Annotated in this window: 833 protein-coding genes, 6 tRNA genes, 1 other RNA gene and 2 pseudogenes (1 of these 842 only partly in view); 264 read left to right on the forward strand and 578 right to left on the reverse strand. The window is 69.0% G+C overall.

The annotated features are described in order from the left end of the window. The 4 genes from ASD84_RS02485 to ASD84_RS26150 form a co-directional block, all read left to right on the forward strand. Positions 1-581: the 3' portion of a DUF2785 domain-containing protein gene (locus tag ASD84_RS02485; protein WP_235530945.1), read on the forward strand. Its footprint begins 259 nt before the window's first position; 581 of the gene's 840 nt are visible here — the last part of the coding sequence; the start codon falls outside the window, past its left edge; its stop codon occupies positions 579-581. Between the two features lie 28 nt (positions 582-609). Next, positions 610-2,304, forward strand: coding sequence for an acetolactate synthase (locus tag ASD84_RS02490; protein ID WP_056706346.1), 1,695 nt, complete (start codon positions 610-612; stop codon positions 2,302-2,304). A 2-nt stretch (positions 2,305-2,306) separates the two neighbouring features. After that, a complete protein-coding gene (locus tag ASD84_RS02495) occupies positions 2,307-2,687 on the forward strand; it encodes a thioesterase family protein (protein ID WP_235530947.1) in 381 nt (126 codons plus the stop codon). Positions 2,688-2,783: 96 nt separating this feature from the next. Next, positions 2,784-2,858: a 50S ribosomal protein bL37 gene (locus ASD84_RS26150; protein ID WP_378600669.1), complete on the forward strand. Its 75-nt coding sequence runs from the start codon at positions 2,784-2,786 to the stop codon at positions 2,856-2,858. A gap of 79 nt (positions 2,859-2,937) precedes the next feature. Here ASD84_RS26150 and ASD84_RS02500 read toward each other — a convergent pair whose 3' ends face one another. The 5 genes from ASD84_RS02500 to ASD84_RS02520 form a co-directional block, all read right to left on the reverse strand. Beyond that, a complete protein-coding gene (locus tag ASD84_RS02500; RefSeq protein WP_056706348.1) occupies positions 2,938-3,765 on the reverse strand; it encodes an SDR family NAD(P)-dependent oxidoreductase in 828 nt (275 codons plus the stop codon). A 32-nt stretch (positions 3,766-3,797) separates the two neighbouring features. Further along, positions 3,798-4,097 (reverse strand): mycothiol system anti-sigma-R factor, encoded by a 300-nt coding sequence (rsrA, locus tag ASD84_RS02505; RefSeq protein WP_056706350.1) that lies wholly within the window; start codon positions 4,095-4,097, stop codon positions 3,798-3,800. Beyond that, positions 4,094-4,765, reverse strand: a complete 672-nt coding sequence (locus ASD84_RS02510) for a sigma-70 family RNA polymerase sigma factor (RefSeq protein ID WP_056706352.1) — start codon at positions 4,763-4,765, stop codon at positions 4,094-4,096. The genes rsrA and ASD84_RS02510 overlap by 4 nt, the downstream gene beginning before the upstream one ends. Positions 4,766-4,845: 80 nt before the next feature. Then, on the reverse strand, positions 4,846-5,511 hold the full coding sequence (locus tag ASD84_RS02515) for an alpha/beta family hydrolase (protein ID WP_235530948.1): 666 nt from the start codon (positions 5,509-5,511) through the stop codon (positions 4,846-4,848). Continuing rightward, positions 5,508-6,326: an SOS response-associated peptidase gene (locus ASD84_RS02520; protein ID WP_056706354.1), complete on the reverse strand. Its 819-nt coding sequence runs from the start codon at positions 6,324-6,326 to the stop codon at positions 5,508-5,510. The genes ASD84_RS02515 and ASD84_RS02520 overlap by 4 nt, the downstream gene beginning before the upstream one ends. A gap of 72 nt (positions 6,327-6,398) precedes the next feature. Between ASD84_RS02520 and aroA the strand changes: the two genes are divergently transcribed. Both aroA and rsgA read left to right on the forward strand, forming a co-directional pair. Then, entirely contained in the window at positions 6,399-7,706 is a 1,308-nt protein-coding gene (aroA, locus tag ASD84_RS02525; protein WP_056706356.1) for a 3-phosphoshikimate 1-carboxyvinyltransferase, read from the forward strand. Beyond that, positions 7,706-8,719, forward strand: a complete 1,014-nt coding sequence (gene rsgA / locus ASD84_RS02530) for a ribosome small subunit-dependent GTPase A (protein ID WP_056706358.1) — start codon at positions 7,706-7,708, stop codon at positions 8,717-8,719. The genes aroA and rsgA overlap by 1 nt, the downstream gene beginning before the upstream one ends. A gap of 3 nt (positions 8,720-8,722) precedes the next feature. Here rsgA and ASD84_RS02535 read toward each other — a convergent pair whose 3' ends face one another. Continuing rightward, on the reverse strand, positions 8,723-9,172 hold the full coding sequence (locus tag ASD84_RS02535; protein ID WP_056706360.1) for a DUF2231 domain-containing protein: 450 nt from the start codon (positions 9,170-9,172) through the stop codon (positions 8,723-8,725). 59 nt (positions 9,173-9,231) lie between these two features. Here ASD84_RS02535 and hisN point away from each other — a divergent pair, with 59 nt between their 5' ends. Then, positions 9,232-10,134: a histidinol-phosphatase gene (hisN, locus tag ASD84_RS02540; protein WP_056706361.1), complete on the forward strand. Its 903-nt coding sequence runs from the start codon at positions 9,232-9,234 to the stop codon at positions 10,132-10,134. Positions 10,135-10,151: 17 nt separating this feature from the next. Next, positions 10,152-10,583, forward strand: a complete 432-nt coding sequence (locus ASD84_RS02545; protein WP_056706363.1) for a CBS domain-containing protein — start codon at positions 10,152-10,154, stop codon at positions 10,581-10,583. 40 nt (positions 10,584-10,623) lie between these two features. Here ASD84_RS02545 and ASD84_RS02550 read toward each other — a convergent pair whose 3' ends face one another. From ASD84_RS02550 to ASD84_RS02615, 14 genes are all read right to left on the reverse strand, one after another. Further along, complete coding sequence (locus ASD84_RS02550; protein WP_162251480.1) at positions 10,624-11,634, reverse strand: alpha/beta fold hydrolase; 1,011 nt, start codon at positions 11,632-11,634, stop codon at positions 10,624-10,626. Further along, positions 11,631-13,064, reverse strand: coding sequence for a WS/DGAT/MGAT family O-acyltransferase (locus ASD84_RS02555; RefSeq protein ID WP_056706365.1), 1,434 nt, complete (start codon positions 13,062-13,064; stop codon positions 11,631-11,633). Before ASD84_RS02555 ends, ASD84_RS02550 begins: the two co-directional genes overlap by 4 nt. Continuing rightward, complete coding sequence (locus tag ASD84_RS02560) at positions 13,061-14,674, reverse strand: AMP-binding protein (protein ID WP_235531078.1); 1,614 nt, start codon at positions 14,672-14,674, stop codon at positions 13,061-13,063. Before ASD84_RS02560 ends, ASD84_RS02555 begins: the two co-directional genes overlap by 4 nt. 14 nt (positions 14,675-14,688) lie before the next feature. Next, positions 14,689-15,480, reverse strand: coding sequence for a lysophospholipid acyltransferase family protein (locus ASD84_RS02565; RefSeq protein ID WP_056710561.1), 792 nt, complete (start codon positions 15,478-15,480; stop codon positions 14,689-14,691). Further along, a complete protein-coding gene (locus ASD84_RS02570; protein WP_056706370.1) occupies positions 15,477-16,259 on the reverse strand; it encodes an esterase/lipase family protein in 783 nt (260 codons plus the stop codon). Before ASD84_RS02570 ends, ASD84_RS02565 begins: the two co-directional genes overlap by 4 nt. Positions 16,260-16,390: 131 nt before the next feature. Further along, positions 16,391-17,428: a hypothetical protein gene (locus ASD84_RS02575; RefSeq protein ID WP_156391541.1), complete on the reverse strand. Its 1,038-nt coding sequence runs from the start codon at positions 17,426-17,428 to the stop codon at positions 16,391-16,393. Further along, positions 17,425-19,914, reverse strand: coding sequence for a transglutaminase-like domain-containing protein (locus ASD84_RS02580; RefSeq protein WP_082573113.1), 2,490 nt, complete (start codon positions 19,912-19,914; stop codon positions 17,425-17,427). The genes ASD84_RS02575 and ASD84_RS02580 overlap by 4 nt, the downstream gene beginning before the upstream one ends. Then, a complete protein-coding gene (locus ASD84_RS02585; protein WP_156391542.1) occupies positions 19,911-21,194 on the reverse strand; it encodes a DUF58 domain-containing protein in 1,284 nt (427 codons plus the stop codon). Before ASD84_RS02585 ends, ASD84_RS02580 begins: the two co-directional genes overlap by 4 nt. 4 nt (positions 21,195-21,198) lie before the next feature. Further along, a complete protein-coding gene (locus tag ASD84_RS02590; RefSeq protein ID WP_056706378.1) occupies positions 21,199-22,170 on the reverse strand; it encodes an AAA family ATPase in 972 nt (323 codons plus the stop codon). A gap of 14 nt (positions 22,171-22,184) precedes the next feature. Beyond that, positions 22,185-28,358, reverse strand: a complete 6,174-nt coding sequence (locus ASD84_RS02595) for an Ig-like domain-containing protein (RefSeq protein ID WP_056706381.1) — start codon at positions 28,356-28,358, stop codon at positions 22,185-22,187. 67 nt (positions 28,359-28,425) lie between these two features. Further along, on the reverse strand, positions 28,426-29,904 hold the full coding sequence (locus tag ASD84_RS02600) for a serine/threonine-protein kinase (RefSeq protein WP_056706383.1): 1,479 nt from the start codon (positions 29,902-29,904) through the stop codon (positions 28,426-28,428). 1 nt (position 29,905) lies between these two features. Next, positions 29,906-30,916 (reverse strand): FHA domain-containing protein, encoded by a 1,011-nt coding sequence (locus tag ASD84_RS25965; protein WP_056706385.1) that lies wholly within the window; start codon positions 30,914-30,916, stop codon positions 29,906-29,908. Next, positions 30,913-31,725 carry a PP2C family protein-serine/threonine phosphatase gene (locus ASD84_RS02610; RefSeq protein WP_056706387.1) on the reverse strand — a complete coding sequence of 271 codons (813 nt, stop codon included), beginning with the start codon at positions 31,723-31,725 and terminating at the stop codon, positions 30,913-30,915. The genes ASD84_RS25965 and ASD84_RS02610 overlap by 4 nt, the downstream gene beginning before the upstream one ends. A gap of 84 nt (positions 31,726-31,809) precedes the next feature. Further along, positions 31,810-33,150 carry a lipase family protein gene (locus ASD84_RS02615; RefSeq protein WP_082573115.1) on the reverse strand — a complete coding sequence of 447 codons (1,341 nt, stop codon included), beginning with the start codon at positions 33,148-33,150 and terminating at the stop codon, positions 31,810-31,812. Between the two features lie 143 nt (positions 33,151-33,293). On the opposite strand from ASD84_RS02615, the gene ASD84_RS02620 reads away from it, so the two are divergent. After that, entirely contained in the window at positions 33,294-33,662 is a 369-nt protein-coding gene (locus tag ASD84_RS02620; protein WP_182380221.1) for an FKBP-type peptidyl-prolyl cis-trans isomerase, read from the forward strand. Between the two features lie 105 nt (positions 33,663-33,767). On the opposite strand, the gene ASD84_RS02625 is transcribed toward ASD84_RS02620, so the two are convergent. From ASD84_RS02625 to ASD84_RS02635, 3 genes are all read right to left on the reverse strand, one after another. Continuing rightward, positions 33,768-34,013 carry an RNA-binding S4 domain-containing protein gene (locus ASD84_RS02625; protein WP_056706392.1) on the reverse strand — a complete coding sequence of 82 codons (246 nt, stop codon included), beginning with the start codon at positions 34,011-34,013 and terminating at the stop codon, positions 33,768-33,770. Positions 34,014-34,042: 29 nt separating this feature from the next. Continuing rightward, positions 34,043-35,302 (reverse strand): DUF445 domain-containing protein, encoded by a 1,260-nt coding sequence (locus ASD84_RS02630; protein WP_056706394.1) that lies wholly within the window; start codon positions 35,300-35,302, stop codon positions 34,043-34,045. A gap of 221 nt (positions 35,303-35,523) precedes the next feature. After that, on the reverse strand, positions 35,524-36,954 hold the full coding sequence (locus ASD84_RS02635; protein ID WP_200954544.1) for an MFS transporter: 1,431 nt from the start codon (positions 36,952-36,954) through the stop codon (positions 35,524-35,526). 74 nt (positions 36,955-37,028) lie between these two features. On the opposite strand from ASD84_RS02635, the gene ASD84_RS25970 reads away from it, so the two are divergent. Next, the gene (locus ASD84_RS25970) at positions 37,029-37,622 is read left to right on the forward strand and encodes a TetR family transcriptional regulator (RefSeq protein ID WP_162251481.1); all 594 of its coding nucleotides are present in this window, start codon (positions 37,029-37,031) and stop codon (positions 37,620-37,622) included. Continuing rightward, positions 37,619-38,287, forward strand: a complete 669-nt coding sequence (locus tag ASD84_RS02645) for a Pr6Pr family membrane protein (RefSeq protein ID WP_056706397.1) — start codon at positions 37,619-37,621, stop codon at positions 38,285-38,287. Before ASD84_RS25970 ends, ASD84_RS02645 begins: the two co-directional genes overlap by 4 nt. Here the strand turns inward: ASD84_RS02645 and ASD84_RS02650 are convergent. The 3 genes from ASD84_RS02650 to ASD84_RS02660 all read right to left on the reverse strand — a co-directional run bounded on the left by ASD84_RS02650 (position 38,284) and on the right by ASD84_RS02660 (position 41,939). Then, positions 38,284-40,428, reverse strand: a complete 2,145-nt coding sequence (locus ASD84_RS02650; RefSeq protein WP_056706399.1) for a DEAD/DEAH box helicase — start codon at positions 40,426-40,428, stop codon at positions 38,284-38,286. The genes ASD84_RS02645 and ASD84_RS02650 overlap by 4 nt on opposite strands. Positions 40,429-40,627: 199 nt before the next feature. After that, on the reverse strand, positions 40,628-41,620 hold the full coding sequence (locus ASD84_RS02655) for a TIGR03086 family metal-binding protein (RefSeq protein ID WP_056706401.1): 993 nt from the start codon (positions 41,618-41,620) through the stop codon (positions 40,628-40,630). A gap of 4 nt (positions 41,621-41,624) precedes the next feature. Next, positions 41,625-41,939, reverse strand: a complete 315-nt coding sequence (locus ASD84_RS02660; protein WP_056706403.1) for an ArsR/SmtB family transcription factor — start codon at positions 41,937-41,939, stop codon at positions 41,625-41,627. Positions 41,940-42,089: 150 nt separating this feature from the next. Here ASD84_RS02660 and ASD84_RS02665 point away from each other — a divergent pair, with 150 nt between their 5' ends. Next, positions 42,090-42,638, forward strand: coding sequence for a hypothetical protein (locus tag ASD84_RS02665; protein WP_056706405.1), 549 nt, complete (start codon positions 42,090-42,092; stop codon positions 42,636-42,638). Positions 42,639-42,662: 24 nt separating this feature from the next. On the opposite strand, the gene ASD84_RS02670 is transcribed toward ASD84_RS02665, so the two are convergent. Continuing rightward, the gene (locus ASD84_RS02670) at positions 42,663-43,799 is read right to left on the reverse strand and encodes an acyl-CoA dehydrogenase family protein (RefSeq protein WP_156391543.1); all 1,137 of its coding nucleotides are present in this window, start codon (positions 43,797-43,799) and stop codon (positions 42,663-42,665) included. A gap of 107 nt (positions 43,800-43,906) precedes the next feature. Between ASD84_RS02670 and ASD84_RS02675 the strand changes: the two genes are divergently transcribed. The 14 genes from ASD84_RS02675 to ASD84_RS02740 all read left to right on the forward strand — a co-directional run bounded on the left by ASD84_RS02675 (position 43,907) and on the right by ASD84_RS02740 (position 55,036). Next, positions 43,907-44,605 carry a winged helix-turn-helix transcriptional regulator gene (locus ASD84_RS02675; protein WP_056706406.1) on the forward strand — a complete coding sequence of 233 codons (699 nt, stop codon included), beginning with the start codon at positions 43,907-43,909 and terminating at the stop codon, positions 44,603-44,605. Positions 44,606-44,659: 54 nt separating this feature from the next. Beyond that, entirely contained in the window at positions 44,660-45,976 is a 1,317-nt protein-coding gene (locus tag ASD84_RS02680; protein WP_056706408.1) for an NAD(P)-binding domain-containing protein, read from the forward strand. Between the two features lie 26 nt (positions 45,977-46,002). Next, positions 46,003-46,359 carry an ArsR/SmtB family transcription factor gene (locus ASD84_RS02685; RefSeq protein ID WP_056706410.1) on the forward strand — a complete coding sequence of 119 codons (357 nt, stop codon included), beginning with the start codon at positions 46,003-46,005 and terminating at the stop codon, positions 46,357-46,359. Continuing rightward, a complete protein-coding gene (locus ASD84_RS02690) occupies positions 46,356-47,048 on the forward strand; it encodes an aquaporin (protein WP_056706412.1) in 693 nt (230 codons plus the stop codon). The genes ASD84_RS02685 and ASD84_RS02690 overlap by 4 nt, the downstream gene beginning before the upstream one ends. Next, a complete protein-coding gene (locus ASD84_RS02695) occupies positions 47,045-47,458 on the forward strand; it encodes an arsenate reductase ArsC (protein ID WP_056706415.1) in 414 nt (137 codons plus the stop codon). Before ASD84_RS02690 ends, ASD84_RS02695 begins: the two co-directional genes overlap by 4 nt. Before the next feature lie 103 nt (positions 47,459-47,561). Then, positions 47,562-48,137 carry a PadR family transcriptional regulator gene (locus tag ASD84_RS02700; protein ID WP_056706417.1) on the forward strand — a complete coding sequence of 192 codons (576 nt, stop codon included), beginning with the start codon at positions 47,562-47,564 and terminating at the stop codon, positions 48,135-48,137. Then, on the forward strand, positions 48,134-50,137 hold the full coding sequence (locus ASD84_RS02705; RefSeq protein ID WP_056706419.1) for an NADPH-dependent 2,4-dienoyl-CoA reductase: 2,004 nt from the start codon (positions 48,134-48,136) through the stop codon (positions 50,135-50,137). Before ASD84_RS02700 ends, ASD84_RS02705 begins: the two co-directional genes overlap by 4 nt. Beyond that, positions 50,134-50,535 carry a nuclear transport factor 2 family protein gene (locus tag ASD84_RS02710; RefSeq protein WP_056706420.1) on the forward strand — a complete coding sequence of 134 codons (402 nt, stop codon included), beginning with the start codon at positions 50,134-50,136 and terminating at the stop codon, positions 50,533-50,535. The genes ASD84_RS02705 and ASD84_RS02710 overlap by 4 nt, the downstream gene beginning before the upstream one ends. A 153-nt stretch (positions 50,536-50,688) precedes the next feature. Next, complete coding sequence (locus ASD84_RS02715) at positions 50,689-51,504, forward strand: ABC transporter ATP-binding protein (protein ID WP_056706422.1); 816 nt, start codon at positions 50,689-50,691, stop codon at positions 51,502-51,504. Beyond that, on the forward strand, positions 51,501-52,175 hold the full coding sequence (locus ASD84_RS02720) for an ABC transporter permease (protein WP_056706424.1): 675 nt from the start codon (positions 51,501-51,503) through the stop codon (positions 52,173-52,175). The genes ASD84_RS02715 and ASD84_RS02720 overlap by 4 nt, the downstream gene beginning before the upstream one ends. Next, the gene (locus tag ASD84_RS02725) at positions 52,172-52,879 is read left to right on the forward strand and encodes an ABC transporter permease (protein WP_056706426.1); all 708 of its coding nucleotides are present in this window, start codon (positions 52,172-52,174) and stop codon (positions 52,877-52,879) included. The genes ASD84_RS02720 and ASD84_RS02725 overlap by 4 nt, the downstream gene beginning before the upstream one ends. A 2-nt stretch (positions 52,880-52,881) precedes the next feature. Next, positions 52,882-53,793, forward strand: coding sequence for an ABC transporter substrate-binding protein (locus ASD84_RS02730; protein WP_082573117.1), 912 nt, complete (start codon positions 52,882-52,884; stop codon positions 53,791-53,793). Further along, a complete protein-coding gene (locus tag ASD84_RS02735; RefSeq protein ID WP_200954386.1) occupies positions 53,790-54,638 on the forward strand; it encodes an SDR family oxidoreductase in 849 nt (282 codons plus the stop codon). Before ASD84_RS02730 ends, ASD84_RS02735 begins: the two co-directional genes overlap by 4 nt. 14 nt (positions 54,639-54,652) lie before the next feature. Continuing rightward, complete coding sequence (locus ASD84_RS02740) at positions 54,653-55,036, forward strand: DUF1304 domain-containing protein (protein WP_056706430.1); 384 nt, start codon at positions 54,653-54,655, stop codon at positions 55,034-55,036. A 180-nt stretch (positions 55,037-55,216) separates the two neighbouring features. On the opposite strand, the gene ASD84_RS02745 is transcribed toward ASD84_RS02740, so the two are convergent. From ASD84_RS02745 to ASD84_RS02760, 4 genes are all read right to left on the reverse strand, one after another. Continuing rightward, positions 55,217-55,555 carry a GIY-YIG nuclease family protein gene (locus ASD84_RS02745; RefSeq protein ID WP_056706432.1) on the reverse strand — a complete coding sequence of 113 codons (339 nt, stop codon included), beginning with the start codon at positions 55,553-55,555 and terminating at the stop codon, positions 55,217-55,219. Positions 55,556-55,656: 101 nt separating this feature from the next. Continuing rightward, positions 55,657-56,931: a DUF1501 domain-containing protein gene (locus tag ASD84_RS02750; RefSeq protein WP_156391544.1), complete on the reverse strand. Its 1,275-nt coding sequence runs from the start codon at positions 56,929-56,931 to the stop codon at positions 55,657-55,659. Between the two features lie 9 nt (positions 56,932-56,940). Next, entirely contained in the window at positions 56,941-58,401 is a 1,461-nt protein-coding gene (locus ASD84_RS02755) for a DUF1800 domain-containing protein (protein WP_056706436.1), read from the reverse strand. A 7-nt stretch (positions 58,402-58,408) separates the two neighbouring features. After that, entirely contained in the window at positions 58,409-58,834 is a 426-nt protein-coding gene (locus ASD84_RS02760; RefSeq protein WP_056706438.1) for a homing endonuclease associated repeat-containing protein, read from the reverse strand. A gap of 180 nt (positions 58,835-59,014) precedes the next feature. On the opposite strand from ASD84_RS02760, the gene ASD84_RS02765 reads away from it, so the two are divergent. From ASD84_RS02765 to ASD84_RS02780, 4 genes are all read left to right on the forward strand, one after another. Next, positions 59,015-60,814: a DUF3556 domain-containing protein gene (locus tag ASD84_RS02765; RefSeq protein ID WP_056706440.1), complete on the forward strand. Its 1,800-nt coding sequence runs from the start codon at positions 59,015-59,017 to the stop codon at positions 60,812-60,814. Continuing rightward, positions 60,811-62,313 carry a class I adenylate-forming enzyme family protein gene (locus tag ASD84_RS02770; RefSeq protein ID WP_056706443.1) on the forward strand — a complete coding sequence of 501 codons (1,503 nt, stop codon included), beginning with the start codon at positions 60,811-60,813 and terminating at the stop codon, positions 62,311-62,313. The genes ASD84_RS02765 and ASD84_RS02770 overlap by 4 nt, the downstream gene beginning before the upstream one ends. A 103-nt stretch (positions 62,314-62,416) precedes the next feature. Next, entirely contained in the window at positions 62,417-63,694 is a 1,278-nt protein-coding gene (locus tag ASD84_RS02775) for a PucR family transcriptional regulator (RefSeq protein ID WP_056706444.1), read from the forward strand. Between the two features lie 90 nt (positions 63,695-63,784). Continuing rightward, complete coding sequence (locus ASD84_RS02780) at positions 63,785-65,197, forward strand: phytoene desaturase family protein (protein ID WP_056706446.1); 1,413 nt, start codon at positions 63,785-63,787, stop codon at positions 65,195-65,197. Positions 65,198-65,232: 35 nt separating this feature from the next. Here ASD84_RS02780 and ASD84_RS02785 read toward each other — a convergent pair whose 3' ends face one another. From ASD84_RS02785 to ASD84_RS02840, 12 genes are read right to left on the reverse strand one after another with little or no spacing between them, the layout of a single operon-like run. Beyond that, positions 65,233-65,454: a hypothetical protein gene (locus tag ASD84_RS02785; protein WP_056706448.1), complete on the reverse strand. Its 222-nt coding sequence runs from the start codon at positions 65,452-65,454 to the stop codon at positions 65,233-65,235. Next, entirely contained in the window at positions 65,451-66,470 is a 1,020-nt protein-coding gene (locus tag ASD84_RS02790; RefSeq protein ID WP_056706450.1) for a peptidyl-prolyl cis-trans isomerase, read from the reverse strand. Before ASD84_RS02790 ends, ASD84_RS02785 begins: the two co-directional genes overlap by 4 nt. Beyond that, positions 66,470-68,788 carry an RND transporter gene (locus ASD84_RS02795; protein WP_156391545.1) on the reverse strand — a complete coding sequence of 773 codons (2,319 nt, stop codon included), beginning with the start codon at positions 68,786-68,788 and terminating at the stop codon, positions 66,470-66,472. The genes ASD84_RS02790 and ASD84_RS02795 overlap by 1 nt, the downstream gene beginning before the upstream one ends. Continuing rightward, positions 68,788-70,077 (reverse strand): MlaD family protein, encoded by a 1,290-nt coding sequence (locus tag ASD84_RS02800; RefSeq protein WP_056706454.1) that lies wholly within the window; start codon positions 70,075-70,077, stop codon positions 68,788-68,790. The genes ASD84_RS02795 and ASD84_RS02800 overlap by 1 nt, the downstream gene beginning before the upstream one ends. Then, positions 70,077-71,294: an MlaD family protein gene (locus ASD84_RS02805; protein ID WP_056706456.1), complete on the reverse strand. Its 1,218-nt coding sequence runs from the start codon at positions 71,292-71,294 to the stop codon at positions 70,077-70,079. Before ASD84_RS02805 ends, ASD84_RS02800 begins: the two co-directional genes overlap by 1 nt. Then, on the reverse strand, positions 71,294-72,613 hold the full coding sequence (locus ASD84_RS02810) for an MlaD family protein (protein WP_056706458.1): 1,320 nt from the start codon (positions 72,611-72,613) through the stop codon (positions 71,294-71,296). Before ASD84_RS02810 ends, ASD84_RS02805 begins: the two co-directional genes overlap by 1 nt. 5 nt (positions 72,614-72,618) lie before the next feature. After that, entirely contained in the window at positions 72,619-73,854 is a 1,236-nt protein-coding gene (locus ASD84_RS02815; RefSeq protein ID WP_056706460.1) for an MlaD family protein, read from the reverse strand. Position 73,855: 1 nt separating this feature from the next. Further along, a complete protein-coding gene (locus tag ASD84_RS02820; protein WP_056706461.1) occupies positions 73,856-75,241 on the reverse strand; it encodes an MlaD family protein in 1,386 nt (461 codons plus the stop codon). Next, complete coding sequence (locus ASD84_RS02825) at positions 75,238-76,491, reverse strand: MlaD family protein (RefSeq protein WP_056706464.1); 1,254 nt, start codon at positions 76,489-76,491, stop codon at positions 75,238-75,240. The genes ASD84_RS02820 and ASD84_RS02825 overlap by 4 nt, the downstream gene beginning before the upstream one ends. Continuing rightward, positions 76,491-77,312, reverse strand: coding sequence for an ABC transporter ATP-binding protein (locus ASD84_RS02830; RefSeq protein WP_056706465.1), 822 nt, complete (start codon positions 77,310-77,312; stop codon positions 76,491-76,493). The genes ASD84_RS02825 and ASD84_RS02830 overlap by 1 nt, the downstream gene beginning before the upstream one ends. A 39-nt stretch (positions 77,313-77,351) precedes the next feature. Then, positions 77,352-78,215, reverse strand: coding sequence for an ABC transporter permease (locus ASD84_RS02835; RefSeq protein WP_056706468.1), 864 nt, complete (start codon positions 78,213-78,215; stop codon positions 77,352-77,354). 10 nt (positions 78,216-78,225) lie between these two features. Further along, positions 78,226-78,969 (reverse strand): MlaE family ABC transporter permease, encoded by a 744-nt coding sequence (locus tag ASD84_RS02840; RefSeq protein WP_056706470.1) that lies wholly within the window; start codon positions 78,967-78,969, stop codon positions 78,226-78,228. A gap of 221 nt (positions 78,970-79,190) precedes the next feature. On the opposite strand from ASD84_RS02840, the gene ASD84_RS02845 reads away from it, so the two are divergent. The 4 genes from ASD84_RS02845 to ASD84_RS02860 are packed head-to-tail and all read left to right on the forward strand — an operon-like array spanning position 79,191 to position 82,462. Continuing rightward, positions 79,191-79,652, forward strand: a complete 462-nt coding sequence (locus ASD84_RS02845) for a hypothetical protein (protein WP_056706472.1) — start codon at positions 79,191-79,193, stop codon at positions 79,650-79,652. A 41-nt stretch (positions 79,653-79,693) separates the two neighbouring features. Further along, positions 79,694-80,452, forward strand: coding sequence for a glucose 1-dehydrogenase (locus ASD84_RS02850; RefSeq protein ID WP_056706474.1), 759 nt, complete (start codon positions 79,694-79,696; stop codon positions 80,450-80,452). A gap of 40 nt (positions 80,453-80,492) precedes the next feature. Continuing rightward, positions 80,493-81,833, forward strand: coding sequence for a cryptochrome/photolyase family protein (locus ASD84_RS02855; RefSeq protein ID WP_056706476.1), 1,341 nt, complete (start codon positions 80,493-80,495; stop codon positions 81,831-81,833). Then, positions 81,830-82,462, forward strand: a complete 633-nt coding sequence (locus tag ASD84_RS02860; protein WP_056706478.1) for an alpha/beta hydrolase — start codon at positions 81,830-81,832, stop codon at positions 82,460-82,462. Before ASD84_RS02855 ends, ASD84_RS02860 begins: the two co-directional genes overlap by 4 nt. Before the next feature lie 21 nt (positions 82,463-82,483). Here the strand turns inward: ASD84_RS02860 and ASD84_RS02865 are convergent, their stop codons facing one another. After that, positions 82,484-82,744: a metal-sensitive transcriptional regulator gene (locus ASD84_RS02865; protein WP_056706480.1), complete on the reverse strand. Its 261-nt coding sequence runs from the start codon at positions 82,742-82,744 to the stop codon at positions 82,484-82,486. Continuing rightward, positions 82,728-83,159 carry a DUF302 domain-containing protein gene (locus tag ASD84_RS02870; RefSeq protein ID WP_056706482.1) on the reverse strand — a complete coding sequence of 144 codons (432 nt, stop codon included), beginning with the start codon at positions 83,157-83,159 and terminating at the stop codon, positions 82,728-82,730. Before ASD84_RS02870 ends, ASD84_RS02865 begins: the two co-directional genes overlap by 17 nt. A 93-nt stretch (positions 83,160-83,252) precedes the next feature. On the opposite strand from ASD84_RS02870, the gene ASD84_RS02875 reads away from it, so the two are divergent. From ASD84_RS02875 to ASD84_RS24965, 5 genes are all read left to right on the forward strand, one after another. Beyond that, a complete protein-coding gene (locus ASD84_RS02875; RefSeq protein WP_056706484.1) occupies positions 83,253-85,409 on the forward strand; it encodes an MMPL family transporter in 2,157 nt (718 codons plus the stop codon). 20 nt (positions 85,410-85,429) lie between these two features. Next, entirely contained in the window at positions 85,430-85,831 is a 402-nt protein-coding gene (locus ASD84_RS02880; RefSeq protein WP_056710571.1) for a carboxymuconolactone decarboxylase family protein, read from the forward strand. Further along, the gene (locus tag ASD84_RS02885) at positions 85,828-86,031 is read left to right on the forward strand and encodes a DUF2892 domain-containing protein (RefSeq protein WP_056706487.1); all 204 of its coding nucleotides are present in this window, start codon (positions 85,828-85,830) and stop codon (positions 86,029-86,031) included. Before ASD84_RS02880 ends, ASD84_RS02885 begins: the two co-directional genes overlap by 4 nt. A gap of 30 nt (positions 86,032-86,061) precedes the next feature. Then, positions 86,062-87,534: a cardiolipin synthase gene (gene cls / locus ASD84_RS02890; RefSeq protein WP_056706489.1), complete on the forward strand. Its 1,473-nt coding sequence runs from the start codon at positions 86,062-86,064 to the stop codon at positions 87,532-87,534. Positions 87,535-87,716: 182 nt separating this feature from the next. Next, the gene (locus tag ASD84_RS24965; protein WP_156391546.1) at positions 87,717-87,929 is read left to right on the forward strand and encodes a hypothetical protein; all 213 of its coding nucleotides are present in this window, start codon (positions 87,717-87,719) and stop codon (positions 87,927-87,929) included. Here ASD84_RS24965 and ASD84_RS02895 read toward each other — a convergent pair whose 3' ends face one another. From ASD84_RS02895 to ASD84_RS02940, 10 genes are all read right to left on the reverse strand, one after another. Next, positions 87,930-89,429, reverse strand: a complete 1,500-nt coding sequence (locus ASD84_RS02895) for a SulP family inorganic anion transporter (RefSeq protein ID WP_056706491.1) — start codon at positions 89,427-89,429, stop codon at positions 87,930-87,932. It abuts the gene before it with no gap. A gap of 89 nt (positions 89,430-89,518) precedes the next feature. Continuing rightward, positions 89,519-90,823 carry an HNH endonuclease signature motif containing protein gene (locus ASD84_RS02900; protein ID WP_056706494.1) on the reverse strand — a complete coding sequence of 435 codons (1,305 nt, stop codon included), beginning with the start codon at positions 90,821-90,823 and terminating at the stop codon, positions 89,519-89,521. A 473-nt stretch (positions 90,824-91,296) separates the two neighbouring features. Beyond that, the gene (locus ASD84_RS02905) at positions 91,297-92,073 is read right to left on the reverse strand and encodes a prepilin peptidase (protein ID WP_056706496.1); all 777 of its coding nucleotides are present in this window, start codon (positions 92,071-92,073) and stop codon (positions 91,297-91,299) included. 20 nt (positions 92,074-92,093) lie between these two features. Next, positions 92,094-94,340: a hypothetical protein gene (locus ASD84_RS02910; RefSeq protein ID WP_056706497.1), complete on the reverse strand. Its 2,247-nt coding sequence runs from the start codon at positions 94,338-94,340 to the stop codon at positions 92,094-92,096. Further along, on the reverse strand, positions 94,337-94,987 hold the full coding sequence (locus tag ASD84_RS02915; RefSeq protein ID WP_056706500.1) for a prepilin-type N-terminal cleavage/methylation domain-containing protein: 651 nt from the start codon (positions 94,985-94,987) through the stop codon (positions 94,337-94,339). The genes ASD84_RS02910 and ASD84_RS02915 overlap by 4 nt, the downstream gene beginning before the upstream one ends. Positions 94,988-94,992: 5 nt before the next feature. Beyond that, positions 94,993-95,460 carry a prepilin-type N-terminal cleavage/methylation domain-containing protein gene (locus tag ASD84_RS02920; protein ID WP_056706501.1) on the reverse strand — a complete coding sequence of 156 codons (468 nt, stop codon included), beginning with the start codon at positions 95,458-95,460 and terminating at the stop codon, positions 94,993-94,995. Further along, a complete protein-coding gene (locus ASD84_RS02925) occupies positions 95,460-96,665 on the reverse strand; it encodes a type II secretion system F family protein (RefSeq protein WP_056706503.1) in 1,206 nt (401 codons plus the stop codon). The genes ASD84_RS02920 and ASD84_RS02925 overlap by 1 nt, the downstream gene beginning before the upstream one ends. Before the next feature lie 2 nt (positions 96,666-96,667). Continuing rightward, a complete protein-coding gene (locus ASD84_RS02930; RefSeq protein WP_082573119.1) occupies positions 96,668-98,404 on the reverse strand; it encodes a GspE/PulE family protein in 1,737 nt (578 codons plus the stop codon). A 13-nt stretch (positions 98,405-98,417) separates the two neighbouring features. Next, complete coding sequence (locus tag ASD84_RS02935) at positions 98,418-99,521, reverse strand: type IV pilus twitching motility protein PilT (RefSeq protein ID WP_235530950.1); 1,104 nt, start codon at positions 99,519-99,521, stop codon at positions 98,418-98,420. Between the two features lie 67 nt (positions 99,522-99,588). Beyond that, positions 99,589-99,918, reverse strand: coding sequence for a prepilin-type N-terminal cleavage/methylation domain-containing protein (locus ASD84_RS02940; protein ID WP_056706506.1), 330 nt, complete (start codon positions 99,916-99,918; stop codon positions 99,589-99,591). Positions 99,919-100,125: 207 nt separating this feature from the next. Between ASD84_RS02940 and ASD84_RS02945 the strand changes: the two genes are divergently transcribed. Genes ASD84_RS02945 through ASD84_RS02955 form a run of 3 tightly spaced genes read left to right on the forward strand, consistent with a single transcriptional unit; the run spans position 100,126 to position 101,857 of the window. Beyond that, the gene (locus ASD84_RS02945) at positions 100,126-101,175 is read left to right on the forward strand and encodes an alpha/beta fold hydrolase (RefSeq protein WP_056706508.1); all 1,050 of its coding nucleotides are present in this window, start codon (positions 100,126-100,128) and stop codon (positions 101,173-101,175) included. Between the two features lie 32 nt (positions 101,176-101,207). Next, positions 101,208-101,456: a type II toxin-antitoxin system Phd/YefM family antitoxin gene (locus ASD84_RS02950; protein ID WP_056706510.1), complete on the forward strand. Its 249-nt coding sequence runs from the start codon at positions 101,208-101,210 to the stop codon at positions 101,454-101,456. Next, on the forward strand, positions 101,453-101,857 hold the full coding sequence (locus ASD84_RS02955) for a type II toxin-antitoxin system VapC family toxin (protein ID WP_200954388.1): 405 nt from the start codon (positions 101,453-101,455) through the stop codon (positions 101,855-101,857). The genes ASD84_RS02950 and ASD84_RS02955 overlap by 4 nt, the downstream gene beginning before the upstream one ends. 77 nt (positions 101,858-101,934) lie before the next feature. Here the strand turns inward: ASD84_RS02955 and ASD84_RS02960 are convergent, their stop codons facing one another. Together ASD84_RS02960 and ASD84_RS02965 are read right to left on the reverse strand one after the other, a co-directional pair. Continuing rightward, complete coding sequence (locus tag ASD84_RS02960) at positions 101,935-102,720, reverse strand: SDR family NAD(P)-dependent oxidoreductase (protein ID WP_056706512.1); 786 nt, start codon at positions 102,718-102,720, stop codon at positions 101,935-101,937. Positions 102,721-102,792: 72 nt separating this feature from the next. After that, positions 102,793-103,224, reverse strand: a complete 432-nt coding sequence (locus ASD84_RS02965; RefSeq protein ID WP_056706513.1) for an Lrp/AsnC family transcriptional regulator — start codon at positions 103,222-103,224, stop codon at positions 102,793-102,795. 90 nt (positions 103,225-103,314) lie between these two features. Between ASD84_RS02965 and ASD84_RS02970 the strand changes: the two genes are divergently transcribed. After that, positions 103,315-104,208, forward strand: a complete 894-nt coding sequence (locus ASD84_RS02970; RefSeq protein WP_056706514.1) for a phenylalanine 4-monooxygenase — start codon at positions 103,315-103,317, stop codon at positions 104,206-104,208. A gap of 117 nt (positions 104,209-104,325) precedes the next feature. Then, positions 104,326-105,348 carry a hypothetical protein gene (locus ASD84_RS02975; RefSeq protein ID WP_082573345.1) on the forward strand — a complete coding sequence of 341 codons (1,023 nt, stop codon included), beginning with the start codon at positions 104,326-104,328 and terminating at the stop codon, positions 105,346-105,348. Between the two features lie 39 nt (positions 105,349-105,387). On the opposite strand, the gene ASD84_RS02980 is transcribed toward ASD84_RS02975, so the two are convergent. Beyond that, entirely contained in the window at positions 105,388-106,314 is a 927-nt protein-coding gene (locus tag ASD84_RS02980) for a LysR family transcriptional regulator (protein ID WP_056710580.1), read from the reverse strand. 76 nt (positions 106,315-106,390) lie between these two features. Here ASD84_RS02980 and ASD84_RS02985 point away from each other — a divergent pair, with 76 nt between their 5' ends. Beyond that, positions 106,391-107,728 carry an FAD-dependent oxidoreductase gene (locus ASD84_RS02985; RefSeq protein ID WP_156391548.1) on the forward strand — a complete coding sequence of 446 codons (1,338 nt, stop codon included), beginning with the start codon at positions 106,391-106,393 and terminating at the stop codon, positions 107,726-107,728. A gap of 2 nt (positions 107,729-107,730) precedes the next feature. On the opposite strand, the gene ASD84_RS02990 is transcribed toward ASD84_RS02985, so the two are convergent. Together ASD84_RS02990 and ASD84_RS02995 are read right to left on the reverse strand one after the other, a co-directional pair. After that, positions 107,731-108,096, reverse strand: coding sequence for a peroxiredoxin (locus ASD84_RS02990; protein WP_056706516.1), 366 nt, complete (start codon positions 108,094-108,096; stop codon positions 107,731-107,733). A gap of 145 nt (positions 108,097-108,241) precedes the next feature. Further along, positions 108,242-109,312, reverse strand: coding sequence for an alpha/beta fold hydrolase (locus tag ASD84_RS02995; RefSeq protein ID WP_200954390.1), 1,071 nt, complete (start codon positions 109,310-109,312; stop codon positions 108,242-108,244). 67 nt (positions 109,313-109,379) lie between these two features. Here ASD84_RS02995 and ASD84_RS03000 point away from each other — a divergent pair, with 67 nt between their 5' ends. Next, on the forward strand, positions 109,380-110,501 hold the full coding sequence (locus ASD84_RS03000) for a glycoside hydrolase family 6 protein (protein WP_056706517.1): 1,122 nt from the start codon (positions 109,380-109,382) through the stop codon (positions 110,499-110,501). 8 nt (positions 110,502-110,509) lie between these two features. On the opposite strand, the gene pruA is transcribed toward ASD84_RS03000, so the two are convergent. Both pruA and ASD84_RS03010 read right to left on the reverse strand, forming a co-directional pair. Then, the gene (pruA, locus tag ASD84_RS03005; RefSeq protein ID WP_056706519.1) at positions 110,510-112,150 is read right to left on the reverse strand and encodes an L-glutamate gamma-semialdehyde dehydrogenase; all 1,641 of its coding nucleotides are present in this window, start codon (positions 112,148-112,150) and stop codon (positions 110,510-110,512) included. Between the two features lie 23 nt (positions 112,151-112,173). Continuing rightward, complete coding sequence (locus tag ASD84_RS03010) at positions 112,174-113,100, reverse strand: proline dehydrogenase family protein (RefSeq protein ID WP_056706520.1); 927 nt, start codon at positions 113,098-113,100, stop codon at positions 112,174-112,176. An 82-nt stretch (positions 113,101-113,182) separates the two neighbouring features. Between ASD84_RS03010 and ASD84_RS03015 the strand changes: the two genes are divergently transcribed. From ASD84_RS03015 to ASD84_RS03025, 3 genes are read left to right on the forward strand one after another with little or no spacing between them, the layout of a single operon-like run. Beyond that, positions 113,183-114,334 carry a PucR family transcriptional regulator gene (locus ASD84_RS03015; RefSeq protein WP_056706523.1) on the forward strand — a complete coding sequence of 384 codons (1,152 nt, stop codon included), beginning with the start codon at positions 113,183-113,185 and terminating at the stop codon, positions 114,332-114,334. Continuing rightward, positions 114,331-115,185 carry a patatin-like phospholipase family protein gene (locus ASD84_RS03020; RefSeq protein ID WP_056706525.1) on the forward strand — a complete coding sequence of 285 codons (855 nt, stop codon included), beginning with the start codon at positions 114,331-114,333 and terminating at the stop codon, positions 115,183-115,185. The genes ASD84_RS03015 and ASD84_RS03020 overlap by 4 nt, the downstream gene beginning before the upstream one ends. A 28-nt stretch (positions 115,186-115,213) precedes the next feature. Continuing rightward, positions 115,214-115,903 (forward strand): lysoplasmalogenase, encoded by a 690-nt coding sequence (locus ASD84_RS03025; protein WP_056706527.1) that lies wholly within the window; start codon positions 115,214-115,216, stop codon positions 115,901-115,903. A gap of 13 nt (positions 115,904-115,916) precedes the next feature. Here the strand turns inward: ASD84_RS03025 and ASD84_RS03030 are convergent, their stop codons facing one another. From ASD84_RS03030 to ASD84_RS03055, 6 genes are read right to left on the reverse strand one after another with little or no spacing between them, the layout of a single operon-like run. Then, positions 115,917-117,209, reverse strand: coding sequence for a serine hydrolase domain-containing protein (locus tag ASD84_RS03030; protein WP_056706529.1), 1,293 nt, complete (start codon positions 117,207-117,209; stop codon positions 115,917-115,919). Between the two features lie 39 nt (positions 117,210-117,248). Continuing rightward, complete coding sequence (locus tag ASD84_RS03035; protein ID WP_056706531.1) at positions 117,249-117,938, reverse strand: histidine phosphatase family protein; 690 nt, start codon at positions 117,936-117,938, stop codon at positions 117,249-117,251. Further along, the gene (locus ASD84_RS03040) at positions 117,938-118,972 is read right to left on the reverse strand and encodes a phosphotransferase family protein (RefSeq protein WP_056706534.1); all 1,035 of its coding nucleotides are present in this window, start codon (positions 118,970-118,972) and stop codon (positions 117,938-117,940) included. The genes ASD84_RS03035 and ASD84_RS03040 overlap by 1 nt, the downstream gene beginning before the upstream one ends. Further along, on the reverse strand, positions 118,969-119,718 hold the full coding sequence (locus ASD84_RS03045; RefSeq protein WP_056706535.1) for an SDR family oxidoreductase: 750 nt from the start codon (positions 119,716-119,718) through the stop codon (positions 118,969-118,971). The genes ASD84_RS03040 and ASD84_RS03045 overlap by 4 nt, the downstream gene beginning before the upstream one ends. Positions 119,719-119,749: 31 nt before the next feature. Then, positions 119,750-120,532, reverse strand: coding sequence for an SDR family NAD(P)-dependent oxidoreductase (locus ASD84_RS03050; RefSeq protein WP_235530951.1), 783 nt, complete (start codon positions 120,530-120,532; stop codon positions 119,750-119,752). Further along, on the reverse strand, positions 120,529-121,788 hold the full coding sequence (locus ASD84_RS03055; RefSeq protein ID WP_056706537.1) for an acyl-CoA dehydrogenase family protein: 1,260 nt from the start codon (positions 121,786-121,788) through the stop codon (positions 120,529-120,531). The genes ASD84_RS03050 and ASD84_RS03055 overlap by 4 nt, the downstream gene beginning before the upstream one ends. Positions 121,789-121,827: 39 nt before the next feature. Between ASD84_RS03055 and ASD84_RS03060 the strand changes: the two genes are divergently transcribed. Then, positions 121,828-122,403 (forward strand): TetR/AcrR family transcriptional regulator, encoded by a 576-nt coding sequence (locus tag ASD84_RS03060; protein WP_200954391.1) that lies wholly within the window; start codon positions 121,828-121,830, stop codon positions 122,401-122,403. Positions 122,404-122,488: 85 nt separating this feature from the next. Here the strand turns inward: ASD84_RS03060 and ASD84_RS03065 are convergent, their stop codons facing one another. From ASD84_RS03065 to ASD84_RS03110, 10 genes are all read right to left on the reverse strand, one after another. Beyond that, positions 122,489-122,710, reverse strand: a complete 222-nt coding sequence (locus ASD84_RS03065; protein WP_056706541.1) for a hypothetical protein — start codon at positions 122,708-122,710, stop codon at positions 122,489-122,491. Between the two features lie 402 nt (positions 122,711-123,112). Beyond that, positions 123,113-123,379 (reverse strand): hypothetical protein, encoded by a 267-nt coding sequence (locus ASD84_RS03070; protein WP_156391549.1) that lies wholly within the window; start codon positions 123,377-123,379, stop codon positions 123,113-123,115. 64 nt (positions 123,380-123,443) lie between these two features. Next, on the reverse strand, positions 123,444-124,406 hold the full coding sequence (locus tag ASD84_RS03075; protein WP_056706544.1) for an NAD-dependent epimerase/dehydratase family protein: 963 nt from the start codon (positions 124,404-124,406) through the stop codon (positions 123,444-123,446). Further along, entirely contained in the window at positions 124,403-125,236 is an 834-nt protein-coding gene (locus ASD84_RS03080; RefSeq protein WP_056706547.1) for an SDR family NAD(P)-dependent oxidoreductase, read from the reverse strand. The genes ASD84_RS03075 and ASD84_RS03080 overlap by 4 nt, the downstream gene beginning before the upstream one ends. Further along, the gene (locus ASD84_RS03085; RefSeq protein ID WP_235530952.1) at positions 125,233-126,405 is read right to left on the reverse strand and encodes a hypothetical protein; all 1,173 of its coding nucleotides are present in this window, start codon (positions 126,403-126,405) and stop codon (positions 125,233-125,235) included. The genes ASD84_RS03080 and ASD84_RS03085 overlap by 4 nt, the downstream gene beginning before the upstream one ends. Before the next feature lie 41 nt (positions 126,406-126,446). Further along, a complete protein-coding gene (locus ASD84_RS03090) occupies positions 126,447-127,469 on the reverse strand; it encodes an AraC family transcriptional regulator (protein ID WP_156391550.1) in 1,023 nt (340 codons plus the stop codon). Between the two features lie 18 nt (positions 127,470-127,487). After that, positions 127,488-128,339: a short-chain dehydrogenase/reductase gene (locus ASD84_RS03095; protein WP_056706551.1), complete on the reverse strand. Its 852-nt coding sequence runs from the start codon at positions 128,337-128,339 to the stop codon at positions 127,488-127,490. Next, positions 128,336-129,856 (reverse strand): flavin-containing monooxygenase, encoded by a 1,521-nt coding sequence (locus ASD84_RS03100; RefSeq protein WP_056706553.1) that lies wholly within the window; start codon positions 129,854-129,856, stop codon positions 128,336-128,338. The genes ASD84_RS03095 and ASD84_RS03100 overlap by 4 nt, the downstream gene beginning before the upstream one ends. Beyond that, positions 129,856-130,914, reverse strand: a complete 1,059-nt coding sequence (locus tag ASD84_RS03105) for a PDR/VanB family oxidoreductase (RefSeq protein WP_056706555.1) — start codon at positions 130,912-130,914, stop codon at positions 129,856-129,858. The genes ASD84_RS03100 and ASD84_RS03105 overlap by 1 nt, the downstream gene beginning before the upstream one ends. Beyond that, on the reverse strand, positions 130,911-131,789 hold the full coding sequence (locus ASD84_RS03110) for a metal-dependent hydrolase (protein ID WP_056706557.1): 879 nt from the start codon (positions 131,787-131,789) through the stop codon (positions 130,911-130,913). Before ASD84_RS03110 ends, ASD84_RS03105 begins: the two co-directional genes overlap by 4 nt. Before the next feature lie 83 nt (positions 131,790-131,872). On the opposite strand from ASD84_RS03110, the gene ASD84_RS03115 reads away from it, so the two are divergent. Then, positions 131,873-132,475, forward strand: coding sequence for a TetR/AcrR family transcriptional regulator (locus ASD84_RS03115; RefSeq protein ID WP_056706560.1), 603 nt, complete (start codon positions 131,873-131,875; stop codon positions 132,473-132,475). Here the strand turns inward: ASD84_RS03115 and ASD84_RS03120 are convergent. Genes ASD84_RS03120 through ASD84_RS03130 form a run of 3 tightly spaced genes read right to left on the reverse strand, consistent with a single transcriptional unit; the run spans position 132,453 to position 136,637 of the window. Further along, a complete protein-coding gene (locus ASD84_RS03120; protein WP_056706563.1) occupies positions 132,453-133,949 on the reverse strand; it encodes an aldehyde dehydrogenase family protein in 1,497 nt (498 codons plus the stop codon). The two genes, ASD84_RS03115 and ASD84_RS03120, sit on opposite strands and share 23 nt — an antisense overlap. Beyond that, the gene (locus ASD84_RS03125; RefSeq protein WP_056706565.1) at positions 133,946-135,475 is read right to left on the reverse strand and encodes an acyl-CoA synthetase; all 1,530 of its coding nucleotides are present in this window, start codon (positions 135,473-135,475) and stop codon (positions 133,946-133,948) included. Before ASD84_RS03125 ends, ASD84_RS03120 begins: the two co-directional genes overlap by 4 nt. A gap of 34 nt (positions 135,476-135,509) precedes the next feature. Beyond that, positions 135,510-136,637, reverse strand: coding sequence for an acyl-CoA dehydrogenase family protein (locus ASD84_RS03130; protein ID WP_056706566.1), 1,128 nt, complete (start codon positions 136,635-136,637; stop codon positions 135,510-135,512). A 95-nt stretch (positions 136,638-136,732) separates the two neighbouring features. On the opposite strand from ASD84_RS03130, the gene ASD84_RS03135 reads away from it, so the two are divergent. The 3 genes from ASD84_RS03135 (at position 136,733) to ASD84_RS03145 (ending at position 139,638) form a co-directional block, all read left to right on the forward strand. Then, on the forward strand, positions 136,733-137,602 hold the full coding sequence (locus tag ASD84_RS03135; RefSeq protein WP_056706568.1) for an enoyl-CoA hydratase-related protein: 870 nt from the start codon (positions 136,733-136,735) through the stop codon (positions 137,600-137,602). Positions 137,603-137,617: 15 nt separating this feature from the next. Continuing rightward, a complete protein-coding gene (locus tag ASD84_RS03140) occupies positions 137,618-138,241 on the forward strand; it encodes a TetR/AcrR family transcriptional regulator (protein ID WP_056706570.1) in 624 nt (207 codons plus the stop codon). A gap of 95 nt (positions 138,242-138,336) precedes the next feature. Then, positions 138,337-139,638, forward strand: a complete 1,302-nt coding sequence (locus ASD84_RS03145) for a lipase family protein (protein WP_056706572.1) — start codon at positions 138,337-138,339, stop codon at positions 139,636-139,638. Between the two features lie 69 nt (positions 139,639-139,707). On the opposite strand, the gene ASD84_RS03150 is transcribed toward ASD84_RS03145, so the two are convergent. From ASD84_RS03150 to ASD84_RS03165, 4 genes are read right to left on the reverse strand one after another with little or no spacing between them, the layout of a single operon-like run. After that, positions 139,708-140,547 (reverse strand): sterol desaturase family protein, encoded by an 840-nt coding sequence (locus tag ASD84_RS03150; protein ID WP_056706573.1) that lies wholly within the window; start codon positions 140,545-140,547, stop codon positions 139,708-139,710. 16 nt (positions 140,548-140,563) lie between these two features. Next, on the reverse strand, positions 140,564-141,274 hold the full coding sequence (gene trhA, locus ASD84_RS03155) for a PAQR family membrane homeostasis protein TrhA (protein WP_235530953.1): 711 nt from the start codon (positions 141,272-141,274) through the stop codon (positions 140,564-140,566). Further along, the gene (locus tag ASD84_RS03160; protein WP_056706575.1) at positions 141,271-142,170 is read right to left on the reverse strand and encodes a diacylglycerol kinase family protein; all 900 of its coding nucleotides are present in this window, start codon (positions 142,168-142,170) and stop codon (positions 141,271-141,273) included. The genes trhA (ASD84_RS03155) and ASD84_RS03160 overlap by 4 nt, the downstream gene beginning before the upstream one ends. Beyond that, positions 142,167-143,729, reverse strand: coding sequence for an FAD-binding oxidoreductase (locus ASD84_RS03165; RefSeq protein WP_235530955.1), 1,563 nt, complete (start codon positions 143,727-143,729; stop codon positions 142,167-142,169). The genes ASD84_RS03160 and ASD84_RS03165 overlap by 4 nt, the downstream gene beginning before the upstream one ends. 17 nt (positions 143,730-143,746) lie before the next feature. Between ASD84_RS03165 and ASD84_RS03170 the strand changes: the two genes are divergently transcribed. Together ASD84_RS03170 and ASD84_RS03175 are read left to right on the forward strand one after the other, a co-directional pair. Further along, positions 143,747-144,328: a TetR/AcrR family transcriptional regulator gene (locus tag ASD84_RS03170; RefSeq protein ID WP_056706579.1), complete on the forward strand. Its 582-nt coding sequence runs from the start codon at positions 143,747-143,749 to the stop codon at positions 144,326-144,328. Beyond that, the gene (locus ASD84_RS03175; protein ID WP_056706581.1) at positions 144,325-145,845 is read left to right on the forward strand and encodes a glycerol-3-phosphate dehydrogenase/oxidase; all 1,521 of its coding nucleotides are present in this window, start codon (positions 144,325-144,327) and stop codon (positions 145,843-145,845) included. The genes ASD84_RS03170 and ASD84_RS03175 overlap by 4 nt, the downstream gene beginning before the upstream one ends. 49 nt (positions 145,846-145,894) lie before the next feature. On the opposite strand, the gene ASD84_RS03180 is transcribed toward ASD84_RS03175, so the two are convergent. Beyond that, on the reverse strand, positions 145,895-146,293 hold the full coding sequence (locus tag ASD84_RS03180) for a low affinity iron permease family protein (protein WP_056706583.1): 399 nt from the start codon (positions 146,291-146,293) through the stop codon (positions 145,895-145,897). A 76-nt stretch (positions 146,294-146,369) separates the two neighbouring features. Between ASD84_RS03180 and ASD84_RS03185 the strand changes: the two genes are divergently transcribed. From ASD84_RS03185 to ASD84_RS03195, 3 genes are all read left to right on the forward strand, one after another. After that, a complete protein-coding gene (locus ASD84_RS03185; protein WP_056706586.1) occupies positions 146,370-148,544 on the forward strand; it encodes a molybdopterin-dependent oxidoreductase in 2,175 nt (724 codons plus the stop codon). Next, positions 148,544-149,500, forward strand: coding sequence for a hypothetical protein (locus tag ASD84_RS03190; protein WP_056706587.1), 957 nt, complete (start codon positions 148,544-148,546; stop codon positions 149,498-149,500). The genes ASD84_RS03185 and ASD84_RS03190 overlap by 1 nt, the downstream gene beginning before the upstream one ends. Before the next feature lie 125 nt (positions 149,501-149,625). Next, the gene (locus ASD84_RS03195) at positions 149,626-149,982 is read left to right on the forward strand and encodes a cupin domain-containing protein (protein ID WP_056706589.1); all 357 of its coding nucleotides are present in this window, start codon (positions 149,626-149,628) and stop codon (positions 149,980-149,982) included. A gap of 27 nt (positions 149,983-150,009) precedes the next feature. Here ASD84_RS03195 and ASD84_RS03200 read toward each other — a convergent pair whose 3' ends face one another. From ASD84_RS03200 to ASD84_RS03270, 15 genes are all read right to left on the reverse strand, one after another. Further along, positions 150,010-150,936, reverse strand: a complete 927-nt coding sequence (locus ASD84_RS03200) for a sugar kinase (protein ID WP_056706591.1) — start codon at positions 150,934-150,936, stop codon at positions 150,010-150,012. Continuing rightward, positions 150,933-151,565 carry a bifunctional 4-hydroxy-2-oxoglutarate aldolase/2-dehydro-3-deoxy-phosphogluconate aldolase gene (gene eda / locus ASD84_RS03205; protein ID WP_200954392.1) on the reverse strand — a complete coding sequence of 211 codons (633 nt, stop codon included), beginning with the start codon at positions 151,563-151,565 and terminating at the stop codon, positions 150,933-150,935. The genes ASD84_RS03200 and eda overlap by 4 nt, the downstream gene beginning before the upstream one ends. Continuing rightward, positions 151,562-152,458: an SMP-30/gluconolactonase/LRE family protein gene (locus ASD84_RS03210; protein ID WP_056706593.1), complete on the reverse strand. Its 897-nt coding sequence runs from the start codon at positions 152,456-152,458 to the stop codon at positions 151,562-151,564. The genes eda and ASD84_RS03210 overlap by 4 nt, the downstream gene beginning before the upstream one ends. A 26-nt stretch (positions 152,459-152,484) precedes the next feature. Further along, positions 152,485-153,294: an SDR family NAD(P)-dependent oxidoreductase gene (locus ASD84_RS03215; protein WP_056706595.1), complete on the reverse strand. Its 810-nt coding sequence runs from the start codon at positions 153,292-153,294 to the stop codon at positions 152,485-152,487. Further along, a complete protein-coding gene (locus tag ASD84_RS03220) occupies positions 153,291-154,271 on the reverse strand; it encodes a DUF4432 family protein (RefSeq protein ID WP_056706596.1) in 981 nt (326 codons plus the stop codon). The genes ASD84_RS03215 and ASD84_RS03220 overlap by 4 nt, the downstream gene beginning before the upstream one ends. 10 nt (positions 154,272-154,281) lie before the next feature. Beyond that, a complete protein-coding gene (locus ASD84_RS03225) occupies positions 154,282-154,980 on the reverse strand; it encodes an RraA family protein (protein ID WP_056706599.1) in 699 nt (232 codons plus the stop codon). Beyond that, a complete protein-coding gene (locus ASD84_RS03230; RefSeq protein ID WP_056706601.1) occupies positions 154,977-156,047 on the reverse strand; it encodes a mannonate dehydratase in 1,071 nt (356 codons plus the stop codon). The genes ASD84_RS03225 and ASD84_RS03230 overlap by 4 nt, the downstream gene beginning before the upstream one ends. Continuing rightward, complete coding sequence (eno, locus tag ASD84_RS03235) at positions 156,044-157,354, reverse strand: phosphopyruvate hydratase (protein WP_056706603.1); 1,311 nt, start codon at positions 157,352-157,354, stop codon at positions 156,044-156,046. The genes ASD84_RS03230 and eno (ASD84_RS03235) overlap by 4 nt, the downstream gene beginning before the upstream one ends. After that, positions 157,351-158,370, reverse strand: a complete 1,020-nt coding sequence (locus tag ASD84_RS03240) for a phosphotransferase (RefSeq protein WP_156391551.1) — start codon at positions 158,368-158,370, stop codon at positions 157,351-157,353. The genes eno (ASD84_RS03235) and ASD84_RS03240 overlap by 4 nt, the downstream gene beginning before the upstream one ends. Next, positions 158,367-159,254: a fumarylacetoacetate hydrolase family protein gene (locus ASD84_RS03245; protein WP_056706605.1), complete on the reverse strand. Its 888-nt coding sequence runs from the start codon at positions 159,252-159,254 to the stop codon at positions 158,367-158,369. Before ASD84_RS03245 ends, ASD84_RS03240 begins: the two co-directional genes overlap by 4 nt. A gap of 55 nt (positions 159,255-159,309) precedes the next feature. Continuing rightward, positions 159,310-160,074: an SDR family NAD(P)-dependent oxidoreductase gene (locus ASD84_RS03250; protein WP_056706607.1), complete on the reverse strand. Its 765-nt coding sequence runs from the start codon at positions 160,072-160,074 to the stop codon at positions 159,310-159,312. Further along, positions 160,071-161,141 (reverse strand): mannonate dehydratase, encoded by a 1,071-nt coding sequence (locus ASD84_RS03255; RefSeq protein ID WP_056706610.1) that lies wholly within the window; start codon positions 161,139-161,141, stop codon positions 160,071-160,073. Before ASD84_RS03255 ends, ASD84_RS03250 begins: the two co-directional genes overlap by 4 nt. A gap of 55 nt (positions 161,142-161,196) precedes the next feature. Beyond that, positions 161,197-162,201 (reverse strand): ABC transporter permease, encoded by a 1,005-nt coding sequence (locus ASD84_RS03260; RefSeq protein ID WP_156391552.1) that lies wholly within the window; start codon positions 162,199-162,201, stop codon positions 161,197-161,199. Between the two features lies 1 nt (position 162,202). Then, positions 162,203-163,702: a sugar ABC transporter ATP-binding protein gene (locus ASD84_RS03265; protein WP_056706613.1), complete on the reverse strand. Its 1,500-nt coding sequence runs from the start codon at positions 163,700-163,702 to the stop codon at positions 162,203-162,205. Between the two features lie 116 nt (positions 163,703-163,818). Next, complete coding sequence (locus ASD84_RS03270; RefSeq protein WP_056706615.1) at positions 163,819-164,841, reverse strand: substrate-binding domain-containing protein; 1,023 nt, start codon at positions 164,839-164,841, stop codon at positions 163,819-163,821. Between the two features lie 174 nt (positions 164,842-165,015). Between ASD84_RS03270 and ASD84_RS03275 the strand changes: the two genes are divergently transcribed. The 4 genes from ASD84_RS03275 to ASD84_RS03290 all read left to right on the forward strand — a co-directional run bounded on the left by ASD84_RS03275 (position 165,016) and on the right by ASD84_RS03290 (position 167,989). Next, positions 165,016-165,813: an IclR family transcriptional regulator gene (locus tag ASD84_RS03275; protein ID WP_056706616.1), complete on the forward strand. Its 798-nt coding sequence runs from the start codon at positions 165,016-165,018 to the stop codon at positions 165,811-165,813. Positions 165,814-165,938: 125 nt separating this feature from the next. After that, positions 165,939-166,649 carry a FadR/GntR family transcriptional regulator gene (locus tag ASD84_RS03280; RefSeq protein ID WP_056706618.1) on the forward strand — a complete coding sequence of 237 codons (711 nt, stop codon included), beginning with the start codon at positions 165,939-165,941 and terminating at the stop codon, positions 166,647-166,649. Between the two features lie 87 nt (positions 166,650-166,736). Continuing rightward, a complete protein-coding gene (locus ASD84_RS03285; RefSeq protein WP_200954393.1) occupies positions 166,737-167,294 on the forward strand; it encodes an RNA polymerase sigma factor in 558 nt (185 codons plus the stop codon). Then, positions 167,291-167,989: a hypothetical protein gene (locus ASD84_RS03290; protein WP_056706620.1), complete on the forward strand. Its 699-nt coding sequence runs from the start codon at positions 167,291-167,293 to the stop codon at positions 167,987-167,989. Before ASD84_RS03285 ends, ASD84_RS03290 begins: the two co-directional genes overlap by 4 nt. Positions 167,990-168,011: 22 nt before the next feature. Here the strand turns inward: ASD84_RS03290 and ASD84_RS03295 are convergent, their stop codons facing one another. The 3 genes from ASD84_RS03295 to ASD84_RS03305 all read right to left on the reverse strand — a co-directional run bounded on the left by ASD84_RS03295 (position 168,012) and on the right by ASD84_RS03305 (position 172,886). Then, the gene (locus ASD84_RS03295; RefSeq protein WP_235530958.1) at positions 168,012-169,304 is read right to left on the reverse strand and encodes an enolase C-terminal domain-like protein; all 1,293 of its coding nucleotides are present in this window, start codon (positions 169,302-169,304) and stop codon (positions 168,012-168,014) included. A gap of 62 nt (positions 169,305-169,366) precedes the next feature. Beyond that, positions 169,367-170,509, reverse strand: a complete 1,143-nt coding sequence (locus ASD84_RS03300; protein WP_056706622.1) for an AGE family epimerase/isomerase — start codon at positions 170,507-170,509, stop codon at positions 169,367-169,369. A 106-nt stretch (positions 170,510-170,615) separates the two neighbouring features. Continuing rightward, entirely contained in the window at positions 170,616-172,886 is a 2,271-nt protein-coding gene (locus ASD84_RS03305) for an RICIN domain-containing protein (protein ID WP_056706624.1), read from the reverse strand. 223 nt (positions 172,887-173,109) lie between these two features. Here ASD84_RS03305 and ASD84_RS03310 point away from each other — a divergent pair, with 223 nt between their 5' ends. Next, a complete protein-coding gene (locus ASD84_RS03310; protein ID WP_056706626.1) occupies positions 173,110-174,744 on the forward strand; it encodes a GMC oxidoreductase in 1,635 nt (544 codons plus the stop codon). A 51-nt stretch (positions 174,745-174,795) separates the two neighbouring features. On the opposite strand, the gene ASD84_RS03315 is transcribed toward ASD84_RS03310, so the two are convergent. The 10 genes from ASD84_RS03315 to ASD84_RS03360 all read right to left on the reverse strand — a co-directional run bounded on the left by ASD84_RS03315 (position 174,796) and on the right by ASD84_RS03360 (position 187,410). Further along, positions 174,796-175,128: a cupin domain-containing protein gene (locus tag ASD84_RS03315; protein ID WP_056706627.1), complete on the reverse strand. Its 333-nt coding sequence runs from the start codon at positions 175,126-175,128 to the stop codon at positions 174,796-174,798. A gap of 21 nt (positions 175,129-175,149) precedes the next feature. Continuing rightward, entirely contained in the window at positions 175,150-175,878 is a 729-nt protein-coding gene (gene narI, locus ASD84_RS03320) for a respiratory nitrate reductase subunit gamma (RefSeq protein ID WP_056706629.1), read from the reverse strand. A gap of 67 nt (positions 175,879-175,945) precedes the next feature. Beyond that, the gene (gene narJ / locus ASD84_RS03325; protein ID WP_056706631.1) at positions 175,946-176,656 is read right to left on the reverse strand and encodes a nitrate reductase molybdenum cofactor assembly chaperone; all 711 of its coding nucleotides are present in this window, start codon (positions 176,654-176,656) and stop codon (positions 175,946-175,948) included. Then, positions 176,653-178,302: a nitrate reductase subunit beta gene (gene narH, locus ASD84_RS03330; RefSeq protein ID WP_056706633.1), complete on the reverse strand. Its 1,650-nt coding sequence runs from the start codon at positions 178,300-178,302 to the stop codon at positions 176,653-176,655. The genes narJ and narH overlap by 4 nt, the downstream gene beginning before the upstream one ends. Further along, the gene (locus tag ASD84_RS03335) at positions 178,302-182,009 is read right to left on the reverse strand and encodes a nitrate reductase subunit alpha (protein WP_056710600.1); all 3,708 of its coding nucleotides are present in this window, start codon (positions 182,007-182,009) and stop codon (positions 178,302-178,304) included. Before ASD84_RS03335 ends, narH begins: the two co-directional genes overlap by 1 nt. Positions 182,010-182,023: 14 nt before the next feature. Then, positions 182,024-183,268, reverse strand: a complete 1,245-nt coding sequence (locus ASD84_RS03340; RefSeq protein ID WP_056706635.1) for an MFS transporter — start codon at positions 183,266-183,268, stop codon at positions 182,024-182,026. Between the two features lie 237 nt (positions 183,269-183,505). Continuing rightward, positions 183,506-185,194 carry a cholesterol oxidase substrate-binding domain-containing protein gene (locus tag ASD84_RS03345; protein WP_162251483.1) on the reverse strand — a complete coding sequence of 563 codons (1,689 nt, stop codon included), beginning with the start codon at positions 185,192-185,194 and terminating at the stop codon, positions 183,506-183,508. 118 nt (positions 185,195-185,312) lie between these two features. After that, a complete protein-coding gene (locus ASD84_RS03350) occupies positions 185,313-185,576 on the reverse strand; it encodes a hypothetical protein (RefSeq protein WP_056706639.1) in 264 nt (87 codons plus the stop codon). A 152-nt stretch (positions 185,577-185,728) separates the two neighbouring features. After that, positions 185,729-186,883 (reverse strand): DUF1214 domain-containing protein, encoded by a 1,155-nt coding sequence (locus ASD84_RS03355; protein ID WP_056706641.1) that lies wholly within the window; start codon positions 186,881-186,883, stop codon positions 185,729-185,731. Further along, complete coding sequence (locus ASD84_RS03360; RefSeq protein WP_200954394.1) at positions 186,880-187,410, reverse strand: TetR/AcrR family transcriptional regulator; 531 nt, start codon at positions 187,408-187,410, stop codon at positions 186,880-186,882. The genes ASD84_RS03355 and ASD84_RS03360 overlap by 4 nt, the downstream gene beginning before the upstream one ends. 93 nt (positions 187,411-187,503) lie before the next feature. On the opposite strand from ASD84_RS03360, the gene ASD84_RS03365 reads away from it, so the two are divergent. The 3 genes from ASD84_RS03365 to ASD84_RS03375 are packed head-to-tail and all read left to right on the forward strand — an operon-like array spanning position 187,504 to position 190,555. Beyond that, entirely contained in the window at positions 187,504-188,739 is a 1,236-nt protein-coding gene (locus ASD84_RS03365; RefSeq protein WP_056706645.1) for a sulfotransferase family protein, read from the forward strand. Beyond that, positions 188,736-189,752, forward strand: coding sequence for a TIGR03617 family F420-dependent LLM class oxidoreductase (locus tag ASD84_RS03370; protein WP_056706647.1), 1,017 nt, complete (start codon positions 188,736-188,738; stop codon positions 189,750-189,752). Before ASD84_RS03365 ends, ASD84_RS03370 begins: the two co-directional genes overlap by 4 nt. Then, positions 189,749-190,555: an enoyl-CoA hydratase/isomerase family protein gene (locus ASD84_RS03375; protein WP_056706649.1), complete on the forward strand. Its 807-nt coding sequence runs from the start codon at positions 189,749-189,751 to the stop codon at positions 190,553-190,555. Before ASD84_RS03370 ends, ASD84_RS03375 begins: the two co-directional genes overlap by 4 nt. Here the strand turns inward: ASD84_RS03375 and ASD84_RS03380 are convergent. Next, the gene (locus ASD84_RS03380; RefSeq protein WP_056706651.1) at positions 190,527-192,059 is read right to left on the reverse strand and encodes a cellulase family glycosylhydrolase; all 1,533 of its coding nucleotides are present in this window, start codon (positions 192,057-192,059) and stop codon (positions 190,527-190,529) included. The two genes, ASD84_RS03375 and ASD84_RS03380, sit on opposite strands and share 29 nt — an antisense overlap. A 40-nt stretch (positions 192,060-192,099) precedes the next feature. After that, positions 192,100-192,735, reverse strand: coding sequence for a TetR/AcrR family transcriptional regulator (locus ASD84_RS03385; protein WP_056706654.1), 636 nt, complete (start codon positions 192,733-192,735; stop codon positions 192,100-192,102). 69 nt (positions 192,736-192,804) lie between these two features. Between ASD84_RS03385 and ASD84_RS03390 the strand changes: the two genes are divergently transcribed. After that, a complete protein-coding gene (locus tag ASD84_RS03390) occupies positions 192,805-193,059 on the forward strand; it encodes a hypothetical protein (RefSeq protein ID WP_056706655.1) in 255 nt (84 codons plus the stop codon). Positions 193,060-193,141: 82 nt separating this feature from the next. Beyond that, a complete protein-coding gene (locus ASD84_RS03395) occupies positions 193,142-194,113 on the forward strand; it encodes an alpha/beta hydrolase (protein ID WP_056706658.1) in 972 nt (323 codons plus the stop codon). 26 nt (positions 194,114-194,139) lie between these two features. Here ASD84_RS03395 and ASD84_RS03400 read toward each other — a convergent pair whose 3' ends face one another. Next, entirely contained in the window at positions 194,140-195,042 is a 903-nt protein-coding gene (locus tag ASD84_RS03400; RefSeq protein ID WP_056706660.1) for an oxygenase MpaB family protein, read from the reverse strand. A gap of 81 nt (positions 195,043-195,123) precedes the next feature. Between ASD84_RS03400 and ASD84_RS03405 the strand changes: the two genes are divergently transcribed. Beyond that, positions 195,124-195,750 (forward strand): TetR/AcrR family transcriptional regulator, encoded by a 627-nt coding sequence (locus ASD84_RS03405; protein ID WP_056706662.1) that lies wholly within the window; start codon positions 195,124-195,126, stop codon positions 195,748-195,750. A gap of 23 nt (positions 195,751-195,773) precedes the next feature. Here ASD84_RS03405 and ASD84_RS03410 read toward each other — a convergent pair whose 3' ends face one another. The 3 genes from ASD84_RS03410 to ASD84_RS03420 are packed head-to-tail and all read right to left on the reverse strand — an operon-like array spanning position 195,774 to position 198,556. Next, a complete protein-coding gene (locus tag ASD84_RS03410; protein WP_056706664.1) occupies positions 195,774-196,439 on the reverse strand; it encodes an enoyl-CoA hydratase-related protein in 666 nt (221 codons plus the stop codon). Continuing rightward, complete coding sequence (locus ASD84_RS03415; protein ID WP_056706666.1) at positions 196,436-197,110, reverse strand: TetR/AcrR family transcriptional regulator; 675 nt, start codon at positions 197,108-197,110, stop codon at positions 196,436-196,438. Before ASD84_RS03415 ends, ASD84_RS03410 begins: the two co-directional genes overlap by 4 nt. A gap of 54 nt (positions 197,111-197,164) precedes the next feature. Beyond that, complete coding sequence (locus tag ASD84_RS03420; protein ID WP_235530959.1) at positions 197,165-198,556, reverse strand: MFS transporter; 1,392 nt, start codon at positions 198,554-198,556, stop codon at positions 197,165-197,167. A gap of 52 nt (positions 198,557-198,608) precedes the next feature. Here ASD84_RS03420 and ASD84_RS03425 point away from each other — a divergent pair, with 52 nt between their 5' ends. Next, the gene (locus ASD84_RS03425) at positions 198,609-199,076 is read left to right on the forward strand and encodes a winged helix-turn-helix transcriptional regulator (protein WP_056706670.1); all 468 of its coding nucleotides are present in this window, start codon (positions 198,609-198,611) and stop codon (positions 199,074-199,076) included. Positions 199,077-199,112: 36 nt separating this feature from the next. Here ASD84_RS03425 and ASD84_RS03430 read toward each other — a convergent pair whose 3' ends face one another. From ASD84_RS03430 to ASD84_RS03460, 7 genes are all read right to left on the reverse strand, one after another. After that, positions 199,113-199,964: an alpha/beta fold hydrolase gene (locus ASD84_RS03430; protein WP_056706672.1), complete on the reverse strand. Its 852-nt coding sequence runs from the start codon at positions 199,962-199,964 to the stop codon at positions 199,113-199,115. After that, the gene (locus ASD84_RS03435) at positions 199,961-200,395 is read right to left on the reverse strand and encodes a DUF4345 domain-containing protein (protein ID WP_200954395.1); all 435 of its coding nucleotides are present in this window, start codon (positions 200,393-200,395) and stop codon (positions 199,961-199,963) included. The genes ASD84_RS03430 and ASD84_RS03435 overlap by 4 nt, the downstream gene beginning before the upstream one ends. A gap of 8 nt (positions 200,396-200,403) precedes the next feature. Next, positions 200,404-201,228 carry an SDR family oxidoreductase gene (locus ASD84_RS03440; RefSeq protein ID WP_056706674.1) on the reverse strand — a complete coding sequence of 275 codons (825 nt, stop codon included), beginning with the start codon at positions 201,226-201,228 and terminating at the stop codon, positions 200,404-200,406. Between the two features lie 87 nt (positions 201,229-201,315). Next, complete coding sequence (locus ASD84_RS03445) at positions 201,316-202,386, reverse strand: LLM class F420-dependent oxidoreductase (RefSeq protein ID WP_056706675.1); 1,071 nt, start codon at positions 202,384-202,386, stop codon at positions 201,316-201,318. Beyond that, the gene (locus ASD84_RS03450) at positions 202,383-203,582 is read right to left on the reverse strand and encodes an acyl-CoA dehydrogenase family protein (protein WP_200954397.1); all 1,200 of its coding nucleotides are present in this window, start codon (positions 203,580-203,582) and stop codon (positions 202,383-202,385) included. Before ASD84_RS03450 ends, ASD84_RS03445 begins: the two co-directional genes overlap by 4 nt. Further along, positions 203,579-204,343, reverse strand: a complete 765-nt coding sequence (locus ASD84_RS03455) for a 3-hydroxyacyl-CoA dehydrogenase (RefSeq protein WP_056706678.1) — start codon at positions 204,341-204,343, stop codon at positions 203,579-203,581. Before ASD84_RS03455 ends, ASD84_RS03450 begins: the two co-directional genes overlap by 4 nt. A gap of 87 nt (positions 204,344-204,430) precedes the next feature. Further along, on the reverse strand, positions 204,431-205,624 hold the full coding sequence (locus tag ASD84_RS03460; RefSeq protein WP_056706681.1) for a thiolase family protein: 1,194 nt from the start codon (positions 205,622-205,624) through the stop codon (positions 204,431-204,433). 92 nt (positions 205,625-205,716) lie between these two features. Here ASD84_RS03460 and ASD84_RS03465 point away from each other — a divergent pair, with 92 nt between their 5' ends. Next, a complete protein-coding gene (locus ASD84_RS03465) occupies positions 205,717-206,385 on the forward strand; it encodes a TetR/AcrR family transcriptional regulator (RefSeq protein ID WP_200954399.1) in 669 nt (222 codons plus the stop codon). On the opposite strand, the gene ASD84_RS03470 is transcribed toward ASD84_RS03465, so the two are convergent. Further along, the gene (locus ASD84_RS03470; protein WP_200954401.1) at positions 206,342-206,971 is read right to left on the reverse strand and encodes a TetR/AcrR family transcriptional regulator; all 630 of its coding nucleotides are present in this window, start codon (positions 206,969-206,971) and stop codon (positions 206,342-206,344) included. The genes ASD84_RS03465 and ASD84_RS03470 overlap by 44 nt on opposite strands. 75 nt (positions 206,972-207,046) lie before the next feature. Here ASD84_RS03470 and ASD84_RS03475 point away from each other — a divergent pair, with 75 nt between their 5' ends. Beyond that, entirely contained in the window at positions 207,047-208,270 is a 1,224-nt protein-coding gene (locus tag ASD84_RS03475; protein ID WP_056706685.1) for an acyl-CoA dehydrogenase family protein, read from the forward strand. On the opposite strand, the gene ASD84_RS03480 is transcribed toward ASD84_RS03475, so the two are convergent. Genes ASD84_RS03480 through ASD84_RS03495 form a run of 4 tightly spaced genes read right to left on the reverse strand, consistent with a single transcriptional unit; the run spans position 208,260 to position 212,453 of the window. Then, positions 208,260-209,129: an SDR family oxidoreductase gene (locus tag ASD84_RS03480; protein WP_056706688.1), complete on the reverse strand. Its 870-nt coding sequence runs from the start codon at positions 209,127-209,129 to the stop codon at positions 208,260-208,262. The genes ASD84_RS03475 and ASD84_RS03480 overlap by 11 nt on opposite strands. 58 nt (positions 209,130-209,187) lie before the next feature. Further along, positions 209,188-210,450, reverse strand: coding sequence for a DUF445 domain-containing protein (locus ASD84_RS03485; RefSeq protein ID WP_200954402.1), 1,263 nt, complete (start codon positions 210,448-210,450; stop codon positions 209,188-209,190). Then, entirely contained in the window at positions 210,447-211,097 is a 651-nt protein-coding gene (locus tag ASD84_RS03490) for a hypothetical protein (RefSeq protein ID WP_056706690.1), read from the reverse strand. The genes ASD84_RS03485 and ASD84_RS03490 overlap by 4 nt, the downstream gene beginning before the upstream one ends. A 3-nt stretch (positions 211,098-211,100) precedes the next feature. After that, positions 211,101-212,453: a WS/DGAT/MGAT family O-acyltransferase gene (locus ASD84_RS03495; protein WP_056706692.1), complete on the reverse strand. Its 1,353-nt coding sequence runs from the start codon at positions 212,451-212,453 to the stop codon at positions 211,101-211,103. Positions 212,454-212,630: 177 nt separating this feature from the next. Here ASD84_RS03495 and ASD84_RS03500 point away from each other — a divergent pair, with 177 nt between their 5' ends. Next, complete coding sequence (locus ASD84_RS03500; RefSeq protein ID WP_327152792.1) at positions 212,631-214,352, forward strand: NAD(P)/FAD-dependent oxidoreductase; 1,722 nt, start codon at positions 212,631-212,633, stop codon at positions 214,350-214,352. A 114-nt stretch (positions 214,353-214,466) separates the two neighbouring features. Beyond that, positions 214,467-215,501: a hypothetical protein gene (locus ASD84_RS03505; protein WP_056706695.1), complete on the forward strand. Its 1,035-nt coding sequence runs from the start codon at positions 214,467-214,469 to the stop codon at positions 215,499-215,501. A gap of 55 nt (positions 215,502-215,556) precedes the next feature. On the opposite strand, the gene ASD84_RS03510 is transcribed toward ASD84_RS03505, so the two are convergent. Further along, positions 215,557-216,174: a TetR/AcrR family transcriptional regulator gene (locus ASD84_RS03510; protein ID WP_056706696.1), complete on the reverse strand. Its 618-nt coding sequence runs from the start codon at positions 216,172-216,174 to the stop codon at positions 215,557-215,559. 68 nt (positions 216,175-216,242) lie between these two features. Here ASD84_RS03510 and ASD84_RS25270 point away from each other — a divergent pair, with 68 nt between their 5' ends. From ASD84_RS25270 to ASD84_RS03525, 3 genes are read left to right on the forward strand one after another with little or no spacing between them, the layout of a single operon-like run. Continuing rightward, a complete protein-coding gene (locus ASD84_RS25270) occupies positions 216,243-217,562 on the forward strand; it encodes a TetR family transcriptional regulator (RefSeq protein WP_162251484.1) in 1,320 nt (439 codons plus the stop codon). A gap of 1 nt (position 217,563) precedes the next feature. Further along, positions 217,564-218,559 carry a spirocyclase AveC family protein gene (locus tag ASD84_RS03520; protein ID WP_056706699.1) on the forward strand — a complete coding sequence of 332 codons (996 nt, stop codon included), beginning with the start codon at positions 217,564-217,566 and terminating at the stop codon, positions 218,557-218,559. Between the two features lie 30 nt (positions 218,560-218,589). After that, positions 218,590-219,213 carry a TetR/AcrR family transcriptional regulator gene (locus ASD84_RS03525; RefSeq protein ID WP_056706701.1) on the forward strand — a complete coding sequence of 208 codons (624 nt, stop codon included), beginning with the start codon at positions 218,590-218,592 and terminating at the stop codon, positions 219,211-219,213. Here ASD84_RS03525 and ASD84_RS03530 read toward each other — a convergent pair whose 3' ends face one another. The 12 genes from ASD84_RS03530 to ASD84_RS03585 all read right to left on the reverse strand — a co-directional run bounded on the left by ASD84_RS03530 (position 219,214) and on the right by ASD84_RS03585 (position 233,608). After that, the gene (locus tag ASD84_RS03530; RefSeq protein ID WP_056706703.1) at positions 219,214-220,290 is read right to left on the reverse strand and encodes a peptidyl-prolyl cis-trans isomerase; all 1,077 of its coding nucleotides are present in this window, start codon (positions 220,288-220,290) and stop codon (positions 219,214-219,216) included. Next, positions 220,287-222,578, reverse strand: a complete 2,292-nt coding sequence (locus tag ASD84_RS24970; protein WP_156391554.1) for an RND transporter — start codon at positions 222,576-222,578, stop codon at positions 220,287-220,289. The genes ASD84_RS03530 and ASD84_RS24970 overlap by 4 nt, the downstream gene beginning before the upstream one ends. Positions 222,579-222,604: 26 nt before the next feature. Then, positions 222,605-223,939, reverse strand: a complete 1,335-nt coding sequence (locus ASD84_RS03540) for an MlaD family protein (protein WP_156391555.1) — start codon at positions 223,937-223,939, stop codon at positions 222,605-222,607. Then, on the reverse strand, positions 223,936-225,153 hold the full coding sequence (locus tag ASD84_RS03545) for an MlaD family protein (RefSeq protein ID WP_056706710.1): 1,218 nt from the start codon (positions 225,151-225,153) through the stop codon (positions 223,936-223,938). Before ASD84_RS03545 ends, ASD84_RS03540 begins: the two co-directional genes overlap by 4 nt. Continuing rightward, on the reverse strand, positions 225,153-226,547 hold the full coding sequence (locus tag ASD84_RS03550) for an MlaD family protein (protein ID WP_056706713.1): 1,395 nt from the start codon (positions 226,545-226,547) through the stop codon (positions 225,153-225,155). The genes ASD84_RS03545 and ASD84_RS03550 overlap by 1 nt, the downstream gene beginning before the upstream one ends. After that, on the reverse strand, positions 226,547-227,842 hold the full coding sequence (locus ASD84_RS03555; protein ID WP_056706715.1) for an MlaD family protein: 1,296 nt from the start codon (positions 227,840-227,842) through the stop codon (positions 226,547-226,549). The genes ASD84_RS03550 and ASD84_RS03555 overlap by 1 nt, the downstream gene beginning before the upstream one ends. Further along, a complete protein-coding gene (locus ASD84_RS03560; RefSeq protein ID WP_056706717.1) occupies positions 227,839-229,263 on the reverse strand; it encodes an MlaD family protein in 1,425 nt (474 codons plus the stop codon). The genes ASD84_RS03555 and ASD84_RS03560 overlap by 4 nt, the downstream gene beginning before the upstream one ends. Beyond that, positions 229,260-230,510 (reverse strand): MlaD family protein, encoded by a 1,251-nt coding sequence (locus ASD84_RS03565; protein WP_082573129.1) that lies wholly within the window; start codon positions 230,508-230,510, stop codon positions 229,260-229,262. Before ASD84_RS03565 ends, ASD84_RS03560 begins: the two co-directional genes overlap by 4 nt. 3 nt (positions 230,511-230,513) lie before the next feature. After that, positions 230,514-231,320: an ABC transporter ATP-binding protein gene (locus tag ASD84_RS03570; protein ID WP_056706720.1), complete on the reverse strand. Its 807-nt coding sequence runs from the start codon at positions 231,318-231,320 to the stop codon at positions 230,514-230,516. A 77-nt stretch (positions 231,321-231,397) separates the two neighbouring features. After that, entirely contained in the window at positions 231,398-232,276 is an 879-nt protein-coding gene (locus tag ASD84_RS03575) for an MlaE family ABC transporter permease (RefSeq protein WP_056706721.1), read from the reverse strand. Beyond that, a complete protein-coding gene (locus tag ASD84_RS03580) occupies positions 232,273-233,154 on the reverse strand; it encodes an MlaE family ABC transporter permease (RefSeq protein ID WP_200954406.1) in 882 nt (293 codons plus the stop codon). Before ASD84_RS03580 ends, ASD84_RS03575 begins: the two co-directional genes overlap by 4 nt. 85 nt (positions 233,155-233,239) lie before the next feature. Then, positions 233,240-233,608, reverse strand: a complete 369-nt coding sequence (locus ASD84_RS03585) for a hypothetical protein (protein ID WP_056706722.1) — start codon at positions 233,606-233,608, stop codon at positions 233,240-233,242. A 261-nt stretch (positions 233,609-233,869) separates the two neighbouring features. Between ASD84_RS03585 and ASD84_RS03590 the strand changes: the two genes are divergently transcribed. Beyond that, complete coding sequence (locus tag ASD84_RS03590; protein ID WP_056706724.1) at positions 233,870-236,206, forward strand: LuxR C-terminal-related transcriptional regulator; 2,337 nt, start codon at positions 233,870-233,872, stop codon at positions 236,204-236,206. Here ASD84_RS03590 and ASD84_RS03595 read toward each other — a convergent pair. The 4 genes from ASD84_RS03595 to ASD84_RS03610 form a co-directional block, all read right to left on the reverse strand. Continuing rightward, a complete protein-coding gene (locus tag ASD84_RS03595) occupies positions 236,161-237,126 on the reverse strand; it encodes an AMP-binding protein (RefSeq protein ID WP_156391556.1) in 966 nt (321 codons plus the stop codon). The two genes, ASD84_RS03590 and ASD84_RS03595, sit on opposite strands and share 46 nt — an antisense overlap. 115 nt (positions 237,127-237,241) lie before the next feature. Next, on the reverse strand, positions 237,242-237,526 hold the full coding sequence (locus tag ASD84_RS03600; protein WP_056706727.1) for a cytochrome C oxidase subunit IV family protein: 285 nt from the start codon (positions 237,524-237,526) through the stop codon (positions 237,242-237,244). A gap of 10 nt (positions 237,527-237,536) precedes the next feature. Continuing rightward, entirely contained in the window at positions 237,537-238,139 is a 603-nt protein-coding gene (locus ASD84_RS03605) for a cytochrome c oxidase subunit 3 (RefSeq protein WP_200954407.1), read from the reverse strand. Beyond that, positions 238,136-238,858: a hypothetical protein gene (locus tag ASD84_RS03610; RefSeq protein WP_056706731.1), complete on the reverse strand. Its 723-nt coding sequence runs from the start codon at positions 238,856-238,858 to the stop codon at positions 238,136-238,138. Before ASD84_RS03610 ends, ASD84_RS03605 begins: the two co-directional genes overlap by 4 nt. A gap of 100 nt (positions 238,859-238,958) precedes the next feature. Between ASD84_RS03610 and ASD84_RS03615 the strand changes: the two genes are divergently transcribed. After that, positions 238,959-239,753 (forward strand): alpha/beta fold hydrolase, encoded by a 795-nt coding sequence (locus ASD84_RS03615; protein ID WP_056706733.1) that lies wholly within the window; start codon positions 238,959-238,961, stop codon positions 239,751-239,753. Positions 239,754-239,773: 20 nt separating this feature from the next. Here ASD84_RS03615 and ASD84_RS03620 read toward each other — a convergent pair whose 3' ends face one another. From ASD84_RS03620 to ASD84_RS03660, 9 genes are read right to left on the reverse strand one after another with little or no spacing between them, the layout of a single operon-like run. Continuing rightward, a complete protein-coding gene (locus ASD84_RS03620; protein ID WP_056706734.1) occupies positions 239,774-240,532 on the reverse strand; it encodes a hypothetical protein in 759 nt (252 codons plus the stop codon). Between the two features lie 19 nt (positions 240,533-240,551). Further along, positions 240,552-241,727, reverse strand: a complete 1,176-nt coding sequence (locus tag ASD84_RS03625) for an MCE family protein (protein ID WP_056706737.1) — start codon at positions 241,725-241,727, stop codon at positions 240,552-240,554. Further along, complete coding sequence (locus ASD84_RS03630; RefSeq protein WP_056706739.1) at positions 241,724-242,980, reverse strand: MCE family protein; 1,257 nt, start codon at positions 242,978-242,980, stop codon at positions 241,724-241,726. The genes ASD84_RS03625 and ASD84_RS03630 overlap by 4 nt, the downstream gene beginning before the upstream one ends. After that, positions 242,977-244,119: an MCE family protein gene (locus ASD84_RS03635; protein ID WP_056706740.1), complete on the reverse strand. Its 1,143-nt coding sequence runs from the start codon at positions 244,117-244,119 to the stop codon at positions 242,977-242,979. Before ASD84_RS03635 ends, ASD84_RS03630 begins: the two co-directional genes overlap by 4 nt. Next, positions 244,116-245,147, reverse strand: coding sequence for an MCE family protein (locus tag ASD84_RS03640; RefSeq protein ID WP_056706742.1), 1,032 nt, complete (start codon positions 245,145-245,147; stop codon positions 244,116-244,118). Before ASD84_RS03640 ends, ASD84_RS03635 begins: the two co-directional genes overlap by 4 nt. Then, a complete protein-coding gene (locus tag ASD84_RS03645; RefSeq protein ID WP_056706744.1) occupies positions 245,144-246,184 on the reverse strand; it encodes an MCE family protein in 1,041 nt (346 codons plus the stop codon). Before ASD84_RS03645 ends, ASD84_RS03640 begins: the two co-directional genes overlap by 4 nt. Then, positions 246,181-247,266, reverse strand: coding sequence for an MCE family protein (locus ASD84_RS03650; protein WP_056706746.1), 1,086 nt, complete (start codon positions 247,264-247,266; stop codon positions 246,181-246,183). The genes ASD84_RS03645 and ASD84_RS03650 overlap by 4 nt, the downstream gene beginning before the upstream one ends. Before the next feature lie 3 nt (positions 247,267-247,269). Next, positions 247,270-248,121, reverse strand: a complete 852-nt coding sequence (locus ASD84_RS03655) for an MlaE family ABC transporter permease (protein ID WP_056706747.1) — start codon at positions 248,119-248,121, stop codon at positions 247,270-247,272. A gap of 7 nt (positions 248,122-248,128) precedes the next feature. Beyond that, entirely contained in the window at positions 248,129-248,896 is a 768-nt protein-coding gene (locus ASD84_RS03660; RefSeq protein WP_056706750.1) for an MlaE family ABC transporter permease, read from the reverse strand. A gap of 174 nt (positions 248,897-249,070) precedes the next feature. On the opposite strand from ASD84_RS03660, the gene ASD84_RS03665 reads away from it, so the two are divergent. Both ASD84_RS03665 and ASD84_RS03670 read left to right on the forward strand, forming a co-directional pair. Then, positions 249,071-249,868, forward strand: a complete 798-nt coding sequence (locus ASD84_RS03665; protein ID WP_056706752.1) for an SDR family NAD(P)-dependent oxidoreductase — start codon at positions 249,071-249,073, stop codon at positions 249,866-249,868. A gap of 48 nt (positions 249,869-249,916) precedes the next feature. Beyond that, positions 249,917-250,174: a hypothetical protein gene (locus ASD84_RS03670; protein ID WP_056706754.1), complete on the forward strand. Its 258-nt coding sequence runs from the start codon at positions 249,917-249,919 to the stop codon at positions 250,172-250,174. Positions 250,175-250,291: 117 nt separating this feature from the next. Here the strand turns inward: ASD84_RS03670 and ASD84_RS03675 are convergent, their stop codons facing one another. Further along, positions 250,292-251,263, reverse strand: coding sequence for a MaoC family dehydratase (locus ASD84_RS03675; protein ID WP_056706756.1), 972 nt, complete (start codon positions 251,261-251,263; stop codon positions 250,292-250,294). Continuing rightward, positions 251,263-252,138 carry an HpcH/HpaI aldolase/citrate lyase family protein gene (locus ASD84_RS03680; RefSeq protein ID WP_056706758.1) on the reverse strand — a complete coding sequence of 292 codons (876 nt, stop codon included), beginning with the start codon at positions 252,136-252,138 and terminating at the stop codon, positions 251,263-251,265. Before ASD84_RS03680 ends, ASD84_RS03675 begins: the two co-directional genes overlap by 1 nt. Before the next feature lie 62 nt (positions 252,139-252,200). On the opposite strand from ASD84_RS03680, the gene ASD84_RS03685 reads away from it, so the two are divergent. Both ASD84_RS03685 and ASD84_RS03690 read left to right on the forward strand, forming a co-directional pair. Continuing rightward, complete coding sequence (locus ASD84_RS03685; protein WP_056706760.1) at positions 252,201-253,358, forward strand: acyl-CoA dehydrogenase family protein; 1,158 nt, start codon at positions 252,201-252,203, stop codon at positions 253,356-253,358. A 49-nt stretch (positions 253,359-253,407) separates the two neighbouring features. Then, the gene (locus tag ASD84_RS03690) at positions 253,408-254,052 is read left to right on the forward strand and encodes a TetR/AcrR family transcriptional regulator (RefSeq protein WP_056706762.1); all 645 of its coding nucleotides are present in this window, start codon (positions 253,408-253,410) and stop codon (positions 254,050-254,052) included. A 32-nt stretch (positions 254,053-254,084) separates the two neighbouring features. Here ASD84_RS03690 and ASD84_RS03695 read toward each other — a convergent pair whose 3' ends face one another. Beyond that, positions 254,085-254,687 carry a TetR family transcriptional regulator gene (locus tag ASD84_RS03695; RefSeq protein WP_056706764.1) on the reverse strand — a complete coding sequence of 201 codons (603 nt, stop codon included), beginning with the start codon at positions 254,685-254,687 and terminating at the stop codon, positions 254,085-254,087. Between the two features lie 100 nt (positions 254,688-254,787). Between ASD84_RS03695 and ASD84_RS03700 the strand changes: the two genes are divergently transcribed. Then, positions 254,788-255,345, forward strand: coding sequence for a hypothetical protein (locus tag ASD84_RS03700; RefSeq protein ID WP_056706767.1), 558 nt, complete (start codon positions 254,788-254,790; stop codon positions 255,343-255,345). Next, the gene (locus ASD84_RS03705) at positions 255,342-257,270 is read left to right on the forward strand and encodes a hypothetical protein (RefSeq protein WP_056706769.1); all 1,929 of its coding nucleotides are present in this window, start codon (positions 255,342-255,344) and stop codon (positions 257,268-257,270) included. The genes ASD84_RS03700 and ASD84_RS03705 overlap by 4 nt, the downstream gene beginning before the upstream one ends. On the opposite strand, the gene ASD84_RS03710 is transcribed toward ASD84_RS03705, so the two are convergent. Beyond that, a complete protein-coding gene (locus tag ASD84_RS03710) occupies positions 257,254-257,892 on the reverse strand; it encodes a TetR/AcrR family transcriptional regulator (RefSeq protein WP_056706772.1) in 639 nt (212 codons plus the stop codon). The genes ASD84_RS03705 and ASD84_RS03710 overlap by 17 nt on opposite strands. Before the next feature lie 5 nt (positions 257,893-257,897). Beyond that, complete coding sequence (locus ASD84_RS03715) at positions 257,898-258,785, reverse strand: hypothetical protein (protein WP_056706774.1); 888 nt, start codon at positions 258,783-258,785, stop codon at positions 257,898-257,900. A 107-nt stretch (positions 258,786-258,892) separates the two neighbouring features. Between ASD84_RS03715 and ASD84_RS03720 the strand changes: the two genes are divergently transcribed. The 4 genes from ASD84_RS03720 to ASD84_RS03735 are packed head-to-tail and all read left to right on the forward strand — an operon-like array spanning position 258,893 to position 263,433. Then, complete coding sequence (locus ASD84_RS03720) at positions 258,893-259,990, forward strand: hypothetical protein (protein WP_056706776.1); 1,098 nt, start codon at positions 258,893-258,895, stop codon at positions 259,988-259,990. Further along, positions 259,990-261,093, forward strand: a complete 1,104-nt coding sequence (locus ASD84_RS03725) for a phosphotransferase family protein (protein WP_056706778.1) — start codon at positions 259,990-259,992, stop codon at positions 261,091-261,093. The genes ASD84_RS03720 and ASD84_RS03725 overlap by 1 nt, the downstream gene beginning before the upstream one ends. Next, a complete protein-coding gene (locus ASD84_RS03730; protein WP_056706780.1) occupies positions 261,090-261,830 on the forward strand; it encodes a hypothetical protein in 741 nt (246 codons plus the stop codon). Before ASD84_RS03725 ends, ASD84_RS03730 begins: the two co-directional genes overlap by 4 nt. After that, positions 261,823-263,433 (forward strand): phytoene desaturase family protein, encoded by a 1,611-nt coding sequence (locus tag ASD84_RS03735; RefSeq protein WP_056706783.1) that lies wholly within the window; start codon positions 261,823-261,825, stop codon positions 263,431-263,433. The genes ASD84_RS03730 and ASD84_RS03735 overlap by 8 nt, the downstream gene beginning before the upstream one ends. A 461-nt stretch (positions 263,434-263,894) precedes the next feature. On the opposite strand, the gene ASD84_RS25410 is transcribed toward ASD84_RS03735, so the two are convergent. The 13 genes from ASD84_RS25410 to ASD84_RS03800 all read right to left on the reverse strand — a co-directional run bounded on the left by ASD84_RS25410 (position 263,895) and on the right by ASD84_RS03800 (position 277,512). After that, the gene (locus tag ASD84_RS25410) at positions 263,895-264,155 is read right to left on the reverse strand and encodes a hypothetical protein (RefSeq protein ID WP_056706785.1); all 261 of its coding nucleotides are present in this window, start codon (positions 264,153-264,155) and stop codon (positions 263,895-263,897) included. A 151-nt stretch (positions 264,156-264,306) separates the two neighbouring features. Then, on the reverse strand, positions 264,307-264,963 hold the full coding sequence (locus tag ASD84_RS03745) for a TetR/AcrR family transcriptional regulator (protein ID WP_082573132.1): 657 nt from the start codon (positions 264,961-264,963) through the stop codon (positions 264,307-264,309). Continuing rightward, entirely contained in the window at positions 264,960-266,003 is a 1,044-nt protein-coding gene (locus ASD84_RS03750) for a spirocyclase AveC family protein (RefSeq protein WP_056706788.1), read from the reverse strand. The genes ASD84_RS03745 and ASD84_RS03750 overlap by 4 nt, the downstream gene beginning before the upstream one ends. Further along, a complete protein-coding gene (locus ASD84_RS03755; RefSeq protein ID WP_056706790.1) occupies positions 266,000-267,631 on the reverse strand; it encodes a phytoene desaturase family protein in 1,632 nt (543 codons plus the stop codon). The genes ASD84_RS03750 and ASD84_RS03755 overlap by 4 nt, the downstream gene beginning before the upstream one ends. A 4-nt stretch (positions 267,632-267,635) precedes the next feature. Beyond that, positions 267,636-268,769: a spirocyclase AveC family protein gene (locus ASD84_RS03760; protein ID WP_056706791.1), complete on the reverse strand. Its 1,134-nt coding sequence runs from the start codon at positions 268,767-268,769 to the stop codon at positions 267,636-267,638. After that, positions 268,766-269,608, reverse strand: coding sequence for a CbbQ/NirQ/NorQ/GpvN family protein (locus tag ASD84_RS03765; protein WP_082573133.1), 843 nt, complete (start codon positions 269,606-269,608; stop codon positions 268,766-268,768). The genes ASD84_RS03760 and ASD84_RS03765 overlap by 4 nt, the downstream gene beginning before the upstream one ends. Beyond that, the gene (locus ASD84_RS03770; protein WP_056706793.1) at positions 269,608-271,347 is read right to left on the reverse strand and encodes a hypothetical protein; all 1,740 of its coding nucleotides are present in this window, start codon (positions 271,345-271,347) and stop codon (positions 269,608-269,610) included. The genes ASD84_RS03765 and ASD84_RS03770 overlap by 1 nt, the downstream gene beginning before the upstream one ends. Before the next feature lie 170 nt (positions 271,348-271,517). After that, positions 271,518-272,780, reverse strand: coding sequence for an NAD(P)/FAD-dependent oxidoreductase (locus tag ASD84_RS03775; RefSeq protein ID WP_056706795.1), 1,263 nt, complete (start codon positions 272,778-272,780; stop codon positions 271,518-271,520). Further along, positions 272,777-272,965 carry a ferredoxin gene (locus ASD84_RS03780; protein WP_235530960.1) on the reverse strand — a complete coding sequence of 63 codons (189 nt, stop codon included), beginning with the start codon at positions 272,963-272,965 and terminating at the stop codon, positions 272,777-272,779. The genes ASD84_RS03775 and ASD84_RS03780 overlap by 4 nt, the downstream gene beginning before the upstream one ends. Positions 272,966-273,079: 114 nt before the next feature. Further along, positions 273,080-274,390, reverse strand: coding sequence for a phytoene desaturase family protein (locus ASD84_RS03785; protein WP_056706799.1), 1,311 nt, complete (start codon positions 274,388-274,390; stop codon positions 273,080-273,082). A 14-nt stretch (positions 274,391-274,404) separates the two neighbouring features. Next, complete coding sequence (locus ASD84_RS03790; protein ID WP_056706802.1) at positions 274,405-275,571, reverse strand: acyl-CoA dehydrogenase family protein; 1,167 nt, start codon at positions 275,569-275,571, stop codon at positions 274,405-274,407. 2 nt (positions 275,572-275,573) lie between these two features. Further along, entirely contained in the window at positions 275,574-276,275 is a 702-nt protein-coding gene (locus ASD84_RS03795; protein ID WP_200954411.1) for a hypothetical protein, read from the reverse strand. Positions 276,276-276,291: 16 nt separating this feature from the next. Next, entirely contained in the window at positions 276,292-277,512 is a 1,221-nt protein-coding gene (locus ASD84_RS03800) for an enoyl-CoA hydratase-related protein (protein ID WP_082573134.1), read from the reverse strand. A 69-nt stretch (positions 277,513-277,581) separates the two neighbouring features. Here ASD84_RS03800 and ASD84_RS03805 point away from each other — a divergent pair, with 69 nt between their 5' ends. The 3 genes from ASD84_RS03805 (at position 277,582) to ASD84_RS03815 (ending at position 281,343) form a co-directional block, all read left to right on the forward strand. Beyond that, a complete protein-coding gene (locus ASD84_RS03805) occupies positions 277,582-278,868 on the forward strand; it encodes a protoporphyrinogen/coproporphyrinogen oxidase (protein ID WP_056706804.1) in 1,287 nt (428 codons plus the stop codon). A gap of 9 nt (positions 278,869-278,877) precedes the next feature. After that, entirely contained in the window at positions 278,878-279,879 is a 1,002-nt protein-coding gene (locus ASD84_RS03810; protein ID WP_056706805.1) for a serine hydrolase domain-containing protein, read from the forward strand. A gap of 1,062 nt (positions 279,880-280,941) precedes the next feature. Next, positions 280,942-281,343 (forward strand): HNH endonuclease signature motif containing protein, encoded by a 402-nt coding sequence (locus ASD84_RS03815; protein WP_156394680.1) that lies wholly within the window; start codon positions 280,942-280,944, stop codon positions 281,341-281,343. Here ASD84_RS03815 and ASD84_RS03820 read toward each other — a convergent pair. Further along, complete coding sequence (locus ASD84_RS03820; RefSeq protein ID WP_162251486.1) at positions 281,328-281,945, reverse strand: TetR/AcrR family transcriptional regulator; 618 nt, start codon at positions 281,943-281,945, stop codon at positions 281,328-281,330. The genes ASD84_RS03815 and ASD84_RS03820 overlap by 16 nt on opposite strands. A gap of 104 nt (positions 281,946-282,049) precedes the next feature. Here ASD84_RS03820 and ASD84_RS03825 point away from each other — a divergent pair, with 104 nt between their 5' ends. Further along, entirely contained in the window at positions 282,050-283,198 is a 1,149-nt protein-coding gene (locus ASD84_RS03825; protein ID WP_056706811.1) for a phosphotransferase, read from the forward strand. A gap of 7 nt (positions 283,199-283,205) precedes the next feature. On the opposite strand, the gene ASD84_RS03830 is transcribed toward ASD84_RS03825, so the two are convergent. Genes ASD84_RS03830 through ASD84_RS03895 form a run of 14 tightly spaced genes read right to left on the reverse strand, consistent with a single transcriptional unit; the run spans position 283,206 to position 297,365 of the window. After that, positions 283,206-284,396, reverse strand: coding sequence for an acetyl-CoA acetyltransferase (locus tag ASD84_RS03830; RefSeq protein WP_056706813.1), 1,191 nt, complete (start codon positions 284,394-284,396; stop codon positions 283,206-283,208). Next, positions 284,396-285,757 carry an OB-fold domain-containing protein gene (locus ASD84_RS03835; RefSeq protein ID WP_235530961.1) on the reverse strand — a complete coding sequence of 454 codons (1,362 nt, stop codon included), beginning with the start codon at positions 285,755-285,757 and terminating at the stop codon, positions 284,396-284,398. The genes ASD84_RS03830 and ASD84_RS03835 overlap by 1 nt, the downstream gene beginning before the upstream one ends. Next, the gene (locus ASD84_RS03840; protein ID WP_200954413.1) at positions 285,754-286,974 is read right to left on the reverse strand and encodes an acetyl-CoA C-acetyltransferase; all 1,221 of its coding nucleotides are present in this window, start codon (positions 286,972-286,974) and stop codon (positions 285,754-285,756) included. Before ASD84_RS03840 ends, ASD84_RS03835 begins: the two co-directional genes overlap by 4 nt. Before the next feature lie 9 nt (positions 286,975-286,983). Further along, entirely contained in the window at positions 286,984-288,243 is a 1,260-nt protein-coding gene (locus tag ASD84_RS03845; protein ID WP_200954415.1) for an acetyl-CoA hydrolase/transferase family protein, read from the reverse strand. Beyond that, entirely contained in the window at positions 288,240-288,461 is a 222-nt protein-coding gene (locus ASD84_RS03850; RefSeq protein ID WP_056706819.1) for a hypothetical protein, read from the reverse strand. The genes ASD84_RS03845 and ASD84_RS03850 overlap by 4 nt, the downstream gene beginning before the upstream one ends. Before the next feature lie 10 nt (positions 288,462-288,471). Continuing rightward, a complete protein-coding gene (locus tag ASD84_RS03855) occupies positions 288,472-289,041 on the reverse strand; it encodes an aromatic-ring-hydroxylating dioxygenase subunit beta (protein ID WP_200954416.1) in 570 nt (189 codons plus the stop codon). Then, entirely contained in the window at positions 289,041-290,351 is a 1,311-nt protein-coding gene (locus ASD84_RS03860; protein WP_056706820.1) for an aromatic ring-hydroxylating oxygenase subunit alpha, read from the reverse strand. The genes ASD84_RS03855 and ASD84_RS03860 overlap by 1 nt, the downstream gene beginning before the upstream one ends. Then, complete coding sequence (locus ASD84_RS03865) at positions 290,348-292,120, reverse strand: class I adenylate-forming enzyme family protein (protein ID WP_056706823.1); 1,773 nt, start codon at positions 292,118-292,120, stop codon at positions 290,348-290,350. The genes ASD84_RS03860 and ASD84_RS03865 overlap by 4 nt, the downstream gene beginning before the upstream one ends. A 30-nt stretch (positions 292,121-292,150) precedes the next feature. Beyond that, complete coding sequence (locus ASD84_RS03870) at positions 292,151-293,791, reverse strand: class I adenylate-forming enzyme family protein (RefSeq protein WP_056706826.1); 1,641 nt, start codon at positions 293,789-293,791, stop codon at positions 292,151-292,153. Then, on the reverse strand, positions 293,788-294,600 hold the full coding sequence (locus ASD84_RS03875) for an enoyl-CoA hydratase/isomerase family protein (protein ID WP_056706829.1): 813 nt from the start codon (positions 294,598-294,600) through the stop codon (positions 293,788-293,790). Before ASD84_RS03875 ends, ASD84_RS03870 begins: the two co-directional genes overlap by 4 nt. Further along, positions 294,597-295,400: an enoyl-CoA hydratase/isomerase family protein gene (locus tag ASD84_RS03880; RefSeq protein ID WP_056706830.1), complete on the reverse strand. Its 804-nt coding sequence runs from the start codon at positions 295,398-295,400 to the stop codon at positions 294,597-294,599. The genes ASD84_RS03875 and ASD84_RS03880 overlap by 4 nt, the downstream gene beginning before the upstream one ends. Before the next feature lie 2 nt (positions 295,401-295,402). Beyond that, complete coding sequence (locus tag ASD84_RS03885; protein WP_200954418.1) at positions 295,403-296,161, reverse strand: enoyl-CoA hydratase/isomerase family protein; 759 nt, start codon at positions 296,159-296,161, stop codon at positions 295,403-295,405. 17 nt (positions 296,162-296,178) lie between these two features. Then, positions 296,179-296,916 (reverse strand): 3-oxoacyl-ACP reductase FabG, encoded by a 738-nt coding sequence (gene fabG / locus ASD84_RS03890; protein WP_056706832.1) that lies wholly within the window; start codon positions 296,914-296,916, stop codon positions 296,179-296,181. Beyond that, the gene (locus ASD84_RS03895) at positions 296,913-297,365 is read right to left on the reverse strand and encodes a MaoC family dehydratase (RefSeq protein WP_056706835.1); all 453 of its coding nucleotides are present in this window, start codon (positions 297,363-297,365) and stop codon (positions 296,913-296,915) included. The genes fabG and ASD84_RS03895 overlap by 4 nt, the downstream gene beginning before the upstream one ends. A 106-nt stretch (positions 297,366-297,471) precedes the next feature. Here ASD84_RS03895 and ASD84_RS03900 point away from each other — a divergent pair, with 106 nt between their 5' ends. Genes ASD84_RS03900 through ASD84_RS03915 form a run of 4 tightly spaced genes read left to right on the forward strand, consistent with a single transcriptional unit; the run spans position 297,472 to position 301,506 of the window. Continuing rightward, positions 297,472-298,623, forward strand: coding sequence for an acetyl-CoA C-acetyltransferase (locus ASD84_RS03900; protein WP_056706837.1), 1,152 nt, complete (start codon positions 297,472-297,474; stop codon positions 298,621-298,623). Positions 298,624-298,637: 14 nt separating this feature from the next. Then, positions 298,638-299,792, forward strand: a complete 1,155-nt coding sequence (locus tag ASD84_RS03905; protein WP_056706839.1) for an acyl-CoA dehydrogenase family protein — start codon at positions 298,638-298,640, stop codon at positions 299,790-299,792. A gap of 41 nt (positions 299,793-299,833) precedes the next feature. Next, positions 299,834-300,517, forward strand: a complete 684-nt coding sequence (locus ASD84_RS03910) for a nitroreductase (protein ID WP_056706841.1) — start codon at positions 299,834-299,836, stop codon at positions 300,515-300,517. Next, on the forward strand, positions 300,514-301,506 hold the full coding sequence (locus ASD84_RS03915) for an MBL fold metallo-hydrolase (RefSeq protein ID WP_056706843.1): 993 nt from the start codon (positions 300,514-300,516) through the stop codon (positions 301,504-301,506). Before ASD84_RS03910 ends, ASD84_RS03915 begins: the two co-directional genes overlap by 4 nt. A 3-nt stretch (positions 301,507-301,509) precedes the next feature. On the opposite strand, the gene ASD84_RS03920 is transcribed toward ASD84_RS03915, so the two are convergent. After that, positions 301,510-302,373 (reverse strand): SDR family oxidoreductase, encoded by an 864-nt coding sequence (locus ASD84_RS03920; RefSeq protein WP_056706845.1) that lies wholly within the window; start codon positions 302,371-302,373, stop codon positions 301,510-301,512. Between the two features lies 1 nt (position 302,374). Continuing rightward, positions 302,375-302,779, reverse strand: coding sequence for an SCP2 sterol-binding domain-containing protein (locus ASD84_RS03925; RefSeq protein ID WP_056706847.1), 405 nt, complete (start codon positions 302,777-302,779; stop codon positions 302,375-302,377). A gap of 154 nt (positions 302,780-302,933) precedes the next feature. Here ASD84_RS03925 and ASD84_RS03930 point away from each other — a divergent pair, with 154 nt between their 5' ends. Next, the gene (locus ASD84_RS03930) at positions 302,934-303,503 is read left to right on the forward strand and encodes a TetR/AcrR family transcriptional regulator (protein ID WP_056706851.1); all 570 of its coding nucleotides are present in this window, start codon (positions 302,934-302,936) and stop codon (positions 303,501-303,503) included. 110 nt (positions 303,504-303,613) lie between these two features. Here the strand turns inward: ASD84_RS03930 and ASD84_RS03935 are convergent, their stop codons facing one another. From ASD84_RS03935 to ASD84_RS03945, 3 genes are read right to left on the reverse strand one after another with little or no spacing between them, the layout of a single operon-like run. Beyond that, positions 303,614-305,005, reverse strand: coding sequence for an aldehyde dehydrogenase family protein (locus ASD84_RS03935; protein ID WP_056706853.1), 1,392 nt, complete (start codon positions 305,003-305,005; stop codon positions 303,614-303,616). Between the two features lie 11 nt (positions 305,006-305,016). Further along, positions 305,017-306,288 (reverse strand): cytochrome P450, encoded by a 1,272-nt coding sequence (locus ASD84_RS03940; protein WP_056706855.1) that lies wholly within the window; start codon positions 306,286-306,288, stop codon positions 305,017-305,019. A gap of 2 nt (positions 306,289-306,290) precedes the next feature. Then, positions 306,291-307,826, reverse strand: a complete 1,536-nt coding sequence (locus tag ASD84_RS03945; protein ID WP_056706857.1) for an acyl-CoA synthetase — start codon at positions 307,824-307,826, stop codon at positions 306,291-306,293. A gap of 115 nt (positions 307,827-307,941) precedes the next feature. Here ASD84_RS03945 and ASD84_RS03950 point away from each other — a divergent pair, with 115 nt between their 5' ends. Then, a complete protein-coding gene (locus ASD84_RS03950; RefSeq protein ID WP_056706859.1) occupies positions 307,942-308,781 on the forward strand; it encodes an SDR family oxidoreductase in 840 nt (279 codons plus the stop codon). 2 nt (positions 308,782-308,783) lie between these two features. Then, entirely contained in the window at positions 308,784-310,319 is a 1,536-nt protein-coding gene (locus ASD84_RS03955) for an acyl-CoA carboxylase subunit beta (RefSeq protein ID WP_056706861.1), read from the forward strand. On the opposite strand, the gene ASD84_RS03960 is transcribed toward ASD84_RS03955, so the two are convergent. The 13 genes and pseudogenes from ASD84_RS03960 to ASD84_RS25975 all read right to left on the reverse strand — a co-directional run bounded on the left by ASD84_RS03960 (position 310,285) and on the right by ASD84_RS25975 (position 326,632). Then, positions 310,285-313,680, reverse strand: a complete 3,396-nt coding sequence (locus tag ASD84_RS03960; protein WP_056706863.1) for an ATP-binding protein — start codon at positions 313,678-313,680, stop codon at positions 310,285-310,287. The two genes, ASD84_RS03955 and ASD84_RS03960, sit on opposite strands and share 35 nt — an antisense overlap. Positions 313,681-313,728: 48 nt before the next feature. Then, positions 313,729-313,863: pseudogene (locus tag ASD84_RS26155) on the reverse strand (double zinc ribbon domain-containing protein); the annotation flags it as partial. Between the two features lie 116 nt (positions 313,864-313,979). Next, positions 313,980-316,754 carry a choice-of-anchor D domain-containing protein gene (locus ASD84_RS03965; protein ID WP_056706864.1) on the reverse strand — a complete coding sequence of 925 codons (2,775 nt, stop codon included), beginning with the start codon at positions 316,752-316,754 and terminating at the stop codon, positions 313,980-313,982. Positions 316,755-316,864: 110 nt separating this feature from the next. Continuing rightward, the gene (locus ASD84_RS03970) at positions 316,865-317,608 is read right to left on the reverse strand and encodes a hypothetical protein (RefSeq protein WP_056706866.1); all 744 of its coding nucleotides are present in this window, start codon (positions 317,606-317,608) and stop codon (positions 316,865-316,867) included. Then, entirely contained in the window at positions 317,605-318,441 is an 837-nt protein-coding gene (locus ASD84_RS03975) for an alpha/beta fold hydrolase (protein WP_056706868.1), read from the reverse strand. The genes ASD84_RS03970 and ASD84_RS03975 overlap by 4 nt, the downstream gene beginning before the upstream one ends. Beyond that, a complete protein-coding gene (locus ASD84_RS03980; RefSeq protein WP_082573140.1) occupies positions 318,438-319,343 on the reverse strand; it encodes an SDR family NAD(P)-dependent oxidoreductase in 906 nt (301 codons plus the stop codon). Before ASD84_RS03980 ends, ASD84_RS03975 begins: the two co-directional genes overlap by 4 nt. Then, a complete protein-coding gene (locus tag ASD84_RS03985; protein WP_056706869.1) occupies positions 319,340-320,587 on the reverse strand; it encodes an NADH:flavin oxidoreductase/NADH oxidase family protein in 1,248 nt (415 codons plus the stop codon). Before ASD84_RS03985 ends, ASD84_RS03980 begins: the two co-directional genes overlap by 4 nt. A 113-nt stretch (positions 320,588-320,700) precedes the next feature. Next, a complete protein-coding gene (locus ASD84_RS03990) occupies positions 320,701-321,273 on the reverse strand; it encodes a TetR/AcrR family transcriptional regulator (protein ID WP_056706871.1) in 573 nt (190 codons plus the stop codon). A 129-nt stretch (positions 321,274-321,402) separates the two neighbouring features. Next, positions 321,403-322,251: an alpha/beta fold hydrolase gene (locus tag ASD84_RS03995; RefSeq protein WP_056706872.1), complete on the reverse strand. Its 849-nt coding sequence runs from the start codon at positions 322,249-322,251 to the stop codon at positions 321,403-321,405. Then, complete coding sequence (locus ASD84_RS04000) at positions 322,248-323,252, reverse strand: NADP-dependent oxidoreductase (protein WP_056706874.1); 1,005 nt, start codon at positions 323,250-323,252, stop codon at positions 322,248-322,250. The genes ASD84_RS03995 and ASD84_RS04000 overlap by 4 nt, the downstream gene beginning before the upstream one ends. Position 323,253: 1 nt before the next feature. Next, positions 323,254-324,756 (reverse strand): class I adenylate-forming enzyme family protein, encoded by a 1,503-nt coding sequence (locus tag ASD84_RS04005; RefSeq protein ID WP_056710629.1) that lies wholly within the window; start codon positions 324,754-324,756, stop codon positions 323,254-323,256. Between the two features lie 5 nt (positions 324,757-324,761). After that, positions 324,762-325,664, reverse strand: a complete 903-nt coding sequence (locus tag ASD84_RS04010) for an alpha/beta hydrolase (RefSeq protein WP_056706875.1) — start codon at positions 325,662-325,664, stop codon at positions 324,762-324,764. Further along, a complete protein-coding gene (locus tag ASD84_RS25975; protein ID WP_056706878.1) occupies positions 325,661-326,632 on the reverse strand; it encodes an enoyl-CoA hydratase/isomerase family protein in 972 nt (323 codons plus the stop codon). Before ASD84_RS25975 ends, ASD84_RS04010 begins: the two co-directional genes overlap by 4 nt. Before the next feature lie 93 nt (positions 326,633-326,725). Here ASD84_RS25975 and ASD84_RS04020 point away from each other — a divergent pair, with 93 nt between their 5' ends. From ASD84_RS04020 to ASD84_RS04030, 3 genes are all read left to right on the forward strand, one after another. Further along, positions 326,726-327,385 carry a TetR/AcrR family transcriptional regulator gene (locus ASD84_RS04020; protein WP_056706880.1) on the forward strand — a complete coding sequence of 220 codons (660 nt, stop codon included), beginning with the start codon at positions 326,726-326,728 and terminating at the stop codon, positions 327,383-327,385. Between the two features lie 31 nt (positions 327,386-327,416). Next, complete coding sequence (locus tag ASD84_RS04025; protein WP_056706883.1) at positions 327,417-329,027, forward strand: helix-turn-helix transcriptional regulator; 1,611 nt, start codon at positions 327,417-327,419, stop codon at positions 329,025-329,027. Positions 329,028-329,118: 91 nt separating this feature from the next. Then, positions 329,119-330,339 (forward strand): NAD(P)/FAD-dependent oxidoreductase, encoded by a 1,221-nt coding sequence (locus ASD84_RS04030; RefSeq protein WP_056706886.1) that lies wholly within the window; start codon positions 329,119-329,121, stop codon positions 330,337-330,339. A 39-nt stretch (positions 330,340-330,378) separates the two neighbouring features. Here the strand turns inward: ASD84_RS04030 and ASD84_RS04035 are convergent, their stop codons facing one another. The 12 genes from ASD84_RS04035 to ASD84_RS04090 all read right to left on the reverse strand — a co-directional run bounded on the left by ASD84_RS04035 (position 330,379) and on the right by ASD84_RS04090 (position 342,229). Beyond that, entirely contained in the window at positions 330,379-330,921 is a 543-nt protein-coding gene (locus ASD84_RS04035; protein WP_082573141.1) for a flavin reductase family protein, read from the reverse strand. Beyond that, entirely contained in the window at positions 330,918-331,634 is a 717-nt protein-coding gene (locus ASD84_RS04040; protein WP_056706887.1) for an alpha/beta hydrolase, read from the reverse strand. Before ASD84_RS04040 ends, ASD84_RS04035 begins: the two co-directional genes overlap by 4 nt. Beyond that, complete coding sequence (locus ASD84_RS04045; protein ID WP_156391559.1) at positions 331,631-332,257, reverse strand: cysteine dioxygenase family protein; 627 nt, start codon at positions 332,255-332,257, stop codon at positions 331,631-331,633. The genes ASD84_RS04040 and ASD84_RS04045 overlap by 4 nt, the downstream gene beginning before the upstream one ends. Further along, positions 332,254-332,868 (reverse strand): enoyl-CoA hydratase/isomerase family protein, encoded by a 615-nt coding sequence (locus ASD84_RS04050; RefSeq protein ID WP_162251487.1) that lies wholly within the window; start codon positions 332,866-332,868, stop codon positions 332,254-332,256. Before ASD84_RS04050 ends, ASD84_RS04045 begins: the two co-directional genes overlap by 4 nt. Then, the gene (locus ASD84_RS04055) at positions 332,865-334,028 is read right to left on the reverse strand and encodes a CaiB/BaiF CoA transferase family protein (RefSeq protein ID WP_056706890.1); all 1,164 of its coding nucleotides are present in this window, start codon (positions 334,026-334,028) and stop codon (positions 332,865-332,867) included. Before ASD84_RS04055 ends, ASD84_RS04050 begins: the two co-directional genes overlap by 4 nt. 3 nt (positions 334,029-334,031) lie before the next feature. Beyond that, the gene (locus tag ASD84_RS04060) at positions 334,032-335,183 is read right to left on the reverse strand and encodes an LLM class flavin-dependent oxidoreductase (protein ID WP_056706892.1); all 1,152 of its coding nucleotides are present in this window, start codon (positions 335,181-335,183) and stop codon (positions 334,032-334,034) included. Continuing rightward, complete coding sequence (locus tag ASD84_RS04065) at positions 335,180-336,256, reverse strand: ABC transporter ATP-binding protein (RefSeq protein WP_056706894.1); 1,077 nt, start codon at positions 336,254-336,256, stop codon at positions 335,180-335,182. The genes ASD84_RS04060 and ASD84_RS04065 overlap by 4 nt, the downstream gene beginning before the upstream one ends. After that, positions 336,253-337,293, reverse strand: coding sequence for an ABC transporter ATP-binding protein (locus tag ASD84_RS04070; RefSeq protein ID WP_056706896.1), 1,041 nt, complete (start codon positions 337,291-337,293; stop codon positions 336,253-336,255). Before ASD84_RS04070 ends, ASD84_RS04065 begins: the two co-directional genes overlap by 4 nt. Next, complete coding sequence (locus ASD84_RS04075; protein WP_056706898.1) at positions 337,277-338,170, reverse strand: ABC transporter permease; 894 nt, start codon at positions 338,168-338,170, stop codon at positions 337,277-337,279. Before ASD84_RS04075 ends, ASD84_RS04070 begins: the two co-directional genes overlap by 17 nt. Further along, the gene (locus ASD84_RS04080; protein WP_156391560.1) at positions 338,167-339,222 is read right to left on the reverse strand and encodes an ABC transporter permease; all 1,056 of its coding nucleotides are present in this window, start codon (positions 339,220-339,222) and stop codon (positions 338,167-338,169) included. The genes ASD84_RS04075 and ASD84_RS04080 overlap by 4 nt, the downstream gene beginning before the upstream one ends. Then, positions 339,219-340,769, reverse strand: coding sequence for an ABC transporter substrate-binding protein (locus ASD84_RS04085; RefSeq protein ID WP_056706900.1), 1,551 nt, complete (start codon positions 340,767-340,769; stop codon positions 339,219-339,221). The genes ASD84_RS04080 and ASD84_RS04085 overlap by 4 nt, the downstream gene beginning before the upstream one ends. 104 nt (positions 340,770-340,873) lie before the next feature. Further along, positions 340,874-342,229, reverse strand: a complete 1,356-nt coding sequence (locus ASD84_RS04090) for an LLM class flavin-dependent oxidoreductase (RefSeq protein WP_056706902.1) — start codon at positions 342,227-342,229, stop codon at positions 340,874-340,876. A 128-nt stretch (positions 342,230-342,357) separates the two neighbouring features. Between ASD84_RS04090 and ASD84_RS04095 the strand changes: the two genes are divergently transcribed. Then, complete coding sequence (locus ASD84_RS04095) at positions 342,358-343,284, forward strand: LysR family transcriptional regulator (RefSeq protein WP_056706904.1); 927 nt, start codon at positions 342,358-342,360, stop codon at positions 343,282-343,284. Positions 343,285-343,294: 10 nt separating this feature from the next. Here ASD84_RS04095 and ASD84_RS04100 read toward each other — a convergent pair whose 3' ends face one another. Together ASD84_RS04100 and ASD84_RS04105 are read right to left on the reverse strand one after the other, a co-directional pair. Next, the gene (locus ASD84_RS04100) at positions 343,295-344,482 is read right to left on the reverse strand and encodes a fatty acid desaturase family protein (protein ID WP_056706905.1); all 1,188 of its coding nucleotides are present in this window, start codon (positions 344,480-344,482) and stop codon (positions 343,295-343,297) included. Positions 344,483-344,510: 28 nt separating this feature from the next. After that, a complete protein-coding gene (locus ASD84_RS04105; protein WP_056706907.1) occupies positions 344,511-345,626 on the reverse strand; it encodes a ferredoxin reductase in 1,116 nt (371 codons plus the stop codon). A 160-nt stretch (positions 345,627-345,786) separates the two neighbouring features. Here ASD84_RS04105 and ASD84_RS04110 point away from each other — a divergent pair, with 160 nt between their 5' ends. Further along, positions 345,787-346,602, forward strand: a complete 816-nt coding sequence (locus tag ASD84_RS04110) for a hypothetical protein (protein ID WP_056706909.1) — start codon at positions 345,787-345,789, stop codon at positions 346,600-346,602. Between the two features lie 58 nt (positions 346,603-346,660). Here ASD84_RS04110 and ASD84_RS04115 read toward each other — a convergent pair whose 3' ends face one another. The 6 genes from ASD84_RS04115 to ASD84_RS04140 form a co-directional block, all read right to left on the reverse strand. Continuing rightward, positions 346,661-350,098 (reverse strand): M66 family metalloprotease, encoded by a 3,438-nt coding sequence (locus tag ASD84_RS04115; RefSeq protein ID WP_056706911.1) that lies wholly within the window; start codon positions 350,096-350,098, stop codon positions 346,661-346,663. Between the two features lie 331 nt (positions 350,099-350,429). Continuing rightward, positions 350,430-351,827, reverse strand: coding sequence for a bifunctional folylpolyglutamate synthase/dihydrofolate synthase (locus tag ASD84_RS04120; RefSeq protein ID WP_235530962.1), 1,398 nt, complete (start codon positions 351,825-351,827; stop codon positions 350,430-350,432). Then, positions 351,824-352,729, reverse strand: a complete 906-nt coding sequence (locus tag ASD84_RS04125; protein ID WP_056706913.1) for a methylenetetrahydrofolate reductase — start codon at positions 352,727-352,729, stop codon at positions 351,824-351,826. Before ASD84_RS04125 ends, ASD84_RS04120 begins: the two co-directional genes overlap by 4 nt. Then, on the reverse strand, positions 352,726-353,625 hold the full coding sequence (gene folP / locus ASD84_RS04130) for a dihydropteroate synthase (RefSeq protein WP_082573143.1): 900 nt from the start codon (positions 353,623-353,625) through the stop codon (positions 352,726-352,728). The genes ASD84_RS04125 and folP overlap by 4 nt, the downstream gene beginning before the upstream one ends. Further along, positions 353,622-354,536 (reverse strand): bifunctional methylenetetrahydrofolate dehydrogenase/methenyltetrahydrofolate cyclohydrolase, encoded by a 915-nt coding sequence (locus ASD84_RS04135; protein ID WP_082573144.1) that lies wholly within the window; start codon positions 354,534-354,536, stop codon positions 353,622-353,624. The genes folP and ASD84_RS04135 overlap by 4 nt, the downstream gene beginning before the upstream one ends. Before the next feature lie 32 nt (positions 354,537-354,568). Further along, positions 354,569-355,747, reverse strand: coding sequence for an NAD(P)/FAD-dependent oxidoreductase (locus ASD84_RS04140; RefSeq protein ID WP_056706918.1), 1,179 nt, complete (start codon positions 355,745-355,747; stop codon positions 354,569-354,571). Between the two features lie 151 nt (positions 355,748-355,898). Between ASD84_RS04140 and ASD84_RS04145 the strand changes: the two genes are divergently transcribed. Beyond that, complete coding sequence (locus tag ASD84_RS04145; RefSeq protein WP_056706919.1) at positions 355,899-356,711, forward strand: IclR family transcriptional regulator; 813 nt, start codon at positions 355,899-355,901, stop codon at positions 356,709-356,711. 173 nt (positions 356,712-356,884) lie between these two features. Further along, entirely contained in the window at positions 356,885-357,751 is an 867-nt protein-coding gene (gene purU / locus ASD84_RS04150; RefSeq protein WP_056706922.1) for a formyltetrahydrofolate deformylase, read from the forward strand. Between the two features lie 81 nt (positions 357,752-357,832). Here the strand turns inward: purU and ASD84_RS04155 are convergent, their stop codons facing one another. From ASD84_RS04155 to ASD84_RS04180, 6 genes are all read right to left on the reverse strand, one after another. Then, a complete protein-coding gene (locus ASD84_RS04155; protein WP_056706924.1) occupies positions 357,833-358,639 on the reverse strand; it encodes a 5'-nucleotidase, lipoprotein e(P4) family in 807 nt (268 codons plus the stop codon). Positions 358,640-358,783: 144 nt separating this feature from the next. After that, positions 358,784-359,752, reverse strand: coding sequence for an ABC transporter substrate-binding protein (locus ASD84_RS04160; protein ID WP_156391561.1), 969 nt, complete (start codon positions 359,750-359,752; stop codon positions 358,784-358,786). Between the two features lie 43 nt (positions 359,753-359,795). Continuing rightward, the gene (locus tag ASD84_RS04165; protein ID WP_056706928.1) at positions 359,796-361,772 is read right to left on the reverse strand and encodes an ABC transporter permease; all 1,977 of its coding nucleotides are present in this window, start codon (positions 361,770-361,772) and stop codon (positions 359,796-359,798) included. A 77-nt stretch (positions 361,773-361,849) separates the two neighbouring features. Further along, positions 361,850-362,953, reverse strand: a complete 1,104-nt coding sequence (locus ASD84_RS04170; RefSeq protein ID WP_056706930.1) for a quaternary amine ABC transporter ATP-binding protein — start codon at positions 362,951-362,953, stop codon at positions 361,850-361,852. Further along, positions 362,950-364,722 carry a choline dehydrogenase gene (gene betA / locus ASD84_RS04175; protein WP_056706932.1) on the reverse strand — a complete coding sequence of 591 codons (1,773 nt, stop codon included), beginning with the start codon at positions 364,720-364,722 and terminating at the stop codon, positions 362,950-362,952. The genes ASD84_RS04170 and betA overlap by 4 nt, the downstream gene beginning before the upstream one ends. 16 nt (positions 364,723-364,738) lie before the next feature. Further along, positions 364,739-366,217, reverse strand: a complete 1,479-nt coding sequence (locus tag ASD84_RS04180) for an aldehyde dehydrogenase family protein (RefSeq protein ID WP_056706934.1) — start codon at positions 366,215-366,217, stop codon at positions 364,739-364,741. Between the two features lie 126 nt (positions 366,218-366,343). Between ASD84_RS04180 and ASD84_RS04185 the strand changes: the two genes are divergently transcribed. After that, positions 366,344-366,916, forward strand: a complete 573-nt coding sequence (locus ASD84_RS04185; protein WP_056706936.1) for a TetR/AcrR family transcriptional regulator — start codon at positions 366,344-366,346, stop codon at positions 366,914-366,916. A 67-nt stretch (positions 366,917-366,983) separates the two neighbouring features. Here the strand turns inward: ASD84_RS04185 and ASD84_RS04190 are convergent, their stop codons facing one another. The 10 genes from ASD84_RS04190 to ASD84_RS04235 form a co-directional block, all read right to left on the reverse strand. After that, a complete protein-coding gene (locus ASD84_RS04190) occupies positions 366,984-368,354 on the reverse strand; it encodes an L-serine ammonia-lyase (protein WP_056706939.1) in 1,371 nt (456 codons plus the stop codon). Further along, a complete protein-coding gene (locus ASD84_RS04195) occupies positions 368,354-368,980 on the reverse strand; it encodes a sarcosine oxidase subunit gamma (RefSeq protein WP_056706941.1) in 627 nt (208 codons plus the stop codon). The genes ASD84_RS04190 and ASD84_RS04195 overlap by 1 nt, the downstream gene beginning before the upstream one ends. Beyond that, entirely contained in the window at positions 368,973-371,873 is a 2,901-nt protein-coding gene (locus ASD84_RS04200; RefSeq protein WP_235530963.1) for a 2Fe-2S iron-sulfur cluster-binding protein, read from the reverse strand. Before ASD84_RS04200 ends, ASD84_RS04195 begins: the two co-directional genes overlap by 8 nt. Continuing rightward, positions 371,870-372,187: a sarcosine oxidase subunit delta gene (locus ASD84_RS04205; RefSeq protein WP_056706943.1), complete on the reverse strand. Its 318-nt coding sequence runs from the start codon at positions 372,185-372,187 to the stop codon at positions 371,870-371,872. Before ASD84_RS04205 ends, ASD84_RS04200 begins: the two co-directional genes overlap by 4 nt. Positions 372,188-372,257: 70 nt before the next feature. Then, the gene (locus ASD84_RS04210) at positions 372,258-373,478 is read right to left on the reverse strand and encodes a sarcosine oxidase subunit beta family protein (RefSeq protein WP_056706945.1); all 1,221 of its coding nucleotides are present in this window, start codon (positions 373,476-373,478) and stop codon (positions 372,258-372,260) included. After that, complete coding sequence (gene glyA / locus ASD84_RS04215) at positions 373,478-374,782, reverse strand: serine hydroxymethyltransferase (RefSeq protein WP_056706947.1); 1,305 nt, start codon at positions 374,780-374,782, stop codon at positions 373,478-373,480. Before glyA ends, ASD84_RS04210 begins: the two co-directional genes overlap by 1 nt. A gap of 15 nt (positions 374,783-374,797) precedes the next feature. Further along, the gene (gene fdhA, locus ASD84_RS04220) at positions 374,798-376,012 is read right to left on the reverse strand and encodes a formaldehyde dehydrogenase, glutathione-independent (RefSeq protein ID WP_056706949.1); all 1,215 of its coding nucleotides are present in this window, start codon (positions 376,010-376,012) and stop codon (positions 374,798-374,800) included. A gap of 71 nt (positions 376,013-376,083) precedes the next feature. Continuing rightward, on the reverse strand, positions 376,084-377,226 hold the full coding sequence (locus ASD84_RS04225) for a hybrid-cluster NAD(P)-dependent oxidoreductase (protein ID WP_082573146.1): 1,143 nt from the start codon (positions 377,224-377,226) through the stop codon (positions 376,084-376,086). A 28-nt stretch (positions 377,227-377,254) separates the two neighbouring features. Beyond that, positions 377,255-378,574, reverse strand: coding sequence for an aromatic ring-hydroxylating oxygenase subunit alpha (locus tag ASD84_RS04230; protein WP_235530964.1), 1,320 nt, complete (start codon positions 378,572-378,574; stop codon positions 377,255-377,257). 50 nt (positions 378,575-378,624) lie between these two features. Then, positions 378,625-381,072 carry a GcvT family protein gene (locus tag ASD84_RS04235; protein WP_056706951.1) on the reverse strand — a complete coding sequence of 816 codons (2,448 nt, stop codon included), beginning with the start codon at positions 381,070-381,072 and terminating at the stop codon, positions 378,625-378,627. 170 nt (positions 381,073-381,242) lie between these two features. On the opposite strand from ASD84_RS04235, the gene ASD84_RS04240 reads away from it, so the two are divergent. The 3 genes from ASD84_RS04240 (at position 381,243) to ASD84_RS04250 (ending at position 385,146) form a co-directional block, all read left to right on the forward strand. Then, positions 381,243-381,866 carry an anthranilate synthase component II gene (locus ASD84_RS04240; RefSeq protein ID WP_056706953.1) on the forward strand — a complete coding sequence of 208 codons (624 nt, stop codon included), beginning with the start codon at positions 381,243-381,245 and terminating at the stop codon, positions 381,864-381,866. Next, positions 381,863-383,152, forward strand: a complete 1,290-nt coding sequence (locus ASD84_RS04245; protein WP_056706956.1) for an anthranilate synthase component I family protein — start codon at positions 381,863-381,865, stop codon at positions 383,150-383,152. The genes ASD84_RS04240 and ASD84_RS04245 overlap by 4 nt, the downstream gene beginning before the upstream one ends. A gap of 158 nt (positions 383,153-383,310) precedes the next feature. Continuing rightward, on the forward strand, positions 383,311-385,146 hold the full coding sequence (locus ASD84_RS04250) for a BCCT family transporter (RefSeq protein ID WP_082573147.1): 1,836 nt from the start codon (positions 383,311-383,313) through the stop codon (positions 385,144-385,146). Positions 385,147-385,384: 238 nt separating this feature from the next. On the opposite strand, the pseudogene ASD84_RS04255 reads toward ASD84_RS04250, so the two are convergent. From ASD84_RS04255 to ASD84_RS04285, 7 genes and pseudogenes are all read right to left on the reverse strand, one after another. Further along, positions 385,385-385,648: pseudogene (locus tag ASD84_RS04255) on the reverse strand (DUF86 domain-containing protein); the annotation flags it as partial. A 33-nt stretch (positions 385,649-385,681) separates the two neighbouring features. Beyond that, on the reverse strand, positions 385,682-386,155 hold the full coding sequence (locus ASD84_RS04260) for a nucleotidyltransferase domain-containing protein (protein ID WP_056706960.1): 474 nt from the start codon (positions 386,153-386,155) through the stop codon (positions 385,682-385,684). 329 nt (positions 386,156-386,484) lie between these two features. Beyond that, positions 386,485-386,940, reverse strand: coding sequence for a DUF4383 domain-containing protein (locus ASD84_RS25275; RefSeq protein WP_056706961.1), 456 nt, complete (start codon positions 386,938-386,940; stop codon positions 386,485-386,487). 53 nt (positions 386,941-386,993) lie between these two features. After that, a complete protein-coding gene (locus ASD84_RS04270) occupies positions 386,994-387,551 on the reverse strand; it encodes a carboxymuconolactone decarboxylase family protein (RefSeq protein ID WP_056706963.1) in 558 nt (185 codons plus the stop codon). After that, positions 387,544-387,981 carry a tautomerase family protein gene (locus ASD84_RS04275; protein WP_056706965.1) on the reverse strand — a complete coding sequence of 146 codons (438 nt, stop codon included), beginning with the start codon at positions 387,979-387,981 and terminating at the stop codon, positions 387,544-387,546. Before ASD84_RS04275 ends, ASD84_RS04270 begins: the two co-directional genes overlap by 8 nt. 35 nt (positions 387,982-388,016) lie before the next feature. After that, complete coding sequence (locus ASD84_RS04280) at positions 388,017-388,496, reverse strand: tautomerase family protein (RefSeq protein ID WP_056706968.1); 480 nt, start codon at positions 388,494-388,496, stop codon at positions 388,017-388,019. Further along, entirely contained in the window at positions 388,493-389,659 is a 1,167-nt protein-coding gene (locus ASD84_RS04285; RefSeq protein ID WP_056706971.1) for a zinc-dependent alcohol dehydrogenase, read from the reverse strand. The genes ASD84_RS04280 and ASD84_RS04285 overlap by 4 nt, the downstream gene beginning before the upstream one ends. 93 nt (positions 389,660-389,752) lie before the next feature. Between ASD84_RS04285 and ASD84_RS04290 the strand changes: the two genes are divergently transcribed. Together ASD84_RS04290 and ASD84_RS04295 are read left to right on the forward strand one after the other, a co-directional pair. After that, entirely contained in the window at positions 389,753-390,295 is a 543-nt protein-coding gene (locus ASD84_RS04290) for a TetR/AcrR family transcriptional regulator (protein WP_156391562.1), read from the forward strand. Continuing rightward, positions 390,292-390,762: a hypothetical protein gene (locus tag ASD84_RS04295; RefSeq protein ID WP_056706974.1), complete on the forward strand. Its 471-nt coding sequence runs from the start codon at positions 390,292-390,294 to the stop codon at positions 390,760-390,762. The genes ASD84_RS04290 and ASD84_RS04295 overlap by 4 nt, the downstream gene beginning before the upstream one ends. A 25-nt stretch (positions 390,763-390,787) precedes the next feature. On the opposite strand, the gene ASD84_RS04300 is transcribed toward ASD84_RS04295, so the two are convergent. Further along, a complete protein-coding gene (locus ASD84_RS04300; protein ID WP_056706976.1) occupies positions 390,788-391,780 on the reverse strand; it encodes a tyrosine-type recombinase/integrase in 993 nt (330 codons plus the stop codon). Between the two features lie 376 nt (positions 391,781-392,156). Between ASD84_RS04300 and ASD84_RS04305 the strand changes: the two genes are divergently transcribed. Then, positions 392,157-393,251, forward strand: coding sequence for a tyrosine-type recombinase/integrase (locus ASD84_RS04305; protein ID WP_235530965.1), 1,095 nt, complete (start codon positions 392,157-392,159; stop codon positions 393,249-393,251). Positions 393,252-393,275: 24 nt separating this feature from the next. On the opposite strand, the gene ASD84_RS04310 is transcribed toward ASD84_RS04305, so the two are convergent. The 11 genes from ASD84_RS04310 to gabT form a co-directional block, all read right to left on the reverse strand. Further along, positions 393,276-394,307, reverse strand: a complete 1,032-nt coding sequence (locus tag ASD84_RS04310; RefSeq protein ID WP_056706982.1) for a helix-turn-helix transcriptional regulator — start codon at positions 394,305-394,307, stop codon at positions 393,276-393,278. Between the two features lie 30 nt (positions 394,308-394,337). Beyond that, complete coding sequence (locus tag ASD84_RS04315) at positions 394,338-395,561, reverse strand: serine hydrolase domain-containing protein (RefSeq protein WP_268788454.1); 1,224 nt, start codon at positions 395,559-395,561, stop codon at positions 394,338-394,340. A 1-nt stretch (position 395,562) separates the two neighbouring features. Further along, positions 395,563-397,140, reverse strand: a complete 1,578-nt coding sequence (locus ASD84_RS04320; protein WP_235530968.1) for a biotin carboxylase — start codon at positions 397,138-397,140, stop codon at positions 395,563-395,565. Beyond that, positions 397,137-398,528: an NAD-dependent succinate-semialdehyde dehydrogenase gene (locus ASD84_RS04325; protein WP_200954420.1), complete on the reverse strand. Its 1,392-nt coding sequence runs from the start codon at positions 398,526-398,528 to the stop codon at positions 397,137-397,139. Before ASD84_RS04325 ends, ASD84_RS04320 begins: the two co-directional genes overlap by 4 nt. Before the next feature lie 27 nt (positions 398,529-398,555). Beyond that, positions 398,556-400,856, reverse strand: coding sequence for a N,N-dimethylformamidase beta subunit family domain-containing protein (locus tag ASD84_RS04330; RefSeq protein ID WP_056706984.1), 2,301 nt, complete (start codon positions 400,854-400,856; stop codon positions 398,556-398,558). Next, a complete protein-coding gene (locus ASD84_RS04335; RefSeq protein WP_056706986.1) occupies positions 400,853-401,245 on the reverse strand; it encodes a hypothetical protein in 393 nt (130 codons plus the stop codon). The genes ASD84_RS04330 and ASD84_RS04335 overlap by 4 nt, the downstream gene beginning before the upstream one ends. Before the next feature lie 72 nt (positions 401,246-401,317). Beyond that, a complete protein-coding gene (locus ASD84_RS04340) occupies positions 401,318-402,715 on the reverse strand; it encodes an APC family permease (protein WP_321164006.1) in 1,398 nt (465 codons plus the stop codon). A 169-nt stretch (positions 402,716-402,884) separates the two neighbouring features. Continuing rightward, entirely contained in the window at positions 402,885-404,873 is a 1,989-nt protein-coding gene (gene acs, locus ASD84_RS04345; RefSeq protein WP_082573148.1) for an acetate--CoA ligase, read from the reverse strand. 247 nt (positions 404,874-405,120) lie between these two features. Then, on the reverse strand, positions 405,121-406,578 hold the full coding sequence (locus tag ASD84_RS04350) for an NAD-dependent succinate-semialdehyde dehydrogenase (protein ID WP_056706990.1): 1,458 nt from the start codon (positions 406,576-406,578) through the stop codon (positions 405,121-405,123). Next, on the reverse strand, positions 406,578-407,846 hold the full coding sequence (locus ASD84_RS04355; RefSeq protein ID WP_056706992.1) for a Glu/Leu/Phe/Val family dehydrogenase: 1,269 nt from the start codon (positions 407,844-407,846) through the stop codon (positions 406,578-406,580). The genes ASD84_RS04350 and ASD84_RS04355 overlap by 1 nt, the downstream gene beginning before the upstream one ends. Then, positions 407,843-409,183 carry a 4-aminobutyrate--2-oxoglutarate transaminase gene (gabT, locus tag ASD84_RS04360; RefSeq protein ID WP_056706994.1) on the reverse strand — a complete coding sequence of 447 codons (1,341 nt, stop codon included), beginning with the start codon at positions 409,181-409,183 and terminating at the stop codon, positions 407,843-407,845. Before gabT ends, ASD84_RS04355 begins: the two co-directional genes overlap by 4 nt. Positions 409,184-409,249: 66 nt before the next feature. Between gabT and ASD84_RS04365 the strand changes: the two genes are divergently transcribed. From ASD84_RS04365 to ASD84_RS04410, 10 genes are all read left to right on the forward strand, one after another. Beyond that, positions 409,250-410,149, forward strand: a complete 900-nt coding sequence (locus ASD84_RS04365; protein WP_235530969.1) for a LysR family transcriptional regulator — start codon at positions 409,250-409,252, stop codon at positions 410,147-410,149. Positions 410,150-410,631: 482 nt separating this feature from the next. Continuing rightward, complete coding sequence (locus tag ASD84_RS04370) at positions 410,632-411,741, forward strand: tyrosine-type recombinase/integrase (protein ID WP_056706997.1); 1,110 nt, start codon at positions 410,632-410,634, stop codon at positions 411,739-411,741. 213 nt (positions 411,742-411,954) lie between these two features. Then, positions 411,955-412,443, forward strand: a complete 489-nt coding sequence (locus ASD84_RS24980; RefSeq protein ID WP_156391563.1) for a zinc ribbon domain-containing protein — start codon at positions 411,955-411,957, stop codon at positions 412,441-412,443. A gap of 54 nt (positions 412,444-412,497) precedes the next feature. Next, positions 412,498-413,304 carry a hypothetical protein gene (locus tag ASD84_RS04380; protein ID WP_056707001.1) on the forward strand — a complete coding sequence of 269 codons (807 nt, stop codon included), beginning with the start codon at positions 412,498-412,500 and terminating at the stop codon, positions 413,302-413,304. 147 nt (positions 413,305-413,451) lie between these two features. After that, positions 413,452-416,754 (forward strand): DEAD/DEAH box helicase, encoded by a 3,303-nt coding sequence (locus tag ASD84_RS04385; RefSeq protein WP_056707003.1) that lies wholly within the window; start codon positions 413,452-413,454, stop codon positions 416,752-416,754. A gap of 195 nt (positions 416,755-416,949) precedes the next feature. Continuing rightward, on the forward strand, positions 416,950-418,689 hold the full coding sequence (locus ASD84_RS04390) for a UvrD-helicase domain-containing protein (protein WP_156391564.1): 1,740 nt from the start codon (positions 416,950-416,952) through the stop codon (positions 418,687-418,689). A gap of 64 nt (positions 418,690-418,753) precedes the next feature. Then, entirely contained in the window at positions 418,754-420,472 is a 1,719-nt protein-coding gene (locus ASD84_RS04395) for a hypothetical protein (protein ID WP_156391565.1), read from the forward strand. Then, on the forward strand, positions 420,469-421,641 hold the full coding sequence (locus ASD84_RS04400; protein ID WP_156391566.1) for a hypothetical protein: 1,173 nt from the start codon (positions 420,469-420,471) through the stop codon (positions 421,639-421,641). Before ASD84_RS04395 ends, ASD84_RS04400 begins: the two co-directional genes overlap by 4 nt. Further along, entirely contained in the window at positions 421,638-423,197 is a 1,560-nt protein-coding gene (locus tag ASD84_RS04405; protein WP_056707011.1) for an Hsp70 family protein, read from the forward strand. The genes ASD84_RS04400 and ASD84_RS04405 overlap by 4 nt, the downstream gene beginning before the upstream one ends. An 11-nt stretch (positions 423,198-423,208) precedes the next feature. After that, complete coding sequence (locus ASD84_RS04410) at positions 423,209-423,427, forward strand: hypothetical protein (protein WP_056707014.1); 219 nt, start codon at positions 423,209-423,211, stop codon at positions 423,425-423,427. Positions 423,428-424,334: 907 nt separating this feature from the next. Here the strand turns inward: ASD84_RS04410 and ASD84_RS04420 are convergent. From ASD84_RS04420 to ASD84_RS04485, 11 genes are all read right to left on the reverse strand, one after another. Further along, a complete protein-coding gene (locus ASD84_RS04420; protein WP_056707018.1) occupies positions 424,335-426,404 on the reverse strand; it encodes a DEAD/DEAH box helicase in 2,070 nt (689 codons plus the stop codon). Between the two features lie 4 nt (positions 426,405-426,408). Further along, positions 426,409-427,722, reverse strand: coding sequence for a BREX system ATP-binding protein BrxD (gene brxD / locus ASD84_RS04425; RefSeq protein ID WP_056707020.1), 1,314 nt, complete (start codon positions 427,720-427,722; stop codon positions 426,409-426,411). A gap of 3 nt (positions 427,723-427,725) precedes the next feature. Next, positions 427,726-430,389: a BREX-2 system phosphatase PglZ gene (pglZ, locus tag ASD84_RS04430; RefSeq protein ID WP_056707022.1), complete on the reverse strand. Its 2,664-nt coding sequence runs from the start codon at positions 430,387-430,389 to the stop codon at positions 427,726-427,728. Further along, on the reverse strand, positions 430,386-434,168 hold the full coding sequence (locus ASD84_RS04435) for a DUF6079 family protein (protein ID WP_056707023.1): 3,783 nt from the start codon (positions 434,166-434,168) through the stop codon (positions 430,386-430,388). The genes pglZ and ASD84_RS04435 overlap by 4 nt, the downstream gene beginning before the upstream one ends. A gap of 15 nt (positions 434,169-434,183) precedes the next feature. Then, positions 434,184-437,777 carry a BREX-2 system adenine-specific DNA-methyltransferase PglX gene (gene pglX, locus ASD84_RS04440; RefSeq protein ID WP_056707025.1) on the reverse strand — a complete coding sequence of 1,198 codons (3,594 nt, stop codon included), beginning with the start codon at positions 437,775-437,777 and terminating at the stop codon, positions 434,184-434,186. Then, positions 437,774-441,940: a BREX system serine/threonine kinase PglW gene (pglW, locus tag ASD84_RS04445; RefSeq protein WP_056707027.1), complete on the reverse strand. Its 4,167-nt coding sequence runs from the start codon at positions 441,938-441,940 to the stop codon at positions 437,774-437,776. Before pglW ends, pglX begins: the two co-directional genes overlap by 4 nt. Positions 441,941-442,052: 112 nt before the next feature. Further along, complete coding sequence (locus ASD84_RS04450) at positions 442,053-442,370, reverse strand: hypothetical protein (protein ID WP_056707029.1); 318 nt, start codon at positions 442,368-442,370, stop codon at positions 442,053-442,055. 9 nt (positions 442,371-442,379) lie between these two features. Next, a complete protein-coding gene (locus ASD84_RS24655; RefSeq protein WP_082573150.1) occupies positions 442,380-444,593 on the reverse strand; it encodes an SIR2 family NAD-dependent protein deacylase in 2,214 nt (737 codons plus the stop codon). Next, the gene (locus ASD84_RS25415; protein ID WP_200954422.1) at positions 444,590-446,455 is read right to left on the reverse strand and encodes an HNH endonuclease; all 1,866 of its coding nucleotides are present in this window, start codon (positions 446,453-446,455) and stop codon (positions 444,590-444,592) included. The genes ASD84_RS24655 and ASD84_RS25415 overlap by 4 nt, the downstream gene beginning before the upstream one ends. A gap of 297 nt (positions 446,456-446,752) precedes the next feature. After that, complete coding sequence (locus ASD84_RS04480) at positions 446,753-449,785, reverse strand: AAA family ATPase (RefSeq protein ID WP_056707039.1); 3,033 nt, start codon at positions 449,783-449,785, stop codon at positions 446,753-446,755. 2 nt (positions 449,786-449,787) lie between these two features. Then, positions 449,788-450,780 carry a hypothetical protein gene (locus tag ASD84_RS04485; RefSeq protein WP_056914026.1) on the reverse strand — a complete coding sequence of 331 codons (993 nt, stop codon included), beginning with the start codon at positions 450,778-450,780 and terminating at the stop codon, positions 449,788-449,790. A gap of 71 nt (positions 450,781-450,851) precedes the next feature. On the opposite strand from ASD84_RS04485, the gene ASD84_RS04490 reads away from it, so the two are divergent. Together ASD84_RS04490 and ASD84_RS04495 are read left to right on the forward strand one after the other, a co-directional pair. Then, the gene (locus tag ASD84_RS04490) at positions 450,852-453,743 is read left to right on the forward strand and encodes a helicase-related protein (RefSeq protein ID WP_162251488.1); all 2,892 of its coding nucleotides are present in this window, start codon (positions 450,852-450,854) and stop codon (positions 453,741-453,743) included. Positions 453,744-453,829: 86 nt separating this feature from the next. Next, complete coding sequence (locus tag ASD84_RS04495; protein ID WP_200954424.1) at positions 453,830-454,324, forward strand: helix-turn-helix domain-containing protein; 495 nt, start codon at positions 453,830-453,832, stop codon at positions 454,322-454,324. A gap of 42 nt (positions 454,325-454,366) precedes the next feature. On the opposite strand, the gene ASD84_RS04500 is transcribed toward ASD84_RS04495, so the two are convergent. The 7 genes from ASD84_RS04500 to ASD84_RS24990 all read right to left on the reverse strand — a co-directional run bounded on the left by ASD84_RS04500 (position 454,367) and on the right by ASD84_RS24990 (position 462,591). Beyond that, positions 454,367-457,648 (reverse strand): TY-Chap domain-containing protein, encoded by a 3,282-nt coding sequence (locus ASD84_RS04500; protein ID WP_056707045.1) that lies wholly within the window; start codon positions 457,646-457,648, stop codon positions 454,367-454,369. A gap of 68 nt (positions 457,649-457,716) precedes the next feature. Further along, the gene (locus ASD84_RS04505) at positions 457,717-459,006 is read right to left on the reverse strand and encodes a vWA domain-containing protein (protein WP_056707048.1); all 1,290 of its coding nucleotides are present in this window, start codon (positions 459,004-459,006) and stop codon (positions 457,717-457,719) included. Positions 459,007-459,039: 33 nt separating this feature from the next. Then, the gene (locus ASD84_RS04510) at positions 459,040-460,053 is read right to left on the reverse strand and encodes a histone deacetylase family protein (protein ID WP_056707050.1); all 1,014 of its coding nucleotides are present in this window, start codon (positions 460,051-460,053) and stop codon (positions 459,040-459,042) included. A gap of 85 nt (positions 460,054-460,138) precedes the next feature. Next, a complete protein-coding gene (locus tag ASD84_RS04515; protein WP_156391567.1) occupies positions 460,139-460,408 on the reverse strand; it encodes a hypothetical protein in 270 nt (89 codons plus the stop codon). Between the two features lie 133 nt (positions 460,409-460,541). Continuing rightward, positions 460,542-461,855 carry a hypothetical protein gene (locus tag ASD84_RS04520; RefSeq protein ID WP_056707054.1) on the reverse strand — a complete coding sequence of 438 codons (1,314 nt, stop codon included), beginning with the start codon at positions 461,853-461,855 and terminating at the stop codon, positions 460,542-460,544. Then, the gene (locus tag ASD84_RS04525) at positions 461,852-462,148 is read right to left on the reverse strand and encodes a hypothetical protein (RefSeq protein ID WP_056707057.1); all 297 of its coding nucleotides are present in this window, start codon (positions 462,146-462,148) and stop codon (positions 461,852-461,854) included. The genes ASD84_RS04520 and ASD84_RS04525 overlap by 4 nt, the downstream gene beginning before the upstream one ends. Then, complete coding sequence (locus ASD84_RS24990) at positions 462,148-462,591, reverse strand: hypothetical protein (protein ID WP_156391568.1); 444 nt, start codon at positions 462,589-462,591, stop codon at positions 462,148-462,150. The genes ASD84_RS04525 and ASD84_RS24990 overlap by 1 nt, the downstream gene beginning before the upstream one ends. A gap of 289 nt (positions 462,592-462,880) precedes the next feature. Here ASD84_RS24990 and ASD84_RS04535 point away from each other — a divergent pair, with 289 nt between their 5' ends. From ASD84_RS04535 to mobF, 3 genes are all read left to right on the forward strand, one after another. Then, positions 462,881-464,368 carry a ParB/RepB/Spo0J family partition protein gene (locus ASD84_RS04535; RefSeq protein ID WP_056707060.1) on the forward strand — a complete coding sequence of 496 codons (1,488 nt, stop codon included), beginning with the start codon at positions 462,881-462,883 and terminating at the stop codon, positions 464,366-464,368. Between the two features lie 29 nt (positions 464,369-464,397). Continuing rightward, the gene (locus ASD84_RS04540; RefSeq protein ID WP_056707063.1) at positions 464,398-465,402 is read left to right on the forward strand and encodes a DUF932 domain-containing protein; all 1,005 of its coding nucleotides are present in this window, start codon (positions 464,398-464,400) and stop codon (positions 465,400-465,402) included. A 122-nt stretch (positions 465,403-465,524) separates the two neighbouring features. Beyond that, the gene (gene mobF, locus ASD84_RS04545) at positions 465,525-470,849 is read left to right on the forward strand and encodes a MobF family relaxase (RefSeq protein WP_056707065.1); all 5,325 of its coding nucleotides are present in this window, start codon (positions 465,525-465,527) and stop codon (positions 470,847-470,849) included. Between the two features lie 49 nt (positions 470,850-470,898). Here mobF and ASD84_RS04550 read toward each other — a convergent pair whose 3' ends face one another. Beyond that, positions 470,899-471,846, reverse strand: a complete 948-nt coding sequence (locus tag ASD84_RS04550; RefSeq protein ID WP_156391569.1) for a competence protein CoiA family protein — start codon at positions 471,844-471,846, stop codon at positions 470,899-470,901. Between the two features lie 240 nt (positions 471,847-472,086). Between ASD84_RS04550 and ASD84_RS04555 the strand changes: the two genes are divergently transcribed. The 3 genes from ASD84_RS04555 (at position 472,087) to ASD84_RS04565 (ending at position 473,897) form a co-directional block, all read left to right on the forward strand. Continuing rightward, positions 472,087-472,287, forward strand: coding sequence for a hypothetical protein (locus tag ASD84_RS04555; protein ID WP_056707068.1), 201 nt, complete (start codon positions 472,087-472,089; stop codon positions 472,285-472,287). Between the two features lie 86 nt (positions 472,288-472,373). Then, positions 472,374-472,748: a hypothetical protein gene (locus tag ASD84_RS04560; RefSeq protein ID WP_056707070.1), complete on the forward strand. Its 375-nt coding sequence runs from the start codon at positions 472,374-472,376 to the stop codon at positions 472,746-472,748. 90 nt (positions 472,749-472,838) lie between these two features. Beyond that, a complete protein-coding gene (locus ASD84_RS04565) occupies positions 472,839-473,897 on the forward strand; it encodes an EcsC family protein (RefSeq protein WP_082573152.1) in 1,059 nt (352 codons plus the stop codon). 64 nt (positions 473,898-473,961) lie between these two features. Here ASD84_RS04565 and ASD84_RS04570 read toward each other — a convergent pair whose 3' ends face one another. From ASD84_RS04570 to ASD84_RS04585, 3 genes are all read right to left on the reverse strand, one after another. Beyond that, positions 473,962-474,855: a GIY-YIG nuclease family protein gene (locus tag ASD84_RS04570; RefSeq protein ID WP_156391570.1), complete on the reverse strand. Its 894-nt coding sequence runs from the start codon at positions 474,853-474,855 to the stop codon at positions 473,962-473,964. Positions 474,856-475,384: 529 nt separating this feature from the next. Beyond that, entirely contained in the window at positions 475,385-476,683 is a 1,299-nt protein-coding gene (locus tag ASD84_RS04580; RefSeq protein WP_235530970.1) for a type IV secretory system conjugative DNA transfer family protein, read from the reverse strand. A gap of 68 nt (positions 476,684-476,751) precedes the next feature. Further along, positions 476,752-477,207 carry a hypothetical protein gene (locus ASD84_RS04585; protein WP_056707080.1) on the reverse strand — a complete coding sequence of 152 codons (456 nt, stop codon included), beginning with the start codon at positions 477,205-477,207 and terminating at the stop codon, positions 476,752-476,754. A 183-nt stretch (positions 477,208-477,390) separates the two neighbouring features. On the opposite strand from ASD84_RS04585, the gene ASD84_RS04590 reads away from it, so the two are divergent. Further along, on the forward strand, positions 477,391-479,418 hold the full coding sequence (locus ASD84_RS04590) for a UvrD-helicase domain-containing protein (protein ID WP_056707082.1): 2,028 nt from the start codon (positions 477,391-477,393) through the stop codon (positions 479,416-479,418). A 63-nt stretch (positions 479,419-479,481) separates the two neighbouring features. Here ASD84_RS04590 and ASD84_RS04595 read toward each other — a convergent pair whose 3' ends face one another. The 3 genes from ASD84_RS04595 to ASD84_RS04605 are packed head-to-tail and all read right to left on the reverse strand — an operon-like array spanning position 479,482 to position 483,611. Beyond that, positions 479,482-481,134 carry a TM0106 family RecB-like putative nuclease gene (locus ASD84_RS04595; RefSeq protein ID WP_056707084.1) on the reverse strand — a complete coding sequence of 551 codons (1,653 nt, stop codon included), beginning with the start codon at positions 481,132-481,134 and terminating at the stop codon, positions 479,482-479,484. Between the two features lie 8 nt (positions 481,135-481,142). Further along, positions 481,143-482,603, reverse strand: a complete 1,461-nt coding sequence (locus ASD84_RS04600) for an ADP-ribosylglycohydrolase family protein (RefSeq protein WP_056707086.1) — start codon at positions 482,601-482,603, stop codon at positions 481,143-481,145. Continuing rightward, complete coding sequence (locus tag ASD84_RS04605; RefSeq protein WP_056707088.1) at positions 482,604-483,611, reverse strand: T3SS (YopN, CesT) and YbjN peptide-binding chaperone 1; 1,008 nt, start codon at positions 483,609-483,611, stop codon at positions 482,604-482,606. A gap of 66 nt (positions 483,612-483,677) precedes the next feature. On the opposite strand from ASD84_RS04605, the gene ASD84_RS04610 reads away from it, so the two are divergent. The 5 genes from ASD84_RS04610 (at position 483,678) to ASD84_RS04630 (ending at position 488,645) form a co-directional block, all read left to right on the forward strand. Further along, entirely contained in the window at positions 483,678-484,379 is a 702-nt protein-coding gene (locus tag ASD84_RS04610; RefSeq protein WP_056707090.1) for an NUDIX hydrolase, read from the forward strand. A 155-nt stretch (positions 484,380-484,534) separates the two neighbouring features. Further along, positions 484,535-486,475, forward strand: a complete 1,941-nt coding sequence (locus ASD84_RS04615) for a DUF262 domain-containing protein (RefSeq protein WP_056707093.1) — start codon at positions 484,535-484,537, stop codon at positions 486,473-486,475. Between the two features lie 82 nt (positions 486,476-486,557). Further along, positions 486,558-487,589, forward strand: a complete 1,032-nt coding sequence (locus ASD84_RS04620; protein WP_056707095.1) for a PGN_0703 family putative restriction endonuclease — start codon at positions 486,558-486,560, stop codon at positions 487,587-487,589. Then, positions 487,582-488,076 (forward strand): O-acetyl-ADP-ribose deacetylase, encoded by a 495-nt coding sequence (locus ASD84_RS04625; RefSeq protein ID WP_056707097.1) that lies wholly within the window; start codon positions 487,582-487,584, stop codon positions 488,074-488,076. The genes ASD84_RS04620 and ASD84_RS04625 overlap by 8 nt, the downstream gene beginning before the upstream one ends. Before the next feature lie 20 nt (positions 488,077-488,096). Continuing rightward, a complete protein-coding gene (locus ASD84_RS04630; RefSeq protein ID WP_056707099.1) occupies positions 488,097-488,645 on the forward strand; it encodes a hypothetical protein in 549 nt (182 codons plus the stop codon). Between the two features lie 44 nt (positions 488,646-488,689). Here ASD84_RS04630 and ASD84_RS24660 read toward each other — a convergent pair whose 3' ends face one another. The 3 genes from ASD84_RS24660 to ASD84_RS26160 form a co-directional block, all read right to left on the reverse strand. Then, a complete protein-coding gene (locus ASD84_RS24660; protein ID WP_235531082.1) occupies positions 488,690-489,397 on the reverse strand; it encodes a protein phosphatase 2C domain-containing protein in 708 nt (235 codons plus the stop codon). After that, positions 489,397-490,392, reverse strand: a complete 996-nt coding sequence (locus tag ASD84_RS04635) for an FHA domain-containing protein (RefSeq protein WP_056707102.1) — start codon at positions 490,390-490,392, stop codon at positions 489,397-489,399. Before ASD84_RS04635 ends, ASD84_RS24660 begins: the two co-directional genes overlap by 1 nt. A 99-nt stretch (positions 490,393-490,491) precedes the next feature. Continuing rightward, positions 490,492-491,034, reverse strand: a complete 543-nt coding sequence (locus ASD84_RS26160; protein ID WP_082573155.1) for an NYN domain-containing protein — start codon at positions 491,032-491,034, stop codon at positions 490,492-490,494. 111 nt (positions 491,035-491,145) lie between these two features. Here ASD84_RS26160 and ASD84_RS04645 point away from each other — a divergent pair, with 111 nt between their 5' ends. The 5 genes from ASD84_RS04645 (at position 491,146) to ASD84_RS04660 (ending at position 496,153) form a co-directional block, all read left to right on the forward strand. Then, positions 491,146-493,029, forward strand: coding sequence for a protein kinase domain-containing protein (locus tag ASD84_RS04645; protein WP_156391571.1), 1,884 nt, complete (start codon positions 491,146-491,148; stop codon positions 493,027-493,029). Between the two features lie 37 nt (positions 493,030-493,066). After that, a complete protein-coding gene (locus tag ASD84_RS04650) occupies positions 493,067-493,828 on the forward strand; it encodes an FHA domain-containing protein (RefSeq protein WP_056707108.1) in 762 nt (253 codons plus the stop codon). A 42-nt stretch (positions 493,829-493,870) separates the two neighbouring features. Continuing rightward, complete coding sequence (locus tag ASD84_RS04655) at positions 493,871-494,440, forward strand: hypothetical protein (RefSeq protein WP_056707110.1); 570 nt, start codon at positions 493,871-493,873, stop codon at positions 494,438-494,440. 90 nt (positions 494,441-494,530) lie between these two features. Beyond that, positions 494,531-495,100: a hypothetical protein gene (locus ASD84_RS24995; protein WP_156391572.1), complete on the forward strand. Its 570-nt coding sequence runs from the start codon at positions 494,531-494,533 to the stop codon at positions 495,098-495,100. Positions 495,101-495,352: 252 nt separating this feature from the next. Next, entirely contained in the window at positions 495,353-496,153 is an 801-nt protein-coding gene (locus ASD84_RS04660) for a hypothetical protein (protein WP_056707112.1), read from the forward strand. Between the two features lie 84 nt (positions 496,154-496,237). Here the strand turns inward: ASD84_RS04660 and ASD84_RS04665 are convergent, their stop codons facing one another. From ASD84_RS04665 to ASD84_RS04705, 9 genes are all read right to left on the reverse strand, one after another. Continuing rightward, the gene (locus ASD84_RS04665; RefSeq protein WP_156391573.1) at positions 496,238-497,191 is read right to left on the reverse strand and encodes a hypothetical protein; all 954 of its coding nucleotides are present in this window, start codon (positions 497,189-497,191) and stop codon (positions 496,238-496,240) included. A gap of 47 nt (positions 497,192-497,238) precedes the next feature. Next, entirely contained in the window at positions 497,239-498,465 is a 1,227-nt protein-coding gene (locus ASD84_RS04670; RefSeq protein ID WP_235530974.1) for an ATP-binding protein, read from the reverse strand. Positions 498,466-498,734: 269 nt separating this feature from the next. Further along, entirely contained in the window at positions 498,735-500,243 is a 1,509-nt protein-coding gene (locus tag ASD84_RS04675) for an SCO6880 family protein (protein ID WP_056707119.1), read from the reverse strand. After that, the gene (locus ASD84_RS04680; RefSeq protein WP_156391574.1) at positions 500,240-501,613 is read right to left on the reverse strand and encodes a hypothetical protein; all 1,374 of its coding nucleotides are present in this window, start codon (positions 501,611-501,613) and stop codon (positions 500,240-500,242) included. Before ASD84_RS04680 ends, ASD84_RS04675 begins: the two co-directional genes overlap by 4 nt. Continuing rightward, positions 501,610-502,401, reverse strand: a complete 792-nt coding sequence (locus ASD84_RS04685; protein WP_056710658.1) for a hypothetical protein — start codon at positions 502,399-502,401, stop codon at positions 501,610-501,612. Before ASD84_RS04685 ends, ASD84_RS04680 begins: the two co-directional genes overlap by 4 nt. Continuing rightward, positions 502,401-502,673 carry a hypothetical protein gene (locus ASD84_RS04690; protein WP_056707121.1) on the reverse strand — a complete coding sequence of 91 codons (273 nt, stop codon included), beginning with the start codon at positions 502,671-502,673 and terminating at the stop codon, positions 502,401-502,403. The genes ASD84_RS04685 and ASD84_RS04690 overlap by 1 nt, the downstream gene beginning before the upstream one ends. After that, entirely contained in the window at positions 502,670-503,395 is a 726-nt protein-coding gene (locus ASD84_RS04695; RefSeq protein ID WP_156391575.1) for a hypothetical protein, read from the reverse strand. Before ASD84_RS04695 ends, ASD84_RS04690 begins: the two co-directional genes overlap by 4 nt. After that, the gene (locus ASD84_RS04700) at positions 503,392-503,607 is read right to left on the reverse strand and encodes a hypothetical protein (protein WP_056707126.1); all 216 of its coding nucleotides are present in this window, start codon (positions 503,605-503,607) and stop codon (positions 503,392-503,394) included. The genes ASD84_RS04695 and ASD84_RS04700 overlap by 4 nt, the downstream gene beginning before the upstream one ends. A gap of 62 nt (positions 503,608-503,669) precedes the next feature. After that, positions 503,670-504,470, reverse strand: a complete 801-nt coding sequence (locus ASD84_RS04705; protein ID WP_056707128.1) for a hypothetical protein — start codon at positions 504,468-504,470, stop codon at positions 503,670-503,672. Positions 504,471-505,404: 934 nt separating this feature from the next. Between ASD84_RS04705 and ASD84_RS25000 the strand changes: the two genes are divergently transcribed. The 4 genes from ASD84_RS25000 to ASD84_RS04725 all read left to right on the forward strand — a co-directional run bounded on the left by ASD84_RS25000 (position 505,405) and on the right by ASD84_RS04725 (position 509,614). After that, a complete protein-coding gene (locus ASD84_RS25000) occupies positions 505,405-505,752 on the forward strand; it encodes a hypothetical protein (RefSeq protein WP_156391576.1) in 348 nt (115 codons plus the stop codon). Between the two features lie 697 nt (positions 505,753-506,449). After that, a complete protein-coding gene (locus ASD84_RS04715) occupies positions 506,450-506,731 on the forward strand; it encodes a hypothetical protein (RefSeq protein ID WP_156391577.1) in 282 nt (93 codons plus the stop codon). Between the two features lie 76 nt (positions 506,732-506,807). Further along, positions 506,808-507,644 (forward strand): hypothetical protein, encoded by an 837-nt coding sequence (locus ASD84_RS04720; protein ID WP_156391578.1) that lies wholly within the window; start codon positions 506,808-506,810, stop codon positions 507,642-507,644. A 158-nt stretch (positions 507,645-507,802) separates the two neighbouring features. Then, positions 507,803-509,614 carry a hypothetical protein gene (locus ASD84_RS04725; protein WP_056707135.1) on the forward strand — a complete coding sequence of 604 codons (1,812 nt, stop codon included), beginning with the start codon at positions 507,803-507,805 and terminating at the stop codon, positions 509,612-509,614. A 36-nt stretch (positions 509,615-509,650) separates the two neighbouring features. On the opposite strand, the gene ASD84_RS04730 is transcribed toward ASD84_RS04725, so the two are convergent. From ASD84_RS04730 to ASD84_RS04815, 18 genes are all read right to left on the reverse strand, one after another. Next, positions 509,651-512,692 carry a LysM peptidoglycan-binding domain-containing protein gene (locus ASD84_RS04730; RefSeq protein ID WP_162252163.1) on the reverse strand — a complete coding sequence of 1,014 codons (3,042 nt, stop codon included), beginning with the start codon at positions 512,690-512,692 and terminating at the stop codon, positions 509,651-509,653. Between the two features lie 74 nt (positions 512,693-512,766). Then, the gene (locus ASD84_RS04735) at positions 512,767-513,177 is read right to left on the reverse strand and encodes a pilus assembly protein TadG-related protein (protein WP_056707140.1); all 411 of its coding nucleotides are present in this window, start codon (positions 513,175-513,177) and stop codon (positions 512,767-512,769) included. Further along, positions 513,174-513,560, reverse strand: coding sequence for a TadE/TadG family type IV pilus assembly protein (locus ASD84_RS04740; RefSeq protein ID WP_056707142.1), 387 nt, complete (start codon positions 513,558-513,560; stop codon positions 513,174-513,176). Before ASD84_RS04740 ends, ASD84_RS04735 begins: the two co-directional genes overlap by 4 nt. A gap of 20 nt (positions 513,561-513,580) precedes the next feature. Beyond that, positions 513,581-513,979, reverse strand: a complete 399-nt coding sequence (locus ASD84_RS04745; RefSeq protein WP_056707144.1) for a TadE/TadG family type IV pilus assembly protein — start codon at positions 513,977-513,979, stop codon at positions 513,581-513,583. Position 513,980: 1 nt separating this feature from the next. Further along, positions 513,981-514,169, reverse strand: a complete 189-nt coding sequence (locus ASD84_RS04750; protein ID WP_056707146.1) for a hypothetical protein — start codon at positions 514,167-514,169, stop codon at positions 513,981-513,983. A 29-nt stretch (positions 514,170-514,198) separates the two neighbouring features. Beyond that, positions 514,199-515,101, reverse strand: coding sequence for a hypothetical protein (locus ASD84_RS04755; protein WP_156391579.1), 903 nt, complete (start codon positions 515,099-515,101; stop codon positions 514,199-514,201). Next, positions 515,098-515,988: a type II secretion system F family protein gene (locus ASD84_RS04760; protein ID WP_156391580.1), complete on the reverse strand. Its 891-nt coding sequence runs from the start codon at positions 515,986-515,988 to the stop codon at positions 515,098-515,100. The genes ASD84_RS04755 and ASD84_RS04760 overlap by 4 nt, the downstream gene beginning before the upstream one ends. Continuing rightward, positions 515,988-517,301, reverse strand: coding sequence for a CpaF family protein (locus ASD84_RS04765; RefSeq protein WP_056707151.1), 1,314 nt, complete (start codon positions 517,299-517,301; stop codon positions 515,988-515,990). The genes ASD84_RS04760 and ASD84_RS04765 overlap by 1 nt, the downstream gene beginning before the upstream one ends. Further along, positions 517,298-518,098, reverse strand: coding sequence for a MinD/ParA family protein (locus ASD84_RS04770; RefSeq protein ID WP_156391581.1), 801 nt, complete (start codon positions 518,096-518,098; stop codon positions 517,298-517,300). Before ASD84_RS04770 ends, ASD84_RS04765 begins: the two co-directional genes overlap by 4 nt. Before the next feature lie 5 nt (positions 518,099-518,103). Further along, positions 518,104-518,670, reverse strand: a complete 567-nt coding sequence (locus ASD84_RS25280) for an SAF domain-containing protein (protein ID WP_056707154.1) — start codon at positions 518,668-518,670, stop codon at positions 518,104-518,106. Positions 518,671-518,792: 122 nt separating this feature from the next. After that, the gene (locus tag ASD84_RS25285) at positions 518,793-519,743 is read right to left on the reverse strand and encodes a hypothetical protein (RefSeq protein WP_162251491.1); all 951 of its coding nucleotides are present in this window, start codon (positions 519,741-519,743) and stop codon (positions 518,793-518,795) included. Further along, positions 519,737-520,132, reverse strand: a complete 396-nt coding sequence (locus tag ASD84_RS04785; RefSeq protein ID WP_056707158.1) for a hypothetical protein — start codon at positions 520,130-520,132, stop codon at positions 519,737-519,739. Before ASD84_RS04785 ends, ASD84_RS25285 begins: the two co-directional genes overlap by 7 nt. Positions 520,133-520,551: 419 nt before the next feature. Further along, positions 520,552-520,776, reverse strand: coding sequence for a helix-turn-helix domain-containing protein (locus tag ASD84_RS04790; RefSeq protein WP_056707160.1), 225 nt, complete (start codon positions 520,774-520,776; stop codon positions 520,552-520,554). A 121-nt stretch (positions 520,777-520,897) separates the two neighbouring features. Then, positions 520,898-521,521: a hypothetical protein gene (locus ASD84_RS04795; RefSeq protein ID WP_056707162.1), complete on the reverse strand. Its 624-nt coding sequence runs from the start codon at positions 521,519-521,521 to the stop codon at positions 520,898-520,900. Then, entirely contained in the window at positions 521,518-522,273 is a 756-nt protein-coding gene (locus tag ASD84_RS04800; protein ID WP_056707163.1) for a PP2C family serine/threonine-protein phosphatase, read from the reverse strand. Before ASD84_RS04800 ends, ASD84_RS04795 begins: the two co-directional genes overlap by 4 nt. Further along, entirely contained in the window at positions 522,274-522,948 is a 675-nt protein-coding gene (locus ASD84_RS04805; protein ID WP_056707165.1) for a vWA domain-containing protein, read from the reverse strand. A 45-nt stretch (positions 522,949-522,993) separates the two neighbouring features. Further along, positions 522,994-525,429, reverse strand: a complete 2,436-nt coding sequence (locus tag ASD84_RS04810; RefSeq protein ID WP_056707167.1) for a translation initiation factor IF-2 N-terminal domain-containing protein — start codon at positions 525,427-525,429, stop codon at positions 522,994-522,996. Then, the gene (locus ASD84_RS04815; RefSeq protein ID WP_056707168.1) at positions 525,426-525,818 is read right to left on the reverse strand and encodes a helix-turn-helix domain-containing protein; all 393 of its coding nucleotides are present in this window, start codon (positions 525,816-525,818) and stop codon (positions 525,426-525,428) included. The genes ASD84_RS04810 and ASD84_RS04815 overlap by 4 nt, the downstream gene beginning before the upstream one ends. Positions 525,819-526,319: 501 nt before the next feature. Between ASD84_RS04815 and ASD84_RS04820 the strand changes: the two genes are divergently transcribed. Further along, positions 526,320-527,531: an IS481 family transposase gene (locus ASD84_RS04820; protein WP_056707170.1), complete on the forward strand. Its 1,212-nt coding sequence runs from the start codon at positions 526,320-526,322 to the stop codon at positions 527,529-527,531. Between the two features lie 339 nt (positions 527,532-527,870). Here the strand turns inward: ASD84_RS04820 and ASD84_RS04830 are convergent, their stop codons facing one another. After that, positions 527,871-529,730: a hypothetical protein gene (locus ASD84_RS04830; RefSeq protein WP_056707172.1), complete on the reverse strand. Its 1,860-nt coding sequence runs from the start codon at positions 529,728-529,730 to the stop codon at positions 527,871-527,873. Between the two features lie 88 nt (positions 529,731-529,818). Between ASD84_RS04830 and ASD84_RS25005 the strand changes: the two genes are divergently transcribed. Then, positions 529,819-530,178 (forward strand): hypothetical protein, encoded by a 360-nt coding sequence (locus ASD84_RS25005; RefSeq protein WP_156391582.1) that lies wholly within the window; start codon positions 529,819-529,821, stop codon positions 530,176-530,178. A gap of 249 nt (positions 530,179-530,427) precedes the next feature. On the opposite strand, the gene ASD84_RS04835 is transcribed toward ASD84_RS25005, so the two are convergent. The 3 genes from ASD84_RS04835 to ASD84_RS04845 all read right to left on the reverse strand — a co-directional run bounded on the left by ASD84_RS04835 (position 530,428) and on the right by ASD84_RS04845 (position 534,756). After that, positions 530,428-531,921, reverse strand: coding sequence for a hypothetical protein (locus ASD84_RS04835; protein ID WP_156391583.1), 1,494 nt, complete (start codon positions 531,919-531,921; stop codon positions 530,428-530,430). Between the two features lie 422 nt (positions 531,922-532,343). Then, positions 532,344-532,826 (reverse strand): hypothetical protein, encoded by a 483-nt coding sequence (locus ASD84_RS04840; RefSeq protein ID WP_056707177.1) that lies wholly within the window; start codon positions 532,824-532,826, stop codon positions 532,344-532,346. Between the two features lie 13 nt (positions 532,827-532,839). Then, positions 532,840-534,756 (reverse strand): hypothetical protein, encoded by a 1,917-nt coding sequence (locus ASD84_RS04845; protein ID WP_056707179.1) that lies wholly within the window; start codon positions 534,754-534,756, stop codon positions 532,840-532,842. Positions 534,757-534,880: 124 nt separating this feature from the next. Between ASD84_RS04845 and ASD84_RS04850 the strand changes: the two genes are divergently transcribed. Together ASD84_RS04850 and ASD84_RS25010 are read left to right on the forward strand one after the other, a co-directional pair. Continuing rightward, entirely contained in the window at positions 534,881-535,603 is a 723-nt protein-coding gene (locus tag ASD84_RS04850; RefSeq protein ID WP_056707181.1) for an NYN domain-containing protein, read from the forward strand. A 39-nt stretch (positions 535,604-535,642) separates the two neighbouring features. Beyond that, on the forward strand, positions 535,643-535,798 hold the full coding sequence (locus ASD84_RS25010) for a hypothetical protein (protein ID WP_156391584.1): 156 nt from the start codon (positions 535,643-535,645) through the stop codon (positions 535,796-535,798). A 497-nt stretch (positions 535,799-536,295) separates the two neighbouring features. Here the strand turns inward: ASD84_RS25010 and ASD84_RS04855 are convergent. The 8 genes from ASD84_RS04855 to ASD84_RS04890 form a co-directional block, all read right to left on the reverse strand. Further along, positions 536,296-536,369, reverse strand: a tRNA-Met gene (locus ASD84_RS04855). 57 nt (positions 536,370-536,426) lie between these two features. Next, on the reverse strand, positions 536,427-537,053 hold the full coding sequence (locus ASD84_RS04860; protein WP_056707183.1) for a trimeric intracellular cation channel family protein: 627 nt from the start codon (positions 537,051-537,053) through the stop codon (positions 536,427-536,429). Positions 537,054-537,084: 31 nt separating this feature from the next. Further along, entirely contained in the window at positions 537,085-537,504 is a 420-nt protein-coding gene (locus tag ASD84_RS04865) for a limonene-1,2-epoxide hydrolase family protein (RefSeq protein WP_156391585.1), read from the reverse strand. Then, on the reverse strand, positions 537,501-540,437 hold the full coding sequence (locus ASD84_RS04870; RefSeq protein ID WP_056707185.1) for a UPF0182 family protein: 2,937 nt from the start codon (positions 540,435-540,437) through the stop codon (positions 537,501-537,503). Before ASD84_RS04870 ends, ASD84_RS04865 begins: the two co-directional genes overlap by 4 nt. Continuing rightward, on the reverse strand, positions 540,430-540,990 hold the full coding sequence (locus tag ASD84_RS04875) for a PPA1309 family protein (RefSeq protein ID WP_056707187.1): 561 nt from the start codon (positions 540,988-540,990) through the stop codon (positions 540,430-540,432). Before ASD84_RS04875 ends, ASD84_RS04870 begins: the two co-directional genes overlap by 8 nt. A gap of 47 nt (positions 540,991-541,037) precedes the next feature. Then, a complete protein-coding gene (locus tag ASD84_RS04880) occupies positions 541,038-542,075 on the reverse strand; it encodes a PDZ domain-containing protein (protein ID WP_056707189.1) in 1,038 nt (345 codons plus the stop codon). Positions 542,076-542,102: 27 nt separating this feature from the next. Beyond that, on the reverse strand, positions 542,103-542,441 hold the full coding sequence (locus tag ASD84_RS04885) for a hypothetical protein (RefSeq protein ID WP_056707191.1): 339 nt from the start codon (positions 542,439-542,441) through the stop codon (positions 542,103-542,105). Positions 542,442-542,491: 50 nt separating this feature from the next. Continuing rightward, the gene (locus ASD84_RS04890; RefSeq protein WP_056707193.1) at positions 542,492-542,920 is read right to left on the reverse strand and encodes a molybdenum cofactor biosynthesis protein MoaE; all 429 of its coding nucleotides are present in this window, start codon (positions 542,918-542,920) and stop codon (positions 542,492-542,494) included. A 96-nt stretch (positions 542,921-543,016) separates the two neighbouring features. Between ASD84_RS04890 and ASD84_RS04895 the strand changes: the two genes are divergently transcribed. Together ASD84_RS04895 and ASD84_RS04900 are read left to right on the forward strand one after the other, a co-directional pair. Continuing rightward, the gene (locus ASD84_RS04895) at positions 543,017-544,378 is read left to right on the forward strand and encodes a zinc-dependent metalloprotease (RefSeq protein ID WP_056707195.1); all 1,362 of its coding nucleotides are present in this window, start codon (positions 543,017-543,019) and stop codon (positions 544,376-544,378) included. After that, a complete protein-coding gene (locus ASD84_RS04900) occupies positions 544,375-544,917 on the forward strand; it encodes an NUDIX hydrolase (protein ID WP_056707198.1) in 543 nt (180 codons plus the stop codon). The genes ASD84_RS04895 and ASD84_RS04900 overlap by 4 nt, the downstream gene beginning before the upstream one ends. Here the strand turns inward: ASD84_RS04900 and ASD84_RS04905 are convergent. The 3 genes from ASD84_RS04905 to ASD84_RS04915 form a co-directional block, all read right to left on the reverse strand. Then, the gene (locus tag ASD84_RS04905) at positions 544,914-545,483 is read right to left on the reverse strand and encodes a M48 family metallopeptidase (RefSeq protein WP_056707199.1); all 570 of its coding nucleotides are present in this window, start codon (positions 545,481-545,483) and stop codon (positions 544,914-544,916) included. The genes ASD84_RS04900 and ASD84_RS04905 overlap by 4 nt on opposite strands. A 9-nt stretch (positions 545,484-545,492) precedes the next feature. Next, positions 545,493-546,572 (reverse strand): PHP domain-containing protein, encoded by a 1,080-nt coding sequence (locus ASD84_RS04910; RefSeq protein ID WP_321164008.1) that lies wholly within the window; start codon positions 546,570-546,572, stop codon positions 545,493-545,495. 350 nt (positions 546,573-546,922) lie between these two features. Further along, complete coding sequence (locus ASD84_RS04915; protein ID WP_056707204.1) at positions 546,923-547,744, reverse strand: enoyl-CoA hydratase/isomerase family protein; 822 nt, start codon at positions 547,742-547,744, stop codon at positions 546,923-546,925. A gap of 139 nt (positions 547,745-547,883) precedes the next feature. Here ASD84_RS04915 and ASD84_RS25420 point away from each other — a divergent pair, with 139 nt between their 5' ends. Both ASD84_RS25420 and ASD84_RS04920 read left to right on the forward strand, forming a co-directional pair. Then, a complete protein-coding gene (locus ASD84_RS25420) occupies positions 547,884-548,042 on the forward strand; it encodes a DUF5679 domain-containing protein (protein WP_168618186.1) in 159 nt (52 codons plus the stop codon). 149 nt (positions 548,043-548,191) lie between these two features. Further along, on the forward strand, positions 548,192-549,094 hold the full coding sequence (locus ASD84_RS04920) for a hypothetical protein (protein WP_056707206.1): 903 nt from the start codon (positions 548,192-548,194) through the stop codon (positions 549,092-549,094). Between the two features lie 12 nt (positions 549,095-549,106). Here ASD84_RS04920 and ASD84_RS25425 read toward each other — a convergent pair whose 3' ends face one another. The 5 genes from ASD84_RS25425 to ASD84_RS04935 all read right to left on the reverse strand — a co-directional run bounded on the left by ASD84_RS25425 (position 549,107) and on the right by ASD84_RS04935 (position 552,506). Next, positions 549,107-549,271: a hypothetical protein gene (locus tag ASD84_RS25425; protein ID WP_200954425.1), complete on the reverse strand. Its 165-nt coding sequence runs from the start codon at positions 549,269-549,271 to the stop codon at positions 549,107-549,109. Positions 549,272-549,404: 133 nt separating this feature from the next. Continuing rightward, entirely contained in the window at positions 549,405-549,563 is a 159-nt protein-coding gene (locus ASD84_RS25290) for a hypothetical protein (RefSeq protein ID WP_162251469.1), read from the reverse strand. A gap of 61 nt (positions 549,564-549,624) precedes the next feature. Further along, complete coding sequence (locus tag ASD84_RS04925) at positions 549,625-549,891, reverse strand: WhiB family transcriptional regulator (RefSeq protein ID WP_056707208.1); 267 nt, start codon at positions 549,889-549,891, stop codon at positions 549,625-549,627. 153 nt (positions 549,892-550,044) lie between these two features. Continuing rightward, complete coding sequence (locus tag ASD84_RS04930) at positions 550,045-550,296, reverse strand: hypothetical protein (protein WP_056707210.1); 252 nt, start codon at positions 550,294-550,296, stop codon at positions 550,045-550,047. Positions 550,297-550,421: 125 nt separating this feature from the next. Further along, complete coding sequence (locus tag ASD84_RS04935; RefSeq protein ID WP_056707212.1) at positions 550,422-552,506, reverse strand: ATP-dependent DNA helicase UvrD2; 2,085 nt, start codon at positions 552,504-552,506, stop codon at positions 550,422-550,424. An 88-nt stretch (positions 552,507-552,594) separates the two neighbouring features. On the opposite strand from ASD84_RS04935, the gene ASD84_RS04940 reads away from it, so the two are divergent. Then, positions 552,595-552,840 carry a mycoredoxin gene (locus ASD84_RS04940; protein WP_056707214.1) on the forward strand — a complete coding sequence of 82 codons (246 nt, stop codon included), beginning with the start codon at positions 552,595-552,597 and terminating at the stop codon, positions 552,838-552,840. 4 nt (positions 552,841-552,844) lie between these two features. Here the strand turns inward: ASD84_RS04940 and nudC are convergent, their stop codons facing one another. Next, entirely contained in the window at positions 552,845-553,756 is a 912-nt protein-coding gene (gene nudC, locus ASD84_RS04945; protein WP_056707216.1) for an NAD(+) diphosphatase, read from the reverse strand. A gap of 40 nt (positions 553,757-553,796) precedes the next feature. On the opposite strand from nudC, the gene ASD84_RS04950 reads away from it, so the two are divergent. Further along, the gene (locus tag ASD84_RS04950; RefSeq protein WP_056707218.1) at positions 553,797-554,300 is read left to right on the forward strand and encodes an OsmC family protein; all 504 of its coding nucleotides are present in this window, start codon (positions 553,797-553,799) and stop codon (positions 554,298-554,300) included. A gap of 4 nt (positions 554,301-554,304) precedes the next feature. Here ASD84_RS04950 and ASD84_RS04955 read toward each other — a convergent pair whose 3' ends face one another. Genes ASD84_RS04955 through ASD84_RS04965 form a run of 3 tightly spaced genes read right to left on the reverse strand, consistent with a single transcriptional unit; the run spans position 554,305 to position 561,256 of the window. Beyond that, positions 554,305-557,568: an ATP-dependent DNA helicase gene (locus ASD84_RS04955; protein WP_235530975.1), complete on the reverse strand. Its 3,264-nt coding sequence runs from the start codon at positions 557,566-557,568 to the stop codon at positions 554,305-554,307. Then, positions 557,565-560,810 carry an ATP-dependent helicase gene (locus tag ASD84_RS04960; RefSeq protein WP_235530976.1) on the reverse strand — a complete coding sequence of 1,082 codons (3,246 nt, stop codon included), beginning with the start codon at positions 560,808-560,810 and terminating at the stop codon, positions 557,565-557,567. Before ASD84_RS04960 ends, ASD84_RS04955 begins: the two co-directional genes overlap by 4 nt. A gap of 35 nt (positions 560,811-560,845) precedes the next feature. Continuing rightward, positions 560,846-561,256, reverse strand: a complete 411-nt coding sequence (locus ASD84_RS04965; RefSeq protein ID WP_056707219.1) for a cupin domain-containing protein — start codon at positions 561,254-561,256, stop codon at positions 560,846-560,848. A 635-nt stretch (positions 561,257-561,891) separates the two neighbouring features. Here ASD84_RS04965 and ASD84_RS04970 point away from each other — a divergent pair. Then, positions 561,892-564,468, forward strand: a complete 2,577-nt coding sequence (locus ASD84_RS04970) for an SCO7613 C-terminal domain-containing membrane protein (protein ID WP_156391586.1) — start codon at positions 561,892-561,894, stop codon at positions 564,466-564,468. A gap of 43 nt (positions 564,469-564,511) precedes the next feature. Continuing rightward, on the forward strand, positions 564,512-565,003 hold the full coding sequence (tpx, locus tag ASD84_RS04975) for a thiol peroxidase (RefSeq protein ID WP_056707226.1): 492 nt from the start codon (positions 564,512-564,514) through the stop codon (positions 565,001-565,003). A 19-nt stretch (positions 565,004-565,022) separates the two neighbouring features. Here tpx and ASD84_RS04980 read toward each other — a convergent pair whose 3' ends face one another. Further along, a complete protein-coding gene (locus tag ASD84_RS04980; protein WP_321164010.1) occupies positions 565,023-565,322 on the reverse strand; it encodes an MGMT family protein in 300 nt (99 codons plus the stop codon). A 350-nt stretch (positions 565,323-565,672) separates the two neighbouring features. Between ASD84_RS04980 and ASD84_RS04985 the strand changes: the two genes are divergently transcribed. Further along, positions 565,673-567,937, forward strand: coding sequence for an immune inhibitor A domain-containing protein (locus tag ASD84_RS04985; protein ID WP_056707232.1), 2,265 nt, complete (start codon positions 565,673-565,675; stop codon positions 567,935-567,937). Between the two features lie 66 nt (positions 567,938-568,003). Here ASD84_RS04985 and moeZ read toward each other — a convergent pair whose 3' ends face one another. Then, on the reverse strand, positions 568,004-569,212 hold the full coding sequence (gene moeZ, locus ASD84_RS04990; protein ID WP_056707235.1) for an adenylyltransferase/sulfurtransferase MoeZ: 1,209 nt from the start codon (positions 569,210-569,212) through the stop codon (positions 568,004-568,006). A gap of 190 nt (positions 569,213-569,402) precedes the next feature. Here moeZ and ASD84_RS04995 point away from each other — a divergent pair, with 190 nt between their 5' ends. The 4 genes from ASD84_RS04995 (at position 569,403) to ASD84_RS05010 (ending at position 571,780) form a co-directional block, all read left to right on the forward strand. Continuing rightward, positions 569,403-570,053 (forward strand): TetR/AcrR family transcriptional regulator, encoded by a 651-nt coding sequence (locus tag ASD84_RS04995; RefSeq protein ID WP_235530977.1) that lies wholly within the window; start codon positions 569,403-569,405, stop codon positions 570,051-570,053. An 81-nt stretch (positions 570,054-570,134) separates the two neighbouring features. Then, positions 570,135-570,362 (forward strand): DUF3107 domain-containing protein, encoded by a 228-nt coding sequence (locus tag ASD84_RS05000; RefSeq protein ID WP_056707239.1) that lies wholly within the window; start codon positions 570,135-570,137, stop codon positions 570,360-570,362. Positions 570,363-570,542: 180 nt separating this feature from the next. Then, complete coding sequence (locus ASD84_RS05005; RefSeq protein WP_056707243.1) at positions 570,543-571,352, forward strand: PP2C family protein-serine/threonine phosphatase; 810 nt, start codon at positions 570,543-570,545, stop codon at positions 571,350-571,352. A 59-nt stretch (positions 571,353-571,411) separates the two neighbouring features. Next, positions 571,412-571,780: a hypothetical protein gene (locus ASD84_RS05010; protein ID WP_056707247.1), complete on the forward strand. Its 369-nt coding sequence runs from the start codon at positions 571,412-571,414 to the stop codon at positions 571,778-571,780. 78 nt (positions 571,781-571,858) lie between these two features. Here the strand turns inward: ASD84_RS05010 and ligD (ASD84_RS05015) are convergent, their stop codons facing one another. Genes ligD (ASD84_RS05015) through lhgO form a run of 3 tightly spaced genes read right to left on the reverse strand, consistent with a single transcriptional unit; the run spans position 571,859 to position 574,951 of the window. Further along, positions 571,859-572,773: a non-homologous end-joining DNA ligase gene (gene ligD, locus ASD84_RS05015; protein ID WP_056707249.1), complete on the reverse strand. Its 915-nt coding sequence runs from the start codon at positions 572,771-572,773 to the stop codon at positions 571,859-571,861. Then, the gene (gene ligD / locus ASD84_RS05020; RefSeq protein WP_235530978.1) at positions 572,773-573,711 is read right to left on the reverse strand and encodes a non-homologous end-joining DNA ligase; all 939 of its coding nucleotides are present in this window, start codon (positions 573,709-573,711) and stop codon (positions 572,773-572,775) included. The genes ligD (ASD84_RS05015) and ligD (ASD84_RS05020) overlap by 1 nt, the downstream gene beginning before the upstream one ends. A gap of 43 nt (positions 573,712-573,754) precedes the next feature. Then, positions 573,755-574,951, reverse strand: coding sequence for an L-2-hydroxyglutarate oxidase (gene lhgO, locus ASD84_RS05025; RefSeq protein ID WP_056707252.1), 1,197 nt, complete (start codon positions 574,949-574,951; stop codon positions 573,755-573,757). A gap of 62 nt (positions 574,952-575,013) precedes the next feature. Between lhgO and ASD84_RS05030 the strand changes: the two genes are divergently transcribed. Next, positions 575,014-575,937 (forward strand): Ku protein, encoded by a 924-nt coding sequence (locus ASD84_RS05030; protein ID WP_056707253.1) that lies wholly within the window; start codon positions 575,014-575,016, stop codon positions 575,935-575,937. A gap of 4 nt (positions 575,938-575,941) precedes the next feature. On the opposite strand, the gene ASD84_RS05035 is transcribed toward ASD84_RS05030, so the two are convergent. Continuing rightward, complete coding sequence (locus ASD84_RS05035; RefSeq protein ID WP_156391587.1) at positions 575,942-577,771, reverse strand: FHA domain-containing protein; 1,830 nt, start codon at positions 577,769-577,771, stop codon at positions 575,942-575,944. Positions 577,772-577,781: 10 nt separating this feature from the next. After that, positions 577,782-579,110, reverse strand: coding sequence for a protein kinase domain-containing protein (locus ASD84_RS05040; protein ID WP_056707260.1), 1,329 nt, complete (start codon positions 579,108-579,110; stop codon positions 577,782-577,784). A 171-nt stretch (positions 579,111-579,281) separates the two neighbouring features. Between ASD84_RS05040 and ASD84_RS05045 the strand changes: the two genes are divergently transcribed. Both ASD84_RS05045 and ASD84_RS05050 read left to right on the forward strand, forming a co-directional pair. Then, entirely contained in the window at positions 579,282-579,983 is a 702-nt protein-coding gene (locus ASD84_RS05045) for a vWA domain-containing protein (RefSeq protein WP_056707265.1), read from the forward strand. Continuing rightward, positions 579,980-580,855 carry a protein phosphatase 2C domain-containing protein gene (locus ASD84_RS05050; protein WP_056707270.1) on the forward strand — a complete coding sequence of 292 codons (876 nt, stop codon included), beginning with the start codon at positions 579,980-579,982 and terminating at the stop codon, positions 580,853-580,855. Before ASD84_RS05045 ends, ASD84_RS05050 begins: the two co-directional genes overlap by 4 nt. A gap of 26 nt (positions 580,856-580,881) precedes the next feature. Here the strand turns inward: ASD84_RS05050 and ASD84_RS05055 are convergent, their stop codons facing one another. Both ASD84_RS05055 and ASD84_RS05060 read right to left on the reverse strand, forming a co-directional pair. Beyond that, entirely contained in the window at positions 580,882-582,459 is a 1,578-nt protein-coding gene (locus ASD84_RS05055; RefSeq protein ID WP_056707272.1) for a hypothetical protein, read from the reverse strand. 18 nt (positions 582,460-582,477) lie between these two features. Continuing rightward, positions 582,478-583,290, reverse strand: a complete 813-nt coding sequence (locus ASD84_RS05060; protein ID WP_056707276.1) for a protein kinase domain-containing protein — start codon at positions 583,288-583,290, stop codon at positions 582,478-582,480. A 178-nt stretch (positions 583,291-583,468) separates the two neighbouring features. Here ASD84_RS05060 and ASD84_RS05065 point away from each other — a divergent pair, with 178 nt between their 5' ends. Genes ASD84_RS05065 through ASD84_RS05075 form a run of 3 tightly spaced genes read left to right on the forward strand, consistent with a single transcriptional unit; the run spans position 583,469 to position 586,906 of the window. After that, positions 583,469-585,085 (forward strand): hypothetical protein, encoded by a 1,617-nt coding sequence (locus ASD84_RS05065; protein ID WP_200954427.1) that lies wholly within the window; start codon positions 583,469-583,471, stop codon positions 585,083-585,085. Between the two features lie 46 nt (positions 585,086-585,131). Continuing rightward, positions 585,132-585,557: a hypothetical protein gene (locus ASD84_RS05070; protein WP_056707283.1), complete on the forward strand. Its 426-nt coding sequence runs from the start codon at positions 585,132-585,134 to the stop codon at positions 585,555-585,557. Further along, on the forward strand, positions 585,557-586,906 hold the full coding sequence (locus ASD84_RS05075; RefSeq protein WP_056707286.1) for an FHA domain-containing protein: 1,350 nt from the start codon (positions 585,557-585,559) through the stop codon (positions 586,904-586,906). Before ASD84_RS05070 ends, ASD84_RS05075 begins: the two co-directional genes overlap by 1 nt. Here the strand turns inward: ASD84_RS05075 and ASD84_RS05080 are convergent. The 4 genes from ASD84_RS05080 to ASD84_RS05095 form a co-directional block, all read right to left on the reverse strand. Then, positions 586,898-588,964 (reverse strand): cation:proton antiporter, encoded by a 2,067-nt coding sequence (locus ASD84_RS05080; protein WP_056707287.1) that lies wholly within the window; start codon positions 588,962-588,964, stop codon positions 586,898-586,900. The two genes, ASD84_RS05075 and ASD84_RS05080, sit on opposite strands and share 9 nt — an antisense overlap. An 88-nt stretch (positions 588,965-589,052) precedes the next feature. After that, positions 589,053-590,129: an ABC transporter permease gene (locus ASD84_RS05085; protein ID WP_056707290.1), complete on the reverse strand. Its 1,077-nt coding sequence runs from the start codon at positions 590,127-590,129 to the stop codon at positions 589,053-589,055. Beyond that, positions 590,126-590,851 carry an ABC transporter ATP-binding protein gene (locus ASD84_RS05090; protein ID WP_056707295.1) on the reverse strand — a complete coding sequence of 242 codons (726 nt, stop codon included), beginning with the start codon at positions 590,849-590,851 and terminating at the stop codon, positions 590,126-590,128. The genes ASD84_RS05085 and ASD84_RS05090 overlap by 4 nt, the downstream gene beginning before the upstream one ends. A 37-nt stretch (positions 590,852-590,888) precedes the next feature. After that, a complete protein-coding gene (locus ASD84_RS05095; protein WP_235530979.1) occupies positions 590,889-595,745 on the reverse strand; it encodes an NAD-glutamate dehydrogenase in 4,857 nt (1,618 codons plus the stop codon). Positions 595,746-595,953: 208 nt separating this feature from the next. On the opposite strand from ASD84_RS05095, the gene ASD84_RS05100 reads away from it, so the two are divergent. Together ASD84_RS05100 and ASD84_RS05105 are read left to right on the forward strand one after the other, a co-directional pair. Continuing rightward, positions 595,954-596,436 carry a DUF2505 domain-containing protein gene (locus ASD84_RS05100; protein ID WP_056707299.1) on the forward strand — a complete coding sequence of 161 codons (483 nt, stop codon included), beginning with the start codon at positions 595,954-595,956 and terminating at the stop codon, positions 596,434-596,436. 2 nt (positions 596,437-596,438) lie between these two features. Further along, positions 596,439-596,921 (forward strand): DUF2505 domain-containing protein, encoded by a 483-nt coding sequence (locus ASD84_RS05105; protein WP_056707303.1) that lies wholly within the window; start codon positions 596,439-596,441, stop codon positions 596,919-596,921. On the opposite strand, the gene ASD84_RS05110 is transcribed toward ASD84_RS05105, so the two are convergent. Both ASD84_RS05110 and ASD84_RS05115 read right to left on the reverse strand, forming a co-directional pair. Further along, positions 596,911-597,105 carry a hypothetical protein gene (locus ASD84_RS05110; protein WP_056707305.1) on the reverse strand — a complete coding sequence of 65 codons (195 nt, stop codon included), beginning with the start codon at positions 597,103-597,105 and terminating at the stop codon, positions 596,911-596,913. The two genes, ASD84_RS05105 and ASD84_RS05110, sit on opposite strands and share 11 nt — an antisense overlap. 14 nt (positions 597,106-597,119) lie before the next feature. Beyond that, positions 597,120-598,589 carry a wax ester/triacylglycerol synthase family O-acyltransferase gene (locus ASD84_RS05115; protein ID WP_235530980.1) on the reverse strand — a complete coding sequence of 490 codons (1,470 nt, stop codon included), beginning with the start codon at positions 598,587-598,589 and terminating at the stop codon, positions 597,120-597,122. A gap of 151 nt (positions 598,590-598,740) precedes the next feature. Here ASD84_RS05115 and ASD84_RS05120 point away from each other — a divergent pair, with 151 nt between their 5' ends. Genes ASD84_RS05120 through ASD84_RS05130 form a run of 3 tightly spaced genes read left to right on the forward strand, consistent with a single transcriptional unit; the run spans position 598,741 to position 600,890 of the window. Continuing rightward, positions 598,741-599,100, forward strand: a complete 360-nt coding sequence (locus ASD84_RS05120; RefSeq protein ID WP_056707312.1) for a hypothetical protein — start codon at positions 598,741-598,743, stop codon at positions 599,098-599,100. Further along, on the forward strand, positions 599,097-600,422 hold the full coding sequence (locus ASD84_RS05125) for a hypothetical protein (protein WP_082573161.1): 1,326 nt from the start codon (positions 599,097-599,099) through the stop codon (positions 600,420-600,422). The genes ASD84_RS05120 and ASD84_RS05125 overlap by 4 nt, the downstream gene beginning before the upstream one ends. Positions 600,423-600,476: 54 nt before the next feature. Beyond that, complete coding sequence (locus ASD84_RS05130; RefSeq protein ID WP_162251492.1) at positions 600,477-600,890, forward strand: PaaI family thioesterase; 414 nt, start codon at positions 600,477-600,479, stop codon at positions 600,888-600,890. Between the two features lie 6 nt (positions 600,891-600,896). Here ASD84_RS05130 and rodA read toward each other — a convergent pair whose 3' ends face one another. The 7 genes from rodA to ASD84_RS05165 form a co-directional block, all read right to left on the reverse strand. Beyond that, positions 600,897-602,135, reverse strand: coding sequence for a rod shape-determining protein RodA (rodA, locus tag ASD84_RS05135; RefSeq protein ID WP_082573162.1), 1,239 nt, complete (start codon positions 602,133-602,135; stop codon positions 600,897-600,899). Then, a complete protein-coding gene (mrdA, locus tag ASD84_RS05140) occupies positions 602,132-604,267 on the reverse strand; it encodes a penicillin-binding protein 2 (RefSeq protein ID WP_056710675.1) in 2,136 nt (711 codons plus the stop codon). Before mrdA ends, rodA begins: the two co-directional genes overlap by 4 nt. Next, positions 604,267-604,857, reverse strand: a complete 591-nt coding sequence (locus ASD84_RS05145; protein ID WP_056707318.1) for a rod shape-determining protein MreD — start codon at positions 604,855-604,857, stop codon at positions 604,267-604,269. The genes mrdA and ASD84_RS05145 overlap by 1 nt, the downstream gene beginning before the upstream one ends. Then, on the reverse strand, positions 604,854-605,813 hold the full coding sequence (mreC, locus tag ASD84_RS05150; protein WP_082573163.1) for a rod shape-determining protein MreC: 960 nt from the start codon (positions 605,811-605,813) through the stop codon (positions 604,854-604,856). Before mreC ends, ASD84_RS05145 begins: the two co-directional genes overlap by 4 nt. Then, the gene (locus tag ASD84_RS05155) at positions 605,813-606,844 is read right to left on the reverse strand and encodes a rod shape-determining protein (protein ID WP_321164011.1); all 1,032 of its coding nucleotides are present in this window, start codon (positions 606,842-606,844) and stop codon (positions 605,813-605,815) included. The genes mreC and ASD84_RS05155 overlap by 1 nt, the downstream gene beginning before the upstream one ends. A gap of 281 nt (positions 606,845-607,125) precedes the next feature. Beyond that, a complete protein-coding gene (gene ndk, locus ASD84_RS05160; RefSeq protein WP_082573164.1) occupies positions 607,126-607,533 on the reverse strand; it encodes a nucleoside-diphosphate kinase in 408 nt (135 codons plus the stop codon). Positions 607,534-607,543: 10 nt separating this feature from the next. Continuing rightward, positions 607,544-608,749: a winged helix-turn-helix domain-containing protein gene (locus ASD84_RS05165; protein WP_056707325.1), complete on the reverse strand. Its 1,206-nt coding sequence runs from the start codon at positions 608,747-608,749 to the stop codon at positions 607,544-607,546. 93 nt (positions 608,750-608,842) lie between these two features. Between ASD84_RS05165 and ASD84_RS05170 the strand changes: the two genes are divergently transcribed. Next, entirely contained in the window at positions 608,843-609,160 is a 318-nt protein-coding gene (locus ASD84_RS05170) for a helix-turn-helix domain-containing protein (RefSeq protein WP_056707328.1), read from the forward strand. Here ASD84_RS05170 and ASD84_RS05175 read toward each other — a convergent pair. From ASD84_RS05175 to ahcY, 9 genes are all read right to left on the reverse strand, one after another. Further along, complete coding sequence (locus ASD84_RS05175) at positions 609,120-609,734, reverse strand: ClpP family protease (RefSeq protein ID WP_056707331.1); 615 nt, start codon at positions 609,732-609,734, stop codon at positions 609,120-609,122. The two genes, ASD84_RS05170 and ASD84_RS05175, sit on opposite strands and share 41 nt — an antisense overlap. Continuing rightward, a complete protein-coding gene (locus ASD84_RS05180) occupies positions 609,731-610,354 on the reverse strand; it encodes a ClpP family protease (RefSeq protein ID WP_056707333.1) in 624 nt (207 codons plus the stop codon). Before ASD84_RS05180 ends, ASD84_RS05175 begins: the two co-directional genes overlap by 4 nt. A gap of 72 nt (positions 610,355-610,426) precedes the next feature. Continuing rightward, on the reverse strand, positions 610,427-611,086 hold the full coding sequence (locus tag ASD84_RS05185) for a response regulator (RefSeq protein ID WP_235530981.1): 660 nt from the start codon (positions 611,084-611,086) through the stop codon (positions 610,427-610,429). 184 nt (positions 611,087-611,270) lie between these two features. Then, positions 611,271-611,897: a ribosome hibernation-promoting factor, HPF/YfiA family gene (gene hpf / locus ASD84_RS05190; protein WP_056707337.1), complete on the reverse strand. Its 627-nt coding sequence runs from the start codon at positions 611,895-611,897 to the stop codon at positions 611,271-611,273. A 368-nt stretch (positions 611,898-612,265) separates the two neighbouring features. Continuing rightward, the gene (locus ASD84_RS05195; RefSeq protein WP_056707341.1) at positions 612,266-612,997 is read right to left on the reverse strand and encodes a ComF family protein; all 732 of its coding nucleotides are present in this window, start codon (positions 612,995-612,997) and stop codon (positions 612,266-612,268) included. Positions 612,998-613,074: 77 nt separating this feature from the next. Continuing rightward, complete coding sequence (locus ASD84_RS05200) at positions 613,075-614,847, reverse strand: LpqB family beta-propeller domain-containing protein (protein ID WP_082573166.1); 1,773 nt, start codon at positions 614,845-614,847, stop codon at positions 613,075-613,077. Then, positions 614,844-616,538: an MtrAB system histidine kinase MtrB gene (gene mtrB, locus ASD84_RS25980; RefSeq protein WP_056707348.1), complete on the reverse strand. Its 1,695-nt coding sequence runs from the start codon at positions 616,536-616,538 to the stop codon at positions 614,844-614,846. The genes ASD84_RS05200 and mtrB overlap by 4 nt, the downstream gene beginning before the upstream one ends. A 10-nt stretch (positions 616,539-616,548) precedes the next feature. Continuing rightward, positions 616,549-617,256, reverse strand: coding sequence for an MtrAB system response regulator MtrA (mtrA, locus tag ASD84_RS05210; RefSeq protein ID WP_056707351.1), 708 nt, complete (start codon positions 617,254-617,256; stop codon positions 616,549-616,551). A 70-nt stretch (positions 617,257-617,326) separates the two neighbouring features. Beyond that, a complete protein-coding gene (ahcY, locus tag ASD84_RS05215) occupies positions 617,327-618,778 on the reverse strand; it encodes an adenosylhomocysteinase (RefSeq protein ID WP_056707354.1) in 1,452 nt (483 codons plus the stop codon). A gap of 243 nt (positions 618,779-619,021) precedes the next feature. On the opposite strand from ahcY, the gene ASD84_RS05220 reads away from it, so the two are divergent. The 3 genes from ASD84_RS05220 to ASD84_RS05230 all read left to right on the forward strand — a co-directional run bounded on the left by ASD84_RS05220 (position 619,022) and on the right by ASD84_RS05230 (position 621,466). Then, positions 619,022-619,459 carry a 6,7-dimethyl-8-ribityllumazine synthase gene (locus ASD84_RS05220; protein WP_056707357.1) on the forward strand — a complete coding sequence of 146 codons (438 nt, stop codon included), beginning with the start codon at positions 619,022-619,024 and terminating at the stop codon, positions 619,457-619,459. A gap of 67 nt (positions 619,460-619,526) precedes the next feature. Further along, the gene (gene dapD / locus ASD84_RS05225) at positions 619,527-620,465 is read left to right on the forward strand and encodes a 2,3,4,5-tetrahydropyridine-2,6-dicarboxylate N-succinyltransferase (protein WP_056707359.1); all 939 of its coding nucleotides are present in this window, start codon (positions 619,527-619,529) and stop codon (positions 620,463-620,465) included. Between the two features lie 41 nt (positions 620,466-620,506). Next, positions 620,507-621,466, forward strand: coding sequence for a hypothetical protein (locus ASD84_RS05230; RefSeq protein WP_200954429.1), 960 nt, complete (start codon positions 620,507-620,509; stop codon positions 621,464-621,466). Positions 621,467-621,470: 4 nt separating this feature from the next. On the opposite strand, the gene ASD84_RS05235 is transcribed toward ASD84_RS05230, so the two are convergent. From ASD84_RS05235 to ASD84_RS05245, 3 genes are all read right to left on the reverse strand, one after another. Further along, on the reverse strand, positions 621,471-622,232 hold the full coding sequence (locus tag ASD84_RS05235; protein ID WP_156391590.1) for a hypothetical protein: 762 nt from the start codon (positions 622,230-622,232) through the stop codon (positions 621,471-621,473). A 40-nt stretch (positions 622,233-622,272) separates the two neighbouring features. Next, a complete protein-coding gene (locus tag ASD84_RS05240; RefSeq protein WP_056707365.1) occupies positions 622,273-624,834 on the reverse strand; it encodes an Ig-like domain repeat protein in 2,562 nt (853 codons plus the stop codon). A gap of 132 nt (positions 624,835-624,966) precedes the next feature. Next, entirely contained in the window at positions 624,967-626,910 is a 1,944-nt protein-coding gene (locus ASD84_RS05245; RefSeq protein ID WP_056707368.1) for a hypothetical protein, read from the reverse strand. Between the two features lie 76 nt (positions 626,911-626,986). On the opposite strand from ASD84_RS05245, the gene ASD84_RS05250 reads away from it, so the two are divergent. Next, entirely contained in the window at positions 626,987-627,376 is a 390-nt protein-coding gene (locus ASD84_RS05250; RefSeq protein WP_056707371.1) for a hypothetical protein, read from the forward strand. 88 nt (positions 627,377-627,464) lie between these two features. Continuing rightward, positions 627,465-628,046, forward strand: coding sequence for a hypothetical protein (locus tag ASD84_RS05255; protein WP_056707376.1), 582 nt, complete (start codon positions 627,465-627,467; stop codon positions 628,044-628,046). Between the two features lie 4 nt (positions 628,047-628,050). On the opposite strand, the gene ASD84_RS05260 is transcribed toward ASD84_RS05255, so the two are convergent. The 3 genes from ASD84_RS05260 to fdxA are packed head-to-tail and all read right to left on the reverse strand — an operon-like array spanning position 628,051 to position 630,300. Then, on the reverse strand, positions 628,051-628,779 hold the full coding sequence (locus ASD84_RS05260) for a hypothetical protein (protein ID WP_156391591.1): 729 nt from the start codon (positions 628,777-628,779) through the stop codon (positions 628,051-628,053). Positions 628,780-628,819: 40 nt separating this feature from the next. Beyond that, on the reverse strand, positions 628,820-629,959 hold the full coding sequence (gene dapC / locus ASD84_RS05265) for a succinyldiaminopimelate transaminase (protein WP_056707380.1): 1,140 nt from the start codon (positions 629,957-629,959) through the stop codon (positions 628,820-628,822). Between the two features lie 11 nt (positions 629,960-629,970). Beyond that, positions 629,971-630,300: a ferredoxin gene (fdxA, locus tag ASD84_RS05270; RefSeq protein WP_056707383.1), complete on the reverse strand. Its 330-nt coding sequence runs from the start codon at positions 630,298-630,300 to the stop codon at positions 629,971-629,973. Positions 630,301-630,472: 172 nt separating this feature from the next. On the opposite strand from fdxA, the gene ASD84_RS05275 reads away from it, so the two are divergent. Beyond that, entirely contained in the window at positions 630,473-631,387 is a 915-nt protein-coding gene (locus tag ASD84_RS05275; RefSeq protein WP_056707386.1) for a GNAT family N-acetyltransferase, read from the forward strand. Here ASD84_RS05275 and ASD84_RS05280 read toward each other — a convergent pair. Together ASD84_RS05280 and ASD84_RS05285 are read right to left on the reverse strand one after the other, a co-directional pair. Continuing rightward, the gene (locus ASD84_RS05280) at positions 631,333-631,827 is read right to left on the reverse strand and encodes a GNAT family N-acetyltransferase (protein WP_056707388.1); all 495 of its coding nucleotides are present in this window, start codon (positions 631,825-631,827) and stop codon (positions 631,333-631,335) included. The genes ASD84_RS05275 and ASD84_RS05280 overlap by 55 nt on opposite strands. Before the next feature lie 4 nt (positions 631,828-631,831). Then, positions 631,832-633,217, reverse strand: a complete 1,386-nt coding sequence (locus tag ASD84_RS05285) for a cystathionine beta-synthase (protein WP_056707393.1) — start codon at positions 633,215-633,217, stop codon at positions 631,832-631,834. 36 nt (positions 633,218-633,253) lie between these two features. Between ASD84_RS05285 and ASD84_RS05290 the strand changes: the two genes are divergently transcribed. Together ASD84_RS05290 and ASD84_RS05295 are read left to right on the forward strand one after the other, a co-directional pair. Then, positions 633,254-634,276 carry an SGNH/GDSL hydrolase family protein gene (locus tag ASD84_RS05290; protein WP_056707396.1) on the forward strand — a complete coding sequence of 341 codons (1,023 nt, stop codon included), beginning with the start codon at positions 633,254-633,256 and terminating at the stop codon, positions 634,274-634,276. A gap of 151 nt (positions 634,277-634,427) precedes the next feature. Then, positions 634,428-635,468 (forward strand): hypothetical protein, encoded by a 1,041-nt coding sequence (locus ASD84_RS05295; RefSeq protein WP_056707399.1) that lies wholly within the window; start codon positions 634,428-634,430, stop codon positions 635,466-635,468. A gap of 156 nt (positions 635,469-635,624) precedes the next feature. On the opposite strand, the gene ASD84_RS05300 is transcribed toward ASD84_RS05295, so the two are convergent. The 4 genes from ASD84_RS05300 to ASD84_RS05315 all read right to left on the reverse strand — a co-directional run bounded on the left by ASD84_RS05300 (position 635,625) and on the right by ASD84_RS05315 (position 639,876). Then, complete coding sequence (locus ASD84_RS05300; RefSeq protein ID WP_056710684.1) at positions 635,625-636,461, reverse strand: Bax inhibitor-1/YccA family membrane protein; 837 nt, start codon at positions 636,459-636,461, stop codon at positions 635,625-635,627. Between the two features lie 135 nt (positions 636,462-636,596). Next, positions 636,597-638,093 carry a cellulase family glycosylhydrolase gene (locus ASD84_RS05305; protein WP_056707402.1) on the reverse strand — a complete coding sequence of 499 codons (1,497 nt, stop codon included), beginning with the start codon at positions 638,091-638,093 and terminating at the stop codon, positions 636,597-636,599. A gap of 83 nt (positions 638,094-638,176) precedes the next feature. Then, the gene (locus tag ASD84_RS05310) at positions 638,177-638,878 is read right to left on the reverse strand and encodes a class I SAM-dependent methyltransferase (RefSeq protein ID WP_056707405.1); all 702 of its coding nucleotides are present in this window, start codon (positions 638,876-638,878) and stop codon (positions 638,177-638,179) included. A 47-nt stretch (positions 638,879-638,925) separates the two neighbouring features. Then, positions 638,926-639,876 (reverse strand): helix-turn-helix transcriptional regulator, encoded by a 951-nt coding sequence (locus ASD84_RS05315; RefSeq protein ID WP_056707409.1) that lies wholly within the window; start codon positions 639,874-639,876, stop codon positions 638,926-638,928. Between the two features lie 87 nt (positions 639,877-639,963). On the opposite strand from ASD84_RS05315, the gene ASD84_RS05320 reads away from it, so the two are divergent. After that, positions 639,964-640,257, forward strand: coding sequence for a hypothetical protein (locus ASD84_RS05320; protein ID WP_056710685.1), 294 nt, complete (start codon positions 639,964-639,966; stop codon positions 640,255-640,257). A 4-nt stretch (positions 640,258-640,261) separates the two neighbouring features. On the opposite strand, the gene ASD84_RS05325 is transcribed toward ASD84_RS05320, so the two are convergent. From ASD84_RS05325 to ASD84_RS05365, 9 genes are all read right to left on the reverse strand, one after another. Continuing rightward, positions 640,262-640,335 (reverse strand) — tRNA-Leu (locus ASD84_RS05325). A gap of 14 nt (positions 640,336-640,349) precedes the next feature. Continuing rightward, positions 640,350-640,916, reverse strand: a complete 567-nt coding sequence (locus ASD84_RS05330; RefSeq protein ID WP_056707412.1) for a peptide deformylase — start codon at positions 640,914-640,916, stop codon at positions 640,350-640,352. Continuing rightward, a complete protein-coding gene (locus tag ASD84_RS05335) occupies positions 640,913-641,437 on the reverse strand; it encodes a glycine cleavage system protein R (RefSeq protein WP_156391592.1) in 525 nt (174 codons plus the stop codon). The genes ASD84_RS05330 and ASD84_RS05335 overlap by 4 nt, the downstream gene beginning before the upstream one ends. A 26-nt stretch (positions 641,438-641,463) precedes the next feature. Then, positions 641,464-642,933 carry a hypothetical protein gene (locus ASD84_RS05340; RefSeq protein WP_056707415.1) on the reverse strand — a complete coding sequence of 490 codons (1,470 nt, stop codon included), beginning with the start codon at positions 642,931-642,933 and terminating at the stop codon, positions 641,464-641,466. 59 nt (positions 642,934-642,992) lie between these two features. Continuing rightward, positions 642,993-643,940 (reverse strand): exopolyphosphatase, encoded by a 948-nt coding sequence (locus tag ASD84_RS05345; protein WP_235530982.1) that lies wholly within the window; start codon positions 643,938-643,940, stop codon positions 642,993-642,995. Continuing rightward, positions 643,933-644,454 (reverse strand): DUF501 domain-containing protein, encoded by a 522-nt coding sequence (locus tag ASD84_RS05350; RefSeq protein WP_056707417.1) that lies wholly within the window; start codon positions 644,452-644,454, stop codon positions 643,933-643,935. The genes ASD84_RS05345 and ASD84_RS05350 overlap by 8 nt, the downstream gene beginning before the upstream one ends. Then, complete coding sequence (locus tag ASD84_RS05355; RefSeq protein ID WP_056707422.1) at positions 644,451-645,050, reverse strand: FtsB family cell division protein; 600 nt, start codon at positions 645,048-645,050, stop codon at positions 644,451-644,453. The genes ASD84_RS05350 and ASD84_RS05355 overlap by 4 nt, the downstream gene beginning before the upstream one ends. A 14-nt stretch (positions 645,051-645,064) precedes the next feature. After that, positions 645,065-646,342, reverse strand: a complete 1,278-nt coding sequence (eno, locus tag ASD84_RS05360; protein ID WP_056707425.1) for a phosphopyruvate hydratase — start codon at positions 646,340-646,342, stop codon at positions 645,065-645,067. A 184-nt stretch (positions 646,343-646,526) separates the two neighbouring features. After that, positions 646,527-647,240 (reverse strand): ferritin-like fold-containing protein, encoded by a 714-nt coding sequence (locus tag ASD84_RS05365; RefSeq protein WP_056707428.1) that lies wholly within the window; start codon positions 647,238-647,240, stop codon positions 646,527-646,529. A gap of 223 nt (positions 647,241-647,463) precedes the next feature. Here ASD84_RS05365 and ASD84_RS05370 point away from each other — a divergent pair, with 223 nt between their 5' ends. Both ASD84_RS05370 and ASD84_RS05375 read left to right on the forward strand, forming a co-directional pair. Continuing rightward, complete coding sequence (locus ASD84_RS05370; RefSeq protein WP_082573169.1) at positions 647,464-649,221, forward strand: DEAD/DEAH box helicase; 1,758 nt, start codon at positions 647,464-647,466, stop codon at positions 649,219-649,221. A gap of 164 nt (positions 649,222-649,385) precedes the next feature. Continuing rightward, positions 649,386-650,756, forward strand: a complete 1,371-nt coding sequence (locus ASD84_RS05375; RefSeq protein ID WP_200954431.1) for a lamin tail domain-containing protein — start codon at positions 649,386-649,388, stop codon at positions 650,754-650,756. Between the two features lie 22 nt (positions 650,757-650,778). Here ASD84_RS05375 and ASD84_RS05380 read toward each other — a convergent pair whose 3' ends face one another. The 3 genes from ASD84_RS05380 to ASD84_RS05390 are packed head-to-tail and all read right to left on the reverse strand — an operon-like array spanning position 650,779 to position 653,099. Next, on the reverse strand, positions 650,779-651,570 hold the full coding sequence (locus tag ASD84_RS05380) for an alpha/beta fold hydrolase (RefSeq protein ID WP_200954433.1): 792 nt from the start codon (positions 651,568-651,570) through the stop codon (positions 650,779-650,781). Positions 651,571-651,584: 14 nt separating this feature from the next. Then, a complete protein-coding gene (locus tag ASD84_RS05385; RefSeq protein ID WP_056707431.1) occupies positions 651,585-652,301 on the reverse strand; it encodes a L,D-transpeptidase in 717 nt (238 codons plus the stop codon). A gap of 3 nt (positions 652,302-652,304) precedes the next feature. Further along, entirely contained in the window at positions 652,305-653,099 is a 795-nt protein-coding gene (locus ASD84_RS05390; protein ID WP_156391594.1) for a ParA family protein, read from the reverse strand. A gap of 114 nt (positions 653,100-653,213) precedes the next feature. On the opposite strand from ASD84_RS05390, the gene ASD84_RS05395 reads away from it, so the two are divergent. Then, a complete protein-coding gene (locus tag ASD84_RS05395) occupies positions 653,214-653,975 on the forward strand; it encodes an SDR family NAD(P)-dependent oxidoreductase (protein WP_056707434.1) in 762 nt (253 codons plus the stop codon). Positions 653,976-654,017: 42 nt separating this feature from the next. Here ASD84_RS05395 and ASD84_RS05400 read toward each other — a convergent pair whose 3' ends face one another. The 4 genes from ASD84_RS05400 to ASD84_RS05415 are packed head-to-tail and all read right to left on the reverse strand — an operon-like array spanning position 654,018 to position 656,836. Beyond that, complete coding sequence (locus tag ASD84_RS05400; RefSeq protein WP_056707439.1) at positions 654,018-654,626, reverse strand: MarC family protein; 609 nt, start codon at positions 654,624-654,626, stop codon at positions 654,018-654,020. Beyond that, positions 654,626-655,495 carry a PHP domain-containing protein gene (locus tag ASD84_RS05405; RefSeq protein WP_056707447.1) on the reverse strand — a complete coding sequence of 290 codons (870 nt, stop codon included), beginning with the start codon at positions 655,493-655,495 and terminating at the stop codon, positions 654,626-654,628. The genes ASD84_RS05400 and ASD84_RS05405 overlap by 1 nt, the downstream gene beginning before the upstream one ends. Before the next feature lie 58 nt (positions 655,496-655,553). Next, positions 655,554-656,243: a DUF6758 family protein gene (locus tag ASD84_RS05410; protein ID WP_235530983.1), complete on the reverse strand. Its 690-nt coding sequence runs from the start codon at positions 656,241-656,243 to the stop codon at positions 655,554-655,556. Positions 656,244-656,275: 32 nt separating this feature from the next. After that, the gene (locus tag ASD84_RS05415; protein WP_056707451.1) at positions 656,276-656,836 is read right to left on the reverse strand and encodes a histidine phosphatase family protein; all 561 of its coding nucleotides are present in this window, start codon (positions 656,834-656,836) and stop codon (positions 656,276-656,278) included. Between the two features lie 45 nt (positions 656,837-656,881). Between ASD84_RS05415 and ASD84_RS05420 the strand changes: the two genes are divergently transcribed. After that, positions 656,882-658,114 carry an MFS transporter gene (locus tag ASD84_RS05420; RefSeq protein WP_056707454.1) on the forward strand — a complete coding sequence of 411 codons (1,233 nt, stop codon included), beginning with the start codon at positions 656,882-656,884 and terminating at the stop codon, positions 658,112-658,114. Here ASD84_RS05420 and ASD84_RS05425 read toward each other — a convergent pair. Genes ASD84_RS05425 through ASD84_RS05450 form a run of 6 tightly spaced genes read right to left on the reverse strand, consistent with a single transcriptional unit; the run spans position 658,044 to position 665,145 of the window. Then, positions 658,044-658,598 (reverse strand): hypothetical protein, encoded by a 555-nt coding sequence (locus tag ASD84_RS05425; protein WP_056707457.1) that lies wholly within the window; start codon positions 658,596-658,598, stop codon positions 658,044-658,046. The genes ASD84_RS05420 and ASD84_RS05425 overlap by 71 nt on opposite strands. Positions 658,599-658,602: 4 nt before the next feature. Beyond that, positions 658,603-660,180, reverse strand: a complete 1,578-nt coding sequence (locus tag ASD84_RS05430; RefSeq protein WP_056707460.1) for a hypothetical protein — start codon at positions 660,178-660,180, stop codon at positions 658,603-658,605. Next, complete coding sequence (locus ASD84_RS05435) at positions 660,177-660,896, reverse strand: ABC transporter ATP-binding protein (RefSeq protein WP_056707462.1); 720 nt, start codon at positions 660,894-660,896, stop codon at positions 660,177-660,179. Before ASD84_RS05435 ends, ASD84_RS05430 begins: the two co-directional genes overlap by 4 nt. Beyond that, positions 660,893-661,693 (reverse strand): ABC transporter ATP-binding protein, encoded by an 801-nt coding sequence (locus tag ASD84_RS05440; RefSeq protein ID WP_056707464.1) that lies wholly within the window; start codon positions 661,691-661,693, stop codon positions 660,893-660,895. The genes ASD84_RS05435 and ASD84_RS05440 overlap by 4 nt, the downstream gene beginning before the upstream one ends. A 1-nt stretch (position 661,694) precedes the next feature. Beyond that, a complete protein-coding gene (locus ASD84_RS05445) occupies positions 661,695-663,692 on the reverse strand; it encodes an ABC transporter permease (RefSeq protein ID WP_082573171.1) in 1,998 nt (665 codons plus the stop codon). 7 nt (positions 663,693-663,699) lie between these two features. Beyond that, positions 663,700-665,145, reverse strand: coding sequence for an ABC transporter substrate-binding protein (locus ASD84_RS05450; protein ID WP_056707467.1), 1,446 nt, complete (start codon positions 665,143-665,145; stop codon positions 663,700-663,702). A gap of 209 nt (positions 665,146-665,354) precedes the next feature. Here ASD84_RS05450 and ASD84_RS05455 point away from each other — a divergent pair, with 209 nt between their 5' ends. After that, a complete protein-coding gene (locus ASD84_RS05455; protein WP_056707471.1) occupies positions 665,355-665,906 on the forward strand; it encodes a DUF6174 domain-containing protein in 552 nt (183 codons plus the stop codon). Between the two features lies 1 nt (position 665,907). Here the strand turns inward: ASD84_RS05455 and ASD84_RS05460 are convergent, their stop codons facing one another. Both ASD84_RS05460 and ASD84_RS05465 read right to left on the reverse strand, forming a co-directional pair. After that, complete coding sequence (locus ASD84_RS05460; RefSeq protein ID WP_056707474.1) at positions 665,908-666,957, reverse strand: MaoC family dehydratase; 1,050 nt, start codon at positions 666,955-666,957, stop codon at positions 665,908-665,910. After that, a complete protein-coding gene (locus tag ASD84_RS05465) occupies positions 666,954-668,150 on the reverse strand; it encodes an acyl-CoA dehydrogenase family protein (protein WP_056707476.1) in 1,197 nt (398 codons plus the stop codon). The genes ASD84_RS05460 and ASD84_RS05465 overlap by 4 nt, the downstream gene beginning before the upstream one ends. Positions 668,151-668,307: 157 nt before the next feature. On the opposite strand from ASD84_RS05465, the gene ASD84_RS05470 reads away from it, so the two are divergent. Beyond that, a complete protein-coding gene (locus ASD84_RS05470; RefSeq protein ID WP_056707479.1) occupies positions 668,308-668,616 on the forward strand; it encodes a hypothetical protein in 309 nt (102 codons plus the stop codon). Here the strand turns inward: ASD84_RS05470 and ASD84_RS05475 are convergent, their stop codons facing one another. After that, entirely contained in the window at positions 668,617-670,686 is a 2,070-nt protein-coding gene (locus ASD84_RS05475) for an acyltransferase family protein (protein WP_056707482.1), read from the reverse strand. A gap of 111 nt (positions 670,687-670,797) precedes the next feature. On the opposite strand from ASD84_RS05475, the gene ASD84_RS05480 reads away from it, so the two are divergent. After that, complete coding sequence (locus ASD84_RS05480) at positions 670,798-671,850, forward strand: endonuclease/exonuclease/phosphatase family protein (protein WP_056707485.1); 1,053 nt, start codon at positions 670,798-670,800, stop codon at positions 671,848-671,850. Here the strand turns inward: ASD84_RS05480 and ASD84_RS05485 are convergent. Genes ASD84_RS05485 through ASD84_RS05495 form a run of 3 tightly spaced genes read right to left on the reverse strand, consistent with a single transcriptional unit; the run spans position 671,819 to position 674,695 of the window. After that, entirely contained in the window at positions 671,819-672,910 is a 1,092-nt protein-coding gene (locus ASD84_RS05485; RefSeq protein ID WP_056707488.1) for a hypothetical protein, read from the reverse strand. The two genes, ASD84_RS05480 and ASD84_RS05485, sit on opposite strands and share 32 nt — an antisense overlap. Positions 672,911-672,920: 10 nt before the next feature. After that, on the reverse strand, positions 672,921-673,115 hold the full coding sequence (locus ASD84_RS05490) for a DUF6752 domain-containing protein (protein WP_056707492.1): 195 nt from the start codon (positions 673,113-673,115) through the stop codon (positions 672,921-672,923). Then, complete coding sequence (locus ASD84_RS05495) at positions 673,112-674,695, reverse strand: class I SAM-dependent methyltransferase (protein WP_056707495.1); 1,584 nt, start codon at positions 674,693-674,695, stop codon at positions 673,112-673,114. Before ASD84_RS05495 ends, ASD84_RS05490 begins: the two co-directional genes overlap by 4 nt. Positions 674,696-674,790: 95 nt before the next feature. Here ASD84_RS05495 and ASD84_RS05500 point away from each other — a divergent pair, with 95 nt between their 5' ends. The 4 genes from ASD84_RS05500 to ASD84_RS05515 are packed head-to-tail and all read left to right on the forward strand — an operon-like array spanning position 674,791 to position 678,181. Then, the gene (locus tag ASD84_RS05500) at positions 674,791-676,050 is read left to right on the forward strand and encodes a magnesium transporter MgtE N-terminal domain-containing protein (RefSeq protein ID WP_056707498.1); all 1,260 of its coding nucleotides are present in this window, start codon (positions 674,791-674,793) and stop codon (positions 676,048-676,050) included. Next, positions 676,047-676,592 (forward strand): DUF1003 domain-containing protein, encoded by a 546-nt coding sequence (locus ASD84_RS05505; RefSeq protein WP_056707500.1) that lies wholly within the window; start codon positions 676,047-676,049, stop codon positions 676,590-676,592. The genes ASD84_RS05500 and ASD84_RS05505 overlap by 4 nt, the downstream gene beginning before the upstream one ends. A gap of 50 nt (positions 676,593-676,642) precedes the next feature. Next, entirely contained in the window at positions 676,643-677,788 is a 1,146-nt protein-coding gene (locus tag ASD84_RS05510; RefSeq protein WP_056710697.1) for an Mrp/NBP35 family ATP-binding protein, read from the forward strand. A gap of 45 nt (positions 677,789-677,833) precedes the next feature. Further along, positions 677,834-678,181, forward strand: a complete 348-nt coding sequence (locus ASD84_RS05515) for a sec-independent translocase (RefSeq protein ID WP_056707503.1) — start codon at positions 677,834-677,836, stop codon at positions 678,179-678,181. A 12-nt stretch (positions 678,182-678,193) separates the two neighbouring features. On the opposite strand, the gene ASD84_RS05520 is transcribed toward ASD84_RS05515, so the two are convergent. Next, the gene (locus ASD84_RS05520) at positions 678,194-678,730 is read right to left on the reverse strand and encodes a hypothetical protein (RefSeq protein WP_056710700.1); all 537 of its coding nucleotides are present in this window, start codon (positions 678,728-678,730) and stop codon (positions 678,194-678,196) included. A gap of 154 nt (positions 678,731-678,884) precedes the next feature. On the opposite strand from ASD84_RS05520, the gene ASD84_RS05525 reads away from it, so the two are divergent. Genes ASD84_RS05525 through ASD84_RS05535 form a run of 3 tightly spaced genes read left to right on the forward strand, consistent with a single transcriptional unit; the run spans position 678,885 to position 681,280 of the window. Next, on the forward strand, positions 678,885-679,508 hold the full coding sequence (locus ASD84_RS05525; protein WP_056707505.1) for a LysM peptidoglycan-binding domain-containing protein: 624 nt from the start codon (positions 678,885-678,887) through the stop codon (positions 679,506-679,508). A 17-nt stretch (positions 679,509-679,525) separates the two neighbouring features. Beyond that, positions 679,526-680,035 (forward strand): Rv3235 family protein, encoded by a 510-nt coding sequence (locus tag ASD84_RS25015; protein ID WP_056707508.1) that lies wholly within the window; start codon positions 679,526-679,528, stop codon positions 680,033-680,035. A 45-nt stretch (positions 680,036-680,080) separates the two neighbouring features. Then, positions 680,081-681,280: a hypothetical protein gene (locus ASD84_RS05535; protein ID WP_056707511.1), complete on the forward strand. Its 1,200-nt coding sequence runs from the start codon at positions 680,081-680,083 to the stop codon at positions 681,278-681,280. Positions 681,281-681,394: 114 nt separating this feature from the next. Here the strand turns inward: ASD84_RS05535 and secA are convergent, their stop codons facing one another. From secA to ASD84_RS05550, 3 genes are read right to left on the reverse strand one after another with little or no spacing between them, the layout of a single operon-like run. Next, positions 681,395-684,268: a preprotein translocase subunit SecA gene (secA, locus tag ASD84_RS05540; protein ID WP_056707513.1), complete on the reverse strand. Its 2,874-nt coding sequence runs from the start codon at positions 684,266-684,268 to the stop codon at positions 681,395-681,397. Positions 684,269-684,291: 23 nt separating this feature from the next. Next, a complete protein-coding gene (locus tag ASD84_RS05545) occupies positions 684,292-684,723 on the reverse strand; it encodes a DUF4233 domain-containing protein (RefSeq protein ID WP_235530985.1) in 432 nt (143 codons plus the stop codon). Beyond that, positions 684,720-686,072 carry a bifunctional folylpolyglutamate synthase/dihydrofolate synthase gene (locus ASD84_RS05550; protein WP_056707515.1) on the reverse strand — a complete coding sequence of 451 codons (1,353 nt, stop codon included), beginning with the start codon at positions 686,070-686,072 and terminating at the stop codon, positions 684,720-684,722. The genes ASD84_RS05545 and ASD84_RS05550 overlap by 4 nt, the downstream gene beginning before the upstream one ends. Before the next feature lie 71 nt (positions 686,073-686,143). Here ASD84_RS05550 and ASD84_RS05555 point away from each other — a divergent pair, with 71 nt between their 5' ends. Beyond that, positions 686,144-687,343, forward strand: a complete 1,200-nt coding sequence (locus tag ASD84_RS05555; RefSeq protein ID WP_156391596.1) for a glycoside hydrolase family 43 protein — start codon at positions 686,144-686,146, stop codon at positions 687,341-687,343. A gap of 17 nt (positions 687,344-687,360) precedes the next feature. On the opposite strand, the gene ASD84_RS05560 is transcribed toward ASD84_RS05555, so the two are convergent. From ASD84_RS05560 to ASD84_RS05590, 7 genes are all read right to left on the reverse strand, one after another. Further along, complete coding sequence (locus ASD84_RS05560; protein WP_056707522.1) at positions 687,361-688,248, reverse strand: alpha/beta hydrolase; 888 nt, start codon at positions 688,246-688,248, stop codon at positions 687,361-687,363. Between the two features lie 16 nt (positions 688,249-688,264). After that, positions 688,265-689,158 carry a GNAT family N-acetyltransferase gene (locus ASD84_RS05565; protein ID WP_056707525.1) on the reverse strand — a complete coding sequence of 298 codons (894 nt, stop codon included), beginning with the start codon at positions 689,156-689,158 and terminating at the stop codon, positions 688,265-688,267. A 56-nt stretch (positions 689,159-689,214) separates the two neighbouring features. Then, positions 689,215-689,823: a LysE family translocator gene (locus tag ASD84_RS05570; RefSeq protein WP_056707527.1), complete on the reverse strand. Its 609-nt coding sequence runs from the start codon at positions 689,821-689,823 to the stop codon at positions 689,215-689,217. A gap of 378 nt (positions 689,824-690,201) precedes the next feature. Further along, entirely contained in the window at positions 690,202-691,041 is an 840-nt protein-coding gene (locus tag ASD84_RS05575) for a hypothetical protein (RefSeq protein WP_056707531.1), read from the reverse strand. Between the two features lie 3 nt (positions 691,042-691,044). Continuing rightward, entirely contained in the window at positions 691,045-692,859 is a 1,815-nt protein-coding gene (gene metG, locus ASD84_RS05580) for a methionine--tRNA ligase (protein WP_056707534.1), read from the reverse strand. 81 nt (positions 692,860-692,940) lie between these two features. Then, positions 692,941-693,588 (reverse strand): DsbA family protein, encoded by a 648-nt coding sequence (locus ASD84_RS05585; RefSeq protein WP_056707537.1) that lies wholly within the window; start codon positions 693,586-693,588, stop codon positions 692,941-692,943. A gap of 49 nt (positions 693,589-693,637) precedes the next feature. After that, a complete protein-coding gene (locus ASD84_RS05590) occupies positions 693,638-695,269 on the reverse strand; it encodes a CHAP domain-containing protein (protein ID WP_162251494.1) in 1,632 nt (543 codons plus the stop codon). 196 nt (positions 695,270-695,465) lie between these two features. Here ASD84_RS05590 and pepN point away from each other — a divergent pair, with 196 nt between their 5' ends. Continuing rightward, positions 695,466-698,048, forward strand: a complete 2,583-nt coding sequence (pepN, locus tag ASD84_RS05595; protein WP_056707542.1) for an aminopeptidase N — start codon at positions 695,466-695,468, stop codon at positions 698,046-698,048. A gap of 11 nt (positions 698,049-698,059) precedes the next feature. On the opposite strand, the gene ASD84_RS05600 is transcribed toward pepN, so the two are convergent. Then, positions 698,060-698,422: a DUF5130 family protein gene (locus tag ASD84_RS05600; RefSeq protein ID WP_056707546.1), complete on the reverse strand. Its 363-nt coding sequence runs from the start codon at positions 698,420-698,422 to the stop codon at positions 698,060-698,062. A gap of 6 nt (positions 698,423-698,428) precedes the next feature. Then, complete coding sequence (locus tag ASD84_RS05605; protein ID WP_056707549.1) at positions 698,429-698,797, reverse strand: hypothetical protein; 369 nt, start codon at positions 698,795-698,797, stop codon at positions 698,429-698,431. An 81-nt stretch (positions 698,798-698,878) separates the two neighbouring features. Here ASD84_RS05605 and ASD84_RS05610 point away from each other — a divergent pair, with 81 nt between their 5' ends. The 6 genes from ASD84_RS05610 to ASD84_RS05635 all read left to right on the forward strand — a co-directional run bounded on the left by ASD84_RS05610 (position 698,879) and on the right by ASD84_RS05635 (position 703,712). Continuing rightward, positions 698,879-699,907 carry a mechanosensitive ion channel family protein gene (locus ASD84_RS05610; protein WP_082573177.1) on the forward strand — a complete coding sequence of 343 codons (1,029 nt, stop codon included), beginning with the start codon at positions 698,879-698,881 and terminating at the stop codon, positions 699,905-699,907. A gap of 31 nt (positions 699,908-699,938) precedes the next feature. Then, positions 699,939-700,322 carry a globin gene (locus ASD84_RS05615; protein ID WP_056707553.1) on the forward strand — a complete coding sequence of 128 codons (384 nt, stop codon included), beginning with the start codon at positions 699,939-699,941 and terminating at the stop codon, positions 700,320-700,322. Positions 700,323-701,075: 753 nt separating this feature from the next. After that, positions 701,076-701,618 (forward strand): RNA polymerase sigma factor, encoded by a 543-nt coding sequence (locus ASD84_RS05620; protein WP_056707555.1) that lies wholly within the window; start codon positions 701,076-701,078, stop codon positions 701,616-701,618. Positions 701,619-701,730: 112 nt separating this feature from the next. After that, the gene (locus ASD84_RS05625) at positions 701,731-702,261 is read left to right on the forward strand and encodes a hypothetical protein (RefSeq protein ID WP_056707558.1); all 531 of its coding nucleotides are present in this window, start codon (positions 701,731-701,733) and stop codon (positions 702,259-702,261) included. 112 nt (positions 702,262-702,373) lie between these two features. Beyond that, on the forward strand, positions 702,374-702,904 hold the full coding sequence (locus ASD84_RS05630; protein ID WP_056707559.1) for an RNA polymerase sigma factor: 531 nt from the start codon (positions 702,374-702,376) through the stop codon (positions 702,902-702,904). 22 nt (positions 702,905-702,926) lie between these two features. Beyond that, positions 702,927-703,712, forward strand: coding sequence for an enoyl-CoA hydratase/isomerase family protein (locus ASD84_RS05635; RefSeq protein ID WP_056707562.1), 786 nt, complete (start codon positions 702,927-702,929; stop codon positions 703,710-703,712). On the opposite strand, the gene ASD84_RS05640 is transcribed toward ASD84_RS05635, so the two are convergent. Next, on the reverse strand, positions 703,687-704,607 hold the full coding sequence (locus ASD84_RS05640; RefSeq protein ID WP_056707565.1) for an acyl-CoA thioesterase: 921 nt from the start codon (positions 704,605-704,607) through the stop codon (positions 703,687-703,689). The two genes, ASD84_RS05635 and ASD84_RS05640, sit on opposite strands and share 26 nt — an antisense overlap. A 151-nt stretch (positions 704,608-704,758) precedes the next feature. On the opposite strand from ASD84_RS05640, the gene ASD84_RS05645 reads away from it, so the two are divergent. Together ASD84_RS05645 and ASD84_RS05650 are read left to right on the forward strand one after the other, a co-directional pair. After that, complete coding sequence (locus ASD84_RS05645) at positions 704,759-705,970, forward strand: acetyl-CoA C-acetyltransferase (protein ID WP_056707568.1); 1,212 nt, start codon at positions 704,759-704,761, stop codon at positions 705,968-705,970. 70 nt (positions 705,971-706,040) lie between these two features. Beyond that, positions 706,041-706,550, forward strand: coding sequence for a MarR family winged helix-turn-helix transcriptional regulator (locus tag ASD84_RS05650; protein ID WP_321164014.1), 510 nt, complete (start codon positions 706,041-706,043; stop codon positions 706,548-706,550). 85 nt (positions 706,551-706,635) lie between these two features. Here the strand turns inward: ASD84_RS05650 and ettA are convergent, their stop codons facing one another. From ettA to ASD84_RS05675, 5 genes are all read right to left on the reverse strand, one after another. After that, complete coding sequence (gene ettA / locus ASD84_RS05655; protein WP_056707575.1) at positions 706,636-708,318, reverse strand: energy-dependent translational throttle protein EttA; 1,683 nt, start codon at positions 708,316-708,318, stop codon at positions 706,636-706,638. Between the two features lie 53 nt (positions 708,319-708,371). After that, positions 708,372-708,812, reverse strand: coding sequence for a single-stranded DNA-binding protein (locus tag ASD84_RS05660; RefSeq protein ID WP_056707578.1), 441 nt, complete (start codon positions 708,810-708,812; stop codon positions 708,372-708,374). 193 nt (positions 708,813-709,005) lie between these two features. Beyond that, positions 709,006-710,604, reverse strand: coding sequence for a GTPase (locus ASD84_RS05665; RefSeq protein WP_235530987.1), 1,599 nt, complete (start codon positions 710,602-710,604; stop codon positions 709,006-709,008). Beyond that, positions 710,601-712,358 carry a dynamin family protein gene (locus ASD84_RS05670; protein ID WP_082573178.1) on the reverse strand — a complete coding sequence of 586 codons (1,758 nt, stop codon included), beginning with the start codon at positions 712,356-712,358 and terminating at the stop codon, positions 710,601-710,603. The genes ASD84_RS05665 and ASD84_RS05670 overlap by 4 nt, the downstream gene beginning before the upstream one ends. Further along, positions 712,355-713,476 (reverse strand): PrsW family intramembrane metalloprotease, encoded by a 1,122-nt coding sequence (locus ASD84_RS05675; protein ID WP_056707580.1) that lies wholly within the window; start codon positions 713,474-713,476, stop codon positions 712,355-712,357. The genes ASD84_RS05670 and ASD84_RS05675 overlap by 4 nt, the downstream gene beginning before the upstream one ends. Before the next feature lie 59 nt (positions 713,477-713,535). On the opposite strand from ASD84_RS05675, the gene ASD84_RS05680 reads away from it, so the two are divergent. Then, positions 713,536-714,951 carry an aminopeptidase P family protein gene (locus tag ASD84_RS05680; protein WP_235530988.1) on the forward strand — a complete coding sequence of 472 codons (1,416 nt, stop codon included), beginning with the start codon at positions 713,536-713,538 and terminating at the stop codon, positions 714,949-714,951. A gap of 13 nt (positions 714,952-714,964) precedes the next feature. Here the strand turns inward: ASD84_RS05680 and ASD84_RS05685 are convergent, their stop codons facing one another. The 3 genes from ASD84_RS05685 to ASD84_RS05695 are packed head-to-tail and all read right to left on the reverse strand — an operon-like array spanning position 714,965 to position 717,736. Further along, complete coding sequence (locus ASD84_RS05685) at positions 714,965-715,579, reverse strand: PaaI family thioesterase (RefSeq protein WP_056707585.1); 615 nt, start codon at positions 715,577-715,579, stop codon at positions 714,965-714,967. A 10-nt stretch (positions 715,580-715,589) separates the two neighbouring features. After that, entirely contained in the window at positions 715,590-716,642 is a 1,053-nt protein-coding gene (locus ASD84_RS05690; RefSeq protein WP_056707587.1) for a phosphotransferase family protein, read from the reverse strand. Then, positions 716,639-717,736, reverse strand: coding sequence for a TIGR03857 family LLM class F420-dependent oxidoreductase (locus ASD84_RS05695; protein ID WP_056707590.1), 1,098 nt, complete (start codon positions 717,734-717,736; stop codon positions 716,639-716,641). The genes ASD84_RS05690 and ASD84_RS05695 overlap by 4 nt, the downstream gene beginning before the upstream one ends. 148 nt (positions 717,737-717,884) lie before the next feature. Here ASD84_RS05695 and ASD84_RS05700 point away from each other — a divergent pair, with 148 nt between their 5' ends. Then, entirely contained in the window at positions 717,885-719,231 is a 1,347-nt protein-coding gene (locus ASD84_RS05700) for an NAD-dependent malic enzyme (protein ID WP_056710710.1), read from the forward strand. Positions 719,232-719,242: 11 nt separating this feature from the next. Here the strand turns inward: ASD84_RS05700 and ASD84_RS25430 are convergent, their stop codons facing one another. Next, positions 719,243-719,383 (reverse strand): hypothetical protein, encoded by a 141-nt coding sequence (locus ASD84_RS25430; protein ID WP_200954435.1) that lies wholly within the window; start codon positions 719,381-719,383, stop codon positions 719,243-719,245. Continuing rightward, the gene (locus tag ASD84_RS05705) at positions 719,383-719,883 is read right to left on the reverse strand and encodes a DUF4396 domain-containing protein (protein ID WP_200954437.1); all 501 of its coding nucleotides are present in this window, start codon (positions 719,881-719,883) and stop codon (positions 719,383-719,385) included. Before ASD84_RS05705 ends, ASD84_RS25430 begins: the two co-directional genes overlap by 1 nt. Before the next feature lie 105 nt (positions 719,884-719,988). On the opposite strand from ASD84_RS05705, the gene ASD84_RS05710 reads away from it, so the two are divergent. Beyond that, positions 719,989-720,065: transfer RNA gene (locus ASD84_RS05710), tRNA-Arg, on the forward strand. Between the two features lie 164 nt (positions 720,066-720,229). On the opposite strand, the gene ASD84_RS05715 is transcribed toward ASD84_RS05710, so the two are convergent. The 4 genes from ASD84_RS05715 to ASD84_RS05730 form a co-directional block, all read right to left on the reverse strand. Further along, positions 720,230-720,604, reverse strand: a complete 375-nt coding sequence (locus ASD84_RS05715; RefSeq protein ID WP_056707593.1) for a DUF805 domain-containing protein — start codon at positions 720,602-720,604, stop codon at positions 720,230-720,232. Positions 720,605-720,690: 86 nt separating this feature from the next. Further along, on the reverse strand, positions 720,691-721,728 hold the full coding sequence (locus tag ASD84_RS05720; RefSeq protein WP_056707596.1) for an adenosine deaminase: 1,038 nt from the start codon (positions 721,726-721,728) through the stop codon (positions 720,691-720,693). Positions 721,729-721,732: 4 nt separating this feature from the next. Continuing rightward, positions 721,733-722,470, reverse strand: a complete 738-nt coding sequence (locus ASD84_RS05725; protein ID WP_056707600.1) for a DsbA family protein — start codon at positions 722,468-722,470, stop codon at positions 721,733-721,735. Further along, complete coding sequence (locus tag ASD84_RS05730) at positions 722,470-722,985, reverse strand: MauE/DoxX family redox-associated membrane protein (protein WP_235530990.1); 516 nt, start codon at positions 722,983-722,985, stop codon at positions 722,470-722,472. The genes ASD84_RS05725 and ASD84_RS05730 overlap by 1 nt, the downstream gene beginning before the upstream one ends. Before the next feature lie 60 nt (positions 722,986-723,045). On the opposite strand from ASD84_RS05730, the gene orn reads away from it, so the two are divergent. Beyond that, positions 723,046-723,681: an oligoribonuclease gene (gene orn, locus ASD84_RS05735; protein ID WP_056707608.1), complete on the forward strand. Its 636-nt coding sequence runs from the start codon at positions 723,046-723,048 to the stop codon at positions 723,679-723,681. A gap of 61 nt (positions 723,682-723,742) precedes the next feature. Next, positions 723,743-723,818 (forward strand) — tRNA-His (locus tag ASD84_RS05740). Positions 723,819-723,870: 52 nt separating this feature from the next. Here ASD84_RS05740 and ASD84_RS05745 read toward each other — a convergent pair. After that, positions 723,871-724,074: a hypothetical protein gene (locus ASD84_RS05745; RefSeq protein ID WP_056707612.1), complete on the reverse strand. Its 204-nt coding sequence runs from the start codon at positions 724,072-724,074 to the stop codon at positions 723,871-723,873. Between the two features lie 83 nt (positions 724,075-724,157). Between ASD84_RS05745 and ASD84_RS05750 the strand changes: the two genes are divergently transcribed. Further along, the gene (locus ASD84_RS05750) at positions 724,158-725,027 is read left to right on the forward strand and encodes a helix-turn-helix domain-containing GNAT family N-acetyltransferase (RefSeq protein ID WP_056707615.1); all 870 of its coding nucleotides are present in this window, start codon (positions 724,158-724,160) and stop codon (positions 725,025-725,027) included. Here the strand turns inward: ASD84_RS05750 and ASD84_RS05755 are convergent. Further along, entirely contained in the window at positions 725,020-725,379 is a 360-nt protein-coding gene (locus ASD84_RS05755) for a hypothetical protein (RefSeq protein ID WP_056707618.1), read from the reverse strand. The genes ASD84_RS05750 and ASD84_RS05755 overlap by 8 nt on opposite strands. Positions 725,380-725,534: 155 nt before the next feature. On the opposite strand from ASD84_RS05755, the gene ASD84_RS05760 reads away from it, so the two are divergent. Next, positions 725,535-726,968 carry a PhoX family protein gene (locus ASD84_RS05760; RefSeq protein WP_056707621.1) on the forward strand — a complete coding sequence of 478 codons (1,434 nt, stop codon included), beginning with the start codon at positions 725,535-725,537 and terminating at the stop codon, positions 726,966-726,968. Here the strand turns inward: ASD84_RS05760 and ASD84_RS05765 are convergent. Further along, the gene (locus tag ASD84_RS05765) at positions 726,915-728,867 is read right to left on the reverse strand and encodes a penicillin acylase family protein (RefSeq protein WP_056707624.1); all 1,953 of its coding nucleotides are present in this window, start codon (positions 728,865-728,867) and stop codon (positions 726,915-726,917) included. The genes ASD84_RS05760 and ASD84_RS05765 overlap by 54 nt on opposite strands. Before the next feature lie 40 nt (positions 728,868-728,907). After that, positions 728,908-729,861: a pirin family protein gene (locus ASD84_RS05770; RefSeq protein ID WP_056707626.1), complete on the reverse strand. Its 954-nt coding sequence runs from the start codon at positions 729,859-729,861 to the stop codon at positions 728,908-728,910. Positions 729,862-729,945: 84 nt separating this feature from the next. Here ASD84_RS05770 and ASD84_RS05775 point away from each other — a divergent pair, with 84 nt between their 5' ends. The 3 genes from ASD84_RS05775 (at position 729,946) to ASD84_RS05785 (ending at position 732,182) form a co-directional block, all read left to right on the forward strand. Further along, positions 729,946-731,496: a phytoene desaturase family protein gene (locus tag ASD84_RS05775; protein WP_056707629.1), complete on the forward strand. Its 1,551-nt coding sequence runs from the start codon at positions 729,946-729,948 to the stop codon at positions 731,494-731,496. 62 nt (positions 731,497-731,558) lie between these two features. Continuing rightward, positions 731,559-731,634, forward strand: a tRNA-Lys gene (locus ASD84_RS05780). 122 nt (positions 731,635-731,756) lie between these two features. Further along, a complete protein-coding gene (locus ASD84_RS05785) occupies positions 731,757-732,182 on the forward strand; it encodes an SRPBCC family protein (protein ID WP_056707633.1) in 426 nt (141 codons plus the stop codon). On the opposite strand, the gene ASD84_RS05790 is transcribed toward ASD84_RS05785, so the two are convergent. The 12 genes from ASD84_RS05790 to ASD84_RS05845 form a co-directional block, all read right to left on the reverse strand. Beyond that, positions 732,157-732,513, reverse strand: coding sequence for a hypothetical protein (locus ASD84_RS05790; RefSeq protein WP_235531085.1), 357 nt, complete (start codon positions 732,511-732,513; stop codon positions 732,157-732,159). The genes ASD84_RS05785 and ASD84_RS05790 overlap by 26 nt on opposite strands. Before the next feature lie 72 nt (positions 732,514-732,585). Next, on the reverse strand, positions 732,586-734,469 hold the full coding sequence (locus ASD84_RS05795) for an alkaline phosphatase family protein (protein ID WP_056707639.1): 1,884 nt from the start codon (positions 734,467-734,469) through the stop codon (positions 732,586-732,588). A 196-nt stretch (positions 734,470-734,665) separates the two neighbouring features. Next, positions 734,666-735,646 carry a WYL domain-containing protein gene (locus ASD84_RS05800; RefSeq protein ID WP_056707642.1) on the reverse strand — a complete coding sequence of 327 codons (981 nt, stop codon included), beginning with the start codon at positions 735,644-735,646 and terminating at the stop codon, positions 734,666-734,668. Beyond that, complete coding sequence (locus ASD84_RS05805) at positions 735,643-736,536, reverse strand: helix-turn-helix transcriptional regulator (RefSeq protein WP_162251495.1); 894 nt, start codon at positions 736,534-736,536, stop codon at positions 735,643-735,645. Before ASD84_RS05805 ends, ASD84_RS05800 begins: the two co-directional genes overlap by 4 nt. Positions 736,537-736,640: 104 nt before the next feature. Continuing rightward, entirely contained in the window at positions 736,641-737,417 is a 777-nt protein-coding gene (locus ASD84_RS05810) for a crotonase/enoyl-CoA hydratase family protein (RefSeq protein ID WP_056707649.1), read from the reverse strand. 52 nt (positions 737,418-737,469) lie between these two features. Then, positions 737,470-739,878, reverse strand: coding sequence for a penicillin acylase family protein (locus ASD84_RS05815; protein ID WP_056707651.1), 2,409 nt, complete (start codon positions 739,876-739,878; stop codon positions 737,470-737,472). 99 nt (positions 739,879-739,977) lie between these two features. Continuing rightward, entirely contained in the window at positions 739,978-740,277 is a 300-nt protein-coding gene (locus ASD84_RS05820; protein ID WP_056710712.1) for a GroES family chaperonin, read from the reverse strand. Between the two features lie 37 nt (positions 740,278-740,314). After that, positions 740,315-740,563 (reverse strand): DUF3618 domain-containing protein, encoded by a 249-nt coding sequence (locus ASD84_RS05825; protein ID WP_056707653.1) that lies wholly within the window; start codon positions 740,561-740,563, stop codon positions 740,315-740,317. After that, complete coding sequence (locus ASD84_RS05830) at positions 740,560-741,330, reverse strand: energy-coupling factor ABC transporter ATP-binding protein (RefSeq protein ID WP_056707656.1); 771 nt, start codon at positions 741,328-741,330, stop codon at positions 740,560-740,562. The genes ASD84_RS05825 and ASD84_RS05830 overlap by 4 nt, the downstream gene beginning before the upstream one ends. Next, the gene (cbiQ, locus tag ASD84_RS05835) at positions 741,327-741,977 is read right to left on the reverse strand and encodes a cobalt ECF transporter T component CbiQ (RefSeq protein ID WP_235530991.1); all 651 of its coding nucleotides are present in this window, start codon (positions 741,975-741,977) and stop codon (positions 741,327-741,329) included. The genes ASD84_RS05830 and cbiQ overlap by 4 nt, the downstream gene beginning before the upstream one ends. Before the next feature lie 48 nt (positions 741,978-742,025). Beyond that, positions 742,026-742,340 (reverse strand): PDGLE domain-containing protein, encoded by a 315-nt coding sequence (locus ASD84_RS25435; protein ID WP_056707661.1) that lies wholly within the window; start codon positions 742,338-742,340, stop codon positions 742,026-742,028. Continuing rightward, on the reverse strand, positions 742,337-743,026 hold the full coding sequence (locus ASD84_RS05845; protein WP_056707662.1) for an energy-coupling factor ABC transporter permease: 690 nt from the start codon (positions 743,024-743,026) through the stop codon (positions 742,337-742,339). The genes ASD84_RS25435 and ASD84_RS05845 overlap by 4 nt, the downstream gene beginning before the upstream one ends. Positions 743,027-743,156: 130 nt before the next feature. Between ASD84_RS05845 and bcp the strand changes: the two genes are divergently transcribed. From bcp to ASD84_RS05860, 3 genes are all read left to right on the forward strand, one after another. Further along, positions 743,157-743,672: a thioredoxin-dependent thiol peroxidase gene (gene bcp, locus ASD84_RS05850; RefSeq protein ID WP_056707665.1), complete on the forward strand. Its 516-nt coding sequence runs from the start codon at positions 743,157-743,159 to the stop codon at positions 743,670-743,672. Further along, complete coding sequence (locus ASD84_RS05855; protein WP_056707668.1) at positions 743,672-744,922, forward strand: hypothetical protein; 1,251 nt, start codon at positions 743,672-743,674, stop codon at positions 744,920-744,922. Before bcp ends, ASD84_RS05855 begins: the two co-directional genes overlap by 1 nt. 10 nt (positions 744,923-744,932) lie before the next feature. Then, positions 744,933-745,005, forward strand: a tRNA-Leu gene (locus tag ASD84_RS05860). A 64-nt stretch (positions 745,006-745,069) separates the two neighbouring features. Here the strand turns inward: ASD84_RS05860 and rdgB are convergent. The 5 genes from rdgB to ASD84_RS05885 form a co-directional block, all read right to left on the reverse strand. Continuing rightward, entirely contained in the window at positions 745,070-745,693 is a 624-nt protein-coding gene (rdgB, locus tag ASD84_RS05865) for an RdgB/HAM1 family non-canonical purine NTP pyrophosphatase (RefSeq protein WP_268788456.1), read from the reverse strand. Then, a complete protein-coding gene (rph, locus tag ASD84_RS05870) occupies positions 745,690-746,397 on the reverse strand; it encodes a ribonuclease PH (RefSeq protein WP_056707669.1) in 708 nt (235 codons plus the stop codon). The genes rdgB and rph overlap by 4 nt, the downstream gene beginning before the upstream one ends. A 20-nt stretch (positions 746,398-746,417) precedes the next feature. Next, positions 746,418-747,176 carry an SGNH/GDSL hydrolase family protein gene (locus ASD84_RS05875; RefSeq protein ID WP_056707673.1) on the reverse strand — a complete coding sequence of 253 codons (759 nt, stop codon included), beginning with the start codon at positions 747,174-747,176 and terminating at the stop codon, positions 746,418-746,420. 192 nt (positions 747,177-747,368) lie between these two features. Then, the gene (locus tag ASD84_RS05880; protein WP_056707676.1) at positions 747,369-748,238 is read right to left on the reverse strand and encodes an ABC transporter permease subunit; all 870 of its coding nucleotides are present in this window, start codon (positions 748,236-748,238) and stop codon (positions 747,369-747,371) included. Then, positions 748,235-749,152: an ABC transporter ATP-binding protein gene (locus ASD84_RS05885; protein ID WP_056707681.1), complete on the reverse strand. Its 918-nt coding sequence runs from the start codon at positions 749,150-749,152 to the stop codon at positions 748,235-748,237. The genes ASD84_RS05880 and ASD84_RS05885 overlap by 4 nt, the downstream gene beginning before the upstream one ends. A gap of 130 nt (positions 749,153-749,282) precedes the next feature. Here ASD84_RS05885 and ASD84_RS05890 point away from each other — a divergent pair, with 130 nt between their 5' ends. Both ASD84_RS05890 and ASD84_RS05895 read left to right on the forward strand, forming a co-directional pair. After that, positions 749,283-750,515, forward strand: coding sequence for a histidine kinase (locus ASD84_RS05890; protein ID WP_056707684.1), 1,233 nt, complete (start codon positions 749,283-749,285; stop codon positions 750,513-750,515). Continuing rightward, a complete protein-coding gene (locus tag ASD84_RS05895; protein WP_056707687.1) occupies positions 750,512-751,177 on the forward strand; it encodes a response regulator in 666 nt (221 codons plus the stop codon). Before ASD84_RS05890 ends, ASD84_RS05895 begins: the two co-directional genes overlap by 4 nt. Here ASD84_RS05895 and ASD84_RS05900 read toward each other — a convergent pair. Next, a complete protein-coding gene (locus tag ASD84_RS05900; RefSeq protein ID WP_235530992.1) occupies positions 751,165-751,983 on the reverse strand; it encodes an MBL fold metallo-hydrolase in 819 nt (272 codons plus the stop codon). The two genes, ASD84_RS05895 and ASD84_RS05900, sit on opposite strands and share 13 nt — an antisense overlap. Beyond that, positions 751,980-752,819 (reverse strand): glutamate racemase, encoded by an 840-nt coding sequence (gene murI, locus ASD84_RS05905; RefSeq protein WP_156391836.1) that lies wholly within the window; start codon positions 752,817-752,819, stop codon positions 751,980-751,982. Before murI ends, ASD84_RS05900 begins: the two co-directional genes overlap by 4 nt. Positions 752,820-752,906: 87 nt before the next feature. On the opposite strand from murI, the gene ASD84_RS05910 reads away from it, so the two are divergent. Next, on the forward strand, positions 752,907-754,007 hold the full coding sequence (locus tag ASD84_RS05910; protein ID WP_082573181.1) for an alkaline phosphatase family protein: 1,101 nt from the start codon (positions 752,907-752,909) through the stop codon (positions 754,005-754,007). Between the two features lie 19 nt (positions 754,008-754,026). Here ASD84_RS05910 and ASD84_RS05915 read toward each other — a convergent pair whose 3' ends face one another. The 6 genes from ASD84_RS05915 to ASD84_RS05940 are packed head-to-tail and all read right to left on the reverse strand — an operon-like array spanning position 754,027 to position 759,180. Beyond that, positions 754,027-755,001, reverse strand: a complete 975-nt coding sequence (locus ASD84_RS05915) for a PLP-dependent cysteine synthase family protein (protein ID WP_056707696.1) — start codon at positions 754,999-755,001, stop codon at positions 754,027-754,029. 4 nt (positions 755,002-755,005) lie between these two features. Further along, the gene (locus tag ASD84_RS05920) at positions 755,006-755,296 is read right to left on the reverse strand and encodes a MoaD/ThiS family protein (RefSeq protein WP_056707698.1); all 291 of its coding nucleotides are present in this window, start codon (positions 755,294-755,296) and stop codon (positions 755,006-755,008) included. 1 nt (position 755,297) lies between these two features. Further along, positions 755,298-755,741 carry a Mov34/MPN/PAD-1 family protein gene (locus ASD84_RS05925; protein WP_056707702.1) on the reverse strand — a complete coding sequence of 148 codons (444 nt, stop codon included), beginning with the start codon at positions 755,739-755,741 and terminating at the stop codon, positions 755,298-755,300. A gap of 60 nt (positions 755,742-755,801) precedes the next feature. Then, positions 755,802-756,755, reverse strand: coding sequence for an acyl-CoA desaturase (locus tag ASD84_RS05930; RefSeq protein ID WP_056707705.1), 954 nt, complete (start codon positions 756,753-756,755; stop codon positions 755,802-755,804). A 47-nt stretch (positions 756,756-756,802) separates the two neighbouring features. Beyond that, positions 756,803-757,474, reverse strand: coding sequence for a response regulator (locus ASD84_RS05935; RefSeq protein ID WP_235530994.1), 672 nt, complete (start codon positions 757,472-757,474; stop codon positions 756,803-756,805). Further along, positions 757,471-759,180 (reverse strand): ATP-binding protein, encoded by a 1,710-nt coding sequence (locus ASD84_RS05940; protein ID WP_200954439.1) that lies wholly within the window; start codon positions 759,178-759,180, stop codon positions 757,471-757,473. Before ASD84_RS05940 ends, ASD84_RS05935 begins: the two co-directional genes overlap by 4 nt. A 130-nt stretch (positions 759,181-759,310) precedes the next feature. Here ASD84_RS05940 and ASD84_RS05945 point away from each other — a divergent pair, with 130 nt between their 5' ends. The 4 genes from ASD84_RS05945 (at position 759,311) to ASD84_RS05960 (ending at position 762,822) form a co-directional block, all read left to right on the forward strand. Next, positions 759,311-760,285 carry a Bug family tripartite tricarboxylate transporter substrate binding protein gene (locus ASD84_RS05945; RefSeq protein WP_162251496.1) on the forward strand — a complete coding sequence of 325 codons (975 nt, stop codon included), beginning with the start codon at positions 759,311-759,313 and terminating at the stop codon, positions 760,283-760,285. A 67-nt stretch (positions 760,286-760,352) separates the two neighbouring features. Next, positions 760,353-760,877: a tripartite tricarboxylate transporter TctB family protein gene (locus tag ASD84_RS05950; RefSeq protein WP_056707713.1), complete on the forward strand. Its 525-nt coding sequence runs from the start codon at positions 760,353-760,355 to the stop codon at positions 760,875-760,877. After that, positions 760,877-762,406, forward strand: coding sequence for a tripartite tricarboxylate transporter permease (locus ASD84_RS05955; protein WP_056707716.1), 1,530 nt, complete (start codon positions 760,877-760,879; stop codon positions 762,404-762,406). The genes ASD84_RS05950 and ASD84_RS05955 overlap by 1 nt, the downstream gene beginning before the upstream one ends. Beyond that, entirely contained in the window at positions 762,403-762,822 is a 420-nt protein-coding gene (locus tag ASD84_RS05960; RefSeq protein WP_056707721.1) for a universal stress protein, read from the forward strand. The genes ASD84_RS05955 and ASD84_RS05960 overlap by 4 nt, the downstream gene beginning before the upstream one ends. A 3-nt stretch (positions 762,823-762,825) precedes the next feature. Here the strand turns inward: ASD84_RS05960 and ASD84_RS05965 are convergent, their stop codons facing one another. The 4 genes from ASD84_RS05965 to ASD84_RS05980 form a co-directional block, all read right to left on the reverse strand. Then, complete coding sequence (locus ASD84_RS05965) at positions 762,826-763,416, reverse strand: DUF2017 domain-containing protein (protein WP_235530995.1); 591 nt, start codon at positions 763,414-763,416, stop codon at positions 762,826-762,828. Beyond that, positions 763,413-763,661, reverse strand: a complete 249-nt coding sequence (gene clpS, locus ASD84_RS05970) for an ATP-dependent Clp protease adapter ClpS (protein WP_056710723.1) — start codon at positions 763,659-763,661, stop codon at positions 763,413-763,415. Before clpS ends, ASD84_RS05965 begins: the two co-directional genes overlap by 4 nt. A 99-nt stretch (positions 763,662-763,760) precedes the next feature. Beyond that, positions 763,761-764,303, reverse strand: coding sequence for a DUF1697 domain-containing protein (locus ASD84_RS05975; RefSeq protein WP_056710725.1), 543 nt, complete (start codon positions 764,301-764,303; stop codon positions 763,761-763,763). A gap of 42 nt (positions 764,304-764,345) precedes the next feature. Beyond that, complete coding sequence (locus ASD84_RS05980) at positions 764,346-764,837, reverse strand: PaaI family thioesterase (protein ID WP_056707725.1); 492 nt, start codon at positions 764,835-764,837, stop codon at positions 764,346-764,348. Between the two features lie 65 nt (positions 764,838-764,902). Here ASD84_RS05980 and ASD84_RS05985 point away from each other — a divergent pair, with 65 nt between their 5' ends. After that, positions 764,903-765,400 (forward strand): winged helix-turn-helix transcriptional regulator, encoded by a 498-nt coding sequence (locus tag ASD84_RS05985; protein WP_200954441.1) that lies wholly within the window; start codon positions 764,903-764,905, stop codon positions 765,398-765,400. Here ASD84_RS05985 and ASD84_RS05990 read toward each other — a convergent pair whose 3' ends face one another. The 6 genes from ASD84_RS05990 to ASD84_RS06015 all read right to left on the reverse strand — a co-directional run bounded on the left by ASD84_RS05990 (position 765,401) and on the right by ASD84_RS06015 (position 770,757). Then, the gene (locus ASD84_RS05990; RefSeq protein ID WP_056707732.1) at positions 765,401-767,164 is read right to left on the reverse strand and encodes a DEAD/DEAH box helicase; all 1,764 of its coding nucleotides are present in this window, start codon (positions 767,162-767,164) and stop codon (positions 765,401-765,403) included. Next, complete coding sequence (locus ASD84_RS05995; RefSeq protein ID WP_056710727.1) at positions 767,161-767,430, reverse strand: DUF3039 domain-containing protein; 270 nt, start codon at positions 767,428-767,430, stop codon at positions 767,161-767,163. Before ASD84_RS05995 ends, ASD84_RS05990 begins: the two co-directional genes overlap by 4 nt. Positions 767,431-767,460: 30 nt before the next feature. Then, entirely contained in the window at positions 767,461-768,945 is a 1,485-nt protein-coding gene (locus ASD84_RS06000) for an MFS transporter (RefSeq protein ID WP_056707735.1), read from the reverse strand. Continuing rightward, positions 768,942-769,502: a TetR/AcrR family transcriptional regulator gene (locus ASD84_RS06005; RefSeq protein ID WP_056707738.1), complete on the reverse strand. Its 561-nt coding sequence runs from the start codon at positions 769,500-769,502 to the stop codon at positions 768,942-768,944. The genes ASD84_RS06000 and ASD84_RS06005 overlap by 4 nt, the downstream gene beginning before the upstream one ends. Positions 769,503-769,571: 69 nt before the next feature. Beyond that, complete coding sequence (locus ASD84_RS06010; protein WP_056707740.1) at positions 769,572-770,156, reverse strand: YqgE/AlgH family protein; 585 nt, start codon at positions 770,154-770,156, stop codon at positions 769,572-769,574. A gap of 97 nt (positions 770,157-770,253) precedes the next feature. Further along, a complete protein-coding gene (locus ASD84_RS06015; RefSeq protein ID WP_235530997.1) occupies positions 770,254-770,757 on the reverse strand; it encodes a hypothetical protein in 504 nt (167 codons plus the stop codon). A gap of 225 nt (positions 770,758-770,982) precedes the next feature. On the opposite strand from ASD84_RS06015, the gene ASD84_RS06020 reads away from it, so the two are divergent. Next, positions 770,983-771,678, forward strand: coding sequence for a TetR/AcrR family transcriptional regulator (locus ASD84_RS06020; RefSeq protein WP_056707746.1), 696 nt, complete (start codon positions 770,983-770,985; stop codon positions 771,676-771,678). 21 nt (positions 771,679-771,699) lie between these two features. Here the strand turns inward: ASD84_RS06020 and ASD84_RS06025 are convergent, their stop codons facing one another. The 5 genes from ASD84_RS06025 to ASD84_RS06045 form a co-directional block, all read right to left on the reverse strand. Further along, entirely contained in the window at positions 771,700-772,725 is a 1,026-nt protein-coding gene (locus ASD84_RS06025; protein WP_056707749.1) for a DUF3048 domain-containing protein, read from the reverse strand. A gap of 78 nt (positions 772,726-772,803) precedes the next feature. After that, positions 772,804-773,574, reverse strand: coding sequence for an SDR family NAD(P)-dependent oxidoreductase (locus ASD84_RS06030; protein ID WP_056707752.1), 771 nt, complete (start codon positions 773,572-773,574; stop codon positions 772,804-772,806). Positions 773,575-773,616: 42 nt separating this feature from the next. Beyond that, positions 773,617-774,030, reverse strand: coding sequence for an HIT family protein (locus tag ASD84_RS06035; RefSeq protein ID WP_056707754.1), 414 nt, complete (start codon positions 774,028-774,030; stop codon positions 773,617-773,619). 9 nt (positions 774,031-774,039) lie between these two features. Next, the gene (locus ASD84_RS06040) at positions 774,040-775,461 is read right to left on the reverse strand and encodes a M15 family metallopeptidase (RefSeq protein ID WP_156391600.1); all 1,422 of its coding nucleotides are present in this window, start codon (positions 775,459-775,461) and stop codon (positions 774,040-774,042) included. A 58-nt stretch (positions 775,462-775,519) separates the two neighbouring features. After that, positions 775,520-776,686, reverse strand: coding sequence for a glycerophosphodiester phosphodiesterase (locus ASD84_RS06045; RefSeq protein WP_056707758.1), 1,167 nt, complete (start codon positions 776,684-776,686; stop codon positions 775,520-775,522). 81 nt (positions 776,687-776,767) lie between these two features. On the opposite strand from ASD84_RS06045, the gene ASD84_RS06050 reads away from it, so the two are divergent. Further along, positions 776,768-777,451 carry an SDR family oxidoreductase gene (locus ASD84_RS06050; RefSeq protein ID WP_056707761.1) on the forward strand — a complete coding sequence of 228 codons (684 nt, stop codon included), beginning with the start codon at positions 776,768-776,770 and terminating at the stop codon, positions 777,449-777,451. 3 nt (positions 777,452-777,454) lie between these two features. On the opposite strand, the gene ASD84_RS06055 is transcribed toward ASD84_RS06050, so the two are convergent. The 10 genes from ASD84_RS06055 to ftsE form a co-directional block, all read right to left on the reverse strand. After that, a complete protein-coding gene (locus ASD84_RS06055; RefSeq protein ID WP_056707762.1) occupies positions 777,455-777,700 on the reverse strand; it encodes a hypothetical protein in 246 nt (81 codons plus the stop codon). A gap of 44 nt (positions 777,701-777,744) precedes the next feature. Continuing rightward, complete coding sequence (locus ASD84_RS25440; protein ID WP_200954442.1) at positions 777,745-777,897, reverse strand: GPGG-motif small membrane protein; 153 nt, start codon at positions 777,895-777,897, stop codon at positions 777,745-777,747. Positions 777,898-778,028: 131 nt separating this feature from the next. Beyond that, positions 778,029-779,381 (reverse strand): GGDEF domain-containing protein, encoded by a 1,353-nt coding sequence (locus ASD84_RS06060; protein ID WP_156391609.1) that lies wholly within the window; start codon positions 779,379-779,381, stop codon positions 778,029-778,031. A gap of 162 nt (positions 779,382-779,543) precedes the next feature. Next, positions 779,544-779,913: a transfer-messenger RNA gene (gene ssrA / locus ASD84_RS24675) on the reverse strand. Positions 779,914-780,001: 88 nt separating this feature from the next. Beyond that, positions 780,002-780,835 (reverse strand): trypsin-like serine protease, encoded by an 834-nt coding sequence (locus tag ASD84_RS06065; protein WP_056707770.1) that lies wholly within the window; start codon positions 780,833-780,835, stop codon positions 780,002-780,004. Between the two features lie 72 nt (positions 780,836-780,907). Next, positions 780,908-781,804 (reverse strand): amidohydrolase family protein, encoded by an 897-nt coding sequence (locus ASD84_RS06070; protein WP_056707772.1) that lies wholly within the window; start codon positions 781,802-781,804, stop codon positions 780,908-780,910. Then, positions 781,797-782,297 carry an SsrA-binding protein SmpB gene (gene smpB, locus ASD84_RS06075; protein ID WP_056707775.1) on the reverse strand — a complete coding sequence of 167 codons (501 nt, stop codon included), beginning with the start codon at positions 782,295-782,297 and terminating at the stop codon, positions 781,797-781,799. Before smpB ends, ASD84_RS06070 begins: the two co-directional genes overlap by 8 nt. Positions 782,298-782,331: 34 nt before the next feature. Continuing rightward, positions 782,332-783,594: a M23 family metallopeptidase gene (locus tag ASD84_RS06080; RefSeq protein ID WP_156391611.1), complete on the reverse strand. Its 1,263-nt coding sequence runs from the start codon at positions 783,592-783,594 to the stop codon at positions 782,332-782,334. Between the two features lie 121 nt (positions 783,595-783,715). Next, the gene (ftsX, locus tag ASD84_RS06085; RefSeq protein ID WP_056707782.1) at positions 783,716-784,657 is read right to left on the reverse strand and encodes a permease-like cell division protein FtsX; all 942 of its coding nucleotides are present in this window, start codon (positions 784,655-784,657) and stop codon (positions 783,716-783,718) included. Positions 784,658-784,678: 21 nt separating this feature from the next. Further along, positions 784,679-785,368 carry a cell division ATP-binding protein FtsE gene (ftsE, locus tag ASD84_RS06090; RefSeq protein WP_056707784.1) on the reverse strand — a complete coding sequence of 230 codons (690 nt, stop codon included), beginning with the start codon at positions 785,366-785,368 and terminating at the stop codon, positions 784,679-784,681. Positions 785,369-785,423: 55 nt separating this feature from the next. On the opposite strand from ftsE, the gene ASD84_RS06095 reads away from it, so the two are divergent. Both ASD84_RS06095 and ASD84_RS06100 read left to right on the forward strand, forming a co-directional pair. Further along, positions 785,424-786,056, forward strand: a complete 633-nt coding sequence (locus ASD84_RS06095) for a hypothetical protein (RefSeq protein WP_056707788.1) — start codon at positions 785,424-785,426, stop codon at positions 786,054-786,056. An 89-nt stretch (positions 786,057-786,145) separates the two neighbouring features. Beyond that, a complete protein-coding gene (locus tag ASD84_RS06100) occupies positions 786,146-787,909 on the forward strand; it encodes a zinc-dependent metalloprotease family protein (protein WP_056707791.1) in 1,764 nt (587 codons plus the stop codon). Positions 787,910-787,923: 14 nt separating this feature from the next. Here the strand turns inward: ASD84_RS06100 and prfB are convergent, their stop codons facing one another. Beyond that, positions 787,924-789,042 (reverse strand): peptide chain release factor 2, encoded by a 1,119-nt coding sequence (gene prfB / locus ASD84_RS06105; RefSeq protein ID WP_056710729.1) that lies wholly within the window; start codon positions 789,040-789,042, stop codon positions 787,924-787,926. Between the two features lie 111 nt (positions 789,043-789,153). Here prfB and ASD84_RS06110 point away from each other — a divergent pair, with 111 nt between their 5' ends. Next, positions 789,154-790,086: a LysR family transcriptional regulator gene (locus ASD84_RS06110; RefSeq protein WP_056707794.1), complete on the forward strand. Its 933-nt coding sequence runs from the start codon at positions 789,154-789,156 to the stop codon at positions 790,084-790,086. Between the two features lie 157 nt (positions 790,087-790,243). Next, positions 790,244-791,764 carry a hypothetical protein gene (locus ASD84_RS06115; protein WP_056707797.1) on the forward strand — a complete coding sequence of 507 codons (1,521 nt, stop codon included), beginning with the start codon at positions 790,244-790,246 and terminating at the stop codon, positions 791,762-791,764. An 81-nt stretch (positions 791,765-791,845) separates the two neighbouring features. On the opposite strand, the gene ASD84_RS06120 is transcribed toward ASD84_RS06115, so the two are convergent. The 10 genes from ASD84_RS06120 to ASD84_RS06165 form a co-directional block, all read right to left on the reverse strand. Then, the gene (locus tag ASD84_RS06120; protein WP_056707799.1) at positions 791,846-792,259 is read right to left on the reverse strand and encodes an SRPBCC family protein; all 414 of its coding nucleotides are present in this window, start codon (positions 792,257-792,259) and stop codon (positions 791,846-791,848) included. A gap of 138 nt (positions 792,260-792,397) precedes the next feature. Continuing rightward, the gene (locus ASD84_RS06125) at positions 792,398-792,838 is read right to left on the reverse strand and encodes a pilus assembly protein TadG-related protein (protein ID WP_056707802.1); all 441 of its coding nucleotides are present in this window, start codon (positions 792,836-792,838) and stop codon (positions 792,398-792,400) included. Then, positions 792,835-793,314 (reverse strand): hypothetical protein, encoded by a 480-nt coding sequence (locus ASD84_RS06130; RefSeq protein ID WP_056707806.1) that lies wholly within the window; start codon positions 793,312-793,314, stop codon positions 792,835-792,837. The genes ASD84_RS06125 and ASD84_RS06130 overlap by 4 nt, the downstream gene beginning before the upstream one ends. Next, positions 793,311-793,703 carry a TadE/TadG family type IV pilus assembly protein gene (locus ASD84_RS06135; RefSeq protein ID WP_056707809.1) on the reverse strand — a complete coding sequence of 131 codons (393 nt, stop codon included), beginning with the start codon at positions 793,701-793,703 and terminating at the stop codon, positions 793,311-793,313. The genes ASD84_RS06130 and ASD84_RS06135 overlap by 4 nt, the downstream gene beginning before the upstream one ends. Positions 793,704-793,705: 2 nt before the next feature. Further along, positions 793,706-793,888, reverse strand: a complete 183-nt coding sequence (locus ASD84_RS06140; protein ID WP_056707812.1) for a hypothetical protein — start codon at positions 793,886-793,888, stop codon at positions 793,706-793,708. Between the two features lie 29 nt (positions 793,889-793,917). After that, complete coding sequence (locus tag ASD84_RS06145) at positions 793,918-794,844, reverse strand: type II secretion system F family protein (protein ID WP_056707816.1); 927 nt, start codon at positions 794,842-794,844, stop codon at positions 793,918-793,920. Continuing rightward, positions 794,841-795,695 carry a type II secretion system F family protein gene (locus ASD84_RS06150; protein WP_056707820.1) on the reverse strand — a complete coding sequence of 285 codons (855 nt, stop codon included), beginning with the start codon at positions 795,693-795,695 and terminating at the stop codon, positions 794,841-794,843. Before ASD84_RS06150 ends, ASD84_RS06145 begins: the two co-directional genes overlap by 4 nt. Before the next feature lie 6 nt (positions 795,696-795,701). Then, positions 795,702-796,970, reverse strand: a complete 1,269-nt coding sequence (locus ASD84_RS06155) for a CpaF family protein (RefSeq protein WP_056707823.1) — start codon at positions 796,968-796,970, stop codon at positions 795,702-795,704. Positions 796,971-797,104: 134 nt separating this feature from the next. Then, complete coding sequence (locus ASD84_RS06160) at positions 797,105-797,686, reverse strand: TetR/AcrR family transcriptional regulator (RefSeq protein WP_056707828.1); 582 nt, start codon at positions 797,684-797,686, stop codon at positions 797,105-797,107. Between the two features lie 10 nt (positions 797,687-797,696). Then, entirely contained in the window at positions 797,697-799,094 is a 1,398-nt protein-coding gene (locus ASD84_RS06165) for a cellulase family glycosylhydrolase (protein WP_056914031.1), read from the reverse strand. Positions 799,095-799,173: 79 nt separating this feature from the next. Between ASD84_RS06165 and ASD84_RS25295 the strand changes: the two genes are divergently transcribed. Continuing rightward, positions 799,174-799,347 (forward strand): hypothetical protein, encoded by a 174-nt coding sequence (locus tag ASD84_RS25295; protein WP_162251497.1) that lies wholly within the window; start codon positions 799,174-799,176, stop codon positions 799,345-799,347. Between the two features lie 88 nt (positions 799,348-799,435). Here ASD84_RS25295 and ASD84_RS25710 read toward each other — a convergent pair whose 3' ends face one another. Together ASD84_RS25710 and ASD84_RS06175 are read right to left on the reverse strand one after the other, a co-directional pair. Then, positions 799,436-801,616 (reverse strand): putative Ig domain-containing protein, encoded by a 2,181-nt coding sequence (locus tag ASD84_RS25710; RefSeq protein WP_056707832.1) that lies wholly within the window; start codon positions 801,614-801,616, stop codon positions 799,436-799,438. A gap of 179 nt (positions 801,617-801,795) precedes the next feature. Further along, a complete protein-coding gene (locus tag ASD84_RS06175) occupies positions 801,796-802,677 on the reverse strand; it encodes a helix-turn-helix domain-containing protein (protein ID WP_056707836.1) in 882 nt (293 codons plus the stop codon). 162 nt (positions 802,678-802,839) lie between these two features. On the opposite strand from ASD84_RS06175, the gene ASD84_RS25445 reads away from it, so the two are divergent. Continuing rightward, complete coding sequence (locus ASD84_RS25445) at positions 802,840-803,001, forward strand: hypothetical protein (protein WP_200954444.1); 162 nt, start codon at positions 802,840-802,842, stop codon at positions 802,999-803,001. Positions 803,002-803,061: 60 nt separating this feature from the next. After that, positions 803,062-803,829 carry a class I SAM-dependent methyltransferase gene (locus ASD84_RS06180; RefSeq protein WP_056707839.1) on the forward strand — a complete coding sequence of 256 codons (768 nt, stop codon included), beginning with the start codon at positions 803,062-803,064 and terminating at the stop codon, positions 803,827-803,829. Between the two features lie 4 nt (positions 803,830-803,833). On the opposite strand, the gene ASD84_RS06185 is transcribed toward ASD84_RS06180, so the two are convergent. The 7 genes from ASD84_RS06185 to ASD84_RS06215 form a co-directional block, all read right to left on the reverse strand. Further along, positions 803,834-804,481 carry a MazG nucleotide pyrophosphohydrolase domain-containing protein gene (locus ASD84_RS06185; RefSeq protein WP_056707842.1) on the reverse strand — a complete coding sequence of 216 codons (648 nt, stop codon included), beginning with the start codon at positions 804,479-804,481 and terminating at the stop codon, positions 803,834-803,836. A gap of 2 nt (positions 804,482-804,483) precedes the next feature. Continuing rightward, entirely contained in the window at positions 804,484-805,215 is a 732-nt protein-coding gene (locus ASD84_RS06190) for a hypothetical protein (RefSeq protein WP_156391615.1), read from the reverse strand. Positions 805,216-805,229: 14 nt separating this feature from the next. Beyond that, positions 805,230-808,772 (reverse strand): transcription-repair coupling factor, encoded by a 3,543-nt coding sequence (mfd, locus tag ASD84_RS06195; protein WP_056707847.1) that lies wholly within the window; start codon positions 808,770-808,772, stop codon positions 805,230-805,232. A gap of 92 nt (positions 808,773-808,864) precedes the next feature. Further along, the gene (locus ASD84_RS06200; RefSeq protein ID WP_056707851.1) at positions 808,865-810,208 is read right to left on the reverse strand and encodes a serpin family protein; all 1,344 of its coding nucleotides are present in this window, start codon (positions 810,206-810,208) and stop codon (positions 808,865-808,867) included. A gap of 35 nt (positions 810,209-810,243) precedes the next feature. Next, on the reverse strand, positions 810,244-810,690 hold the full coding sequence (locus ASD84_RS06205; RefSeq protein WP_056707853.1) for a DUF3817 domain-containing protein: 447 nt from the start codon (positions 810,688-810,690) through the stop codon (positions 810,244-810,246). Then, positions 810,687-811,508 (reverse strand): siderophore-interacting protein, encoded by an 822-nt coding sequence (locus ASD84_RS06210; protein ID WP_235530999.1) that lies wholly within the window; start codon positions 811,506-811,508, stop codon positions 810,687-810,689. The genes ASD84_RS06205 and ASD84_RS06210 overlap by 4 nt, the downstream gene beginning before the upstream one ends. Before the next feature lie 55 nt (positions 811,509-811,563). Continuing rightward, positions 811,564-812,337, reverse strand: coding sequence for an isoprenyl transferase (locus ASD84_RS06215; protein ID WP_082573187.1), 774 nt, complete (start codon positions 812,335-812,337; stop codon positions 811,564-811,566). Positions 812,338-812,490: 153 nt separating this feature from the next. Between ASD84_RS06215 and ASD84_RS06220 the strand changes: the two genes are divergently transcribed. Together ASD84_RS06220 and trhA (ASD84_RS06225) are read left to right on the forward strand one after the other, a co-directional pair. Then, entirely contained in the window at positions 812,491-813,618 is a 1,128-nt protein-coding gene (locus ASD84_RS06220) for an AIM24 family protein (protein WP_056707855.1), read from the forward strand. Between the two features lie 101 nt (positions 813,619-813,719). Beyond that, positions 813,720-814,460 (forward strand): PAQR family membrane homeostasis protein TrhA, encoded by a 741-nt coding sequence (trhA, locus tag ASD84_RS06225; RefSeq protein WP_056707859.1) that lies wholly within the window; start codon positions 813,720-813,722, stop codon positions 814,458-814,460. Between the two features lie 103 nt (positions 814,461-814,563). On the opposite strand, the gene rlmC is transcribed toward trhA (ASD84_RS06225), so the two are convergent. Continuing rightward, positions 814,564-815,733 (reverse strand): 23S rRNA (uracil(747)-C(5))-methyltransferase RlmC, encoded by a 1,170-nt coding sequence (gene rlmC / locus ASD84_RS06230; RefSeq protein ID WP_056707863.1) that lies wholly within the window; start codon positions 815,731-815,733, stop codon positions 814,564-814,566. 23 nt (positions 815,734-815,756) lie between these two features. Between rlmC and ASD84_RS06235 the strand changes: the two genes are divergently transcribed. Beyond that, on the forward strand, positions 815,757-816,488 hold the full coding sequence (locus ASD84_RS06235) for a hypothetical protein (protein ID WP_056707866.1): 732 nt from the start codon (positions 815,757-815,759) through the stop codon (positions 816,486-816,488). Positions 816,489-816,496: 8 nt separating this feature from the next. Here ASD84_RS06235 and ASD84_RS06240 read toward each other — a convergent pair whose 3' ends face one another. Beyond that, positions 816,497-817,921 carry a PLP-dependent aminotransferase family protein gene (locus tag ASD84_RS06240; protein ID WP_056707868.1) on the reverse strand — a complete coding sequence of 475 codons (1,425 nt, stop codon included), beginning with the start codon at positions 817,919-817,921 and terminating at the stop codon, positions 816,497-816,499. A 37-nt stretch (positions 817,922-817,958) separates the two neighbouring features. Here ASD84_RS06240 and ASD84_RS06245 point away from each other — a divergent pair, with 37 nt between their 5' ends. Then, positions 817,959-818,852: a DMT family transporter gene (locus tag ASD84_RS06245; protein ID WP_235531000.1), complete on the forward strand. Its 894-nt coding sequence runs from the start codon at positions 817,959-817,961 to the stop codon at positions 818,850-818,852. Here the strand turns inward: ASD84_RS06245 and ASD84_RS06250 are convergent. The 7 genes from ASD84_RS06250 to ASD84_RS06280 form a co-directional block, all read right to left on the reverse strand. After that, on the reverse strand, positions 818,812-820,308 hold the full coding sequence (locus tag ASD84_RS06250) for an aldehyde dehydrogenase family protein (protein ID WP_056707875.1): 1,497 nt from the start codon (positions 820,306-820,308) through the stop codon (positions 818,812-818,814). The genes ASD84_RS06245 and ASD84_RS06250 overlap by 41 nt on opposite strands. A 101-nt stretch (positions 820,309-820,409) precedes the next feature. Further along, a complete protein-coding gene (locus tag ASD84_RS06255) occupies positions 820,410-821,162 on the reverse strand; it encodes a matrixin family metalloprotease (RefSeq protein WP_056707877.1) in 753 nt (250 codons plus the stop codon). Between the two features lie 30 nt (positions 821,163-821,192). Then, complete coding sequence (locus tag ASD84_RS25985; protein WP_082573188.1) at positions 821,193-824,708, reverse strand: adenylate/guanylate cyclase domain-containing protein; 3,516 nt, start codon at positions 824,706-824,708, stop codon at positions 821,193-821,195. A 15-nt stretch (positions 824,709-824,723) separates the two neighbouring features. After that, positions 824,724-827,399: an FAD-dependent oxidoreductase gene (locus ASD84_RS06265; RefSeq protein WP_056707883.1), complete on the reverse strand. Its 2,676-nt coding sequence runs from the start codon at positions 827,397-827,399 to the stop codon at positions 824,724-824,726. Beyond that, positions 827,396-827,875 carry a Crp/Fnr family transcriptional regulator gene (locus tag ASD84_RS06270; RefSeq protein WP_056707886.1) on the reverse strand — a complete coding sequence of 160 codons (480 nt, stop codon included), beginning with the start codon at positions 827,873-827,875 and terminating at the stop codon, positions 827,396-827,398. Before ASD84_RS06270 ends, ASD84_RS06265 begins: the two co-directional genes overlap by 4 nt. Before the next feature lie 127 nt (positions 827,876-828,002). Then, positions 828,003-828,773, reverse strand: coding sequence for an enoyl-CoA hydratase-related protein (locus ASD84_RS06275; RefSeq protein ID WP_235531001.1), 771 nt, complete (start codon positions 828,771-828,773; stop codon positions 828,003-828,005). Then, entirely contained in the window at positions 828,770-829,435 is a 666-nt protein-coding gene (locus tag ASD84_RS06280; protein WP_200954445.1) for a TetR/AcrR family transcriptional regulator, read from the reverse strand. Before ASD84_RS06280 ends, ASD84_RS06275 begins: the two co-directional genes overlap by 4 nt. Positions 829,436-829,545: 110 nt before the next feature. Between ASD84_RS06280 and ASD84_RS06285 the strand changes: the two genes are divergently transcribed. After that, a complete protein-coding gene (locus tag ASD84_RS06285; RefSeq protein ID WP_056707889.1) occupies positions 829,546-830,763 on the forward strand; it encodes an oxygenase MpaB family protein in 1,218 nt (405 codons plus the stop codon). 15 nt (positions 830,764-830,778) lie between these two features. On the opposite strand, the gene ASD84_RS06290 is transcribed toward ASD84_RS06285, so the two are convergent. After that, positions 830,779-831,156, reverse strand: coding sequence for an MmcQ/YjbR family DNA-binding protein (locus tag ASD84_RS06290; RefSeq protein ID WP_056707892.1), 378 nt, complete (start codon positions 831,154-831,156; stop codon positions 830,779-830,781). 96 nt (positions 831,157-831,252) lie between these two features. Between ASD84_RS06290 and ASD84_RS06295 the strand changes: the two genes are divergently transcribed. Continuing rightward, positions 831,253-831,864: a hypothetical protein gene (locus ASD84_RS06295; RefSeq protein WP_056707896.1), complete on the forward strand. Its 612-nt coding sequence runs from the start codon at positions 831,253-831,255 to the stop codon at positions 831,862-831,864. Between the two features lie 6 nt (positions 831,865-831,870). Here ASD84_RS06295 and ASD84_RS06300 read toward each other — a convergent pair whose 3' ends face one another. The 4 genes from ASD84_RS06300 to ASD84_RS06315 form a co-directional block, all read right to left on the reverse strand. Next, on the reverse strand, positions 831,871-833,175 hold the full coding sequence (locus ASD84_RS06300; RefSeq protein ID WP_056707899.1) for a sensor histidine kinase: 1,305 nt from the start codon (positions 833,173-833,175) through the stop codon (positions 831,871-831,873). Continuing rightward, the gene (locus ASD84_RS06305) at positions 833,172-833,834 is read right to left on the reverse strand and encodes a response regulator transcription factor (protein ID WP_056707904.1); all 663 of its coding nucleotides are present in this window, start codon (positions 833,832-833,834) and stop codon (positions 833,172-833,174) included. Before ASD84_RS06305 ends, ASD84_RS06300 begins: the two co-directional genes overlap by 4 nt. A 4-nt stretch (positions 833,835-833,838) precedes the next feature. Then, positions 833,839-834,348, reverse strand: coding sequence for a DUF2231 domain-containing protein (locus ASD84_RS06310; RefSeq protein ID WP_056707906.1), 510 nt, complete (start codon positions 834,346-834,348; stop codon positions 833,839-833,841). A gap of 70 nt (positions 834,349-834,418) precedes the next feature. Next, on the reverse strand, positions 834,419-835,306 hold the full coding sequence (locus tag ASD84_RS06315; protein WP_056707908.1) for a LysR family transcriptional regulator ArgP: 888 nt from the start codon (positions 835,304-835,306) through the stop codon (positions 834,419-834,421). Positions 835,307-835,368: 62 nt separating this feature from the next. On the opposite strand from ASD84_RS06315, the gene ASD84_RS06320 reads away from it, so the two are divergent. Beyond that, a complete protein-coding gene (locus tag ASD84_RS06320; protein WP_056707912.1) occupies positions 835,369-835,986 on the forward strand; it encodes a LysE/ArgO family amino acid transporter in 618 nt (205 codons plus the stop codon). 25 nt (positions 835,987-836,011) lie between these two features. Next, on the forward strand, positions 836,012-836,347 hold the full coding sequence (locus tag ASD84_RS06325) for an HNH endonuclease (RefSeq protein ID WP_056707916.1): 336 nt from the start codon (positions 836,012-836,014) through the stop codon (positions 836,345-836,347). Positions 836,348-836,350: 3 nt separating this feature from the next. Here ASD84_RS06325 and ASD84_RS06330 read toward each other — a convergent pair whose 3' ends face one another. Next, positions 836,351-836,884, reverse strand: coding sequence for an AAA family ATPase (locus tag ASD84_RS06330; RefSeq protein ID WP_056707919.1), 534 nt, complete (start codon positions 836,882-836,884; stop codon positions 836,351-836,353). A gap of 69 nt (positions 836,885-836,953) precedes the next feature. Here ASD84_RS06330 and ASD84_RS06335 point away from each other — a divergent pair, with 69 nt between their 5' ends. Beyond that, complete coding sequence (locus ASD84_RS06335) at positions 836,954-837,910, forward strand: hypothetical protein (protein WP_056707922.1); 957 nt, start codon at positions 836,954-836,956, stop codon at positions 837,908-837,910. Here the strand turns inward: ASD84_RS06335 and ASD84_RS06340 are convergent. The 4 genes from ASD84_RS06340 to ASD84_RS06355 form a co-directional block, all read right to left on the reverse strand. Continuing rightward, positions 837,900-838,556 carry a VOC family protein gene (locus ASD84_RS06340; protein ID WP_056707926.1) on the reverse strand — a complete coding sequence of 219 codons (657 nt, stop codon included), beginning with the start codon at positions 838,554-838,556 and terminating at the stop codon, positions 837,900-837,902. The genes ASD84_RS06335 and ASD84_RS06340 overlap by 11 nt on opposite strands. 103 nt (positions 838,557-838,659) lie before the next feature. Further along, complete coding sequence (gene ychF / locus ASD84_RS06345; RefSeq protein WP_056707928.1) at positions 838,660-839,733, reverse strand: redox-regulated ATPase YchF; 1,074 nt, start codon at positions 839,731-839,733, stop codon at positions 838,660-838,662. 103 nt (positions 839,734-839,836) lie between these two features. Further along, entirely contained in the window at positions 839,837-840,622 is a 786-nt protein-coding gene (locus ASD84_RS06350) for a M57 family metalloprotease (RefSeq protein ID WP_200954447.1), read from the reverse strand. 179 nt (positions 840,623-840,801) lie between these two features. After that, positions 840,802-841,569, reverse strand: a complete 768-nt coding sequence (locus ASD84_RS06355) for a M57 family metalloprotease (protein WP_200954449.1) — start codon at positions 841,567-841,569, stop codon at positions 840,802-840,804. 119 nt (positions 841,570-841,688) lie between these two features. On the opposite strand from ASD84_RS06355, the gene ASD84_RS06360 reads away from it, so the two are divergent. Together ASD84_RS06360 and ASD84_RS06365 are read left to right on the forward strand one after the other, a co-directional pair. Next, positions 841,689-842,471: an exodeoxyribonuclease III gene (locus tag ASD84_RS06360; protein ID WP_056707941.1), complete on the forward strand. Its 783-nt coding sequence runs from the start codon at positions 841,689-841,691 to the stop codon at positions 842,469-842,471. A gap of 52 nt (positions 842,472-842,523) precedes the next feature. Next, complete coding sequence (locus ASD84_RS06365) at positions 842,524-842,946, forward strand: DUF6542 domain-containing protein (protein WP_082573189.1); 423 nt, start codon at positions 842,524-842,526, stop codon at positions 842,944-842,946. A gap of 26 nt (positions 842,947-842,972) precedes the next feature. Here the strand turns inward: ASD84_RS06365 and ASD84_RS06370 are convergent, their stop codons facing one another. From ASD84_RS06370 to rpsJ, 37 genes are all read right to left on the reverse strand, one after another. Next, on the reverse strand, positions 842,973-843,593 hold the full coding sequence (locus tag ASD84_RS06370; RefSeq protein ID WP_056707943.1) for an L-threonylcarbamoyladenylate synthase: 621 nt from the start codon (positions 843,591-843,593) through the stop codon (positions 842,973-842,975). Continuing rightward, positions 843,593-844,609: a 4-hydroxy-3-methylbut-2-enyl diphosphate reductase gene (locus tag ASD84_RS06375; RefSeq protein ID WP_200954450.1), complete on the reverse strand. Its 1,017-nt coding sequence runs from the start codon at positions 844,607-844,609 to the stop codon at positions 843,593-843,595. Before ASD84_RS06375 ends, ASD84_RS06370 begins: the two co-directional genes overlap by 1 nt. Before the next feature lie 100 nt (positions 844,610-844,709). Then, the gene (gene rplQ, locus ASD84_RS06380; protein WP_056707946.1) at positions 844,710-845,267 is read right to left on the reverse strand and encodes a 50S ribosomal protein L17; all 558 of its coding nucleotides are present in this window, start codon (positions 845,265-845,267) and stop codon (positions 844,710-844,712) included. A gap of 68 nt (positions 845,268-845,335) precedes the next feature. Further along, on the reverse strand, positions 845,336-846,355 hold the full coding sequence (locus tag ASD84_RS06385) for a DNA-directed RNA polymerase subunit alpha (RefSeq protein ID WP_056707949.1): 1,020 nt from the start codon (positions 846,353-846,355) through the stop codon (positions 845,336-845,338). 128 nt (positions 846,356-846,483) lie between these two features. Continuing rightward, complete coding sequence (gene rpsD / locus ASD84_RS06390) at positions 846,484-847,092, reverse strand: 30S ribosomal protein S4 (RefSeq protein ID WP_056707954.1); 609 nt, start codon at positions 847,090-847,092, stop codon at positions 846,484-846,486. Between the two features lie 18 nt (positions 847,093-847,110). After that, the gene (gene rpsK, locus ASD84_RS06395) at positions 847,111-847,512 is read right to left on the reverse strand and encodes a 30S ribosomal protein S11 (protein ID WP_056707957.1); all 402 of its coding nucleotides are present in this window, start codon (positions 847,510-847,512) and stop codon (positions 847,111-847,113) included. Between the two features lie 56 nt (positions 847,513-847,568). After that, positions 847,569-847,946, reverse strand: coding sequence for a 30S ribosomal protein S13 (gene rpsM / locus ASD84_RS06400; RefSeq protein ID WP_056707962.1), 378 nt, complete (start codon positions 847,944-847,946; stop codon positions 847,569-847,571). A 191-nt stretch (positions 847,947-848,137) separates the two neighbouring features. Continuing rightward, positions 848,138-848,251 carry a 50S ribosomal protein L36 gene (rpmJ, locus tag ASD84_RS06405; protein WP_056707964.1) on the reverse strand — a complete coding sequence of 38 codons (114 nt, stop codon included), beginning with the start codon at positions 848,249-848,251 and terminating at the stop codon, positions 848,138-848,140. 43 nt (positions 848,252-848,294) lie between these two features. Beyond that, positions 848,295-848,516, reverse strand: coding sequence for a translation initiation factor IF-1 (gene infA / locus ASD84_RS06410; protein WP_028656368.1), 222 nt, complete (start codon positions 848,514-848,516; stop codon positions 848,295-848,297). Positions 848,517-848,730: 214 nt separating this feature from the next. Further along, positions 848,731-849,786: an LLM class flavin-dependent oxidoreductase gene (locus tag ASD84_RS06415; RefSeq protein WP_056707967.1), complete on the reverse strand. Its 1,056-nt coding sequence runs from the start codon at positions 849,784-849,786 to the stop codon at positions 848,731-848,733. 58 nt (positions 849,787-849,844) lie between these two features. Further along, positions 849,845-852,367, reverse strand: coding sequence for an FHA domain-containing protein (locus ASD84_RS06420; RefSeq protein ID WP_056707969.1), 2,523 nt, complete (start codon positions 852,365-852,367; stop codon positions 849,845-849,847). Positions 852,368-852,447: 80 nt separating this feature from the next. Beyond that, positions 852,448-853,488 (reverse strand): TerC family protein, encoded by a 1,041-nt coding sequence (locus ASD84_RS06425; RefSeq protein ID WP_082573190.1) that lies wholly within the window; start codon positions 853,486-853,488, stop codon positions 852,448-852,450. Positions 853,489-853,681: 193 nt separating this feature from the next. Then, positions 853,682-854,824: an isochorismate synthase MenF gene (locus ASD84_RS06430; protein WP_056707971.1), complete on the reverse strand. Its 1,143-nt coding sequence runs from the start codon at positions 854,822-854,824 to the stop codon at positions 853,682-853,684. 10 nt (positions 854,825-854,834) lie between these two features. Beyond that, complete coding sequence (gene map / locus ASD84_RS06435) at positions 854,835-855,659, reverse strand: type I methionyl aminopeptidase (RefSeq protein ID WP_082573191.1); 825 nt, start codon at positions 855,657-855,659, stop codon at positions 854,835-854,837. Between the two features lie 10 nt (positions 855,660-855,669). After that, on the reverse strand, positions 855,670-856,245 hold the full coding sequence (locus tag ASD84_RS06440; RefSeq protein ID WP_200954451.1) for an adenylate kinase: 576 nt from the start codon (positions 856,243-856,245) through the stop codon (positions 855,670-855,672). Beyond that, a complete protein-coding gene (secY, locus tag ASD84_RS06445) occupies positions 856,242-857,555 on the reverse strand; it encodes a preprotein translocase subunit SecY (RefSeq protein WP_056707978.1) in 1,314 nt (437 codons plus the stop codon). The genes ASD84_RS06440 and secY overlap by 4 nt, the downstream gene beginning before the upstream one ends. A gap of 147 nt (positions 857,556-857,702) precedes the next feature. Continuing rightward, positions 857,703-858,146, reverse strand: a complete 444-nt coding sequence (gene rplO / locus ASD84_RS06450; RefSeq protein ID WP_056707981.1) for a 50S ribosomal protein L15 — start codon at positions 858,144-858,146, stop codon at positions 857,703-857,705. Positions 858,147-858,148: 2 nt separating this feature from the next. Continuing rightward, entirely contained in the window at positions 858,149-858,337 is a 189-nt protein-coding gene (rpmD, locus tag ASD84_RS06455; RefSeq protein ID WP_056707984.1) for a 50S ribosomal protein L30, read from the reverse strand. Next, positions 858,337-858,981: a 30S ribosomal protein S5 gene (rpsE, locus tag ASD84_RS06460; RefSeq protein WP_056707987.1), complete on the reverse strand. Its 645-nt coding sequence runs from the start codon at positions 858,979-858,981 to the stop codon at positions 858,337-858,339. The genes rpmD and rpsE overlap by 1 nt, the downstream gene beginning before the upstream one ends. Positions 858,982-859,006: 25 nt before the next feature. Beyond that, positions 859,007-859,390: a 50S ribosomal protein L18 gene (rplR, locus tag ASD84_RS06465; RefSeq protein WP_056707991.1), complete on the reverse strand. Its 384-nt coding sequence runs from the start codon at positions 859,388-859,390 to the stop codon at positions 859,007-859,009. A gap of 1 nt (position 859,391) precedes the next feature. Next, on the reverse strand, positions 859,392-859,931 hold the full coding sequence (gene rplF / locus ASD84_RS06470; protein ID WP_056707993.1) for a 50S ribosomal protein L6: 540 nt from the start codon (positions 859,929-859,931) through the stop codon (positions 859,392-859,394). Between the two features lie 26 nt (positions 859,932-859,957). Beyond that, positions 859,958-860,362 (reverse strand): 30S ribosomal protein S8, encoded by a 405-nt coding sequence (gene rpsH / locus ASD84_RS06475; protein ID WP_056707995.1) that lies wholly within the window; start codon positions 860,360-860,362, stop codon positions 859,958-859,960. A gap of 80 nt (positions 860,363-860,442) precedes the next feature. Further along, positions 860,443-860,628, reverse strand: a complete 186-nt coding sequence (locus tag ASD84_RS06480) for a type Z 30S ribosomal protein S14 (protein ID WP_011757321.1) — start codon at positions 860,626-860,628, stop codon at positions 860,443-860,445. Between the two features lies 1 nt (position 860,629). Next, positions 860,630-861,223, reverse strand: coding sequence for a 50S ribosomal protein L5 (rplE, locus tag ASD84_RS06485; protein WP_056707998.1), 594 nt, complete (start codon positions 861,221-861,223; stop codon positions 860,630-860,632). Further along, a complete protein-coding gene (gene rplX / locus ASD84_RS06490; RefSeq protein ID WP_056708002.1) occupies positions 861,223-861,618 on the reverse strand; it encodes a 50S ribosomal protein L24 in 396 nt (131 codons plus the stop codon). Before rplX ends, rplE begins: the two co-directional genes overlap by 1 nt. Beyond that, a complete protein-coding gene (gene rplN / locus ASD84_RS06495; RefSeq protein ID WP_017932847.1) occupies positions 861,618-861,986 on the reverse strand; it encodes a 50S ribosomal protein L14 in 369 nt (122 codons plus the stop codon). Before rplN ends, rplX begins: the two co-directional genes overlap by 1 nt. A gap of 66 nt (positions 861,987-862,052) precedes the next feature. Beyond that, complete coding sequence (gene rpsQ / locus ASD84_RS06500; protein WP_056708007.1) at positions 862,053-862,334, reverse strand: 30S ribosomal protein S17; 282 nt, start codon at positions 862,332-862,334, stop codon at positions 862,053-862,055. Further along, positions 862,334-862,573, reverse strand: a complete 240-nt coding sequence (gene rpmC, locus ASD84_RS06505; protein ID WP_056708009.1) for a 50S ribosomal protein L29 — start codon at positions 862,571-862,573, stop codon at positions 862,334-862,336. Before rpmC ends, rpsQ begins: the two co-directional genes overlap by 1 nt. Further along, positions 862,573-862,992, reverse strand: coding sequence for a 50S ribosomal protein L16 (gene rplP, locus ASD84_RS06510; protein ID WP_056708012.1), 420 nt, complete (start codon positions 862,990-862,992; stop codon positions 862,573-862,575). Before rplP ends, rpmC begins: the two co-directional genes overlap by 1 nt. Before the next feature lie 3 nt (positions 862,993-862,995). Beyond that, positions 862,996-863,829 carry a 30S ribosomal protein S3 gene (rpsC, locus tag ASD84_RS06515; protein WP_056708015.1) on the reverse strand — a complete coding sequence of 278 codons (834 nt, stop codon included), beginning with the start codon at positions 863,827-863,829 and terminating at the stop codon, positions 862,996-862,998. Continuing rightward, positions 863,829-864,260 (reverse strand): 50S ribosomal protein L22, encoded by a 432-nt coding sequence (rplV, locus tag ASD84_RS06520; RefSeq protein WP_082573192.1) that lies wholly within the window; start codon positions 864,258-864,260, stop codon positions 863,829-863,831. Before rplV ends, rpsC begins: the two co-directional genes overlap by 1 nt. Beyond that, positions 864,257-864,538, reverse strand: coding sequence for a 30S ribosomal protein S19 (gene rpsS, locus ASD84_RS06525; protein WP_056708017.1), 282 nt, complete (start codon positions 864,536-864,538; stop codon positions 864,257-864,259). Before rpsS ends, rplV begins: the two co-directional genes overlap by 4 nt. A 12-nt stretch (positions 864,539-864,550) precedes the next feature. Further along, on the reverse strand, positions 864,551-865,387 hold the full coding sequence (gene rplB / locus ASD84_RS06530; RefSeq protein ID WP_056708018.1) for a 50S ribosomal protein L2: 837 nt from the start codon (positions 865,385-865,387) through the stop codon (positions 864,551-864,553). Beyond that, positions 865,387-865,689 (reverse strand): 50S ribosomal protein L23, encoded by a 303-nt coding sequence (gene rplW, locus ASD84_RS06535; RefSeq protein ID WP_056708020.1) that lies wholly within the window; start codon positions 865,687-865,689, stop codon positions 865,387-865,389. The genes rplB and rplW overlap by 1 nt, the downstream gene beginning before the upstream one ends. Further along, positions 865,686-866,336, reverse strand: coding sequence for a 50S ribosomal protein L4 (gene rplD / locus ASD84_RS06540; protein ID WP_056708022.1), 651 nt, complete (start codon positions 866,334-866,336; stop codon positions 865,686-865,688). Before rplD ends, rplW begins: the two co-directional genes overlap by 4 nt. A 5-nt stretch (positions 866,337-866,341) precedes the next feature. Continuing rightward, on the reverse strand, positions 866,342-866,992 hold the full coding sequence (gene rplC, locus ASD84_RS06545; RefSeq protein ID WP_056708024.1) for a 50S ribosomal protein L3: 651 nt from the start codon (positions 866,990-866,992) through the stop codon (positions 866,342-866,344). A 10-nt stretch (positions 866,993-867,002) separates the two neighbouring features. Next, positions 867,003-867,311, reverse strand: coding sequence for a 30S ribosomal protein S10 (rpsJ, locus tag ASD84_RS06550; RefSeq protein WP_007078637.1), 309 nt, complete (start codon positions 867,309-867,311; stop codon positions 867,003-867,005). Positions 867,312-867,803: 492 nt separating this feature from the next. On the opposite strand from rpsJ, the gene ASD84_RS06555 reads away from it, so the two are divergent. From ASD84_RS06555 to ASD84_RS06575, 5 genes are read left to right on the forward strand one after another with little or no spacing between them, the layout of a single operon-like run. Beyond that, a complete protein-coding gene (locus ASD84_RS06555; RefSeq protein ID WP_156391619.1) occupies positions 867,804-868,958 on the forward strand; it encodes a hypothetical protein in 1,155 nt (384 codons plus the stop codon). Next, on the forward strand, positions 868,955-869,596 hold the full coding sequence (locus tag ASD84_RS06560; RefSeq protein ID WP_056708029.1) for a DUF4129 domain-containing protein: 642 nt from the start codon (positions 868,955-868,957) through the stop codon (positions 869,594-869,596). Before ASD84_RS06555 ends, ASD84_RS06560 begins: the two co-directional genes overlap by 4 nt. Next, positions 869,593-870,702 (forward strand): DUF4350 domain-containing protein, encoded by a 1,110-nt coding sequence (locus tag ASD84_RS06565; protein ID WP_156391621.1) that lies wholly within the window; start codon positions 869,593-869,595, stop codon positions 870,700-870,702. The genes ASD84_RS06560 and ASD84_RS06565 overlap by 4 nt, the downstream gene beginning before the upstream one ends. Continuing rightward, positions 870,699-871,691, forward strand: coding sequence for an AAA family ATPase (locus tag ASD84_RS06570; RefSeq protein WP_056708038.1), 993 nt, complete (start codon positions 870,699-870,701; stop codon positions 871,689-871,691). Before ASD84_RS06565 ends, ASD84_RS06570 begins: the two co-directional genes overlap by 4 nt. A gap of 12 nt (positions 871,692-871,703) precedes the next feature. Next, positions 871,704-873,029 (forward strand): DUF58 domain-containing protein, encoded by a 1,326-nt coding sequence (locus ASD84_RS06575; RefSeq protein ID WP_056708042.1) that lies wholly within the window; start codon positions 871,704-871,706, stop codon positions 873,027-873,029. A gap of 18 nt (positions 873,030-873,047) precedes the next feature. On the opposite strand, the gene ASD84_RS06580 is transcribed toward ASD84_RS06575, so the two are convergent. Then, positions 873,048-874,052: a stage II sporulation protein M gene (locus ASD84_RS06580; protein ID WP_235531003.1), complete on the reverse strand. Its 1,005-nt coding sequence runs from the start codon at positions 874,050-874,052 to the stop codon at positions 873,048-873,050. Between the two features lie 36 nt (positions 874,053-874,088). On the opposite strand from ASD84_RS06580, the gene ASD84_RS06585 reads away from it, so the two are divergent. The 7 genes from ASD84_RS06585 to ASD84_RS06615 are packed head-to-tail and all read left to right on the forward strand — an operon-like array spanning position 874,089 to position 880,027. After that, complete coding sequence (locus ASD84_RS06585) at positions 874,089-874,901, forward strand: RDD family protein (protein ID WP_056710748.1); 813 nt, start codon at positions 874,089-874,091, stop codon at positions 874,899-874,901. Between the two features lie 16 nt (positions 874,902-874,917). After that, a complete protein-coding gene (locus ASD84_RS06590; protein ID WP_056708043.1) occupies positions 874,918-875,946 on the forward strand; it encodes an AAA family ATPase in 1,029 nt (342 codons plus the stop codon). Positions 875,947-875,970: 24 nt separating this feature from the next. Next, positions 875,971-876,861, forward strand: a complete 891-nt coding sequence (locus tag ASD84_RS06595; protein WP_056708049.1) for a DUF58 domain-containing protein — start codon at positions 875,971-875,973, stop codon at positions 876,859-876,861. Then, a complete protein-coding gene (locus ASD84_RS06600; protein WP_056708053.1) occupies positions 876,845-877,336 on the forward strand; it encodes a hypothetical protein in 492 nt (163 codons plus the stop codon). The genes ASD84_RS06595 and ASD84_RS06600 overlap by 17 nt, the downstream gene beginning before the upstream one ends. Beyond that, positions 877,327-878,379, forward strand: a complete 1,053-nt coding sequence (locus tag ASD84_RS06605) for a VWA domain-containing protein (RefSeq protein WP_056708056.1) — start codon at positions 877,327-877,329, stop codon at positions 878,377-878,379. The genes ASD84_RS06600 and ASD84_RS06605 overlap by 10 nt, the downstream gene beginning before the upstream one ends. Next, positions 878,376-879,314, forward strand: a complete 939-nt coding sequence (locus tag ASD84_RS06610; RefSeq protein ID WP_056708059.1) for a vWA domain-containing protein — start codon at positions 878,376-878,378, stop codon at positions 879,312-879,314. Before ASD84_RS06605 ends, ASD84_RS06610 begins: the two co-directional genes overlap by 4 nt. Next, positions 879,311-880,027 (forward strand): hypothetical protein, encoded by a 717-nt coding sequence (locus tag ASD84_RS06615; RefSeq protein ID WP_156391623.1) that lies wholly within the window; start codon positions 879,311-879,313, stop codon positions 880,025-880,027. Before ASD84_RS06610 ends, ASD84_RS06615 begins: the two co-directional genes overlap by 4 nt. Before the next feature lie 28 nt (positions 880,028-880,055). Here ASD84_RS06615 and ASD84_RS06620 read toward each other — a convergent pair whose 3' ends face one another. Genes ASD84_RS06620 through ASD84_RS06635 form a run of 4 tightly spaced genes read right to left on the reverse strand, consistent with a single transcriptional unit; the run spans position 880,056 to position 884,592 of the window. Next, positions 880,056-880,745 (reverse strand): SRPBCC family protein, encoded by a 690-nt coding sequence (locus ASD84_RS06620; protein WP_056708069.1) that lies wholly within the window; start codon positions 880,743-880,745, stop codon positions 880,056-880,058. 12 nt (positions 880,746-880,757) lie between these two features. After that, complete coding sequence (locus ASD84_RS06625) at positions 880,758-881,618, reverse strand: FAD binding domain-containing protein (RefSeq protein ID WP_056708075.1); 861 nt, start codon at positions 881,616-881,618, stop codon at positions 880,758-880,760. Then, positions 881,615-884,098: a xanthine dehydrogenase family protein molybdopterin-binding subunit gene (locus tag ASD84_RS06630; protein ID WP_056708078.1), complete on the reverse strand. Its 2,484-nt coding sequence runs from the start codon at positions 884,096-884,098 to the stop codon at positions 881,615-881,617. The genes ASD84_RS06625 and ASD84_RS06630 overlap by 4 nt, the downstream gene beginning before the upstream one ends. Continuing rightward, positions 884,095-884,592, reverse strand: a complete 498-nt coding sequence (locus ASD84_RS06635) for a (2Fe-2S)-binding protein (RefSeq protein WP_056708081.1) — start codon at positions 884,590-884,592, stop codon at positions 884,095-884,097. The genes ASD84_RS06630 and ASD84_RS06635 overlap by 4 nt, the downstream gene beginning before the upstream one ends. A gap of 137 nt (positions 884,593-884,729) precedes the next feature. Here ASD84_RS06635 and ASD84_RS06640 point away from each other — a divergent pair, with 137 nt between their 5' ends. Beyond that, positions 884,730-885,857 (forward strand): DUF6461 domain-containing protein, encoded by a 1,128-nt coding sequence (locus ASD84_RS06640; RefSeq protein ID WP_156391625.1) that lies wholly within the window; start codon positions 884,730-884,732, stop codon positions 885,855-885,857. 51 nt (positions 885,858-885,908) lie between these two features. Here ASD84_RS06640 and ASD84_RS06645 read toward each other — a convergent pair. After that, positions 885,909-887,114 (reverse strand): HNH endonuclease signature motif containing protein (locus ASD84_RS06645; protein WP_082587099.1); only part of this gene is annotated, 1,206 nt, incomplete at its 5' end.

Genomic DNA, 887,114 nt, shown 5'->3' on the forward strand with positions numbered 1-887,114 from the left:
TCCGCCGCAGCTTCTCCGCACTGGTGCTCGGCGAGTGCATCGACCGCGACACCCGGGTCCGCCGGCAGCCGCCGACGCGCATCCTGCAGTGGGGTGACCGGCTCGCCGCCTGGTACGTCCGCGAGCAGGACCTGCGCGGCTTCGTGCCCGGCAAGGGCTGGGCCCACGCCGCGGCCAACGGAGCCGACGCGCTCGGGGCGCTGGCCCGTTCGCCGTACTTCGGCTCCACCGAGCTGACCGTGCTCCTCGACATCATCGCCGACCGGATCCTGGCCCCTCAGACCCCGCTGCTGGTCCACGGCGAGCCGGACCGGATCGCGCACGCCGTGCTCGAGATCCTGCGCCGTGACCGGGTGCCGCTGGCCGTCGTCGAACCCTGGGTGCGCCGCATCGAGGCCGGCGCCACCGACCGGGCCTCGCGCAGCCGGGATCCCTACCTCGCCAGCGGCAACGCGCAGGCCGTGCTGAGGGCGCTCTACCTCCAGCTCACCATCTCGCCGCGCCACCCCGCGATCCGTCCCGACCTGCTGCTCACGCTGGTCGACTCGCTGCGCCGGATCCACCCCGCTTTCCTCGCTTGAGGTGTCCGGCTCTGGCTAGGGTGCGGAGGTGACCTCCACTCCCCCGGAATCCGCACCGACCGAGCTGACCGGCCATGCCGGGGAGCTCGCCGTCGCCGTCGCGCAGGCCCACGGCGTCCAGACGATGTTCACGCTGTCCGGAGCCCACGTGTTCCCGATGTACGACGGCGCCGTGAAGTCCCAGGCCGAGGGGGCAGCCGGCCCGCCGGTGTCGATCCTCGACGTACGGCACGAGCAGACCGCGGCGTTCGCCGCGGAGGCGACCGGCAAGCTCACCCGGGTCCCCGGCCTGGCCGTGCTGACGGCCGGCCCCGGTGTCACCAACGGGGTCAGCGCGATGGCCCAGGCGAACTTCGCCGGGTCTCCCATGGTGGTCGTCGGCGGACGCGCGCCGAACAACCGCTGGGGCACCGGGGCCCTGCAGGAGATCGACCACCTGCCCATCGTCACCCCGGTCACGAAGCACGCCGCGACGCTGATGACCGCGAACGACGTCGCCGCCGGCTTCGACACCGCTTTCGCGCTGGCTCGTTCGTCCCACCGTGGGCCGACGTACGTCGACGTGCCGATGGACGAGTTCTTCAACGTGGGCTCGGGCTCGGTCCCGGACATCGTCAACCACCGCGGTGCGGAACCCGACAGTGACGCGATCGGACGGATCGCTGCGTTGATCGCACGCGCCGAGCGACCCGTGCTGGTGCTCGGCACCGACGTGTGGGCCGACTTCGCCGAGGAGGCCGCGCTGCGCCTGGTCGAGGAGATGGGGCTGCCCGCCATCACCAACGGGATGGGACGCGGAGTGATCCCCGGCGGCCACCGGCTGCTCGTCACGAAGGCCCGCGGAGCGGCGCTCGGCGGGGCCGACCTGGTCGTGGTGGTCGGGACGCCGCTGGACTTCCGGCTCGGGTACGGAGTGTTCGGGGGCAAGGACGGCGCGGAGCCCGCGGCCGTCGTACACATTGCCGACTCGGTCGACCAGGTGTCGCGGACCGCACCCCTGGCCGACTCGGTGGCCGGCGACCTGACGACGGTCCTCGACGGACTGCTGACCGCCCTCGCGGGCTCGTCGCGCACGGACGTGTCGGGGTGGGTCTCCTCGCTCCAGGACGTCGCGGCGGCCGCCGCGGCCCGGGACGCCGAGCTGCTGGGCGCCGAGGCCGACCCGATCCATCCCGCCCGGATCTACGGCGAGCTGGTCCCCCGGTTGGCCGACGACGCCGTGGTGATCGGCGACGGCGGCGACTTCGTGTCGTTCGCCGGCAAGTTCGTCGAGCCGAAGCGCCCCGGCTGCTGGCTGGACCCCGGTCCGTACGGCTGCCTCGGTGCCGGGCTCGGTGCGGCGATCGGGGCCCGGGTCGCCCGCCCGTCCGCCCAGGTGGTCCTGCTGCTGGGCGACGGCGCCGCCGGCTTCTCGCTGATGGACGTCGACACGCTGGCCCGCCACCACCTGCCCGTCGTGATGGTGATGGGCAACAACTCCGCCTGGGGGCTGGAGAAGGGGCCCATGCAGATGCTCTACGGGTACGACGTCGCGGCGGACCTCGCGCCGCGGACGGCGTACGACCAGGTCGTCTCCGCACTCGGCGGCGCCGGGGAGCAGGTCACCGACCCACGCCAGATCGGACCCGCGATGGATCGTGCGTTCGCCGCGAACGCGCCGTACCTCATCAACTTGATCACCGACGTCAACGCGGCCTACCCCCGCACCACGTTCGGGATCTGACGGTGAGCGAGGCGCGTCGTACGTTCGTGGTGACCGAGGCCGACACGGCCGCCGCCGTCGGGTCCGGAAGCCTGCCCGTGCTCGGCACGCCCCGGCTGCTCGCGTGGTGTGAGGCGGTGACGTGCAGCGCCATCGAGGACCTTCTCGGCGTCGGCGAGACCAGCGTCGGCACGCGCGTCGAGCTCGAGCACCTGGCCGCGACTCCCGTCGGCGGCTCGGTCGAGGTGACCGCCCGGGTCGTCCACACCGACGGCCGGCTGCGCCGGTTCGCGGTCGCCGCGCGCAACGTCGGCGCGGACGGCCGGCCGGGCAAGCTGGCCGGCTCGGGTGAGGTGACCCGCGTGGTCGTCGACGCGGAACGGTTCCTGGCCCGCGTCAGGTAGCAGTCGCTCTCCGTCGTGGAGCGAGATCTGGACCCGGATTGCGGTGCAGGGGGGCCGACCTGAGACACTGGGTCGATCTCGATCTCAGGAGGAACCATGGGCAAGACCGGACGCAAGCGCCGCTCCCGCCGCAAGAAGGGCGCGAACCACGGCAAGCGCCCCAACTGCTGACACGTCAGCGAGCGCCCGAACCCCCCGACCCAACGGTCCGGGGGGTTCGTCGTTTTTCGCCGGGCTCCTGCTTCGGGTCCTACTCCGGGCGCGGGAACTGCGAGCGCATGGCGAGGTCCCAGCCGCGGTCGCCGAGCATCTTGCGGGCCACGATCGCTGCGGGCGCCGACACCGTCACGGTGTAGCGCGGCTTCGGGTGGTCCTTCGTCAGCGCCTTCTCGATCACCTTCGCGACCGACTCGGGTGGCCCGCCGAACCTGGCCATCGGGCCGTTGTAGACGTCGGTCGTCGACGCCTGGACCGTCTCGTTGAACTTCGCGTACGGACCCTCGCCAGTCGGCATGCCGGCCGCGACCGCGGCCTCGAAGTTGGTGGTGATCAGACCGGGCTCGATCAGGACGACCTTGATGCCGAAGCCGCCGACCTCGAAGCGCAGCGCGTCGGAGAGGGCTTCGACGGCGTACTTGCTGGCGTGGTACGCCCCGCCGCCCGGGAACGTGAGCTTGCCGCCCATCGAGCCGATGTTCACGATCCGGCCGGAGCCCTGTCCGCGCATCGAGGGCAGCACCAGCTGCGTGAGCCGGATCAGGCCGAACACGTTGGTCTCGAACTGGCGTCGTACGTCGTCGACGTCGAGCGACTCGAGGGCGCCGGACTGGGAGTAGCCGGCGTTGTTGACGAGGGCATCGATCCGGCCGGCTCCGTCCAGGACGGTGTCGACGGCCGTCACCATCGACGCCTCGTCGGTGACGTCGAGGGCCAGCGTGTGGCAGCCGGCCGCCTCGAGGTCCGCGAGGACCTCAGGACGGCGGGCGGTGGCCCACACGTCCCAGCCCTTGGCAGCGAGGCGGGCTGCGGTCGCAGCGCCGATACCGGAGGAGCAGCCGGTGATGAGGACGGAGTTCATGTCCCGATCCTGCCGTAGATCCCGACTTCTGGTCAGGCTCCGGTGATGCGGACCTGGATCTCCTGGATCTGGATGCGGACGCGGGCCCGCAGGTCGTCGGGCGCGGTCTCGCCACAGGACCGGGCGACGAGCGTCTTGACCGTGCGCTGCAGGTCGTAGCGCTCCAGACAGGGGCTGCAGGAGTCGATGTGGGCGCGCACGATGGTGCAGTCGCCGGGCTCGAGCTCGTTGTCGATCAGCCGGACGATCCGCTCCAGGAAGTCGGCACACTCGGCGTTGCTCGGGTCGTCCCCGTGCGCGTGCTCGTGGCTGTGCGCGTGCTCGTCGTTCATCGCTGACCTCCCTCGACAGGTGCGTCGCCGCCGGTGCGGACGTAGTCGGAGAGCATGTCGCGGAGCTGACGCCGGCCGCGGTGCAGGCGGGACATCACCGTCCCGATCGGCGTTTCCATGATCTCGGCGATCTCCTTGTAGGCGAATCCCTCGACGTCAGCGAGGTAGACCGCGAGCCGGAACTCCTCCGGCAGTCGCTGCAGGGCGTCCTTCACCTGGCTGTCGGGGAGGTGCTCCAGCGCTTCCATCTCGGCCGACTTCAGGCCGGTGGAGGTGTGCGACTCCGCACGCGCGAGCTGCCAGTCCTCGACGTCACCGGTGTCACCGGCAAAGGCCTGCTGGGGCTGGCGCTGCTTCTTCCGGTAGGTGTTGATGAACGTGTTGGTCAGGATCCGGTAGAGCCACGCCTTGAGGTTCGTGCCCGGCCGGAACTGGTGGAAGGCGGAGAACGCCTTCGCGAAGGTCTCCTGGACCAGGTCCTCGGCATCGGAGGGGTTGCGCGTCATCCGCATCGCGGCGCCGTACAGCTGGTCAAGGAAGGGCAGGGCGTCGCGCTCGAAGCGCGCGGCCCGGTCCTCGGGACTCTCGGTGGCGACGTCAACGACGTCGGCCTCGAGGCCGGCGTCGACATCGGCATCGAGGGAGGGCAGGTCAGAAGTCTCGGTCATCGCACCCCAGCCTAGAGGTTGCCCGTCGAGGGTGCCCTCGGTCGGGCGTTCCAGAGTCGCGATCATGTGAGCGGAACGCTTCAGGCGCGGGCGGCATTCCCCGAGCCCGTGATCTCGCGGACGATCCATTCGAGCGTGGACTCGACCACGATCGCCATGGCGTCCTCCTCGGAGACGGGGCCGCTCTTCGGAACCTTCAGTCCGTGGTCGGCGCCGGGCACCACGGCCAGGTCGGCGTTGGCGGGCAACGGGTCCGGGAACTCCTCGGGCCGGCCCATCGGGTCGCGTTCGCCCTGCACGATCAGCATCGGCACCCCGGCGCCGGTGAGCTCGTCGAGCCGGCTCTTCTCGGGCCTGCCCGGAGGGTGCAGCGGGAACGACAGGGCCAGCACACCGCTGGCACCGAGTCCCTTCGCCGAGCGCGCCGCCGAGCGGGCACCGGCCGAGCGACCGCCGACCACCAACGGCGTGCGGACCCGGAGGGCGTTGGCTGCAGCCCGGAGCCCGACGTCCAGGGTCGGCGGAGCAGTCGCGACCTTCCGTCCGGCACGGCGCCACGGCTGCTCGAACCGGGCGACATTGATGCCCTGGCCGGGCAGCTGGGTCGCCAGCGCGAGCAGGTCACGAGCCTCGATCCCGCCACCCGCTCCGTGGCTCAGCAGCAGGGTCACCAGGGGACGGCGTGCGCGGTGCATCACGAGCCGGCCTTCGCCGTACTCGGTCGGGATCAGTCGTTCCTCGGTCACAGCAGCGTCTCCTGGCCGTCGTCGGAGGTGTCGGACGAGGTGTCGGATGAGGTGTCGGGCGTCGTGAGGGCCAGGGGCGCCACCAGCTCGGGACCGTTGTTGCGGACGTTGCCCACGGCAGTGGAGACCGGGTACGCCGTCAGGCCGGCCTGCTGGGCCGGGGTGAGGAGCCGCGACAGGTCCGTGATCGTGTGCCGCGGATCGAGCCACTCCGCACGGCTCCCCCGGTCGACGAGCAGCGGCATCCGGTCGTGGATCCGGCCCAGCTCGTCAGTGGCCTCGGTGGTCAGGACCGTGCACGTCCAGCGGAACCGGTCCTCGGCGTCCTCGGGCTTCGAGGGATCACGCCAGATCTCGTAGAGTCCGGCCATGGCGAGCACGGCACCGTCGTCGGGACGGATGAAGAAGGGCTGCTTCTGCTGCTTGCCCTTCGCGTCGAGCTGGTCCAGGACGTACCACTCGTAGTAGCCGTCGGCCGGCAGGATGCACCGGCGCGACGCGAACGCCTTGCGGAAGGCGGGCTTCTCGGCCACCGTCTCCATCCGCGCGTTGATCATCCGGCTGCCGATCTTCTCGTCCTTGGCCCAGGACGGCACCAGGCCCCAGCGCAGCGCGCGCAGCTGCCGGACCGGGTCGCCCTGCCGGTCGGGGTCCTCGTCGGTGCGCGGCGTGCGCTCCATGACGGCGTAGACCTCGTCGGTGGGCGCGACGTTCCACGACGGCGGCACGACGGCCCGTTCGAGGCGTGGGTCGAGCACCTCGAACTCCTCGACCAGATCCTCCGGACTGCGACTGGAGGCGTATCGCCCGCACATGCGGGCCAATCTAGAGGACTGCACCGACGCTCGGGTCCCTGCACGCACCGCTTTCACTAGACTGGGCGGGACATGACCACGCCCTTGCCGCCCGCTGATCCCTGGCCCGCTCCCACCGCCACCGGGCCGCTGCATGCGACCGTGGCGCTCCCCGGGAGCAAGTCGCTGACCAACCGGGCCCTGATCCTGGCTGCGCTGGCCGATGGCCCCTCCGTCGTACGACGGGCGCTGCGCTCGCGCGACACCCTGCTGATGGCGCAGGCGCTGACCTCGGTGGGCGCGACGGTCGACACGTCCGGCGCGGACTGGGTGGTGACCCCGCTCGACGGCTCGGTACCGGCAGATCACGCCGCGGTGGACTGCGGCCTGGCCGGGACCGTGATGCGGTTCGTGCCGCCCGTGGCCGGACTGGTGCGCGGCGAGGTCGCCTTCGACGGTGACCCCCACATGCGCAACCGACCGGTGGGCGAGGTGCTGACCGCGCTCGCCGGCCTGGGCATCACGATCGACTCGTCGGTCGGCACTCCCGGCGCGCTGCCCTTCACGATCCGGGGCACCGGCTCCGTGCCGGGCGGCACCGTGGTGATCGACGCGTCGGCGTCGTCCCAGTTCGTGTCCGCGCTCCTGCTGGCCGGCGCGCGTTTCGACGCCGGGGTGGACGTGCGCCACGACGGGAAGCCGATCCCCTCTCTCCCCCACATCGAGATGACGATCGCGATGTTGCGTGATCGCGGCGTGGCCGTGGACGACAGCGACGCCAACCGCTGGGCGGTGGCCCCCGGTCCGATCGCGGCCCACGACGAGGCGATCGAGCCCGACCTGTCGAACGCCGCACCGTTCCTCGCCCTCGCGGCCGTGTCCGGCGGTTCGGTGACGGTGCGGGACTGGCCGCGATCGACCACGCAGGCAGGTGACGCCTTGCGCGACCTGCTCAGCCGGATGGGGTGCCGCGTCACGTTCGGCGACGACGGGCTCACCGTGACCGGGCCCGAGGGCGGCGCCCGCGGGCTGCTCGGCCTGGAGGCCGACCTGCACGACGTCGGCGAGCTGGCTCCCGCCATCGCCGCGCTCTGCGCACTGGCGTCCACGCCGTCGCACCTCACGGGCATCGCCCACATCCGTGGCCACGAGACCGACCGGCTGGCAGCGCTCGCCACCGAGCTCGGTGCCCTGGGCGCAGCCGTCGTGGAGCACCCCGACGGGCTGTCCATCAAGCCCGCTCCCCTGTCTCCCGGCGTGTTCCACACCTACGCCGACCACCGGATGGCCCATGCCGGCGTGATCATCGGCGCGGCCGTGCCGGGCGTGCTCGTCGAGAACGTCGCGACGACCAGCAAGACGTTCCCCGACTTCGCCGCCTTCTGGTCCGGCCTCTTCTGATGCCGCCGCGCTACACCGACCACGACGTCGAGCACTACGAACGTCCCCGGAAGCGCACCCGCCCTCGCACCAAGGACCGCCCCGCCCACGACGATGCCGTCGACGGAGTCGTCGTCACCGTCGACCGTGGCCGCTACACCCTGCTGATCGGCGATGCCGTCGTCACGGCGATGAAGGCCCGCCCCCTCGGCCGCAAGGGCGTCGTCACCGGTGACCGCGTCCGCGTCGTCGGCGACGTGACGGGCGACGCCGGCTCACTGGCCCGGATCGTGGAGGTCACTCCGCGCTCGACCGTCCTTCGTCGTACGGCGGACGACGACGACCCCGTCGAGCGGGTGCTGGTCTCCAACGCCACGCAGCTGGTGGTGGTCACCGCGCTCGCTGACCCCGAACCGCGCACCGGACTGATCGACCGCGCCCTGGTGGCGGCGTACGACGCCGGGCTGTCGCCGTTGCTCTGTCTCACCAAGTCCGACCTGGCCGACCCCGAGGTGCTGCTCTCGACCTACCGCTCGCTCGGCGTGCCCTGGGTGGTCACCCAGCGCGGACCCGAGCGCAGCATCCTGGGCCTCGAGGCCGTCCAGGAACGCCTGGCCGGTGAGGTCAGCGTGCTGGTCGGGCACAGCGGCGTCGGGAAGTCGACCCTGGTCAACGCGCTGGTGCCGGACGCGCACCGCAAGATCGGCCACGTCAACGCCGTCACCGGCCGCGGCCGCCACACGTCGACCTCGGCGGTCCTGCTGCCGCTCCCGGAGGACTGGGCGGCCGGTGGCTGGATCATCGACACCCCGGGCATCCGCTCGTTCGGGCTGGCGCACGTGAAGCCCGAGACGCTGATCGAGGCGTTCCCGGACCTCGACGAGATGACCGAGGACTGCCCGCGCGGCTGCACCCACGGCGAGGACGAGCCCGAGTGCGGGCTGGACGTGGCGATCACCGAGGGCGCGGCCGACCCTGACCGGGTGACGTCGTTCCGGCGACTCCTCGCCGCGCGTTCCGTGACTGACTACTGACCTCTAGGAATCGATCTTCCAGGTGGCCTGGGCGCCGGCGTCGCCGGTGAGGAACACCAGGACGCCGGTGGCCAGCGCCGCCACGACGGTCAGGGCCGCGAGCGCGGTGCGGACGGTGCCGGTGCGGGTGTGGAACCACGCCGAGACGAAGGCCAGGGCGGCGAACACCGTGACACCGATGCGGAGCTTCTCGGCCCACGACTCGTGGTCGTCGAGTCGCTCGGCGAAGGGGCCGGTCGCCGCGGCGAAGCGTTCCTCGCGCAGGTCCTCACCGGAGAAGTACGCGACCCAGATGCTGACCAGCGAGATGGCCGCGAGCACCACGAGTGGCCAGCGCACGCGGTCGCGCCAGGACGGATTCGCGTAGGCCAACGCCGCCAGCACGGCGAGCGGGGTGAACACGACTGCGGAATGGACGACGAGCGGGTGGAGTGGAACGCCGTTGATCTCCATGGTTGAAGAGTGCACCACCACGCAACTCCGGATCCGGACCCACGCCGTAGGGTGCCCCTGTGGCCGCCCCCGATTACACCGACGACCTGCGACTCGCGCACCTGCTCGCCGACGACGCGGACTCGCTCACCATGGCCCGCTTCCGCGCGCTCGACCTGCACGTGATGAGCAAGCCCGACCTCACTCCCGTGACCGACGCCGACCAGGCCGTCGAGGAGTCCATCCGTCGTACCCTCTCCAAGGCACGCAGCCGCGACGCGATCACCGGCGAGGAGCAGGGCACCTCCGGGCACTCCCAGCGCCGCTGGATCATCGACCCGATCGACGGCACCAAGAACTTCGTCCGGGGCGTCCCTGTCTGGGCCACCCTGATCTCCCTGGCGGTCAACGACGAGGTCGTCCTCGGCGTCGTCTCCGCGCCGGCACTCCAGCGACGCTGGTGGGCCTCCACCGGCCACGGTGCGTGGACCGGCAAGGGGCTGATGAAGGCCACGGAGTGCCGCGTCTCGGACATCCGCCGCCTCGAGGACGCCTCACTGTCGTACTCGTCGATCACCGGCTGGGAGGACCGCGGGATCGGTGATGACCTGCTCACGCTGATGCGCCGGGTCTGGCGCACCCGTGCGTACGGCGACTTCTGGTCCTACATGCTGCTCGCCGAGGGCGCCGTCGACATCGCGGCCGAGCCCGAGCTCGAGGTCTACGACATGGCCGCGCTGGACATCATCGTGCGCGAGGCCGGCGGCCGGTTCACCTCGCTCGACGGTGCCGAAGGACCGTGGGGCGGCAACGCGCTGGCGACCAACGGACACCTCCACGAAGCGGCGCTGTCGTTCCTCGGGAGCGTCACCGACGAGCCTGCCGACCCCGACTGGCCCCGCTCCGGGCCGGGCAGCGTTTCCGACCTCCGGGCACATCGACAGCGTCTCACTGACGAAGACCGTGACGAGCCGGACCACTGACGAGTAGCGTGGGTCACATGCGCATCAGCGACGTGCTCCAGTCGAAGTCACTCCGTGACGTGGTCACCATCCGCCCCGACGCGGGCGTCCGCGAGCTGCTCGCGACGCTCTCCGAGAACAACATCGGTGCGGTCGTGGTCAGCGCCGACGGCACCTCCCTGGACGGGATCGTGTCCGAGCGCGACGTCGTGCGGACGCTGCACTCCGACGGCACGGTCATCAACGCCGTGGTGTCCTCGATCATGACGCCGCAGGTGAAGACCTGCTCTCCCGAGGACGACCTCGACACCGTGATGAAGGTGATGACCGAGGGCCGCTTCCGCCACATCCCGGTCACCTCCGACGGCCAGATCGTCGGGATCGTCAGCATCGGCGACATGGTCAAGCAGAAGATCGACCAGCTGCAGTTCGAGCGCGACCAGCTCGACAGCTACGTCCACCAGGGCTGACCTTTCTGGCCGAGCCCGTCTCCGGCTGGCCAGCCCAGGGTCAGCCTTCGGCTGCCCGGGGCACCCTCGCTCGCTCGGCCTCGACGGCGGCCACCACGTCGGCGACAGCGGCAAGGAAGATCGGCCGCCAGCGCTGGACGTCGAACACCACCGAGGCGTGCCCACCCGGCGCCTCGTGCACGGTGGCACCGGGGATGGCCTCGGCCAGCATCCGCTGCCGTGACGTCGGGATGGCGTGATCCCTGGCCGTGAGGACCACCGCCGTCGGAACGTCGATCTCGGAGAGCCAGGCGCGGGCGTCGAAGCCACCCAGGGTGCCGAGCACCTCGGGCATCGACCACGCGCTGGTGCTGCGGAACTCCGACCAGGCCCAGGTGGACATCTCCTGCACGGGGTCCAGCGATTCGGTCAGCGACGCGCGCACCAGGTCGACGCGCGAGCGGTAGTGCCCGCGGAAACGGGTGTTGGCCAACCCCAGCACCGGATAGAACATCGCGTCCCCGAGTCCGGCCTTCCAGCAGGCCGAGGTCGACGCGAGCACCAGGCCGAGGGTGCGCTCACCGTGGCGCCGCCAGAACACCTGCGCGAGAGCGCCGCCCATCGAATAGCCCACCGCGATGACCTCGGTGATTCCGAGGTGGTCGAGCACCAGGGCGGCATCGTCGACGCAGTCCTCCAGGGAGAACCGCTCCGAGACGATGCCGCGGCCGTGCCAGCGCTGGTCGAGCATCACGACGCGGTGCGACTCCCGCAGCTGGTCGAGGGTGCTGAACCACGTGAGGTACGACGTCGTGGCCAGCCCGTGGAACAGCAGCAGCGTCGGCGCGTCCGGCCGGCCCTCGGGGACGCCGGTGTCGACGACGAAGGTCTCGCCCCGGCCGGGCAGGTCCACGTACTGCCCTTCGGGCAGCTGCGGCAGGTCCGGGAACCGCTGGGTTCGGCGGATGCCCGCGCGCAGACCGAACACGGTGGCCTTGCCGCCGTAGCGGGCAGCGACGAACGAGCCCTTGAGCGCGTGGCGACCGGCCGTTTTGATCACCTGGGTGGTCAAGAGATGTTCCTTTGCTCCGCCGCGGCGGGGGGTTCGAGATCGAGCTCGGCCAGTGCGTCCGGGAAGTACGACGCCAGGACGTGCACGTCCGGGAGCAGGTCCGGGCACGCGAGCAGGGAGAAGTTCATCCGGTCGACGTAGGACCAGACGGTGACGTTGAGGCCGATGCCGTCGACGAGCGGTCCCACGCTGAACAGGTCGGCGAGCCGGGCACCGCCGACCGTGGCGGGCTCACGCGGGCCGGGAACGTTCGACACGATGGCCGAGAACGCCGCCGGGTGCCAGGACGCGGCGCTGATCTTCGAGTAGGCGCGCACGAGGGCCGCAAAGGGCCTCGGCGGGGTGAACTGCGACCAGTCGACCAGGATCGACGCACCCAGCCGGGCGTGGATCTCCTTGGCGTGCACCGTGGTGTCGGAGATCTTGCGGAGCCGTTCGATCGGGTCGTCGATGTCGGTGGCCAGGGTGGTGAACAGGTTCGACACCTGGTTGCCGCCGAGTCGCGGAATGGCGTCACGCTCGTCCGTGCTGACCGGCACGCCCGCGAGGAGCGAGGACGCGGGCCGTTCTCCGTGGTCCGCCATCCAGCGTCGCAATGCGCCGGACGTGGTGGCGAGCACGACGTCGTTGAGGGTGACGCCGTCGTGCTGGGCGCGGATCCTCTTGAACTCGGCCAGCGGCAGGCTGACGGTGGCAAACGAGCGCAAGGAGGTGAGAGAACCGTTGAAGGAGACCCGTGGGGCGTGCAGCACCGGGACCGGCGCGTTCGCGCCACCTCGGCGGGCGCGGGCCACCCCGAGAATGCCACGCAGCGTGCGGAGCAGCAGCCCCGGAAGCGTCAGGACCTGGGCGGCCGCGTCAGCCCACGCGTGCCGGATCAGGTTGTAGCGGCTGGGCAGGTGATCGGTGGTGGCGTACTCCTCCTGCACGGCCTCGGGAGCGGCCGCTGTGCGCACGTCGGTCACGTTCGCGAGCAGGGCGTTGGCGGCGGAACCATCAGCCAGGGCGTGGTGCATCTTGCCCACGACGGCAACCCGGGAACCGGCAAGCCCTTCGACGTAGTGCAGCTCCCACAACGGGTGGTCGCGGTGCAGCGGAGTGCTGGCGATCATGCCGATCAGCTTCTCCAGCTCGCGCATGCTGCCGTCACCACCGAGCCGGTGCCGGCGGATGTGGTGCGGCACGTCGATCCGCGGCAGGGTGACCCAGACCGGGTGGTTGAGGCCGAACGGCACCTCGACGACCCGACGCCGCAGCGGGGGAAGCCGCTTGAGGCGGGACAGCATCCCGCCCACGAACGCGTCGTAGGTCAGGGCCTCATCGGCCTCGAGAATGGCGATCTTGAGGGTGTGCATGTGCGCTGCGGGAGTCTCCATGTAGAGGAAACCCGCATCGAACCCGGTCATCCGCTCGATGGCCGGGCGCGTCATCGCGTCACCGCCGGGAGCTCGCGGACCATGATCTTGCCCGAGGCGTTGCGCGGCAGCGCGTCCAGCCGTACGACGTCGCGGGGCACCTTGTAGCCCGCGAGCTGCGAGCGCACGTGCGCCTTGAGGTCGTCCGCCGACACGTCCGAGGACAGCACGACGTACGCCGCGAGGCGCTGGCCGTAGGCCTCGTCGTCCACTCCGATGACGACCACCTCGCGCACCGCTGCGTGCGCGCCGAGGACCTTCTCGACCTCGATCGGGTAGACGTTCTCACCGCCGGACACGATCATGTCGTCGTCGCGGCCGACGACGTAGAGGCGGCCGTCGGCGTCCAGCCGGCCGACGTCGCCACTGACCATGTAACCGTCGATGAAGTCCTTCTCCGCGCCAGCGGTGTAGCCGTCGAACGGCGAGGCGCCGCGGACCAGGATCCGGCCGACCACGTCGACGCCGGCGTCTCGGCCCGCGTCGTCGATCACCCGCAGCGACGTACCGCGGACAGGCTTGCCCGCCGTGTCCGGTGCGTGCCGCAGGTCCTCGGGCCGGGCCACGCTGATCTGACCGGCCTCGGTCGCGTTGTAGCTGTTGTGCACGACGTCCCCGAACCGGTCCATGAACGCCAGCACCGACTGCGGACGCATCCGTGAGCCGCTCGCCGACACGAACCGGAGACTGCCCAGGGAGTACCGGTCGAGGACTGCCGCGGGCAGGTCCATGATCCGCTCGAGCATCACCGGCACCACGCTCAGCGCCGTCGCCCGGTGCTCGTCGACGAGCGCCAGGGTCGCCTCGGGGTCGAACCTGCGGCGGGTGACCACGGTGCACGTCATCGTGGCCGCAATGACCAGCTGCCCGAAGCCCCACGCGTGGAACATCGGAGCGGCGACGACGGCGGTCTCGCCGCCGCGCCACGGGATCATCTCGAGCATCCCGGCGAGCTCGTCGGCTCCCCCGCCGCTGCGCCGCGCGCCCTTCGGGGTGCCTGTCGTGCCGGAGGTCAGGAGCACGACGCGGCCGCGGGTCGCGGGCTTCGGCGGCACCTGCCCGGCGCTGCTCGCGATCAGGCCCTCGATGCTCAGGACCCCCGTGGGAACTGGTGACTCGGTCCATCCGAGGACCTCGACCAGGCCGTCGATCCGTGACCGCGCGTCCGCCACGACGTCGGTGAATTCCTCGTCGTAGAGGATCACCCGGGCACCCTCGCGCTCCAGCACGTCGGCCAGCTGCGGACCGGAGAAGCCGGTGTTGAGCAGCAGCGCGCTGCCGCCGAGGCGGGAGTTGGCGAGCAGCGCGTCGACGAACCCGCGGTGGTTGCGACACAGGATCGCCACCACCTCGACCGGCCCGCCGGTGAGCTCGAGCAGGCCCGCGGCGAGCGCTGCGGAGCGGTCCTGGAGGTCCTGCCAGCTCAGCGTGCCACGCTCGTCGATCAGCGCAGGGCCCTTCGGCCGTCGTACGGCGGCGAGGGCGAAGCTCGTGGTCGCGTTGGTGCCCTGCTCACGGAGGACCCGGATCAGCCGCACGTACTTCGCCGGGCTCATCGGCACCAGCATCCGGCTGCCGACGAGCATGCGGAAGATCCACAGCTGGGTGCGCAGACGCTGCAGCATGCTGGTCACCGGGGTCATCCCAGCACCGGGAAGCGCCGCTTGGCCGCCATCGCGACGAGCGCCTCCTGCATCCGCTCGCGCACGACGCGGTCCACCTCGACCAGGTCGGGGTCGGGACCGAACTCGTCCTCGATGTCGATCGGGTCGAGCACGCGGGTCGTGATCTTGGTGGGCAGCGGGAAGTTGAGCGGCGCCGGGACCAGGCCGAACGGGAAGCCGACACCGATCGGGAACAGGTCGGTCCGCATGATCTTGCGCAGCGGCGAGTGGCGCCCGATCCACTCCCCGCGCGTGAGGAAGAACTGGGTCTCCTGGCCGCCGATCGAGACGACCGGCACGACCGGGACGCCGGCCTTGAGCGCGGTGCGGAGGTAGCCCGTCCGTCCGTTGAAGTCGACGACGTTGGCCTGGAGGGTCGGGCGGAAGGTGTCGTAGTCGCCACCGGGGAACACGATGGTCACCCCACCGGAGGTGAGGATCTCGTGGGCGGTCTCGCGCGTGGCCTTGACGAAGCCGAACTTGCGCATGACCGGGCCGGCGACACCGGTGAAGAGCATGTCGTGGGCCAGGCAGTACAGCGGCCGGTCGGCGCCGAACGCGTCCGCGAAGGCCACCGCGATGATCGGGACGTCCATCGGCATCAGTCCGCCGGAGTGGTTGCCGACGATGAGCGCACCGCCGTCGGGGACCTTCTCCATGCCGCGCACGCTCGAGCGGAAGTAGGCCTTCATGGCCAGCTTGAGCGCGGGCAGCACCGTGGCGATGTACGCCGGATCGCGACCCTCCAGGGCGCTGTGCGCGCTCACGACGCCGGCTTCCACTGGGCCAGCTCCTGACGGAGCCGGTCGACGACCGTGGCGAGCACCAACGGGTTGGCGACCATGCCCACGTGGCTGCTCAGGACCTCGATGTTCTCGGCGATCGGATCGGTGGAGGGATCCACCGTGCAGCCCTGCCACGGGACGATGCCGTCGGTCTTCGACCACACGGCAGTGAGCGGGACCGGCACGGGTCCGCGGAGCAGGTCGATGATCTCCCGCGCGTTCGGGACGATGCCGTTCTTCTCCTTCGACTTCTCGAACATGCCCGTGGCGCGGGTGCGCTCCCCCTCGGCCCGCCACGGCGAGCCCAGGCAGACGACCTGGCGCACCTGGTCGGGGTGCTCGTGGGCGAGCCAGCGAGCGAGCAGGCCGCCGAAGCTCCAGCCCACGACGCTGACCGGCTCGTCGTAGCGGGCGGCGATGTCCGCGAACCGCTTCGGCAGGCCGGTGACGATCTTGTCGGTCAGTCCGTGGTTGGTGCCCAGGCCCCAGCCATGGACGTTCCAGCCCCGCTGCGAGAGGTGGGCGCGCAGGCGGCCGGTGAGCTTGTCGTGCGCGGAGAACCCCGGCAGCACCAGCACCGGCCTGCCCTGCCCGAGGTCGCGGTCCGGCAGCGCACCGGCGGCGAGGTCGATCAGCCGCGAGGAGCCGTACTCGACCGTCCAGCGCGGCAGCTCGAGCAGCATGAGCGCGCGGTGCGGCGCGCCGTTCGCGCCGGCTGCCGACGCAGCCCCGTCGCCCTGGTCACCTTCGAAGTCGTACACGCCGCCGAACCCCCAAATATAGAACACGTTCTACTTTGGACGAGTATGGCGTCCCACCGAGCCCCGCGGCAAGACCGAGCGACACAGATCACCCGCGACTCACCCGTGGCGACCCAGGGTCGGTGGTCGGGTCAGCGGCAGGGCCAGGACGTCGAGGACATGGTCCGCCGCGCACCCGACCTGGTGCGCACGACCGCCTTGACCACGCCGGCAGACGCCGGAGCGATCCGCCTCAGCACGATCGACGAGCGGATCAACGCTCGTCCGCGCAGGACCACGCGGCGCTCCCCGTTGACGTAGAAGGTGATCGACCGGGTGCGCGTCCGGGCGGCACGGCTGAACGCGACCCGCACCTCGTTGGAGGTGCAGTTGCGGTGACCCGCCGCGACGAATCCAGTACCACTCCCGGTCAGGGACCGGCGGGTACCGACCGGGACCAGCGCGGCGGTGCCGGACATGGTCGCCCGCGAGGAGACCGTGGCCGTCCCGCTCGCGAGCAGGCGCGACTTCGACGTGAGGAACGAGTGGATGTTGTAGCTGCCCGGTGGCACGAGCCGGACGACCGCGCCTCCCTTCGGGATCACGACGTAGAGCGGGGTGGTGGTGCCCGACACCTCGACGCCCGCCTCGGAGTAGCCCACCGCGGACCCGCTGGAGCGCACGACGAGCCACGACTTCTTCGTCGCGGTGACATCCATCTCGACACCGCCGAGAGCGTTGGTCATCACCGTGCACGGACGTGGCGACGTACCGGGAGTCACCGAGGCCGCCACCGTGGCGGTCAGGTAGGACTTGCGCAGGCCATGGGACGTACTGACCACGCGACCGCTGACCGAACCCGTGCCGCGGAGGGTCGCACCGCTGCTCGTTCCACGGCGGTCCATCACGGCCGTGTGGGTCTTGCCGTCGAGAGGCACGAACATGTTCGCCGGAACCGGGCCGGTCAACGGGATGTGCTGGTTGTCGCACCCGGCGCCGTCCTGCAACAGGGCGACGGTGTAGGCGTACGTCGACTGCGTCTCGCCCGCGGCACGTTCCGCGCCGTCCGCTCCCGCCGGATGCAGGCCGAGACCCAACCCCAGGACCCCCACCACGCCAGCGCTTGCCCAACGACGAACTGCCATCTTGCCCACTCCCGAGATTGCTGGTCCGCCGCTGCCGACCGTCACGATTTGCGCCTGAAAGTACCACCGCGACGCGGACGCCTGACCAGGCGGCGCACGCCCGAGCGGACCCGGACCACCGGCCCGAGGTCCAGCAGCCGATGCCCGAACCGCCCGAGCCGCGCGCGAACCCGTCCGAGCCCGGCTCGCCACGGCACCGAGGCCAGCGAGAAGCGGGCGGCGATCCGGCGCCACCAGGGAGTCGACTTCCGGATCCGCTTGAGCGCGGAGTCCACGTCCGACCAGTAGGCGCGGGCCTCCTCGATGCTCGGCTCGTCCTCGCCGTAGACGTGGCGGTCCGCGGTGTGGGCGAGCGTCACCACGGGGACGGCGTCGTAGCGGACGGCCGCGGCGTAGGCGCTCTCGCGACGGGTGGATCCCGGTGTCGGGCGGACACCGAGGTCACGCATCCGGTCGGCGAGCTCGCGCCAGGCGCCCGTCAACCGCAGCGTCGCGTCACCCGACCGCCTGCGCCGGCGGCGACGGAGGAACTTGAAGAGCAGCACGCCCCACAGCGGCGACAGGAGCAGCGCGACCTTGCCGACGTCGAAGAGGACGGCGAGGACCGTGCCGAGCACCTCGAGGATGTTGACCCCGTCGCGCTTGCCGTCACCCTGCTGGAGGTTGTCGCTCGCCTCCTTCGGCTCACCGGGCACGCGCGGCGGCTGGAGCACCTGCGGCTGCGGCTCCTCGTTGGGATCGTCGTTGGGACGCCGCAGCCTCTTGTTCTCCTGCGGCGTGGGTTCGAACGGCACCCAGCCGGCGCCCTCGAGCTTGACCTCGGCCCAGGCCGTCATGTGCTCGCCACGGACCGCACCGCCGCCCGGCGGCACCTTGAACCCGATGACGACGCGGATCGGCAGGCCCATCTCCTGGCCGATCAGGGCCATGGCGGCGGCGTACTGCTCGGCATTGCCTGCGGGGGTCGGTGTCTTGGCCAGGACGGCCAGCCGGCTGGCGCCGTGACCTGCCGGGACGTAGTCCTCGACCCCGTCGGAGTAGAACCCGTGCTCACGGAAGGCGTCACGCAGGAACTGGGCGATCGGCCCGGCCTTGCCGCCGCTGAAGCCCGCATCGGCCTGCCAGCGCTGGACCCGGTCCCTCAGCTCCTCGGGCACGATCGCCGGCTGCGGCAGCGTCACCGAGTCGTCGGCGTCCAGGAGCGTGATCTCCTCCTCGACCACCTGGCGGGGCACGACGGCCTCGACCTGGAACGCGGTCCCCCGCTCGACTCCGCCGATCTGCGCGACCGTCTCGGTCTGGCGGTTGATGACCAGCTCGCTCGCCGCGTCGCCGTCGGTGCGGCCGTCCTTCACCGGCGTCATGGACAGCGTCCTTCCGACGCTGGGCACCCACACGCCGGTGTAGTCGCCGATGGTGATGGTGCCGCGCGTCGTCGCCTCGAGGTTGGCGTCCGGATCGTTGCGCAGCCGCCGGAAGGTGCCGGAGTCGTGGGCCGACCCCGGGCCACCGGAGACGTTCCACACGATGCCGTCGTAGGTGTCCATGACGGCGAGCCGCACCAGGGTGCCGCTCTCCAGGCCGTCGACGGTGAACAGGGTGGCGGTCTTGCCCGGCCCCTTCTTGTAGGCGCGGAACTTCGACAACGGGCTCGGGTAGTCGCGCGGGTCGAACGGGGTGTCCACGTGGTCGCGCAGCACCACCCGGTTGCCGCCGGGGTCGGACACCACCGCGAGGCCCGCGGCGACGCCGCCCGCGAGACCGACGACGACCAGCGTCGACACGATCCGTCGTCCCCACCGGGCACGCACGTTGCGCAGCGAGCGCCAACGCAGCCAGACCACACCCAACGCCGCCACGGCCAGGCCGCGGGTCATCACCGCCTCGGCCTCGATGTCTCCGAAGGCCGAGGACAGCAGCAGGACGAGCACCAGCACCAGGCCTGCGAGACCCGGCCACCGCGACCGCCACAGGAGCACGGCGGCGACCAGTCCGCCGACGAGTCCGGTCACGAGCGGCACGATCAGGACCACGCCGTTCTCACCGAGGGGCGCCGGAAGCGTCAGGGACTCGCGCCAGGTGTGCGCCAGGCCGATGACCAGGTCGCGCAGCGAGTCGGCTGTGGGGAGCACCCCGTTGGTGGCCCGGGTCGGCAGGGCGACGCCGGAGCCGACGGCGAGGTAGGCGGCCACCGCAGCGATGGCGGTCACCCACGGACCCCAGCGCCAGCGGGCACCGAGCCAGGCGATCGCGACACCGAGGACCAGCCCGATCACGACGGCGGCCAGCCAGCGGGTTCCGAGGTAGACCTCGCCGAGGGGCCACGCGCACAGCGTTGCGAGACCGACGACCAGCAGTGCGTCGACGACCGCGAGCCGCCACGACGGCATCGCTCCGCGCCTGCGGCCCTCGGCCACCAGCAGCATCGGACCACTGCTGCTCAAGGCATCGCTCTCGCGCACGCGCGGTCCGGCCGCGTGCGACGGAGGCGGCGGAGGCGGCGGCGGCGGCGCCGTGGGGAGGTTCGTCATGCCGACACCCGTCGTACGGCGACGCCGAGCTCCTCGAGACGCCCGACCGTTGCCACGGCGAGGTCGCCGAGCCACCGCACCGACGGTTCCTGCCCGACCAGGCACCGCATCGCGATCACGCGGGTGTCGACGGGCAGGTACTGGCGGGCGCGCCGCAGGTCGGTGATGCTCACACCGGAGCCGATGCACAGCACCATCACGCTGGCCGCGAGGCCGTCGCCGCTGAGGCGTCGGGTGACGTCGACCAGTCGAGCGGCCTTCCAGTCGTAGGCCAGGCCGGACAGGCCGTCGAGGAACCGCTGTGCCCCACCCGAGGGCAGCGTCCCGTGGGACGACATGGCGCTGAGCTGCTGACCGTCGGAGAGGGCCTGCGTCCCCAACGACCCCGCGACCGAGATGGCCATCTCGAACTCGTCGTCGCTGGCGTAGTCCTCCAGCCGGGAGCTCACCATCGTCAACAGGTGCGAGCGCCGGGTCTCCTCGAACTGGCGGACCATGAGGGTGCCGGTCTTGGCGCTCGACTTCCAGTGGATGTGCCGCCGGTCGTCGCCGGGCACGTAGCCGCGCAGCGCGTGGAAGGACACGTCGTTGTCGGAGATCTTCGGAACGGTGCGGCCCTCGAGGTCGCGCACCAGGCCGGCAGCGGACCCGTCGACCCGCAGCGTCTTCGGGTGGACGTAGAGGGTGTCCATCCGGTTGAGGTGCCGCTCCCGGCGCATCAGCCCGAGCGGATCGGAGCGCACCGCCACGACCGGACCCACGTCGAGCACGGCCCGGTGGGCGGTCGGGATGGCGAAGAGCTCCTCGTGCATCGCACCCGGCGCCAGCGCGGGGAGCTCGAACGCCGCTCGACCGGCGCCGACCGGGAACTCTACGACGAGCGAACGCGATCGTCGTTGCGTCGGATTGGTCAACGAGAGGTAGCCGTTGGCCCGCTCCCCCACGATCACCCGTTCCCGCGCGAGGTCCAGGCGCGCCACCAGCGGCTGACGGCCCACCACGAAGAAGATCGCCAGGAGGAGCACCGAGATCAGGAAGATCCCGCCGATGACCAGCTCGCGCCAGCGCAGCAGCGGCCCGGCCACGACCAGCGCGATCGCCAGCAGGCCCACGATCCAGCCGGCGGCGGTGACGGTCTCGGTGACCGGTCTGACGACCTCACGCACCTTCTCGGTGCGCTCGACCACGCCGTCACGCAGCGCGCCCCCCAGCGCCTGGCGGCGTCGGGAGAGATCGGAGAGCGTACGGCGCAGGCCGGCCGCCCACGAGCGGGGACTCATCGCCTCATCGACCAGCCGGCTCCAGCGGAACCGACACGCGCTCGAGGACACGACGTACGACGTCCTCGGACGTCGTACCCCGGAAGTCCTCCTCGGGGTCGAGGACCATGCGGTGCGCGAGCACGGGGACGGCCAGGGTCTTCACGTCGTCGGGGACGACGTAGTTGCGGCCGTACGACGCGGCCCAGGCGCGGGAGGCGCGCATCAGGGCGAGGCCGGCGCGGACGCTGGTGCCGAGGACGACCTCGGGTGCCTCGCGGGTGGCCTCGGTGATGCTGGAGATGTACTCGATGATGGCGGGCTCGACGTGGACCTGCTGGGCCAGGCGGATCATGGCCAGCACGTTGTCGCCGGTGATGATCGGGCTGACCACCGCGGCCGCCTTGCCCTTGGGTGCGTTCACGAGGATCCGGACGGTGTTCTCGTGGTCCGGGTAACCGAGCGAGGTCTTGATCAGGAACCGGTCCAGCTGTGCCTCGGGCAGGCGATAGGTGCCGGCCTGCTCGATCGGGTTCTGGGTCGCGATCACGATGAACGGCTGCCCGACCGCGTGGGTGATGCCGTCGACGGTGACCTGGTTCTCCTCCATGACCTCCAGCAGCGCCGACTGGGTCTTGGGCGACGCACGGTTGATCTCGTCGGCGAGGACGACGTTGGAGAAGATCGGTCCCTTGTGGAACTCGAACTCCTGGGTCCGCTGGTCGAAGATCGTCACACCGGTCACGTCGCTCGGCAGCAGGTCGGGAGTGAACTGGATCCGGTGGTGGTCACCGCGGATCGTCTGCGCGATCGCTCGCGCCAACGACGTCTTGCCCGTCCCCGGGTAGTCCTCCAGGAGCAGGTGTCCCTCGGCGAGGAGGGCGACGAACGCGAGCCGGACGATCTCGGGCTTGCCCAGGATCGCCTGCTCGACGTTGGCGACGAGCTGGGCGAAGGTCTGCGAGAACCACTCGGTCTGTTCGGTGGTGAGGGACATGAGGGCCTTTCGGGCTAGCGCGTGTCGGTGTCGGAGCGGCCATTGGTGTCGACCTTGGCGGAGCCGGAGCCGGAGACCCGGCAGCCGGACCCGCCGGCAATGAAGTTGTTCGGGAACTCCCTGGTGACGCTCTGGGAGAAGTCGCACTTGTCGGGGTCGACGACCGTCAGGCCGTCGAACAGGGAGGTGGAGACGGCGCGCGACTCGTTCACGTAGCCCTCGCCCGACAGCCGGATCACGCAGTTCCCGGTGAGGATGTTGCAGCTCTCGATCGAGATGGTGACCCAGCGGTCCTTGGACGTACCCGTGAGCGGGATGTCGTCGCTGTACTTCCGGTCGTCCGTGGCTGCGGACACCGTCCGGACCCGGATGGTCCTCGTCGTACCGCCTTCGGGCACCGCGGCCGTGAAGTGGTCGCCCGACCTCGCGTCGACCCACGCCCCGCCGTCCAGGCTGTACTGGACGCCGGTCACCGCCATGGTGCCGTTCGCGGCGCCGGCCGTCAGCCTGAGGTCGACCTCGTAGTAGTCGTCACTCGTGCCGGAGGTGTTCACGGGAGCCGCGGGCTTGCCCCAGGTGTCGATGTTGCCGAGGTTGTCGCTCTGGCCCTCGACCGCCCGGTCGCCGTTGAAGGTGACGGCCCACACCGTGATGGAGTGCTGCCCGTTGTCCGGGAACTTGATGGCCGTGCCGCCTGACGGCGCCGACCCGACGGTGGTGGTCCAGCCGCTGCTGCTCTGCACGACGTAGTGGTGGATGGGCAGGCCGCCGTCGTCAGCCGGGGCGTCCCACGCGATCGTCGCGGTGTAGTCCGCCGGGGACGTACCGACCTCCCGCAGGTTGCGGACCGGACCTGACTTGGTCCATGGCCGGCCCGACACCGTCGGACTCTGGTCGCTGGTGCCCGCGTCGTTGGTCGCCGCGACCGACAGCGTGACGGTCTCGCCCTTGCGGATGCCGTCGTTGGAGTCGAACGTCTTCGACGCCGCGGAGCCATCGACGACATAGGTGTCGCGGCTGCAGCCGGAGCACTTGATCGTGTAGCTCGAGACCGGGTTGCCGTTGCTCTGCGCCACCGACCACTTCGACCAGTCGATCCGCACCCAGGGCTGCTGGGTGAAGGCGTCGGCCTCGCTGGCGACCAGCTGGGGTGCGGCGCCCGAGCGAAGGGGGACCCCGAACGGCTGGACGGCCTTCGAGGCACCGGAGAACTCCCGGCGCGGCTCGACCGAGTTGACCGCCCGGATCTCGAAGGCGTACGACGTGCCGTTGGTCAGCCCGGGGATCGTGTACGACGTCGCGCCGCCCGGGGCCTGCCAGGTGTTGCCGCTGCCGGCTTCCTTGATCTCGTAGACCGTGATGGGCGAACCCTCGTTGTTCGGTGTGGTCCACCGCAGCGTGAGCTGCCGGTCCATCCGGGTGCCGGTGGGCTTCGACTCGATGACGATGGTCGGCGGAGCCATCAGGTCCGGCGCCTTGTTGGGGGTGATCTCCTCCGACTCCGGGCTCGGATCACCCCAGCCGACGGAGTTCTTGGCCCGGACGGTGAACGTGTAGGAGTCACCTGGGGTCAGGTCGTCCAGGCGGCACGTGGTCGCGGGGCAGGTGCGCTTGTAGCCGCCCGAGCCGACGACCTCGTACTCCTCGATGGCCGCACCGTTGGCCTCGGGCTCACGCCAGGACAGGACAGCGGACGACGCCTCGACCGAGGAGAGGACGGGTCGCTGGGGCGCCTCCGGGACAGCGAGCACAACGACGTTGATCCGCGCGGCGACGTCACGGGTCCGGTCGTCGGACGCGTCGGAGACGGTGACCTTGATCGTCGACCGACCGGAAGCGGTCGGGGTGAAGGAGACGGCCGAGCCGTCGACCTTCAGCCCGGACAGGCGCCCGTCGCCCTCGATGCGCGGGTTGCTGACCTCGATCGGTTCACCGGGGAACGGGTTCACCGCGTAGTTGGCGATGTCGACGGCCATCGACTCGCCCTTGTTCGCGGTGATGTTGATGGGCGGGATCCTCAGCAAGGGCTGGTTGCTGCCCACGACGCGCACGGTCACCACCGCCTCGTCGGTCCCCCCTTCCTCTCCGTCGTCGGCCACGACGTTGACCTTCAGCACGTCGCCGTCGTCGGCGCTGGCCTTGATCGACAAGATGCTGCCGCCGGGCTCGATGTCGGCCGACAGGCCGGCATCTGCGGACGCCACCGAGTAGGTCATCGCGTCGAGGTCGCCCTCGTTCGCATCCCTGGTCAGACCGGACAGGTCGATTTCGGCAGGCTCGCCGTCGGCCGTGACGTCGACCGCCGCGTCCCGCATCGTCGGCGCGACGTTGCCTGCGGGCTTGACGTCGATCGGGATCGTCAGCAGCGAGCTGAGCGCAGCATCCTCCGCCGCGGTCTTGCCGTCGCTGACCCCGACGGTCACCGACGCGGGACCGACGTGGTCCCTGCTCGGGGTGAAGGACAGCGACGTGGGCGCGTCCTTCACCGGGGAGGCGGCGCCGTTCACGGCGGTCGGCAGGGTGCCGGTCTCGATCCGCGGTTCGCGTCCTGCGCGGGTGATCACGAGGTCCTTGAGGTCGAACTCGACGGTCTCCCCCGAGACCACCTCGACCGGGATCCGCTTCTTGTCGGTGGTCAGCTGGGGCGGCACGTTGTCGGTGCCGGTGACGTAGATGACGCCGAAGGTGCCGGTGGACTCGTCGTCGGCGTCGTCGAGCCGGTAGAGCACCACCTGGTCCTCGGCCTTGAGGGTCACCTGCACCGTCGAGTCGTCGTCGGTGACCTCGCACGCGCCCTTGCTGCCGGCGTCGCACTCGCTGACCCGCAGGTCGGCCTTGGCGCCATCGAAGTCGAGGTCGTTGTCGAGCACCTCGACGTCGACGGTGTCGCCGGGGTCGCGGCCGATGATGTCGCCGAGCTCGGCGACGTCATCACGGGCGATGGGCGCGTAGAAGGGCGCGTCGTGGCTGGTCAGGACCTTGAGCACCGCATCGTCGCGGGCGCCGGCCGCGTCCTCGATGCTGTAGCCGATGTTGATCGGCAGCGAACCCGTGTCGGGCGCATCGCCGACCGGCACCTCGACGAAACCGTTGTCGTGCTCGGCGCGGACCATGTCGTTGAGCTCGTCGATGCGCAGCGGGTCGTCGTCGGGATCGACGTCGTTGGTGAGCACGTTGTAGGAGATCGTCCGGTTGGGCTGGACCAGGACGTTGTCGTCGAGGGCGACCGGCGGCTGGTTCTCCGCTTCCTCGGGCACCACTCCGACGCGCACCTCGGCGACGCCGGTCGCGCCGTACTTGTCCTGCACCCGGATCTGGAAGAAGTCGGTGCCGGTCTTGCCCTCGAAGGCTTCGTAGCGGATCCAGTCCACGCCGGTGTCGAGGATCCGGCCGTTCTTCGGAGCGGTGAGGACGCTGCGGAAGGCGACCGCGTCACCGTCCGGGTCTGCCCCGACCAGGTCGATCGAGATCACCTTGGGTCGACCGCTGATGACCCGGTCGATGATGGGCTGCGGCAACGGTGGGTGGTTGTTCTTCGCGGAGTCGGCGACGACGTAGATGCTCACCTCGGCGCTCGCCTTGAGCCCGTCGTTGTCGCGGACGCCGTACAGGACGGAGTAGCTGCCCGGCTTCTCGGGCGCGCGCAACCGCAAGGTGTCCCCGGACACCCAGACGTCGAGGTCCTCGTCGTTGCGGAGGTCGTCCTGGAACAGGCGTGGCTTGCCGCCGTCGGAGTCGGAGTCGTTGCCCAGGACGGGGATGGTGGTGACGGAGCCGGCGCGCACCGTCACCTGGTCCTTGTTGGCGACCGGATGGCGATTGGTCTGGCCGGTCTGGCGCTGGGCCACCACCAGGTGACCGACCGTGGAGCTCTGGCCGTCGGACACGACGTACTCGACGACGGCCTGCTGACCGACGATGTCCGTCGCGGAGCTGACGACAGCGAGCCGCTTGTCGACGACGGAGACCTTGACACCCGGGATCGACGGGCGCCCGATCCGCTTGACGACCAGGACGTCGCCGTCGGGGTCGAGGTCGTTGAGCAACAGGTCCACCTGCGCGGTCCCGCCGGGTGCGATCACGGCCTTGTCCCGGACTGCGACCGGAGGTCGGTTGTCCTTGGGCGGCGACTCGATGTCGAGACGGATGAACGACGACCTGGTGGAGGAGGAGTTGTAGGCCTCGTACTTCAGGTAGTAGCTCCGGGCCCTGGTCGAGCTGAAGGTGAAGGTGCCGGACTCGAGGTCCTTGGAGATCTCGGTGCCCTCGTCGTTGCCGATCACCTTGACGCTCTTGAGGGTGAGGTCGCGGCCCTCGGGGTTGCGGTCGTTGGTCAGCGGCTGGACCACGACCTGGGCGTTCGCCACGCCGGAGGCGAGGTCCGCGACGAGCTCGGGAGGAGCGGTGTCACCGAGCACCTGGACCGGCAGCTTCCCGGTGATGGCGTCGGGGCCGTCCTCGATGGTGTAGGTGATCTCCGAGACCTTCGCTCCTGCGCCGCTGTCGGTGAAGGTGATCGTGCCGTCGGGCCTGAACTCGACCTCCCCGCCCCGCGCCGATGCAGCGGTCAGGGAGAAGTCGTCGCCGTCGGCGTCGAAGTAGTCGGCCAGCACGAAGTAGCTCGACGTGGCGCCGCGGGCGACGTTGAGCCGCGGCTTCCGGTCCTTCATCATCTTCGGCGGGCTGTGCTCGGAGTCCTTGCGGATCGTCAGGTGGACCTCGGCGAAACGCTCCTCGTTCACGCGGCCGTCGGTGACGTAGTAGCGGAAGACCGAGGTGCCTTCGGCGTCCGAGGGTACGGCGACCTGGAGCTGGGTGCCGCCGCCGACGATCTTGACCTCGTACTCCGGTCCGCTGACGTGCAACGTCTTGGAGATGCTGATGATGTCGCCGTCGGGGTCGTGGTCGTTGAGGGCGACCACGGGAAGAACGGTCGCGCGACCGGGCCGGGCGCCGAGGTCGTCCCGCTCCGGCTCGGGCGGCCGGTTCTCCTGGTCGGGGATCTCCTCGGTCGTCTTCTTGAGCTTGGAGCGGTTCTGGTTCTCCGGGGCGACCTGCGGCCAGTTGGCGATCTTGGCCTTGCCGGGATCCTGCACCAGCCAGCTGTCGCCGGTCCTCACGTCGTTGAGGACCACGACGTCGCGGTTGACGCGGAACCGGAGCTCCGCGTTGTCCTGCATGCCCGGGATCGGCGACTCGTCGTCGAAATCGGCGTCCTCGCAGTCGCGCAGGTAGTTGTGCGCGGATGCCGGGTCGGCCCAGGCGGCGTACACGCAGCCCGTGCTGTCCAGCACGACCGGTGCCGCGGGTCGACCCGCGACGTCGCCCCGACTGACCTCGACGAGCTTGCCACCGTCGAGCGGCGTGACGTAGAGGCCCGAGTGGGTGGCGAGGTACAGCGCCTCGCTGTCGCCGGAAGGCTGCTGCAGCTCAACCGCGGTCGGGTCGGACTCCGGCACCTCCACGGGGTCGGCGCCGGGGCGGGTCAGCTCGCTGGTCGTCTGGTTGAACAGGAACGGGGTCTCGCCCACGACGCTCAGCGTGACCTTCGCCGGGTCCGCTTCCAGACCCCCCTCGCCCCCGCTGAGGTCGATGTCGTCCCCGGCGACGGCCTCGCCGTCTTCGATGACGAACGGCGTGACGCGACCGTCGCGACCGAGCACGTACGCGCGGCCGTCGGTGCCGACGGCTGCGGTGAGGGCATCGGTGATGTCGGGCTTCGTCGTCTTCTGGGAGAAGCCCGAGAACTGGCTCTTCGGCCGGACCCAGGCCTTGCCGCTGAGGTAGTCGACCACGGCGAACGTGTCTCCGCCGTACGCGACGACGGCTCCGGTGGGCAGCGACGTCGGCTCGTCGACGGCGGCGTAGGCGATGTCGACCCCCTTGACCGAACGGTCGGTGGAGACGTCGTCGACGAAGAGGTCCGTGGCGCGCTGGAAGATGTCGAACTGGGAGCTACCGGCGTCGACGCCGAGGTCGAGCTCCTTGATCTGCGGGTTGAGCCTGGCCACCAGGCCCAGGTCGTTGTTGGTGACCCACACACCGCCGTCGTTGAGCTCGACCTCCGTGAACGGCTTGCCGTCGTAGCGGTACGCGAGCACGACGAGGGTGCCGAGCACCAGGGCCAGCGCCGTCGCCGACGCGGTCCTGCGCCACCTGCGCCACTTGCGCTCCGTGGGGTGATTCATCGGGGTCCCCGCGAAGTTGTGCGCTGGAGGAGCGAAGCGGGGGAAGCGGAGAACTTCGTGGGGTGTTTCATTGGCCCACCGCGCAGACCTGCTGGGAGAGCGGCGAGGGCTGGCTCCCGTCGCGCGAGAGCGAAACCTGGAGGCAGACGGTCGCGTCCTTCGCCATGGTCAAGGTCCTGCTCGTCTCTGTCGTGAACTCGGCTGGTGCCGGCGCCACGCCGTCGCCCGTGAAGACGAGCTTGAACTCGTCGCCCTGACGGGGCTCCACCTGCTCCCAGTGGAAGGTCCAGCGAAGGCCCTTGCCCGACTTGGTCACCACCGGTGCTGCGGGTACGTCGATGACCTCCACGGGGTCGGCGGGAGCCTCACCGCGGAGCGGTCCGGTCCTGTCGTCGCCGTCGCCGGAGTCGCCGGCCACCAGCGCGTACCCCACACCGGCCACGATCGCCGCCACGACCACCCCGATCGCGATCCGCGCTGGCAGGCCCAGACGCCTAGACTCCTCACGACGAGGAGCGGTACGACGAGCGGAGCTCCCGTCCGTCTCGACCGGCGCTGCGCCGGGGATGCGGGTCACCTCGTCGATCGCGGGTTGCAGCGGCGCCGGCCGGGCACTGACGGCGGCGGGGATGATCACCGAGACCGGGCGGATCAGCGTGCGGGCGTCGTTGGGGTGCTCCTCGACCAGCGCCGAGGGTGAGGCGTCCATCACCTCGAGCCGCGTGGGCGACTGGCGCAGCTCGATCTGGACGTCCTGCAGCTGACGGCCCAGGGCCATCGCGGACACGGGGCGCTTCTGGACCTGCAGGGACATCGCACGCCGCAGCACGTCGACGAGGGAAGCCGGGACATCGGGCCGACGCAGCGGTGTCAGCTGGCCCCGCTCGATCCGCGAGATCAGGTGGGCGTTGTCGTTGGGGCCCTCGCGCCGTTCGAAGGGCGAGTGTCCGATGAGCAGCGAGTACAACGTCGCGGCCAGCGAGTAGACGTCACTGCGGACGTCGTGGCTGTCGGCCGACAGCGACTCGGGTGCCGACCACGGGATCGACAGTCCCTGGCCGGCCGCGCCGGACTCCCCCACCACCGAGGCGATGCCGAAGTCCGTCAGGAGCGGCACGCCGAACGTGCTGGTGAGGATGTTGTGCGGCTTGATGTCGCGGTGCAGGATCCCTGCGCGGTGGGCGGTCTCGACGGCACTGGCGACCTTGACCCCGATGTCGAGCACCTCGCCGACGGGCAGCGGCTGCGCGCGATAACGCTGGGCCACGTGCGGCGGCGGGCAGAACTCCATGACCAGGAACGCGCGCCCGTCGGAGCTCACGCCGGCCTGGTAGATCGGCACGATCGAGGGATGGTTGGACAGCTGGGCCATCACGTTCGCCTCGGCACGGAACAGCTCGAGCGAACCTGTGTCGCTGCCACTGCGCAGCACCTTGATCGCCACCTGCCGCGTCGGCAGGTCCTGCTGGTAGCGGAAGACGTCGGCGAAGCCACCCTCGCCGACACGGTCGATGAAGGTGAAGCCCGGGATCTGTGGCGCCTGCACGTCAGCGCCCCGGCGCCGGGACGACGGTCGCCGTCAGTCCCTTGGACAGGGTGAGGACGTCACCGACAGCCACTTCCGTTGCCACACCGGGCGGCAGCGGGATCGGCGCCCGCCCCTGACGGGTGAGCAGGGTGCCGTTCGTCGAGGTGTCGGTGACGGTGATCCGGGCGCCCTCGGCTGCGACCTCCAGGTGGGTGCTGGAGACGTAGGGGTCGTCCACGGTGACGAGGGCAGGCAGGTTCGCGCTGCCGCCGACCTGCTGGACCCGTGGACTGCGGCCGATCAGTACGCGCCGGCGCACCTGGACCACCCGACCCGTGGAGAGCTCGAGCGCCACGAGCGGACGACCGGGCTGCGTCGGCGCCATGGCGGCCGGTGCCGGCTGCCCGGCCCGGAGGGCCTGCATCTGGGCCGAGGTGATCGTGCGTCCGTCGTGCTCCGGGGAGGGGTCCGGTGGACTCGACGGCGGCGGGGGCGGGGGCGGGGTGGGTGTGACAGCAGCGGGCGCAGGCACGCGGAAGACGGTGTGCTCGTGGGCCGGCGCTGCGGGGGCAGGTGCGGGGGCGGGCGCGGGGGCCGGCTCGGACTCGGACGCCATGGCGGCGCCCGGACGCCAGGTGACCCCACCGCTGTGCACGACACCACCGACCAGCGGGAGCGCGACGCCGGTGGTCCGGACGCCGATCGGAACAACCTCGACCACTGATCCGGCGGCCAGGGGCGCGGAGGCCTCGTTCCAGGTGGCGGCGTCGGTCCCCTCGACGCGGAACCCGTCGACGCAGACCGCGAACGCTCCACGGACCAGGATCCGCACCTCGGAGTGTTCGACCCGTACGGCGGCGAAGTCGGGCAGCTCGCTCAGCGCACCTCGGGAGAGCACCTCAACGACCGTCAGCGGCTCCAGGCCACGCTCGGCGATGGCGGCGACCTCGGCCAGCCGGTCGGCCGCTGCGAGAACGACACCCTCGTCGGAGACGAGGGTGGCGAAGTCTCCGGCGACGTACGTCGTCATCGGCGCTCCCTCGCCTTCGGGCGGGTGTCCTCGTCGGGACGCTCGGGTCCGTGGGCGACGTCGACCACGACGACCGTCACGTTGTCGTGTCCGCCGGCAGCAACGGATGCGTCGATCAGCGTGCTGACGGTGCCCTCGGGCGACATCTGCTCGGAGAGGATGTGGAAGATCGCGATGTCGGAGAGCTCCGACGTGAGTCCGTCGGAGCAGAGCAGCAACCGCGATCCGGGGACGGCGGGGACGAGCGAGAAGTCCGCTTCGGAGTCGGTCAGCGCGCCGATCGCCCGGGTGACGACGTGGCGGTCGGGGTGCCCGAGCGCCTCCTCGCGGGTGATCTCACCGGCATCGATCAGCTCCTGGATCACGGAGTGGTCCTTGGAGATCTGGTCGAGCACGCCATCGGTGAAGCAGTAGGCACGGGAGTCGCCGATGTTCGCCAGCAGCCAGTAGCCGCGGCCGTCCTCCAGGACGTACGTCGCGGCGACGAGCGTCGAGCCCGGCGCCGAGGTGAACTCCGCGGCCAGCGCGCCGACGCTGCGCTGCGCTGCGCCGATCGCGGCCTCGACGTCGATGGGTTGCACGTCGCGCGCAGCCAGTGGTTCGAACGACTCCGCGACCAGTCGGCTCGCCACGTCTCCCCGTGCGTAGCCGCCCATGCCGTCGGCGACCAGGAAGACCGGCGGTGCGACCAGCGAGGAGTCCTCGTTGACGGTCCGGACCCGTCCGGGATGGCTCCCGGCGGCGTACACGAGACGGGTCGCGAAGTCGGCGGACGACCACGTGTCCGCTCCCGTGACGTTGACCCGCACCTGCTGTCCCCCCGAGACGCCCCAACCATTCCCGTCCGCCGGACGGATTCCCTTGGGCGTCAGCCTATCGCGAGCACCACGTCGTCAACTGGGGTTCAGCGGACCCAGCGGATTTCCGGCCGGGATCGACGCACAGTTGTCGGGCGCCGGGGTGCCTGCGAAGCGGGCGTTCAGCCAGCCGATGGCCTCGGGCAGCCACAGCGGAACCGTCAGGAAGTGGCTGAGCGCGTACTCCCGGTGGACGATCTTGACACCACCGGCGCAGTACTTCTTCGCGAGGGAGCGGACGTCGCCGGCCACCATCACGCCGTCGCCCCGCTGCTTGCCCAGCGTGCCCTCGAGCTCGCCGAGCGCGCCCTGCCCGATGAACATCGGGACGGTCGGGTTCGGGCGAGTGCCGAGGTTCAGCTGGTTGACCAGCTTCACGAAGACAGGGATCGTCGACGGGTCGGTGTAGGCAGGCTTGACCAGCTTCTTCCAGGTCAGGCCCGGGTACGCGCCGAGCACCTGGAGGATCGAGGCCTTCTGCATCTTGTCGTAGACGCTGACGCCGTAGGCGCTGAGGTACGGCCGCAGGTCCACGTTGAAGGACCGGGCGACACCCACGACCGCCATCGGCACGATGCCCGCCCAGACCAGGCTGCCGTCGACGTACCCCAGGTTGGTCGCGGGCCGCACCAGCACGCCGCCCTCGGCGGCGCCGACCAGTCGCCTGTTGATGTCAGGGGCGTACGTCGGCGCGAGGACCGAGGCCCAGTTGGTGCCGATGGCGCCGCCGGAGTAGCCGATCAGGCCGATCCGAGCGGTCAGTGCGACGACGCCGGTGGCCGGCACCTTGAGGGTCGCGCGCAGCGAGTCGAGGGTGACCATGCCGTACTCCGGGCCCGCGGCGAAGTCAGCCGTGGGGCCCTGGGTGTCGGACATGACGATGGCGTAGCCCTGCAGGAGGAACGGCACCATCATCGCCGTCTCGAGGTGCGCGCCCATACCGCCCGGGTTGCGGCCACCTGCGATGGATCGCGACGGCCCGTCCTCGGGGTTCAGGGAGTCGTAGAAGGACTGGTAGGACATCACCTTGGACGTGAGTCCGGTCAGCGGCTTGAACACCGAGGTCACGCCGGCAACCGCCTGGCCGCGCTGGTTGGTGGTGCGGAAGACGATCTGCACCACGTCCAGCGGCAACGGGATGCCGGCCAGGGAGTACTTCACCGTGCGCTGCTTGAGGACCGCACCGGGCGCGTGGTCGGACAGCGGCTTGGTGCCGGTGTAGGTGAAGAAGGGGTCAGGCGTCGCGGCAGCGACCACGGCCCGGTCGGCGACCGGGGCGGCCTCGGCCACCTGGCCGGCCGGGACCAGCGTCGCGAGCAGCGCGACGAGGGCCACCAGCACCCACCCGCGCCGTCCGTTGCGTGACGTCTGCTGCATGTCGAGCCTCCCCGTCCCACGTGACGGTCGTCACGCACCCGTCGACCATGGTTAGTGACAGTGGTGTCACTTGTCAATGGGTGGCGGCGGACAGGCGCGACCGCCCGCTGCCGGGTCGACCGTCACGCCTTAGGGTGGTGCGCATGGAAAAGCCCGAGATCGACTTCGTCGACCCCACCCCGCCCACCGACCTCGTCATCACCGACCTCACCGTCGGCGACGGCGCCGAGGCCACCTCCGGCAGCACCGTGTCGGTCCACTACGTCGGCGTCGCCCTGTCCACGGGCGAGGAGTTCGACGCGTCGTACAACCGCGGCACCCCGCTGCAGTTCCGCCTCGGCATCGGCCAGGTCATCTCCGGCTGGGACACCGGCGTGCAGGGCATGAAGGTCGGCGGCCGTCGCCAGCTCGTCATCCCGCCCCACCTGGGCTACGGCGACCGTGGCGCCGGCGGCGCCATCAAGGGCGGCGAGACCCTGATCTTCGTGGTCGACCTGCTCGAGGTTCGCTGAACTACGCCGGCAGCGTGGCGCATGGCGGCGAAGCCGCACCGGGTGCGCCCGCGGGCCCGAAGGGCCCGTGCGGCGTCGCTCGGTCTGCGACACGCTCGGCCAGTTCTACCAGGGCAGGTTGTCCGGCGTCTCGCCCTGGGCGACCCGGGCGGCCTGCCCTGCGAGCTCCACGACGTCCCCCGGGACCAGCTGCCGTCCGCGGCGGGTCTCGACCTCACCGTTCACCATGACGAGGCCGTCGGCGATCGGCGGCTTGGCCTCGGCGCCCGACTCGACGAGGTTCGCGAGCTTGAGGAACTGACCGAGCCGGATCGAGTCGTCGCGAATGCCGACGTCCTGGGGAGTTGCCACCCGGCCAGACTAGGCCGCGGTCGCACCGGTCAGTGAATGCCGACGGACACCGCGTGGATGAGGACGCCGACGAGTCCACCCACGATCGTGCCGTTGATCCTGATGAACTGCAGGTCGCGCCCGACGTGGAGCTCGATGCGTCGGGCCGCTTCCTTGCCGTCCCAGCGCTCGATGGTGTGGGTGATGACCGCGGTCAGCTCGGCGCCGTACCGCTCCACTGCGAACACCGCACCGTCGGCGGCCATCTTGTCGAGCCGCTCGCGCAGCGCGGCGTCGGTCCGCAGACGCGACGAGGCGCCTTCGACCTCGACCAGCAGCCGGCGTCGTACGGCGCCCGCGGGGTCGTCGAGGGAGGTCAGCAGCGCCTTGCGCAGGGCCTTCCACAGCGAGATCGCGGACTTGATCACGGCGGGGTGATCGAGCACCCGGTCCTTGAGCCGCTCCGCGCGCAGCTGGGTGTCGGGGTTGTCCAGCAGGTCCTGGGACAACCGGACGAGCATCGAGTCGAGCGCCTTGCGGGCCCGGTGGTGCGGGTTGACCTGGATCTCCTCGACCCAGCGCACCAGGTACCGGTGGGCACGTTCGACGACGACCTCATTGAGCCGTTCGGGCGCCCAGGCCGGTGCCCGCTCCCCGATCACCGCGTAGACGGTTTCGGGGTTGGCGACCAGCCAGCCGTGGATCTCGTCGATCATCAGGTCGACGAGGCCGTGGTGCAGGTCGTCGGCAAGTGCCTCGGAGAGCAGTCCGCCGAGCAACGGCGCGATCGGCTCCTCGTGGAAGCGCGGGACCAGTGCCTCGGTCACCAGCGCCTCGATGTGTTCGTCGCGCACCTTGCCGAGCGCGATGGCCGCGAGCTCCGAGCCTTCCTTCACGACACGCTCCGCGTTGGCGGGCACCGCCAGCCAGTCCCCCACCCGCCGCGCGACCCCGATGCCGAGCACCCGCTCGCGGATGATCTCCTCCTGGAGGAAGTTGTCGCCGACGAACTCCTCGAGGCCCTTGCCGAGGTCGTTCTTGCGTTTCGGGATGAGCGCGGTGTGCGGGATGGGCAGGCCGAGCGGGTGCTTGAAGAGCGCCGTCACGGCGAACCAGTCCGCGATCGCGCCGACCATCGAGGCCTCCGCGCCGGCGTTGACGAAGCCCCAGAAGCCGTCGCGGCGCAGCGTCACGACGTACACGGCGGCGGCGAACAGCAGCAGGGAGACCGCCACCGTACGCATCCGGCGCAGCGCGCTGCGGCGGATCTCGTCGGAGGACGGGTCGGTGGAGATCAACGGGCCGGACACGCGCCCATCCTTGCGTACCCGCCCCACGGAACCGGGTCACGACCTGCGGGAACCAGAAGGGGCGGCCCCGGCTCGAAAGCCGGAACCGCCCCTGCATGTCACGGAACCCCCCAGTCACCGCAACACCCGAACAACGATCCGCGGCCCGGGAGGTTCCGGTTTTAACCGTGATCTCCTGTCACAGGAAACCTGACCGTGCCTCACGTTTCTCCAGGCGGTCTTCAGGCGGTACGTCGGCGCGGGACCAGCGCCGCGAGGAACACTCCGAGGAAGGCGGCAACCGCGCCGACGATGAAGCAGATGCGGAACGCCTCCGCGCTCGGCAGCGCGTGTCCGCCGAGGTCGACGGTCGTGGCAGTGAGGATCGCGACCATCACAGCAGCTGAGACGCTCGTGCCGATCGACCGCATCAGGCCGTTGATGCCGACGGCCGAACCGGCCTCCGCCAGCGGGACGCTCTCGAGGATCAGGGTCGGCATCGCGGCGTACCCGATGCCGACGCCGGCGGACGTGATGCCGTTGGCCACCATCAGCTGCCACGGGGCGTCGGTGAGGAACACGGCGAAGAGGTAGCCGAGCCCCAACACGGTGCCACCGATCATCAGGGTGATCCGGGCGCCGAGGAGGCCGATCAGGCGACCCGAGACGGGCGAGAACGCCATCATCACCAGACCGCCCGGAGCCAGCCACAGCCCCGTCGCGAGCAGGGTCTGCCCGAGCCCGTAGCCGGTCTCGACCGGCGTCAGCAGCAACCGCGGAACGACGATGGCCTGGGCCATCATGCCGAAGCCGATCGCAACGGCGGCGACGTTCGTGAGCAGGACCGGGCGCCGCGCGCTGACCCGGAGGTCGCACAGCGGGTCACTGACCCGCAGCTCGTAGCTGCCCCAGGCGAGGAGCACCACCACGCCGGCGATCGCGAGCCCGATCGTCCGGCCGTGCGCCCAGCCCCACTCGTTGCCTTTGGACACCGCGACGAGCAGCGCCACGAGTCCGACCGCGAGTCCGATGGCGCCGACCGCGTCGAACCGACCGGGCACTGCGTCGCGGACGTGCGGGACGAGGACCACGACGGCGAGGGCGACCACGGCGGCCAGGACGGTCGACACCCAGAACAGGGCGTGCCAGCTGAAGTCCTGGACGATCCACGCGGACAGCGGAAGCCCGATCGCTCCACCCACACCCAGGGTGGCGCTCATCGCGGCGATGCCGGTCGCGGTCAGTCGCGGCGGGGTGACCTCGCGCATCAGCGCGATGCCGACCGGGATGAAGCCCATGGCCAGGCCCTGCAGCAGGCGGCCGGCCAGCATCGGCACCAAGGTGCTGCTCAGCGCGCAGACCAGGGAGCCGAGGACGAGGAGTCCGGCGCTGATCGCGAGGACACGTTGCTTGCCGAACAGGTCGCCAAGCCGACCGGCGATCGGCATCGCGATGGCGCCTGCGACCAGCGTCACGGTCACGACCCACGATGCGTTGGCCTCGGTGGTTCCGAGCAGCTGTCCCAGCTCGCCCTGGATCGGGATCACCATGGTCTGGGTGAGTGCCGCGACGAGCCCGCCGAAGCAGAGCACCACGACGGTGAGCAGTGGCGCGCCCGGGAGCTCGGCCGGTACGCCGATGGTCGCGGCCGGGCGTGAGGAGGTCGTGGTCACCCGCAGAGTCAACGGCGTTGACCCTTGAGTGTCAACAGCGTTGACCCGAACCGGCGATGCCCTACGGTTGCGGTGTGACCAAGACCTCTGCCGAGCGGGCCCAGCCCACCGCCGAGGACCGGCTCCGCCCGGCAGGTCGAGCCACGCGCTCAGCGATCGAGGCCGCCGCTCGAACGCTCTTCGCCGAGCACGGGTTCGACGGTGCATCGGTCCGCGGCATCGCCGCCGAGGCCGGCGTCGACCCGGCGCTGGTGATCCGGCACTTCGGCTCGAAGGAGGCGCTCTTCCTGCGCACCCTGGACCGCTCCCTCGGCGTCGGCAAGGTGATCGACGGGCCGCTCGAGACGGTGGGCCGCCGACTGGTCGCCTACTTGATTGACACCGACAACGCCTCCATTCGCGGACGGTTCGTCGCGATCGCGCGCGGGTCCCACCTGGCACAGGTCCGCGACGAGATGGTGCGCCACACCGCCGAGGCATACATCGCTCCCCTGGCGCCCCGACTCGACGGCGAGGACCGCGAGGTGCGCGTCGCCCTCGTCGCAGCGCAGGTTGCCGGACTGCTCAACCTGCTCTTCCTCCAGGAGGACCCCGTGCTCAGCACTGCCGCCCCCGAGACGCTCGTCGCGTTGTACGGCGATGCCATCCAGCAACTGCTGACGCCATGACGGGCCTCACGACCCGCGGCACGACCAGCCGCGCGATCAGTCAGGCCCGCGCCTGGCACGCCCTGACCGCGCTCGTGGCCATCGGCGCACTCGTGCTGCAGACCGTCCTGGTGTTCCAGGGCTCCTCCGTCCTGGTCGAGGAGAACCCGCCGAGCCTGGCCACGCGGCTGATCCGGCTGGTCGCGTACTTCACCATCCAGAGCAACCTGCTCATCGCGGTCGCCACCGTCCTGCTCGCCCGCGACCCGGGGCGCGACGGCACGGCGTTCCGGTCCCTGAGGCTGGCCGGCATCGTCGGCATCACCGTCACCGGGCTCGTGCACTTCTTCCTGCTGCGGCCGCTGCTCGACCTCGAGGGTGCGAGCTTCGTCGCCGACAAGCTGCTGCACATGGTGGTGCCGGCACTGGCCGTCATCGGCTGGTTCGCCTTCGGGCCGCGGCCCCGCGTCGAGCGCCGCGCGATCGAGGTGTCGCTGGCGTGGCCGATCGGGTGGCTCGTCGTGATCCTCGTTGCCGGCGCGGCCACCGACTGGTTCCCCTACCCGTTCCTCGACTTCGACGAGAAGGGCTGGGGGTCGGTGATCGTCGTGTGCGTCGCGATCACGGCGCTGTTCGGCGCCCTGATCGCGCTCTACCGGTACGCCGACCAGCGTCTCAAGCCCTAGTCGCCGCGCTCCTCCAGCGCCGAGGTGAGCAGGGCGACCAGCGCCTCGGTCTGCAGGTCGATCGAGCCGCCCTCGACCTCCTCGCCGGCACCGTCGAGAGCCCGCGCCGCGAGGCCGGCCTTCTTGTCGATGAGCTCGGCGATCCGGGTGTCGAGGGTCTGCGTGGCGATGATCCGCCAGGCGGTGACCGGCTCGTCCTGGCCGATCCGGTGCACCCGGTCGATCGCCTGGGTCTGTTCGGCGTCGGTCCACGAGAGCTCGGCGAGCACCAGGTTGGACGCGACCTGCAAGTTGAGGCCGACACCGGCCGCGGTGAGCGAGCAGACCGCGACCTGCACCTCGGGGTCGTTCACGAACGCGTCGATCGCCTTCTGGCGCGCGGTGCTGGTCTGGTCGCCACGGATCGAGCTGTACTTGATGCCGCGCTCGGCGAACGTCTTCTCGGCCTGGTCCATCACGTCGATGTGCTTGGCGAAGAAGACGACCTTGCCGACGTTGCGGGCCAGCTGGGCGGTGTAGTCCGCGGCGAGGCCGGCCTTGGCCTGGCCGATCCGGCGCAGCATGCCGAAGACGTTCTCGCCCGTCTTGGTCGAGTTGTCCTCCCGCTCCCACGTCGCCACCCGGCGCACGAGGTCGTGGTCGATCCCGTCGACCACGGTCCCGGCCCGGCGCGTGGACAGCGCGGCGTCGTACCGCTCGGTCATGCGGCGGGCGAGCTCCTGCTCGGCCTTGCGGATCGAGCGACCTGCTTCGCCCTCGAGCTCGACCGGCATGTCCGCGATCCGGCGGGCGGGGATGTCGGAGGCGACGTCGATCTTACGGCGCCGGACGATGCCCTCGTCGATGACCGCGCGGCGGGCGGCGGGATAGAACCCGAGGTCGGCCGGGGTCAGGCCGGTCTCCTCGAGCGCCTCCATCAGGTCGCCCTGCGGGACCACGTCGTCGATCCAGCCGAGGAACTGCCAGATCGCGCGGAAGTCCTCGATGTCGTTGATCAGCGGGGTGCCGGTCAGCGCCATCAGGAGCGGGCGCGCGATCCGGGCTCGGATCTTCGCGGACAGCTCCAGCACGTTCTGCGAACGCTGCGAGGACTTGTTCTTGATGTAGTGCGCCTCGTCGACGATCATCCCGCGGAAGCCGTGAGTGGCCAGCCAGGCGGTGTGCCGGTCGAGGATCTCGTAGTTGACGATGAAGACGTCGGCGAAGCCGTCGGCGTCGTCACCGTCGCCGTGCAGGACCGTCGCGCGGCGGTTGGGGACCCACAGGTCCACCTCGCGCGCCCAGTTGGTCTTCACGACGTTGGGTACGACGGCGAGCAGCGGGAACGCGCCCGCTGCCTCTGCTGCGAGCAGGGCCTGCGCCGTCTTGCCCAGTCCGGGCTCGTCGGCGAGCAGGTAGGTGCGGTGACCCTCAGCGGCCGAGGCGATCAGCTGCGCCTGGTGCGCCATCAGCTCGCGCCCGGCGGGCGCGTGCCGACCGGTCATCGAGGTGAGCTGGTCGGCGTCCGGCAGCGGCATGCAGGCCGGGGCGTCGGGTGCGGCGCGCTCGAAGGAGCGGAACAGCGGCTCGAGCAGCTCCCAGCCGGCCAGGCGGCGCGGCCGGACGCGGGTCCGGGCGTGGTCGAAGTCAGGGGCGAGGAACGGGTTGGCGAGCTGGCGCGCCTGCACCGACAGCGGGAACGCGCGCCGCTCGGCGGCAGCACCGTCGACCACCTCGATGACCGGCTCCGGCTCCGGCTCCGGCTCGGCTCCGGCCTTGCGGAGCAGCTCGCGTCGTACGGCCTTGGCGGCCTCGGAGATCTCGGCGTTCTCGTCGAGCAGCGTGAACAGGGTGCTGTCGCGGGCCGCGGTCTGGGCGAGGATCGTGGCGATCCCGTCCAGGCGCTTGAGCTCCTCGCCGCGGCGGCTGTCGGACAGCTCGGTGTCGCCCTTGACCCGGGCGCGCTCCTCGCGGGCCAGCAGCGCGACGACCTGGAACTTCGCACGCACCTCCGGCATTGCCGAGCGACGGGCCACCGCCGCCTCGACCTCGCGCACGGCGCGGGCGAGCTGGGGAATGATCCCCTCTTCATTGCGGCGCGTGCGCGCCGCCTGGGGGTTCCGACGCTGCTGCGTCGCGCCCCGCTGGCCTCCTCGAGCCACAGGTTTCCTTCCGATGCGGACAGGTCCGCAAGGTTTCCCTCAATGGAGATGGGCGGCTCGCGCTGCTGCGGGAGTGCGCCGATCGGGTGCTCATCACCGGTGGCGCGTCAGGAGCGACGTCGCTCGGTGGTGGCACCAGATTAGCGCACGCGAGTTGGTGGGGTGAGAGTGACCACACGGTCACTCCCACCCCACCACCTCAGGCCGAGAGAGGCGTCCGCCCGCTGTACGCCGCCAGGCGGGTCAACGCGTCGGATCCGACCTGCGCAACGAGCTCGTCGCCGAAGGCCCGACCACGGGCACCGGGGACCACCTTGGCGGCCAGCCCGGCGACGTACTCGACGACGGCGTCGCTGACCGTGAGGGTCGCGCTGGTCGCCTGGGCGAAGTCCCAGGCGTGCAGGAGCAGCTCGATCGAGACGATCCCGGCGAGGACCGGCGCCGGCGCTTCACCGAACGGGCTCATCGCCATGCCCTCGAGGCCACGACGACGCCACGCCTCGATGGCGTCGGACGCGAGGGTCGAGACGGCGTCCTCGAGGGTCGCGGTCTCCTGGCGGGTCAGCTCCGCCCCGGCCATCGCACCGAGCGACACGAGGGTGTCGAGCAGGTGGTCGGCCAGCTCGTGGACGTTGAAGTCCGCGCACGGCGTGGCCTTCTCGCGGTCGGTCGGGACGACCTGACGCAGCACGCCCTGGAGGACCGCCAGGCTCGCTTCGGCCGCGACGATCTCGTCCATCCGCTCGGGCGCGAACGCCCACTCGTCGGGGCCGGCGTCGCCCTTGGCCGCGGCGACCTCGAGGCGGCCGAGGAAGTGGTTCCAGCCCTCCTCGTGCCCGACCTCCTGCTCGGGGGTCAGCCCCTCGTGGGTGAGCGTGACGAGAGAGCCGCCGTCGGTCGGCTCGACGGTGATGATCACGGTGCTGTCGACTGCGTCCACCTCGAGGTCGGCACCGCCGGCGCCCATCTGGTCCCACGCCCAGTCGAGCACGATCCGTCGCCCGGGCTCGAGCTCGCGGACGGTCCCGGCCACGACGTTGCCGGGGGTCACCGTCCAGCGGTAGTCGCCGCCGGCGCGCAGGTCGACGCGGGCCGTGACGGCGGTCCAGCGCCGCAGCCGCTCGGGCTGCGTGACGAGCGCGAACGCCTCGTCGGGCGAGACGGGCAGGGAGACGGTCTTCGAGAAGGTCATGGCTCTACTCCTGGGTGCGGTTGTTGTTGAGTTCGTGGGCATCGGCGACCAGCTGGTCGAGCTCGGAGGTCCAGAACCGGTCGATCTCGGCCTGGAGCCGGCGCAGCCCGTCGGGGACGACGCGGTAGATCCGCTGCCGCCCCGACTTCTCCGCCGCGACCAGTCCCGCGTCAGCAAGCACCAGCAGGTGCTGGCTGATCGCCGATCGGGTCACCGGGAACTGGTCAGCGAGCTCGGTGACGCTCAGCGGACCGGCCGCGAGCAGCTGCAGCAGACGGCGCCGGCTGGGCTCCGCGGCTGCACTGAACGGGTCGGTCATGAGAAATACGTTAGCCGTCACTAACGCATTGGTCAACAGGTCCATCCGATTCACAGCATTCCGACAGGTTCGCCGCAGGTCAGGCCATGGTCCGGCGCGCACTGTCGTCACAGGCCCCCACCGAGGTGGGCCACCGAGAGGAGCACGTTGATGAGCAAGTACCGGATGAGGGCCGCAGCCCTCCTGGCCGCCGGCGCCGTTGCCGGCGGCGTCACCGCCGCCACCCTGACCGCCACCGCGGACGGCACCACGTCGGGCGACTCGTCCGCGAGCGCCGCCGCCCGCCCCGGCCCCGGAGGTCCCGGGGGCCATGGACGCGGAGGCGCCCACGTCGACACCGCCGCCCTGGCCAAGGCGCTCGGCGTCACCGAGGACAAGCTCACCGCTGCCTTCGAGGCGGTCCGCGAGGACCTGGAGCCGGCCGAGAAGCCGGCGGAGGGCGAGAAGCCGACGCCGCCGACCGACGAGGAGCGGGCGGACCGTCAGGCCGCGCTCGCCAAGGCGCTGGCCGACGAGCTCGGCCTCGACGAGAGCAAGGTCGCCGACGCGCTGGACACCGTGCGCGCGGCCGAGAAGGCCGAGCGTCGTACCGACCTGTCGGACCGGCTCGACACGGCCGTCAAGGACGGAGACCTGACCAGTGCGGACAAGGCCTCCGTCCTCAAGGCGTACGACGCCGGGGTGCTCGGCGGCCACTGAGGACCCCCGCTCGCCGGCTGGTCGCTACGCCCCCACGGCGTGGCGACCGGCCGCGACGAGCGTGTCCTCCGGGGTGAGCGGGTGGAACTTCACCGCACGGATGTCGCGGTAGGCCCGTTCGATGACGGAGCCCTTGAAGAACGCGCCACCGCCCGCGACCTCCATCGCGAGGTCGCAGACCTCGATGCCCGCCCGGGCCACCTCGGCCTTGGCGGTCATCACCGCCAGGAAGGTGTCGTACGACGGCGCGGGGTCCTCGCCCACCACGGCCAGCGCGCCGTCGAGCGCCCAGCTCGCCACCTGCAGCTTCGTGCGCATCAGGCCGACCTGGCGCTGCACGGTCACGTCGTCCTTGCGGCGTTCGGCCGCCTTGACGGCAGCCAGGTAGGCGGCCTCGGCGACGCCCAGGTAGGCGCCGGAGACGATCGGGAACGCCACGCTGGTGATGACCTGGAGCGGCGGGTCGACGACACCCCACGGCCGGTTGGCGAGCACCTTCTCGTCGGGCACGAACACGTCGACGAGGTCGACATCGTTGCTCGCGGTGCCGCGCATGCCGAGGGTGTTCCAGTTGTCGGCGACCGTGACGCCGTCGGCGGTGACCGGGACAGCCATGTTGAGGACGCGCCGACCCTGCTCGGGGTCGTCGAAGCCGAACATCGTGGAGAGCACGTCGCCGTGGCGCGACTGGCTCGCGAACCGCTTGCGGCCGGTGACGCGGTAGCCGCCGTCGACCTTGACGGCGTCGCCCTGCGGATGGGTGAAGTCGCCGCCGCCGGTCGACACCAGGAGGATGCCCTCCTCGGCGACCCGGCGCAGCGTCGCCTCGGCGCCCGGCAGGCCGCGGCGGTAGCGCCAGGCCGTGAAGGCGACGACGTGCTGGTGCATGGAGCTGGCGAGAGCGGTCGAGCCGCAGTGGTGGCCGAGCTCGCGCTGCACGGCGGTGAGCTCGGCGATCGTGGCGCCGTCGCCGCCGAGCTCGACGGGCACGGCCGCGCGCAGCAGGCCGGCGGACCGGAGGGCGTCGTACGCCTCGGAGACGAAGGTGCCCTCCTCGTCGTGACGGGCGGCATGGGCCGCGAGCTCGGGGCCGAGGGCGGCGGCGCGGGCGAGTGGGCGGGCGAGAGGGGTGGTCGTGGACTTGAGTTCGGTGATGGTCATGTCCCCAATGTCCGATCCCGGGCGGCCCGCAACCAGTCCGGAAAAGTGACCCCGGTGGTCCCAATTCAGGACTACCGACCCGCCGCCCGTGGGGTGACGATGGGCAGATGCCCGACTACGGCAACTACTGCCCCGTGTCCATGGCCGCCGAGGTCGTCGCCGACCGCTGGACGCCGCTGATCATCCGCGAGCTCGTGCTCGGCAACACGCGGTTCAACGACATCGCCCGCGCGATGCCGGGGATCTCCAGGTCGCTGCTCGTGCAGCGCCTGCGTCACCTGGAGAAGCGGGGCGTGCTGGAGACCTGGCCAGCACCGACCGGCCGCGGCAGCGAGTACCACCTGACGCCGGCCGGGCGGGATCTCGAGCGGGTGATCGACAGCCTCGGCCGTTGGGCGATCGAGTGGCTCTTCGACGAGATCCGGCCGCACGACGTCTCCCCGACGACCTTGATGTGGTGGATGCACCGTCGCGTCGACCACGGCCGCCTCCCACCCGGACGCACCGTCGTGGAATTCCGGCACACCGCACCGGATCCGGTGTCGATCTGGCTGGTCCTGGACCACGGCGACGTGTCGGTGTGCCTGCAGCACCCCGGCTTCGAGGTCGACGTCGAGGTCACGGCCGCGACGCCGGCGCTCGCCGACGTCTTCCAGGGCTACTGCAGCTGGGCCGAGGCCGTGGACGCCGGCCGGATCGAGGTCGCCGGCCCACCACGGCTCACCCGGGCGCTCCCGCGGTGGTTCCTGTGGAGTCCGTGGGCCGACGTCACGCGGGAGCGGGCGGACCGCGTGTTGAATACATAGACGAATGTCTATATGGTTCGGGACATCGACGTTCATCTATGTCAGGAGAGCTCCATGCCCCACCCCCTCGTCGTCATCGGCGCCGGCCCGATCGGCCTGGCCGCAGCGGCACACGCCCACGCACGCGGGATGCCGGTCGTCGTGCTCGAGCAGGGGGCGGACGCCGGCAGCGCGGTGAGCGAGTGGGGCCACGTGCGGCTGTTCTCGCCGTGGTCCGAACTGATCGACCCCGTCGCCGCGGAACTGCTGGGCGACACCTGGACCGCGCCTGACAAGGAGGCCTTCCCGACCGGGGCCGACTGGATCGCCGGCTACCTCGCTCCCCTGGCGGCCGCGCTCGCCGCGACCGGCTCCGTGGACGTGCGGTTCGGGCACCGGGTCACCGGCGTGGCCCGCAGCGGCCGCGACCTCGTCGTCGACGCCGGCCGGGACAGCGAGCCGTTCGTCCTCCACGTCGAGACGGCCGCCGGTCGGGCCACGCTGTTCGCGTCGTCGGTCATCGACGCGTCCGGCACGTGGGGCTCCCCCAACCCGCTCGGGACCGACGGGTATGCCGCCCCCGGCGAGCGCGAGCACGCCGACCGGATCACCTACGGCATGCCCGACCTCGCCGACCCAGCGGTCGCGGCTCGCTTCGCCGGCCAGCACGTCGCGGTTGCCGGGACGGGCGCGTCGGCGCAGAACGTCCTCGTCTCGCTCGGGCGGCTTGCCGCCACCGCGCCCGACACCCGCGTCTCCTGGCTCGTCCGGCGGCCCGACGCCGGATTCGGCGGCGGCGACAACGACCAACTGGTGGAGCGGGGCGCACTCGGCAAGCGCGCCGAGCAGGTCGCGTCCTCCGGCCTCGTCTCCCGATTGACGACATTCCGGACGACTGCGGTCACGTCCGGACCGCACGGCCGACTCCAGCTCGCATCGGCCGACGGACAGGTGGTCGACGGCGTCGACCAGGTCATCGTCGTGACCGGCTTCCGGCCGGACCTCGCGATCCTGTCCGAAGTGCGACTCGACCTCGACCCGGTGCTCCAGTCGCCGCGCACTCTCGCGCCGCTGATCGACCCGAACGTCCACTCCTGCGGCACGGTCTACCCGCACGGTGCGGCCGAGCTCGCCCAGCCGGAAGCCGGGTTCTACCTCGCGGGGATGAAGTCCTACGGCCGCGCGCCGTCCTTCCTGACCCTGACCGGGTTCGAGCAGGTGCGCAGCATCGTGGCGGAGATCGCGGGCGACCACGAGGCTGCGGCGCGGGTCGACCTGGTGCTGCCGGAGTCGGGCGTGTGCGGTGGATCGGGGTCCTTCGACGAGACCGAGGGCGGCGGTGGCTGCTGCGCACCGGAACCCGAGCTGTTCACCCTCTCGCTACCCAGCTAGACATCGACGTCTGTCAACATAGACACATGTCGAAGTCTCTCGAGCTCACCCCGGTGCAGACGGTGGCCTGCTGCTCGCCCCTGATGAGCGAGCCGATCAGCACCGAGTCCGCGGACCGGATCGCGCCGCTGCTCAAGGCGCTGGCCGACCCCGTCCGGCTGCGCCTGTTGTCGCTGGTCGGCGCGCACGCCGACGGCGAGGCCTGCGTGTGCGACCTCAACGACGCCTTCGACCTGTCGCAGCCGACGATCAGCCACCACCTCAAGGTGCTGCACGAGGTGGGGCTGCTCGACCGCGAGAAGCGCGGGGTGTGGGTCTACTACCGGGTCAATGCCGCGGCACTGGCCGACCTGGCCGGCCTGCTCGGCCGCGGCGTCCGGTGACGCCGCTGGTGCGTGCCGCGGCAGCAGAAGCCGTCGGCACGGCGCTCCTCGTCGCGGCGGTCATCGGCTCGGGGATCATGGCGACCCGGCTCTCCCCCGACGACGTCGGCCTGCAGTTGCTCCAGAACAGCCTCGCCACGGGAGCCGTCCTGGTCGCACTGATCCTCACGCTGCAGCCGGTCTCTGCCGCGTTCAACCCGGTGGTCTCGCTGATCGAGGCACTGCTCGGCCGGATCACGGCCACGACCGCGGTCGTGCTCACGGCGGCCCAGGTCGTCGGCGCGGTCGCGGGCGCCGTACTCGCGAACCTGATGTTCGACCTCGATGCCGTGTCCATCTCGACGAACGACCGCACCGGCGGCCACCTCTGGCTCGCCGAGGGCGTCGCGACCTTCGGGCTGGTGCTCGTCGTGTTCGGCGGGATCCGCTCCGGTCGCGCCGAGACGCTGGCCTTCGCGGTCGGCGGGTACATCACCGCGGCGTACTGGTTCACGTCCTCCACGAGCTTCGCCAACCCGGCGGTGACCATCGGCCGGATCTTCTCCGACACCTTCGCCGGGATCGACCCGTCATCGGTGGCGATGTTCGTCCTCATGCAGCTCGTCGGCGCGCTCGTCGCGTACGGCGCCGTCCGGCTGCTCTTCCCCGAACCGACCCCTGACCTCATCTCCGAGGAGACCCCCGCATGAGCAAGCCCACCGTCCTGTTCGTCTGCGTCCACAACGCGGGCCGCTCCCAGATGGCCGCCGGCTTCCTGCAGGCCCTCGCCGGCGACCGGATCGACGTCCTGTCGGCCGGTTCGCAGCCGACCGACGAGATCAACCCGATGGCCGTCGAGGCGATGCGCGAGGTCGGCATCGACATCGCCGGGGAGCAGCCGAAGGTGCTGACCACCGAGTCGGTCCAGGCGTCCGACGTCGTGATCACGATGGGCTGCGGCGACGAGTGCCCGTACTTCCCGGGCAAGCGCTACGAGGACTGGGAGCTCGAGGATCCCGCCGGCCAGGGCATCGAGGCAGTACGGCCGATCCGCGACGAGATCCGCGGGCGGATCGAGGAGCTCATCGCCTCGCTCGAGGTGAGCAAGGTCGTCGAGTAGACCGAGCCGCAAGGCGAGGTCGTGTCGGGACGCTATGCAACTTGTTGCAGATCACACCCTGCAACTAGTTGCATAGCGGTCCCGGCTGGGGCATCCTCGTGCCATGGCCCTGGAACACGCGATCCTCGTCTCGCTCAGCGAGCGCGCAGCATCCGGCTCCGAGCTGACCCGTCGCTTCGACGCCTCCATCGGCTTCTTCTGGACCGCCACGCACCAGCAGATCTACCGCGTGCTCGGCCGCATGGAGACCGACGGCTGGATCACGGTCGAGGCGGTCCCGCAGGCCGATCGCCCCACCAAGAAGGTGTACGCCGTCGCTGACGCGGGCCTGGCCGAGCTGCGCCGCTGGATGGCCGAGCCGACGGTGCCCGACCCCGTGCGCAACTCGCTCGGCGTCAAGATGCGCGGCGCCTCCCTCGGTGACCGCGCGACGCTCCTCGACGACCTGCGCCGCCATCTCGACGAACACACCAAGCGGCTCTCGCTCTACGAATTCATGCAGAACCGCGACTTCCCCGACCCCGGCGCGCTGTCCGGCGCCGCGCTCGACATCTACCTCGTGCTGCGCGGCGGTCTCCTCATGGAGGAGTTCTGGATCCGCTGGCTGACCGAGTACCTCGACGCCCACACCGCTGCCCACACCGCTGCCCCCGCAACAGAACCGCAGGAGAACCGATGACCAGCTACCCCCTCCTCACCACGCGCGCCACCGTCGGCGGCCTCGACCTCCAGTCGCGCGCCGTGATGGGCTCGATGCACACCGGCCTCGAGGACCGCCCGTGGCACGTCGACGAGCTGGCGGCGTACTTTGCCGAGCGTGCTCGCGGCGGCGTCGGCCTCATCGTCACCGGCGGCTACTCCCCCAACGTCCGCGGCTGGCTGCTGCCCTTCGGGTCGCAGATGACCACCCGCATCAACGCGCACCGGCACCAGCGGGTGACCGAGGCCGTGCACGCCGAGGGCGGCAAGATCGCGCTCCAGCTGCTGCACGCCGGCCGCTACGGCTACACGCCGTTCAGCGTCTCGGCCAGCGCCACGAAGTCGCCCATCACGCCGTTCAAGGCGTCTGCCCTGTCCACGAGGGCCGTCGACAGGACGATCGACGACTTCGTCGCCTCCGCGAAGCTCGCGAAGAAGGCGGGGTACGACGGCATCGAGGTGATGGGGTCCGAGGGCTACCTCATCAACCAGTTCATCGCTTCGCGCACCAACCGTCGTACCGACAAGTGGGGCGGCAGCGCCGAGAACCGGATGCGCTTCCCCGTCGAGATCGTGCGCCGGATCCGCCAGGAGCTTCCTGACTTCTTCGTGATGTACCGGCTGTCCCTGCTGGACCTGGTGCCCGACGGCCAGACCTGGGACGAGACCGTCGAGCTCGCGCACAAGCTCGAGGAGGCCGGCGCGAGCGTGTTCAACACCGGCATCGGCTGGCACGAGGCGCGGGTGCCCACGATCGTGACCAGCGTGCCGCGCGCCGCCTGGGCCGACAGCACCCTGCGGCTCAAGGCCGAGGTCGGCATCCCGGTCTGCGCGAGCAACCGGATCAACACCCCTGACGTCGCGGAATCCCTGCTGGAGCAGGGCATCGATCTGGTGTCGATGGCGCGTCCGTTCCTCGCCGACCCGGACATCGTGTCGAAGGCCCGCGCAGGTCGCGCCGACGAGATCAACACGTGCATCGGCTGCAACCAGGCCTGCCTGGACCACACCTTCAAGAACCAGCGCGCCTCCTGCCTGGTCAACCCGCGCGCCTGCCACGAGACCACGCTCGTGCTCAGCCCGACCCGGTCGGCCAAGCGCGTGGCCGTCGTCGGCGGTGGCCCGGCCGGTCTCGCGACCGCCGTCAGCGCGGCCGAGCGCGGCCACGACGTGACGCTGTTCGAGGCCTCCGACGAGCTCGGTGGCCAGTTCCGCCTCGCGATGCAGATCCCCGGCAAGGAGGAGTTCGCCGAGACGCTGCGCTACTACCGCCGCCGGATGGAGGTGCTCGGCGTCAACGTCAAGCTCTCCACCCGCGCCACCCCCGACCAGCTCAGTGGCTTCGACGAGGTCGTCGTCGCGACCGGAGTCGCGCCGCGCACCCCCTCGGTGCCCGGCATCGACCACCCGAAGGTGGTCTCCTACCCCGACGCGATCACCGGTCGCGTGGCTGTGGGCGCCAAGGTCGCCGTGATGGGCGCGGGCGGCATCGGCTTCGACGTGTCGGAGCTGCTGGCGCACGTACCCGAGACGCTCGAGGAGTGGAAGGCCAACTGGGGCGTGGCCGACCCGGCCGTCGTACGCGGTGGCGTGACCGACAAGGCGCCCCGCACGCCGAAGCGCGAGGTGTGGCTCCTGCAGCGCAAGGAGTCCGCGCAGGGCAAGGGCCTGGGCAAGACGTCCGGCTGGGTGCACCGCGCGATCGTCAAGGACCTCGGCGTCCACCAGGTCAGCGGCGTGACCTACGACCGCGTCTCCGACGAGGGCCTGCACATCACCGTCGACGGCAAGGCGCAGGTGCTCGACGTCGACCACATCGTGCTGTGCACCGGCCAGGAGTCCGTCCGGAGCCTGTACGACGACCTGCTGGCCTCGGGCTTCCCCGGCTCCGTGCACCTGATCGGTGGCGCGGACGTCGCCGCCGAGGTGGACGCGAAGCGTGCGATCAAGCAGGGCACCGAGCTGGCGGCGGCGCTGTGAGTCGCCAAGGATCCAGCACCTTCCGGTCCGCGGTCGAGGCCCGCGACGTCGACGCCATCCGGGCGCTGCTCGCCGACGACGTGACCTTCCGCAGCCCGGTCGCCCACAAGCCGTACGAGGGCAAGGCGATCACCGCCGCGATCCTGGCGAACGTGATCGAGGTGTTCGAGGACTTCCACTACGTCCGCGAGCTCGCCGACGAGGCCGGCCACGCGCTGGTCTTCGAGGCGAAGGTCGACGGCCTCCAGATCACCGGCTGCGACTTCCTCGTGCTCGACGACGACGGCCTGATCACCGACTTCATGGTGATGGTGCGTCCGCTGAAGGCAGCGCACGCGCTGGCCGACGCGATGGGCGCCCGCTTCGAGAAGATCGTGGAGATGGCCGGTCAGAGCTGAGCCTGGACGAGAAAACTCGCGCTGGGAGGGTGAAACTTCCTCGTCCCAGCGCGAGTTTCACCGGCTGGGCGGTGAAACTCCCCCGCACCTCGACAGAGAAACCCTCGCACTTCGTGCCACCGGGTTGTCCGTGTCGCCCCCTAGGGTGGACGGATGGGGATCGAGTTCCAGAATGTCGGGAAGACCTACCCGGACGGCACGGTGGCGGTCGCGGACTTCTCGTGCACCATTCCTTCGCACCGCACACTGGCGCTGGTCGGGTCCTCGGGGTCGGGCAAGACGACGCTGATGCGGATGGTCAACCGGATGGTCGACGCGACCGTCGGGGCGGTGCTGATCGACGGACGTGACGTGCGCGAGCTCGACAAGGTGGCGCTGCGCCGATCGATCGGTTACGTCCCACAGGCCGGGGGCCTGCTCCCCCACCGCCGGGTGGTCGACAACGTCGCGACGGTGCCGATCCTCAACGGCGTCGCGAAGAAGACAGCCCGGGCGGCGGCGATGGACCTGCTCGAGGTCGTCGGTCTCGATGCCGGGCTCGCGAGCCGTTACCCCGCCCAGCTCTCCGGCGGCCAGCAGCAGCGCGTCGCCGTCGCACGGGCCCTGGCGTCCGAACCCAACATCCTGCTGATGGACGAGCCGTTCGGCGCGGTCGACCCGATCGTGCGGCGCGACCTCCAGGACCAGCTGCTCCAGCTGCAGGCCGAGCTCGGCAAGACGATCGTGCTGGTCACCCACGACATCGACGAGGCGTTCCGGGTCGGTGACGAGGTCGTGATCCTCAAGACCGGCGGGATCATCGCCCAGGTCGGCACCCCGCAGGACATCGTGGCCGCACCGGCCGACGACTTCGTGCGGGACTTCGTCGGCACCGACCGCGCGGAGCGGACCTTGCGCACCATCCACCTCGACGGCCAGCAGGTCGTCGTCGACGGCGACGACCGGCCGGTGGGTGTCCTCGCCCAATGACCTGGCTCGACCTCAACCGCGACCTCGTCTGGGACCTCCTCGGCCAGCACGTGCGCCTCGCCGTGCCCGCTGTGCTGATCAGCGTCGTGGTCGCGATCGTGCTGGGCCGGATCGCCTGGCGCTGGCCTCGTGTCGGCACCGTCGTCCTCGGCGCGGCCAGCCTGCTCTACTCCGTGCCCGCGCTCCCGTTGCTCATCGTGGTCCCGGTCGTCCTGTCCATCCCGCTGCGCAGCGAGACCAACCTGGTCGTGGCGCTGGCCGTCTACGGCACCGCTCTGCTCGCGGGTACGGCGGCCGACGCCTTCCGTTCCGTCGACAGCCAGGTGCGTGAGGCTGCCGAGGCGATGGGGTACTCCCCGACCGGGATCTTCTGGCGGATCGACCTCCCGCTCGCCCTTCCGGTGCTGGTCTCCGGCATCCGCGTGGTCACCGTCAGCACGGTCAGCCTCGTCACGATCGGCGCGCTGGTCGGCATCTCCAGTCTCGGCAGCCTGCTGACCGACGGCTTCCAGCGCAACATCCGCGAGGAGGTCGCGACCGGCGTCATCGGCACGATGCTGCTGGCCGTCGCGCTGGACCTGCTGATCGTGGCGATCGGCCGGGCGTTGACGCCCTGGCAGCACGGCACGGCGGCGAAGGCGACGAAGTCCAGCGCAGGTGCCGCGGCATGAGTCTCTTCGGCGACGCACTCGCCTGGATCGGCGACGGCGCCCACTGGGGCGGCGCGGGCGGCATCGACACCCGGGTCCTCCAACACCTCTGGGTCACCTTCGCCGCGGTCGGCATCGCCGCCGTCCTGGCCATGCCGCTGGGCATCCTGATCGGCCACACCGGCCGCGGCCGGCTCGTCGTCGTTGCCGTGGCGGGCGCCGTCCGCGCGGTCCCCACACTCGGTCTGCTCACCCTGCTGGGCCTGTGGCTCGGCATCGGGGTCGAGGCGCCACTGCTCGCCCTCGTCGCACTCGGCTTCCCCTCGCTGCTGGCCGGCGCGTACGCCGGCATCGAGTCCGCCGACGACGGAGCCGTCGACGCGGCCCGGGCGATCGGCATGAGCGAGTGGCAGCTGATCACTCGCGTCGAGATCCCGCTCGGCGCCGACGTACTCATCGGCGGCATCCGCGCGGCCACGCTGCAGATCGTCGCCACGGCCACCCTGGCGGCGTACATCTCCGACACCGGCCTGGGCCGCTACCTCTTCGCGGGGCTCAAGACCCGCGACTACCCGCAGATGCTGGCCGGTGCGCTGCTCGTCGCCGCGCTCGCCCTGCTCCTCGATCTCGCGCTCGGAGCCCTCCAGCGCGCCAGCCGGGGCCACACCCGCTCCCACGGCTCCCCGACCCGTAGCCCCGCCGGGGCTGCGCCTTCGAAAGGTTGACCATGACCCGCATCCGCATGGCCCGCAATCTGGTGGCCCTCGCCGCAGCCAGCGCCCTCACGCTCACCGCGTGCGGCGGCTCCGACCCGTTGGCCTCCGACGGCGGCGGCGACAGCGAGACAATCGTCATCGGCTCCCAGGCCTACTACTCCAACGAGATCGTCGCGGAGATCTACGCCCAGGCGCTCGAGGCCGACGACATCAAGGTCGACCGCCAGTTCCAGATCGGCCAGCGCGAGGTCTACCTGCCCGAGATCAAGAACGGCTCGATCGACCTGTTCCCGGAGTACACCGGCCCGCTGCTGCTCGCCCTCGACCCCAAGGCCACCGCGACCAAGCCCGACGAGGTGTACGCCGCCCTCGGTGACGCACTGCCGGACGGCCTGCGCCTGCTCGACGCCTCCCCCGCCACCGACCAGGACTCCTACGTCGTGACGAAGGAGTTCGCCGACAAGTGGGGCGTGGCCACCATCGAGGACCTCAAGAAGGTCACCGACCCGCTGGTCTTCGGCGCTAACTCCGAGGCCGAGAGCCGGCCGAACGGCCCGAAGGGCCTGAAGAAGACGTACGGCGTCGACGTGAAGTTCGCACCGATCGAGGACAGCGGCGGCCCACTGACCGTCAAGGCGCTCAAGGACGGCGACATCCAGATCGGCCTGATCTACACCGCCGACCCGTCGATCAAGAAGAACGACCTGGTCACGCTCACCGACTCCAAGGGCCTGTTCCTGGCGTCCGCGTTCGTCCCGGTCGCGAGCGACGACGTCGACGATGACGCCGCCGCGATCATCAACAAGATCAGCGCTGCCATGTCGCCCGAGGACCTGATCGCCCTCAACGCCCGCAGCGTCGAGGAGAAGCTGCCGGCAGCGACCATCGCCAAGGACTGGCTGAAGGCAGAGAACCTGTCGTGACCCTCGCGGTCACTGGTTCCACGGGAGCGCTCGGGCAGCTCGTTGCCCGGGCGCTCTCGGAGCAGGGCGTCGAGCAACGCCTGCTGGTGCGCGACCTGTCGCGCGCACCCGCGTTGGCCGGTGCGTTCCCCGTCCTCTTCGCGTACGACGACCACGACCTCGCGCGTTCGGCGCTGGCCGGGGTGGACACCCTGTTCATGGTGTCGGGTGCCGAGGCGGTCGACCGGCTCGCGCAGCACCGCGCGTTCGTCGACGCGGCCGTCGACGCCGGTGTGCAGCACATCGTCTACACGTCGTTCTTCGGCGCGGCCCCGGACTGCACCTTCACCCTGGGCCGCGACCACTGGGCGACCGAGGAACACATCAGGGCCAGCGGCCTGGCGTTCACCTTCCTGCGCGACAACTTCTACCTCGAGCTGATGCGCGACCTGGTCGGCGAGGACGGCGTGCTCCGCGGACCGGCCGGCGAGGGTCGGGTGTCCGCCGTGTCGCGGGCCGACATCGCCCGCTCCGCCGTCGCCGCACTGTTGTCCCCTGCCGATCACGCCGGGTCGACGTACGACCTGACGGGGCCGGAGGCCCTCACCTTCACCGAGATCGCGGCGATCCTCTCGGCCCACAGCGACACCCCGGTGACCTTCCACGACGAGACCCTCGAGGAGGCCTACGCCTCGCGGCTGAAGTGGCCGGCCGAGCAGTGGGAGTACGACGCGTGGGTCTCCACCTACACGGCCGTCGCTCGTGGTGAACTTGCCGCGGTGAGCGACGACGTACGCCTGCTCACCGGACGCGACCCCGTCAGCCTGGAGACCCTCCTCGCCGACACTCCCCGCAGCACCGCCTGAAAGCAGGACCCGCCATGACCGCTGTCGCCCTCGTCTTCGCCGGGCTGGCCGCCCTGCTCCACGTCTACATCTGGGTGATGGAGTCCCTCACCTGGACCAGCCCGAAGACCCGGGCGACCTTCGGCACCAGCACCGAGGAGGCCGAGGCGACCAAGGAGCTGGCCTACAACCAGGGCTTCTACAACCTGTTCCTCGCGCTGATCACCGCCGGCGGCATCGGCGCGATCCTCGCCGACAAGGACGACGTCGGCGCGACCCTGGTCTTCTGCGGCGCCGGCTCCATGGTCGCGGCCGGCCTGGTCCTGCTGCTCTCCTCGCCCGACAAGGCGCGGGCCGCGCTGACCCAGCTGACCTTCCCCGCGATCGGCGTCGTCCTGCTCGCGATCTCGCTCGCCTAAGGTCGTCGAGTAGCCGCGAGGAACGAGCGGCGTATCGAGACGCAGCCAGCCAAGTTCGTCGAGTAGCCGCGAGGAACGAGCGGCGTATCGAGACGCAGCCAGCACCGGCTCACCACGCCTCGATACGCGACTCGCTGGCGCTCGCCGCTACTCGACGACCTTGGCGAACCGCACCGGCCGCTACTCGACCACCGCAGGTGTGGGCGGATCTTCTTCGTCTGAGTTGGTGGGTCGCCCGAAGTCCTTCTTCGCGAGGCCCGGCAACGCTTCGTAGTCTCCGCGGATCAGGGCTTCGCGCTTCGCGCGGGACCAACCCTGCACCTGCTTCTCGATCGCGAACGCGTCAGCCACGTTGGCGTACTCGAACGACCAGACCAGCGCGACCGGACGGCGCCCGGCCCGCCTCGTGTACGCCGACCCGAGTCCCTCGTTGTGTTCCCAGAGCCGCTTGGTCAACGAGTGTGTGCTGCCGACGTAGTAGGAGCCATCGGCGCATTGCAGGATGTAGACGAATGCCATTCCGGAACCCTGCGCGACATCGCCAGGGTTGTCGAACGGCTGTCCACAGGCGTCTCGATACGCGGCTCGCTGCGCTCGCCGCTACTCGACGACCTTGGAGGTCAGAGGATCGCGCCGACGGGTTCGGGCTGGAAGCCGGGGAACACCTGGGCCGAGGAGGCGCCCATCCGCTTCACGGCGACCTCGGCGAGCACGCTGCGGTAGTCGGTGGTGACGAGCAGGTCGGCGTTGGCGGTGTTGGTCAGGCCGGGCCAGGTGCCGTGATAGCCGCCCTTGACGCCTGCGCCGAAGAGCATCATCGCGGTGCCGTAGCCGTGGTCCAGGCCGTAGTTGGCGTTCTCCTTGGTACGACGACCGAACTCCGAGAGCGTCACGAGGGTGACCTTCGCGGCCAGTGGTCCCAGGTCGGTGAAGAACGCGGCGATGCCGCGGGCGAGCTCGGTGGTCATCTGTTGCATCTCGCCCCAGCCGAGGGGTCCGAGGTTGGCGTGGTGGTCCCAGGAGCCGTAGTCGACGGCGATCACCTCGGCGCCGACGTCTCCGCGGATGGTGCGCGCGGCGGCGGCCATTGCCTTGCCGAAGTCGCCACCCGGGTAGGCGGCGCCGTTCGCGGGGGTCGTGGCGACCGCCTTGACGGGAGCGAAGTCGCCGACCGCCTGCATGGCGGCCCGCGCGCCGACGCCGAGCGGTCCGGGCGCCCCAGCCCACATCGTCCGCATCGACTTCGGGCGCCGGCGCGCGGTGTCCCATTTGTCCGCCCCGGCCAGCTGCATGTCGGCGATGGTGTCGACGGCGACGCTGGCCTGCGGCCCGGCCAGGGCCACGGGCGGCACCGACTCACCGAAGCTGATTGCCTGCAGCGGGTTGCTGTAGCTGTCGCGCCCGATCAGTCGGTTGAGCCAGCCGACGCGTGCGGCGGACCCGGGGTCGGCGTCCTCGACCGCCTCGATGGCGGCGAAGTGCGAGCGGTTGGGCGCGGGCAGCCCGGTGGCGTGCACGGTCGCCATCTGCCCGGCGTTCCACAGTGGCAACAGCGGCGCGAGGTTCGGGTGCAGGCCGAAGAACCCGTCCTTCACGAGGAGCGTCTCGGACGGGACCGCGATCCGTGGCCGGGCGGCGTAGTAGACGGGGTCGGCGTGCGGGACCACGAGGCTCATCCCGTCGACGGCGCCGCGCATCGAGAGCACGACCAGGACGGCGGGTGCCGACCGCGTGGCGGCGTACGACGTCTCCATGAAGGCCGTGCCGAACGCACTGACCGCGGACAGGGTGGCGCCGACGCCCACTGAGCCGCGCAGCAGCCCGCGCCGCGACATCCGGGTGAACTCCGCGCACCCCACCGCACACTCGGCCGAAGAGGAATCAGAAGCAGTCACGGGCCAACCTCATCTCGTCATGTGGGTCGGTGAATCGAGGAAGACGGTGAGCAGCCGCGGCCAGTCCCAGCGCATGACCCGGTGGGTGGAGGTGATCACGTCCGAGGGACGGCACCCGGTGGCCTCGCAGGCGACCTGCAGCAGCAGGGCCGTCGAACCGGACCCGTGCACACAGCGGGCGACGTGGTCGACGAGCTCGTCGAACCTGATCCGGCTCTGCGGCAGCCAGCTGACGGGGCTGCGGTAGCCGGTGCCGACCTTGGGCCACCAGCCGCCGGCCATCGTGTAGTGGATGTCGAGCGAGGCCAGGAATCGCGACGTCGAGCCCCAGTCGGCGGCGGTGTCGGGCCGTCCGTCGGGGCGCTGCCAGCCGAACGGGGTCAGCCCGATCGCCTGGCTCTGCCACAGGATCGCATTGGCGCCCGAGGAGTCGCTGCTGTTCTTCGGAGCGGCGGTGAACCGCGCCCCCAGCGCCCGCCAGGTCCCGACCACGTCCTCGGACGGCGTGCGGACCTTCCTCCCCCGCGACCCCGCGAACTCGGCCGAGGCGACCAGCGACTTGAGCACCGGCCGGATCGCCGTCCCGTTGGCGAGGTAGACCTGCGCGAGCCGGGTGACCAGCGCGTCCGAGGGCGTGTCGGAGACGAACCGCCGGGCGAGCTTGAGCGCGATCCGCCGCGCGGTCGCGGGATGGTGCGCGAGGTACTTCAGGTACGCCGTCAGCACCACACGTCCGTCGGGGTCGCTGTTGGCGTGCTCGAATCCCATCACCTTCACCGGCCCGGTCCAGTGCTTGGCCGGGTCGTACGAGAACGCCCAGTCGGACCACAGCCCGACGCGGTAACCCGTGAGGATGCGCGCGGAGCTCTTCACGTCGTCCTCGCCGTAGTTGCCGCGGCCCACCGTGTGCAGCTCGAGCAGCTCACGACCGAGGTTCTCGTTGGGCGCGGACTTCGAGGAGTTCGCGTTGTTCAGGTAGACGGCCATCGCCGGGTGGGTGGTCGCGGCGAGGAGCAGGTCCTCGAACCTCCCCAGCGCGTGCGTCCGCACGGTCTTGCCGTACGACGTCCGGAACGGCCCGACCTCACCGGTGGCGGGGACGTGGAGGTGGTGCTCCCAGAACTCCGCCAGCACTTCGCGCACCTGGCGCTGCGACCCGAACCGGCGCACCATCGCCCAGCACTGGTAGTTCGCGTCGGCTCGCCACAGCTCCTCGACGTCGTCCTGGTGTCGCTGCCACACGGTCGCCGGGCTCGCGTTGATCGAGGACCACCAGCGGCCCGTCTGGGCGTACCAGTCGTCGGGGTACCCGTCAGCCAGCTGCCGGTCGAACCACGGCCCGAAGCCGCCGGCTGCCGCGACCTGGTTGCGCAGCGCAGGCGTGTAGCCGCCGGTGAAGCGCCGCAACCCGTGCAGCGTCGCGGCGCGCGGCATCGCCGTGCGGCGGTAGGGACGTGGCGTGTACGTCACCCATCCGTCATCGGCCGGAGGTCGACCCGCCTGAGGTGTTCTGCGCTTCCGCGCGCTGCTTGATCTCCGCCCACGGGCAGCGCTGGCGCAGGGTGGCCCCGCTGGGCGCACCGTCCTGCTGCCTGGCCCACTCCGAGTAGTCCGCGAAGCTGCCGGTGCTCCCCGGAGCCCTGAGGTACGACGCCACGATGGCCACGACGTCGTCGTCGCTCCATCGACGGGTGGTCGACCGGGTCTTGTTGGTCGCCACGCCCGCCCGGGTGCAGGCCTCGTTCCACGAGCCGAACCGGCGGATCAGCAACGCCGGGGAGGCTGCGTCGTGGCTGCGCTGCCAGGCGTCGTACGCACCGGCGGTGAGGGGTTCGCCGAGCTCGCCGGCGGCGGCCGCGAGGTCCGCGGCGAGCCGTGCGTCGCTGTAGTCAGGGGCCCTCATGTGCCCGACCATAGCCCCACGTCGCGGCGGGGCGGGGCGCCGTCGCGGCTCCCGTTTGTCGGTGAGAGACGAAGAACCGACCACATCGTCGGTCTTCGGAGCCGTGATGCAGCGCACCTCCCGCGGCCTACTTTCGACTCGCGCGGGCCGCCGGCCGGTCCGCCCCGAAGGAGCCACGACATGCCTTTTCTCACGCCCGATGCACCGCCGGCCGATCCGGCGGAGTTCCTCACCCGACCGCGGCAGGAGCGGATCCACTTCCTTGCCACCTTCTGGGCCGAGTACGGCTTCGGCACCCCCAAGATGGTGCACACGATCTACATCGTGAAGCTGCTGGTCCTGTCCATCGGCGGCGGCATCGCGCTCGCCACGCTCACCTCCGACGTCGGAGGCATGTTCGACGTCGGGTCCTGGTGGGACGAGCCGGTGATCTACCAGAAGGTCGTGCTCTGGACGTTGTTCCTGGAGCTCTTCGGCATCGGGGGCACCTGGGGCCCGCTCGCGGCCCACTTCAAGCCGATGACGGGCGGCATCGCCTACTGGGCGCGACCGGACACCATCCGGCTCCCCCCGTGGCCGGGCAAGGTGCCGTTCACGGCCGGCGACAACCGGAGCGTGTTCGACGTGCTCCTCTACCTCACCACCCTGGCGAGCTTCCTGGTCGCGGTCGTCGCCGGCAGCTCGACCACGATCGACGGGCTCGGCGGGATCGAGATGGTCGACCCCGTGCTGATGGCCGTCGCCGCCGGCCTCCTCGTCCTCTGCGGCCTGCGCGACAAGACGCTCTTCCTCGCAGCCCGGGGCGAGCAGTACCTGCCGATCCTGCTCATCTCGGCCCTTGCCGGCAGCGTCCTGACCTACACCGACTTCATCATCGCGGCGAAGCTGATCATCGTGATCGTCTGGGTCGGCGCATCGATCTCGAAGATCAACCCCCACTTCGAGAACGTCGTGCCGCCGATGGTCTCGAACGCGCCCTTCACGCCGAAGTTCCTCAAGCGTGCCCACTACCGCTCGATTCCCGACGACCTCAAGCCGTCGCGCCTCGCGTGGTTCATGGCCCACGTCCTCGGCACGACCGCCGAGCTCGCCGTCCCTCTCGTGCTGCTGTTCAGCACCAACTGGACGATCACGCTGCTCGCCGTGGGCTCGATGGTGCTGTTCCACCTCTTCATCACGCAGACGTTCCCGCTCGCCGTCCCGCTGGAGTGGAACATCGTCTTCGCCTACATCGCGATCTTCCTGTTCGCCGGCCACTTCGCCGGTGACGGCTACACCATCGCGGACTTCAGCGAGGGCTGGATGCTGCCGGCGATCGTGGCGGTGCTCGTCTTCTTCCCCGTCCTGGGCAACCTGCGCCCCGACCTGGTCTCCTTCCTCCCCTCAATGCGGCAGTACGCCGGCAACTGGGCGTCGGCCACCTGGGCGTTCAAGCCCGGCGCCGAGGCGAAGCTGAACCAGCTCACGAAGCCGGCGAAGAACCAGATCGACCAGCTCGTCGAGGGCATGGGCTACGACCCCGCCGTGGCGGAGATGACGATGCAGATGACGCTGGCCTGGCGCTCGATGCACAGCCAGGGACGCGGCCTGTTCTCGGTCATGCAGAACTACCTCGGCGACGAGTACGAGAACTACTCACTGCGCGAGGCCGAGTTCTGCTGCAACTCGATCATCGGCTGGAACTTCGGCGACGGCCACCTGCACGACGACCAGCTGATCGAGGCCATCCAGAAGCGCGTGGGCTTCGAGCCCGGCGAGTTCGTGGTGGTCTGGGTCGAGTCCCAGCCGATCCACAAGAAGACCCAGGCCTACTTCGTCATGGACGCGGCGCTCGGCATCGTCGAGCGCGGTACCTGGCTGGTGTCCGACTGCGTCAAGGCGCAGCCCTGGCTCCCCGACGGACCCGTCCCGGTGGACGTGACCTACCGGAACGCTGCCCACCACCCGCAGCTCGCCCAGCCGCCACGGGCGAACGCATGACCACGACGGCCACCGCCGACAGCCTCGCCCGGATCCCGTTCCTCCGGGAGGAGCGGGATCCGGGTGGTCGCTGCCTGAGCGACGGCGAGCGCACCCTCGACAACACGGCCTTCGCTGCCGGCGTACGACGCCTTGCGGGTCGCCTCGCCGAGCTGGGCATCTCCCCCGGCGACAACGTCGCCGTGATGCTGCCGAACTGCGCGGAGATCGTCACCACGATGTTCGCGGCGTGGCACCACGGCTCGGCCCTGACGCCGGTGAACCCGGCGCTGACCGACGACGAGGCCCTCTACCAGCTCGAGGACTCGGCGTCGGCCGTGCTGGTGGGAGACGAGCGGGCGCGAGTGCTCGCGGACCAGCTCGAGATCGCGTGGGTGGACGTCCGTTCGGTCCACGCGGACCCGGGCGGGCCCGAGCCGGGCGGGCCCGAGCCGGACAGCCTGCCGCTCGCGCAACCACACGACTTCGCCCTCGTGATCTACACCAGCGGGACGACGGGGCGCCCCAAGGGGGTGCTGCTCGACCACGCCAACATCGCCGCGATGAGCGCGTCCCTGGTCGAGCACTTCGACCTCACGGCCACCGACACCAGCCTGCTCGTGCTGCCGTTGTTCCACGCCAACGGGCTCATCGCCAGCGTCGTGTCCGTCCTGCGCGCCGGGGGCGACGTCGTCGTGGCGCCACGCTTCTCGCCGTCGACCTTCTGGGACCTCGTCGAGGAGCACCGTCCGACGTACTTCTCGGCCGTGCCCACGATGTACGCCGTCCTCGAGGCCACCACGGAGCGCGCCGTCGACACGTCGTCACTGAGGTTCGTGATCTCTGGCGCGGCGCCGATGCCGGCCGAGCTGATCACCCGCTTCGAGCAGCGCTTCGACGTCGCCGTGGTGGAGGGGTACGGGCTCTCCGAGGGCAGCGTCGCGTCGACGATCAACCCGGTCGCCGGCCCGCGCAAGCCCGGCACGGTGGGCATCGCCCTGCCCGGTCAGGAGGTCGCCGTCGTGTCCTCGACGGGCGAGCACCAGCCGACCGGCCTGCGGGGCGAGGTCGTCATCCGGGGAGCGAACGTGATGCGCGGCTATCTCGGTCGCCCCGAGGAGACCGCCAAGGTGCTCCGCGACGGCTGGCTCCACACCGGTGACGTGGGGACGATCGACGAGGACGGCTACCTGCGCATCGTCGACCGGATCAAGGAGCTGATCATCCGCGGCGGGGAGAACATCTATCCCAAGGAGATCGAGGAGTGCCTCTACGGTCACCCGGCGGTCCTCGAGGCGGCCGTCGTCGGCCAGCCCGACTCCGTGCTCGGCGAGGTTCCCGTCGCGTACGTCGCCGCCAAGCCCGGCCTGGCCGTCACCGAGGACGAGCTGAGGGCCCACTGCGCGGCGTCGCTGGCGCGCTACAAGGTGCCCGAGGCGGTCCACGTGCTCGCGGAGCTGCCGAAGAACTCGGTCGGCAAGCTGGTCAAGGCGCGCCTGCGGGAGCCGGCCAACGACTGACGACCGGGCGCCGGCCTCTTGTGCGCTGGGACCAAATCGGGACTCGCTCGTTCGTCCCTTCAGACAGTGACGCACGTCACCCCACCCATGCCACGATGCGGAGATGTCAGACGTGATGACCGACAGGTTCACGACGAGCGACCTCGTCGAGAAGGTGGCCGCCAACCTGCACCACAAGCTCGGCGACCTGAGCAACGCGATGCGGGACCGGCTCTCCACCCGCATCGTGGAGCTGGAGGGTGAAGGGGCGATCTTCGACCTCCTCTACGCCAGCATCGAGGGCAACGTCGAGAACATCCTGTACTCGCTGCGCCATGACATCGTCGTCGACAACATCGAGCCGCCGTCAGCGGCGTACGAGTACGCCCGCCGGCTCGCGCAGCGAGGCGTGCCCGTCAGCGCCCTGGTCCGCGCCTACCGACTGGGGCAGCAGTTCCTGCTCGAGCAGGCCTTCCAGGAGTTCGAGCTGGTCGACGCCGAGGCGGAGCAGCGCGCCGCCGGGCTCGAGCGCGTCGTCGCGGTCACCTTCGACTACATCGACTGGATCTCCCAGCGCGTCATCACGGTCTACGAGAGCGAGCGCGAGCGCTGGCTGGCCGAGCAGAGCAGCGCCCGCGCCAACCGGGTCGACGACATCCTCGCCGGCTCCGAGACCGACGTCGACGCCGCCGAGGCCGTCATCGGCTACCGGCTCCGCGTCCCTCACCTCGGAGCGGTCCTGTGGGTCCACGAGACCGGCACCCAGCAGGACCAGCTCTCCCGCTTCACCAAGGCCGCCGGCGCGATCGCCGAGCACCTCGACTCCAAGCGGCTCCCCCTCGTGATCCCCCGTGACCGCGCGAGCGCCTGGGCGTGGTTCGCCGTCCGCGACGACGTGGAGCCCGACCTCGACGTGATCCGCTCGCTGCTCGGCGACGCCGGCGGACCGCCCGTGCCCATGGTCGCCCTCGGCCGGCCACGCTCCGGACTCAGCGGCTTCCGCCGTACCCACGAGGAAGCCGTCAAGGCGCAGCAGGTCGCCACCGTCCGCGACGACCCGAACCACCCCGTCACCAGCTTCGGCGAGCCCGGCCTCAAGATCGCCTCCCTCCTGGCCAACGACCTCGAGCTCACCCGCGACTGGATCCACGACACCCTCGGCGAGCTCGCCCGCGACGACGAGCACCACGACCGCCTCCGGCACACCCTGCTGCTGTTCTTCCAGCACGAGAGCAGCTACACCGCCACGGCCGAGGCGATGCTGATGCACAAGAACTCCGTGAAGTACCGCATCGCGTCGGCGGAGAAGGCCCTCGGTCGTTCCATCAGCACCGACCGTCAGGCCATCGAGCTCGCCCTCACGGCGTGTGACTGGCTGGGGCCGGGCGTCCTCATCACCTGAGCGGGTTTGTGCGCGACGACCACATCGGCACCTCCGATTCCGGCGCGGCAGACCATGCCCGCATGGGGCGCCGCGCCCTAGGTTCGTGCCATGGCGGACGTGATCGTGATCGGCAGCGGGCCCAACGGGCTCTCCGCTGCACTGACCCTGGCCCGGGCCGGAGCCGACGTCACCGTGCTCGAGGCGAATGACGAGATCGGGGGCGGCACCCGGACGGTCCAGCCGTTCGGCGACGGGCTGCTCGTCGACCACTGTGCCGCCATCCACCCGATGGCGCACCAGTCCCCCGCCCTGGCCGGGCTCGACGCCCACGGCCTGCGGTGGGCGTGGCCCGAGATCGACGCGGCCCACCCGCTCGACGACGGCCCGGCCGCGCTCCTGCACCGCTCCGTCGAGGAGACCGCAGCCGGTCTCGGGCGCGACGGGCGGCGGTGGAAGCGGCTGTTCGGGGCGCCGTCGCGTGCCTACGACCGCCTCGCGCCCGACATCCTCGGACCGGTGGTCCATGTCCCCCGCCACCCGCTGCTCATGGGTCGCTTCGGTGCACCGACCGTGCTGCCGGCCGCACTGCTCGCGCGTTTCTTCCGCACCGAGCAGGCGCGCGCCCTCTTCCTGGGCACCACTGCGCACTCGATGCGTCCGCTGACCGAGGTCGTCTCGTCGGCGATCGGCGTGGGCATCCTGACCGCCGGTCACCACGACGGCTGGGCCGTCGCGGTGGGCGGCACCCAGTCGATCACCACCGCGATGGCATCCGCCCTGGTCGGCCTCGGCGGGAAGATCGAGACCGGGGTCCGGGTCTCCTCGCTCACCCAGCTGCCGCGCGCCGACGCCGTACTGCTGAACCTCTCCCCCACCGCCGCGCTCGACCTGTACGGCGACCTCCTGCCCGCCGGCACCCGGCGGTCGTACCGCAAGCACACCCATGGCACGGCGGCGTTCAAGGTCGACTTCGCCGTCGAGGGCGGCGTCCCGTGGCGCGACCCGCAGGTCGGCCACGCGGGGACGGTGCACCTCTCCGGAGGCCCCGCCGAGATCATCGCCAACGAGCGGACGGTCGCCGACGGGCGGTTGCCCGAGCGCCCGTTCGTGCTGGTCGGCCAGCAGTACGTCGCGGATCCGTCCCGCTCTCGCGGCGACGTGCACCCGGTCTACAGCTATGCCCACGTGCCGACCGGGTACGACGGCGACGCCACCGAGGCGATCACCGCCCAGATCGAGCGCTTCGCGCCCGGCTTCCGCGAGCGGATCGTGGACCAGCACGTCACCACACCCGCACAGTTCACGGCCAGCAACGCCAACTACGTCTCCGGCGACATCCTCACCGGGGCCAAGACCCCGGGCGCGCTGCTGTTCGGCCCGCGCCCCGGCCGCAACCCGTACCGGACCGGTGTTCGTGGGGTCTACCTGTGCTCAGCGGCCGCACCTCCGGGACCCGGCGCTCACGGCATGGTCGGCTACCGGGCGGCGCAGCTCGCGATCCGCGACCTCCACCTCGGCTGACCCGCGACCGCAGGCGCCCCGACCGGGTCAGCGCGTCAGCGCGTCGAGAGCAGGAAGAACGCGACGGCGACGAAGACGCCCGCCACCACCTGGCAGGTGGTGGCGCCGCGCCTGAGCACGGCGATCCGCTGCGCCCGCTCCTCGCCCTGGATCGCGTCGACGACGAGCGTGTTGACGTGGGACCTGCCCCACGCACCCAACGGGAAGAGGAAGCAGCCGATGGCCAGGCAGGTCAGGGCGTCCAGGATGCTGCTCACTGCTCTGCTCCCGCCTGCTGGTCCCCGAGGGGTTGCTGCCACGCCGTGACGTCGTAGGGGTCGCTCGGACGGTAGACCGCCTCGTAGCGGACCCCCGCCTTGCGGATCTGGCCCTCGAGCCACTCGCTCCAGAGCGCCTGGGTCCGCTCGCTCACGAGCACGGCACGGAGCTCGTCGCGCACGCGGGCGAGGGTCGCAGGTGCGGACGGTCGCACGCGGCTCACGACGCCGACGTTCCATCCCTGGCTGGCCTCCACGGGCCCGTAGGCCTTGCCTGCGCGCGTGCGGAAGACCGCGTCGGCGACGTCCGGGAGCAGGTCGGCGCGGGACACGGCGCCGAGCCGACCGCCGTCCTCGCGGGTGGCGGCGTCGATGCTGATCCGGCGGGCCAGCGCGTCGACGTCGGCGCCGCGGTCGAGTTCCGACCGCACGTCCTGGGCCTCGGCCCGGCTCTCGACGACGATGTTGCTGACGACCCGTCGCTCCGGGGTGCCGAGGTCGGCTCTCCGCTCGTCGAACGCTGCCGCCACCTCGGCGTCACTCACGGTGACCTCGCCGGCGACCGCAGCCAGCAGCTTGCGCAGCTCGAGCTGGCGCCGGACCTCCTCGACGACGGCGTCCTCGGAGGTGTTGACGTTGCCGAGCGAGTCGACGAACTGGTCGCGGTCACCCTCGAAACGGCTCTCGATGAACGCGGTGACGGCCTCGTCGACCTCGGCGTCGCTCACCTCGATCCCGGCCTCCTCGACGGCCCTGTCGAGGACCACGCTGATCGCCATCGACTTCGCGGCCTGGCGGCGGAAGTCGTCGAGCGCCTCGTCGTCAAGCGGCTCCTGGATCCCGTAGAGCGCCCGCAGCGAGTCGTTGCGGGCGTCCAGCTCGTCCACGCTCACGACCTCGTCGCCGACCCGGAAGGCGGTGCCGTCGGGTGCGTCGTCGCTCCACGGGCGCCAGGCCAGCAGGCCTGCAGCGACCACGGCCAGGACGGCGACCACGATGGCGATCTTCTGCTTCATCACACCTTCTCCAGGACCTTGGGTACGAGTGGGGCTGCAGGCACCTCGTCGTCGGAGGCCTCGGGTGCCACGTCGGCCGGTGCCTCCGGCAGCAGCGCCCACACCAGCAGGCGGGAGGTGCCGAGCGCGACCGCGACGGTGAGGGCGAGCAGCAGGCCGAATCCGCGGATCAGGCCGAGGTCGGAGACGACCAGGACGGCATAGCCGGTGGCGGACGCGGCTGCCGCGAGGTCCACGGCGCGGCCGATCCGCGGGTCACCCCGCCGCTGCCCGAGCGCGAGCAGCACGGTGAACTCGCAGGCCACCGCCGCCGTCAGCGAGCCGAGGCCCGCTGTCATCGGGGTCAGCGAGGCGCCGGTGACGGCCATCCCGAGCGCGACCAGTCCCGATGCGGTGGCGGCCGACGCCATCGCGACCAGCGCGACCCGGTGGTCGCGGAGCAGCAGGAGCAGCGCGGCCCCGGCAGCGAAGATCCCGAGCAGGGCCCCGAGCAGGCGCTCGTCGTCCATCGCCTCCTGGGCAGAGACCGCGACCATCGGCAACCCGGCCACCTCGACCTCCACGCCGTCCGGTGCGGTCGCCGCCACGCCGTCGAGGTAGGTGCGCAGCACCTGGAGGCGGTCCACGTCGCGCAGGTCGACGCCGTAGGTCATCACGGCCATCTGCCGGTCCGCGCTGACCACGCTCGAGGCGAGGTAGGCCGGGAGCAGCCGCATCGCCGCGTCCACCTCGGACGGCGCCGGCTCGACGCCGAGGAAGGACAGCACGTCCGCCGGCGACAGGACTGCGCTGAGCTCGTCCCCGTGCTGGGCGATGACGTCGCGCCGGGTCTGGCTCATCCAGGCGAAGGTCGCGGGGTCGAGGACGTCGTCGCCGCGGACGACGAGCGCGACCTCGCCCGACGCGCCGACGACGCGCTCGACCGCACGCGCGTCGTCGTACTCCCCGAGCCCGTCGGCGAGCGCGGTGAAGTCGGACTGCAGGGCGAGCGACGGGAACAACGCCCAGCCGACCGCGGCGGCGAGGACGGGGACGACGAGCAGCGCCCGGCGGTCGCGTCGGCGGACCGAGCGGGCGCGTGCCGACGGCAGTGGTACGACGTCGCCGGCCGCCTCCTGCGGACCCCAGTGGTGCACCGCCAGCGAGGCCAGCACGGTGACGGTCAGCCCGATCGCGAGGCTGACGCCGAGGTCGGCCACTGCGGGCACGGGCGCGATCGCGAGCGCCGCGAAGCCGGCCGCGGAGGCGAGCGCCGCGGCCAGCACCGTACGGCGCCCGGCGCCCCGGTGCAGGTAGGTCATGAAGTCCGAGCCGATGCCGAGCAGCACCGGCAGGAAGGCGACGGCGGTGAGCGCGAGGGGGCGGCCCACCCATCCGGCCACCGACAGGGTGGCTCCGGTGCCGAGCAGGGTCGCCACCAACGGCAACAGGCGGAACCGGCGACGGGTCCAGCTCGTGAGGAGGAACCACGCGCCGACGGCGATCACGGCGATGCCCCCTAGCAGCGGGACCTCGTGCCGGACCTGCTCCCCCAACGCGGCCACGACGGCCGGGATGCCGGTGACCGTCGTGCGCCGGGCGTCGACGTCGCTCTCCCGCACGACGGCGTCGATCGCGGCGACGAGGTCCTCGGTGTCGCTCTGGGACAGCGACGGGTCGGGACGGACGAGGACAGCGACCGCGTCGGGCCGCGGCACGAGGAAGTCCCACTGGGGCCGGGGGTCGCCCTCGTCGTTGAAGATGACCCGGTTGACGAAGGTCTGGTTGTGCAGGGTCGGCAGCCCGCCGGGCATGCCACGGGCGAGCAGGGCGGAGTAGCGCTCGTCGAAGTCGCGCGTCGCCCGGCTGCCGGCCGCGGCGACCTCCCTGGCGGACGCGCCGGCCTCCTTCGCCTCGGCCTCGGCCCTGGCGCGCAGCCCGTCGCGGTAGCCCCCGAGCTCCGCGAGCAGGTCCTGGGCCTGTCCGGCGATCTGGTTGAGCACGGTGCCCGGCCCGTAGACCGCCTTGACGTCGGGCAGCGCCGCCAGCTCACCCTCGAGCTGCAGCAGGGCCGGCAGGTTCTCCTTGAGCAGCAGCCCGCCCGGCTCCGCGGACTCGAGGAGCACGACGACGGGGTCCCCGCCGAACTGCTCGGCCATCTCCGCGGTCGCCCGTACGACGCGGTCGTCGCGCGGCACGAACTCGTCGACGCCGGTCTCGACCTCCACCCGCGTGATCCCGACGCCCATCAGGGCGAGCAGCGCCAGCACGCCGAGTGCCGCGGCCACCCCGGGCAGGTGGCGTGGCGTCGGTGTCCTCCGGACGTCGGGAGTGCGCATCACGGCATCGGGTCCTCGACGATGCGCGGGTACTCACCGGTGAACTCGGCCGGGTCGTTGTGGGTGCCGGGCGACGGGTACGGGTTGTACATCGTCGTCGGGCTGGCGCCGACCGGGAGGTTGAGCGAGCTGAGGCCGAGGATCGGCTTGACCCGGGCGATCGGCCCGTTCTTGTCCGACGACCCGACGAATCCGGTGAAGTTGGTCCAGTAGGACACCAGGTCGCGCCCGTAGGGCTTGAGGTAGGCGAGCATCGGGTTGAGGTCGGCGAGGTTGACCTGCAGGGTCGCGAACAGCGGGCTCACGGCCTCCTGCAGGGGACTCAGCCGGCTCAGCGTGGCCGGCGCCCGGTCCAGGGTGGTGTCCAGCGAGGGCAGCATGCGGCGCAGGTCCTCGGTCGTCGCAGGCAGCTCGAGCAGGGCAGCGCTGAGGTCCGGGGACGCCTTGCGCAGGTTGCGCGTCACCGTGCCCAGGGGCGTGGTCAGGGTGGCCAGGCTGCCGCTCGCCCGCTCCGTGGTGACCAGCAACGACGGGAGCAACCGCATGATCGCCCTGACGTCCTCCTCGTGCCCGGCCGTCACGGCCGTGAGGGTCTGCGCGTCGCGGGTGAGGTCGACGATCCGGCCCTGCTGGGTGTCGAGCGCGTCCAGCACCGTGGTTGAGGACTGCACCAGGGCCCGCAGGTCGTCGGACTGCTCCGCGAGCGCCTCGAGCGCTCCGGCGTTCTCTCCGAGGTCACCCAGGCCCGTGAGCACGGCGTCGACGTCCTCGCGGGTCTCCGCGGTCGCCGTACCACCCGAGCGGATCAGGCCCGACAGGTCCTTGCGGGTGGTCGCGTCGAGGCTGGTGAGCACGTCGTTGAGCTGCACGCTGCCGCGTGCGGCGGTCGTCGGCAGGGTCGCGCCGTCGTCGTACGCCGGGCCGTCTCCGTCAACGATCTCGAGGTAGGTCTCCTCGATCATCGTCTTGTTGCGGACGGTGATGACGGCACCCTCGTGGAGCGGGACGGCCTGCTCGTCGAGGTCGAGCGTGACCATCGCCTTGTCGCCCTCCACCTCGATCCGTTCGACCGCACCGACCTCGACGCCGGCGATGCGGACGTCGGACTGGAAGACGAGGTTGTCGACGTCGTCGTACGGCACGGTGACCTGGTAGCCGGCCTTCGACAGCAGCGGCAGCTTGCCGCCCGCCTGGAGCCACAGGAAGCTGACGATCGTCGCGCAGGCAACGACGAAGGCGACCAGGGTGAGGCCGCGCAGCTTCGGGACGGCCTGGTGGGGAATGCGCATCAGCCGAGTCCTCCGACCGTTTCGGGCGAGAGCTGGAAGAGCCCTCGCAGGATCCCGCGATTGGCGTCGCGGAGGCTGACGACCGAGTTCGTGTTGTAGACGAACGCGGCGACGTCGTCGAGCCGGGGCACGAGCATCTGGGTGAGCGGCCGGGCGTCCGCGCTCAGCGGCCGCAGGTCGCCGACGATCGTGCGCAGGTCGGGCGCGGCGGCGCGCAGGTCGCTGACCACCGGGCCTGCCTTCTCCAGCACCGGCTCGGCCTCGCGGATGAAGTCGTCCAGCTCGTCGACACTGCCGTTGAAGCTCTTGAGCGCCCCGGGGAGCTCGTCGCTGGCCGCGCGGACGTCGGCCAGCGTCGGGTCGAGCTGGTTGGCCAGCTGTACGACGCTGCTCGACGTCGACCGCAGCTCGCGCGAGAGCTCGGGCAGCTGGGCCAGGGTGGCGTCGAGGTTGTCCCGCTCCCCCGACAGCGTGCCCAGCGTGACGTTCAGCGACGTCGCCATCCGTTCCAGACGTACGTCATTCCTGCCCGCCGCCTCCGAGACGTCGGCGAGCGCGTTGACCAGCCGGGCCAGGCTCTTGCGCCGGGTCGCCAGCCGGTCCATTACCGGCTGGAGCTGTTCGAGCAGCTCGTTGGTCCGGTCGAGGCCCGCCGGCAGCTGCTTCGGTGCGTTGACCAGCGCGACGTCCGACTCGGCGAACAGCGAGCTCATCGCGGCCTGGGTGTTGGAGTCCAGGTGCGCGAGGACGTCGTCGACCTGGACGGGCGAGACCGTGCGGTCGGCCGTGATCGTGTCGCCGTCCTCCATCGCCTTCGCGTCGGGGGTGCCGGGGCTGATCTCGACGTACATGTCGTTGAGGGGGCTCTTGGGCCGCAGCAGCACCTGCGCGTCGTCGTGCACCACCTGGCCGTTGTCGATCCGCAGCTCGAGGCGCGCCATGCCGTCCTCGGTGATCCCCGCTGAGCGGATGTCGCCCACCTGGACGCCCGCGATCCGGACCTCCTGGCCGTTGCCGGGGCTGACAGCGGCCGCCTCGTCGAGCTCGACGTAGAGCGTGTAGCGGTCCTCCCACGGCGGGTTGAACCGCTGGTTGGCGAGGAAGTAGCCGCCCACCGCGGCGCCGAGCGCGACCAGGACCGCGTACGCGACCAGGTTGCGGGCCAGGCCGGGCTCGCTGCGGGCCCGCTCGAAGAACTTGGTCAGGGAGCGCCTCATCACCGGTCTCCGTCCACGATGCTGTTGAGCAGCTGCTCGAGGCTGATCGGCAGCCCGGCCAGCGACCCGGGACCGGTGCCGGGCATGAACGAGATCATCGAGCCGTTCTGGTCGGTCATGTTGGCCTGGGTGAGGTTGGCGAACATGTAGCCCGTCTCCTTGTAGAGCGGCCGATCGGCGCCGCCGCCGGCGTACTCACCGGTGCCGTGCCACGGCGAGGTGAGCTGGTCCAGGACCGGGCCGTTGATGCGGTCGAGCACCGGTCCCTCCAGGTTGTCGATGGTGGCGTCGAGGTCGCGGCTGATCGGGATCAGTGCGGTGACCAGCGGGCGGGCGTCGCGGAGCACCCCGCGCAGGTCGCGGACGACGGGCCGGGCCCGGGCGAGGACCGGGTCGGCGTGGTCGAGCAGCCGGGCCAGCTCCTGGACCGACGGCCGCGCCGGGTCCGCGGTGTCCTCCAGCGAGGTGAGGACGCCGTCGAGGCTGTCCAGCAGGGTCGCGGTCTCGTCGAGGCTCGACGGCATGGTGCGGGCCGCCTCGGCGATGTCGTTGCGCCGGGACTCGAGCACCTTCGCGGTGGTCGCGAGGTCCTCGACGGTCTCCCCGAGGCGGGCGTTCTCCGAGGACAGGACGGTCGAGGCGTTCTCGCCCCCGTCGACGAGGGCGGACAGGTCGCTCTCGGGCGACGTGCCCTGCAGCGCCCGCAGCACCTCGTCGACCGAGCGGAGCGTGCCGGGCGCGGACTCCATCAGGTCGCGCAGTGCTCGGGTGCCGTCGGCCTCGAGCGTCGCGTCGAGCGCCTTGGTGCTGCTGCGCACGCCCTGGCGGGCGTCGGAGGCGAAGGCACTGGCGACGCCGTCGAGCTCGACCGGCAGCTCGGTCCGCTCCACCGGGATCGTCCCGGTGAACTCGCCCCGCCGGCCGCCGGGGACGATCTCGACGTAGTAGTTGCCGCCGAGCAGCGTGGTCGGGCGCACCCGCGCCGACGGCGCCGTCCCCATCGCCTTGCGCGCGTCCTCGTCGACCTTCACCTCGACGGTGGTCATCCCGTCCTCGTCCTCGACGGAGCGGACCACGCCGATCTCGATGCCCGACATCTTCACGTCGGACACCGAGCTGCGCAGCCGGTGCGCCTCGGTGAACTGGATCTGGACGCTGTCACCGGGGCGCAGCATCGCTGCCAGCTGGGCCTTCTGGAACAGCAGCGCACCGGACACGGCCGCCACCGCGACGAAGATCCTGCCCAGCTGCAGGGTCGTCAGGCGGGGCCGGCGCGGTCCGCGCTTCGCGGGGCTCCGTCGTCTCGAGGTCGTCGACATCGTCCTCACCAGGTCTCTCCGGGAGCGGGGTACGGGTCACGGGTCGCCGAGCCGGGTACGCCGACCGACTCCGCGCCGGGCAGCAGCAGGATCCGCAGCCAGTGGCCGGCGCTGTCACCGCTCGCGAGGGCGCCGGCGGCGTTCGTGTGGAAGTAGGCGATGTCCTCCGCGTAGTCGCCGACCACGCTCGCGACCGGAGCGCCGTTGCTCGCCGTCCTGAGCAGCTGGTGGGCGAGCGGGCGGGCGTCGGAGACCAACCGGTCCAGGGCGACGACACCCGTCGCGGCGTCCTCGTTGACGTCGGGGACCTTGCCCAGCGGCGGGACCGCCTCACGGAGGAAAGCCCTGAGGTCCGGCGTCGAGCGACCCAGTGCGGTGGCGCCGGGCCGGACCTGGCGCATCGCGACCGCCAGGTCGGCGAGCGGGGTGTCGAGCCCGGACAGCGCCGAGTGCGCGGCGTCGAGGGTGTCGGGCGCCTGGTCGAGGGAGGCCCGGACCTGGTTGCCGTCGTCGGCAGCGAAGGCGTCGGCGGTCACCGCCATCTCGTCGATGAGGGCGGCGAGCTCCTCGTCGCGGGTCGCCATCCGGCCGCTGAGGCGGTCCGCCGAGATGAGCAGGTCCTCCAGCGGTGCTCCCTTGCCTGCTGCCAGCGCCCTGGAGACCTCGCCGGTCGAGGCGAGGATCTCCGGCGCGCTGCGGGTGAAGGAGTGCAGATCCTCGCCGTGTCCGATCATCCCGCCGCCGAGGTTCTGCAGCGCGGTGGCCGCCTCGGCACGGGTCTTCTCGTCGAAGGTGTCGAGCAGCTCGTTGACGTCCTCGGCCTTGACGGTCTGCTCGGCCGGGATGGTCGCGTCCGACCGGAGCGCGCCCGTCGACGGGTCACCGGGGTCGAGGGTCACGAACTTCTGGCCCAGCCCGGACCGGTCCGAGATCCGCGCCGCCTGCGCGTTCTCGTAGAGCTTGGTGTCCGGGTCGTCGAGCTTCAGCACGGCGACGGCGTGGCCGTCCTCGAGCCGCAGGTCCTCGACGTAGCCGACCCGGTTGCCCGCGATCCGTACGTCGTCGCCGGTGTTGAGACCACTGAGGTCCTCGAACGCGACCCGGACCTCGCGACGCTCGGCGAGCGGCATGCCGTGCGTGGAGTTGAGGCCGAAGACCACGGCGCCACCGAACAGCACGAGCACCGCCGTACCGATGCCCAGCGGGCTGCGCAGCCAGGAGAACAGGGCGTTGTCGGTCATGTCACTTCCCTCCCAGGAGCAGGCCGAGCAGGTTGAGCTCCTGCTTCTCGCTGAGTCCGGTGGCACTGGCGCCCTTGGGCTGCAGGAGGCCGCCGACGAGACCGTTGAGTCCGTCCAGCAGCCCGCTCGCCGGTCCGTTCGGCGCCGGGTTCGCCGGGCTGGCCGGCGTGGGCGCCTTCCGGTTCGTGTCCGTCCCCGGCTTGCCGCCAGTCACCGGCAGCAGCCCCAGCAAGGTGTCCGGGTCCACCACGTAGTGGGCACGGAAGTAGTGGGACAGCCCGTCGTGACCGTTGGTGGTCAGTGCCCAGAACCGGATGTAGTCGAAGAGGTGGTCCCGGTTGCGGGTGAGTGCGCCGGTCAGCTGCTGAAGGCCTGTCGTGCTGGTGGCGAGCCCTCCCCCGGCCGCACGCACGTCCTTCGCGATCGGCGCGGCGGCGCGCAGCAGCTCGTCGGCCCTGCGCAGCACGGGCTCGGACGTCGCCAGCGCCGGGTCGAGCACGTCCGAGAACGCGCGCAGCTCCTCGGCCAGGTCCGGCAGCGCGTCGGTCAGCGGACGCAGCTCCTTGAGCGTCGGGGCGGTGTCGTCCGCCGCATTGCCCAGGTTGCCCAGCGTGGTGCGCAGCACCCGCAGGGTCCCGGGCAGCTTGTCCAGCGTGTGCTCGAGCTTGACCTGCCGCTCACGCACCGCGGTCAGCACCTTGTCGGAGGAGTCGACCAGCTGGTCCATCGCCTTGCCGTCACGGGTGGCGAGCGCGCTCGCCACCGGCTCGAAGTTGGTGATCAACCGGGCCAGCAGCTCGTTGTGCTCGTCGAGCACCGAAGCCATCGCGGTGGCGTCCTTGAGGCTCGGCGACAGCAGCGCCAGCGCCTCGTCGACGTTCTCGCCGTTGCCCTGCATGCCCTCGCCGAGGGTGGTCACCAGCGCCCGGAGCCCGTCACCCGTGGGTTGGTCGACGGTGTTGAGCACCTCGTCGAGACCGACGGAGGTCGCGGTCTGCTCGACGGGGATCACCTCTCCCTCGGGCAGCAGCGGCGCGTCGGGACTCCCCCGGTCGAGGTCGACGTAGCGCTCGCCGAGCAGGCTCACCGGACGGATCGTGAGCCGGGCGTCCGCGTGGAGCGGCCGGGCCTCCGCGCCGAGGTCGAGGCCGACCTCTGCCAGTCCGTCCCGGACGGTGAGGCTCTCGACGGAGCCCACGACGACGCCGTCGATCTTGACCTGGTTGCCCTCGACGAGCGGGGCTGCCGAGAGGAAGCGTGCGCGGACCAGGTCCGCGTCGTCGTCGCTGCCGATGCGCGTGGCGACACCCGCGACGCCGGCGGCGATGAGTACGGCGACCAGGGCGGCTCGGCCGACGTCGGTCAGGGCGTTCGTCCGGCCGTTCATCGCATGCTGCTTCCGTAGGCGTCGGTCCACGGCTGTCCCACCGGGGAGCCGGGGTCCGGGGTCAGGTTCTGCGTCACGCCGGGCCCGGGCTTGCCGGTCGGGCTGGGGATGACGCTCTCGACGCCGGCCTGGATGAGGAACCGGGTGTAGTGGCCCTGGTTGTCGCGGTTGCCGGCGGCCGAGCCCCAGTTGGTGGCCCAGCCCGCGATCTCCGGCGTGTACGGCCGCAGGAAGTCGATCACCGGGGTGAGGCCGGTCATCGCGTCGTCGGCGTCGGGCGCGGTGGCCGTGCCCCCGTCGAGGAGGCCGGGGGTGATCCCGAGCAGCTGGGACAGCTGGTCCAGGGTCGGCCGGAGGTCGCCGACGGTCGGGCGCAGGTCCTGCAGCAACGGACGCAGGTTGCGCGACACCGAGGTGAGGCTGCCCGTCGCGGGCGCCAGGTCCTCGAGCAACGGCAGGGTCACCTCGACCGTGCCCGGAACCCGGGCGAGTGTCGCGTCGGCCTTCTCCAGCACCGGCGGCAGCTTCTGCAGCGTGCTGCCGACGCTGCGCTCCTGGGCGGCGATCGTGTCGGTCGCCGAAGCGAGCGAGCTGACGACCTGCTCGAGGCTCTCGCCGCGCGAGCCGAGGATCTCCATCGTCTGGTTGAACTGGGCGACGATCTGCTTGATCGCCTCGCCGTCGGTGTCGACCTCGCGCAGCACCGCGCCGAGCTCCTCGAGGGCCGGACCGGCCGCCCTGAGGCTGGCGTTGGCGTCCGCCTCGCGGCCGTCGAGGGTCTCCTGGAGCCGCCCGACGAGCGAGGACAGGTGCTTGCGGGTCGGCGCGTCGAGGGCCGACAGCACGGAGTCCAGCTCGACCGGCTCCCGCTGGACACCCGCGAGCATGGCCCCCTCGGGCAGCTCGGCGTTCTCGCCGGCTCCGTCGACCACCCGGACCAGGCGCTCCCCGAGCGCCGCCTTCCACACGACCTCGACGGTGGCGCCGTCATGGAGCGGGCCGAACTCGTCGTCGAGGGACAGCTCGAGCTGCGCCCTGCCGTCCTTGACCTCGATGCCCGTGACGCTGCCGGCCTCGTAGCCGTCGTACATCACCGAGCTGCCGACGAACAGGTTGCCCGCGTTGGGGATCACCGCGCTGACGCGGTAGCCGTCACGCTGGTCGAGCGTCACGACGGCGCCACCGACCAGGGCGATCCCGAGGATGCCGATCGCGAGGCCGGGTCGGACCTTCAGCCGGGGCCGACTCATCAGTCCATCCCCAGGGGGCCGGCGGAGTCGCCCGCCAGGAACTGCCGGACGAAGGGGTCCTCCGAGTTGAACGCGGCGTCGGCGTCGCTGTAGTGGACGGCCTTGCCCTTCCAGATGACGCCGACGTAGTCGCTGACCTTGCGGGCCGTCCGGATGTCGTGGGTGACCACCAGGTAGGTGCCCTTGTGGCGCTCGTGCATGTCGAGGATGACGTCGTTGAGCAGGCTCGTGCGCACAGGATCCAGGCCGGAGTCGGGCTCGTCGAAGAGGACGATGTCGGGGTCCAGGATGAGCGCGCGGGCGAAACCGGCCCGCTTGCGCATGCCGCCCGACACCTCGCTGGGCAGCTTCGCCGCGGCCCCCTCCAGGCCCACCTCCGCGAGCCGGTCCATCACCATGTCGCGCACCAGTGCCTCGGGGGTGTCCGTGTGCTTGCGCAACGGGAAGGCCACGTTGTCGAAGATGTTCATCGACCCGAACAGCGCGCCGTCCTGGAACAGCACACCGAAGCGCTTGCGCAGCTCGTAGCGCTCGGGCTTGCTGATGTTCCAGATGTCCTGGCCGAAGATCAGGACCTCGCCCTCGTCGGGCTCGAGGAGCCCCACCAGGTGCTTGATCAGGACGCTCTTCCCCGTTCCGGACGGACCGAGGATGGTCGTGATCGCGTTGTCCACGAAGTTCAGGTCGAGGCCGGTGAGGATGTCGTACGGCCCGAAGCTCTTGTGGACGTTGCGGACCTCCATCGAGTGCTGGTTGCCGGACGCCCCGGGAGCGGTGTTCATGGCGGTGTTCACTGCGGTGCTGGGAGCAAGGGTGGTCATGACGAGTTCCTCTGCGGGAGGTGCGGACGGGAGCGTGCGCTAGTTGCCGATGGGTGCATTCGGTGAGAGGCCCCAGAAGAGCTGGGTCCCGAGGGCGCCGATCATGTGGATCAGCACCATGTTCAGGACCATGGATCTGGCGGTGTTCTTGCCGACCTCGACCGATCCCCCGCGCACCGTGTAGCCGTAGTAACAGGCCACGAACACGATGGCTGTCCCCATGGTCATCCCCTTGACCATGGAGAAGAGGAAGTCGAGCGGGTTCTGGTAGAGCCAGAAGATGTACATGTGGCCCCCGGGCGAGACGCCACCGACGTAGTAGACGGTCACCAGGATCTCGCCGAGCGACATCATCCCCAGGCTGACGGCGTACAGGAACGGCATGGACAGCCAGGCCGCCACGACGCGGGTACCGACGAGATAGCTGCGCGAGTCGACCCCCATCACCTCGAGGGCGTCCACCTCCTCGGCGATCCGCATCGAGCCGATCTCCGCGACCAGGCCACAGCCGATCTTGGCGGCGAGGATGTAGCCCCACATGTAGGGCACCAGCTCGCGGACCGCGCACCAGGCGTTGAAGATGCCGGAGTAGATCGGTGCCCCGACCTGCTTGAGCGTGTAGATCGCCTCGGTCCCGCACATCGTCCCCATGACGAACTGCATGGCCCAGATGATCAGCGCGCTCGACAACACGAGGATCGCGGCCTGGCGGACCACCTCGGTCCAGTGGGCGCGCACCTCGGGAAGGCTGCGCGTCACCTGCCAGGAGAAGCGGAGGATCTCGCCACCGGTCGTGAGTGCCGCACGCACCGAGGCAGCGGCGCTCGACAGCGAGATCTCGCTGTCCTGCGGCGTCGGGGCGCTGGGGCGGTCAGCGCGCGGGCGCTCGGGAGTCGTCGTCATCGCGGGCGCCCTACTTGAAGACCTGGATGTCGGGGTTGAGCCCGAGCAGGATGTTGGTGAAGACGACGTTCACGACCCAGATCAGGGCGAACGCGATGACCACCGCCTGGTTGACAGCACGGCCCACGCCGATCGCCCCACCCTTGGCGTACATGCCCTTGTAGCAGCAGACGACGCCGATGATCAGGCCGAACAGGGTGGTCTTGACGACGCTGCCCCAGATGTCCGGTGTGGTCAGGTTGGCGAACAGGCTGTTGTAGAACGCCCACGGGTTCGCACCGAGGATCGGTACGGCGGCGATGAACCCGCCGAGGAGGCCGAAGCAGAGCGCGATGATGTCCAGCAGGCCGGTGATGATCGTGACCGCGACGATGCGCGGCAGCGCCAGCGCCCGGATCGGGTCGACGCCGAGCACCTCCATCGCGTCGATCTCGTCACGGATCCGGCGGGCGCCGAGGTCGGCGGTGATCGCCGAGCCGACGACGCCGGCGACGACCATCGCGTTCACCCACGGGGCGAACTCACGGATGCTGGCCATGATGAAGAAGGAGCCCAGTCGCTCGGGCATCCCGAACAGGGCGTAGATGTTGCCGCCCTGCAGTCCGGGGGCGCCGAGCCCGAAGAACGTGCACGACACGGCCATCGGGATCCAGCACTGCTTGAGGATCTGGAACATCTGGTCGACGGTGTCGCGCCAGTAGTCCCACGGTCCGCGGACCGCCATCCAGATGACGGAGCCCCCGAGCCGGGTCATCTCGCCCAGCTCGGTGACACCGGCTGCGAGAGTCCCTGGAGCGGGTGCAGTCCTGCGTGTCGCATTCCCCATGAATGGTTCACCGCCTGCCTCGGTTGAAGTCGTGCTCAACCTCTCAGCGACGTGTGACGGGTGACATGGTCACCGCTGACAAAAAGCCCGGCACGCTTTGTGGACTGCTGGCAAGGCCGTCCCGGACGTCCTGACCTAGCGTCGAGGACATGCCGGAGACCTCACGAAAGAACGCGCCCGTGCCCGCGCCCGTGGCCCGGATCGACTTCCCCAGCGCGGTTCGTGGCGCGTCGACGGGGTTCAGCATCCTGCTCATCGGCGGCTTCCTCGCCCCGATGCTGACCCTGGTCTCCACCCTGGCCGCCGCTGTGTGGCTGGGCGGCGTCGCGGTGGTCTCCTTCGCGATCGCGGCACGACACAGCCAGCGGGCCGGGATCCCCGCACTGCACGGGATCTTCGCCGCCCTCCTCGCCTACGCGCTGGTGCTCCCGCTGCTGCTGCCGTTCGAGCAGGGCCGCGACGTGCGACAGATCGCGCAGACCATGCTGACCGCCGTCATGGTCGGCGCGATCACCGGAGCCGTGGCGGCACGTCGTGTTGTCCCGAGCAGCCAAAGCCGCGGCCGGACTCTGGTGCGGCGAACCGGTCCGGCGCGTCGCGTCAGTACCTAGCGTGCGGGTCGGACCATCCGACCACCCCAGGAGTGAACGCCATGACTGCACCCGTCGCCATCGTCACCGGATCCGCGAAGGGCATCGGCCTCAGCATCGCCCGCGAGCTCACCGGACGCGGCTACCGCGTGGTGGTCTCCGACATCAACGCCAGTGACGCCGAGGTGGCCGCCAAGGAGCTGGACGGCGCGATCGCCGTGCCCTGCGACGTCCGTGACGAGGACCAGGTGAAGGCCCTGGTGGCGGACACCGTCGCCCATCACGGCCGCCTCGACCTGATGGTGCCCAACGCCGGCATCGGCATCGTGTCCCCGATCCTCGAGACCGACCTGGCCACCTGGCGGCAGGTGACGTCGGTCAACCTCGACGGCGTCTTCCTGTCACTGCGCTGGGCAGCTCCGGCGATCATCGCCTCGGGCGGCGGATCGATCGTCAACCTCGCCTCCGTGAGCGGCACCACCGGCACCCCGCTCATCGCGTCCTACGCTGCCGCCAAGGCCGCCGTCATCAACCTGACCAAGACGGCCGCGATGGAGTTGCGCCCCCACGGGGTGCGGGTCAACGCCGTCCTGCCCGGCTTCATCGGTACCGACCTGGTGTCCGACGCGGCGCCCGAGTTCGAACGTCACCTCGGCCTCGAGGCCGGCGCGTTCGGCCAGGTGATCGAGGCCAAGCAGGGCCGCTTCGGCGCACCCGACGACGTCGCGCGGGCGGTGGCGTTCCTCGCCGACGCCGAGCAGACCTGGGTGACCGGCACGGCGTTCACCCTCGACGGCGGGCTGACGTCCAGCCTGATCTGACGGCTGCACTCCCTCGGGGTCGCCGTGCCACGATGAGACGGTGACGCCGACGATCCTGTGGTTCCGCCGGGACCTGCGCCTCGGCGATCACCCGGCCCTGCTGGCGGCCGCGGAGACCGGGCCGGTGCTGCCGGTCTTCGTCCTGGACGAGGTGCTGCTGGGCTCCGCCGGCCCCGTCCGGACAGCGTTCCTGCACGCCTCGCTCAGCGCCCTCGACGCCAACCTGCGCCGCCATGGCCCCGGCCTCGTCGTACGCACGGGGCGACCCGCCACCGTGCTCGCCGACCTGGTCCGGGAGACGGGCGCCCGGGAGGTCCACGTCAGCGCCGACTTCGGCCCGTACGGCGCCCGCCGGGACCAGCAGGTCGAGGAGTCCCTCGACGTGCCGCTGGTCCGGACCGGTTCGCCGTACGCCGTCGCGCCCGGCCGCCTCACCACCGGCGCCGGCCAGCCGTACCGCGTGTTCACACCGTTCCACCGCGCCTGGGTCGAGCACGGCTGGCGCGCTCCGGCCGACTCCGATCCGGCCGCCGTCGACTGGGTCGGCGCCCCGGGCGAGGAGATCCCCGCGGCCACGACCGGGATCGCGCTGCCGGAGGCCGGAGAAGGACCGGCCCTGCAGCGCTGGCGCGACTTCGTCGGCACGCCGTACGACGACATCCGCGACCGCCCGGACCTGGACGAGACCTCGCGCCTGTCGACCGCCCTGCGCTGGGGCGCCATCCACCCCCGCACCCTGCTGGCGGACCTGGACGCACGCAACCCCCACGACGCGGTGTTCCGCAAGGAGCTGGCGTGGCGGGAGTTCTACGCGTCGGTGCTGCACGCGTGGCCGGAGTCGGCCCGCGACTACTTCCGCCCCGAGCTCAAGGACCTGCCTTACGTCACCGGCAGGGAGCTGCGGCGCCGCCTCGAGGCCTGGGCCGCGGGCGAGACCGGCTTCCCCATCGTCGACGCGGGGATGCGGCAGCTGCTGGCCGAGGGGTGGATGCACAACAGGGTGCGGATGATCGTGGCGTCGTTCCTGGTCAAGGACCTGCAGGTCGAGTGGCAGCACGGCGCGGCCCACTTCATGGCGCACCTCGTGGACGGCGACGTCGCGAGCAACCAGCACAACTGGCAGTGGGTGGCCGGGTGCGGCACCGACGCGGCGCCGTACTTCCGGATCTTCAACCCGATCACCCAGGGCGAGAAGTTCGACCCGGAGGGCGACTACATCCGCCGCTGGGTGCCCGAGCTCGCCGAACTCCCGACTCCGGCAATCCACCGCCCCTGGCGCTCCGAACCACCCCCGGGCTATCCCGAGCCGATGGTCGACCATGCCGTCCAGCGCAACGAGGCGCTGGCGGCGTACCAACTGATCCGAGGGCAACGCACATGACCGACGCGCCAGCGTTCACCGACATCCGTCTGCCGAAGGAACCGCGCGCCATCGCGCTGGTCCTGCACGGCGGGGCCGAGACGGGCACGGCGCCGGTGGACGCGCGCAGCCTCTCGTGGCGCCGCGGCCGCGTGCTCACCCGCCACCTCGCTCCCGCGTTGAAGGCGGACGGGATCGGCCTGATGATGCTGCGCTACCGGGTCAAGGGCTGGAACGCCCGGCCCGGCGCGCTGCCGGACCCGGTGCCGGACGCACGGTGGGCGCTCGACGAGATCCGGCGCCTGCACGACCTCCCGGTCGTGATCGTGGGTCACTCGATGGGCGCCCGCACGGCCGTCGCCGTGGCCGACGACCCGTCGGTGCGTGGGGTGGTCGCCCTGGCCCCGTGGTTCCCGAAGGACGAGCCGGTCGACGCGCTGGCCGGCAAGGTGCTGCACGCCGCGCACGGCCGGAGCGACCGGATCACCTCCGCCAAGGCGACCATCCGGTACGTCGAGCGAGCCGGCGTCGTCACGAAGGAAGCGACCTTCGTCGACATGGGTCCGGTGGGCCACTACCTGCTGCGGCAGTCGCGCCTGTGGAACCTGGTCGCGACGCGCGCCGTACGCGAGACGCTCCTGGACCTCTGAGCGACCGGTTCGGCCAAGGGTTCAGGCGAGCGCCAGGAAGACCTTCTCCAGCTTCTTGGCGTCGACGCTCTCCGGGCCGCCCTCCGCGAGGCACTTCTGCAGTCCTGTGGACACGAGGGCGTAACCGCCGCGGCTGATCGCCTTGTTCACGGCGGCGAGCTGGAGCAGCGCTGCCTCGCAGTCGGCGCCCTCCTCGAGCATCCGGATCACCGAGGCCAGGTGGCCGTTCGCGCGTTTCAGGCGCGTGATGATCGCCTTGATCTCCTCAGGCTCCAGCTGCATGGCGCTCTCCTGCGTCGGTGGTCAGTGCGTCCATCATCCCGGTCAGCCGGGCGCGGGCATCAGCCGCCACCACGCCCAGCTCGGGGTCCGGCGCGATCGTCGCCATGAAGGCGGGGTCGAAGACCTCGACCCGGCTGTGCTGGGGGTCGATCTCGGTGACCACGACGTTGCAGGGCAACAGCGTGGCGATTCGCGGGTCGGCCTGGAGCGCACGATGTGCCAGCTGTGGGCGGCAGGCACCGAGGATGACCTGCGCGGGCACCTCCACCCCCAGCTTGGCGAGCAGTGTCGCCCGCAGGTCGATCTCGGTGAGGACGCCGAATCCGGCGTCGCCGAGCAGCTCCCGCACCCGCGCCACGGTGGCGTCGTACGACGTCGCGACGGTGGCGCTCAGGGTGAAGTCGATGGTGCTCATGGGGTTCCTCTCCTCGTTTGACTTATCCCCCCGGGGGGTTATGCTGGTGCCAATCGTATCCCCCCGGGGGGTTAAAGGAAAGGGGGCGCCACCGTGGCGCAGACAACGCACGAGCCCACCGCCGCCGCGACGTCGACCTGGCGACCCGGCCCGCTCGGCCGCCTCGGTGTCTGGGTGACCGGGCACCGCAGGGTGGTCGGCATCGGCTGGATCGTCGTGGTGATCGGCCTGGGGATCTTCGCTCCTTCGGTCGAGAAGAACCTCTCGGGCGCCGGTTGGCAGGCGAACGGCTCGGAGTCCGTCGCCACGCGCGACCTGGTCCAGGAGCACTTCGGCGGCGCGGCGAGCCACGCGATCCAGGTCGTCGTGCACAGCTCCGACGGCCCACTCACCGAGGGCGACGGACCACGGGTCCTCGCCGAGGTGGCCCGCATCCTCGAGGACGAGCCGCGGTTGGCCGAGGTGATCGCACCCATGCCCGGCATCAGCATGTCCGGTGACCAGCACACGGGAGTCGTCCTCGCCGGCGCCGGCGTCGACACCAATGAGATGGTCCGGGTCGCGACCGAGCTGAAGGAGGAGCTCCAGGCCGTCTCGACCGACTCCGTCCAGGTGAACCCGACCGGCTCATCCCTGCTGTGGTCGGACTTCAACGAGGCCAACCTCGAGGCGATGCTGACCTCGGAGCTGTACTCGTGGCCCGTGACACTGGCGATCCTTGTGCTGGCCTTCGGCGCCCTGGTCGCCGCCGGCCTCCCCCTCCTGCTCACGCTGGCCGGACTGGTCGCCTCTGCGGGCTCACTGGTCCTGATCAACGAGTTCGTGCCCGTGTCGATCTGGGCGATGAACTTCGCAATGATGTTCGCCCTTGCCCTCGGGATCGACTACGCCTTGTTCCTCGTCGTGCGCTACCGCGCTGCCCGGATGGGCCGCCACGGCTCCCCGCAGCGGGCGATCGCGGAGACCATGGACACCGCCGGCAAGGCCGTGCTGCTGTCCGGCGTGACCGTCCTCGTCTCGCTCTCGGCCGTGATGCTCGTGCCGTCACCGTCCTTCCGCTCCATGGCCGGCGGCATCATGATCTCCGTCGTCTTCGTGCTGGCCGCAACGCTGACCCTGCTGCCCCTCGTGCTCTTCAAGCTCGACCAACGGATCAACCGGTTCGCCCTGCCCTGGGCACGGGTCGGCGAGCACCGCTCCCCCCTCTTCGCCCGCTGGGGCGAGCACCTGTGGCGGCGCCCGTGGGCGTGGGGCATCGGCTCCACTGCGGTCCTCGTGTTGCTGGCCACACCGATCCTCGGCCTGCAGACCGGCATGCCGTCGATCAAGGTCCTCCCGGACGACGCCAGTGCGCGCATCGGCTACGAGCAGGTCAAGGAGGCCTTCGGCCCCGGTGCGCCGGGCATGCTGCAGGTCGTGGTGCCCGACGCTGATGTCGCGAGCGCCACGGAGGTGATCGCCGCCGATCCCGGTGTCGAAGCCGTCATGCCCGCCCAGCCCGCCGCCGACGGCTCAGGGCGCCAGCTGATCCAGGCGGTTCCGACCGTGGACCCCTCGGACCCCGCCCTGCCCGACATCCTCGACCGGCTGCGATCTGACTTGCCGTCCTCCGCCCTCGTGGGCGGTGCAGCGGCCGAGAACATCGACCTCACCACGCAGCTGGACCGGTCCACGCCGCTGGTGATCGGCGTTGTCCTCGTCCTGGGCTTCCTCCTGCTGCTGTTCGCGCTGCAGGCGCCGCTGATCTCGCTGCTCGGCACGCTGGCCAGCCTGCTGTCCACCGCCGCTGCCTTCGGCGTGGCCCGGCTGGTCTTCCAGGACGGCCACGGGTCCGGGCTCCTCGGGTTCGAGCCGCAGGGCTTCCTGGACGCGTGGGCTCCGGTGTTCTTCTTCGCGATGATCTTCGCGATCGCGATGGACTACACCGTGTTCCTCCTCGCCTCGGCAAAGGAGCACTGGGAGAAGTCCGGCGATCCGAAGGAAGCGATGGTCGGCGCCGTGGCCCACTCGGGTCGGGTGATCTTCGCGGCCGGCGGCGTGATGGTCGCGGTCTTCTTCACCTTCGCCCTGTCCGGCCCGCTGCCGCCCAAGGAGATGGGCGTCATCCTCGGCGTCGCGGTCCTGCTGGACGCCTTCCTGGTTCGCCTCGTCCTGCTCCCCGTGCTGCTGCGCCTGACCGGTACGGCGGCGTGGGCAACGCCGGCCTGGTTGCAGCGAGTCCTGCCCACCATCACCTTCGCCCACGAATGACCGACCGAGAGGACAACACCATGACCACCGAGACCATCGAGACCACCCAGCAGGCCTCGCCCCACGGCAGGGTCGTCCTCGACGACCTCTCCCCGCTGCACCGCAACCTGCGCCGCGCGATCCCCGACGTCTACCGGGGCTTCGGAGAGCTGTCGAAGGCGGCCTTCGCCGACGGCGCCCTGGACAAGAAGACCAAGGAGCTGATCGCGCTGGCGATCGGCGTCGTGGAGGGCTGCGACGGTTGCGTCGCCTCCCACGGCCAGGCCGCCGCGCGAGCCGGCGCCACGAAGCAGGAGGCCGCCGAGGCGATCGGTGTGACCTTCCTGATGCACGGTGGTCCCGCGACCATCCACGGCGCCCGCGCCTACGACGCGTTCTGCGAGTTCGCTGACGTGCTCTCCGGCGAGAGCGGGGCACGATGAACATCGACCGCGCAGTCCTCGCCCTTGCCGGAACACTCGTCCTGGTCAGCATCGCCCTGGCCACCCTCGTCTCGACCTGGTGGCTGCTGCTCACCGCCTTCGTGGGAGCCAACCTTTTCCAGTCGAGCATCACCGGCTTCTGCCCGGCAGCCCTGGTGCTGCGCAGGTTCGGCGTGCAGTCAGGCTGCGCCTTCCGCTGACGGGGCCTCCGGGTCTCCTAGGGTGCAGCCATGACCTGGCCCGACCCGACGTCGACCCTCGGCTGGATCTTCCTCGGCGTGGAGGTCGTGCTCCGCCTCGTCGCGCTCGGTGTCATCCCCGGCAACCGCAAGCCGTCGACCGGCATGGCCTGGCTGCTGCTGATCATGGTGGAGCCGATCGTCGGGTTCCTTGTCTTCCTGCTGTTCGGCCGCACCCGGCTGGGCAACCGCCGGGTCGGGCGCCAGCGCGAGGCGATGGACGCCATCCGGGAGCGCACCGACCGGCTCCCGATGACGTTCGACACCAACCGGCTGTCCGCCCCGATCGCCCGGGTCGCGTCCCTCAACCACCGACTGGGGGCGCTCCCCCTGACCGGCGGCAACGAGGTGCAGCTGTGGGACGACTATCCCGGCGTCATCCTCGAGATGGCCGCGGAGGTCGACCGGGCACGGAGCCACGTGCACGTGGAGTTCTACATCACCGCGTGGGACGACGTGACCGACCCGCTCTTCCAGTCGATGATCCGCGCGACCGGCCGCGGGGTCGACGTACGCCTGCTGTTCGACCACCTCGGCTCGCGCGGCATACCCGGCTACCGGCAGATGCTGCGCCGGCTCCGCAGGACCGACATCGACTGGCACCCGATGCTGCCGATCAAGCCGCTCCAGGGCCGGTTCCGCCGTCCCGACCTGCGCAACCACCGCAAGATCCTCGTGGTCGACGGCAGCGTCGGGTTCACGGGTTCGCTGAACCTCACCGAGCCTTGTTACAACAAGCCGAAGAACCTGAAGCTCGGCCGCGCGTGGGTGGAGCTGATGGTGCGCCTCGAGGGCCCGGTGGTCGGCGGCCTGAACAGCATCTTCGCGACCGACTGGTACGTCGAGACGGGCGAGCCGGTGGAGCTGGTCGCCGTCCACGGCGCGCCCGACGTACGGCCCGACGAGGTGCTCGACGTGCCCTGCCAGGTGGTGCCGAGCGGCCCGGGCGTCCGGGCCGAGAACAACCTGCGGATGTTCACCACGCTGATCTACGCCGCCACGGAGCGGGTCTCGCTGACGTCGCCGTACTTCGTCCCCGACGAGTCGTTGCTGTACGCCGTCACCACAGCCGCCGAACGCGGCGTCGACGTGGAGCTCTTCGTCAGCGAGGTCGCCGACCAGTTCATGGTCGGGCACGCCCAGGCGTCGTACTACCGCGAGCTGCTCAGGGCCGGCGTCCGGATCCACCGGTACCCGGCGCCGTACGTCCTGCACGCGAAGCACTTCACGATCGACGACAACGTGGCCGTGATCGGTTCGAGCAACATGGACATGCGCTCGTTCGGCCTCAACTACGAGGTCTCGCTGATGCTCCCCGACCCGGCCGTGGTTGCCCGGCTGCGCGAGGTCCAGGACGGCTACCGTGCGCTGTCGAAGGAGCTCACGCTCTCGGAGTGGGACCTCCGGCCGCGTCGGACGCGGTACGTCGACAACGTCATGCGCCTGACTGCCGCCCTGCAGTAGTCGCTCGTCGGTAGCCACCGGTCGCTAGTCAATTGTGATGGGACCTTGTCCCGCTTTCGGCCGGACCTTGCCCTGTCCCATTGCGCCTGTGACGCCCGTCATGGATATTCGGAGAACAGGGCCCCGACGGAGGGTCAGGGCCCTGGCCAAACGAGGACTCGGGCACAACTGGGGGAGCAACGATGAGCGCAGTCGCGTCTGAAACCGTTCTGGATCAGAGCCCGTTGGTGGCCCCGACCGGCCCGCGCCTCTCCCCCGAGCTCGAAGAGGTCATCCTCGAGATCGCCGCTTCCGAGCGTGCGCTCGACGACTTCCTCAACCGCAGCGACCGCCTGCACGACAGCAACATCCAGCACGACCCGTCGTCCTGCCTGGTCTGCTTCTCTGCGCGCTGATCAGGGCGACGGCAGCTCACCCGACAACCGTTCGTGCCGCTCCGCGCTGGCCGCGTTGAGCCCCGTGATCGTGACGACCTTGCCCTTGCGCTCGTACTTCGTCGTGATCGCGTCGAGCGAGGCGACGGTCGAGGCGTCCCAGATGTGCGCGTCGGCGAGGTCGATGACCACACGGTCGGGATCCCCCGCGTAGTCGAACTGCGTGAAGAGGTCGTTGCTGGAAGCGAAGAAGAGCTCGCCACTGACGCGGTAGATCGCCGTCGGTCCGTGCTCGTCCTCGACGAGCTCGCGCTGCGTCGTGGTCAGGTGCGCAACCCTGCGTGCGAAGAGCGTCATCGCGACGAGCACCCCGACCCCCACGCCGATCGCGAGGTTGTGGGTGGCCACGGTGACCACGACGGTGGAGACCATGACGGTCGTCTCGGACTTCGGCATCCGGCGCAGCGTCGCCGGCCGGATGGAGTGCCAGTCGAAGGTCCCGACGGAGACCATGACCATCACGGCGACGAGTGCGGCCATCGGCATGATCGCGACGACGTCGCCGAAGCCGACGACCAGGATCAGCAGGAACACACCGGCGAGGAAGGTCGAGATCCGGGTCCGCGCACCGGAGACCTTCACGTTGATCATCGTCTGCCCGATCATCGCGCAGCCGCCCATGCCCCCGAAGAACCCGGTGATCAGGTTGGCGCCGCCCTGGCCGAGGGCTTCGCGGGTCTTGTCGGAGTGCGTGTCGGTGATGTCGTCGACGAGCTTGGCGGTGAGCAGTGACTCGAGCAGTCCGACGACGGCCATCGCCAGCGCGTACGGCGCGATGACCTGCAGCGTGTCGAGCGTGAACGGCACGTCGGGCAGGAACCAGGTCGGCAGGCTGTCGGGCAGCTGGCCCTCGTCGCCCACGTCGGGCACGTCGATGGCGCCGATGACCACGAACGCGGTGAGCGCCACGATCGCCACCAGCGGCGCGGGAATCACGTGGTTGATGCGCGGGAACCCCACGATGATCGCGATGCCGACGGCGATCATCGGATAGACCAGCCACGGTACGTCGACGAGGTGGTCGACCTGCGCCTCGAAGATCAGGATCGCGAGGGCGTTGACGAACCCGACCATCACCGAGCGCGGGATGAACCGCATCAGGCGGGCCGCACCGGCGAGGGCGAGCGCGACCTGGATCAACCCGCCGAGCAGCACGGTCGCGATCAGGTAGTCGTAGCCGTGGTCGCGCATCACCGGCGCGATGACCAGCGCCACGGCCCCGGTGGCGGCGGAGATCATCGCCGGCCGTCCGCCGAGGAACGAGATGGCGACGGCCATCGTGAACGACGCGAACAGCCCGATCCGCGGGTCGACCCCGGCGATGATCGAGAACGAGATGGCTTCGGGGATCAGCGCGAGCGCGACGACGAGGCCGGCCAGCACCTCGGTGCGCAGCAGGCGCGGGGAGCGCAGCGCCGCCCGGACGGACGCTTCGGGCGGGGCAGCGAGGGCGTTCGTCATGGCGGCCTCACCCTAGGTGGCGCTGCACCAGGCCCCAAGTTCGTCGAGTAGCCGCGAGGAACGAGCGGCGTATCGAGACGCCCCGACTCCTATCGCCGTCGGTAGAACCTGACATCCCCGTTCGCCAACAACTCGTGCGAGTACCCCCGGTCATGGATCCGGTGATGGTGGTGACTGCAGAGACAGATCCCGTCGTCGAGGTCCGTCCTTCCGCCCTCTGACCAGGGTTTGAGGTGGTGGGCCTCCGTCCATGCGGCCGGGATGTCGCAACCTTCCGCACGGCAGCGCTTGTCGCGGAGTCGAAGGGCCTTGCGCTGGGCCTTGGAGAACAGGCGTCGGGAGCGGCCCAGGTCGAGGACCTCACCCTTTCCGCCCAGGACAACGGGGATGATCGCGGCCTGGCAGGCCAGCCGGCGAGCCTCTTCGGCGGAGATCTCGGTGTCGCCTGTCAGTACTCCGGCTGCCGCGAGCTCAGCCAGCAACTGCTCCTTGGTCATGGTGACGAGCACGGTGGTTGCGTCACCGCCGTGCTCGGGAAGGCGGTCCGGGTCGAGGAGCTCCAGCAGCGCGGCAAGGGCCAGCGCATACGCCCTGTGCTGCGGCACCCGCTCCCCCTCGTTGGTCGACGCGGACCGCGAGCCCGCCACGTTCGTCGAGCCGTCGGTCGAGGAGGTTGCGCTGCAACCGTCTCGAGACCCGCGCCGCGGCGACGTGTACGCCTGCAGGTACGCCTTGAGTCGTTCAGCCCACGCGGTCGGCAGCGTCCCCCACACCCGCGTCCGCCCGTCCCCGAGGTCCCTGAACTTCAGCGACGCCTTCTCCCGCGCCCGCTGCTCCTCGGCCTCGAGCTGCCTGCCCGCCTCTTCCTCAGCGATCTCGGGCGCGACGACGTCCAGGACGTGTCGCGCGAGCCTGCGCAGCTCGCGCGGCCGGAAGTCGGCGGCGTACCCGACCAGGGTCTGCTCGGCCGAGGCAAGCACCTCCGGCCCGAGCTCCTTGGGCAGCGCGTCGATGCCGGCCACGATCGCGCGAGCCTGCGCCTGAGACACCCGGCCCTCCCGCATTCCGGCAGCGACCAGCGGCCGCTTCTCCAACGCCTTCGCCAGATGCAGGTCGGCGCATGCCGCCTTCGAGTCTGCTTTCGTCGCCTGGGAGAACCATGCCGCGGCGTCGCGCGCACCCGCCTCTTCGGCGACGTCGTCTGCTGTCGCGAGCACTCGCATCTTGAGCTCTGCCAGAGCAGCTTCGCCAGCCGCGATCCCCACCAGTGCGGCCTTCTTGTCGTCGGTCGACATGAAGACCGGCTGGACATCGGCGACGTCCTTGATCGCGTCCGAGACCGTCTGGGTGCACGCGACGATCGGGTGGACACCCGTGGCGATGCTTGCGGTCATGGCGGTCTCTCCTGCGGACGAGCACGGTCGAATCACGTGTCGTCCCGCCGGAGGCATCCCTACGGACGCTATTACTCACCGATCTGCGGAACTGGCCAGGGCGCCTCATCCCCGTACGAGGCATCAACGTCGTGACCTGCGGTCAATCGTACACCCGTTCGAACGGCAAGGGAACCATCAAGTCCAGGAAACTTGACCGAAGTTTCGTTCGCATCGGGCTCGATAAGCGACAGACTTGGTGGCCGTACACCAAGTCAGGCCGTGGTGGGTCGGGTCATGCAGGGGACACTGCACGGGTTACGGCCCACCACGGCCTGTTGGGAACCATTGCATCACCCGGCGTGCGCGAATTCGATCCCCCACTTCCGCTGGTCCCGACCCGGTCCGGTGGTTGAGGTGCGAGCGAAGCGAGCCTCGAAACCTCGCCCAAGGTCGTCGAGTAGCCGCGAGGAACGAGCGGCGTATCGAGACGCCTAGAACCCGATCGCGTCCAGGTAGAAGTCCCCGAGATTCCCGGCTCCCAGGATCGCCGCGAACGCACCCAGGATCATGAACGGCCCGAACGGCACCGCGCTCTTGCGCCCGGCCCTGCCGCCGGCCATCAGCATCACCCCGGCGACCGCGCCGAGCAGGAACCCCATGAACGCACCGACGAGGAAAGTCCCCCACGTCAGGTACGCGGTCATCCCGCCGACGATCCCGGACAGCTTCACGTCGCCGAAGCCCATCCCCCCGGGCGCGATCAGCCAGACGATGAAGAAGAACGCGAAGAGGATCGCCGCACCTTCGGTGGCGCGCAGCAGCGCTCCCCCGTCCCAGCCGATGACCAACAGGCCCGCCAGGACGACGTACGACGGCAGGACGATCTTGTCCGGCAGGCGCTGGACGTCCAGGTCGATGAGCGCGAGCGCGATCCCGATGGCCACGAAGGTGAGGTACGCCGGCAGCAACCGCAGTCCCTGCTCGTCGGTCCCGAGCCGCAGCGCCACGAGCACGAACGCCAGGCCCGTACCGGCCTCGACGAGCGGGTACCGCGCACTGATCGGCTCCCCGCAGTCGAAGCACTTCCCGCGCAGCATCAGCCACCCGACCACCGGCAGGTTGTGCCGGTTGCGGATGGGCGCCTTGCACTTCGGGCACGCCGACGGCGGGCTGACGATCGACTCCCCCGCCGGCACGCGGTGCGCGACGACGTTGAGGAACGACCCGATGGCGAGCCCGAGCAGGCCTGCGAAGATCGGGACGACCACCGAGAGAAGTTCCTGCTCGCTCAGCGCTGGTGACTCCAGCTCATGATGGTGACCTCACGGTCGTTGGTGGTACTGGCATCAGCATCTCTGTCCCAGACCTGTGCCCGCACCTTCAGCGCGAGTTTGCCGGTCGCACTACACGTCGGAGAGTTGGGGCACACATAGACATTGAACTGCACCAGCGTTCCGTTGAGCCCCAGCCCAGGCGAGTTGTCCGGCAACTCAATGACTGCGCCCGTGAACTTGAACGCACCGTTGAGGTCGATGTGCAGGGCCCTCGCGATGATTCCCCACCGGAAGACTTGGGCATTGGTGTTGGCGACGTTGAGATAGACCTTGCCGAGAGGAACATAGGTGGTCCCCTGAAGGTACGGCTCGCCCTTGCCATTGGTCGCTGAGTCGATCGCCGCGCAACCACCAACGGTCGTCGTGCAGTTCGTCGAGATCGCCGCCGGGCCGCGCATCTGCGGCACGTAGTACTCCAGTTCGAGCCGAATGGCGTCCAACTGGGCGCTCTGATTGCGGTTCGCGGTCGCAGTGAAGTCGATCGATGCGCCGGTGTAACCCCTGTCGTGAATACTCTTGGCGAGGGCGTTGTACACCGTCGTCTGCGCTGTCTTGAGGTCGATCGTCTCCGTGGTCAACGACGTCGGCCGTGTCAGGTTGAACGGTCCCAGGGTGGTGCTGCCAGCCACCGATGGTGTTATCCGAATTGTCGATGCCGTCGTGCTGGCCGAAGCCGCCCTGTGGCGAACGACCAACCGAGCCGCCTTGAGTACTGCACCCTTGTCAATGGTCGACGGCGGCGCGAAGCCTCCCATGGTGATGGTGCGTGTCTCGTTGCCGGCCGTGCCCGTCAGCCCGACGCGCTTCCACGTGGCAATACCGTTGCCATCGTTCTGGAGAGCCGCTGCCGTCAGCGGAATCGGGCTCACTAGCGGACGAGGATCTGTCTCCGGGTTGAGAGCGAAGGTCTCCGGATCCGAGCCCGTCCCCGTGACGGTCGGCGTACCGGACGTCGTCAATCCGCCGGCCGAGCCGGTCAGAGTCGTCAGAGTCGGGTTGCTCCCGGTCTTGTTTCCGTACACCACGATCGGCGGACGCGTGCTGCGGTAGGTGGCGCAGAGCTCCACCAGCGAGTCAGTGTCGAACATAAGTCGGCTGTCGCCGCCAAAGATGAACTGGACACCCTGGGCGCCAGCGTCAGAGATCGGGTTCTGGCATGCCCCGGGGATAGTCGTGGCCCCTGACGGAGTTCCACCGCCAATCAGTTCGCCGCCAATGACCCGAGTGCCAGCGATCTTCCAGATGTTGTCGCGCTCAGCCCCGGTGATTCCGTTCTCGTAGAGGGGATCTCCGTTCGACGACTTGTTGTGAAAATCGAAATAGTAGGAGCCCGTTCGGAACCAGACGATCTTGTTGCAACCGGTGGTGAGGTCCGTCAGAGCCTTGGCGTCGTCGTAGTACCCAGGCTGAAGTTCAACGTAGGTGCCGGTGCATGACGGAACCGTCCGCAGCACGGGGATGGTCGAGATATCCGCCGGATAGTTCGGGTCCGACGGGCCGCCGCCGGCCGGGCAGGACTTCGTGTATCCGGCGCTGACGGTGACGTTGTCACACGTTCCTGTACGCGCACGGACATTCGCGTCATTGACCTCGATAGCACCGGAAGCGCTGATGTTGGAGTTCGACCGGATGCCGCCGCGGACCCGCAGTGTCTTGTTCGCGTTGGAGAGGCCGTTCTCTCCCCCGCTGTTGCCCAAGGTGATGATGGCGTCGCCGGGGCTGTTGGCGTTGCTCACGTGCCGAACCGTGCCTTGAGCACCCGTCGCGTCCTCAGGGACACACTCGACATATGCGGACGTCGGAGCATCTCCGCTGGACTTCGTCGCCGGGTAGAAACTGCTGAGCAGCAAGTCGTCGTCCTCGGTGACGAAACCGCCCTTGCTCTGGCCGAAACAGCCGTCACCCGGTTCGTTGGTGAACACCCAGTTCGTCGGAATCACGGTGCCAACTGCGTCGTCGGCTGTGTCCCAGTAGCCGGTGCGCAAGCCGTTCAAGACCACCTGGGCAGCGCCGTCGGCCGCGTAGGTCGTGCCGGCGACCGCACGCAGTTTGATGGTGGCCCGGAGGCTGCCATCGCCGCGCGTCAGGACCAACCCGGTGACCAGGGCCACCACGGTAACAATGATGATCGCAAGCACCAGAATCGCGCCGGTATCGTCGAGTGCTCCTCGACGAAGCCTGCTGCGCAGTCGGTCGATCATGTCTGTCTCCGTTCACCAGAGATGGTCTCGGTGTAGTTGGTGGTGCCGTTGCCCTCGGCGTCCAGGATCGAAAGGGTGAGACTGACGGACGCCGGCACGTTGACTCCCGCACCCGTGCATGAGGAGCCTCCAGCACCAGCGCAGGTAATGACTGGCGTAGCCGTGAGGTTGTCGGCAACCTCGACGGTAGTTGGGCTTGTGCCGCAGCGGACGCGGATCAGGTCGAACCGCGTCCCATCAGGCTTCGTGACGTAGGTGACCTTGATCGTGGTGGGGGAAGCATCCGAGTCGAGTGACGAATACTCGCTCCACGCCAGGGTCACCAGGGGTGTCGAGCCGGACGGCCCTGCGCACGCGCTGAGACCTACCGACTGCTCGAGCGCAAAGGAGTGCACGGCCTCATCGTCGTTGTACACGTTGGAGCGGACACCGATGCTCGCAACATCGCGCTGCCAGTAGGCCGTCACGAACTGGAGGTCCTGAGATTCGGTCATCCGGGACTGCGTGTCGACCGAGAACTTGAGGTAGCTGATCACAACGCCTGCGATGCCGGCGGAGATGGTGCCCATGATGACGACCGTGATGAGCAGTTCGATGAGGGTGAAGCCCGAGGGGTCTCGGCGAGCGCGCCGCAGCCTGCCGATCATTGTCCTCAACATGGCGCGCTCGGATCACAGCTTCGGCGCACGATGATAATGAGTTCCTCGGTGGTGCGATTGTGGGTGCCCTCGCTGTTGACGATCAGCTTCACTCGCTGGACTCCGGCGTCACTCGCGCAGGCCAGCGTGGCGCCATCACCCGCCAGTGGCACGACGCTGTCGACAGTGGCGTCGTAGCCGGCTGGAACCGTGAAGCCGACCGTTGCAGGCGAGTAATCGACCCCACCGCCGCACGCGTCGTAGTGGCTGTCAGCCGCTTCGACGTAGTCCTGGATCTTCTCGGCATAGTTGCGCACGAAAGCGCCCGCAGAGCTCTGCTTGCGGTGAATATCTGAGGCCTTGATGCTCAACTGCAGGCCGGCCATGACGGCCAGACCAGCAGTGCCGAGGATGACGAGCGCGACCAGCATCTCCACCAGCGTTGCGCCAGCGTCGGAGCGGAGGTCACGGCGTGGATGCATCAGAGTTCCACCTGATCAAAGATGCCGTACATCGCGGACACAAGTGCGACCGCAACGAAGCCGACGATCCCACCCATCACGATGATGACGATGGGCTCGATGAGGGCCGTCAACTTGGCGATCTTGTAGTCGAGTTCGTCCTCGTAGTACTGCGCCGTCACCTCGAGCTGGGTGTCCATGGAGCCGGTTTCCTCGCCGACGCGCAGCATCGAGGTAGCCGTTCCGGGGAACAACTGGGTGCGTGCCAACGGGCCGGCAATGCCCTGACCTTCCAGCATGGCCTCGTTGACCTCGTTGAGCCGCTTCATGAAAACTCGGTTGCGCAGCGAGTCCGTCGAGACGCGTAGGCCCTCGGTCAGATTGACGCCAGCACCGACCATCGACGCCAGAACGCGGCAGAACCGTTCGACCAACGCGTATTGGATGGTCTCGCCCAGCACCGGCACCTTGAGCACAAGCGCATCGCGGGCGTATTTGCCCTTCTCGAAGCGAAGCGCGATGAACGACAGAAGGGCCACAGCTCCGAGGCCACCGAGCATCGCCCACCACCAGTTGCCCATGAACTCGGTCGTGTTGAGAAGCATCCGCGTCGGCAGCGGCAGGTCGGCGTCCAAGTCATTGAAGAAGTCCTCGAACTTCGGCAATACATAGATCGCCAGCACCAACACAGTCACGACGGACATTCCCGCCACCACCGTGGGGTAGAGCATGGCCGACTTGATCTTGCGACGGGCCTCGAGGTCGCGCTCGATGTAGCGTGAGAGACGCGCGAGCACCGTGTCGAGTTCGCCGGTCAACTCGGCGGAGCGGACAATGCCACGGTAGAACTCCGGGAACACCTTGGGATAGCGCTCGAGCGTGTCCGAGAACCGCTCTCCAGTCCGCAACCCGTCTTCGATCTCGTTCATCATTCGGCGGACCGAGGAGTTGTCGCTCTCGGTACCAATGGCGTGGACCGCGTCAAGGATCGGCAGGCCGGCTTTCAGGAACGCGGCGATCTGGCGGGACAGGTGCATGACCTGTTCACGCTTGATCCGCGGCCCCGAGATCTCGTACTGCAAGACACTCTTCTTCTCGGTGACCTTGAGATCCCGCAACTCCCGCTCATAGAGCGCGATCTCGGCGTCTCCTCGACTCGGTGCCTTTTCCGTGCCTTTGACTCGGGCTCCGTCGAGGTCGACTCCGACATAGGCGAACTTCGGCATGTTCAGACTCCCGCGACGTAGATCGAACGCATGACTTCACCGGCAGTGGTGGTGCCGAGGGTGACCAGGTTGGCGGCTTGTTCCTGCAAGGTGCGCATGCCCTGCATCCGGGCCAACTTGCGCATCTGGTCGTGAGGAGCCTTGTCAATGATCAACTCGCGGACCTCGTCGGTGATCACGAGCATCTCGTAGACACCGATCCGCTCGAGATAGCCGGTCTGCGCACAGAAATGGCAGCCGGTGCCCTGCTGGAAGCCGGCAATAGGCTCCGATCCTCCGAAGGCTTGGAGGAAGGCGAGTTCATCCGGGGATGGCTGGTAGGGCGCGAGACAGGACGTACAACTGCGACGGACCAGGCGCTGTGCCACGACGGCGGTCACCGACGAGGCGATCAGGAAGGCCTCGATCCCCATGTCGAGCAGGCGGTAGAGCGCCGAGACCGCCTCGGTGGCGTGCAGCGACGAGAGCACGAAGTGGCCGGTGAGGGCGGACTGCACGGCGATGCGCGCGGTGTCGACGTCACGAATCTCGCCGACCAGGATCACGTCCGGGTCTTGCCGGAGGATGGACTTCAACCCGCCGGCGAAGGTGATCCCCGCCGCCTCATTGATCTGGATCTGGTTGATCGAGTCGAACTTGTACTCGACCGGATCCTCGATCGTCATCAGGTTGCGGTCCGGGCTGTTCAGTTCGCCCAGCGACGCGTAGAGCGTGGTGGTCTTGCCGCCGCCGGTCGGGCCGGCGCAGATCACCATGCCGTAGGGCGAGTGGATCAATGCAGAGAACCGAGCCGCAGTATCGGGTGGCATCCCGAGTTGGGCGAGATCGAAGAGCGGACGGCTCTTGTCGAGCACCCGCATGACGACCTTCTCGCCGCCGACGACAGCTGTCGTCGACACCCGGATGTCCACGTCGCGGCCCTCGACGTCCATGCTGATCTGGCCGTCCTGCGGACGGCGCCGCTCGACAATGTTCATGCCGCCGAGGATCTTGACGCGACTGACGATGGCCGGACCGATGGAGCCGGGAAGGTCCAGGACCTCGGTGAGAGCGCCGTCGATGCGGTAACGCACCCGGACGCGCTCGCCGGTCGGCTCGATGTGGATGTCGGAAGCACGGTCGCGGAGAGCCTGGGTGATCACCATCTGCACCACCCGGACCACCGGCGCTTCTTCGTTGGCGCTGGCGATCTCCAGGTTCGCGGCCTCGCGCCGCAGGTTGTCTCGGGCTTCGAAGGCCTGGATCTGGCTGCCGACCTCGCGTGTCGCTCGGTGCGCAGCATCGATGCTGCGGTCGAGATCGCGCTGCGTGGCAACGAGGGCCTTGACCGGACGCCCCAGCAGAGTCGATACCGCGGCCATGCGCTCCGGCGCAGGATCTACCACGGCGACCGTAATGGCGTCGTCGTCCGCGGCGACTGGAAGCGCCTGCAGCGTGACGGCCTGATCACGCGTCAGCAGGAGAACAGCGTCCTTGTCGGGCGCGAGGTCACGGAAGTCGGCAAGACCGACACGATGATGCTCAGCCAATGTCCGCGCGAGCACATCGTCAGTGATGTGTCCGCCGTCGACCAGCTTCGTCGCGAGCGAGCCGCCTTCCTGCGCGCGTGCGGCGTCCAGTTGGTACGGCTGGACCCGACCGGCGCCGACGAGAATCCGCCCGAGCCGTTCGTCGTCCTCGTCGGACCGAGGCACCAACACCGGCGCCTCGACCTTGCTGTGCTTGCCCTTCAGGCGCATGCGGAACTACACCTCACCGGCCCGCGCCGACGGAATACCTCGGGCGTGCCTCGATGTCCTTGGGGTAGAGGCTGCGCGCAATGGCGTCCTCTTCGGTCACGATCCCGGCCTGGATCAGATGCGAGAGCGACTGCTCGAGCGTGATCATCCCGTCCTGGGAGCCGGTCACCAGCGAGTTGCGCAACTGGTGGGTCTTGCCTTCCTTGATCAGGTTGCGCACCGCGGGAGTCGCCACCAGCACCTCGTAGGCGGCCGTCATGCCGCCGCCGATCTTCGGGATCAGGCGCTGATAGACGACGCAGCTCAAGGCAGCAGCGAGCTGGACCCTGATCTGGGCCTGCTGCTCGGCCTGGAAGACGTCGATCATGCGACCGACCGACTGCGCGGTGTCGTTGGTGTGCAGGGTCGCGAACACGAGGTGTCCGGTCTCCGCCACGGTCAGCGCAAAGGCGATGGACTCAAGGTCACGCATCTCACCGACCAGCAGGACGTCCGGGTCCTCACGAAGGACCGAACGCAGAGCGTTGGGGAAGCTCTCGGTATCGGTGCCGACCTCGCGCTGATTGACCGCGGCCATCTTGTGGTCGTGGACGTACTCAATAGGGTCCTCGACGGTGATGATGTGGCAGCCGCGATTGGTGTTGATCAGGTCAATCAGCGACGCGAGGGTCGTGGACTTTCCCGACCCGGTCGGACCGGTCATCAGGATCAGGCCCTGGTGCTTCATCGCGAGATCGCGGAGCGCCGGGGGGAGACCGAGATCGTCCGGAGTGGGCACGGTGCGCGGGATCATCCGCAGCGCCACGGCAGTCAGGCCGCGCTGGGTGAACGCGTTGCCACGGATCCGGGCGTGCTCACGCCATGAGAACGAGAAGTCGAACTCGTGCTTGGACTCCCAAGCCGTCTGTTGCTCGGGAGTGAGCACCTCAGCGAGAAGCGCGTTGGTCTCCTCGGCCGTCAGTGCGGACTGGCCAGGAACCGGTGACAAAGTGCCGTCGACACGCAGCATCGGCGGCAAACCGACCGTGAGCAGGAGGTCAGTGCCGCGGACTTCCCACAATGCCGAGAGCAGTTGGTCGATCCGGTCACCGATGCGGTGCACATGGTGGAACATCATTTCCCCTCACGGACGGCTGAAGGAGGGCCGCCGCCAAGCGACGGCCCTCCCTGAAAACAAGCTCAGATCAGAGCGCGTCGCAGTCGGCGCCGATTGCGGCCGGCGGGGTGCCACCGATGCTGGTGACGTACTCGTCGGGCTCGGACTTCAAGAAGCCACCCGAGACGAGGGCAGCCGTGTTAGCGGGCTCCGTGCCGTTCTCGGCGTAGAAGGCTTCAATGGCAGTGTCGACGATGCGGAACTCCGTCTTGCAAGCCGCCTGCTCACCGTTTTCGGTGATGCCGCGGACGGAGAACACCACAATCGCGGCGAGCACGCCGAGGATGATGATCACGATGAGAAGCTCGATGAGGGTGAAGCCGTTGTCGTTCCGACGGCGGTCAAGGGTGCGGAGCATGCGAAGTCCTTAGGAGTAAGGGAGGGAGGTGGAGAAGGACCAGGCCCGAGCTCTGATGGAGCAATCAAACGGCTCCCGCGACACCGCGTCAGGGCAATAGCAGAATCTTTACTTTTGGTCTAGACCAGATCGGTCACGATTTCCGGGATCACGGCGCGCAGGCGGGGATTTCCTCCGAATGGATGCGACGTACGCCACACTGTCCGCGTGGCTGCCAAGGACTCCGTCGTCAACCTGTGGGACTTCCTCGTCAAGGGCGGCATCGCCGACCTGAGCCGGACGCCGTCCGAGATCATCGCGTCCGGGCGCACCCTCGAGCTGCATCGCTACGACAAGGTCAAGGGCGTCCGCGCCAAGGGTCTGCCCGTGCTGCTCGTGCCGCCGCTCGGCGCCCAGGCATCGTGCTTCGACCTGCGCCGCGGCCTGTCGATGGTCGAGGACTTCGTGGGCCGCGGGCGGCCGACGTACCTCGTCGACTACGGGCCCATGAAGGGCGCGGACAGCAAGGTCGGCATCGAGCACTTCATCAACGACGTACTCCCCCAGGCTGTCCGGAAGGTCTCCGAGGACGCCGGCGGGCGCGACGTGCACCTCGTCGGGTGGTGCATGGGCGGACTGATCTCGATCGGCACCACCGCCATCCACCCGGACCTCCCGATCCGCAGCCTCTCGATGGTCGCCAGCCCGTTCGACATGTCCAAGCAGCCGATGCTCCGCCCGGTCCGGGCGATCGGCAAGGTGACCGGCGGACGACTGGTCGGTACGGCGCTCAAGGCTGCCGGCTCGGTCCCGGCCCCGCTGGTGAGCATCGGATTCAAGGCGACCGCGATCCCGGTGTACCTCAAGAAGCCGCGCACGCTGTGGAACAAGCGACAGGACCGGGAGTTCCTCGGCCAGATCCAGGCCATCGACGCCCTGATGAACAACATGCTGACCTACCCCGGCCGGGCAACCATTCAGGTCTACCAGAAGATGGCGATCCGCAACGAGCTCGCCACCGGCAAGGTCCAGGGGCCGAACAAGATGGTCGACCTCGCGGACATCAAGGTCCCCGTGATGAACGTCGCCGGATCGACCGACGTCCTCGTCCCGCCGCCCGTCGCCCACCACGTCGGCGACCTCGTGCCCAACTCCCCCGACGTCCGGATGCCCACCGCACCCGGCGGCCACCTCGGCGTACTCACCGGCACGAAGGCGCCCGAGACGACCTGGGCGTTCATCAACGAGTTCATCGGGAAGCACGACCGGAAGCGCTGACCGCCGGGTAGCACAGGTGCTACCCTTGAGGCATGGCAACCGTGGGACTGCGCGAACTGCGTCAGGATGCGTCCGAGCTGGTGCGCCGGGTCGAGGCCGGCGAGGAAATCACCATCTCCGTTTCCGGGCGACCCAGCGCGGTCCTGGTGCCGGTGAGGCCAACCCGCTGGCGTGCCTGGGGAGACGTGGCGGACCTGTTCCGCGGCCCGACCGACCCGGACTGGGAGCACGATCGCGCTCTGGTCGATGAGGAGATCCGCGACCCCTGGGCAGCTCGATGAGCTCGAGCGAGACGCCCGTGGAGCGAGCGATCCTGGACACCAGCGTGATCATCGACGAAAGCGTCTCGCCGATACCCGGCGTTCTCGCCATCAGCGCGGTGACACTGGCCGAGCTCCACTTCGGCGTCCTGGTGGCCAAGACCAGCCAGGTGCGGGCCGAGCGGTTGAGGCGACTCAGCATCCTCCAACAGCGGTTCGACGCACTTCCCGTCGACGACGCAGTCGCTGCCAGCTACGGCCGCATCTCAGCGGCTGTCGTCGAGGCCGAGCGCAAACCAAGGAGCCGGGTGATGGACCTCCTCATCGCAGCCACTGCTCACGCGCACGGCGCTCGCCTCTACACCCGCAATCCTGCCGACTTCACCGGCCTCGAGGGCTTGGTCGACGTCGTCGCGGTGTGACGGGGCATCTCGATACGCGGCTCGCTGGCGCTCGCCGCTACTCGATGATCTTGGGGGTTACTCGATGATCTTGGGAGCTACTCGACGAGCTTGGGCGGGGTCGGGCGGCGGAGGGCGCGGTCGACGACGGGCGGGGCGTACCGGATCGCAGCAGCCGCCAACCGGCTGCCTCGCGGCACGACCAGGAAACCGCGGCGACGGCGCAACGCCCGCAGCAACGCGGTGGCGACCTGCTCGGGGGTGAGGGTCGCGACGCTCTCCTCGGCGGCCAGCACCTCGGCCGGCTTGTGCTTGTTCTCCTCGTCGAAGCCCGGGGTCAGGGTGTTCGGCGGGCAGAGCACGCGGACGTCGATGCCGTACGGCCGCACCTCACGGCGCAGCGCCTCCGAGAAGCCGATCACGCCGAACTTCGTCGCGCTGTAGACGGTGTAGCCGAAGACGCCGGCCAGGCCGGCCATCGACGACGTCGTCACGATCGTGCCCCTCCCCGCGGCACGCAGGTGCGGCAACACCGCCCGCGCCACGTTGATCGTTCCGACGAGGTTGGTCGCCACCATCCCGGCGATGTCGGCCTCGGGCAGCTCGTCGAGATAGCCCGGGCGGGCGTACCCGGCGGTGGTGACCACCAGGTCCGGTACGCCGACCTCGGCCACCAGGGCGTCCACGGTCGCGGTCGTCGTACTCGCGTCCGTGACGTCGACGGAGCAACCGATGGCACCCGGGCCGAGCTGGGCGAGGGCCGAGTCGATCTTGGCTTGAGACCGGGACAGTACGACGACCTGGGTGCCCGCCGCCGCCAGCTGGGTGGCGACGGCCAGGCCGATCCCCTCGGATCCACCGAAGACGAAGGCGCGTTCGAACATGGGTGGGACGTTAGCGCTCGGGCGTCTCGATACGCCTCGCCTGGCGGCTCGGCTACTCGACGAGCTTGGGCTCTACGACGGCCCGACGTGCTCCTCGAACACCAGCACCGTCTGGGTCGCCACCACCTCGGGCAGCGCCTGGATCCGCTCGAGGACCAGCTCGCGCAGGTGCTCGGCGTCGCGGGCGCGGACCAGGATCACGCAGTCGAAGTCACCAGCGACCAGCGCCACGTGCGCGGCCTCCTCCATCGCCCACACGTTCTTGCGGAACGACTTCCACGAGTTCTGCTTGATCCGTACGTGCACGTACGCCGGCAGCCCGAGCCCGAGAGCGGCGTGGTCGACGTCGATGGTGAAGCCCCGGATCACCTTCGTGTCGATCAGCCGCTTCACCCGCGCGTACGCCGTCGCGCGGCTGAGTCCGATCCGTGACGCGACGTCTCGGATGGACGTGCGTGAGTCGACGCGCAAGATGTCCAGAATTTCCCGGTCGACGGCGTCCATGCTGGACATCCTGCCACCGCGCACGCCGTACGGAAAGCCAATCGTCTGACCCTGCTCGTCATTTCGTGGACTGGGTCACACAATGAAGACATGTTTGAGGAAGCACAGACCTTTGCCCCGGTGACGACCGACGAGGACGGATCCCTCAAGGTCCACCTGGGCGCCGACCACCCCGGCTTCGCCGACGCCGACTACCGCGCCCGGCGCGACGCCCTCGCGACGCTGGCCAACGCCTGGCGTCCGGGCACCCCGTGCCCGACCGCGGAGTACACCGACGCCGAGCACAAGGTGTGGCGCGTCGTCAGCGAGGCGCTGGTCACCAAGCACCGCGCCTACGCGTGCCGCGAGTTCCTCGACGGCAAGGAGTCCCTCGGCCTCCCCATCGACCACATCCCGCAGCTGGCCGAGGTCAGCGAGTGGCTCGCCCCGCTGACCGGATGGCGCTACGCCCCGGCCGCCGGCCTCGTCCCCCTGCGCGACTTCTACGGTTCGCTCGCCGACAAGTCCTTCTGGTCCACCCAGTACGTCCGCCACCACTCGGTGCCGCTCTACACGCCCGAGCCCGATGTCCTGCACGAGGTCGTCGGCCACGGCAACACCCTCGCGAACCCGCGCTTCACCGCGCTCTACGAGCTCGCCGGCCAGGCCTCACGCCGCGTCCGGACCACTGAGGCCCTGGAGTTCATCAGCAAGGTCTTCTGGTTCACCCTCGAGTTCGGGATCCTCTGGGAGGGCAGCGACCTCAAGACGTACGGCGCCGGCATCCTCTCCTCCCCCGGCGAGATCGAGGCGTTCCGCGGCATGGACATCCGCCCGCTCGACATCTCCGACATGGGCAGCACCTCCTACGACATCACCGACTACCAGAACGTCCTGTACGTCGCGGACTCGTTCAGCCAGGTCGAGGACGTGGTCGGTGGGTTCTGGGCGTCGTGCACCGACGACTCCATCGCGCGGTTGATGGCTGTTCCGCAACGCACCTGACGAACCTGCTCCCATTTTTCGGTTTTCGGGACACGTTCGTCAGGTACGACGGCGCGCCCCGCCGACCCCTGTGGATGACGCCTGCACGGCTCGCGGAAATTGCCGATGCTCGCCGGCATGCCCCTCGACATCACTCGGTCCGGCCTCGTCGCGCCGACGAGGATCGACCCGTCCGGCCTGAGCGGACCGACTGCCGGCCAGGCGCGCGGACCGTACTGGCGCACCGCCGGGCCACGCCACCACGTCCCCGCTGACGTCCCCGTCACGACGGAGCAGCGGATCGTCGAAGCCGTCGGCGCCTTGCCGCCCGGCTCCGCCGCGACCGGGTGGGCCGCTCTGCACTGGCTCGAGGCACGGTGGTTCGACGGACTTTCCGCTGACGGCTCGCCTCTCCCGGTGCCCGTCGCGCTCGGTGACCAGCGCTGCGCCCGCAACCGGCCCGGCGTCACGCTTTCCGAGGACTGGCTCTTCGCCGATGACGTCATCGTGATCGACGGCCTCCCCATCACCATCCCGGAACGCTCGGTGACCTACGCCGCCCGGACCGCCCGAGACGACATCGCCGCGGTGCGCGACATCGACATGGCGGCGTACGACGACCTGGTCGACCTGGACGGGCTGCGCTCCTACACCGCCCGACTGGCTGGGCGGTCCGGCAAGCGCCGACTCCTGCGGGCCCTTGCCCTGGCCGACGAGAACTCCTGGTCGCCGATGGAGACCGTGATGCGCCAGGCGTGGCGCGGGCATCGCGATGCGAGCCTCCTGTGCAACACGCCGATCTTCGACCTCGACGGCAAGCACCAGTTCACGCCCGACGTGTTCGACCCGGCCACCGGCGTGGCCGGCGAGTACAACGGCGCGGACCACCGGATCGGCGGACAGCACAGCCGCGACCTGATGCGTGAGGAGCTCACCCGACGCCTCGGCATCGAGGTCGTCGCGATGATGGCGGGGCGCGGCGAGATCGCGCGTTTCCAGTACCGCCTCGACGGCGCACTGGCCCGAGCCGCCCAACGCCGCGGCCCGCGACCGTGGACCGTTGTCCAGCCCGAGAAGTGGGTGGACACCTCGACGGTGGCCAAGCGACGCGCCCTCACCGCGGATCAGGCAGAAAGGTGGCTCCGCCACCGTCGTACCTGACGAATGTGTCGTGAATTCGGCGAATTCACGACACATTCGTCAGGTGCGATGGCCTCGGGCGGCCCAGGCGACGAGCTCCCGCGCGGGGCCCTCGGGCGGGTGCGGCCCGCCCTGCCAGACGGCGTGCAGCCGCCGGGTCAGGTCCAAGCCGCTCACGGTGATCCGGACCAGCCGACCGGTGGCCAGGTCGTCGCCGACGGCGTGCGCGCCCACGGCAGCGGGGCCGGCACCGGCAGCGACGGCGGCCCGGACGGACGCCGTGCTCGAGAGCTCGAGGACGGGTTGGGCGCGGGGCAGGTCGGCCAGGGCGCGCTCCAGCACGGTGCGCGTTCCCGACCCCGCCTCGCGTACGACGAGGGGCGTGGCCGCGAGGGTCTCGGCGGTCACGCGGCGGCGGGATCGCTGTGCCCACGGGTGGGTCGGGCCGACCACGACGACCAGCTCGTCGGTACCGACCAGGCGGCGCTGCAGGCCGCCCGGCGCGTCGGGGCCCTCGACGAACCCGAGCGCGACGTCGCCGGCCAGGACCAGCTCGGTGACGCGTTCGGTGTTGGTGGCGGTCATCGTGATGTCGACGGGCACCTGACCGCGCTGGACCTGTTGGGCGCGCAGGCCGACCAGCCACCCGGGCAGCAGGTGCTCCGCAATGGTCAGGCTCGCGGCGATGGCGAGGTGGCCGCGGCGGTCGACGCGCATGGCGGCGATGCCGGCGTCGAGCTCGTGGGCCGCGTCGAGCACCCGACTGGCCCACTGGACCAGGAGCTCGCCGGTCGGCGTGAGCTCCGAGCCGCGCTTGCTGCGGGTCACCAACGGTTCACCGACGAGCGACTCCATCGTGCGCACCCGGGAGGACGCCGCCTGCTGGCTGATCCCGAGCTCACCGGCCGCCGCACCCAGGCTGCCCGTGCGCGCGACGACGACGAGCAGCTCGAGGGCCCGCAGCTCCGGGACGTGGGGACTCAGCACGGTCACAAACCTACCTTGTGAGCACCCAACCACAACCTCGTTCTGTGAGCTGCCGCTGCTCGACAGACTCACTGTCATGACTCTTCGCGTTGCGATCGTGGGCGGTGGCCCCGCCGGTATCTATGCCGCCGACAACCTCATCAAGTCGGGCAACCCTGTCTCCATCGACATCCTCGAGCGGCTTCCCGCGCCCTTCGGGCTGGTTCGGTACGGCGTCGCGCCGGACCACCCGCGGATCAAGGAGATCATCAAGGCGCTGCAGCGCGTGCTGGCCCACCCCGACGTCCGGTTCCTCGGCAACGTCGAGTTCGGGGTCGACGTGAAGCTCGAGGAGCTGCGCGAGTTCTACGACGCCGTCGTGATCAGCACCGGCGCCAAGGCCGACCGCGACCTCGGCATCCCCGGCGAGGACCTCCCCGGTTCGTACGGCGCCGCCGACTTCGTCTCCTGGTACGACGCCCACCCGGATGCCCCGCAGACCTGGCCGTTGCAGGCCACGAGCGTCGCCGTGGTCGGTGTCGGCAACGTGGCGCTGGACGTCGCGCGGGTGCTCGCCAAGACCGGCGACGAGATGCTCACGACCGACATCCCGCAGCACGTCCACGAGGGCCTCAAGGCCAAGACGATCACCGACGTCCACGTGTTCGCCCGCCGCGGCCCGGCGTACGCGAAGTTCTCGCCGCTGGAGCTGCGCGAGCTCAACCACTCCCCCAACGTCGAGGTGATCGTGCACCCCGAGGGCTTCGACGTCGACGCCCACGGCATGGAGCACATCGCCCAGCACAAGGCGCAGAAGATGGTGCTCAACACGCTGACCAGCTGGGTCGGCGCGGACCCGGTGGGCAAGCCGCACCGGATCCACCTGCACTTCGCCGAGGCGCCCCTTGAAATCCTCGGCGACCGCGACGGCGTCACCACGCTGCGCACCGAGCGCACCCACTCGCCCCACGAGGACGGCAACGTCGAGGGCACCGGCGAGGTGACCGACTGGGACGTCCAGGCCGTCTACCGCGCCGTGGGCTACCGCAGCACCGGCCTGCCGGACCTGCCGTTCGACGAGCGCCACGCGGTCATCCCGAACGACGGCGGCCGCGTCCTCGACCTCGACGGCAACCCGATCCCAGGCACGTTCGTCACCGGCTGGATCAAGCGCGGTCCGGTCGGCCTGATCGGCCACACCAAGAGCGACGCCGCCGAGACCGTCGGCCACCTGCTCGCCGAGACCGCCGAGACCGCCTGGTCGCGGACCCCCGAGGACGTCGACGCCTACCTCCGCTCGCGCCAGGTCGCGGTGGCGACCGACGAGGCGTGGGAGCGGCTCGACGCCCACGAGATCGCGCTGGGCGAGGCCGTCGGCCGGACCCGGATCAAGGTCGGCGACCGCGAGGAGATGCTGCGCGTCGGTCGCGGCTGACCTCAGTAGCTGAAGCTCGTCGCGCCCTCGTCGCCGATCCACTGCCACATCGGGATCGTGCCGCCGATGGTGGCGCCGCCGATCAGGTTCTCCGGGTCCAGCGCCTTGGCGTTGAAGCAGAGCGGGCACACCAGGTAGGTCCCACCCGCGGCCTCGAAGCGCGCCAACAGCTCCGGCAGCGTCGGGCAGCCCTCGCACGCCTTGCCCACCGCAGTGCCGGGTACGGCGAGCCGCACGGCCTCCTTCGTCAGGAACATCAGCGTGGGGCGGCCCTGCTCGGCCGCGCCCAGCGCGACCAGGAAGGCGACGGTGACCTTCTCGGGGTCCTCGAGCCCGGTGGCGAGACTGATGACGGCCTTGTTCGACATGGCGATTCTCCTGATTTCTCGGTGTTTCCGGCGGATTCGCCGACACCTCGAAGGTAGGAATTCAGGGCACCCCGCGGCATCGGCGCTCACGCGTAGCCGAAGGCGACGTCGTACGCCGACGCGTACGTAGTGGCTGCGTCGAGACTCAGGCCAGGACGCGCGCGACGGCCGCGGCGCGCGCCGTACGACCGGACAGGCCGAGCTTGAGGTAGACGTTCTGGAAGTGCCGCTCCACGGTGCGCACGCTCAACGTCAGCTGCTCCGCGATCGCTGTGTTGTCGAGGCCCTCGGCGGCGAGGAGCAGGATCTCGCGCTCGCGGGCGGACAGGTTCGAGACGGGGACCTGCGCGCGCTCCTCGCCGAGGAACGATCCGACCTCGCGCAGGAAGACCGGCCACGCCGGTTCGTCGGCGAGCAGCACGTGGTTGGCCGAGTCGAGCATCACGAGCCGGGCGTCCGGGATCTCCGCCGCGAGCTTCGGCCCCCAGTCGGGCGCCACCCGGTCGCGCTCGGCATGCAGCACCAGCGTCGGTACGACGACCTCCGGCAGCAGCGGCGCCACGTCCACCTGGTGCCGGGCGATCCGGCTGCACACGGCGTTCTCGGTGTTGGTCGAGGTGCGTTGCAGCTCGTCCATCCACTCCATCTGCTGCTCGTTCGCGCCGGGGATGAACGCGTTGGTGAAGACCCGCCGGAACAACGGATCCGGCCGCGCCCAGCCCGCGCGGATCATGGCCAGGAACGCCTCCTCGGCCGCGTCGTCGCTCTGCTGCAGACCGCCGGCCGCCATGCCGCCGTACAGCACCATCCGGGTCACGCGTTCGGGGTGCGCGTGCGCGTAGGCCAGCGCGACCGGGGCGCCGCCCGACATGCCCAGCACCGCGAACCGATCGAGCCCGACCGCGTCGACCAGGGTCTCCAGGTCGGCCAGCCGACGGGACAGCGAGAAGTCCGCGACCTCGGTGCCGACCTCCCAGTCCGACAGGCCGAACCCGCGCTCGTCGTACCGCACGACCGTCGCCAAATCGCCCAGGTCGTCGAGGAAGTGCCGCCACACCGGACTCTGCCAGTCGTGCTGCAGGTGGCTCAACCAGCACGACACGATCAGCAGCGGCGGGCCGGAACCGTGCCGTGCCCACGCGATCCGCACGCCGTCGTCGGCGCGACAGAACCGCACCTCCTGCGTCACCGGCGGCGCCGGCTTCGTGCTGGTCACGGCGTCAGGTTACGCCGCTGCGGACCCGAGTACTCAGGACTCCGGGGAACGGGCCGATCCCAGGAAGATGCACCGGATCGGCACCCTCGCCATGGTCGTCCTCGCGACAGTCCTCGCGCTGACCACGGCACCGGCGAGCGCGGCCCCGGATCCCCTGAACCCGGACAATCCGTTGGCCGCGCCGGGCCCCTGGCGCGCCTCGATGCTCGCGACCCGCGCCAACCCCGAGCTGCTCAACCATCGCGGCGAGACCGATCCGGCCCGGAAGGCGGCGCTCGGGAAGATTGCGCTCACGCCGCGGGCGCGCTGGTTCGCGAACTGCGGCTCGTGCAACGTCAGTACGGTGCGGCAGTCGGTGGCGTCGTACGTCAAGGACGCCCAACGCGGTGACCCGAGCTCCCTGGTGCAGCTCGCCATCTTCGGGCTCTGGCCCGACGGCGAGGTCGTGCGCGGCAAGCGACCGGCGATGTCCTGGTCGATGACCCGCTACCAGAACTGGATCAAGCAGATCGCCGCCGGCATCGGGAGCGCCCGCGTCGCGATCATCCTCGAGCCGGACCTGGCCATCTCGGCGAACCACGGCCGGGACGGCCGCACCATGCCGGACCCGTCGGCCGCCACCCGGATGCGGATGGCCGCGTGGGCGGCGAAGTACCTGAGCCAGACCCTGCCTCGCGAGGCGATCTACCTCGATGCCGGCTCCGCCGACTGGTTGTACGTCGACGAGGCGGTCCGGCTGCTCAAGGCCAGCGGTGTGCAGTACGTCCGGGGCTTCGCCCTGGGCGCCACGCACTACGACTCGGTGCCGGCCAACGTCGCCTTCGCAAGCAAGGTGAGCTCCGCACTGTCGAGCGCAGGGATGCGCGGCAAGCACGCGGTGATCGACACCGCCGACAACGGGACGCCGTTCACCTGGGCCCAGTGGAACGCGCGCTGGGGCGACCGGTTCCGGTCCACAGGCAACGAGCTCTACCAGTTCGACAACACGCCCACCTGCCGCTCACGCACCGAGCTCGTGTGCGAGACCCTCGGCCCCCGACCGACCGCGAGGATCCAGGGCACCCTGGCCCGCCAGTACGTCGACGCGTACCTGTGGTTCGGTCGCGGGTGGCGCTGGATGCAGCAGGGCGGCAACGACCCGTACACGAAGGGCCGCTCGATCCGGATGGCGACGTACACCCGCTACTGACCGAGGCGTCAGCCCTGGTGCGAGTGGTGGTGATCCTTCGGCGGGACCAGCGTCTCCTTGATCGAGCGGGGAGAGGTCCAGCGCAGCAGGTTGAGCGGGGAGCCGGCCTTGTCGTTGGTGCCCGACGCACGGCCACCGCCGAACGGCTGCTGACCGACCACCGCACCGGTGGGCTTGTCGTTGACGTAGAAGTTGCCGGCAGCGAACCGCAGCTCGCGACTCGCCCAGTCGATCGCGCGACGGTCGGTGGCCAGGATCGAGCCGGTCAGGGCGTACGGCGCCGCCGACTCCGCCTGCTTCACGACGGCCTCGAACGCGCCGGGCTGGCGGTCGTCGTACACGTGGATCACGAGGATCGGGCCGAAGTACTCGGTCCAGAACATCGCGTCGGTGGGGTCCTCGGCGACCACGATCGTGGGGCGTACGAACCAGCCGACGCTGTCGTCCGTCGTACCGCCGGCGATGACCTCGAGACCCGCGGTGGCATGGGCACGGGCCATCGCCTCGGTGTGCTTGGCGAACGCACGGGCGTCGATGACAGCGCCGGTGAAGTTGGCGTAGTCCGCCGGGTCGCCGATCGGCAGGGCGTCGGTCTGCGCGGCCAGGTCGTCGCCCATCCGCTCCCACAGCGAGCGCGGGACGTAGGCGCGGGAGGCCGCTGAGCACTTCTGGCCGGAGTACTCGAAGGCGCCGCGGATCAGCGCGGTGCGCAGGACGTCGGGGTCGGCCGACGGGTGCGCGATGACGAAGTCCTTGCCGCCGGTCTCTCCCACGAGGCGCGGATAGGTGCGGTAGTTGGGGAGATTCGTCCCGACGGTGGACCACAGACGCTGGAACGTGCCGGTCGACCCGGTGAAGTGGATGCCGGCCAGGTCGGGATGGGTCAGCGCGACCTCGGAGACCGCGAGACCGTCGCCCGGCAGCATGTTGATGACGCCCGGCGGCATCCCGGCCTCGGTGAGCAGCTCCATCGTCAGCGACGCCGCGAGCTGCTGCGTCGGCGACGGCTTCCAGATCACCGTGTTGCCCATGAGCGCCGGTGCGGTCGGCAGGTTGCCCGCGATCGCGGTGAAGTTGAACGGCGAGATCGCGTAGACGAAGCCCTCGAGCGGGCGGTGGTCGGTGCGGTTCCAGATGCCGGGGCTGTTCGCGATCGGCTGCTCGGCGAGGATCTGCCGGCCGAAGTGGACGTTGAAGCGCCAGAAGTCGATCAGCTCGCACGCGGCGTCGATCTCGGCCTGGAAGGACGTCTTCGACTGGCCCAGCACCGTCGCGGCGTTGAGCCGCTGGCGCCACGGACCGGCGAGCAGCTCCGCTGCCCGCAGCAGTACGGCGGCCCGCTCGTCGAAGGACAGACCGCGCCATTCGGGCGCCGCTGCCCGGGCCGCGTCGATCGCGCGGACGGAGTCGTCGATGGTGCTGTTGCGGAGCACACCCAGCACCTTCTGGTGCGCGTGCGGCTGGACGACCTGGATCTCGTCGCCTCCGCCGGCGACCCACTCGCCGCCGATCCAGGCGTCGAGCTGGCGGGGACCGGCACCGCCGAGCGTCTCCAGCTCGGTCGTCAGTGCTGCACGCTCCGCACTCCCGGGTGCGTAGGTCAGGTTCGGTTCGTTGACAGGAACCGGCGGGGTGGTGATGGCGTCCATGAATGTTTCTCCTTGGTCCCGGATCAGGAGCGGTGGGTGAGCGCGCGGATGAAGAAGGCGACGTTGGCCGGTCGTTCGGCGAGACGGCGCATGAAGTAGCCATACCAGTCCGTGCCGAACGGGAGATAGACCCGCATCTGCAGATCGGCGTCGACTGTCTCCTGCTGCAGGTCGGTCCGGACGCCGTACAGCATCTGGGTCTCCCACTGGTCGGCCTCGCGGCCGGCGATGTTCGCCTGGAACGCCGCGCGGGTCAGCATCGTCTCGTCGTGGGTGGCGATCATCGGGTAGCAGTCGGAGATCATCAGCGCGTCGATGGCGCGGCCGTAGGCGCGGTCCACGTCGGCCTTGCGCGGGTGGGCGACGGTGGCGGGCTCACGGTAGGCGCCCTTCACCAGGCGGATCCGGGCGCCGGTGCTGGCCAGAGCGGTGATGTCGGCCGGCGTGCGCAGCAGGTTGGACTGGAGCACGTTGCCCACCCAGGCGAACTCCTTGCGCAGCTCGTTGCCGGCCAGCAGCGTCGCGTCGGTGGTGGTGTGGTCCTCCATGTCGAGGGTGACCGTGGCGCCGACCGCAGCAGCCGCGACACAGATCTCGTGCGCGTGCTCCGTCGCGATCTCGGCTCCCGAGGGGAGCGCCTGGCCGAGCGCGGAGAGCTTCAGCGAGACGTCCGCGCCCTTCGCGGAGTCGGCCTCGGCGAGCGCGGAGAGGAGCGCCAGGTAGCCGTCACGGGTCGCCCGCGCCCCGGCGATGTCGGTGACGTCCTCGCCGAGGACGTCGATCGTGATCGACCGTCCGGCGCCGGCCAGCCGCTGCGCAGCCAGTACGGCGTCGGCGGTGGTCTCGCCGGCGACGAACCGGTCGACCACGTTGCGGGTCACGGGGATCGACTCGACCGCGCGGCGGGCGCGGGCGCTGCGGGAGGCACGGTTCAGGGTCTGGCTCAGCATGCCTCCACGCTAGGAGCGGCGTGGGTCACACGGAACTGACATCTGTCACAACGTCAGCCTTGATCTGTGCGACATTTGTCCCATGGCGACGCTGGACGACCTGATCGAGGACCTGGCCCGTCTCGTCGACGCGCCCTGCACCCTGGAGGACCCCGACTTCCGGTTGATCGGCTTCTCCGACCACCGCAACGACGACGTCGTCGACTGGATCCGGCAGCGCTCCATCCTCGAGCGGCGATCGAGCACCGAGGTGCGTGCTTGGTTCCAGGCGCAGGGCATCGCCGACTCCCCCGGTCCGCTGCGCACCCCTGCCGATCCGGACCTCGGCATCGTCGCCCGTCTCTGCGTGCCGGCCCGGCACCTCGGCCGGGTGCACGGCTACTTCTGGCTGATCGACCCCGACCAGCGGATCAAGGAGTCCACCTGGCCCGAGGCGATGCGGATCGCCGAAGCCGCGGCCGGGCTCCTCAACGTCGCCGAGCGCCGCCAGGGCCATCGCGATGCACTGTTCCGCGAGCTCGTCGAGGGCGGGCACGTCGCGGCCCGTGCCTCGGCCGTCGACTTCGCCCACGCGGGCAGCCTCGACCTGCGCGAACCCCTGACCTGCGTGCTGGTCGAACGCCCCGACCTGCTCGACCAGATCGCCAGCCGGCCCAGCCGGTCCGGTGTCGTGTGGGTCCGCACCGGTCCCGCCGTCGCGGGAGCCGTGGTCCGCGCCGGACTCGCCGCAACCACCGACCTCGGTGGTCTCCTCACCGCCATCGGGCTCGGCCGCCGCGTCGACGCCCTCGACCGCGCCACCCGCGTCGCCGTCGGTCCCACCGTCGACGGCATCGACGAGCTGGCCCGCTCCTACCGCGGCGCCGAGGTCGCGCTGCGCGTCGCCCGGAGCCGGCCGCCCGGCGAGGTCGTGAGCTGGGCGGGCCTCGGCCCCCTGGCCCTGCTCGGCGTGGCCCGCGACGACGACCTGTCCGCGGCGGTCATCGACCAGCGGATGCAGTCCTTCCTGGCGGATGCCGCGGTCGACGTGCTCGAGACCGTCCGGATCTGGCTCGACGAGGCCGGCAGCGCCGGGCGTACGGCGGCACGACTCTCCGTGCACCGCCAGACCGTCTACCACCGGCTCGCCCAGGTCGAGAAGGCCACCGGAGCGGACCTCTCCCGCGGCCAGGATCGCCTACGGTTGCACCTGGCGCTCGAGCTCGCACCGTACCTGGAAACGAGGCGACCGTGAGAACAGCGTTCGTGCTCTCCGGCGGGGCCAGCCTCGGCGCGGTCCAGGTCGGCATGCTCCAGGCGCTCACCGAGCGATCCATCGAGCCGGACCTGCTGGTCGGGACGTCCGCGGGTGCCCTCAACGCGGCCTACCTCGCTGGCCACGGCACCAGCCCGGCCACGGTCGCTGCGCTCGCCCGGATCTGGCACGGCATCCAGGCCCGGTCCCTGTTCGGGCTCGATCCGGTCCGGGCGCTCCGCGCACTGTCGGGCAAGCACGGCTCGATCTGCACGGACCGCGGCCTCCGCGCGGTGCTGGACCGCCACCTGAACTTCGAGCGGCTCGAGGACGCGCGGACCCCGCTGGTCGTGGTCGCCACCGAGCTGACGTCCGGCCGCGAGGTGGCTCTCGGCACCGGGGACGCCACCGACGCCGTCCTCGCCAGCTGCGCCATCCCGGGCGTCTTCCCCGCCGTGCTCCGGGACGGGCAGGCCCTCGTCGACGGCGGGCTGACCAACAACACCGCCGTGTCGATCGCGGTGCGGGCGGGCGCGGAACGGGTCTACGTCCTGCCGTCGGGCTACGCCTGCGCCCTCCCCGAGCCGCCGCGTACCGCCCTGGGCGCGCTCGCCCACGCGCTGAGCCTGCTGACCCACCAGCGCCTGGTGGCCGACGTGGCGCTCTACTGCGACGACATCGAGCTGATCGTGCTGCCGCCGCCCTGCCCGCTGTCGGTGTCCGCGGTGAACTTCAGCCGCTCGCAGGAACTCGTCGAGCGCTCACATGCCTCAGCGAACGCCGCCCTGTCCCGCGACGGTGGGCTGCGCGCCCACCCCGAGCAGTCGATCGCGATGCACACGCACACGTGATCCGGCCTGAAGGCCCTAGATTGCGCAGGTGCGCACCTCGACGAAGCTGAAGCTCGCCTTTGCGGCGATTGCCGCCACCGACACCTGGCTCGCCGGGTCAGGCAGCCCCTGGGCGCACCGGGCGCGCTACGCCACCAAGCCGCTGCTGATGCCGGTGCTCGCCGCTTCGCTCACGACCAACGAGAAGGCAGCCGGGTCGCCGCTGCGCGCCACCACGGTCGTTGCCCAGGCAGCCGGCTTCGGCGGGGACGTGCTGCTCCTCGGGCACAGCGACAAGGCGTTCGCATCCGGCGCCGGGTCCTTCGGCCTGGGTCATCTCGCCTACATCGGCGGATTCCTGCGCAACCGCGACCGCAGCCTGGCGATGAAGGACAACAAGGTCGCGCTGGGCGTCGCCGGCATCTGGGCGGTCACCGCGCCCGGCGTCGCGTTCGCGGCGTACCGGAAGGACAAGGCACTCGGCGCCACCATGCTCGGCTACTCCGCGACGCTCGCGGCGATGGTCGCGCACGCCAACCACCTCGACGCCTCGCTCCCCCGCACTGCGCGGCTGCTGACGGCTGCCGGTGCCGGCACGTTCATGGTGTCCGACTCGATCCTGGGCGCGCGCACGTTCCTCATCCCGAACCCGCCCGACCGGCTCGAGTCGGTGGTGATGGCGACGTACACCGCCGGGCAGTTCCTGATCTCCGAGGGCGCAGCGCGCGCCGCGCGCTGACACTCCGCCCGGGTCAGGAGTCCGGAACTGCCGCAGGTGCGGCCTTTCCGATCCGCCGCGGGATGTCCAGCCACCGGGTGATCTCGGGATAGATCGCCGCCTTGCCCGACGTGATCAGCCCGACCGACAGCTCCCGCACCGGGTCGGCCCACCCGATGATGTTGAAGAAGCCCAGGTGTCCGAAGGCGCCGGGCGCGTCGCCGTACAACCCGACCTTACGGGTGCCGAGCATGAAGCCGTGGCTGAACGGGATGGGCAGCGCCAGGCTGAGGTCGACCTCCAGGTGTGACTGCGGGAGCAGCGCACGCCGGATGGTCCGCTCCTCGAGCACCCGGACCCCGTCCAGCTCGCCGCCACGGCGCAACATCTCGAAGAAGCGGCTGAGCTCTTCGGCGGTGCTCACGACGTTGGCGGCGGGCATGGAGACCGTCAGGAAGCGGGGATCGTTGGAGAGGCGGGTCACCTCGTCGGGCGCGATGCCGCCGAGGGCGCGGGTCAGGAAGGTCGAGACGGGCGGCATCGCTGGTGGGCCGGTCGGGTAGGCCAGCCCGACGGCCGGCAGGTCCTCGGGCACGACGCCGTAGTTCGTCCAGCGAAAGCCCAGCGGGTCGAGGATCCGGTCAGCCAGTACCTCGCGGATGCTCTTGCCGGTCACCTCCCTGATCACCTCGCCGAGGACCGCGCCGCCGGACGCGGCGTGATAGGCCTGCCGTCGTCCGGGCCGCATCACCGCGCGCGCGTCGTACATGAGCTCGCGCTGGTACTCCCAGTCGTCGAGGCGGTCCATGTCGAGCGCGCCCTTCGGCAGGGCAGGGATGCCGGCGCGATGCGAGAGCACGTGCGAGATGGTGATCTGGTCCTTGCCGTGCCGGGCGAACCCGGGGAGGTACTCCGCCACCGGGTCGGCGATGTGCAGCACGCCCTCCTGGTCGAGGAGGTGGACCAGGGTCGCCGTCACCGCCTTGGACGCAGAGAAGATGCAGAACGGCGTCTCGGGCGTGGCCAGCACCTTCTCCACGTCGGGGCCGTCGGACGGCCCGTTGCCGCGGGCGTGCCCGATCGCCCGGTTGAGCACGATCTCCCCGCGCCGCCGGACGCACAGGGTGATCGCGGGGTGGATGCCGCTGCGGTACAGGCTGCGGGTGCCGTCCCAGATCCGGTCGATCCCCGCGGCGGTCATCCCCACCGACTCGGGATCCGCCTCCACGCCGATCGTCGTGACCGCGTCCAGGTCCTTCGGGATCCGCGCGCGTCGAAACGGATCGGGGACCTTCGCGACGTCGTGGAGGAGCACGGATCTACGCATTCCCGCAATGTAGTGCTCCGGATGCCGCCAGCGGGCCGGTCAGCGGTAGGTGAGCAGGTCCCGGTCGTGCTCGACGTGGGTGTGGCTGTTGTACGACGACAGGTTCAGCCCGCTGCGTCCGTTGATCACCTTCGTGACGCCGGTGTTGACCGCGACCCGGTTGAGCGTCCCCCACAGCGACGCGTCACCAGCCAGCAGCAGCGAGGCCGCCAGCCCGATCGGGCCGCCGGAGCTGACCACCACCACGGTGCCCTTCGCGGGACCGCGAGCGGCCATCCGCTCCAGCGCGCCCTCGACCCGACCGGTGAAGGCGGGGAACGACTCGACGTACTCGCTGTCGAAGGCGCCGCCGGTCCAGCGGGCCGTGGCGTCCTCGAAGACCGCCTGGAACGCAGCCTTGGGGTGTCGGGTGCGGGCCAGGTCGGCGAGCATCATCGTGCGCGAGCGGTAGAGCGGCTTGTGGATCTCGACGACGTGCTGGAAGTCGAACTCGTCCCAGCCGGCGTCGACCTCGACCGGCACGTCGAACTCGAGTCCTTCGAGGATCCCTTCGGCCGTCTCGCGGTGCCGGCGGAGCTCGCCGCGAATGATCAGGTCCGGGCGGATCTCGCGCGCCGCCAGCTCGCGACCGAGCGTCCGGGACTGCAGGTGACCGAGGTCGGAGAGCGCGTCGTAGTCCCGCTTGCCGAAGGAGGCCTGGCCGTGCCGGACGAGGTAGGCGATCCGCATCAGCCGACCTGCTTGATGATCGCCAGGCAGCGCAGGTTGAGCACGTGCGAGGCGATCCAGAAACTCTTGAACGCCGGGTTGCTGGTCTGCTTGTGGTGGTATCGGTAGTAGATCTGCTGCAGGATCACGGCGAGCCGGAACATGCCGAACACCTCGTAGAACGCCCACTCCTCGTCGGTGAGCTCGAACCCGGACTTCTCGAGGTAGTAGTCGACGACCTCGCGCCGGCTGAGCATCCCGGGGATGTGCGTGGGCTGGCGGCGGAACTGCTGGAACAGCTTCGAGTCGTCGGCCTGCACCCAGTAGGCGATGGTCGCGCCGAGGTCCATCAACGGGTCGCCCAGGGTCGCCATCTCCCAGTCCAGCAGGGCGATCGGCTTCGTCGGGTCGGCCTCGTCGAGGACGACGTTGTCGAACCGGAAGTCGTTGTGGATCAGGCAGGTGGCCCGGTCAGCCGGCTGGTTCTCGTCCAGCCACCTCATCACCTTCTTGTACGACGGCACGTTCCACGTCTTCGCCTTGCCAAAGCGGGCGATCCAGCCGCTGACCTGGCGCGCGACGTACCCCTCGCCCTTGCCGAGGCTCGCCAGACCGGCGGCTTCGGGGTCGACCGCGTGCAGGTCGACGAGCAGGTCGAGCACGTTCGTGCACAGCTGGCGGACCTGGTCCGGCGTCAGGTCGAGGCCCAGCTCCTTGCGCGGGATGTGGCCGGCGACGCGCTCCATGACGTAGAACTCCGAGCCGATGACCGACGAGTCCTCGCAGAACGCGACCATCGGGGCGACGTACGGGAAGACGGGCGCGAGGGCCGACTGGATGCGGTACTCGCGGCCCATGTCGTGGGCGCCCTTGGCCTTGGTGCCGGCGGGCGGACGGCGCAGGATCAGGTCCTTGTCGTCGGTCCGGAGCAGGTAGGTCAGGTTCGACGCACCGCCCGCGAACTGGCGGACCTCGTGGATGTCACGTCCCAGCCATGCGGACACGGCCGCAACGTCGAAGGCGTCCTCTTCACGAACCTCTGCGGCGTCGTTCATGCCAGCTTCCGTACGACGGACAGGGGCAGGTGCTTCATCGCGTACCCCAGCGGCACCCACGGCCAGGCGGGGACGTAGGCCTTGGCCTTGCGCTTCTCGATCGCCGCGACCATGGCGCGCACGCCGGTCTTCGTGTCGACCATGAACTTCGTCTTCTGCTCGACCTTGGCGTTCATCTCCGAGCGGATGTAACCGGGGTAGATGATCGAGACGTCGACGCCGGGGACGTTCTCGTTCTGCAGGCCCTCGGCCAGCGCCGCGACGCCGGCCTTCGTGGCGGCGTACGTCGTGATGGTCTTGCGCATGCCGCGCATCGCGGAGATCGACGAGATCATCACGAGGTGGCCGCTCTTCTGGGCGCGGAAGATCTCCATCGCGGCCTCGGTCTGGGCCAGCGCCGCGACGAAGTTCGTCATCGCGGTCTGGCGGTTGGCGGCGTACCGGCCGGTGCCGAGCGGCGCGCCCTTGCCCAGCCCGGCGTTGATGACGACGCGGTCGACGGTGCCGAGCTCGGCCGCGAACTCGCCGAAGACACGGAACACCGCGTCGTCGTCGTTCACGTCGAGCGCCTTGAGGATCACCCTGGCCTCCGGGTGGGCGGCGCTGATCTCGGCGGCGACGGCCTCGAGCCGCTCGGTACGACGCGCGCACAGGCCGAGGTCGTAGCCCAGATCGGCGAACTGGCGGGCCATTTCCTCGCCGAGCCCCGAACTGGCCCCGGTGATGACGATCGTTCCCTTGCTCATGCAATGCCTTTCGGTGGTTGAGGAGGGCGCGCTAGCGCCCGTCTCGAAACCCTTCGGTGATGGTCTTGATCTTGGCGCCGAACTTGCGCTGCTCGCGGTCGTACAACGGTCGGGCGAAGCGCTTGGTCCACACTGCCTTGCGGGCAGCGGGGTCCGGGAGGATGACCATCCTGCGGCCCTCCAGTCCCTTCAGCACAGCGGTCGCCACCTGCTCGGCCGTGTACGGCGACCTGTTGATCAGGCGCGCAGCGACGGCATCCATCGCGGCGTCGCTGCCGGCGAGCGACTGGGCCAGCGGCGTACGGATGAAGCCGGGGCACAGGACCGACACGTCGATGCCGTGCGGGTGCAGCTCGTAGGCCAACGTCTCGCTGAGCGCCACCACACCGGCCTTGACGGCTGTGTACGACGACATGCCGGGTGGGTGCACGAGCCCGGCGAGGGACGCCGTGTTGAGGATGTGGCCGCTCCCCTGCGCCTTCATCATCGGCGTGAACGTCTGGCAACCACGGACCACGCCGAGCAGGTTGATGTCGATGACCTTGCGCCACTCGTCCAGGCTCACCACGTCGATCCGGCCGCCCGTGGCGATGCCGGCGTTGTTGACGAGGAGGTCGAGGCCGCCCCAGTTCTCCTGGACCCACGCGAGGGCCGCGGCCCAGTCGTCGTCGCTGGTGACGTCGAGCCTGATGCCGTCCGGCACCTCGGTGAGGTCGGCGACCAGGACCTCGTCGCCGCGCGCCCGGAACGCATCGACCATGGCCGCGCCGAGGCCCGACGCCCCGCCCGTGACCAGGACCCGCTTCCCGGTCACCGGCTCACGCCGTACTTGCCCAGCTCGAGGCGCGCGACCATGCCGAGGTGGACCTCGTCGGGTCCGTCGGCGAGGCGCAGGGCACGGGCGTTGGTCCACGCGGCGGCGAGCGGGAAGTCGTTGGACATGCCGCCGCCACCGTGGATCTGCATGGCGAAGTCGATGATCTGCTGGGCCATCCGCGGGGCGGCGACCTTGATCTGGCTGACCTCGCTGATCGCGTTCATCGGGCCGCCGACGTCCAGCTTCCAGGCGGCGTTGAGCACGAGGAGGCGAGTGGAGTCGATGGCGATCCGGGCTTCGGCGATCCGTTCGCGGTTGCCGCCGAGGTTGACCAGCGGCTTGCCGAAGGCGACCCGGTCGGTGCCGCGCTGGCAGGCCAGCTCGAGCGCCTTCTCCGCGAGCCCGATCAGGCGCATGCAGTGGTGGACCCGGCCGGGACCGAGGCGGCCCTGGGCGATCGCAAACGCCTCACCGGGGCCGGCGACGAAGTTGGCGGCGGGCACGCGGACGTTCTCGAACACGACCTCACCGTGGCCGATCGGCTCGTCGTAGATGCCCATCGTGGGGAGCATCCGGGCCACGCTCACACCCGGGGCGTCACGCGGCACCAGCACCATCGAGTGGCGGTGGTGCCGGTCGGCGTCCGGGTCGGTGAGGCCCATCACGATGAGGACCTTGCACTCGGGGTTGCCGACGCCAGTGATGAACCACTTGCGCCCGTTGATCACGATCTCGTCGCCATCGACGACGGCAGTCAGCTCCATGTTGGTGGCGTCGGAGGACGCGACACCGGGCTCGGTCATCGCGAAGGCGCTGCGGATCCGGCCGTCGAGCAGCGGGTCGAGCCACTCGTCCTTCTGCGCCTGGTTGCCGTACTTGAGGAGCACCTCCATGTTGCCGGTGTCCGGGGCGTTGCAGTTGAAGATCAGCGGCCCGAGGAACGAGCGGCCGGTGAGCTCGGCGATCGGGGCGTAGTCGACGTTGCTGAGGCCGGCACCGCCGTGGGTGCCGTACTTCTCGGCGTACGGACCCTCGTGCCCGGCAGGCAGGAAGAGGTTCCACAGGCCCTTCGCACGGGCCTTGTCCTGCAGCTCCTTGATGATCGGCAGCGGCTGCCACGAGTCGCCACCACGGGCGCGGATCTCGGCGACCTCGTGGTGGTACGCCGCCTCGACGGGCTCCACCTCGGTCGCGAGGAAGTCGCGGGCCAGCTCGGTGAGCTCCTGGGCACGGGGGCTGGGTGAGAAGTCCATGGGTTGACCTTGCCACGTTGTTGAGCAATGCTCAATAGCGTGGACGCAGATCACACCCGGCGACGACTCTCCCAGGACGAGCGTCGTCGCCAGCTGCTCGGCATCGGGCTGCGCATGCTCGTCGAGAAGCCGATCCAGGACCTCTCGATCGATGCCGTCGCCACCGAGGCCGGCATCTCCAGGGGCCTGCTCTTCCACTACTTCCCCACCAAGACCGACTACTACGACGCCGTCATCGGCGCCGCCCTGCGCCGCGTCATGCGGAACACAGCGCCCGACGAGGGCGTCTCCCCCGAGCTCGCGTGTGAGCAGTTCGTGTCCCGCGTCTACGCGCAGATCGAGCGGCGCCGGGAGTTCTACGTCGCCCTGGTGTTCGGCAACGGCACCATCGCCGTCGGCGGCAACCGGCTGGAGTCACACCGGATGACCGTCGCGCGGCGGTTGATCGCCGCCCTGCGGCTGGGTGAGGACACCGCGCCCGTCGTACACGCCTGGACGGCGTACGTCGAGGACCGGGCGCTGCTGTGGTCCGGGTCCGATCCGTCCGAACGGGTGTCCCTCGAGGATGACGTCACGCACTGCTGCCGCGCGTTGGACGCGTTGTTGGCCGTGTAGCGCGAGGTGCGCCGGTTTCTCGCACGAGGTGCGCCAGTTTCTCGCACGAAGTGCGCCGGTTGGGGGCGCCCGGCAGAGACGCCTGCTACCGCATCGTCGTAGCGACGGCGACCGCCACGATGGCGACCAGCAGCGTGACCAGGGAGACCATCGAGAAGTAGAGGGCGTGCACCCGAACACCGTTGCCCTGCCCGCGGTGACGGGTGAGGTCGACGTCGACCGGAGTGGCCGCAGACCTCGCCATCGCCTGCGGGGAGAGAAGGTGCTTCCGAACGGGCTTGGCAGGACTGGTTCCGATGGCGTTCATGGTGACCCCTTGCGGGCTGGAGGGATCCCGCTCGTCGTCGGGCGGGAGTCACCAGTGATTCGGAGCGGTCGGTCCCAGCGACGGGTCACTTTCCGCGTCGAAGCATCTATCTCGCCGGCGCGAAAGCGATCGACCGCTTCGCCCACGTACCGATCCTCGTGATCGGGGTGGGTTGCTGTCACTCAGTGGCAGCAACCCACCCCGATCACGGAAGCACACGCGGACGGACGCTCGGCTGGAACTCGCGGACCTCGGCACGGTCGCGCGGACCGCCTGAGCCCCGGCACTTGCGGGCACCGACATCAGCCCCGGATCAGGCCGAGTTCTCCACAGTCACCGGGTTTCGAGGCTTGGCGCTGGCGCGCCTCGCACCTCAACCACCGGCGCACCTCAGCCAGGGGCTCAGGGCATCAGCCGGGGCACAACTGCCCGAAGCATCGCGCGCGACGCGTAGTACCCGGCGACCGTTCCCAGCAATCCACCCAGGACCACCGGAGCTCCGACCGCGTCGGCAAGGGCGCTCCCCAGGCTGCCGCCCACACCCACCAGGACGATGACGAGCAGGCCGGCTGCCGCCATCGCCTGCCCGCGCCCCCACGTCCACTGCTGGTTGCGCGGCGCGGGATCGTCGCGTCCGGGCGGGTCATCGAGTGCCCGAGTGCGTGCCATCCGCCGATTCTTGCCCAGGACGTTCGCGGACGTCAGCGACAACGAGAACCCGCTCCCGGGATGGTCAGATCAGGGCGCTCTCGCGAAGCCACGCCTCAGTACGACGCATGCCTTCGTCGAGATCCACCTCAGGCGAGTAGCCGAGGAGACGCTGGGCCTTGGCGATGGAGTAGGTGCCCGTACGCGTGAAGTAGTGCATGGTCTCCGCGCTGGCTTCGGTACGACGACCCACCACCCGCGCTCCCCCGGAAGCCACCCGCCCCAGACCCACGGCCACCGGGGTCGGCAACGACAGAGGGCCGCGCTTGCCGAGCATCCGGAAGTAGTGGCCGAAGAACTCGGCGCAGGTCACGCCGACTCCCCCGCCGATCGTGAAGACCTGCCCCGCAGCTGCGGGACGGGACACGGCCAGCTGCAGCCCGGCGACCAGGTCGTCGACGTACACGGGACTGAACACTCCGCGTCCGAGAGCCGGAAGCACGAACGCACCCCGTCGAATGAGCGAGACCGGCTGGACGGTCCACGGCCGCGAGCCGGGGCCGTAGACGTCACCCGGCCGCACGATCACCACCTCGATCTCGCCAGCGGCGTGCGCCTGCAGGACGACCTGCTCGCTGGCGATCTTCGAGTCGACGTAGGAACCGCCGTCGTTGCGGACCGGGTGGTCCTCGGTGACCTGGTCGGGCCAGCCGAGGTCGCCGAACGCGCGCACCGACGACACGTGCACGAACCGGCGTGCACCGCCGGCGATCGCAGCGTCCAGGGCGCGACGCGTCCCCAGCACGTTGACCTGCCAGGCCTCGTCGTGCGTCGCCGTGTTCGTCACCAGCGCGGCCGTGTGCACCACGACCTCAGCCCCGGCAACGTGCGCCTGCCACCCGTCACCCGAAGCCGTCGAGCCGGCCACGACGTCGTACGAAGGGTCAGCCACGAGGTCCACGCCAGAGGTCGCAATGCCCTGCCCACGCAGGCGATCGGCCAGGGCTCGGGCGATGAACCCGCGCCCGCCGGTGATGAAGACCGTCATTCCGGTACACCGGACTTCCGGAACTTCGCCTGCTGCCGCTTGCCCATCCGCACGGCAACGGGCAGCACCTTCAGGCTCAGGTCGGGGACCGCGTCCAGCACGCGCACCTGCGCTCCCCGCCACCGGGGAACCGCCGTGACCTGGCGCGGCTTCCGCAACACGGCGGCCACCGCGTCGACGACCTCGGACGGCTTGAGCAGCTTGCCGGAGAACGACAGCGCCGCCTCCGGGTCGTCGAGCTTGTCGTGCAGCATCGGCGTCCAGATGCCGTCGGGGCACACGCAGGAGATGCTGATGTCCCGGTGGCCCGCGAGGTTCAGGTCGCACTGGGTCGAGAGGCTGAAGCCGATCGCGCCGTGCTTCGAGCCGGAGTACACCCCTTCCCCCGGTACGGCGACCAGGCCGGCCAGCGACACGATGTTGACGATGTGGCCACCACCGTTGTCCTTCATCGACCGGATCGCCGCGACGGTGCCGTTCATCAACCCGATCGTGTTGACCTCGACCATCAGCCGACGCGTGGCCTCGTCCTGCTCCCACGCGGGGCCGGTGACGAGCACGCCTGCGTTGTTGACCCACACGTCGAGCCGGCCCGCTGAAGCGACCACGCCTGCAGCAACGGCCTCCGCCTGCGCCCCGTCCCGCACGTCGAGGACGGCGGCCTCCGCACCGATCTCCTCCGCTGCCGCTCGCGCCAGCGCGAGGTCCACGTCGGTGACGAGCACGGCGTACTCCTCGGCCACCAGGTGCCGGGCGATCTCCTTGCCGAGCCCACGCCCCGCGCCGGTGACGACCGCACCACGGCGGTCGCCCGAGGACCGAACCGTCACGAGCCGGGCCGCGTGATCGTGCCGTAGGAGATGCCGCCCTGGAAGCGGGTCGGGCGCACCGGCCAGAAGCGCTTCCAGTCGGCGAGCTCGGTCGACGGCAGGATCTGCAGGAAGCGCGGGTCGTCCTGGCAGGCGTCCGCCATGACCTTCTCCTTGACCATGGAGTCGTACTGGTCGAGTGAGTCCTCGAGGGTGTTGGCGTTCGGGCAGATCTCCCGTCCGTACGTCTCGTGGTACTTCCGCACGCCCGGGATCCTCGACAGCTCGGGCTGCCAGTTGTCGATCGAGATGCCGTTCTCCGAGGACACCCAGACCCCGTCAGGGGTGTTGATGCACAGCGAGTGGTTGCCGTCGGTGTGGCCGGGGGTCCACAGCAGCGTGAGGCCCGGGCCGAGCTCGATGTCGCCGCTGAACTTCACGAACGATGCCGGGTCGACGCCCTCGAGCCCGTCCTCGACGTACCACGCCCACTGCATGGGGTGCAGCGACTCGAGCGTCGCCAGCTCCCGCTCGTGGACCAGCATCTTCGCGTTGCCGAAGAGCGGCTTGCGCGGCGCGGTCTCGCCGGGCACCAGCGAGGAGGAACCCATGATCATCCGCGGGTCCTGCACGTGCAGGTGGTCGAAGGTGCAGAAGTCGACGTCGTCGGGCGTCAGGCCCAGCTTCTCCAGCGCGTCCAGCGGTTCGGCGTAGTACTTCAGCATCGTGAGCGACGCGATCTTCTGACCACCGGGGATCTTGTCGACCAGGTCGTTGAGCTGTGCGTAGAACGGCGCCTCGGCCGAGCCCTCCGGCATCGTCGGCTCGAACACGAGGGTGCGCGGGTTGCCGTCCCAGTCGTCGTACTGCACGACGATCATCCGGTTGATCATCGCGATCAGTGACAGGTGCGGGACGTTGACGGCGCCGTGGAAGGCGAAGCCCACGGGGTACGGCGCGGCAGCGATGTCGACCGACTTCACCGCCGAGACCTGCCCCTGGGCCTTGAAGCGCGGCTTGTACGCCTCAGCGGCAGCGCGTACGGCGGCGAGCCGTGCGCCCCGCGGCCAGACGTCGTGGACGCCCTCGAACTCGGGGATCGAGCGGGCGCCGATCGCGGCCAGCGGGTCGTCGTTCTTCGGGCCGGGATTCTTCGGGCCGGGACTCTTCGGGGTCGCCTCGGTGCTCATCCCTCGATCCTGTCACCGCCCGCGGCCCGGGTCTTGGGCTTCTACGACGATATTTTGACCGATCGCGACACACCCTCGCGACGCAGCCGCGACGGCGGCTTGCCGAACCAGCGGACGACGTACCGGGTCAGCGTCGACTGGTCGGCCAGGCCGAGCACGGCCGCGACCTGCGCGAGGGGCAGGTCCGAGTGGGCGAGATGGCGCAGCGCAGCGTCCCTGCGCACCCCGTCGAGCACGTCGCCGTACGTCGTCCCGGCGGCCGCGAGGCGGCGCTGGAGCGTGCGCCCGTGCAGGTCGAGCGCATCGGCCACCGACGCGAGGTCGGTCGAGCCGTTGCCGAGGATCCGCTCGAGGTAGCCCCGCACCCGCGACGTCACGTCCTGCCCCGGGGCACCGAAGCGTGCGGCAAGGTAGTCGAGCCCCATCTGCCGCACGTGCGGGTTCGCGTCGGGCAGCGACAGGGCCAGCATGCTCGCCGGCAGCACCAGCGCCGCGCGGTCCTGGTCGAACCGGACCGGCGCGCCGAAGCACTCCTCGTAGCGGGCAAGGGGGCTGATCGGGGCGTGCGGCAGGTCGACCGTGATCAGCGCGACGCCGCCCGCGACGTACCTCTGGACCACCCGGTACGCGAAGTGCATCACCATCTCGTTGAGCTGCCGGACCGGCGGCGGCGAGGTCGTCGCGTAGACCAGAGCGATCGACGCCGGGTCGGGCTCGGGATGGGCCGTCACGCTCACCGCCGGGCTGTGCACGAACATGAACCGGCCGGCCGCGTCGAGCGCCTCCCCCACGGTCGCGGAGTGCTGCATCACCACCGACAGCAGGCCGAGCATGCCCTCGTCCTGGCGCTCACCGACCCGCAGGCCGAGATCGGGCAGTCCCGTCTCGGCGGCGGCGTGCTCCAACACCGCCACGACCCCGTCGTGCGGGATCAGCGAAGCGTCGTCGAGCAGCGCGGCGGGGTCGATCCCGAAACGTCGCAGCATGGCCGCCGGGTCACCGCCGGCCTCCGCGACCACCTCGGTGAAGCCGCTCAGCGCCGCGGACCGGACCAGATCTCCCACGAGCACACGATAGGTGGCTCAGGCGCGGGCCTCGAGGTCCCGGATCATGGCGTGGACCCGCTTGTCCCGCACCAGCACGAGGTCGGCACCGGCGTTCAGCACACCACGGAACAACGAGTACGGCGCCCAGCGCAGCGGGGCGATCGTCGCGCCGGCTCGGTGGGCGATGCCGTGCGCGATCGACTCGGCGGCGTCGTCCGCCGAGATGCGATGGTTGAGCGGCCAGCCGAGCAGTTGGTCGAGCTTGCGGCCCAACGGGTCGTCGTCGAGCGTGGCGGTGGCGAGCGGCGTCTCGACGAAGCCGAAGTAGGCCACGCCTGCACTGGCCCCGTGGGGCGCCAGCTCCAGCTTGAGCGCCCGGCCGATCTGCTCGGCCGCCGCCTTGCTCGACATGTAGGCGACGCCGCCGAGGCCCGGCGAGAACGCGGCGCACGAGGCGACCACGACCACGTGGCCCTGCTGGGCGATGACGGCGTCGAGGGCGGGCTGCACCGTGTTGAGCACGCCCGTCTGGTTGATCGCGACGACCCGGTCGTAGTCGGCCAGGTCCATGGTGCGGATCGTGGCGGGCGGCGGGGTCACCCCGGCGTTGGCGACGACGACGTCGAGACGACCGTGGTGGTCGATCACGCGCGCCACGACGTCGGCCATCCCGGCCCGGTCCGTGACGTCCGCCGCGGCCGTGAACACCCGGCTGTCGCCGAGTGCCGTCGCGGCAGCCTTCAGCCCGGCCTCGTTGACGTCCACCAGCGCGACGTGCGCACCCTGTTCGTGGAGTCGGCGAGCGAGCGCCACCCCGATGCCCTGCCCGGCGCCGGTGATCAGCACGACCTTGTCGCGGACGTCGTACGACGTGCCCAGCCTGCTCATGCGGACATCTCCCTTGCTCCGGTGCCGGCGGGGTCGTGCCGTCGTACGGCGTAGTGGTCGAGGTCGACCTTCCTGGTGCGGCTCCGGAAGGTCGCCGAGAACCCCGGGAAGTGGGTGAAGTTCCGCCCCGTGGGGCTGAGGTAGTAGCTGTGGCAGCCGCCGGTGACGAACACCGATCTGCTCAGCCCCGCGTCGGCCCACTCGAGGAAGTCCTGCTGGGCCCGCGCCGTGACCTCCAGCGAGGCCAGCTCACCCTCCTCCATCGCGCGCAGCGCCTCCACGACGTAGTGCACCTGGGCCTCGATCGTGATCACGGCCGAGGTGTAGACGCCGGAGTTCGGCCCCAGGATCAGGAACAGGTTCGGGAAGTGGTGGAGCGTGGTGCCGAGGTAGGCGGCCATCTCCCCCGCACGCCACTCCTCGCCGACACTCACCCCGCCACGGCCGTGGATGCGGTCGAAGACCGGGTGGTCGGTCATCTTGAAGCCGGTGCCGAAGATGATCGTGTCGAGCTCGTGCTCGGCGCCGTCGGCCGTCACGATGCCGCGCTCAGTCACTTCCACGATGCCGTCGGAGACCACCGTCGTGTTCTCGGCCGTCAACGCCGGGTAGTACGTGTTGGAGAAGGTCGGCCGCTTGCAGCCCACGGCGTACGACGGCGTGAGTCGCGCGCGCAGCTCGGGGTCCCTGACCTGCTTCCTCAGCAGGGCGCGGCCCATCACCTCGAGCGGCTTCTGCAGCCTCGGCTCGTTGATGAAGCCGGGCACCAGAGCCTCGAAGGTCAGCTCCCACGCCTTGCGCGCGGCCGCCTGCGCCCCCGGGACCCGGCGGTAGAGCAGGCGCGTCGCCGTACCGACGGGGCGGTCCGGGTGGGGCAGGATCCACGTGGGCGTGCGCTGGAAGACGGTGAGGTGGTCGGCCTGCGGCTGGACCCGCGGGATGAACTGCACCGCGGAGGCGCCCGTACCGATGACCCCGACGCGCTCGCCGATCAGGTCGTGGTCATGGTTCCACCCCTGCGAGTGGAAGACGGTGCCCTCGAAGCGGTCGAGGCCGGGGAGGTCCGGCACCGAGGGTGCACTGAACGGCCCGATGGCACCCACCAGCACGGTGGCGGTCAGGTCACCGGTGCTCGTCGAGATCCGCCACAACTGCGCCGCGTCGTCCCAGGACGCGTCGGTCACCTCGGTCCCGAAGCGGACGTGCGGCAGCACGCCGAAGTCCACCGCACAACGGTGCAGGTAGGCCTGGATCTCCTCCTGCAGCGGGTAGAGCCGGCTCCAGTCCGGGTTGGGCGCGAAGGAGAAGGAGTAGATCAGCGACGGTACGTCGCACTGGGCGCCCGGGTAGCTGTTGACCTGCCAGGTGCCGCCGACTTCGTGCGCCCGCTCCAGGACGACGAAGTCGTCGATGCCGGCCTGCTTGAGCCGGATGGCCGTGCCGAGGCCACCGAAGCCGGCGCCGATCACGGCGACCCTGACGTGCGGGAGTGACGTGGGGATCACTTTCCTCCGCATCAGAGATCCAGGGTCAGGTGGTCGCCCGCGGCGCGCGAGACGCAGATCAGCATCGAATCGGCGCGTTCGGCCGGCCGCAGCTTCTGGTCGCGGTGCTCGACCGCGCCCTCGACGACGGCGTGCTTGCAGCTGCCGCAGAAGCCCTGTTGGCAGGAGTAGCGCACGCCCGGGACCTCACGACGGATCGCGGCGAGCGCCGACTCGTCGGCCGCCACGTGCACCGTCATGCCCGTGCGGGCCAGGTGGACGTCGAACGTGTGGCCACCGACCACGGGCGGTGCCGAGAACCGCTCGCTGTGCAGCGACCCGGTCGGGTTGAGCGTCGGCTGGAGTGCTCGCGCGGCGTCGATCAGCTGCGGCGGTCCGCAGACGTAGATCGCGGCACCGGGCTCGGCGCGGCCCAGCAGCTCCCACGGGTCCGGCTGGCCGAACTGGTCGTCGGGGCGCAGCTCGAGCTCCCCGCCGTCGAGGGCCTGCAGCTCCTCGACGAACGGCATGGTCGCGAGCGAGCGGCCGACGTACACCATCCTCCAGCGGGCACCGCGGCGCGCGGCTTCGCGCACCATCGGGAGGATCGGCGTGATGCCGATGCCGCCGGCGACGAAGAGGTAGGACTCGACGTCGATGAACGTGAAGGCATTGCGCGGCCCGCGCACCGTGATCGGGTCACCCTCGGCGACCTCCCGGTGCATGGCCAGTGATCCCCCACCACCGCCCTCGATCCGTCGTACGGCGATCCGGTAGCAGGCGAGGTCCCGTGGATCACCGCACAGGGAGTACTGCCGCTGCGCACCCGACGGCAGCAAGACGTCGAGGTGAGCACCCGGCACCCATGCCGGGAGGTCCGAGCCGTCGGGGCTGCGCAGCTCGAAGCTGACGACGTCCTCGACCTCGGTCGAGATCGCAGCAACGGTCAGCTCCAGGTCGAAGCCCGTCCTCCGCACCGGCGTGGGCCGGGAGAGGTACGGCGCCGCCGCACTTGCCGCGAACACGGCCGAGTAGGCCCGGGCTCCCGTCGCCAGCGCGCGCAGCTTCAAGGACGGTGCGGTGGCGGTCATGCCCGCGCCGCCGGGGACACGGCGAGGTAGCGGACGGCCTTGTCGATCGGGCCCATCTGCGACGGGTGGAAGTCCGGGCGGAGGTACTGCGGGATCTCCCTGAAGATGAACTTGATCCCGGGCATCAGGCCCTTGCGGGTGTCCTTGACGAACTCGAGCGGCCAGGTCCACCGGTGCCTGGTGACCGTCGGGTCGTTGGCGTACATCCAGCTCGACGTGTAGAGCCACAGGGCGAGCAGGCCACCGGAGGCGAGGAGCGCGGTGCGCACGCGGCGGGCGTAGCTGCCGTCGACGTACTGGTAGACGTCGTAGGCGACGTTGCGGTGCTCCATCTCCTCCGCGCCGTGCCAGCGCAGCAGGTCGAGCATCATCGGGTCGACGCCGATCCGGTCGAACTCCTCGTTGTCGAGGAGCCACTCGCCCACCGTCGCCGTGAAGTGCTCGGCCGCGGCGTACAGGCCGAGCCGCTCGTGGAACCACGCCTCGCCGGCGCGGCCCTTCAGGCCGTGGTCGCCGAAGACCTGGTCCATCAGGAACTCCATCAGCTTCATGATTTTCGGGATGTCGAAGCCGTTCTCCTCCAGGTGGATCCGGAACGACTCGTGCGAGCTGGCGTGGGTCTCCTCCTGGCCGATGAAGCCCTGGAGCTCCTCCTGCAGTCGGGGGTCGTCGATCAGCGGCAGGGCACGACCCAGGACGTCGGCCATGGCGCGCTCACCCTCGGGGAGCACCAGGTGCATGACGTTCCAGAAGTGCGTGGCGTAGGGGTGACCGGGGATGTACTCGGTCGGAACATCCGTCCAGTCGAAGTGCACGTCGCGCGCATTGATCGCGAGAGCTTCCGCCTGGTACGCCGGGTTCGGCTTCTTTGCCATGTCCTGCCTCCACGTCTGGTCGAGGCAGCGACTGTAACAAAGCAACACTTGTTGTTGCAATGATGCTTTCGTATGCTCCCCCTGTGAGCGACGACGACCATGCCCCCGAGGTGCACCGGATCCTGGACGCCGCGCTCCAGCAGTTCGCCGAGCTCGGCATCAGGCGCTCCACCATCGGCGACGTCGCGCGCGCTGCCGGCATCGACCGGGTCACGGTGTATCGCCGGATCGGCAACAAGGACCAGGTGGTCCAGGCCGTCGTCACCCGCGAGGCGACCCGGCTCTTCGAAGAGGTCACGGCCACCGCGCGGCGCGGCGCGACCCTGGAGGAGCGGGTCGAGCTCGGCTTCACCGCGATGATGCAGCAGGTGCGCGGCCACGCACTGCTGGCCCGGATGCTCCAGGTGGAGCCGGACCTCGTGCTGATGCAGCTCACGACCGAGGGCAGTCGCCTGGTCACCGGCGCCGTGGTCGGGACCCTCGGCTTCTTCGAGGAAGCCGTCCAGGACGGCCTGCTGGCCTCCACCGACGGCATGGAGGCCAGCGCGGAGCTCCTGGTGCGGGTGGTGCACTCCTACCTGCTCACGCCCCGCGCGCTGATCGAGCTCGACACGCCAGCGCAGCTGGGCGAGTTCGCGCGCGACCACCTGGTGCCGATGGTCCTCAGAGCCCGTGGCGGACGCTGAGCACCTTCTTCATCATCGGTACGACGTGCCGGGCCCGCTTCAGCGTGATCAGCTCGAAGCCGGGCAGGCCGAACTTCTGGCGTACGACGCCGCGCGGCTGGGCGAACTCGCGCAGGCCGTCGGCGCCGTGGAGCCGGCCGAAGCCGCTCGCACCGACGCCACCCATCGGCACCGCACCCATGCCGGCGAACGCGATCACCGAGTTGATGGTGACCTGCCCCGCCCGCAGCCGGTCGGCGATCTCGTCACCGCGCGAGGCGGAGAAGACCGACGCACTGAGCGCGTAGTCGTGGTCGTTGGCGAGCCTGACTGCCTCGTCGACGTCGGCGACCCGCGTCAGCGTGACGGTCGGGCCGAAGGTCTCCTCCCGCACCGCGGCGGCGTCCTCGGGGAGGTCGGTGATCACGATGGGCTCGATGAAGCGCTCGCCGATCGACTCCGGGCCGCCCTTGAGGAAGGTCGCACCGCGTTCGACCGCGTCCGCCACGTGCCGGCGGACGATGTCGACCTGCGCGGGCATCGTCATCGGTCCGTAGGTGGCCTTCGCGTCGTCACCGGACCGCACGCCGTCGAGGTTCTCCAGGAGCAGCTTCTGGAACTCGTCGGCGACCCCCTCGACGACGTACACGCGCTCGACACCGACGCAGGTCTGGCCCGAGTTGGTGAACGCGCCCCAGGCGACGGCGCGTGCCGCAGCCGTGACGTCGGCGTCCTCCGCAACGATCACGGGGTCCTTGCCACCGCACTCGAGGACGACGGGGGTCAGCGTCTCGGCGCACTGCGCCATCACACGCTTGCCGGTCCGGGTGGACCCGGTGAAGCCGATCTTGTCGACACCGGCGTTGCAGAGGGCCGCGCCGGTCTCGCCGTACCCCGTCACCAGCGACAGCACGCCCTCCGGGGCGTCGGGGTTCGCCGTGGCGAACGCGTCGACGTACCACTGGCTCACCGCCGGCGTGAACTCACTCGGCTTGAGCACGACGGTGTTGCCAGCCGCCAGCGCGAACGCCACCGCGCTGTTGGGGGCGTACAGCGGGTAGTTCCAGGGGCCGATGATGCCGACCACGCCAACCGGGTCGTGGCTGACCCGCGCCGTGTAGTTCACGAACAGTGGTCCGGGGCTCACCCGCCGCGTGCGGAGCACCTTGGCGGCGTTCTTCTCGGCCCAGTGGATGTGCTCGACCGTCAGCACGACCTCCAGGACCGCGTCGTCCACCGGCTTGCCGTTCTCGCGATGGATGAGCTCGGCGATCTCGTCGACATGGCGCCAGATGGCGCTGCGCCAGGCGGCCAGTCGCTCGGCCCGACCGTCGAACCCGAGCCCGCGCCACCAGACGGTTGCCTCGCGCGCCGTACGGACGACCGCACGGACCTGCGCTTCCCCCATCACCGGGACGGAGGCGACGAGCGTGCCGTCCGCGGGATTGAGGCTGTCGAGCGCGGTCTCCACCTGGGTGCCCACGACCGGGGTCACGCCTTGTCCGCGTAGCTCGCCCGCAGGTCGCGCTTGAGGATCTTGCCGGCGCCGTTCATCGGCAGCTCGGCCAGGAAGTCCACGCTGCGCGGCACCTTGTAGTTGGCGATCAGGCCCTTCACGTGGGCGATCAGGTCCTCGGTCGTGAAGTCGGCGTCGGGCGCCTTCACGACGCACGCGTGCACCGTCTCGCCCCACTGGTCGCTCGGCAGGCCGATGACCGCCGACTGCAGCACGCCGGGGAACTTCGAGATCGCACCCTCGACCTCGGCGGAGTACACGTTCTCACCACCCGTGATGATCATGTCCTTGATCCGGTCGACGACGAACACGAACCCGTCGGCGTCGATGTAGCCGCCGTCGCCGGTGTGCATCCAGCCGTCCTTGAGGACCGCGGCGGTCTCGTCCGGCTTGTTCCAGTAGCCGAGCATCACGTGGGCGCCGAAGACACAGATCTCGCCGACGGTGCCGGTCGGGACCGGGGTGCCGTCGGCGTCGAGGATCCGGACCTCGGCGTGCGGAGCGGCCCGGCCGGCGGCGGTGAGCAGGCCGTCGACGTGGTCGTCGGGGCCGAGCAGCGTGGCGACCGGGGCGAGCTCGGTCATGCCGTACGCCTGGGTCAGCCGGAGCTCCGGGAGCAGCGCCTTGGTGCGCAGCAGGACACCCTCGGAGATGACCGAACCGCCGTACATCAGGCGGGCGAGCGACGAGAGGTCGTGCTCCCTGGCGTCCGGGTGGTCGACGAGCATCTGGATCATCGTCGGCACCATCAGCACGTCGGTGATCCGGTGCTTCTCGATCGTCACCAGGACGTTCTTCGCCTCGAAGAACGGGATGGTGACGTGCGTGCAGCCGTGCAGGGTGGCGCCCAGGTTGCCGGCCAGGTCGGCGAGGTGGAACATCGGCGCCGCGTGCAGGTACGTCGACTCGCGCTGGAGCAGGTACCCGCTGGCCACCGCCCCCAGAGCGGAGGTCAGCAGGTTGCGGTGGGAGAGCATGACGCCCTTGGGGAACCCGGTCGTGCCCCCGGTGTAGAAGAGTCCGGCCAGCTTGTCGTCGGCACGACGTACGTCGGCGATCGGCTCGTTGTCGGCGACCAGGGCCTCGTAGGACACCATGCCCTCCGGCGTCGGGCCGTCACCGCAGTGGACCAGCGCCGTCACCGACGGGCAGCTGGCCGTGATCGCCGATGCCATCGGGGCGAACGCGTCGTCGATCATCAGCACCGTGGTGCCCGAGTCGTTCAGCGAGTAGATGATCTCCTGCGGGCTCCACCGGATGTTGATGGGGTTGAGCACCGCGTCGGCCCACGGGACCGCGGAGAAGTACTCGACGTACCGGTCGCTGTTGAGCGACAGGATCGCGACCACGTCGCCCTCCGCGACCCCCAGCCCCTGGAGGCCGGCCGCAAGGCGCGCGACCCGGTCGCCCAGCTCGGCGAAGGTGTGGCTGCGGTCCCCGTGAATGGTCGCGACCTTGTCGGGCGTCGCCTGCAGCGACCGGTGAAGTCCTTGGGTCAGGTACACGATCTGCTCCTCATGAAAGGTGGGTCCGAGACGGTCAGAGCGAACGGGCGATGAGTTCCTTCATCACTTCGTTGGCACCGGCGAGGATGCGCAGCACCCGCACGTCGGTGTAGATGCGGGCGATCGGGTACTCGTTCATGTAGCCGTAGCCGCCGAAGAGCTGCAGGCAGCGGTCGGCGACCTCGGTGGCCCGGTCGGAGATCCAGTACTTCGCCATCGAGGCCTCGGTGGCGTCGAGCGTGCCGGCGAGATGCTTCTCGATGGACTGGTCGAGGAACGCCCGATTGACCCGCGCGATGGTCGCGCACTCGGCCAGCTCGAACCGGGTGTTCTGCAGGGCCAGCAGCGGCTTGCCGAACGCGTGGCGGTCCTTCGTGTAGGCCACGGTCAGCTCGACGGCCTTCTCGATCTGGGCCTGGGCGAGGATCGCGGTGATGAGTCGCTCCTGCGGGAGCTGCTCCATCATCTGGTAGAAGCCCTGGCCCTCCTTCGGGCCGAGCAGGTTGGCCTGCGGCACCCGCAGGTCCTCGAACGCCAGCTCCGCGGTGTCCTGGTCCTGCTGGCCCATCTTGTCCAGCACGCGACCACGGGTGAAGCCCGGAGTGTCGTCGCCGACCTCGGCCACGATCAGCGAGATCCCTGCCGCACCGGCCTCGTCGCCCGTCTTCGCGGCGATCACCACCAGGTCGCAGACGTGGCCGTTGGAGATGAAGGTCTTCGCTCCGTTGATGACGTAGTCGTCGCCGTCCTTGACCGCGCGCGTCTTGATCGCCTGCAGGTCGGAGCCGGTGCCCGGCTCGGTCATCGCGATCGAGAGCACCCACTCCCCTGCGCACACCTTGGGCAGCCAGCGCTGCTTCTGCTCCTCGGTGGCGTACGCGTTGAGGTAGTGGGCGACGATGCCGATCGAGACCGCAAAGCCCATCGAGGTGTCACCGGCACGGACCTGCTCCTCGATCAGCACGGTCTCGGCCGCGAACGAGGCGCCTCCGCCGCCGTACTCCTCGGGGAGGGACATCCCGACCAGGCCCAGCTCGCCTGCCTTGCGGTAGGCGTCGCGGCTCGCGAAACCCTGCGCGCGGTGCTCGTCGGCACGGGGCAGGACCTCCTTGGCGAAGTAGGTCGCGGCGAGCTCACGCACCGCCTCGAGGTCCTCGGTCATCCAGGACGGCGTAGTTGTTGGCACAGCGCCAATAGTGCACTACTGTTGGCAGCCGGTCAACAAGCGCATCGAAGACGTACGGAAGCAGGCCACCCATGGACTCCACCCTCACGAGCAGCCCGGCGAGCACCTTCACCGAGATCACCTACGAGGTGGCCGACCGGATCGCGACGATCACGCTCAACCGGCCCGCTGCACGCAACGGCTACACGATCACGATGGCCGACGAGCTGGTGCTCGCGCTGGACCGCGCGGACCTGGACGAGGACGTCCGCGTCGTCGTCCTGACCGGCGCCGGTGACCACTTCTGCGTGGGTGCCGACCTCTCCGGCGGCACCTTCGACACCAACGAGGTGGGCAGTGCTGAAGGTGCGTGGCAGGAGCCGGCCGGTCGGTGTTCGAAGCGCGTGTACCTGATGAACAAGCCCGTGATCGCGGCCATGCGGGGCGCCGCGGTCGGTGGCGGCATCACCATCACCCTGGCGTGCGACTTCCGTCTCGGCTCGACCGACTCGAAGTTCGGCTTCGTCTTCGGCCGCCGCGGCATCTTCCCCGAGGCCGGCTCGACCTGGTACCTCCCCCGCCTGGTTGGCGTGACCAGGGCACAGGACTGGTTGATCAGCGGTCGGGTCTTCGGCGCCGAGGAGGCGCTGTCGGCGGGCTTGGTCACCGCAGTCCACGCACCCGAGGACGTCCTCGACGAGGCCTACGCCCTGGCTCGCGACCTGCGCGACAACACCGCACCGGTCTCGATCGCGGTGATCCGCCAGATGCTCAACCGCCTCAGTGGCCTGGACTCCCCCTTCCCTGCGCACGAGGTGGACTCGCGACTGATCGAGGGCCTGGCGACCAACGCCGACGCCTTCGAGGGCGTGATGTCGTTCCTCGAGAAGCGCCCACCCGTCTTCCCCAACACCGTGGAGAAGGACCTGCCGCAGTGGCTCCCGTGGGTCGACCAGGCGTGATGGAAGGCTGGGGTCGTGACCACTGAACCCCGTTGGCGCCGCCTCGGCCCGGACCAGCGACGCGAGGAGATCTTCGCCAGCGCGCAACGGCTCTTCGCGCTGCGGCCCTACCGCGACGTGTCGACGGCCGACATCGCCGCTGACGCCGGCGTGGCCCGTGGCCTGCTCAACCACTACTTCGGCACCAAGCGCGACCTCTACCTCGAGGTCGTGCGCGAGGCCGCATCCGTCCCCGAGAACGTCATCGACCATGCCCCCGGGGGCACGCTCGAGGAGCGCATCGACGCTGCCGTGACCTGGTTCCTCGACTCGCTGTCCGGCCAGGACGCCGCCTGGATCAGCGCGGCCGGGTCCTCGGGGCTGGGTCGCGATCCCGAGCTCGAGCGGATCCTGCTCAAGGCCGAGGACGACGCCGTCGACCGCGTGCTCGAGACGATCGACATGGCCGACGTGACCGACCACCGCGACGAGCTGCGGGCCTTCGTCCGCGCCTACGGGCAGCTGGCGAAGACCGCCGGACGTGAGTGGCTGATCAAGAAGCAGCTGAGCCGTGAACAGGTCCACCTGCTGCTGCGGCAGAGCCTGTTGACCATCGTCGAGGACGTCCTGCCCGAGGCGATCGCCCGCGACCGCGCGTAGGACGCCTCGCGACCCGGCAACCGCCGTGTGGCCGCCCGGCAACCGCCCTGTGGCCACCCCTGACGTTACGACCAAGCAAATGCTTGTATGGCGTTGTGCAACCCCTGCCCGATCAGGCCTCGGCTCCCGCTGCCGACGCGAAGCGCTCACGCCCGCTGCTCCCCCAGGACGACCCGTTCCTGGCCGCGCCAGTGGACCTCGCCCTGCTCGCCCCCGGCGCGATCATCCGGTCACGCGAGGTGGAGCTGGGCTTCCTGGGCCTGATCCCCCAGCAGGTGTCGGCCTGGCAGCTGGTCTACCGGAGCACGGACCTGCACGGCGCGCCCGAGGCGGCCGTCACCACCGTCGTACTCCCCGAGGGCGCCGACCCGAACGAGCCGCGACCGCTGCTGGCCTACCAGTGCGCCATCGATGCGATCACGGGCAAGGCCTTCCCGTCGTACGCACTTCGTCAGGGTGCCCGCTCCTGGGGCTCCATCCCGCCGCTCGAGTTCGCCCTGCTGGCCGGTGTGCTGCGCAAGGGCTGGGCGCTGTCCCTCGCGGATCACGAGGGCCTGCTCGGCCGGTTCGGCGCCGCCCGCGAGCCGGGCTACCGGGTGCTCGACGGCATCCGGGCCGCCGTCGACTTCGAGCCGCTCGGACTCGGCGAGGCCACCCCCGTCGGGATCATGGGCTACTCCGGCGGCGGCATGGCCTCGTCCTGGGCCGCCGAGATGGCGCCCACGTACGCACCAGAGCTCAACATCGTCGGCGCCGCCCTCGGCGCTCCCGTCGGTGACCCCGGCGAGACCTTCATCCGGCTCAACGGCACCTCCCGTGCCGGACTGCCGGCGATGGTGGTGGCCGGGCTCCGCAGCGGGTACCCGGGCCTGGCGAAGGTCATCAACGAGCACGCCTCCTTCACGGGCAGGAAGCACCTGCAGCGCCTCGAGAAGTCGAGCACCCTGGCGGCCGTGATCCACCACCGCGGTCACGACTTCGACGACTACCTCGACGCACCCCTGGCCGACGTGCTCGGCACACCCGAGGTCCTGCACGTGTTCGAGGACCTCCGCCTGGGCCAGCACATCCCGACCTGCCCGATCCTGATGACGCAGGCGACCCACGACCAGATCATCCACGTCGAGGACGTCGACGGGCAGCAGCAGCGCTACGTCGAGGGCGGCGCGACGGTGCACTACGTCCGGGACCGGACGAGCGAGCACCTCAGCCTGCACCCCCTGGCGCTCCCGCTGATGATCGGCTGGATGGCCGACCGGTTCGCGGGCAAGCCCGCACCGAGCGGCACCCGGACGGTGTGGTCAGTGGCCCTGTCCGTGCGGTCGTTGTGGGGGTACGTCGGTCTCGTGTCCGCCGCGATCCGGACCGTCGCCGGACGGCCGCTGAGCGAGCAGTAGGGGCGGGCACCTCGATCTCAACGCACCTGACGAAAATGTCGTCCTGCCGCCGAAATCACGACCGGATCGTCAGGTACGACGCGCCGACTCCGGGCTCCAGCCCGGGCCCTTGAACAGGTAGCCGAGCCGCGCCCGCCAGGTGTCGGCACGCCACACGTCACGGCCGATCGCGGAGAACTCGTGCGTGGCGACCCGCAACGGGTTGAAGGTGTTCACGTTCTTGGTGAGGCCGAAGCGGACCCGCTCGCCCTCGGGCTCGAAGGTGCGAAACAGCCGGTCCCAGATGATCAGGATGCCGGCGTAGTTCTTGTCGAGGTACTGGCTCTGCGAGCCGTGGTGGACGCGGTGGTGCGAGGGCGTGTTCATCACGAGCTCGATCGGCTTCCACAGGTGGTTGACCCGCTCGGTGTGGATGAAGAACTGGTAGACGAGGCTGATCGACTGCTGGAGCAGGATCATCCACGGCTCGAACCCCAGGAACGCCAGCGGCAGCCAGAACGGCAGCGAGCTGAACGGGGTCCACGGCTGACGCAGGGCCGTGCTCAGGTTGTAGAACTCGCTGGAGTGGTGCACCACGTGGCTGGCCCAGAAGACCCGGATCGTGTGGTGGGTACGGTGGTACCAGTAGTAGAGGAAGTCGTCGGCGAAGAACAGCGCGACCCAGACCCACGGGTTGTCGGCCGGCAGCTCCCAGGGCGCCAGCAGGAAGGCGCCGGCGTACGCCGCCAGGACCACCAGCTTCCAGACGAGGTTCACGAAGACGCTGCCGAGGCCCATCGTCAGGCTGGTCGCCGAGTCCCGCCTGTCGAAGCCGAGCTCGTCGTCGTCGGGCAGCCAGTGGAACGACGCGGCCTCGAGCGCGAGACAGATCGCGAAGACCGGGATCGCGTGCAGGATCAGGTCGAACACGGGCGCACCTTCCGGGTCATCTCAGCGCATAGGTCGCGAGCGACACGGCGATGTAGTGGCAGACGAACGCGAGGATCGTGAACGTGTGGAACACCTCGTGGAAGCCGAACCACTCCGGCTTCGGGTTCGGCTTCTTGAGTCCGTAGATCACGGCGCCGAGCGTGTAGAGGATGCCGCCGGACGCGACCAGCACCAGCGTGGTGATCGCGACACCCGTGCCGAGCTGGCCGGCGCCGTCGATGAAGTCCGGGATGAAGAACACCGCGGCCCAGCCCATGCCGATGTAGATCGGCGTGTAGAGCCAGCGCGGCGCCCCGGTCCAGAACACCCGGAACAGCACGCCGGCCAGGGCGGCGCACCAGATCACGAAGAGCAGCACGACCCGGGAGCTGCCGTCCAGCAGCAGCATCGCGAAGGCGGTGTAGGTGCCCGCGATGAGGACGAAGATGTTCGCGTGGTCGAAACGGCGCAGCAGCGCCCAGATCGCCGGTTGCCAGGTGCCGCGGTGGTAGATCGCCGAGACTCCGAACAGCAGCAGGGCCGAGCCGATGAAGACGGCGGAGCCGACCCGGGTCTCCCCCGTGGGCGACAGCACGATCAGGACCGCGCCCGCCGCGATCACGAACGGGATCGAACCGGCGTGCAGCCACCCGCGCAGCTTCGGCTTGAGCTCGGCCATCTTGTCGGCCATCACCGTCAGGGCGGCTTCATGATCAAGGAACTTCACGTGAGGATCTTCAGGGCACCGGGCAGGACACGCACAACCGCCGGCGCGTCGTGAGACGTGGGCAACATCCCGAGCGGCTCCCCGTCGCCGCCCATCGGGACCGACGGAGTGCCGCTGATCTCCACCGAAGTACCCCGCAGCACCTTCACCTGGTCGAGCGCGATGTGCGAGCCGTCGTACACCTTGGGGAGGGCCTTGACCATCTCGCGGCGCGACGCGGCCTCGATGACGATCACGTCGAGGACTCCGTCGGTGACCGATGCGCTCGGGGCGATGTGCATGCCCTTGCCGTAGTAGCCGGAGTTCGCGACGACGACGGTGGCGGCGACGAACGTGTGCGCCTCACCGTCGACGACGACGCGGAACGTGGACGGGACGTACGTCGCCAGCGAGTGCAGCGCGGCGTAGGGGTACTGCACCTTCGCGGGCATCCAGCGCACCTTGTCGACGATCTCGCCGGCGCGGGCGTCGACGCCCGAGTAGACCGAGCCGGCGACCAGACGCGGCTCACCGCCGGGCAGGGTGACCTCGATCAGGTCGGTCGGGGTCTCCTCGCCCGTCAGCAGGACCTTCGCGATCACCTCGGCGTCCTCGGAGAGCTTCAGCATCCGCGCGAAGTCGTTGCCGCGGCCGGCCGGGACCATGCCCAGCACGCCACCCTCCTGCGCGACCTGACCGGCGATCGAGGACAACATGCCGTCGCCGCCGACCGCCACGATGACGTCGCCGCGGGCGACCCCGGCCCTGACCAGGTCGAGCGTGGCCCGGGGGCCGGGCGAGTAGGTCACCTCGACCTCGGCGCCGGCGTCGCGCAGCAGTCGCGCCACCGGGACCACGGCCGCCGGAGCCGCACCGCCGCCGGACAGCGGGTTCACCAGGAAGGAGAAGGACCTCACGGGATCAGCACCCCCGGGTTCAGGATCCCCGTCGGATCGACGGTGGCCTTCACGCCGCGCAGCATGGCCACGCCGACCGGCCCGATCTCGCGCGCCAGCCACGCCTTGTGGTCGGTGCCGACCGCGTGGTGGTGGGTGATCGTGGCGCCGGAGTCGATCATCGCGTCGGACGCGGCGGCCTTCGCGGCCAGCCAGCGCGGCAGCGGGTCGTCGCCCTGCTTGGCTGCCACGGTGAAGTAGAGCGAGCAACCGGTCTCGTAGACGTGCGAGACGTGGCAGAGCACGAGGGTGCCCTCCCCCAGGCTGGTCTCGAGCGCGGACTTCACGGCGGCGTACAGGCGGTCGGTGTTGGACCAGAAGGTGGCCGTCTCGAGCGTCTCGACCAGGACACCGACGTCGAGCATCGAGTCACGGAGGTACGGCGCGTGGAAGCGTCCCGCGAGCCAGGCGTTGCCGCGCTCCTCGCCGAGCGGCTCGCCGCCGAGTGCGGTCAGCGCCTCGGTGACGACCGCGCGCTTGACGGCGATCGACGCCCCTTCGTGGCCGACGATCATCAGGCAGCCGGTCGCGCCCTCCGCCCCCACGGCGGTCTGGCTGGCCAGGTTGAGCGCCGTCTCGCTCTCGTCCGAGAGCCGGATGATGCTCGGCAGGACCTGGTTCTGCGCGAGGTGGCGCATCGCGGCCTGGCCGGCGGCGAAGGAGGCGAAGCGCCAGGCTTCGTACGCCGTCTCGGCGGCGATCGCGCGGACCCGCACCGTGACCTCGGTGATCACGCCAAAGGCGCCCTCCGAGCCGAGGACCAGCTGGCGGAGGTCCGGACCGGCGGCGTTCAGGGGCGCGGAGCCCGCGACCAGCTCACCCACCGGCGTCGCGACCCGGAGCCCGACGACCAGCTGGTCGAAGCGCCCGACGCTCGCACTGTTCTGGCCACTGCTGCGGGTCGCGGCGAAGCCACCGATGGTGGCGAACTCGAAGGACTGCGGGAAGTGGCTGAGGGTCATGCCGTGCGCCGCCAGGGCCGCTTCGGCCTCGGGTCCGCGCATGCCGGGCTGCAGCTTCGCGGTCATCGAGATCGGGTCGACGCTGACCAGCTGGTTGAGCCGGATCAGGTCGAGGCTGACCAGGCCGGCGAAGCCTTCGCGGCGGGCGACCAGCCCGCCCGTGACCGACGTGCCGCCGCCGAAGGGGACGACCGCGACGTGGTGGTCGACGGCCCAGGCGAGCAGCTGGACGACCTCGTCGTGCGAGCCGGGACGGGCGACGACGTCGGGGGCGTCGGACAGGTCGCCGGCACGGGCCTTCAGCAGGTCCGGGGTCGACTTGCCGCGGGTGCGGACCCGGCGGCTGTCGTCGTCGGTGAGCACGTTCTCGGCGCCGATGACGTCGCGAAGGCCAGCGACCAGGTCCTCCGAGATGCCAGGAGCGGGCAGCGAGACCGAGTCGACGGCCGGCGTACTCGCGGAGCCGAAGGCGAGCTCGACGAGGCCCTGGGTCGACTCGGGAAGCGGACCGGCTTCGGCGGCATTGCCCCACCGCTGGGGGTGCATTTCCTGGCTCATGCGTTACAGTGTGACATATGACGTCAGTTCGTAACAAGGATCGATTCCTTGACGCGGCCCGCGAGGTGATCCTCACGGTCGGCTGGAAGCGCGCCACGCTCACCGATGTCGCGCGTCGCGCCGACGTGTCCCGGATGACGGTCTACCGCGCCTATCCAGACATGCAGTCGATCCTCGCCGACCTGATGACGCGCGAGTGGGTCGCCCAGATCGAGCAGGTCGTGAACGAGGTCCAGCTGGACGAGGACGGGCCCCTCGACGTGATCGCCCGTCGACTGGCGGCCGCGGTGTCCGTGCTGCGCGAGAACGAGCTGTTCCGCCGGATCATCGACGTCGACCCCGAGCAGCTGCTGCCGTACCTGATCGACCGGCGCGGTCGCTCGCAGGACGTGATCATCGGCGCCCTCGCCGACCGTCTCGCCCAGGCCCAGGCTGCCGGCGCCGTCCGCGCGGGCAACCCCCTGCTGCTGGCCCGGTCCCTCGTGCTCGCCGCCCACGGGTTCGCGATCTCGGCGCACACGATGCAGGACGACGACCTGACCCAGGACGACTTCGACACCGAGCTCGCCGCACTCGTCCGGAGGTATCTCGCACCATGACGTCGTCCCCCACCCGCCTCCGCCCCGGCCTCGCCGACGCGCCCGTCTCGGTCGACCTGCTCGTGATCGGGCTCGGCGTCACCGGTGCCGGCGTCGCCCTCGACGCCGTCTCGCGCGGCCTGTCCGTCCTCGCCGTCGATGCCCACGACCTCGCCTTCGGTACGTCGCGGTGGTCCAGCAAGCTGGTGCACGGCGGGCTCCGCTACCTCGCCAACGGACAGGTCGGCGTCGCGCGCGAGAGTGCCGTGGAACGCGGGATCCTGATGGAGTCGACGGCTCCCCACCTGAGCCACCCGATGCCGATGCTGCTGCCCCTGATGTCCAGCGTCTCGTCGGCCCAGGCCGCGCTCGCCTCCGCCGGCTTCCGCGCCGGCGACGCCCTGCGGGTCAGCGCCGGCACGAGTGCCGACACACTCCCCCGCCCGCGCCGGATCTCCCGCAACGAAGCGCTCCGCCTGGCTCCCTCACTGCGCCAGCAAGGCCTGCGCGGCGGACTGCTCAGCTGGGACGGCCAGCTCGAGGACGACGCCCGCTTCGTCACCTGCCTGGCCCGCACCGCAGCCTCGCTGGGTGCCGACGTACGCACCCGCGCCCGGGTCCTCTCGGCCACGGGCAAGGGGGCGGTCCTCCGCGACGAGCTCACCGGGGAGAGCGTCGAGGTGAGCGCCCGCGCGGTCATCAACGCGACCGGCGTCTGGGCCGGGTCGCTGGTCGAGGACGTGAAGCTGAAGCCGTCACGCGGCACCCACCTGGTGGTGCGCGCGTCCACCATTCCCGGCCTCGCGGCTGCCCTGACCGTGCCGGTCCCCGGCACGACCAGCCGCTTCGTGTTCGCCCTCCCCCAGCCCGACGGCACCATCTATGTCGGACTCACCGACGAGGAGACCGACGGCGAGATCCCCGACGTCCCCCAGGGCACCGAGTCCGAGATCGGCTTCCTGCTCGACGTCGTCGGAGCCGCCTTCGACAGGCCGATCCGTCGCTCCGACGTGATCGGCACCTACGCCGGACTGCGGCCGCTCCTGGATTCCGACGGCTCCACCGCGGACCTGTCGCGCAAGCACGCCGTGCTCACCTCGCCCACCGGCGTGGTGACCGTGGTCGGCGGCAAGCTGACCACCTACCGGCAGATGGCCGAGGACGCGGTCGACGCCATCGGCCTGACCCAGGCGCCGTGCCTCACCCGGGCGCTCCCCCTGCTCGGGGCTGCCTCGCGGGAGGAGCTCGCGCTCCTCGAGGCCCCCGCCCGTCTGGTACGACGGTTCGGTACCGAGGCCGCCCTGGTGCTGTCGAACGCGGTCGATGTCACCGGGCTGACCGAGGACGAGCTCCTGGCTCCCGGCCCACAGGGCGTCACGCTCGCCGAGCTGGTCTTCGCCATCACGCACGAAGGCGCTGCCGACGTGGACGACCTGCTGGACCGTCGTACCCGGGTCGGCCTGGTGCCCGAGGACCGGGCGGCGGCGCTGCCGATGGCCGAGCGGGCGTTGGCGCTCGTTCCCAGGATCGTCGAGTAGTCCGAGCCGCCGGGCGAGGACGTATCGAGACGCTCCCTGGACATCACAGCTAGTCGCTGCTCTCCCGGTCCTGCAGCCCGACGGCGGCTCGCAGCTCCTTGGCGTGCTGCCGGACCTCCTCCGACCCGGAGTCCGCCGCGATCGCGGCGAGCGCTGCCGCGAAGGCGTCCAGCTTCCTGTGCAGCGCCTGCTCGGACCGTCGGTTGTGGTTCTCGAGCAGCACCACGAGGAACAGGGTGAGGATCTCGGCGGGCAGCACGAAGGCGATGTACCACTTCGAGACCGAGTGGATCAGGAAGTAGGTCGGTAGCCACAGCACGGTGAGGCCCACGATCGCGAGGAAGAACAGGTCACGGGACGCAATGTCCTGGGCGCGGGCGGCCAGCTCGTCGAACCAGCTGCGCCGGGAACTGACCTCGGAAGGATTGCGATGGGCGTCATCGTTCATCCTCGACACGCTAGTCGTCGGCGGGCCTTCGAGCTCACCAGCGACATCTGACATCAACCTGAGTCACACTGGCTCCATGACGGTCGAACAGAAGGTCACGTACTGCCGGATCTGCGAGCCGCTGTGCGGGCTGGTCGCGACCGTCGAGGACGGCCGACTGCTCTCGTTGCGCCCCGACCAGGACCATCCGCTGTCGCGCGGCCAGGCCTGCCCGAAGGGCATCGCGTTCACCGACGTCCAGAACGACCCCGACCGGGTCCTGCACCCGCTGCGGCGAACTCCGTCGGGTGAGTTCGAGCAGGTGAGCTGGGACGACGCGTTGACCGACATCGCGGCGCGGCTCAAGCAGGTCCGGTCGACGTACGGCGGCCGCTCGGTCGGGATGTACTACGGCAACCCGAGCGCCTTCTCCTACTCCACGACCCTCTGGGTCGCCGGCTTCATGAAGGGCCTCGGCTCCGAGCACCTCTACTCCGCCGGCTCGCAGGACATCAACAGCCGGTTCGTCGCGAGCCAGCTCCTGTACGGCGCGCTGACGCAGCTGCCGTTCCCGGACCTCCCCCGCACCGACTTCCTGCTCGTCCTCGGCGCCAACCCGCTCGTGTCCCACGGCAGCGCGATCAACGCCCCACGGATCAAGGACCAGCTCAAGGCGATCACCACCCGCGGCGGTCGCGTGGTCGTGGTCGACCCGCGCCGATCGGAGACCGCGCGTGCCTTCGAGCACGTGTCGATCAAGCCGGACGCCGACGCCTGGCTGCTGCTGTCCCTGCTGCACGTGATCTTCGAGGAGGGGCTGGCCGACGAAGCCGCGCTCCGCAAGCAGTCACGGGGCGTCGAGCTGCTCCGCACCGCAGCCGCCGACCAGTCCCCCGAAACCACGGAGGCCGTCACCGGCGTGCCCGCGGCGACCGTCCGGCAGCTGGCCCGGGACTTCGCAACGGCACCGAGCGCGTCGGCGTACGGGCGCACGGGTGCGTGCCTGGGCCGGCACGCCACGCTCGTCAGCTTCCTGATCGACGCGCTCACCATCGTCACCGGCAACCTGGATCGCGCCGGCGGCACCCTGTTCAGCCGGGGGGCCATCCCGCTCGAGGACCTCGCCGAGCGCGTCGGCCTGGCGTCGTACGACGCGAAGCGCTCGCGACTCGGCGACTTCCCCGACGTGATCGGCTCCTTCCCCGCTGCCCTGATGGCCGAGGAGATCACGACACCCGGCAAGGGGCAGATGAAGGCGATGTTCCTCGTCGCCGGCAACCCCGTCCTCTCGGTCCCGAACGGTGAGGCGCTGTCCGCGGCGCTCCCCGAGCTCGAGCTGCTGGTGTCGCTGGACCTGTACGTCAACGACACCAACCGCCACGCCGACTACGTCCTGCCCTCGACGACCTTCCTCGAGCGCGAGGACTTCCCCATCGCGATCGCCTCGGCAGCGCCGACGCCCTTCTTCCAGTCGACCGAGGCGGTCCTGGCGCCGTACGGCGAAGCACGGCAGGAATGGGAGATCGTCGACGAGATCGCCCGACGGGCGGGCGTCGCGATGTTCATGCTCGGGCCGCTGCGCCACGTGGGCAAGCCGGTCGCGCTGGCCCATCGGCTCTCGCCGGTCTGGCTGACCCCGCGCGCAATCATGGAGACCCTGCTCCGCATGGGTCCGTACGGCGACCGGTTCGGCCTGCGACGTGGCGGACTCAACGCTGCGACGATGCGCCGGAACCCGCACGGCGTCGTGCTGGGCGAGCACGCCGCGACCGGGCAGCTCGAGCACGCAGTCCGACACCGCGGGGGCAAGGTCCGCCTCGACCCGCCACAGATCGCCGAGGAGCTCGCGCGTCTGGGCGACCGGCACGTCGACGACGCGGCGTACCCGCTCCGGCTGATCGGGCTGCGCGAGCTGCGCTCGCAGAACTCCTGGATGCACAACAGCGAGCTGCTGATGAAGGGCAAGCGTGAGCACCGTGCCCGGATCAACCCGGCCGATGCCGCGACGTCGGGCATCGCCGACGGCGGCCTGGTCCGGATCCGCTCGGAGCACGGGGTCATCGAGACGATCGCGCTGCTCACCGACGAGGTGCGGGTAGGGACCGTCGCGGTGCCGCACGGCTGGGGCCACGTCGGCGGTGGCTGGGAGCGGGCGAACAAGGCCGGCGGCGCCAACGTCAACGACCTCACCTCGAGCAAGGTCGCCGACATCGAACGACTGGCCGGGATGGCCCACCTGAACGGCGTGCCGATCGCCCTCGAGTCCGTCTGATGAGCGGTCCGGCGGTCACACGCATCGACCACGTCAACGTGGCCAGCAGGGACCCCGAGGGCACCGCCGCCGTGCTGGCCGAGGTGCTCGCCCTGCCGATCAGCGCCCCTCAGGTCGGCTGTCCCACCTTCGAGCTCATCATCCTCGGCGTGGGCAACATGACCCTGGAGTCGACGCGCCAGCGGGGCGGGCCGCAACCGGGCGAGGGCATCACGCTGGCCGGCATCGTCTTCGAGCCGGACACCACCGCCGCGGCCGCGAGCGCTGAGCTGCAGGACCGGGCCATTGCCCACATGGCACCGCTCGCGTTCTCCGGCCCCCACACGCGGCCGGAGACCTACACGCCGTACCGACACGACGCCGATGGACCCAACTGGCGGGTGTTTCCGCTGGACGGCGTCCTCAACGAAGCGACGCCCATCGTCTCCCGACCGAGCGCCCGCGCGATGGTGGCGGGCACCCGAGGCTCACTGACGGTGGCCGCAGCGGCCGGCCGGATCGCATCGGGCCGACGACTCGGCCGGATGGCCGCAGGGTTGCTGGCACCCTCCGCGGAATACCTCGCCGTCTGCGAGTGGGGGCACGACGTCCCCGCCCGACGAGAGGCCGACGCGGAGCGGTTCGCCGCGGCCCAGGCGGCAGGCCCCGGGCTGACCGGCGTCCGCGAGGTCGTCGTCACCGCCAGCGACGTCGACGCCGCCCGGGAGCGCTGGCAACGGCTCCTCGATCCAGCCACGGGCACCGGTGACCGGTGGGTGCTCGGCGAAGGTCCGGCCCTCGTCCTCGAGGCGGGCGTGCGGGACGGACTCGCTCGCCTCGTCCTCGGCGCAGCGTCCCTCGAGAAGACCCGCTCGTGGCTGACGAACCACGCCCTGCTCGGCGCCGGATCGACGGACACCGAGCTCCGGATCGAGCCCACCCGGGTCGGTGGGCTCGACCTGCGGATCACCGGCTGACGAGCGACGCCACGGGGGCAGAACAGGCGTACCGTCGAAGATCCAGTCCGGTTCGGAAATCGACCGTCGACCTCGGGACGCAGCCGTTGACCACCTGACGCCACCCATCCCCGAGAGGCACCGTCATGGCGTCCGAGAAGCAGAACATGAACACCCCGCACGAAACCCGTCCCTTCCAGGCGCACGGGCACATGGACGTCGTCACGCTGGACGACTTCACCCTCGGCCGCGGCGTCTTCGAGCCCGGCTGGCGATGGTCCGAGGACGTCAAGCCCATCGCCGGCACCGACTCGTGCCAGGTGCGGCACACCGGCTTCTGCGTCTCGGGCCAGATGACCGTCAGCTTCGATGACGGCACCGAGATGGACATCGGCCCCGGCGACGTCGTACTCATCCAGCCCGGGCACGACGCCTGGACCGTCGGCGACGAGCCGTGCGTCCTGCTGGACTCAGGTGTGATGGCCTACGCCAAGCCCGTCTGAGGAGCTCCGGGCAACGCCGGAATCCGGTCAGTGCTGGAGCACCGGCATGTGGTGTGCCTGCACGATCGCACCGCTGTGCCGGACGACCTGCCCGGCGATCGCGTTGCCCACCTTCGCAGCCTCGAACAGGTCCTTGCCCGCAATCCGCGCGGCCAGGTAGCCGCCGTTGAAGCTGTCGCCGGCGGCCGTCGTGTCGACGGGGTTGACCGGGCTGGTGGGCACGTGAGTGAGTCCGTCGTCCGTCGACAGCCAGACACCCTCGCTGCCCACCTTGACCACGACCTCCCGGACGCCGAGGTCGCTGAGGCGCTGCGTGCACCCGACCAGGTCCGAACAGGCGCCCAGCGCGATCTCGTCCTCGAGGGTGACCAATGCGATGTCGGTGACCTGCAGGACTGCCTCCATCGCGACCCGGGCGTGCGCCGCATCGCTCCAGCCGGTCGGCCGGTAGTTGCTGTCGAAGGCGACCCGGGTCCCCCGTCCACGTAGCACCCCCAGCCGGGTCACCAACGCAGCCCGCGACGCGTCGCTCATCAGCTGGAGCGAGACACCCGAGAGGTAGACCAGGTCGGCATCGACGCGGTCGATCCAGTCGCTGCCGACGAACAACTTCGCGGCAGCGGAGTGGCTCCGCCAGTAGCTGAAGGAGCGCTCGCCGTCTCCGTTGGTCGAGATCAGGTACAGGCCGGGCAACGTGCCGGGCAGGACGATGGCGTCGTCCTCGACACGATCACTGCGCCACCGAGCCCTCATCAGTCGTGACTCGTGGTCCGCCCCGACCCCGGTGAGGAACCGCACCCGGACAGGCGCCTGCAGCTGGGCTGCCGCGCGATGCAGGTACACCGAGGTGTTGTAGGTGTCGCCGGAGTAGCCGAGCCGGACCCGCCGGGAGGCACCCCGGACGAGCTCGATCATGCACTCGCCGATCGTCTGGACCGATGTCGTGGTGGTCATGGACTCGAGGCCATCAGTCGGGCGCAGGCAGCGACCTCGGCCGTGACACCGGCCCAGTCACCGGCAGCGCGGAGTCCCTGCGGAAGCATCCAGCTCCCGCCCACCGCGACCACCTGGGGATGGGCCAGGTAGTCGAGCACCGTCGCGGCCGAGATGCCGCCCGTGGGCACGAACCTGACCTCTGGGAACACCTCGCAGAGAGCACGGAGCACCCGCAGGCCCCCGGACGGCTCGGCGGGGAAGAACTTGATGGTGGTGAAGCCGGCGTCGACGGCCAGCTGGATCTCCCTCGCCGTGACCGCACCCGGAAGGAAGGGGACACCCGCGTCCCGCGCGGCCAGGGCGAGTCCTTCGGTCAGCAACGGGCTCACCACGAAGCTCGCCCCGGCGTCGACCGCTCGACGGAGCTGTACGGCGGTGCGCACCGTCCCGGCACCCACCGTCAGTCCGTCGACGCCGGCCAGCCTCTTGAGGCCCACCAGCGCATCCGGGCTCCGCAGCGTCACCTCGGCCACCGGGATCCCTCCCGCGAGGAGGGCCCCGCCGAGCGGCGATGCCTCCTCCGGCGTCGTCAGGTTGCAGACAGGGACGATCTGGAAGCCCGGACGGAACGACAGCGGGAAGGTCACCGGACCGAACCCGCGAACGTCGCGACGGGGACGCCGGCGACACCGACGTCGGAGACGAGGAAGACCGAGCCGTCCGGCGCATCCTCGGACAGGGTCAGTGACTCAGCGGCGCTCGTGATGCACAGGTCCCGGAGCCCGGGACCCGTGAACGCGCACGACGTGGTCTGAGGCACGGGCAGGTCGATCCGGCCCACCCGCTCACCCTCGGGCGAGATCCGCAGGACCGACGAGCCGGCCCACATGGCGATCCACAGGCAACCGTCGGCGTCGACGGCCAACCCGTCCGGGTAGCCGTCGGCCTCGACGTCGAACCGGGCCAGCACCCGCTGGTCCGAGAGCTCGCCGGAGGCGAGGTCGTAGGAGAAGGAGTGGACAGCCAGGTCCTGGGTGTCGACGAGGTAGAAGGTGCCGCCATCGGGACTCCAGCCGAGTCCATTCGGCTGCGTCAGGCCCTCCAGCACGACGGAGTGGCTCCCGTCCGCCTCGAGCCGGTGCAGGGCACCGGCACCGCGCGCGAAGTCCTCGGCACAGCTGCCGGCCACGAAACGGCCGGCCGGGTCGCACTTGGCGTCATTCATCCGGATCCCGTCCGGAAGAAATGCGTCCACGGCCCCGAGCTCGCCGTTCACGATCTGGGCGAAGCCCTCCCTGGTCGCGGCCACGAAGCCGCCCCCGAGCATCGGCACGGCGGCACCGACCCACGTCGGCACGGTCACCGAGGTCGTCGTACCGTCGCCGAGGTCGCTGCTGTGGACCTGTCCGGACAGGATGTCGACCCAGTGCACCTGGCCGGTGGCCGCGTCCCAGACCGGTCCCTCGCCGACGCGGCTGCGGGCTCGTACGGCGATGTGCACGTCGCCGGGCTTGATGTCACGGATCATCGGTCGGGTCATCGGTCTCGTCTCCAGGGTGGGTGGATTCAGGGCTTCTCGGGCAGGGCGGCCGCGATCCTGGCCAGCAGCCCGCCGTCGACGCGCACGTCGTCGCCGGTGATGAACGAGGCCCGCGGGCCGCCGATGAAGGCGATCGCCTCGCCGATCTCGTCGACGCTCGCCACCCTGCCGAGGGCGTGCGCGGTGCCCCAGTTGGCAATGGTCCGCTCGATCCCCTCAGGGGTGCCGTCGCTCCACTCCGCGGCGGAGGTCCGCAACATCGGGGTGTCGACGGAGCCCGGGCTGACGGTGTTCACCCGGACGCCGTACGACGCCTCGTCGATCGCCATCGCACGGGCCATCGCGATCAGGGCGCCCTTGCTGGCGACGTACGCGACGACGTTGGCCTGGCAGGCGGTGCCCTGCACCGAGGCGACCATGACGACGCTGCCGGCGGGACTCTGGCGGATGTACGGCAACGCCGCGTGGGCGGTGAGGAACACACCCCGGGTGTTCACTCCCATCACCTCGTCCCAGGTCTCGAGGCTGGTCGACACCGCATCGCCGTACCGCTGGATGCCGGCGGAGGTGACCAGGGTGTCGAGCCGACCGAACTCCTCGAGGGTCGCCTCGACAGCGGCCAGCGACGTGGCCGGGTCCTCGATCGGGCCCGCCAGAGCGATCGCCCGGCCGCCGAGCGAGCGCACCTCCGCTGCCATCGCCTCCGACTGGGCCAGGTCGTGGCCGTGCACCGCAACCGCGGAGCCGTGCCGGGCCAGGGCACGCACGGCGCCCGAGCCGATGCCCAGGGAACCTCCGGTGACCAGGGCCACGCGTCCTTCGTGTTCGCTGCTCATGCGCGATCCTTCGTCTCGAAGAGGGTCATGGTGAGGGGAATGTCGACGGTCTGGCCGGGATCGAGGCTCAGCACGCTCGCCCGGTCCGGTCCGCTGGTGATGGTGCTCGACGGCTCGATGGCGAACGCCCGCGCCTGCCGGTGCCAGGGGAAGCCCTGCGTGGCGTTGAGCTCCTGCCAGAACCAGGCGTACGGCTGATGGGTGGCGTCCCACGCGATCCGGACCGTGAGTCCGAGGTCGTGATTGGTGATCGCGGCCCAGGGGTCGCCGAAGCCGGACAGCCAGCCGAAGGCCATCCGTTCGGTACCGGGCGGCGGAACCTCGCGCAGGTCCACGCGGTGGCCGTCGCCCGTCGCCCAGGGCCAGGCATGCTCGGTGCCGGGTTCGACGAAGCTGCCTGCCGTCTCCGGGTCCGCGGTGTAGTGACGTGCGTTGGTCTCGACCGTGCAGCGACCGTCGAGGAACGCGCCTCCGAAGGCCGGGTGGGACACGTGGTCGATGACGAGCGGGTCCGGGCCGTCGTTCGTGACGTCGTCCTCGATGAGGAGCGTGCCGTCACCGGTCAGCACCATGCGGCGCTCGATCGAGACCGGCACCGAGAACAGGGACAGACGGAGCCGCAGCTCGGTGTCCGTCCGGGCGACGACGTCCCAACGCGCCGTCGCCGCCTCGCCGTGGAAGCCCACGGGAGTGCCGGCGACCGCGCGCGGCGGACCGGCGTTGGGGCACAACGTGTTCCAGCCACCGCGGTACTGCTCGAGGAAGACCGCGACCTCGTCGTACGACGACGGCCTGGCGCGGCCGGCGCGGATGGCGTCGGCACGCTCGCGCCACGGCGTCGAGAAGAGTACGTCGACCGCCGTACGTCGGTGCGTGAGCGACAGGATGTCGGCGCCACGGCCGACGTCGACCACCACCTCGAGGTCGTCGTCCGCCAAAGTGATCAGGTCCAGGGTGATCAGGTCGTCGAGGGGCATGGCGGAGTCCTCAGAGCACGCCGAAGCGCTCGAAGGCCTCCGACGGCTTCATGCCCTGGCGCACGGCCGTCCGGAACTCCGACTCGGCCGCGGACTTCTCCAGTGCAGCGGTGACGACGTCCTCGATCAGGTGGGCAGGGATCACGACGACACCGTCCTCGTCGCCGACGACCAGGTCGCCGTTGGCAACGGTGACGCCACCGATGGCCAGGGACCCGGGCTCCCTCGAGATCTCGACCCGGCCCGCGCAGTCGCGGGGGCTGGTGCCGCGCGAGAAGGCCGGAAAGCCCAGCTCGCGCACCATCCGCACGTCGCGGAGGTAGCCGTCGCAGACGGCGCCCCGCGCCCCCTGGGACCGCACGGCCGTCGAGGTGAGCTCGCCCCACAGGGCAGCGTCGGAGCTGCTGGAGATCAGGTAGACGTCGCCTGCCCCGATCCCGTCGAGGGCCTCGAGCAGGCCGGTGTAGGGATCCGCAGGCATCTCGTCGATGACGACGGCCCGCGTGTTGTAGGCGTAACCGACCAGGGTGTGGTCGGTGCGCTCCGCCACCAGGCCGGGAGCCAGGCACTGCTCACGCAGGCCCATCCCGTCCAGGATGTCGGACACCAGGGCGCTGCGCAGCGTGATGCTCAGCGCGTCCAGCTCCGACGGCGACAGCGGCCGGGAAACGTCCCCGGAAGTGTCCCCGGAAGTGTTGGTGACGGTCATCGTCCCTCCTCCACCGCGCGCAGCGCGGCACTCATCCAGCCCAGGGCGAAGGCCATGCCGGCGTGCCAGGGGGCATCGCAGGTCATCTGGGGTGTGTGGTCGGGGATGAACACCCCGTCGTAGCCGTTCTCCGCGTAGGTGCGGAGGGCTCGGAACATGTCGACGTATCCCTCGTCGACGAAGACCTCGTGGTAGTTCGGCATCCGGCCCACGACGTTGCGGAAGTGGACGTAGCCGATCCGGTCCTGACCGGCGAAGCGGGCGATGACCTCGTAGATGTCGAGGTCGTGCATCTCCGAGATGGTCCCCTGGCAGAACTCCAGCGCGTTCGCGGGACTCGGGACCAGGTCCACGAACCGCTGCAGGGCCGCCTCGCTGGTCAGGACCCGGGCCGTGTTGCGCAGGGTCGGCAGGGGCGGGTCGTCCGGGTGCGCACACAGGCGTACTCCGGCGGCCTCGGCGGCGGGCACCGCGGCCTTGAGGAAGTACTCCAGCCGGCTCCACATCTGCTCCGACGACACCGCGCCGATGGTCTCCTCGCCCTGTGGGGCGTAGTCCATGTTCCAGACCTGGCCGACCGGGATCTCCGGCTGGTCCTCCAGTGACGCGGCGTCGAAGCCGATCGACTCGGCACCGCCTCGTGCGAAGGGTCCGGTGCGGTGGCCCCACACACCGGCGAGCGAGAAGTTGTAGCCCAGGTGCGGGATCCCCGCCTCCCCCAGCAGCCGGATGCTCTCGAGGACGCCCTCGATCTGGTCGTCGCGCCGCGGACCGTCCAGGAGGATGTCGTGCCAGTGCCCGGGGTCGAGGTTCTCCACGGCGTGCAGGGCCAGGCCCTGCGTCTCGACCTTCTCCTTGACCTGTTCGATCTCCGCGAGGGTCCAGGGCTTGCCGACCCGGTGGGTGGGTCCCCATCCGGAGCTCCGTCCGGTGGACTCCGGAATCCGGGGCCCGCCGCTGAAGTAGTCGACGAGGTGCGCGACGACGTGGGTGGCTCCGGCCTGCCGGGCGAAGCGCAGGTTGTCCTCGGTGAGCATGTGGCGGTAGAGGCCCAGTCCGATCTTCACGGCGTCTCCCCTTCGTCTGCCAGTTCATCTGCCGGTTCATCTGTTGGGAGCGGGAACGGCGCCATGGGTACGCCGCCCAGCTCGTCATCGATCCGGATCAGCTCGTTCCACTTCGCGGTCCGCTCGCTGCGGGTGATCGAGCCGACCTTGAGTATGTCCGCGCCCCACCCGACGGCGAGGTGTGCGACGGAGATGTCCTCGGTCTCGCCCGAGCGTGCGGACACGATCGTTGCCCAGCCGGCATCCCGCGCGGCCCCGTGCGCAGCGGCGGTGCGCGTGACGGTCCCGGCCTGGTTGACCTTGATCAGCGCGGTGTCACAGGCGCCCAGTGCGGCCGCGGCGCGGATCCGGGCGGGGTCGGTCACCAGGAAGTCGTCACCGACCACCAGCGATCGGCCGGCTGCCCTGGCGGTGAAGTCGACCATTCCCGTCGGGTCGTGCTCCCCGGCCGGGTCCTCGATCGCGACGATCGGGTACGACGAGAGCCAACCCTCGAGCACGTCAAGCCACGCGTCCCGTTCGTAGGTGCGATCCTCGGACGCGAGGGTGTAGCGCCCGTCCTGCTCGAACTCGCTGGCAGCGATGTCGAGCGAGATGGCGAGGTCGATGCCCGGCACCAGGCCGGTGGCGGCGATCCCCTCGGTCAGCAGCTCGAGCGCCTGCTCGTTGCGGTCGACGGCGGGCCAGTGCCCGCCCTCGTCGGCGACGCCGAGCACAGGGCCGCGCTTCCGGAACAGCGCTCCCACGCTGAGGTACACCTCGGCGATCTGCTCGAGTGCGTCGTCGATCCGGGTAGCGGAGATCGGCACCACCATGAAGTCCTGCAGGTCGACCCGGCGGGCCGCGTGCGCGCCGCCGCCGATGATCTGCACCTGGGGCCGGGGAATCCGGACGGGTTGAGGATCAAGGTGCCGCCAGGTCGGGAGACCGACGGATGCGGCAGCGGCGTGCAGGACCGCCAGCGACGTCGCGACGGTCGCGTTGCCGCCGAGGACGCTCCGCGTGGGCGAGGGATCGAGGTCGTCGAGCAGCTGGTCGATTCCTGACTGGTCGGCCACGTCGAGCCCGAGCAGCTTGGGCGTGATCGCGTCCTTGACGTTCGCCACGGCCGTCCGGACGTCGAGGCCCCCGAGCCGGGTGCCCCCGTCCCGAAGGTCGGTCGCCTCGCCGCTGCCCATGGAGGCACCGGCCGGTGCGATCGCGCGACCCCGCGCGCCCGATGCCGTGGTGATCTCGACCTCGACGGTGGGCCGGCCACGGGAGTCCCACACGCGCCGCGCCCGGACCTCGGTGATGACGTCGGTCATGCCAGCGCCTCCGTCCAGTCGTGGAGCAGTTCGGAGAGGCCACGAGGACTCTCCACGAGCCGTGGGACGGTGAACCGGCGCACGACGGTACGGCTGTCCGCGTCGAGGTACTCGACGGGCGAACGGCCGTCGACCCGGGCCAGCAGCAGGGCCGGGAGGAGGGCGGCCACCCGCGACTCGAGCTGGGTCCTGTCCTCCCACGTCACGTGGTCGACGTACGCCTCGAAGAGGGCCTCGACCGCGGCAGCGTGGACGCCGGGATCGTGGCCGGCGAGCAGGCTCTTGAGCAGCAGGTGGTTGATGCAGAACGCGACGTCGAAGGCCGGGTCGCCCCACCAGGCCGTCTCGGCGTCGAGGAAGACCGGGCCGTCAGGACCGAGCAGGATGTTCTTCGGGCTGACGTCTCCGTGCACCAGCGCGAACTTGCTGGACATTGTGCGATCGACCACGGCGCGGATCGAGTCGCCGAGGCGCGGGTAGCGCTGGGCCACCCGCTCGAAGTACGGCTCGACACGCAGCGGGACGAAGAGGTGGTCGGTCGCGAACTCGTCGGCCAGACCTGCTTCCAGCGACGTGAGCCGGTGGATCTGGCCCAGTCGGTCACCCACGGCTGCGGCGACGGCCACGTCCATCCGCCCGGCGAGGAGCTCGTCCTTCCAGAGGAGGTGCTCCTCCGGGGCGAGGTAGGACAGAGCGAGCAGGTGGCGGTCGTCGTCGTACGCCAGCACCTCGGGGCACGAACCGGGGACAAGGCGGCCGATGGTGCGCAGCCAATGGGCTTCCGAACGGCTGCGCTCGACGGGGGCCTGCCAGTCGTCGGTGACGCGCAGCTCGGCCAGGGGCGACTTGACGACCCACCGCGTCGCGCCGTCCCGGACGAGCCAGATGTCCGAGGAGACCCCGCCCCCCAGCGGCTCCACCGAGAGGTCCGTGGCCGCGTCCGTCAGTCCGCTGACGACCAGGAACTCGATCACGTCGGCCGGGGCCATCGCGGTCGTCGGGACCACGGCACTCACGCGAGCAGCGCGATCGGGTCGAAGGGGACCTCCGGCGCGCGGCACAGGTGCTGCATCTCGCCGACCCCTTCGACGTACGTCGTGACCTCGTCGCCGTCGACGAGGTAGCGCGGCGGCTGCAGCCCCAGGCCGACACCTGACGGCGTGCCGGTCAGGATCACGTCGCCGGGGCGCAGCGTCACGATGTGGGAGAGGTAGGACACGATCTGCGGAACCGTGAACACCAGGTCCGCGGTGCTGCTCTTCTGCACCGACTCACCGTTGAGCCGGGTCTCCAGGACGATGTCGTCCGGGTTGTCGAACTCGTCGACGGTCGTCAGGACGGGGCCCAGCGGCGTGAATCCTTCGAAGGACTTCCCCAGGCTGAACTGTGGCTTGGCGCCACCGAGGAGCTGGACGTCGCGAGCCGAGAAGTCCTGCGAACCGGTCACACCGGCCACGTGCCTCCAGGCCTCGGCCTGGGAGATCCGGCGGGCGGTCCGACCGATCACCACCGCGACCTCGACCTCCCAGTCGACCTGGTCGGTGGGCAGCTCGAGGACACCATGGGGCGCCGCCACGGAGCTCGGGAACTTGGTGAACACGAGCGGGACCTCGGGAATCGGCAGGCCTGCCTCGATCGCGTGCTCGCGATAATTCAGGCCCACTGCGAACACCTGTCCGGGCCGCGGGACGACGGCCTCGAGCGCCGCCCCCAAGGGCCCCGGCGCGGGGACTGTCGCGACGGCCGCTGCGTCGCTGGCCGCCCAGGCGCTGAAGGCGTCCCAGACCGGGAACAGGGCCTGCACGTCGGGGCTGAATTCGCCGGCGCTCGCCTCCTCGACGTCGACGATGCCCGTCTCGAACATGAGGGTCGCCCGACCCTGCAGATTTGCCAGTCTCATGGTGTCTCTCTCGGTCTTCGTGTCTGGTGCTGTGGTTCGGTCGGGATCGCTGGGATCAGCCGGCGGTGATGCCGCCGTCGATCACCAGATCGGTGCCGGTGATGAACGCTGCTGCGTCGCTGGCGAGGTAGATCGCGGCTTCAGCGACCTCTCCCGGGGCGCCGAGACGGCCCATCGGCTGCCTGCCGACCAGCTGTTGGCGTCGAGCAACAGGGTCCTCGGCCTCGTCGATCAGTCGACCGACCCAGGGCGAGTCGACCGTGCCGGGACAGATCGTGTTGCAACGGATGCCTTCGGACGCCCACTGCACCGCGATCTGCTTGGTCAGGGCAATCACCGCACCCTTGCTGGCGCAGTACGCCGCCCGGTCCGGCAGCCCGATCAGGCCCGCTGCCGACGCGGTGTTGACGATCACGCCGTACCGGTTCTCGAGCATCGACGGCAGCAGGTGCTTGCACATCAGGTAGGTCCCGCGGACGTTGACGTTGAACACCCGGTCCCACTCGTCGACCTCGCACTCGAGCACGTTCTTCGTCGACCCGATGCCGGCGTTGTTGAACAACGTGTCGATGGGCCCGAGCTCCTTGACCCGCTCCAAGGACTCCGCGATCTGGGCCTCGTTGCTGACGTCCAGGCTCAGCCCCACGGCGCCGTTGGGAATGTCGTCGATGCGCAGGTCGACGGCAATGACCTCCGCTCCCCGAGCCAGGAGCTTCCGGGAGATGGCGAGCCCGATTCCGGAACCGGCACCCGTGACGAGGACTCGGCGACCCCGGAAGTCGCTGACGGTCTCCAACAGGTCGGTGGCCACAGCACTCATGGAAGGGTTCCTTCGCTCTCTCGGGTCGACGGGTGCCCGAAGGCCGCCTGCTCGACACCACGGATGTAGCCCAGCGCGAAGAGCCTGCCGAGCGTCTCGTAGCCGGGGTGGTCGTTCGACTCCCCGGCCATCGTCGGGACGTGATCGGGCCGCATCGGTCCGGCGAAACCGACGTCGGCGTAGGCCCGCATGCACTCCGGCATGTCCGTCTGTCCGTCGTCGTGGAAGGTCTCCACGAAGTCCTCCACGGTGCCCCGCACGTCGCGGAAGTGGACGAAACCGATCTGCTGGCCGCCGAGCTTCCTGATCAGGTCGGGCAGCGGGACCTCGCCGCTCACGACCTCGGGCATCAACGAGAAGTTGCCCTGGCACAGGGTGATCCCGTTGGCGGGAGAGGGCTGCAGCGCAAGCATCCGCTGGTACGCCGCCACTGAGCTCATGATGCGGGGCAGGTTGCGGTCCCAGCCCTGGGGCGGGTCGTCCGGGTGCAGCCCGAGCTGGACGCCAGCCTCCTCGGCGACCGGGACGACAGCCGCGAGGAAGTAGTCGAGAGCGGACCAGAGCTGGTCCTCGGTGACCTCACCGGGCTCCACGAGCGCCGATCGGGCCTGACCCACCGCCCGGTTGTAACCCGAGACCAGGGCGCCACCACGACTGGGAACGGCAGGATCCGTGCGACCCCAGCTGGCCTTGGCCATCCAGTTGTAGCAGAGCGTCGGGATGCCGAGCTGGCCCATCGCGCGGATCTGCGTGATGACCTGCGAGATCTCCTCGTCGCGGCCCGGCAGTCCCAACCGTGCGCAGTCCATCGGCGCGGTGTCCTCGTAGGCGACGACGGTGAAGCCTGCGCGAGCGAAGGTCTCCTGGTTGTGCTGCAACGCGGGCAGGCTCCACGGGGCGTCGTCCCCGCTGGCGCTGCCGAAGTCCGTGCCACCGACGGAGGCGAACATCCGCTGGTCCTGTTCGGCTCCGTTCAGCAGGGCGACGACGTTCTCGACGCCGCACTGACGCAGGAGCTGCCACCACGGCTCGGGCCGCGGCGGGAGCATCTCGCTGAGCTTGATCACGATTGCTTCTTCTCTCTCGGAGATTCTGGGGAGCGACGTCAGCGAGGGCGGTCGGCTACTCGAGCGACGACTTGCGGGTGCGCCAGACGTTGACCAGGACCGCGGCCAGGACGACCGCTCCGCGAACGACCTGCTGGGCATAGGGATTGACGCTGAGCAGCACCATCCCGTTGAGCAGGGCCGCGATGAACAGCACACCCATCACGGTGCCGACGATCGATCCCTTGCCGCCGGACAGAGCCGCGCCACCGATGATCGTGGCCGCGATCGCGTCGAACTCGAGGCCGACAGCGATGGTGCTGTTGCCGGAGGCCAGCAGCGCGGTCTGCAGCAGTCCGGTGATGGCCGCGGTGATCGCCACGATCATCATGACCAGGATCTTGACCCGACGGACGTTGATGCCCGACAGGCCCGCGGCCTTGGCGTTGCCGCCGACGGCGTAGATCGATCGACCGAAGACCGTCTTCTTGGAGATGATGATCAGCACCAGGAACGTGCCGGCGAGATAGAGCGCGGGCACCGGGATGCCCAGCACCCGGCCGTCGCCCCAGTAGAAGAACCGCTCCGAGTCGATGGGCAGCGGGAAGTTGTTGGTCAGCAGCTGCGCCAGGCCCTTGAGCGCCAGGTAGAGCGCCAGGGTGGCGATGAAGGTCGGCACGCCGAAGTAGGCGCGCATGGCACCGGCCCCGGCCCCGATGGCCGCTGCGGCCGCGATGACCAGCACGACGGCCACCGGCATGGGCACCCCGTGGTTCACCACGAAGACGCCGAGCATCGACGACGACAGGGCCGCCATCGATCCCACCGAGATGTCGATCTCGCCGGACACGATCACCAGCGTCATGGCGAAGGCCACGATCCCGAAGAACGCGGCGTTCTGCAGGATGCTCAGCTGGTTGTCGGTGGTGAGGAAGTACGGCGACTTCAGCGACAGCACGACGTACAACAGGACCAGGACAGCCAGCAGGCCGATCCCGTCCCAGGCCTTCGCACGCTGGAACGCCGCGGCCAGCGGGGAGGTGGGCACCTTCTGCAGCACTTCTACGTCTGCAACGGCCATTTCAATCAGCTTCCTTCATGGTCAGGGCGAGAATCCGCTCGGCGCTCACCTGTTCACCGGCGAGGACCTCACAGCTCCGGCCGGCGCGGAGGACGATGACGCGGTCGCAGACCAGCGGCATCTCCTCGAGTTCGGAGGAGACGAAGATGGAGGAGTGGCCCGAGAGCGCGAGCTCGCGGATCAAGCCGTAGATCTGGGTCTTGGCATGCACGTCGATGCCTCGGGTCGGCTCGTCGAGCAGCAGCACCTGCATCTCGGCGGCGAGCGCGCGACCGATGACGGCCTTCTGCTGGTTGCCGCCCGACAGGGTGCCGACTTCCTGAGCCGGTGACGAGGTGCGGATCGCGAGCTGGTCGATGGTCGCGGCCTGCAGCCTCGCCTCGGCTCGGCTCCGCAGCCAGAACTTCGGAAGGACCCGTCCCCGGGCCGTCAGCACGACGTTCTCGCCGACCCCGAGCGCGGGCACGATGCCTGCGTGCTTGCGGTCCTCGGAGGTCATCGCAACGCGCTGGGCCAGCATCTTGCGCGGCTTGCGGCGCCGGATCGACTTGCCGCCAACGAGCACCTCGCCGCTGACGTCGTGGCGCAGTCCGAAGATGGCTTCGAGGAGCTCGGTCCGACCCGATCCGAGGAAGCCGGCGATGCCGAGCACCTCGCCCTGGTGGAGGTCGAAGCTGACGTCGTTGAGGATGCCGTCGACGGCCAGGCTCCTGACGGACAGCGCCACGGGCGCGCTGCTCCGGTCGTGGAAGGTCGCGGCCTCCACCTCGGTGGCCTCGCCGGCGATCAGGGCGGCAACCCGTTCGGGGTTCGCCTCCTCGATGCCGAGGGTGGCGACCTCGCGGCCGTCGCGCATGATCGTCATCCGGTCCGCGACCTGGGGGATCTCCTTCATCCGGTGCGAGACGTAGATGACGGTGACGCCCGTGGCGGCGAGGCGCCGGATCAGCGCGAGCAGGACGTCGACCTCGGTCGCGTTCAGGGCGCTGGTTGGCTCGTCGAGGATGAGTACGTCGGGGTCGTCAACCAGTGCCTTGGCGATCTCGACCATCTGCTGCTGGGCGATCGGAAGACTGCCGACCAGCTGCCAGGACGGGAGATCGACGCCCAGCATGTCGAGGGCGCGTTGCGCCTCGGCCTGGAGCCGCTCCTGGTTGATGAAGCCGTTGCGGGCCGGCCAGCGGCCCATCGTGATGTTCTCGGCCACGGTCAGCCCCGGGACCAGGCTGAATTCCTGGTGCACCACCGAGATGCCACCGGCCCGGGCCGCACCCGGCCCGTCCCAGTGGACTTCCTGGCCGCTGAGGCGGATCGTGCCGTCGTCGGGCTGCACGGAGCCCGAGATCAGGTTGACCAAGGTCGACTTGCCGGCGCCGTTCTTGCCCAGCAGCGCGCGGACCTCGCCGCGCTGCAGGGTGAAGTCGACGTCGATCAACGCCTTCACCGGGCCGTAGCTCTTGCTCAGGTTGCTGCAGTCGAGCACCGGGACAGCGGCGTCCATGGGGTCACCTCGATTCGACGTTGTGGGGGGCGGTTCGGACTGGTCTGGTCAGGAAGGCGAGAGGAGGCGGTGCCACCGGTGGGGTCGGCGGCACCGCCCGCTCCTGCCGTCCGGTACTACTTGGACGCGGCGATGAAGTCGTTGACGCCGGCCGCGTTCGCGCGGTCGTACACGATGCCGGGCAGCTCGACCGCGAACGGGTCGTTCTTGTCACCGGCGATGGCCTTCTTGGCCATCTCGTAGGCACCCTCGGCAGTCTTGATCGGGTCCTGGCCGGTGGTGACCTGGAGGATGCCGTCAGCGTCGAGCAGCATCTCGGCGAGCTGGACGGAGATGTCGGTGCCGTAAACCGGGATCTTCGACCCGGCCTGCTTGACGCCGACGGTGGCGCCCACGGTGCCACCCTCGTTCGAGGCCCAGATCAGGTCCACGTCGCTGTTGGCGGTGAGGATGTCGGCGGTGACCGCGGTGGACTTGTCGGCCAGGTAGGCCTCCTGGTCCGTGACGTAGTCGGCCTCGATGCCGGCGTCCTCGAGGGCCTTCTTGAAGCCCGCCTTGCGCAGCTTGCACGCCGAGGCGATGTCGCAGTTGAGGATGGCGATCTTCGCCTTGCCGCCGAGCTTCTCGTTGATGTAGGTGGCGGCGGCCTCACCGGTGCCGGTACCGAGCGCGGTGTTGTCGGACTGGATGACACCCGAGGAGTTCTCCGGCTCCAGGGCGGCGTCGGTGCAGTTGCCGTAGCAGATCAGCGTGATGCCGGCCTTCTGGATGGCCTGCATGGTCGCGATCGAGGCGTCGCCACCGGTCGGCTGCATGAGGATCGCGTCGACCTTGCTCTGGATCATGTTCTGCGCGACCTGCGACTCGGTCGCGGGGTCGTTGTTCGAGAGGCCGGTCGTGACCGAGCCACCGTCCGCCTTGACCGCGGCTTCGAGACCAGTCTGGATGCCCTGGTAGTAGGTGTCGCCCTGGAGCATGATCAGGCCGATCTTGAGGTTCGTGCCCTCGGCCTTGTCCTTGTCGGACGCCACGTCGGCGTCGGAACAGGCCGTGAGGGACAGGGCGAGCAGCGACGCGCTCACAAGGAGTGCGGGGCGACGCCAGGCTGCCGCCGCGCCGCGGATGTTGGGTCGAAGCATTTTCTCTCCCTTTTCAAGGGCCCATTTGGGCCATTGCGTGCAACGTCGTTGCGTTGTGTGAGACAGTGAAGCAAGTCACATCCGAGGCTGTCAAGCACTACATGCAACAAAGTTTCATTCAGTGACGCCCGGTTGTGCGAGGATTGAATTCCCTCCAGCAAAGGACGTGCAGGCATGGCAGACCCCACGGCGAAGGACGACTCGGCGACGCGCGGGACGACCCGCACGCTGCAACGCGGCCTGACCCTCCTGGAGATGATCGGAGACGCCCGCGACGGCGCGACCGTCACCGAGCTCGCGGCCGGCTCCGGGCTCGACAAGGGCACCGTCTCGCGCCTGCTCGGCACCCTGCGCGATGCGGGGTGGGCGAACCAGTCGCCCGAGGATCGCCGCTACCGACTGGCCGGCAAGGCCCTTGCGTTGTCGCACGACTACACCAACCGGGTCGACCTGCGTGCCCTGGCCATGCCGCTGCTGTCCCAGCTGCGGGACACCTGGGGCGAGACCGTCCACCTCGGCGTGATCGAGGGCAACGAGGTCGTCTACGTCGAGCGACTCGAGCCCCAGGCCACCGTGCGCGTGATGTCGATCGTCGGACAGCGGATGCCGATCGCGAACACCGCGATGGGCAAGGCGTATCTCGCCACCCTCCCGGCGGAGGAGTCCGAGCGCAGGGCTCGCGAGCAGACGCTGGTCCAGCGCACCCCGCACACCCTGGCCGACCACGACGCCCTGTTGGCGGACCTCGCCATCAGCGCCCGACGGGGCTACGCCGTCGACCGCGAGGAGAACGACCCCGAGGTCATCTGCGTGGGGTCCGCGGTGACGGACGTGACAGGCAGGCCGATCGCGACGATCAGCGTGTCGGGGCCGTCGTACCGCATGAAGAAGCGTGTTGCGGACGTGGGCAAGTCCTGCGCCGAGGCCGCCGCCTCGATCAGTGCCGCACTCGGCGACGCCAGCAGGAGCTGAGCCCCCCGGCGTCCCGCCAACCACGGTGGCCATGGCCACCTTCCCCTCCCCCGAGCATTCATCCCACAATTAGGATGAATGTTAGGATCGCCGACGTCAACCCCTCCCGCCTGGCTGGAGCCGACATGACCGAACGACTGAGCAAGTCCGTCACCGATGCATTGCTGGCCGGGATCGCGCGCGGCGAGTTCAAGCCGGGCGACCAACTGCCGACCGAGCAGGCGCTGATGGCTGCGCACGGGGTGGGACGCAACACCGTGCGCGAGGCGGTGCAGGCACTGCGGACCCTGGGGCTCGTCGAGATCCGTCCGCGGCTCGGGGCCCGCGTGCTCGAAGGGACCGCCCAGAGCACCCTGGCCACGTCCGCGATCTCCGCGTTGTTGCAGGACGACACGATCGCCGACCTCTACGACGTCCGCCTCATCCTGGAGCCTGCCGCCGCGGCGCGCGCCGCCCTGCACCGGACCGATGAGGACCTGGCAGCGATCCGGCGGGCGCTGACCCACTTCCGCGTGGCTCACGAGACCGGGGACAACGTGTTCGAAGCCGACATCGCGTTCCACCAGGCCGTCGCGACCGCCAGCGGGAACGCAGTCCTGGCCCGCGTCCTCGCCCCCATGGCCGACCTGCTCGCGGTCGCCCGCAAGGCGACCGGCACCATCCCGACCGCCGTCGAGCGCGCACTCCACGAGCACGAGGCGATCGCCGCGGCCATCGAGGCGGGATCGAGCGAGCAGGCCCGGGACGCGATGACGACGCACATCGAGTCCGCCATCTGGGCGATCGGCCAGCTCCAGCCGGACCGACCGTGGCCGGACGCGGAGCAGCGGCTGTAACGCTCACGACCACATCGGCGAAGAACGGTTGTGAAGCAACTGATACGAAACGACGAAGTCCCACGGATCGGCAACGATCCCGGCCTGATGGAGGCCTTCTATCGCGAGCACGCCGAGACCGTGAAGACGTTCCTGGCCCGTCGCATCGCAGATCCCCATCAGGTCGCCGATCTCACCGCGGACATCTTCCTGGCCGCGATCGGCAGCGCCGACCGCTACCGGCCCGACGAAGGCGCACCCCTGCCCTGGCTGCTGGGCATCGCCCGCAATGCCGTCGCAGACGCGACCCGGCGACGAGCGCGACGCCTTCGCGCCGAGAGCCGGATCCAGGGCCGTCGTCTCCTGGACGAGGACGCAACGGCGCGCATCGCCGAACGCATCGATGCCGAACGACTCACCCGCGCTCTGTACGACGCCCTGGCCGCACTCCCGGCCAGGGACCGGCGGCTCATGGAGCTGGTCGCCGTCGACGGCCTCTCCGTCACCGACGCCGCAGCCGAGCTGGGGGTGAAGCCGGGCACCGCGCGGGTCCGGCTGCACCGCAGCCGCGCCCGGGTCCAGCTCCACATGGACAACAACCCATCTCGAAACACGAACACGATCGAGCGCCCGTTGGCCTCGCTCGTGCAGGAGGTCACCCCATGAACCAGTCATCCGACACCCAGACCACTCCCCCTCTCAACTCCTTCGACCACGCCCTGCTCCGCGAGCTGCGCGTGGCGGTCGCGGAGAACCGACCAGCTCCAGCGCGCTCGCGTCGTACCCGCTGGACCGTGGCGGCCGGCGGGGTGGCAGCCGCCACCATCACGGCCGTCGGCCTGTCGTCGATGAACCCCGCTGCGGCGGCCTACGCCGTGGAACGCAGCGACTCCGGTGACATCACCATCACCATCCACGAGCTCGATGACTCCGAGGGCCTGGAGAAGGCACTGGCCGAGCACGGCATCGAGGCAGAGGTCGACTACGACGCCGCGGGCGCGACGCTTCCCGGCGCCGTGGACCACGAGCTCCCCGACGCGGTCGCCCCGGACCTGGAGGGCGGCGCACAGAGCTCCTCGACTTCGGGCAGCGCGACGATCGAAGGCGCTGCGCCGGGCAACCCCGCGAGCTCCCCGTGCGGCGACATGGACGCGCCTCCCCTGAAGAGCGGCGTGAACGGCGACGACTACGTCATCACCATCCCGCGGGACTCCGCGATCCTGTCGGCAGACGCGGTCCTCCAGATCAGGACCTCGGGGAATGTCGACGGCTCGTTCAGCAGCCTGGGCGTCGACTACGCCGTGGACGGCGTCCAGTGCGGCTTCGGTTCGGCACAAGCGACCGCGGTCCCGGCAGGGTGACCCGTGACCCCGCCCGGCCTGCTCACCAGGCCAGGCGGGGATCCGCTGGCCGGACCGCATCGTTCGGGTCCGCCCAGCGGCTGTTGGGCACCAGCGGGAACCAGCCCGGGCGTCCCGGGTCGCGGTCGTAGGGGTAGCCGCCGAGCCGGCGGAACTCCTCGGCGTACTCCCCCAGCTTGTCGCGGTCCAGCTCGACGCCGAGGCCGGGACCGTCCGGCACCGCGATCGTGCCGTCGACGTACTGCATCTTGCCGCCGACGATGATGTCGTCGCGGAGATGGTGGTAGTGCGCATCGGCCGTGTAGGTCAGATTGGGGAGCACGGCCCCCAGGTGCAGCATCGTCGCCAGCTGGATGCCGAGCTCTCCCGAGCTGTGCACCGCGATCGGCAGCTGGAAGGTCTCGCACACGCCGGCCGCCTTGATGCACGGTCGGATGCCGCCCCAGAACGTCGTGTCGAGCAGGATCACGTCGACCGACCGGCGCAGGATGTTGCTGGCGAGCTGTTCGAAATTGACCACGACCTGGTTCGTTGCCAGCAGCAGGCCCGGCCGCCGCACCTGCATGTTTCCCTCGAGCCCCCAGCACGGGTCCTCCAGGAAGTCGTTGTTCACGCCCTGGATGCGGTCGGCGACGCGGATGCCGTCGATGACGCTGAGCGAGCCGTTGGGGTCGTACCGGAACGAGTCGCCCGGCAGCGCGTCAGCCAGGGCGAGGTAGCCCTCCACCTCGTAGTCGGGGCCGAAGACGCCGCCCTTGAGCTTGTGGGAGAAGAAGCCGTGCTCCTTCTTCAGCTCGAGCGCGTGCGCGACCAGCTGGTCGTGGGTGCGCACCTCACCCTCACCGGTGTCCGGGTTGCCGTAGCGGTAGAACAGGTAGCTGGCGAAACCGACCTCGTCGCGCACCCGGCCACCCAGCAGGTCGGAGACCGAGACGCCGAGCTTCTTGCCGACCAGGTCGAGGCAGGCGAACTCGAGCGCGGCGTGCACCTGGGTGCGGTTGTTGTAGAGGCTCGCCGTGGGGTTGCAGACCGCGAACCGCAGCTCCTCGAGCCGGAACGGACTGTGTCCACGCAGGCTGGGCAGCAGCGACCGGAAGACGGCCTCGGCGCTCTCCCCGCCGCCACCCATCTCACCGAGCCCGATCAGCCCGTCCGCAGTCTCGACCTCGACGATCGTGCGCACGAACCGGCCCCAGTGCGCACCGACAGCGTGCCGAAGCGGCGCCTCGAGCGGGACCGAGACCGTGGTGGCCCGGATGTCCACGATGACGAAGTCACTGTCAGCGCCGGGTGTCGGCGCGGCTTCCGTGCTCAACTGAGGTGTCTCCCTGAGGCCGTGCTTGAGCGATACTGTGTGCAACGCTGTTGCAGAGAGTACTACTGCCCTGTCGGGCTGACAATGGCCTCCGCGAGCGAGCCACGGACCGGGTAGCGGCCGATGAGGGTCGCCTGGACGGCGTGGTACAGGTCGGGCTTGCCCGGCCACACCGTCCGCAAGGGGCGCTGGTGGCGATCGAGCTGGTGGTGCCAGGACCCGTGCTCGCGGTCGAGCAGGTGGCGGTCGGCGTACTCCCACCACGTCCTCGCGTCCCGGGCGTAGCGTTCCTCGCCTGTCCGGGCGTGGAGGACACTCGCCGCAGCGACCGCCTCGGCCAGCACCCAGTGCATCCGGTCGTGCACGACCGGACGGCCGTCCCAGTCCGTGGTGTAGACGAACCCGTCCGTGCCGTCGATCGCCCACCCGTCGGCGGCCGCCCGGTCGTACAGCGAGACGGCCGCCGCCAGGTGGTCCTGCTCGGTGGCGGCGTCGAGATGCAGCAGCAGTCGTGCCCATTCGAAGGCGTGGCCCACCGTGGCGCCGTACGGCTTGAACTGGTCGTCCGGGTGCTCCTGGTTGAAGTCGGGCTGCGGTGACCACTGGTCGTCGTAGTGCTCGGGCAGCCGCCACCCGAAGTCCTCGCCGATGCCCACGACCCGCTCGCAGATCCGGGCGGCGCGATCGGTCCACACTCCCCCGACGGCCAGCATCGCCTCGACCGCGTGCATCGTCCCGTTCAGCCCTCGGTACGGCGCCGGGGTCGACCAGTCGCGGTCCCACTCGTCGATGCACATGCCGCTGTCCTCGTCCCAGAACCGCTCCTCGAAGACGGCCTCGGCATCAGCGAACAGGCGCTCGGCTCCCGGGACCTCCGCCCGTCGCGCGGTGGATGCGGCGAGCAGCACGAACGCGTGCTGGTAGCAGGACTTCTCGACCGGCAGCCAGCCGCCGTGCTCGTGGTCGCGGAACTCGTCGTCCAGCGCGGCGAGAGCACCAGCGGCAAGGGGGCCCGAACCCGGGTGATCGAGCAGCACCCCGAGGCTGCGCACGTACAACGTGCGAGCGGCGAGCCAGGTCTGGCGCGGGCGGCTCTCGTCGGCGTCCCCGACGTCGTCGAGCCACGATCCCGGTGCGGCACTCGTCCCGAAGCGCAGCAGCCGGCCCTGCTCCGCCTCGAGCCAATCGGTGTCGCCGGGGTGCATGCGGTGTCCCTTCTCGGTGAGGTGGCGAACACTAACCCGAGCATCGAAGACAGGGGCCGTGCGAGGAATCGCCCGGCCCCTGCTGTTCTCCCTCATCCCCCCAGGATCAGGCAGTCGGTACGACGCTCCAGCGCTGCGTCTCCTTGCTCGTGCAGGAGTCGAACTCCAGGTTGGCGTCGACGGCCTTCGAGTCGCCCTTGATGCCGATGCACTCCTTCGCCAGCACACCGACCATGACCATCCCGCCCGCGGGGTGCTCGAGGAAGCGGACCTTGGCTCCCTCGGTGGCCTCGTTGCAGTTCCAGATGACCACGCGGTCGTGCTGAGCGGCCTCGTCGTTGAAGCACAGCCCCGAGGACGACTGGCGAACCCGGTACGTCCCGTCGGCGTTCGCCAGGAAGGTGAAGGCGGTCTCCTTGCCGGCGGCGCGCTGGACGAACGGTGCGCTCCAGCTGGCGCCGGGCGCGGTGCCGGCGTGGAGGCCGGTGCCGGCGTTGACCAGCTCGAAGGTCCCCGTGGTGGGAGGTGTGTAGGCCGGCCAGCTGGACGTGGGCAGGAAGTCGACCTTCCAGATCTGGTCTGCGGACATGCTGCACGGCATCTGGACGAGCTCGACTCCGGAGTTCAGCGAGCCGTCCTTCACCGACAGGCACTTCCCGCTGCTGACATTGATCAGCGCACGGTCACCGCGGGGGTGGTCGACGATCTTCCACTGCTGGTCGGGCCGACCGTTGCAGGTGTTGTGGATCGCACGGGTCCCGGAGGCCGTCTGCCCCATCTCGGTCCCCACGCACAGCCCGGTCGCCTTGTTGGCGATCTGCAGGCCCTTGCCGCTGGTCTTGAACGTCCACACGGTGCGGGCGTCGAGGCCGGCGCGCTGGACGACAGCCTGCCGCCCGGTGCTCCCGGCCGGAATGGCGGCCACGAGGCCCGACTGCTGGTTCGTCATCTGGTAGCCCGAGGCGGCCGCCGGGTCGTGCCGCACCCAACTGCTCGACGGTGCCGGTGCGACGTAGGGGTCGACCCGGAACAGCATGACGCCGGTCGCGGTCTTGCCGCTCGGGTCCTTGACGACGTACTGGGCCCAGTCGACGGTCTGGCTGCTGGTGACGGCCGGAGGCGTGTACGTGACGGTGTTGCCGACCGCGGTCAGGGTGCCGCCCAGCTTGCTGGTGGCGGACACCGACTGCAGGGTGAGCGCGCCACCGTTGACGTCGTGGTCGTTCACGATCGGGTTCACCTTGACCGTCACGGTTGCCATCTGCCGATCCACCAGGTCGAGCGAGGCGTACGGCGGCAGCGCGACCGGGAACGCGCCCAGGTCGGTGAACTTGTCGAGGCGACTGTTGCGGAAGTCCAGCATCGAGCGGACCTCGGTGCCGTCCCAACGGTCGTAGCCGTTGCCGGAGTTGATGGTGCCGCCCTCAGGCCCGTTGGTGTGGTTGTCGAGCGCATTCCAGTTGTGCCCGAACTCGTGACGCTGGACGACGATGCTGGTGTTTCCGGTGCCGCCCGAGTTGCCGTAGCCCGGACTTCCAGCGGTGCCGAGGTAGGCAACGCCTGAGCCGGCGTCGCGGTCAGTCAGGATCATCGCGCTGTCCATGCCGGGATAGCCGTAGGTCTTCCACTCCGACGAGACGACGCCGAGGCGCTGTCCCTGTGTCTTCCCGACGTACGGGTCGACGGCGGCCGAGGCGCGGACGAGCACCCGACCAACCATCGGGCGCACCTTGATGTTGGTCGCGTACGCACCGAGTTGGGAGACGATGTTCAGGTCGATCTGGTCGACGGCCTTGGCCACCGACCCGCTGATCGGGGCTGCATTGAAGTAGCCGTTGTCGAGGTCGTAGCCGATGTCCCACAGATAGCTGCTGTCGCCGGCCTGACCGGGCCGGGTCGTGGCGTTGAGCGAGGAGTTCCCGGCCGACGGCCACTTGAAGTCAGCAGGCTGGGTGAGGCTCCGGTTGCCGGTGACGGCCCCGTTCTTGACGTAGATCGTGCCGCCGCGGTCGAAGACGACCTGGCCGACGAAGTCCCCGTCGGAGTTGATGATGCCTTCGGCCACCGCCGAGGAGTCGCCGTCGACGCTGCCGATGTAGGCCTTGGACGGAGCGGCCGCATAGGCCTTCAGGGAGCCGTCGGCCTGCTGGACGTCGACGCGATAGCTGGACGAACGGACCGTGACCGGGCTCATCCGCAAGGTCAGGGTCTTGCCGTTGTAGGTGACCGTCTTGACGATGTCGGTCGACTCGACGGCTGCAGAAGTCGGGCTGCTCAACGCACCGAGCGCGACGATGCTGCTGACTGCGGCGAGCAGTGCCCCGGCCGTTGCGAGGCCTCGGCGCGCGGCGCTGCCGCGAGGTTGGATCTGGTTCATTTGTCGTACCGCTCTCCCCGGTACGACCTCCCTCCCGGAGGTCGTGCTGTGGTGGAAGACGTGATTTCGGTCTCCGCATTACAGCGATTCCGGAACTTCTTTTCGCGGTCCTCCGATGTCCTGCACGCCCAGCCGGGCGGGTTACCTCCCGGTAGGGGGTGACGCACCTCGTCCGCAACATGTAGAACCTGTTCTTGTTTCGTCAACGAGTGAGGGAGATCACATGCAGGACACAACGACGCCGGACAAGGGACGCAAAAGCGTCTCTCGGCGCGGATTCCTGGCGGGCACCGGCTCTGCCTTCGGCATCGCGGCGGTAGGACTGCCCGCCGCGATGCCCGGGCGGGCGAGCGCCGCAGCAATTGGGAACGGGGCCAACGTCCCGGCACTGATCATCGGGACCGGGTACGGCGGCGCGGTGGCCGCCCTGCGGCTCGCCCAGGCCGGCGTGCCAGTGGAGATGGTCGAGATGGGCATGTCGTGGGACACCCCCGGCGCCGACGGGAAGATCTTCGCGAAGGTCACCTCCCCGGACCAGCGGGCCTACTGGCTGCGCACCAAGACCAAGGCACCGGTCAGCAACTTCTTCGGGTTCCCGATCGACACCAACATCACGAAGTACACGGGCGTCCTCGACGCCGAGGAGTTCGCCGGCATCACGGTCTACCAGGGCCGCGGTGTCGGAGGCGGTTCACTGGTCAACGGAGGGATGGCGGTCACCCCCAAGCAGTCCCGCTTCTCCTCGATCCTGCCGTCGGTCGACGCAACGGAGATGTACAGCACCTACTACCCGCGGGCCAACGCCGCGCTCGGCGTCGCGTCGATCGATCCGGCGTGGTTCGAGACCGCGAGCTGCTACCAGTACGCCCGGGTCGGCCGGAAGCACGCCCAGCGTTCCGGCTTCGCGTGGACGTTCGTGCCCGACATCTACGACTGGAACTACATGAAGGCCGAGCAGGCCGGGACGGTCACCCGGTCCGCGCTCGACGGTCAGGTCATGTACGGCAACGACCACGGCAAGAAGTCCCTCGTGCAGACCTATCTCGCCCAGGCGCTGGCGACCGGCCGGGTGAACGTGTCGACCCTGCACAAGGTCACCTCGGTCGCGCCCGCATCAGGCGGTGGCTTCACGGTGACCATCGAGCAGATCGACACCTCCGGCGACGTGGTCGCGACGAAGACGGTCACGGCCGACAAGGTCTTCTTCGCCGCGGGCAGCGTCGGCACCAGCAAGCTGCTCGTGAAGCTCAAGGCGACCGGTGCGCTGCCCGCGCTCAACAACGAGGTCGGCAAGGGCTGGGGCGACAACGGCAACGTGATGGTCGGTCGCGCCAACCACATGTGGGACGCGACCGGGACCCTCCAGTCGACGATCCCCTGCTCGGGCATCGACAACTGGGACGCGGGTGGGGCGTTCGCGGAGGTCGCTCCCCTGCCGACCGGCATCGAGACGTACGCCTCGCTCTACCTGGCGATCACGAAGACGACCCGGCGCGCCGAGTTCACCTGGAACGCCGCGGCCAGCAAGGTCGACCTGTCCTGGCAGACCGCCTGGAAGCAGGACTCGATCAACATGGCCAAGACGATCTTCGACAAGATCAACAGCAAGGAAGGCACGATCTACCGCACCGACCTCTTCGGTGGCTACAAGACCTGGCAGGACGGCCTGACGTACCACCCGCTCGGTGGCGCGGTCCTCAACAAGGCGACCGACAACTACGGCCGGCTGCACGGCTACACGGGGCTCTACGTCATCGACGGTGCGCTGATCCCCGGCAACACCACCGTGAACCCGTTCGTCACGATCACCGCGCTGGCCGAGAGGAACATCGACAACATCCTCGCCAACGACGTGTGATGTCGTCGGCGCGAGGCTCCCTCACCTCAGCGGGAGCCTCGTGCCGCGGCGTCACCGGCTCATGGCCACGGTCAACAAGACCGCAGAGTCCTCGACTGCCTCGAGGGCGTGGCGGCGGTCGGGAATGGTGATGAGGTCACCGGGCGATCCGTTCCACCGGTCTTCGCCGGCCACGAGGGTGACCCGGCCGTGGAGGACCTGCAGGGTGGCTTCGCCGGGATTCTCGTGCTCGTCGAGATTCGACCCGGCGCGCAGCGCGATGAGCGTCTGCCGCAGGGCGTGCTCGTGCCCGCCGTAGATCGTGTGGGCACTTCGGCCGTTCGAAGCCGTCGATGCGGTCTCCAGGTGATGGCGGACGAGCGCTGTCAGTGATTCCTTCTGCATGGTTCTCCTCGTTGTCGAAAGTCAGCCGACCCGGTCCCAGCCACGACGCGGGCGGTGGCTGCCGAGCTGGGCGTCGTCGCGGCTGCGGTAGACGATGTAGGGGCGGGTCAGGTAGCCCACCGGCGCGCTGAAGACGTGCACCAGGCGGGTGAAGGGCCACAGGGCGAAGAGGCCGAAAGCGGCCAGCGCGTGCAACTGGAATCCCAGTGGTGCGTTCGCCATCAGCGCGGCGTCGGGATGGAAGGCGAGGAACGACCGGTACCAGACCGACACGCCCTCGCGGTAGTTGTACTCGCCGCCGAGCGTCAGGATCGAGCCGGCGATGGTGTTCCACATCCCCAACACGATCACCACGGCAAGGACCGCGTACATCACCTTGTCCATGACCGTCGTCGCGGAGAAGACGGGGCCGACGGTGCGGCGACGGTAGACCAGGATCGCCATGCCCACCACGGTCATCACGCCGGCCAGGAGACCGCCCCCGACTGCCGCCACGTGATAGACGTGCTCGCTGATGCCCACCGCGTCGGTCCACGACTGGGGCACCAGCAGGCCGATCACGTGGCCGCCGACGACGCCGAGCATCCCGAAGTGGAAGAGCGGGCTGCCGATGCGCAGCAGACGGCTCTCGTAGAGCTGCGATGAGCGCGTGGTCCAGCCGAACTTGTCGTAGCGGTAGCGCCACCAGTGGCCCACGACGAAGGTCGTCAGGCAGATGTAGGGGACGACGACGAAGAGGAAGTCGCTCATTCGGGGTCCCCGATCAGTTGTTCGTGGAGGAGCGAAGCGGGGGAGACGAAGAACTGATCGGGGTGAATCATGCGCGGGCTCCCGGGAACGAAGGCATGGGCAGCAGGGTCTGTTCGGGCCGAGCCCCGGCGGCGGCTCCCGGGCTGAACTGCGGGTTGGCGAAGGGCGCGAGACCCACCTCTTCCTCGGGAGGCCCCTCCGCCGCCAGACGACGTACGGCGTCGCGCTCCTCGCCACGCAGCGGCGGCAGCGTGGCCGTCACCGCCTCGATCAGGCTCGCCCACGGCGAGTGCATGTCACGAAGGGACAGCCTCAGCAGCTCGAGTCCTGCCCGGTGGTCGAGCATCAGGTCCCGCCCGAGTTCGCGGTCGATCGTGGCCGCGAACTCGAGCACGACGCACAGGTGGTCGGGCAGCTCCGCGTCGTCCAGCTCGAACCCGGCGCGAAGGTAGGTTTGCTTGAAGCGCAGCAGCGCCATTCCCCGCTTCCGCGTGTCGCCATGGGCGAAGTAGGTCAGGAAGAGGTTGCACCGCCGCCGATTGTCGAACGTCTCGACGTAGTCAGCCTGGAGCTCCGGCAGCGGAGTCGTTTCGAGGTGCTGCAGGAACTCGCGGATGGAGTCTCCGATCGCGACCGGGAGCCCCAGCGACGCCGACCGGACCAATTCGGCACGCGCCAGGACCTGTTCGTCGGGATAGTCGAGGAGCAACGACACCGACTGCCACACGACGGTCAGGTGCTCGCCCGCCAACGTCGGCTTCGCGCGCCGGCCGCTCACGAGTCTGACCCCTTCGAAGGGAACAAGCCGCTCGGGGAGCCCTTGCCGTCCCAGTTGAGCAGGTTCACCCTGGTTCCCTTGTCCTCGGGCCCAGCGAGCGAGTCCGAGGACTGCCGGTCCTGCAGCATCCGGAAGTTCTCGACCGCGATCGGCGTGGGCACACCTGAGCCCTCGCCGAACAGGTCCTGCTGGCCACCGCCGTACGCCGACACCGAGCACTCCGTGGACAGTTCCTCCAGCGCGTGCGCCTGCTCGGCGTGTGCCGGCGGAATCACGTAGCGGTCGTCGTACTTCGCGATCGCGAGGAGGCGGTACATGTCGTACATCTCCTCCTCGGTCATCCCGACCGCGGCCGGGATCGAGGCGTCAGGGTCGCGGCCCATGTTGATGTCGCGCATGTAGCAGCGCATGGCAGCGAGCTTCTTCAGCACTGCGTCCACCGGCGCCACGTCACCGGCCGTGAACAGCTCAGCGAGGTATTCCACGGGGATCCGCAAGGCGTCGATGGCCGCAAAGAGGTTGCCCTTGTCCTCGGCGTCCTCTCCGGTCTCCGCCACGACGTCGACAACAGGAGACAGCGGCGGGATGTACCAGACCATCGGCATGGTGCGGTACTCCGGATGCAGCGGCAGCGCGACCTTGAAGGTGGTGATCAGCGCATGGATCGGGGAGCGCTGCGCGGCGTCGATCCAGTCGCGGGCGATGCCCGCCTTCTCTGCCTCGCGCATCACCTCGGGGTCGAACGGATCGAGGAAGACGTCGCGCTGCGCCTCGTAGAGGCCGTGCTCGTCCTCCATCGACGCGGCCTCGAGCACCTTGTCGGCGTCGTACAGCATCAAGCCGATGTAGCGCAGGCGCCCCACACACGTCTCGGCGCAGACGGTGGGCAAGCCCACCTCGATGCGCGGGAAGCAGAACGTGCACTTCTCGGCCTTGCCGGTGCGGTGGTTGAAGTAGATTTTCTTGTACGGACAACCCGAGACGCACTTGCGCCAACCACGGCACTTGTCCTGGTCGACCAGGACGATGCCGTCCTCCTCGCGCTTGTAGATCGCGCCACTCGGGCAGGACGCCGCACACGACGGATTGAGGCAGTGCTCGCAGATCCGCGGCAGGTAGAACATGAAGGTCTGCTCGAACTCGAACTTCACCTTGTCTGCGATCTTCGCGAGCATCGGGTCACGGTGTGCGTTCTCCGTGGAGCCGCCGAGGTCGTCGTCCCAGTTGGCCGACCACTCGATCTTCATGTTCTTGCCGCTGATCAGTGACTTGGGCCGCGCGACCGGCGTGTGCTCCTGGGCAGGCGCGTCCGTGAGCGTTGCGTAGTCATAGGTCCACGGCTCGTAGTACTCGCCGATGGAGGGAAGCTTCGGGTTGGAGAAGATCGTCATCAGGTTCTTGAAGCGGCCACCGCCCTTGAGCTTCATGCGGCCGCGCTTGTTGAGCTCCCAGCCGCCCTTCCACTTCTCCTGGTCCTCATAGGTCCGCGGATAACCCAGGCCGGGCCTGGTCTCGACGTTGTTGAACCAGATGTACTCCGTGCCCGAGCGGTTGGTCCACGCCTGTTTGCAGGTGACCGAACAGGTGTGGCACCCGATGCACTTGTCGAGGTTCATCACCATCGCCATCTGCGCCATGACCTTCATCAGTAGGTCACCTCCTGGCTGCGCTTGCGGATGATGGTGACCTCGTCACGCTGGTTGCCGGTGGGGCCCAGGTAGTTGAACGCGAAGGTCAGCTGGGCGTACCCGCCGATGAGGTGGGAGGGCTTGACCAGCAGGCGCGTCAGCGAGTTGTGGATGCCGCCGCGCTTGCCCGACGTCTCCGCGATCGGCACGTCGATGAGCCGGTCCTGGGCGTGGTACATGTACACCGTTCCTTCAGGCATCCGGTGCGAGACGATCGCCCGGGCAACCACGACACCGTTGCGATTGACCGCTTCGATCCAGTCGTTGTCCTTGATGCCGACCTTGACGGCGTCCCGATCGCTCATCCAGATGTTCTGGCCGCCTCGTGACAGCGAGAGCATGAACAGGTTGTCCTGGTACTCCGAGTGGATCGACCACTTGTTGTGCGGCGTCAGGTAGCGCACCGTCAGCCCCTCGACCTGGTCGACCCCGTCGATGCTGGAGCCATCGGACACATGGCCCAGAGCGGGTTCTGCGAACAGGGCGGCCATGTTGAGTGGTGGCCGGTAGACCGGCAGCCCCTCGCCCAGCTCGGTCATCCAGTCGTGGTCGAGGTAGAAGTGCATCCGCCCGGTCAACGTGTGCCAGGGCTTCTTGCGCTCCACGTTGATGGTGAACGGCGAGTAGCGTCGTCCTCCGGTCTCGGATCCCGACCACTCCGGTGAGGTGATCACCGGCACCGGTGGCCCCTGGGTGTCGGCGAAGGTGATCTGTTTGCCCTCGTGTTCAGCAGCCAGGTCGGCCAGGGGCACCCCCGTCCGCTTTTCCAGTGTCCGGAAACCCTGCGTGGCAAGGTGCCCGTTGGTCGTCCCGGACATCGCGAGGATCGCCTCACAGACATCGACGTCCCGCTTCAGCGAGGGCCGGCCGTCCGCCACACCACCTCGGACCGCGCCGTTCTTCGCCCGCAGGTAGTCGACCTGCGGACGAAGATCGAAGGTGACGCCCTTGGTCGTCGCGCCGAGCGTGTCGACCAACGGACCCAGGGCGTTCATCTTCTCGGCGACGGCGCCGTAGTCACGCTCGACTTCGACCAGTCTGGGCATCGTGACGCCGGGGACCGGTTCACACTCGCCCTTCTTCCAGTCCCGTACGACGCCGTGCGGGTTGGCCATCGCATCCGGGGTGTCGTGCGTGAGCGGCACTGCGACGACGTCCTTGCGCACTCCGAGGTGGGTGGCGGCGAGCTCGCTGAACTTCTCCGCGATCGTCTGCCAGGCGTCCCAGTCGGTCCGGGTCTGCCACGGCGGAGCGATCGCCGGGTTGAAGGAGTGCACGAACGGGTGCATGTCGGTGGTGTTGAGATCGTGCTTCTCGTACCAGGTCGCCGCAGGCAACACGACGTCGGAGAAGATCGTGGTGCTCGTCTGGCGGAAGTCGATCGTCATCAGCAGGTCGAGCTTGCCCTCGGGCGCCTGGTCCCGCCACGTCACGTCGACCGGACGTTGGTCCACGGGCGTCTCGGTCGCCCGGACGGATGAGTCGGTGCCGAGCAGGTGCTTGAGGAAGTACTCGTTGCCCTTCCCAGAGGAACCGAGGAGGTTGGCGCGCCAGATCGACAGGATGCGCGGGTAGTTCTGCGGCGCGTCCGGATCCTCGCCCGCGAAGTCGAGCTCTCCCGACTTGAGCTGCTCGACGACATACTCGCCGACCGGCTTTCCCGCGGCAGCTGCGTCATCGCTGAGGTCCAGCGGGTTGCGGTCGAACGTCGGGTACGACGGCATCCAGCCCATCCGCGCGCTCTGGGCGATCACGTCGGCGGTGGACTTGCCGGCCAGCTGGCCTTTGCCGGTGGTGGCGGACAGCGTGTCGGCGCCGAACTGGTCGTAGCGGAACTGGTCGGTGTGGAGATACCAGTACGCGGTCTGGATCATGTTGCGCGGCGGCCGGTTCCAGTCCAGTGCGTTGGCGATCTGGGTGTAGCCCGTGATCGGCCGGACCTTCTCCTGTCCGACGTAGTGCGCCCAGCCACCTCCGTTGACGCCCTGGCAGCCGGTGAGATTGGTCAGCGTGAGGAACGCGCGGTAGATCGTGTCGGAGTGGAACCAGTGGTTGGTGCCGGCTCCCATCACGATCATCGAGCGACCCTTGGACTCCTCGGCGTTGGCAGCGAACTCACGGCCGATCCGGGCCGCCGTCGCGGCCGGGACGCCGGTGATCACTTCCTGCCACGCAGGCGTGTACGGCGATGCTGCGTCGTCGTAGCCGGTGGCCCACTCCCCCGGCAGCCCGTCCCGGCCGACGCCGTACTGCGCGACCAACAGGTCGAAGACCGTGGTGACGAGGTGGCCGTCGACACGGCGGACGGGAACCCCGCGCGGCAGGTCGGCGGCTGCGCCGTCGGGGGTGTCGAAGCGGGGGAACCGGACGAGCACGGTGTCTTCCGCGCTCTCGAGCAAGGACAGCTGCGGATCGACGTCGCCGAGCTCGAGGTTCCACTTGCCGACCCCGGCGTCGCCGTACCGGTGACCGAGCGAGCCGTTGGGCACGACCGGCTCCCCTGTGCGGGCGTCGATCAGGACCGTCTTGAACGCGGCGTTCTCCTCCGACTCGTGGGTCGAGGCGAGGTCGGCCGCTGTCAGGAACTTGCCGGCAGTGAAGGCGCCGTCGCCCGCGTCATCGAGCTTCACCAGGTGGGGCAGGTCGGTGTAGGTCTTGACGTAGTTCGTGAAGTAGGGCGTGTCCCTGTCGACGAAGAACTCCTTGAGCACGACGTGACCCATCGCCATCGCCAGCGCGGCGTCGGTGCCCGGTCTGGCGGGGAGCCACTCGTCGGCGAACTTCACGTTGTCGGCGTAGTCGGGGGCGACCGCGACGACCTTCTGGCCGCGGTAGCGGGCCTCGGTCATCCAGTGCGCGTCGGGGGTGCGCGTCACGGGGAGGTTCGAGCCCCACATGATCAGGTAGCCCGCGTTCCACCAGTCCCCCGACTCGGGGACGTCGGTCTGGTCGCCGAACACCTGCGGTGAGGCGACCGGAAGGTCGGCGTACCAGTCGTAGAACGACAGCATCGAGCCACCGATCAGGTTCACGAACCGGGCACCGGATGCGTGCGAAACCATCGACATGGCCGGGATGGGCGAGAAGCCGGCGACCCGGTCCGGGCCGTACTTCTTGATCGTGTGGACGTGGGCGGCAGCGACGATCTCGCTGGCCTCCTCCCACGTGGCGCGCACGAGTCCGCCCTTGCCGCGTGCGGACTTGTAGGCCTTTGCGCGCTGCGGGTTCTCGACGATGTGTGCCCACGCACGCACCGGGTCACCGTCGTGCTGGGCCTTGGCCTCGCGGAACATCTGCAGCAGGACGCCACGGACGTAGGGGTAGCGGACCCGGGTCGGCGAGTAGGTGTACCAGGAGAACGCCGCGCCGCGCGGACATCCGCGGGGCTCGTACTCCGGGGAGTCCGGACCGACCGAGGGGTAGTCGGTCTGCTGGGTCTCCCAGGTGATGATCCCGTCCTTGACGTAGACCTTCCACGAGCACGATCCCGTGCAGTTCACGCCGTGGGTGGAGCGGACGACCTTGTCGTGGCTCCACCGGTCCCGGTAGAAGTCATCGGCTTCGCGGCCGCCGCTCTTCGAAAGGGTCCTGAGGTCTGCCGAGATCGTTCCCTTGGTGAAGAACCGGCGGCTCCGCACGAGTGCGTCCGCCAGTGGGCCGTCCATGCCGATGTCCTTGCTCAATGCGTTTCCTGTCCCTGGGCGGTACGTCGGACGATGGTCAGCGTGAGCACGAGGGTGAGGACGGCCGTGACCGACAGCATCCACAGACCGATCGCGTACGAATCGGTGCGGCCGTAGACGTAGCCCATGATCAGCGGCGGCAGGAACCCGCCAAGACCTCCCGCCGCGCCGACCAGTCCGGTCACGCCACCGACCCGACTCGGGTCCGTGACCGCCGCGATCAGGGCGAAGGTCGCACCGCTACCGGCACCGAGTGCCGCAGCCATGGCAAGGAAGGCGACCGTCCCCACGCCGTCGAGCGGAGGGGCGCCTGCCGAGATCGCGGCACCGACCACCACCACGGAGTACGACGTGGCCAGGACTGCGACGGCGCCGAATCGGTCGGACAGCCATCCGCCGATCGGCCGCATGATCACGGCGACCAGAACGAAGCCGGCCATCCGGTTGGCCGCGTCGGCCGCGGTCAGGCCGTGCGCAGTCTTGAGATACGCAGGCAGGTAGACCGAGAACGCGACGTAACCACCAAAGGCGACGGCGTAGAGGAGGCAGGCCTGCCAGGTGATCGGGAGCCGGGCATTCGCATTGAGGCGGCTCACCAGGCTCGTGGTCGGCACCACGCGACCCGGAGCGTCGCGGAGGAAGAACCAGGCCGCGACGGCGTACGCCGCGAGCACCACCGCGGTGATGAGGAACGGCGCCTTCTCACCCTGCTGGGTGAAGAGCTTGACCGTCGTCAGCGCGCTGATCGCCGTGCCACCCATGCCCGCACCGAAGACGCCGATGGCCAGACCCCGGCGCTGCGGCGGGAACCACGCATTCACGAACGGGACGCCGACGGCGAACACGGTGCCGCCCACGCCGAGGAAGAAGCCGCCGACCAGCAACAGGGCGTAGGAATCGAGCGCGACGAAGGCGATGAAGAGAACGGGGAGAATCGTCACGACCGAGATGACCGGGAACATGATCCGACCGCCGTAACGGTCAGTCAGCGCCCCGACGATGATCCGACCCAGTGAACCAACGAGAACGGGCACTGCCACCAGCAGGGCGACGTCCGACTCACTCAGCGCACCGAGGGCACCGGAATCACGGAACATCGGACCGAGGGGACTGATGAGCGCCCACGCCCAGAAGTTCACGGCGAACCCGACCGTTGCGAGTGCCAACATCAGGACTGGCGAACCGGCTTGCGCCGCACCCGACCCGATGACCGGACCTGCTGTGCTGGCCGCGCGAGCCATGGGGTGCTCCTTCGCGCGTCCCCGCAACGGGGGGCGCTCTGCCACTGTTGCACGCTTCGCAGACATCCGGATGTCCTCGGGCACGGTGGAGCTCCTTCTCTCGGGGCTCCGATCGTGCGTGCGTCGATCAGTGGACGGTAGGGCCGATGGTCCCGTCATCACCGGCACTCACCCGTCCTGCACCACCTCGCGAGCAACGAAGGCCATCCCCGGATCACAGGAGTTCCTGGATGGCTGTCACGGCGCAGGCAGGACCCGCTCGAGGAACGTGCTCGAGAAGACGCCGTAGGGATCCAGGTCGTGCAGGGTCGCGGCGGCCGCGTCCCAGGTGTCCTGGCCGGACCTGCCCGCACGCAGTGACTGCGGGATCCGGTGGGCGATGGCATCCGTGTCGGTGAACCCGCCCGCCTCGGTGAAGGCCCACTCCTTGCACCACTCGACGCGGAGCCCGGGGAACTCGTTCGCCGCCCAGGCCTCCATGCGCGCACAGAATGCCGGGAAGGTCGTGGTGCCGGGCAGGCTGAGCGTCTCGAACCAGACGGCGGTGTCCCACTCCGGACGATCGGGGCGCGGACTCACGGCGGACAGGGTCGGCACCCGCGCACCACTGCCGACGTCCGTGGGCACGTCCACCCCGCACGCCCGGATGTGCAGCGTCAGGCTGACCGGGTACTCGTTGCGGGCGGCGTACTCGTCCACGATCTCGGTGTGCTTCGAGACGTAGCGGTGCACCACCGACTGCACGTCCGAGCGTCGACACAGCACGGCCAGCCCGAAGTCGTGGGCAGGCAGGCTGTGCGCGCCGTCCCACACAAGGACGTTCTTCGCCGATCCCCACAGGTCCGCCGACACCGTCGCCAGCAACCCGGCCGCCACCACGGCGTACATGGCCTGACCGAAGAGCGGTGTCGCGACCGGATTGCCCGCGACCAGATCGCTGGCCAGCTCGGCCACCGCCGGCGGGATGTTGTCGACGAACAGGTAGTTGTAGGGCTTGGTGACCGGTCGTGAGGTCAGCGGCTTGACCGGCGTGATCTTCCACGTCTTGACCCACGGCTTGTCGGTGCAGGTGAACCACACGATGTCGACGCGCCCCGTGCGGTTGAGCAGGTCGGCAAACGAGTTCGGGCCCGCCGAGGCGCCGTACAGCGTCGTGGCGGGGATGTTGACGTAGCTCTGGCAGCGCATCTTCAGGTTCGCTCCGGCCCGGATCACGACGTCGTACACGAAGGCCCGACCGAGGTTGACCAGCAAGGCACCGATCTCGGCGTCGCTGCGGGTGAAGGTGCGCAACACGTAGGAGTCGGCGGCTTCGTCCCAGACGACGGCGCGCAGCTCGGTGACCAGGTTGCTCAGGCTGCCGTACGTCGTCCCCGGCGTGCGCACCTCCCCGACCGCCGGCACCGATGCGCCGTGCCCACCGATGGCCAGCGCGCCCCCGACCGTGATCGTTCCGATCGTCGGCACTCCGCCGTCAAGCCCGAGTCCTTGAGCCTCGAGTGCGGACAGCAGGTCGTCGAGCAGCGTTCCGGCCCGGACGCGAGCCCGCCCGGTGGCCACGTCCACCTCCACTCCGGTCAGGCTCCGCGTGTCGACCAGCAAAACCGGCGGGGAGCAGCCGTCCTCGCCGGTCACCAGCGGGGACCAGGAGTGGCCCATGCCGCGCGGGCGCAGGCGCCATCCTGAGGCCCTGGCCCAGTTGGCCAGCCGGATCACGTCGTCGACGTTCGTGGGCCGGCAGGTCCACGCGTCCTCGACCCGGATCACCGTGGACCAGTTCTGGAAGACCTGCCGGTAGAGCTCGATTCCCGACGGGAACGCGACAGGCGGATCGCACCCAGCAGCGGCAGCAGCCGCCTCCGCTCCGGCCAGCAGGCGACCGACCGGCACCCAGGCCAGTCCAGCAATCAGTGCGCGTCTCGACATCGTGGACATTCGGGACCCCCGCCCGTCGTCCTCCCCTCGGCCAACCTTGACCGAGGGTTGCGTCGAGCGGAATGGCCCGAACGGGTGGTCGCAATGACCCTGAATGGCCGCCAGTCGATCAGGCGGCGACCTGCTCGCGCCCGGTCGCACGGTCGGCGGCGATCCGGCGCCCGGCGTGTGCCGGAGTCATCGTGCGGGTGGTGGCACTGCGGGTCGCTGCCGACCGGGCCTTGACGTCGTTCACCGCCGCGGTGACCGTCGAGGTCCTCGCGGGTCGCACCAGGTCGAGCACCGACCCGACCGAGACCGCGATCACCGGGATCCACACCGGGATCAGCATGAACGCGAAGAGCGGGGCGACGACGGCGAGAAGTGATCCCATGACAGGCCTCCTGGAGCGGTGGGGCGAGGTGCGTTCCTCGATGACACGACGATGCCAAGCCTGCGCATCGCCGCGCACGTACATCTGAACGAAGTTCGCCCGCTCCCTTGTGACGAAAGCACAATCCGCGGGGAGGGGAGGTCGGCGCGGTCTCAACCGAGGTCGGTCGGCACCTCACCGCGCTTGACCAGTCGCACCTCGGGGCGCCCGGGCACGGCGTCGACGAGGAACCAGCGGAAGGCGAGGCTCCCCCGCGGCTGGTCGAGCGTCGAGATCGCGTTGGGGTGGTCCAGCAGGTCCCGGGCGATGACCACGGTGACCGTGCCGTCGGAGTTCGGCTTCGCCGTCGTCATGTTGACCGAGGTGCGTCCGTCGGTCGCGGTCTGGCCGGCCATGAACTGGTTCCAGATGTTGATGTTCCAGAACCGGCAGTCCGGCGGGCGGTGCGTCACGACCAGCGCTTCGTCAGGCCCGAGGTCGTAGCTGCCGAAGGAGTAGCAGGCGTCGCTGGCGGACCAGCCGAAGTTGAAGTCGGGCACCTGGTAGGGATCGGCGAACTCGTTGGCCACCTGGGCCGAGTTGTGGCCGAGCTCGAGGCGGTCGCCGTCGACCCGTTCCCCCAACCGGGTCGGCACGATGGCGGTCATCGTGCGCAGCCAGGTCAGCGTCGATCGCAGGGCGGTCGCCGTGGCCTCGTCGCTGCGAACGATGGGGTCGGGCGCCTCCAGCGCCTCGATCTTCCAGGTCACGCGCCTTCCGGTCAGGGGGTCGGCCTGGTAGTCACGCGTGAACGCCACCGCCGCGTCGTCGGCCAGCTCGATGAACGGGCCTGTCCAGTCGGCGGGCCGCTCGGGCGCCAGCAGGAGCTCGAAGTGGCCGACCTCGTCGATCTGCAGGTCAGCATCGTTGACGACGCCGACCACCCGGTCGGACCACGCACCGGGCGCGGGCTCGTTGTAGACCGTGAGCGAGAAGTAGACGCTGTCGCCCCGGTTGCCCGACACGAGGTAGGACCGGCGCGGGTCGATCGGGGCGTACGAGTACCACGCATCGGTGTTGTCGCCACCCCAGCGGCGGTCGCGCCGGAACGGGTTGACCGTGTCGATGAACGCAGGGCGGCTCGGCTCGGCGTAGAGGTAGGTGTCGAGCCCGACGCCGAGGCAGGTGGTCAGCATCCGGTAGCCGTCGACGACGGCCGCTTCCCCCTCGACTGCCCGGTCACCGGCAAGGAACGTCTGCTCCAGCTCGCCGAGGCCCGCGAGGAGCTCGTGCCAGGCCTCGGTGGACTGCCAGCGCTGCGTGGTCATGCGGTGATTCCTTCCATGGCAAGGGTGCAGATCGATGCGATCCACTCTTCGTCGAGCACGACTTCGCCCGGGGTCAACACAGCCAGGAGGGCACCGCCGCCGATGACGTTCAGCAGGTGCTCGGCGCGTACGCCGCGACGTACCTCGCCCTGGTCTGCCGCGGCGTCCAGGAGTCGTTGCATCTCACCGACCCGGGACACCCACAACCGGTCCATCAGCTCGCGATGGAGGTCCGGGTGCGGCACCAGGTCGCTGAGCAGGCCGGGGAGAGCAGCCCGCGCCACGGGGTCGGAGAACAGCGCGGCGCTGCCGCGCACCAGGGCTTCGACATCGCTGCGGAGATCGCCGGTGGCCGGCAGTCCGGATGCGAGGGACTCGGGAAACACCGCTTCGTGGACCAGGTGCACCTTGGACTCCCAGCGGCGGTAGATCGCAGGCGTGTTGGTGCCCGAGCGAGCGGCCACGGCCGCGAGCGAGAGCCCGGCGTACCCCTCGCTCTCGAGGAGCTCGCGGGTCGCGGCGATCACGGCCTCGTCGATCCGGTGATCGCGTGGCCGTCCCGCAGTCTTTGTGCCTGAAGTCGTTGCTTTCATTTCGTTATTGATCGTAATGTATTAACCATGAAGCAACAACCCGTGCACATCGACGACCTGACCTCTCCCTCGTTCGCCCCGGAAGTGGTGGAGATCCAGGCGTTCCTCGGCACCCTCGCCGGCGACCTGCCGTTGACGTCGGAGAGCCTGCACGCAGCAGCCGTGGCGCAGACCGGCCTCGCTGACTTCGGCCCGGCCGACTACCGGGAACGGCTCGACGTGCTGCTGGGCGCCGTTGCCGAGCTGCCGCTCACGGGGGCCGGCCAGGTCATGTTGCACACGCAGCTGACCCAGCACCTCAAGAACCGGCTGCAGCTCGAGGACCTGCTGCGGCGCCACCCCGAGATCCGCGACATCGAGCTCGCGCCGCCGGTGATCATCGCGGGACTCCCCCGCACCGGCACCACACATCTCCACAACCTTCTTGCGGCAAGCGGGTTGTTCCGCACGCTCCCCTACTGGGAGAGCCTCGAGCCGTTCCCGCTCGAGGCCGAGGCCGGCACCGAGCCGGACCCGCGCCGCGGCCGGTGCGACCAGGCGGTCGAGTTCGTGGACCAGGCGATGCCGCTGTTCCGTGCCATGCACGAGATGACGACCGACCACGTGCACGAGGAGATCCAGCTCCTGGCCAACGACTTCTCCTCGATGCTGTTCGAGACCCTCCTCGACGTGCCGGCCTGGCGCGAGCACTACCTCGCGCACGACCAGGTGCCGCACTACGAGCACCTGCGGCTGCAGCTGCAGGCCCTGCAGTTCTTCGACGGTGGCCGACGCTGGCTGCTCAAGTCGCCGCAGCACCTCGAGCAGCTGCCGACGCTGGCCGCTGTGTTCCCCGCCGCCACCGTGGTCATCACCCACCGCGATCCCGCTCGGGTGACGGTGTCGATGGCCACGATGATCGCGTACAGCCGCCGGATGAACCTCGAGTCCGTCGACGCCGCCGCGATCGGCCGCGACTGGAGCAACCGCCTCGACACGATGCTCTCGACGCTGCTCAAGGACCGCGACCACGTCCCGGAGCTCACCACCGTCGACGTGCGCTTCGCCGACTTCATGGCCGACGAGCTGGACACCGCGGCGCGGGCGATCCGGCTGGCCGGCGAGGTCGTCACCGACACCGCTCGCGACAACATGACCCACTACCTCGAGACCCACGTGCAGGGCCGCAACGGCTCGATCGACTACCGCGCCTCCGACGTCGGACTGGACGTCGAGGACCTCAGCGAGCGCTTCGCGCCCTACGTCGAGCGGTTCCTGTCGTGACGGGCCTCAAGCTCGACCTCCGCCTGGACGCGGCTCCCGACGAGGTTGCCGCGCGGTCCAAGGAGCTTGCCGGGACAGGGATCGCGGGGCTCTTCACCTTCGAGGGTCCCCACGACGCCTTCCTCCCCCTCGCGGTGGCCGCGTCCTCCTGCGGGCCGATCGACCTGATGACCAACGTCGCCATTGCGCTTCCCCGGAGCCCGATGCACCTCGCGCACCTGGCACATGACCTGCAGACCCTGTCCCGGGGCGGGTTCCGGCTCGGCCTGGGCTCCCAGGTGAAGGCACACGTCGAGCGTCGGTACGGCGCCACCTGGGACCGACCGGTCGCGCAGATGCGCGACAAGGTGCAGGCCGTCAAGGCAGTCCTTGACGCCTGGCAGCACGGCACACCCCTCGACTTCACCGGTGAGTACACCCGGCTGAGCCTGATGCCGGACATGTTCAACCCCGGCCCCAACGAGTACGGCGCCCCGCCCGTCCTGCTCGGCGCCCTCGGTCCCGTCATGACGCGTACGGCGGCCGAGGTGGCCGACGGCCTCCTGGTGATGCCGTTCAACTCCGCGCGACACTTCACCGAGCGGACCCTGCCGGCGATCGAGGAAGGACTGCGTCGCCGCGACATCGGCGGCGACTTCGCCATCCACCCGCAGGCGATCCTCGCGATGGCCGAGGATCCCGACGAGCTGGCCGGTGCGATCGAGGGTGTTCGCCGGCTGCTGGCGTTCTACGCCTCGACACCTGCCTACCGCCCCGTGCTCGAGGTGGAGGGCCGGGCGGACCTGCAGCCCGAGCTCGCCGCTGCCATCCGGCGAGGGGAGCTCGTGACCAACACTCACCTGATCGACGACGACCTGCTCAGTCGACTGGCCGTCATCGGTACGCCGCAGGAGTGCGCGGACCAGCTGCTCGCGCGCTTCGGTGGCCACGCCGATCGGGTCTGCTGCTACTTCCCCGGGTCGGACCCCTCACTGGCCCTGATCAGCCAACTGGTCACGGCACTGCGCCCATGACGACCGAGGTCACGCTGGCCGTCGACAGCGACGGCGTCGCCCTGATCACCATGGTCGGCGCCGATGGCCTGAACCTCTTCTCCCGTACGACGGCGCGTGCGCTGGGCTCGGCCCTGCGCAGCTGCGACGAGGACGACAGGGTGCGTGCCGTCGTACTCACGGGCGCCGGGGCGACCTTCTGCGCCGGGGCCGATCTCACGCCCGGCTCGGGTTCCTTCGACGAGCCGGACGGGGAGTTCTCCGCGTCGCCGGTGCAACCGGCGGCCTTCCAGATCCGCAAGCTCGTGATCGCTGCCATCAACGGCCATGCGATCGGCATCGGCCTGACGCTCGCGCTGCAGTGCGACCTGCGGGTGGTGGCCGAGGACGCGAAGATCGCGATCCCGCAGGTCCGGCGCGGCATGATCGGAGACGCCCAGAGCCACTTCACGCTGCGCCGTCTGGCCGGCACCGCCGTCGCAGCGGAGATGCTGCTCACCGGTCGCACGATCTGGGGCGAGGAGGCCGCCGCGCGCGGCCTGGCCAACCAGGCGCTCCCGGCGGCGGACGTGCTCCCGACCGCGATGGACATCGCCCGCGACGTCGCCCTCAACGTCAGTCCGGCAGCGCTCGCACTGAGCAAGGAGGTGCTCTGGTCCGATCTCACCGCCAAGCAGGTCGCCGACGCGGAGACCGCAGCCCATCGCATCCTGATGGGTCACCCCGATGCGGCCGAAGGACCCGCGGCGTGGCGGGAACGGCGGACGCCGAACTGGACGCTGCGGGTCTCGGACGTCAGGAGGCCGGCGTCACCGTCACGGTGATCGTCGTGCCCGGCAGCGCAGCGACCTTCAGCCGGGAGGCATCGGGCGCAGAGATGACGGTGCCGCCCGTGACCTGGACCCGGTAGCCACCGGGGAAGAACCGCGGGTGCAGGAAGAACTCGGAGACCGAACCCGCCGGGAAGCTGCCGTTGCCATCGGCACGGGCGGACGTGTACTGCGCCTGGAAGGTCGAGGTCGCCTTGTCCCACATCCAGCTCAGCGGCGTGCCGGCGATGATCCGCGGCGAGGGCCTGGTCAGGACCTTGAGCAGGCCCTGCTTGATGTTGTCCCCGGACGGCGGCTTGCTGATGTCGTTGATCAGGCCGTACGTGGCGTCGTGCCCGAAGTCCTGGCCCCAGTAGGCCCAGTGCATCCAGCTGAGCATCTGCTTGTCGGCCTGGTTCAGCAGGCTCTCCACGACCAGGTCGGTGTCCCCGGCGCCGAACTCGTCCATCAACAGCGGTTCGCCGGTTGCCTTGAACTGAGCCTGGGCGTTGGCCAGGTTGAGCCCGGTCAGGACGTCACAGGGCGCGGAAGGAATCGGGAGAGGCAGCGGCGCGAGGGCCAGTGCGCAGTAGTTGTGGAACGCGAAGCCGACCTGCGGATCCCTCATCGAGGGCAGCCAGGTCCGGGCTCCCAGCCCGAAGAAGGCCTGCGGCTCGACGAAGACCAGACGGTCGCTGTCGACCTGCCGGATCGAGGACAGGACCTTGCGGTGGAACGGCGCGAGCTTGAGGAGGTCGAACAGCGGGCACCCGATCGGCAAGGCACAGGTCGCCACGTCGAGGATCCCCGGGGAAGGCTCGTTGTCGACCTCGAAGACGGTGTGCGGGTCGTCGCCGAACCGCTGGGCGACGTGCTTCCACGCAGCCGCGTAGTGGTCCTGCAGCCCGATGCCGTCGGGCGCCTTGACGTTCGCCCAGAAGTTCTCGTTCGCGATGGCAGCACCTGGAAGCACGTTGGCCGGCGCCGGCAGGAAGGTCAGCCCGGGAATCCCGTAGGAGATGCTCGCCCACGCGGGAGCACCGTTGCCGCCGTACGTCTCGCCGTAGCCGTCCTGGTGGAAGTTCACGACGGGCATCAGGCCGTGGTCCGCCGCGTCCTCGGCCAGGGCGACGATCTTGTCGATGTAGACGTCGTCGTACTGACCGGGCGCCGGCTCGACGCCCGCCCAGGTGAAGCCGAGCCGGATGGCGTTGAACCCGTTCTCCGCCAGGAAGGCCAGGTCGTCCTCGCCGAAGCCCAGCGCATCAGGCGTGTACGGCGCGAACTTGTTGATCATGTTCGTCCCGTGGATGACCACGGCCCGCCCCTGCGCGTCGGTGAACCAGCGTCCTGTGTGGCGCAGGTCCTGCGCGACCGGGAACGTCGACGAATCGCCGCCGGGGGCGGGTTCGGCCGAGCTGGGTGCGGCCGTGGAGACGCCCACGACCGCGAGTCCGAGACAGGCGGTGAGTGCGATCGCTCGTCGGATCGAGCCAGGGGTCGGGTGCGGGCTGGGCATGCCTCGCACTGTGGAGGCAGGTCCCTCATCAAGTCAAGGGCTAGCCCTTAATCTTTGCCTGCGCCCCTGTCGGAACAGCCAGCACCAGCCCGGTCAGGACGTCGATCAGCTCCTGGTGCCGCCGCTCGCGGGCGCTTCGGCCGAGCACTGCAGACGTCCGTTCGTACTCGGCGACCAGGCCGAGCAGACAGGTGGCCATCGAGTCGGTACGGAAGCGCCGATCCGCTTCCGGGACCATCGTGATGCCCCTGGAGATCCGACCGATGATGATCCGCAACGAGGGATGGCTCTCGTCCCAGAGGACGTGCTCGTCCGAGACCGCGGCGTGATCCCGCACCCGGTCGAGGAAGCGGGCGAAGTGCGTCGAGTCCGGGCTGTCGACGATCTGGACCATCGGCAGGACCAGCATCGCCACCAGGTTCCGCACGTCGTTGTGGGTGCCGACCGCCTCTGCATCGGCCAGCATCCGCATGCGCACCGACTCCATCTCGGCCAGACGTGCGTTGACGGCCGCCGAGATCAACCCGTCGCGACCGCCGAAGTAGTAGTGCACCGCCGACTTGTTGCGCAGCCCAGCAGTACGGGCGACGTCCTCGAGCGATGCACTCGGGCCACGTTCGGCGATCAGCTCCTCCGCGGCACGCAGGATCCGGGTCGCGGGCACCGTCTCGGTCATGGCGTCAATCTAGGCGAATGAAGTCCCGGCCACGGGGTACCGCACGACGACCCGACCACGGAGGCCACGATGTCGCACGGACTGACCGACCAGATCGCAGGAAAGGTCGAACCCACGATCAAGAGGTGGCGCCGCCGGCGCAAGCTGGCGTCAATGATGCTGGCAGCAACCTTCGGTGCTGCCGCTGCCTACTTCCTGGACCCGCAGAACGGACCCCAGCGGCGCGCACGAGCCCGCGTCCAGCTCGCCGAGTCCAACCTGCTGGGCAACACCGCCCTGACGGGCGACTCCCCCTTCGAGGCGGCCCAGCACACCCGCGTCTGACGACACCACCTTCGCGTTCGTGACGCGGATGACAGGTGACATCCCGGGACAAAGTGACAACGCTCGTGGTCTACTGCGGTCTGTGACAGTCACCGTCGACGTCTCCACTCGCGTCCCGTCGTCCACCAGCGTTCGCCTGAACCGCGTCATGCGGGCCAGCTTCAAGCAGGCCTCGCGCGTGCTGCCCGGCAGCGCGGTGGGCCTGCGCCTCACCCGGGCCGCGATCGAGGTCGGCTGCATCGCTGCCGGCGCCGACAAGGTCCCGCACACCCGGGTGCGCACCCTCACCGACCGCGGAGCCGTCCACGGCGAGTGGGTCGGCCCCGAGGCGCGGCCCGGAGAGCAGGTTCTGCTCTACTCCCACGGCAGCGCGTACGCCGTCTGCTCCCCCCGCAGTCACCGGGCCTTCGTGGCCGCGCTGGCCGAGCGGACCGGTCGGCGCGCGTTCAGCCTCGACTACCGGATGGGACCCGAGCACCGGTTCCCGGCGGCACACGACGACATCGTCCGCGCCTTCCTGTGGCTCCTCGAGCAGGGACACCGCCCCGAGAACATCCTGGTCTCGGGCGACTCCGCCGGCGGACACCTGTCCCTGTCACTGTGCGGCGAGCTGCGGCGGCTCGGCGTGCCGATGCCGGCGGGTCTCGTCCTCTTCTCGCCGCTCGTCGACGCCAGCTTCGACACCGCTGCGGCGGCCTACCGACGTAGCAACGACCCGATCACGGTGCCCGGCTTCGCGCGGCGCGTGATCCGCCACCACCTGCACACCGGGACCGCGAACGACCCACGGTTCAACGTCGCCCTCGAGGCCGGTCCCGACCTGCCGCCTGCACTGGTGATCGTCGGCGCGTCAGAGATGATGCGCGGCGACTCCGAGCTGTTCACACAGGTCCAGCAGGAGGCGGGCGGACACTGCGAGCTCCAGGTCTGGCCGGGCCAGGTCCACGTCTTCCCGGTCCTCGGACTGGTTCCCGAGGCTCGCCTCGCACTGGACGAGGTGACCCGCTTCGTGGCCGAGCTCGACGCGGTCGCGCACGCCAGCGACGTCGGCTGACCCCGACGACCGGCCGAAGTCGCCGATCAGGCGACGTCGGTCCGGTCCGACACTCCGGGGATGCTCACCCCACCACGGCGGATCAACGCCTGCTCACCTCGCGCGACGACCTTGTAGAACTCAGCACTCCGGCCCCTCAGGAGCGGGGTGGCCGCGAGCAACGGGACCCGCTGGTGCGCGATCCGGCTGGCCCGGGTGATCGCCTCGTACGCGAGCTGGTCGCGTCGTCCCCAGTCGATGCCGAACATCGCCCGCACCGTGCGCGGCAGACTGCCCTGGACGACGGTGGCCAGCGTCGGCGAGGTCACCAGCGCACCCGGCAGTCCGTAGCCGTGGACCCCGGCGATGTGCTCGCCGATCAGCTGCGCCTCCGGCACGAGGTACGGCGCATCGGAGTCCATCCAGGCGTCGTACTCCGTCCGGAACGCGGCGTACGACGACGGCGCGGTGTCGGCGGGCATGCCGAACATGACCGCCCAGGCGACGAAGTCCTCGAAGAGTCCTTCGCGTTCGCCCGCAGTGAGCCGGTGGACCATCGCGTCGTGCATGAACTCGACCGAGTCGAGCGTGAAGGCCGCCGTCCACCACATCAGCTCAGGCTCGTGGGCGCTGTAGGTGGTCCCCGCGGGGTAGTGCGCTCCCCCGTCCTCGGCAATGGCGCCCTGCACGGGAGCGTGCCGTTTGGCCGTGAAGGCCAGCGCCCGGTCGGCCTCCTCACGGTCGCCCAGGAAGGTCGCCTCGAAGAGTCGTGCCGTCAGGCCCAGCCGGGTGTACGGCGTCTGGCGGTGGGAGGTGTGCTGCGCGGTGCCCTGGAAGAGCACCGGGTGCGTGGCCCCGATGACCAGCGCCCGCTGGCCGTAGGTGAGCGACACCGCCCGTTGACGGAGCGCGCGCACCGCCATCGAGGTCTCCGGGAAGTAGCCCGCCATCACACGCTCCTATCTGGAAATGCAGTCCCCCAGAATCATGCACCGGCCAGCACCGCATGGCAATGCTGCGAGAATCACAAGGTGACCACCTCACGCGCCTACGGCGGGCGGACCGCGGACGAGCGGCGCGCGGAGCGCCGGGCGCGCCTGGTCGAGGCAGCGCTCGACGTACTGGCCGAGCACGGCGCCGCCGGGGTGACCGTCAACCGGTTGTGCCGCGCCGCCGGGCTGAACGAGCGCTACTACTACGAGAGCTTCGCCCAGGTCGACGACGCGCTGGAGGCCGTCGTGGAGCATGTCGGCGGACAGCTCCTGGCCTCGATCATGGAGGCGCTCGCGACGTCCGCCGACGAGCCCAGCGCCCGGGCGAGCGCCGTGATCGGAGCCGTGGTCGACCTGGCCCGGGCCGACCCGCGCGTCGGTGCACTGCTGGTCGCGAGCGGGGCGCATCCCGTGCTGGCCGCCCGCCGGCGGGCCCACCTCGACGTCGTCGTGGAGCTGATGATCGCCGAAGGCGCCAGCACCCTCCACCTGGAGCGCACAACGGCCCTGGAGCCCTGGGCGCGCTTCACGGCGACCTTCCTGTCCGGCGGCTTGGTCGAGGCGCTGTCCGCCTGGATCACCGGCTCGGTCGACCTGTCACGCGACCAGTTCGTGGAGCACGCCGTCGGCATGTTCCTCGCCGGGGCGAACCTGCCGAACCACTGATCCCCCAAGCACTTCGCGCCGGATCAGGCTCCGTGCACCTCGGGCGTGCGCAGCTCGCGGAGGACCCCGGCGAACATCGTGGCCTTGATGGCACCGAGGGTCCCGGGGTCCTTGCCGGCAAGCGGCTGGACCCGGGCGATCGCGGACGGCAGGACATCGGCCTCCGCGGCCGCGCTGTCGACGAGTCCGGCGGCCACGGCAGCGCCGGCGTCGTACCGCTGTCCGGTGCTCATCGCGACGATCGCTCCCTGCGGCGTCAGCTTGGCCTGGATGAGCGCAGCCATGCCCGGGGTGAACGGGATGTTGATGTCGACCTCGGGGAAGCAGAAGTAGCCGCGTTCGCTGCGCATGACCCGCCAGTCGTGAGCCATGGCGAGCATCGCGCCCGCACCGAACGCGTGCCCGGGCACCGCCGCGACCGTCGGGACCGGCAGCTCGAGGACGCGCGCGAACAGCGCCTGGACCTCCGCGACGTACGCCGAGAGCTGCTCGGGGTTGCCCAGGACGTACTCCAGGTCGAGGCCGTTGGAGTAGAACTTGCCCCCAGCGGTCGTGACGAGCGGAGCCGGGGAGGCCACCACCTCGTCGAGGTGCGCGTCGACCTGCTTGAGCCAGTCGAGGGTGAAGCGGTTCTCGTCGGCGCCGAGGTCGAGGACGTACACGCCGTCCTGCTGAACGAGGTGGGTCATGATCGTCTTTCCTTCTGTTGGGCGGAGCGGGACTTTCGGACAGGGGCGGGCGGGGGCTCGAGGGCGAGAATGGCCCGACAGGCCGCCTCGACCTGGGCGGCGACCTGGGCGTCCAGGGGCGCACCACTGGCGAGCCTGCGTTGCATGAGCCCACCGGGGATGTCGACGATGCAGGCGGCAATGGTCTCGACGGCAACGCGATCGGCACGGTTCCAGCGAGCGCGCGCGAGCAGGACGAGCACCTGGGTGAAGGCAGCCTGAACGGCCTCGAGCTCGTCGGTGACCTCGGCGGAGAGATCCTCCTCGGAGAAGAGCTGGTCGCGGCGCTGGCCGAAGAACAACCTGGCCGCGGCCGGCCGTGCGATGGCGAACTCGACCGGCCACAGGGCGGCGGCCACGACGGCGTCGTCGGCCTGGGCGACAGAGGCCCGCCCCTCGATTGCCGCGGAGACCCGATCGTCCTGTTCCGCCAGGAGGCGGCGCGCAGCCCTGATCCAGACCTTGGCGAGCAGCTCCTCCTTGGAGGAGAACGCGTGGTAGATCGACCCGTTCGACACCCCTGCCGCATCGGCCAGACCGCGCAGTGTCAGCCCACCCGGACCAGCGGCTGTCGCGAGCTGTTCGGCGACGTCGAGCAGGGCGTCGATGTCGTTCGTCCGGGGGCGGGCCATGCCGCCACTCTATTGGAACGTCCGTTCCAGAACAAGTGCTCTAGAAAAGAGGGCTCACGAACGCTCCGCCATCGCGAGCTGCCGGGCAGCGGTCGCGGTCGTCACGCTGGACAGCCGCAGCGCGGCGAGCGCGGACAGGGCCGCACAGACCGCGATGGCACACCACGCCTGGGTGAAGGCGGCCTCGTGGTCCGGCTTGTCGACCATCGTCACCAGCATGCTCACGCCCAGGACCAGGCCGACCTGACGGGCCATGGTCACGACTCCCCCGCCGGTCGAGACCTGGGCAGGAGGCAGGGTCGAGGCAGCCGCGGCCAAGAGATTCGGCATCGCCAGGCCGACGCCGACGCCACCGAGCACCCAGGCGGGCAGGAAGGCGGTCCAGTACGCCGGCGTGGGGCTGAGCGCCAGCGCCTGCCACAGTGCCGATGCCCCGAAGATCAGGCTCCCGGCGGCAACCATGTGCCCCGGACGCGCGTGAGGGGTCAACCGGTGCGCCAGCACAGAGGTGACCGGCACCGCGAGCGGCCCGATCGCGATCGCCAGGCCGGTCTGCAGCGCGCCGTACGACCAGGCCTGCTGGAGCCAGAGGATGGCACCGAGCAGCGAGGCCCCGAAGCCGGTGTTGAACACCAGGGTGGCCACGTTGGCCCACCGGAAGGCAGGAACGGCGAGGAGCGCTGGCGCGATGATCGGCGACGGGTGCCGGAGCGTACGTCGCGCGAAGACGACCATGCCGAGGACCGAGACACTGAACGCACCGAGGACCCGGGCCGAGGTCCAGCCCCAGTCACTGGCCTGGACCAGACCGAGCACCAGCGCGCCGACGGACACCGCCAGCACGACCGCACCGGCGAGGTCCGGCAGCGGCGTGCCCTCGTTGTGTCGCACGTCCGGGACGTAGCGCAGCGCGCCCGCGACGAGCAACAGGCCGACGGGAAGGTTGATCCAGAACGCCCACTGCCACGACAGCTGGACCAGACCGCCGCCGAGCGCGGGACCGAGTGCCGCCGCCACGGCGCCGGTCAGCGCCCACAGACGTGCGGACGACGCCCGCTTCTCGGGGGCAACGGTCGCCAGCAGGAGGCCGAGACTGGCGGGCGTCATCGCGGCCGCGCCGATGGCCTGGACCACCCGGAAGCCCACCAGCCACCAGATCCCCGGCGCGAAGCCGCAGGCGAGGCTGGCGGCGATGAACAGCATCATCCCCGCGACGAAGCCGCGCTTCTGCCCCGCCCGGTCGGCCAGCCGGCCCATCGGGACCAGCAGTGCGGCGTACACGACGGCATAGGCATTGAGGATCCAGCTCAGCTCGGTGAGCCCGGCACCATCGAAGTCGCGCCCGATCTGGTCGAAGGCGACATTGACGATGAAGAGGTCGATGCCGGCCAGGAACGCTGCCCCGATCAGTACCGCCGTGACGATTCGCTGGCTTTGGTTGGGCACAGCCAGCACTCTAGGTGGCTGACTATGGTTTCGGCAAGTTAGACTTGCCGCCATGACCGTACGCCTGACCGGAAGGCTCGCCCAGCGCGACGACGTACCCCTGGGCGATCGCTGTCCCATCGACCGCACCCTGCAGCTGATCGGCAACCGCACCGCGCTCCTGCTGCTGCGCGAGGTCTTCTACGGCGCCTCGCGGTTCGACTCACTCGTCAAACGGGTCGGCGTGACCGACGCAGTCGCTGCCCAGCGACTGCGCGAGCTCGTCGAGGCCGGCGTGCTGACCAAGGAGCCGTACCGCGAGCCCGGCCAGCGAACCCGGCACGCCTACGTCCTGACCACCGCCGGCCACGACCTGCTGCCCGCGGTCCTGGCCCTGCTCCAGTGGGGCACCGCGCACTCCTCCGGCGGAGGACCGATCGTCACCCATGCCGACTGCGGCGAGCCGGTGCAGGTCGAGGTGCGCTGCGCCGCCGGGCACGTCGTGGACGAGGACGACCTCGTCGTCGGCTCCCGCCGCTGAGAGCCAGTCGGCGGGGAGGTCAGTCGGCAGGGACGGTCAGTCGGCGAGGAAGGCGGCGGCGGCCGGAGCGAACTGCTCGTGGAACTGGAACACGCCACCGTGGCCCGAGTTGGGGTAGATGATCAGCTCGCTGCCCTTGATCCGGCGGTGCAGGTCCTCGGAGAGCACCGACGGCACCATGCGGTCGTGGTCGCCGTTGGCGATCAGGGTCGGCTGGGTGAACGTCGACAGGTCCGAGGGGGCGGAGCGGCCGAACTTCTGGATCGCCTTCAGCTGGGTGCGCAGTGCCTTGAGCGTGATCTCCTGGTCGCGGTCGACAGTGCGCTCCTGGAGGCGCTGGACGAACGCCTTGCCGGCGGCCTTGCCCGTCGCGTCACGGTTGAAGAAGAGGAACTCCTTCGGGTCCGACCGCGTCAGGGTCGCGCGCAGGATGTCGTAGTAGGTGACACCGACGACCTTGTCCATGTCCTTGCCGCCACGCGGCCCGGTCCCGGTAAGGACGAGCCTGCGGACGAGCTCGGGGTGCTTGACGATCAGGTCCTGGGCGATCATGCCGCCCATCGAGAACGAGAAGACGTCGATCCTGTCGAACCCGAGTGCCGTGATGAACTCGTGGGCGTGATCGGCCGCCTCCTCGAGGGTGGCGGGCACCTGGCCCGTCGAGGCACCGACGCCGCGCTGGTCGAAGGTGATCACGTGCCGGTTCTTCGCGATCGGGTCGACGATGCGGGGGTCCCAGTTGTCCAGGGTCGCGGCGAGGTGCACGAAGAAGACGACAGGGATGCCGCCCTTCGGACCCAGCTCCCGGTAGGCATAGGTCACGCCCCCGGCCGAGACCGTGCGGGCCGGGGCGTGGGCGTACGACGTGATGACGGGGTCGTTGCTCATGAAAGTTCTCCCTGCGACGAGGTGCCCGAGCGGGCGCGGATGCGTTGCTGCCAGACGACCAGCAGCGGCGGCGCGGCGAGCTCGAGCACGACCGCCCCCACGGTGACCGGATGCGGACGTCCGGTCTGCTGCCAGGACCTCAGCCGGGCGAGGCCGCCTACGAAGAGGCTGGACAGCGCGAAGGTCACGCCGGCTGATCTCTCGACCCGTCCGAGCTGGGACCAGATGACCGGTGCCACGGCGGCCTTGTAGACATTGGCGTAGCGAAGAGCGCTGTCCACGGTCGGATTCACGGCCGGCGATCCGCCGGGCACGCCGGCCGGGCCGAGCGCGACCTCACGGCCGGCGCTGGCGAACGGGATGGCCGCCAGCACCGCGAGGGTCCATTGCAGGCGTCGGCGGCTGGTCGACTTGTTGGCGCGAAGGGACACGTGAGAACTCATTTCGAGGTGGTGGCAGCTGCGAACAGCGCATCGTTGACGGCGGTCGGGGTGACGGAGACGAGCGCGAGCTGCGCGCGGCTGACGTTGTCGCACCGGTACCGGCGCTTCGGGCGGCGCGACGTCAGCGCGCGATCGACGGCGGCCACGACCTTCTGCGGATCACCCGTCAGCTTCTGCATCCGCGCCAGGAGCTTGCGATTGCCGGTGAGGTGCGATGCGTAGAGCTCGCGATGCGCGGGACTGAGGCCGCTGGTCATCCGGTCGTAGTCGTCGAGCGCGTCGCCCCACATGTCGGTGCGGGTCGGACCCGGCTCGACGAGCGAGACCGGGATCTTCCAGGGACGCAGCTCCATCCGGAGCGCGTCGGCCAGGGACTCGAGGGCGTACTTGGAGGCACTGTAGGCACCCGTGCCCGGGAGGGTGATCAACCCGCTGACCGACGACATGAAGACCACGCGTCCGCGGGCCTCACGGATGTGCGGGAGCACCGCCTGGGTCACCGCGATCTGGGCCGTGACGTTGACGTCCAGCTGCCGTGACAGGTCATCGATCGACGTACCCTCCACCGGCCCCTGCACGATGATCCCGGCGTTGTTGACCACGCCGTCGAGCCGCGGCGGGAGGTGCTCCCCCAGCCGGGCGACGGCAGCACGATCGGTGATGTCCAGCTGGATCGGATGCACCTGCGGCAGCTTGCCCAGGTCGGCGAGGTCGGACTCCGAGCGGGCAGTCGCGTACACCTCCCAGCCTCGATCGCTCAGGTGGCGCGTGATGGCCAGGCCGATCCCCCGGCTGGCGCCGGTCACCAGTACAGAGGGCATGTGCTCGCCTCGCGCTCGCTCGTCGTCGATTACCTTACGATCATAATGTAATCGACGACGAGCGAACAGGCAAGCGACGCGAGCGCCTCAGGAAACGGCGACCGGCGAATGGCGCTCGGCCAGCAGCTCGGAGAGCCTGCCGACGTGCTCGACCCGATCGGCCGGCGTCGCGGCCATCGGGTTGACCAGCAGGGTCCGCACCCCGGCGTCGTGGAACTCACCGAGCTGGCGACGGAGGGAGTCGTCGTCGCCCATCAGGGTCACCGCCTCCACCAGGTCCTGCGGTACGGCGGCCGCAGCGGCCACCTTGTCGCCCGACAGGTAGAGGTCCTGGATCTCCTTCGCCTCAGCCTCGTAGCCGTAGCGACAGGCGAGCTGGTTGTAGAAGTTCTTGTCCCGCGCCCCCATCCCGCCGATGTAGAGCGCCAGCTGGTTGCGCACCGTCGCGGTGATCTCCGGCGTCGGCTCACCGACGTGGAAGCTCACCTGGAGCTGGATGTCGAGCTCGCCGAGCGCGGGGTCGCGCTTCGCGAAGCCGGCTGCCAGGGACTCGCCCCAGGCCTGCTGCGCCTTGAGCGGGTGGAAGAACAGCGGCTGCCAGCCCTGCGAGATCTCGGCGACCAGCTCGACGTTCTTCAGGCCCAGTGCGGCGATCGAGACCGGGATGTCGGCACGGAGCGGCCGGTTGATGATCTTGAGCGGCTTGCCGAGGCCCGAGCCACCGTGCTCCTTGGTCAGTGGCGCGCGGTAGTACTTGCCGTCGTACGACAGCGGCTCGCGACGCCACACCTGGCGGCAGATCTCGACGGCTTCGCGCGTGCGACCGAGCGGGGCGTCGTACTTCAGGCCGTGGAAGCCCTCGACCACCTGCGGACCACTGGCGCCCAGGCCCAGGGTGAACCGGCCGCCGGACACGAAGTCCAGTCCCGCCGCCGTCATCGCCGTCAGTGAAGGCGTGCGCGAGTAGACCTGCAGGATCGCGGTCATCAGCTCGACCTTCTGGGTCTTCGCCGCGACGTAGCCGAGCTGACTGACGGCGTCGAAGGAGTAGGCCTCCGGGATCGCCACCATCTCCAGGCCGACCTGCTCATAGGCCTGGATCAGCTCGACGCTCTCGTCGAAGCTGCCGGTGTAGTCCATGATCATGCCCAGCTTCATCGTGAGGCCTCCTTCGGGTAGCGGCCGGCGATGTCGCGACCGATGATCTCCTTCATGATCTGGCTGGTGCCGCCGTAGATCGTCTGCACGCGGGAGTCGCGGAAGGCCCGGGCGATGGGGTACTCGTTCATGTAGCCGTAGCCGCCGAACAGCTGCAGGCAACGGCTGGTGACCCGGACCTGCATCTCGGTCGCCCAGAGCTTCGCCTTCGAGGCCTCCGTCGCGGTGAGCGTGTGGTCACTGAGGGCCAGCGCGGCGTTCTGGATGTAGGACCGGGTGACCTCGACCTCGGTCTCCATCTCGGCCAGGTCGAACCGGATGGCCTGCTGGTCACCGATCCGCTTGCCGAACGCCGTGCGGTCGAAGACGTAGTCCTCGGTCCACTTCACCGCGGCCTCGGCCGCAGCGAGCGCCTGGACCGCGAGCGAAAGCCGCTCCTTCGGGAGCCGCTGCATCAGGTAGATCAGGCCTTCGCCGATCTCGCCGAGCACGTTCTCCGGGCCCACGCGCACGTCCTCGAAGACGAGCTCGGCGGTGTCCTGGCCGGGGATGCCGACCTTGTCGAGCTTGCGTCCGCGGGCAAAACCCGGGTCGTCGCGCTCGACGACGAAGAGGCTGAAGCCCCGCGAGCCGGCGTCGGGATCGGTGCGCGCGAAGACGATGACGAGGTCGGCGTTGATGCCGTTGGTGATGAACGTCTTGGTCCCGTTGAGGATCCAGCCGTCGCCATCACGGACCGCCGAGGAGCGGATCCCCTGGAGGTCGCTGCCGGCACCCGGCTCGGTCATCGCGATGGCGCCGACGATCTCCCCGGACGCCATGCCCGGCAGCCAGCGCTGCTTCTGCTCCTCGGTGCACAGGTCCACCAGGTACGGCAGCACGATGTCGTCCTGCAGCCGCAGGCTGAGGAGGTACGACGTCGCGCCGACCGCGGCGAGCTCCTCCGCCACGATCATGGGGAACCGGAAGTCCGACACTCCCCCGCCGCCGTACTGCTCCGGGACGGCGAGGCCGAGGATGCCGTTCTTGCCGGCGGCCTGCCAGGCGCTGCGCGGGACGAGGCGCTCGTCCTCCCACTCGAGGTAGTACGGCTCGACCTCACGCTTGACGAACTCGCGCACCGAGGCGCGGTAGTCGTCGTGGTCGACGTCGTAGAAGCCACTGCGCAGGTTCAGGCTGCTCTGCTGAGCGGTCATCGGGGGGCCATCCGGATGGCGCCGTCGAGACGGATGGTCTCGCCGTTGAGCATCGGGTTCTCGACCACGTGGGCGGCCAGGGCGCCGTACTCCTTGGGGTCGCCGAGGCGCGAGGGGTGCGGGACCTGTTGGCCGAGGCTCTTGCGGGCCTCCTCGGGCAGCGAGGCGAGCAGGGGGGTGTCGAACAGGCCGGGCGCGATGGTGACGACGCGGATACCGATGGTCGACAGGTCGCGGGCGATCGGCAGGGTCATGCCGACCACACCGCCCTTGGACGCGGCGTAGGCGGCCTGGCCGATCTGGCCGTCGAAGGCCGCGACGGAGGCGGTGTTGATGATGACGCCGCGCTCCTCGCCGACCAGCTCGAGGCCGGCGATGTGCGCCGCAGCAAGGCGGATGACGTTGAAGCTGCCGATCAGGTTGATCTCGATGATCCGCTGGAACTTGTCGTAGGGGTAGGGGGTGTTGCCCTTCCCGACGGTCTTGATCGCGTCCCCGGTGCCGGCGCAGTTGACCACGACGCGGAGCTCGCCGAGCTCGGAGGCTGCGGCGATCGCGGCGAGCACGTCGTCCTCGCTGCGGACGTCGCCGGGCACGAAGCGCACGGCGTCGCCGAGCTCCTTGGCTGCGACCTCGCCCGGGCCGCCGGGAAGGTCGAGGATGACGGCCTTGCCGCCCTTGGCGAGCAGCGCCTCGACGGTCGCGCGGCCCAGGCCCGAGGCGCCGCCGGTGACGAGGGCGACGGTGTTGTTGATCTGCATGTGAGTTCCTTGCTGTGGTGGAGTTTCGACGTCGGCTGCAGGGGTTTCGAGGCTCGGCGCTGGCGCGCCTCGCACCTCAACCAGCGGTCAGATTCGTTCGATGATGGTGGCGTTGGCCATGCCCTGGGCCTCGCACATGGTCTGGATGCCGTAGCGGCCGCCGGTGGCCTCGAGGTGATTGAGGAGCGTGGCGAGCAGGCGGGTGCCCGAGGAACCGAGCGCGTGGCCGAGCGCGATCGCGCCGCCGCGGGGGTTGAGCTTTGCGGGGTCCGCGCCGAGGTCGTGGGCCCAGGCGAGCGGGACCGGGGCGAAGGCCTCGTTGACCTCGTAGGCGTCGATGTCGTCGATGCCCAGACCGGCCTTGGCGAGGGCCTTCTGGGTCGCGGGGATCGGGGCGGTGAGCATCATCAACGGGTCGGCGCCGAGGACGGCGTACGACACGAACCGCGCCCGCGGGGTCAGACCGAGCTTGCTCGCCATCTCCTCGCTCATGATCAGGGCGGCCGAGGCACCGTCGGTGAAGGGCGAGGAGTTGCCGGGGTGGATCGCCCACTCGACGTCGGGGAAGCGCGCGGCGTACTCATCGGTCCGGAACGCCGGCTTGAGGCCACCGAGGCCCTCGGCCGTCGTGCTCGCGCGGACGGTCTCGTCGATCCTGTGCTCGACGGCATTGCCCTCGGCGTCGGTCACGGTGATCGGCACGATCTCCTTGTCGAAGAACCCCGACGCGATCGCCTCAGCAGCGCGACGGTGCGAGGTGGCGGAGTACTCGTCCAGCGTCGCGCGGTCGAACTTCCACTGGGTCGCGACCAGCTCGGCCGAAACGCCCTGGTTGACCAGGCCCTCGGGGTAGCGCGCCGTCAGCTCGGGGCCGAAGGTGTCCTTGCCCTGGGTGGTGCTGCCCATCGGGACCCGGCTCATCGACTCCACGCCGGCGGCGATCACGATGTCGTAGGCACCCGCGGCCACGCCCTGGGCGGCGAAGTGGACCGCCTGCTGGCTGGAGCCACAGGCCCGGTCGATGGTCGTCGCGGGGACGGACTCGGGGAAGCCCGCACCCAGGACAGCGGTGCGGCCGATGTTGAGCGCCTGCTCACCACCCTGCATGACGCAACCGGTGATCACGTCGTCCACGAGCGCGGGATCGAGGCCGTTGCGCTCGACGATCGACTTCAGGACATGGACCAGCATCGAGGTCGGGTGGGTGCCCGACAGGGCGCCACCCATCTTGCCCTTGCCGGACGCGAGACGGACGACGTCGACGATGACGGGAGTGGGCACGAGGCACCTCCATGGCTTAGGGTTTCGTTAACCAGTCAGTCCTGACTGGTTAGTGCACTGTAGCCTGTCGCCGCTGCGATGTCATCCGTGACGTGACCGACGAGAAGGACGAGGACCCGATGCCCGGTACGTCGTCCCCCGAGCGCCCCGCCACCGAGCGGGCCCCCGCGAAGCGCGCCCTGCAGAGCCGCACCGTCGACGTCCAGCGACAGATCCTCGACGCAGCCGTCGAGGTCCTCGTCGAGGACGGCTACGGCGGAGCGACCACCCTGCGCATCCAGGAGAAGGCAGGAATCTCCCGCGGCCGCCTGCTGCACCACTTCCCCTCCCGGGCCGCGCTGCTCATCGCGGCCACGCACCACCTCGCGAACGCCCGCGTGTCCGAGCTGGACGAGGACCAGCGCTGGCCCACGGACCCCGGAAAGCGCATCGATGCCGCCGTCGAGGCGATCGCCCTGACGTTCAGGCAGGGCTACTTCTGGGCGGCCACCGAGCTGTGGATCGCGTCCCGCCACGACGACGAGCTCCGCGCTGCACTGCTCCCCGGCGAGCGCGACCTGGCCCGCGGCATCCGGCTCGGCCTGGACGCCTTCTTCGGCCCCGACCACACCGCACACCCGGACTACGACGACTTCCGCGAGATCCTGTTCACCAGCCTTCGCGGCATGGCCCTCACCACGGCATTCGACCCACGCGAAGAGCCGACGCGCAGGCACATCAACCGGTTGAAGAAGCTGGGGCGTTCGGTCCTGCTGGACTGAGCAGGGTCACCAGCGTCTCGACGACGGCGTTCCGGTCGGCGCTCGCCGCCGGAGACATGGTCGAGGTGCTGTTGAGCGCACCCACGACGAGGTCGCGCAGGATGCGCAGGTCCACGTCGTCGCGCACGACGCCGTCCTTCTGCCCGCGGGCCAGCACGTCGAGCCAGACCTTTCCGAACCGGCGCTCGTGCCGCACGTGTTCAGCACGCAGCGAGGACGGGATCGTCTCGACCATCCGGACCACCGACGAGGCTCGGTCGTCGCTGGCGTGCAGGGCCTCCAGGTGACCCCGGATCGCAGCACGCAATCGATCGACGGACGAGGCATCAGCAGGAACGGACCCGACCGCAGCGACCAGCGCGGCCCGCGCCGAGTCCACGCCGTCCTGGAGGACGGCCGCGACCAGGTCGTCCTTCGTCGCGAAGTGGAAGGCGAGGCTGCCGACCTTCAGCTCGGCGGCATCGGCGATGCGCCGGAGGCTCGCGCCGCCGTACCCATGGAGCGCGAACTCGTGCGCCGCCGCCGCCAGGATCCGCTGGCGGGTGCGCGCGGCCTTGCCCTCGGCGGCCATGTCAGAACCAGTCACGCCGAGAGACTAGCAAATCTGACGTTCGTCCGATTATGCTGAATCGTACAGTCGTCCGATTCCGAGGAGAACCCCATGAGCGTCGCCCGCACCCAGGACCGCATGTCGCACGACGTGTGGCTGCCCGAGGAGACCCGGCAGGTGCGCGCACAGGTCCGCGACGCCGTCGCCAAGCACCTGGCTCCGGTCGCCCGCGAGATCGGCGAGCGCGAGGAGTCCCGGGACAGCTTCGCGTGGCCCGCGTTCCGCGGACTGGCGTCCGAGGGCGTCTTCGCACTGCCCTTCGCGAAGCCGTACGGCGCCGGCCTGGAGTTCCCGATGCTGGCGACCTGCACCGCCGCCGAGGAGATCGCCTACGAGTCCTCCTCCATTGCTGGCGTGTACGACGGCCAGTGCATCCTCGTCCCCCAGACCCTCACCTTCGCGACACCCGAGGTGCAGGCCCAGCTGATCCCGGACCTGGTGTCCGGCGAGACCGCGTTCGCCTTCGCAACCACCGAACCGGCCACGAGCTCTGACCTGACGGCCGAACGCCTCGGCACCGTGGCGATCGAGGCCGACGGCGGCTGGATCGTGAACGGCCGCAAGCGCTGGATCACCAACAGCGTCGTCGCCGGCTGGGCCTCGATCCTGGTCCGCGACGGCCACGACGGGAACCGCGCCACGATGCTGCTGGTCGACCTCAGTGCACCGGGCGTCCGGATCGGCGAGCCCGACCTGAAGATGGGCCACCGTGGCCAGATCACCGCCGACATCGTGCTCGAGGACGTCTTCGTGCCCCGGACCCACGTCCTCGGCGAGCCGGGCCGCGGCATGGGCGTCGCACTCTCCGCGCTGGTCCGGGGCCGCATCGGCATCGGCGCGGCCGGCGTCGGCGTGGCTCAGGCCGCCCTGGACCTCGCGGTCCACCGGCTCCAGACCCGCGAGGTCTTCGGCAGGCCGCTCGGCGCGATGCAGCACTGGCAGTTCACCCTCGCCCAGCGCGCCACCGAGCTCGAGTGCGCCCGCAGCCTCTACCAGAAGGCCGCGTACCTCCTCGACACCGGCGACGCCAGCGCGGAGCCGGAAGCCGCCATGGCGAAGGCCTACGGCACCCGCCTCGCGGTCGACATGGTCCGCGATGCCATCCAGATCCACGGCGCCCTCGGCTTCGCCCGCAAGGTCTCGGAGTCCGGCGAGTCCGTTCGCCTGGAGGAGATGTACCGGGACTCCAAGATCCTCGAGATCTTCGAGGGTGCCAACGAGCTGCAGCAGTGGATCGTCGCCCGACGCCTGATCGGGCGCGACATCACCGGCTGACGGGCACCACCTGGTCGTTGCGCCCCAGCGCGTCGACCTCAGCCTCGAGCGTGGGCACGGTCTGTGCAGCGAACCGTCGCATCCACGGCCATGCCAGCGGCGAGTTCAGCAAGCCCTGCGCCCAGTTGGCGACACCGACCGCGCGAGGGACGTAGACCCGCGACTTCCGGCGCACGAGGGCGTCCACGATCGCACTGGCGGCCTCGTCGACGCTGGTCGTGACGTTGCCGGGGTACGGCAGGCGCCGACGCATCCCGCGGAACGACGGCAGGTCGGCCTCCGCTCCGCGCACCAGGTCGGTGTCGATCCAGGACGGGTGCACGAGCCCCACGGTCACGCCCAGGTGCGCCACTTCCTGGCGGTACGCCAGGGCCAGCATCTCCACCCCGGCCTTGCTGGCGCCGTACGACGCCATGGCGGCCAGCGGCATGAAGGACAGTGCCGACGCGACGACCAGGGCGTGCCCGCGGCTCTCCGCGAGATGGGGCGTCGCGTACTTCAACGTCCGGAAGACACCGTTGACGTTGACGTCGATGACCCGCTCGAACGACGCCTCCTCGATGTTGCGGACGGTTCCGTACGCCGCGACTCCCGCGTTGGCGACCAGGAAGTCGATGGCACCCAGGTCGTCAGCACAACCGTCGATGGCCGCCCGGAGCTCTTCCCCGACTCGGACGTCGGCGACGTGCCAGACGGCACTCCCGCCGAGGTCGTGCGCCAACGCCTCCAGCCGGTCCGGCTCGAGCCCGACGAGGCCCACCCGGGCGCCTCGCTCGACGGCCAGCCGGGCGACCATCTCCCCGATGCCGCGTGCGGCTCCCGTGACGACGACTGTCCTGCCCTGAAGGTCCTGGTTCATCGGACGAATATAACCTTGTTATCGACTGTCGTCCATCCCCATCTCCCGGAGCACCCGCTCAGGCGCCACCGAGGTGCGTGACCAGCTCGACCTGGAGCTCACCGACCAGGAAGCCCAGCACCGCCCCGACGCTGATCATCAGCCACTCGTCGTCCTTGAAGATCGGACGCATGATGCCCTCGAACTGCTCGGTCGTCAGCTGCGCCATCTTCTCGGCCAGCACGTTCTCGACGTCGAGCACCCTGGCCGCGTAGTCCTCGACCTCGGGCATCTCGGGCAACAGGGTCAGCACCCGTCGTACGACGGTGGTCTTCATCTGTTCGTAGCGCACGGTGCCGATCCCGACGGCCACCAGCGACCGGGCCGGACCGAGGGAGCGAGCCACCACGTCGTCGACCTCGCGCTGGACCATCACGAAGAGCCGGTCGGCGCCGGGCCCGGTCAACACGGCCTCCAGCAGGGCCGCCGGCTGGAACAGGTCCGCGGCCATGATCCGCGCGTAGTCCCGGGTGATCTGGTCACGACTGGCGTGCAGCACGCCGTGCATCCGCTTGCCGAGGATCCGCCGCGGTTCGCTCGGCCGGAACAGCAGGGTGAGGGCGATCCAGTCGCTGAGGAACCCGGTGACCAGACCGAAGGCCGGCATGATCCAGAGGTTGTGCCAGTAGGCCCACGCGACGGTCTGGACCAGGCCGATGGCGAACCCGAAGACCAGCCCGGTCCGTCGCAGGAACAGCATCGAGCTGCCGGCCGTCTGCCGCATCATGTCGTTGAGGCGGTGCTTGTGCTGCACGAGCGTGGTGACGGTGAGGTAGTGCAGGTCGATGAACTGGTCGACGTCGGCGCGGATCTCGGCGACCAGGCGGTCCACGATCCCCGGTGCCTGCTGCTGGACACGGGCGCGAACGAGGCGGCGGACCGGATCAGGCAGGGCGTCCCAGCCGCCGGGCGTGATCTGGTCGACGACCTCCCGCGCCACCTCGTCGACCGCACGCGCCAACGGGACCCGGAGCTCGTGCACGGCGTCGGCGCCGTCGAAACGCGCGAGCAGGTCCTCGGCACGCAGGAGGTTCTCGGTCAGCAGCCGGATCGTGACGGCGGCGACCTTGCCTGCCCGTCGCGGCACCAGCCCCTGCCAACCGAACGGCCCGATGCCGACGAACTTCATCGGTCGGTAGAGCATCTCGATCGCCACGATCTTGGTGACGTAGCCGATCAGCGCCGCGATCAGCGGCATCGAGGCGTAGATGTACCAGTACTCACTGATGTCCGCGCGGATCTCCGGCCAGGTCTGCACCGCCGCGACCAGGTGGGTCCTCACACCGACCGCTCCACGACCCGCTCCATCGTCTGCTGGGCCGCCCACAGCTCCCGGCCGAGGTCGGACAGCTCGAGTCCGCCTCTGCGGATCCGCGGCCCCAGCGGCCCGCGGCCGGCACCGCGGATGGCGTCCAGCACGTCGGGCTCGGCAAGGAGCACCTCGTACTCAGGACCGCGGTCCTCGCGCTCCGCCGTGGCCACCACCAGCCCGGTGGCGAGCAGCCGCGTGACGTAGTGCGGCGTACGACGAACCAGGGCGATGCCCGCCTGGCGACCGATCAGTGAGGCGTTCCGCAGCCCGAGGTGTTCCTCACCGTCGCGGCGCGCTTCGACGTGGACCAGCGGACTCCACGCGCGCCCCGCCAGGGCCGCGATGATCCGGGCCTCGTCGGGCACCAGCCCGCGGACCAGTGCGTCGAGCAGGAGGTCCTCGGCCTCAGCGCTCGACTGGGTCAGCGCCTGTTCGAGCAGTACGGCGAACCGCCGGGCCGACGTTCGCGCCGGCACCTGTCGCCCGAGCTCGGCCACGACCGGGCGCACCGGCGCGCCCAGGATCCGGCGACTCCCCTGACCTGCGATGTGCGCCGTGGCGCGGAGCAGGGCCGCCGAGGCATCGACCAGCGGGCGCAGGTCATCGGCGGCGGCCATCGCTCACCCCTCTACTGCCTTCTCCAGCGCCTCGAGCGCACCGTCGAGGTGGATGAGCATGCGCTGCAGGTGGGGCAGGGCACGGCGGTCTCCCACGATCCCGAAGGTCATGGTGTTGTCGTAGCGGGTGAGGGTGATGTTCATGGCCTGCGCCTCGGAGATCATCGACACCGGATAGATGTCGGTCATCTGTGCGCCGTTGTAGTAGAGCGGCTGATTGGGCGCCGGGACGTTCGAGATGATCAGGTTGAACGGGTGCCGCGGCAGCGCCGTGATGCCGGTCAGGGACGACACGATCGCGCCGCCCATGATCAGCTTGCTGACGGCCAGGATCTCGGCCGCGGACATCTTCGCGAAGCGCTCCTTGGCAGCGCGCGTCTGCGTCAGGATCGACTCGACGCGCGCGACCGGGTCGTCGTGGTTGGTCCCGAGGTCGCAGAGCATCGCACCGAAGGCGTTGCCCTCGCCCTCGGGGATGCCGTCACCCTCACGGCGGACCGACACCGGCACCATCGCGATGAGCGACCGGTCCGGCAGGCCGCCCAACTCGTCGAGGTAGGCGCGCAGCGCGGCGCCGGCCATGGCCAGACCGACGTCGTTGACCGTTCCACCGACCGCGTTGGCCACGGCCTTGAGCCGGGCCAGGGGCCACTGGTCACCCGCGAACCGACGGGCACCGCCGACCTTGACGTTGAGCGGGGACGGCGGCGCCTCGAACGGCACCGTCGCACTCTCGTCGCGCCCCATGTCGATCAACGACTTCACTGCGGTCGCTCCTCGAAGCACGGGCGCCAGACTGATGCCGCCGCTCGCGACGACCGCCTTGCGAGGACGCTTCGGACCGGCCATCCAGGGCGGTGTGCAGTTGCGGTCGTCAGGATCCGGGCTCATGCTGCCCAGGACGTGCTTGGCCAGCGACATGCCGTCGGCGATCGCGTGGTGGGTCTTGAAGGCCGTGGCGAACCGGCCGCCCTCGAGGCCCTCGAAGACGTGGAACTCCCACAACGGCCGGCGGCGGTCGAGCAGCACCCCGTGCTGGACCGACACGGCTTCGAGGAGCTCGCGGACCCGGCCCTGCCCGGGGAGGGCGGAGTGCCGGACGTGATGGTCGAGCTCGACAGGCTCGTCGTCGACCCATCGCAGTGTCGAGGGCGACAGCAGCCTCCGGGCAGGCCGGCGCCGGAACGCGCGCTTCAGGTCGTCACTCGCGAGGAGCTGCTGGAAGTAGCTGGTCACCCACTCCTGCGGGTCGGCATCCTGCGGCGGACGGAACAGCTGCAGCGTGATGACCTGCGCCGGGCGGCCAGCGGCCTCGCCCAACAGGAACATCGCATCACCGATGGCGATGTTGTTCATGACGTGACCTCCGCTTGCCCCATGGCGGCGAGAGCTGGCGCCTCGCTCCCGACTGAGCATAACTTCACTTATGGTCGATGGCAACGTGCTTCCCGCCACCTCTGCCGAACACTGTTTTTGAATAGAGACTAGATTTTTTTCCGAACGGCCCGTACGGTCCTCGTACACTCTGTACGAATTTGTGAGGAACAGAACCAGATGACCGAAACCCAGATCCCTCGCAGCGCTGACGTGGTCGTGGTTGGCTCCGGCCACAACGGCCTCGTCGCCGCCGCCTACCTCGCCAAGGCCGGCCTCGACGTACTCGTCGTCGAAGCCTCACCCACCGCCGGCGGCATGACGTCGACGAACCCCTTCCCGGAGGCACCGGAGTACATGATGAACGAGGCGTCGATCCAGGCCTCGCTGTTCCGCACGACCACGATCGACCGCGACCTCGAGCTGTCCTCGCGCTACGGCCTGCGTCAGACGGTCATCGACCCGGCCCACTTCCAGCTCGCTGCTGACGGCTCCTCCCTGGGCCTGTGGCGCGACCCGCGCAGGACCGCGGCCGAGCTCGAGTACTTCTCCAGGAAGGATGCCCGGGCGCTCCTCGAGCTCTACGAAGTCATCGACGCGGCCGTCGAGCTGGGCCTGCCGATGATGCAGACCAGCCCCACCAAGCCCGAGATCACCAAGGTCCTCAAGTCCGCCAAGGGACTGGTGAAGAACCGCAAGCAGATGGCGGCCCTGGGTCGCTGGATGACCTCCTCACAGGCCGAGGCCATCGAGGAGTCCTTCGAGCACGACATGATCCGTGCTCCCCTGCTCACCTCGCTGCCGTTCATGCCCTTCGACGCGGACCTGTCCGGCTGGTCGTTGATCTACCTCGGCGTGCTGAGCAAGTACGGCGTCGCGATGTTCCACGGCGGCACCGGCTCGCTGCCCAAGGCCCTGATCAAGGTGATCCGCGACAACGGTGGCGACGTGATCACGTCCTCGCCCGTCGAGGAGATCCTGGTGACCAACAACCGTGCCGTCGGGGTCCGCATCGCCGGCGGCGTCGAGATCAAGGCCAAGCGCGCCGTCCTGACCGCATGCAGCCCCAAGACGACGCTCACCAGGCTGCTGCCCCGTGGCGTCCTCGCCCCGAAGGTCCAGAACGCCGCGGACCACATCCCCACCAAGAAGCGCGGCATCTCCGACCTGAAGGTCAACGTCGCCCTCTCGGGCCGGATCGACATGAGCAAGCACGAGAAGTGGCGTGGCGACGGCATCGACCTGCGCATCGCCTGCAACTGCTACCACACCTACGAGCAGGCGCTCGCGGCTGCGCGCTCGTGCGTCCGGGGCCAGGTCCCCGACGCGATCCCCGGCCTGGCCCAGGTCACCAACGCCTTCGATCCCTCCATGTCACCCGAGGGCAAGGACCTGTTCTGGTTCTGGTCCGGCCTGGCACCGTCGATACCCGAGGACGGGTGGGACGTCGCCCGCAAGCAGATCACCGACTCGGTCATCAAGGACGCCGACGAGTACTACAAGGGCGTCGACGAGATGCAGGTCGCCGTACGCCCCCTCGTCATGCCCGACATCGAGGAGCGGTTCTGGGCCATCGACGGCTCGGTCTACCACGTCGACCCCACCCTGAGCCGGTTCGGCCCGAACAAGCCGGTCGCCGGCCTCGCCGGCTACAAGACCCCCGTCGAGGGCCTCTTCCTCACCGGCTCCGGCACCCACCCCGTCGCCGGCATCAGCGGCATGCCCGGCCAGAACGCCGCGCGCACCATGCTCAAGCAGTTCGGCATGGAGGACAAGGGCGGCCGGATCGGCCAGCTCAAGGCCAAGCTCACCCAGGACCGTCGTACCAGCAAGGGCGACGACTACACGTCCGGCCAGAACGATCCCTTCCCGGGCCGCTGAGGACGCCAAACTCGGCAGAAATTTATCTGGCCTTAGAATCGAACAGTGTGTACGATCAGAGAACACACTGTTCGATTCTGCCTTCGTCGGCCACGATCTTGAAGGACGCACACGATGCTCTTCGGCACCGACAACATCACCGATCCGGTCCCCGTACCGCCGGGCTTCGAGCCCGGGTACTCCCCCATCGACGGCTACGGGAACCTGCTCCCCCACCCGTCTCCGATCATCGCCAGCGACTTCGACGCCTGGTTCTTCCTGTTCTGGGCGGGCCTGCTGGTCGTCGGCCTGGCCGTCCCGTGGGCCACGGTCCGGCTGTTCAAGCACAAGGACCCGCTCCCCTGGCTGATGCTGCTGGCCGGCTTCGGCACCTCGCTCGGCGAGCCGATGCTGGACCTGGTCGGCCACCTGCGCTGGTCGGAGAACATCCACGGGCCGGCCTTCATCAACTTCGGCATCCCGGTGCCGCTGCTGATCCCACCCTGCTACGCGCTGTTCATGGGCCTGGAGTCCTACTGGATCTGGTCGGTCATCCAGAAGGGCATCAACAAGCGTGCCTTCTTCCTCATGTTCGCGGCCGTCGGCATCAGTGACGCGATCATGGAGCACCCGGGCGTGATCATGGGTGTCTACGAGTACTACGGGCAGCAGCCGTTCGAGTTCTACAAGTTCCCGTTCTACTGGTCCTTCATCAACGGCGCCGCCATCTGCTCGATCGCCGTCGTGCTGCACTACGTGTGGCCGCGGGTCCAGGGCAAGGGACTCAAGATGTTCTGGGTCGTCCCGATCGGCATCATCGCCACCACGGCCGCCGAATTCGGCACGGGGTTCCCGGTGTTCCTCGCCATCAACGCCGACATCCCGGTCTGGCTGCAGTGGGTCATCGGGTCCGGCTCGCTCTTCCTCGCTGTGTTCTGGATCAGCAAGCTGGGCGACCTGGTCTGCACCGAGTCGAGCCTGAACTGGACCTTCTGGGGCCTGTTCAGGTCGCGGTTCATGACGCCGGCCGCACGGCACCGCTACATCGAGAGCATCGGCTGGAACTCCGACGTCGAGCCGCCCTCCTCGGAGTGGCCGCCGGTCCGGTGGGTCGAACGCGCCGCCACGGCGGCGCCGGACAGCACACCGCCCGAGAAGGTCAGTGTCTGACCAGCACGCCCCGTCCCTCGGCCCGTCGCACCAGCGGCGGGCCGGGGGCCGTTCGTCATTCGGCGTAGAGGGCACTCCACATGAGGTTCGCGACGGCGTCGAGCTGTCGCTCGCTCTCCTCGGGACTCGCGTCGGCAACCAGGTGGTACAGCCCGCGCTCGAGCATCCACACCAGCCACTGCCCCGTGCGCTCCACGTCGAAGTCCCCTCGGCCGAGCGCCTGCAGGTGCTCGGTCAGTCCGGCCGTCGCTCGCGCCACGAGCGCCGAGTGCAGCTCACGGATACCGGGGTCGTACGACGCCGCGTCGGTGATCGAACGGAGGATCTGGCGGTGCTCGCGATAGGTCGCGAACAACGGCCGCAGCGCGTCACGGACGGCGTCCGGGCTGTCGGGAACCCCCAGCTCGAACCACGGCGTCCCGGCCTCGGTCAGGTCGATCGTGACGTCCTCGGCCATCGCCGCCAGCAGCGCTGCCTTGTCGGAGAAGTACGAGTAGAAGGTCGAGCGCGACACACCGACTGTCGTGATCAGGCGCTCGACGCTGAGGTCGGAGTACAGCTCCCCCGCCTCGAGCAGCGGTGCGACCACGCCGATGAAGTGACGAGCCAGGACCAGCCGCCGCTTCTCCCGGGACGGCTGCAGCGGGTTCATCTTCTCCGTCGCGCGCGCCATGCCGGAACCCTACCGACCCGCGGCCGCGAATCGAACACCGTGTACGACGTGCGGGCAGGTGCATCGTGGTGACCACGGTGCACGAGCGCGTCGGGACCGCGCCCGCAGCCTCCACCACGCAGCGTCCCGGCGGCACGGCCACCCGGATCCTCGACGCAGCGGCCAGGCTTCTCGCCGAGAAGGGGTACGGCGGCCTGCGGATCTCCGACGTCGCGAAGGCCGCGGACGTCCGCCCCGCTGCCATCTACTACTACTTCGCCTCCCGCGAGGTCCTGGTCGAGGAGGTGCTCTGGTTCGGCATGGCCCGGCTGCGACGCCACGTCGAGGAGACCCTGCTCGCCGCCGGTGACGAGGTCACCGCGATCGACCGCCTCCTGCTGGCCGTGGAGATGCACCTGCGCTACGAACTGGAGATCTCCGACTACACGCAGGCCTCGATCCGCAACGCCGGCCAGGTGACACCCGAGATCCGCGAGCGGCAGCGCCAGGAGTTCCGCGCCTACCGCCAATTGTGGCTGGACCTCGTCGACGCCGCGGCCGACGAGGGTGGCCTGGCTCCCGACGCCGACCGCCGGCTCGGCGTGATGCTGACGATCGGGGCCCTCAACGGGACGGTGGAGTGGTGGCGACCGCACCGCGGCGACCTCCAGACGGTCATCGACCACGCCTGCCTGCTGGTGCGGCACGGCCTGTTCGCTGCAGCCGACACCACACCGGCTCCCGCTGCGCACGCCGTACCCGCGAGTCCCCCGGCTCCCCCAACTCGCCCGGCTCCCCCGATCTCCTCCGAGACCCGTGACCGGATCCTGGCGGCGACAGCCGCCACCCTGCGCGCCCGGGGCTACTCGAAGTGCCACCTGTCGGAGGTCGCCGAACGCGCCTCCGTGCAGGCGCCGGCGATCTACCACTACTTCACGTCACGCGACTCCTTGATCACCGAGGTGCTCTCGCTCGGCCAGCGCGCGGTCGGCAACCACATGCGCGCCGCGGTCGAGGCGCTCCCAGCTGACGCGGATCCCCGGCACCACGTCGCCGCCCTCACCGAGGCCTACCTCCGGGTGGAGCTCGAGCTCAGCGACTTCGCCACCGCCGTCACCCGCAACGTCGGCCAGGTGCCGGCCCCCGTCCGCGCGGCCCTCCTGGCCGAGGGCGACCGCTTGCACGCCCTGTGGCACGCGCCTCTCGAGGACGCCGCCGCCCTGGGACTCCTCCGCCCGGGCCTCGATCCGGCCATCACCCGGATGCTCGTCCTGGGCGCACTCAACTGGGTCCCGGAGTGGTGGCACCCGGGCGTTCCCGTCGACCGGCTCGTCAAGGCAGCCCACCGCCTGCTCGGAAACGGGCTGTTCCCGTCACCCCTGACCACCGCACCACCCCAAGGAGACTGACATGGCCCAGCTGGCCCGGCTCGACATCGAGCAGACCGCCCCTGCCACGCGACCAGCGAGCAAGCCCGTGCTCGTCTGGGCGGGCATCGGCGTCGTCTGGGCGATCGTCGCCGTCGTGACCCTCTACGGCTGGGTCACGGGCGACGACTTCGGACCTCCCGAGGTCCGCGGCCCAGACCAGATGGAGGCCGGCAAGCTCATCGGGCTGAGGATCGTCGAGGCGATCAGCACCGGGGTGCTGGCGATCGCGGTCTACTTCCTGGCGTGGAAGCCGTGGCGGCGCAGCAGGCAGATCACCTTCGACGCCCTGCTCCTGCTCGGTGGCGTCAGCGCGTTCGTGATGGACTGCTGGCTGAACACACAGTCCTTCCTGTTCGCCTTCAACTCCCACTCGGTGAACCTCGGCGCCTGGTCTTCCTCGCTGCCCTTCCACGACGACTCCGTGCCCAGCCACTATGCGGAGGCGCTGCTGTGGGGCCTGCCGATGTACATCTACTTCTGCGCAGCCCTCGGCTTCGTGAACACGTTGGCTGCTCGCCGGCTCCGGGCCCGGTGGCCCGGACTGTCGACCCAGGGCATCCTGGCGATCCTGTTCGTCGGCGACCTGGCCTTCGACTTCGTGGTCGAGAACGTCATCATCCGCACCACCGAGGCCTATTCCTTCGTCCAGACCAGCGGTCCGCTGACGATCTGGGACGGTGAGCAGCACCAGTTCCCGCTCTACGAGACCTTCCTCGTCGCCTGTGTGGCGATGTGTTTCACCTACGCGCGCTGGTCGGCGGACTGGGACGCTGACGGGCTGTCGGTCATCGAGCGCGGCGTGCTGTCCGTGCCGGCGCCGTACCGTCTGATGGTGCGCATGCTCGCCGCGATCGGGTTCTGCGCCGTGGTCCTGATGATGTGCTACCACCTGCCGTTCAACTGGATCAGCCTGACGGGCGACTCGTTCGCCGACCTGCCCAGCTATCTCGCACCCGCTGGGCTGACCCTCCCGTAGGCGCCCGTCCGTCGTCCCTAGACTTCGGGCATGGCAGGCAAGGGCGGCGGACGCGCAGATCGGACGACGACGGCGAAGTCCGAGGCCACCCGCGCCCGCGTGCTCGACGCCGCGGCACGGGTCCTCGCCCGCGAGGGCTACTCCGGCACCAAGCTGACCGACGTCGCACGCGAGGCCGACGTCCAGGCCCCGGCCATCTACTACTACTTCGCCAGCCGCGAGGACCTCATCGAGGAGGTCGCCGCAACCGGGGCCACCACGTTGCTGGACCGGGTGAACGCGGCGATAGCTGAGCTCCCGGCCGACGCCGGTCCGCTGGACCGCATCGACGCCATCACCGAGGCCCATCTCCGGTTCACGATGACGGCGCCCGACTACGCCCGCGCCGTGCTCCGCAACGGAGACCAGTTCCCCGACGACATCCCGCTGCGCCACGTTGCGGTCATGCAGCGCTATCACAAGGTGTGGACCACCCAGCTGCGCGAGGCCCAGAAGGCCGGCCTGCTGGACACCAGCGTCGACCTGACCATCGCGCGACACCTGACGATCGGTGCGTTGAACAGCACGATGGACTGGTGGACCCCGGGGCGCTCCTCCATCACGAAGGTCATCGCCCAGACCCGGTTCCTGCTCCGCCAGGGCCTCGGCGGCTGATCACTCCGTCGCTGCGGGGGTCTCCGGTGCTGCGGGCGTCTCGTTCGCGGGTGACGGGGTGGAGCTCGCCGGCGGCGCGGTCGGGTCGTCGGGCAGGTACGCGTCGTCGTACTCGACGTCGGCGCCCTCCAGCTCCTCGGCGAGGAAGTCGCGCCACACCTTCAGGCTGGCCTCGGCCGAGAGGCGCTGGACGATCTCGTCCTTCACGTCCTTGAAGCTGACCGGCCGGGCCTTGACCACCTCGGTGACCTGGCCGACGTTCCAGCCATAGCTGGTCTTCACGGGGCCGAAGATCTCGCCCCTGGCCGCTGAGAAGGCCAACTTGCCGTAGCCCTCTTCCAGCTGGTCGGCGGTGACGAGGCCAAGTCGGCCACCGTCGTCCTTGGTGCTGCCGTCCAGCGACCAGGTCGCCGCGAGCGGGCTGAGCTTGCCGCTCTTGCGGGCCAGGCGGGCGACGCGGTCCGCGTCGGCGCGGGTCTCGACGACGACGTTGACGAGCTGGCGACCTTCGGGGGTGACCATGTCGCCCTCGTTGTCGTCGTACTTCTTCTGCGCCTGGGCCTCGGTCGCGTTGGGGACGTCAGCTGTGACCTCGTCGACGAGGCGGGACGTGGCGAGCTGCGCCCGGATCTCGTCGAGCACGTCGCGTTCGGAGATCCCGCTGGTCGAGAGGAACTCGACGAATGCGTCGCGACCGCCCGTGAGCTGCTGGTCGATGAGCTTGTCGAGCTCGGTCTGCGCTTCCTTGTCGGAGATCACGATGTCCCGCTTCGCAGCGGCGTCCGCGAGCACCAGGCTCACGACCATCGACTTCGCGGAGTCGCGGTTGAAGTCGCCCTCCTTCGAGGCGTCGTCGGGACGCTTCACGCCGTACAACGCCTCGAGGACCTCGAGCCGGTCATCGAGCTGCGTCGTGGTGACCACGCGGTCGCCGTACCGGAACGCGGCGCCCTCGGGCAGGTCATCGGCCTGCGCCACTCCGAAGGCGATCCCGCCCCCAGCCAGGGCAATCGCCAGGACAGCCGTGACCAGTCGGCCACGAGTCGTGCCGAGCACCTGCTTGAGCCTGTCGATCACGACGACACCTCCACCAATTCCATTTCGGGTACGTCGACCTGTTCCGCATCCTCGCGGTTCTCGCGCAGGACCACCCGGTCGACCAGCAACGCGGCCACGAAGGAGCACACCACGCCACCGGCGAGCAGCAGCCCGAAGTCGCGGAGCACCGCCAGCTCCGACAGCGCGAGCACCAGGTAGCCGGTGGTGCCGGCGAGAGCGGCCGTTCCGACGGCGCGGAGATCGGCCCCCCGTCGCAACATCACGGAGAACTCGCAACCGGTCGCGGTCACGAGGGATCCGAGCGCGATGGTGAGCGGGTTCAGGGAGCCGGTGGTCGCGACGGCGAGGAGTGCGACCCAGCCGGTCGACACGACCACGGTCAGCACGGCCCGCATCGCGTCATCGCGGGAGCGGAGTCCGATCCAGATCGCGGCGCCGGCCAGCCCGATGCCGGCGAGGTTGATCCACAGCCGTCCGTCACCGACGAGCTCCAGGCCACGGGCCGCGGAGACGGGGAGGCCGACGGTGTCGACCTCGACCCCGTCGGGCGGGGTGCCGACCGCCTCGTCGAGGTCGTCGAGCAGGTCGCTGAGTCCGGCGACGTCGTCGAACTCGACGGCGAGGACCACGACTCCTTCAGCGCGGTCGGACCGGAGCACTGCCGAGGAGAGGTAGCGCGGCATGACGGCGACGGCGGCCTTGATCTGGTCTGCGGTCGGCTCGGTGCCGAGGAAGCGAAGCAGGTCAGCGACGCTGAGGACCGGGTGCACGCGGTCGCCGAGCTCGGTCACGATCCGGGTCTGGGCCTGCTGGCTCCAGGCCAGGACCTCCGGAGACGTGACGTCATCGGCCTTGATCACCAGGCTCACCTCGCCTGCGGATCCGAGCAGGTCCTCGGCGTACTGCGCGTCATCGAGCTCGGGTAGTCCGGCAGCGAGCTCGTCGGGCTGGGCCTCGACCGCGAGCCCGGACAGGGCGACCCACCCGAGGCCCGCGGTGACGACGAGGACGGCCGTGACGATGCCGCGGCCCAGGCCCTTGCGAGGCCAGGCGAATGCCGGACCGTCAGCGGACGTGCGCTTCGCTGGCGCCGGGTCCGGGACGGGGCCGAAGTGCCAGCGAACCGCGAGGGCTGTGGCGACGGTGAGCAGGATGCCCACGGCCAGGGCGATGCCGAGCTCACGGACGAACGGAAGCGGCGACAGGGCCAGTGATCCGAAGCCCAGCATCGCGGCCAGGGCCGTCACCAGGACGGCCCGGTCGGACCTGCCGCGGGAGAGGTAGAGCGGGAAGTCGCTGCCGATGCCGAGCAGGATCGGCAGGAAGGCGACCACCCCGAGGGACAGTGGCTGGCCGGCCCATCCGAAGCAGGACAGGGTGGCCGCCGTACCGACGAGGGCTGCGGCGGTGGGCCGCAGGCGCGCACGGCGTCGGGTGGTCCAGCCCACCGTCAGGAAGATGAGGCCGACGGCGCCGACGGCCACTGCCCCGAGGACGGGGAGCTCGGCACGGCCCCGGTCGGCGAGGCCGGACGCGACCACCGGTGCTCCAGTGACGGTGGTGCGGCTGAGGTCGAGGTCGACGTCCTTGACGGCCGACCGCACTCCGTCGACCAGTCGAGTGGTGCCTTCGGCGTCGAGCCCGGCTCGCGGACGGACGAGGACGGTCACGCTGGTCGGGGAGGGCACCAGGTAGCGCCACTGCGGACGGGCCTCGAGGTTCTCCTCCTCGAAGAGGACGGTCTGCACGAAGCGCGGGTTCTTCAGCGTGGGCAGCCCGGCCGGCAGGCCCTGCACCATCAGTGCGCCGTACCGCTCGTCGAAGCGGGCGAGCGCGGCCTCGCCGAGCTCCTTGACCTTGTTCTCGGGAATCCCGCGCTCGCGGGCCTTGGCCATGACTTCCTGGCGGTAGCCGTCGCGCCGGCCGGAGATCTGGGCGAGCATGTCCTGGGCCGCACCGGCGGTCTGGTTCAGCACCGTGCCGGGTCCGTAGACCGCGGCGACGTCGGGCAGGTTGGCCAGCTGACCCTCGAGTCCGACCAGCCGCACCAGCGCTTCCGGGTCGTTGAACAGCGCACGCGGTTCGCTGGTCTCGAGGACGACGATGACGGGGTCTCCCCCGAAGTCGTCCGCCTTGGCAGCGAGCGCCTTCTCGACGGGATCGCCCGCGGGCAGGAACGAAGCGGTGCTCGTGTCGATCTCGACCCGCAACAGGCCGAGCACGATCACCGCACCCAGGGCGAGGGCCCCCAGCAACGCCGTCCACTGACGACGCTGCCGGGAACCGGCGCCACTACTGCGTTCCATCACGACCCCATCACCTGATCGCCTGGTCAGCGCTTCTCGACCCGCGGGTAGTCGCCCTTGCCGAACGGCCGGGGCTGGTCGACGTTTCCGGGCAGCGGGTAGGGGTTGTTCCACATCAGGCCGCCGGTCTCGCTCGAGACGACCTTCAGCGGGTTGCCGCGCACCGTTCCGGGTCCTTCGGCTGTGGCCGTCAGGCGGATCGGGATGATGCCGTCCTCAGCACGGACGTCGAACGATCCACCGAAGCTGGCGAACAGGGCCCCCAGGTCGAGGCCGTACGGCGCCAGGTAGCTGAGCATCGGCTGGACATCGGCCAGCGTCCGCTGGGCATCGGGCACCAGGTCCTGCACGGTGGTGCCGAACGGCTTGACCTTGGTGAGTGTCGCCGGCGCCGACGCGAGGACACCGTCGAGGTCGGGCAGCAGCGCGCGCAGGTCGCGCGAGACCGGGCGCAGGTTGGTCAGCGCCCGGGACAGGTACGGCGAGGCGGCGCGGAGGTCAGCAGCGATCGGGGTCAACGGGACACTCAGCTCGCTGAGCTTGCCTGCGGCGGTGTCGACGTTCGCGACGACCGACGGCAGCAACCGCACCGTCTCCTCGATCTTGCCCTGGTTGTCGGCGGTCGCCTGGGTGAGCTCCTGGGCGTCGCTGACCAGACCCACGATCTGGCCCTGTCCGGTGTCGAGGGCATCGAGCAGGAGGCGCGCCTCGACGCTGAGCTCCTGGAGGTCGTCGCTCTGCTTCGCGAGGGCGTCGAGGACGGTGCTGCCCTCGGTCCCGACGTGCCCGAGACCGGTCATCAGTCCGTCGAGGTCCGCGCCGCGCCCGCGGGTGGCCGTGTCGAGCGCCTGGACGGCGCTGCTCAGGTGCACCCGGGTGGGTTCGTCGAGGGTGTCGAGGAGCTCGTCGACGTCGACCGACGGCGTGACCGCGGCACGGTCGAGGACGGTCTCGTCCTCGAGCTCGCCGCCCTCACCGTCGACCACCTCGACGAAGGAGGAGCCGACGAGCGACTTGACGCCGATCCGGACGTTCGCTCCCTCGTGCAGGGGCGCGGCCTGTTCCTCGATGCTGATCGTGACCTTGACGTGGTCGCCGTCCTGCTGGGTCGACTCCACGCGTCCGACGCGGACGCCGGCGATGCGGACCTCACCGAACTCCTTGAGGTTCTTGACGTCCTGTGACTGGAAGGTGATCTCGTAACCGCCGCGGTCGGCGACGATCGGGATCTGCCCACCCGCCTTGACCCACAGGAAGCCGAAGCCGAGGACACAGGCGAGGGCGAACAGGACAACGGTCCGCAGGCGCGGATCGTGCACGACCGCTCCGACGCCGTTCCTGACTGCTGCACTGGGACTCACGACAGACCACCTCCGGTGGGATCGGTGACCTTCACGACGACGTTCGCGCGGCCGAGGCCGCCGTTGACGTCACCGAGGCTGAAGGAGGAGGACGTGTTGTAGACGAAGCCGCCGAGGTCGTCGAGCCACGGCACGAGGCGTTCGGTTGCCTGCGGCAGGTTGGCGAAGACCGGGCTGAGGTCGGCCAACGCCGAGTTCAGGTTGCGGGTCAGCGGCCGGAGGTCGGCGACGACCGGTCGGGCCTCGCGGACGACAGGTCCGGCCTTGGCGACCAGGTCGCGCGCGTTGCTGACCGTGTTCGACAGGCCCTTGATCGTGCCCGGCAGGTCCTCTGCCGAGTCGTGCAGCTTGCGCAGCACCGGGCTCAGCTCGTCGGTGAGCTTCTTCGCATCCGTCATGGCGTTGCGCAGCGTCGTGGTCACGCCGGGCAGCCGGGCCAGCGAGGTGCTGAGCTCGGCGTCGCGGGCGCTGACGACTGCCAGGGTGTCCTGGAGCGCGTTGACCAGCTCGTCGAGCCGCTTGTCGTCCTCACCCGCTGCCGTGGCGATCTGGGACACGGAGGTGACCAGGTGCCGCAGGTTCGCCCGGCGCGTCTGCAGGGCCTCGATGACTCCGGTGAAGTTCTGGGCGGCCTTGTCCGTGGCCTTCAGCCCGGGTGCAAGGTCCGTCGGCGCCGAGGCAAGGGCGACGTCGGCCTGGGTGACCAGGTCGGTCAGCGCGGCCCGCGCCCGGTCGTCGAGCTCGTCGAGCAGCTCGTAGGGCTGCAGCACCCGCTGGGTCTGCGACACCGGGATGACACCGCCCTCGGCCAGCTTTCCCGCCGACGGGTCGCCCGGGTCGAGCATCACGTACATCACGTTGAGCGGGGTCTTGGACCGCAGCACCAGCTTCGCGTTCTGGTAGACCTCGTGCCCCTCGTCCAGGGTGAACGTCAGGCGGGCGTTGCCACCATCGGTCGGCGCAGCGTCGGTGACCCGTCCGACCGTGACGCCAGCAATCCGGACCTCCTGGCGACTGGCCAGCTGGATCGCTGGGGCCTCGTCGAACTCGGCAGCGAACTTGTAGTTGTCGTCCCAGGGCTTGATGACCTGGTACTGCCCGAAGATGTAGCTCATCACGACGACCCCGGCCACCAGCAGCGACACCAGGAGTACGACGTCGCGGCCCAGGCCCGGCGTGTTCCTCATCCGCTCCATGGCGGTCTCGAGCTTCATCACGGTACGAGCCCCAGGTTCTCGAAGACCGACGAGCGCAGCGCGCCGGTGATGCCTGCCTGGTCCAGCGCCAGGGTGACCAGGCTGTCCAGGTCGAACGGAAGGCCGGACAGCGAGCCGAGCCCGACGCCAGCCTGGAAGGCAAGCGTGGATCCCCGCTGGTCCTGGGACATCGACGCACGGTCGACGTTGGTCGCCATGTAGGCCAGCTCCTCGTAGAACTTGTGGTCGGCGAGGTAACCGCCCCCGCCTCCGTCGTACTTGCCCTCGCCCTTCCACGGGCTGAGCACGAAGTCGGACACCGGACCGTTGACCCGGTCCAGCACCGGTCCGTGCAGGTTCTTCAGCACTCCGGTCGCCCGGGTCGCCGTGGGCACCAGGTCCTCGACGGCAGGCCGTGCGTCACGCAGCAGCGGCTTGAGGTCGGCCAACAGCGGCGTCGCGTCCTTCAGCAACGGGTCGAGCTCCTCGATCAGGCTCGCGATCTCGGGGGCCGAGGGCCGCAGCTCGGCCGCGGTGCCCTCGAGCTCGGTGACGGTGTCGCTGAGGCCCGTCAGGCCCAGTCGGGTCTGGTGGATGGTGGCGGGCAGGTCGGCCAGCGTCTCGGAGAGCTCGCCCCGCCGCTCGGCGAGGACACCACTCGCCACGTTGAGGTTGCGCGCGATGTCCTTGAGCTGTCCGTCGCGGCGCGTCAGCACGTCGGCCGTGGTGTTGAGGTCCTTCACCAGGGCGGGCAGGTCAGCGCCGGGGCGGCTGCCGCGGGCCGCTCTCACCACGTCTGCGCCAGGCTCCAGGACGCCGGGCGCCGTCTTGAGCAGCGCATTGAGCTCGTCGTCGCTCTGCTCCAGCGTCGCGGCCGCGGAACCACTCAACCCCTGCAGGGCCTCCCGGGCCGTGGCGGGCAATGCCTCGGCGATCCGGTCCAGCTCCACCGGAGCAGAAGTGCGTGCGAGCGGAATCACGCCGTCGAAACGGCCGTCGGGTCCCCCGGCGTTCAGCTCGACGGCATACCGACCACCGAGCAGCGTGCGCGGCTCGATCCTGGCGATCGGCTTGGAGCCCACCGTCGCGAGCGCGGCCTCCTCGACCTTCATCGTCACGATGCTGGTCCCTTCGTCGGTCCGTTCGATGTCCGTCACGGTGCCCACCGTGAGGCCGGCGATCTTCACCGATGAATCGTTCGCCCGCAGCTTGTAGCTGTCCGCGAACTCGGCAGAGATGGTCTGGCCCCCACTGAAGTACGACGAGATCTCGGCCTTGGCGGCGAGCAGCCCCAGGACCAGGACCAGGAGCACGTAGAACTGCACGCCCAACCGGAAGTTGCGTCCCTTCGCGTACTCGGCCTTCGCAGCCGCGCCCGCTCCGAGCTCGGGTGCTGGATGACGCCTGGACATCAGTTGGCTCCTCCGCTGCAGTCGGTGACCGTGGCGTGGTCGTAGGACGTGCCGGGGCACGGGTAGAACTCGGACCGGTAGAGGGGGTCCGGGATGCCGGCGACGCTGAACAGTCCGACGCCGGTCAGCTGCGCGGCGAAGTAGTGCTGGTTCGGGTCGCCGTCGAGGATCCCCGACAGGAGGTCGTTCTGCGAGAAGAACCGGGCCACGTCGTTCGTGTAGGGCACGAAGCGGTACAGCAGGTGCTCCAGGCTGTCGACCGATGCCTTCAGGGGATCCAGCAACGGCCGGGCGTCCTTCAGGGTCTCGGTCAGCGAGGACAGCGCCGGATCAGCGGCCCTGGCCACACCAGGGACCTTGTCGAGCGTGTCCGGCGAATCGCGGAGGAAGGCCCGCAGGTCCGGGGTGGCGGCACCCAGTGCGCGGGCACCGGGCTCGAGCTCCTCCAAGGCGACCTCGGCGTCACCGAGCGGTGCATAGAGGTCGTCCAGCGCAGTCTCCACCGTAGTGAGTGCGGCGGGGAGCCTGGCGATCGTCTCCTCGAGCGGCTTGCCGTCGTCGACGCCCAGCGCCTGCACGGTGCGGTCCGCGTTCTCGACCAAGCCCTTGATCTCGTCGGTGCGGCCGTTGAACCGGTTGACCAGGCGGTCGGCGCTGATCAGGAGCCCGGTGATGTCGGTGCGGTCGCTGCCCGCAGCCTCCATCACGGTCTCGAGGTCCTCGAGCAGGTGGGGGGACGCAGCGAGCACGGCGTTGAGGTCCTCGCTGTGACCGGTCGTACCCACGGCGAGCTCGCCCACGGCCTGCTGCAGGGAGGCACGGGTCTTCGGGTCGAGTGCCGAGAGGACGTCCTCGAGGGAGGTGGAGCTCCTGGTGGCCTCGAGGGGGATCACCTGCTCGCCGAGCTCCCCTGCTTCCGGCGTGCCCGGGTCGAAGCCGAGGTACTTCTTGCCCAGGGCGGAGGTGTTGCCGACGAAGGCGCTGGCGTCCTGGTAGACCTCGACCTTTCCATCGAGCCGTAGCGTCACTTCGGCCACGCCGTCGACGTACTCGATCTTGCTGACGGTCCCGACGCGAAGGCCGTCCTGCTTGACGTCCTTGCCGGTCTTGAGGATGCCGACGTTCTCGAATTGCGCCTTCACCTCGGTGTAGCGCTTGCCGGGAAGTGCACCACCGGTCTGGACGACGCCGCCGACCCAGCCGACGACGACGAGGGCGAAGAGCATGGCCACGCCGACGACGACCTTGCGGGCGACGTCACGGTGGACGGGGCGGCGGACGGGAAGGTTGCTCACTTGTTTCCTCCCAGGAGCTGACCGAGCAGGTTCTGTTCCTGCAGGGCGGTGAGGCCGAGGGCGCTGGTCGGATCGGTGGCCGAGCTCGCCGCGGCCTTGGGCGGCTGCTTGCCGAGCAGGCCGAGCAGGCTTCCGCCGAGGCCGTCCAGCAGCCCGTCAACGGTCTTGCCGAGGTCCGGAAGGCCGGGCAGCACGTTCGGGGCCTTGTTGCCCTTCGCAGCGGGCGCCGAGCCCTTCGGCAACGCGCCGACCGGGACGAGCGACTGCGCCAGCTGACTGAGCGTCGAGGGCGTCACGTAGACGACACCTCGGAAGTAGTGCGACAAACCGTCGCGCCCGTTGGTGCTCAGCGCCCACTTGCGGACGAAGTCCATGACGTCCTGGAGGTGGTCGTCGAGCAGTGCGCGGCTGAGCGGCTTGAGGGAGGCCGCTGTCGAAGCCAGGTCGGGACCTGTCTGCCGCAGCGTCGCGACCACCGGGGCTGCCGCATCGAGCAGCCGGTCGGCCTCGTCGAGCACCGGCTTGAGCGACGCGAGTGCCGGGTCGGCGGAGTCGGCGAAGTTGCGCAGCTCCTTGACCACGTCCTCGAGGTCGCCGGTCAGCGGCCGCAGGGCTTTGAGGGTGGGGGTTCCAGCCCGGGCTGTCGCGCCGAACCTGCCGAGCGTGCGCTGGGCGGCGAGCAGGGTGCCGGGCAGCTCCCGCAGGGTTGCCTCGAGCGCCACCTGCTGGTTCCCGAGCGCGGACAGCGTGTCGCGGGTCGACTCGACCAGGGAGTCCAGGGTCTTGCCACCGTCTGCGGCCAGCGCGGCCGTGACGGGATCGGTGGCCTGGACCAGGCTGGCGAGCACCTCGTTCTGCTCGGACAGGATGGCGCCGACCTTGCCGGTGTCCTGCATGGCCGGCGCGAGCACCTTCAACGCCTTCGCCAGCTCGGCACCGTTGTCGTCGAGGCCCTCGCCAAGGGTCGTGACGAGCGAGGCAAGTCCTGCGGCGGTCGGGTCCTCGAACGTGTTCAGCACGTCCTGCAAGGTCACGGCCGCCGACGTCCGCTCCTCGGGGATCACCGTGGAGTCGGTGAAGGCCGCCTTGTCGGAACCGGCGTCGAGGTCGATGTAGTTCTCACCGAGCACGTTGACCGGACGCATGGTCAACGTCGCGTCATCATGGAGCGGGAGCACGCCGTCGTTCACGTCGATCGTGAGCCGGGCCTTGTTGCCGACCAGCACGATGTCGGAGACCTGACCGATGCGGACACCGGCAGAGCGGACCTCGGCGCCCTTCTCCAGCTGCCCTGCGTCGGCGATGGTCGTGGTGATCTGGTTGGCGTCGTTGTCCCCGCCGGACAGGACGACACCCACGGCGACAACGGCAACGGCCGTCACACCGACGGCACTGCGGCGGAACAGGTTCGGGGCACTCATCGGACACCATCTCCGTTCGCGTCGGTCCACGGCTGCTCGATGAGCGAGCCCGGCTCGGGCTCCTTGGCCTGGAACATGAAGGGGGGCAGGATCCCCGGGTTGCTGTTGAACGAGCTGACCGACGCCGGGATGAGCGCGCGACCGAAGTGGCCGGCACCGTTCTTCGCCGAGAACAGCGACGCCCAGTTCGTCAGGAAGCCCACGATCTCGGGCGTGTACGGCCGCAGGAAGCTGACCGCCGGCTGGAGCTGCGTGAGCGCGGTCTCCAGGTCCGGGACGGTCTGCGTGGCGATCGACAACAGCCCGGGCGTCTGCTCGAGCAGCTCGTCGGCCGCGTTCAGGGTGGGGCGCAGCTCGGCGACCACCGGCCGGAGGTCACGGAGCACGGGATCCAGACGCCTGGCCACCGACGGCAGCTTCGCGATGGCCGGCTGGAGGTCCTCCAGCAGCGGGACGGTCTCGTCGACCGCGCCGGGCACCTTCCCGAAGAACTTCTCCGCCGAACGCAGGGTGGCCGGGACCTCGTCGAGCGCGGTCCGCACCTGCCCGGCCTGTCGTACGGCGACCGCGACCAGCGCACGCAGGTCGCGCACCGTACCGGCGACGTCGGCGTCCCGCGTCGACAGCGCCTGCGTGACCTGGTGCAGGTTGGTCACCAGCGCCGAGATGGCATCGCCGTCCTTGCCGACGCCCTCAAGGATCTCACCGAGACCCTCCACGAACGGGCCCGCTTCAGCAAGGGTGGTGTTGAGGTCGGTGTCGCTGCGATTGAGCGTGGTGTCCAGCTGGCCGACGAGCTTCTTCACCTTGGCGCGGGTGGGCTCGTCGAGTGCCTTGACGATGTCGTCGAGCTCGACACGTTCGGTGTCGGCCTTGAGCAGCTTGCCCTCCGGCAGCGCCGGGTTGCTCTGCGGACCGGGCAGCACGTCGACGTACCGACGGCCGACCACGGAGCTCCACCGCACGTTGACGGTCGTGCCCGCGTGCAGCGGGGCGCTGTCGGGATCGAGGTCGAGCGCCAGGCGAGCCTGATTGCCCTCGACCGTGACCTCGGCAACCCGGCCGACGTCCTGTCCGCCGATCCGGACCTTGGTGCCGGTGACCACGCCGTCAGCGGCGGGGGTGAGGACGTCGAGCCGATAGGTGTCCTCCCCGGAGGCGGACTTGAGCCCGACCACTGCGACGACGGCGATGACGCCGCCGACCAGCCATGGTCGGAGATTGTTGAACACAGCAGTAGAGGCCACTGGTCAGTCCATCCCCAGGGGGCCGTCAGCGGCGCCGGCAAGGAACTGGCGGACGAAGGGGTTCTCGGAACCGAAGGCCCCGTCGGCGTCGCCGTAGTGGACCATCTTGCCCTTCCAGATCACCGCGACGTAGTCACTCACCTCGCGCGCGGTGGGGATGTCGTGGGTGATCACGATGTAGGTGCCGCCGTGCTCGGCGTGGACCTTGGCGATGAGCTGCGACAGCAGCTTGGTGCGCACAGGGTCGAGGCCGGAGTCGGGCTCGTCGAACAGCACCACGTCGGGCTTGAGGACCAGGGCGCGGGCGAAACCGGCGCGCTTGCGCATGCCGCCGGAGATCTCGTTCGGCGCCTTGTCGATGGCCTTCTCCAGGCCCACCTCGACGAGGTTCGACATCACGATGTCGCGGATCTCGCGCTCGGACTTCTCCGTGTGCCGACGCAACGGGAACGCGACGTTGTCGTACAGGTTCATCGAACCGAACAGCGCACCGTCCTGGAACAGGACGCCGAACCGCTTGCGCAGCTCGAACCGCTCCTCCTCCGAGGTCCGCCAGATGTCGGTGCCGAACACCTTGACCTGACCGGCGTCGGGCTCCAGCAGACCGACGATGTGCTTGAGCAGCACACTCTTGCCGGTACCGGAAGGGCCCAGCACCGTGGTGATCGCGTCGTCCTTGAAGTCCACCGACAGCCCGTTGAGGATGTGGGACGAGCCGAAGCTCTTGTACACGTCTCGGATCTCGATGGTGTGCTCAGCAGCCTGGTCGACATGGGCGACCCGGTCATTGAGCGGAAGCACGGCGGTCATGGAATCTCCTGGAGACATTGCAGGTGCAGTGGAAGCGGTGGAAGCGGGAGCAGGGGTCGGCGCCGCGAGACCCGGCGTCAGGTGCCGAAGGCTTCGGTGAGCACGTTGGCGTAGAAGACCTGGGCCAGGATCATGGCGATCACGCTGATCAGGACGAGGTTGACCAACATGCCCTGGGCTGTGGCGCGACCCACCCCGACGGGGCCACCGGAAGCGTTGTAGCCGTAGTAGCTGGCGACGACGGTGATGACGAAGCCGGTCACCGTTCCCCACAGGACGGCGATGAAGAAGTCGCGCGGGCTCTGCAGCAGGAACAGGATGTAGTTGAAGCCGCCGCCGGACACCGAGCTGAGCAGGTCGACGAAGAACAGCTTGCTGGCGACGAAGAAGACACCGAGCGAGGTGACGAACAGCGCGGGCAGGACGATGATGCTGGCGATCACCCGGCATCCGACGAGGTACGGCAGCGACCGGACCCCCATCACGTCCATCGCGTCGATCTCTTCGCTGATCCGCATCGCTCCGAGCTCGGCCACGATGCCGCAGCCGTACTTGGCGGCCAGCACCCAGCCGAACACGATCTCGACGACGCCGCGCATCATGGGCACGGCCGGGATGGCGGCGACGTAGCTCTCCAGTCCGATGCCCTCGAAGAGGAAGGAGCCCGTGATGCCGAGCAGCGCGCCGAGCATGAAGAGCATGAACAGGATGACCAGCGCGTTCGAGCGGATGAGGGTCGAGCACTGCCGCAGGATCTCGCCGGGGTAGAGCCGCACGCAGACGGGAAGCTCCTTGACGACACGGATGCCGAAGGCAATGAGCGAACCGGCGTCCTCGAAGGGGCCGCGCATCTTGCTCGACTCCGCGAGACGCAGGGCAGTCCGCTCGGATCGCGTGGAGCGCCGGCCGGGGCCCTCGTGGCCCGCGATGCTCTCAACAGGGACGATGTCGGTCATCGGAAGGCCCCCAGACCCGGGAAGAAGCCGAGAATCACGGCGTTGTAGCCGAGCTGCATGATGAAGAGCGCCAGGAACGCCACGACGACGGCTTGGTTGACCGCCTTGCCGAGGCCCATGGCGCCGCCCTGGGCGGCGAGCCCCTTGTAGCAGCAGACGGCTCCGATGAGCAGGCCGGCGAGGAAGCAGTTGAACATCAGTGCGACCAGCTCGACAGTGCTCAGCGTCGACCAGAGGTAGCTGTAGAAGTCGTCCCTGGGAATACCGCCGACGAACCAGGCGCCGAACTGGGACGACAGCACCGTGATGATCTCCGCCGGGATCGCCAGCAGGGTGGTGATCAGGGTGATGGACACCATCCGCGGCAGCACCAGGGTGCGGATCGGGTCGATCCCCATCACCTCCATGGCGTCGAGCTCTTCGCGCACCTTGCGCGATCCGAGCTCGGCAGTCAGCGCGGCACCGATCACCCCGGCGACCAGCAGCGTCGCCACCCAGACCGTGAAGGTGCGCGTCGACTGCACCAGCAGCAGCGGGCCGTAGAGCTCACCGACGCCGGCCAGGTTGACGAACTGCATCGACGGCACCGAGAGCGCGAGCAGGAAGCCGAACAGCGCGATCGAGATCGAGAGCCAGGAGCGCTTGATGGTGAAGTGCATCTCGTCGAGCACGTCGTTCCAGTACCCGCGGGGATGGCGGATCGCGCTCCACAGCACCTTCCCGAGCAGCAGCGTCATGCCGCCGGCTTCCGCCGTCACCGAGCGGATCGGGCCGGGAACGTCGGCCACGAGCTGCGAGAGCTTGCTCCCGTAGGGACCGTCGGGCTCGATCGGCGGCCCGTCGTGCACGGGTGCCTCAGCCTCGAGGTGCTGGCTCACCGACTACTCCTCACCGCTCGCCGTGAGGACGGGCAGGTTTTTAATAGGTCTTAAAATCGAAGGTACATTAGAAACGCGAGGCAGATCAACCCACCGCGACCAATTCGCGCTCGGTGATGCCCGCGAACAGCTCCAGCAGGGCGGCTCCCTCTCCGTCCATCACGATGTCGCCGGCGGCGAGCGCCGCTGCGAGGTCGACCTGGCCGCGGCACACTCCGACGGCGGTGCCCGCGGCCATCGCGACGAAGCCGGTCACCCCGGGCTCGCCGCGGCGTCCCGGCCGCACCTCGCCACTGCCGCAGTCGACGAGCAGCACGCAGTCCGGATCGATCAGACCGAGACGGAGCCGTCTCGCGTGGCCGTGGTGGCTCGCGGCGTACGTCGGGGCGCGCAATGCTCCCTGGATCGCGTCTCCGACGTAGCGAACGTCCTCGTCCGTACAGGTGACCACCATGGCTGACCTCCGGTTCTTCGCGAGCAGGCTGCTCGACGGTGCAAGATTGCGCCGCGAAGGGGGTCCAGCAGGCCCGGTCACATACGTATTTCGATACGTATGTGCGCCGTCACACGCCGACGACCGGGGACCGCGCTCGACGGTCGCCCACCCGCGATATCGTGAGAGACCCGGGTCACACGCGTCCGTCACAACCGCAGGCGTGCGTCGTTGACTGATCGACGGGTTTCATCGGCCAGGCGAACGAGGGTGAGTGCACGGATGACCTCGGCGACGGACGTGGGTGCGGAGATCACTCAGCTGCCGATCGAGGTGACCTCCTTCGTGGGGCGCCGAGCCGAGCGCTCCGACCTTCGTGAGCTGCTGGCCGGCAACCGACTGGTGACCCTGACCGGCTTCGGCGGCATCGGCAAGACCCGGCTGGCGCTCAAGGTCGCCGCAGAGGTACGCCGCGCGTTCAAGGACGGCGTCGTGTTCATCCCGCTCGCCTCGCTCACCGAGCCGGACCTGCTGGCCAACAGCATCGCCGCCGCCCTGGGGCTGGAGGGGCGCTCGACGCGAGCGGCCGCCGCGGTCACCGTCGAGTACCTCAGGGGCCGCTCGACCCTGCTCCTGCTGGACAACTGTGAACACGTCGTCGACGCGGTGGCGATCCTCGCCGACACCCTGCTCCGCACCTGCCCGGACCTGAAGATCCTCGCCACCAGCCGGGAACCGCTGCGCATCCAGGGCGAGGCGATCCACGCCGTGCAGCCCCTGAGCGCGCCGCGCCGCGGCGACGGATCCCCACTCCAGGGCTACGAGGCCGTCGAGCTCTTCCTGGAGCGGGCGCGTGCGCTCGTGCCGGACATGGAGGTCACCCCGGAGAACCGCGACGCCATCGCCACCATCGTGGCTCGCCTCGAGGGCATCCCGCTGGCCATCGAGCTGGCTGCCGGTCGTCTGCGTGCGATGACCCCCCAGGAGATGGAGCGCAACCTCACCGAGCACTGGGAGCTGCTGAGCCGCGGGAGTCGTACGGCGCCGCAGCGGCAGCGCACGATGGCCGCCTGCATCGAGTGGAGCTTCGACCTCTGCACGGCCACCGAGAAGGAGCTCTGGGCACGGCTCTCGGTGTTCGCCGACGGATTCGGTATCGACGCAGCACGGGAGGTGTGCGCCCCCATCGACGAGGCGTTCGACGACGTGCTCCTCGACCTGGTGGACAAGTCGATCGTGATCCCGCTCGCCGGCTCCGAACGCACCACCTTCCGGATGCTGCCTCCCATCCGTCACCGCGGCCTCGCCCAGCTGGAGTCGCAGGACGAGCTCGCGCACTGGCGACGACGGCACCGGGACTGGTACACCGCCTATGCCCGCAAGGTCGCCGCCGAGTGGCCGAGCGCCGCACAGGTCGGACACCTCGAGCGATTGAGGCGCGAGCGCCCGAACATCTCTGCGGCCATCGAGTTCTCCACCACGACCCCGGGCGAGGTCCAACCGGCGCTGGAGATCGGCGCCTGCCTGCTGGAGTACGGCGAGGCCGACGGCGTCTACCGCGACAGCCGGGTCTGGTTCGACCGGCTCTTCGCCCTGGACACCGAACGCACCGAGATCCGCGCCCGGGCCCTGCGCGCCGCCGCCTGGTTCGCCGCCATGCAGGGGGACCTCGACCGCGCGGGAGTCCTGCTCGAGGAGGGCCGCAGCATCGCGCACGACTTCGGTGGACACACCGACGTGCTCCTCACCCAGGCAACGGCCTTCGTGGCGATGTTCACGGGCGAGGCCGAGGGCGCCGCCCGTCTCTTCGACGACGCCATCCTCGGTTTCCAGAAGTACGACGACGTGGGCCAGGAAGCGCACACGCTGGCCCTCTCGGCGCTCAACCACGTGATCCGGGGCGACCTCGGCGCCGCCCTCGCCGCCCACGAACGCTGCCTGGCGCTGACCGAACCGGCCGGTGAGCTCTGGTACCGCTCCTACTCGCTGTGGATCATCGGCATGGCGCTGGTCGTGGCCGGCCGCTCCGACGAGGGCAACGCGGCCCAGCGCCAGAGCCTGCAGATGAAGCGCTCCACCCGTGACAACCTCGGCATCGGGACCTCGGTGGAAGCGGTCGCCTACGCCTGCGCCGAGGACCTGCCCGAGCGTGCCGCCGAGCTCCTCGGCGCGGCAGACGCCATCTGGTCACGCATCGAGACCTCCACTGCGGCGCTGCCCGGCCTGCACGCGCTGCACCTCCAGTGCGAGGCCACGGCCCGCTCCCAGCTCGACCCGGCCGTCTACGACGAGGCGTTTGCCCGCGGACGTGCACTGACTCCCGATGCGGCCATCGACCTCGCGCTCGAGGAATCGACAACCGCGGCACCGCGCAAGGCAGCCGGGGCTCCTCGCCGCAGCCCTCGACGGGCGGGACCATCAGGAGCCTTGACCCCCCGCGAGCGTCAGATCGCCGAGCTGGTCGCGACCGGTGCGACCAACAAGGACATCGCGAGCACGCTCGTCATCTCCAAGCGGACCGCCGAGACCCACGTCGAGCACATCCTGACGAAGCTCGGGTTCACCAACCGCGGTCAGATCTCCGCCTGGGTGACCGAGCAGTCGGACTCCTCGAGCTGAAGGTAGGCCGGTTCGACCACTCGGACCAGCGGCCCCCAGAGGTCACCCAGCGCGCGCCTGACCGGCGCCGAGCAGCCGGCGCCGTCGACCACCACCAGGGCCAGGCCGGGCGGCGACAGCCGCAGCACCCGATCTGCGCCCAGGCCGATGATCTCGATGGCGGCATCGCTGGTCAGGTGCAGCACCGTCGCGTCGACGGCGAACGCCGTGCGCAGCACCTCGACGCCGGTGGGTCGACGCGGCACGGCGACGCCGCCGCGTCTCGCCAGGACGGCGGTACCGAGCTGCGCCGCCACGGTGGACAGGACAGGGGCCGAGCCCACGAGGACGGTGTCCGGGCCCAGCTCGACGTCTCCGAACAGCTCGCGGGCGTGCGCGCGACCGAGCGCGTCGTCGACGGGGTCCGGCAGACGGATCTCCACGGGGCGGTGCGACGGTCCGATCACGTGGTGCAGCGTCCCCGACGGAGCCGCGTCGACCACGCGCACCGGGGCCGCACTGCGCGCGAGCGGCAGGCTCCGGTGGTCCGGGAAGTCTGCGTCGAGCCCGTACCGGGCCCGGATGTACGGCGTCAGCGACACCAGTGCCTGGGCAGTCGCCTGCTGTCCGGTCGAGGCGACGACGACGAACGCACCGCTGGTGTTGATCGCGAAGGCCAGCTGCTCGAGCGTGTGCGCCGGGTCGAGGACCATCAGCACGAGCCCTGCCCGTCGTACGCCGACGAGGAACTCGTAGACGCCGGTGGTGTGCTCCGAGAGCAGGGCGACCACGTCACCGCGTTGCAGGTCGTGCCCCGCGAAGAGCGACGCGAGCAACATCGACCGACCGGCCAGGGTGACGTGGTCGAGCTCGGGCGCGCTGTCGCTGGACAGCAGCGCACAGCCGCGGAGCGCCGCGACGCCGGCTTCACTGATGCTCACGAATTCCACCCTTCTGACCACCGGAGATGATTCCGGTCCGGCACTGGTCAACGGATCGGGGCGAATACCTACGTACGTACGTACCGGTGGGCAGCAGCCGTCGCGGCAGGTCGGTTCAGGCCACGAGATAGATCGTCACGAGGACGACGAAGGTGATCCCGACGTAGCCCTCGACGAGGAGCCGCAGCGGCAGCGGTGCCTCGCGGATCTCCATGAAGTGCAGGGCCACGAGCCGGATCTTGACGAAGGCGATGGCCAGCAGCAGCAGGCCGACGGCCGCCGCACCGCCGTGCTGCTCGAGGCCGACGACCGCGGTGAGCACCGTGGCGGCGACCAGGATCATCCACACGTTGGTCTGACGGTCGCTGAACAATCGAGCACTGAAGAGTCGCGCGAGCATGGCAGTCACCTCACCGGATCAGGTAGAGCAGGGGGAACAAGACGAGCCACAACAGGTCGACCATGTGCCAGTAGATGGCGCCGCACTCGGCGAACTTGCGCTGCCCGGCGCCCACCTGGGTCCGCCGCGCCGTGCGGATCATGAACGTCATGATGATCGCGCCGATCACCAGGTGCGCCAGGTGGATTCCCGTGAAGACGAAGTAGTACATGAAGAAGTCATTGCTGCCGCCGGTGTAGCCCTCGTGGACCAGCAGGGTGTACTCGGTGGCCTTGATGGCGGCGAACCCCAGCGCGCAGACCAGGGTCAGCGCGAAGAACCGGCTCGAGGCCCGCGACCCGTCGCCCAGACGACTCAGTCCGTGGATCACGAACAGCGAGCCGGTCAGCAACAGGGCGGTGTTGATGATGCCCAGCGCCGGATGCAGCTCGTGCTGGGCAGCCGCGAACATGTCCGGGTCGTCCCCGCGGGTGACGAGGATGGTCCCGAAGAACAAGGCGAAGACCGCCATGTCGCCGAGGATGAAGACCCACAGGCCCTCCTCCCCCGGGATCCGCTTGCCGTCAGCCGTGCTGCTGTCCGGCGCCACGGAAGGTGCTGTCTGGACGCTCACGTCGCGGCCAGGACATCTGCGCCCCGCTCGACGGGCGCCTCCACCGGCGGGACGGCGCGCAGCAGCATCACCGAGCCGACGAGGAACCAGCCGCCGAAGAGCGCTGCCGCCAGCCAGAAGGAGAGCAGGCCGTTCCAGGCGAACGGGCCGTCCTTGAAGAAGATGAGCAGGAAGGCGGGCAGGAAGCAGAAGGCTGCCCAGAAGTTGAAGTAGCCGAACCAGCGCGGGAACGGCGGGTTCTCACGCTTGTCGGAAAGGATCGCGACGCCCCACGAGACGCACTGCAGGATGGCCGGCGGTCCGTTCATGATGAACGGCACCCAGGCGAGGTCGATCATCAACTGCAGCAGTTCCGGGTCGCGGTCGGGCCGGAAGGCTGCGGCACCGAAGATCAGGACGGGCAAGGAGATGGCGAACAGCCCGCCGGCAGACCCGATGACCTGGATGTTGGCCAGCGGGGCGAAGTCGCCCTCGATCCGCTTGATGTGGGAGGCGATGAGCGCGCCCATCGGCACGGTGAAGCCGGCACCGAAGAGCATGAGGACCGCGCCGAGCCGGATTCCGTTGTAGTCGTCGGCGATCTGCCGCGCGACCTCGTCGGCGGTGTCGGACGGCGAAGGCGGGGGCATCCAGCCGGCGGCGATCAGCCCGCCGAACAACAGCACCACGAGCATGAAACCGCTGCAGGCGCAGGCGATCTGGACGGGCCGCGACATCATGGCGTCTCCTCAGACTTCATTGTCCGAACCACGGACTTTCTATGGCTCACTAATTTTTAGTCTAAAGTAGATTCCTGTGAATGGGCAACCGGTTGGCGGAATGTCGCCCCTCCGCGACGCACCCGAGCGGGTCCTCCTTCTGCACGGGATGGGTTGCGGTCCGTGGGTGTGGCACGGCGTCGAGCAGGCGCTGCCGACGGCCCTGTCTCCCCTGTCGGTCATCATTGCCGGCCATCGCGGCGGGGCCCGGCTGAGCCGGACAGCCCCGAAGACAGCGCCGGAGCAGATGGTCGACGACCTGGAACGCCAGCTCGACCAGCTCGGCATCGACCGGGTCCACGTCGCCGGCAACTCCCTCGGCGGCTGGCTCGCGCTGCGCCTCGCCGAGCGCGACCGCGCGTTGAGCGTGCTCTGCCTCGCCCCGGCCGGCGGCTGGCGCCCCGGCTCGATCGGCGAGAAGCTCGTGGCCTCGCGGTTCGTGCTGGGCCATCGCATCGCCCGCCGGCTCGACCGCAGGCCTCACTTGCTGCGCTCAGCCAGGATCCGGGGCGCGGTGCTGGGACCCGTCGTCCACGACCCGTCGTCCGTCGGGGTGGAGGACGCCATCAGGTTCGTGCAGGACCTGGCCGACTGCCAGGCACTGCGAGCCGCGATCGTTCATGCCCCGGCGCGTGAGCTGAACGCGATCCTGCGCGTCGGCGCACCCACGACGATCGCCTGGTCGGGCGACGACCGCGTCCTGTCGGGCCCGTGGGCCCGCGAAGGATTCAGCCACCTCCGGGTGGAGGAGATCGAGGTGCCCGACGTCGGCCACCTGCCGATACTCGACGACCCCGGCGTGGTCGCGGACCTGATCGCGACGCGGGTGCGCAGCGCAGCCGGTCTCGGCTCCTGACCCTCGCAGCGGAACCGTGGTCAGGCCGCTGCCAGGTCCTCGGCCTCGAGCGTGCGCAGGGCCCGCCAGGTGAGCCACGTGCCGAGCGCGGTGAACAGGAAGAACTCCACGAAGACGAGCCAGAAGCTGATGCCGCCGTGCCAGGCAAACAGGCCGTTCTTCACGAAGGGCATCACGGTCAACGGGACGTAACAGAACGCGGTGAAGAAGGAGACGTAGGCGAACCAGCGCGGGTAGAGCGTCGCAACCCGGCGATCGCGCAGGATCGCGACGCCGATCGCCACGCTCTGCAGCGCCGAGCAGACGAAGGTGGTGTCGAAGAACATCCAGCCGAAGTCGTAGAGGGTCTGCACCATCTCCGGCGACCGCTCCTCGACGCGGAAGGCGGCCGTGATCCAGATCGTCGCCGGGACGAAGGTGACCACTCCTGTCAGGAGTCCCCCGATCACCTGGATGCCGGCCAACGGGCCCATCGGGCCCTCGATCCGCCCGATCACCTTGGAGATCGCGACGCTCCACGTGACGTAGAACGGTCCCGCGAAGGCCATCAGCACCATGCCGAGGGTGAGCCCGGTCTTGTGCTCCACGAAGTAGGTGTGGATCTGGTTCGCCGTCCAGTCCTCGCCCGGCGGCGGCCAGAAGCCCGCGAACACGGCGAACCCGAGCAGGCCGAACACGACGTAGCTCCCGACCAGGAGCAGCGCGACGCGGAGCGTCACGTAGTCCCCGTGGATCTGTGCCCGGTCTGCGTTCGTGGCGGTGGAGTCAGTCAGCGTCATCGGATCTCCTCGATTCGGTTCAGCACTTCGTCGCGTCGCCCTCGCGGCGACTGGGGTCGGTGGGACACGGGATGTTCCGCGCACCGCGGACCCCACGCGGGTCGTTCTGGGGCTGCTTGCAGTAGACGAGCGGGGTCCGGCGGGGCGAGAAGTCGAACGGGGACGCCCATTGCGACGCGGGGACGAAGCCCTTCACGCACTCGGGTGGCTTGTCGGCGTTGGAGACGGTGAGCCGGACCGCGTTGTCGCCGAGTGCGGGCAACGTGACGGACTGGACCGTCGCGACGGCGAGCGGGTAGTCCGACAGGATCTGCGCGAGGTGGGCGTCGTAGGTCCTCAGGATGCCCAGGACCGGGTTGGTGCGCGCGAGGAGCACGGGCAACGAATTCGAGAGGTTGTCGATGAAGGCGAGCGTCTCGGTGCTGAAGCCCGGCCCGTCCGCCAGCAACGAACGGAGGTCGTCGTCACCAGCGCGGAGCTCGGCGGTGACCTGGTCGAGGTTGCGGGTCAGCCGGGCGATGCTGTCGCTCTCACCGTTGATCGTTCCGAGGACCGGCTCGACGTCGCGGAGCAGGTCTGCGGTCGGTTCGAAATTGGCGTCGGCGGTCTCGATCAGCTTCGATCCGCTGTCGAGGAGCGTCTGCAGGTCGCCGGCACGGCCCTCGAGGGCCAGTCCGCTCTCGTCGATGAGTGTCGACAGCTTCTTCTCGTCGAGGCTGGACACGAGGGCCTGGACGTTGTCGAGGACCGGTCCGATCTCCACCGGGTACGACGTCCGGTCGAGCGGGATCCGGTCGCCGTCGGCCAGCGGCGACGCGTCGTCCGCACCGTTCTTGTCGCGGGCGGGCACGAGGGAGACGTACTGCTCCCCCACCGCGGAGCGGCTGTGGATCTCGGCCGTGACGGTGGAGGGGACGTCGACGTCGTCGACGAGGCTGAGATCGGCGACCATCCGGTCACCCGCGACGTCCAGGTCCTTGACCTTGCCGACGGGATGGCCGAGGTAGGTGACCTCGGCTCCGGGATAGAGCCCGGCTGCCTGGGCGAACTCGACCGACACGTGGTGCCGGCCCATGCCCAGCTGTTCGGGCACACGCAGGAAGGAGACGCCGAGCACGACGGCACCGACCACCGCGGCGATGCCGAACGCGATCAGCTGCTTCCTGATGATGGGTGCTGCACCCTTGAGGATCATCGTCCGCCTCCCAGGATCCCGCCGAGGAGCTCGGAGAGGGTGTCACTGATGGCCGGGGCGCTGCCCGGGTCGCGCGTGGCGGCTGCCCCATCGACTCCGGGGGTACCGCCGGACTTCGTGGTCGAGCCGCCGGCGCCGGTGCCGCCCGTCAGGCCGTTGAGCAGTCCGGTGACACCAGGAAGCAGGCCGCCGAGCAGCTTGCCCAGGTCCGGCAGGCCGGGCAGCCCGGGGATGCCGATGGACCCATCAGGTCGGATGAACCCGTTCAGGAGCGCCGAGTTGGTCAGGTCGAGCATCAGGGTGAGGTTGCAGTACGACCCGCGACAGGCGTTCTGGACGGTCTCGGGAGCGAACGGGAAGGTGACCGCGAACCCGAGGGCCGAGACGGCGGAGTTCCCTGCTGCCTTCACGGCTTCCAGGACGGGAGCCAGGTCCCGGAGGTCGGCCAGCAGGTCCTCCTTGACGCGGCCGACGAGCGGGGTCGCCACGTCGCTGAGCCGGGTGAGGGCGGTGAGCGCCTTGGTGAGGTCTGGGCGGTTCTTCGCCAGCACCTCCAGGGCCGGGCCGACCTCGTCGAGGGCGTCGGTGATGACGCCACGGTTCTTCGCGAACCGCTCGGACAGGCGGGCCATGTCGCGTACGGCGGCGAGGATCTCACCGCGCTGGCTGTCGAGGGTCCCGACGAAGGAGTCGAGCCGGGGCAGCAGGGCACCGATGGCATGGTCGTTGCCGCCGAGCACCTTGTTGAGCTCCGTGGTGATGGTCGCGATCTGCTCGAGGCCGCCGCCGTTGAGGGCGAGCGACGCTGCCGAGAGCACCTGCTCGGTCGAGGGGTAGGCGCGGCCGCGGTCCAGCGTGATCCGGTCACCGCTGCGGAGGGCTCCCTCGGGGCTGGCCGGGGGGACGAGCTCGACGAACGCAGCACCGAGCAGGGTGTTGACGCCGACCTTGGCGATCGCGTTGGCAGGCAGGACGACGTCGGGCTCGAGGCTGAGATCGGCCACGGCGTGCCACTTCTCGACCCGGACGTCGGTGACGGTGCCCACCGCGATGTCGTCGACCTTGACCTCGGCATTGGTGGTCAGGGTGCCGACGTCGGGGAGCTCGACGGTGATCTTGAGGGCGTCGTCCCCGGTGCCCTTGCCACCGGGCAGGACCATCGAGTCGATGCCGTCGAAGCGGCATCCGGACAGCAGGACGACCAGCGCGAGGACGCAGACCAGCGCCAGGCGTCGTACTGCGAGAGACCTCACGACGCACCTCCGGCGATCAGCAGGAGCAGGGCGTCGAGAAGCTCCTGGGACTGGGGGTTGTCGACGACCTTGCCGAGCAGGTTCCCGAGCAGGTCGTTGCAGAGCTTCTCCGCGCCTGCCTCGTCCTTGCCTGCGGCGCCGCCGATGGCGCCACAGATCAATGCGCCGGGCGAGTGGATGTTGGCGGCGTTGAGGTTGACCCCGACCGCGTTCTGGCCCTGGTGGTAGGACTCGGTGAGGTTCTCCAGCGCGTTGGGTGCGACGTGCAGGATCTGCGCGAGGTCACCCTGCTGCTTGTTGACGACCTGGACGACGTCGGACAGTCGGGTCACGGCGGTGTCCAGTCCCGTCCGGTTGTCCCTGATGAACGCTTCGACGTCGCCGACCGTCGCGCTGAGGTTGCGCAGTGCGCTGCGGACCAGCTGCTTGTCGTCGACGAGCATCGAGGAGACGGCGTCGAGGTTCTCGATGAACTTCTTCATCTGGCCGTCGCTCTGGGCGAGGGCGGCGACGAACACCTGGAGGTTGCGCACGACCGCGAAGGCGTCATCGGCTCCGCTGTCGAGCACGCCGACCGCGTTGGAGAGGTCGGCGATGGTCTGGTTGATCGTCGCGCCCTGTCCGTCGAGCACCTTGGAGCCCGCGTCGACCAGGTCCGAGAGTGCGCCGTCCTGGTTGGCACCGCGCGGGCCGAGGGCCTCGGCGAGCCCGTTCAGCTGCTCCTTGATCTCGTCCCACTCGACCGGCACCGCGGTGTCGGCGAGCTCGATGGTGGAACCGTCTGCAAGGACCGGCCCGCCGTCGTACCGCGGGGTCAGCTGGAGGTAACGGCTGCTGACCAGTGATGGCGCGACGATGAGGGCCTTGGCGTCCTTGGGAATCTTGATGTCGGAATCGACGTGGAACGCCACGCGCACCTTGGTCCCCTCGGGATCGATGCTGTCGATCTTGCCGACCGGCACTCCGAGCACGCGGACCTCGTCGCCGGCGTAGATGCCGTCGGTGCTCGCGAACCACGCGACCAGGTCGGTGCTGCCCTTGTCGCGGAACCCGACGGTGAGCGTCAGCACGGCCAGGACTGCCACGGTGAGGAGCAGGCGGCTCCGGGGCGAGGAGAGAACTCCCTTGATCGCGGTCATCGCGTCGTACCTCCGCCGAGCAGGCCGTTGACGTCGATCCCGGAGATGCCGAGCTCGGCGAGGTCGGGCTGGAGCAGGTTTCCGGGCAGCAGGTTCTGGAGGTACGCCGAGAAGAACTCGCCGCTGGAGACGACCTCGCCGAGCCCGGTGGCGTAGACCGACATCCCGCGGAGCGTCTCGCTGATGTTGGACTTGTTCTTCTGCAGGGTGCTGATCACCGTGTTGAGCTCCTTGAGCGCCGGACCGATCGTGTCCTTGTTGTCCGCGACGAGCCCGCTCAGCTCGGTCGCCATCGCGGAGAGGTTGACCAGCAGGGCCTTGATGTCCTCGCGCCGCTTGAGCAGCTCGGTGAAGAGCACGTTGCCGTCCTTCATCAGGGCGGTGAGGTCGCTGCTTCGATCAGCGAGCACGTCGCTGAACCCCTCGGCATTGGCGAGCAGGCTGCGCAACGAGTCGTCGCGGCTGCTGATCGTCTGCGACAGCCGGCTCATCCCGGTGATCGCGCCACTGAGCTCGGGGGTCGCACCCTCGAGCGTCGCGGCCACGGTCTCGAGTGCGCCGGCGACCTGGTCGACGTCGATGTCCTCGGCCTCCTGCTGGAGGTCGGCGAGAGCGTCGGTGACCTCGTAGGGGACGCTGGCCCGCTCCATCGGGATGCGGGCACCCTCGGCGAGGGTGCCCTCCCCGTGCGAGGTGAGGACGAGCGCCTTGTCGCCGAGGACGGTCTCGACGCTGACCTCGGCCGTGGTCTCCTCGCCCAGCTCGATGCCGGTCTCGGTGAGGCCGAACTCGACGAGGACACCCTTGCCCTCGAGGCTCACCTCACCGACACGACCGACGGTGAGGCCGCTGACCCGGACGGGATCGCCCTGCTTGATGCCTGCCGCCTCGGGGAGCATCACGCTGTACTTGCGGCCGAAGGCGCCGACGACGCCGTCGATGTTGAGCACCAGGAGCATGGTCATGACCAGGCCCACCACGACGACCAGGCCCAGGGGCAAGGGGTTGCGTTCGCGGAACATCTTCATCGCTGCACCCCCTTCGGGTCGTTCTGGCACCGCTCGGTCTGGCTGCGGACCATGGGCGTCTTGATGGGCTTGCCCCCGGGTCCGCTGATCACGACCTGGACCGCGCAGAGGTAGAAGTTGAAGGTGTTGCCGTGCGAGCCGATCCGGTCCAGGACCTGGTAGGCGCCGGGCAACGACTCGAGGACCTTGTTCAACGTCCTGGTGTTGGTGTTGAGCAGCTTGGCGAGGTCCTTGACGGCGATCACGGTCTGCTTGAACGGCTCACGTCCGTCGCTGAAGACGTCGGCGAGGGCGGCAGCCATCTTGTTGATGGACGTGACCGACCTGGCGATGGGGTCCTTGTCCTTCGCCAGTCCCGACACGAGCGCCTGGAACTGCCCGATGGTCTGGCGCAGCTGGACGTCGCGGCTGTCGAGGCTGCCCAGCAGCACGTCGAGGTTGTCGATCAGGCCGGTGATCGCGGTGCTGTCGTCGGCCAGGCCATTGGTGAGGCTCGAGGTCTTCGCCAGCAGCGATTCGACGGTGCCGCCTCGTCCCTGGAGGGTGGCGATCAGGTTCTCGGCCAGCTCGTTGACCTGCGCCGGCTCGAGGCCGCGGAACAGCGGACGGAAGCCGTTGAGGAGCACGTCGAGGTCGAGCGCGGGCGTGGTCCGGTCGACCGGGATCGTCGCCCCCTCGGCGAGCGGCTCCCCCATGTCCGGCGGCTGCTGGAGCTCCAGGTAGCGGTCGCCGAGCAGGTTCTCGTAGCGCACCAGCACCTCCGTGGCATCGGTCAACGGCTGGTCGTCCTCGACGTGGAAGGCGACCTCGATCCGGTTGTCGTCGACCACGTCCAGGCCGTCGACCTGGCCCACCCGGACGCCGGCGACGCGGACGACGTCGCCGGCCTGGAGGCCGCTGACGTCCGCCATGACGACGCGGTAGCCCTTGGTCGGACCGATCCGGGTCTCGCCGAGAGTGAGGTAGAGCAGGGCGAGCACGAGCACCCCGACGGTGCCGAAGACGGCCAGTCGGATGGCCTCAGCGTGGATCTTCACTGTGCTGTCCCTCGCTCCGGGATCGGGACCTGGCTGTTCTTCAGGCGCGGGAGTCCGTGGCAGTCGGGGCCCCGGTCCTCGGGGAGACCCGGCAGGTCCTTGGGGACGGTGTAGTGCGACAGCTCGGAGCGCACGCTGACCAGGGCGCGCAACGAGGCGTCGGTGCCACCGATGACGTCGGCCATGATCTTGCGGGTCTCATCGAGCCCCTTGAGGAAGCACGGCAGCTCGGAGGAGTAGGCGCGCAGCGTCGCTGCCGTCGGCCGGGCGGAGTCCAGCAAGGTGGCCAGCGCGTCGCCGTTCTCGCCGAGCAGCTCGCTCGCCCGACCACCGAGCAGGGAGAGGTCCACCAGCAGACGGTCCAGCGCCTGTTCCTCGTCGGCGATCGTGCCGGCCGTCACCGTGGCGTTGCGCAGGATCGCCAACAGCGCCGGCGAGACCTCGACCGCCAGGCGAGCGAAGCGCGCCACCTGGTGCAGGTCCTTGCGCAGCTGGGGCAACAGCGGCTCCAGCTTGGTGAGATAGGCGTCCGCCTTCTGCGCGATCGCAGCGATGTCGTCGCCGCGACCCGACAGCGTCGTGGCGAGCACCGTCAGCGTGCCGTTGAGCTTCGCGATGTCGATGCCGCTCAACACTCGGTCCAGCCCGTCGAAGACGGTGTTGATCTCGGTCGTGACCCCTGAGGCGCGGATGACCGCGCCGTCGGCGAGCGACCCCGCGCCCGTCACGGCAGGCGGGACGAGCTCGACGTACTTGGCTCCGAAGATCGTGGTCGCCCGGATCTCTGCGACGACGTCTGCAGGGATCCCGTCGAGCTCGTCGCGATCGATCTCCAGGACGATCTCGACGGAATCGCCCACCGTCCTGACCTCACCGATGCGACCGATCTCGACGCCGCGCATCTTGACCTTGCCGCCCGGGTCCATCACGAGCCCGGCGCGGGAGGTCTCGAGCGTGATCTCGGCGGGATTGCTGAAGGCACGTGCGTACAGCGCGCCCGTGACCCCGAAGGCCGCGACCACGACGAGGATCAGGCCCACTCCGGCGATCCGGAGCGTCCGGGAACTGTCGACCCTGCTCATTCCTCAGCCCCCCAGGTGGAAGGTGTTGAAGTTGGAGTAGATCGCCATTGCGATCAGCAGGTTCACGATCATCACGCCGCTCAGCGAGGCGCGGACCGAGCGGCCGACCGCCTCCCCCACGCCTGCCGGGCCGCCGGTGGCGTTGTAGCCGTAGAAGGTGTGCACCAGCATCACCACGATCACCATGCCGAGCACCTGGACGTACGAGAACACGATGTCCATCGGGTGCAGGTAGAGGAAGAAGTAGTGCGAGAAGTTGCCGGCGCCGGTGTCGTAGAAGAAGACCAGCAGCAGGTAGTCGGCCAGGAAGCCACCGAGCGTTGCAAAGATGTAGAGCGGGGTGATCACGATCATCCCGGCGGTCACGCGCGTGGTGGCGAGGTAGGGCAGTGACGGGATCGCCATCACCTCGATCGCGTCGATCTCCTCACTGATCCGCATCGCGCCCAGCTGGGAGGTCGTGGCCGCGCCGAGTGTCACCGACAGAGCGACACCGGCCAACAACGGCGTCGACAGGCGTGCGGTGAAGAAGGCCGCCAGCAGCGGACTGAGCGAACCGACACCGAGGCTGGAGGAGGACTCGAAGCCCTGCGCAGCGGCGACCGCGCCGGCGAAGAAGGTGATCGAGGCGACGATGACGATCGAGCCGCCGACCAGCGCGAGGGCACCCGTGCCCGTGCCGAGCTCGGCGATCAGCTTGACGACCTCACCGGGATGGCGGCGTAGGGCACGCGGGACGCCGGCCAGGACGCGGGCGTAGAACAACCCGTGGGTGCCGATCGCGTCGAGCGTCCGGAGCGGCGCGCGTCGTACGGCATCGATCTTGGCGTCGATCTTGGGCGAGAGAGCAGACATCAAGACCTCAGAGGATGGCGAACTGGATCAGGCTGATGGTCAGGCTGACGGGGACGAGGACGGCGACGGTGATGACCACGGCCTGGTTGACGGCGTCGCCCACACCCTTGGAGCCACCGGCCACGTTGAGGCCGCGGTAGCAGGCGATGATCGCGGCGATCAGGCCGAAGATGAAAGCCTTGATCATGGAGAACATCAGCTCCGGGATCCCGGTGAAGAGCGGGATGCTGGCGAGGTAGGCGCCGGGCGTGACGCCCTGGAGGTAGACCGAGAAGAAGTACCCACCGACCAGGCCACCCGCGCAGATCAGCACGTTGAGGACCAGGGTCACCATCACCGCGGCCACGATCCGGGGTACGACGAGCCGCTGGATCGGGTCGATGCCGAGCACCTGCATCGCCGCGATCTCCTCGCGGATCGTCCGCGCTGCGAGGTCCGCGCACATGGCCGTGCCGCCGGCACCGGCGACCACGACCACCGTGACGAACGGACCGATCTGCTGCACCGACGCGATGCCGGCGATCCCGCCGGACAGGTCGAGCGCGCCGAGGTCGGCGAGGAGCAGGTTGACCTCGAAGATGACCAGCAGGGTGAACCCGAGCATCACCAGCAGCGTCGGGACGAGCGAGACCCGGGCGATGAACCAGGACTGTTGAACGGCCTCGCGCCACGAGAACCGCTTGGTGAACATGATGACGAGGGCGTCGAGCGCCATCGCCAGCACACTGCCGAGCTCGCGGGTCGGCTTCGCTGCAGCCTCCAGCGCTGTCGCCATCGTTTCCCCCTTGACCTGACCCGAGCTGTGACGTGGACCGGCCTGCGTTCTTCCGGTAAATTTGAATCTGGATTAAGGTAAGTCCACTTATGGAAGGCTATGCGGGGACACTTCGCGTGTCAAGCGTCACGCCCTCCGCGACGACGTCACCGGAACCGAACGAAGGAGTGCCCGATGGACCTGGGACTGAAGGACGCACGCGTACTGATCACCGGTGGCGCGTCGAACATCGGGCGCGGGATCGTGCACGCCTTCGCAGCCGAGGGCAGCCGGATCGTACTCTCCGACATCGACGGCGCCCAGGCCGAGAAGGTCGCAGCCGAGGCACTCGAGCGCGGCGCCGCGGGTGTCGAGGTCGTCGTGGGCGACCTGACCGACGAGGGCGAAGCGCAGCGTGCGGCCGACCGTTGCGTCGAGACCTGGGGCGGGGTCGACGTACTCGTCAACAACGCCGGGTGGAGCGTGCCGGGCTTCATCGCGAAGAACACCGACCGCGCCAACTGGCAGAAGACCGTCGAGATCAACTTCTTCACCGCGATCGCCGCCACCCAGGCCGTCCTCTCCCCCATGCGCGAGCAGGGCCAGGGCTCGATCGTCTTCATCGCCAGCGAGTCGGCCTTCGGCCAGATCCGCCAGGGCGTGTACGGCGCCACGAAGGCGGCCGTCGTGGCGCTGGCCCGCACCACCGCCCGCGAGCACGGCCGGCACGGCATCCGCTCCAACATCGTGTGCCCGGGCCTCGTCGTCCCCGATGGCCCCGATGCCGTCGGCTCGAAGAGCCTGTGGTCCGTCGGCAAGGACAACGTCTTCAACGACGACCAGGCGCAGTACCTGCTCAAGGACACTCCCCTGGGCCGGCTGACCAGTGCCGAGGACGTCGCCGCGTCGGTGCTGTTCCTGGCCTCCGAAAAGATGTCGCGGCAGGTGACCGGGCAGCTGTTCAGCGTGAGTGGCGGCTACACGATGCCGTGACAAGAAATGCGGTGTCTGCGCCGTCCGATCTGATGCGATGCTGTCACCATGCGCACAACAGTGACGCTCGACCCTGACGTGGAGCAGATGCTGCGGGCCCGCATGATGCGCGAGGGAATCTCGTTCGAGCGAGCATTGAACGACGCGGTCCGCGCTGGCATAGGCGCCAATGCCGCACCTCTCGCAGGCTTCTCGACCAAGTCCATCTCGCTCGGCACCCCCGTCATCGACCTCGACCAGGCCCTCCAGGTGGCTGCCGACCTCGAAGACGCCGACCTCATCGCTCGCACGCGGGCAGGATACTGAAGCCCGAACACCTTCCATGTCAGACGGCGAGCGGTTCGCCGGCGTCCGCTCGGAACGTCCAACGCGGTCCCGACCAGGGTCTCGAGACGGTTGCTGGGCAACCTCCTCGACCAGCGACTACGCCAGGGCGGAGAACTTCCAGTCCAGCACGGGCCGCTCGCCGTCGGCGGTGACCTCGGCCCGCAGGTCGAGCACCTGCCAACCGGCTGTCGGGGTCACCTTGTCGACGGTGAAGCGGGTGGTCAGGGTGTCGCCCTCGTGGACCGGCCCGGTGTGGTCGCAGGACTCCCACGACAGGATCGTCGCGAGGTCAGGCAACGCTCGCGTCAGCTGCGACGCAGCGATCGCGATGGTGTGACCCCCGTAGACCAGGCGCTGGCCACCGCCCTCGAACCGGTCGTGGTGGACGGCCGCGACATTGAGGGTCAGCCGGGCGAGCTCGGGTGCGCTCGAGACGACGTCACCCGTCGCGACCTCGAAGGACTCCCCCTCCCCGGGGAGTACGCCGACCGTTCGGCCGGCGACGAAGGCGTCCCGGTCCCACGGCGGGATCAACGCGGCCGGGTCGATCGGTGGCAGATCGGCACCGATCGCGTCGAGGTCGTCGGCTCGTCCCGTCGGCGCGGCACCGGGGCTCAGCGGGAGCATGGCGCAGCGGAAGAAGTCGACGACCGGCCGGCCCTCCTGGTCGACGGTCTGCATGTGCAGCGCGGCCAGGCCCGTCGGTGGACGCCCTTCACGGCGCGCGTTCTCGCGCAGGCCCACCACTGTCGTGGTCGTGCGGAGGGTATCGCCGATCAGGGGCTGCCGCAGCAGCGCGAAGCGGCGGTAGAAGAGGTTGGCGCGGACGCGCTGGGTCACCAGCGTGGTCTGGCCGATCGCGGTGTTCGTGACGAAGCTCGGCCCGGCCACCACGCCACCGGCGACCGAACGGGCGAGGTGGTCGTCGAGCGCCAGCCGCCACCGGTCGCCGACGATCGTCTGGTGCTGCGCAGCGCGGCCCTCGGTCAGCGTGGAACCGGGGGCGGTGTCGAAGACCTGGCCGACCTCGAGCTCGTCGAAGTACGGGCCGCCCACCTGGCGCACCATCACGCGCCGACCTTCGCCAGGACCTGGCGGGCCGCGCGCGCCATCGCCTCGTCCACCAGCGCTCCGTCGACCACGGCCGCCCCCCGGCCGGCCGTGGCCACGTCTTCGAGGGTCGAGAGCACGCGCTGGGCGTGGTCGACCTGGTCCGCCGAGGGCGTGAAGCCGTCGTTCACGCCCACGACCTGGCGCGGGTGGATCACCCACTTCGCGTCGAACCCCAGGGCAGCGGCATCCGCGACGGAGGCGCGGAACGCATCGTCGTCGGCAACACCGAGGAAGGGCCCGTCGATCGCAGCGACGCCCGCAGCACGCGCGTGCAGCACGATCGAGTCCTGGATCCCCCGCCACGCAGCAGGTTCGATGTCGCGCGCACGACCCAGCGATGCGGCGAGGTCGGCGTAGCCGACGATCACAGCGGTCAGCCGCCGGACGTCCGAGACGATGTCGGCCAGGGCCACGACACCGGCGGCGGTCTCGACCAGGGCCTGCACACCGACCTGGTCGGCGCGGCCGACCTCGGCCTCGAGGCCGGCCAGGAGGCGTTCCACGAAACCCAGGTCCGCGCGCGACTCCACCTTCGGCAGCACCACCGACGTCACCCGGGGAATCGACGCGGCGACCTCCAGGTCGCGGTGGCACCAAGGAGTACCGACCGCGTTGACCCGTACGGCGACGTGCGGCCCCCCGGCCGGCCAGACGAACGCGGCCAGCTGGGCGCGGGCGCGGCCCTTGTCGTCGTACGCAACGGCGTCCTCGAGGTCGACGATGATCTCGTCGGCGCCGGACTCCAGCGCCTTGGCGAGCTTGCGGTCGTCACCGGCCGGGACGCAGAGGGCGGAGCGGCGGGTGAGATGCGCGACGTTGACCACGGACATTCTTTTAATCTACATTAAACAGCGATCGGCAAGCAATCGAGTCCCGGAGGAACGAGCACACCATGGCGAAGCTGTCACCGGAAGAGCAGGACGTCGTCGCCCTCGTGCGCGACTGGATCGACCGTGACGTGCGCGGCAAGGTGGCCGAGCTGGAGCACGCGAACGAGTACCCCGAGAAGTGGATCGAGCAGATGAAGCAGCTCGGCATCTTCGGGCTCGCGATCCCCGAGCCGTACGGCGACGTGGCGGTCTCGATGCCCTGCTACGTCGAGGTCACCACCGAGCTCGCCCGCGGCTGGATGAGCCTCGCCGGCGCGATGGGCGGCCACACCGTCGTCTCGAAGCTGATCCTGCAGTTCGGTACCGAGGAGCAGAAGCAGCGCTACCTGCCCCGGATGGCGACCGGCGAGCTGCGCGCCACGATGGCGCTCACCGAGCCCGGCGGCGGTTCGGACCTGCAGGCGATGAAGACCGTCGCGCGCCTCGATGGTGGCGAGTACGTCGTCAAGGGCTCGAAGACGTGGATCAGCAACGCCCGCCGTTCGGGCCTGATCGCCCTGCTCTGCAAGACCGACCCGGCCGCGCAGCCGCGCCACAAGGGCATCTCGATCCTCCTCGTCGAGCACGGCCCGGGCCTCACCGTGTCCCGGGACCTGCCGAAGCTCGGCTACAAGGGCGTGGAGTCCTGCGAGCTGTCGTTCGACGACTTCCGCACACCGGTCGACACGTTGCTCGGCGGGGTCGAGGGCAAGGGCTTCGCACAGATGATGCGCGGACTGGAGACCGGACGCCTGCAGGTCGCCTCGCGTGCTCTCGGTGTCGGCCAGGCTGCGTTCGACGACGCGCTCGCCTATGCCCAGGTCCGCGAGTCCATGGGCAAGGCGATCTGGAAGCACCAGTCGATCGGCAACTACCTCGCTGACATGGCCACCAAGCTCACCGCCGCGCGCCAGCTCGTCCTCTTCGCGGCCGAGAAGTACGACGCCGGAGAGCGCTGCGACATGGAGGCCGGCATGGCCAAGCTCTACGCCTCCGAGGTCGCGATGGAGATCGCCCTGGACGCCGTACGCATCCACGGTGGCTACGGCTACTCGACCGAGTACGACGTCGAGCGCTACTTCCGCGACGCCCCACTGATGATCGTCGGCGAGGGCACCAACGAGATCCAGCGCAACGTCATCGCCGCGCAGCTGGTCAAACGCGGCGGGCTCGGTCGCTGACCGCGCGCGTCGCGCATGTGAATCTGTGAACCGCGATTAGAATCCAGCCATGGCGAAGAATTCCGGGAGCCCGACGCTTGCCCCCGCCCGCGAGGGCAAGACCGACAAGAAGTCCGCACGCACGCGCGTCCGGATCCTCGACGCGGCGGCGCAGGTGCTCAGCGCCAAGGGGTACGCCGGCATGCGGCTCAGCGACGTCGCCGAGGTCGCCGAGCTCCAGGCACCCGCGATCTACTACTACTTCCCCTCCCGCGACGACCTGATCGAGGAGGTCATGTGGGTCGGCCTCGCCGAGATGCGCGAGTACCTCACCAGCGCCCTCGCCGCAGCACCCGCTGACGCGACGGCCATGGAGCGGATCCTGATCGGCGTCGAGACACACCTGCGCCACGAGCTCGAGATCTCCGACTACACCACCGCGGCGATCCGCAACGCCGGCCAGCTCCCCGACCAGATCCGGGAGCGCCACGACGCCGAGGAGAAGAAGTACGGCGCCGTGTGGCGCGACCTGTTCAAGGCCGCCCACGCGTCCGGCGAGCTGCGTGACGACCTCGACCCGTACCTCGCCCAGATGCTCGTGATGGGCACCATCAACTGGGCGGCGGAGTGGTGGCAGCCGAGCCGGGCGACCATCGACCGGGTCGTCGCGAACGCGCAGTCGTTCGTGGAGAACGCGCTCTCTCCCACCAAGTGACCGGCTGACCACCTGACCGGCTGACCAGCTGATCAGGCTCCGGCGAGACCGGCTCCGACGGCCGCGATCGCCTCGATGATGTCGTCGGCGTCGCCGCTGACCTCACCGGCGAGCCAGCCGGCCACCAGGTCGGTCGTGCCCGCGACCAGCAGCCGCGTCGCGAGCCGCTGCCGGGCGCGGGAGCGCTCGTCCGTCGCACGGGCAGGCAGCACCGCGTCGGCCACGAAGCGCGTGTAGTCATCGATCGCCCGGTGCCGTCGTTCCGCGAGGACCGGCGTGGCCGGGCTCTCGACGTACAGGCGGGCGAGCCGCTGGTCGCCGCTGAGCGCTGCCACGAGGGTCTCGACGACAGGGCGCGGACGATCCTCGTCCGGGAGACCGACGATCGCGGCGTGCATCTGGGCCAGCAGGTCGACGTAGAAGGCGTCGGCCACGGCGAGCAGCATCTCGTCGCGGGTCGTGAAGCTCTCGTAGAAGTAGCGCTTGCCAAGGGCACTCTCCGCACACACGGCCTCGACGGTCGCGGCGGCCACCCCCTCGCGGCCGATCACCGTCCGGCAGCTCTCGAGGAGGCTGGACCGCCGCGTCGAGACGCGCTCGGCCGCGCTCACGCCGCCGTAGGACCGTCCCGTCATGGCGCCATCCTGCCGGATGCGGGGCCACCCGTTGACACCAGACGGGGCCCGTCGTAAATTCTGTTACGGAGTCGTAACAGATTGAGGAAGGGGTGCCGCCATGGCCTGCTGTGCGGTGCTCGCCCTGGTCCTCGGTGTCCTCCGGGCGATCTGGTTCCACCTGTTCCCCGGACGCCGTCCGGCCGAGCCGGGCTTCGCGCCACCGGCTCGCCGCTCAACGGACGGCGCTGTGATCGCCGTGCCCGAGCGCGCGCCCGCACCCCCTCGAGGGACGACGAGCGGCCTGCTGCTCGGCGTGGTCATCGGCACCGTCGCCTACGCGCTGGTCGTCGCGGCCATCGGTACGACCCCGCTGGTGCGCACCTTCGACGGCCCGTGGCTCTGGCGCGACGCCGCCCTGGTGGCCCTGGCGTCGGCCGCACTCCTCGGCGTCTTCGCGAGGAACACCCCGACTCCGCGCCCGGCCTTGCTCGTTGCTGCCGGCATCACCTGGACCGAGCTCGGCCTGGTCGACATGCACCTGCTCGGGCTCTTCGACTTCCGGGTGGCCGCGTTGCCACTCGACCTGCTCTTCCACGGGAGCGGCCTGCTGGTCGTCGCCCTCGGCGCCCGCTCCCTGGCGCGCACCCCCGACCGACCGATACCGAGGCCCGCATGACCACCGTCGCCGCCCGACCCGACCAGACCGTCACCGTCCTGCTCCCCACAGACATCCCGCTGTTCCCACCAGCCACCCGCCGCGCCCTGCTCCGCACCCTTCTCGGGTACGGCGCCCTGTGGCTGTGCGGCGTTGCCGCGCTCGCGCTCGGCGCCAGTGACCGGGTGACGACGTTCGCCCTCGGGATCGCGCTGCCGGGAGGTGGGCTGTTCGCCACCGGCCACCCGGCCTGGGGCGCGGTGGCGGTCCTCGGCATGCTGCTCGCGGTCTTCGTCTGGTGGGCCGCCGGACCCACCGTGCTCCCTCCCCTGGCGTGGGCACTGACGGCCTCGCTCCCCCTCGCCCTGCTCGACGGCCCGGACCCTTCCACGGTTGCGGGCATCGCGGTGCTCGCGACCGTCCCGGCCCTGGTCGCGCTCGCCGTGAGCGTGCACGCGATCCGCCATGCGTCGCAACGACGCCGCGGTGCCGCGCTCAACCAGCGGCTCGCGCAGGTCCCGTTCGCCGTGACCGGCGCGCCGTCGTACCCGGACGACTTCCCAGTGGTCGAGCACAGTGACCAGGACCTGCGCCGGTTGCGCACCGCGCTCGACCTCGCCCTGCAGCCCCTCGACGCCTACGAGGGGTTCACCCACATCGACCAGTTCCGTGAGGGCGCCCTGCGCTACCAGCTCAACGCCCTGTCCTACGGCCTGTCGATGTCGCAGTTCACCCGCACACCCGCCTTCCGCGGCTACCTCGCCGAGGCGCAGCGCAACACGATCGACAAGATGCTGCAGCGCCGCGTCTGGGGCTACTGGCCGCTGGAGAACGCGTGGGGCAACCTGCGCCGCGACAAGGAGCCGATCCCGGTCGGGCAGAACGTCATGCTGACCGGCTTCTTCGGCCTCCAGGTCGGGATGTACACCGCCCTGAACGACGACCGCTACACCCGCCCGGGGTCGCTGACGTTCCGGTGGGACGAGTCGACCGTCTTCCCCCACGACCTTCCGGGACTGGCTGCGAACGTCCGGGCGAGCGTGTCCGGCTCGCCGTTCAGCCTCTACCCCTGCGAGCCGAACTGGATCTACACGATCTGCAACACCTTCGGCCTCAACACCGTGCTGGCGGCCGAGCAGCAGACCCCGACCGGCGCGGCAGAAGTCGTGCGCTCGCAGCTGCGCACTGCCTACGAGTCGGAGTTCCTGCGTCCGGACGGGCGCATCGTCGGCGTCCGTTCCGCACACCTCGGGCTGTCCTGGAACTTCTGGGCCAGCCCGTCGGTGCAGCTGGCGACCACGTACTGGCTCAACCCCGGCATGCCCGACCTCGCCCAGCGCACCTGGTGGCTGATCCGTGACGGCTGGCTGCGCGTGGAGGATGGCCGGGTCTCGACGCCGCGCAGCGTCGTGAGCCGTCTCGATCCCGGCAACTACAAGCTGGGCACCGACACGTTCACCCTCGCCGTCACCACGATGGCGGCCCGCGAGATCGGCGACGAGGAGACGGCGCTCGCCGCCGAGGCCACCTTGACCGAGCGCGAGCAGGTCGAGGAGAGGTACGGCGCCGAGCGGGTCTCGAACGCCAGCGGACTGGCGAACTCCTACCTCAACCTCGGCCGGTTCGGGCGCCGCAGCGGGCTGCGCGACCTGGTCGCCTTCGGGCCACCGGAGCAGTGGCGCGACGGGCCGGTGCTCGAGGACGCGGCCTACCCGGACGTGCTGGTCGCGAGGGCGGTCTCCGACGGCGCAGCGCTCGACCTCGTGCTGGTCCCCGGGAACGGCCCGGTCCGCACGACACTGACCCTGGGGCAGCTGCGGCCGGGGGCGTCGTACGACGTCCGCGGGACGCAGCACGGGACGGTGGTCGCCGACTACGCAGGTCGCGCGCAGGTCGAGATCGACCTCGGCGCCCGCACCCAGGTGCGGGTCATGCCTGCTGGCTGAGCTCGATGCACCGGGCCGCGACGGCGGCCGACTCCTCGACCCCCAGCCCGAGCAGGCGCAACGTGAGCTCGGCCTGGGCAGCCACGACGGAGGGGTCGTGCTCCCCGTCCAGGATCCGGCGGATCAGGGCGAGCGACCCGGCGACCACGTTGTGCACGACGGCGTCCTCGTGCGGGACGGTGAACCGCCCTGCCTCGACCCCGGTGCGCACGACCTCCAGCGCGGCCGGGTACATCGCCCTCGTGTAGACGAGGTCCGCGTGGTCGAGCCGGACCAGCAGCCGGGCCAGGTCGGGATCGCTGAAGGCGATGCCCACGATGCGCAGGACAGCGAGCCCCGTGGTGATCGCGGGGTCCTGGTGCCGGTTGTCGTCGTTGAGGCCCGCGGTCGCGGCCATCTCGGCGAGTGACTCCTCCACTACCGCTTCGACCAGCTCCTCCTTGTTGGAGAAGTAGTTGTAGAAGGAACCGAGGGCGACATCGGCCTCCTCGGTGATGTCCTGGATCTTCAGTCCAGCGACGCCGTGGGCACCGATCAGCGACCGACCGGCCGCGACGAGCACGCCCCGGGTCCGTACGCGACGCCGGTCGTACCGGCTCTCACCCTCTGTCGCCGCAGCCATGGGGATCAGACTACGGCCGGCGTCCTGGGCCCCGAACCGATGGTGATCTCCGGCGGCGGCACGTCACCCTCAGGTACGCCGAACACGGCCGCCTTCACGATGGCGAGCTTCCCCTTCACAGTGACCTCGTCCTCGGACCGGCACACGACGAACGACAGCACCCAGACACAGGTGAGCGCCAGCCCGACGGTCATCAGGAACGCCAGGTGCGTCACCCACAGCGGAGCGTCGAGGTTCAGCGCGGTCCAGACCGGCCAGGCAGCCGCGCCGTTGCCGATGCCGTCGGCCATCGGGATGAACGGGATGACGAGGGCGATCCGCCAGCCGGGGAGGTAGGGCTTGAGCCGATAGATGAGCGCGCCCGCCGTCAGCGGCATGATCGGGTTCACGAAGACCCACCACAGCGGCAGGCCCCACAGGTTCATCGGCTGCGGCCCGTAGTACTCGTAGGCGCCCATCAGGACGCCCGGGCTCTCCAGCCAGATGTTGATGAAGACGTCCATCAGGTACAGCTGGAACAGGCCCTTGACGGTCACCCCGTTGGAGAAGATCCGGTACGCCAGGTAGGCCAGCCCGCCGACGTACCAGATGTAGACGAAGTTGATGAAGAGCGGGAAGTCGCGCCCCATCGAGGTGAACGTCGTCAGGTGGGCGCCCTCGCGGATGTAGCAGAGCCCGAGCGTGTCGACGATCGGCTCGAACAGGCACGCGATGCCACCGCCGACCAGGCACACGGCGAGCAGCGGTCCGCGCCCCGTGAGGAGGTGGCGGATCGCGAAGAACACCCCGATGAGCACGGGGATCCCGAGAAAGATCGTGAATGCGATCTCGGGACCGAACGGCATCTCGGTGGTCGGGTGGGCCGGGATCTCCCGGGCGGCTGTGGCGAGCATGCGTCGTACCCTAGATCTAAACTGACGTAAATTTCAATATTGAAAATCCATTCATTCTCTGCCAGTGTGGTGGTCGTCACGATCGCCGCACACCCGCAGGAGTCCCCATGAACCACGCCGTCCATCCGCCCGAGACGGACCTGCTCCTCCCGCTGCCGGACGGGGCCGAAGGCGCCGGCTGGGACCACCACACGATCCACACGCACTACTTCGGCTTCTCGGTCCCCGAGGCGCAGATCGGCGCCTTCCTCTACGTCCGCTACCAGCCGACGTTCCCGCTGAGCCAGGGCGGCGTCGCGATCTTCCAGGGCGTCGACAACGTCAACGTCCTCGACGTCGCACACCTCGACTACGAGGTCACCATGCCGTGGCCGGACGTCGACGGGAACGTCATCACCACCGCCAACGGCCTGCGCATCGAGTTCCTCGAGCCGGGCCGGGTGGCGCGGGTGAGCTACGCCAGCAAGGACGGCCGTACGTCGTTCGACGTCACCCAGACGGCTGTGACGCCGCTCCTGGCGCGGGGGCACGTGATGCCGGGCGAGGACGACCACCACGGCGATCCCGGCCGCGTCCCCGGCGGCAGCGAGCAGTTCATGCACTGCGTCGGCTCGTTGACCCTCGAAGGCGTCGAGTACGACGTCGACTGCTTCACCCCGCGTGACCGCTCCTGGCGCCAGGTCCGCACCGAGGACCAGGGCGGGGTGCCCGTGCCTCCTGTCGGCTGGTCGCCGATGTACTTCGCCGATTCGAACGGGCAGGGCGAGCTGATCTTCAACCAGATCAGCTTCGAGGCACCCGACACCGACCCCGCCTGGACGGGCCTCTTCGATCTCCCCGAGGGCGCGCCGACCCACCACTTCGCCTGGCTGATCCACAAAGGCGAGACCCGTCAGGTCACCCGGATCCGCCGCAACGTGCTGGAGCGACAGGCACTCACGTTCGCGACGTTGCGCCAGGAGGTCGAGGCCACCGACGAGGACGGTCGCGTCTGGCGCTTCACCGGAGAGGCGATCGCCACGGCGACCATTCCCGCGTGGCCCAACGTCTCCTTCCACGACAGCGTCTTCCGCTGGACCGACGAGGAGGGGCGCATCGCCCACGCCACCTACCAGGAGATCTGGTTCGACAAGTACCAGCGGGCGATGGTCGCCCGTGCCTCCCAGCCCGCAATCCAGCCCACCCGCATCGAAGGAGACAACTGATGGCCCTCGCGAACACCGACCCCGCGGAGATCCGAGGCGCGCTGGAGGGGTGGCTCGCCGAGCGCCTGCCTGGTGCCTCGATCACCGATTGCGACGTGCCCGCTGCGAGCGGGATGTCCAACCTGACGGTGCTGTTCACGGCCACGTGGTCCGCCGGCACCGAGACCGGGCAGTTCGTCGCGCGCGTCGCACCGGCGGGACCATCGGTCTTTCCGACCTATGACTTCGCCCGCGAAGCCGCAGTGATGAACGGCCTTGCATCCGCCGGGCTGCCCACCCCGGTCGTGCGTTGGGTGGAGGACTCCCCCGCCGTGCTCGGGTCACCCTTCCTCGTGATGGAACGAGCCTTCGGCCGCGTACCCGCCGACGACCCGCCGTTCACCGCGGCGGGTTGGGTGCTCGATGACCTGACCCCCGAACTGCGCGGCGAGCTCTGCCGGAACTCGATCGAGGCGATCGCCGGCATCCACTCGGTCGACTGGCGATCGCTGGGGTTGGAGTCCCTGGCCCCGGAAGGCGGCTCGGACGCAGCCACGGTGTACCACGCCGACCTCGCCCACTGGATCGGGTTCTACGACTGGGCCAGGGCCGGCGACACCAACCCGACCGTCGAGGCCGGTTTCGCGTGGCTGGCCGAGCACCGGCCCGCCGACGACCGCGATCCGGTGCTGCTCTGGGGAGACGCCCGGATCGGCAACCAGCTCTTCGGCGACGACCTCGCGGTCAACGCCGTCCTGGACTGGGAGATGGTCGGTCTCGGCCAGCCCGAGGCGGATGTCGCCTGGTGGCTGTTCATCCTGCGCCACCACACCGAGGGCATCGGATTCCCCGTTCCCGAAGGCTTCCCGTCGCGCGACGAGGTCGTCGCGACCTACGAGAAGGCAGCCGGTCGGGCGCTCGAGCACCTCGACTTCTACGAGGTGTGGGCCGCCGTACGTCTGGCGGTGATCATGCACCGCGCCGGCAACCTGATGATCGAGCTCGGGCTGCTCCCTCCGGACGCCCCCATGAAGCTCAACAACCCCGCCAGCCAGCTGCTCGCCGGACTGATCGGAGCACCCGCGCCAGGCGGTGAAGCGCAGTCGTTCATCGGGAACCGGTGAACGTGGTGGACGACATCGAGCGCCAGCGCCGCGTCCAGGTCGCCATGGCTTGGTGCGGTCCGCTCTTCACCCTCTGCCTGTTCGGCGGATGGGGCCTCCTCGGGGGCTTCATCCCGCTCGTCCCGGCAACCGACTCGGCGGCAGAGGTCGCCAAGCACTACGCGAACAACCAGACCCTGCACCTCACCGGACTGACGATCGCGATGGCCGGAGCGTTCCTCACCTTGCCCTTCTCGCTGGTCGTGAGTCTCCAATTGCGCCGTGCAGAGCGGGGATTCCCGGTGATGTCGGTGCTGCAGTTCGCGTCGGGAATCATCGTGACGATGGTGCTGACCGTGCCGATCGTGTTCTTCATGGTCGGTTCGTTCCGTCCGGAGCGTCCCGCGGAGATCACCCTCGCGATGAACGACCTGTCCTACATCCTGCTGATCATTCCCTGGCCGCCGGTCGTCGGACAGCTCGTTGCGATCGCGATCGCGACCCTCGGCGATCGCTCTCCAGAGCCGGTCTTTCCCCGTTGGGTCGCCTGGTTCAGCCTCTGGTTGTCCTTCCTGGTCCTGCCCGCCACCCTCATCGCGTTCTTCGCCGACGGCGTCTTCGCCTGGACCGGACTGATCGGCTTCTGGATCCCGGCCACCGCCTTCGGCGCCTGGTACCTCGTCATGACCTGGGTCCTGCTGCGCGCCATCCGCAGCGAAGCCCCCCTCTCCACTGAAACGGAGCTCTCCCATGCCTGATCCGAAGGCACCCACCGACGTCCTCGTGATCGGCGCCGGCCACAACGGACTGGTCGCCGCGTGCTACCTCGCCAAGGCCGGCTTCACCGTCGAAGTGGTCGAGGCCTCCCCCACGATCGGCGGGATGATCTCGACGAACCCGATCTTCCCCGACGCCCCCGGCCACCAGATCAACGAAGGCGGCATCCAGGCCTCGTTGTTCCGCTCCTCCGGCATCGAGGAGCACCTGGAGCTGAAGAAGTACGGCTTCAAGCAGATCATCGCCGACCCCTTCCATGTCCATCTCGACCCCGAGGGGCCGTCGCTGGCGTTCTGGAAGGACCCCGCGAAGACCGTGGAGGAGCTGCGCTACTTCTCCCCGAAGGATGCCCGCGCCTACGAGGCCTTCGCGCGTTCGCTCGATGCCGCGATGGACCTCGCCATCCCCTACATGAACGGACATCCGCTGCGCCCCAGCGCGCAACTGATGCGGGAGCTGCCGGCGGCCCTGAAGAAGCGCAAGGAGCTGCTGCCCCTCACGACCTTCCTCACCACCTCGCACAAGGAGTTCATCGAGGAACGGTTCGACACCCCCCTGCTGCGCGGGGCACTGGCCTCGATGCCGCCGTTCTGCTGGATGTCGCAGGACGGTACGGCGTGGGCGCTGATCTACATCGCGATGTGCCACCGGACGAACTCCGCGCGGTTCCAGGGCGGCACCGGGGCGTTGACCAACTCGCTCACCCAGTGCCTGATCGAGCACGGCGGCTCGGTACGGGTGAACAGCCGGGTGTCCGAGCTGGTCATGCGCGGCAGCGCCGTGGCCGGCGTACGACTCGGCAACGGGGAGGAGCTGCTCGCCACGACGACCCTCGCCTCCTGCAGCCCCAAGGCCACGCTGGCCCAGCTGCTGCCCGAGGGCACGCTTCCCGACCACCTCGAGCGGCGGGCACACGCGATTCCGACCAACGTGCTGGAGACCACGACGCTCAAGATCGACGTCGCGGTGTCCGGCCGGCTGACCATGCCCAGGCACAACGCGTGGCGCAAGGACGGCCTCGACCTGACCGAGCCGATCGTCAGCTGGCAGACCTACGAGGACCACATCGACGCGTGGAACAGCGCCGTTCAGCGGGTCTACCCGGAGAACGAGTGCTTCATCGGCATCGTCCCCTCGCGCCTCGACCCCACCCAGGCGCCCGACGGCCAGGACACCTTCTGGGCGTGGTCGGGGATCTTCCCGCGCAACCCGAAGGTGCCGTGGGACGAGATGCGCGAGCAGATCGGCAACAAGGTCCTCAAGGAGTCCTCGCTGTACTACGAGGGTCTCGACGGCATGGAGATCAGCCGCCGGGTGATGTCGGCGCCCGAGCTCGAGGAGCGCTTCAACGTCCCGGACGGCAACGTCTACCACGTGGAGCCGGTCGGCATGCGGTTCGGCGGACTGCGTCCGGCCCAGGGATTCGGTGGCTACGAGACGCCCGTCCCCGGCCTGTGGATCACCGGCGCCGGCACCCACCCGACCGGCGGCATCTCCGGCCTGCCGGGCAAGAACGCCGCCGAGGCGCTGATCAAGGCCAACCGGGACGGTGCGCTGACGCGGTTGAAGAAGCGGTTCGCCTGACGGTCGAACATCGGCAGGGATCTGATCAACCCGTTTGATCGGATCCCTGCCGGTCCGCCGGTGGGCAGTCCGGGCACTGGGTCGGTTCTCCGGCCCAACCTCGCAGCTGGAGCAGCCGGCCGACCTTGGCTGCGTCGAGCACGACCTGTCGAAGACCTGTCCGTACCCGAGCCGCACCGTGCCCTGCTCCTCGAGCGCAGCATCGAGGTCCCGCTCCAGGTCCCGGTCCCGATCCGCGGCTGTGTCGTGACCGAGCCGTCCGTCGAGCTCGACGAGCTGTCGCCAACGGGGCCGGTTGCCGCCGTAGAGGACGTCGCGGAACATGCGCCGACCGGCCTGGTCCCGGGCCTCGACCTGCCTCAGTCCCCGAGGGAGCCCGTGAGCGCGCTCGACCCGAGTGAGGTAGCCGTGCTCGAGCACGGAGCACGTTCCCTCAGCCACGTCCTGCAGCACCGCTTCGATCAGCGCACGGCGCGCCAGACGGGACATCTCCCCGACGCGCACGGAGAGGCGGGCAGCCGTCGTACGACGGCCACCGCCCACGCCCGTTGGCGCCAGGTGAGCGGGCCCGTGTGGTTGACGTAGACCCCGGGATGGACCGCAACCCAGTCCCGCCGCCTGAGCTTGCGTGCGACGAAGGCGGGGGTGTGGCCGCGGGCGATCGCCTGGTGCCGCGCGATCACACCGTCCTGGCGATCGAGGAGGTCGTCGATGTCGTCCATGACCGAGACCTGTCCGGGCGACGGTGGCCCCACACCTCGGCTTCACCGACCTGTGGAGAGGAGCGCGAACTGGGTGCGGGTGGCGACAACGGCGGGGATCTGATCAACCCGCTTGACCGGATCCCTGCCGTTGTCTGGTCCCTACCGAATGTCAGGGGCGGTCCGGTTCGCGGTAGTCGATGACTCGCCAGACGACTTCCGTCACGGCATCGACGACCCGGACCTCGCTCTCGGGGTCCTCGATCATCTGGCGCGCACAACGCTCGAACATCCACGACAGCACGCGTCCCAGGGTCTCGACGTCACCGACGGGTCGCCCTTCGAGCTCCCACCGTGTGCGCATCAGCGCGGCGCCCATGTCGCCCACCTCGTCGATGGCGTGCACCCACACCTCCCGCATCGCGGGATCCTGCTCTGCCAGCCTGACGATCGCGTGCAGGAGCGGGGCGTCCTCGGCCCACCGGCGAGCCATGTCGGCGACGATGACCCGCATCTGTTGCCGGCTCATCGTGGGGTCGGAGACGAGATCCGCGCCGATCTCGAAGCGCTGCGCGACGATCCGCTCGGCGAGCTCCGCGATGATGTCCCGCTTGTCCTTGAAGTGGAGGTACAGCGTCGCGCGCGACACCGACGCCGCCCTACCGATCTCTGCCATCGACATTGCATCGAAGTCCAGGCCGTCGATCAGCAGCTGCTCGGCCGCAGCGACGATCATTGCCCGCGTGGCGCGACGCCGTGCCGCCCCTGACCTGGCCTGCACGGAGGCGCGGGACCCGGACGTCGCGCTGTCGGTCTCGGTGCTCGTCATTTCCCTCCCGTTCCGTGCTGCAGCTGGTCGAGGTGCTCCGAGGGGCAGGCCGGCTTGCCCTCGACACCGCAGAAGGCACTGGGGCTGAGGTACGACGGCAGCTCGACGTAGGTGTCGGCGGTCATGGTCGCCGCAGAGTACGGCAGGAAGTAGCCCAGCGCCGAGGCGGTGCAGAAGCCGGTGACCGCCATGAACGAGGTGGCGTGGCGCCGAAGGGGCGAGAAGCCGAGGTCATCGACGCCCCGCTCGACGGCCGATCGGCCGGTCGCGTCAACCGAGTCCCGCAGCCACGTCACCATCGTCGCGAAGACTGCCGCGAAGAGCGCCTGGTAGAGCGGGAACTGGTAGATCTCACCGGCGAACAGCGAGAAGTTCGCCGGGACACCGGGGAACATGTACAGCTGGGGATAGACGATGAACACCATCTCGACCACGACGTCCGCCAGGGCGAAGGTCACGAAGAGGATGGCGTAGAGGGTGGCGCTGCTCGCCCGCTTCATCCGGGTCCGCAGGAGCCGCAGGATCTGGCAACCACCCATCGCCGCCAGCAGCCCGAAGTACATGTACAGCGGCTGCGCCCAGAGCAGACCTTCGGCGAACCGCTCCTGGTCGGGGCTCGGGTAGCCCGGCATGAACCCCGCCCAGGACCCGAAGTTGACCGCGTGCGCGTTCATGGCGAAGGCGGGATTGAAGACGTTGAGGATCGGATCGACGTAGTAGGCGATCATCATGCCGAGCAGGATCTTGCCGTCGATCGGCACCCGCCGCTCCCGCCGCCACGGACGTACGACGAACCAGCCGAGCATCGCCAGGCTGACGACCACGCTGACGACCTCGAAGGTCCGCAGGTACCAGAGGAACCGGTAGTGGTCCTCGCCCGGGTCGACGCGCTGGAAGTCGCCGGAGAAGACCCAGCTGACCCAGGCCACCGTCGCCAGAGCCGTGACCAGTGCGCCGAATGCCGACCAGAAGACGAGTGCCCCGGGCTTGCGTTCCAGGACGACACGATCCGGCTCGGTGGCGGGTGCGTGGGTCGTCATCGCCCCATCCTGCTCCTGAGCCGGGCCGAGATGGGACGTCTCAACACCTCACGGGCGACCATGTAGCCGGGCGCGCCCGTGATGCCTCCGCTCGGATGCGCGCCGCTGGCACCGAGGTACAGACCGGGTACGGGCATCTCGTAGCCGCTCAGGCCACGCACCGGCCGCCGCGGGCCGCCGCGACTCAGCACCATGTCCACGTGCGTGATGTTGCCACCGGTCGCTCCGACCTCACGGGCGAAGTCCTCGTTGTTGAGGACCTGGCGCCCGATCTCGAGGGTCTCCACTCCGTCGTAGAACTTCGACAGCTTGGCCACCACCGAGTTGCCCGCACGTTCGCGCAGGGTCACGCCATCCGGACCGGCGGTGTCCCACGGCTCCTCCGGCGCGTAGGGCGCGACGGCGAGGTAGCAGTAGAAGTTGTCCTGCCCGGCAGGGGCCTGGCTCTGGTCGTTGCCGGTGGGGATGACGTTCCACATGCTCCAGTCGTCGTCGTACGGCAGCAGGCCGGCCTTCGACCGCGCAAAGGCCCGTTCGATGCCGTCCTCGGTCGCCAGGACGTGCATGGGCAGCCGCAGGTCGAGGTCGTCACCGCGACGCTTCTCGTACCGCTCGAGCGAGAGTCGGCCACTGAATGCCAGGTCGACCTTCATCTGCCCGTAGCCCCCGTTGCGAACGGGGATGTTGTCGACACGCTTCTCGAGGACAGGCTCCAGAGTTCCCCGCGGGAGCAGGCGACCCAGAGCAGTGTGCGGATCGCACGCAGCGACGACCGCCTCGGCGGCGTGGAAGACCTCGCCGCCCTGGAGGCGCACCCCCGCGGCACGTCCACCGTCGAGCAGGATCTCCTCGACCGGCGACGAGACCCGGACGACGCCGCCGACCGATCCGAGGCGTCGGGCGAGGGCGTTCGGGAGCGACTGGATGCCACCGACGAGGTGCTGGTGGGCGTGCCGGTGTTGGTTCGCGAGCCAGAGGAAACCGGCTCCGCTGCCGTCGGCCGAGTTGGGCGTCGTCGAGCCCGCAGCGGCGTGCAGCGCGTTCCGGACGACCGGGTGCTCGAACCGCTCGGCGATGGCCTCGACCACGGACCCGGTGGCCAGCGCCGCGACGTCACCGAGGCGCTTGCGGTGACGCGCCGCTTGTCTCGCCGTCCGCGCGAGCCCCGGAAGATCGAAGCGTCCCGGGTTGGTCACGAAGTAGGACAGCGCGACGTCGCTGAACGCCTTCAGGAGGTCGGCGAACTCGAGGTAGGCGCGCGCGTCCGTGCGGGAGAACCGGGCGATGTCATCGGCGGTTGCCTGCGGGTTCTCGTAGAAGGCGAGCGACGCGTCCTCGGGGTCGAGGTAGACCAGCCCGGGGTCGACCCGGACACGCTGCAGTCCGTGCCTGTCCAGCTGGAGCTCCGTCGCTGCCGGGAAGGAGTCCCAGAAGAAGGGGTCGAAGGAGTAGGGATGCGCCAGGTGGTCGGGGGCTCCCGGGATGGACTTCCTCGATGCGGTGAAGCCGCCGATCGTGCCGGCTGCCTCCAGGACCAGGACCCGACGGCCCGCGTCGGCGAGGTAGTTCGCCGCCACGAGTCCGTTGTGGCCGGCGCCGATGACGATGACGTCGTACTCAGTACTCATGCCGTCACCGGTCCTGGTCCACGAAGGGTGCCTTGGGGACGTCGACCCCCGGAGGTACGACGAGCTCACCATCGGGCCCGATGACGATCGAGTGGTCGCCGCGGGGGAACGGGACTCGCGGGTCCGGGCAGGCGACGTCGCTCCACGGACCGCACATCTCGGTGACGAAGTAGGAACGCTCCTGGACGTCGTCGGACCAGGCGTCGCCGCGGAGCGCGATCATCGCGTTGGGCACGTGGTAGAAGACGAAGAAGATGCAAGTGATGGCGCCGGACACCGCAAAGAACCGCAACCAGCCCTTCGCACCGTTGGGGACCCGCAGCTGGTCGATGCCGCGCTCGGCGAAGCTGCGGCCCTGGTCGTCGCGGAAGTAGCGCATCGCTCCCCAGGTCGTGTACAGCAGGCTGGCAGTGATGCCCTGGTAGACGGGGAAGGCGTAGTAGTGCCCCGCGTTCAAGGTGACCTCGTGGATCGCCGAGGCGTACGAGTGCGAGCCCATCACCATGAAGGCGGCTTCCCACAGCGTGCCCACGACCATCATCGGGATGAAGGCGATCAGCCACATGCTGACCGGGCTGATGGTGGGCCAGCGCTCGCGTGTCTTCCGGAAGATCCAGTTGACGATGATCACCATCAGGAAGAACGCACAGGTGTAGACGCCGGGCAGCCAGAGGAGCGGCTGCGGGATCTCCGTCGGGTTCGGCGACATCCAGCCGGGGACGTGCCCCACCCAGGACCCGAGGTTGATGAAGTACGCGTTGTAGTTGAACCCGGGCGTGAAGTAGTTGTAGAGCGGGTCCGACCACCACATCACCGCGAACGACAGGACCATCAGGCCGTCGAACGGGATCGAGCCGGTGCGCAGGCGCGGGCGGATCGCCTTGAACCAGATCAGCGCCAGCATGCCGGCGAACAGGCCCCACTGCTGGATGCCGAGCACCACCTTCATCCAGGTCGGCACCGGCGTCGGCCCCGTTCCGACGCTCTCGGGCTCCCCGGCCACGATCCAGGCAACGATCAGGTAGGCGGCAAAAGCCAGGAAGGCGAAGCCGAGACCAGCCCACCAGGAGATGGCGCGGTTGCCCTTCGGGGCCTCCGACTCCTCGACTGGTGGTGAGCGGAACAGGTCTGTCGTCATCGGGATTCTCCGGTCTCGTAGGTCGTGATGAGTGCGACGAGGGACGCCATGAGGCCGTCGTCGTCGGTGAGTGGCGAGGCAATGGCGGCGGTGCACGCATCGGTGAACCCGAGTCCCTGGACGATCAGGGTCGCGGCCGAGACGAGGGTGCGGGTCGATGCGACCTCGCGCAGCCCGATGGCGTCAGCGCGGCGGAGCGCCTGGGCCAGGCGCACCAGGTCCTCGACAGGTTGCCCGTGCAGGCCTGTCTCGCGACGGATGACTTCCCGCTCGACCTCCGGGGAGGGAAACCCGAGGTCGATGGCCACCATCCGCTGTCGGGTGGACGGCTTGAGGTCCTTCAGGACGCTCTGGTAGCCGGGGTTGTAGGACACGACGAGCTGGAATCCGTCGGCGGCGGGGACGGTGACGCCTCCGAGTCGCTCGAGGCTGAGCTGGCGCCGGTGATCGGTCAGCGAGTGGATCGCGACGATGGCGTCGGCTCGTGCCTCCACGATCTCGTCGAGGTAGCAGATCCCTCCCTCGCGCGCCGCCGTCGTGAGGGGGCCATCGACCCATCGGGTCTCCCCACCTGTCAGCACGAACCGGCCGAGGAGGTCGGACGCCGTCATGTCCTCGTGGCACGACACCGTGTGCAACGAGCGGCCGAGCCGGGCCGCCATGTGCTCGACGAGGCGGGTCTTGCCACACCCGGTCGGGCCCTTGAGGAGCACCGGAAGCCCAGCCCGAGCGGCTGCCTCGAAGACCAGCACCTCGTTGCCGACCTCCCGGTAGTACGGCCCTGGTCCTCCTGTGGCCAGCACAGGAGCCGGCGGGGTCAAGACGGCATCGGTCGCCATCAGGACCTCCTTTCATCGATCGTCTTGCCAGCGCGGAGCGCGACCTGGCCGAGTGCATGGGTCAGAAGGGGTGTGATCTCGCGGGCAAGGACGTGGGGGTCATGCGCGACGCGGTGGCCTTCGACGCCCCAGAGGTCCTGCAGTGCGTACGACGGCCGGGCCGACAGCCCGACGCAGGCGACTCCGCGGCGGCGTGCCTCTGCAAGTGCCCGGGCGGTGTCCGCCGTTGCGTACCCACCCTCGTACCCGTCGTCGTACGCGATGCCGTCGCCGATGACGACGAGCACCCGGTGCCGAAGGCCTGGTTGGTCGGCGAGCATCGCCGTGCCGTGCCGCAGCGCGGCACCGAGCCGGGTGAAGCCGGACGGTGACAGACCCCAGAGTCGCTGCCGTCCCGCGGCGTCCCAACGGTCAGAGAACCCCTTGCACCGGAGGAACCGGACGTCGTGGCGACCGCGGGTCCGGAAGGCGTACGTCGCGGCGTGCACGTCGAGCGCGTGGAGAGCACCGGCGAGGACGTCGGCGAGCACGCGGTGTTCGTCGAACAGGGTCGTCTCGCTGCGGGGACCGCTCGCGGACTCGGTGGCGTCCAGCAGGACCAGGACGCCGATCTCCCCCGCCCGGCGCCGCTCACCGACGTGGACCCTGGGGTCGGGCGTGTATCCAGCAGCAAGGGCGACCTGGAGGTCGACGGCCGCCGTCAGGTCGACGTCCGGACCGTCGAGCGATCGTGGCCGGTGACCCCAGGACGGCGCGACGCGCATCAGGCTGCGCGCGACCGCGCGCTCCTCGGTGGACATCCGCCTCGGCGCCGGGCCGGCGGTCGAAGTGGTCCCGGAGGGGTCGAGCGTCGCGACCGTGCACCACGCCGCGCGGTGGGCCCCACGGACGACGTCCCACTCCGGGTACACGTGCCCGACGGCCGAGGTGGTGGCGGTGGCCATCGCCGCGGGAGGCAGGGCACTGACGGGCACGGCGCCGGCCGGCGGTCGACCCGAGCGCCGGCTGACACCACCGCCGGTTGCGAAGCCAGTCACCCCCGAGCCTTCCGAGCGTCGTGCGCCGAGCATGTTCTGGAACGCGCGACCGACGGGCCCGGAGAACGGGCCGGCGAGCTTCTCCAGCAACGTGCTGCGCTCACCTTCGTCGTCGGCGTCGTCCTGCTGCCGTTCGACCTGTTCGCGCAGGGAGGCTGCGAGCTCGGCCTGCGACGGCGGATCAGCCGGATGGGCCCGGGCACGCCGGCGCACGGAGTCGAGGTCGAGGTGTCCGCACCAGCGGGGCAGGTCGGGTGCCTGACGGACGGTCAGCGCCCGTCGGGCCGACTCGAGCGACGAGCCGGTCACCGCGGTGGTGCCCAGGTCGCGGTCGATCAGCATCGCGAGCTTGCCCGGGAGCACCTCGCGGAGCTCGCGCCGCGCTCGTCCCAGCTCGAGCGCCAGGAACTGCCGATGGGCGTCAGACGACGCGCCCCTGAGCAGATGGACGACGCCGGGCACGAGGCTGCCGACAGCCATCAGGCTCGCCTGCGCCATCACGAGGAACTCCACCTCGTGGTCCGACAGCTCGGCAGCGTCCGGGCCGAGCGTGATGCTCCAGCCGTCCGAGTGAGTCGGCCTGCGCCCGAGGCGGAGCTCGACGGGGCGGCCAGCCACGGCCGAGGCGAGAAGAACCGCCGAGGTGAGCGGGTCAGCCGGACCCTCGACACGGGGCAGGTGTGGAGCGGTCGTCGTACTCATCGCACCTCCTCCGAAGTCGTTTTGGACGGTGTGTCCAAAGCAGTGCCACGGTAACAGGGACGAGCGCCGGACCGGAAGAGTTTTTTATGACCTCATCGAAAAAAGAAGAACGGCAGGGATCCGATCAACCTGCTTGATCAGATCCCTGCCGTTCCCAGCCGGGTCAGAAGTCAGACGGCGGCGAGCTTCTCCTCGTGGGCGATCCGGCGCTTCTCGGCGAAGGCCAGGGCGTCGTCCCAGGAGCCGCCCTTCATGATCTGCACGCGGTACTTCATGATCTCGGCCTGGCCATTGACGGCGAGGGCACCGATCAGGCGGTCACCGCGGCGGTAGAGCGCGACCCAGCGCGACCCGGCACCGGGGTCGCCGTCGACCAGGACGACCTCGTCGGCCTCGGGCGAACCCACGAACTGGATCCGGACGTCGTACCAGTCGGACCAGAAGTACGGAACCGTGCCGTAGGGCTTGGCGTTCTCGGGGTCCAGGGCGTTGCGTGCAGCGGCGGCGCCCTGCTCGGCCGCAGCCGTCCAGTTCTCCATCCGCTGCCGCTCGCCCAGGGTCGGATTGACCCAGCTCGCGACGTCGCCCGCGGCATAGACGCCGGGCACGCCGGTCCAGAGGTTCTCGTCGCAGACGATGCCCCCGATGTCCCGGTCGATGGTCAGGCCGGAGCCCTCGAGCCAGCCGACGGACGGGATGACACCGATGCCCACGACGACGAGGTCGGCCTCGATCGAGGTGCCGTCCACGAGGACGACGCGCTCGACCTTGCCGTCGCCCTCGATGGACGCGACACCCACGCCGCAGCGCAGGCTGGTGCCGTTGAGCTCGTGCAGGGCCGCGATCGCGGCGCCCATCTCGTGACCCGTCGCACGCACCAGAGGCGTCGGCAGGGCTTCGATGATGGTGGCCTCGAGACCGCGCTTGCGGGCCGTGGAGGCCAGCTCGGAGCCGATGAAACCAGCGCCGATGACGACGGTGCGGGCGCCGGCCTCGAGCTTGTCGCGTACGGCGAGCGAGTCGTCGAGCGTGCGCAGGGGGTACACACCGTCGAGACCCTCGGTCCCCGGCAGCAGGCGGGCGTGGGCGCCGGTCGCGATCACCAGGGCGTCGTAGGCGATCTGGTCGCCGCCGACAGTGACGCGACGGGCGACGGTGTCGAGAGCCGTGGCCGGTGACCCCAGTCGTACGTCGACGCCGAGCTCGTCGCGCAACGTCTCCTCGGTGCGGAAGAACGGCACCTCGGCCAGCTCACCGGACTCGTCCGCCGCACCGAGGAAGGCCTTCGACAGCGGCGGCCGGTCGTACGGCAGGTGCTCCTCGGCGCCGATCAGCACGATCTCGCCGTCGAACCCGGTCTTGCGCGCTGCCTCGACCGCGCGCAGACCCGCGAGCGAGGCGCCCACGACCACCAAACGGCGCGGGTCGCTCACAGCGAGACGATCTTCAACGCCTCGGTCGGGCAGCCGTTGACGGCCTCCTCGACCTCCTGCAGCTCGTCGTCGCTGATCTCCTCCTTGAGGACGAGCAGCTCACCGTCGTCGTTGACCTCGAAGAAGTCGGGCGCGAGGGACTCACAGATCCCCAGACCCGTGCACTTGTCGAAATCGACCGTCACACACTTCATCGTCTTCTCACCTTCTCGCTGGGCTTCACTCCCACGATCATAACTCGACTTATGTTTTCTGGCGAGACTTCCGCCCCGTCTTTTTTCGTGCCTGTTAGAAACGCCTCAGTCCGCGGCGGGCGCGAACTGCGCAGCGACCTTGCCCACCACGATCTCGGCCGTCTCGGCACAAGCCGTCGTGCCCCCGTTGGCGTACTCCTTCACGGCGTCCCCGACGTTCCACAGACCGGTGAACGGGGTGTCGTGGGACATGTCGAAGCCGGCAACGGCGCGCTGCGGCGGCCAGCCGTCGCGCGTGGTGACCTTGCTGATGATCCGGGCCCGCTCGTCGAAGCCGGGGATCGTCTCCCGCAGGTCCTCGAACAGCAGGGCGTACTCCGACTCCTCGTCGAAGTCACCCACCGAGGGCTTCGGGACCGCCGTGCCGACGTACAGGTTCCAGCCCTCGGGGGCCATCTCCGGGCAGCTGTCGGTGAAGTTCGCGATGTACGCCAGGCGGCGCGAGGTCGCGAAGCTCAACATGCCGGGCGCCTCGATCAGGCGCTCCTGGCTGGCGAAGTTGACAGTGATCATCGCGGTCGGGCGGTCGTTGCGCTTGACCGTCTCCTGGAAGTCGGCCGGCACGTTCGCCTCGCCGAGCAGTCCCACGGTGGCCGCCGGTCCGATGTTGCTGATCACGATCGGTGCCGTGACCGTCTCGCCGCCTGCCAGCACCACACCGGTGATCCGGTCGCCGTCGAGCGTGATCCGCTCGACCGCGGTCGAGAGACGCACGGTCCCGCCGTCGCGCTCGATCGCGCCGGCCAATGCCTTGAAGACTCCGATCGAGCCCTCGGGGTGGAAGCCGAAGCGCTTGAAGGCGCTCTTGCGGGTGAAGTACGTGAGGAACACCCGGGCAGGAAGGTCCTCGGAGCCGACCGCGAAGACCGAGGCGGCCATGTTGCGGAAGATGCCGTGCACGCCCTCGTTCTTCGTGTACTTCGAGAGCCAGTCCTGGAGCGTGATCTGCTCCTCCGGGAGGCCCTCGTCCTTGCGCGCCGCACCGATGCCGCCGACGACCTTGGCGCCCTGGCGGGTCAGCTTCTGGAGCAGGAAGCCCCAGCCACCGCCGGTGACGTCGACGTCCTTGCCCTTGATCCGGTAGAGGATCGGCGGGCTGGGCTCACGGATCTCCCACGGGAGGTCGAGCTCACCGAAGGTGCGCTCGGTGATGCCACCGCACTCGATGACGATGGCGCCGTCGTTGATCTTGAAGCCGTCGACGTCGGTGGTCGACGCGCGACCGCCGACCTTGTCGAGGCTCTCGACGACGAGGGTCTTGTAGCCCTGGTGCTGCAGGCGGGCAGCGGCGAACAGGCCGCCGGCTCCGGCGCCGATCACGATGGCGTCGTACGACGCCGTGCTGTTCTCAGTCACTTTGAATCTCCTGATCAGTAGGACCGCGGCAGGCCGAGGGAGGTCTGCGCGACGAAGTTGAGGACCATCTCCCGGCTGACCGGGGCCGTTCGCATGAGGCGGGTCACGAACCAGAGCTCGGACAGGCCGTACTCCTTCGCCAGGCCGTTGCCGCCGTGGACCTGGATGGCCTGGTCGAGCGCTTTCAGCGCTGCCTCGGATCCCACGAACTTGGCAATGTTGGCTGCCTCCGCGACACCGGTGTCGCCCTCGTCGTAGAGGACCGCTGCGTTCTTCGTGGCCAGCCGTGCCACCTCGACGTCGATGTGGGCGGCGGCCAGCGGGTGGGCGACACCCTGGTGCTGGCCGATCGGCACGCCCGACCAGACGGCGCGCGTCTTGGCGTAGTCGGAGGCCTTCTCGATGGCGAAACGACCGACACCGGTCGTGATCGCGCCGACGAGGATCCGCTCGGGGTTGAGGGCCGCGAAGACCTGACGCAGTCCCTGGCCGGCCTCACCGACGAGGGACTCGGGGCCGACGTACACGTCGTCGAGGAAGACGCTGAACTGCTTGTCGGGAGACACGATCGAGGTGTCGATCCGCTGGTAGGTCAGACCCGGGGCGTCGGTCGGGATCACGAAGATCGACAGCCGCTTCTTCTCCGGCGTCGACAGGTCCGCGTCCCGTGCGACGAGCAGGAGGGCGTCGGACTGGTCGATCGCGGAGATGTAGTACTTCGAGCCGCTGATCCGCCACCCGTCCCCGTCGCGGGTCGCGGTGGTCGCGACCTCGTGGCTGTTGGAGCCGGCGTCGGGCTCGGTCAGACCGAACGCGACCTTCTTCGTGCCGTTGGCGATGCCGGGCAGCCACTCCTGCTTCAGGGCGTCGGACGCGTAGGTCGCGAGGATCGAGCCGATCATGGCCGGCGAGATCACCCACACCAGCATCGGCATGCCGTGCGCAGCGAGCTCCTCGACCACCACGACGGCTTCCTGCATGCCGGCTCCCCCGCCGCCGTACTCCTCGGGGAGGTGGACACCCAGCAGGCCTGCCTGGCCGAGCTCGGCCCACAGCTCGGTGATGTCCTCGTCGTTGCGGGACTTCTCGAGGAAGTACTGCTGGCCGTAGCGGGCGCAGATCTTGGCGACGCTCTCGCGGATGGCGCGGTGGTCGTCGCTGTCACGGATGAGTCCGGGCACGGTCAGGCTCCTTGCAGGGCGGTGGCTGGGGCGTCGTCAAGGCTGCGGTTGGCCCGGAGACATGCCCAGCACATGACGAAGATGAAGAGGCAGTAGGTCGTGAGCGCCAGCCAGAAGACGAAGATCCCGTTCCAGGCGAAGGGTCCGGTCTTGAAGAAGTAGGCGAGCGGGTCCGGGATGAACGAGAACGCGACGAAGAAGTTGAGCCAGGCGACCCAGCGCGGGAACAGCTGCTGCGGGTCGCGCAGGATCGCGATGCCGATGACGACGTTCTGCACCATGAACGGGACGATGCCGGTGAAGAGCAGCAGCCAGGCGAGGTCATTGAGAAGCACGATGTCGCCGGGGTCACGGTCGGTGCGGAAAGCTGCCAGGGCGAAGATCAGCTGCGGGAAGAAATTGATGACGAGTGTGACGACGGCGATCATCGCCTGCACCAGCGCCAGCAGCGGCATCCGACGGTTCATCCGGAAGAGGTGGAACGAGACGACCGCCCACAGCGGCATCGCCAGGGCCGTACCGACGGACGCGATGACGAAGCCGGCCTTGACGCGACCGGGGTCGTCGAGGAAGAAGTGCACGATCTCCCCTTGGTCATCGGGGCCGAACGGCAGGGGCAGCAGTCCGGCGATCAGCCACCCGGCGAGCGTGATGACCACGCAGACCGGTCCGCTGAGGGCCGCGTAGTCGGCAAGCTTCTTCAAGGTTTCTCCTGGGTTCTCAGACGCCGCGGAAGGTCGGGCGTTGCTTGGCGAGGAATGCATCGAGCGCCCCGCGCGCGTCGGCGGTGCCCGCGCACGCGACGAGTGCGTCGATCTCGGCGTCGAGCTGCTCCGGGAGGCTGCGGTCCCACGAATCGCGCAACAGGGCGCGCATCTGGGCGAAGGCTCGGGTGGGGCCGGCAGCGAGACGCCGGGCGATCTCCTCGCCGCGCACTCGTGCCTCGGCAACGGTCGCGACCTCGGCGACCAGGCCCCAGTCGAGAGCCTGCTGAGCCGTGATCGGCTCGTTCAGGAGGTAAGCGCGGGCCGCGCGCGCCGGGCCGATCCGGCGCGGCAGGTGCCACGTTCCGCCGCCGTCGCCGCTGAGCCCGATCGCCGCGAAGGCCGTCACGAACCGGGCATCCTCGGCGGCCACCAGGATGTCAGCGGCATAGGCGAACCCGAGGCCACCACCGGCGACCGCGCCGTGGGCGACCGTCACGATCGGCACCTCCAGCATCGCCAGCACCTGGAAGCCGAAGTGGAACGGCGTCGTCATCTGGCGCAGGGTCACGTCGAGCTCGTTCGACTGCCCGGTGAAGTAACCGATGTCGCCACCGACGGTCAGGTCAGGCCCGTCCCCACAGAGGAGTACGGCGCGCACGCTGGCGTCGCCAGCAATCCGGACCGCCGCGACGAGGAACTCGTCGGCGAGGCGCTGGTCGATGGCGTTGCGGGCGTCAGGGCGCGCCAGACGGAGCGTGGCGACGCCGTCAGCGATCGTGAGGTCCATGGTCTCGAGTCCAGCGGGCGACCCGCCCCCGGACTCGAGTGCGCCGACGAAGGCGGTGGCGTCGGTGATCTGGGTGAGACCGGAGATCAGCCCGTCGCGGAACTCCCACACGTGCGCGAACCACGTCGTGAACGGCGTCCCGCTCCCCCGGCCGGTACCGCGGTAGGTGCCCTGCACCTGGAGCCGACCGTCGGTCGTCGCAGTGAACCTCGCGGGCTCCGCCCGCACGCGCCAGTGCGCCCCGATCGTGAACCAGCCGTCGCGGATCATCGCCTCGGCACCACGGTGTTCACCACCGACCCCGAACGGCAGGCCCGGCGTCAGGTGGCCCACGAAGTCAGAGGTCAGAGCCGCTTCGATGCGCGCACGATCCCCGGTGGCCAGGGCGTCGTACAGGCCCTCGACAAGGGTGCGGGCGGCCTGACGGGCCAGCGTTGCGTCGCTCACCTAATTGAATATAGATTAAATACGCAGGACGAGACAACCCCCTGGGACGCACAACACAAGGAGGACACCGTGCAGGTGATCGTGATCGGCGGAGGTGTCGCCGGCACTGCGGCAGCGCGCAGGCTCCAGGACAAGGGCGCGCAAGTGGTCGTCCTGGAGGCGGCCGAGGCCGTCGGCGGTCGCACCCGCACCCTCCAGCGGGACGGGTTCGCGATCGACACCGGGGCGATCTTCCTGATGGGCTCCTACGACCGCACCTTCGACTTCCTCAGTGACAGCGGCCACCGCCGCGACCTGACCCGCTGGCCCGCGCTCGCGGCGGTCATCGACGACGACGAACGCCTGAACCCGGTGCGCTACGACCGCCCGTGGACCTTCGTGCGTCAGCCCCAGCTTCGGCTCCGCGACGCGGCCCGCATCGCGACGACAGCCGTTCGAGGCGTGGTGGGCGCGCGCGTGCAGCCCTTCGACCTGGACGAGCTCGCCGCCGCCGACGACGGCACGACCCTGGCCGACTGGTCGCGGGGCGCGATGGGCGAGCCGGCGTACCACGCCCTCATCCGCCCGCTGATGGAGCCACTCACCGGAGCCGACCCGCACCGGATCAGCGCCGCATTCACGCGGGCGCTCCTGCAGCAGCCGCACCGGACCACTCTCGACGTGCCCCTCGGCGGCCTCGGGCAGGTCGTGAACTGGCTGGCCGAGGACATCGACGTACGCCTGGACACAGCAGCTCTGGAGATCACCTCCGAGGGAAACCGGGTGGCAGTCCGTACGGCGACCGAGACCCTCGAGGCAGACGGAGTCGTCGTGGCCACGGACGTGCTCACCGCTCGCCAGCTGGTCGGCCCGGTGGCCTGTCCCCCGGTCCTCGAGGCGCTCGATGCGGTCGAGCCGATCCACGCGTTCCACGTCTGGCTGGGCTACCGGAAGGACCCGTGGCCCGGCGTCGCCCAGGACCTGGTGGTCGAGGGCACGACCGGAGCACACGCGACGTACGGCGTCCTGCTCAACAACCGGCGCGCACCGGGGTCCACTCCCCCGGGCGGCCAGTCCGTCAGTGTCTACCTCGACCGCGACCAGGTCGGCGACCGGGACCGCGACGGCATCATCGCGCTCGCCCGCGCTGCCGTCGATCGCGCCTTCGGCCCAGCCACACCGGACCTCGCCGAGGTCTTCGAGTGGCCGGTCACCCTGATCGCGCCCGTGCCCGGCCACTACCGCCGAATGCAGACCGCGCGGGACGGCATGCCGCCGCGAATCCGGCTCGCTGGCGATTTCCTGACGCACTCAGGCATCGAGGGTGCGCTGCGGTCCGGCGAAAAGGCGGCTGACGACCTGCTCGCTGGTGGATAGATTCGACGGGTGCAGTCCCTCCAGGGCGCAGTGGACGAGGCGGCGGAGCGCGTTGGGTTCTCCGGTGTCGTCCGCGTCGATCGCGCAGGCGCCACCGAGGTGCTCTCGGCGTACGGGCTCGCCGACCGGGCCCACCGGGTCCCCAACACCGTCGACACCCTGTTCGCGACCGCGAGCGCAACGAAGGGGCTGACCGCGCTGGCGGTGATGAGCCTGGTCGAGGACGGAACGCTCGAGCTGACCACGCCCGCGCGATCGCTGTTGGGTGATGACCTGCCGTTGATCGCCGACGACGTCACCATTGAGCACCTGCTGGCCCACCGGTCGGGGATCGGTGACTACCTCGACGAGAACGCCAGCGGCATCAACGACCACGTGATGCCGGTTTCAGTGCACGAGCTCGCCTCGACGGAGCAGTACCTGCCCGTGCTGGACGGCCACCCGACGGTGTTCCGCGCAGGCGAGCGGTTCTCCTACAACAACGCCGGATTCGTCGTCCTCGCCCTGTTGGCGGAACGGGCGAGCGGGGAGTCCTTCCACGAGCTGGTGCGCACCCGGGTCTGCGAACCGGCCGGCATGATCGACACGACCTTCCTGCGCAGCGACGAGCTGCCGGGACGGGCCGCGCTGGGCTATCTCTCTGCTGACGGTCCGCGCACCAACGTGTTCCACCTCCCCGTCCTCGGCAGCGGCGACGGCGGCATCTACGCCACTTCGGCCGACCTGAACGCCTTCTGGGACGCGCTGTACGACGGTCGCATCGTCTCGCCCGAGAACGTCGCGGAGATGACGCGCCCGCGCAGCGACTGGCCCGAGGAGTCCCGGCGCTACGGCCTCGGGTTCCACCTGCACGCGACGGGCGACGCCGTCTTCCTCGAGGGGTACGACGCCGGCGTGTCCTTCGCCAGCCTGCGCTGGCCTTCGGAATCGGTCATCTACACGGTCATTTCGAACTGGTCCGACGGCGCCTGGCCTGTCGTCAAGGTCCTCAAGGAGCACCTCGGCATCTGAGGCGCGCCGGTGGTTGAGGTGCGAGGCGCGCCAGCGCCAAGCCTCGAAACCCGGTGACTGTGGAGAACTTGGCCTGATTGGATCGAAGTGTCGGAGGTCGATGATCCAATACTCGTATGGCAATCGGGTGCGGGCAGAACGAGCAGGATCGGCTGGTGGAGATGTCCGCGGGCGGTGTTCTGGCGTATGCCGAGGCCGAGCACGCCAAGCGTCTGGAGGCTGAGCGGAACATCTTGAAGGCCGCGTACCAGTGGGCTGTCCTGCATTCCCCGGACCGGTTGCCGGCGGGTGACAAGCGGGGTAGGGAGCGGGCGAAGCCGGCTGGTGGGGCGGGGACGCCGTTGATCACCGAGTACGCCGCGGCAGCGTTCGGTGCCCGGATCCAGACCTCGCCGTACGGGGCGAAGAAGCTGATCGCAGACTCGGTCGACATCGCCCTGCGGCTCCCATGCATCCAGGCCGGGGTCGATGCCGGTACTGCCCGTCCTGGTCATGCCCGCCACGTTGCCGAGGCGACCCGGGAGCTGTCGGAGTCCGAGGCGGCGTGGGTCGATGCCGAGGTGGCGGAGTCCTGTGACGGCAGGTTGTCGTGGACCCGGTTCGAGGCATTGGTGGAGGGCAAGGTCGCGGCTGCTGCCCCGGAGTTGGCGCGGTTGAAGGAAGAAGCCGCTGCTCGGGAGGTGTTTGCGCGGATGTCGCGGGTCAACAAGCACGGCAAGGCGACCTACACGATCCACGGCGACGCTCTGACGATCGCTGGGATCGATGCGGCGGTGAACGCGGTCGCCGAGTCAGCGGAGCTGAAGGCTTTGATGCCCGACGCCACGCTCAATGAACGTCGTGTTGCCGCGATCGCACTCCTCGCCAATCCCGCGGCGCACGTCGACCCCGCCGTCGGTCCGGTGAAGGTCAAGGTGAAGGCCTATCTCCACCTGTACGGCGACTCACCCATCGCACGCCTCGAGGGCCACGGACCGGTCACCACCGACTGGGTGGCACACCAGGTTTCGAGGCTCACTGGCGCTCGCACCTCCCACCGGCGGGACTGTTCAGGTGAAGCCGGTGATCGACCTGAACAACCAGGCCCCGGTCGATGCCTACGAGATCCCATCGAGGATGCGCGAAGCCGTGCACCTGATCCACCCCGGCGACGTCTTCCCCTACGCCGCGAACACCAGCAGGCGGATGGACCTCGACCACGCGATCCCCTACTCCGAGGGCGGACCCACCGGCGTGGGGAACTTGGGTCCGATGACCCGGACCCATCACCGGATCAAGACCCATACGGGCTGGGAGGTGCGACAACCCTTCCCCGGGATCTGTATTTGGCGAGATCCCTACGGGGCGCACTACCTGGTCGATGCGACCGGCACCCGCAGAGTCACCGGCACCCCCGGCGACCAGAGCCCCACGCCCGCAGAGCTCCACTTCAGCGAGATCCTCATCAACTACCTCGTCGCCTGACCGACCGGTCCGACCGGAGCCACCACGCGCGCCCAGACGAACGTCAGCGTCGAGGCGACCCCTGGGGTCGGGACGCCGGTGTCCACGATGGCGCGCACATCACGCCTCATGGCGTCGAAGGTGGCGCCCACCATGAACTCGGCCAGCGCTGCGACCGACGGTCCCCCGGCGCCTGCGTGCGCGCCCAGGTCGCGGTGCAGACGGTCCGCCGCCCTCGCGGTGAGCTCGTCGACCCACGACCGCACCAGGTCGGCCGCCTCGGCATCGACGGCCGAGGCCCGACCCACCGCGTCCAGGAGCCGCGCATGCGTGCGCCACAGCGCGATCGTCGCCTCGAGGGCCTCCGGGATCCCCGCCACCGGATCGCCGCCGACGTGGTCGTACCAGGCCGTGGCCACTGCGATGAACTCATCGCGGAGCTCGTCGAGCGCCGCACCGAGGACCGCACCCTTGCTCGCGAAGTGGAAGTAGAACGCCGGCCGGGTGACCTCCGCGCGACGCGTGATCTCGGCGATGGAGATCTCGTCGTACGACTGCTCCTCGAGCAGGTCGGTCACGACCTCGAGGATCCGTCGTCGCGTCCGGCCGCCCTTCGTGGTCACGCCCACTGTCTACCGGACCGCACCCCCGAACAACATAATTGACGGGCGTAAATTTCTGTTCTATGTTTTTGAATCCAACTTCAAGAACAGCCTCAGGAGATCCAGTGCTTCCAGAAATCACCGCTCTCAAGGACGCGGCGCTCGGTGCGGCCCCGTGGACCCCGGGCCAGGCGCGCTACGGCCTCGACTCGCTGCGTCCCGCCGAGTTCACCGCTGCGCTGGCATCAGAAGTGCCCGGCGCCCGGGTCGACGACCTCCGCGTGGAGATCGACTCCCGCGGCACGACGGACCGCGCACGCATCCACCTGAACTGGAACGAGACCGGCCGCAACGCGGGTCTCCCGGCGACCGCCTTCGCGAAGGGCACGTCGTCCCAGCTGGCGCCCAGGGTCATCGTCTCCGGGTTCGGGTGCCACACCTACGAGACCCGCTTCTTCGAGCAGATCCACCCCACCCTCGCGGATCTCACGATCGCGCCGTACGTCACCCGATCAGGATCGGGCGGGCGCTACGTGCTCGCCTTCGAGGACCTCGCCCTCCGTCCGGGCGGCGTGACCTTCTACGACGCCGACGACGAGGCGCCCAAGGAGCACGCCGAAGCCGTGGTCGACCTGCTCGCGACGCTGCACGGCAGGTTCTGGCGCTCACCGCGCTTCGAGGGCGACCTCGCCTGGCTCCAGACCTATGCGAAGCGCCCTGGCGGGCCGTTCATGAAGCGCCTTTTCACGTGGAGCGAGAAGCGGTTCATGGCCCAGGACCGGACCGTCCCCGAGTCCGTGCGCCGCCTCACGAAGAAGTACGTGCAGAACCAGCCCGCTCTCACGCGGCTCTGGGAGTCGATGCCGCAGACGCTGTGCCACGGTGACACCCACCTCGGCAACACCTACGCGAATGCCGACGGGACCGCCGGCATCTACGACTGGCAGGTCTTCCACAAGATGAACGGCCTGCGCGACTTCGCCTACTTCCTCATGCACTCCATCCCCACCGACCTGCGACGGGCGGAGGAGAAGAACCTGCTGGAGCGGTACCTGCAGGTCCTCGCCGACAGTGGAGCAGGCAGCGACGTGCCCTCCCTCGCCGAGGCCTGGGACACCTACCGGCTGCTCACCGTCGACGGCTGGATCGCGATCGTCTTCACTCTCGCCGCCGGCAGCATGCAGCCCGACGACCGGATGGAGGTCACCGCGGTGCGCGCGATCAACACGCTCACCGACCTCGACGTGGAGCAGGCACTCACGGCTGCGCTCTGACCCTGCGTCAGCCGCGCTCGTTGCCCACGACGGACACGAACGACACACACCCACCCGGTCGGCCGCCCAGGTTGTGGGTGAGCGCGAGACGGGGGTCGGCGAGCTGCCGCTCCCCCGCGTCGCCGCGCAGCTGCAGGAAGGCTTCGTAGAGCATCCGCAGCCCGCTCGCGCCGACCGGGTGGCCGAACGACTTCAGGCCACCGTCGACGTTGACCGCGAGGCGGCCGTCGGCGTCGAACTCGCCGGCCAGGACGTCCTTCCAGGCCTGACCGCGATCGGCGAACCCGAGGTCCTCCATCAGCACGATCTCGGTCGGGGTGAAGCAGTCGTGCACCTCGGCGAGCGACAGCTCCGAGCGCGGGTCCGTGATGCCGGCCTGGGCATAGGCGTCCGCGGCGGAGTGCACGACCTCCGGGAACGACGTGAAGTCGTACGCCGGGTCCAGACCACCGCGCATCGGGCCGGACGCCAGGGCCAGGGCCTTCACGAAGATCGGGCGATCGGTGTAGTCGTAGGCGTCCTCGGCCCGGACGATCATCGCGGCCGCGGCACCGTCCGAGACTCCCGAGCAGTCGAAGATGCCGAGGCGACCGGCGACCTTCGGCGCGCCCTCGATCGTCTCGCGTGACACCTCCTTGCGGAACTGGGCCTTCGGGTTGCGGGCGCCGTTGACGTGGTTCTTCCACGCGACGTGCGTCATCGCCTCCCGCATCGCAACCGGATCGACGCCGTACTTCGCCGTGTAGGCGGGGTCCAGCAGCGAGAAGGCCGCCGGAGCGGTCAGCGAGAGCTCCGCGGCGGTGCCGTCGGAGGGCGGGTCGGCGCGCAGGAGCCCCGAGAAACCGGAGTCCTTGAGCTTCTCGACGCCCACGGCCATCACGCGGTCGTAGGCACCCGAAGCCACGGCGTAGCAGGCGTTGCGGAAGGACTCGGAACCCGTGGCGCAGTAGTTCTCGACGCGGGTGACCGGCTTGTAGTCGATGCCCAGCGGACGGCTCAGGGTCAGGCCGCTCTGGCCGGAGCCCAGCGTCCCGAGCCACCAGGCGTCGACGTCGTCGCGCTGCACGCCCGCAGACCCGAGCGCCTCCCCCACGGCTTCGAGCAGCAGGTCGTCGGTCGACGACTCCCAGCGCTCGCCGAACCGGGTGCATCCCATGCCGACGATCGCGACGGCGTCCTTGATCCCCTTGCTGGCCATCAGCGCACCCGCGCCTTCCAGAAGTAGTTGTGCACGGCACCCGCGGTGAACAGCCGGCGGAACACCAGGGAGACCTCGGAGCCGACAGCGACCCGGTCCGGGTCGGCATCGGCCACCTCGAGGGTCGTGCGGCCGCCGCCTTCGAAGTCGACGACGACGTCGATCACGGGTGGCGACGGCGAGAAGGCCAGCCGGTCGATCGTGAACGTCGCCACCGTTCCGGTGTGATCGGCGAGCGAGAGGTCCTCCATCGCGTCGACGGCGCTGCACGACCGACACACCCGCAACGGGGGCACATGGACGAAGCCGCACTCGACGCATCGGGTGCCTGCGAAGCCGAACTTCCACGCACCGGCGCGGGCCGATGGCGGCCCGGCAGGACGATCGGGCTCGGGACGACGGGGCAGCTCACGCTCGAGGAGGCCACGCCAGGAGAGGTACGTCGGGTAGGGAATCGCGCGTCCGGCGCCGAGCTGGTCCGCGACGGAACGCGTAGGGCGACGGCCCGCGAGCAGGTCGGTCGTGCGCAGCAGCAGGCCGTCGCAGCCGTCGACGGCCGAGAGCACGAGCACGGTCTCTCCCGGACCCGCGACGTCGAGGACCGCAGCCAGGCCGAGCAGCGGATCGGCGGCCCCGGAGAACCCGATCGGCGAAGCACCCGAGGACAGCGCGCCCTTGACCAGAGCCCCGGCCCGCTTGGTGATTCCGGAGTTCCCGCTGGTGACGACGACGTGGTCGGCCTCCGCGAGACCGGCCCCGTCGAGCAGCCGCGCGGCCACCCCACGGACCAGGTCGGCGTACTGCTCGAAGCCGAAGCGCTCCTCCCACTGCTCCCCGGTCGTACGCTGCGGGTCACGCCAGCGGTCCAGCACCTCGAGGGTCTCGCTCGCGACGCCGAGCACCTCGGCGATCGCGTCGCCCTCACCGAACAGCAAGGCTGCCGCTCCGTCGCCGCCCGCCTTCTCGTCGGCGGAACCAGGCTTGCCGATCCGGACGTCAGCGGCGACCACCAGACCGCCCGAGGCCAAAGCGGCCCGGGTGGCGGCGAAGGTGGACCGGGCCGAACCGACCAGGTCCGCAGCGGGCACCACTGAGGGCAGGCGCAGCGCGGCGTGCACCGCGGACGCGTTCGTCTTGTCGAGGTACGGCGGCGAGGAGCTCGCCCACCACAGTGCCCCGGGCGCGGCGCCTTCAGGGACCACGGTTCGCGCGGCTTCCACGGCCATCGTCGTCGCGTCCTCGTCGAACGAGGCGACGACACGCGTCCCGCGGACCCCGCTGTCGCTCCCCAGCCGGTACGACGGCAGGTAGGCGCCGTAGCCGAGCAGACCGATCGCACCGCCCATCGAAGCGCCGCTCATCCGTGCACTCCGCGGAACAGCGCGGCGATGCCCTGGCCGCCACCGATGCACATCGTCTCCAGCGCGAGCCCTCCGCGGCGACGGTCGAGCTCGTGCAGCATGGTCGTGAGGATCCGCACGCCGGTCGCCCCGATCGGGTGGCCCAGGGAGATGCCGGACCCGTTGACGTTGAGGCGGCTGTCGACCTCGTCCAGCTTGACGCCCCAGCCGGCGAGGACCGCGAGCACCTGCACGGCGAACGCCTCGTTGACCTCGATCAGGTCCAGGTCGTCGAAGCCGACGCCGGTGCGCGCGAAGAGGCGCTGCACGGCAGCGACGGGTCCGATGCCCATCATCGAGGGCTCCACGCCGGCGGCTGCCCAGCCCTCGAACCAGGCCATCGGCTCGAGTCCGAGCTCCTCCAGCCTGTCCTCGGCCACGACCAGGCAGGCCGCGGCGGCGTCGTTCTGCTGCGCGGCGTTGCCGGCGGTGACGGTGCCACCGGGACTGATCGCCCGCAGCCGGCCGAGCGTCTCCATGGTCGACTCCGGGCGGATGCCCTCGTCCCGGTCGAACACCACAGCGTCCCCACGACGCTGGGGAACGGACACGGGGACGACCTCGTCGGCGAAGACACCGGACTCCCACGCGGCCGCCGCACGAGCGTGGCTCCGGACGGAGAACGCGTCGGCCTCGTCGCGACTGACGCCGTAGTGCGTCGCGAGGTTCTCGGCCGTCTCGATCATGCCGCTGATCGGACCGAACCGCTCCTCGGGCTGCGACCGCTCACGACCCCGGTCGAGACGGTCGTAGAGCACCTGGTTGCCCGAGCGCGAGCCCCACCGTGCCGTGGTCGTGTAGTGCTCGATGTTGCTCATCGACTCGACGCCGCCGGCGATGACGACGTCCGCGGCTCCTGTCTGGACGGTCATCGCGGCGGTGATGACGGCCTGGAGGCCACCACCGCAGCGGCGATCGACCTGGAAGCCGGGCACCTCGATCGGCAGGCCCGCCGCCAGGGCGGCCCAGCGTCCGATGCACGGTGCTTCGGAGTTCGAGTAGGACTGCGCGAAGGCGACGTCCTCGATCGCGGTCGGGTCGACGCCCGTGCGCTCCACGAGGGCACGGATGACGTCAGCGGCGAGCTCCTCCGCCCGGACCGGTCGCAGCGTTCCCCCGAAGGCTCCGACGGCGGTCCGCACGGGACCGACGATGGCGACACGTCTCAAGCTGGTCATGAGTGGCTCCTAGGCCGATGCCAACACGCCGTCGGCGCGGGCATCGAGCTCTGCTCGGTGGGACGGGTCGGCGACGGCGATCATCCGCTCGACCCGCTGACTCAGGGTGGCGCCGCGCAGGTCGGCGACGCCGTGGTCGGTCACGATGACGAGGCCCTCGGACCGCGGCGTGGAGACCGGTCCGGACAAACGGCTGACGATCCGGCTGACATCCCCAGCTCGGCCGCGAACAACGGACGGCAACGCCACGACAGGGACTCCTCCAGCAGATCGGTCGGCGCCACGGAGGAAGTCCACCGCGCCACCCACCGCGCCGACGTACCGTCCGCCGGCGAGCTCGGAGTTGACCTGCCCGGTGAGGTCGACCTCGATGGCCGAGTTGATCGCGACGAGCTGGTGCGAGGCGGCCAGCACAGCCGGGTCATGGGTGTAGGCGGTCGGCCGGAGCTCGACTGCCGGATTGCGATGCGCCCAGCGGAACAGCTCCCGGGTGCCGCCGAAGAGTCCGGCGACCGCGACGCCCGCGTCGGACGACTTGCGCGATCCGTTGGCAACGCCGGCTTCGACCAGGCGCATCGCGGTGTCGTTGATGATGCCCGAATGGATGCCGAGGTCGCGGTGTCCGAACAGCTCCGCGAGGACTGCCTCCGGAAGGGCCCCGATCCCGAACTGGAGGGTGGCACCGTCCGGCACGAGCCCAGCCACCCGGCGGGCAACGGCCCGCGTGTCGTCGCCGACCGCCGGTGTGGGCAGCTCGCCCGGTGCCCGGGACGTGTGGATCGCTGCGGTCCACTGGTCGGGGGTGAGTGTCCGGGCACCGAAGGTGAACGGCACCTGGTCGTTGATCTCGGCGATCACCACCCGCGCGGTGTCGATCGCTGCGGAGAAGTAGTCGTCACCCAGGCCGAGGCTGTGTCGCCCCTGCTCGTCGGGAGGCGAGACCTGGACGAGCACGACGTCGCAGTGGAAGTCGCCCCCCGACAGCAACGACGGCAATGTCGAGTAGTGCACCGGCCAGATCTCCAGCCGCTCGGCGGCGTGCAGCCGCGCGTTGCTCCCGGCGCCGCAGTACGAGTGCACGGTCAACGAGTCCGGGACGGTGTCCACCGTCAACGCCGACTGAGCCGGGATGCCGACGAAGCAGCGCAGCCCACCGATCTTGTCGGCCTGCTGCACGAGGAGCTCGACGAGCGTGGTCGGCTCGGCGCACGTCTGGCCCCAGGTGATGGTGTCACCGGGCCGGACGTGCTGCGCCAGGTCGATCGTCACCCACGCCACCGCTCGTGCGACGGATCGAGCAGCTGGGTCAGGTGCCCGTCCGCCAGCCACACCAGCGACTCCAGCTCGAGGGCGTCGAGGAACCGGACCCGGCCCGTGCGCAGGTCCTCGACCCGCAACCGTACGGAGTTCCCGGTCTCGTCGAGCTTGACCGCCACGGAGGCGAACTCGCTCTCGATGACCTGGCCGGCAGGGTGGATCTCGGTCATGGCAGATGCCTCAGATCAGGAAGCCGAGCGTGGGCACGGCTTGTTCGTTGTCGACGAGGACGACCTTCTTGTAGGCGAGCCGGATCTGCCCGTCGACCCGACGCAGGCGGTACGTCGTACGACCGCCCCACAGGGTGTTGCCGCGCGGGCGCGACTCGAAGGCCAGCACGTTGGCGCCGATCTCGATGTCGACCCCGCCCTCGGCGTTCGCGCGCCCGCCGAGGAGCTCGACGTTGCCGATGATCCGGCGCAGGTTGGACGGCGGTGCCTGCGCATAGCGCTTGCCCGTCTTGACCTGCTTCATCCGCGTGGAGATCCGGTTGCGGTTGTCGAAGATGATCGACACGGTCGCGCGCGGGTGGTCACCCTCGCCGTCCACCGGGACCCAGTAGATCGCGTCGTCGGTCCACAGCGCCTCCCAGCCGTCGTAGTCGTTCTCGTCGGCGAGCCGCGCCTCGCGGTAGAGGAATTGTTCGACTTCCCGGGCCTCCCACCCGTCCGGGACGTCGAGCAGCTCCGTGCCGTTGTCGGGCCGCGGCGGCAGCACCGCGTCGCCGGTCTTCTCCGTCATGACGCTCATCAGTCCTCGTGCCCTTCATCGGGTGCCGTCATCAGCGACTTGTAGTGGTTCCAGAACCCGCGCATGCCGGTCTCGTCGGTGGCGGAGCCGATGGTGAAGCCGTTCTCGTCGACGCTCTCGCGCAGCAGACCGCGACGGACGTCGAGCCACTCCGGGTCGGCCATCTCGACGCCTCGCTGGTTGCGCTCGTACATCTCGGTGTCGTCGGCGAGCAGCATGCCGGCCGGACCGACCGAGCCGATCGACTGCGACACCATCCGCTGGTTGAGCTCGCGGCCGCCGTCGAACTGCACAGCCGTCGCGTACTGCACGCACTCGCCAACGGCGACGGGCTGGATGTTGAAGACCTGGATCTCGGCGATGAAAAGGTTCGGGAAGATCATCACGTGGGGCGCGCCCTCGATCATCCGGCGCTCGGCGTCCTCGCCGTACGCCTCGTTCATCGCCTCCACGTAGTTCGACACCCGCTCGGGCGTCGTACCGAACCAGCGCATCGGCTCGGCGAAGCCACGGAACTCCGGTCGCAGGTCGTTCTCACTGTGGCCGTCGCCGAGGTTGCGGGTCACGGCCGTCGAGTTGTCGCTGTAGAGCGCACCGATCGGGCTGCCCGTGACGCCGAAGATCGAGCCGTGCACGAACTGCGGGTGGTAGCCGTCGGTCTCGTTCTCGGCGAGGAACTTCCAGTTGGAGCGGGTCTTGTGGCGCAACCAGCCGGCGTCGAGCGACACCTTGCCCTCGGGCGAGAGGCCCACGAGTCGGTCGATCTCCCCCTTCGCGGCACCGAGGTGGTCCTCGAGGCTCTGGCCCTCGGCGGCGAGGCTGCCGAAGACGAAGCCCTGGTACGACGCCACGCGGGCCACCTTGCCCATGCCGAGCTCGAGCTTGTTCTTGCCGCCGTACCCCTTGTTGTAGGGGTAACCGAGCAGCTCGCCGGTGTTCCGGTAGGTCCAGCCGTGGTACGGGCAGCGGAACGAGCTGGAGTTGCCTGCCTTGTCGTCGCAGACCTGCAGACCGCGGTGGGCGCACCGGTTGATGAGCAGGTGCACCTCGCCCTCCTTGTCGCGAGTCATCACGACGTCCTGGTCGGCCAGCTGCTTGCGCACGTAGTCGTTGGGCTGCGGCACCTCGCTCTCGTGACCGACGAAGACCCAGGTCTTGTGCCAGATCTTGCGCAGCTCCTCGGCGAAGATCGACGGGTCGGTGTAGAGCGTGCCGTGCACCCGGGCCGGCTGGATCAGCCGGTCGTACCGGCTGCCGCCTTCCCGGACCTCGACCTCGACATCAGAAGGGGACGGGACCACAGCGGTCATGACTTCTCTCCTTGGGGCGGGACGGACTGGGAGACCAGTTCGACGAGCCGGAACTTCTGGACCTTGCCGGTCGCAGTGGTGGGCAGTTCGGTGATGTCGAGGAACTCGACACGTTTGGGGACCTTGAAGCGGGCGAGGTGCTCGCGGGCGTGGGCGATGACGTCCTCCGCCGTCAGCGCATCGCCCTCGGCGCCGGGTGCCCGGACGACGACGGCACAGCCGATCTCGCCCCAGCGGTCGTCGACGACGCCGACGGCGTACACCTGGCTGATGCCGGGGTGGGCGCCCAGGACCTCCTCGACCTCCTTGGGCATGACCAGCTCGCCGCCGGACTTGTAGACCTCCTTGCTGCGGCCGGTGAGGACGAGGTAGCCGTCCTCACGGACCTGGCCGAGGTCACCGGAGTGCAGCCAGGTCGTTCCGTCAGCGGCCGGGTGCAGCGCCGCGGCGGTCTCCTCGGGCTTGGCGAAGTAGCCGAGCATCGTGGTCGGGCCTGCCGAGGTCAGCTCGCCGACCGCACCTTCGGGCAGTACCTCGCCCGTGGTCGGGTCGACGGTGCGGTAGACGCAGAGCGTCCCGTGACCTTCGACGCCTGCCGATCCGGCCAGCTTCGGGCGGCCGACCGTGGTCGACGTCAGCGCCAGGTCATCCTCGGGCAGGGTCAACGTCATCGCGCCGCCGCACTCGGTCATCCCGTAGCCGGTGACGATCTCGCTGACGCCGAAGTCGCGTTCGACCTGCTCCCACAGCCACACCGGCGCAGGGGCGGAGCCGCACAGGATCGCCGTCAGGCTGGAGATGTCGGCATCGACGCGCAGCGGCGACTCGACGAGCGCGACTGCCATCGTCGGCACACAGAGCATGTCCGTGGCGTGGTGCTTCTCGATCGCGGTGAGGTACGCCTCCGCGCTGAAGGACGGCAGCATGATGACCGCTCCCCCGACGTACGTCGTCGACAGCAGCCCTTCGACGTACCCGAACATGTGGTAGCAGGGCAGCGAGAAGAGGATGCGCCGCCCGTCCTCGTAGGCGCGGGTCAGCGCGGACGCGTAACCGGTGCGCAGGACGGCGTCGTGGGTGACCTGGACGCCCTTGGGTGAGCCAGTGCTGCCCGAGGTGTAGAGCAGGTCGGAGACGTCATCGGGCGTGTGCCCGGCGGCGGCCGAGGCTCCCGCGTGCTCGAGTCCCAGCGCGGCGACAGCCGCACCGGTCAGCGCACCGGGTCGCGGCGCGGTGTCGGGCCGCTCGACCAGGACGACGTGACGCAGCCCGTCCGGCGCGTTGCCTCCGACAGCAGGCCGGTCGGAGAAGCCGGGGGCGTCCCAACCGGGCACGATCACGTCGAGCATCCCGGCGTGGTCAAGACTCTGGAATCCTGCATTGGTGACGAGCACCTTGCAGTCCGACTGCGTCAGCACGTAGCGCAGCTCGTCGGTGCGGTAGAGGAAGTTGAACGGGATCGCGACCGCACCGGCACGCGCGATCGCGAACTTCCACGTCACGAACTCGGCGTAGTTGGCCATCAGCAGGCCGACCCGGTCGCCCCGACGGACGCCGAGCGAGGCAAGGCCGTCGGCCAGGCGTCGCGACTCGGCAGCGACGTCGGCGTAGCTCAGGACGCGTTCGTCGGTCACCACGAAATCGCGCTCGGGGAACTCGTCTGCACAGATGTCGAGCCAGGCGTCGAGGGTGCGGGGCGTCCACGTGGCGAAGCGTTCGTGCAGGGCTGCGCGACGTTCGGCGATGGTTCCGGCGTTCGAGTGGGTCACGTGATCCTCCGTTCTTTAATCTAGATTAGATTATGCGGTGATCTCGCGCAACGCCTGGGTCCCGATCAGGTCGGCCAGCTTGAATTTCTGGACCTTCCCGGTCGGCGTCGCCGGCAGCTCACCGGCCAGGAACCACCGCGTGGGCAGCTTGTACGGCGACAGGCGCGCGCGGCAGTGCGCGACGAGGGACTCCAGCAGTGCGGCTGGGTCCTCCCCCGTCGCCGTGTCACGGAGGTGCACGGCGGCAGCGACGATCTCGCCCATCCGTTCGTCGGGCAGCCCGAACACGGTCGCGTCGAGCACGTCCGGGTGCTCGGCCAGGCACGACTCGATCCCGGCGGGGGCGATGTTCTCGCCGCCCCGGATGATCAGCTCCTTGAGCCGCCCGGTGAGGGTGATGTAGCCGCGCTCGTCCATGGCGCCCAGGTCACCCATGTGCACGAAGCCGTCGGCGTCGACCGCGGCCGAGGTGGCGGCCGGGTCGTGCAGGTACTCGATCAGCTGCTGGTAACCGCGCGCGCAGATCTCGCCGGGCACTCCGAGCGGCTGCACCGCCCCGGTCACCGGGTCCACGATCTTCACGTCGACCTGAGGGAGCGGGTGGCCGACGGTCGTCAGCTTGTCCTGGCGTGCGTCACCGGGGCGGGTGGCCGTGAGCACCGGGGACAGCTCGGTCTGGCCGAAGACGTTGGTCACGGCCGCGCCGAAGATCTGTTCGGTCGCCTCGATCAACACAGCGGGCACGTTCGCGGCTCCACCGAGGGCGACCTTCAGCCGGGGTGCCGGCTGGTCCGAGGCACGCTGCGCCTCGACCAGGGCGCCCAGCGCCGCCGGCACGAAGAAGAGCACGTCGACGTTCTCGCGACGCATGGTCTCCAGCACCGGTGCGGGCGCGAACTGCTCCACCAACACCTCGGTGCCTCCGAGCCACAACGGCCCCAGAGTGCCGATGACGCAGGCCGCGGTGTGGAACATCGGCAACGGGTTGATCGTCACCGCGCCGGCCGGCAGGTCGACGTACTCCATGGTCAGCTTCGCGACGTTGACCAGGGAACGGTGGCGCAGCAGGACGCCCTTGGGGTTACCGGTCGTGCCCGAGGTGTACTGCAGCATCACGGGCAGCTCGGAATCCGTCGGCGCCTCGGCAACGACCGTCGGGTCGATGGCGTCAGCGCGCCACTGGTCGCGGTCGGTGAGGCTGATCAGCCGCAGGTGCGGGCGATCGGAGGCGACCTCGCGCGCGACGGCCGCCATGTCGTAGTCACGGCTGCGGTCGGCGTGCAGGAGCACGGTGCAGCCGGAATGGTCCACCGCGTAGGCCAGTTCGGGCGTGCGCAGCACCGGGTTGAGCGCCACCAGGACGACACCGGCCAGCGCCGCGCCGTGCTGGATCAGCACCCACTCCGCCACGTTGGGCGCCCAGAGCGCGACGTGGTCACCGGGCCTCGCCACGCGCCGCAGCGCCGTCGCGACCCGTTGCGCTTCGTCGTACAGCTCAGCGTAGGTGAGGCGGACCTCGGCACCCGCCCCGGTGGTCGAGCCTGTCGAGACCCCCACCAGCGCCAGCCGATCGGGGTACGACGCCGCGCGCTCCGCGAGCAGGCCGGGAACCGTCAGATCACTCAGCTCGACGCTGGTGTCGGCCGGAAGGTACGACGTGGTGAGGCTCATCGGCTCTCCCGCGGCGGGGTCGCACCGAAGACCGGGCGCCGCTTCTCGGCGAACGCGGACACACCCTCGGCGAAGTCGTCGCTGTCCCAGAGCATGGTCTGGTTGCGGACCTCGAGGTCGAGCACGGCAAGCGGGTGGCGCGGCTCGCCCGATAGCATCTGCTTGATCACCCCGAGCGCCAGGGGCGGACCGGCGGCGAGCACGGCAGCGTCCTCGAGGGCAGCGTCCAGAGCCTCGCCCGGATCCACGACGCGGTCGACGAGGCCGATCACCCCGGCCTCGGCGCCCTTGATCCGCGAGCCCATCATCAGCATCTGCCGGGCGCGCGGTGCCCCGACCCGGGCGGGCAGGGAGGCGAAGATCCCCATGTCACCGGCCAGCCCGACTCCGGTGAAGGTGGTGGCGAAGGTGGCATCGCTCGCCGACACCACGCGGTCACAGGCCAGCGCCAGGGCGGTCCCTGCACCGAACGCCGGTCCCTCGACCGCGGCAACCACCGGCTTGGGCGTGTGCCACAGGGCCCGGATGATCCGTTGGGCGGCCTGTGCCCGAGGCGTCGTCTCGTGGCGCGGCTGGCGGTGCATCGTGGAGATGTCTCCGCCGGAGCAGAACGCGCCCTCGGCGCCGGTGAGCACGATCGCCCGGACCGCGGCGTCTGCGTCAGCGGCCTCGATCGCCTCTGCCAGCGCGTAGCGCAACGGCAGGTTGATGGCGTTCTTCAGGTGCGGCCGGTTGAGAGTGACGATGCGGACGGCACCACGGTCCTCGACCAGGACCGGGCTGTCCTCGATCTTGTCCTCGACGCTCATCGTCCCTCGTAGGTGCCGGTCCGACGCTCGACCACGGCGGCGAGCGCCTCGCGGCTGTCGGCCGTGCCGGACAGCTCGGACACGACGCGGGCCTCCTCGGGAAGCCGCTCCGCGACGGTGGAGCCGAGCCCGTCCCACACCAGGCGCTTGGTCGCGGACAGCCCGAGCGGGGGCTGCGCGGCCAGGTCGGCGGCGAGCTGGTCGACGGCGGCAGACAGCTCCGCGTCCGGCACGACCCGGGAGACGATGCCGAGATCGCGCGCCTCAGCTGCGGTGAGCGTGGGGTTGGTCAGCAGGATGTCCATCGCCCGGCGGAGCCCGACGATCCGGGCCAGCGTGACCGTCGTACCTCCGTCAGGGGCCATGCCCACCCGGACCGCACCGGAGAAGAACTTCGCGCCCTCGGCCGCGACGACGAGGTCGGCGGCGCAGACGAAACCGAAGCCCGCTCCCCCGGCGGCGAAGCCCTGCACCTGCGCGATGACGGGCGCCTTGAGCTGGATCAGCGCCGCCGTCGCCAGCTGCAACCAGGCCGTGGCCTCGCGGAGGTAGTCGGGCAGGTCTTCCCCCTTGCTCAGGAAGGTCTTGACGTCGCCACCCGCGCAGAAGTTGCGGCCCTCACCGCTGAGGATCACCACCCGCACGGTCGGCTCGGCATGACAGCGCAGCGCCACCTCGTGCAGGACGCGGAGCAGGTCCGCGTCCACGGCGTTGGCGGCCTCGGGCCGGTTCAGCCGGATCCGGGCGATGCCGTCGGTGATGTCGAGCAACACCGGTCCGTCAGTGACGAGGGCAGTCATGGCTACTTGTCCTTCCGGTCGGCGAACGCCGACACGCTGGCACCACCGGCGGCGCCGGCAATGTGGTCGACCACGGCGTCGAGCTCGAGGTCGAGCCCGCTCCCGAGGTCGGTGGACAGGCCCTCACGGACCAGCCGCTTGATCGTGCGTACGGCGTCCGGTCGGCGCGTCGCGAGCCGACTGACGAACCGCTCCACCTCGGCGTCGAACGCCTCTGCGGGGAAGGACCGGTAGGCCAGGCCCCACTCGACGGCGTCGACGCCGGTCAACCGGTCACCGGACAGCAACAGGCCGAGAGCCCGCTGAGGGCCGACGATGCGCGGGAGTCGTTGCGACCCGCCGCCGCCGGGCACCATGCCGAAGTTGACGTGGTTGTCGCTGATCCGGGCGTCGTCGCGCACGAGGACGACGTCGCTGGCCTGCATCAGCTCGAACCCGCCGGCCATCGCGATGCCCTCCACGACGGCGATCACCGGCTGGGCGATCGCACCCACGGCCTCGCACGCACCGCGGAAGGACTCGAAGAGACTGCGCAGCGCGGCCGGCCCCTCGGCGCGGAGCCGCTGGACCTCGGCGAAGTCACCGCCGGCGCAGAAGTTGCCGCCGGCCCCGCGGATCACCACGACGCTGACCGAGCCGTCCCCACCGGCCACCCGGATCGCCTGCTCGAGCGAGACCGCGAGGGCCGTGGTCACGGCATTCATCGCGTCGGGACGGTCGAGGGTGATCCGCGCGATCCCGTCAGCGATCTCCAGCCTCACCGGAGGCATCCCGGCGGTCACATCCCCCTCCCGCCCGAGACCTCGAGGACGGCGCCGGTCATGTAGCTGGACAGGTCGGAGGCGAGGAAGGCCACGACGTTCGCGATCTCCTCGGGCTCGCCCGCGCGCCGCATCGGGATGGTCGCCTCGGTGGCGGCATAGGCCTCCGGCGTCATCGCCTCGGTCATCGGCGTGCGGATCAGGCCGGGCTGGATCGCGTTGACCCGGACGCCGTGGTGGGCCAGCTCCTTGGCAGCCGCTTTGGTCATGCCGACGATGCCGGCCTTGGCCGCGCTGTAGTTGGTCTGGCCCGGGTTGCCGCTCTTGCCGGACATCGACGAGATGTTGATGATGCTGCCGCTCTTCGCCTCGCGCATCACCTCGCTGGCGGCGCGGATGCCGAGCCAGGTGCCCTGCAGGTGGACGGTGATGACGGCCTGGAAGTTCTCGAGCGTCATCTTCTTCAGCGACGCGTCCCGGGTGATGCCGGCGTTGTTGACGATCACGTCGAGGCCGCCGTACTCGGCCACGGCGCCGGCGACGAGCGCCGCGACGCTCTCCTCGGACGTGACGTCACAGGCGACGCCGCGGGCAGCGGGGCCGACCGCCTCGGCTGCCGCCAGAGCCTTCGCGCCGTCGAGGTCGGCGATCGTGACCCGCGCGCCGTGGCCGACGAGGGTGGTCGCGATGGCGAGCCCGATCCCCTGGGCGGCTCCCGTGACGATCGCCGTACGGCCTTCCAGCAGCGCACTCATGCGATGTACCGCACGATCGAGTGGACGACGGCCGCCGGCTTCTCGGAGCCCTCGATCTCGAAGGTGCTCTCGAACGTCGACTGCACGGCCCCCTCCAGGACCGTCACCGACAGCACCCGGGCGGTCAGCCGGATCTTGCTGCCGACCGGGACCGGTGCCATGAAGCGGACCTTGTCGAGCCCGTAGTTCACGGCCATCCGGACGTTGTCGACGCGGTAGAGCTGGTTGAGCAGCGGCGGGAGGAGCGAGAGCGTGAGGAACCCGTGCGCGATGGTCGCCCCGAACGGTCCCTCCGCGGCCCGCTCGGCGTCGACGTGGATCCACTGGTGGTCGCCGGTGGCGTCCGCGAACGTGTCGATCCGCGCCTGGTCGATCTCCAGCCAGTCGGACGTGCCCAGCACGTCGCCCTCTGCGTTCGCGAAGCCCGCCACGCCGTCGTACACCTTCACCTGTGTGTCCTGTCTCGCTGGTCCATCAATGGATTTTGAATCAAAACTAAATTATAGTCTCGTTTTGAAAAGAGCAACAGTCGAGAACGTCAACGCAGGAGGTTCCATGTCCGAGGCCTACATCGTCGAAGCCGTGCGCACGCCCGTTGGGCGCCGCAAGGGCGGATTCGCCGACGTCCACCCCGCCGACCTCGCCGCGCACTCCCTCAAGGAGCTCGTCGCCCGTGCCGGAGTCGACCCCGCAGCCATCGAGGACGTCGTCCTCGGCTGCCTCGACAACATCGGCGCCCAGGCCGGCGACATCGCCCGGACCGCTGCGCTCGGCGCCGGATTCCCCGAATCCGTGCCCGGCGTCACGATCGACCGCCAGTGCGGCTCCGCGCAGCAGGCCGTGAGCTTCGCCGCCATGGGCGTGAAGAGCGGCATGCAGGACCTGGTCATCGCCGGCGGTGTGCAGAAGATGAGCCAGTTCCCGATCCTCTGCGCCTTCGCTGCCGGCGAGCCCTACGGCTCCACCGACCCGTGGACCGACAACCAGGGCTGGCAGGCGCGCTACCCCGGCGAGGAGATCTCCCAGTTCCGTGGCGCCGAGATGATGGCCGCCCACTGGAAGCTCACCCGCGAGGACTGCGAGGAGTGGGCCTTCCAGAGCCACCAGCGTGCGCTGGCCGCGATCGACGCGGGCTGGTTCGAGAAGGAGATCACCGCGTTCGCCGGCGTGACCACCGACGAGGGCCCGCGGCGCGACACGACGCGCGAGAAGATGGCGACGCTCCAGACCCTGGTCCCGACCGGCGTCCTCACTGCGGGCGTCGCCTCGCAGATCTCCGACGCATCGGCTGCCCTGCTCATCGCCTCGGAGGCGGCCGTCAAGCAGCACGGGCTCACCCCGCGCGCCCGGATCCACCACGCGTCGGTCCGCGGCGACGACCCGGTGATGATGCTGTCCGCGCCGATCTCGGCGACGCAGTACGCCCTGAAGAAGGCCGGCCTGACGATCGACGACATCGACGTCGTCGAGATCAACGAAGCGTTCGCGCCCGTCGTACTGGCCTGGAACAAGGAGCTCAACGCCGACCCGGCGAAGGTGAACCCCAACGGCGGCGCGATCGCCCTGGGCCACCCCATCGGTGCGACCGGTGCCCGGCTGATGGTCTCGATGCTGCACGAGCTCGAGCGCACCGGCGGCCGCTACGGCCTGCAGACCATGTGTGAGGGCGGCGGCCAGGCCAACGTCACCATCATCGAGCGTCTCTGAGAGCGGGTACGACGATGGAACGCACGCTCTTCGACGAGGACCACGAGTCCTACCGCGCCACCGTTCGCGAGTTCCTCGCCCGCGAGGTGATCCCGCACAAGGACCAGTGGGACGACGACAAGTGGATCCCCCGCGAGGTGTTCAAGGCGGCCGCCGAGGCCGGTCTCTACGGGCTGCAGATCCCCGAGGAGTACGGCGGCAGCGGGGTCGACGACTACCGCTACCGCCTGGTGGTCAGCGAAGAGGTCGCGCGGGCCAACGCCATCTCGTTCGGCGTCACGCTCGGCCTCCAGGACGACCTCTTCCTCGCCTACCTGCTGGGTCGCGCCGACGAGGAGCAGAAGAAGCGCTGGCTCCCCGGCTTCGCCGCCGGTGACCTGATCGGCGCCCTGGCCATGACCGAGCCCGGCACCGGCAGCGACCTGCAGGGCATCCGCACCTCGGCTCGGCGCGACGGCGACCACTGGGTCGTCAACGGCCAGAAGACGTTCATCTCCAGCGGCATCATGGCCGACCTGATCGTCCTCGCCGTGCGGTCCAGTCCCGAGGGCGGCTCCAACGGCTTCAGCCTGCTGATGGTCGAGGCCGACTCCACGCCCGGCTTCGAACGCGGCCGCAAGCTCGACAAGATCGGCCTGCCCGCCCAGGACACGGCCGAGCTGTTCTTCACCGATGCCCGGGTGCCGGTGGCGAACCTGCTCGGCGAGGAGGGCCAGGGGCTCAAGTACCTGATGAGCCACCTGCCGCGCGAGCGCCTCGGGGTCTGCGCGCAGTCGATCACCACTGCCCGCGCCACCCTGGACCAGACCATCTCTTACCTCCAGGACCGCACGGCGTTCGGGAAGCGACTGATCGACTTCCAGAACACCCGGTTCGAGCTGGCCGAGATGGAGACCGAGCTCGACGTCGCCCAGGCGTACATGGACGCCTCCGTCGTCGCGTTCAACCAGGGCACGCTGACGCCGGTCGAGGCCGCCAAGGGCAAGTGGTACATCAGCGAGCTGATGAAGCGGACCGTGGACCGGTGCCTCCAGCTGCACGGCGGCTACGGCTTCATGCGTGAGTACGCCGTCGGCAAGGCCTACGTCGACACCCGGATCCAGACGATCTACGGCGGCACCACTGAGATCATGAAGGAGATCATCGGCCGCGACATCGCTGGCCGCTGACTTCGCCTGCCGCTGACCACGCACGACGCCCTGGAGGCCTGATGACCACCACCGCCACGACCGCCGACGCCCTCGAAGACGCCCTGGCGTCCCGGTTCAGCTGCCGCGGATTCCTGCCGCAGACCATTGAGGACCACGTCCTTCGACGTCTCTTCACGATGGCCCAGCGCACCGCGTCCTGGTGCAATTCCCAGGCCTGGCAGGTCGAGCTGGTCGGCGGGGCGGCGGTCACCGGGCTCTCCGAGCGACTGCTCGCCCACGTGCCGGTCGCGGCCGAGCAGCCTGACATCCCCGGGCCCGAGCGCTACGAGGGCGTCTACCAGGACCGGCGCCGGGCGTGTGGCTTCGAGCTCTACAACGCCGTCGGCATCGCCCGCGACGACCAGATGGGTCGGCTGACCCAGATGCTGGAGAACTTCCGGTTCTTCGGCGCACCGCACGTCGCGATCATCACCAGCCCGAAGGCGCTCGGGACCTACGGCGTCATGGACTGCGGTGGCTACGTCGCCACGCTGCTCACGGCAGCCGAATCGCTCGGCATCAACGCGATCGCGCAGGCCGCGATCGCGATGTACGCCGACGTGGTGCGCGCCGAACTCGGCATCCCCGAGGACCGCTCCATCGTGTGCGCGGTCTCCCTCGGGTACGCCGACCCGGACCACCCCGCCAACACGTTCCGGACCTCCCGCGAGGACGTCGGGGTCGCCGTCTCCGGGCTGCCATGACCCTCACCCGGATCACCGACCACGTCGCGGCGATCGAGCTGCCCCTGCCGCTCGAGGGCCTCACGAGCGTCAACTGCTACGTCCTGCGCGGCGACACCGAAGCGGTGCTGGTCGACCCGGGCTGGTCCTCCCCCGAGACAGAGCGCACGTTGCTCGACGGGCTGGACGAGCTCGGCCTCGCACCCGCTGACATCGGCCGCGTGCTGACGACCCACCACCACTGGGACCACTACACGCAGGCGATCACGTGGCAGGGCAGGCACGGCATCCCCGTCCACCTGGGCCGCGGCGACGCTCCGAGCATCCACGCGTGGCACACCCTCGACGGCGCTTTCCCACGCCAGGTCGGCCTGCTCGAGCAGGCCGGGGCCTCGGCGATGGCGGCCGCCGTCCAGGCGATGCCCGCAGAGGTGCACGAGCAGGACATGGACTTCGACCTGCCCGCGGGTTGGATCGACGACGGCGCCGAGATCGACCTCGGTGGCCTGCTCGTGCGGGCGCACGCCACGCCCGGCCACACCCGCGGTCACGTCTGCTTCGAGATCGTCGGCGAGGACCTGCTGCTCAGCGGCGACCACGTGCTCCCCCGGATCACGCCCTCCATCGCCTACGAGCGCGAACCGTCCGAGGACTCCCTGACGTCGTACCTCGGCTCACTGAGGCTGGTCGCCGACCTCTCCGACGCACGCCTGCTCCCGGCCCACGGCGCGATCGGCGACAGTGCTGCCCAGCGGGCCAAGGAGCTGATCGTCCACCACGACGAGCGACTCGACGTGATCCGCGACCTGGTCGACGCCGGGCGCAGCACCGCGCACAAGATCGCCGCCGCGATGACGTGGACGCGACGCGAACGTCGGCTCGACGACCTCGAGCTCATCCACCAGATGACGGCGGTGCTCGAGGTCGCGGCGCACCTCGTCGTGCTGGAGAAGGCCGGCGCCGTACGACGCGAGCGCGTCTCCGGCATCGATCACCACACGGCGACCTGAGGATCAGCCGACGGGGTTCTTGCCCACCGTCACGTCGTCGAGGTCGGCGATGTCGCTCCAGCGCTCGGACACCTCGCGCAGCGACGGCGGCTCGGTGAAGACGGCGCCCTTGTTCTGGAACTGCGCGACGCGGTAGACCTGCCCACCGCCGGCGACGAACACGGCGCCGGTGTCGGTGGACTCCTCGGTGAGGAGGTAGGCCACGACGGGCGAGACGTACGACGGCGGCAGCTTGTCGAGCATCTCCTGGGGCGCGATGTCCTCGGTCATCCGGGTGGCGGCCATCGGTGCGATCGCGTTGGCGTGGATGCCGTCGCGGGCGCCCTCGATGGCGAGCGTGTTGAGCAACCCGACGAGACCGGCCTTCGCAGCGCCGTAGTTGGCCTGCCCGAAGTTGCCGAAGAGCCCGCTGGTGGACGTCGCCATCACGATCCGGCCGAAGCCCTGCTCGCGGAAGTACGGCCAGACGGCCTTGCTCATGTGGAAGCCACCGTCGAGGTGCACCGCCTGGACCAGCTTCCACGCGTCGACGTCCATCTTCGAGAAGGACGTGTCGCGCAGGATGCCTGCGTTGTTCACGAGGCCGTGCACGGCGCCGTACGTGTCGATCGCGGTGGCGACGATGGCGGCTGCGCCCTCGGCGGTCGCGACGCTGTCGTAGTTGGCCACGGCGTCGCCGCCGGCCGCCCGGATCTCCTCGACCACGGCGTCAGCCATCGTCGTACCGGCACCGCTGCCGTCGCGGGCGCCACCGAGGTCGTTGACGACGACCTTGGCCCCGACGCTCGCGAGGAAGAGCGCATAGTCGCGTCCCAGTCCGCCGCCCGCACCGGTGACGATGACGACCCGGCCCTCAACCCCAGCCATGTCAGGCGACGACCAGGTCGTCGCGACCGGCCGCCTGGAGCGTGGCGACGTACTTCGGGAAGAGCTTCTTGCCGAGGGGCGCGATCTTGAGCAGGCTCGCGACGTTGCCGTCGACCTTGATCTTGCCGCGCGCCATCGAGAGGGGCAGGTTGACCTTGCCCTGCCAGTAGGCACTGCCGAGCTCCGCGGTCATCCGCATGGTGGCGAGAGGAGCGGCCATGCCTTCGCCGCTGCCGATCTCCTGCTTGACCATGTCGACCACCAGGTCGGCGTCAGGATCGGTGAAGGCGAACTTCACGACGATCCCGCTGGCCTTCATCTTCGGCCCGATCTCGGGGTCGTCGAACCCGGCCTGGAACACGCTGCCGATGTAGTGGCGAACCTCGTCCGCATCCTTGAAAGCCATTGCTGGGCCCTTCCCCTTGGCGAGCCACCCGACGTGGTCTCACTGACACCACAACCGTAACATAAGTTAGGTTATGGTAGAAGAGGTCCCGGCCACTTCGAACCGGACAAGGCGCGATGCCTACGATGACCATCGAGATGTCGAGGAGAAGCCGATGAGTGAACGACCGGTCCGCCGCAACGAGGCGTTGCGTACGTCGTGGTTCGAGGGCGCCAACGAGATCCTCGCGACCGACGGCTACGGCGCCCTGAAGCTGGCCCCGCTGTGCAAGAAGCTCGGCGTGACGACCGGGTCGTTCTACCACTCGTTCGACAACTGGCAGGACTTCACCGACGCCCTGCTCGACGCCTGGCTGCACGAACGCACCGAGCAGCTGGCCGAGGTCGCTCACACCAATCCGGACCCGGTCGCGCGCCTGGAGATCCTGATCGGCAACGTCACGGAGTTCAACCACCGCGCGGAGGCGGCGATCCGGGTCTGGGCGGGAGTGGACGACCGGGTGGCTGCCATCCAGCGCAAGGTCGACGAGGGGCGCTACCAGGCCGCCCGCGAAGCACTCGCCGCGATCGTCGGCCCCGAGCGGGCGGAGGCCTTTGCCATCTGGGGTCTCAGCACCGCCGTCGGCTACGAGATGCTCTCCTACCTTCACCCGACCGAACACCTGCCGTGGGCACTCGGCCAGGTGCTCGAGCGAGCACAGGCCGCCGCGCAGTCCGACGCCTGACGCGCGGCAGCGCGGCAGCGTGGCGCCTGCCGCGAAGCGGCACGGCGCCCGCCCCTGGGCCGAAGGCCCGGGTGGCGGACGCCGTTGGCGACACGCTCGCGCCATTGAGCTCAGAACAGCTTGCGCATCAGCGCCCGCGCCTTCGGGCCGTACGGCGGGTAGACCAGCGACGGGTCCGGGCGGAAGCCCTTGGCCGCCACCGACTTGCGGTGGCTGAGGGCCTGGAAGCCCCACTCGCCGTGGTAGGCGCCCATCCCGCTCGCCCCCACGCCACCGAACGGCAGGCTGGGGATGAGGTAGTGGATGGCGCAGTGGTTGATGACCGCTCCGCCCGCCGGGACCTGCTCGATGATCCGGTCGGCCACCGCACGGTTGCGGCTGAAGACGTAGAGCCCCAGCGGTTTGGATCGGCCGTTGACGAACCCGATCACCTCGTCGACGGTCTCGAAGCTGCGCACCGGCAGGATCGGGCCGAAGATCTCCTCGGTCATCGACGGCTCGTCCGGATCCGGGTCCACCAGGATGGTCGGCTCGATGGTGAGCGCCTTCGCGTCCGTGCCGCCGCCGGCGACCACCGTGCCGCGCGTCGAGGCCAGGTAGCCGGCCAGGCGATCGAACTGGCGCTGGTTGACGATCCGCTTCGGACCTTCCCCAGCCGTGAACTCCGCCATCGTCTCGCGGAGCTTCGCGACCAGCTCGTCCTTGACCGACTCATGCACGAGCACGTAGTCGGGCGCGATGCAGGTCTGTCCGGAGTTCATCAGCTTCACCCAGGCGATCCGGCGCGCGACGACGTCGAGGTCGGCGTCGGCGGTCACGATCGCCGGACTCTTGCCACCGAGCTCGAGGATGACCGGCGTGAGGGTCTGCGCCGCGCCCGCCATGATCTTGCGTCCGATCTCGGTGCCGCCGGTGAAGAAGGCGTGGTCGAAGCCCAGCGCGAGGAGCGACTGCGTGACGACCCCGTCCCCCTCGACGACCGCGAGGGCATCCTTGTCGAGGTAGTCCGGCAGCGCCTCGGCCATCAGCCGCGAGGTCGCCGGAGCCACCTCGGAGGGCTTGAGCACGACACAGTTGCCGGCCGCCAGCGCAGCGACCATCGGGCCGAGCGACAGGTTGACCGGGTAGTTCCACGGGCCGATCACCAGCGCGACGCCGAGCGGTTCGTACTGGATCCGGGCGCTGGCGGGCATCTGCGTCAGCGGCACCCGACGGCGCTGCGGACGCATCCACCGCTTGAGCTGCTTGATCGCCAGCTCGGCCTCGCCCTTCGGCGGAGCGATGTCGCCGAACCAGGCCTCGAACGGGCTGCGGCCCAGATCGGCGGCCAGTGCCTCAGCGATGTCGGTCTCGCGCTCGGCACAGAAGCGCAGCAGCCCTTCGAGCTGCGCCTTGCGCCACTCGTAGGTGCGGGTGCGTCCCGTGGCGTACGTCGCGCGGAGCCGGGCGATGAGGGCCTCGAGCTCGGCGGTGCTGCCCTGCACTGCAGGTGTGGCGGTCATGGCGATCCTTCTCAGCTCAGGGTGTACGGCATGCGCTTGACGGCCCGGACGAAGTTGCCGACGAGGTACTCCGGCTCCCCGAGCTGGAGGTTCGGCGCGCGGTGCAGGAGGTTGTCGAAGATCTCGCGCAGCTGCATCTTGGCGACGAAGTTGCCCATGCAGAAGTGCGGCCCGCCGCCGCCGAACCCGACGTGCGGGTTTGGGTCGCGCAGGATGTCGAAGACGTCGGCGTTCTCGAAGACGTTCTCGTCGCGGTTGCCCGAGGAGTAGATCATCGCGATCCAGTCCCCCGCCTTGATCTGCTCGCCACCGAGCACGGTGTCCTGCGTCGCCGTACGACGGAAGGTCATCACCGGCGAGGCCCACCGCACGAACTCCTCGATCGCCGTACCGATACGGCCCTGGTAGTCCTCGAGGAGCAACGCCTTCTGCTCCGGGAACTGCTGGAGGGCGCGCATGGTGAGGCTGATCGAGTTGCGGGTCGTGTCGTTCCCGGCGACCGAGAGCAGCACGAAGAAGGCGCCGATCTCGTCGTCGGTGAGCTTCTGGCCCTCGATCTCCGCGTTCACGAGGCCCGTCATCAGGTCGTCCTGCGGGTTGTTGCGACGCTCCTCGGCGAGCTGCATGCCCATCATCAGCAGGCCGACGAGCGACTCGTTGAGCACCTCGCCCGGCTCACGCCCGGCCGCGACCTCCTCGTCGGCCCACGAGACCATGCCGTCGGCGTGGTGCGCGGCCTCGAGGCGCTGGTCGAGGTCGGTGAGACCGATCATCTCGAAGATGGTCCACATCGGCAGCCGCTTGGAGACCACTTCGACGAAGTCACCCTCGGGGTTCTCGAGCAGGTTGGTGACGATGTCGTACGCCTGCCGCTTGATCTGGTCCTCGATGGTCTTGACCCGCTTCGGCGTGAAGGCCGAGCTGACGAGACGGCGCAGCACGGGGTGCCGCGGGGCGTCCATGCCGAGGAAGCTGCCGGCCGCCTCGTTGACGTCCTCGGGAACCTCTTCCATCTGGAAGCCCTGGCCCGAGCAGAACAGCTGCGTGTTCTTGCTGACCTCCTGGATCAGCGCGTGGCTGGTCACCACCCAGACACCTTCGTTCTCCGAGGGGATGAGGGCGCCCTCGATGGGCCGGTGCCAGCTGATCGGCGCCTCGGCGCGCAGCTTCTGGAAGGTGACCTCCCGCTCCTCGGCGGTCTGCGCCCAGAAGGACAGCTCCGAGATGCTGTCGGGGTGGAAGGCGCGAGCGGTGTCGTTGCTGCTGCTGTCAGTGATCGTCATGGTCAGACTCCGGTGGGGACGTAGAGCTTCTCGAGCTCGCGCTTCACGAGCTTGCCAGTGGGGAGCCGAGGGATCTCGGCGATGAAGTCGACGGTGCGCGGCGCCTTGAAGCGCGCGATCCGTTCGCGGGTGTAGTCGATGATCGACTGGGCGAGCTCGTCGGACGCCGCGGACGGGTCCTTGAGCTGCACGACGGCCTTGACGGCCTGGCCCATCTCGTCGTCGGGCACGCCGATGACGGCGACGTCGAAGATGTCCGGGTGCAGGGTCAGCACGGCCTCGACCTCGGCCGGGTAGATGTTGACCCCGCCGGAGATGATCGTGAACGCCTTGCGGTCCGTGAGGAACAGGTAGCCGTCCTCGTCGAGGTAGCCCAGGTCGCCGACGGCGGTCCAGGTGCCGTGCTCGGGGTGGGTCGCCTCGGCCGTCTTCTCCGGGTCGTTGTGGTACTCGAAGGGCCGGATGTCGCGCTCGAAGTAGACCGTGCCGACCTCGCCCGCGGCGAGCTCGACGCCCTCGTCGTCACAGATGTGAGTGACACCGATCATCGCCTTGCCGACCGAGCCGCGCTTGGTGAGCCACTCGGGCGAGGAGATGAAGGTGATGCCGTTCTGCTCGGTGGAGCCGTAGTACTCGAAGACCACCGGCCCCCACCAGTCGATCATCGCCTGCTTCACGTCCGGCGGACACGGAGCCGCGGCGTGCACCGCGAGCCGCAGGGTGCCGTGGGCGTACTTCGCGCGGGTCTCCTCAGGGAGCTGGAGCATGCGGACGAACATCGTCGGAACGAACTGGGCGACCGTGACGCCGTACTCCTCGATCGCGGCGAGGGCACCCTCGGCGTCGAACTTCTCCATCATCACCACGGTGCCGCCGAGAGCGTGCACGGCGCCGCTCCACTTGAGCGGGGCTGCGTGGTAGACGGGGGCGGGCTGCAGGTAGACGTCGCCCGGACCGACCTTGAACGGCCCGCCGAGGAGGCCGGCGATCGGGTCACCGGGCTGGTCGACCTGGATCGGGAGCATCGCCTGCTTGACGCCCTTCGGGCGACCGGTGGTGCCCGACGAATACATCATGTCCGAGCCGCGGGGCTGGTCGGTGAGCCGGTCGCCGGCGCCGGCGACCAGGTCGTCGTACGACGCGTAGCCGGCGACGTCGCCACCGAACGCGAAGGCGTGGGCGACGCCGGGGGTCAGCTCGCGCACCCGTGCGGCCACCGGGACCGCAGCGGCCACGATCAGCGCCGCAGCACCGCTGTCCTGGACGATGTAGGCGATCTCGTCGGCGGACAGGTTGCGGTTGACCGGGGTGATGTAGAGCCCGGACCGCATGCAGGCCCAGTAGATCTCAAAGCACTCGGCAGCGTTGTCGGTGAGCATCGCGACCACGTCGCCCTTGCGCAGACCGAGGCCGTGCAGCGCGCTGGCCAGGGCGGCCGAGCGCTCGTCGAGCTGGCCGTAGGTGAGGGTCCGGCCCGAGCCGGTCATCACGACCGCCGGGTGGTCGGGGTTGGTCGCGGCGTGGACTCCTGGGTACATCGAGCACCTTCCAGATCGTTGGGTCCAAGTACCATAACCTGAGTTATGCTGATCGTCCAGAGTGCTTGCCAAGCCAGTGCTTTTCTGATTCTCTATTAAAAACTATGGAGGCGACATGAGCTCGACGACCGTCCGCACACTCAGCGGGAAGCGGATTGCGATCACCGGAGCCGGCCGCGGCATCGGGCGCGCGACCGCGGAGGAACTGCACCGCCGCGGGGCCCTTGTCGCCATCGGCGACATCGACACCGACGCCGCCAAGGACGCCGCCTCCTCCATCGGCTCCGACGTCACCGCGCACCACATCGACGTCACCGACAGCGAGTCCTTCGCGAGCTTCCTCGCCGACGCGAAGCAGGCGATGGGCGGTCTCGACGTGCTCATCAACAACGCAGGCGTGATGCCGATCGGGCACTTCCTCGACATCCCCGAGTCGACCGTGCGCCGGGCCGCCGAGATCAACCTGCTCGGCCCCACCCTGGGCATGCGCGCCGCCCTGCCCGACATGATCGCGAACGGCTCCGGCCACATCGTCAACGTCGCCTCGGTCGCCGGCAAGGCTGCCGTGCCCGGTGGTCTCTACTACTGCTCGCACAAGGCCGGCATCATCGCCCTCACCGAGGGCGCGCGCCTCGAGTTCGGCAGCCAGGGCATCGACTTCACCTGCGTGATGCCGTCGTTCACCAACACCGACCTGGTCGCCGGCACCAAGGGCACCAAGTTCCTCAAGAACGTCGAGCCCGAGGACGTCGCGAAGGGCATCGCCAACGCGATCGAGAAGAAGCACCTCGACGTCTACCTGCCGAAGTCGCTGCGCCAGATCACCTTCACGCAGGCCCTGACCGGGCGTCGGGTCCGCGACTTCCTCAACCGGCGTCTCGGTGCCTACAACACCTTCCTGGACATCGACCAGGGCGGGCGTGCGGCCTACAACGAGCGGATCAGCAAGAGCTGACCGTGTTGCCGCACGAGATCGCCACGGCGGCGCTGTACGACGCCGCCCGGCCGGACGCCGTACGGCGCCAGCACGGGCGGGGCAAGCGCACCGCCCGTGAGCGGATCGACCTGCTCGTCGACAGCGGGACCTTCCGCGAGATCGGCGGTCTGGCCCGGCCCGAGGAGCCCGGTCCCGACGGGCAGCCCATCCTGGCCGACGCGATCATCATCGGCACCGCCCGGATCGACGACCGGCCCGTCGTGGTCATCGCCACCGACCACACGGTGGCCGGAGGCAGCAACGGCCTGATCGGCAACGAGAAGCAGCGGCGCGCGCTGGAGATCGCGGCCACTCGCGGGCATCCGGTCGTGATGCTGTTCGACGGCGGCGGCCACCGGATCCACGAGGGGCTCGACGCCCGCGACTTCGCCGGCGGCTTCGACATCCAGCAGGCACAGACCCGGCTCAGCGGCTGGGTGCCGATGGTGGCCGCCATCCTCGGGCCGGGCTACGGCCAACCCACCATCGCTGCCTCGCTCTGCGACTACGTCGTCGCGGTGCGCGGCATCGCCTCGCTGGGCATGGCACCTCCTGCACTGGTGCGTGCTGCCACCGGAGAGTCGACGGACGCGGAGGCGCTCAACGGCCCCGACGCGCAGGCGTCGTACGGCACGATCGACGCGGCCGTCGACACCGAGGAGGAGGCGCTCGACGCACTGCGCTGGTACCTCGACCTGCTCCCCTCAAACGCCGAGGCCGAGCTCCCCCGGGAGGTCCCGGCACTCCCCCGCGCCGACGCCGCGCGCGGGCTGGACGACGCCGTACCCGCGAACCTTCGGGTCGGCTACGACATGGCCGAGGTGATCGCCGGGATCGTCGACGACGACAGCGTCGTCGAGCTGAAGTCGTCGTTCGCACCCAACCTGCTCACCGTCCTCGGTCGCATCGAAGGGCGGCCGATCGGCATCATCGCCAACCAACCGCTGTCGAAGGCAGGCATGCTCGATGCCGCGGCCGCCGACAAGGCTGCCCGCCTGGTGTCGTTGTGCGACGCCTTCGGCCTGCCTGTCCTGGTCCTGATGGACCTGCCCGGCATGGCCGTCGGAGCCGAGGCCGAGCAGTCCGGCCTGGCCCGGTCCAGCGCTCGGCTGTCACTGGAGCTCGGGTCGGCCACGGTCCCGACCTTCACGGTCGTCGTCCGCAAGGGGTACGGCGGGGGCTACGTGATGATGTCGGGCGGCCGCACCTTCCATCCCGAGCTGGTGGTCGCCTGGCCGCACGCCGAGACCGCGGTCATGGCCGTGGAGACCGCTGTCGAGCTCGTCTTCCAGCGGGAGCTGGCCGCGGCGACCGATTCGGCCGTACGTCGGACGGAGCTGATCGATCACCACCGCGGTCAGCTCGGTGCGGTCCGCGGCGCCGAGGGCTTCGGGTACGACGCCGTGATCCGGCCGAGCGAGACGAGGGCCTGGCTCGCCGACCTGCTCCCGGTGCTCCCGCGTCACCGGCTGATGGACACCTTCACTCCACGTCGCCACGGGGTCGCGCCGCTGTAACGGTGTCCCGACGATCAAGGGCATCCAGCCAGCGCCGGGCTCCCATCCGCTCGTAGATCCCGCGGGCGTGGGCGAGCAGGTCGGTCGCCTCGGCGCCGCGGCCCTGCCCCTCGAGCCAGGTGCCGTGGTCGACGCAGGTGTGCGCCTCGAACAGGGTGGAGCCCCAGGTCCGCATCCCGCTGAGCGCGTCGTTGTACTTCCGCTCGATCTCGTCGACCGGCATCGACCCGTGCGCACCGATGGCCGCCTCCAGGCGAGCGCGCTGAGCAGTGATCCCCACCGGGTACGGGACCTTGCGGCGGTCGACGTACGACAGCAGCTCGGCGAGCGCGGCCGGCTCGCGCTCCTCGAGAGCGATCTCGGAAGCGAACAGCCACACCGGCCAGGAGTCCAGGATGCTCGCCGTGGCCCCGTCACCGAGCCGGGCCGCGTCGAGCGCGTGTGACGTGCTCTCGGGATCCCCGGACACAGCCGCGTCGAGCGCCCGGCCCAGGGCGTACGCGGACTGCCACGACGCGTCGTCCACGGCTTCCGGGTCCTCGCCGAACAGCTCCACGACCGAGGTGAGGTCCTCACGCCGGGCGAGCCTCATCGACCGCCCGCGGACGTCGGACCACAGGCCCGTGAGCCGGACCACGTCCTCCAGCGAGGTCAGCTCGAGCGCCTCGTCCCACTCCCCCGCGAGCTGGAGAGCAAGGGCGAGGTTGATCTGGACGTAGGTCAGCACGTCCGGCTCACCGAGCTCGGTCGACGCGGTCACCGCCTCCCGACCGCAGCGGATCGCAGCGGCGACGTCCTGGAAGCCGAGCAGGTCGGCGCGGTTGAGCAGGGCGATGCAGCGGGGCCGGAGGGCACGGTGCTCGTTCGCGACGGCAGCCGCCTGCTGGAAGAGGACCGACGCGACGTACGGCATCGTGCTCGACGTGGCGATCGCAACGCTGTTCAGGCAGTCGGCGATCACCGGTGGGTCGCCGATGAGCTCGGCGAAGGCGACGCTCTGCCAGGAGAGGCGGGAGCACGCCTCGCTGTCGCCGGAGGCGAGGGCGAGGGCGAACCTCGCCTTGAGCAGGGAGATCCGGGCCCGCAGGGTCCCCGGTTCGTCGGGGATCCGGTCCAGCAGCTCGTCGATGACCGTCGCAGCCCGGCTGTAGTCCGCACTGTCCCCGTAGGCGATGGCGCGCGCCAGGTCCTCGGCCGGACCCGCGGCCGCCACCACGTCCCCGATCGCGTCGAAGCCCTTGAGCGCCTCGGTGGCGTGCTCGATCGCCCCGTCGTGGTCGCCGGCCAGGCGCAGCTGGCGGGACAGCTTGCTCTGGATCGTCAGTCGACGCTGGGGCCCGGACCGGGCGAGCGCCTTGGCCAGGTGGCCCGCCGCCTCCCGCGGCGCACCGAGTGCGGCAGCCCGGTCGGCCGCTCGCTCCAGCTGGTCGGAGGCGGCCTGTGTCAGGTCTGGTACGTCGGCGTCGGCCGGCACCGCGTCGATGGCGTCCAGGTAGTGCTGGGCGATGATCGGGGCGAGCTCGTAGGCGTCGTCGCGCAGGGCCAGCTCGGCCTCCAGGGACCTGGCCACGGTCAGGTGGGTCGACTTCCGCTCGCGTCGCGACAGGGTCGCGTACGCCACCTGTCGTACCGCGCCCTGGACGAACCGGTAGTGGCCGTTGTCGGCGCTCAGCCGGTCGGTCTCACGGCGGATGACCTCGCGCCGGACCAGCCCGGCGATCGCCTGGCCCAGGTCGGCGACGTCCGTGCAGAGCGCGGCGATGCCGTCACCGGTGAAGACCAGTCCGAGGACGCTGGCCCGGTCGACGACCCGGCGTTCGGCTTCCGGAAGCGTGTCCAGCCGCGCCGCGATCAGGGCCTGCAGGCTGGCCGGCGCCGTCAGGGCGGTCAGGTCGACGCCGTCCGGGTCCACCAGCTCCAGGCGCCCCGCGCGCGACACCAGAAGGTCCTGGTCGATGAGCGAACGGACGGTCTCGATCGCGTAGAGGGGGATGCCCTCGGCGCGAGCGACGAGCTCGGCGCGGATCGACTCCGGGACGCCGGTGACCAGGCCGTCCAGCAACGCGGTCATCTCGGGCGCCGTCAACGGCTCCAGGTGGACGACCGTGATCCGGCGGTTGCCGATCAGGGCCGGGTGCTGGGCCAGCAGCTCGGGTCGAGCGAGCGCCAGCACGAAGACCGGGAAGTCGGCCGCAGCCAGCAGGTGCTCGAGGAACGCCAGCAGGCCGTCGTCGGCGTACTGCGCGTCGTCGATGACCAGAGCGATCGGCTGCGGCCGGTCGGCCTGCCACAGTCCGACGTACTTGAAGAACGCCGTCCAGGCGACGAACAGGTCCTCGCGGGGAAAGACGGCGCCCGCATCGAGCCCGAGCAGCACCGCGAGGCGCGGCTCCAGCCACTCCCGCTCGGCCGGGTCGGGCACGCCTGCGGCCAGCCCGCGCTGCAGCAGCTGCCTGCTGTCCCCTGCCGCGTCATCCGCACCGACAGCACCTGCGAGGACCGACAGCCGCCCGCGCACGGCCTCGGCGAGTGCGTAGTACGCGACGCCCTCCCCGTAGGAGAGGCAGCGACCGCGGTGCCAGAGCACGTTGGCCTCGAAGCCGTCGACGTACTTCTCGAACTCCCAGCCCAACCGCGTCTTGCCGATGCCGGGCTCGCCGTCGACGATGAGCATGCCCGGGCGCAGGGTCTCCTGGACCCGGTGGAAGAACTCCTTCACCAGGCGCAGCTCGCCGTCGCGGCCGACCAGCGGAGCCTCCAGCCCGTCGTCGCGCCGGTCACCGCCGACCCCGGCGATCACCGCGCGCACCCGCCACAGGGACACAGGCTCGGCCTTGCCCTTCATCGCGTGCGAACCGGCGTCCACGTAGGCGACCGACGAGGACGAGAAGTTGCGCGTGGTCTCGTCGACCCAGACCTCGCCCGGTGCAGCGGCGGCCTGGATCCGTGCCGCCGTGTTGACCGGATCGCCCGCAACCATGCCCTGACCGGTCGCGCCGACGGTGACGGCCACCTCGGCGGTGGTGATGCCGACCCGCATCGACAGACCCGGCATCCCGATCCGGTCGCCCAGGGCGGCGACCCGCTCGACGATCTCGAGGCCGGCGCGCACCGCCCGTTCGGCGTCGTCCTCACGCGTGACCGGCAGGCCCCAGACCGCCATCACGGCGTCGCCGATGAACTTCTCCAGCTCGCCGCCGTACCGACTGATCACTGCCCGGCACTCGTCGAAGTACGCCGTGAGCAGCTCCCGGACCTCTTCGGCATCCCGGCTCTCCGACAACGTGGTGAACCCGACGAGGTCACCGAAGAGGACGCTGACGATCTTCCGGGACGCACCCTGCGACTTCGCAACGTGCACGGGGGCAGCCGGAGCGCTTCCCGCTCGTGGAGCTGCGCAGCTCGGGCAGAACCTGGCTCCGGGAGGGAGGTCACTGCCACAGGACGCGCACGCCGCATCCTCGGCCAGGGGGCTGGCGCAGGCGAAACAGAAGCTGGCGGTGTCGGCGTGGCCAGCCGTGCCACATGCTGCGCAGGTCCTCATCGGGACTGCCTCCCCATCGGGTGTCTCCGGCAAGACGATGACCGGGCCAGCATGCCGCACCCTCGCCCGCCGCGCGGACGTTCGCGCGATCCGGCCCTGTCCCCTGCCACCAATGCTCAGTTGCCCGTGCCGGAGGCGTTCACCACCAGCGTGGTCTCGGGACTGCCCGCGGGCAGGTCGCGATAGGTTCCAGCGGCATCGGGCGACCGGTAGATCCCGATCCTGAAGGTGCCGGTGCGTGCACCGACACCCCACGGAGCGAACCTGGTCGTGATCGTGCACTTCCCACCAGGAGCGACCGTCAGGTACGTGTTTCCGTAGCTGCTCGAGTAGGCGCAGTCAGTGCCGTTGAGTGTGACGCCGACGACCTGGAACGGACTCTCCGACGGGCCGGTCGGCACATAGCTGACCGCGGTCGTGGCGGTGTTGGTGACCGTCAGCGTGAGGACCTTCTCCGTGCCGGCCTTGACGTAGCCGAAGGACAGCGAGGTCGGCGACACGGTCGCCCCGAGCGCCTTGCCGCTGCCCGACACGCTCATCGACGCGGACGTCAACGCCGGGCCCTCCACGAACAGGCCCTCCCCCGGGGTGTGCCCGGTCACCGTGACGGTGCCGTTGAACGAGCCGACGGCAGTCGGGTGGAAGCGCACCGACATCGTGCATGCCTCTCCGGGCGCAATGGTCCGGATGCGGTAGTACGTCGGGGGGCCGGGCGCGGCACAGCCGTTGTCGTCGCCGCCGTCGCCATCGCTGTCGGTGACGGAGTAGTTCGGTACGCCGGTGACGCTGATGTCGAACTGGAGTGGGATCTGCGAGGTGTTGGTCACCGTCACCGACCGGGAACGGGACGTGTCGACCGTCAATGCACCGAACGCGTAAGAGATCGGACTCACTGTCATCGTCGGCTTGATCCCGGTGCCCGAGACCGCGATCGACCTGGTGGCGCGCTTGGTGCCGGTGGGGCCGGCGTAGTTGCCGCTGCGGTAGACGTCCACCACCACCGAGCCGCTCTTGGCTCCGGTCGCAGTGGGCTTGAAGCTGACCTGGGCCGTGCAGCTGCCGCCGGGCGGGACGTAGACGGGTGTCGGGAAGTCACCCGCCGCGAAGCAGGTCCCCATCGACAGCGAGTACGGCGCGGTGGCCGTCCCCGGCCAGTACTGGACAGAGACGTTCGAGGTGTTGGTCAGTACCACGGGGACGGTCTTGGTCCCAGTGACCGTCACGTTGCCAAAGGCGATCGAGGTGGGGCTGGCTGTCAGCGTCACCACCCCGCCGGTCCCGGACACGGCGAGCGTCTTCGACGCCTGCACCGAACCGCTGTTCCCGTGGGTGTCGACGATCACCTGTGCCGACTGGGAGCCGAGTGCCTGGGGGAAGAAGCCGACGAGGAAGGTGCAGCTCGTCCCAGCCGGGATCGAGCGAGGGTGGGACTGCCCGTAGGGCTGGGACTCCTCACAGTCGGGGACGCCCGACGAGCTGCCCCCGGGACTCACGAAGAAAGCCGATCCGGCGCTCGCCATCCGGGGCTCGTACGACACGAAGGTGGTGGAGGTGTTGGTGACCTTCACCGGCAGGAACTTCATGCCCTCGACGGTCACGGTGCCGAAGGCGAGCGAGGTGGGGGCCAAGGTCGACGTCGGCGCGATGCCCGTGCCGGTGACCGGCAGCGATCTCGAGCTGACCCTGATCCCGGCCGGGCCGCCGTTCACCGTGGGGCTGGCCGGGGTGTACGCACCCACGACAAGAGTGGCCTTGTGCGCGCCCACGGTTTCGGGGAAGAAGGTGACCTGCATCCGGCAGGTCCCCGCGGGCTCGATCGTGATCGGATAGGTCTGGCCCAACCCGTTCGGGATCGTCTGCACGCAGCTGTCGCCGTAGAGCGAGAAGTAACCGCTGCCCGCGGAGTCCGGCCAGAACTGCAGGGGGTTCTTGGACGTGTTCTTCACCGTCACATCGAGCGTCTTGTAGCCACCCTGCGTGATCTGTCCGAACGCCAGGGACGTGGGGGTGAGGGTGAAGAGAGGCGTGGTCCCCGAACCGGAGAGTGCGACCGTCTTGGTCACCTCCGCAGGTCCCGGGTCACCGATCTCGCCCGTCCTGCCGGACTGCACCCGCGCCATCGACAGCGTCGCCGTTCCCGTGCGGGAGCCAGTCGCCGTGGGGCGGAAGGCGACCTCGAGGTCGCAGGACCCACCGACCGGCACCACCTGGTAGACGAGGGTCTCGCCGGAGGGGTGGACACACGCGTCGCTGCCGAGCGAGAAGTACGGAGACGGGCCGAACTCGACCGCGCCCGAGTAGGAAGGCGACACCGTGATCGGCACGGTCGCGGTGTTGGTCACCTTCGCCGTCAGGTACTTGGCTGCGCCGCTCTCGATGTAGCCGAACGCCAGGGACGCCGGCGAGACGGTGGAGGTGATCTTCGCACCGCTGCCGCTCACCCCGAAGCTGTGGACCAGCGGGGTACCGGTGGTCGAGTACGTCGACCACGTGTTCGGGGATCCCGTCGCGGGCAGCGCGGACACGGTGATCGTGCCACTGAACGGGCCGAGCGCCGTGGGCGTGAACGCCACCGTGACCGTGCAGGTCCCGCCCGGAGCGACGTTCAGACCGGAGTTCGGGCCCGTCAGGCAGGACCCGGCGCCCGGCGTGACGTTGGTCAGCGCGAAGCCGCTCCCACTGATGGTCGCCTTGAACTGCAGGTTGGTCGTGCCGCTGTTCTTGATCACGGCGGCCTTGGTGATGGTCGAGTTCACCGTGGCGTTCGGGAACGACATCGGGGTCGGTGTGATCGTGTGGGCCGCCGCGGCCGAGGCCGGCAGGGCCATGGCGGCCAGCATCAAGCCGATCAGCGAGACCAAGGAGACCAGGGAGAGGAGTCGAAATCGCATGCGTCCGCCTTGTTCGGGCCCTCCCGCCTGCATGCTGACACCCGTCGCGTCCGAACGAAAGACCCGGACGGGCTATCGCTTTCGGGGACGCACCCTGCTCACCGCCTCGCTCAGAGCCCCGCCCGATTCGCCTCGGGGAGCTGCGGGAACGGCACCTTGTCGATGCCGAGCGTGCCAGTGGCCGCGAGCGGACGGACCTGCAGGAACACTCCGACGCGATGGGTCTTCGCCTTCAGCGCGTGCTTGAGCGCACTGGCGTGGCCACCCGGCTTGTAGGCGAAGTCCTGGGCGAGTGCGTAGGTCTTCCAGAGGCTGATCGAGGTGTGCTCGTACGGCAGCTGCGAGGAGATGTCGACGCTGCCGCGGTGCCCCGGGTGGTGAGCTGCGCGGCTGGCGGCGTGCACGTTGTTGCGCACGAAGTCGATCAGGTCACCCCGCCGGAGGATGCCGTGGACGATCGCCACCATCGGCTCGTCGTTGGCCAGCGGCTCCGCGCCTTCGGCGCGCGGCTCCCAGCCGTGCCAGTCGTTGCGCTCGGACTCGGAGTCGATCCTGACGCGCACGATCTCGCCGTCCATGCTGAAGCGTCCAGGTCCGTCGATCGCGTGTCGGAGCGGACCTGCGAAGGCAGCCTCCGCCGCGTCGGCGGACTCCCACGCAGCGACCAGGGTGCAACCGCCCGGCAACACTCCGGGCGGCACCCGGTGCGTCCCGTTGTTCGAGTGGTTCACCGTGGCACTGCGGAGGCCGTCGATGCCACCGTCCACGACGCGCCTGAGGTTCCGTCGCCACCTGATCCGTCCGCCGGGCGGGCGGTCGAAGGTGTCGACGGTGACGAAGTCCGGCCCAGTCATCGAGCGGCCAGGAACGAGAGGATCTCGGGCACGAACTCGCGGTGGTGCTGGAAGACGCCGCCGTGGCCCGAGTTCGGGTAGACGATCAGCTTGGCGTCGGGCAGCCGGCGGGCCATGTCGGCGGAGTGCTCGCTGGCCACCATCAGGTCGTGGTCCCCGTTGGCGACCAGCACCGGCACCTTGATCGCAGACAGGTCGTCGGGAGCGTGCAGGCCGCCGGTGGTGATGGCCCGCAGCTGTGCGATGGCCGCCTGCCGCGACACCGGCGTGCTGTGGTCACCCGTGCGTTCGGCCAGACGGGCGAAGTACTCCTTCGCGGCCTTCTTTCCCTCCGCGTTGCGCGGGAAGAACAGGAAGTGGCGCGGGTCCTTGCGGGTCGCGAACGCCTTGGCGTAGGCACCGCCCACGATGAACGGCATCTTCCAGATGCCGCCACCGCCACGCGGCCCCGTGCCGGCGAGCACCATCCGGCGGACCAGACCGGGCTCCTGCAGCGCGACCATCTGCGCGACGGCTCCACCGAGCGAGAAGCCGAAGAGGTCGACCTCGTCGTACCCGAGAGCTCTGATGAACGCGATGGCGTCGGCGCCCATCTCCTCGAGGTCGTTGGGGACACGGGAGCCGGTCGAGCCGACGCCGCGGTTGTCGAAGGCGATGACGTGGTGCTGCGCGGCGACACCGTCGAGGATCCGCGGGTCCCAGTCGTCGAGGACGGCGGTGAAGTGGTGGAGGAAGACCACCGGTACGCCGCCGGGTGTGCCCAGCTCGCGGTAGGCGAACGACGTTCCGTCGATCGTGACGGTCTTGGTCGGGGTGTCGCGCCAGGTGGTCATGACTTCTTCTTTCGTGAAGGTGCAGCACGGACAGCTGCGGGGACGGCTTCGGGAACTGCGGAGGGACGGGCGTCCAGGCGGGCGAGGACGTCGAGGATCCGACGGTCGCCCGCGAACCGGGCATCGAGACTGGGCCCGAGGACGCCACGCAGGGCGGAGACGGGTCGCCACACCCGCGGGTGGATGACGCGTGCGGACCGGCTCTCGAGACCGTCGACGATGGCGGTCGCGGCAGATGCCGGAGTGACGCGCTTGAGCATCGGCTTCGGGAGCGTCGAGAGCAGCTCGAGGACGACGTCGTCCGCGTCGACGCCGTGCCTGATCATGTCGGTGTCGACCAGCGAGAAGTACGCAGTCAGCACCGAGACGCCGTGGTCGGCGAGCTCGAGCCGAAGCCCTCGGCCGAGCTGCTCGACGGCCGCCTTGCTCATGGCGTACGGGATCGTGCCCATGCCGTTGATGAACGCGAACACCGAGCTGATCAGGACGACCTGGCCCTGGTTGCGGATCACCTCGTCCATCCCGGCGGCCACCGTGTTGACGACGCCCGTGACGTTGACCGCGAGCGTGGCCTCGACATCGGCAGTGGGCGTGTTGCGCAGGGTCGCCGCCTTCGCCAGCAGGCCGGCGTTGGCCATCACGACGTCGAGCCGGCCGAAGCGCTCCACCGCCTGGGCCACGACGGCGTCGAGCGAGGACCGGTCACGTACGTCGGCGACACAGCCGAGGACCCGGTCGGCATCGACGGCAGCCGAACGTGTCGGCGTCGTGGGGTCGATGTCGGCGACCACGAGCCGAGCGCCCCGGCGCAGCAGCTCCCGCCCGGTGGCAGCACCGATGCCGCCGTTGCCGCCGGTGATCAGCACGACCTTGTCGGTCAGGTCGTACGACGCCCGGCTCATGCCGTGCCGCGCTTCGGCCGGAAGGACACGCGACCGTTGCGGCGGACCATCGCGACCGCGGTCGCCAACGGACCACGGTCCAGGTCCGGTTCGAGGCCGCGTGCGAGCCGGTGCAGCTGGTCGACGTTCCAGCTGATGTTCAGGAACCCGTCGAGCGCCTTCAGGTCGGTGAGGCGGCCGAGGACCCCGCGCAGGCCCGCCTGGATCTCGTGGGTCGTCAACGTGTCGGCGCGTCCGTCGAGGAGGCGCGCGGCGGAGTCGGTGGCGGTGACCGTGGGACGGGCGATGCCGACCAGGTCGCAGTCACCAACCGTGACGGCCTCCTCCATCGCCGTGCGGGAGCGGAACCCGCCCGTGACGGCGATCGGCACCGAGCCGGCCTGGGCCCGCACCGACTGGGCGTACTCGAGGAAGTAGGCCTCGCGCGCCCGGGTCGCGGGTGCGGCGGAGCCGCCCATGGCGGGCGACTCGTAGTTGCCGCCGGAGACCTCGATCAGGTCGACGGCCTCTGCCGCCAGTGCTGCCACGACGGCTCGCGAGTCCTCCTCGGTGAAGCCGCCGCGCTGGAAGTCGGCCGAGTTCAGCTTCACGGCCACCGCGAAGCCCGGGCTCACCCGCTGCCGGACGCGCCGCACGACCTCGATCAGGAACCGCATCCGCCGCTCCGGGGTGCCGCCCCACTCGTCGGTGCGCAGGTTCGTCAGGGGCGAGAGGAACTGGGTGACCAGGTAGCCGTGGGCCGCGTGCAGCTGGACGCCGTCGAAGCCGGCCTCTTCACAGACCGCGGCAGCAGTCGCGAACCGGTCGATGATCTCCTCGATCTCGGGTCCCGTGAGCTCGCGGGGCGTCGCGGCGCCCGGCATGGCGAGGGGCACCGCGCTGGGAGCGACCGGCTTGTGACCGACCGCCAGCAGGTTGGACTGGCGTCCTGGGTGGTTGAGCTGGGCGAAGATCGCCGCGCCGCCGTCGTGGGCCGCCTTGGTCCACTCCGTGAGCTGGGTGAGCGCCCGGTCGTCGTCGATGACCACGTTGCCGGGCTCACCGAGGTGGTCGCGGTCGACCATGATGTTGCCGGTGATCAGCAGTCCGTAGCCGCCCTGGGCCCACCGGCGGTACAGCGTGACGAGGCGGTCGTCGGGCGCGTTGCCGGCATCGCCCAGCGCCTCACTGAGCGCCGCCTTCGCGATGCGGTTCGGCAGTCGCACGCCGCACGGGAGGTCAAGGGGTTCGCTGAGCGGGGACATCGGGGCTCCTGGAGGACGATTGCATTACGTTCATCATATTATGATCGTAATGCATTGCCGGTGCAACCCTTCTCGCCAGTGACCTCAGCCACCGAGACCGCGAGGGACGCGGTTCAGCGGAAGAAGGTGCCGGCGTTCTCGATGCCTCGCTCGAGGACCTCGAGCGACAGGTCGCCGTCAGTGAGCGCACGCGACAGCTGGAGGCTGCCCACGAGGAGCGTGAAGAGTCCGATCGCCCGACCCCGCGCGCCCGACGGGTTCCGCGGGGACAGTCGGGCAGCGATCTCGTCGATGATCGTGGCGGCACCCGCGGTGTAGCCCTCGCGAGCCGCATCGCCGCAGCGCACGATCTCGTCCAGGAGAGCAGCCGAAGGACAGCCGAGGGCAGCGTTGTCCCGGTGCTCCACCGACAGGTACTCGCGGATGAACTGCTCCAGCCCCGCCTTGCCTGCCGGCAACGCACTGATCGCGTCTGCCTGGGCACGCACCTCGTCGGTGACGATCGTCGCGACGAGGTCGTCCTTGGACTCGAAGTGCGCATAGAACGCACCGTTGGTCAGGCCGACATCGGCCATCAAGGTGGCGATGCCGGAGCCGTCGACCCCGCTCTGCTTGAAGCGGCGGCTCGCCGACTCGACGATGCGTTGCCGCGTCGCCTCCTTGTGCTCCTTGCCGTACCGCGCCATCGCTCCCCCTCGGTCCTCGTTGCGTCCAGCGTAGTCGATTACCTGCCGTGTGTAATATTACGACTGTCATCCAACAGTCCTGGGCAGGTTGTCGCCACGCGGCCGAACCAGAGGGCCCCGTCAGCCAGGTCAGCGCAGGAACGCCAGCACGTCCGCCACGAACCGGTCGTGGTGCTGGAAGACTCCCCCGTGCCCGGCGTCGGGGTAGATGCGCAGCGTCGCGTTCGGCAGCGCGTGGGCGAGGTCGAAGGAGCTGCGGGTCGGCAGCATCCGGTCGTCCTCACCGTTCGCGACGAGCACGGGATGCTCGATCGCCGCCAGGTCCATGGGCTCGCGCGCACCCCAGCGGCGCACGGCCGCGATCTGCGCGGCCACGCCGCGCGGCGTCGTACCACGGACGCGGTCCTCGGTGCGCTCCCCCAGCCTGCGCATGTAGTCGGCCGCAGCCGCCCTCCCGTTGGGGGTGCGCGTGAAGAACAGCAGAGGCTTGGGGTTCCGCAGTGTGACGAGCCCGTGCAACAGGTCGCTCACCATCCGGGCGTTGGACTCACCCACGCCATCACCACCCGCGGGTCCGGTGCCGGCGAGGACCAGGCGACGGACCAGGTCCGGCGCCCGCTCCACGACCACCTGGGCGACGAAGCCGCCCAGGGAGAAGCCCATCAGGTCGACGGGTCCCAGGTCGAGGGCGCGGATGAACGCGATCGCGTCGTCCGCCATCGCCTCCACCGAGGTGGGCGCCTTGCCTGTTGACCCGCCGATGCCCCGGTTGTCGAAGGTGATCACCCTGCGCTCGGCGGCAAGGCCGTCGATGACCCGCGGATCCCAGTCGTCGATGACCGCAGTGAAGTGGTGGAGGAACACGACCGGGGTGCCCGACAGGGGCCCGAAGTCGCGATACGCGAACTGCGTGCCGGCCGCTTCGATCCGTCGAGTCGGCGCCTCGCCCGCCGTGCGTCCCTGCCGAGTCCCGATCATGGCGTCTCGTCGACGGTGATCACGATCTTGCCGTTGGCCTTGCCCTGCTCGACGTAGGCCATCGCGTCCAGGGTCCGGTCGAACTCGAAGGTCCGATCGAGCACCGGCTTCAGCACCCCGCTGTCGTACAACGCGGCCAGGGTCGCGAGCTGCGCACCGTCGGCGCGCATGAAGAAGAACGAGTAGCGCACGCCGAGCTTCTTCGCCCGCGCCCGCACCTTGCGGCCCAGCACAGCCATGACCGGCTTGAGCAGGGGCTGACCCAGCTGCCCGGCGAAGTCGGGGTCGGGCGGTCCGACCACGCTGATCGCGAGCCCACCCGGCTTGAGCACCGTGAGTGACTTGGTCAGGTTCTCGCCCCCGAGCGAGTCGAGGACGACGTCGTACCCGGAGAGAACCTCGGCGAAGTCCGCGGTCAGGTAGTCGATCACCTCGTCGGCACCGAGCGCGCGCAGGCGGTCCGCCTCGTCACCGCGCGCCGTCGTGGCGACGTACGCACCGAGGTGGCGGGCGACCTGGATGACCGTCGAACCGAGGCCACCGGCCCCGGCGTGGACGAGGACCTTCTGGCCGGGCTGCACCTGCGCGACATCGACGAGTGCCTGCCACGCCGCGAGAGCCACGAGCGGTACGGCTGCCGCCTCCTCCATGGTGAGGCTGGTCGGCTTGAGGGCGACGTCGTCCTGGTCGACGGCGATGGCTTCCGCGAACGTGCCGATCCGCAGGTCGCGGGGGCGCGCGTAGACCTCGTCGCCCACCTTGAACGAGCGGACGTCTGCACCGACGCGTGCGACCACGCCAGCCACGTCGTGACCGAGCACGAACGGGGTCTTGTACTTCAGCAGCTGCTTGAACTCACCGTTGCGGACCATCTTGTCCAGCGGGTTGATGCTCGCGGCGCGCACCCGGACCAGCACGTCGCCCGGGCCCATCGTTGGTTCGGGTACGTCGACGGCGCGGAGCCCGTCCTTGCCGTACTTCTCGACGACGAATGCCTTCATGTCAGCCAACCTTCTGTGCAGGGTTCTCGGAGGTTTCAAGGGGTCCGGTGGACGCGGCGGTGGCACGGAGCACGGGCTTCGCGATCTTGCCCACCGCATTGCGGGGCAGCGCGTCGAGCACGTGGAACGCCACCGGTCGCTTGTAGCCGGACAGCTCGGCGGCGCAGTGCTGCTTGAGCAGGTCGGTGTCGACTGCGTGCCCGGGCGCCACTTCGACGTACGCGACGACCACCTCGCCCCAGACCGGGTCGGGCACTCCAATGACGGCCGCTTCGAGCACGCTCGGGTGCGCTGCCAGCACGTCCTCGATCTCCTTCGGGTAGATGTTCTCGCCACCCCGGATGATCATGTCCTTCGACCGGCCGACGAGGGTGAGGTAACCGTCCGCGTCGAGCTGGCCGACGTCGCCGGTGTGCAGCCAGCCGTCGACGATCACCTTCGCCGTCTCGTCGGGACGACCGAGGTAGCCGCGCATCACGTTCGCGCCGCGGACGGCGACCTCGCCGGCGGTCCCCGCTGGCACCTCGGCGCCGCGGGCGTCGAGGATGCGTACCTCCTGGCCCGGGAAGGGCAGCCCGACGGTGCCCACGCGACGGGGTCCGTCGACCGGGTTGATCGTCGACCCGCACGTCGCCTCGGAGAGGCCGTAGCCCTCGATCAGCGGGAACCCGAAGCGGTCCTCGAACCGCTCCAGGAGCTCCGCCGACGCGGGCGCGGCGCCGCAGACCGCGAACCGCACCGACGAGGTGTCCGGTCGTTCGTCCGCGGGTCGTGCGGCCAGGATCGCGTAGATCGTCGGCACCGCACTGAAGTACGTCGGCCGCTCGGTCTCGACGAGGTCGAAGAAGGTGTGCGGCTTGAACCGGCTCGCGATGACCACGCTCGCGCCGGTGGCGAGCGGCAGCAGCACGCTGACCACGATGCCGTTGACGTGGAACAACGGAAGGATCAGCAGGCAGCGGTCCTCCGGGCCCACCCCGAGGCCCTGCCGGCCCATCTCCACCATGGCCCGGAGGTTGGCGTGGTCGAGCATCACGCCCTTCGGCACACCGGTGGTCCCGCTCGTGTAGATGAGCAGCGCCAGCGCGGCGTCGTCCAGGTCCGCGGTCGCGTGGACAGCGTGACGCGGCGTCCGCCGCAGGTCGCCGACGGCCAGGACCTGGATCGACGCAGAGGCCGGGTCGTCGTCCTCGACGACGAGGAGGCGGGCCTGCGCGTCATCGACCTGCCGCGCGACCTCACCCTCGGTCAGGCCGGGGTTCACCGGCGTGACCGTCGCACCCAGTCGCCAGGCGGCGAAGAGGAGCACGACGAACTCGATCCGGTTGGTCAGCTTCAGCGCGACGACGTCGGCCGGCCCGACCCCGAGGTCGCGCAGGTGCTCGGCCGCTGCCGCGACCTGGTGCAGCAGGTCCGCGTTGGTGAGGGTCCGTGACGCGTCGGAGAGCGCGCGGCCGTTCGGGTCGCGGCGGGCCCGATCGTCGGGGACGGAAGCGAGGTGCATCGCGATCACGCCTTCTCGAAGTGGCGAGTGAGGAACTCGACCTGGTCGGCGACGACTTCCTCGAACGCGGCGCCCAGGTAGATGTCGAAGTGCCCGGCGTCGTACTCCTTGATCTCGCCGCGCGGTGCGGTCTTCGCGTAGGCGAGGGTCTGCGCGGCCGGCGTCACGGTGTCGTGGTTCGTGATGCAGAAGAGGATCGGTGGGGCCACGCGGCGCGCGGCCTTCCCGGGGCGGTAGCGCGTGATGGTCGGGGCAACTCGTGCAGCGACCTCGTTGACGAAGGTGCCGCCAGACGGGACCAGCGCCTGGTAGCCCTGGAGCGCGTCCGGGGCATTCATCAGCGCCCGTTCGCCCGGTGCGGCCGCCAGCGGGATCATCACGGGTGCCCGGCCAGTGGCGGCCGCCGCCACGTCGCGGGCGACCAGCGGAAGGACCTTCAGCGTCCCGCGGGCACCGAGTGCCTTCGCGGACGCGAGCCCGTCGGTGAACGGGCACTGCGCGACAGCGGCGCTGAGCTCCGGGTGCCGCGACGCCACGGTGATGGCGTGGCCGCCACCGAACGAGCTGCCCCACACCGCGACCCGCGTCCGGTCGACGTCCGTCCTGGTCTGCACGTGGGCCAGCGCTGCATCCCAGTCGGCGAGCTGGCGCTTGATCGACAGCAGCTGCCGCGGGCTGCCCTCGCTGTCACCGAAGTGCCGGTAGGTGAAGGACAGGGCGGCGATCCCTGCCTGGGCGAAGCGTTCGCCGTACGCGTCCAGACGCATGTCGCGGGTCGCGCCCAGGCCGTGGCCCAGGACCACGACGGGCGGCGAGGTGACGCCGTCGGGCAGGTGGAGCCAGGCGGCGCAGTCGTCGCCGTCGGAGGCGAACCGGACGTCGTGGCGAGTGAAGGTGTGCGCGCTCATCGGGCCACCTCCCGCGCGATGCTGGGGACCGAGCCGGCGACCAGGGCCTCCTCGAAGGTGTCGCCGGTGTAGAGCGGCAGCTCGCCGGTGGCCTCGGTGTCGGCCATGTACTGCAGCATCAGGCGCTGCCCTTCCTTCGAGAGTGCCTGCCTGAGGAACTCGGTGCGCTCGACGTGCAGCCCGTCCTCCAGCGACATCGAGCCGCCGAGGTAGACCGAGCGCTTGATCGCGGCGACCGACTCCCTTGTCCGGGACCCGAAGTGCGCGGCGAGCTCGAGCGCCCGCTCCAGCACGTCCTCCTGCGGTACGACGTCGTCGACCGCGCCGAGTTCCAGCGCCTCCGCCGGCGTGAAGGGCTTGCCCTCCAGGATCGCGACGAGCGAGCGGTGGGTGCCGATCAGCCGGGTCAGCCGCTGGGTTCCGCCGCCGCCCGGCATGATGCCGAGCAGCACCTCGGGCTGGCCGATGAAGAAGTCGCCGTCGGCCATCACCCGCAGGTCGTTGGCCCACGCGAACTCCGCACCCAGGCCGAGCGCCGAACCGTTGAGCGCAGCGATGAAGATGGCGCCGCTGCGGTTCATCTTGAGGAACGTCTGGTGCAGGCTCTCGAGCTCGACCGCCGGCCACAGCGGCGTGTTGCGCAGTGCCGGGGCCAGCGCGGCGCTGGCCTTGTTGACGCCGTACGCCGTGCGGGCGAGGGCGGAGGCCCCGCGTCGGCCGACAGCGGGGACGGCCGCGCCGCCCTCCTGGAGCCAGCGGACCTCGGCATGGCTGACGAACCGGTCGGGATGCTTCCCGGTGAAGACCACCGCGCGGATGTCGGGATCGGCGTCGACCCGGTCGACCAGCCTCTCCAGCTCCGCGGCGATGTCCGGCCCGAACACCTGGCGCGGCCCGCCGTCGATGCGTACGACGACCACTGCTCCGCGCTCCTCGATGTCGAGGTGACCCGCTTCCTTCTCCGCCATGACGCCTGCTTTCCTCGTTGCGTTCCGCTAGAATAACGAAGTTATCGGGACACGACAAGGGTGACCTGCCCCACGAGTGAAAGCATCGGGCGCATGGCAGTGGAAGAGATCGCGGGCAGCGTGCCCGAGCGACTGGTGGCGGCCGCGGTGACGCTGCTCGCCGAGGAGGGGCCCTCGGCCATCAAGGTGCGCTCGGTGGCCGCGGCGTGCGGGTTGTCGACGATGGTCGTCTACAGCCACTTCGGCGGCGTGCCCGAGCTCGTCGGCGCAGTGGCCGACCACGGTTTCGGCGAGCTCGAGCGCGGGTTCGCGGAGATCCCCGTGACCGAGGACCCGGTGACGGACCTGTTCGCGATGGGCATCCGGTGCCGCCGGACGGCGCAGGCGAACCCGCACCTCTACGACCTGATGTTCGGCCTCTCCACCCGGGCGACCTACCGACCCGCGGCGGGTGCCGGTGCCCGCCTGAGCGGGCACTCGCCGGCCTTCAAGGCCGGCTATGCGCACGTCATCGACGCCTGCGCCCGCTTGGTCGCGTCGGGGCGCATCTCCCCCGCCGAGCCCGAGGTCCTCGCGGCGTCGCTGTGGAGCTACGTGCACGGCTTCATCAGCCTCGAGCTGGCCGACCACTTCGTCGAGTTCGAGGACCCGCTGACGCAGGTCCTGGTGCCGATGGGCGTGACCTTCTGCGTCGGTCTGGGCGACACACCCGATCGTGCGCTGGCGTCACACCTGGCGGCGTTGAGCCGCTAGCACCAGGGCTGGACAGTGGAATGATCAGCTGGTGGCCGCCAACGAGCACGTCGAGCTGGGTCGTGCCGCGCTGCGCGTCGGGGATGCGACCAGCGCACGGACGGAGTTCGAGCGCGGCGAGCTCACGCCCGAGGTGCTCGAGGGTCTGGCTGCGGCTTCCTATGTGCTGTCGGAGTATCCACGGGCGATCGCGGAGTTCGAGCGTGCGTACGCCGGCTACCGCGTCCAGGGCGACGGCGCCGGATCGGCACGCGTGGCGCGGACGTTGGGCTACATGTACGGCACGACCGCCGGCGACTGGGCGGTGGCCAACGGCTGGATCGCGCGAGCAAAGACACTGCTGGGCCAACTGCCGCAGTCCAGTGAACGGGGTTGGGTGGCCCTGACCGAGGGCATGTTCGCCGAGTCCCGTGCGACGAAGGACACGGCTTTCCACACAGCCATCGAGATCGGGCGCGAGACCGACGATCCGCACCTCACGTTCGCGACCATGTCCTACCTCGGCGCCAGCCTCGTCCACGGCGACCGTACGGAGGAAGGGATGGTGTTGCTCGACGAAGCGCTCGCGGCCGTGGCAGGCGGCGAGGTCGAGGACTTCATCGTCATCGAGGAGATCTTCTGCCAGCTGTTCTCCGCGTGCGAGCACGCCCAGGACGTGCACCGGGCCGAGCAGTGGATCCGGGTCGGCGAGCAGATCGCGGCGCGGCGCGGACTGCCCGCTGTGAGCGCCTACTGCCACACCCACTACGGCGGCATCCTGACCGCCGCAGGCAGATGGCCCGAGGCGGACGTGGCGCTCACCGAGGCGGTGCGGCTGTGGGCCCTGGGCAAGCGCTCGCTCAAGGCCGGCGCACTGATCCGACTGGCCGACCTCAGGATCAAGCAGGGCCGGTACGACGAGGCAGCAAGCCTGCTCGAGGACCAGACCGACGGCGAGGCCATACTGCCCCGCACCGCACTGCACCTCGCCCGCGGCGAGTCGACGATCGCCCTGGACCTGCTCGAACGCGCTGCCCGGAAGGCAGACCCGGGTAGCAGCGCGTGCATCCCGTTGCTGGCGCAGCTCGTCGAGGCGCAGCTGGCCTGCGGCGAGGACCCGCAACAGACGATCGCCGACCTCGCCGCCTGCGCGGAAGCGCATCCGACGCCGTACGCGACCGCCCTGGTCGCACTCGCCCGTGGCCACGCCGAGCACGACGACCCTCGGGCGTGGCTCCGCGATGCGCTGGACGGCTTCACACGGACCCAGCTGCCCTTCGAGATGTCCTTGTGTCGCCTCGACCTTGCCAGGGCCTGCACCCGTGACAGTCCCGAGGTCGCGGTGGCCGAGGCGCGCGCCGCGCTGGCCGTCTTCGTCAAGCTCGAAGCCGCACGACACGTCGACGCCGCTTCCGCAGTGCTGCGAGCACTCGGCCAGAAGGTCCCTCCACCACGGTCCTCCGGCCAGGTGCTCACCAGGCGCGAGGCCGACGTGCTCCGCCTGCTGGGGGAAGGACTCTCCAACCCCGAGATCGCCGAGCGACTGTTCATCAGCCGCAAGACCGTGGAACACCACGTCGGCAACCTGCTGCTCAAGCTCGGGCTCCGCAACCGCGCCGAGGCCACCGCCTACGCCGTACGGCACGAACCAGCCGGCAACTAGGGGAGTTCCCCGATACCTGTCCGTCCTCGGCCAGCGACTGTTGCGTGGAGGCGCCATTCCGCGCCTCCACAACCGCACCGAGGAGAAGACCATGACCTACGACGCCATCGTCATCGGAGCCCGCGCCGCCGGTTCGCCGACGGCCATGCTGCTTGCCCGCAAGGGCTACCGCGTGCTCGCCGTCGACCGCGCGACGTTCCCGAGCGACACCCTGTCGACGCATGTCATCCACGCTCCGGGCGTGGCCGCGCTCAAGCGGTGGGGACTGCTCGACGCGCTGCTCGAATCGGGCTGCCCCGCGATGACCAGGTACCGGTTGGACTTCGGGCCGGTCGTCATCAGCGGAACGAGCGAACCCGTCGAGGGCACGACGACGGCCTACGCCCCACGTCGGACCGTGCTCGACGCAGTCCTCGTGGCCGGTGCACGTGCGGCGGGCGTCGAGGTCCGCGAGGACCACAACGTCGATGAGCTCCTCATCGAGGACGGCAGAGTCGTCGGGATTCGCAGCGGCCAGCGCGAGGACCGCGCCCGGATCGTGATCGGCGCCGACGGCCGCAACAGCCACGTCGCCAAGGCGGTCCACGCCGTGGACTACAACACCAAGCCGCGCCTGCAGTACTCCTACTACGCCTACTTCAGCGGGCTTCCGACCGACCAGTTCGAGATCTTCATCCGACCCGACCGGGGTTTCGCGTGCGCACCGACCAACGACGGCCAGACCATGATCGTCGCCGGCTGGCCGTACGCCGAGGCGCAGGCCTACAAGGCCGACGTCGAGGGCAACTTCCTCAAGACCCTTCAGATGGCGCCGGAGTTCGCGGAGCGCGTGGCGACGGCGAAGCGGGAATCACCATTCCTCGGCGGATCAGTGCCGAGCTGGTTCCGCCAGCCGTACGGCGACGGCTGGGCACTGGTCGGGGATGCCGGGTACAACAAGGACCCGATCACCGGGCAGGGCATCACCGACGCCTTCCTCGACGCCGAGCGATGCACCGACGCGATCCATCGCTGGCTCGGCGAGGGCGAGGATTTCGACGAAGCCATGGGCGCCTGGCACCACGAGCGCGACACCAAGGACCTGCCGATCTACGAATTCACCGCGCAGCTCGCCACCCTCGAGCTGCCGCCACCGGAGATGCAACAGCTCCTCGGCGCGGTTCAGGGGAACCAAGAGGCCATGGACGGCTTCGTCAGCGTCATCTCAGGAGCGGTGTCGCCCGCCGACTACTTCTCCGAGGAGAACGTCGGCAGGATCTTCGCCGCGTCGGCAGCCGCTGCCGGGCCGGCTCTGGCAGGGAGCGACCGATGAGCATCAGCGCCGCACCACGGTGAACCCGACCCGCACCGGTCAAGGGCGTCCGGTCCGGTCCAGCCGTTCGAACCCGCTGCGGTGGAACACGAGCGGTCCCTGCTCCGTGCCCAGCCCGACGTGGTCGACGGTGTGGAGCTCGAGCAGGATCAGGACGTGGTCGCCCGCGTCGACCTCGCGATAGACGGTGCAGTCGAACCGGACGAGTCCGTCGTCCAGGGTGACGGCCCCCGCCTCGCTCGTGCTGTGGGCGACACCGACGAACCGCTCGTCGACAGGACCGGCGAGCTGGCGACACACGGCGGCGTGGTGGTCGGCGAGCACCGTGACGCCGAGCCGCGGTGCCCGGCGCAGGTCCGGCCAGGTCTTCGACGCCACGGCGAGGTTCACCGAGACCAGCGGCGGGTCGAGGCTCACCGACGTGAAGGAGCTGGCGGCAAGCCCGATCGGCCGCCCGTCGATCTCGGCAGCGACGGCAACCACGCCGCTCGGGAAGAACCCGAAGGCCTCGCGGAGCCGGTCGGGGTCGAGGTCCTGGTTGGTGGTCAGGCTGCCGGGGAGGTTGGCGGCGAGGGTGCTCAACGGGCGGCGCTCGAGACCGGCTCGCTGACGACGTCGGGCAGCTCCGGGCCGAGCTTCAACGACTCCAGGAAGAGGACGATCGTGGCAGCCACCGAACGGTGCGACGCATCGTTGAGCACGTCGTGCCGACCGCCACTGACCAGCCGCACGCGGACGTCCGGCGCGCCGCCGTACACGGCGAGGGCCTCGAGGGGCGAGGTGACCGGATCGGATGACCCGTGCAGCACGAGCACGGGCTTGCCCGGCGCAGCGACCTCGACCGAGGTCCAGGGCAGGGGCTGGTTCAACCCTCCCCGGGCGAACCCCTCGTCCTCCGCGATGACGCGACGGTGCACGGGGCACGCCGTTCGCGCCTCGATCTCCTCCTCCCACGTGTCGACGCCCGTCGATCCGGGCAGTGCGATGCCGGCCACGACGACGCCGTCCACCGGCAGCACCGGCGCGAGCAGGGCGGCGAGGGTCGCGCCGGAATCGGCACCCACGAGCACCTTCGGTGCCGGCAGCGACTCGTCGACGAGCAGCTTCTCGACCTGCACCCGTGCACTGTCGAGGTCGTCGAGGTCGACCGGAACCAGCCGCACCCGCCAGGCATCGGCGGACAGTCGACGCCCGAATCGTTCGTACGACGCGGCGGTCTCGCCGCGGCCGGGCAGCACGACCAGGGTGCCGCGGGGTGTCCCGCCGGCAGGCTCGTTCCAGGCAGTCACGGTCATCGGTCCCTCTTCTCGGTGTGGGCCCACGTGGACGTGAACCAGTGGACGGCGCCGGTGGCGGGGTCGTAGGAACGACGGGGCAGGGTGCCGATGTCCGCGCCGTAGACGTGGATGCCGACCACGGGCTCGTCGCCACCGCAGCGGACCTGGTGCACGTCGTCATCGGTGGTGCAGCACACCGTCACCTGGCCCGCGCTCCACTCGTCGGTGCCTTCTTCGACGAGGGGCAGGTCGGGCGCGGTCGGCTTCTCGAAGCGGGTCTCCACCTCGACGCCGCGGAAGATCCCGACGACGCCCCAGGTCTCGTGTCCGTGCACGGGGGTGCCCTGGCCGACATTCCAGACCGCGCTGGCGATGGAGAAGGAACCGTCGGCCGCGACGTGGAGCGGGTACATCACGTAGCGCTCGGGGTCCGGTGCGGTCACCTCTGCCGACAGCTCGAAGCCTGCGGCGAGGGTCGCCTCGAGGTCGTCGCGCACCGCGGCGGTCAGGGCCTGCTCGTCGAGCCCCTGCGCGATCAGGTGCTCGAGCCGGTGCGCGAACGCCGCCAGCTCGGGGACCTCGGTGGCGACGGGCACGATCTGCTGCTCGTGCTGGGGGTGGGGTTGCTGCTGGGTGGTCATGCGGTCTCCTTGGTGAGGACGGGGGCGGCGTACGCCGCGATCCGGTTGCGCAGGCCGGGTACGGCGACCGAACGGGCGAGCGCCGCGAGCTCGGCGTCGGTGTCGTGGGGCGGCCGGGGTGGCGGCTCGGCGCGGAGCACGTCGGCGAGGGACGCCGGGACACCAGTGGTCAGGGCGGAGCCGAGCTCAGCCCTGCGCACGGTGCCGAGCGCGACACCGAACGCGGAGCCGGGAAAGCGCAGGGTGACCGCGGGGTCCACCAGCCGGTGGTCACAGGCGAGCACGAGGTCGGCCCCGGCCCCGACGGCGGTACCGTCCGCGACGGCCACCGTGCGGTACGGCGCCGCGATCAGCCGCTCGAGCAACAGCCCGACCCGCAGGAACCGGTGCGCGAGCGATGCGTCGGTCTCGTCGCCGAGACCGCCGAGGTCGAAGCCGGCCGCGAAGTGGCGGTCGTTGCCGCGCAGCACCAGGGCTTCGGGCCGCGCGTCCGCGGCCTCGTCGAGAACGTCGTGCAGTGCCTCGACCAGGTCGGCGGAGAGGGCGTTGGCCCGTTCCGGGCGGTCGAGGGTGACCGTCCAGACGTCACCGCGCGCGATGCGGATGCTCATCGGGCCGACCATTCGTCGTACACGTCGACGTCGGCGTCGAGGCGCGGTGCACCCCGGTCGAGCCGGGGTGTCAGGCCCTCGACCCGGACCGGGAAGACGACGGTCGGCGTGGGCCCGGCGACGGGGACGTCGACGGTGCCGACCAGGCCGGTCGCCTCGACATGCGGGTCGGCGAGGATCTCGCCGAAGGCGTTGACCGGTCCACACGGCACACCGCGCGCCCGCAGGGCGGTGATCCAGTGGTCCCGCTTCTCCTCGGCGAAGCGGGCCTGGAGCAGCGCCTCGAGGTCGTGCTGGTGGCGCACCCGGTCCACCTGGTGGAGGAAGCGCGGGTCCTCGACGAGCCCGGGAAGTCCGACCACCTCGGCGACCGCTGCCCAGAGCCGGTCGTTCCCGGCAGCGACGGTGAAGGCGGCATCGGCGGCCGCGAAACCCTGGTACGGCGCGTTGCGTGGGTGGGCCGTGCCGAGCCGGCGCGGCTCGACCCCGCTCCCCCAGTACTCGCTGGTCTGCAGCGCGGAGACGCCGAGCAGGCAGTCGAGCATCGGGCAGTCGAGCCGGGTCGACGTACCACTGTCGCGGACCTGGGGCAGCACGGCGGCGATCGTGTAGGCCGCGTAGAGACCGGCGGTGAAGTCGCCGACCGGGACGCCCGCCTTGACCGGGTCACCGTCCACTTCGCCGGTCACGCTCATCAGCCCCGACATGCCCTGGATGACGACGTCGTAGGCGCCGTGGTCGACGTACGGGCTGGTCAGCCCGTAGCCCGAGATGGAGCAGTAGACCAGGCCGCGATGGCCCTCGCGGACGGTGTCGTAGCCGAGCCCGAGCCGGTCCAGCACGCCGGGGCGGTAGTTCTCCACCACCACGTCGGCGGCGGCGACCAGCTCTCGCACGCGAGCCAGGTCGGCCGGGTCCTTGAGGTCCGCCACCACCGACCGCTTGTTGCGGTTGACCGACGCGAAGTTGTGGCTGAACCGCTCCTCGCCGCCCCTCCCGTCGTCTTCCGTGGCGAAGGGCGGCCACGCCCGCATCTGGTCCCCGCCCGGCGGCTCGACCTTGACCACGTCGGCGCCGAGGTCCGCGAGCAGCATGCCCGTGAACGGCCCGGCGGCGACGTGCGCCAGCTCGACGACCCGCACTCCTTCCAGTGGCCTCATGGCTCAGACGGCCGCCGGTTCGGTGTCGGTACGACGGGTGGCGGCGCGGTGCGCGAGCTCCTGCCGGACCAGCGGCAGCAGGTCGCGGCCGTAGTCGATGGCGTCCTGGAGCGGGTCGTAGCCGCGGATCAGCACGGTGTCGACGCCGATCTCGACGTAGTCGAGGATCGCAGCGGCGACGGTCTCGGGCGAGCCCACCAGTGCGGTGGAGTTGCCGCCACCGCCGACGGCCTTGCTGGTCGGGGTCCACAGGCAGCGGTCGTGCAGGTCGCCCTTCTCGGCCACGGCCAGGAGTCGCTGCGACCCGGCGTTCTCGGGCGCCTTGCCCTGCGGGTGCAGCAGCCCGACCTTCTGCTTGAACTGCGCGCCGGCGGCGCCGTTGATCGTGTCGAGGATGCCGTGCGCCCGCTCCCACGCCGCTGCGTCGGTGTTGCCGAGGATCGGCCGGAAGGACACCGAGACCCGCGGGCGCTGGACCCGCCCGGCGTCAGCGGCCCGATGGGCGACGGTCGCGATCTGCTCGCCGGTCTCCTTCAGCGGCTCGCCCCACAACATGTAGGTGTCGGCGTGCTTGCCGCCGACGACGTACGCCGCCGGGGAGCTGCCGCCGAAGAACAGCTCCAGGTGCCGGTCCTCGTGGGGGAAGACCTGCGGCGTCGCGCCCTCGAACCGGTAGTAGCGACCCTCGAAGTCGCGCGGCCCCTTGGTGTCCCACGTCGAGCGCAGCACCTGGAGGTACTCGTCGGTGCGGTCGTAGCGCTCGTCGTGCGGCAGGTAGTCGCCCTCCCTGCGCTGCTCGACGTCACTGCTGCCGGTGACGATGTTGAGCGCGACCCGACCCTTGCTGAACTGGTCGAGCGTGCTGAACGTCCGCGCCGCGAGCGTCGGGTGTACGACGCCGGGCCGGTGCGCGACGAGCAGGCCGAGCCGTTCGGTGTGCGCGGCGGCGAACGCCGCGACCTGGCTGCCCTCGGCCCAGCCGGACCCGTAGCCGATGAGGACCCGGTCGAATCCACCGTCCTCGTGCGCCCTGGCGAAGCGGGCGGTGTGTTCGGCGTCGACGACTGCGGCGTTCCCGGGCCGGATCTCGGAGGCGTCGGCGGTGCCGATCATGCCGAGGATCTCGACGTCGTGGTAGCGGGGGTCGTGGGTCATGGGGTGGCCTTTCGATCTTCATGGGGGCGTGCGGAGAGGCGGTCGCGCCAGGTGACGGCGTCGTGACAGGCGGCGAGCCGCGCGGGCGTGTCCGGCAGCGGTGCAGGCGCGGGCTGGTCGGCGCAGGCGTCGTGGGCGAACGGGCAGCGCTGGGCGAAGACGCAGACGCCGTCGGCCGGCCAGACGCGCGCGTCCGGAGCCGGCTTCAGCTGGTCAGGACGGAGCCGGTCCTCGTCGCCGATGCTGGGCGCCGAGGCCGTGAGTAGCGCGGTGTAGGGATGCGCGGGGTGCTCGAGCACGGCGCGGATCGGTCCCTGCTCGACGATCCGGCCGCGGTAGAAGACGGCGACGCGATCGGCGATCCCGGCCAGCGAGCTGAGGTCGTGCGCGATGATCACGACCGCCAGGTCCAGCTCGGTCCGCAGCTGCTCGAGCAGGTTGAGCACGAGGTTGCGGTTGGAGACGTCCAGCGCGGACACCGGTTCGTCGCAGTAGAGCAGCCGGGGTCGGGTCGAGATGGCCCGCGCCAGCGAGACCCGCTGGCGCTGGCCGCCGGAGAGCTGCCGCGGTCGGCGTTGCAGGACCTCGTCCGGCTCGAGGCCGACCAGGCGCAGCGACTCACGCACGCGTTCGTGGCGCTCGGTCCGCGACAGCGTGCCGGCGATGTCGAGCGGCTCCCGCACGATGTCCGCGACCGTCAGGTCCGGGTCCAGCGAGCGCAGCGGGTCCTGGAAGACCAGCTGCACCTGCCCGGAGCGGCGGAACGCCCGGCGGGCGCGGCCACGCAGTCCCCCGATGTCCTCTCCGGCGAATTCGATCGTCCCTGCGGCGGGCGCGACCAGGCCGACCGTCGCCCGGGCGAGGGTGGTCTTTCCCGAGCCGGTCTCGCCGACGATGCCCACGATCTCGCCGGGTCGGATGTCGAGGTCGGCCTCCACGAGCGCGGCGCCGGTGCCGAGGTGGGTGCCCTTGCGTGGCGGCGCGTAGGACACCGACAGGCCACGAACACTCAACAAGGGCGGTGGATCCGGCGTGGTGGCCGTCGTCAGCGGGCGTTCCTGGGTGGTCGTCATGCCGGTACCTCCTGTCCTGTGGTCACTCGTGGGCTGAGGGAAAGGTGTCCGGCGAGGACACAACGGCTCGTCCGGTCGCCCCCGAGATCGGCGACCGGCACCGGCCCGCTCTCGCACGCGGCCGTGGCGTGGGCGCACCGCGGCGCGAAGCGGCAACCGGGCATCTCCTCGCCGGCCGCAGGCGGCTGGCCCGGGATGACGTCGAGCCGGCGCCGGTGCCAGCTGCCGATCGTCGCTACCCCCATCAATGCCTGCGTGTAGGGATGGCGGGGGTCACGCAGCACCTGATCGGTCGGTCCGCTCTCGACCACCTGGCCGCCGTACATGACGAGGATCCGGTCGCAGCTCTCGGCGACGACAGCGAGGTCGTGGGTGACCAGGAGCAGCGACAGTCCGTGGGTGTCGCGCAGCCGACGCAGCAGGGCGAGGATCTCGGCCTGGATCACGACGTCCAGTGCCGTCGTCGCCTCGTCGGCGATCAGCAGCTCGGGCTCGCACGACACCGCGATCGCGATCAGCACGCGTTGCAACATGCCGCCCGAGAGCTGGTGCGGGTACTGGTGGAAGACGCCCGCCGGGTCGTGCAGCCCGACCTCGTCGAAGAGCTCGACGGCGCGGTCGTGCGCTGCCCGGCGCGACAGGCTGCCCTTGACCCGCAGCTGCTCGGCCAGCTGGTGGCCGACGGTCAGCGAGGGGTTGAGGTACGACGCCGGGTCCTGGAACACCGCACCGATCCGAACCGCACGGACCTGGTCCCAGGTCGAACGCCGGGCGCCGGTGAGCTCCACCGCGTCGGCGCCGTCGCCGAGCACGATCCGGCCGCCGTCGATCCGGCCGGTGGCGGGGAGCAGCCCGAGGATCGCGCGGCAGGTCAGCGTCTTGCCGCTGCCGGACTCGCCGACCAGGCCGACCGACTCACCGCGACGGATCTCGAACGAAACGTCCTGGACGGCCACCAGCCCGCCGGCGACTGAGACCTGGAGGTCGGCGACCTCGAGGGTGGTCCGCACCGGGTTCTCCTCAGACGGTGACGACATCGGGACGCTCCTCTCGGGCAGCGGCGGCCACAGCGGGCCGGGTACGGCGGCGGGGAGCCGCGGTGGCGCCGGTGGCGTCGCGGATCGCGTCGGCCAGCAGGTTCAGGGACCCGACGGTCGCCATCATCAGCAGCGCCGGGAAGACGGGCGCCCACGGCTGCTGGGCGAGGTAGCCCAGGTCGGAGGACAGCATTCCGCCCCAGGTCGGTGCCGGCGGAGTGACGCCGAGGCCGAGGAACGCCAGCGAGGCCACCACGAGCAGGGCGGATCCGGTCGCATGGGCGGCGGTCACCGCGACGTTCGGCAGTACCTTGCTCCAGATGTGGCGGCGCAGGGTCCACCACTCGGTGGCGCCCATCAGCTCGGCCGCCTCGACGTACTGCACCTTGCGGAGGCCGAGCGTCGCGGCACGTGTCACACGGAAGAAGACCGGGCTGATCAGGACGCCGATCGCGACCATCGCCTGCTGCAGTCCGTTGCCGAGGGTGCCGGCCACGGCGATGGCGAACACCGTGAAGGGCAGCACCACCAGGGTGTCGCTGGTCCGGAGGGTGATCCACTCCAGACGCGGTCCCAGCCACGCCGAGGCCAGGCCGGCCGGCACGCCGAGGAGTCCCCCGATGAGCACGGCCTCGACGGCGCCTACGACCGAGAGACGGGTGCCCTCCATCAGTCGGCTGAGCACGTCGCGGCCGACGTAGTCCGTCCCGAGCAGGTGGTGCGCGCTCGGGCCCTGGAGGACCTCGTCGGTGTACTGCTGGAGCGGGTCGTGCGGAGCCAGCGCTCCCCCGAAGACCGCGAGGAAGCCGACACCGAACAGCACGAGGAGGGCCAGGCGTGCGCTCGGCACGCGCCACAGGGCGACGAGGGTCTTCATCGCGCCACTCCCGCGGTGCCGTCGCCGCGCCGGGCGACCGGGTTGAGCAGGGTCTGCAGCACGTTGATGACCAGGCTGGCGATGACGACCACGACGGCCGTGACCAGCAGGGTGCCGAGGACGACCGGGACGTCGCCGCGCTCGGCGGACTGCAGGGCGAGCTGGGCGACGCCGGGGAGCCCGAAGAGCTTCTCCGTCATCACCGCGCCGCCGATGACCAGCGGGATGGCGAGCCCGATCACCGCCAGCGTCGGGCCGGCTGCATTGCGCAGCACGTGCCCGAACAGCACCCGACGGCGGCCGAATCCGCGCATCTCGGCACCGACCGCGTAGTTCTCGCGCAGCTCCCCGGTCAACGAGGTGCGCAGCTGGCGGGCGATCGATGCCGCGACGTCGAGGCTGAGCGCGAGGCCCGGAAGGATCGAGAAGCGGAGCCACTCCGCAGGGTCGTCCTGGACGGGCACGTACCCGCCGGCAGGCAGCAGCTGGAGCTTGACCGAGAACACGACGATCAGCGCCATGCCGATGACGAAGGGCGGCAGCGTCCCCAGGAGCGAGCACACCAGGGTCACTGCCCGGTCGAAGACACCGCCGTTGCTCAGCGCAGCACCGATCCCGGCGCCACCGCCGATCACGAGCGCCAGGACGAGGGCCAGGGCCGCGATGGACAGGTCCACGGGCAGCGCCGCCCGGATGCTGTCGGTGACCGGGACGGTCGTGAACCACGACCTGCCGAGGTCCCCTGTGAGGCCGTTGCCGACCCAGCTGAAGTACTGCACGACCAGCGGCCGATCGAGCCCGAACTCGTGGTTGAGCCGGTCGATGTCCGCCGGCGTCGCGGTCTCCCCCAGCGCCGCTGCGGCAGGGTTGCTGTCGCTGAGCGCGCCGAGCACGAAGGTGATCACCGACGCGAGGAACAGCACCGTGACCGTGACGGCGAGGACGCCGGCCAGGGACCGCAACCACGGCGCGCTCCGTCGTACGACGGCGGGCACCGTCCCGCGACCGGTGGCCGTGAGGGCCACCGGCCGGGCGGGAGCGGCCACGCTCACGACGTGGACACCCCCTCGAAGCGGCGCAGGCTCGGGGACTTCGGCAACGCGGAGACACCCTTGCGCGCGATGATCGAGGGCGTCAGGTACAGGAAGGTGTTCGGATACGTGGTGACCGCGATCCGGGTCGCCTCCTGGAGCAGCGCCGGGTAGGCCGGGTCATCGGTCGGCGTCTCCTTGACCTTCTTCAGCTGGGCCTCGAGGTCCGGGTTCGACTGTCGGCTCGGGTTCATCAGGCCCTCGGCCCCGAACAGCACCTGGAAGGCCTGCACCGGGGACTCGCGTCCGGCGAAGCCGTCGTAGGCCAGCGCCTTCGAGTGCTCGATGTAGACGAGCTGGGTGTGCTGGGTCTGCGGGATGGTCTCGATCTTGACCTCGATCCCGACCTCCTTGAGCTGCGCCTGGATCAGCTCGACGGCGGCGGGCGCGAAGCCCGAGCTGGTCAGCGTGGCCGGGACGGCGTCCTGGTAGCCGGCATCGGCCAGGATCTGGCGCGCCTTGTCGGGGTTGTGGGCGTAGACCTCGGCCAGTTCGGGGTTGTAACCGACGTACCCGGGCGGGAAGGGCTGGTAGTTGACGTCACCGATGCCGAAGTTGGCGACCTCCTTGATCTTCTCGCGGTCCAGCGCGAACTTCAGCGCCTCCACGACGGCCGGGTCGTTGAACGGCGCCTTGCCCGCGTGGACGTCGAGGACGCTGACGAACATCGACTCGAGGATCTGTACGTCGAGCCCGGCATCCCTGGCCTGCTTCACCTGGGCGCCGCCGATCCGCGCGAGGTTGTACTGGCCCGACTGCACCGCAGCGACCGCGGTGGCCGGGTCGGCCTGCGGATAGAGCTCGAAGGCATCCACCTTGATCTCGTCGGCCGCGAAGAAGTTCGCGTTCTTCTTCGCCGAGGCGTGATCGTTCTGGGTGTACTTGGTGACCTGGAACGGGCCGGAGCCGGCGGGCTGGGTGGCCAGCGACGCGGCGTCCTTCTCGAACACCGCGGGGTTGACGACCATGCCGGTCTTGCCCGCGAACAACAGCGGGTACTGGTAGTCGACCTCCTTCAGCTCCACGACGACGTCGAGGGCGCCCGAGGCGGAGACCTTCTTGATCGTCTTCATCTGCGGCGCGATGAGGGAGCCGTCCTGGCTGCGGCCGCGTTCGATCGACTTCGCCACGGCGGTGGCGTCGAGAGGGCTGCCGTCGCTGAACTTCAGGCCCGGGCGCAGGGTGAAGGTGACCTTCTTGCCCGAGGAGTCGTACTTCCAGGACTCGGCCAGCCACGGGATCGCGTTGCCCTGCTGGTCCAGCGCGGTGATCGGGTCATAGGCCAGCGCGAGCATCTGGACGTCGGAGCCGGCCGACGAGGTGACCGGGTCCCAGGTCGTCGGCAGCTGCCAGGCCCACTTGATGGTGCCCGAGCCGCTCGCGGAACCAGTACCGGACGACGTACCGCCACAGGCTTCGAGCGCGACGATCAGGCCCGCACCCAGGCTGGCGCCCAGGAAGGTACGGCGGTTCAGGTTCGTGGCAGGCGGACGGGAACGGAAGGACATCGGGATCTGCTTTCGGGATGGGGTGGGTCGGTTGGGCGGAGGTGGTGCGGAGGTGCTGCAGACTGCAGCCGGGCGCCCGGCGGGTGCGGCCGGACGCCCGGGGTTCAGGCCGTCACGTCGGCCGTGCGGGCCGCGGTGTGACGGTTGACCGGGACGGGCAACCCGAGATGCCCACGCAAGGTCGTTGCCTCGTAGTCGGCGCGGAAGACGCCGCGTTCCTGGAGGATCGGTACGACGTCGTCGACGAAACGACGGAAGTTGGCCGGGTGGTCGACGCCGACGTTGAAGCCGTCGCAGGCGCGGGCCTCCCACCACTCGATGAGCTTGTCGGCGACCGTCGTCGGCGAACCGACGAACTCGCTCTTGCGGAAGTAGCGCGTGGCCTCGACGGTCTGGCGCAGGGTCCAGCCGTTCTCGACGGCCCGCTCGGTGACGGCCTTCGCCTGGGTGAAGAACGACCGGCGCCCGTGCTCGAGGGTCTCCGACGGGAACGGCGCGTCGAGGTCGTACTGCGTGAAGTCGTGCCAGCCGAACGCTCGTCCGAACTCCGCCAGCGCGGCGGAGAAGGTGTGATCGCGGTCGTTGTTGAACGCCTCGATCTCACGGGCCTCCTCGTCGGTGTCACCGACGACGACCTTGATGCCGGGCATCACCACGAGGTGGTCCGGGTTGCGCCCGAACCTGTCCCTGGCGCGGGTCTTGATGTCGTCGTAGAACGCCTGGCCGGAAGGGATGTCCGGTGCGTGGGTGAAGATGCCCTCACCGACGCTGGCACCGAGGTCGCGGCCCTGGTCGGAGTCGCCAGCCTGGAACACGACCGGGTGGCCCTGCGCCGAGCGCACCAGGTTCAGCGGTCCGCGGACCTTGAAGTGCTCGCCCTCGTGGTTGAGGACGTGCTGCTTGCTGCGGTCGAGGAAGACCCCACTCTCGCGGTCACGGACGAAGGCGTCGTCCTCGTAGGAGTCCCACAGGGCCCGGGCCAGCTCGACGAACTCCTGGGCGCGGCCGTAGCGGGTGTCGTAGTCGTAGTGCTCGTCCAGCCCGTAGTTGGTCGCCGTGCCCGCGTCGCCCGTGGTGACCACGTTCCAGCCGGCGCGACCACGGCTGATCAGGTCGAGCGAGCCGAGCCGTCGTACCAGGTTGAAGGGACTGTTGAAGCTCGTCGTCGCGGTGCCGACCAGGCCGATGTGGCTGGTCTGGGTGGCGAGCGCGCTGAGCAGGGTCAGCGGTTCGAGCCGGTTGAGGTAGTGGGGCGGCGAGTACGGCGTGATGAACTGGCTGTCGACGATGAACAGCAGGTCGAAACGGCCCCGCTCGGCCAGCTGGGCGATCTCCGTGAACCACGCGACGTCGACGCTCGCGTCGCCCGGGATCTCCGGGTCCAGCCACAGGGTGTGGCTGCCCGGACCACCGGTGCCGTAGGGCACCGCGCCCAGGTGGATCTCCCGCTTCGACGCCATGTCGGCCTGCTCCCTCGGTTGACTCGATGTTTGTCTATCAAACTACTGGAGTTTGAAGGACGGGTCCAAGGAGGGTTCATGATCCGAACCGATCACGCGGCGTGATCGAACACGGTTACTCTTGTTTTATGACCAAGTTGCTGGACATTGGGCCGCTGCGCAGCCTCGTCGCCATTGCCGACTGCGGCGGCTTCCAGCGCGCAGCCACCCATCTGCACCTGAGCCAGGGCGCCGTGAGCCAGCACGTACGACGCCTGGAGGCCGTCGTGGGCACCCGGCTCGTCGAGAAGAACGGTCGCGGTTCCCGGTTCACCGCCAGCGGCGAGCAGCTCGTCGGCCACGCCCGTCAGATCCTTGCTGCCCACGACGACACGCTGCGCGCGTTCTCGGTCGAGCGGGTCGAGCAGGTGACCATCGGCTCCACCGAGCACGCCGCCGCCCAGCTCCTCCCCGCGCTCGCCGCCGCACTTGACGAGAAGGGCGCCTTCGGCTTCCGGTTCCGCATCGACCGCGGCAACCGGCTTCGCGAGGGCCTCGCCGCCGGCTCGATCGACCTCGCCCTGATGCTCAACGCGAACGACCCCCAGGCGCTTCCGGTCGGAGACCTGGAGCTCGCGTGGTACTCCTCCCCCACCTGGAGCCCGCCCGCCGCACCGGACCCGTTGCCCGTGGTCGCCTTCGACAGCCCGTGCGCCCTGCGCAGCCGCGCCCTCGAGACGCTCGCCAGCCATGGCGTGCCCGCGATCATCGGATCGGAGGCGACGCAGCTCGCCGGCGTCCAGGCGGCCGTTGGCGCGGGCGTCGGCGTCGCCCTGATGGCCACCCTCGGCCAGACACCCGCGGGCCTGGTCCGTCGCGACGACCTGCCCGCCCCGGAGCCGATCCGTCTCCACGTCTGCGCGCGGCCAGGCCTGCCGGCAGGCGTCGCGCAGGCGACAGCAGGGGTGCTCCGGCCGCTGCTCGAGGGCATGGCGAACGTCCTGCCCTCAGACAACGACGAAAACGACACGGTCGTCGCAACTCCTCGGACTCGAGGTGTTGCGACGACCGCATGAACCGCGTCGCTCAGGCGGCGGCCCGCTGCTTCTTGCTGCGCATCGGGAAGGTGACGATCTCGGCGATCCCGGCCTTCTTGGACTCCGTGTAGAAGCTGTCCGGCAGCGAGAGCTTGAAGACCTTCTTCCAGACGCTCAGGAGCTGGTTGGCCATCGAGTCCTCGTGGTAGGCGATGTCGTACTTCTCGCAGAGCGCGCGCACCTCGACCGAGATCTCCTTGTACCGGTACGCCGGGACGTCCGGGAAGAGGTGGTGCTCGATCTGGAAGCTGAGGTTGCCCGAGAGGACGTCGATCCACTTCGCGCCGGTGAAGTTCGCCGAGCCGAGGATCTGGCGGTAGTACCACTCGGCGTGGCTCTCGTCCTCGGTCTCCTCGATCGAGAAGGTCTCGACCTCCTCCGGGAAGTGGCCACACCAGATGACCGACGACGCCCACAGGTTGCGCACCAGGTTGGCGGCAGCGTTGCCCGCGAAGGTGAACGGCGCACCGGGACCCGAGAGCAGCGGGAAGAGGACGTAGTCCTTCAGCGCCTGCTTGCCGGCCTTGTCGCGGAAGCGACGCAGGCCCGGCACCATCTCCCGCCAGGTCTTCTCGCCCTTGATGAACTTCTCGGACTCGAGCTCCTGGATCGCGGTGCCCCACTGGAAGAACGTCTGCAGCAGGCCGCAGAAGACCGGGTTCAGCAGCCAGATCGGGTGCCACGGCTGCTCCTCGGTCAGGCGCATGACGCCGTACCCGGTGGCGTCGTGGTCCTTGCCGATGATGTTGGTGAAGGTGTGGTGCACGTAGTTGTGCGTGTACAGCCAGCTGTCGGCGTGGATCGTGTTGTCCCAGTCGAAGTTCTTCGAGGTGTACTGCGGGTCGTTCATGAAGTCGTACTGGCCGTGCATGATGTTGTGGCCGATCTCCATGTTGTCGATGATCTTCGACAGGGAGAGGGCGGTGACGCCGGCGACCCAGGCCGGCGGGAACCAGCCGGCCCACAGCAGGCCGCGCCCGGCGAGCTCGAGGCGCTTCTGCTTGCCGACGATGTCGCGGATGTACGCCGCGTCCTTCTCGCCGAGGTCCGCGACGATGCGCGCGCGCAGCTCGTCGAGCTCCTTGCCGAAGGCCTCGATCTTGGCCGGGCTGAGCTTCTTGGCCTTCTTGATGTCGGCGGGGCCGGTCGTGATGGGGGTTTCCTGCGTGATGGTCATGAGTTCTCCCGGAGGTCGGTGGGTCGGGTCAGAGGGCGATGGACACGTCGCCGCAGGGCGCCGAGATGCAGGTCTTGATGTTGACGTCTTCGTCGCTGTTGATCTCGCCTGTCAGGACGTTGCGCGTCGTACCGGCGTCCTTCTTGAAGACACACGTGTTGCAGATGCCGATCCGGCAGCCGTAGTCCGGCGTCAGGCCCGCGGCCTCGGCCTGCTCGAGGATGGTCTGGCCGTTGTTCTCGACCTCGATCTCCGAGGCGCCGAACACCAGGGTGCCGGTCGCCTCGTCGGTGGCGACGGTGCGCGTCGGCGCCGCGAACTGCTCGAGGTGGAGCCGGTCGGAGAGGCCCTCGGCCTCGAAGACGGCGCGGACGCCGTCCATGAGGGGCATCGGGCCACAGAGGTAGGTCTCGGCCTCGGCGTAGTGCTTGTCCGCCGCGACGAGGTGCTCGCGACTGAAGAAGCCCTGGAGGTCACCGTTGTCGGCGTTGGTGTACGCGCGGACGATGCGGACGCCCTCGTACTTCGCCTCGATCTCGGCGATCTCCTCGCGGTAGATCACGTCGTCCTCGGTGAAGGCGTAGTGCAGGAAGGTGACCTTGCCGATGTAGGCGCGCTCGGTGAGGGTGCGCAACATGGACATCACGGGGGTGATGCCGGAGCCGCCGCTGATCAGCAGGATGCTGCGCGGGTGCGGCAGCGGGATGTGGAACTCACCCTGCGCCTGAGAGATCTGGACGACCATGCCCGGCTCCGCGTTGGCCAGCAGCCACGGCGAGACGAGGCCGTTCGGGTCGACCTTGACGGTCAGCTCGAGGTGACCGTCGCGACGGAACTGCGAGTTGGCCGGCGAGTAGCAGCGGGTACGACGGATGCCGTCGATCTCGACGGACAGCTTGACGAACTGGCCGGCCTTGAAGCCGGTCCAGAGATTGTTCGGCCGAATGGTCAGGGTGACGCTGTCGGCGGTCTTGCGCTCGACGGCGGTGACCTCGGCCCGAATCTCGCTGCTGGACCACAGCGGGTCGAGCATCTCGACGTACCGATCGACGCCGTGGGGCGTCGTGATCGCGGCGGCGAAGGACGAGTTCAGGACGCGACGAGCAATCACTGACGACGTCAGCTTCTGAGCGATGAGCGACATGCCCGGCCCCTTTCAGTGAACAAGTGTGCACTGACGAACGTAGGCCATGACGGCGTCCGTGCCAAGCAATACTCGACGTGATGCTCGATACAGTGCACGGCCGTGCACTGAATTTCAGTCTCGCTCAGCGGGCGTTCTCGCGCATGAGATCCTCGGTCCCATGGTTCTGCACCACCGCCGCTTCCGACTCGAGCCGAGACTCGCCTGGATCCTCGGGGAGCTGCGCGAATCTCCCCACGCGCGGGAGCTCACGGACCGGACCACCCGGCTGGCCGAGACGCAGGACAGCCCCACCGGGCAGGACCTGGGAGAGGCCCTCGGTGCGCACCGGTTCCTGCTCGACCGGGCGGCCGACGGGCTGGACCTGACCGCGGCCGGCTACCTGCGTCCCGCCGTCGTACGAGCTGTGGCCGACCACCTTCCCCTGATGCAGGACTGGCGCTTCGCAGTCGAACGCGAGAGCCACACCCAGCCGGTGCTCCACTTCCGGGAGTCGGTCCAGCGTGCGGGCCTGCTGCGCAAACAGAAGGGCAAGCTGCTCCTGACCTCGGCCGGCAAGCGCGCCCGCTCGGATCCTGCGTTTCTGTGGGGCCACCTCGCAGATCGCCTCGTCACGTCCCGCCGTCAGTTCGACGACGTCGCAGGAATCCTGGTTCTGCTGCACCTCGCTACCGACGGCGACGTCGACACCCGACAGATCGCGGACCTGCTGCAGGCCCTGGGTTGGCGGCGCGGAGACGGTTCTCCTGTCGACCGGATGGACGTGCAGTGGATCTACAACGACCTCTGGGCCGCCCTCGGAAACGTGGGCGCGCCCGTTTCCGGACGCGGGCTGCTGGCCCGACACCCCAGTCCGGAGGCGCTGGCACTGATCCGTGATGCGCTCCTCGAAGAGGCGCCTTGGGAGGACCCCGCTGATGGCGTTGCTCAGGCCGCGCCCTCCCTGAGCCTGCGTTTCGTCCCGAACGAGGACTGACGGCCGCCGTACGCCGCGATCAGACCGGGATGCTCGCCTGCCCCTCGGCAGGGTCCTCTCAGCGGACAGTGAAGCGGAGGCTGCCCGAGGACCTGTTCACGCGGGCGTTCCCCGAGTAGACGACCTTCACGCGATAGGTACCGGCGCGCAGGCGGCTTCCGGGAACCACCGCGACCGCTGTTCCGCTCGAGGCATTCGAGCCTCGGGTGACGGTGCTGGTGGTGACGAACACGGATCCGCTGCCGCCGATCCGCTCGACCCGGATCTTCACCTTGCCGCTGACGGCGCGGACGCCACGGACATCGATGTGAAGCCCGAGGCGCTCGCCCGCCTGGACGCACGTCCTCGCCCTCACGACGGTGGTGGAGGTGCGCCTGCTGGCCGACACCTTCAGTGTCTGGGCAACCTCGACAAGTCCGGCCGCGTCGATGGCCCGGTAGTGCACCGTGTCGGTGGCGCTGACCCTGATCGGGGCGGAGTACCTCGTCCACGTCCTCGACCTGCCGAGTCGCTGCTGGATCCGGACCACGCCCGACTGGGCATCCGTCGCGGTCAACGTGACCCGATGGGTGGTGCGGTTGAGCACGGCCTTGGTCAACGGCGGGGTGTTGTCCGGCCGGAACGTGCGGGTCACGGGTGCCGAGACGTTGCCACTGCTGTCGGTTCCGCGCACGGCGACCGCAGTCGTGCCGACGACCCGTGCCGGCGTGGAGTACGGCGTCCACTTGCCGTTGTTGACGCGGATCTCGGTCTTCACGGGGTCCCCGGAGTCGTCGGTCGCCCGCGGAGTCACCGACAGCGGGCCGGGGCACAGACCCCCGCCGTTGCTGCTCTGCTGGGTGCTCAGGGTGAGCGCCGGAGCCTTGACGTCGGCCAGGTGGTCGAGGTCGAGCGCCGCCAGGGTGCGCAGGCCGGCCGCGTCCATGAGCACCAGCAGTGGGTTGGTGCTCACCGGGAAGGTCTTCCACATCTGGTTCGATCCGGTCGCCACGTAGCCGTACATGCCCGGCCGATTGGTTGCTCGGTACAGGTCCATCGCGGAGTTCGGGTCGCTGCGACGCACCACGTGACCGTCGTCCTTCAACACCCACTCCTGCTCGGAGCTCGACGCGTCACACGAGGCCATGGCGACCGGAGACCCCGCCGCCATGCACTGGTCCGGGCGGACCTGGCTGTGCAGCGCACCACGGGCGTCGACGAACCAACGGAACGCGGCGGTGTCCGCACACCCGGCCGGGGTCGGGGTGACCCACGCTTCGGGTGTCGTGGTCGCCTTGTCGAGATGGAGGCACTTGGACTCCACCAGCACCTTGCCACCAGCCGGGAAGACGGTGCCCGAGGGTTCGACGAAACCGTTGTCCTTGAGCAGGCGCTTGAGGTCGCGCTTGCGGGCGTAGTTGCCCGCGGCCAAGGCGGTGGCGTACCGGTTGAGGTAGCGGTTCACGGTGGTCACTCGGGCGCGTTGGTCGAGGACACGGTTGGCGACCGTCCGAGCCGTGGCGCTGAGTGCGCCCAGGTTGTCCTGCCAGCTCATCAGCTTGAGCATGTCCGTGGCGGAGAGCACCGGCGTGCTGGCACCGGCCAGGCCCTCCAGCACCGGCGTCAGCTGGGCCAGCTCGACCTTGCGGAGTGCCTCGAAGCCGGCGTCCTGGCCGATCACCACAGCCGGGTCCATCGCCGGCAGGTTGGTCGGGACCACGATCGCGTTGCCCAGCTGAGTGGTGAGCGACGTGTTGCGGCACTGGATGCTCGCGTTGGTGGGACGGTCGGACTGGGCGACGTTGACGTTGAGCTGCTTGACGCCGTCCGTGCTGTCGAGGAGCACCTCGCGGTGCTGGCCGCCGTTCAGGGTGATGTCGAGCCAGCACTCTCGCGTGCCCGAGGTCTTGGTGGGCGCGGGCAGGTTGAAGGTGTTGCCGTAGTTGCTGCGGAACGCGGGGTAGAGCACGGTCTGAGCCGTGTTGGCCGGGTTGTAGCCGCCGAGGAAGGTGAAGACCGGGATGCCTGCCTTCACGGGCTTGGCGGGGGGATTGAACGTCGGGTCCTTGACCTTGGCGTCGACGTAGACGCCCTTGGTCGCGTCCCAGTCCCGATAGCCGCTCGGGTACGACGGGTCGGGTACGACGGTGCGCAAACCAGCCTGGATGCGCTTGGCGCTGTAGCCGGTGTGGTGGGTGTACTGCGACATCTTGCTCGAGCCCCAGCCCCCGGACATGGCGTCGGTGCCGTAGTTGTACTGACCGGCGAACGTCTGGCTGAAGACACCGTTCCCGTCGATGTTGTATCCCTCCGGCTTGAAGTCCTTGAGCATGAAGTTGGAGCGCATCCGGTTGCGGTAGGCGATCCACCCCCAGCCGGACTCGGAGTGGTGGACGGCGTTGATGACCTTGGCGTCGCCGGTCTTGCTGCTGTCCATGCCGGGGTAGTGACCCAGTCCGTAGGAGTGCCCGAGCTCGTGGCTCAGCTCGTTGCCCACCGAGTCGTACAGCGTGGCCATGCCGTTGCCACCGCTGAGGCCGTGCCCCTGGACGCCGTTCGTGTAGTTCCCGGCGGCGTGGTGGATGATCCGCTCGTTGAAGGTGCCGGGCTGGCGCTGGTTCATCAGGGCGCTCGGGATGCCGAAGTTGGCGAGGTTGATGCCGGTGGCCACCTGTGCCTTGGCGACGTTCTCGCGCATGTCACCGTCGTAGACACCGCCGGTGCCGTCGCTGGTGCCGGGTGTCTCGTAGACCTTGCCGGAGGCGACGATCACCTTGTCCAGACGGACGGTGTCGTACTTGGCGATGGTCAGCTTCGAGACCGGAATGGTCTGGAAGTAGTCGGTACCGGTTTCTGCCGGCCGCAGCAGCATGCCGTGGCCATTCGACACGGGTGCGTCAGTGAGCATCCCCAAGCGGATGTTGTTGATCACCAATTCGGTCGGAGCGGCGATCTCCAGGCCGCTGGCCGCCAGGGTCCCGACCGAGCCGGAGGAGTTGGTGAAGCTCAGCTCGAGGCCGGGCAGGACCCAGTTCTGCGGCAGGGCGACGGACCACGCGCGCAACGAGTACTGCACTGTCTTGCGACCGTTGGGCGCGGGCAGGTCACCCTGGGGCAGCGCATTGGGGTGGGCCATCCGGAGCGTTCCCAGGATCAGGCCGTTGCGCCGGGCCACGACGGTCACCCCGTCGGTGGCAGCGAGCGGTGAGAACAGAAGGAGCGCCGCTCGACGCGCGACAACCGTCGGCATCTCCCGCGCGGCGTTGCCGGACGGGTTCACCGAGTGGCTCTGGACGAACTCGACCTGCCCGGCCAGGGCACCGGTCAGGTCGTTGCGAAGTGCCCGCACGGAGCCGGTCGCGGTGGTGTCGTGGAAGCCGAGCTGGGCCGGGGTGTCGTACCGCTCATCGCCCGTCGCCACGGCCGGTGCCGCCCCAGCCGTCACCCGGTCGGCACCCGTCGCGCCGTACGACGAGGCCAGGCCGGTACCGAGAGAGGCGCCGAGCGCCACCGTCACGACACACGAAGAGAGGATCGACGTTCGTCGGTGGAGGCGACCACGGCTGAACGGTCCCGCCTCGACCTCCCCTGTCGATCCGGACTGCGTTGACCGCTGGCTCCAAGGACTCATGCGCGGTATGACCTTCCACTCCCGAAACGACCCCCTCCGGGTCGTTCACATGAAGGAAGACGCGATCTGGCTCACATCATTACGGCAAAACGCAGCGATTCCGGGTTGCGGAAATTCTGACGCCGACTCGTCCTTTCCCGGAGGCATGGGTGGCTGGAGTGGGGTTGGGTGGCGCGCCCCGCAGAGCTCGCCACCCAACCCCGGACCGATGGAGACGTCAGCCGGGCGGGGCTGTCCCATCGGTCGTTCGGGGTGCACGTCCAGGCGCCGCGTCGGCGCTGGCTGGTGCGGGGATGACCCGAGAGGCGTCGCCGACCGTGACCACCGATCCGGTGACCAGCACGGTCGCAACCCGGTCGGCATCTGCGAGGGCGATCGCTCTCGCGGACTCGAGCGCCGACGCAACACTGGGCGCGGTGTCCACCCGCGACGTCCCGAAGATCGTCCGCGCGAGGACAGCGAGCTCCTGCGCGGGCATGCTCCGCGGGCTGGAGTTGCGCGTGCAGACGACGACGTCGACGACGGGTTCGAGGGTGCGCAGCACCTCCTCGACGTCCTTGTCCGCCATCGCCGCGACGACCGCGATCGTGCGTGACGGCGCCAGCTCTGCAAGCGACCCGGCCAGGGCGGCCGCGCCGTGCGGGTTGTGCGCCACGTCGAGGATCACCGGCGGCGTGCCCGGGTGCACCTCGAAGCGGCCCGGCGACGTGACCCGCTCGAGCGCCGTACGAACCACACCGAGGTCGAGCTGACTGCCGATGAGCGCCTCCACCGCGGCGATCGCGCAGGCCGCGTTCTCCGCCTGGTGGCGCCCGTGCAGCGCGAGGCGGAGGTCGTCGTACGAGCCGTGCAGGCCACGGACCGAGATGACCTGGGCGCCGTCGACGACGCGCCGTTCGGTCAGTGCGAAGCCGTCACCCTCCACGACGAGCCGCGCGCCGACTTCCTCGGCCCGTGCGCGCAGCACCTCCTCGACCCCTGCGCCCTGGCGGGCGCTGACCGCCACGGACCCGGGCTTGATGATCCCCGCCTTCTCCGTCGCGATGGCGGTCTCCGTGGCGCCCAGGTGGTCAGTGTGGTCGAGCGCAATCGGCAGGAGTACGGCGACGTCGGCGTCGATCACGTTCGTCGCGTCCCACCGCCCACCCATGCCGACCTCGACCACAGCGGTCCGCACGGCAGCGCGGGCGAAGGCCTGGTAGGCCATCGCCACGGTCATCTCGAAGAACGAGAGCGGGTGCCCGGTGGCGGTGTCGACGGCGGCGGCCTGCTCGGCCACGGCTTCGTAGGCGGACACCAGCGCGGCCTGGCCGATGATGTCCTCGGCGATGGCGATGCGCTCCCTGATGCTCGTCAGGTGGGGACTGGTGAACCGGCCGGTCCGCTCCCCCGAGGCGGCGAGCAGCGCTTCGACCATCCGCGCCGTGCTCGTCTTGCCGTTGGTGCCGGTGAGGTGGACGCTCCGGTACGCACGATGGGGGTTGCCCAACCGGGCGGCCAGCATCTCGATCCGCTCGAGTGACGGCGCGATCCGGGTCTCCGGCCACCTCCGGAGGAGCTGGTCCTCGACGTCCTCCAGCACGAGCGTCCCGCGCGTCACGGCAGCGCTGCTCACGACGCACTCTGCTTCGGTGCGCCAACCCGCGCCCGCGCGCGACGGCGGGGCGGGGCATCCTGCAGGCGTGCCAGCTCGGCGATGCGCCACCGCTCGGTCTCGGCGACCTGGTTGAAGGTGAACAGGTGCAGGCCGGCGACGTTCATGTCCGCGCGCCCGAGCGTCGCCGCCGCACGGTCGAGGAAGCGCAGCGGGTCATACCCGCCGGGGGCAGCCATGCGCGCGAAGAGACCACCGTTCTTGGCCAGGAAGCGCGCCGACTCCCCCACCCCGATCTTCGAGGCCATCCGTAGCAGCTTCACCCGCTCGACCGGCCCCGGGAGCCCGACGAGGATCGGCAGGTCGACGCCGCGCGCCCGCACCCGGCGGACCCAGGCCGCGAGGACGGCAGGATCGAAGGTCAGGTTGCTGACGATCTGCGTGGCGTGCCGTCGCTTGTCCCACATGGCCTGGATCGTGAGGTCGTCCTCGATGCTCGGGTGCGACTCCGGGTAGCCGGTGACGCCCACCTCGGCAAACGGGTTCCCTGCGACCGCGAGGTCCTCGAGGACCTGCAGCGCGCTCGCGTAGGCGCCCGCCTGCGCTGTCGCGTCCCCGGAGGGCACGAAGACCTTGCTGATCCCCGCCTCCCGCAGCCGCGCAGCGATCTCCGCGAGCTCACCCGGCCCCGCGATCATCCGCGCAGCAAGGTGCGGGACGACGTCGAACCCGGCGCCGGCCAGCAGCTCCGCGGTCTCGAGGGTCGCCCCCAGCCCCTTGGCCGGCGACGCCGTCACCGTCACCGTCGCGCCAACCGGGAGGCTGGCACTGGCGTCGTCGACGACTTTGGCGGTGGGGAGCACCTCGTAGCGGACCCGGGCCAGCAGGTCCGCGAGCACGTCCGTGCGGTCGCGTCGGCTCATGCGCCCGCTCCGCTCCGGACAGCGTGGAGTCGTCGCGCGACGCGCACCGCGGCCGATGCCGCGGGTACGGCGTGCACGCGCACTCCCCAGGCTCCGCCCGCCGCGGCGATCGCGGCGACGGCGGTCGACGCGTCGTCGCGGTCAAGGGGATGGCCCGGTTCGAGGCCGCCGTGGTCGACGCACTCCGCCAGGAAGCGCTTGCGCGACGCTCCGACCAGGACCGGCAGGCCGAGCGACTGCAGCTGGGGAAGCGCGGCGAGCAGGGACCATGTCTGGTCCGCGGACTTGGCGAAACCCAGACCGGGATCGAGCACGATCTTCTCGGCCGGCACGCCAGCAGCGAGGGCGGCGTCCACCCGCATCGACAGCTCCGCGAGCACCTCGCCGACGACGTCGTCGTACGTCGCCCGCTGCTGCATGTGTGCGGCATGGCCGCGCCAGTGCATGAGGACGCCCAGCGCCCCCGAATCGGCGAGAACGGCCAGCATCGCCGGGTCCGCGAGTCCGCCCGAGACGTCGTTGACGATGGCGGCGCCGGACTCGATCGCGGCGGCCGCCACGGAGGCCCGCATCGTGTCCACCGACACGGTGACGCCTTCCTCGCTCAACGCCCGGATCACCGGCAGGACGCGACCCAGCTCCTCGTGCTCGTCCACCCGTACGGCGCCCGGCCGGGTCGACTCGCCGCCGACGTCCACGACGTCCGCTCCCTGCTCGACCAGCGCGAGTCCGCGCGCGATCGCCCGGTCGACACCGTCGAACCGTCCACCGTCGGAGAAGGAGTCCGGCGTGACGTTGAGGATGCCCAGGACCCGGCACCGACCGAGGGCCTCCACGCGGGACGCCCTTCGTGACGCCGGCGTCCTGGCGACGAGGAGAGCGGGCGCCGTCGTCATGACGGCATCTCGCCCGTGGAGGCTCCGGCAAGGCCGCGGGCCGTTGCAGGCGGGGCTGACGCGAGGTTGCGCTCGGCGATCTCGACGATGTTGGTGAGCAGCATCGCCCGTGTCATCGGACCGACCCCGCCCGTGGCCGGGCTGACCTTGCCCGCGACCGCGTTGACCTCGGGATGGACGTCGCCGAGGATGCCCTCGATCGTCCGGGTCACGCCGACGGACAGCACGGTCGCCCCGGGACTGATCCAGTCCGGCTTCACCAGGTGCGCGACGCCGGCTGCAGCGACGACCACGTCCGAGGCCCGGGCGTGGGCCGCGACGTCGAGCGTCGCCTCATGGCAGAGGGTGACGGTCGCGTGCTCCGACGGCCGGGTGAGCATCAGCCCCAACGGCCGTCCCACCGTCAGGCCGCAACCGATCACGCAGAACCGCTGCCCGGTGATCTCCACGTCGTGCTGGCGCAGCAGCTCGATGATGCCGCGCGGTGTGCACGGCAACGGTCCGGGAATGCCGAGGACCAGCTTGCCGAGGTTCATCGGGTGCAGGCCGTCGGCGTCCTTGTCGGGGTCGATCAGCTGCAGGACACGGTGCATGTCGATGTGCGGAGGCAGCGGCAGCTGCACGATGAAGCCCGTGCACGCGGGGTCTTCGTTGAGCTGGAGAACCGCCCGTTCGATCTCCTCCTGCGACGCAGTCGCCGGGAGCTCCACCCGGAGCGACTCGACGCCGATGTCGGCGCAGTCGCGGTGCTTGCCCGCGACGTAGGAGTGGCTGCCCGGGTCGTCCCCGACGAGGACGGTCCCCAGGCCGGGTTGCACACCCCGGGCCTTGAGCACGCCGACCCGGTCGGCGAGCTGCACCTTGAGGGCGGCAGCGACCTTGCTTCCGTCGATCTTCTTCGCGATGGCCACGGGGCCCGCCTTTCGGGATGCTTGAGGAGGGATCACACGGTCAGTGCCGCGTCGAGCTGATGGCGCCAGCGGTCGAACAGGCGGGTCTGGTTCATCCCCAGGACCCCGACAGGTACGTCGCCGCGGCGGTAGACCGCCAGGAGGGAGTGGCTCTCCACCGAGCCCTCCTCGATCGTGACCGAGTCGGCCTCGCCCGCGTGTCCAGCGAACTGGACCCGGACGTCGTACTGGTCGGACCAGAAGTAGGGAACGTTGACCGGGGTGCCCTCGTCGAGCGCCCCGCCACCGCGCCAGCGGAGCAGCGCGGCAACGGCGATCGCCGGGCGCTCCATCGCGCCGGCCCAGTGCTCGACCCGGTCATGACGACCCAGCCGAGTGTCGTACCAGGCCGCGCAGTCGCCGACAGCCATGACACCGGGCACGCTCGTGCGGCCGCGGTGGTCGCACTCGATCGCACCGCAGTGCAGGGCGAGCGCGCCGCCCAGCCACTCGGTGTTGGGGACCGCGCCGACGTCGACCAGGACCAGGTCCGCCGGCAACAGGGTTCCGTCCGCGAGCTCGACGCCTTCGACCTGCCCGGTGCCGACCAGTCGGGCGACGCCGGTGCCACACCGCAGGTGGACGCCGTGAGCCTCGTGAAGGCCACTGACGACTGCGCCCATCGCGGCCCCGAGCGGTCCGGCCAGCGGCGTCGCCACGGCATCGACGACCGTGACGTGCAACCCCGACGCCTGCGCGGTGGCGGCGACCTCGCCGCCGATGAAGCCGGCGCCGATGACCACCAGGCGACCGCCGGGCAGCAGCTCGGCGCGGAGTGCGCGAGCGTCGGCGAGAGTGCGGAGGACGTGGACGCCCGCCAACCCTGCGGGACCGGGCAGCGAGCGTGCCCGGGCGCCCGTCGCGACCACGACGCCGTCGCTGCGGATCCGCGTGCCGTTCTCGAGGACGACGGCGCCGGCAGTCGTGTCCAGCCCGACGGCCCGTGCGCCGAGGATCCAGCGTGCCGCGACGTCCTCGCCCGGGGACTCGAGGCCCAGCCCGTCCTCGTCGATCCGCCCGGCCAGGAACTCCTTCGACAGCGGAGGACGGTCGTAGGGGCGCTGCTTCTCGTCGCCCACGACGACCAGCTCACCATCGAAACCCTGGGACCGGAGCGCCCGCGCGGCGGACAGGCCGGCAAGCGAGGCGCCGACGATCGTCACCTTCTTCATTTCCCCCACCTGATGCGAATAGCACAACGAGACGCGTAATGCGCAACAGTCTGGAACTGTCGCCGATGACTGTCAAGAGGTTCGCGCGACCCGGGTCACATTTGTCGCCGGATCGGGGCGATCGCGAACAGCAGGCGGGTACGGTTGCGTCATGAGCAACGAGGAGCAGACGGCGAGCCGCAAGCCCACCAGTCGCGGCACGGACGGACAGGCCGGCGTCCAGTCCGTCGACCGCGCCATCACGGTGCTCGAGATCCTCGCCCGCGAGGGCCACGCGGGGGTCAGTGACATCGCCGCCGAGATCGGCGTGCACAAGTCCACTGCCTTCCGGCTGCTGGCCGCCCTGGAGGAGCGGGACCTGGTGGAGCAGAACACCGAGCGCGGCAAGTACCAGCTCGCCTTCGGCATCCTGCGCCTCGCCAGCGCCATCCCGACCCGCATCGACATGGTGCGTCAGGCCCAGCCGGTCCTCGACGCCCTCGCCCTCCAGCTCGACGAGACGATCAACCTCGCCGTCCTGCGGGAGCACTTCGCCGTCAACGTGCAGCAGGCACGCAGCTCCGCAGCGGTCATCAGCCAGAACTGGGTCGGTCAGCTGACCCCCCTCCACGCCACGTCGAGCGGCAAGATCCTCCTCGCCAACCTGCCGGACGAGCAGCGCGACGCGATCCTCGACAAGGCCGGCCTGCCGTCCCTGACCCCGGCCACGATCACCTCGCGCAAGAAGCTGCTCGACCAGCTCGAGGAGGTGCGCACCACCGGCTTCGCCACGGTGGTCGAGGAGCTCGAGGTCGGCCTCAACGCCGCCGCCGTGCCGGTCCGCGACCACACCGGATCCGTGGTCGGCGCGTTGAGCGCCTCCGGCCCTGCCTTCAGGTTCAACGAAGCGCGCATGGCCGACGCCGAGGAAGCCCTGCGCGCGGCGGGCGACCGGATCAGCTACCGGATGGGTTCCATGGCCTGACCAAACCCCGCGGCGCCGTACGGCGTCCCTGGCCGACGGCCGGGAGCAGGGTCCGAGAGGGCCTGCTCCCGGCCGTTGCAATTCCGGCGGCGAACCCCTTGACCGATCGCCGATCGACAAGGCACGCTGTTGCGTATCGCTCACCGAGTTGTGTAATACGCAAAGGATGAACCATGGCACCTCGACCCCCCGCCGGCAGCGAGTACGTACTGACGCTCACGTGTCCGGAATCGCCCGGCATCGTGTTCGCCGTCAGCCGCTTCGTCATGGAGCACGGCGGCAACATCAGTGCGAGCCAGCAGTTCGACGACCGTCTGACCGACACCTTCTTCATGCGCGTGCAGTTCCGCGTCGGCGACGCTGCCGTCTCCACCCTGCGCCACGACTTCCAGGCGATCGCTGGCCAGTTCGCCATGGCGTGGCAGCTGCACGACATGCACACCCCCACCCGCACCCTGCTGATGGTCTCCCGCTTCGGGCACTGCCTGAACGACCTGTTGTTCCGCACCAGCACGGGCGCGCTGAACGTCGAGATCCCGGGCATCGTGTCCAACCACCGCGACTTCGAAGCCGTGGCCGATGCGAACGGCATCCCGTTCTTCCACGTCCCGGTCACGCCGGACACCAAGCCCGAGGCCGAGGCCCGGCTGCTCGAGCTCGTCGACGAGCTCGATGCCGACCTCGTCGTGCTCGCCCGCTACATGCAGGTGCTGTCCAACGAGCTGTGCGGCAAGCTCGAGGGGCGCGCCATCAACATCCACCACTCGTTCCTGCCGAGCTTCAAGGGCGCCAAGCCCTACCACCAGGCCCACGCACGCGGCGTGAAGCTGATCGGCGCCACTGCCCACTACGTCACGTCGGACCTCGACGAGGGCCCGATCATCGAGCAGGACGTCGCCCGGGTCGACCACTCCCTCGATGCTGCCGACATGACCGCCGCCGGTCGGGACGTGGAGGCCCAGGTCCTCGCGCGGGCCATCCGCTGGCACAGCGAGCACCGCGTGCTCCTCGACCGGAACCGCACCGTCGTCTTCCGCTGACGCTTCGTCGGTCCACCACGACAGGACCCCTGCCCGCGCGGGCAGGGGTCCTGTCGTCGTGCCACGGAAACACTCGATGGGTCAGGGCAGCGTCAGCGGCTGCTCCCAGGCCTCGAGCGGCGCCTTCCGCCAGCTGCCGTAGGTCGCGTTCGGGAACATGATCCAGTCGCGTCCGAAGTGGCCGGCGTGCCGTGCGACGAGCTCTTCCTGCTCTCCCGCGGTGGCCCCGTCGAAGTCGTCGTGGAAGTCGGGAAGGCTGTCCCCGAGCAGCAGCACGACCTTGTGCTCCGCCTCCGCGACCGCCCGCCGCTCCTCCTTGCTCGGGCCGTAGAGCAACACCTGGCCTGGCACGACCTGGGGCAGCCCGAGCCCACGCAACGTGGCGAGAGTCGATTCCTTGTTCTCCTCGAACCGGTCGGAGACGTAGTAGATCGCCACCCCGTGCCGGTCGGCGTACTCGAAGAAGTCAGCGGCACCAGGTGTCAGGCTCGGGGTGCCGCGAACCTCCCAGTCCGACCAGGTGTCCCAGGTCGTGTAGGTGTGGCAGGCCTCGAGGTCCCGTGCCAGCAACGCACTGTTGTCCAGCACGGTCTCGTCGAGGTCGGAGACCACGGCGAGCTGCTCGCCGTGACCGCGGCGCCCGGCGACCAGCTTCTTCAGACGGGCCTCGGCGACGGACCATGACTGGAGCTGCGCCGCGGCGGAGTGCGCCGACTGCTGGTAGCGGATGCCCATGGCGTACTCGCTGACGGGACAGTCCTCGGACACGGTGCTGGCAGTGGTGCTGGCAGTGGTGCTGGCGATCGATGACGCGGCAGGATTCGCCGCGACGAGTGCCGCCGCAGCGACCCCCGTGACGAGGGCGCTCACCAGTGGGAAGTTGCTCACGAGAAGTCCTCCTGTTGTTGGGGTGGAGACGGGTGAAATGACGCCGGCTCGACCACCCGTGCGTGGGTGGACGAGCCGGCTTCCACGTACGTCGGGACCGGACTGCCCGCCCGCAGGACGGCCCCGACGTACTGCTCGCGCAGGTCAGCCCTTCAGCCAGGCGTCGACCTCGTCCTTGTGGTCCTCGACCCACTTCTTCGCCGCGTCCTCGGGGTCCATCTGGTCCTCGGAGATGTACTTCGCGACGAGGTTCTGGTCCTCGTTGGTCCAGGTGAAGTTCTGGACCAGGCCGACGGCCGGGCTGTCGGAGTCGGCGAACTTCTTCGACACGACCTTGTTGAGGTCGTAGACGGGGTAGTCGCAGGCGACCTTCGCCGGGTCGGCGTCGCAGCCTTCCGTGTAGTCAGGGAGATCGACCTTGACGAGCGCCACCTCACTGAGGAACCACTGCGGGTCGTAGAAGTAGCCGAGCATCGGCTTGTGGTTCTCCTCGGCCTCGCGGAACGCCTCGATCAGCGCCGTCTCACTGCCCGCGTAGACGACCTTGTAGTCGAGCCCGAGGTTCGAGACCAGTGCCTCGTCGTTCGTGACGAAGCCCGGGTCACCGTCGTACAGCGTCCCCTTGTCGCCCGACTCGGGCGTGCGGAAGAGGTCCGCGTACTTGTTCAGGTTCTTGGAGTCGGTGATGTCGGGGTACTTCTCGGCCATCCACGGCGGGACGAACCAGCCGATGACGCCCTCGTTGCCCGTGGATCCGAAGTCGACCGCGGATCCGTCACCGCCGGCGCTCTTCATGTACTTCTTCTGCAGCTCGGGGTGGCCCCAGTTCTCGATCACGACGTCCACCTCGCCACTGCCGAAGCCCTTCCACGACACCTGCTCGTCGAGGTCCTTGTAGTTGACGTTGCAGCCGAGCCGCGTCTTGGCGACGTAGCCGACCACGTGGGCATTCGCCTCGTAGCCGACCCACGGATTGATGGCGAGGTTCAGGTCGCCGCACTTCGTGTCGGCGGCCGCAGTGGAGTCCTGGATCGAACCCCCGCAGCCAGTCAGGGTGACAGCCAGGGCAAGCCCGGCCAGGGCCCCGGCTGCGCGGGGTCTCTTGAGTTCCATCATGGTGCCTCTCGGGTAGGGAAAGGGTTCTTCATCAGGCTGGTCAGGACCGGGCCCGGGAAGCTGTTTGGGTGTTCTGCGCACGCTCGGCGCCGTACGTCGTGATCCGGTCGAGCAGGATCCCGATCAGCACGATGGTTGTTCCTGCGGCGAGGCCACGCCCGACGTCCGTCAGCTGCCGGAACCCGGTGACGACATCGAAGCCGAGCGCGCCGGCACCGGCCACGGCGCCGATGACGACCATCGACAGGACGTAGAGCAGGCCCTGGTTCGCGGCGAGCAGCACGGAGCTGCGCGCCATCGGCAGCTGGACCCGCGTGATCATCTGCCAGGTCGACGAACCGGCTGCCTCGGCGGCCTCGATCGTGTTGGGCGAGACGGCCCGGACCCCGTCGGCGACCAGCTTGATCGCCACGGGCGCCGCGTAGACGACACCGGCCAGCATGGCGGTGAACCGGTTGGGACCGAAGAGGATCAGGATCGGCACGAGGTAGACGAAGGGCGGCAGGGTCTGGCCCATGTCGAGCAACGGCCGGAGCAGCACGTCGACCCGGTGGCTCCGTCCCATCCAGACACCGAACGCCACGGCCAGGGCGACGACGACGATGGTCGCGACGAGGCAGGCGGTCAGGGTCTCCATGGCGTGGTTCCACAGACCGAGGCCGAGGATCAGGCCGAGGCAGAGCACCGTGGCTGCGGCGGCCTTGCGACCCCCGACCAGGGCAGCGATCACCAGGATGGCGAGCGCGGTGACGTACCACGGCGAGTCGGCGATGACGCTCTGGATCGGGTTGAGCACGTGGCTGGTGAAGCCCCGCTGGAGGCCGGACGTGACACCGGACAGGTCGCTGCGCAGCCAGTCGCCAAACCTGTCGACGGCATCTCGAAGGGGGGTGCCGAGGTCGGGCCGCGACGGGAACTCGTTGGCCCAGACGTAATTGTGGGAGAGGTAGAGCGCCACCAGCGTGGCGATGCCACCGACGCCCAGCCCGACCCGTCGGAACGGACCCCCGGTCCTGCCCGAGCGGGCGGCGAGCTCGGCGCGGAAGCCGGCCGCGGTCATCGTCCGGTCGAGCATCACCGCCATGATCACGATCGCCATGCCGGCGACGAACGACGTGCCGAGCTGGCCGCGCTTGAGACCGTCGAGGACCGGCTGCCCGAGTCCCGGGCTGTCGATGTACGCCGCGATGGTGGCCATCGAGAGCGCCGCCATCATCGTCTGGTTGATGCCCGCGATGATGGTGCGCTTGGCCATCGGGAGCTCGACGTTCCACAGTCGCTGGGTCCGGCTGTGACCGAGGGAGTCGGTCGCCTCGAGCACCGTCGGTGAGACCGACCGGATGCCGTGCGCGGTGATCCGGATGACCGGCGGCGCCGCGTAGATGAGGGTCATCAGGATCGCCGCCGCCGGCCCGATGCCGAACAGGATGCTCATGGGCAGGAGGTAGACGAACGACGGCATCGTCTGCATGACGTCCAGCACGGGCGTGAGCAGGGCCGAGAACCATCTGCTGTGTGCCATCACCACGCCCAGGAGGATCCCGAACACGCAGGAGACGACGACGGCGAAGAAGGTGACCAGCAGGAGGTCGATCGCGTCCGCCCAGTACCCGAGCACCCCGAAGGCGAGGAAGCTCGGGACGACGAGGGCGACGGTGCGCCAGCCGGCGGCGACGTACGTCACCATCGCGGCGACGGCGATGATGCCCAACCAACCGAACTGCGGGAGCGGCCGCGGGAACTGCGCCACCGTGAACATGCCCTGGAGCCAGCTGAAGACCTCGTTGACGACGTCGGCAAGGGTGCCGGCGAAGTTGATCAGGGGATTGCTGCCGGACGCCGCCGACTTCTCGACCCAGTCGCTGCGGTCGCCGAGCCAGTCGAAGACCGGCGTCTGGGCGGATCCGTCGAGCACGAGCGTGTGGTGGTCCCTGAACAGTGCCCAGGCCAGCACCCACAGGACGACGACCGTCAGGAGCGAGAGGCTCCGCCAACGCTGCGCGACGCCCTCCAGCACGCCTTGCTCCTCAGCGACTGCAGGCGCCGGGGGCCGGGCAACAGCGGGTCGATCGAGCGTCGGTGTCGACATGGCGCTCAGACCCCCGTTCCCGCGGCGACCTCGGAAGCGGTCTCCTCCTCGGCGACCACGACCCGGAGGATCGCCTCGTCGTCGACGATGCCGATCAGGACGCCGTCCTCGACGACCCGCAGCGGGTGGGCGGAGGCGAGTGCGGCCCGGGCGGCCTTCCGCACGATCGTGTCGGGACTCATCGCCGGGCCCTCGAGCGAGTCCTCGGGGCGGGGCGGACGCATCACGTAACGGAGCGTCAGGACGTGGCCCTTCGGGATCTCGCTGACGAAGTCGCGGACGTAGTCATCAGCCGGGTGGGCGACGATCTCGGCGGCGGTTCCCATCTGGACCATCTCACCGTCGCGCATGATCAGGATCCGGTCGCCGAGCTTGATGGCTTCCTGGAGGTCGTGGGTGATGAAGACCATCGTCTTTCCGACCTCGTGGTGCAGCCGGACGATCTCGTCCTGCATGTCCCGGCGGATCAGTGGATCGAGCGCCGAGAAGGGCTCGTCGAAGAAGAGCACCTCGGGGTCGACGGCCAGCGCACGGGCCAGGCCGACGCGCTGCTGCATGCCGCCGGAGAGCTGGTCGGGGAAGGAGTTCTCGTAGCCGGACAGGCCGACCAGGTCCACCATCTCCTGGGCTCGCTGACGACGCGCGGCCTTCGGCTCGCCGCGGACCTCCAGGCCGTAGGCGATGTTGTCGATCACCTTGCGGTGCGGGAGCAGCCCGAAGTGCTGGAAGACCATGGCCATGTGCCGGCGGCGGAGCTCGCGCAGCTTGGCCTTTGGCACGGAGGTGATCTCCTCGCCGTTGATCTGCACGCTGCCTGCAGTCGGCTCGATCAGTCGGTTGAGCAGGCGCACCAGGGTCGACTTGCCCGATCCCGAAAGGCCCATGATCACGAAGACCTCGCCCGGCTGGACCTCGAACGAGACGTCGCGCACGGCGGCGACGCAACCGGTCTTGGCCTGCAGCTCCTTCCGGGTGAGCGCGGCATCATCGGTGCCGATCACCTTGCCGGCGCGGGCGCCGAAGATCTTCCAGAGGCCCTCGACCTTGAGGGCGGGCGGCCGGTCCGCTGCGACCTTCGGTGCGGACACGTCGACGATCTGCGTGGTCATGCCTGATCCCCTGCCTTCCCGGCGATCGCCGGCTCGACTGCAGGGGCGCCGGTCGACGCGGCGGTGTGCACCGGGTCGAGAGGGCTACCCGCGCGGTGGTTGTAGAACGGCGCGTCCGAGGGCGGCAGCGGCGTGATGCCGAGGATCAGGTCGGCGGCCTTCTCGGCCACCATCATCACCGGGGCGTAGATGTTCCCGTTGGTCACGTAGGGGAAGACGCTGGCGTCGCAGACGCGCAGGCCCTCGGTGCCGTGCACCTTCAGCGAGAGCGGGTCGGTGACCGCCATCTCGCCGGTGCCCATCGCGGCGGTGCACGACGGGTGCAACGCGGTCTCGGCGTCCTTCCGGACCCACTCGAGGATCTCCTCGTCGGTCTCGACCGAGGGGCCGGGCGAGATCTCTCCGTCGTTGTACGGCGCGAACGCCGGCTGGTTGAGGATGCCGCGGGCCACGCGGATCGCCTCCACCCACTCCTTGCGGTCGGTGGGCGTCGACAGGTAGTTGAACTGCATCGACGGGTGGACCTTCGGGTCCTTCGACCTGATCCGCACCCAACCGCGCGTGTCGGCGTACATCGGGCCGATGTGGACCTGGTAGCCGTGGCCCTCGATCGGGCTGCTGCCGTCGTACCGGATCGCGATCGGCAGGAAGTGGAACATCAGGTTGGGGTAGTCGACGTCCTCGTTGGAGCGGGCGAAGCCGCCGCCCTCGAAGTGGTTCGTCGCGCCGAGGCCCTTGCGCTGGAAGAGCCACTGGAAGGCGATTTTCGGGCGCTGGTGCCAGGCCAGACCGGGCGCGATCGAGACCGGCAGCTTGGAGGCGTACTGGATGTAGACCTCGAGGTGGTCCTGCAGGTTCTCGCCGACGCCGGGCAGGTGGTGGACGACGGGAATGTCCTGTGACTCGAGGAGGTCGCGGTCGCCGACGCCACTGAGCTGGAGCAGCTGCGGGGTGTTGATCGCGCCGCCGCACAGGATCACCTCGCGGGCGCGGACGGTGTGCTGGCGGGCGGCCCGGCCGATGCCGCGGGTGTACTCGACACCGGTGGCCCGCGGGACGTCGCCGGTGGTGTCGAAGAGGATCTTCGTGGCGAACGCGAAGGTCTGGACCTTGAGGTTCTTCCGGCTGCGCACGGAGTGGAGGTAGGCCCGGGCGGCCGACCAGCGGCGCCCGTTCCTCACGTTGCGGTCGAAGGGCGCGAAGCCCTCCTGGCGGTAGCCGTTGACGTCGTCGGTGAGCGGGTACCCAGCCTCCTGGGTGGCCTTGAAGAAGGCCGAGAAAAGGGGGTTCTCGCACTTGCCGCGCTCGAGGTGCAGCGGGCCGTCGCCACCGCGCCATTCGTCGGCGCCCGAGCTGCCGTCGGCGAGGTGCCGGCTCTCCATCCGCTTGAAGTAGGGCAGGCAGTGGGCGTAGTCCCACGTCTCCATCCCCGGGTCGGCGGCCCACCGCTCGTAGTCGAGCGGGTTGCCGCGCTGGAAGATCATGCCGTTGATCGAGCTCGACCCACCGAGCACCTTGCCGCGGGCGTGGTAGACCTTCCGCCCGCCGAGGTGCGGCTCCGGGTCGGTCTCGTACTTCCAGTCGTACAGCTTGCTCCCGATGGGGAAGGGCAGGGCCGCCGGCATGTGCACGAACGGGTCGATCTTGTAGTCGCTGTGGCCCGCCTCGAGCACGAGGACGCTGTTGCCCGGGTCGGCGCTCAGGCGGTTGGCCAGGGCGCTGCCGGCCGAACCGCCGCCGACGATCACGAAGTCGTAGTGCTTGTCCATCAGGGAACTCCTGCTCTCAGGCGCCGAACCAACGGCTGGGCTCGGGGGTGGTGTTGTGCCAGACGTGCTTCGTCTCTCGGTACTCGTCCAGTCCGGCCATGCCGAGCTCACGCCCGACGCCCGACTGCTTGAAGCCGCCCCACTCGGCCTGCGGCACGTAGGGGTGGTAGTCGTTGATCCAGACCGTGCCGACCCGCAGGCCGGCCGCGACGCGCCGGGCGCGCTCGAGGTCGGAGGTCCAGACCCCGCCGGCGAGGCCGAAGATCGTGTCGTTGGCCAGGGCCACCGCCTCCTCCTCGGTCCGGAAGGTCTCGACGGTGAGCACGGGTCCGAAGGACTCCTTCTGCACGACGCTCATGGCCGAGGAGCAGCGGTCCAGCACGGTCGGCGGGTAGTAGAAGCCGTCGTCGTACGCCGCTCCGCTGAGCCGCGCGCCCCCGCAGCGCAGGACGGCGCCCTCGGCGATGCCTGCTTCGACGTACGCCGCGACCTTGTCCAGGTGCGCCTGCGAGATGAGGGGCCCGGTCTCCGCCTTCTCGTCGAAGGGTCCGCCGAGGCGGATCGCGGCGGCCCGGTCGACGAGAGCGTCGACGAACTCGTCGTGGATCGTCTCCTCCACCAGCAGCCGGGCGCCCGACGAGCAGACCTGACCGGAGTGGAGGAAGACCGCCGTCAGGGCGTTGTCGAGGGCGGTCTCGAGGTCGGCGTCGGCGAAGACGACGTTGGCGTTCTTGCCGCCGAGCTCGAGGGCGACCTTCTTGACGGTCGCGGCTGCGTTGGCCATCAGGCGCCGCCCGGTCTCGAGGCCGCCGGTGAAGGAGAGCAGGTCGACGCGGGGGTCCTCCGAGAGGGGACCGCCGGCGGTGGGGCCGGCGCCGGTGACCAGGTTGGCCACGCCGACGGGCAGGCCCGCTTCCTGGAGCAGCTCGACGAGGCGGATCGCGGTGTGGGGCGTGAGCTCGCTCGGCTTGAGGACGAAGGTGTTGCCCGCGGCAAGTGCCGGGGCGACCTTCCACGCGGTCTGCAGGAGCGGGTAGTTCCACGGCGTGATCAGGGCGCAGACGCCGACCGGCTCGTGCACGATCACGGCCTGGACCCCGGGGCGGTCGGTCGCGACCGGACGGCTGTGGTCCTCGGCTGCGACGCGGGCGTAGTGGTCGAAGACGGCCACGACGTCGTCCACGTCGTACTCGCTCTCGACGAAGCGCTTGCCGGTGTCGAGCGACTCGGCCCGTGCCACGAGCGCCTCGTCGCGCTCGAGCAGGCGGGCCACCCGGGCCAGGAGCGCACCGCGCTCGGCGGCCGGCGTGCGGGGCCAGGAACCCTCGTCGAACGCCCGGCGTGCGGCGCCGATGGCGGCGTCCGTGTCGATCGCTCCGCCCTCGGCGACGGTCCCGACCACCGCGCCGTCGGCCGGGCAGAGGATCGTGCGCGACTCGCCGGAAAGCGCAGGCAACCAGCGCCCGTCGATGTGGATCCCGGTATGGCGGGTCATGCAATTCTCCGACTGTCAAGTTGCACAATGTGCAACGCGATGTGAACTGCACAACATCTTGCAGGGGCTCCGCCGAGCAGGTCAAGGGTTGTGAGAAGAAATTGTTGCAAGTGGTACATTCGCGAAATGACGAGCTCGAGCACCGCCCCGGCCAAGGACCCGCAGCGCCGGGCTGCCTGGGCGGAGCTGGCGACCGACTACGTCCACGACCACGGCCTGATCGGTCTGAGCCTGCGCCCGCTGGCCGCCGAGCTGGGCACCAGCAACCGGGTCCTGCTCTACCACTTCGGCACCAAGGACCAGCTGGTCGCCGACGTGCTCCGCACGTCCAACGAGCGGTCGGTCGCCGAGGTCGCGGCCCTCAAGCCGTCCACGGACATGCGCAGCGCCGTCCACGACCTCTGGTCGGTGATGGAGGGCGACCGGTGCAGCCGGATGTACGTCGAGGCGGCCGCGCTCGGGCTCTTCGGCAAGGAGCCGTACGCCTCGGCGGTCCGCGAAGCCAACGCCGTGTGGCTCGCCTGCCTCGTCGCGCACCTGGCCAAGTCCGGGGTGAGCCCGGCCGTGGTCGAAAGGGCAGCCCACGTCATCGACGCCGCCTTCATGGGGTTCCAGCTCAGCCTGGGCCTCGACGACGACTCCGCGGACCGCGCTCGATCCGTCAACGACCTTGCGGACGCCGTCGCGGCGCTGACCTGACCTGACCCCTGACCTGACTGGCCTGACTGGCCCCGGGCACCCCGACGCCGATGGCCAGGGGCCGGGATCAGCACTCGATGACGTTCACGGCGAGGCCGCCGCGCGAGGTCTCCTTGTACTTGTCCTTCATGTCGCGCCCGGTGTCGCGCATCGTCTTGATCGCCTTGTCGAGGGTGACCTTGTGGCTGCCGTTGCCGATCAGTCCGAGCCGGGCGGCGTTGATCGCCTTGATCGACGCGATCGCGTTGCGCTCGATGCAGGGGATCTGCACCAGCCCGCCGACCGGGTCGCAGGTGAGGCCCAGGTTGTGCTCGATACCGATCTCGGCGGCGTTCTCGACCTGGGGTGGCGTACCGCCCATGACCTCCGCCAGACCGCCCGAGGCCATCGAGCAGGCCGAACCGACCTCGCCCTGGCAGCCGACCTCGGCGCCGGAGATCGAGGCGTTCATCTTGAACAGGATCCCGATGGCGGCCGCCGTCAGCAGGAAGCGCACGATCCCGTCGTCGTCGGCGTCCGGCACGAACCGCACGTAGTAGTGCAGCACCGCCGGGATGATGCCCGCCGCACCGTTGGTCGGCGCGGTCACGATGCGACCGCCGGCGGCGTTCTCCTCGTTGACGGCCAGCGCGTAGAGGTTGACCCAGTCGATGACGTGGAGCGGGTCCACCTCGCTCTTGCCCGACAGCTCACGGAACAGCGCCGGCGCCCGGCGCGGAACCTTGAGCCCGCCGGGTAGCACGCCTTCGCGGTGGAACCCGCGCTCGATGCACTCGGCCATCACCGACCACAGGTGGAGCATGCCGTCGCGGATCTCCCGCTCCGAGCGCCAGGCCTGCTCGTTGGCGAGCATGACGTCGCTGATCGACATCTGCTCCCGCGCGCAGATCTCCAGGAGCTCACCGCCGGTGCTGAACGGGAACTTCACCTCGGTGTCGTCCAGGACGACCCGGTCGGCGCCGGTGGCGACCTCGTCGACGACGAAGCCTCCGCCGACGGAGTAGTAGGTGCGGAACTGGATCTGTACGTCGTCCTCGTCGAAGGCCGCGAAGGTCATGCCGTTGGGGTGGGCCGGCAGGCTCTTGCGCCGGTGCATGACGAGGTCGTTGTCGACGTCGAACCGCACCAGCGTCGTGCCGTTCAGCACGAGCTCGCCGGAGCCGCGGATCTCGTCGATCCGCAGGTCGGCGCGATCCGTGTCCGTCGTCGCGGGGTCCTCCCCCTCGAGGCCGAGCACGACCGCCTTCGGCGAGCCGTGGCCGTGGCCGGTGGCACCAAGGGACCCGAACAGCTCCGCACGGATCCGTCGTACGTCGCCGAGGCGACCCGCGTCCGCGAGGCCCTCGGCGAAGCGCCGGGCTGCCCGCATCGGCCCGACCGTGTGGGAGGACGACGGCCCGATGCCGATCGAGTAGAGGTCGAAGGCGGAGAGCGCCATCAGGCTCCTGCCTGTGCCGACGGGCCGGCCGGGGCGAATTCCTGCACGGCGTCGAGCAGCCAGGCCGCGACGTACTGGGCGAGCGACGCCCGGGGCAACACCCGGAACCGCGTCGCGTCGACCTTCCACAACAGCACGGGGACCCGGGCCAGCGTGGTGGTGATCGCAGTACCGTCGGCGAACGCACGCGGGTGCAGGTCGGTCGGACAGCCCTTCTCGAGCACGTCGCGGACGGCTGAACCGCTGAGCTCGAGCACCGTGCGGTTCGCGGACACGTCGACGACCTGGGCGCGACCGTCACCGACACCGGCCAGCAGCTCACCGACCAGGGTCTCCGGCGTCGTCGAGGAGACGACGAGCCACTCGTCCGGTCCGAGCCACAGCACGGTGTGGGCACCCTGGGCGCTCACCTCGCCGCACTGCTGCGGAAGGCCAGTGCCGAGCACGGCCTCGATCCCGCGAGCCGCCTCGGAGCCCGGCTCGACCCGGATGCTCACCATGGTGAGGAAGGGCTCTTCGCGCAGTGCCACCGAACGTTCGCCGGGAACGGCGCCATCGCGGAGCTCGGCAGCCATGTCCTGAAGCGGGCTGCGTCGCAGGCCCTGGAGTGTCGTGAGGTCAGCCATCGCGCTTGGTCCCTTCCGGGTCGTAGAGAACGGGCGAGGTCACTTCGACCTCGACCAGGCGGTCACCGACGGGCGCCAGCAACACTTCACCGATGCGCTCGCGGCCACCCTTGATCAGGGCGAGCGCGAACGGGCGCTCGAGCGCGACGCTGTCGTAGCTCGACGTGACGTGGCCGAGCATCGGCACCGGGGTCGGGCGCTCTGCGAGCGACGGTCCGGGCTCGATGACCTGGCTGCCCTCGGGCAACCGGGTCGTGCGGTCGACGGGCAGCAGCCCGACCAGGTGCTTGCGGTCGGGGCGCAGGTTGTCGACGCGGGTGTGGGACCTCTTGCCGACGAAGTCCTTGACCTTCGACACCACCCACTCCATGCCGGCGTCCTGCGGGGTGACGGTGCCGTCGGTGTCCTGCCCGACGATCGGGTAGCCCTTCTCGGCGCGCAGCACGTGCATCGTCTCGGTGCCGTACGGCGTGATGTCGAACTCCTCGCCCGCGGCGACGACGTCCTCCCACACCCGGCGGCCGTACCAGCCCGAGACGTTGATCTCGAAGGCCAGCTCACCGGAGAACGAGATCCGGCAGATCCGCGCCGGGATGCCCGACGCGAGCGTCGTCTCCTGGAAGGTCATGAACCCGAACGCGTCGTTGGAGACGTCCAGGCCCGGCGCCATCCTCGCGATGACCTCGCGCGACTTCGGCCCGACCACTGCCACCGTGGACCACTGCTCGGTGACCGAGGTGCAGAAGACGTCGAGCTCGGGCCATTCGGTCTGCAGCCACTCCTCGAGCCAGTCGAGGACGCCCGCGGCGCCACCGGTGGTGGTGTGCATGTAGTAGGTGTCCTCGGACAGGCGCAGGGTCACGCCGTCGTCGAACATCATGCCGTCGGCCTTGCACATCACGCCGTAGCGGGCGGAGCCGATGGCGAGCTTCTTGTAGGCGTTGGTGTAGATCCGGTTGAGGAACTCCCCCGCGTCCGCGCCCTTGATCTCGATCTTGCCGAGCGTCGAAGCGTCCATCATGCCGACAGAGGTGCGGATGGCGCCGCACTCACGAGCGACCGCCGCATCCAGGTCCTCCCCGTCCTGCGGGAAGTACCACGGCCGCAGCCACTGGCCGACGACCTCGAACTCGGCACCGGCCTTGACGTGCCAGTCGTGGATCGGCGTGATCCGCTTGGGGTCGAACAGCTCGCCGCGCTCGCGCCCGGCCAACGCCGCGAAGAGAACCGGCGTGTACGGCGCGCGGTGGTTGGAGAAGCCCACCTCGCCGACCTCGAGGCCCAGCGCCGCGGCGATGACGCCGCCCGCGTTGACCCCCGAGGTCTTGCCCTGGTCCTGGCCCGTGCCGATCGACGTGTAGCGCTTGACGTGCTCGACGCTGCGCATGCCCGCGCCGGTCGCCCGCCACACGTCGGCGACGGTCTGGTCGCGGTGGAGGTCGACGAAGTGCTCGTCCCACTCCCCCGGCTCTCCCTCGGCAGAGGGAATCAGCCACAGCTGCCGGGTCTCGCCGGCGGTCGACTGGCGACTCGTGCCAACCACCGACAGCGGCTCGACCGCGAAGCCCGCCGCCGTCGCCGCTTCGCTGCCAGCAAGGGCACCGTCGCGGAGGACCTCGGCGAGACCGACGGTGCCGCGGTTGGCGCCGACCACCCACTGGTCCTTGACCGCACCGTCGGGCACGAAGGCCGCGAGCGCGGCGTCCCAGCGGGTGGTGCCCTGGCGCTGGCTGTGCAGGTGCACGAGCGGGGTCCACCCACCCGAGACGGCCAGCACGTCGGCCTCCACGGTCTCCAGCGGTGTGACGGTGTCGTCGTCCGCGAGCCTCGCGACGTGCACGCGCGCCAGGAGCGCCGAGTCGCCGTCGCCCTCGGCCCGCTCGACCGTCGTGCTGTGCAGCACGCGCACACCCGACGCAGCGACCGCGGTGGCCCGCGGCGAGAAGCTGTTCCGGGCGTCCAGTACGGCGACCACCTCGAGCCCGGCCGCGAGGATGTCCTCGACCAGGTCGTAGGCACTGTCGTTGGTGGTGGCCACGACGAACCGGCGGCCCGGGGTCACGGCGTACCTGTTGAGGTAGGTGCGCACCGCGCCGGCGAGCATCACGCCGGGGACGTCGTTGCCCGCGAACACCAGCGGCCGCTCGTAGGCGCCGTTGGCCAGGATCACCTGGGAGGCACGGATGTGCCAGACGCGCTGGCGCGAGACACCGTGCGGCTGCGGGACGGAAGTCCCCCCGGCACGGTCCTCCACAGCGATCACGTAGTTGTCGTCGTAGGAGCCGAAGGCCGCCGTACGGGTGAGCACGGTGACCTCTTCCGCTGCGGCCAGCGTCGCCGCAGCCTCCGCGACCCAGTCGGTGGCGGGCTTGCCGTCGACCTGCTCGGTGCGGCTGGACAGCAGGGAGCCGCCGAGCTCGGCCTGCTCGTCGAGCAGGACCACCCGGGCGCCGGAGCGAGCGGCGGACAGGGCAGCGGTGAGGCCGGACGGGCCGGCGCCGATCACCAGCACGTCGGTGTGCACGAATTTCTTGTCGTACGCCGCCGTGTCGGGCTCGGGGTCCAGGACGCCCAGACCGGAAAGTGTCTTCGCCCGCAGCCCGTCGGTCAGGGAGCGGATGGTGGCGGTCACCGAGGGTTCGGAGTGCTCACCGAGGACCTGGATGAGCGCGTTCGGCTCCTCCCCGCCGGCGGCGAGGATGCCGCGCGGGCGGCCGCGGTAGATCGAGTCGCCGACCCGCACCCGGCCGTTGGCGATCAGCGCCGAGGCGACCGTGTCGCCGGGGTGCCCAGTGTGCTCGACACCGTCGACCGTGAACGTGAGGACGGTGCTGCGGTCGATGCGGCCACCGCTGGGGAGGCGATTCATCTGGGTGCTCACCGACTTCATCATGGGGTGCCTCCTGCGGCGGCGACGGAACCGAGCGCGAGGCTGATCTCGGGACGGGGCTCGTTGTTGGTGTAGACGGCGAGGACCTCATAGGTCCGGGTGTCGCGCACGACGTTGAACCAGCGGCGGCAGCCACCGCCGTGGACCCAGCGCTCGGCGAACGGGCCCTTCGGGTTGTCACGGAAGAACAGGTACTCGGCCCACTCCTCGTCGGTGAGCACGGCGGGGTCCTCGGGGTGGGCGACGTGCGCCTGCCCGCCGTACTTGTACTCGGTCTCGTCCCGCAGTCCGCACCACGGGCACTTGATCTGCAACATGACAGGTGCTCTCTTCGCTAGGTCTGGTCGCCGGGTCTGGTCGCCGGTTCTGGTCGTCGTGGGGTGGGGATCAGTGCGCGACGCCGGCGGCGCCGTGCTCGTCGATGAGGTGGCCGGTCGTGAAGCGCTCCAGGCCGAACGGCTTGTTGAGCTCGTGGGCCTCGCCGGTCGCCATCGTGTGCGCCATCGCCCAGCCAGCCGCGGGGGTGGCCTTGAAGCCGCCCGTGCCCCAGCCGGCGTTGACGTAGAGGTTCTCCACCGGGGTCGGGCCCATGATCGGCGAGGCGTCGGGGCAGACGTCGACGATGCCGGCCCAGGTGCGGAGCAGGTGGGCGCGCCCGAAGATCGGGAACAGCTCCAGCGCCGCCGCCATCTGGTGCTCGATCACGTGGAACGAGCCCCGCTGGCCGTAGCCGTTGTACTGGTCGACGCCCGCGCCCATGACCAGCTCACCCTTGTGCGCTTGGGAGACGTACACGTGGACGTAGTTGGACATGACGACGGTCGGGTGGACCGGCTCGTAGAGCTCGGAGACCAGCGCCTGCAACGGGTGCGACTGCACCGGGAGCCGGAAGCCCGCCAGGTCGGCCAGCACACTGCTGTGCCCCGCCGCGACCATGCCGACCGCGCCGGCGTTGATCCGTCCCCGGGTGGTCTCGACACCGACGACGCGGTTGCCGTCCTTGATGAACCCGGTGACCTCGCAGTTCTGGATGATGTCGACACCCATCGCGTCGCAGGCCCGGGCGAACGCCCACGCCACGTGGTCGTGCTTGGCGATGCCGGCCCGCGGCTGGAAGGTCGCACCCAGGACCGGGTAGCGCACGTCCTCGGAGATGTTGACGATCGGGCAGACCTTCTGCACCTCCTCGGGCGTCAGCCACTCGGCGTCGACACCGTTGAGACGGTTCGCCTCCACACGGCGCACCGAGTCACGGACGTCACCGAGCGAGTGCGCCAGGTTGAGCACGCCGCGCTGGCTGAACAGGAAGTCGTAGTCGAGCTCCTCGGGGAGCTCCTCCCACAGCTTCAACGCGTGCTCGTAGATCGCCGCGCTCTCGTCCCAGAGGTAGTTCGAGCGGATGATCGTGGTGTTGCGCGCCATGTTGCCGCCAGCGAGCCAGCCCTTCTCCACGATGGCGATGTTCGTCATGCCGTGGTTCTTGGCCAGGTAGTACGCCGTGGCGAGGCCGTGGCCGCCGCCACCGATGATGACCGCGTCGTACGACGACTTCGGGTCGGGATCGCGCCAGAGCCACTCGGGGTGCTCGCCGGGGAACGGGTTGGACATCAGTCCTCCCCCTCGATCAGGTGGCTGTCGAGGCCGGGGTAGAGCGGGAACTTGCCGGCCAGCGCCTCGACCCGGCTACGCAGCTCTGCCAGCTGGTCAGCGTCGCCGGAGCCCGTGAGGGCGGCGGCGATGATCTCCGCGACCTCGGCGAACGCGTCCGCGTCGAAACCCCGGGTGGCGAGGGCAGGCGTACCGATGCGCAGGCCCGAGGACACCATGGGCGGACGCGGGTCGAACGGAACGGCGTTGCGGTTCACGGTGATGCCGATGTGGTGCAGACGGTCCTCACCCTGCTGACCGTCGAGCTCGGAGTGACGCAGGTCCACGAGGACCAGGTGCACGTCCGTCCCGCCGGAGAGCACCGAGATCCCGGCCTCTGCCAGGTCGGGCTGCGAGAGCCGCTCGGCGATGAGGTGCGCGCCCTCGAGCGTCCGCTCCTGACGCTCCTTGAACGCCGGCTCGGCGGCCATCTTGAACGCCACCGCCTTGGCCGCGATCACGTGCTCGAGCGGGCCACCCTGCTGGCCAGGGAAGACCGCCGAGTTGATCTTCTTCGCCAGCTCCTGCTTGCTCAGGATGACGCCGCCACGGGGACCACCGAGGGTCTTGTGCGTGGTCGTCGTGACGATGTCCGCGTAGGGCACCGGGCTCGGGTGCAGGCCGGTCGCGACCAGGCCGGCGAAGTGCGCCATGTCCACCATCAGGTAGGCACCGACCAGGTCCGCGATACGGCGGAACTCCGCGAAGTCCAGCTGGCGCGGGTACGCCGACCAGCCGGCCACGATCAGCTTGGGCCTGTGCTCGACGGCGAGGCGCTCGACCTCGGCCATGTCGATGCGGAAGTCCTCCTTCGAGACCTGGTAGGCCACGACGTCGTAGAGCTTCCCGGAGAAGTTGAGCCGCATGCCGTGGGTCAGGTGACCTCCGTGTGCGAGGTCGAGACCGAGGATGGTGTCGCCCGGGTCGAGGAGGGCGAACATCGCTGCCGCGTTGGCCTGGGCACCCGAGTGCGGCTGCACGTTGGCGGCCTCGGCGCCGAAGAGCTCCTTGATGCGGTCGATGGCGAGCTGCTCGATGACGTCGACGTTCTCGCAGCCGCCGTAGTAGCGGCGGCCGGGGTAGCCCTCGGCGTACTTGTTGGTGAGGACCGAGCCCTGTGCCTCCATCACCGCGAGCGGTGCGAAGTTCTCCGAGGCGATCATCTCCAGGGTGCTCTGCTGGCGGACCAGCTCACGGTCGATCTGCTCGGCGACCTCGGGGTCGAAGTCGGCGAGGGTGCGGTCGAGGACGGAAGGCGAAGTCATGACATCTCTCATCGGTCAGGCCCGGACCATGCCGTGCGGGTCAATGACGAACTTCTGGGCGGCGCCCTTGTCGAACGCCGCGTAGCCCTGCGCCGCGTCGTCGAGGCTGATCGTGGTGGCGTTGACGGCCTTCGCGATGTGCGCCTTGTCGGCCAGGATCAGGTTCATCAGCTGGCGGTTGTACTGCTTCACGGGGCACTGGCCGGTGACGAGCGTGTGCGACTTCGCCCAGCCGAGGCCCAGGCGGACCCCGATCTGGCCGATCTTCGCGGCCTCGTCCACCGCACCCGGGTCGCCGGTCACGTAGAGGCCGGGGATGCCGAGGGAGGCGCCGGCGCGGGCGATGCCCATGACGTCGTTGAGGACCGTGGCCGGTGCCTCGGCGGCGCCAGCACCGTGGCCGCGCGCCTCGAAGCCGACAGCGTCGACGGCCGCGTCGACCTCGGGCTCGCCCAGGATGTCGGCCACGATGTCGGTCAGGGAGTCACCCTTGGAGAGGTCAGCGATGTCGCAGCCGAAGCTGGCGGCCTGCGCGAGACGGTCGGCGTTCATGTCGCCGACGATGACCCGCGAGGCACCCAGGAGCTGCGCGGAGTAGGCCGCGGCCAGGCCCACCGGGCCGGCGCCGGCGACGTACACGGTCGAGCCGGTGGTCACGCCGGCGGTGTAGGCGCCGTGGTAGCCCGTCGGGAAGATGTCCGAGAGCATCGTGAGGTCGAGGATCTTCTCCAGCGCGGCGTCCCGGTCGGGGAAGCGCAGCAGGTTGAAGTCGGCGAACGGGATCAGCACGTACTCGGCCTGACCGCCGGCCCAGCCGCCCATGTCGACGTAGCCGTAGGCCGCGCCCGCACGCGCCGGGTTCACGTTGAGGCAGATGCCCGTCTTGCCCTCGTTGCACATCCGGCAGCGTCCACAGGCGATGTTGAACGGCACCGAGCAGATGTCGCCGACCTTGTGGAAGAGGACGTCGTCACCGATCTCGACGATCTCGCCGGTGATCTCGTGACCGAGGGACTGGCCGACCGGAGCCGTCGTACGGCCGCGGACCATGTGCTGGTCGCTGCCGCAGATGTTGGTCGTGACCAGCTTGAGGATCACGGCGTGCGGCGCGGCCTGCTTGATGCCGAGCCCCTGGGCGACCTCGAGCGGGATCTCCAGCTTGGGGAACTCGGTGTTCTCGATCTCGACCTTGCCGGGTCCTGCGTAGACGACGACTCTGTTGTCAGCCATGGGGTGACTCCGTTCTTGCTTCGGGTGGGGCTTCGGGGTGGGGGCTTCGGGGGAAGGGACTGCGGGCGCGGTCAGGCTTCGAGGGCGAGATCGCTGAGCGGCTTCGAGCAGCAGGCGAGGATCTTCCCGGCGGTGATCTCGCGGGGGCGGATGCCGCCGTTGTGGTTCATCTCCACCTCGCCGGAGAGCTTGGGGAGCTTGCAGGTGCCGCACATGCCCTGGCTGCAGGACGACGCGAGGCGTACGCCCGCTGCCAGTGCCGCGTCCAGGACGAACTGGTCGGCGCGGCAGGTGACCGTCTTGCCGCTCTTGGTGAATTCGACGGAGTACGTCGCCACGCCGTCATCGCTCGCGGGCGGCGGCGAGACGGCGATCTCGTCGTACTCGACTCCCTCGGGCGGCGGCGTCGCGCCGGGCTGGGCCGGGTCGTCGAAGGTGAAGCTCTCCTCGTGGTAGTTGCCGAGGTCGTAGTCGAGCTCGCCCAGGATGCGGCGTACCGCCTCCATGTAGGGCACCGGACCGCAGTTGAAGGTGACCCGCTCGTGCAGGTCGGGGACGATCGTCTGCAGCATGGTGGGCGAGAGGCGACCGCGCATGCCGCCCCAGCGCTCCGAGGGATAGTCGTTCTCACAGACGTGCACGACCCGGAGGTTGGGCATCAGCGTCTCGATGGCCGCGAGCTCGTGGCGGAAGACGATGTCGCTCGGCGTCCGGGCGCTGTGGAGGAAGACCACGTCGGCGTGCGAACCGAGGTCGTACATGGTTCGGAGCATCGACATCAGCGGGGTGATGCCGCTGCCCGCGGAGAGGAAAACGTACCTCTCCGCCGGCTGCTTCGCGAGCGTGAAGGCACCGAGCGGGGCCAGCGCGGTGACCTTGCTGCCGGGCACGATGTTGTCGTGGATCCAGTTCGACACCGCGCCGCCCACGACCCGCTTGACCGTGATGGCGATGCGGTGGGGGCGGGTCGGCGGCGACGAGACGGTGTAGCACCGGTTCACCGGGTAGCCGTCGATGTCGAGCATCAGGGTCAGGAACTGCCCCGCGTCGAAGTCGAAGAGCTGGTCGCCCTCGGGCTCGAACACGAAGTTCTTGACGTCGTGGGTGACGTCGCTGACCGCGGTGCACACCAGCACGGCCTGGTCCTCCTCCGACCAGCAGGCAGGCGACTGCAGGGACGGCACGAGGCGCTGGGGTGCCTGGGTGGACGACATTTCTTGCTCCTCCGGAGATCCGTGGTGACTACTGGTTCGCGACCGCGTTGAGGTGGCCGAGCCTCTCGGCGTTCTCGCGGTGCGGCGTGAGGTAGTCGTGGAGCCGGCCGACGTACCAGTTGATGAAGGACTCGACGTCGTCCTCGACGAGGGCGTAGGGACCGGGCACGTAGGCCGGGTCCGTGACACCGCGCTGGGCCTTCTCGACCAGGATGCGGTCCTGGTCGTTGGTGGCCTTCCAGACGCCGGTCAGTCCCTCGATCGTGTAGTCCTCGCCCTCGACGGCATCCGGGTGCACGAGCCAGGTCGTGCGGACCAGGGACCGGTCCGGACCGAGCGGCAGGACGCTGAACACGATCGCGTGGTCGCCGAGCAGGTGGAACCAGGAGTTGGGCTGCATGTGGAGGGACAGGTCGCCGAACTTCGGGGTGGTGACGTCGCCGATGAGCTTGCGGCACACCTGGGCACCGTCGGGGCCGAAGGACGCCCCGTCGCCGTCCAGCGGGAGCCGCATGATCATGAAGCCGGTCGGGCGCGTGTCGAGCTCGTGGACGAGCTCCCGCGGGACCCCGTTGGTCTTGCAGACGCTGTCGAGGTTCGCAGTGGCGGCGAGGTAGCGCTCGTAGATCGGCTGCATCCGCGGCGTGACGTCGTCCTCGGAGTAGCGGAGGAACGGGAAGTACGAGGTGATCAGCTCCGGGTGCGACGCGTCGCAGTGGTGGCACTCACGGTTGTTCTCCATGACGAGCTTCCAGTTGCCCTCCTCGACGAGGTCGGTCTGGTGCGCGACCTTCGCGTCCTTGAGGCGGTACGACGCCAGGTACGGCTCGATCACGGCAGCCACCTCGTCGAAGTCTGCCGGCGGCTCGTCGGCCAGGCAGATGAAGACCAGGCCGGCGACGGTGCGCACGTGGACCTGCTTGAGGCCGAACTGTTGCTTGTCGAAGCTGGGTGACTGGCCCTCGGCGAAGATCAGGCTGCCGTCGGTGCGGTAGGTCCACTGGTGGTAGGGGCACACCAGGTTGCCGACCGAGCCACACGGGTCCTCGAGCAGGCGTGAGCCCCGGTGCCGGCACACGTTGCGCAGCGCGCGGACGCCCTCGTCGTCGTCGCGCACGACGATCAGCGACTGGGCACCGATCTCGACGGTGACGTAGTCTCCCGGCTCGGGGATCTCGGCCTCGGTGGTGACGAAGAGCCAGTGCTGGCCGAAGATCGCCGCCATGTCGAGGTCGTAGACCTCCTGGCTCGCGTAGAAGGGCGCCTCCAGGCTGTAGCCCACCTCACGGCGCTCGACCATGGCAGCGATCTCGGCGACGTTGGCCGCAGGGCCGGTCTTGAAACTCACAGGGAACCTCCGGATGAAGAAGAAAGGGGTTGGAAGAGGGACGTGGGCGGTCAGCCGCGGAGGCGGGTCATCGTCGGGTCGAACAGCGGCTCCGCCGTGACGACGGCCGGAATCCGCTTGTCGAAGTAGCCGATCTCGACCTCGGTGCCGACCTCGGCGACCTCGAGGGGCAGCCACGCGTAGGCGATGCCCTTCTCGATCGTGTAGCCGTACGCCGCGCTGGTGACGTAGCCGACCGGCTGGCCGCCGGCGAACACCGGCTCCTTGCCGAGCACGACGTCGACGGTGCTGTCGATGGTGAGGCAGGCGAGGGTCTTCGTCTGGTGCTCCTTGCGCTGGACCAGCGCGTCGCGGCCGATGAAGTCGCCCTTGTCGAGCTTGACCGCGAAGCCGAGCCCGGCCTCGTACGGGTCGTGCTCGTTGGTCATGTCGCCACCGAAGGAGCGGTAGCCCTTCTCCAGGCGAAGGCTGTTGAAGGCGCCACGGCCGGCGGCGATGATGCCGTGCTCCTGGCCGGCCTCCCAGAGGGTGTCCCACAGGCGCTGGCCGAGGTCGGCAGTCGTGTAGATCTCCCAGCCCAGCTCGCCGACGTACGACAGCCGCCAGGCGGTCACCGGAACGTTGCCGATGTTGAGCGACTTGGCGCGGAAGTACTTCAGTCCGTCGTTGCTCATGTCGGCGTCGGCGATCGCGGCCAGCACCTCGCGGGCCTTCGGGCCCCACAGGCCGATGCAGCACGTACCGGGCGTGATGTCGGTGACCTGGACGGTGCCGTCCTCCGGGAGGTGGCGCTCGAACCAGTCGATGTCGAGGGCCCCGTTGGCGCCGACCTGGTAGTGGTGCCTGCCCAGCCGGGCGACGGTGATGTCGCTGCGGATACCGCCGTCGACGTCGAGGAGGAGCGTGTAGACGACCGCGCCGACCGTCTTGTCGATGTCGTTGGTGCAGAGCTTCTGGAGGAACTCGACCACTCCGGGTCCGGTGACGTTGATCCGCTTGAGCGCGGTCATGTCGTACATCGCGACGCCCTCGCGGGTCGCCTTCGCCTCGGCGCCGACGATCGGGTCCCAGTACTTCGCGGCCCAGTCGTTGGGGGTGGGCACCTCGTAGCGCTCGAGCAGGCCGGCGTTGGCGCCGTACCAGTGCGGGCGCTCCCAGCCGTTGGCCGGCAGGAAGAACGCGTCGAGCTCGGTCTCGCGAGCGAAGAACGGCGAGAGGCGCACGTTGCGCGGTGAGTCCATCGGCTGCAGCGGGTGCAGGATGTCGTAGACCTCGCGGAAGTTCTGGCAGTCGCGCTCGAGGACGTAGTCCGGCACGACCTGGTAGTCCTCGAAGCGGTTGACGTCGCACTCGTGGATGTCGAAGCTCTCGCAGTGGCCGTTGGCCAGCCACTCGGCCACCGCGCGGCCGACTCCTGCGGAGTGGGTGACCCACACGGCCTCGGCCACCCAGAAGCCGGCCACCTTGCGGGACTCGCCGAGCAGCGGCATGCCGTCGGTGGTGAAGGAGAAGAGGCCGTTGATGCCCTCCTCGATCTTCGTGTCCGTCGTGGCGGGCAGCAGCACCTGCGTCTCGGCCCAGGCGGGCTCGAAGTCCTCCGGGGTGAAGTCGAGGACGGACGGCATCTTGCCGACCTGAACGGCCTCGTCGATCGAGCGGATCGCGGTGGCCTCGATCGGCATCGGCTCGTGGTGGTAGTAGCCGATGCTCAGGCCGTCGAAGTTGTCGCGGTAGTAGAGGCCGTGCTCCTGGTGGCGCAGGATCGGGCGGACGGCTTCCTCGGTCTGGCCCGCGACCTCCGGGATCGGGGTGGTCCAGGCCAGCTGGTGCGCCAGCGGGGTGAGCGGCAGGTCGAGACCGACCAGTGCCGCGACCTTGGGACCCCAGATGCCGGCACAGGAGACGACCACGTCGGCCGGGAGCTCACCGTGGTCGGTCACGACCCCGACCACCCGGTCGTCCTCGACGCGGATGTCGGTGACCTCGTGGCGGGCGAGGAACTTCACGCCACGGCTCTTCGCGCGCTCGATCTGCGCCTCGACGGCCCACAGCGCCTTGGCCAGGCCGTCGGTCGGGCACCACAGTCCACCGAGGACCAGGTCACGGTCGACGAGCGGGTGCAGCTCCACGCAGCGGTCGGCGTCGACGATCTCGGCCTCGACGCCCCAGGAGGTCAGCCACCCGAGCCGGCGGTGCAGCTCGGCGAGGCGCTCGGGCGTGGTCGCGACCTCGAGCCCGCCGACCTGCAGGAAGCAGGACTGACCTTCGTGCTCGAGCGAGACGAACTTCTCCACGGTGTAGGTGGCGAGCTCGGTGAGGACCTTCGACCCGCTGGCCTGGAACACCAGGCCGGGGGCGTGCGACGTCGAGCCACCGGTGGCGGGGAGATCGCCCTGGTCGACCACGACGATGTCGCTCCACCCCAACGCCGAGAGCTCGTCGGCGAGCGCCGCTCCCACGACTCCGGCTCCGATGATGATGGTTCGACGTCCGACCACGAGCTGGCCTCCTGTTGCGTATCTTGCATTGCATTGCGTTAGAAGGAACAATGCCGTGTGATGTAGACGACGTCAAGAGGGGTCGCAGGACGAATCCCGGGGAAGTTCCCGGGGCCGCTCAGAGAGGCCGCCGATGCCGGCGCCGCCGCCGATCCAGAAGGGCACGGGCGATGAACCAGCTCCACGCACAGCGGCCAGCGGCACCTCCACGGGTGGTCCTCGTGGACCACGACGACTCGTACACCTGGAACCTGGCGCACCTCATCGCCCTCGTGACCGGGCAGCTCCCCGAGGTGGTCCACCACCGCACCGGGACGGTCGACCACGCCCTGGCCTTCGACCACATCGTGCTGTCAGCAGGACCCGGTCACCCCGCGGCACGTGCAGACTTCGGCATCGGCCGCGACATCCTCCGGGCCGCCCGCGTGCCCGTGCTCGGCATCTGCCTCGGCATGCAGGGCCTGGCCACCACCTGGGGTGGACGCGTCGAGCGCAACCGACCTGCGCACGGCCGGGTCAGTGCCATCGACCACGATGCGACCGGCATTTTCGCCGGCCTGCCGCCCTCGTTCCCGGCGGTGCGCTACCACTCGCTGGCGGTCACGGAGCTCGGAGCGGACCTGCGCGCGACCGCTACCTGCGTCGACCCGGACGGGACCGTCGTCACCATGGGCATCAGCCACCGCGACCGCCAGCTCCACGGCGTCCAGTTCCACCCGGAGTCCGTCCTGAGCAGCTTCGGCGAACAGCTGATGAGGAACTTCCTCTCGATCGGGCCCGGGGGTGCACGGTGACGAGCACGACCTCCACGCGGACACCGACCGACCCCGGCCCCGCCGAGCTCTTCCCCGCGATCGCGGCCGAGCACGACCGCTGCTTCTGGCTGGACGGCAACGCCTCCCGGAGCTGGTCGGGCCGGCGCACCGTCATGGGCTGGCTGACCGAGGACGACCCGTCGCTGTCGTACTGCGCCTCCCGACGCGAGGTGACGCGCCATGTCTCGGGCACGTCCACGATCGTGGGCGACGACATCTTCGAGGTGCTCGAGTCGGAGATCGCCGACGATCCCGACGACGTCCTGTGGGTGGGCTACTTCGGCTACGCGAGCCGGCCCGACCTGCCTGCCAGCACCGACACCACCGGCAGCGCGATGCCGGACGCCGTGTGGATGCGGGCCCGCCACACCCACGTGGTCGTGCACGACGACGCCAGCGACCAGGACAGCGCAGGGCGAGCAGCAGCGCCCCCGAAGTCTCCCCCGCCGCCGGCCGAGTACCTCGCGGCCTTCGAGACCGTGAGCCAGCACCTCCACGCCGGCAACACCTACGAGGCGAACCTCACCCATCGCCTCCAGGTGGCGGCGACCATCGCGCCCATCGCCGCCTACCTCCGGCTGCGGCAGGTCAACCCGGCGCCGTACGCAGGATTCCTGCAGCACCGGGGCCAGTGGCTGCTGAGCTCCTCACCCGAGCGGTACGCGACGATCGGCGCCGACCGGATGATCGAGACCCGGCCCATCAAGGGCACGACACCACGTGGCGCCACGCCCGCACTGGACGCGGAGTCCCGGCGGCGCCTCGCCGAGGACCCGAAGTTCCGGGCCGAGAACCTGATGATCGTCGACCTGCTCCGCAACGACATCGGCTCGGTCAGCAAGAGGGGTACCGTCGAGGTACCGGAGTTGATGCACGTGGAGTCCTACCCGTCGGTCCATCAGCTGGTGTCCGCCGTAAGGGGCGAGCTGCGCGACGACGTCAGCTCCGTGGCTGCCCTGCGAGCCCTGTTTCCACCCGGCTCGATGACCGGGGCACCCAAACGCCGGACGATGGAGGTGATCGAGGAGGCAGAGACCAGTGCGCGTGGCGTGTACGCGGGAGCCTTCGGCTGGATCGATCCGTCCGGGCCCGCCGACCTGGCCGTGGTGATCCGGAGCCTCACGACGACCGGCGACGGCACCTGGACCCTCGGGACGGGCGGCGGGATCACCGTGGACTCGGAACCGGGCGAGGAGTACGCCGAAGCCAACTGGAAGGCCGCCCGCCTGATCGCGGCGCTGCAGGCCACCGACCTTCCCTGTTAAATCCTTGTTGCTCTCTGTGCAAAGTGTTGCACATCACAGAACAGCGTGCTTTCATCGTCCTGTCCGGGCGGGGGTCAACCAGGAACAACTCGAGAGGCCCCGAATCCATGTTCAAGCTGCGAAATGGAGGAGGCACCGACAACGGTGCCTCGACGCAAATGGCAGAGAAACCGACACTCCCACCAGCACCCGACGACGGGTCTCCGGCAAGCGCGGCAGGCTCGCACCCGGCACTGGACCAGTGCCTCGGCGAGGGCATCGAAGCCCACCAGGGCGGCCTCGACAAGGTGGTCTTCGGCGTGACCGCCGCGATCGCCGTCGGCTTCCTGGTCTGGGGCTTCGTGAGCACCGAGTCCATGGCCAGGCTCTCCGGCGACTCACTGTCGTGGATCATGACCAACACGGGCTGGTTGTTCGTGACCACGTCATCGACCTTCGTCGGCTTCGTGCTCTGGCTCGCCCTCGGCAAGTTCGGGAACATCCCCCTGGGCCGCGACGACGAGGCGCCCGAGTTCCGCACCGTCTCCTGGATCGCAATGATGTTCAGCGCGGGCATGGGCATCGGCCTGATGTTCTACGGCGTCAGCGAGCCGATCAGCCACTTCGTGACCCCTCCCCCGGGCACCGGTGAAGCCGGCAACCCGGAGGCCATCCAGAACGCGATGGCGACCACGCTGTTCCACTGGACAGTGCACCCGTGGGCGATCTACGCGGTGGTCGGCCTCGCGATTGCGTACGGCGTGTTCCGCAAGGGCCGCAGCTTCCTGATCAGCTCGGCGTTCGCACCGCTGCTCGGCCGGCACGCGAGCGGCCCCGGCGGCAAGGTCATCGACATGCTCGCGATCTTCGCGACCCTGTTCGGGTCCGCTGCATCACTGGGCCTCGGCGCACTCCAGATCCGCAGCGGCTTCGAGATCGTCGGCGGCATCGGCAAGACCGGGAACGCGCTCCTCGTCGCCATCATCGCGGTCCTCACGGCGGCCTTCGTCCTGTCCGCGGTCTCGGGCGTCTCGAAGGGGATCCAGTGGCTCTCCAACATCAACATGGTGCTCGCCGTCGGCCTCGCGCTCTTCGTGTTCGTGGTCGGCCCGACCGTCTTCATCCTCAACCTGATCCCGACGCAGATCGGCACCTACTTCCAGAGCGTGGCGATGATGTCGTCGCGCACCTCGGCTGAAGGTCCGGACACCGCCGCATGGCTGGCGGGATGGACCGTCTTCTACTGGGCCTGGTGGCTCTCCTGGACGCCGTTCGTGGGCATGTTCATCGCTCGCATCTCGCGCGGTCGCACCATCCGCCAGTTCGTCACCGGCGTCCTGCTGGTGCCGAGCCTGGTCAGCATGGTCTGGTTCGCCATCTTCGGCGGCGCAGCGATCGACCTGCAGCAGAAGGGCACCGACATCGCCGGCGCCGGTGGCGTCGAGACGCAGCTGTTCACCACCCTGGACGCCTTCCCGCTCAGCACCATCGCGAGCGTCGTCGTCATGATCCTGGTCGCGATCTTCTTCGTGTCCGGCGCTGATGCCGCCTCGATCGTGATGGGCACCCTGTCCGAGCGGGGCACGATCTCGCCGAGCAGGCCGACCGTGATCTTCTGGGGCGTCGCGACTGGTGCCGTGGCCGCCGTCATGCTCCTGGTCGGTGGGGCGGACGCGCTGAGCGGCCTCCAGACCATCACCATCATCGCGGCGCTACCTTTCGTCCTGGTGATGATCGCGCTGTGCGTGTCCCTGGTGAAGGACCTGCGCAACGACCCGATGATCGTGCGGGCCAAGGTTGCGTCCAAGGCCATGGAGCAGGCCGTCGTCCACGGCGTCTCCTCGCACGGCGACAACTTCGTGATCCGGGTCAGCAAGGACCCGACGGTCGAGTCGGAGGTGATCGCCGACGCGGCGCTCGCCGCCGAGACCGCCCTGTCACAGAACGGCAAGCCGTCATCGAACGGCGTGGTCCACGCCGTCGAGACACCGACTGCTGGCGTGACGAAGCCCTGACGACGCGAGATCCCCAGGCAGCCGGGCTGCCTGGGGATCTTTGCCTCGCGGAAGCGATGTGTCCGGGCGCTTGCTGGCATGTGAGCATTCATGCGCCGACCAGCCCGGATGCTGGGCACAGCGGTGACGCAAGGCCCGTACTTCTTGTCGGCATGTGACCCGACGTGGCGACTCCTGCTGCGGTTTTCGGTGCCTGAACGCAACGCGGCTCGAATCTCAGTCCTTGCCCGTGGCTGTCTCAGACTGCGTCGCCGAGCGTGAGCTCTGCCTGGTCAACCAGACCTCGGAGCGACGCCTTCCACGTCGGCAGATCTCTCGAGAGCGTCAGCCAGGTGAGCTCGCGGTTGATCTCGTCGTACTGATGGATGATGAAGTTGCGGTTCGCGACGGCGAGTGCCCACTCGACGCCATCAGGCGCCAGGACGTCGAGCCGAGACAAGCGGTTGGCAGCTTCACCTAGCTTCATCATCAGCGAGTCCCCTGCCTCTTGGAGCAGGTCGTCGGCGAGGTAGTCCCTTGGCGGACTTGAGCTCCATCAGAGCAGGACCGCTTCTCGACGGATGTCGTCATCCAGCCTCGGCTTCAGGCCGCCGTAGTCGACCAGGTCAATCTGTCGACCAACCACCCGCTCGAGTAGTTGCTTGAACTTGATGAATCCGAACGACGAGGTCCCCTCCGGTGCCTCGACCAGCAAGTCGATGTCGGAGTCCTGCACTGCCTCCCGGCGTGCCACCGAGCCGAAGACCGCAAGCCTCCCAAACCCCTCGACTTCGGCGAGGCGCCGAAGCACTGGCGCGGCCGCGTCGACGAGTCGCTCGGGGTGGACACTCGACAGATCTGAAGCTGCCCTCAACTGCTGACTCACGGCAGGCTGACTGATCCCTAGTGCCGCAGCGATCTCTCGCTGGCTCATGCCCGTTGCCACCATCGCCCGAAGGGCGAGGACACGCCGAAGCCGGGCGACGTCCTCTTCATGCCGCGCGCCCCAGTATTCGGGCAGCAGATCCATAAGGCAACCTTATCACTCGTCGATGGCCGACCACGCTGCGTCGTCGTAGTTGGCGAAGTCGACGCTGACGGCAATGGGACACCGGATCAGGTCTCAAATGCCTTCAGGCCCGGAATCCGAGGATTCCGGGCCTGAAGATTTGTAGCGGGGGCAGGATTTGAACCTGCGACCTCTGGGCAAATTCGAGGCCATGCCGATCGCTACCGAACGTTGCGGGAAATAGCCGAATCGCTTGTGTTGGAGCGGTGTTCGTTGTCTCGAACAGTTCCGACTGTAACCGATCGTTGCTCGCTGACGCCGGGTGATTCCGGAGGGTAACCGGAGGGCGATCAAGTCTGCCGGAGCATAACTCCAGAGCCCGTTGGGGCGACCCTGCGGTGGATGATCCAGACGCCGAGGAGAAGCAGGCCCTCGACGACGTGGACCCAACTGCCGAACGCATCCACGCCCAGGTGGTGCCTGAGTTGCTCGCCGCCGTAGAGGCCGGCGAACCCCCAGGTCACGTAGTACACGAAACCCAGGGAGGCATAGGCCGCCGCCCAGGTAGGGCGGAGGACGGCGATGAGACCGATGAGGCCGGTGACGAAGTGACACACTGTGTGGCACAGGTTGACGGTGACGGGGATGAACCCAGCGACCTCGGTGGTGCAGGCGTTCATGGGGTCGAACGCCATCGACGTGCAGGTCAAGTAAGCCGCCGGACCGTTGCTGGTGAACCAGAGCGCGAGGACGAACACTCCGAACTGAACCGGCGAGTCCGTCAGGGCCCAGACGTAGCTGGTCATTCGGCTACGGATGCGTTCGAGCACGGGCTTGTCCCTCCTGGTCGAGACGCTTCTCATGCGAGCGGCAAGGTCGGCGCACCAGGTTCGGCGGGGATCTCGAGGACCTGGCACAGTGCGGCGATGCCGAGGTAGGCCGAGGAGAGTGCGAGGAACTCGATTCGTTCGGCGTCGGTCAGCGTGGAGTCGATCAAGGTCGCTTCGTGATCGTCGAGCGGGCGGCGGTCGACAATGGCGTCGGCGATGGCGATGATCGCGCGCTGCCGATCGGTCCAGGTGGGCGCTGGCTCGGCGTCGGTGACGGTGGCGTCGACCTGACTGTCGGTGAGCCCCGAGGTCTTGCCGAAGTAGGCCACGTGGACGCCCCATTCGTGCTCGGCGCGACAGCGGCCGGTGACCCGAAGGATGGCGAGCTCGCGGTCCATGGGGTCGAGTTGGCCGGTGTGCATGAGGCCGTGCAGGCTGAGCAGCGGTCCTTCGGCGTAGGAGCGGAGCACGGCCGGGTTGGCGGCCATGGCGAGGTAGAGCAGCGGCGGACGGTACGGCGGCGGGACGACCTGCTTCAGAATCGCGTGCGACTCCGCCGGCAGTTCCGGCAACGTGAAGTCATTCATGGCGGTCTCCCGCGGGAGCAGCGGCGAGGGCGACCAGGTCGGCGTACCGGAAGATCTGTCCGCCCGCGCCCCACGTGCCGTCGGCCTGCTCGTGGATCAAGACCCAGACCCGCAGTGCCTGGTCGGCGGTCAGTCCCGCGGCGGCCAGGACCTGAGCGGTCACCTCGCGGACGAGGCCGGCACGGCGTTCGTCGTTCAGGGCGCCGGCGGGGACGGTCACGTCGACACGGAAGCGCGGCTCGTCATCCTCCGCGGTGATCTGGGCACCGGTGGGGAGCTCGTGGAGGAAGGCCCAGGCTTGCGCGCGGAAGAAGGCCGTGTTCGGGGCGCCCTCCCATTTCAGCAATGTTCCGGCCAACTGCGCCTGGATCGTGGATGCGCCCTCCTGGGTGAGGGCGCCGGTGGGGACGGTGAGCTGGATCTGAGGCATGAAGGTGTTCCTTTCGTGGGATACGAATGGCCGGGTCAGCTGATGGCGAGGGCGTGTCGGATGGCGTCGGCACGTTCGGGTGTGAACACGCCGCTGTCGAGGAGGCTGAGGACCGACAGGACTCCGCCGCTGGCACCCCAGCTGCCTTCATCGATGACTCGGAAGGTGACCCACCAGGCCGGCTGCGGGTCGGGCAGGTCGCACGCGTCGGCCATGGCGCGCAGGAGGCGGGTGATCACGGCCTCGCGGACCTCCTGGCTCCAGTCGGCGTCCATCACGGCCAGGTCGATCACCATCACGTCCGGCGTCTCGGGGAAGTCAGTGACGAGCAGGCCACCGAGGGCGATCTGGTCGGGCTGGTAGTCGCGGAAGTGGACCTGGAAGCCGACCCTCGCGGCCGGCTCGAACTGGCCGACTTCCGGCACGAGGACGGCGTCGGTGAGGGTCTGCGCGAGGGTACGACGCTGATCGGTGGTGAGCCGGCCTGCAGGAGCGTTCACGGTGATGACGGTCATGAGTCTCTCTCTGGTTGCGGGATGGGGCTGAGGGGCGGGCGGTGGAGGACGAGCTTGGTGGTGTGGGCTTGGTAGGCCTCGGGGGCGTCGTCCCAGTCCGCGACCAGGCTGGTGACCCGCTCGGCTTCGAACCCGGTGGTGGCGATGAAGTCGAGCAGCTCAGGGAGGACCGGGCGCACGTGGGAGACACCGACCTGCAGGGTCGCGCTGGTGGCGTACATGTCCATCACCGGCAGCTTGGTTCCTGGGCTGAGGTAGTAGCCGGTGCCGGTGCAGATCCCCCCGGGCCGCAGGGCCCGCAGAGCGTCCCGCAGACCCTGAGGATGCGAGGAGGCCTCGACGGCGACGTCATATCGACCAGGCAGTGCGGGAAGCACGGACTTGCGTCGGGCCTTGTCGACGCGGTGCACGCGCGCGCCGAAGGACTCCGCGATCTCGAGCCTGGAGTCCCTGTCATCGAGGTAGTCGACGACAGACGCACCATGCGCGACCGCGAGGCCGGCGGCGTACAGGCCGATGCTCTGCCCTCCCCCACCGATCACCAGGACCCGGCCGCCGGGGCGTTGACGCAGCGGCGGTACGACGGAGCGCCAGGCATCGGCGAGATTGTCGCTGGCAGCGGCGACACGCAGCGGGTCGACCCCCTCGGGGACCTTGACGAGCATGTGGTCGGCGAACGGGATGCGCAACGCGTCGGCGACCATGCCGCCCCAGGCACCCGATGCGGGACCGAACCCGAAGGCCGCCAGCTCCCGGCCGGGGCTGGCGGCGCTCATTGTGGAGCACTTCGCGGTCAAGCCGAGCTGGCATGCTTCACAGGTGCCGCAGGAGACTGCCCACGGCACGACGACGACATCACCGACGGCGAGCCCGGTGACCCCGGCCCCGACCGCGATGACCTGCGCCACGCATTCGTGGCCGATCGCGAACGGTCCCTGGAAGGGCACGTGGCCGACGATCGAGGCGACCACGGGGTCGATGAGGCCGAGCTTCAACCCCGCTTGCATCGGGCGGGACACCGACCGGTGGAGCGGAAGGCAGTCACCGTCGCAGCGGCTGGCGACGAACGGACGGACCAGTGCGTCGGTCGGCTCGCTGAGCGCGGGGTCGGGCCGCTCGCGCCACTCGAGGTGGCCTGTGCGAACGAAGGTCAGTTCACGCATTTCACATGCTCCTTTGCTATGCTATGTCGCAGAGCATATGTCGAGGTTGAGGAGGCCAGTCAAGTGGGTGTGAAGACCGACACACGGCAGCGCATGATCACAAGCGCCGCGCTGCTGCTGCGGGAGAAGGGCGTCGCGGGCACCTCAGTCGCGGAGGTCCTGCGCCACAGCCGGGGACCGCGTGGCTCGGTTGGCTTCCACTTCCCCGGCGGTCGGGCCGAGCTGCTCACCGACGCGCTGGGTTGGGCGGGCAACCTCGTCACCACGATCCTGCGCGAAGCAGCGAGCCAGGGCACCGGTCCCGATGAGGTGTTCGCGGGGATCTGCGACTACTACAGGCACCAGCTCGCCACGACGGAGTTCGCGGCCGGCTGCCCCGTGGGCGCCGCCGCCCAGGAGGCCTACGGCGACCCGGTGCTCGGTCCAGTGATCAGCTCGATCGTTGACGACTGGCACACCGGCTTGACCGAAGTTCTCACTCGAGCCGGGCACGGCCCCGAGGCGGCCGCCGACCTCGCGATGCTCTGCATCAGCGCCCTCGAAGGAGCGATCACCATGTCCCGAGTCAAGCGATCGACCGACCCGATCGACACTGTGCGCGCCCGGATCGTTCCGATGCTGACGCCCCCCGCATGAGCACCTCGCCCCGCTCCCGCCTGGCCACCCTTCGCGGGCAGGATCTTCGCGCCCTCCACGCAGGAGGATCCGTCCCCAGCCTGGATGAACTGAGCGGCAGCATCGATGGCGCCGTCCTCAATGGCAGCCTCGGCCGGCCGCTCGTCCGCGACCTCCGCCCGTGGCGAGGCAAGCTCTTCGAGCCGGACGACCACGGCACCGTCACGGGCTTCAACCGGCTGGGTGTCGGGCCGCTGGAGGTCAAGCGCTTCCGGTTCACCGCCCGCGTCGCGAAGTCGTTGTTCAGCGACCGGGACGTGGTGTTCCTCGACCACGACAACGCGAACAACCCTGGCTACATCCGCCGGTTCCACGACGAGCTCGTCGCGATCGACGAAGGCCTCTACCTGGCCACCTCTCACTACCGAGACGGCGAACGACTGCGCTACCTGTGCCACTTCGCGCTCGCCAAGGCCGCTGCGAAGTAACGCCGGATCGCCGGCTGGTGTGCCGTCAGAGCCCGAGGTCGCGGCTGGTGGTGGTCGCCATCGCCTCGGCGGGCCGGATGTAGTGGTTGAGCAGGGTGCCGAGGTCGCGGTGACGGGTCTGCGCGGCGATCCGGTCGATCGGGGCGCCGTTCACGGCGGCAGTGGTGGCGTGTCCGGCGCGGAGTGAGTGGCCCGAGACGGGCATGTCATCGAAGCCGGCCGCGTTGGCTCGCTCCTGCACGGTTCTGCTGATCGCGCGCGGGCCGATCCGCTCACTGGTGGGGTGCTTTCGGTAAAGGACGCGCGTAAAGAGCGCACCCGGTCCCGGCGGGCGGACCTTGAGCCATTCATCGAGGGCCCGGATCGGGTCGGTGAGCCGGTTGTCCCCTCGAGCGACGCCGACCAGCTGACCTTGTGCGTCCGGATCGGTCTTGGAGCGGCGGATGGTGATCAGGACGCCGGTCGGCTTGCGCTGGAGGTCCTCGACATTGAGCGCCGAGATCTCGCCCGGCCTCATCGCGGAGGCGTATCCGAGGAGCAGGATGGCGCGGTCGCGGATGTCCTTGGCGTCATCGGTGGCCATGGACGCAACGATCTGGCCCAGCTCGGCGACAGTCAGCGGGTGAGCCTGGCGGATCGGCGCAACCCCGAGGATCCGGCGGAGTCCTCGGCGGACCCGTCGGACGAGGAAGTCGGCGGTGGGGTCCGACAGGCCTTCCTGGCGGTGGCGATAGGCGATGCCGGAGCAGTAGCAGTCGAGCGTGCTGAAGTGGACGCCGGCTTCGGCGCGTTCGGCCAGGAACGCGGCGATCGCGGCGGGCGGTGCCGGCAGCGGCGGGATGCCCCTCCCGGAGCACCAGCGCTCCCATTGCCGCCAGGCGACGGCGTAGGTCTCGCGGGTCGATGCGGCGAGCTCCGCCTCGACGGCGGTGGCGATGCGCTCGGCGTCGGCGGATGTGAGCCCTGTGCGGTAGCTCGGCAGGGGTGGTTCGGCGGGGGCGGTGGGTGGAGTCGTCATCCGCCAATCTCGGCGCCGGCTCCCCCAGACGCGGGCGAACGGCGGCCGGGGACGCGATTCACCTCCCGAAAGGAGGGTTTGTGGTGGAGGGATCAATACTCAAATGCTTTCAGGCCCGGGATTCGCACTGAATCCCGGGCCTGATTTGGTAGCGGGGGCAGGATTTGAACCTGCGACCTCTGGGTTATGAGATCCACCTCCCGCCCATTCCCGCGGTGTCGCCAAGCGTACGCGTTTGGTAAAGTCGCAGGTCAGAGGCCAGTTTCGCTCCCACGGGCGTCCGGAATCGTCCAGACTCATCCGGGCCGGGTTTGCGTACAACTGGCGTACAAGCAGTTTCCAGGTTCGTCTCGGGAGGTTCCACATGGCATGGGTCATGACACGACACGGAGCACGCGGCACAAGATTCTTGGGCGCCTACCGCGACCCCGACGGAGCCACCCGCTCCGCCGGGTCGTTCAGCACCCGCCGCGACGCCCTCCGCGCGGCGAACCGTGAGGAGCAGAAGGTCTTCGCAGGGGCATGGCACGACAACGCCAAGGGCGAGATCACGTTTCGTGACTACGTCGAGAAGGAATGGCTGCCCAACAAGCACGTCGAAGCATCCACCCGAGCTGCGTACATCTCCTACCTCAACAAGCACTTCTACCCGTTCTTCGGACACCAGCGCCTGAACAAGATCTCCCCCACGATGGTCCAGGACTGGGTCACCCGGGCCAAGGCCGACGGGCTCTCACCGCGATCGATCCGCAAGTACCACGTCTTCTTGTCCTCGGTCTTTCTCCGCGCGGTCAGAGATCGGGTCCTGGTCTACAACCCGTGCGACCACACCGAGCTACCCAAAGTGATCGCCACCAAGGCCCGCACCCTCACACCCGACGAGTACGTCCGCTTGCTGGCCGCACTCCCTGCCCAGCACCGGCTGATGATCGAGACCCTCATCGAGGCCGGCCTGCGGTGGGGCGAGCTCGTCGCGCTCAAACCCAGACACATCGACTTTCTGCGCCGCACCCTGGCCGTGGAGGAGACCATCGTGGAAGTCTCCAAGAAGCACTCCCCCACCGGCCAGCGCTACCTCGCCAAGCCCTACCCCAAGGACAACGAACCCCGCACCTTCGGTGTGCGACAAGCCTGGCTCAACGCCATCGCCGAACACATCCGGGCCAACGCCATCGGGCACGACGACCTGCTCTTCCCCACCCGGGCAGGTACCCCGATCTCAAGGAACACCTTCCGCACAAGGATCTGGCTCCCCGCCGTCAAAGCCTCCGGAATCGACTTCCCCGTCCGAGTCCACGACCTACGCCACGCCCACGCCTCCTGGCTACTCGCCGGCGGCGCCGACCTCAAGTCCGTCATGGAACGCATGGGCCACTCCCAGATCCAGACCACCCAGAAGTACCTGCACACCCTGCCTGACACCGACCAACGCAACCTCGACGCACTCACACGCATCCAGAATCGCCAGTAGCACCCGACCGCTTCGGGTGGCTGCTTACTTGGTTGCTACCAGGTCGAGCCGCAACAGCCCTTCTCGTGCTGCCTTTGCGGCAGCGCCCGCGCGCGACTCCTGTCCGAGTTTGACCAGGATCCGTTCGACGTGTGTGGTGACCGTCCGAACGGAGATGGCGCGCTCGGAGGCTATGCGCTGGTTCGATGCACCCTGTGCGAGCCCGTTGAGGACGTCGAGCTCGCGGGCAGAGAGCCCGTAGGACGCCTGCCAGGGCGACTCGATGACGAGGAGTGCGGCTGAGTGTTCGAAGAGGGGGTCCTGCACGCGCTCGATCCTGACGGAGACCCAGCTCCCTCGGACGGGCCAGACTCCATAGAGCACGGGTGAGTGGGTTCCCAAGAGACGCTCAGCGAACGTGCCGAAGTCGGGATCTTCGACACAGGTCGTCGGTTCGTACTCGTCGATGAGTCGGGGCCTCCCCGTGTGGTCGACGAGGCTCGCTCGTGACCCTTCATCACTTGGGAGAAGGGCGGTTCTCAGGCGTCGGAGGCTGCAGAGCTGTCCCAGGCTTGCGGTGAGCGCCCCGATCATGTGGACATGCCTGGTAGCGAAGGCGGTGGGAGACTCAGCGGACAGGTGCAACATGCCGGCATAGGTGCCGTCCGCGGCGAAGAGGCACGTTGACATGCCGTCGCCGAAGCCCGCAGGGCGCAGCACCTCTTGGTAGAGCTTGGTCTTGCGGTAGTCGTAGGGCAGGTCGCTGATCCGCAGGGGGCGTTGGGTCGTCAGCATTCGCTGGTAAGGGTCGGTCTTGGCGTATGGCTCGCCCAGGCCAGTCAGGGTGACCGGCTCGTAGGTCGCGCTGCCGAGCACGACATGCTCGCCCGCTATTGGGTCCCAAGCCAGAAGTGCCGCGGCGTCCTGATGAACGACGCGCTGGAGTTGCGCGAAGATCTCGCTCACAGCCTCGTTGGCACGACCCGACCCGGCCACGTAGGCGCAGTCGACCAGCACTTGCGCCTCAGCGAGCGTGAATGTCTCACCGGCGTCTGGTGCGGGGATCTGATCAGCCATGAAGAGCCCTTCTCGGCTCCGTGCGGGCGTTCACCTTACCGCGATCGCCGCATCCCCATCCGAAACCTGGGCCAGGTGGCTCGACACGGCGTCGAACGCTCGCAAGGTCGCGAAGAGCTTCCAGGCGTGTTGTGGCTCGGGCCAGCTGGACAGCTTGACCGCGACGACGCCGGTCGCCACGTTGACGTAGAGCATCTGTCCGTGAATGCCGAGGCACAGGAGTACGTCGCGGTCGGGGTAAGGCAGCCAGAACTGGTTGCGATACATCCCACCCGGCATCAACGTCTCGGTAGGACTTGCCGCGAAGGCGTCACGTGAGTCGGGATCGCCACGGAAGGTGTCTGCGATCCAGGAGCCAGGGACCACCTGCTGGCCGGAGAGCGACGCGCCGTCTTGGGCCAGCATGGTGCCGAACCGGGCGAGATCACGCAGCGTGGCGCAGATGCCCCCGTCGTACATCCCGGACCCGACGGAGTCGACGGCGATTCTTGCGTCGTTCTCCGCGCCCAGCGCCGACCACAGGGTCCGTGACATGAGCTCGGGCATCCGTATCCCCCCAGCGGCCTCGCACACCCATCCGAGTACGTCGGTCTCGCTGCTGCGGTACTCGAAGGGGCCGCCGTGCGGGGCTTTCTGCTCGAGCGTCAACAGGTAGTCGTACATGGTGCGCGGGACCTGCGGATGCTGCCGCGGAGCCCAGCCGATCGCCTGCTCCAGGACGCGAACCTCGGCCCGGGGATCGAGGTAGTCCTCGGAGAAGTGGATGCCAGAGCGCATGTCGAGCAGATGACGGACGACCGCGCCGGCGTAGCCGCTGGCCCCCAGTGCTGGGACGTATGTGGTGAGGGGCCGATCGAGGTCGAGTGCGCCCTCCGCCGCGAGCCCACCCGCCACGACTCCGACCAGCGACTTGCTGACCGACATGAGCAAGTGCCTCGTGCCGGCGTCCATGCCGGAGTGGTACTCCTCGGCCACCACCCGTCCGTGTCGAGAGACCATCCACCCGTCAGTCTCGGTCGCCGCCATGGTCTCAGCGACCGTCAGGACGGTCCCATCGAACTGTGGGACTGAGAGCTCACCCACGCTCTCGAACCGAGAAGGCAGCTCGGCCACCGGGCCCGTGCCGCGCGAGATGACCGCCGTCGGGAACAGATCCTCGATGTGTTGGAACGACCACTGCAGCTGGGGGGCTGTCTGCCAGTTGTCAAGGTTGACGGCACCGTGCGGACGGCTCGACTGTTGGCCCAGCGCCACGTCAGCGCCCAGGGCTGGTCGTGGAGCCACCCACGTCCCAGGTCGGGACCACCGCCGGTGGTGGCGTCACGGGCGTTCCGGCGTAGAGGGCACGCAGCGAATGGATGAGGTGTTTGGCCCGGATCGTCAACGTCGCCGGCTTCCCGGGCGTTCCGGTCTGGAGGCGCCCCTTGGTCACCAGCACGCCGATGTCGGCACCCTTCCAGCGATAGTCGCCCGCTCCATAGATCCGGAGGAAGAATGCCTCGGACTCATTCTGGAGTTGGTGCCAGTCGAGGGCTGCTCGTTGGAAGACCAACGATCCGCTGGCGTCGAGGCAGTAGGTCCCAGTGCGGGCCGCTGTGTCGATCCGCTCGACTCCCGGCGACGTCTCCTTGATGATCATCTGGGACCAGAGGTCCACCGCGGCGAGTTCCTGCCAGCGCTGGTTAATGTCGTCCAGGTCCAAGTCGAGCTCGACCGGCAGGTACTCGAGAAGGTGGAAAAGAAACAACGGCACATCGGCGTAGGCACCGGCGGTGACGTTGGTGATCGACGAGGCGCCACTGATGCGGGGGTTGAGCTCACCGAGGTAGACCTCGTCGGTGTCGACGTCGACGAGAACATCGACCTCGAAGAACCCGCGGTAGCCCTCGACGCCGAGCCGGTCCCCCAGCCTGCGCACCAATGCAGCAGCGCGCGCCCGCAGGTCGCCGGTCAGCACCTCGGGGAACATCTCGTTGCCGCACCAGCCGCCTCGATAGGGCGTGAGCTCTGGGTGCCCCGTCAGCTCGGACATGAAGGGACCCACCACAGTCCCGCATCGGGTCAGCACCGCCTCGACCGCGACCGGGCGGTTGTTGATGCGCTTCATCACCTTGACCTGTTGGCCCACGATCTCGGTGCTGTGCTGGTCCCAGTCGGCCGCCGAGCTGATGAAGAACGTGGTCTTGCCTGAGTCGCCGTAGGCAGTCTGCACGACCAGGTCCAACCCCAGACCCGCCTCCTCAGCCGCAGCAGTGAGACCGTCGAAGTCCTCGACCGTGGTCACCACGTTGGGCACGCTGGGCACGCCCACCTCGTCGCCCAGTCGGGTCGTAACAATCTTGGAGTCCAGGTGCTCTCGCAACTGCGCCTTTGGCAGGATCAGGTCGTAGCCAAGTTCCTCACAGATGCGCTCGGTCTCTTCGTCGAAGAAGACCATCGCGATCTTGGGCCGAGTCCCCGGCCTGGTCCGGCTTCCGATGAACGCGCGCACCTCTGAGTTCTCGAGCAGCCAGTTGTTGATGTGCTCCCCGCTCTCGAAGTCAACGTGCGGACGGTGGGCCGGCGTGAACACCCGTGGATGGGCGCCGTCCCACGCGTCGTAGTAGGCGACATAGGTGAAGTTGCGCACCCAGCGGTCGAGTCCCAGCAGGTTGAACGGGGTCGCGCCCACGAAGTAGATCGGCGTGTCGTTGGTTCGGAAGAAGTGCCTTACCTCGGACATGTTGCGCAGCGTCCCTGGCGCAACGCCTGGCGGCGAGATACTCGCCGGTCCGAACGCGGCATCAGTCGCCACGGTCGCCATCGGGTCGAGCCCTGCGGGCGGAGTGGTCACGAACGTCCCCTGTCGTCAACCAACGGTGAGTAGGTGCGGATGAGCTTCTTGTTCACGAACTCGTCCATGCCGAAGTACCCCAGCTCGCGCCCAAACCCCGAGCGCTTCACGCCTCCGAACGGAATCTCCGGCGCGTCGAGCATCACGCCGTTGACGAACACCATGCCGGCGTCAATCTGGTTCGCCACCCGCTCCGCCTGTTGGGGGTCAGTGGTGTACAGGTAGGAGCCCAAGCCGTAAGGCGTGTCGTTGGCGAGCTCGACGGCCTCTGCCTCTGAGGACACACTGAAGACCATGGCAACCGGCCCGAAGAGCTCCTGGGAGAACACATCCTGGTCGGGTGTGACCCCAGTGAGCACTCCCGGCGGGAAGAAGGCACCGTCGCGCTCCCCGTTGGTGTGCAGAACCGCGCCTTGGTCCACGGCCCGGTTCACCTGGCCCTCGAGGCCTTCGGCGGCACGGACCGAGGACATCGGCGCGATGCCGTCCGCGCCCGCGAGCATCGAGGTCGTGAATCGGTCGAGGAACGCCTCGTAGAGATCGTCGGCCACGATGAACCGCTTCGGGGCGTTGCAGACCTGACCGACGTTTTCCAGACGTGCTGCCACCGCGGCCTCAACAACGGCGTCGAGGTCTTCGGTGCTGAGTAGCACGAACGGATCGGACCCACCCAGTTCCAGGACCACTTTCTTCAGGTTCCGGCCGGCGATCTCGGCGACCGCCGCTCCTGCCCGCTCGGACCCGGTCAGGGACACCCCAGAGATGCGTGGGTCGGCGATCATCTCCGCCACCTGGTTGACCGTCGCGTTGACTGCGACGTATGCCCCGACGGGAAACCCTGCCTCAGCGAAGATCTCGTGCAGGGCCGCGGCCGACTCCGGACACTGGGGCGCATGCTTGAGCACGATGGTGTTACCGATGGCCAGGTTGGGGGCCGCGAAGCGGGCCACCTGGTAGTAGGGGAGGTTCCACGGCATGATGCCGAGCAGCGCCCCTAACGGGCTGCGGCGGATCACCGCCGTGCCGCCCCCCTGACTCAGCGGAACCTGTTCGTCGCCTAGGAGCCGCACCGCGTTGTCGGCGTAGAACTCATAGATCTCGCGGCAGAAGTCAACCTCGCCGAGTGCCTCCTCGAGGGGCTTGCCCATCTCTCGGCCGATGGCGGCGGCCAGATGCTCGCGTCGCTCTCCGTGGAGCTCGGCCACTCGCCGGATCAACGCGGCGCGCTCCGCAGCGCTCGATGTGCGACCCCATGATTCGCACGCTGAGGCGGCATTGCCAAGCGCCATGTCGATGTCAGCCTGCGATGCCTGAGGGAAGGTCGCCAACCTCTCCCCCGTGGCCGGGTCGATGACGGCGTAGTCGTCGATGAGTGCGTAGTCCTCCATGCTGTTCTCTCTTCCTGTACGCCGTGGCTACTTCAGCGGCTCGGTGTCTCGGAAGCGCCGCAACACGTTCGTCGTGAGTCGGGCGATGTTGTTCTCGTAGCCGTTGTGGGAAAGCGATCCCGTCCACGCGATCGAACCGACTGAGAAGAAGCCACCGCCGCCGTCCAGTGCCCCGTAGACGACGTCCGACCTCACCGACGGCTGCTCTGTTCCTCCCAGCCCGGGGAGCTGCTCGTAGAGCTCCTCGGCAACCAGGAGGTAGGTGTCGGACAGGGGCCCGGAGGTGGCCACCACCAGGGTGTCCGGGGGTGTCCCGAGGCTCGGGTTGTAGAAGTCGATCTCGGAACCCGCCGCGCCTCCGCCGATGATGCCGAAGTCTCCGAGGCGCTCCTCGGCTCCGATGCCCTCGAAGATGAAGCTGGCGCGCGCGTCGAAGCTGTCCTCGAGCCGCTGGTAGTAGGTGCAGCGGTCAAAGCCTTGAGCGGACATGCCGACGCCGACGAGGCGCTCCGGCGCCTTGCCCTTGTTGCGCCACAGACCGGCGGACTCGCCCGAGGTGGTGTGGCGCTGCTCCGCGAAGGGTGACTGGTGGGGTCGGGTGCCGCCGTCGGCGCGCCGTACCTCGACGATGTGTCGGTTCTCCGGGTCAAACGACGTCGTGGCGTAGAACCCGTTGCCGCCGAGATACATCAGCCGACCACCCGCGGCTGTGAACTGCGCAAGCGCATCGAGCTCGCCGCGGGTCATGTACTCCGGGTGACTGCCCGTGATGATGACGCGATAGCGAGAGATGAGGTCGTAGCCCTCGAGGTCCAGGGTCTCGTCGGTGATCGCGTCGAACTCGCAGTCGACCTCTTCGAGCCAATGCGTGATGCACAGGTCCGCGGGCAGACCCCACGGCCCCTCGCTCATGAACGACGCCCGGTATCGAGGCTGCATGGTGATGAGGGGTCGGCGAGCGGTGCTGAAGATGACGCCCGAACCGTCGTTGTGGATCTCGTAGCAGGAGCGGCCGAACTCGGGATGGTCCTGGAGGTCCAGGTCCTCGGAGTGGACGATGGGTGTGTGGCCCAGCAACATCTCCATGCTGTCGGCCTCGAACGCGATCCGGTCGTTCGCATAGGCGAGGTAGCTGCCGGTGGGGAACAGCACGGCGACGTCGCGCGCACGCTGCCCCGGCCCGACGAAGAACGGCACGTGGTGGTCCCTACCCTCCGCAGTGAGCCGGAAGGCGTACACCCCGCTGGCAAGGTCTTCGGGCACGTCGAACGTGAGAGCCACTGGCCAGTCCGCGTCGGCAATGTCGTCGTCATGGAAGTGGATGGCGTCGTACTCGTCCGGTGCCACCCGGAAGTCCTCGACGCGGCCCTCGAACGCGGGACCGGTGACACCGCGAACCGGGCCATTCACACAGCGACCGTTCAGACCGTTCGGCGACTCGTCGACGACGGCAGACAGCAGCAGCCCGTCCGGCCGCTCGCTACGGCCGAAGTGCCAGCGTGCGACGGTCTCAAGGCTGTCTCCGTTCCGTCGGTGAACCCGGACGCCGCCGATCTTGCCGTTGAAGGCCGAGGTTGCGACCAGCCGTGAGTCCGTGACGGCGGCCAGGGCCCCGATGCGGAAGGGCATCTCCGATGCCGTCCATGCGCCGTCGCTCCGCGCCTCTGCCGATTCCGGCTCCAGGCGCGCGGCGGCAGGAGCGACCAAGTCCATAGCGTGCTTCAGCGGCGTGCACGTCAAGACAACCTTCCCGCCTTCGGCCGGGACCGTGATGACGAGCTCGTACCAGTGATGGGCGGTCAGTGCGGTGTCCAGCTGAACCGTGCGTGACTGTCCCGCTTCGCTCCAGATGAACATGGGGCGGCCATCGTCGAGCGTGAGGGCCCAGCCTGTCGACGCCGCGGCATCCCAGGTCCCCAGCACCGTCTGGTGCTCACCGTGAAACGCCACGGAGCTGTGGCTGATCCGGTAGGCGCCGCGGGTTCCGCTGCGATCGTCGCGCGGGAGCGTCGGAAAGATGGCTGCACGTACCTCGAAGCCCGCGGGGTCCTTCAGTAGTCCGGTCGGGTCGCTCACCTCGACGAAGGAGCCCGGCCGGCACTCGTAGTGGCTCCCGGGGTAGGTCCCGTCGACTGCTGTGGGTAGGACGGTCTCCTGGAAGCCGGGACCGGCGGAGCCGTCGAAGCCGTGGTGGAGCTGGACCACGGTCGCGGCATATGATTCGGCCTCCTCGCAGCTGACGTGGAGGGTGAGCTGCTCACCCGGCCGCGCAGACAGTCGGTCGGTGTATCCGTACACCTTCTGGTTGGCACTGGTCGGCGCGATCATGATCCCGATCCCTTTCGTTGTGGCAGTTCGTGAACGGCGGCTGTCTTGAGGTACTCCGCCTTTCGCTCGTGGAAGACCGCCCTCATCGCGTCCTCGTAGTCGCCGTACGGGTCGGGGTGCACGACGAGGTTGCCGGGAGCCCCGTGGGTGACCCGGGCAAGGCACCAAGGCCCGTCAGGGCCGGTGGCATAGATGAGGTGTTTGCCCTGGATCGGCTGGCTGCGAAGGATTCGCAGTACTCGGTTCGCGCCGTCCTCCAGAATCCACAGGGGGTCGGCGTCATGGAGTGCGACGACTTCTTCAGTGAACTCTTCTCGAAGACGGGCCAAGCTGCGCTGGGTGAAGACCTCGAGCAGCTCCGCGCTTCTTTCGGATGCCGTACGCGTCATTGGACACTCCTGTACTGGTTGGACGGCCGCGAGGTCGTCAGGATGCGGTCTGAAGTCGACAGTCCGGCCGAGTCAGAGGTCTGACTGCTCCATGGAACGCCCCGTGACCTTGAAGAAGGCCGCCACTCCGACGCCCACAGCGAGCCAGCAGACGCCCAGGATCTTGGCGTGGGGGTTCGCGCTCCACATGGCGAAGAGCAGAATCGCGGTCCCAATGACGGGAGAAGCCAGATGAAGGAAGAAGCGGCGGCTCTTTCCACGAACGATGAAGTGGTTGACAACCGCGACGTTCAACAAGATGTAGGCGGTCAGGGCGCCAAACGTGACCAAGGTGATCAGAAGACCGGACTGTTCGACGCCGAGAACGCCGATCCCGATGGACAGCACTGCGATGAAGAGCATCGCGTTCCTTGGCACCTTGTGATCGCTGACTCGCGCGAGGAACCGCGGCAGCTGGCCGTCGCGGGCCATGCTGAACACCAGCCGAGATGACGTCGCATTGGAGGCGATCGCATTGGCGAACAGGGCAATGAGGGCGTTGGTCAGCAACACGACGTGACCGAACCACGGCGCCATCGAGTGACTCACGATGTCGTAGAACGCGTTGTTGGTTTCGTCTCCGTCGGCGAATGTGGTGCCGGTGGGAATGAGGACGGCGGCCAGGCAGACCTGGAGTACGAACAGGACACCAACGCACCACATCACCCGGATCGTCGCCCGAGCCACAGTGGCTCCACCGCCCTCAGCTTCTTCGTTGAGTGTGGAGATGGCATCGAAGCCGATGAAGCTCAATGCAGCCACGGGGACGGCTGATGCCACGAGAGCCCACGAGGAGTTCGACGAGGGGATGAGGACGTCGAGTGACAGGTAGGCGTCGCCGGCGATGATCAGAGCGGTCGCCCAAACGACGAAGACCGTCAGGACGGTGAGCTGGATGCACAGGAAGATCTTGTTCATCCGAGCCGTCACGCTGACTCCCATGATGTTGATGAAGGCCGTGGCCGCCACGAACAGGATCACCCAGGCCCAGCCCGGCACCGCGGTGACTTCGGAAGCCATGGCAAGAGAGGCGAAGACACAGAGCAGGGCGGGGAGCAGTAGGTAGTCGAGCAGGATCGCCCAACCTGAGATGAAGCCGAAGAAGGTTGAGGTCCCCATCCGGACATAGGAATACACCGAGCCAGCGACGGGGAACTGCAAGGCCATCTCTCGATAGCTCAACGCGCTGAATGTCATGACGAGTGCCGTGACGAGGTACACCGCGCCGGCTGCTCCGACCGAAAGGTTGTAGACGGTGCCGAAGACCGAGATCGGTGCGATCGGCACCATGTAGATGAGGCCGTAGATCACCACGTCCGTCAGACTGAGCGACCGCGAGAGCTGCGCCTCGTAGCCCAGCTCGGACAGCCTCGCGTTCTCGGTGTTCATCGCTTCTCCTGGGACCAATGTCGCATCCGCGTGGTCAGTCATAACTGTCTACCTTTCGGGACCGTCGATGCTCGGTTTCTGCGCCCGTTCGTGCCCGGGTCCCGAGGAGGACGGACGGCGCCTGGGGCAGGAGCGCCTTGGCTTTGAAGTCTCGGCCTCAGTCGGCAACTTGCTCAATACGTACATGTGCGGATGGCGATCCGCCGGTGGGTCAGTCCTCGGTCTTGCCAGAATCCAGGCCGGCGGAGATCAACGTCATGACCGAGGGGTCGGCGAGAGTGGTGACGTCGCCGACCTCGCGGTGCTCGGCGATGTCCTTGAGCACGCGGCGCATGATCTTTCCGGAGCGCGTCTTGGGGAGTTCGGGCACGATCATGATCTGGCGGGGCTTGGCAATCGCGCCGATCTCCTTCTGCACGTGACGGCGCAGCTCCTCGACAATGTCCTCACCGCCGTCGCCGGCCGAGTCGCGCAGGATCACGAACGCGCAGACCGCCTGACCGGTGGTCTCATCGACGGCACCGACCACGGCGGCCTCGGCGACCTTCGGGTGCGACACCAAGGCTGACTCGATCTCGGTCGTGGACAGGCGATGGCCCGAGACGTTCATGACGTCGTCGACCCGGCCCAACAGCCAGATGTCGCCGTCCTCGTCCTTCTTGGCGCCGTCGCCAGCGAAGTAGAAGCCCTGTTTCTTGAACCGCGACCAGTAGGTTTCCTTGAACCGCTCGTCGTCGCCCCACAGGGTGCGCAGCATCGCCGGCCACGGCTGCTTGATCACGAGATAGCCGCTGGAGCCATTGGGCACCGACTCGCCGTCGTCGTTGACGACGTCGGCCTCGACACCCGGCGTCGGCGTCATCGCCGAGCCCGGTTTGGCGGGGGTGACTCCGGGCAGCGGGGAGATCATGATCTGGCCGGTCTCGGTCTGCCACCAGGTGTCGACGATCGGGCAGCGCTCGCCGCCAATGACCTCGCCGTACCACGTGTAGGCCTCGGGGTTGATGGACTCACCCACCGAGCCCAGCACCCGCAGCGACGTCAGGTCGAAGCGGTCGGGGATCTCGCGGCCCTGCTTCATGAACGTGCGGATCGCGGTGGGCGCGGTGTAGAAGGTCGTGACCTTGTAGTCGGCGATGATCTGCCACCAACGGCCCTTGTGCGGGGCGTCCGGGGTGCCCTCGTACATCACCTGCGTGGCACCGTTGGCCAGCGGCCCGTAGACCAGGTAGGAGTGGCCCGTCACCCAGCCGACGTCGGCGGTGCACCAGTAGACGTCCGTGTCAGGTTTGTGGTCGAAGACGGCATGGTGGGTGTACGACGTACCGACGAGGTAGCCACCCGTGGTGTGCAAGATGCCCTTGGGCTTTCCGGTTGTTCCGGAGGTGTACATGACGTAGAGCGGGTGCTCCGCGTCGAACGCCCCCGCCTCGTGCTCGGCTGACGCCGAGTCGACGACGTCGTGCCACCACACGTCGACGCTGTCGTCCCACGAGACGTCCTGGCCGGTACGGCGTACGACGAGCACGTGCTCCACGTCGAAGCCTTCGTCCGCGGCCTTCGCCCGGGCGTCATCGACGGCTGGCTTGAGGCCCGAAGCCGAACCGCGGCGGTAACCGCCGTCCGCGGTGATAATGACCTTCGCGCTGCAGTCGAGCACCCGAGAGGCAAGCGCATCGGAGGAGAACCCGCCGAAGACAACGGTGTGCGGGGCGCCGATGCGGGCGCAGGCCAGCATCGCGACCACGGTCTCAGGGATCATCGGCATGTAGATCGCGACCCGGTCGCCGGCCCCGACCCCGAGCGAGAGCAGGGCGTTGGCGGCCCGGCACACCTCGTCCTTGAGGTCGGCGTAGGTGATCGTGCGCTTGTCGTCGGCCGGTTCGCCGACCCAGTGCAGCGCGACCTTGTCGCCGTTGCCGGCCTCGACGTGCCGGTCGACGCAGTTGTACGCGGCGTTGAGGCTGCCGCCGACGAACCACTTGGCGAACGGCGGGTCGTCCCAGTCCAGGATGCGATCCCACTTCTGGGACCAGTCGAGGCGTTCGGCGGCCGCGGCCCAGAAGCCGTCCCGGTCCGCTGCCGCCCGCTCGTAGGCCTCGGCGGTGACGTTGCGGTCTCCGGGGGTTGACCCCGGCTCGGGGGCCTGGCCCTCACGCGGCGGGATCGGTGGCGTTGCACCACTAGGTTCGTTGGACATGGTCACTCCTGGAGGTCGAGCACGTCAGCCTGATGTGCGGAGCCGGGCGGGTTGATGGTGGAGAGGGTGGCGAGCACGTCAGATGCAGGCGTCGAGCCGCGAACCAGATGCCGTCCCAGGGGTAATCAGCGCATCCGTCTCGTCTGCGTGCCGATCCGCCCAGCCAGTCCGGGCAGGGGGGTACCACCGCGATCGCTGGGCTGGAGCCTCCGTGGTCACCAGTGGTCGCGGGCAGACGGTGAGCGGCTCACCAGGCGACGCTGAAGTACTGGGTCTCGAGATACTCGTCGAGGCCATCGCGGCCACCTTCCCGTCCGATGCCGCTCTGCTTGAGCCCACCGAAGGGGGCCGAGGGGTCGGAGACGAGGCCGCGGTTGATGCCGACCATGCCGGCCTCCAGCGCCTCGCCGATGTGCAGAGCCTCCGCAAGTTCCGCGTAGACGTATGCCGCGAGTCCGGACTCCGTCGCGTTTGCGGCCGCGAGCAGTTCGTCCAGGTCGCGCCACACGACGATGGGTGCAACGGGGCCGAAGATCTCTTGGTCCAGCAGCGGATCGCTGGCGTCCAGCCCGGAGAGGACTGTCGGCGGGTAGAAGTAGCCCGGACCGTCAGGAGCAGACCCACGGTGAGCAACGACGGCGCCCCGATCAACGGCCGCATCGACGAGAGCTCGGACACCGTGCAACGCCTTGGCGGAGATGAGGGGTCCGATCTCGTTGTCAGCCGAGGCGGGGCCGACTCGCAGCGCTTCCACGCGCGCGCCGAGGCGCGCGATGAACTCCGGCGCGATGCTCTCGTGGACGTAGAAGCGGTTGGCGGCGGTGCAGGCCTGGCCGCCGTTGCGGAACTTGGCGATCACGGCTCCGTCGACGGCCGCCCCTATGTCGGCTGAACCGGTGACGATGAAGGGAGCGTTTCCGCCGAGTTCCATCGACGTGTTGACCACTCGCTCCGCGGCCTGGCTCAGAAGTGTCCGACCCACGCCGGTCGACCCGGTGAACGAGATCTTGCGTACCCGGGGGTCCTCCAGCCAAGCCGTCACCACGCCACCGGGATCAGTGGTCGGAACGACGTTCACCACCCCGTCGGGGACACCGGCCAACGAGATGAGCCGGGCGATCGCCAGTGCGGTGAGCGGTGTCTCTGCGGCCGGCTTGAGCACCACAGTGCAACCGGCGGCGAGCGCCGGGGCGATCTTGCGTGTCGCCATGGCAGCTGGGAAGTTCCACGGCGTCACCAGGGCCGCCACGCCGACTGGGCGATGGGTCACGATCGTCCTGGTCCCACCGCCCGGCGACGATCCGTAGTCACCGTGAGGCCGCACCGCCTCTTCGCCGTACCAACGAAAGAACTCCGCGGCGTAGGTGACCTCGGCGCGGGCGTCGGACAGGGACTTGCCGTTCTCCAGCGCGATCAACGACGCGAGAAGCTCTGCGTCGCCGAGGATCAGCTCGTGCACTCGCGCCAGCAGCTCGCTGCGAGCCCGAGGCGGCGTTGCCGACCAGGACGGCAGCGCCATCGAGGCCGCGTCCACCGCGGCGGTGGCGTCGCCCGCGGTGGCGTCGCCCACGAGGGCCACGATGTCGCCGGTGGCGGGGTCGTCAACCGGGAACAGGCCTCCGGAGGCCACCCACTCCCGGCCTCCGATGAGGAGGGCCTCGGTCAATGCAGGCGTCGCCGTCTCGACGGACGTGTTGGTGTTCATCAGGGATACAGACCTCTCAGCTCGTGAGCTTGGTAGACGCGCTCCACTGCCATGCAGGTGGCAGCCGTTCGCAAGGGCAGGCGCGTGCAGTCCGCGTGCGCCACCACGTCGTGCCAGGCGCGCGTCATCCGCTCGGACAAGCGCGCATTGACCTCGTCCTCGCTCCACCAGTAGGACTGGTTGGCCTGAACCCATTCGAAGTACGAGACGACGACTCCCCCAGCATTAGCAAGGATGTCGGGTACGACGAGCACGTCGCGCTCGGTCAGCAGCTGGTCCGCCTTCGCCGTGAGCGGCCCATTCGCGCCCTCGACGATCACCCTTGCTCGCACGGCAGCCGCATTCCCGGCGTGGATGGCGCCTTCGATCGCGGCAGGCACCAACAGGTCCACATCGGACACAAGGACCTCGTCGGCGGATATCGCGGAGCCTCCCGGAAAGCCCACAACGCTTCCTCCGGTCCGGTCGACGTAATCCTCCAAGGCCGCTACGTCGATGCCCGACGGATTGTGGAGCCCTCCGTAGACGTCGCTCACCGCGATCACGCGCACGCCGCTCTGCGCGAGGAGGCGGGCAGCACCACGACCCACCTTGCCGAACCCCTGTACTGCGGCAGTGGCGCTTCGGGCGTCGATACCTCGATGCTCCAGAGCCAGTAGAGAGATGGTCACCACACCTCGCGAGGTCGCCGCCGCCCGCCCCTGTGAGCCACCCAGCGCGATCGGCTTGCCGGTGACAACTCCGAGCACGGTATGGCCGTGGCCCACGGAGTAGGTGTCCATCATCCAAGCCATGGTCTGCTCGTCGGTACCCACGTCGGGTGCCGGGATGTCCCGGTTCGGGCCGATGATCGGGGCGATCTCTGAGGTGTAACGGCGCGTGATGCGCTCCAGCTCGGCGGTGCTGTAGTGGCGGGGGTCGATGGCAACGCCGCCTTTGGCTCCGCCATAGGGGACGTCCAGCAAGGCGCACTTCCAGGTCATCCACATCGCGAGCGCACGAACCTCGTCAAGATCCACGCTCGCGTGGAACCGCACCCCGCCCTTCGCGGGTCCTCGGGAGTAGTTGTGCTGCACGCGGTAGCCGCGAAGCACCTCAGTCGAACCGTCGTCGCGGCGTAGCGGGATGCTGACGCTGACCTCTCGTCGCGGCTCCACCAGCATGGAGTAGACCTCGGACCCAAGACCGAGCGCCTCGACTGCGGCCGACAACTGGTCCCGAGCATCGTCCAGGACCGCTCTGGGCGATCCATCCAACAGCGTCGTCATGACACGCTCGCCAGGCCCTCGGCCACGATCTCGAGCCCCTCGACGAGCAACTCGTCAGAGATGGTCAGTGGTGGAAGGAACCGGATCACGTTGCCGGCTGTGCCGCACGTCAGCGCAACGACGCCCCGGCCGTGGGCGAAGGCCGCCACACGCTTCGCGAGGTCGGCGTCGGGTCTGCCGTCGGTGGGGTCCACCAGTTCGACGGCCACCATCGCCCCGCGACCACGGACGTCACTGACCCGGGCGTCCTTGTCCTGGAGGGCGTTCAGGAATCCGAACAGGACGCCTTCGATCTCGCGCGCTCGTTGCAGCAGGCCGTCGGACTCTATGGTCTCGATCACCGCGAGTGCAGCTGCGCAGGCCAACGGGTTCCCGCCGTAGGTGCCGCCGAGACCGCCTGGATGGACGCTGTCCATGATCTCGGCCCGCCCGGTCACCGCAGAGAGTGGGAGCCCTCCGGCGATTCCCTTGGCCGTCGCGATGAGGTCGGGGACGACCCCGTCGTGCTCGACCGCGAACCAGGCGCCAGTGCGGCCGAAGCCCGACTGCACCTCGTCGGCGACGAACACCGCACCGTTGCGGCGGCACCAGTCTGCGAGGGCCGCCAGGAATCCGGGCGCCGGGACGATGAATCCCCCTTCGCCGTGGATCGGCTCGATCACGACTGCCGCGACCTGATCCGCTCCGACCTGGGCCTCGACCAGCGCGAGAGCCCGCTCAGCGGCCATGGCGCCGTCAACGCCGGGGACCTCTCGGAAGGGGTAGGAGGTCGGCACGCGGTAGACCTCACCGGCGAACGGGCCGAAGCCCCACTTGTACGGCATGGTCTTGGCGGTCATCGCCATCGTCAGGTTGGTACGGCCGTGATAGGCGTGGTCGAAGACAACGACCGCGTCGCGACCGGTATGGGAGCGAGCGATCTTGACCGCGTTCTCGACCGCCTCGGACCCGGAGTTGAACAGAGCCGAGCGCTTCTCGTGATCCCCCGGGGTCAGGCGCGCGAGATGCTCAGCCACGGCGACATACCCCTCGTAGGGGGTCACCATGAAGCAGGTGTGCGTGAACGCCGCGGCCTGCGCTGAGACCGCCTCCACCACGCGCGAGGCGCTACTGCCCACAGTCGTGACCGCGATGCCGGAACCCAGATCGATCAAACGGTTTCCGTCAGCGTCCTCGATGACTCCCCCGCCAGCACGCACCGCGAACACCGGCAGCGTAGTGCCCACGCCGGCGCTGACCGCCTGGGACTTGCGAGCCATCAGCTCGCGCGAGCGCGGGCCGGGAATCGTGGTGGCGAGGTGACGGGACTGCTCGAGGGGGCGCTGTTCGGGGGCCATGTCTCCCAGCCTGACCCGCAGGAATACTTGCTGTCCAAGCCTTCTTGAACACTAGACTCATGCTCCATGGACATGGATCTGCGGTTGCTGGATTACTTCGTCGCCACCGCGGACGCAGGCACCGCGACCCGGGCCGCGCAGTCGCTCCATGTGACGCAACCGGTCCTGTCGCGCCAGTTGCGCCAACTGGAGAGCCGGCTCGGTCTGCAGCTGTTCGAGCGCGAGGGGCGCGGTCTGCGACTGACCCGCGCCGCGGAGGACTTCCTGCCAGAGGCACGAAGCCTTCTGGCCCACGCACTACAGGTCAGGCGCGCCGCCGAGACCATCGCCGGCGGTCGGCTCTCCGAGCTCCACCTCGCGGTTCCCACGACCACTCTCACCGACGTGCTCGCCCCCTTCCTCGCAACACTCGGGGATGACGACCCCCTGCCGCTCGTCCGAGAGCTGGAGCCGCGCGGGGCTCTCGCTGCCATCCGCGCCGGAGCGGACCTGGCGGTGGTGACCCGGACGCCCCCGACTTCCCTGGCGTCTCGACTTCTCGCAGTCCTGCCGCTCTGGGCCTACGTGCGTGCCGACGACCCATGGGCTGGACGCTCAAAGGTGTCGGTCGCCGATCTCGCCCTCCGCCAACTCGTGCTTCTCACGCCGGAAATGCGGCCCAGGGCGCTCCTGGACGGGGCCTTCGACGCCGCCGGCCTCAGCTATGACTCGACCGTCGAGGTCACCAACGCCCAAGTGGCGCAAGCCGTAGCGGCTGCGGGACGCGGAGTCGCGGTGGTGTCCGACGACCCTCGCTTCGGCCTCGTCCCCCTGCACATCGACGGCCCCGCCGGACCTGTCCAGATCCGTCTCTACGCTGCATGGGACCCCCGGCACCACGCGGCTTCGGCCTTGGCGACACTGGCCGACCGCCTCGCAGCGTTCTGCGTCGACAGGTACGGCGAGCAGGTCCGATCACCGCAGTGACGCCAGCGACCGCGGTGTCCTGCACCAAGCCCAGGACTTTCACAATGACCCAGAGGTCGGGGCCCAGATGCCGCCCGAACAGCGTCCGCACCAGGCTCAGGTCGGCCACGGATGTCCCGGCGCGTCCAGATTCGTATACGCCGCCTCGACAGGCCCGCAGCCTTGATCCCCGCGCCGACTGCGTACGGATGCGGACAAGCAGCGGACCGGAAACGTCAGAGGCGGCTCCCGGATCTCTCCGGAAACCGCCTCTGACCTGCTATTTCACTTTGTAGCGGGGGCAGGATTTGAACCTGCGACCTCTGGGTTATGAGCGAAACCACCTGCACCTTTGGGGCCTCAGTTGACCCGCTCAGAGTGAGCAAATGTGAGGTATCATCGCAGGTCAGAGCGTGTTTTGGGATTCCGCAGACGTTCGCTGACCATCGCCACCTTTCGGCAAGGTTTGCTGATCTGTTGCTGACTTGGGAGGCGAGAGTGCCATGGCCTGGGTGGCCGAGAGAACGATCGGCGACGGGACCACACGGTTCCTTGCGCAATACCGCGACCCCGAGGGACGGATCCGCTCAGCCGGCACCCACTCATCCCGACGCGCGGCCGAGCGGGCCGGCAACCGCGAGGAACAGCGAGTCCTGACTGGGTCCTGGCACGACCGGACACTTGGGGCGGTCAGCTTCCAGCAGTATGTCGAGCGCGACTGGCTACCCAGCAAACACATCGAGGCCACCACCCGGGCGGCGTACATCTCGAACCTCGACAAGCACTTCTTTCCGTTCTTCGGGACCAAGGCGATGTACCAGGTCACACCGTCGCTCGTGCAGGACTGGGTGACCAAGGCAGCCGCCGACGGGCTCTCAGGGAGATCGATCAGCAAGTACCACACGATGTTGCACTCAATTTTCAAGCGAGCAGTCCGCGACAAGTTGATCGTGACCAATCCGTGCGAGCACACCGAGCTCCCGAAGGTCATCACCAAGAAGACCCGCACCCTGACCCCTGACGAGTTCGAGTCGCTGATCAAGGCCGTTCCCGACGAGCACCGGCTGATGGTCGAGACCGCGATCGAGACCGGCATGCGCTGGGGCGAGCTCATCGCCCTCAAGCCCCGCCACGTCGACTTCCTCCGCCGCACCGTGACCGTTCAGGACACGATCGTTGAGGTCTCCAAGAAGCACTCCCCCACGGGCGAGCGGTACGTCTCCAAGCCCTACCCCAAGGACAACGAGCCCCGGACGTTTGCGGTGCGTCAGGACTGGCTTGACGCGGTCGCCGAGCACATCGAGCTCCGCAACATCGGCCGTGACGACTTGCTCTTCACCACCCGGGCCGGAACGCCAATCTCCCGCAACACCTTCCGGACTCGCGTGTGGCTCCCTGCCGTCAAAGCCAGCGGTGTCGGGTTCGCAGTCCGTATCCACGATCTGCGACACGCCCACGCCTCCTGGCTCCTCGCCGGCGGCTCCGACCTCAAGTCCGTGATGGACCGACTCGGACACGCCCAGATCCAGACGACGCAGAAGTACCTCCACGCACTAAAGGAAGCCGACCAACACAACCTCGACGCTCTTGACCGGATGCAGCGACGCAGATAGCCAAGGTGCCCGCTGCGCCGGTTCGACTCGACGCAACTGAACTCGGGCGAGCGCCCCTGTGCGGCATCGCGACGCCGGTGGCGGGCCATCCCGCCGGCGAAGGCCCCCGAACGGCGTGCGGGTCGAGTCCGAGCGTCGGTCGCCACGTGGGCCCGTACGGATCAAACCTGCCGAATTCGCGCGCTCCGGGACGGATGTTCGTAAAGTCTCAACGTGGCCGACGGACTTTTCTACTACGTACGCGATGCCGGATCACGCGCGGCGCACCACTGGGATTACGACGGCGACCGCAGCGACCACTCGCTCTGCGGGACGCCCTACGTAGAGCCGATCGCCTACGAAGGCGACGAGCGGCCACGATCCGTTTGCCGCGCGTGCCAGCGGCTTACCGTGCCGCATGAGGCGCGTTGGTGGAAGGAACGGGCCGATGGCCTGCTCGAGGAGGTCGCGTCGCTCGCAGACTCGGCTATCGCCCTGCGCGCGGAACTGCAACGCGTACGTACCCACGCAGACAACCAGCGCCGACAGCTCGCCGAACTCCAGAAGTCGGCCGGTCGCGTCAAGAACGGCAGCCAGCCGCGCCCGAAGCCCGCGGCGAAGAAGCCCAAACCCAAGGCTGCGAAGGCCGCCCAGCCGAAGTACCGCCAGCAGAGAATCCACATCGTGTCCGGCGGTGCCCCCGGTCTCGGCAAGCGTCGCTGATCTCTGGCTCCGATCGAGCGCCAGCTGTCGGAAGCTGATGCGATGATCTGATGCGTGGACTGGGATTCGAGCGACGAGTGGGCGCAGGTGATGGGCGATCAGGGTCCCTGGATCCGACACGTCGCTCAGGCTTGGCAGGCGGCCGCCACCGACGCGCCGGACACGCCCATCCCGAGCCGGCCAGCACCCGAAGCACAGCACGACGCCCACATCGCGTACTGGACACCAGTACTCCACCTCTTGATCTTCGGACTGGGCTGGACACGCCCAGATCTCGGACTCGCAGCGTGGCGCGCGAGGCGGTGGCCTCTCGATGATCCGATTCTGCGCGTCGTACACCGGTGGTGGGGAGAGGATGGCGTCTTAGACATCTTGGCCTGGTTCGCGATGAACGAAGGCATCACGTTCAACCTCGAGCATCACGTCGACGCACACTCGATGGCACAACCACCTCGCGAAGCGCCGTTCCGCGACACCCCAGAATTCGAGGAACGTCGACGCTCGCCGGAATGGCAAGCAGCATTCGGCGGGGGCACAGATTCATTGCATCTGACCCATCACCTCGGTTCACCGTTGGTCTTGGCGGGCCCACACAACCCGACGTTCTTTGATCAACGCTGGGTGTCGGCGGACGATCCGAATGAGGTTCCCCGATTCACCGTCATCAACGACCGCTACGAGGGCTGGTATGTCGACTTCTGGCACTACCAGGTCGAACTCGGCCCAAATGGCCGATCAGTGCGCACCGAGGTGTTCGTGCGACCCATCGGCTGGCTCGGTGAGTTCCGTCAGCACAAGACCACTCGGCTCTGGTTCCGCGGCCGCGCGGCTATACATATGTGGGGCCAACCAACTCAATAAGCACAGCAAGCCTCCCGGATCAGCAATGACACGTGCCGTGGAGGCGGTGGATTGTCGAAAGTCCTGCTGTCGTCGGAGGACGGACCTAACGTGGCTCCCGTGTCAGCGAACCAACACGACCTTCTCTCGACCCACGGATATCACCCCGTGAGCTCCGACATCGCCGAGTTCCTCACCCGCGTGCATTTCGAGCAGCTTCTCGTGTTCGGGGCAGGGGTACCGGATGTCGTCGACTCGGTAGCGGAGTGCCGCAGCCAGGCCGCGCCGCCAGCAGACCTTCCCACCGGCATCTACTGGTTCGGTGACCTGGATCCGAATCTCATCCTCCTCGTCCTCACCGGCGCACCGCCTGGACCATCGACAGCGCTGCCCGCAGCCGACGTACCCCTCGGGTCGGTGTTGGACCACGCACTGACTTGGGCAGAATCGTCCTGGGACACCGCCATGGTTGTGCCACGAGCCGCGTTCCCGGTCGGCTCGGACGTCGTGGTCGCGGGCACCGGACACGATGGCATCGTGCGGGATGGCCGTCAGTACATCGCGGGTCGGTGGATCTACAGGGTCTTCGCGGCAGGCGCGACCGTTCGTCGCGACGAGCAGGCGCTCACCGCTCCTCTGGTCAAGGACCTGGCATCTGCCTGGGTCCAGACGCAGCCGGTCTCACCGCAGAGATTCGCGGCGACTCTTACACGAGCCAAACTCGGTGGCCGGTTCACCGACACCATGTTCTCCTTCCGAGCGACTCGCACCATCTTTCGTCCCTATCAGTTCAAGCCAGTGCAGAAGCTCCTGGACACTGGCACGTTGCGGCTGCTGATCGCCGACGAGGTCGGGCTGGGCAAGACGATCGAGGCAGGACTGGTTTGGACGGAACTGGAGGCTCGACGACAGGCCAATCGGGTCTTGGTGGTCTGCCCCTCGGCTCTTCTCACGAAGTGGCGGCGCGAGATGGAAGAGCGTTTCGCGTTCGACCTCGTCGAACTCGACAACGACGGACTAGCTGACCTTCTCGATCGGCTCGAATCGGGCAGACTGCCGCTACGCAGCGCACATGTTTGCAGCATCGAACGTCTGCGGACATGGGAAGGCGCCGACCGCGCGACGGCGCTCGACCTCGAGTTCGACCTCGTGATCGTCGACGAAGCACACGCCTTCCGTAATGCCGACACACGGACCTACGAGTTGGGCGAAAACCTCTCCGCATGGGCAGAGGCACTGGTCATGTTGTCGGCGACGCCGGTCAACCTCCGCAATCGCGACCTCTACAACCTCCTCAGCCTGCTCGTCCCCGGGGAGTTCGTCGACCTCGACTCGTTGGAGGAACGTTTGGCACCCAATCGGATCTTCCATCGGATCACCCGGTCGCTCACCGATCCAGGCGTGACCAACTCGGAGCGGCGAGCGTGGCTCGACGAGCTTGCCGACGACCCCTTCGGAGAGATCCAGAGTCGCCGGCCGGATTTCAAGTTGCTGGCATCGACCCTTGAACGCGAGGTGTTGTCCCCGGCCGACGCAGTCCAAGTGAAGCGATTCTGTGCAGAACTGCACGGCCTCTCGGCCGAGATCACCCGGACTCGCAAAGTCGACGTCCAAGAGTTCAAAGCTGTTCGCGAACCGCATCTCGTGGACGCGACCTTCAACGCGCAGGAGGCAGCCTTTTACGAGGCGTTCCGGGCGTGGTGCGTCCGGCGGGCTGACGCCGTCGGGATGCCCTTGCATTTCGCGATGCAGATGCCTCTGCGCTTGGCAGGGAGCTGCCTACCCGAGGCTGCCAGAACTGTCATCGACTGGCAGCCCGGACGTCGAGCCCAGAGCGACTCCGATGACGGCGTCGAACCCGCGTCGCTCTCGACCGACGTACCACCGGATGAGCACCTGTCGACCTTGGCCAGATCTCTGTCGGGTGACTCCAAGTTCGACGCCTTCAGGACCGCGATCGACGACCTGATCGGACAAGGCAAGCGGATCATCGTCTTCACGCACTCACGGCGCACTTTGCGCTACCTGCATTCCCGACTTGACGACGACGCGCGGATCGTCGTCCTCCACGGCGACGTCGACCGGCGCGGTCGAGACAAGGTGATGTCGGACTTCCGGGCACACGCTCACGACGTCCTGATCGCCACCAAGGTCGCCAGCGAGGGCCTCGACTTCGAATTCTGCTCCGCAGTCGTGAATTACGACTTGCCATGGAACCCGATGGAGGTCGAGCAGAGGATCGGTCGTATCGACCGCATCGGCCAGCGTGAGGAGAAGCTCGCCGTCCTCCACTTCCACACTCCCGGCACCATCGAGACCGACATCATCGAACGAGTGATGGCACGTATTGGCGTTTTCGAACACGCCATCGGCGAGCTCGAGCCGATCCTCGACTCTCATTGGAAGGCGATGCAGGACGTCCTGTTCGACTTCTCGCTCTCCGCGGAGCAGCGCGCAGAACAGGAGCGCCTGGCGCTTTTGGCTCTGGAGGAGCAAGCCCGCGCTCTGGCCGACGTGGCGGCTGCTGCGCCCAGCCTGGTCAGCAGCGACGGGGCAGACATCGAAGGTCTGGCACAGGACCTCGAGGCGAGCGGCCGGTATCTGGGCCAGGACGAGCTCGCCCTCCTCGTCCAGGACTGGGCGGATACTTTCGGCGGCCGATTCGAGCGCGATGGCCTCGTGGTCCGACTGCTCGGCACAGATGAGATGACCGAGCACGTCAGGTCCCTCGTTCGTACCGGCGAACGACTTAACGTCGAGGTCGGAGAGCTCGTCGCTGCCCTCCAAGGTGGGCTGCCGATCACGCTGTCGATCGATCAGGAACTGTCACGGGTGTCCGGCATTCCTCTGCTGACTGCCAACCACCCGATCATCCGAGCAGCGGCTGGAACCCCCGGCCACCGCCACGGCAGATACACCTCGCTCTCGATGAGCTCATCTGATGCCGGCGTCCCGCCTGGGCGATATCTGTCGCTCCTCACTCTGGTGACGTGGGACGGGCTGCGCCCGCTCCACGAAGTGTGGACCTCGACGATCGACCTGGGCACCTTGGCAGACGCGGGGACCGACCCAGGGTTGGCCGTCATGCGAGGGCTCGCTCGAGGCGATCTCTGCTCGGGAGCGCTGCGCCCGTGGCCCGGGGCGAGCGAAGCCGTCGAGATGGCGACCTTTCACCTCGAGGGCAACATCGCCGTCCGCCGGGTCGAGCTCGAGGCCGAGAACTCAGCGTTCATCGAGACGAGGCGCCGCTCGTTCGTCCAGGTCAACCAGCGGCGGCTCCACACGCTGACAGAGACGCTCAGGGTCCACGGCGAAAGAGGGAACAAGAAGGCCATTCCACTCACCGAGGCTCGAATTCGCAAACAGCGCGACAGACATGCTGCCCAGCTCGCGCGGCTCGACGCCACTGCGACACCGCAGCTCACCAGTCAGGACCTCGCTGTCTGCGTGATCGACGTGCACCATGACTGACCAGACTGATCTGCCGACCGAGCGCGCTCGCAACGACGCGTACCTGAGGAGACTGATCGCCTCCCCTCCTGAGAGGCCCGCGGTGAGCGTGGCTCGCAGCAGACTCTGGGTCGAGCCCACCGGGATCACCGGTCCCTCGCTGAACGGCATCCACCCTCTGGTGGCCGACTCGGCTTCGATGCGGGCGACGAGTTCTTGGGAAAGGACTGCTACATCGGCTCCAGACGAGTCGATGACGGCGACTTCCAAGTGGTGTCCTGGGATGCACCGGTCTCGCAACGACTCTTCTACGGGCAGCGGCGGGCGCGGTGCACCGTCGATGGCGAGCTGGCTGTCCGTCGCACCTTCGAGCACGATGACGAGGACATCGCGTCAATCCACGACGAGTGGCTCATGCCGATCGAACCGTCGCCGTTCTCCTCGACACTGGCAGTCCCCACCCCGAACGAAGTCGGATCGCACCGCCGTCGACGCGGAAAGCGACGAGAGGGCCCCGGCGCTCCGCAGTCGTCAGAGGCCAGTTCGAGGTCTGACAGCGAGCTGACCGGCTTGGAGGACATGCGGGCGCCGAGCGCGGTCCTGAGCAAACTGTCTTCCCCACGGACCGCCACGCTCCGCTCGGTGTTGGCGACGCTGCAGCCGGACCAGTTTGATGTGGTGTCTGAACCCTCCGACGGCGACGTCATCGTCCAAGGGCACCCTGGGACCGGGAAGACGGTGGTCGCGGCATATCGCTCTGCTTTCCTCGTCAGCCCGGAACGGGGCCGTGCAAAGGCGAACTCAGTCCTGCTGGTCGGCCCGACGCCGCAGTATGTGGAGCACGTCCGCGACCTGCTTCGACCGCTGGATCGCGACGGGAGGGTCACCATCACCCACATCGCCCACGTGCTGGACCAGGCCGTGTCGATCAAGGGCCAGTGGCTAGGCGGAATCGGCGGGGAGCACGACGAGGTCGATGCACGTGCGCAGGTCTTCGGAGTCCTTGCCGAGGAGCGCCTCCGGAGCCGCACCGTCTCATCGAATCCGAGGGTCGCACGACGAGAACACATCCGCATGCTCTACGAGCTCGTGCGCAATAACGGAGATGCTCACGGGCCGCTTTCGGAGCATCCAGCCGACGTGGCCTGGATGAACCGCCTTCCATCGTTCGACCAAGCCGTACGGCTACGCCGGTATCTGCCGCTACTGGCACAACTCGCACGCACCTTCGACGATGTTCGCACCGGGGACCAGTTCGATCACGTCGTCGTCGACGAAGCCCAGGATCTCTCCCCGATCGAGTGGAACGTCCTCGAGCAGCACTTGCGTCAGGGCGGACACTGGACGCTGGTGGGCGATATGAACCAGCGACGGTCAGCAGCGACGTACCCCAGCTGGATGGAGGTGGCCCGACACCTCGGGCTGCGTCACAATGGCACTGCGGTGGAGCCCACTGCATTGCGCCGCGGCTACCGGTCGACTACGCCAATTCTGAGGTTCGCTGACAGGCTTCTTCTGGCGAGTGAACGCGGTGCTTCGTCGATCCAGTCGGACGGTCCTGAGCCTGCCGTGCGACACATCGCGTCTCGAGACGCCTTGATTCCCGAGGCCCTGGCCAGCGCCTCCCGGCTACTCACTGAACATCCGGGTGGCACGGTCGCGATCATCACTATGGACCCAGGAATGGTCATCGACAGGCTCGGACGTCAGGGTTGGCGACGGGGCCAGACGGCGACGACGTGGACGACGGCCGAGCTCTCGTTGAGCGTCTTGGCGCCCGAGAACGCACGGGGACTCGAGTTCGATGGGGTCGTCGTGATCGAGCCCGGTGTCTTCCCGGAAAATCAAGGGAGGGCAGGGCAGCTGTACACCAGCCTTACCCGAGCAAACCGGGAGCTGGAGGTCGTGTGGCACCGGAGTCTCCCCCCGCCGCTAAGAACGGCAGGTAGAGGTTGAAGCCGGGCGAAGCAATACTGCCGTTCCATGCTCATGCGTCGGGGGTCGTTCGTACGATCCGTGCATGACGTCAGGTGCGGCTACCAACTTCCTGAGCGAGTGGGCGCAGCTCCGGGCACAGGAAGAGCCTGCGTCCGTCGACCAGGTCGATCGGCTGATGTCACGTTCCAGCACTCCGCGAGAACGACTACTCGTGGCAGCCATCGAGATCGAGACCGGGTGCAGCTCCGACGACGACGTCCTCTTCGGGCGTGGAGTGGCGCGATTCCGATCCGGACTCCACGAGGAACAGTTGGAAGTCCTCGGATGCTTTACCGACCTCGCGATGTTCGGGCCAGCAGAACGACGACGCACCCTCTTCTGGGATGTCTGGTCGGGTGAGTTGGGACCGGCCGATCCTGTGATGCGACTTCTCGCAAGCCGATCGACTTCGGATGCAGAGACTTTGGTCGCCCATCCGACGACATCGCGCCTGGGAGAGCTCGGTCGCGGATTCCAGCAGGAGCTGCAGCGGGAGCTCGCTTGGCTTGCAGTCGATTCCTACATCGCTCATCGCGACATCGCCTGGCTCGATCTCGTGAGGTCCCCATTTCTCGAGCTCCGCCCGGAAGCTGCCGGCTTCTGGGAGTACGAGCTCATCCGCGCAGTCACTGAGCTCGCCCTGGGGCAGACCGCGGATGCAACGGGCCGTGTGCGTCGCCTCTGTGTCGCGCAGGGGAGCAGCGGGTGGCGCTTGAAGGCAATCCGTCGCGCCGTCGCTACCTACAGTGCACTGGCTGCACCGGACGTCGATCTCTGGGCCACGGCATGCGAGGCTCCTGCGCTGGCGACGGCCGACGCCGCCTCACCACAGGAGGAGCTCGGCGCCTTCATGCTCATGGCGGCTAGGGGTTCGTGGAGCGAGACAGCGTTGGCTGATGCACTGGGCCAGTTGGAGCACCGCCCGACGGACTTGTTCCTCTTCTTGCTCCAGTTCGCGGATCAGCCCTTCGGTCCGCAGTTGGCGCGCATGCTGAGCACACACGTCGGCGACCCTGCGAGGGTGAGCAGCCTCCCTTGGCCGGGACGCGAGAACGCTTTCGCCCGCGCTTGCCGTTCGCTGCCGCCCGATGCGGGCCTCCCCCTCCTGGCTGCCGCCGCCGAATCACTCGGGACTCCGCAGCTCCGGGCATCACTCATCGACGCGCTCGAACGAAGCAGCGCCCACGCTCTCGACCGATTCGAACACCAACGCCTGCAGGCGATGTTGACGGCCCACCTTTCTGCCCTCTCATCGCCCGCCAAGGAAATGGCCCTGCGCGGAGCGGTCTACCGCGCGATCGTCGACGGTTCCAACGTGGTGCTGGCGGGTGTTCACAGCCATGACCGTCCCGGTAGGTTCGCCTACTACGAGCAGCTGGTGAGTGACTTGACTGATGCCGGGTTCCGGGAGATCGTCACCTACTTCGATGCGAAGCTCAGACACGGCTTCCCTGCCTCGGAGTGGTCGAAGATCGAGGCCCTTGAGGCGGACCGCAAGGCGATGGTCGTCAGGGGCATCGCCGACGTCCACGTGATCCGACACTTCTTAGAGGCTCCGCGTGCATCCTGGATCGTCACGAACGACGACTACAAGGACCACCTCGCAGACTTTCCCGGATTCGACCAGTACTGGTTCTCGCACCGTTTGCACTTCCACGTCGACCAGTCCGACAGAATCGCCTGGGACCGACCGCTGGACTCACCGCGCCTACCACGCGGCGCACCATTCAAGCCTTACTCCCCGAACAGGAGCATCGGATGAAGGACACTCAGCAAGCTCCGCACACGGCGCAGTGGTTGGCTTCAGCTGACGCCGCAGCCCTGGAAGCAGAGGGCGATCGAGCATCTGCGGGGCTGCGAGCATTGTCTAGAGACGGTATCGAGTCCGGCTTGGCGAGTGTCGTCAATGTCCTTCGTCGCACGCTCGAGAACGGCTCAGAGCTCGATCCGCTCCCGCCGTCCAAAGCCAGGCCGCTCGTGATGGCGTCACTGGTCTTCATCCGCGACAACCGGGAAGCCATTCTCGATCTGGACAACAGTGGCGTTCTCGTCTCGACCCTACGACGCCTACATCACCGCAAGGAACAGTTCGGTAATCCGACGATCATCAGAAATCTCGACGACCTGATGGCTCTCCTGGGTCCGGAGGAACCAACGGCACTCGCCGCCGCGCCAAGTTCCGGAAACGTGCCGGCGCTCACCCCGTCCGGTGAGTCTTCGCCACAGCAGAGCCCGCTCGACGAGTGGCTTATCCAGCGGGAGGGATTCGCCACTGATGACCGCATTGGGGGTGACATCCGCTTCTTGAACGCCTACCTGGGACGCGCCATTCCGACGTCTTTTGCCGAGGCCCTGTACCACGACGACAGCTTCTGGTCGGAGGCTCCTGTTCTGGCCTGGCTCGACCTTCGAGCCGAGCCGTTCGACGCTGACACAACGGGGGTGGCGGCGGCCGCGCTGCTCAACGCGAAGCTGAGGCTGGTGAGGCCGCGCTTCTTTTTGAGGAATCCCTCCAGTCTGGTGATCCAGCCCATCGCCAACTCGGCCGAACTGGAACAACTTCGCACCGAGATCCGCAATGATCTGGTGGTCCGGACCCTGACCACTGTCCTCGATGCGCGATCGGTCCTCGAATCAGAACGCCGTCGAGGCCCCAAGGCAACGGTGCGGAAGAACGAGGTGCTCAAGGTCTCCGACACGCTCAAGGCCCTCTTCTCCCGTCTCGGTTTCGACGAACGGCCGGAAGTCGGGACCTCGCTTGCCTTCGACCCGGTCGAGCACCACGGTCCGAGTGATACCGAGAGCCAAGAATCTGTCGTCGTCACGCGGCCCGGGCTCTGGGACCTCTCGACCAACCGATACATCATCAGCCCAGTCGTGCGACGTCCACGCGATCAACGAGTCGAAGACGAATCAGGAGAATCCAAATGAGCCACGGCGAACTGGGCGTGGGCATTGACCTCGGCACCTCGAACTCGTCGATCTGCAGGCTCGATGTCGGCAGAGGAACCTACGATTTCGACTTCGCCAAGGATGAAGGCGGGCGCACTGATCTGCCGAGTCTCGTGTCGGTGTACGGCGGCGAGATGTACTTCGGCGATGCTGCTGTCCGTCGTGAACGGAGCGCCGACGCGAGCTCGCTTCGCAATTTCAAGCTCCTACTGAGAGACAACACGCCGGTCCAGCTCGGCGATCGAGAGTACGAGCCGGTCGAGCTCATGCACCGATTCCTTCGCTACCTGAAGGGCGTCTACGAAGCCCAGTGGGGGCCCCTCTCGAAGGCTGTCATCACGGTTCCTGCGTACGAGGAGTTCGACCTCGACTACCAGGAACGCCTACGCCAAGCGGCCGCGGGCGCGGACGGGAAGCCGTTGTTCACGGATGTGAAGACATTGAAGGAACCGGACGCCGTGCTCGTTAGTTTGATCGACGTCGATCAGCTCGAGGGACAGACGATCCTGGTGTTCGACATGGGCGGCGGCACCCTGGACGTCAGTGTCCGCAAGGTCACCCCCAACCCTGGCGAGCCCAAGCGACCTATCCTCAAACAACTCGCCATCACGGGGTCCAGCGCAGCCGGCGTGGCACTCACTTTCGACTACGGAGTCAAGCTCGTCGAGCAGTGGGCCACGAAGTCGAAGATCACGTTGGACATCGGCCAAATCGAACAGGTCATCAAGTCGAACTTTGCTGCATTCGACGCATCCAAGATCGCACTCAGCGGACTCTCTCAGCGCGAAGGCCTCGACTCGACAATCGTCGATCCGTTCACCTTGGAAGGCGGCGAGTTCGGCCGAGCCATCCAGCTCTCTCCCCGACCTGTCGATCTCACTGAACTCTCCAGTCAGGTCTGCGATGACGCGGTCGCAACGGTCGAAAAGGCGCTGAGCGAGGCAGGCCTTCTCGTCACCGACATCGACACCTACATCATGGTCGGCGGCGCCAGCCAACTGCCACTGATGCGCCACCGACTCGTGGAGTTCTTCGGCAAACAGCCGCTGAGCAACGTGTCCGATCTCGGACGGATCGATCCGCGCAACGCGATCAGCAAGGGAGCCGCGGTCTTCGACCTCGAGCGACCGTCCGTCACCGGCGACAGTTCCGCGGTGAACGCTCCGAGCGTTCCGAACACGTCGCCCATCCTGGAACAGATCCTTCCCTACGATCTTTCTCTTCTCGTGGATGCCGGCGCGAAGCTGCAGGTTCTCGTAAGTAAGGGCACGAACTTGCCGGCGCCTGACAAGAGCGTCACCTTCTACATGCCCAAAGCCGACGACAACATCGACATCGCGCTCTACCGCGGCTCGGGCATGCCCTCCCAGGCGCACGAGGTCACGCGTCGACGGGTCTGGTTCGACAGGAAGCTGGCGGTGAACGCCGAGGTCCATGTCACCTTCGAGGTCGCCGATGACGGAGCCGTCACGGTTTTCGTGAGCGGGGACAGCGGGGAGCCGAAGTTGGCTATCCTCACTGAAAAGCCCATCTGACAAGGAGCATCATGAGTGAAGGCAACCTGCCCTCCACGACGAAGGCAGCACCGTTGCCCGACACCGGTAACCTGCCATCGACCAAGAAGACGCCCGTGACGAAAAGCGCGTCCGGCGCCAGTCGCGTCAAGGAGCCCCAGGGTAGTCGCGTCGTTCAGTACGGACCTGACTGGATGAAGCACGTGTTGGCGGGCGGCGAACTGAAAGCTGGGAACCTCCTGGTCAACTGACCATGCGGAGCGCCTCTCTTACGCGAGCCTGGCCATTGCCATTCCGGATCCGCGTGGTATGCCGTCTGGAATCGGATCGGCGACCAAGTGAGCGCGACGGCATCGGCCGATTCACGCAGGCGGCGCCGATGCGAATCGCCGCAAGGCATACCGGAACCCGAGGTTGGGGTCCGTGGCCGGAAGCGCAGACGCGCTGGAGCGCCTCGACCGGATCAGCTCCGCAGAGCATCGCGTAGGCGGCTCCGACGGTAGGCGTCCGACTCTGGGCCGCGACACAGTGCACGACGGCCTGGTGCGACATTGACGACGTCGCCCGCTCGGGAATACGACCGCCGGGACGCTTGTTGCAGCCCGCATGCCTGAGCCCACCACCGTCGTTGCAGCAATCGGACGCGCAGCCGGGGGGCCAATTCTGGCTAGCCTTCGCTCTAGGTGGGGCCGTCGGCAGGCTCGGGCCTATTGGACGGCGCCGGACTGGACGCCCTCCTCCCAAAACGTCGGTCGGTCCATCGTCCCGGTTGTGAAGGCCACGTGGGCAGTGCGCGGCTCCGAGCCCGCCCAAGGTGTCGTTGTGCAGGTTCGGGACCCGCGAAAGACGTGGCGAACATGCTCGTCCCCGAAGGGCACGGTTTCCGTGCCGACGGACCGCTTGTACACGTACGTGGACCTCCGCAACGGAACGCCGTTCAACGCGACGGCCCACTCCCCGGCGGACCTGGGCAAGCCCGTTGAGGACCTTCGTGGTCAAGCAATCCTGGGCCAGTACAGGCTACGAATCACCTGGTCGGAACCGAGTCGACCCAAGAAGCGGTACCGAGTCGAGTACCGACACAAGGTGCGTTAAGAACCAAAAAGGCGCGAACTACGGATTGCCTCGGTGTAGAGGGCATCCGGCAGTCCTCCAACTCTAGTTACGCACATCCTCGCGGTGCGCAACGACGGCTTGGGCACTCGTCAGCCGGGCTCCAACGGGATCGGCGAGTCTCTCTCCAAGCGTTCGGGTTGCCAGCGTCGCAGGGAGGGCGGCGGAAAACTTGAGACCGGCGACCGCATCTGCCCCCAGATTTGGGACCGCGTCGGGGTCGACCGCGGCCAGGTCGGCAGCAGCGGGCAAGTCGACGTAGTCGTTGCTCACCCCGGTCGTGTCGAGGCGGAGACCAGCCAGAAGCGTCGCGTTCGCTCGCAGTCCGGCCCACGTCCACACGCGGCTCCCATCAGGGCGGTCGTGCCGAACAAGACCGTGCGCACTCACCTCGGACGCACGTGTTTCTCGCAGCCGTTCAAGAGCAGCTGGTACGCGATTGGAGAGCTCAACGTCAGGCGTTGCCCCGAGCAGCACGTCGCGTCGCGCCTGACTCAACTCGTACGACATCGTCACTGCGCCCGACGGCCACTTCACGTCTCCCTTGGTCTGGACCTCCTCGACCCACACGGTGAAGCGTTGCCAGTCGACGTCGTTGATATGCCATCCACGTCCGGCCAGAACGAGTGGTTTCACGTTCCGGTCTGCCGGAGCAGGCAACGACAACGGCGAAACGAAGCCGATCTCGCGCGTCCCGGCTACAACCCGCAGCTCGGGCGTTGCCACGAACGTCGAGAGCAGGTCCATGAAGTTGCGCTTGCCGAACTCCTTCTCGGCCGCTGGGCCAATGGACAGCAGGCCTGAGTCCTCAACGAGAAAGCCGCTTGCACGTAGGTAGGCGAGAACCTCGTCACCGTCATCCATGACAGCAAGATCGCCCCACCACTCGCGCCAGGTCGATGCACCGAATGCGCCCTGCTGAAGTGCGAGAGCAATCAGCTGCTGGGCGGCCAGATGCCGCGGGTGTGGCGGAGCTACGACGTCCTCGACGAATCCGCGCTTCCACAGCAGGAGCACCGCAGCGGCATCGAGCAGCCCGTCCGAGCTCGTGGCCAGGAAGAGCGTATTTCGCAAGGATCCCGGACGGCGCCCAGTTCGTCCAAGCCGCTGCAGGAACGAGGAGACGGCGCGCGGTGCGTCGATCTGGATGACCCGATCGAGGTCGCCGATGTCGACGCCGAGTTCAAGTGTGGAGGTCGCGACAATGACGGTGTTCTGTGCTTCAGCAAACGCCTGCTCTGACCTGCGGCGCTCATCCACTGAGAGCGACGAATGGGAGACGAACGTCTGGACGTCTCGCTCGCGGAGCAGGAACGCAAGGGCTTCAGCCTGCCGACGCGATTCGAGGAAGACGAGCCGCTTCTCACCGCGATGCATTCGGGAGATCACGGTGGCGGCGTTCTCCATGCTTCCGACGTAGTCGAGCGTCACCTGGGGCTGTACCACGGGTGCTACGACGGAGTCAGTGACGACCTGAAGGCCACCCCGCCCCGCGGTGGAACCCTGCATCCATTCACCCACAGCTTGAGGATTACCTACCGTCGCGGAGAGGCCGATCCTCTGGATCTTTCGTCCGATGACTCTTTCGATCCGCTCGAGGACGGCGAGCAGGTGCCAGCCGCGGTCGGATCCAGCGAACGAGTGCAGTTCGTCAATGACGACGGCCTGGAGTCCGGCGAAGAAGCGGGTGTGGTCCACCCGTTGCGAGACGAGCATGGCTTCTAGTGACTCAGGCGTGGTCAGGAGCATGTCTGGTCGCTCCGCCAGAATGCGCTTCCGCTCTGACGGCCCTACATCGCCGTGCCACAGCGCCACGGTCCGGCCCAGCCACGCCGTGTAGGACTCGAGCCGCGGCAGCAAGTTGTTGAGCAAGGCGCGCAGCGGAGTCACGTACAGAACGGATGTGCCGGACCAATTCTGGCCAACCATCTCCGAGAGCAACGGGAATGTTGCGGCTTCGGTCTTTCCGCCAGCAGTTGGCGCCAGCAACACGCAGTCGTCGCCGGCCCTTACAGGTGCGACCGCAGCGGCCTGCAGTGGGCGAAGGCCGGGCCATCCAAGCGAGTTGACGACGTGGTACTCGATCGCTTCGTCGAGGCCGGTGCGCGCCGTCATCGACCTACAGCTCCAGATCGATGTCGTCGACGGAGCCGACCGCGCCGCCGATGCCCCGCTGGTGCGCTTCGCGTTCCACCTCAGTCAGTTCGTCGTTGGTGACCGTCAAGCGGTAGTCGCGGCGCGGGTTGAAGTCCTCGAAGAGATCGACTCGATCCAGGACGTCGGCGATCAACTTCTTCAGGAACAGTCGTGGGGCTACGCCGGTGCGTCCGCCGAGCTCACCTCCGACCGCCCTGGCTAGGGCAGCCACATAGTCGTCGTCGACGACCGACCGGAGGCGGTCAGGATCAGCTGCCCCGGTTGCGTAGATGTCGCGCACGCGGGCTCCCAGCTCCACAAGTGAGTCGCCCGTGAATCCAGTGAGGCGGATCTGCGCCGCCCGCGGGTTGTCGAACCGCGCGTCAGTCTGGAAGTCGGTTTGGAGCCGCTGCGCGAGCGGAGGCAGACGCTGAACTCCCTGTTGTCCGTCGAAGAAGGCGGGCGTACCTGTCATTACGACGTACAGCCCGGGGAAACGACCTGCATCGATCTCGTCGAGAAGCTGCCGTAGGGCGTTCAGCGACTTCTCCCGTACGTCGGAACGCATCCGTTGCAGCGTCTCGACCTCGTCAAGAACAAGGACGAGTCCTGCATAGTCGGAGTCCCGGAGAACGGTCAGCAGTCCTTGAAGGAAGCCAAGGGCCCCGAAGTGGTCCAGGTCGCCGCGCACTCCGGCCGCGCGCTTGACGGCGGCAGAGACATGCGGTTGACCACCCAGCCATGCCAAGAGACCGTCAGCCTGTGCCGCGTCTCCCTGCTGTTGCGCGAGGCGGTAGCTACGCAGAACTGCAGCGAAGGCCGGCGCCTCCTTCGAGACCTCGGCAAGGCGCTTGTCGAGCAGGTCGAGCCCTCCCCCAGTGTCATCGCCAGCGTCCTGATCCAGGAAGTAGAACCAGCCGTCGATGACGTCCCGCAGCGCCCCCGACGTTGTAGTCGGGGTCGCGAGGTTCTCGACAACCCGTCGATAGACAGTTTCAAGCTTGTGCAGCGGGGTCTCGGTCTCGCTGATCTGGATCTCGGCGGTCGCGAAGTTGGCCTTCTTCGCACGCTCTGTCAGCCAACGTGCGAAGAACGTTTTTCCGGAGCCGTACTCACCACGAACAGCCTTGAAGCCAGCGCCTCCGTCGGCGGTTGTTTGAAGATCGCTGTCGATCGCCACCTCAAAGCGGGACAACCCGACCGCGAGGACGTCGAGCCCCTGCTGTGGCACCGTGCCCCGACGCAATGCGTCGATCACGTCCCGGCGCCGGCGAGGACTGATCAGCATTTCTGTCATCGGTCAGCGTCCCCGCAACCCGAACTGGTCGCGCAGCAGCGCTTCGTCGATCTTGTAGGTAACGCCGTCGTTGTCGAGAGACAGGACGTCATATCCGTCGATGTTGAGAAGTCGCTTCACCGCTGCGAGCACTTGGCCGATGTTCGCGCCAGGGACGGCGACCGCTGCAGCGACCGTGTCGCGGTGCGCACGGAACCCGCGGTCCACAATCTCGCGGACGAAGACTTCGACTTGGTCGTCTGGAAGGGCGCGCCGGCCGGCCATTGCGCGCTGACTCGCGTACGGCGCACTCTCGAGAAGTGCCGCAACAAGGTCGGTGGTCGGCGAAGGTGCCTGTTGCCGGCTCGCCTCCTCAACGCTGAAGAGCCCCTCGCTGGCGTCGGCCGACCGGGCCTTCTTACGCGCCTTGTGCTTGGGTATCGGGGCGACCGAAGCCGTCAGCACGGGATCGTTCCACCACGCGGGCGTTTGCGGGGGTGCTTGCACCCAGCCATCGGCCGAAGCAGCAAGAGCGGTGGCAGGCTGAAATACGAGCACAGGGACCGTGATCTCCGCGAGGCTCGCTCCACCGTGATAACCCGCGCGCCGAGGGCCGAAGTGAGCATCTTCGCGCCACAACAGCACTGCCGATCCGCCTTCTGCCACGACGCGAGGACCAGAGACAGTCACTTCGCCTTCAGCGACAGGAGCACCCGGGGCGCGCCACCGCGCATCGGCTCCTGCAGCCGCGAGAGCCTCAGTCGAGCGCTCCACGACGTGGCCGTGGTCCGATGTGATCACTACGGTGCGGCGTGCGTTCACTGCGGCGTCGAGCAGGGCGCGGAGAGGCGCGAGCTGATCGAACCCCCACTCCCAATCGGCAACGTCATTCTTGTGTACCGCGTCGTCGATGGCGTTGATGACGACACCGACCACCGGAACCGACTTCGCGTCCGCAGCGATCGCGCTAACAACCTCCGCGGGCAGCGCCGCTCCTGCCGGGGCGCGCAGCCCGTCTTTGTGGAACGTCTTTGCACCAGGGAACGCCTTGGCAAGACCCCTGCGCTCGTCCTCGCCCGCGCCCTTCGTGACCTGTCCACAAAAGAGCGAGGCGCGCGAGATGTTGGTCAACGACGGCAGTGCTGCCACAGCGCCGAATCGATGTTTGGACGCCTCTGGAACGAATTCGACCAGACCAATTCGAGTGATGTCCGCCGCTAGCGAGGTCGCGATGGCTGAACTGAACCCATCAAGGACGACGAGCAGGACACCGTTGTTGCGCCAAGGCGCGACGACGTCACCGAGAATACGCTCGACCCCGATGGGTGACTCGCCGAGAGCCGCCACCGGGCCGTTGGTGAGCACCTGGTCGAGTCGCCCAGCCGCTTTAGCATCGCGTCGCGCCCTGCGAGCCCGGACCTTTTCAGCCAGTGATGAATAGGCGTCGCTCACCACCGAGTCGCCGGAGCCACTCCAGATTGCGCCCAACGCTGCGTCCACCCACGCACCGTCGCGCACCTGCAGTTCCAAGTCGTCCGCAAGAAGTGTGGTCGCGGGCTCGTCTGTGTGGAGCCACCTGTGGAGGCGAACCGCCATCTCAGGAGCCGTGGAGACTGCACGGTCGCGGTGACGGTGGATCTCCACGAGCGCGGCCTCGACGTCGCCGCCATTCTCCAACGCATTGGCGAGCGCACGAACACAAGCGCGGTACCCCTGCGGGAGGACCGCCGACCGTTCAGCGCCCGCGGGCCAACTGACGTCAGCGAGCAACGCCTCGGCCTGCTTGATGGCAACCGGAACGTCGCCACCGTCCGAGCCTGCACGCAACACGATCGCCTTCGCGATACGGGATGCCGCTTTCGCCGCGTCTACGCGGACCGGGCTTTCACCGATGTACCGCTCAATCCTGACGCGAGCAGCCACCTGCTCCTCGTCAGGCGACGACCCGTCATCGGGCCACAGCACGTCGAGCACGAGCGCCACCGCGAGAGGAGCCATCAACTCCGCCTTCTGCGCAATCTTGAGTGCGAGCGCCCCAGCCGCACCGATTGCGGTGTCAACCCAGTCGATCAGGTGACGTCGCAGGGCTGGGTCCGTCGCAGCCCAGCGGCTGCGCGCATCGACCTGGCCCAAGGCGGACATGAGGACGGTCGAGTCGATATCAGCGGAGAGGTCCGGTTGTCCCAGCATCGCGTTGAGCAGGGCCCCGATGGCGAAGCCGTCACTGATGGTGACCTCGGCGGAATTCGGCCACCCGCCCACCGGCTGGTGGTCAAGCAGCGCAGTGGCCGCCCAGTCGAGGCGACGCAACTCGCGGCTGACTTCCCGCGCATCAAACAGGCGTGGGATGGCCTGCCACTCGTCGGGCAGCTGGATGTCGTTCTTGAATACGCGCGACAGCACTGCCTCACCGAGATCAGACCGTGAGCGGTCGGTAAGGATGAGCGCGTACTCATCTGCTCCCATCCCCGTGAGGAAGTCGATGATCGCTAGCTGCGAGACACCGGCGACGACTCGGACGGCACGATTCCCGACCTTGAGGTCGCCGCCGGACCACTCGGGCTTCGCTCGCAGCACCAACGCCCGCTCGGGCCGTTTGGATGCGACCAGATCAGCGGCCTTCTGCTGCAGCATGGCCGCGGAAACGCCAACCGCCCGGGTGCCGCCGTCCGCCACTGCCTGGCTCACTCCCATCTCCAGTCAACGCGGAGGTTCTTGCCCTCCACCGGCGCCTGAAGCTCCTCCACCAGTTTCTGGGCGAGCTCGTTGACCTGAGCGGCAAGCTTGACTTGGAGAGTGTGCGTCTCCTGCGCACGCCGCTCGGCCTCGGCATTGCGAAGAGCGAGCTCGGCCTGCTCTTTCTCGAGTTGCGCTTGCTGGGCCGCCAACGCGGCCCGCTGTGCGGCTATGGCCTTCTGCTGCTCTTCGACGACACGGGCCTGTTCCTCGGCGAGCCGCTTCGCATCAGCCGCCGCCTGCTCAGCCTTCTTGGCGTCGTTCTCGGATGGGTTCACCGGCTTGCGCGCGACCAAGATTCGCGTGACCGCGTCAGCTGCGGCCGAGAGGGCCGGCTTCAGAGCCTCGTGCATCTCCTCGTGCGTTGCTGCGGCGCGAAGGGCCGTCAGAGCCGTGGCAGCGTCCCCCGCGCCTAGCGTCGGCAGTTGGTTGATGAGCGTCCACTGTGCGCCGTCAATGGCACTGGCGACTGCGGCTGCCGAGGCTATGGACTTACCCAACGCAGGCAGTTCACCAGATAGGTCAAACTCCGCGAGCACGCGCACGCGATCGAGAGCGGTATCGGCTCTGTTTACGGCGGCGAAGAGGTCCTGAGCTCGACGAGCCGTCATGAGGCGAGCACTGGTCGCGTCCAGCCCCAGTGTCGTCGCGTGCTTGGTCAGAGCATCGACCAACTGGGTGACTCCCGAACCAAGCTCTTTGACCTTAATGCCGTACTGGCCCACGCGCTCAACGGCGGCGTTGGAGAGGTGATATTCGTTGCTGCCGATTCCGAACAAAACCTTCGCCCGCGAAACGGCGGCCTCCCATTCGTCCTCGGTCGGGCGGATCGGCTCGTGCAGCACCATCTCTGGCACTAGCGAGCCGATAGCAGGCAACGCCACCAGGCTGCCGAGCCGCTTGAAGATCCGGTCAGTCATGGCGGCCCAGGCCAGGATCAGGAAATCCTCGGCGTCCCTTGTCATGCCGTAGTCGGCGATGGAGGCGCGAAGGTCACCGACGGTGACGTCGCCACCGACGGCCGCCTTGTTGAACTCGTCGTTCCATCGGAAGTACTGCGGCGACAGGACGTACGTGACCTCGGCGAGCTTGCCGACGCCGTAGCCATCCACGACGCGGCGCACCTTAGTGGCCGTCGGCCGGTCGACCTGTTCTATCCGACCGTTAGCAGCCATGGCCTTGCGCGCAAGATCGAGGACCGCGGCGAAGTCTGCCTTCCTCACCTCGTCGGTGCCCCTGTCGATCACAGGGTGGTTCGAGTAGCGCGTGTCGAGTCCGCCACTCAACGCCGCCTCGGCTGCGGCGGTGAACGTCGAGGTCGACACCTTCAGGGGGTCGTAGCCGACCGCAAGCGTCTCGAAGTTGCGGCCATCCGGCACCTTGGCGCCGATCTGGTCATCACGGACAGCATCGATTCCGTACGCCTGGCGAAGTGCTCCGACGACCTGCTCACGCAGCGAGGCAGCCTGGTTCTGAAGTTGATTACGTGCGGGCTCGCGGTCGGCCACGGGGAGCGAAGTCGAGTACTGGTCGAATCGGTTGCCGGTGAGCAGGTAGTCGAGCTTTACGAGCTTGCCGACGTCATCCATCCGGGAACTCGTGAGGAAGTTCGGGAGCCACACCAAGGTGTCACTGACGAACCTGTCGTGCTTGAGGTCTTGAATCCGGACCAGATCGTCGCTCGGGCCGTGCTGAGCGTCGTCATCAAACGGGTAGTCAACGACAAGCTTCCACCGGCCCCCATCGGCTTGGAGCACCGAGTTCGGCATCGTCTGGGGGTCTCGGAGGTTGCCAAAGACCACGTCGACGTCACGCTTCTGTCCCCGCCAAACATGCGCCATCGCGTACTCACTGCCGATGGCTCCCGTTGCGGCCGCACCCAACTGCGAAACCAGAAGGTCCCGAATGAGGCGTCGGCGGTTGGCAGGGGTGTCCTCCGTGTCAACGTGGACGAGGATCGAGTCGAAGTCAATGCCGGTCAGCGTCAGGTTGATGATCGGGTCGGCTCCCTGACCGACCGTGATCTCACCAAACTCGCTCGCCCACTGCTTGGCCTGAGTAGTCAATTGCGTTGCTTCTTGCCCCGGGATCATCGACTTCACCGAGCCGAAGTTCAGCGCCGCGATGCGCGATGCCGTGAGGTCCTTGAGCGACGTGGCTCCTGGCGCGATCGCGGCGATCAGGAGCGTCTTGGCAATTCGGTCATCTCGTCGGAAGGCGTGGTCGCGCGCAAGCCCACCGACTCCGGCCTCAGTGAGGCCGTGCTTGTTGAGTAGGTAGGGCCGCATCTTCATCTGGTAGAAGGTGCGAGCCGACTTGAAGACCTGCTTCATGTCGTCGGTCAGGGGCTCCGCGTTGCCGAGCACCACCTCGTCGAATAGGTCGCCGACACCGATGACGTCACCGACCGTGAGTTCGTGTCGACCATGGGAGAGCAACTCGCTCATGATCTTCAACGCGGTGCGCTCACGCTGCATGATCGACGAGAGGGCGATCATCCCGTCCACGAGTGCAGGCGAGAACGGGTAGACCTTCTCGAAGTCGACACCGCTTGAGCCGGCCTCGTCGGTCAGGAGGTGCTTGTACGCCGCTGGGTTGGCTCGCACCTTCGCGACAGCCGCACCAATTGCGGACTCTCCCGCCGCGCTGGAGGGAGCCAAGAGCCGCTTCTGAACAATCTCGGGCAGGTCAGCTGCCGGGAGCGTAATCCGCTCAAAGCGACCCTCCCACCACTGGAAGGCATCGTCGAGCGCCACCCGCTCGGCGCCGCCGGTCCCACCACCAAGGAAATCCTTGAGGTTGCGTTGACGGGCAACGAAGGAAACGAGCGGGATCGGCAGCGTGCCGCCACCGGTCTCGACCAGCTTCGCCACCTTCTCGGTCTCGGTGGAGATGAAGGTGCTGTCGGCCAAGTGGCCGGAAAGCCAAAGGACGAGCTCATCGAGGAAGAGCACAATGCCGTCGTAGCCGAGGCTCTTCGCGTGTTGGGTCATCGCCTGAAGCCCCGCGGACATGTCGAGCCACGTGCCCGTGACTTCCAGAGCCGGGAAATAGTGCTTGATGAGCTGGGCGGTGATTCGCTGACGATCCGGGTCAGTCGGCGATGCATGCCGCGCGTTGTCGTAGCTTTCAGCGGTCACGCCTGATCCGAAACTCCCCCAGCCGCCACCGGCCCCCGACGCGAAAGGCTCGAAGAACCTCTCGTCGCCGAGGGTGGCCCGGAACTGATCGGCGTTCGCCCAGAGTGCGTCGGAGCGGTGCAACACCGGAGCAGGGGCGTCGGCATGCTTGGCCCTGATCGCCTTCAGGTAACCACCGAAGAGGGCCGACTCGACACTTTCAGCACCCACGAAGTGGTAGTCGACGGCGAGCAGATTGCGGTCGAGAACCTGGCTGTACTTCGCCACTTCCTCCTGGAGACCGGGCAGGGCGCGGGCATGCGCGTTGCCGGTCAGGAGAAGGTGCAGCACCGCCATGAAGTGCGACTTGCCAGCGCCGAAGGAGCCGTGGACGAATGTACCTCGCGCGCTTGTGTTCTCGAAGGCTGACCGAACCAGCTCCAGGCCATCGCGGAAAGCGGCTGCGATTCCGGGCGTGATGACGTAGTCGTTGAGTGTTTGCTCCGGCTGGTCCTGCGCCTTGTCGAGCTGCAGGACGAAGTCGGCGTCGTGCACCGCCTCCGGGATGCGGATCGCATCGCGGAGCGGCAGAGAGAGTTCGGATTCAGCCACGGTTCGGATTCTTCCCTACGAGTTCTTGGCGCGTCGGCCAGGCGTCGGCGCCGGCGGTTCCCAAGAAGTGACTTCTTCACGGGTTGCTTCAAGCCGACCGAGTTGCTGATCGATCACACCGCTGATTGCCTCAGCCGGACTGACGCCGAAGGATGCGTCCATTTCGGAATGCCACTGGTGCAACCACGGCTCAAGCTCGACGAGCCCAGCCACCATCTGCGACAACAGATCGTTACTGGCCCCGAGTGCATCCTGCATCGGGAACTCGCGGGCCAACGCAAGGGCCTGTTCCTTGTGGTCCCATCCGGCCCATCCAAGAACGACCGAGCTATCCCCCTCGCGACCCAAGCCAGGGAACAGAACGAAGCGCTCCTTGGCCATGTCCAACTTGCCGCGCCAAGTCCAGTAATCGGCAGACCGGAAGTCTGGCTTCGCGTAGAACGGAGCACTTGAGACATCCAGCGACTCGCCCGCATCCTCGCGCCGCTGCTCGGCCCAAACCTGCTGCCATGCCCGGAACTTCTCAACACCAGACTCAGTAAGGCGAAGCGGGGCCAAGTACGGCACCGCCTCAGACTTAAGCAGTGCGGACAGCGTCGCTCCGATGTCGGGTTCGGTATCGCCCGTCCATGCCGCCAACAGCATTGGCAAAGTCGGTTCCGCTCGCACCAGATCGCTCAGTTCACCGACCGATCGGGCGACCGGACCGTGAGTGTCAATCCAGAGAGCGGGTCGTTCCAGCAGGTCGAGGATTGCGGAGCGCAGCGCGGCATCGGCACGCGCTGACCATGGGGAACTCATCCAACGACGCTTGTACTCGGGCCGTTCGAGCAACCGCACCATTGGGTGGCTTTCGATCACCCGCATGCGCTCCTCCACGACGGCGCGGTAGCTGACGGGCCACTTAGGAAGCTCAGTGATCGCTGTCGATCCGTGACGCTCAAACCATGCGGTCGACTCGCCGCCACGCGCCACATCGCGGGCCATTAGGACTTCGAAGGCCCGCTGCCCCAGCGAGATCGAGTCGTGCTCCGCCGCGGAGTACGTGAGATCGCGATCGACCAGCCCGTAACAGGCGTAGGTCTGCCAATCGAGCTCCTCCTGCTCGAACACCAGTCGCGAACGAACCTGGTTCCAAGCGCGCTCCGCGTCTCTAAGCCGCGCCCGGAGATCCTGAGCGCCTTCTGAAATCGCCGTATCAATCACGTTCTTGGGCGAGTAGCTCGATAGTTCCAGGGCAAGGGACTCCAGACGAGCTCCTCGCTCGGCTGGGAGAATTGACGGTAGCGGGAATTGGGAAAGCTTCGTGCTGTCGAACTCGTACCGCCGCTGCCACTCCTCTCCTTGCAGTGGCTTCCCAAGGCACATGTTCCTCAGCCAGAAGCAGGCGGTTGAGCTGCTTAACACGCCAAGCAATCCGAGGTGGTCTGCATCAGTCGCCGTTGCCGGGAGCTTGATCATAGGTGCCGTCTTGTTGTAGACAGCCGCGCCAGAACGATCAAGGGTGAAATGATTATGCGTCGCGACAAAAGCCAGACCAAGCACATACTTATGTGCGCGAACGTCCTTCGGAAACTGGTGCCACTCGTACCACGCCCGACCTTCCGCACGATATGTGCGCTTCGAGAACGTCGGCCGCCTCCACAACCGATCGCGTTGCGGCCACATCCAGCGCAGCTCATGACTTCCGGAGTCGATACGGCGGATTGCCCGCTCATCGTCATACGGATAGAAGGCGGCCTCGCCGTCATCGTCAACGCTGAAGTCCCGGACCTCATCGCCAACAATGAGCCTTCGGAAGGATGAACCCAGACCGTGACGCTCGGAGAACGAACGAGGCATCACGAATGAGTCATCGGAGCCGATGACGCAACCGAACCCAATCCGAAATACGCGATCACTGAGACGGGCGACCGCCTCACCGTTAATCAAATCCATCACCGCGCCCGCCCCACCGCCCGTGAGCGACCACGGGTGAACGTCGAATGTTGCGCGCTCCGCGTCCACCACGGAAACATATGTGCCTACGAAGCCTGGGTCGTTTGCATGCTCGGCGATCTCCGTCCAGACCAGACCATATGCCGGGTCGTTGGGCTGGCCGGGCTCGCCACGAACGCCGAGAACGGCACGAACATGGTCGCTGACGGGTCGGCGACGTCGCCCAACAATGATCACGGTCGGCGTCCCATGCCCGGGAATGTAGGCACCTGAGGTATCGATGACGCTCGACAGGTCCACCGGATTTCCCAGATGGTGACCCGCAAAGAATTCCTCAACCAGCTTCTTTCCGAATTCACGCTTCATGAACGAGTTGGCGGTGATTTGGCCGACGAAACCCGCGCCCTGCCCCTGCTCGCCCCTGACGGCTAGGCGGAAGAACAGCTCCATGAATGGAGCGGACAAGGCGTACTTGCCAGCGGCCGTCTTGTATGACATGCGATACAGCGCGTTGAGGGCCTTGTCCTTGACCGTGATGTACGGAGGGTTGCCGACAACGACGTGGTACTGCCCGGGCTTAAGGATGCCGGCGTACTCCTTGAGGTCCTCGCCGTCGTAGAAGTAGGTCGCGGCCCCTTCGCCTTCGAACTGGAGGGCCTCCGGTGCACCGCCAAACTCGCCCAGCAGGGAGTCGCCGATAGCGAGGTGGAACCCGAGGTTCGGCACTCCGACGAGTGACCGCTCCCCCGTGGCGAGTAGGCCGGCGACAGTGAGTCGGAACCGGGCAATGGCGATGGCGAACGGGTTGAGGTCGACGCCGTGAATGGAGTCCATGGCGCGACGCACGCGCTCCTTGGCGTCGAGCGCTGGAGCCTCGGTCTGCCACTGATCAACAAGGCGTTGGAAAGCGCCCAGTAGGAAGTGACCCGAACCGCACGTGGGGTCAATCAGTTTGATGCCGTTGAGACCGAATTCGGCGAGCGCCGGCGTCAAGGTCTGGTCGAGGATAAACTCTTCGACAAAGAAGGGCGTCTGCAGTAGCGCGTAGGTCTTGCGGGCATGGTCGGACAGGTCTTGGTAAAGGTCGCCGAGGAATCGCGTATCCAGGTCAGGGTCGGTGAAGTCGCGGACGAGTTCGCCGCTACCGTCGGTCTGGCGCCAGAATTCGATAAGGGCTGACGCGCGCTCGGCGCTGATGTCAGCCGTCCAGACCGGGTTGTGCTGTTCGTCGACGAGCGCCTTGCCTGCCGGCTGGGCCGCCAGAACGCGAAAGGCCTGCCGGAGCCAGTCACGACGGTTGTGCGTCGGATTTGCGCGGAAGTATGCGGTGAGGTTCTCCTCAGCGCGGGCGGTGCGGTCACCCGGTCCGGCGATCCACCCAATGGGCACCGGCTGACCGATGATCCGAGCACCGTTGAGGAGGTCGTTGTCCTCGCAGAAGCGGACGAAGGTCGTCGCGATGAGCCACGCGACGGCGGCCTGGTCCACCTCGTTGTCGCGCCACACGACCCAGGAATGCCCGGTGCGCTCGCGCTTACGCGCCTCGGCGTACTCCTCATGAAGCCGTGCGCCCCAGCGGTCAGCCTGGTCATCCGCACGGGCGCGGAGGTCGGCCTGGACCAGCTTGAGCTGCGCCTTGAGGTCTTTGAGGAGAGCGGCGGACTGAATCACAGGGAGTGGACTTCTTTCGGGAGATCAGAGGGCAGGGTGAGCCATCCACTCGGGCCGAGCGGGACAGGCTTAGCATCGAGAGTGGGCACGGCTTGGTTCGCCTGCATGGCGACGAGCAGCCAGCGAGCTGCCGGGCGGTCCGTTCCGACGTCGAGCAGGTTGGCCAAGAGGTGGCCGAGTCCATACCGCTGGAGCGGGCCCACGTGAATCAGGAGTACCGGGCGATCAATGGCGAGCGCAGCGGTCCACCGCGGCTCGACGGCCGACTGCACAAGTCTAGTGAGGTTGGCCCAGTCCGAGCCCTCACGGCGCGTCGCGTCGGCGCCGATGACGAACCCCCAGTCGATGCCATGCTCGGCGGCCAATTCCTTCGTCGCCTCGACGACGAGTTGGGAGACATCGAGCACCTCAACGTCGAAGGTCTCCGCGAGTTCGCCGGTTTGGCGCAGGTAGCGCGCCGGCGGGACACAGAGCGTGATCGCACTGTGACGGCTGAGGGAGTCACGAAGGCGTTCAACAACTTCGGAGCCCGGAGTGCTCACGACCATCGTGCCAAGTGTGGTTGTGGTGCCCGTGAACGTCGTGGGCCGGGTGCTGGCGGGCTCGTAGATCCGCTCACGACGAACCATGCCCGGAAGGGCTGCTTCGACGAGTGGATCAAGGTCGTGGCCATTTGCAGGGAGCTCGATGGACGGGAAGCGGGTCTGGACCGAACGTCGGACCGCCGTCTCCGAGATCTGTCGGCCGGGCTTGCCGCTGAGTGCGAGCTCGACTGCCGTGTGAATCGGCAGGGTCGCCGGGTAGAGCTCATCGAACCCCGAGACCTCTGCCGTGTCGCTCGCGTCGGCGGCAAGACGGACCATCCGTCGGTCGTCGGCCATGACAGGTCCGGCGGCCGTGTCGGCGACCTCGGCCCTGAGCGCCTGCACGGCTACGGCGTAGGGCACGACGCGGTCGTCGGCGACGAGTTTGTCCGCCGCACGTCCGAGCTCGGCGGCAGCATCGATGAGAACGTCAGCGGGCGGGAACTCTCGACCACTCTCGTCCGGGTCGGCCCCTTCGTGCAGCGCGATCAGAGCGGGGCGCTTGGCGCTGCGACGCAGGTCGAACGAGGGCTCGGCTTCACGGGCGTCGTGCTCGAAGGCGAGGCGGAGCAGGGCAGCGGCCTGACGAGTGCGTTCGGCGCCGTCGAGCAGCGAGCCACGCTGAGCAGCCAACGCGAGCGCGAGCGCGGGGACCGTCATGACCCTGCCCTGCCTGGCGAGGATGTTGACGGCATCGTCGTGGACGCCCGCGAGCTCCTTGCTCGTCGCCCACTTGGTGACTGCACGATCGACGACGCTGACGACGTGCTCACGGGTCTGGCCGAGCGGCTGTGCGACCTCGGCAGGTGCGGGCCATGTGGGCTGCGACTCGGCGTCGTCGGCGGTCAGCCCCAGGAGCGAATCGATCACCGCCCGGTCCGCGCTCGACAGGGTTTCGATAAGCCCGGCGAGAACTCGCTCGACACCGCGTTTGGCGGTACCCGCCTCATCGATCTCCGCCGCCACGCTCAGGCGGGAGCGCCACTGCTTGATCCGGGCCTGGATCTCCTTGCGGTACGACTCCCCCAGCCCGCGGATCGAGTTGATCTTGGTCGGGTGAACACCAAGAAGTCCACCGACCGTCGCGACATCGAGTCTTGCAGCAGCAGAACGCGCGCGGGCCGAGAGCCCGGACCGCTCAAGCGGTGTGTCGAGCTCAGCGGCATCAGCCAGCTCATCGTTCGCCTCGGAGGTTTCGTCGCTCGCATCCAGCGTGGCGAAGACCTCATGCCACGCCGTCGCGAGATCGTCGGCGCTGCTGAACCGGGATTTGGCATCCGGGTGAAGTGCCTTGCGGAAGAGCTGCGCAAACTGGGCTGCGACGGCTGGCTCGAAGGCTGTGGGCTCGATAATCGGCGCATCAGTCGCATTGAGTGGCTGACCGCCACTTGCCCACCACGGCAGACCTCCAGTCGCCATCTCGAAGAGAGTCGCGGACACCGCGTACAGCTCGGCGGCGCGGTCGTATCGCTTCCTGGTCCCTCGACCGAGATAGGGGTCGAGGTAACCAGGCGTCCCGGAGGCGATGTTGTCGACGATCTCATCGGCGAGCGAGAAGTCGAAGAGAACGAGGGACGGCTTCCGGGTGCCGGGATCGGGGATGATGCCTATGTTGGCTGGCTTGACGTCGCGGTGGAAGAAGCCCTTGGTCTCGAGATAGGCCATCGCGTCGAGCAAGTCGCCACCGAACTGCTGCAACTGGCCGAGAGTCGAGCGCCCCTCCTTCGCTAGCCGGACGGCAAGAGTCTCCTTGCCTGCGTCGCTCAGCAGCAATGCGTGGCGTTCAGCGACCTCAATAGGGCCGTCGATGAGGCGCACGATGCGCCTATGGTCGAGTGCTCGAAGGACCTCAGCTTCTGCCTTGAGCCGCTTGTCGGCGGAGTGGTTGCGCGAGACCTTGAGGATGACTTCACGCTCGGAGTCTGCGGAGTCCATGTCGTTGACGGCGAAGGCGATGCCGCTGGAGCCCTCACCCCGGCGACCCAACACGAGGAAGCGCTCAGCGATTGCGTCGCCGCTCTGTGCGTCAAGGGGATCCTCGACATCGTTCGGCCCCTGAGTCTCATCGACTTGGCGGGCTTCGTCCCAGGCAGCGCGGAGGTAGTCAAGGACCTCGGCCATGGTCGACGGGCGCTCCGTCTCCGATGCGCTAGTGATGAGGGCGATCACCTCGGCGATCCCGTCCGGGATACCGGCAACGACGGATCGCGGATCGAGCGCCTTCTCCTGAGTTAGCTTCTGCTCGAGCTCAGCAAGAGTCTCTGCCGGCGGTCGGCCTGTGAGAATCAGGTGGGCCACCGCACCGAACCCATAGATGTCGAGTGGGACGCCCGGAAGGTTGTCCGATGGGGTGCGGGCCTCGGGCGCGAGGTAGATCCAGTCTTCGTGAGCGGCGACACCGAGGATGTCGGTAACGCCGGCGCTGATGGTGGTCCAGCGGGTCTCGGAGTTGCTCGAGCGATCCTTCTGCCCGGAGTACCAGTCTCGGATCGAAAGCCGAGGGCCTGCGTTCTTCGCGTCCTTGCTGCTGGCCTGGCGGACCCAGATCCGCTGCGGGCCGAGGGCGCGGTGGATGAGGTGCCGCTGATGGGCGAACCGGATGGTCTCGCCCAGTCGGACGACCATCGCAACGCGCTGTTCGAAGGAGAGTTCGGGCTGCGAGGCGATGTAGGCGTCGAGCGGCTGCTCGGAGTCGTCGTACTCAAAGACGAGAGCAGGGCCGTCGTCGGTCTTCTTGAACTCAGTCGGGACGTCAATGCCGTCGTGGCGGATGCCGTAGGTGAGCTGATACTCGCGCTGCGCAAGGTCCTCGATGCGCTGCCGGTCGGATGCCGAAGCCTTGGGCGGAAGGTCGCGGAGCCTAAGTCTCAACTTCACACCGCTGATGTGGGGGTTGTCGACAAGCACGTCCTGCCAGTCAGGGCCCTCGGCGATCGGAGTTGAGTCGGCGACCTTGTAGTCGCCCACCATCCGCGTCTTTGGTGCTGCCCTGAAGCCGGCCTTGCCGCAGAGTGCGCGGATCGCCTTGGCGCGCTGATAGTCGACGACGTGATGCGGGTTGCTGGGGAGCTCGCTCAGGAAGGCGCTGACCTTGGTGAGCTGAGGCTTGGCCTTGACCTCGAACTTGTCCATTGCGAGGACGCCGAGGGTGGCTCGCTCGTCGAGCTCGACAGTGCTGCCGTGGCCGTGGAGTACGACCTTGGACTGGAGGAATGGAACAACCTTGCGAGCCTGCTCGTTCGGAGCAACGTCCTTGAGGAGCTCGGCCAGGCGCTTGGCCTTCCGGTCGGTTGCGAGCCACGGGTTCTCGACGTTCCGAATGTTGTGGAACCACCGCTGGGTGTTGCCATGGATCCGGCCGTGCCAACCCTTGAGCTCGACGACGTACAGACCCGATCGGGTGAGCAGCAGGACGTCGATCTCCCCAGAGCGACCGTTGTTGTCGATGAAGGTCAGGTTGACCCACGCCGTCGTGATGCCGTCCTCCGGAAGGAGCTCACGGAACGCGTCGAGCGCCGCCTCCTCCGCTGGCGTCGCGGGCGGACCCATGACGATCCAGTTGGGGGAATCAGGCTTCATGGGTTCCTTGCGCTCGATGCTCAATGGCCCCGACGGACCACGCTGTGACGGACGTGGCTCATGTTTCCACAGACGACCGACGCAATGGGGCGAAGTGAGTCATAGCGTCAGCTCAGAGGCGGTCGATCCAGGTGTCCTCCTCGCGCGAATCCCACGAAGACGCCGAGTGATCGCCGGTACGCGTCGACGGGCCAAGACGTGAGAGCAAGGCGATCGCCTCGTCATGGGTGAGATCCCGCAGAGATGCCAGAGGCCGACCTGCCGCTTCCACAACCGCCTTCTGTCGCTCGTCCATGCCGATCAGCCCACGAGCGTCGAGTGCCTTCCGAATGAGATCGCGTTGCCAATCGGCTATCGGTGCCGACTGTGGAAGCGACGGCACAGCAGCGTCGCTGGGCTCATCCCCGAAGAGGGAAAGGTCGTCGGTCACCCGGCGATCCTACGAAACCGACGCAGGAGGTCCGACGTGCGCCGTCGCGGCTCCATGGTTCGCCTGCCGACCGAAGACTCGCTGACACACCGCGACCACGAACCTCACTGCCACCAGCAGCGCAAGGAGCACGAACTTGATCGCGTCCCAGCACAGCACGAGAGCGACCAGATTCAGCCATCCAGGTCCGCCGGCGTCGATGGCCAGCGAGACGCCATTCACTGTCCCGACTCGGCTCCGAGTTCGACTAGCAGGTCCCGCAACGGCGCCCACGTCTTCGAGTCGGGCCGGAGCTCGGCGTACAGCTCTCGAGCCAGTCGGGCGCGCCTGCGACTGTTGGCGGTCTCGAGCAGGTCGTCGAACCGCTCGTCGAGAAGCCAGGACGTGTTGGAACTCGCTGCCGCGGCAACGGCGTCGAGGAAGATCTCGAGCATCCGCGCACTCTCCACAACGGTCTTGCCGGGCAGCGTCACCCAATCGAGTTGGCCACTCCAGAGTTCTTCGCGCAGCGGATCGGCGTTGAGATCGAGCAGGGTGCCGAAGGTTCCCCCCCAGTCCGTGTGACTCCCGGTAGGCCTGCACTTCATGGGCAAGGCGTACGACGTTGTCGTCGTTCAGCGAAACGCCGACGACCAGCAGATGGCGAGTCATCAACAGTGATTGAAGGAGGGCTCCAGCCGGACGTGTCTGCGCATCGAACTGCACGAAGTGGCGTCGGGTGAGCACGATCTTGTCCGGGTGCTCGATGTCGCCGTGCATCTTGAGGATCCATGGCCTGTCCGGCTTGATCGTCCCCCAGGGCAGGATCGCAATCGCGTCCTCGTGCTCATCGGCCGCAGCTGCGACGGCGGTCTCGAACAGGCGGTCATAGTTGGTCGTGACAACCTCGCTGGCCCCTAGGCTGGCCAGAAGCGCGTGTCCCAGGCTGGGACGCAGTGCCTCCGACGCGATCTTGGCAACTCGCTTGCCCAGCTCGCCCGGCTCGGCCCGGAGTTCCAGCAGTTGCGCCTGGTCGAGCGCAGACAAGTCCGACTCCTTGCTGCCGAGCTTCCCACCGGAGAGGCGCCCGATAAGGTCGTCCCACGTCGGCAGACCTGCGGGCAGGCTCACGCCGGCGCCGAGGAAGAGGGCCAGTTCACCGCTCTGGGCCAGCCCTCCGATCCGCTTCGCTTGAAGTTGAAGTGGTTCTGAAAGGTCCCAACCCGCGGGCGTGCGCAACTTCGACCGGAGATATTGGGCAGCGCCGTGCACCGCACGGCTGGGCGTCACGATGGCTATGTCGATCCGGTGGCGAGCAGCCAGTTGAGCGCAGACCTCGAGCTGCCTGCGGATCACCTCGCCGCGACGCTCTCCCAGCCCACCGCCCGCGATGCCGATGACAGGGACTGCGACCAGCACTTTCGCTCGGTTGGCGCCGGGCCTGTAACCCAGGTCGGCGATCTCACCGATCGCCGAAGACAGTCGCTGGTGAATCTCTTCGAGACGGCTGCCCTTCTCTGCCCCCACGCTGACGAACCAGTAGCGGGAGTCGGCAGGACTGGGACCGTAGCCGTCGTTCGCAAGCCTCTCTGGGCGGTGCCCTTCGACCTCGCTGCCACCGAGGAGCGTGCGCCAATAGGGGCGGATCTTGAAGGCATCGGAGGTAGAGATGATGGCCACGTCGTGTACCACGGACTCGATCCGACCCAGTACTACGAACACATGGCCGGGGCTTTCTGCGGCACCCGATGAAGCGAATGGCGCTGTGACCGGAACAGGCTGGGGTGGTCCCGGGAGACGGACGCCGCTCCCCCAGCCGATCTCCCAGCCCTCCTCCGGTTCGAAGTAGTCGGCGTACGCGATCGGTAGTGCCCGATCGCGATGGACGAGTTCCAACAACGAGGCGTACCAACGCACATAATCGGCGTCAGCGCCCTGGCCGTCGTCGGGGATGACAGCAAGAATCCGGTCGGCCAGCTGTTCGGCCGTCGTCTCGCGATCCACCACCGAATCAGCAACCTCGAACTCATTGCCGGTCGTGTAGAAAAACGCTTGCTCGAAGTCGCGGAGCTGAAGGTAGCCGTCGTCCTCTGTGAAGTTCTCAACCGACGACACGGACGTTCGCCAGTACATTCCGGACCCCGACATGCCAGGCAGAATGCGCAACCTCTCGTGACCACGTCGGTGCAGAACAGCAACAGCATCCAGGATCAGGATGCCGACGTCACCGAGGTCGAAAGTCATTCGGATCTCCAGTCAAGTGGTGGCGAAATGCTTGAGCGCCTACCGGAACCCTCGGGAAGCACGCGCATGCCGCTGGTGTTATCGATGCGTCGGATCTGTCCGCCGGTCGGCGTCACGATCGTCACTGAGCCTTGACCGCGGGTCACGATGATCTTGAGTTGTTCGCGTGTTTTTGGTCCCCACACGTTGTTGGCCAAAATCCACGTGGTTCCGCCTCGGTGTACGGGTGCATCGACGAACCAGAGTTTGCGGTGCTTGTCTTCCTTGCCGTAGAGCGCTGCGAACCGGTCCCACAACTCGTCTCCGGACACGACCCCGTCGATTGGGCGGAAGTTGCCCTTGCCCAGTAGAGGAACAAGCCGCGCGGGATCATAGCCGGTTGCGACCAGGGCGCGGACCGCCTCGAGAACCGTTCTGTTCTTCCGAAACGGCCCGACGGTGCCGTCAGGACCGGAAACGAACCAACCGCCGCTCGGGGTGGCGGTGGTTGACATGGATGGCGCCACCATCCGTTCGCCACCTAGAGCAATTGGATCCGCGGGACCGGAGGATTGGGATTTCGCGATCAGGTTCTTGATCTCGCGGGCCCGAACGGTCGCCTCCTGCATCTGCTGCAGCAAGCCCTTCCATAGCCCCCAGTAGGACGCCCATTGCGCCTCGCCGACAAGTTGTGCGAAGTCGACCTTCGTCGGCTCCTTCCACTGTTCGTAGGCTTCCAGCCTCGTTGCCCGGGCTTCGATGTCTGCGATGTCCCTGGTTTTGGGTGACAACTTGGCGGGCCCGAACATCCAGGTGCGCCAGTAGCGGTTTCCTTTGGACTGGTTGCATTTGCCGCAAGCTGGGACCAAGTTGTGTATTTCGGAGATGTACCCGGTCGGGGCCTGATCGACCACGATGGGGCGCAGGTGATCCCACTCGGTCCACGTATCGCCGCAATACACGCACTCCACTCCGGCAGACATGCCGAGGATGGCCAGCGCCTTCCTCAACTCTTCGGCTGTAGGCACTATGACCGGGATGAGCGAGTTCACGAACGAGTTCGTAACGGAGGACGAACGTCCCATGATCGTGACTGCCTTCGGCATCTTGAACATCGCCGAAAGCTGCACGTCGTTGAACTCGACCGATGGGGCGCCATCATTGGTGACTGGCACGAGGGGGGCGTCGTCAGCCGAATCGGGCGAGCTCGATTCAGCGCCCAGGAAGTCGGCCGGATCCTCGAACGGCAACAGCATTTTGTGCCATGGGGGCTGTTCCTGCGGCTGGGCCACATCGCCAACCTCCATGGGACTGTCGTCGGCATGTCCAACGTAGGTGACCATCTCGGGGTCGAGTGTCTCGGCCAGGTCAGCCGGAATGACGGCCCATTGGTCCTCTGGGACGGCGTCGTAGACGTCATGGAGCGTCTGCAGCGTTTGCCACGCCACGTGATCAAGGTTCGGGTCAACGAAAACGCGGGAGAAGTTGGGGCTGACGTCAGGGTGTGGCGTGCTCCAGCCCAGATCAACCATCAGACTCACGCGATCAGCCGCAAGGTTGTTCCCTTCGAGGAACTCGTTGCTGACCATCTCGGCTGCGATGTCGTCGCCCTCGTAGGCGAACTGAGCGTAAACCTCTGTTCCATCCGGGAGGGTCACTTCCAGCACCATCGTGTCCGTGAAGGCTTCGAGGAGCGCGCGGACGGCGTCAAAAACGACCGTCCACTCCTCCCCAAGGAATGTAGGCAACACGGGAACGGCACCGTCGCGGAATACCTTGCCGAGGAATTCTTCGATCTGGTCTTCGACATCACCGGGGTACTCGTCGTCCACCGACTCCTTGTCGTTAGGTCCGCGTTCAGACTCGTTCGGCACGTCATTCACTGGGTCCTCCTCGGGGTCGACTGTCCCACTCGCGGCGCCGGGTTACCGGTCAGGCTAGACATCATTGAGCCGACGACAACCCTTCGATGTCAGCGACCGTCCTGGCGAGTGCGTTGCCCAGCGCAGCGGGCACCTTGTCGCTCAGCACCGTGGCGAGCGCGCCGTAGTACCGACCTCTCCACCGCGACCTCCTGGGCCTCGGACTCAACATCCAGGAACTTGGCGTCCTGACCTGACCGATCGTCACCAATCGCCGCGACGCCTGGCCCCTGCGAGATCCAACGTCGAAGCGGCCAGCTACAAGGCGACGAGCGAATCCCATTCCCCATCACCAAGATTCGCGCGGGCCCAGTCGACGACTTCCGCCTCCTGTGTGAACAGCACCACCTGATGCGTCCGGCTCAGGGCGTGCAGCATCTGCAGGATCGCGATCGTCCGGTCCGCGTCCGACTGCACGGTGACGTCGTCGAGCACGAAGGGCGCTGACTCCCCGTCGCCCGAGAGGACCTGGGACAGGGCGATCCGCAGGATCAGGAAGATCTGCTCCATCGTGCCCTGCGACAGCAGCCGGGCCTCGCGGGCTGCACCTGTTGCCTCGGTGACCTTGATCGTCAGGTCGGAAGGGTCGACCACGACATCGAGGTAGCGCCCGTCGGTGATCTTCGGGAGCCAAGGACGGATCTTCGCCTCCAGCGCCGGTGCAATGTTGGCGTGAGCCCGATCCTTGGCGAGCTGGAGCTGTTCGGTGGCCGCATTGATGCAGTCACGAAGCGTCTGCACCTCGGCGAGCGCCCGGTCGGCGCTTGCTTCGGTTTCTACCGCTTCCGCCACGGACTTCAGCCCTTGCGAAAGGTGGTCGCGCTGACCTCCCAACGCGGCCTCGCGGGCGGTGATCTCACCGTGTCGCGCGGTGACCTGGTCACGGAATGCGTCCAGGTCTGCAGGTGGGTCGACGGGCTCGGGCCCCAGCGTCGCAGCGCGCTCTGACAATGCCTGACGCTGAACCTCCAGATCACCGCCCTCGAGCAACTGATCAAGTCGGGCAACGAGTTCGGCGCGCGCTCCCTGCGAGGTTCGCCCAGCCTGCTGTCCTGACAGCCAGTGACGCACCTCCTCAACAGCCATGGGGACTGTCACGGTCTCGTTGTCCCCGCTACCGACGTGACGACGTACGAAGTCGATCACTGCGGCACCCTGCGATGCCCGGTCGGCGACCGACCGGGCATGGGCATCCTCGACGAGCCTGCGTTGCTCGAGCGCTGACGTCAGATCGGCGCGGCGACCCGCCTGTGCAGCAACCTCGGCATTCAGACGACAGCTTTCGACGTAGCTGTCGACTGCGGCCAACAGTGCCGGACCATCGATAGGCCCGTCAGTCACGGCACCCACGTCGCGCAGCACCCTGGCAAGTTCGAGACCTGCCGTTTCCTGCTTGCGGGCGAAGTCCTGTGTCAGACGTGAGTGAGCCTGCTGGCGTTCGCTCGCCGCTCCTGCGTCGTCCTGAGCGCGCGCATGGGCACGCAACACGACCGGATCATCCGCGATGCCTTGGTCGCTCAGCAACGAACGGATCGACGCCACCTTGGCCAGGTGCGTCTCGGTGGCCGATTCATCACTGCGAAGGGCGACCTGCAGGTCCTGGATGCGGGGGTCGACCGGCGGTGCCACGGGGGCAACCACCTGTTCCATCTGCGGTACGTCAGGTGATCGCGGCGGTGCCAAGGGTGCCTGGTTTGCGGGGACGGTCTGGCCCGAACCGGACAGCCGGATCACCGTTCCCACGATCAGCACGGCAAGGCCAACCACGGCGATGGTGCCAAGCGCAGGCATCACCGCAGCGGCGAGGACACCGCCCAGGACAACCAGCGCAATGCCGACTCCGAGGACCAGGCCGGCACGGCGCCGCTTGGCCGCTCCCTCGTTCTGCGCCGAGGCCGCCGCGGCCGTGCGGTCGGCGTTCGCCTTGTCGAACAGTTGCGACTGGCGCGCGAACTCTTCGGTCGCCTGCATGTGCTCGAGGCGACGCTGTTCATTGCGGCCGATCGCCGCCCCGTACGCAGCCTGGCCCGCCTGGTAAGCCTTTCCGGCCTCATCCGCCTGCGCGATCAGAACGGCAACTTCGTCTCGGCGGGCCGGATCGACGGCCGGGGGCTTGGCTTCGAGCAACGTCGCCATCGAGCGAAGGTCTTCGGCCGAGAAGTCGGTCGTCGCGGCGCCGGCCGTCGCTTCCGGGGCCGTCGCGGCATGCGTCTGCAGCGCCGTCGACGCGTCTTGATAAGCCTGACGGGCAGCCAGAATTTCGGGCCGCGGTTCGACATCACCCTCTGGCGTCAAAGGAAGTGCAGCGAGGTCGGCCTCGAGCGCCGCCGCGGTGGGGCCATCGGCCAACGGCGCTGGCTCCGCACCGGCATCGTAGGCACCGAGGATCATGGTCGCTTCCTGGATCCGGTCCTCGTCGACGACTGCGGCATCCGCACCGAGCGCAGCGATCTGCTCTGACAGCTCCGTCGCCTTGTTCAGGCGTTCACTGTCCGATCTCCACTCGACCCAGCGGTCGTAGAGATCAGCCCGGTCAACTTCGACTTTCGCCTGCGCCATCAGACCGGAGATAGCACGTTGGTTGTCGATGGTCCCGATGAGCTCGGTGAGTGCGTCGCGGCGTTCACTGCTCACCTGTCGCGTGCGCAACTGCTCGGCGGTCCGCGCTCGCAACGGCTTGTTGCCGATGTGTTCGACGCCGACCAGTTCGGATCGCAGGGACGCCAGCCAGCCGAGCGCTCCCTCGGCAGTCGAGTCCGCAACGTCCGTGGTCGCGGCCCGCTCGATGAACTCCTGAAGTTCCTTGGCGTCGCTGAGGACCCGCAACATGTCTGCCTGGCCGCTGAAGATGGTGGCCCGGACCGAATCCCGGTTCAGGCCGAGCAGTCGGCTGCCGTCCAGGGTGCCGTCGTTGACCAGGTCAACTCCCAAGCGGCTCTCCAAGGCAGACACCGCAATCGGTTGTCCGGACTCGGAGTCAACGATTCGGGACTCGCCCTTGCGCAGGTCGTGCTCGATCGCCAGGACCAGTCCGTCGTCGAGGGCGATGGTCACGCCGGCGCTCCACTGCGATCCCGACCACGGCTTGTGCCGCTTGGCGAACTCGGCCTGAACGGCCGTGCCCCGTCCCTTGACCCGGCGCCGACCCGCCAACCCGGCGTACGTCGCTGCGAACCACGACGACTTGCCGGCCTCGTTCGGGCCATGCACGACATTCATGCCAGGTGTCAGGGTCAGCACCTTGTTACGGAACGGGCCGAACGCGGTGGCGCGCACTTCGCGAAGCTTCACGGTCAGGCCCCCGCTGCTGAAGAGTCGAGGGCGCGCAAGCCGAGCGCCGCCGTCTGGTGTCGTTCCCGCTCATCGCCACGAGTCAGCGACATTGCACGCAGGAACTCCGCCCGTGTGCTCCGATCGGATGCTTCTGGAGTCTCGACCGAGTAGCGGAGACCGGACAGGTCAAGAACGACTGCCGCCGACAGCTCCGGGCCACCGAACCCCGGCAGCAGGAGCGACGGCGCCAACAAACCAGTCAGGGATACCACTACCGGGCCGGCTTCCCGACCGGCCCGTGCGAGAGCGTCGGCAAGCTGGGCCGCCTCGCGCATCCCGCTCACGTCGAGGTCCACTCGCCGACCGGGTTGTGGCGGAAGTTCGACGCGCTCGCCCTCGGTGTCGACCGAGTCGAGATCAATCACCAGTCCCCAGCCGCCGTCGGTGCCCGGCACGCGAACCAAGTCAGGGACGGTCAGCACTCCTTCACTCGCCGGACCGGACGTCAGCACCCGGCCATGACTCTGCAGCACCGCAGCCTGTTCCTCAGTCAGACCTGCCCGAAGGAGGATTCCTGGCGCCTCGTCGGAATCGGATGCCACCCGCGGCGTCGAACCAACCGGTGAGGTCCAGGCGCTGGCCCGGGCACCGGACAGACCAGCCACAGATTCAAACGTTGCCGAGCCGATCACGGTTGTGTTGGGCGCCCAGTCGGTGAGGGCGTAGAGGTCCATTCCGTCGGTCCAGTCCGAGGGCCCCGGTACGACGACCACCTGACCGCCGAAGGAACCGAGCACCTGGACGGCGAAGTCGACCGTGGCAGGAAGCGCCGTCGAGCGGTCCAGCAATCCGCCGAGGATGACGAGTGAATCGACACCGCGACGTCCGCCCGCGGCGACGGCATGAGCCAGCACCTGGCGCGACCAGTCACGCAACGTTCCGCCACTTTCGGGGCCCAGATCGGTCCAGGCCCTGTCCAGATTGACACCGGCGATAATCATGGTCCGAGTCATTCGCTCCCCTTGTCTCCCACCGGTTTATATCCTTCAGGCCCGACGGATGCATGAGGAACGGACAAGATCACGTGAGCCAACCTGCTGACTGGCTGATTCCGGGCATCTTGGTCAACGGCCTCGACGACGGCCCCGTCGAGATCGTCGAGGTCAGCCACGTCGGCGCTGGAGCGTTCATCAAGGTCCGCGACGACCTCGGTCGGTCCCGCACCCAGATGCTCGACGCCGACCAACTGGCGGCGCTCACCCCAGTGACGGCCGGCGCACCGACCCTGGACGCCGACATCGACGAGTTCCGCCTTGCCATCGAAGCGATACGACTGACCCACGCCCATTCGCTAAACCCGTTGCTCGCAGTGTCGTCCTCCAACGTCGAACCCCTGCCGCACCAGGTGCAAGCGGTCTACGACCACCTGTTGAAGTCCCACCCGCAGCGATTCCTGCTGGCCGATGACCCCGGTGCCGGCAAGACCGTCATGGCGGGCCTGTTCCTCAAGGAAGCCATGTCGCGCGGGTGGGTAAAGCGCTGCTTGATCGTGGTCCCGGGAAGCCTCGCCGAGCAGTGGCAGGACGAATTATCGGAGAAGTTCGGACTGCGTTTCGAGGTCTTCGAAAGCTCCCTCGTGCCTGATCACGGTGTCGAGGATCCGCTCCGGGCGTACCCCTTCCTGATCATCCGACTGGACCAGTTCTCCCGGAACCAGAAACTGATGGACCTGATCGACGCGTCGACGTACGACCTCGCGATCGTCGACGAAGCGCACAAACTGACGGCCCGGACCTGGGGCAGCAAGGTGGTCAAGTCCAAGCGATTCGAGTTCGGGGAGTTGCTCCGCAACCGATGCCCAAGTCTGCTGCTGATGACTGCGACGCCCCACAACGGCAAGGAAGCCGACTTCCAGGAGTTCATGTCGCTGCTGCGCAACGCGGGCACCGAAGCTTTCGTCGCCGACGCCACCGAGGCCGGGCTGATGCGCCGCCTCGTCAAGGAGCAGCTCGTCCACCTCGACGGACGCCCCCTGTTTCCGGAGCGACGCGCCAAGACGGTGGCCTATCGACTCTCGCCTCTCGAGGTGGACCTCTACGAGGACGTCAGCGAATACGTGCGCGAGGAGATGAACAAGGTCTCCGCCGACGATGCCAAACGCACCGTCGGCTTCGCCCTGCTCGTCCTCCAACGTCGTTTGGCCTCGTCACCCGAGGCGATCCTGCGGTCGTTGAGCCGACGTCACGACCGTCTCCAAAGCGAAGCAAACCGGGTCCGGGCCGCAGACAGCCAACTGTCGACGATGCTCGCGGCAAGCCTCGGACTGCAACGAGCCGATGTCGACGACCTCTCCCCCGCCGACGCGGAGTCCTACGAGGACGAGGGCGCAGCGGTCGCCACGGCAGCCCGCACGATCGAGGAACTTGAGGTCGAGATCGCCATCCTCGAGCGCCTGGTCACCAAAGCCACGGCCGTACGTGCGGCCCAGGTCGACGCGAAATGGGAAGCATTGGCCGGGCTCCTCCTCAGTGACCAGATGTACGACGAGGACGGCGCGCGCCGCAAGATCATCATCTTCACCGAACACCGCGACACCCTGGACTACCTCGAGGGCAGGCTCTTCGACCTCCTTCCGCGCGGCACCGAGATCCAGGTCATCCACGGAGCGGTCAGCCGCGCCGATCGGAGGATCGCGCAGATCAGGTTCACCAGCGAGGCCAGCAGTTCGATCCTGCTGGCCACCGATGCAGCCGGCGAAGGCGTCAACCTGCAGGTCGCTCATCTGATGGTCAACTACGACATCCCGTGGAACCCGAACCGGCTGGAGCAGCGTTTCGGCCGGATCCACCGGATCGGTCAACGCCACATCTGTCACCTCTGGAGCCTGGTCGCCGTCGACACCCGCGAGGGCGACGTACTGCAGACCCTGTTCGAGAAGCTCGAAGTGCAACGACAGGCACTGGGCGACCAGGTATTCGACGTGCTCGGCCAGGTCCTCACCGACTCCAGTCTGAGCACGCTTCTCGAACGCGCCCTGGACGGCGCCAACCAGGCCGAGATCGCCCAAGCACTCGACCGCGTTTCCGACGATCTGGCCTCAGCAGTCAAGGAACGAGCGGCCGCGGTGAGCACCCTCACCGAGGAGGAACTCGCGGTGCTGCGCCAAGAAATGGAACTCGCCCGCGCTGCGAGCTTCCAACCCGACGTCGTCAAGGACTTCACCCTGACCGCGCTCGCCCGGTTCCGTGGAGACATCGCTCAAGCCGGCAGCACCTGGCAGGTGCGCCACGTCCCGCAGAACGTGCGCGGTACAGCGGACTCCGGAGTACTGCCGCGCTACGACCGTCTCATCTTCGGCCGCGGCGACGACGCGGCCAGCTTCGTCACCCCAGAAATGATGTCGCCGGGTCACCCTCTACTCGCGGCTCTGGTGGCTGCTGTCGACACCAGTTTCGGCGATCGGCTCCGACAGGGCGTGCTGCTCGAGGACGACCGGACCGACCAGAACTACACGCTGCTGACGGTCCTCGCCCCCGCCACATCAAACCGACCGGGCGAGCTGATCACCAGGAAGATCAACGACACCGGAGAGATCGAGGACGCCAATCCAGCCCTCTTCACCGACCTCTCGCCGGCAACTCGCGCATCACGCGACGACGACATCGCTGCCGTCAGCCAGTCGATCGAGGAGGTCACCCTCGGCGAGGGACTTGTCGCCGTGGCTCGGGTGCTGGGGACGGCAGACGCAGATGTTGCCCAGTCATGGCGCAACGCCCGCGCATCCCTGCGGACCAAGATGACAGGACGGACCGTAGTGCCGGCGATCGATGGGCAGGGCTGGGATTTCATGGTCGCCGACGATCAGGTGCATTTCCATGCCGCTGTGCCGACGGGTGTCACGTTGCCGCGGCGCCGATCCGAATCACAGGCAGCGAACAACGTTCCCGACGCCTACGTCGTGCACGTCGTCGAGTAGGCACGCCAGACCAGGCTGAAGATCAGCCCAATCGATGGCAACCCGCGCCGATTGCTATGCCACTCCTTTTCGGACAGCATTGGAGAGTGGTCCGAGAGAAGCCCGCCGAAGAGCCGTCTTCACCCAAGACCGGCGACCTCGCCCTCGGGCGACGCATCGCCGACCGCCGCGATGAGCTCGGACTGAGCCGCAAGGACCTGGCCAGTGCGACCGGGTTGTCCTACCCGTACATCGCGCAGATCGAGACCGGCTATCGCTCCCCTTCAATGAAGCACCAGTTCTCGATCGCCCGGGCTCTTGGTCTGTCCTTGGACGACCTGTTCAGCAGCCCCGACGACCAGACGTTTCCCGGATCCGCCGTTCCCGCGCCCCCCGCCGCGCCGCCTCCGCGCCTGCCTTCCAGGGCCCCCTCCCGTTCCCTGCGCACGACGCCCCGCCGGACCACGATCGACGAGGTCATCGAGCACGCCGTGACCGAGATCGAGTCACTTCCCGTGTCGGTGCGCCTCGAGGCGCTCTCCCGGATCCAGTTGCGGATCATGCAAGGTGTCACAGAGGAGCAGGCCCGCCGGCAGAGCTGACCCGCTCAACTCCGCCGCCGCAGCAAGCCAACCCGACTGAACTCAGAGCCCGGACAGGCGCCCGGCGACCGAAGCGAAGAGTTCCGCCTCGGTCTCGAAGTCCTCCACTTGGTCTGGCAGCCCCAAGCCCGGCAGCCATGCCTTGAGGTCGACCAACTGACAGGTCCCTCGGAAGTCGGACAGCAAGATCAGCCATCGTGGGCCGTCAGTGGTGGTTCGATTGGCATCCTCCATCAGGAGGTGTAGCCGGGCATAGGTCTCGTTGACACGCATCATGTCCGCGAGCCGATCGCCGTACGCACCACCCCACGGATGCTGCACGAATGCGGCGACCTCTCCCGCCGAGGTCACCAGGTTCAGCGCGTAGCTGTTCGCCCCGTGGCCGGCGTTGCTTAGCGCGAACATGTGGCCCTTGCGAGCGAGATGCTCGACGACCCGTTCGACCGTGAAAAGGTACTGCTCCATCGGATCGATGTACCTGCTGCCCCAATGCCACTCACCAAAGGTGTCGATGCTGCGCTCGCCGATTGCTCCGAGGGGCGGAACGACCAGACCTCCGGCCGACACCTTCCGGCGGAGGTTTCCAAAATCGCCGCCGAACCGTTGACATGCCTGCTTCAAAGCGGCCAGGGCCTGTGGGGAGGCCGAGTCGAAGTCACCAAAGCGGTCGACATCACCTTCGATAGTGAGCAAGACTTGGTGCCGCTCACCGTCGCCGGTGATCCGGACCTTGCCTCGAGCGCCGACGAGCGAATGGCGTTGCGCGAACACCTTGGCTGCGGCCTCGTGCTCGGTGGTGGCCAGCACATAGGAAACGCGAAGTTCGCGGTGACCGATGCGCCGGGCAACAGCAGGCACGCCGGCGACGACAAACTGCGCGGAGTCGTCGTCCCTCACCCTGATGCTTGTGGCGTTCACCTGTGCCATGTAATCGGCAATGGGGTTGCTGTTCGTGGATTCCACGGCCGTCTCCGACTGTGCGCTCGCCACACCATGTAACGGAACCATCCCAGCGGGCGCGCTACCGGCCGGAGGCTCGGCCCAGGTGATCAGCCATCCATCCGCGTCTGGGTCGACGCCGTAGCCGTCACGCAAGGTGCGAGCGATGTGTTCGGCGACATCCGCCGTGTTCTCCCTGCTATACGTCCGGTGCCAGTTCGGATCATCAGCACCGGCCGGTGCCTGCCAGCCCAAGTGGCCAAGGCGCTGCATGTCGGTTTCGTTCAGGCGTGATGCGCCCTCAAGGTAGGTGTTGCTGACCGCCTCAGCAAACAGGTCGCCGCCTTCGTTGGAGATCTGGACATAGACCTCGTCGTCGCGAACCTGACGTTGCACTTCGACGCTCATCGTTGACGTGAACTGGTCGAGGACCTCCCGGATCTCAACGAGAGTCTGATCCCACTCGACTCCGAGCGGGCCCAGAATCGCCCCCACGACTCCGTCGGGCAATTGCTGCGCAGGTGGCGTCGCCCGATCGACAGTCGCGCGGCGCTCATCCCACTCGAGGTTGGCGACGGGTGCCGCCGTCAACATCTGGTCCGGAATCGTGTACATCTCATCGGCCGAGGTAATGCCCAGCCTCGCCAAGCGTGCGTGCTCTAACGGCGAAAGGACATCCCACAGGCGATACGCCGCAGATGCGGTGGCCGTCAACAGTAGGAGCGCGGTCTCGTGAACTGCGGCGGGATCCACCACAGACAAAGGGCGTGCGTAATGCAGCGTGACCACCTGCGGTCCGGGTGACAACGAGTAGGTCGCTTGGGGTTGGTCGAATGGTGCTGACGCGACCGCTTCGTCGACCCGCGAGGTATCGGTCACCCCCGCAATCTGCGACTCGCACCGGAACTCGCCGACCCCGGCATCGAGGACGATGCGGCCGGCCCACGGACCAAACCCGATCCGGGCCTCGGTCCAATGCGAACCACCCAACGGCTCGACACGCAATATTCCCCGGGTGGCAACGACCGAGCTACGCGCCGCGGACACCGACGTGTTCTGCGCTGCAGCGTCCGTTTCCTGGAGTCCATCAGACTGCGGAGCCGGCGACCTTGGCGGACGGTTGAGCTGTTCGTTAGGCACGGAAAGCCCGCCCAGGGCTGCGCCGATCAGTCGAAGTACGTCATCGACGCCGGCCTCATGGAGCCGGCCGGTGTCGATGACGACGTCCCGGGAGTCGTTGCCCACGATGTCCTCGATTGCAACGACGTACGGCTTTCCGCGTTGCCTGCTCGCCAGTCGGTTGGGCAGCATCACCCGAAACCCGTCATCGCGATCGCAGGATGCGACCACGGCGGTCGTTCGCGCACTCTGAAGGAACACGGTGCCGCCGATGCTGCAGGCGGCGACGATGCCTGGCCAGGACCGAGCCGACCTATTGAACAGCAGCAACGCGATTGCGTCCATCGAGTCCGGCGAGAACTCCACGAACCCGGTCGGCGGCGGCGTCAACCATCGCGGCTCACCCGGGTCGCCGCCCAGGGCGAACTCGAACCCGGGGAGCGGGTACTGGCCGGCGCCTATGCGCACCGATTGATCAACTGTGTCCCCCTTCAGGACGACAGAGAAATACGGAATCGCGCCATCCCCATCGACGATCTTCAGAAACTCCCGCACTGCGTCACGGGTGGTGTCACCGCGAAGGACACAGGACGCGCCCCCGATGGTCACGCGAACGTAGCCACGCGCGTCTGTGCCGATCGTCGGTTCCTCCGAGCTCTCGATCCACCACGACAACAGCCCGACGAAATCCGCCGCATCGTCACAATGGTGTCCGAACGGGATCGAATCCTTCACCGCCACGTCGGGACCGTCGTCCTTCGCTCCAAATAGGCGGGGCCAACCGTCGTACGCCGTCACGGGAGTCACGAGGAGGTCGAGCGGATTCCCCCGAAGCGCCCCATGGAGGCCCACCAACTCTGCACGTCGCCGCTGGGGGAGATTCCGACGCATTTCAGAAGCCAAAGCTGCCGTGTACATCGCGCAGGCCATTACTAGGCCGACAGCCTCGTCCTCGGTCGCCTCGGCGTACGGCATCCGGTAGCGCAAGATGGGTGCCACTCCCGGCTCCAGCCTGATCGTCACCTCCGGCGACGGATACGGAACGCGATTCATAGCCGACTCGATCGGCGGACCGGGGAAGTCGAGGAGCGCCACCTCGGCCCACACCTCGCTGCTGGTTTCCACCAGAACCAATCGGGCTGGAAACGGGCCCAGCCCGAACGACGCCGTCGTCCAGTCGGCGCCGCCGTCGGGCACTAGATTGATCGCCGGCAGGCGTCCCAACTGTTCCAGCATCGCCCGGACGCGCATCGTTGTCATCATCATGGCCTCCCTCCGTTCGTAGGCTATGGGCTAAGCGAGTTCGTACGCCGACGAACGGGCGTATCGCGATGTCATTCGCGCTCCTCAACATCGCCCTCCGGGCGGATGGTGCGGCCGCGCTTGCGGCTTCCGCGGTGGTAGGAGTCGCGCGACATCTTCGACGCGTACGCCGAGCCCTCGACATCCGCTGCGGTGTCCAGCCGGCCGACCTCGTCGAGTTCCGCCTCGATGTCGGCCTTGCCCGGCGCAGGCGCAGCCGCCCACGCGACGCTCAGCAGGTTCCGCGTCTCACCGAGCATCTGCTTGCCCGTCGCGACGTCACCCTGCTCGAACGCTTCCGAGGCCTTGCGCTTGGCGTCCTGCGCCTCCTGGAACAGCACTTCGGAGTGGACGGTCGGGTCTGCAATCCGGCCGGCCGCCTCGTCGCCCGGCACCACGTTGACCGTGATCGGCAGCGAAGCGACGTGCTCGACGAGCCCCGGGAGTTCGACGTACGACAACTCCAGGGTGACGACCTTCGCCAACCCGAGCCCTGCCATCGCGGGCACCTTCAACTTCAGCAGGATCTTGCGGGACTCCTCGCTGTAGAGGTCACCCAACTCGACCATCACCTGGCCCTCGCCGATCTGCTGCGCGGGCAGGTCGTTGTAGAGACGCAGGAACTCCACCGACGGCTCGAACTTGATCGTCAGCGACAGCGCCTGCACCACCTTGTTGAGCAGGCCCTCGACCTCACCCGCAATCGCGGCACCGGCCGCGTCGGGGTTCTGTGCGAAGACGTGGTTGCCCGACCCGGAACGGGCAATCGCGGAGAGCAGTGTCTCGTCGTACCCGTTGCCGTAGCCGAGGGTGGAGGTGACCACGCCGTCGGCGTACGCCTTCGAGGCCACCGTGGCGAACTCGTCGGCATCCACGATGCCGCCATTGACGTGCCCATCCGAGATGACGAGCAGCGTGCCGCCCGCCGTCGCGACTCGACGGAGCTCGCGCAGGCCCCGGACGTAGCCCGCAGACAGGTCGGTCATGCCACCCGTCTCGACCGCCTGGATCTGCGCGATCACCGCTTCCTTGTCGGTCAGCGGACCGGCCGGTACGACAACCTGGGCCGAGTTGTCGAACGTGACGAGCCCGAAGTTGTCGCTCGGCTCGAGCCGACGAACGAGCGCGATGAGAGCCTGCTTCGCGCCTTCCAGGGGTGCGCCGGACATCGAGCCGCTCCGGTCCAGGACGACCTCGAGCGAGGCCTGGCGTCGTACGACCTCGGCCAGGGCAGCGGGGGCCTCCAGTTCGAGCAGGACAGCAACCTCGTCCTCGGTCTCGTGGGCAACGACGTTGACGTCGAGCAATGCATTGATCTTCATGGTTCCTCCGGGTGTTTCGAACGAATGGATTGGTCAGTGGTTGTTTCGGCAGAACTGGACCCACGGGTCGTTCGAGTCGACGACCTCGGGGGTCATCAGGGCCTCGTGCAGGTTGCGGATCGTTTCGGTCCACGCGGCCGGGGTCTCGGTGAGGGGCTGGTATCCCCCGGCGCCGCCGACGATCACGGGGATGTCGATGTCGGCCGCACAGAACCCGAGGCTCCGCGCGGCGGCCCCGATGCCCTCGAGGGAGTACTTGAGCGTCGACAACGGATCGCCGGCCAGACCGTCCGCGCCGCAGGCCAGGAGGATCACGTCGGGACCCTGGTTGTAGGCAAGGTCGAGGATCTCGTGCATCGCGGCCGCCAGGTCGGTGTCGTCCGACCCGGCCGCCAGGGACCAGTTGTGTACGCCGTCCTTGGGCCGGCTGTTCTTGCCGGTGCCCGGGAAGATCGTCCCGTCGTGGATTGAGCAAGTCAGGATGCCCGGGGTGTCCGCGAGGAGCGCCTCGACTCCGTCGCCGTGGTGGGCGTCCCAGTCGACGTACATGACCTTCTTGCCCGCCGCGACCAGCCGCCGGGCCGCCCACGCCATGTCGTTGAGGACACAGAATCCGCCCGAGCGATCCCGCATCGCGTGGTGCTTGGCGCCTTGGGGGTTGAACCAGATGCCCGTACGCCACTCGGCGAGCAGGTCCTCGACGAGGTCGACCGTGCCCTGGAACATCACCGCGGCCGTGTCACGCAACTCGAGGTTGCTGCCCGACCACTCATCCGAGAGCCCATCGTGCAGGTCCGTCAGGTACCGATGGTCGTGGACGAGTCCGGCTTCCTGGAGCATCCGGTGCAGGTCGAGCTCGGGCCTGATGAGCCGCAGGTCCACGCCGGCCGTCGCCGCCCAGGTGATGATCTGGTCCACCACGATCCGGGCCCGCTCCGGGTTGGTCGGGTGGCCGGTGCCGAGCTGCCAGTCGAGGTAACGCGGTGTGTACGCGACGGTGACCGGGACGGTCGGGTTGTTCGGGTTGCTGCTCATCTCGCTGGTCATCGTTGTCTCCGGGAGTTCGTTGTGCATGTTCTTGTTGATGCTCTAAGCATTGCTCGGAGGTCCGACAGAACCACCGGATCGCCGTTCATGAGGCTTCTTGCAGGCGGATCGAGCGGATGATCCGCACGACGTCCAGAGGGTTCTCGGCCCGCCACTGCGCCACCCGCGCCAGAACGGTTGCCCGCTCGGCTCGGGTCGCGCCGGTCCGCTCGAAGTGCCAGGCCAGGGCGTCCTCGGCGTACCAGATGTTCGCGGTCGGGCGGGCCGCACGGATCGCGGCCAGTGCCTCGACCGGGTCCCACCCCAGCCCCAGGAGTACGGCGTACCCGGCACTCGGGCCGCGGTTGATACCCATGTGGCAGTGGGTGAAGACCACTCCCCCGGCGTACCTCTCTGGAACCAGTTCGTCGGGCGAGTGACGATTAAACTCACGGTTGGGCCCAAGATCACCTTGGGTTCGAAGCAGTGCTGGCGGATTGCGCGTCCGCTCAGCGATTCGGAGGACTAGCCCTACGCTCCGGCCGGTGGTCGATCGACTCCCGCAACTCCCGGCGACTCTCTCTGGCGGCTTCAGAGGCAGTTGGCGAGATCGGCGGCGGCCGAAGTTCGTAGCGTGTGATCGCGAGCAGGTCAGAGTCGATCGCCGCGGAGACGGGCATGTATCGCTCACGGACCGGGCTCACGAGTTGGCCGGTGCCGTCGACGATCCGCGGCACCTTAACGCTGACGAAGTAGAGGCGTTCTGCGGCGCCCTGCTCGATGATCGACGCGATGCGTGCGTCGGCGCGTGTGAAGAGCTTGTTCAGGTCGCGGAGCGGTTCTGCGCTGGTGATCTCGTCGACGTGCAGCTCTCGCATCCGGCTGACCGCGTTGGCCGCCTCGGCTACGGCCGCTCCCCCGTTTCCGACGATGCCGCCGACATTGCGGGTGGCGCCCATGAGGTTCTTGTAGGTCTGCTCCCGCTCGAGCCACCCCTCGATCAATTCCGGTGCGACGTCGGGTGCGCGTCGGGCCGCCTGATGCGACAAGATCCGCTGACCATCCAGCACCCGGCGGAGACTGAGCGCTTCTGGGAACCTCGACAGGTGGACGAGCATGTTGTGCTCGGCTTGGAGAACTCCCCCAATCCCGGGCAGCGGGCCTCCGTCGATGGTCGCGGCTGGCGGGCGCCAGCCCCTCTGGTCGACCGAGTAGTCCGGGTCGTCGTACCCGGCGAAGGCGGCACAGACTTCGGCTGCTCGGTCGAGTCGGCCACGCACCCGGATCGGGATCCAACCAGGGATTCCCTCGTACCGCTTGTCCAGTACGACGAGCGCGCGCGTCACCTCGGCAGCGTCCGTGAGCACAGTCATGCACTCCTGCTGGGACATTCGCCCTCGAGCGAGGTCTCCAGCGAAGTCATGCTCACCCAGAACCGCGGCCTTCGCGATCTGCCGCCAACTCTCGACGATGGGGTATTTCTGCTCAACCGACAGTTCCTTCATCGATGCGATGCCCGCGTTGGACATCCTGATCGATTCCAGGAGCCGGTGGCGGAACTCCTCGACCGGGCCGCGAGAACGCTCTGTGGAGCCCCCCAGATTGATCCTCGGGTTCGCTTCCATCACAGCGTGCACACACCAACCCAGGGCCGCCCCGCGATAACGCCGGATCTGCTGGCCGAGCAACTCGCGCTCCTCGGCGGTCGTCGACTCCGGAATGGTGTGGGACCCGGCTCCCCCAAGTCGCTGCTGGATGCGGTGCTGGCGCAGGAGGGTCGTCAGTTCCTGCCTCAGAAGGGTCCCGTTCTGGCCATAGGTCATGGCCGGTCCAGAGCTCGGGCGTCTTCGAGTCTGGCGAGGACGAGCTCGACCTGGAGTCCATCGACGCCGTGGTCGACGAGTTCCTCGATCGCGGCTTCGGCGACGGTGTAGAGGACGTCTCGCTTGTCGGTGAGGACCTCTGTGATCGGCGGGATCTCGGCGCCGTGGATCCTGTCCAGCTCGAACAGGACGTACTCGTACCCAACCGACGCGTCGAAGGTGCGGGCGTTGTCGGCGAGGGCAGCGACATAGGAGCGGGCCTCGCTGAGGGTGACTGCGTGGGCGAGCAACATCAGAGCTTCCTTTCGGGTACGGCGTCCGGGTGGGTGCCGTTGGGCCCAAGGTCAGCCGGCGTCGGCCCAGACCCAAGACCTGCGGCCTGACCTGTGGATGAGGCCGCGCGAACCTGCCCCTGTGCGACCCGGGCGAGGTCGACGTACCGGCGTCCCAGGTGCCGGCTGAGACCGACGAGTTCGTAGGCGTCGTTCTGAGAGAGACCGTGATCGACGATGTCGAGGAGTGCTTGGCCGATCTCGATCTCGAGGGCCGCGGCCGACTGCCGTACGGACGCCAGCGCACGATGCCGACGTCGGGCGCGACGCGCAGCGTCCTTGACCCTGGCGCGCCGCACTGAACCGAGCGGACTTCGTTCGTCGGCACGAGTGATTAGGCGGTCGATCTGTGAAACACATTCGCGGCGCCGCGCGCGCAACGCCTTACTCGTCTCGATGCCCATGCGAACTGCAAGCGCGACAGTCCAAGCGAATGGACAGGGTCCGTGTCCGGCCCCGGAACGACGTCACCTCACCGAGCAGCCCACCGAGTCCCTCACATTTCCTTCGCCTTCAGTGCCACACCCGATGCACGCAGTGAGGCCGCTGCATCGAGGGAGCCAGCGAGGCGGGCTTGCACCGGTGCCACTTCCCGGCGCCGTGATCCACAGCCTCAGACAACGGCAGCGCACGGGATCCGACGAGACGCGCAGGCTGCCCACCGAACCCGCTCAACCAACCGAAGGAGACACCATGAGCGACACGCAGTTCGTCCACCTCGACCCCAACAAGGTCACGATCGGCGCGAACATCCGCACCGACCTGCACGCCGACGCCAAGGAGTTCGCCCGCTCAATCAAGGAGCGCGGCGTGCTGGAGCCGGTCACCGTCTACGTCGACGACGAAGGTGCGTACGTCGTCCTGCGCGGCCAGCGCCGTACCGTCGTCGCCGCTCAGGTTGGCCTGACCGAGATTCCCGCCCAGGTCGTCGCCAAGCCCGAGGAAGCCGACCGGATCACCGACCAGATGGTCGAGAACCTGCACAGGGCCGCGATGCGCGACAGCGAGATCGTCGGCGGCGTCGAGCAACTCGCCCTCGTCGGTGTCACCGCTGCCCAGATCGCCAAGCGCGCCGCGCTGGGCCGTGACCGGGTCAACGCCGCCCTTGCCGTGGCGGACAAGGAACGGACCCGCGCGCGGGTCGTCGCTGGAGACCTCACGCTCGACGAGGCCGCGATCTTCGCGGAGTTCGAAGACGATGCCCGAGCAGTCGACCAACTCGAGCGCGCCAAGCACTTCGGTCGTCCGCTCGCCCACGCCGCGCAGCGGCTGCGCGATGAAGCCCAGGAACGCGCCGTACTGCTGGCGGAGGTCGATCGCTTCCGCGCCGAAGGGCTGCCGGTGCTCGACCCCGACGAAGTCAGCGACCCGCACCGCCTCCGGCTCGCCGACCTGGTGCGCACGGCTGACGGAGAGCCGATTCCCGAAGACCAGTGGCCGACCATGCCCGGTGCTGCCGTAGTCGTCGTCAGCAAGTGGGAGTACCCCGGCGACACCGACGAAGACTCGCCGGACGAGGACCCCGACGCAGGCGACGAGGAGGACGTCGACGCCGAGCCGGTTCAGGTGTTCGCTCCCCTGTGGATCTGCCGGGACCCCGAGGCGGCTGGGCTTGTGCAGCGCTGGTCGTACCTCACCAGCGCCCGGAAGTCTGACGATGGAGAGGTCGACGAGGCCGAGGCAGCCGAGGCCGCCCGCGAGGAGCGCCGACGCGTCATTGCCAACAACAAGGCATGGGCCAGCGCCGAGGCCGTCCGACGCGACTGGATGCGGCAGTTCCTCACCCGCAAGACGGTTCCGCAGGGCGCCGAAGCGCTGATCTGTGAGGCCGTCGTCGGCGGGCAGTTCACCCTCGCCAAGGCGATGGATTCGGCCCACCCGATGTTGCGCGACCTGCTCGGACTCGACACCGCCACCGTGTACGGCGGAGGTCGTCAGGCAGCCGAGCATCTCGCCGACCAGCAGGCCACACCAAAGGCCGCGACCATGACCACTCTCGCCGCTGTCGTGACGGCGTGGGAGGCCAGCACCAGCAAGCACACGTGGCGCAACCCGAGCGCGTGGGACCACCGCGTCCTCAGTGCCCTGTCGCAGTGGGGCTACCAGCCCAGCGAGGTCGAGAACCTCCTGCTGACCGGCACCGACACCGAACCGACCGATGACCAGCCGGTCGCGGTCTGAACACCGATACGCGTGAAGGAGACGAGACGATGGCTCACCAGATCGAGACGCACGGCAGCGAGGCCGCTGCCATCTTCGCCCGCACCGACGCATGGCACCGGCTCGGGACAACTGTCCGAGGCCGAGCGTTCAGCGCCGAGGAGGCCATGACGATCGGCCACCTCGGTGGCTGGCACGTCCGTAAGGCACCGCTCACGGCCCACGAGGTCACTGCCGAAGGCGTGACCACCATCGACGCACCCGGCTACGCCACCGTGCGCGACAACCCGTTCACCGGCAGACCTGAGGCACTCGGAGTGGTCGGCACTGCGTACGAGCCGCTGCAGAACGAGGACCATGCCGAGTTCCTGAACAACCTCGCCGACCAGTCGGGCGCGGTGTTCGACACCGCCGGATCGCTGCGCGAGGGGCGGCAGGTGTTCATCACGATGCAGTTGCCCGACACGCTCCGGATCGGCGGCACCGACGCCGTCGACCTGAACATCGCGGCCCTCAACAACCACGACGGTTCGGGTGCGTTTCGCATTCTCGTGACGCCGGTCCGGGTTGTCTGCGCCAACACCCAGGCCGCCGCGATCGCAGCCCACGCGTCGAGCTTCTCCATCCGGCACACGCGCAACGCCAAGGCCGCCGTGGCCGCAGCCCGCGACGCGATCGGCCTCACGTTCGAGTACGTCGAGGCGTTCGAGGCAGAGGCGGAGCGCCTGATCCAGACGTCTCTCACGGACGGGCAGTTCGACGAGTTGATCGAGGCGACGTTCGGCCCGCTCGCCCCGGACGCCAGTGAGCGCACCAAGCAGGCAGACGCCGACCGGCAGAACGTTCTGTCGTTCCTGTTCCACGATGCCGAAACTCAGGCAGGCATCAGGGGCACGGCCTGGGCCGGCTATCAGGCCGTAGCCGAGTACGTCGACCACTACGCCCCGGTGCGCACCAAGTCCGAGCCGGCAACCGCGCGCGCGAGCCGCCTGCTCATCTCCGACGCACCCACCAAGACCAAGCACCGCGCTTGGTCCAACCTCACCGCCGCCTGATCGCAGCCGCGCCCGTCCTCCTCGCCTCACCCTTCGCTTGACGACAACAGCCACACACCCTTTGCACCAACGTGATTGGCGGGTGTCCACTCGCCCGCGGTGCGGTGCTTGATGACGGCGTGATGAGTCTGCGCAAGCTGACCGCCGGTGATGGCTACAGCTACCTCACCCGGCAGGTCGCTGCCCACGACAGCACGGAGAAGGGTCACAGCAGTCTCGCCGACTACTACGACGAGAAGGGCGAGTCACCCGGCCTGTGGGCCGGAGCAGGGCTTGCCGGGCTCGGAATGCGTGCCGGCGACGTTGTCGATGCATCCCAGATGAAGTCGCTGTTCGGTCTGGGACATCACCCCAACGCCGCGGCGATCGAGGATGAGATCGCCAACCGCGGAGGATCACGAGCGGAGGTCACCAAGGCCATCGCACTCGGTCGCGAGTTCACGATCCACACCGGAGCCTCACCCTTCAACGCCCGCGTCGCGGAGGCATTCACGGCCTACAACCTGCAGCGAACGCAGAAGTGGAACTCCCCCATCCGACCTGAGGAACGCGCCCGGATCCGGACAGAGATCGGCGAGGCGATGTTCACCAAGGAGCACGGGCGAGCGCCCCAGGATGCCCGTGAACTCGCGGGCTACATCGCCAAGGCATCACGCCAGGCGACCAGCGCGATCGCCGGATTCGACCTGACCTTCTCACCGGTGAAGTCGGTCTCCGCGCTCTGGGCGATCGCGCCACGAGAGGTGGCCGCCGAGGTCCGGGCGGCGCATGACGCCGCCGTCGCCGACACGTTGGCCTGGTTGGAAGCCGAGGTGGCCTACACCAGGGTGGGCCGCGGTGGCGTTCGACAGGTTCCCGTCCGTGGCCTGGTGGCTGCCGCGTTCACGCATCGCGACAGCCGCGCAGGAGACCCCGACCTTCACACACACCTTGCCGTGAGCAACAAGGTGCAGGCCGACGACGGCCGCTGGCTCGCCCTCGACGGCCGCCTCCTCTACTCCGCGAAGGTCTCCGCCTCCGAGCACTACAACACCCGCATCGAGGCCGAACTCGTGGCACGGCTCGGCGTCGAGTTCGTCGAGCGCGCGGAGAGCACCGGCGGCAAGCTCCCGGTCCGCGAGATCCGGGGCGTCAGCACCACGCTCACTCGTTGGTGGTCTCGGCGCCGCATCGCCATCGAGGCGCGCCAGGCCGAGATCGCCGCCGAGTTCCAGCAGCGGTTCGGTCGGCCGCCGACGGCCATCGAGGCCAAGTCGCTCGCCGATCAGGCAACGCTCGAGACTCGAGAGGCGAAGCACGGCCCCAAGAGCGAGCGTGACCAGCGGGAGACGTGGCGTGCTGAAGCCGACGGCGTACTTGGAGATCCGGCGGAGGTCGACGAGATGTATGCCCACGCGGTCGACCGCAGCGCAACCGGGACCGCTCTCACCCGCGAGTGGGTCGAGGATGCCGCGGCAGCGACCGTCGCTGCGATCGAAGAGTCCCGGGCGACCTGGAACGTCTGGCATCTGACTGCCGAGGCGCAACGGCAGGCCCGGAAGGCCGGCATCGCCCGCGACGACGTCGGCTCCGCGATCCACCAGGTGGTCGAGGCAGCTATCTCGCGCGCGGTCCGACTCGGGGTCGATGACCCGGTCTCTGAGCCCAACCAACTACGCCGACACGACGGCGCCAGCATGTACGACGTTCACGGCTCCACGCAGTACACGTCTGCGAAGGTACTGGGCGCCGAGCAGGAGTTGCTCGCGTTGGCGAGCCGAAACGGGGCGCACTCTCTCGCCGACGTGCGGGTCGAGGTCGCGATCGCCGCAGCGGCGACCACCGGATTCGAGCTCAACGACGCCCAGGCAGCGATGGTCAGGGATCTCGCGATGTCCGGCGACGTCGTCCAGCTTGCGCTCGCTCCCGCCGGAACCGGGAAGACAACCACCATGAGCGTGCTCGCCGGGGCCTGGGCCTCCGCAGGCGGGCAGGTCATCGGGCTCGCGCCGTCGGCACAGGCCGCCCACGAACTCGGACAGGCCATCACGGGCCACACCGACACCTTGGCCAAGTTGACCTGGAGCCTCGCCAACGAGTCCGCGGCCGAGTGGCCGCGCTGGGTCCGGGACATCGGACCCCAATCGATGGTGATCATCGATGAGGCTGGGCAGGCAGCGACGACCGACTTGGCGGCTGCGATTCGGTTCGTGGCGGACCGCGGCGGCGTCGTACGCCTGATCGGCGACGACCAACAGCTCGCTGCGGTCGGTGCCGGCGGGATTCTGCGCGACATCCAGCACCAGTTCGGCGCTTCGACGCTGTCCGAGATCCGGCGATTTGATGATCCGGCCGAGGCGGCCGCCACGCTCGCCGTACGCGAAGGAGACGCCGGAGCGCTCGGGTTCTACGCCGACACCGGGCGCATCAAGGTCGGCGATCTGAGCGCGGCGGCAGACCAGGCCTACAAAGCATGGTCGAGCGACCGCGCAGCCGGACTCGACTCCGTCCTCCTCGCACCGACGCGTGAGGTCGTCAGCCAACTCAACGGCCGTGCACGCGTCGATCGCGTCGCATCGGCCGAACAGCGTGGCGCGGAGGTCGATCTGGCCGACGGCAACCGTGCCTCGGCCGGCGACCTCGTGGTGACGCGTCGCAACAACCGACGACTGACGATCTCGCGGACCAACTGGGTCAAGAACGGTGATCGCTGGCGGGTCGAGTCGGTGCTCCCGTCAGGCGCACTGCGCGTGCGGCACCTCGAACTCGGCCGCGCCCTCGAACTCCCCGCCAACTACGTCTCCGAGCACCTTCAGCTCGGCTACGCCACCACCGTCCACGGCGCCCAAGGCATGACGGCCGACACCGCGCACCTCGTCGCGACCGGCGACGAGACCCGGCAGACCCTGTACGTCGGCATATCGCGCGGGCGACAGGCGAACCACATCTACCTGGCGACCGGCCTCGACGGCGGCCCACACAGCCTGATCGACCCGAGGGCGCTCCGTCCCCCCACAGCGATCGACGTACTCACTGAGGTCCTGGAACGCGACGGGTCGGATCGCTCGGCCTCGACGACCCAGCGCGAGGCTGCGTCCGCTCGAACGCAGTTGCACGACGCCGTCATGCGCTACAACGACGCACTGGGCTTCGCCGCCGAGCAGGTCCTCGACGTCGAGGTGCTGAACCGCGCCGAACAAGACATCGAGGTGCTGTGGCCGGGACTCACCTCCGAGCCCGCCTACCCCACCCTGCGTGCTCATATCGCTCTCCTTGCGCTCGACGGCCACGATCCAATCGCGCTCCTCCTCGACGCCGCTGGCGAGCGCGAACTCGGCACGTCCTCAGACCGGGCCGCCGTCCTGGACTGGCGTCTGAGTCACGGCACCCAGGACGGCCCGCTGCCGTGGCTCGATCCCGTTCCCCAGAACCTCGCCGATCACCCGACCTGGGGGATCTACCTCCAGCAGCGAGCCGCGCGGATCTCCCGTCTCGAGTCGTCCGTCCGAGGCGAGGCCGCTGCTTGGGCCACCGCGAGTGCGCCGAGCTGGGCAGCGCCATTCACCGCTTCCGAGCATGCTGAGCTGCGGGCCGACATCGCTGTGTGGCGTGCGGCCTTCGACGTACCCGATCAGGCACGCCGGCTCACCGGATCACTGCAGCCCGGCTCGGCCACTGCGCCGCACCAAGAGCGACTCGAACGCCGTGCCCGAACGGTGACCCGGACCCACCACCCCGACGAACCAACCCTCGAGCGGCTGCCCGACGAAGTCAGAGCCGACCGCGAGTTCTCGCGCCTCGCAGAGCGGCTCGGTGCACTGGAAGCGGCGCAGGTCGACGTAGCCGCGTTGATCGATCAGGCGATGTCGCAACCCACGCCCCTACCTGACGAACGCACCGCGGACGCGCTGTGGTGGCGCATCGTCCGCCACCTTGGCCCGGCAGCCCTGCGGGCCTCGGCTGACCACGCGCACACTCTCGAACCGGCATGGTCTGCTCATCTCACGCGGCGCCTTGGCGACGCCACCGCAGGCAGGGTCATGGCCGACGCGATGTGGCCTGCTCTCGTCGCCGCCGTCCACGCGCGACCGCCCGAGTGGACGGCGGAGCAACTCATCGACTCGGCAGTGTGCGGTCGAGGTCCAGATGTTCGCGCGGAGGACCTGTGCGCTGCGCTGGTCTGGCGCATCGCAACCATGACCGATGCTCCCTTCGACGAGACCGATCCCCCGGAGCCTGACTTCGGTCCGACCGATCCTGCTCCTGAACATGCTCGCAACGGTGCGGTGGACGCCACGACCTCGCCGGCACGGATCAACGAGCTGAACGGGATGGCCTTGGTGCATTTCACCTCGCTGTACCGGCGGTCGTGGGGACCGGTGTATCTGCAGGATCGGCTCGGCACGGACCTGCGAGATGACCCCCGGTTCCAGGTTGGCTACGCGCCACCGGGCCCATCGAGCCTCCTCCACCACCTCACCGATCAAGGCGCCACGATCGACGAACTCGTCGACGCCGGTCTGGCACGCCAGACCGAACGAGGACGCCTCGTCGATTGCTTCCGTGATCGCCTGATCTTCCCGATCTACTCAGCCGACGAGCTCGTCGGCTTCATCGGCCGCCGCAACCCGAGCAAAGGCGAAGGCGAGTACGCCGGACCGAAATACCTGAACACCCGAACCACGGCAGCCTTCACCAAGGGCGAGCAGTTGTTCGGCCTCACCGAAGGGTCTGCGGATCTCGCCGCAGGCGGCACGCCTGTTCTCGTCGAGGGTCCGCTGGACGCCATTGCCGTGACTCTTGCGTCGGAGGGCGAGTACGTCGGCATCGCGCCTCTCGGCACAGCATTCACGTCGGCACAGGCCTTGAAGTTGAAGCAGTACGTCGGCGACGACCCCAACCGGATCGTGATCGCCACCGACCCCGACGCTGCTGGCTGGCAGTCCGCGCAGAAGGCGTTCTGGCAGTTGGTTGCGCTGAGGGCGGCCCCAAGGCATCTCGCGCTCCCGGCCGGCCTCGACCCGGCGGACGTCGTGCGCAGCAACGGTGCTGACGCTCTGGCTCGCCGGCTGGCCACCGCGTCTGACTTCGCCTCGGGCCTCCTCGACCGCCTCCTTGAGCAGCGACTCCCCGGTCACGAAGATGCGTTCGGACGGGTCGACGTACTGCGAGAGGCCGCTCAGACCGTCGGCGCGCTTCCTCCAGAACGCTGGAGTGAACTCGCTGATGACCTGGCCGAGCGCCTCGATCTACCAATCTCGACTGTTCACGAGGAGATCCACGAGGCCGGCCAGCGCTGGACCGAGGACCCAGTCGACTGCACTGCCCGCCAACTCGCCACGCTCCGACCGAGCCAAGATTCGCAGACCCACCTGAGGGTGCCCGAACTCACCGTCCGCTGGAACCAGGAAGGCAGCGTGGAGGAACCGCGACCGAGCTCAATCGTCAGACCAGGCGTCGATCGATGAGTTCCAACCGATGGCATGCGGTCCACCCGTTGACGCACGCGCCCTTGGCTCAGGACACCTGCTGAGCGTCCAAGTGACGCTCGGACGACGACGGAGCGGCAAGGTTCGCAGGGTCGTACCCGAACTCGTGGAGTTGGGACTCCAAACGGATCCGCTGCCACGCCGATGTGAACAGGCCCTTCCCCGAAAGGGCGTTATCCCCTCGAGCATGCTGATCAGCAATCGTCGTCATGGGATCAAGAGCAAGTTCCACCACATCATCGTCCACCGTGGCGAACGTCTTCCAAACCGCGTCAGGGTGGTCCTCGTGGCCGCGGGGAACGTAGCCGCTCGCGATTTGCTCCGTAAGCGGGTTGATCCAGTAGAGGCACCGCTCGCCCGAGGCCAGGACCGCGCGCTGGACTTCATTCAGCTTGAACTGCGGTCGCTCGCCGCTCGTGGTGTCGTTGACGGGCGTCATGTGATGACCTGCGTGGCCCCACAGCCACACGTCCTTGATGCTGTGGGCCGCATACCAGTCATGACGCTCTTGCCATTGACTGACCGAGAGCGTGGAGTACTGAATCTCGAAGGCAACCCGCTGGACCGGCCAGGAGACGAGCACGTCCGGCGTCCGTTCGCCACCGTGCAAGGGCACCTCGACATCGACGGTCGCCCAACCCGCCACACGGGACTCTGCCCAGCGTCGAACTACCTCCTTGGCGTTGGAGTGCCAGATCGACTCCGGTGCATGACCGCCGGCACCCGCGTAGTGCTTGAACCCATCCCGCCGAGGTCGAACCGAGCCAGACCTGTGAACGAGTGAGAGGCGTCGATCCTCACACGCCGGCATGGGGCACTCGAGGTTCTCGGCCACCCAGGTGCGAAGTCCGTCATCACCTCCACGCCCATCTTCAAGGAAGAAGGTCCTGGTGGCGTCGTTGCGGTGGCGCCCGTAAACGAGGCGTGGCTCGCTGTCGAGGAAGCGAGCAATCTCCTGTAGAGGGTGAACGGCCATAGCGACGGTCTACACGACCCCTCCGACATGTCTCACTGGCTCACACTTGTGGGCGCCAATTTGCCCCTTCTCCGTCGCGAATTCGCACCGCTTTAACCAAGGCTCCAAAGGGTGGCAAAGTCGTTCGAACTTTCTGCGTTTCCGCAGGTCAGAGGCCCTTTTGACGACCTCCGAATGATCGCCAGGACACCCGAAATCGAGTAGAATCAAAGCAACAAGTCACCTCACCAGGAGGACCCCTTGGCATCGCACAAAGTCGCCTTTCAGCAGTCCACTCGAGACGTACTCCACAGCGACCTGACGTTCACTATTCACCGCGACGGCGAGAAGCTCGGAGAGCTCCGGATCAGCAAGGGAACCATCGACTGGAAGCCGAAGAGCAAGCAGCGAGCCATCAAGTGGAACTGGGACAAGTTCGCCGCGACGATGGAAGCGAAGTAGGCGCGCGCGTGCCCGCCAGCGCGGCAACAGACCAGAAGGTGAGTCGCAACGCACTGGACTCACGATTCATCACCGTGGCTGAAGGCATGGACGACTTGCTCGGTGTGGTCGACGTTGATGAGCTCGGTGACATCGAGACCTTCCTCATGTTCCTTCTCGAACGGCCGGTCCGAGTCGAATCGGCTTGGGACGACGAGGGGATCGAAAGTGCTCTCGACGTCCACGTTCGCGGCGACGAGTGGAGCATGAGCTCCGCCTACGACTTCCCACTGAGCCTCATTGAGTTGGCTCGCTCCTGCGCTGAGACAGCAGTTGAACTCGGCCCCTTCACCGGGTCCGGCGCATCCCCCTCAACGGAGCCGTGCGACCTGGTCGCGATGAGCGACGCAGACTTGATCGCCGAGATGCAGGGGGCTCTCGGCAAGGTCCGCATCTTCAACTTGATGGAGGATGACGCCTGACCCCCTTCGAGGTAGACGCTCCCGGCAAACTCGTTGAGGTCGCACCACTTCCTGCGAATTGCCTCGGCCGTGCGTGGTAGGCATGGCTCCATGGGAATCGAGGAAATGGGCAGCTACGACCGTGCTGCGTGGGACGCCTGCATGAAGACCGCGTACGAGGCACGGGAGCGGCGCCTCGTGCCGGCCCGCGTCCGCGCTGTCGCAGGGAAGGTCGGTGACTCCGTTTCGTCCACCTACCAGAAGTTGCCGATCCACGACCAGGCGAACTGGGTCCTCGAGAAGGCTTTCGACGGCGCACTCGCCGTGACCTTCCGGCCGGCTCTACGAACGGTCAAACCGGAGTCAGTTGTGCGGCGGGTCGCGAAGCGTCACCCGTCTGTCCAAGTCCTCAGCGACATACGCTCCCTCAACCTCGAACAGTGCGACCACCTGCGTAAGTCGGGTCTGGGGTTGACCGTCGCGTCGGCGGCCGAAGGGGCTGCAAGCTCGCTCGCAGTCACCGGCGCCGAAGTGGCTACGACGGTATCCGCGGGCACCACCGCTGGCGTTGCGATTGGTGCGATCGCAGCGGACACTGCGGCAACGATGGCCGCGATGGGTCGGTCCATCGGCGTCGTCGCGTCGGCGTACGGATATGACGTGCGCCAACCCGAGGAGGAGCTCTTTGCTCTCGGCGTGATGTCCTTGGCATCCGCCAGCACCGTCGGCGGAAAGACAACGGCGATGGCGTCCCTCTCGAAACTCACTCAACAGATGATGCGGCAGGCGACCTGGTCGCAACTACAGCAGAATCTGCTTGTCAACGCGATCGATCAGGTCTACAAGTCACTGGGTTTCAAGCTGACCAAGAAGAAACTCGGGCAGGCGGTGCCTGTTGCCGGTGCGGTGCTGAACGCCAGTGTGAACGCCGGGCTCGTCCACCAGACCTTCAGACGGGCCGAGGCCGTTTACCGCCTGCGGTTCCTTTCGGAGAAGTACGGCATCGATCCCGCCGAATGGAGGCGAGACGCCCCAACCGACCTCGACGCGAGCGAGGATGTCGTCCAGGTCGATGAGGCGCTCGAGTGGCAAGAGAAGAAGGTCCACCACAGCATGCCGCCTGGCGGTGCTTTCCCCAGTGTCGAAGTCGCCGCCGATCCTGAGATCTAACGCTGACGCTCCTTCGCCAGGTTGAGCGATGCCCGCCGAGCAGGGATGCAAAGTCGCATGGAGGTCAGTTCTTGTTGTGCCCCAGCGACCGCGCGCGCAGGACTTCCTTCCAGTACGACTCTCGCTCCAGCACGTGTCCGTCGTCAGTTCGCATCGACCAGAACTCCAAGAGCGCGAACGTCATGTTCTCCAGGTAGTAGTTCTCGCCCTTCTCCGCCAGAAGCTCCTTGAGCCCGACGTTGTTTCCATGGAGAGTCTCGGCGTAGGTGCTCCAGCGCTGCCAGATACCGGTGTCGCCGTACGCCGAGCCGACGTAGCGGGCGCCCGTCTCAGAGTCATGGATCACGTAGACGCCCTTCATGTGCTCCAGTGCGATGCGCCAGTCGGGCCGCTGCTGGCTCACGATGATCTGAAGATCGGCAAGCGAGTGATTGATGCGGTCGTGCCCTGGAAACGGGTCGCCGACGAACGCCTCCTCAAGAATGGAAGCCACGGTCATCTCGGCGAGGATGGACTCCATCTTCCGACGGCGTTGGCGACCGCCGAGCGCGAGTCGCACGTAGAGGCGCCGGACGTACGGACCCATCAGATCGTCACGCGGAACAACGTCGTAGGAGTACGTCCTCGGTTCTGGCCGTCGAGCCTTCACCTCCCAGATTCCGCCGAAGAGCCAGAGGGTCGGGTCGTGGCGGTCTTGGGCAATGGAGAACACGAACTGACGATTGAAGTCGTCCTTGGGGCCGCGCCACGAGTTCCAGCGCTGCCACTCCTCGGGATCGTTGGCCAACACGTCGATCGGATAGTGCTTGCCGTTGAAGACCGCGCAGTGCAGCTTGCAGGTAGCTGGGTCGAAGTCCGCGCGGAGAAGCGAGGCGAGCGGAATGTGCTGCATGGTTCGGGAGCCTACGTGGAACAGGTGGGCCTCGCGTCCAGGTCGGAGGGCCGCGCAGCTACGCATGCCTCTCCGTCCTGCCATCTCCGGGCCCGACGCCGTCCAGGCTCGTCGCCGTCCCGGTAGATGGCGTTCCGTCCGACGCCAGGGCTCGGCTGGTGACGCCCAGGCGGGCAGCCCGTCTCGCCGATCCGGTCAACGACGCGCGCCAAGAACGCGGGTAGCGTGAATCGATGCCAGTCTTCCAGGGCTGCCGGCGTACGCGCGAAGTTCGTCTCCCAACGCAGGCACGCCACTGTGGCGAGTTCGTGGACGAGATGGGGGTGCAGGTCCCAACAGATCGGCACCACTCGATCAGTCCGCCATGTGTGCTCCTCGTTGATCCAGGCGACGACCGCATCGAGCCAGACGTAGACGTTGCGCCGGATCTCGGGCGGGCAACTCGGCGGGTCCCAGGGCCTCGGCATCGTCGCCACACGCCGCGCTTCATGTTCGGTCTCGTCCACCGCAGCGGCAGCGAGCCGGAGCTCGTCGAGTAGGCGGGCCAAGACGCCCGGAGGCTCCGGGAACGGCGCGGCCATCAGACCGACGCCGGTCACCGCCGCACCTCCGCGGCCCGGGCCTGATCCCGGGACTGAGCCTGCGCCCGGAGCAGTTCTTTCCCACGACGACCATCGATGCACCTCGACAGCCTGGCGACGAACGGGCGAGCATTCTCGGCGACCACGAGCGCGTGTCGCTCCGGGAGTTGTCGGATCTCCTCGGGCCGCAGTACCGGAACGTCGTCGCCGTAGAAGCTGCTTCCCCATCCGCCGCGGTGCAGGTTGTAACTGCGACGCGAGACCCGTGTCGTACCGAGAAGGTCAGACATCTCCTTGTAGAACTCGCTGTCCTTGCCTCCACCGAAGACCACAATGTTGTTCGTCAAACCGAACATCGCGCGCGCCTCGTCCTCGCCGTAACAGATGACGAGTTGGCGCCAGGTCTGCGCGGCATAGATGAAGGACAGTCCGAGGGCCCGCTCGTTAGCCATCCTGGTCCGCAGGGTTGGCAACGGGGTGGTCGATGGAAGCTCGTCGAGGCAGGCCAAGAACGACGGGCACATCCGGCCGTAGGGCGACGCGTTTGCCATCCCGAGCGCGGTGTCGAGCACGTGCTCGGCGATCGCGGTCATCAGTGGCGACGCAGAGGCGTAGGGATCCTCGCGCCCGAGAAGGTAGAACGTGCCGCACTGATCGATGACCTGCTTCACGTCGGTGGCGGGTCGTCCTTCCCCGGGAACACAGCGGCGCCGGATCTTCTCTTGGAAGAACAGAGCCATCGCCTGTTGGACTGTGGTGATCGTGTTGCCCGCCGTCCGGTGGTCACCATGCAGCGCGCCGCGCAGGAGACCGTCCCAGAAAGGCGCCGCTCCCCCATGCGTCCGGAGGATTTCCTCCGGCTGGGTCGCGTTGTGCGGCTCGGCGATCCACATCAGCACGTCGTCCAGAGATGCTCCAGCGAGGGCCGCGGCATGGAAATATGCCTGGAGCACCTTCGCGGCCTCCGCTGCGTAGAACCGCGCTGCCTCATCACCTGCCCCACGGGTCACCGCGCCGCCGACGGTCCCGGCAGTGAACGCCTTCGCCCTCCGCTCCGCGATCATCGAATCCGCGCAACCGCTAACGGGGTCCCAGACAAGCGCAGGCACGCCAGGCGCCAGGTCGAACGGGTCTAGGACGTGGACGGGCCTTTCGTCTGCTGCTCTCGCGTCCACGGTGAGGTGGAGGTCCTCCGGCTTGGTGAGCGTGACGAGCGCCGCGCCGGGCGACGTCAGCAATGCCGGCGTGAGTAGATCCAATGTCTTGCCGGATCCCTGCGGCCCGTAAACACCGACAGTCCGGTCGAACGGCACCCATACCTCCACGCCGCTCGGAACTGTCGATCTACCCAGCCGCCAGCCAATGTCCGTCGCCTCGGCCGTCACACCTGTCGCCCCTCAACAAGATCCGGCCGAACGGTCGCGCCCCTGCGCATGAGCTGGCGCCGGCCGAGCACAGCAAAAACCTCGTGCCGCGAAGCCATCCCGAACTGGGCCAGTGGTCCGACCGTCCTCCACCACCATGAGAGCCCGATGACTGCTGCCGACACCAGCGCAAGCTCCAAGACCACGACCGCGGCGTAAACTGGAACTGGGTGCGGCGCTGTCGCCCGGATATCTGGCGAAATCCCCCGACCGACGTCACCCTCCAGGAGGCCGAGGAGGCTGTGTCCGAGTTCCGGCCCGGGCCAGACGAAGCCGTCGCCCCTGACCGCGTACGCGAGGCCTTGCCCCGCCGGGAAGGCGAGGAACGCGCCGAGCAGCCAGACCAAGCCGATCCCGACCGGGATCTCCCAGGTCGTCGGGAAGACGTCAGTACGGCGACTCTGAACCCTCACGCCCCTTCAAGCGACCGCCGTCCCCCGAATGGACAGTCAATGCCAAAGGGCCGCGAACCGTTCTCGTTACTCGGTCAAACCCGAGGTTCCGAGTTCGCAGCCATTCAGCCGGACCTCGGCGGCATACTTCGGATTAGGCCCCACTCAAAGGGCACCCCGTCGTCGAAGGAGGCGAAGTCGGCGATGAAGTTTCCACCGACCGACGAACAGCAGGCCGCCATTGACGCGTTTGCCAGCGGCGCAAACTTCGTGCTGGAGGCTGGCGCGGGGACGGGCAAGACGTCCACCCTGCAGTTCCTTGCAGAGTCGGCCCCACGCCGCCGTGGCCTCTACCTGGCCTTCAATTCGGCCATCGCAGCCGAGTCGCGCACCAAGTTCCCGTCGAACATCACGGTGAAGACCACCCATGCTCTCGCGATGGCCGGCACAAGCTTCCAGTTCCAGCCTCGGCTGAAGAACGCGAAGGTTCCCCTGAAGATTGCAGCCGCGCGCTTGGGCATCACTAGCCCCGTCTTTGTCGGACTCGCGAACCCGATCCGCGAAACCACGCAGGCGAGCCTCACCATGCAGGCAGTCAGGCGCTTCTGCTCTTCCGACGATGAGCAGATCCTCAAACGGCATGTGCCTCGGCCCGACGCCATGACACCCGTAGTTCACGCGGCGATCGCTCCGACCATCGTTCAATATGCGAAGAAGGCTTGGGCGGACCTCTCTGATCCGAACGGATCGCTCTACCGCTTCGAGCACGACCACTATCTCAAAGCGTGGGCGTTGAGTCAGCCACCGTGGGGCTACGACTTCGTGCTCTTCGACGAGGCCCAGGACACGAACCCCGTCGTCTCGGCCATGGTCACCGAGCAGTTGCGCCTCGGAGCGCAAGTCGTGGCCGTCGGGGACTCGGCGCAGTCCATCTACGGCTGGCGCGGCGCGGTCGATGCGATGGAGACATTCGCCGCAGACTCTCGGCTACGACTGAGCAAGTCGTTCCGCTTCGGGCCCGCTATCGCTGAGGAGGCCAACAAGTGGCTCCAGCTTCTTGGCTCGGACATGCGCCTCAGCGGTCTCGGGAACCAGAAGTCCAAGGTCGTCGACGACCTCGTGAACCCCAACGTCGTGCTCTGCCGCAACAACTCGACGGTCATCGGGGAACTCTTCCTTGGACTCGAAGCGGGCAAGAAGGTTGGTGTCATCGGCGATGGCCGCGACCTGCTCGCTGTCGCAGACGCAGCTGCCTCGCTCAAGGCAGGGCGGACCACTGACCACGAGGAGTTCTCGCTCTTTGGAACTTGGGGCGAGGTCGTCGAGTACGCAGAGAGCGGCGACGACCCGAACCTCCTCATGCTGACCAAGATCGTCGATGAGCACGGCCCAGCCGCGATCAAGGCAGCGATTAGTCGCGCAACCGATGTCAAAGGCGCCGACCTGGTGTTATCCACCGCGCACAAGGCGAAGGGTGGCGAGTGGGACCGAGTCCGGCTTGCGGGCGACTTTGCCAAGACGAAGTACGTCGACGGGGGGATGACGATTCCGCCTCGCGAAGAACTGATGCTCTGCTACGTCGCCGTGACGCGCGCGCAGGATGTTCTTGATCGAGGTGTCCTCGGGTGGGTGGACGACGCGATCGATCAGATCGGCCAAGGGCGTTTGAAGATCGACTCCGGTCGCCATCATCGAACGCCGATCGACAATCCTGATCCGCCGCCGTCGACTCAGCTCCAGTCGGACGGCCTGCCGTACCGGACCCGGCACCCGGCGTACTCCAATTGGACCGCAGGCGCAGACGCCGCTCTGCTCCGCCGATTCCGAGCGGGCGTCACGCTCACCCGTCTGACAAGAGAGTTCGTCCGGACCACGGACGAAGTCGAATCGCGCCTATACGAGCTCCTCGGCCGGGCTCGCGGAAGCGAAGCGGTTTTCGGCTCTGACGACAGGCCGCTGCTTGATGGCGTCCCGGCCAACGAACCATCTGCCGGCCCGTTGACCACAACAACAGTTGAGCCTTCAGCGCATCAGGACGATGCCTACTACGAACCCGACGAGCATGAGCACACCGCCGAGTACGACGAGCCAATCGATCCGCTCGAAGGCGACCCGGAGATCGCCGCGATCATGGAAGAGCTCGACGACTGGGAGGAGATCTCAGAGGGCGAGGAGGACCAGGCGTCAATCCGGGCGACCTTCGAGTACCTGATGCAGCGCGACGACATCTGACCGATCCGGGGCCGACTCAGTGGCGAATGTCCCGCCTTCGCGATCCCATTCCAATCCGCATCCCTACTCGAGACCGTTGCGGATCGCATCGGTCGCTCGAACGTCATCCTCGTTATACGCGAGGATGCGCTGCTGGCCGACCGTACGGCTCAACTCGTCGACGGCTGCCCTGGCTTCCAGCAGCCAGAGTTGCGACTGGAGGCCGCCGGGGTCCTCGTCGCGCCAGTGGAATCCGAACGCGGGTGCAACCTTCTTGATCCCCAATCCGTTCAGCCCGAAATAGTGCTGGCGGATGATCGGGAGCAGGTCGACGAAGCGGGCGAGCAGGTCCGCGACCTCGTCTTCGCCCAGGAGTCGCTTGAGGTACGACGGCTCGGGGTGGGCGTAGTGATATACGAGCACTGAATGACCGTCGGCTTCTGCGGTCGTGATCTGGTCACGCAACCACCTCGCGAACTCCTCCGCCAGCGCGACTGCGCCAGCGTCGTCCAACGGATCCCAGGACACGACCGAGTGATAAATGGGGGCGGCACCCTTGCTGTGGACCAGCGCACCCCACAGGTAGACGTGGTCGTCGGGGTCCCATTCGATGTCGAAGTCGATCTCGATGTCGGCCCGCGGAACTCCGATCGGTCCGGTCGTCTCCCGCTCGATCGCGACGCCGTCGCGGAGCATCCGTGCGCGCCGTACGGCGACAGCGAGCCGACCGATCGGGTCCTTGAGGTGCGTGACCTCAGGAAGATAGGCCGCTTGAAAGGAGCCGGCACCGATGTCGAGGTCGGCGAGATCGTCGACCGTTGCGATACCAGCGTCACCGAGGGCGGCCCACTCGCGGACCGAGAGTCGACCTGAGGTGATCTGTGCGCTGGCGGTGTCGTGACCGGCGATCTTCCGGCAATGGTCGAGCCAGGGGCAGGACTCGCATTCGTCAGTGAAGATCGGCTCGACCAACGCGGGCTGTTCAGTTGCAGCGGCCCGTGCGACCTTCAGCCGGAAGCCCTGCTCGTGGTCGTAGCGCTCCAAAGCGGATCGCTTGGCTGCACCACGGGAACGCGAATAGGTCTCGAAGAACGGAGCAGCGAGATCAATCCAGGTCAACACCCGGCCGCTAGAAGCGAGGTCGGCCACGTTGTCGGTTCCGATGATGAATCCCCGAGCGGATCCGGTCGCGCTACTCCCGAGCGCTTCGAGCATCCGCCAGTAATGAGCCAGCTGCAGATAGTCGTCGAATCGCGCGGTCGTCTCAGCACCCAAACCGTCGACGGCAAGCACGCTGGCCGGATCCTCGAGGACGGAGTAGGTGAGCGTGCCTTTCGCGCGCCGAGCGAAAGTCTTGTGTCCCTTCACGTCCCCAGGCACGTAGCCGGATGCGGTGCGGAGCAGGAGGTCCGGCCGCCCTGTCCGTCCGCCGTCGGGATCATCCGGTAGCCAGCCGCCGATGATGACGTCGACCTGGCGCTCGATCGCGTCGACTGTCGCTGCGATTGCGTTGGCCTTGCCGCGCACGCCGGCCAGGTCGACGTATCGGTGCTCGGTCAGTGCCGCCTTGAGTTCGGTGAACACGGCGGTCTCGAATGCGATGCCAGCGTCGAACCGCATCTGGAGACCAGCAGGGATCACCCATTCGGTCTTGTCGATCGTCGGGTCCCACTCGTTGTGGATCCGTCGAGCACACCGCTTCGCGTCGTACCCAGAGAGCAGGATCGGCTCGGACATGTGCACATTCAACCGCGCAAGCTCGACGCTTCGAGGCGTTTGAGCGCATCCCGGAACCCGGCATTGGGGTAGGCGGCCGGGAGCACGCTGCAGACCTTGGCAAGCGCTTCGGTCGCGTCGACCCCGCGAATCATCGCGTAGGCCGCACCGACGGTAGGTGTCCGAGACTGAGCGGCGACGCAGTGGACAAGGACCTGGTGTCCCTCATCCCTCAAGGTTGCGACGGTGCGCGCTGCGTCGGCGAGGATGAAGTCCAGGTTGCGGTTGACCTCGGGATCGGCGTGGTCAATCAGCCGGTAACCAACGTGCTCCACCCCAGCCTGGACTTGGCTGCGGCCGAGGAGACAAAGACTCACCACTGCTGTGATGTGGCCAGGCAGCTCCTCCAGCGCGGAGGCGTCGGCGAGCCAGACGCCTTCGTCGTAGGGGTGCTGGACGAAAGTCTTGGCGGATCCGTAGATCGAGTAGTCGATGTGATCCACGGCTGGCCAGTCGTAGACGCCCGGGCCCGGGTTGGCGGCCAGGTGGGCGAGCTCGACGAGTCGCTCCCCCGTGATACCGGGATAGCCGTGACAGATTCGCCGCCACTTGGCCGGGACAGCTGAGGCACCCCATCGGGCGCCGAGCACAGCGCCGGCGATCGCCGCGACGGTGTCGGTGTCGTCACCGATGCCGATTGCCGTGACCAGCGCATCGCCGAGATGGCGACACGGGTTGCCGTCAGTCGGGATCGGGGTGTGCACGATCGCGGACCACGCTGCCTGGAGGGCTGTCACGGCCCAGCCGTTGGGCCGGAACGTCCGGGGGTCGCCGGACTCAGCCTCGTCGAGACGTTCGGTCCAGTACGCCGCAGCTTCGTCGTCGAGGTGCGCGAGCCCGGCGCGGATGTCGAACTCGGCGTGCAGGATCGCGTGCCTGATGGCCAGCGACCACAGCACGCAGGCCTCCTGCGCGTGCGGGTCGTAGTGGGTAAGCGCACCGACCTTGCGGGCGGCCTCGGCCAGCGCCGTCGGGTCGTCGAGGTACGGCAGTGCGACGGGCGCCGTACGCATCAGGGAGCCGTTGCCTGCGGTGTGGCCCGTGCGGGTGTGCAGGTCGTGCGACGCCGTCGCCATGCTCGCGCCGGTAGGGTCGGCGCCGACCTGGCCGAGAATGGCGCGGGTCTGGTTGCCGATGTCGGGTGGACGGGTGTCGTACCAGGCACGGAAGTTGCGGGCGACCCGCGTGAGCGCGTCATCGCTGCGCAGGTCGACGCCGGAAGCGGCGACGTCGAGGACGCACCAGGCCATGGTGGTGTCGTCGGTCCACTCTCCGGGTTCGAAGTTGCCGAGGCCGCCGCCGATCATCTGCGGTCCGTCTGGGCCGACATTCGCCAGACCGAACTCGTACGGCGCACCCAGCGCGTCACCGACGGCCGAGCCGAGGACCGCGCCACAAGCACGGTCGAGTTGGGCAGGAGTCAGTTTCATTCAGGCCACCTTTGCGCCGGTGCGGTAGGCCAAGTCGTCCCGGGTGGAGGTCATGGCATCGAGGAATACGTCGAGCATTGCGTCGAGGTGGCGCGGCACGAACGGCACGCCGGGCAGGAGCAATGTCTGCCAGACGTCGCGGTCTCGCAGGTCCCACTTCGCCCATGCGCTGTCGCGGTTGAGGAGGCCGACTTCGACCGCTGTTGAGCGACGGGAGTGCACATCGTGGGCGACGCGGGCGATGATCTCGACCGCGGGCTGGTCGCTGCGGACCCGAACCCAGACGGGCTGGCCCAGGTGGTGCAGCACGAAGTCGCCGTCGTCGTCGAGGGTCGTCTCGGCTTCGTACTTCTCACGCAGGACGCTGGCGACGTACGCGACGAGCTCCTCGCGATCCGCAGGCTCCAGCGCGAGTTGGCCGAGCACCGGCTCGCGCCCCTGCTCGGAGGGCGTGCCGGCGGCAGCGGTCGGCTCATCGATCGGAACGTCGCCGGTCGCGCACAACCAGAGGAACTCGGCCTCATCAGCCGCAGGTCCCCACGCTTGGTAGGTCAGCAACTGTGGGTGCGGGATGCCGAAGTGTTGGCGCAGCGCTTGCACGACAGTGCCGACGATCTCGTCGGCGCACTCGACCGGCATCTCAATGTGCCAGTTGCCCTCCTCAACATCTCCGGCTTCCGACTGCTCACCACCCACCCAGCCGAGGCCGGTGAACCAGGCCGCAGCCTCGGACCCGAGCCGGAACTGCGTTCGGAGATAGGCGTTGCCAGAGACCTCGGCCCGGATCATGCGCCCGTCACCGAAGGCGGCGAACTGGGCGTACGGCGGACAGCCGGCGTCGCCGTCGGGGTCCGGGTCGGTGAGCTCGATCAGCAGGTGATCGCCCTCGTCGGGGTCGACCATCATCGAAAGGTACGTCGCGAGGCTGTCCGCCAGCTCTTCCCACCCGGCATCAAGTCCGTCGTGCGCCTCGTCGGCGGGCGTTCCGCCGTGGTTCGTGTTCGTCATCGCGAACCTCCTTTAGCATCTTCGTGTCGCTAAACATTAGCACGTCACTTGCGCTAATGTCTTGGTATGTCGAACCCGCCCGACCTGGAGAGGTTCCCCCGTCCCGGAGTCACTGTCGACCTCGCGATCCTGACGGTAGTGGGAGCCTCCGACACAAAGCCGGATCTGCGGTTGCTGGTCCAGGACCGCTCCGAGCCGATCGGTCGGGCGCTTCCTGGCGGCTTCATTCGCGAGCGATGGACCGTCGCCCAGACCGTCGGGGACGTGTTGCAGCGCAAGGTCGGCATCAGCCTGTCGACCACTGTTGAACCTCGCCTGCTGCGCATCTTCGACGACCCCGACCGCGACGAACGCACTTGGGCCATCTCGGTCGCCCACTCGGTGTCCATGCGAGAGGCCGTTCTCAATGGCGCCCGTGGCGACCTCGTCCACGTGACCAGCGAAGGTCGCCTCGACGGCGAAGAACCCTTGCTGTTCGACCACGAACAGATCGTGTCGACAGCCATCGAATCACTTCGGGAGCGGTACGAGTTCCGATACCGCTACGTCGACGTACACCCCGACCCCGACGGTTTCTTGCCGCCGCCATTCACCCTCCACCAACTACGCAAGGTCCACGAGGCTGTCGTCGGCGCTGAACTTCACAAGGACAACTTCAACCGCCGGATGAAGCCGTTCCTCGAACCGCTGACCCGCAAGGGCGAGCCGGTGCTGTCCGACGGCCTGCGAGGCCGCCCTGCCGCCCTGTACCGTCCGGCGGATCAGTGATTCGCTTGAAAGACCGCGGGTTTCACCGAGCGTCGAGCGTCGGACGCATTTGTGGCTCGGTGGCATACGACAGGATGTCGTGCGAGTCAGTCCATGACCAGCAGAATCCGTAGGGTGGGCTGTCCGGACATCAGGCACTGGAGTTGGGGACTGGAATGCCGAAGGAACATGAGCCACTTTCGAAGGTGATCGACGACAAGACGTTCGTCATCGCCGACTACCAACGCCCGTACGCCTGGACTCAGAAACAACTCGCTGATCTCTGGGGCGACCTCGATCTCCTCGGCAACGGCGAGCACTACGCAGGCACGCTGGTGCTGCGCGAGACCGGCGTCCAGAAGGTAACGTCGTCTGGTGAGGAGCTCCGCGAGTACGAAGTCGTAGACGGGCAGCAGCGCCTGACCACGATCACGATCCTGCTCGGACGGCTGCTCGATGCGCTCGAGTCGCTGGGGACGGTCACCGACGCTGACCTTTCAGAGGGGGTCGACGAAGCCAAGCCGCAGATTCGCCGACTTGTACGGATAAATCTGGGCGGGGTGACGGAGCCCCGGCTGCAGCTCGGCACCGACCTTGCAGGTTTTTGGCGCGATCACGTGGTCGGGTCGTTGACCGCGCCGAGCGATCGGCTGGCGGCCGAGCAGCGCCTTCTCGACGCCGTCGAGTTCTTTGACGCCCAGATCGCAGGCATCGTCGACCCAGCCGACGCAGACCTCTCGGCTCGACGCCTGTTGGACCTGCGTCGGCGGGTCACCTTCGGCCTCAAGTTGCTGGTGTACGAAGTTGGCACTGCCGCTGAGGTCGGGGTGATCTTCGAGACGCTCAACGACCGAGGCCGGTCGCTGACCCAGCTCGAGAAGATCAAGAACTACCTGCTGTATCTCGCGGCCCAACTGACGGATGCCCGAGGCCCCAAGCTTGCCCACCTGGTCAACGATCGCTGGTCGGGCATCTTCAAGAACCTCGCGGACCTTCCGGCCGAAACCGAAGACCGACTGCTCCGGGCGCATTGGCTTGCGACTCAGAACGCTGATCGACGGACCTGGAAGGGTGTCGATGCCATCAAACAGAAGTTCCCGCGGACTAAGTACGTCCCCAGTTCACAGAAACTCGATGCTTCGGTCGTCACGACGCCGACGGACACGGACGCTGTCTGGCAAGACCTGTTCGATGACGTGAGTGACTACGTCGACAAGTTGTGGCAGTGCTCGGAATTTCTGAAGGACCTCGAGGACCCTGACCCCAAATACACCGTCTGGTCAGCGGATCCCGTGGCCGCAGAGCGCGCGCGTCGGAACTCGAAGGCACTCGCCAGGAGTGGCGTCGTGGCCCAGTTTCTTCCGCTTCTGTTTGCAGTTCGTCTCACCCAACCCACCAATGCCAGCGCGTACGCGGACGTCCTCGGGGCGTGCGAGACCTTCTCTGCCCGGGTATTCGCGATCTGCGTCCGACGAGCAGGAGCAGGGCAGTCGGCGCTCGCGGGCCTGGCGAACCGGCTCTTCCAAGGTTCCGTTGCCATCGAGGACGTCGTCGCCGACATAGGGAGATTGACGTGGGAGTATGCCCCTGACGAGATGGTCAGCAGCAACTTCCAGGCCTCGACCAACTGGTATCTGCGGTCTTCTCACAAGTTTGTGCTCTATGAGTACGAGCTCTCCCGCGGGAAGTCGGCTGGCGTCCTCGATCCGTTCTCGACCTTCAGCAAGGCATTCCAGAAGACGACCGAGCACATCCTGCCGCAGAATCCGAAGGACGACAGCCAGTGGGTCAAGGACTTTCCAGACCCTGTAGTCCGATCCAGGATGACGCATTCGCTAGGCAATCTCGTGCTTACGATGGACAACTCGTCGTACGGGCGCAAGGAGTTCACAGAGAAGCGAGGAACGCCCGCTCAGACAACTCCGGCGTGCTACTTCCGATCTGTTCTGAACAGCGAGCGCGAGATCGCCGACTGGAACTCGTGGACGCCGGCCACGATTGATGAGCGCTTGCAGGCCTTGGAGACGTGGGCACTCGGGCGTTGGAAGGCCAGCGGTCCGGTGACCGCGGATATTGCCACCGATGCCGTCGAGGATGAGGAAGCCGACGACACGTGATGGGGTCTCACGGCTGACACAAGCCGAAAGCCGTCGTCCGGACTTTAGCGGTCGTGTCGGAGGCCTCGGCGACACTGAGGTCGTGAATGAATCCAAGAAGCAGCGAACGCCGCTGCCCGGGGACGAATCCCGGAGGACCAACCCGTACGCCACCGAGCACAACAAGCTCGCGGAGGCCTGGAAGCAGCGCACCGCGACGTTGCCCGACGAAGCCCGCGCGCCCGGTGTCTACGAGAAGCATCGGCGCGCCTACCCCGTGTGCCTCCCGATCGAGTACGCGTCCCACAATCTTCTCCCCGAGGTCCGCGATGGCGCGACCGAACTCTTCAGCGAGCTCGACATCCCCTGGCACGACTCCGTCGCCGGAGGCCCAAGCAACCACCTGCGCGACTCCCAGGTGCAGTGCGTCAACGCGCTCTTCCAGATGGTCAACGACCCCGACCGCATCAAGCTCGGCTTCGGCGATGTCGTCGACATCGCCGAGGTCCTGCAGATCGAGGACGGCCGGTTCCTGACATTCGAGTACATCGGACCGACCGACTACTTCGGCGAGGGCATCCGCCACGGGAAGGAGGTCGGGCGGCGCCGCGGCACTAACTGCACCAGCATCGACGCTGCCTTCCTGTACAAGACCTCCACCGGAACAACCGAGTTGGCTCTGGTCGAATGGAAGTTCACCGAGTCCTATTTGACCTCGTACGACCGCGACTCCGCATCGGATGCGGTCCGGATCGGCCGGTACGCCGCCGACTTCGCAGCATCCGACGGCCCAGTTCGAGCCGACGTACTGCCGATCGAGCTCCTGCTGGACGAGCCGTTCTACCAACTGATGCGCCAGCAGCTTCTCTCCCACCGGCTAGAGAAGGCCCAGGCTTACGGCGCGGACATCGTCCGCGTGCTGCATGTCCTCGCTCCGGGGAACATCGGCTACCAGGACTCGCTGGTCCGTGCCGAGCATCTCGCCGCCGGCGGCAGCGTCGACGAGGTCTGGACCAAGCTCCTACGCACACCTGACCGCTTTCGCCACGTCGACCCGGCGGTGTTCCTCGACCTTGCCGTGACAAGCGCCGAGTACGTCGACCGCTACTCCCCCACGGCAGCTGCTGATGGCTGAGGTCAGCGTCGTCCTCGGCGACATCACCACCCAGGATGTCGACGCTGTCGTCAACGCCGCCAACACACGGATGCGCGGTGGCAGCGGCGTCTGCGGCGCGATCCACGCCGCCGGCGGCCCCGATGTCCTCACCGACTGCATCGCCCGATTCCCTGGCGGACTTGCGACCGGCGACGCAGGCTGGACCACCGCCGGCCGAATGCCGGCGCGCTGGGTGATCCACACCGTCGGCCCCAACTACCGCGCCGGCCAGACTGACCGCAGCCTCCTCATCTCCTGTTACCGACGGAGTCTTGAAGTCGCCGACGACCTCGGCGCCACGACCGTCGCGTTCCCGCTCATCAGCGCAGGGATCTACGGCTGGCCCCGTGCCGACGCCATCCGGGTCGCCGTCGAGACCCTCCGCGACGCCAAGTCGACAGTCCGCGAGGCGCGGCTCGTCGCTTTCAACCCAGCCACGCTCGCAGCAGTGCAGACTCTTCTCTGACCATCGAGACAAGGACCCCAATGGCATTTCAAGTCTGCCCTCAACACTCCTTCGAGGAGGTCGACGGCGTCTGGATCAGCGACGAGGTCGGCACCGAGTTCAACTGCGCTCGGACGGACCACGTCGTGCCCGGTCCCTTCTCGTGGATCAGTTCCCCGCCGCCACCGCCAGGTACCGACCTCAGCGGGATCGCTGAGGAACTCGGCCTAGGCGTGGAGATACCGGCTGTCCTGCACTACTTCGCCGGGACGTGGATCGAGTACGGCGTTTTCGAGCGTGCCTATGCGCTGGCGAACCCCAAGGACTGGGCATTCCTCATCGACCGCTACGGGCACACCGCGCTCGCCCCGAAGCGCTACACGGTGTCGGCGTTCCTCGCCGCAACCCTCGGCAATCTCGATCGCGCGGGCGTGGTGAAATACCACTCCGGTCCCGCGACAGGGCGTTGGTCCTACAACGGCACCATCTCCTACTGGTCGCTTCTACCCGCCCCGGATTGGGAGAACCGGCTGTCATGGGCGGACTCAGGCCAGCCTGTCGACTATGTGCCTGGCAAGGCCAAGAACTAGCGACCTCCAAGCAGGCATCGGAGGCGCGCGCCACCGCCGAAGGCTCAGCGAACTTCGGAACGGACCAACGCTTGGGTTCCGATCGGGGGAGCAAACACTGCAACGGCGGCAGACGCATCGTCTCCGCCGACGGACGGCAGTTCTCGAAGGGTGCCAACGACATCCCCGGCAGTTCGGTTTGCGGCGAGCGACGTTACGGCAGACGCGTCGACGCCGTCAGATGTGACGATCACGCCCCGAATCTCGTGCTCTGGCCGTCGCCACAACTCCACCCATGGCCGCGGGCGATCTTCACTTCCCAGCCACTCCTTCAATTGATGCGACTGCTTGGGTTCGGTCACCATTTCATATCCCGAACCGAAGTCGACATACGCCGGCGAATCCCCGACGGCTGCCATCCAGAGCCCCGCGTCGCTGATCGCCGCCACAGTCAACGTGGTGCCGCCACCACGCTCCTGCGCCCACCACGGCCGAAGCGCCACATACACAGAGTCGAAGAGTTGATGGAGTCTGGTTTCCGATGGTTCACCGGCACCAAGCACGACCTGGACCAGTCCGAGAGCGACCTCCGCTGCTTCCTGCCCGGCGGGACCACCACCGATGCCGTCGGCCACTGCAAGCCAGGATCCGGTGGCCCCGGAGCCCACCCCCCAACGGTCTTGGTATCCAGCGCCCTGGCCACGCGTGTTTTCGTTCCCGAACCCAGCGACCTCCACTGTCCGTGCCGTAGCACTCTGCGCGTTGTCCGGCATCACGGGTTCACCAAACTGGCGATGGTCAGCGTTTCTCCGGACTTCTTGCTTCCAAGAACAATGTTGCTCCCGGCACGGAGACGTACTGGTTCAGGTCCCCTGACCGGCTGTCCATCGACGGTGGTCCCGTTGCGGCTTCCACTGTCGCGAAGCCACCATGTTCCTTGCTCGACGTAGACGTTCAGATGTTCCCGGCTCACCTCGGCCCCTTCCAGCCGGATCCCGCACTCGCGGCTACGGCCGATCAGCACCGATGGCGAATCGACCGGGTGCTGTCCCCCGCGGCCGTCGGCGAGGACGATCCGGGCGACCTTCATCGGTGTCGTGAACGCACTTGCCGAGTCGGGGGCTTCGGTAAGGACACCCACCGGGCCCGCTGCGACAGTTGCGATGGCATCGTCTGCCAGTCGCATGGTGTGGGATTGCGCTGTGCCGTGGACCGCTAGTTTCGACGAATCGGGAGCCCACTCAGGCATGGGCTGTTCGGATCTCGGAGACTCGTCCCATGTCGCCATTTCGCGCCACAGTTCGATGAACTCGTGCCCCGAGACCGGCCTGACCTTGACGCTTCCTCGCCGTAGCCAATCCTCGGGAACCACCACCACCTGGGGCTGAGCGTCAGAGAGCCAGCCTCGAGCTTTCGCGTAGCGGGCATACCCCTTCGCCGCGTCGCTCGACACGCTCGACAAGGCCCCGCCGCGCCCCGTCAACGCCTCCACGTCTCCCGGCGAGACTGACGCTGCGAGGTATGGATAGGTTCGTCGAGATTTATCGACTCCGACCTGTGACTGGCCATTGACTGCGCGCATGAAGCGTCGGCGCAGACCGCCCACGAACACACGGAGGAACAGTTCCGCGATCCAGTCCAGCGCGGAACTGGTACCCCAAACGTGGAAGACATTGCCGGCAAGAAACGCTATCGGCACCATCAAAACGATCGCCATGAGGGCGACGGCGAAGACGATCAGGCTGAACGAGACGATTGAATAGGTCATTGGAGACTCCTGACTTTGGGGTGATGAGAGAACACCAGTAACGCGCACTCGCCGGCGGGACACATCGGTTCGAGGAATCGGTTCTCCGGATCGATTGCGTCAGGCGGCAAGGGTCTGGTCGACCTTGGAGGACGTCACGGTCCGGTCCGCCTCGATCGCTCCGAGGCGGAGGCGGGAGTGGGTGTGGGCGCTGGCGGCCAACGCTCGGGAGCAGGCGCCAAGACCGCTGACTTGGTGAACGTGAAGACCGTGCCTGCGCGCTTGGTTCGCGGCTTCGGTGAACATGCCGTCGCCGCTGGCAATGACGAGTCGGTCGAAACGCTTCGCGGCGTGGTCGAGGTCAACATCGGCGAGGATTGCCAGTTCGCCGCCATCCTGGCCGGAACGAGCGCGGCGCTGGACCCCCTGAACGGGTAGGACGAACCACGCCCGGCTGGCGAAGATGTGGCTACTTCCGACGACGTAGTGGTCCTCGAGTGAGGTAGGGACGCCGTAACGGTAGGTGCGCCAAACCTGTTCGATGAGGCTGGTCGGCGGGAGTCCGCTTCCGCAGAGGTTCTCGAGGTCGATCAGGTGAAGTGAACGGGTGACGTGCATGGGGATCCTCCTGTTGGCTGGTTTGTTGAGGACCACGATTCCCATGCGCCGAACGCAGTGAAAGGCATCGAGGAATCGGTTCTCCGCTCCGCGCTACGAGCCGTTCGTTGCCGCTAGGCTCCGATTTGGCGAGTCGTCGAAAGAGAGGTCGAACGCGTGTCGCAGGAATCGGCCCGAGTCATTGGCGAGTGGCTCAGAGGCAGCCTCGGACGTGCGATCACAGCGCGGACAACCTGGACGGTCGGAGCGATCGGCGAGGAAGTGATCTGCGAGTCACCCGTGGACAATGTGTCGATCGTTCCGACTGCCGAGGCTGTGCGTGGAGGCCAAGCGGCAACGTGTCGAGCCGCGGTCACGTTTGACGGCAAGCCGGCGGACCGCGATTTAGCGGTGCGCGCCGAGCTTCTCGAATCCAGTGATTCCCGAAGCAAGCGCGTTGTCGCGATGAGGATGGCTCAAATCGTGGATGAGCGAGCTGCGCTTGTCCTGCTGCGTCCGTGGAGGACGGCCCAGGCAACCGTTCTTCCTCAGGTAGTGGGGTCGCGCCGCGACGGCACAGAGACGATCGGGCTCGACATCATGCCGTGGGCCGAGGACTTCGCCCAGGCGTTCGTTGGTCACTCTGGTCACGCTCGCGTCGACCGAGCGGTCCAGTTGGCTATCCCGCTCTTCTCTGGTTTGGACTACCTCCACGAGCAACACACAGTCGTTCATCGGGACATCCATCCATCCAATGTGATGTATGCCGAAGGCAGGTTGGTGTTGGTCGACTGGGGAATTGCGTCGAATGTGACGGATGGCATTTCGACCCTGACCGCGGCGATCGGCAAGGAGCAAACTGTGTACTTCGCTCCCGAAACCGCTGCCCATCAGCGAGTCGGTCGATTTACCGATGCATGGGCCATGGGGATGTTGCTCTGCGAGATGGCTTGCGGTGAGCCGCCCATGCGAGTGGGAGGAGTAGCGGGGGTCAGGCTCCCTGCTGCCGCTAACCAGCTGCCACGCTGGTTGGTCGCAGTCATCGAGGGCCTAGCCACCTCGTCGGTCCGCGACCGTATGCGCCTCGAGGACGCAATCGACGCGCTGCACGACGCCGGACGCAGCTCAGTCGCAGCAGGAGGCCCAGCGTTTGAACCAAGCCACTCGACCGCGCTTACTGCTCAGCCTGCGATCTCCACCACGTCTACGACGATGGCGCAGGAGGGACCCGACGCGGCCCATCGACGAACCCGTGCCAGGGAGTTCTTTGCCGAGGGATACGAACTCCTGAAGAGCGGCCGGGCTCATGAAGCGCTGAGGGCATACCTCGAGGTAATCAGCATGTGCGACGGAGATCCGGATCCGATAATGCGACAAAACATGGCCATGGCGCTCAACAACACCCAGTGGGCCCAAAACCGGTTGGGCCAACACGCCGAAGCAGTCGGAACTTGCTCTCGGATGGTCCACGCCTTCGGAGGAGATTCCGATCTGTTGCTTCGACGGCAGGTAGCAACTGCGCTCAACGGGAGCGGGTATGCCAAGGCGGCTCTCCGTCTGAACGATGGAGCGATTGCCGACTGGGACGCAGTGGTCACCCGGTTCGGGAATGAGCCCGATCTGGTCCTGCGACGACAGGTGGCCATGGCACTGCGGGACAAGGGTCTCGCTCTTTCCGCACTTGATCGACGGATCGATGCGTTGTCGACCTACACGAGGTTGATCGAGTCATTCGAGCGTGACACTGACCTGGCGATACGCCGGCAGGTAGCGATGGCGCTGAACAACAAGCGGTCATGCCTCCACCGGTTGGGCCACCAAGCGGACGCGTTGGCTGCATGCACGCGTTTGGTGGATGTATTCGGCAGCGACTCCGACACTCTGATCCGGCAACAGGTTGCCGTCGCCCTGCGGAGTAAGGGCTTGCTCCTCGATCGATCTCGCCAGCGGGAGGGAGCGCTCGCGGCCTACGGCAGGTTGGTCGACATCTTTGAAAGCGATCCAGACCCATCTATCCAGGAATCGGTCGGATGGGCTCGGCGGCGGTTGAGGGGCGAGTAGGGGTCATGAAGCGGTCGAGAGAAACAGGCAGATCCAAATGGTGATTGAGATCAGTTTCGAGGATCCCAACGGCGGCGGTCATGTCCACAAGGAGCTGTCCTACGAGAACGAACCGTTCACCGTTGGTCGCTCAGACGCCTGCTCCGTCTCCCTGCCCCCGGTCGAACTGAGCCGGTTTGCGCTTGTGATCGAGGCTCATGAGGATCGGCGAGTCAAGATCAAGTGCGGGCAAAGCTACGGATACGTCCAGGTCACGCGTGAAGACGGCGTACGTAAGGCGACGCTGGAACTCGGCGAAGAGTTCTCGTGTGGTGCGGGAACCTTTCGAGTGCTGCTCAAGACAGCGTCAGCTGAAATCCTTACCGTCGAGGTAGTCCTCAAGGACAGTCAGCAACGCATTGAGCCAGGGGTCATCACCGTTGGTATGTGGAGTCGTCAACATCTGTTCGCCCCCACCCCCGAAGAGGACTGGCGATGGGTAGCAGGTTTGGCGACTGTAGTCGCGCAGACAAATGCTGCACGAAAGGGTGAGGCCCTTGATCTCCTCGCCAAGGCCTGGCACAGCGGGGAGTGGCATGCGAACGTGCAAGGCAGGCTGGACAAGGTGCTTGAGCGCTTGGGGTACCGAGGTGCCGGCAACAAACTCGAAGCCATCTCTTCCGAGGTGCTCAGCTCAGGCGTCATCGACGCGAAGGACTATCGGGCGTTCCGTGACGAGGTCCAGCGGAGAGCGCTCAACTACCTGTCCCGAGCCGACATCGGCAAGCTCGGCTGGGGCTATCTGGTACGGGGTGCGTAGGGGATGAGTTCGGTCGGCCAATGGACGGGCGGGGTCCCAGGGGTGCCGCAGGCGAAGCGCAGTCGCTGGCTGTGGTGGGTCTATCTCGGCTGCGGAATGATGTCCTTCATTGGGTTCGTCGTCGTTGCCGTGAAGGTCCAGAACCGGAAATTCGCGATCGGTGCTGGGGTTTCAATCGTCGCTTGCCTCAGTGGCTTCGCTGCTTACCAACTCTTCCCGTCGGACGTCACGACCAGCACGAACGCATCCACGGAGACAAGCGGTGACCTCAGTTCACACGGCGCGGGCGTCTGGATCATCATGGCCATCTGGATCGGTCTCATCGTTTACGGACACGTTCTCGATCATGACTACAAGAAATTCCTGCGCAACGAGGAAGACGAGAAGAGTCTGCGTTGGCATTCGGCCAGGGCGCGAGAGCACGCGATCTACGCTCCCGTGCCCGCGCAGAGCGAGCGGGCACTCCCCCACCCGTCCCCCCAGGCTCCGAACGTTCACACGCCGACGAATCCACAAATCGGCGCCCTCGATGCCGAGGTTGACCGATATCTTGCGACGCAGCCATTGGGGAACCCGCCCACCGCTGCGCCGCCGAATGATCACGCCGTTTAGTGGGTCGGCAGAGCCAGGAAGCAGTACAGGGCCACTGTCCATGACGAATCTCGACGGCGATGCACTACGAATTGACTCAAGGAGCGCACCATGAGGCTGCCCAACTGGGCATGGCGGATGACGGCTCAAGGTATGGCCTCGACAGCGTACGAACGCGGCGACCGTACCTACTCGGTGACGCTCGATGTGTTGACGCCCGGCCACACGCGGGCGCTCGCTGCCATCGCTTCGGCCGGTTGGCGACTTGACGACAAGATTGAATACCCGAGAGTCAAAAATACGAAGGTGACGCCGAAGCCTGACGGCACCCACGACGTGGTCCGGACTGTCTCGCAGAATGCGACCTTCTACTTCGTTCGAAACGACAACCAATCAACGTCATCCATTGCGCAGGTGGCGCCGCCAGCGACGTGGCCAGCAAACTGGTATCAGACCGCGCACGGGTGGCGGTGGTGGGATGGAACTCAATGGGCGCATCCCTACGTCAGCCAACCGCAGCTTCCGTATCAACAAGCGCCTTACGGATACCGAACCGCGATGGCTGGCATGAGCAATGGCGAGCATGTCCTACACCTCGTGCTGACCTTCTTCTCTTGTGGACTCTGGGCCCCCGTGTGGATCGTGCTCGCAATCAAGAAGGGGAAGGTGCAGCCGCGTTAAGCAGCAACGGTCCAAGCACGCCTCTCAAGGAGCGCGCCGTTTCGGCCGCGTCGCGGCCAGTTCCTCGGACCACAAGCCGCGAGTCGGGTGTATGCAGGAGAATCAACGGGTGATTGACGAAAGTCTGAACGGGACCGCCGATAGCAGGTGCGGTTGGCAACGGGGCACGATCGGCCGTGTCACGGTCGCCGCCGCGCAGTTGCGCCCGGTCGTAACTAGCCGCACGCACCGAGATTCCTTTCAGGTCCTCTAGTGCCTCGACTGTTCGCACGGCTGCCTGTCTCGCTCCACGGCCCAGCTCTCAAAGCGCTGATCGCACTGGCGGTTCTGTGCTCTTTCACCGCCCTCATCCTCCTGACCGTGTTCTTCAACAGAACGGAATCCACCGGTCATCTGTGGTGGAAGGAGACGAAGGAGATTCCGTTCAGCGAAAGGCGCCCTTACCTGGTCGCCTGCGTTGGGTCCGCCTTAGCAGCAGTGACGTTCTTGATCGGCGCGTTGGAGCTTGTCGTAACGCGAGCCAGTCAACGTCGCGCCGACCAGCGACGACGCGACGAGGCGATGACTGCCCTGTGGCGCCAAGAGCAAGAAGTAGCCGAAGCGCATCAGCGCCACCAGATGGAGCAGGCAGAGGCGCAACGACGCTGGGAACTCTCGCCCGCGGGCCAGGCTGCGCGACAGGCCGAGGCAGCCGAGGCGCAGTGGCGCCGGGAGGTGGAGTACGCCGAGGCGCAACGGCGCCATCAGTTGGAGATCGCGCAGCGCGCAGAGCGAGAGGCAGGGGAAGCACGACTTCGCTGGGAGCAGTCGACCGCAGGCCAGGCCGCCCTTGCGTACGGGCGAGGCGACCGCTATTTCTCCATCGAACTATTGGTGGATGGGGACTTGGCGCACCATCTGAACGACATCGCCAAGGCTGGCTGGCTTGAGGAAAGCGTTGGTGGCCGGAGGCACAAGAAGACCGCCATCCAACGTCCACTCGACGACGGCAGCCATGAGGTCATGCGGGAGACCTTCGAGTACCGGACGTACCTATTCCGTCGCAACGTCTGAGTACTCAGTCTCGATGCTTCAGAGTGCTGGCAGTGTCGTCGCGGTGGCGTGAAAGCAGCGGCATCTGACGCTGCCCGGATCTGATCAGCCCTTTCGATGCGGCACGAGCGCAACCTGCCCCGGCCAGTACGGATACGGCACCACGTGATGGACCGCGACCCTGCCGGGGCGCTCTTGCTCGTAGGCCCAATAACTCGTCCGTGATGGGTTGGCCCACCGGTCGAAGATCAGCGTGTGACCGGCTCGCAACATGATGTCCCCGGCCCGGAGCTCGCCCTTCGAAATCGGGTGGGCGACTGACGGCAGCGAGGCCGTCGTGAAGCTGGTCGGCAACCCCCAGACGAGGGACACGTAACCAGAACAGTCCTGCCGGTACGTGCCGAACTCGTTGGTGTGGAGGCTGCCCTGCGAGTAAGGCACGCGCTCGTCGACCCAGCTCTGCGCCCGGGCCATCGCTCGGGCGTCTCCAGGCCCGGGCGGCGGGTTCGGTACGCCAGCGCAGGTGCCCGTCGTCGGCATCAATGATGCCGACTGAGGCCAGAGTTGCCTGGTCAGCTTGGTCGCAAGAGGCACCCACTGCTCATACAGCCCGCGGTACTCCGCGGCTGGCCGTTGGACCTCGGCAGCCACGTCGGTAACCCGACGAGTCTCCCAGCCCGGGATCCGAACCAAGTGCTCCAGAAAGGTCGTCGTCGCATGCGGGACATTCGTGACCTGCGCAGGCGTACCCCAGCCCTGGGATGGCCGCTGCTGGAAGGCACCAAGCGAGTCTGCGTCGCCGTAGTCGAGGTTTCGGATGACCGACTCCTGGCGCGCGGTGGCCAGAGCGATCACGGCAGCATGCGGCTTGCCCGACGTCGGCAGGAACGCCCGGACAGCGGCCACGATCTGTTGTGCGACCTGCATCTGGTCCGCATCGAGCGCATCGTTGGTAGCTACGCCGCCTGCGCCGGTAGGGACTTCCGCTCCGGCGCAGGCAGCCGCAGGGTTGGGCAGCGCCTGAGCGCCGATCATCAAAAGGAACACGATCGGAAACATCACGGGCAGCGCAGCCAGGGAGACGGCGTACCTCGCACCAGAGGCCATCAGACGACCGCCTCATTGGTGAACGTCAGCTGCCGTTCAATGGGCGTCAAGACCGTTTGCACCTTGTATCTCTGATCACCGACCATCCAGAGCGCACGCCCCTTGTCCTGCATCGCCCACCCAGTGACGAGTTCCTGCTGCACTCGCGTCAATCCGAGGAGGTGCGCCAACTCTGTCGCGACTTCCTCGTCCTGCCCCATGAGGACGCGTACGTCGGAGAGGTGCAGCAGGTCCTTGGCGATCTGGGCTGCCTGGCTTCCCTGATCGCCAGCCGAGAGCGGGTCGGACGGTTTGTGGTAGGTCACGAGCTGGATGTCTCCGTCGTTGCGGGACAGCCGCAGATTGGAGTCGAGGGTCTTGACCGCCTCGACACCGAGCCGGGTCTGCATCCATGCCTCGTCGCGCAGGACGATCCGTCGATCACCCGGTTCGGCCATCTCGCGGATGCCCTGTCCCCACGAGTTGAGGCACATCAGTGCGATGCCGACGGCGGCTTCGTTGCCCGCCGCATGGAGCGCGTTCAGGGACAGCGTTTGGATGGGAGCACGCCAGTTCGGCAGGAAGGTCGACGGAGCGTCGAACAAGCCTTCCAACTCCCCTTCGCAGAGGGAGCCGAGCGCATCGCGGAGGGAGCGAGTGCTGTCCAGGAAGTCCTGCTGGGATTCATAACGGCACGACTTGATGAGGTCGGCGCTCGGGTCGTCAAGAGCCTTCCAGACCATCGGGATGGTGACCGGCGCCAAACGCGTCTTACCCTCGGTCCAGCCGATCAGGTCTCGCAGGACGTGGTTGACGACCCTGGCCTCGGTGGGGGTGAAAGGCACCTGTTGTGAGCCGACCAGGCCGCGGATCAAGGCAAGCCAGCGGTTGAAGATGATCGCTCCCCGGCGCATCAGCTCTTCGCGGTCCTGCTGTTCCCAGTCCAGGGCGAGCGGCCCTACGTCGAGCGGGTTGATGCGGCCCGGGAGTCCGGGTCCGATCCGGTAAGGCTCGACGCCGAGTGCTCGGGAGATGTCCTCGTATTCGTCCTTGACGTCTCCCAACACGAGCGAGCGGTAGCCGAACCGGATCATGCGCAGCATGAACGCCTTGACGAGCGCGGACTTGCCTCGGCCGGGCTTGCCGAAGATGAAGACGTTGGGGTTGGTCACCGGGATCGCATCGTCATTCACCCAACCCATCGGGTCACAGAAGAAGGATCCTCCGGAGAGGACGTTGAAGCCCATCGGTGCTCCCGTGGGAGGGAGCCCATCCCCGGCGATCAGCGGCCACAGGACAGGCGTCTGCTCAGACGTCATCTGGTAGCCCGCCAACGGCGGCAGCGTGGGCGCCCACCCGTGACCAGCCCGGCGTACGCCACGGGCGGAGAAGGTCTTGGGAAACGGCTTGTCAGGCGGTGGCTCCGGCGGCTCGACGTCCTTTCGTGGAAGTCGTACGCCAAAGTCCGCAAGCAGATGGTCGACCGAGCGTGAGGAGGCACGTCGCTTGGACATCGTCAGGTCCGCCGTTTCTTGGGCAGCCCTGTTCCGAGCGGGATGGCGGCCGCAGCGAAGGCAGCATCGTGGGCGCCGTCCAGCGGCAATGGTGTGAAGCCGCATAGTCGCACGGATGCGTCGAGTCGCCTGCCATAGTCCTGGACGCTCCACGCTGCGGGAACAGTGACGGCCAGTACGGACGACAGTCTGACGAGCGATCGGCCCCGCTCAAGCTTCTCGTCGGTCTCGCGGACCTGCTGTACGGCGTGGCGCTCCCGGGCGCGTTCGACGCGCCCCACCTTGCGACGCACCTCGGCCGCCATCGCCGCCGACATCTCGGCCCGGCCAGTGGTGCGGTCGGCGACGCGCTGCCCGATCGGCCGGAAGAACACGGTGAGCGCACGCCTCTCCCCCACCTGCGACGGGACGAGGGCACGCGCGAGCGCGCCCATGACAGCTCCCTTCCGTGGAAGCAGGATCGTCGCGGCGACCGACTCCCACTCGCCGTGTCGGTACGACCGCAGTGCCGTGCTCGCGTTGGTCGGCCCCGCTGCCGCTACGGGTACGCCGACTGCGATGTCGGCGTCGTAGTCGTGATGGATCACCGAGTCCGACAACGCCGCCGCGTCCCCGGGCTCGAACCCGGTGCGGATCGCAATGGCCAGGTCCGCACTATCGAGCCATTTCACCTGGGTGCACCCGATCGAACCAGTGAGGCGGGACTCGACCTCGCTGAGAACGCCGTACAGGATCCGGGCCCGACCGGTCAGCCCTCTGCCCGATCGCCTCGCGTCCTTCGCGATGGCGTCTTCCCGTACGACGACGGTGACGAAGGCCTCGGTGCGAACCGCGGCGCCGTTGACCGACGTGTTGAGCTGCGCATGGATGCGTGCGGTGATCTCCGGTTCGGTACGACGCGAGTGCTGGCGCTCCCACTCAGCGCGCTCCGTGCCGTCGTCGGGAACCGTGCGTACACAGATCGCAAGCACGTCAATCTGGCTGCTCGCGGACGCGGCTTCGAAGAGCTCCGATAGGCCAGCGCCCATTCGGCCGCGATCGTCATCGTCAGCCATGCCGATGCCTGGATGGACGATGCGTGCGGTCGCCGCCCACGTCCGTGTCGCGTGGTTCTGGATGATGGCCGGCCGGGTCAGCCGCCCCGCCATCTGCGGACCGTCGTGGATCTGAATACCGCTCAGAACGCCAGGAAGGTCTGCCTCCGCAGGGTCTTCGATGTCACCAACTGCGCCCTTGGACTGCCACCGCGTCCAGCCGGTGACCCGTCCGAGGGCGTGGCGGACGAGGACGCCGATCCATTGCGCGGCCGACCAACCTCTCACCGGGATGCAGATCAGTCCGGCAGCGACCAGCCAGAGCGGGACGAGGCCGAGAAGTGCCACCCATTGGCCCACCGACATGGCGAGCCAGACCGGGAAGGCAGCAGCAAGGACGAGGAAGACCTGTGGACCGGTCAGGCCCAAGAACCATCCTTGGCGATCGCGAGCGGCCGATGCGCCGTAGGCAGTCATGCGAGGAACGCTGCATCGTCGGCGACGGATGCCACGTCGTCGGCGCCACCGACATGGGAGGGGTCGTTGGCGACGCCACCCTGGTCCTGGCCGCGACCGACTCGCGTGCGCTGCGGGGGCTGCTTACCGGCGCGATACGGCGGTGTTGTGTCGTAGTAACCCTGATTGCCAACGCCGGCTTGGCCCATGACGTCGACCGACATCGATGCACCCTTCGAGGCCACACCTCCGATGGCGTCCATCGTCTTCCCGGCCGCCATGCCCGCGGCTCCGAATGCCTTTGCGGTTCGGGACTGGAATCGGTTGACCGTCTCCGTGTCAGCGCCGCTCTCGCTGGCGGCGCGCCCGTCCGCGGAGACCTGCGTCGCCGCACCGGAACCCTGGTCCTCTGGGACCCGGCCGGATACCAGCCCCGACACTCCCCCGTTGGCCGACAGCGTGCTGCGAAACGATGCACCGGACCCCGTCCCCGGATCAACGAAGGCAAGGAGCCGGAACAGAACCATCGGGCAGAAGCAACCGATGACGAAGACCACGCACCCGACGACGGCCATGCCCACCTGAGCTTCGCTAGCCGGAAGGAACGCGCCAGTGAGGCCACCGAGACTCTGCGTCCGGTCGGCTTCGGGGAAGGACGCGCGAGAGATCTGGACGCCGATGCCAACGACCAGCGCCAGCAGCGGCGAGGTCAGGCAGGCGGCCACAAACCATCGGATCGACTTCCACATCCACGCTTTCGTGCCGTCGCCCAGAGCTCCGGCAGCCGCGATCGGCATCGTCGCGGTGAGGATCAGGAGCGCCGCCTCGCGCACCAGCATGATCAGCAGGTAGCCGAAGGCAGCGGGGATCACCAGGAACAACCCGCAGAGGCCGAGTACCGCGGCCTGGACGGTTCCTCCGACGCGATTGGGCATGCCTGCCGACGCCGAATATCCGGCGAAGTCGGGAACATTGAGCAACTCGCTGAGCAACCCTTGGGTAAGACCGGCGCAGCCCAGGATGAGAGCCCCGCACACGACCACCCAGCCGGCGACCACCGCGCCGTACTGGGCGATGCCCATCACGAGCGAACCGAGTGTTCTACCGTCGCGACGAATCGCAGCCATGCCGATCTGGCCGAAGCCGATGAACAACGCGACGAGCAGTGAGAGCCACAGGGTGATGCTGTAGAGCGTGTGCAGTCCGGGATCGGTGACGTCGGGCGTGAGGAAGCGGTCGATCATTCCGAACACCAGCTCCATCAGCCAGAGCGCGGCTGACCAGAGCGCCATCATCATCGAGGTGAAGACGTCGGAGAGGCCCTCCTTTGCCTTGTCGCCGAGCCAATGGAACGGGTTGAGGTCGATCATCGGGACGATGGCGGCGTTCACGGCGCAACCTCCAGCCACTGGTAGCCCGCGTCGTACGACGCCTGAGTGCCAGGCCAGAGGGACGGCGTCGGCGTCGCCTCGTCACCCGAAGCGATGACCCATCGGTCGTCTGTCCACGCCATGTGTTGGCAGTCAGCGGCAGCGATGCGATCGGGTGCGCCTTCGCCTACCACTACCGTGAGGATGAAGTCCACGCAAACCGTCGCCGAGCCGTCGTCGGAAGCCTGGATCAGTCCCATCGACGGCTCCAGTTGAACTGCGAACTCGCTGGAACCGTTGGCCGGCAACCCGGCGGACTCCAACAGGGCCTTGACCGCCGCCACGCCAGACCAGGATTCGGCGGTCGGGCCGCCAGTCGCCGCCCAGACGTCGATGACGTCCTGTGCAGTGACGACGGATGTCGACTCGATGGCGCGGCGGTCGATGGCGATCAGCTGCGCCAACGCGCCTTCGGGCGATCGGGGAAACCCGGTTCCGACCTGGGCCTCTCCGACGGACGCGGGCTGCGGGACAGCGATGGTGCCCGTCCAGCCATCGGCGAGCGGACCGGGTTGAGCGTCCTCGACGCTTCCCAGAGCGCCTACCGGAGCGTCGCCGGACAACTCGGTGCTCCTGCCTAACCCGCTCGCATCGGTCTCGTCACCGAGGAGCTCGAGGACCGACCAGACAATCCCTGCGACGACCGCCAGCACGACGCCGGACGCGATTCCGAAGAGGATCTGGAGCCTGCGGCGATTCCATTCCTCGGGACCGGACAGCCAGCGAGCAGCACGCGATCGGGCCGACATCAGCACTTCCCGACGATCGCGTTGAGGATGCCGTAGATCGTCACGTATCCGACCGCGGCCAGCACCGAATAGATCAGCCCCGAGGCGCCCATCTGGGCTGCTCGGGACATGCTGCCGAGCTTGCCGACGACGAGCGCGCCGACCGAGATGAACCCGGCGCCAATGATCACGACCGCGACGCCGTACTTCACCCAACTGAGCAGCAGATCCGTGTACTTGTCGACGCCGGTCGGCGCCTTCGCGCAGACATTGTTGATCGCCTGGCTGATCATCGCCGGCCTCCTTTCGCCCGTTCAGATGAGTTGGACCCGGCAAGGTCGGGCCAAAGAATTTCGATGAGTCGGCGGCCAGCGGCCCGAATGCTGCGTGGCATCGGCTCGGCATCGATGCCGGAGATCGCGAGGCCGCGATCGAACGGGACGAAGACGACCCGCCCGTCCTCCATCGCTCGCCGCACCTGGGGGCCGAGCGATGCACCAACCACCTTGGGCCACCGACTCACGCCGACGACGGCAACGACCTCGCCCGGGCGAATGCTGGTCTCAACGCGACGGAGGCTCGGCAAGGTCGCGCGACAGGTGACGACCACATGCTCGGTCGCATCTGCCCAGCTGTCGATGACGACGTCTGACATCGGCTCGGGCCGATCCCCGGGCGAAACGTTCGGCGCTCTGGGACGCAGCACGTGTGTTCGCCCGCGCCGTCCGGCTCGCCACCCTGCCTCCGCTGCTTCTACCTCGTACTCGGCGCCTGCGAAGGCGTCCGGCTCATGCGCCAGATCCAACAGCGTCACGGGGTGGTCGATCTCGGCGAAGGCGTCCGCCAGGGCCACTGCGACCGCCGTGGCACCCGCGCCGGGATGCGCACCGACCACGTTGACCACACGTGGTTGAACCTGCGCGCCCTGCGGTGCGGGCGTGGGTCGAGGCGAATTCTGGCGGCGTACGGCGGCCACCAGATCGGCGACCGAAACGACGTCTGCTGTCGCGCTCACGTCGCGCTCCCCCTCACACCCCGAAGCCGCAGTCCCGCCCGCAGCAGGTCCGGGTCAACGGTCGCGAGCATCGTTCGGGCCTTGGCGGCCTTGTGCATGAGCAGCAGCACGTTCTCGAGATGCCCGATCACGACGTCGACGTCTCCGGCCCGCATCGTGTCGAACAGGTCGGCGACCCACTCGGGGTCCCCTGCCTCGAACGGGAGTGTCATCGGCGGTGTGCAAGGTTGCATGACCCCTTCAAGCGCGACGGACGCCGGCGAGTGGACACTCATCACGCGACCTCATCCAGAAACAGCGGGGCCGCATCCCGGAGTTTCGTGAGGACGCGATCCCTTGCGCGATAGATGGACTTTGCGCAGACGCCACGCTCGGAGGCCATGCGCTCGACGGCGGCGGTCGAGCATGCTCCACGCAGCCACTTCGGGATCTCGGCGTTGCGACGGTCGAGATCCAGCAGCCCGCTGAGGAGCGCGAGGTCGTCGTGCTCGACCACGCCGTGTCCGGAGGCCCACCGAAGAAAGATCTCGAGCTGCTCACGCGAGTCGAAGTTGTCGAGCGGAAGCGATTCGGGTGGCTGCTCGGCGACGGCCTCGAAGACCCACGACTGCGGGCTGAGCAGGACGACACGGCGCCCACGCGTCCGCGACGTGTCGGGGAGCAGGATGGCCCGGACCGACTTCCTGGCGTTGTGGTGGATCACCGACGCGTGATGACAACGACGAGCGTGCTGGGCGTAGCAGCGGATCTGCTCCCAGACCGCGCCCACCACGATGGATTCGATATCTCCGTCAGACAGGTGCCAGAAGTGGCGCGCGATGGTGCGCACTGAGCCGCCGAGCTGGTGGAGGACCGCGACGGCAGCCAGTTGGTCGTCGTACCCACGGGCGTCGGCGAGTCGGAGGAGCGCACCGAGCGCCCGGTCCTCGGTCTCGCCGCGAGCCTGTCGTATGGCGCCGAGAGATCCGAACTCGACGAGCGCCGGCTCGGCGTGGCGCCACAGCCGCCACCTGTCTCCGTCGACGAGTCCGTCGAGCTCGTGTGGGGTGATGCCCGCTTGGGTGATGCGTGACATGGGTCGAGTTCCCTTCCGTGAAGAAGTGCGGAACTCCACGGAAGGAGGCGGGCCTCCCCGACACGCTCACCAGGTGCCTCACCAGATGTCTCACACCGCCGAAAATCACCAATGGAGACGGTCCCAGCGACTTTTCGACGGCACGCGAAGCTGAACAGTTTCGGCGGCGAAGAGTGAGTACTCGACGATTGGAGTGAAGGCGGACACTTCTCCGATGATTTGTCCGTAGGCTGTAGTCGACATTCACTCGGGAATGATGGCTGCCGGTGACGGACTGGGAGGACCCCGAGTGACGTTGGAGCAGCGCGGTCGCGAGATCCCTGCCACCCGCCGGGCGCCCGGGCGGCACCTTGACCCGGACAGCGCCATGGTTGTGCTCAGGGACTGGGCTCAGCGGACGCGCTGGGTGGACTCCACAACCTTCGCCGATGCCGCCGTCCACGTCACCGGCCACCGTCACACCGCGCTCACGCTGCACCAGGTGGTCGAGACCCGCCGGGAGAAGTCGCACTGCGGGCCGTCTCTTCCCACGCACCAGCGCATCACCGACGATCCGGTGCTTCCTCCAGCGACTAGTCGACGGGAGAAGTTCCGATTCGTTCTGGAGCCGACCGTCCATAGCAGTGCGTGCGACGGATGTCGGGGGTGCGGGACGGTTGCGTGCGCGCCACAGGTTCGCTGCGGCGCATGCAGCGGCTCCGGCAACACCATGGCAGCCCTCGGCGAACGCGGACCTGTCAGCGGAGGACGGGTCTTCTGCGCATCGTGCTCGGGCCGAGGGTCCCAGATCTGCGGCAGTTGCCAAGGCAGCGGCGTCGCCAGATGCGGCACCTGTCGCGGCAGCGGAACACTGTGGTCGTGCCAAGTTCTAGAGGTACGCAGGAAGCCCGCGCCTGTCACTCGCGCACGTCAGCAGGCTCCGCTGCCCTTCACCGTGCGCCGCCGTGACTGGGAAGAACTGGTCGGAAGGCAGCAGGAAGTCACGCCCGACGAGTGGCGCCAACTGGGCGCTCTGGCCAACACCACTCGCGCACCAATGAATGTCAGCGAGGAGGTGCGTGCCCGCGTCGTGGCGGTGACCTCCGTCCAGTATGTCGATCGGCAGGAGGCCTGGCAGGTCGCTTGGATCGTTGGTCCAGAAAACAGGGTCATAGCACCGGCAGCGACAGCTCATCGGCGCCGGATGCAAGCGCGGATCACGTGCACGATATTGGTCTTCGAGATCTTGGTGCTCGCAGGCGTGATTGTCGCGGTTGCGAGCGCAAGGGGCGCGCTTGGGTGACTGTCTCGACCGGATGGCCCCTGACCTCGACGACCCCATGGAGCGATTCCGTGTACGCCTTGGCACCGAAGGCGCGACGATCTGTCGGGGACGTGAGCGAGAGTCGGCCAACGAGGTTGAAGCGGACAAAGGAGACCGATGAGCAGGATCAGTGGTCCGCCGTTATTCGCACGCGCGTGCCCTGCCCTTGCCCATTGGACCGAGATGAGCCAACGGTCCGCGACGATCAATCTAGGAGGGCGGGATGAGTCCTGACAGCCAGCCGGTCCCCTTGACCACTGCGTGCTCCAACGGGCACCAGATGCCACCCGATGCAAAGTTTTGCGCTTGGTGCGCCGCACCTGTCGGGTCTCCCATGGAAGCCAATGTCGCAGTGGTTTCGACCCCGCCTCCGCCCCCTTCCCTCCCTCCTCCTGGTTGGACCCCAAGTTCAGGCCAGCCCGGTTGGAGTGACTCCGTCAGGCCGGTACACGACGGGGCTTCCGGGCCAACGTGGCGACTATTTGCCGTCATCGTTGGGCCGCTCGTCGCACTCGCCCTCGCCTTGGCGGTCGTCGCAGTCGTTGCTCTCCAGCGAGATTCTGAACCTACTGGGGCGCAAGGCACCGACAGCATCACAACCGATGAGGGCAACGACGGGAGCGAGGGCACGGACACCACGCCGATGTTCGACGCCACCGCTACGCAGCGCGATGTGATGGCAAGCATCCGCACCGACTACTGCGGCGACGACGCCCGCGACTCCGAAGGGCCCGCAACCCCGATGGGGTACACGTTCGTCAACTGCCAGCGAGGCATCAACACGATCCTGTTCTACGTGTGGCCCGACCCCGACTCATACGAGATCTCCCGCACGGCCGGTGTCGAGTGCTTCATGAGCATCGTCATCTACGGCCCGACCTGGCTCGCCTTCACGGAGAGCCCCACCGATGCCAAGGCCTTGATCGATGCTGGCGGTTCACAGGGCACCTGCAGCTAGCAACGACTCACTCACCCGCGGAGAAGGCCGCGGCGAGACCGCCCCTCCCTACCTCGCCGAAAGGAACCGGACGATCATGAGCGACCTCGATCAACCGACTCTGGCTTGTCCAGTCGGGCACGCCACTTTGCTCACCGGCACCTATTGCACCGAATGTGCCGCCGTCCTCGTTCATGTCGAAGTCTTTGAAGGCGTACCGATTGCCGAGCGGGTCCAGCGGGTGTCCCGTCGCCGTCTACTGCTCGCTGGTGCGATCACCCTGGCTGCGGTTGGGGCTCTCACGCTAGGCGCATTGCTGATCGGACAGAACCCCGATCCCGAGCCGAGGAAAGCCCAGCTCCAAACGCCAAGCGTCAGCGATACCACCGTGCCGCAACACGCTCGGAAAGACCGAGTTCAGGACAACCAGATCATTGAGGGCGCCGAGGATGATGACCTCAGTCCGAAGCTGAACGACGACGAAGCCCAGGTCGAGAAGGTCCCTGGTGATTCCACTGGCGTCGGCTACGGCGGCGTCGAGATCGGAATGAGCCTCGACGACCTGCTGGCGTCCGGCGAAGTGACCAAGATGGACCCGAATCCGGGATGCGCTGATCGTGGAGACTGCGACGCCCCTTGCGAGTCATACGGCCTCGCCGGAGGCGGACGAGCAGACATGGCCTCCGGCGGCAACGTCGTGGGCCAGATCGTGTTCGAGAACGACATGGCGACGTCCAAGGGGATCCGCATCGGCGCCTCCGAGAAGGACCTGCTCGCCGCCTACCCCGAGGCCGCTGCGAACGAGACGCCCTACCCCGACAACACCGAGTACGTCGTCCCCATCCGCGCAGGAGTGAACTACTTCGCCTACGTCACCTCGGGCCAAGTGAGTCACCTGTTCATGTCCAGGGAGACCACGATCTGCATGTCCTGACTGTCCCCCAGAATCAGCACATCCCGCAGGGGATGCTTGGAGCGCAGTCCCAAGAAGGTCTGGACTCCCCGATTCGAGTTGCCCCATCCTTCTCCAACTGACTGCCCGGGATTCCGCGATCCCCAGGTTCTGTCGCCCCGTCTCCATAAGGTGACACCGTGGCCAGCATCCATCACGTCGACGACGAACGCGCGGCACGCACGCTGGCGGACCTTCTCAATGGAAACGCCCGCAAGCGCCCGACTGTGGTTGTCACGATTCCGGCAGGACGAGACGAGCCGTGGATCGACGTCGCGGAGGTCGCACAAGAAGCTGGCGCCCTCGCCGATGTCTACCTGATACCTACCGGTGGATTCACCTGGGAGTTCTCAAGCCACATGGCTGACGGCACCCAGGTCTATGGAGGTGCCGGACGGGTCTACCCAACCGGCCACGACTGGGCATCAGACCTCACGAAATCACCACTTCGTTTCGCATTCAACGCCGCCGACGGCCGCCGCGCCACCGAGCAACTGATCTCGGACACCTTCCGCATGGCATCGGCGGCAGGCCTGCTCCAACAGGTCCCGAGGCACACTCTCCGCGAAGTTCACGGCACCGTGAAGATGCTTATCGCCGGACGCGCTCTGGTGGATATCGGAAATCCACTCCCGGCGACGGTCCCCGAAGAACTCACCATCCAGGACGTTCCGATAGCGCGGATCCTCGCCAAAGGGCAGCGGGTCGACGGCTGGTACGACCCAGAATCGAAACGGATCGACATCACGAAGGGCCTTCGTCCCAGCGACGTTGCGCTCGCGTCGTATTCCGTCGGCGATGTGGTCTTGACCAAAGTCGTGATGGTGCGCAACGGCAAAGCCGAGTTGATGTTGTACCCCAAGACCACTACCCCGGCAGTCATTGCTGCCGTCCTCCGTGCGGACGTCACGACAAATCCCGCCGACGATCTCCGCACACTGATGACCGTCGGGGAGGTCATCCCGGCTCGCATCGTCGCCACCTCACCACAGTGGGCTCTCGTCCTGAACGACGTGGATGATGACGAACAGGTCCTCGACGCTCCGTCGTTGCTCGCCGGCGGACCGCCGTGGCTTGTCGAGGATTCCGAACCGGTCGATCTTGCCGAGCCGCCGACCCTCGCACCTCCTCCTCCGCCACCGCCGTTGCCAAGCGCAGCACCTGGGGCCGCCGTCGCCCTGCCACCTACCGTCGAACCGCAGTCGCCGTCGCGGCCGAGCCCCGTGATGTTCGATCGAAACCGTGCGCACCCCGGTCCACCGCCTGCGCGGGTCGCCCAGCCACACACGCAACCCAGCGAGTCAACGAAAGCCCTCCTACTCAAGGTTGACGGACTTACCGCTGAGGTCGCCGGACTGAAGCGCGAGCAGGAACTTCTGCGCTCTCAGGTGGCCGCTGGAGCGGACGAGCGCGAGCAAGTCCGTTACCTGATGGACCAGGCAGAACGTCGAGCCAACAAGTCCGAACACGACCTGAAAGCCGCCCGTTCTCGACTGCGCAAGGCAGGAAGCACCAAGTCAGGTCCTCCTTCAGGCAACGGACCCCAGTTCGCCGACGCCGAACAGGGATTCCGCTACCTCGTGTTGTCCAAGTGGGCGACGCGGACTCTGCCCAGCGAGCAAGCAAGCCGCCCACTCGGTGACTACACCCTGGGACTCCGGTTCCTGGATTCGCTCCACAATCTCGAGGGCATCCAGGAAGAGAAGGTTGCTGACGTCGTCTTCGAGATCGTCACGGGGTTGGCCACCCGACTTCATGGCCGCGAAGTCCACCACCTCCGCAGCGGCACGGGTGGTGATGACCCCGTCCGGACTCGGGACGACGGCGCAATCGCCTGGCGCGCCAGCCTTCAGGTAAACACGCCATCAGCACGTCGCATCCACTATTGGGAGCTGCCCAACGGTCAGGTCGAGCTCGCACGCGTCACCAACCACGACGACTTCGAGATCTAGAGTCAGCAGGAATCCTGCGACACCCAAGATCGAGTCTCATAGATCGTCGTGCTGCTCGATCCGATCTCCCACCTGCTTCGTCCGCGCTGAAGGTTCGAGCGGCGGCCGGTCGTCGTCAGTGCGGTTGAAGACCTCGTGCCGCAGGTAGCGCTCGGCCTCCGCGTCGTCGCCCATCATCTGCATGGCTCGTGCCAGGTCGAGCCGCGGCCGGTCCTCTGATGGAGCTGCCGCGATCGCCTTCTCAGATGCCCAAAGGGCGATCTTCGGTTGGCCCTCGGTGAGCGCGTGAGTGGCGACGATGTGGGCGACGTCCACCACGGCGGCCGTGAGGTAGTGGTCGAACGGCGTGTCGGAGAGCCAGCCGTAGCCGCGCTTGCGTGGCTGGTCGTAGGGCATGCCGACCACAAGCTCCAGCGCTTGCTTCAGGTCGTCGATCCCGGACGGGCCACGAGCCTCGGCACGCGAACGAAGCCGACGGAACAGGTCGGCGTCCACAAGTACGCCGTGGATCCGGTAGACCTGCTGGCCACGCACGCGCACTGCGTTGGGGAGGTACCACTCGTCGATGTCCGGCCGCTTGCCGAGCCACTTGCGCAGCTGGCCAAGGCGGGTATGGAGCGTGTTGTTCTGGATGCCGAAATCCGCCGCTACTTCGTTAGGGGTCCGACCCGCTGGGTGGGCGGTCAGGTACGCCGCGAGCTCGGCGAAGTACGCCGGCCGGGAGTCGACTTCGGCGGACTTCTCGCCGACGGCGTGAAGCTCGACCGGTCCCAAGACGGTGAGTTTGGGGCGGCTGGAATCCGGGTCCCCCCACTCGTCAAGGTCGTCGTCGAGGTTGGGGTCGGAGGCGATGATTCGAGCTGAGTCGTCAGGCGAGACTGCCGGCGCAAGCGCGGCGAGATCCTCGATCGTCGTGGCTGCAGCTTCGACGTAGGCACGGTCCGGACGCGGAAGCACAGAGTGGGGGTCACCGGTTCCGCAGCGGTCCTCTGTCAGGTCGGCGACAAGAGCACCTGCTTCGTTGACCTCTCCAGGTTCGCCGTCCGGACCCTGCGCGACGGGGATCGGCTCGTTGTCCTCGTTCTCCGCGTCGTCGAACAGTTCCGCCAACGTCGTGGCTTCTTCCGCCGTAAGACGATTGGGAGTCACGACGCCCCACGGCGTCTGGAGTCGGTCATCAGCATCAAGTCGCAGCGTCAACGCGCGGGGGTCGAGACCTATTGTCCCGACCGTCACGAGGACTACCGCCGTACGCGTCGACGTCCGCTCCATCTCGTCAAGCAGTTCGGCCGTCGCTGGCCCGATCCCGTCCAGATCCTCACCAGCGAGACTGCCGATGGTCACGGTCGGCACCCAGGCATCCATCCAATCGACCACGCGGGAAGCCAGGACGTCGCGGCCCGACGACTCGATGTTGTCGACCATCTGGTGTGCGACCTTGGTCAATCGCTCGATGTCGACATGCGGCTCGACGAACAAGCGTCCGTAGCTCAGTGGGGCGACCTCGTCACCGATGCCGACGAGGCTCACAATCTCGGCATCCGCCCAAGGGTTGATGGCCAACTCGGCTGCGATGAATCGCGCGAGGTCAACTGTGGCGACCTGTTCGCCGATGATCTGGGTGACCCCTGCGGCCTCCAGGTCCACGAGCAAGGTGTCGCCATTGTCGTCCTCGCCGAGGGTGACCATCGACGGGTACGGCGACATCCGGTCGGTGGCTCCGGCGACGTGCATCAGTGGCAGGCTCCACACCAAGCCTCCGTCCGACGAGGACCACGGCGCAGGTGCATCGGACGCAACGCAGGCGAGGTAGAGATGCAGGCCGTCGTCGCCAATGCGCGCCGCGGCGACGTCCGGTAGCGCGCCACCGCGGTCCTCGGTCAACTGCGCCAACTCTCGTAGGGCGGCGTCGAAGAAGGCTGTGCGCTCCCCCGCGGCGCCTCCGACGGCCCGCAACGCCTTGTCCTCCGCTCGCAACGCCTTCCCGACACTTGGGGCGCTACGCCCTGACCGCCTGTTGCGAGATTGCGTACGTCGACGTCCGACGTACACCGCGAGCATCCCCGCAGCGAGGAATCCCCCGCCACAGAGGAGAGCCCGGGTAATCGTGGCTCCGTCGATCTGGATGGCTGAATCGTCAGCCACCTCGGCGGGTTCCTCCGCTGTCGGTTCATCAACGACGGCGCCGTCCGGTGGCGCGATCGTTTCGGGTGCCGGCTCGAGTGGAGGCACTCTGTCCGGAGGCGGGTTGTGCTCCGACTGCAGGTCGGCTGGCCCCTGGTCGACCTCAGGCGGAGCCTGAACTTGATGCCCGGGGACCTCGAAGTGTTGACCGGGATAGATCCAGTGCGGGTCATCAATCCGGCTCCTGTTGGCCCGATAGATGCGCGGCCAATCGGCCCCCTCGCCGTACTCCTCCTTTGCAATGCCCCAAAGTGTGTCGCCGGGCTCGACGACGACAGCGGCTTCTTGACGTTGTCCGCCGGACGGGACGCGCAGGGTCCAGCCCGGCTGGACGGTCCGGGAGTCATCGAACGTCGACCCGTCGGCCATCTGCTGGCCACGGTTGACTTCAGCGATCTCGCGCCACCGCTCGCCCGCGCCCAGGTGTTGCTCGGCAATCGACCACAGGGTGTCGCCGCGTTGAACCGTGATGGTGGTCGACGCGACCTGCTTCGGGGACGGAATCTCCTCAGTCCTCGGGTTCGGCCGAGGCGCAGTGTCGGGCAAGACGACGGACGCGGATGTGGCTGCTGCCGCTTGATCGATCCACGGGTTGGCGGCTGTCGTTGCCGATGCCGCCACTCCGATCGCGATGACGGCCTGGACGAGTGTCCTCGCCAGGGCCTGCTGCGCGCCGAGGGTGCCGGGAACTCTGGCGAGCCAGTCTGCCGAATGCCCTGTGGCGAGACGAACCTCGGCAATCGCTTCGACGGCGAGGCAGGCAACGAACTGCGCCCATAGCACCCACGCCACGCACGCCAGTACGCCGAGCACCGCCTCAGTAGTGAGTGGCGACGTCAGCGTCAACCGGTCTGGAATCGGGTTGCCGACCGTGGTCACGAGGGCGGCAGGCACCCCGAACCCGAAGACCACCAAGATGACCGCAGCGCTCAGCCCTCGGACCACGATTCCGGCACGGTGAGCGGCGGTCATGGAGCGTCCTCCTCAGTGATCCCGCGCGCGGACTCGGTCACTTCGATCGGGAACGAGGCGATGCCGATGACGGCGAGGATCCGGGTCTCCGACCTCCCGGTGACGGTCACTGTGACCGTGTCACCAGCGACGCGGACGGAGCCAGTCATCTCGGCATCGTGGAGATAGCTCTTCGCGCGCGTCTTCGCCGCACCCACGTCGATACCGTCCTCGCCGTTGCGCACGCTCGCCGAGGAGAGTGCGTCGGCCCCGACTCGTGCGGCCTGCGCGGCGGCTCGCGATGCCGCCACGCGGTCGTTGATGGCATTGCCGCCGTCGACAACCAAACCGAGCAACACAGTGAAGGCGCCAGAGATCACCAGGATCGCCCAGATCGAGGCGCTCCCTCGCTCGTCGAGGGCCTTCATCGGATATCCCGATGTAGTTCCAGCGGGGCAACGGCCGAGAAGACGAAGGTCTTCGTTCCAGGCAGGCCGATGCCGGATAGATCGGACAGGTCCGCGTGACACGTGACGGTTACACGAACATTGCCGCCCGGACTGAAGTCGCCGGCGTCGATGTCGACCTTGAGCGTCGAGCAGGCGAGGCCCCGGTCCGCCATCGAATCCTGGGCGGCCTGGGTACCCGCTTGCACGGCTGCCTCTTGGTTGGTCGTCAGCGAGGCTGCTCGCGCTGCGGCGTACGCAGCATGGTTGGCCTGGCCACGCGCGTCCACGTACCTGCCGCCGGCGACGATCACGATGATCGCTGCGACCAGTGCGGGCGTCAGGATGACCGCTTCGATTGCCATCGCGCCACGTTCATCACGTCTCATCGAGCCTCCACGAAATGCTCGACGGGACCTTCGAGGCGAACCGTGACGTGCACGGTCACGAAGGGCAAGAACTGTTCGACGTCGCCCGTAACGGTCGCTGTGGCGGTCTCCCCGTTACGCGTGACGGCGACTGAGGTGTTCGACAGGTTGCCTAGTTCACCGAGTGTCTTGATGGCAGCCTCCTCGCCGGAGATTGCGGTGCCGTCGTACGCCGAGGCTGCTGCGAGGGCATCCTCAGCGGCCGCCTCGGCGACACGATGCGCGTGCGCCTTCACTGCGTACTGCAACATCAAGAGGAAGACGAGCATGAGCGCGCTGATGACGAGGAGGAACTCGATGGAGAGTGCCCCTCGCTCGTCCCGACCCCGGCGTGCTCCGCGCGCCACATCACTCACCTCAGGGCTCCGCCAATTTGTTGGTCTGGCCCTTCACGTACGACGTGATGGCGGCGACCGCGATGCCCGCGATGGTGATGACGCCCAGCGCGATGAGTAGCCACTCGACGGCGGTGAATCCGCGGTCGCCGCGGGGGTGCTCTGACAATCTGGCCCGCAACCAGACCACCAGGATGCTGATCTCCGCCATGACTTTCTCCTGAGGGTGAGTGGGATCGATCAACCGGCGAAGAGCCGGGCGACCGAGGGATACAGCTCGTAGGTGAGGAACACGAAGACCATGACGATGAGGGCGAACCGCATCGATTCGGTGGCTCGGGCGGCCATGGCCTCGGCGTCGGCAATGCGCTCTGCCCGGAGGGTCCTAGCGCGGGCGACGAGGGTCGCACGCACCTTGGCGCCGTCGTCGTTGGCCAGCGTCAGCGCTGCGTCGAGATCGGTCAGCTCCCTGATTCCGAATCGGTCGCCGAGCTGTCCGAGTGCATGCCAGGCGGTCGTACCGGAGAAGCGGGCGCCGTCGATCGAGTCCTGGATGTGTGTGAAGGCCCAACCGGTGCCGATGGCAGCGGACGCGGGCAGTGCCTCGGCATGGCCACGCCCAGCCTGCATGGACATCGCCACGAGGTCGAGATAGATCGACAGCGTCCGCCGGAACTCGGCCCGTCGGCGCCGCGCGTTCTCCGTCAACTCCTGTCGGGTGACGACGAGCATCGCGCCGGCGAGCACGGCACCCGCGGCAGGGCCGAACGCAACCGGAACATCCAGCCCGATGGTGAAGAAGAAGCCGAGGATCACCAGCGGGCCGAAGAAGCCGATCAGCGCCAGAACGGTCGTCTTGCCGATGTGCTGCTCCATCGTCGTTCCCGTGACTGCGAGGTCACGAGTGAGCGCCTTGAGGTTGCCCACCCGGCGCAGCACCTGGTCGGCGGCCCAGCTCTGGAGCTTGCCTCCAATCGTGGTTGCTCTCGGCCCTCCGATGCGCTGGATCCTGGTTGCTCGGACCCGGGAAGCGTCCCAGCGGTGTACGGCGCTCGCAAGGTCGGCGCGTGGTGGGACCGCGAGCCGATACGCATGGAGTACTGCAACGGAGAGAAGGCCAACGGCGATCATGAACGGGATCACGACGGAACTCCGATCCGGGTGACCTGCGGCTTGTAGGAGGCGACGTCCGTGACGTCCTCTGGAGAGGTCAAGAATCTGGCCTCCGGCGCGCTGTCCGAGAGCGACTTCATGCGGATGAACGAACCGAGGAAGGCGCCGACCAGGACTGCAAGCACCACCTGCCCCAATCGGCTCGAGTAGGGCTCAACCCAGCCACGCGCGAACACTGCTTGGAGTACGACGAAGCCCACCACTGCGAGCGCGATCCGTTGGGCCTGACGGCGCAACGCCCGGCGTTCAAACTCGACCTTGCGGCGCATCTCCAGTTCGGTCCGTGACGACGCGGCGAGGGATGTGAGGATTCGTTCCAGCCCACCGGCGCGCTGACGGGCGTTGAGCGACAGCGCCGCAACCACCATGTCGGACGCGGGGTCATCGACGTCATCAGCGAAACGGGCCAACGCCTCGGGCAGTGGTACTCGTCCGTCGAGTCGCGCGGCGAGTTCCCGAACCGGTGCGCGAAGTAGCCGATGGGCGGCGGGAACGGTGGCCGGGATGGCCTGTTCGAGGCCGGCAGCGGCGCTTGCTGTGTCGCGGAGGGATTCGGTCCACGAGGCCAGTGCCTCGATTTTCTCCAGTTGCCGTCGACCCGCGGCGCCGCCACCGAAGAGCCGAGGCGACAGGGCCACGATCGCTGTTGCGGCGATCCCCGCCAGCGGCCACCGAGTCACCACTATGACCATCAAGCCGACGGCGCCGGCGATCCCCGCTTGGCGGGTGCGACCTTGGGCGACCTTGCGTGACACCTCAATCGTCGGCAGCGCGCTGCGGCCGCGCAGGAGTCGGACGATTGCCACCACCCCGAGAGCCGCTGCAGCCGTCGCGGCGAGAAACCCGAGCAGGACCATCAGGACCACCCTCCCGAAGCCGGTCGCCACCCAGCCGCGATCAGGTCGGACTGGGCCCGGACCTGGACTCCGTGTCTACGCACGACATTGCCGAGCGGGTCGGGTCCCCACAGTTCGTTGGTCTGAAGTTGTCCGTCCTCACTGATCCCGGCGATCTCCCGGACCGATTCCACCACTCGTTGCTGACCGGCCTCACCGCGGATCCGCCGGATGAAGACGACGAAATCCAGTGCGGTCGCGACGAGCCGGACCGTCGCGTCCCACGGCAGGCGCTCAGGCGCCTGGATGGCGTAGGTGGCGATCTTGTGGACGACATCCGAAGACGCATTGGCGTGAATCGTAGAGAGCGAGCCGTCGTTGCCCTGCGTCATCGCGTTGAGCATTGTGACGACCTCGTCGCCGAGGACCTCTCCGACGACCACCCGCGACGGGTTCATCCGCAACGTGTCGCGGACGAGTTCTGCCATGGAGACTGCGCCCGCGCCCTCGGTGTTGGCGAGTCGCTCCTCGAACGCGACTGCATTGGGATGGTGTTCGACGTCCTCGTCGAGTCCGAGTTCGAGCGAACGCTCAACCGTGAGGATGCGTTCATCCGGCCCGATCTCCGAGGCCAGCGCCCGGAGCAGCGTGGTCTTTCCCGCGCTCGTGGCCCCCGCGACGATCACGTTCTTTCGTGCGTGCACGAGAGCCGCAAGGAAGTCTGCCAACTTCTGGTCAAGCGTCTCCAACGCAACGAGGTCCTTGAGCGTGACGCGCCGATACCGGTGCCGCCGGATCGACACGACCGGCTGTCGGGTTACCGACTGGACGGCGTACAACCGCGACCCGTCCGGCAGGCGAAGGTTCACTCGCACGTTGGCGACGTCGAATGCCCGAGCCGACAAGCCCACGTGGGCGGCCAAGGTCTGGATCGTCTCGACCAGTTCCTCGTCTGAGCCAGCGACCGGCCGAGCCTTGGCAGTCGAGCCATCGGCGTATTCGACGTACACATGCCGGAACCCGTTGATGTCGATGTTCTCAACGGCGTCATCGTCGAGGAGCGCCTGGAGGCTTCCAGCCCCGAACAGCCTGGCCTCAAGTGCTTCGACGAGGTCTTGTCGCTCCTCCCACGTGTAGCCGTCACCACCGGACTCCGCCAGCCCGGCCTCATGGTCGCCAACGACCCTCTGGACGAGCGCTTTGCCATGCTGGACCGCATCAGCGCCGCTCAGTACAGGCAGGTTCGCTGCCCGGCGACGAGTGATCTCCTCCTGCCGGTGCCGCCCCAGGTCCGCCTGGAGACGTTTGATGAGGACATAATCGAGGTCGGTCATTGCTGACCTCCCGCCGTGAGCGCCGAGTCCGTAGCTGGGGCCAGGCCGACAAGAGATCCGATGATTTCGTTCACTTGACGTGCGGTCCTCATCAGGTCAGTCCGCGACAGCCGCCCGGCGGGCTCGTCCCCGGACTGTAGGCGCCGTACGGCAGACGCATCGTGGGCCAGGAACCCGCATCCAACGACGAACGGCTTGGCGGGAGTGTCCTCGATGATGCGGCGAAGGTCTGCCACGTCGGCGGAACCATGTCGGCTCGTGGTGACCAGGACCGGGAGCAGTCGTGGGGCGGCGCCCCGCAGTTGGGCGAGGTCCAGCGCGAGCCGTGCCAACCGATCGCGCAGTCGGACCACGGAGGTCAAGTCCGGCCGAGCAACAGCGATGACGAGGTCCGCGCGTGCTGCGAGCGACAGCATCGGCGAAGCCGAGTGAAGATGTCCGACGTCGAGGAAGACGTCCGACTGGCACTGCCTGAGCGCCTCAGCGAGCGGTGTCCAGTCACCAACGTTGACCATCTGCTCGGCGTACATCGCACCGGGAATGACCCCCGTCGTCGCGTTGAAAGCGTGGACATACGCACGAACGGAGTAGTCATCCCGCTTCGCGCGCGCAGCTGTGACGACCGAAAGCACGGTCGGGCCCTCGGGCAGCGCCGACCCGTCGGAGCGCAACCGGATCGCCAAATCGCCGCCGGCGGGGTCAGCCTCGACAGCGATGGCAGGTCCGACCCAAGCCGAGGCGAGCGCCAGCGTGGCCGTGGTGACTCCGGGTGATCCCTTGTCTCCTCCGATTGCCACGAGCATCACTCGTCGCCCCCGATCGGGGCCTGCACCAAAGCCACTCTCCCGGCTGCGACATAGGCAGTGAGTCGCTCCGCAACCGGCTCGGGCACGAGTAGCGTCAGGCGGATACCCGCGCCCTCCACCTCCGATGCTGACGCGACTGTCGCCGCTGGCGCCAGGACCGTCGGATCGTCCAGTTGCTCTGGCGTACTCGGATCACCCGCCGGAGGTACGGCGAGCGCAACGACGACATCGCCAGGCACCAGACCGGCCGGCGCCCGCGTGGCATCCAGTTGAAGCCCGACCACGCGCTCACCAGGACCTGGGAGCGGGTTGGTTGTGACCATGTCGGGCGTGAGGATCTGGCCGTCGACCAGACCGACCGCAGCCGTGGCCCCAATGACGGTGTCGCTGTCAGCCGACAGGATGGCGCCCTTCACACCAGCGACCTCCACGACCTCGAGATCATCGGCCGTGATCACGGCTCCGGCTGGCACGTCGTCGGCGATCGCGATCACTGCCTGACGCTCGCTCCGCTGCTGCCAGAACCAGCCCGCAAGCAATACAGCCATGACGACGAACAGCACTGCGCCCGCCCACTGGCCGTAGCGTCGCGGTACGCGAGGGAGTTCGTGGCCGAGCGTTCCCGGACGCGGTGATCCGGTCTGGCGCTGCGTAGGTGTGTTTGCCCACGATGTCGTGTCCGTACTCACGGGACCACCACCACCGTCTGACGTTGAAGGACCCTGATGGCACCGGTGCCGGCCGGAGCGTCGACCAGACCGAGATCTCCGTTGGCGTCTGCGCAGGATCCGCTGCAGGTCCAAGCGACCTGATAGCGAATGGTCGCGCTGATCGGGAATCGCTCCGTGGGCTCGTCGGCCGAGGTCTTCTTGAAGGTCACACTGCAGTCGGTGGTCGCGGCGTCGGTCATGCCTTGGCTCCACTGCTTGCCGGGGCCGTGGCATGTCGTCGAGATCGGACCGAGCTCCCAGAATACGTGGCTTGGAGTGGCGGTCACCGTCACGGTGGTTGCCCCTGCTGTGACGGACTTGCGCAAGGTTGCCCACTGTCCCCGTGGAATCCACAGCCAGTTCTCGACGCCGACATAGCTCGCGGCGGGCGGGTTGGGTGCCGTGCGCACGCTCGCTTGAGCGAGGTGCAGCTCGCCGAGCGCGACGGTGGCGAGCTCCTCTGGAGTCGGGGGCCCCGGCTCTTGGCCGGGCGCCGTCCAGATCGTCTCGACGCGACAGGTGCCGTCGACGCCAGCTGTCTCGCAGATCGTGCACAGCCACAGCGATCCGTCCGTGTGGCCCTGCCAGTCGGGGCTGTCCGGCGGCGCATCGTACGGTGCCGCGTAACACTGATGGCCCGACCACCAGTAGCCGTCTTTGGTCTGGCACGGCACCTTGGTGCCGTCGGTCTTGTAGCAACCAGACGGTTGGCCGACCTGCCCACCGTCGCCCCCGTCTCCGGGCTCCCCTCCCCCGCCCGGATCTCCCGGCTCGGTGACAACGACGCAGATCACTCCCGATCCAACGCTGACCGGGTTGGTCCCGGGCGGGCATTCGACCTTGCCATCGGCGTGGGCGCTGGGCATTGCAAACACCGCGGGCAGGGCCATTGCCAAGACCAGAATTCGGAGCGCACGAATCAGCATGTCTGCCCTTGTTCCGCGATGCCCGAGCGCCATCGGTCTTCCTCGGGTCGCTTCTCCAAGCGGATTGTGTAGACGTGCGGCTCATCGAACTGCGGCTGATCGACCGTCTTGCCGTTCTGTTTGATGACCCGGCCCGATTCGTCGAGACAGCGCCGTACGACGATCACGTCGCCCAGGTCGGCGCCCAACTTGATCGACCGAGGCTTCGTCCAGACCGTTCGTGTTGTCCCGCCGACGGTGATGCCGTTGTTGGCGACCTGCGCGAGGTTGCCCCACGCGATGGACCAATCGACGGCGTAGCGTTGGAAGAACCGCTTCGCCTCGACGGTGGTCTCGCCAGCTGCGTAGAACGCATCGCTCCGCTTGATGAACGCGTCGTATTCGACCACCGCTGTCTCATACGCCGCGCGCTCCACGTCGCTGTATCCAGCGAGCTCAGGTGGAACCGACGACGGCGTTGTAGGCGCCGACGTGCTCGGAGAGCCGCTCGGCGAGGGTCCTGTCGAGGCGCTGTCCTCGCCGCAGGAGGCGCACGCCAACACCAGGAAGGTCGCGAGAACCAGCCGCAGTCGCAACATTCCAGGATCCTCCGAGTCGGCCCGTGGCGATGTTGAGCAGCCCACGCTACGCCTCGTTCGGCCGTCCGACCATGCCTGCATTCGGCTGCCCCTCCTTCCACGTCGCGTTCCGTCTGGCTTCCTGGTCGCGCACCTTCAAGCACTCGAAGGTGCGCGAATGGACACGACAGCCAGCGTTGACCGCCATCGCCGCTGCGCCACGCGGCGCCGGCGTTCCTGTGGAGAAAGGGTTACGAAGCGCGGGCTGTGGACCGCCTCGCGGGAGGCAGATGCAGGTTCGGCCGACTGTCGTCGAGCTCAGCCACGAACCGCTCGAGGTCGTCGCTCGGCACCCGGCGCGACCGACCCACCTTGACGGACCGGAGCTCTCCGGTCGACATCAGTTCGTAGACCTTGGTCTGGCCGATAGCAAGCCGCGCCATCACCTCGGGGATCTTCAGCAGCACGGTCTCCATCTCCACTCCTCGGATTCGGGACCTTCTCAAGCGCCGACACCGCACCGAGTGGACACAAATCAGGCTCCGTCGACGGCCGATGGAGATCGAAGAAGCCAGCGAAGAAACCGCACCGTGGCGATCAAGAACCGCTCTTCAACAGCTGGGGCGGCAGCAGGTCCGGATGCTGGCTGAAAAGGGCGTCGCCCAAGCCCCTGAGCGCTCCGAGGACCGACCCTGCGTGCATGACGATCTTGCTGTGGAGGACGGACCTTCCGTTGTGCTTGTTGGAGATTTCAGCAAGGTGCCACTGTGCGAGCCAATGGTCGCCGTCCGTGATGTCCCGATGGGCGACCACCTTGTTGCGGACCGCTTCGAGACTCCGCATGAATTCGGCATCGTCTCTGATGGACTTCAGGGCATGCTTGAAGGAACGGCCAGCATCTGCCAGGTCCGCTCCGATCCGCCGTGGGAGCTCCTCGATTGCCGTCCAGGAGACAAGCGTCAGGTACTTCAGCCAGATCTCACGGTCCTCCGGCTCGATCAGTGTCTTGAGCAGGAGCGCTTTCAACTCATAGTCAGTCACGACCACGGTCGCCAAGACTTCCATCGCAGTGCGCTCGACCGAGTCCTTCACGGTGCCCGACAGCCCAGACAGGTGAATAAGGATGGACTCGTAGTCAGCCCTGGTGCGCACGAGTTCGGCTCGGAGCTCGTCGGCCCGCCGGGCGATCTCTACCTCGGCGGCCGCGTCAACTGCCGTCACGACGACAACGTCCGCCCCAGGATGCCGATTGAACAGTCGTCCTTTGTGGCGTTGCGGATCTTTAGATCCATAAGCCGTCGCAAGCGTTTCGTGTGCTTGGAGGTCTTGCTTAGCTCCGCGGGGGCAGAACCCACAGCGGCGATGAGCTTCTCGCAAGCTCCAGCCAGCTCGCCGGTGCGAGCATCGAAGAGGCTCTCACCGGTGCCATCGCTCATCAGGACAAACCCTGCGACTCCATCCAGAGCGCCCCGGAACAGGCGCATCGTCTCAAGTGCGCGACCTGAGGTGACGAAAGTCGTCTGGTTCGCGAACTCACTGTTGTCCGGCGCAGAGATGACCTTCAACTGCCCGTTCTTCACGTAACCGACGACGCCATCGCCAACATGGGCGCCAAGGAACCGCTCCCCCGATACGGCAACGCAAAGGAAGGTCGAGGCCAAGTCACCAGGCTTCACTCCGTGCCGAGTCGCAACGTTGTTGAGTTTGGAGACAAGCTGATCGAGGAGTTCCACCTTGACGCGCGCACCGTCGTCGCTCGCCGAAAACTCGGCAAACCGGTCGACGAGCATGGCGCACGCTTCATCCACCACGGCCTGGGCGCCGAACTCGGAATGCGACGCCGATCCAGCGCCGTCTGCAAGGCAGAGGACCTGGACACCGCCACGCGAGAGGTACTTGGTCCGATCCTGGACCGGCGTGCCGTCGCGCAGGTGCCCGTGGCCCCTGACTTGATGGTGGAACTCCTTGAACACTTACAGCTCCGCCCAGCCGGCAAGGCCCTCGAGGTCCAGCTTCACGGTGTCGCCAGGCGTCGACCGCGAGACCCGTGCGACCGACTTCGAGAGCCACTCAAAGAACTCCTTGAACTTGAGTCCGTCGAGCCGAAGAGGTGGCCTGTTGGGGCTGAATCGAGCAAGGGTATTCATGTCGGCACCGCTGCCGATGCCAATCGGAAACACAGTGAGCTTCTTCGCCTCGACCAAATCGACGACCCGCCTCACCGCGAGGTCGATGTTGTCGGTCGGGCCGCCGTCCGTCATAAGGACGAGCCACGGCTGGTAGTACAGGACGCCGCTGCCCGAGTAGGTGGCCTTGCGCCTGTCCAGCGTGTCGAGCGCGAGGTTCACGCCCGCGCCCATGGCGGTCGCACCACTGGCGGTCAGCGATGAGATGCGCTCAAGGCGCTCGATGCTGGCGAAGTCGTGTACAAGGCCTGCCGACGAGTTGAACTCCACGATGTTGATCTCGGCCGAATCGTGGGCGTCGTCGTCCTCGTCGATGGCGTCATAGAAGAGGTTGACGCCTCGGACGAGCTCCTCGATCGGCGATCCACCCATGGAGCCGCTTGTGTCGAGGCAAAGGGAGACCGGAACGCGCGGAGTGGGGTTATCGACGAGGTCGTCTGCCCCGATGTTGAACGCTGCCATTGATTGCTCCTGTTTCTTAGCAGATTGAGAGGGATGGAAGGCCTCTTAGTCGAACAGCCACGACCAGAACCCCTTCTTCTTTTTTGTGGTCGTCGTTTGCTGCTGCTTTGTGGCCTTCTTCTTGGGCTTGTTATCACTTGTCGTTGACGTAGTGGTGGTGGATCCGCGCGGGGAGGGAGAGGGAGGGAAACATCCAGGTGGATACGTGCCGCCCGGACCGGGCTTGTGTGTCGTCGGCACCGGTTTTCCGGCCCGCTGATGCCACTCAACGTTCCCGTAGGTGATGAATGGGTTGCGGCAGCGGGCGCAACGCCTAGAGGGGTCGAGAGCCTTTGTCCGTTGGCGAAGAGCACTTCTGAGCTCTGCCCCATACGCGGTCTCGAATCGCCTTACGGCGTCGGGCCCCACGCTGGAGGACGCCGTCTTAGCAAACTCGCCGAGAGCCGAGAGCTTCTCCAACGCATCCTTGCTGGCAATGCCGTACTGCTTGGCGAGTGCCGAGACCCGCGTCTTTCCGGTACTCGTGGCGGTTGCAGGCTGCGGCGGATCTAGTCCCGCGCGCGCAGAGCGAGCCGGAATCGCGCCCCTCACCGACGACCCGCGACACTTGTTGCAGGCACTTGGGACGAAGTAGTCCTGGCTCTCGTCGTTCCAGATCCCGGCGATCGCGTGTTTCCGTCCGCAGGTCGGGCAGTCGCGGATGGGCGTATCCGGCTTGAACGCCTTGGGGCGGATGGGACGGACGCTGTTCGACATTGGGTCGAAACTGAACTGCTCATTGCCTAGATACGCCTTATAGGCCTTGAACACTCCAAGCCATTCGACTGCCGTCGGACGCTTTCGATAGCGCTTGCCTTCCTTGTGGAAGGTGTGCCAGAAGAGGTCTTTCACGGGCTTGTGGATGTGGCTCCAGATGAACTTCCAGTCGCCGTCAGGCTGGTCCTTGTTGTTGCGGTTCTCGTACTGGAAGGCGAAGTTGCCCTCCTTGATCAGCTGCACCATGTCACCGTCAGTGCCGGTGCGCATGTAGGGGAATTGTCCCGTCATAACGATCTGGAACAGCATCGTCCCGACTGCAAACAGCTCGTCCTCCATACTCCGCAGATCGTCCGCGTAGGTCTTCCCGAGCATCGCGGGAGACGTGTACATCGGCGTGCCGACAGGGCAGGGATACCCCTCAAGTTGCCAGGAGTCCGCGTCGATGATGAAGACGTTCTTTCGGTCGTCGATCATCAGGTTCTTGGGGTTGATGTCACCGAGGATGATGTTCATCGAGTGCAGGTGTTGCACCTGCTCCAGGAACGAGATGCAGATGTCGACGAGGTCGGACTTGTTCCAAGTCGGGAAGTCCTTTTCGAGTTTTCGGATGTTGAAGATCGTCCGTGCTTCGCGGCCAGTCGCCTTGGGCATGACGTAGCCGACGAACTCGCCTGCGGCATTGCAGACCATCGCGGAGGGGATGCACAGGCCCTTTGCCTGGATCCCGCTGCGGACCAGCAGTTCGACCTTCTCCTTGCGGTGTCGAGTGACGTGCTCCTTGTCGAAAATCTTGACGACCGTATTGCGGTCACCTTGGTACACGGAACCTTCACCACCCTCCCCAAGCAGTGAGCCGAGGAGGAAGGTGCCGCTCTTGCTAGCGGACTCCCACGACACCCGGTCCCCCTCCGTAGGAAGGGACGCGAAAGCCAGCACCGCGTCGCGCGGCTTGATCTTGGACGTCGAGCTGAACGGCTGCGCCGTCGGTGCGCGACCCGAACTCCCCCGAGGCGCGGACGGTTTGGCAGGCCGGTCGCCGGCCTTGGCCTCCGGCGCCTTGAGGTCCAACGCCTGTCGGAACTGTTCGAGCAGCGGCTCAAGTGACGCAACTTCCGATCTGTCCTTAAAGTTGCCGTTGCCTTCCGCGACGTTCGATGTGCGCAAGGCGTACTTGCGGAGCCCTCGGTCGAAGAGTGACTGGTCAGACTCGATCTCCAGGTCGCCATCCTTGGTGACCACGCCGGTCAGGAGGCGCTTGTCGAGCCGATGGGCAAGGAGCCGGATTCGCAACTTGATGGTGATGTCGCGGGTCAGGAGGCACATCTCGTACGCCGGCGCGAAACGTTCGAAGATCCGCAAGAACAAGTCGTCTGCGTAGGGGTTGCTGTCGTCTCCGAGGTCCTTCCGGACCAGGCCGACCTTGCTTGCATCCTCAAGGAAGCTCAGCGCGATACCAGCCTTCTTGATGGCAACCTTCGTACGTTCTTCAGCTTCCCGGGAGGGGTCACGCCGACTCTGCTTGGTGAGCTCACCAATGACCTTGGTCGGCACGACGATGGGATTGCTGTTCTCCAGGATCGCGTCTTGGCCCCGCTCGAACAGTCGCTTCAAGCCTCCGGCGCGACGCGCGTCGGGGTCCATGAAGATGTTCGTGTCGATCAACAGCCGCCGGTTGGGCTGGAGGAACTCGACAGGGTCGAGCAACTGGACGTCGAGACTCACTCGGTGCCCCCGAAGGTGATGTTGCTGCGGAACTCCGCCGCTGCCGCAACGCTCCGCTCGTGCTCGAGACGGCGGTGCCGCTGATACTCAACGATCGCTCGCATTGGGATACGTCGATGCGTGCCGATTCGAACGTGCTCGACGGCACCTGCATCCACGAGCTTCATCAGCGTGGGGCGGGACATGCCAAGCATTGTTGCGGCCTCGGTGCTGGTGAACAGGTCTTTCACTGGAACAACTACGGCACCGGTTGAGTGTTCGGCTTCCAATAGCTCGAGCACCTTCTCGGCACTCTTGCGAGTCAGGCTGAGGGTGACCGTCACCTCCCCCGGCGAGGCCGCCAAGGCATCGCGGAGAGCCTGGACATCGTCCGGCAGGATCTCTGACATCGCTTCACTCCAACTGACACAGGTGCAACTAACTGCAGCAACTGTAACCATCTGAAACATGTGAAAGCAAGGAAATCTTCGGAAGAACTCTGCGCGGGCGTGATCAGAGACCCCGCGACGTCGTGGGTTGAGTTCACTCCCTGGGCAAACGAACAGGTCGTGACAGTGGCCGCCGGGCCAGAGATCGCCGGCGACTTGGTGGTGCGAACCGCTGACCAACCGCCTCACCAGACCGCTCACAATGGAGTCGCAAGGGCCTCACATCGGCGCCTCCGAGGGCGACGCTTGCTGACTTCCTGCTGACTTCGGTCTCGGCGGGAACGCCAGAGGCGGCTTCCGAATGACTCCGGAAACCACCTCTGACCTGCTGTTATGCACTTTGTAGCGGCGGCAGTGTGCTGGCTCAGGACATACCGGACAGATGTCTCAAGACATCCCGGACACGATGTCTCAGGACATAGGAGACAACTCCGGGCAGGGGTTGGGCCCTGATGCTCGAGCATGTCGAAGGCACGCCTGGTCATCACCGCCGTCACCCTCGAGAACCGGCCCGTGGCCCAGGTCGCCGCCGACTACAACGTCGCACGGTCGTGGATCTATGAACTCCTCGCCCGCTACAAGACCGAAGGCGAGGCCGCGTTCGAACCCCGCTCACGGCGACCTCACACCAGTCCGGGTGCCACTGACCTGGCCACGGTCGAGCTGATCTTGGTCCTACGCAAGGAACTCACCCAGGCCGGCCTCGACGCCGGTGCTGAGACCATCGCCTGGCACCTGAGCCACCACCACAAGACCTCGGTGTCGCGCGCCACGATCCACCGCATCCTGCTCCGCAACACCGCCGTGGTCCCGGACCCATCGAAGCGACCGAAGTCGTCCTACCTCCGCTTCGAAGCCGAACAACCCAACGAGACCTGGCAATCGGACTTCACCCACTACCGGTTGCTGGGTGGCCAAGACGTGGAGGTCATCACCTGGCTCGACGACCACTCCCGCATGGCACTCCACATCAGCGCCCACCGCCGGATCACCGCACCGATCGTGGCCGACACCTTCACCGAAACCGCAGGTCAGCACGGGTATCCCGCGTCCACGTTGACCGACAACGGGATGGTCTACACCGTCCGGTTCGCCAGCCACCGCGGCGGAAAGACAAGGCTCGAACTCGAACTGCGACGCCTCGGCATCGTCCAGAAGAACTCCCGTCCGAACCACCCGACCACCTGCGGCAAGGTGGAGCGTTTCCAGCAGACCATGAAGAAATGGCTCCGCGCACAACCGGACCAGCCCGCCACGATCACCGAGCTACAGGCCCTGCTCGACCAGTTCAGGGACCACTACAACCAGCACCGACCGCACCGCTCACTCGAGCACCGAGCGACCCCCGCCACCGCCTATGCCGCGCGCCCGAAAGCGACACCCGGCGCAGACCGCAGCACCGAGACCCACGACCGGGTCCGGACCGACCGCGTCAGCAAGTCAGGCAGCGTGACCCTGCGCCACGGCACCGGCTTCCACCACATCGGCGTCGGGCGAACCTACGCCGGAACCTACGTCCGGCTCCTGATCCAAGACCTCAACATCACCATCATCGACGCCGCGACCGGAGAGATCCTCAGAGAACTCGTCCTGGACCCCACCCGCGACTACCAACCCACCGGCCGACCACCAGGACCCGCACCCAAAACGAACAACGGACCTACGAAATCGTAGGTCCGTTGTCCTCGATGTCCTGAGACATCACATTTGTAGCGGCGGCAGGATTTGAACCTGCGACCTCTGGGGTCCTACGTAGCTACATCACCATGGATACTGCGCGGTCCTTCAGTGACTGAGATCGGCTCTCAGGACCGCCATGCCGATCCCGTTGGATCAGCCCGATTCCCTAGGAAACTGGGGGGTTCTGGGAACTGCGGTAGGTCAGGGAAGCCCCTGGTGTGGATGTCCATCGGGGCGGCGAAGGGTAAAGGGATTAGCTCAGCGGAAGAGCAACCACCTTCTATGTGGAGGCGCGCAGGTTCGATCCCTGCCAAGGGGGCCACGTGCCCGGACCTACTTCGTCCAGGCCTCGACCAACTCCACGAGGTAGTCGTCGTCGTCGAGCCGGGCCTTCGGCTTCTTGAGAGCGTTCCATTCGGCGTCCGTGGCGTAGGAGGCAGAGATGTTCAGGTACCGCGCCGCGCCCGCGCGCGTGGAGCCGCGCTCCTTGAGCGCCACGACCGCCTGCCCGTACCTGAACAACCGCGCGATGGGATCGATCTGCCACAACTCATGGACTACCTTCCTGGCGATCGCGTTGTAGGCGACCTTGGGAAGATCTGGCAGCAGCTCCTTGCACCACGCTTCGCGCTCGGCACCCGTCTGTAGTGCGAACTGGTCCTTGCCAGCGGCATCGAGGGCGGCCAGAACCTGTTGGGTCCAGGCGTCGACCTCATCGCCCAGTGCGGCCTGCTGCGCCCGTTCCTGCTCCCATTCGGCATTCTCGACCCGCCACACAGATTTTCGGGCGTTGAAGACGTCCCCGACGGTAGGCATCGTGTCGTTGAGTTCAACGATGCCCGCCACCAAGGACCGCAGGTGATGGTTGACTGGCAGGGTGACGTCCTCGGGAGCCTTGGCCATCCGGGCACTCATCCGGGCCTGTTTGATGCCAAGCAAGGCGGCCACGTCCTTGCGGGTCCTGCCGGTGCCGATCAGGGCCCGAGCCACGGTCGAGTAGTACAGCTCGCGTTCGGGCCACTTCTTGGCCAGCGGCTTCAAGAAGTCATAGGAGAACTCCTCAAGCTGCTCGGCGCTTAGATGAGGATGGCTCACAGCGACGACCGCCGCTCGTTCCTCGCTGTTCAGGAACGCGAACCGGTCCAGTTCTGCCGCCGAGAGGCCGGCCAGATACCCCTTCGCGGCCTTCCTGGCCGCTTTGTCCGCCTTCTCCGTCAAGTTCTGTGCGTGGTCAAGATCCCGGACCGCTTCGCGGACGTAGCGCCCAAGGTGCGGTGACGCGTCCGGGATGGTTGCGACAAGGGCAGCGACCTGCGACCTGATGAGGGTCTCGTTGCGCGGGCTGAACTCGGGCAGCGAGACGATCTGCTCAGCCAGTGGCACCGCGATCGGTTGGAGCCTGTCGACGACACGTCGTCGCCACAGTTTCCCGAGGATGATTCGGAACTGGATCCGTTCCCATTGGTTGGTGCTGCGCTCCTGAATCTGGTGTTCGTCGAAGAACGTGTCATCGATCCGGCCAGTGAACTGCGGGTCGGCGAACAGGGACTCCATCAGGTCCCGGTCGGCGCGGTTCAGTACCTGCTTTACGGTGTACTCGTTCCCGTCCTGCCCGCGTGCGGTGCCCCAACCGACGGTGCCGTACACGTCGAGGTCCGCGACCGCGTCTTGATCCAGGATCAGCGGGCCGTTCTCGTCGGCGTACACGAACAAGTCGTCCACCAGGAACTGGGACGGGTCGGTGCCCGGGAGCCACGTCAGGACCGGAAGGTCCTTGGGGTCCTTGTCCTTGGGGTCCTTGTCCTTGGGGTCCTTGTCCTTGGGGTCCTTGTCCTCGAGGTCGTCGTAGTCTCCGTCGTCGCTGCCGCCGGCCAGTTCGTCGTCGGTCAGCAGCCGCCACGGGGGCCCGGGGTCGAACCCGGGCAGCAGACCCACCCATTGTGCGGCGATGGTGACGACCTGGTCGGCGGGCACGTCGCAGGTGAATTGGCCGCCCTCATTGCGGTGCTCGAGGGTCCACACGTCGTCGGGGTCTTCGGGCAGTGACGTCTGGAAGAATCGGTCCTCGTCATCACCGTCGATGAGGATGAAGTAGAAGATGGCGAACGCCTTGATGCGGTCGACGGCGTCGGCGATCGTGTCGACGGTGGGGTCGGGTTGTGCTGCAGCGTTGTCAGTCTCGAGCCGGTACATCGGTCCTCCGCGGTCCCCACGTCTCCACGTCCTGGCGCCCGGGCGGCGATGGACGGTTCAAAGTAGCGGCCGGACCCGACACGGGTCCGTGACTTCGCACAATCCGCACACCGCCCCTGCCTGCCCGGCCTGCCCGGTGGTGGTTGGTGGCGGTGCGGGGACTGCACCAGTGGCGTTCGCAGCTGCCAATCCGAGCACCCCTGTCGACATTCTCGAGCGACTGGTCACCAACGCCGATGAACTTGTCCGCGAGGCCATTGCCGACAATCCCAATACCCCGGAAGCACAGCTCGGCCTGTTGGCACTAGACCCAAAGGAGCGTGTTCGATTCACAGTCGCCTCCAACCGACGCACACCGCAGGCAGCGCTGGAGATCCTTGCGAGCGACTTCACGTCCCGAGTCAAGGACGCCGCCAACACCACGCTGGCAGCGCATAGCCACGACTGACGCGTCGGTGTTGAACCCTAGACCTCAGTGTCCAACCACGTTGAGACCACTGAGCACGACGCTCACGGACCTAGCAGGAGGCAGGGGTCTGCTGCACGGGGGTGTGGATCGCGAGAATCCAGTAGCCTCATGGCCCGCAAGTTCACTTGTTTTCTAACCCGGAACCGTTTCGGCCCCCACCTGCTGGCGACCCCCAGGCATCTCGATGCAGTCGGGAATGCCCGGAAGCCAAGTCCAGCGTGAGTGCACCTAGGCCTGTTCCAGCACAGCACTGGCCGCCGGAGTTGCCGCCAGGCGAGCGCGCAACTCGGTTAGAGCGTTGTAGATGACGCTGTCAGCGGCGCGGGTCTTCAAAACGCCGCTTTTGCCACCCTCCTGGAGTTCCACCAGTTCGTGTCCGTCCTTCAGCGTGCGCGTCATCTCCCCCGCAGCTGGCAGCTCGACAACGGTGGCTCTGCCCGCCTTGAGGTCCTTGCTGTCCACCATCAGGGCTCGGTGCTCAGTGACAACGAGCAGGTGCCGGCTCTCGTCGTTACCGAACTTGTAGATCCCCTTGGCCAGGAGGAGCACGCTCTCGTCGTCGGCCAGCACCCACCGCAGCCGCTGCTGGATTGAGGGTCGGTCGCCATCCGGGACCTGGACACATTGGCTGATGCCGAGGGTGCGCTGCTGGTCGATGAGGGATAGATGCCGGAACGGGCCAGCGACGGCACGCGCGTGCAGATCGGCGACAGCGTCACGAAGATCCAGCAATGGGACGTCTTTAGCCCCGAACAGCGGTAGGCGCTTTCCCGGAGAAGCTTCGTACCAGAGCGCCATCGCTTGGTGCAGCGCCCGCAAGGACTCATCGACGTGCCGCGCGACGAGCTCATGGTCCCGCCGAGCTTCGTCCAGCACATGCTTGGCCAGCCGGTCGTCGAGCGGCTCACCGCTCCGGCGGGCGTGGGCTGCGCGCACGAGATGGTGAAGCGTGATGGCCTGCTGCGCTGTCATGACCGCCTGGCTGTGTCGAAGCACGTCTGCGTAGTGCCGCTGGTACCACTCGGACTTATTGGCCCCGACTGACAACTCACCGAGCTTGCGCGTCACTGCGTCGCGGTTGCGTTGCCGGTGCTTCAGGAGCACAGGCAAGGTGGACTGCGCTTGAAGGTACTGCCAGGTGAGGTCGGTGACCTCGCCGATCACTTGCGCGGCCCGAACCTCCGCGAGCACGACCCGGGCGACCGCGTCCAGCTCGTACCAAGCCTCTTCGCGTAAGTCGTCCAGCACAGTGCGGGTCAACTCGATATTGCGCTCGACTGCCTTACCGACCTTATTCATCTGCCACTGGACTGCCACCAATGCAAGCGCCGGGCCCAATGCTGCGAGGCCAGCAGCCACGCCAGCAGCCCCCGCGGGGGCCCAACGCACCTGGGCTGCGAACTTCCCGCCCTTGGTGAGCGTCCCGAGCGCCCAACCACCCTGCGTCAGCGGGGTGGCTCCAGCCTTTAGTGCGGCCAGCGTCTGCGGTGCCAACCGCACGAGCCCGGCTGAGCCTTGGTAGGCGTTCCATCCCTGTGCAAGCAGGTTGCCGACGCCTGCGCTACTCGCGAGCGCGTCCGCAAGGTCTCGAACTTGGTTGTCCCCGAGGTACGGGACTGGCTCTACGCCCATCTGCAGTGATTCCGGCAGCTGTCCGAAGACGAGGAACCCGCCTTCATCGTCAACCGGCACCAGCGTGACCGACGGCTCGACCGCCGCCATGTGACCCAGCTTCGTCCCGGGCTCAGTCACAACTTCCTCCTGGGTGGTTCGCGTAGCTGTTCGGACGGCATCTCGGACTCGCTCAAGCCTCGGCCTCTCGCAAGCGCCTCAGCGTGTCCCGGGCGTCCCCCCAAACCTAGGCTGCGCGCCCGAGCCTTCAGGCACGAACTCGAGAATCGGACAGAAGGGCCTGCTGTACGGCCCAGTGACAGCGTTGTTCCCTCGATCGGCCGTGGTCAGCATCCCCTGAACAGGGGCGTCTTACCGCGTCTCGGACCACTTCCAACACCTGCCTGTATCGCAGCTCGCTGGGCGCTCTCCGGTCGACCATCTAACTGTGATGCCCAGCCAGGTTGTTCAACCTGGCTGGGCATCAGACCGACGACTCTCGCCCTGAGTGGCCGTCCATCTGACAGGTTCGGTCAGCTTGGGCGTAGGAAGTCGAGGTCCAGCGTCTTGAAGCGGACGACAAGGCTACGAGCGCTCATCCAGCGACCGTCTCCCAGCTCGAACTCATGGTCAAGGACCCGGTCCCGTGCGGTGGTACCGAGGTCAGCAGGGAGGTACGTGACCAGCCCCGTAGCCCGGGCAACCGGACGGGCTAAGACCTGGGTGAGGAGTTCGTGGCCCGATATGCGCCACTTGTTTTCTCGGAGCGCGACTTCCCCCGGTGAGAGTGCGGCCCGTTCCAGCATCGACTCCAACTTCCGCATCACGTCGGAGCCAGAGCCCGCCACCTTGGGTTCCTGCCGATACAGGCCTTGCACTTGCTCGCTCAGCAGCCTCACCAGTGCACGGTCCGGGATGGCAACCGTGTCCCAGAATGCAATGTACTGGGCGTCGTTGCGGAAGCCGGCCGGAAAGTAGAAGGTTCCCTGCGCGTTGTAGTGGTCGTCGTCGATCACCCGTGGTCCCTCCTCACGTCCGCGGTCCCTCGCCGGCCCAGCCGGGTTCAATTTCGTCGAGCAACCTGGCAATCGTCTCCCTCGGCTCCGCACTTTCGTCGTCTGACTCCAAGGAGACCCTTGCATTCAGGTGTGCGAACAAATAGGTAAGCGGTCCGACGAAGATGTTCTTGGACTCCTCGAGGATATCGGTGGGACGAATGCGCCGGGCGGCGTCGACCCCACGTAGCACCCAGTCATGGGCATCAGCGCCGAGGCCGGCATCGCCTCGTCGCATCGCGAGGCCCATGAACGCGACGAGCAACAAGCCTAGGGTGCGCATGTTGCCGGGGGCGGCTTCGTTCGCGTCTTCGAGTAGGGCGGCATGAGCCTCGGTGATTCTGTCGAAATCAAACTTGTCACCACCCCACACCATCGCGATGAGGAGGCTCAACTGAAACCGGGGATGCGCATGTACATATTCAGGGGTTACCAAGGCAAGCGCGCGCGCTGCCGTCTGGGCCGTCTCCGAGTGCCGTCCGGACTGCAAGAGGGCCATGGCGAGTTTGACGAGCGGGTCGACGATGACGCTCGATTCGCTTTCCCCAGCAGCAACCAACCGCTCAGCAGCAACGACTGCCTCCGACAGGCTCTCAAATGCGGCGGGTCCGAGGCTGGCTTGCTGGATCTGGGTGCGGACGGTCGCAATGGCATCCGGCCCCATGTCTTCAGGGCGTTCGCTCGGCTCCATTGCCTCAATCTTCGCAAGGGAAGACTCTGCGCGCTCGGCCGCTTCGATCGCGGCTGAACCATCCGACTGAGTCGCCAACACGTAGTACAGAACTGTTTCGGCCTTCAGTCGTTCTTTGTGGTCGGCCGGGAGTACCTCAGCAGTCGCGAGCGCCTGGTGTGTAGTGGCAACCGCGGCAGCCGAATCGTCCGCGCCGAACTGCCACATGCTCAGCACTATGTATGCCTCGACCAAGTTGGCCCTGTGGTCGACGTTGTCGGGATCAAGATCCACCAGGGTTGAGAGACTTGAGATCGCCGCATCGATGTCACCCTTCTGGCTGAAATCTGCACGGGTGCCGCGCTCCATGCGGTCGGTATTGAGGTGCATCTGAGCCCAGCCCCGCAGCATGTACGCCTCAGCCAGTTCGGGCTCGGACTCGAACGGGTTCACCTCGGCACGTTGTTGAATGATGCTCAGGTAGCTGGTGGCGGTCTGGACGGCGACCTCGTGCTGACCTTCCGTTTGCGCGCGCTTGACGAGGTCCTTGAGCGTGATCTCAAGAGGAGCCTCTGGGTTCGACGTCGGCTGCATAGCTAGCGCGGTGCGGGCGGTGTCAGGCATCGGTTGAGAGTTCTCCATGAGTTTCTTGGCGGCCAACACGACCAGGCGTGCGCCCTGTTTGCGGAACCCCGCTCCAGAGGACTTGTAGGACAGCCCCTTCTCGTTGCAGCGCGCGGTCCACTGCATGGTCGCGAAGTCCCGCGGGAAGTCTGGGACCGGGATGTCGCGTCCGCCCGCGGGCTTGATCGGCAACCTCGGGCGTCCGTCGTTGGCTTCCAGGTTCCAGTAGATCTGCGCCAGATAACCGAGCTTGCTCTCGGTCAGAGGGATGTTCTGGTTCAGCGTCTTTCGTGCTGACGCGTCACCGGCGAGGCCGACGAAGACGTTGTAGAGCCCGAGACGAACCGACTCGGCACCGAGCTCAGTGGCGCCAGAGGCGAGGTAGTGGCGCACGACGTCCATGACGGGGCCGGGTTGCTGCGCGCGCTCGAGCGGATCGGTGTCAAGGTCCAAGCTTTCGCTCAACCCGTACTCCTTCGCGAGCAGATCCAGGTACGCGGCGAGCACCACGACGACACCGGGCTCGGCACTCGTCGGGTCGACGCCAGCGCGCTCAAGAGCGGCGACGAGGTCCTTCGTCAGGGGCAGTTCATGCATGGCAGGAGTTTCGCAGAATCGGGCCTCGGCATTGCCAGGCATTGGAGCACTGGATGCCTGCGATGCCTAGGCGGACTGTCGTCCCTGTCGCCAACAAAGACGGCCCCGACGAAAGCAGCAGCTCATGAACCGCACCTCCCGCATCACCCGCCACAAGGTCCCGACCTGCACCGCCTCCGGCCTGGACCGCTACCGCGACCGTCACCAGGCGCGCGACGCCGCCGAAGCCCTCAGCAGGGCCGCGATCCTGCACACCAAGTACGCAACGTTCTCCTGTCCGAATTGCCGCGGCTTCCACCTGGAAACGCTGACCCGACCCCTGCGACCCGTCGGCCCCACCACCCCCGCACCCGCAACTGACCGCCCGAGTCGCTACATCCTGGTCGACATCGAGAACCTCGTCGGTGGCCGCGCCACCCGCGAAGAAGCCCGCGACCTCTGGCGCACCCTCGTTGCCGAACTCGACGTCACCCAGCGCGACCAGGTCGTCGTCGGCGGCAACCGGCACACCGCCCGCAAACTGTCACCCACGATCGCCGGCCCCAACATCGGCTGGGTCGTCGGCTCGATGGGCGCCGACGGCGCAGACCGGGCCCTGCGCGCCGCAGTCAACCTGTTCCAGATCGCCAAGAACCACGACGAGCTCGTGATCATGTCCGGCGACCACGCCTTCGCCGATCTTGCTCGTTGCGCTACGAAGCACGGACTCAAGGTGCGCGTAGTGACGACCAGCCACCTTGAGCGTCTGCCGTCGCTGTCGCGCGAGCTGAAGCACGCCGCCGATGACACCACGACGGTCCCGACCGGCCTCTCGCGCGCCAGGTCGGCCCAGACCCCGGCCGCGTGACGGCCGACCACCCTCAACACGCGAGAGGAGGTGATTTAGATGGCAAAGGGATACAGCAGTAGGAGCGCCAGCTCCTCACGCGGAGTCAGCCAGGCCCGGCTCGGCCAAAGGTCGGGCGGCCGCCACTCGTTCGGCGGCTACACCAAGGTCAACAATGGCGACGGCTCCTTCACCATGAAGAAGACTGGCCGCTGAGCCACCGCCATGCCTGTTGCCCGCCGCGGCCGACACCTGAGGTGGGCAGCAGGCAAGGCGTCGTTGAAAACTTTGGGATACCTGCCAGCCACGTGAACATCCGTCCAGTCAAGACACTCGTCCTAGCCGATCTGGAAGCCCGTATTCGTTCTGCAGACCCGGGAACAACCCATCCGGATCTGCTTGATATGCGGGTGCGTCATTCCGCCAGTGACGCGTCCGGATCTGCCAGCGCTGAGCCCGGCAGATGGTCCTGATGCTCGCGGCAGCACTGTTGAGGCGAGCGCTCCGTTGCCCAGAGACCCAACCGGCCCTGGCCACAGTGGCTGACCAAAACGCTCACCGGGCCGCTCACAACGAGCAGCGGACTACCTCACATCAGCCGACTCGAAGGCGAGGTCTGCTGACTTCCTGCTGACTTCGACTCGTTCACCAACGCCAGAGGCGGCTTCCGGATGACTCCGAAAACCGCCTCTGACCTGCTGTCATGCACTTTGTAGCGGGGGCAGGATTTGAACCTGCGACCTCTGGGTTATGAGCCCAGCGAGCTACCGAGCTGCTCCACCCCGCGCCGGTGAATACAACGTTAGTGGATGGGCCACGACCAGCCAAATCGGGGTCGGTCAGCTCAACGCGCGACCGGAGGTTGATCCCGTCCGCGAGGCACGGGCGCGACCCAGCCCCGCCTGATGGCGAGCAGGCGCCAGCCGATCGTCACGGCAGCCGCCGGCGCGATCATCACCGCCGGCTCGACACCGAGCTCCACCCCGGTCGCGGCCACCGCAGCTCCCGCGAGCGCAGGGATCGCGTACAGCTCGCGGTACCGGAAGATGACGGGCACCCGACCCACCAACAGGTCACGGATGATGCCGCCGCCCACGCCGGTCAGCATGCCGAGCGCGGCTGACGGCACCGGGCCGAGGCCGTACTCCTGGGCCTTGAGGGCACCGGCCACGCAGAACAACCCGAGCCCGAAAGCGTCGAACACGTTGATGACGCGCTCGAGTCTCTCCACGGCGGGGTGCCAGTAGAAGGTCACCAGACCACCCACGACGGGTACGAGGAGGTACCGCCAGTCCGCCAGCGCCGGCGGCGGCACCGCACCGATCACGACGTCGCGGATGACACCACCGCCGAGCCCGGTCGCCACCGCTATCCCGATCACTCCGACGATGTCGAGCTGGTTGCGAACCGCAACCAGACCACCCGAGATCGCGAAGACCAGGATGCCGATCAGGTCGAGGGTGAGCAGCATCAGGACGCGCCGGTCGCCAGCAGGGAGGCGGTCAGCGACCGGTGCGGCGCGTCACGGCGCCGAGGACTGCCCGACCGGCCCCACGCACGCCCGCGGCGAGGAAGGTCGGCCAGTCGAAGTAGTCGCGCCACAGGACGATCTTGCCGTCCCGGACCTCGAAGGTGCCACACACCCAGAAGTCCATCGCGAACGAGCCGCGCCTGAGTACGTCGACCCGCTCGGTCAGCACGACCGGGCCGTTGGCGGCGATGTTTCGCATCTGGACCTCGAACCCGGTCCCGACCCTGGCCATCGTGTTCAGCTGCTTCTCCACCGCGCGGCGGCCGCGGGCCGCTGGCAGCGGCACGTTCTGGTAGACGATCTCCTCGGCGCACAATGCGAGCGCCGCCTCGACGTCGAGCTCCCCCAGCGCAGCCAGGAACGCTTCGACGACCACGATCTCCGCGGTCACGGCTTCGCTGCCTGCTTGTCACGCTCGTCGGCGAGCTTCACGGCCTCGGCAACCTTGTCCTGGGCGATTCCGAGCTGCTTGACCCACTCAGCGGTGTTGTTCGCAGCCTGCGCCTTGCTCGCAGCCTCGAACGCGGTGTCGGCGTCGCGCAGGGCCTGCGCGATCTGGTCGTCCAGCGAACCCGTCGGCTCGGGTGTCTCGCCCGGCTCCGGCGTTGCACCCGGATCCGGCTCGCCGGTCTCGAGATTGACTCCCAGCGCGTTGCCGAGCGCCTTCGGGAGCGTGTCCGCGATACCCACGTTCTCGCCGTACTTCACGATCACGTACTGCAGGATCGGGAAGCTGGACGCGCCCGCGGTCCGCACCACGTACACAGGCTCGATGTAGATCAGGCCGCCGTCCACCGGGAGGGTGAGCAGGTTGCCGTAGCGGGGTGGGGTGTCGCGCTGCGAGTTGAGGTTCCGCAACTCGTTGACGACGGCCGGGTCCTGCTTCATCTCGTTGACGACCTGGCCAGGTCCGGGCGAGTTCTGATCGGTCATCTCCAGCAACCGCAGCTCGCCGAATCCGTCCTTGGTCGCGTCGGAACTCACCTCGAGGTACGACGCGAGGGTGCCCTTCCGATAAGGCACGAACACCGAAGTCAGGGACCAGTCGCTGTCCGCGCTGTCGGCGGCCCCTGAGGTGAACAGCCGGTACGGCGGCTGGAACACCTGACGTGCGGCGTTCGGGTCCTCCGGGACCTCCCACCGGTTGTTGCCCGAGTAGAACTCGCCGGCGTCCGTCACGTGATAGCGCGCGAGCTGGTAGCGCTGCACCTTGAACAGGTCCTCGGGGTAGCGCAGGTGCGCCATCAGCTCGTCGGAGATCTCGCTCCTCGGCGTGACCGAGTCCGGGAACACCTTCATCCACGTCTTGAGGATCGGGTCCTTCTCGTCCCACTGGTAGAGCTTGACCGTGCCGTCGTAGGCGTCGACGGTCGCCTTGACCGCCGAGCGCATGTAGTTGATCTCGTCGGTCGGCAGGGTCTGCAGCCCGGTCTCCTGCTGGAGGGAGTCGTCGATCATCGAGTCGAAGGAGTCACGCTGCGCGTTGGGGTACTTGTCGGTGGTGGTGTAGCCGTCAATGATCCATTGGATCCGGCCATTCACGACCGCGGGATACGGGTCGGTGTCGACCGTCAGCCACGGTGCGACCTTCTCCACCCGCTCGACGGGCTCGCGGTTGTAGAGCACCTTGGAGTTGGCATTGACCCGGCCCGAGAGAAGGAAGTTCGGCTCACCGAACTTGATGGCGTACATCAGCTGGTTGAAGGTGCTGCCGACCTTCACTCCGCCCTTGCCGTCGTACGTCGTGCGCTGGATCTCCGGATCGTTCCCGGTGTCGGCCAGGCCCAGTTCGACGCTGTCCGCCTTGCCGCTCGCCTTGCCCACGATCGAGTACGCAGGGCTCTGCTCGCCGAAGTAGACGCGGGTCTCGAACTTCTCGGCCTGGGTCAGGTCAGTGCGCCCGCTGGCGCCGCTTCCGATGCCCTCGGCCCAGACGATCCGGCCGTTGACCTCGTCGGTGGGGGCGATTCGGTTCGCGTAGGCGGCGATGAGCCCCTCACCGTGCGTGTAGACGGTGTGCAGGTTTGACCAGTTCTGGTCCGAGGCGTTGATCCCGGACTGGTCGAGCTCGCGCACACCGAGGACGAGGGGCACTTCCTCGCCGTCGATCTGGTAGCGGTCGACATCGAGGACCTGGGGCACCGAGTAGTACGAGCGAACCTGCTGGCGCTGCTGGAACGTCTCGCGGACCTGGAGCGGGTCGACGACGGGGGTGTCGGTGAGCTCCTTGAGGACCTCGACGCCGTTCTTGCGAGCTGTTGCATTGTCAGGAATGCCCTGGAACGCCTGGGTGTCGACTCCACTGAGTCCGTACGCGTCGCGCGTGGCATCGATGTTGGCCTGGATGTAGCTGTTCTCCTTGTCGGCCTCCGACGGCTTGACCTGGAAGTTCTGCACGATGGCCGGCCAGATCATGCCGAGCAGCACGGCCGACAGCGCCAGCAGCGCCAGGCCGACGGACGGAAGCTGCCACGTGCGACGCCAGATGTTGAGGAAGAACAGCACGGCGCAGATCAGCGCCACCGCGACGAGGATGTTGCGCGAGGGCAGCACGGCGTTCTCGGCGGTGAAGTTCATGCCGGTGAACAGGCGGTGGTCGTCGGTCACCAGGTCGTAGCGGTCGTAGAAGTAGTCGACCGACTTGGCCAGCACGAACGAGCCGAGCAGCACGGAGAACTGCACCTGGGCAGCACCGGAGAGCCGGTCGTGCTGCTGGTTCAGCCGGATACCGCCGTACAGGTAGTGCACGACAGCGGTCGCGATCAGCGCCACGACGGCGATCGCCATCGCGAAGTCGATCACGAAGTTCCACCACGGGAGCTCGAAGACGTAGAAGCCGATGTCCTTCTTGAAGTACGTGTCCTTCTGGCCGAAGGACTCGGCGTTGCGCCACAGCAGGAAGGTCCGCCACTGGCCCAGGGCCGAGGTGCCGGCGAAGATCCCGACGACCAGCGCCACGCCGGCCAGCAGCCAGCCACGGATCGGGGTCACGGCGTCGCGGTAGCGCTCGACGCTCGCGTCGCCCCCGCTCATCCGGAACAGGGGGCGGAACCGGTAGGCGAGGTGCATGTTGAGCGCCACGACGGCCGCCATCAGCGCGCCGAAGACGAGGAACAGGCCCACCCGGGTCCACAGCATCGTGCTGAACACCTGGCCGTAGCCGACCTCGCGGTACCAGAGGCGGTCGGTGTAGATCGACGCGAAGGCGGTCAGCAGGAAGAAGCCGACGACCAGGATCACGCCGGTGATCACCAGCGCGCGGGCACGGCGACCGGGACGCTCGGGCGCCGGTCGGTCGGGCTCTTCGTCGAACAGGTCACTCATCGTTGCCACCCATGGGTTCTTCTTCCAGCGTGCCACGCAGGAGTTCGAGCAGGGCCGGCACCAGGTCGGTGCCACCCATCACTGCACTGTCGTTGTCCTCGCTGCGCAACCGGAGCGCGCAGTAGGAAGCGCCCGCCCGGGTCACCCCCGCGACGATGCGGACGTCTTCGGCGTCGGGGTGCTCCCGGGCGAATTCTTGTGCCGCGGTCGGGTCCGCGGGCACCTGGCCGTCCACCGCAGGCGGCAGGACCAGACGCTCGACGACCGCGACGCATCCGACGATGACCTCGGGCCAGACGATGCCCGGCAGCACCTCCTCGAGCTCCTGCCCCTCGGGCAGCTCGTCCTGCTCGATCGGCGTCAACGAGCCGCGCTCCATCGGAGAGTCCAGTCCGAGCTGGGCCGCGAGCGCCGGCTCGTGCTCGACGATGTGGTTGGTGTCGACCAGGGCGTACAGCCGCGCCGGCTGGTCCCAGCCCGCGCGGGCGTTGTGGCCTTCGACCTCCAGTACGGCGGCCGCGAGGGCCAGGTCGACATCCAGCTCGTAGTCCATGTGCTCGCTTCGTCGCTTCGTCTCGGAGTTGTCTCGGCGTGTGGTGGTCAGCAGGTCGGGAGCTCGGCGTCGTGGTCGCCGACCCACGTCTCGAGGGCCAGGCGCGCTTCGTGCATCGTGGTCGCCTTGACCAGGCGCAGGTCGGGGTCGAGGTCCTTGACGTCGGCGCAGTTGTCCTTGGGCACGAAGAACAGCTGGGCGCCGGCCTCCTGGGCTCCGGCGATCTTCTGCTCGATGCCCCCGATCGGGCCGACAGACCCGTCGGACTGCAGCTCGCCGGTGCCGGCGATGGTGGCGCCGCCCGTCAGCGATCCCGGGGTCAACGTGTCGTAGATGGCCAGCGAGAACATCAGCCCGGCGCTCGGCCCGCCGACGGACGGGTCGACGCGCAGCGTGATCTTGAAGGGGAAGTCGTAGCCGAGCCCGACCGACACCCCGACCCGCGGCGTGCCGTCCTCCAGCTTGGGCTTCACGCGCACGTTCAGCTCGCGCTTGTCGCGCAGGATCTTGAACTCGACGTTGCTGTCGTCGGTGTGCTTGCGCACCGCCTTGACCACGTCGTCGCCGGTGGTGACCGGTGTGCCGTCGACCTCCTGGAAGATGTCGTGGACGAGCAGCTTGCCCTCGGCGGGACCACCCTCGCTCACGGCCGCCACCTGGACCGCTGAGGGGATGTCGATGCCGAGCTCCTTCAGCGCGATGGCCTTCGCCACGTCCTGCGACGTCGTCATCTGTACGGCGCCCTCGGCCTCTTCGTCCTCGGCGGACTGGTCCGGCGGGTGGACGACGTCGTACGGCACGACCGCCTTGTCGCGGTCCAGCCAGCGCGACAGCGCGTCGCCCAGCGAGAGCTTCTGCCCGTACGACGACGCGACCACGGTCGTGAACCGGATCTGGCCGTCGTCGTAGTAGGCCTTGTGCCCGTCGACCTGCACCAGCTCGGCCTCGTTGGCGTCCTTGCCGAGCACGTCGAACGTGGGGCCCGGGCTGTAGGAGGCATAGGGCAGGGGAATCGCGAGCGCGATGCCGCCCAGGATCAGCACCAACGGTCCCGCGATGCACACGGCGATCAGGCGCTGGGTCATGGCGCCTACCTTCTCAGACGGTGCCAATCAGGACGCGCGGCGGTCGCTGGTCGGTTGCTCGTCGGCGTTCGCGGCGGGCTCAACGGGCTCAGCCGAAGGTTCGTCCGCTGTGCCCGGGATGACCACAGGTCGCGCCTTGGAGGGCCGCACGGCCACACCGGAAGCCCGGTCCGGCGTGCGCGGAGGTACGGCGTAACCGGGGCGCGAGGACTGCTCGCGCGACAACGCCTCACCGAGCTTGCGGGCGGCGGCCTCGCGGCCGGCATCGCTCACCGCGCCCTTGCTCTCGCGGCCCCACCAGCCGACGCCCGCCATCGCGGCGAGGGTCACCACGGCGGCGGGTACCAGCCAGAACAGGATCTCCATCCGCCGAGCGTAGGTCGGGGGTCCGCAAGGATCGGACAGGACACGCGGCCCTACGGCGATCCGACCCACTCGTCCGAGCCGTCGGTGAAGAGCTGGTGCTTCCAGATCGGGACCTCGGCCTTGAGGGTGTCGATCAGTGCCCGGCTGGCCTCGAACGACGAACCGCGGTGGCCCGAGGTCGTCGCGATCACGACCGCCAGGTCGCCGATCGCCAGGTCGCCGACCCGGTGCACGGCCGCGACCCCCGTGACGTCGTACTCCTCGGCGACGCGTTCGCACACCGCGTGCAACCGGTCCAGCGCGCTGGGGTGCGCCGAGTAGGACAATCCGGTGACGCCCTGGCCGTGGTCGTGGTCGCGCACGCGACCGACGAAGAGCACCAGGCCGCCGGCTGTGGGGTCGTCGAGGCTGTCCAGCACGTCGACCACGGAGAGCGGTTGGTCCGAGATCGCGACGAGGCGCACCGCAGGGTGGGTCATGGCTGCACTCTAGAACGAGAGGGTCGGCTCAGGTCCGGGGTCCACTCAGGGGTCTCCCCCACACCGCCGGTTGGCGAACCGGCGTAAATTCGAACCATGAGCAACGATCCGGGCAACCCGGGCCAGGACGACGCAGACCAGCCGAACCCGTTCAAGGGCACGCCGTTCGAGCAGATCTTCGGTGCCCTGGGCGGCGCGTTCCCCGGCGGCATGCCGGCAGGCTTTCCCAGCGGCGCGGGCGGCATGGACTTCCTGGCCCAGATCCAGTCCTTGATGCAGCCCCACGACGGGCCGCTCAACTGGAACGCCGCCAACGACATGGCCCGCAAGGCCGTCGCTGCCGACCCCGATCCCTCCCCCGGCCAGCGCGACAGCGACCGCGTGTCCGACGCGGTCCGGCTGGCGGACCACTGGCTCGACACGGCCACCCAGTTCCCCTCCGGCGTCAGTACGACGGCCGCGTGGAGCCGTGCCGAGTGGCTCGTCGAGACCCAGCCGGTGTGGAAGGTGCTCGTGGAGCCCGTCGCCGCGAAGTCCGTGACCAGCCTGTCGAGCGGGCTGCCCGAGGAGATGAAGGCCGCGGCCGGCCCGCTGGTCGGCATCATCGGCCAGGCCGTGGGCGGCATGCTCGCGATGCAGATCGGGCAGGGCCTCGGCGCGCTCGCGGGCGAGGTGCTGACCGCGTCCGACATCGGCCTGCCGCTCGGCGCCCCGGGCAAGGCGGCACTCGTGACGAGCAACGTGCGTGCGTTCGCCGAGGGACTCGACGTGTCCGAGGACGACGTGATCCTCTACCTCGCCCTGCGCGAGGCCGCTCACCAGCGCCTGTTCGCGCATGTGCCGTGGCTGCGCGAGCACCTGCTCGGTGCCGTCACCGACTACGCCCGCGGCCTGGAGATCAACGCCCAGCAGATCCAGGAGCGGGTCCAGGAGCAGCTCAGCGGGATCGACCCGACCAACCTCGAGTCCGTCCAGGGCCTGCTGGAGGGTGGACTGTTCGACCCGCCGCAGACCGCGGCGCAGACCGCAGCGCTCTCCCGGTTGGAGATCGCCCTCGCCCTCGTCGAGGGCTGGGTCGACGAGGTCGTCGGCCAGGCCACCCACGAACGGATGCCCGCGGCCACCAAGCTCCGTGAAGCCGTACGACGCCGCCGGGCTGCCGGAGGCCCCGCGGAGCAGACGTTTGCGGCACTCGTCGGGCTGGAGCTGCGCCCCCGCCGGCTCCGCGACGCGTCGACCCTCTGGGGCGGCCTGCGCACCCGCGCCGGCGAGGAGGCCCGTGACGGCGTCTGGATGCACCCCGACCTGCTGCCGACCGCTGCCGACCTGGACGACCCGTTGTCCTTCCGTGCCGAGGCCACCGCGCCCGAGGAGCTGTCCGAGGACGACTTCGATGCCGAGCTGCGCAAGTTGCTCGACGGCGACTCCCCCGAGGCGTCGGAGGACCCGGCCGAGTGACGCTGCACGCCGACGCTCTCGCGACCCTGCGGGAGTGGGTGTCGCCGAGCCCGGAGCAGGACGCCCTCCGCAGCCGACTGGTCCGGCACCTCGAGTCGACGCCGGACGGCATGTGGCGGTCGTCGTACCCGGACCACCTGACGGCGGGCACGATCGTGCTGGCCGCCGACGGCGACCGGGTGCTGCTCAACCTGCACCGCAAGGCGGGCCGCTGGTTCGCGTTCGGTGGGCATGCCGAGGAGGCCGACGCGACGCTGGCGTCGGTGGCGCTGCGGGAGGCCCGTGAGGAGTCCGGCATCGCCGACCTCGACATCCACCCCGTACCGCTGCAGCTCGACGTGCACGTGGTGCCCTTCTGCGATCCGCGCGGCGGGGTCAGCCACCTCGACGTGCGGTACGCAGCGTTGGCCGGCCCGGACGCGCAGGAGGTCGTGAGCGATGAGTCACTGGCGGTGCGCTGGTGGCCGATCGACGGGCTGCCCGAGCTCGAGCCGAGCATGACCGACCTGATCCACCGCGCCCGCGACCTCCTCTGCTAGTCCACGTCTTCCCCGGCCGGAAAGATCTCCTCCGACGGCGGCCGCGAGATCCGGGCGGCGTCCGACCACCCCGCGAGATATCCCTTGGCCTTGTCAGCCGCCGGGTAGTTGGACACCCAGCCCCAGAACTTCTCGTCGTGCTGCGGCTCGATCAGGTGCGCCAGCTCGTGCACGATCACGTAGTCGACCACCCACTCCGGCATCCGCTGGAGCCGCTCGGACAACCGGATCGTGCGGTCGCGCGGCGTGCACGAGCCCCATCGCGCCCGCTGGTTGCCCACCCAGCGCACCGACTCCGGCACCGCGAGACCGCCGAGGTAGTCGTCACTGAGCGCCCGCGCGCGCTCCATCAGGTCCTCGTCGTTCCATCCCCGGGGAACGGCGGACTTGAGCTCCTTGCGCTCGATCCGCGCGACCATCCGGGTCACCCACGCGCGTTCCTCGGCGCCCGACAGGTTGTTGGGCACGAGCACGACGATCTTGTCGCCGTCCCGATAGGCAGAGACCGTCCGACGGCGGCGCTCCGACCGTCGTACCTCCACCCGGGGCTTGCTCCGCGCACCCATGTGCCGACCCTACGGCGCCGCCCACTCGAGAAGTCGCTCGACAGGCCACGTGTTGACGATCCGCTCGGCGTCGATCCCGGCGGCCTCGGCACGTTCGCAGCCCAGCAACGGGTAGTCGAGCTGCCCGGGAGCGTGGGCGTCGCTGTCGATCGAGAACACGCACCCGATGTCGCGCGCGAGCTCCAGCAGCTTCGTCGGCGGGTCGCGGCGCTCGGGCCGGGAGTTGATCTCCACCGCCACGCCCTCCTCGGCGCAGGCCTCGAACACCGCCTGTGCGTCGAACCGTGACTGCCCGCGGGTCCCGCGGTTGCCGGTCACCAGGCGCCCGGTGCAGTGCCCGAGGACGTTGGTGAACGGGTTGCGTACGGCGGCGACCATCCGCCGCGTCATCTGCTCGGCGTCCATCTGGAGCTTCGAGTGGACGCTCGCGACGCGCACGTCGAGCCGCGCCAGCATCCGGTCGGTCTGGTCCAGGCGGCCGTCGTCGAGGATGTCGACCTCGATGCCACGCAGCAGCCGGAATCCGGGTTTCGAGGCTCGCTCCACTCGCACCTCAACCACCGAGTTTCCCAGATGGGCGTTGACCGCGGCGATGACGTCGAGCTGGCGGGTCAGCCGCTCCGCGGAGAGCCCGCGGGCCACCTTCAGGCGGGGCGAGTGATCGGTGAGCACCAGGTAGTCGTGACCGATCTCGATGGCCGTCATCGCCATCTCCTCGATCGGCGAACCGCCGTCGGACCAGTCCGAGTGCGAGTGCAGGTCCCCGCGCAGCTCGGCGCGAAGAGCAGTCCCGGCGCCGTCCCGGGTCAGCGGGCCGCCGTACTGCTGTTCGGCCTCGGCGAGCTTGTCGGGCACCTGACCCTCGACGACCTGGGCGATCACGCGCGCCGTGCTCGAGCCGACGCCGGCGATCTGGGTGAGCGTTCCGGCCCCCGCGCGCTGCGCGACCTCGTCGGGTGCGAGCGGCAGGATCGCCGCGGCAGCGCCCCGGTAGGCCTTCACCTTGTAGCTGTCGGCACGCCCGCGCTCGAGCAGGAATGCGATCCGGCGCAGCGCCGCGACCGGCGTGCCGTCGTACTGATCGCTCACGGCCTCATCTTCCCCGAACATTCTTTTCTCCACAGGCAGTGGAGGAACCTGTGGGGTCCATCGTGGCTGGTCACCCCGCTGTACGACGCCCGCGGGGTCTCCGAACACACCACGTCATCCACAGGCGACTCACTGATCTCTCGCGTCCGTCCACGGGGAGCGCGACTCATCCACAGGTTTGTCCACAACCTTGTCCACAGGCAACGCGCCGTACGGATTGACCGCGGTCGGCCGGGTCCCTAGCGTCCTCACCAGACGAGGCCCCCGGGGCCGCAGTCCTCGCTCGCAAGGGGAAGGCAAGCGAGGATCCACTGCGGATCCGGGGTCCTCGCCAATTCACCGGGCCATTGCTAGCGCCCCTCGAACACCGGCGCCCGCTTCTCCTGCGCGGCAGCGATCCCCTCCAGCAGGTCGGCCGTCGCCAGGGTGACCGGCTGCGCCAGCGCCTCCCACTCCAGCGCGGTCTCGATGCTCGCATGACCCAGCTGCAACGCCCGCTTGGTGAGCCGCGCCGCGATCGGGGCCGTCCCGGCCACATCGGCCGCCACGGCCAGCACGTCGTCGCGGAAGCTGTCCGGCTCCATCACCCGCGACACCAGCCCCAGACCGAGGGCCTCGTCGGCGTCCACGAGTCGCCCGGTCAGGAACAGGTCGCGCGCGGCGGCAGGACCGACGACGTCCGGCAACAGGTAGGTGCCCGCCATGCCCGGGTGGATGCCCAGCTTGGTGAACGGCACGCCCATCCGGGCCCCCCGTGCGGCGTACCGGATGTCGCAGGCCAGCGCCATGCACAGACCCGCCCCGATCGCCGGACCGTTGATCGCCGCGATCGTCGGCACCTCCAGCCTCCGGATCGACAGCCACGCCCGGTAGAACGGCAACATCCGGCTGCGCAGCTCATCGACACCGGCGTCGGGCTCGGAAGCCAACCACGCCAGGTTCCCTCCCGAGCTGAACGCGCGACCCTCACCGGTCACCACGACGACCCGCACCGAGGGGTCGCCGGCGAGGTGATCGACCGCCGCGACCCACGACGCCGTCATCTCGTCACTCATCGCGTTGCGGAGGTCCGGCTGGTCCAGGACGAGCAGCGCGACCCCCTCCGAGGGCCTCTCGAGGCGCAAATGGACCAGATCAAGGGCAACAGGAGAATTTGGGACCAATTCAGACATGCGGGGCACGCTACTGCGCCTGCGAGGCAGCGTGCCGTAGGGTCAAGGAGGTTTGGAGCGCGTCTCCGAACTCCGACGGGCTTCCCCCAAGGTCCCCGTCGCGACGACCGAACGAACGACATTGAGCAAGGAGGCCGTCATGGCGGAGACCTGGAGCGGCGAGTTCTACTGCGTGAAGTGCAAGGCCAAGCGCGAGGCGAGTGGCGAGGTCAAGGTCAACGACAAGGGCACCCGGATGGCCAAGGCCGTCTGCCCCGAGTGCGGGACGAACCTCAACCGCATCCTCGGCAAGGCCTGAGTTTCTCCTCTGGATTAACGCAGTCCGACAGACCGAATGTCGCGGGCGTCTCCACTTCGGTGGAGTCGCCCGCGTCTCGTTTTCCCCGCCTTCGGCCTGCCTGTGGAGGGGCGCCACGGCCCCAGCCGGTTCGATGGCACCCTGCTGCCATGTCCGAGCTCGACACGCTCACTCCCGGCACCCACCACCTGACCCTGCGGCCCGGAACGCCCGTGATGGCGCGGTCCCCCGGTGTCCTCCAGGTCGGCCTGGACGAGCCTGCACTCCGGGTGCCCGACGATCCCGCCGTACGACGCGTGCTGACCGCGCTCGCGCGCCCGGGCGGGATCTCGGACGCCGAGTCCCTTCCGGCCGCCGCCGCCGACGTGCTGGGCCGCCTCACACGGGCCGGTCTCCTCGTCGAGGTGCCGGACACCGAAGTGTGTCCGGACCCGGCGCTGGTCACGTTGCGCGCGCAGTTCGGCCCCGACGCCGTACGACGCCGGGCCAGCCGCGCAGCAGCCACGATCGCCGTGCGTGCAGACCCCGCGACCACCGTCGTCCTCGAACCGCTCCTGGACCGGGTCGGCCTGCGTCACCTCGAGCCGGTTCCCGGGGGTGCGGCCGACATCACCACCGCCGCGCACCTGGTCGTGACGACCGGACCACTCGACCGGGCGCTGCTGGATCCGTTGGTCCGCGGCTCGGTCCCCCACCTGCTGGTCACCGGAGCGGCCAGCGGCCGCCGGGTCGGACCGTTCGTCCAGCCCGGCCTGACCGCGTGCCTGCGGTGCGTGGACGCCCACGAGTCGCTCCACGACGCGCGGCGCCCGCTGCTGGTGTCGCAGGCAGCCTCCGCGGCTGCTGACTGGCCCCCGCCCGTGGATCCGCTGCTCGACCAGCTCGCCCTGGCCTGGGCGGTCCGTGACCTGCTGCGCTATCTCGAGGGCGACGAGCCGAGCACGTGGTCGGCGACGATCGACATCCGGCCAGTCGACCCGCCGGAGCGGGTGGCCTGGGGACGCCACCCGGACTGCGGCTGCGCCTGGGACACCATCACCCAGTTCCCGTGAGCCGCCCCGCTCCTACCACCATTCGCTGTCCAGCTTGGCCTCCATCGAGCGGAGGTACTCGCGCGAGCACTCGTCGCAGTAGCGACGGACCCGACCGCGCTCGACTGCGGTCGTCCACGTCAACGGCGCGTCCGCACCCTCGGCCCGCCGGCCGCAGAAGTCGCACGTGACGGTCATCTGTTCAGAGTAGGACGCCGAAGGGGCCGGACCCGACGATCGGTCGGTTCCGGCCCCTTCTGATTCACCCGCGATCAGGTGGGTCCTCCGAGGAGGTGTCTCGTGGGATTCGTGGCGGAATCCCACAGGTTGATCACAGAGCGCGAGCGAGGGCGAGACGGGCCTGCTGCGCTGCGCGCTCGGCCTTGCGGCTCAAGCGCCGGGCGCGGACCACACGAGTGGCCACGCGCAGCTGCTGCGCCTCTCCCAGGCGCGTGACCATCTGCTCACGCGCCAACTGTTCGTTCATCATCTGAAACATGGTGGTACTTCCGTTCTGAGTGGTCTGTGGGTGTTGGTGGTGCGGGTGTGGACTACGCCGCGGCGTCCTTGCGGGGACGTCCCCGGGGACGCTTGCGCGGGATCACCACGCCGGCGAGGAACAACTCGCCGCCCCAGACGCCCCACGGCTCACGCCGCTCCTGGGCGCCGGACAGGCACAGCTGCTGGACAGGGCAGTCCAGGCACAGCGCCTTTGCGGACTCGACGTCCGACGGTGACTCGGCGAACCACAGCTCCGCATCGTTCAGCCGGCACGGCAGCAGCTCGTCCAGCGTCGGCTCGAGAACACTGGTCGTCATCTGCTTTCACCTCCTCTTCAATGACCTGATCGCGTTGGTCGATTTCCTTGAGGGGATCTGCGACTCCGCGTTCTCGGTCTGAGAAGCACGAAGGCCGCGGATCCCGGTCTTGTCGGGTTCCGCGGCCTGGAGGCTGCCGTTCTGATTCTCAGGTCAGATCGGTGGGTTCCAGGCTTGGAAACCGGAGACGTACACGGCATTGCCGCGGTGTCCCATGCCGGTGAGGGCGCGCTCCCGCTTGACGGCCGGGACGGCCGTGAAGTCGGTGGCCACGGCGTCAACGGCGGCGCTGAACGGAGCAAAAGCAGCGTTCGGTGCCGTCGGAGCAGAGGTGGCGCAGTCGAGAGCGGACAGCGTGAGCTGCCAGGTCGCCCTGGGGATCGGAATGATCGTGAGGTTCTTCATGATTTCGCCACCTCCTTCGGTGCCTTGAGAGCGCGAGCCGTGCCAGGGCTCTGATGCGCAACGGATGTTGTCTGACGACCGTAATGGCCGTGTATCAGGGCGCGCAAATCATTTATCGGGTTTTTTCAATGATTTTCTGAAACAACCGCGAGAACTGCCTCGCCATACCGCTCAATCTTCATCTCGCCGACCCCGCTGATGCCTGCAAGCGCCTTCAGGGTGGTCGGCTTGTGCTCGGCGATCAGCTCCAGCGTGGCGTTGGTGAACACGACGTACGCCGGCAGCGGCTTGCCGTCCTCACCGCTCTCGCGCGCAGTCTCGAGGCGCCAGGCCTTGAGCCGCTCGAAGAGCGCCTCGTCGTAGCGCATCGGGTGGTGGGAGCACCGCCCGCGCTTCTTCTCCGCGGCGCTCGCCAACGGCTGGAGACACTCGCGGCACCGCGCCACCTTGGTGGCCCGACGGTTCGCCTGCGGCCGTTGCGCCTCGGGCAGCATCGGCACGAGGAAGCGCGACGGTTGGCGCCGCGCTGCCTGGCCGGGGTTGCGGGCCGCTGCCCACGACACCATCAGCTCCTGACGCGCACGGGTCATCCCGACGTAGAGCAGACGCCGCTCCTCCTCCACCGCACCGGGCGGCGCACCCTCCTGGCTGGCGTAGACGAACGGCAGCGTGCCGTCCTGGACCCCGCAGCAGAAGACCGCGTCCCACTCCAGGCCCTTCGCGGCGTGGAAGGTCGCGAGCGTGACACCGTCGGCGGTCGGCGCGTGCTGCTCGCTCGCGCGCCGCTCGAGGTCGGCCACGAAGGTGGTCATCGACGCCTCGATGCCCTGCTCGGTCGAGAACTCCTCGGACTGGTCCACCAGCGCCTGGAACGACTCCCAGCGGTCGCGGACCTGCCCCCTGCTCGTCGGCGGCGCGGCCGTCCAGCCCATCGACGCCAGCACCGCCTTGACGATGTCGAGCCAGGGTCCGGAATCGGCTTCACCGGACCGCGCGGCTCCCCGGAGCCGGGTCACGGCCTCGCGTACCTCACGACGGTCGAAGAAGCGGGCGGCACCGCGCACGACGTAGGGGATGCCGCGGTCGGTGAGGGCGTCCTCGAACGTCTCCGACTGTGCGTTGATGCGGAACAGCACCGCCATCTCGCCGTACGACGTCCCGGCACGGTGCAGCTTCGCGATCCGGTCCGCGACGCTGGCCGCCTCGGCGACCTCGTCGGGCTCACCGACGTAGCGGATCGCGGATCCGGCGCCCTGCTGCGAGCGCAGGTCGACGCCGGCGCTGGGGGTGCCGGCGAGCAGCTTGTTGGCGACCTCGACGATCTCCGGCGTCGAGCGGTAGTTGCGGACCAGCTCGATCGAGGTGGTGCCGGCGTAGCGCTTCGGGAACTCGCGCAGGTAGGTCGCATCGGCGCCGGCGAAGGAGTAGATCGTCTGGGCCGGGTCTCCGACGACGCACAGCTCGTCGCGACCACCGAGCCACAGGTCGAGCAGGGCCGACTGGAGCGGCGAGACGTCCTGGAACTCGTCGACGACGAACCACTTGTACTGACGGCGGACCTGGGCCGCGACCCGCTCGTCACTGGCGAGCACACCGGCCGTCAGCAGCAGCACGTCCTCCATGTCCATCCGGCCCTGGTCGCGCTTGACGTCCTCGTAGGCCGCGAAGACGCGGGCGATGTCGGCAGGGGTGTGGCCGTCGATGCTGCGGCCCTTGGTCGGCGCGATCCGCGCATAGACGTCGGACCCGACGTTGCTGACCTTGGCCCACTCGATCTCCGAGGCGAGGTCGCGCAGCAGCGCCTGGTCGCCGCGGACGCCGATGTTGCGGCAGGCGCCGGCGATCATCGCGATCTTCGACTCGGTCAGGACGGGCAGCTCGGTGCCGTGGACGTGTGGCCAGAAGTACCGCAGCTGGCGCAACGCGGCGCTGTGGAACGTGCGTGCCTGGACTCCGGGGGCGCCGAGCACGCGGAGCCGCTGGCGCAGCTCGCCGGCCGCGCGCGTGGTGAAGGTGACGGCGAGCACCTCGGAGGGCGCGTAGACCCCCGCCTGGACGCCGTGGGCGATCCGGTGGGTGATCGCCCGGGTCTTGCCCGTGCCCGCGCCGGCCAGCACCCGCATCGGGCCCCGCAGCGTCTCGGCCACTTCACGCTGCTCGGGGTCGAGCGCAGAGAGGAGCTGTTCGATCGACGAGGACACCTGCGACATCCGGGGGAACATCTCCTTCGCACGCGTGGTTGGGTTGGAGATCAGACCCTAGACGCCAGCAACGACACTTCCCGACGAGGACAGCTCGATGAGTTCATTCACGATGTACAGCACGCCCTGGTGTGGATACTGCCACCGGCTCAAGGGCCAGCTCGACCGCGAGGGCATCAGCTTCGACGTCGTCGACATCGAGCAGCACCCCGAAGCAGCGGCGATCGTCGAGTCCGCCAACAACGGCAACCAGACCGTGCCCACCCTCGTGTACGCCGACGGCAGCGCGCAGACCAACCCCAGCGTCGCCCAGGTCAAGGCCAAGCTCGCCACCCTCGTCTGAGCTCCTACCAGCTCCCCGGGAGCGCACCGCCGTACCAGTCCTCGATCAGCGACCGGCTGATGGAGACGCCACCGGGCAGCACGAGCGACCCGTCCTCGGCGCAGGCGCGCATCTGGGCGCGGGTGAACCAGCGGGCTTCCTCGACGTCGTCGTCCTCGAGCCGGATCGCCTCCGAGGTCGCCCGGCCGTGGAATCCCAGCATCAGGCTCGACGGCAGCGGCCACGGCTGGTTGCCGAAGTAGGTCACCTCGCCGACCTCGACACCGGTCTCCTCCAGCACCTCGCGTCGTACGGCGTCCTCCAGGCTCTCCCCGGGCTCACAGAACCCGGCGAGCGTGGAGAACCGGCCCTCCGGCCACGCCGCGCCCCGGCCCAGCAGGCACCGCTCGTCGTCGCTGCCCGGCTCGCCCGCCGCGACCAGCATGATCACGGCCGGGTCCGACCGCGGGAACTGCGGCTTTCCGCAGTCGTCGCACATCAGCTCGTGCCCGGCGGACCGCGGCGAGAGGGTGCCACCACAGCGGGGGCAGAACCGGTGCGCCCAGTGCCACTCGGCCAGGCCGAGTGCGTGGAACACCAGGGGTGCCTGCCGGATGGCGTCCCCGGACAGGAACGGCAGCAGCCCACGCAGCGGCAGCCACGTCTCGCCCTCCGCACGGGCCAGGTCGCCCGAGGCGATCACCGCCCACCAGGTCGCCCCGTCGCGCTCCCCCAGCAACACACGTACGCCGTCCGGCGCGTCAGCGGCGGAAACCCACTCCAGTCCGTCCGGCCCCGGACGGACCCGGGTGCCGGCGACCACCAGGACACGGCTGTCGGGATCAGCCCACCTGTCGGCCAGCCAGGCCTCGTCGTTGCGGTGCAGGCCGTGGCGTTCGTGAGCGTCGGCGGCGAGCGCCAGATGCGGAAAAGTCACACCTGCAGACTAGTGAGCGCTTCCGCGCGATCATCAAGCCATGGATGCTGCAGCGCTGCGGGCCGCGCAGGCCCCGCTCAAGGAGACGTACCGGTCCGACTCCGCCACCGCACGGATTCCCACGGCGGCCCGTGGTGACTACCGCGACCCGGACGTTTCGGCCACGATCGACGGCTTCGCCGGTCCGGTCCGGGCCGGACTCCACCGCGCGACCGGCGGCGACGGCACCGATGCCTGCTCGGCCGACCTGCTGCTCGAGGCCGTCCTGGCCTGCGCCGCGGTGACGCTGCGCGCCGTCGCGACGTCGATGGGGGTCGAGATCCGCAGCGCCCATCTCGCGGCCGACGGCTGGTGGGACGCCCGCGGCACCCTCGGCGTCGATCGACAGGCTCCGGTCGGCGTACGCGACATCGTCGTGACCCTCACCCTCGACACCGACGCGGACGATGCCACGCTCGGCAAGCTGGCCGTCGCGACCGAGCGGTACTGCGTGGTCGGTCAGACCCTGGCCGAGCCACCCACGATCCGCGTCGAGCGCGCCTGATCGTTCAGCCGAGCAACTTCTCGATCTCGTCCCGGTCCGCGAGGTCGTCGTGGACGACCAGGTCGCCGCTGCGCACGTAGTAGAACGCCGCGCGAACCTGCTCGAGCGGCAAGTCGTGGAGCTCGGCCCAGGCGAGCCGGTAGAGCGCCAGCTGGAGCGGGTCGGCGTCCTGTCGGGCGTTGGTCTTCCAGTCCACGACGAGGTACGACGGCCCGCCCGCCCCTGCACGATCGCCACCATCGGGCTCGACGTAGACGGCGTCGATGCGCCCCCGCACGAGCTGCTGGGCGCCGCCCTGGGTGCCGAGCACGAGGGCGAAGGGCGCCTCGATGGCATGCGGCACCCGCGAACCGAACGGCCCGGCCTCGAAGGTCGCGATCAGCTCCTGGAGGTCGGCCTCGTCGTCGATTCCCGCATCGGCGCGACCCGCGAGCTCGTCGGGATCGAAGAGTCCCTGCTGGCCGAACCGGGCCTCGACCCAGGCGTGGAAGCGAGTGCCGAAGCGCGCGGCGGGCGCCGGCGGACGCGGCATCGGCCGCGCGAGATCGCGGGCCAGGCCCTCGGGGTCGTCACGGAGCCGTCCCATGGCGGTCGCCGACAGTGATGCCGGGAGGGTGACCACGACCTCGGTTCCGGCCCCACCGGCCGCCTGGACGCGGGCTTCGGCGAGCAGCTGGTCGATCTCGGCGTCCCACTCGGCGACGCGCGCGCTGGCCACGAGGTCCAGGTCGGTGTCCTCGGCCTCGGGATCTGCGGCGCGGACCACTTCCGCGGCGGCGATCCGCAGCCGGGCCTCCTCACCGAAGCCGTCGGCCGGCCAGGGCCGGGAGGGATCCTCGGCGTCGTAGGGGTTCGGCGAGCCCTTCTCCGGCCGGGTCAGCCACGGGTCGGGTGCCAGGCCCCACTCGCCCAGGAGCTCGCGCACCGTCTCCTGGTAGGACGACGGGCCGTAGGGCGTCTTGCGCGGCCCCCACTGGTACGAGGTGACCGACAGGTGGTGCGCGGCGCGGGTGAAGGCGACATAGCCCAACCGCAGCTCCTCGTCGGCCTCGTGTGCCTTGGCCCGCTGCCGATAGTCCTCGAGCGCGGCCTTGTCGAAGCCCGCCAGCTGCGGCAGGTCGGCGGCATCGCCGCGCAGTGGGGCAGGGAGCACCGACGGCGAGGAGACCCACAGCGTGCGGCCCTGGCTCGACGGGAAGCGCGACTCCCCCACGCCCACGCAGTAGACGGTGTCCCACTCCAGGCCCTTCGACCGGTGCACGGTGAGCAGCTTGACCGAGTCGGCCTCGGTGGGCGTCGCGACGTCGAGACCGTTGCCCTGGTCGTCCTCGGCCGTGAGGTACGCGAGCAGCGCGGGCAGCGTCACGTCTCCGTCGACCGCCTGGAAGTCGGCGACCGCCTTCACGAACAGGTCGAGGTTGTCGCGTCGGGCTGCAGCCGCCGGGCTGGTCGCGGATGCGAGCTCGACGTCGACACCGGTGACGTCGATGATCCGGCGGACCAGGTCGAGCAGTGGCTCCCCCACGGCCGAGCGCAGCAGCCGCAGCTCGTCGCGGAGCAGGCCGAAGCGAGCCAGGGCCTCCTGGGAGTATTCGGCGTCACCGGGATCGGCGAGGGCATCGTCGAGGCAAGGGATCTCGGCCGGGTCGATGCCGTCGGCGATGGCGACCAGCTGCGCGGAGACCGACACCGCATCAGACGAACGCCCTCGTCGGCCCGCGTGCTCGGCTGCCCGACGACCGAGCAGCCGCAGGTCGCGCGGCCCGATCGCCCAGCGCGGTCCGGCGAGCAGGGTGAGCAACGCGGCGTTGTCGGTGACGTCGTGCAGCAGCCGCAGGGTCGCGACGATCTCGGCGATCTCGGGCAGCCTGAGCAGGCCGGACAGACCGACGATCTCGACCGGGATGTTGGCGGACGTCAGCGCGTCGAAGACCAGCTCCGCGTGCGCATTGTCGCGGGTCAGGACACCGACCCTCGCCCAGTCGCCCGGCTCCCCGCCCCAACCAGCACGGATCGATGCGGCCAGCCACGCCAGCTCGTCGCGCTGTGTCTCGAACACCTCGGCCGTCACGAGTCCGTCGGCAGCGTTCTCGGGTGCCCTCAATCGCGCCACCCCTGCGCCGCGGGCCTCGAGGGCGTCGTACAACGGAGCGGCGAGACGACTCGCGACGTCGAGGATCCGCCGGTCGGAGCGGCGGTTGATGGTGAGCGGGTGGGTGCGGGAGTCACCGTCGGCGGCCGGGAAGGTCTCGGCGAAGTTGAGGATGTTGGCGACCGAGGCTCCACGCCAGCCGTAGATCGCCTGGTTCGGGTCACCGACGGCCGTGACGGCGTGTCCGCGACCGTCGACCTCGCCGGAGAACAGCCGCGACAGCATGATCGCCTGCGCGACCGACGTGTCCTGGTACTCGTCGAGCAGCACCACCTTGAAGCGCCCGCGCTCCACGGCGCCGACCTCGGGCCGCTCGGCCGCCAGCCGGGCACCGAGCTCGATCTGGTCGGAGAAGTCCATCAGGCCCAGGTCCCGCTTGAGCCCGCGGTACGACGCCACCAGCTTGAGCAGGTCAGCCCGCCGGTCGATCGCGGACATGGCCTTCTCGATCACCTCGACGTACGTCTTGCGGGCCTTGCCCGCCAGCTCCTCGGCGCGGGCCCGCTCGAACCCGCGGCGCGCCTCCTCGTCGTGCGCGAGCACCTGGGCCGGCGCCACGAGGTGTTCGCTCATCGCCGAGTCGAGCGCGAGCAGGTTCTGGATCGCCGTCTCGGGGTGGTCGGTCAGGTGCTCGATGTCGCCGGTGAACCGGTCGATGGCGCGCGCCCCCAGCTGGTAGCGCGCCGCGTCCGTGATGACGCGGGTGTCGGGCTCGTGCCCGATCCGCAGGCCGTGGTCGGTGAGCAACGTCGCGGCATAGGCGTTGTACGTCGCCACGGTCGGCTCGAGCACCTCGTCGGCCTCGTCGCCGCCGGTGGCCCCCAGGTCCAGCGCGCCCGCATCACGCAACGCACCGCGGATGCGCTGGCGCAGCTCGGCGGCGGCCTTGGTGGTGAAGGTCAGGCCGAGCACCTCCTCGGGCCGCACCTGCCCGGTGAGCACGAGGTAGACGACCCTGGCCGCCATCAGCGTGGTCTTGCCCGAACCGGCGCCGGCGATGACGACCGCCGGGCGCAACGGCGCGCTGATCGCCGCCCACTGCTCCTCGCTCGGCGGGAACTTCGCCTGCATCGCTCGCTGCAGGTCGGCCGGCGTCTCCAGTCGGATCGGGGTCACTGCGCCACCACCGCCCCCGCGCTCTTCGCCGGACACAGCGGCACGAACGTGCAGGTACGGCAGTGCTGGCCGGCCACCGCCGGGAAGTGCTCCTCACGGATCAGCGTCGCCGCGTTCGCGAGCCGTCCGCGCAGGTCCTCGCGCTCCGGACCCTCCTCGGCGTGGACCGGCTGCTGCTGCACCGTGGCCGCGGGGCCGCCGTCCAGCAGACCGAGCTGCACGAGCTCGGCGCCGCCGGCTCTGTGCGGCGGCCGGTCCGGGTCGGTGTCGAGCGCGCCGTGGTCGACGGCGTACTGGTAGAGCGCGAGCTGGACGTGCCCCTTGACCGAGGTGTCCGACGGCTTGTTGCGGCCGGTCTTGAGGTCCACCACCACGACGTGTCCGTCGGCGTCGAGCTCGACCCGGTCGGCGTACCCGGTCAGCTGCACGCGCTCGCCGTCGCTCAGGTCGATCACCGTGGAGAACTTCGCCTCGCGGTCGACCAGCTCGCGCGGGTTGGACTCGTGCCACTCCACGAAGCGCTCCAGCGCAGCGCGCACCCGTTCGTGCTCGCGCGCCTTCGACCAGGGTGTGCGGAAGTCGAGCCGGTCCCAGACCTCGTCGACGTGGGCCATCAGCGCCGCGGGGTCGGGGGGAGCGTCACCTGCCGCCACCCGTTCGGCAAGGGCGTGCACCATCTCACCCAGGTTGGCCGACTGGTGAGCGCGACCGACGCCACCGGCCTCGCGGGTCAGGAACCACTGCGTCGGGCACACGGCCAGGGCCTCGAGCATGCTGGCCGACACCGGCACCGGCTGGTCCTCGGCGCGGATCGGCGTCGTCGACAGGGTCACCGCACGCGTGCCCCACCACGTCGCCGGATCGGCGGCAGGAGCCAGCGCACGGCGTCCCACCCGCTCCTGCGCGAGCCGGGCGAGTCGGCGAGCGGCGGCAGCACGCAGCGGCGCCTCGGTCTCCGGGTCGGCAACGGTACGACGCAGCTCGGCCACCAGGCCGTCGAGTGACAAGGGCCGGGGCGGGCGGCCCACGACGTGCTCTATCGAGCTGCCGAGCTCCTCGATGAACCGGGACGGCTGCTCCCCCTCGTCCTCGCTCGACTTCACGGCCGTGACGACGAGGCGCTCGCGCGCCCGGGTGCAGGCGACGTAGAACAGTCGTCGCTCCTCCATGAGCAGCTCCCGGGTCGAGACCTGCGGCACCACCCCATGGGTCCCGATCCGGTCGGCCTGCAGCAGCGTCGAGCGCCGCCGCAGGTCCGGCCAGCCCTCCGCCTGCACGTGGGCGGCCACGACCAGGCGCCACTCCAGGCCCTTGCTCCGGTGCGCCGTGAGCAGTCGTACGGCGGCGCCGCGTGCGCCACGGTCGGCCAGCGTGTCGGCGGGGATCTCCTGCTGGACCAGGCCTTCGAGGAAGGGAGCGACGCCCTGGTGCTCACGGCGTTCGCCGGCGCGGACGGACACGTCGAACAGGGCACAGATGGAGTCGAGGTCGCGGTGCGCACGGCGAGCCGAGCCACCACCGGCCTCCACGTACCGGCGCAGGCGCTGCGGCCAGGCGGTGCCCGACCACACGGTCCAGAGCAGGTCCTCGGCACTGGCACCCGCGTCGAGGTCGGCGCGCGCCCGAGCCAGGAGCGTCGACAGCGCGCGCGCCTGCGCGGCCTCGGGCGCGTCGATCCCGTCGAGGAACGTCGCGTCGACGAGCGCCAGGCGCACCAGCTCACGCGATCCGCGCGGCGTCCCTCCGGACACCTGGCTGGTGTCCTTCTCCCGCTGACGCAGCACCCGCGCAAGGCGTCGTACGTCGCCGGCGTCGAGACCGCCGAGCGGTCCGGTCAGCAGCGCCTCGGCGCGACCCACGTCGACGTACTCGACGTGCGACGGATCGGTGTTGTCGAGGTTCACCACCGCCCGCAGGGCGTCCAGCAGCGGCAGCACGGCCGGGTCACGGACCAGCGGCACCTCGTCGCGCGCCACCTCGACCGGTACGCCCGCCGCGCCGAGCGCCCGACGCAGCGGACCGATGCTGGCGCGCCCCGAGCGCACCAGGACGGCCATGTCGTCCCAGGCGATGCCGTCCTCGAGATGGGCGCGTCGGAGCAGGTCGGCGAGGTGCTCGGCCTCGGCCCGCTCGGTGTCGAAGGTGCGGACCTGGACCTGCCCACGCCCCTGCGATCCGACCTCGGCCACCGGGGACAGGAAGAGCTTGCGGGCGTCCTCGGTGATCGTGCCCGGCAGGCCGATCCGTCCAGCCACGCGCTGCGCGGGCGCCATGATGCCCGGCCCGAAGCGGCGAATCGTACGCAGCGCAACCACGTCGGCCGGTGCGCCGTCGCTGCGCGGGAAAGATGTCGGGAACTCGAGGATCCCGCGCACCTCCGCGCCGCGGAAGCCGTAGATCGACTGGTGCGGGTCACCGACGGCGACCAGGTCGCGCCCGTCGCCCGCGATGGCGCGGAGCAGGGCCACCTGGCCCGGATCGGTGTCCTGGTACTCGTCGACGAACACGTGCCGGAACTGGGCACGCAGCTCGTCGCGGTGCACCTCGGCCTCGATCACCGCACGACGGATCAGGTCGGCGTAGTCGGTGGCGCCGAGGCTGTCGAGCGAGTCGAGGTACTGCTCGAGGAACAAGCCGGCGGCGACGTACTCGTCGATGCCCTCGGCGACACCGAGCGCCCGCAGGTCCTCCCCGTCCAGCCCCTTCTCGCGAGCCCGAGCGAGCACCGCGTGCACCTCGCGGGCGAACCCCCGCGTGGTCATGGCCTGCCGGAACCGGTCAGGCCACTGGACCGACTCGGGGTGGTCGGCCAGCAGCTCCCGGAGCACGACGTCCTGCTCCGGCGCCGACAGCAGCCGCAGGGGCGCTTCGTACAGCTCGGCCGGTGCGTAGCGCCGGACCAGCGCGTACGCGAAGGAGTGGAACGTCGAGCTCAGCTGGGGACCGGTGGTGCGGCCGAGCCGGGCGCTGACCCGGTCCCGCAGCTGGTCGGCGGCCTTGCGGGAGAACGTCAGCGCCAGCACTTGGTCGGGGCGCGCACCGCGGCCCTCGATCCGGTCGACGATGGCCTCGACCAGCGTGGTGGTCTTGCCCGTGCCCGGTCCGGCAAGGACCAGCAGCGGGCCTCCGGCGTGGTCCACGACCTGGCGCTGGTGCTCGTCGAGCTCCGCTGGTGGTCCGGGAGGCGAAGGCGTGGCAAGGCGGTACCTGGCCTGTCCGTTCCCGTGCTCCACGAGCGTCACTCAACCATCCCGGCCCGACACATCCCCGAGCGGCATCAGGCCAGTTCGAAGTCTGCGAAGTCGAAGCCGGGTGAGACCAGGCAGCTCACCAGCGCATCGGCGTCCGAGGGCAGCGTCCGCTGCCACACCCCCGCCGGCACCAGCCCCTGCGGTACGTCGACACCGACCACCAGTCGTGACCCGGCCGCCGCGTCCGGCGTCTCCCCGTCCCCACCCAGCTCGACCACGACCTCGCCGGTGTGCGCGAGCCAGATCTCGTCGGACCGCACACGGTGCCACGCCGAGGACTCCCCCGCCGGCAACAGGAAGTAGATCAACGTCGCAGTCGGCCGCACGCGCCCGTCGGCCAACGTCACGTCCTGCGGCGACACCCACGTCTGCAGGTACCAACCACCCTCCGGGTGGGGCGCCAGGTCGTGCTGAACAGCGAGCGCGGGGCGATTCATGCAGGCAGTCTGCCCGAGCAGCCCGGGCGATGAGCTGGACGGAACGGTCTTGCCGCCAGACCAACCCGGCCACGTTGCCAAGACAACCGCGCGGTCGGCAGCGTGGCGAGAGGCGCCGTGGCTGCGAGCTTGCTCGCCGCTGTGCGCCGAAGACGCGCTCGACCAAAAGGTGAAGGGCCCTCGTGAGTATGAGTCACAAGGGCCCTTCGGTTGATCGGTACTGGTGACGCTCCCGATCGATCTCCGACTGCGTCTGATCCCACTCGCCTCGTCACCCGGCTCGTGCGGCCGGCGTCCCCGTGAGGGGCCGCCTCACCGTCGCCCCGGAGGGTTTCGGCATGGCCGGTTGGATCGTTGCCTTTCGGTGATCCCGCTCTCCCGGAGGAGTGCGTGGGAGAAGTTCTACGCCGGTCCATCCGGTGTTGGCAAGAGGTTTCCGTGCGGTTTCTCCATCGTTTTTGCTCCTCCACCGGTTGTCGGCGTGTCGTCCACAGACACGCCCGGCGCCCTCCACAGTTTCGCGTCGTTCGTCCCCAGAAAGGGGACCTGCCTGTGGACAGGGTGAGTACAAGGACTCAGCACGCGTGAGTCCTTGTGGCGTGCCCGATCCGGCGACCTTCTGGCTGAATGGACTCATGCGCTACGCCGATCCCGCCCTGTGCCCCGACTGCCGGTCACCGCTGCCCGCAGGCGTTCCGGTCTGCCCGACCTGCCAGCTGCTCGTCCGCCATCCCCTCGCGGTCGACCTGTTCCGCACGCTGCGTCGCGCGGACGACCTGGTGGTCGAGCTCCGCACGGCCAGCACCGAGTTCCACGGCCAGCCGGCCGCCCCGGCACCGGCGGCTGCGTCGGTCCCCGCACACACCACGGCACCGGCGGCCGGCCAGCCGCTCGGAGGCCCGCTCGTTCCTCCGGGCGGCGTGCCCGCCACGAAGCGCGCCGTACCGCCCCCGCCCGGACCGCCCGCACCCCCGGCCCCGCCGCTGCCGTCCTACCCGGCGGCTCCGGTACCTCCCGCACCCGAGCGGCGCGGCGTCGCATCCGCGTCGGTCCCGAAGATCCTGCTCGGCCTCGGCGCGTTCTGCCTCCTGGTCGCTGCCGTCATCTTCCTGGCCGTCTCCTGGTCAGCCCTCGGCGTCGGTGGCCGCACTGCAGTTCTCGCCGGCCTCACCCTGACCGCAGGCGCGTCCGCGCTGCTCCTGCACCGCGCCGGGCTCCGCATCGCCGGCGAGTCACTGATCGTCGTCGCGCTGGGCCTGCTGGCTCTCGACGTGTTCGGAGCGGGTGCTTCCGGTTGGCTCGGCGACGGCGGTGACGGGGTCACCGCCTGCGTGGCCGGGCTCGTCGTCGCCGCAGCCGGCATCGTGATCGGGCTGCTCCGCATCGGCGGCGAGCCGCGGCTCGTCGCGCCCCAGGTGATCGCCGGCATCGGCACGCTCGTCGGTTACTTCGGCGCCGCCAATGCCACTGAGCACCTGCTCGTCGCCGGCCACGTGTTCACCGCGCTCGCTCTCGGCATCGTCCTGCTCGCTCGGTCCCAGGACCTGCCCGTCCTCGCCTGGAGCCAGGCCTTCGCCGGGGCGTTCGCCTGGCTCGGTGCCAGCGGCGTCGCGCTGGCCGACGCGCTGAGCAACCCCGACCTCCACCAGCTCTGGATCGACGGCTCCGGCTGGTCGCTGCTCGTCTCCGCCGCGGTCCTGCTCGCCCCCGGCGTCATCCTCCACCAGCGCGGACTCCTCCTCGCCGGCGCCAGCTGCGCCGCCATGGTCATGACGGTCGTCGTCACCCTTCCGTGCGTCGACACCGACACCACGACCGTCGGGCTCGTCGCGGTGGCCGTCACCGCCGCCTGGGTGCTCGGCCTGGCGCTGCTTCCTCGTTCCTTCCGCACCATCGCCATCGCGCCGTCGGCAGTCGGCAGCGTGATCCTCGTCGGCTTCTCCGTGACGACCGCAGCCGTCGCGTTCGCCCGGTGGGCCGATCTCTCCACCGGCTTCGAACGGCGCCTCGACCTCACGATCGGCGGCACCGACCCGGTCACCGAGCCGCTGCTCCTGGTGCCGTCGCTGGTCGTTCCGATCGCCTTCCTCGCGCTGCTCGCCTCCGCTCGCCGCCGCGACCACCTCGTCGTGTGGGCCCAGGTCGCCGCCATCACGGCCGGCATCGGCACCGCGGCCACGCTCGCGTCGTACGACGTCACCCTGGCCCTTCCCGTCTCGGCACTCGTGGTCGTGGCACTCGGCGCCATGGTTGCCGCACTGACGTCATCCGGTGGCCGGGCAGCGGGCCTCAGCGTCAGCGGCACGCTCACGGCGACCGCAGCGTCGATCGCGGCCGTCCCCAGCGCTCCGATGACGGCGATCGTCGCCGGCCTCGCCACGGCCTCGGCGATCGTCCTTGCCCTGCGCGGCACCCAGGCAGTTCGACTCGTCGGTGCCCTCTCGGCCGCACCGTTCTTCGCGCTCGCGACCAGCGCGACCGTGTACGCCGCCAGTGGGGACGCCGCCTGGATCGCGATCCCGGTGCTCCTCGCGGTCGGGGTCCTCGCCCTCGCCCTGCCGCGTCCCGAGATCGAGTTGCCGGCTGTCATGGCTGCTGTGGTCACGTTCCCGGTCTCGCTGGCCGAGACCACCGACGCGGGCGGCTACACCGCATTGTGGCTGACTGTCGCCGGCTTCCTCTTCTGCGCCACAGCCCTCATCCACGAGTCGCGCCGCTTCGGAGCATGGATCGGCGCAGCACTCCTGCTGCTCGCCACCTGGGTCCGTCTGGCCGACCTCGACGTGGAGGCACCCGAGGCCTACACCCTCCCGCTGGCACTGGCCCTGATCGGCTTCGGTCTCTGGCGGATGCAGAAGGCGGCGACCGTCGGGACCGCGGAAGCGCTCCTGCCCGGCCTGCTTCTCGGCACCGTGCCGTCGCTGCTGTGGGTGCTCAACGACCCGGTCTCGATCCGGGCCCTCCTCCTCGGCGGCGCCTGCCTCGCGCTAACCCTTGCCGGTGCGGCCCTGCGCTGGAGCGCCCCGCTCATGGTGGGCGCCACCGTCGGAGCGATCGTGGTGTTCCGCGAGATCGGGCCCTACGCGGGCGACTTCCCGAAGTGGGTCTGGATCGGCCTCGCCGGTGCACTCCTCACCATCGTCGGCATCACCTGGGAGCGCCAGCTGCTCGAGGTGCGCAAGGCGGTCGGCTACCTGGGTCGCCTCCGGTGACCCTCGCCGGTCGCGGTCACTACTGACCTGCTAGACAAAGGGCATGGCTACCACTGCACTCGGCGGCAACCCCGTCACCACCGTCGGCGACCTTCCTGCCGTCGGCGCCCCCGCCCCGTCCTTCTCCCTCGTCGGTTCCGACTTCAGCACGATCACCCTCCCCGAGGGTTCGCGCGCGGTGCTCAACATCTTCCCGAGCATCGACACCGGCATCTGTGCCGCGAGCGTGCGCAAGTTCAACGAGCTCGCCTCGGGCCTCGAGAACACCACGGTCATCAACGTGTCGCAGGACCTCCCGTTCGCCCAGGCGCGCTTCTGCGGCGCCGAAGGCATCGAGAACGTCCAGGTCGGCTCGGGCTTCCGCACCTCGTTCGGCGAGGACTACGGCGTCAAGCTGGTCGACGGCAAGTTCGAGGGCCTGCTGGCCCGCTCGGTCGTGGTCGTCGACGCCGACGGCTCGGTCCTCCACACCGAGCTGGTCCCCGAGATCGCCACGGAGCCCAACTACGACGCCGCCATCGCGGCACTCGCCTGACCGAACCACCTGACCGAGGTCAGTCCCCCGTCGCGGGATCCCAGAACGCCCGCGGCATGTCGAGGCCGCCGCTGACCTTCAGCGGCGTGTCCTCGTCGAGATAGTGCGCACGGGCCCGGTCGTCGTGGCTCGGCGGGAGGGTGCCATCGGCACGGACCACCCGCCACCACGGCACCGGGCCGCCGTACCTCGCCATCGCCGAGCCGACCTGGCGCGGGCCTCCCCCGGCGACCGCCGCGAGGGCGCCGTACGTCGTCACCCGACCGGGCGGGATCCGCTCGACCAGGTCGAGCAATGTCTCGACGTACCCCTCGTCCACGAGGTCATTCAACCCGACAGACGCCGAGAGCCCCATCCGTGAGGACGGGGCTCTCAGTTGCTCCCTCGGTGCGGTGAACGCTCTGACCGATCGGCGGTGGTCCGCAACAGCCAGACCACGATGTCTAGTCCAACGAGGTCCCCGCGTCCCGGTTACGGGCGGGACATGTGGGGTTGTCGGGTTGCAGCATGCCTTGCAACACCTTGTGCAAGTTTTCGCGCAACCCTTGCGTTCAGCGGTGATTTTCGTGTGAGGTACGGACCGGGCGCCGAAATTTTGCAGTCTCGGGCGACGTTCCCGTCCTCCCTGACTTTTCGGTGCCCTCTCACCATTATTTCTCGGAGGCATCTGTGAAGAAACTGGCATCCGGCTTGATCGCCGGCGCCGCGACCATCGCCCTCGGTGGCGTGATGTTGCAACCGGCCCAGGCCGACACGCCTGTCGACGGCCCTGCGAAGCAGCGCCCGGCGCACGCGAAGAAGCACGACCGCCCCGGTCCCAAGACGCTGGAGCAGCGTCGCGAGATGCGCAAGGCGATCGAGCTGGTGGAGAACGGCAGTGCCCGTCTCCAGAAGCGCGCCGACGGCGGCGCGACCGTCAAGCTCGCCACCGGTGAGTACGTCGAGTTCCCGGTCGAGAAGAGCGACAAGATCCTCACCCTGCTCGGCCAGTTCGGCACGGCCAGCGTGCCCGCGCAGGGAACCGACCCGGGCCCGCTGCACAACGAGATCCCCGAGCCCGACCGCGAGGTCGACAACTCCACGGAATGGGCGCCGGACTTCAACAAGGCGCACTACGACGAGATGTTCAACGGCGACGGCGAGTCGTTCAAGAACTTCTACAAGGAGGTCTCGAGCGGTCGCTACGACGTCACCGTCACGACCGAGGACTGGGTGACGGTCCCGGGCAACGCCTCGACCTACGGCGACAACGCGGTTGAGGACGACGGCGGCTCGTGGGCGTTCATCGCCGACACCGCTGACGCCTGGTACGCCGCGCAGGTCGACGCGGGCAAGACGCCTGCCGAGATCGACGCCTACCTCGCGCAGTACGACGAGTGGGACCGCTACGACTTCGACGGCGACGGTGACTTCAACGAGGCCGACGGCTACATCGACCACTTCCAGGCGGTTCACGCCGGAGGCGGCGAGGAGGCCGGATCGGGCGAGGACGCCATCTGGTCGCACCGTTGGTACGTCAACGGCAACCTCTACGGCCAGACCGGACCGACGGTCGGCAGCAGCCAGAACCTGTACGGCGGCACGCAGGTCGGTGACTCGAAGTACTTCATCGGCGACTACACCGTCGAGCCGGAGAACGGCGGACTCGGCGTCTTCGCGCACGAGTACGGCCACGACCTGGAGCTCCCGGACTTCTACGACACCGCGGGCGGCGAGAACGGCACCGGTTTCTGGACGCTGATGTCCTCCGGCTCATGGCTGAACCACGGCCAGGAGTCGATCGGCACCACGCCCGGCCTGATGGGTCCGGAGGAGAAGTACTTCCTCGGCTGGCTCGACTACACCGAGGTGAGCTCCGGCCAGAGCGGCAGCTACGTGCTGAGCCCGTCCCAGGAGACCGCGGTCGGACAGGACCAGGCGATCAAGGTCAACCTGCCGGACAAGACCACCACGAACGTCTACACGACCGCCCGCAAGGGCAAGTACTCCTGGTACTCCGGACGTGGAGACAACCTCGTCTCCACGCTGACACGTGCCGTCGCCCCCTCGAAGTCTGTCCAGATCAGCGCCGACATCTGGAACCGGATCGAGCCCGACTACGACTTCCTCTACGCGGAGTACTCCGTCGACGGCGGCACCACCTGGACACAGCTCGAGGCGATCGACGGCAACGCCGACTGGACCAAGCACCAGTGGAGCTACAGCCTCAGCAAGAAGAAGGGTTCGCTGTTCCGGCTGCGCTATGCCACCGACGGCGGATTCAACGAGGCCGGCGCGTTCATCGACAACATCGTGATCAAGGGCCAGGGCAAGGCGTTCACCGACGGCGCCGAGAACGGTGCGAACGGCTGGACGGTCAAGGGCTTCACTGCCTCGACGGGCACGGAGACCAAGACGACCGCGCGCTACTACCTCATCGAGAACCGTCAATACGTCGGGTACGACAGCACCCTCCAGGTGGGCCCGTACAACTTCTCCGAGGGCGTCACGCGACCCGACTGGGTGGAGCACTTCGCCTACCAGAACGGCATGCTCGTCTGGCTGGTCGACCTGGCTTACGCCGACAACAACACGAGCGCCCACCCGGGCGGCGGCTACGCCTTGCCGGTCGACGTACGACCGGACTCGCTGACCTACCCGGACGGGTCCAGCCCCACCAACCGTCGCGAACCGTTCGACGCCACGTTCGGCATCTCGGCAACTGACGATGTCTGCCTGCACAAGCAGGTCGCGACAACCGGCGGACACGACACGCTCGCCGCGTGCGCACCGTCCGTCGCTGGGGTCGCGACGTTCAACGACACCAACCCCGAGGCCTACTGGAACGCTGCCAACGAGCAGAACTCCGTGAAGGTCGCCGGAGTCGGGGTCACCGCCACCGTCACCGCCGAGAACGCTGACGGCACCATCCAGGTCCAGGTCACGAACCCGTGACCTGACGCCGGGGACGCAGCAGGCCCCGCGATCCTCACGGATCGCGGGGCCTGTTTGCGTCTGTCGTCAGTACGAGGGCTGGCTCGGGTCGATCTGGTTGACCCAGGCCACCACGCCGCCGCCGACGTGGACGGCGTCGTCGTACCCGGCGCCCTTGACGATGGCGAGGGTCTCGGCCGACCGCACACCCGTCTTGCAGTGCATGACGATCTGCTTGCCCGAGTCGACGCCCGGCAGCTGCGCGAGCGCGTTGCCGTTGAGGAACTCGCCCTTGGGCAGCAGCACCGCACCGGGGATGTGGTTGATCTCTGCCTCGGCGGCCTCACGGACGTCGATCAGGACGAAGTCGCGCGACCCCTCCTCGCGCTCCTTGAGCATCGCGGCGAGCTGCGTGACGCTGATCGTCGCGTCGACGGCAGCATCGGCCGCCTCCTCGGAGATCGCGCCGCAGAATGCGTCGTAGTCGATCAGGCCGGTGACGGTGGGGTTCTCGCCGCACAGCGCGCAGTTGGGGTCCTTGCGGACCTTCAGCTTGCGCCACTCGAGCTCGAGGGCGTCGTAGATGACCAGCTTGCCGATGGCGGGGTCGCCGGCGCCGATGAGCAGCTTGATCGCCTCGTTGACCTGGATCGAGCCGATCGAGGCGCACAGGACACCGAGGACGCCGCCCTCGGCGCACGAGGGGACCATGCCCGGCGGCGGGGGCTCGGGGTACAGGCAGCGGTAGCAGGGGGCGTCGTCGGCCATCGTGGGCGCGAAGACCGATGCCTGGCCGTCGAAGCGGTAGATCGAGCCCCAGACGTACGGGATCCCGAGGAAGTACGCCGCGTCGTTGACCATGTAACGGGTCGCGAAGTTGTCCGTGCCGTCGACGATGAGGTCGTAGCCCTGGAACACCTCCATGACGTTGTCGTTGTCGAGGCGCTCCTCGTGCAGGATCACGTTGACGAGCGGGTTGATCTCGAGGATCGACTCCTTGGCCGAGAGCCCCTTGGCCTTGCCGAGGTCCGACATGCCGTGGATGACCTGGCGCTGCAGGTTGGACTCGTCGACCTCGTCGAACTCGGCGATGCCGAGCGTGCCGACACCGGCCGCAGCGAGGTACAGCAACGCAGGGCTGCCGAGGCCGCCCGCGCCGATCACGAGGACCTTCGCGTTCTTGAGGCGCTTCTGTCCGTCCATCGCCACGTCGGGGATGATCAGGTGACGGCTGTAGCGGCGGACCTCGTCGATGGTCAGCTCGGCAGCCGGCTCCACCAGCGCGGGAAAGCTCACTTCGTACTCCTCGTCGAACGATGGGGGTCAGTCCAGGCACAACACCGGGCACCCGCCCGGCTGTTCCCTCGACCCTGCCATGGTCCCCTCCCTGACCAAGGAGTGGACACCACGTCCCGTCATCCGGACCCGGCGACGAACGGCCGGGCGGCTCACCCGACCGCTCCTACCAGCGAGTAGGCTTCTGGCCGTGGTGACCGAGCAGTTCGACCTGGACGACAGGCGGCCCCGCGGCGTACGCCTTCCCCGCCGCGAACGACGCGCGCAGCTGCTGGCCGCTGCCCTCGAGGTGTTCGTCGCGCAGGGCTATCACGCCGCTGCCATGGACGACATCGCCGAACGAGCCGGCGTCTCGAAGCCGGTGCTCTACCAGCACTTCCCCGGCAAGCTCGAGCTCTACCTCGCGATCCTCGACACCGCCTGTGACGCGATCATCGCCAACTGCCGCAAGGCGCTGGAGTCCACGCACGACAACAAGCAGCGCGTGGCAGCGGCGATGGACGCGTTCTTCGTGTACGTCGGCCACGACACCGGCGCCTTCCGTCTGGTGTTCGAGTCCGACCTCACCAACGAGCCCGCGGTGCGCGACCACATCGACCGGGTCACCACCGAGTGCGCCGACCTGATCACCTCGGTGATCCAGGAGGACACCGGCCTGCCGCCGGCCGCATCCCGCCTCCTGTCCGTCTCCCTCGTGGGAATGGCTCAGGTCAGCGCACGGTTCTGGCTGACCGACACCGACGGCGGCCTGACCGGTCTGAGCCGCGACCAGGCCGTGGCGCTGGTGTCGGGCCTGGCCTGGCGCGGCATCCGCGGGTACCCGCTCACCGATGAGCACTGACCCGCTGTCGACCAGACACTGACTAGGCTGGAACGAGACGGTCGGGTTCCTCGGCCGTCCCCACGAACGAGGAGAACAACCATGACCGTCGAGGTCAAGATCGGTGTGCAGAACACCGCGCGGGAGCTCGTCATCGAGACCGACGAGACCAGCGAGGGCGTCGAGGCGCTCGTCAGCGACGCGCTGTCGTCCGAGGGTGTCCTCAAGCTGACCGACACCAAGGGCAAGGTGACCGTCGTTCCGGTCGCGAAGCTCGCGTACGTCGAGATCGGTCGCAGCGTCGCCGGACAGGTCGGCTTTCGCTCCTGAGCGAAGCCCAGGAGCGACAGGAGTCGTTGGTTGAGGTGCGACTGAGCTTGCGAAGTCGCCTCGAAACCCGGAGCTGAACGAAGCTCAGGAACTCTGGGGCCACCCACAGACGTTCCACAGGTTGACCGGGCACCATCGACACAGGGTCGATGGCGACCGGATCCCCGGGAGGTGAGTGCGATGCTCCAGTTCCGCTTCGCAGCGCACAGCGACGTCGGTCTCGTCCGCGAGAACAACGAGGACGCCGGCTTCGCCGGGCCCTACCTGCTGTGCGTCGCCGACGGTGTCGGTGGCGCAGCCGCCGGCGAGATCGCCTCCGCCACGACGTCGTACGTCGTCAGCGCGCGTGCGCTCGCACACCCGGGTGTCGACCCGGTGCGGTTGCTCACGGCAGCCACCCACGAGGCACATGACCAGCTCGTGGCCGGCGTGGCCGCCGACCCGCGACACGTCGGGATGGCCACCACCCTCACCGCCGTGCTCACCAACGGGGTGGAGACCGCGCTGGCCCAGGTGGGCGACTCCCGCGCCTACCTGTTGCGCGACGGAGCGCTGACCCAGCTCACGCACGACCAGACCATGGTCCAGGCGATGGTCGATGCCGGCCGGATCACCCTCGAGCAGGCGGCTGCGTCGCCGTACAAGCACATCGTGCTGCAGGCCGTCGACGGCGAGCACACACCCGAGCCGGACGTCATGCCCCTCGACCTGATGCCCGGCGACCGGTTGCTGCTGTGCAGCGACGGCCTGAGCGACGTCCTCTCCCCTGCCGCGATCCAGATGCTGCTGGGCCTGCAGGCGCGGAGCATGGCGGTCGAGCGACTCGTCCGCGCCGCCCTCGACAGTGGCAGCCGCGACAACGTCACGGTCGTCGTGGCGGACGTCATCGACGCCCCCGCCGTCGCGGGCAACGGCCAGGTGTTCGGCGCCGGCTTCGATCTCGCCAACGTGGTGGATCCGGTCGCCGTACGTCCGTTGCGATCTGCCTGACCGGGCACCCCTGTCGAAAGATTCCGCCGCACGGCGACGCCGAGTCCTACACTGGCAAGGTGAGTGGATCGCGGAGCTACGAGTACGCGCGCCTGTGGGTGCCGCTGTACGACGCCGCCACGCTCGCCGTGACCCGGCCGGTCTACCTGATCGAGGCCGCGGACGGCTTCGAGGGCATCGCCGCCGAGAAGAACACCACCCTGATGGGGCTGTTCAACGACCTGGGCCGCCACGGCTGGCGGATCGAGCCGACCGCCCTGCGGGTGGACCACCCGACGTCCGAGATCCAGCTGCTCATCGACGCGACGCTCGACGAGGCGGACCACGCCACCTCGCCCCACGACCTGGCCAGCGCGGTCGGGTCCGGCGGCGACCCGGCGGGCGTCGTCACCGAGTTCGACGTCTACGCCATGCGGCGCAAGGTCTGAGCCGGTCGGCAGCGTGGCGGGAGCCACCCTCCGGGCAGCTTGCTGCCCCGGCTGTGGCGGAGACGCGCTCGACCCAATTCAACAGAAGAGGTCGCCGTGCTGCTCGACGCGTTCGAGCACCTGGGTGGGCGTGAACTGCTCGAGGCCGAGCGGGTCCTCCGCGCCGGCGGCGACCTCGTCCCAGGTGATCGGCGTCGCGACCTGGGGCCGCGGGGTGCCGCGCAGCGAGTACGGCGCCACGGTGGTCTTGGAGCCGGCGTTCTGCGACCAGTCGAGGAAGACCTTTCCCCGGCGGCGGGCCTTGGTCATGGTGGCCGTGACCTGCTGCGGGTACGCCGCCTGGAGCTCCTCGGCGATCTCCTTCGCCAGCTCGCTCGTCTCGTCGGAGGGCCGCCGCTCGGGCAGTGGGGCGTAGAGATGGAGGCCCTTGCTGCCGCTGGTCACCGGGAGTGCGTCGAAGCCGCGCTCGGCAAGAGCATCCCTGGCCAGGAGGGCCACCTGGCAGCACTCGTGCAGACCGGCGCCCTCGCCCGGATCGAGGTCGATCACGACCCGGTCCGCGCCGAGCGGTTCGTCGTTCGCGTCGACCGTCCACTGGTGGACGTGGAGCTCGAGGGCCGCGAGGTTGACGGCCCACACCAGGGTCGGGAGCTCCTCGATGATGGGGAACCGGAGGGTGTCGCCGTGGCGGCTCGGGCCACGACTGCCCGTGGTCGGCACCTCGGCGGTCCGCACCCAGCTGGGCGTGCCGGCGGGCGCGTTCTTCTCGAAGAAGCTCTTGTCGGCGACGCCGTGTGGCCAGCGGATCCGGGTGACCGGGCGACCGGCCAGGTGCGGCAGGAGCACCGGCGCGATCCGTGCGTAGTAGTCGAGCACCTCGCCCTTGGTGGTGCCCGTGGCGGGATAGAGCACCTTCTCGAGGTTGGTCAGCCGCAGGGTGCGGCCCTCGACATCGACGTGCACCTCGGTCTGCGGGTGCTCGTTCTTCGGCATCAGGCGCCACCTCCGCGCGCGAGGTCGTCGGGCGTCAGGTCGGTCCGCACGCCCTGGTACGACGGCTGGCGCAGCCGTTCGTAGCCCAACCCGTGCGTGTCGACGTCGACCACCACCACGGGGTCGACCCACGTCGTTCCGGCAGCGTCCTCGCGCGGGACGTCGTCAGCGAACGGGCTGCTGGCACGGGTCAACGGGGCGAGCAGCCCGGTGAGCACCCGGGATTGCTTCGGGCCGACGCCACTGCCGACCCGGCCGCGGTAGAGCAGGCCGTCGGGAGTGACCTCGCCGACCAGGAGGGCAGCGAGGCGGTCGCTCGACCCCGTCTGCGGCCGCCAGCCCCCGACCACGAACGTTCCGCGATGGCGGTGCGCGAACTTCAACCAGTGCTGGCTGCGGGCACCGGGCCGGTAGGTGGAGTCGATCCGCTTGCTGACGATCCCCTCGAGTCCCTGCGCGCGGGTCGCGTCGAGGAGCATCGCGCCGTCGTCGTACTCCTGAGGCACCTGCCACCCGGAGGCACCGAGGTCCAGGTCGGCCAGCCGGCGACGGCGCTCCTCCAGGGGGAGCCCGCACAGGTCCTCGCCACCCAGGCGCAGCACGTCGAAGACCATGTACGTCGCCGGGATCCGCTGCGCCAGACGGGCGACGGTTGCCGTGTTGCGGACATGCATCCGCTCTGCGAGCACCCGGAAGTCGGGGATCCCGCGGTCGTTGAGCGCGATGATCTCGCCGTCCACGACGGTGTCGCGCAGTCCTACGGGTGCCGTGAGGAGCTCGGGCCACGCAGCGGTGATCCGGTTGCCGTTGCGGCTGACCAGCGTGACGTCGCCGTCGACCGTGGCCAGTGCCCGGACACCGTCCCACTTCACCTCGTGGCGCCAGTCCTCGCCCGGGGGGACGTGGGTGCCCGGCGTCGCGAGCATGGGAAGCAGCACGAGGCCATCATGCCGGGGTTTCGAGGCTCGCTGCGCTCGCACCTCAACCACCGGCGGGAATCCGGTCGACGACGTACTCCGCAATCGCCAGGCTCGAGGTCGCGGCGGGCGACGGGGCGTTGCGCACGCTGGTGACGCCGTCGCTGTGCGTGATCCGGAAGTCATCGACCAGGGTCCCGTCGCGCTCGACCGCCTGCGCACGGATCCCGAAGCCGGCGCGCACCACGTCGCCGGGCCCGATGTCCGGGACGTAGCGCTCTGCGGCACGCAGGTAGGAACGCACCGACAGCGACCCACGGACCTCGGTCACGCCGGTCCGCCAGTGCGTCGCCGCCATCCGCCAGAAGCCCGGCCACGTCGCGATGCTGCCCACGTCGGCGAGCCGCACCGACGATCGCCGGTAGCCGTCGCGGTGCGGCGCCATCACGGCGTTCGGCCCGACCTCGAGCGACCCGGTCACGCGCCGCGTGAAGTGCACCCCGAGGAACGGATAGCGCGGGTCGGGCACCGGGTAGACCATGCCGCGCACGAGGTCCTGCTTGGCTGCGGACACCGCGAGGTACTCCCCGCGGAACGGAATGATCCGGGGAGCCGCGTCCTCACCGGCCAACCTGCCCAGTCGGTCGGACTGGAGTCCCCCGCACAGCACCACCTGGTCGACGTCGTACGACGTCCGGCCGGTGGTCACGGTGACGCGGCCGCCACGCTGGCTGATCGCGGTGACCTCGCTCGCGACCGGCACCCGGCCGCCCGCGGACTCGACGTCCCGGGCCAGTTGTTCGGCGACCGCGACGTAGTCGGTGATCGCGGTACGAGGCGAGTGCAGCGCAGCCAGCCCCGCAGCGTGCGGCTCGATCTCGGCGAGGGCTGCGGCATCGAGACGACGGAGTCCCGGTACGCCGTTCTGCTGCGCGGTGCGCTCGAGCGTGTCGAACCTGCCGAGCTCGTCGCCATCGACGGCCACCACGACCTTGCCGCACTCGACGTACGGCAACCGGTGCTCGGCGCAGTACTCCCGCAGCAGGTCACGTCCCCGCGCGCATAGATCGGCCTTCAGGCTTCCCGGCCGGTAGTAGATCCCGGCGTGCACGACCCCGGAGTTGTGGCCGGTCTGGTGGGCACCCACGCGGTCCTCCTTCTCGAGGACCAGCACCCGGAGGCCCGGGCGACGGAGGGTCAGCTCGCGGGCAACTGCGAGGCCGACGATTCCGCCGCCGACGACTCCGATGGACTGCTGCACGCGTCCATCGTGGCAGCACGAACCCCGGTCAAGGCGTCGGTGCTTCGGCGTAGGCTGCACCCATGCGTGCGATCTGGAAGGGTGCGGTCTCCTTCGGCCTCGTCAGTGTGCCGGTCAAGCTGTACAGCGCGACCGAGAGCCATGACGTGTCGTTCCGTCAGGTGCATGCCAAGGACGGCGGCCGGATCAAGTACCAGCGCGTCTGCGCCATCGACGGCGAGGAGGTGCCGTACTCCGACATCGCGAAGGGGTACGAGACTGAGGACGGCGAGATGGTCATCCTCACCGAGGACGACCTGGCCAACCTGCCGACGACCTCCTCCCGCGAGATCGCGGTCGAGAAGTTCGTGCCGGTCGACCAGATCGACCCGATGCTGTTCGAGAAGTCGTATTACCTCGAGCCCGAGGGCACCGGTGCCAAGCCGTACGCACTGCTCCGCCAGGCGCTTCTCGACTCGAACCGGATGGCCGTGGTCACCGTCGCCCTGCGCCAGCGCACGTCCACCGCGGTGCTGCGCGTGCGCTCCACCCCCAACGGCGACGTGATCGTGCTGCAGACGATGATGTGGCCCGACGAGGTCCGGGTGCCCGACTTCTCCGTCGAGGTCGGTGACGTCAAGGACGCCGAGGTCAAGATGGCGCAGATGCTGATCGAGACCCTCTCCGGTGACTTCGACTCCGCCGACTTCGAGGACGACTACGCCGAGGCCGTCGAGTCGGTGGTGAAGGCCAAGATCGAGGGCGGCGAGGTCAAGCGCACCGAGACGTCGGCCAAGACGGGCGGTGAGGTGGTCGATCTGCTCGCCGCACTGCAGCGCTCCGTCGAGGCAGCAAAGACCTCGCGCGGCGAGGACCCGGCACCTGCGAAGAAGACTGCGGCCAAGAAGGCTGCCGCCAAGAAGTCACCAGCAAAGAAGACAGCAGCAAAGAAGCCCGCGGCGAAGAAGACCACTGCCAAGAAGGCTGCCGCCAAGAAGGCCAGCTAGGCCCTCAGTCGACCTCGTCCTCGGCCCGTTCGATCAGGTCCTTCACGACGTCGATCGAGCGGATCCGGCCGCTGGTCACCGTCGTGTCCCGGTCGGAGAACAGCGCCGTCGGGATGCCGATCAGCTCGGCGTCGTTGTTGACCGCCATACCGCCCGAGTTGCCCGGTGCGATGCGGGCATCGGTGTCGAGCTCCGACCGCGGGCCGAGGTCCGGGTCGTTGAGCACCGTCGAGATGACGCCGGTGGTGACGGTGATCGACTCACCTGAACCGGCGACGGCCGGGAAGCCGAGGACGGTGACGTCGTCGCCCGCCCGCAGCTCGCCGGAGGTACCGATCGGGACGGCGGGCAGGTCCAGCTCGCCGTCGAGGTCACTGCCGTCCGCGTTCGCGTAGATCTGGATCACCGCGACGTCGAGATGGCCGTCGGCCTCCACGACACGGGCCCGGTAGGCCGCGGGGGCGTTGGTGTCCGTCATGCCGTCAGTCAGCGAGATCAGCAGGAACTCGGGGTTGGCGATCTGCTCGCCGGAGTACTGGTCGTTGAGGCCCTCGGCCTCGGGCTCCGCGACGTGTGCGTTGGTGAGGATCAGACCGTCCTTGCGGATGATCGAGCCCGACCCGTGGTACTCGCCGGTGCTGGCCGGGTCGGAGAGCAGATGGGTCTGTGCCGAGATCTTGACGGTGGCGGCCTTGGCCGCGTCGAGCTCCTCGCCCGTCAACGTGCCCATCGAGCCGGATCCGCCGGACGGAGACGACGGGTCGGCAGACTTGTCGTCGTCGCGCCCCAGCAGCAAGGCGGTGATCAGGACACCACCGATCAGGAGGAGGCTGGCCGCGATCGCGCCGATGATCACCAGGCGCTTGCCCCAGCGCCGACGAGCGATCCGTTTCTCCTCCTCCGCCGAGGACAGGATCGGGACGAGGGTGAGCTCGGGCCCGGCGACCGGATGGCCCAGACGCAGGCTGATCCGTTCGTCGAACTTGCGGGTCGTGACCCGGCGGCCCTCGGCGAAGGTGCCCTCGTTGGACAGGTTGGTGTAGGTCCAGCCGCCGGGGAACGGGTCGATCCGACCGTGCACGCGCGAGCAGGCGGGGTCGCTGATCACGACGGTCGAGTCGCTGCGACGGCCGACGGTGATCTGGGTCGGGTGGCGGAACCGGTGCTCACGCCCCTCGGCCACCAGGAGCAGGTCCGGACCGGTCCGCGGTGCGGCGGGCGCTCCGGCGTAGCCCTGCGCGCCGACTTGGGGACGCGGCGCGGCCGCCAGGATCTGGGTGGCGTCGTTGCCCGGGATCGAGGGTGGCAGACCGGGGGCTCCTGCCGGACGCGCGCCCGGCGGTGCGACCCGCGTCGACGGGTCGGGCGGTGGCACCGACGACATGGGCGGCATGGTGAGCTCGTCGGGCAGGCTCGGCATTGGCGGGATACGCGACGGCGGTCCGGGCGCGGGCATCGGCGGAGGCGGGGGCGCGGCCAGCGGCGGGGCCATCGGTGGGACGGGCGCCGGCGCCGCAAGGACCGCCGATGCGTCGTACTGCTCGGCCGGGACGATCGTCAGCGTCGCCCCCTCGGCCGGGGGTCCACAACGGACCGAGATCCGCTGCTCGATCGGGAAGTCGGTCACCCGCTCGTCGTCGACATAGGTCCCGAACTGGCTGCCGTTGTCGACCAGCACCCAACCGTAGGCCGACAGCTGCAGCTCGGCGTGCTGGCGCGACACCGATCCGGCAGTGAGGACGACGTCGGCCTCGATGGCTCGACCGATGCGATAGACGGGCTTGCCTTCGAGGCGAAGGACACGACCGTCGACCTCGACCACGAGAGCAGACATGCGCGTCACCCTATGCGGTCGCCCCGGGCGTCGAACCGCTCGGTCGACGCACCTGAACGGTGGAGTTGCGGATCTGGATCCGGGCGCCGTTGACGAGCTCGATGGTGCGGTCCGGCTCGAGGAGGAAGTTCTGGCCGCCCGGGTACGACACGGGCCAGGAGAAGTCCGAGGCGTTGTGCAGACCCCATCGGTCGGGGGCTTCCGGGTGCTGGCGCACCTGGGCGAGCACCGTCGGGTGGTCGATGCCGGAGGTGAGGTGGTCGGACCGGATCGTGGTCTGCGGTCCGACGGCCACGGTGCGCCGGCCGACCTGCAGGACGTACGGCGGCCGGACCTCGGTCTGGTCCTGCCAACAGGTGACGCTGTCCTCCGCGGGGCTCCAGAAGTTCGTGGTCCCACAGGTGGGGCAGGCCAGCAGTCCGTCGCGAAGTCGGTCCATCGCCTTGATCCACTGGCCCTCGGTCACCCGCGCACCCGGGTGGTCCAGTCCCTCGGTGAAGGCCTGGACGAAGAGGTCGCGCAGGAACTGCGGGTAGATGTTCCAGTACTGCTGGACGATCTGCGCCGGCCGGTTCTCCGCGCGGCTCGGATGCATGCAGAACAACGGCTCGGTCCCGAAGTGGGTCATCAGCCAGTGCGCGTCCCGCATGCCGGCGTCGGTGCGCGCGCCTTCGAGCGGGTGCCCCAGGAACAGCGAGTAGAACAGCAGCACGGCCAGCGAGTGCCGGTCGGTGTCGGTGTTCGGCAGCGTCCGGTACGTCGTGTCCCGCACGACCTCCGGCGCCATGAAGTACGGCGTCCCGAGGACCCGCCCGGTGCCGTTGTCGATCCCGACGTTGTCGTTGTCGCAGATGAGCACGTCACCGTTGGACGGGTCGAAGAAGACGTTGCCGAAGGAGATGTCGCGGTAGCACAGGCCACGTGCGTGCAGACGCAGGAAGCTGTAGCTCAGCTGACGGCACAGCTCGATGATCGAGGAGAAGGAGACGTCGAGCGGTTGCCCGTCACGGTCCGCGTTCAGCAGCAGGAAGCTCAGCTCGAGGAAACGCTGGTGCCTCAGGTGCATGACGTAGCCGAAGCTCGGCTCCGTGCCGACCCGCGCCATGCTGAGCGGCCACAGGAAACGTTGGTGCGGGGACCCGATCTCCACCAGCTGCTGCATCTCGTCGTACTGCTGCGAGGTCGCGCTCTCGGGCTTGTACCACTTGAGGGCCAGCGGCTCCCCGGTCTCGCGCCGGACCTCGAAGACGTAGCCCTGTCCGCCCTGGCCGAGCAGTGACGTCACCCGGGCGCGGCCCAACGGACCGAGATCGACCTCGACGCCCTCTGCCAGCACCATGGGTGTGCCCGACCTCCGTAATCGCTCTGCTCGACCTGCGTGACAATGTATAGCCTCGACAGATTCGGGGAGGTTGAAACACAGCCCGACCGACCGGTTCAGCGTTAGCGTTGGTCGACAGGCCCCGGCAGGCCGACCTGACCACCCCGATCCATCGGAAGGAGGGCCCCGATGAGCGACAGACTTGGCGGTGCGCTCGCGCGCAAGCCGCTGCACTTCATCTTCGTGCTCGACGTCTCGGGCTCCATGATGCGGGGCGGCCGTATCCAGGCGCTCAACAACGCGATCACCGAGGTCCTCCCCCATCTCAAGGACGAGGCGCGCGCCAACCCGCACGCGGAGCTGCTGATCCGGGTCCTCGCGTTCGCCAACGAGCCGCAGTGGATCATCGAGGAGCCCACGCAGGTCGACCAGATCCACTGGAAGCGCCTCGAAGCCGTGCCTCGCGGCTTCACCGAGCTGGGCAGCGCCCTGCAGACCCTGGCCGGCGCGCTCGACCACCTCGACGAGAGCAACAGTGCCTTCCCCCCGGCCATCATCCTGGTGTCCGACGGACGCCCGACCCAGAGCAGCGGGGTCACCTTCGCCGAGGGCCTGCAGTCCCTGCTGAACAACCGATGGGGCGCGACCGCCGTACGGCTCGCTCTCGGCGTGGGCCGCGATGCCGACATGCACTCGCTACGTCGGTTCGTCGGCGACGAGGACATCCCGCTGCTGCGGGCCGACAACCCCGAGCAGCTCGTCGAGTACATCGTGTGGGCCTCCAAGGCCGCCAGCAAGGTGGCTTCCCGCCCGGTCGTCGGTCCGGGCAGCGGTGTGACCGCCGCGCCCCCGAGCCCGATCGGTGACCCGATCTGGAGCACCCTCGGATGACACACCGCTGGACAACGCTGTCCGGCACCACGATCGGTTCGGTCCACGTTCGCGATCAGCTGCCGCTCCAGGACTCGGTCCTGACGTGGAGTGACTACGAGAACGGCCAGGCCGTGATCGCTGTCGCCGACGGGCACGGACACAAGCTGCACTTCCGAAGTGACGTCGGATCCGCGCTCGCGGTCCTCTGCGCGGTCGAGGAGCTGCGGCGGACGCTGACCGCCCTCGCCGCGCTCGGCGAGGGCGTGGATCACGCCGCCGCCGAGGACCTGGTCAGCGCGGCCGGCGCCGCACTCGTGGACAGCTGGGTGGCCAAGGTCGAGCATCACCTCCAGGCCCACCCCTACTCCGCCGCCGAGGATGCGCTCGGCGCGAGCGCCGACCCCCTGCGCGCCTACGGATCGACGGTGCTCGCCACGGCCGCCGTGGGCGACCTGGTCCTGTTCCTCCAGATCGGCGACGGTGACTCCGTGCTGGTCTCGGCCAACGGGGAGGCGTCTCGGCCCCTGCCGGAGGACCCCGATCTCGATGGACTCCACACCAGCTCGCTGTGCCAGGCGCGACCGATCGATGCCCTCAGGGTCGCCGTCGTGGACGCGCGGGTCGACGACGTCGCACTGACCTTCCTGTGCACCGACGGCTTCGGGCGATCCCGGGTCGACGCCGACGGCTGGTGGCGTCAGACCGGTGAGCAGCTGCTCGAGTTCAGTCGCAGCCGCGGTCTGGTCTGGGTGCGCGAGCAGCTCCCCGAGTGGCTCGCCGAGCCCGCCCTGATCGGAGGCGACGACACGACGATGGCACTGATGGTGCGCACGGACGTCGGGGGGATCAGCCGGCCGGACCTGGCCGACACGATTCCCGTGCCTGACTGATCGGCCTGGGCCTCAGTCGCTGGGCCTCAGTCGCTGGGCCACCAGTCCTCGAGCTTCTTCAGGTCGCCGTCGAAGCTCCAGGCCACGCCGTAGCAGTAGCAGTCGGACAGGCTGTAGTCCCAGTACAGGGTGGCGGTGTCGCCCTCCTTGTTCCGGTAGGCGTAGTACGCCCCCTCGGCCTTGCCCTCGCCGAACTTCCAGGTGCCGCCACCGCCCTGCTTGCCACCGCCGGTGCCGGCCTCCTCGTACTTCCCCTTGTAGTACAACCGGTCCGCGCGCATCCCCTTGCGGGTGGTGTAGCGCCCGACCGTGACGACGATCCCCTCGACCGCCGTGCAGGAGCTCTCCTCGGTCTCGTCGACGAAGAAGGTGCGCTGGCGTGTGCACTTGGAGACGTCCATGTTGATGTTGATGAAGTCCCGCAGGACCGGGTGCTGCGGGTTCGTCGGCTCCGGGACGCGGGGCGAGGTCGCCTTGTAGCTCGTCGTGACGGTGTCGATCTTGACGCTGCCCTCGCCGGTGATCGTCGCGGACTGGAGTGCCGCCGTGCTGTCCCAGTACATGAGGGCCGGGTTCGAGCTGCCGCCCCGTTCGGGGTCGAACTCGTAGAGAGCGGTCGTGCCGTTGTCGGCCGTCAGGGTGCCCGCACGATAGTCCAGTCGTGCCTTCCGCGCCGCGGTCAGCGACGCCTCGTCTGCGTAGGTGACCAGCTGCAGCTTGCCGGCACTGATCACGCAGTCGACGACCTCGGCCTGTCCCGCGGCCGGGGTGCCGGCAGCGCAGTCGCTCGTTCCGGCGCTGATCGTGGAGGCCAGTGCGTTGTAACGGCTGTCCAGCGCAGCGGCGTCGACGTCCACGCCGGGAGTTTCGCTGGTCTCGGTCGACCTGCCGTCGTCCGTCTTGCCGGGATCCTCGTCACCACCGCTGGCGATGACGAGCCCGGTGACAGCGCCGCCGACCGCCACGACACCCGCGACTGCGGCCGCGATCCAGACCACGGGACTCTTCTTCTTCCGGGGCGGCCCGCCGAAGCCGGGGGCCGGCGGATAGCCGCCCGCGACGCCGTACGCCGGGGTGCCGTACGGCGTGCCCTGGGGCGCTGACTGATGACCGGGCAGCACGGTCGGTGAGCCCGTCGGGGGTCCCGGCTGCGGCGGCCACGCCGTCGCCGGGGACTGCATCGGCGGGACGGGCGGAGACTGCAGGGGCGGGCCGGAGGGCGGTGGAGCCGAGGGGAGGTGGGACGACGGCGGTCGCTGCGAGCGGTACCGCAGGATCACGTCCTCGGGCACCTTGCCCACGGCGTACCCGAGGACAGCGGCTGCCCAGCTCGACGCAGCCTGGTCATCGCCACCGCGGTCGCGGGCCAGGCGCTGACCGGCTGCCTCGACCGCCCGGAACGGGTCTGCACCACCGTCGACCATGGCCGAGAGCGGCGTCAGGACATCGAACCGGATCGCGTCGACGAGCAGGTTGATGTCGCCGGTGCTGGCCTGGTCCTCCTCGAGGACGTCGTCGAGGACACCCCGGAAACCATTCGCGTCGGCGAAGATCGACGTGCCGTGGGCAGCAACGAGTTCCCGGATCGCCTCGTGCAGTTCCATGCCCTGAGACCTCAGCCCTCAGACCGCGGAGCCGAGCTCGCTCGCCAGGCCCGAAGCACTGTCGGCCACCTCGGCAGCCGTGCGCGGGCGGGCCGCGACGTCGGCGTTGAGGCACGAGGCGATCAGGGTGCGGGCGGCGGGCGGGAGTGAGTCCACCAGGGTGGGTTGCGACGCCAGGATCGAGCGCACGAGCAGCAGCGGTTCGGTGCCCTTGAGGTCGCCGTAGACGCCCTTCCCGGTGATGGCGAAGTGCAGGCACGCGCCCAGTGACCAGATGTCGCTGGCCCGCGAGGCCTGGGCCCCCAGCATGATCGCGGGGTCGGTGAACTCCAGGCCGATCTGGCCCAGGCCCGTCGTGACCATGCCGGGCGAGAGCAGCTGCGAGAGACCGAGGTCGGCCAGCCGGCCGCCGTCGTCAGCGAGCAGGATGTTGGCAGGCTTGATGTCGCGGTGCGCGATGCCGCGCTCGTGCAACGCGTGAGCCGCCAGCGCTGCGTCCCGAACGGCTGCCACCCGGGCGCCCGTGCCGATCTCGACGTGCGGGTTCTCGAGCGAGCCGTGCGGGAGGTACTCCATCGCGTAGTAGAACGCCCCGCCGTGGCGGCCGGCGTCGTAGACCGCGACCAGGCGGTCGGAGTCCGCGACGCTGAAGTGCTTGAGCTCGCGGGTGGCGCGCCGGAAGGCGTCGTCGGAGGTCGGGCCGGCGATCACCTTGACCACGACTTCCTCAGCACCGATGCCCAGCCGCGCTGGGGCCTTCGAGAGATAGTTCGTGCCGTAGTTCGACTCGCCCAAGGGGCGCACGAACTCGTAATCAGCGATTCCCTGCACTCGATCCTCCATGACTGTCGGGCAGGCCGCGGCGCGACCGGACTCCAGCATGGCACGATGCCACGGGACCAACACCCGGAAACCCCCCGTCGCGTCGCGGAAGTGCAAGGATTCAGCAAGCGCCGCATCGGGTAGCGGGTGTAGCGTTCCGCACGCATTCAGCGATCTAGGAGGCACGTTGATCGAGCCCTCTGCAGCATCCGTGGTCCCCACCACTGACCCCTCGACGTATCTGCCCGCCCAGGCCATCACCGGTGACCTGACCGACCAGATGCTCGAGACGGACTTCTGGACCGATGACCTCGTGGCAGCGGCAGGCATCCCGATCGTCGACGTTCCGTTCGTGACCGTCGGTTCGGGCATCGGCAGCTTCGTCACCGTCGACTACCTGCGCATCGCCGGCGTGCCGACCTCCCAGATCCGGGTGCTCGGAACGCTCGACAAGCCGTGGCAGACCTACGAGTACCTCACCCGGGTCTCCCAGGTGCCGCGACCGGAACGCCTGCGCTCGGACTCCGCATCACGCCCCGACAACATCTGGGGCTTCCCGTCGTACGGCTTCGCCGAGGGCGTGCGCAAGTTCAACCTCAAGGTGTTGTGGCAGCTCTTCAGCGAGCCGATCTTCGCCGACTACTACACGCCCAAGGCCGGCAACGTCTTCGAGCAGCTCGAGCGCGAGTCGAACCGCATCGGGTACGACGAGATGCTGGTCAAGGGCCTGGTCCGCATCGTGCGGCGGCGGTACGGCGGCGGGTACTTCACGATCCTGACGCCGCCCGAGGGCGCGTCGGCCACCAAGCGCGTGGCCTTCCGGTCGCAGTACGTCCACGTCGCCGTGGGCTATCCCGGGCTCAAGTTCCTGCCCGAGCTCCAGCGCTACCGCACCGAGAACAACGACTACCGGCACATCGTGAACGCCTACGAAGCGCACGAGCACGTCTACGAGCGACTGATGCAGGTCCCGAGCACCGTGGTGGTGCGCGGAGGCGGCATCGTGGCGTCACGGGTGCTGCAGCGACTGATGGACGACCGGCTGCTGCACGGCGCGCAGACCAACATCGTCCACCTGTTCCGGACCTACATCAACGGCCCCAACGACGGCTACGGCAACGAGGGCGACCCCCGTCCCGGCGGCGGCAAGCCGCGGATGTTCATGCGCCGCCGCGGTGGCGACGGGTGGGCCTACCAGGGCTTCAACTACCCCAAGTCGGTGTGGGGCGGACAGCTCAAGGCCCAGGTCCGCAAGCTCGAGGGCGAGGAACGCGCCGAGCTCTACAAGCGGATGGGTGGCACCAACACCCCGTGGCGCAAGCTGTGGCAGAAGCAGATGAACCAGGGCCGCCGCGAAGGTTGGTACACCCCCGTCGTCGGCGCGGTCGAGGACATGCAGCCCAGCGGCGAGCGGATCGTGAACCACGTCCGCACCGCCCAGGGCACCGTCCCGATCGAGGCGGACTTCGTCATCGACTGCACGGGTCTGGAAGCCGACATCGCCGAGCACCGTCTGCTCAAGGACCTGCTCGAGCACGGCGGCGTGACGCGGAACCCTGTTGGCCGCCTCAACGTCGACCGATCGTTCGAGCTGATCGGCACCGCGTCCGGGACCGGCGCGATGTACGCTTCCGGTTCCTCGACGCTGGGCGGCTACTTCCCCGGCGTCGACACGTTCCTCGGACTGCAGGTCGCTGCCCAGGAGATCCAGGCCGACCTGCGCAAGCGCGGCTTCGGCAAGCGGATCGGGCCGGTGCGCTCGACCCTGCAGTGGTGGAAGTGGCTGGCAGGGAGCGCCCCGTGAGCGACGCTGCCCACTCGACCCTCCAATTCAGCAAGGGAGTGCGCTGATGTTGCCCACCCTGAACGGCCGGCTGCAGACCCGCATCTTCATGCTCGTCGTCTTCGGCGGTCTGATCACCCTGGCGCTCACGCCGATCCTGCCCGGTGACCCGGACTACAAGACCACCTACATCATCCTCGCGACCGTGCTGGTGCTCGGGATCGTGTGGGAGCTGATCTACCACGGGATCCAGCAGTTCCGGTGGGAGAAGGACTGGCCGACGATGTTCGGCCTCATCACCGCGCTCAACGAGGGCGCGCTGGTCTGGTTGCTCCTCGACCTCGAGCTGGTCCCCGGCATCGACGGAGTCCCCGACTTCTGGGCATTCCTCATCGACTTCTCGGTCATCTGGTTCGTGGTCTGGATCTGGACCAACGGGCCCATGCGCGTTCCGTTCATCCGGTGGCGCTTCTTCGGTGGAAGGATCATCTGATGCCCATTCCCGCCACATCTGCAGAGGACTGGTCGAGCGCGACCGTCGTACCCGGATCCGGCGAGGGCACCCTCGCCCGGATCGGACCGGTCGTCCTCCTGGTCGGTTCCGACCAGCCCTCGGTGGTCAAGCCCTACCTCGAGCACGCCCAGATCGTGGCGGCCAACGGCGGCCAGGGTCGCCAGCTGGTCCGGGGATACGCCCTCATGCTGTCGACCGCGGTCGAGCAGTCCCCCGGCTTCGCGGCGCTCGCCCCGCACACCACCGGCCTCGCCGTGTTCGTCGACGGCGACGTCACGGTCACCATCAACGACCAGACGATCTCCGGCGCCGACTCGCTCGCGTGGGTCGAGCGCCTGATCCCGTGGCCGGTCGAGTCCGTGACGGTCACGCTGCCGGGCGCTGCCGCCCCGGCCGACGGATCGACGTACCGCCTCGACGGCGGCGTGATCCCGGCCGGATCCTTCACCATGCCCTCGGGAGCCGGTGACGCCATGATGGTCGTCCAGCCCGTCGCCATGACCGACGAGCCGATGATGGCTCCGGCCGAGCCGGCGGTGAGCGAGGAGGCCGGCCACGAGGACCACGATCACGGGCACGGGCACGGCCACCCCGACACCCCGGTGTCCGACGCCGCTGCCGCGATGGTGGTTCCCGTCGCAGCTCCCCCGGCCCCGCCAGCGCCGCCTGCTCCCCCGGCTCCGGCCGCCCCCGTCGCACCGCCTGCCGGTCGCCCGCTGCCGCCGGTTCCTGCCGATGAGCACGTCAACTTCCAGTCCGTGCTGATCAGCGACGTCGACGACGACATGGACGACTTCGAGCCGCTGCCGATCGTCGAGAACGCCGCGCAGGTGATGGAGGACAGCCCCAGCGAGCAGGTCCGGGGCGTCTACTGCAAGAACCGCCACTTCAACGACCCGCGGGTGCTGTTCTGCGCCGTGTGCGGCATCAACATGGTGCAGCAGACGCCGGTCCTGGTGAACGGCTCACGGCCGCCCCTGGGCGTGATCGTGCTCGACGACGGCTCCGTCTTCCAGCTCGACACCCCCTACCTCCTCGGCCGGGACCCGAGCGGCGACGAGCGCATCCACAACGGCGACTTCCGGCCGCTGCCGATCATCGACCAGTCGAACCAGGTCTCACGGGTGCACGCGCGCCTGGAGATGCGCGGTTGGGACGTCGTGCTGATCGACAACAACTCGACCAACGGCACGTTCGTCCACGTCCCCCGGACGCCGGACTGGGTGCGGATGCAGCCCGGCACCGAACAGGTCCTGGTCCAGGGCACGCGGGTGCGCATCGGCCACCGGACGCTGGCGTTCAACACCCACGCGGGAGCGTCACACTGACGCTGTCGACCCCAGGGGTACGACGGCGAAGTCGACCGGTGCGGCGTCGAGCTCGGCCCGCACCCGGATCCCGGGCGTGCCCGATGCCGTGAACGACCCCAGCTCCGTGGGGACCGCGGCCAACGGGCCGGCGTCAGCGTCCGACGCGGCCAGCCGGACGCCGCGCTCGGCCAGCGCGCTGCGGGCCGCGGCCTGCTTGCGACCGCCGTCGCCACGCACGTCCAGCGTGGTGCCGCGCGAGACGGCGATGCGGGCGCCGAGGACGATGGCCGCCTCACCGTTGACGTCGCCGGACCAGTGCACGATGACCGGGGCGTCCGTGTCCTGAGCCGGAGTGCCCGCAGGCACCACGGCGACAGGAGACTCGTTGGCCGCGACGACACCGTCGAGTGACGGGTCGTCGGACCATGCGACGAGGCCCTGCGGCTTGAGCACGGCCACCAGCTCGACGAGGTCCTGCTCGACGTCCGCACTGGCGTGGGCGATCACCCGCACCGGGATGCCGATCTCCTCGCCACGACGTACCAGTACCTGCTGGCGCTCCATCGCGGACGCCATCTCGGCCAGCTCCAGGGACAGTCCACTGCCGACTTCGAGCGCTCGGCCCTGCGGCTGCAGGTCGGCGACCACGATCTCGGCAGGGTGTGCTCCGGCGAGCTGGGCTGCCGCGACCTCGACCAGGACCGAGTCGTCCTGGTCGGTGCGGGACAGCACCAGGATCCGGTCGACGGCTTCGGCGCCGAGCGCAGCACGCTCGGCTTCAGCGATGTCCCGGGCCACCCGGCGCTGCGGATACGTGAAGTTGAGCAGCGGCCCCGTCATCACGGTGGTCACCAGCGCCATGATCACCATCAGCGTGAACAGCTCGGGGCTGAGCAGGCCCTTCTCGAGGCCGACGTTGAGGATGATCAGCTCGGTCAGCCCACGGGTGTTCATCAGCAGGCCGAGCGAGCTGGCCTGCCAGTGCGGCACCTTCTGGAGCCGCGCGCCGACGTACGCGCCGACGTACTTGCCGACGATGGCGACGGTGAGGATCGCCAGCAGCGGAATCAGGTGCTTGGCGCCGAGGCCCTGGATGTTGACCTTGAGGCCGGAGATCAGGAAGAAGACCGGCAGCAGGAGCAGCACCGAGATCTGCTCGAGGCGGACCAGGATCTCGTGACGCATCGCGGCGGCCTGCTCGTGGGGAATGATCGCGCCGAAGAGGAACGCCCCGAAGATGTAGTGGATGCCGAGCACGTCGGTGGTGGCCGCGAAGAGCAGCAGGCCGACCAGCACCACCGACATGATCGTGGGGGTCAGCTCACCCGCCTTGTGATAGGCCTTCGTGAGGGTGCCGAGCGCAGGGCGGACCACGAAGATCGCGAACAGGACGAACGGGATCGCGAGATAGATCGCCCAGCTCGGGAGGTGGCCGTGGCCTCCGTCGACGCCGGCGATCGCCAGCACCACGGCGAGCAGCGTCCACGCGATGATGTCGTCGGTCGCGGCGCAGGCCAGGGCGAGGCCACCGGTCTCCGTCCGGTGCATGCGGCGGTCGGTGAGGATCCGCGCCAGCACGGGGAATGCGGTGATCGACATGGCCGCGCCCATGAACAGCGCGAACGGCCAGAAGTCGGCGTCTGCCGGCTTGAGTGCCTCCGTCGCGTTGCTGTTGACGAAGATGTGCGCCAGGCCGATGCCCAGCGTGAAAGGCAGCAGGATCGAGCAGACCGACACCGAGCCGGCGACCTTCTCGCGACCCTTGATCAGCTTGATGTCGAGCTCGAGGCCGACGACGAACATGAACAGCACCAGACCGACACGGGCCAGCACGTCGAGGTAGCCGCGCTGGTCCAGCGGGAACAGCTCCTGGCTCAGCTCCATCCCGAGCAGGCTCGGACCGAGGAGGACGCCGGCACCGATCTCCCCCACGACCGGCGGGATGCCGATCTTGGAGACTGCCTTGCCGGCCAGCCGGGCCACCACGATGATCAGCGCCAGCTGCGCGAGGATGATCGAGATGTCGAGCACGGGCCCCTTCGCGGGGGCCACCAGCAACGCGTTGAAATCGAACAAGATGAGCCTCCTGGGACGGGGTGCGCAGGTCAGACTATGGGCTTGTCCCCCGAAAGTGCAGGGATGCACCTCCTGCACGGCAGGAATCTCAGGTGGTGTCCCAGCGGAACAGTCGTGCGGCCAGGGCGGTGACCACGATCGCGAACGTCGCGAGGATCGCAAGCGGCACCACGGCGGCCGACGGTCCCTCGCCTCGGACCATGACGTCGAGCATGCCGGTGTTCAGGTGCTTGAGCGGCAGCAGCTCCGAGAAGCGCTGCAGCCACTTCGGGGCAGCGTCGAGCGGGAAGAACGAACCGCTCAGGAACGCCATGGGGAGCACCAGGAAGTTCGCCAGGTTGACCGCGCCCTCCGTGGTCTTGGCCAGCGCTCCCGCGAGCAGGCCCAGCGCCATGAAGCACAAGGTGCCGACGACCACCAACGGGATCGCCATCCACCACGAGCCGGTCAGGGTGAGACCGAAGGCAGCGGCGCCGAGACCGAGGAAGATCGCGAGCTGGCCGAGGGCGATCAACAGCGTGACAGTCACCCGGGCCCCCACGATGGTCCCCGTCGTGACCGGCGCGAGCTGGAGACGGCGCAGCAGCTTGGACTGCCGCCAGCCCTGGAGGGTGGCCGCCGCGCCGATCGCGGCGCTCATCGCCACCGCCCAGCCCAGGAGTCCGGGGGTGACGTACTGGATGGTGCTCAGGGAGTCGTCCTCGACCTGCTCCGCCTCGAAGCCGAACTTCGGCGGCTGCCCTGTCGCCGCGACGTTGGCGCCGTCGACGAACGCACGCAACGTGCCCTGGGTGATGGCTGCCTTGACCTGGTCGGTCTGGGTGTAGTGCGCGATCACCTTGTCACCGCGCTGTTCGAGCGCGACGTCCGCATCGCCCTTGCGGACTTCCTCCAGCGCGGCGGCCAGGTCGTCGTCCTTCGTGACCTCGAAGGTCTCGTCAAAGGCGCCCCGCGCGCCGTCGGGCAGGTCATCGATCAACGCCACCTGGCCGACCTGGATCAGGTCCACCTTCGACTGGTCCTGGTTGGCGAAGAGTCCGCCGAAGAGGACCAGGAACATCAGCGGGAACAGCACCGTGAAGAACACCGAGGCGCGGTCGCGCAGGAAGCCGCGCAGGATCGCCAGGGAGAGCGCCCAGAACGGTCCCCTCGCCCGCCCGCTCACGCGCGGTACTCCCGCCCGGTGAGCGACAGGAAGACGTCTTCGAGGGTGCCCGGGGTGTCCAGCTCGCTGATCAGCACAGCGGGTGTCTCGAACCGGAGGATCCGGCCGTGGTCCATCACCGCGACCCGGTCACAGAGCGCCTCGGCCTCGTCCATGTAGTGGGTCGTGAGCACGACGGTCCGGCCGCTGTCGTTGATCGACGCGAGCAGGTCCCACAGGTTGCGCCGCGCCTGCGGATCCAGCGCCGCCGTCGGCTCGTCGAGGAACACCACCTCCGGGTCGTGCACCAGCGCGCACGCGATCGACAGGCGCTGCGCCTGGCCGCCCGAGAGGTCCTCCACCCGCGTGTCGACCTTGTCGGTGAGCCCCACGCGCTCGAGCCACTCGTCAGCGGGGCCGGAGCCGACGCCGTACAGACTGGCGAAGGTGCGGATCTGCTCGCGGGTGGTGAGCCGTTCGAAGAAGGACGACGCCTGCAGCTGGACGCCGATCCGGGGCCGGAGCCCCGCATTGCGCGGCCAGACCGGCTCGTCGAGGACGTGGACCTCCCCACCGTCGGGGCGCCTCAGCCCCTCGATCATCTCGAGCAGCGTCGTCTTGCCGGCGCCGTTCGGGCCGAGGACACCGACGAACTCACCGTCGGCGACCTCGAGGGAGACACCATCGACGGCCACCAGTTCGCCGTAGGTCTTGGTCAGGTTCCGAGCGCTGATCGCAGCCATCGCGCTCGACCCTAACCAACCCCCTCAACACCGGGCGTCAGGCCAGTAGGCCCCGCACCACCCGGAGGCCGACCGACACCTTGGCGATGTCACTCGGTTCGTCCTTGCACACCGCCGTCAGGGACGAGATCGCCCGTTCGACGACCCCACCGGTCTCTGCCTCCCAGGCCGCAACCCTCCGGTCCGCGGCCTCGTGCGGGTCGGCGGCTTCGTCATCGACCGTGTCCGCGGTCGCGGCGAGCACCTTCCCCGTGAGCTGGGCGTGGACGGCGTGCAGGTCGTCGCGCAGTGCGGCCCGTGCCATGGTCTGCCACTGGTCGGCCCGCGGCAGGGCGACGATCTGCTGCTGCAACGCCGAGACTCCGAGCCGCTCACCGAGGACGAAGTGCACCCGGGCCACGTCGGCCGGGTCCAGTCCGTCGCGGACTGCGATCTCCACGACGTTGAGCAACGCGTACGCGACGTCGTACGACGCCACGCGGGCCGCCAGCTCGGACGGCACCTGCTGGCCCTCCAGTGAGCGCCTCCGGGCCTCGTAGGCAGCGAGCTCGGCACCGGTCAGCAGGTGCGGGAGCTCGAGCATCGTGGCCTGGACCGGCGCAGCGAACAGCTCGACGGTCGCCTGGCTGTCCAGGGGCGGACGCCGGTTCGTGAGCAGCCAGCGCGAAGCGCGCTCGACCAGCGTGCGCATCTCGACCCGCATCCGGGTCTGGACCGCGGCGTCGAGCACGTTGTCGAACTGCTCGAGCTCGCGGCGCAGCGGCAGCGACCCGTAGATCTCCCGGGCGACGAAGTTGGCCCGGGTGAGCTCGGCGGCACTCGCACCGGTCTCCCCCGTCAAGCGCGGCCAGTAGGTCATGCCGGCGCCGTTGACCAGGTCGTTGACCACCTGGGTCACGATGATCTCCCGGCGCAGCGGGTGGACGGCGATCTGGTCGCGGAAGCCGGCCTGGACCGGCTCGGGGAAGTAGGACTCGAGGTCCAGGGTGAGATACGGGTCCTCGGGCAGGTCGGAGGCCAACAGCTCCTCGGCGAGCACGATCTTCGTGTAGGCCATAAGCACCGACAGCTCCGGCTGGGTCAGCGCTCCCTGGACCTCCAGGCGGCGCTTCACCTCACGGGTGGCGGGCAACGCCTCCAGGTCACGGTCCAGCAGGCCCTCGGTCTCCAGGTGGTGCATCCACTGCTCGTGCACGTGCAGCAGGGAGGGCGCGTTGCGGGCGGCGTTGGCCAGCGCGAGGTTCTGGTCGTAGTTGTCGCGCAGCACGAGGTCGGCGACCTCGTCGGTCATCGACGCGAGCAGCTCGTTGCGCTGCTTTCCGGTCAGGTCGCCCTCGAGCACGATCCGGTCGAGCAGGATCTTCAGGTTCACCTCACGGTCGGAGGTGTCGACCCCGGCCGAGTTGTCGATGAAGTCGGTGTTGATCCGTCCCCCGTCGACGGCGTACTCGATCCGGCCGCGCTGGGTGCAGCCCAGGTTGCCGCCCTCCCCCACGCAGCGCACCCGCAGCTGGCCGCCGTCGACGCGGATGGCGTCGTTGGCCTTGTCGCCGGCGTCGGCGTTGGTCTCGGTGGACGCCTTGACGTAGGTGCCGATGCCGCCGTTCCAGAGCAGGTCGACGGGCGCGAGCAGGATCGCCTTCATCAGCTCGGCGGGCGTCATCTTCTCGACGTGACCGGCGATCCCCAGGGCCGCGCGGATGTGGTTGCTGATCGGGATCGACTTCGCGGTCCGCGAGAAGATCCCGCCCCCCTCGGAGATCAGCGACTTGTCGTAGTCCTGCCAGCTCGACCGCGGGAGCGCGAAGAGACGCTGCCTCTCGGCGAACGACGCCGCCGCGTCGGGCTCCGGGTCGATGAAGATGTCGCGGTGGTCGAACGCGGCCACCAGACGGATGTGCTCCGAGCAGAGCATGCCGTTGCCGAAGACGTCTCCGGACATGTCGCCCACGCCGACGACGGTGATGTCCTCGGTCTGGCAGTCGACGCCCATCTCGCGGAAGTGGCGTCGTACGGACACCCACGCGCCCTTGGCCGTGATGCCCATCGCCTTGTGGTCGTAGCCGACCGACCCACCGCTGGCGAACGCGTCGCCGAGCCAGAAGCCGTAGTCGTTCGACACGCGGTTGGCGATGTCGGAGAACGTGGCGGTTCCCTTGTCGGCCGCGACGACGAGGTAGGAGTCGTCGGAGTCGTGGCGCACCACGCGCGGCGGGGGCACGGTCTCGCCCCCCACGAGGTTGTCGGTGAGGTCCAGCAGGCCGCGGATGAACGTCTTGTAGCAGGCAACGCCCTCGGCCAGCCACGCTTCGCGATCGCTCGGGTCCGGCAGCTGCTTGGCGTAGAAACCGCCCTTCGCGCCGACCGGCACGATCACGGTGTTCTTCACCATCTGCGCCTTGACCAGGCCCAGGACCTCGGTGCGGAAGTCGTCACGGCGATCGGACCAGCGCAGGCCACCACGGGCGACGGCGCCGAACCGAAGGTGCACGCCCTCGACGCGGGGCGAGTAGACGAAGATCTCGAACTTCGGCCGTGGCGACGGCAGGTCGGGAATGGCCGACGGTTCGAGCTTCATGGAGAGGTACTGCTTGGGTGCGGCACTCGGAGTCGTCCTTGACTCCGTTGGTCGAGGAGGTTGCGCAGCAACCGTCTCGAGACCCTGGAAGTAGTTGGTGCGCAGGGTGGCGAGGATGTGGGTGAGGTAGGAACGCAGGATCCGGTCGTGGTCGAGACTGACCACCTCGTCGAGCGCCGCGCGGATCTTCGCCACGAGGTCCGCCTCGCGGTCTGCCCTGCCCTCGTCGGTGCCCGGGTCGAACCGGGTCTCGAACAACAGCACGAGCAGCCGGGCCAGGTCGACGTTGACGACCAGCGCCTGCTCGATGGAGTCGACGGCGAAGGGGCTGTTGCCCTGCTTCATGTACTTGGCGTAGGCGCGCAGCAGCATCGCCTGGCGCCACGACAGGCGCGCCCGCAGGACCAGGCGGTTGAACCCGTCGGTCTCGGTGTAGCCGTCCCACATCGCGCGCAGTGCATCGGCGAACAGCTCGCGGGCGTGGTCCGGCAGGGCGCCGGCGTACCGCAGGCCGAAGTCGTAGATGTGCGTACGACGTTCGAGGCCGCCCAGGGCGTACGGCCGCTCGTCGACGACCTCCACCCCCATCGAGGAGAGCATGGGCAGGACACCGCTCAGCGACAGCGGTTCGCCGACCCGGAACACCTTGAGCCGGGCCTCGCCCTCCTCGGCGTCGACGTCGGCGTACAGCGACTGGTCGATGCCGCTCGTGCCGGAGATGCCCTCCACCCGGCCGAGGTCGACGGCAGCGGTGCGGGGATTGAAGTCCTCCTTGTACGCCTCCGGGAAGGCGTCGACGTACCGGCGCCCCAGCAGGCCGCCGGTCTCCTCGCCGTACTCGGCAATGACGGCCTGGAGGAAGTCCTCCTGCCAGGAGCGCGACGCCTCGACCAGTCGACGCTCGAGGTCGAGGGTGTCGATGTCGTCGGGGATCAGCTCCCCCTTGGGGAGGTGGACGACGAAGTGGACCCGTGCCGTGGTCGACTCGTTGATGCTGACGTTGAACTCGACGTTCTCCGGACCGATCCGGCCCTTGCCGATCTGCTCGGTGAGGATCTTGACGAACCTGTGCCGGACGCCCGTGTTGTAGCGATCGCGCGGGAGGTAGACCAGCACCGACAGGTAACGCGCATAGGTGTCGCGGCGGATGAACAGCCGCACGGCCCGCCGCTCGCGGGCCTGGCTGGCGGCCTCGACGATCGGGGTCAGCTCGTCGACGGGCGTGTGGAACAGCTCGTCGCGCGGATAGGTCTCCAGGGTGTCGAGCAGGGCCGAGCCGTCATGGCTGCGCGCGTCCTGTCCGCTGCGCCGCAGCACCTCGGCAGCCTTCTCCCGCAGGAGCGGGATGCGCAGCAGGGACTCGGTGTAGGCAGCGCTCGACAGCAGTCCGAGGAAGCGTCGCTCGCCGACCACCTCGCCGTCGTCACCGAAGGTCTTCAGGCTGACGTAGTCGAGGTACGCCGGCCGGTGGACCGTCGAGCGCGAGTTGGCCTTGGCGAGCACCAGCAGGGTCTTCTCGCGCGCCTTGGCCTTGACCGCGTCGGGCAGTCGCCCGAAGGCGACGGAGGTGTTGCCCTCCTCCGCCTTCTCGCGCAGGATGCCCAGCCCGGTGCCGGGCACCGGACGCAGCACGTCCTCCTCCCCGTCACCGCTCTCGGCCGGCTCCTTGGCCAGGACGTACTCGCGATATCCGAGGAAGGTGAAGTGCTCGTCGGCCAGCCAGGACAGCAGCTCGCCGGCCTGCCGGACCTCGTCCGGATCGACCGGCGGAGCCTCCTCGGCCAGACCGGCGACGATCTCCGCGACCTGCGCCTGCATCTTCGACCAGTCCTCGACGGCGGCCTGCACGTCGAGGAGCACCCGGCGGCACCCCTCGGCGACCTGCTCGTCCTCACCGCCGCCACCCAGGCGGCCGATCTCGACGTGCATCCACGACTCCCGCGTGGCGCCCTCGGGCGGGGCGACCGAGCCCGGGACCACGGGCTCCGCCGAGACGAGGTGCCCCGCCTCGTCGCGTCGTACGTCGAACGTCGGGTGCACCACCGTACGGATGTCGCGCAGGTGCTGGCCGAGCTCCATGGTGAGCGAGTCGACGAGGAACGGCATGTCGTCGAAGACCACCTCGACGACCGAGTGTCCGGCCGCGGACCAGCCGTGCTCGGCGACCGTCGGCGTGAACACGCGCACCTTCGGCGTACCGGCCCTGCGCTCGAGCGCGAGGTGGTGGTGGGAGGCGAAGGCACCGTAGATGTCGACGTCGCTGCGCGACGCGAGCTCCTCGGTGTCGACGTGCCGGTAGTACGCCGGCAGCAGCACCGGCAACGCATCACGGGGTGGCCCCCCGGAGCCCTTCGGCTGTCCGGCTGCCGCAGCAGCCTGTTCGAAAATGCGGTCTCGGTCTGCCCCTGATACGGAGGCCTTGAGCGTCGTCGTTGACACCATCTCAACGTAGGCCGTCGGACGTGACCACGACAACATCGCGAGGCGACCCGTGAGTAACGATCCGGTGCGACATGATGGCGCCATGAAGTTCCACCGTGAGCTCGCCTACGAAGCGGGGTCGGCCGAAGTGTTCGCAATGCTGGCCGACCCGGCGTTCCGCGAGAAGGTCGCCGCCGCGCAGGACGTCGTCTCGATCGACGTGACCAGCACACCGAACGGCGAAGGGATGAGCATCCTCAACGACCAGGTGCAGAACACCGCTGGTCTGCCGGCGCTCGCGAAGAAGATCGCTGGCGAGACCACGCAGGCGATCATCCGTGAGGAGTGGGCCGACGCCACGTCCGGAACCTACGAGATCGTGGCGCCCGGCAAGCCCACGAAGGCGACCGGGACCGTGAAGCTCGTCGCCGACGGCGGGGTCACACGACACGTCTTCGATCTCGAGGTCACGGTGAAGGTCCCGTTGATCGCGGGGAAGCTCGAGAAGCTGATGGCCGACAACATCGACGCAGGCATGTCCGTGGAGCACTCCGTGGGCGTGGCCTGGCTGAAGGGAAACCGCTGACCATGGCGACACGACTGCTCCACACGATGGTCTACGACGCACCGATCGACGCCGTCGCAGCAATGCTGTCCGACGCGTCCTTCCGCGAGGAGGTGTGCACCTACCAGCGCGCGACCGGGTTCAACGTCAAGGTCGACGGCGACGTGAACAGCAAGGACGTCAGGATCGAGATGACCCAGCCGACCGACCGGGTCCCCTCGTTCGCCAAGAAGATCGTGGGCACCGAGGTCACCATCGTCCAGACCGAGAAGTGGTCGAGCCCCACCCGGGGCGAGGTCCACATCACGATCCCCGGCAAGCCCGGCGACCTGCGCGGCACTGCCACCCTCGTCGAGGTCGACGGCGTCACCACCGAGACCGTCGACCTCCAGGTCACGGCGAAGATACCCCTGATCGGCGGCAAGATCGAGGAGCTGATCGCCAAGCTGATCGGCAGCGCACTACGGGCCGAGGAGCGCACCGGCAAGGCCTGGCTCAGCCGGTAGGACCGTCGGGTCGTTCGGTCCGGGCGTCCTGCTCGGTACGCGCGTCGTCTCGCATCTCCTCAGCGCGTTCGGCGCGCCGACGGAAGGCGATGACGATGCCCAGGACGATGAACGGCCCGAACGCGAGCACGATCGTCAGCGCCTGCTCGAGCGGGTGCAGGGTGCCGAGATGTTGCGCGACCATGACGCTCAACGGGTTCAGTCCCGACCCTTGGCGCCGGGCTTCGGGACTGCCCTGACCCCACGTCGGCCGCGGGGCGCCCGCTGCCGGGTCGGCGACGACAGGTCGAGCAGCTCGTCGAGCGCCTCCCGGATGCAGATGCCGAGCAGGTCGACGTCGGGGATCCAGTCCCGGTCCGCGGTGAGGCCGTAGTAGACCCCGCCGTCGTACGACGTCACGCCGATGGCGAGCGGGTGGCCGGCCACCAGCGGAGGCACGGGGTAGCTGGCCAGCATGCGCGCGCCGGCAGCGAACAGCGGGGCCTGCGGGCCGGGCACGTTGGTCACCGACAGCTGGTAGCCGCGGCGCAGCTCGGTGGCCGCGACGCGTGAACCGATCGCGTGGAACGTCGTCGGCGCGAAGCCCGCGATCCCGGCCAGCCGGTTGGCGGCCACGCTGCGTCCGGTGTCCTTGTGGGCCTGGAAGGAGTAGGAGACTTGGTGCAGGCGCACGACCGGGCTCTGCTCGCCGATCGGCAGGTCCACGAAGTGCGCGGCGATCTGGCTGCCCAGTGAGGTGGCCTCGAGCTCCTCGTCGATGACCGAGACCGGCACGACAGCCCGGATCTGGCGCATCCCGCCGAGCGACTCGGCACGGGTCATCAGCCACGAACGCAGGGCACCGGTGAGGGTCGCGAGGATGACGTCGTTGATCGTGCCGCCGTGGACCTCGCGGATCCGGCGGTAGTCGGCGAACCGGGTCTCGACCGTGACGATGCGGCGCTGCTGGGACAGCGGCCCGTTGATGACGCCGCGGTTCTTCGGACGGCGCCCCGTGGCCGCACCCAGGAAGGCACGGGCCGGTGCGGAGCGGCGGTCGGCGGTCCGGGCCACGGCCCGCGAACCGGTGCGCACCGAGTCGAGGAGCGCGTTCGCGTCGAACAGGTTGTCGCGCACGGCACCGGCGAGCAGCTTGCCCGGCTTGGGCGCCCGCTTCGGGGTCCAGTCGTCGGGCTCCAGGGCCCGCGCCTCGGGCTGCAGGTCGAGCAGCAGCTGGCCGAGGTCGACGGTGTGGACGCCGTCGACGAGCGCCTGGTGGGTCTTGGAGAGCAGCGCGACCCGGCCGCCCTCGAGTCCCTCGACGAAGTAGATCTCCCACAGCGGGCGGGTGCGGTCCAGCGGCCGCGACACGATCCGGGAGGCGAGCTCGAGCAACTGCTCGGACGTGCCGGGGCGCGGCAGTGCCGAACGTCGTACGTGGAAACCGAGGTCGAAGCTCTCGTCGTCGATCCAGACCGGGTTGGCCAGGTGGCCAGGGACGCTCTGGAGGCGTTGGCGATAGCGCGGAACGAAGGCGATCCGGTCGCGGATCAGGCGCACCAGACGGGCGTGGTCGAAGGCGTCCTCGCCCTCGCCCGGATCGAAGATCTCGATCGTGACGTTGTGCAGCGGCGTCTCCGGCGTCTCCTCAGCAAGGAACGTCAGGTCGCGCGGTCGCACCCGATCCACCACGTCGTCTCTCCAGCCTCTGTGTGGACCCACCAGCGCTACGACGTCCGGCCCCATTCCGGTCGCCTTGGGGTCACCGTGAGATTCTGACAGAGAACCCGGAGCAGGACCCGCACGGTCCACGATCGAGGCTCCATGACGAGGAGGATCCATGCACCGGCTGCGGACCGCCAGCGCGGTAGTCGCGACCATCACCCTGCTCGCCGGCCTGACCGCCTGCGGTGAGGACGACAAGGCGAAGACCGACGAGGTCGTCGTCGTCAAGATCACCCAGAAGGACGGCACCATCGAGCCGAGCGGCGACCGGGTAGACGTGAGTGCCGGCCAGCCGGTCGATCTCGAGGTCACCTCCGACGATGCGGGAACCCTGCACGTGCACTCGGACCCCGAGCAGGAGTTCGCCTACCAGGCAGGCACCGAGACGTTCGAGATCCAGATCGACCGCCCCGGTGTCGTGGCCGTCGAGTCGCACGAGCTGGACCAGGTCATCGTCCAGCTCGAGGTCCGTTGATCGGCTCACCCGAGGCGCACGGCATCGGCGGTCAGGCCGACCTGCCGATCTCGCTGGAGCTGGCCGTCTCCGGCGCCGTGGCAGCCCTCGTCGTGTCCTTCACCGTGCTCATCGTCGCCTGGCGGCGACCCAGGTACGCCGACGCCGGCCGCTCCGGACTCGTGGTGCTGCCCGCGCTGGACCAGATCACCTCGTCGTCGTACTTCCGCGTCGGCCTGCGGGTTCTGGGGCTCCTCATCGCTGCGTTCACCGTCGCGTGTGCGGTCGGTGGCCAGAACAGCCTCACCAACCCGTTCTTCGGCATCGTCTACGTGTGGTGGTGGGTGGGCCTGGTCATCGCCTCGGCGCTGCTCGGTCCGGTCTGGCGCGCGATCAGCCCGGTGCGCACGATCAACGCCGGCATCGCGAAGCTCGCCGGCAGTGACCCCGACGTCGGGCTGTTCACCTATCCCGAGCGCCTCGGCCACTGGCCGGCCGCACTCGGCCTCTACGCCTTCGTGTGGATGGAGCTGGCCTACCGCTACCCCACCGAGCTCGGCTCGGTTCGCCTGTGGTGCGCCCTCTACGTCGGCGCGATGCTCGTCGGTGGTGCTGTCTTCGGCAACCGTTTCTACGAGCGGGCCGACCCGTTCGAGGTCTACTCCTCGTTGATCGCCAAGCTGTCGCCGTGGGCACGTGTGGACGGTCGCCTGGTGCTGCGCAGCCCGCTGGCCAACCTGTCGACGATCGACCCCCGGCCCGGGCTGGTGGCCGTCGTGGCGGTGCTGTTCGGCAGCACGGCCTTCGACTCGTTCCGCGAGTCGTCGTTCTGGGTGCGGACCTACCAGGACGCCAGCGTCAGCAAGGTGCTGCTCGACAACGTCGCGCTGCTGGGCTTCTGCCTGACCGCGGGACTGCTGTTCGCGCTCGCCTGCGCCCTGACGTCCGCGAAGGGCGAGGTGGGCCGGCGCGCGCTGCCACGCCACTACGCGCACTCGATCGTGCCGATCATCCTCGGCTACATCCTGGCCCACTACCTGACCCTGTTCATCGACGTCGGCACCCAGACGCTGGCGCGGGCCAGCGATCCGTTCGGCAAGGGCTGGGACATCCTCGGCACGGCGAGTGTCGAGCCGTCGTACTGGTTCTCCTACCACCCGACCGTGCTCGCGAGCATCAAGGTCATCGCCGTCGTGATCGGCCACGTGGTGGCCGCGATCGCTGCCCACGACCGCGCCCTGGCACTGCTGCCGAAGCGCGATCAGGTCACCGGGCAGCTGCCCCTGCTGATCGTCATGGTCGGGTTCACGGCTGGAGGGTTGTTCCTGCTGTTCAGTGGCTGACGCATGACCTCCGGGGTCATCGCCTCACGGCCGCGGACCACCGAGGGTGGAGCCATGCACTCACTCGCCCAGCACTGGATCGACAGCGTCCTGCTCGCCTCCCCCGTCGCCAAGGCCCTCGGGTTGACACTCGCGGCCGCGGAGGTCGACGAGGTCACCCTCGCCCTGTCGTACGACGACGACCTGACCACCGTCCCCGGCGTCATCCACGGCGGCGTGGTGTCGACCCTCGTCGACACGGCCGGCGCCGCTGCGTCCGCGTCAGGTCTGGGCCCGGACAACGAGGCCAGCGGCGGCGCGACCACACACCTGGCCGTGACCTACCTCGCCCCGGCGCAGACGGACCTCGTGGCCACGGCCACCGTGCTGCACCGCACCCGGTCCACGACGCTCAGCGAGGTCCGCGTCCGGGACGCGCAGGGAACGCTGGTCGCGACCGGTCAGGTGCACAGCCGGCTGTTCCGCTGACGCGGGTCAGGAACGGACCAGGACCCGCTGCTGCGGTGCCATGCGGGACGCCGGGGCGGTCAGGGTCCGCAGGTGGATGTTCTGCAGCAGGCCGATGGCGAGCATGCCTGCGAACATCGAGGACCCGCCGTAGGAGACGAACGGCAGCGGGACACCGGTGACCGGCATGATCCCGAGGCACATCCCGATGTTCTGGAAGGCCTGGAACCCGAACCAGCACGCGATCCCCGCGGCGGCGATCCGGCCGAACACGTCGTCGGTGCGCGCAGCGATCCGCAGCGCCCGCCAGATCACGACGCCGAGCAGGGCGACGATCAGGGCGGCACCGACCAGGCCGAGCTCCTCGCCGGCCACCGTGAACACGAAGTCGGTGTGCTGCTCGGGCACGAAGCCGGACTGGGTCTGCGAGCCCTCGAAGAGCCCTTGTCCGAAGAGTCCCCCGTTGCCGACCGCGATCCGGGCCTGCTCGACGTTGTAGCCGGCTCCCTTCGGATCGAGGCTGGGGTTGGTGAAGGCCAGGAAGCGGTCGACCTGGTAGTCCTCGAGGAAGCCACTGACCACCGCGAACGCACCGGCAGCGAGGCCGCCGCCGGCAAGAAGCGCGAGCCAGCGGCGGTGCGCACCGGAAGCGGCGATCACCCCGAACACCGTGGCGGTCAGCACCAGCATGGTGCCGAGGTCCGGCTGGGCCAGGATCAGGACTGCGGGCACGCCGGCAACCAGGAGCATCAGCAGCACGTCGGCGGTTCCGACCCGGTCGCGCCAGCGCCCCTCGCTGCGCTCGGCGACGACCAACGCCATCCCGATGACGACGGCCAGCTTCGCCAGCTCCGAGGGCTGGAAGGACATCCCGCCGATGATCAGCCACGACCGGGACCCGTTGATGGTCGATCCCATCACCAGCACCAGCACGAGTCCGGCGATGGCGACGAGGTAGCCGATCGGAGCCAGGATCCGGACCCAGCGGTGGTCGGTCATCACCACCATCGCCATCAGGCCCAGTCCGATGCCGAGGTTGATCACCTGCTTGACCAGGAAGGCCCGCGTGTCGCCGCCGGTCAGGTCGTTGCGTTCCAGGGTGGCCGACCAGATCAGCAGGCAGCCCACGAGTGAGAGCAGCACGACAGCCCCGAGCAGGACCTGGTCGATGTCGCCCCAGCGCAGGAACGACACGCGCCGCGACGCAGTCGTGCGGTGGGGGCGGCTGCCGGCCGAGACCCGCGTCGTCTGGATCCGGTTGCTCATGGGCGCTCCTTCCGGGCGGGCGGCAGGATCGAGCCGTCCTCTGCGAACGTCGGGAGTGCGGCCGGTGGCGTCACGCCGGGGATCGCGGCCTTGTCGGGGCGCACCTTCTCGCCGTCGACGCCGTACAGCGCCTCCCAGATCGCGCGCACACCGTCACCGGTCGAGCCGGACCCGGTGCCGCCCTGGGTCATCATCATCACCACGACGTAGTCCTTGGTGTAGGAGGCCACCCAGCCGGTCGACTGCTTGCCGTAGACCTCCGCGGAACCGGTCTTGGCGCGGATCTTCACCTTGTCGATCGGGAAGCCGCCGAGCTTCCAGGCCATGGTGCCGCCCGGCAGCGCCACTCCCTTGAGCGCATCGTCGAGGTACTTCAGGACCTTCGGCGGGATCTTGACCGTACGGTCCTTCTTCGGAGCGATCTCGCGGATGACCTCGCCTTCGGGCGACACGATCGCCTTCGCGACGCGGGGCTGCCACAGCGTGCCGCCGTTGGAGATGGCGGCGTAGCCGCGCGCGAGCTGGAGCGGCGTGACGATGGTGTCGCCCTGGCCGATCGCGAAGTTGGCGGCGTCGGGCAGGCGGTACTTCCACCCCTCGACGCAGAACTCGCGGGAGAACTTGTAGACGAAGTCCGAGGTCTTCTTCGTCTGCGGCTTGGCCGCGATCCCGCAGTAGTAGTCCTTCATCGACTTGTAGTAGGCGAGCTTCCACTTGCGGTCCGCGACGCGGCCCGACGCCTCGCCCGGCAGGTCGACCCCCGTCTGGTCGCCGAAACCGAACGCCTCGGCCTCCTCGACGAGCGGGTCCCTGGCGTTGACGTCGTCGGGGTCGGAGCCGAACTGCTGCCAGAACTTCATGCCGACCTGGAAGAAGAAGGTGTTGCAGGAGACCGCGATGGCCTGGGCGAACCCGATCGAACCGTAGGCGTGCGACTCGTGGTTGTGGAAGGCGCGGTTGCCGATCTGCACGGCCGAGGAACAAGGCAGGACCGTGTCGCGGGAGAAGCCGTTGGTCAGTGCACCGACCGTCATGAAGGGCTTCCACGTCGAACCGGGAGCGAACTGTCCCTGGAAGGCGCGCGACAGCAACGGGGTGCCGGCCGCCTCGGAGTAGAGCCGCTCGAGCTGCTTGTCGGTGATGCCGCCGACCCAGACCCCGGGGTCGTACGTCGGCTGGCTGGCCATCGCGATGATCCGGCCCGTCTTCGCCTCCATCACGATCGCCGCACCCGAGTCGGCCTCGAACTTGCGCTTGGTGACCGGGTCCAGCGTGTTGCGCTGGGTCTTGATCATCTTCGCGAGCTGCGTCTCGACGATCCCCTGCACGCGCGCATCGATCGTGGACACCAGCGTGTCACCGGGCCGCGCCTCGAGGTCCGAGACGTCCTCGCGGACCCGGCCCCGCGAGTCGACCGCGACCTGTTGGTAGCCGGGCTGCCCGCGCAGCCACTCGTCGTACTCCTTCTCGACACCGGCGCGGCCGACCACCGAGGCACCGTTGACCGAGCTGTCACCGGCGTCCTCGGCCTCGTCCAGCTCGTCCTTGGTGATCGGGCTGACGTAGCCGAGGAGGTGCGCCGCGTTCACGCCGTACGGCGAGGGGTACTGCCGCACGCTCTGCCGGTCGACGACCACGCCCGGGAAGTCCTCGGGCTGCTCGAGGATCCGCAGGGCCGCGGACTCCTTGACGTCCAGCGCGACCGGCAGCGCCTGGAAGGGCGAGCCGTTCCAGCACTCCCCCGCGATCGCACCACTGTCGCCGCAGAGCAGCAGCTTGGCCTGGATCGCGCTGACGCGCATCCTGATCGCCTTGCCGGTGCGGCGCAGCAGCTCGGTGCGGTCGGCCTCGGACATCTTGCCGAGGAGGGTCCGGTCCAGGGAGACCACCCAGGTCAGGCGGTTGGTGACCAGCGGGCGACCCATCGCATCGACGACGAGGCCCCGTTGGGGCTGGACGACGATCTCGCGGACCGACTGCGAGGCAGCCTGGCCCTGGTACTGCTCCCCCGAGATGACCTGGAGGTAGTAGAGGCGCGCGCCGAGGGTGGCCAGCAGCGAGAAGACGAGGGTCTGGATGACGATCAGCCGGAGTCGACTCCGATGCGAGGCGCCGCCCGGCGTGGCAGCCATCAGGCCCGTGCCCACTGGGTCTGCGCGGCTCGATCAGCGCTGAGCCGGCGCAGCAGCCACCACGCGGCCGGAACGACCACGAGCGCGGCGACCACGTCGAGCAGCAGGGCGACCAGCGCGACGGGCAGCAGTTCGCCGACGCTGGCGTCCGCGTCGCTCAGGAACACCCCGGTGAGCGCGAAGACGGAGGTGCCGACGAACGATGCGCCAGCGGCCGCGGCCAGCACCAGGGCGAGCGGCGGCCGACGGAGGCCGTCAGGCTCGAAGCGCGCGACCTCGGCGGTGTTGTCGTGGGCGAGCCGACCGATGACGTAGCCGACGACGGTCAGCGCCAGCGCCCAGCGACCTGCGAGGTGATCGGCAGGAGGCGCGATGTCGAGCACGAGACCCGCGAAGAACCCGGTCAGCGTGGCGTAGCGGGTGTCCGTGGCCAGGGCGGTCGCGACGACGACGAGCAGCACCAGGTCCGGGACGACTCCCAGGCCGCCGACGCGCCATGCGAAGTGGGGCAGCACGGTCACCTGGAGCATCAGCGCGCCGAGCACGGCGATGATCACGGCGAGCAGGCGTCCGGCGGAGTTGGTCCTCACGGCGTCAGGCTCCCGTCTGCTTCGATCACGCGGCCGGGAGTGCCGGACGGCACCACGACAGCGACCAGGTCGAGCGCCGTGAAGTCGACGTTCGGCGCGATCACCGAGCGGTAGGAGGTCTCGCGGAGGGACTCGTAGACCTTGGTCACCTTGCCGATCGGCACGCCCGCGACGTACGGCGAGCCGCCCTCGCTCCCCCACGTGACGATCTGCTGGCCGACCTTCGGGACGACGTTGCGGTCGGCGAGCTCCATCTCGAGGCGGTCGTCCTCGCCGAGCGTGCCGTGGCCGTTGACGAAGCCGAGCTCCTTGTTGGCACCGATCCGGCCGCCGACGGCCGACGAGCTGTCGACGATCAGCAACACGGTCGCGGTGTGGCTGGTCACCGAGGTGATCCGGCCGACCAGGCCCTCGGCCGCGACCACGGTCAGGTCGGGCCGCAGCCCGGCGTCCGAGCCCGCGTCGAGCGTGACGGTGCTGGAGAACGACTGGGCGGCACCGATGGCGATCACGCGTGCCGGCACGAGGGCGTAGCCGAGGTCACCGGCCATCGCCCGGAGTCCTTCGAGGTCCTGCAGCCGCTGGTCGTCGTACCCGGCCTTGCCGAGCTGGATGCGCAGCGCCGCGTTGTCGGCCTCGAGGTCGGAGACCTTCTCGCGCAACGAGTCGTTGGTACGGAAGGCGCCGGGGACACCGGCGACGGGGCGGACCACCGTCGCGACACCGGCCTGGACGGGCCCGATCACCTCGCCGACGACCCGGCGCACCGGCGCGATCGGCGAGTCGTCGCCGCCTGCCTTGTCCACGACCATCAGGGCGGCGCACGCGAGCACCAGCGCCACGACCAGTGACCGCGACGGTCGACCGCGGTCCTCCGCCTCGCGCGCAGGAGTACGACGCCCGCTGCTGCCCTGCGAAGGGGTGGTCGTCCGCACGGGGCGGGTGTCCAAGGTCATCAGAAACGCCGGGGGTTGGTGACGAGCACCTGCTGGAGGGCTTCGAACTCCTCGACGCAGCGGCCCGCACCCATCGCGACCGACACGAGCGGGTCGTCGGCGACGTGCACCGGCATGCCGGTCTCGTGGCGGATCCGCTCGTCGAGGCCCCGGAGCAGCGCTCCGCCGCCGGTGAGCACGATGCCGCGGTCCATGATGTCGCCGGCGAGCTCGGGTGGGGTCTGGTCCAGGGTGACTCGCACCGCGTCCACGATCGAGTGCAACGGCTCCTCGAGCGCCTGACGGATCTCGGCGCTGGAGACGACGACGGTCCGCGGCAGGCCGGTGACCATGTCGCGGCCCCGCACCTCGCCCTCGGGCTCGCCGGGTCGCGGGAAGGCAGAGCCGAGGGTGATCTTGACGTCCTCGGCGGTGCGTTCGCCGAGCATCACGCCGTGCTCCTTCTTCATCCACGCGATGATCGCGGCGTCGAGGTCGTCGCCCGCGGTGCGGATGGACAGGGAGGTGACGATGCCGCCGAGGGAGATGACGGCGACCTCGGTGGTGCCGCCACCGACGTCGACGATCATGTTGCCGGTGGCCTCGTGCACGGGGAGCCCGGCGCCGATGGCGGCCGCCATCGGCTCCTCGACGACGTAGACGCGGCGGGCGCCAGCCTGGTAGCCGGCCTCCTTGACCGCGCGCTGCTCGACCGGCGTGATCGAGCTCGGCACACAGATGACCATCCGTGGCTTGGCGAAGTAACGGCGACGGTGCACGCGCGCGATGAAGTGGCGCAGCATCTGCTCGGTCGCCTCGAAGTCGGCGATCACGCCGTCCCGCAACGGTCGCAGCGCAGTGATGTTGTCGGGCGTGCGCCCGAGCATCTGCTTGGCCTGGTGCCCCACGGCGATCACTTCACCCGTGGTGTCGTTGAGCGCGACCACGCTGGGCTCGTCGAGCAGGATGCCCCGGCGGCGGACGTAGACGAGCGTGTTCGCGGTACCGAGATCCACGGCCATGTCCCGACCGATGATGGAGTTCGCCCTCACGATTCCTCGCAACGTCGCCGAACCAGCCGGAGACGACGGGTCCGCTCGTGCGCAATCAGGGGAAGCCGGCCGAAACCGGGGGCGGCCACCGGGCGCACGGTCCGACAGCCTCCGCTTGTGAGAGTAGGTAAGCGGAGGCCGATCAGAGCGGAGGCACGCCGGTACGGCGCGCCTCACGAGTCACATCCGTCACACGGGACGGGCAGTTCCTGCGCTGGTCGGGGGTTGCAACCCCCGACCCGGTCAGGAATCCCCGGGCGCCCGGGGATTCCTGCAGCCCATCAGAGCGCGGGGAACCAGAGTGCGATCTCGCGCGCGGCGGACTCGGGCGAGTCCGAGCCGTGCACGAGGTTCTCGCGGTTGGAGAGCGACAGGTCGCCGCGGATCGTGCCCGGAGCGGCCTTGCGGCCGTCGGTGGCGCCGTTGATCGCGCGCACGACCTCGATCGCCTCGTCGCCCTCGAGGACCAGCGCGACGAGGGGCCCGCTGGTCACGAAGTCACGCAGCGGCGGATAGAAGTCCCGCTCGACGTGCTCGGCGTAGTGGGCGTCGGCCTGGGCCGCGTCGATGTGGCGCTGCTCGAGGGCGACGATGGTCAGGCCCTTGGCCTCGAACCGGGCGAGCACGTTGCCGACCAGGCCGCGGCGGACCGCGTCGGGCTTGAGCAGGACGAGAGTGCGTTGAGTCACGTCAGTGACCCTAACCGCAGGCAATCTCCCCAGCCAGCGCGGGGGCCAGGTCGCCCCGGGGCACCACGACGACCTCGTCGAGACCCAGCCAGCCGGCCAGCTGGACCAGCTCCGCGGCCAGCTCGACGGCGGTGTCGGCGGGCGCACCCGGCTCGGCCCAGGCCGACTGGACGAGCAGGCGCGAGCGCGCCCGGTCAGCCTTGAGGTCGACCCGGCCGACGATCCGGTCACCGAGCAGGAACGGCAGGACGTAGTAGCCGTGCACCCGCAGCTCGGCCGGGACGTAGATCTCGATCCGGTAGAAGAAGTCGAACAGTGCCTCGGCACGGGCGCGCTCCCACACCACCGGATCGAACGGGCTGAGCAGCGCTCGCGCCCGGACCCGGCGCGGGAGCCGGGCGTCGCGGTGGAGGTACGCCGGGCGACGCCAACCCTCGACCTGCACGGGTTCGAGCTCACCGGCGTCGACCAGGGTGTCGATGGCCACCCGTGCCTCGCCGATCCGGATCCGGTAGTAGTCGGCGAGGCAGTTCGCCGATCCGACTCCGTGCGAGCGGGCCGCGCGACGGACCAGCTCGACGTGCGCCTCGGCCTCGGTCAGCGCGGGCGCCTCGAGGACAGCGCTGGGCAGGACCCGTTGCGGGAGGTCGTAGCGGATCTCGAACTGGCTGTTGCGGCCGGCGATGGCGAGGTCCCCGACGGTGAACAGGTAGTCGAGCATCCGGCGGGTGCGCGACCAGTTCCAGCCCCAGTGCTCCTTGCTGCGAGGGAGCCCGTCGTCGAGCTCGCGCGCCGTGCTCGGGCCCCGGTCGGCGATCTCGGCGACCAGGGCCGCCTCCAGCGCATCGTCCTCGGCCACGAACGACCACTTGCCGCGCTTGGTGCGGTGGGCGTCCATCCGGTGCCGCATGGCCGGCCAGAGCTCGACCGGCATGAACGCCTGGACGTGCGCCCAGTACTCGACGACCCGGCGCTGCTTGCCCGCTGCGGCGCGCGCGAGCAGGTCGACGTCGTAGGGCCCCATCCGTGAGTAGAGCGGCATGAAGTGGGCGCGCTGCAGGACGTTGACGCTGTCGACCTGGAGGACACCGGTGCGGGCCAGCGTGCGGTCGAACGTCCGCAGCGTGGGCGTGGTGTGGAGGGGGTCGAGGAAGCCCTGGGCACCCAGCGCGATCCGGCGGGCCTGGGCCCGCGACAGCGCCTGCGTCGAAGTCACCCGGTCACCCTACGGAGCAGCGCCGACGTACCCGGTTCTGCTCACAGCGGATCCACTCGTCCCAGCGCCCGGCATCGAACTACCGTGGCCGCCATGGGCCAGGTCATCGCGTTCCAGCAGGCAGCTCCCGCGTCTCCGAAGTCCGAGCCACCGCTGCCAGAGCCGCTGTGGCGTGAGCAGGTCGGCAAGCAGCTGCGCGAGCAGCGGGTGGCCGCGGGCTGGCGGCTGAGGGACGTGGCCGAACGCGCGGGAGTCTCGACGCAGTACCTCTCCGAGCTCGAGCGCGGTCTCAAGGACCCCAGCTCGGAACTTCTCGCCGCCATCGCCGGTGCGCTGGGCAGCAGTGTGCGCGAGGTCGCCTCGCGAGCCATCAGGAGTACGCCGACGGGGCCGGTCTGCCTCGCTGCGTGATCACTGCGTCCACCAGTCCGTAGTCGACGGCCGCCTCGGCGGTCAGCACCAGGTCGCGCTCGGTGTCCTCGCGCACCTGGAGCGGGGTGCGGCCGGTGTGCCTGGCCAGCAGCTCCTCCAGCAGCGACCGCACGCGCTCGATCTCCTCGGTCTCCAGGATGAGGTCGGGGATGGTGCCCCGGGACTCGGCAGCCGGCTGGTGCAGCACGACCCGGCCATGGCGCAGGATCTGCCGGTGGCCGGGCTCGCCGCCGGCCAGCAGCACGGCGGCGGTCGCCACGGCCTGGCCGACACAGGTGGTCTCGACCGCCGGGCGGACGAACTGCATCGCGTCGTAGACCGCGAGCATCGCCGGGATCGAACCGCCCGGTGAGTTGATGTACAGGTTGATCGGGGCATCGGGGTTCTCCGACTCCAGGTGCACCAGCTGCGCGATGAGGGCGTTCGCGACGCCGTCGTCGATCGCCGTACCGAGGTAGACGACGCGATCAGCCAGCAACCGCGAGTAGATGTCCGTCGTGCGCTCGCCGCGCGGGGTCTGGGTCGTGACGTAGGGGATCGGGTACGTCGTCATGCCGACACCGCCTGGCGGAGTCCCAGCCCCGCGGAACGGTGGGGCACGGGCCTGATCTGCGCCAGGGACTCGACGACGTGGTCGGCGAAGCCGTAGGCGATGGCCTGTTCCGCGTTGAACCAGCGATCCCGGCGCGAGTCCTTCTCGACCGTCTCCACCGGCTGCCCGGTGTCCGCCGAGATCAGGCCGAGCACGGTGTCGCGGTTGTCACGCAGGGTCTCCGCCTGGATCGCGATGTCGCCTGCCGTGCCCCCGAAGCCGGCCGACCCCTGGTGCAGCAGCACCTTGGAGTGCGGCAACAGGTAGCGGTGCCCCGGCGTGCCGGCACTGAGGAGGAACTGGCCCGCGCTGTAGGCCATGCCGAGGTTCACCGTGGCGACCGTGTTGGGGATCAGGCGCATGGCATCGCGGATGGCCAGCATGCCCGGCACCGAACCGCCGACCGAATTGATCCAGAGGGCGATGGGCGCCTTCTCGTCATCCGCGGCCAGCATGAGCAGCGCGGTCGTGAGCCGGTTGCTGAGGGTCTGGTCGAGCTCGGTGCCGAGCAGGATCGTGCGCTGGTCCAGGAGGCGCCGGGCCAGGTCGTCGTCGAGGAAGCTCGGGGTGGGTGCGTTCATGCCACCGAGCGTCGCAGGGCAGCAGGTGCCGCCCAAGGGCTTGCTGCTGGGGGCGGATCTGCGCTCAGCAGATCAGTCCAGCTGCACCAGTTTTGCGCGGACGGCGTACATGACCGCCTCCATGCGCGAGTGCAGCTGGAGCTTCTCCAGGATGTTGCGCACGTGGTTCTTCACGGTGTTCTCGCTGATCGCGAGCTGGGAGGCGACGTCACGGTTGCTCAACCCGCGCGCGACCAGGCGCAGCACCTCGAGCTCGCGCTCGGTCAGCTTCAGCGCGGTGCCTGCGGTGCGCTCGGGCGCCGACATGGTCTTGAACTCGTCGATCAGCTTGGCGGCCATCGAGGGACTGATCAGGGACTGGCCGTCGGCGACCACCCGGATGCCCTGCGCGACCTCCTCGATCGAGGAGTCCTTGAGGAGGTAGCCGGAAGCGCCGCTCTTGACGGCTTCGTACAGGTCGGCCTCGTCGTCGGAGACGGTCAACATGATGATCTTCGTCATCGGGACCGCTTCCTTGATCGCGACGCACGCCTCGATGCCGGACTGCTTGGGCATCCGGACGTCGAGCAGCACGACGTCGGGGACGGTGCTGATCGCCAGGGCGACGCCCTCGGCGCCGTCGCCGGCCTCACCGACGACCTCGATACCGGCCTCGATACCGAGCAACATCGTCAGACCGCGACGGAACAACTCCTGGTCGTCGACCACGGCCACGCGAACCGGTCCGCTCACCCGTTGCCTCCTGTCACGCTCGGCACTGCCCCACTCGTCACTCAGGCATCATGGCATGACTTCGCGAGGCAGCGCCGGTCTAGCCCGGGGCGATGGTCGACGGGCCGACGCACCGGCGGTGTGGCTGGCAGCGACGCCGGCACTGCCAGGTCGCTGCCAGCCACATCCCGGGGGGCCTCGTCGGTCAGCCTTCCTGGGCGCCGATGTCGAGGGAGATCACGCCGTAGTCGTACCCGCGACGGCGGTACACGACCGCCGGGCGCTCGCTCTCCTTGTCGACGAAGAGGTAGAAGTCGTGGCCGACCAGCTCCATCTCGTAGAGCGCCTGGTCGAGGGTCATCGGGCTGGCGGGGTGCGTCTTCTCGCGAACCACGAGCGGGCCGTCACCGGTGACGGTGATCGGTCCGACCTGGCGTTCGATCGAGACCTCGTCCTCGACCGCGTCGTCGGTGGCGACCGCCAGGTCCGACAGGGCCCGGCCGACCGAGACCCGTTCGGGTCGTCCCTTGTGCACCCGCCGCCGATCGGCGGCCTTCCGCATCTGGGCCGCCATCTTGTCCATGGCGAGGTCCAGCGCGCCCATCTTCTCGTCGGCAGCGGCCTCGGCCCGTATCACCGGTCCCTTGGAGTAGGCGGTGAGCTCCACATGGACGGCATGGTCGTGCTGGCGCGGATTGGGTTCGGAGTCGACCTCTACGTGCACCCGCATGATGCGGTGGTCGTGCTTCTCCAGCTTCGCGAGCTTCTCGGTCGCATGCGCCCGGAACCGGTCCGAGATCTCGCAGTGCCTACCGGTGACCACAACGTCCATCAGTACCTCCAAGGGGATTCGGTGATGGGTGATCCCGCCACGTGGGCGGGACGTGTGAGGCATGGAATCCGCCCGGCCGACCTGGTCTTCGACCCCACAATCGCCTGCTGAGGTGGTCGCAGCTTGGTGCCACTACTGACCTTCTCCCGGATTCGGACGTATCTGACGTCCGGTCCGAGGCAGGACTTACGACTAAGCCGCACCGTGATCGTCGACCCGAGGGCCGACTTACGTGGACCGTTTCGCCTGCGACTGGCATCGGCTTGCCGCACCCGGCAGGGCGCCTGCCCAGCCTGTGCGACGCAACCACGGACCCGGGCGGACTCCATGTTGAGACGTTAGTCCGTTGTCGAAGCGGACGAAAGGCTTCACCGCAAGTTGGGCACTTGGTCACGCAGCTGGGTGGCCGCGACCACTGCCGCAGCGAGCACGGGAACTCCCACCGCCTCGAGCGCGCGCTGGGCTTCCCGGAGCGTGGCCCCGGTGGTGAGGACGTCGTCGCAGAGCACGACATGGGTGTGGGGGAACCGCTCCCCCAGCCGTCGTACGACCGCGGTGGGCGCCGCCATCGAGCCCGAAAGATTCGCCGCACGCCCGCGCGTGTCGAGTCCCGCCTGGTCGACCACGCCCGGCCTCAGACGGAGCACCCTGAGCGCAGTGACGTCCCTGTCCTCGGCGACGAGCCGACAGGCGGCGGCCCTGGTCATCGTGAACGTCGGGTCGTGGCCGCGCTGGCGGACCGCGGCCGGGCGCGACGGGACGGGCACCAGCACGACCGGTGCGTCGACCCGACAACGCGCGTCGTCCAGCGCCGCACGGACCGAGCCGCCCAGCAGGTCACCGAGTGGGCGAGCCAGGGCGAGCACCCGGCGCTCCTTGTGGGCCAGCACCATCGACCTCAGCGCGCCGTCGTAGGTACCCATGGCGTACGGCGCCACCAGGCCGAGCGGCGTCGGGGTCGGCCACCGCACCGCAGCCTCGACAGGCAGTCCGGCGCGGCAGTCGGGGCAGAGCACGCGGCCGCCACGCTCGCACACCACGCAGGCCGACCCGAGGACCAGGTCGAGGAAGCCGTCGGTGAGCAGGGGCAGCAGGCGCACCGCCCCACCCCATCAACCCCGCCCGGGCAGGGCAACCCTCACCGTCGGCGCTGTGGAGAAGTCGTTGCTGTCGCGGGCTATCCGGCGTAGTCGAGCTGGGTGAGCGGAACGTCACCGGCTTCGTACTCGTCCTGCTGGACGATGTCGACGTAGCGGTCGGCGTAGACCGCGAGCATCGACGGGCCCGGACTGGGCGTGCCGGCCAGCCCGATCAGGTCGCCCGACACGATGGTCGACAGCTCGTCCACACCGACGGTCGCCCCGTCCGCCGCCACGACGTCGACCTCGGAGAGCGTGCCGGGCGCGGTCGGGGTCAGCAGCCCGACGCGGATCGGACTGGTCCACGCCATGTCTACGATCTGCCCGCCGCTGGCGCCGTGGACGAGGTATGCCGCACGCGTGCGGGCGATGCCGCCACGGCCGTTGATGACGACGCGGGCGCCCACCACCTCGTCGCCCCGGTTGGTCCGCACCACGGCGACCAGCCGGGTTCCGTCGCGCGACACGATGAGCTGGTGGGCCTGTTCCCCCGTGACGCCGGGCACCCGCACCTGGCGCGCTCCCTGGTCCTCGACGAGCCACACGACCGAGCCGGTACGGCGACGTTCGAGGACCCAGAGCCGCCCGCTGGCGTCCCACGTCGGCCGGGCGTAGGTGCCGCCGCTGAGCACGGTCCGCGTCGGTACGGCGTCGGCCGTCTCCCGCACCGAACCGACCCGGACTCGCTGCCCGTTCCGGTCCACGACCGCGACCTGTTCGGCGTCCGGGCGGGCAGCGAACACCTCGATCCCGGCGCCTTCGTCCCCGAACGGCCCGGTGGCTGCAACCAGGTTGCCCGCGGTGCCCCACTCGAGCCGGCCCCGGGCGAGGCCGAACAGCAGGGTCGTGGCGTCGGCTCCGGCCGGATCGAAGCCCTTGCCGGCATTGACGGGGTACTGCGAGGCACCGCCCGGCAGCGGCAGGTCGAACCCTCCGACGGTGACCCGCAGCGCCGTGATGTCACCGTCCTGGCGGAGCGTCCAGGCCAGCTGGGCGAGCATCAGCTCGGCTTCCTCGGACGTGACCTTCGGGGCGTCACCGACGAGCGTGATCTCGGCGACGCCGTTCTTGTCGACGGGCACGGAGAGGCCCACGCTGAGCCCGGATGGCAGGAAGGAGCGGACCACCCCACGAGCCAGCGGCGGGGGCCCCGCCAGCAGGCCCGAGACGAGGCTGGTCGCGAGCTGGTCCCCCTCGGGCACGAACACCGGCTCCGGAACGAGGATCTGCGCGAGCGGGTCGAAGTAGTAGAGCGAGACCTGGCGGTAGCGCTGCTGGAACCACGTGGCCGGCACGACCAGCGCGTCCAGTGGATCGGCGATGCGGTACTCACCGTCCTCGACGGTGACCCGGAGCTCCATCGTGAGCTGGTCGGCCGGCATCGGGCCCCGCCAGCCTCCGACGGCGTCGAGGCTGTCGGCAGCGGTCAGCTCGACCGAGACGGTGCCGGCGAGCTGGCGGACCGGCAGGGTGTCGCTGTAGACGATCGTCTCCTGCTCGGGGTTCCACTGCGCTGCGGCCGCGGTGGTGAGGTACTTCTTGGCGACGCTGGTCTGGATCGGCCATGCGGTCATCGCGTCGAGGAACCCCGTGACGACCTCCGTGCGCGAAGCGCCCGAGGCCGGTGGCCGGGCGTCGATGTCGCTGGCCTGGCGGGCATCCTCCGCCTCGGTGACGTTCCGTTCGACGACAGGGCCCTCGGTGGGCAGCGTGACGCACCCACCGAGCAGGAGCGCGGCGAACAACGCGATCGTCACCTGGCGGGCGAGCGCTGCCGGGCCAGTCCTCGGGCGCGTGCTCGGGCGGGTCATCGCGGCCCCTCCGGGGTGGGGACGGCGACGGGGCCGGTCACGACACCCGCGTCGGTGGACGAAGCGTCCTCGGGGACCAGGGAGAGCGGACTGTTGCGCAGCGTCGCCCCGGCATGACGTGGGACGGTCAACCGGAACTGGGCACCCTGGCCGGTGCGACCCCAGGCCTGGAGCCAGCCACCGTGCAGGTGCGCGTCCTCCTGCGCGATCGCAAGACCGAGGCCGGTGCCACCGCTGGTGCGGGCGCGCGCGGGATCCGAGCGCCAGAACCTGTTGAAGACCATCGCCGCCTCACCCGGTGCCAGGCCGACGCCGTGGTCGCGGACCGTGATCCCCGCCGCCTCCGCGTCCGAGGCCAACCGGACGATGACCGACTCGGTCGGGTCGTCGGCCTGTGCGTGGTCGATGGCATTGGTGACCAGGTTGCGGACGATCCGCTCGATCCGTCGTACGTCGACCTCGGCCCGGACCTCGTCGTCGGGCTGCTCGATGACGACCCGCACACCACGCTGGTCGGCCAGCGGCTGCGCGGCAGCCACCACGCGCTCGACGACGTCGACGAGGTTGACGTCCTCGGTGGCGAGCCTTGCGGCGCCGGCGTCAAAACGGCTGATCTCGAGCAGGTCGACCAGGAGGTTCTCGAACCGGTCCAGCTCGGCCTGGAGCAGCTCGGCCGAGCGGGCCGTCGTCGGGTCGAACCCGTCGCGGGCGTCGTGGAGGACGTCGGACGCCATCCGCACCGTGGTGAGTGGCGTGCGCAGCTCGTGCGACACGTCGGAGACGAAGCGGCGCTGCACCCAGCTCAGCTCCTCCAGCTGGCGGATCTGGCGCTGCAGGTTCGTGGCCATCTGGTTGAAGGAGTACGCCAGTCGTGCGATGTCGTCCTCGCCGCGTACCTGGAGTCGTTCCTGGAGCCGTCCGGAGGCGAGTCGTTCCGCCACCCTGCGGGCCATCCGGATCGGCGTCACGACCTGTCGGGTCACCAGCCAGGTCAGGCCGGCCACCAGGACCAGCAGCAGGCCCGCGGCCGTGAGCAACGCCCGGGTGACCAGGCCCAGGGTCTCCTCCTCCTCGGTGAGCGGGAAGAGGAAGTAGAGGGTGTAGGTCTTGCCGTCCGAAGGGAGCGGAACCTGCGCACCGACGATGATGCCGGCGCGGGACCGCGTGCCCTCGGGTCCGGTCTGCACGATCTTCGTGTAGGTCCACGCCGTCGACCGGTTGGCCCCGTCGAAGTGGGCCTCGAGGCTCTCGGGCACGCTGACCAGGTCCAGGCCGCTGGTGTACTCACCGCCCCCCTCGCGCAGGGGCAGGTCCTCCCCCTCCGGACCGGCCAGCACGACGCTGTAGCCGCGGCTCAGCCCACGATCGATGATCGGGTCCACCAGGTCGCGTTGCTGACGACTGGCGTTCACTTCGGTGCCCGACGCTGCGGCAAGGCGACCGTTGGCGTCGTTCACCTCCGCATCGACCTCACCGAGGACGACGTCGACCCGGTGCTCGAGCAGGCCCTGCTGGGTCTGCTGCAACAGGATCCAGCCGACGCCGCTGACGGTGGCTGCGGACAGGACGACCGTGCTGACCACGACGCGTGCCTGGATCGACCGACGCCAGAAGGTGAGCGCTCGTCGTACCTCCGGCGCGACCCTGGCCCAGAGGCTGAGCAGCCACCGGGACAGGTCGGAGCCGTCCATGACTGTCGGCCTAGACAGCGCCGGCCTTGTAGCCGACGCCCCGCACGGTCAGGACGATCTCGGGGTGCTCGGGGTCGTGCTCCACCTTCGAACGGAGCCGCTGCACGTGGACGTTGACCAGCCGCGTGTCGGCTGCGTGGTGGTAGCCCCAGACCTCTTCGAGCAGCAGCTGCCGGGTGAAGACCTGGCCGGGCTTGCGGGCCAGGCACAGCAGCAGGTCGAACTCCAGCGGGGTCAGGAAGATCTCCACGCCGTCGCGGGTGACCGAGTGCCCGGCGACGTCGATCTCGAGGTTCTTGACCGTGAGCGTCTCCTGCGGGACGGCGTCGGTACGGCGTACCCGTGCCCGGATCCGCGCAACGAGCTCCTTCGGCTTGAACGGCTTGACGACGTAGTCGTCGGCGCCGGACTCCAGCCCGACCACCACGTCCACGGTGTCGCCCTTGGCCGTGAGCATCACGATGGGTACGCCGGACTCGGCCCGGATCTCCTTGCAGACGTCGATGCCGTCCTTCCCGGGCAGCATCAGGTCCAGCAGGACCAGGTCGGGCCGGTAGTCACGGAAGTCGGCGAGGGCGAGGTCGCCCCGCGGGCACACGCGGCTCTCGAAGCCCTCCTGGGACAGCACGATGCCGAGCATCTCTGCCAGCGGTGCATCGTCGTCGACCACGAGCACCCGCCCCCGGGTGGGGTACGACGGGCCGGCGGGAGGTGTCATGGGTCGATCCTAGGTGGGAGCAAGGCAGAAGCCCCGCACCCGTCGCGGGTGCGGGGCTTCTGGCTACCTGTCAGTAGCGGTAGGCGTCGGACTTGAACGGGCCCTCGACCGGAACGCCGAGGTAGTCGGCCTGCTCCTGGGTCAGGGTCGTCAGCTCCACACCGAGGGCGTCGAGGTGCAGGCGGGCGACCTCTTCGTCGAGGTGCTTCGGCAGGACGTAGACGCCGATCGGGTACTCCTCGGTCTTCGTGAAGAGCTCGATCTGCGCCAGCACCTGGTTGGTGAAGGAGTTCGACATGACGAACGACGGGTGGCCGGTCGCGTTGCCGAGGTTGAGCAGACGGCCCTCGGACAGCACGATGACCTTCTTGCCGTCGGGGAAGATCCACTGGTGGACCTGCGGCTTGATCTCGTCCTTGACGATGCCTTCGATCTTGGCGAGACCGGCCATGTTGATCTCGTTGTCGAAGTGGCCGATGTTGCCGACGATCGCCTGGTGCTTCATCTTCTCGAAGTGCTCGACCCGGATGATGTCGAAGTTGCCCGTCGTGGTGATGAAGATGTCGGCGTACTCGACGACGGACTCGAGGCGCTTGACCTCGTAGCCGTCCATCGCTGCCTGCAGCGCGCAGATCGGGTCGATCTCGGTGATGATGACGCGAGCACCCTGGCCGCGGAGCGACTCGGCGGAGCCCTTGCCCACGTCGCCGTAGCCACAGACGACGGCGACCTTGCCGCCGATCATGACGTCGGTGCCGCGGTTGATGCCGTCGATGAGCGAGTGGCGGCAGCCGTACTTGTTGTCGAACTTCGACTTGGTGACCGAGTCGTTGACGTTGATCGCCGGGAAGAGGAGCGAGCCCTCCTTGAAGCGGTCGTACAGGCGCAGCACACCGGTGGTGGTCTCCTCGGAGACACCCTTGATGGCGTTCGCGATGTTGGTCCAGCGCGTCGGGTTGTTCTCGAGCGAACGAGCGAGGACCCGGAGGACCTCCTTGTACTCCTCGTTGTCGGTCGAGTCCTGGCCGGGAACCGCGCCGGCCTTCTCGAACTCGACACCCTTGTGGACGAGCAGCGTGATGTCGCCGCCGTCGTCGAGGAGCATGTTCGGGCCGATCAGGTTGCCGGCCTCGTCCCTGAAGTCGAAGACCTTCTCGGCTTCGTCCCAGTACTCCGCGAGCGACTCACCCTTCCAGGCGAAGACCGGGGTCCCCTTGGGGTCCTCGGGGGTGCCGCCGGTCTCGGGGCGGCCGACGACGACGGCCGCGGCCGCGTGGTCCTGGGTGGAGAAGATGTTGCAGGTGGCCCAACGGACCTCGGCGCCGAGCGAGACCAGGGTCTCGATGAGCACGCCGGTCTGGATGGTCATGTGCAGGGAGCCGGCGATCCGGGCACCCTTCAGCGGCTGGGCGTCGCCGTACGACGTACGCAGCGAAACGAGGCCGGGCATCTCGTGCTCGGCGAGGGTGAGCTCCTTGCGGCCGAACTCGGCCAGGCTCAGGTCAGCAACCTTGTAGTCCATGAAAAGGGGTCCTCGAGGATCGAGTGTTTCGTGGTCCATGCGGCGCATCTGCGCTCTGCCGGGGTCTCCCGCGCATGACACAGGACACCTTACAAGCGGGATTCGACGCGCGGGGAATCATCGGGAAGGCGGTGTCGTGCCGGGGGTCCGGAGGGGCGGTAACCTCTGCCCGTACGTTCTCAGGGCGGGGGTGGAGCTCCTGCGCGTCGTCACGCCCTGGGTGACACGCGAACAGGAGAACCCATGTCACCCACCGCTCCCCGCATCGCCATCGTCGCTGCTCGCTGGCACGCCGACATCGTCGATGTCGCCGTGACCGCCTCGACCGACGAGCTCCGCAGCCGCGGCTACGACGTCGATGTCGTCCACGTCCCCGGCGCCTTCGAGATCCCCCTGCAGGTCCGTCGCCTCGCGCAGTCCGGGCGGTACGCCGGAGTCGCAGCGGCCGCGCTCGTCGTCGACGGTGGCATCTATCGCCACGACTTCGTCGCGTCCGCCGTCGTCGACGGGCTGATGCGCGTGCAGCTCGAGACCGACGTCCCGGTGTTCTCGGCCGTGCTCACACCGCACCACTTCCACGAGCACGACGACCACACCAGCTACTTCCGCGCCCACTTCGAGACCAAGGGCCGCGAGCTGGCCAGCGCGGTCGACGCCACCCTGAGCCTGCCCGTCGGCTGAGGGCCCGGGTCTCGCCAGGCTCGGCCACCGGGGGCGGCGGCGTCCCCACCACCTAGAATCTCCTCACGTGACTGCCGCATGGGGCTTCGGCCTGACGACGTACGCCGCCGACCAGACCGTTCTCGACGTCTGGTTCCCGACCCCGGCTCTCGGCGAGAAGCCTGCTGACGCGGCGGCTCCGGCCGACCTGGTCGCGCTCGAGGGCGCCGACGAGGCACGGGGGGTGACCCGCAAGGTCGACCTCGTCGAGATCGCCGACCTGACCGACGCGCCCGCCGGCACCACCGACGTGTGGCTGCGCCTGCACCTGCTCTCGCACCGCCTGGTCGCGCCCCACGGGCAGAACCTCGATGGCATCTTCGGCCTGCTGACCAACGTCGTGTGGACCTCCGCCGGTCCGTGCGCCATCGAGGGCTTCGAGCTCACCCGCGCCCGCCTGCAGGCCGCGGGCAAGCACGTCACGGTCCACGGGATCGACAAGTTCCCGCGCCTGGTCGACTACGTCATCCCCGGCGGAGTGCGCATCGCCGACGCCGACCGGGTCCGCCTCGGCGCGCACCTGGCCGAGGGCACCACCGTCATGCACGAGGGCTTCGTCAACTTCAACGCCGGCACGCTCGGCACCTCGATGGTCGAGGGCCGGATCTCGGCCGGCGTCGTCGTCGGGGACGGCTCCGACGTGGGCGGCGGCGCCTCGATCATGGGCACCCTGTCGGGCGGTGGCAAGGAGGTCGTCTCGATCGGCCAGCGCTGCCTGCTGGGCGCCAACGCCGGCATCGGCATCTCGCTCGGCGACGACTGCGTCGTCGAGGCGGGTTGCTACGTCACTGCTGGCACCAAGGTCACCGTGCTCGAGCCCGGCAAGGAACCGCGCGTCATCAAGGCGCGCGAGCTCTCCGGCGCCAGCAACGTGCTGTTCCGCCGCAACTCGGTCTCCGGCGCCATCGAGGCAGCGCCGTGGCAGGGCGACGGCATCGCCCTCAACGCCGCTCTGCACGCCAACTGACGGCCCCCGTCCGTCACCAGCACTCACGCAGACTGGGAGCCGTGAAGCGCAGGGCAACGTCGGTCGTCGTCGGTATCGCCGTGCTGGCGACCGTCGTCGGTGTCGGCATTGCCGTGCTCAAGGTGACCGACGACCTGGTCGGCGGCCCGGACGGCGACTGCAAGGTCACCGTCGATCAGCACAGCGTCAAGATCGATGCCGAACAGGCCGAGTACGCGTCCCTGATCGCCTCGATCGCCGTACGACGTGGCCTGCCTGCGCGAGCCGCCTCGATCGCCCTGGCCACCGCCTACCAGGAGTCGAAGCTCGACAACATCGACTACGGCGACCGCGACTCCATCGGCCTCTTCCAGCAGCGCCCGTCGCAGGGCTGGGGCACCCGCGAACAGATCCTCGACCCGGTCTACGCCACGAATGCGTTCTACGACGCGCTGGTCAAGATCGACGGCTACGAGGACATGGAGATCACCGTCGCCGCGCAGAAGGTCCAGCGGTCGGCCTTTCCCGACGCGTACGCCGACCACGAGGCCGACGGCCGGGCCCTGGCCTCAGCCCTGGCCGGCTACTCCCCCGCCACGTTCACCTGTGACCTCGACGGCGGTGCTCCGTCCGTCAGCGACGAGCTGATGCCGAACGGCCTCACGGCGCGTGCCGATGCCACCCGCAAGGACCTGCTGAAGCGCTTCGGCAACCTCAAGCTCGGCGGCTACGCGCCCGGTGGCGTCGACAGCGGCCACATGGACGGCTCCGCGCACTACGAAGGCCGCGCCATCGACGTGTTCGTGCGGCCGATCAATGCAGCCAACAACATCCGTGGCTGGGCGATGGCGCACTACCTGGTGGCCAACGCCGCGCGTCTCGACGTCCGCACCGTCATCTTCGACGACCGGATCTGGACCGCTGGCCGCGAGGGCTGGCGCGACTACGACCCGCCCGACTCATCGGGTGACATCAAGATCCTCGAGCACCGCGACCACGTGCACGTCGACGTGTTCAGCTGATCCGTCATCCCGTCTGGGGATAGGTGTCGATGGTGTTGCCGATCCATGCGCCGTTGACCAGGTTGAAGCCGAGAAGCTCCTGCTCGTCCATCTCCGCGTGGATCACCCAGCCGCAGGCGTAGGTGCCGAGACCCGGCACCCACAACGCCTTCGTACGCCAGCACGAGTTCGTCCTCGGCTGTGCCTGACCGTGCATCTTCATGATCGCGATGTCGCGCTGGAGAGCCTGGACCAGGGGCGGCGACAGATAGGGAGCCACTTCGTTCCACTTGTCTGCCCAGCCGAGCGCGAAGATCTTGTTGGTGCGGGCTTCGAGGTTCTTCCTGGTCTGGTAGTTCGTCCTCGACGTCGCGACGCTCTTGTTGACGGCGAGCCAGCGGCCGTCCACCTTGCGGAAGTAGAGCCACCACGACTCGTCGACCTCCCACTGGTTCACGTCAATGGCTGCGCGGCACGCGTACACGGTGTCACCAGGACGACTCGCGACGCTCTTGCGGCACGACGGCGTGGCCCGCTCCCAGCGCCGGTTGCCGCCGACGTCGATGAGGAAGCTGACCATCGTCGGCGTCGCGAGCGCAGGCAGCTGCACCCTGTCTCGCCGGTTGGCGAGGCCGACGACCCGTCGCGCCCGAGCAGCGATGTCGGCGGCCGTGATCGCGCTGACGGCCTGCGTCTGCACCGCAGGAGCGACCTCGGCCGATGCGCGTGGCACGGCGAGGACAGACGGAACCAGGACGAGGGCGAACAACCCGAGAAGTCGCTTCATCCCGCGATGCTAGCCCCGCCCCGCGAGCGACCGGGCGAGATCAGCGCACCACCCGCACTGTCGTCACAGTGGTGCGCGAGCCGACCCGCGTACCGATGTTCCACAGGGCGTGACTGCTCATCGCCCTGGTGAACGTCACGCCGAGGGCCCACTTGTCCTTGCCGATGCGCTGGAACGCGACATTGCCGCCCTGGGGCTGGTGCGGTGCCGGGGTCGCGTAGACGTAGGTCGGGCGCTTCGTCGAGGAGACGAGCAGCGTGTACGTGCGGCCGCGGTGGACGACGTACTGCCCGTTCCTCATCGATGCCCCGCTGATCGCCACCTTGGTGATCCGGGCGACGAGGCGGGTGCTGCTGCGGTTGCCGGCCTTGTCCGTCGCGGTGGCGACATAGACCACGCGGCGTCCGCTCGTCGTCCGCTTCACCGTGCAGGTCGCGACGCCGGACAGCTTGTCGCTCGCGCGGCAGCCAGCGGTCGGGCCGGCGGCGAAGTACGTCGCACCGGCCCGCACACCAGTGATGCGGACAGCCGGGCGAACCCGGTCGATGTTGATGCCGCTGATGACGGCCGTGGAGGCGCCGCCATCGACAGCGATGATCGTGCGGGTGACCGACTGACCGGCGCCGTTGCCGGACAGCGTCACCGGTGCCGGACACTCGTCCGTCAGCTCGGCACTGGTCTCCTCACAGTCGAAGGTCACCGTCACCGGGGCGGAGTACCAGCCGTTGCGAGGTGCCTTCGTGCTCGACACGGAGGCGGTGACGACGGGGTCCCGACGTGAGGTCGACGCGGACGAACCGGTGAAGGCTGCGTCGCCCGAGTAGACCGCCGTGACCTCCTGCGTGCTGCCGGAGGGCACCACCTGGGCCAGGGTCGCGGTGCCGTCCCCGGTGACCGGAGCGCCGCCGATCGCGGTCCCTCCGACGAAGAACTGGACCGTCCCGGTGGGGACGCCTGATCCCGGTGCCGTCACCGTCACGGTCGAGACCACGGCGGTTGCGCCCACCGACACGGTCGACGTGGTCGCTGCCTGGCTCACCATCAGGCTCTGCGGGGTGGCACTCGATCCGGCGTAGGTGCTGTCCTCGGTCGGGGTGAAGACCGCGCTGACGGGGTGTGCGCCGACCGCGAGACCGGCTCCGGCGAGGTCAGCGCTGGTCGCCTCGCCGTCCTCGTCGATCACGACCGGGTCACCCAGTGCGGCCCCGTCGACGGTGAACTGGACGCTTCCCGCGTCGGTGCCACTGATCGTGGCGGTGGCGGTCACCGCCTCGCCGTGGACGACGGCGTCCGACGCCAGCACCAGGGCGGTGGTCGTCCCCACGAGGTCGATGTCGAACTGCTGGGTCGCCGTCACGGCGGCCGTGTGCTCGTCGTCGCCGGCCTGGTCGGCGGCGATGACACAGGTCCCCTCGGCGTCGAAGGACACCGTGCCGTCGCTGACCGAACAGGCGTCGTTGGTCGTGGCGGGGTCGACCGAGAAGGTGACCGGCTCGCCCGACGTACCGCCGGTGGCGCTCACGGCGTAGCTGCCGCCGATCGTGGCGTCCGAGGGCACCGTCGAGGTGAAGGTGATCTCCTGGCTGGCGAACGGGGCAATCACCGAGATCGTACCGTCGGTACCGTTCGAGACGTAGACCCGGTGCGTGGCCGGGTCCACCTCCACCCCCACCGGGTAGTGACCCACCGCGACCGTGCCAATGACGTCGTGGGTGGACTGGTCGATCACGGAGACCGTGTCGTCGTTGCGGTTGGTCACGTAGGCGACGTGCGTCTCCTGGTCCACGGCGATGTCCGAGGGCCCGCTGCCGGCGCTGAAGACACCGGCGTTCGTGTCGTCGGTCGTGTCGATCATCGAGACGACCTCGGCGTTGTTGTTGATGACGTAGGCACTGTCGGTGCTGGGGTCGACGGTGACCTGGATCGGACCCGCGAAGCCCCCGATGCTCTTCTCGTGGCTGGTCCCGGCGACCACCTCGACCGTGCCGCCGAACAGGGTGGAGGCGTACGCCTTGTGGTTGACCGGGTCGACGTCGATCGCCCAGGGCCGGCTGTTCGGCTGGCCGACGTGCGTGACCGTCGCCGGGACCTCGGTCGGGTCCACGACGGCGATCGTCTGGGAGTCGTAGTTGGTGACGTAGACCAGGTGGGTACCGGGGTCGGCGGCCACGGCGATGGGGTTGGAGAACCCGCCGATCGTGTCCACGACGGTGTTGGTGGTCGTGTCGATGACGGTGAGCACACCGCCGCCGAGGACATAGGCACGGTGCGTGACGACGTCGATGGCCATCCGCCCGGGAGCGTGGCCGATCGCGATCGAGTCCACGACGACGTTGGTGGTCAGGTCGACCACGTCCACCGCTTGCGCCGCGGAGTCCGAGACGTAGAGGGAGCCGCTGTCCGGTTCGACGGCCAGCCCGTCTCCCCCCGACGTGCCGATCGGAACCGTCGCGATCACGGCGTACGACGTCGCGGCGCTCGCCGGGGGCGCCGAGCCGAGGGCCAGGGCACCGGCGGCCAGCGCGACGGCAACGGCACCGACGAGGGGCTTGCGGGTACGGAAGGATGCCGAGGCGCAGTTGCCGCCCGAGTCGTGATGCATGGTGGGGGTCCCTTGAGTAGGTGGGCCGACCATGGGGGTCGACCTCGCCACCGTCACACCGATGGGTCAGGGCCACCCGCGTTTTGGAGATGTCTCTCCAGTTTCTGACCGATCGGCCATGCGGCCGTGGCCTCAACTGCCCATGTCGACCCGCCAGTCGAGCGGCGTGACCGGATCCGGTCGATAGCTGCAGGACGTTCCCGTGCGCACCGCCCCGTCGAGATGTCCACCCAGCTCGGGAAGCACCTCGCTGATCCGGGCCAGGGCATAGCGCAGGGACCGGGTGACGCTGGTGCGCGCACGCTCGACGGTGCCGGCCGACGTACGGGCCCGGCCGCCGAGGCCGACGGCGCTCGAGAGCTCTGCCATCAGGTAGTCGCGGTCGCGCTCGGCAAGGATCCGGCGGGCCTCGTCACAGTCCCGATCGGCCTCCGCGAGGTCGTCCTCGACGTCAGCGAGCCGACGGCGGTACGCCGCGCGCGCCTCGTCGTCGAGAACGGGCAGTCCCGCTTCCACGATCCCGGCGCCGGCCAGGTCGAGGACGTGGAACTCCTTGCCCGGTGCAGCAACCAGCGTGGCCAACAGCCGCACGCCCTTCAGGTCCGGCACCCAGGCCCGGCGGTCGCGACAGCCCACGTCCCACCGGTCGCCGGAGCGCACCAGGAATGCGGCAGTCGCGTTGGCCGGCCCTGGCGCCAGGGGTTCCCGCTCCACCGCACCCAGGAGCACCTCCACGGCCAGGGCGCGGTGCTCCGCCCCGAACTCCCGGAAGCCGGTGACCGCCGACCGCCACTCCATCGCAGCCAGGTCCTCGGCTCCGGTGGCGCGACGGGCATGCCCGAGCACGACCCGCGCCGTCGCGACGTCGTACGGCGCCCCGAGGTCGGCCCAGCACGCGACGGCTGTCTGCGCCGGCTCGATGGCAGTATCAGGCGTGCCTGCGACGAGCGCAGCGCGCGCACGGGCCAGCGCGGCCTCGGCGCGCACCACCGGGCTCGGGTAGCGGGCCTGGATCGCGGTGAGCCCCTCGGCCGCCTCGTCGGCTCCCGCCCTGTCGCCACGCGCCTCGGCGATCTCGGACCGGGCGGCGAGCAACGGGGCCAGGCGCAGGTCGCCGAAGGGTGGGCGCTCCTTCCAGGGCACCTCCATCGGGTGGTCCATCTCGCCGCGCACCATCTCCTCGGCGACATCGGCGCGACCCTGCGCCAGCCGCACGAGCGCCAGCCCCGGTTGCGGCGACCAGGCTCGCTCGTGGGCTTCGAGGTAGGCCTCCTCGGCACCGACGAGGTCACCCCGGCGCAGCCGGATGTTGCCGAGCTCGACCAGCGGCCAACCGAATTCGCGGCGCATCCACGGCCGCAGCTCGACGCAGGCAGCCAGCGCCTCCTCCTCGGCGGCCGCGGCCGGACCGGAGACCCGCAACAGCTCGGCACGGTGGATCCGGCACCGACCGTTCGTCCCGCCGAACGCCCGGCCCTCACGCCACCGGTCCATGACCTCGGTCCACTCCTGCGCCCGGTCGTGCCGACCGAGCCACTGCGCGGCGCAGATCAGCTCGCAGTAGACGTTCCCGGTGGTGAGGGGGTCGAACGATCCGGCGCCCAGGTCCACCGCCAGCTCGTCGAGCATCGCGATCCCGCGGTCGACGTCGCCCGCGTGAATCGCCAGCCGGGCCAGAGCCGTCCGCCCCAGGCCGTGCGCCGGACCGACCCCGAACCGCTGGCCGAGCTCGACGGCCTCCAGCGCGGGCGCGAGCGCCGACTCCGGGTCGCCCGACAGGAACCGTTCGTAGGTCGCAATGATCGCCAGCAACGCGTGCACCGGGCCGACCGGTGCGTCACCGAGCGACCGTCTCGAGCGGGTCGCCCAGCCGCGGACCGGCGCCATCAGGCCGGTCTCACACAGCAGGTTGAGGGCGACCATCGCAGCCGCCCGCGCGGCATCGACCGTTTCGCCGGCGGCCGACTGGACGTCGTACAAGCGCTCCCAGGCGGCGATCGAGGCCTCGAACTCGCCTGCTTCGTAGGCCGCCATCGCCTGCTGCTCCAGTGCGGCGGGAGTGGCCGGGGTCGTCACTGTCGCATTGTGACACCGCTTGTCACGCCAAGGAGGTGAAGCAGTTCCCCCAACATCCAGTCACCAGGAGCCCGCCATGCACCTCCCCAAGACCGATCTCCCGATCAAGATGAACGCCCTCGGCGCCACCGCCCGTCACCTGCCGAACTTCGGCATCGGCTCCGGGCCGCTGGCAGCCGAGTACTTCACCCTCGCAGCCGGCGTCGACATCGCCCCGCTGCTGCAGGGTCTGCCAGACGACGCCTGCCAGGCCGAGCACTGGGGCTACATGCTGAACGGCAAGGTCGTCGTGACGTACTCCGACGACTCCCAGGAGTACTGCAGCGGCGGCGACGTCTTCTACTGGCCCGCAGGACACTCGGTCCGGGTCGAGGAGGACGCCGACGTGATCCTGTTCAGCGCGCAGCACGAGCACCTGCAGGCGATGAACCACATGCTCGAGAAGCTCGCGACCATCCCCGCCTGAGAAAAGTCGACGCCGGAGTGATGCGCGGGAGCCCTGGTTGGTGCCACCATCGAAATCGGATCTCGGGCATTCCGGAAGGACACCCACCATGGACACCTCCACGGCCCGCGTCGCCCTTGCTGCACTCGCCCTCCTGGCACCGGTACTGGTCGGCTGCGGCGGCGACGACGGAACTGACGGGACCGGCGGAGGCGGAGGTGGGGGCGTCCCCGAGGTCGAGGCCGCCGCCCTCGGAACGCCTGTCGACATCGAGTTCCGGTCCTCCGGCGCGACCGACACGGTCCAGGGCACCGGCACCGTCACCGTCACCGCGGTGCGGAAAGGGGCGATCACGGACCTCACCGACGCCGGCTACGAGGTGAAGCCGGAACAGGCCGCGACCACGCCCTACTACGTCGACGTCACGTTCCAGAACGACGGCGACGTCGAGGTCGAGACCCAGGGAATGTCGGGGCGCGACCAGGACGACACCCTCATCCTTCCGCTGATCCTGCTCGACCTCAGCGGCGCGGGCTTCACACCCTGTCCCAAGGTGCCCCAGAAAGTGGCGGCAGGAGAGACGGCCAAGGGCTGCTCGATCATCCTGATGCCCGAAGGCTCCACCCTTGAGCGGGTCAGCTACAACGCGGGCGGGACCGAGGGCTTCCTCTACTGGGAATCCGGGCTCTGACGACTCAGGGGAAGATCGGCTCCGTGTCGAAGATGCCCGTGGCGAGCCACCGACCGCTGGAGTCGTCGAACGCCAGGCCGTGGTCGACGTCGGTCTCGTAGATGATCGGCAGCAGGCAGTTGAACTTGCCGTAGTCGGCGTAGCCGGCCGGCGTGGTGACCTGCTCGCAGGCGCGCGGGGAGGTGGCCGGGTCGACCGGGCCGGTCGCCGTCTCGACGTAGGTCTTCAGCTCGGTCAGACCGCCCGGTGTCGTGTAGACAGCGACGGCGTCCCAGTTGCCGGCGACGGCAAAGGCCCAGATCTTGTCGGCACGGGCTCCGAGGTTGGTGCGCACCCGGTCGGCGCTCGCTGAGGTGATGATCCGCTCGTTGACGAGCGTCCACCTGCCCTCGAGCCGGCGGTAGAAGATCCACCACTTCATGGGCACGGCGTAGGAGAAGATGCGGGACTCCTCGTAGAGGCACGCGTAGACCGGGTCGCCCGGACGACTCGCCACACTCTTCTTGCACGACGGCGCCTTGGTCCGGTGGTCATGGACCTTGAGCCAGGCCAGCATCTTCGCGTTCGTGTAGCGAGCGACCTCGTCCCACTTCTCGTGGGCGGCCAACACCAGGATCTTCGACGTCCGCGCCTCGATGTCGTTGGCGTCGACGGCCTGGGCCGGCGCAGCGGTCGGGACGGTGAGGAGTGCAGGGACGAGCATGAGGGCGAGAAGCCCGAGAAGTCGCTTCATCCTGCGAGGCTAGCCCGGCAAGGTGAAGAACGCGGCGGGTTCAGGCGAACGCGGTGAGCCGCGCGACAGCGGCATCGATCCGCTCGTCGGTGGCCGTCAGTGCCACCCGGACGTGGTGATTGCCGGCCTTTCCGTAGAACGCACCCGGCGCGACGAGGATCCCCTGCGCGGCCAACTCGGCGACCATCGACCAGCAGTCCGGTCCGTCGGGACCCTTGGTGGTCCAGAGGTAGAGCGACGCCTCGGAGTGCTCGATCGTGTAGCCGGCGCTCTCCAGCGCGGATCGCAGCTTCGTACGACGTGCGCGGTAGCGCTCGTGCTGCACGGCGACGTGCTCCTCGTCGCCGAGGACGGCCGCCATCGCGCGCTGCGTCGGGCCGGGCATGAGCAGGCCGAGGTTCTTGCGCACGGCGAGCAGCTCGGCGATCACCGCACGGTCACCGGCGACGAACCCACAGCGGTAGCCGGCGAGGTTGGAGCGCTTCGAGAGCGAGTGGACGATCAGGATGCCGTCGGAGGAGCCACCACACACGTCAGGATGCAGGACCGAGACGGCCTCGCCGTCCCAGACGCAGTCGAGGTAGCACTCGTCGGAGACGAGCAGCACGCCCCGCTCGCGGCACCAGTCGACCACCTTCTTGAGGTGCTCCTTCGGGAGCACCCGGCCGGACGGGTTGGACGGCGAGTTGATCCAGAGCAGCTTCGGCGTCTCCGGTCCGAAGCTGGTCAGGGAGTCGGTGGCCACCGAGGTCGCGCCGACGTACGCCGCGCCGACCTCGTAGGTCGGGTAGGCGAGTGCCGGGAAGCCGATGATGTCGCCCGGGCCAAGGCCCAGGTGTGCAGCCAGGTTGGAGATGAACTCCTTGGAGCCGATCAGCGGCAGCACCTGGTCGAGCCCCAGACCGGTGACGCCGTGCGTGCCGGCGAGCCAGTCGACAACGGCCTGCCGCACCTCGGGAATGCCGATCGTGAGCGGGTAGCCGGGCGAGTCGGCTGCCGCCGCGAGCGCGGTACGGGCCACCTCGGGCGTCGGGTCGACCGGCGTACCGATGGACAGGTCGACGATGCCGTCGGCATGCGCGCGCGCCTGTTCGGCGTACTGCGTCAACTGGTCCCAGGGAAAGTCGGGAAGCCGCCGCGAGACCGGTTTCGAGGCTCGCTCTGCTCGCACCTCAACCATCGAGGCGGAGCTCAGTGTTCGTCGTGGATCTGCGGCTCGAGGGCCGCCACGAACTCGGCGTCCTTGTCGATCTCGCCCATCTTGGCGGCACCGCCGGGGGAACCGAGGTCGTCGAAGAACTTGACGTTGGCGTCGTAGTAGTCCTTCCACTCCTCCGGGACGTCGTCCTCGTAGAAGATGGCCTCCACCGGGCACACGGGCTCACAGGCACCACAGTCGACGCACTCGTCGGGGTGGATGTAGAGCATCCGCTTGCCTTCGTAGATGCAGTCGACCGGACATTCATCGACGCACGCACGGTCCTTCAGGTCAACGCACGGCTGCGAGATGATGTAGGTCATCGGGTTCCTCCTGGACAGGGGCCTTCAACTGCGGAGACTGTGGGTCGATACGAAAGGGTTTCGTATCGAGGGTCAGCCTAGTATCCCTCTCGTGCCTTCCGCGCGGAGACCCTCCCCTTCTGGACAAGATCCGTCGGTCGCCCCTCCTTCCGGCCACACGCTGGGCCCTCACGTGGTCGGCCAGCGGGTCGTCGTACGACGTCTGGTCCGCGGCGAGACCGGCCCGAGCGGCGGCCCGGCGATGACCGATCTCCTGGGTGTGTGCATCGCGTGGGCGGACGGAGTCTGCGTCGTCCAGCCCGAGACCGGCGACGCCGTCACCATCGCGCTGGCCGACATCGTCTCCGGCAAGCCTGTGCCACCCCGCCCCTCGACACGGAGCCGGATCAGCTCCCGGGAGGCCGAAGGCAGGACGGGATCGCTGTGGCCCGCACTGGAGCGGGTCGCCCTCGGCGAGTGGGAGCTGCGTTGCGACCAGGCTCCGACCGGGCCGCTGCGCAAGCGGGCCAACTCCTGTCTGGCGATCGGCGACCCGGGCTGCTCCATCGACGATGCCACCGCGCACGTGGTGGCCTTCTACACCGAGCGCTCGCGTGATCCGCTGGTGCAGGTCGAGGCAGGCTCGGACGTCGAGGACAGCCTGCGAGCCGTGGGCTGGCGCCCACTCGAGTACGGCGAGGCGCAGCTGCGTCTCGCGTCGATCTCCCGGGTACGCCGCTCGCTCCCTGCGCCCCGCCACCAGGTCGAGCTCGCCGCGACCGGGCCGCACGCCGTGGCAACTGCCGGGACGGGCTGCGATCCCGTTGCCGAGGCGCAGGCGATGCTCGAGGGCGACTGGCTCGGCATCTACGGACTGACCGTGGATCCGGCGCACCGTCGCCGCGGCCTGGCGAGCGCGGTCCTCTCCGAGCTCCTCGAGTGGGGTGCGGAGCAGGGGGCGTTGACCGCCTGGCTGCACGTGGAGACCGCGAATCCCGACGGTCTCGGCCTCTGGGAGTCACTGGGGTTCGAGCAGCACCACACCTGTCGTTACTACGCGCCGCCCAGCGCCGACAGCTCAGCGAGCGCGGCACCCGTCAGCCGGTAGGTCGTCCACTCCTGCATCGGGCGCGCACCGAGCGCCTCGTAGAACTCGATGGCGGGGGTGTTCCAGTCCAGCACCGCCCACTCGACGCGCTGATAGCCGCGCTCGACGGCGATCGTGGCCAGCGAGGTCAGCAGCGCCTTGCCAAGGCCGCTGCCGCGCTGCCCGGGCTCGACGTAGAGGTCCTCGAGGTAGATGCCAGGGACGCCCGTCCACGTGGAGTAGGTGCGGAACCACAGGGCGATCCCGACCACCCGATCGTCGGCCTCGGCCACCAGCACCGACGCCACCGGGTCCGGCCCGAACAGCCAGGTGTGGAGGTGTCCCTCCGTGGTCGCGACCGCATCGGGCTCGCGCTCGTAGGCCGCGAGCTCGCGGACCAGGCGCAGGATGTCAGGGACGTCCGTGGGCGTGGCCTCACGGACGCCGTCGGGCAGTCGCATCCGGTCAGCCGCGGGCGAGGAACATCAAGAGGTCGTGCCGGGTGAGCACACCGATCGGCTTGCCGTCCTCGTGCACGAGTACGGCGTCCGCGGACTCGAGCAGCGGCACCGCATCGGTGGCGTCCTCGGTCGACCCGATCGTCGGGAGCGCCGGCGACATGTGCGCTTCGACCGGATCGGTCAGCTTGGCCTTGCCCGTGAAGAGGGCGTCGAGCAGGGCGCGCTCGGAGACCGAGCCGGCCACCTCGGCCGCCACGATCGGCGGCTCGGCGCGGACGACGGGCATCTGCGAGACGGCGTACTCCTGGAGGATGGCGACCGCTTCGGCGATGGTCTCGTTCGGGTGTGTGTGGATGAGTGTGGGCAACCCGCCGGTCTTGCCGTGCAGGATCTCGCCCACGGTCCGGGCCGGGGCGGGCTGACCGGTGCTGAAGCCGTACTGCGCCAGCCAGTCGTCGTTGAAGACCTTGCTGAGGTAGCCGCGGCCGGAGTCGGGCAGCAGCACCACGATGATCGCGTCGGTCCGGCCCTCGGCAGCCAGCTCGTGGGCCAGCTGCCGGGCAGCAAAGGCCGCCATGCCCGAGGATCCGCCGACGAGCATCTGCTCCTCGCGGGCCAGGCGCCGGGTGAAGGCGAACGAGTCGGCGTCGGACACCTCGATGACCCGGTTCGCGACGTCGCGGTCGTACGTGTCGGGCCAGAAGTCCTCACCGACACCTTCGACCAGGTAGGGCCGCCCGGTGCCGCCGGAGTAGACCGAACCGGCCGGGTCCGAGCCGACGACCTCGACCGCGGCGTTCTGCTCCTTGAGGTAGCGACCGACACCGCTGATGGTGCCGCCGGTGCCCATGCCGGTGACGAAGTGCGTGATCCGTCCCTCGGTCTGGCGCCAGATCTCCGGGCCGGTCTCCTCGTAGTGGGAGCGCGGGTTGTGCGGGTTGGAGTACTGGTCGGGCTTCCACGCACCCGGCTGCGAGGCCAACCGGTCGCTCACGTTGTAGTACGAGTCGGGGTGCTCGGGCGCGACGGCGGTCGGGCACACGACGACCTCGGCGCCGTAGGCCTTGAGCACGTTGCGCTTGTCCTCACTGACCTTGTCCGGGCACACGAAGATGCACTTGTAGCCCTTCTGCTGCGCGACCATCGCCAGTCCCACGCCCGTGTTGCCCGAGGTCGGCTCCACGATCGTGCCACCGGGCTTGAGGGCGCCGGACTCCTCCGCGGCCTCGATCATCCGGCTCGCGATCCGGTCCTTCACGGATCCACCGGGGTTCAGGTACTCCACCTTCGCGAGGACCAGCGGTCCGTCGCCGGGCAGGTCCAGGCACTTGTTGAGCCGGACGAGCGGGGTGTTCCCGATGAGCTGCAGCAGTGACTCGACGTACTCCATGACCTCACCGTAGCGGCCCCTCCGTAAGGTTGGCCCGTGAGCAAAGCCGCTGCAGCCCGCAAGCTCGCCGCCGCCGCGTTGTACGGCGGCGGCGGTCTGTCTGCGCTCGGCGCCGGCCTCTACGGCGTGCTCAGCGCCGAGGCCAAGCTCGCCCGCCGCACGATCGGTCCCACGCGCGAGGAGCCGCCGCCGGACGCGACTGGTTGGTACGGCCGCGGCCGGCCCGGACCGGCGATCAGGATCGCGCTGCTCGGCGACTCCAGCGCTGCCGGCTACGGCGTCGACCGCGTCGAGGAGACGCCCGGTGCCCTGATCGCCACGGCCGTGGCCGAGCATGCCGACCGACGGGTCTACCTCAAGGAATTCTGCGTCGTCGGCGCGAAGTCGTCCGACCTCGCCTCCCAGGTCGATCGGGCGTTGCCGATCGAGCCGGAGGTGACGGTGATCCTGATCGGTGGCAACGACGTCACCCACACGATGCGCCCCTCCCAGTCGGTGCGCTACCTCTCCGAGGGCGTACGACGCCTGATGGATGCCGACGCGAAGGTGGTCGTCGGCACGTGTCCTGACATGGGCACCGTCCAGCCAATCGCTCCCCCACTGCGCCAGGTCGCCCGGGCGTGGTCACGCCGCCTCGCCGCCGCCCAGACCATCGCGGTCATCCAGGCGGGCGCGCGCACGGTGTCCCTCGGCGACGTGCTCGGCCCGGAGTTCGCCGCAGCACCCGCCCTGTTGTTCGGCCCCGACCAGTTCCACCCGTCCGTGGAGGGCTACAAGGCGTTGGCCGGAGTCCTCATCCCGTCGGTCCTGGCCGCGCTCGAGCAGGCTCCTCCGGCGGAGACCGAGCTCGAGGCGTTCCGCGGCGAAGGCGTGCTGCCGGTGAGCCGCGCGGCCATCCAGGCCGTCAACGAGCCCGGCACCGAGCTGGACGGCACCGAGATCGGCGGCCTGCGGGCCGGCGTACGCGGCCTGTGGGTCGAGCTGCGGCACCGCCGCAGCCGTCAGCACGTGCCCGGCGAGGCGCCCGAGGAGCACGAGAGCGCGCCAGCTGCGCAGTGACCTCGCTCGTGGCCGGTCGGGCTCCGGTTCAACTACCGAATTTGTCGCGGCCCGGCCGCGAAGGCAGCAAATTCGGTAGTTGAACCGCAGCCCCGGAGCAACCCTGTGGAGAACCTCCGGCCCGTACGCCGCTGGCACGGATGCTGGGGCGATGGACCTGCACATCAACAGGCCGGACATCACGGTTCCGGTGCGCGTTGATCCTCGCGGAATCGCCGGCCCGACCCCGGGACAGGCGCGGGGGCCACGCTGGCGCCGGTCAGGCGGCGCGGGCACCGGCATGTTCGTGCCGTCCCACGTCTGCGGAGACGGCGAGCCGCAACGGATCGTTGAAGCTGTCGCCAGCACCCCCGAGGGATCTGCCGCAACCGGGTGGGCTGCCTTGCACTGGCAAGGTGCCCGCTGGTTCCCCGGCCGGACCGCGCGGGGCGAACCGCTCCCTGTCCCCCTGGCGATCGGCGACAGGGCGCACCTTGCTCGCCGTACCGGCGTACAACTGTGGCGCGACTGGCTGTTCGACGGAGACATCATCGACGTCAATGGGTTGCCCGTCACGCGCCCGGAAAGGTCCATCTGCGCCGCGGCCCTGAGAGCACGGTCTCTCGAGGACACCGTTCGCATCATCTGCATGGCCATGGCCGACGACCTGGCGGACCTGATGGAGATCGGCGACTACGCAGCGCGCATCCGAGGGCGGCCCCACACCCGCAGGCTCACCGCCGCGATCGACCTGTCGGACGAGAATGTGTGGTCACCACAGGAGGTCACCATGCTGATGAGGTGGCGGCGCCAACGCGACGGCGTTCGACTGCTGTGCAATCCACCGATCTTCGACCTGCAGGGCAACCACCTGCTGACCCCCGACCTGTTCGATCCCGCGGCGGCGGTGATCGGACAGTACGACGGGATCGTCCACAACGACCTCCAGGTCCGGCGACGCGATCTCGACTCCGAGGAGCTCTGTCGCGACCTCGGGCTCGAGGTGGTGTCCATGGTTTCGCGCGACCTGCGCGACCTGGGGTCCTTCGACCATCGGCTGGACGCGGCGTACCGTCGCGCGGCGCGACGACCGGGAGCCATCGGCTGGACGCTGGCGCAGCCACACTGGTGGACCGACACCTCGACGGTGGCCCTGCGCCGCTCCCTGGATGACGAGTCCCGGCGCATCTGGCTGCGACGACTCGCGTCGTGATGTCGCAACGTGGTGCGGGTCGTGCGGTTCAACTACCGAATTTGCGCTCCGCGAGTGCTCAACAGAGCAAATTCGGTAGTTGAACCGGACCCAGGACAACACGACGGCCCCGGCCCCACCGAGGTGGAGGGCCGGGGCCGTCGTAGGACGATCAGGTCAGTCGCTCTGCAGGATCGCGAGGATCCGGAGCAGGTTGGTGTAGATCCAGACCAGGCTGACGAGCAGTCCGAAGGACGCTCGCCACGACTCGCGCTCGGGGATGCCGGCGGCAACGCCCCGCTCGATGAAGTCGAAGTCCAGGATCAACATGAACACGCCGAGCACCAGTCCACCGATGGCAAAGATCAGACCCATCGGTCCGAAGCCGAAGAGGCCGAGCTCGTTGCTGAACATGCTCAGCACCAACTCCATGAGGCTGAGCGCCACCATCCCGAACATCGCCGCGACGACGAACGTCCGGAACTTGTCCCCGACCTTGATGTCGAAGAACTTGTAGGCGGCGAGGGTGCCGGCGAAAGCAGCGAAGGTGCCGACGACCGCCTGGACGACGATGCCGCCGTACTGGTCGCTCGGGAACATCGCGTCGTAGAACTTGCTCAGCGCACCGAGGGCGACACCCTCGGCAACGGCGAACGCCATGACGAGCGCCGGGCTGATGACCCGCTTGAACGAGTTGACCAGCGACAGGATGAACGCAGCACCCGAACCGATGATCAGCGCCATGCTCAGCGTGCCGATTGCTTCGTCGCTGTCGATGTCAGGGGTGAGGAACCACGTGGCCCCTGCGACGACGATCGTGATGGCCAGCGTGATCGCCGTCGACTGGACGACCGAGTCGATCGTCATCCGACCCTGGGTCGGCGGTGCCTCGGACGTGAGCTGACCGGGCTGGGAGTAGCCGTCGTACTGCTGCTGGCCGAATCCCTGATAGGCGGCGCCACCGGAGCGGTTGAACTCCTCCGAGCGGTTGAACACCGGGTTGTTGCTGCGCATGATCTCCTCCGCAGGCTTGCGTGTTGCCGGGCAGCCACGGTGGCTGCCCTGGTCACACATCGTCTGGACCACCAGTCTAGGTGGCTCGATGAAGGGAAAACGCTCAACCGGGCAGGAACGTTCCCGCGGCATGACTCAGCGTGCCGTGACCTGCACGACCACGTCCGTGCCGGCCACGACCGGACGCACCAGGATCCGGCCGCCCTGGCCCGTCTCCCAGGTGCCGTTGGTGACCTCGACGCGGTAGCCCTCGGGGTAGTGCAGAGGGCTGACGAAGATCTCGGTCGGCGCCTCGATCGCGTTGGCGCGGTACCGGTAGGAGAAGGCACCTGTCTTCGCGTCGAAACTCATCGCGAGGGGCTCCCCCGCCGTCGCCTGCGCGTAGGTCCGCACCAGCAGCCGCAGCTTGTCCTGCTTGACCGAGGAGAAGTCCGTGTCGTCGTGGAACATCCCCTGCGCGTCGTCGGCGGTCGTCGGGTCCTGCCACTGCTTGTAGGCCCAGTGCGACCAGCCCATCAGGTTCCGGTCGGCGACAGCGGCGTCGATCTCGACAGCACGAAGGTTGTCGGTCGCGCCCCACTCGCTCATCATCGGGGCGGCGTTGATCCTCTTCGCCTGGGCGAGTGCCGTCGTCGTACGTTCCTGGCTGAACTTCCAACAGTTCTCGACGTTGCCGAACGGCAGGCCCTGGGACTCCAGGAACACGTCCTGGCAGTAGTTGTGCCACGAGTACCCGAGCTGGTCCTCCCCCGCCATCGGCTCGAGGTAGGTCGGCACCTGCCGGCCGGCAGCCAGCTGCTGGGGCTCCCACCAGACAACGTTCTTCGCGTCGACCTGCCGGATGGCCCGGGTGACCTTCTCGTAGGCCGGCTGCAGCTCCCTGGTGTAGGCGCCCTGGCAGCCCCCGGTGAAGCAGGAGAGCCACTCGAGGCCCATCCACGGCTCGTTCATCAGGTCGTAGCCCATCAGGTGCGACTGGTCCTTCCACCAACCCGCCGCCACCTGCCACGCGGCCGCCCAGTCGTCCACACCCTGGTGCTTGTTGGCCCAGAACTCGTCGAAGACCAGCGAGTTCTCGGGCGTCCAGTAGCCCATCGGGAAGGGCAGGTTGATCGGCGGGAGCAAGCTCAACACCTTGGGGCGGTGCACCGCCCAGTCCGGCACTCCTTCGCCGCCATAGGTCTCGTGCCACTGGTCCTGGTGCATGTCGAGCTGCATCCAGATGCCACGATCGGCGAGCAGGTCCATCACCCGTTGCCACCCGTCGCGATAGGCCGGGTCGCCGACGCCGGGAGCATCCGGGGTCACACCCGCCCACAAGGTGCCGAGGCGCACGCCGTTGAACCCGTACTGCGCCAGCCAGGCAGCGTCGGCCTCGGTGAATCCCTCCGCGCTGTCCGGCGGCACGTACGGATCGAGCTTCCAGACCAGGTTGAAGCCGTGCACGATGACGACCCGACCCTGCTCGTCCACGAGCCAGCGTCCCTGCCGGCGCAGCTGCGGCGCCGGCTCGGGCTCCGCCTCCGCCTGCGCCTGAGCCGGTACGACGACCGCCGGCTCCGCGACCGGAGCCGACTCCTGGGCGCGCGCGGGACTCAGGCCCGAGAGCGCAGCGACGAGCAGGGCGACCACAGCCGCCAGGACGGTAGAACGCGTTCCAGTCCGCACGCTCGTTCAACGACGCGGCCACCGGAAGGTGACCCTTGGCCTGGGCGTCAGCCCTCGCGGAGCAACCGCACGACGGTGTCGCGCACCTTCATCGGCCCCTCCGGCATCACCTGCTCGCGGTCCTGCGTCTCGGCCACTTCGACGGTCCACGGGCTGTCGGCCGCGCCGACCTCGAGCGCCTCGAGCACGCGTTCAGGCTCGAAGAGCAGCCCGGGCCCGTGGGAGTGCCGGACGCCCGAGTCGACGTCGTGGGGGTGGTGGGCGGTGACCAGCAACCGCCCGCCCGGAGCGACCGCCTCAGCGATGCCGCGGTAGATGTCGTCGAAGTCGGGGACCGGGACGTGCAGGAAGCTGACCGTCACGAGGTCGAAGGTGTGGCGACCCGCGGGTCGGGGGTCGTGCAGGGCGTCGTACAGCCCGATCCGGAGGCGAGCGGAGACGCCGGCGTCCTCCGCGTGGGTGGCGACCTTCTCCAGGGCGACCTCCGAGACGTCGACCGCGGTGACGTCCCAGCCCTGTCGGGCGAGCCAGATGGCGTCGCCGCCCTCGCCGCAGGCGACGTCCAGGGCGGTGCCCGGGTCGAGGTCGCGCGCCTGCTCGACCAGACGCTGGTTGGGCTTGCCGCTCCAGACGCGACCGCTGCCTGAGTACCGCTCGTTCCAGGCTTCGGCACTCAGGGCTTGGCGGAGGGTCTCGAGGTCGCCGTCCTGCGGGTGCCCGTGACCGTCGTGCTTGTGTTGGTGGCGCATGCGAACACTCTCCCGCCTCAGGTCAACCTGAAGTCAAGAGTGCCGCGTCAGACGCCGAGGGCACGCGACATCAGCACCTGTCGCGAGGCCGAGCCGGTCTTGGCGAGCAGCGCCCGCAGATGGTCCTCGGCCGTGGTCGGTGCGATCACCAACCGCTCGGCGATGGACCGGGTGTCCAGCCCGTGCACGGCCAGCCCGAGGACCTCGGTCTCGCGTGGCGACAGGCCGTGCACCCGGGCCAGGAGATCGGTCCGCTCCGCGCCCGTCGCCGGCCCGATCGACACCGCGACGTCCGCACCCAGCCGGGCCGCACGCACGCTGACCCAGCGGTTGGCTCCGAGGTGCACCCGCGCCGAGGGCTCCCACGGCCGGTCCGCTTCTTCGCGGGCGAGCAGCGCCGCGCCGACGTTGTACGCCGCCGCCGGCACGGGCGGGACGGGTTCCTCCGGCGGAAGCAGTCTCAGCAGCGCCTCGGCAGCAGCATCCGTCTGTGACCGGACCTGAAGGTCACTGTCCAGGAGCACGATGCCCGGCTCCAGCGGCACCAGGTCCTCGCGGGGATCGACGAACGTCCGGGCCGCGGCCGCGCGCAACCCGGTGGTCACCGCTGGGCGGAGCGCGTCCAGCGCGGCTCGTTCGCGCGGCCCGAACGGTGCCCCGCCCGTCCGCCAGAGCTCGAGCCAGCCCCAGGCGCCGTACCTGTCGGCAAAGCTCACCCGGACGACGTCGGTGACCTCGAACCGGCGGAGCCAGCCGCGCCACTCGTCGGGGTCGGGATCCAGGTAGCGCTGCCGGATCACCTCCCGCAACTGGGCCATCGCCTCCGGCGGGACCGTCGCATGGGGCGAGCTCCCGACGCCGGTGACGGGATCGGTCAGGGCGAACACGTGGGCGTCGTACGGGATGGACGAGGCGACGGCCTCGAGGAGCCGCTGGCGGAGCAGGCGATCGGACAGCCCCGCGCGACAGTGCTGCTCGGCGCGCGCGATCAGGTCCACGTCAGCAGCGTAGGGCGGTCCCGGGCGGCCACAGGATCCCCGACGTCGGGGATGTTCACCGGGTTCCCGTCGGCCCACGCTGAGGACATGACAACGACACTGCACATCGAGAACACCGTCCACGACTACGACAGCTGGAAGCTGGCCTTCGACAAGTTCGACCGGTTCCGCGCCGAGAACGGCGTCCGGTCCTACCGCGTCACCCGCTCCGCCGACGACCCGCACGAGGTGGTCGTCGAGCTCGACTTCGACTCGACGGGCGTCGCCGAGGCCTTCGCCCAGTTGTTGCAGAAGGTCTGGCAGACACCGCAGTCCCAGCAGCACCTCGTCCGGCACTCGGCACCGACGATGCGCCACCTGGTCGAGAATCGCGCCTTCTGAGAGGTGCCCCCGCTGGGATTCGAACCCAGACTGTGCCGAGTTTAAGTCGGCTTCCTCTGCCAGTTGGGATACGGGGGCGTGGCTGGCACTCGCTACAAGTACGTCTGGCGAGGGTAGATCGCGTGGGCACCGGCAACCCGGTCGAGGAACAACAACCCGTCGGTGTGGTCGATCTCGTGCTGCAGCGCACGTGCCTCGAACGCATCCGTCGCGAACTCGACCTCTTCCCCGGTGAGCGGCAGCTGGCCACGCACGGTGAGGCGCGAGCCGCGCTTCACGTCGCCGGTGAAGTCGGGCACGCTCATGCAGCCCTCGCGCGCCTTCTCGTTGCGGCTGGCCTCGACCACCTCGGCGTTGCAGAGCACGAAGGTGCCGTGCAGGGTGCGGGCCTTCGGGTGGTCGGTGACGTCGACGCAGAACATGCGGACGCCGACCCCCACCTGATTGGCGGCGAGTCCCACGCAGCCGGGGCTGACCCGCATCGTGGCGACCAGGTCGGCGGCGAGCTGCACCATCTCGGGAGCCGCCGGGTCGACGTCGGCGCCACGCTCCGAGAGGACTCCCGCGGGGGCGCGGACGACGTCGAGGACGTTGCCCTCGATGCCGAGCTCTGCCTCGGACCACGCGGTGAGCCGCGCGGTCCCCTGCTCGAGGTTCACAGCTCGTCGGCCTCGACGGGGCGCAGCGTCGCGGTGACGCCGAGCTGGGCCGCGGCCGCACGGATCGTTGCGTCGAGAGCCGGCTCGTCGACGTCAGCAGGAAGGTCGAGCTCGGCGACGAGCAGGTACAGCTCACCGGCGAGGCGCGTGGTCAGGTCGGTGATGTTGCCGCCGACCGCCGCCACCTCGGCCACGATCGCCGAGACGATTCCCGATCGGTCGCCACCGTGGACGGTCAGCACCCACTGGCTGCCACCGCTCGCGTGCGACGGCTCGTCAGTGACTCGCCGTACGGCGACGTCCAGGTCACCAACCGCAGCCAGGGGCGCGAGCGCGGTCTCGATCTCGGCGCCGTTCGCGGCGCCACGGCACAGCAGCATCATCGAGAAGTGACCACGCAGCAGCGTCATCGTCGTGTCCTCGATGTTGAGCCCGAGCTCGGCCAGGCCGGCCGTGGTGGCCGCGATGATGCCGGGGCGGTCGTGGCCGAGGACGGTGACGGCGAAGAGGTCGGTGCTCACCCCGACATCATTCCAGTTGCCGGACCTCAGTCGAGGGTGACCTCGATGTCGGCGCTGCCCGAGTTGTCGCCGTACGCCCCCGGCACGCCCTGGAACGAGTAGCCGTCGGCAAAGCCGAGATAGAGCGTCTCGGCTCCGTCCGGTACGACGATCTCCTGCTCGTCACCGTCGCCCGTCCTGCCGTCCCCGATGAAGAACACCTCGCCGATCCCCGGTTCCTGTGTCTCCTCGGAGTCCGCGTCGCTGAGGTCGACCTGGTCGTCCTGGTCGGGTTCGCCGTCACCGAGGAAGACGCCGACGACGAAGAGGGTCCGGTCCTCGTGCACCACACCGGTGATGCCGTTCAAGGGCATCAGGTTGGTCGAGGGAAAGGTCTTGTTGCCGCCGTCCACCGATTCCGGCTCGCAGCCGCCGCACGCGCCGAGCTCTCCGGAGACCGACGGGAACCGCACCGTGCCGGCCCCGTCGAGGTCGATCCGCAACGGTCGCGTCCCCGCGTCGCTGATGCTGACGTCGTCATCGCTGGTACCCGCCAGGTAGATGTCCGCCGTGGCGGGCAGGTCGTGCTGCTCGGTCGAGCCTCCCCCGGTGAGTACGACGACCGCGGCGGTCACGCCCACGACGCCGACGCCGACGGCAGCACCCACCGCGGCCACCAGGCCCATCGACAAGCCTCCACCGCCTGCCCCGGCCCCGGCCCCTGCCCCTGCCCCCACTCCAGCGACACCTGACCCGACACCCCCGGCCGACGCGGCTGCGCCGAAGCCACCGCCGATCGCACCGCCCGCCGCACTGCCACCAGCGGCGCCGCCAGCGGCCACGCCGCCACCGGCCAGACCGGCACCAGCCGCACCGCCCGCAGCCACGCCACCCGCCGCCGTACCGCTGACTCCGGTGGCGGCGATCCCGGTCGCGGCCACACCTCCCGCTGCCGCTGCGGCTCCTGTCGCCGCAGCACTCGAACCGGCCAACACGACGACCGAGGTCGCAGCCACGCCCGTCGTCAGGCCTCCCAGGACGGCCAGTCGGCGCCAGTCCGGACCATGCCGGGACGCGGCCAGGGCGCGCAGCGCCTCGAGCGCGGCACCGGCCGTCGGGCGCGCGGCCGGGTCGACGGAGAGCGCGGGCCCGAGCAGCCATCCGAACGCGGGATCCAGGTCGGCAGCGGTCGGGGGGAGCTTCGCGGCGCCGCGCACCAGGTGCGCGATGACGGCCGCGGCGCCGTACACGTCACTGGCAGGCCCGGGCGGTTGACCCATCAGCAGTTCCGGCGCGGCATAGGCCTGGCTCGACTCCGCACCGAAGATCCACACGCCACCCTCGGCTGTGAGGAGCACGCCGGCAGGACCGAGGCGACCGTGGACCGCGCCGGTGGAGTGCATCTGGGTCAGGCCGGTCAGCATGCCGTCCGCGACGCCGAGCAGCTGCGGTTCCCTGAACCGCGCACCCGACTCGAGGATGCGTTCCAGCACGATGCCGTCAATGGACTGCGCCATGAGGCGCACGCTAGGACGACTCAGCCCCGCCGTCAGACGAACGCCCAGATTGGGTCGGTTCAGACCAGCGACCAGGCGATGCCGTCGAGGATGTCGGTCTCGGCGACCGTCATCGACGCCACGGACACCCGGGCCAGCACCCGGGAGACGATCAACGCACCGGCGTCGATCACGTCAGCCCGGCCGGGGTGCATCCAGCCCAGGTCGCGGCGCTGCGCGACCGTCATGGTCAGCAGCCCGTCGACGAGTGCCTGGACGTCGGCCACGGCCAGGACCTGGCCGTGGATCAGGTCCCGGTCGTAGGCGGCGAGCCCGAGGGTCCCGGCCGCGATCGTGGTGTTCGTGCCGGCGACACCGATCACGACGGCTGCCGCCGCAGGGTCGACGGGTGAGGCGTCCAGCGCCGCGTCGATGTCGGCGACGATCGCGGCGATCTCCTCGGAGGTGACCGGGTCGTGGCGGACGTGCCGTTCGTGCAGGCGCACGGAGCCGATGTCCATCGAGTGCACAGCCGTCGGCCCGGTGGCGACGTCCCCGAGGATCAGCTCGGTCGAGCCGCCGCCCACGTCGACGACCAGTGCCGGTGAGGCGAGCTCGACACCGTCGAGCCCGCGCACCGCTCCCCCGAACGCCAGCCGCGCCTCCTCCTGGCCGGACAGCACCTCGGGCTCGATCCCGAGCCGAGCCACGACGCCGTCGGTGAACTCAGCGGAGTTGTCGGCATCGCGCGTCGCCGAGGTCGCGCAGAACCGGATCCGGGCGACGCCTGCCTCACGGATGATCCCGGCGAACTCGTCGATGGCCGTGAACGCCCGCTCCAGCGCCTCGGGAGCCAGCCGTCCGGTCGCGTCGACGCCCTGGCCGAGCCGGATCATCCGGCTCTCGCGCCGGACTCCTGCGGGATCGCCCGCAGGGTCGCCGACGAGCAGCTTGATGGTGTTGGTGCCGCAGTCGATCGCGGCGATCGGTACGGGTTTCGAGGCTCGCTCCGCTCGCACCTCAACCACCGGCGGCGGGCTCCACCGACACGCAGGGCCCCTTGGCCCACCAGTCGCCGAGGATCGCGAGCACCTCGTCGCCGAGCGGGTTGACCCCCGGACCGGCAGCGAGCGCGTGCCCGGCCAGGACGTGGAGGCACTTGACCCGGTCCGGCATGCCACCGGCGGAGATGCCCTCGATCTCGGGGACGTCGAAACCACCGGCGTCCCCGATCGCTGCACGGTCGGCGAGGTAGGCCTCGTGGGCAGCCCGGTAGGCCGCGGCGAGCTCGGGGTCGGTTCCGAGCCGGTCCTGCATCTCCTTCATCAGCCCGGACGCCTCGAGCGTCCCGATGCGGGAGTTCACGCGCGGGCAGGTGAGGTAGTACGTCGTGGGGAACGGAGTCCCGTTCGGCAGCCGCGGTTCGGTGCTGACCACGTCGGGATTCCCGCACGGGCAGCGATGCCCGATGGCGTGGATCCCGCGCGGCACCCGACCGAGCTGTGCCGCGATGACCGCAACATCGGCGTCGGTGCTGCTCACTCGTCCAGGTCCTCCTTGGGCGCCTGGATCCGGTCCTTGGGCGCACGCACCTTCGTCGGCGGGTTGCCGGCGATCTTCATCGAGTCCCACGCGTCCTCGTACCAGACCTGGGCATCCGGGTCCTCGATCGTCGAGGTGTCCCCGAGCTCGGCCGAGGCGTCCAGCGGGTTGCCGTTGGCGTCGACCACGACGAACGGGGTCTCGCCCCTGGCGACGTACCCGAAGCGCTCCCGCGCCTGCTGGGCGACGAACGCCGGGTCCTGCCAGCGCTCCTTCTCCTTCTCGAGGTCGTCGATGTTCGACTCCCGCTCGAGGATCTGGCTCTCGAGCGCCTCGATGTGGCTGCGCTGCTGGAGGTAGGCCCGCAACGACGACGCGTAGGACACGGCCAGCACCGCCAGCACGAGCACGAGGATCGCCGCCCGGCCGGTGAGCCGCGATTTCTTCTGGTGCTCGGCCCGGGCGCGATCGAGCGCGGCCTGCCGGTCGCGCGCAGCAAGCTTGCGCTCGACCTTCAGGCGCTCGGCGTACCGCGGTCCGGACCGACCCGAGGTGGGGCGGCCCGGCTTGCGGGACGTTCGGCGCTCGTCAGCCATCGGTCAGTCCGGCTTCAGCCCTGGTAGCGGGGGAAGGCCGCAGCGCCGGCGTAGCGGGCAGCGTCACCGAGCTCGTCCTCGATGCGCAGCAGCTGGTTGTACTTCGCGACCCGCTCGGACCGCGCCGGGGCGCCGGTCTTGATCTGGCCGCAGTTCGTCGCCACCGCGAGGTCGGCGATGGTGGTGTCCTCGGTCTCGCCCGAACGGTGGCTCATCATGCAGCGGTAGCCGTTGCGGTGGGCGAGCTCGACGGAGTCGAGGGTCTCGGTCAGCGAGCCGATCTGGTTGACCTTGACCAGCAGCGAGTTGGCCTGGCCGCCGGTGATGCCGCGCTGGAGCCGCTCGACGTTCGTGACGAACAGGTCGTCGCCGACCAGCTGGGTCTTGGTGCCGAGCTCGTCGGTGATGGCCTTCCAGCCGTCCCAGTCGTCCTCGTCCAGCGGGTCCTCGATGCTCACGATCGGGTACGCCGCCACGAGCTCGGCGTAGTAGGCCGTCATCTCGGCCGCCGACTTCTGGGCGCCCTCGAAGGTGTAGGAGCCGTTCTCGCAGAACTCGGAGGCCGCCACGTCGAGCGCGAGCACGATGTCCTTGCCCAGCTCGTAGCCGGCCTTGCCGATCGCCTCGGCGATCAGGTCGAGCGCCGCCCGGTTGGACTCGAGGTCGGGCGCGAAGCCGCCCTCGTCACCCACGGCAGTGGCGAGCCCGCGGCTCTTCAGCACGGCCTTGAGCTGGTGGTAGACCTCGGTGCCCATCCGCAGGGCCTCGCGGAAGGTCGGGGCGCCGATCGGCGCGATCATGAACTCCTGGATGTCCACGTTGGTGTCCGCGTGCGCGCCACCGTTGAGGATGTTCATCATCGGCACGGGCAGCAGGTGCGCGTTGGGGCCGCCGACGTAGCGGTAGAGCGGCAGCTGCGCGGAGTCGGCGGCCGCGCGCGCCACGGCCAGCGAGACACCGAGGATGGCGTTCGCGCCGACGGTCGCCTTGTTGGGCGTGCCGTCGAGGTCGAGCATGGTCTGGTCGATCAGCCGCTGGTCGGCTGCGTCGAGTCCCTCGATGGCCGGGCCGAGCTTCTGGATGACGGCCAGGACAGCCTGTTCGACACCCTTGCCGGCGTACCGCTCGCCACCATCGCGGAGCTCGACTGCCTCGAAGGCGCCGGTGGAGGCGCCGCTGGGCACCGCCGCACGGGCAAAGGATCCGTCGTCGAGGAGGACCTCGACCTCGACGGTGGGGTTGCCGCGCGAGTCAAGGATCTCGCGGGCTCCGACGGCTTCGATCGCTGCCACGTGTACTGCTCCTGAGGTGCTGGGACGGTGCTGACGGGGGACGGTGTCGTGGGACGGTGTCGTCCACGTCAGCCTAGACCGCGCGGGGCACCAGACCGGGCAGCACCCACCGGGCGTTCCGCTGACCGGCGGCGAACGCGTCAGGGAGGAGCTTCTCGATCTGGCGGGCGTCGTCCACGAGCGCTCAGGCGTCGAGGCCGAGCTCGGCCATCCGTGCCATGTGCCGCTCGGTGAGACGGGTGAACATCCGGCCGAGCGCCGCGAGGTCGAGTCCGGGCCGGTCGACCCCGCCCGCGAGCAGGGCGGAGAGCGCGTCGCGGTCCGCCGCGACCCGCTGCGCCTGGGTGAGCGCCTCGCCCATCAGGCGTCGGCCCCAGAGCGCCAGACGGCCCCCGAGACGAGGGTCCTCGACGATGCCGGCCCGCACCCTCTCGACCGCGAACGCCGAATGCGTGCCCTCCTCCATCGAGGACACCACCAGGTCGCGGGTCTCGGGGTCGAGGTAGGCCGCGATCTCGCGGTAGAAGTCGTTGGCCAACCCGTCGCCGACGTACGCCTTGACGAGGCCTTCGTACCAGTCGGCAGGCGCGGTGTGGCCGTGGAACTCGTCGATCGCCTGCTGGAACGGCGCCATGGCGGCGAACGGGTCGGCCCCGTAGGACCGGATCCGGTCGTGCAGGCGGTGCACCTTGGCCAGCTCGATGCTCGCCATCGTGGCCAGGTCGACCCTGTCGGGCAGGGTCGGCGCCAGCTTGGCGTCCTCCGCGAGCCGTTCGAAGGCGGAGATCTCGCCGTACGCGATCACGCCGAGCAGGTCGATCACGGCCTCGCGATAGGCCGGATCGGGGTCGGGCACCGGGGTGGCCACGGGAGCGGGCGCGTCGACGGATTCAGCCATGACCGCAGGCTACAAGTTGCCTCGTCCGAGCGCGTCTTCGCCACAGCCGCTGCCAGCAAGGTGCCGGCAATGGCCCCCGGTGCGCCTTCGGCCGGTAGACTCGCCCACGCGAGCGCCTGCACGAACCGCCCCACGTCCACGTGGTGGCCGAGCGAGCGGGCCCGCCGGGCAACCTGCCCACGTATGTGCGCGGCTGAGTGTGAGACAGCCGCAATTGATGGAAATGGCGTTTGTCACCGCGGCTGACGACACTCACGAAAGCGACACGACCCTGAGCACCTCCACGAACGAACCCACCACCGACGTCTCCGCCGAAGAAGTTGTCGCGGCCGGCATCGAAACCCTCACCGAGGAGCAGGTCGAGGTGGTCCCCGGGATCACCTTCCGTGACCTCGGCGTCCACCCCGAGATCTGCACCGCGCTCGAGCGCGGCGGCATCGTGCACCCCTTCGCGATCCAGGAGATGACCCTCTCCGTCGCGCTGGTCGGCACCGACCTGATCGGCCAGGCCCGCACGGGCACCGGCAAGACCCTCGCCTTCGGCATTCCGGTCCTGCAGCGCAGCATCGCGACGAAGGATCCCGACTACACCGAGATCGCGCCGGGCAAGCCACAGGCCCTCATCGTTGCCCCCACTCGCGAGCTGGCGATCCAGGTCTCCAGCGACCTCGAGCTCGCCAGCGCCGACCGCGGCCTGCGCGTCCTCACCATCTACGGCGGCGTCGGCTACGACACCCAGATCGACGCGCTCGAGGCCGGGGTCGACATCGTCGTCGGTACGCCGGGCCGCCTCATCGACCTGGCGAACCGCAAGGTCCTCGACCTCTCCCACGTGCACGCACTGGTGCTCGACGAGGCTGACGAGATGCTCGACCTCGGCTTCCTGCCCGACGTCGAGAAGCTGCTGCGCCTCACCCCCGAGACCCGACAGACCATGCTGTTCTCGGCCACCATGCCCGCGGCGATCGTGGCGCTGGCCCGCATGCACATGCGCCACCCGATGAACATCCGGGCCGAGTCGTCGTACGAGAACTCCACCGTGCCGGCCACGGCCCAGTTCATCTACCTCGCCCACGACCTCGACAAGCCGGAGATCATCGGCCGCCTGCTGCAGGCCGAGGACGCCGACAAGATGATCGTCTTCACCCGCACCAAGCGCCAGGCGCAGCGGATCGCCGACGAGCTCGTCGAGCGTGGCTTCAAGGCCAGCCCGCTGCACGGCGACATGGCACAGGTGGCGCGCGAGAAGGCGCTCAACAAGTTCCGCGAGGACAAGATCCAGGTCCTCGTCGCGACCGACGTCGCCGCCCGTGGCATCGACGTCTCCGGCGTCAGCCACGTGGTCAACTACACCTGCCCCGAGGACGACAAGACCTACGTCCACCGAATCGGCCGCACCGGTCGCGCCGGCGCGTCGGGCATCGCGATCACACTGGTCGACGCGACCGACGTGCACCGCTGGAAGATGATCAACAAGGCGCTCGACCTGCCGTTCGACGAGCCTCTCGAGACCTACTCCACCTCCGAGCACCTCTACCACGACCAGGGCATCGCCCCCGGCACCAAGGGGCGGCTCATCCCGGCCCCGCCGCACGTGTCCCGCGCCGACCGCGAGCGCGCCGAGGGTGGCGGCGACCGTGGTGGCCGAGGCGGCGAGCGCGGTGGCCGTGGCGGCGACCGTGGTGGCCGTGGCGGCGAGCGCGGTGCTCGCGACGGTGCTCGCGACGGTGCTCGTGAGGGTGGCCGTGAAGGCGGCGAGCGCAAGCCCCGTGAGGGCGGCGAGCGCACCCGTACCCGTACCCGCAGCGGCGTTGCTGCCGACGGGAACGCCCCTGCTGCTGCCCCGGCGGCCGAGGGTACGACGACCGAGGGTGCCGAACGCCCCGCCGGCGCGAGCCGCAACCGTCGCCGTCGTCGCCGCACCGGTGGCGCGGGTGACGCCGGTGGCACCACGGGCGGGGCGGAGACGCAGACCGCCTGAGGTCTCACCGCACTGACAGGAGCCTGGCGCGCTGTCCGACCCCGGTCGGCAGCGCGCCAGTTTCGTTTCCCGTTCACACGGTGCTCGGCCCGTCGGTGTGGATTCGTTCCCGGGCAGTCGGCAGGGTCACTGACGACCGACTCACCCGATCCAGGACGGACACCGTGACCCCTCTGCGTCGCTCCCTCATGCTTCTCGCCGCGTGCGCGGCCCCCGTGCTCGGACTCGGGGTGCTGCCTGCGCAGGCTGCCCCGGCCGATGACATCCGCATCAACGAGGTCGTCACCACCGGCTCCGTGAACGACTCCATCGAACTCGTCAACAAGGGCACGGCCGCCGTCGACATCTCGGGCTGGATCCTCAAGGACAACGACAACGGCTCGAAGTTCCAGATCGCGACCGGCACGACGCTGGCGCCCGGCGCGTTCCGTGCCTACGACGTCAGCGGCAAGTTCGGGCTGGGCTCCTCCGACAAGGCGCGGCTCTACCTGCCCAACGGCTCGACGCTGGTCGACACGTTCACCTGGACCACTCACTCGAACCCGTCGTGGTCGCGGTGCCCGGACGGCACCGGCGCGTTCGGGCAGGCCGCGCTGACGCTCGGCACCGCCAACTCCTGCTCGGGCTCGGGCAGTGCCTGGCCCGGCGGCAGCACGATCGCGAACGCCGACGCGTCGAACGTGTTCGGTTCCGACGTCAGCGGCCTGTTCCAGGACGGCACGGTGATGTGGGCTGCGCAGAACAGCGGCAAGCTCTGGCGCCTGCTCCCCGACGGCTCGGGAGGCTGGACCCCCGACACCAACAACGGCTGGACCAGTGGCAAGTCGCTCCGCTTCACGGGCGGCACCGGGACAGCAGACGCCGAGGGGGTCACCGCGACCGGCGGCAACGTGTATGTCGCCAGCGAGCGCAACGGCGACGTGTCGGGCACCAGCCGGCTCTCGGTCCTGCGGTACGACGTCAGCGGCACCGGCAGCTCCCTGACCGCCACCCGCGAGTGGAACCTGACCTCCAACCTCCCGTCCGTCGGCTCCAACGCCGGGTTCGAGGCGATCACCTACGTGCCCGACGCCACGCTGACCGGCGCCGGTTTCAAGGACGAGTCCACCGGAGTGGCATACAACCCGGCGGCGTACGCCGCGCACGCCGGAGGCGTCTTCTTCGTCGGCGTCGAGGGCACCGGCATGATCTACGGCTACGTGCTGCTCGACTCCGGCACCTACACCCGCGTCGCGTCGATCAGTAGCGGCTTCGCCGGCGTGATGGAGCTCCAGTGGGAGCCGCAGGCCTCGCGCCTGTGGGTCGTCTGCGACGACACCTGCAGCGGCAAGCACAAGACGTTCGCGGTGAACGCCTCGGGCGCGCTCGCCGTGACGGCGACGTACGACCGGCCCTCGGGCATGTCCAACATCAACAACGAGGGCTTCTCCCTCGCAGCGGCCGCGGAGTGCGTCGGCGGGTTCAAGCCGGTCTTCTGGGCCGACGACAGCAACACCAGCGGTCACGCCCTGCGCAAGGGCACCGTCACCTGCTGAGCCTCGTCGTCCGGGCGCCTGGTCACGCCAGCGCCCGGACGACGTGCGGCCAGCAGAGGTCACCGAGTGCCGCGTCCGCCTCGGGTGTCCCGCCGCGCTGCATGACCTGCCCTGCCTCGACTGCCCGCTCCCCCGGCAGCACCGTGCGATGGCCGGCCGCGGGGTGGGTCACGACGGTGGTCTCGAGCCCGTGCTGGCGACGCCGGTCAGCGATCCGGTCGGCGAACCAGGCGCTCGGCCACACGCGGTCGTCGCCACCGGCGACCAGCACCAGGTCTCCGCGGATCCGCTCGACCTCGATCACCGCGCCGGCCACTTCGTCGCCATGGACGGCCAGGCTCCGCTCGTAGAGGGAGCGGTACGCCGGCGGGTCCTCGTCGGGCGACCAGTCGTCGGCGAACGGGACGAACGGGACCGCCGATCCGGCGCGCGTCCAGTGCGAGGTCTCCCTGGGGCCGTCGTACCCGGCCCAGACGACCGGCGTCGGCGCGAACGCGACGCAGGCCGACACCCGCTCGTCGTACGCCGCGGTCAGCAGCGCCGCCTCCGCACCGAAGGACGTCCCGACGATCGCCAGCCGCTCGCAGCGTTCGGCGAGCTGGTCCAGCGCACGGTCGAAGGTCTCGAGCGGCACCTCGAAGGGACCCGGCTGCTGGCCCGGCCCTCCGAACCAGCGGATCGTCAGGGCGACCGCGCCCAGGCCGGCAAGGAGACGTGCGCGCTGCTCATCGAGTCGCCCACTCGAACCCGCGACCACCAGCGCGCCTCGGCCCGTCGGGTGCTCCGGTTCGAACCACGCGCTCTCAGGAGCCACGGGAACCGGTGCCATCAGGCAGTGACGACGACCGTCGTACCGTTCGGGGCGAAGTCCCACAGCGCGATCGCGTCGGCGCGCTTCTGCCGGATGCAGCCGTGCGAGAGCGGGGTGCCGAGCTGGCTCAGGGTCTGCACAGGAGCACCGTCGTCGACCGGGATCGTGTGGAAGCCGATCGCCGCACCCTCGGTGCCCTGCGTGAACCGGACGAAGTACTCCATCGTCCCGGAGTCGTCGATGCCCACCGCGTTGCGGCTGCGCGAGTAGACGGAGTAGGTGCCCGGCTCGAGGTTGTCCTCGATGCTGCCCGAGACGAGGTAGGTCTGCGCGACGTCGCCGTCGCCGTCGACGAGCCACACGCGCTGGCGGCTCTCGCTGAAGACGATCCGGCGGCCGGTGCCCGAACGGGGAGGCAGTCCGCTCGACTCGGTCGAAGCGGCGATCCTGCTGCTGCCGTCGGCATCGGCCAGGCCGGTCGCCGCGGGCTGCTCGACGGAACGATCGGCTTCGGCCGGGTCGTCCTCGTTCTGATCGGCCTCGGTGCCGCTGCCTTCGGCTGCGGTCAGGGACGTGGCGGCATCGGAGCGGTCCGGACCGGTCGGGAGCAGCCCGAAGCCACCGGCGACGGCAACCACCAACACCGCGAGCGAAGCACCGAGCGCAGAGATCCGGCCGTAACGGGGGCGCGCTGGCGCGCGGTGCCGTCCGCCGGTCTCACGTACGTGCTTCACGGGTCAGCGCGCCGCCCGCTTGAGCAGCGTCGCAGCCACGTCCCGGTACGCCTGGGCGCCCTTGCTGGTGCGGCTGGTCGCGAGGATGGAGCGACCCGCAGCGGGCGCCTCGGCGAACTTGATGGTCTTGGGGATCGGCGGCTCGACGACCTCGAGGTCGTAGGTCTCCGAGATGGTGTCGAGCACCGCGCGCGCGTGGTTGGTCCGGCCGTCGTACAGCGTGGGCAGCACGCCCCAGACCTCGAGGTCACGGTTGGTGAAGCGGCGTACGTCGTGCACGGTGTCGAGGAGCTGACCCACGCCGCGGTGGGAGAGCGTCTCGCACTGCAGCGGGATCAGGACTCCGGTGGCGGCGGTCAGCGCGGCCACGGTGAGCACACCCAGGGAGGGCGGGCAGTCGAGGAGCACCCAGTCGTAGTGGGTACCGGACGCCGCCAGGTCCTCGAGGACGCCGCGCAGGACGTGCTCGCGGCCGGTCCTGGTCAACAGGTCGGCCTCGGCTCGCGCGAGCTCGATGGTCGCCGGCAACAGATCGACACCGTCTTCGGTCGCGATCAGCACGTCAGCGATCGGCGTGCCCTTGGTCAGCACGTGGTGGACCGAGAGGTCGAGGTCCTCGGGGTCGATGCCGAGGGAGAAGGTCAGGCACGCCTGCGGGTCGAGATCGACGAGCAGGACCGACTGCCCGAGCTCGGCCAGGGCAGCACCCACGGACGCCACACTGGTCGTCTTCGCGACGCCGCCCTTCTGGTTGGCGACGGCCAGAATCGTCGTGCGGGCGCCCTTGTCGATCTTCATCGGCACCATCATGCCGGACAAAGGCACGGTGCGGGCGCAGGGGCGGTACGTCGGTTGCGCGTCGGCCGCGCCTCGACTGCGCCTCGACTGCGCCGGGGCTGCTTGACTACCGGCATGCCCACCGCACTCATCACCGGCGCGACGGCCGGGATCGGCCTCGAGTTCGCCCGCCAGCTCGCCGCTCGCGGCGACGACCTGATCCTGGTCGCCCGCGACACGACCCGGCTCGACACCGTCGCGAGCGACCTGCGGTCGTCGTACTCCGTCGAGGTGGAGGTGCTCCCCGCCGACCTCACCGACCTCGCCCGGCTCGGCCTCGTCGAGCAGCGGTTGGCCGACCGCGACCGTCCCGTCGACCTGCTGGTCAACAACGCCGGCTTCGGCCTCAAGAACAGCTTCCTCGACAACCCGATCGACGTGGAGCAGGCCCAGCAGGACGTGCTCGTGCGCGCGGTCCTGCGGCTGACGCACGCGGCTCTGGGCGGCATGGTCGAGCGCGGGCGCGGCGGCGTCATCAACGTCTCCAGCGTGGCGGCCTTCCTGCCGCGCGGCACCTACAGCGCAGCGAAGGCGTGGGTGAACTCGTTCAGCGCCTGGGCGCATGCCGAGTACGCCGACCGCGGCGTCACCGTGATGGCCCTGTGCCCGGGATTCGTGAAGACCGAGTTCCACGAGCGCCTCGGCGTCGACCGGGACTCCTCAGCCCCCAAGGTCCTCTGGCTGGAACCCGACCGCCTGGTCCGCGACGCCCTCGCCGACTTCGACAAGGGCCGCGCGATGTCGATCCCGTCCAAGCGCTACAAGGCGATCGTCACCACCACGCGCGTCGTACCCAGGAGCGCCCTGCAACGCCTCCAGGGGCTGGGTCGCAAGTAGGTCTCGAGACGGTCGCAGAGCGACCTCCTCGACCGACGAAGCTCAGCCTTCGCCGGCGATAAAGGCCCGGACCGCGTCGGCGACGAGCTGCACCGCGATGGCGGAGAGCAGCAGACCCGCGATGCGGGTGACGAGAAGGACGCCGCCCTCCCGGATCAGACGCAAGATCGGCAGGGAGTACCGCATCGCGGCCCAGAGCGCGATGTGGACCGCCACGACACCCAGGGCGACGGACAGGCCGCTCTTCCAGCTGTCGATGTCGCCGACGAAGAGCATCGTCGCGACGATGGCACCCGGGCCGGCGAGCAGTGGTGTGCCGAGCGGTACGAGCGCGACGTTGGTGTCGCCACTGGCGGTCTGCTCCTTCTCGTTGCCGGTCAGCAGCTCGAGCGCGACGAGCAGGAGCAGCAGGCCGCCGGCGCACTGCAGGGCGGGGAGCGAGATGTGCAGGTAGTTCAGGATCTGCTGGCCGAAGAACGCGAACAGCGTGATCACGAAGAACGACACCGCGACCGCCTGCCAGGCGAGCCGCTTCGCGCTCGAATGACTCCGGCCGGCCGTCAGCGACAGGAAGATCGGCACGGTCCCGACGGGGTCCATGATCACGAACAGCGTCACGAACACCTCGACGAGCAGGACGTATTCGAGCATCAGCGCACCTCTCCGATCAGGGTCGTCGGGGAGCCGAGCGCCGCGGCCCGGTCGACGATCCGCTGCAGCTGGTCGGGAGCGGTGGTCTCGCATCCGAGGTCGTGACCGACCTTGCCCTCCCCGTGGTGGTCACTGGCGCCGGTGACGATCAGGTCGAGGCGATCCGCGATCCGTCGCAGTCCGTCACGCGCGTGCGCGTCGTGGTCGAGGTGGTTGACCTCGATCCCGGCCAGCCCCGCCTCCTTGAGGACGACGAAGGCCGCTTCATCGAGTGCCCCGGCCGAGCCGCGTCCCCACGGGTGGGCCACCACTGCGACGCCGCGGGCGCCGTGCACCAGGGCGATCATGTCGACCAGGTCGGGCGCGTACCGGTCGACGTACGCGGGGCCGCCGTCAGTGAGATAGCCCGCGAAGGCCTCGTCGCGGTCGGCCACGACACCGAGGCGCACGAGCAGGTCGGCGATGTGGGGGCGGCCGGTGACCTCGTTGCCGCCGGAGACCTCGGCGAGCGCCTCCTCGGTGGCCGGGATACCGAGGTCGCGGAGCCGGGCCAGCATCGCGGGAACCCGCTGCTCACGGCCCTCGACGATCCGGTCGAGCTCGGCCTGCAGGGCGGCGTCGTCGGCGTCGGGAAGGTAGGCGAGCAGGTGGACGGCGACGCCCCGGAAGCAGGTGCTGATCTCGATGCCGCGGACCAGCGCGACACCGGACTCCTCGGCTGCCGCGGCGGCCTCGTCCCAGCCCGCCATCGTGTCGTGGTCGGTCAGCGCGACGACGTGCAGCCCGGCGGCCGCAGCGGCACGCACCAGGTCGGCGGGCGACTCGGTGCCGTCGCTCACGCGCGAGTGGGTGTGCAGATCGATCGTCACTGGAGAAGGCTAGTGCCGGGGATTGTCAGACAACGATCCCAGGACAGTGTCGGTTCGGTCACCACGCGGGTGGCGCGCCACCGAAGGGCAGGGCGACCAATTGCGGGCCCGTCGCCGAGACGTCGCGCAGGATCCAGTCGTCGCGCAGCAGCAGGATCGCGGAGGCGGGTCGCAGCACCAGCCACAGCCAGCGGCCGGCTGCCTCACCGGCGACGACCGACCGGTCCCACTCCCCCGGTGCGGAGCTGATCGACACCGACCACAGGCCCACCGGGTGCTGGTCGACACGCACCCGCACGGGCGGCGGACCGTCGCCGATCTCGAGCCCGGGGTCGAGCCGTTCGGCCTCGCCGTTGCCCGACAGGCCAGCGACTCGAGCACCGAAGCCGGTGCCGGGCTCCTCGCTGATCACCATCACGTCGACCGGGCCGTCGAGCTGGCTCGCCCCCGACACACAGGTCAGCGTCGCGGACGCCGGACCGTGAGCGGGCCCGACGGCGGCGAAGTCGCTGACCGACCACCCGGGCCCGAGGGGCCAGGGCAGGTACGTCGGGAACGCTCCGACACGACGCAGGTGCCCCGCGAAGGCTTCGTACGACGGCGTCTGGGGCCGCCACAACGGCTGGACGACCCCGTGCTCGGGACACGACCAGGTCCCGTCGCCGACCTCCGCGACGGGCGCGGGACAGCGTGGGCACTCCACCCGCACCTCTGCGCCCGCCCCCGGGCCGGGCTCAACGCTCGACATGGACGCAACCGTCCTGCGCCACGGCGCGGGAGTCAAGCATTCCAGCGCAACAGGACCGGCGTTTCGCGCTCGTGGCCCAGCTCCGAGACGGTGGCGGTGTCGAGGCGGAACAGTCGACCGTCGCTGGCGGTGAGGCCGATCCACCGGGCCGCCAGCGCCCGGAGCGACTGGCCATGGGCGAACAGCAGCACCGGACCGGACGCTGCACGGATCCGCTCGATCACACGATCACAGCGCGCAGCGACGTCGGCCGCGCTCTCGCCGCCGGGACAGCCGTGCGTCCACACGGTCCAGCCCGGCACCTCCTCGCGGATCTCCGGCGTGGTCCGGCCCTCGTACTCGCCGTACCCCCACTCGACGAGGTCGGCACACACCTCGGCGTCGCCGAACCCGGCGATTTCCGCCGTACGACGGGCGCGCTGCATCGGGCTGGTCAGGACCTCGGCGAACTCCACGTCTGCGAGCCGCGGCGCCAGCAGGCGGGCACCCTCCTCCCCCGCAGGCAGGAGGGGCAGGTCGGTCGACGAGGTGTGCTTGCCGGACTCGCTCCATTCGGTTGCTCCGTGACGGACGAGGTACGCGGAGTCGGCCATGGCGACATCCTGCCAGCGTGGCGACGGTGGTGGCAGGATCCGACCATGGTTCCCCCCGACCAGCGTCGTCTGGCCCGCCACCGGATCGCCGTCGCAGGGGCCTTCGCCACTCAGGGCTTCGTCTTCATCGGGCTGACCACCCGGCTGCCCGACATCAAGGACCGGTGGGACCTCACCGAGCTCAGTGTCTCCGGCGTGCTGCTGGGGATCGTGCTGCTCGCCGGCGCCGGATCGGTCCTCGCCGAGAAGCTGTCGGCGAGCAGGTCCAGTGCCTCACTGCTGAGGGCCGGGTTGGTCCTGATCGCCGTCGGTGCCGGCCTGATGCTGGCGTCGCCGATCTGGCTCGGCTACCTCGCAGGCGTCGCTGTGTACGGCGTCGGGCTGGGCATCGTCGACGCCACCACCAACATGCAGGCGGTTGCCCTCGAGCACCGGTACGGGCGGCCGATCCTGCCGAGCTTCCACGGCGGCTGGACCTTCGGCGGCCTGCTGGGAGCCGCGGCCACCCTCGCCACCGCGCACCTCGACCTCAGCTGGGCGGCAGTCGTCGCCGTCGTACCCCTCCTGATGGCGACGGGTGCGTTCCTGCCGCGCGAGGCAACCGTCGCCGAGGACCACGCGGACCCGGCGGCCGCGACGCTCGACATCCCGTGGCGCCCGATCCTGATGGTCGGGCTCGGCATGGTCGTGTTCTACATGGTCGACACCGCCGCCCAGACCTGGGGCGCGGTGTACGTCGACGAGGTGCTCGACGCACCGTCGCGCTGGGTCGCGCTGGCGACACTCCCCTACCTGTTCGCCAGCCTGGTGGTGCGACTGGCGGGCGACCGCCTCGTCCAGCAGTACGGCGCCCCGCCGGTGTTGCGCGTCGGTGCCGTCGTCGCGTGCGCCGGACTCGCGGTGGTGACGTTCGCGCCGACGTGGCCCATCGCCGTCCTGGGCTTCACCCTGGTCGGCACCGGCATCTCGGTCGTGGCGCCGCTGAGCTTCTCAGCGGCAGCGCGACTGGCGGGCGGCTCCACCGAGCGCGTCGACGCGGTGATCGCCCGGTTCAACCAGTTCAACTACGTCGGCGGCCTGCTCGGCGCCGTGCTCACCGGTGTGGTGGGTCAGGACCAGCTGCGCTTCGGCTTCGTCGTACCCATGGTCCTGGTGCTGACGCTGATCCCGCTCGCGCGCTGGTTCGGGTCGACCGAGCGGGGTGAGGTCAGCCGCGCGATCCCGGCCGGCACACCCGGCACTCCACCAGATGGGCGTTCGTCTCCCCGACCGGAGTGAGGTCGTCGCGGTGGGCGACGAGCGAGCAGTCCCGGCGGTGCATCGTGGTCCCGTTGCCGGCGACGACGGGGATGGCGCCGAGGTCGGCTCCGCGCTCACCGCCGACGGCGTTGGCGGTGCTGGCGGTGACCTCGGCGAGCAGGAGCAGCGTGTCGGCCAGCCGCTTCGTGGACTCGCGACCGTCAGCTGCGATCCGTGCGAGCCAGGCACCGAAGTACAGGAAGCCGCCGACGAAGGTCAGCCCGAGGCCGAGCAGGCCGCCGGAGACCAGGTAGGACAGTTGGTCGTACTCGTACGGCGTGTTCGCGGCGCCGTACCAACCGAGCACGATCACCACCAGCCCGAGGGGCAGCATGATCGCGCCGGCCCAGAACAGGACCACCTGGAGCAGTGCGGCGTGGTCGCCCTTCAGCGGGGCGATGCCGGAGCGTGAGGACTCTCCAGCCCGGGGAAGTGCGGTCGCGGAACGGGGCACGGTGGTCATCGGGTCACGCCTTTCGGAGGTCGGGAAGGCCGCTTTCGAGGCCGTGGGGGCAGGGGGCGCCCGCGCCGAGAGCAGCGGCGCCGAGCCGGCGGAACCAGCTGCCGGCGACGGCGGCCACCACGAACGCGGCGAGCAGGAACATTCCCGGGATCGAGAACAGGTCGGGCAGGCCGGCGCTGGCCGGGGCCGCGTCCACCAGGTCAGCGACCGGTGCACCGCCCGCGCCGGGCGCCGCGTTGACCGGCGCCGGAGCGCCGACTGCAGCCGGCGGTACGCCGACCGCGCCGGCCACCGGCGCCGCGGGTGCACCCGCAGCGGCCGGCGGCGCGATCGGGCTGGCCGGGGCGATCACGATGGGCGGCACCGTGTCGACGGTCGCCGACGCGACGCCAAGGGTGATCACGACCTTCGGGGCAAGGCTCGAGAGGCCGGCCACGACTCCCTTGAGGGGTCCGGCCTGGGCCGGAATCAGCTCGGCGAGGACACCTGCCGGGATCGCGCGCAGGACGGGCGCGAGGACCTTGGTGTCGATCGTGATGCGCAGCGCCTGCGAGAGGCTCGTCGCGAGGTCACCCTCGACGGTACGCACCTGCTTCGGGACCTCGATGCTGATGCCGAGCTGCTTGAGCGCGTCAGCGGGGAGGTCGTCCAGGCCCGGGATCGGCGAGGTCGAACCAGCTGCCTCGATGCCGTCGGGGCCGATCGAGAACGCCTGGCCGGCCACGGACATCGTTCCGAACTTGGCGGTGCCGGTGGCCGTGCCCTTGGCCCCGTCGGTCGTCGCACGGGCGGACGTCTCCAGGCCACCCATCGTGACGAGACCGCCGAGCAGCCGGATCTCACCGAGGACGGCGCGCGAAGCGGTCACCACGGGGCCCTTGCTGGCGTCCATCCGGCTGACCGACACGTAGCCGTCGACGTCGACGAGCAGCGCCAGCGGATTCGCGGGAGCGGACGTCCTGCTCACGCCGGTCGAGCCACCACCGAGGAGCTTCTGGAGCTGCTCGGTCAGCTGCGAGAGCGGATTGGCGGCGCCGCCGCTCGTCTCGGCACCGTCGTCCGGCCCGAGCACTGCCCCGTCCGGGGAGAACCCGGTCTCGGCAATGGCGGTCTTGTCGCCGGAGGTGGTCTGCTGGATCGATCCGGGGATCTTGTTGTCCGTCTGCGTGGTCTGGTCGCCGGGGTACTGCGAGTTGACCTGGACCGGGTAGCCGTTCGCCGTCAGCGGGGTCGAGGGCAGGCCGAGCTGCTCGGCGAAGGTCTTGAGACCCTCACCGACCGGGTCGCCGGGCCAGAACAGGCTCGAACGGCCCGAGGACGAGCTCGAGTCGGCCTGCACCGAGCTGTAGCCCATGTCGAACTCCACCTGGGCGATGCCTGCGTCGACGGGGATCGGGATGCTGGGTTCGAACACCTCGATCCGCACGGGGCTGGACCACGCGCCGGCAGTGAAACCGCCGTACTCGGCCACAACCGTGGCGCCTGCTGCAGGAGAAACTGCTCCGGTCGTCAGCGGCATCATCGACGCGAGCACACCCCCGGCCACCAGCAGCCGGGTGTTGCGACGTGTGTCGTGGTTCATGCGGCACCTCCCAGGATGACGTCGGCCATGGTGTCGAGGATCTCGCCCGGTTCGCCGGTGGCCACGATCCGGCCACCGCTCATCACCGCGGCGTAGTCGGACACCCGGAGCGCGGTTCGGGCGAACTGTTCGATGCACAGGATCGAGACGCCGGACTCAGCGATGCGGGCGACCGTGTCGTAGAGCTCGTCGACGATCAGCGGCGCCAGGCCCATCGACAGCTCGTCGAGCAGCAGCAGGGCCGGGTCGGACGCGAGCGCGCGGGACATGGCGAGCATCTGCTGCTCGCCGCCCGACATCGTTCCGGCCAGCTGGTGGCGGCGCTCGTGCAGGCGCGGGAAGTAGTTGTAGGCGGTCTCCAGGATGGCGCCCTTCGCCACCCCGGCATACGACATCAGGACGAGGTTCTCCTCGACCGTCAGGTTCGGGAAGACCGACCGGCCCTCCGGGACGGTGCACAGCCCGACCCGGGCCAGGTCCTCGGAGCCGGTGCCCTTGCCGCCGCCCTTCACGTGGACGCCGGCGAGGTGGATGTCGCCCGAGGTGGCCTGCTTCTGCCCGCTGATCACCTTCACCAACGTGGACTTCCCGGCTCCGTTGGGACCGAGCAACGCCATCACGGCACCCCTGGGCACCGACAGGTTCACGCCGCGCAGCACCTCGATCCGCCCGTAGGCGGCGTGCAGGTCGACGACGTCGAGGATCGGGACGCTCATGACGGGATCGCCTCCATCTCGCTCGTGTGGTCGCCCAGTCCGTTGGCGGCCTCGTGCGGGTCGTCGGCGGAGTAGCCGAGGTACGCCCGCTGCACAGCACTGTCGTCGCGGATCTCCGCGGGCGTGCCCGAGGAGATGATCTGCCCGAAGTCGAGCACGTGGATCTCCTCGCACACGCTCATCACGAGGTCCATGTCGTGCTCGACCATCAAGATCGCCACACCCTCGCTGGCCAGGTCCCTCAGCAGCGCGCCGAAGGCGTCGGTCTCGGTCTCGTCCAGCCCCGAGGAGGGCTCGTCGAGGAGCAGCAGCCGCGGGTCGCAGGCCAGGGCCCGCGCGAGCTCCAGCAGCCGGGCGGTGCCGGTCGGGATGGAGTCGGCACGTTCGTCGGCGTACTCAGCGATCCCTACCCGGTCCAGGAGCACGTCGATCTCGAGTGAGGAGCGCCCAGACGCGCGGACCCACGCCAGCGGTCCGCCGTGGATGTCGCGTGCGACGCGCACGTTGTCGCGGACGGTCAGTGACCCGAAGGCCTCGAGCCGCTGGAACGTGCGGCCGATGCCGTGCCCGGCACGCTTGTGGACCGGCCAGCCGGTGACGTCACGGTCGCGGTACCGGACCCGGCCGGAGGTGGGCTTCTGCAGTCCGGTGATCACGTTGAAGCAGGTCGTCTTGCCGGCACCGTTGGGTCCGATCAGTCCCGTGATCCGTCCGGGCTCGGCCGTGAACGACGCGTGGTTCACGGCCGTCACGCCGCCGAACCGGACGATCACGTCGTCGACTTCGAGCAACGCCATCTCAGGCCACCCCCTGCGGTTCTTCGATCGGCTCTTTGATCCGTACGGCGGCATCGACACCCGTGTCGAAGCTGGCGTCGACGGAACGCGCCGGCTCCGGGCGACCGGGCTTGAGCAACCCGTCCAGCCGTTCGCGCAGCTGTTCCTCCCAGCGGGGCAGGACCTTGCCCGTGAGGCGGCGCCCGAGCTTGAACAGGTGGTTCGCGATGCCGTTGGGGTCGCGGCCGAGCAGAACGGCCCCGAAGCCCAGGACCGCGAACAGGAGCCCGGCCAGCTCCGGCGAGGAGGACTGCCAGACCGGCAGCAGCATGAGTGCGGTGCCACCCAGCAGGGCACCGGTCACCGAGGTGACGCCGAACACGACGGCGAGGAGCAGCACGAGCAGCGACTGGAAGTAGAGGAAGTCCGCCGCTCCGACGGTTCCGCGCAGGCCGGCGAAGAGGGCTCCGGCGACGCCGGCCATGCCCGCCGACAGCGAGAACAACCCGACGCGGAACCAGCGCAGGTCCAGGCCGAGGGTGCCGCACCCGGACGGGCTGTCGCGGGTCGCGATGAGGATCCGACCCAGGGCACCGCGACGCAGCCACAGCAGGAACAACCCCATCAGGACGAAGGCCAGCACCATGAACCACACGTAGGCCGTGTCGCTGCCGATCTTCACGCCGAGGACGGAGAGGCGCTCCGTGGCGAGCGTGCCGTTGAACTTGAAGGCGTAGTCGGCCTGGAAGATCATCTTGTCCATCAGCACGGCGAACGCCATCGTCGACAGCGCCAGGTAGAGGCCGGTCAGCCGGAGCACGGGCAGCGCGACGAGCGCCCCGACCCCTGCCGCGATCGCTGCCGCCAGCACCAGACCGAGCAGGTTGGGCTGGTCGAGCTTGGCGTAGGCCAGGGCACCGACGCCGGCGAAGGTGAACTGCGCGAGCGAGACGTGGCCGCCGTACCCGGTCAGGAGCACCAGCGACAGCATCACCATCGCGTACGTCGCCGCGACACCGATCAGCAACACGTCGGAGCGCGACACGACCCCGATCAGCACGAAGGCGAGGGCGAGGAGCACGCCGCCCGCGCCGAGGCTCTTGCGCAGCGCCGGCACGGGTGCGGCCACGAGGCCCTTGACCTGCCCGATGCGCAGCTGGGTCTGGGGCATGGCGACGACCACCACGAACAGGAAGAGCGCCGGGATCACCGGGCGGATGGTCGACCAGAAGCCGTCGGTCGGCAGGTAGGCCACCGCCCACGACTCCAGGATGCCCAGACCCATGGCACCGGCGAAGGTGAGCGGGAGGCTCTTCAGGCGCCCGAGCATCGCCGCGGCGTACGCGTTGATGACCAGCAGCGTCAGGGCGTAGTAGTCCAGGCCCACGACCGGCGTCAGCAGGATGCCGGCGAGCGCGGCCAGGGACATGCCGATGGCCCACGCCAGCGCGGCGACCGTGTCCGGCTTGCCGCCGAAGAGCTTGAGCAGCTCGGGGTTGTCGACCGACGCGCGCATCGCCGTACCGACCCTGGTCCGGTTCAGCAACAGGTACAGACCGATCGCGACCACGATGGAGCAGACGATGGTGATCAGCTGGTGCGCGGTGATGTAGGTGTCACCGAGCTGCCAGCCGGTCTCGGGGTGGAACGGCAGCAACACCCGGGGCTCCGGTGGCCAGATGTACTGCGCGACCCCGATCAGGCCGACGAGCAGGCCGACGGCGACGACCAGCGCCACCGACACCGGCCCCTCCCCCAGGCCCCGCGTGACGAACCGCTGGATGAACCAGCCGATGGCCGGTGCGACCACGCCGAGGACGAGGAACAGCGACAACAACGTCGGCAGGCCCTGACGCTGGCTGAAGTCCCAGAAGGTGAACGCCAGCACCATCCCGAAGGCACCGTGGGCGATGTTGAACACCCGGGTGGTCGCATACGTCAGCACCAGGCCGCTGGCCATGATCGCGTACGCGGCGCCGGTGAACAGTCCGAGCAGCGTGAAGGCGAACAGGGAGCTCATCGGTGGATCAGCCGCCGATGCCGGAGTTCACGGTCCGACCGCAGAGGTAGGAGCCGGAGGAGACCTGCTGCCAGCGACCGCCCTTGTACTGGGCGATCTTGAGGCAGGGAGGCGTGTTGGCGGTGCCGAGGTTCATCGCCGTGTGGGCACCGTTGCCGGTCCAGCTCGTCGTGCTGCGAACGGCCTGGATCAGGGAGGCCCGGTTCAGCTTGCCACCCAGCGCGATGGCCTTCTCGACGAACAGGCGCGCCGCCGACCAGGCGTAGAGGCCGTAGTAGTTCGGGACCGCGCCGGGCTTCACCTGCTGGAGGTAGGACAGGTAGAGCTGGACCTCGGCGTTGTTCTTGTTCTCGAAGAGGTCGTTCGCGGCCCAGATGTAGGTGTTCTCGGCGACGCTGCCGGCCTGCTCGAGGTAGCGCTTGTCGTAGATGGTCGGGTCCTGGAAGAAGGCATCCGGCTTGAAGCCCTGCTGCTGCATGGCCTGCTGCAGCTTGACCGAGTTCTGGTACGGCCCCGTGTAGCTGACGATCTTCACGCCCTTGGACTTCATCTGCTGGACGTACGGCGCGAAGTTGAACTCGGCGACGTCGATGCCCTGCAGGTAGGTCACCTTCCAGCCGGCGCCCTTCTCGTAACCGGCGGCCTGGCTCTTGGTGTTGACCGGCGCTGCGCCGGCGTTGACGTAGAGGAACGCGGCGTTCTTGACGGCGGTCGGGTACTTCTGGGCGAACCACTTGGCCGCAGCGTCCGGGATCAGGTTCGTGCGGATCGAGTACGCCGCGAAGCAGCTCTTGCAGTCCTGGCGCTCTGGGCTGGTGATGACCGAGCGCAGGTCGGGCAGGCCGCAGGCGTTGGCGGTGGCCGCGCCGCCGCTGTCGAACGCGGACATGGACCCGACTGCGGCAAACGCCTGGTCGCACGCCTTGACGTAGGCCTGCTGGTCCGCGCCGGCGTCGGCGCGGCTGTCGAGGTTGACCAGCTCGATCTTGCGGCCGCAGATGGTGCCCTGGGAGTTGAAGTAGTCGAAATAGGCCCGCGTCGCCTGCTGGGCGGACTCGAAGATGCCGGGCACGGGGCCGGAGATGTCAGCGATGTTGGCGATCGTGATCGCCTTGTCGGTGATCCCCTTCTGGTTCTTGAAGCCAGCGCAGGAACCCGCCTTGGTCCCGCCGGACGGGGAACCCTTGGTGCCACCTCCACCCGAGCCGGCGGGGCCGCCGGAACCGCTCGCCGGGCCGGTGGCCGCGCCACCGGGGGCGCCGGCGTCCCCGGCCGCGGGGGCACCGGGGTCGACGGCGGCATCGGTGGCGGTGCCGTCGGTGGGCGCCGCAGCACCCCCGTCAGCACCAGGTGCCCCGGCCTCGGGTCCGGAGCCGTTGACATCGGCCACCGTTCCCGGGTCGAGCTGGGAGCCGCAGGCAGCGAGGAGCAGGACCAGGAAAGCAGCGCTCACAAGGCGCACGACACGAAAGGCAGACAATCTGGGCTCCTCCAGGGATGACCAGGCCCCAGCGAGACCTTCACCGGGAGCAACGAGACGATGTGATCAACGTCATGCGTTTGGCCGATAAAACTAGAACAAGTTTCATTTCCTGGCAAACGACGTTCGTTCCGGGCGGGAACCGCGCGCTCACCTGCCACGTCGAAGGCATCATGAGGGCCATGCATCTCCGACACCGTCGTCCGCGCACCGTTCATCTTCTGGGGCACCGTCTGGTTCACCGTCTGGGCCGCCGCCCTCTGGGCGCCGTCGTCCTGACCGCCGGGCTCGCTCTGGCGGCGGCCGGCTGCGGACACGAGAACGACAAGGCCAGCGACGACGCCGAGGTCCAGACCGAACCGCCTGCCACGAGCACGACCACAACGGCCCCGGCCAACGACTACCCGGACTTCGCGCCCGAGGACTACACCTACGAGCTCGAGGTGCTCTGCTACTGCCCGCAGGTCGGCGTCATCGGGGTCGTCGTCGCGGACGGCAAGGTCACCGAGGCGAAGTCCCTCACCGGAGAGACCAAGGGCCAGGACGTCCCGGAGTTCGGCCGGCTGACGATCAACGACATCATCGCGCGCGCCAACGACCCGAAGATCGACGAGGCCGAGGTGACCTGGCCGGCCGGCCAGGACTACCCCTCAACGGTGGCGCTCGACCACCTCGAGATGGCCACCGACGACGAGGTGACCTACACGATCAAGGACGTGCAGGTCACCCAGTAGTTCATCGCGGGACGAGGGCCCAGTAGTCGAGGTCGAGCAGGACGCCGGCGGCGTACTTGCCGGTCTCGGCGTCGCGCAGGGTCATCGACTCGTCGCGGTCCCGCGTCGCCACCAGGCGCAGGCGCAGCGCGCCGACGCTCGGCACCGCGGTCTCGGCCTTCTCGAGCACCTCGGACCAGGCGTAGATCGTGTCGCCACCGAAGGCTGGAGCGGTGTGGGCTCCGGCGTTGATGGCCGCGACCAGCTGCGCGTTCGCGAGGCCGTTGAACGACAGCGCGCGGGCGAGCGAGATCACGTGGCCGCCGTACACGAGTCGGTTGCCGTCGGGGCGGGCCTGCACGTTGAAGTGCACCTTGGCGGTGTTCTGCCACAGCCGTGTCGCCTGCTGGTGCTCGGAGTCGGTGAGCGTCACGCCGTCGACGTGGTCGATCTTCTCCCCGACCGCGTAGTCGTCGAACCGGTGCGGTTCACCGGCCGCAGCGAAGTCGTACGCCGAGAAGTCCAGTCCCTCCGGAAGCACGAGGTCGGTCGCCGCCACGACGGGCGACAGCTCGGGTACGACGGCGTCGGGAGCGGGCGCGTCCACGTCCCGCTTGTGCACCATCACCCACCGGGCCCAGTCGAGGGCGACCTCGCCGCGCTGGTTGGTGGCGGTCGAGCGCACGTAGACCACGCCGCTCTTGCCGTTGGAGTTCTGCTTGAGACCGATCACCTCGGAGCGGGTGCTCAAGGTGTCGCCCGGGACGACCGGCTGGTGGAAGCGGCACTCGGCGTACCCGAGGTTGGCGACCGCGTTCAGCGAGATGTCCGGGACGGTCTTGCCGAAGGCGATGTGGAAGGCGATCAGCTCCTCGACCGGGTGCGGGTCGAGGCCCACCGAGGCCGCGAAGGCGGCAGAGGACGGTACGGCGAACCGGGTCGGGTACAGCGAGCCGTAGACGGCGCGGTCGCCCTCGGTGACCGTGCGCGGCGTGGCGTGCTGCAGGACCTGCCCGACCGTGAAGTCCTCGAAGAAGTTGCCCGGGTTCGTCTTGTTCTCGGTCGCGGTCACTTGAGCTTGTAGTCCTTGAGCAGCGAGCGGCCGATGATCATCTTCTGGATGTCGGAGGTGCCCTCGCCGATGAGCATGAACTTGACCTCGCGCATCAGGCGCTCGATCTCGTACTCCTTGGAGTAGCCGTAGCCACCGTGGATCCGGAAGGAGTCCTCGACGACCTCGTTGGCGAGCTCGGCCGCGACCATCTTGGCCATCCCGGCCTCGACGTCCATCCGCTGACCGGTGTCCTTGAGGCGGGCGGCGCGGACCATCATCGTGTGCGAGGTCTCGACCTTGGTCGCCATGTCGGCCAGGCGGAACAGCACGGCCTGGTGCTCGGCGATGTACTTGCCGAACGTCTTGCGCTGCTGGGCATAGGCGATGCCGAGCTCGAAACCGCGCCAGGCCAGGCCACACGCACGGGCGGCGACGTTGACCCGGCCGACCTCGACGCCGTCCATCATCTGGAAGAAGCCCTTGCCGGGCACCCCGCCGAGGATCTGGTCGGCACCGAGCTTGTGGTCCTCCAGGATGAGCTCGGTCGTCTCGACGCCCTTGTAGCCCATCTTGTCGATCTTGCCGGGCACGGTGACGCCCTGGGCGGTCTCCCCGAAGCCGGGTTCCTTCTCGACCAGGAAGGTGGTCATGTTCTTGTAGACGCTCTCGGCGCCCTCGTCGGTCTTGCAGAGCACGGCGACCAGGGTGGACGTGCCGCCGTTGGTCAGCCACATCTTCTGGCCGGTGATGGAGTACGAGCCGTCCTCGAGCTTCGTGCCCTTGGTCGCGACCGCGGAGACGTCGGAGCCGAGGCCGGGCTCGGACATCGAGAACGCGCCGCGGACCTCGCCGGTCGCCATCCGCGGGAGGTACTTGGCCTTCTGCTCGTCGGTGCCGTGCTGCATCAGCAGGTAGGCCACGATGAAGTGGGTGTTGATGACACCCGAGACGCTCATCCAGCCGCGGGCGATCTCCTCGACGACCAGCGCGTAGGTCAGCAGCGACTCGCCCAGTCCACCGAACTCCTCGGGGATGGTCAGGCCGAAGACACCGAGCTCCTTGAGGCCCTCGATGATGTCGGTCGGATACTCGTCGGCGTGCTCGAGGTCCTGGGCCACCGGGATGATCTGCTCGTCCACGAAGACACGTACGGCCTTCAGGATCTCGACCTGGTCCTCGTTGAGTCCCTCGGTCTGACAAAGCTTCGGCATCACAGTTCCCTTTCGCTGGTACGACCGACGGCACTGTACCCGTCGGTAGGGGTCGCAGCCGCCCGCTGAGATCCCCACGTGAACAAGGTCACGCGGCCACCCTCGAGCGAGCGCCGAGCAAGTGCTGCCGGACACCGCAGTGGCTTAGCATCCCGCCATGACCAGCTCGTACGACGCCTCGCCCACGCCCGACGCCGCCAGCGCCCAGGTGGCGGAGCTCACCGCTGCGCTCCAGCAGCTCTCGAAGACGATCGAGGGCTTCCACCACGCGGTCATCGACTTCAACACCGTCATCGAGCGCGCCGACGCGCTCGTTGCTCGCGCGGAGGTGGCGCTGGCGCCGCTCGCCGCGACCCAGCAGGTCGGTGACCAGATCAAGGTCGCAAGCCAGCTGGCCGGTCAGGTGGCCAGCGCCGCCGTCAAGCGTGGCGTTGCCGCCGGCAAGGGCCTGACGCAGCGCACCTGATCACTTCATGCCGAGTGCGGTGGCCAGCGGTCCGGCGAGGTACTCGGAGTACTCGAAGGTGATGTGTTCCCGGTCGCGCAGCGGCACGACGTCTCCGATCACGGGTGGGCACTGACCATCGGCGCAGAACCACTTCTGCACGTCGATGAAGTCGACCCCGGACTCCTTCGCGACGTCGCGGAACACGTGCTGGCCGCGCTCGGTCACCGGGCTCGGCGCGAACATGCAGTCACCGAGGTCCACGTCACGCTGTGAGAGGCAGACGCCGGGCGAGCGCTCGACCTTGGGCACGTTGCCGAGCATCACGACCCGGTCCGAGGACTGCTCGAGGATCTCGAGCTCCTCGGCCAGCCCGCGCTCCTGGCGACCGCCGGCCATGGTCGGGACCCGGTAGAAGTTGTTGGCGATGACCGTGAGGGCAGGCTGCAGGTCGGCCACCTGCTCCACGGCCCATTCCTTGAAGGCGGCGCACTCGGGCCACGGGCGGTTGCCCTTCTGGTCGCGCGTCACGGTGTTGGCCGGACATCCGCTGAAGACCAGCTGGTAGACGGCGTAGCCGTACTTCTTGCCGATGACGTTGAGGGCGGGGCCCCACATGCGTGCATGCGAGTCACCGATGACCACGATCGACCGCTGCGCGTCGACGTCACCGAACGGGCAGAGCTTGGTGGCCTCGAGGGTGTAGTCGCAGTCGCCCAGGGGCGCCACCGATTCCCGGAGCCGGCCCAGGTCGGGCTTCAGCCCGCCGGGCACCGGCCGTCCGTCCTGCGCGGCCAGGACCGAGGCCTGGACCAGCGCAACCGCCGGGTCGGCGCTCAGGTCGTTGGCCTCGTAGTCCGACGTCGAGATCTCCGGGTTGTCCTCGAACGCCGCGATCTGGTGATCCACCCAGGCCCGGGCCCCGAACGCGGAGCCGATGACCAGCGCGAGGCTGACCGGGTAGAGACCGACCGCCCGCATCCGCGGCTTCCACTGCACGCCACGTCGGAACGGCTCCTCGACCAGGTGGTACGACGCCGCGCTCAGGCCCAGGATCAGGACCAGCACGAGCGCGAGGTGCGGGCGACTGAGCCGCTGCTCCTCCCAGTGCGCCTGGGCGATCAGCAGCACCGGGAAGTGCCACAGGTACAGCGAGTACGACCAGTCGCCCAGCACCCGGACCGGGCGGAGCGAGAAGAGCCGGAACCAGTACGTCGACGGAGCGCTCGTGCTCGCGCCGGCCGCCAGCAGCAGGCCACTGCCGCCCACGGGAACCAGCGCGGCGATGCCCGGCATCGGCGTCGCCGAGCTGAACGTCAGGGTGGCGTGGGCGATCAGGACCAGTCCCGTCACGCCGGCGAACTCGGTCGCCCAACGCGGAAACGCCGGTCGCCGTCCCCACAGCAGGGTCGCCAGCAGGCCACCGACCCCGAGCTCCCAAGCGCGCGCCGGCGTCGAGAAGTAGGCCGCCGTCGGGTCGGCCTCGGTCACCCACACGGAATACGCGAGCGACCCGAGCGTCACCGCTCCGAGCACGACCACGACCGCGCGCCGCAGCGCCCGGTCGGCGTGCTCGGGGAGCGCATGGCCCCATCGGCGCAGCGCCACCGCGATCAGCAGCAACAGGACCGGGATGACGACGTAGAACTGCTCCTCGACCGCCAGCGACCAGTAGTGCTGCACCGGCGAGGGGGGCTCCCCTTCCGCGAAGTAGTCGGTCTCGACCATCGCGAACCTGATGTTGGCGCCGAAGAAGGCAGCCCACACCGCGTCCTTGATGACCTCGATGCTGCGCACGAACGGGAGGAACCAGGCCGCAGCGAAGGCCGTCACGACCAGCACGACCGTCGCGGCCGGGATCACCCGGCGTGCGCGACGGGCATAGAAGTCGACGATCGAGATCCGACGGCTCTCACCGGCTTCGCGCACCAGCAGGCCGACGATCAGGAAACCCGAGATGACGAAGAAGACGTCCACGCCCACGAAACCGCCCGCCGCCGTACGGAATCCGGCGTGCGCCAGGATCACCAGGCCGACGGCCAGGGCTCGCAGGCCCTGGATGTCGGAGCGGAACGCCCGCGTCTCCGTCACAGCGGTCCTCCTGGGCGTGGCATCGGGTCGACTCGGTCGGGTCATGGGAAGCGGCCACCGATGCCTGCGACAAGGCCAGTTCGGAGTGAAGCCTCAGGTACGATACCCGCTATGCCCGACGACTCCGGGAAGCACCGGCACTCACGACGGGCGGATCTCCTGCCCGTCCTTGCCGTTGTGCTCCTGGGCGCCCTGATGCTCGGCATCGCCACCCTGTGGGACGGCGGGCTGCCCGACGCCGCGAGCGAGGACTCCGCCAAGGATCCGGCTGCCGCCGCCGCCCTCGATCCCCAGGTCTCCGACGACACCCGGCCCCGCAACGACCGCGAGGACCGGGTCACCGACGGCAGCATCATCGAGGGCGTCGAGGACTCCGCACTCCTGGAGGACGTCAAGGCCGCCGAGGCGCAGGTCAAGAAGGTCCGCATGGAGTCGGCGACCTTCAAGATCGCCACCTTCAACGTGCTCGGCAACAACTACACCGCCCCCGGCGGCTCCCGGGCCAGTTGGCCCGACGCAGGTCCGCGGGCGAGCATGACGGTCGGCCTGATCCGCAACCACGGCGCCGACGTCGTCGGCGTCCAGGAGGCGAGGGCGCCGCAGTACGCCGCCATCAGGAACGGGCTCGGGTGGGAGGCCTACTCCAAGCCCGGCGACACCGACAACGGCATCATGTGGAACCCGTCGGTCTTCGAGCTCGTCGCCGCCGACAACTTCCAGATCCCCTACAACGGTGGGCACCGGGCGCAGAGCATCGTGCGGCTCCGTCACAAGCAGAGCCGGCGCGAGTTCTACGTCCTCAACATGCACACCACCTCGGGCCACAGCGGATCGCGCATCGCCAGCCGCAACGCGGGCATGCGGATCGCCGCGGACTACGTGAACTCGCTGAAGTCGGAGAAGGTGCCGATCTTCCTGGTCGGCGACATGAACGACCGCGGGAACTTCTACTGCCGCGTGATCCCGCCGACCGGGATGATCGCGGCCCAGGGTGGCGGCGGCACCTGCGGCAGCGCCCCCCGGATGCGGCCCGTCGACTGGATCACCGCGTACGGCGGCGTCACCTTCAGCGGATACGTCGACGACTTCTCGGCCGAGGACCGCCACATCAGCGACCACCCGATCGTGGTCGCTACGGCGACCCTGGTGGGCGCGAAGAACTGATTGCCTGGCTCTGTGCCTGGCTCTGTGCCTGACCCAGCGCGTTGCGCAGGGTCCGGACCTCGTCGAGCAGCACCGCGACCAGCTCGGTCGCCGTCGCCACCATCTCGGCATCGGTGACCGAGTCGGGGGTCCGTCGCGGCGGGAGGTCGTCCGGCACGCGCAGCTTCTCGATGTCGCCGACGACGTCGATCGCGTGCGCCCGGAGGTAGGCCACGGCCTCGGTCCCGCGGACGCGGCACTCCTCGATGCGTTCGCCGGAAGGCCAGAACCGCTCGCCCCCACGCGGCACGAGCCGCTCGTCGGCGAGGAAGGTGCGCAGGTACACGCCCTTGTCGAACGCGTTGTTGAACGAGTCCAGATGGGCGTTGACCCGCCGCAGGGTCTCGGCCTCGACCACACCCATGGACTCGTTGCGCAGGGACTCACCCAGGTCGTAGGCCTCGCCGGTCAGGCCCAGCACGCCCGCGAACCGGTGCCAGATGTCGTCACGAGGAGCGGAGGTGTCGACCGGGAGGACATGGATCCGGTCATGCGGCACGGCCCGTGACCACCGCTCCAGGACCAGCCGCAGGTCCAGGGTCCGCCAGTTCCAGATGTCCGTCGGCCGCGAGGAGACCGTGCGCGAGTAGTCCTCGATCGAGGCGACGGCCTTGTTCTTCAGGCTCTCCTGCCACGACGCGGCGAAGAGGCCCAACGGTTCTCGCGCCGTCACGACGAGCTCCACCTGCGCGGGCGCCAGGTCCTCGACCATCCGCCAGGCCTGCTCGGCGCTCGCGCCGGCGAAGAACTCGTGGCTGATCAGCGCCGTGCCCTGCCAGGCAGCGATCTCGGCGCACAGCCGCGCCCAGGAGCTGCGTTCCTCCTCGGCACGGCGCGGGTGCCGGCCGAGGTGGGGGTCCTCGCAGACGACCCGGCTCGCCCAGAGATGGTCGCGACGCTCGTCGCCCGGCAACAGGACGCCGTCGCGAGCCAGCTGGTCACGCGCCCCCCACAAGATGTCCTGGAGGTAGGTGGTCGCCGTTTTCGGCAGGCCCAGATGGAGGTGGACGCGTTCGGCCATCAGGCACCGGTCACAGAGCGCGCTGGAACTTCTCGATGGCCTCGGAGATCCGGGTCTCGTCACGGCTCGCCATCGGGATGAGCAGCTCCTGGACGACGTCGGCGAGCTCGGCCAGCCGCAGGTGGTGACGGCGCAGCTCCGCGATCTCGGTCTCCAGACCGGCCACACGCGTCCGCAGCTGCTCGAGTTCGTCCCGCTTGCTCATGTCCACTCCACCACCAGTCGTCCAATGGCACGGGGCCGATCAGCGCCCGCGTCGTACAGCGTGGTCGAGACCACGGATCCACCCTGCGCCTCGACCAGCGCGACGACCCGGTCCAGGGCCAGGGGACGAAGGCCGAAGTCGGGCTCGCCCCCGCCCGTCCAGACGTCAGCATAAAGTCTCCCGCCGCCCCGCAGGGCGGCCGCAGCGAACCTCACGAGCGCTTCGCGTCCCGCCCGGTTGGTGGCCTCGAAGACGTGCCGGGCAAGGATCACCCGGGGCTCGTCGATCCGCGAGATCCGGGCGACCTCGGCGAGGGGCGAGCGCCACTCGGTCAGGTTGAGGGTGCGGACCTCCAGCGGCAGACCTTCGCTCCGGGCCACCCGCAACGCGCCCCGGGCACCCCGCGGAACGAAGTCGTAGGCAGTGGTCGCGAAGCCCTGCCGGGCCAGCCACAGTGCGTCGGCAGCGTGACCCGCGCCGACGTCGAGCACACGGGTCCCGGGCGCCGTCTCGGCCGCCACCAGCTCCGCGAGGTCGGACGGCACCGCGTCCGGCGTACGACCACCCTTGGCATTCAGCTCGCGTTCCCACGGTCGGCGGTACGCCGACGTACCGCGGAACCAGGCGTTGAACCGGTCCACCACGGGCTGCGGGGTCTCGAACTTGTACGCCGGGTCCGGCACCCGCCAGCTCGGCCCGTACATCGCCTCGAGGAGCTTCTCGGGCCGGGCGGGACAGCTGAACTCGCGTCCCATCAGCGAGCAGGTCCCGAAGGGGTACAGCCACTCCTCCTCGAACGGCACCCCCACCTCGCCCAGCAGGAAAAGCATGCCGTGGTCGAGGAAGCCGCCGAAGAGGTCGAGGCCGCGCACCGAACCATCGGACTCGCGGACGTCGATCCGGAAGGCACCGCCGCTGTAGCGGTGGGTGGCGAACCCGCGCTTGACCACTTCCCGCTGCAACGCGAACGACTCCCGGATCACGTCGGCCGGCGTGGAGTACGACGACACGTACCCGAGGTCGGCATCCGAGTCGTGGCCCAGGAAGGTGCCCTCACGCACCGCTCCAAGCAGGGTTCCGTAGGCCGGGAACGCGGCGATCCCGACCTCGCGCAGCATCTCGGTGACCTGTTCGATGGCATCGAGCAGCGGCCGCAGCTGGTCCTCGGAACGCACCGAGAACGTCGGGCTGAACCGGCCGGACTTGTCGAGACTGATCTCCAGGCCGGCCGCGTTGACGAAGGAGATCCGGGCCTCCGAGGCGCCGAACGCGCGTTCGTCGTCGAAGAGCACCTGGTCGCTGACGTGGTCGCGCACGGTGATCCGGGCGCGGCCGTCGAGGAACCGGCGCATCCGGTCGGGCCAGGCGGCCTGCCGCTGCCCGTTGGGCAGGCGCACCGTGTCGCGCGACATCCAGAAGGACCAGATCCTGCGGTCGTCGAAGAGGACGTCGACCACCCGGTCCTCGCCTCGGGCAGCGAGCGTGACGCCCGTGGGATCCACCGAGGTCACCCGGGTACCCCGAGCGGAGGCGGCCAGTCCGCGGAGCTCAGCGGCAGCCAGCGCGACCTTGCGACGCACGTCGCGCTACCTCCCCCACCGATCCATTCGGTTTGGTCGTTCGATTCGGGCTGCGCAAACGATAACGGACGACCTCGGACGGTAGCGTTCGGTCCGTGAGCACCACCCCGTCCCGCGTGTTCGCGGCCAGGCTGGTCGGACTCCCGATCTTCGACCCCCAGGGTGACCAGGTCGGCAAGGTCCGCGACCTGGTCGTCACGATGCGCAGCGAAGCCACCCAGCCCCGTGTCCTCGGCATCGTCGCCGAGGTCTTCGGGCGACGCCGGATCTTCGTGCCGATGACGCGGGTCACCAACATCGACAGCGAGCACGTCTACACCACCGGTCTGGTCAACATGCGCCGCTTCGAGCAGCGCTCGACCGAGACGCTGGTCATGGGCCAGATGCTCGACCGCACCGTCACCATCACGAGCAGCGGCGTCACCGGCACCGTGTACGACGTCGCGATGGAGCCCGCGCGCACCCGCGACTGGGTGCTGAGCCGGGTCGCCGTCCGCGAACCGTCCAAGGGTTTCCGCCGCCGCGGGCAGACCCATGTCGTCGAGTGGCGCGACGTCGTCGGTCTGACCCGGTCCGACGACCGCCAGGGAGCGACCCACCTGGTCGCGGCGCTGAACGAGATGCGACCTGCGGACGCGGCGAGCATCCTGCACGACCTGCCGGCCGATCGTCGTACCGCGGTGGCGCTGGCGCTGGACGACGAGCGGCTCGCGGACATCCTCGAGGAGATGCCGGACACCGACCAGGTCGAGATCCTCAAGGGCCTGGAGGCCGAGCGGGCCGCGGACATCCTCGAGGAGATGTCACCCGACGACGCCGCGGACCTCGTGCGCGACCTGCCGCCCGAGACGGCCGAGATCCTGCTCCGGCTGATGGAGCCCGAGGAGGCCGAGGACGTCCGGCGGCTGATGAAGTACGTCGAGAACACGGCCGGCGCCATGATGACGCCGGAACCGGTGATCCTCGGCCCCGACGCCACCATCGCCGACGCGCTGGCCCACGTGCGCAACCCCGAGCTCACGCCCGCCCTCGCGGCTCTCGTCTACGTCTGCCGCCCGCCGCTGGAGGCACCGACCGGCAAGCTGCTGGGTGTCGCGCACATCCAGCGCCTGCTGCGCGAACCGCCGTCCACGCTCGTCGCGGGCGCACTGGACGACTCGATGCAGTGGCTCAGCCCCGAGGCGACCATCGACGAGGTCGCGGCCCACCTGGCGACGTACAACCTGGTGGCGGCGCCGGTGACCGACGAGAACGGCCGCCTGATCGGTGCGGTCACCGTCGACGACCTGCTCGACCACATGCTCCCCACCAACTGGCGTGACCGTGCGCCCCGGCCGGGGGGCACGGGTCGATGAGCGAGACCCGCCGGACCCGCGACCGGCTGGACACCCCTCGCGAGGAGCGCCGCCAGCTCGTCAAGAAGCCCAGCTTCAACAGGGACGCCTTCGGTGTCTTCGCCGAGCAGTTCGCGCGTTTCATGGGGACGGCGACCTTCCTCATCTACATGACGCTGTTCGTGCTCGTGTGGGTCGGCTGGAACCTGCTGGCGCCCGACGACTGGCGCTGGGACAACTACCCGTTCATCTTCCTGACCCTGATGCTGAGCCTGCAGGCGTCGTACGCCGCCCCGCTGATCCTGCTCGCGCAGAACCGCCAGGAGGCTCGCGACCGGGTGATCGCCGAGCAGGACCGGCAGGCGGATGCTCGGGCGCACGCCGACATGGAGTTCCTCGCTCGGGAGGTCGCCTCGCTGCGGATGTCGGTGGGCGAGGTCGCGACCCGCGACTTCCTGCGTTCGGAGCTGCGGACCCTGTTGTCGGACCTCGACGAGCGCGCTGACGAACGTGCCGAGTCTCACGAGGACGGCGGCGACGGAGCGCAACCCGCCCCTCACTAGACTCGGACGTTGTGAGCACCACACAGCAGTCCCCGTCCGTCGAGCAGGTCATGACCGCGCTGGCCACGGTCAACGACCCGGAGATCAAGAAGCCGATCACCGAGCTCGGCATGGTCGAGAGCGTCGACATCGCTCCCGGCGACGGCGGATCCGTCGTGACCGTCAACGCCCTGCTCACCGTGGCGGGTTGCCCGCTCAAGGACACCATCACCCGTGACGTGACCGCCGCCGTCACAGCGGTGCCCGGTGTCACCGGCGTCCAGGTCAACCTCGGCGTCATGTCGTCCGAGCAGCGGACGGGCCTGCACGCGACGCTCCGCGGCGGCGCGGCCGCCCGCGAGATCACCTTCGCGCAGCCGGGCTCTCTCACCAAGGTCTTCGCCATCGCCTCCGGCAAGGGCGGCGTCGGCAAGTCCTCGGTGACCGTCAACCTCGCCCTGGCGCTCGCGAAGGCCGGCCGCAAGGTCGGCATCGTCGACGCCGACATCTACGGCCACTCGGTCCCGGCCATGCTCGGTGTCGCGGACTCGCGCCCGACCCAGGTCGACGACCTGATCATGCCGGTCCCGACTGCTTCGGGCGTCTCGGTGATCTCGATCGGCATGCTCAAGCCGCGGCGCGACCAGGTCGTGGCCTGGCGCGGACCGATGCTCGACCGCGCCCTGGTGCAGATGCTCGCCGACGTCTACTGGGGCGACCTCGACGTCCTCCTGCTCGACCTGCCGCCGGGCACCGGCGACGTGGCCATCTCGCTGGGCCAGCACCTGCCGGGCGCAGAGGTCGTCGTGGTGACCACGCCCCAGGAGGCCGCCGCCGAGGTGGCCGAGCGGGCCGGCACGATGGCCTCGATGATGCACCAGCGCGTGGTGGGCGTCGTCGAGAACATGAGCTACCTCCCCTGCCCCCACTGCACCCCCGAGGGCAAGGAGCACCGGCTCGAGATCTTCGGTGCCGGTGGCGGCGACCGCGTGGCCGAGACGCTCTCGAAGCGCTTCGGGTACGACGTCCCGGTGCTGGGCCGGATCCCGATCGACATCACGTTGCGCGAGGGCGGCGACGCCGGCAAGCCGATCGTCGAGTCGAACCCGACAGCCCCGGCAGCGCAGGCCCTCAACGACGTCGCCGACCGTCTCGACGGCCGCGGCCGCGGGCTGGCCGGCATGCAGCTCGGCCTGACGCCGAGCAACAAGTTCTGATTCCGGCCGCGAGCAGCTGAGCACGGACTGAAGGGGGCGGGCTGAGTGTTCGGAATCGGCTTCGGCGAGCTCGTCGTCATCGCAGTGCTGGCGGTCCTGGTCTTCGGTCCCGACCGGCTGCCCGAGCTCGCCCAGCAGGCCGGGCGCTTCGTCCGTCAGCTCCGCAAGTTCGCGACCAGTGCGCGCGACGAGCTGCGCTCCGAGCTGGGGCCGGAGTTCGCCGACCTGGAGCTCTCCGACCTCGACCCCCGGGCGATCGTCCGCAAGCACATTGCCGAGGCGATGGCCGAGCTCGACGATCTCGAGGACGCCATCCGCAGCGACGAGGACACTCCGAAGCAGGTACCGCTCGGAGCCGGCGAACGACCGCCGTACGACGTCGACGCCACCTGACCTGACCGCGGGTCAGGCGCGCGACTGGGCTGCCGCCAGGACGTCGAACGCGACCAGGAGGGTACGGCGCTCCTCGCCCTCGACGAGCTCGCAGAAGTCGCCGCCGACGCGGCGCAGGACGCCGTCGTGGCGGCTGCCGTCTCGCAGGTGGAGCACGCAGGCCTCCCCCGCTTCCGCGATCCGGCGCAGAGCTGAGCCCAGGCCCAGGCGGGCAAGGGGCGACCAGGCGACATCGGGCACCGAGCGCACGGACGCGCCCTCGACGATGCCGACAGCGCCCAGGTCGATGACCCAGTCGTGGTCACCGGAGGAGACGAGCAGCCAACCCTCGGCCACCCGCTCGATGACCCCGGTGACGGGTCCGACGCCGGTGACCCCGAGCGTGACGGTCGTTCCGACCGAGGCCATGAGGCGGCTCGCGAGCGAAACCTGCTGGTACTCCGCCCGGCTGCGGTCCGCGATGTCAGCCGTGCGTTCGGCCGCGTGGAGCGCGCTCGCCTGATCCTCGAGATCGTCGAACAGCGCGAACAGATCGTCCTCCCAGCCCATGGCACCCAGCCTCGCACGCCCGGGGCCCGGCAGCGCCAGCAGGTCCGGCCCCATGCGTCCCGTCCCTGTGGAGAAACGGTTGACTCCGGTCCTGAACGAATGCATCCTGACTCAAACAGAAGCAAACGCAAGGATTCTCGGGATGAATCAGTCAATGAGCAGCGCACGTGTCCGCGCCCGTGCCGGGTTGCTCTGGACGGCCGTCACGGCGATCGTCGTCACGCTCGGGCCGACCGTCCTCGCCGGCACGTCCGAACTGGCCACCGCACCCGGCCCGGACTTCGCCTCGCTGCTGGTCCAGCTCTGCTCCGTGCCGGCCCTCGTTGCGCTGGCCGCGCTCTGGTGCCTGACCACCGACGTGGTGCGCCAGGCCCTCGGTCCCACACCCTCGAACCCGCGCACCACCGGACGACCGGGTCCTGTTCGGGCCCTCCTGCTGGCCGCCTGTGGCGTCGCCGTGCTCTCCACGACGACGGGAACCGCGTTCGCCCACGAAGGTTCCGATGCTCCGCTCAGCGCCGAGGCGCTCGACGGACTGCCACTGCCGGACCGCGCCACCGGCGGCGGTCCCACGCCGGCACCGACCGACCCGCTCGTCGTTCGGGTTCGGCCGGGCGACTCGCTGTGGGTGATCGCCTCCCGCACCCTCGGCCCCGGCGCCTCCGCGGCCGAGGTGACGTCGTACTGGCACCGGATCCATGCCGCCAACGCCGCCGTGATCGGCGCCGACCCTGACCGCCTGCTTCCCGACCAACACCTGCACCTGCCACCTCGTTGACCCGCCCAGGAGGATCCATGTCCGTCCCGACCCCCGAGCTCATCGGCGTCCGGCTCCCTGTGCCGGTCACCGCGACCCAGGGCACCCTCGCCCTGGCCCTGCTGCCCCGTCACGCGCCGCCCGAGCTGGCTGCGCCCGGCTCCCGGCCCGGCGCGACCGTGGTCCCGATCGACCGCCGACTCCGCCACACCATCGCGGAGTGGACCCACCGGTTCACCCAGGCCGCGCTGGAGATCGTCGGCGGCGACCGACCCTCCTCGCAGCTGCTGCGCTGGACCTCGCCCGACGTCTACGCCGACCTGCGCCGACGCGCCCAGCTCGTGGCCCGGGCCGGCGGCCACCAGCCCGGGCTCGCCCGGGTGCAGCCGGTCCGTCCGAGAGTCCTGAGCGTGCACTCGTGCTTCGTGACCGACGACATCGTCGAGTGCGGGGTGCACGTGCGGCACGGCGAGCGTTCGCGCGCCGTCGCGGTCCGGTTCGAGCGAACCGACCAGCGCTGGATCTGCACCGCCCTCGACTTTTCCTGAACGTGAGACCTGTTCAGATGTGACGTGAGTCACTACGTTGCCTCCATGATCCGTTCCCTCACGGCCTCACTCGCCGTCATCGGCGCGACGCTCGTCGCGCCCCTCGCCACAGCCCCCGCCCATGCCGACGGAGCCGGAGTCGGCACCCCGTGGGTGGTCTCCGTCGGCGACTCCTACATCTCGGGTGAGGCCGGCCGCTGGGCCGGATCGTCCAACAGCAGCAGCGCCCGAGCCGACGCACTCGGCTCCACCGCCTACTACGACAACGCGGCCGGTACGGGCGAGGCCATCAACCGCTGCCACCGCTCGAAGAGCGCCGAGATCCACATCGGGGGTGGCGTCCAGAGCCTCAACCTCGCCTGCTCCGGCGCCAAGACCGGCACCGCGACCGGCAGCGACTTCAAGCCCGGTCTCGACTTCTACAGCGGCAGCGAAGGCGTCGGACAGGCCCGTGCCCTGCAGAGCTTCGCCACGTCCAACAACGTGCGGATGGTCGTCGTCTCCATCGGCGGCAACGACTTCAACTTCGCCGGGATCATCCAGCAGTGCGTCACCGACTTCCTGGCCTCCCCGTCGTGGTGGAAGGACTACTGCAACGACGACAGCAGCGTCACCAGCAACTTCACCTCGACCAACGTCGCGACCGTGAAGTCCCGGATCGCCACCGCCCTCACCAACGTGCGGACCGCGATGCGCAACGCCAACTACACCGACACCCAGTGGACGATGCTCGTGCAGACCTACCCGTCACCGGTCCCGACCGGTTCCGGCTTCCGCTACAGCCAGAGCGGGTACACCCGCCAGAACACCGGCGGCTGCGGGTTCTGGGACAACGACGCCACCTGGGCCAACAACACGGCCCTGCCGACGATCAACAACACCGTCACCGGCGCGATCAGCCAGGCCGGCATCACGAACGCCCAGGTGCTCAACCTGTCCAGCGCGTTCAACGGTCGCCGGCTGTGCGAGACGGGCGTCGGCCTGTACGAGGAGGTCGGCCTCGCCAACTGGCTGTCCACCGGCGCGGTCGACAAGACCGAGTGGGTCAACCAGATCCGCACCGTCACCACCTCGGGCAGCAGCCCGTACTACATCCAGGAGTCGCTGCACCCGAACTACTGGGGCCAGCTCGCCGTGCGCAACTGCGTCCGCCAGGCCTACAACGGCGGTACGCCGGACGGCGGCACCTGCGTGCGCAGCGGCACGGGCCTGCTGAACGGCGAGCCGCGGATGGCTCTGCAGTAACGCGAGTTGGGGTTTGTCACCCCCGAGTTGTACGAAAACACCGAGACCCCCTGACGCAGGTCGGGGGGTCTCGGTGTTTTCGTACAACTCGGGGGTGACAAACCCCAACTCGCGCTAGCCGTTGACGCGGGCGGTGAGGCCGCTGGGGCCACCCGGGGCACCGTGGCACCGCTTGTACTTCTGGCCCGAGCCGCACGGGCACAGGGAGTTGCGGCTGGTTCCGGCGAACTCGTCGTCGGCATTGCTCACCGTGCCGGGTCCGCGGACCTCTTCGTGGCCCGTCTCGTCCGGCGCGGAGTAGGACAGGTTCTGCGGCTGCTTCGGGACGTCCAGGCCCTTGGCCTTGACCTTGGGGGCCTTGAGCTCCGCCGAGATCGACGCGAGGTCGACCTCGCCACCTGCGCCGACGCCCACGGGCGGCTCGGCCAGCGCACCCTCGTGCATCGGACCGGCGTGACGGGTGCCGTCGGCGTGGTAGTGGACCTCTTCCTCCTCGACCTGGACCTCCAGGTTGAACAGGAAGCCGACCGTCTCCTCCTTGATGCCGTCCAGCATCGCGGCGAACATGTCGAAGCCCTCGCGCTGGTACTCGACCAGGGGGTCGCGCTGCGAGTAGGCCCGCAGGTAGATGCCCTCGCGGAGGTAGTCCATCTCGTAGAGGTGCTCACGCCACTTGCGGTCCAGGACCGAGAGCACGACGCGGCGCTCGAGCTCGCGGGCGACCTCCTCGCCGACCTCCTCCTCGCGGCGGTCGTACGCCGCGTGGGCGTCGGCCTGGAGCTTCTCGATGAGCGTGGCCCGGTCGAGGGCACCCTGGGACCCGGCCTCCTCGATCAGCTCCTTCGGCGTCACGGCCACCGGCCAGTACTGCTTGAGGTCGGTCCACAGCTGGTCGAGGTCCCATTCCTCGGAGAACTCGTCCAGCGTGCCGTTCACGGTGCCGGTGACGACGTCGTCGATGAACGTACGGACCTGACCCTCCAGGTCGACGCCCTCGAGCACCTCGCGGCGCTCGCCGTAGATGACCTTGCGCTGGCGGTCCATGACGTCGTCGTACTTGAGGACGTTCTTGCGGGACTCGAAGTTCTGCGACTCGACCTGGCCCTGGGCGTTGGCGATCGCGTTGGTGACCCGCTTGTTCTCGATCGGGATGTCGTCGGCGATCTTCAGCAGCAGCAGGACCCGGTCGACCCAGTCCGACTTGAACAGCCGCATCAGCTCGTCCTGCAGCGAGAGGTAGAAACGGCTCTCGCCCGGGTCGCCCTGACGACCGGAACGACCACGCAGCTGGTTGTCGATACGGCGCGACTCGTGGCGCTCGGTGCCGATGACGTAGAGGCCGCCGAGGTCGCGGACCTCGTCGTGCTCCTTCTCGACCTCGTGCTTGAAGCGCTCGACCATGGCGGGCCAGGCGGCGTCGTACTCCTCGGCGGTCTCGCCGATCGGCTCGAGGCCCTGCTTGCGCAGCTCGGCGTCCGCGAGGAACTCGACCGAACCACCGAGCATGATGTCGGTGCCTCGACCCGCCATGTTGGTGGCGACGGTGACCGCGCCCTTGTGACCGGCCATCGCGACGATCTTCGCCTCTTCGGCGTGGACCTTGGCGTTGAGGACCGAGTGCGGGATGCCCTTCTTGGTCAGGGCCTTGGAGAGGTACTCCGACTTCTCCACCGAGACGGTGCCGACCAGGACCGGCTGGCCCTTCTCGTTGCGCTCGGCGATGTCGGCGACGACGGCGTCGTACTTCGCCTCCTCGGTGCGGTAGACGAGGTCGGCCTGGTCCTTGCGGAGCATCGGCTTGTTGGTCGGGATCGGGACGACACCGAGCTTGTAGATCTTGTCGAACTCGGATGCCTCGGTGAGAGCCGTACCGGTCATGCCGGAGAGCTTCGGGTAGAGACGGAAGTAGTTCTGCAGCGTGACGGTCGCGAGCGTCTGGTACTCCTCGCGGACCTTGACGCCCTCCTTGGCCTCGATCGCCTGGTGCAGGCCGTCGTTGTAGCGACGTCCCGCGAGCATCCGGCCGGTGTGCTCGTCGACGATGAGCACCTCGCCCTCCATGACGACGTACTCCTTGTCGTTGCGGAAGAGCTCCTTGGCCTTGATCGAGTTGTGCAGGAACGAGATCAGCGGGGTGTTGGCCGACTCGTACAGGTTCTCGATGCCGAGGTGGTCCTCGACCTTGGTGATGCCGTCCTCGAGGACCGAGATGGTGCGCTTCTTCTCGTCGACCTCGTAGTCGGAGTCCTTGGTGAGCTTCTGGGCGATCTTGGCGAACTCGCCGTACCACTTGACCTCGTCCTGGGTCGGACCACTGATGATCAGCGGGGTCCGGGCCTCGTCGATGAGGATCGAGTCGACCTCGTCGACGATGGCGAAGTTGTGGGTGCGCTGGACGCAGTCGGCGAGCACCGAGGCCATGTTGTCGCGGAGGTAGTCGAAGCCGAGCTCGTTGTTCGTGCCGTAGGTGATGTCGCAGGCGTAGGCCTCGCGCCGTTCGGCGGGCCGCATGCTCGGCAGGATCACGCCGACGGACAGGCCGAGGAAGTGGTGGATCCGGCCCATCATCTCGGACTGGAACTTCGCGAGGTAGTCGTTGACCGTGACGACGTGGACGCCCTTGCCCTCGAGGGCGTTGAGGTACGCCGGGAGGGTCGAGACCAGGGTCTTGCCCTCACCGGTCTTCATCTCGGCGATGTTGCCCATGTGGAGCGCCGCCCCGCCCATGATCTGGACGTCGAAGTGGCGCTGGCCGATGACCCGGCGAGCCGCCTCACGCACGGTGGCGAAGGCTTCGGGGAGCAGGTCGTCGAGGTCCTCGCCCTCGGTGAGACGCTTGCGGAACTCGTCCGTCATGCCCCGCAGCTCGTCGTCGGACATCGCCGTGAAGTCGTCCTCGATGGCGTTGACGGCCTTCGCGATCGCTTCGAGCTGGCGGAGGATCTTGCCCTCTCCGATACGGAGGAGCTTGTCGATGATCACTGGCACGGCGCCACTCTACCTAGGCGGAACTAGACCTCAGATTCGCGGCGGCGGTCGTATGCGGAGAACGCCTCGGCCCGCTCCCGCTCGATCTTGCGTCCGAGCACGTAGGCAGCCCCCCACAACAGGGCGAACAACGGTCCCAGGGCCCACATGATCCCCACCACGAACCCCAGGCCGATTGCGGCGACCTGGATGGCGTGACCGAGGTAGTAGGCCGACTCACGGCGCAGCATGCCGGCGACCAGCACGCACGCGAGCGCCAGGCCGAGGCCCACCGACAACGCGACCGCCGGCCGGACGTCGGAGAGCGAGATCATCACCGGGATGGTGAGTCCGAGCGCGATCGCCTCGAGCGAGAGCACAGCGGCGCACATCGCCCGCCGCGGCGACTTCTGGCGCTCGGGGTCCGGCAGGCTGACCTGGTCTGCGTCACTCGCGCCGCTCGCCCGGTCGCTCACTTGTTGCCTCCGAGCAGCACCCGCGCCTCGCCGACGGTGACGACGGAGCCGGTCACCAGCACCGCGCCCGAGCTGAGGGCGTCGTCCCCGCCCGACTCGGCACGGCCGGCTGCCTCGTCGATCGCGTCGGCCAGGACGGGTACGACGGAGACCCGGTCCTCGCCGAAGACCTCACGAGCTGTCACCGCGAGCTGGTCGGCGGGCATCGCCCGGGCCGTCGAGTTCTGCGTGATCACGACGTGCTCCAGGTGCGGTTCGAAGGCCGCGAGCAGTCCCTCGGCGTCCTTGTCCCCCATCACGCCGATCACGCCGATGAGCGGGGAGAACTGGAACGAGTCGTCCAGAGCGGCGGCCGTGGCCTCCGCACCGTGCGGGTTGTGCGCGGCGTCGAGCACGATCGTGGGACTCCGCCGCACGATCTCCAGGCGTCCCGGGGAGGTCATCTCGGCGAAGGCCGCACGCACCAGCTCGTCGCTCAGCGGCTCGTCCCCGCCGAAGAACGCCTCGACCGCGGCCAGGGCCGCTGCCGCGTTCTGTGCCTGGTGGACGCCGTAGAGCGGCAGGAAGATCTCGTCGTACCGGGCCCGCAGGCCCTGCAGGTCGATCATCTGGCCGCCGACCGCAGGCGCCCGGGTGATCACCCCGAACTCGAGGCCCTCGCGGACCAGCGTGGCGCCGACCTCGGTGGCCCGCGCCAGGATCACGGCGGCCGCCTCGGCCGACTGCTGGGCAACGACCACGACGGCGCCCGGCTTGATGATGCCGGCCTTCTCGCGAGCGATCGCCGCCACGGTGCTGCCGAGGAAGTTGGCGTGGTCGATCGCGATGGGCGTGATCACGGCAACGTCGGCGTCGATGACGTTGGTCGCGTCCCAGGACCCACCCATGCCGACCTCGACCACCGCGACGTCGACCGGTGCGTCGGCGAAGGCGCCGTACGCCATGCCGACGACGGCCTCGAAGAAGCTGAGCGGGTGCTCCTCGGCGGCGTCGACCAGGCCCATGTACGGCGCCACGTCGTTGAACGCGCGCACGAAGGCGTCGTCGTCCAGCGGTTCGCCGTCGATGCTGATCCGCTCGCTCATCTTCTCGACGTGCGGGCTGGTGAAGCGGCCGGTACGCAGGTCGAGCGCACGCAGCAGGGCGTCGATCATCCGCGCCGTCGAGGTCTTGCCGTTCGTACCGGTGAGGTGGATCGACCGGAACGCCGCGTTCGGGTCTCCGAGCAGCTCGGTGAACGCACGGATCCGGTCGAGCGAGGGCTCGAGCCGGGTCTCGGGCCAGCGGGACAGGAGGGCGTCCTCGGCCTCGGCGAAGGTCTCGGCAGGGCGCGCTACGGGCTCAGTCATGGGATTCGGAGTCTAGTGGCGCGCGCCGGAAACTAGTGTGTCGGCCCAGAGGGAGTGACACGGGAGTGAACATGGCTGGTCGTCGACGCGTGTGCGCGTTCGTTGCAGTGCTCGTCGCTGTGGCGATGGCTGCGTCGGCCTGCGGCGGTGACCGCGACGGCGTCGTACCGAAGGCGGAGGCCGCCACCTCCGAGGCGCCACTGATCCCCGAGCAGACCGAGCTGCCGACCACGCTGCCCAGCGACGTGCTGGCCGGCGAGATGCAGGACCTGGCCAAGCTGGCCGAGCGGCTCGCGCAGAAGCTCCCCAAGCAGACCCGACCGAAGCCGATCGACGTCGCGCCGGGCAGCGAGCAGTGGCGAGTCGGTACCGCCTACCGCGGCTACTTCGCCGATCCGGACATCCTGCGCCACGGCGACAACTGGTACGCCTACGCCACCAACACCTCGGGCCTGCGCCTCCCGACCCTGACCTCGCGGGACCTGCGTACGTGGACGCCGCTGGCCACCCGCGGCGGCGGGAAGGTCGACCCGCTGCAGGCGGCGGGCTGGGTGCACAGCCGGGGTGGCGGCCAGGACCTGTGGGCGCCCGGTGTCGCACGGGTCGGCAACGGCTGGACCGCGGCCTACGCCGCGCCCGCGGGAAAGAGCGGCGGACAACGGCACAACTGCATCGGGCTGACCCGCGGCTCGTCGCCCGGCGGTCCGTTCCGGCCTGTGGGCGAGCAGATCTGTTACGGCGAAGCACAGCTCGGCGTCATCGACCCGGACGTCTTCGTGGACGACAAGCACGTGCCCTGGCTGCTGTGGAAGTTCTCCGGCGTGGTCAACCGCCGACCGGCTGGGCTCTTCGTCCGCAGGCTCAATGCCGACGGCACCGGCTTCGCTCCCGACTCGGTGACCCGGGAGCTGTTGACGCTGTCCCAGCCGTGGGAGGGCGACACCATCGAGAACCCGAGCATGGTGCAGTTCCGCGGCGTGACGTACCTGTTCTTCTCGGGCAACAACTACGAGAACGCCAGCTACGCGACGGGCTACGCGATCTGCGCCGGCCCCGAGGGCCCGTGCGTGCGCCAGAACCGCGGCGCTCCCCTGCTCTCCACGCAGTCCACCGGCAACCTCGGCCCGGGCGGCGGCACCGCGTTCGTCGACGAGAACTCGCTGCGGATGATCTACCACGCGTGGGACCGCGTCGGGCGGCTCCGGCGGATGCACATCGCGAGCTTCTGGCAGCGCGAGGACGGCACCCTCGAGGTCGTCGACCCGGGCTGAACCCAGCTCGAGCGGGATCAGGTCCGTTCGACGACCATCCGGAGCCAGCCGGCGACCTGCCGCATCAGCGGCTCGGCCGCGTCGAAGACGTCGGCGTGGCGCCAGAAGCCGTGCAACTGGCCGAGGATCCGGGTGCCGACGACCTCGACCCCCGCGGCGGCGAGCACCTCCACGAGGTGCTCGCCCTCGTCGCGCAACGGGTCGTGCTCAGCGGTCACCACGAGCGTCGGCGGCAGGGTGCCGAGCCGGTCGGAGCGCAGCGGCGCGAGGTCCGGGTGCTCGAAGTCGGCCGGGCTGGCGGCGTACTGCTGCCAGTACCAGGCGGCCTCGCTCGCATCGAACCCGGCGACCTCGGTCCGGTAGGAGGCGAACGACGCGGACGGGTCGAGGAACGGATAGATGAGTACGACGCCCGCGAATCGGCCGGGGTGACGCAGGGCCGTGACGAGAGCGAGGTTGCCGCCCGCGCTGTCGCCGTGGGCGAAGGTCGGCAGGTCGGCGAGCCCTGACTGCTCGCCCAGCCATGCCAGCGCGGCGCCGACGTCGTCGGGAGCAGCCGGGAAACGGTGTTCGGGCGGGCGCCGGTAGTCGACGCTGAGCACGGCCATCCCGGTCCGGTTGGCCAGCCGCCGGACGGTGGCATCGTGGACGTCGACGTCGTTGAGCACGAACCCGCCGCCGTGGGCGTGCAGGATGACGCCGTCGTGGCCCTCGGGGACGTAGAGCCGCGCCGCCACTCCGTTGGCGTCGACGTCACGGACCTCGGCGACGTCCTCCCGCGCCTGCGCAAGGGCGGCCGCCCGGTCCTGCTCCCGCGTGGCCGCGATGTCGAAGTCCGGATCCGTCACCGACAGCGCGGACGCGTTGAATTCGATCGCCCGGCGCGCCTGGGGGTGAAGTGCCATGGCGGCACCCTAGGGGTCAGCCCCAGCGGAGCTCGATGGTGTCGGCGACGGCCTCGTAGCCCAGTGCCTGGTAGATCGCGTTGGACGTGGGGTTCGCCTGGTCGGTGAACAGGATGACCCGGTTGCCCGCGACCTGGAGCTCTGCCGACACCTGCGCCACCGCCGCGCTGGCCAGGCCCCTGCCCCGCTCCTCCTTCGGCGTGAAGACCGGCCCCACCCGGGCGACGCCGTACGCCGGCGGGTTCCACCCGGTCAGGTGCAGAGGGCGGTCGTCCTCGTCGACCCAGAACCGGAGCACGTCGTCGGCCAGCTTCCGCTCGATGTCCTCGCGGCTGAAGTGGTCGGCGTGGTGCCCGTCGTTCCGGTCCCTGCCCGCCTGCTCGTTGGCGTCGAGGAAGAACTCACGGATCCAGGTCAGTGCGAGCTCGGCCTCCTCGGCACGGACCGCACGCAGACTCCCCGCCACCGGGCGGGCGTCGTTCAGCCTGCCCAGCTCGAACAGGCGCGAGTGCATCGAGACGCGGACCTCGCTGCCTGACCGGGACGCGAGGATCCCCGCGACGATGTCGGAGGCGGGACGGAGGCCGTTGATGCCGCCGACCTCCTCGCCGCGCGCAACCAGCGCATCGCCGAGCGCCACGGCCGCACCGTCGGACATCGCCAGCAGGTATGGCGGGTACGGCGGGAACGGGGCCGTGCGCATGGCGACCCCGTCGATGTCGCCCGTCGGGCCGGTGACCACCGCGAACCAGGCGAAGGGCAGGTCCTCCGGCACGCCGTGGTCGGCGAAGCGCTGCGCCGTCGTGCTCACCACCGTCCCGGTCACCGGGTCCTCGGCGAGGTGCTCGCCAGCCCGCGCGAGGAACGCGCTCGCGTCGTCGGTGAACCAGACGTCGTACTCACTGCTCATGGTTGATCGTGCCGTGCCGGCATCTCGCTGTTCAACCGGATTTCGTCGCGCCCCGGTCAACGGTGCTCGAAGGCCAACCGTCCGGCCAGTACGGCGAAGCTCGCGGCGAACGCCTTGCGCATCCGGTCGAGGACCGTCGGGCGCGACAGGACCTGGTCGCGAACAGCGGCGGCGAAGGCGGCGTACAGAGCGAAGACCGCGAAGGTCATCAGCATGAAGACGCCGCTCAGTGCGAGCATCGCGGGCACCGCTCCGGAGCCCGCCGGGACGAACTGCGGCAGGAACGCGAAGAAGAAGATCGTGAGCTTCGGGTTGAGCAGGTTGAGCGTGATGCCGGACAGCAGCACCTGTCGGGTCGAGCCCGGTGCCGACTTCTCGTCAACCGCCAGCACACCGCGGTCGCGCCAGGTCGACCACGCCATGTAGAGCAGGTACGCGACGCCGGCGTACTTGAGGACCGAGAAGGCCACCCCGCTCGCGTGCAACAACGCCGCGAGGCCCGTGATCGCGGCCAGCATGTGGGGGATCGTGCCGAGGGTTCCAGCGAAGGCAGCCAGCAGCCCGGCGCGCGTGCCGCGGGTGAGGCCGGCGGCGATCGCGTAGAGAGCGCCGGTTCCCGGCGTCACGCAGATCACCAGCGAGGTCAGCAGGAAGGCGGTGCTCATGCCTGTGGAGACTATGCGGGCTGCCGGAATTCGTCGTTTGTGCCTCACATTTTCGGCCATTCGATGCTGGGATGCGGGAGGGTGCGGAGGCCGGCTCAGGCGCGCAGGCGTTGTTCGTGGCAACCCCGAACCGTCCGGATCTGCCGATGGGATCACTGCGAGTGACACGAACGACATGTCCCAGCGGCCCGAATACCTGTCGTTCGTGTCTCTCGCGGTTTGTAGCGTCCCGAACCGGAGCCCGGTCGTCTTGCCATGGTGCAGAACGCGACCAGCTATGCCGCCATCGGAGCGGAACGACTTCTCATGCCGCAGACAGCGCTTGGCTGGCCTGGTCTCGAGACGGTTGCTGCGCAACCTCCTCGACCAACGGCGGGATCAGGTGCGCTCGAGCTTGTAGTGCAGGCGCATCGCGGTGGCGCGACCCATCCGCAGCACGTGGTCGGTCCGCAGCACGCCGCGGTCGTCGACGTACACGTGGAAGGTCTCGTGCACGGGGGCGCGGGACGCGAAGGTGCGCCCGCCGTCCTCGACGACGACATAGGCGCCGTCACCACCGAACCGGCCACCGGGCGACTCCAGCCACAGGGAGCCATCAGGCAGGACCGACGGCTTCAGGAAGACCTGCACGTTGCCCGACTCGAGCGGGAACGCGACGTGGACCGACGGGCGCGAGGCGCCGGGAAGCGTGCGGTGCGAGTAGCACCCGCTGAAGACGTACTCACCCGTCGCCCGCAGGGTTCGCAGCCAGCCCGCCGCGACCTGGTGGCCGGCGGCGTCGCGGATCACCGAGATCCGGCTGTCCATGCCCTTCGCGACGTCGAGAGGACGCGTCGGCAGCGCGAGCTGTTCGACGCGCTTGCCGAAGAAGCGGGAGACAAGCTCGCCGCCCGGCCAGGCCCAGGGCGCCCAGGCGCTCCACACCTCGACGTGCCACCGCGCGGTGTGCTCGTAGAAGTCGCGCACCTGCGGCAACAGGTCAGCGGCCCGGAAGCCCGGGCCATCGAGCTCGGCCATCGACGCCAGCAGGCCGGCGTCGGGCGATGCGTCATCGACCCGGCCGCCGTGGACTGCAGCCTCCGCGGCGAGCCACCCGTCGCGGACGACCGCCGACGTGCTCGTCGGCGCCCGCAGCCAATGGTGTGCGCCCGCCAGGTCCACCGGCCGCCCCAGCGAACGCCAGAACTTCCGGGTCCCGAGATCGACCAGCGGTGTCACGACTCAGACACCGAGACGGGCGAGCTCTTCGTCGACGATCACGGGGTCCAGCTTGGTGAAGACCGGCGTCGGCTTCGCCACCGCGCGTCCGACCTCGATCAGGTGCCGCTGCCAGTTCGGGAACCCGGTGTAGTCGCCGGTGATGATCGGGTACGACCGGCCCTCGATGTCGAGGTCGGCGACCTCCTCGATGCGCGGCATCGGCGCGATCGCACCCTCACCGCCGAACGCCTTGTCGACCTCGTTGGCGGAGAACGGCAGGAACGGGCTGAGCACCAGGTTCAGGTCGGCGACGCACTGCGCCATCACGTGCAGGATCGTGCCCAGGCGTTCGCGGTCGGCTGGATCCTTGGCCAGCTTCCACGGCTCGAGGTCCGAGACGTACTTGTTCACCTCGGCGACGGCACGCATCGCCTCACCCACGGCCTGCTTCTGCCGGTGCTTGCCGATCAGGTCGCCGACGGTGTCGAACGCAGCCTCGGTCGCGGCGAGCACGGCGCTGTCCTCGGCGGTCAGCTCACCGGCCGGGGGGATCTCCTCGAAGTTCTTCGCGATCAGGTTGGCGGTCCGGTTGACCAGGTTGCCCCAGCCGGCCACCAGCTCGTCGTTGGTACGACGGACGAACTCGGCCCAGGTGAAGTCGGAGTCCTGGTTCTCCGGGCCGGCCGCTGCCACGAAGTAGCGGAACGCATCGGGCTGGTAGCGCTCGAGCAGGTCGTGGACGTAGATGACGACCTTCTTCGACGAGGAGAACTTCTTGCCCTCCATCGTCAGGAACTCCGACGACACGACCTCGGTCGGCAGGTTCAGGACGCCGAGCTCACGCGGCGACCCGCCCTTGTCGCCCTTGCCGGCGTAGGCCAGCAGCTCAGCGGGCCAGATCTGGGAGTGGAAGGTGATGTTGTCCTTGCCCATGAAGTAGTAGGCGAGGGACTCCTCGTTGCCGTCGCTCGCCGGGTTCCACCACTCGCGCCAGGCGTCGGGGTTGCCGGTACGCCGGGCCCACTCGATCGATGCGGACAGGTAGCCGACGACGGCGTCGAACCAGACGTAGAGCTTCTTCGTGGGGTTCTCGCGCCAGCCGTCCAGCGGCACCGCGATGCCCCAGTCGATGTCACGGGTCATCGCCCGGGGGCGGATCTCCTTGAGGATGTTCTGGCTGAACCGGATCACGTTGGGCCGCCACAGGCCCGTCGCCTCGCGGCCGTCGAGCCACTCGGTGAGCGCCTCGGCCAGCGCCGGGAGGTCGAGGAAGAAGTGCTGGGTCTCGATGAACTCCGGCGTCTCGCCGTTGATCTTCGAGCGCGGGTTGATCAGGTCATGCGGGTCGAGCTGGTTGCCGCAGGTGTCGCACTGGTCGCCCCGCGCGCCATCGGCCCCGCAGATCGGGCAAGTGCCCTCGATGTAGCGGTCGGGCAGCGTGCGGCCGGTCGACGGCGAGATGGCGCCGTACGTCGTCTGCTCGACGAAGTAGCCGTTCTCGTAGACCCCGAGGAACAGCTCCTGTACGACGGCGTGGTGGTTCCCGGTCGTCGTACGGGTGTAGAGGTCGTAGCTGACGCCCAGCCCGACGAGGTCCTCGATGATCAGCCGGTGGTTCTTGTCGGCCAGCTCCTGCGGGGTCACTCCCGCCTCGTCGGCAGCGATCAGGATCGGCGTGCCGTGCTCGTCGGAGCCCGACACCATGAGCACCTCGTTGCCCGCCATCCGCTGGTACCGGCTGAACACGTCGGAGGGAACGCCGAAACCGGCGACGTGGCCGATGTGGCGGGGGCCGTTGGCGTACGGCCAGGCGACAGCGGAGAGGACATGCGTCATGGGGCCAACCTTAGGGACTCTGGCGCGCGGGGTCTCGAGACGGTTGCTGCGCAACCTCCTCGACCACCGGCGGCGGGCCCGTCAGGAGAAGTCGAGGTCACCCGTCCGTGAGCGCTTGAGCTCGTAGAAGTACGGGAACGACGCGACCGCGACACAGCCGTCCCAGAGCCGGCCGGCCTCCTCGCCCCTCGGGATCTTCGACAGGACCGGACCGAAGAATGCCGTGCCGTTGACGTGGATCGTGGGCGTGCCGACGTCGTCGCCGACCGCGTCCATGCCCTCGTGGTGGGAGCGGGCCACGGCCTCGTCCCACGACGGGTCGGTGGCGGCGTCGACCAGATCGGCGTCCAGCCCGGTCTCGGCGAGAACCTCTGCGATCAGTGCGAGCCCGCCGTCAGCCTGTTCGTGCAGCTTGCGGCCCTCGAGGTGGATCCGCTGCCCGAACGCGTTGTACATCGGGAGCAGCACCTTGTCGCCGTACCGCTCCTGGGCGGCGAGCAGCACCCGGACCGGGCCCCAGGCCGGCGCGAGCATCGTGCGGTACGCCTCCGGGATGTCCCGGTCCTTGTTGAGGTAGCCCAGGCTCATCACGTGCCAGACGACCTCGACGTCGCGGACCTCCTCGACCTCGAGCATCCAGCGGGACGTGATCCATGCGAACGGGCACAGCGGGTCGAACCAGAGGTCGGCGCGGTTGCGCTCCGAGGTGCGCGAGGAGATGTCAGCCATGGTGGCCGAACCTCCGCCGACCGGGAGGCATTCCCGATCGTGGCGATTCTCAGAGAACGTTCACCGAACCGGTTGCTCGCGCAGCCGGGACCACTGTCGACCCGAGGTACCGCACGGCCACCTCCTTGGTGCCCGACGTGCCGACCCGGACCGACACCCGCGCGCGACCGTCGACCAGGTTCACCGTGTCGGACCACTTGCCGATCCGGATGATGACCTTGCCGGTGACGGGGACGACGCCCGGTGCCGTGACGCGCACCCGGGCATAGGCGGTGCGACCACGCCCGTCGGTGACGATCGTGATCTTCGCCGGGCTGGTCACCACGCCGGGCACCGCGACCGTCTCGGCCAGCGGTGCGTAGTTCTTTCGGGTGCGGTTCACCTGGAGCGACACCTTCGCGCCGGCGTCCGCCGCCGTGAGGCGGTACGACGACGCGGTCGCGCCAGCGATCGGCACCCCGTTGCGGAGCCACTGCCGGGTGAGCGTCGCGTCGGTCGGCGTCGCCGCGCCGTCGGTGGCCGTCAGGGTGGCACCCACGGATGGGGTGCCGGTGACCACCGTCGGTCGGGTCAGCGCGATGTTGCCCATCAGCACCTGGCCCACGGTGATCGTCGGCGCAGTCGTGGTCGGGTATCCGTCCTGGCGGGCAACCGGGACCACGGTGATCGTCTTGCCGACCAGCGTTGTCGTCAGGGCGAGGGTGGCCCCGTCGTTGCCCTCGATGCGGACGTTGTCGGCGAACCAGCGCCAGCCCATGACACGGGGCGTCGGCGTCCAGGTGCCGGCCGTGGCGGTGAGCACCTCGTCGACGTACGGCGTCCCCTCGACGACGGGCTGCTCCTTGAGCTGGAAGGTGCCGCGAGCGACCGCAGCGGTGGCCACCGAGGTCTGGACGCCGTCGGTGTAGCCCGCACGCCGGGCGCGCACCGTGACCGTGACGGGCTTGCCCAGGTCGGCGGCGCGCGGCGTGAAGGTCGGCGTGACGACACCGGTGCTGACACCACCGACGAGCCAGGTGTAGGTGAGGCTGCTCGGGCTCACCGACCAGCTGCCGGCACTGGCCGTGAGGGCGGAGCCGACGGCACTCGTGCCGGTGATCTTCGGAGCTGCCTTCGCGACGATCCGCTTGTCGGTGAAGTGGATGAAGCCGGTCGGCCAGCGACCGCTCGACTTGGTGATCGTGCGCCAGTGGAAGGTGCCGCCCCAACTGTCCTCGGAGATCACGATCTCCGTCGACGACACGACCCGTTCGACGTAGGCGACGTGACCGGCCGATCCGCTGCCGTTGGAGTAGCGACCCCACCAGGCGATCGCGCCGACGTTCGGGACCTGATCGGTGATGCTGGCCATCCGCAGGCCCCACTCGCTCGCGTTGCCCAGACCGGTCCACGGACGCGTCGCGGGTCCGCCGGACTTGATCACCCGGTACGCGGCGTAGTTGGTGCAGTTGTGACCGGAGTACATCTGCCAGTACATCTTGCCGCTGACCGCGCCGTACCCGGCGTCGGAGAAACCCGCGCTGCTGCATCCGGAGTAACCACTGCAGAGGTAGGTGGTCGCTGCCGATGGGGAGGTCGCGACACCGACCCGCGCCGGTGATCCCACCAGCAGCAAGGTCGCGATGAGCGCACTGGTGACGACGGTGGTCCCCCAGCGCGCAGCCAGTCCCCGGTTGCGCATGTCGAACACCATCGGACACATTCGCCTCAAAACGCAACAAAAACCCCAAAAAACCCGTTCTTCACTGGCGTGTCGCGTTGACATTTCATAGTTACACCGTTGTAGTTCCGCGGCGCCGCCCGCACACCCCTTCGCTCCAACCGTCTCCGGCCCGCCCGATTGTCTGACAATGTGGCCCGGATGTAAGGATGACGCCATGCCCGGCACCAACCTGACCCGCGACGAAGCGGCCACCCGCGCCGCCCTCGTCGACGTGACGTCCTACGTCATCGACCTCGACCTGACGAACGCGACCGCGGAAGGCGTCGAGACCTTCGGGTCGACGACGACGCTGACCTTCACGTGTCGCGCGCCGGGCGGCACCACCTTCGCCGACCTGGTCGATGCGACCATCCACGAGATCACCCTCAACGGCGCTCCCCTGGACCCCGCGACGGCGTACGCCGACAGCAGGATCACGCTCCCCGACCTGCAGGCCGAGAACGTCCTCGTCGTCCGCGCGGACTGCACCTACTCCCACACCGGCGAGGGACTGCACCACTTCGTCGACCCGGCCGACGGGAACATCTACCTCTACTCGCAGTTCGAGGTGCCCGACGCCCGCCGCGTCTACACGACCTTCGAGCAGCCCGACCTCAAGGCGCCGTTCACGTTCAACGTGACCGCGCCCGCCCACTGGAAGGTCGTGTCCAACGCGGCCACTCCGGAGCCGGTCCCCGCGGGCTCAGCCAACGGCGTCGAGGCCGCCGTCTGGAACTTCCCCGCCACCAAGCCGATGTCGACCTACATCACGGCCGTCGTCGCCGGTGACTACTACGAGGTCCAGGACGTCTACGAGGGCAAGCACGGGACCATCCCGCTGGGCCACTACAGCCGTCAGTCGCTCAAGGAGTTCCTCGAGCGCGACCGCGAGGAGATCGTCACCCTCACCAAGCAGGGCTTCGAGTTCTTCGAGGACGCCTTCGGCTACCCGTACCCGTTCGGCAAGTACGACCAGCTCTACGTCCCCGAGTACAACATGGGCGCGATGGAGAACGCCGGCTGCGTGACGCTGCGCGACGAGTACCTCCCCCGCTCGCGCCAGCCGCGCTCGTTCTACGAGTTCCGCGCCTCGGTGATCCTGCACGAGATGGCGCACATGTGGTTCGGCGACCTCGTGACCATGAAGTGGTGGGACGACCTCTGGCTCAACGAGTCCTTCGCGGAGTGGGCCTGCTACCACGCCGAGGCGCTCGCGACGTCGTACGACGACGCCTGGACGGGGTTCACCAACGCGCGCAAGCAGACCGGCTACCGCGCCGACTCGCTGCCCTCGACGCACCCCATCGCGGCCGACAACGTCGACCTGCACGCCGTCGAGGTCAACTTCGACATGATCACCTACGCCAAGGGCGCGGCGGTGCTCAAGCAGCTCGTCGCCTGGGTCGGCCTGGACCCGTTCCTGGCCGGTCTGCGCCAGTACTTCCATGACCACGAGTACGGCAACACCGAATTCTCGGACCTGTTGACCGCCCTCGAGAAGGCCTCGGGGCGCGAGCTGTCGAGCTGGGCCCAGGAGTGGCTGCAGACGGCCGGTACCAACACCCTGTCCCCCGAGCTCGAGCTGGCAGCAGATGGCACCTACGCGGCCTTCGCCGTGCGCCAGACCGCTCCCGCGGACCACCCGACACTGCGACGCCACCGGCTCGGCATCGGCTTCTACAACACCAACGACGACGGCCGGCTGGTCCGCACCGACTACGTCGAGGTCGACGTCGAGGACGAGCGCACCGAGCTCGCCGAGCTGGTCGGCAAGGCACAGCCCGAGCTGCTGCTGCTCAACGACCAGGACCTGGCCTTTGCCAAGATCCGCCTCGACGAGCGCTCTCGTGCGACCGCGATCGCCCGCCTCTCGGACCTGGACGACTCGCTGGCTCGTGCGCTGATCTGGAGTGCTGCCTGGGACATGACCCGCGACGCCGAGCTCTCGGCGTCGGACTTCGTGACCCTGGTCCTCGGCAACATCGGCCAGGAGACCGACGCGTGGGGCGTCAGCCGGATCCCGGTGTACGCCGCCCAGGCGGTCAACCTCTACAGCAACCCGGCCGGTCGCGCCGCCCTCTCAGCCCGCTGGCAGGAAGGCCTGCGCGCCCTCCTGGAGCAGGCCGAGGCCGGCACCGACCACCAGCTGACCTTCGCGCGCGCCTGGGCCGGCGCCGCGACCAGCGACGCAGCGATCGCCGAGCTGGAGGCGGTCCTCGACGGATCCCTCGTCCTCGAGGGCCTCGCCGTCGACCAGGACCTCCGCTGGGCGCTGCTCACGGCCCTGGCGCGCGTCGGCCGGGCGGACGACGCCCGCATCGACGAGGAGCTGGCCAACGACAACACCATCTCCGGCCAGGAGAAGTCGGCCGCTGCACGTGCTGCGATCCCGACCGCCGCGGCGAAGGAGCGCGCCTGGACCCAGGCCCTGCTCGACCCGTCGGTGCCGAACGAGACCCAGCGCAGCGTCGTGCTCGCCTTCATGCAGCCCGGCCAGGACGAGGTGTTGGCGCCGTACGTCGCCACCTACCTCGCCGAGGTCGCCGGCACGTGGGAGCGGTTGGGTGCCCACAAGGCCTCCGTCGCGCTGGAGTTCATCTTCCCGCGGATCCTGGCCACGCAGGCCACCCTGGATGCGGTCGACGCCTGGCTCGCCGAGAACGCCGAGACGGTCAACGCCGGCGCGGTGCGCTACGTCCGCGAGGGACGCGCCGATGTCGCTCGGGCCCTCGCCGCACAGGCTTTCGACGCGTCGTAAGGCCGCGAAGCTCAGTCGCGGGCGAACTCGCCCAGGAGCTCGATCCCGCGGTTGAGGCCGCCGGCGAGGTCGCCCGCCGCAAAGAGCTCGGTCATCGCGGTGACGGCCTGCGCCGACTCGTCGTCGGTGAGCCGCTCGCGAACATGACCGCCGGTCACGATCTCGACCGCCTTGCGGGCGGTGTCGACCATGATCAGGACGCTGCGGGCGGGCAGCACGAGCGTGTTGTGCAGGCTCGTGGCGAAGGCGCGCGGGTCACCGGTGGCGGACCCGACGAACACCGAGATCTCGGCCCGGCACGCCTGCTCGGCGTGACGGATGGTGACGTCCAGCGTGGCGCGCTCGGCCTCGCTCAGGGATCCGTTGCTGTTCATGTCGGACTACCAGGTCCCGCCAGCGCCGCCGGCCTTCGAGTTGTCGGAGTCCGGCGCGGCCAGCTCACCGGCCGCCTTGCGCGGCCCGCCCAGCCACTGGTTCTCCGGCACGAGCGCGTCGATGCTCAGGTCCTCGCCACGGGCGAGCGCAGGCGCCACGAACAGCAGGGTGATGACGACGAACGCGAGCAGGGGGATGCCGCCGAGCACGAGGAACGCGTGCAGCACGTCGATGTCGGGCTTCGGCTCCCAGCTGCCGGGGCGCGGCTCCGGGGTGTCGGCGGAGGCGGTGCCTGCCGACACGACAACGAGCAGCGCGCTCGCGCCGACGAGGGAGCACAGAGCGAGGACACGTCGAAGAACAGTGCTGGTCACGGGAGGAGGATATCGGCAGATGGGCGTCCATGGCGGGGTGGTGTCACCAAGAGCCTCAGGTCGCTTTGGGACACTGGCCCCATGTCGGCGTCCACGCTGTCCGTTGTCCCCCTGATCACTCCCCTCGTGGCGAGTCCCTGTGCCGACGGCGAGCAGGTCTGCGAGCTGACCTACGACTGGACCGGGAACTCCCGGCTGGCCGACTGGTCGGACGTCCTGATCGGCGTGCCGCTCGCCATCGTGGGGCTGATCCTGTTCGGCCTGGTCACCCGCTGGCTGCTGCACCGGATGGTCGACCGGATCGCCAGCCGGGCCGAGCGCGGGGTCCTGCCCGAGCGGGTGGAGGGTGCCGTCTCCGCGCGGCGCAAGCAGCGCGCCGCGACCATGTCGGGCGTGCTGAAGAGCATCGTCACGTTCATCGTGGTGGCGATCATCGGGACGATGGTGCTCAGCGAGATCGGGGTCGCCATCGCGCCGATCATCGCCAGCGCGGGGATCCTCGGGATCGCGCTCGGCTTCGGTGCCCAGTCACTGGTCCGCGACTTCCTGGCCGGCATCTTCATCTTCATCGAGGACCAGTACGGCGTCGGGGACGTCGTGGACGTGGGCGAGGCCAACGGCACCGTCGAGGCCGTCACGCTGCGGATGACCCGGCTCCGGGACATCAACGGCACCGTCTGGTACGTCCCCAACGGCGCGATCCTGCGGGTGGGCAACAAGAGCCAGAACTGGTCGCGCGCGGTGGTCGACGTGTCCGTCGGGTACGGCGAGGACCTGTCCAGCGTCCAGCGGGTGCTGCGCGACGTGGCCCACGACCTCTGGCAGGACGACGACTTCCGCCACGTGATCATCGAGGAGCCCGAGGTGACCGGCGTCGAGATGCTCGCCGCGGACTCGGTGACCATCCGCGTGATGGTGAAGACGGCGCCCCTGGAGCAGTGGGCGGTGGCTCGCGAGCTCCGGCAGCGGATCAAGGCCCGTTTTGACCACGAGGGCATCGAGATCCCCTTCGCGCAGCGGGTCGTGTGGCACCGGCAGGACCGCCGCGACGCCGTCGCACCGGACAGCGCACCGGACGCCGCTCCTGCAGCCGCAGGGGACGAGGGATGATGACCGGCGATGATGGACAGCGTGATCCGCGATGAGTGACGCCCCGACCTTCTACGACGAGATCGGCGGCTTCGAGACGATCCGCGGGATCGTGGCGAAGTTCTACGAAGGAGTCGCCCAGGACGTCGTACTTCGCCCGATGTATCCCGATGCTGACCTTGGCCCGGCCGAGGAGCGCTTCCTGCACTTCCTGGTCCAGTACTGGGGCGGCCCGACGACGTACTCCGAACAACGGGGCCACCCGCGGCTGCGGATGCGGCACGCTCCCTTCGCCGTGGACCTGGACGCCCGGGACCGGTGGCTCGGCCACTTCCGGGCCGCGCTCGACAGCGCCGACCTCACCCCGGAGCAGGACGCGCGGTTCTGGGACTACGTCACCCATGCGGCGAACTTCATGGTCAACACGACCGCCTGAAAGATATTTCCTGCCACCATGTAACGGCGACTGCCACCCATGACAGGTACAGCACGAGGGACTTCCCTGTTCCTCGTCCGTGTCCCGCTCCCCGCGGGCCACGGCGACGACACTCGAAAGAGGAACGATGACCCGGCCGGACTGGATCGACACGCTGAGCGCTGAGCTGCGCCCCGTCGACCCGGACCCGGTACTGCTCGCGCAGCTGACGCAGTTGAGCGCAAGCTCAACAGCTCCCGCTGCGCGACCGGGTCGGTCGGCTGGCGCCCGACTCGCGATTGTGCTGGGGGGTGCGATCGCGGTTGGTGCAACCTCGTGGGCAGCGGGTGCCCTGCCCGGAACGGAATCTCCGTTTCGCCCTGAGGAGCAGGTGACGCAACAGCCGACCGACCCAACACCTGGTGGCGTCCGAACCCCACTTTCGGACGCCCCGACGCCACCTGCTGGCGAGCAGTCCTCGCCAGCAGGTGGCGCCCAGGTCGGAAGCCCGCCGACCGCCCTCCCGACCGCGGGCGGGTCGGCCACGAACGGCGCACCCGGTGTCCCCGAAGGAGTGCCGCCCGGTGTCGCCGTCACGACCCGGCTGCCCGACCTGCCCGAGCTGCCCGGCCTCCCCAAGCTTCCTGACGTCCCGGCGACCTCCCTTCCGCCGGGACTCAGTCATGTTCCGACCGTGACCGTTCCCAGAGGTTCGACCAGCACCAGGTCGTCCCGCACCCCCCGGCCGCAGGAAGTTCTGGTGACGCAGGGGCGGTGACGACAGACGACGAGGTCGTCGCCGCAGCCAAGCAGGGCGACTCTGATGCGTGGCGTGAGCTCTACCGGGCTCACGCCTCTCGTCTGTTGCTCTGGCTCCGGACTCGCAGCTCGGGCGAGGAGAGCCCCGAAGACATCGCCTCGTCGGCCTGGTTGGTCGCCGCCGAGAAGATCGCCGGCTTCCACGGCACCAGCGACGACTTCGCCGGGTGGCTCTTCGGCATCGCCCGCAACCTGGCCGCCAACGCCCGGCGACGCGCCGCCCGGCGTGACCAGCTCTCTCTCGGAGACGGCGCCCCCGCCAGCGAACCGGGGCCCGAGAGCGCCTCGAGCAACACCGACTGGGCGCGCCGACTCCTGTTCACCCTTCCGGAACGCGAACGTGACGTGGTGACCTGCCGGGAGGTGCTTGACATGGACGTGACATCGACAGCCACAGCGCTCGACATCAGTGCGGTCGCCGTCCGTGTCGCCCACCACCGGGGCCTGCGCCGCCTGCGCAACCGGGCGGTCACCGAAGAAACCGCTGAGCCCGCGTAACACTTCGCTGCCCTGCCTACATGTTCAGGGTGAAGGCAGCCCCCTTCCCGGGTGGGGGTTGACGGAGAACGCAGGACCCGATCGCCAACAACACCACCCCGAAGAGCAGGAAATGACGAGTCAGCACCGATCCGAACAGCTCCGCGTCGTCCCACCGACGCTCGAGCCGGACCTGGTGTTCCTCGGAATGCTGGCCGACCTGAGCGCGAGCTCACGTGCGGCCGGCCACCGAACGGCTCGGTCGGCTGGACTCCGCATGATCGTCGCGACGGCTTCTGTTGCCGTGATCGCGGCGGCGACGTGGGCGGGAGGCAACGGCATGGAAACCCCACTTTCCCCTGCCGACGCCCCGTCCCACCAGGAGCCCTCCGGCCCGCCGAGTCACGGAGACGTCGCTACCCCACAGCGCGACGTATCCATCTCGCCCGGAAGCCCCGTGTCCCCGGGGCTTCCGGGCACACCCTCTTCCGCGACTGCCCTGGCGCGCGGCGACGACCCCGCCGCAGCCAGCTCCCGCACCGACACGTCCGCCGGCAAGGCGACCGGCAAGGGCAGGTCCAAGGTCGGCAAGGGCAAGAGCAAGGCGAAGAACAAGGTCTCGAGGGTCCAGCGCCTCGAGCAGGCCCGAGCATCACGAAAGTAAAACTGACCGTTCCATTTGCCTCCGCCGCAGGGCGGAAGGCGCGACAATGGCGGTGAAGGTTCGGGAGATTCCCTCGGGCTGAGGAGCTGGCCGACAGGGGTGGGAAACGTCCGTGCGCGCCGACGACGAAATCGTCGCCGCTGCCAAGAGCGGTGACGCGGCAGCATGGCGCGATCTGTATGGCGCGCACGCGGGTCGACTGTTGCTCTGGCTCGAGGCTCGCACCGCGACGGGCAGCGAAGCACCCGAGGACCTCGCCGCCGCAACCTGGCTCGTGGCGGCCGAACGGATCGCCGACTTCAACGGCGGCACCTCGGACTTCGGTGGCTGGCTGTTCGGGATCGCGCGCAACCACGGCGCGAACGCCTGGCGCCGGACCGGCACCCGCACCCGCGGACTCGGAGCGCTGACCGCCTCCACCAACGGGGAACACCCGAGCCCCGAGAGCTCCCTGATCGCCGACGAGTGGGTCCGTCAGGCGCTGGCCGGGCTGCCCCCGCGGGAACGCGACGTCGTCGCGTGCCTGGAGGTCCTGGACATGGATGTCGCGGCGACCGCATCCGCCCTCGGCATGACGGCCGTCGCCGTCCGCGTGGCACGGCACCGCGGGCTCAAACGGCTGCGTTCTGCCATCACCAACTAGAACGCGTTCTATTCTGGGTGGCATGACGCTCACCGTGTCCGACGCGAATCGGGTCCGCACCCTTCTCCTGGACCGCCCTGAAGCCCTCAACGCCTTCAATGAGGAGCTGTACGACGCCACGGCGGATGCGCTGCTCGAGGCGGCCGAGGACCCCTCCGTCGCGGTGGTGCTGATCACCGGCAACGGCCGGGCCTTCAGCGCCGGCACCGACCTGCTCGAGATGCACCGGATCGCCACCGACCCGGACTTCCCGCGCGGCAAGCACGGGTTCGTCGGCCTGCTGGACGCGCTGGTCGACTTCCCCAAGCCGCTCGTCGTGGCGGTCAACGGACTGGGGCTGGGCATCGGCGCCACGATCCTGGGCTTCGCCGACCTGGCGTTCATGTCGACCGAAGCTCGCCTGAAGTGCCCCTTCACCTCGCTCGGCGTCGCACCGGAGGCCGCGTCGTCGTACCTCTTCCCGGCACTGGTGGGGCGACAGAACGCCGCCTGGGTCCTGATGTCGGCCGAGTGGATCAGTCCCGAGGAGGCTCAGGCGATGGGCCTGGTCCTGCGCGTCTGTGAACCCGCGGACCTGCTGCCCGTGGCCCGACAGCACGCCGAGGTCCTGGCCACGCGGCCGATCTCGTCACTCATCGCGGTGAAACGAACGATGACCGAGCCGCACCGCGAAGCGATCCGTGCCGCGCGGGACCGCGAGAACGCAGCCTTCGCCGAGCTGATGGGCGGACCCGCCAACCTGGAGGCGTTGGCGGCCTTCGCCGAGGGTCGCCAGCCCGACTTCACCCAGCTGCCGACGGGTTCGTGAAGGAGTCCTTCAGCGGACCACCCAACGCCTCGACGATCGCCTCGCGGTAGCCGGGCGGCGGGACCACCGAGCGCTGCGTGACGGGATCGAAGAACACCAGCACACAGCGCGAACGGGCCAGCACGCCACCGCGCGCACCCGAGGTCGAGCCGTCGACGATCTCGGCCTCGAGCGTCATGGACTTGCCGCCCATGGCGGTCACGATCGACCAGCAGTCGTACGGCTCGGCGCGCAACGTGATCGGGGCGACGTACTCCAGATCGGTCCGTGCGACCACGACGTTGATCCGCGGATACTCGGAGAGTGCGTCCTTGAGCTTGCGGAACAGCGCGATCCGCGCCTCCTGGAAGTACTCGAAGTACAGGACGTTGTTGACGTGGCGATAGATGTCGAGGTCGGAGAAGCGGACCTGCACGGGATAGTGCACCGCGTGCTCACGCGGCACCGACACCTGGACGGCACGGGAGCGCTCGCCGCTCTCGGCGTACGGCGCCAGGGCGGCCCGCTCCTGGTCGGAGATCCGCCGCGGGGCACCGGTCGCCAGGACGAACGGCGCCATCACCGTGCGGGCGCGCAGGAAGACCGTGCGATCGCCGTCGGCGCTCTCGCGGTAGATCTCGTGGTCGAGGGTGAAGGTGGCGCCGTGGATCCCGGTCACCCAGGAGTCGATGAAGACCGTTGCACCGCCGAGCAGGAGAGGAGCCACGAAGGACACCTCGTGCCGGACCACGACGTATCCGTCGCTCTCGTGGCGTTCCACGCCGGCTGCGTGCAGGCACGCGCGCAGCAGGGCACCCCGGGCCTCCTGGAGGTAGTCGACGAAGCGCACGTTGTTGATGTGGCCGAGGAGGTCGAGGTCGGCCCAGCGCAGCGGGCACTCGTAACGATGACGCACCCGAGCATGGTTCCACGGCGTCCGGACGCCGAGCCGCGAGGATCCTGCCGGACGAGATGGGACGTGGCGTCCGCCACGAATAGAACAGGTTCTATTCTGGTTCCCACTACGCTGTGCCCGATCCGTCTTCACCCGTTACCCAGGAGTGTTCATGCCCGAGGCCGTCATTGTTTCTGCTGCTCGTACCCCGATCGGACGGGCCAACAAGGGCTCCCTCAAGGACTTCCGTCCCGACGACCTGACCGCGCTGATCGCCCAGGCGGCACTCGACAAGATCCCGGCGCTGAACCCGAACGAGGTCGATGACTTCTACCTCGGCTGCGGCCTGCCCGGCGGCGAGGCCGGCAACAACATGGCCCGGATCGTCACCTCGCTCATGGGCTACGAGATCCCGGGCGCGACGATCACCCGCTACTGCTCCTCCTCGGTGCAGACCTCGCGGATGGCCTTCCACGCGATCAAGGCGGGCGAGGGCGACGTCTTCATCTCCGCCGGCGTCGAGACCGTCTCGCGGTTCCAGTTCGGCACGTCCGACCACATCCCGAACACCAAGAACCCGCTCTTCGCTGACGGCCAGCTGCGCACCGAGGAGTACGCCCAGGGCGGCAAGGACTGGCACGACCCGCGCGAGGACGGCCTGCTCCCCGACGTCTACATCGCCATGGGCCAGACCGCCGAGAACGTCGCACGCCTGCGTGGACTCAAGCGCGAGGACCTGGACGCCTTCGGCGTGCGCTCGCAGAACCTCGCCGAGAAGGCCATCGCCGACGGCTTCTGGGCTCGCGAGATCACCCCGGTCACCCTCGCCGACGGCACCGTCGTGTCGGCGGACGACGGCCCCCGGGCCGGCGTCACCTACGAGGCACTGTCCGGCCTGCAGCCGGTGTTCCGCCCCGACGGCGTGGTCACGGCGGGCAACTGTTGCGCGCTCAACGACGGCGCCGCTGCGGTCGTGATCATGTCCGACACCAAGGCAGTCGAGCTCGGCCTCACGCCGCTGGCCCGCATCGTGTCGACCGGGGTCTCCGGCCTCTCCCCCGAGATCATGGGCCTGGGCCCCGTCGAGGCGACCCGCAACGCCCTCAAGCACGCCGGCATGACGATCGACGACATCGACCTCGCCGAGATCAACGAGGCCTTCGCCGCCCAGGTGCTGCCCTCCGCCGAGGACCTCGGGATCCCGATGGAGAAGCTGAACGTCAACGGCGGCGCGATCGCCGTGGGCCACCCCTTCGGCATGACGGGTGCCCGCCTGCAGAACACCATGCTCAACTCGCTGGACTGGCACGACAAGACCACCGGCCTGATCACCATGTGCGTCGGTGGCGGCCAGGGCATGGCCATGATCCTCGAGCGCATCTGATCGATGGCGCGACACCCGGTGGTGGCCAGCCACCACCGGGTGCGGCTTCGTACGACCTACACTGACGCGGGTGACGGCGCACGAAAACGGCATGGCGAACTCCGTCAACGAACCTCGCTGGCTCGATGACGAACAACAACGGGCCTGGCGTTCGTTCCTGCTCGGCACCACCCTGCTGCTCGACCGTCTCGACGAGGACCTGCGCCGCGACCACGGCCTGGCTTCCGTCGAGTACGAGATCCTCGTCCGCCTGTCCGAAGCAGGCGGTCAGCTGCGGATGGCGAAGCTGGCAGCGTCCCTCGCGCACAGCCGGAGCCGGGTCACCCACACCGTCAAGCGGATGGAGGTCTCGGGCCTCGTCGTACGAGCCGAGTCCCCCGAGGACGGCCGCGGCGTCACCTGTGCGCTGACTGAGGCCGGCGCCCGGATGCTCGAGACCGCAGCGCCGAGCCACGTCGAAACCGTGCGCCAGTCCCTCGTCGACCTGGTGGAGCCGGCCGACCTGGCCGCGCTCGGCCGCGTCATGGACGCCGTGTGCGATCGCCTGATCGCCGACCACCCGGAGCGCGAGCTGCGCTGAGCCGCGCACGGCAGCGCGTCGAGAGCTGTTCGACGGGCAGCTTGCTGCCTCGCTTGTCAGCGAAGACGCGCTCGCACCATTCAGCTCAGTCGCGGGTCAGGCGGCGGTGCGTGACGCGGTGCGGACGGGCCGCCTCCACGCCGAGGCGCTCGATCTTGTTGTCCTCGTAGGACTGGAAGTTGCCCTCGAACCAGAACCACTCGCCCTCGCTGTCCTCGGTGCCTTCCCAGGCGAGGATGTGGGTGGCGACGCGGTCGAGGAACCACCGGTCGTGCGAGGTGACGACCGCGCAGCCCGGGAAGTCGAGCAGGGCGTCCTCGAGGGCCGACAGGGTCTCGACGTCGAGGTCGTTGGTGGGCTCGTCGAGGAGCAGCATGTTGCCGCCCTGCTTGAGCGTCAGCGCGAGGTTGAGACGGTTGCGCTCACCACCGGAGAGCACCCCGGCCTTCTTCTGCTGGTCCGGACCCTTGAAGCCGAACGACGCGACGTAGGCGCGGCTGTTCATCTCGAAGTTCGCGACCTTGATGAAGTCCAGGCCGTCGGACACGACCTCCCAGACGTTCTTCTTCGGGTCGATGCCGCCACGGCTCTGGTCGACGTACGAGATCTTGACCGTCTGGCCCACGGTGAGGACGCCGGAGTCGGGCTCCTCGCCACCGGTGATCATCCGGAACAGGGTGGTCTTGCCGACACCGTTCGGGCCGACGACACCGACGATGCCGGCGCGCGGAAGGGTGAAGGAGATGTTGTCCCACAGGACCCGGTCCTCGAAGCCCTTGGTGAGCTTCTTGGCTTCCAGGACGACATCGCCCAGGCGCGGGCCGGGCGGGATGTTGATGTCGGCCGCGTCGATCTTGCGGGCCTTGTCAGCCTCGTTGGCGAGCTCCTCGTAGCGCGCGAGACGCGACTTCGACTTCGTCTGGCGGGCCTTGGCGTTGGAGCGGACCCACTCGAGCTCCTTCTCCAGCATCTTCGCGCGCTTGGCATCCTTCGCGCCCTCGACCTTGAGCCGATCCTTCTTGGTCTCGAGGTACGTCGAGTAGTTGCCCTCGTAGCCGTGGATCTGGCCGCGGTCGACCTCGGCGATCCACTGTGCGACGTTGTCGAGGAAGTACCGGTCGTGGGTCACGGCGAGGACGGCGCCCGGGTACGACTTCAGGTGGCCCTCGAGCCACTGCACCGACTCGGCGTCGAGGTGGTTGGTGGGCTCGTCGAGGAGCAGCAGGTCCGGCTGCTGGAGGAGCAGCTTGCACAGGGCGACGCGACGGCGCTCACCACCGGACAGGGTGTCGACCAGCGAGTCGGACGGCGGGCAGCGCAGTGCGTCCATGGCCTGCTCGAGACGGCTGTCGATGTCCCACGCGTTCGCGTTGTCGAGCTCGGTCTGCAGGTCGCCGGTCTCGGTCATGAGGGCGTCCTGATCGGCGTCGGGGTCGCCCATCTCCATGTAGGCGTCCTCGAGGCGCTTCATCTTGCCCTTGAGCTCGGCGACGGCCTCCTCGACGTTCTCCAGCACCGTCTTGCCCTCGGTCAACGGCGGCTCCTGCTGGAGCATGCCGACCGTGGCGTCGGGGTCGCGAACGATGTCGCCGTTGTTGGGCTGGTCGAGACCCGCCATCAGCTTGAGCAACGACGACTTGCCCATGCCGTTGGGTCCGACGACGCCGATCTTGGCGCCGTGCAGGAAGGACAACGTCACGTTGTCGAGGACGACCTTGTCGCCGTGGGCCTTCCGCACATTGCGCAGTGCGAGCACGTATTCCGCCATGCCCCAAGGCTACGCAGCGCCCGACCGCCGGCCGAGGCCGGGGTCGGGCCCGATCAGGCCGCGGCGTGGGGCGCCTCCGGAGCGACCCAGGGCTCAGCCGGGGCCTGGGCCGGAGCCTGGGCCGGAGCCTGCGGCGGGGCCTTCACGAACGATGCGATCCCGCGGCTCAGGTCGTGGCCGATGGTGAACGCCTCGATCTCCACGGCGACGGCCTCGAGGCCGTTCTTGTTGACGTAGGTCCGGTGGTTGAGGCGACCGTGGATGACGACCGGGTCACCCTGGCTCAACGACTTGGCGCCGTGCGCGGCGAGCCGCCGCCACGCGCTCACGCCGTACCACTGGGTCTCGCTGTCGACCCACGCCCCCGTGGCCCTGTTGAAGTGCCGCGGGGTGCAGCCCACGCGGAAGTTCAGCACCGGAACTCCACCGACGTCGCGCACCATCGGGGCGTTCGCGATCCAGCCCTGGATCGTGACCATCGTTTCGTTCGCCATCTGACTGCCCTCTCGCTCGGTGCCGGGCACCTGCGTGACCGGTCACGGGAGAGTTCACTGCGGATCGCCGACGCACGTCACCGGCGTCGCGGGTACCTGTGCACAACCGCGGTCTCGAACCGGGTCTGGGGACGACAAATGGCAAGGCGCGGTACTCGTGGGACCGCTGCGGTCGTGCATCGCACGACCGGATTCACGCCTTGGCGGTGTCGACTCCCCGGCGGAACGCCGCGTAGGACACCAGCTCGGCGCTGACCGGCTGGACGACCTCGGTGTCGAGCACCCCGTGCACCACCGCGCGCAGGCGCTCGTCGGCCGCCTCCGCGCGGGCCCGCGCCAGACCCTTGACCAGGATGCGTCCCGCGATCGCCAGCAGCAGGCCGAGCACCAGCGCGCCACCGCCGACCAGGGGCGGCAGCGGCAGGCCCGCGGCCTCGGGCAGGTCCTCGATCGTGCCCTGGACCGCGGCAACGCCCCACCAGGCCAGCCCGGCGACCGCAGCGATCAAGAGCAACCAGTGCAGGAGACGGACGACGCCGACCCAGAACGGGAGACGGCCACCCAGCGGCACCCGGCCCAGCTCGTGGTTCAGGCGGTCATCGAGCTCGGCGAGCCGGCCAGTCCCGGCAGCGCGCACCTGGCGCGCCCACGCCGTACCGACCCCGTCACTGAGCTCGTCAGCCAGGCCGCGGACGGCGGTGTCGACCGCCGCGCGATCGAGCGGAGCGATCCGCGGAGCGCTGTCGAGCGCCTCGACGTCGGGGTCACGGCGGTTCAGCAGGGCGAGCGGCGGCCACGTGACGGCGCGCTTCGCCGAGGCACCCAGGGTGCGCTCGATGGTGTCGACGACGGACGAGACGCCGGCTGAGTCGGCCACGACCTCCTCGAGGTCACGCACCCGGTTCACGGGCAGCGCGACGGCGGGGGTCGTCCCGCCCACGGACTCGAGCCGGGCGGCAGCTGCGACGACGTCGGCCTCGACGCGCGCGGTCGTGCTGCGCTTGTCGGCCACGCGTCGCTGGATCTCCGCACGCAGCTCGGCCATGCCGATGCCGGCCTTCGCCGAGATCGGGAGCACCTGGACGTTCGGCAGACCGTCGGCGGCGAGCAGCCGCCGGACGTCGTCGACCATCGACTGGCGCAGGTTCTCGGGGACCGTGTCGATGTGGTTCAGGGCGACCAGGATGACGTCCTGATGCGTGACCATCGGCTTGAAGTAGCGATCGTGCACCGCAGCGTCGGCGTACTTCTGCGGGTCGAGGATCCACACCATCAGGTCCGCGACGGCCAGGAGCCGGTCGACCTCGAGGTGGTGGGAGACCTCGGTCGAGTCGTGGTCGGGAAGGTCGAGCAGGACGACACCGTCGAGCGCATGGTCGTGCGTGCTGTCGAGCATGGAGTCACGCATCGTCTGGTGCCGCGGCGGGATCCCGAGGTGCTCCAGCAGCTCCTCCGCGCCCTCGCTCCCCCACACGACGGCGGTCGCCCACGAGGTGGTGGGGCGGCGGATGCCCACCGAGGAGAGCTCCAGGCCGGTCAGCGCGTTGTACGTCGACGACTTGCCAGAGCCGGTCGCGCCGGCAATCGCCACGACCGTGTGACGCGCGGACAGCCGCAGTCGCGCGGTGGCCCGGTCGGTGGCAACGGCGACGGCGTCGAGCACCTCGTCGGGTACGTGGCCGCGCGCGGCCACGACAGCGTCGCCGAGACCGGAGACCCGGGCGCCGATCGCGGTTCCACGAGTGGCCAGGTCACCGAGCTGCGGCGTTGCCTCCTCGAGCGCATCCGTCACAGGTGTTCACCGGTTCCCTTCTTGGCCGCGGCGAACCGCAGGTCGTCCACGCGTCGCGCCGCCTGGCGCAACTGGTGGGGTGCATCGGGCTTGAGCTCCCACTGCGCCGCGGGCGCAAGGTAGCGGGCGCGCTCGGCGCCCATCAAGGTCGACATCCGCCGGGCGAGCGTGCCCCGGGCCTGGTTGATGATCCGGTCGGTCGCATCGCGACCCAGGACGGTCTCGAGCAGCGTCTGTCCGAGGCGAACCGCTTCGGCGGACTGGCCGCGCGGCGCCGGGCCGGCGAGGGCCACGACACCGAGCGTCACCGCGAGGCCGTGCACGCCGAGGGCAAGGAACCGGGCACTGTGGCGGGCGTCGCCGGCCTCGTGGCGCACGAACTCCTGGAGCTCCTCGTGCCAGCCGCGGACCTCCTGCTCGGTGCGCGAACGCAGCGCCCGACCCGCACGAGTCAGGTCGTCGGCCGTTGCGGCGAGCAGGGCGTCGCCGTACTCCTTCTCGCGCCAGGCATCGGACGCGATGCCGGCCGCGCGCTCGGCGTGGTCGGCGACCGCTGCTTCGAGAGCCATCTCGATCGCCACGGCGACCCGTTCGGCCTGCTGCGGCTTGCCCTTGATCGCGTTGACCAGGCGCTCGCGAACGAAACCAACCTTGGCTTCGAGACTGCGCACCAGCTCGCCGCTGCCGACGAACTCCTGCCAACGCGCCAACAGGTCACCGCGCAGCAGCGTCCCGTCGGCGGTGGCGGTGGCGAGCTCGGCCTGCGCGTCGTCGTACACCTTGTCGGCGATGACCAGCAGCTCGGCGATCGCGTCCACCTGGAGCGCCGCGGCGTCGGCGATCGGGAAGGCCTTGCGCGTGACGGTGCGGACGGCGCCGGCGATGGTCTGGCTGACGAGCTCACGTCGGCCGGACGCGTCGGCCGCCAGCGCATCGAGCCAGCCACGGATCTCCGAGGCGTACGACGTCGGGAGCAACCCTTCGTCGCTGACCGTGCCGTGGGCGACCGTGAACAGCGGGCTGTCCTTGAGGCCGCGGGCGGCCATCATCCGGGCGAGGTGCACCGACACCGTGGCGACGTCGTCGGCCGGCGTGCGGCTCAGGACCAGCGCCACAGCGGTGTTGCGCTCGACGGCGATCTTCAGGTGGTCCCACGGGACCTGGTCGGAGTACCGCGCCGCGGACGTCACGAAGAGCCACAGGTCGGCAGCCGCGAGCAGCTGCGTGGCGAGCTCGCGGTTGCGCTCGTCGACCGAGTCGACATCGGGGGCGTCGAGGATCGCCAACCCGCGCGGCACCTGCGGGCTGGCCACCAGCTGGATCGCGTTCTGGTCATTGGTCGCGTCGAGGACCCGGGCCAGGTCCGGCAGGAGGCGATCGACGCCGAACCAGCGGACGTCGTCGGGGTGGTGCACCAGGACGGGCGAACGGGTCGTGGGGCGCAGCAGGCCGGGCGTGGTCACCTTGTGGCCGACGATGGTGTTGACGAGGGTGGACTTGCCGGCACCGGTGGAGCCGCCGACGACGACGAGCAGGGGCGCCTCGACCTCGGCGAGGCGCGGGATGACGTAGTCCTCGAGCTGGTCGATGACCTGCTCGCGCCCGACACGCAGGGCGCTGACCCCGGGCAGGTCGAGGGGCAACGGGGCAGCCTTCAACGCGCCGTTCAGCCGCACCACTTCGGTGAGCATGCGGGCGCTGAGGCCGTCGTCGTTGAAGTCGGCACCGGTCAGGGCCTGGTGTCCGGGGGTCATCGCTGGGGTACCACCTGTCCGGGAAATGCGATCCGGGGCCGGGCGGCCTGGATACGGCCGAGGAAGTCCTGTCCGCGCAGCTGCCAGTCGGCGGGTGCGGTGCCTCGGAGAAGTCGGTGATGCAGGAAGCCCAGCTCGATCGCCGCCTGCTGGTAGTCGCGCATGGCACGCTCCGCATCGGGACCGCCGTTGCGGCGCGCGTGCTGGCGGGCCTCGCGGCGGGCTCGCAGGTTGACCACCCAGCCGATGTCGGTGGCGGGGAGCAGCCCACGGTTGGCGGCATCGGTGAGCGCGGCGCGCAGGACCGTCGCCTCGGTCTCCCGGGCCCACCAGGCCAGCGCGACCAGGCCGATGAAGGCCGGCGCCATGATCACGAGGTAGACCACGAGGAAGCTGCCGAAGCCGAAGACGGTCGAGCCGTTCCACAGCCCGTGGGCGAGTACGGCGAGCGCGTACCCACCGAGCGGCGCGAGCCAGCGCACCGACTTGTTGCGCGAGGTCACCGCGACACCGATGCCGATCCCGGTGAAGGCCGTGAACAGAGGGTGCGCGAACGGACTGAAGATGCAGCGCAGCACGAAGGTCCCGCTCACCGCCTCGACGCCGCCCGGGCCCATGCCGTCAGCGCCGTTGTAGGCCGCGGCGAGGTACAGGATGTTCTCGGTGAAGGCGAAGCCCACGCCGACCAGCCCGGCGTAGACGATGCCGTCGAGGATGCCGTCGATCTCGGCCCGGCGCCACCACAGGAGCAGCACCAGGAACAGGCCCTTGCTCGCTTCCTCGACGACGGGCGCAGCGACGGCCAGCGCGAAGTTGTCGGTGAAGCCGACCAGGAGCCCGCCAAGGCCTTGGACGACCACGGCGGCCATGGTCGCCACGAAGGCACCCCAGGCGAGGCCGGCGGCCAGCAGGGCCTTGGGTTCGGGCTCGTAGCGGTCCAGCCACAGGTACGCCGCGAGCACCGGCCCCACGGGGACCGCAGCGAGCCCGGTGGCGAGCAGCGTGGTGCCCGGAGCACCGGACAGGGCGAGCACGACGAGCGTCAGCAACGCCCCCGCAGCGACCGCCACGGTCACGACGACCGTGAAGGCAACACTGTTGCGAGGGGCTGTGGACATGGGCTGCAGCCTATCGGGAGCACGTCCTGCGGCCCTGATCGCGGCGTACAGTGGGAGGGGTGAGTGACGACACCCCCCAGCTCAAGACCGAACAGCACGACCCCGCAGTCCCGGAGGCGTACCTCGCCTTCATGAGGACCGGTTGGGACGATCGCGGCGACACCGTGCCGCGCCAGGCAGTCGCGGATCCGGCTGCCGAACGTCGTACCCGCCTGGCCGAGGCGTTCCCCGGCGAACGCCTGGTGCTGCCGGGCGGCGGGTACAAGGTGCGGGCCTACGACACCGACTACCGCTTCCGCGCGGACACCGCGCATGCGTACTTCTCGGGCAACCAGACCTCGGACGCCACCCTCGTGATCGAGCCGGACGGCGAGGCGGTCCTGTACGCCCGCCCGCGTTCGGGCCGCGACAGCGACGAGTTCTTCCGGGACCGCCAGTACGGCGCCCTGTGGGCCGGCAAGCGGCCATCGGCCGAGGAGCTGGCCGCTGCGCTCGGGGTGCCGGTCCGCCACGTCAACGACCTGGCCGCTGACGTCGCCGCCGGTGGCGCCAAGACGCGGGTGCACCGCAACGTCGCCCCGGACGTCGATGCGCTGGTGGCGGGCGACGAAGGGCGCGACGCCGAGCTGGCCCGGGTGGTCTCCGAGATGCGCCTGGTCAAGGACGGCTGGGAGCTCGCCGAGCTCCAGGCCGCCGTGGACGCGACGACGCTCGGGTTCGAGGACTGCGTGCGCGAGTGGGACCAGGTCCTGCAGCACGGCGAGCGCTGGCTCGAGGGCACCTTCTTCCGCCGGGCCCGCACGATGGGCAACGACCTCGGCTACGACTCGATCGTCGCCTGCGGACCCCACGCGACGACGCTGCACTGGATCGAGAACTCCGGACCGATGGTCCCCGGCCAGCTGGTGCTGCTCGACATGGGTGTCGAGGGCGCGAACCTCTACACCGCCGACGTCACTCGCACGATCCCCGTGTCCGGCACCTTCTCGTCGCTGCAGCGCGACCTCTACTCGCTGGTGTTCCAGGCGCAGGAGGCGGCGATCGCAGCGCTCAAGCCTGGCGCGAAGTTCCTCGCCGGCCACGACGCCGCGATGGTCGTCCTCGCCCATGGCCTGGGCGACCTCGGCCTGCTGCCCGTGTCCGTGGACGAGGCCCTCTCCCCCGACTCGAAGGTCTACTCGCGCTGGACGCTCCACGGCACCAGTCACATGCTCGGCATGGACGTCCACGACTGCGGGCACGCCGCCCCCGAGGCCTATCGCGACGCCGACCTGGTCGAGGGCATGGTGCTCACGGTCGAGCCCGGCCTGTACTTCCAGGCCGACGACCTGCTCGTGCCCGAGGAGCTGCGCGGCATCGGCATCCGGATCGAGGACGACGTCGTGGTGACCGCCGACGGCGTGCACAACCTGTCCGCCGCACTCCCCCGCACCCCGGACGCGATCGAGGAGTGGATGGGCTCGCTGCGCGGCTGAGGAGACTCGCTGCCTACTGGCGCAACGCGATGAACAGGCCCTCGGCCGTGACGGTCGTCCCGTCCGCGTCCGCGATGCTGCCTGCCATGAAGATCTTGCGACCTTCGGTCTTCTGGACGCTGGCCTCGACGCGCAACCGGCCCAGGCGCGTGGGGCGCTGGTAGCGGAGGCTGATCGTCCCCGTGGCGGCCACGGTCTCGATGCTGCCGCCACTGGCCACCTCTCCCAGCAGGTGATCGAGCACGAGTGCGCAGTAGCCGCCGTGGACGTGACCGGGCGGACCTTCATAGGCGGCGCCGAGGTCGACATCGATGTGCGCGGCGAGCGGGCCGTCGTACTCGACGACCAGCGGGGGCGCGAGGGGGTTGCGGAGTCCGTTGCCGAGGTTCCCCCACGGCACGCTCTCTCCGTCGGGAGTGAGGTTCATGCCGAGGGTCCCGGTGCGCTGATGGTTCCGCAGGCTGGCCGTCACCTCGTCCAGGGCCGTCGTGGCCCGCTGCACGACCTCGTCACCCGCATCGGTCCGGAGCGCGGCGTCGATGAGGTCCCGGATGGAGTCGGTGAGCGGCTCGTACCTGCGGCGTAGCAGGGCGACCTCCTCGCTGGTCATCTCCTCGAACTCCCACATGACGCAGACTCTAGGGGCCGACCAGCGCGAGGGTCCCCAGGTCCCGGATCGCCGCACAGCAGCGCGCAGTCATCACCGCGAACATCCGGTCGCCGCGCTCGGTGCGGGCGCCGTACGCCTGGCCGAACACGCAGACCAGCGGGCCCTGCAACAGGGCGAAGCGGTAGTCGTCCCAGCAGTTCTCGAGGGAGTACGACGTCACGCCGTACCCCAGCAACGCCTGGTGGTAGGCGCCCACCAGCGCCTCCTCGGCGGCCTGGCGCGGCTCCGGGTCGAGGCTGGTGGCGATGACGTACGCGAGATCGCGGGCCGGAAGGGCGAGGCTCAGGGTCTGCCAGTCGACGGCGACCACGCCCGGTCCCCCGTCGGGCGGGAACAGCAGGTTGTCCAGGCGGTAGTCGCCGTGCACCAGCCCGAAGCGCTCGGTCCGGGCCAGGGCCCACCGCTCGATGACGGGCACGATCGAGCGCACCGTGGCGGCGTCCTCGGCGCTGAGCAGGTCGCTGAGGTTCGCGAGGAACAGCTCGACGGCGGGCCCGAAGAGCTCGGCCATCAGGGCGGCGTCCTCAGGTCCGTTGAGGGCCAGACCCTCGATGTCGAGGAGGGCCGGGTCGCACCAGCGCGGCCCGTGGAGGCCGGCCAGGTTGACCACGGCATCGGTGGCCTGCTCGACGGTGCAGCCGCCGATCTGGTCGCCCTGCTCGGCCGGCGCGAGGTCCTCGAGGAGGAGCACGAAGTCACCGCCCTCGGCGGCCATCGCGGCGTGATGGGTGCGCGGGACCCGGACCGCCACGGTGCCGGCGATCTCGTCGTAGAACCGCACCTCCGTGCGGTAGGGGTTGGCGAGCATGGCCCGCGCGGCGGGATCGATCGCCGGCAGCTTCGCGAGGACGGTGCGCGGCAACGAAGGGTCACCGGTGAGTGTCAATCGGTAACAGGTGCCGATCTGACCGGTCCCGACCGGCGCCGCCGTCACCGCGTCCACGCGAGCGCCGAGCGCCGCACTGAGCCACGGCGCCGTCAGGTCCGCGACGTCGGCGACGAGGGGGACGGTCCCGCTCATCGGAGCGCTCGCGCCGCGGCGGCGGACCAGCCGGGGTTGACGGGAAGGTCGTCGAGCGCGGCAGCGTCCCGGACGGCACTCCAGGCCGACAGGACCGGGGACAGCTCCGCGGGTGTCGCGCCGTGGAGCACGACGGAGTCGGCGCCGGCGTCCAGCTGGTCCTGGATGCGCCGGGCGCACTGGGCGGCGCATCCAGTCGCCGCTGCCTCGAGCCAGGCCGCTGGCAGCACCTCGTCCCGGAGCCGGCTGAGCTCCTCGACGGTGCCGACGGCGTCGAACGCGCCGGCGTACCCCTGCACCAGGGGATGGTCCCGGAACGCCTGGAGGTCCGCGAGCGACCAGCCGTTGGCCCGGACCAGCACTTCGCCGTAGCCCTGCAGGTAGGTGGCCAGTCGCCCGACCAGCTTGCGCAGCCGGACCTCCTCGGGGATGGACTCCTCGACGGTCGCGAGCACCGACCAGATCCGGACGGCGGCCGGATCGCGTCCGGCCTCCTCCGCCGCCGTACGGACGAGGGCGACGGCACGGGCGAGGGTCTCGTCGGTGAAGAAGGTGTGCAGCACGACGCCATCGGCGACCTGCCCGGCGAGCCGCAACGAGTTGTCCCCGATCGCCATCATCAGGACCGGGATGTCCTCGTCGAAGGACGAGTCCTGTGAGAGGTACGGGTAGTCACCTGCAGGACCTGAGTGCCCGAAGCCCTCACCGTGCCACAGGCGGCGGTAGATCGAGATCGCGTCGGCCATCTGGGCGCCAGTGACGCGGGGCAGGCCCATCACGTCGAAGAGCAGGTCGAAGCCGCGGCCCAGACCGAACGCGTAGCGGCCGCCGCTGAGCCGGTGCACCGAGGTGGCCATCGTCGCGGTGACCAGCGGGTGCCGGGTGTTGTGGTTGGTCGCCGCGGTGGCGATGCCGATCTGCTCGGTCGCGGCAGCAACCGCACCGGCGAGCACCCCGGCGTCCTTGACGTTGAACCGCTCGGACAGGAACACCGACCCGATGCCGAGCCCTTCGGCACGTCGTACTTCGTCGAGCAGTTCACGAGGGGACTCGGCATGGCCGGCCAGTCCGTAGCAGGCGATCTCGGGCATCATCCGGGCAGTTTGACAACTGACTGGACACTTGTCCAGCGCTCCGACCACAATGAACAGTTTCCTTACGGACTTCCGAGTAACCACCACCCGGGACCAGACTCGACCCGTGCCCAAGCGAACTGCCACCGCGTCCTCGTACTCCATCACCATGCGTCTGCACACCACGGTCGACCACGGCGTGGTCGGCGGGGTGGCCACCGCGATCGCCGAGGCGGGTGGAGTCGTCACCGCGATCGACGTCGCCGAGTCGAGCAACCAGCGCCTCACCGTCGACGTCACCTGCTCGGCAGCCGACGCCGAGCACGCCGGTGAGCTCACCGAGGCGGTCAAGGGGGTCCCGGGCGTCGAGGTGCACAAGGTCTCCGACCGGACCTTCCTGATCCACCTCGGCGGCAAGATCGAGGTCGGCTCGAAGGTCCCGCTGAAGACCCGCGACGACCTCTCGCTCGCCTACACCCCCGGCGTGGGCCGGGTCTGCATGGCGATCGCCGAGAACCCCGCGGACCTTCGCCGCCTCACCATCAAGGGCAACACCGTCGCCGTCGTGACCGACGGCAGCGCCGTGCTCGGCCTGGGCAACATCGGCCCCGGCGCCGCACTCCCCGTGATGGAGGGCAAGGCCGCCCTCTTCAAGCGGTTCGGCGGCATCGACGCATGGCCGATATGCCTGGACACCCAGGACACCGACGAGATCGTGCGTGCGGTCGAGCTGATCGCACCCGGCTTCGGGGGCATCAACCTCGAGGACATCGCCGCACCGCGGTGCTTCGAGATCGAGGCCCGCCTCCGCGAGCGCCTCGACATCCCGGTCTTCCACGACGACCAGCACGGTACGGCGATCGTCGTGGTCGCCGCCCTGACCAACGCCCTGCGCGTGGTGCGCAAGGAGATCGGCGTCGCGCGCATCGTGGTCTCCGGCGCCGGAGCTGCCGGTACGGCGATCGTGAAGCTGCTGATCGCTGCCGGCGTGAAGGACGTCGTGGTCGTGGACCGCGCCGGTGCCCTGGTGACCGGCGACGAGGGGCTGTCCCCGGCCCACGTCGAGCTGGCGGGCCTGACCAACCGCGACAGCCGCCGCGGCGGCCTGCAGGACGTGCTCGTGGGCGCCGACGTCTTCATCGGCGTGAGCGCCCCCGGCGTGCTCCAGGCCGAGTGGATCCAGACGATGGCGACCGACCCCGTGGTCTTCGCCCTCGCCAACCCGGACCCGGAGGTCGACCCCGCCCTGGCGGCGAAGTACGCCGCCGTGGTGGCCTCGGGACGCTCCGACTTCCCGAACCAGATCAACAACGTGCTCGCCTTCCCCGGCGTGTTCCGGGGCCTGCTGGACGCCCGCGCCACCGAGGTCACCACCGAGATGATGCTGCGTGCCGCGGACGCGATCGCGCACGTCGTCCATGACGACGAGCTCAACGCGAGCTTCATCATGCCGTCGGTGTTCCACCCCGAGGTGCACACCGCGGTGGCCTCGGCCATCGCCCACAAGCCGGCGTGACCCTCACCTGATCAGCGGGTGCTGACGACCTGGTGACCCGAGCCGTGGCTCGGCGACGACGGGTCGTCGTCCTCGAGCGAGGCCGCGGTCGACACGACGAGACCGCCGAGCAGGAAGCCGATCACGCCGGCCGCGAGGGTGTTGACGTTCATCAGTGGTGCTCCGATCCGGAGTGGTGCTCGTGCTGTTCGTGGCCCGCGTGGTCGTCGGCGTGGTCGTGGTGGACGTGGTGCAGGGCGTGGCCCTTGCCGCGGTCGATGAGGTGGCGGTTGACCGGGAAGGCGGCCACGAACGCCGCAGACAGGGCAAGGATCATGGCGAGCCAGAAGACCGGGTCGACCAGGCCGGAGTCCATGGCCCCGGGGATCACGGCCATCACCGCGTTGTCGACGACCTCCATCACGATGATCGAGACCGTGTCAGCCGCGAGCACCAGTCGGAGCGCCTGGCCGAGCCGCATGCCGGCACCCACCAGCGGCAGGGACGACAGCAGGTAGCCGAAGACGAAGGCCAGGCCGACGGCAAGCACGATGGTCTGTCCGGTCGAGAGTCCGATGGCGGTCCCGATCATCAGGCCGGCGATCTCGCCGATGGCGCAACCGGTGAGGCAGTGCAGCGTTGCGCTCGCGGCCAGGGCGTTGCGGGGATTCATGGGTGTTCCTCTCCGTGTGGTTACGGGGACAACTATACCCCATGGGGGTATATTCCGGCCGGTGGAGATTCACACCGCCGAGGGCACCGATATCCTCGGAACGCTGCCTCCGTAGCTCAACTGGATAGAGCAGGGAGCTTCTACCTCTCAGGTTGCGGGTTCGACTCCTGCCGGGGGCACCAGCGCAGAGTTGGGTGGGTGAGAGTGACCCCTGGGTCACTCTCACCCACCCAACTCGCCTCAACGGCGAGCCTCCCCCACCGGGCCCGCCCGTCGTCGTACAAAAGAGCAACAGCCCCGCGGGAGTATGAGCTCCGCGGGGCTGAATGCTTTTCGGGTGTGACCGTCAGGCGGCGGCCTTCGGGTCCGGGCCGTACTCGTTGGCGCCGCTGTTGCCGGCGGTGAAGGCGAAGAACAGCCACACGAAGATGCCGACGCACGGGATCAGGAGGAGCAGGGCGAACCATCCGCTCCGGCCGGTGTCGTGGATGCGGCGGACCAGGACCGCGATGCTCGGAACCAGCGTGCCCAGGGCGTACAGCGCGCCGAGCAGGCCGGTGCTGAAGCCGGCGCCGTCGGGCGCCAATCCGACGACGTTGTCGACGATCGCGAGCACGATCGAGATTCCGAAGCTGACCAGGGTGAACCACCCGAACTCGGCACGGCGGGCGCGACCGCTGAAGACGGCGTACTTCTTGAGAGCTTCGATGTAGTAGTTCATGTTGCGCATCCTCCACCCAGAGCGACCCTGCTGGCCGCCGACCCACCGAACCCTCCCCCCGTTCGCGGCCGATGAACCACCGGGGCCTATTCGGCAGCGACGTACGCGTCGATCTCGCCGAGCAGGCGGGCCTTGACATCGGCGGGCGCGAAGGAAGCACCCACGGCGGCGCGGGACAGGTCGGCCAGATCCGCGGCGTCGAGGCCGAGCAGGTCAGCGGCGATCTCGTACTCCCGGTTGAGGGTGGTGCCGAACATCGGCGGGTCGTCGGAGTTGATCGTCACCAGGACGCCCGCCTCGACGAAGATCGGCAGCGGGTGATCGGCGAGCGTGGCCACGGCCCGGGTCGCGATGTTGGACGACGGGCAGACCTCGAGCGGGATCTGGTGCTCGGCGAGGTGGGCCAGCAGTGCGGGATCGGCGGCGGCCGACGTGCCGTGGCCGATCCGCTCGGCACCCAGGTCACGGATCGACGTCCAGATCGTCTCGGGTCCGGTCGTCTCGCCTGCGTGGGGGATCGAGTGGAGGCCAGCGGCACGGGCTGCAGCGAAGTGCGGGATGAACTGCTCGCGAGCGACCCCGATCTCCGGGCCGCCGAGCCCGAAGCCGATCAGGCCGTCGGGCCGATGGTCAAGAGCGAAGCGGAGTGTCGCATCGGCCGCCGGCAGGCCGGACTCCCCCGGGATGTCGTAGATCCACCGAAGCACCAGACCGAAGTCGCGCTCGGCGGCAACCCCGGCGTCCTCGATCGCCTCGGTGTAGGCCTCGATGGGCATGCCCAGACCGGGAGTGTCCGGCAGGACCGAGGTGTACGGCGTGCAGGTGAGCTCGGCGTACCGGACCGACTGACCCTCCGCGAGCTCGCGCCCGATCTCGTAGGTGAGGTAGCGGACGTCCTCGGGTGTCTTCACCAGGTCGACCACCGCCAGGTACACCTGGATGAAGTGGGCGAAGTCGCGGAACGCGAAGAACTCCCTCAGCAGCACCGGGTCCGACGGCACCGTGCCCGGGTGGCGCTCGGCCAGCTCAGAGACGATCCGCTCCGATGCCGACCCGACGTGGTGGACATGGAGCTCTGCCTTGGGCAGGCCGGCGATGAATCCCGGAAGGGGGCTGGGCGGCACGCGCTCAGTCCACCGCTGCGATCAGGTTGTCCGCAAGGTCCTGGACGCTGCGTCCGTCGTCGAACACCTCGCCGTCGAGGATGATCGTCGGCGTGCCCTGCACGTTGGCCTTGTGCGCTTCGTCCGTCGCCTTGGTGACCCAGTCCTCGTGCGACAGGTTGTCGACACCGTCGCGTACGTCGGACTCGCTCGCTCCGGCCTCGACGGCGAGGGCGATGATGTCGTCGTTCGGCGCCTCGGCGTCGGCGTTGGCCTCCGAGGGCTGGTTCTCGAAGAGCAGGTCGTGGAACTTCTTGGCCACGTCGGGCCCCGACTTCTCCAGCACCAGGGCGAACGCGTTCGCGGCCCGGATCGAGTAGGTCCGGCCTTCGGCGCCGAGCAGGTTGAACGGGCGGTACTCGACGAGGACCTTGCCATCGGCGGCGAGGTCGGCCAGGTCGCCGCGCGTCTCCGCCTCGAGCGCTCCGCAGTAGGGGCAGAGGAAGTCCTCGTAGATGATCACCGAGTGCGGCGCGTTCTTGTCGCCGATGGTGACGCCGTAGTCGCTCGAACCTGCGGCAACTGCCTTGACGTCCTTCTTGTTCAGCAGGCTGATCCCGATGGCGCCGCCGACGATCAGCACCATCACCGCGACCACCCCGACGATCGTCAGGAGCCGGCGGCGGTTCTCGCGCTTCGCCTGGGCGGCACGCAGCTCGGCTGCCTTCTGGGCTCGGGCATTCGCCTTCGAGTTGGCGGACATCAATTCTCAGCTCCTTCAGTGACGTCGGCATCCGGGGCCGAGCGCCTTTCGAACAGTACGGAATCGAGCGCGAGCCGGGTTCGTCGTACCGACGCGATGAGGAGGGACGCGGCCAGCAGGGCACTGTCGCGGGCGATCTCCCACGGATAGTCGGAGGCCGCGCCCACCTTCGAACCCCCGCCACCGAAGCAGCCGCAGTCGATCTCGATCCCCCGGGCCCACACCGATGCAATGCCGATGATGAAGCCGACGAACAGCAGGGCCGACATCACCGCGGCTCCGCGGGTCAGCACCCCCAGCACCAGGGCCACGCCGATCACCAGCTCCACCGCCGGCAGCGCGAGGCCCACGACCTCGGCGACCGAGGACGGCAGCAACTGGTAGGCACGAACTGCCGCGATGCTGGCGTCCGGCTCGGTGATCTTCAGGCCACCCGCGACGATCCAGACGCCGCCGGTCACCAGTCGGGCGAGCAGACCCACCCAGGCCAGCGTCATGGGCACGGTCCGGTTCACGGCCCCGAGGTTAGTGGCACCCGCTGAGCGAGACCTGAGAACGGCGTAGGGTGCACCCTCGTGAACGAACGACTGGTCTGGATCGACTGTGAGATGACGGGGCTCGACCTCGTCAACGACGCGATGATCGAGATCGCAGCCCTGGTGACCGACTTCGACCTCAACGTGCTCGGCGAGGGCGTGGACGTCATCATCAAGCCGCCCGCCGAGGCGCTGGAGCAGATGATCGAGTTCGTGCGCAACATGCACGAGACGTCGGGCCTGCTCAACGAGCTCGAGAACGGCGTGACGCTGCGCGAGGCGGAGGAGCAGGTGATGTCCTACCTGCGCGAGCACTGCACGCCCGACAGTCGACCGGCTCTCGCCGGCAACTCCGTCGCGACCGACCGCGGCTTCGTGGTCCGCGACATGTCCGAGCTCGACGCGTTCCTGCACTACCGGATCGTCGATGTCTCCTCGATCAAGGAGCTGTCGAAGCGCTGGTTCCCCAAGGCCTACTTCAACGCGCCGACCAAGCGCGGCAACCACCGGGCGCTCGCCGACATCCAGGAGAGCATCGAGGAGCTCCGGTACTACCGCGACACGGTCTTCGTGCCGCGACCCGGCCCCGACGCGGCTGCCGCCAAGGAAGCCGCGGCGCGGTACGCCGGCTCATTGACCGGCCTCGGAACGTCCGAGAAGGGCACCAATTCCTAGTTCCGGAGGGGATGCGTCTAAACTCGTCCCCGCCTGACCGACCACCTGGTCGATCAGCATGGTGGGTATAGCTCAGCTGGTAGAGCGCCGCCTTGTGGTGGCGGATGTCGCGGGTTCAAGTCCCGTTACTCACCCCAGACAGTTCAGCCGGACTCCTCGGAGTCCGGCTGGCTGGTTTTTTACCCGTGCTCAGAAGCTGCCACTGCCGCTGGCACCGCCACCCAAGTGGTTGTCCAGGTCGCCACCGCCGCGGAGGAACGCGTCGCCCTGGTCGATCTCGCGCTGGCTGGTACCAAACTTCTTGTTGCTGCGCCGCGGGCGCAGCACCTCGAGCGCGAGAACGCCGACCGCGAGGACAGCGAACACGATGAGGGTGATCGTGAACCAGTTCATGGGTGCTCCTGAGTCCGAGTGGATCGTCAGCGTAGCCCGTCACCTGCCACTGCTCCTTTGGTTTCTCTGACTACAGTCAGAGGATGCCACTGCCCGAGACCCTGCGCCGCTTCAACCGCACCTGGACCCAGCGCGTCGGCGTGCTCGACGAGTCGTTCCTCGGCACCGGACGCCCGCTCGCGGTGTCGCGTCTGCTGTTCGAGATCGGCTCGACCGACGGCGTCGGGGTGCGCGACCTGCGCGAACGACTGGGACTCGACTCCGGCCACGTGTCGCGCATGCTGCGGCGACTCGAGGGCGAGGGCCTCGTCGAGACGGTCGCCGATCCGGACGACGGCCGGCGCCGCGTCGTACGACTGACGGCCTCCGGCCGCACGGCGTACGACGACCTGGACCGCCGTTCCGACGACCTGGCCTCGCGACTGGTGGCTCCCCTGACACCGAGGCAGCAGGATCGGCTCGCCGACGCACTGGCCACCGCCGACCTCCTCGTGCGCGCGGCGACCGTGGAGCTGCGCGAGGTGGAGTCGAACGACCCGCGCGCCGTCGAGGCAACCTCCCGCTACGTCGCCGAGCTCGACAGCCGCTTCCCGAAGGGCTTCGACCCCGGTCCTCTGCCACCCGAGCCGGAGGCGACCTGGATCGCGGCCATCTCCGACGGCGAACCCGTGGCCTACGGCGGCATCCGACCCGTGCCTGCCGTCGGTGACGGCACCGCGGAGATCAAGCGGATGTGGGTGCACGGCGACTGGCGTGGTGCCGGCCTGGGCTCCCGGATGCTGCGCCACCTCGAGGCACTGGCCGCCGAACAGGGCTTCGACACCGTGGTGCTCGACACCAACGGCAGCCTGGTCGAGGCGATCGCGATGTACGACCGCGCCGGTTACCGCCGGGTGGAGCGGTACAACGACAACCCCTACGCCGAGGCCTTCTTCGCGAAGGAGCTCAGCTGACGCCGTCGATCGTCTCGATGTCCTTCTTGAACCGCCGGTGGATCCGCAGGTTCTCGTTGCCGATCTGGTGGCGGTGCCAGACGTTGCCCGTCCAGGGCCCCAGGCGGAAGTTGCGGGGCAGCTCGGCCACCAGTTCCTTGGCGTTGGTCGTGGTCATCGCACCGGAGTGGAAGACGAGGATCCGACGATCGGTCGCGATGATCGTGCGGTACTTGTTCATGATGAGGAACGGAATCCAGCCGACCAGGATCCAGTACTGACTGGCAGTCTGGGCGAACAGCACCCCCTGGATCTGCTCACCGGGCTGGAGGTGGGGCTGCGCCTTCGAGGCGATCTTGTCGCGAATTGCCATGTCAGGACGTTACCTCTCGGCGCCGGCCTCAAACACGCTCGAGGCGCAGGTCCCGTCAGGCCCGACGCCGACCGGAGAACAGGGCTCGGAAGTGCTATGGCATTTCCGGTTTCTCCGTGCTTACAGTCGCAGGGTCGCCTCCCGAGGAGTTCGCCATGCCGATGGAACGCCGAAGCCTGCTCCGCTCCGCTGCCGCCGTCTCGATCGCAGGGCCGTTTGCCGGCCTGGTCGCCGGCCCGGCCGGGGCCGCCAAGCCGACGAAGCCGAAGTACCCCCTGCTGCCGGTGGCCGACCTGCGCGACACCGTCGTACGCCTCCACCTGCCACCGGGCTTCAGCTATCGGTCCTTCCACGACACGTCCACCCCGGTGGTCCTGAGCGACGACACCCTGCTCCCCGGCCGCCACGACGGCATGGGCGCCTTCCCGGGCACCGACGGACGGGTGACGCTGATCCGGAACCACGAGGTCAACGGCCCGATTCCCGCCTTCAGCTCTGCGGCGCCCGTGTACGACCCGATGACGGGTGGTGGCACCACCACCGTCGACGTGGACCACCAGGGCAATGTCGTCGCGTCCTTCGCCAGCCTGGCCGGCACGCAGATGAACTGCTCGGGCGGGATCATGCCGTGGGGCGCCTGGGTGACGTGCGAGGAGACGGTCAACGGACCGGACGTCGGCCCGGACTTCACCGGCGCCTCGAACATCGCGTTGACGAAGCCGCACGGCTACGTCTTCGAGGTGCCCGTGGACGGCACGGCCAGTGCGGAGCCGATCCGTTCCGCGGGCCGCTTCGCCCACGAGGCCGTGTCGTTCGACCCCGTCAACGGCCACCTCTACCTGACCGAGGACAACTTCGGGTTCCCCTCGGGGTTCTACCGGTACCTCCCGCCCCACCACCCCATGGAGGTCGGACACCTCGAGGACGGCGGGCGGCTGCAGATGCTCAAGGTCGTGGGTGTCGACAACGCACTCCTGGTCGAGGCGCAGAGCAAGAACGCACTGTTCCCCGTCGAGTGGGTCGACATCGACGACCCGGACCCGAGCTTCCCGTACACCCCGGGCGTCGTCGCGCCGACCTCGAACAACACGGCGATCAACCACATCGCGTCCCAGGGGATCGCCCTGGGAGCGGCACAATTCTCCCGCCTCGAGGGCCAGGTGTACGACGCCGGGAAGGTCTACTTCTGCTCGACGCAGGGCGGCGGGCAGATCGGGACGAACCCCGCCGTCGACGGGTACGGCACCGGGTTCGGACAGGTGTGGGCCCTCGACATCGCGGCCCAGGAGCTGCGGCTGGTCTACCAGTCGCCGGACCGCGTCACCCTGGACTTCCCGGACAACATCACCGTCTCCGCGCGCGGGACCCTCGTGGTCTGCGAGGACCACGACCAGGACAACTACATCCGGGGGCTCACGCCGCAGGGTCGCATCTCCGACATCGCGCTGAACCGCATGGTCGGGCGCACCGGCGACGAGTTCGCGGGAAGCACCTTCAGCCCGGACGGATCGACCCTGTTCGTCAACATCCAGGCCTCACGCGGACTGACCTTCGCCATCTGGGGCCCCTGGTCGAAGATCGGGGTCTGAGGACAGGTCCTCCTCAAGCAGGCTCCAGTCCGTGACGATCGGGGCCAGCTCGCCGTCGATCCAGGACTGCAGCTGGTCGCCGTGGTGCGCGCCGGGCAGGCCGGACGCACCGGTCGGCACCACCCAGCCGCCGGCTGACCGGTCCGCGAGGTCCCACACGTAGCGGGCGACCGCGCCGCGGGTCGCGGCGTCGCTGAGCGCCGGGTAGGACCCCATCGTGCGTACGGCGTCCTGGTCGCCTGCGACGGGGAGGAACGGGATGCCGGGGTCGAAGCCGTCGTCCGCGGCGAGGGCATGGATGGGCTGGGCGACGTGCGTCTCGCCCCAGGTTGCCGGAACGTCCAGTCCGTCGAGGTCACCCATCGCCCGTCGGGCGAGCGCCACGAGGTCGATGCCGAACGGCGGCCGGCCCGCGAGCGCCTCCAGCGCAAGGGTCGGCAGGGCGAGGCCGAGTCGGGCGACCAGGCCGAGGGCCGGCGCGAGAAGGGGGCCGTGGTCGTGCCCGGGCCCCGGGTCGGCGATGGAAGCGAACACGGGCTCGACCGCAAGCCGTCGTACGACGGCCGAACGCCAGGCTGCGTAGCGGGCGGCCGACGCGGAGTCGGCCGCCATCACGCCGTCGAAGTCGTCGAAGGCGCCCGGCACGAGCCTCGTCAGGATCGCGGCAGAAGGCAGCAACGCATCGTTGTGGATGGCCGCGAAGTCGGCTGTGGTGAGACCTCCGCGGCCGGCGAGGAGGTCCTTGATCCGCTCCGCGCGGAACGGTGGCGCGAAGGAAGACCCGACCAGGTCGCTCTCCGGGCCACGACGTTCGTTGGCCGTCACGATCGCCCCGTCGGGCGCGGCATCCACCCGGTTCGGGTCGTCCAGCCATCCGGTCCAGCGACCGTCGCCGTCACGCAGCGGGACTCGTCCCGCGAGCCGGTAGCGGACCGCTCCGGATCGATCCGCGATCACGAGGTTGTTGACCGGCTCCACCCAGAGGTCGAACGCACGGTCGACGTCCGCCACCGAGCGCGCGCGCAGCAGCGGCAGGAGCGCGTCGAAGCCGAGGCTGCCGAGGACTCTCGACGTCGTGCGGAGGGCAAGACCGGGCGAGAGTCCCGCCAGGTCGTCCGGCAGGACCTGGTCGGGGTCGACCTCGACCAGGTCCTGGTAGTCGGCCGAGGCATTGGTGATCGCCCAGGCGACCTCGCCGGCATGGGCGAAGTGCTGGACGCCGGGGACGCCGACGAACGTGAAGCCGACGACGTCGAACGAGTCGTCCGGATCCGCGCAGGCCAGTCGGACCTGCTGGTAGACGCCGGGCTGTTCCAGGTTGCGGTGCGGATCGCCACCGATCAGCGGGAAGCCGGAGGCGGTCCGCGCTCCGCCGACCACCCACGCGTTGCTGCCCGAGGAGTGCGGGCCCTCGTGCGAGAGCAGTCGGGCGTCCTCGCCGAGCACCTCCTCCGCCAGGCGGTCCCACAACCGGGCGCCGACATTGCCGAACAGCACGTGCTGCGCGAGGAACGTCGCCAGGGGCATCCACGGCTCCCACTCCTGCGGCCGGTGACCGAGGTGGGCGAGCTCGGGGACGTCGTCCGGCGCGATGCAGGCAAGGCCGGCATTCACGCCGTCGACGTACGACGTCAGGAAGGCCCTGGTCTCGTCCGTGCAGGCCGCGAACGCCCGCTGCGCGGTGTCGACGATCCGCGTCCGCTCGGCGTGGTCGTCCCAGGCCTCGGCGAGCTCGCCGCCCACGACACCGGACGTCCCTCCCGCCGCGCGCAACCGCAGCCACTCGACCTGCCAGGTCCGGTCCCGTGCGGTGACCTCGCCCTGCGCGTGCGCGAGGTCGAGGACGGACGACGCCCGCAGGTGCGGGACGCCGTACGCATCACGGAAGAGCCGGGCCATCCCCGAAGGCTACGACCCGGCTCCCCTGGCCATCGTGCGATCAGTTGCCCGTCGGCAGACCGAAGCGGCCCTTCTGGAAGTCCTCGTAGGCGCTCAGCACTTCCTGCTTCGTGTTCATGACGAACGGCCCGGCCCAGGCGATCGGCTCGCGGAGCGGCTTGCCGCCGACGACGATGACGTCGAGCTTCGGCGACCTGCTCTCCTGCTTCTCGTCGGCCGTGATCGTGACGTAGTCACCCGCGCCGAGCACCGCGGACTGACCCATCCGGATCGGCCGGGCGTCGGTCGCGCCGACCGTGCCCGAGCCGTTGAGGACGTAGACCAGCGCGTTGTGCTCGACGTCCCAGGGCAGGTCGAGCCGGGCACCGGGCTCGATGGTGGCGTGCACCAGCGCCATCGGCGTGTACGTCGACCCGGGGCCGGCGTGGCCCCCGACCGAACCCGCGATCACCCGGACGAGCGCACCGGCGTCGTCCCCGGTGAGCAGGGCGACCTCGCCGGAGCGGATGTCCTGGTAGCGCGGCTCGGTCAGCTTGGACTCCCGCGGGAGGTTCACCCACAGCTGGACGCCGTGGAACAGGCCACCGGACTGCACCAGCCACTCGGGCGGCGTCTCGATGTGCAGGAGGCCGCTGCCTGCGGTCATCCACTGCGTGTCGCCGTTGGTGATCGTGCCGCCACCGCCGTGGCTGTCACGGTGGTCGAAGACGCCGTCGATGATGTAGGTGACGGTCTCGAAGCCGCGGTGCGGGTGCCAGGGCGTGCCCTTGGGCTCGCCGGGCGCGTACTCCACCTCACCCATCTGGTCCATCATGATGAACGGGTCGAGGCGCTGCATGTCGATGCCCGCGAAGGCACGGCGCACCGGGAAACCCTCCCCCTCGTAGCCCTGCGGAGCGGTGGTGACCTCCCACACCGGTCGCGGCTGGTCGCCGAGGCCGGGCGCCTTGAGGCGCGGCAGGACAGTCAGGTCGTCGACGGTGATTGCGGGCATCGGGCCCACCTCCAGTGGTTTGGTGGTTGGTAGTTGCCATGTCAACCAGTGCCTTCGTCAGTGTATTCCCTCTAGGGTCGGCCCATGTCCCGCTACGACGTCGTGGTCGTCGGCGCAGGTCACAACGGCCTGACTGCTGCCGCCTATCTCGCACGCGCCGGTCTCTCTGTCCTGGTCCTCGAACGACTCGACCGCGTCGGCGGTGCCGCGATCTCCGCGCAGGCGTTCCCGGGCCACCCCACGCGACTGTCCCGGTACTCCTACCTCGTCTCCCTGCTGCCGGCGGAGATCGCGACCGACCTGGGCCTCGACCTGCGCCTCGTGAGCCGCCAGACGGCGTCGTACTCCCCCATCGAGCGAGGTGGCCGCGCCACCGGGCTCCTCGTCGAACGCATCGAGGGCACAGCGACGCGGGACTCGTTCCGGGCGCTCACGGGCAGTGATGACGAGTACGACGCCTGGCGGGCCTTCTACGAGGGCGTGGCGGTGGTCGCGGGGGCCGTGGCCCCCACCCTGACGCAACCGCTGGTCACCGACGCGGAGCTCCGCTCGATCGTCGACGCAGGGATCTGGCGCGACCTCGTCGAGGAGCCGATCGGGCGGGCCATCGAGCGCCGGTTCCACGACGACCTGGTGCGTGGCGTGGTGGCCACGGACGCGCTGATCGGGACGTTCGCGTCCGTGCACGACCCGAGCCTCGTGCAGAACCGCTGCTTCCTCTACCACCTGATCGGCAACGGGACCGGCGAGTGGCGGGTCCCCGTCGGCGGGATGGGCGCGGTCACCGATGCCCTTGCCCGCGCAGCGGTCGCGGCTGGAGCCACGATCGTGACCGGCGCCGAGGTTCGCGCCATCAGGCCGGGCGAGGTGCGCTGGTACGACGGCGCGGCCGAGCACGTCGTCGAAGCCAGCCACGTGCTCGCGAACGTCGCCCCGTGGGTGCTCGGCCACCTGCTCGGCGAGAAGCCGGACCCCGCGACCAAGCCCGAGGGAGCACAGCTCAAGATCAACCTCCTGCTCTCGCGGTTGCCGCGACTGCGGTCCGGCCTGGACCCGCGGGTCGCGTTCTCCGGGACCCTGCACCTGGCCGAGGGCTACGGCCAGCTCGAGGCCGCCTGGTCGGCGGCAGCCAACGGGTCCCTGCCCGACCCGTTGCCCGGCGAGGTCTACTGCCACTCGCTGACCGACCCGTCGATCCTCGGCGACGTCCCCGCCGGCACCCACACGCTGACCTACTTCGGCCTGCACATGCCGGCCGGACTCTTCGATGCCGACCCGGACACTGCCCGGGACGAGGCCGTGCGCCGGGCGCTCGCGTCGCTGGACGCCGTGCTCGAGGAGCCGATCGAGTCCGTCGTGCTCCGCACGCCCGACGGCCAGCCGTGCATCGAGGCGAAAATCCCGCAGGACATCGAGGCCGACCTCGCCATGCCGGGCGGCCACATCTTCCACGGCGACCTCGAGTGGCCGTGGGCACCGCACCGGGCCCGCCTCGAGACGCCCGGTGAGCGCTGGGGCGTCCAGACGTCGTACGACGGCGTCCTGCTGTGCGGCTCGGGCGCTCGTCGTGGCGGCGCGGTCAGCGGCCTCGGCGGCCACAATGCCGCCCAGGCGGTGCTGGAGTCCCTCGGCTGACACCGGCCCGATTTCACCCCGCCGCTCAATCGCTGGTAGCGTTTCGCCCTGCTTCACCAGATGCACCTCTAGCTCAATTGGCAGAGCAGCTGACTCTTAATCAGCGGGTTCCCGGTTCGAGTCCGGGGAGGTGTACCAACCACGAAGGCCCGGTCATCTGACCGGGCCTTCGTGCGTTCTGCGCTTCCCTCTGTGCCTCCCTCTGCGACGCCCTGCATCGCCGGGCGCATGGCCGGGCCACGACCGGGTACGTCGAGCCCATGACGACGCGAACCACGACAGCAGAAGTCAAGATCTCCGCCTCGCCGACCCGGGTCTGGACGGCGCTGACGGAGCCCGACGAGATCAAGGCCTACTTCTTCGGTGCCGACGTCGACACGACGTGGGAGCCGGGGACGCCCATCGCCTGGCGGGGCGAGTACGAGGGCCAGACGTACGAGGACAAGGGCGAGGTGCTCGAGGTGGAGCCCGACAAACGGCTCGTGGTCACCCACTTCAGCCCGCTCACCGGCAAACCGGACCTGCCCGAGAACTACCACCGGGTCCGGTGGGACCTGCACGCCGAGGGTGATCGCACCGAGGTGACCGTCGAGCAGAGCCTGACCGAGGGCGAGACCCCTGACGCCGCCCAGGAGAACTGGACCAACGTGCTGCGTCAGCTCAAGGAGCACGTCGAGCGCGGCTGAGCAGTCCCCCGCCCCACAGCGCCCAGAGCACCAGGACCGGCTGGAAGAACAGCCGGACCAGCCGCTTCTGGTCGGTGTCGAGCCCGAAGGCGTCGTTGCCCTCGACGTACTGCGCGATGTTGCCGGGGAAGATCGCCACGAAGAAGGCCGCCAGCAGCCCGCCGATCAGGCGCCGCCGCTTCGGCAGGGCGACGAAGGCAGCGCCGAGGCTGACCTCGACGACTCCCGACGCCAGCACCACGAGGTCCTTGTCGACCGGGAACCAGTCCGGCACCTGTGCGCGGAACTCCTGGCGGGCGACGGTCAGGTGCGTCGCACCTGCCGCCGCCATCGTCGTACCGAGAAGGATCCGGGCGGCTGTCTGCGCGAGGCTCACACCCGGCACGCTACCCCGACGGCGCAGTCAGCTCGGCGGGTAGACGCTGAAGCTCTGATTGCGGTTGATCACGCCGCGCGGCAACGGCCCGATGCCGAGCGCCCCGAGTGCGAGGTTCGCGATCACGCCGTTGAAGATCGGCTGCGCTCCTGTGTAGGCCCGCCGGGCAGCACCGGGATTGGTCCACGACGGGTTCATCGCATAAAGGTCTCCGCCGGCCTGGACTCCGTTGCCCCAGACCAGGACCGGGACCTGGTAGCGCAGCAGCGACGCCTCGGTCCCCGTGGAGCCGCCGGAGCCGGAGGTCACGACCACGAGGGTGCGGTTGGCGATCGCCGGGGTGGCCTTGATGGTCGCGATGATCGCGCCGACGTAGGAGTCGACGGACCGGACGGCCCGCTTGTAGGTGTCGCTGGAGAAGCCGTACTTCGCGCCGACACGGGTGAGGTTGGCCAGCTGCACGTAGGAGAACGCCGCCGGGCGGGTGGTCAGCTCGGCGCGGAACTGCCTCACCACGGTGGCGTCGCTCGTCGCAGTGCGCACCGTGGTGGTGATCTTGTCGGGCCCGTCGTTGCGCCCGTAGTTGTCGCCGCCGCCGTTGGCCGCGCTCCACGCGCGGTCGAGTGCCGTCGCAGCGGGGTCGGAGGAGTACAGCGAGGTCCGCAGGCCGCGGTTGTGGACCATGTCGAAGACACTGGAGACGTACTGGCCCGCGGCGGCGTGGAGCGTCGTACCCGGGTCCGTGGCCGTGCTGATCCCGTGCCCGCCCCAGGGGACGTGGACCGGCCGTGCCGTCAGCACGGTGAACGCGTTCGGCAGCGGCGTCACGCGCTCGTAGGCGGTCCGCGCGTTGAGGGTGCTGGCTCCCTTGGCCCGGATGCTGCGCAGGTACGGCACCAGCGCGGCACTGGAATCGGCCGAGAGCAGGCGTGAGCGCAGGCCGTCGATCGAGATCACCACGACGTGGCGAATGCCCCGCGCCCGCAGCCACCGCGGCGGGATGTCGACGTTCGCGATGATGACGGGGTGATCGGTGGTCGCCTTGACCAGCGTGTCCCGGAGCGCCTGGTAGCCCCAGAACGTCACGTCGGGCGTCCCGGTGACCCAGTCGATCTGGGAGTACGGCGGCGGGGTGCAGGTGGTGCCGGACATGTAGCCGCCCGGCAGCGCCGACTCGAGGTCGGTGCCCTTCATGATCGGGCAGATGAACTCGTTGCGGTCATTCATGTCGCCGGTGAGGAAGACCGGGATCGTCGGGTTGGCAGCGCGCAGCTTGTTGACCAGCGCGATCTCGGTGCGCGTGGCGGCATTGCGGTAGGCCTGGGCGTCGCCGAAGGTGTCAGCCGGGTTGTGGACGTTGACGAACCACGCCCGCTCGCCGGTCGCGCGGTGCTGGAGCAGCACGTACGGCATCTGGATCGGCTTGCCGTAGAAGTACGGCACCGCGAAGGTGTGCTTCTCCACGGACACGAACGTGTCGTGGCGCCAGCCGATCGAGTTGTGGCCGGCCGAGTCCGCCATCGTGTTGAGGGGGTACGTGCGCCAGGTCGGCGAGGCGATCGACGCCCACAGGTCCTGCTGGGAGCCGTGCATCTCCTGGAATCCGACGACGTCGATGCCCTGGTTCGTGAGCACCTGGAGAGCGCGCTGGAGCCGGATGGGCGACTTGTCGTAGCCCTTGCGCGGGTTGGCGCCATCGGTGTGACCGGCGCCGAGGAGATTGAACGACGCGATCTGGAACCGTGCCGCCCCGGTGGCGTTGGGCGCCGCGCGGGCAACCTCTGGCGCGGCGACCACCTCGGCCCCCGGGTTCGACGGAGAGGGCTGCACGGCGGTGAGGGCCGCCGCTCCCAGAGCGGTGGTCACCGCCACCGCAGCGAGTCCGAGGGCGGCCCGGCGACGCAGTTCCATGACGCTTCCTTTTCTCCCCGCACCCGAGGACGATCAGTGGTGCGGGTGAGGATGACGTGATCTGTGTGACAGTTGATGCTACGTCAGACCTGCCGATGCGTCAGCCCCATCGACCGAGGGCGCCTTCCACCTGAGCGTTTCGAGCCCGCCCGCTGCCCACCCCGACTTGGGACGACCGGGGACGACTTGGGGCGACCTAGGACGAATGGTGGAACAGCAGCTCCTCAGCGAGTACGACGCCAGCGGTCTCGAGCTCGCGAGGGCTCATCACGAACGCGTCGGGCCCGGCGGCCAGCAGCAACATGCCGACGCGGCGGTCCAGGGGCGGCAGCAGCTCGAGATCGACGACGACCGACTCCTCGTCGTCCTGGATGAACGACACCTTCTCCGCGTAGAAGTCCGCAGCCCAGCGCGCGCTCTGCGGGAGGACCACCCGCACCGTGGTCGTCTCGCGCTGGGCGGCCAGGCGGTCGGCCAGGTCGGCGGGCGCCTCGAAGACCCGGTCCAGCACCTCGACCGAGCGGATGTTGGACAGCAGGAAGGTCCGCAGCAGCCCGTTCTCGTCGACCGGGCCCGCGTCGACCTCCCAGCCGCGCCGGGTCTGGAGGAGCCGGTACGGCTCGATCTCGCGTTCGGTGAGTCCGTGCTCCCACGCCCGCGAGTAGACGATCCGGACCGCCTTGCCGTCGCGCTGCGCGTTCTGGAGCTTCGGCAGCAGCCGGTTCCACGCGCGCACGTCCGGCACCCCGGCCACCTCGCCGAACATGGTCTCGGCCAGCGCGTCGATGGCGCCGCCGAGGTCCTCGTCGTCCGGCTCGATGTCGGCCAGCGCGAGCGCCGCGGCGTAGACGAGCCCGAGCTCGCCGGCATCGACGTACTCGACGCCGAGGTCGGTGGGCTGGTCGGAGAGGAAGCGGACGATCTCTGCTTCGTTCGGGTCGTCGGAGAGGCCGTCGGCGCCGAGGAACTCGACCACCTCGGGCCGCGCCAGGCCGAGCATGATCGTGGAGACATCGGCCGTGTAGAAGGCCAGGAGGTCCTCGCGCAGCTCGGCAGCGGTCACGTCGAACTCGGCCGCGAGCGCCGTGAGCGACATGCCGTCGGGTTCGCGTGCGAGCCGCTCGAACACCTGGGGCAGGCGGGCGATCCGGGCGACGTACTTCGGCGTGGCCGTCATCGTCCGACCTTCGCTGCCTCGGCGAGGCCGGCCAGGATGTCCGCCCGGATCTCCGGTGGTCCGAGCACCCGGACCCGTCGGCCCAGCTCGTTGAGTCGGGCGCGCAGGGCCGCACGGTGGGTCACCCGGAAGGTCAGGTTGACGCCGTCGGCGACCGTCTCGCTCGAGACGGGCTCTCCCAGCCAGCGGCGAACGTCCGGCTCGAAGTCGGGTGCGGTCTGGAGGACGACGTCGACCGGCGGGTCGATCTCCCAGGTCATGGGGTGCAGCCCGGAGTGGCGCACCGACGTCAACGCCTGCGCCGATCCCGGGACACCGGCCTCGACATCGACCATGCGCCCCACCACGAACGTCTTGACGACCGCGTCGGCGAGGTCGGCGTCCTCGACGCCCCGGCAGTACCAGACGCCGTTCTGGTTGCGCACCGATTCCGGGTGCACGACCCGGGCGGTCCCCTTGTAGCCGAAGCGCAGCAGGCAGTGCCCGCGCACCGCGTCGACGACGAGGCTGAGCGCCGCCGGCACCTCGCCCGACACGGCGGCCTGGGTGGTCTGCGGAGCAGTGATGTCGGAGGGGCGGGAGGAGCCGGGCAGGCCCAGGCGCGTCACCAGGTCGTCGCGGTTGGCCAGCAGCACCGCCCGTCGCAGGGCGGCCTGCTGCCGCGCCGACAGCCGGACCCGCAAGCGGTTGTCCACGGTGGTCATCTTGTAGACGGCGTTCTCGCCGGGAGGAGCGATGTTCTCGATCTGCCAGCCCTGCCGTTCGAGGTGGCCGAGCTCGCGCTTCAGCTGGTCCATCCGGTACTCGCCGTCGAAGCCCGCGATCTTCGCGAGCGTCTCACCGTCGACGCCGAGCTTGCTGTGGTGCTGCAGGGCTGATGCGATCCGCACCAGCCGCTCCATCGGCGCTCGCTGATCGCGCCCCGGTGTCCCCGATGTCCGGGCCTTCTCCGCCACGTCGTGCCTCCCCCGAGCCCCGAGGGCCCACGCGCTGACTACTCGAATGCGCCGTGCCGCCCGGCTCCCCCGGCAAAACGCGACGCGCCGTCGAGAGTATCGGCGGCCAGCGACCTGAGCCCGTGTTTCCACTCGACTGCGAGCGCGTCGTCGACACCCAGCCCCTCGGTCTCGTACGACGACAGGCGGTCCTCGCGCATGCAGGTCTGCGGGAACCCGGCGATCTGGGTGGCCAGGGCCAGCGCCTCGTCGAGCACCGCACCCGGCGCGGAGACCCGGTTGGCCAGGCCCATCCGCAGCGCCTCCTCGGCAGCGACCTCGCGGCCGGTGAGGATCAGGTCGAGGGCGTGGGAGTGCCCGATCAGCCGCGGCAACCGGAAGGTGCCGCCGTCGATCAGGGGTACGCCCCAGCGCCGGCAGAACACGCCGAAGACGCCCGCGGGATCCACGACGCGCAGGTCGCACCACAACGCCAGCTCGAGTCCGCCGGCCACGGCGTAGCCGTCGATGGCGGCGATCACCGGCTTCGAGAGCAGCATCCGGCTCGGCCCCATCCCGGCCGGGCCGGCATCGGGTCCGTCGCCCGGCGCACCGACCACGACGTCGCCGCGGCTGACCGCCTTGAGGTCCGCTCCCGCGCAGAAGACCCCGCCGGCGCCGTACAGGACAGCGACGGAGGCGGACTCGTCCGCGTCGAACTCCTCGAAGGCCTCGGTCAGCAGGCGGGCGTGCTCCGCGTCGACCGCGTTGCGCACCTCCGGCCGCGACAGGGTGACCAGGGTGACCGGACCGCGCTTCTCGACGACGACTGTCATGGCGGGAGCCTATGGTCTCGAGACGGTCGCAGAGCGACCTCCTCGACCAACGTCACTCAGAGAGCGAAATCGTCCCCACGAGGTCGGCGTCGACCTGCGCCGGCGTCCAGGGGAACCGCACCCACTTCTCCTGCGAGTAGAGCAGCGTCTGGTCGGCCGACCACGGTGACGCCGGGTCCTCGTCCTGGCTGTAGGTCAGGATCGTGCGGGCATCCACCGAACCGTCGGCCAGGTAGGCGACGGCCTGGATGTGCGAGGACCCGTAGCTGACCGGCTTGTAGCGGTCCGTGTTGGCGGCGGGGTTGCGCGACGCCACGGCGTTCGCGTTGCCCGCCAGGTCGCCGTTGCCGCCCCCGAGGGGGTATGCCGGCGCCCCACGGTCCCCTGCCACCTGGAGCGAGCCCCAGGTCGCGTCGAACGGGACGCCCTTGGCACGGACGGCATCGATCGCTGCCTGCATCGCCTTCACCACCGCGGCACCGGTCTTCAGGCCGCGCGGGGTGTTCAGCGGATCCTTCGCATCGAACGGAACCGACCACAGGTTGGTGCCCGTGGGGGCTCTTTCCACGAATGCTTCGAAGAGGTGCGTGCCGACCGAACCGATGTCGGAGCGGCCGTCCCACGCGTTCAGCACGGCGCACGCCTGCGTCTCCCCAGTCGCGGCGCAGACGTCGTCGAGCTTGCCGCCATCACGCATCACTTCGGCGGCACGCACCCTGTTCTCGTACTCGTGGCCCCGCAGGGTCTCTGGCGTCTCCTTGCCCACCGCCAGTCGGTCGATGACGTACTGCGACACCATCCGCGTCCGCATCGTCCGCTCGCACTTCTCGCACCCGATGATCGAGGCGTAGCCCTCGAGCCGCACCTTGTCGTTGGGCGTCCAGTACGAGTCGTTCGCGTTCATCACCCAGTCCCGTCGTACGACGGCCGGAAGCTTCGCAGGCCCCAGGATCCCCGGACGCTGGGCATCGGCGTCCGTGCCCCACTTGCACAGGCCGTCGGCGAGCAGTCCGTTGAGACCGGGCAGGCCCGCGACCGACTTGAGCAACAGGCCGACCGGCGTCAGGCAGGTCGTGGCCATCGCGTCGGTCACGTGCGGCACCACGCTGTGGTCGGCATACAGGACCTCTCCCCCGCGGTCGGCGGCCGTGGTGTTGACCCACGGGATGCCGCCACCGGCGTCCTGGCGGGCGAGCAGGTCGCGGCTGCTGGTGGCCTCGCCCATCGACAGGAACGAGTCGATGGTGCGCAGGTGCTCGGCGTTGGCGTCGCGGATGGCCCAGAAGCTGAGCGGCGACCAGCCCATGAACTGGGACGGGCTGTCGATGACGTAGCCCTGCGGCACCCGCCACAGGTCCTCGCGGACCGTGGTCACCGACCCGTTGGGCTGACGGACCTGGACGTCGACGTACCGGCGCTCGGCCTTCTTCAACAGGCCCTGGGCGCTGAGGTACAGCGGGCCGGGACCGACGGTGAAGAACTCGTAGGGCGTGAACCGGTAGGCCGTCGACACCGTGTGGCTCCAGGCGACGTCCTTGTTCCAGCCGATGTTGACCACCGGGGACCCGATCAGCGAGGCGCCCGCGACGTCGTACTGCCCCGGGATCGTCAGGTGCTGCTGGGTGAACTTGTAGCGCCCGACCCAGGGGAAGTGCGGGTTGCCGAGCAGCATGCCGCGCCCCGTGGAGCTCGCGTCGCCGCCGATCGCGGTGGCGTTGGAGCCGAAGTCGCTGTCCTGGCCGAGGGATTCGAGGAGCGCCTGCTTGTCGACCTTCGCGGCATAGGCAGCGACCTCCTCCTTGGTGGTCGGCAGGGGCAGCCCGATGCCCAGGTCCGGCAGGCCGGGGTCCTGCAGCGTGGGCGGGTCCGCCTCGACGATCTCCTTGAGGAACACCCCGGACGACGCGATCAGGTTCGCCATGTAGACGCCGTACCAGAGGTCGATCTCGGTGGCGTTCGGCTGGATCCAGGCGGCCCCCTTGCACGCGGGATCGGTGATCTCGTTGTCCCGCAGCCACCGGTTGATCCCCGCCGTGTAGCCCGTCACCATGGCCCGGGCCCGTGGGCTCGGACCTGCCGGCGAGGCCAGCAGGGTCTCGACGACCTTGCGGTTGTGCAGGTCCGTGACGAACGCGTCGACCTGAAGGTTGGAGGCGTCGAGCGAGACGCCGTCGAGGTACCGCGCGGTCCCGCCCAGGTACTTCGACCGCTGGCCACGGCCGGTCAGCACGGTGTCCGCCAGGTTGCAGATCGACGAGCGGGCCGTGGCATACCCGCTCCCGTACCCCAGCGACCCCCAGTCGCTCGCTGAGATGTGCGGGATCCCGTGCTCGGTGATCTTCACCGTCGCCGTGTACGACGGCGCGGCCACCGCGTCCGGCGCGTCCGGCGCGGCTCGACCGGCATCTGCCGTGCCCGCCGCGAGGGCAGGGACGACCAGGCAGACGGCAAGGACACTCAACAGCCGGGGGGAACGCACGTAGGTGTAACGGGTTCCAGCCGGAGTGAGTTACGTCACACGGTCTCGAGACGGTCGCAGAGCGACCTCCTCGACCAGCGGCTACAGGTAGAGGCCGGCGGCTTCGTCGCCGAGTCGCTCGGCAGCGACCGCGTGGACGTCGCGCTCACGCATCACGACGTACAGGTCACCGGAGACCTCGACCTCGGCCTTGTCCTCGGGGTCGTAGAGGACCTTGTCGCCGGACACGATGGTGCGGCAGTGCGGTCCGACGGCGACCACGCGCGACCAGGCCAGCCGGCGTGCACCCATCGCCGCGGTCGCCGGGATCACGATGCCGCCCGAGGACCGCCGTTCACCTGCCTCGGTGTCGGTCTCGCACAGGATGCGGTCGTGCAGCATCTTGATCGGCGTCTTGTCGGACACGAGGACAGCAGGTCTAGCGGGTGATCTTGCGCAGGACGACGAAGACGGCGATCACGCCGACCACGCCACCCACGGTCTTCAGGATGTTGTCGGTGCGCGGCTCGCCCGTCTCGGCGTCGACGAAGTACCCCTTCACCTGCGCGACCTCGCGACTGACGATCGTCTTCGGGTGCGAGCGGTGGAGGAGCTGGTCGATCGTGCCCGCGAGACGCTCGCGCGCCTCTTCGATCTCACGCTCGATGTCAGATGGCTGGTTGCTCACCCGGGCAGGCTATCAATCGAGATGGTCCGTGGGTCGAAGCCCCAAGGGAGTTCCAACCGGTGGGCACGCATCAGGGCGTCGTCGGTCAGGACGTCGTACGTCTTGCCGTCCGTGACGACCTTGCCCCCGCTGAGCACGACGGCCCGCGGACACAGCTCGAGCGCATAGGGCAGGTCGTGGGTGACCATCAGCAGCGTCACGTCCAGGCCGCGCAGGATGTCGGCCAGCTCGCGACGCGACGCGGGGTCCAGGTTGGAGCTCGGTTCGTCGAGCACCAGGATCTCCGGTTCCATCGCCAGCACGGTGGCGACCGCGACCCGGCGGCGCTGCCCGAAGGAGAGGTGGTGAGGTGGCCGGTCGGCGTACGCCGCCATCCCGACCTGTTCGAGTGCGTCCATCACCCGCTTGTCCAGCGCGGCGCCCTTGAGCCCCAGGTTGGCAGGCCCGAAGGCGACGTCGGCACGCACCGAGCCCATGAAGAGCTGGTCGTCGGGGTCCTGGAAGACGATGCCGACCCGGCGCCGGATCTCGAGCAGGTTCTTCTTCGTCACCGGCAGCCCGCTGACGGCGACACTCCCCTCACCGTGACCGGTCTCGCCGGACAGGATCCCGTTGAGGTGCAGGACGAGCGTGGTCTTGCCCGCGCCGTTGGGCCCCAGCAACGCCACCCGTTCGCCCTGGTGGACGTGGAGGTCGACGCCGAAGAGAGCCTGGTGGCCGTCGGGGTAGGCGAACGCGAGGCCGCGGACATCCAGCACGGGCGTCATGAGGCGCTGCTCTCCGGCAGCCGGCCGTCGTACCCGCGCGACAGCATGGCGAGGTGCACGCGCTCACCGCGCTCGTAGGAACGCACGAACAGCGCGCCCAGCGTGCGGGCCAGTGCGGGCCAGTGGCGCGGCGAGCGCGGGTCGACACCACGGGACTTCATCGCCGTGATCATCCGTCCGAGGTCGGCGGCCACGACGTCGAGGTACCGCACCATGAACGTCATGATCTGCACCAGCAGGTCGGGCATGCGCAGCCGCTGCAGGCCACGCAGGACCTCGGTCGGCTCGGTGGTGGCGGCCAGGGTCAACGAGGCGAGCACACCGAGGGTGCCCTTGACGGCCAGCCCCCAGGCCGCGACCAGTCCGGACTCCGACAGCGACAGGTCCAGTCCTCCGATGAGAGGTACGACGACTCGCGGGCCCTCGGCGACGAACGGGATCAGTGCCGCGAAGACCAGGAACGGCACCTCCAGCACCATCCGCGGCAGCAGGTAGCGCAACGGCACCCGCGACGCGACGACGACGCCGAGCAGGAGGACGAGGTAGCCGCCGAAGACGGGGTACCAGTCGCGAGGCGTGGCGACGACGGTGAGCACGAAGGCCAGCAGGAGCAGGATCTTGACGTGCGCCGGTGCGCGGTGGACCACGGAGTGCCCGTGGAAGTGGAGTCGGTGACCGTGCCCTGCACCCATTGGTCAGGCCGCGTCCGTGCTCGACGGCGCTTCGCGGCGCCGCAGCACCCGGAACAGGCCGCCGCCGATGACCAGCGTGAGCAGGACACCCGCCACGCCGGCCAGTCCGCCACCGAGCCGGGCGTCGTCGACGCCCTTGGTCTCGTAGCCGGCGAACGGGCTGCCGGTGTCCTTCGGGTCGTCGGCCGAGTCGAGGAAGCCGGTCTGCTGGGCGACGTGCTCGAGGCCGTCGGGGTGACTGCTGGCGTAGTAGCTCCCGACACCGGCGACCAGCAGCGCCACCAGGAGTCCCGCGAGCAGGAAGGAACGGGTCCTCACGCCGACACCTCCTCGGCGAGCAGCGGGCGGCGGGTCGCGGCGAGCCCGCGGGCTCCGTGGACCAGGTCGGGCCGGGACGTGATCACGGCGCTCACGACCAGTGCCGTCACGACGGCCTCGCCGATCCCGATGACCAGGTGCCAACCGACCATCGCGGCCAGGACCTTGCCGGTCGCGACGTCCGCGGTCCCGCCGACCGCGAAGAGCAGCGCGAAGACGGCGGCAGCAGTGGGCACGGACACCAGGGCACCGAGCCCGGCGGCCACCGGCACCGAGCCGACCCTCTTCGGCAGCACGGCGAGCGCGAGCCGGAAGACGCCGTACCCGACGAAGGCGCCGACCAGCGCCATCAGGGTGATGTTGGTGCCGAGCGCGGTCAGCCCGCCGTCGGCCATGAAGAGGGCCTGCACCAGGAGCACGACGCTGATGCAGAGTGCGCCAGTCCACGGCCCGACCAGGACCGCTGCGAGCGCCCCTCCGAGGAGATGGCCACTGGTGCCGGCCCCGACGGGGAAGTTGATCATCTGTCCCGCGAAGACGAAGGCGGCCACCAGACCGGCCATCGGCGCGGTCCGGTCGTCGAGCTCGGCGCGGGCCTTGCGCAGGGCCACCGCGACACCGGCGGCAGCGACGACACCGGTGGCGACCGACGTCGGTGCGTCGAAGAAGCCGTCAGGTACGTGCATGCCGGGTGCTCCTCAGATGGGCGCTGCGTTCGGATCGGTGCTCGCGGGGTAGTTAGATGGGGACGAGCAGAGTCCACCTTATTGCATGCTGTTTGCAACAACACCTGACCATCAGGAGAGTATCGACGCCATGAGCGACCCGGCCCGCCTCGCCGTCGGCGACACCGCACCCGACTTCACCCTCGTCTCGGACTCCGGCGACGACGTCTCGCTCGCCGGCCTCCTGGCCGACGACAGCGCCGAGGGCGGCAAGGTGATCGTCTACTTCTACCCGGCCGCGATGACGCCCGGGTGCACGAAGCAGGCCTGCGACTTCACCGACTCCCTCGATGCCTTGCAGGCAGCCGGTTACACCGTGCTCGGCATCTCGAAGGATGCCCCCGCCAAGCTGGCGAAGTTCCGCGAGCGCGACGGGCTCACCATCACCCTGCTCTCCGACACCGATCTCGCCGTGCACCGGGCCTTCGGCGCCTATGGCGAGAAGAAGCTGTACGGCAAGATTGTGCAGGGCGTCATCCGGTCCACCTTCGTCGTCGGCGCCGACGGTCGGATCGAGATCGCCCAGTACAACGTCAAAGCGACCGGGCACGTCGCCAAGCTCCGCCGGGACCTGGGCCTGCCCGTACCGACCACTGAGGACAATTGATGAAGCTGCACGAGTCGCTCGCCGACCTCGCCCGCGACCACGGTCACGACCTGTTCCGTGACGCTGCAGCGTTCCGCGGGTCCCTCGACGACTACCTCGACGAGGGCCAGGCCTCCAGCGGAACGATCAACCTGCTCACCGATGCGGTGCGCCTGGGTGCCCTCGACGGCATGTTGACGATGCTCGACAGCGGCGCGAACCCCGCCGACGCCGTGGAGTCGGCCGGCCAGCGGCTCGCTCGCGACCGCGGCAGCGCCGACGTCCGCGGTTGCCAGTGGGCCGTCGCCGTCCTCGGCTTCGCGCTGGGCAAGGTGCCCGAGGGCCTCGTCACCGGCCTGGACCCGGAGGCCGGCACCACCGCGCCGCCGAGCCACGGCCCCGGAGGTACGGCGCCGACCCCGCCGATGACTCCGCCCCTGCAGTCGCCGGTGCAGTCGTTCCAGCAGCCGATCGTGTCGCCGCCGCACCAGCCCATGAGCACGCCGACCCACGCCGTCTACCAGCAGTCGGGTGGTGCCGGCTACGGCGCCCCCACGCCGTCGTACCCCGGTGCTGGCGGTGGTTGGTCGCAGCCGGCCCCGCCCCAGAAGAAGAGCAAGACCGGTCTGATCATCGCGGCCACGGTGGTGGCCCTGGTCGTGATCATCGGCGGCATCGTCGGTCTCGTCCTCGTCGCCAACGGTGGGGATGACGACAAGAAGGCGGGCGGCGACGGCTCGAACAGCGCGAGCCAGGGCGGATCCCCGTCCGGGAGCGAGTCGGTCGACTCGGTCCCCGACATCGGCGGCCCGCAGATCGAGGGCCTCGGCTACACCGTCCAGGCCCCGAAGGGCTGGACCGACGGCACCGAGGAGTTCATCGCGTCGAACCCCGGCCTCACCACGCTCGACAAGGTCATCCTGTGGGGCAGCACGTTCAACACCGCACGCGGCAACGTGATCGTCGAGACCCAGTCGTCGTACGGCTCCACCGACCCGAACGACCTCAAGGACGCCTGGAAGGACGCGCTCATCTCGAGCGACTCCTCCGCGGAGATCAACGACATCGCGAACATCTCGATCGACGGGCAGACCGCCCTCGGCGTCGAGATCCTCCGGACCAACGAGAACGACGTGACCGTCCGGCAGCGCGCACACCTGGTGATCAGCGGCGACAAGGGCTACTCGATCACGGTGTCGCTGAAGGACGGCGACGACGACGTCTTCGACAAGTTCGACGAGATCCTCAGCACCTGGCGCTGGACGTCCTGAGCTGAGAGCGGCGCCCGTAGCCCAATGGCAGAGGCAGCAGGTTTAGGTCCTGTTCAGTGCGAGTTCGAATCCCGCCGGGCGCACCGTTGAACGATATCGGCAGGGATCAGATCAACCTGGTTGATCGGATCCCTGCCGATGTCGCCTTCAGGCGAGGGATTGCGCCACCAGCGGCGCGATCTCGCGCAACGCCTTGCCCCGGTGGGAGACGGCGTCCTTGTCCTCGCGGGTCAGCTCCGCGGTCGTGACGTCCGGGAAGTCGTCGGCCACGAACAGCACGTCGTAGCCGAACCCGCCGCTCCCCCGGACCTCACGGATCACCCGGCCGTCCATCCGGCCCTCCACGACGAGCTCGCGCCCGTCGGGGTGGACCAGCGCAACGGCACAGGCGAAGTGCGCCGTACGACGGTCGTCGGGCACGTCGCTCAGCTGGGCCAGCAGGAGCTCGTTGTTCCGGGCGTCGCTCTTGGGCGGGCCGCTCCAGCGGGCCGACAGCACGCCGGGCATGCCGTTGAGCGCGTCGACGCAGAGACCGGAGTCGTCAGCGATCGTGGGCAACCCCGTGGCGAGGACGCCGGCGCGGGCCTTGAGCAGCGCGTTGCCCTCGAAGGTGGGCTCGTCCTCGACCGGCTCGTCGAAGGCGGCGACGTCGTCGAGGCCGACGACCTCGACCCCGTCAGTGAGTTGCTCGGCGAGGATCCGCCGCATCTCCTCGACCTTCTTGAGGTTGCGGGACGCGACCAGGACGCGGGTCTCGACCACCGGAGTCACTCGGCGAGTGACGCGAGCTGGAGCCGGGTCAGGTCGACGCAGCCCTTCTCGCCCAGGCTCAGCAGTGCATCGAGCTCGGCGCGGTCGAAGGCAGCGCCCTCAGCGGTGCCCTGCACCTCGACGAACTTTCCGGCGCCGGTCATCACGATGTTCATGTCGGTCTCGGCGCGGACGTCCTCGACGTAGGGCAGGTCCAGGCGCGGGACGCCGTCGATGATGCCGACGCTGATCGCTGCGACCGAATCGGTCAGCGCGCCGGACACCTCCAGCTTCGCGCAGGCGTCCGCCAGAGCGATGTAGGCGCCGGTGATGGCCGCGGTGCGGGTACCACCGTCGGCCTGGAGCACGTCGCAGTCGATCTGGATGGTGTTCTCGCCCAGCGCCTTGTCGTCGATGACGGCCCGCAGGGAGCGGCCGATCAGCCGGCTGATCTCGTGGGTGCGACCACCGATCCGGCCCTTGACCGACTCACGGTCCGAGCGGGTGTTGGTGGCGGCCGGGAGCATGGCGTACTCGGCGGTGACCCAGCCCAGGCCGGAGCCCTTGCGCCAGCGCGGCACGCCCGGCGAGGCGGACGCGGCGCACAGCACGCGGGTCTTGCCGAACTCGATCAGGACCGACCCGGCGGGGTGGTCGAGCCAGTTGCGGGTGATCTTGACGGGGCGGAGCTCGTCGTCGGCACGGCCATCCTCACGGGTACTCATGGCGCCAACTTATCGCCCGGTCACCTGCCCGCTCCGATCGCCCGACGCACTGCCCACGGCCCGAGGTCGCGCGCCCGTCGTCCGACCCACGGCGCACCCTCGGTCACCATCCACGCGACGTCCCGGCGCCAGCTCGGCGGGCACCCGCCGGACGGCTCGAGATCCGGCAGTGGGAGCTCGAACCCGGCCGACCGGAGCCGCTCGGCCCACGCCCGCGCGAGCGCCCGGTGGCCGAGCTCGGAGGGGTGGAAACGGTCGATGGACCAGCACTCTCGTTGCAACACCTCCGGCAGCAGCGCCAGGTCCAACCGCAGGCCACCGTGGGTCGCGTGCACCTCGTCGTACACCTCGTTGAGGACCGCGATCCGTTCGTTGATGGGCCGCACCACCATCCGCGGCAGGCCCAGGACCGCACCGTGGTCGTGCCAGCGGGCCGTCATCAGGGTCGCGCCCCCGTCGACGAGGGCGCCGGCGATCTCCAGCAGGTCGGCATGCAGTCGATCGGGGTTCCACGACGAGCGCAGCGTGTCGTTGACCCCGACGAGGAGGGACGCGAGGTCCGGACGGTGCGCGAGCGCCTGGTCGAGCTGTCGCTCCCGCACGACGGCGGCGGTGGCCCCGGAGATGGCGAGGTTGCAGAACGAGACGTCGTACGACGCCTTGAGGGACTCGCTCAGCAGCCGGGCCCAACCCCGCCACTCCCCGCCCGGAACGGGGTCACCGAGTCCGACGGTCGTGCTGTCGCCGAGAGCGGCGAAACGCAGGTATCCGTTGCCCACGCGAAGAAGGTCCCGTCCCGGGGAAAGCAGACGGTCACCGGGCGATGTCGTGTCCGACAACGCCCGGTGACCGTTTCGCGTTGGTCTCGTGCCGTCCCGAGAGCGGCAGGAGACCAACGCTTTCCTACGTCACCTCGGGCTACCTACCCACCAGGAACCTCGTCCATACATCCGGAGGAAGCTTTTCCCGGTCTACTTCACCTCGGCGCGCATCAGGCGCCAGGTGCCGAGGAGCAGGGGGATACCGACCCAGATCAGGACCGAGGTGATGACGTGCGCGATGCCGAGGGCACCGGTGTCGAGCTTCAGCCCGAACTCACCCTGGAGATCCTGGGCGTCGCCATCACCGATCTGGAACGGGAGCATCGCCAGTCGCATGCTGATCCACGGCATGATCGCCTGCGCCCAGTCGAACGCGATCCACAGCACGTACATGATGCCGGGGATGATCACGCCACCCTCGAGGATCCAGACGTACACGTAGTAGAGCGCGAGCGCGCCGGGGCTGCTGAGCAGGAGCAGGCCGAAGCCGAAGCCCATGAGCAGGTAGAGGATCTGGGTCGTCAGCGCCCAACCGAACGCCCCGACAGTGACGTTCCAGTTCGCGTCTGTTCCGGCGAGGGCAGCACCGACGACGTTGCCGACCAGGCCGAGGACCGCGGCGAGCACGATCGTGGCGGCACCGAGCGCCATGACAGCGACCAACTTTGCGAGCACCACCCGCAGCCGGCTCGACTCGAGCGCGAAGGTGACCATCGCGGTCCGCTGGCTCCACTCCTGGGTGACGATCGTGATCGCAATGACGGGCACCAGCATGGAGACCGGGATCGTCATGATGTTCAGCCAGTCGGTCGCAGATGGCGGGGACACATCGGCCAGGGCCACGATCAGGATGACGATCGCGGAGATCAGGGCCAGCAGGCCGGCGGTGATCCCCAACAGCCAGATCCCGGCCCGGGTGTCGAGCATCTTGCGCCACTCCACGCGGACGAGACGACCGAAGGGAACGCGCGGGGTACCTGAGACATCGAGGGTGAACTGGGGTGCAGCGAGGTCACTCATGCGGGGACTCCGTTCGGAAGGGCATCACGCTGGGTGGAGGAAGTGAGCTCTAGGAACAGGTCCTCCAGACCGGCACCGCCGGAGCGGAGGTCGGTCAGGACCACTCCCGCAGACAGGGCCGCACGTCCGACCTGTTCGGTCGTGGCCGTCACCCGCAGACCACCACCTGCCTGCTCGACCAGGTAACCGTCCACGGCGAGCGCCGCGCCGAGGGCGGCGTTGTCGAGGGAGGTCACGAGCGCGACGTCAGCGCCGCGGGCGCCTGCCAGCAGCGACTTCTTGTCGCCCTGGGCGACGATCCGGCCGAGACCGATGAGGATCATCTCGTCAGCGATCTGCTCGACCTCGTGCAGCAGGTGGCTCGAGAGCAGCACGGTGCCCCCGCGGTCGGCGTACCCCTTGAGCAGGCCACGCATCCAGCGGATGCCGGCGGGGTCCAGGCCGTTGGCGGGCTCGTCGAGGATGAGCACCGAGGGGTCGCCGAGCAGTGCGTGCGCAATACCCAGGCGCTGCTTCATGCCGAGGGAGTAGTTGCGCAGCCGACGCGTCGACTCCGAGTCGCTGAGACCAACCAGCTCGAGCATCTCGTCGACGCGCGTCTTCGGCAGGCCCATCGTCTGGGCGCCGATGGCGAGGATCTCGCGGCCGGTCCGGCCCGCGTGCTGGGCCGACGCGTCGAGCAGCGTGCCGACGTGGCGACCGGGATTGGGGATGTCCTGGTAGCGCAGGCCACCGATGGTCACGTGGCCGCTGGTGGCCGGCGTGAGGCCGACCATCACGCGCATGGTGGTGGACTTCCCCGCACCATTGGGCCCGAGGAAACCGGTGACCCGGCCGGGCTGGGCGGTGAAGCTGACGTCGTCGACGGCGGTGAAGCCGCCGTAGGACACGGTGAGTCGATCAACGGTGATCATGACGGCAAGCCTGCCTCACCGGGCCCGGGGTACACATCGGACTCACGGAGCGATCCCGGCTGACCAAAGTAGGGGGTGCTCCCGCCCGGGGGCGCTGCCGCCACCCCACCGCAGGCCCTAGCCTCGGACCATGGACGGGGGACACAACTACCAGCCCCGGCTGTACTGGTACAGCCATGTGTGGCGCTATGTCCTCGCTCTCCTGATTGGCCTGCTGACCTGGGTTTCGGTCGTGCAAGGCCAGTTCAACGACCATCGATGGCTGCTCGTCGCCGACATCCTCGTCGGCATCGTCGCGCTCGTGCTGGTCTGGTGGCGCCGCCGTTGGCCGATGACCATCGCTGTGGTCACCGTCCTGCTGACCCCGCTCACCTCGATCGGCGCCGGCGCCATCATGCTCGCCACCGTGTCCGTGGCCACGCGCCGCCACTGGTGGCAGGTCATCGTGCTCGGCACCCTCAACCTGGCCATGACCTGGGTGTACTACCAGGTGCAGCCGGTCTCCAGCACCTCCGACCCGTCGTGGCTGATCGCCGTCTTCATCGTGGTGTTCGTCGCCGCAGCACTCGCCTGGGGCATGTTCATCGGCTCCCGTCGCGAGCTCGTGTGGACGCTGCGCCAGCGTGCCGAGACCGCCGAGGCCGAGCGCGACCTGCGTGCGAACCAGGCCCGTTCGACCGAGCGGGCCAGGATCGCCCGCGAGATGCACGACGTGCTCGCCCACCGGATCTCCCAGATCTCCCTGCACGCCGGCGCGCTGACCTTCCGCGAGGACCTCACCGCCGAGGAGATGCGCAGCAGCGTGGCCGTGATCCAGACCAAGGCGCACGAGGCGCTGAGTGACCTCCGCGAGGTGCTGGGCGTGCTCCGCGACGAGGCGAGCGGTGCGCCGCTGACCGGCCCACAGCCGACGTACGGCGACCTGGCGGCACTCCTGCAGGACGCGCGCGACGCCGGCGCCTCCATCGAGTACGACGACCGGCTGGCGCCGTCGCCGCCGCTGCCCGACGCCGCGGGGCGCACCGTCTACCGGATCGTGCAGGAGGGCATCACCAACGCCTCCAAGCACGCACCTGCCGCCACCCTGCGGATCAGCATCGAGGGCTCGCCCGAGGCGGGCGTGGACCTCGTGCTCCGCAATCCCGTCGGGTTCGGCCCGACGCGCACGCCCGGCGCGGGACTGGGCCTGGTCGGACTGACCGAGCGCGCCGAGCTGCGCGGCGGCTGGCTCGCCCACGGCATCGAGGACCCGGTCGCCGGACCTCCGGACACGCAGAGCTTCGTGCTGCGCACGTGGCTGCCGTGGGACCCCGCCGACTCCGCGACGGGCAGCCGGGACGACAGCGGGAGCAGCGACCGATGACCGACCAGATCCGCGTGATCATCGTCGACGACGACCCGTTGGTGCGCTCTGCGCTCTCGCTGATGCTCGGCGGCCAGGCCGATCTCGCGGTGGTCGGCGAGGCGGCCGACGGTCGGGCCGGCGTCGCGCTGGCCAGGGAGCTCTCCCCCGACGTCGTCCTCATGGACATCCGGATGCCGGTGCTCGACGGCCTCGCCGCGACGCGGATGCTGCACGCCGACCCCGCGCCGCCGCACGTCATCGTGCTGACCACCTTCGATGCCGATGACTACGTCGTGAGCGCGCTCGCCGCCGGCGCCGACGGCTTCCTGCTCAAGGACACGCCGCCGGCCGAGATCGTGGCGGCCCTGCGCAAGGTGGCTGACGGTGATCCGATGCTGTCGCCATCGGTGACCCGCACCCTCATCGAGCGGGTCCGCACCGCGTCGCCCGATGGCCGCGCCACCGACGCCCAGCGCCGTCTCGACCGGCTCACCGAACGTGAGCTCGACGTGGCCCGGGCCGTGGGACGTGGGCTCTCGAACGCAGAGATCGCCGGCGAGCTGTTCCTGTCCGTGCCGACCGTGAAGGGCCACGTCTCGAAGCTGTTCGAGAAGCTGGAGACGACCAACCGGGTCCAGATCGCGCTCTGCATCCGCGACGCCGGCGATCAGAGCGTGTAGACGACGCCCTGCGCAGCGAGCTCCAGCGGGCCGTCGTACGTCTTCGTCGCCTCGGCGAGCATCTCCTGGGCGTCGTGCCACGGCGGCACGTGCGTGATCACCAGACGCTTCGCGTTCGCGCTGGTCGCCGCCTCGCCCGCTTCGTGGCCGGTGAGGTGCAGCTCGGGCGGGTTGTCGTCGCAGGAGCGGAACGACGCCTCGCACAGGAACAGGTCCGCGTCGAGCGCGATCTCCTTGAGCACGTCGGTGGGACCGGTGTCGCCGCTGTAGGCGAGGGTCTTGCCGAAGGCCGTCAACCGCAGTCCGTACGCCGTCACCGGGTGCGGGACCTCCCACGACTCGATCCGGAACGGCCCGACGGTGACCGGGTCGCCGTAGACGTGGAACTCGAACTCTTCCTTCATGCCCGGCTTCCGCGGCAGGTCGTACGCCTTCGCGAGCCGCTTGGCCGTGCCCTTGGGCCCCCACACGGGGATCTTCGGCTGGCTGCCCTTGGGGTGGTACTTGCGCAGCACGTAGTAGCTGGTCATGTCGACGCAGTGGTCGGCGTGCAGGTGGCTGATGAACACCGCGTCGACCTTGAGCGGGTCGACGTAGCGCTGCAGGACACCGAGCGCACCGTTGCCCATGTCCAGCACGATGCTCCACGTGCGCAGGCCGTCGGTCGCCTGGACCAGGTAGCAGCTGGCCGGGGACTCCGGCCCGGGGTAGGACCCCGAGCAACCCACGATCGTGACCTTGATCGACCGCTCGTCGTCTTCGGGAACCCGGAGCAGCGTGGTCTCCGGTGCGACTTCCTCAGTCATGCTGCTCCCCCATTCGCCTTGGCCAGCCCGCCTGCGAACTGTCCTGCCGCCACCAGTTCGGGGCCGAGGAACCGGCGCCCGATCGTCTCGAACTCGGCCGGAGCGCCCGTCGTCACGAAGGAGTACGACGGTGCGCCGGTCGCGCGCATCAGGCCGGTGTCGGCCAGCATCCGGTAGACGTCCTTGGCGCACTCCTCCGCGCTGCTGACCAGGGTGACGTCGTCACCCATCACGTAGGAGATCACGCCGGTCAGGAGCGGGTAGTGCGTGCAGCCGAGGATCAGGGTGTCGACACCCAGCTCGGAAAGTGGGTCGAGGTACTCGTGGGCGACCGCGATCAGCTCGTCGCCGCCGGTCACGCCGGCCTCGACGAAGTCGACGAACCGCGGACAGGCACGGGTGGTGAGGGAGATCTGGGGGGCGGCGGCGAATGCGTCGTCGTAGGCCATCGACTCGGCGGTGGACCGGGTGCAGATGACGCCGATCCGGCCGTTGCGGCTCGCCGCCACGGCGCGGCGCGTCGCGGGGTAGATCACTTCGACCACCGGGACGTCGTACCGCTCACGCGCATCGCGCAGCATCGCCGCGCTGGCGGAGTTGCACGCGATGACCAGTGCCTTCACGCCCTGATCGACGAGGTGGTCGAGGCACTCAAGGGCGTACTCACGCACCTCACCGATCGGCTTGGGGCCGTACGGCTGGCGTGCCGTGTCGCCGACGTAGGTGATCGACTCGTGCGGGAGCTGGTCGATGACCGACCGCGCCACGGTGAGCCCACCGAACCCGGAGTCGAAGATCCCGATGGGGGCGTCGACATCGACGTCGAGGTGGTCCAGGTGCCGCACCCGGTCAGACTACGGCGTCGACACCCCCGCAGTCGGCATTCAGGGATCGAGATCACGTCGGGGACGTAGGCTCCTCCCGTGACTTCCTCGCGCCGCGGAGGGCGGCTCCGGTCTCGCGCAGTTGCCGCGAGCCTTTCCGTCGCCTGTTCGCTCGTCCTCGCCAGCTCCGGTTGCACGACGGCCACACCCGGCTCCGGAGGACCGGCTGCAATCCAGGTCGCGGCCACGCAGGCGGCGCCACTGCCCGTACGCGCCGGGCTGAACGGCAAGCACGTGATCGCGATCTCCGTCGACGGTCTCAACCCGTCGGTGCTGGCGAAGCTCGGCCGCGCGAGGACGCCGTACCTCCACAAGCTGATCTACGACCAGGGCGCCGGCACCATCCAGGCTCGTTCCCAGATCGAGATGACGGTGACCCTGCCGAACCACACCTCGATGGTGACCGGGCGGCGGATCAGCGCAGCGGCCGGTGGTCACGGCGTGACCTGGAACAGCGACACGGTGACCAAGACCGTGCAGCAGGCGGCCGGCCACGACGTCTCGTCGGTGTTCCAGAGGGTGCACTCCGCCGGCGGCAAGACCGCCGTCTTCGCGACGAAGAGCAAGTTCGCCCTGTTCAACCGGTCGTGGCCGGTGTCGGTCGACAAGAGCTACATCCGGGTCGAGCAGAACAGTGCCGTCACCAAGGCGCTCCGCACGGACCTGATCAACGTGCGCCGCAGCTTCTACTTCCTGCACCTGGGCCTGCCGGACCAGATGGGCCACACCTACGGCTGGATGAGCCCGAAGTACCTCGCCGGTGTCGAGTACGTCGACAGCCTGGTCGGCTCCGTCATGCGACGGGTCCGCCTCGACCCGGAGCTCAACAGGTCCACGGTCATCATCCTGACGTCCGACCACGGCGGGATCCCGGGCACGAAGAACCACGGCACCGCCACGGACCCGAGGAACTTCACGGTGCCGTTCGCGTTCTGGGGTGCCGGTGTCGACAACATCCCGCTCTACGCGCTGAACCCGACCCGGACCCAGCCCGGCGCCAGCACCCAGCCGGGCTTCGCTGCATCGCCGCAGCCGATCCGCAACGGGGAGGTGGCCAACGCGGCCCTGGACGTCCTCGGGCTCGGCCCGGTCGCGGGCAGCCTGTGGGACCGCAACCAGGACCTGGCCTGGCACGACTAGTGCCCGGTGGCACAGGGCACTACGCCCAGAGCTGGCCTTCGAGCTTGTCCTCGGCCTCGTCGATGGTGCCTTCGTAGGCACCGGTGGAGAGGTACTTCCAGCCGCCGTCGGCCACCACGAACGCGATGTCCGCGGACTCGCCGGCCTTGACGGCCTTCGCGGCCTGGCCGAGCGCGGCGTGCAGGATCGCGCCGGTCGAGATGCCCGCGAAGATGCCTTCGAGCTCGAGCAGCTCCCGGACCCGTCGTACGGCGTCCCGGGGACCGACCGAGAAACGGCTGTCGATCAGCTCGGCTTCGTACAGCTCGGGGACGAAGCCCTCGTCGAGGTTGCGCAGGCCGTAGACCAGCTCGCCGTAGCGCGGCTCGGCGGCGACGATGCGCACGTCCGGCTTGGCACCGCGGAAGAACCGGCTGACGCCCATCAGCGTGCCGGTGGTGCCGAGACCGGCGACGAAGTGCGTGATCGAGGGCAGGTCGGCGAGGATCTCCGGCCCGGTGCCCTCCTCGTGCGCGAGGGCGTTCGCGGCGTTGCCGTACTGGTAGAGCATCACCCAGTCGGGGTGCTCTGCCGCGATCTGCTTGGCGACGCGGACCGCCTCGTTGGAGCCGCCGGCCGCCGGGCTGGAGACGATCTCGGCGCCCCACATGCGCAGGATCTGGCGCCGTTCCTCGGAGGTGTTCTCCGGCATCACGAAGACGGTGCGGTAACCCTTGAGCTTCGCGGCCATCGCGATCGAGATCCCGGTGTTGCCCGAGGTGGGCTCGAGGATCGTGCAACCGGGGCGGAGCACGCCGGCCTTCTCGGCGTCCTCGATCATCTTCAGGGCCGGGCGGTCCTTGATCGAGCCGGTCGGGTTGCGGTCCTCGAGCTTGGCCCAGATCCGGATCTGCGGCGCGCCGCCGGCGCCGGTGTTGAACGGTGCGGAGAGTCGCGGCAGCCCCACGAGCGGCGTGTTGCCGACCGAGGCGAGCAGGCTGTCGTAGCGAACCATGTGCTCAGCGAGCGCCGCCGGCGACGGCCGGCAGGATGACGATCTGGTCGCCGTCGGCCAGCTCGGCCTCGAGGCTGCCGATGAACCGGACGTCCTCGTCGTTGATGTAGACGTTGACGAAGCGGCGCAGCTCGATACCGGCGCCCTTGTCCTCCACCAGCCGGTCCTTGATGCCGGGGTGGTTGGCCTCGAGCGAGTCGATGACCGCGCTGAGGTTGGCGCCCTCGGCGGGCACAGCCTTCTCCCCACCGGTGTAGGTGCGCAGAATGGTCGGGATCCGGACCTCGATGGCCATGTCAGCCAGTCTCCTCTGTAGACAGCTTGGTGACGACCTCGACCGATTCCTCGGTGACGACGCCGTCAATGATTCTGTAGGACCTGAACTCCACGGGGCCCGCGTTATTCCCGTGCTCCTGTGTGCTGACGAGCACGTAGTGGGCTCCGGGCTCGCCCGCCAGGTTGATGTCGGTCACGCTCGGGTACGCCTCGGTCGCGGTGTGTGAGTGGTAGATCACCACCGGCTCCTCGTCGCGGTCGTCGAGCTCGCGGTAGAGGCGCAGCAGGTCCGTCGAGTCGTACTCGTAGAACGTCGGGCTGCCAGCGGCGTTGACCATCTCGATGAGTCGCTCGGCGCGGTCGGCGCCGATCGGACCGACGACCATGCCGCACGCCTCGACGGGGTGGTCCCGCTTGGCGTGCTCGACAATCGCGTCGTACGTCGTCTGGTCGATCTGCAACACGGTCTCAGGGTATTGGCTCCGGGGGCCCGCGCCGGAATCGGGCCGAGCGCCGGACGGGTGTCAGGCGGTCGGTCTGACCGTCTTCGCGCGGATCCGGTCGGCGGAAGGCCAGCGGACGTCGCGCACCCAGCCGAGCTTCTCCAGGATCCAGATCACCCGGGCCGAGGTGTCGAGCTGGAACCGCTGGACGCCGTGGCGGGCCGAGGTGGGGTCGGCGTGGTGCAGGTTGTGCCACGACTCGCCACCCGACGGGATGGCCAGCCACCACACGTTGCCGGAGAAGTCGCGCGACGCGAACGGTCGCTCGCCCACGACGTGGCAGATCGAGTTGATCGACCAGGTGACGTGGTGCAGCAGGCCGATCCGGACGATCGTGCCCCAGAAGAACGCGGTGAGCGCGCCCTGCCAGGACCAGGTGAGCAGGAAGCCGAGCACGGCCGGCAGGAACAGCGAGGTCATCACCCAGATCCAGAAGGTGCGCGAGATCCGGACCAGGTCCTTGTCCTTGACCAGGTCGGGGGCGTACTTGTCGATCGGGGTCTGCTCGGCGTTGAAGAGCCAGCCGACGTGGGCCCACAGGAACCCCTTGGTCAGGCCGCGGAGGCTGCTGCCGAAGCGCCACGGGGAGTGCGGGTCCCCGTCCTTGTCGGAGTACTTGTGGTGCTTGCGGTGGTCGGCGACCCAACGGATCACCGGGCCCTCGATCGCCATCGAGCCGAGGATCGCGAGCGTGATCTTCACGGGTCGGTTCGGCTTGAAGGACCTGTGGGTGAAGAGCCGGTGGTAGCCGACCGTGACGCCGTGCAGGGTCAGCGCGTACATCACCATCGTGATCGCGATGTCGCTCCAGCCCAGCCAGCCACCCCACGCCACCGGGATGGCGGCGACGAAGGCGACGAACGGCCCTCCGATGAACAGCGCCAGGGCGAGACGTTCCGCCCAGGACTGGTGCTCGCTGCCCATGGTGACCCGCACCGCGGGGGTCGTGTCGTGGCTGTTCTCGATCGCAGTCATCGCTGCACTCCCAAGGGGACGGGGCCGGTCAGGTAAGGCTAAGCCTGTCAGGGGGCGACACGATAGCGGCGTTCGGGTCGACCCGAGCCGCCGTACTGCAGCCGCACCTCCGCGGCACCGGTGTCGACGAAGTGCTCGAGGTACCGGCGCGCCGTGACTCGCGAGAGTCCGACCACATCGGCGGCCTCGGAGGCCGAGATCTCCCCGGCTGCGCGGGCCGCTTCCAACACCAGGTCGGCCGTCTCGGCGCTGAGGCCCTTCGGCAGCACCGCTGGTACGTCGCCGGGCCGGCCGGTCCCGAACGCCCGGTCGATGATCGCCTGGTCGGGCTCCCCGGTGAGCGCGCCGAGGGTGGCGGCCACCTGTCGCAGCCGGTCGGCCAGGGCGTCGTACTCGAAGGGCTTGACGAGGTACTGCAGCGCGCCGCCGTGCAGTGCCGCCCGCACCGCCGCGGCGCCCCGCTCGGCCGTCACCATGACGACCGCGACGTCGCGACCCTGGCCTCGGAGCTGCTCGAGGACCTCGAGGCCGGACAGGTCCGGCAGGTGCACGTCGAGCAGCAGCAGGTCGGGCTCGAGCGTGCCGACCATCTCGAGGGCTTCCGCGCCCGTGCGGGCCGTGCCGACGACCTCGAAGCCATCGGTCTGCTCGACGAAGCGGCCGTGGATCCGGGCGACCATGAAGTCGTCGTCCACCACCAGCACGCGCAGGTCCGTCACGACGAGCCATCCTTGCGGACGGTCGGCCCGATGGGGAGCACCACGCGGAACTCCGCTCCCCCTGCGGCACCGGGCTCGGCATCGTCGAGCACCACCGAACCGCCGCGCTGGGCGCAGATCAGCCGCACCAGCGGCAGGCCGATGCCGCGCCCGCCGAGCACCTCGGGCTTCGTGGAGAAGCCGCGCACGAAGACCGCTTCCTTCAGGTCGTCCGGGATCCCCGGACCGTTGTCGCGGACACGGACGTGAACGGTGTCCTCGTCGGCCAGGATCCAGAGCTCCACCGTCGGTTCGCTGCTGCCCGAGCACGCGTCGACAGCATTGTCGACGAGGTTGCCGACGACGGTGGTGAGGTCCGCCGCCACGTCCGGAGCCAGCGTGGGCAGGCGGGAGCCCGGGTCCAGCACGAGGGTGACGCCACGCTCCTCCGCCACCGCGTGCTTGGCGACCACCAGTGCGGCCACGGCGGCGTCGGCGAGGCGCTTCGCGACGTGCTCGCCGACCTCTGCCCGGTGCCGGGTCAGGGTGCCGACCAGGGTGGCCACCTCGTCGTACTCGCCGAGCTGGACGAGCCCCGAGATCGTGTGCAGCCGGTTGTCGAACTCGTGGGTCTGCGCGCGCAGGGTGTCGGTGATCGACAGGTTCGAGCTGAGCTGGCCCTGCAGGGAGACCAGCTCGGTGCGGTCGCGCAGGGTGGTGACCGTGCCGATCCCGCGGCCGCCGGTCGAGGCGCGCCCGCGGTTGAAGACGACCACCCGGCTCCCGACGAGGGCGAGCGCGTCCCTGACGTCGGCGCCCTCGCCGGTGAGCAGCGCGACGACGTGCGGATCGAGACCGAGGTCGTCCACCGGGCGCCCCACCGGGTCGGGCCGGCCGTCCAGCCCGAGCGTCGACCGAGCGGCGTCGTTCATCACCGTGACGTGTCCGTCGGTGCCGACGCCGACGACACCCTCCCGGATCGCGTGCAGGAGCGCCTCGCGCTGGTCGGCCAGGCCGGCGAGCTCTGTCGTGCCCAGGCCGCGGGTCGATCGTCGTACGACCCGCGAGACGGCCCAGGTGCCCACGAGGCCGAGCAGCGCCCCGAGACCGAGGAACAGCGCGAGGTCGGGCGCCGCCGTCGCGACCTGGTCGGCCACCGACGGGTAGGCGGCTTCGGCCACCACCACGGCCACCAGTACGCCGACCTCAGGGCTCGGCCGGTCGGGATCACCGTCCGAGATCACGGGCACGTGGGCGGCCACCACCTTCTCGCCACCGGTCTCGACATCACCGGTCCACTGTCGACCCTCGAACGCGTCACTGTCGCCGAGGTCGGCCGACCCACCCACCCGACTCGGGTCGGTCGCCGCGAGCACGGTGCCGTCGAGCCCGACCACCATCACGTCGCTGGCCCCCGCCGACTGGGCACCCAGGGCGGCGTAGATCGGCAGCGCCCGAAGGATGTCATCTGCCCCAGAGCCGTCGGCGGCGATCGCCTCGAGCGGGTCCCGGACAGGCGAGAGGTCGGCGAGGTACTCCGCGACCGACCGCATCTGCGCTCCGCGCTCCTCGCCGAAGTCAGCGTTGGACTGGCGGATGCTCAACACCGCGACAGCGGTGAGCAGCACCACGATCACGGCCAGCTGCAGCAGCAGGACCTTGCCGGCAAGGGTGAGCTCACCGCGACGCCATGGCGAGCGGAAGCGCGACGTCAGGGGTGCGACCACAACGACCACAACCTCCTTTGCGTCCGCAAGCGTGACGGGCGCCACACCGCACGGACATGCTGGCACGGATCGCCGGTGACGGCGCTCATGACCCAACTGCACGGAGGTTCCCATGCACCCGAGTCGTCGGATGTCCCGCATCCTGGCGTTGCTCACCGCGCTCGTCCTCGCCGCTGCCGTCAGCGGTTGTGGCGTGACCCGCGGGTCCGACGATCCGAACAACCGTCGCCTGCGGATGCTGATCCCCAACAGCGTCGGCGGCGGCTACGACCTCACGGGGCGCGCCGCGGCGAAGGCCCTGGAGGACAACGAGCTCACCGGTCGCTTCGAGATCACCAACGTCAAGGGCGCGAGCGGGACGGTCGCGATGCAGCGCCTCCTCAACGAGAAGGGTGCCGACGACGTCCTCATGCTCATGGGCCTCGGTGTGGTGGGCGCGGTCTACACGAACAAGTCCGACGCCACACCGCTGAAGATGACGCCGATCGCGCGCCTCGTCGAGGAGCAGGAAGGCATCCTCGTGCCGGCCGACTCACCCTTCAAGACGGTCCAGGACCTGGTCGCGGCGTGGAAGAAGGACCCCGGCGGGCTCACCGTCGGCGGCGGCTCGACCAACGGCGGCCCGGACCACCTCTTCCCGATGCAGCTCGCGGACACCATCGGGATCGACCCGAACGACGTCAATTACATCTCCTACGACGGCGGCGGGCCGCTCACCACGGCCCTGCTCGGCTCCAAGATCGACGTGGGCATGTCAGGCCTGGGCGAGTTCGAGGGACAGGTCAAGGACGGCAAGCTGCGCGTCCTCGCGGTCTCCGGCGACGAGCGGCTCGACGGTGTCGATGCCCCGACGCTGACCGAGTCCGGGGTGGACCTGGTCTTCACCAACTGGCGCGGCGTCCTCGCCCCGCCCGGCATCTCCGACGAGCAGCGCGACTACCTGGTCGACCGGCTGACCCAGATGCACGACACCGACGAGTGGCGCGATGCCCTCGAGGCCAACGGCTGGACCGACAACTTCGCCACCGGCAAGGAGTTCGAGGACTTCCTCGCCGAGCAGGACAAGCGCGTGGCCGACACCCTGAAGGAGCTGGGACTCGCATGATCACCCCACGACGTTCTTTGCTTCCCCCGCTCCGCTCCTCCGCAAACAACGACGCAGGGACCCCATCATGAACACCACCACCGAACCGGGAGCGCCCGCCAGCGCACCCCCCGTGATCGACAAGGCGCAGTACGGCCTCGCGGCCTTCCTGGTGATCGCCGGCGGCTACGTCGTGTACGACGCCGGGACGCTCGACAAGGCCTTCGCCGACCAGCCCGTGCAGCCCTACACGCTGCCGTTCATCATCGGCGGCGGGCTCGTCCTGCTGGGCATCATGCTCGCCGTCGCGACGGCCCGCGGCAACCGCCCCGAGGCCGAGGAGGGCGAGGACATCGACCTCACCCACGGCACCGATGCCCGCACCGTGAGCCTGCTGGCGCTGGTGCTCGTCGCCAACGTCGCGCTGATCGAGTGGCTCGGCTGGGCGATCACCGGGGCGTTCCTGTTCGCCGGCGCCGCGACCGTTCTGGGCAGTCGCAACTGGGTCCGCAACATCGCCGTCGGCGTCGTCCTGTCCGTGGCCAGCTGGTACGGCTTCTACGTCGGGCTCGGCGTGCCGATCCCGGCCGGCATCCTGGACGGAGTGCTCTGATGGATCTGCTCCTGGATGGCTTCGCCACCGCCCTGACTCCCGAGAACCTCCTGTTCGCGACCATCGGTGTGCTGCTCGGCACCGCGGTCGGCGTACTCCCGGGCATCGGGCCGGCCATGACCCTGGCCCTGCTGCTCCCCGTGACCTACAGCGTGGGTGCCGACAGCGCGATCATCATGTTCGCCGGCATCTACTACGGGGGCATGTACGGCGGCTCGACCACCTCGATCCTGTTGAACACACCAGGTGAGTCGTCCTCGGTGATCACCGCGATCGAGGGCAACAAGATGGCCAAGGCCGGCCGTGCCGCACAGGCACTGGCCACCGCCGCCATCGGATCCTTCGTCGCAGGCACCATCGCGACCGTGCTGCTCTGGATCGTGACGCCTCAGGTCGCCGACATCGTGGTGACCCTCGGTTCGCCGTCGTACTTCGCCCTGATGGTGCTGGCCCTGTTCGCCGTGACCGCCGTCCTCGGCTCCTCCCGGCTGCGTGGCTTCATCGCGCTCTTCCTGGGCCTGGCCGTCGGCCTCGTCGGCACCAGCACCGGGCAGGCCCGGCTCACCTTCGGCGAGCCGCTGCTGGCCGATGGCATCGACATCGTCGTCGTCGCCGTGGCGCTGTTCGCGATCGGCGAGGCACTCTGGGTCGCTGCCCACATGCGCCGCAAGCCGCTGGAGATCATCCCCGTCGGCCAGCCCTGGATGAGCAAGGAGGACTGGAAGCGGTCCTGGAAGCCGTGGCTGCGCGGCACGGCGTTCGGATTCCCGTTCGGCGCGCTGCCCGCGGGCGGAGCCGAGCTGCCGACGTTCCTGTCATACGCGACCGAGAAGAAGCTCACCAAGCACCCCGAGGAGTTCGGCCACGGCGCCATCGAAGGCGTCGCCGGCCCCGAGGCCGCCAACAACGCTTCCGCGGCAGGCACCCTGGTCCCGCTGCTGGCGCTCGGCCTGCCGACCACCGCCACGGCGGCGATCATGCTGGTTGCCCTGCAGGGCTACGGATTCCAGACCGGGCCGACCCTGATGGACGACCACCCCGACCTGGTCTGGGCACTGCTCGCCAGCCTGTTCGTGGCGAACACCCTGTTGCTGATCATCAACCTGCCGATGGCTCCGATCTGGGCCAAGCTGCTGCGGATCCCCCGGCCCTACCTCTACGCCGGCATCCTGTTCTTCGCTTCCCTCGGCGCCTACAGCGTGAACTTCCAGGCCTTCGACCTCGCCCTGCTGCTGGTCCTCGGGGTGCTCGGCTTCTTCATGCGCCGCTTCGGCATCCCGGTGCTGCCGCTGATCATCGGCGTCATCCTCGGCCCGGCCCTCGAGGAGCAGCTGACCACGGCACTGAAGATCTCCGAAGGTGACGTGAGCACGCTGTGGAGCGAGCCCGTGGCCGTCGTGGTCTACGCCGTCATGGCGCTGCTCCTGGTCGCGATGGCCGTCACCGGCGTCCGCAAGCCTGCCGCGGAGGAGCCCTCGCTGAGCGACACCCCGGGAAACAACGACGACAAGGAACTGGTCGAGCGATGAGTGCCACGAATCCCCTTGCGCCGACCTGTGTCGTCGCCGCCTACAGCGCCGACGTCTACGGCCGCGCCGCGATCGAGTACGCCGAAGCGGTGGCCCGCGCGTCCGGAGCCCGGCTGGTCATCGTCAACGCCACCCGCGGCGACAGCCTCGTCGATGCCCGTTTCGCGCACGACGTCGACATCGAGGCGCTGCGCGAGCGCCTGGTCGGCGAGGGCCTCGCGGTCGAGGTCCGCCACGACGTCGTACCGGACGTGGCGGAAGCGGTGGTCGCCGCGGCCGAGGAGGTCGACGCCGACCTCGTCGTCGTCGGCGTACGCCGTCGTACCCCGGTCGGGAAGCTGCTCATGGGCAGCGTCGCGCAACGGGTCATCCTGGACGCGCACTGCCCGGTGATCGCGGTCAAGCCAGCCAGCTGACCGTCAGCTGACGGCGTGGACCAGCGTCTCCTGCAGGAACCCGAGCCACTCGTAGATGTGGTGGGCCTGGGCGCGCGGGTCCTCGTCGGGCAGTGAGTCCCAGTAGTCGTCGTCACCCTCCTCGACCTCGAGGCGGGTGCCGAGGGCGAGACGCAGGTCGGTGAAGGAACGCATCCACACCAGCGCCGTCTCCTGGTCGAGCTCGACGTCGATGGTGAGGTCCTCGTCGGTCGGCTCGGTCGGCAGCCCGGCCTCCTCGAGCACGTCGATGATCGTGGCCGCGGCGCGGGACTTCCCGTCCCGCAGGGCGCCCTCGGTGAAGCGGCGGAACTCGCCAGCCGACTCCTCGTCACCCTGGTACGCATTGGGGAACAGCCGCAGCAGGACCGGGTCCTCGGGCTCGGTGGTCGGTCCCCTGAAGTCGAGCATCGCTTCCAGCGGATCCCGGGTCGCGGAGGGAATGGCCGACTCGTTGTGCAACAGCTCGACGATCTGCGCCGCGAGGGAGCGCAGCAGGTCGGCCTCGAAGACCGGGAAGGTCGCGTGGATGACCTTGCTCCGGCGATGCCGGACGAATCCAGACACGTCGCTCACTCAGCCTTCGACAGGGTGGCCCACAGGCCGTACTCGTGCATGGCCTGGACGTCGCGTTCCATCTCTTCGCGGGTGCCGGTGCTGACCACGGACTTCCCGTCCTCGTGCACCTCGTGCATCAGCTTCTCCGCCTTCTTCTTGCCGTAGCCGAAGTGCTTCTGGAACACGAAGGTGACGTAGGACATCAGGTTCACGGGGTCGTTCCACACGATCGTCACCCAGGGGGTGTCGAGTCTCGTGGTCATGTCGAGGGAGAGGTCCTGCTCGACTCCCGGATCCACCTCGACAGGGCTCGCGGTTGTCACGACTCCATGGTGTCACAGCCGCGACAGTCGCCCGAACCCTCAGGTGCACCACTTGTCGGCCAGCGTGGTGACGACGTTGAAGTTGCGGTTGGTCGCCGCCACGGCGAGGTTCTTCTCGACCTTGAACGGGTCGACCCCGCCCGCGACGTAGCCCGGTCCCAGCAACAGGTGCGCCGCCCTGCCTCGGATCACGATGCCGTTGACCTCGTCGCCGAGCGCCTCGACCGCGGCCACCTTCGCCGGGTCCGGCTCCTCCTTGAGGAGGTAGACGTAGTGGCGCTCGAGATCGGGCCGCGCAGCCGTCAGCTCACGGGCGTCCTCGGCGATCGCCACGAGCTCGGCCGGTGTGAACACCATCGTCGGTACGGCGAACCCGGTCTGGTTCTCGTAGGCCCCCTCGAGCGCGGCCTCGACCTTTGCTCGCGACCGCAGCCCGATCGTCAGACGGACGTTGCCGGTGTTGATGTGGGTGAGGACGTCCGTGCCACCCGCGGCCTCGGTCGCCGTGATGATGTCGGCCTTCGGGAACTTCCGGTTCGGGCCGAGGTTGATGGCCCGCAGGAACGCGACGTACGACGGCATGGGCCCAGTCTCGCGCACGCCGCCCACAGCGGTGGTGTGTCGTCAGCTGAAGATCATGCAGGTGGAGCTGGCGTACGCGACGAGGCGGTCCTGGCCGTCGTACAGCTTCGCCTCGGCCAACGCGGTACGACGACCGCGCTGGATCACCGAGCCGACGGCTCGCAGGCGGCCGGAGTCGACCGTGACCGCACGCAGGAACTTCACGGTGAGGTCGAGGGACGTGTAGCCCTCCCCCACCGCCAGCGTGGAGTGCACCGCGCAGCCGCAGGCCGAGTCCAGCAGGGTCGCGAAGACCCCGCCGTGGACGCTGCCGATCGGGTTGTAGTGGCGCAGCTGGGGGTCGAGTTCGAAGATCGCGGAGCCGCGCTCGGGGACCTCGAAGCCGACGAAGCCGAGGGTCTCCGCGATGGGCGCCGGAGGAAGGTGGCCGTCGAGGATCGCGTGCAGCTGCTCGAACCCGTCCAACCCAGCAGGGTCGAGACGTACTTCGGCCGCAGTGGCAGCGATCTGGGTCTTGATCGCGGACTCAGTCATGGCCTCATGGAACCAGTCCGAGGCTGAGTCTGTCAATGAGACCTAGATCGCCCTATGCTGGCGGCGTGAGCACCCAGCAAGCCGTCAGCGACGCTCCCCCGGCCCTGGCCTGGTCCGTGGACAACTGCACCCTGGGCCGGGCGATGGCGATCCTCGGCGAGCGGTGGACGGTCGTCGTCCTGCGCGAGGTCTTTCTCGGCGTACGACGATTCGACGACATCCGGCGGCATGCGGGAATCCCTCGACAGGTGCTCACCAACCGGCTCGCCACGCTCGTGGACGAGGGCCTGCTGCACAAGGTGCCCTACCGACCCGAGGGCGCGCGCACACGTCACGAGTACCGGCTCACCGACAAGGGGCTCGAGCTCCAGCCGATCCTGCTGGCGATCACGCAGTGGGGCGACCGTCACCTCGCCGACGCGTCAGGGGCACCGACCGAGTTCGTGCACCGCGACTGCGACGAGCCGGTCCACGTCGAGGTGCACTGCGCCGCGGGTCATCACATCGACAACCCCCGCCGAGTCGGCAGCCGCCCCGGCCCCGGAGCCCGCCCCTTCTCCTGATCAGGAGGACTTGCGCATCGCCCATTCGCGGACCCGGTCGATCCGCTTCTGGAGCTGATCGGCGTTGGCCACGGCGGCGGCCGGGCCACCACATTCCTTGCGCAGGGCAGCGTGGGTGATGCCGTGGGCCTGGCCGGTGCGGTGGTTCCACGAGGCGACCAGCCCGTTGAGCTCGCGGCGCAGGACCGCGAGGTGTTCGTGGGTGGTGACGTCCGCGAGAGTGTCGGCGGGACGCTCGTCCTCGACAGCCTTCCTCGTGCGGCGACGGTCGGACTGGCGCTGCTGCAGCAGCTCGCGCATCTGGCCCGGCTCGAGCAGGCCGGGGATGCCGAGGAAGTCCATCTCCTCGTCCGAACCCGACAGGACCTCGCCCTCGTGGCCGAACTGCGCGCCGTCGTACAGGGCGTGGTCGAAACGCGCCTCGGAACCGAGCGCCTCGAAGGGGGTCGAGATGAGGTCGTCGGAGGCGGCGTCGCCGGCCTCGGCCTGGGCGAGCAGGTCGTTCTCGGCGGCGAAGATGTCGCCGTCGTCGTTGACCTTGCGACCCAGCACGTGGTCGCGCTGGACCTCCAGCTCGGAGGCGAAGGAGAGCAGGTTCGGGACCGACGGCAGGAACACCGATGCGATCTCACCGCGCGTGCGGGCGCGGACGAAGCGGCCGACGGCCTGCGCGAAGAACAGCGGGGTCGAGGTGGTGGTCGCCCACACACCGACCGCCAGGCGCGGGACGTCGACGCCCTCGGACACCATCCGGACCGCGACCATCCAGCGCTTGTCGCTGTCAGTGAACTCGGTGATCTTCTTCGACGCGGCCTTCTCGTCCGAGAGGACGACGGTCGCCGCTTCGCCGGTGATGGCGCGGAGCAGCTTGGCGTAGGCGCGGGCCGAGTCCTGGTCCGAGGCGATCACCAGGCCACCGGCGTCCGGGACGTGACGTCGTACCTCGGACAGCCGCTTGTCGGCCGCGGCGAGGACCGACGGCATCCATGACCCGGAGGGATCGAGGGCGGTGCGCAGCGCGTGCGCCGTCATGTCCTTGGTGAGCGGCTCACCGAGGCTGGCCGTGATCTCGTCACCGGCCCGGGTGCGCCACTGCATCTCCCCGGAGTACGCCAGGAACAGCACCGGACGGACGACGTGGTCGGCCAACGCCTGGGCGTAGCCGTAGGTGTAGTCGGCGACCGAGGTCGGGATGCCGTCCTCGCCGGGCTGGTAGGTGACGAACGGGATCGGGTTGACGTCCGAGCGGAACGGCGTGCCGGTCAGCGCCAGGCGGCGCGCTGCAGGCTCGAAGGCCTCACGCACACCCTCGCCCCAGCTGAGCGAGTCGCCCGCGTGGTGCATCTCGTCGAGGATGACGAGCGTCTTGAAGCGCTCGGTGCGGATCCGCATCGCGAGCGGGTTGACGCCCACCCCGGCGTAGGTGACCGCGACGCCGACGTAGTCGCTGGCGATCTTGCCCTTGCCCGCGGAGTACGTCGGGTCGATCGGCAGGCCGGCGCGGGCGGCGGCCTCGGCCCACTGCATCTTGAGGTGCTCGGTGGGCGCGACGATGATCAGCCGGTCGACGACGCGACGACCCAGCAGCTCAGCAGCGACCGTCAGCGCGAAGGTCGTCTTGCCGGCGCCGGGGGTCGCAACAGCGAGGTAGTCGCGGGGGTTGCGAGCGAGGTAGTCCTGGAGCGCGGCCGTCTGCCAGGCACGCAGCGATGGCGCCGTGCCCCAGGCAGCTCGCTCCGGCCAGGCCGGACCGAGCGAGCTCATGCGTCGGGACCGGACCCGCCTCCGGGAGTCTCCCCGTCACTGAGGCCCTCCCAGATCTCCTTGCAGTCCGGGCACACCGGGAACTTCTCGGGCGCGCGACTCGGCACCCAGACCTTGCCGCACAGCGCCACGACGGGAGTCCCCATCACCATCGCCTCGGTGAGCTTGTCCTTCTCCACGTAGTGGGAGAACCGCTCGTGGTCACCCTCGTCGGTCGGGACGGTCCGCCGCTCCTGGAGCGTGTCGGTGTCAGTCGAGAATCCGATGGTGGTCACGGGAGGAGAGTCTACTGGCCGTCAGTGCCCACCGGAGACATCGACATCAGCCGGCAGCTGCCGCCAGACGATGGCAGCGACCACCAACGTGATCAACGCCCCAGCCAACCCGATCGCCCCGAAGGCGTCCGCGTACGACGCCAGCGCCGCCGCTTCGACATCGGTGCCCAACGCTCCGGTGAGCGACTCGACCGCCGCGTGGTCGGCACCCGCCGGCAGGCCGCCGCGGTACACGATGCCGGCGAGACTGCCAAGCACCGCGATGCCGATCACCCCGCCGATCTCGTAGGACATCTCTTCCATCGCCGCCGCCGAGCCGGCCTGGTGGGTCGGCGCGCTGCCCATGATCAGGGCGGAGGCCAGACCCAGCGCCGCCGTACCGAATCCGGCGAGCAGCAGGGCGACGGCGACACCGGCGTACGGCATCGGACGGGGCAGCAACCAGAGCACCAGCAGCCCGGCAGCGAGCACGAGGAGCCCGCCGACCAGGACGTTGCGCGCACCCACACGCGCAGCGAGGGCGGGCGCCAGCGGTGGGCCGACCAGACCGCCGAGCGCCATCGGGAGCAGTGCCACACCCGCGAAGAGCGGGGTCCAGCCCTGGACGAGCTGCAGCCACTGGGCGCCGACGAACAGCAGCGAGATCATCACGGTGCTGGTGACGAGCGCGGTGAGCACACCCGAACGGAACACCGGGTCAGCGAACAGCCGCACGGCCAGCATGGGGTCGGGCTGACGCAGGCAGCGGCGTACGAAAGCGGCCACCAGCGCAATACCCACCAGCAGCACGACGACCGTGACCGGGTCCAATCCCGACTTCCCGACGTGCTTGATGGCGTAGACCGTCGCCGCCATCCCGGCGACCGACAGCAGGACTCCGGTGGCGTCGATCCGCCCAGGGCGGTCCGAACGGCTCTCGGGCAGCAGCACCCGACCGGCGAGGAACCCGACCACCATCAGCGGGACGTTGACCAGGAACGCGGCCTGCCAGCTGTAGGCATTGAGCAGTGCGCCGCCGACGATCGGTCCGACGGCGCCGCCGACGGCAGCCATGGATGCCCACAGCCCGAGCGCGAACGCGCGCTCGCGGGCATCAGGGAACAGGGTCCGGATCAGCGACAGGGTCGCCGGCATGATCATCGCGCCACCGATGCCGAGCAGGGCACGGACCGCGATCACGTCACCGGGCGACCTGGCGGCCAGGGCAGCCAGTGAAGCCACGGCGAAGACCGCGAAGCCGGTGAGCAGCATCCGGCGACGACCCCACCGGTCCGCGACGGCCGCGACCGGCACCAGCAGGCCCGCGAGCACGAGCGCGTAGACGTCGACGATCCAGAGCTGCGCCACGGCGCCGGCCCGGAGGTCGGCGGTCAGGTCCGGAAGGGCGACGTTGAGGACCGTCATGTCCATGACGACGACGAGGAGGCTGGCGGCCAGCACGGCCAGGCCGGCCCAGCGACGCGGGTCCGCCGTGGCGGCGCGGACGTCAGGGATCACCTGGGTCATCGCGCTGCCCCGCCGTCGAGGAAGGTCGAACGAACGAGCTCGATCGCGTCGCGGCGGGCGATGTCGCCGGCCACCAGCGCGTCGCGGACGGCGATCAACAGGCCGTACACGCTGTGCCCGAGCCAGCGCGCGGGCACGTCGGCGCGAAGGAGACCCGCAACCTGGGCTGCGTCGTAGAGCGCGACCTCACGGGTGAAGAGCGCATCGGCACGGGCCTTGAGCGCCGCGTCGTTGACGACCGTGGAGTCGGTCAGCGCGATGCCGAACTCTTCGCTGTCGTCGACGAACCGTCCGATCATCTGCTCCATGGCCGCGCGGATCCGCCCGGCGTCGCGCGATGCGACGGCGGCCTCGACACCGACCTCGCCCAGGATCTCCTCCCAGGCGTCGAGCGACCTGCTGCCGATCTCGCGGAGCAGGTCCTCACGGGTGGCGAAGTGCCGGTGGACGGTTGCCCGGCCGACGCCTGCGGCTGCGGCGATCTGGGCCATCGATGCGGCGGGGTCGGTGGTGAGCAGGCGCTGGGCTGCGGCCAGCACGGTGTCGCGGGTCGACATGTGATCTCCTTGGGTGAGACATCACTGTCTCACATGAGACACCAATGTCTCAACTTCGAGAGATCGCCTTCAGTTCAGCTCCGGGTCGATCGGCCGGGTGGCGTGGAAGGCCAGGTCACCGGGCTGGCGGCGCAGGACCTGGCGCCACAGGTTGCGGGTCTCCTCACCGAAGACGTCGTCGACCTCGCCGGGTACGACGTACCAGCTGCCCTCGGCGACCTCGGCCTCGAGCTGACCCACGCCCCAGCCGGCGTAGCCAGCGAAGATGCGCAGCCGGTCCACGGTGCCCGCGACGAGCTCGCGCGGGGTGTCGAGGTCGAGCAGGCCGACCCGCCCCCAACAGGGACGGAAACCGGCAGCGTCCTCGCCCCCGGGAACGGCGAGCGCCACGGCGATGGCACCGTCGGTCGAGACGGGGCCGCCCTGGAAGAGGACCTCAGGCTCCTCGACGACGTCGCCCCACTCCCCCAGGACCTCCGAGACCGGCAGTGCGGTGGGGCGGTTGAGCACGACACCCAGGGCACCGTCGTCGTTCACGTCGAGGAGCAGCACGACGGTGTCGACGAAGTTCGGATCCAGCAGGCCGGGGGTGGCGAGCAGCAGCCGGCCGGCCGCCAGGTCACTGGCGGCAGTGGGACTGACCTCGCTCGGCATGTCCCCATCATTGCCCACGAACAAGATCCAGCCCCGGACCCGACGCGATAGGGAGGGAGGGTGCGTCAGGTCCGGGGCTGAACTCGGGGGGTCGCGATCAGGCGGCGACCACGGCGCGCAGGCGCGCCATGAGCGTGCCTCGCACCTCTTCGGGCTCTGCGTAGTGCGCGTCGGCAGTGATCATCGGGATGCCCCGGTGCAGCAGGCGCGCCCGCTCCTCGATCTCGGAGCCGACCCGACGAGCGGTCTCGTCCGCGATGGACGTCCGACCGGCGTTGACGGCCAGGAGCTGCTGCTCCTTGAACTTCGCCGCAGCCATGGCCGTGGCCATCGCGTCGTCGCTCGGCTTCGCCGAGTAGTGGTCGATGATCAACCGGACACCGGCGAGCTCGTGGGCGGTGTTGCTCCACGCGATCGCGACGGCCTCTTCGAGGTCCATCGGCTGGTGGGACAACATCCGGTCGATCTGGCCGGACAGGCGGGTGTGCCACTTGAGAGTGAGGGCGCCGAGCAGGTCGAGCTCGTCGCGGAAGCCCGTGGAGACGCCATCGACGTCCATGGGCAGCAGGCCGTCACGACGGACGGCCGAAGTCGCGATCACGGAACGGAGGGTCTCGCCACGTGAATGAAAGGCCTTCCAGGTCATGGTCAGCTCCTTTGTCTTCTCTGCGGCCCCGGACACCGGAGGTGCCCGACATACCGCTGGTACGTACTACGAGTATGGCCCAGACCGTCGGTATGCCCAACGGAACGACACCGTGATCCCCAACACCCGGCCAAGTGACCGGTGTCACCCCTGACCTGCGCAGATGCCTATGCTGGGCCCGTGGCGAAGTCGGTTTCCAAGTTGGTCCCCAAGGTCCCGGGCGGGTCCCTGCGGGCGTCGTACTCCGCCTCGACGAAGCGGGCACTGGTCGACGTGGCAGAGCGCCTGTTCGCCGAGAAGGGCTACGCCGGCACCTCGCTGGACGCCATCGTGAGCGGCGCCCGGGTCACCAAGGGCGCGCTCTACCACCACTTCTCCGGCAAGCAGGCCCTGTTCGAGTCGGTCTTCGAGCGCGTGGAGCAGGACTCCGCCAAGCGCATCCAGAAGGCGCTGCGCAGCGAACGCGACCCCTGGCTCAAGGCGCTGCTCGGCCTGCGTTCCTTCCTCGAGGTCGTCCAGGAGGGCAACTACCGGCGCATCGTCATCCAGGACGGCCCCGCCGTGCTGGGCTACGAGCGCTACCGCGAGCAGGAGGAACGCTCGACGTTCGCCAACATCGTGGAGATCCTGCGCGCCACCCTCGACGCAGGCTCGTGGGAGCTCGACGAAGACATGGTGCAGACCTTCGCGCGGATCTTCTTCGGTGCGATGTCGTCGGCCGGGGAGACCGTGGCCACGGCCGCCGACCCGGAGGCGGCCGCGCAACGCGTGGAGTCCGCGATCGGCTTCCTGCTGGCCGGCGTGCAGAGCCTCGTCGACCAGGGCATCGGCATGCCGAGCGCCTTCAGCAGCGACGAGAGCGAGTCCGGGAGCTGACTGCGGCCAGCTCCCGTCGCGTCACTTCCCGATGACGACGGAGCCGCCAGCGCCGTCCGCCGGCACCAGCTCGATCCACACCTTGCCGGCCGGGACGGTGAGCTCGCCCGCAGCCGTCTTGAGCGTGAGCGGCGCACCGAGCTTGGCCTTGGACCACTCGCCGTCGATCACGTTGCCGCCGTGGAACAGCTGCGCCTGGCCGCCACCGGTGAACTTGCTCTCCGGCACGAAGTTGCCTGCCGGGTCGGTGTAGCCGGCATCGACGACGTCGACCCGCAGCACCAGCACGGTGTCGGGCTGGAAGCGGTCGCCCTTCGCGGCGTTGGAGTTCTTGTTGACGTAGTGACCGTCGCGGAACACCCAGTTGGTGGTGTGGCTGCCGAAGTGCGCGGACAGGGTCAGGGCCGGGACGCCGGCCGGCAGGTCCGCGGCCGCACCCCACGGCAGGTAGTCGGCCGGACGCTCGTCCTTGCCGTCCTCGGTGGCCTTGGCGACCTTCTTCAGGCTGGTGAACAGGTTGTACGGCGCCGAGCGGCTGTTGTTGCGGTAGAAGCCGGGGCCGCCCTCCTGGAAGTACTTGATCTTCGCCTTGTTGATGCGGTCGATCGTGATCTGGGCCGCGCCGCTGGTGGTGATGACGCCGTGGACCGGGGACACGATGCCGATGTCGCTGGCCCGCATCGAGCGGACCGGACCGATGTCGCCCGGGAGCTGCGAGTAGTAGAAGGCCGCCAGTCGGGTGATGCCACCCTCGACCAGCTCCTCGACCACGAGGTCGGCCTTGCCCAGCCCGACCTGGGGCGCGCTGCTGGGCGAGTTGTCGATCTTGGTGACGATGACCGGGTGGTCCAGTGCCGTGGTCTTCCCGGCCGGCGCCTCGATCCCGGTCAGCGGCCAGGTCTCGGGAACGACAGGCTCCGGCGTGGCCGACGTCTCTGCATCGGGCGTCGACTTCTTCTCGGGGTCGTCACCGCCACACCCGGCGAGGACCAGGCTCAGGGCGACCAGGGAGGCGGGCAGGGCAGAACGAACCATCGAGAAGCGCACGCTGCAAGTCTGGACCACGCCCCTCACGTACGACGGAGCCGCCCCCGCGTGTCGCGGGGACGGCTCCGTTGAGTGACGTCAGGTGCCGAGGCTGATGCCGCCGTCGACGTAGAGGGTCTGGCCGGTGATGTAGGAGGCCTCGTCGCTGGAGAGGAACGTGACCGCGGCCGCGATGTCCTCCGGGAAGCCGACGCGGCGGACCGGGTTGGCCTCGGCGTTGAGGCGGCGGAACTCGTCGACGTCCATCTTCAGCCGCGCGGCGGTGGCGTCGGTCATCTCGGTCGCGATGAAGCCGGGGGCCACCGCGTTGACGTTGATTCCGAACGGGCCGAGCTCGATGCCGAGGGTCCGGGTGAAGCCCTGGATGCCCATCTTGGCGGCGGAGTAGTTGGCCTGGCCGCGGTTGCCCAGCGCGGAGATGCTGGAGATGTTGACGACCTTGCCGTACCTCTGCGCGACGAAGTGGACCTGGGCGGCCTTGGTCATCAGGAACGCGCCCTTGAGGTGCACGCCCATGACGAGGTCCCAGTCCACCTCGGTCATCTTGAAGAGCAGGTTGTCGCGGGTGACGCCCGCGTTGTTCACCAGGATGTGGATGCCACCGAGCTCGGTGACCACGCGCTCGATGCCGGCCTCGACGGACGCACCGTCGGAGACGTTGGCGCCGACGCCGATGGCCTTGGCGCCCTCGACGAGCGGCAGCTTTGCAGCGGCCTCGGCCGCGGCGGACTCGTCGAGGTCGACGATCGCGACCGACGCACCTTCCTCGGCGTATCGCGTGGCGGTGCCGAAGCCGATGCCGCGTGCTGCTCCGGTGATGACGGCGACTCGCCCGTCGAAACGACCCATGTGCTTACCTTTCAGCGGTTCCAGAAGACGATCGGCCGCAGCCTACGCGTCCAGTACGGCGCGCAGACGTGCGGCGTACTCCGCGGACTCCCCGTCGGCGTACTTCCGGCGGGGCCAGAAGAAGCCGCGCAGCCCGTCGCCCTTGGTCCGCGGCACCACGTGCACGTGCAGGTGCGGCACCGATTGGCTGACGACGTTGTTGATCGCGACGAAGCTGCCCTGCGCGCCGAGCCCGTCCACCACAGCGGTCGCGAGACGCTGCGCCGCCGCGAGGAAGCCGTCGCGCTGCGCGGCGGCCAGGTCGGGCAGGGTCACGACGTGCTCGCGGGGCACCAGCAGGACGTGGCCCTTGAAGACCGGACGCCGATCGAGGAACGCGAGGAAGCCGGGTTCGTCGAGGACGACGTCCGCCGGCAGCTCCCCCGCGACGATCGAGCAGAAGACGCAGTCGGTCATGTGGCGAGGCTAGTCGCAGACGGCGACACCGCAGCCGGGCACGACGATGACCCGACCCCCACGTGGCACGGCATCGAAGTGCTGGCTGTCGGAGGTCGCATAGCTCCACCGCAGCCCGTGCCTCGCCATGATGCGGACGACGGGATGGGTCCGCGACCGCCACGCGACGCGGGGGTGTGAGCGGCGCGGCCACCAGGAGTTGGGGACCCATCCGAGGCGCGACCGGTAGGGGTTCTCCCAGGTGTTGAGGTCCAGGGAGCGGCCGTAGCTGTGGGGGCTGCGTACGCCGGGGCGCCCCACCACCCAGCGGCAGTTGAAGGCCGACGTGTTGCCGGCCGCCATCGACGCGTAGTCGTCGGCGCCGTTGACCCGCCTCGACCAGCCGAACCGGTCGACGCGGTACATCGACCGGATGGGGAGCTTCGCCGCATACATGTCGGACAGGGCCCTCGCCATCTGCCGGATCACGACGGCGCCAGCGACGATCTCGCCACGACGGCGGTAACCGCTGTAGTCCCAGTAGTTGATGCGGAGCATCCGGAGGCCGGACCGGCCGACCGGGCACCCGCGGTGCCAGCTGCGCCCGACCATGCTGCGCCACACACCGTCGGAGAGCCTGGAGATGATCGGGTTGGGACCTGCGCCGCGCGCCCGGGGCTGGGCAGGAAGGGCGATCCGCGGTCGCGGAGCAGTCGCCGGCAGGGCGACCGGCACCCCTGAGGGCAGGTTGTCGATCACGTGGGTCGTGCTGACCGACCGCGCTGCCCAGGGCGCACCGAGGCTCACCGCGCGCCAGCGGCTGTCGACGCGAGGCGCCACCCTGACGTTGACGAAGCCCGCGGCACTGGTGGACACGGTCGTCACCCAGCGCCAGGCGCCGTCGACGTACTGCTGGAGGGTGACGCGGCCGGCCACAGGTGTGCCCTCGGAGGTCTTCCAGGTGAGGCCGAGGTAGACGCTCTGCTCGTCGATGACGCTCGTCGGGCCGGTGATCGTCGTCGACGTCGGCAGCGCCTGGAGGGGCAGGACGTACTGCACCGAGACCGGCGCGTTCGTCTCGTCGCCCGCGTACGACGCCCGCAGCAGGTTGCGCGCCGGCGACCGGTCGACGGGCACGGTCAGGCTGGCCGCACCTGCCAAGTCGGTGACGACGGGCCCCAGGACCTGCCAGGCCGCACCGTCCCACCGCTCCACGACGACGGGCGCCTCGCCGATCGGCACCCCGGACGCGTCCAGCGCGAGGGACAGCGTGGTGTCCCTGTCGGCGTACGACGCCGGAGCCGACACGAGCAGGGTCGTCGGTGTCGCGGCTGCTGCTGAACCCGACGCGGCGATCGGCAGCAGGGCAGCGACGAGCACCGCGACCAGCAGCGCAATCAGCGCAGCGAGATCCACGGACAGGGGGGAGGTGGCGCGGGGTCCGAGACGCACCCTGCCATCTTGACCCCGCGCCCCCGATTCTGTCGGCACTTCGCCGCGATGTCGCCGATCAGCTCACCGATACCTGCTCATCGAGCCACGCGTCGCGGGCGGCCACCGCGATGTCGGGCTGGTCCGCGAACAGCGCGTCGATGCCCGCATCGAGGAACGCGTCGATCTCGCCGGTCAGGTCTCCGTGCGCGTTCGGGTCCGTACCGACCCGGTGGTTCGTCGGGAGGAACTGGTTCTCGGCCCGCATCGTCCAGGTGACCACCTTCAGGCCCGCGGCATGCGCATCGCTCACCACGTTGCTGGGTGCCCCGATGGCCCCGGAGGCGTCGCGCGGCAGGATCAGGTTCTTCGTCGGGGAGACCCAGTCGGCGTACGTCGCGATCTCGGCGAGACCGGACGGCGTCACCAGGTCGCGGTAGGTCGTCGGCAGACCCGCGGCCTTGAGGTCGTACGGCGCTCCGGAACCGTCGACGAGCTGCACGATCGGGGCGGCGGTGAGCCGATTGAGCTCGCGCAGGTTGCCGGTCTCGAACGACTGCAGCACGACCTTCGCGTTGCGACGGTCCAGGCCGTGGCGGCGCAGGCTGCGCACCAGCGGCTCCTCCAGCGACAGGCCGATCGAGTCGAAGTACGTCGGGTGCTTGGTCTCCGGCGCGATGCCGATGGTGCGGCCGAGGCGGCGGGACTCGGTCTGCACGAGCCCGATCACCTCGTCGAGCGTCGGCACCTCGAACCTGCCGTCGTACACGGTGTTGCCGGGGCGGACCGCGGGCAGCCGCTCCTTGGCGCGCAGGGTCTTCAGCTCGGCGAGGGTGAAGTCCTCGGTGAACCAGCCGGTGATCTGGGCGCCATCGACCGTCTTGGTCGCCTTGCGGCTGGCGAACTCGGGGCGCGCGGAGACATCCGTGGTGCCGCTGATCTCGTTCTCGTGGCGGGCGACGAGGACGCCGTCCTTGGTGGAGACGAGGTCGGGCTCCACGTAGTCCGCCCCCATCTGGATGGCCAGGCGGTACGCCGCCAGCGTGTGCTCCGGGCGGTAGCCGGACGCACCCCGGTGGGCGATGACCAGTGGTCCGGTCGTGAACCGGCCGGACCGGTTGTTGTCGACACCGGAGCCGCTGTCAGGGTCCGCGTGGGCGGGAAGGGTCGTGGCGCCGACGGCCACGAGCGCGAGGGTCGTGGCTGCGAAGACACCTGCGAGCCGGGGCATGGTCCGAGTTCTCATGCCTGCAGCCGACCAGCCGGAGGTGGCGCGCGGCCCATGCTCAGGTGAAGCACCGGCGACCGGCGTGCGTAGGTTGGTGTCATGCGCATCGCCATCGTCGGAGGCAACGGTCAGATCTCCCGCCTGCTGCACCCTGTCCTGGTCGCGGGCGGCCACCAGCCGGTCGCGCTGGTGCGGAACGAAGGCCATCGCGCCGGGCTCGAGGCCCTCGGCGCAGAGGTGCGACTGCTCGACATCGAGAACCAGGACGTCGACGACTTCGCCGCCGCCTTCGAGGGGTGCGATGCGGTCGTGTTCAGCGCGGGCGGTGGCCCCGACGGCAACATCGAGCGCAAACGCACCGTCGACCTCGAGGGCGCCCTGAAGTCGATGACGGCGGCCGAGCAGCGCGACATCCGCCGCTTCGTCCAGGTGTCGGCCATCAACGTCGACGAGCCGGTGGCGCCCGATGCCGGCGAGGTCTGGGCGGCGTACGTCGCCGCGAAGCGGGACGCCGACGTCGCGCTCCGCGCCAGCAACCTGGACTGGACGATCCTGCGGCCCGGTCTGTTGACCGATGAACCGCCGACCGGGCTGGTCGCGCTCGGCCCGGACGTGCCACGCGGAGCCGTGACGCGGGCAGACGTGGCGGCGGTGCTGGGTGCCGTGATCGACCGGGACGACACCATCGGACAGCAGTGGAACCTCGTCGGCGGGGACCTCTCGATCAGCGCAGCGATCGACGCAGCGATCGACGCAGCAGTCGATCGGGCAGTCGGCGGCTGAACGTCAGCTCGGTTCGAGCGGCTCCACGGACCCGACCCGCAACACCCGGACCTCGAGCTCGTCGATGACGAGCTTCTTGATCCGGCCCTCCCCCAGGGAAAGCCTGCCGATGGCCACCGCGCCGATGGCGAGGGCACCCACGGCGAGCGCTCCGACCGCGGCCGCGCCGATGGCGGACGCACCGTACGCGGTCGCGCCGAGGGCGAGGCTTCCGCGCAACCGCGGGGTCAGGTCGAGGTCGGGCTGCATGCCCGCATCCTGACATGCCGGGGCGAGGGCCGAGCCCGGTCAGGTCAATCGCGCCCACTGAAGATGGAGACGCCACCAGGACCCACCAGGAGTCCGACCACGATCAGCACGATCCCCAGGATCACACTGCCCTGGATCAGGGTGATGATCCCGACGATGACCAGGATCACCGCTGCAAGCCACAGAAGCATGCTCATGTTGTTCTTCCTTCCCTCCGGCCCCGGCGTGCGGGGATGGGCACGAGGTACCCGAGGGTGCAGAGGTCAGACAGGTCCGGTCCGTCTCGTGGTTCGCCGGCTGTGACGAGCCGCGGCCGGCGTCGCCTGCTTCATTGCTCCACGGGCACGTAGTACGCGTACCCGTTCTTGCCTGCCCGCTTCGCCAGGTACATGGCAGTGTCGGCGTGGCTCAGCATCCCGGCTGCGTCGACGCCGTGCTCCGGCAGCGCTATGCCGATGCTGACCGAAACCCTCATCGGCGTCCCCGCCGGACCGATGAACGGGGCGGCAAGGGAGCCACAGATCCGCTCTGCCACAGTCGCCGTCACTGCCTGTACGTCGTCGTCGGCTCCGATGGTCATCAGCACGACGAACTCGTCGCCGCCGAGCCGTCCGATGACGTCCCCGGAGCGGGCAGCGACGCTGATCCGCTCGGCAACGGCCCGCAAGAGGTTGTCCCCCACCTCGTGTCCGTGGTCGTCGTTGACCGCCTTGAAGCCGTCGAGGTCGCAGAACAGGACGGCCACTCCGCAGCCGCTGGCCCGGCGATCCGCTGGGCGGAGAAGGTGGGAGAGCCTCCGTTCCACCAGTCGCCGGTTCGGCAGCCCGGTGAGGTCGTCGTGCATCGCCGCGTGTTCGAGACGGGCCGCCTCTGCCGCATTCGCTGCGGCGATGGCGACCTCCGTCGTCTTTCGATCCGTGATGTCCTGGATCTGGGCGATGAAGTAGAGAGGTTCTCCGTCGTCTCCCCGCACGAGGCTCACCGTGAGCAGCACCCACACCAGGTCGCCGGCCGACGTGTAGTAGCGCTTCTCCATCGAGTAGTTCGTGATCTCACCGTCGACGAGCTGGCCCAGCTGAGCAAGGTCCGCTTCCAGGTCCTCCGGGTGGGTGATCTCCTGGAAGGTGAGGAGGAGCAGTTCCTCGGACGGGTGGCCGAGCAACCGGCACAAGGCAGGGTTCACCTCGCTGAACTTCCCGTCGAGGCCGACGATGGCCTTGCCGATGGGTGCGTTCTCGAACGCGAGACGGAAGCGCTGGGTGGATTCACGAAGCTGCTGCTCCGCGAGGCGCGTGTCGGTGACGTCCTGGGTGAAACCCATCGCGGCGATCACCCGACCGCTGCGACTCACGACCGGAGACAGCCGCTGCGTGAAGATGCGCCCGCCGTACGGCACGTCGCAGGTCGAGGACACGCCCGCCAGAGCCGCGCGGTACATCGGCTCGAGGAGCGCCGCGGTCTCCGGGGGGAACGCCTCCCAGATGGTCTTCCCCTCGAGGGCTTCACGGGACAGTCCGACGTCGGCAAGTCCCAGGCCTCCGGCCGAGAGGTAGCGCAGGTCATGGTCGACGACGACGACCGCCCCGTGCGGGAAGGAATGGACGATCGGATGGTCCGAGGAGCGCAACAGACGCAGAGCCTCCTCGTCGTGCTCCAGGTCCTGCATCGCTGAGAGATCCACAGGTTCCCTCTCGTTGCTGATGCCGCGACCCGGTCACTCCTGCAATGCTTCGGCTCCCCACGGGCCCGCCTGAGCCATTCGGCTGAACCGGTGCCGACGGGCACCGCGAACGACGAGAGGGACCTGCCACTGGTGGCAGGTCCCTCTCGTCGTACTGCAGGGCTGTGGAGCTGCGGGGAATCGAACCCCGGTCCTCGAGCGTCGAGCCAGGTCTTCTCCGGGTGCAGTCTGTGCTGTCGTTTTCTCGGTCCCGGCGCTCGCACAGACACGTCGCCGACAGACCCAGTCCGGTTTGAGTCCCGCGTCACCCTCCGGACTGGAGTGACGCAGCAAGTCTTCTAGATGACGTCTGGGTCCGGGACGAAGACGGGTGCCCGGTCAGACGCTTCGATCACTGCTCAGGCAGCGAGAGCGAAGGAACTGCGGTTTGAGTTGGCAGTTATAGGTTTCCAGCGATCGTTTACGAGATGACGCTGGCTTCTCGACCCGCTTCCCCTGGAACAAACGTCCCAAGTCGAAACCGATCAGCCCCTCTTGAGTTGTGACAACAGTCTACGTGCTCCAACGAACGCGGGCCCACCGGTATTCCGGTGGGCCCGCCCCGTGGGAGCAGCCGGGCTCTAGAGGCCGAACTCGGCCAGCCAGTCGGCGACGACCGGAATGTCGATGCGCTGGTAGCCGTCGATGTAACGGCAGTTGGACGTGTAGCCGTACGACGTCACGGCCACGACCGCGCCGTTCAGCCACAACGAGCCACCGGAGTCACCGAAGCAGGTGCCGCCGGTGCCGAAGATGTCCTTCTCGTTGCCGTTGGTCTGGATGATCTGCGGGGTGATCTTCTGGCCGGGCATGTCGACGAAACGACGAATGATCGGGTAGCTCATCGGCGTCGGCTTCTGCGAACCGGAGTCGGCCTGGCGGACCTCGGTGCCGTAGCCGACCGCGGTGAAGAGGGTCTTGCGGGGCTGCTTGATCGCGTCGGCCGCGTGCAGGCCTGCGATCGGCGCCGGGGTGATGTCGGTGACCGGCTCGTCGAGCACGATGACGCCGACGTCGTTCCAGTTGTCCATGTCGGTGAAGTCGCTGTAGTCGGGGTGCGTGTGCGCCGTACCGGACAGGTAGCCGGCCGCGGCGAGCTCCTCAGCGGTGTAGCCGGCAGTGAGGTCGGCGGCCACGGGGAGCGGCGACGGGGGCGCCTCGGCGACGACGCTGTCGAAGGTCACGAGGGTCTTGCCGAGGGTGCCGTCGGTGCAGTGAGCAGCCGTGACCAGGACGGTCGGGCTGACCAGCGTCGCCGAGCAGCGGAAGCGTCCTTCTGCGTCGTAGAACGCGATCATGCCGACGTTGGGGTGGTTCTCGCCGTCAGCCGTGCCGCCGGTGCTGGCAGTGGCGGGAGCGAGGAAACCGAGGCCGACGATGGTGGCGGCGGCCAGGGTCAGAAGACGTGCACGCATGGTTCTCCTCTGAGCGGTGGTCAGGAGGGCCCAGTCCAGCACCGCAACCGTCCGGAGGGAAGAGGGTGAAGGTCAAGATTTTGCGGTGGTTCGACCCAACAGCCGCAAGGCGTTGTGCCAGCAGACGTCCCGGAGCCAGTCGTCACCCAGCCCGAGGTCGGCCAGCCAGCCCAGCTGGTCGGCGTAGGCGAACGGCAGGGTCGGGAAGTCCGAACCCCAGACCACCCGCTCCTGGAGCTCGCGGAGGCGCGGCACCAGTACCGCAGGGAACCGGGCGTCGTGCGGGCCCTCGGCGAAGAAGTCGGTGAACGCCATCGACGTGTCGAGGTGGACGCCGTCGTACTCCTCAGCCAGGGCCAGGAAGTCCGAACACTCGGGCGAGCCCATGTGCGCGATCACGAGGCGCAGCTGCGGGAAGCGGGCCAGCACGCGAGCCGTCGAGGCCGGTCCCGTGTACGGCGTCCCGACCGGCCCGGAGCCGGCGTGCACCATGACCGGGGTGCCCGCGTCCGCCAGTGTCGCCCAGACGGGATCGAGCAGCGGGTCGTCGAGGTGGAAGGAGCCGACCTGCAGGTGGAGCTTGAAGATCTCCACGCCGTCGGCGACGAGCGCCGGGACGTGGTCGGCCGCTTCGGGCTCGGGGTAGAACGTTGCCGACCGCAGCACCTCGGGCACGTCGGCCGCGAAGTCGCGCGACCAGTCGTTGAGGAAGCCCGCGATGCCGGGCTTGTGGGCGTACGGCAGCGTCGAGAAGCCGCGGATGCCGGACTCCTGCAGGAAGGCGACCCGATCGGCCGCCGTACCCCGGTAGCGGATCGGCCACTCCCGGCCGATCAGCTCGCCGCCCCCGTCGAACTCGCGCCACACGGCGCGCTCGATGGAGGGCGGCAGGAAGTGGACGTGGAGATCCATCAGGCCGGGCAGGCCCAGGCGCTCCCAGAAGGAGCGCACGTCCGAAGCGTCAGTCACGCATGCCCTTGGCCCGGCGTCCGATCTCGGCGACCTTCTCGCGGTCGGCCTCACGCTCGGCGATCGCCTGCCGCTTGTCCCACGACTTCTTGCCCTTGGCCAGGCCGATCTCGACCTTGGCCCGGCCGTTGACGAAGTAGATGGCCAGCGGGATCACGGTCTGGCCCTTCTCGCTCACCTTGCGCTCGATCTTGTCGATCTCGATGCGGTTGAGCAGGAGCTTGCGCTTGCGCTTGGCGGTGTGGTTGGTCCACGTGCCCTGGGCGTACTCGGGGATGTGCACGTTGTGCAGCCAGGCCTCGCCGTTGTCGATGTCGACGAAGCCGTCCACCAGGCTCGCGCGTCCCAGCCGCAGGGACTTCACCTCGGTGCCGACGAGCACCAGGCCTGCCTCGAAGGTGGACTCGATGTGGTAGTCGTGGCGCGCCTTCTTGTTGGACGCGACGATCTTGTGATCGACAGCGCCTTCCTTCTTCGCACCCTGCTTGGCCATGGGCTCATTCTCTCAGGCGCGGCAATCGGTTTGATCAGAGGTACGGAGCAGGATCGACGGTCTCGCCGTTGCGGAGCACCGTGAAGTGCAGGTGGCAACCGGTCGACCAGCCCGTGGAGCCGGAGTAACCGACGACCTGGCCGCGACGGACCCGGGCGCCCCTGCCGACGGCGTAGCTGGTCATGTGGTTGTAGACCAGCGTCATCGCCGCGCCGTTGACGCGGCCGATGGCGATGTAGAGACGGTTTCCGTAGACCTCGTCGTAGTAGCGGTTGATCACCGTTCCGGACTCACCGGCCACGAGCGGCGCACCGCACCCGGTGCCGAAGTCGATGCCGTTGTGCAGGCCGTAGTACCCGTAGATCGGGTGGATCCGGTAGCCGTACGGCGAGGTGACCGGCCCGGGGCCGGGCTTCGCGAGGAACCCGCCCGTGTCACCGCTGTAGCTGCCGCCCTGCTTCTGCGACAACCTCAGGATCTCCGACTTGATCCGCTGCTCGCGCTTCTTCAGGCGGGCCAGCGCGGCCTGGTCGGCAGCACGGGCCCGGATCACGGCCTGGCGCGCGCCGTTGGTCTTGGTCACCAGGGCGGCCACCTGCGACTGCGTCGTCTCGGCCTGCTGGACCAGGACCGCGATGGTGGCGACGTTCTCGTCGGCCGACTTCTTCGCGCTGGCCACCGCGTTGCGCGCTGCGGCGACCTCGATCTTGCGTTGTTCCATCGCGGCCTCGGCCGCCTCGAGGGCGACCAGGGCCTGGTTCTGCCGGCCCGTGACCAGGTCGTACGCCGTCTGGCTGACCAGCACGTCCTCGATGGAGCCGCTGTTCATGTAGGAGTTCAGCAGCGCCATCCGGGCGTCGTCGCCGGTGCCCATCACGATGATGGCGTCACGGCTGGCGAGCCGCTGGACAGCCACCTCGGCGCGCGCCTGCTGGAGATCGATCTTGGCCAGCCTGAGCGTCTCCTCCGCGAGCACCAGCTTGTTGGCCAGCTCGGCGGCGGCGGCGCGAGCCGCCGTCAGGTCGGTGCGGACGGCACTCAGCCGTGACTGCGCCGCGCTGAGCTGCTTCTTGGCCGCCTTCAGCTCCCGGGCGATCTTCGCGACCTTCTGGCTGGCCTCGTGGATGTCGCCCTTGACGTCGGAGATCTGGCCCCGGACCTGGTCCTGCTTGTCCTCGAGGTCGTCCCGGTCGTCGGCATGGGCGATCGGTACGGCGAGGCCGGCGAGGGCCACGACGACGGCGAGTGCCGTCACCAGCCACTGGGGATGGGCCCATGTGGGAAGCCGATCGGTCACACGGCGAAACCCTGGGGCGCTGGGGAAGGAGCGCACAGGTGAACCATTTCGTTCGGGGAAGTTTGTTTTGTTCGGTCCGCTCGCTGACGCTCGCGAACTCGTCGACCGTAACCGCCCTGACTCAGACTTTTACGTATTTCCGGGTCAACAGGAGTGTCGGGATCAGCGTGAGCGCCGGGCCGAGGAAGACGATGCCGAGCGGGAACCATCCGTACAGGGACTCGCCGTAGTCACCCCAGTCGACCCAGGGCAGGAACTGGACGTGCTCGGCCAGGCCCTTCTCGATCCCCCAGTACTGGAACGCTGCGAGCGCCCCCGCAGCGAGGCCGACGCCGACGATGGCGGTCACCAGTGCCTCGAGCAGGAACGGGAAGGCGATGTACAGCGTCGAGGCGCCGACCAGCCGCATGATGCCGATCTCGCGCCGCCGCGCGAGCGCAGCGAGCCGGATCGTGTTGGTGACCTGGAGCAGCGCGGCGAGCAGCAGGAAGCCGGAGCCGATCCACGAGCCGTACTTGAGGACCTTCATGATCCCGAAGATCTGGCCGAGCGCCGCACGCTCGTCCTTGATGACCGAGACGCCGTCGAGGCCCTCGAGGGCACTGATGATGCCGTCGGCCTGCTCGGGGTTCTTCAGGGTCACCCAGTAGCCGGCGGGCCAGCTCTCGACCGTCACGACCGGGTTCGGCCCGGTGTAGGCGGTCTCGGGGATCGCACCGGACTCCTTGGCGTTCTCGAACCCCTCCTCCTTCGACACGAACCGGAAGGACGCGACCTCGTCGTTGGCCTTGACCTCCGTCTCGATCCGTTGCTGCTGCTCGGCGGTGACCTCACCACCGGCACAGTTCGGGTTGTTCGAGGGGTCGTCGTCGATGCAGAGGTTGACCAGGATCTTCAGCTCGTTGCCCAGGGACTTGTTGGCGAGGTCGGCCTCACGCTGGATGAGGATGCCGACGCCCGCGAGGGACAGCGAGACGAAGAGGGTCAGGATGACGGCCAGGTGCATCGAGAGATTGCGCCGCAGGCCGGTACGGAGCTCGGTGAAGACATAGCGCAGCTGCATGAGGGGTGTGTGCTCCTTGACTCAGTGCTGGAAGCCGTAGCTACCGGCCGCCTCGTCGCGGATGACCTTTCCGTGCTCGAGCTCGATGACTCGTTTGGTGAACTGGTCGACGATGCCGTGGTCGTGGGTGGCCATGACCACCGTCGTACCGGTCTGGTTGATGTCGCCGAGCAGGTTCATGATCCCGACAGAAGTCTGGGGGTCGAGGTTTCCGGTGGGCTCGTCGGCGATCAGGATCATCGGCCGGTTCACGAACGCGCGGGCAATCGCCACGCGCTGCTGCTCACCGCCCGAGAGCTCGTCGGGCATCCGGTCGCCCTTGTCCTTGAGACCGACCAGCTCGAGGGTCTCCGGCACGACCTTGTTGATCTCGCGCTGGGACTTGCCGATCACCTGCTGGGCGAACGCGACGTTCTCGGAGACCGTCTTGTTGGGGAGCAGCCGGAAGTCCTGGAAGACCGTGCCGATCTGGCGGCGCAGTCGCGGCACCTTCCAACCGGCCATCCGGTTGATCTCCTTGCCGGCGACGTGGACGCGACCCGTGGTCGGTCGCAGCTCGCGCAGGACCAGCCGCAGCGCGGTCGACTTGCCCGAACCGGAGGTGCCGACGAGGTAGACGAACTCGCCCTTGTCGATGTCAATGCTGACCTGGTCCAGCGCAGGCTTGCCGGGGCCGGCGTAGCGCTTGGTGACCTTTTCGAAGCGAATCACTGACATGACGGTACGCGACGGGCAAGCCGAGGCAGTGCCCACTAGTCTGACGGGCGTGTCGACGGTACTGCGCGCGCTGCTTCTCTCGGCGCTCCTCACCCTGGTGCCGGTCGGCATCGGAGTGGCCGTCTCCGACGACACCACGACCGAGCGTCCGCCGCCCTCCTACGAAGGCACCGACCTCGCCGACTTCGACGCCGGCGCAGCAGTCGTCCAGCGGACGCCGTTCTGCGATCTGGTGCCGCCCGAAGCGGTCAAGGCAGCGCTCGGCACCGCGGGCGAGCTGACGTCGTACGGCAACGGCGAGGAGTCCGCGGCGCTCCCCGGCAGCGACGTGGCCCATGAGTACGGCTGCCTGTTCGCCTCGGCGGATGCCGTCGGACGGGAGGCACGCGGCTGGGTCTTCGCTCCCCCGGTCAGCGCCGAGCGTGCGTCCGGCCTGATCAGCGCCGCGACGACCAGTGTGTGCGTCGCGCAACCCGGCGCCCCCGCCTACGGCACCCCCTCGGTGGCAGTCGTGTGCACCGACGGCGACACCCGTACGGCGTCCTTCCGTGGCCTGTTCGGCGACGCCTGGCTCGCGTGCAGCCTCACCCTCCCGGTCGGGGTCACCGAGGCCGACCTGGTCACCCGCGCCGGCCGGTGGTGCGTGGCCGTCGCGCAGGCTTCTTCCTTCATGGCGTCCTGACCTGACGAACAGCTGGACCCTCCGGGACTTCGTCCCGGCCGAGTGACCCACGCCTCAGGTGGGCCCCAGCCGGGCCGATCCGGACGCACATGGCTCAGGTCCTGCGCACGCTCGCGCTCCTGCTCGCCGGGCTCGCCCTCGCCGGCACCGGTGTCGCGCTGCCCGCGGCCGCGGAGGACACCGACCCGCCCGGGGCAACCGGTGGGACCGAGCCGATCGAGGTGGTCGACGACCCCGCTCTCGTGACCAGCCCGGACGGAGGAACCTTCATCCGCGACGAGTGGGGCGCCCCGCCTGCGGTGACGGCGAGCCGGGTCACCACGGACGGCACCGCCCTGGCCGCGGCCGAGCCGACGGCGTCGTACACGCTGGCGGAGACGTTCACCCTGCACAGCCGGCCGGGCGCCGCGCGCTCCGTCTACCTCGACTTCGACGGCGGGAACCTGCTCTCCACCAACTCGTGGCTCCTGAACGGGCTCACCACCCTGCTCTTCCCGGGCTGGAGCCTGGACGGCTCGTCGGCCTTCTCCGACGCCGAGCGCACCCTGGTCCAGGAGGTGTGGGCGCGGGTGGCCGAGGACTACGCCCCCTTCGACGTCGACGTCACGACCCAGGAACCGGCCGCCGGTGGCCTGTGGCGCAGCGGGACCAGCGACACGGTCTACGGCTCACGTGTCGCATTCACCTCGGGCAGCGCCGTGCAGAGCGCCCTCTGCGGCGGGTGCGGCGGGCTCGGCTGGATCGGGACGTTCGACGCCGTCACCCAGGGCGAGACCCGCAGCCCCGCGTGGATCTTCCCGTCCTCGCTGGGCAACCGGGCCAAGAGCATGGCCGAGGCCGCCTCCCACGAGGTCGGGCACAACCTCGGCCTCGCCCACGACGGCACGACGACGAGCCCCTACTACGGCGGCGGCACGCTGTGGGGCCCGCTGATGGGCAGTCCGTACTCCTCCGGCGTCACCCAGTGGTCGCAGGGCGACTACACCGCGGCGAGCAACCACGAGGACGACGTCGCGGTCGCCGGCACCAACGGCATCACCCTGCGTCCCGACGAGGCCGGGAGCACGCCGAGCACCGCGCTCCCCCTGGCCGAGCTCCCGGGAGGCGGCGGTGTGATCACCACCCGCAGCGACAGCGACTGGATCGGCATCGACCACTGCGCGGGCACGGTCACCGCGCGCGCCGACCCCGCGGCGGTCGGGCCCAACCTCGACGTGCTGCTCGAGGTCCGCAACGCAGCCGGCGCCGTGCTCGCGTCCGCAGCGCCCGCCACGGCCCGCACCACCGCCGGGGTCACCGGCCTGGGCGCCTCGGTCTCACTGCCCCTGACCGGCGGTCCCTTCTACGTCGCGGTCTCCGGTGTGGGGTCCGGGGCGGGCGGCACGTCCGGATGGTCCAGTGGTGGGTACGACGACTACGGCAGCCTGGGGACCTACCGACTCTCCGTGACCGGCTGTTCGAGCTCGCTCACCGACCCGCCGACCGACCCGCCGACCGACGACCCGGTCGTCAACGACCCGCCGGTCGTCGTACCGACGGTGACGCGGCCGGGGACGACGGCCGCACCGCGGGTCGGTGCCGGCGCACCTGGCGGACGGCTGACCATCGGGGTGCGGTGGACGGCGCCGACGCGCACCGGAGGCGCACCCATCACCGGGTACGTCGTGGCGGCCTACCGACTGAGCTCATCGGGCCGCGTGCTCGCGAAGGTGACGTCGACGGTCCAGAGCGCCGGGACGCGGCGCATCGAGATGCGGCTGCCCACCGGGCGCTGGGTGGTCCGGGTGAAGGCTCGCAACCGGATCGGGTGGGGTGCGCTGAGCAACCGCTCGGCTGCGGTCCGCCCGTGCTGATCAGTTCGCGCTGATCAGTTGGCTTCGGCGTTCTCTCCGCCACGACGCCAGCGGATGCCGGCCTCCAGGAACCCGTCGAGGTCTCCGTCGAACACCGAGGACGGGTTGCCGCTCTCGAAGCCGGTGCGCAGGTCCTTGACGATCTGGTACGGGTTCAGCACGTAGTTGCGCATCTGGTCGCCCCAGCTCGCCTGCACGTCGCCACGCAGCCCGTCGAGGTGCGCCTTCTCCTCGGCCTTCTTCAGGGCGAGCAGCTTGGCCTTGAGCACCACCATCGCGCTGGCCTTGTTCTGCAGCTGGCTCTTCTCGTTCTGGCAGCTGACGACCGTGCCGGTCGGGATGTGCGTGAGGCGGACCGCGGAGTCGGTGGTGTTGACCGACTGACCGCCGGGCCCGCCCGAGCGGTAGACGTCGACGCGGATCTCCTCGTCGGGGACGTCGATCTCGTCGGTCTGCTCGAGCACCGGGACGACCTCGACGGCCGCGAAGGACGTCTGGCGGCGGCCCTGGTTGTCGAACGGGCTGATCCGGACGAGACGGTGGGTGCCGGCCTCGACGGACAGCGTGCCGTAGGCGTAAGGAGCGTGGATGGCGAACGTGGCGGACTTGAGGCCCGCCTCCTCGGCGTAGGAGGTCTCGTAGACCTCGACCGGGTAGCCGTGCTGCTCGGCCCACCGCATGTACATCCGCATCAGGGTCTCGGTGAAGTCGGCTGCGTCGACCCCGCCGGCGCCGGCCCGGAGGCTGACGAGGGCCTCGCGGGCGTCGTACTCACCGTTGAGAAGCGTGCGGACCTCGAGGCCCTCGACCGCCTTCTTGACCTTCTCCAGCTCGGCGTCGGCCTCGGCCAGGGTCTCGGCGTCGGCCTCCTCGGCGGCGAGCTCGGCGAGCACGGCGAGGTCATCGATCCGGTCGTGCAGGGCACGGAACCGGTCCACCTGGCCCTGGAGGCCCGAGAGCTTGCCCGTGACGCGGGTGGCGTTGGCCTGGTCGTCCCACAGGTCCGGCGCCGCCACCTGCTCACCGAGGTCGGCGATGTCGCGCTGCATCTGGTCGATGTCGAGCACCTGCTCGATGGTGCGCATCGTTGCCGTCAGCTGCTTGATCTCGGAGTCGTAATCGGTGCCTGCCACAAGGAGCAAGGTTACGGCCCCCGCGTACGACGGCGCGAACCCGCGGTCATCGTCGGCCTTCCTGCATCGATCGGGCTGCATCGATCGGGTCGATGCGTTTGACTCGGGGACGTGAACGCCCTCCCGGTCCAGCTCGAGCTCCGCCAGCTGCGCCACGCCGTTGCGCTCGCCGAGCACCGCAACTTCGCGCGCGCCGCGGAGAGCCTCTACATCACCCAGTCGGCGCTGACCCGGAGCATCCAGGTGCTCGAGGCCAGGGTCGGGGCTCGACTGTTCGACCGTGGCCCGCGCGAGGTGATGCCGACGATGCTCGGCGAGGTCGTGCTGCGGCACGCAGCAGCGATGGAGCTGGCCGCCCGCGACCTGCAGCGCGACATCGAGCTGGCTCAGGGCGTCGAGATCGGCGATCTCAGGGTCGCCGCCGGACCGTTCGCGGGAGCCGTCCTGGTGAGCAGCGTCGTCGGTGCGCTGAACGTCGCGCACCCGCGTCTGCGGATCGAGGTCGTCATCGGGCCGTGGCAGGAGCTGCCCGAACGACTCCGGCAGCGCGAGGTCGACCTGGTGGTCGGCGACCTGAGTGACGTGGAGTCGCTGGCCGGCTTCGAGGTGCTCGCGCTCCGACCTCATCGGCAGCACTGGGTGTGTCGCGCCGGCCACCCCCTCACCGAGCTGCAGGAGCCGACCCTCGCCGATGTGCTGAGCCATCCGTTGGCGGGCCCGAACCTGCCTGTCGACGTCCTGGCCTGGCTGCGCGAGCAGCTACCCGACGATCATCCGACTCCGCACGGTGGCCTGTTGACCATCACCTGCGACAGCTCGGAGGCACTCAAGCGCATCCTCACCCGGTCGGACGCCGTCACGATGATGGGGCGGTTCATGCTCGAGGAGGAGCTGGCGACGGGCCGACTGGTGATCCTGCCGCACGTCGGGAAGAGCCTGCCCGGCCGCTACGGCGCTGCCTGGCTCAGCGGGCGCTCCCTCTCGCCGGCGGCGCGCTCGTTCCTCGACCTGTTGCTGGCGGAGGACGCGACGCGCACCGACTGACCCCGCGGTAATGCGCAATCCTCATTGCTTCTCCAAAAATGATGCATTGGACGCATGGTGACGCAGACCCGATTCTGGTGTGGCCGCGGTCACAGGACCGCCGGCCGCTCGATCCGGCTCCCGAGTTCCGAGCGGTCCCGCCCAGAAGAGGAATCCCATGCGCAGAACGTCCCCCCTCGCACTGGCCGCCACGGCCGCCGCCGTCGTGGCCAGCATCGCCGGCGCCGCCTTCGCGGACGTACCGATCCCGAACGGCCCCACCAGCACGCTGCCGTCGTACGTCGGCAGCCCGGCCACCGCGCAGCCCGTCACCGGGATCCCGACCATCCCGCAGAACCCGTACATGGCACCCAATGGCGCGTCGTCGACCCACAACGACAGCTGGCAGAGCGACGTCTACGAAGGCCCCGGCCCCCTCGGCAAGGACCCCGTACTCACGTCCAACGGCGGCTTCACCGGCGACTGCATCTCGCCGACCTTCGACCGTGACGGCCGCGTGATCAGCATCTGCAGCACGCCCACCGAGCCCGGCCCGAAGCTGAAGATGTTCGACCCGGTCACCCTCGACGAGATCGCTTCCGTCAACCTGCCGAACCGCCCGGCACCACTGAACGGCATCCCGACGCTGAAGGACACGTCCGGTGGCGTCTACTTCTACATCGACAACGAGAATCGCGTCGTCAACGTCGCCCCGAACAACCACGTCCTGCGGTTCACGATCGAGGAGGACGGCTTCGCTCTCGAGACCGACTTCGACGTCGCGGCGCACCTGAACACGGCGTACCCCGCCGGGGACTCCCCCAAGCAGCGCCTGGTCTCCGCGCTCCCCGACTGGGACGGCCTGATCTGGTTCGTCACCCGGTACGACGGCGTGGTCGGCACCCTGAACCCGGAGACCGGGGTCGTGCAGACCCTGCAGCTCGGTGACGGCCTCGAGAACTCGATCCAGAACTCCTTCGCGATCGACAAGAAGCGCGCCTACGTGGCGACCAACCGCCGCATGCTCGCCCTCGAGGCGGACGAGGACGGCCGTCCCGTCGTGCAGTGGTCGGAGACCTACCAGAACGCGGGTGACGTGAAGCCCAGCCAGTTCGATGACGGCTCCGGCACCACGCCGACGGTCCTCCCGGGCGGCTTCGTCGCGATCACCGACAACGCCGACCCGCTGAACGTCGTCGTCTATCGCACCAAGAAGTCCAAGGACCAGGTCGTGTGCGAGGTGCCGGTCTTCGGCAAGGGCGCCAGCGCCAACGAGAACTCCCTGATCGGCGTCGGCAACTCGCTCATCGTCGAGAACAACCACGGCTACGACGTGATGGGTTTCCAGACCGGCGCGGTGCGGAGCAAGCCCGGCCAGATGCGCATCGACATCGACGCCGACAAGAAGGGCTGCCACGTGGTCTGGGCGAACGACCAGGTCATCCCGAGCGTCATCTCCAAGATGTCACTGGCGACCGGACTGATCTACACCTACACCCGCAAGGTCGATGAGAACGGCGTCCAGGGCTGGTACTGGACCGCCGTCGACTACCGCACCGGCGAGACCGCCTTCAGCGTGCTCGCGGGAACGGGTCCCCGCTGGAACAACCACTACGCCGCCATCGCGATCGGACCGGACGGGACGCAGTACACCAGCGGGTTCCCCGGCGGCCTCTGGTCGATGCGCGACGGTTCCTGACCCTCGAGACGAACGAACGGCTGCTCCCGGACCTCCGGGGGCAGCCGTTCGTCGTGGTACGACGTGCGTCGTGTGAGCCGATCAGCCGCGGGCGGCGCGGGCGAGCAGGCGCATCAGGGTCTGTGCGATGGCCGTCGCCGGCAGGACACCGACCAGCGGCAGGTCGAGCGACACGGAGTAGTCGATCTTCGTGCCGTCGGCGACCGGGGTCAGCACGACGTCACCGTGGTAGTTCTTGAACGGAACGCCGCTCACGGCCTTGTAGCCGAGCCGGGAGCCGGGCTCGAAGACGGTGACCTCCTCGACGATGGCCGGCATCGGGCCGGGCGCGTCGATGCGTCGTACGGCGCCCACGCCGCCGGGGGTCGGCGAGCCCTGCTTGTCGAGGGTGACCTTGATGCCGGGCCCCCAGTTGGCCATGCCCTCGTGGTCGGCGAGCACCGACCAGACGTGGTCGACGGGCTTCTTCACGATGGTGGTGGCGGTGGCGCGCACAGGAACTCCTCTGGTCGGCAGGCGGGAACAGTCTGACGGCTCGCGGCGGCACAGCGGGAGGCGTCTCGCCCCAGGGCTGCCGGACGTCATACGTTCCGGTCGTTCGAGCAGCCAGTTCGCATGACGTCCCGGACGTGATCACTCCTCCGGATCGACCACTGCCGAGCCGATGGACCTGATCGTCGGGTTCTCGGGTGCCCCGGGCAGGCCGAGGGGCAGGTCGATCGGCGCCTCGAGCTCGACGACGATCCTGTCGTCCTGGACCCGCACCACGGCGCGGATCCCCGGATGGTCCGAGGCCGCACCGACGTCACGCAGGTAGGCCCGCACGGCCTGCTCGGCCTCCCGGCGCGCGATGGTCAGGTCACCGGCGGCCAGCCCGTCGTCGTACGCATCGGAACCCTGGGCTCCGCCGTCGGCACCCTGCAACGCGGCGCCGTCCGCGAGCGCGTCGAGGCGCTGCCGGGCGAGGTATGCGGCGCTCGCGTCCACCACGACCGCCACCAGCAGCAGGACGATCGCGGTGAAGGCGAGGATCAACGGCGTCGAGCTCCCGCGCTGGTCATGGATCCGGTTCACCGGCTCTGCTCCTCGATCTCCTGGTACTGCCCGATCGGCACGGTGTGCTCCGCGCTCAGCCGGAAGGTCGGTGCGCCACTGCCGAGGACGTCGGGGAGCAGCGGCAGGGTCACCGCCGACTCGATCCGCACGGTGATCACGGAGGTGCCGCTGTGGCAGTTCTTCGGGTACGGCGAACAGGTGACCGAGACACGGACCGGGACCTCGCGCAGCCCTTGGTCGGCCAGCGCCTGCCGCGCGACAGCGACAGCGCGCTTCTCCCCGGCCACGTCGTTGGGCGCCAGGGCGTAGGCACGGGCCGCCGCCCGGGCCGCACCACTCACGCCGAAGGAGCCGCGCTGGACCTCGAACACGGACAGCACGATCCAGAGCAACGGGAGCAGCAGGATGATGCTCATCCACACGATCTCGACCAGGCCGCTCCCCCGCTGGTCGAGGCGCACGCTCGTCAGGCGGCTCCTCAGCAACGACGTCATCGCGGGCTCTCCTCGACCGCCCGGCCGGACACCGAGAACTCCACCGCCGGACCGCCGAGCCCGAGCGCCGGAACCTCCGCGTGCACGGTGATCTCGATGCCCGGAGCGCCGTCGACGAGCACCTGGCGAACCTCGACGTCCCGGGCGAACGAGCCCGCCAGGGCGTCGTCGATCTGTGCGCGGGTGCGTGCGACCCCGTCTGCCGGACCACGATCCGCCGTGGCCGCCAACCGGGCGCCCTCCGAGGCGGCGGCCGCAAGCGTCGCGCGGACGTGCAGCACGAGGGCGACCTGGATCAGCCCGAGCACGATCGGCAGCAGCACCACCAGGACGAGCGTGAAGTCGACGAGCGCCGACCCTCGCTGGTCCCGGCGGCGTCGCGCGGACATCGTCACTTCACGGAGTTGAGCGCTGACTGGAGGATGCCGACCAGCTGTGGCTGGGCCAGGCTCCACAGCGCGACACCGATCGAGATCGTCATGACCGTGACGAGGACCCAGCCGGGGACGTCACCGCGTTCGTCGCGCTGGTGCCAGCGACGACGCAGGAAATGGAGAACGGTGGAGGTGTGCACGGTGGTTCCTTCCGAGAGTGCAACGCGGATCAGTACGACAGGGACAGTCCGATGAAGCCGGGCCAGAAGGCGAACAGGACGGTCACGGGCAGGACCAGGAAGACCACCGGGACCATCATGAAGATCTCTTTCCGGGAGGCCTGCTCGATGAGCGCGCGGCGCCCGGCTTCACGGACATCGGCGGCCTGGGCGTGGAGCACGTCGGCCAGTGGCGTGCCCCGCTCCACAGCCACGGCAATGCCGTGGGCGAACCGCGCCACGACGCTCACGCCGGTCGTGCCAGCGAGCCGGTCGAAGGCGTCCGCAACCGGCTCGCCCGTGCGGATGTGGGCCAGCACCTCACCGAGCTCACGCGACAGCTCGCCACCACTGCGTCGTACGACGCGAGCGAGCGCAGCGACCGGGCCTTCGCCAGCCGCCACCGCCAGGGCCAGGAGCTCGGCGATCGTCGGGAACTCCGCGACCATCGCGACCTCGCGCTGCTTGACCTGGGTGCTCAACCGGTTGTCGCGCAGCAGCACGCCGATCACGAAGGCGCCGACGCACAGCAACAGCAGCGGCAACGGGTTCGTCGGCCGGGTCCAGGTCCGCAGGATGCCGTAGACGGCTGCGATGCCGAACCCGGCCAGCCCCCACAACACCTGCTGGACCCGGAAGTCGTGCACGCTGATCTCGAGCCCTGCCCGAGCCAGGCGGCGCCGTACGGACGGCGTGCCGCCGACGACTCGTTCGACGGCCTCGGCCGAACTGCGCAGCAACGGGCCGAAGACCGCGGCGACCGCGTTGCTCGGCTCGACGGGCGCGACCGGTCGATCCGCGGACGCGAGGTCCCGCACGTAGGGCAGCACCCGGCTCTCCAGACGGGGCCGGCGCATGGCGGCGAGCCGGGCGGCAACGAGAGCCAGCCCCGTCGTCGTACCGAGGCCGAGGAGGCCGCCCCACACAGCTGGATTCACTGGAGAATCCGCCGTTCGGTGGGGAGGCGACCCATCCGCATCATCAGCCGGTACGCGATGACGCACAGGCAGGCGCCGACCACGAGGACGACGGCGCCGGCCGAGGACTGGTAGCGCTCGATCACGGTGCGCTGGGTCGACATCACCAGCAGGACCACCCACGGCGCCGCGACCGCGACGCGAGCGCCGTTGACGGCCCAGGCCTGACGGGCCTCGAGCTCCGAGCGGGTGCGGAGGTCGTCGCGGAGGAACCCCGACAGGCTGCGCAGCAACCGCCCCAGCTCGCCGCCGCCGACCTCGCGGGCGATGCGCAGGCCCTCGACGACACGATCACCCACCGGATCCGCAAGGCGTTCCTTGAGCCGGTCGAGGCAGTCACCGAAGCGGCCCGACACCTGGTAGTCCAGCGCGAACGCATGGAAGGCCGCACGCAGCGGTTCCGGACCGCGGATGGCGAGCGCGGCCACGGCGTCGGGCAACGACATCCCCGCTCGTACGGCGGAAGCCAGGTCGTCCACGGCCTCGGGCCACACCTCGGCGAACTCGCACTGCCGTCGTCGAGCGCGCCCGGCGACCACAGCGACCGGCAGGTAACCCGCGAGCACACCCAGCACGACAGCGATCGGCAGGGTCCGGGTGATGCCCAGGACGACCACCGTCCCAGCCACGCCAGCAGCCAGGCAGAGCGCGATCAGCGAGCGCGGCGCGACCTCGCGCAGTCCCGCCTCGGCAAGCAACCGCTCGGTCCGGCTCGACGTCCGCACCGGCGCCGGACGGGTCTCCTTCGGCCGGAAGGCCGTCCAGATCAGCAGACAGCCGAGCCCGAAGCCCAGGCCGACCAGTGCGCCCATGGCTGCTCACCCCGCCTCGTGGAGCAGCCGGGCGACATCGATGCCGATCCGCTCGAACTGTTCCAGTCTCGGCGGCAGGCCGATCCCGCGTCGCAACTGACCGTCGCGCCACTCGAAGACCGACTCGGTCTCGATGACGTCGCCCTCCATCCGGCCCGGAACCGCGACGATCTCCCGCACCTGCCGGGCGCCGCGGGGGTCGAGGGCGAGATGGACGACGAGGTCGATGGACGCCGCCACCGTCGGGACGACGAAGCGCGCGGAGATGTTCTCGCCCGCCAACAGCGGCAGGGTGCACGCCTTGGTCAGCGCCTCGCGCGCACTGTTGGCGTGCAAGGTGCACATCCCGGGCAGCCCTGCGTTGAGCGCGAGCAGGAGGTCGAGGCACTCCTCGGCCCGCACCTCTCCCACGATCAGCCGGCTCGGCCGCATCCGCAGGGACTCCTTGACCAGCTCGCGGAGCCGGATCTCACCGGTGCCCTCGAGACCCTCCTGGCGCGTCTGCATCGCCACCCAGTCCGGGTGCGGGAAGCGGATCTCGAAGACTTCCTCGGCCGAGATCACCCGCTCCCCACCGGGGATGGCTGCCGCGAGGCAGTTGAGCATCGTGGTCTTCCCGGCCTGTGTTCCCCCGACGACGAGGATGTTCAGACCCGCGCGCACCGACGCCTCCAGGAACCGAGCGGAAGCGGGCGTCAGCGTCCCGAGCTCGACCAGATCCGAGAGACGACTGGCACGCACGACAAATTTCCGGATGTTGACTGCCGAGAAACCCCGTGAGATGCCCTGGAGCACCACGTGCAGCCGGTGCCCGGCGGGGAGCATGGCATCCACGAACGGGCGACTGAGGTCGATCCGGCGGCCGGTCGACTTCAGCATCCGCTCGACCAGGTCGGTCACCTGAGCCTCGGTCAGCACCAGGTTGGTCAGCTCGTGGCGCCCGTGCCGGGCCACGAAGACCCGGTCGGGGCTGTTGATCCACACCTCCTCGACGGTCGGGTCATCGAGGAGGGGCTGCAGCGGGCCGAAGCCTGCGACCCGGGCGACGAGCTCAGCGACCAGTGCCTCGGGGTGCGCGACCGGCGCCACCACCCCGGTCAGGCTGAGCTCGTCGTGGACACGCACCAGGTCGGTGGCATGGCGTCGTACGGCGGCGATCTCGCGCTGCGGGTCGATCCCGTCGCGTCGTACGACGGCACGCAGCTCCTCGTCGAGGCGCGCGACCACGTCGTCGGACGCTGGTGCCGACACGACCGGTGGCTGAAGCAGGGCCATGGCGGCTCCCCGAGATGAGATGACGTGGCTGGCAGAACGTTAAGGCCAGCCGAGTCCCCGTGGCCAGAGGGAGTCCGGGAGACCTGTGGACAACCAGACCTCGCGGGCTCTGGTCACCGAGGCGGCGATGTGCCCTACGGCTGCGTCAACAGGGTCCAGGTCCGGCGGATGTGCGCACCCATGTCGATGCTGCGGTCGTGGAGCCACTGGTTCTGGATGCCGTCGGCCGCGGCGACGATGGACGTCGCGATGAAGTCGGGATCCAGGTGCGCTCCGGCCCCGGGTTCGGTCCGTTGCTCGGCGACCATCAACGCGATGACCTCTCGGAGCCTGACGAACCGGTCCCGGAAGTACTCAGCTGCCGGATGCCCGGGCGTCGTGGCCGCGACCACCATCGAGACGTACAGCTTCACCCGGGCCGGCTCGGCCGCGTTCACGTCCATCACCTTCGCCAGGTAGTCCCCGATGTCGATGGACGCACCGAACTCGGCGTAGGCCGCTTCGGCTCGGTCGTCGACATCGCGGAGCACCTCGGTGAGCAGGACGTCTCGCGAGGGAAAGTAGTGCATCAACCCGGCCAGGCTGATGCCGCTCTCCTTGGCGATCTTCCGGAGCGACGTACCCGCCATCCCCTCGCGCTCGAAGAGGTCGAGCGCGACCTGCAGGATCTCGGCGCGCCTGGCGATGCCCTTGGCGTAGGTACCCGGTCGCGACACAGGTCCGACGTTACCGCCGCCGGATCGTCACACTCACCTTCGTCGCTCCCTTGGCGGAGGCGATCACCAGCACCTGCCCCGTGCGGCGTTCCACGCGGCCGCCGGTCACGCTGATCCGGGCACCCTTCGGGTAGTCCTGGGTCGGCACGAAGATCACGGTCCGCGAACCGGCCGGGAACGTTCCGCCACCTGCGCGCGCGGTGGTCCAGCTCAGCGTGAAGACACCGGTCGCGGGGTCGAACCCGAACGCGGTCGGAGTGCCGGCCACCGCACGGGGATAGGGCCGGATCAGGGACGCCAGCAGTGGTGCATTGAGATTGGCGCCAGTCGGCGGCCGCGCCGGATCCTTGACGACGCCCTCGTTGGGACGCGGGCCTGAGGGGTCCTCGTTGAACCAGGCCCAGCTCTGCCAGCTCGTCATGTACCGGTCGGCAGCATTCGCGATCCGGTCAATGACCGGAGCGTCCTGCACCGCCCCGTACTCGCTCATCAAGGGCGCACCCAATCCCTTTCTGGCTCGTTGGGCGGCACTGGCCAACGGGATCGGCTCGAAGACCTGGTCGCACAACGGCGCCAGGACCGGGGTGTTCGGACCGAGCCCGGTGATGCCGGTGACGCAGTAGTTGTGGAACGAGAAGCCCGAGTTGCCGATCCCGGGGTCCCCCATCGACGTGCCGCCGCCGGAACCGAAGGTCACCCACGGCTCGTAGTACAGCGTCGTGTTCGGATCAACCGAACGGATCCCGGTCATCACCTTCCGCTCGAAGGTCTCCAGCACCCGGTCCTGGGGACATCCGAGCGGGGACAGGCACAGCGCGTAGAGCGATCCCGGGAACGGCTCGTTGAAGATGTCGTAGCCCACGACGTACGGATCGTCGCGGAACTGCCTAGCAACCAGCTTCCACATGTCGACGAAGGCGGTCTGCACACTGCGCCCGGTGGTGTCCTTGAAGTCATTGGCCCAGAAGTGGTCCCAGGCTCTCCACAGGGCAGGCATCACGAAGTAGTTGCCCGGGAATCCGCAGTTCGGCACCGTGGGCAAGCCGTCCGAGCGCACTGCCCAGTCCGGTAGACCCTCGCCGTTGAAGGCCTCGTTGTACATGTCCTGATGGAAGTCGAAGACGACGTTGATCCGTCGGTCGGTGAAGAGCTTGACCGTGCCAGCCAGGTCGGCCAGGTAGGCACGGTCGTAGTGACCCGGGGTCGGCTCGAGCCCTTTCCAGATCAGACCGAGTCGGACGGTGTTGAAGCCCGCGGCCGCCATGGCGTCGGCGTCGTCTGCCCCGAAACCGATGCTGCTCGGCGTGTACGGAGCGAGCTTCCGGATCTGGTTGGTGCCGTGCATGATCACGACCCGCCCCTGCCCGTCGAGCAGCCAACGGCCGTTGCTGCGAACAGCCTTGGCCACCGCAGGACCCTCGCCGGTCCCCCGCACCCTCCCCACCGGTGCACCCGGTTTGCCGAGCAACGCAGGGCCTGCCTTCATCGTGCAAGACGATGACGTCGCCCCGGAATCTGCCGACGCCGAACCGCCCGTTCCTGTCGTCGTCAAGCTCACCAGGGACGCAGCCACCGCGAAGGCAACGACGAACATGCAGATCTTCTTCACTGGCTGGGTCTCCAAGCTCGCGCACGTCCGGATGGCGCTGTCAGCCAAATAACGTGCACTGCACTGTTTTGTTACGCCCCCAAAAATGCCGTGATGGCTCCGCGCCGGTGTGGGGTACCGGTGCGGAGCCATCAACGGTGTCAGGAAAGGTTCAGTGCCGTGTCATCGATGACGAAGGACGTCTGCAGCGAATAGTCCTCGGTGGCCGAGAAGCAGATGGTCACCGTCTGACCGGCCAGCGACGACAGGTCGAAGGTCCTCAGCTGGTAACCAGCCGCAGCGTTGACGTTCGAGTACGACGCCAGCACCTTCGAGCCGGCCTTCACCACCAGCTTGTCGTAGGCGGCGGGGCCTGCGGCCTCACTGGTCTTGATGTGGAGGTAGAAGGACAGCGTCGCCTTGCACCCGGCCGGGATCGTCACGCTCTGGTCGAGCGTGTCCGTGTGGGTGCTCCCGTAGCCGCCGAGCCAGGCCATCCACGAGCCCGTACGCGGCGCGAAGGTGGTCTTGTTGATCACTCCCGAGGTCGCGGACCACGGCGCAGCCGTTCCGGTCTCGAAGCCGGGGTTGCCGAGCTTCTGGCCGGAGCAGGACGACGTGGCCGGGCTGATGGTCCAGCTGAACGTCGTGGTGCCGGTCGCGTTGGTCGAGTCCTTCACCGTCACGGTGGTGGAGGAGGTCGCTGCAGCGGTCGGCGTACCGGAGATCAGGCCGGTGCTGCTGTTGATCGACATGCCCGCGGGAAGGCCCGTCGCGCTGTAGGTCAGGGTCTGGCCGGCAGCCGAGTCACTCGCCTGGATCTGCAGCGACTTCGCGGTGCCCACCTTGCCGGTCTGTGCGCCCGGGTTGGTGACGGTCACCGTGTTGGTGGCCACCGTGCCAGTGGTCAGGGCGAGCTGGAAGTTGCCGAGCGAGCCGTAGTCGCTGTACTTGCCAGCGGTGAGCGGGTTGCCGGTGCCGACGCCGTCGACCAGGACGGTGTACGTCGCACCACCGGCCGGCAGGTCGCCGGTCCAGCTGGCGTCCAGCCCGCTGGCAACACCCGAGGAGACCCTGGCGGATGCCGGGTCGACGGTGGCCACCGTGGCGCCCGAGGCGTTCAGGATGGTCAGCTTCGCGTCCAGGTTGGGAACGCCCGCGGCACCCTTCAGCGTCACCGTGGTCGGCCCGGAACCGGTGATCTTGAAGGCGTCGACGTCGGCACGGTTGCCGATGATCCCGTTGACGCTGCCACCCGCCGGCAGCGTGGTCGCGCCTGCGGCATTGTTGCCGTGGTCGTCGGCCCGGAACGGAGCGCCCTGCGCGATGATCGACAGGTCATCCTGCTTGTTGTTGGCGTCGGGGTACTCGCCCACCGACCACTGCACGACAGGCTGGCTGTAGCCCACACCCATGATCGGGGCCCACGGGTCGGCTCCGCTGTAGTAGCCCCGGGTCGAGGTCCCGTCGTGGTCGAGGCCGAAGTTGTGGCCGACCTCGTGCGAGGCGGCCTCGGCCATGCTCTTGCCGCTGGTGCCGGTGCCGTTCGCGAAGACCCAGGCCGGCTGGTAGTAGGCGTGGTCGGCACCCGTTGCGCTGAAGACGCCCACGTAGGCGACCCCGCCGCACCCGCAGCCGTCGTAGATCGAGCCCCCGTTGGTCAGGTAGACGTGCGACCCGAAGGTCTGGTCAGCCGCGTCGGTACGGTCGATCGCCGCCTGTCCCAGGTCCCGGGTCGTGACGTTGACGTCGAACGGCGCGTAGTCCTCGGCGACGACCTGCCAGGCCGCCTGGATCTGCGTCAGCTCGGCGTCGGAGAAGTTCGTGGAGACGGTGGAGTCCATGGAGTACGGCGTCACGACGATGTCGGTGTCGCCGTCATTCCACCCCGTGTCGCTGACGGTGCCACCGTTGAAGTCGAGGTAGATGGTGCGGTTCGAGCCGGGCTTCGACTGCAACGTGAAGGTGTCGGCCAGCGGCACACCCGTGTTGGGCTGTGCTTCGGCGCGACTGGCCGCCACGGGTGCGGCGGCTCGCGGCTCGACGAAGAACTGCTTGCCGCACTCGTCCAGCCACAACGTCGCGTCCTCTGCCGCCTCGGTGAGGCTGCGCACGGACTGGCCATTGCGCTGCGCCGCCTTCTTGAAGGCTGCAGGCTTCGCCTTGGCGACCTTCCCGGCCCGCTGCGGCGCAGCGAGCAGGTCGCTCGCGCACCCGTCACTGGCAGCCGTCGCTGCGGCCGTCGCGCCCCCAGCCGGCATCATCGACCAGGCGGTCGCTGAGACCGCCAGCGTGACACCAGCGACCCAGACCCTTCCAGCCTTGCTCGTCGGTTCGAACATGATGGTTCCTCCCATTCCCCTGACCCGAAGGCCACTCCCCAATGGCGTCCCCGTGGCTGACCCGGCCCTGAGGACCGCCGCCGCGAGGATCGGTCCGATCTTGGCGTGGGCGGGCGGCTCGAGGTCACGGCGTTGGGTGCCAGAAGGCACGCAACGCGTGCCAGATCGAGTGCGATCGTTCAGACAGCGACGGCCAGCGTGGCGCGGTACTCGGCGGGACTCATCGACACGAGGTCCCGGAAGGCCCGGTGGAATTGGCCCTCCGCCAACCCGCACTGCGCACCCACGTCGACCACCGACCGGCCCGGGTGCGAGATCAGCAACTGCTTGGCTCGCTCGATGCGCAGCCGCCGCAGCACGCACATCACGCTGTCGGTGCCGCCGAACAGCCGGTAAAGGCTACGACGCGAGACGTTGACTGCACGCGCGACGACGTCGGGTGACAGGGTCGGGTCCTCGAGGTTGCGCCGCAGGTAGGACAGCACCTGCTCGCGCAGCAGGTCATCGCCGAGCGGTGCGTCGCCGGCACCGGCAGCAAGGATCGCCATCGCCGAGGTGAGGAGTCCGGCACCCTGGTTCGCGAGCAGTCGGGTGCCCTCCGGGTCGACGAGAGAACCATCGGAAAGCCGCAGGAAGAAGTCGGTGAACAGCGCGAGGGCGCCGCCTCGAGATCCGGCCCGGGCCGTGTGCCGGTGCAACGGCGCCGTCGCACTGAAGAGGGCCGCCCGCTCGTGGGAGATCCGCAGCAGCAGCACGTCCTGGTCGCCGTCGAAGTGCCACGCCATCGGCCGACTGGTGTCCCAGTAGGTCACGGTCCCTGGCTGGAGCGCGGCAACGCGCCCCGACTGCTCGAGCCGCCCATGACCTCCGATCACGATGGCGACGAGGAAGTACCCGCGTCCGCCGTCCGCGATGTTGCTCGCGCTGCGTCGACAGAGGTGCCCGTCGGCACGCACTCGCGCCATCGCGAAGCCCTCGAACGCGTGCAGCCACATCATCGCCCGGAACGGTCGGTCGACGCGCGCGCTCTCGAACGAGGTCCCGAACTTGTCGCGCGCCAAGGCGCGCCAGTAGGCGTGACGATCCTGCTCCCCGACATCATCGGTCGAAAAGACCGCTGAATACCCCATCGCTGACCCCCCCAGGCCCTCCAACAATCCCCGCCGGGAGTGTAGCGCGCGTCACATCCCGGGTGCGAAACGACCGTGGGTACCGTCGGGTGCATGAGCGAGGAGCGCGCCGTGCTCGACCGCTGGATCGCGTCCGGGGGTCACTGGGCGGTGCTCTCGGAGCATGGCGAGCGGCTCACCGTCGGGCTGTTCACCTGCGACGGCGGCGAGGAGATGGAGCGGGTCACCCTGCTCCGCGACGAACTGCCCGAGTGAGCGTCAGGTGCCCGTGGCAAACGGTGGACATCGCGAGTGGATCGGCGCCATGATCCCGACATGGCCCTCTTCGAGGTCTCGGCCACCGCCTACGCCCGCTTCATGGGCCGGTTCTCCAGCCCCCTGGCGCCGACGTTCGCGGACTTCGCGCTGCCCGGCATCGCGCCGACGGGAACGGTGCTCGACGTGGGCTCCGGTCCCGGGATGCTGACCACGGTGCTGGCGGACCGGCAGGGAGCGACCAGGGTCGCAGCCGTCGATCCGGTCGCGACGTTCGTCCGGGCGACAGCCCAGGCCGTCCCCGGCGCCGACGTGCGGATCGCGCAGGCAGAGGAGCTGCCCTTCGCCGACGCCAGCTTCGACGCCGCGCTCGCCCAGCTGGTCGTCCACTTCATGCGCGATCCTGCCGCCGGCATCACGGAGATGGCACGGGTCACCCGCCCCGGCGGGCGGGTCAGCGCGTGCGTCTGGGACCACGCCGGGGGCACCGGTCCCCTGGCCTCGTTCTGGGAGGTCGCGAAACGCGCGGACCCGACGACGGCCGACGAGGGCGACCTCCCCGGCACCGCCGCCGGGCAGCTCGCCGCGCTGCTCGAGGAAGCGTCGCTGCGCGAGGTCGTCGAGACGTCCCTGGACGTGGAGGTCCCGTTCGCGACGTTCGAGGAGTGGTGGGAGCCGTTCACCCTCGGGGTCGGACCGGCGGGCCAGCACGTCGCGAACCTCGACGAGGACGGTCGCGCACTGTTGGTGGAGCTGCTCCGTGCAGAGCTCGGGGACGGCCCGTTCACCATCCGGGCCAGCGCGTGGGCCGCGACCGGACTCCGCTGAGCGCCTACAGCCGCTTGCGTACGACGTCGCGCAGTGCCTGCTCGGGATCGACACCTGCCGCGCGGGACTCGGCCACCAGGGCCAGCAGGCGTTCCCCGATGTCCTCGGCGGCGGGATCGACGTCGGCCGGCTCACCGGCGCGGGCCAGCCGCTCGAGAACCTTGTCGGCGTACAGCAACGCGGGGAGGGCGGACGGGAGCCCGTCGTCAACCCTCGAGGGGCCGTCGAGCCTGTCGAGACGCTCCGTCGCCTTGACCTGCTGCCAGATCTCGTTGACCGCGTCGGCGTCCAGCGCCGCTTCTTCGTCGGTCGAGCCCGTCGAGACCGCGAAGACGTGCGGATTGCGCCGCCGCATCTTGGCGGTGATGCCCTCGGCGACGTCGGCCAGGTCGAAGTCGCCGCGTTCCTCGGCGATCACGGCGTGGAAGACCACCTGGAGCAGTACGTCGCCGAGCTCCTCGGCCAGGTGCGACCAGTCCCCCGACACCTCACCCGCATCGATGGCGTCGACGGTCTCGTAGGTCTCCTCGAGGAGGTAGCGCACGAGCGAGCGGTGGGTCTGCTCCTGCTTCCACGGGCACTCGGCGCGCAGCCGGCGCATCACGGCCACGAACTCGGCGACTGCCGAGTCGTCGTCCGCGCCGGACGTCATGGTCAGGCTCCCGGCGCCTGGGGTGCCTGCACCGGTCCGCAGCGCTGGTCTTCGGGAAGTGCGTTGACCTGCTCGGCCGTCAACGCGCTGGTGTCGACCACCGAGCCTGCCTCGCGGCTCACGGGCACCGACAGCGAGTCGCCGTCGAAGTAGCCGGTCTCGGGGTTGTACTCACCGAACACCGGGTTGAGCTCGGGCTCGTGGTCCGCCAGCCACTCGTCAGCGAGACCGACACCGACATTGATCGCCTGCTCGCCGGAAACGGTCTGTCCGGTCTCCTGCAGCACCGTCCGGGCACCGAGCTGTTCGGCCGTCGACGCCAGTCGCAGCTGCACCCAGGTCAGCCACTCGAACGAGTCGTAGTTGTCGTCATCGACCTCGCCCAGCTCCATCCACAGGTTCTCGACCGTGGCGCGGTCGATCGACTCCGGCGGGAGCGGTACGTCCAGCTCAGCGGCAAGGTGGTCGATCGCGATCGCACGCGTCCAGCCCTGGGCGAACTGTCCGCGCACCAGCGCCGTCGGAACGGGGGCGAACTGCTCGTTGGCCGTGAGCAGGTCGCAGTAGTCCTGGACGGCCTGGTCGACCTGGCTCAGCTCGAGCGTCTCGCCGTCGACCGCGGCAGCCACGCCCGGCTGAGCGCCGCCGTCGGTCAGGCCGCAACCGGCCGCCACCAGGGCCACGGCCGCGAGGGCCACAGCGGTCCGGACGTTCACTCGGCGGGGACGACGCACGCTCTGCTCCTTGTTCAAACGGCTGGATCTATGACCGAGTCGATGACCAGTCGAGCCCATTCAAGCAGGGCGATCCCCTCGAGCGGGCGCCCCGTCTGCCCGGGAGTGCCGGGCCGCGGCACGAGGATGGTCTCCAGCTGGCTCTTGACGATCGACTTCGGGAACATCCGGTTCAGCCGGATGGTCCGTGACTCCGGGAGTACGACGGGCGCGAACCGCACGTTCTTGCCGACCGTCGAGATCTCGCGGATGCCCGCGGCACGCACCCGCGCCCGGAACCGCGCCACCAACAACAGCGCCGTGACCTGCGCCGGCGGCTCGCCGTAGCGGTCGTCGAGCTCGGCGATGATCTCGTCGACGTCGGCGTCGGTACGGACCTCGGCCAAGCGCTTGTACATCTCCAGCCGCAACCGCTCGCTGGGGATGTAGTCGTGCGGCAGGTGTGCCTCGACCGGCAGCTCGATCCGGACCTCCTCGAGCACCTCCGGAGCACCACCGTCGTCGCGGAAGTCGCGGACCGCCTCGCCGACGAGCCGCACGTAGAGGTCGAAGCCCACGTCGGCGATGTGACCGGACTGCTCGCCGCCGAGCAGGTTGCCCGCACCCCGGATCTCGAGGTCCTTCATCGCGATCGCCATGCCGCCGCCGAGGTCGGAGTGCTGCGCCAGGGTGGCCAGCCGCTCGTGGGCCGTCTCGGTGAGCGGCTTCTCGGTCGGGTAGAGGAAGTAGGCGTAGGCGCGCTCGCGGGAGCGACCGACGCGACCCCGGAGCTGGTGGAGCTGGCTGAGGCCGAGGGTGTCAGCACGCTCGATGATCATCGTGTTGGCGTTGGACACGTCGAGACCCGACTCGACGATCGTCGTACAGACCAGGACGTCGAAGCGTTTCTCCCAGAAGTCGAGCATCACCTGCTCGAGCTGGTGCTCCCCCATCTGCCCGTGGGCCGTCGCCACCCGCGCATCGGGGATCAGCTCGCGCAGCTTGGCGGCGGCCTTCTCGATGGAGTTCACCCGGTTGTGGATGTAGAAGACCTGGCCGTCGCGCAGCAGCTCGCGGCGGACAGCGGCCACGACCTGGCGGTCCTCGTAACCACCGACGTAGGTCAGCACGGGGTGCCGTTCCTCGGGAGGGGTGGTGATCGTGGACATCTCGCGGATGCCGGTGATCGCCATCTCGAGCGTGCGCGGGATCGGCGTCGCACTCATCGACAGCACGTCGACCGAGGTGCGCAGCCGCTTCATCGCCTCCTTGTGCTCGACGCCGAAGCGCTGCTCCTCGTCGACGATGATCAGGCCGAGGTCCTTGAACCGGATGTCGGCGTTGAACAGGCGGTGCGTGCCGACGACGACGTCGACCGTGCCGTCCGTCAGGCCGGCCATGACCGCGGCCGCTTCCTTGTCGGTCTGGAACCGGCTCAGCGGCTTGAGGTTGATCGGGAAGCCGCTCATCCGCTCGCTGAACGTCGCGAGGTGCTGGCTGACCAGCAGCGTGGTCGGCACCAGGACGGCGACCTGCTTGCCGTCCTGGACCGCCTTGAACGCAGCCCGTACGGCGATCTCGGTCTTGCCGTAGCCGACGTCACCACAGACCAGCCGGTCCATCGGCACGGTGCGCTGCATGTCGGCCTTGACCTCGTCGACGGTGGTCAGCTGGTCCGGCGTCTCGTGGAACGGGAAGGCGTCCTCGAGCTCGCGCTGCCACGGGGTGTCGGGCCCGAACGCGTGGCCCTTGGTGGCCTGCCGGGCGGCGTACAGCTTGATCAGCTCCGCGGCGATCTCGCGGACCGCCTTGCGGGCCTTGTTCTTGCGCTTGGTCCAGTCGCCACCACCGAGGCGGTCGAGGCTGGGCTGCTCGCCACCGACGTAGCGGGTGATCTGGTCGAGGGTGTCGGCCGGGACGTAGAGCCGGTCCGGCGGGCCGCCACGCTTCGACGGGCCGTACTCGAGCAGCAGGTACTCCCGGACCGCGCCGTGCACCTCCCGCTGCTTCATCTCGACGAAGCGACCGACGCCGTGCTGCTCGTGGACGACGTAGTCGCCGGCCTTGAGCTCCAGCGGGTCGATCTGCTTCTTGCGACGCACCGGCATCGCGCCCTTGTCGCGCATGGACGCCTTGGTGCCGACGATGTCCTCGCCGGTCAGCACGACCAGACGACGACCGTCATCGACCAGGCCGTGGCCCAGCGCGCCACACGTGACCGTCACGACCGCACTGTCGAGCGCGTCCCCGGCGCCGATGTCCTCGACGAAACGGGCCGGGACGTCGCGCTCCCCGAGGGCCTCGACCATCCGGTGCGCGGGGCCGTGGCCGGCGTGCACGACGACGACGGCCTGGCCCTCGCCGTGCCAGCGGGCGATGTCGACGAACGCCTTCTCGACGTCGCCGCGGTACGCCGGCGCGGACTGCGCGCCGAGAGGTGCCTGCTCCGCCTCCGCATCGCCGTCGAGCCCGAACGGACTGAACGTCCACCAGCTCTGACCGAGTCCGCGGGCGTGGCTGCGCACGTCGCCGAGCGACTGGTACGACGCCGCCTGGAGGTCGATCGGTGCCTGACCGCCGACCGCGGCGGTCGCCCACGACGCCGCGAGGAACTCCTCGCTGGTGGCCACGAGGTCGTGCGCACGAGCGCGAGCACGCTCCGGGTCGAGCACGAGGACCTGGGTGTTGGCCGGCAGCAGGTCGACGAGCAGCTCGAGCTCGTCGACGAGCACCGGGATCAGCGCCTCCATGCCCTCGACCGCCATGCCCTGCGCGATCTTGTCGGTGATCTCGAGGAGCTGCGGGTGCTTGCGCCCGAGCTCCGCGGCGCGGGCGCGGACGTCGTCGGTGAGCAGCAGCTCGCGGCACGGCGGCGCCCAGAGTCGCTCGACCGCGGCGATGGTGCGCTGGTCAGCGACGGCGAAGGAACGGATCTCCTCCACCTCGTCGCCGAAGAACTCCACCCGCAGCGGGTGCTCCTCGGTGGGCGGGAAGACGTCGACGATGCCGCCGCGCACCGCGAACTCGCCACGCTTCTCGACCAGGTCGACCCGCGAGTAGGCAGCGCCGATCAGGCCGGCGACGACCTCGTCGAGGTCGGCGGTGCCACCGACCTCGAGCTCGACCGGCGTCAGATCGCCCAGGCCCTTGACCTGCGGTTGGAGCATGGACCGGACCGGCGCGACGATCACGTTGACCGGACCGCGCTGCGTCCCGTTGGTCGAGCCTGTCGAGACCGGGTGGCAGAGCCGTCGCAGGACGGCGAGGCGGCGACCGACGGTGTCGCTGCGCGGACTCAGCCGCTCGTGCGGGAGCGTCTCCCAGCTCGGGTAGTAGGCCACGCCGGTCGGGTCGACGAGGTCGCCCAGCTCGGCGACCAGCTGCTCGGCCTCACGGGTGGTCGCCGTGACCACGAGGAGCGGGCGACCCGCGCGGGCCAACCCGGCGGCCAGGAACGGACGCAGGGCCTCCGGCCCGGTCAGCTCACCCGTGGGCTGGCTCGCGCCAGCGGCCTCGGAGAGAGCCTGAGCCAGGGGCGGGTCGGCAAGGACGGCGTCGGCGAGGCCGGCGAGACGCATGGGGGCACGCTTTCATGGAAGGCAACACAAGCGCCCCCGGCCAGGATCGACAGGGGGTGAGGGTGTCAGCCTACGGCGTCCCGCCGACAGTCCTATGCCGACGGATCGACGACCCTGCCCACGAACAACGGCGTGTTGTGCTCGAGGTCGTGGATGACGAAGAGGAATGGCCGGTCCACCGTGAAGGCCTCGGTGACCACGGCCGACTCGGTGCTCACCACGACCGCCGTGGCAGCCGCCGCTTCGGTGCCTTCCTCGTCAACCGCGATGAAGCCCTGGTGCAGCACGGCCGCGATGTGCAGCGGCAGGTCCTCGTCGGTCATCGGGGTGAAGTCGGCCTGGCCATCGACGAACGCCGTCGGCATCCCGAGCTCCTTGAGCAGGTCACCCAGCGGAGCGTTGGTGCGGAACTTCCACTTCGGAAGGGTCAGGTTGATCGCGGCCGGAGCCCCGCCCGGCGTCAGCACGCCGAGGCCGTCCTTGACGATGCTCGCCTCGACCGCGGTCAGCTCACCCGCGTCGGGGAGGACGACGGTCATCGCCAGTCGCGACCCGGCGTACGGCAGGATCGCGCCGCGCCAACCGGTGCCGGAGACCAGTCCGCCGGACAGGTCCGGCTTGTTCATCATGTCGACGTCGACGCTGGAGCCGTCGTCCTTCGTGAACTTCCCCGGCTTGGTGAACGACTTCTCGAACGGCTGCTCCCAGGGCGCCTTGAGGTAGATCGCGTTGACCAGGACGAGTCGGGTCAGGTCGTCGAGCACGCCTTCGGGGATCAGGTCGACGATGCGGTCGCGGGTCTGGTCCTCGACCCAGTTGTTGATCAGGACCCGGGCTTCCTCGGTGGCGCTCTCGAAGTCAACGGCCCGCATCCCGGCGCCGTACTCCTTCGCGAGGAGGTCGAGGAACTCGTCCTCCCAGCCGACGCCCTGCTGCCCGAACAGCTGGTTGGCCGTGGCGAGCGCGAGCTCCGCGGCCGAGCCGTCGAGCCGCTTCTGCTTCCCGGCCAGCCCGTCGACGTACGACGTCAGGGCGTTGACGCCCTTGTGCCAGCGGTCGCCGAGGTCGCTGGCGCCGAGGACGTCGCCCATCTCCTCAGCGGTCGTGCCGGCGGCACCCACGAGGGTCATGCCGAGGGCGACCAGGACGGAGTACGGCGAGAAGACCAGGTTGCCGGGCGTAGAGGCGATGCCGCCGTACAGGTCACCGGCGAGGGCCTGGAGTCCGGCGACCACGTCGGGCAGGACCGTGGCGTCGCCGGACGCGCGCTTCACGTCGGAGGAGAGGAGCTCGAGGTCCCCCGTCGGGCCGCCGGCCTTCTGGCCCGGTGTCTGATCGGCCGCGCAGGCCGTCAGGGCGGCCGCGCCGCTGAGGGCAGCGAGTCCGAGCAGGCCGAAGCGGAAGGTGTCGCGGCGCGCAAGGCTGAACGGGATCATGGTCGTACGACGCTAGCGCGCCCCGTGCGGTTCCGTCAGGAGCCAGGAGGACCCACGACCAGCGCGACGCCGGTCAGTGCGGCGACCGCGATCAGGCCGACGGCGGCACCACGCAGCGGGTTGCGCAGCAGCCAGGCCACGAGCCGGTCGGGCAACGAGGAGCCGGCACCGGCAGGCAGCCGCCACGCGTCACCGAGCCAGCCCTTGCGGATGGCCCACCACTCCAGCGGCAGCGTCGCCAGCGGCGGAAGGGCAGCCAGCAGGGCCAGCAGTCCACGCCCGGCCGACCAGCGGCGGTCGACCCACACGACGAGCGTCACGACGACGTACGCGATGAACACGACACCGTGGGCCATGCCGAAGATCCGGACGCCGGTCTCGTTGTCGGCGGGGCCGTACTTGAGGAACATGCCGAACAGCAGGCCGGTCCAGGTGATCGCCTCGGCGATCGCGACGGTGCGGAACAAGCGGGTGGGACTCATGCCTGACTCTCTTCAGCGCGCGCGAGCGCGGCCTTCCACTCACGGAAGGACTCCTCGGTGCGGCCCTGTCGCCAGTAGCCGGAGATGGAGACGTCGGCGCGCGGTACGGCGCGCTCCTTGAACAGGTAGGGCCGGATCTCGTGCATCACGGCCTGGGCCTCGCCGTGCACGAACGCGTGCACCCGGCCCTCGCGCCACGGCAGCGCGCGGACGGCGTCGGCCAGGCCGGGGTGGTCGGCGTCGGTGCGGTGCAGCCAGGTCAGCTCGATGCCCTCGGGCGTCGCCACCTCCTGCTCGTACGACGGCCCGTCGACCTGCAGCACGACGTACCCCTGCGCGTCGGCTGGCAGGGCGGCCAGGGACTGCCGGATCGCGGGAATCGCCGCCTCGTCGCCGGCGAAGAGGTGCCAGTCGGCGGTGGGATCGGGGCTGTACGCGCCGTTGGGTCCGCGCACGTTGATGGTGTCGCCCGGTTGGGCAGCCGCGGCCCAGGGACCGGCGACACCCTCGTCGCCATGCACCACGAAGTCGACGGACAGCGTGCCGGCAGCCACGTCGGGCGCAATCACGCTGTAGGTCCGCATCGTGGGTCGCTGCCCCTGCGCGAGCAGTGCCGGACCATCCTGACCAGGAGGGGCGAAGATGAACTTCATGTAGCGGTCGGTCCAGTCGCTGCCGGCGAACGCGGCAAGATCGCCGCGGAACCGGATCCGGACCATTGCGGGGCTGAGCTGCTCCTTGCCCTCGACGGTCAGCAGCGTGACCGGCTGCGGTGCCTTGGCCGGCTTCACTGGTGGTGCGGGGGGCGTGGTGCTCACGTCGGCGAGCCTAACGAGCCGCTGGTCGCGCGTCGGGACAGGGCGTGGCAGTGCGTCAGGTGCCGTGGCGGCGGTCACGCAGGGCATACGCCCGGATCGCGCGGAGGAAGTCGACGCGACGGAAGTCGGGCCAGTAGGCCTCGCAGAAGTAGAACTCCGACTTCGCGCTCTGCCAGAGCAGGAAGCCGCCGAGCCGCTGCTCACCGGACGTGCGGATCACGAGGTCCGGGTCGGGCTGGCCCTTGGTGTAGAGGTGTTCCTCGATGTGCTCGATGTCGATCATCTGCGCGAGCTCGTCGAGCGGGGTGCCCTTCGCGGCGTGCTCGGTCAACAGGGAGCGGACCGCGTCGGCGATCTCACGGCGCCCGCCGTACGCGACGGCGACGTTGACGATCATCCCTTCGACATCTGCCGTGGCCGCGGCCGCCGCCTTGAGCCGTTCCGCGGTGGTCGCGGGCAGGAGGTCGAGCGCCCCCACCGGGTGCAGGCGCCAGCGGCGCTGGTCGGCGAGCGAGTCCACGGCGTCGGAGATGATCTCCAGGAGCGGCTCGAGCTCACGCGCCGGGCGGTTGAGGTTGTCGGTGGAGAGCAGCCACAGGGTGACCACCTCGATGCCGACCTCGTCGCACCACGTCAGGAGGGGCTCGATGTTGGCCGCCCCGACCCGGTGTCCGTGCGCGGTGTCCTGGCCCACGGCCTTGGCCCACCGACGGTTGCCGTCGAGCATGACGCCGACGTGCTTGGGGAGGTTGCCGGGCATCCGGCGCAGCATGCGCGCCTCGTAAGCGGGGTAGAGCACCTTGCGCACGCCACGCTTCCAATCCGCCACAAGCCGATCGTAGGCCACCCCGGCCCGCTCCCGGGACCACCAGATCGCGTGGCCGGGCCTTTCGGGTCAACCCACCGGCTGACACGATGGGCACGACGGGGTGGGAGCAACTCGGCTCCAGGCCCTGGAAACTTCGAGAGAGGGACGACGACGATGACCGCAGCTGCCTGGCATCCGGACCCCACCGGTCGCCACGAGCTCCGCTACTGGGACGGCTCCCAGTGGACTGACCACGTGTCCGACCAGGGGGTGCAGTCGACCTCCCCGGTCAACGCCCCCGCCGACGCCGGAGCCGGCGCCGCCATGAGCGACTCCTCCGACAGCGGTGCCGCTTCGTCGCAGTCGATGGGCGACTCGACAGGCGACTCGATGGGCGAGTCCTCGGGCGAGTCGATGTCCGCCGAGCCCGTGGCCGAGCAGCCCGCCGCCGACCAGTGGGCCGCCCAGCCCGTTGCCGAGCAGCAGCCGATGGCGACGCAGCAGATGGCCGCGCAGCCGGACCCCGCGCAGCAGTGGGCGGCCCAGCAGGCCCAGCCCGCGTACCAGCAGGCTCAGCCGGTCGGCCAGCCCGGCGGCCAGCCCGGCGGCCAGCCGTACGGCGACGCCTTCGCCGGCATCACCGGTGAGCTGATCGACGGCCGGTTCAGCGAGAAGGACGCCGTGGGCGCCAGCCTGCAGAACAAAAAGATGCTGCGCGTGCGGGTGGTCGAGCCGTTCATGGCCAAGCAGGGCGCGATGGTCGCCTACCAGGGCAATGTCGCCTTCAACTTCCAGGGCGGCGGCGCGGCCAAGTTCCTGAAGAAGGCCTTCACCGGTGAGGGCCTGTCCCTCATGCGCGTCGAGGGCCAGGGCGACGTCTTCCTCGCCGACGGCGGCCACGAGGTGCACATCCTGCACCTCAACAACAGCGGCCTGTCCGTCAACGGCTCCAACGTGCTCGCGTTCTCCTCGTCCCTCGACTGGAACGTCGAGCGGGTCAAGGGCGGCAGCATCGCCGCGGGCGGGCTGTTCAACACCACGCTCCGCGGCACCGGCTGGGTCGCCATCACGACCGACGGCCAGCCGGTCGTGCTGAACGCCGCGGAGGCGCCGACGTTCGCGGACGCCCAGGCACTCGTCGCCTGGTCGGTGCACCTGCAGACGTCGATCAAGTCCTCGTTCACCGCCGGCGCGCTGATCGGTCGCGGTTCGGGCGAGGCCTTCCAGGTCGCGTTCAGCGGTCAGGGCTTCGTCATCGTGCAGCCGTCGGAGGGCGGCGTCGTACCACCGCACACGCACTGAGCAACATCCTCCGATCGGAGGATTCGCGGCGGCCGGATGAGCGTGAAGTCACGTCCATCCGGCCGCCGCTGGTTTCACCACGGGCCAGTAGGCTCGACCCCATGAGCCAGGCCTTCCATGAATCGAGCGAGAAGGCCCTGGCACGACTGGACGCGATCACTGAGTCGATCAGCGAGACCCTTGCGGACGTCAAGCCGAAGCTACGCGGATGGATCCACCTCGCGTCGACTCCGCTGGTGATCGCTGCCGGCATCGTGCTGATCTGTCTCTCGCCCACGGCGACGACCCGGGTCGGATCGATCTTCTTCGTCGCCTCGGCGATCCTGCTGTTCGGCTGCTCGGCGCTGTACCACCGCGGCACCTGGTCGCCGAAGGTGTGGAAGATCCTCAACCGCCTGGACCACTCGAACATCTTCGTGTTCATCGCGGGGTCCTACACGCCGTTCGCCCTGATCCTGCTCGACGGCACCGCGCAGGTCGTCATGCTGGTGACCGCCTGGACCAGTGCCCTGCTCGGCATCGCATTCAAGGTCTTCTGGCCGTCCGCACCGCGCTGGATGTCGGCACCGATCTACATCGCGATGGGCTGGGCCGCGCTCTTCTTCCTCCCGGCCTTCTACGACGGCGCGACCGCGCTCGGCCTGGGAGTCGGCATCGCGATCTTCGTGCTGATCGCCACGGGCGGCGCTCTCTACACGCTCGGCGGCCTGGTCTACGGCTTCCAGTGGCCGAATCCCTCCCCTCGGGTGTTCGGCTTCCACGAGGTGTTCCACGGCTTCACGATCGTGGCGTTCGTGACCCACTACGTCGGCGTCTCGATGGCGACGTACGCCCTGCGCTGACCGAGCAGCGGCGCGCGAGGAACGAGCGCGGCGCGTGGGCGAGGGCAGGTAGAGCAAGCGTCGTGTCTGAGGCACGAAGGCACGACAGCGCGTCGAAACCCAGTCAGCGACGCATCAACAGCACCAGCACCTCCGCGTGCGGGGTCTGCGGGAACATGTCGAGCAGCCGCCCCTTCACCACCGTGTACAACGCCAGGTCGGCCAGGTCGCGCGCCAGGGTCTCCGGGTTGCAACTGGAGTAGAGGACGTGCCGCGCGCCGGACTCCTCGAGCCGGCGCGCCAGGTCGCTGCCCAGGCCGCGACGCGGCGGGTTCACGACGACCAGGTCGGCCTTCGCCAGGAGCGCGGAGTGGTCCGGAGCGGTCGCGTCGCCCACCTCGAACCGCAGGTCGCCGGGCAGGCCGGCCTCGTCGCGTGACCGCTCCGCGCTGGCAATCGCGTCGGCGCTGATCTCGATCCCGGTCACGTCCCGCCCAACAGCCGCGAGGTGGAGGGCGAAGCCGCCGACGCCGCAGTAGAGGTCCACGACGCGGGCCGGCGCGAGGGCGGCGACCCAGTCCTGCGCTTCGCGATAGAGCGCTGCAGCGACGTCGGTGTTGGTCTGGAAGAAGCTGCGCGGGCGCAGGTGCAGGGTCACGTCGTTCAGGCGCATCGGCAGCGTGTCGGCGTCGGTCAGCACGATCTCGCGCTCGCCCTCGAGGACGGCCCGGTGGTCGGGCTGGACGTTGAGGGTGGCCACCCGCAAACCGGGCAGCTGCTCCTGCAGCCACGGCAGGTGCTTGCGGATCCGCGCCTCGGTGCTGGTGGAGCGGACGACGAACCGCACCATCAGCTCGCCGTCCGGCGACTCGGTGACCAGCAGGTGCTTGAGCTCGCCGCGCTGCGTGACGGGGAGGTCGGAGCTCACGTCGTAGGGCGCGAGCCCGGCGCGGGTGACGAAGGCCGCGAGGTGCGGCAGCGCAGCGATGATCCCGGGGGTGTGCAGGGCGCAGTCGCGCAGGTCGACGCCCTTCCCGGTCGGGTCGAGGATGCCGAGCGTCGGCGCCTCCGCGGTCCCGGCGACGACCATCTTCGCCTTGTTGCGGAAGCCGTCGGGGCGACTCGCCACGGGCGGCTCCCAGACGAGCCCTTCGGCCCCCTGTGCCGCGCCCAGCAGCGACCGGACCGCCTGGTCCTTCGTGGCCAGCTGGTCGTCGTACTGACGCCCGAGCCAGGTGCACGACCGGCACTCCCCCGCCGTGAAGTGTGCACAGTCGAGCACGGCGAGACCCATGGCGTCATCGTAGGCTGCGGCGCGTGGAGTACTCCTACGACCGGGTGAACCCGGATGCGGTGCTGGACACCGTGCAGCGACTGGAGCGCCGCATCGACGCGCGGTTCAAGGAGCGCGGGCTGCGCAAGGTCGTCGGCGAGCTCGCCGGAGTGGTCGCGGAGGTCAAGGAGTCGACCAGGGCGGTCCGGGGGCGGCGGGCCTGGCTGGCCAGCCTGTCCCGCTTCGGCATCATCCTCGTCATCCTCGTCGCCTTCAGCGTGATGGTGCTGGCGGTGCGCTCCGCGGCCATCGACGCGCCCGACTCCGGCCTCGAGTGGCTCCCCGTCCTGGAGAGCGGCGTCAACGACCTGGTCTTCGCGGCGATCGCGATCTGGTTCCTCTACTCCGTGCCCGAGCGACTCCAGCGCCAGCGCCTGCTCACCTTGCTGCACCGGCTCCGCTCGCTCGCGCACATCGTCGACATGCACCAGCTGACCAAGGACCCCGAGCGCCTGCGCGAGACGTTCCGCCGCACCGGGGCCAGCATCGACATGGAGCTGACCACCAAGGAACAGCTCGAGCACTACCTCGACTACTGCTCCGAGCTGCTCAGCCTGATCGGCAAGACCGCCGCGCTGTGCGCGGAGGAGTCACGCGACCCGATCGTGCTCGACACCGTCAGCACCATCGAGACGCTCACGGTCTCGCTGGAGCGAAAGATCTGGCAGAAGATCGCCGTCCTGAACGCCGATCGCGACAACGACCCGGCGTCGTAGGCCCAGGCCTAGACCTGGCCCCGGACTCCTTGCGTGGCAAGCATCCGCGCGATGGTCCTGACGGCGTCCGGGTAGCCGGCCGGGTCGGGTCCGGTGAAGGTGAGCCGCAGGTGCGGGCCGGACGGCTCCGCCGGGAACCACTCGTCGCCCGAGGAGATCCACACGCCCGCATTGGCGCAGTCGCGGACCAGCCGGTCGACGTCGGTACCGTCCGGCAGCCGGCACCACAGGTGCAGTCCGCCCGGCGGCACGAGGTCGAGGCGCAGGTCGGGTGCGTGCGTGCGCACGCTGTCGACCAGCAGGTCGCGCCGGTCACGCAGCTGTTGTCGCAGTCGCCGCAAGTGGGTGCCCCAGCCGGGGTCCGAGACGACGTCGAGCGCGGCCTGCTGGAGCAGGCCGCTGACGTACATCGACTCCGCTGCCCTGTCCGCAAGGATCCGGTCGCGCGCCGGTCCCCGCGCGATCACTGCGGCGACGCGGATGCTCGGCGACATGCTCTTCGTCAACGACCGCAGGTAGACGACGTGACCGGCGCCGTCGAGCGCGGCCACCGGGCGCGGGTCGGTGTCGATGCCGAAGTCGTGAGCCCAGTCGTCGTCGACGAGGAAGGCGCCGTGCGACCGGACCACGTCGAGGATCTCCTCGGCCCGACTGATGCTCCACTGGGCGCCGGTCGGGTTGGCGTAGGTCGCCTGGGCGTAGAAGGCGCGTGCGCCGGTCTCGCGAAAGGTCCGGTCGAGCTCGTCGGGATCGGGACCGTTGCCGTCGCTCGGCACCGGCACCGGCTCGACGCCGGCCTGGTGGGCGGCCTGGATGGCACCCCAGTAGGTCGGTGACTCGAGGAGCAGCGCCTGCCCCGGGGCGACCAGGGCACGGAAGATCGAGGACAGCGCGCTCTGGCTGCCCGGCGCGATGATGACGTCGTTGGCGGTCACGGGGGCGAGGTCCTGCCGGGACGCGTCCGCCAGCTCGGCCGCGAACCATGCGCGCAGCTCCTGCAGACCGGCGGAAGGTGGCCGAGAGGTCGCCGCCGCACCACGGGCGGCTCGACCCAGCGCGGCGCGCACCAACCTCTCGGGGAGCAGGTCCGGCTCGGGATAGCCGGCGTGCAGGGCCTGCGCGTCGGGCGGAGCGGTCTGCAGCGGTCCGGCCAGGCGCGGGATCACCGAACGCGGCGTCCGCAGCGCGGCGGTCTGCCAGCCGAAGTCCGGTCCACGACTCGGGCGCACGGTGCGGACGAACGTGCCGATCCCCGGACGCGTCTCGATCAGCCCCTCGGCCCCCAGCCGGCGCAGTGCCTTCTGCACGGTGACCGGGCTGGCGGCGTACTCGGCAACGAGCTGGCGGGTCGACGGCAGCTGCGCTCCCGCGGGCGCATCACGGACCCACGCGCGGATGCCGGCGACCAGCCGGGAGGTGCTATCGTCATTCATGTCAGTACAGAGTAGCGCTATCGTTCCGCAGCGCAAGGTGCTATCCGCATCGCCAGCCGGCCTCGGCTGGGGGTTCCTCGGGGTCCTCGCCTTCTCCTTCACGCTCCCGCTCACGCGGCTCGCCCTCGAGGACCTCTCCCCGCTGTTCATCGGCGCCGGTCGCGCCGTGATCGCCGCGCTGCTGGCCGCGACCGCCCTCGCCGTGACCCGACAGGCGCTCCCCCGCGGCCGCCAGTGGCTGCGCCTGCTCGTCGTCGCGGGCGGTGTCGTCGCAGGCTTCCCCCTGCTGACGTCGTACGCGCTGACCGAGGTGCCGGCTGCGCACGGTGCCGTGGTGATCGCGCTGCTGCCTGCCGCCACAGCGGTCCTGGCGGTGTTGCGGACCGGTGAGCGCCCCGTGCCGGCGTTCTGGATCTTCTCCGCGTTCGGCGCCGTTGCCGCGGTGGCCTTCGCGATCGCACAGGGTGGCGGAGTGAGTCACGTCCAGCGTGCCGACGTGCTGCTGTTCATCGCGGTCTTCCTGTGCGCCGCGGGGTACGCCGAGGGCGCCCTGCTCACCAAGGAGCTCGGCCCGTGGCAGACCATCTCGTGGGCTCTCGTCGTGGCGCTGCCCGCGATGGCCGTGCTGACCGCGATCAGTGTCGTGCAGCAGTCGCCGAGCGGTTCGGTCGGCGTGTGGGCGTGCTTCGCCTACGTCTCGACGATCAGCATGTATCTCGGCTTCTTCGCCTGGTACCACGGCCTGGCCATCGGCCCGATGGCACAGGTCAGCCAGGTCCAGCTGGTCCAGCCGGTCCTGACCATCGCCTGGGCAGGCCTGCTGCTCGCCGAGGAGATCACCTGGCTCACCTTCGTCGGCGGCCTGGCCGTGATCCTGTTCGCGCGGGGCGCTACTTCTTCCCGCGGCCGTAGAGCCCCTTCACGACCTTGACCAGCTGCTGCTCCGCCTTCTCCGTACGACGGAACGACGTGAGCTCGATCGCGGGGCGGAACCGCTGCCGGGCGATGGCGTGCGGGTAGGTGAACTCGCGCAGGCCGTCGGCGCCGTGGATCCGGCCGAAGCCCGACTGACCGACGCCGCCGAACGGGAGCGTGGGGATGCCGGCGAACGAGATCACGCTGTTGACCGCGGTCATGCCGGCGCGCAGCTGCTCGGCGATCTCCATGCCCTTGTCCTTGGCGAACACCGTCGAGCCGAGGGCGAAGGGGGTGCCGTTGGCCAGCCTGATCGCCTCGTCCATGTCCTTGACCCGCGTGACGGTCACGGTCGGTCCGAAGGTCTCCTCCTGCTGGGCAGCGGAGTCCTCGGGGACGTCGACGAGCACCGTCGGCTGCACGTAACGCGCACCTTCGGGCACCGGCCCGCCGACCAGCGCACGGCCGCCGCGTGCCAGGGCGTCGTCGATGTGGCGACGGATGACCTCGACCTGTGAGGGCATGGTGATCGGACCGAGCTGCCCGCCGGGCTCCGCCTTGACGTTCTTCGCCGCGACGACCAGCTGGTCGACGAACGTGTCGTAGACGCGGTCGTGGACGTAGACCCGCTCGACACCGGCACAGGTCTGCCCGGCGTTGCCGCAGGCGCCCCACAGGGCGGAGTCGACGGCCTCGGCGATGTCGGCGTCCGCGTCGACGATCATGGCGTCCTTGCCACCGGCCTCGATCACCACGGGCGTCAGGGTCGCCGCCGCGGCAGCCATGACCCGCTTGCCGGTGGCGGTGGAACCGGTGAAGGCCACCTTGTCGACGCCGGACGTCGTCAGCGCGGCACCCGTCTCGCCGTACCCGGTGACGACCTGGAACACCGGGCGGCCCACGGCCTCCAGGAAGGTCTTCGCGAGCCATTCACCGATGGCCGGGGTGTACTCCGAAGGCTTGAAGACGACACCGTTGCCGGCGGCCAGCGCGTAGGCGATGGAACCCATCGGCGTGAAGACGGGGTAGTTCCACGGCCCGATGACGCCGATGACGCCGAGTGGGCGGTACTCGATCGTCGCCGCCTGGTTGACCATGAGCAGGCCGGGCGCGACCATCCGTCGCTTGAGCACCTTCTCGGCGTGGCTGCCTGCCCAGGCGAGGTGGTCGATCGCGAGCGAGGCCTCGAGCAGGGCGTCGCCGTGCGGCTTGCCGTTCTCGAGGGACATCAGGGAGGCGAGCTCGTCGAGGCGGCGGGCGATCAGCTTGCGCCAGGCGACGAGTGCCTTCTTGCGACCGTCGAACCCGAGCGCACGCCAGTGCTCCGCTTCCTTGCGCACACTCGCCACCACCGCCTGCACGTGGGCGGCGTCGTGGATGGGGTGGGTGCCCACGACCTCGTTGGTGGCGGGGTTGTGCGAGGTGAAGGTTGCCGCCGAGGTCTCTGCGGGCGCGGTTTCGATGCTGGTCACCCCTTGAATCTACTGCCGTTGCAGGGGCGGCGGAATGTTCGCAGGAACAAAAGCACGAGCCCCCGATGTGCCACGTCACGAGGGTGCCTCCCGACTCGTCGTCAGGCGCACTCCCCCTGTCCGAGCCGGACCAGTCCGTTCAGGTCCCCGCGCCCGAACTCGCGCTGGCCGATGTTGTCCTCGAACATCAGCTCCGCTGGCGAGTCGACGTGGTCGAGGCCGACCAGGTGCCCGAGCTCGTGCAACAGGATCGCCCGCTGGTAGGCCTCACCGTCGCGCTCCTCCTCGAGGTCCTCGAACGAATCGCTGTCGAGGGTGACGCCGCCCGTGATGAACCGCAGCCGACCGTCCCCACCCTCCCGGGCCGCGGCCCCACCGAGACCGGCCACGTCGCCGTCGAGCTGGTCGACCTCGGACTCGGTGGCCCACGAGATGAGGACCTGCTCGCGGCGCCCGCCCAGGGGCACGAACTCACGCTCCCACTTCGGACGGCGATCGGTGCGGCCGTCGTACACGAACCGCAGGCCGGTGACCCCGGCGACCTCGGCGACCGCGGCCTCAACGAAGGCCACTGTCTCGTCCGCACCGTCCGGAGCCCCGTCGGTGTTGATCTCGTAGTGGATCTCCTTGCAGGGATCCCACGCGACCGGGTCGTCGGGGTCGCCCCGCTGGTGGTCCAGGAAGGCGTACACCCCGCCCTCGGGGACGTCGGCCGGAGTGCCGAGCGGGTCCTCACCCAGGCCGATCAGACGACGGAAGGCACTGTTCTCGCTGCCGGGAGCGAACAGGACGATGCCGACGAACAGCACCGCGCTGATCAGCAGCACCAGGCCTGATCGCCAGCGCTCACGCATGGAAGTCCCCACTCCGCCGAGTCTGCCTCGTCAGACCGAGCGCTCGAGGTCCTCGAGCCACGCCCGCGCCCCGAGCTGCCCGTACACCTCGCGCGCCCGGTCGAGCAGGTCGACCGACTCGCCGCGACGTCCCTGCCGGACCAGCCAGGCACCCAGGTCGGCCGCGATCCGTGCCTCGTGGACCACCGAGCCCCAGGTACGTGCCTTGCCGAGCGCATCGCGGTAGAGCTGCTCCACGGTGTCGTCTGCGAGCGACCCGTCCCGACCCGCTCCCGCACGCAGCTGGAGGTACAGCGCTCGTACGCCCAGGGGCAGGGGCCCGTCCGGCACGTCGGCCAGGGCGAGCACGGCGGCGACGTCGGTGGAGTCTCCCCGTTCGCCGACCACCACCGCAGCGAACATCCAGATCGACCAGATGTCCATCGAGGTGGCCGCGCCCTCCACGATGAGTCGAGCCCCCTCCAGTGCCAGCTCCACGGCGTCCGGCTGACCCGCGATCATCGCCTCAAGGGCACGGTCGACGTAGAACTCGGCCACGACGCCCGGATCCTCGATGTCCTCGGCCGTCTGGCCCACCGTCTCGGCGACCGGCAAGCGGTCGGTCCCGCGGCCCCAGGCGTGGAAGCGCAGGGAGATGTCCGCAGAGAACGCGAGGAACTTCATGACGTCCTCGACCTCGGCGAGTGCGGCAGCCTCCTCCCACTCGCCCTGCAGGAGCAGCGCGAGCGCCAGGTTGTTCGTCGCGAAGGCAACGACGATCTCCTCGCCGATCTCACGCCCGCCCGCGATGGCGGCGCGTCCGATCCGGATGGCGTCGGGCACGTCGTCGAAGGTCTTGAGGGCGCTGAGGTTGAGGAGGGCAACGGCACGTTCGCGGATGGCGTGGTTGCGTCCCGCCAGCTCGGCAGACTGCTCGAAGAGCAGAGCCGACAGGTGCGGGAGCGACTCGCTGCAGCTGATCGCCTGGACCGACCAGCTGTCCGCGATCCGGCGCGGGTCCCCCGTCAGCTCGGCCAGCTCCAGCGCCTCCTGCGCCACCGCGCCCAGCCCGTCGCCACCGGCTCGCATCAGCACCGAGGCCAGGGCGCCCACCAGGTCGAACCGTGTCGCGAGGACCTGCGGGTCCTCCGGCACGTCGGGCAGTCGGTCCAGCATGTCCCGCACCAGCTGCTCGGCACGCCCCAGGTCCCCTTCGCCGTAGACCAACGACCGCGCGAGGTCCTCCGTGGCGGCCGCAGCACCGACGAGGTCGCCGATGGCGTCGAAGCCCTTGAGCGCATCGGCCGCGTGCTCGATCGCTGCATCGAGCTGCCCGGCGATGCGCAGCTGCCGGGCCAGCCTGCTCTGTACGACGAGGCGCCGGCCGGGTTCGCAGCGCTCCAGTGCACGGGTGAGGTAGCCGACAGCCTCCCCCGGTGCCCCGAGGTCGGCCGCTCGATCGGCCGCCAGCTCGAGGTGCTGGGACGCCGCCGCGGTCAGCCCGGCCACGTCCGGGTCCCCCGGGACCGCCTCGATGGCGTCGAGGTAGTGCTGGGCGATGATCGGGGCGAGCTCGTAGGCCTCGCTGTGACCAGCCAGCTCGGCGGCCAGTGCGGCCGCGACCCGCAGGTGGGTGGCCTTCCGGTCGCGACGGCCGAGCATGCCGTAGGCGACTTGGCGTACGACGCCCTGGACGAACCGGTAGCTGCCGAAGTCGGCGCTCAGCCGATCGGTCTCGCGGCGCAGCACCTCGCGCCGGAACAGGCCGCCCAGCGCCCGCTCGAGGTCCGGTACGTCGTCGCAGAGCGCACTGATGCCCTCGTCCGTGAACACCAGGCCGAGCACGCTGGCGCGGTCCACGACCCGGCGTTCGTCCGCGGGCAGCGTGTCCAGCCGGGCGGCGATCAGCGCCTGCAGCGTCTGCGGCGCCGCGAGCGCCCCGAGGTCGACGGCCGCGGGGTCGGTCAGCACGTGTCGACCGTCGCGCACCACCACGACGTCGTGGTCCAGCAGCGAACGCACCGTCTCGATCGCGAACAGGGGCACGCCCTCGGCGCGCTGGACGAGCTCGGTGCGGATCCGCTCCGGGACGCCATCGACCAGCCGGTCGATGAGCTCTGCCATCTCCGCCTCGGACAGCTGCTCGAGGTGGATGACGGTGACGCGCCGGTTGCCCGCGAGGTCGGGGTGGTCGGCCAGCAGCTCGGGACGGGCGAGCACCAGCACGAAGACCGGGTGGTCGGCAGCGACCAGCAGGTGCTCGAGGAAGGCCAGCAGGGCCTGGTCGGCGTACTGCGCGTCGTCGATGACCAGGACGACGGGTGAGCCCTGGCCGACGTACTTGAAGAAGGCGGTCCACGCGACGAAGAGGTCCTCGCGGCTGAACGAGGTCCCCGACTCGTGTCCGAGGAGGGCGCCGAGACGCGGCTCGAGCCACGCCCGCTCGGTGGGCTCCGGCACGCACGCAACGAGTGCGGCCTGCAGGAGCGGACGTCCCTCCAGCCCGGCCGAGGTGTCGCCGGCGAGCACGCCGATCCGGTTCCGCACCGCCTCGGCCAGCGCGTAGTAGGCCACGCCGTCGCCGTACGACAGGCAGCGCCCGCGGTGCCAGAGCACGTCCGCGTCGAGGCCATCGACGTACTTCTCGAACTCCCACCCGAGCCGTGACTTGCCGATGCCTGCCTCGCCGTCGATGACGAGCATGCCGGGGCGGGTCGTCTCCTCGACGCCGTGGAAGACCTCCTTGACCAGCCGGAGCTCCCGGTCGCGCGCGACCAGCGTCGCCTCCAGTCCGTCGCCACGCCCGTCGCCACCGACGTTGGCGACGACGGCACGAACCGCCCACAACGGCACCGGCTCGGCCTTGCCCTTCATGGGGTGAGCGCCGGCGTCGTCGAACGCAATGGCCGAGGAGGCGAAGGACCGGGTGGTCCCATCGACCCAGACCGCCCCGGGAGGCGCGGTCGACTGGATCCGGGCTGCGGTGTTGACGGCGTCCCCCGCCACCATGCCCTGGCCGGTCGCGCCGACCGTGACTGCGACCTCCGCGGTGGTGATGCCCACCCGCAGGGCCAGGCCGGGCAACCCGATCCGGTCCCCCAGCGCCGCGACCCGCTCGATCAGCTCGAGTCCGGCGCGGACCGCGCGCTCGGCGTCGTCCTCGCGGGTGGCGGGCAGCCCCCAGACGGCCATGACCGCGTCGCCGATGAACTTCTCCAGCTCACCGCCGTAGCGCTCGATGACCGCACGGCACTCCTCGAAGTACGCCGTGAGCAGCTCCCGGACCTCCTCGGAGTCCCTGCTCTCCGACAACGTCGTGAAGCCCACCAGGTCTCCGAACAGGACGCTGGTGATCCTGCGCGCAGCGCCAGCGACGGCGGGAGCGGCCGACTCGACCACCGGGGCCGCACCGCTGGCGGTCCCGCACGTGGGGCAGAAGCGCGCACCTGTCGGGAGATCACCGCCGCACGACGAACAGCCCGGCGCGGCGAACGAGCTGCCACACGAGAAGCAGAAGGCGGCGGTGTCAGCCTGCCCACCGGTGCCGCACGCCGTACACGTCCTCATCCCGAGACCCACCTCTCACCGGCCGAGGCGGGTGAGCGCCTCGACGTCGCCGGCCCGCAGGTCGGCAAGGATGGTGGTGACGTCGGCCCGGTCGCCGACCAGGCGCTGCAGGTGGGGCACCTCGCGGGTGTGGCCGAAGAGCAACCCGCCGACGAGCTGACCGTCGTCCACGACCAGCTTCGCGTAGGTCCCCGCAGCGAGGTCCTGGTGCACCACGACCTCGTCGGTCGCTTCCGGATCGATCCTGCCCGCGCTGGCGAGCGCGACGCCGACGCCCTTGAGCACCATCGGCGGGACCTCCTGCGTGAACGCCTGGTGCTCACCGAGGAGCTGGGCCGCGACGACCTCCGCCTGGCGGACCGCCGTGGGCCACAGACCCCACGACCGGCCCTCGAACTCGGCCACGTCGCCGCAGGCATAGACGTTCGGGCTCGACGTGCGCATCTGCTCGTCGACCACGATGCCGCGGTTCACCTCGAGGCCGGCGGCGCGAGCGAGATCTGCGTCCGGGGCCACACCGATGGCGCACAGGAACAGGTCCGTGGTGGCCACGGTCCCGTCGCTGAGGCGGAGTCCCTCGAGGGTCTCGGTGCCGGCCAGCTTCTCAACACTAACGCCGAGGCGCACCTCGATCCCGGTGCCGGTGAGGAAGTCGGTCAACATCTGCGACGCGGTCTCGTCCGCACCTCGGGCCAACAGGCGCTCGCCGCGTTCGAGCACCGTGGTCGAGATCCCGAGCTTGTGCAAGGAGTACGCCGCCTCGAGCCCGAGCAGGCCACCACCGCCCACGAAGGCCCGGCGGGCACCGGTGCGCTGGGCATGCGCCCTGATCTCCGCGGCGTCGGACGCCTCGCGCAGCACGAAGGTCCCCGGGACACCGAACCCGGGCACGTCCGGCACGATCGGCCGCGCACCGGTCGCGAACACCAGGTGGTCGAACTCGATGACCTCGCCCGTCGCCATCCGCACCACACCGTCCTCGGTGTCCACGGACGAGACCAGCGTGTTGAGCCACGAGTCGACCCGGTTGGTCTCGAACCAGTCGTCCGGCAACAGGTAGAGCCCCGCCATCGCGCTGCGTCCGTAGATGACCCGGGAGATGCCCATCCGGTTGTAGAGGTGGTGCGGTTCACGGTTGACGAGCGCGATCTCGCAGTCGACGTCCGCCTCCCGCAGCCGTTCGGCCACCGACACCCCGGCGATGCCGCCACCGAGGATGACCACCTTGCCGATGGACCGTGCGGGGGCGCTGGTCCTCGGCGCCGGAGCCGCGGGCGGGCCCGTCCGGTCCGGCTTCAGCGCGACGGTGCAGTCGCCGCGCAGGACCGCCTGGCACGCCAGCCGGTTCCCGTCCGGCAGGCCCAGGCGGCGCAGCGTCGCGGCCTCGTCGGGCGTCATCGGGTCGAGGTTCGCCGCGCCGGCGCGGATCGCCACCGGGTCAGCGCCGCACATGCCCATCCGGCAGCCGGCCTCGATCGGCAGCCCCGCTGCCTCGACGACGTCCAGGATCGTCGAGCCGGCCTTGCTGACCAGCTCACGGCCCTCGGGCTCCACGCGCACGCACGGGTTCTCGGAGTGCTCGGCCTCGTCCTGCAGGCCCTGGAGGCGGTCCGCCCCGATCCGGAGCGCGGTCGTGACCGGTGCAGCGACGATCTGCTTGAAGCGGAGCTCGAGCGCGAAGGTGCGGACCAGCCACGCCACCGCGAGCGCCAGCGCGACCGCGCGCAACGGCCAGCGCAGCAGCGCCATGTCCGCGCCCGTCGCGTCATAGGCGACGCCCGCGATCGTCGTACCGGCGAACCAGTAGAAGGACACGAAGGCCGTGGCGCCCCAGAGCGCGGCCACCTTCGCCCAGGTCAACCGGGTGAGGCCCTGCACGGCGAGGAAGATGCCCGCGGACGCCGCAGCGCACGCCGCCAGCCGCAGGTAGTAGGTGCCGTCACCGCTCGCATCCGGCGAGGGAAGCAGGTTGTAGCCGAGGACCAGGCCCGGGAACAGCCCGGCGAACACGCGTCGACTGGCACCCCAGTCGGGGTTCGCGTCGGTCATGTCCGCCTGGTAGGCGACCGGCGGGTTGAAGTCGTAGCAGTTCTTGGTGCAGCCGACGCAGGGCTCGCAGTGGCTGTTGGGCGAGGTCACGAACGGCGTCTGGCCGTAGAGGCGCTGCACGGGCAGCAGCGGGCAGATGCTCGAGCACCAACCGCTCTTGCCGCGGTAGGTCAGGCCCCCGACGAGGGCGACGGTGATCGTGGCCGCAAGGACGATCGCAGTGACGCGGCCGTCGGTGTTGAGCACCGTACGACGCAACGCAACCGCGAGCAGGAACGCGGTGATCGCGACGAAGTGCCCGCGCTCGGCCAGCCAGGTCGGTGTCTTGAGCGCCCTGCTCCTCCCGATGGAGCGCGGCATCTGGTTCGCCGCGGCCAGCGGACAGATGTTGCGCCACACGCCGGGCGCGACGAAGAACATCACCGGGAGCAGGGGCACCACGACGTTCCACAGCAGGTAGAGCCCGTCCTCGGGCTCGGCCACCAGCAGGACCACGAGTCCCAGGTAGGCGGCCACGCTCACCAGCCGGACGTAGTGCCAGGCACGCCGCGGGACAGTCCGCGGGAGCTCGACGTACGGCGGGAAGGGCCGCTCCTCGTCGACGGGAGGTCGCTTGCCCAGCTTCAGGTCGACGGCGGTCACCGCGCCGCCTCGCGCGCCTCAGCAGCACGGAGCCGACCGGCCAGCGCACGCCCCAGGTCCAGCAGCAGGGTCCGGGCCAGCACGGGTTCACCGGCCGACAAGGCCTCGAACGCCTCGTACCGGATCCGCATGATGCGGGAGTCCTCCACCGCGACGACCGTCGACGAGCGGGGCCGGCCGTCGAAGAAGGCGACCTCCCCGAAGACGTCGCCGGGCACCATCTGCGCCCGGGCACCGTCGGGCACGCCTGCGATGCGCGGAGCGAGAGCGCCGGCGAGGACGATGAAGAGGCTCTGGTCCTGCTCCCCCTCGCGAACCAGCACCTGGCCGCGCTTCACGACCTCGATCGTGCTGTGCTGCTGAAGGACCCGCCACTCGCGCGCGCTGCAGCTCTCGAGGAAGGTTCCGACGGCAGCAGTGGCCGGCGCGGGTTCGGGATCGCCACCCGCGACGCTGTAGTCGAAGAAGTCGACCATCGTCCTGACTCCTTAGCAGCTCCCGCACGGTTGGACGCCGGCACGAAGGTACCGCTCCGGGCGGGGCCTGCGCCGGAATTCCGGCGAGGAAGTGCTGACGCGGATCCGCGATGGAGCGGCCGAGGTGTCAGCGTCCGGTCCACCGCGGCTCGCGGCGTTCGAAGAACGCGGCCACACCCTCCGCGACATCGGCCGAGGCGAGCAGGCGCGCCAGGGCGGCATGGCTGGCCTCCCACACCGCGGCTTCGTCGCCATGGATCTCCCGGCGCGCCAGCACCAGTGCCTCACGAGCGGCGAGGGGCGCGTTGCCGCAGATCGTCGCCGCCAGGCCCAGCGCGATGTCGAACGCGAGGCCCGGCTCGACCAGTCGGTTGACGAAGCCCAGCCGCTCGGCGCGCTCGGCGTCGAGCGGTTCCCCGGTGAGCAGCATTTCGAGGGCGACGTTCGGCGGCAGCAGCCGCGGTGCGCGGAACACTCCCCCGAAATCGGCGAGCAGGCCACGCTTCACCTCCGGGAACCCGAACGTCGCCGTACGCGAGGCAACGACGAGGTCGCAGCTCAGCACCAGCTCGAACCCGCCCCCGAGGGCGTGGCCCTCGACGGCGGCGATCAACGGCTTGGTCCGCTCCCGGGAGGTCAGCCCGGCGAAACCACCGCGCTCGGTCGGCTCCCCCGGACCCTCCGCGAGGTCGGCTCCTGCGCAGAACACCGACGGTCCGCCGGCGAGGACGCCACACCAGAGGTCGTCGTCGTCCTCGAGCAGGTTGAGCGCCTCGTCGAGACCCTGCGTGAGCGCCGCGTTGATGGCATTGCGCTTTGCCGGACGGTTCAGTCCGATGATCAGGGTCCGGTCGTGGCGGATCACCTGTACGGCGGGTTCGGCTGCCTGATCGCTCACGGACGGCCCTTCATCCCGAGCATCGGCACGAGGTAGCGGCGGGCGACGTCGCCCACCTGCTCGTCGTCATCGAGGTCGACCTGGTCGCTGGGTGTGAGGAGGAAGGACGTGGTCAACCGGACCATGACCTCCGCGACCATGTCGATGTCGACGTCGGGGTCGACGTGGCCAGCGGCCTGCTCCTGCCGGAGCTGGCCGGCGACGAACTGCGACACCACGGCGAGGGTTCGCCCCGTCGTCTCCAGCATCGGGACGAGCGCCTGCGGCTCGGCGACCATCAGGCCTCCGATGAGGGCGTTGCTCCGGATCGAGCGGAGCGAGCTCACGAAGCCGCACACCAGCCGTTCCTCGAGCGTCTCGGCGTGGGCGATGTCGAGGAAGAACTGGTCCAGGTAGCGGCGGAACTCCCGCAGCACCACCTGCTCGACCAGTGCCTCCTTGGAGCTGATCCGCCGGTAGACGGTGATCCGGGACAGACCCGCCCTGCGCGCGACGTCGTCCATCGTGGTCCGCTGGATCCCGTGCGCCGAGAAGAGCTCGCACGCTGCGTCGAGGACGTCGGCGTTCCCGTCGTCACCGGACCGGTCCGTGACCTCGGCGAAGGCGCGCTCGAGCAGCGATCCGGTCGCAGCTGGCGTGTCCACGTCGTCCTCCTCGCTCATCGGCTCCCGACATTCTCACGCATGGGTCTGGCGCGGGGCGGTCACCTGTGATCTGATGATGGTACGCCGATACGGGTTGCGTATCACCGTACCAGTGCAGGGAGAGCGGGATGCCGGAACTCAGCAGGCGGGGCCTGTTGCTCGGGAGCAGCACCCTCGGCGCCGTGAGCGCCTTCGGCGTGATCGCACCGGCGCCTGCCTGGACGTGGTCCCCGACGGCGTCGGTCATCGGCACCGGGACCGGCATCGACCCGCGCCAGGTGTGGGACGACGAGGCCGACTCCCTCGTCGCCGCGCTGTTCGCCCGCGGCGAGGTCGACCTCGTCAACGAGCTCCTCGCGGGATGGACGCACAACGACCAGGCACTCCCACCCGGACTGCCTGTCGACGTACACGCCTTTCTCGAGCGTGCCCGCCAGCTGCCGGCCTGGACCGACCAGGCAAAGCTCACCCGTGCCTTCTCCTTCTACGAGCGCCGCGGGCTCTACCTCGGCGTGCTCTACGGGCTCGGCAGCGGAATGATGAGCTGCGTCATCCCCCGCGAGGCGAAAGCGGTCTACTACTCCGCCGGCGGCGCCGAGATGAAGGACCGCATCGACAAGACCGCCAAGCTCGGCTACGACATCGGCGTCCGTGACGCCTTCGGACCCGGCGGCCAGATGGTGGTGACCTGCCTGAAGACCCGGCTCACCCATGCGGCGGTGCGCCACCTGCTCCCGCAGTCCAGCCACTGGAGAGCAGCAGCCCAGGAGGCCAAGCCGATCAGCCAGGCCGACATCATGGTGACGTGGCACAGCCTGGCCACCTTCAGCTTCAACAAGCTCACCGCATGGCGGGTCCCGATGCCCGCAGCGGACTCGGCCGCCTTCCTGCACCTGTGGCAGGTCACCGCCCACCTGCTCGGCGTGGCCGACGAGTACATCCCCGCAACCTGGGCCGAGTCGAACGCCCAGGCACGGCAGGTCCTCGACCCGATCCTGGCGCCGACCCCGGAGGGCGTGAAGCTGGCGACGATCCTGCTCAACCTCGCCGCCGAGTACGACGCCGGGCTGACCAAGCCGATGCTGCACGCCTTCACCCGCTACTGCCTCGGCGACCAGATCGCCGGTTGGCTCGAGGTGCCGCGGGAGCCGGTGACCGACCCGCTCGTCAAGTCCGGCTGGCCGCTGTTCATCGCGTTCCGGGAGTCGACGATGTGGCTACCGCTCGCGCCACAGGGCTACTGGCTGTTCGACGAGTTCCTGCGCGTCGGCGTCCGGTACTTCCTCGGCGAAGGACGGGTCACGAACATCACGATGCCGACGGGCAACAACCCGAACCACTCCTGACCTCACTGGTCGGGCTCAGGCTCCGGGACGATCGACCAGCTCGACCAGCCGTTGGGGTGCCTGGATGCAGAAGGAGTCGGTGAGCAGCTCGCCGAGCTCCTCCCAGTCGGTGTGGTCATCGAGGAGCAGGCCGACGATGTTGCCGCCCCACTCGCCCTTGAAGTACGGCGCCCCGAGGTGCTGGAACGCCATCACCTCCTCGGGCTCGGCGCGGAACACGATCCGGAACAGCTGGTCCTCGCCCCCGAAGACGTGCGCGACCGTGGACGTCGTACCGCCCACGCGCCAGCGCACTCCGGTCCACGCCTCCTCCTCCCGGCACTCCGGCAACCGGGCAAAGGTCTCCCTCAGCGGGGCGAGGTAGGCCTCGGGGACATCGGGACGCTGCGGCACGTCACGAATTTCCCACACCGCACCGACAGGCGCCTCCACAGGACAACCGCCACGAACGCTGAGGCGTCTTCTCATCAACCGACCGAGGAGAGCGCCATGAGAGCACGCATCGCCATCGCCCTGGCCGCCGTCCTCGCGAGTGCGGCCTGCGGCAACAAGGTCGAGGACGTCACCGCGGAGCCGACGACAGCGGCCTCGACGCCGAGCGCCACGGAGAGCCTCCCGGCGAGCACCGCCACCACGGCGGCGTACGACGACACGGCGCTGCTGGAAGCGCTGGTCACCCTGGCCACCGCCCCGAGCGCCGAGGCAGCCTCGGCGTTGCCCTTCGCCGCGCAGGTCCGGCTGGGACTCGGGCCTGACCTCGTCGCGACCCGTCCTCGCGACCGGCTCGCCTCCTTCGGTGGCTGGGACGTCGACCTCGAAGCCTTCCGCGGCCACGTCGGCCCCTTCAACGCCCTCGGCCGGCTGGCCGCGCATGCCGACGGCGACGACTCCCTCACCCGCTTCACCACCACGATCGGCGAGCATCCGCACTGCGCCAGTCCGCCGGCACCCGCGCCTGCCGGCCTCGCCGATCATCGACACATCTCCCTCCAGCCGACCGACGACTCGATCGACGGCTGCCTCGAGTGGTTCACGGTCGACCTGTTCCTGGACGACAGCGGAACCATCGACACGGTCACCTTCGACATCTGGGAACCGTGACGAAGCTCAGGCGTGAGGGAGTTCGACCACGAAGCGCGTGGGATTCCTCGGGCTGACCAGGCGCACGTCGCCGCCCGCGCTGCGCGCGATCCGTTGCGCCAGCGGCAGCCCCAGACCGGCGCCGCCGTGGTCGCCCGACGCGTGGCCGGGCTCGAAGACGCGGTCAGCGATCGCCGGATCCACCCCGGGTCCGTCGTCATCGATGGCGATCCCCACCATCCCGTCGCGGACCTCCACCACCGACACTCGCACGTGGGCGGCCATGCGCAGCGCGTTCTCGAGCACGGGCCCGACCGCGCGCGCCACCAGCGTCTCGTCGAGGGCGACCCGCACCCTGTCGCCGACGTCGATCTCGACCGGATGCGTCGCGTCACGGGACAGTTGAAGGAGAACCCTCCGGACGTCGGCCGCCGACGCACCGTGGGGCGAGCCGGACCGAGCCAGCTGGAGCAGACCGGTGATCGTCTCGCCCATGCGGCGGCTGCCGGCCCGGATCTCCTCCACCTCAGCGCGTACGTCGTCCTCCAGGTCAGGCCGCATCGCCAGCAGGTCCGCGGTCCCCTGGACCGCGGTGAGCGGCGTGCGCAGCTCATGGGCCAGCTCAGCCGTCAGCCGTTGCTCGGACAGGATCGCGGCGTCCACCTTCTCCAGCAGGGTGTCGAGGGTCTTGCCGAGGGCGGTGATCTCGTTGGTCGGAGCCCCGAGCTCGAAGCGGCGTCCCAGGTCGTGCTCACTCCAGTCGGCCGCCGTGGATGCCATGGCAGCAACCGGCGCCAACGCTCGCCGACTGACCCACGCGGCCAGGGCGGCGGAGGCCAGGACCGCGAGCATCCCGGTGATCGCGCTCACCAGCAGTGCGTAGTGCTCGGCCTCCTCGTAGGGCCCGAGCCGTTCGTTGACCACCACGATCCCTTCGACACCCGAGGCGAGGATGAAGGGATGCGCCCGGATCCTCCTGGTCTCCCCCACTGATCGCGTCCCATGCCCGGCGGCGACGAGGTCGGCGTACTGCTCGGCCAGGGCGGGCGGCTCACTTCCCGCCACCAGCGTCCCCTTGTCGTCGTACACCGCGACACCGGCGTCGAGCGCACCGTCCGGTACGACCAGTTGCGTGGACGTGGAGGCCGCATCAGCCGAGCTGATCACCGCCTCGGCTCGCTCCTCGAGCACCCGGTTGATGGACCGGGTCGACGTCTGCGACAGCACCAGTTGGACGATGAGGGCCAGCAGCACGACCGCGAAGGCGGTGATCGTCGCGCTGAGCACCACGAGTTGGCGGCGGAAGGAGCCCGTCGGGCGGGTCTGCGTCATTGGAGGCGGAACCCCACACCCCGGACCGTGTCGATCCGGACCGGCGAGGCGACCGATTCGAGCTTGGTGCGCAGCCGCCTGATGTAGGAGTCGATGGTGTTCTCGGCGACGAGCGCACCGTCGGGCCACGCAGCGGAGACGACGGTACGACGACGCACGACCTCGCCCGGTCGCGCCATGATCGCCGCAAGCATCCGGAACTCGGTGGGCGTGAGCAGCGCCTCGCCGGCCGTCGTACGAATCGCGTGACTGGTGGGGTCCAGGACCAGGCCGGTGCTGGCGCCGGGGCGCGCCCCCGGACGGCGACCCAGTGCCTCGATCCGCACCAGCAATTCCTTCACGTCGAACGGCTTGGCGAGGTAGTCGTCGCCTCCGGCGTGGAAGCCGGACAAGGTGTCCTGGACGGTGCCGAGCGCGGTCAGGAACAGGACCGGTGCGTGCTGACCCGCTGATCGCAGCGCCTGGCATACGTCCCGGCCATCCGCGTCAGGCAGGCCGATGTCGAGCACCAGCACGTCGACGGCGGCATCGAGCCCGAACGCCCGCACCGCCTCGGCCCCGTTGTGGGTCAGCACGGCCTCGTGCCCGGCACGGCGCAGGGCCTGAGCGAGCACCCGGCGGATCGCCGGGTCGTCCTCACACACCCCCACGGTCAGCACGGGCTCACTCTGCCCGATCGGCCGTCTCCGTGAGCTGCGCCGGAGCCGATCGCGGCGCGGCGACGTCACCCCAGGCGGCCCGTGCACCCGAGTCGCCGACCCGGTAGACCTGCACAGCGCAGGCCAACGCGGCCACGACAGCGAGCGAGGCCACGACCCGCGTCAGCGTGGGCGACATCGGCGCCACGTCCGCGCGCGCTGCCTTCCGGTCCAGCCAGACGAGGGCCGCAGAGAAGATCAGCAGCGCGATCGCGAACCAGATGAGCTGTTCGCCCAGCTCGGCGTGCTGACCGGGTTCGCCCACCCGGTGCTCGAGCTCCTCGCCGCTCGACGTCGCGACCGGACAGAGAACGGCCGCCACCAGAGCCGCCGCAACCACGAGCGGTCCGTACCGGCCACGCCACACCGGGCGGACCGCGATCGCCAGGGTGCCGAGCGTCGCCAGCGGAAGGAGCACCACGATGGCGTGCACGACCAGGGGGTGAAGGGGAATGCCGTTGATCAGGTCGAACATGGGTGCTCCTCGTACGGGTGGGATGTCATCCACCAGCCTCCGGCCCGGAACCTGTCGACAACCTGACTGATCACCGACGCCGCAGCGCGACCGCTGCTGTGCGCACGGTCTCAGTGAGCTCGGCCAGCGCCGGGCTGTCGAGACGCCACCGCTGCCAGTGCAGGGGTACGTCGACCGGGCGGGTCCCCGGCAACCGGACCAGCGCACCGGCGGCCAGCTCGGGAGCCAGGTGCGGCTCGGGGATCATGCCCCAGCCGAGTCCGCTGCGGACCGCCTCGTGGAAGTCGGCCGTGCTCGGCACCCGGTGGACCACCGGTGGTCGACCGACGCCACGGGCCGCGAGGACGTCGTCCTGGAGGCGGTCCTTCTCGTTGAACACGACCACCGGGATGGCTGACCAGTCGATGCCCCGGCCGTGACGGTGCCGCTCGGCCAGCCAGGGTGCCCCGGCCGGGACGTAGCGCAACGAGCCCAGGGGTTCGGACACGCAGCCCTGCACCGGTCGGGGTTCGTCGGTCACCGCGGCGAGCACCTCGCCGCGACGCAACAGGTCGTGGGAGTGGCCCTGGTCCTCGACGTGCAGGCGCAGGGCGGTCGACGGCCACTGCGCCACCTCGCCGAGCACGGGCCGGAACCAGGTGGCCAGCGAGTCCGCGTTGACCGCGACGGAGAGCTCGACGACCTCACCAGCGCCGAGCGACACGGCGGCCTCGGCAGCCAACAGCCGCAGCTGCCGCCCGAGTCGCACGAGCGGCTCTCCGGCGGGCGTCACGGTCGCGGGCGTCGTACGACGGACGAGGACCTGGCCCGCTGCTCGTTCGAGCGCCCGCACCCGCTGGCTGACCGCGCTCGGAGTGAGGTGGAGGAGCCGAGCGGCCGCCTCGAACGTGCCCTCCTCGGTGATCGCCACCAGGGTCTCCAGCTGGTCCGGGTCGAAGTGCACGGTCAAGTGAAGCATCCCTTCATCACCTGAAGAAACATTCGCTGGCCTTCACTCGGACGCGAACCTAGGTTCGAGGGGTGATCGCTCCAGCCCTCGCCGGCCTCCTGACCGGCCTGACCCTCATCGTCGCGATCGGCGCCCAGAACGCCTTCGTCCTGCGGCAGGGGCTGATCCGCTCGCACGTGGGCCCCGTGGTCGCGATCTGTGCCCTGTCGGACGCCGTACTGATCGCGGCGGGAGTGGGTGGGATCGGCACGATCGTCGACCACGCCCGCTGGGTCCTCGAGGTGGTCCGCTGGCTGGGCGTCGCCTTCCTGGTCTGGTACGCCGCCGCGTCGTTGCGTCGCGCGACGCGACCCGAGTCGCTCGCCGCGGCCGGCAACGGCGCCGCTGCTGAGCCACGGGGCCCCGTGCTCGGTCGCGCCGTCGCGCTCACGTGGCTGAATCCCCACGTCTACCTGGACACGGTGCTGCTCGTGGGCTCGATCGCCGCGGCCCACGACGGCGGCGAACCGGCCGGCCGTTGGTGGTTCGGTGCGGGCGCCGTACTCGCCAGCGGGCTGTGGTTCGCCAGCCTCGGGTACGGCGCCCGCCTGCTGGCTCCCCTGCTCGCCCGGCCCCGCGCGTGGCAGGTCCTCGAGGTGCTGATCGCGATCACGATGCTGTTCGTCGCGGCGAGGCTTGCCCTCGGATGAGGACCGGCCGCGACATACTCGCGACGTGCCCACCCGCAGCCGTGCCGCGACCTACGCCAAGCGCCGCCAGCGCCGGATGGCCAAGGTCGACCACGACCTGACCGACGACCAGTGGTTCGCGCTCCAGGAGGCCTGGGCCGGCTGCGCCTACTGCGGAACGGTCGACGCGGCGCTCCAGAAGGACTGCATCCTGCCGATCTCGCGCGGTGGCCGCTACACGCTGACGAACGTCGTGCCGGCATGCCGGTCCTGCAACGCCAGCAAGTGCAACCTCGAGGTCACGGCGTGGATGCGCCGCAAGAAGCTCGACGAACGCACCTTCCTGGTGCGGCAGGCCGAGACCCTGCAAGCGCTGGCCTGAACCTCACGTGATCGAGGCCAGGAGCCGCTCGACGTCCCTTCGGGTGCGGAGCCGGTGCCAGTCGAGGGCGGCGTACGGTCCCTCACTCATCGCGGTCTCGTAACGGTCGCGGGTCCGGCCGTACGTCGTCCAGGCCCACCACAGGATCGAGTCCTCGCCGCGCCAGAACATCAGTCCGCCCCAGCCTTCGCGGTTGCCGCTCCACAACTCCTCCTGGGTGGCTGCGCGGCGCACGGTCCGCGTGACGGATTGCCACATCACCCGCCAGAGTGGCGGGTTCACCCACACCACGGTGTCCGCCCGTTCCCAGACCAGCGTCCCGAGCTTGCTCTGGTAGTTGCCGTCGACGACCCACGCCTCGCCGGCCGTCGCCGCGGTGACACGATTCCGTAGTTCCTCGGCACTCGCCTGGGCCCAGTTCGCGCCCCAGTGCAGATCGTCGAGCTCGACGTAGGAGAGGTCCAGCGCTGCAGCGATCCGACGTGCCGTGGTTGTCTTGCCCGATCCGGAGCTGCCGACCACCGAGACCCTCCGCACGACCCCAACCCTAGTCGCGGAGCGACGCGACTCCTGTCATTACTGATCCAAGCGAGCGATGATCGAGGCGTGAGCACGACCGAGCCGGGGATCGGGTGGGGCAAGGTACTCGCCCTGCTCACCGTGCTCGCGATCGCGAATCTCTGGTTCAAGCCGTTCGAGGACAAGGACGCGAACCCGCCGGCCGCGACCCAGATCAACAGCGTGACCGAGCCGCTGGTGCGCCGTACGTCGGGATGGACGCCGTTCGACAAGGCGACCGTCACACCCGGGATCCAGACGCTGACCGGCCGGGCGCAGTGCACGACCAACTTCGTCTTCACCGATGCGGCAGGCAATGTCTACCTGGGCCAGGCCGCCCACTGCGCGTCGGCGAGCGGCGACGAGATCAACGGGTGCAAGGCGCGGTCGAAGCCGCTCGGCACCAGGGTCACGTTCAACCTGCACGGGACGTCGTACGACGCCGGGAAGCAGCTCGCGAAGGGGCGACTGGCCTACAGCAGCTGGCACGCCATGCGGGAGGCCGGCGAGAAGGACCCGAACACCTGTCGCTTCAATGACTTCGCGTTGATCAGGCTGAACCCTCGCTACCACGACTTGGTCAATCCCAGCATGCCTCACTGGGGCGGGCCGGACGGGCTCTCGGAGGGTGGCCTCTACATCCTCGACCGTGCCTACGGCTTCGGCCGCTCATCGCTGCGCCGCGACAACAGCCCGGCCTCCCGCCAGGCCGCGCAGACCATGGCCGACCAGCCCGAGACCGAGGGCTGGGCCCACGTCATCATCGCCCCGTCCCCGGGCATTCCGGGTGACAGTGGCAGCGGGTACGTCGACGAGCACGGCCAGGCGCTCGGCACCCTGTCGACGCTCAGCATCGGGAGCATCCTCTACAACGTCCTCGGCGACCTGATGCGGGAGCTGGAGTACGCGCGCGAGCACTCCGGCATCCGAGACCTCAGGCTGGAGCTCGGCACGGTGGCGTTCGATCGCGACCTCGCCGAGGACGCCGAGGTCCTCACCGACTGACGGGTTCCTGGGGTCCGCTCCGTACGTGCGGCGAGATCAGCGCCGTACGCACCGAGATGCCGATCTCGCGGTTCCGCACGGTGGTGATCCGGCGCCCCGGCTGAACGGCATCCTTGACCGGGCCGGTGCGTTCGCCGAGGTACGCCACCGTGGCGTCGATGTCGTCGACGGTGTGGGTCAGCCCCCACAGGCTCGACGGCCCATCGCTCGCGGTGTCCGGGGACCCGACGACCTCCAGGATCACGTCTCCGAGCCGGAAGAACGCCTGCCGCACCGGCGCCCCACCGAGCTCTCCGTCCCTCGTGCGACGCGGCTCCAGCCCGATCCCGCTGAGAGCGGCCAACGTCCGGGAGAGGTCCAGCGACAGCAGTACGACGTGGTCGATGTGCGTCACGCCGTTCGCATGGATCGCAGGCTCGGCCAGCGGTGCGCCCGAGGCCTCCGTTGCGACACCGTCGACGTCGGTCAGTGCCACCGGCACGCCTCGAAGCGACCATCCGACGATGCCCTTGCCGCGTTCGCTCCCGACCAACCGCAGCCGCACCGAGCCGACCCGACAGACCGCGTCGTCGTCGACGGTGAACCCCGCCGCGACCCACGCCTCCGGCGCATCCGCGATCACGAGCTCGTCGATGGTCACGTCCACGACGGAACCCTACCGGCGGGCGACGGCCGTCTACCTGCGCTGGGCACTCACCAGGTGAGTGCTGAGCGCAGGAATCACGGCAGTGCTTCCAGGCCAGACCCGATCAGACGTTGAAGCGGAACTCCACCACGTCACCATCGGCCATGACGTAGTCCTTGCCCTCCATGCGGACCTTGCCGGCTTCCTTGGCCTTGGCCATCGAACCGAACGACGTCAGGTCGTCGAAGGAGACGACCTCGGCCTTGATGAAGCCCTTCTGGAAGTCGGTGTGGATCACGCCGGCGGCCTCGGGGGCCGTGTCGCCCTTGCGGATCGTCCACGCACGGGTTTCCTTCGGACCGGCCGTGAGGTAGGTCTGCAGGCCGAGGGTCTCGAAGCCGACGCGTGCCAGGGTCTCGAGGCCGGGCTCGGTGACGCCTGCCTCGGCAAGGAACTCGGCTGCTTCCTCGTCGTCGAGCTCGACCAGCTCGGACTCGAACTTGGCGTCCAGGAAGATCGCCTCGGCAGGAGCGACGATCTCGCGCATCTTGGCCTTGAGGTCCTCGTCGGCGAGCTCGTCGGCGTCGCAGTTGAAGACGAAGATGAACGGCTTGGCAGTCAGCAGGGAGAGCTCGCGGAGCAGGTCGCGGTCGATTTTGGTCGCGATGATCGGCGTACCGGACTCGAGCGCTTCCTTGGCCTCCTTGACGGCCTCCAGGTTCGCGACCAGGTCCTTGACCTTCCGCGACTCCTTCTCCAGCCGGACGATCGACTTCTCGACCGTCTCGAGGTCGGCGAAGATCAGCTCGGTCTGGATGGTGGAGATGTCGTTGGCGGGGTTGACCTCGCCGTCGACGTGCGTGACGTCCTCGTCGCGGAACACCCGGGTCACCTGGCAGATCGCTGCGGACTCACGGATGTGCGAGAGGAACTTGTTGCCCAGGCCCTCACCCTGCGAGGCGCCACGGACGATCCCGGCGATGTCGACGAACTCGACGGTCGCCGGGAGGATCCGCTCCGAGCCGTAGATCTCGGCGAGCTTCGGCAGCCGTGCGTCGGGCACGCCCACCACGCCCACGTTGGGCTCGATGGTGGCGAACGGGTAGTTCGCCGCGAGGACGTCGTTCTTGGTCAGCGCGTTGAAGAGCGTTGACTTGCCTGCGTTCGGGAGACCGACGATGCCGATGGTGAGTGCCACGGGCGCTGAGTCTATGGCCCCGTGACGGCGCGCCCGAATCAACGACCAGACACAGCGACGGCCCTCCCGGGAGGCAGGGAGGGCCGTCGGCAGCGAGCAGGTGTCAGGAGCCGTACAGCGCCCTCACACCAGCGGCGTCGGACGCCTGGAACTCCAGGTCGCTCGACCCACCGTTGCACTGCGGGTAGTGCATGATCGAGGACGAGTCGTACGGCGTCAGCGGGCGCCAGTTGTTGTCCTCGAAGCAGGTGCCGGCCTCCGGACGCGTGTGCTCGTGGCGGAACCCGAGGGTGTGGCCGAGCTCGTGGCCCAGGATGTCGATCGGCTCCCAGTTGCCCGAGCTCCAGATCGAGTCATCGACCAGGACGTTGCGCGAGCGCTTCGTGGTGCTCGGGAAGAACGCCCGGGCGATGTACTGCGACGTGCTGACCGGCTCGACGGAGAACAGGATCGTCTTGTTGCGGGTGGTGCAGCTCGCGTCCTGCGCGGGGACGTAGACGAAGTTCACCTTCGACGACGCGGCCTCCCACAGCCCGGCGCCACCGGCCATCGCGGCGACGATGTCGTCGTGGCGGGTGCCGAACTTGGTGCTGACGCAATAGGTCAGGTTCGCCACCTGCGAGGCACTCCACTTGTCGTCGACTCCGCCGACCGTGTTGACGATGAGCCCGTCAGCTTGGGTCTCGGTAGGGGCGACCATGCCCTCGTAGAACTTCTTGAGGTCGCCCTTGGTGGACACCACCTCGTCGCCGTTGACGACGTAGGCGCCGTCGACGTCGACGTACGTCGAGGCCTCGAACTCCTTGTACGTCGGTACCGGGTCGCCGGCGTCCGCGCTGGAGTAGGACGGGACCGTGGCACCCGCGAAGGCGGCCACCAGACAGGCCACGCCGACGGAAATTCTGCTGACTCGCGATGACTGCATCAAAGAACCTTTCCCAAGAGAGGACATCTGGTTCATCAAAACCCGTCAACGCACGTCGCGACAATAGATCGTCCGGTTCACAAATCAGCAGGATCCCGGACTGCACGGATGTGAGCCGGGATCCCGCTGGTGACGCTGGGTGATCAGGAGCCGTACAGCGCCCGGACCCCCGCCGCGTCGGACGCCTGGAACTCCAGGTCGCTGGAGCTGCCGTTGCACTGCGGGTAGTGCATGATCGACGCCGAGTCGTAGGGCGTCAGCGGGCGCCAGTTGTTGTCCTCGAAGCAGGTGCCGGCCTCCGGACGGGTGTGCTCGTGGCGGAAGCCCAGCGTGTGCCCGAGCTCGTGAGCCAGGATGTCGCCCGGCTCCCAGTTGCCCGAGGTCCAGATCGAGTCGTCGATCAGCACGTTCCGCGAACGCTTGGACGTGCTCGGGAAGAACGCCCGGGCGATGTACTGCGAGGTCTTCACCGGCTCGACCGAGAAGAGCACGCTGTTGTTGCGGGTGTTGCAGTTGCCGTTCTGGGCGGGGACGTAGACGAAGTTCACCTTCGACGACGCTGCCTCCCACAAACCGGCACCGGCGGTCATCGCGGCGGCGATGTCGGCCTGCCGGGTGCCGAACTTGGTGCTCACGCAATAGGTCAGGTTCAGCGCCTGCGCGGCGCTCCACTTGTCGTCGCGACCGCTCACCGTGTTCACGATCAGTCCGTCGATCGGGACGTCGTCGGAACCGACCATCCCCTCGTAGAACTTCTTCAGTCCCGCCTTCGTGGACTCGACCTCGTCACCGTTGACGACGTAGGCACCGTCGACGTCGACATAGGTGGAGGACTCGAACTCCTTGAACGTCGGCACGGCGGAGCCGTCCTCGGCGGATGCCGAGGTCGTCGCCCCCGCGACTGCCGCCACCAGACAGGCGGCTCCTGCAACGACCTTGCTGATCCGTGCTGACACTGTGCCACGACCTTTCGTCCCCATGGTTGGCCTCCATTGTGACGACGCGTAGCCGTCCCGGCTAGCCTCCTGAGGTGCGGATTGCCACCTGGAACGTCAACTCCCTGCGCTCACGGATCGATCGCGTCGAGGCCTTCCTCGAACGCCACGACATCGACGTGCTCGCCCTGCAGGAGATCAAGGCTCGCGAGGAGCAGGTCCCCCTGATGGGCCTGCAGGCCCGGGGGTACGACGTCGCGGCCCACGGGCTGGACCAGTGGAACGGCGTTGCCCTGATCAGCCGGGTCGGCCTCGACGACGTGACGGTCGGTTTCCCGGGCCAGCCGGGATGGGGCGAACCACCGGTCGTCGAGGCGCGCGCGATCGGCGCCACCTGCGGCGGCGTACGGATCTGGAGCCTGTACATCCCCAACGGGCGCAAGCCGGACGACCCGCACTACGCCTACAAGCTGTCGTGGCTGGCCGGGCTGCACGCGGCGGCAGCCCCCTGGCTCGACGTACCCACCGCCCTGGTGGGCGACTGGAACATCTGCCCCACCGACGACGACGTCTTCGACGTCACCCAGTTCCGCAACTCGACCCACGTCACGCCCGCCGAGCGCGCCGCGTTCCAGGGCTTCCTCGACAGTGGATGGGCCGAGGTGACCCGCGAGCACGCGCCCGGCTACACCTACTGGGACTACTACCGCCAGAGGTTCGAGCGCGACCGCGGCCTGAAGATCGACTTCGTGGTCGGCTCCCCCGGCTTCGCGGAGCGCGTCACCGGTGCATTCATCGATCGCGACGAGCGGGACCCGGCCAAGAGCGCGGGCAGCCCCTCCGACCACGCGCCCGTCATCGTCGACCTGGCTGACTGACGCTCCGGCGCGGGTCCGGCAGACGAGGACCCGCACGAACTAGCGTGGAGGCGTGAGCACGGCGCTGTCACCGCGATCCCCCACCCTGTGGGAGGAGGGACGCCAGCCTGCGCAGGAGCTCATCGCACTCGCCATGGCGCTGCTGCTCACCGCCACCGTGCTCGACCTGGTCCTCAGCGACGGACTCGGTCTGTTCTACGACCTGACGTTCGTCACGATCTGTGTCGGTGTCGCCCTGCTCGTCCGACCGGCCGACTTCTTCGCCGTGGGAGTCCTGCCCCCGCTCGCGATGCTCCTGGTCGCACTGCTGCTCGGCATCAGCGAGCCCGGCGCGATCGCACGCGTCGACGACGGCTTCGTCCAGGCCACGGTCTCCGGGCTCTCAGGACACGCCCTCGCCCTGGCCTTCGGGTACGCCGCCTGCCTGGCCCTGCTGGCAGTACGGCGGTCGTTCGTCGTCCGCCACCCGCGCTGACCCGGTCGACGGGTCAGGCGAAGGGGTCAGGCGAAGCGGTCCGGGTCGCCCGCGCCACGCCGGATGATCTCGGGCGCGCCCTCGGACCAGTCCACGACCGTGGTGGGTTCGGCCGGGGTCTCTCCCGCTTCGACGACGATGTCGACCTCGTGGTCGAGGTCTTCCTTGATCTCCCAGCCCATCGTGCGCGGCTCGGTCTCGCCCGGGAGGATCAGCGAGCTCGACAGCAACGGCTCACCGAGCAGGTCGAGGATCGCCTGGACGACGGTGTGGTCGGGGATGCGCACGCCCACGGTCTTCTTCTTGGGGTGCAGCAGTCGCCGCGGCACCTCCGGTGTGCCGGGCAGGATGAACGTGTAGGGACCCGGCGTCACCGCACGGATGGCGCGGAACGCAGCGTTCTCGACGTGGACGAGCTGGCCCAACTGGCTGAAGTCGCGACAGACCAGGGTGAAGTGGTGACGGTCGTCGAGGCCGCGGATCTTGAGGATCCGGTCGCGGCCGTCGCGGTTGCCGACCCGGCAACCCAGCGCGTAGCCCGAGTCCGTCGGGTAGGCGATCAGCGCGTCGTCATGCAGGGCATCGACGATCTGCTGGATGAACCGCGGCTGCGGATTCTCCGGGTGGATGTCGAGATAACGGGCCATCAGAGCCGTACGGCGGTCTTGGTGCTGCGCCCTGCGGCCTTGAGGTCGCGGTGCAGCTCCTTGGGCAGCGAGAAGGCCAACGTCTCCTCTGCGGTCTGGACCGACCGGGCGTCGGGGTACCCGCGCTCGGCGAGGTAGGCCAGGACCTCGGTCACGAGGTGGTCGGGGACCGAGGCACCGGAGGTGACGCTGACGGTCGCGGCACCGTCGAGCCAGGCCTCGTCCAGCTCGGACACGTCGTCGATGCGGTACGACGCCTTGGCGCCGGCCTCGAGGGCCACCTCGACCAGGCGCACCGAGTTGGACGAGTTGGCCGAACCCACCACGATCACCAGGTCGGCGGCAGCGCCGATCTCCTTGACCGCCACCTGGCGGTTCTGGGTGGCGTAGCAGATGTCGTCGCTGGGCGGGTCCTCGAGCTGCGGGAACTTCTCGCGCAGCCGCCGGACCGTCTCCATCGTCTCGTCGACGCTCAGCGTCGTCTGGGACAGCCAGGCCAGCTTGGCGCCGGCGGGGAACTCGAGCCGGTCGACGTCGTCAGGGTGCTCAACGAGGACGGTCTGCTCGGGTGCCTCCCCGGCGGTGCCCTCCACCTCTTCGTGTCCGGCGTGTCCGATGAGCAGGATGGTGTAGCCGTCGGCCGCGAAACGAACGGCCTCACGGTGCACCTTCGTGACCAGCGGACACGTTGCGTCGATCGTCTTCAGGTCCCGCTCCGCCGCCTCGTTGACGACGGCGGGCGAGACACCGTGGGCCGAGAAGACCACGGTGGCGCCGAGGGGGACCTCGTCGAGCTCCTCGACGAAGATCGCGCCGCGCGCCTCGAGGTTGGCCACCACGTGCTTGTTGTGGACGATCTGCTTGCGCACGTAGACGGGCGAGCCGTAGAGGTCGAGCGCCTGCTCGACGGTCACGACCGCGCGATCGACACCGGCGCAATAACCGCGGGGCGCCGCCAGCAGCACCTCGCGCTGGCCGTCCTCGATCAGGCGAGGGGTCCCCAGGTCGATGCTCATGGCTCCAGTCTATCGGCGCCCGGGCGGTCACCCGAATCGGTAAAAACGAACCGACCCGGCTCGCGTGTGCGAGCCGGGTCGGTGTGAAGCAGTGTGCGGATCAGGCCTGCTCGGAGTCCTCAGCGGTCTCCTCGGCAGCAGCCTCGTCGGTGGTCTCCTCGACAGGAGCCTCCTCGGTGGCCTCGACCTCAGCGGCCTCGGTCTCGACGACCTCGGGGGTCTCCTCGACCGGAGCAGCCTCGACGGCGGGCTCGGCCTTGGGTGCCTTCGGAGCCGACGGCGCGTACGCCTCGGTCACCAGCTCGATGACGGCCATGGGCGCGTTGTCGCCCTGGCGCGGACCGATCTTGGTGATCCGGGTGTAGCCACCCGGACGCTCGGCGAACGTCGGCGCGATGTCCGCGAACAGCGAGTGCACGACACCCTTGTCGCGGATGGTCTTGAGGACCTCGCGACGCTGGTGCAGCGGGTTCTCGCCGGCGTGGGCCTTCTTCGCCTTCGTGATCAGCTTCTCGGCGTACGGACGCAGCGTGCGCGCCTTCGCCTCGGTCGTCGTGATCTTGCCGTGCTCGAACAGAGCGGTGGCGAGGTTCGCGAGGATCAGGCGCTGGTGGGCAGAGCTACCGCCGAGGCGGGGACCCTTCTTGGGCTTGGGCATTGCTTCTCGATTCTCCCCGGCCGTGTCAGGTACCGGGATAGTTGCTGTCCCCGAGGGGACGGATCAGATCAGAACTCTTCGGACTCGATGAACGACTCGTCGTCCTCGTCGTCCGAGTAGTTGGCGAGAGCGGCCGACGGGTCGAAGCCCGGGGCGCTGTCCTTGAGGGACAGACCCATCTCGTGCAGCTTGGCCTTGACCTCGTCGATGGACTTCGCACCGAAGTTGCGGATGTCCAGCAGGTCCTGCTCCGAGCGGCTGATGAGCTCGCCCACGGTGTGGACGCCCTCGCGCTTGAGGCAGTTGTAGGACCGCACCGTCAGCTGCAGGTCCTCGACCGGGAGGGCGAGGTCAGCGGCGAGCTGCTCGTCAACCGGCGACGGACCGATGTCGATGCCCTCGGCCTCGACGTTGAGCTCACGGGCCAGGCCGAAGAGCTCGACCAGCGTCTTGCCGGCGGACGCGATGGCGTCGCGGGGCAGGATCGACGGCTTGGTCTCGACGTCGATGACGAGCTTGTCGAAGTCGGTGCGCTGCTCGACACGAGTCGCCTCGACCTTGTAGGTCACCTTCAGCACGGGGCTGTAGATCGAGTCGACCGGGATCCGGCCGATCTCGTTGTCGGCGCCCTTGTTCTGGACGGCGGAGACGTAGCCGCGGCCACGCTCGACGACGAGCTCGAGCTCGAGCTTGCCGTTGTCGCCCAGGGTCGCGAGCTTCAGCTCGGGGTTGTGGACCTCGACACCGGCCGGGGGCGCGATGTCGGCACCGGTGACGTCACCGGCACCCGACTTGCGGAGGTACATGGTGACGGGCTCGTCGTGCTCCGAGGAGACGACCAGGCCCTTCAGGTTGAGGATGATCTCGGTGAGGTCTTCCTTGACGCCCTCGATGGTCGAGAACTCGTGGAGGACCCCGTCGACCTTGATGCTCGTGACCGAGGCACCGGGGATCGAGGAGAGGAGAGTACGACGCAGCGAGTTGCCGAGCGTGTAGCCGAAGCCGGGCTCGAGGGGCTCGATGACGAAGCGCGACCGGAACTGGTCGACGGTCTCCTCCGACAGGGTGGGGCGCTGTGCGATGAGCACTTGTTTCGTTCCTTTCCGGATCGACCGCTATATGAGGATCCAGATGTGGTGCGGATGGAGAAGGGACGTGCAACGCATGTTGCCCCGACCCGCGCTCCCGAGGGAGCGACGGGCCGGAGCACGCATGATCACTTCTTGGAGTAGTACTCCACGATGAGCTGTTCCTGGACCGGCAGGTCGATCTGCTCACGGACCGGCACGGAGTGCACCAGGATCCGCATGCGGGTCGGGACGGCCTCGAGCCATGCCGGAACGATCCGCTCGCCGTGGGTCTCGCGGGCCACGATGAACGGCGTCATCTCGAGCGACTTCTCGCGCACGTCGATGATGTCGTACTGGGTGACCTGGAAGGACGGGATGTCGACCTTCTTGCCGTTGACCGTGAAGTGGCCGTGGTTGACCAGCTGGCGGGCGTGGCGACGCGTGCGGGCGAAGCCGGCACGGTAGACCACGTTGTCCAGGCGGCACTCGAGCAGCGTGATGAGGTTGTCGCCGGTCTTGCCCTGGCGACGAGCTGCCTCGACGTAGTACTTGTGGAACTGCTTCTCGAGGATGCCGTACGTGTAACGCGCCTTCTGCTTCTCCTGCAGCTGGTTGCGGTACTCGCTCTCCTTGATCCGCGCGCGGCCGTGCTGGCCGGGAGGGTAAGGACGCTTCTCGAATGCGGCGTCGCCGCCGACGAGGTCCACGCCGAGGCGGCGGGACTTCTTGGTCAGGGGTCCGGTGTAACGGGCCATGTCTCTACGCTCCTAATCTCAGACGCGGCGGCGCTTGGGCGGGCGGCAGCCGTTGTGGGGGGCGGGGGTCACGTCCTGGATGGTGCCGACCTCGAGGCCGATCGCACCCAGCGAACGAATCGCCGTCTCGCGGCCCGAACCCGGGCCCTTGACGAAGACGTCGATCTTCTTCATGCCGTGCTCCATCGCCCGACGGCCAGCGGCTTCAGCAGCCATCTGAGCGGCGTACGGGGTGGACTTGCGCGAACCCTTGAAGCCGACGGTGCCGGCAGAGGCCCACGAGATGACCGCACCCGAGGGGTCGGTGATCGTGACGATCGTGTTGTTGAACGTGCTCTTGATGTGGGCTTCGCCCTGAGCAACGTTCTTCTTTTCCTTGCGGCGCACCTTCTTGGCGCCCGCGCGAGCCTTGGGAGGCATCTATTTTCTCCTTGTCGAAGCTGGTCTGAGGCAGTGAGATCGCACGAGGCGATCGATCACTTGGCCTTCTTCTTGCCGGCAACCGTGCGCTTCGGGCCCTTGCGGGTACGAGCGTTGGTCTTGGTGCGCTGTCCGCGGACCGGAAGGCCCATGCGGTGACGACGACCCTGGTAGCTGCCGATCTCGATCTTCCGACGGATGTCGGCCTGGACCTCGCGACGGAGGTCACCTTCGATCTTGATGCCCGCGGCGTCGATGGCGTCGCGGAGCTTGACCAGCTCTTCATCTCCCAGTTCGTGCACGCGGAGGTTGGGGCTGACCCCGGTGACCTCGAGCAGCTGCTGGGAGCGGGTACGGCCGATGCCGTAGATGTAGGTGAGTGCGATCTCGATGCGCTTGTCGCGCGGGAGGTCGACTCCGACGAGGCGTGCCATGAAAGGCGTTCTCCTTGGATTCACGGTGGTGTGGTCGTGATGCATCTGGGGGTTCTTTCCCAGCTCCGGCCATCCGCTCCGGAGGTGATTCGCCGCTGTTGCCAGCGGCTAAGCGATCACGTTGATGAGTTTGTGTTCAGTTGTGGTCTCGAGACGGTTGCTGAGCAACCTCCTCGACCAGCGACGGGCAATCAGCCCTGGCGCTGCTTGTGACGCGGGTTCTCGCAGATGACCATGACGCGGCCGTGGCGACGAATCACCTTGCACTTGTCACACATCGGCTTCACGCTCGGGTTGACCTTCATGTCAGCCCTTTCTAGCTAGTGGCGGTAACGGTGAGCCGGTGGCTCACTTGTAGCGGTAGACGATCCGTCCACGGGAGAGGTCGTACGGCGAGAGCTCCACCACCACGCGGTCCTCGGGGAGGATCCGGATGTAGTGCTGGCGCATCTTTCCGCTGATGTGAGCGAGGACCTTGTGGCCGTTGCTCAGCTCCACGCGGAACATGGCGTTCGGAAGGGCCTCCACGACGGAGCCCTCCATCTCGATGACGCCTTCCTTCTTGGCCATGTCTCACAATCTTGTTGGGAACTTGTTGTCTACCGGTCGGGCCGGGAACCTCTCTCGCATTCCAGCCCACAGGACACGCCTGAGGGCGGGTGAAACGAGAGTGGACCTCGCAGGTTGTGCACCACACACGAACCCACGTTGGACCGACACGCCAGTTTATGCATTCGGACCCGTGAACTCCCAATCTGCGAGGCCCCGGGGGATCAACCAGGGATCAGCCGGCAAGGAGGGTCAGGGTCTGCTCCCGCGCCGCGGCGCTGCGCGGGTCGGAACCGGTGAAGGCTCCGCTGACGGGGTTGACCATCACCTCGTCGACGCCGTACGTCGCCGCGAGCGACTCCAGCGCGGCGCGAGCCGCCGCGGGGTCACCGATCACCCAGCGGCTCCGCATGGCGTCGATCAGCTCCTGGTGACCGTCCGGCAGGCCCGCCTCGACGATCAGCTCGGCATCCTCGACCACGCGCTGGGCCGCGAGTGGCCGTCCCGTGCGCAGAGCCGCCATCTGGAGCAGCTGGGGCAGCGCGAGCCGCTCGGCCTCCTCCGCAGTGGGCGCGACGGAGGCGTTCACGGTGAGGAACGTGCGCGGCTCGGCCAGGGTCGGCGAGGGCTGGAAGGTGGAGCGGTAGAGCTCGAGGGCCTCCTTGGTCCCCGACCCACTGAAGTGGTGGGCGAAGACGTAGGGCCGACCCTTGGCCGCGGCGAGCTGGGCCGAGTAGTCGGACGACCCGAGGAGCCAGATCTGCGGCACCGACGTGGCGGCCGGCGTCGCCTTCAGCACGTGTTCGCGCCCGCGAAGAGCCAGGCCCACGCCGGCCGGCTCCATCATGGCGAGCACGTTGTCGACGTACTCGGGGAAGCGGGAGACGGCCTCGTCGGTGACCCCGCCCGCGCCGTGGCGCAGGGCCCAGCTGGTCACCGGGTCGCTGCCGGGCGCCCGGCCGATGCCCAGGTCGATCCGTCCCGGGAAGGTCGCCTCGAGCAGCGCGAACTGCTCGGCGACGACCAGCGGGGCATGGTTCGGGAGCATCACTCCCCCGGAGCCGACCCGGATCCGCTCGGTGACCGAGGCGATCAGCCCGATCAGCACCGCCGGGTTCGTCGCGGCCACGGCCGGCATGTTGTGGTGCTCGGCGATCCAGAAACGGCGGTAGCCGAGGGCGTCGGCGGTGCGGGCAAGCGCCAGGCTCGCGGCGACCGCGTCGCCCGTCGACTGATCACTGCGGACCGGAACGAGGTCCAGCACGGAGAGGTGGGGGCCGGAGGTTGTCATCACTGACCCAAGGCCCGCGAAGCCCCCGGCATTCCCTCGGCCGTCTCCGACCAGTCAGTCAGTCGTCAGCGGTGGCGCTGCGCTTGGCGAGAAGGAGACCGGCGCCAAGGGCGATCAGGCACAGCACACCCAGGACGAACAGGTCCATCACGTAATGACCGCCGCCTCCCAGGGCGATCCAGTCCTCCTTGTCGGTCCCTTCGGTCTCGCGGGTGAAGTCCATCGCGGACGCCGCGGCGGCGTACCCCCATCGCGAAGGCGACAACCAGGCGATCTGCTCGAGCACCACCCGACCGGCGATCTCGAACAGTGCACCGGAGAGCACCAGCTGGACCATCACCATCCCGACCAGCGCGGGCATCGTCTGCTCGGTACTGGTCACCAGGGCCGACAGCGCGAGCCCGATGACCACCATCGTGAACGTCAGCGACGCGACGGCGACCCCCACCCTGAAGGTGCCGAGCTCGCCGTCCGCGCCGGGGAGCCCGACCGTGGCCAGGAAGGTGACGAGCAGGCCCTGGACGAAGCCAGCCGTACCGAGGACCAGCACCTTGCTGAAGAAGTAGACGCCCGGCGACAGGCCGACGGCGTACTCCCGCTTGAAGATGGGCCGCTCCCCCACGAGCTCGCGGATCGCCAGCGCCGTGCCCATCAGGCAGGCGGCAACGATCAACACGATCAACCGCTGGGAGGCCTCGCCCGTCGCGAACGACTCGACCACCGATCCGTCGGGAAGGGTCCTCTCCTTGGCGCTGACGTCGAGCGAGAGCCCGTGGCTGCCCGGGACGAGCCGACTCAGACCGCCGAGGATCAGCGGCAGCAGGATCAGCATGCCGAGCAGCAGCTTGTCGGCGAACACGACGGCGAGGTTGCGCTTGACCAGCGTCGACAGCTGGCGCGACACGGACTGGCGCGGCGGTGCCGGCACCGAGCCAGCGTGCGACTGCCGCGGCACCGAGGAGGTGTCCACGGCGTGCTGGGGCACCGGGATCCGCTGCCACAGGTCGGGGTCGTCCAGCAGGTCGAACACCTCGGGATAGTTCGTCTTCCCGAAGTGCGCGAGTACGCCGTCCGGTGGGCCGAAGTAGGCGATCCGGCCACCGGGCGCCAGCACCAGCACGTTGTCGCACACGTCGAGGGCGAGCACCGAGTGGGTCACGACCATCACGACCCGACCGTCGTCGGCGAGGCTGCGCAGCTGCCGCATGACCTCGAGGTCCAGGCCGGGGTCCAGGCCGGAGGTCGGCTCGTCGAGGAACAGCAGCGGAGGCGCGGTGAGCAGCTCCGTCGCGATCGAGACCCGCTTGCGCTGGCCACCCGAGAGCTGGGTGCCGATCCGGTTCTCCATCCGCTGCACCAGCTGGAGCTGGTGCGCGACGTGGTTGACCCGCGCGTCCCACTCCTGCGCGGTCGTGTCGGGAGGCAGACGCAGCTGGGCGGCGTACCGCAGGCCCTGCCGGACCTTGAGCTGCGGATGCAGGATGTCCTGTTGCGGGACCAGCCCGATCTGGAAGCGCAGCTGGTCGTAGTGCTGGTAGAGGTCGTGACCCTGCCAGATGACCCGGCCGTGGCTCGCAGGCTTCAGACCGGTCAGCGCGCCCAGCAGGGTGGACTTGCCGGCCCCCGAAGGGCCGATCACGGCGGTCAGGCTGCGTGGCTCGAGCTTGAACGAGATGTTCTCGATCAACCGCTTGCCGCCGGCGACGACCTGGGTGAGGCCGTCGGCGTACAGGGTGAACTCGTGGGCCGTCGCCGAAGCGACCAGCTGGTGGCCGTCCCAGCGGAAGGTCTGGTTGCCGACGATGACCTCGGACCCGACCGGCAGCTGGACCGCACCCTGCAGGCGGTGACCGTTGACGAAGGTGCCGTTGAACGAGCCCAGGTCGTGCAGCACCGCGAGGCTGGTGGGGGTGGGCGGGTCCAGACGGGCATGGCGCCGGCTGACCAGTGCGTCGTCGAGCACGATGTCGTTGGCGTGGTCGCGACCGATGCTCAGTGACCGTCCGGCCTGGACCTGCGCGGGCAGGACGACCGAGTGTCCGTGCGGCAGCTGCCCGGGCGGCAGCACCCCCACGGGGCGCCACGCATCCACCGGTGCGCCGCTGGCGGGCACCTGCGGCGGCGGGAGGTTCTTCCAGAACTCGCCGCCGAGCTGTTCGGGTTGGGGCGTCGGGACGGGCCGCGACGAGTGCGCGGGTGGCTGCTGCTGGGCCGGCGGCTGGTACGGCGGCGGTGCCTGGACCGGTGCCTGGACCGGTGGCTGTTGGTACGCCGGCGGCACCGGACCCTGCTGCGCGAGCACGGTCACGACGACCGCCTCGCCCGCCGGTCCGCCCACGTTCAGGCTCACCGGTGCACCCTGCAACGGGAGCCGGGTGATCCGTTGGCCGGAGACGAACGTCCCGTTGCTGCTCGAGTCGACCACGACCCATGCGCCGTTCTCGACCTGGATGACGGCGTGGTGCCGTGAGGCACGGCCGTCGGTCACCGGGACGTCGCAGTCGAGCTCACGTCCGATGACGACCCGCGGGCCGTCGAAGGTCCGGGTCGTACCGGACCACTGCACCTGGAGTCGGTCCACGGAGTCCTCGTCGGTCGGTTCGGGAACAGGCTGACGTCACGAAACCCTAATGGATGCCGTGACGCCAGACTGCTGTATCCCTAGCGCCAGTCGGGGCCCGCGGTGTCGTCGACGTCTGCAGGCGCGGCCGGCACGGTCACTCCGGCCTGCTCGTCGCGGTTCGCGCGCCACAGGCTCGCGACGCCGGTGACGACGAGCGTCACGATGATGACGCCGAGGCTGAACAGCGAGGAGATCTCCGGCGCACCGTGCACCCCGTGCCCGTCGTTGATGAACGACAGCTCGTTCTCGTGCAGGGCGTGCAGGACCAGCTTGACGCCGATGAAGGCGAGGATGAACGCCAGGCCCAGCGACAGGTAGACGAGCTTCTGCAACAGTCCGCCGAGCAGGAAGTACAGCTGACGCAGGCCCATCAGCGCGAACACGTTGGCCGCGAAGACGAGGTACGGCTCCTGGGTGATGCCGAAGATGGCGGGGATCGAGTCCAGCGCGAACAGGATGTCGGTGACCCCGAGCGCGATGATCACGATCAGGATGGGCGACACGAAGCGCACGCCGTTCTTGGAGTACCAGAGGCGGAGGCCGTGGTACTCGTCGCCGACGTTCAGGTGCTTGCGGGCGAAGCTGACGACCACGTTGTCCTCGGGGTGCTCGTCCTCGTGGCTGCCGTAGGCCTTCACCAGCTTGAAGGCCGTGTAGACCAGGAAGGCGCCGAAGATGTAGAAGACCCAGCTGAAGTTCTCGATCAGCGTGTAGCCCAGGGCGATGAAGATGCCGCGGAAGATCAGCGCCAGCACGATGCCGACGAGGAGGGCTTCCTGCTGGTACTTCCGGGGGACCTTGAGCGCCGCCATCAAGATGATGAAGACGAACAGGTTGTCGATCGACAGGGAGTACTCGGTCAACCAGCCGGTGTAGAACTCGATGCCGTAGTCGTGGCCGTGGTGGAGCCAGACGAACGCGCCGAAGGCGAGCGCTGCTCCGATGTAGAAGGACAACGCGACGGCGCATTCCTTCATGGTGGGTTCGTGCGGGTCGCGCGCGATCACGACGATGTCGAAGAGCAGGACACCGATCGTCGCGGCGATCGTGATCGTCCACTCAAGGGTGGTCACGTCCATGGAAGCAGTCCTCTTTCAGGGGCTGGAGCGGTCAACAGATCGCCCGAGGTCTCTTCCGCTGCCCGTCCGGACGAGCCGGCAGGACAACCCACGGGACCGGATCGAACGGTGACGTTCGGTCGTGATGACGAGCCCGCAGCGAAGGAATACTCCCCTCAAGTGGACCGATCCTCCCATTTCGCCGGGCGCTCGGCTAATCGACCGCGAGACCGCTGACCCGTGCCATGGTGGCGAGCTTGGCGCCGGTCTCCCGTACCTCGGAAGCGGGGTCTGACCCGGCCACGATGCCTGCCCCGGCGAACAGGCGCAACCGGTCGCCGTCGATCACGGCGGCGCGGATGGTCACCGCGAACTCGCCGTCACCGTTGCCGTCGACCCAGCCCACGCACCCCGCGAACCAGTCGCGCAGGTCGCCCTCGAGGTCGGCGATCACCGCGTTGGCAGCCGCTGTGGGGACGCCGCCGACGGCCGGTGTGGGGTGCAGCAGCTGCGCCAGGCGCAGCGCGCTGGGGCCTTCGGCACCGGCCGCGAGTCGCGCCCGGATCGGGGTCGCCAGGTGCCAGACGGTGTCCGTCGAGAGGAGCTCAGGGGTGGCGGGGTACTCGATCTCCACACACACGTCCTTGAGCGCGTGCACGATCGCCTCCACCACGAAGGCGTGCTCCGCGAGGTCCTTGGCCGACTCGCGCAGACCGGCGGCACGCGCCGCGTCCTCGGCAGCATCAGCCGAGCGGGGTACGGAACCCGCGAGCGGCGTGCACGAGATGTCGAGACCATCGCGGCGGACGAGCAGCTCCGGGCTCGCACCCACCAGGATCGGGCCGTCGGCCGGGGCCGCGTCGCCGCTCACCAACGGCACGCTGAAGACATAGCGCCCCGGTCGCGTCTGCAACAGGCGGTCGATGATCTCGGCCGGGACCAGCGGAGGTGAGCTGATCACGTCGAGGCAGCGACCGAGCACCACCTTGTGGAGCGAGCCGTCGGCGATCTTGACCAGCGCCGTCTCGACCATCCGCGCATACTCAGCAGCCGTCGGGAACTCGGTGACCTCGTAGGTCCGGTCGACCGCGAGCGGCACCGTCGGACGTTGCAGTGCGTGCTCGGCACCGACCACCTGGTGGGCGAGGCCGGGTGCCCCAGCGGCGAACGACAGCGCACAAAGGGCCCGCTCCCCCGGTGACAGGGCCGCAACGACCTCGTCGGCCCAGCCGACATCAGCCCCGTCGGGTGTCGTCCAGGTGTGCAGCACCCGGCTGGCGACGTACGCCTCCTCGCCGGAGGCGAAGAGGAAGGGCCGGGCGGCGAGAGCCGCAGGAGTGATCGGGTCCCGCGCCATGAGTGCCAGCCTAGTCCTCGCCACCGAACGGAACGCCGAGTGCCTCGAGCCGTGCCCTGCCGCCGTCCTCAGCGGTGAGCACCCACACGCCGGAGTCGGTCAGCGCGAAGGTGTGCTCGTAGTGGGCAGCCCAGCGGCCGTCCGCGGTGACCACGGTCCACTCGTCCTCGGCCACGTCCGTGTCGTCGGTGCCGAGCGTGATCATCGGCTCGACGGCCAGGGCCGTTCCGCGCTTGAGCCGCGGGCCGCGGCCGGCGCGGCCGCGGTTCGGGACGTCCGGATCCATGTGCATCTCAGTGCCGATGCCGTGACCGGTGTAGCCGTCGACGATGCCGTAGTCGCCGCGGCTCACCACGTAGGACTCGACCGCCGCCGAGATGTCGCCGACCCGGCCGCCGATGCGCGCTGCCGCGAGGCCACGCCACAGGGACTCCTCGGTGACGTCCATCAACGTGGCGACCTCGGGCCGGACCTCGCCCACCGCCACGGTGATCGCAGCGTCGCCGTGCCAGCCGTCGACGATCGCGCCGCAGTCGATGGAGATCGCGTCGCCCTCGACCAGCACCCGGGAGCCCGGGATGCCGTGCACGACCTCGTCGTTCACCGACGCGCAGATGCTCGCCGGGAACGGCGGGAAGCCGTACCCGAGGAACGACGGTACTCCGCCCTGCTCCCGGATGCTCTGCTCGGCCAGCGCATCGAGCTCGCCTGTCGTGACACCCGGGCGTACGGCGTCGCGCAGCAGGTCCAGGGTGCGGCCGACCACCAGGCCGGCCACACGCATCGCCTTGACCTGATCGGGCGTCTTGATCTCGATCCGGTGGTCGAACAGCACCTGGTGTGGTTCAGCTCTGCGGAATGGCGTCGAGAGCGGCGAAGATCCGCTTCTGGACGTCCTCGATGTCACCCATGCCGTCGACCGAGACGACCAGGCCACGCTCGCTGTACGACGTGATGAGCGGCTCGGTCTCCTCGCCGTAGACCTCGAGGCGGCGTCGGATGACGTCCTCGGTGTCGTCGGCGCGACCCTCGATCTCGGCCCGCTTGAGCAGGCGACCGATGACGGCCTCCTGGTCGACGGTCAGCACGAGGACGGCGTCGAGCTGGTGACCCGTCGCCTCGATCATGCCGTCGAGCTCGGTGACCTGGGCCAGCGTGCGCGGGTAGCCGTCGAGCAGGAATCCAGCGTCGGCGTCCGGGTCGGCGATCCGGTTGCGGACCATGTTGTTGGTGACCTCGTCGGGGACGTACTCACCGGCGTCCATGTACCGCTTCGCCTCGACACCCAGCGGGGTGCCCTGCGCAACGTTGGCGCGGAAGATGTCGCCGGTCGAGATGGCCGGGACCCCGAAGTGCTCGGCAACTGCCGTGGCCTGCGTGCCCTTGCCGGCCCCGGGGGGACCCATGATCAGAAGCCTCAACGCAAGAATCCTTCATAGTTGCGCTGCTGGAGCTGGCTCTCGATCTGCTTCACCGTATCGAGGGCGACACCCACCATGATCAGAATGGAGGTACCACCGAACGGGAAGTTCTGGTTGGCGTCGATCAGCACGAACGCGATCAGCGGAACGAGCGAGATCAGACCCAGGTAGAGAGCGCCCGGCAGCGTGATGCGGGACAGAACGTAGGACAGGTAGTCCTGCGTCGGCTTGCCCGCCCGGATCCCGGGGATGAAGCCGCCGTACTTCTTCATGTTGTCGGCCACCTCTTGTGGGTTGAAGGTGATCGACACGTAGAAGTAGGTGAAGAAGATGATGAGCAGGAAGTACGCCGCCATGTGGATGGGGTGACCCTGGTCGACGAGGTACTCGTTGACCCACCGGATGATCTGGTTCGGGTCTTCCTGGTTGAACTGGACCGCCATCGCCGGCAGGTAGAGCAGCGAGGAGGCGAAGATGACCGGGATGATGCCGGCCTGGTTCACCTTGAGCGGGATGTAGGTCGAGCTGCCGCCGAACATCTTGCGGCCGACCATCCGGCGGGCGTACTGCACCGGGATCCGGCGCTGCGCCTGTTCGATGAAGATGACGGCAGCCACGATCACGAGACCGATGATCACCACGATCGCGAACGTCCACCAGCCCTGGCTGATCTTCACGGCCCAGAGTCCCGCCGGGAAGGTCGCGACGACCTGGGTGAAGATCAGGATCGACATGCCGTTGCCGACGCCGCGCTCGGTGATCAGCTCACCGAGCCACATGATCACCGCGGTACCCGCCGTCATGGTGACGACCAGGACCAGGAAGGTCTTGGTGTTGTCGCTGTGCAACAACGGATAGAGCGTGCTGTCGCAGCCCTGGAGCAGGTTGCCGGTGCGAGCGAGCGCGACGATGCCGGTCGCCTGCAGCACGGCGAGGCCGAGCGTCAGGTAGCGGGTGTACTGCGTGATCTTCGTCTGACCGGACTGGCCCTCCTTCTTGAGGGCCTCCAGACGCGGGATCACGACGACGAGCAGCTGCAGGATGATGCTCGCGGTGATGTAGGGCATGATGCCCAGCGCGAAGATGGTGAGCTGGAGCAACGCTCCACCGGAGAAGAGGTTCACCAGGCTGTACAGGCTGGCGTTGGAGCCCTCCTGGACGACATCGATGCACTTCTCGACGTTGGCCACATTGACGCCGGGGGCTGGGATCTGCGAGCCGGCCCGGAAGATCACGATGATCATCAAGACGAACAGCAACTTGCGCCGAAGGTCCGGGGTCCGGAAGGCGTTCACGAACGCGCTGAGCACTCAGGTCCTCTTCTCTTGCTCCTGGCCTTGTGGCCAGCGGGAAGCCTAACAGGGGGGCCTGCACCGCCCGAGGGGGTGCTGGGGAAGTGCAGGGAAGCGCAAAGGGCGCGGCGACCTCGAGAGGTCACCGCGCCCCTTGCAGCGTCATCACAGAACCGTGACGGTCCCGCCGGCGCTCTCGATCTTGTCCTTGGCCGAGGTGGAGAACGCGTCCGCGCTCACCGTGACCTTGACCGTGAGCTCGCCCTGGCCGAGCACCTTGACGGGCAGGCCCTTGCGGACCGCGCCCCGAGCAACGAGCGTCTCCGGGGTGACGTCGCCACCCTCGGGGAACAGAGCGCTGATCTTGTCGAGGTTGACGACCTGGAAGGTCACCTTGAACGGGTTCCGGAAGCCGCGAAGCTTCGGGAGCCGCATGTGGATGGGCATCTGCCCACCCTCGAACGCGACCGGGACCTGGTACCGGGCCTTGGTTCCCTTGGTACCACGACCCGAGGTCTTGCCCTTGGATCCTTCACCACGACCAACACGGGTCTTGGCAGTCTTCGCACCCGGCGCGGGGCGCAGGTGGTGCAACTTGAGCGGGGTCATTGTCACTCGCCTCCGACGACCTCGACCGTCACCATGTGACGGACGGTGTGGACCATGCCCCGGATCTCGGGACGGTCCTCCTTGATCACGACGTCGCCGATCCGCTTGAGGCCAAGGCTGCGCAGCGTCTCACGCTGGTTGAACTTGGCGCCGATCTTCGACTTGGTCTGCTGGACCTTCAGCTGTGCCATCAGGCCGTCACCGCCTCAGGTGCAGAGGTCTTGGCCGCGGCCGCAGTGGCCTCGCCCTCGGCCTGAGCCTTGAGCAGCGCCGCCGGGGCGACGTGCTCGACGGGCAGACCACGACGCGCGGCAACGGTCTCGGGCATCTCCAGGAGCTGGAGGGCCGCAACCGTGGCGTGCACGATGTTGATCTGGTTCGACGAACCCAGCGACTTGCTGAGGACGTCGTGGATGCCGGCGCACTCCAGGACGGCGCGCACCGGACCACCGGCGATGACACCGGTACCGGGTGCGGCCGGACGCAGGAAGACCACGCCAGCAGCCTTCTCACCCTGAACCGGGTGCGGGATCGTGCCCTGGATGCGGGGGACGCGGAAGAAGTTCTTCTTCGCTTCCTCGACACCCTTGGCGATCGCCGCGGGAACTTCCTTGGCCTTGCCGTAGCCGACGCCGACCAGACCGTCACCGTCACCGACGACCACGAGGGCGGTGAAGCTGAAGCGACGACCACCCTTCACGACCTTGGCGACGCGGTTGATGGCTACGACGCGCTCGACGTACTGGCTCTTGTCGGCGCCGCCACGGCCGCCGTCACGGCCGCCACGGCCGCCACGGTCGCCGCCCGAACGCTGTCCGCGCTGGGGTCCGCTCATGATTTCTCCTCAGTCCTGTTCGCGGTCAGAAGGTCAGGCCGCCCTCGCGGGCGCCATCAGCCAGGGCCGCAATGCGGCCGTGATACTTGTTGCCGGACCGGTCGAAGACGACCGACTCAACGCCGAGTTCCTTGGCGCGGGCGGCGACAAGCTCGCCGACCTTCTTGGCCTTGGCCGTCTTGTCGCCCGCGAGGGAACGCAGGTCGCCCTCGAGGGTCGAGGCAGAGGCCAGGGTCTTTCCGACCAGGTCGTCGACGACCTGGGCGGTGATGTGCTTCGTCGACCGGGTGACCACCAGGCGCGGACGCGCAGCGGTGCCGGAAATCTTCTTGCGGCCCCGGATCTGGCGACGCAACCGTGAGGATGCGCGCGCAGAGAGGTTCCGCTGGTGCTTCAGAGTGATCGCCATGTCACTTACCAGCCTTTCCGACCTTGCGGCGGACGTGTTCGCCGGAGTACCGGACACCCTTGCCCTTGTACGGCTCGGGCTTACGAAGCTTGCGGATGTTGGCGGCAACCTCGCCGACCAACTGCTTGTCGATTCCGACGACGCTGAGCTTCGTCGGGCTCTCCACCACGAAGGTGATGCCTTCCGGAGCGTCGAAGATGATGACGTGGGAGTAACCGAGCTGGAACTCCAGCTGGGTCGGGCCCTTGGAGATGACGCGGTAACCCACGCCGACGATCTCGAGCTTCTTCTCGTAGCCGTCGGTGACGCCGACCACCATGTTGTTGATCAGCGTGCGGGACAGACCGTGGTAGGCCTTGGACAACCGCTCGTCGTCGGGGCGGATGACGTCGAGGACGCCCTCACCCTGCTGGACAGTGATCGGGGCGATCACCGTGTGGCTCAGGCTGCCCTTGGGGCCCTGGACGTTCACGGTGGCGCCGTCGATCTGGACATTGACGCCCGCGGGGACCGGGACGGGGAGCTTGCCGATGCGCGACATTGTTTCTCTCTCCTAACTTTCCCTGGTCACCAGACGTAGGCGAGGACTTCCCCACCCACGCCCTTCTGGTTGGCCTGACGGTCAGTCAACAGGCCCTGGCTGGTCGAGATGATCGCGACGCCGAGGCCACCGAGGACCTTCGGGAGGCCGGTGTGCTTGGCGTACACCCGGAGGCCGGGCTTGCTGATCCGGCGGACGCCGGCGATCGAGCGCTCGCGGTTGCGGCCGTACTTGAGGGTGACGGTCAGCAGCTTGCCGACGCCGTTCTCGTTGTCGGCAACGGCGAAGGAGGTGATGTACCCCTCCTGGCGGAGGATCTCCGCGACGCCCTCCTTGAGCTTGCTGTACGGCATGGTCACCGCATCGTGGTACGCCTGGTTGGCGTTGCGCAGACGCGTGAGCATGTCTGCGATCGGGTCAGTCATCGTCATGATGTGTGTTTCCTTCTGCTGCGGTTTCCGTCAGCTCAGCGGCGGACGGACCTGCAACGTTGTGATGATGTGGTCTCAGCTCACCAAGAGGACTTGGTGACGCCGGGCAGCTCGCCGCGGTGGGCCATCTCCCGCAGGCAGATACGGCACAGGCCGAACTTGCGGTAGACCGCCTTCGGACGACCGCAGCGCTGGCAGCGGGTGTAACCGCGAACAGCGAACTTCGGCTTGCGAGCGGCCTTGACCTTGAGTGCAGTCTTCGCCATGTCAGTTCTCCTTGAACGGGAAGCCGAGGTGCTTGAGCAGCGCCCGTCCCTGCTCGTCGTTGGTCGCCGTGGTGACGATGGTGATGTCCATGCCCCGCTGGCGGTCGACCTTGTCCTGGTCGATCTCGTGGAACATGACCTGCTCGGTCAGACCGAACGTGTAGTTGCCACGGCCGTCGAACTGCTTGGGCGAGAGGCCCCGGAAGTCGCGGATACGGGGCAGCGCCAGCGAGAGCAGGCGGTCGAGGAACTCCCACATGCGGTCGCCGCGCAGCGTGACGTGCGTGCCGATCGGCATGCCCTCACGCAGCTTGAACTGGGCGATCGACTTGCGAGCCTTGGTCACCGACGGCTTCTGGCCGGTGATCGCGGTGAGGTCGCGGATCGCGCCCTCGATCAGCTTCGAGTCACGCGCGGCCTCGCCGACACCCATGTTGACCACGATCTTGGTCAGGCCGGGGACCTGCATGACGTTGGCGATCTCGAACTCGGTACGCAGGGCGGGGAGGATCTCCTCGCGGTACCTGGTCTTCAGACGCGGGTACACCTTCTCGGCGACCTCGACGTCCGTGGACTCGGTGGTGGACTCCGACATCAGATTTCCTTCCCGGTCTTGCGGGAGACACGGACGCTACGCGTCGACGCGTACTCCGAGCCGTCCGGGCGACGCTTGGTGACCTCGACCCGCTTGCTGCCGGTGCGGGTCACGCCGTCACCCTCGACCAGCATCACGTTGGAGACGTGGATCGGGGCCTCGGTGGTGATGATGCCGCCGGTGTTGCCCGAACGCCCACCCTGGTCGACGACCTTGGTGTGCTTCTTGATCCGGTTGACACCCTCGACGATCACGCGGTTGTCCTCGCGGATCACCTTGATGATCTTGCCTTCGGCGCCCTTGTCCTTGCCGGCGATGACCTTGACGGTGTCGCCCTTCTTGACATGCAGGTTGGGCTTCTTGCGGACCTGCTCCGCCTTCTTGCGGGCACCCATCACAGCACCTCCGGCGCGAGCGAGATGATCTTCATGAACTTCTTCTCTCGCAGCTCACGGCCCACGGGGCCGAAGATGCGGGTTCCACGGGGCTCGCCGTCGTTCTTGAGAATCACCGCAGCGTTCTCGTCGAAGCGGATGTACGAGCCGTCGGGACGGCGGCGCTCCTTGACGGTGCGGACGATGACGGCCTTGACGACGTCACCCTTCTTCACGTTGCCGCCGGGAATGGCGTCCTTGACGGTGGCGACAATGACGTCACCGATCCCGGCGTAGCGACGACCGGAGCCGCCAAGCACCCGGATGCAAAGGATTTCCTTCGCTCCGGTGTTGTCGGCGACCTTGAGTCGCGACTCCTGCTGAATCATCGATTTCTCCTGGTTGTCGTGCCGGTTCTCGATCGCTCACAGGCGATCGAGCCTGGCCGAACGGATTTACTTCGCGCGCTCGAGGATCTCCACCACGCGCCAGCGCTTGGTGGCAGACAGCGGGCGGGTTTCCATGATGAGGACACGGTCGCCGACGCCGCAGTCGTTCTGCTCGTCGTGCGCCTTCAGACGGCTGGTGCGCCGCATGACCTTGCCGTAGAGCGCGTGCTTGACGCGGTCCTCGACGGTCACGACGACGGTCTTGTCCATCTTGTCGCTGACCACGAGGCCCTCGCGGGTCTTGCGCGCGTTGCGGGCGGTCTCGGTCTGCTCAGTCTGCTCAGCCATCAGTTCTCCTCCTCGGCACCCGGAGCGGTACGAATACCGAGCTCGCGCTCGCGCACCACGGTGTAGATCCGGGCAATGTCCTTCTTGACCGTACGGAGCCGTCCGTGGCTCTCCAGCTGGCCGGTGGCCGCCTGGAAACGCAGGTTGAACAGCTCCTCCTTGGCCTCGCGCAGCTTGGCCTCGAGGTCGACGTCGTTGAGCTCGTCCAGTTCGTGAGCAGCAGTGGCGTTGATAGCCATCAGAACTCACCAGCCTCTCGCGTGATGAAGCGGCACTTCATGGGCAGCTTGTGGATGGCACGGCGCATCGCCTCACGGGCGACGTCCTCCGAGACACCGGAGAGCTCGAACATGACACGGCCGGGCTTGACGTTGGCGACCCACCACTCGGGCGAGCCCTTACCGGAACCCATGCGGGTCTCAGCCGGCTTCTTGGTCAGCGGGCGGTCCGGGTAGATGTTGATCCACACCTTCCCACCACGCTTGATGTGACGGGTCATGGCGATACGTGCGGACTCGATCTGACGGTTGGTCACGTAGTGACCCTCGATCGCCTGGATACCGAAGTCACCGAACGCGAGCGACGTGCCACCCTTCGCAGCACCCCGACGCTTCGGGTGGTGCTGCTTGCGGTGCTTGACGCGACGGGGCATCAACATGGCTCAGGACTCCGATCCGGTGGTCGGCTCCGCAGCAGCCGCCTCGGGAGCAGCGGCCGGGGCGGCAGCTGCGTCAGAGGGCGCGTCGGAGCGAGTCGGGCGGTCGGCGCGCGACCCACGGGTCGGACGCTCACCGCCACGGGTGGGACGGCCAGCGCCGCGACCGGGAACACCGGCGCGAGCAGCGGCCTGGGCCTGGCGCTCGGCACGGGTGCCGGCAACCTCGCCCTTGTAGATCCAGACCTTCACGCCGATACGGCCGAAGGTGGTCTTGGCCTCGTAGAAGCCGTAGTCGATGTCGGCACGCAGCGTGTGCAGCGGAACGCGACCCTCGCGGTAGAACTCGGTGCGCGACATCTCGGCGCCGTTGAGCCGGCCCGAGCACTGGATCCGGATGCCCTTGGCACCCGAACGCATCGAGGTCTGCATGGCCTTGCGCATCGCACGACGGAACTGCACGCGACCGGAGAGCTGCTCGGCAACACCCTGGGCAACGAGCTGGGCGTCGATCTCGGGGTTCTTGACCTCGAGGATGTTCAGCTGGACCTGCTTGCCGGTGAGCTTCTCGAGCTCGCCACGGATCCGGTCGGCCTCGGCGCCACGGCGACCGATGACGATGCCCGGACGCGCGGTGTGGATGTCGACGCGGACCCGGTCACGGGTGCGCTCGATCTCGACCTTGGAGATGCCGGCCCGCTCCATGCCCTTGCTGAGCAGCTTGCGGATCGCGACGTCTTCTCCGACGTAGGCCTTGTACAGCTTGTCGGCGTACCAACGCGACTTGTGGTCGGTGGAGATGCCGAGGCGGAAGCCGTTCGGGTTGATCTTCTGGCCCATTACTTCTTGGCCCCCTTCTTGGTCTTCGCTTCGACAACGTCGGCGGGCTGAACCGCGATGGTGATGTGGCTGGTGCGCTTGTTGATCCGGGTGGCCCGGCCCTGCGCACGGGGACGCCAGCGCTTCATCGTCGGACCCTCGTCGACGCGTGCCACGGAGACGACCAGGTTGCCGGTGGGCAGGCCCTCGGTGGTCTCGGCGTTCGCGACGGCGCTCTGCAGCACCTTGAAGATCGTGGTCGAAGCCGACTGCGGCGCGAACTGCAGCAGCGTCAGCGCGTCGTCTGCGGGCAGGCCGCGGACCAGGTCGATGACGCGACGGGCCTTCATCGGGGTGATCCGGACGTAACGCGCGGAAGCGTAGGCACCCGGCTCGTCGCCGAGGATGGATTCCCGGCGCGCGCTGGTGCGGTGGCGCTCGGTGGTGCTCATCGACGGCGCCCCTTTCGGTCTTCCTTGACGTGTCCGCGGTAGGTGCGGGTCGGGGCGAACTCGCCCAGCTTGTGGCCGACCATGGAGTCAGACACGAAGACCGGAACGTGCTTGCGCCCGTCGTGGACCGCAATCGTGTGGCCGATCATCGAGGGGATGATCATGGACCGACGCGACCAGGTCTTGATGACGTTGTGAGTGCCCTTGTCGTTCTCGGCGTCCACCTTCTTGAGGAGGTGGCCGTCGATGAAGGGGCCCTTCTTGAGGCTGCGAGGCATCTTTCAGTTCCTTCAGCGCTTGTTCTTGCCGGACTTGCGGCGGCGAATGATCTGGGAGTCGCTGGCCTTGCGCTTGCGCGTACGGCCCTCGGGCTTGCCCCACGGGGAGACGGGGTGACGACCACCGGACGTCTTGCCCTCACCACCACCGTGCGGGTGGTCGACCGGGTTCATGACGACACCGCGGACGGTCGGGCGCTTGCCCTTCCAGCGCATCCGGCCGGCCTTGCCCCAGTTGATGTTGGACTGCTCGGCGTTGCCGACCTCACCGACGGTGGCGCGGCAGCGCACGTCGACGAACCGCATCTCGCCCGAGGGCAGACGCAGCGTGGCGCGGGAACCCTCACGGGCGACCAGCTGCGCGCTGTTGCCAGCGGAGCGGGCCATCTTGGCGCCGCCACCGGGGCGGAGCTCGACACAGTGGATCGTCGTACCGACCGGGATGTTGCGCAGCGGCAGGTTGTTGCCGGGCTTGATGTCAGCACCGACTCCCGACTCGACGCGCATGCCCTGGGTCAGGTCCTTCGGAGCCACGATGTAGCGCTTCTCGCCATCGGCGTAGTGCAGCAGCGCGATGCGGGCGGTCCGGTTGGGGTCGTACTCGATGTGAGCGACCTTGGCCGGCACGCCGTCCTTGTCGTAGCGACGGAAGTCGATGATCCGGTAGGCCCGCTTGTGACCGCCACCCTGGTGACGCGTGGTGATGCGTCCCTGGTTGTTGCGGCCACCCTTCTTCGGGAGCGGACGCGTGAGCGACTTCTCCGGCGTGGTGCGGGTGATCTCAGCGAAGTCGGCGACCGACGAGCCGCGACGGCCCGGGGTTGTCGGCTTGTACTTGCGGATAGCCATCAGGCCTGACCTCCGAAGATGTCGATGCGGTGGCCCTCAGCCAGGCTGACGATGGCGCGCTTGGTGTCCTTGCGCTTGCCGAGGCCGTGCTTGGTCCGACGGACCTTGCCCGTGCGGTTGAGGGTGTTCACCGAGGTGACCTTGACGCCGAAGATCTTCTCGACCGCGATCTTGATCTCGGTCTTGTTGGCGTCAGGGCGCACCACGAACGTGTACTTGTTGTTGTCGAGGAGGCTGTAGCTCTTCTCCGACACGACCGGCGCGATCAGGACGTCGCGGTGGTCCTTGTGCAGCGTGCTCACTTGTCGCCCTCCTTGGCCTTCTTGGCCTTCTTGGCCTCGGGAGCGGCGTCGACGGAACCGCCGGAGACGAACAGGTCGAACGCGGCCTTGCTGAACACCACGTCGTCGCTCGCGAGGACGTCGTAGGTGTTGAGCTGGTCGACGGCCACGATGTGGACCTCGGGCGCGTTGCGCAGCGAGAGCCAGGTGACGCTGTCGGTCCGCTCGAGCACCACGAGGAACTTGCGGCGGTCGGTGAGGGCCAGCAGCGAGGTGAGCGCAGCCTTGGTCGACGGCTTCTCACCGGTGACCAGGGCGTCGATCACGTGGATGCGCTCGTTGCGCGCGCGGTCCGAGAGGGCTCCGCGCAGGGCGGCGGCCTTCATCTTCTTGGGGGTGCGCTGGCTGTAGTCGCGGGGGTGCGGTCCGTGGACGATGCCACCACCGGCGAACTGAGGCGCGCGGGTCGAGCCCTGACGGGCGCGGCCGGTGCCCTTCTGCTTGTAGGGCTTGCGGCCACCGCCGCGGACCTCGCCCCGACGCTTGGTCGAGTGCGTGCCCTGGCGAGCGGCTGCCTGCTGGGCAACCACGACCTGGTGGATGAGGGGAACGTTGACCTCGGCGTCGAAGATCTCGGCGGGAAGGTCAACGGAAACGGTCTTGGCCATGTTGATCAGCCCTTCTTCGCTGCCGTGCGGAGGACGACGACGCCACCCTTGGGGCCGGGAACGGCACCCTTGAGGAGCACGAGGCCCTTCTCGACGTCGACGGCGTGAACAGTGATGTTCTGCGTCGTGACCGTGTCGCTACCCATGCGACCGGCCATCCGCATGCCCTTGAACACGCGACCCGGCGTGGCGCACGCGCCGATCGAGCCGGGCTTGCGGTGGTTGCGGTGGGCACCGTGCGAGGCGCCGACACCGTGGAAGCCGTGACGCTTCATGACACCGGCGAAACCCTTGCCCTTGCTGGTGCCGGTGACGTCGATGACCTGGCCGGCCTCGAACGTGTCGACTGCCAGCTCCTGGCCAACGGTGTACTCGGAGGCGTCAGCGGTGCGGATCTCGACCACGTGGCGGCGCGGCGTGGTGCCGGCCTTCGCGAAGTGGCCGGCCTGCGGCTTGTTGACCTTGCGGCCTTCGATCTCGCCGTAGCCGATCTGGATGGCGTTGTAGCCGTCCGGCTCGGGCTGGCGGACCTGGGTGATGACGTTGGTGCTTGCAGCAACCACCGTCACCGGGACGACGCGGTTGTTCTCGTCCCACAGCTGAGTCATGCCGAGCTTGGTGCCCAGCAGACCCTTCACGTTGCGTTCTACCGTCATGTCAACAACCTCAGAGCTTGATCTCGATGTCGACACCGGCCGGGAGGTCGAGGCGCATGAGGCTGTCGACGGTCTTCGGCGTGGGGTCGATGATGTCGATGAGGCGCTTGTGCGTGCGCATCTCGAAGTGCTCGCGCGAGTCCTTGTACTTGTGCGGCGACCGGATGACACAGAAGACGTTCTTCTCGGTCGGCAGCGGCACCGGGCCGGCGACCTTGGCACCCGTGCGGGTGACCGTGTCGACGATCTTGCGCGCCGAGGTGTCGATCACCTCGTGGTCATAGGCCTTGAGCCTGATGCGGATCTTCTGTCCCGCCATAGGTCTCTCTCGTCCTTTTCGTGTCGTACGTACCGGGCCGGTCAAATCTGTTGGCAGCTCCGACCCCCGAGGTCGGGCGTGTCGCGCCGTTTTGCTGGCACACACTTGTTTCCCTCGCCCTGCCCCTGACCTGGTGGTACCGGCTGCTGGCATGGAGAAAGCGGAGCTGTTGTTGTCTGAATCGGGTCTCACCCCCGAACTTCCTGGTGGAAGATCCGGTGGCGTGCGGTGCGACCAACGTCGACAACCGGAACACGCTCGCAGCGGCGCTGACCGGATCAGGGATCCGACCACTCCGCGTGGGAGACACGATTCAGAAGTCAAAGGGTGTTGCTCGCACCCCGACAAACCCATCGGGGCAACCGGAACATCTTGGCAGAGGTCCACCGGCCCGACCAAATTTACGAGGCAGGTCTCCCTCAGGGGTCGTGCGCAGGCGGATGCAAGGATGTCCGCACCGCGTGAATCAACCGTGCCATCAGAGGGAGAACGATGACCGACGGCCCGTCGCAGTACCCGCCTCCGGGTGCCCCGCCGCCGGATGACCCCCTGCCGAACCACGGCGGGTACGCGCCGCCGGGGGCCGCTCCGGCCACTCCCCCGCCTCCTGGCCCCGCAGTTACCCCCGGCGCTCCCTGGGCGACGTACGCCGCCGCCGGCAGGCCGGGCGGCATGGCGCCGGGCCTGGCGCTCGGGGCTGCACACAAGCCCGGGGCCTTCCCGCTGCGCCCCCTCACGCTGGGCAGCATCTACGACGGGGCGTTCCGGATCATCCGGTTCAACCCCAAGGCAACGGTCGGTGCCGCCGTCATGGTCACCGCGGTGGCGATGATCATCCCGGTGGCGATCACCGCGGTCCTCACCTTCACGGTCGGCCTCGCGCTCGACCTGTCCGGCGACGTCGACCCCGACGCATCGACTGCGGACGCCCTCGGACTGCTCGCCGCCTACGGATCCCTGCTGCTGTCCATCCTTCTCGCGCAGGTCGGCGTCATCCTCGTGACGGGGATGATCGCCCATGTCACGCGGGCCGCAGCGGTCGGCCGCCGCCTCAGCCTCGGTCAAGCGTGGGCAGCCACGCACGGGAAGCGCTGGCGCCTCATCGGCCTCGCGGCGATCATCAACGTGTCGTTCTTCGCCCTGCTCACGGCTTACGTGCTGCTGTGGGTGATCGTCGTGGCGGTCAGCCCGAACCCCTGGCCCATCGTCGCGTGGGGCGTGATCACCATCCCGGCCTTCGGATGCCTGTGCTGCTGGCTGTGGGTGCGGTTCTACTACCTGCCGGTGCCCCCGCTGATGCTCGAGGAGGTGGGTGTGTTCGGGGCGATCGGGCGCGGGTGGTCGCTCACCGCCGGCCAGTTCTGGCGGACCTTCGGCATTGCGCTGCTCACGGTGCTGATCGGCTCGGTCGCGGGCAGCATGCTGTCGACGCCGGTGAGCGTCATCGGGCAGGTCGGAGCGATCGCCTTCGTGGAGTACGCCGCGCTGTTCCTGGTGGTGTCGCAAGCCATCGCGCTGATCGTCCAGAACGCCTTCGTCGCGCCCTTCGTCGCCGCGGTCACGTCCGTCCAGTACGTCGACCTGCGCATGCGCAAGGAGGCACTGGACGTCGAGCTGATGCGTGAGGCAGGGATCATCGCCGCATGATCGCCGTGCTCGCGCTGCCGCTGCTCGGCCGCCTCGACCCGCCGCTCGATCCGAGCGGTGACGAGGCGCGCGGTCAGCTGCGTCGTGAGCTCGCCCATCCGGAGTACTACGACGCCAACCTGCTGGAGCGGATCAGCGACTGGCTCGACCGCCTGATCAATGGCAGCGTCAGCACCGCGTCGGATGCACCGCTGCTCACCGTGGTGGTCGCGATCCTGGTGGCCCTGCTGCTCCTGGCGGGCATGATCCTGATCGTGTCGCGGGCCCGGCGTACCGCCCGTGCCGACCAGGCGCCGACCGCAGCACTGACCGACGAGGTCATCACCGCCGACCAGCTGCGCGCCCGCGCTGAGGCGGCCCTCGCAGCTGGAGACCCGGGCGCCGCGCTGATCGACGCGTTCCGGGCAGTCGCGGTGCGCCAGATCGAACGCGGCCGCATCGACGACGTCCCCCAGGCGACCGCGCACGAGCTCGCTGGCGCGCTCGCTGTCACCTTCGCCGATCACGGGCCCGCGCTGAGGCGCGGCGCTGACCTCTTCGACCAGGTCCTGTACGGCGACCGGCCGGCCACCGTCGAGCAGGCTCGCGACCTGCTGGCGCTCGACGACCGGCTCGCCGGCCGGACGGCCCGCCGATGAGGCGCCGTCCCCCGGGCTGGGTGCTGGTCGCGGTCGCCCTGGTGCTTGCCCTCGGCGTCGCGGTCTGGACGTCACGGGACGCCGAGCAGTACCCCGACCCGCTCGATCCCCGCAACCCCGCGCCCGAGGGCGGTCGGGCGATCGCCCGCGTCCTCGAGGACGAGGGCGTCGACCTGACGATCGTGCGCTCCGCCGCCGCGCTCGACGACACCACCGTCGACGCCTCCACGTCGGTCGTGGTGACCAGCACGGACTTCCTCTCACCGGGCACCCTCCAGCGACTGCGGGACAAGGCGGCTCCGGGGCGACTGGTGCTGATCGAGCCGTCGTACACCGTGATCGAGGAGATCGACCCCGACCTCGAGGTCACCTTGGTCGCCGAGGAACGCGTCGACGCCGACTGCAACGGAGGGGTGGGCGGTCTGGCCCTGGAGGTCGACGAGATGACCGTGTACGACGGCCCCGACGGACCGTCCTGCTTCCGAACCGGCGGGGGCGCGGTCCTCCTGGAAGACCGCGCCGACCGACTGGTGCTGTTCGGTGCGGGCCAGGCGCTGAGCAACGACCAGGTCCTCCGGGCCGACAACGCGGCCGTCGGGATCCGTCTGCTCGGGGCGAGCAAGCGCGTGGTCTGGTATGTCCCCAACCTGACCGACCCGGCCTCCGGGGACGCGGTCACCCTGACCTCCCTGCTCCCCCGCTGGATCGGCCCGGGCGTCTGGCTGGGCGGCCTGACCGTGATCGCCCTGATCCTGTGGCGCTTCCGCCGGCTCGGTCCGCTCTCCACCGAACCACTACCCGTGGTGGTGAGGGCGGTCGAGACCGCACACAGCCGGGGCCGGATGTACCGCCGCAGCGGCGACCGGGGCCACGCCGCCCGCGCCCTGCGTCGCGCGGCGCGCGCCGATCTCGCCGTACGGCTTGGCCTGGACCGGCGTACGCCACCGGCCACCGTGATCGAGGCGACGGCCCAGCACCTCGACACCCGTGTCGAGGACATCGGCGCCCTGCTGAACGATGACCAGATCCCCCCTGCGACCGATCACGACCTGGTCGGGCTCGCCCAGGCGCTCACCCGATTGAGGAAAGAGGTACGACGCGGATGACCTCAACCGCTGGATTCCCCGCCCCGTCCCGAACCGACGACCAGGCGCTGCGCGAACGCCTCCTCGCCGTACGTCAGGAGGTGGGCAAGGCCGTCGTAGGCCAGGACGCTGCGGTGTCCGGGCTCCTCGTCGCCCTGCTCTGCGGCGGCCACGTCCTGATGGAGGGCGTGCCCGGGACGGCGAAGACCCTCCTCGTCCGCACCCTCGCCGCGAGCCTGTCGGTGGAGACCCGGCGGGTGCAGTTCACGCCCGACCTGATGCCCGGCGACATCACCGGGTCGCTGGTCATCGACTCGAGCGCGGGCGAGCTGAGCTTCCGCGAGGGACCGATCTTCACCAACCTGCTGCTGGCCGACGAGATCAACCGGACGCCCCCGAAGACACAGTCGGCCCTGCTCGAGGCGATGGAGGAGGGCCAGGTCTCCGCCGATGGCGTCACCCGGCCGCTCCCGCGCCCGTTCCTCGTGGCGGCCACCCAGAACCCCGTCGAGTTCGAGGGCACCTATCCCCTTCCGGAAGCCCAGCTCGACCGCTTCCTGCTCAAGGTCGTGCTCCCGATCCCGCCGCGGGACGACGAGATCCAGATCCTGACCCGCCACGCGGAGGGCTTCGACCCGCGCGACGTCGCCGGTGCCGGAGTGCAGGCGGTCGCCAGCGGTGCCGACCTCGAGGCCGGCCAGGCGGCCGTCAAGCGCGTGCAGGTCTCCCCCGAGGTCGCGACGTACATCGTCGACATCGCGCGCGCCACCCGCCAGTCGCCGTCCCTGTCGCTGGGCGTCAGCCCGCGTGGCGCCACCGCGCTGCTGCGCGCGGCGCGCGCGTGGGCGTGGCTGTCGGGCCGCGACTTCGTGACCCCCGACGACGTCAAGGCGCTGGCGCAGGCCGCCCTGGTCCACCGGCTCGGACTCCGTCCCGAGGCCGAGCTCGAGGGTGTCGACGTCGCGCAGGTGCTCGCTTCCGCCATCGGTTCCGTGCCGGTGCCCAGGTAGTCGACGAGCGAAATGGTGATCTCCGGGCGCGTTCCGCTCCTGCTCCTGCTGGGGCTGGGAGCCGTGTGGCTGCGCCCGTTCCCGAGCACGGTCTCCCTGTGGCTGCTCGGTGTGCTCGTGCTGGTGGGGATCGACGCCCTCCTCACTCCTCGGCCACGGACGGTCGGCATCAGCCGCCGCCAGCCCGGGACCGTCCGGCTCGGAGACCCTGCCACCGCCGGACTCGTGGTGACCAACAACGGGACACGTCGCATCCACGTCGACGTGCGCGACGCATGGCAGCCGTCGGCGGGCGCGAGCGACAACCGCCACCGCCTGCGCCTGCCGCCGACCGAACAGAAGCGACTGACGACGCCGCTGCTCCCGCGCCGACGTGGCGACCTCCGGGCCCACGGCGTCACCGTCCGGTCGTGGGGTCCGCTGGGGCTGTCCGCCCTCCAGCAGACGTACGACGTCCCCGGGTCGGTCCGCGCGCTGCCACCCTTCGAGTCGCGCAAGCACCTGCCCTCCCGTCTTGCGCGCCTTCGCGACCTCGACGGCCGCGCCGCGGTCCGGGTACGCGGGCAGGGCACCGAGTTCGACTCGCTGCGCGAGTACGTCCGCGGCGACGACGTGCGCTCCATCGACTGGCGCGCGTCAGCGCGAACCCCCCACGTCGTGGTGCGGACCTGGCAGCCCGAGCGTGACCGCCGCGTGGTGATCGTGCTCGACACCTCCCGCACCTCCGCGGGACGCGTCGCCCGCGAAGCCGGTGCCGACGACGCCGAGGGCATGCCGCGCCTCGACGCAGCGATGGACGCCGCGATGCTCCTCGGCGCGCTGGCCTCCCGGGCCGGCGACCGCATCGACTTCCTCGCCGGCGACCGCCGGGTCCGGGCCCGCCAGCGGGTCCACGGCGTGCGTGACGTCGCGGCCCGCCTCCAGGAACAGATGGCCGACCTCGACCCCGTGCTCGTCGAAGCCGACTGGGACGCTCTCGCCGGCGCAGTCCAGGGCTTCGGGCGACAGCGCGCCCTCGTCGTGCTCCTGACGGCGCTGGAGCCCTCCGCCATCTCCGACGGGCTGATCCCCGTGCTCCCGGTGCTGACCCGCCACCACCGGGTCGTGCTCGCCTCGGTGCGTGATCCCGAGCTCAACCGGCTCGCGACGCCGGGAGAGGCGCCCACCGCCGACGAGGTGTACGGCGCCGCGGCAGCCGAGCACGAGCTCGCTCGCCGCGCACGGATGCGTGACGTGCTCACGCGGATGGGTGTCGACGTCGTCGATGCGGACGCAGCGCAGCTGCCGCCCGCCCTGGCCGACCACTACCTGCACCTCAAGGCACAAGGCCTGCTGTAGCGACGGCGCGAGCAGGAGTCAGGCCTGGGTGGCGACCCGGTCCTCGAGCAGGTCGTTGCCGATGTCCCCGGTCGCACCGCGCGCAGCGGCAGCCCGGCCGATGACGAACACGTAGACAAGGAACACGACCTCCGCAAGGATGCCGATCCCGATCCGTGCCCAGGTGGGCAGCGGCGACGGCGTCACGAACCCTTCGACGATGCCGCTGATGAACAGGACGACCCCGAGCCCGAGGGCGACGGTGACGGCAGTCCGCCCGGCCCGCGCCAGCGACGACGCCCGGCTGACCTGTCCGGGTTCGATCCAGGACCAGAACAGCCGCAGGCCGACCCCGCCGGCCACGAACACGCAGGTGAGCTCGAGCAGTCCGTGCGGGAGGATCAGACCCCAGAACAATTCGCCCCGGTCGTGGCGGGTCATGATCGAGCCGACGATGGCGAGGTTCGCGACGTTCTGGAAGAGCAGGTAGATCACCGGGAACCCGAGGATGCCGAAGGCGATGCACAGCGCGCTGACCCAGGTGTTGTTGATCCACACGTGGGTGGCGAAGGCGCCCGCGGCGTTCTCGCTGTAGTAGTTCTCGAAGTCGCTGTTGACCAGCTGGTCCACCTCTTGCGGCGAGATCAGGTTCTGCTCCACCTCGGGGTGGTGGGTGAGCCACACCATCATCACGGCGATCACGACGACATTGCCGGCCAGGCACCCGAGCCACCACCAGCGCAGCCGGTAGAGCGCAGCCGGGAACTGGTCGGTGAAGAACCGGGCGACGCCGCGCCAGGTCGGCACCCGCGACGCCAGCATGGCGATCCGCGATCGGCCGAGCAGCGAGGAGAGGTACGCAACCAGCTCGCCGTCCGGCGCCGACGTACGCACGACCGAGAGGTGGGTGGCGACCTGCTGGTAGCGGTCCACCAGCTCGTCGGCCTCGGCCCCGTTGCGCTTGCGCAGCGCGACCAGCTGCTCGAGGCGCACCCAGGAGTACGAATGGGCCGCGACGTAGGCGTCGAGGTCGATGCGGGGCACGGCCACAGGGTACGGGGGTGTGACAGGCTGGTCCCGATGAGCACGTCCGACTTCGCCACCGTCACCGCCGATGACCTGGTCACCGGCGAAGGTGTCGCGCTCGATCTCCCCGCCGCTTCGCTCGGACTCCGCCTCGCGAGCGGCATGCTCGACGTGCTCGTGACGATCGTGACGTTCGTGGTCCTTTTCATCGTCCTGACCGTCGCCACGATCCCGGTCGGCGACGACGCCCTCACCGGGGCGGCGACCGTGCTCGCCACGGTGGTGACCTTCCTCGTGATCCCCACGACCGTCGAGACGCTGACCCGAGGTCGGTCCGTCGGCAAGCTCGCCCTCGGCCTGCGCGCCGTCCGCGACGACGGCGGGCCGATCAGCTTCCACCACGCGCTGGTGCGGGCCCTGATCGGCTTCGTCGAGATCTATGCGTTCACCGGGGCTCCGGCGTTCTTCTCGATCATGCTGAGCTCGCGAGGCAAGCGGTTGGGCGACTACGCCGCCGGTACTTACGTCGTGCGCGCCCGGGTCCGCCTGCGCCTGCCGTACCCGCCCCAGATGCCGCCCGCCCTCGCATCCTGGGCGCGGCGCACCGACCTCGGCACGCTGCCGACCGGAACTGCCCTGGCGATTCGTCAGTTCCTGGGCCGCCTGCCGACGCTCGACCCCGTCTCCCGGGACCGCGTCGGCCGGGCGCTGCTCGCCGACGTGCTCCCCCATGTGGCGCCGGCCCCACCGGCCGGTGCGCCCCCGGAGCTGGTCCTGGCGGCGATCATCGCCGAGCGCCGGGAACGCGACCTGGCCCGGCTCCGCCGCGACGAAGACCTACGTGCGCGACTCCTCGCTGGTGGCTGAGAAGTAGGTTTGGCGCATGATCGAGGCCTTCGAGTCACCCGCCACGAATTCCGGCACCCCGCTGACCGCCGCTGAGCTGGAGCACGCGACCGAGGCGATCAGCCGGGTGTCCGAGGCGTTCTCGAGCCGCGTCGTGGGACAGCACCGGGTGCGTACGGCGCTGCTGGTCACCCTGCTCGCCGAGGGCCACGTGCTCCTCGAGAGCGTCCCCGGCCTGGCCAAGACCCTCGCCTCCGCAACGCTCGCGCAGGCCATCAACGCGCAGTTCGCCCGCATCCAGTGCACGCCGGACCTGCTGCCGAGCGACATCATCGGCACCCAGGTCTACGACCCGCGGCGCCACGAGTTCGAAACCCAGCTCGGTCCGGTCCACGCCAACTTCGTCCTGCTCGACGAGATCAACCGATCCAGCGCGAAGACCCAGTCCGCGCTGCTCGAAGCCATGCAGGAGCGACAGACCTCGATCGCGGGAACGATCCACCCGCTGCCCCAGCCCTTCATGGTCCTCGCGACGCAGAACCCCATCGAGGAGGAGGGCACCTACATCCTCCCCCACGCCCAGATGGACCGGTTCCTGCTCAAGGAGATCGTCGACTACCCGAGCGAGGACGACGAGCTGATGGTCCTCGAACGGATCGACGACGGCACCCTGGGCCAGCACATGACCGACATCGAGCCGGTCGTGACCACCGCCGAGATCGCCCGGATCCAGAGCCTGGTCCGTCGTGTGTACGTCGACCCGGCGATCAAGCGCTACGTCGTCTCCCTCATCCGGGCGACCCGCAACGTCGGCCAGCTGCTCGGCCCCGAGCTCGGCAACTACGTCGACATCGGCGCCAGCCCGCGCGGGTCGATCGCGTTCTTCCAGGCGGCGCGCGCGATGGCCGTGGTGCAGGGCCGCCACTACGTCATCCCCGAGGACGTCCGCGAGCTGCGGCACAGCGTGCTCCGGCACCGGATCCACCTGAGCTTCGAGGCGCTGGCCGACCGCATCCGGCCCGAGACGGTGATCGACGCCGTCTTCCGGGCGGTCCCGACCCCGTGACCCCGGCCTCGAGATGACGCTGCCATGACCGCCCACCTCACCCGGATCAAGTCCCGCCTCTCGGTCCATGCGCACCGCAAGGTGCGTGGACTGCTCGACGGCGAGTACGCCGCGATCCACGTCGGCCGCGGCATCGACTTCAACGACCTGCGCGAGTACGTCCGCGGTGACGACGTGAAGGACATCGACTGGAAGGCGTCGGCCCGCAGTCGCCAGCTCCTGATCAAGCGGTACGTCGCCGAGCGCAAGCACACCGTGCTGCTGTGTGTCTCGACCGGGCGCAGCATGGCTGCGATGAACGACGCGGCGGTCTCCAAGCGCGATCTCGCCGTCTTCGTGTCGGGCGTGATGGGCTACCTCGCGGTGCAGCACGGCGACCTGGTCGGCCTCGCCCATGGTGACGCGACCCGTCAGTCCGCGCGTCCGCCGGAGGGCAACGAGCTCCACCTCGAACGGCTCCTCGGCATCGTCCACGACGCCATCGCTCCGGACGGTCCGCCCTCCGACCTGACCGCCCTGCTGCGGTACGTCGCGCGCACCGTCCGCCGGCGCACGATCCTGGTCGTGGTGTCGGACGAGACGACGCTGCCCGAGGCCAGTGTCGACATCCTGCGGCGGTTGACCGCCCAGCACGAGGTGCTGTTCCTGACCATCGGGGACCTCGACCCGACGCTGCCCGCGGTCGCCGACCGTCGCCTCGTCGACGTCGATGCCGGGGCCGAGGTGCCCGGCTGGCTGCGCCACGACCGGGAGCTCCGCGACCAGTACGCGGCCCTCGTCACCAGCCAGGAGCAACAGCTCCGCCGCCGGCTCGAGCAGCTGGGCGTCGTACACGAACGGGTTCGGGACACCGAGTCGGCCATCAGCGCCGTCTACCGGCTCCTGGAGAGGCACCGCCATGCTCGCCGGCGCTGAGCCAGCCCCGATGCCCGACGAGTTCACCGGTCCGGTCACGTACGCCGACTGGTGGCTGTGGCTCGCCGTCGTTCTCCTCGCCCTGGTCGTCGCCTACTACCTGGTGTCCTGGTGGATCACCCGGCCGCCGCGGGTCCCGACGATCGCGCGCCCGGACGTCGACGTACCCAGTGCCCAGGCGGAGCACCTGGGGCGGATCGATCGGGTGGTCGCCCAGGTCCGCGCCGGTGCGTTGCCTCCCCGTGACGGCCACCAGCAGCTCAGCGAGGTGGTCCGCTCCTACGTCGCGACGGTCACCACCCTGCCCGCGCGGACCATGGCGCTGGCCGACTTCCGCGAGCGGGCACCGCAGGAGCTCGTGGACACCATCGAGGTGATGTATCCGCCCGAGTTCGCCCCCGACGCGACCCTCGCCGAGGACGCCTTCGACACGGCCGTCGCACAGGCACGAAGCCTGGTGGGCACATGGACCTGACCTGGAACGGCGGCGGCAGCGAGTTCCGCTGGCCGTGGATGCTGCCCCTGCTGGTCGTGCTCGTCGTCGGCCTGCTCGTGTGGTGGGCGCGCACCCGGGGACGCCCGCCGGCGGGTGCGGCGTACGTCGCCCACGCCGATCGCCTGCGCTCGCTCCCCCGCTACCAGACGCTGGTACGACGCCGGGTCATCATCGGTACCTGCCTGACCCTCGCCGCGCTGCTCACCTGCGCGGGCGCCATCGTGCTCTCGGGACGGGTCCAGGAGCGCCAGACCATGCAGCAGGACGACCGGACCCGCGACATCATGCTCTGCCTGGACGCGTCGGGCTCGATGGCCGAGGTGGACGCCGAGGTGCTCCGTGAGTTCCGCACCATCGTCGACGGACTGCAGGGCGAACGGGTCGGGCTCACCATCTTCAGCGGCGTCGCGATCACCGTGTTCCCGCTGACCGACGACTACGACTTCGTGGTCGAGCAGCTCACTGAGGCCGAGGCGGCCTTCGGCACCGGTGGCGTCTACAGCGACGCCTACGCCCTCTACACCGCCGGAACCGTCGTCGACTGGTCGGTGCAGTCACAGCTCGGCGACGGGCTCGCGTCCTGCGTCCAGCGGTTCGACCGCAAGGACGAGGAACGCAGCCGTGCGATCGTGCTGGCCTCCGACAATGAGCCGATCGGCGAGGGCATCTTCGATGTCGCGGGCGCCGCGCAGTTCGCCGCTGACGAGGACGTCATCGTGCACGGCATCGCCGCACCGCTGACCGCCGACCGCCCCAGTGCACTGCAGCTCTTCGACGACGCCGTGACCGGCACCGGCGGGACCTTCGCGCTGCTCGGCCAGGACGGCAGCGCGGCCGCGGTCATCGCCGCGATCGGCAACCTCGAGGCCAGGAAGATCGACCGACCGCCGCTGGTGCAGGTGCTGGACCGGCCCACCCTGGGCACGGTCATCACCGGGATCGGCCTGGGTGGCCTGGTGGCGGTGTGGATCGCCGAGGGCGCCATCGCGCTGCGCGGACGACGCCGTGAGGACACGCCATGAGTCCCTCCACCGCGACCGTCCTGGTCCTCGCGCGCCGCATCGGCATCGCCCTCACCTTCATCCTCGTCCTGCTGCGCCCCGGCGTCGGGGAGGCCGACGCGCCGACCCAGCTCGCCGACATCGACGTGCTGGTGGTCCTCGACCGCACGCGCTCCATGGCGGCCCTCGACTTCGACGACCGCGAACCGCGCATCAACGGCGTGAAGTCGGACCTGGTCGCCCTGGCCAACGCCCTTCCGGGTGCCCGCTTCGGGATGCTGACCTTCGGCGCCGAGGCGCGCCTGGTGCTGCCGTTCAGCACGGACGTCACTGCGTTCGAGTCCGCGGTCGACACCGTCTACCTCGAGGGGCCGCAGGACGGCGAGGGGTCGCGGGCCGACCGGCCGGTGCCCGAGCTGACCGAGGTCCTCCAGCGCGCCGAGGACCAGCGCCCCGAGCGGCGCCGGGTCGTGGTCTACGTCGGCGACGGCGAGGACACCGCGGAGAGCCAGGGCAGCACGGATCCCTCCTTCGAGGACGTCGCCGACCTGATCGCCGGCGGCATCGTCCTGGGCTACGGCACCGAGCAGGGCGCCACGATGCCGTCCTCCAGCGACCTGGACATCGACGAGGGCTACGTCCTGGACCCGGAGACCGACCAGAGCGCGGTCTCGAAGGCCGACCTGGAGAACCTCGAGAAGATCGCCGACGAGCTCGGGGTCGCGTTCGCCCACCGCACCAGCACCGCCGGCATCGGAGAGATCGCGGAGTCCTTCGAGGCGTCGTACGTCGACGGCGAAGGCGGGGACGGTCGCCCGGCCAAGCACGACCTCACCTGGCTGTTCGGCCTGGTCCTGCTCGCCCTGGTGCTCGCCGAGCTGCGGGCCGGCTGGCGCGCGGTGTGGGCCTCGCGCACCACCTTGTTGCCGGCACCCGTGAAGGGAGCGGGCCGATGAGGAGGCCACCGGACCCCCGTCGCCGGCTGCGCCGGGTGCTGCTGGTTGCCGGCATCCTGCCGGCCCTGCTCGTCCTGGCCTGGTGCCTCAAGGTCGGCCTGACGCTGCAGAACAACGCAGCGGGCCGAGACGCCTTCGACGACCAGGACTTCGACCGTGCGGTCGCCGAGTTCACCGACAACCGGCGCCTCAACTGGTTCGAGTCGTGGATCGCCGCGTTCAACGAAGGCGCCGCCCTGCACGTCGACGGCGCGTGGCCCGACGCGATCACGGCCTACGAAACGGCCCTTGAGGACGTCCCGCACCGCGACGAGTGCACCGTGCGGATCAACCTCGCACTGGTCCACGAGGCGGTCGGCGACGCGTCGTACGCGGAGAAGAACACCGACGAGGCGATCATCGCCTGGCAGACGGGGATCAACGTGCTCGCCGAGGGCTCCTGCCCGACGGACTCCGGCCGCGGCGAGAAGCAGACCGAGGACGCAGCGACCGTCGACGACCGGCTGCGCAACAAGATCCAGGAGAACCAGCAACAGGACCCGAATCCGCCGCAGGACCCCCAGCAGCCCGACGACGAGTCCGACGGCGAGGAGGACGGGCAGAAGGATCCCCGGCAGGAACAGCTGGAGCGCAACAACCAGGAGGGCCTGGACCAGCGCCGCCAGGACCAGGAGCTGTACGACGACGACTACAACCGCCCGAACAGCTGGTGAGGCCGCCGCGGCCGAGGAACGAGGACTCTCAGCGCCGTAGCCGACGCACCAGGGTCAACAGCACCAGCAACGCCCCGAGACCGATCACGACCTTCTTGCCGTAGCTCCTGATCAGCACCGGAATCACGGCTGCCCCGAGGTCCAGGGCGTCGTCGTCCGGGGGTGGCGCCGCGTGCTTCGGACCTGCCTGCGCATCGGGCGCCGGGGACGGCGTGGTGTCCTGCCCGGAGTCCTGGTCGGGGGCACCCGGTTCGTCGGCGAGCCGCTGCTCGAGGCAGGCGACGAACTGGCCGAGCAGCTTGTCCGAGACGTCCTGCATGACGCCACGACCGAACTGCGCGGGTTTGCCGGTGATGGCGAGGTCGGTGACCACCTCGACGGTGGTCTGCCCGCCGGCGTCACCAGGCTCGGTCATCGTGACGGTCACCTTCGCGCCCGCCGTACCGTTGCCGCGCTTGTCGCGGCCCTTCGCGTCGACCACGAAGCGGTGGGCGCCCTCGTCGCGCTCGACGAAGCTCCCGGCGCCTGCGTAGACGAGGGCGATCGGACCGAGCTTGACCTTGCAGGTGCCCTCGAAGGTCGGCGCGCCGTCGGCGTCCTCACCGACCGCGGTGACCTGGGCGCCGGGGAAGCACTCGGCCAGTGCGCCGATGTCCTGGAAGTGCGCCCAGGTCGCGTCGATCGTCGTGGGCACCGTGAAGGTGTGCGTCAGGTCCATCGCGAACCGTCCTCAGCCGGCCGCCGCCAGCACGGCCCGCCGCGTCAGTACGCCGGCGAGGTGGCGGCGGTAGTCGGCGTCACCGTTGAGGTCGCTGGGCGGGTTGGTCCCCTCGGCAGCGACGGCTGCCGCTGCAGCCACACCCTCTTCTGTCGCCGGCTGGCCGACCAGCGCCTGCTCCGCTGCGTGGGCGCGCACCGGCGTGGAGCCCATGTTGGTGAGCCCGATCCGCGCCTCGGCGATCGTGCCGCCCTCGGTCCGCACCGTCGCTGCGACCGCCACGATCGGCCACTGGTGGGCGATCCGCACGAACTTCTCGTACGACGCCCCCCAGCCGCCGCGCTTCGGGACGTGCACCTCGGTCAGGATCTCGTCCTCGGAGATCGCCGTCTCGAAGAGGTCGACGAAGAACTCCGCGGCCGGCACCGTCCGGGTGCCTCCCGGCCCCTGGATCACGAAGGTCGCCTCCAGTGCGAGTGCGGGCGCACCCAGGTCGCCAGCAGGATCGGCGTGCGCCAGTGCACCGCCGAAGGTGCCGCGGTGCCGGACCTGGGCGTCGGCGAGGTGCGTGATCGCCTTGCTGATCAACAGCGCGTGCTCGTGGACCAGCGCGCTGTGCCCGACGTCGTGATGGGTGGTCATTGCGCCGATCGCCAGGTGGTCCCCCTCGTCCCGGATGCCGCGCAGCGCGTCGATCCGGCCCAGGTCGATCACCCACTCGGGGGCGTTGAGCCGCATCCGGAGCACGGGCAACAGGCTCTGCCCGCCGGCGATGATCTTCACGTCGTCGCCTGCCGCGCCGTGCTCGGCGAGGGCGGCCAGGGCCTCCTCGACGGAGGTCGGTGCGACGTACTCGAAGGCTGCGGGAATCACTGGACGTCTCCTTCTGCGCGGTCGACGGTTCCGGACATGCCCGTCGCTGGGTCGAAGTGGGGAGCCGCGGCGCCGGTCGTCTCGCCACCGGAACCGCCGCTGTTGATCGCCCGCCAGACCCGTTCGGGTGTGCAGGGCATCTGGATGTCGGTCACACCGAACTGACGAACCGCGTCGACCACGGCGTTGACCACGGCCGGCGTCGAGGCGATGGTGCCGGCCTCGCCGACACCCTTCGTGCCGAGGGTGTTGGTGGTCGACGGCGAGGTGGTGTGGTCGACCTCGAACGTGATCGTGTCGGCCGCGGTGGGCAGCAGGTAGTCGACGAACGAACCCGTGACCAGGGTGCCGTTCTCGTCGTACACGGCCTCTTCCCAGAGGGCCTGCGCGATGCCCTGGACGAGGCCGCCGTGGACCTGTCCAGCCACGATGAGCGGGTTGATCACGTTGCCGATGTCGTCGCAGCAGACGTACTTGCGCATCGTCACCTGGCCGGTCTCGGTGTCCACCTCGACCGCACACAGGTGGGTGCCGTGCGGGTAGTTGAAGTTGACGGGGTCGAACGTCGCCTCCGCGTCGATCGACGGCTCCGTCCCGTCGGGCAGGTTGTGGGCGGCGAACACCGCGGTCGCGATCTCGGTGATCGCCATCCCCTGGTCGGTGCCGCGGACGCTGAACCGGCCGTCCCCGAACTCGACGTCGTCGACGGAGGCCTCGAGCAGGTGCGCGGCGATCGGCTTCGCCTTCTCGATGACCTTGTCGACGGCCCGGACCAGCGCCTCGCCGCCGACGACCAGGCTGCGGGACCCGTAGGTGTCGAGCCCCTTGTGGGAGATCTGGGTGTCACCGTGGAGCACCTCGACGTCCTCGAACGGGACCCCGAGCCGGTCGGCCACGATCTGGCTGAACGCCGTCTCGTGTCCCTGCCCGTGGGCGGAGGCTCCCGTGATGACCTCGACCTTTCCGGTCGCGAGCATCCGGATCTCGGCGTGCTCCCAGCCTCCGGCGCCGTAGTTGAGCGAGCCGAGCACCCGCGACGGAGCCAGGCCGCACATCTCGGTGAACGTCGAGACACCGAGACCGAGCTGCACCCGGTCGCCGCTGGCACGGCGCTCGGCCTGCTCGGCCCGCAGGGCGTCGTACCCGAACATCTCCTTGGCGCGGGCCGTCGCCGCCTCGTAGTTGCCGGAGTCGTACTCCAGCCCGGCCACCGTGGTGAAGGGGAACTCCTCGTGCTTGATCCAGTTCTTCTCCCGTACCTCCAGCGGGTCGACGCCCAGCTCGGCGGCCAGCTCGGTCATCAGTCGCTCGATGGCGTACGTCGCCTCCGGGCGGCCCGCGCCGCGATAGGCGTCGGTCCAGGTCTTGTTGGTGAGCACGTTGGTCGTCTGGAACTGGTAGGCCGGGAACTTGTAGATCGCGTTGAACATGAAGGCTCCGAGCACCGGCACGCCGCCGCCGACGATCGCGACGTAGGCACCGAGGTCGGCCAGCAGGTCGACCTTGAGGCCGGTGACCGTGCCGTCCTTGGTGGCCGCCAGCGTGAGTCGCTGCCACTGGTCGCGGCCGTGGTGGGCGGTGAGCAGGGACTCGCTGCGGGTCTCGGTGAACTTGACCGGCTTGCCGAGCCGACGCGCGACGGCGAAGGCGATCATCTCCTCCGGCGTCTGCTGCAGCTTGCCGCCGAAGCCGCCGCCGACGTCGGGGGCGATCACCCGGATCTTCGACTCCGGGACGCCCGTGGTCGCGGCGAGCGCGAAGCGCAGGATGTGCGGGATCTGGGTCGCCGACCAGACCGTGATCTGCTCGCCGGTCGGGTCGACCACGACACTGCGCGGCTCCATGAAGGCGGGGATCAGCCGTTGCTGGCGGTACTCGCGCTCGATCACGATGCCGTTGGCGCGGGCCTCGGCGATGGCCGCCTCCACGTCGCCGCCGGTGCCGGCCTCAGCGGAGTCGAACCTCCAGACCGCGCTGACGTTGGTGCCGAGGTCGGGGTGCGCGAGCGCGCCGCCGTTCTCGTGGGCCAGCGCCGCCTCCTTGAGGTCGAGGGCTGCGGGCAGTACGTCGTAGTCGACCTCGACCAGCTCCGCGGCGTCGCGCGCCTCGGCCGCCGTACGGGCGACCACCACGGCCACCGTCTCGCCCGCGAAGGCGACCCGGTCCGACGGCATCGGCACGTGCGCCGGGGTGACCTGGTCGGTGACGACCGGCCAGGCGTTGATGCAGACCCCCTGCCCCTCGCCGAGGTCGGCGCCGGTCAGTACGGCGACGACGTTGGTGCTCGCCTTCGCGGCTGTCGTCTCGATGTTGGTGATCCGGGCGTGGGCGAACGGGCTGCGCACCATGGCCAGGTGCAACATCCCCGGCAGGGTGATGTTGTCGGTCCAGCGGGTGCGGCCGGTGATCAGGCGCTGGTCCTCCTTGCGGCGCCGGTCCCGCCCGATCTCGGCCTGCAGCGGCTCCTGGGTGGCAGTCATGCCGACACCTCCTCACCGGAGGTCGCGGCGCTGCCGACTCCGGCGGCGTGCTGCACGGCGCGGACGATGTTGTGATAGCCGGTGCAGCGGCAGAGGTTGCCCTCGAGCCCGAGCCGGATCGCCTCTTCCGAGGGGCTCGGGTTCTCCTTGAGCAGGTCGACGGTCTGCATGATCATCCCCGGCGTGCAGAAGCCGCACTGCAGTCCGTGGCACTCCCGGAAGGACTCCTGGACCGGGTGCAGGGCACCGTCCGGACCGGCCAGGCCCTCGATCGTCGTGACCTCACTGCCGTCGACCTGGACGGCGAGCACGTTGCACGACTTCACGCTCGTGCCGTCGAGGTGGACCGTGCAGGCACCACAGTTGCTGGTGTCGCAACCGATGACCGTTCCGGTCTTGCCGAGCTTCTCGCGCAGGTACTGCACCAGCAGCATGCGGGGTTCGACGTCGTCGGACACCTGCTGACCGTCGACGGTGAGGCTGATCCGGGTCATGACTCTCCCTTGAGCGTGGGACCTGTGATGTGGCTCACGCTAGGGAGGGAAGGTTGGCTAATGGTTGTGGGCGGGAGGGTCCCGGTTGCGCGCATTCGGGTCCGGAGCGGACGGGTTCGCGGCTACGGTCGGCGCTCATGAGGTGTTCTCGGTGGCTGCCCCTGCTCGCGGTCGTGGCGCTCGGCATCTCCGGCTGTGGTGACGCGGACTCGTCGGCTGGCGCATCGGAGGACACCCCGGACGACGCCGTGTCGGCGTACGGCGTCCTCATCAGCGAAGACGAGTCCGCCCGGACGAACCTGGGCGAGTACGCCGATCTCGGGGACGGGCTGCGTGTCCGGCTCGACATCACGGACGTCGGTGGCGACGAGCTGGGTCCGTGGCTGACCGTGACGATGCGGACCGATAACCAGGGAGCTGACCCACAACCGGTTCCGCGTGCGGAGCTCCACTGCGAGCAGTCCGACGACCCCGGGATGCCGTGGACCGACGACGATGCCGACTCCTCCGGCCCCGAGGACCGGGTTCTTGCCGGCGACTCGTTCGAGAGGAACGCGAAGCTCCTGCTGCCCGGCGACTCCCACATGGGCGGACCGATTCCGGAGTGCGAGGGTGAGGCCTACCTCGCGGCAGCGACGTACGGCGACGACTGGAACAACGCCCTGGCTTCCGCGGAATGGTCAGTTCCAGCAGCGATCGTGGACGAGCTCAACGAGGCTCGCCTGGACGCCCAGCCCAGTCCCACGCTGCCGCCCGAGCCGGCCAAGGACCCTGACCGCCCCTACGCCTGGGTCGACCAGGACCAGTACTCGTCCGGCTACCAGGTGGTGGTCGTGCCCGGGATCGACGCGGCGCAAGCACTCAAGGCCCTCGCCCCCATCCGACGCAAGGCCAGTCGTGACAACTTCTGGGCCGTGGTCGTCGCCGAGCGCGAGGAGGGCGTCGTCCTCTTCACCTACGGCCTGATCCCGGACGAGCGAGTCCAGGCACTCAGCCGTGGCGGCATCGCCGCGTCGTACGGCAACACCGTCAACGGGGACGACCACGTCCTCGTGGCCCGCGACGGCAAGGTCGTGCGCAGCTTCGACCCCTTCCTCGACTTCGACTACGCCAAGACCAAGCCGTTGCCGGAGGAGAAGGGCCTCGACCTCGAGAACGACACCTGGGCGGCCTCGTGGACGCTGCTCGAGCGGCTCACGAAGATCCACGTCACCGAGGAGTGGCTGTTCGGTGCCGAGCACCCGGCCTACCTGCTGGACGACTGACCTCGCGCATGCCGCTGACCCCGCTGGTGGGCGGGGTGCGAGGCTCGGGATCTATTCGTCGGGGTCGACGGTGCGTGGTGGGTCGAGTGCCCTGGTGCCGTCGGGTCCGACGAGGAAGTGTCTGCTGTTCGGGCTGGTCCACAGGTAGTACCCGGGCAGCACGATCAGGTAGCGCCATCGGCTGAAGGTCTTGGCGCGGTGATGTCGCCGGCACAGTGGGACGAGGTTGCACGGACAGGTCACGCCACCCTGCCCATGCGGTTGCGCATGGTCGAGGTCGCAGGAGTGCCCGGTAGTCGAGCTTGTCGAGACCCCGCAGCCGGGGAACCGGCAGCTGTGATCCCTCAACTGGACCCGTTGGCGGATGCGGTCGGGGATCTCGTAGGAGTCGACCGGGACGCAATCGGCCAGATCGATGATCGGGCGCACGATGACGGTGGTGTCTCGTGCGCGGAGCCATTCCTTGATCTGCGCCGTGCTGATCGGGACCTGCTTGTCGGCCCACCGCCCCACCGGATTGGCGACCGGGTTCGGGTCGGGCTTCGCGAACGGGTTCTCGGGCTCGTTGCCTGTTTCGTCGTCGTTGAGGGTGGTGTCGGTGATGTGGACGTTCAGGACGACCTTGCGACCCGGTGAGGTGGCGATGACCTCACCGGTTTCCTCATCAGCGAAGAGCAGGTCCAGGGACAGGTCCTGGCGAGCCAGGTCGCCAGCTGACTTGGACCTGCGGACGTCGAACGAATCGGTGTCACCCAGCTTGCCTCGGACGATCGCGCGGCGGGTCAGCGCCTGGTCGAGGTCGTGGGCATCGGCGGCGTCCAGCAGGCTGTGGGACTCGACCTGGCCGTTGGAGTCGATGTCGTCGAAGTCGAAGTGCCGCCGGTCGGCTGCGGCCTGGCGCTCTTGCTCGGCACGTTCGGGGTCGAACCGCAGGATTGCTTCAGTCACGAGGCGGTCGAGCTGTGCCCAACCCACGCCACCGACCGCTGCGAGCTGGCGGTCCACGAACGCAGCGGCCTCCGCGTTCAACGACCGGGTGAGGTCGGCGATGCGTTCGGCACGCCAGGGAGCCAACCTGCCCTCGACCACCGCGGCGTAGAGGTTGGGGAGGCGCCAGGCGCACTCGATGATCCGCCCCACATAGGCACGACCACCATCAGGTGAGCGGCCCAGTACGGCGATGAGTTCCATCAGGTGGAATTCCGAGACCAGCGGTGCACCGTCACCCGCGATCGGGACACCGGTGTCGATGACACC

Origin of the sequence: Nocardioides sp. Root682, from assembly GCF_001427795.1 — a bacterium.
Taxonomy (GTDB): domain Bacteria; phylum Actinomycetota; class Actinomycetes; order Propionibacteriales; family Nocardioidaceae; genus Nocardioides.

What these genes read in the sequence shown, in the direction of transcription:
- ftsX (WP_056707782.1), bottom strand. Translation starts at nt 784,657, where the DNA reads ATGCAGCTGCGCTATGTCTTCACCGAGCTCCGTACCGGCCTGCGGCGC.
- ASD84_RS06295 (WP_056707896.1), top strand. Translation starts at nt 831,253, where the DNA reads ATGAGAGCACGCATCGCCATCGCCCTGGCCGCCGTCCTCGCGAGTGCG.
- ASD84_RS04925 (WP_056707208.1), bottom strand. Translation starts at nt 549,891, where the DNA reads ATGACGACCAGTGTTCTCGAGCCGACGCTGGACGAGCTGCTGCCGTGC.
- ASD84_RS02880 (WP_056710571.1), top strand. Translation starts at nt 85,430, where the DNA reads ATGACCACCGAGACCATCGAGACCACCCAGCAGGCCTCGCCCCACGGC.
- ASD84_RS03505 (WP_056706695.1), top strand. Translation starts at nt 214,467, where the DNA reads ATGCTCTTCGGCACCGACAACATCACCGATCCGGTCCCCGTACCGCCG.
- ASD84_RS03285 (WP_200954393.1), top strand. Translation starts at nt 166,737, where the DNA reads ATGGAGGCCTTCTATCGCGAGCACGCCGAGACCGTGAAGACGTTCCTG.
- brxD (WP_056707020.1), bottom strand. Translation starts at nt 427,722, where the DNA reads ATGACAGAAATGCTGATCAGTCCTCGCCGGCGCCGGGACGTGATCGAC.
- ASD84_RS03735 (WP_056706783.1), top strand. Translation starts at nt 261,823, where the DNA reads ATGCCTGATCCGAAGGCACCCACCGACGTCCTCGTGATCGGCGCCGGC.
- ASD84_RS03410 (WP_056706664.1), bottom strand. Translation starts at nt 196,439, where the DNA reads ATGACCCACCTCGTTCAGCAGGACGGCGTGTACGTCCTCGACCTCGGC.
- ASD84_RS03450 (WP_200954397.1), bottom strand. Translation starts at nt 203,582, where the DNA reads ATGACCGCTCAGCAGAGCAGCCTGAACCTGCGCAGTGGCTTCTACGAC.
- ASD84_RS06010 (WP_056707740.1), bottom strand. Translation starts at nt 770,156, where the DNA reads ATGCCGAGCGAGGTCAGTCCCACTGCCGCCAGTGACCTGGCGGCCGGC.
- ASD84_RS05120 (WP_056707312.1), top strand. Translation starts at nt 598,741, where the DNA reads ATGCACCGGCTGCGGACCGCCAGCGCGGTAGTCGCGACCATCACCCTG.
- ASD84_RS03185 (WP_056706586.1), top strand. Translation starts at nt 146,370, where the DNA reads ATGACGGTCGAACAGAAGGTCACGTACTGCCGGATCTGCGAGCCGCTG.
- ASD84_RS05880 (WP_056707676.1), bottom strand. Translation starts at nt 748,238, where the DNA reads ATGAGTGACCTCGCTGCACCCCAGTTCACCCTCGATGTCTCAGGTACC.
- ettA (WP_056707575.1), bottom strand. Translation starts at nt 708,318, where the DNA reads ATGGCGGAATACGTGCTCGCACTGCGCAATGTGCGGAAGGCCCACGGC.
- ASD84_RS02830 (WP_056706465.1), bottom strand. Translation starts at nt 77,312, where the DNA reads ATGACCACCCTTGCTCCCAGCACCGCAGTGAACACCGCCATGAACACC.
- ASD84_RS06045 (WP_056707758.1), bottom strand. Translation starts at nt 776,686, where the DNA reads ATGAGAACTCGGACCATGCCCCGGCTCGCAGGTGTCTTCGCAGCCACG.
- ASD84_RS02840 (WP_056706470.1), bottom strand. Translation starts at nt 78,969, where the DNA reads ATGACCCGGCTCGGGGGCTCCGTCATCTGGATGGCGGTCCGCGGACCG.
- ASD84_RS03970 (WP_056706866.1), bottom strand. Translation starts at nt 317,608, where the DNA reads ATGACTGGGCCGGACTTCGTCACCGTCGACACCTTCGACCGCCCGCCC.
- ASD84_RS04885 (WP_056707191.1), bottom strand. Translation starts at nt 542,441, where the DNA reads ATGGAGATCCTGTTCTGGCTGGTACCCGCCGCCGTGGTGACCCTCGCC.
- ASD84_RS05725 (WP_056707600.1), bottom strand. Translation starts at nt 722,470, where the DNA reads ATGTCCGCCAACTCGAAGGCGAATGCCCGAGCCCAGAAGGCAGCCGAG.
- ASD84_RS05570 (WP_056707527.1), bottom strand. Translation starts at nt 689,823, where the DNA reads ATGAGCACCGCCTTCCTGCTGACCTCGCTGGTGATCTGCGTGACGCCG.
- ASD84_RS05615 (WP_056707553.1), top strand. Translation starts at nt 699,939, where the DNA reads ATGAGTGACGCCCCGACCTTCTACGACGAGATCGGCGGCTTCGAGACG.
- ASD84_RS03100 (WP_056706553.1), bottom strand. Translation starts at nt 129,856, where the DNA reads ATGCGGAGGAAAGTGATCCCCACGTCACTCCCGCACGTCAGGGTCGCC.
- ASD84_RS03995 (WP_056706872.1), bottom strand. Translation starts at nt 322,251, where the DNA reads ATGATCGGGACTCGGCAGGGACGCACGGCGGGCGAGGCGCCGACTCGA.
- ASD84_RS06610 (WP_056708059.1), top strand. Translation starts at nt 878,376, where the DNA reads ATGAGTCCCTCCACCGCGACCGTCCTGGTCCTCGCGCGCCGCATCGGC.
- rpsM (WP_056707962.1), bottom strand. Translation starts at nt 847,946, where the DNA reads ATGGCACGCCTCGTCGGAGTCGACCTCCCGCGCGACAAGCGCATCGAG.
- ASD84_RS05955 (WP_056707716.1), top strand. Translation starts at nt 760,877, where the DNA reads ATGGATCTGCTCCTGGATGGCTTCGCCACCGCCCTGACTCCCGAGAAC.
- ASD84_RS04185 (WP_056706936.1), top strand. Translation starts at nt 366,344, where the DNA reads ATGACGAGCTCGAGCACCGCCCCGGCCAAGGACCCGCAGCGCCGGGCT.
- ahcY (WP_056707354.1), bottom strand. Translation starts at nt 618,778, where the DNA reads ATGGACTACAAGGTTGCTGACCTGAGCCTGGCCGAGTTCGGCCGCAAG.
- ASD84_RS05705 (WP_200954437.1), bottom strand. Translation starts at nt 719,883, where the DNA reads ATGAATCCCCGCAACGCCCTGGCCGCGAGCGCAACGCTGCACTGCCTC.
- ASD84_RS02695 (WP_056706415.1), top strand. Translation starts at nt 47,045, where the DNA reads ATGAGCAAGCCCACCGTCCTGTTCGTCTGCGTCCACAACGCGGGCCGC.
- ASD84_RS05945 (WP_162251496.1), top strand. Translation starts at nt 759,311, where the DNA reads ATGTCCCGCATCCTGGCGTTGCTCACCGCGCTCGTCCTCGCCGCTGCC.
- ASD84_RS05175 (WP_056707331.1), bottom strand. Translation starts at nt 609,734, where the DNA reads ATGACGACGTACCCGATCCCCTACGTCACGACCCAGACCCCGCGCGGC.
- ASD84_RS03210 (WP_056706593.1), bottom strand. Translation starts at nt 152,458, where the DNA reads ATGACCCGACCGATGATCCGTGACATCAAGCCCGGCGACGTGCACATC.
- ASD84_RS03655 (WP_056706747.1), bottom strand. Translation starts at nt 248,121, where the DNA reads ATGTCTGCTCTCTCGCCCAAGATCGACGCCAAGATCGATGCCGTACGA.
- ASD84_RS03175 (WP_056706581.1), top strand. Translation starts at nt 144,325, where the DNA reads ATGACGTCGTCCCCCACCCGCCTCCGCCCCGGCCTCGCCGACGCGCCC.
- ASD84_RS02775 (WP_056706444.1), top strand. Translation starts at nt 62,417, where the DNA reads ATGTCAGACGTGATGACCGACAGGTTCACGACGAGCGACCTCGTCGAG.
- ASD84_RS05055 (WP_056707272.1), bottom strand. Translation starts at nt 582,459, where the DNA reads ATGGAACTGCACGAGGCGATCCGGGAACTCGTTGCTGCCCACGGCACG.
- ASD84_RS03695 (WP_056706764.1), bottom strand. Translation starts at nt 254,687, where the DNA reads ATGACGGGACGGTCCTACGGCGGCGTGAGCGCGGCCGAGCGCGTCTCG.
- ASD84_RS03930 (WP_056706851.1), top strand. Translation starts at nt 302,934, where the DNA reads ATGAGTGAACGACCGGTCCGCCGCAACGAGGCGTTGCGTACGTCGTGG.
- ASD84_RS04280 (WP_056706968.1), bottom strand. Translation starts at nt 388,496, where the DNA reads ATGACCGTCATCACCGTGAACGCTCCTGCAGGCCGGCTCACCACCGAT.
- ASD84_RS05670 (WP_082573178.1), bottom strand. Translation starts at nt 712,358, where the DNA reads ATGACCCCCGGACACCAGGCCCTGACCGGTGCCGACTTCAACGACGAC.
- ASD84_RS03015 (WP_056706523.1), top strand. Translation starts at nt 113,183, where the DNA reads ATGGCGACGCTGGACGACCTGATCGAGGACCTGGCCCGTCTCGTCGAC.
- ASD84_RS05280 (WP_056707388.1), bottom strand. Translation starts at nt 631,827, where the DNA reads ATGCGACTGCCCGACGGCGTCCGTGAGGCCACGCCCACGGACGTCCCT.
- ASD84_RS04905 (WP_056707199.1), bottom strand. Translation starts at nt 545,483, where the DNA reads ATGGGTGCGCGGAGCAAGCCCCGGGTGGAGGTACGACGGTCGGAGCGC.
- ASD84_RS03430 (WP_056706672.1), bottom strand. Translation starts at nt 199,964, where the DNA reads ATGAGCAACGACCCCGTCATCACGTCGTACGCCCACGCCCCGGCCCGC.
- ASD84_RS02895 (WP_056706491.1), bottom strand. Translation starts at nt 89,429, where the DNA reads ATGACGAACGCCCTCGCTGCCCCGCCCGAAGCGTCCGTCCGGGCGGCG.
- ASD84_RS02680 (WP_056706408.1), top strand. Translation starts at nt 44,660, where the DNA reads ATGCCCCACCCCCTCGTCGTCATCGGCGCCGGCCCGATCGGCCTGGCC.
- ASD84_RS04205 (WP_056706943.1), bottom strand. Translation starts at nt 372,187, where the DNA reads ATGTTGCAGATCAAGTGCCCGTGGTGCGGACTGCGGGACGAGACCGAG.
- ASD84_RS03590 (WP_056706724.1), top strand. Translation starts at nt 233,870, where the DNA reads ATGACCTCGGCGACGGACGTGGGTGCGGAGATCACTCAGCTGCCGATC.
- ASD84_RS25410 (WP_056706785.1), bottom strand. Translation starts at nt 264,155, where the DNA reads ATGGACGACATCGACGACCTCCTCGATCGCCAGGACGGTGTGATCGCG.
- ASD84_RS04195 (WP_056706941.1), bottom strand. Translation starts at nt 368,980, where the DNA reads ATGGCTGACCTCACGACACTCCAGGGCCTGCGACGCAGCCCGCTTCAG.
- ASD84_RS24990 (WP_156391568.1), bottom strand. Translation starts at nt 462,591, where the DNA reads ATGGGCATCGAGACGAGTAAGGCGTTGCGCGCGCGGCGCCGCGAATGT.
- ASD84_RS03130 (WP_056706566.1), bottom strand. Translation starts at nt 136,637, where the DNA reads ATGACCGAGGACCTCGAGGCGGTGCGTGAGCTCGCCGCGACCTACTTC.
- ASD84_RS04870 (WP_056707185.1), bottom strand. Translation starts at nt 540,437, where the DNA reads ATGAGTGACCTGTTCGACGAAGAGCCCGACCGACCGGCGCCCGAGCGT.
- ASD84_RS04605 (WP_056707088.1), bottom strand. Translation starts at nt 483,611, where the DNA reads ATGACGAACACGAACCACGGCGGAACGCCCGCCGACGAGGCGCACGAC.
- cls (WP_056706489.1), top strand. Translation starts at nt 86,062, where the DNA reads ATGACCTGGCCCGACCCGACGTCGACCCTCGGCTGGATCTTCCTCGGC.
- ASD84_RS03300 (WP_056706622.1), bottom strand. Translation starts at nt 170,509, where the DNA reads ATGCACCCCGGCGACACCGATTGGCTCGAGGCGGAGCAGGGCCGGCTG.
- ASD84_RS03075 (WP_056706544.1), bottom strand. Translation starts at nt 124,406, where the DNA reads ATGACGGTCTTCATCACCGGCGGGCGCGGGTTCATCGCCCGAGCCCTG.
- ASD84_RS06370 (WP_056707943.1), bottom strand. Translation starts at nt 843,593, where the DNA reads ATGGCCCGTTATCTCGACATCCACCCGGAGAATCCGCAGCCGCGGTTC.
- ASD84_RS02965 (WP_056706513.1), bottom strand. Translation starts at nt 103,224, where the DNA reads ATGGACGCCGTCGACCGGGAAATTCTGGACATCTTGCGCGTCGACTCA.
- mtrB (WP_056707348.1), bottom strand. Translation starts at nt 616,538, where the DNA reads ATGGACGGCTCCGACCTGTCCCGGTGGCTGCTCAGCCTCTGGGCCAGG.
- rplN (WP_017932847.1), bottom strand. Translation starts at nt 861,986, where the DNA reads ATGATTCAGCAGGAGTCGCGACTCAAGGTCGCCGACAACACCGGAGCG.
- ASD84_RS03490 (WP_056706690.1), bottom strand. Translation starts at nt 211,097, where the DNA reads ATGGCCGCCGCCGATGACCTGCGCCCGCTGGTCGATGCCTCGGCGGCC.
- ASD84_RS04095 (WP_056706904.1), top strand. Translation starts at nt 342,358, where the DNA reads ATGACCAAGTTGCTGGACATTGGGCCGCTGCGCAGCCTCGTCGCCATT.
- ASD84_RS05975 (WP_056710725.1), bottom strand. Translation starts at nt 764,303, where the DNA reads ATGCCGTCGTACGTCGCGTTCCTGCGGGCCATCAACCTCGGCCCGAAC.
- ASD84_RS05765 (WP_056707624.1), bottom strand. Translation starts at nt 728,867, where the DNA reads ATGGCCCGGCTCTTCCGTGATGCGTACGGCGTCCCGCACCTGCGGGCG.
- ASD84_RS02520 (WP_056706354.1), bottom strand. Translation starts at nt 6,326, where the DNA reads ATGTGCGGGCGATACGCCTCCAGTCGCAGTCCGGAGGATCTGGTCGAG.
- rplD (WP_056708022.1), bottom strand. Translation starts at nt 866,336, where the DNA reads ATGGCCAAGACCGTTTCCGTTGACCTTCCCGCCGAGATCTTCGACGCC.
- ASD84_RS04715 (WP_156391577.1), top strand. Translation starts at nt 506,450, where the DNA reads ATGGCAAGCATCCGCACCGACTACTGCGGCGACGACGCCCGCGACTCC.
- ASD84_RS04950 (WP_056707218.1), top strand. Translation starts at nt 553,797, where the DNA reads ATGGATGCTGCAGCGCTGCGGGCCGCGCAGGCCCCGCTCAAGGAGACG.
- ASD84_RS06285 (WP_056707889.1), top strand. Translation starts at nt 829,546, where the DNA reads ATGCCGGAACTCAGCAGGCGGGGCCTGTTGCTCGGGAGCAGCACCCTC.
- ASD84_RS03200 (WP_056706591.1), bottom strand. Translation starts at nt 150,936, where the DNA reads ATGACCACCACGACATCGGTCCAGACGATCGGCGAGTGCATGATCGAG.
- ASD84_RS05480 (WP_056707485.1), top strand. Translation starts at nt 670,798, where the DNA reads ATGCCCGACGACTCCGGGAAGCACCGGCACTCACGACGGGCGGATCTC.
- ASD84_RS05180 (WP_056707333.1), bottom strand. Translation starts at nt 610,354, where the DNA reads ATGAACGCACCCACCCCGAGCTTCCTCGACGACGACCTGGCCCGGCGC.
- ASD84_RS06185 (WP_056707842.1), bottom strand. Translation starts at nt 804,481, where the DNA reads ATGACGTCCGGCGCGGACGACGACTCGGCAGTCGCCGAGTTCGTGGCC.
- ASD84_RS05170 (WP_056707328.1), top strand. Translation starts at nt 608,843, where the DNA reads ATGGGCCAGGTCATCGCGTTCCAGCAGGCAGCTCCCGCGTCTCCGAAG.
- ASD84_RS04750 (WP_056707146.1), bottom strand. Translation starts at nt 514,169, where the DNA reads ATGGCGGAGATCAGCATCCTGGTGGTCTGGTTGCGGGCCAGATTGTCA.
- ASD84_RS03710 (WP_056706772.1), bottom strand. Translation starts at nt 257,892, where the DNA reads ATGGCTGCGGCGACAGAGGGTGAGAGCCGGTACGACCGGCGTCGCGTA.
- ASD84_RS05715 (WP_056707593.1), bottom strand. Translation starts at nt 720,604, where the DNA reads ATGAACTACTACATCGAAGCTCTCAAGAAGTACGCCGTCTTCAGCGGT.
- rplB (WP_056708018.1), bottom strand. Translation starts at nt 865,387, where the DNA reads ATGGCTATCCGCAAGTACAAGCCGACAACCCCGGGCCGTCGCGGCTCG.
- narH (WP_056706633.1), bottom strand. Translation starts at nt 178,302, where the DNA reads ATGAAGGTCATGGCGCAGATGGCGATGGTGATGAACCTCGACAAGTGC.
- ASD84_RS04935 (WP_056707212.1), bottom strand. Translation starts at nt 552,506, where the DNA reads ATGTCGCAGGTGTCCTCGTCGATCGAACAGCTCCTCTCTGCGCTCGAC.
- ASD84_RS05100 (WP_056707299.1), top strand. Translation starts at nt 595,954, where the DNA reads ATGAAGTTCCACCGTGAGCTCGCCTACGAAGCGGGGTCGGCCGAAGTG.
- ASD84_RS03290 (WP_056706620.1), top strand. Translation starts at nt 167,291, where the DNA reads ATGAACCAGTCATCCGACACCCAGACCACTCCCCCTCTCAACTCCTTC.
- ASD84_RS02805 (WP_056706456.1), bottom strand. Translation starts at nt 71,294, where the DNA reads ATGAGGCGCTCCCTGACCAAGTTCTTCGAGCGGGCCCGCAGCGAGCCC.
- ASD84_RS04370 (WP_056706997.1), top strand. Translation starts at nt 410,632, where the DNA reads ATGGCCTGGGTGGCCGAGAGAACGATCGGCGACGGGACCACACGGTTC.
- ASD84_RS04335 (WP_056706986.1), bottom strand. Translation starts at nt 401,245, where the DNA reads ATGACGCGTACGGCATCCGAAAGAAGCGCGGAGCTGCTCGAGGTCTTC.
- ASD84_RS03570 (WP_056706720.1), bottom strand. Translation starts at nt 231,320, where the DNA reads ATGACCGCCGTGCTTCCGCTCAATGACCGGGTCGCCCATGTCGACCAG.
- ASD84_RS04685 (WP_056710658.1), bottom strand. Translation starts at nt 502,401, where the DNA reads ATGTCGGCCCGATCGCGTGCTGCTCGCTGGCTGTCCGGTCCCGAGGAA.
- ASD84_RS03905 (WP_056706839.1), top strand. Translation starts at nt 298,638, where the DNA reads ATGGAACGCACGCTCTTCGACGAGGACCACGAGTCCTACCGCGCCACC.
- ASD84_RS05520 (WP_056710700.1), bottom strand. Translation starts at nt 678,730, where the DNA reads ATGGGCTGGGAGGACGATCTGTTCGCGCTGTTCGACGATCTCGAGGAT.
- folP (WP_082573143.1), bottom strand. Translation starts at nt 353,625, where the DNA reads ATGACGACGGCGCCCGCTCTCCTCGTCGCCAGGACGCCGGCGTCACGA.
- ASD84_RS05610 (WP_082573177.1), top strand. Translation starts at nt 698,879, where the DNA reads ATGTCGGCGTCCACGCTGTCCGTTGTCCCCCTGATCACTCCCCTCGTG.
- ASD84_RS05790 (WP_235531085.1), bottom strand. Translation starts at nt 732,513, where the DNA reads ATGGCGGCGGCAGGTGCGACGCACCTGACCGTCGCCCGCCAGGAGTTC.
- ASD84_RS05410 (WP_235530983.1), bottom strand. Translation starts at nt 656,243, where the DNA reads ATGTCGAGCGTTGAGCCCGGCCCGGGGGCGGGCGCAGAGGTGCGGGTG.
- ASD84_RS05420 (WP_056707454.1), top strand. Translation starts at nt 656,882, where the DNA reads ATGGTTCCCCCCGACCAGCGTCGTCTGGCCCGCCACCGGATCGCCGTC.
- ASD84_RS04805 (WP_056707165.1), bottom strand. Translation starts at nt 522,948, where the DNA reads ATGGCAGCGTTCAACATCGGGGCAGACGACCTCGTCGATAACCCCACT.
- ASD84_RS26160 (WP_082573155.1), bottom strand. Translation starts at nt 491,034, where the DNA reads ATGGGAATCGTGGTCCTCAACAAACCAGCCAACAGGAGGATCCCCATG.
- ASD84_RS04140 (WP_056706918.1), bottom strand. Translation starts at nt 355,747, where the DNA reads ATGAAGAAGGTGACGATCGTCGGCGCCTCGCTTGCCGGCCTGTCCGCC.
- ASD84_RS06575 (WP_056708042.1), top strand. Translation starts at nt 871,704, where the DNA reads ATGGTGATCTCCGGGCGCGTTCCGCTCCTGCTCCTGCTGGGGCTGGGA.
- ASD84_RS06035 (WP_056707754.1), bottom strand. Translation starts at nt 774,030, where the DNA reads ATGACCGACTGCGTCTTCTGCTCGATCGTCGCGGGGGAGCTGCCGGCG.
- ASD84_RS05625 (WP_056707558.1), top strand. Translation starts at nt 701,731, where the DNA reads ATGACGAGTCAGCACCGATCCGAACAGCTCCGCGTCGTCCCACCGACG.
- ASD84_RS24655 (WP_082573150.1), bottom strand. Translation starts at nt 444,593, where the DNA reads ATGACTTTCGACCTCGGTGACGTCGGCATCCTGATCCTGGATGCTGTT.
- ASD84_RS04760 (WP_156391580.1), bottom strand. Translation starts at nt 515,988, where the DNA reads ATGGTCCTGCTCGGGTTTCTCGCCGCGACGGCTGCAGCGGCTCTCGGG.
- ASD84_RS03365 (WP_056706645.1), top strand. Translation starts at nt 187,504, where the DNA reads ATGAAGCAACAACCCGTGCACATCGACGACCTGACCTCTCCCTCGTTC.
- ASD84_RS05255 (WP_056707376.1), top strand. Translation starts at nt 627,465, where the DNA reads ATGGACACCTCCACGGCCCGCGTCGCCCTTGCTGCACTCGCCCTCCTG.
- rpsH (WP_056707995.1), bottom strand. Translation starts at nt 860,362, where the DNA reads ATGACGATGACTGACCCGATCGCAGACATGCTCACGCGTCTGCGCAAC.
- ASD84_RS04610 (WP_056707090.1), top strand. Translation starts at nt 483,678, where the DNA reads ATGTCGAACCCGCCCGACCTGGAGAGGTTCCCCCGTCCCGGAGTCACT.
- ASD84_RS03985 (WP_056706869.1), bottom strand. Translation starts at nt 320,587, where the DNA reads ATGTCCCCGCTCAGCGAACCCCTTGACCTCCCGTGCGGCGTGCGACTG.
- ASD84_RS02740 (WP_056706430.1), top strand. Translation starts at nt 54,653, where the DNA reads ATGACCGCTGTCGCCCTCGTCTTCGCCGGGCTGGCCGCCCTGCTCCAC.
- ASD84_RS05005 (WP_056707243.1), top strand. Translation starts at nt 570,543, where the DNA reads ATGCTCCAGTTCCGCTTCGCAGCGCACAGCGACGTCGGTCTCGTCCGC.
- ASD84_RS06005 (WP_056707738.1), bottom strand. Translation starts at nt 769,502, where the DNA reads ATGTCGACCCGCGACACCGTGCTGGCCGCAGCCCAGCGCCTGCTCACC.
- purU (WP_056706922.1), top strand. Translation starts at nt 356,885, where the DNA reads ATGGCACCTCGACCCCCCGCCGGCAGCGAGTACGTACTGACGCTCACG.
- ASD84_RS03560 (WP_056706717.1), bottom strand. Translation starts at nt 229,263, where the DNA reads ATGAGTGCCCCGAACCTGTTCCGCCGCAGTGCCGTCGGTGTGACGGCC.
- ASD84_RS04125 (WP_056706913.1), bottom strand. Translation starts at nt 352,729, where the DNA reads ATGAGCCGACGCGACCGCACGGACGTGCTCGCGGACCTGCTGGCCCGG.
- ASD84_RS02725 (WP_056706426.1), top strand. Translation starts at nt 52,172, where the DNA reads ATGAGTCTCTTCGGCGACGCACTCGCCTGGATCGGCGACGGCGCCCAC.
- ASD84_RS03045 (WP_056706535.1), bottom strand. Translation starts at nt 119,718, where the DNA reads ATGAGCAAGGGAACGATCGTCATCACCGGGGCCAGTTCGGGGCTCGGC.
- ASD84_RS05645 (WP_056707568.1), top strand. Translation starts at nt 704,759, where the DNA reads ATGCCCGAGGCCGTCATTGTTTCTGCTGCTCGTACCCCGATCGGACGG.
- ASD84_RS03690 (WP_056706762.1), top strand. Translation starts at nt 253,408, where the DNA reads ATGGCGAAGAATTCCGGGAGCCCGACGCTTGCCCCCGCCCGCGAGGGC.
- ASD84_RS02535 (WP_056706360.1), bottom strand. Translation starts at nt 9,172, where the DNA reads ATGGAGATCAACGGCGTTCCACTCCACCCGCTCGTCGTCCATTCCGCA.
- ASD84_RS03385 (WP_056706654.1), bottom strand. Translation starts at nt 192,735, where the DNA reads ATGACCGAGACGGTGCCCGCGACCCGGATCCTGCGTGCCGCGGAGGAG.
- ASD84_RS02675 (WP_056706406.1), top strand. Translation starts at nt 43,907, where the DNA reads ATGCCCGACTACGGCAACTACTGCCCCGTGTCCATGGCCGCCGAGGTC.
- ASD84_RS02900 (WP_056706494.1), bottom strand. Translation starts at nt 90,823, where the DNA reads ATGACCGCAAGCATCGCCACGGGTGTCCACCCGATCGTCGCGTGCACC.
- ASD84_RS02925 (WP_056706503.1), bottom strand. Translation starts at nt 96,665, where the DNA reads ATGCCGAAGTTCGCCTATGTCGGAGTCGACCTCGACGGAGCCCGAGTC.
- ASD84_RS03400 (WP_056706660.1), bottom strand. Translation starts at nt 195,042, where the DNA reads ATGGCGGGCTACTTCCCGGAGACCTCGATGGCGGTGCGCGCGCTCCGT.
- ASD84_RS05310 (WP_056707405.1), bottom strand. Translation starts at nt 638,878, where the DNA reads ATGCGCCACCAACACAAGCACGACGGTCACGGGCACCCGCAGGACGGC.
- ASD84_RS04510 (WP_056707050.1), bottom strand. Translation starts at nt 460,053, where the DNA reads ATGACCAGCGAGATGAGCAGCAACCCGAACAACCCGACCGTCCCGGTC.
- clpS (WP_056710723.1), bottom strand. Translation starts at nt 763,661, where the DNA reads ATGACCACGAGACTCGACACCCCCTGGGTGACGATCGTGTGGAACGAC.
- aroA (WP_056706356.1), top strand. Translation starts at nt 6,399, where the DNA reads ATGACCACGCCCTTGCCGCCCGCTGATCCCTGGCCCGCTCCCACCGCC.
- ASD84_RS04700 (WP_056707126.1), bottom strand. Translation starts at nt 503,607, where the DNA reads ATGACACTCCCGTTCGAGGCAGGGGACCCCGAGTGGGTCGCCGACCTG.
- ASD84_RS05130 (WP_162251492.1), top strand. Translation starts at nt 600,477, where the DNA reads ATGCACTCACTCGCCCAGCACTGGATCGACAGCGTCCTGCTCGCCTCC.
- ASD84_RS02545 (WP_056706363.1), top strand. Translation starts at nt 10,152, where the DNA reads ATGCGCATCAGCGACGTGCTCCAGTCGAAGTCACTCCGTGACGTGGTC.
- ASD84_RS02745 (WP_056706432.1), bottom strand. Translation starts at nt 55,555, where the DNA reads ATGGCATTCGTCTACATCCTGCAATGCGCCGATGGCTCCTACTACGTC.
- ASD84_RS03880 (WP_056706830.1), bottom strand. Translation starts at nt 295,400, where the DNA reads ATGACTGCCCTCGTCACTGACGGACCGGTGTTGCTCGACATCACCGAC.
- ASD84_RS05785 (WP_056707633.1), top strand. Translation starts at nt 731,757, where the DNA reads ATGACGACGCGAACCACGACAGCAGAAGTCAAGATCTCCGCCTCGCCG.
- pglW (WP_056707027.1), bottom strand. Translation starts at nt 441,940, where the DNA reads ATGAAGCCTGATTCCCCCAACTGGATCGTCATGGGTCCGCCCGCGACG.
- ASD84_RS02560 (WP_235531078.1), bottom strand. Translation starts at nt 14,674, where the DNA reads ATGCTGCAGCGTCTGCGCACCCAGCTGTGGATCTTCCGCATGCTCGTC.
- ASD84_RS02865 (WP_056706480.1), bottom strand. Translation starts at nt 82,744, where the DNA reads ATGCAGCTGGAGCCTGAGGAGATCAAGGCGATCATCACGCGCCTGAAA.
- ASD84_RS05510 (WP_056710697.1), top strand. Translation starts at nt 676,643, where the DNA reads ATGACCGCGCTGGCCACGGTCAACGACCCGGAGATCAAGAAGCCGATC.
- ASD84_RS04845 (WP_056707179.1), bottom strand. Translation starts at nt 534,756, where the DNA reads ATGCATGAACTGCCCCTGACGAAGGACCTCGTCGCCGCTCTTGAGCGC.
- ASD84_RS03355 (WP_056706641.1), bottom strand. Translation starts at nt 186,883, where the DNA reads ATGACCACGCAGCGCTGGCAGTCCACCGAGGCCTGGCACGAGCTCCTC.
- ASD84_RS24660 (WP_235531082.1), bottom strand. Translation starts at nt 489,397, where the DNA reads ATGCCGGACAACGCGCAGAGTGCTACGGCACGGACAGTGGAGGTCGCT.
- rplP (WP_056708012.1), bottom strand. Translation starts at nt 862,992, where the DNA reads ATGTTGATGCCCCGTCGCGTCAAGCACCGCAAGCAGCACCACCCGAAG.
- ASD84_RS05820 (WP_056710712.1), bottom strand. Translation starts at nt 740,277, where the DNA reads ATGCTGCACGACCGCATCCTGTGCGAGACCGACACCGAGGCAGGTGAA.
- ASD84_RS06590 (WP_056708043.1), top strand. Translation starts at nt 874,918, where the DNA reads ATGATCGAGGCCTTCGAGTCACCCGCCACGAATTCCGGCACCCCGCTG.
- ASD84_RS03135 (WP_056706568.1), top strand. Translation starts at nt 136,733, where the DNA reads ATGGACTCCACCCTCACGAGCAGCCCGGCGAGCACCTTCACCGAGATC.
- ASD84_RS03305 (WP_056706624.1), bottom strand. Translation starts at nt 172,886, where the DNA reads ATGAACCAGATCCAACCTCGCGGCAGCGCCGCGCGCCGAGGCCTCGCA.
- mobF (WP_056707065.1), top strand. Translation starts at nt 465,525, where the DNA reads ATGAGTCTGCGCAAGCTGACCGCCGGTGATGGCTACAGCTACCTCACC.
- ASD84_RS04250 (WP_082573147.1), top strand. Translation starts at nt 383,311, where the DNA reads ATGGCAGAGAAACCGACACTCCCACCAGCACCCGACGACGGGTCTCCG.
- ASD84_RS04485 (WP_056914026.1), bottom strand. Translation starts at nt 450,780, where the DNA reads ATGACTCGGACCATGATTATCGCCGGTGTCAATCTGGACAGGGCCTGG.
- ASD84_RS04305 (WP_235530965.1), top strand. Translation starts at nt 392,157, where the DNA reads ATGACACGACACGGAGCACGCGGCACAAGATTCTTGGGCGCCTACCGC.
- ASD84_RS25985 (WP_082573188.1), bottom strand. Translation starts at nt 824,708, where the DNA reads ATGAGGACGTGTACGGCGTGCGGCACCGGTGGGCAGGCTGACACCGCC.
- mfd (WP_056707847.1), bottom strand. Translation starts at nt 808,772, where the DNA reads ATGCGTCTCGCCGGCCTCGCCGACGCCGTCCTTGCCGACCCGCCCCTG.
- ASD84_RS05090 (WP_056707295.1), bottom strand. Translation starts at nt 590,851, where the DNA reads ATGGCTGCGATCAGCGCTCGGAACCTGACCAAGACCTACGGCGAACTG.
- ASD84_RS02860 (WP_056706478.1), top strand. Translation starts at nt 81,830, where the DNA reads ATGACCGACGCGCCAGCGTTCACCGACATCCGTCTGCCGAAGGAACCG.
- ASD84_RS03620 (WP_056706734.1), bottom strand. Translation starts at nt 240,532, where the DNA reads ATGACGCTGACTGACTCCACCGCCACGAACGCAGACCGGGCACAGATC.
- ASD84_RS03055 (WP_056706537.1), bottom strand. Translation starts at nt 121,788, where the DNA reads ATGGACTTCTCACCCAGCCCCCGTGCCCAGGAGCTCACCGAGCTGGCC.
- ASD84_RS05600 (WP_056707546.1), bottom strand. Translation starts at nt 698,422, where the DNA reads ATGAACAGCAACGGATCCCTGAGCGAGGCCGAGCGCGCCACGCTGGAC.
- ASD84_RS25430 (WP_200954435.1), bottom strand. Translation starts at nt 719,383, where the DNA reads ATGAACGTCAACACCCTCGCGGCCGGCGTGATCGGCTTCCTGCTCGGC.
- rplC (WP_056708024.1), bottom strand. Translation starts at nt 866,992, where the DNA reads ATGACGGTAGAACGCAACGTGAAGGGTCTGCTGGGCACCAAGCTCGGC.
- ASD84_RS03520 (WP_056706699.1), top strand. Translation starts at nt 217,564, where the DNA reads ATGGCCCAGCTGGCCCGGCTCGACATCGAGCAGACCGCCCCTGCCACG.
- ASD84_RS05960 (WP_056707721.1), top strand. Translation starts at nt 762,403, where the DNA reads ATGAGTGCCACGAATCCCCTTGCGCCGACCTGTGTCGTCGCCGCCTAC.
- ASD84_RS03600 (WP_056706727.1), bottom strand. Translation starts at nt 237,526, where the DNA reads ATGCTCGCGCGACTCTTCAGTGCTCGATTGTTCAGCGACCGTCAGACC.
- ASD84_RS04240 (WP_056706953.1), top strand. Translation starts at nt 381,243, where the DNA reads ATGAACCAGCTCCACGCACAGCGGCCAGCGGCACCTCCACGGGTGGTC.
- ASD84_RS02915 (WP_056706500.1), bottom strand. Translation starts at nt 94,987, where the DNA reads ATGATCGGCAGGCTGCGGCGCGCTCGCCGAGACCCCTCGGGCTTCACC.
- ASD84_RS03855 (WP_200954416.1), bottom strand. Translation starts at nt 289,041, where the DNA reads ATGAGCGTCATGACGGAGAAGACCGGCGACGCGGTGCTGCCGCCGCGG.
- ASD84_RS03440 (WP_056706674.1), bottom strand. Translation starts at nt 201,228, where the DNA reads ATGCCCTCTGTACTGGTGACCGGCGCCAGCCGGGGGATCGGCCTGGCC.
- ASD84_RS03065 (WP_056706541.1), bottom strand. Translation starts at nt 122,710, where the DNA reads ATGAACGCCATCGGAACCAGTCCTGCCAAGCCCGTTCGGAAGCACCTT.
- ASD84_RS05295 (WP_056707399.1), top strand. Translation starts at nt 634,428, where the DNA reads ATGGACCTGCACATCAACAGGCCGGACATCACGGTTCCGGTGCGCGTT.
- ASD84_RS03965 (WP_056706864.1), bottom strand. Translation starts at nt 316,754, where the DNA reads ATGCGATTTCGACTCCTCTCCCTGGTCTCCTTGGTCTCGCTGATCGGC.
- ASD84_RS06585 (WP_056710748.1), top strand. Translation starts at nt 874,089, where the DNA reads ATGAGCACGTCCGACTTCGCCACCGTCACCGCCGATGACCTGGTCACC.
- ASD84_RS02940 (WP_056706506.1), bottom strand. Translation starts at nt 99,918, where the DNA reads ATGCTCCGCACCCTTGACCGCCGTCGGAACGACAACGGCTTCACCCTC.
- ASD84_RS04060 (WP_056706892.1), bottom strand. Translation starts at nt 335,183, where the DNA reads ATGACCCACGACCCCCGCTACCACGACGTCGAGATCCTCGGCATGATC.
- ASD84_RS06595 (WP_056708049.1), top strand. Translation starts at nt 875,971, where the DNA reads ATGACCGCCCACCTCACCCGGATCAAGTCCCGCCTCTCGGTCCATGCG.
- ASD84_RS05535 (WP_056707511.1), top strand. Translation starts at nt 680,081, where the DNA reads ATGATCCGTTCCCTCACGGCCTCACTCGCCGTCATCGGCGCGACGCTC.
- ASD84_RS02825 (WP_056706464.1), bottom strand. Translation starts at nt 76,491, where the DNA reads ATGAGTCGGCCCCGGCTGAAGGTCCGACCCGGCCTCGCGATCGGCATC.
- ASD84_RS03270 (WP_056706615.1), bottom strand. Translation starts at nt 164,841, where the DNA reads ATGCTTCGACCCAACATCCGCGGCGCGGCGGCAGCCTGGCGTCGCCCC.
- ASD84_RS03925 (WP_056706847.1), bottom strand. Translation starts at nt 302,779, where the DNA reads ATGGCTTTCAAGGATGCGGACGAGGTTCGCCACTACATCGGCAGCGTG.
- ASD84_RS04210 (WP_056706945.1), bottom strand. Translation starts at nt 373,478, where the DNA reads ATGTCCAACCCGTTCCCCGGCGAGCACCCCGAGTGGCTCTGGCGCGAT.
- ASD84_RS05830 (WP_056707656.1), bottom strand. Translation starts at nt 741,330, where the DNA reads ATGACGCCCGTGCTGGATGTCCGCGGCCTCGCGTTCGCCTACCCCGAC.
- ASD84_RS04560 (WP_056707070.1), top strand. Translation starts at nt 472,374, where the DNA reads ATGGACGACTTGCTCGGTGTGGTCGACGTTGATGAGCTCGGTGACATC.
- ASD84_RS05635 (WP_056707562.1), top strand. Translation starts at nt 702,927, where the DNA reads ATGACGCTCACCGTGTCCGACGCGAATCGGGTCCGCACCCTTCTCCTG.
- ASD84_RS03195 (WP_056706589.1), top strand. Translation starts at nt 149,626, where the DNA reads ATGGCGTCCGAGAAGCAGAACATGAACACCCCGCACGAAACCCGTCCC.
- ASD84_RS03095 (WP_056706551.1), bottom strand. Translation starts at nt 128,339, where the DNA reads ATGAGCAGGCTGGGCACGTCGTACGACGTCCGCGACAAGGTCGTGCTG.
- ASD84_RS05220 (WP_056707357.1), top strand. Translation starts at nt 619,022, where the DNA reads ATGTCACCCACCGCTCCCCGCATCGCCATCGTCGCTGCTCGCTGGCAC.
- ASD84_RS05560 (WP_056707522.1), bottom strand. Translation starts at nt 688,248, where the DNA reads ATGGCACTTCACCCCCAGGCGCGCCGGGCGATCGAATTCAACGCGTCC.
- ASD84_RS05235 (WP_156391590.1), bottom strand. Translation starts at nt 622,232, where the DNA reads ATGAAGCGACTTCTCGGGTTGTTCGCCCTCGTCCTGGTTCCGTCTGTC.
- ASD84_RS06605 (WP_056708056.1), top strand. Translation starts at nt 877,327, where the DNA reads ATGGACCTGACCTGGAACGGCGGCGGCAGCGAGTTCCGCTGGCCGTGG.
- ASD84_RS03245 (WP_056706605.1), bottom strand. Translation starts at nt 159,254, where the DNA reads ATGAGACTGGCAAATCTGCAGGGTCGGGCGACCCTCATGTTCGAGACG.
- ASD84_RS02730 (WP_082573117.1), top strand. Translation starts at nt 52,882, where the DNA reads ATGACCCGCATCCGCATGGCCCGCAATCTGGTGGCCCTCGCCGCAGCC.
- ASD84_RS05990 (WP_056707732.1), bottom strand. Translation starts at nt 767,164, where the DNA reads ATGAGCTCGCTCGGTCCGGCCTGGCCGGAGCGAGCTGCCTGGGGCACG.
- ASD84_RS02720 (WP_056706424.1), top strand. Translation starts at nt 51,501, where the DNA reads ATGACCTGGCTCGACCTCAACCGCGACCTCGTCTGGGACCTCCTCGGC.
- ASD84_RS04170 (WP_056706930.1), bottom strand. Translation starts at nt 362,953, where the DNA reads ATGACCACGCAGATCGTCGACGTGTCCGCACCGAAGGTCGCAGCGGAC.
- mtrA (WP_056707351.1), bottom strand. Translation starts at nt 617,256, where the DNA reads ATGACACCTCCCGCCGGCCCGTCGTACCCCACCCGGGGGCGGGTGCTC.
- ASD84_RS04070 (WP_056706896.1), bottom strand. Translation starts at nt 337,293, where the DNA reads ATGTCGTCACCGTCTGAGGAGAACCCGGTGCGGACCACCCTCGAGGTC.
- ASD84_RS05920 (WP_056707698.1), bottom strand. Translation starts at nt 755,296, where the DNA reads ATGGCCATCGAGGTCCGGATCCCGACCATTCTGCGCACCTACACCGGT.
- ASD84_RS04325 (WP_200954420.1), bottom strand. Translation starts at nt 398,528, where the DNA reads ATGGAGGACTACGCACTCATCGACGACTACGCCGTCATCGACCCGGCC.
- ASD84_RS02885 (WP_056706487.1), top strand. Translation starts at nt 85,828, where the DNA reads ATGAACATCGACCGCGCAGTCCTCGCCCTTGCCGGAACACTCGTCCTG.
- ASD84_RS06180 (WP_056707839.1), top strand. Translation starts at nt 803,062, where the DNA reads ATGGCCCTCTTCGAGGTCTCGGCCACCGCCTACGCCCGCTTCATGGGC.
- ASD84_RS03975 (WP_056706868.1), bottom strand. Translation starts at nt 318,441, where the DNA reads ATGACCACCTGGCGCGACACCCCGACCAAGACCGTCACGATCGACGGA.
- ASD84_RS06065 (WP_056707770.1), bottom strand. Translation starts at nt 780,835, where the DNA reads ATGCGTGCACGTCTTCTGACCCTGGCCGCCGCCACCATCGTCGGCCTC.
- ASD84_RS05355 (WP_056707422.1), bottom strand. Translation starts at nt 645,050, where the DNA reads ATGGCTGACGAGCGCCGAACGTCCCGCAAGCCGGGCCGCCCCACCTCG.
- pepN (WP_056707542.1), top strand. Translation starts at nt 695,466, where the DNA reads ATGCCCGGCACCAACCTGACCCGCGACGAAGCGGCCACCCGCGCCGCC.
- ASD84_RS02655 (WP_056706401.1), bottom strand. Translation starts at nt 41,620, where the DNA reads ATGACCTTCTCGAAGACCGTCTCCCTGCCCGTCTCGCCCGACGAGGCG.
- ASD84_RS02660 (WP_056706403.1), bottom strand. Translation starts at nt 41,939, where the DNA reads ATGACCGACCCGTTCAGTGCAGCCGCGGAGCCCAGCCGGCGCCGTCTG.
- rpsJ (WP_007078637.1), bottom strand. Translation starts at nt 867,311, where the DNA reads ATGGCGGGACAGAAGATCCGCATCAGGCTCAAGGCCTATGACCACGAG.
- ASD84_RS06135 (WP_056707809.1), bottom strand. Translation starts at nt 793,703, where the DNA reads ATGTCCGCGCGACGCCGCCGGGACCAGCGAGGGTCGGCGCTCGTCGAC.
- ASD84_RS06310 (WP_056707906.1), bottom strand. Translation starts at nt 834,348, where the DNA reads ATGTTCGACCTGATCAACGGCATTCCCCTTCACCCCCTGGTCGTGCAC.
- ASD84_RS05685 (WP_056707585.1), bottom strand. Translation starts at nt 715,579, where the DNA reads ATGTGGGAGTTCGAGGAGATGACCAGCGAGGAGGTCGCCCTGCTACGC.
- ASD84_RS06620 (WP_056708069.1), bottom strand. Translation starts at nt 880,745, where the DNA reads ATGGACCTGACGCACACCTTCACGGTGCCCACGACGATCGACGCGACC.
- rplQ (WP_056707946.1), bottom strand. Translation starts at nt 845,267, where the DNA reads ATGCCCAAGCCCAAGAAGGGTCCCCGCCTCGGCGGTAGCTCTGCCCAC.
- ASD84_RS02670 (WP_156391543.1), bottom strand. Translation starts at nt 43,799, where the DNA reads ATGACCATCACCGAACTCAAGTCCACGACCACCCCTCTCGCCCGCCCA.
- ASD84_RS02615 (WP_082573115.1), bottom strand. Translation starts at nt 33,150, where the DNA reads ATGCAGCAGACGTCACGCAACGGACGGCGCGGGTGGGTGCTGGTGGCC.
- ASD84_RS05810 (WP_056707649.1), bottom strand. Translation starts at nt 737,417, where the DNA reads ATGACAGTCGTCGTCGAGAAGCGCGGTCCGGTCACCCTGGTCACCCTG.
- ASD84_RS05470 (WP_056707479.1), top strand. Translation starts at nt 668,308, where the DNA reads ATGACCAGCTCGTACGACGCCTCGCCCACGCCCGACGCCGCCAGCGCC.
- ASD84_RS02665 (WP_056706405.1), top strand. Translation starts at nt 42,090, where the DNA reads ATGAGCAAGTACCGGATGAGGGCCGCAGCCCTCCTGGCCGCCGGCGCC.
- ASD84_RS05260 (WP_156391591.1), bottom strand. Translation starts at nt 628,779, where the DNA reads ATGAAGCGACTTCTCGGGCTTCTCGCCCTCATGCTCGTCCCTGCACTC.
- ASD84_RS02595 (WP_056706381.1), bottom strand. Translation starts at nt 28,358, where the DNA reads ATGAATCACCCCACGGAGCGCAAGTGGCGCAGGTGGCGCAGGACCGCG.
- ASD84_RS04405 (WP_056707011.1), top strand. Translation starts at nt 421,638, where the DNA reads ATGAGCCACGGCGAACTGGGCGTGGGCATTGACCTCGGCACCTCGAAC.
- ASD84_RS04735 (WP_056707140.1), bottom strand. Translation starts at nt 513,177, where the DNA reads ATGAAGGCCCTCGACGAGCGAGGGAGCGCCTCGATCTGGGCGATCCTG.
- ASD84_RS05800 (WP_056707642.1), bottom strand. Translation starts at nt 735,646, where the DNA reads ATGACGGCCACGCCGAAGTACGTCGCCCGGATCGCCCGCCTGCCCCAG.
- ASD84_RS25975 (WP_056706878.1), bottom strand. Translation starts at nt 326,632, where the DNA reads ATGGCGGAGAAGGAAGCGGGTCACCTCGACATCGAGGAGCGCGGAGCA.
- ASD84_RS05750 (WP_056707615.1), top strand. Translation starts at nt 724,158, where the DNA reads ATGCCACTGCCCGAGACCCTGCGCCGCTTCAACCGCACCTGGACCCAG.
- rpsS (WP_056708017.1), bottom strand. Translation starts at nt 864,538, where the DNA reads ATGCCTCGCAGCCTCAAGAAGGGCCCCTTCATCGACGGCCACCTCCTC.
- bcp (WP_056707665.1), top strand. Translation starts at nt 743,157, where the DNA reads ATGAGCGACCCGGCCCGCCTCGCCGTCGGCGACACCGCACCCGACTTC.
- rplF (WP_056707993.1), bottom strand. Translation starts at nt 859,931, where the DNA reads ATGTCGCGCATCGGCAAGCTCCCCGTCCCGGTCCCCGCGGGCGTCAAT.
- ASD84_RS03680 (WP_056706758.1), bottom strand. Translation starts at nt 252,138, where the DNA reads ATGTCCGTGGTCAACGTCGCGCATCTCACCCGCCGCTCCGCCCTCTGC.
- ASD84_RS03035 (WP_056706531.1), bottom strand. Translation starts at nt 117,938, where the DNA reads ATGCGGATCGCCTACCTCGTCCGGCACGGCCAGGCCTCCTTCGGCAAG.
- ASD84_RS04365 (WP_235530969.1), top strand. Translation starts at nt 409,250, where the DNA reads ATGGACATGGATCTGCGGTTGCTGGATTACTTCGTCGCCACCGCGGAC.
- ASD84_RS05045 (WP_056707265.1), top strand. Translation starts at nt 579,282, where the DNA reads ATGAGCGACAGACTTGGCGGTGCGCTCGCGCGCAAGCCGCTGCACTTC.
- trhA (WP_056707859.1), top strand. Translation starts at nt 813,720, where the DNA reads ATGAGCCAGGCCTTCCATGAATCGAGCGAGAAGGCCCTGGCACGACTG.
- ASD84_RS25445 (WP_200954444.1), top strand. Translation starts at nt 802,840, where the DNA reads ATGAGCGAGGAGCGCGCCGTGCTCGACCGCTGGATCGCGTCCGGGGGT.
- smpB (WP_056707775.1), bottom strand. Translation starts at nt 782,297, where the DNA reads ATGGCCAAGCAGGGTGCGAAGAAGGAAGGCGCTGTCGATCACAAGATC.
- ASD84_RS03275 (WP_056706616.1), top strand. Translation starts at nt 165,016, where the DNA reads ATGGCAGACCCCACGGCGAAGGACGACTCGGCGACGCGCGGGACGACC.
- ASD84_RS05040 (WP_056707260.1), bottom strand. Translation starts at nt 579,110, where the DNA reads ATGGTGCTGGCAGAGGGCGTCGAGGTCGATCTCGGTCCGTTGGGCCGC.
- ASD84_RS02820 (WP_056706461.1), bottom strand. Translation starts at nt 75,241, where the DNA reads ATGAACGGCCGGACGAACGCCCTGACCGACGTCGGCCGAGCCGCCCTG.
- fdhA (WP_056706949.1), bottom strand. Translation starts at nt 376,012, where the DNA reads ATGGCTGACAACAGAGTCGTCGTCTACGCAGGACCCGGCAAGGTCGAG.
- ASD84_RS02765 (WP_056706440.1), top strand. Translation starts at nt 59,015, where the DNA reads ATGCCTTTTCTCACGCCCGATGCACCGCCGGCCGATCCGGCGGAGTTC.
- ASD84_RS04100 (WP_056706905.1), bottom strand. Translation starts at nt 344,482, where the DNA reads ATGACCATCACGCAGGAAACCCCCATCACGACCGGCCCCGCCGACATC.
- ASD84_RS03550 (WP_056706713.1), bottom strand. Translation starts at nt 226,547, where the DNA reads ATGTCCAGGCGTCATCCAGCACCCGAGCTCGGAGCGGGCGCGGCTGCG.
- ASD84_RS05455 (WP_056707471.1), top strand. Translation starts at nt 665,355, where the DNA reads ATGCATCTCCGACACCGTCGTCCGCGCACCGTTCATCTTCTGGGGCAC.
- ASD84_RS24965 (WP_156391546.1), top strand. Translation starts at nt 87,717, where the DNA reads ATGAGCGCAGTCGCGTCTGAAACCGTTCTGGATCAGAGCCCGTTGGTG.
- ASD84_RS04705 (WP_056707128.1), bottom strand. Translation starts at nt 504,470, where the DNA reads ATGTCACGCATCACCCAAGCGGGCATCACCCCACACGAGCTCGACGGA.
- fabG (WP_056706832.1), bottom strand. Translation starts at nt 296,916, where the DNA reads ATGAGTGCGCTGCTGGAAGGCCGTACGGCGATCGTCACGGGAGCCGCC.
- ASD84_RS06270 (WP_056707886.1), bottom strand. Translation starts at nt 827,875, where the DNA reads ATGGTCGACTTCTTCGACTACAGCGTCGCGGGTGGCGATCCCGAACCC.
- ASD84_RS05300 (WP_056710684.1), bottom strand. Translation starts at nt 636,461, where the DNA reads ATGCGCAGCAACAACCCGGTGTTCAACCGCTCGGAGGAGTTCAACCGC.
- infA (WP_028656368.1), bottom strand. Translation starts at nt 848,516, where the DNA reads ATGGCCAAGAAGGAAGGCGTCATCGAGATGGAGGGCTCCGTCGTGGAG.
- narI (WP_056706629.1), bottom strand. Translation starts at nt 175,878, where the DNA reads ATGAGCGACTTCCTCTTCGTCGTCGTCCCCTACATCTGCCTGACGACC.
- ASD84_RS04540 (WP_056707063.1), top strand. Translation starts at nt 464,398, where the DNA reads ATGGCTCACCAGATCGAGACGCACGGCAGCGAGGCCGCTGCCATCTTC.
- ASD84_RS03700 (WP_056706767.1), top strand. Translation starts at nt 254,788, where the DNA reads ATGGCCTGCTGTGCGGTGCTCGCCCTGGTCCTCGGTGTCCTCCGGGCG.
- ASD84_RS06565 (WP_156391621.1), top strand. Translation starts at nt 869,593, where the DNA reads ATGAGGCGCCGTCCCCCGGGCTGGGTGCTGGTCGCGGTCGCCCTGGTG.
- ASD84_RS03615 (WP_056706733.1), top strand. Translation starts at nt 238,959, where the DNA reads ATGTCGCCCCTCCGCGACGCACCCGAGCGGGTCCTCCTTCTGCACGGG.
- ASD84_RS05365 (WP_056707428.1), bottom strand. Translation starts at nt 647,240, where the DNA reads ATGGCTGAATCCGTCGACGCGCCCGCTCCCGTGGCCACCCCGGTGCCC.
- ASD84_RS06430 (WP_056707971.1), bottom strand. Translation starts at nt 854,824, where the DNA reads ATGGCGCGGGACCCGATCACTCCTGCGGCTCTCGCCGCCCGGCCCTTC.
- ASD84_RS06635 (WP_056708081.1), bottom strand. Translation starts at nt 884,592, where the DNA reads ATGACCCGGATCAGCCTCACCGTCGACGGTCAGCAGGTGTCCGACGAC.
- ASD84_RS03860 (WP_056706820.1), bottom strand. Translation starts at nt 290,351, where the DNA reads ATGACCGCTGTGGTCCCGTCCCCTTCTGATGTCGAGGTCGAGGTCCGG.
- ASD84_RS05675 (WP_056707580.1), bottom strand. Translation starts at nt 713,476, where the DNA reads ATGTCCACAGCCCCTCGCAACAGTGTTGCCTTCACGGTCGTCGTGACC.
- ASD84_RS03390 (WP_056706655.1), top strand. Translation starts at nt 192,805, where the DNA reads ATGTCGCACGGACTGACCGACCAGATCGCAGGAAAGGTCGAACCCACG.
- ASD84_RS06115 (WP_056707797.1), top strand. Translation starts at nt 790,244, where the DNA reads ATGCGCAGAACGTCCCCCCTCGCACTGGCCGCCACGGCCGCCGCCGTC.
- ASD84_RS04880 (WP_056707189.1), bottom strand. Translation starts at nt 542,075, where the DNA reads ATGACCCAGCGCCTGATCGCCGTGTGCATCGCGGGACCGTTGGTGCTG.
- ASD84_RS04110 (WP_056706909.1), top strand. Translation starts at nt 345,787, where the DNA reads ATGGTTCTGCACCACCGCCGCTTCCGACTCGAGCCGAGACTCGCCTGG.
- ASD84_RS05050 (WP_056707270.1), top strand. Translation starts at nt 579,980, where the DNA reads ATGACACACCGCTGGACAACGCTGTCCGGCACCACGATCGGTTCGGTC.
- ASD84_RS05855 (WP_056707668.1), top strand. Translation starts at nt 743,672, where the DNA reads ATGAAGCTGCACGAGTCGCTCGCCGACCTCGCCCGCGACCACGGTCAC.
- ligD (WP_056707249.1), bottom strand. Translation starts at nt 572,773, where the DNA reads ATGCCGAAGAACGAGCACCCGCAGACCGAGGTGCACGTCGATGTCGAG.
- ASD84_RS03660 (WP_056706750.1), bottom strand. Translation starts at nt 248,896, where the DNA reads ATGGCGACAGCGCTGGAGGCTGCAGCGAAGCCGACCCGCGAGCTCGGC.
- ASD84_RS02700 (WP_056706417.1), top strand. Translation starts at nt 47,562, where the DNA reads ATGGCCCTGGAACACGCGATCCTCGTCTCGCTCAGCGAGCGCGCAGCA.
- ASD84_RS03665 (WP_056706752.1), top strand. Translation starts at nt 249,071, where the DNA reads ATGGACCTGGGACTGAAGGACGCACGCGTACTGATCACCGGTGGCGCG.
- ASD84_RS04300 (WP_056706976.1), bottom strand. Translation starts at nt 391,780, where the DNA reads ATGACGACTCCACCCACCGCCCCCGCCGAACCACCCCTGCCGAGCTAC.
- ASD84_RS04275 (WP_056706965.1), bottom strand. Translation starts at nt 387,981, where the DNA reads ATGCCTCAGATCCAGCTCACCGTCCCCACCGGCGCCCTCACCCAGGAG.
- rodA (WP_082573162.1), bottom strand. Translation starts at nt 602,135, where the DNA reads ATGAGCAACCGGATCCAGACGACGCGGGTCTCGGCCGGCAGCCGCCCC.
- ASD84_RS03380 (WP_056706651.1), bottom strand. Translation starts at nt 192,059, where the DNA reads ATGCCCAGCCCGCACCCGACCCCTGGCTCGATCCGACGAGCGATCGCA.
- ASD84_RS03610 (WP_056706731.1), bottom strand. Translation starts at nt 238,858, where the DNA reads ATGATGTCGCGGCCCGTCCAGATCGCCTGCGCCTGCAGCGGTTTCATG.
- rpmJ (WP_056707964.1), bottom strand. Translation starts at nt 848,251, where the DNA reads ATGAAGGTCAACCCGAGCGTGAAGCCGATGTGTGACAAGTGCAAGGTG.
- ASD84_RS05075 (WP_056707286.1), top strand. Translation starts at nt 585,557, where the DNA reads ATGCCCATTCCCGCCACATCTGCAGAGGACTGGTCGAGCGCGACCGTC.
- ASD84_RS04050 (WP_162251487.1), bottom strand. Translation starts at nt 332,868, where the DNA reads ATGAGCATCCGCATCGCGCGCGGTGACGTCTGGACGGTCACCCTCGAC.
- ASD84_RS05440 (WP_056707464.1), bottom strand. Translation starts at nt 661,693, where the DNA reads ATGGCGTTGCTCGAAGTCGACGACGTGATCGTCCGGTTCGGCGGCGTG.
- acs (WP_082573148.1), bottom strand. Translation starts at nt 404,873, where the DNA reads ATGTCCAACGAACCTAGTGGTGCAACGCCACCGATCCCGCCGCGTGAG.
- ASD84_RS03635 (WP_056706740.1), bottom strand. Translation starts at nt 244,119, where the DNA reads ATGACCGCGATCAAGGGAGTTCTCTCCTCGCCCCGGAGCCGCCTGCTC.
- ASD84_RS03480 (WP_056706688.1), bottom strand. Translation starts at nt 209,129, where the DNA reads ATGAACCAGGACCTTCAGGGCAGGACAGTCGTCGTCACGGGAGCCGCA.
- ASD84_RS05070 (WP_056707283.1), top strand. Translation starts at nt 585,132, where the DNA reads ATGTTGCCCACCCTGAACGGCCGGCTGCAGACCCGCATCTTCATGCTC.
- ASD84_RS02760 (WP_056706438.1), bottom strand. Translation starts at nt 58,834, where the DNA reads ATGAGGGCCCCTGACTACAGCGACGCACGGCTCGCCGCGGACCTCGCG.
- ASD84_RS04295 (WP_056706974.1), top strand. Translation starts at nt 390,292, where the DNA reads ATGAGCACCTCGCCCCGCTCCCGCCTGGCCACCCTTCGCGGGCAGGAT.
- ASD84_RS02850 (WP_056706474.1), top strand. Translation starts at nt 79,694, where the DNA reads ATGACTGCACCCGTCGCCATCGTCACCGGATCCGCGAAGGGCATCGGC.
- mrdA (WP_056710675.1), bottom strand. Translation starts at nt 604,267, where the DNA reads ATGGCTGCCACGCCGGGCGGCGCCTCGCATCGGAGTCGACTCCGGCTG.
- ASD84_RS06300 (WP_056707899.1), bottom strand. Translation starts at nt 833,175, where the DNA reads ATGACGCAGACCCGCCCGACGGGCTCCTTCCGCCGCCAACTCGTGGTG.
- ASD84_RS03720 (WP_056706776.1), top strand. Translation starts at nt 258,893, where the DNA reads ATGAACCACGCCGTCCATCCGCCCGAGACGGACCTGCTCCTCCCGCTG.
- ASD84_RS03715 (WP_056706774.1), bottom strand. Translation starts at nt 258,785, where the DNA reads ATGCTCGCCACAGCCGCCCGGGAGATCCCGGCCCACCCGACCACCGAG.
- ASD84_RS02955 (WP_200954388.1), top strand. Translation starts at nt 101,453, where the DNA reads ATGAGCTCGAGCGAGACGCCCGTGGAGCGAGCGATCCTGGACACCAGC.
- ASD84_RS06480 (WP_011757321.1), bottom strand. Translation starts at nt 860,628, where the DNA reads ATGGCGAAGACTGCACTCAAGGTCAAGGCCGCTCGCAAGCCGAAGTTC.
- ASD84_RS02555 (WP_056706365.1), bottom strand. Translation starts at nt 13,064, where the DNA reads ATGACGCGCCCGGCCATCGAGCGGATGACCGGGTTCGATGCGGGTTTC.
- ASD84_RS04160 (WP_156391561.1), bottom strand. Translation starts at nt 359,752, where the DNA reads ATGGAACTCAAGAGACCCCGCGCAGCCGGGGCCCTGGCCGGGCTTGCC.
- ASD84_RS05445 (WP_082573171.1), bottom strand. Translation starts at nt 663,692, where the DNA reads ATGAGCTCCCTGTTCGCCTTCACGCTGCTCGGACTGTTCACCGGCGCC.
- ASD84_RS05550 (WP_056707515.1), bottom strand. Translation starts at nt 686,072, where the DNA reads ATGACTGAGCCCGTAGCGCGCCCTGCCGAGACCTTCGCCGAGGCCGAG.
- ASD84_RS05890 (WP_056707684.1), top strand. Translation starts at nt 749,283, where the DNA reads ATGGACGGGGGACACAACTACCAGCCCCGGCTGTACTGGTACAGCCAT.
- ASD84_RS04815 (WP_056707168.1), bottom strand. Translation starts at nt 525,818, where the DNA reads ATGTCAGAGATCCTGCCGGACGATGTCCAGGCTCTCCGCGATGCCTTG.
- ASD84_RS04965 (WP_056707219.1), bottom strand. Translation starts at nt 561,256, where the DNA reads ATGAATCGCCCCGCGCTCGCTGTTCAGCACGACCTGGCGCCCCACCCG.
- ASD84_RS03745 (WP_082573132.1), bottom strand. Translation starts at nt 264,963, where the DNA reads ATGACGAGCACCGAGACCGACAGCGCGACGTCCGGGTCCCGCGCCTCC.
- ASD84_RS05200 (WP_082573166.1), bottom strand. Translation starts at nt 614,847, where the DNA reads ATGACCCGCCCGAGCACGCGCCCGAGGACTGGCCCGGCAGCGCTCGCC.
- ASD84_RS06315 (WP_056707908.1), bottom strand. Translation starts at nt 835,306, where the DNA reads ATGCTTCACTTGACCGTGCACTTCGACCCGGACCAGCTGGAGACCCTG.
- rpmC (WP_056708009.1), bottom strand. Translation starts at nt 862,573, where the DNA reads ATGGCTATCAACGCCACTGCTGCTCACGAACTGGACGAGCTCAACGAC.
- ASD84_RS02780 (WP_056706446.1), top strand. Translation starts at nt 63,785, where the DNA reads ATGGCGGACGTGATCGTGATCGGCAGCGGGCCCAACGGGCTCTCCGCT.
- ASD84_RS06640 (WP_156391625.1), top strand. Translation starts at nt 884,730, where the DNA reads ATGAGGTGTTCTCGGTGGCTGCCCCTGCTCGCGGTCGTGGCGCTCGGC.
- ASD84_RS06155 (WP_056707823.1), bottom strand. Translation starts at nt 796,970, where the DNA reads ATGGCCCTGCTTCAGCCACCGGTCGTGTCGGCACCAGCGTCCGACGAC.
- ASD84_RS04930 (WP_056707210.1), bottom strand. Translation starts at nt 550,296, where the DNA reads ATGAAGAACCTCACGATCATTCCGATCCCCAGGGCGACCTGGCAGCTC.
- ASD84_RS05035 (WP_156391587.1), bottom strand. Translation starts at nt 577,771, where the DNA reads ATGTCTGCTCTCGTGGTCGAGGTCGACGGTCGTGTCCTTCGCCTCGAA.
- ASD84_RS02970 (WP_056706514.1), top strand. Translation starts at nt 103,315, where the DNA reads ATGTTTGAGGAAGCACAGACCTTTGCCCCGGTGACGACCGACGAGGAC.
- ASD84_RS05770 (WP_056707626.1), bottom strand. Translation starts at nt 729,861, where the DNA reads ATGCCCGCAATCACCGTCGACGACCTGACTGTCCTGCCGCGCCTCAAG.
- ASD84_RS02645 (WP_056706397.1), top strand. Translation starts at nt 37,619, where the DNA reads ATGACGGGCCTCACGACCCGCGGCACGACCAGCCGCGCGATCAGTCAG.
- ASD84_RS05430 (WP_056707460.1), bottom strand. Translation starts at nt 660,180, where the DNA reads ATGAACCACGACACACGTCGCAACACCCGGCTGCTGGTGGCCGGGGGT.
- ASD84_RS03525 (WP_056706701.1), top strand. Translation starts at nt 218,590, where the DNA reads ATGGCAGGCAAGGGCGGCGGACGCGCAGATCGGACGACGACGGCGAAG.
- ASD84_RS03280 (WP_056706618.1), top strand. Translation starts at nt 165,939, where the DNA reads ATGACCGAACGACTGAGCAAGTCCGTCACCGATGCATTGCTGGCCGGG.
- ASD84_RS04765 (WP_056707151.1), bottom strand. Translation starts at nt 517,301, where the DNA reads ATGACCGACCTCGATTATGTCCTCATCAAACGTCTCCAGGCGGACCTG.
- ASD84_RS25440 (WP_200954442.1), bottom strand. Translation starts at nt 777,897, where the DNA reads ATGAGCATGCTTCTGTGGCTTGCAGCGGTGATCCTGGTCATCGTCGGG.
- ASD84_RS24970 (WP_156391554.1), bottom strand. Translation starts at nt 222,578, where the DNA reads ATGGAACGCAGTAGTGGCGCCGGTTCCCGGCAGCGTCGTCAGTGGACG.
- ASD84_RS25965 (WP_056706385.1), bottom strand. Translation starts at nt 30,916, where the DNA reads ATGACGACGTACGTCGCCGGAGACTTCGCCACCCTCGTCTCCGACGAG.
- ASD84_RS04270 (WP_056706963.1), bottom strand. Translation starts at nt 387,551, where the DNA reads ATGAATGACTTCACGTTGCCGGAACTGCCGGCGGAGTCGCACGCGATT.
- ASD84_RS06615 (WP_156391623.1), top strand. Translation starts at nt 879,311, where the DNA reads ATGAGGAGGCCACCGGACCCCCGTCGCCGGCTGCGCCGGGTGCTGCTG.
- rplR (WP_056707991.1), bottom strand. Translation starts at nt 859,390, where the DNA reads ATGGCGATCACTCTGAAGCACCAGCGGAACCTCTCTGCGCGCGCATCC.
- ASD84_RS02935 (WP_235530950.1), bottom strand. Translation starts at nt 99,521, where the DNA reads ATGATGTTCCACCATGTGCACCGCATCGGTGACCGGATCGACCAACTG.
- ASD84_RS04505 (WP_056707048.1), bottom strand. Translation starts at nt 459,006, where the DNA reads ATGAAGATCAATGCATTGCTCGACGTCAACGTCGTTGCCCACGAGACC.
- ASD84_RS06000 (WP_056707735.1), bottom strand. Translation starts at nt 768,945, where the DNA reads ATGACCCAGGTGATCCCTGACGTCCGCGCCGCCACGGCGGACCCGCGT.
- ASD84_RS03250 (WP_056706607.1), bottom strand. Translation starts at nt 160,074, where the DNA reads ATGAGTGCTGTGGCCACCGACCTGTTGGAGACCGTCAGCGACTTCCGG.
- ASD84_RS04915 (WP_056707204.1), bottom strand. Translation starts at nt 547,744, where the DNA reads ATGTCTGAATTGGTCCCAAATTCTCCTGTTGCCCTTGATCTGGTCCAT.
- ASD84_RS03770 (WP_056706793.1), bottom strand. Translation starts at nt 271,347, where the DNA reads ATGAGTACGACGACCGCTCCACACCTGCCCCGTGTCGAGGGTCCGGCT.
- dapC (WP_056707380.1), bottom strand. Translation starts at nt 629,959, where the DNA reads ATGGTTGAGGTGCGAGCAGAGCGAGCCTCGAAACCGGTCTCGCGGCGG.
- ASD84_RS06375 (WP_200954450.1), bottom strand. Translation starts at nt 844,609, where the DNA reads ATGAGCATCGACCTGGGGACCCCTCGCCTGATCGAGGACGGCCAGCGC.
- rlmC (WP_056707863.1), bottom strand. Translation starts at nt 815,733, where the DNA reads ATGGGTCTCGCCGTGCTCGACTGTGCACACTTCACGGCGGGGGAGTGC.
- ASD84_RS05695 (WP_056707590.1), bottom strand. Translation starts at nt 717,736, where the DNA reads ATGATGCCCGAGATCGCCTGCTACGGACTGGCCGGCCATGCCGAGTCC.
- ASD84_RS04835 (WP_156391583.1), bottom strand. Translation starts at nt 531,921, where the DNA reads ATGGCGGCGGTCGAGCCGTCGGTCACGCTGGTGCCGGTTGACGATGAA.
- ASD84_RS03685 (WP_056706760.1), top strand. Translation starts at nt 252,201, where the DNA reads ATGGCGAAGCTGTCACCGGAAGAGCAGGACGTCGTCGCCCTCGTGCGC.
- ASD84_RS03190 (WP_056706587.1), top strand. Translation starts at nt 148,544, where the DNA reads ATGAGCGGTCCGGCGGTCACACGCATCGACCACGTCAACGTGGCCAGC.
- rsgA (WP_056706358.1), top strand. Translation starts at nt 7,706, where the DNA reads ATGCCGCCGCGCTACACCGACCACGACGTCGAGCACTACGAACGTCCC.
- ASD84_RS06570 (WP_056708038.1), top strand. Translation starts at nt 870,699, where the DNA reads ATGACCTCAACCGCTGGATTCCCCGCCCCGTCCCGAACCGACGACCAG.
- ASD84_RS04895 (WP_056707195.1), top strand. Translation starts at nt 543,017, where the DNA reads ATGAGCAACGATCCGGGCAACCCGGGCCAGGACGACGCAGACCAGCCG.
- ASD84_RS25420 (WP_168618186.1), top strand. Translation starts at nt 547,884, where the DNA reads ATGGCGGAGACCTGGAGCGGCGAGTTCTACTGCGTGAAGTGCAAGGCC.
- ASD84_RS06050 (WP_056707761.1), top strand. Translation starts at nt 776,768, where the DNA reads ATGCGCATCGCCATCGTCGGAGGCAACGGTCAGATCTCCCGCCTGCTG.
- ASD84_RS03105 (WP_056706555.1), bottom strand. Translation starts at nt 130,914, where the DNA reads ATGACCGCCACCGCACCGTCCTTGAAGCTGCGCGCGCTGGCGACGGGA.
- ASD84_RS04290 (WP_156391562.1), top strand. Translation starts at nt 389,753, where the DNA reads ATGATCACAAGCGCCGCGCTGCTGCTGCGGGAGAAGGGCGTCGCGGGC.
- ASD84_RS05340 (WP_056707415.1), bottom strand. Translation starts at nt 642,933, where the DNA reads ATGGCGCAGTCCATTGACGGCATCGTGCTGGAACGCATCCTCGAGTCG.
- ASD84_RS04085 (WP_056706900.1), bottom strand. Translation starts at nt 340,769, where the DNA reads ATGTCCTTCCGTTCCCGTCCGCCTGCCACGAACCTGAACCGCCGTACC.
- gabT (WP_056706994.1), bottom strand. Translation starts at nt 409,183, where the DNA reads ATGGCCCCCGAACAGCGCCCCCTCGAGCAGTCCCGTCACCTCGCCACC.
- ASD84_RS03110 (WP_056706557.1), bottom strand. Translation starts at nt 131,789, where the DNA reads ATGGCAAAGAAGCCGAACCCGGCGTACCAGGCGGAAGCTCTCGCGATC.
- rplE (WP_056707998.1), bottom strand. Translation starts at nt 861,223, where the DNA reads ATGTCGGAGTCCACCACCGAGTCCACGGACGTCGAGGTCGCCGAGAAG.
- ASD84_RS04595 (WP_056707084.1), bottom strand. Translation starts at nt 481,134, where the DNA reads ATGTCCGAGCCGATCCTGCTCTCTGGGTACGACGCGAAGCGGTGTGCT.
- pruA (WP_056706519.1), bottom strand. Translation starts at nt 112,150, where the DNA reads ATGGACGCCATCACCACCCCGCCGGTTCCTGTCAACGAACCGAACCTG.
- ASD84_RS03900 (WP_056706837.1), top strand. Translation starts at nt 297,472, where the DNA reads ATGTCCGAGGCCTACATCGTCGAAGCCGTGCGCACGCCCGTTGGGCGC.
- ASD84_RS03030 (WP_056706529.1), bottom strand. Translation starts at nt 117,209, where the DNA reads ATGCGTAGATCCGTGCTCCTCCACGACGTCGCGAAGGTCCCCGATCCG.
- ASD84_RS03315 (WP_056706627.1), bottom strand. Translation starts at nt 175,128, where the DNA reads ATGCAGAAGGAATCACTGACAGCGCTCGTCCGCCATCACCTGGAGACC.
- ASD84_RS04665 (WP_156391573.1), bottom strand. Translation starts at nt 497,191, where the DNA reads ATGTTTCCGATCGTGTTCCTTTTGATGATCGGCGCTCAGGCGCTGCCC.
- ASD84_RS03910 (WP_056706841.1), top strand. Translation starts at nt 299,834, where the DNA reads ATGACCACCACCGCCACGACCGCCGACGCCCTCGAAGACGCCCTGGCG.
- ASD84_RS04600 (WP_056707086.1), bottom strand. Translation starts at nt 482,603, where the DNA reads ATGAAACTGACTCCTGCCCAACTCGACCGTGCTTGTGGCGCGGTCCTC.
- ASD84_RS04860 (WP_056707183.1), bottom strand. Translation starts at nt 537,053, where the DNA reads ATGCTGCTCACCCTCGACCTGATCGGCATCCTGGTCTTCGCGATCTCG.
- rsrA (WP_056706350.1), bottom strand. Translation starts at nt 4,097, where the DNA reads ATGAACGACGAGCACGCGCACAGCCACGAGCACGCGCACGGGGACGAC.
- ASD84_RS04550 (WP_156391569.1), bottom strand. Translation starts at nt 471,846, where the DNA reads ATGGCCGTTCACCCTCTACAGGAGATTGCTCGCTTCCTCGACAGCGAG.
- ASD84_RS03935 (WP_056706853.1), bottom strand. Translation starts at nt 305,005, where the DNA reads ATGACCGCCACACCTGCAGTGCAGGGCAGCACCGCCGAGCTCGAGGCC.
- ASD84_RS04690 (WP_056707121.1), bottom strand. Translation starts at nt 502,673, where the DNA reads ATGATCAGCCAGGCGATCAACAATGTCTGCGCGAAGGCGCCGACCGGC.
- ASD84_RS04525 (WP_056707057.1), bottom strand. Translation starts at nt 462,148, where the DNA reads ATGTTGCTCGCCCACGCAGTCACCCTCAGCGAGGCCCGCTCCTATGTC.
- ASD84_RS03920 (WP_056706845.1), bottom strand. Translation starts at nt 302,373, where the DNA reads ATGGCTGGGGTTGAGGGCCGGGTCGTCATCGTCACCGGTGCGGGCGGC.
- ASD84_RS04920 (WP_056707206.1), top strand. Translation starts at nt 548,192, where the DNA reads ATGTCCGAGCTCGACACGCTCACTCCCGGCACCCACCACCTGACCCTG.
- ASD84_RS03335 (WP_056710600.1), bottom strand. Translation starts at nt 182,009, where the DNA reads ATGGACGGCCCACTGGCGGACGCACTCGTGCGGAGCCGCCGGTTCTTC.
- ASD84_RS03950 (WP_056706859.1), top strand. Translation starts at nt 307,942, where the DNA reads ATGAGCTCGACGACCGTCCGCACACTCAGCGGGAAGCGGATTGCGATC.
- ASD84_RS05895 (WP_056707687.1), top strand. Translation starts at nt 750,512, where the DNA reads ATGACCGACCAGATCCGCGTGATCATCGTCGACGACGACCCGTTGGTG.
- ASD84_RS05930 (WP_056707705.1), bottom strand. Translation starts at nt 756,755, where the DNA reads ATGACTGCGATCGAGAACAGCCACGACACGACCCCCGCGGTGCGGGTC.
- ASD84_RS04850 (WP_056707181.1), top strand. Translation starts at nt 534,881, where the DNA reads ATGAACCGCACCTCCCGCATCACCCGCCACAAGGTCCCGACCTGCACC.
- ASD84_RS03990 (WP_056706871.1), bottom strand. Translation starts at nt 321,273, where the DNA reads ATGGCGCGGTACGGCAAGGAGCACAAGGAGGCGACGCGGCAACGCATC.
- ASD84_RS25275 (WP_056706961.1), bottom strand. Translation starts at nt 386,940, where the DNA reads ATGACCAGCTACGTCTGGGCCCTGACGGACTCGCCGGTTCAGTTCGGA.
- ASD84_RS03445 (WP_056706675.1), bottom strand. Translation starts at nt 202,386, where the DNA reads ATGAAGCTGGGCATGATCATGGACTACACCGGCAGCTTCGACGAGAGC.
- ASD84_RS05700 (WP_056710710.1), top strand. Translation starts at nt 717,885, where the DNA reads ATGCGTCTGCACACCACGGTCGACCACGGCGTGGTCGGCGGGGTGGCC.
- ASD84_RS02585 (WP_156391542.1), bottom strand. Translation starts at nt 21,194, where the DNA reads ATGAGTCCCCGCTCGTGGGCGGCCGGCCTGCGCCGTACGCTCTCCGAT.
- ASD84_RS04200 (WP_235530963.1), bottom strand. Translation starts at nt 371,873, where the DNA reads ATGATGAAGTCGGTGAGCACCCAGATGAATCGCCTCCCCAGCGGTGGC.
- rplO (WP_056707981.1), bottom strand. Translation starts at nt 858,146, where the DNA reads ATGACCCCGCTCAAGTTGCACCACCTGCGCCCCGCGCCGGGTGCGAAG.
- ASD84_RS03260 (WP_156391552.1), bottom strand. Translation starts at nt 162,201, where the DNA reads ATGGCCGTTGCAGACGTAGAAGTGCTGCAGAAGGTGCCCACCTCCCCG.
- ASD84_RS05980 (WP_056707725.1), bottom strand. Translation starts at nt 764,837, where the DNA reads ATGACTGAGTCCGCGATCAAGACCCAGATCGCTGCCACTGCGGCCGAA.
- ASD84_RS05030 (WP_056707253.1), top strand. Translation starts at nt 575,014, where the DNA reads ATGCGTGCGATCTGGAAGGGTGCGGTCTCCTTCGGCCTCGTCAGTGTG.
- ASD84_RS05320 (WP_056710685.1), top strand. Translation starts at nt 639,964, where the DNA reads ATGACAACGACACTGCACATCGAGAACACCGTCCACGACTACGACAGC.
- glyA (WP_056706947.1), bottom strand. Translation starts at nt 374,782, where the DNA reads ATGACTTCGCCTTCCGTCCTCGACCGCACCCTCGCCGACTTCGACCCC.
- rpsC (WP_056708015.1), bottom strand. Translation starts at nt 863,829, where the DNA reads ATGGGCCAGAAGATCAACCCGAACGGCTTCCGCCTCGGCATCTCCACC.
- ASD84_RS04145 (WP_056706919.1), top strand. Translation starts at nt 355,899, where the DNA reads ATGAGCAACGAGGAGCAGACGGCGAGCCGCAAGCCCACCAGTCGCGGC.
- ASD84_RS04180 (WP_056706934.1), bottom strand. Translation starts at nt 366,217, where the DNA reads ATGACCCGCCATACCGGGATCCACATCGACGGGCGCTGGTTGCCTGCG.
- ASD84_RS04030 (WP_056706886.1), top strand. Translation starts at nt 329,119, where the DNA reads ATGACCTACGACGCCATCGTCATCGGAGCCCGCGCCGCCGGTTCGCCG.
- ASD84_RS06150 (WP_056707820.1), bottom strand. Translation starts at nt 795,695, where the DNA reads ATGGGCGCACTGGTCGGCCTGGGCTTCGGGCTCGGCTGTCTGCTGATC.
- rph (WP_056707669.1), bottom strand. Translation starts at nt 746,397, where the DNA reads ATGAGTACCCGTGAGGATGGCCGTGCCGACGACGAGCTCCGCCCCGTC.
- ASD84_RS04570 (WP_156391570.1), bottom strand. Translation starts at nt 474,855, where the DNA reads ATGCGTAGCTGCGCGGCCCTCCGACCTGGACGCGAGGCCCACCTGTTC.
- ASD84_RS02975 (WP_082573345.1), top strand. Translation starts at nt 104,326, where the DNA reads ATGCCCCTCGACATCACTCGGTCCGGCCTCGTCGCGCCGACGAGGATC.
- ASD84_RS04515 (WP_156391567.1), bottom strand. Translation starts at nt 460,408, where the DNA reads ATGGGTATCAACCGCGGCCCGAGTGCCGGGTACGCCGTACTCCTGGGG.
- ASD84_RS02920 (WP_056706501.1), bottom strand. Translation starts at nt 95,460, where the DNA reads ATGCATCCACGCCGTGACCTCCGCTCCGACGCTGGCGCAACGCTGGTG.
- ASD84_RS03765 (WP_082573133.1), bottom strand. Translation starts at nt 269,608, where the DNA reads ATGGCGACCGATGCCGTCTTGACCCCGCCGGCTCCTGTGCTGGCCACA.
- ASD84_RS03010 (WP_056706520.1), bottom strand. Translation starts at nt 113,100, where the DNA reads ATGCTGAGCCAGACCCTGAACCGTGCCTCCCGCAGCGCCCGCGCCCGC.
- ASD84_RS04615 (WP_056707093.1), top strand. Translation starts at nt 484,535, where the DNA reads ATGCCGAAGGAACATGAGCCACTTTCGAAGGTGATCGACGACAAGACG.
- ASD84_RS02950 (WP_056706510.1), top strand. Translation starts at nt 101,208, where the DNA reads ATGGCAACCGTGGGACTGCGCGAACTGCGTCAGGATGCGTCCGAGCTG.
- ASD84_RS05400 (WP_056707439.1), bottom strand. Translation starts at nt 654,626, where the DNA reads ATGCTCGAATACGTCCTGCTCGTCGAGGTGTTCGTGACGCTGTTCGTG.
- ASD84_RS02800 (WP_056706454.1), bottom strand. Translation starts at nt 70,077, where the DNA reads ATGCGCATTCCCCACCAGGCCGTCCCGAAGCTGCGCGGCCTCACCCTG.
- ASD84_RS03510 (WP_056706696.1), bottom strand. Translation starts at nt 216,174, where the DNA reads ATGGCGCGCGCGACGGAGAAGATGAACCCGCTGCAGCCGTCCCGGGAG.
- ASD84_RS03070 (WP_156391549.1), bottom strand. Translation starts at nt 123,379, where the DNA reads ATGGCACGCACTCGGGCACTCGATGACCCGCCCGGACGCGACGATCCC.
- ASD84_RS06205 (WP_056707853.1), bottom strand. Translation starts at nt 810,690, where the DNA reads ATGAGTCCCACCCGCTTGTTCCGCACCGTCGCGATCGCCGAGGCGATC.
- ASD84_RS06200 (WP_056707851.1), bottom strand. Translation starts at nt 810,208, where the DNA reads ATGATCCCGTTCAGCCTTGCGCGCCGCGACACCTTCCGCTTCGGCCTG.
- ASD84_RS02510 (WP_056706352.1), bottom strand. Translation starts at nt 4,765, where the DNA reads ATGACCGAGACTTCTGACCTGCCCTCCCTCGATGCCGATGTCGACGCC.
- rpmD (WP_056707984.1), bottom strand. Translation starts at nt 858,337, where the DNA reads ATGGCACAGCTGAAGGTCCAGCAGACCAAGTCGAAGATCGGCGCCAAG.
- ASD84_RS03040 (WP_056706534.1), bottom strand. Translation starts at nt 118,972, where the DNA reads ATGAACGACGCCGCAGAGGTTCGTGAAGAGGACGCCTTCGACGTTGCG.
- ASD84_RS02910 (WP_056706497.1), bottom strand. Translation starts at nt 94,340, where the DNA reads ATGATCGACCGACTGCGCAGCAGGCTTCGTCGAGGAGCACTCGACGAT.
- ASD84_RS03945 (WP_056706857.1), bottom strand. Translation starts at nt 307,826, where the DNA reads ATGTACCCAGGAGTCCACGCCGCGACCAACCCCGACCACCCGGCGGTC.
- ASD84_RS03650 (WP_056706746.1), bottom strand. Translation starts at nt 247,266, where the DNA reads ATGAGCAGGGTCGACAGTTCCCGGACGCTCCGGATCGCCGGAGTGGGC.
- ASD84_RS05755 (WP_056707618.1), bottom strand. Translation starts at nt 725,379, where the DNA reads ATGGCAATTCGCGACAAGATCGCCTCGAAGGCGCAGCCCCACCTCCAG.
- ASD84_RS04790 (WP_056707160.1), bottom strand. Translation starts at nt 520,776, where the DNA reads ATGGAGACCGTGCTGCTGAAGATCCCCGAGGTGATGGCGCGGCTTGCT.
- ASD84_RS03670 (WP_056706754.1), top strand. Translation starts at nt 249,917, where the DNA reads ATGCGCACAACAGTGACGCTCGACCCTGACGTGGAGCAGATGCTGCGG.
- ASD84_RS03345 (WP_162251483.1), bottom strand. Translation starts at nt 185,194, where the DNA reads ATGTCGAGACGCGCACTGATTGCTGGACTGGCCTGGGTGCCGGTCGGT.
- ASD84_RS02835 (WP_056706468.1), bottom strand. Translation starts at nt 78,215, where the DNA reads ATGACGACGACTCCCGAGCGCCCGCGCGCTGACCGCCCCAGCGCCCCG.
- ASD84_RS03425 (WP_056706670.1), top strand. Translation starts at nt 198,609, where the DNA reads ATGACCGTACGCCTGACCGGAAGGCTCGCCCAGCGCGACGACGTACCC.
- ASD84_RS04260 (WP_056706960.1), bottom strand. Translation starts at nt 386,155, where the DNA reads ATGGATCTGCTGCCCGAATACTGGGGCGCGCGGCATGAAGAGGACGTC.
- ASD84_RS02985 (WP_156391548.1), top strand. Translation starts at nt 106,391, where the DNA reads ATGACTCTTCGCGTTGCGATCGTGGGCGGTGGCCCCGCCGGTATCTAT.
- ASD84_RS03415 (WP_056706666.1), bottom strand. Translation starts at nt 197,110, where the DNA reads ATGGCCCGCCCCCGGACGAACGACATCGACGCCCTGCTCGACGTCGCC.
- ASD84_RS04285 (WP_056706971.1), bottom strand. Translation starts at nt 389,659, where the DNA reads ATGCGTGAACTGACCTTCGTTCGCACAGGCCACCTCGAGTGGCGCGAG.
- ASD84_RS04330 (WP_056706984.1), bottom strand. Translation starts at nt 400,856, where the DNA reads ATGATCGCGCCGACCAGTGCCAACCAGAAGGTGTACGGATACACCGAC.
- ASD84_RS04000 (WP_056706874.1), bottom strand. Translation starts at nt 323,252, where the DNA reads ATGAAGGCATTCGTCGTCGAGAAGTACGGCAAGGACGGGCTCCGCGCC.
- metG (WP_056707534.1), bottom strand. Translation starts at nt 692,859, where the DNA reads ATGACGCATGTCCTCTCCGCTGTCGCCTGGCCGTACGCCAACGGCCCC.
- ASD84_RS03215 (WP_056706595.1), bottom strand. Translation starts at nt 153,294, where the DNA reads ATGAGCAGCGAACACGAAGGACGCGTGGCCCTGGTCACCGGAGGTTCC.
- ASD84_RS05435 (WP_056707462.1), bottom strand. Translation starts at nt 660,896, where the DNA reads ATGAGCGTCCCGATCCTCGACGTCGTCGACCTGCACGCCGCCTACGGG.
- rpsQ (WP_056708007.1), bottom strand. Translation starts at nt 862,334, where the DNA reads ATGGCTGAGCAGACTGAGCAGACCGAGACCGCCCGCAACGCGCGCAAG.
- ASD84_RS02790 (WP_056706450.1), bottom strand. Translation starts at nt 66,470, where the DNA reads ATGAAGCAGAAGATCGCCATCGTGGTCGCCGTCCTGGCCGTGGTCGCT.
- ASD84_RS05000 (WP_056707239.1), top strand. Translation starts at nt 570,135, where the DNA reads ATGACCGTCGAGGTCAAGATCGGTGTGCAGAACACCGCGCGGGAGCTC.
- ASD84_RS02685 (WP_056706410.1), top strand. Translation starts at nt 46,003, where the DNA reads ATGTCGAAGTCTCTCGAGCTCACCCCGGTGCAGACGGTGGCCTGCTGC.
- ASD84_RS03340 (WP_056706635.1), bottom strand. Translation starts at nt 183,268, where the DNA reads ATGGCTCGCGCGGCCAGCACAGCAGGTCCGGTCATCGGGTCGGGTGCG.
- ASD84_RS03455 (WP_056706678.1), bottom strand. Translation starts at nt 204,343, where the DNA reads ATGCAGATCAACAACACCGTCGCCCTCGTCACCGGCGGCGCCTCGGGC.
- ASD84_RS03350 (WP_056706639.1), bottom strand. Translation starts at nt 185,576, where the DNA reads ATGGGATCACTTCTCGCCGTCGTCGCCCCGCTCTTCGCGTTCATGCTG.
- ASD84_RS04630 (WP_056707099.1), top strand. Translation starts at nt 488,097, where the DNA reads ATGGCATTTCAAGTCTGCCCTCAACACTCCTTCGAGGAGGTCGACGGC.
- ASD84_RS03545 (WP_056706710.1), bottom strand. Translation starts at nt 225,153, where the DNA reads ATGAAGCTCGAGACCGCCATGGAGCGGATGAGGAACACGCCGGGCCTG.
- ASD84_RS05490 (WP_056707492.1), bottom strand. Translation starts at nt 673,115, where the DNA reads ATGAGCAAGCGGGACGAACTCGAGCAGCTGCGGACGCGTGTGGCCGGT.
- ASD84_RS03705 (WP_056706769.1), top strand. Translation starts at nt 255,342, where the DNA reads ATGACCACCGTCGCCGCCCGACCCGACCAGACCGTCACCGTCCTGCTC.
- ASD84_RS04670 (WP_235530974.1), bottom strand. Translation starts at nt 498,465, where the DNA reads ATGGGCTTCAACGTCCTCTCCGGAGGATCCTTCTTCTGTGACCCGATG.
- ASD84_RS06030 (WP_056707752.1), bottom strand. Translation starts at nt 773,574, where the DNA reads ATGGGTCGTTTCGACGGGCGAGTCGCCGTCATCACCGGAGCAGCACGC.
- ASD84_RS05690 (WP_056707587.1), bottom strand. Translation starts at nt 716,642, where the DNA reads ATGAGCGGGACCGTCCCCCTCGTCGCCGACGTCGCGGACCTGACGGCG.
- ASD84_RS05105 (WP_056707303.1), top strand. Translation starts at nt 596,439, where the DNA reads ATGGCGACACGACTGCTCCACACGATGGTCTACGACGCACCGATCGAC.
- ASD84_RS05745 (WP_056707612.1), bottom strand. Translation starts at nt 724,074, where the DNA reads ATGAACTGGTTCACGATCACCCTCATCGTGTTCGCTGTCCTCGCGGTC.
- ASD84_RS05915 (WP_056707696.1), bottom strand. Translation starts at nt 755,001, where the DNA reads ATGGTTCGCTACGACAGCCTGCTCGCCTCGGTCGGCAACACGCCGCTC.
- ASD84_RS04355 (WP_056706992.1), bottom strand. Translation starts at nt 407,846, where the DNA reads ATGACGACGCTGTTGGATGGATCGCCCAGAGCGGTCCTGGACGATGCT.
- ASD84_RS03585 (WP_056706722.1), bottom strand. Translation starts at nt 233,608, where the DNA reads ATGGTGGTCACCTGTACGGACGAGGACGTTCGCTACGTCGGAGACGCG.
- rplV (WP_082573192.1), bottom strand. Translation starts at nt 864,260, where the DNA reads ATGAGCACCACCGAGCGCCACCGCACCAGCGCGCGCCGGGAATCCATC.
- ASD84_RS04625 (WP_056707097.1), top strand. Translation starts at nt 487,582, where the DNA reads ATGGCTGAGGTCAGCGTCGTCCTCGGCGACATCACCACCCAGGATGTC.
- ASD84_RS04190 (WP_056706939.1), bottom strand. Translation starts at nt 368,354, where the DNA reads ATGGCGCTCTCCGCCTTCGACCTCTACTCGATCGGCATCGGGCCGTCG.
- ASD84_RS03375 (WP_056706649.1), top strand. Translation starts at nt 189,749, where the DNA reads ATGACGACCGAGGTCACGCTGGCCGTCGACAGCGACGGCGTCGCCCTG.
- ASD84_RS03180 (WP_056706583.1), bottom strand. Translation starts at nt 146,293, where the DNA reads ATGAACGATGACGCCCATCGCAATCCTTCCGAGGTCAGTTCCCGGCGC.
- ASD84_RS03750 (WP_056706788.1), bottom strand. Translation starts at nt 266,003, where the DNA reads ATGACGACCCACGCACCCGCCACCGAGCCGGATCGTGTCGTCCTGGAA.
- ASD84_RS05660 (WP_056707578.1), bottom strand. Translation starts at nt 708,812, where the DNA reads ATGGCGAACGAAACGATGGTCACGATCCAGGGCTGGATCGCGAACGCC.
- ASD84_RS05900 (WP_235530992.1), bottom strand. Translation starts at nt 751,983, where the DNA reads ATGACTGAGGAAGTCGCACCGGAGACCACGCTGCTCCGGGTTCCCGAA.
- ASD84_RS02990 (WP_056706516.1), bottom strand. Translation starts at nt 108,096, where the DNA reads ATGTCGAACAAGGCCGTCATCAGTCTCGCCACCGGGCTCGAGGACCCC.
- ASD84_RS02580 (WP_082573113.1), bottom strand. Translation starts at nt 19,914, where the DNA reads ATGACGAACCTCCCCACGGCGCCGCCGCCGCCGCCTCCGCCGCCTCCG.
- ASD84_RS03575 (WP_056706721.1), bottom strand. Translation starts at nt 232,276, where the DNA reads ATGACCGACATCGTCCCTGTTGAGAGCATCGCGGGCCACGAGGGCCCC.
- ASD84_RS04940 (WP_056707214.1), top strand. Translation starts at nt 552,595, where the DNA reads ATGAGTTCATTCACGATGTACAGCACGCCCTGGTGTGGATACTGCCAC.
- betA (WP_056706932.1), bottom strand. Translation starts at nt 364,722, where the DNA reads ATGGACAAGCACTACGACTTCGTGATCGTCGGCGGCGGTTCGGCCGGC.
- ASD84_RS05585 (WP_056707537.1), bottom strand. Translation starts at nt 693,588, where the DNA reads ATGGCTGACATCTCCTCGCGCACCTCGGAGCGCAACCGCGCCGACCTC.
- ASD84_RS05415 (WP_056707451.1), bottom strand. Translation starts at nt 656,836, where the DNA reads ATGGCCGACTCCGCGTACCTCGTCCGTCACGGAGCAACCGAATGGAGC.
- ASD84_RS04065 (WP_056706894.1), bottom strand. Translation starts at nt 336,256, where the DNA reads ATGACGACCACCCAGGAACGCCCGCTGACGACGGCCACCACGCCGGAT.
- ASD84_RS05760 (WP_056707621.1), top strand. Translation starts at nt 725,535, where the DNA reads ATGCCGATGGAACGCCGAAGCCTGCTCCGCTCCGCTGCCGCCGTCTCG.
- ASD84_RS02795 (WP_156391545.1), bottom strand. Translation starts at nt 68,788, where the DNA reads ATGCGCACTCCCGACGTCCGGAGGACACCGACGCCACGCCACCTGCCC.
- ASD84_RS03265 (WP_056706613.1), bottom strand. Translation starts at nt 163,702, where the DNA reads ATGGACGCCGCTGTCCCGGTGCTCGACTGCAGCAACCTGAGCAAGAGC.
- ASD84_RS05525 (WP_056707505.1), top strand. Translation starts at nt 678,885, where the DNA reads ATGAGCAGCGCACGTGTCCGCGCCCGTGCCGGGTTGCTCTGGACGGCC.
- ASD84_RS06220 (WP_056707855.1), top strand. Translation starts at nt 812,491, where the DNA reads ATGACCGCAGCTGCCTGGCATCCGGACCCCACCGGTCGCCACGAGCTC.
- ASD84_RS03475 (WP_056706685.1), top strand. Translation starts at nt 207,047, where the DNA reads ATGAGCGTCGCCCGCACCCAGGACCGCATGTCGCACGACGTGTGGCTG.
- ASD84_RS05885 (WP_056707681.1), bottom strand. Translation starts at nt 749,152, where the DNA reads ATGATCACCGTTGATCGACTCACCGTGTCCTACGGCGGCTTCACCGCC.
- ASD84_RS05370 (WP_082573169.1), top strand. Translation starts at nt 647,464, where the DNA reads ATGGCGTTTGTCACCGCGGCTGACGACACTCACGAAAGCGACACGACC.
- ASD84_RS03310 (WP_056706626.1), top strand. Translation starts at nt 173,110, where the DNA reads ATGCAGGACACAACGACGCCGGACAAGGGACGCAAAAGCGTCTCTCGG.
- ASD84_RS03870 (WP_056706826.1), bottom strand. Translation starts at nt 293,791, where the DNA reads ATGAGCCTCACCACGTCGTACCTTCCGGCCGACACCAGCGTCGAGCTG.
- ASD84_RS04420 (WP_056707018.1), bottom strand. Translation starts at nt 426,404, where the DNA reads ATGACGGCGCGCACCGGCCTCGACGAAGCGATCGAGTACCACGTCGTC.
- ASD84_RS04055 (WP_056706890.1), bottom strand. Translation starts at nt 334,028, where the DNA reads ATGAGGCCACTGGAAGGAGTGCGGGTCGTCGAGCTGGCGCACGTCGCC.
- ASD84_RS02845 (WP_056706472.1), top strand. Translation starts at nt 79,191, where the DNA reads ATGCCGGAGACCTCACGAAAGAACGCGCCCGTGCCCGCGCCCGTGGCC.
- ASD84_RS06055 (WP_056707762.1), bottom strand. Translation starts at nt 777,700, where the DNA reads ATGCAGCCCGACCTCGACCTGACCCCGCGGTTGCGCGGAAGCCTCGCC.
- ASD84_RS04635 (WP_056707102.1), bottom strand. Translation starts at nt 490,392, where the DNA reads ATGACCTATTCAATCGTCTCGTTCAGCCTGATCGTCTTCGCCGTCGCC.
- mreC (WP_082573163.1), bottom strand. Translation starts at nt 605,813, where the DNA reads ATGACCTTGGACACCCGCCCCGTGCGGACGACCACCCCTTCGCAGGGC.
- ASD84_RS03875 (WP_056706829.1), bottom strand. Translation starts at nt 294,600, where the DNA reads ATGAGCGTCGAGGACAAGATCGAGGACAGCCCGGTCCTGGTCGAGGAC.
- ASD84_RS04500 (WP_056707045.1), bottom strand. Translation starts at nt 457,648, where the DNA reads ATGATGATGACAACGATGCGCGTCCGGGCGATGCTGGAACAGTTGGGA.
- ASD84_RS02715 (WP_056706422.1), top strand. Translation starts at nt 50,689, where the DNA reads ATGGGGATCGAGTTCCAGAATGTCGGGAAGACCTACCCGGACGGCACG.
- ASD84_RS05395 (WP_056707434.1), top strand. Translation starts at nt 653,214, where the DNA reads ATGCCCACCGCACTCATCACCGGCGCGACGGCCGGGATCGGCCTCGAG.
- ASD84_RS03170 (WP_056706579.1), top strand. Translation starts at nt 143,747, where the DNA reads ATGACGTCAGTTCGTAACAAGGATCGATTCCTTGACGCGGCCCGCGAG.
- ASD84_RS06100 (WP_056707791.1), top strand. Translation starts at nt 786,146, where the DNA reads ATGGCTCAGGTCCTGCGCACGCTCGCGCTCCTGCTCGCCGGGCTCGCC.
- ASD84_RS06555 (WP_156391619.1), top strand. Translation starts at nt 867,804, where the DNA reads ATGACCGACGGCCCGTCGCAGTACCCGCCTCCGGGTGCCCCGCCGCCG.
- rpsK (WP_056707957.1), bottom strand. Translation starts at nt 847,512, where the DNA reads ATGCCTCCCAAGGCTCGCGCGGGCGCCAAGAAGGTGCGCCGCAAGGAA.
- ASD84_RS03850 (WP_056706819.1), bottom strand. Translation starts at nt 288,461, where the DNA reads ATGACCGAGATCCACCCTGCCGGCCAGGTCATCGAGAGCGAGTTCGCC.
- ASD84_RS05845 (WP_056707662.1), bottom strand. Translation starts at nt 743,026, where the DNA reads ATGCACGTACCTGACGGCTTCTTCGACGCACCGACGTCGGTCGCCACC.
- ASD84_RS05555 (WP_156391596.1), top strand. Translation starts at nt 686,144, where the DNA reads ATGGCTGGTCGTCGACGCGTGTGCGCGTTCGTTGCAGTGCTCGTCGCT.
- ASD84_RS04395 (WP_156391565.1), top strand. Translation starts at nt 418,754, where the DNA reads ATGACGTCAGGTGCGGCTACCAACTTCCTGAGCGAGTGGGCGCAGCTC.
- ASD84_RS02500 (WP_056706348.1), bottom strand. Translation starts at nt 3,765, where the DNA reads ATGAACTCCGTCCTCATCACCGGCTGCTCCTCCGGTATCGGCGCTGCG.
- ASD84_RS03220 (WP_056706596.1), bottom strand. Translation starts at nt 154,271, where the DNA reads ATGCCCCTCGACGACCTGATCACCCTGGACCTGATCACTTTGGCGGAC.
- hpf (WP_056707337.1), bottom strand. Translation starts at nt 611,897, where the DNA reads ATGGACGTTGTGGTCACCGGTAGGCACTGCGAGATCTCGGACCGGTTC.
- ASD84_RS04875 (WP_056707187.1), bottom strand. Translation starts at nt 540,990, where the DNA reads ATGGACTACGAGCTGGATGTCGACCTGGCCCTCGCGGCCGCCGTACTG.
- ASD84_RS04010 (WP_056706875.1), bottom strand. Translation starts at nt 325,664, where the DNA reads ATGAGCGCGCACACCTTCACTCGCCACGACGTCCGGTTCGCCTCCGAC.
- ASD84_RS02870 (WP_056706482.1), bottom strand. Translation starts at nt 83,159, where the DNA reads ATGAGCACCATCGACTTCACCCTGAGCGCCACCGTCGCGACGTCGTAC.
- ASD84_RS25010 (WP_156391584.1), top strand. Translation starts at nt 535,643, where the DNA reads ATGGCAAAGGGATACAGCAGTAGGAGCGCCAGCTCCTCACGCGGAGTC.
- ASD84_RS05950 (WP_056707713.1), top strand. Translation starts at nt 760,353, where the DNA reads ATGAACACCACCACCGAACCGGGAGCGCCCGCCAGCGCACCCCCCGTG.
- ASD84_RS05425 (WP_056707457.1), bottom strand. Translation starts at nt 658,598, where the DNA reads ATGACCACCGTGCCCCGTTCCGCGACCGCACTTCCCCGGGCTGGAGAG.
- ASD84_RS05110 (WP_056707305.1), bottom strand. Translation starts at nt 597,105, where the DNA reads ATGGTCGCGCAACATCTCGGCACCCTGCACCCGCTCGAGCAGGCGCTG.
- ASD84_RS04410 (WP_056707014.1), top strand. Translation starts at nt 423,209, where the DNA reads ATGAGTGAAGGCAACCTGCCCTCCACGACGAAGGCAGCACCGTTGCCC.
- ASD84_RS04590 (WP_056707082.1), top strand. Translation starts at nt 477,391, where the DNA reads ATGAAGTTTCCACCGACCGACGAACAGCAGGCCGCCATTGACGCGTTT.
- ASD84_RS02815 (WP_056706460.1), bottom strand. Translation starts at nt 73,854, where the DNA reads ATGACCGACAACGCCCTGTTCTCCTGGCTGCGCAGCCCGCTGGGCATC.
- ASD84_RS25710 (WP_056707832.1), bottom strand. Translation starts at nt 801,616, where the DNA reads ATGTTCGAACCGACGAGCAAGGCTGGAAGGGTCTGGGTCGCTGGTGTC.
- ASD84_RS05485 (WP_056707488.1), bottom strand. Translation starts at nt 672,910, where the DNA reads ATGGCCGAACGCGTCCACCTCCATCTGGGCCTGCCGAAAACGGCGACC.
- ASD84_RS03940 (WP_056706855.1), bottom strand. Translation starts at nt 306,288, where the DNA reads ATGACGATCACTGACAGCAGCAGCAACGACACCGCTCGCGCCTTCCAC.
- ASD84_RS06415 (WP_056707967.1), bottom strand. Translation starts at nt 849,786, where the DNA reads ATGACAACCTCCGGCCCCCACCTCTCCGTGCTGGACCTCGTTCCGGTC.
- ASD84_RS04020 (WP_056706880.1), top strand. Translation starts at nt 326,726, where the DNA reads ATGGCAGTGGAAGAGATCGCGGGCAGCGTGCCCGAGCGACTGGTGGCG.
- fdxA (WP_056707383.1), bottom strand. Translation starts at nt 630,300, where the DNA reads ATGACCTACATCATCTCGCAGCCGTGCGTTGACCTGAAGGACCGTGCG.
- ASD84_RS02620 (WP_182380221.1), top strand. Translation starts at nt 33,294, where the DNA reads ATGGAAAAGCCCGAGATCGACTTCGTCGACCCCACCCCGCCCACCGAC.
- ASD84_RS05565 (WP_056707525.1), bottom strand. Translation starts at nt 689,158, where the DNA reads ATGAGCAGTGAGTACGACGTCTGGTTCACCGACGACGCGAGCGCGTTC.
- ASD84_RS04830 (WP_056707172.1), bottom strand. Translation starts at nt 529,730, where the DNA reads ATGTACCGGCTCGAGACTGACAACGCTGCAGCACAACCCGACCCCACC.
- ASD84_RS04045 (WP_156391559.1), bottom strand. Translation starts at nt 332,257, where the DNA reads ATGACCACCCAGCAGCAACCCCACCCCCAGCACGAGCAGCAGATCGTG.
- ASD84_RS06560 (WP_056708029.1), top strand. Translation starts at nt 868,955, where the DNA reads ATGATCGCCGTGCTCGCGCTGCCGCTGCTCGGCCGCCTCGACCCGCCG.
- ASD84_RS02770 (WP_056706443.1), top strand. Translation starts at nt 60,811, where the DNA reads ATGACCACGACGGCCACCGCCGACAGCCTCGCCCGGATCCCGTTCCTC.
- ASD84_RS03675 (WP_056706756.1), bottom strand. Translation starts at nt 251,263, where the DNA reads ATGGTGCGCCAGGTGGGCGGCCCGTACTTCGACGAGCTCGAGGTCGGC.
- ASD84_RS04040 (WP_056706887.1), bottom strand. Translation starts at nt 331,634, where the DNA reads ATGACCGTGACTGCCTGGAACGAGCCTGCCGGCGGGACACCCCGCGGC.
- ASD84_RS25290 (WP_162251469.1), bottom strand. Translation starts at nt 549,563, where the DNA reads ATGATGAACGAACAGTTGGCGCGTGAGCAGATGGTCACGCGCCTGGGA.
- ASD84_RS04225 (WP_082573146.1), bottom strand. Translation starts at nt 377,226, where the DNA reads ATGTCGTCCACCCAGGCACCCCAGCGCCTCGTGCCGTCCCTGCAGTCG.
- ASD84_RS03830 (WP_056706813.1), bottom strand. Translation starts at nt 284,396, where the DNA reads ATGGCCAGCAAGGGGATCAAGGACGCCGTCGCGATCGTCGGCATGGGA.
- ASD84_RS03915 (WP_056706843.1), top strand. Translation starts at nt 300,514, where the DNA reads ATGACCCTCACCCGGATCACCGACCACGTCGCGGCGATCGAGCTGCCC.
- ASD84_RS04350 (WP_056706990.1), bottom strand. Translation starts at nt 406,578, where the DNA reads ATGAACACCAACACGTCCGTCGAGACGGCGACGCCTGCATTGACCGAG.
- rplX (WP_056708002.1), bottom strand. Translation starts at nt 861,618, where the DNA reads ATGGGTGCCCGCAAGAAGGCGGAGCAGGTCCGCAAGAAGCCCAACCTG.
- ASD84_RS04520 (WP_056707054.1), bottom strand. Translation starts at nt 461,855, where the DNA reads ATGACCTATGGCCAGAACGGGACCCTTCTGAGGCAGGAACTGACGACC.
- ASD84_RS04890 (WP_056707193.1), bottom strand. Translation starts at nt 542,920, where the DNA reads ATGACCCACCCTGCGGTGCGCCTCGTCGCGATCTCGGACCAACCGCTC.
- ASD84_RS04090 (WP_056706902.1), bottom strand. Translation starts at nt 342,229, where the DNA reads ATGGCGTCGAAGCGGGAGATCCACCTGGGCGCGGTGCCCTACGGCACC.
- ASD84_RS25425 (WP_200954425.1), bottom strand. Translation starts at nt 549,271, where the DNA reads ATGACCGTCACGTGCGACTTCTGCGGCCGGCGGGCCGAGGGTGCGGAC.
- ASD84_RS06280 (WP_200954445.1), bottom strand. Translation starts at nt 829,435, where the DNA reads ATGAGCGAGGAGGACGACGTGGACACGCCAGCTGCGACCGGATCGCTG.
- ASD84_RS03085 (WP_235530952.1), bottom strand. Translation starts at nt 126,405, where the DNA reads ATGAGCACCGAGGCGACCCCGAAGAGTCCCGGCCCGAAGAATCCCGGC.
- ASD84_RS24995 (WP_156391572.1), top strand. Translation starts at nt 494,531, where the DNA reads ATGAGGCTGCCCAACTGGGCATGGCGGATGACGGCTCAAGGTATGGCC.
- ASD84_RS03840 (WP_200954413.1), bottom strand. Translation starts at nt 286,974, where the DNA reads ATGACCAGCTTGAGACGTGTCGCCATCGTCGGTCCCGTGCGGACCGCC.
- ASD84_RS04565 (WP_082573152.1), top strand. Translation starts at nt 472,839, where the DNA reads ATGGGAATCGAGGAAATGGGCAGCTACGACCGTGCTGCGTGGGACGCC.
- ASD84_RS05390 (WP_156391594.1), bottom strand. Translation starts at nt 653,099, where the DNA reads ATGAAGATCGACAAGGGCGCCCGCACGACGATTCTGGCCGTCGCCAAC.
- ASD84_RS06425 (WP_082573190.1), bottom strand. Translation starts at nt 853,488, where the DNA reads ATGGACGTGACCACCCTTGAGTGGACGATCACGATCGCCGCGACGATC.
- ASD84_RS03640 (WP_056706742.1), bottom strand. Translation starts at nt 245,147, where the DNA reads ATGAAGATGTTCCGCGAACGCAACCCCTTGCCCCTGGGCCTGGTCGTC.
- ASD84_RS02930 (WP_082573119.1), bottom strand. Translation starts at nt 98,404, where the DNA reads ATGCGCCTGAAGGGCAAGCACAGCAAGGTCGAGGCGCCGGTGTTGGTG.
- ASD84_RS03495 (WP_056706692.1), bottom strand. Translation starts at nt 212,453, where the DNA reads ATGAACAACATCGCCATCGGTGATGCGATGTTCCTGTTGGGCGAGGCC.
- ASD84_RS04005 (WP_056710629.1), bottom strand. Translation starts at nt 324,756, where the DNA reads ATGCACCTCGCTTCCGTCCCCGACGATCGGGCCCGCCGCGACCCGAAC.
- ASD84_RS02590 (WP_056706378.1), bottom strand. Translation starts at nt 22,170, where the DNA reads ATGTCCCTCACCACCGAACAGACCGAGTGGTTCTCGCAGACCTTCGCC.
- ASD84_RS02960 (WP_056706512.1), bottom strand. Translation starts at nt 102,720, where the DNA reads ATGTTCGAACGCGCCTTCGTCTTCGGTGGATCCGAGGGGATCGGCCTG.
- ASD84_RS05465 (WP_056707476.1), bottom strand. Translation starts at nt 668,150, where the DNA reads ATGCCGAAGCTTTGTCAGACCGAGGGACTCAACGAGGACCAGGTCGAG.
- ASD84_RS03165 (WP_235530955.1), bottom strand. Translation starts at nt 143,729, where the DNA reads ATGAGCCAGGAAATGCACCCCCAGCGGTGGGGCAATGCCGCCGAAGCC.
- ASD84_RS04400 (WP_156391566.1), top strand. Translation starts at nt 420,469, where the DNA reads ATGAAGGACACTCAGCAAGCTCCGCACACGGCGCAGTGGTTGGCTTCA.
- ASD84_RS03225 (WP_056706599.1), bottom strand. Translation starts at nt 154,980, where the DNA reads ATGACCGTCACCAACACTTCCGGGGACACTTCCGGGGACGTTTCCCGG.
- ASD84_RS04675 (WP_056707119.1), bottom strand. Translation starts at nt 500,243, where the DNA reads ATGACTGCCTACGGCGCATCGGCCGCTCGCGATCGCCAAGGATGGTTC.
- ASD84_RS02810 (WP_056706458.1), bottom strand. Translation starts at nt 72,613, where the DNA reads ATGTCGACGACCTCGAGACGACGGAGCCCCGCGAAGCGCGGACCGCGC.
- ASD84_RS06130 (WP_056707806.1), bottom strand. Translation starts at nt 793,314, where the DNA reads ATGACGTCGTTGCTGAGGAGCCGCCTGACGAGCGTGCGCCTCGACCAG.
- ASD84_RS05505 (WP_056707500.1), top strand. Translation starts at nt 676,047, where the DNA reads ATGAGCGAGACCCGCCGGACCCGCGACCGGCTGGACACCCCTCGCGAG.
- ASD84_RS06630 (WP_056708078.1), bottom strand. Translation starts at nt 884,098, where the DNA reads ATGACTGCCACCCAGGAGCCGCTGCAGGCCGAGATCGGGCGGGACCGG.
- ASD84_RS06600 (WP_056708053.1), top strand. Translation starts at nt 876,845, where the DNA reads ATGCTCGCCGGCGCTGAGCCAGCCCCGATGCCCGACGAGTTCACCGGT.
- ASD84_RS05250 (WP_056707371.1), top strand. Translation starts at nt 626,987, where the DNA reads ATGCACCTCCCCAAGACCGATCTCCCGATCAAGATGAACGCCCTCGGC.
- ASD84_RS04310 (WP_056706982.1), bottom strand. Translation starts at nt 394,307, where the DNA reads ATGGCTGATCAGATCCCCGCACCAGACGCCGGTGAGACATTCACGCTC.
- ASD84_RS03980 (WP_082573140.1), bottom strand. Translation starts at nt 319,343, where the DNA reads ATGAGCCGGGCGTCGTACGACCTGACCGACAAGGTCGTGCTGATCACC.
- ASD84_RS04535 (WP_056707060.1), top strand. Translation starts at nt 462,881, where the DNA reads ATGAGCGACACGCAGTTCGTCCACCTCGACCCCAACAAGGTCACGATC.
- ASD84_RS04340 (WP_321164006.1), bottom strand. Translation starts at nt 402,715, where the DNA reads ATGACTGACCACGCGGATGCGACATTGGTCCCAGGAGAAGCGATGAAC.
- ASD84_RS03760 (WP_056706791.1), bottom strand. Translation starts at nt 268,769, where the DNA reads ATGACGACAGACCTGTTCCGCTCACCACCAGTCGAGGAGTCGGAGGCC.
- ASD84_RS03725 (WP_056706778.1), top strand. Translation starts at nt 259,990, where the DNA reads ATGGCCCTCGCGAACACCGACCCCGCGGAGATCCGAGGCGCGCTGGAG.
- rpsD (WP_056707954.1), bottom strand. Translation starts at nt 847,092, where the DNA reads ATGGCCCGTTACACCGGACCCCTGACCAAGAAGTCCCGCCGCCTCGGC.
- ASD84_RS04740 (WP_056707142.1), bottom strand. Translation starts at nt 513,560, where the DNA reads ATGGCAATCGAAGCGGTCATCCTGACGCCCGCACTGGTCGCAGCGATC.
- ASD84_RS06255 (WP_056707877.1), bottom strand. Translation starts at nt 821,162, where the DNA reads ATGCGTGAGCGCTGGCGATCAGGCCTGGTGCTGCTGATCAGCGCGGTG.
- ASD84_RS06240 (WP_056707868.1), bottom strand. Translation starts at nt 817,921, where the DNA reads ATGAATGACGATAGCACCTCCCGGCTGGTCGCCGGCATCCGCGCGTGG.
- ASD84_RS25285 (WP_162251491.1), bottom strand. Translation starts at nt 519,743, where the DNA reads ATGCTGATTCGTGCGCTCCGAATTCTGGTCTTGGCAATGGCCCTGCCC.
- ASD84_RS05775 (WP_056707629.1), top strand. Translation starts at nt 729,946, where the DNA reads ATGTCCCGCTACGACGTCGTGGTCGTCGGCGCAGGTCACAACGGCCTG.
- ASD84_RS04105 (WP_056706907.1), bottom strand. Translation starts at nt 345,626, where the DNA reads ATGTCGCTCATCGCTCAGAAGCTGACGTCGTCAGTGATTGCTCGTCGC.
- ASD84_RS04720 (WP_156391578.1), top strand. Translation starts at nt 506,808, where the DNA reads ATGAGCGACCTCGATCAACCGACTCTGGCTTGTCCAGTCGGGCACGCC.
- ASD84_RS04075 (WP_056706898.1), bottom strand. Translation starts at nt 338,170, where the DNA reads ATGAAGACCCTCGTCGCCCTGTGGCGCGTGCCGAGCGCACGCCTGGCC.
- ASD84_RS04650 (WP_056707108.1), top strand. Translation starts at nt 493,067, where the DNA reads ATGGTGATTGAGATCAGTTTCGAGGATCCCAACGGCGGCGGTCATGTC.
- ASD84_RS03000 (WP_056706517.1), top strand. Translation starts at nt 109,380, where the DNA reads ATGCACCGGATCGGCACCCTCGCCATGGTCGTCCTCGCGACAGTCCTC.
- ASD84_RS25015 (WP_056707508.1), top strand. Translation starts at nt 679,526, where the DNA reads ATGTCCGTCCCGACCCCCGAGCTCATCGGCGTCCGGCTCCCTGTGCCG.
- ASD84_RS04820 (WP_056707170.1), top strand. Translation starts at nt 526,320, where the DNA reads ATGTCGAAGGCACGCCTGGTCATCACCGCCGTCACCCTCGAGAACCGG.
- tpx (WP_056707226.1), top strand. Translation starts at nt 564,512, where the DNA reads ATGGCTACCACTGCACTCGGCGGCAACCCCGTCACCACCGTCGGCGAC.
- ASD84_RS05285 (WP_056707393.1), bottom strand. Translation starts at nt 633,217, where the DNA reads ATGGAGTACGTCGAGTCACTGCTGCAGCTCATCGGGAACACCCCGCTC.
- ASD84_RS05590 (WP_162251494.1), bottom strand. Translation starts at nt 695,269, where the DNA reads ATGCGCAACCGGGGACTGGCTGCGCGCTGGGGGACCACCGTCGTCACC.
- ASD84_RS03625 (WP_056706737.1), bottom strand. Translation starts at nt 241,727, where the DNA reads ATGATCCTCAAGGGTGCAGCACCCATCATCAGGAAGCAGCTGATCGCG.
- ASD84_RS02705 (WP_056706419.1), top strand. Translation starts at nt 48,134, where the DNA reads ATGACCAGCTACCCCCTCCTCACCACGCGCGCCACCGTCGGCGGCCTC.
- ASD84_RS03755 (WP_056706790.1), bottom strand. Translation starts at nt 267,631, where the DNA reads ATGAGTACTGAGTACGACGTCATCGTCATCGGCGCCGGCCACAACGGA.
- ASD84_RS04970 (WP_156391586.1), top strand. Translation starts at nt 561,892, where the DNA reads ATGCGCTACGCCGATCCCGCCCTGTGCCCCGACTGCCGGTCACCGCTG.
- rpsE (WP_056707987.1), bottom strand. Translation starts at nt 858,981, where the DNA reads ATGAGCGGACCCCAGCGCGGACAGCGTTCGGGCGGCGACCGTGGCGGC.
- ASD84_RS05240 (WP_056707365.1), bottom strand. Translation starts at nt 624,834, where the DNA reads ATGCATCACGACTCGGGCGGCAACTGCGCCTCGGCATCCTTCCGTACC.
- eno (WP_056706603.1), bottom strand. Translation starts at nt 157,354, where the DNA reads ATGACCGACGTCATCACCGAGGTCCGGGCGCGGCGCGTGTGGGACTCC.
- ASD84_RS05795 (WP_056707639.1), bottom strand. Translation starts at nt 734,469, where the DNA reads ATGGAACTGCGTCGCCGGGCCGCCCTCGGACTCGCTGCGGTGGCGGTG.
- ASD84_RS03835 (WP_235530961.1), bottom strand. Translation starts at nt 285,757, where the DNA reads ATGAGCGGCGCTTCGATGGGCGGTGCGATCGGTCTGCTCGGCTACGGC.